The following is a 778,333-nucleotide window of genomic DNA, read 5'->3' on the forward strand; positions in this document are numbered from 1 at the left end:
GTCCACTTCCACTACAGGATTGGGCTCCAGCCGCGGTGCGGGCCGACTGAGCACGTAGCCGGCGCTGACCGCGAAGAACAGGCCCACGCCCAGCAGCAGGCGCCAGGACGGATGTGCGCCCCAGCAGAACAGCGCGAAGCCCACCGCCATGCCGGCGCTGGCAAACGCCTTGCCCTTGCGCGACACCGCGCCCTGCTCGCGCCACAGCCGCAGCGACGGGCCGTAGCGCGGGTGCGCCAGCAGGCGTTGCTCGAACTTCGGTGAACTGCGTGCGAAGCAGCCCACTGCCAGGATCAGGAAGATAGTGGTCGGCATCACCGGCAGCAGCGCGCCGATCACCCCGAGCCCGACCATCACCCAGCCCAGCGCGAACCAGAGCCAGCGCATCAGCGTTGCGCCGATAGGCGGGAGGCGTGCATCAGGCGAATTCCACTTCGACGTGGCCGTGCACGCTGCGGAAGGCGGCGTCCGCCGCATCGATCACCTGCTGCTCCTGCTCGGCGCTCAGCGGCACCGCATCCAGCGCAGCGGTGAATTCACGCCAGTGGCGCGCCGCGCCATCCGGGTGTGCGGCCAGGTGGCGGGCGCCGAAATCACGATCCAGGCCGAGCTTGGCAGCCATCTTGTACAGAATGGTGCCGCCGAGATTGGAGCCTTCGGCCACATACAGCCACCCCAATGCGGCGGGTAGCTCCAGATCGGACGGCAACGCCGCGATGTCGGCCCCCGGCAGGGTCTGCTCCAGATCCTGCAGGTCGCGCGCCACCTGGGTCAGGCGGCGGCGCTCGCCCAGGTCCGGCAGCAGTGCATCCAGCGCAGGGTTGGCATACAGCGCATCGATGCTGCGATGAAAGCGGTACTGCACGCGCAGGAAACGGGCGAAGTTGCTGCGGTCGGCGAAGATGTCGCCGGCCATGATGCGCTTGTCCAGCGCGCCATGGCTGTCGCGGGTGGCGGCCTTGAGCCGCAGGCTGCGGCTGTCTTCAGGGGCGATGTGTGCGTTCATGGGGGATGCCAAGGGGGTCGTCCTGCTGTAGACGTTCGCCACGGGGCTTTCCCCAAGGCCATGTGCACCGATAATGGCGTATCCCTTCTTCCCGCAGGAACCGACGATGATCACCACCGAACCGCGCATGACCAACCTGTTCCTGCAGCTGGGCCTGGATGCCAGCGCCGAGGGCATCGCCCGCTTCATCCGCGAGCACCAGCTGGCCACCGATGTGGAAGTGGTCGAGGCACCGTACTGGAACGATGCCCAGCGCCAGTTCCTGTCCGAGTCGCTGCAGGCCGATGCGGCATGGACCACGGTGGTGGATGAGCTGAACGAGTCGCTGCACGAAGATGCGGTGAAGGCGGCGACCGGGCTGTAAGTGGGCTAAGCAGGCTCGCTGGGGTCAGGGCCCTTTCCGCAGGAAAGGGATCCGACCCCACCGCTCATCCGCGACCGATCAGTACTTCCAGGTCAACGCCAACCGCGCGGTGCGGCCCGGGGCCGGCATCACGCCCAGCGCCAGCGGATCCAGGTAGTAGCGGTCGGTGACGTTGTCCACGCCCGTCTCCACCGACAGCTGGTCGTTGAAGCTCCAGCTGGCGAACAGGTCGACCAGGGTGCTCGGCCGGTACAGCTGCTGGATCGCCGACAGGCCCACGTTCCAGTCCTTGTCCAGCTTGCTGATCGGGCCGGCGTTGTGGACCACGCGGGTACCGAAGGTCAGGCGCTCGTCGAACAGGCGCGAGCCCAGGGTCAGGTTGACCATGTAGCGCGGCGGGTTCTGGGTATTGGTGTACGAGCCCTCGAAGCCGCCGTCCACGCAGTTCGGCGTGTTGGCCAGTTCATCGTTCCTGCGCTGTGCACCATAGGCACGGCGCTCGGCAGCGATGTCCGGTGCGCAGGTCTTGGCCTTGAAGTAATAGTGCGCGGACAGATCAGCAAATACCTTGCCGCTGTCATAGCTGGACTGGAACTCCATGCCCGAGACCTTGAACTGGTCGACGTTGCGGATCAGGCCTGCCGACAGCGTGCGGTAGTCACGGGTGATCAGGTCGTCGATGCGGGTATCGAAGTACGCCAGCTTCAGCGCCAGGCGGTCGCCGGCGGTGAACAGGTCATAGCGGATGGTGCTGGCACCGATCTCCCAGCTGCGCGCACGCTCCGGCTTCAGCTCGCCCACCGGCTTGGCGGCGGTGAACAGGCCCAGCGTGGTCTCGAACAGGCTCGGCAGCTTGGTGCCTTCGGCGTACTTCACGTAGACCATGGTGTCTTCGCTGAAGCGGTAGGCCACGCTGGCGGTCGGCGAGAACGCGGTGTCGCGGCGGCGGATCGGCTGCGACCAGCTCCAGCTGACCGGCACTTCCAGGTCCTGCGCCTTGCCGGCGTCGTAGAAGTTCCAGCCACCGATGTCGCCCACCGTACCCTTCTTGTACGGTGAAGCCAGCAGCGATTCCTGGGTGAAATTGCCGTTGGCGTCCGGATACCAGTTCAGCAGCGCGATGCGCTTGGCCCGCCACGACGGCAGCGCCGGGTTGCCATTGAGCAGCTCGGTGTAGCGGTACTGGCCCTGCACCTCGTAGGCATCGGGCGTGGCCAGGCGGTTGCGGTCATGCACATCCACGCGGTTCCAGCGGCCGCCGGCCAGCAGTTCCCAATGCTCATCGGGCTGCCACTTCAGCGAGGCCACGGCACTGTATTCCTTGCGCTCGGCGTTGCGCAGGAAGCGGTTGTTGACCAGGTCATCGTGCATGACCGGCCCCGAACTGCCCGGTGCAATGTCCTCATCGCTGTAGGACAGGCCGTAGTCGAGGGTGAATGCACCGGCGTGGGTGTCGAACTTCGAGGTGTTGCTGGCATCCAGGCCGAAGCGCTTCTGCCGCAGCGGATTGCGGTAGGCATCCTTGTAACCGGGGTCGCCACTGAAGCTGGGCGCGTCGTACCACTCGGTGCGGCGATCGAAGTACCAGGGGGTGATGCCGGTCAGGCTGTTGTACATCACGCTGTCGGTATCGGTGTACGTGGCGTTGACGCGCAGGTCGACCAGCTCGCTGTCTGGGTTGAAGCGATAGCGCAGGGTGTAGCTGTCCATGTCGACGTGGCCCGGGTCCCATTGCGGAATGCGGTCACGATCCACACGGATGATCTGCGAGGCCATGATCTCGCCGGCGGTGCCCTCGTAGCGGCGGTAGCCCGCTTCCAGGGTCTGTGCATCGTCGATGCGCCAGGTGCCCTTGAGCAGCGCCGACTTCGCGCGGGCCGAGGTATTGAACACCTCGGTACGCGGCGGATTCAGCGGTGCCAGCGTGCGCCGGGTCTGCGGGAAGTCATCGTAGCCATGCTTGCCGGAGAAGTAGTTGCCGTTGTCGCGGTAGGCGTAGGCGGCAACCAGGTCGAAGCGATCCCAGTGTCCCGCAGCGGCCACGTTGAAGAACTGGCTACCGGTGGCGCTGCGGTCGGTGCGCGGCGCGGCGCTGTAGGACGGCAGGTTGTTGGCGCTGTTGTTGGCCAGGCCGCCACGCACGCGCACGCCGAAGTCCCGCCCTTCGCGCAGCACGTCACCGATCTTCAGCGTCTCCATCTCGACCACGCCGCCGATGCCACCGGAGGCGTTGGCCTGCAGGCTCGGGCCCTTGGTGATGGTCAGGCTGGAGATCAGGTCCGGGTCGAGGTAGGTGCGCTGCGACTGGCCGGCATAACCACGGTAGGTATCCATGCTGGACTGGCCACCGTCGATGATCACCGGCACGCGGCCCTGGCCCTGGATGCCACGGATGTTGACGTCAAAGCCGTTGCCCACGCGCGGATCACCGGCGGTGACGCCAGCCACGCCCTTGACGATGTCGCCGTTGGACGTACCGCGGAATCGCTCCAGGTGCGTGCGGTTGAGCGTGGTGGTGGAGCCGACGCTGCGATAGCCGTCGAGCAGGCGCGCCTCGTCGCTGGTTGCGCCGCTGTCGATACGGTCGCCGGCCACGCTCAGCGTATCGGTGACGATCACACCGCTGTCGGCCTGCGCCGACGCTGCCGCTTCCAGGGTCACCGCATCGGCACTGACCCGGCGCACCGCCAGGCCACTGCCCTGCAGCAGGTACTGCAAAGCCTCGCTGGCCGACAGGCTGCCGCTGACCGCACGCGAGGTCACACCCCGGGCCAGAGTGGCCGGGTACACGACCTGCACGCCGGACTGGCGCATGTAGCTGCGCAGCGCCTCGTCCAGTGGCTGCGCGGGGATATCGAAGCGCTGCAGGGCAGCGTGGTCACCGCTGGCATCCTGCGCGAGTACGGAGGGCGCGGCGCTGGCCAGGCCGGCCGCCAGCAGGGCGATGCACAGGCGGGACGGGCGCGGCATGCGGCCCGGACGATGGAAATCGAACATGGGGGAACCTGTCAGGTAATCGGTGCCGCGGGCGCGGCGACATCCGCAACACGGGCGGACACGGCGACGTACTGGCGGCGGCGGGTACGTTCGCGGAGTAAGACGGATGAAAGCGCGGCAACCCCAAGAGCGATTTGCGGCCGCGACAGGTGCCGACCGTGGGTCGGCTGGTTGCCGCGGTGGGTGCCAACCGTGGGTCGGCTGGTTGCAGTGGTGGGTGCCGACCGTTGGTCGGCACAGGGACGGTCATCCACGCATGGCGTGGATCTACTGCACGATGGCGACGCCGAATGGAAGACGAGTAACCCGAAGACCTGCTGTTGCCGCCAACGCATCCAGCGCCTGCTCCGGGCGATCGATGCGCAATGCTGCACTGACGGCCGGCAGCTGCGACAGATCGCCACGCACGAAGGTCGGGCCAGCGCGATAGCGCCCGACCCATTGCATGGCCTCGGCGACGCTGGCCTGCTCCAGCAGCAGTTCACCCTGCCGCCACGCGCCGACACTGTCGGCCGCCACATCTCCCAGACGCGTCACGCCACTGCGCTCGCCATAGACCGCACGCTGTCCCACCTGCAGGTAGGTCCAGCCACCGTCGGCCGGGCTGGCCACGCGCACCCTGCCCTGTCCGACCTGGGTTTCCACCTGATCGTTGTCGCGTGCGACGGAGAACGCGGTCGAGATGTCCTCGACCACGCCATTGCCCGCGCGCACGCTGAAACGCCGCTGGGCATCCGGGCTGACCTCGAACCAGGCGCGCCCGCGCAGCAGCTCGATCCGGCGTGCATCGGCATCAAACCGCACGGCGATCGCGCTGTCCGCATCCAGCACGGCTCGACTGCCATCGGGCAGTTGCACGTTCTGCACGACATGCGTACTGCGATGGTCGGCCTGTAGCCGCAACCAGGCCTCCGGCCATGCCACCAGCATCGCCAGCGCAGCTGCAGCGGCCATTGCCCAGCGCAGCCGCCGCGGGCGCCGGCGTTCGGCGGGCCGGGCCTGCGGGCGTGGTCCGACGCTGCGCCACAGCGCGCGCTCGTGCTCGAAGGCCCGACGGTGCCCCGGCTGTGCCAGCCAGCGTTCGAACTCATGCATGCGCCCCTCGCCGATGTCACCCGAGGCCAGCCACGCGATCCAGCCCCGGGCCTGTTCGGCCAGGGCATCGTCATTGGCGGCGGGCAGCGTGTTCGGCGGGCTCATCGGCTGGCGGACAGGCGCATTCAAGCGCGGGCGGAGGAACTAGACCGCATCCACGGTCCAGTGATCAAGACGTTTCAGCGAGGGCCAGCCCCAAGCCGGGGCGATCATCGGCCGCTGCGCGCCCAGGCCAGGCGTTGCAGCGCGGTGCGCACATGGTTCTCGACGGTAGTCACCGACACACCCAGACGGCGGGCGATCTCGGCCTGGGTCAGGCCCTGCAGGCGGTTGAGCCGGAAGATGGTGCGGGTCGGCTCCGGCAGGTGTCCCGCCGCGTCGAGCACCCGCTGCAGCTCGTCCTGTGCCATCGCCTGCTCCTCAGTCGAGATCACCTCGTCCGGCCCCCAAAGGTAGTGGTCGGCCAGCAGACGGTTGCGCCGGGTCGATTCGCGGCCATGGTCGGTGGCCAGGTTGGCGGCCAGCCGGTACAGATAGGCGCGCGGGTTGTCGATGGCCTGGCTGTCATCGACGCCACGTGCCTTGAACCACACCGCCTGGATCACGTCCTCGGCGCCGTTGTCGCCCCCCAGGATGCGTTGCACCCGGCGCAGCAACGCAGGCCGCTCGCGGATCAGCAGTTCGGTGAGGGAGGCGGCATTGGAGGACATGCGCGGAACCGGGACGACAGACGGAAGGCGCCGCGCATGCTACTCCGTTAATGAGAATCAGTCACGTTCTCATCAATGGATGCACCCGGTCAGCCCGTCATAGACGCTCTGCGAGGTCCCCGGCAGCGGGTCATGCAGTGGATCGCGGGCGGCGAGCGCGGCATGGAAGGCTTCCACCGGGGTACCCGCCACCAGCGGCAGGCGGCACAACCAGGTCGGCTGCCGGGCCACGATCGCGCCATCGTTGCGGGACACCTCCAGATCGCTGGCGGCGAATGCCCACAGGCATTCATGCACGGTTCCCCGCACCGCATCCACCGAACAGCGCAGGCGCAGGGCGCGGATATCGCTGTATTCGCCCTCGCAGAAGGTGTCGCCACAGATGGCATCGAAGCCATGCTGCAAACGGCCTTCCAGGGCAAAGAAGCGGTCCCAGTTGGCCTCCTGGTGCGGGTAGTCGATCAGGTCGACATAAGGGGACGCCTGGGCCAAAGGCGCAACCAGCAGCATGCAGGTCAGGCCAAACGGCAGGGCAGACACGTTCATGGGCAGACTCCTTGGGAAGGTTGGTCCAGCCTGCGCTCCCATGCCGGCCGCTCCCATCAGCCAATCCCGGCCTGCCGGGTAGGCCCCCGCTCCGCAGCGCCGTCGGCCCCTCCCTCTGCACAGCGCCCGGCAAAGGCATAAAATGGGGGGCTATCCGTCTACATCCCCCACCTGGAGCACGACCATGGGTCTGGAACTCGTCTCGCCCGGCAAGAACCCGCCGGAAGAAATCAACGTCATCATCGAGATCCCGAAGGACTCGGAGCCGGTGAAGTACGAAGTGGACAAGGAAACCGGCGCGATCTTCGTCGACCGTATCCTGTCCACCCCGATGCGCTACCCCTGCAACTACGGCTACGTGCCGAGCACCCTGTGCGGCGACGGCGATCCGGCCGACGTGCTGGTGGTGCTGCCGCTGCCGCTGGTGCCGGGCTCGGTCGTGCGCTGCCGTCCGGTCGGCGTGCTTAAGATGAGCGATGAGGCGGGCAGCGACGAGAAGATCCTGGCCGTGCCGGTCTCGAAGATCTTCAGTGGCTATGCCCACGTCGAAGACATCGCCCAGGTGTCCAGCCACTGGCTGGAGCGCATCGGCCACTTCTTCGAGCACTACAAGGACCTGGAGAAGGGCAAGTGGGTCAAGCTCGACGGCTGGGGCGGCGCCGCTGAGGCCAAGCAGATCCTGATCGAGGCGCACCAGCGCCATCTCGACAGCAAGGCCTGAGCCTGAACCGGATCGCTCCGGCGGCACCCCGCCGGAGCGATGCGGGTCACGTTTCATGACGACGGCACATCACACGTGCCGCCGTATTAGGTAAATTGCGTCACTTCACACGTCGTCGACATCCATCGTCGAGACAGCCAGGGGAATGTGTCGTGCGTATTCTGCTTGTTGGGGATGCAGCCAGCCTGCCGGCCGAGCTGACCGAATTCATTGCCGATCTTGGGGAAGACTGGCAGCCGCTGACCGCCACCGATGGCCAGACCGCGATGACTGCGGTGGCCACGCAGGGCGTGGATGCGGTGATCGTCTGCCCGCAGCTGCCGGATCTCAATGCCACCACGCTGCTGGGCCAGATCCGGACCTTGCGCCCGGAAACCATCCGCATCGCGCTGATCGATGCCCAGCACGGCAACCGGCCGCCGCCGGCACGCCTGATCGGTGTCGCTCACCGTTTCCTGCCGTTGCCACTGGCACCGGAAGTGCTGCTGGAAGCGCTGACCAGCCTGGAAGAGCTGCGCGAAGTACTGGACAGCCCACGCCTGCGCGATGCCATCGGCCGTATCGAGAAGCTGCCCTCGCCGCCGCACCTGTACCTGAGCCTGACCCAGGCGCTGGAGCATGACGACGACGCTGACAGCGCCGACGTCGCCAAGCTGGTGGCGGCCGACCCGGCCATTGCCGCGAAGGTGCTGCAGCTGTCGAACTCGGCGTTCTTCAGCCAGGGACGCACCATCGCTGACCTGCGCACGGCCGTGACCCGCCTGGGCCTGTCGACGCTGCGCGACCTGGTGCTGGCCAGCGAGGTGTTTTCCGCACCCACGTTGTCCACCGCCGAACGCAATTCGCTGCAGCAGCGCGCCCTGCTCGCCTCGCGCCTGGCCGCGCGCCTGCTGCCCGAATCCAGTGCCGAACTGGGCGCGACCGCCGCCCTGCTGGCCGACATCGGCCTGCTGCTGCCCGGCGTACGCAACGAGCGCAGCGAACCGTCGCTGGCCGGTGACACCCGCCCCGGCCATGCCGAGGCCGGCGCCTACCTGCTGGGCCTGTGGGGCCTGCCGATGCCGATCATCGAAGCGGTTGCCTTCCATCTGCAGCCGCAGCGCGCCAATACGCGCAGCTTCTGGGTGACCGGTGCGGTGCATGTGGCGCTGGCGCTGGTCAACGGCGATCCGGTGGATGAGGACTACCTGCAGCGCGCAGGTGTACTCAACAGGCTGCCGCAGTGGCGCGAGCATGCCAATGCGTTGATGGGACTGGTACCGAGCGAGGCCTGAGGCGCCGTCCCGGGCGAGTTCTCTGGGTATGAAAGGCAGGCCGGATGGCCTGCCTTTTTCCGTTGTGCCTGAAGACTCATCCACGCATGGCGTGGATCTCCTCAGTCGGTGCAGCGCGCAAACAAGAAGGGCGGACCTTGCGGCCCGCCCTCCTCTTTCTGCTGTCACGCTTTGATGGATCAGAAGCGCTGGGTGTACTTCATGTAGTAGAAGCGACCGATGTCGAAGCCACCGTAGTACGAGAAGCTCGAGTTCGGCTGGCTGTACATGACCGGGCCCTCGTGGTTGAACACGTTGTTGGCACCTGCCGAGATGGTGGCGTTCCAGGGAGTGTTGTAACGCACCTGCAGGTCGTGGAAGGTGTTCGAACCGGTGTTGCGAACCGGAATGGCCAGGGTGTAGGCCGAGGAGAAGTCCGGGTTGTTGCACTCGGCACCGCCGGTGCGGTCGTAGGAACACTCTTCCTTCAGGCCGGAGTAGTAGCGCATGCCCCAGTTGACACCGAAGTTGCCCAGGCTCCAATCGATGTTCAGGTTCGAACGCACGCGGAAGTTGCCACCCCAGTCGCCAGTGCCCCAGCCGGTGTGCTGCTCGACGGCAGTCTGCTCTTCGTTGTCCCGCTTGTACTCCAGGTAATCGACGTAGGTGGTCTTCCAGTCGATGACGATGTTGCCGAAGGAGAACTCCGGCAGGCGGTACTTGATGCCCAGATCGTAACCAGCGGTTTCCTGGTAACCACCGTTGATCAGCGTACGGGTGACGTCGGTCACCTGGGAGCCGTTCTCCGGATCTCGAGTGACACGATCACACGCGTTGGCGTTGCCCAGAATGTAGCACTGGTTGAGGATCGAGGTAACCGATTCGGCCGCGATCACGTTGTCGATGCGGATCTTCCACCAGTCCAGGCTGATGTCCAGGCCCTGTACGAAGTTCGGGCTGTACACCAGGCCGACGGTCCAGGTCTTGGAGGTTTCCGGCAGCAGTTCGGCATTGGAGCCGGACAGGTAGGCGTAGTTGGACTGAGACCCCGGGCCAGTGGCATCAATGCCGCCGGATGCTTCCTGGCGGAAGTTGGCCGGGACGGCACCGGCGCAGCGCGCGGCAACCTGCGGGTTACGTACCGCCGCACCGAACAGGGTGTCACACGGATCGGTGTACTTGTCGAAGGTCTGCGAGGTGCCGCCGTACAGGTCAGCCACCGTCGGCGCACGGAAGCCCGTGGCGTAGGTACCGCGCACCAGCAGGTCATCGATCGGCTTCCACTTCAGGCCGAACTTGCTGTTGAAGGTGTTGCCGAAGGTGTTGTAATCCGAGTAACGGCCGGCCATGTCGACCGACAGTTCCTTGGCGAACGGCAGGTCGGCCAGAATCGGTACGTTCAGCTCGAGGAAGAACTCGTTGAGCTTGTAGCCACCGGCGGTGGACGCACCGGCCAGGTCGGTGCTCAGGCCCGACTGAAGCAGCGCATCCGGGTTGTATTCGGCCTGCTCTTCGCGGTGCTCGTAGCCTGCTGCAAACGACAGGTCACCGGCCGGCAGGGTGAACAGCGCGCCGGACAGGTTGGCGCTGTAGACCTTGGAGGTGGTCAGCGACGTGTCGTGGGTCGGCAGGAAGAGGTACTTCTGCAGATCCGGGTTGGACAGCGAGCCAGCGCCGTCGATGCCATAACCAAGCAGCGGGTTCCACGGGGTGCAACCGGCGATGACCGCCCCCGGGGCACCACAGTACGCGACGCCGTTCTCGACGAACGACGGGCCGACGGCATTCTTCACGTTCGGGATGAACAGGTTGCCGGTGCCGGTCTTGGTGCCCTTGTTACGGTTGTAGACGTAACCGACATCCCAATCGAAGTACTTATCGCCGAACTCGAACGAGCCTTCCAGGCCGGCCGAGAAGCGGAAGGTATTCAGCTCGGACTTGGTCTGGCGCGGCATTTCCCAGGTGCGACGCATGAAGTCGACATCCTGGTCCAGAGGGTTGAACGCACTGTCCTTGGACAGCTTGGTGCCATACGCGCTGGAGCGGTACGGGTAACCGGCGATCTGCTGCAGCGCCTCGCGTTCGGTGTACAAAACGTTGGCGGTACCGCGGATGTTGTCGGTGAAATCGTACTGGCCGTTGGCGAACACAGAGCGACGCTTGATCCCGGTCGACAGATACATCTGCTGCGTCGGGTTGGACAGGTCGGCGTTGGTCAGCTCATGGTAGTTGGCAAAATCGGTCGGATCGGCGCCAGGGTTCACGACGTAGTTGTTGCCGCCGTTGACCAATACGCCCTTCTCGGTGATCGCCGACCAGCCGTTGGCGTCATCTTCGGTAGGGAACGGATGACGTGGGCCATTGGCATAGGCGCTGAAGCGGCGGTCTTTGGCCAGCACCGGCTTCTCGTCGCTGTACTCGGCACCCAAGGTCAACGAACCACGGTCGTTGGTCATGCCGTAGACGAAGTTGTAGGTTTCCTTGTCGCCGTCGCCCTGGCCGTACTGGCCGCGGTAGACGCTCGCTTCCAGGCCATCGAAGTTCTTGCGGGTGATGATGTTGACCACGCCGGCAATGGCATCGGAGCCGTAGATAGCCGATGCGCCGTCGGTCAGCACTTCCACGCGCTCGACGATCGAGGTCGGGATCGACGCCAGATCGGTGTAGCCGCCGGAGCTGACGCCCATGCGCTTGCCGTCCAGCAGTACCAGGGTGCGCTGCGGGCCGAGGTTGCGCAGGTCAACATACTGGCCGCCGACTTCTTCGCCCGAGCTCAGGGCATCGGCGCGGCTGATCGCCGGCGAACCGGTTGCCGACAGGTTCTGCACGATGTCGGCAACGCTGGTGAAGCCCTGCTTTTCAATGTCTGCGCGCTGCAGCGCGATCACCGGCTGCGCGGTTTCCATGCTCGCTTGGCGGATGCGCGAACCGGTAACCGAAATGCGGTCCAGGTCGGTCGTGCCGCTGGCAGCTGCGTCCTGCGCCGAAGCGAAGGACGGTGCCAAGGCAAGCGCAATGCCGGCCGGCAACAAGCCGAGCCGCACTGCAGGAATACGAACGTTCATCTATCTCTCCAAGGTACGTGTTAGTAGCGTGTTAAAACACCCCAGCACGTTACGATTGCGTTGCAGCGCTGTATTTGCGCGAACCAACCGGAGACTTTGCAGATTTTGGCGGCAGCAAGCCGCCGTTCTCCCTGAAGCGCGATGCGGACTGGCCGTAGCGGGCGCGGAACGCACGCGCGAAGCTGCAGCAGTTGTCGAAGCCACTGGCTGCAGCAACTTCGCCGACCATCATGTCGGTGTCACGCAGCAGGTCGGCAGCGCGCTCAAGTCGCAGCCGCGCCGAAAGCGACTGCGGGCTTTCCTCGTACAGGCTCTGGAAGGTCTTGGAGAGATACCAGCTGGAGAAGTTGGTCAGCTCGGCCAGTTCACCGATGCGCACCACGCGGTGGCTGTTGCCTTCCAGGTACAGGCGGGCGCGCTGCATGCGGCCGAACACCTGGCGCTTGCGGCTGCGCGAGCGCCCCGGGCAACGCTGTACATTGTCGGCCAGCCCACGCTGCAGGCCCGCCAGGTGCAGCAGCAGCGGGCGCAGTGCCTGTGCCGGCTGGCCACTGGCCAGCGCATCGCGCCACAGGCGCAGCGCAACGCGGGCATCGCCACGGTTCATGCGGCCACGCCCGGCATACAGACCGCAATCGGCCATCTCGGCCAGCACGCGCAGCGCTTCGACCGTCAGGTTCAGGCCAACGCACAAGCCGTTGCGACCGGCCTGCACCAGCGGCCGCGACTCCTTCTCGAAGGCGATCCACTCGCCCTGGCGCAAGCGGAAGCGTCCTTCCTTGGCTTCCACCCAGGAGCTGCCGCGCACCTGCATCCACACAGTGAAGCTGCTGCCTGCGGTCTGCAGGCTGCCGAGCCGGGCCACGCCCAGGCAGGTCGGCGCAGCATCGTCGAGCGACCGGTCCAGAGAGACGGTTTGGCCGCGATCGGCCAGCGAGAGTTGACGCATGGGGGCACCACGGATTTGCCTAGTACAGGCCTCCGTTTTGCCAAATCAGGCGGCACCACGTCAGGAAAGTCAGACGAGATCGCCACGAATTCGCGGCGAGGTCGCCACGAAGAAATTACGAAGGCCCATTTCCGTTGAACAACAACAACTTGGAGAACGCCGGAAGCAGCGTCGGCGAGCGCTCGGGCAAACGCATCACACCGATGTCGGCACCGTCGCTGACCGCCATTGCCACGAACAGGGTGCGCCCATCGGCGCCGGCACTCAGCCCGTTGCCGGCACTGAGGCGTTCCGCATCCAGGCAGCGTTCCGGTTCCTCGCGCCCGGCCTGGATCAGCACCAGTGTCGTACCGCAGCGGGTGGACGTACCGAGATAGCCGATCGCACTGTTGCCGGCCACGGTCCAGGCCCGGTACCGCCACCGGCTGGGCTGGTCATCGCTGATCTGCTGCACGCTGCCTGGCGCCAGCGCCGCATCCACCGACCACAGGCCGCCTGCCGCCAGGCGGGTGAACAGCACTCGCCCGCTGCTGCGATCGAACCGCGCCTGAGACACGCCCTCGATGCTGGCAAGGCGGCGCCAAGGCTGCACGCTTCGATCAAACAGGCTCAGCCGCGTCTGTTGCTGGTCATCGCGCTCGACTACCAGCAGCTGGTCCGGGTTTGCGCCGTACAGTGCCTGCAGCGGCTGCTCCGACGGTACCGGCAACGGCTGGACGCGTTCGTCACGCGGTGCGATCTCATAGACCACCGTGCGTCCGTGTTCGTCGCGCCCGACCACCAGCAACCGCCGGCTGTCGGCCGACCAGTCCGGTGCCTGACGTGCCTCAGGCCGCAATCCTTCGATAGGCCGCAGCGAATCGGGGCGCTCCATGTCCGCCCACCACAGCGCGAAGCTGCCTGAACGATCGGACGTGAACACCAGTTGGCGTCCATCCGGCGCCGCCATCGGCTGCCCATCCCGGCCGCTGGACGCAAACAGACGCTGCGGGGGTGAACCGCCCTCCATCGGCACCTTGAAGATGCCGAACTGCGCGCGGCGGTGAACGAAGGCCAGCATGCCCGCGCGGCGCGCCGTCGCCGGCCATTGTGCGTCGTCGAGCCCGGCGTCGCGCAGCGTGCGGCTCTCGACGTCCAGGTAATACAGGCGCACCTCACTGTCGACACGGCGTCCAAACACGATCGTCCGGCCATCACGCAACCAGGCCCAGCCACGCAGTTCAGCGGCCTCGTTGGTCAGCTGCTCGGGCGTGCCACCTGCGGCCGGCATGCGCCACAGGTCGCCCAGCTGCGGATTGCGCACGAATACCAGCCACTTGCCATCAGGCGAGTAGCGCGGCGCATAGTCGAAGTCATCCTCGGCGACACCGTAGTCCAGCGCCTCCCATTGGCCACTGGCCAGATCAAGCTTGCGGATGCCGCGATGGGCATAGCGCCCCACCATGCTGCCGAACACCAGACCACGGCCGTCCGGCGTCCAGTCGAAACTGAGCAGCTCGGTGCCATCGCACCGTGTGGCCTGGCGCAGGGCACCACCGGTCGCGCTGGCGATCAGCACCTGGCAACCGCCGTTGTTGCTGAACCGCGCGAAGGCGATCTCGCGTCCATCCGGCGACCAGCTCGGGAAGCGATCGACCGAGCCGGCCGGCGGAGCCAGCAGCTGCCGCGCAGGCGCGTTGCCGGAGGTCTGCACCTTGATCGCGCCACCGCCCTGCCCGTCTTCGTTGGCGCCCTCATAGGCCACCAATGAACCATCGGGTGAAAGCGTGGGATAGGTTTCAAAGCCGCTGGTCGCCGTGATCAACCGATAGGGACGCTGCGGGCTGCCGATCACGCGCGTGCCGTTCTCTACGGCCGCGTCCACAGCTGAACTGCTGGCCGGTGCCCGCCGCAGCAGCAGCGCGGTCAGCACCACCACCGTGGCCAGCATCAGCACGCCCAGCACCAGCAGTACGCGCCGGCGGACGTGGCGCCAGCGGCGGCGCGATGCCTGCACGTGTGGCGGCATCATCTCGGCGATGGCCATCGCCGATTGCATGTCCACGATTTCGTCATCGGCTCCCGCGGGCGGCGCCGGCTCGACATCGTCCAGTACCTGCACCGGCACCAGCAGGCGATAGCCGGTCTTGGCGATGGTCTCGATATAGGCCTGGCCGTTGTCGTCGTCGTTGCTGAACGCCTTGCGCAGCTGGGTGACGGCCTGGGTAAGCACATCATTGGTCGGCAGCGTGTCCGGCCAGACTTCCGCGAACAGTTCATCGCGGGTGACAACACGCCCCGGCTGGCGCAGCAGCACACGCAGCACGCCCAGCGCCTTCGGCGTCAGCCGACGCGGGCGACGCGCACCCACGACCTCGACTTCGCGCGAGGACAGAGTGACAGTGCACTCTCCTATCCGGATCCGATCGAATCCGGGGGGCTGGTTTTCACTGCTGTTCATTTTCCGCTACACAGTAGAGACAGGTCCGGGGCAGCGTTTGCCTTCGATACCCTCCCGTCCTGGGAACAGCAAAAAGCCAGACTCCGCACAAAGCATCGGCGCATACCGCAAAAACAATGAAGCGGGCGAATACTAGCCTATGCGGGTTACCTCGCCTATCGCGTGGTCGACATCCAGGCTCTCTCTCGCCGACGCATTCACATAATTTGCTGCACCATTCGCGCCCTGCGGGGCGCGAAATTTTTATCTGGCGTTCATTTTCACATGCGCCGCAGCATGGTCAATCCAACCAGTCGCGAAACCACCAAAGCTACGTACATCACGCCTGAAAACTGCTCCAGCATGACCAAGGCGCGCGCCTGCGGATGCAGTGGCACAACGTCGCTCAAGCCAACACCCGAGAGCAAACTGAAGCTCAGATAAAGAAGCTCCATCCAGGTGCGCTGCGCGCCACCACCGGTGCCCTGGAAACTGCCCGGATACCATTGCTGGCACACGGCGAAAGCAAACGCGAAGGCCCACGCCAGCAACGTGAATGTCGCACCTGCTGCGAACAGTTCATCGCGGGTGACTTTATGGTCCTGGAGCATGTAGGCGATGAGCGCACCGGCCGTATAGAAGTACAGCAGGCTTTCCAGCAGCTGCGCGGTGGTCAGCAGCGCACTGCGATCCAGCAGTGCGCCGGCCAGCGAGAACACCACCGAAGGAATGGCCAGCAGCAGTGCCAGCCAGGTGCCCAGCGGACTGCGCTGGACCACCCACAGCGCCAGGCCGAGTACCGCCATGCCGAACATGCCCAGTGCCGCACGGCCGCCGGCGGTGTCATCAAGTGCGGGATACAGCAGCACCGCGATCAACTGGGCACCCAGCAGCCAGGCCGAAGGATGGCGGCGGGCAATGGCCAGCCAGCGGGTGGTGATGGCAACGGGCATGGCGTCCTTCCCCAGGGTGATGGGCGGAGGATAGCCGGGAGCGACGTGATGAGCGGTAGTGCCGGCCACTGGCCGGCACTCTCCCGGTCCCACGCACGACGGAATGCCGGCCAGCGGCCGGCACTACCCGTTACACGTCAGCCCTGGTGATAGACCTCGGCGCCGGCCGCGCGAAACTCTTCCGACTTCTCCTTCATGCCGGCCTCGGCGTAGTCGCGCACGTCCTGGGTGATCTTCATCGAGCAGAAGTGCGGGCCGCACATCGAGCAGAAGTGCGCCAGCTTGTGCGCATCCTTCGGCAGCGTCTCATCATGGAATTCCTTGGCCTTCTCCGGGTCCAGCCCGAGATGGAACTGGTCTTCCCAGCGGAACTCGAAGCGTGCCTTGCTCAGCGCGTTGTCGCGCACCTGTGCGCCGGGGTGTCCCTTGGCCAGGTCGGCCGCATGCGCGGCGATGCGGTAGGCCATGATGCCGTCGCGTACGTCCTGGCGGTTGGGCAGGCCGAGGTGCTCCTTCGGCGTCACGTAGCACAGCATCGCCGTACCGAACCAACCGATCATCGCCGCACCGATCGCGCTGGTGATGTGGTCGTAGCCCGGTGCGATGTCGGTGGTCAGCGGCCCCAGCGTATAGAACGGCGCTTCGCCGCATTCGCGCAGCTGCTTGTCCATGTTCTCCTTGATCAGCTGCATCGGCACGTGGCCGGGTCCTTCGATCATGGTCTGCACGTCGTGCTTCCAGGCGATCTTCGTCAGTTCGCCCAGCGTCTCCAGCTCACCGAACTGCGCAGCGTCGTTGGCATCGGCGATGCAGCCCGGGCGCAGGCCATCGCCCAGCGAGAAGGTCACGTCGTAGGCCTTCATGATTTCGCAGATGTCTTCGAAATGCGTGTAGAGGAAGTTCTCCTTGTGGTGTGCCAGGCACCACTTGGCCATGATCGAGCCACCGCGGCTGACGATGCCGGTGACCCGCTTGGCGGTGAGCGGAACATAGCGCAGCAGCACGCCAGCGTGGATGGTGAAGTAGTCCACGCCCTGCTCGGCCTGTTCGATCAGCGTGTCACGGAAAATTTCCCAGGTGAGCGCCTCGGCGCGGCCGTCGACCTTCTCCAGCGCCTGGTAGATCGGCACGGTACCGATCGCCACCGGCGAGTTGCGGATGATCCACTCGCGGGTCTCATGGATGTGCTTGCCAGTGGACAGGTCCATCACCGTGTCACCGCCCCAGCGGATCGCCCACACCAGCTTCTCCACCTCCTCGGCAATGCCCGAGGAAACAGCGCTGTTGCCGATGTTGGCGTTGATCTTGGTCAGGAAATTGCGGCCGATGATCATCGGCTCGCTTTCCGGATGGTTGATGTTGTTGGGCAGCACCGCACGGCCGCGGGCGATTTCGTCGCGCACGAACTCCGGGGTGATGATCTTCTGGATCGAAGCGCCGAACGCCTCGCCCGGGTGCTGCTGCAGCAGCCCGGCATCGCGGATCGCGTCCAGCCGCTGGTTCTCGCGGATGGCGACGAATTCCATTTCCGGCGTGATGATGCCGCGGCGCGCGTAGTGCATCTGGGTGACGTTGGCACCTGCACGCGCACGGCGAGGCAGGCTGCGCGCGGGGAAGCGCACCGCATCAAGCTTCGGGTCATGCTCGCGATCGCGACCGAACGAAGAGCTCAGTCCTTCCAGCCGCTCGGTATCACCGCGTTCTTCCACCCAGCCGCGACGCAGTGCCGGCAAACCAGCGGACAGATCGATGCGCACCTCCGGATCGGTGTACGGGCCCGACGTGTCGTAAACGGTCACCGGTGCATTCTCTTCGCCACCGAACAAGGTCGGCGTGCGGGTCAGCGCGATCTCGCGCATCGGCACCTGCAGATCCGGGCGTGAACCGGGCACGTGGATCTTGCGCGAGCCGGGAATGGGCCGGGTCACGGATTCGGAGAGTTGCTGGGCCTGTTGCTGCAGGGCGGAGAGCTGTGCGTTCATCGGGCATCGTCCAGGAAGGTCAGGGACGAAGCGGCGGCGCACTGCTGCCGCGCCCGGACGGTCCTTGGGCGGAGTCCGGGCATGGCTGCACTACAAAGCTTCCCTACGCCGGTATGAGCCGGATCAGGTTCCAAGGGACTGTCTCAACCGTGGCCACATGGCCGCGGTACCCCCGCTTCTTGGTGTGCATTAGAGCATAGAACGCACTGCAGCTCCTGGCTGTTCCATCCACGCACGGCGTGGATCCGCTGTTTCTGTATTAACAGAACCGTGACATCGCATTCAGTAACGTGCACACGCATCGTGCCGCTGCGGCCGGTGTTTCCCCGCCGCCTCCGCGGCCCCTGCCCGGTCTGTGCTGCATGTCGCCGGCCCCTCGCAGCAAGCTCTGCTCGCTCCCCTCAATCCCTTGATCGGAGAAGCTCCTTCATGGTGTTTCGCGTTTCCATCGCACTGGTTCTGCTTCTGGTGCTGCTCGCCGGTGTTGCACCCGGCCCCTTCAATACCGTGGTGCAGTCGGTACTGGCCGATGTCATCCGCAGTGTCGGCTGGCTCTATCTTCTGGTCGTGTTCCTGGCACTGACGTTCCTGATGTATCTGGCATTCGGTCGCTTCGGCAACCTGCGCATCGGCGGTGAAGATGCCGAGCCGGAGTTCTCGCGCGCCAGCTGGATGTCGATGCTGTTCGCAGCCGGCATGGGCATCGGCCTGGTGTTCTGGGGCGCCGCCGAGCCGATTTCCCACTTCACCAAGCCTCCGGAAGGCCTCGCACCGCAGAGCATGGACGCGGCGCGGGCTTCGATGCGCTATGCATTCTTCCACTGGGGCCTGCACCCGTGGGCGATCTACGCGCTGATCGGCCTGGCCATGGCCTGGTTCCAGTTCAACCGCAATGGCCGTGGACTGGTCAGTGACATGCTGCAACCGATCATCGGCCGGCACCATCGCGGCTGGATCGGACGCGTGGTCAACATCGCCGCGGTTGTTGCCACTGCCATTGGCGTGGCCACCACGCTGGGCTTCGGCACCATCCAGATCGCTGCCGGCATGGAACGCGTGTTCGGCCTGCACGCGGGTGTGCCACTGCAGCTGACCATCATCGCCATCGCGTTCGTGCTGTACATGGCGTCCACCGCCAGCGGAGTCGAGCGCGGGGTGAAGTGGCTGTCCAACTTCAACCTTGCGCTGGCCGCGCTTCTTGCGGCCACCGTACTGGTGCTGGGTCCGACCGGATTCATCTTCGATACGTTCACCACCACACTGGGGTCGTACCTCAACCAGCTGGTGACGATGAGCCTGCGCATGTCGCCGTTCTCGGGCAGCACATGGGTAGCGGACTGGACCATCTTCTACTGGGCGTGGTGGATTTCCTGGGCCCCGTTCGTCGGCTCGTTCATCGCGCGCATCTCGCGTGGGCGCAGCGTCCGCGAGTTCGTCATCGGCGTCGTGCTGGCACCCACGGTGCTGGGCTTCTTCTGGTTCGCGGTGTTTGGTGGTACTGCGCTGTGGGCGCAGATCTTCGGCCACGCCGACCTGGTGCAGGCGCTGGGCAATGGCTATGAAACGGTGCTGTTCACCCTGTTTGACAGCATGCCGCTGCCCTTGCTGCTTTCCTGCATCGCACTGGTGCTGCTGATGATCTTCTTCGTGACATCAGCCGATTCGGCGGTGCTGGTACTGGCCAGCATGTCCACTGACGAGGCAGGCGATCCGCCGTTGAAGCGCAAGCTGGCCTGGGGCATCGCGGTGGCGCTGATCGCAGCGGCGTTGCTGCTGGCCGGTGGCCTGGATGCACTGCAGGGCATGATCACGATTGCGGCGTTGCCATTCGCGCTGCTGATGGTGCTGGTGATGGTGTCGCTGTACCGGGTGCTGGACCAGGAGTACACGCGCGAGCGGCGGCAGGCGCAGCGCCAGCGGCACATGATCGATGCGTGGATCGCGCGCGAGATGGCGGCGCAGGAGGAGACCCAGGCGGAGGCGGCGCGCGCGCACGATCAGGATTGAGTGGGTTTTGCAGCCTGCGGCTGCACCGCTCTTTCAAGCAAGTGCAAATTCAAAAGCCAGGGCAGCTCTGGGTTTCTGCTGGTTGGGCGGGGCGGTGTGGGTAGGCAGGACACGCCGTAAACCCGTCCCTGGGGGCTCGATGGCGCCATCCATGGCGCCAACGGTCCTGCCTACCCACACCGCCCCACCCCCGACAGGTTACGTGTGACGGTTGGTCCATCCACGCCATGCGTGGATGAGGTGTATCGGAAAACAAGAAGGGGTCGGATCCGTTTTCCTGTGGAAAACGGATCCGACCCCAACCCACAGCACGCGGCTGTTGCCGTTGCCTTTGTTCTTGATCTTCTTCTTTTTTCTTTTCCTGCGGTGATGGCCACGGAAACTGTCAGGGGCCGGGCGGGTGGGCTGGGCGGGGGTGTCCGCGGCATGGATGCCGCGGCCAAGCCTCCAGGGACGGATTCACGGCGTCCCCCGACCAGCCCACCCGCCCGGCCCAATCACATGATCCCGCTTCCACGAACCATCACCGCGGAGGGGGCTCCGCCCGGTGGCCGGGAAACCTCAATACCCCGCCGCCTGCCCATCCTTTCGACTCTCAGACGCACCGTAGTAAACGCCGGATTCCGGATCACGCATGATCGCCTGATACCCACCATACGGACCGTCGGCGAACACGATGCGATGCCCCTTGCGCATCAACGCACGCACCGTTTCATACGGGAAGCCGGTTTCCAGATTCACTTCACCACCGTCGGTCATCGCCGTGGCCTGACCTGTCGGTTCAGTCGAGCCCTCGTGCTGGATGCGCGGTGCATCACCGGCTTCCTGCAGGTTCATGCCGAAATCCACCAGGTTCATCACGATCTGCGCGTGGCCCTGCGGCTGCATCGCGCCACCCATCACGCCGAAGCTGGCATACGGCTTGCCGCCCTTGGTGATGAACCCCGGGATGATGGTCTGGAAGGGACGCTTGCCCGGCGCGTAGCCGTTGGGATGGTTCTTCTGCAGCACGAACATCTCGCCACGGTCCTGCAGAATGAAACCCAGACCGGGCGGTGCCATGCCGCTGCCCATGCCACGGTAGTTGGACTGGATCAGCGAAACCATCATGCCGTCGGCGTCGGCCACGGTCATGTAGATCGTGTCGCCCTCATCCAGCTGCTTCGGCGTGCCCGGCTGCACTTCCTTCAGCGCCTTGTCCATCGAGATCAGCGCGCGGCGCTGTGCGGCGTAGTCCTTGGAAATCAGCTTCTGCACCGGCGCCGGCTGGAACGCCATGTCGGCATAGAAGCGCGCGCGATCGGCGAAGGCCAGCTTCTTCGCTTCCACGAACAGGTGCACATGCTCGGGTGAACCGAAGGGAATCTTCGAGAAGTCGTAGCCTTCCAGCACGTTGAGGATCTGCAGCGCGGCAATGCCCTGGCTGTTCGGCGGCAGTTCCCAGACGTCGTAGCCACGGTAGTTGCTGCTGACCGGTTCGACCCACTCACCGTGGTGGTCAGCCATGTCCTGGTAGCTCAGGTAGCCACCGTTGGCCTTGAAATAGTCGCCGATGGTGCGGGCGATATCGCCCTTGTAGAAGGCATCACGGCCGCCGTCGGCGATCTTCTGCAGCGTACTGGCCAGATTCGGGTTCTTCCACATCTCACCCTTGCGCGGGGCGTGGCCGTTGATCGTGAACTGTTCCTTGAACCCCGGATACTGCGACAGCTTGGGCACCGAGCGGTCCCAGTAGTAGGCGATCACCTCAGCCACCGGGTGACCCTCGCGGGCGTAACGGATGGCCGGCGCCAGGTTGTCGGCCATCGGCTTGCGGCCGAAGCGGTCGTGCAGGGCGAACCAGCCGTCGACCGCACCAGGCACCGACACCGGCAGCGGGCCCGTGGCGGGAATCTCCTTCAGGCCACGGCGCTGGAACTCGGCCAGAGTCAGCGACTTCGGCGAGCGGCCCGAGCCGTTGTAGCCGTAGAGCTTCTGCGTCTTCGGGTCCCACACGATGGCGAACAGGTCGCCGCCGATGCCGTTGCCGGTCGGCTCCATCAGGCCGAGTGCGGCGTTGGCGGCGATCGCCGCGTCCACCGCCGAGCCACCGCCCTTCATCACGTCCAGCGCGATCTGGGTGGCCAGCGGCTGCGAAGTGGCGGCCATCGCATGCGGGGCGATCACCTCCGAACGGGTGGCAAAGGTGTGGCCGGTGATGCGATCGGCGGCGAAGGACAGCGCGGGCACGGCAGCCAGCACGGCGGCAGCGAGCAGGGAACGGGCAAGGCGTCGGGACACGGTCGGGTTCCGATGGAAGGGTGGTTCCCGATCTTCGCCGCTGCGGCCTTCACGCGGTATCGGGCAGAGGTCATGGACGTTGATCCTGGGATGGGGTGCGGAAGCTCCGCACCCGCCAAGGCGAAAATCCGCCGGATTCCGCGCAAAAGCCGGCCTGAAAGGAGTGAATTGGGGTTCACTGAAACACTTTCAGCGGCAACCATCCTTGTGCCGCAAGCGATTGCGCTGGATGCACCGGAAACCGATGGAAAATCCGTTGCGAGGGTTGACAGCGCCGAAACGGCTGTGTTTCTCTCGATCACATGTTGCATCACAACACGCCACCGCGAACCCACATCGAAGCCGCCGACATCGGCGCCGCTTCGCTGCGTTCGATTCTTGTGCTCGTACTTATTACCCAACCAACAGGTGCGGGACGAGCCAGCGTGTAAGCAACAAACACACCGGAACTCTTCAAAAACCCGCACCCGCCCCGGTGCGGGTTTTTTCATTTCAGGACCTGGTTTCAGACGCAACCACCATGCACAACGCCGATCGCACAACCCGGACCTGCACCACCGCGACGCCTCGTGGTGGCTGTGCCTGTGCAACGCGCGGCGCCTCCTCCACCGCTTTCCCCTGACCGGCCGGCACGTCACCTCGACGACCGGCCGTTCTTTTTTCTTCCCACCGCAAGGAACCTCCCCCATGAGCACCAACGACCTGCCCCAGACCAAGATCGCCGTCATCGGCTACGGCAGCCAGGGCCGCGCCCACGCGCTGAACCTGCGTGAATCCGGCTTCGATGTGGTGGTAGGCCTGCGTCCGGGCGGCCCGACCGAAGCCAAGGCGCAGGCCGATGGCTTCACCGTGATCGCGCCCGCTGAAGCGGTGAAAGACGCCGACCTGGTCGCCGTGCTGACCCCGGACATGGTGCAGAAGAAGCTCTACAACGACGTGCTGGCGCCGAACATGAAGCAGGGCGCCTGCCTGCTGTTCGCGCATGGCCTGAACGTGCACTACGGCATGATCGAGCCGCGCGCCGACCTGGACGTGGTGCTGGTTGCGCCGAAGGGCCCGGGTGCGCTGGTGCGTCGTGAGTATGAGATCGGGCGCGGCGTACCGTGCATCTGGGCGGTCTACCAGGATGTCAGCGGCAAGGCTGCGCAGCACGCGCAGGCCTATGCGGCCGGCCTCGGCGGCGCTCGCGCCAACCTGATCCAGACCACCTTCAAGGAAGAGACCGAGACCGATCTGTTCGGCGAGCAGGCGGTGCTGTGCGGCGGTGCCTCGGCACTGGTGCAGGCCGGTTTCGAAACCCTGGTCGAAGCCGGTTACCAGCCGGAGATCGCCTATTACGAAGTGCTGCACGAACTGAAGCTGATCGTGGACCTGTTCTACGAAGGCGGCATCTCGCGCATGCTGGAGTTCATCTCCGAGACCGCGCAGTACGGCGACTACGTCAGCGGCCCGCGGGTGATCGACGCCGGCACCAAGGCGCGCATGAAGGAAGTGCTGAAGGACATCCAGGACGGCACCTTCACCAAGAACTGGGTGGCCGAGTACGAAGCGGGCCTGCCGAACTACAACAGGTTCAAGCAGGCCGACCTGGAGCACCCGATCGAGAAGGTAGGCAAGGAACTGCGCGCCAAGATGGTCTGGTTGCAAGGACAGGCCGCGTAACCGCGCGGCCCTCCCCCACCCGCTTTGCAAGGTTCCCCCATGAACTCTTCGACACATCGCAGCGCGCCGCCCAACGGCGCGCGCTGGCTGACCCAGGCGCTGGAGGCCGAAGGCGTCCGCACGCTGTTCGGCTATCCCGGTGGCACCATCATGCCGTTCTACGACGCGCTGGTGGATTCGTCGCTGAAGCACATCCTGGTACGCCATGAGCAGGGCGCGGCGCTGGCCGCCAACGGTTTTGCCCGCGCCAGCAACCAGGTGGGTGTCTGCGTGGCCACCTCCGGCCCGGGCGCCTCCAACCTGGTCACCGGCATTGCCGATGCGATGCTGGATTCGGTACCGATGGTCTGCATCACCGGTCAGGTCGGCACGCCGCTGCTGGGCACCGACGCCTTCCAGGAACTGGATGTGTTCGGCCTGACGATGCCGATCGTCAAGCACAGCTGGCTGGTGCGCAGCGTCGATGACCTGCCGCGCGTGGTCGCCGATGCATTCCGGATCGCCCGCGAAGGCCGGCCCGGCCCGGTGCTGATCGACCTGCCCAAGGACGTGCAGCTGGCCGATGCCAGTCATCTGCCAGCGCACGTGCCGAGCAACATCGAGCCGCCGCCTGCGCCGGCCGAAGCGGCCATCGCCGAGGCCATCGCCGCACTGGCAGCCGCCGAAAAGCCGGTGGTCTACGCCGGTGGTGGCATCGCGCTGGGCGACGCGGTGCAGGACCTGCGCGACTTCGTCGAGGCCAGTGCCATCCCCACGGTGATGACCCTGCGTGGGCTGGGCGCGTTGCCGGCCAACCACCCGCAGTCGCTGGGCATGCTGGGCATGCATGGTACCCGCGCGGCCAACATGGCGGTGCAGGAAAGCGACCTGCTGCTGGTGCTGGGTGCGCGCTTCGATGACCGTGCCACCGGCAAGCTGGCCGAGTTCGCACCGTTCGCCCGCGTCGTTCACATCGACGCCGACGCCTACGAGATCTCCAAGCTGCGCAGCGCCGACGTCGCCGTGCCCGGCAACGTCAGCCATGCCATCCGCGCCCTGCGTGCGGCCTTCCCCTCCCCCAAGGCCCACCAGGACGCATGGCGCAAGCGCTGTGCACAGCATCGTGATCGTTTCGCTGCGCGTTACGACGCCCCCGGCCAGCATATCTACGCCCCGGCGCTGCTGAAGCGCCTGAGCGAGCTGGCACCGGCCGATGCAGTGATCGCCTGCGATGTCGGCCAGCACCAGATGTGGGTCGCCCAGCACTGCCGTTTCAACCACCCGCGCAATCATCTGACCAGTGGCGCGCTGGGCACCATGGGCTTTGGCCTCCCGGCCGCGATGGGTGCGCAGTTCGCCTGCCCCGATCGCACCGTGGTGCTGGTCTCCGGCGACGGCAGCTTCATGATGAACGTGCAGGAGCTGGCCACCATCGCGCGTTGCCGCCTGCCGGTGAAGATCGTGCTGCTGGACAACAGTTCGCTGGGCATGGTGCGGCAGTGGCAGGAGCTGTTCTTCGCCGAGCGTTACAGCGAGATCGACCTGTCCGACAACCCGGACTTCGTGGCACTGGCGCAGGTGTTCGGCATCGCCGCCACCCGCATCGACAACCGCGACGACGTGGAAGGCGGCCTGGCCGCACTGCTGGCCGAACCAGGCCCGGCGCTGCTGCACGTGGCCATCGATGCACGCGCCAACGTGTGGCCGCTGGTGCCGCCGAACACTGCCAACAGCACGATGCTGGAAAGCAATCCCGCCCACGCCCGCCAGGAGACCCCCAATGCAATACCGGCTTGACCTGGTGCTGCACCCGGCCGAAGGCGCGCTGCTGCGCGTGATCGGCATGGCCGAACGCCGTGGCTTCGCGCCGCGTGCGATCAGTGGTGCGCCGGTGGCCGCCGACGATGGCCGCTGGCACCTGCAGCTGGTGGTGGATGGCCAGCGTCCGGCGGAAACGCTGTGCCGGCAGATCGAGAAGATCTACGACTGTGTGTCCGTGCAGGTCACCGCCGTGGAAGGAGCATCCGTATGAACACCCGTACCGTAGCGACCACGGTGCCGGTACGGAGGCGTCTTCTTCGCCGCCCGCGCCCGCATGCGGCGGTCTTCTGCACTGCGCTGGTGGCCCATGCCGGCCGCTGACACCAGCCAGGAAAGCGATGTCGGCGACGTAAGCGTCGCCGACGTACTGGCGGCGCAGGCTCGTCTGCGCCGCTTCCTGCCGCCCACCCCGCTGCACCATGCCGAGCGCTTCGGCACCTGGCTGAAGCTGGAAAACCTGCAGCGCACCGGCTCCTACAAGGTACGCGGTGCATTGAACGCGCTGCTGGCCGGCCGCGAGCGCGGCGACACCCGGCCGGTGATCTGCGCCTCGGCCGGCAACCATGCCCAGGGCGTGGCGTGGGCGGCCTACCGCCTGGACGTGCCGGCCATCACCGTGATGCCGCACGGCGCACCGGCCACCAAGATCGCCGGCGTCGCCCACTGGGGCGCGACCGTGCGCCAGCACGGCACCAGCTATGACGAGGCCTACGCCTTCGCGGTCGAACTGGCACAACGCCACGGCTACCGCTTCCTGTCCGCGTTCGACGATGCCGATGTGATCGCCGGCCAGGGCACGGTCGGCATCGAGCTGGCCGCACACGCGCCGGACGTGGTGATCGTGCCGATCGGCGGCGGCGGGCTGGCCTCCGGCGTTGCGTTGGCACTGAAATCGCAGGGCGTCCGCGTCGTTGGCGCGCAGGTGGAAGGCGTCGATTCGATGGCCCGCGCGATCCGCGGTGACGTGCGCGAGATCGCCCCCGTTGCTTCGCTGGCCGACGGCGTGCGGGTGAAGATTCCCGGCTTCCTGACCCGCCGCCTGTGCACCTCGCTGCTGGACGACGTGGTGATCGTGCGCGAAGCCGAACTGCGCGAAACCCTGGTCCGCCTGGCACTGGAAGAACACATCATCGCCGAGGGTGCCGGTGCGCTGGCGCTGGCCGCCGGCCGCCGCGTCGCCGGCCGCCGCAAGTGCGCGGTGGTCTCCGGCGGCAACATCGATGCCGGCGTCCTCGCCGGCCTGCTCACCGACATCCGCCCGCGCCCACCACGCAAACCACGGCGACGGCGCAGCGAAACACCGCGCTCGCCCGCCAAGGCCAGCGCCATCGCTTCCCCCACCTCTTCCCCTTCCCCCCTGCAAGCCGTCGCACCCGCTGTCGAGGAGATTTCCCTGTGACCACCATCGAACGAATTACCACCCCGCGCATCCGCATCTTCGACACCACCCTGCGTGACGGCGAGCAGTCCCCCGGCTGCAGCATGAGCCCGCCGCAGAAGCTGGTGATGGCGCGTGCGCTGGACGAACTGGGCGTGGACATCATCGAGACCGGCTTCCCGGCCAGCTCGCAGTCCGACCGTGAGGCGATGGCACTGATCGGCCGCGAACTGCGCCGCCCGAGCCTGACCCTGGCGGTGCTGTCGCGCTGCCTGCAGGCCGACATCGAAACCTCCGCACGTGCGCTGGAGGCCGCTGCCAACCCGCGCCTGCACGTGTTCCTGTCGACCAGCCCGCTGCACCGCGAGCACAAGCTGCGGATGACCCGCGAGCAGGTACTGGAGTCGGTACGCAAGCACGTATCGCTGGCCCGGTCCTATATCGACGATGTCGAATTCTCGGCCGAGGATGCCACCCGCACCGAGCTGGACTACCTGATCGAAGTCGCGCGCGTGGCCATCGCTGCCGGCGCCACCACCATCAACCTGCCCGACACCGTCGGCTTCACCACGCCGGAAGAGATCCGCGCGATGTTCCAGCAGGTCATCGCCGGCGTCGCCGACGTGCCGAATGCCGCCAATGTGATCTTCAGCGCGCACTGCCACAACGACCTGGGCCTGGCCGTGGCCAACTCGCTGGCCGCCATCGAAGGCGGTGCACGCCAGGTCGAGTGCACCATCAACGGCATCGGCGAGCGCGCCGGCAACTGCTCGCTGGAAGAGATCGCGATGGTGCTGAAGGTGCGCCAGGCCTTCTACGAACAGGACAGCTCGATCAACACCCCGCGCATCGTCGGCACCTCACAGCTGCTGCAGCGCCTGGTCGGCATGCCGGTACAGCGCAACAAGGCCATCGTCGGTGCCAATGCCTTCGCCCACGAATCGGGCATCCACCAGCACGGCATGCTGCGTCATCGCGGCACCTACGAAATCATGCGTCCGGAAGACGTGGGCTGGGAGGATTCGCAGATGGTGCTGGGCCGCCACAGTGGCCGCGCCGCCGTCGAAGCGCGCCTGCGTGCGCTGGGCTTCTGGCTGGACGAAGACGAACTGAAGCTGGTGTTCGAGCAGTTCAAGGGCCTGTGCGAACAGCAGCGCGTGGTCACCGATGCCGACCTGCAGACGCTGATGCAGGGCGGCTCCAACGCGCAGGGCTATCGCCTGGCGTCGATGACCATCAGCGACGTCGGCAGCCGCGCCAATGCGCTGGTGGAACTGTCCGACCCGGACGGCAACCGCGTGGCCGAGACCGCGCAGGGCGATGGCCCGGTCGATGCGCTGTTCGGCGCGCTGTCGGCCGCTACCGGCGTGCAGCTGATGCTGGACAGCTACCACGTGCACAGCGTCGGCATCGGCGCCGATGCGCGCGGCGAAGCCAATCTGAGCGTGCGCCACGAGGGCGTGGAGTACGACGGCACCGGCACCAGCAAGGACATCATCGAAGCCTCCGCGCTGGCCTGGCTGGATGTGGCCAACCGCCTGCTGCGCCAGCGCCAGGCTGCCGCCCACAGCAACACCGACGTTGCCACCCCCGCCACCGCCTGAGGACCCCGCCATGAGCGCCTTCGACACCCCCACCCCGACCAGCGCCGCTGGCCAGCAGTGGAACGCCCAGGATTATGCGATCGACGCCGGCTTCGTGCCGCTGCTCGGCGGCGCGGTATCGCGCCTGCTCGACCCGCGCGCCGGTGAACGCATCCTCGACCTGGGCTGTGGCGATGGCGTGCTCAGCACTGAGCTGGCGCTCAGCGGCGCACACATCCACGGCGTGGATGCCTCGCCGGAGCTGGTGATCGCCGCGCGTGCGCGCGGCGTCGATGCGCAGGTGATGGATGGCCACGCGCTGTCGTTCGACAGTGAGTTCGATGCGGTATTCAGCAACGCAGCGCTGCATTGGATGGGCAACCCCGACCGGGTGATGGAAGGCGTGCGCCGCGCCCTGCGCCCGGGCGGCCGCTTCGTTGCCGAGTTCGGCGGGCATGGCAACGTGGCCACGATCATTGCCGCGGTGCAGGCCGCACGCGTGGCCCATGGCCACGGCGCCAGCGCATTCCAGTGGTACTTCCCCACTGCCGATGCCTACGCCGACCGCCTGCGCCAGCATGGCTTCCAGGTGCAGCTGATCGAGTGCACGCCGCGACCGACCGCACTGCCGACCGGCGTGGCCGGCTGGCTGCGGGTATTCGCCACACCGCTGCTGGATGACCTGCCAGCCGAGGCACGCGCCACCGTGCGCGAGGCCGCCACCGTTCTGCTGGCCGAGCTGCCGCGCAACGCCGGCGGTCAGCCGCTGGCCGACTACGTGCGGCTGCGGGTGCTTGCCCGTCGCCGCTGACTCGACCTTTTCGCTATCTTTCCTGATGTCCGCACCTTCGTACTTCTGCCAGGCACACGCATGACTTCCGCACCCCGCACCCTGTACGACAAACTGTGGGACGCCCACGTGGTGGTTCCCGAATCCGACAGCGCGCCCGCCGTGCTGTACATCGACCTGCACCTGATCCACGAGGTGACCTCGCCGCAGGCGTTCACCGAACTGCGCGAGCGCGGCCTGTCGCCGCGCCGCCCGGATCGCACCAAGGCGACGATGGACCACTCCACGCCGACCCTGCCTGTGCGTGCCGACGGCACGCTGCCTTACGCCAGCGCCGCCTCCGAGGCACAGGTGGCCACGCTGGCACGCAACTGCGCAGAGCACGGCATCGAGCTGTTCGACATGGCTTCGGACAACCGCGGCATCGTCCACGTGATCGCGCCCGAGCAGGGCTTCACCCAGCCCGGCATGACCATCGTCTGCGGCGACAGCCACACCTCCACCCATGGTGCGTTCGGTTCGCTGGCGTTCGGCATCGGTACCAGCGAGGTCGGCCACGTGCTGGCCACGCAATGCCTGCTGCAGCGCAAGGCGAAGACCTTCGCGATCACCGTTGATGGGCCGCTGGCACCCGGCGTTGGCGCCAAGGACGTGGTCCTGCACATCATCGGCGTGATCGGCGTCAATGGTGGCACCGGCCACGTGATCGAGTTCCGTGGCAGCACCATCGAAGCGATGGACATGGAACAGCGCATGACCCTGTGCAACATGTCGATCGAGGCCGGTGCACGTGCCGGCATGGTGGCGCCGGACCAGGTCACCTTCGACTTCGTCGCCGCGACCCCGCGCGGCCCCAAGGGCGCCGACTTCGACGCCGCCGTGGCACGCTGGCAGCAGCTGCGCAGCGATGACGGCGCGCATTTCGACAGCGAAGTGCACATCGACGCTGCCGACATCCGCCCGACCCTGACCTGGGGCACCCATCCGGGCACCGCGATCGCAGTGGATGCGCCGATTCCGGCGGCCAACGATGCCGCCGCACAGAAAGGCCTGGACTACATGCATTTCCAGGCCGGCAAGGCGCTGGCAGGAACTCCGGTGGACGTGGTGTTCGTCGGCTCATGCACCAACGGCCGCCTGAGTGACATGCGCGAGGTGGCGCAGGTGCTGCGCGGCCGCCGGGTTGCCGAGCGGGTGCGCATGCTGGTGGTGCCGGGCTCGGAAATCGTCAAGCGCGAGGCCGAGGCTGAAGGCATCCATGAGATCGTGCGCGCGGCCGGTGCTGAGTGGCGCGAGCCGGGCTGCTCGATGTGCATCGCCATGAACGGCGATCTGGTCGCGCCCGGCCAGCTGGCCGTGAGCACCAGCAACCGCAATTTCGAAGGCCGCCAGGGCCCCGGTTCGCGCACGCTGTTGGCCTCGCCAATGAGCGCGGCATGGGCCGCAGTGAACGGGCACGTTGCCGATACCCGCGAACTGTTCGCACAGGAGGTGGCGTGATGAGCGGATTCCGTACCCTGACCTCGGCCAGCGTGGTGCTGCGCCAGACCAACATCGATACCGACCAGATCATTCCCGCACGGTTCCTGTCCACCACCGAGCGCGCCGGCCTCGGCCGCAACGCGTTCAATGACTGGCGCTGGCAGGCCGACGGTTCCCCGGTGGCTGACTTCGCCTTCAACCAGCCACACAACGCCGGCCGCAGCATCCTGCTGGCGGGCCGCAACTTCGGCTGCGGTTCCTCGCGCGAGCATGCACCATGGGCGCTGACCGACCTCGGCCTGCGTGCCATCGTCAGCAGCGAGATCGCCGACATCTTCCGCGGCAACTCGCTGAAGAACGGCCTGCTGCCGATCGTGCTGGACGAGGCCGATGTGCAGGCGCTGATGCAGCGCCCGGACGACGAGCTGACCATCGACGTGGCCGCGCGCGAACTGCGCACGCCCGATGGTCGCGTCTATTCCTTCCCGCTGGATGGCTTCTCGCAGACCTGCCTGCTGGAAGGTGTCGACCAGTTGGGGTATCTGTTGGGCCGTGTCCCTGAAATCGAACGCTACGAGAGTGAGCATGCACGCTGAAATTGTTGTCCTGCCCGGTGATGGCATTGGCCCGGAAGTGGCCGCCGCGGCAGTCGCCGTCCTGAAGGCCGTCGCCGAACGCTTCAACCACACCTTCACCTTCAGCGAGCACGACATCGGTGGCGTCGCCATCGATCGCCATGGCGAGCCATTGCCCGCCTCTACGTTGACCGCCTGCCAGGCCGCCAACGCCGTACTGCTGGGTGCGGTCGGCGGCCCGAAGTGGTCCGACCCGAATGCCAAGGTGCGCCCGGAGCAGGGCCTGCTGGCGATCCGCAAGGCGCTGGGCCTGTATGCCAACCTGCGCCCGGTGCGCACCCATGAAGCCGCGCTGCACGCCTCGCCGATCAAGGCCGAGCTGCTGCAGGGCGTGGACTTCGTGGTCGTGCGCGAGCTGACCGGCGGCATCTACTTCGGCGACAAGGCCCGCGACGCCGACAGCGCCAGCGATCTGTGCCGCTACACCGTAGCCGAGATCGAGCGCGTGCTGCGCAGCGCTTTCCGCCTGGCGCAACAGCGTCGCGGCAAGGTCACCTCGGTGGACAAGGCCAACGTGCTGGAAACCTCGCGCCTGTGGCGTGACGTGGCCGCGCGCATCGGCCGCGAGGAGTTCCCGGACGTGGCGCTGGAACACCAGCTGGTTGATTCGATGGCGATGCACCTGCTGGCCAAGCCGCGCGAGTACGACGTGATCGTCACCGAGAACATGTTCGGCGACATCCTCACCGACGAGGCCTCGATGCTGGCCGGCTCGCTCGGCCTGCTGCCGTCGGCCTCGCTGGGCGAGCCGGGTGCGGTCGGCATCTACGAACCGATCCACGGTTCGGCCCCGGACATTGCCGGCAAGGGCATCGCCAATCCCTACGCAACGATCTTCAGCGCGGCGATGCTGCTGCGCCATTCGCTGGGGCTGGAAGCGGAAGCCGCTGCGGTGGAAGCGGCGGTGCACGCCGTGCTGGATGATGGTGTGTTCACTGCCGACCTGGCCGCCAAGGGCCAGGCGGTGAGTACCGCCGCTGCGACAGATGCGGTGCTGGCGAAGCTCAACTGATCCGATAGCGCCACGCCATGCGTGGCGCCCCTCCCTTTGGACATTGTGCGCAGCCACCCATGGGGTGGCTCTACTGTAGATCCACGCCATGCGTGGATGGTTCGAACCCCGTGCAGTAGATCCACGCCATGCGTGGATGCAGCCATCCGTGCCAACCAAGGTCGGCACCCACCACCGCAGTAGATCCACGCCATGCGTGGATGCAGCCATCCGTACCAGCCAAGGTCGGCACCCACCACCGCAGTAGGGCCACGCCATGCGTGGCTGCTTTACTTGGTGGTATACCCACCATTGACCAGGATCGTCTGCCCAGTCATCCACCAGCCATCGGTGACCAGGAAGCGGATCCACGGCACGATGTCGGCGATGTCGGTCAGGCCAGTGCGGGTGAATGCCGACAGTGCCGCCGCGGTCTTGTGATACGCCTGCGCATCGGCACTCTCGGCCGGATAGAAGAACGGCGTGTCCATCGGGCCAGGCCCGATCGCAGTCACCGAGATGCCGCGTTCGCCGAACTCCTTCGAAGCCGCACGGGTGAAGTGCTCGACCGGCGCCTTGGTACCGGCATAGCTGGAATAGAACGGCGTGAATGCGCCCAGCAACGAGGTGACCAGGGTGCAGATGCGGCCACCGTCGTTGACGTGGCGGCCGGCCTCCTTGAGGAAGAAGAATGCGGCCTTGGCGTTGACCGCGCTCATCTCGTCATACTCCGCTTCGCTGATCTCCAGCAGCGGCTTCTTCAGCACCTTGCCGACGGTATTGATGGCGATGTCGGGACGGCCGACCGCGGCCACGGCATCGGCGAACAAGCGCTCCATCGCTACCGCCGACGTCAGGTCGCCCTGCAGGGCCACCGCCTTGCTGCCGGCCGCCTGCACGGCGGCAACGGTTGCTTCTGCATCGGCCTGGGTGGCGGCGCTGTTGTAGTGGATGACGATGGCCTTGGCGCCCTGGCTGGCGAAGTCGCGGGCCAGCAGGCCGCCCAGGTTCTTGGCACCGCCAGCGATCAGCACGGTCTTGCCCTTGAGGGAATGGTCAGTCATGGCTTGGTCTCGGGGAGGGGCTGCCCGGGATGGCAACCTGCCCTGATGACGATATCGTGCAGAAAATCCGGATAAAGCCCGCTACATTGACTTAACTTTCCAGAGTCAGCGAACAATGGACCGGATCGACCGCTTCCGTATCTTCACCCGGGTGGTGGAGAGCGCCAGCTTCACCCGCGCCGCCGACCAGCTCGGCCTGCCCCGCTCCACGGTATCGGCGGCCATCGCCGAACTGGAGCAGCGGCTCGGCACCCGCCTGCTGCAGCGCTCGACCCGTCGGGTGTCCACCACCCATGATGGGGACGTGTTCCATGCCCGCTGCCTGCGCCTGATCGCCGAGGTTGAAGACGCCGAATCGCTGTTCCGCCAGGATGACGCGCAACCGATTGGCCTGCTGAAGATCGACGTGCCCAGCCGCATCGGCCGACGCATCATCGCCCCTGCCCTGCCGGATTTCTTTGCGCGCTACCCGCAGGTGGAACTGGACCTGGGCATGACCGATCGCGCGGTGAACCTGATCGAAGACGGTTGCGATGCGGTCCTGCGGGTCGGTCAGTTGGGTGACTCCAGCCTGGTGGCGCGCACACTGGGCCAGCTCGACTTCGTCAACGTCGCCGCGCCGGCCTACCTGCGCGAACACGGCGTACCGCAGCATCCTGCCGACCTGCAGCAGCACCGCGCGGTGAACTACGCATCGCCGACCACGGCGCGGGTGGAACCGTGGGAATGGCAGGACGGTGGCCAGCTGCGCACGCTGCCGATGCCTGGCTGGGTACGGGTAAACAGCGCCGAGGCCTCGATCGCGTGCTGCGTGGCGGGGCTGGGGTTACTGCAGATTCCGCGCTACGACGTGCAGGCCGAACTGCAATCCGGTGCGCTGGTGGAAGTGATGCCACAGCACGTGGCGCAACCGCTGCCGGTGACCCTGTTGCAGCCGCATCGGCAGCACCGCGCGCAACGCGTGCGGGTGTTCATCGAATGGCTGCTGCCGGTGCTGCGGAACGGCCTGCAGCTGCAGTAGATCCACGCCATGCGTAGATGCACGCCACGCAGATCAGTAGATCCACGCCATGCGTGGATGACTGAGCCTGGTCCTCCGCAGCCACCCATGGGGTGGCTCTACTGCAGAAACTACCAACCTTGGTGGAAGTGATGCCACAGCACGTGGCGCAACCGCTGCCGGTGACCCTGTTGCAGCCGCATCGGCAGCACCGCGCGCAACGCGTGCGGGTGTTCATCGAATGGCTGCTGCCGGTGCTGCGGAACGGCCTGCAGCTGCAGTAGATCCACGCCATGCGTGGATGCACGCATCAGTGCCAACCAAGGTTGGCACCTACCAGGGCCAAGACCCGCTGCGGTAAATCCGCGCCATGCGCGGATGCGTGCATCAGTGCCAACCAAGGTTGGCACCTACCAGGGCAGTGGCCGCCAACCCGGGGCGTTACGCCCCGGATTCGTCCGGCTTGACCCGGAACCACGCGGCGTACAGCGCCGGCAGGAACACCAGGGTCAGCACGGTGCCCACGATCAGGCCGCCCATGATCGAGATCGCCATCGAGCCATAGAACGCACTGCGCGAGAGCGGAATCATCGCCAGCACCGCCGCCAGCGCGGTCAGCACGATCGGGCGGAAGCGGCGCACCGTGGCATCGATGATCGAATGCCAGCGGTCATGCCCGGCATCGATGTCCTGCTGGATCTGGTCGATCAGGATCACCGAGTTGCGCATGATCATGCCGGCCAGCGCGATCGTGCCCAGCAGCGCCACGAAGCCGAACGGGGCGCGGAACAGCAGCAGGAACAGGGTCGCACCGATGATGCCCAGCGGCGCGGTCACCAGCACCATCGCCGCACGCGAGAAGCTGCGCAGCTGCAGCATCAGCAGCGTGGCCACCACCACCAGGAACAGCGGCATGCCGGCCTTGATCGAGTTCTGGCCACGTGCCGAATCCTCCACGGTACCGCCGGTTTCCAGCAGGTAGCCATTCGGCAGCTCGGCACGGATGCCATCCAGCGTCGGCAGGATCTGATGCACCACGTCCAGTGGCTGCATGCCATCACTGATGTCGGCGCGCACGGTCACCGTCGGCAGACGGTTACGGTGCCAGATGATGCCATCCTCGAAGCCGTACTCCATCGTCGCCACCTGCGACAGCGTGATGCTGCCGCCGTTGGCGGTCGGCATCGACAGGCTGGACAGCAGCTCCAGCTGGTTGCGTTCATCGGCCGGCCCGCGCAGCAGCATCTCGATCTGGCGGTTGCCTTCGCGATACACGCTCACCGACTGCCCGGCCAGCGAGCTGGACAGGAACTGGCTGACCTGGGCACTGCTCACACCCAGCGCGCGCGCACGCTCCTGGTCGATCACCAACCGCACCACCTTGCTCGGCTCGCTCCAGTCCAGGTTGACGTTCATCACGTGCGGGTTCTCACGCACCTTGGCCTCGACCTGTCGTGCGATCGCCTGCACCTTCTCGATGTGCTCGCCGGAAATACGCATCTGCACCGGGTAACCGACCGGCGGACCATTCTCCAGGCGGGTGACGCGCATCTGCACGTCCGGGAACTTCGGGATCACCTCATGCAGCAGCCAGTCACGGGTGCTTTCGCGCGACTTGATGTCCTTGGCCAGCACCACGAACTGGGCGAAGTTGGTGGCCGGCAGCTGCTGGTCCAGCGGCAGGTAGAAGCGCGGCGAACCGGTGCCCACGTAGGACACATAGTTGGCGATGCCCTCGCGGTTGGACAGCAGCTTCTCCAGCTTCTCGGCCTGGGCCTGGGTCGAGCGCAGCGACGCGCCCTCGGCCAGCTCGATGTCCACCATCAGTTCCGGCCGGGTCGAATCCGGGAAGAACTGCTGCGGCACGAAGCGGAACATCATCAGCGAGAACACGAACAGGCCGATGGTCGCGGCGATCACCCACCAGCGATGACGCAGGCAGGCATCCAGGAAGCGGCGGAAGCTGCGGTAGAACGGGCGCTGGTACGGATCATGGTCGTGCCCGTGCTGTGGCGGTGCGATCAGGTTGGCCAGCGCCGGATAGCGGTCGGCCCACTGCTGGCGCTTGGCCAGCCAGCGCGCGGACAGGCTGCCCGGCTTCGGCGGCTGCGGATTGAACAGGTCCGGCAGCATCTTGTCGCCCAGGTACGGGATGAACAGCACTGCGGCAATCCACGACACCACCAGTGCGATGGTCACCACCTGGAACAGCGAGCGGGTGTACTCACCCGTGCTCGATGCGGCCGTGGCGATCGGCAGGAAGCCGGCCGCCGTGATCAGGGTGCCGGTCAGCATCGGGAACGCGGTCGATTCCCAGGCGAAACTGGCCGCACGCAGGCGGTCGTAGCCCTGTTCCATCTTGGTGGCCATCATCTCCACCGCGATGATCGCATCGTCCACCAGCAGGCCCAGCGCCAGCACCAGCGCGCCCAGCGAGATCTTGTGCAGGCCGATGTCGAAGTAGTGCATGACGAAGAAGGTCATCGCCAGCACCAGCGGAATGGTCACGCCCACCACCAGGCCGGTGCGCAGGCCCAGCGAGAAGAAGCTGACCAGCAGCACGATCACCACCGCTTCGGTCAGCACCTGCACGAACTCGCCGACCGACTCCTCCACCGATTGCGGCTGGTCGGACACCTTGCGCAGCTGCATGCCGGCCGGCAGGGTCTTCTGCAGGCGTTCGAACTCGGCATCAAGGTTGGCGCCAAGCTTGAGAATGTCACCGCCGTCCTTCATTGCCACGGCCAGGCCGATCGCCTCCTCGCCCATGAAGCGCATCTTCGGCGACGCCGGGTCGGCGAAGCCGCGCTTGACCTCGGCGATGTCGCCCAGGTGCACGGTGCGGTCGCCAGCGCGGATCGGGAACTGGCGGATGGCGTCGATGTCATTGAACTGGCCGGTCACGCGCAGCTGCACGCGATCGGTGGCGGTCTCGAAGAAGCTGGTACCGGTGACCGCGTTCTGGTCGGCCAGTGCCTGCTGCACCTGCTGCATCGACACGCCCAGCGTGGCCAGGCGGGTGTTGGACAGCTCGATCCACACCTTCTCGTCCTGCAGGCCGACCAGGTCGATCTTGCCGACGTCGGGCACGCGCTGCAGCTCCAGCTGGATGCGGTCGGCGTAATCACGCATCACCGCGTAGTCGAAGCCCTTGCCGGTCAGCGCATAGATGTTGCCGTAGGTGTCGCCGAACTCATCGTTGAAGAACGGGCCGACGATCTCGCGCGGCAGCGTCGGCCGGATGTCGCCCACGCGCTTGCGCACCTGGTACCACAGATCCGGAATCTGCTTGGAGCGCAGGCTGTCGCGCGCCATGAAGATGACCTGCGATTCACCCGGGCGCGAATACGAGCGGATGAACTCGTACTCGCCGGTGTTCATCAGCGCCTTCTCGATCGGCTCGGTCACCTGCCGCGAGACCTGCTCGGCGGTAGCACCCGGCCACAGCGTACGCACCACCATCGCCTTGAAGGTGAACGGTGGATCCTCGGACTGGCCCAGATGCTTGTACGACCACGCGCCGATCAAGGCGAAGGCGAGCATCGCGAACAGCACCAGTGGACGATTGGCCAGCGCCCACTCGGAAAGATTGAAGCGGCGCACCGGCTTACTCCTTGGCCTTGGCGGCAGTGGCCGGCGCGGCCGGCTTCAGCACCGGGCGGTTCTGCCGATCCACGGCAATCACCGGCTGGCCGGCACGCAGCAGATGGCCACCCGCGGCGACCACCCAGTCGCCCGCGCCCACACCGGACAGCACCGGCACCGTTTCGCTGCCGTAAGCCCCGGTGGTGATCGCTGCGGACTTCAGCGTGCTGTTGGCCGGATCGACCACCCAGACGCTGGCGGCCCCATTGGCGCCACGCTGCAGCGCGCCCAACGGCAGCTGCAGGGTGCCGTGGCGGCCGGCGCTGCTGTAGACGCGTGCGCTCTGGCCCAGTTCGACATCGGCCAGCGCATCGGCGGCCAGGCTGACCCGGGTCGCGTAGGTACGTGCCTGCGGATCGGCGGCGGCGGCGATCTCGCGGATCGTGCCCGGCAGGCGCTGGCCAGGACGGTTCCACAGCTCCACCTCGACCGGCTGGCCCACCGCATAGTCGCGGATGGTGGCCTCGGGCAGGTCGATCAGCACTTCGCGCCCGCCATCGGCGGCCAGGTTGAAGATGGTCTGGCCGGCCGACACCACCTGCCCGGCCTCGGCCTCGCGGCTGGCGATCACGCCGTCGGCCGGTGCGCGCAGCTGGGCGTAATCGGCCTGGTTGCGCAGCACATCAAGGTTGGCGCGGGCGGCGTTGGCCTGGCCCTGCGCGGCCTTGAAGGCGGCGGACTGCTGGTCCAGCTGCGAGCGGCTGACCAGTTGCTGGTCGGCCAGCACCTGGTAGCGCTTGAGGTCATCGCGGGCACGTACCAGATCGGCTTCGGCCGCAGCCAGCTGCGCCTGCGAGGCGCGGGCCTGCAGCGCGAAGTCGGCCACGTCCAGCTCGGCCAGCACATCGCCCTTCTTGACCCGCTGCCCGGCATCGACATGGCGCTTGACCAGGTTGCCACCGACGCGGAACGACAGCGGGCTTTCCTGCCGGGCACGCACCGTGCCCGGGAACGCCGCCGGGGCCTGCCCGGCCTGTTCGCCGGGGTGAACCACCAGCACCGGTACGGCCGCCTGTGGCGCCTGTTCCTGTCCCGAACAGGCTGCCAGCGCAGCCACCCACACCATACCGCCCATCCAGCGCACGATCTTCATCGGTCAACGTCCTGAAAACGCAGGGTTGCAACTAAGGGGGGAGCCGCGACTGCCGGCCCAATTTAATAAACCGGCCGGTATAGTATAAATATCGAACCGCTTGGTCTAGTATTGTCGCGATGAGTTCTCCCACTTCCCGCAAGCCGTCGGCCAAGCCCGCTGCCAAGGCCGCCGGACCCGGGCGTCCCAAGGACCTCGGCAAGCGCGCGGCGATCCTTGAAGCAGCCAAGGCACTGTTCATCGAACAGGGCTATACCGGCGTGAGCATGGACACCATCGCCGCTCAGGCCGGCGTCTCGAAGCTGACTGTGTACAGCCACTTCGGCGACAAGGAGACCCTGTTCTCCGAGGCCGTGCAGTCAAAATGCATTGAAATGCTGCCTGATGCGCTGTTCGTGGCCGACGCGGACGGCCCCCTGCGCGACCAGCTGATCGGCATCGGCCTGGCCTTCTTCGAGCTGATCACCTCCGACGCAGCGATCTCGATCCAGCGCATGATGATGGCGCCGGAGACCGACGAACGCCTGCGCGAGCTGTTCTGGCAGGCCGGCCCGGAACGTACCTGCGAGGCCCTGGCCGATTTCCTGCGCGCGCGCGGCGAACGCGGCGAACTGGACATCCCCGACTATTACCTGGCTGGCCAGCAGTTCCTTACCCTGGTCAAGGGCGAAGTGCACATGCATATGATGTGCGGCATGCCACTGTCACCGGTGGAGTGCGACCCTCTTGCCCATGTGACCGCCAGCATCGACTTCTTCCTGCGCGCCTACGCGCCAAGAGGGGCCGGGACGGCCGGATAACCAAAACTGAACGAACCGGAGGTCGCGATGACTTCCGGCACTGCGACCCCGGCCACCCGGCAGCTGATGCTCTGGGCGCGCCGCCGGCCTCCGGCACCGGTAAAATGGCCGGCCCACTGCGCTGGATTTGAACCTCATGACGATTGATTACGCCCACGCCCGCGAACTGATGGTGGAACAGCAGATCCGTCCCTGGGACGTGCTGGACATCAAGGTGCTCGACGTCCTGGCCCGCCTGCCGCGCGAGGCCTTTGTCGCCGATGCACACCGGGCACTGGCCTATGCCGATGTTGAACTCCCGATCGGCCATGGCCAGAAGATGATGAAGCCGGTCATCGAGGGCCGTACCCTGCAGGCACTGGATCTGCAGCCGGGTGACGAAGTGCTGGAAATCGGCACCGGCAGCGGCTTCCTGGCAGCCTGCATCGGCGCGCTGGCGCGCGACGTGCTGAGCCTGGAGATCGACCCGGAACTGGCCGCCGCCGCGCGTGCCCGCCTGGACGCTTCCGGCCTGGGCACCAACGTCCGCGTGGAAGTGGCCGACGCCCTGTCCTGGCAGACCGAACGCCGCTTTGACGTGATCTGTGTCACTGGTGCGGTCGACGTGGTGCCGTCACAGTTCGCCTCGTGGCTGCGTCCGGGTGGTCGCCTGTTCGTGATCCATGGCCGTTCGCCGGCGATGGAGGCCCTGCTGGTCAAGGCCGACGGCAGCACCGAGTCCCTGTTCGAGACCGATATTGATTACCTGCGTGGTGCCGCCCCGGCCCCCCAGTTCCACCTCTGAGTCCAAGGAAGCCGCAATGATCCGCCGATCCCTCGCTGTTGCGCTGGCCACTGCCCTGCTGCCGTTGTCCGCCCATGCCGCCGACCTGCTGCAGGTCTACGAAATGGCGCGCAATGGCGATCCGCAGCTGTCCGCCGCCGAATCCACCCGGCTGTACGACAAGGAAGGCGCCGTGCAGGCCCGCGCTGCCCTGCTGCCGCAGATCAACGGCCAGGCCACGCTGAACCGCTCGCGCAGCGAGGCGGACCATGACGCCAACTCCGGCACCGTGACCAGCAAGCGCCGCAACTACACGATCGAAGGGAGCCAGACGCTGTTCAACTGGACCCAGATCAACAACCTGCGTTCGCAGCGCGAGCTGAGCAAGGCGGCGGACTTCACCCTCGATTCGGCCAACGACAGCCTGATCGTGCGCACCTCGGCGGCCTACTTCAACGTGCTGGTGGCGATCGAATCGCTGAACGCCGCACAGACCAATGAAGCGGCCGCGAAGAAGCAGTTCGACTTCGCCGACAAGCGCCTGGAAGTGGGCCTGGCGCCGATCACCGACGTGCACGAAGCACGCGCCCAGTACGACCAGGCGCGTGCCAACACCATCGTTGCGCAGAACACCCTGGCCGATAACTACCAGGCCCTGACCGAACTGACCGGCCAGCCGGTGGTCAACCTGCGCGGCCTGCCGGCGGACTTCCGCCCGGAAGTGCCGGCCAACCGTGGCAACATCGATGAGCTGGTGCACCAGGCCACCAACCAGAATCCGGCGCTGAAGGCCCAGGAACTGAAGGTCAGCGCCGCCGAGGCTGGCGTGCAGGCCGCTCGTGGCGGCCATTACCCGACCCTGTCGCTGGGCGGCAGCTGGGGCAAGAGCGCAACCTGGGGTGACAGCACCGGTGCCGGCTCGTTGTCGCCGGATGCACGCACCAACAGCATCGGGCTGACCCTGAGCGTGCCGATCTTCGCCGGTGGCGCCACCCAGTCCGGCGTGCGCCAGGCACTGGCCCAGCGTGACATCGCCCAGGATGGCTACGAGCAGCAGAAGCGTGCCCTGGACCGCAACACCCGCAATGCCTACCAGACTCTGGTGCAGGGCATCAGCGAAGTGGAAGCCCGCCGCCTGGCGGTGGTCTCGGCGCAGAGCGCGTATGACGCGTCGCAGGTCGGCCTGGAAGTCGGTACCCGTACCGTGCTGGACGTGATCCAGAACCAGCGCATCCTGTTCTCGGCGCAGCTGGATTATGCACAGGCCCGCTACACCTTCCTGCAGAACCGCTTGCTGCTGAGCCAGTCGCTGGGTGCGCTGGACGTGGCCGAGCTGCAGGACGTGAACCGCCTGCTGACCCAGGACGCGGGCAACCCGTCGACGACCACGCACTGAGTCGTCGCCCTGCCGGCAACGAAGAAGCCACCCGGGAGGGTGGCTTTTTTGTGGGCAGCGCGTACGGCCCCACCCAGGCATGGCGCAGATCCGCCGGCCGTCAGCCCGGCCACGCGCCTGCCCGCTCCACTGCGGCCAGCACGCACAGCGCCGCGGCCAGGGGCGCAAGCACCATCGCAGCCCCCGGCATAGGCGCGCGCACACGCAGTGCTGCCAGGCACAAAGCCGCCATCACCAGCAGGGTGGCCGGGCCCGGCAGCACCGGCAATGCATCGACGGGTGTTCCCAACGCCAGCAGCGCCGCCAGCACCACGGTGACCGGTATCAGCCGCGTCCGGAACCCGGGCGCTTCATCCGCGGCCACAGGCCAGAGCTGCGCTGCCAGATGTGTGGCCAACGACAACAGCACCAGCAGCAGTGCTGCCAACCCGGCCATGCCCGCCAGCGGCAGCAACGGCAGCAGCCACTGCAACTGCGGATGGCCCTGCAATGCCACCGACAACGGCCGCGTACTGGCCAATGCCGGGAACTCGACCAGGCCGGCCTGCAACGCCGCCAGCACGATCAGCAGCAGCATTGCCAGCAGCAGCGCGGCCGCCAGCAGCCCTGGTGACTGCGCACGCACCTGCGGGCCACGCCCAGGAAACCCCAATGCCAGACCCACACTGGCAAACACCGCCAGCAAGGGCACGCTTGCCGCCAGCACACCGCCAGGTCCGAACCGATAGGGCGCGGTGGCGTCCGGCAGCCACGGAATCCAGTTCGCGTAGTGCACATGGCGGACCGCCAGCGCCAGCAGCAACAGCCCTACACCGATCTTTGCCGTCAACAGCACGCAGACCATCAGCGCGATGCGACGCGGAGGCAGCAACACGAACGCACCCAGCACCAGCAGGCTGGTGACGGCCATCACCGGATCCGGCAATGCGCTGCCGGTTTCAATACCGCGACTGGCAAACACCGCACGCGCGTGGCCCGCCATGGACTGCGCCACGCCGGCGCTGGTCACCACCAGCTCCAGCAGCAGCACAGCACCCAGCAGGCGCGCGACTGCCGGGCCCCAAGCGGCCCGCAGCGGGCCGTACAGGCCATCGGCTTCCGGCTGCTGCTGGTTCAGCACGTGCAGGCAATACAGCATCGGCGCTGTGCCCAGTGCGGCCAGCAGCAGACTCAGTACGATGGCCGGGCCGGCCTGGGCGGCGGTGTACTGGCCGACCAGGGCGATCACGCTGCCCCCCAGCAACAGGGTCAACGCCACCAACGCGAAGTGATCCATTCCCAGCAGCGCGTGCCGGCCACGGCGGTTGTCGCTGTCCATCGCAAGCCCTCTTGATTCCGCCCATGCGCGGTCGACAGCAGGCTGGCAGCCTGCGCCAAAGGGCGGTATCAGAATCCGTACCGTGCGCATCGCGATGTGACCACAAACACGTTCGCAGCCACGCATCCGGTCCTGCTGCGACAGGAATCCGGTTGCTAAGCAGAATTGATGCAGTCGATCACGTCAGTCGGTCCACGTAATGTCCGCCCTGGCGGTGTTGCTGCCCGGCTCAGCTGCGCGGCGGCGGCAGATGTGGCGCGACCAGCGCCAACGTGCGCTGCAGGGCACCGCGGCCATTGCTGACCAGCGTGCATCCAGCACGGGCCATGTCCTCGCGCGCCGCTGCGTCGCCCAGCAGGTGCTGCAGCAGGTCACCTACCGCCTGCACGTCCTCGCCGATCAGCAAGGCACCGGCCTCACGCATGCGCCGTGAGATCTCGGCGAAGTTGTGCAGGTGCGGACCGGTCACAGCGGCAGTGCCCATCGCCGCCGGTTCCAGCAGATTGTGGCCACCAATCGGCTGCAGGCTGCCGCCGACGAAAGCGACCTGCGCGCAGGCATAGAACGGCATCAGCTCACCCAGGGTGTCGATGACGAATACATCCGTGCCGGCCTCCGGCCATTGCTTCGCGCGACGGGTCGTCACGTTCCAGCCCTGCTCGCGCGCCAGCGCCTCCACCTTCGGGAAGCGCTCGGGGTGCCGCGGCGCCCACAGCAACAACAGGTCGGGGTGCTGCTGGCGCAGGCGCCGATGCAGGTCGATCACCGCCTGCTCCTCACCATCGTGGGTACTGGCCGCGATCCACACCGGGCGCCCGGCGGGCACGCAGGCGTGGAACTGCTCGACGAAGCCCTGCACATCCGGCGTGGCGATATCGAACTTGAGGTTGCCCAGCGCCTGCACCTGTTCACGCGCAGCACCCAGCTGCACGAAGCGCTCGGCGTCGTCCTGCGACTGCGCGGCCACGCAGGTGACCGTGCGCAGCGCACGGCGGATCAGCGCCGCCAGCACCCGGTAACCGCGCAGCGAACGCGCGGACAGGCGGGCGTTGAGGATGTAGACCGGGATGCGACGGTCGCGGCAGCCGAACAGCATGTTCGGCCACAGCTCGGTTTCCAGGATCAGTGCCAGGCTGGGCTGGAAATGGCCGAGGAAGCGGTTGACACTGCCCGGTACGTCGTACGGCAGATAGACATGGTCCAGCGCGTCTCCCCACAGCGCGCGCACGCGCTCCGAACCGGTCGGGGTGATGGTGGTGATGACCCAGCGGATGTCCGGACGCTGCTGGCGCAGGGCATTCACCAGCGGCGCGGCGGCATTGACCTCGCCCACCGAGACCGCGTGCAGCCAGACCCGCGGCTGGCCGGTCGGCTGCGGATACGAGGCATAACGCTCGTCCCAGCGCCGGAAGTATTCACGGACCCGGAAACCGCGCCAGACCAGGTGGTACACGGTGATCGGCAGCAGGATGTAGAGCACGGCCGAGTACAGGCCGCGCAGGATCCATTCGACAGGGTCTTTACGCATGCGGCAAGGATACGGGAGCCCCCCGGGAAAGACACGCAGCCGGGTTGGTAGAATGGCGCCATGTCAGATGCCACCACCGCCGTCCGCCCGTCGCTGCGCGATCCCCGCAACTGGCCGATGTTCGCCGCCATGCTCGGCGCCTTCGCCATCGCCCGCCTGCCGTGGATGCTGCAGCGTGCGCTCGGCCGGGGCGTCGGCTGGATCAGCTGGCGCCTGCTCGGCAGCCGCCGTCGCGCCGCCGAGGTCAACCTGCAGCTGTGCTTCCCGGAGAAGGACGAAGCCTGGCGCCAGCGCCTGGTGCGCGACAGCTTCGACGCGCTGGGCGTGGGCGTGCTCGAGTGCATCCGCGCCTGGTGGGGCAGCATCGACCGCATCCGCCCGCAGGTGAAGATCGAAGGCCTCGAGCATCTGCGGCAGATGCAGGCCGAAGGCCGCGGCGTGCTGCTGGTGTCCGGCCACTTCATGACCCTGGAGATGTGCGGCCGCCTGCTGTGCGACTACGTCGATCTTTCAGGCATGTACCGCAAGCACAAGAACCCGGTGTACGAATGGGCGGTGAAGTTCGGCCGCCTGCGTTATGCCAAGGCGATGTTCGCCAACGAGGACATCCGCGCGACCGTGCGCCACCTGAAGAAGGGCGGCTTCCTCTGGTATGCGCCGGATCAGGACATGCGTGGCAAGGACACCGTGTTCGTGCCGTTCTTCGGCCATACCGCATCCACCATTACCGCCACCCACCAGCTGGCGCGGATGACCGGCTGCGCGGTGATTCCGTACTTCCACCGCCGCGAGGGCGGGAAGTACTTCCTGAAGATCGGCGCACCGCTGGAGAATTTCCCCAGCGAGGATGTGGAAGCCGATACCACGCGGGTCAACCAGGCCATCGAAGAGATGGTGCGCGAAGCCCCGGACCAGTACCTGTGGATCCATCGGCGGTTCAAGCGCCAGCCCGGCGGCCGGAGCGATTTCTACAAGTAGCGGTGGGAGGGATGGCTTCATCCACGCATGGCGTGGATCTACTGCCTTGTGCGGCTTCATCCGCGTATGGCGTGGATTCAATGACGTGGGGCATTCTGAAGTAGATCCACGCCATGCGTGGATGCTCTTCGATTCCGTGCCGGGATTCACAACGGCCAGCGGCACCAGGCGTACGGGTACTCCCCCATCACGCACGCCAAGCCCGCACGGACCGGATTGGCCAGGATGTACATCGCCTTCTCGTGAAGGGATTCATCGCTGCGTACGGCGTGATCGTGGTAACCGTGCTGCCACAGCGACCCTCGCCGCTCCAATCGCCGATTCAGCAGCCGGCTGCTGCGTGATTTGAGCAGGGCCATGCACTCGGCCAGGGTTCCCCCGCGCAATTCCATCAACCAGTGCAGATGGTCGGGCATCACCACCCAGGTGAAGCTGTGGCTCACGCCCTTGCGCTCTACGAAGCGCAGTGCTTCAACCAGAATCGCTACGTTGGAAGCATCGGCAAAGAAGGATTCACGATCGAGGGTTACCGTAGTCAATGAATAGACGTTACCGGTGCAGGAGTAACGACCGTAGCGGAGTCTTGGGCTGGCCATGGCCTCAGCGTGCGATACACACGGAGGCACGGCTAGTGGAGGTTGGCGCGTGTTTGCGTCGGTAAAGCCCCATCCACGCATGGCGTGGATCTACTACGGCGACGTTCGTTCGGTGACCGCCCCATGCACGCCATGGCGTGGATCCACCATGGGGACGTTTGTTCAGTACGTGGAGTAGAGCCACGCCATGCGTGGATGGACGATCACACCACCGTCGGCGTGTCATCCGTTTCGCGGGCCAACAGGCTGCCGGCGAACAACGCGGCCAACAGCACGGTCAGGCCACCCCAGAACGCGGAATAGAAGGCCAGGTGCGTGTTAAGCGGGAACACGGTGACCGCCAGCGCCAGCATCGCCGGGCGCGCACGCTCACGGGCGGCGGCCGGTGCGTATCGCCAGGCCCGCCAGGCCTGGGCCACCGCAGCCAACCACAGCAGAAGGCCGATCACACCGGTTTCCGCCAGGATCTCCAGCACGATCTGATGGGCATGCAACGCCGGGGCATCGCCCCACACCGCCGGTTCGTCGCCAGACACGCAGGCCGGATAGGCATCGCGGAAACCGCGCGCGCCGACCCCGTTGATCGGGTGCTCTTCAATCATGCAGGCCGCGGCGTCCCAGATCCGCGCGCGCCCCGACAACGCCTCGTCGACACCGCGTTCGCTCCCCTCCCAGGCCATCGCCGTACGTGCGAAGCGCTCACGCAGCTGCGGCACGCTGGCGGTCAGCACACCCGCTCCGAGGACAGCGACCAGCCCCAGCAGCACCAACCGCTTCCAGCCGAACTGGCGCACGCCGCTGTAGGCCAGCACCAGCGCGAAGGTGATCCACGACGCGCGCGAGCCGGCCAGCAGCAGCACGCAGCCCAGCGCCGCCGCAGCCAGGACCCACCCTGGATTGCCGAAGCGGCGCGCCAGCGGCAGCAACAGGAACGGTGAAAGGCTGGCCAGCACCTGGCCGAACTTCAGGTTGCACGGCCCCAGCGCGCCACTGAGGCGATCGACCCATGCTGCCTCGCTGGCCGGGCACAACGCGTGACCGCTTACTGCAAACTTCAGTTGCTCAAGTGACCAGAACCACGGACTGGTACCCACAACCGCCTGCACCAGTGCATCCAGCGTCCACGCAGCGGTAATCAATGCGAGGCCACCGAAGGTCAGCCGCCGGCGTTCCGGCGTGGCCACGGCGATCGCCACCAGCCACATGAAGGGCAGGTAGCGCAGGCCGGCGGCCGCCTTGGTCCACGACGCCGCCGGATCGATCGCATCGAAGGCGGAGAACGCCTGCGGCAGCCAGTAACCGAGGAACAGGATCGAGGTCAGCGCCCACGCGGCGGGTGTCAGCAGGTGCGGGCGGCGCTGCAGGCGGCGCATGATCATGCGCACCGCGGCATACAGCGCGCCAAGACCCAGCACGGTTTCGGCGACGCCCGGCAACGGCCACAGCGCCACGTACGCCAGCACCCACCAGGGCGCCCAGCGCCCGGCGCGGTCCTCGCGCACGAGGGTTGCGGGGTCAGCCGGCGAGGTCGGCATAGAGGCGGAGGGTGTCGCGCTGCATGGCCTGCAGGGTAAACGGGATGCGGGTCGGCAAGGACGGCGGCTGCGCCAGCAGGGCCAGCGCACGTTCACCCAGCGCCCGTGCATCGCCCAGCGGCACGGCGCCGGCCGGCTGCAGCTGCTGCAGCAGTTCGCCGACGCCGCCATGGTCCCAGCCCAGTACCGGGCGACCGACCGACAACGCTTCGACCACGGTGCGGCCGAACGCTTCGGGCTTGTCCGAAAGCTGCAGCACCAGATCGCTGGCCGCATAGGCCTGGGCGATACGCGCGGTCGGCGTGCTGATCTGCACGGCGTCGGTCACGCCCAAAGCAGCCGCCTGCCGGCGCAGGTCGGCCACGTAGACTTCACGGCCGGGTTCATCGGTGCCCAGCATCCACAGCTGTGCCGGCACACCGGCCGCGCGTACATCCGCCAGCAACTGCAGCGCATGAGCATGCCCCTTCAGCCGGGTGCCACGCCCCGGCAGCAGCAGCAGCGGGCCCTCAACCTGCGCCAGCCACGGATAATCGGCTGCCAGCGCCAGTCGTGGCCGACGGTCGGCGCGGGCCACGCGGGGAAACTGTGCGACATCGACGCCGCGCGGAATCACCTGCAGCCTCGCTTCGGGAACCGACGGGTAGTGCCGCTGCACGTAGTCGCGCACGGTGTTGGACACGCAGATCACGCGTTCACCGCTGGTCATCACCGCGCTGTAGCGGCTGGGCGAGTTCAACCCGTGCACGGTGGTCACCCAATGCGGGCGCTGTGCGGCAGGCATCGCGCGGATCGCGTACAGGCCCAGCCAGGCCGGCAGCCGCGAACGGGCATGCACGATGTCGGCGCCAACTTCAGCGAACAGGCGGCGCAGGGTCGGCAGGTGGCGCAGGGTCAGCAGCGATTTGCGGCCGATATCAAGGGTGAGGTGCTCGGCACCGCTATCGAGCAGCGGCTGCACCAGGCGGCCACCGGCGGAGACCACCAGCGCACGATGGCCGGCAGCGACCAGGGCCGCAGCAATTTCCAGGGTCGAGCGCTCGACACCGCCGGAGTGCAGCGCCGGCAGCAACTGCACCACGGTCAATCGGCGCATCGAAGGGGCGGCCGCTTAGTCGGCCAGCACGAACACGGAACCGCAGTACGGGCACTGCGCTTCGCCGTTGGGCTCGTCTTCGATCGGCAGGTACACGCGCGGATGCGAGTTCCACAGCGCCATTTCCGGGGTCGGGCAGCTCAGCGGCAGATCGCTGCGGTGCACGGTGTAGCGCTTCTCGGCGTTGGCGGGCGCAGTGGCGGTATGGCTCATGGCGGATGTCGATGAACGGGTTGCGAGGCCTGTGATTCTAGCATCTGGGCCGCCCCGACATTGCGCCGCAACGGGTCTTTGCGCGTACCGGGCCGATTCCCTGCGGCCTTGCATGCCACCTCGGGACGGGGTGCCGGCGGAAATTCCCGATCGATCCTGCAGGTTCACGCCGAAAATCCACCGACAACGATATTTCCCGCATTTGGATCGAACTAAATGGCACTTGTCAGGTTGCCACGGCTGTTGCAGGATCGGGCCAGGTCGTAAACCGGCCCACTCCAATCCGACCCGATCGCATGGCCCGCCCCCACCGGACCGGTATCGCTTCTTCCACTGCCATCCCGGCGGGCGGAGCGATGCTGTCCGTGGTGTCCGCCGATGCGGGTTCTGCCCGCCGCCTGCCCTTCCGGGAGACCCCTGCATGACCCTGTCCGATCCACGCCGCGCCCTGCTTCCGCTCGCCCTGGCCCTGGCCTGTGCGACTACCGCGATGCCGGTGCTGGCACAGGGACTGCAGACCTCGTTCGAACCGGGCCAGCCGGCTCCGGCACCGGCCGCAGGCGCACTGCAGGTCACGATCGGCAACGGCCCTGCTGCGCCTTACGCCGCCAAGCGCAATGCGGGCTACAGCGGCCTGCATGCACTGCGCTACAGCAGCGAAGGCGGCAGCGCGCGACGCGAGCTGTTCAAGGCGGACATGACCATCGAGGCCGATACCACCCTGTCATGGCTGGTGCTGCCGGAGATCGTCGGCAAGGACACCGTGGCCTCGACCTATGTGTCACTGGACCTGCTGCTGGACGATGGCAGCCGCGTTTCGGCCAGCGCTGCACGCGACCAGCATGGCGTGGCCATCGGTGCGCGCGCGCAGGGCGATTCGAAGACGCTGTATCCGCAGCAGTGGGCGCGCAAGGCGGTGCGGCTGGGCGACGTGCCCGCGCTGAAGGGCCGCCGCGTGGTGGCGATCGAACTGGACGTGGCCAGTGCCGACGGTGCACCGGTCTCGGGCTGGATCGATGACGTGCGCCTGGACACAGTGCCACGTCAGCAGCCAGCGCGCGTCTCCGACTGGGTGCTGACCACCCGTGGCACCCAGGCCAACGGCACCTTCTCGCGCGGCAACAATTTCCCGGCCACCGCGGTACCGCACGGATTCAACTTCTGGACCCCGGTGACCGATGCCGGCGCACTGAACTGGCTGTACCGCTGGAACGAACAGAACGACGCACAGAACCGCCCGCAGCTGCAGGCGCTTGCGCTGAGCCATCAGCCCAGCCCGTGGATGGGCGACCGCCAGACCTTCCAGGTGATGCCCTCGGCCAGCCGTGGCGTGCCGGAGGCCGACCGTCGCAAGCGCGCGCTGTCATTCGAGCGCAGCCATGAAAGCGCGCGCCCGTATCGCTACGACGTGCGCTTCGACAACGGCATCGCGGCCGCCATCGCGCCGACCGATCATGCCGCGCTGTTCCGCTTCGAGTTCCCCGAGGGCGGCGACGCCAACCTGCTGTTCGACAATGTCGATGCACGCGGTGGCCTGACCCTGGACGCTGCCACGCAGACACTGTCCGGCTACACCGATACGCGCAGCGGCCTGTCCAACGGCGCCAGTCGCATGTACGTGGTGGCCAGCTTCGACAGGCCGTGGCGCAGCAGTGGGCGCCTCAACACCGGCCGACCGACCGGTTACATCAAGTTCGATGCCGGCAGCGACCGGCGGGTGACCATGCGCATCGCCACCTCGCTGATCTCGGTGGAGCAGGCACGGCACAACCTGGCCCTGGAAATCTCCGCAGCCGATACGCTGGAAAGCGTGGCCGGCCGTGCGCAGGATGCATGGGATGCGCGCCTGGCCCGTTTCGACATCGGCGATGCCAGCGACGACCAGAAGACCACGCTGTATTCCAGCCTGTACCGGCTGTTCCTGTACCCCAATTCCGGCCATGAGAACGTGGGCAGCGCCGCCGAACCGGAGTGGCGCTACGCCAACCAGGCCAGCGCCAGCGATGACAACACCGAGGGCAGCGCGACCCGCAGCTATGCCGCCGTGCGCGACGGCAAGGTGTTCGTCAACAACGGCTTCTGGGACACCTTCCGCACCACCTGGCCGGCCTATGCGCTGCTCACGCCCGACGATGCCGGGCAGCTGGTGCAGGGCTTCATCGAGCAGTACCGCGCCGGCGGCTGGATCGCACGCTGGTCGTCGCCGGGCTACGCCGATCTGATGGTCGGCACCAGCTCCGATGTGGCCTTCGCCGATGCATGGCTGAAGGGCGTCGGCGGTTTCGATCCGGCCGAGGCCTATGCCGCCGCGCTGAAGAACGCGACCGTGGTGCCGCCGGACCGCCATGTCGGCCGCAAGGGCATGAACCGTTCGACCTTCCGCGGCTATGCCAGTGCCGACGTGCACGAAGGCATGTCGTGGACGATGGAAGGCGCACTCAATGACTTTGGCATCGCCAACATGGCCGATGCCCTGGCCAAGCGCGCGACCGCGCCCGCCGCACGCGAGCGCTACAGCACCGAGGCCGACTACTTCCGCCATCGCGCCGCCAGTTACGCGACGATGTTCGATCCGGCGGCAGGCTTCTTCCAGGGCCGCAAGGCCGATGGTCGCTGGCGCGTGGACGCAAAGGCCTACGATCCGCGCGTGTGGGGCCACGACTACACCGAATCCAATGGCTGGACCTTCGCCTTCACCGCCGCCCATGACGGCGAAGGCCTGGCCGCGTTGTATGGCGGCCGCGAAAAGCTGGCGGCGAAGCTGGATACCTTCTTCGCCACGCCGGAAACCGCGGACCCGGCACTGGCCGGTTCCTACGGCGGCACCATCCACGAGATGACCGAAGCGCGCGACGTGCGCATGGGCATGTATGCGCACAGCAACCAGCCGGCGCACCACATCCCGTGGATGTACCTGTACGCCGGGCAGCCGTGGAAGACCCAGCAGCACGTGCGCGAGATCCTGTCGCGGTTGTACGTCGGCAGCGAGATCGGCCAGGGCTACCCGGGCGATGAGGACAACGGTGAAACCTCGGCATGGTACGTACTGGCCTCGCTGGGCCTGTACCCGCTGCGCATGGGCGCCCCGGAGTACGTGATCGGCTCGCCGGCATTCGAGCATGCACGGGTGGAGCTGCAGGGTGGCGCGGTGCTGACCGTGAACGCGGCCAACAACTCGCGTGAGAACGTCTACGTGCAGTCGCTGAAGATCAACGGTACGCCGTGGACGAAGACCTGGGTGCCGCACGACCTGATCGCCAAGGGCGCGACCCTCGACTTCGTGATGGGACCCCGCCCCTCGCGCTGGGGCAGCGGCGTGGACGATGTGCCGCGCTCGTTGACCGCGCGCGGCCAGCACCCGCAGCTGCTGCACGACCTGCTCGGCAGCGGCGCGAAGGCGACGCTGGCCGATGGCCGTGCCCTGCCCGCGCTGGTCGATGACGATGCCGGCACCACGGTGGGTCTGGGCGCCGGTGCAACCATCGCGCTGACCGGCCTGGCCGAGGGCACCCCGACGATGTACACGCTGACCAGCGGTGACGGCCGCATCCAGGGCGGTGAGTGGACGCTGGAGGCGCGCAACGGTGGCGGCAGCTGGGCCGTGCTCGACCAGCGCAGCGGCGAAGACTTCGAATCCGCCCGCCAGACCCGTCCGTTCCGCATCGCCAAACCCGGTCGTTACAGCGAGTACCGCCTGCGCCTGGCGGCACCGGCACGGCTGCCGCTGGCGGAGATCGAACTGCTGGCGGCCGGCACCGTACAATGAGCTGCATGCGCTTCCGTCTACTGCCTCTGGCCCTTGTTGCCCTGTCCTTCTCAAGCTTCGGCCAGACCCAGGCGTTCGATACGCAGCTGACCCGCGACGGCGTGACGCTGAACTACCAGGACGCCCGTGGCGCCCTGGCCGCACCGCAGCGCAAGCGGGTGATCGATACGTTCTTCTTCGCGTACCTGCGCGAACGTGCGGACTTCCATCCCGCTGCGCCGTCAATGGTGCGCATCGTGATCGATCCGGCCTACACCGGCATCGCCTTCGTCGGCGACAAGGACCAGGCAGCGACGATCACCATCAATCCGGGTTGGCTGGCGCAGCATCCGAACGACATCGACCTGGTCACCCACGAGGCGATGCACATCGTGCAGGGGTATCCCGGCTACGGCGATGCACGGGTACCGGGCTGGCTGGTGGAAGGCATCGCCGACTACGCGCGCGACCGCTACGGCATGGACAACGCCGCCGCTGGCTGGGCATTGCCGGTGAAGGTCGAGAAGGGGCAGAACGTCGACAGCGGCTACCGGGTGACCGGTGCGTTCCTGAAGTGGGCGGAGGCGGAACATCCCGGCCTGGTGCTGGCACTGGACAAGGCCCTGCGCGACGGCCGCTATGCACCGGCGCTGTGGCAGAAGCACACCGGCAAGGCACTGCCGGCGCTGTGGGCGCAGTACGCCAAGCCGCGTTCGGATGCACCGGCGCCGGCACGGCGCGGCAAGCGCTGACCGCAGGTAGCACCGTGGCTTGCCCGGCGAAACGCCTGTTTCGCCGCGCTGCGCGCCCGCCTGGCATGGCCCGGCATGACCTGCCCAACGGGATCTCATTACGATCTCACGCGGAGTAATCCGACAAGTCGGATAGGCGCCTGTTCACAACAGCACGCGGCAGCAACCGACATCGTGACTGAGCGAGGGTCGCTAACCTTGCTTGCATGAAAATCAGAACCAAGGTCGGTAGGCGCAAAGCGGTCGTTGTGCTGGTGACAGGAGCAGCCATTGCACTGATCACGACCGCGATCTGGACGAGAAGCAACACGCCGAGCGTTCTCGCTGTTGCCACCCAAGAGCAGCAGACCGTACGGGTTCGTATCAACGGAAAAGATGCTGCGATCGAGACGACGCAGGCCGCAAGCGTTGCCGCCGCCGGGACTCAGTTGATTGCAATTCGCCGAACGTTGTCGCCCCAGCAGGCCCTTCTGCTGGCGCAGGACATAGCGCGTTGCACAAACGCCGCAAGCTTGGCGGAAACAGACATTCCGACGGGACTGACTCCCGACCAGCAGCGTGAGTTCCGGGAAAACGTTCTGGGTGACTCAGACTGCTCCGCTCTTGAATCAGAACACTCCATCTATGACCTCGCCTACTACGCGGCGTCAGACGGCGACTCCACTGCGAAATTGATGTTCTCGGGACTGGCGTCTCATCAGTTCGACGATGAGCACTCCATGTTCGATGAAGAGCTCGTCAAGCGATTCAAGGAAGCGACAGTGAGATTCCTCAACGAAGCCGCGGACTCGGGTGACAGCAATGCCCTGATGCTTCTTGCGGCCACCTTTGAGGATGGCCTGCATGTGCCTCGCGATGCAGCACGCGCACACGCCTATGCGCGCGCATTCAGCCAGGCCAGTGGCGGCAAGGGGCTTCGCTATGCCGAGCGGCTCTGGAGCCAACTCTCACCGGACCAGCAACGGGAATCGAACCGATGGCATATCGAGATATCGAATCGAAGAAAAGGAGAAATGAAATGAAAGGAAAGTCGAAACGCAATCGCTGGCTGATGACCGTGGTCGCGTGCCTGGGAGGCGCAGCAATCGCAGCGTCGGTTGGGACATTCTACTGCGGCAAGGCCTGCAATGTAGCCGGGGATATGGTGGCGGAGGAAGGGTGACCATCGGAGATATTTCGGTAGCTCAATAGCTACCACTGCGGCACACCTTGGTTGCCACGTTCGCTCAGTAGCGCCAGGCCACACCCGGCGAAATGCCTGATTCGCCACGCTGCGCGCTCGCCGGGCATGGCCAGGCGCTACCACATCACTGCCTCAGCGCGACCGCACGAAGCCGGCGTAGAGCGCGAACAGCTGCTGAAAGTACCGCCGCGTCACTCGATTGCGCATGACACCCTCGCCCATGAAAAGTTGGTCGGGCCCAGGGTGGGAAGGCCGGTCCGGTCCCTTCCCACGGCCGGGCCGCGTGGGCGTATTGGGCCGCAACGGCGTTGCAGGGACATGACCGGGCGGCGTAGCGCGTGTGGCACAGGCCGGCGGGCGGTAGAGCCGGCCGCTGGCCGGCTGCGGTGGTGGTGGACATGATTGCGGTTGCTGGCCAGCGGCCGGCACTACCCGTTTCCGCTTTGCGGAAACAGAAACGCGCCCGGGGGGCGCGCTTCTGAGCTGACGCTGGAAAGAAGGCTTACGCCTTCTTTTCCGCTTCCAGCTGCTTGCGGATCTGCGCATCCACCGCCGCAATGGCGGTCATGTTCAGGATCCTGCGCGAGGTCGCGCTGGTGGTCAGGATATGCACCGGCTTGTTCACGCCCATCAGGATCGGGCCGATCGCCACGCCGTCGGTGAACACACGCACCAGGTTGTAGGCGATGTTGGCCGCTTCCAGGTTCGGCAGCACGAACAGGTTGGCACGGCCCTGCAGGGTCGAGCCCGGCAGCAGCTTCTGGCGCAGCGCCTCATCCCATGCGGTGTCGCCCTGCATTTCGCCGTCCACGTTCAGACGCGGGTTGCGCTTGAGCAGCAGCTCGCGCACCTGGCGCATCTTCAGCGCGTCCTTGGAATCGTGGCTGCCGAAGTTGGAGTGCGACAGCAGCGCCACCTTCGGCTCGATGCCGAACAGCTTCATGCGGTAGGCCGCCTGCAGGGTCGCTTCGCACAGCTGCTCGGCGGTCGGGTCTTCCTGCACGTGGGTATCGACGAAGAAGAACACGCCCTGCTGGTTGATCACGCCGGTCATCGCCGAGGTCGAGGTGACCTTCGGCTCCAGCGGCAGCACGCTGCGCACGTAGCCCAGCTTCTTGTGGAAACGGCCGACGATGCCGGTCAGCATCGCATCGGCTTCGCCACGGGCCACCATCACTGCAGCGATCAGGGTCGGGCGCGAACGCATCAGGTTCTTCGCCGCGGCCACGGTCACGCCACGACGGCCGGTCAGGCCGTGGTAGTACTGCCAGTACTCGTTGAAGCGCGGGTCGTCGTTGATGTTGGTGACTTCAACGTTCTCGCCGATCTTCAGGCGCAGGCCGAGGCGCTCGATGCGCGACTCGATCACTTCCGGGCGGCCGATCAGGATCGGGTGCGCCAAGCCGTCATCGACCACGTTCTGCACCGCCTGCAGCACCACTTCCTCTTCGCCCTCGGCATACACAACGCGCTGCTTGTCGCTGCGCGCGCGGTCGTAGACCGGCTTCATCATCAGGCTGGTGCGGTAGACGAACTGGGCCAGCTTGTCGCGGTAAGCGCCCATGTCGTCGATCGGGCGCGAGGCCACGCCCGAGTCCATCGCGGCCTGGGCCACGGCGGCCGACAGCTCCACCAGCAGGCGGCGGTCGAACGGGCGCGGGATCAGGTATTCACGACCGAAGCTCGGGGTCTCGCCGCCATAGGCCGAACCCATGTCGGTGGCCGCACGACGCGCCAGCGCCGCGATGGCGCGCACGCAGGCGATCTTCATTTCCTCGTTGATCGCGGTCGCGCCCACGTCCAGCGCACCACGGAACAGGTACGGGAAGCACAGCACGTTGTTGACCTGGTTCGGGTAGTCCGAACGGCCGGTGCCGATGATCGCGTCCGGACGGGCGGCGCGCGCCAGCTCCGGCATGATTTCCGGAGTCGGGTTGGCCAGCGCGAAGATCACCGGATCCGGCGCCATGGTCTTGACCATGTCGGCAGTCAGGATGCCCGGCGCCGACAGGCCCAGGAAGATGTCCGCGCCGTCGACGATCTCGGCCAGGGTGCGCTTGTCGGTGTCGCGCGCATAGCGCTGCTTTTCCGGGTCCAGGTCGGTACGGCCCGTGTGGATCACGCCCTCGCGGTCGAAAGCCAGGATGTTCTCCGGCTTCAGGCCCAGCTGCACCAGCATGTTCACGCAGGAAATGCCGGCCGCGCCCATGCCCGTGGTCGCCAGCTTCACTTCCTCGATCTTCTTGCCGGTGATCGCCATGGCGTTGAGCACCGCTGCGCCGACGATGATCGCCGTGCCGTGCTGGTCGTCATGGAACACCGGGATCTTCATGCGCTCGCGCAGCTTGCGCTCGACCACGAAGCATTCCGGCGCCTTGATGTCTTCCAGGTTGATGCCGCCGAAGGTCGGCTCCAGCGAGGCGATGATGTCGACCAGCTTGTCCGGGTCGGTTTCATCCACTTCGATGTCGAACACATCGATGCCGGCGAACTTCTGGAACAGCACACCCTTGCCTTCCATCACCGGCTTGCCGGCCAGCGCGCCGATGTTGCCCAGGCCCAGCACCGCGGTGCCATTGGAGATCACCGCCACCAGGTTGCCGCGGGCGGTCAGCTCGCTGGCCTGCTGCGGGTCGGCCTTGATCGCTTCACAGGCGTACGCCACGCCCGGCGAATACGCCAGCGACAGGTCGCGCTGGGTCAGCATGGGCTTGGTAGCGGAAACCTTGATCTTTCCCGGCGGGGACATCCGGTGGTAATCGAGGGCGGCCTGTTTGAAATCTTCGTTGGACATCGATGTGGGTTACATGAATGGGCAGAAGGGACAGGGGATGATACCCCCGTTGGAGCGTCTGGACCTGTCGCTATCCTGTCGCAGGCATGCTGCGACCGCACAATTCCGTGCCGTATGCGACGGTACCGCGAGACCAGCTTCGGCGCTCCGCATGACAGCCATGGGTCGCCTTGAAACGCCGCGGGGCCGTACCACTGTCGTGATCGGCCCCGCGGTACCACACACCTGGATCAGCCCCTGGCCGGCAGCGCCTCGGGCACGGCATCGATCAGCGGCGGCAGTTCGCTTTCGCGGCCATCCAGCGCCAGCTTCAGGCGGTTGCGGTCCAGCGCCCCCTCCCAGCGCGAGACCACCACGGTGGCCACGGCATTGCCGATGAAGTTGGTCAGCGAGCGGCATTCGCTCATGAAGCGGTCCACGCCCAGGATCAGCGCCATGCCGGCCACCGGCACCTCCGGCACCACGGCCAGGGTGGCGGCCAGGGTGATGAAGCCGGCGCCGGTGACGCCGGCCGCGCCCTTGGAGCTGAGCATGGCGACCAGCAGCAGGGCAATCTGATGGCCCAGGGTCAATTCGGTGTTGGTGGCCTGGGCGATGAACAGCGCGGCCAGGGTCATGTAGATGTTGGTGCCGTCCAGGTTGAACGAGTAGCCGGTCGGGACCACCAGGCCCACCACTGACTTGCTGCAGCCGGCGCGTTCCATCTTCTCCATCAGCGACGGCAGCGCCGACTCCGACGAGGACGTGCCCAGCACCAGCAGCAGTTCGGCCTTCAGGTAGCGCGCCAGCTTGAACACCGAGAACCCGCACAGGCGGCAGACCACGCCCAGGATCACCGCTACGAACAGGAATGCGGTGAGGTAGAACGAGCCGACCAGCCAGGCCAGGTTGACCAGCGAACCGACGCCGTACTTGCCGATGGTGAAGGCAATCGCACCGAAGGCGCCGATCGGGGCGGCCTTCATCAGGATGTGCACCAGCTTGAACACCGGGGCGACCAGCGCCTCCAGGAAGTTCAGGATCGGCTTGCCCTTCTCGCCCACCGATGCCAGGGCGATGCCGAACAGCACCGCGATGAACAGCACCTGCAGGATGTTGCCATCGACGAAGGCGCTCACCAGCGTCTTCGGAATGATGTCCATCAGGAAGCCGACCAGGGTCAGGTCGTGCGACTTCTCGACGTAGCTGTGCACCGCGGTCTGGTCCAGCTCGGCCGGGTTGATGTTCATGCCGGCGCCGGGCTGCACCACATGCGCCACGATCATGCCGACGATCAGCGCCAGCGTGGAGAAGAACAGGAAGTACGCCATCGCCTTGGCGAATACGCGGCCCACCGTGCGCAGGTGGGTCATGCTGGCGATGCCGGTGACGATGGTCAGGAAGATCACCGGCGCGATGATCATCTTCACCAGGTTGATGAAGGCGTCGCCGAGCGGCTTCATCTTCTCGCCAACCAGCGGTTCGTAGTGGCCGAGGATGGCGCCCAGGACGATCGCCACGATCACCTGGAAGTACAGCTGGCGATAGATCGGCAACGGCTTTGCAGGCGCCGGGGCTGCGGTCGGGATGTGCATGGCGGACTCCGGAAGGGGCGTTTTCAGGCACGTACGGCCCCAGCACTGCACGGGAACCGTTACCGTGGAAACTGTTCGCAGGCCCTGTGCTGCACGCGCAGGGGGTGCGACCAATGGACGCCTTTGTACGCGCCGGGCACGCCGGCGCAGATAACCTATTGGTACTAGCCCCCCGGTTCAGGTGGCAGCGGTGCCTACACTGGCGCCGCACCGCCCGATCACGGGGAGGCCGGTGGCCCGAGCTGAACGGCCGGGCGCGTCATTGCGAAAGTTCCGGCCCTTGCGGCCGTTGTTGTCCTGTCCACACGCAATCTGAGAGAGCCGCACACAACATGCGCCCGATTCCCACCTTGCTGGCCTTGTCGCTGGCCGCCCTTCCCGCCTTCGCTTCGGCTGCCGATTTCGACAACTGGCCGACCAAGTACGCCTTCGGCGACGGCACCGAGCTGGCCGCTACCGCCAACATCGCCTACGACTACAACGATTTCTCCTCGGGCAGCGGCCTTGAGGACGACGATGCCGTGCGCCGCAAGGAGTTCGGTGCAACGCTGAAGAAGAAGGGCGTCTACGACGCGATGGTCTACTACGACTTCCAGGCCGACACCTGGCTGGACGTATTCGTGCGCTTCGAGAGCAAGGCCTTCTTCGGCCGCGACATCGGCCGCTTCCGCTTCGGCTACATGAAGACCCCGGTCGGCCTGGATGCGAATACCTCTTCGCGCGCCGGCAGCTTCCTGGAAACCGCACTGCCCGTGCAGGCCTTCTACGCAGGTCGTCGTACCGGCGTGGAATGGGTGCTGGAACGCCCGCAGTACCTGCTGCAGGCCGGCGCCTATGGCGGCAAGGACCTGCAGGGTGACAACCCCGGCACCACCCAGGCGGTGCGTGCGGTGTGGACCCCGGTGAAGGCACCCGGTGACGTGATCCACCTGGGCCTGGCCTATTCGCAGGAAAATCCGCGCGGCTACAGCGATGGACGCGACGTCCACCACGAAGCCAGCGCACGCCTGCGTGCCCGCCCGGAAGCCGGCCTGACCGATATCCGCTTCGTCGATTCCGGCGCGCTGGTCACCGCCGACCAGATCCGCCGCACCGGCCTGGAAGGCATCTGGATCCGCGGCCCGTTCTCGCTGCAGGCCGAAGCCCTGCGCGCCACGGTCACCCGCAATGACGGCAAGCCCGACTACACCGGCAGCGGCCAGTACGCGATGGCCAGCTGGGTGTTGACCGGCGAATCGCGCCCGTACAACGCCGGTGCGGTGGCCAACATCAAGCCGGCCCACGACTACGGCGCAGTGGAACTGGTGGCCCGCTACAGCCGCCTCGACCTCGACGACGGCAGCATCCTCGGCGGTCGCCAGCACGACCTGACCCTGGGCGCGAACTGGTACCTGACCAGCCATTTCAAGTTCCAGGCCAACTACGTGAAGGTCGACGCCAGCCGTCGTGGCGTGCACAGCACGCCGGAGATCTTCGAACTGCGCGCGCAGATGCACTTCTGACCCCTTCCACGTCAGACCCCGGCGGGCGTGCACGTCACGCCCGCCGGCCCTGCGTAGACTGCCGCCATGTACTGGCTCAGCCGCCACCGGATGCTGTTGCTCACCCTGCTGGTCATGGTCGGCGGCACCGTGCTGTGCGCCGTCGCCGCCGGCCACTACGCCTGGCGACGCGCCCTCGGCGAGGAAAGCAGCCAGGTGCAACGCCAGCTTCAACTGTACGGCCAGGGCCTGCAGCAGCGTATCGACCGATTCGGTACGTTGCCGCAGGTGCTGGCGCTTGATCCGGATCTTCTGCACGCACTACGCGTGCCGCCCTCGCCCACCGAACGGCAGCGGCTGAACCTCAAGCTGCAACGTGCCAATGAAGTCACCCGCGCTTCGACCCTGACTCTGGTCGGTCACGATGGCGTGGCCGTGGCGGCGAGCAACTGGGACCAGCCGACCACCAACGTCGGCGAGAACTACAGCTACCGCCCCTATTACCGCCAGGCGCTGGCCCAGGGCCGTGGCCGCTTCTACGGGATCGGCATGACCACCGGCGTGCCCGGCTACTACCTGTCGCAGGCCATCGAGGAAGACGGCAAGCGACTGGGCGTGGTGGTGATCAAGGTCGAGCTGTCCGCACTGGAACAGGAATGGCTGAGCAGCCCGGACGTGGTGCTGGCCAGTGACGACCACGACGTGGTCTTCCTGGCCAACCGCGATGCCTGGCGCTACCGCCTGCTGCGCCCGCTGGGTGCCGATGAGCGCCGCGAGATGCTGGACGCCCGCCAGTACGCCGATCGCACCCTGCAGCCACTGCGCGCACGTACCGAGGATGTACTGGCCGATGGCGGCCGCATGGTGCGCCTGCTGGACCCGGCATTGCCGCAGCCGATGCTGTGGCAGAGCCTTGAGCTGCCGGCCGAAGACTGGAACCTGCACCTGCTGCACGACGCCAGTGCCGCCACCGCCGCCGGCCGTGCGGCCGCGCTTACCGGAGGTGCCGCATGGCTGGCGCTGGGCTTCCTGGTGCTGTTCATACAGCAGCGCCGGCGCCTGGCCAAGCATCGCCTGCGCAGCCGCCGCGAGCTGGAAACCCTGCTCAAGCAGCATGCACAGGAACTGCGCACCGCACAGGATGGCCTGCTGCAGGCCGCCACCGATGCCGACAGCGGCCTCAGCCGCAGCCTTGAACACCTGCCGCAGGGCGTGGTGGTGATCGACCGGGACCTGCGTCTGGTCGCATGGAATTCGCGCTACCTGGAACTGTTCCGTTTCCCGCTGGACCTGGTGCGCGTGGGGCGGCCCATCGAGGAACTGTTCCGCTTCAACGCACGCCGTGGCCTGCTCGGTCCCGGCCCGGTCGACGAGGCCATCGAGCGTCGCCTCAACCACCTGCGCAGCGGCCGTCCGCACATGCGCGAAAGTGAGAAGGACGACGGTACGGTGCTGGAGATCCGCGGCAACCCGCTGCCCGACGGCGGTTTCGTCACCAGCTACGCCGACATCACCAGCTACAAGAATGCTGCACGCGAACTGCGCTCGCTGGCCGATGCACTGGAACACCGCATCGCCGAACGTACCCACGACCTGGACGAAGCACGTCGCGAAGCCGAGCAGGCCAATCGCTACAAGACCCGCTTCGTCGCCTCGGCCGTGCACGACCTGCTGCAACCGCTCAACGCAGCACGCATGTTCGTCTCGGTGCTGCGCGGCAAGCTGAGCGACCCGGCGCAACAGCAGACCAGCGATCACATCGACGCTGCATTGGCCGCGCAGGATGCGATCCTCAACAGCCTGCTGGATATCGCGCGGTTGGAATCGGGCAGCCTGCCGACCCGTGTGCAGGCGTTCCGGCTCGGGCCGCTGCTGCAGACGCTGGCGCGCGAATTCGGCATCGCCGCGCAGTCACGTGGCCTGGTGGTGGACTGGGTCGATACCGATGCCGTGGTGGTCAGCGATGAAGCGCTGCTGCGCCGCATCCTGCAGAATTTCCTGTCCAACGCACTGCGCTACAGCGAACGCGGCCGTGTGCTGCTCGGCTGCCGTCGCCGCGAAGGCCTGCTGTGGATCGAAGTGCACGACCAGGGCCCCGGCATCCCCGATGCGTTGCAGGGCGAGATCTTCGAGGAATTCCGCCGCCTGCACGACGGCCAGCAGCGCGGTGCCGGGCTTGGCCTGGCCATCGTCGACCGCATCGGCCGCCTGCTCGGACACCCGATCCGACTGCGCTCGCAGCTGGGCCAGGGCAGCGTGTTCGCTGTGGGCGTGCCGTTCGGCGACGCCAGCGCGATTCCCGCCACCGCGCCCGCGCCGGTGCTGGCGCAGGAACCGGCGGCGGACAACCCGCTGCGAGGGCGCCGTGTGTGGGTAATCGATGACGATCCGCACGTGTGCGCGGCCAGCCGCGCGCTGCTGGAGCGGTGGGGCTGCGAGGTGCTGCTGGCCGATGGCCCGCAGGCAGCGCTGCAGTTGGCCACGACGGCAACCGTGCCGGAGCTGGTGCTGCTGGATGTGCGCATGGGTGACCACCACGGCCCGGTGCTGTACGAGACATTGGCAGAGCTGTGGCAGGCCCGCCCGCCGGTGGTGCTGGTCACTGCCGAGCGCGATGCGGGATTGCGTGAGATGGCTGCCGAGCGTGGCTGGGGAATGATGGCCAAGCCGGTGAAACCGCCGGCGCTGCGGGCGCTGATGAGTCAGTTGTTGATCCGGCATCGCGGGTGATTCCAGCCAACGGCGCAGCCCCTCGTGGGTGGTGCCTGGTTGGTCGTGGAAAGCAGAAGCCGTGGGTGGGCCGGTAGGGTTGGGTGCGCGGGGGACGCCGTGAATCCATCCCTGGAGGCTTGGCAGCCGCATCCATGCGGCTGACACCCCCGCGAACCCAACCCGACCGGCCTCTGACAGATTTCGGTGGCCTGCCACCCACGGAGAAGAAAAAGAAGAACAAAAGCCGGTCGCGCGCTGCGCTTGCTCGTGTAGAGCCGAGCCCATGCTCGGCATCGCGGACTGACCGCAAAGCAGCCGAGCGTGGGCTCGGCTCTACAAAAGGCGGCCTGCCAGGCTGCCTTTGCTTTTGATGTTCTTTTCTCTTCCGTGGATGGATGCGCACGGAACCTGTCCGTGGCCGGGCAGGTGGACTGCGCAGGGGCGTGAGCCGCATGGGCCCGAGGCATGCCTCGGGCGGGTTGGGCAGGACGCCCAACCCGGGTCTTGCCGTGTGCGCAGGACAGCGCACACGAGCAAGCGGCGACCGAGCTTACATGGACGTACTTGCAGCGGCCCCTGCGCAGTCCACCTGCCCGGCCTCACCCATGAACTGCTCTACGTGTCCACCCACGAGGGGCTGCGCCGTTGGCTGGAAACTACAACCCGATGCCGGCGTCGCCCTCGGGCTCCAGCGCCTTCACCAGCACCGCCGCCTGCGTGCGGCTATGGCACTCGAGTTTCTTCAGGATCGCGGTGACATGCACCTTCACCGTGTTCTCGGCCAATCCCAGCGTATAGGCGATCTGCTTGTTGAGCAGGCCATCGGCCAGGCACAGCAACACGCGGAACTGCTGCGGGGTCAGCTGGGCCAGGCGGCTGGCCAGCAGCGCATCGGCCTCCGAGCGCTCGGCGGCCATCGCCGGGAACCACAGGCCACCATCGAGCACAGTCTGCACCGCCTCGCCGATGGTCTCGGCCGGAGCCGACTTCGGGATGAAACCGGCGGCACCGAACTGCTGCGCGCGGCGGATCACACGGGGGTGATCGTTGGACGAGAGGATCACCACCGGGATGTCCGGATGCGAGCCGCGCACGTGCAGCAGCGCGGAAAAGCCGTGCGCGCCGGGCATGGTCAGGTCGAGCAGCACCAGGTCCACGTCCGGGTGCGCGTCGAGGGCTTCGGCCAATGCCTCGGCGCTGGCGACCTCGCGCACCTGCGCCAGCGGCAGGCTCTGCCGCAATGACTGCACCACCGCCGAACGCAGCAGCGGGTGGTCATCGGCGATCAGGATGGTGTATTCGCTCATGCCGCCATTGTACGGGCAGGCCGTCGCCTCAGCGCCCTGCCGGCTCCACGCTGCTGCGCCAGGCATCGAGGAACTGGCGGCGCTTGAGTGCATCCAGGTACACCAGCAGGCCCGGGCCCAGCTGGATCGGGCGACGGCTGCGGCCGGGTGCATCGTCGCCACGTGCGTTGCCGGTCACGATCGGCATCAGCCGTGCCTCGCGTGACAGCACCTGCTGGCCACGCGGCGACAACAGGTAGTCGAGGAAGCGCCGGGCTTCTTCCGGGTGTGGGCCGGTGCGTGGAATCACCGCGGTACGCAGTACCACCAGCGTGTAGTCCTCAGGCTCCACAATCGCCAGCGGAGCACCCGCGTCGATGCGCGCCTGCGCGTAAGAGCCGAGCACGTTGTAGACCAGCGACAGCTGTCCGCTGGCCACCTTGTCCAGTAGCACGCCGGTGCGCTCCTCGCGCACCACGTCGTTGTCGCCCAGCGCGCCCAGCAGCGCACCGGCGATGCTGCCACGCTGCGCATCCTGCGTTGACAGCAGGTAGCCGACGCTGCTGCGTTCGATGTCATAGGTGCCGACCCTGCCGCGCAGCGGTGCACCTTCGGCGCGCAACCGGTCCAGCAGTTGCCGGCGCGTGTGCGGCACCCTCGCAGCCGTCAGCGCGCGGGTGTTGTAGACCATCACCACCGGCTCATAGCTGATGCCGAATGCCTCGTTGCGCCACTGCGCCCAGGCCGGCAGCGCGGTGGTCTGAGCGGAGCGGTGCGGCAGTGCATGACCATCGTTGACCAGCTTGGTCTGCAGGTCCATGCCACTGGAGATCAGCAGGTCCGGCGATGCCGGTCCGCCGCGGTCGTGCAGGTACCGCGCGTACAGGTCCTGGGTGATGATGTCCTCGTACACCACTTCGGTGCCCGGGTGCAGCCGCTGGTAGTCGGCGATGACCACCGCGAACACTTCGATGTCGGTGGTGCCGTGGATGCGCAGCTGCGCCGTGGTCTTTGCCTGTGCGGGAAAACGGCGCACATCGCCGGGCGCGGCCAGCACCGGCAGGGCCAACAGCAGGGCAACGGCGGTGGCGAACAGGCGGATCATGAACTGCTCCGGGGCAGGCGGATGGTAGCGATCAAACCACCCTGCGGACGGTTGCTGAGATCGATGCGGCCGCCATGGCTGTCGACCACGCGCTTGACGATGGCCAGGCCCAGCCCGGCGCCGCCGGACGGCGCGCCCTCGCCACGGGCGAAGCGCTCGAACACGCGTTCGGCATCGGCGGCGGCAATGCCGGCACCGTGGTCGGCGATGGTCAGCACGGCCTGCCCGCCTTCCACGGTCAATGCGATCTGCAACGGACCGTCGCCGCCGTACTTGAGTGCATTGTCGACCAGGTTCTTGATCGCCTCGCGCAGCAGCAGCGCATCGCCATGCACCTGTACCGGCTCGGCAGTCATCGCCAGCTGCACGCGCGGCGCCGGGCCGGCCTGCGGCAGCGCTTCATGCAGGGCCTGGTGCACGGTCTCGGCCAGATCCACTGCAGCAAAGCGCTGCAGATGCGAACGATGGATCACGCTGGCATCGCTGAGCAACTGATTCAACAACCGGCTCATGTGGGTGGCGTTGCGCTCGATCGCCTGCAGGCTGCGCCGCATGTCTTCGGGATCGTCGTCATCCAACGCCAGCTGTGCCTGCGCACGCAATGCCGCTAACGGCGTGCGCATCTGGTGCGCGGCCTCGGCCATGAACGCGCGCAGCGTCTCGTTGCTGCTGGACAGCCGTTCCATGAAGCGGTTCAACGCCGCCACCATCTGGTCCATCTCGCGCGGTACACGGGCATCCAGCGGCTTCAGGTCAGAGGGCTCGCGGCGTGACAGCTCGCGTTCCACCCGCACCAATGGCCGGAATGCGCGATGCACGCCAAAGGCCACCAGCGCCAGCAGCAGGCCGGACAGCACACCGATCGCCAGCAGTGCGCGGTTGACCATGTCCTGCGCGACCGCTTCACGCGCACGCCGGGTCTGGCCGACCTGCACCTGTACTTCGCCCTGCGCCGAGGCGGCGGCGAAACTGCGGCCGACCACCACGAAGCGCACGGTCTCGCCGCTGTAGGCGGCATCGAACAACTGCGGTTGCGTGCCGGGCCGGCGCGGCGGCGCCGGCAGGTCGCCATAGCCGGTGATCAGGTTGCCACGGCTGTCGGCGACCCGATAGAACACGCGGTCTTCCGGGGCCATCGCCAGCAGGTCCAGCGCCGCATAGGGCAGATCGACCTGCCATTGGCCATCGACCAGGGCCACCGAATCGGCAATGGACAACGCCGAGGACACCAACAGGTGATCGTAGGAACGGTTGGCGGCGCGCTGGCCATAGCCGCGCGCGGCAAACAGCAGAGCCACCGCGAACACCGCCAGCAACGCGCCGAGGTAGAGCAGCAGCGTGCGCCGCAGCGAGCCCGGTGCGGCGTTCGCGGTACGCGCGTCAGCCATCGGCGTCGGCGCTGTCATCACTGGCTTCCAGCAGGTAGCCAACGCCGCGCACCGTGGTGATGCGCAGCGGTGCACCTGCCAGCTTCTTTCTCAGGCGCCCCACATACAGCTCGATGGCATTCGGGCCGGCCTCGTCATCGAAGCCGAACAGCCCGTTGCCTATCTCATCCTTGCCGACCACCTGGCCGAGGCGGCCGACCAGGATCTCCAGCAGCCGGTACTCGCGGTTCGGCAGTTCGATCGGTTCGCCGTCGAGGCTGACCCGGTGCGCGGCATTGTCGAACTGGAAGCCACCGATCTGCACCACTTCGCTGGCCTGGCCGCGCGCGCGTCGCAGCAGCACGCGGCAGCGCGCTTCGAACTCGCGGAAATCGAACGGCTTGCCCAGGTAATCGTCGGCGCCGACGTCCAGCGCCTGCACACGGTCTTCGATGCCGTCGCGCGCGGTCAGCATCAGCACCGGTGTGCTGTCGCCGCGCTCGCGCATGCCGGCCAGCACGCGCAGGCCATCGAGCTTGGGCAGGCCGATATCCAGCACCACCAGGTCGAAGCTCTGGTAGCGCAGCACGCTGGCGGCGGCCAGGCCATCGGCCTGCCAGTCCACGGCGTGGCCGCTGCGACGCATGCGACGGATGATCGCATCGGCCAGATCCGGGTTGTCTTCGACCAGCAGCAGGCGCATGGGCACACGGGTGGGAGGGGAAACGAATGCTACCGCATGCCGCCGCCGCGCTTGCCGGGCGTGGCCCAGTGAGCGCAGCGGCCGGTTTTACGCTGCACCGCACAATCTGTTGACAGGACGATGACAGCTTGCCCGACCCAGACTGCGGCCGCGCACCGTCCGGTGCCCACGATTGCCGCGCGCCTGGCGCGCACCTGGGAGGGTTTGTGGAATTCACGTTTGCCTGGCGGCGCCCTGCCGCCATGATGGCGCTGGCTGCCCTGTCGGCGCCGGCCTTTGCCGCCGAAGACGACCGTCCGGTCACGGCCTCGCTCGGAGGCCGCCTGCACCTGGACTTCGCCACCTTCGACAACGACAACCGCGGTACGCCGAACAAGGACGACACCGAGATCCGTCGCGCCTGGCTGGACGTGTCCGGCAAGTTCTTCGTGGTCGACTACAAGCTGGAAGCCGATTTCTCCGGCGACCGCGTCGAGGCCAAGGACGTGTACCTGGCACGCAGCCTCGGCAAGGCCGGCAAGCTGACCGTGGGCCAGTTCAAGCAGTACTTCTCGCTGGATGACCGCACCAGCTCCAACTACGGCAGCTTCCTGGAGCGCGGCAACGCCGGCACCACGCTGGCGCCGCTGTACCGCCTGGGTGCGTCGTGGCAGGCCAACCCCGGTGACTTCACCTGGGCGGCCAGCATCTACAGCCTGGAAAGCATCGACGCCTGGCAGGTGAAGGGCCGTGCCGCCGGTGGCCGCGTCACCTGGGCGCCCTCGCCCAGCGATGGCGACGTGCTGCACCTGGGCCTGTCGCTGGCCCGTGAGGCCTACGACAACCCCGGCGCCAATGGCGTGCCTGGCCTGCGCATCCGCCCGCGCCCGGCCGGCCACCTGTCCGACGAGAGCCGCCTGACCCTGGTCGACTTCTCCGCCGGCCGCGATACCGATGTCAACAAGTGGTCGCTGGAATACGCGCAGGTGCGCGGCCCGCTGTCGTGGCAGGGCGAGTTCAGTGGCGCCACCTTCGATGACGGCGCGCAGCGCGGCGACGTAATGGCCGCCTACGGCATGCTCAGCTGGTTCGTCACCGGCGAAAGCCGCGCCTACGACCGCAAGACCGGCCGCTTCGCGCGGGTGAAGGACATCCGGCACAAGGCCGGTGCCTTCGAAGTGGCGCTGCGCTACGACCAGATGTGGGGCGCACAGCACCTCGATGGTGCACCGGACCTGCGCCGCGGCAGCACCGAAGCGTGGACGCTGGGTGGCAACTGGTACCTGCGCGACAACCTGCGCTTCATGCTCAACGTGATCGAAAGCCGCAACCGCGACCGCCTCGCCGGGATCACGGTGGACCGCACGCGTGCGGTCACCGGCCGCCTGCAGTACGACTTCTAGACCTGATATTCCGGGCATGCCGCCCGGGCCCCTTCCACTCCCCCACGTCCTGTTTTCGCAAGGAGTCCGCAGATGATGCTGAGCATCCTCGGCTTTGGCATGGTCATTACGTTCATGTACTTGATCATGAGCAAACGCCTGTCGCCGCTCGTCGCCCTGATCACCATCCCCATCCTGTTCGCGCTGATCGGCGGCTTCGGCGCCAACATCGACGAGATGATGCTGGAGGGCATCAAGAAGATCGCGCCGACCGGCGTGATGCTGATGTTCGCCATCCTCTACTTCGGGGTGATGATCGACGCCGGCCTGTTCGATCCACTGGTGCGGGTGATCCTGCGCTTCGTGAAGGGCGATCCGATGAAGATCGTGCTCGGCACCGCGGTGCTGGCGATGCTGATCTCGCTGGACGGTGATGGCTCGACCACCTACATGATCACCGTCTCGGCGATGCTGCCGTTGTACCAGCGGCTGGGCATGAACGCGCTGAACATGACCTGCGTGACCATCCTCGCCGGCGGCGTGATGAACCTGACCCCGTGGGGCGGCCCGACCGCCCGCGCGGCCACCGCGCTGCACGTGGACCCGGCCGATGTGTTCGTGCCGCTGATCCCGTCGATGGTGATCGCCTGTGCCGGCGTGCTGCTGCTGGCCTGGTACCTGGGCCTGAAGGAACGCCGTCGCCTGGGCGTGGTGACCCTGCCCAAGGGTGGCAGCTGGATGGACAACAGCGTGTCCGACGACAGCAATGCGCTGCCGACCGTGGAAGACGCCGAGGACATCAAGCGTCCGAAGCTGCTGTGGGTCAACCTGGCCCTGACCGTGGCGCTGATGACGGCGCTGATCATCGGCGTGCTGCCGATGCCGGTGCTGTTCATGGTCGGCTTCGCCATCGCCCTGGTGATCAACTACCCGAACCTGGCCGAACAGCGCCGCCGCGTGGTCAACCACGCCGGCAACGTGCTGTCGGTGGTGTCGCTGATCTTCGCCGCAGGCATCTTCACCGGCATCCTCAACAACACTGGCATGGTCGAAGCGATGTCGCACAGCTTCCTGGCGGTGATCCCGGAATCGTGGGGCCCGTACCTGGCGGTGATCACGGCGGTGGCGTCGATGCCGTTCACCTTCTTCATGTCCAACGACGCGTTCTACTTCGGCGTGCTGCCGATCCTGTCCGAAGCCGCCGGCAACTACGGCATCACCCCGGTGGAAATGGCGCGCGCCTCGCTGGCCGGTCAGCCGGTGCACCTGCTCAGCCCGCTGGTGCCGTCCACCTACCTGCTGGTGGGCCTGGCCAAGGTCGAGTTCGCCGACCACCAGAAGTTCACCCTGAAGTGGGCCATCGCCATCTCGATGCTGCTGATGGTCGGCAGCCTGCTGTTCGGCCTGTACCCGCTCGCGGCCTGACCCCTTATCAAGGAGCCTTCTGCAATGACGCTTCGAATCGCTTACGTCACCAGCGGCATGGGCAGTGTCGGTACTGCCATCTGCCAGAGCCTGGCCCGCAGCGGCCACACCGTGGTCGCCGGTTGCGCGCCGAACTCACCGCGCAAGGCCAACTGGCTGCGCGAGCAGCGCGAACAGGGCTTCGACTTCATCGCCTCCGAAGGCAACGCGACCGACTGGGCCTCGACCAGCGCGGCGTTTGCCAAGGTCCGCGCCGAAGTCGGTGAAGTGGACGTGCTGGTCAACAACTCCGGTGGCAGTCGCGACCTGCTGTTCCGGCAGATGACGGTGGAGGACTGGAACGCGGTGATCGCCTCCAACCTCAATGCGCTGTTCAACCTCACCAAGCAGGTGGTCGACGGTATGGCCACGCGGGGCTGGGGCCGCATCATCAACATCGGTTCGGTCAGCGCCCACAAGGGCCAGATCGGCCAGGTGAACTACGCCACCGCCAAGGCCGCGATGCACGGCTTCAGCCGAGCCCTGGCCGCCGAAGTGGCCTCACGCGGGGTCACCGTCAACACGCTGTCGCCGGGCTACATCGCCAGCCAGGCGATCAGCAGCTTCCCGCCGGACGTGCTGGACCGGCTGGCCGCCTCGGTGCCGGTGCGACGCCTGGGCCGTCCGGAAGAAGTGGCCGGCCTGTGCGCATGGCTGGCCTCGGACGAAGCCTCGTACGTGACCGGCGCCGATTATCCGGTCAACGGTGGCCTGTACATGGGTTGAGCCCGTCTCCACGCAGCGCGTGGACCGCCTCCCCCACGGAGTGCGCGGGGCCGGTGAACCTTCGTTCGCGAGGGGGATCCGGCCCCTTTTTGTTTCTGCATTTCTGAGACGCACTTCCCGATGCATCGGCAGAACCGGTGCTATACCTGCCAGCGCTTGCCGTGCCCAATGGACGAACGGCTGACATCGCGGATCAAGGAGGTTGGCATGCGTGCAATGCTGATTGCGCTTGTTGCGGTCGCCACCACGCCACTGGCGGCAACCCCACCCGCTGCCACTGCAGAAGAGGCGGACGCAACCTGGCGGCTCGTGGAGCGCTGGTCCTTGCAGCTGGCACGCTCTGACCTTGTCGCGCAGCTGTCCCCCCTGGCTCCGGCCGGCCCGCGTTCGGAAGCAGGAAGGGGCCGGGGCGACAGCGCCACCATCGATCTGGCGCCATTCGTGGTCGCCGGAAGGATCAAGGGGCCTTCTGGCCAGATCCACACCGACGCGTCGGGGCGAATCATCAAAGGCATTACGCTGTCGCTGGGCGGCGCCTGCATCTCGCGAAAGCAGATGGGTCGTCGCTACCCCGACTTCAACGTCCTTTCCGTCCCGTCAGGGCATAGTCTGGACGAGTCGACGGTGTTCGGCACGGTACTGAACGGCATCCAGATCGGGTTCTCATTCTCCGAACATGATCGTGACTGCATGGACCAGCTCAAATTCAGGTGGCCCGGTGAGCGCTTCTGATTCTCTCCGGCATACTACCATGACGAACAGGTTGCAGGACGCACACCACTGCCCTGCACCCTTCGTTGGTTTTTCGTAAAGAAGGTTTCATGTTCCGTTCGCATAGTGGCCATGCACCGCGCATCCGTGCCGGTGACCACCCCCAATGCAACGGACCACCATGCAGACCCGACACCTGACGATCGCCGTGGCGATCGCGCTCTCCGCCGCCGCCAGCGCCCATGCCGCCTCCGCCGCCGATACCGGCGCCAGCACCGATGCCGCGCTGAGCGCGCAGACGCTGGATACCGTCTCCGTGATCGGCCAGGGCGAGACCCGCCAGGTGCAGCGCATCACCACCGTGGACAAGCAGGTGCTTCCGCCGGGCACGAGCGGCCAGAAGATCCTCGACCGCCTGCCAGGCGTGTCGGTGCAGTCCAACGATGCCTTCGGTGCCAACGAAGAGTCGCAGACCATCAGCCTGCGCGGCTTCGACAAGAGCCGCCTCGGCTACACGCTGGACGGCATCCCGCTGGGTGACAACAGCTACGGCAACTACAACGGCCTGAGCATCGCCCGCGCACTGATCGCCGAGAACCTGGCCGGCGCCGAGCTGTCGCAGGGCATCGGTTCGCTGGGCGTGGCCTCGACCAGCAACCTGGGCGGCACCATCCAGTACTTCTCGATGGACCCCTCCACCGAGTTCGGCGGTCGCGCCAGCGTCACCGTTGGCGACAACAGCCAGCGCCGTGGCTACCTGCGCGTGGATACCGGCGACATCAACGGCTTCTCGGCCTATGTGTCCGGCGTGCACCAGGACCAGGACATGTGGGCCGCGCCGTACCAGAACCAGACCACCCGCCAGTTCAACGCAAAGGCGGTGTGGAACGTCGGCGACCATCGTTTCGGTGCATTCGTCGCGACATCGCGTGCCAGCCAGGCCAACTACGCCTATCTGTCCAAGGACATGCTGGCGCGCGGCCTGGGCTATGACTGGAACATCTACGCGCCGGACTGGGATCGCGCCGTCGCCGCCGCATACTGCGCACCGGGCACGCTGGACCGCAGCAAGTGCAAGTTCAGCGGTGGCGTCAACAGCATCGACGATGCGTACTACCAGAGCCGTGCACTGCGTGACGACAACCTGTACTCGATCGATGCCGACCTGCGTCTGGGCGAGCAGGGCCGCCTGAAGCTGCTGGCCTACCACCACGACAACCGTGGCCAGGGCCACTGGTGGGCACCGGGCCAGCCGTCCTACCCCGGCACCGACAAGATGCTGCCGATCTCGATCCGCAGCACCAACTACACGATCAACCGCGATGGCCTGACCGCCGCGCTGTCGTGGACGGTGGGCATCCACGAACTGGAAGCCGGCCTGTGGTACGAGCAGAACGACCATAACGTCTCGCGCAACTTCTACTACATCAGCGGTCCGTTCCTGGACGACCTGTACTTGAAGAACCCGGACCGCCTGCTGTTCAACCAGGACTTCGACATCCGCACGCGCCAGTTCTACGTACAGGACCGCATGCGCTTCCTCGACCAGCGCCTGACCTTGGACGTCGGCATCAAGAGCCCGAACACCCGCATGCGCGCCACCGCCAACCCGGGTGTGGAAACCAGCATCGCCTCGGGCACGCTGACTGCCAAGGAATCGGTGCTGCCGCAGCTGGGCCTGGGCTTCAAGCTCAACGCCAACAACGAGCTGTTCGCCTCGTATGCCGAAAACATCGCTGCCTTCGTCGGCGGTGGCAGCGGCGGCCCGCTGCAGGTGTCGCCGGAATCGTTCGCGGCCAGCGTCGGCCTGGAGCCCGAGAAGTCGAAGAGCCTGGAAGCCGGTTTCCGTACTTTCGGTGAGAAGTACCAGGCGTCGATCGCTGCCTACAACGTGAAGTTCGACAACCGCCTGCTGTCGCTGAACCCGTGCTCGAGCATCGAAGTCGGCACGCGTCCGGAGTGCGTGACCCGCTTCATCAACGTCGGTTCGGTGAAGAGCCACGGCGCGGAGCTGACCTTCATCCTCAAGCCGATCGACGGCCTGCAGTGGTACAACGCGCTGTCCTGGAACAAGACCACCTACGAGGACGACTACCTGTCCGGCGGCGCGGTGGTACCGGTAGCCGGCAAGATCACCGTGGATACGCCGCAGCGCATGGCGTCCAGTGAGATCAGCTGGAACCGCGATGGCTTCTTCGCCAGCCTGCGTGCCAAGTACACCGGCAAACGTTACTACACCTACACCAACGACCAGTCGGTGCCAGGCGTGACCACCTTCGACGCCGGTGCGGGCTACGATTTCGGCCCGGGCCTGGGCCTGCGCAATGTGCGGGTGTCGTTGAACGCGACCAATCTGACCAACAAGCGCTATGCGGGCCAGCTGAGTTCGTTCGCACCGACCGATCCGGAGGGCAAGCGCTATGCGATCCATGCGAGCGCGCCGCGGCAGCTGTTCATGACGGTGGCGGCGGAGTTCTAAATCGAAAGCGGGCGCTGCGGCGCATCGAGTGTTCCTGCATGGCGCGGAGGCAATGAAAAGCAAAAGCAAAGAGCCGGGCATTGCCCGGCTCTTTGCTTTTCAAGCGCAATCCCTTCGGCGCGGTGATGTGCTGCCGCCCGCGCGGGAAACCGTCTGGCGGCGGTGGGGCACCCTGGCCAGGACCGTGAGGCGCATGGATGCGCCGATCGAGCCCCCATGGATGGGTTTACGGCGTGTCCTGGCCAGGGTGCCCCACCGCCGCCCAGCGATATCAATCGAGGCGCCAGCGCATCATCCCGCCAACGCATTTCATTCCGGCGCCAGCTGGTCCATCCGTATCCGGTTGGCGAACAGCGAGAACGCCAGCATCCCGGCCAGGCCATTCGCCCGGCTCACCCAGTGCGGCAGCCAACGCGGCGGCTTCAGCACCCCCGCATCGAACAACGGCGCGAACGCGATCGCATCGGTCAGGCTCATCTTGCCGGCAAACAACCAGCGGCAGACCTGCAGGCGGTCCTCGGCCAGCATGTGGCGGAAGAAGGTGTGCACCGACACCAGGCCGCGCAGGTACACCGTGTCCTTGGTGAAGGCCAGGCCGCCACTGGGCGGCACGCCACGGAACACGCGCTGCGCCGAAGCGAAACTCTCTTCCGCGTTCTGCCCGGCGTCGCAGAAATAGCGGAACACTTCGATGAAATCAGCACCTTCGCGGGCCATCGCAATCGCTTCGGTACGCAGGCTGATGCGCTTGAGGCGCTCGATGTCGATGCTGCCGGTGATCTGCTCGGCGAAGGTGGCCAGCCCTTCCTGGGTTGCCGTCACCCGCGGCGAGGACAGTGCCAGGCTCGGCAGCACCGGCTGCTCGCGGCCGTTCAGGGCGGTCAGCGAATGCACCAGCGCTTCATGGTGGAACAGCTGCGCGCGGTCGTAGGCACTGAAGCGCGCACTGGTGCGCAGGCGGATGCGGGTCGGGCCGGCGGCGGCCTTGGACACCAGCTCCGGGTCGAGCTGTACCTGGATGATGCGCGATTCGAAGAACGCGTCCAGATCGTTCTGCAGTTGCAGTTGCAGCGCGATGGCCGAGACCGGCACCTGTTCTTCCGGCGCCAGCAGTTCGTGGTCCAGTTCGGCGGCGATCTGGATGAAGTGGCGTGCAGCCTCACGCGTGCTGGGGCCATTGCCCGGCAGCGGCTGCTCGGGGGCGCCGAACAGCTGCACAGAACAGGTATCGACTGCAGCGGTGCCCAGTCCTTCCAGCAGCTGCGCAGCCAGGTCCCAGCTCTGCGCTGACTGCCGCACGTAGTGACCCAGTGGATGGCTGTCGTCGCAGTCGGCGGCGATCGCGGCCAGCGCGCGACGTTCTTCGCTGAAGTCCAGCTTCGGGTAGTCCACCTTCGGCAGTACCGGCTGGCCACGCGCCACGCTTTCCAGGAACGGTGCCTGCACCGTGGCTGGCCAGCTGGTCAGGCCCAGCAGGCGGATGCCTCCCACGGCCTCGACCAGGCGCGCATCGAGCGCTGCATGGTGGGCCACGTCACGGTCCAGCGTCGCAGTCGGTTCCATGCGCGGACTATAGCGCCCTGCCCGCACGTTGGTAGGTGCAATGGATCGGGTAGCTGCCAACCTTGGTTGGCATCCGCCGAAGGCGGACTTCGGATACATCCGTGCCAACCAAGGTTGGCACCTACCAGGAGCGGGCAGTTGGCACCCACCCGAAGCAGGCAGACGCAGGTTCATTGCAGGGGGCAGAGCCCATTGCGGTGCAATGGGATCCGACCCCGCGATACCGATCAACGCCTGCGCGGCTTGCCTGCCGGGCGGAACTGCTGGCCCTTGCCCTTCTTGCCACCGCGTTCCTGCGCGGTCTCGGCCTGGCGTACTGCCAGCTTGGCGGCAGCGGCGGCCACTTCTTCCTTCAGCTTGAAGTAGTTCAGCAGCCGGCTCTCTTCGATCTCGCCGGCCTCGATCGCTGCACGCACGGCACAGCCCGGCTCCTGCTGGTGCTTGCAGTCGTTGAAACGGCACTGTGCGGCCAGCGCTTCGATGTCCGCGAACCCACCCTCGGACAGGGTCTCTTCGCCGGTCGGCTTCAGCTCGCGCATCCCGGGGGTGTCGATCAGGCAGGCGCCGGTCGGCAGCGGCATCAGCGCGCGGTGCGTGGTGGTGTGGCGTCCACGCGAATCGTTGGCGCGCACTGCGTTGGTCTTCATCCGCTGCTCGCCGAGCAGGGTGTTGGTCAGCGTGGACTTGCCGGCACCGGAGGAACCGACCAGCACCACCGTGCGGCCCGGGCCCAGCCACGGCTGCAGCACCGCCACGCTGTCGGCATCCAGGCCGTTGATCGCATGCAGCGCGATGCCCTGCATCTCCAGCTCTTCCAGCACCGCCAGTGCGTCTTCGCTGTACTCGGTCTGGTCGGCCTTGGTCAGCACCACGACCGGCTCGGCACCGCCACCGCCGACCAGCAGCAGGTAGCGCTCGATGCGGCGCGGGTTGAAGTCGGCATCCAGGCCACAGACGATGAACACCGTATCGATGTTGGCCGCGATCACCTGCTGGTGGTAATGCTCGCCGGCCGCACCGCGCTTGATCGCGGTACGCCGTGGCAGCAGGGCGACGATGCGGATGCCATCGAGCAGCACCCAGTCACCCACCGCTGGCCGTTCATGGCTGGGGAAGCGCGGGCGCTGCCATTCCGGCAGGGACTCGGCCTTGATCGACGCATCCGGGCCATCGGCCACCACGTAGTGGGTGCGGTGCTGTTCGATCACCCGTGCCGGGCGGGCCTGCGGATGTGCGGCCATCGCGGCCTGCCAGTCGGCCTGCTGCGCCGGGCCCGGCCAGGGCCAGCCAATGGTCTGCAGGGCGATGAAATCGGGGGTCTGGGTCATCGCCGCCATTCTACCTGTGCCGGCGCCCTGCCAGCCCAGCAATAACGGGCCCGGAGCCCTTGCCATGCATTGCAGCAATTCCGGTAGGATGGAAGCCCCATGCCTTTTGACGGCCCAGCTCCCATGTCCACCAACTCGCCCAAGCCCCTGGCCATCCGCGAGCGCCTTTCCGAAGTGCGCTACGAAATCCGCGGAGAACTGGCGCGGCGAGCCCGGGAGCTGGAGGCGCAGGGCCGCAAGCTGATCAAGCTCAACATCGGCAATCCCGGCGCCTTCGGTTTCCGCGCGCCGGAGCACCTTCAGCGTGCGATCGCCGACGACATGGGCCGCACCGACCCCTACACGCACCAGCAGGGCCTGCCGGTCGCGCGTGAAGCCATCGCCAGCTACTACGCCCGCCGTGGCGCGCCCGATGCGCACCCGGACCGCGTCTTCCTCGGCAATGGCGTCAGCGAACTGATCGACCTGTCGCTGCGTGCGCTGCTCAATCCCGGCGACGAAGTGCTGGTGCCCTCGCCCGACTACCCGCTGTGGTCGGCCTCGACCATCCTCAACGATGGCCGCCCGGTGTACTACCGCTGCGCACCGGAGAACGGCTTCCAGCCGGACCCGAGCGAGATCGAGACGCTGGTGTCCTCGCGCACCCGCGCCATCGTGCTGATCAACCCGAACAACCCCAGCGGCGCCAGCTACCCACGCGAACTGCTGGAGCGCGTGGTGGAGATCGCGCGCCGCCACAACCTGCTGTTGCTGGTTGATGAGATCTACGACCAGATCCTGTACGACGACGCGGTGTTCCAGCCGGTCGCACTGCTGGCCGGTGATCATCCGTGCCTGACCTTCAGCGGCCTGAGCAAGGTGCACCGCGCCTGCGGCTGGCGCGTGGGCTGGGCCCACCTCAGCGGCGACGATGCCCGCCTGGGTGACTTCCGCGCGGCGCTGGACCTGCTCGGTGCGCTGCGCCTGTGCGCCAACGTGCCGGGCCAGTACGCCATCGAGGCCGCGGTGAACGGCCCGGACACCATTTCCGAGCTGTGCACGCCGGGCGGCCGCCTGTACGAAACCCGCCGTGCGGTGATCGAAGCCTGCGAAGCCAGCGAACACCTGTCGCTGGTCGCGCCGGCCGGTGCGCTGTACGCGTTCCCGGCCGTGGTCGGCGCTGCGGCGAAGGGCTTCGACGACCACAACTTCGCGCTGGACCTGATGAACAACGAGGGCGTGCTGGTGGTGCCGGGCTCGAGCTTCAACGTGCCCTACCGCCACCATTTCCGCGTGACCCTGATGCCGGAAGCCTCGGTGATGCGCGATGTATTCGCGCGCATTGACCGTGCCCTGGCCCGCCGTGCCGAGGACGCGACCAAGGTCGTGCCGCTGAAGCCGCGCCGTTCGGTGGCCTGACCTGTGACCCTGTCCTACCTGGCGCTGGGCGATTCGTACACCATCGGTGAAGCGGTTGCAGTCGAAGGCCGCTGGCCGCACCAGTTGGCTGCCGCGCTGCGTGCACAGGGCACTGAGCTGTCCGATCCGCAGACCATTGCGACTACCGGCTGGACCACCGACGAACTCGATGCGGGCATCGATGCGGCCGCGCCGCAGGGGCCGTTCGATTTCGTCAGCCTGCTGATCGGCGTCAACAACCAGTACCGCGGGCGTCCGCTGGACGAATACCGCAGCCAGTTCCAGGCGCTGCTGCAGCGGGCCATCGGTTTCGCTGGCGGTGATGCCGGCCGCGTGCTGGTGCTGTCCTTCCCCGATTGGGGTGCGACCCCGTTCGGCGCCGGCAGTGGCCGCGACCTGGCCGCGATCGAGATCGAGACCGACGAATTCAATGCGGCTGCCGAGGTGATCAGCACCCAGCAGGGCGTGGCCTTCGTCGACATCACCGATATCAGCCGCGCGCAGGGCGAAGACCCGACGATGATTGCCGAGGACGGCCTGCATCCTTCAGCGCGGATGTATGCGCTGTGGAGCGCGCGCGCTCTGCCGGTGGCCGCGCATCTGCTTGGCGGCACGGACTGAGGCGATGGACGGCACGCCACGGAACGGCCCGCCCCTGCCCTGCACGCCCCTGACCGCCCCGCAGGCCCGCTTGATCGCAGAAGCATTCCGGCCAGCGCAGGCCTGGGGCAGCCGCCGCGACTACTACTACACCCGCGGCAAGCTCGGCAGCGATCCGCTGTACGACGGCGTGCTGCAGCATCTGCCTGACGATGGGCAGCCTGTGCTGGACTTGGGCTGCGGGCTGGGCCTGTTCGCCCATGTGCTGCGCCAGCGCGGCGGTACCCAGCATTACCTGGGCGTGGACGTGGATGCCGGCAAGATCACCCGCGCGCAACGTGCTGCCGCCGACCTGCAGGACGTGCGCTTCGACTGCGTGGATGTGCAGACGCCGCTGCCGGCGCAGGCCGGGCACGTCCTGCTGCTGGACGTGCTTCAGTATCTGGACGCGGGCCCACAGCAGGCCCTGCTGCGCGCGGCCAGCGCACAGGTGGCCCACGGCGGCTGCCTGTTGCTGCGTACACCGCTGGCCACCGGGGATGGCCGCGACCGCACCACGCGGGTCGCCGACCGGCTGGCCTGGCTGATCGGCTGGATGGGCACACGACCGCGCCACTATCCCGATCCGCAGGTGTTGCAGGCGACATTGATCGAGGCCGGATTGCAGGTGACGTCGCCCCGGCCGCTGCACGGGCGTACCCCGTTCAACAGCTGGCTGCTGGTGGCGCACCGCATCCGGTAGCGCGGGGCCATGCCCGGCGGATTCCATCCATGCCGCTGCGCTCGCCGGGCGTGGCCCGGCGCTACCGGTTATCCGGCCGGCAGCTGCGCCTTCAGCCCGCGCTCGTGCAGCGCCTGCAGCACGCGCTCGATGATCACCAGGTTATGCCCATGGGCGGCACCTTCGTGCAGCAGCACGATCGCGCCCGGGCGCAGATCCGGCAGCAACCGTGCCAGCACGCCGTCCGGCGTGCAGCCGACGCCGTCGTAGCCGCGCGCGCTCCAGCCTACCCGGACCAGCCCCAACCGCTGCAGCACCGGCGCCACGAACGGATTGGTCATGCCCACCACCGAGCGGTACCAGCGCACCGGCTGGCCGCTTACCGCCTGCAGGGCATGCTGGCAGCCCTCGATCTCGGCGCGCATCGCCACCGGGCCCAGCCGCCAGAAGCGCGCCTGCGGATGGCTGTGGCTGTGATTGCCCAGGTCATGGCCACGGCGCAGGATCTCCTGCACCAGTTCCGGCTGTGCCAGCGCACGTTCCCCCACCAGGAAGAAGGTGGCGCGTGCCTGGTGGCGGTCCAGCAGGTCGAGCACGGCGCGGGTTTCCGGGCCAGGACCGTCATCGATCGTCAGCCATACCGTGTTGCCGGCCTCCGGCAGTCGGCTCAGCACCGGCGCATAGAAGCGGCTGTTGGGCAGGAACACCGGCACCATGAACAATGCGTGGCTGGCCACCATCAGCGGCAGACCCCACTGCCAGCCGTCCAGGGCCCAGACCAGGATCACGACCAGCTGCGACGCCACCAGCCAGGGCAGCCAGCGCCAGGGGCGGGCCGGGATGCGATGCAATGTTCCTGCGTTGCTCATCCCCCATGATGCCATGGGGGTTAGAATTGATGATTCGAATTCCCGGAAACCCGACGTCCATGTCCCTCGATCCCGCCCTGCGTTCGCGCATCGAATCCATCCTCAACGCCAACCGCGTCGTGCTGTTCATGAAGGGCCAGCCGTCGATGCCGCAGTGCGGTTTCTCGGCCAAGGCCGTGGGCGCCCTGCAGGACCTCGGCGTCGAGTTCGCCCACGTCAACGTGCTGGCCGACCAGGAAATCCGTGAAGGCATCAAGGCCTACGGCGACTGGCCGACCATCCCGCAGCTGTACATCGACGGCGAACTGGTCGGCGGCAGCGACATCGTGCTGCAGATGGCCGCCAGCGGCGAGCTGAGCAGCGTGCTGGGCCTGGCTGCGCCGGACCGTACCCCGCCGAGCATCACCGTCACTCCTGCCGCCGTGGAAATGCTCAAGGGCGCGCTGGCCGATGCTCCGGGCGCTGCCCTGCAGCTGTCCATCGACGCCGGTTTCCAGCCGAACTTCCAGCTGGCCCCGCACGACGAAGGCGCGATTGCCGCCGAGTCCAACGGCCTGCGCGTGCAGTTCGACCTGGCCAGCGCGCGTCGCGCCAACGGCATCACCATCGACTGGGTGGACGACATCCGCGGCAAGGGCCTGGCGATCGACAACCCGAATGCGCCCAAGCCGGTACAGGAAATCAGCGTGCGCGACGCCGACGACCTGGTGCGTGCCGGCAACATCACCCTGGTGGACGTGCGCCCGGCCGACGAGCGCGCCATCGCAGCCGTCGGCGTACCGTTCAAGAGCTTCGACGGCAACGGCCGCGCCGCGCTGGAAGCCCTGCCGAAGGACACCGCACTGGCCTTCATGTGCCACCACGGTGGCCGCAGCGCGCAGGCCGCCGAGCAGTTCCGCGCCCTGGGCTTCACCAAGGTGTTCAACGTCACCGGCGGCATCAACGCCTGGTCGGAAGACGTCGACAACGGCGTGCCGAAGTACTGATCGGCACTGAAAAAGGGGACGGAGGGAATTAAGTCGTTTGTGGCAAAAACGACTTAATTCCCTCCGTCCCCTTTTTCTTAGCCGGCGAACCCGCCTTCGGCCAGGTAATCCAGTTCTTCCGGCGTGGGGATGCGGCCCAGCACGGCGTTGCGATGCGGGAAGCGCCCGAAACGGCGGATGATGTCGCGGTGCAGTTCGGCGTACTGCAGGTATTCCTTGTCACCCAGCACGTCGAACATCGCCACCGAGCGGTCCTGGTCCAGCGGATCCTCGGAGTGCTCGAACGGCAGGTAGATGAAGGCGCGCAGCTTCGGCACCAGCTGCAGGTCCAGGCCCTCCTCGATGGCACGCATGGCGTAATGCCGGGCCAGGCCATCGGTGGCGTAGGAATGGGCAGTGCCCCTGAAGCAGTTGCGCGGGAACTGGTCCAGCAGCAGCATCAGGGCCAGCGCCCCTTCGGCACTGCCCAGCCAATGCTCGCGCCCGCGCGAAGCGGCGGCGAAATGCTCATCCAGAAACAACTGGCGGAACTGCGCGTCGAACGCGTCGTCGCGGGCGAACCACTTCGCAGGGCCCGCCTCCTTCCAGAATTCCACCACTTGCGCGGCAACGTCCATTACCTACTCCCAGGCCCGGACGCCCCGCGCCCGGCCTTCATCATCATTCGTCGAAGCGCAGGTGGCGGACCGACTTGCCGTTGCGCCGGATAAGCTTAAGCGCCTCGATGCCGATCTGGATATGGTTTTCCACGAACTGGGAGCTGACCTTGGCATCGGAGGCCTCGGTCTTGACCCCGTCCGGGATCATCGGCTGGTCCGAAACCAGCAGCAGCGCGCCGCTGGGGATGTGGTTGGCGAAGCCGGCGGCGAACACCGTGGCCGTTTCCATGTCGATGGCCATGCAGCGCATCGCCCGCAGCCGCTCCTTGAAGGCCTCGTCGTGCTCCCAGACCCGGCGGTTGGTGGTGTAGACGGTGCCGGTCCAGTAATCGTGGCCGAGGTCGCGGATCATGGTCGAAACCGCACGCTGCAGCGCGAAGGCCGGCAGCGCCGGTACTTCCGGCGGCAGGTAGTCGCCCGAGGTACCCTCGCCGCGGATCGCCGCGATCGGCAGCACCAGGTCGCCCAGCTGGTTCTTGCGCTTGAGACCACCGCACTTGCCCAGGAACAGCACCGCCTTGGGCATCACCGCCGACAGCAGGTCCATGATGATCGCGGCATTGGGACTGCCCATGCCGAAGTTGATCATGGTGATGCCATCGATGGTGGCACTGGCCATCGGCCGGTCCAGGCCGATGACCGGCGCGCCGGTCAGCTCGGAGAACGTATGCAGGTAGCCGCCGAAGTTGGTCAGCAGAATGTGCTGGCCGAACTGGTCCAGCGGTACGCCGGTATAGCGCGGCAGCCAGTTGTCGACGATTTCCTGCTTGCTCTTCATGGGCAGTCCGGTACGGCGGGGGACCGGGTATTTTCAGCCACCCGGCCGGTGCCGTCGAGCCACCGTCGACAGGCCTGTGAAGAAGGTCACTTGGCAAGCCCGCCGCCTCCGGGCTAGCGTCGACGGTTGGACCAGCTGCAAGGGGAACTGCATGGCATCGACGTTGTTGCGCGCCGGGGTAGCCCTGGCACTGCTTTCATTGAGCACGGCTCCGGCGGTGGGCGCCTCGCGCTTCGTCGCCGATCCCTACCCCAGCACCTACCAGGCGCATCCCGATGCGCCGGTGCTGATCCAGAACGCCACCGTGCTGACCGGCACCGGCCAGCGCCTGGACAATGCCGACGTGCTGCTGCGCGAGGGCCGCATCGTCGCCGTTGGCCGCCAGCTGCAGGCCGATGCCGGTGTCACCCGCATCGATGCGCAGGGCAAGTGGGTCACCCCTGGCCTGATCGACGTGCACTCGCACCTGGGCGTGTACCCCAGCCCCGGCGTCGGCGCGCACAGCGACGGCAACGAGATGACCGCACCGGTCACCGCCAACGTCTGGGCCGAGCACTCGGTGTGGCCGCAGGACCCGGGCTTCGCCACCGCACTGGCCGGCGGTGTGACCAGCATGCAGGTGCTGCCGGGCTCGGCCAACCTGGTGGGTGGCCGCGGCGTGACCCTCAAGAACGTACCCGCGGTGACCTACCAGGCGATGAAGTTCCCCGGTGCACCCTGGGGCCTGAAAATGGCCTGCGGCGAGAACCCCAAGCGGGTCTATGGCGAAGGCAAGGGCGTGACCCCAGCCACGCGCATGGGCAACGTGGCCGGCTACCGCGCCGCCTTCATCGATGCCGCCGACTACATCGCCAAGAACAAGCCGAAGCCGGCCAAGCGCAAGGGTTGGTTCGGCAGCGACAAGGGCGACAGCGCCGGTGATGCCGGCGGCAAGCGCGATCTCAAGCTGGACACGCTGGCCGGTGCGATCGAAGGCGACATCCGCGTGCACATCCACTGCTACCGCGCCGACGAGATGGCCACCATGCTCGATCTGGCCAAGGAATTCGGCTTCAAGGTAGCCGCCTTCCACCACGGCGTGGAGGCCTACAAGCTGGCCGACCGGCTGGCCGCCGACGGCGTCTGCGGTGCGCTGTGGGCCGACTGGTGGGGCTTCAAGATGGAAGCCTTCGACGGCATCCCGGAGAACATCGCGCTGGTCGACCGGCCGAAGAACAGCTGCGCCATCGTCCACTCCGACTCACCCGAAGGCATCCAGCGCCTGAACCAGGAAGCGGCCAAGGTGATGGCGTCCGCGCGCCGCGCGCGCATGCCGGAGATCACGCCCGAACACGCCATCACCTGGATGACCGCCAACGCCGCCAAGGCGCTGGGCATTGAAGGCCAGACCGGCACCCTGGAGGCCGGCAAGATGGCCGATGTGGTGGTCTGGAACGGCAATCCCTTCAGCTCGTACGCGCTGGCCGAGCAGGTCTTCATTGATGGCCGCAGGTTGTACGACCGCAGTGCACCGGCAGCGACGCCGCGTTCCGATTTCCAGCTTGGCCAGGAGGTGCGCTGATGGGCGTGTTGAACAAGCGTCGCCGGGCATGGCCCGGCGCTACCTTGGTTGCGCTGTTGTTGATGACAACCGCAGCCTCGGCGCAGGACCTGCTGGTGCGCAACGCGACCGTGCATACGGCCAGCACGCGTGGCAGCCTGCAGAACGCCGATGTGCTGGTGCAGGGCGGCATCATCCGCGCGGTGGGCAACGGCCTGTCGGCGCCGGCCGGCGCCAGCGTGGTCGAGGCCAATGGCCGTCCCCTGACACCGGCACTGTTCGGTGGCATCACCGAGACCGGTATCGAAGAAGTTTCCGGTGAATCGAGCACGGTGGACAGTTCGCTGAAGCTCGGTGAGCAGCCACTGCGGCCGGAATTCGACGTCACCCTCGCCTACAACCCGGCCTCAGTGCTGATTCCGGTCACGCGCCTGGAAGGCATCGGCTTCACCGCGCTGGGCGCTGCCACCGGCGGTGGTTTCGTGGCCGGCCAGGGCGGCGTGATGCGGCTCGATGGCAGCACCGATCCGATCGGCCCGCGTGCCCTGTTCCTGCGCATCGGCGCGGCAGCCTCCGAACTGACCGGGCATTCGCGCGCCGCGCAATGGATGCTGTTGCAGCAGATGATCGACGAAGCACGCGGACAGGTGGCTGCGGACTCGCCGCACGCGCTGCTGACGCCAGCCGGACGCCGCACGCTCAGTCGCTACCTGGCCGGCCAGGGCCGCATCGTGGTGGAGGTGGATCGCGCCGCCGATATCCGCCAGCTGCTGCGCTGGGCCACCCGCGAAAAGGTGAAGATCGCCATCGCCGGTGCCAGCGAAGCCTGGCAGGTCGCGCCGGAGCTGGCCGCCGCACAGGTGCCGGTGTTCGTTGACGTGCTGGCCAACCTGCCGGCCAGCTTCGACCAGATCGGCGCCACCCTGGAAAACGCCGCGCGCCTGCAGCGTGCCGGCGTGCCGGTGTCGTTCGTGCAGCGCGGCGACGCCACCCACAACGCGCGCAAGATGCGCCAGCTGGCCGGCAACGCGGTGGCCAACGGCCTGCCGTGGATCGATGGCCTGGCTGGGCTGACCCGGGTGCCTGCACAGGCGTTCGGGGTGGCCGACCAGATCGGCAGCATCGAACCCGGCAAGCGCGCCGACCTGGTGCTGTGGGAGGGCGATCCGCTGGACGTGGCGCACTATGCCGAGCAGGTCTGGCTGGGCGGCCGTGCGATGCCGATGCGCTCACGCCAGACCGAACTGCGTGACCGCTACCTGCAGCGCAACGCGCAGCCCTGACCGCACACGAGGACACACCGATGGCGACACTGCGCTGGTACTTCGACCTCATCTCGCCCTACTCCTACCTGCACTGGCAGAAGCTGAAGCAGCTGCCGCAGTTCGCGCAGATCCAGATCGTGCCAATTGCCTTCGGTGCGGTGCTGCATCACCTGGGCAACCTAGGGCCGGCCGAGATTCCGGCCAAGCGCCGCTTCATCTACCGCCAGCTGTTGTGGACCGCGCAGGCCGAGGGCACACCGCTGCGATTCCCGCCCGGCCATCCGTTCAACCCGCTGCCCGCCCTGCGCCTGTGCCTGGCCGCCGGTGCCAGCGTGCAGGCGGTGGACGTCCTGTTCGACTGGATCTGGCGCGACGGCAACGCGGCCGACAGCCCTGACGCCCTGCGCGAACCGGCCGCACAGCTGGGTATTGACGATGTCGCCAGCGCCATCGCCGACCCGGCGGTGAAGGAGCAGCTGCGCCGTAACACCGAGGCCGCAATTGGTGCCGGGGTGTTCGGTGTGCCGACCCTGGCTATCGATGAGGAGCTGTTCTGGGGCAACGACGCGCACCCGCTGATGGCTGCCGTTCTGGCCGATCCTGACCTGCTGCGGCAGCCCGAATGGCTGCGCCTGGCCACCCTGCCGGTGGCGGTGCAGCGCAGTCGCTGAACAGGGCGTGGCGCGTTTCCCTCGCGCGCCTGGCTGGGATTTGAGATAGATTTCACGTTTCCGAACCTACAACCGCCCTGGAGGGGGAGCCGCGGATGCGCATCGGAATCGTCGTCGACTCGGCCTGCGACCTGCCGCCGGACTTCATCGCCACCCACAACATCGTGCTGCTGCCGATCACCGTACGCATCGGCGAAGCGGTGCTGGCCGATCATCGCGATGAACAGGCCACACTGAGCTTCCTGCACGCGCACGTGGCCGAACACGGTGCTGAAGCGGAAACCATCCCCTTCAGCGTCAACCAGATCCGCGACCTGTTCCTGCAGCAGCTGGTGATCGATTACGACCACGTGTTCTGCATGACCATCACCAAGACCCGCAGCCCGATCCATGACAACGCGCTGCAGGCCAGCTTCGCCATCCTCAACGACTACAAGCCGGTGCGGCAGGCAGCGGGTTACAACTCGCCGTTCGCGCTGCGCGTGCTCGACACCCAGAACCTGTTCGCCGCGCAGGCGGTGACCTGCAGTGGAAGCGGTGCGCCTGCGCGACAGCAACGCCAGCGTGCAGCAGATCCGCGAGCGGCTGGAGGAGCTGGCCAGCAACGTGCACGGCTACATGGTCACCCGCGACCTGTACTACATGCGCGCGCGTGCGCGGCACAAGGGCGACCGCAGTGTCGGCCTGCTCAGCGCCGCATTGGGCAGTGCGCTGGACATCAAGCCGGTGCTGCACGGTTACCGCGGCGAGACCGGACCGGTGGCCAAGATCAAGGGCTTCGACAACGCCGTGCAGAAGTTGTTCGCGGTAGTTGGCCAGCGCGTACGCGCCGGGCTGATGACACCGACGGTGTGCGTCAGCTACGGCGGTGAGCTGGAAGAGCTGCGCACCCTGCCCGGCTATGCACAGCTGAAAGAGGTCTGCGCCACCCATGGCGTGACCGTGTACGAATCGGTGATGAGCCTGACCGGCATGGTCAACGTCGGCAAGGGCGCAGTCACCGTGGGCTTCGCCGATGGGCCGCATCGGTTCGAGTGAGGCCCCGACGCGGCGCGGATCTGCACATCGATTCCACCGCGGTTATGCCAGTCTTCCCGCACTTCAAGGAGAACTCCATGCCTGCGCAGTACCACATCAGCCTGCCCGACCCGTCCAAGGCCCGCGGCAATGACCCTGACCTGTCCTTCCATTCGCAGGGCGCCGCCGGTTTCGCCGAAGAACTGCAGGATGCGCTGCGCAATGGCAGCCTGTTCGAGCGCTGGAAGGCCAAGCAGCCTGACCCGGACGCGGTGGAACCGCAGTGGGGCGTGACCGACCCGGATGCCACCGTGACCGGCGAGCAGAAGGACCTGCGCATCAACCTGGTGGCCACCACCCGCATCGACAGTGACGTGTTCAAGCAGCGCCTGCGCCTGCTGGCAGGCCACCATTGGGAACTGCGCGACGTGCGTTGAGGCCATGCCCTGGTAGTGCCGGCCGCTGGCCGGCAACCGCAACATCGATGGAGGTGCCGGCCAGCGGCCGGCACTACCCCGACGATTTCCTACCAGCCCCCGCCCAAGGCCGTGCTCTGGTCGACGCCAACCTTGGTTGGCGCTTCCGGGAAAATCGCCAACCAAGGTTGGCAACTACCGACGAACCGCCGGGCATGGCCCGGCGGTTCCATTTCCCTACCAACCACCGCCCAGCGCGCGGTACAGCTCCACCCGCGCGATCGCAGCCGTGGCCTGGCTGTTGGCCAGCGCAGCCTGGTTGTCCAGCGCGATGCGCTGGGTGGTCAGCACATCCAGCATGTCGACCACGCCAGCCTGGTACTGCCGGCGCGCCGCGCCCAGTGCGCTCTCGCTCTCGTCCACCGCCACATGCAGCTGCACCGTGCGCTGCTGCTCGGCGGCATAGCCATCGATGGCGTCGTCCACTTCATGCCAGGCCTGCAGCACGGTACGGCGGAACTGCAGCGCCGACTGTTGCTGCTGCAGCCTGCTCAGCGCGAGGTTGGCCTTCAGCCGCCCGCCCTGGAAGATCGGTACGCTGATGGACGGCCCGATGCTGAAGCGGTGCGCGTTCCAGCCATCCAGATCATCCAGCTGCTTGGCCTGGAACCCAGCGTCGCCATTCAAGGTGATGCGCGGCAGGAAACTGGCCTTGGCCACGCCGATGCCGGCCGTTGCCGCATGCAGTGCCGCTTCGGCACGACGGATGTCCGGGCGACGCTCGGCCAGTTCACTGGGCAGCCCCACCGCCACCGCCGGCAACGCCCGCCAGTCACGGCGTGCATCCTGCAGCTGCGCGTCCAGCGCCTGCGGCGGCTGCGCCAACAGGAACGCCAGCGCATTGCGCAGCTGCGATTCGCGATGCCGCAGCGGCGCGATGCGTGCCTGCAGCGATGCCACCTGCGCGGACGCGCTGGACACCTGCAGCGTGCTGGCCACGCCCTGTTGCTGGCGTGCCTCGGTCAGGCGCTTCATGTCGAGGGCGATGCTGAGGTTGTCCTCGGTGATCGCCAGCAGCTGCCGCGTCGCGCGCAGCTGCAGGTAATCACGCGCGGTTTCCGCCAGCAGCGCGATGCGCACCGCGTGTGCATCCTCCTCGGCCATCTGCACGCGTGCGTCGGCCGCTTCCACCTGGCGGCGCACACGCCCCCACAGGTCCAGTTCCCAGCTCAGGCCGATGCCGGCCTGGAACAGCCCGTAGTCATCACGGCCGCCGTTGCCGGACGGATCATTCAGGCCCACCTCGCTGTTGCGTGCACGCACGCCACTGGCGCTCGCGCTGACGCTGGGCAGGCGATCGGCGGCGGTGATGCCACGTGCGGCGCGGCTCTGCTGCACGCGGTTGGCGGCCAGCTGCAGGTCCAGGTTGGCCGCGAGCACCTGGCCGGCAAGCTGCCCCAGCAGTGGATCGTCGAAGCCGGCCCACCAGGCCGCGTCCTGGTCGATGGCGTTGCCGGCGACCGCCTCACCCTGCCAGTGGCTGGGCAGTTCCGCCTGCGGGCGTACGAAGTCCGGACCCATCGTGCAAGCAGCCAGGGCCGTGCACAGGCTGGCCGCAACGAAGGTGCGGAACAGGGTGACTGCGCTCATGCACCCTCCCCGCTCTTGTGGCCCGGACTGTGCTGCACGCTCTGCGCGCGGGCGCGGCTGCCCAGGTCAACACTGGCTTCCACCGACATGCCGGCACGCAGCTGGTCCAGCAGTGGCTGGCCGGGTTCCAGCACGATCTTGACGGGAATGCGCTGCACCACCTTGGTGAAGTTGCCGGTGGCGTTTTCCGGTGCGACGGCGGCGAAGGTGACGCCGGTGGCCGGTGCGATGCTGTCGATGTGCCCGCGCAGCGGCTTGCCCGGGAACACGTCCACCTTCAGCTCGACCTGTTGGCCGGCCTGCATGCGGGTCATCTGCGTTTCCTGGAAGTTGGCGACCACGAAGGCGCGCTTCAGCGGTACCACCGCAGCCACCGGCGTACCCGGGGTCAGGTAGGCGCCCACGCGTACCGCACGGCGGCCGACCATGCCGTCGATCGGCGCGCGCAGCACGGTGTGCGACAGGTCCAGTTCGGCACGCGCCTGCGCCGCTTCTGCACGCTGTACCGCCGCCTGTGCGGCCTGCACGCCAGCGCTGAGGATGTCGGTGCGCTGGCGTGCGGTCGACAGCGCGGCCTGGCCCTGCTGCAGGTGCGCACTGGCCACGGCCTGCTTCGACTGCGCCTGCTGCGCGTTCTGCACGGTGCCGGCGCCATCACGGGCCAGTTCGCGGTAACGCTGCTGGTCGGCGCTGGCCAGGGTCAGTTCGGAGCGGCTGACATCGACACTGGCCCTGGCCTGTTCAATCAGCGAGTCCTGCTGGGCCAGTGCGGCCTGCGCGTTGGCCAGCTGTGCACGGGCGTTGGCGAGGTCGGCACGGGCCGCCTGCAGGGCCACCTGGTAGTCGCGGTCGTCGATGCGGGCAAGCACGTCGCCCGCCTTCACCGACTGGTTGTCCTCTACTTCCACGGCACTGACGAAGCCGGGAATCTTCGGCGCGACCAGCGTGTAGTCGGCAACGACATAGGCATTGTTGGTGGTCTGGTGACCGCCGTCGCGCAGCAGCAGCCAGGCACCGATGGCCAGGGCCAGCACGCCCAGGCCCAGGCCGGTATTGAGAGTGGTTCGATTGATCGTCATGAGGGGGTTCCTGCGAAAGGTTCAGGCCACGGCACGTGGCGGATGGATGCGGGTGGGCATCCAGGCAATGAGGGGAATGAAGGCCAGCGCCACCAGCGCGACCACCCAGTACAGGTCGGCCGAGGTCAGCGCCTGCACCTGCGCATGCAGGCGCGCGCCCAGCTGCGGGCCCTCGGCCAGCCACGGCTGCTCGCCAAGGCGGTCGACCAGCACGGTGGAATGGAAATGACGGCGGCCCTGGGCGACGGCATCCAGCACGCCGCTGGCGAGCACGGCAGCAAAGCCCTTGACCGTGTTGAACCACGCCGAGGCGAACGGACCGTCCTGCGGTGCCAGCCCGCCAGTGGCCAGCATCAGCAGCGGCAACACCGCCATCGGCTGGGCGAATACCTGCAGCAGCTGTACCCACAGGAAGTTGTCGCGGATCCAGGCCACATCCAGGTGCGAGCCCAGCCAGCAGGCCAGCGCCAGCATCGCCAGGCCGGTGGCCTGCACCCAGCGGCAATCCACTGCGCGGATGTTCAACAACGCCGCCACCAACGGCAGTGCGATCACCTGTGGCAGCGCCACCCACAGCAGCATCGGTGCGGTCTGCAATGGCCGGTAGCCCTGCACGCTGGCCAGGAAACCGGAGGGAATCGAGATCACTGCCAGCAGCACGAACAGCACGCCGCCCAGCGTCACCAGCGAGTAGCTGAGGTTGCGGTTGGCCAGCAGCTGCAGCTTGAAGAACGGCAGCGGGTGGAACCATTCATTGATCATGAACAGCACCATCAGGCCGGCGCCGCCACCGATCATCAGGGTGATCATCGGCGAGTCGAACCAGTTCAGGCGCGGGCCCTGCACCAGGCCCAGCACCAGCAGCACCAGCGCCGGCAGGCCCAGCGCCAGGCCCACGCCATCGAACTGGGCAAAACGCTCCAGCCGCAGCGGGTCCTGCGGCAGGCCCCAGCTGACCATCGCCATGGCAGCCAGGCAGTACGGCACGATCTGCCAGAACGCCCAGTGCCAGCCCACCTGCTCGACCCAGAACGCGGCCAGCGGCGTGCCCATGCTCGGGCCGAAGGTAGCGGTCAACGCGTAACCCGCCAGGCCATACAGCTTGATGCCCGGCGGCAGGAAGCGCAGTGCCACGCTCATCAGCAGCGGCGGCAGCGCACCACCACACAGCCCCTGCAGCGCGCGCAGCAGCAGGAACACCTGCAGGTTCGGGGCAAGCGGGCAGAGCACGCCCAGCACCATGAAGCCACCGATCATCGCCAGCGCGAAGCGGCGCAGCGAGAAGGTGGCGGCACACCACGGGGCGAAGGCCATCGCGCTGACCGACATCGCGCTGTAGAGGGCGACGATCCAGCTGCCGTCATCGACGCTGAAACCCATCGCACCGCGGATGTCGGCCAGGGCGACCTTGGTGATGTTCTCGTTGAAGCCCGACACCAGCACCGCCAGCAGCACGCCACACAGGCCGACCAGAACGCGGCGGTCGAGCCCGGGGGCGGCGGCAGGACGGGGCGCAGCAGCGGCCGGGACAGCGGCGGCCGGCGTACTCATCGCCGGGCACCGATCCGTGCAGTGCACGGCATGTTGAGGGTCATTGGAATGCGCTCAGTGAAACTCCGGGGAGCGCAGTCTAGGGAGCTGGTACCCTGCGAAAAATGGCGCAGCCCGCATCCCAGGCGTGCGTCAAGCGCACGCATGAAAGTGTCAGCGCGGAGCCTCCCCTGCGCTTTCGCACATGGTCTTGATCGAGCGCCGCAGCCACTGATGCGCAGCATCGTTGTCCAGCCGCGGGTGCCAGGCCTGGACGATGGCGGCGGTGCGCACCGGGATCGGCAGCGGGAACAGGCGCAGCGGCAGGCGCATGCTGACGATCCGCTCCAGCATCACGCTCGGCATCTGCGGCAGGATCAGGTCCGACTCGGCGGCAGCGAAGATCGCGCCGTGGAAGGTCGGGCTGATCAGCGCCACCCGCCGCTGCAGGCCCAGCGTGGCCAGGTCGTCATCGATCGGGCCACGCGGCAGCCCCCGCCGCGACACCGCGATGTGGTCGCAGGCAGCAAAACGCTCGGCGCTGATCTCCTCATCGAACAACGGATGATCTTCGCGCGCGGCGCCCATGAACGAGGTACTGAACAGGTTCTGCACCTTGGTATCGGGCGCGTGCTTGCCGGCGGTGCTGATGTACAGGTCGATCCGGCCCTGCGCCATCGCGTCGTCGTCGGTATCGCCCTCGGGCACGAAGCGCAGTACCGCGCGCGGCGCCTGCTGGCGGAACAGTTCACGCAGGCGTCCGCCGAATCCACCGATGAAGACATCATTGGCGCGGACATTGAAGGTGCGCTCCAGGGTGCGCAGGTCGATCTCGCGACCGGCGTTGAACACACGGTGGGCCTGCTCGATCACATCGCGGACCTGCTCACGCAGCTGCAGCGCGCGGGGCGTGGGGGCCAGACCGCGGCCGGCACGCACCAGCACCGGGTCGCCCAGCGCTGTGCGGATCCGGCCCAGGGTACGGCTCATCGCCGGCGCGCTCAGGTTCATCCGCCGCGCGGCGGCGGCCACGCTGCATTCGTCAATCAGCACGTCCAGTGCCAGCAACAGGTTCAGGTCCGGCAGGGGCATGACAGTCTCCAGTAAATCAGATGACTCTACGACACTTGTAACCACGGAGGATTGCGTTTTACGCATTCATTGACTGCCGCGCACGGCATGGGTGCGCGCAGTGACATCGGCGACCATCCCCGGCCTGCCAAGGAGACATCCATGTTCAATACCCTGCTGGTCGCCCTGGACGGTGGCCCCCAGCACGCACGCGTGCTGGACCTGGCCGCAGCCATCGCCGGCCCCCACAGCCGCCTGCACCTGCTGTGCGTGCTCGACCCCGAATTCGCGCTGGCGGCCGATGCCAGCGACGCCGACCGCATCGAGTACCCGGAAGCCGCCCGCCAGCGCTCGCGGGCCGAAGCGGTGCTGGCCGAAGCCCTGGCCGAGCTGCGCGAGCGCGGCGTCGACGCCATCGCGCAGATTCCCTCGGGTGACCCGGGCGAAGTGATCAGCGAGCAGGCCCGGCGCCTGAAGTGCGACCTGATCGTCATCGGCCACCGCCACCTGTCCCGCCTGGAACGCCTGTTCGAACCCTCGATCGGGCAATGGACCATCGACCACGCGCCCTGTCCCGTGCTGGTGGAAACCCGCGACCCACAACCCTAGCAACCATGGCCTCCCGTTCCCCGTTGTTTCCCACCCGCGTCAACTACCGCGCCTTCGGCCGCCAGTTCGGCCGCGGCGAACAGGCACTGCTGGCGGCGATACGCCAGCTGCACGATCCTGATCAACAGGCCGATGGACTCGCCCAGCTGAGCAGCCTCGGTATTGATCCCGAAGGCTGCGACGCGTTCGTCGGCCTGCTGCCGCTGCTGGCCACGCCCACCGCCCCGATCGACCTGCTGCCCGCTGGCTCACCGTTCATCGCGGCCAGCGAACTGGACCTGCTGGTCTGCCTGCTGCGCATCGCCCAGTGGCGGCATGCACGCCCGCGCGAAGATGACACGCTGGCACCGTTGCGCCAGCAGCTGGCGCGCTGTGCGATGGCCGTGCAGGCGGCAAACCTGCCGTTGCGCCAGCGCTCTTTGTCACCGGTCGGGCTGAGGCTGCTCGATCCCACTGGCTGGTTGCGGCAGCGCTGACCCGGCCGCGCCGCCCGTGCGTAATCACGCACGGGGACCGGGCACCCGGCGCGCTCAGCAATCCATCCTGCCGTGCGCACTGCCTTCGTCGTCGAGCACGTGCGCATGCAGGATCACCTGGTTGCGACCGGCACGCTTGGCGGCGTACAGGCCGGCATCGGCATCCGCCAGCAACTGATCCGCGCTGGCCAGAGCCGGCGGGTGCAGGTAGCCCACGCCGATGCTGATACTGACCGACCCTTCCGGCAGTGGCAGCGCCGCCACCGCCTCACGCAGGCGCTCGGCCAGCGCCAGCACGCCCGACAGCGGGCTTCCGGGCACGATCACCGCAAATTCCTCGCCGCCGTAACGGGCAACACTGTCACCGGCACGGCCGGCACTGATCTTCAGGACCGTGGCCACGGCCTGCAGGCAGCGGTCCCCGGCCGGATGTCCGTGGCGGTCGTTGAAGGCCTTGAAGTGGTCGATATCCACCAGCAGCAGGCCCAGCTCGGTGCCGCTGCGCCGCGCACGGTTCCATTCCGCCAGCAGCAGTGCATCGAACTCACGCCGGTTGGCCACACCGGTCAGGCCATCCTGCCGAGCGAGCTGGTCCAGCGATGCCTGCCGTTCCATCAGGTCCACCTGCAACAGGATGCTGCGCACGCCGAAGCCCAGCGTTGCCACCACGAAGCCAGTGACCGCCAGCGGCCGCGCATGATCAACCACCAGGGTACCGACCACCAGCAGCAGCAATGGCAGGATCATCGGCCCCGCCGCCTGCACCGTTCTGCCCAGCCTCGGGTGCATCACGAACGTCGGCGCAGGCGCCTGGCTCATCGCCAGCAACGCCAGCAGCAGGAACGGCAGGTCGATCAGCAGATCGTTGTAGGCACCGAAGGACTGTTCCGAGGTGTAGTGGTTGATGTAGTACGCCACCATCAGGTAGCCCACCGCGTAGATCGCCAGCGCGCGGAAGAAGTTGCGCCGCTCCGGAACGTCTCCCACCAGCCAGCGCACCACCGCAAACCCGGCAATGCACAGATTCTGGATATCGAACATGCGCTGCATGTTGGACAACGCGTGGTCGTCGATGTCGACGCGCGCGGCGAACGACTGCGCATGCACGAAGAACAGCACGCCCAGCAACGCGGCCATCGCCGCGTCGATCAGGCTGATGCTCAGCCGCTCGCGGCGTGCACGGGCCAGGATGAACACCAGCGGCACGCCGTACAGCACATACAGGAACAGGCTGGCCTGCGGCGTGACATCGGCACGGCCGGCACCGAGCGCATCGATCATGTTGACGGCCATGCCACCCGCCCAGAGCAGCAGCGCCAGGGCGGTGGCGCGCCAGCCGAGCGCGGCACGGTCGCGGCGCGCCCGCCACAGGCAGGCCGCCGCCGCCAGCAACGGGGCACCCGTGAGGAACCCGAAGGAACCCGCACCGGCCGGACCCGACCACAGGGCCACGACCAGGCCGTGGCAGAGCACATACAGCAGCGCCAGCACTACCGGCATGCATCCCCCGATCCGCAAGGCCGTATGGGCGCACGATAGCCCCGCTCGCGCCACGGCCACGTGATCCAATACAGCAAATACGACACGTCGCGTGCCCCGCCATGGGAGTGCCGGCCGCTGGCCGGCAATCCCGGGGAATCACAGGGCTGCAGGTTGCCGGCCAGCGGCCGGCACTACCGGAAAGCCGTCAGCCGTGCAGGGCGCGGGCGTGGTGGGCGATGTGCTCGCCGATGAAACTGGCGATGAAGTAGTAGCTGTGGTCGTAGCCCGGCTGCAGGCGCAGGGTCAGCGGATGGCCGGCGGCATCACAGGCCTGCTGCAGGCGCTGCGGTTGCAGCTGGGTCTGCAGGAATTCGTCCGCCTGGCCCTGGTCGACCAGCAACGGCAGGCGCTCAGTGGCCACGGCGACCAGTTCGCTGGCATCCCACTGCGCCCAGTCCGCCGGGTTGTCGCCCAGGTAGGCGTGGAAGGCCTTCTGCCCCCACGGCACGTGGCTGGGCGCAACGATCGGCGAGAACGCCGACACGCTGCGGTAGCGCCCCGGGTTGCGCAGCGCGATCACCAGCGCACCGTGACCGCCCATCGAGTGGCCGCTGATGCCGCGCGCATCGGTGACCGGGAAATTCGCCTCGATCAGTGCCGGCAGTTCCTGCGCCACGTAGTCGTGCATGCGGTAGTACTTCGCCCACGGTGCACGGGTGGCATTGAGGTAGAACCCCGCCCCCTTGCCCAGGTCATAGCCCTCGGCATCGGCCACGTCATCGCCGCGTGGGCTGGTATCGGGCGCGACGATGATCACGCCATGCTCGGCCGCGTAGCGCTGCGCGCCCGCCTTGGTGATGACGTTCTGCTCGGTGCAGGTCAGCCCGCTCAGCCAGTAAAGCACCGGCAGTTTCTGCGTTTCCGCCTGCGGCGGCAGGTACACGGCGAACTGCATGTCGCAGCCCAGCGTGGTGGAATGATGGCGGTAGACGTCCTGCCAGCCGCCGAAACAGGCGCGGTGTTCAATGCGTTCCATGGTGCTCTCCTGCGCGGCGCGTCAGCGCACGCGTGCTTCTGGTAGATGCCGACCTTGGTCGGCTTATCCACGCGCGGCGTGGATGCCTTTGTTGATCCGTTCATCCAGCTGCGCCAGCAGGCGCAGCAACGATTCGACGCCAGGCTGGCCATCAAGATTGCGCCAGGCCGCCACGGCCACATCGCTGCGCGGCGGCCACTGTCCGGCTGCGCGCGCCTCATGAAGGCGCGGCAGGAATACCTGCGCAAGCCACTGCTCGAACGGCATGCCATCGTCGCTGCCGAAGGCCGAGGTCACCGCACGCGGTGGCCCCACCTCGCCCACTACCCAGCCCAGCGCACGCAACGCCTGCTCGATCGGAACCACCAGGGCCGCGCGCGGGTCTTCCGCACGCGGCCGGCGCAGGGCATCCAGCCAGCCCATGACGCGGCTCAGTAGTGGACCACCGAACGGATCGACTTGCCTTCGTGCATCAGGTCGAAGGCTTCGTTGATCTTGTCCAGGTCCATGGTGTGGGTGACGAACGGTGCCAGTTCGATATCGCCCTTCATCGCGTCCTCCACCATGCCCGGCAACTGGCTGCGGCCCTTCACGCCGCCGAAGGCAGTGCCCATCCATTTGCGCCCGGTCACCAGCTGGAACGGACGGGTGGAGATCTCCTGGCCCGAACCGGCCACGCCGATCACCACGCTCTGGCCCCAGCCACGGTGCGCGCATTCCAGCGCCGCGCGCATCACGTTGACGTTGCCGATGCACTCGAAGCTGTGGTCCACGCCCCAGGTGGTCATCTCGACGATGACCTGCTGGATCGGCTTGTCGTAGTCCTTCGGGTTGATGCAGTCGGTGGCGCCGAATTCGCGCGCCAGTTCGAACTTGGACGGGTTGGTGTCCACCGCGATGATGCGGCCGGCCTTGGCCTGGCGCGCACCCTGGATCACCGCCAGGCCGATGCCACCCAGGCCGAACACCGCCACGCTGTCGCCCTCCTGCACCTTGGCGGTGTTGTGCACCGCGCCGATGCCGGTGGTGACGCCACAACCGAGCAGGCAGACGTGCTCCGGGTTCGCGTCCGGATTGATCTTCGCCAGCGAGACTTCGGCCACCACGGTGTACTCGCTGAAGGTCGAGCAACCCATGTAGTGGTACAGCGGCTCGCCGTTGTAGCTGAAGCGGCTGGTGCCGTCGGGCATCACGCCCTTGCCCTGGGTGGCACGCACCGACACGCACAGGTTGGTCTTGCCGCTCTTGCAGAACAGGCACTCGCCACACTCGGCGGTGTACAGCGGAATCACGTGGTCGCCGGGCTTGACGCTGGTCACGCCCTCACCGACCTCCACCACGATGCCGGCGCCTTCATGGCCCAGCACCACCGGGAACAGGCCTTCCGGATCATCGCCGGACAGGGTGAAGGCATCGGTGTGGCAGACACCGGTGTGGGTGATCTTGACCAGCACCTCGCCCTTCTTCGGCGGGGCGACGTCGATCTCGACGATCTGCAGCGGCTGGCCGGGACCAAAGGCGACGGCGGCACGGGACTTCATGGTGGCTTCTCCAGGATCAGGCGGAAAGGGAATGGCAGGACGATCGGCGCGATATGGCGCCGATACTTATTTCAGGTACGAGCGGATCAACGCGCTCATGTCGCGCACGCGTTCGGCGCGTTGTTCGTCTGAGGCAGCGGGTTGCCCGAACTCCTCGCGCAGATGGGCCTCCATCACTTCGGACATCAGGCCATTGACCGCGCCACGGATGGCGGCGATCTGCTGCAGCACCGGCCCGCAGTCGGCACCGGCGCCCAGCGCGCGATCCAGCGCATCGCACTGGCCGCGGATGCGGCGCACGCGGGCCAGGACCTTCTTCTTCTCTTCGGGGGAGTGCGGCATGGCGGGGCCACCTCGGAACTATACTGGGGGATAGTATACACAGAGGGGCGAATGAAGCCATCTGGTGCTGCCGAGGCATGCCCCAGGGACAGATCAGCCCAGAATATGAATGAACAATAAATAGATTCATTTGTTACTTTTTCATGACGTAGGGTGTCGCATTCGCCCCTGCGTTTACCCCTGAGTCACATTGGCGTGACCAGGGAGAAATCATGTACCGACCGTTGTTCGCCCGCAGTCGCTTGTCTGTCGCGCTGGGTTCGGCATTGGTGCTGGTGGCCGCCGCACCGGCCATGGCGCAGCAGGCCGCCACGCAGGAACAGAAGGCCGAGACCGCCAGCAGCAAGACCCCCGTGCAGCTGGACCGGATGACCGTCACCGGCTCGCGCATCTACCGCGCCGGTTTCGACACGCTCGAGCCCGCCGCGGTGGTCAGCCGTGAATCGATCGAGAACTATGGCGACACCAACCTCATCGATGCCCTGACCCGGATTCCCGGGGTCAGTGCCGGCGTCAGTTCGCGCGGCGACCAGGCCGGCTTCGGTGCAGGCGTCAACTTCGCCAGCAAGTTCGGGCTGGGCAGCAATCGCCTGCTGACCCTGGTCAATGGACGCCGCTTCGTCACCTCTACACCGCCCACCATCTTCGGAGCCGGCGGCGGCTCGGGCATCCAGGTCGACATGAACGCCATTCCCAGCGTCATGGTGCAACGCATTGAAAGCCTGAGCGTTGGCGGTGCACCCACCTATGGCTCGGATGCGATCTCCGGCGTCAACAACATCATCCTGCGAGACCGGTTCGAGGGTGCCGAAGTCGAGCTGGGCTACGGCAGGACCAGCAAGAACGACAACGAGCGCTACTCCTGGTCGGCCATCTTCGGTACCGACTTCGCTGATGGCCGTGGCCACATCGTGGTTGCCGCCGAGCTGGACAACGCCGATGGGGTGAACGCGCTGCAACGCGATTTCTACCGCCAGGGCTACAGCCTGCAGGCCAATCCCACGGCGGCCAATGCCACTGCCCAGCCCCTGCGCCGGCCGACCAATGATGGCCGCATCGACGGCAGCATTCCGTTCAACACCGGGCCCCGCGATGGTATCCCCGACCAGGTCTGGATCCGCAACCGGCGCATTGCCAGCATGACCTTCGGTGGCCTGGTGATGCCGGCAACCGGCAGCTACACGCGCAACGGCCTGGGCGACATCCTTGGCTTCGGCCCGAACAAAGACAAACTGTGGCAGTTCAACAACGAGGGCAAGCTGGTCGAGTTCAATCCCGGCACCAGCTACGCGGGCGGCAACGCCTCCGGCGGTGACGGCCTGAACCTGTTCGAGACGGTGCCGCTGATCGCCGACCTCGAACGACGCTCGGTATTCTCCACCGGCAGCTTCGACTTCACCGACAACGTGCGCGGTTTCTTCGAACTTTCGCGATACGAAGCGACCGCCCGCGAAACCCTCGACCAGAACGTCTACAACGCGGTGTCCTTCGGCAATGCGCGCCTGGACGGCGGCGGTACCGCCAGCGGTGCACTGACCTTCAGCGCCAGCAATCCGTTCCTCAGTGCGGAAACCCGCAAGATCCTCGCCGACAACGGCATCACCTCGTTCCGCCTGTCGCGATCTTCGCGCGACCTGTCGATGAACAACGCCAGCACCGAAACCCGCCTGACCCGTGCGGTGCTCGGCCTGAACGGCTTCTTCGAGGTCGGAAAGCGCAGCTTCAACTGGGAAGCCAGCGTCACCCACGGCCGCGGTGACTTCGACTACCTCGGCACCGGCCTGATCCAGCAGAACTTCATCAATGCGATCAACGTCACCACCGACGCCAGCGGGCGCATCATCTGTGATGCCACCCGCCCGGGCACCACGGCCGATGCGAACTGCCGCCCGCTGAATCTGTTCGGCGAGAACCAGGCGTCGCGCGAAGCCCTGGACTATGTCTCCACCCGGACCGTGGCCAAGGCGCAGACCCGCCAGACCGTCATCAATGCGTCGGTATCCGGCGGCCTGTTCGATCTTCCCGGCGGCGAGCTGTCCGCGGCGGCCGGCTTCGAACACCGCCGCGAAGAAGGCTCCTTCACCCCCAGCGAGTACCAGCGCCTGGGCCAGGGCCGTTCAGTGCCGACCCAGGCGGCGGAAGGCAAGTACCACACCAATGAAGTGTTCGCCGAAGTGCTGGCACCGCTGTTCAATCCCGACTGGGATATCCCGGGCCTGCATCGCCTGGACCTGACCGCCAAGTTCCGCCGCGTCGACAATTCCGTCGCCGGCGCGTTCAATGCGTTCACCTACGGCATCCAGTACGAACCGATCGCCGGCCTGCAGCTGCGCGGCAACAAGACCCAGTCACTGCGCGCGCCCTCCATCGCCGAGCTCTACACCACCCAGCAGCCGGCCTACTACAACATCCCGGAAGTGTGCTCGCTGGACAACATCAGCGGCGGCTCCAATCCGGCCGTGCGTCGCCGCAACTGCGAGGCGTTCTTCGCCGCCTACCCGGGTGCCGATCCGAACACTTTCCGCCAGCAGCCGACCAATACGCTGGGTTCGACCAACGGCAGCACCCGCCTGCAGAACGAAACGGCGAAGTCGTGGACGGCCGGCATCGTGTTCGCCCCAGAATGGATCCCGGGCCTGCGCGTCGCCGCCGACTGGTATGACATCAAGATCAACAACGTGATCACGTCGCTGAGCGCCAACGACATCATCACCGGTTGCTTCGACACTGCCGACTTCAACGCCGCCAACGTGCCCAACGCCAACCGCTTCTGCAGCCTGGTGACGCGTGATCCGAACACCGGCGTGGCTACCAGCATCAAGACCGAGTATGGCAACGGCCCGGTGCTGATGTTCCGTGGCTGGACCGCCGAAGTCGGCTACCGTTGGGACCTGTCGCGCTTCGGCGTACTGGACCTGGACTTCTACGGCTACATGCCGAAGAACCGTGGCCAGGCCGCGAACCGGGACGTGCCGTTCGTCGAACAGGCGGGCAGCTTCAACGAGCCCAAGCGCCAGTTCCGTTGGACCGCCCAGCATCGCATCGGCAACTGGAACTACGGCGTGGCCTCCAACTACACCAGCCGCGCCCAGTACACGATGACCGATACCCCGGAAAGCCGTCAGTACTTCTACCGCGACAGCTGGACCACCTGGGACGCCAACGTCACCTACCGCATCACCGACGCCGCGCGCGTGACGTTGTCGGTGATCAACGTGGGCGATGACATCGGGCCGTTCCCGTATGTACTGGATGCACTGGGCCGTCGCTACATGGCCAGCCTGCGCTACAACTTCAAGTAGGCCTGGCGCAGCGTTTCCACAGGCGGGGCCCGGTGTACGGGCCCCGCTCAATCAAACAGACCTTGTTCCGCCAACCGGGTCAGCTCATCCACCACGTAGCGCACCTTCGGCCGCAGGTGGCGCGTCGGTGGCCACAGCGCATGGATGTCGATGTGCCGCTGCATGTGTTCGTCCAGCACCGATTGCAGCACGCCGGAATCGAGATGGCGGCGCACCAGTGAAATGGGCATCTGGCAGATGCCGAGGCCGGCGATGGCCGCTTCGATCACCGCGTCGCCATCGTTGAGTTGATAGGGCGCACTGGGAATGAACGTTCCCTCGTCCTCCTCGCTGCCGATCCGCCACCAGATCGGTTGCCCGTGGCGGAAGCCGACGATGCTGCGGTGCTGCGCCAGTTCCTGCACCGTGCGCGGCACGCCATGCGCCTGCAGGTACGCCGGCGATGCGCAGGTGACCAGGCGCTGGCGCCCCAATCGGCGCGCGACCAGGTGCTCGGCCTGGTGCAGCCCACCGAAACGGATCAGCAGGTCGATGCCCTCTTCGACCGGATCGACGAAGTGATCGGTGAAGGTCATCGTCAACTGCAGGTCCGGATACTGGCGGCACAACCGCAGCAGCACCGGCAGCACCACCAGCCGCCCGAACGAGGACGGCATGTCGATGCGCAGCCGCCCGCTGGGCAGGCCCGCCGAACCCAGACAGGCCTCGGCCGCGGAGATTTCTTCCAGCGCCGCCGCACAGGAGGCGTAGTACGCCTCGCCATCAGTGGTCAGTGCGATGCGCCGCGTAGTGCGATGGAACAGGCGCACCCCCAGCCGCGCTTCCAGACGGGCGATGGCCTTGCCCACCGCCGAGCGCGAGATGCCCAGCGCGTCTGCCGCCTCGGTGAAGCTGCCCGAGCGTGCGGTCGTGACGAACGTCACCAGGCCATTCAAGGATTCCAGCGGCAGCATCGTTCGCACCCCATTGGGGACAAATAGTCCCCCACCAAGGGAGATCGAAGCGCTTTATGCGCCCGCATGTCAACTCCATCCTGTGTGCATCGCGCCGCTGGCGCTCTTCCCCGCACCGAGATGACCAACATGACCGCCGCCCTGTTCCGTCCGTTCGACCTGACAGGCATCGCCCTGCGCAACCGCATCGCGATGGCCCCGATGACCCGTGCCCGCAACCCCGGCTCGGTCGCCAATGAGCTCACCGCGCAGTACTACCGGCAGCGTGCCAGCGCCGGCCTGATCATCAGCGAAGGCACGCCGGTCTCGCCGCAGGGCCAGGGCTACATCGATGTGCCGGGCATCTGGTCGGCCGAACAGGTGGCCGGGTGGAAGCTCGTCACCGAGGCGGTGCATGCCGCGCAGGGCACGATGTTCGCCCAGCTCTGGCACGTCGGCCGCATGTCGCATGCCTCGCTGCAGCCCGGGGGTGGACAACCGGTCAGCGCCGGTACCCGCCCGGTGGCCAGCGCACCGAAGAACACCTCGTTCGTGTACCTGGACGACGGCAGCCGCGGCCATGCCGATCCCACCCCGGCACGTGCATTGGAGACCGCGGAGATCCCCGGCATCATCGACGACTTCGTACGCGGGGCGGACAACGCCATTGCCGCCGGCTTCGATGGCATCGAACTGCATGCCGCCAACGGCTACCTGTTCGAACAGTTCCTCAACCCGCTCATCAACCAGCGCGACGACCGCTACGGCGGCTCGCTGCCGAACCGCGCGCGATTGATCCTGGAGACGGTGGATGCGATGGCCCAGCGCATCGGCGCCCACCGCATCGGCGTGCGCCTGGCACCGAACAACCTCACCTTCGACATGCCGTACTACCCCGACAACGAGGCCACCTATCTGTACCTGGCCGAGGAACTGGGCAAGCGCGGGCTGGCCTATGTGCATCTCAACGACAACCTGCAGGCGGGGCAGTCGGTGCTGGGCGAGGCGTTCCTGCAGCAGTTCAAGCAGGTCTACGGTGGCACGTTGATCCTGGCCGGTGGCATGACCCGCGAACGCGCCCTGCAGCTGGTCGAGGCCGGCACCATCGACCTGGCCGCATTCGGCCAGCCGTTCATCGCCAACCCGGATCTGGTCGAACGCCTGCAGCACAACATCGCGCTGGCCACGCCCGACCGCAATACCTATTACGGTGGCGGCGAGGCAGGCTACCTCGACTACCCGCGCGCGCAGTAGAGCCACGCGATGCGTGGATGCGGGCGTACACTGCCCACCCGCATCCACCGGATCTGCCCATGGATACGCCCACCGCATCGTTCATCGTCAACCTCGATGTCCCCGATCTTGCCGCTGCCGAGGACTTCTACATCCGAGCCTTCGGCCTGAGCATCGGGCGCCGTCTAGGCCCGGGCGCCGTGGAGCTGCTCGGTGGGCCAACGCCGCTGTACCTGCTGCAGAACGAGGCCGGCAGCGCCGCCACCGAAGACGGCGACGTGCGCGACTACGAGCGCCATTGGACGCCGCTGCACCTGGACTGGGTGGTGGATGACATCGAAGCCGCACTGGTCCGTGCGGTTGCGGCCGGGGCGACGCTTGAGCAGTCCGTGCGCGAGCGTCGCTGGGGGCGCATCGCCGTGCTGGCCGATCCGTTCGGCCACGGCTTCTGCCTGATCCAGTTCAGTGGCGAAGGCTACGACGCGCTGGCCGAGTGACCGGCGCATCGTTCACCACGGCAACGGCGCCACTTCACCGTTGGCGCGCTCGCCGTAGTACAGCGACGGCAGCAGGCGCGAGAGGAAACTGAACTCCGTGTAGCAGTGCTTGAGCAGGCCCAGGCCGACCGCATCGCCGGCATCGCAGTGCGGATCGGTGCTGTCCAGGCCGAGCACGAAGCGGCTGCGCAGCACACAGCCAAACGGCGTATCGCGCGCCACGTGCAGCATCTGCCCGTCGCAGGGATCACCGTTTGCATCCAGGCGTACGTGGTCGCCAAAGCCGATGCGCGCGGCGATCACTGCCGATACATCGCCTGCATCCTGTGCCACCTGCAGGCGCTCGGGCACCAGCAACGTGCGCGGGTCATGGAACTTCAAACGCGCCGCCACCGGCGGAATATCGGCCAGCGATTCCACCGCGTGGATGCTGGCACCGTGGTAGCTGCGTCCGCGCTGCCAGGCCGCGTCCCAGCCGCGATGCTCGACATGATCGACCGGATGCCACCAGCGGATGTGCTGGGTGGTCTCGAAGAAGGTGAACCACCAGTCCAGCATGCGGCCCTTGCAGCCGTGCAGATCGGTACGCACCGCCACCAGCAGGGTGCCATCTTCGCGGCGCTGGATGCCGGTTTCCAAGCGCATCGGCGCCGGGTCGAGCAGATCGTGGTGGTCCAGCCAGGCGCGGGCGTTCACAGCGGTATCCATCGGGGTCTCCTGCATGTCGGGAGACCTGATAATACGGAAACGCTCTTCGTTTCTCAATTATCCGAATGCGGTAAGATGGGCGCAATGAACAGCACCACCCTGCCCGAGCCACCCTCACCAATCCGCCGCCGCGGCCGCCCTGCGCGGCCGGAAGCCGAAGTCCGCCACGCCGTGCTGCAGGCCACGCTGGAGCTGCTGCTGGCACAGGGTTACGAGGCCACCACCATCGAAGCGGTGGCGGCGCACGCCGGGGTAGCGAAGAAGACCGTGTACCGCCACGCCAGCAACCGCGAGGAACTGGTCGGGTTGGCCGTGCGCGAGTGGACCGACGGCTTCGCGCCGCAGTTGCAGCGCGATGCGCACGACGCCGACGAGGTGATGCCGTTGCTGCAGGCCATCCTGCACGCGGTGTGCGCGCAGGCACTGTCGGCGCAGGCAGTGCAGGTATTCCGCCTGCTGGCCACCGACTTTCCCGGCAAGGACGCGCTGCTGCAGGCCTATCTGGACAATGGCATCGAACGCGGCCGTGCGCTGCTGGCCGACTGGCTGGCGCGTCAGCAGCAGCGCGGGCTGCTGCGCGAGGGAGATGCCGCGTGCATGGCACGGCTGATCCTGGCGATGGCCGTGGCCGAGCCGCTGCGCGAACGCGTGATCGGTGTGGTGGCCGAGGATGCGCCGGTAGAGGTGCATCTGCGTGATTGCCTGGAATTGTTGGCACCCGTACTGCAGGTGCCGTAGCCGGCCGCATCCACGCATGGCGAGGTTCTACCGGCAGCGCTTCGGATCAGGTCACGCCTGCACGTAGGGCATTTCGCTGTCGATACCGTCGAACGCGATCAGCTGCAACAGCGGCTGCACGTCCTCGTCACTGATCTCACCCGCAGTGATGTCATCCACGCGTGCATACAACGCCTCCAGCGCCGCTACCTGGTCCCCTCGCAGCCAGCCACGATGGGTACCGAGCCAAGCCTGCAGATTGGTTCCGATATCGCCCTCCGAAAGCAGCGACTCCTCTTCCTCCAGCTCCACCACCGCTTCGGCCATCTTGCGGAACAGGAAGTCCTGGAAGTTCGCGGCCAGCAGATCGGCGCGATCATCGTCATGCCAGACCAGCAGCACCGGCGAATCGCTGGAACCCGGTGCATTGGTCCAGAAACAGTAATGATCACCCGCGCCGGTGCGCGCGAACGGCAGCAGTTTCAGGTCATCGCGCAGCGGGTTGTAATGATCTTCGGTAGTCAGATCTTCCCACGCTGCGCGCAGTTCGCTCGGCTCGATCGGTTCATAGTCGTTGGCATACAGCAGTACCGGCGGCTGCGGCTGCACCTGCGGGAACACCGTGCGGTACCAGTTCGGGCCCTGCTCGCCCCAGCTGAAACGGTTGCCTTCCACCAGCTGGCGGAACAACGGCGGGAAGGTCTGGCCGGAAGCCTGTTCGAGATCGGCGAGCATGCTCAATGACGTCCTTTTGTTGAGAAGACTCACTCTAGCGGGTGAACGCCATCCCCGCATGGCGCGGATCCACTCGGAAAGCTCTCGTTGGAGCCGGTCATTGGACGGCACTGCGCCATCCACCGCGATTCACTCGCGCAGCATATCCACGAACGCACGCAGCGCACCGGGCATCTGCCGCTGCTTCGGGTAGTACAGCGCGAAGCCGGCGAACGGCTCGCTCCAGTCTTCCAGCACCGCCACCATCTGCCCCGATTCGATGTAGGGCCGCGCGGTGTCTTCCAGCACGTAGGCCAGGCCGATGCCATCGAGTACCGCGCCGACCACGGTGCCCTGCTCGCCCAGCGTCAGCCGCCCCGGCACGTCGATCTCCAGCGCCTGCCCACCGCGCTCGAACTGCCATTTGTACAGATGCCCGCTGGCGAAGCGGAAGCGGATGCATTCGTGTGCAGCGAGATCGCGCGGATGCTGTGGCGCCGGGTGCCGCCGCAGGTAGTCCGGCGAGCCGACAATCAGCCCGCGCAGCGGTGGCCCCATCGGCACTGCCACCATGTCCTCGGGCACGAATTCATGCAGGCGCACGCCGGCGTCGTAGCCCTCGGCCACGATGTCGACCAGGCCATCGTTCTCGGTCAGCTCCACCCGCACGTCGGGATGGGCGTGCAGGAAGCGCGCCAGCCGTGGTCCCAGCTGTGTCGCCACCGCCGCACGGGTAGCATTGATGCGCAGCAGGCCAGCCGGTGCGGCGCGGAACTGGTTCATCTCTTCCAGTGCGTCATGCACCTGCCCCAAGGCCGGCTGCAGGCGCTCCAGCAGCCGCTGCCCGGCCTCGGTCAGGGCCACGCTGCGGGTGGTGCGATGGAACAGGCCCACGCCCAACCGTTCTTCCAGCGCGCGGATCGCATAGCTCACCGCCGAGGTCGACAGCGCCAGCTCCGCACCGGCACGGCGGAAGCTGCGATGGCGGGCGACCGCAGCGAACGCGGCCAGGTGGGAGAGATTGTCAGTGGCCACGATTGTGCAGTTTCACTTGATGAATCATGCCGATATCCGGGCTTCTGGCCGCTGGGTACGGGGCGTATTGTAAAGCGCCTTTCGACAAACCCTGCCAAGGATTCCCCATGTCCCTCGCCCGTGGTTACGCCGCCCATTCACATACCGACCCGCTGATCCCGTACGAATTCGAACGCCGCGCGGTCGGCCCGGACGATGTGCGCATCGAGATCCTCTACAGCGGCATCTGCCATTCCGACCTGCACCAGGCCCGCGACGACTGGGGTGGCTCGATCTACCCGATGGTGCCCGGCCACGAGATCATCGGCCGCGTCACCGAGGTCGGCAGCAACGTCACCCGCTTCAAGGTCGGCGACCACGCCGGCGTGGGCTGCATGGTCGACTCGTGCCGCCACTGCGACGCCTGCGAGCACGACCTGGAGCAGTACTGCGCCGAAGGCGCGACCTGGACCTACAACGGCCGTGAGCGCGAAAGCGGCGCGCCGACGTATGGCGGCTATTCCGACCACGTGGTGGTCGAGCAGCGCTTCGTGGTGAAGGTGTCCGACACCCTCGACCTCAAGGCAGCCGCGCCGCTGCTGTGTGCCGGCATCACCACCTGGTCGCCGCTGCGCCACTGGAAGGTCGGCCCGGGCCAGAAGGTCGGCGTGATCGGCCTCGGTGGCCTCGGCCACATGGGCGTGAAGTTCGCCAAGGCCCTCGGCGCACACGTGGTGATGATCACCACCACGCCGGAAAAGGGTGCCGACGCCAAGCGCCTGGGTGCCGATGAAGTGCTGGTCTCGCGCGATGCCGCGCAGATGAAGGCGCATGCCGGCAGCTTCGACTTCCTGCTCAACACCATCCCGGTCGGCCATGACACCAACCCGTACATGGGCCTGCTCAAGCGCGAGGCCACCATGTGCCTGGTCGGCGTGCTGACCGAACTGGATCCGCCGCTGACCGGCGGCAGCGTGATCTTCGGCCGCAAGCACCTGACCGGCTCGGCGATCGGCGGCATGGCCGAAACCCAGGAAATGATGGATTTCTGCGCCGAGCACGGCATCGTCAGCGATGTCGAGATGATCGACATCAAGAACGTCAACGAAGCCTGGGAGCGCATGGCGAAGAACGATGTGCGCTACCGCTTCGTGATCGACATGGCGACGATGAAGAACGCCGCTTGATCGATCGGCGACTGTGAACGAAGAACCCCGGCACTGCCGGGGTTTCTTGTTTGCGTTGCACGGCCCGTCCGCCGGGCCATGCCCGGCGAGCGAAGCGGTTGCCTCCCTCCTTGGGCATGACGAAGATCAAGGACCCGGCCACCAGCCGGGCGCAGACTCGCTGCATGGCCCGCCTGCCCTCCCCTGCGATGCTGATGCGCGCGCCGCACCGGCTGCTGTTCTTCATCGGCGCCAGCAACCTGCTGCTGGCAATGCTGTGGTGGGCGTTGTGGCTGGGCGCATTGCGCGGGTTGTGGACGCCGCAGCCACCGCCGCTGCCTCCGGCCTGGCTGCACGCGCTGCTGATGCAGTACCTGGTACTGCCCAGTTTCATCTTCGGCTTCCTGCTCACCGTGTTCCCGCGCTGGCTGGCACAGCCGGAGCTGCCACGCAGCCGTTATGCGCCGGTCGGCATCGGCCTGTTTGGTGGGCAGGCGTTGCTGATTGCCGCCGCCTGCGGGTGGACACCCGGGCTGTGGCCCGGCCTGCTGCTGGCACTGGCCGGCTGGAGCGCCGGACTGATCGTGCTGGGACGCGTGCTCAAGGCCGCCGGTCCCAACCGCAACTGGCATGCGCGCGCCTGCTATGCCGCACTGCTGCTGGGCTGGCTGGGGCTGCTGCTGTTCATGGCGGTGGGGCGCGGCCACGCCATGCTGATGCCGGTCACGGTGGCACTCGGCACCTTCGGCCTGCTGCTACCGGTCTACCTCACCGTCGCGCACCGGATGATCCCGTTCTTCGCCAACAACGTGGTGGATGGCTATGTGGCGTGGCGCCCGCTGCGCTGGTTGGCTGCGATGTGGGCGCTGCTGATGCTGCGCCTGCTGTTGAGCGCGTTGCAGGTCGACCACCTGCTGTGGCTGGCCGATGCGCCGCTGCTGATGTTGTCGCTGCAGGCGCTATGGCACTGGTGGCCACGCGGGCCGATGCCGGGCCTGCTCGCGGCCCTGTTCCTGGCACTGGCGTGGCTGCCGATCAGCTTCGCGTTGTATCTGCTGCAGGACATCGGCCAGATGCTGGGCCATCCGCAACTGCTCGGCCGCGCGCCGCTGCATGCCCTCGCCGTGGGCCTGTTCGGCAGCCTGCTGGTGGCGATGGTGACCCGGGTCACCCAGGGCCATTCCGGCCGACCGCTGGTGATGCCGGCAGTGGCCTGGTTTGCGTTCGTCGCGCTGCAGGCGGTGGCGATCATGCGCATCGCTGCCGAACTGATGCCCGACGCCCATGCGTGGCATTTCGCCGCAGCCATCGGCTGGTTGCTGGCCTTGGCACCGTGGGTGGCGCGGCTGGGCTGGATCTACCTGTGCCCACGGCGCGACGGCAAGCCGGGCTGACATCACCGCTGGGCATGGCACCATGGTGGGCATGTCCGATATCCCGTTCGATCCCACCGCAATCACCACCTTCGCCGATGGCGACCCTGAGGAGAATCCCTGGGTTCTCGGCGCGCCGCAGCCGGAAGCGCTGCAGGTGGTGCCCTGGTCCACGCTGTGGGCCGACCAGTTCGAGCAGCAGCGCACGCAGCTGCAGGCGACACTCGGCAACACCGCGCTGGGCATTGAACATGTCGGCTCCACCGCGGTGCCGGGCCTGCCGGCCAAACCGGTACTGGACATCGACCTGCTGGTTGCCGATCCCGCCGACGAAGCGGCCTGGCTGCCAGCGCTGCAGGCACTGGGCTACGTGCTTACCATCCGCGAACCCTCGTGGTACCAGCACCGCATGCTGCGACTGGACGTGCCGCGCGTGAACCTGCACGTGTTCGCACCTGGTTGCGCCGAGCACCTCCGCCACTGCTTGTTCCGCGATTGGCTGCGCAGCCATGAAGATGACCGCAGGCGCTATGCACAGGCCAAGCAGGCAGCACTGCAGGGCAATGCCAACGTGCAGGCCTACAACCGCAGCAAGCAGGATGTGGTTCGCGGCATCTACGCGCGCCTGTTCGCAGCGCGCGGGTGGTGACGCAACGGCAGGTGCCGGCCCCGGTTGGCACCCGCCGGAACAGTGTCAGTACGCGAACTCGCGGAACACCGGATCGACGTCGCCGTGCCAGCGGCCATGGAACAGCGCCAGCTTGCGTTCGGCCGGGGTCAGGCCGGACTCGACGATCTCCTGCAGCACGTCCAGGAACTTGCTCTCGTCCTGGCCGTCGGCATTGCGCGCCGCGCGGCGCTTGAGGCCTTCGACGGAAATCTTCACCGCTTCACGGGCCAGGTCGCGCACGCTGCCAGTGCGGAACGGCAGGTTCATCGCATGCTTCGGCACGCCGTCGCGCAGTGCATGGCGCTCGGCCAGGGTGAAATCCCGTACCAGGTCCCAGGCCGCATCCAGTGCGGTGTCGTCGTACAACAGGCCCACCCAGAATGCCGGCAGCGCACACAGGCGGCTCCACGGGCCACCGTCGGCACCGCGCATTTCCAGATACTTCTTCAGGCGCACTTCCGGGAACGCGGTGGTCATGTGGTCCGACCAGTCGCGCAGCGTCGGCAGCGCGCCCGGCAGCACCGGCAGCTTGGCCTGCATGAAATCGCGGAAGCTCTGCCCGCTGGCGTCGTGGTAGATGCCATCGCGGTAGGAGAAATACATCGGCACGTCGAGCAGGTAATCGACATAGCGCTCGTAACCGAAGCCATCCTCGAACACGAAGTCGAGCATGCCGGTGCGGTCGGCGTCGGTGTCGGTCCAGATGTGCGAGCGGTAGCTCAGGTAGCCGTTCGGCTTGCCTTCGGTGAACGGCGAATCGGCGAATAGCGCGGTGGCGATCGGCTGCAGCGCCAGCGACACGCGGAACTTCTTCACCATGTCCGCTTCGGTGGCGTAATCCAGGTTCACCTGCACCGTGCAGGTGCGGGTCATCATGTCCAGGCCCAGCGAGCCGACCTTGGGCATGTAGGCGCGCATGATCTTGTAGCGGCCCTTCGGCATCCACGGCATCTCATCGCGCTTCCACTTCGGCTGGAAGCCCATGCCGAGGAAGCCGAGCTGCAGCTCACCTGCCACCTGTGCCACTTCGTTGAGATGGGTGCCGGTCTCCACGCAGGTCTGGTGGATGGTCTCCAGCGCCGCGCCGGACAGTTCCAACTGGCCCGCCGGTTCCAGCGTGACCGAGGCACCATCGCGCAGCAGGGCGATCGTGTTGCCGTTCTCCTGCACCGGCTCCCAGCCGAAGCGGACCAGGCCGTTGAGCAGTGCCTCAATGCCGCGCTCGCCCTCGAAGGTCGGCGGGCGCAGGTCATCCAGGCGGAACCCGAACTTCTCGTGCTCGGTGCCGATGCGCCACTGCGCGCGGGGTTTCTCGCCGGAGGCGATCACCTCCACCAGCTGCGAGCGGTCGGTAATGGGTGTATCGGCGACGTGGCTGGGGCTCGACAAGGGGAAGGCTCGCTGGACAGTGGCGGGGGATGTGGGGCCCGGGGCCTTCCATCGCAAGGGCGCACTATAGCGTGGCGACCCGTTGCGTCATGCGACGGAGACGGTTTTCAGCATCCTACCGACGCCCTCTTGACCCTCGTACACTCGGGGCCATGAGCCGCCATTCACGACACCCCGAACTGCACCGCTCCGAGCGCGTCGGCTGGCTGCGTGCCGCCGTGCTGGGGGCCAACGATGGCATCGTCTCGGTGGCCGGCCTGGTGGTCGGCGTGGCCGCCAGCGGCGCCTCCGCGGCGACCATTCTGGCCACCGGCGTGGCTGGCACCGTGGCCGGCGCGATGTCGATGGCTGCTGGAGAGTATGTCTCCGTGCAGACCCAGGCCGACACCGAAGACGCCGACCTGGCGATGGAAAAGCGCGAACTGCACGAAGATCCGCACAGCGAGCTGGAAGAGCTGACCGCGATCTACCGCCACCGCGGCCTGGAGCCGGCGCTGGCGCGGCAGGTGGCCGAGCAGCTCACCGCCCACGACGCACTGGGCGCCCACGCCCGCGACGAGCTGGGCATCACCGATACCCTGCGCGCGCGCCCGCTGCAGGCAGCGCTGGCCTCGGCCGGCGCCTTCACCTGTGGTGCGGCACTGCCGGTGCTGACCGCGCTGCTCGCGCCGGTCGACAAGGTCGCGATGATGACCACCGCCAGCACCCTGCTCGGCCTGTGCCTGACCGGCGCGATGGCGGCCCAGGCCGGTGGCGCACCGCCGGTACGCGGCGCGATCCGGGTGATGTTCTGGGGCGCGTTGGCGATGGCCGCGGCCGCCGGCGTCGGTCGCCTGCTCGGCGCACACGTGACATGACCGCCATGCTGCCCCCGGCCACCGCACTGCTGGCCGAGATGGCCAGTCTGGCGGGCTGTGAGCGCGCCGAAGGCTATGCCTGCATCACCGCCCGTCGCGAGCATGGCGCCAGCTCGGTGGAGATTCCGCAACCGCAGTTCGCGATCCTGCTGGAGGGCCGCAAGCAGGTGCGCACCGCGCACCAGTCGCTGGAATTCATCCCCGGCGACATCCTGCTGCTGACCCAGCGCTGCCGGATCGATGTGGTCAACACGCCCGACCCGGGGACCGGCCGCTACCTCAGTGCCATCGTGCCGCTGTGTGCCGAAGTGCTGGCGGCCGCACGCATACTGTGGAGCGAGGACCTTCCCGCGCCGGGCCAGGCGATGGCACATCTGCCTTTGATCGACCATGGCCCGGTGCTGCGCCAGTGGCGGCAATCGCTGCAGGACGGCCGTTACAGCGAGGCACGATTGGCCCTGGCCTCGCTGGTATTGACCCTGTGCCGGCAGGGCCACGGCAACCTGCTGCTGCCGCAGGCGCCGAGCCTGGGCGAACAGATCCGCGACCGCATCGCCGCCGAACCGGCACGCGACTGGCAATCGCGTGATGTGGAAGAACAGTTCGCGCTGAGCGGTGCGACCCTGCGCCGTCGGCTGGCGGCCGAGGACACCAGCCTGCGCCAGCTGCTCACCGAGGCCCGGCTGGCGCATGGCATGCAGCTGCTCTACACCACGGACCTGCCATTGAAGACCGTCGCTGCACGCGCGGGCTACCGGTCTGCGGCGAGCTTCAGCAAGCGCTTCGCCGAGCAGTACGGACTGGCTCCCACAGACATTTGAAGGGGTTCGGCAGGGCTGCGCCCTGCACCCGCAGAGGCAACGGCAACGGCCGAAGCAACAGCAACAGCAACAGCGGCTATCCGAGGGATGGCGGGGCGGTGTCGGAGTGCGGGGACGCTGCAAGTACGTCCCTGTAAGCTTGGCAGCCGCATCCATGCGGCTGACACCCCGCACTCCGACACCGCCCCACCTCTGACAGATCTCCGCGGCTGTTGGTAGGTGTCGACCTTGGTCGACACCTCTGTCAGATATCGAATGAGTCATCCACGCATGGCGTGGATCTACTGTGTCGACCAAGGTCGACACCCACCAGAGCAGTTTGCCGTTCCAACAGATCGCAGAAAACTGTCGAAGGCGGGGTGGGTCCGGTTGCGGGGGCGTGAGCCGCATGGATGCGGCGACCGAGCTTACATGGACGTACTTGCAGCGGCCCCCGCAACCGGACCCACCCCGCCATCCCACGGATAGCCCGCTGTTGCTGTTGCCTCGGCTGTTGCTGTTGCTTCGGCCGTTGCCGTTGCCGTTGCCTCTGCGGGTGCAGGGCGCAGCCCTGCAGACAACACCCCTCCCTGAGCATTCCGCGTAGTGGTTTGAGCGCCGCACACACGTCGACCACGGCACGCTATACGGCAACGGAACCGCCCGTCGTCCACCGAGAACCACCATGACCCTGCGTCCCCTGCCGCTGCACCGCGCCCTGCTGTTGGCCCTGTCATCCCTGCCACTGGCCGCGCTGGCCGAAACCACGTCGCCTGCCCCCACCCAGCAGGTCCCAGGCGTCTACCACCAGCGCGTCGGTGCGCTGCAGGTCACCGCCCTGTTCGATGGCGTGGTCGCGCTGGGCCGGCAGGAAGTCGTGGACGTGCCGCCGACGCTGGTCAGCCGCCTGCTGGAAGGCCGTTATGTTCCCGAAGACAAGAAGGGCCTGCAGACCGCGATCAACGCCTTCCTGGTGCGCCAGGGCAATCACCTGACCCTGGTCGATACCGGTACCGCGCAGTGCTTCGGCCCCGGCCTGGGCCAGGTGCTGGGCAACCTGCGCGCCTCCGGCGTGGACCCGGCCGAGGTGGATGAGGTGCTGCTGACCCACGCCCATCCGGACCATCTGTGCGGCGTGCTCGACGCGCAGGGCAAGCCGGCCTACCCGAACGCCACGGTGTGGCTGTCCAAGGCCGATGCCGACTACTGGCTCAACCCGGCCAGCGAGGCCACCGCGCCGAAGGGCGTGCGCTTTGCCTTCCCGCTGGCGCGCAACGCGGTAGCGCCCTATCAGGCCAGCGGCCACCTGCGCACCTTCAGTCCCGGCGATGCCCTGCCCGGTGGCGCGGTGGCGATGGACACCCATGGCCATACGCCCGGCCATGTCTCCTACCGGTTCGACAGCCAGGGCCAGTCGCTACTGGTGTGGGGTGATGTGCTGCACTTCCACGCAGTGCAGTTCGCGCACCCGGAGGCGGCCTTCGAGGCCGATTCGGACCGCAAGGCGGCCATCGCCAGCCGTCGCGGCCTGCTGCAGCAGGCCACCGCCAACGGTTGGTGGGTGGCCGGTGCGCACCTGCCGTTCCCCGGTCTGGGCCATGTACGTGGCGAGGGCAAGGCCTATGCGTGGGTGCCGGCGGAGTATTCGCCGTTGAAATGAGGTATCGCCGACCAGCGGCCGGTACTACCCGGAAGCAGACCGGTCGCGCCGGGCCATGCCCGGCCCTACCGGCCGGGTGCCGAGCGCTGCGCGTCCCGTAGTTCGTCCAGGTACGGCAACAGTTCCTGCAGCGCCAAGTACAAACCCGCTTGCCGCGCGTCCATCCGGATCGCCTGCCACTGCGCGTGTTCGAAGATCCCGTCATCAGAACAGCTGAGCGAGGTCGCATCAAGCTCAGCGCAGGATGCGCGAAGCCTCAGCAGCGCCTGCTGGCCCAATGGCGGCACCTGATCGGCCAGACCGTCCATGACGGCCACCAGAGGCATCAGGACCGACGACTGGACCTCACAGGCAAGACACTGCGGCAGCTTTGCCGCTTGGCCCAATGCGTCCTGCTGGAGGAAATCGAGGGCAGAGAGCAAGGTGCAGGCCGCTTCGACGCGGGCACCGTCACCCGCCCCGTGCCATTGCCAGAACGTTGCTGCAAATCCTTCCATCCGTACACCCCGATGAAAAGGCAGGCGACCGCTGGCCGCCTTATTCCAGCCCCAGCCAGCCGCCGATGATGCCGCGGGCTTCGTCCACACCGGTGCGGGCGGCGCCGGAGAACACCTGCACGCTGACCGTATCACCGAAGGAGGAGTGCAGTTCCTTGCGCACCTTCTGCAGGGTCTGCATCTGCTGGCTGCGGCTCAGCTTGTCGGCCTTGGTCAGCAACGCATGCGCCGGCAGGCCACGCTGCACGGCATAGGCCAGCATCTGCCGGTCGTAGTCCTTCAGCGGGTGGCGGATATCCATCACCACCACCAGGCCCCTCAGCGCATTGCGGGTGCGGAAGTAGCGGTCGATGAAGGCCTGCCAGTGCGCCTGCAGGTCCAGCGGCACCTTGGCGTAGCCGTAACCGGGCAGATCGACCAGATGGGCTTCCGGGGTCACCTGGAAGAACACCAGCTGCTGGGTGCGGCCGGGGGTCTTGGAGACCCGGGCCAGGCTGTTCTGGCGGGTCAATGCGTTGAGAGCACTGGACTTGCCGGCGTTGGAGCGGCCCGCAAAGGCCACTTCGGCCCCCTCATCGGGCGGCAGCTGCCCAATGTTGTGGGCAGAGAGGTGGTATTGAGCGCGTTCGATGAGCAATGACATGTGCATAGGATCGCATGTTGTGGCACCGCGCGCCCGGCCCCGGGCCCTCCGCCGGGAAAATGCTGCACTGCTGCGTTGACCGTGCGCGGAAACGGCGTTGATAATCCGGGCGATGCCGGCGGCCACCGCCCGGCCCGGTCCATACGGAGCTTCAGCATGCGCCACGCTCGCGTTCTTGCCGTATCCGCCCTTGCCACTGCCATAGTTGTTGCCGCTGCTGCGTTCGCGCAGACCACGTTGACCCCGCTGCCCGACAACGGGCCGATCAACACCGCCTCGCTGGAGGTCGATTTCAGCAAGACCCACTGGGGCGATGCCAAGGCCGGCCAGACCAAGGCCTCGGCCTGCGCGGCCTGCCATGGCGCCGACGGCAATTCCACGGTGGAGATGTACCCGTCCATCGCCGGCCAGAGCGAACGCTACGTCGCCCAGCAGATGGCCCTGATCGCCAACGGGCAGCGCAGCTCCGGCGCGGCGGTGGCGATGGTGCCGTTCGTGCAGAACCTCACCCCGCAGGACATGCGCGACATCGGCGCGTTCTTCGCCACGCAGAAGGCCACTGCCGGCATCGCCGATGACACGGCGGTCACCGACGGCCCCTACAAGGGCATGAAGTTCTACGAGATCGGCCAGCTGCTGTACCGTGGCGGTGACGCCAAACGCGGCCTGCCGGCCTGCATGGCCTGCCACGGCCCCAGCGGCGCCGGTAATCCGGGGCCGGCCTATCCGCACATCGGTGGCCAGCACGCCAGCTATGTCGCGCGCCGCCTGCAGGAATACCAGGCCGGCCAGACCAACGAGACCGACAAGGCGCACTTCCAGATCATGGCTGCGGTTGCGCAGAAGCTGAGCGAGCAGGAGGTGCAGGCGCTGTCGAGCTACCTGCAGGGCCTGCACAACAAGGCCGACGACGTGGCCGTTGCCACCGCGCCGGCACAACCGGCTGCCGCCCCCTGACCACCACTGGTCGGCCCGGGTCGCCACGCCGGCCCGCGGCTGCGGTATGTTTCCTTCACGCCGGCGACCGCGCCGGCGTTGCTTTTTTCAACGGAGATGCGTGTCGATGAGGTTGATTTCCCGCCTGCTGTTGTCTTTGCTGGTGCTGCTGCCGCTGGTAGCCTGCGCCGCCACCCCCGCCAATGCCCCGCTGGTCGAAGGCAAGGACTACGAGCGCATCGCCCAGCCGGGCCCGTTCCAGCCGCTGGCCGGCAAGATCGAGGTGGTCGAGGTCTTCGGCTACACCTGCCCGCACTGCGCCCGTTTCGAACCGCAGCTGGAAGCCTGGGCAGCCAAGCTGCCGGCCGATGTGCGCTTCACTCCGGTACCGGCAGCCTTCGGCGGCGCCTGGGATGCCTGGGCACTGGCCTACTACGCCGCCGACGAAGTCGGCGTGGCCAAGCGCAGCCATGCCGCCGTGTTCAAGGCCCTGCACCAGGACGGCTCGCTGCCGATGCAGAACGTCTCGGCCGATGAGCTCGCCAACTTCTACAAGGCCTATGGCGTGACCCCGGACCGTTACCTGCAGGCCCTGCGCGGCGATGCCGTACAGAAGAAGGTCGATGCCGCCCGCGCGTTCGCCCAGCGCACCAAGATCCCCGGGACCCCGGCGCTGATCATCAACGGCCAGTACCTGGTCCGTGGCGACAGCTTCGACGACCAGCTGCGCATCGCCTCGGCGCTGATCGCCCAGGCCCGCGCAGCCCGCGGCCGCTGAACCAACACCCACCACCGACACGGCGCTGTCGCCGCCGCGTGTCATCATTTCCCCCTGGCCGGCGCATGACGCCGGCCCCACCTTTCCAGATGCTGGAGACGTTTCCATGAAGATCCGTTACGCCCTCGCCCTCGCAGCGCTGCTGCCGATCCTGGCGGCCTGCAAGGCCGACGACGGCAGCACCAACACCACCGCGGCCCCGGCCGAACCGGCTGCAGCTCCGGCGACCACCGAACCGGCCGCTCCGGCCGCTGGCAGCGAAGGCGCCGCCCCGGCCGCTGCCGAAGGCGAGAAGGCCGCGGCTGAAGCCGCCCCGGCCGCTGCACCGGCCCCGACCACCACCGCACTGACCGGCCCGGCCCCGGTGGAAGGCGCCGACTACCAGGTGATCCCGAACGGCCAGCCGTTCCAGCCGGCCGCCGGCAAGATCGAAGTGACCGAGATCTTCGGCTATGTCTGCCCGGCCTGCGCCGCGTTCCAGCCGCTGGTCGGCCCGTGGAAGGCCGGCCTGCCGAGCGACGTGAACTTCGTCTACGTGCCGGCCATGTTCGGCGGTACCTGGGACAACTACGCCCGTGCCTTCTACGCCGCGCAGACCCTGGGCGTGCAGGAGAAGACCCACGAAGCCCTGTACGCTGCCATCCATTCGCAGAAGACCCTGAAGGGCGAGCGCGGCACCGATTCGGTTGACGACATCGCCAAGTTCTACGGTGCCTACGGCGTGGATCCGAAGCAGTTCGCCGCCACCATGGGCAGCTTCGCGGTGAATGCCAAGACCAACTCGGCCAAGCAGTTCGCCCAGCGCAGCCAGATCAGCGGCACCCCGTCGATCATCGTCAATGGCAAGTACCTGGTGAAGGGCAAGAGCTTCCCGGACATGCTGCGCATTGCCGACCACCTGATCGCCCGCGAACGCGGTGCGGCCCAGGCTCACTGATCCAAGAGAAGCGTTTCCCGGCCGTGAATTCCCCCCGTACACGGACCCTGCGCTTGCTGACGGCCAACATCCAGGCCGGCTCAAGTACCCGCCGCTACAGCGACTATGTGACCCGCAGCTGGTCACATGCGCTGCCGGCGGGCCGCAAGCGCAGCAGCCTGGACGCGATCGCCACCCTGGCGCGCGAACATGACATCGTCGGCCTGCAGGAGGCCGACCCGGGCAGCCTGCGCTCGGGCTTCACCAACCAGACCCACTACCTGGCCCAGCGTGCCGGCTTCAACTACTGGAGCCACCAGCCGAACCGGCGCATGGGCGGGGTCGCCTCCAGCGCCAACGGCCTGCTGAGCAAGCTGGAACCGGTGGAAGTGCAGGATCACGCCCTGCCCGGCCGCATCGGCGGGCGCGGCGTGCTGCTGGCCAAGTTCGGCGACGGCGCCGATGGCCTGGCGGTAGCGGTAGCCCATCTGTCGCTGGGCGCGGGTTCGCGGATGTCGCAGCTGGGCTTCATCGCCGAGCTGCTGTCCGACCATCCCAATGCGGTGCTGATGGGCGACTTCAACTGCCTGGCCGAACGCCCGGAAATGCAGGTGCTGTACCAGAAGACCCGCCTGCAACCACCGGGCTGCATCGTGCCGACCTTCCCCAGCTGGCGCCCCGATCGCGCCATCGACCACATCCTGGTCAGCAGCGGCCTGCAGACCCGCACCGTGGAAGCCGTACCGGCCGCGTTCTCCGATCACCTCGCCCTGGCGATGCAGATCGACGTTCCGGCGGACGCCCTGCGCTGACCGCTCCTGGTGGGTGCCAACCTTGGTTGGCACGCTCTCCGCCGGGCATGGCCCGGCGCTACCCCGCCTGCACCACCGGCACCTTCAGCCGCCGCGCGGTCATCGTGCTGCCCACCGAGGCCAGCACCGTGCAGCCGATCGCCAGCCACTGCAATCCATGCAGGTGCTCGTGCAGCAGCAGCATCGCCCACAGCGCGGCTACTGCCGGCTCCATGCTGATCAGGATGCCGAAGGTCTCCTTGGGCAGGCGCTTGAGCGCCATCATCTCCAGCGACATCGGGATCGCGCTGGACACCAACGCCACCAGCAGGCCAGCGGCCAGGATCTTCGGATCGAGCAGTGCGGCGCCGGCATGCACCACGCCCACCGGCACCACCACCAGCGACGCCGCCAGCAGCCCCAGCGACACCGAATGCCCGGCGTGCAGATGGCCGGCACGCTTGCCGAACACGATGTACAGGCCCCAGCACGCCGCCGCACCCATGGCATACAGCACGCCGGCCGGATCCAGCGCCGGGCCGCCACCGATCGGCAACAGCAACAGCAGCCCCACCGCCGCGCAGCCCACCCACAGGAAGTCGATCGGTCGTCGTGATGACAGCATCGCCACCGTCAGCGGCCCGGTGAACTCGATGGCCACCGCGATGCCGAAGGGAATCGTGCGCAGGGCCATGTAGAACAGCAGGTTCATCAGGCCCAGGGTGAGCCCGTAGCGCAGGATGGTGATCGCATCCACGCGGCTGGTCTTCCAGCGCCATGGCCGCCAGAACAGCAGCAGCAACAGCGCCGAAAAGCCCACGCGCAGCGCGCTGGTGCCCTGGGCACCGATCAGCGGGAACAGGTGTTTTGCGTAGGAGGTGCCGATGGCCAGCGAGGTGACCGAGCCGAGCACCGCCAGCGCCGGCAACATCGGCGCGAGTCGTGAAGTCTGCATGCGCAAAGTCTATTGCGCCGGCGCCGAGCACTTGGCTCAATTGACGGCCCGTTCGTGCAACTTCTGCTCGCCATGGCCATCGCCCCCGTGCTCGACAGTTTCGACCGCGCCATCCTCGACCTGCTGCAGCGGGACAACACCCTGCCGCAGCGCGAAATCGCCGAGGCCGTGCACCTGTCCACCCCGGCCGTGCAGCGCCGCATCAAGCGCCTGCAGGACAGCGGCGTGATCGCGGCCAATGTAGCGGTGGTCGCCGCCGCCAAGGTCGGGCGGCCGCTGACCATCATCGTCGAGGTGCGCGTGGTCAGCGAGCAGCGCGAGCGGGTGGCGCCGTTCAAGCGCCGCGTGCAGGACGACCCGGCCGTGCAGCAGTGCTACTCGATCACCGGTGACGGCGATTTCCTGCTGCTGCTTTCGGCGGCGTCGATGGAAGAGTACGAGGCGATCACCGAGCGCTTGTTCGGCGGCGATGACAACATCGAGCGCTTCCGTACCTCGGTGGCACTGGGCACCTTGAAGCGGAGTTTCGAGGTCCCGCTGGCACCGGTTCTGTAGCGTCGAGCCATGCTCGACTGCGTTTTTACCGCAGAGCAACAGCCGTCGAGCATGGCTCGACGCTACAGTCGGAGACCATGAGCACTCCTTCCTCTCCTGCCGGTCGCCTGCGCCGCTGGCTGCTGCGCGGCCTGTGGCTGGCCATTGCCGTCGTTGCCGCGATGGCGCTGTGGAACAGCCCATGGGCGGCCACGCCGAGGATGCTGTGGAGACTCTCGCGCATGCCGCCGGCCACCGAACTCCCGGTGCCGGTGGAGGGTGTGCGCCCCCGCCAGATCGCCGATACCTTCGGCGCGCCGCGCGGCCGCGACCGCTCCCACGCCGGCATCGATATCTTCGCCCAGCGCGGCACGCCGGTGCGCAGCGTCACTGCCGGCGTCATCGCGGATGTCAGCGAACGCGGCCTCGGTGGCCGCCAGGTCTGGGTGATCGGGCCCGGGCGGGAACGCTACTACTACGCGCATCTGGAAGGCTGGGCCGAGGGCCTGGCGCGCGGCCAGGTGGTGCAGGCCGGTGACCTGCTCGGCCACGTGGGCGACAGCGGCAATGCCAAGGGCACGCCGCCGCATCTGCACTGGGGCATCTACGCCACGAACGGCCCCCGCGACCCGTTGCCGCTGCTGCGCTGACCACCATTGCGCCCCCGCGGATCGATCCGTTCATGATTTGTAAATAGGAATTGTTCGTATTACCATTTCTTTCGTTTCCGGTGGTGCCAGGACGGCCTGCCCGCCCTTCCCCTACCCGTAGCGCCTCGCCTCCTGGATGCCGGCCGAACGCGCGTGCTCGTCCAGGACCCCCATGACCCGTCCCGCCTTCCGTACCCTGCAGCCGCAGCGGCTGTCCGTTGCCGTGCTTGCCGTTCTCTGCGCCGTGGCCCCGGCCGCCTTCGCCGACACCGCCGCCGATCCGACCACGCTGGACAAGGTGGTGGTCAAGGGCGAACGTGCCGAAGGCTATTCGGTGCGCCGCACCTCGGCCGGTACCCGCTTCGATCTGGCACCGCGCGAGATCCCGCAGTCGGTCAGCATCATCAGCCACCAGCGCATCGAAGATCAGAAGCTGGACGACATCATCGACGTGCTGGCCAACACCACCGGCGTGACCAGCACCCAGTCCGACAGCGAGCGCACCGAGTTCTACGCGCGTGGCTTCTACATCGATGCCTACCAGTTCGATGGCCTGCCGACGCAGATGGTGCAGAACTGGAGCTACGGCGATTCCGGCCTCGATCTTGCGCTGTACGACCGCGTGGAAGTGGTACGCGGCGCTACCGGCCTGCTCAGCGGTGCCGGCAATCCGTCCGCCTCGGTGAACCTCATCCGCAAACACGCCGACAGCGCAGAACTGACCGGCAGCATCTCGGTGAACGTCGGCAGTTGGGGCCGCACACGCACCACCGTGGACGTGGGCACCGCGCTGAACGCCAGTGGCACGGTGCGCGGCCGGGTGATCGGCAGCTACCTGGACACCGATGGTCAGATGGACCGCTACAACCAGCGCAAGACGCTCGGTTATGCCGTCATCGACGCCGACCTGACCCCGGACACGCAGCTCAGCGTGGGCTACGACTACCAGCAGAAGCGCGCCAACGGCGCGACCTGGGGCGGCTTCCCGATGTGGTACGCCGATGGCAGCCCGACCAACTATCCGACCTCGTTCAATCCGTCGCCGGACTGGACCTACTGGGACACCACCAGCAAGCGTGCGTTCGCCACCCTGCAGCATGCCTTCAGCAACGGCTGGAAGTTCAAGATCGGCGCCACCCACGACCGCACCAAGGCCAACGACAAGCTGTTCTATCCGGCCTACACCGCGTTCAACAAGACCACGGGCGCCGGCATCACGCCGATGGCCGGCTTCTACAACACCGAGCGCAAGGTTGATGGCATCGATGGCTACATCGATGGGCCGTTCCAGCTGTTCGGCCGCGAGCACCAGTTCATGGCCGGCCTGAGCTACAACAAGCGTGAGTTCGCCAACTATGGTGATTTCCAGCCTGACTTCAACGATCCGAATGCACAGTACCTGCCGCTGGCCAGCTACTTCGGCTGGACCGGTGATTTCCCGCAGCCGAACTGGCGACCGCTGAAGCTTGCCAGCCAGGGCACCATCACCCAGAAGGCCGGCTATGCCGCCGCACGCCTGTCGCTGGCTGATCCACTGAAGCTGATCATCGGTGCGCGCTACACCGACTGGAAGAGCGAAGACGAAGGCAACGACCGCTCGCACAAAGTGACCACGCCGTATGCCGGCCTGGTCTACGACATCAACGATACCTACTCCGCCTACGCCAGCTATACCGAGATCTTCCAGCCGCAGACGCTGCGCAACAAACAGGGCAGCTACCTCGATCCGGTCGATGGCAAGAGCTATGAAGTCGGCGTCAAGGGCGCGTGGTTCGACAACCGGCTGAATGCATCCGTGGCAGTGTTCCGCATCGAGCAGGACAACGTTGGCCAGGCAACCATGGACAAGGTCGACGGGCAAATGAACGAGACCGCCTACATCGCTGCACGTGGCACCGTCAGCCGTGGCTTCGAGTTCGAAGTGAATGGCGAACTGGCACCGGGCTGGAACGCGACCTTCGGTGCTTCACGTTACGTGGCCAAGGACATCAACGGCGCCGACATCAACACCAACCTGCCGCAGACCGCGCTGAAGCTGTTCACCAGCTACACCCCGCAATCGCTGCAGGAACTGACCGTCGGCGGCGGTGCCAACTGGCAGAACCGCATCTACTACGCTGCGCCGGTAGTGGGCCGTTTCGAACAGGAAGGCTACGCGCTGGTCAGTGCCTTCGTGCGCTACCGCATCTCGCCGGAGTTCAGCGTGCAGGCCAACCTCAACAACCTGCTGGACAAGAAGTACTACTCGCAGATCACCGGCTACGGTGCCTACGGCGACGGCCGCAATGGCTCGCTGACGTTCACCTGGGCGTTCTGATCCAACCGGCCTTGTAGCGTCGAGCCATGCTCGACTCGATCACACGGGGTCGTCGAGCACGGCTCGACACCACAACGGGGGCGCTCGGCGCCCCCTTTGCCGCGCTGCCCTTGCAGGTGTAGCGTCGCGCAGACGGATACCTCCGCGCCTTTCCCCTCCAGGACGACCGGCCATGCGCACCCGCACGAAACTCGGTCTCTCGCTCGTGGCCCTGTTCTCTTCGCTGCCGCTGATGGTCGCTACAGGCAATGGCTACTTCATCCTGCTTCTGCTGATCGGCCTGCCCGGAGCGATCCTGTTCTGGTTCGATCTGGGCCGTGAACTGCGCGCCATCCCCACTCCCACCCGCTCCGAGCGCGCGCTGGGATTGGCAATGGGCATTCCACAGGTGCTGTTCGGACTGTTGTGCGCGGGGATCGGCCTGATCCTGGTGGCCTGGATCCTGTACAACCTGCTGGTCCAAACACTGCCACAGTTCCGCATTCCCTCACTGCCCGCCTTCGCGGTCGGGCCGATGATGATCGTGGCCGGGCTGGGATGGGCACGCACCGCGTTCCGCCGTGCCAGCCTTGAACAGGATGACCCAGAACAGGACATTCCGGATTGACCACCTTCATGGAGTCGAGCATGGCTCGACGCTGCAACGGCGCCGGGCTGAGCCCGGCGCCGTCCCTTCATCAGAAACGCAGGTCCGCGCGCAGGTACCAGTAGCGGCCACGCGGGATGTCATAGGTCGAAGCGTCGTAACCGTTCAACGAGCACGACAGGCAGATCGGCGGATCCTTGTCGAACACGTTGTTCAGGCCAGCGGTCAGCTGCAGCCCCTTCATCCAGTCGATCTTGTAGCCCACCTGCATGTCATGGAAGGTGGTGGCCGACAGCGTATTGGTGCCTGCGGCCTGGTTGCTGCAGACCGGGAATACAGAGGCGTCACCGCAGTTCTCGGTCAATTCGGAGATATGCCGAACGGTCCAGTTGGCACTCCAGCGGTCCAGCGTCCAACCGATGCTGGCATTGCTGGTCCATTCCGGAATCGAGCTGTCGGCCACTTCCACGCCCGGCTTCTGCGGCTGCTTCTGGCCCGCCGCACCGGTGGCCTCGTAGCGGCCGACGAACGTGTTCTTCCAGCCCAGCTTGAACTGGCCGATCGAGCTCTGCGGCAACGTCCAGAACAGATCCACGTCCCAGCCATCGGTCTTGATCGAGCCGAGATTGGTCAGGCGGTTGTTGAAGCTGCTCACTGCACCGGTATTGGCGCGGGTGATGCCATCGCAGTAGATCGGATCCAGCGTTTCCACGCACAGGTCCAGCTGGGTCTGCGCGTTGATTGCCTGGATCGCGCCATCGATGGCATGGCGATAGAAGGTCACCTCCACGTCGAAGCGCTCGGACCACGAGGTGTTGTTGCCAAACCACGGGCTCCACACGAAACCGGCACTGAAACTGCGCGAGCGCTCCGGATCCAGCTCGCGGTTGCCGCCGGTGGTCACCGAGATCTGCGAGTTGGCCTGCTGGAAGCCGGCCGGCACGCCCAGCGCGGCACAGTTGGCGGCGCTGCCGCGCGGCGGCGTACCGCCCAGGCCCACCGAGCATGGATCGAACAACTGCAGGTCGGCACGCGCGGCCGAACCGTACAACTCACCGATCGACGGTGCACGGAAGCCCTCGGCATAGGTCGTGCGCAGCACGAAATCGTCGGTCACCTGCCAACGCAGGCCGTACTTGGGCGTGAATTCGCCACCGAAGGTGGAGTAGTCCGAATAGCGGCCGGCCAGGCTGAGGTCCAGCTTCTTGCCGAATGAAGAGTCGGCGAAGATCGGCACGCTCAACTCCAGGTAGGCCTCGTTGACGTCATACGAGCCGGATGTCGGCTGCGAAGGCACGCCGTTGTAGTGGCCCGCCACCGTCAGCGGATCGGGCTGGTACGAACCCTCGTACTTGCGATACTCGAAGCCGGTAGCGAACGACACCGGGCCGGCCGGCAGCGTGAACAGGTCGCTGGACAGGTTGGCGGTGAACAGGCTCAGTTCGTTCTGGCTGCGGTCACGCACCACCGGCTGGATCCACTTCAGCATGTCCGGAGTGATCGAACCGGCACCGCCGAAGATGTTCAGCGGCACGCAGCCCGGCGTCGCCGCACAGACGGACGGATCGCCCAGCGCCATGTTGACGTTGTAGATGTTGTAGCTGCCGTAGTTGGTCTGTTCGGCCTTGTTCTTGCTGTACATGCCGTTGACGTCCCAGTACCAGCTGCGGTCAGCCGCCTGGAAGTTGCCGACGAAGCCGGTGGCGAAATACGTGGTGTCCACTTCCTGCTTGAACACGCGCGCGCCGCCCTCTACTGGACGGCGACCGATCAGGCTCAGGTTGTCACCCGAGACCAGGTCGAAGCCGAACGGGTTGTACGGGTTGAGCGCAGACACGGTGATGTTGTCGGCCAGCGGATTGCCGGTGGCGCCATCGGGACCGAAGAACAGCGGCTCCGGGCCGGCCTGGTTGGTCGACTCACGGCGGTTGCCCAGTGCCTTGACGTACCACTGCACGTTGTCGGTGATGTCGAAGCGGAACTGACCGAACAGGCCCTTACGCTCCGACGGTGTCAGCACCATGTTGTATTCGGCGAAGTTGAAGCGATCAGCACTGGTGAAGCAGTGATAGTCATCGGTGCGCGCGCAGCCGGCACTGCCGTCGTAGCGCGGGTTGCTCACGCCGGTATTGGGCACGATGTTCTGCACCGCACCGGTGTTCGGGTCGGTGAACATGAAACGGCCCTGCGGAATGCCACCGCTGCCGAAGGCCAGGCCGGTGCCGGGAATCGGGAAGCGCGACTGCTCGCGGTCCTTGGCGAACACCGGATCCTGCTTGGTCCAGCTGGCGCCGAGGAACAGGCTGAAGCGGTCGCCGCTCTTGCCCCAGGCCAGATCCACGCCCTTCTGCGTGCCATCGCCCTTGCTGTACTCGCCGTAGTTCAGGGTCACCTGGCCGCCATCGAAGTCGCGGCGGGTGATGATGTTGACCACACCGGCAATGGCATCGGAGCCATACAGCGACGACGCGCCATCTTCGAGCACTTCGATGCGCTCGACGATGGCCAGCGGAATGGTGTTGAGGTCGGTGGCCGAGCCCACACCGGAGGCGGACGACTCATTGACCCAGCGGATGCCGTCAACCAGCACCAGCACGCGCTTGGCGCCCAGATGGCGCAGGTCCACCTGCGCCGAGCCAGCACCTACACCACTGCCATCGGGCGGGAAGCCGAAGTTGCCGGACGAATTGAACTTGGCATTGAGCGCGGAACCGGAACCGGTGAGCTGCTGCAGCACTTCGCCGATCGAGGTCAGGCCGGTGCGTTCGATATCACCGCGGGTCAGCGTCTGGATCGGCACCTGGCCTTCGACTTCAGCGCGCTTGATGCGGGTACCGGTGACTTCCACCGCATCGAGGTTGGTGGTGGATTGTGCAGCGGCACCCAACGGTGCCAGGGTCATCACGCACAGCGCGACGGCAACCGCCAAAGGGCGGTGGTGCAGGTGATTCATTCGCTCTCTCTCCAAAGGAATGTCGGGACATGGGCTGCCGCACTCCCTCCCTGCATGGCGGCGCCGTCTCCTTTGTAAACAAGTGGTAAAAATCGCGGCGTGATGATCGACACTCTTTCACGCGGAATTGACGCAATTGCAGGCCGATTGCGTCAGATGGCTGCAGGTTATGACCGGACGATATTGTTCACGACAGGCAGCCTTGATGCCGGCTGCGACAGCGCGCGCCGGGGGCTGCCACATTCATGGAAAGGGTCTCTGCCGGACCGTTTCAGGAATAGTTTGAAATTCCCTCTTTCAGAAGGCGCCGCTAGTCGATCCAGCGCAGACTCGCACCTCCAGCCATTCGCGGGAGGGTCGATCATGAAAGCGGTGAGTGCGGTGCTGGGTGTCACGACGGTGATGACGCTGCTTTTTTCCCTGGCGGGCGAATCGAGAGCAGGCGGCGTGATCGAGTGCAACAACTGCCCTTCTCCCAACGATGCGGCCTTGGCCTCGGGAGAGGGATTGACGGTTGTGGTGGATTTCGAGAGAGCCGAGTTGACTGCTTTCGACGTTGAACGTGCCCCTGGGACCGGAAGGTGGCGAGCACATCCAACCCCGGTTCCAGCGCAGATTGAAATGGCCTTTCTGCGGATCCTGGATGCGACGCTGTCAGCAGGGGAAGCGCCGCTCATGCAGCAATCACCGCATGAGCGGCAGTGAGACATCGCACTACCGCACGAACGCAATGCGCTCCATGCCGGTCGCCTCGGCTGCGGCCAGAATCCTCGCCATGCCTTCGTATTCGGCCGCCGGATCGGTGGCGATGCGCAGCTCCGGCAGGTTGCCGGCATGTTCGCCCGCCTGTGCCTGCAGACGCGCCTGCAGCTCACTGATCGCCATCGGCTGGCCATTCCAGCTGAGCTGGTTGGCAGCGTCCAGGCGCAGCTCGATCGGCGGTGGCGGTTCGGGACGGTCGACCACGCGATCGGTGGCCTGTGGCAACTGCACGGCAATCGGCCGGGCCACGATCGGCGCGGTCACGATGAAGATGATCAACAGCACCAGCATCACATCCACCAGTGGCGTGACATTGATGTCCGCCAGCGGGCCGCTTCTTCCTGCGCTACTGAACGCCATGTGCCGCTCCCTGCAGCCGGGCCGTTCGCCCAAGCTCGACACTACGTCGCCCGCAGGCTCGCGAGGCAGTGCCTGCTGCACGAGCATTCAGCTGCCGTTGCCGACCCATCGCGTGCACGCAATGCGAAACTGAATTCAGCCATTGCCCGCTATGCTGCCCGCCATGACCCGACGCTCTTCGACCGCCCTGTCCCTGCTGCCCTTGGCCACCACGCTGCTGATCGGCTGCGCCAATGCCCAGTCCCTCGACGCCCAGAACGCGCAGCTGAAGGCCGCGATCGCTGCCGCCGAACGCGGCCAGTTCGATCCCGGCCAGGCCGCCGCACTCAGCCGCCATCCGGCATACGGCTGGCTGGAGTACGCCAACCTGCGCCGCAACATCGACACCGTCGATACCGCGCAGGCGCAGGCCTTCCTCAAGCGCTATGACGGCCAGGCCGTGGCCACCACGTTCCGCAGCGTATGGCTGCCCTCGGTCGCACGCCGCCAGGACTGGCCGACCCTGCTCGCCAACTGGGCGCCCACCGACAACGCCGGCCTGCGCTGTGCGCAGCTGACCGCGCGCCAGGTGACCGGCAAGGTTGATCCGCAGTGGATCAGTGAAGCGCAGGATCTGTGGCGCAAGAACGGCAAGTCGCTGCCGGACGGCTGTGATGCCGTTTTTGCCGTGCTGCAGGCACAGGGAGGTCTGAGCGACGCCCTGCGCTGGGAACGCATCGACGCTGCCGCCGACGCCCAGCAACCCGCTGTGATGCGCAGCGCCGCACGGGGCCTGCCTGCCACCGACCTGGCGCTGGCCAACAATTACGCCGCGTTTGTCGACAAGCCCAACGCCAGCGCATTGAACTGGCCGCGCAACGAGCGCAGCCGGCGCATCGCCACCGATGGCCTGGCCAAGCTGGCCAAGGCCGATCCCGGCGCCACCGAACAGCAGCTGCCTCAGTACGCGCAGGCACTGGGCCTGAGTGCCGAGCAGCAGGGCCAGGTGCTGTACCAGATCGCACTGTGGACGGTGGCGTCCTACCTGCCCGATTCGGCGCGGCGCCTCAACGCGGTGCCGGAATCGGCGTACGACGAACGCCTGCACGAGTGGCGCGTGCGCGAAGCGATGTCGCGCGGTGACTGGCCGGCGGCGCTGACCGCGATCCGCAAGATGGGCAGCAAGCAGCGCAGCGACCCGCGCTGGCGCTACTTCGAAGGCCGCATGCTGGAGAAGACCGGCCAGGCCCAACAGGCGCAGCCGCTGTTCCGCGAGGCCGCGCGCGCACCGACCTTCCATGGTTTCCTCGCCGCCGACAAACTGCAGCAGGGCTACACGCTGTGCCCGTGGAAGCCGAACGACAGCGCGCAGGCACAAACGGTGATCGCGCGCGACCCAGCCATCCAGCGCGCGATGGCGCTGTACCAGATCGACCGCGCCGGCTGGGCCGTGGCCGAATGGAACAGTGCGCTGTCGCGCTTCGATGACACCCAGCGCCGCCTCGCCGTTCGCGTGGCGCAGGACAATGGCTGGTTCGACCGCGCCGTGTTCGCACTCGGCAAGCAGCCGCAGGAACAGCGCCTGTACGACCTGCGTTTCCCGCTGCACCACGACGCCACCATCCGCCGCGAATCGGCGCGCAATGCGATCGATCCGGCCTGGGTGGCGGCAGAGATCCGCGCCGAGAGCACCTTCACCCCGCGCGCGCGCTCGCCTGCCAACGCCATGGGCCTGATGCAGGTGCTGCCGGCCACCGGTGCCGGCGTGGCCAAGTCGATCGGCCTGACCGGCTACGGCGGTGCCGACAGCCTGTACGACCCGGACACCAACATCGCCATCGGTACCGCCTATCTGCGCCAGCTGATGAACAAGTACGACGGTCTGCCGTACGTGACCATCGCCGCCTACAACGCCGGCCCGACCCCGACCGCGCGTTGGCAGGGCCAGCGCCCGGGTTATGACCCGGACCTGTGGATCGAGACCATCAGCTACAAGGAAACCCGCGAGTACGTCGCACGCGTGCTGGCCTTCAGCGTGATCTACGACTGGCGCCTCAATGGCGATGCATTGCCGCTGAGCGACCGCCTGATGGGCCGCCTGGTGGACAAGCGCAAGAGCTTCAGCTGCGCCGCCAACGCGGACCAAGGCGGCGATTGATCGCACTGCGGTCGTGCCGGCCGCTGGCCGGCTTCGGCCATTATCCAAGGGTTGCCGGCCAGCGGCCGGCACTACCCGGCATCCGTTTCCCGGGGAGGGGAAAGCGATGAGCCTGCTGGCCTGGATCGGGATATTCGCCGCCTGGAGCCTGTTCGCCACCTGGGTGCTGCGCTGGGGTGGCGCGGCCTGGATGGAAGGCTGGAAGTCGCTGGCCTTCGTCGACAGCTGGGGCAGCCTGTGGGACGAAGCGCAGATCAAGCTCTACTTCCTCTGCCTGTGGATCGTCTACGGCCTGTGGTTCCTGGCCGGCCTGTTCGTGCCGGAGTGGCGCGGCCTGCCGTGATGCATCTGCGTCGGTAGTGCCGGCCGCTGGCCGGCACCCCCTGGGCAAATAGCGGTTGCCGGCCAGCGGCCGGCACTACCAGTGCATCTGCGCCGGGCATGCGATCATCCTCCCATGAAGATCTATCTTGTCGGCGGCGCCGTGCGCGACCGCCTGCTGCAACGCCCTGCCGGCGACCGCGACTGGGTGGTGGTCGGTGCCACGCCCGCGCAGATGGAGGCGCAGGGCTACACCGCCGTCGGCCGCGATTTCCCGGTGTTCCTGCATCCGAAGACGGGTGAGGAATACGCGCTGGCGCGCACCGAGCGCAAATCCGGCCGTGGCTATCGCGGCTTCGTGGTCGATGCCGATCCGGCGGTGACGCTGGAAGAGGACCTGCAGCGCCGCGACTTCACCATCAACGCGATCGCCTGCGATGAGGAAACCGGCACGCTGGTCGATCCTTACGGTGGCGTTCGCGATCTTGAGCAGCGCGTGCTGCGCCACGTCGGCCCGGCGTTCGTGGAAGATCCGCTGCGCGTGCTGCGTGCGGCGCGCTTCATGGCACGCTTCGCGCCAGTGGGCTTCACCGTCGCCGAAGAGACCATGGCGCTGATGCGCGAGGTCGCCGCCAGTGGCGAGCTGGACGCGCTGGTGCCGGAACGCGTCTGGCAGGAACTGCGCAAGGCGCTGGTCAGTGAACGGCCCTCCGCCTTCCTGCGCACGCTGCACGCTGCGCATGCGTTGGGCCCGATCCTGCCCGAGCTGGAAGCGCTGTATGGCGTGCCGCAGCGTGCCGAATTCCATCCGGAAGTCGACACCGGCATCCACCAGGAAATGGTCAGCGACATGGCCGCGAAACTGGCACCGGGTGATGACCTGGTCGGCTTCGCTGCCCTCACCCACGACCTCGGCAAGGGCCTGACCCCGCCGGAGGAATGGCCACGCCACATCATGCACGAGCAGCGCGGCATCAAACCGCTGAAGGCATTGTGCGCGAGGTTGAAGATTCCCACCGAGCACCAGCAACTGGCCGAAGCGGTCTGCCGCGAGCACTTGAACGTGCACCGCATCGACGAACTGCGCGATGCCACCGTGCTGGAACTGCTGGGTCGCTGCGATGCATTGCGCCGGCCGGAACGCGTGGCCCGCATCGCGCTGTGCTGCGAGGCCGACAAGCGCGGCCGGCTCGGTTTCGAGGACAGCGACTACCCGCAGGGCGAGACGCTCAAGCGCCTGCACCAGGCGGCGCTGTCAGTGCAGGCACGGGATCTGGATACCACGCATCTGAAGGGCCCGGCCATTGGCGAGGCGCTGGCCAAGGCGCGGGTGAAAGCCATCGCCGCCGCCCGCTGAAGCCCGGGTAGTGCCGGCCGCTGGCCGGCACCTTCACATCGCCCGTCTATCGACGACGCTTGCGCGAGAAGTGGTCGACTGCATGAGCACCCAACAAGATAGGTTGCATCAAGAGGAAGAGCCAACCACCCAACCGGAGCGTCTCCACCGGATTGAACCGGGTGATGAACGCAGCTGCCAGTGCCAAACCCGCAAGAAGGCCGATCTCATAGACCCACAGCGATCGGTTAGAACGCTTGCCCACGATGCTCCTCTCCATTGAACAGGACGCACTTGCAAACCATCGCCGCCGTCCGGCATCACGGGTAGTGCCGGCCGCTGGCCGGCAACCAGACAATCCCTGGATTCAGTGCGCCATGCCGCGGGTGATCGCCGCTGCACGCTGCTTCAGCTGGGCCACGGCATCGGGAATCATCTCCATGCCCACGTCCAGGCCCGGGTTCAGCACCAGGCCGACGCCGTCGCCGATACCGGCCAACAGCGCGTGCACCGCAATCGGCATGGCATGCGCAAACTGCGGCAGCTGCTCGTGCCACAGGCCGGCGCGCTCGGGGGCGGTGAACACCGCGAACATCGGCTCGCCGCTCTCGCTGGTCAGCACCAGCGGCGAGATGCTCTCGTCCCAGGCGCCATCTTCGCCAATGGCCTTGTCCAGCAGCACGAACGCCGTCGAGGTCAGCAGGCCGTCGAGGAACTGCGACGCAGTCAGCGTGCCGTCCTGTGCCTGCAACAGGCGCACCTCGAGGTCGTTGAGGGGGTCGAACGGGGTGTCGTGGTCCATGGTCGGTTCCGGTACGTGATTGCAGGGCAGACTTTAACAGGCCCGCTCCTCAACCGAGGAATCCATGCCGCCACAGCCAGCCCAACGCCGCCAGACCGGCCACCACCACCAGCATAAGCGGCAGGCCGAAGCGGTGCCGCCACGGGATCGGCACCCCGCCCAGCTGCTGGTCCATGGTCTCGGTATCCAGCACCCAGCCGTGCTCGCACCGGGTGCAGGCCAGCTCGTAGCGGCGATGGTAGGTGAGGCCGAACAGCAGGTCGATGCGCGCCATCCTGTAGCGCAGCTGGGGGGCGAACTCGGTTTCCGTCTGGCAGCGCAGGCAGTGGTGGGCTTCGGTCGGGCCGACCACCATCACCCGTTCCTGCTGGCCGATCAGGATCATGGATCAGCGGCCCTGGCAGGCGGGTTGGGCCAGCAGCCAGGCTTGGGCGGCGGCCAAAGTGGCGGCATCACCCTCGATGCGCTGGTCGGGCTCGATCTTCAACCCATCACCACGATCATTGCGGTCGCGCATCACGGTGGTGGTCAACAACAGGCGGCTGCCATCGGCCAGTGTGCGCACGTTGTTGCCAGTCGAGACCCCTGCCGTCGGCTGGCCGAAGCTGCGCGTCTGCGCACGGCCACGCCACGCCAGCGCCGAGGCCTCGCCCGAACTGCCGGTACGCTGTCCGAACAGCACCGCCACCGGCGTGCCAGGCTGCCGCAGCACATAGCCGGTCTGGCCGAAGTCCAGCACCGGCTTGCCTGCACGCTGCACGGCGGTCGCGGTCAACGTCCAGCGCTCCGGCCCCTGTGCGGTTTCGAACGACCCCACATCTTCGTTGTTCACCACCGAGGTGCGCAGCAGCGGTGCCATGCCCAGCAGCATCGGCCACATGTTGCCACCGCTGTTGTCACGCAGGTCGACGATCCAGCCACAGCGCATGCCGTCGTCCTTGCTGCGGATGACCTGCTGCCACCGCGCGGCGCGCTGGATGTTCTGGCGGAACGCTTCCTGTGGCGTCGCGCCGGGCGTGGAGGCATATCCCTCGATGACCAACCAGCCGATGCGCGCATCCACCGCATCGGCGGCCTTGGCCCTTTCCACGGCGGCGGCGCCGACCTGCTGCGCGCGCGCAAGGGATTCGCTCTGGCGCTGGGTCGTCGTCCATACGCCATGATTGCCCGTGCTGACCGCAATGGCTTCGCGCAGAAACGCCAGCCGCTTCACGGGGTCACCCTGCACCGATTGCAGTCGTGTGCGGGTGCCAGGCCAGTCCACCCGGTCGCGATACAGCGCCTGCCGTTCAAGCAGGTTGAGGATCTCGGCCTCCGCCTCCGGCGAGGGCACCTCGATTGCCTTGGGCGTATCGGCCATGGCGTTGGCAGCCACCAGCGCGATCACCAGCGCACCAATGCGACGCACTCCCTTGCGAACCTGCATGTGACGTTTCCTTGTCGTTGAGGCAGGCGCACAGCATAGCCCGCAGGTGATGGCTTTCGCCATGCGCGGACTGTCGTATCTGGCCCCGCCGCGGATTGCAGCAAGACAGCTTGCACGCGATCAGTAGATTGCAACTTTGCCCATGTCATCGCCACGTAGAACGCCAGAAGGTTGCCTCCGTCGGCGCCTCCTGCGCTGGCCGGGATTGGCGTCCTGAATGAAGCTACTTGAAGTCGGGCTTGCGACCATGTCGCGGGCTCGAATAATGCACCGTCCGTCGTCCTGCGGCGGGCGGTGCGTGGGGATCCTTCCGATCCGCCGGCTTCGTTTCCTTTGGGTAGCTTCACCGGCACGCCAACCCGCACCGCCCGCCACCTTGCAACCCTGCAGGTGGCCCAGCCTTGTGAGGTTGCTGCCATGACCACGCTCTACCCCACCTACCCACGTCTGCATGTACTGCTCGGTGCCGCAATGCCCGGCCTGCAGCTCTCCAATGCCGCAGCCGAAGCGTTGGAAGATGCGCTCACAGAAGCCCATGAACACGCTCCGCCGCCGGCCTTCTTCGCCCGGTTGCACGGCATCGCGCAAAGCCACGCCGCCGATGGTCAGGTCTGGCGCGAACGGCAACTCAGCGATGTGCGTGGCCGGGAACTGGCGGAGGCGACGCGCTGCTTGGCAGCATTGTCTGCGTGCGGCGGGGTACTGCTGGCTGCACAGTCGGCGCGCGAGACGGACGATGCGCAGGCGCAGTGTCCGCCGCAGGTGGAGGAAGGCCTGCTGCACGCGGTGGTGGTGTTGGCCGATCATGCCAGCGCGCTGGTGGCGCCGGGTGCATGCGCGGGGTAATGGCACCGATGGATTCGTGTCGACAAAGGTCGACACCTACCAGAGCGGAGCATGGCGGTGACGGGATGAGTGCCGACCCAGGTCGGCACCTACCCAATCCTGCGGTGGTCACCAGTCCGCGCGCAGGCCGATGTTGCCTTCGATGATGCGGCGCTTCTCGTTGCGGTCGCCGCCCAGCTCGCACGTGTAGTCGGCCACGGCGTACGCACTGATGGTGCGGTTGAAGCGCCCGACCACACCTACGCCGGCTTCCAGTGCGCGCGAGCGCTGCGAATTGATGATCGTGTCGTTGTCGAAGCCGACGCGGTCCTCGCCAGAACGGCCATGCCAGTAATTGAGCTTGAAGTACGGTTGCCAGCCGTTGTCGGCCAACTGGTAATCGCCGGCCAGGCGTAGGCCGATGCGGCCGGTCCAGGCATTGTCGTTGTCGAAACGCACGCTCGATACTTCATCGCGACGGTCGTCCAGCGAGGTGCGCTGCCAGATCACCTGCACCTGCGGTTCCAGCCACCATGCGGACTGACCGAAGTGCAGCAGCGGCTTGCCGGCCTCCACCGACACGCTGGTGCCGTCGCCGCTCAGGCCGAAGCCGAGCCCGCGAGAGGAACGTACGCGGCCGTCGTAACGGCTCTGCATCGCCACGGCGTCGATGTACCCCCCGCTGCTGTCGGTGAACGTCCAGTACAGGCCCACGTGCTTGTCATCCAGGCGGTTCTGGCCCACCTGTACGTTCTCCCAGCCGAGTGCCAGGCCGGTGGTCTTGCCCTGCGCGCGGGTGCGGCCGACGAACACGCCGATCTGATTGCGATGGCTGTCATTGGCCGTGGCCCACACATCGAGGCCGGCCTGCAAGCCCATCACATCGCCATCGAAGCCCGGCTGCGCATCGCCCTTCCAATGGATCTCGCTGCTCTGCCCCACCAACCGGCCCCAGGCCGTGCGGAATGCGCCCTTGTTGTACAGCAGGCGCTGCTCGCCCTGCCGCTCATGGAACGTGCCGAGGCTGGCCAGCGAGGTCTCGCGCAGCAGCGGCGGCACCACGGCGTAGGTGGCGGTTTCCACGCGGTACAGCGGTACCACTGCGCCCTCGGCGGGGCGTGCACCCGGCGTCGGCGGCGCACCGGTTCCGGGCAGCGCTCCGCCAGCCACCGGCACGTCCGGCACCGCTGGATCACTGGGCGGCGCCACCGGCACGGGTTCCGGCGGCGGTGGTGGCGGCGCGGTCTCGCCTGCGGTCAGATCCGGATCGGTGGCGCCTTCGGGCGGCGGTGGCGGTGCCGGGGTGATCGGTGGTGGGGGTGCGACGGGTGGCGTCGGCGGCGGCGGCGCGCCATTGATACCGCTTCCGTTGGGCGCCGGTGCAGGCCCGGCCACTACGGTCGAGCGCAGGTACCAGTTCTCGCTGGTACCGGCACTGACACCGCCCTTGAACAGGAAGTACTCGTAGGCACCGGCCGCCACCGGTGCGAACAGCGAAAACGCGCCCGGCGCGGTGCGACCACCATTCAGGGCCTGCACCACCAGGATGCCATCGGCCAACGTGGCCGCTCCACTGCCTCCAGCGTTGATGACGCCGATGCCGGTCGTGCCGGTGGCGACACCGCCATCGATCACCAGTCGATCGCTGGTGGAATTGTCCGCACCCAGCACGGTACGCAGGTACAGGCCGCCACCGTCACCGCGGTAGTTGCCACGCACGGTGAACACGTCGCCAGCGCCGGCACCGGTCAGGTCGATGCGCCCGGCATTGACCATCTCCACCAGTGTGCCACTGTTGAACGGACGGACGGCATGGCCGCCACTGCCCGCGTAGACAGTGCTGGTGTCATCCACCGTGAGCGTGCCGGTGCCGGTTCCGCTGTCACCCAGCACCAGATCACCATCGAAGCTCAGCTCGGTGCTGTTGGCCAGGCTGATTGTCTCCCAGTTCTGGAAGCGTCCCACGCCCGCAGCCTTGACGTTGTTGAAGTTGAGCTGATCGATGCCACTGCCACCGTCGAACAGCGGCACTGCACCAAGGTTTCCCTGGTTGAGGTTGCTGAGGTTGGCCACGTCGTTGTCCGGCCCCATGTCGATCGCGCCGTAGACGATGCCGCCGCCGTTCCAGTTGAAGGTGTCGTTGCCGGTGCTGAGCAGTACCTGGCCGCGCACGGTGCCATCGGTGATGGTCACGCTGTCGGCACCACCACTGACACTGATGTTGCCGCCGATGTAGGCCGTACCCGAGATGATGATGGTGTCGGTGTCGAAGCCGGTGACCACGTTGCCCTCAACGATGCCGCCGGACTGATCCCACAGATTCTTGTCCAGCTTCATGTTGACGCGGCCGATGCGGCCAGCGGTCATCCAGGCCTGGTCGCCATCCTCGAACGCACCGACGATGCGGCCACCGCTCATGCGGAAGGTATCGATGTTGTCACCCTGCTGGAGGGCCCCGACGGTGCCGCCGGTCATGACGAAATCGTCGCGGCCGCTGCCCTGCACCACCACGCCGGTGACGGTGCCGCCGGTGACAGTCATCTGGTCATCGCCACCGCCCTGGTCGACGCTGTCGATCGTGCCGTCACTGAGCAGCAGCACATCGTTTCCATCGCCCTGCAGTACGCCTCCGGTGATGCTGCCGCTCTGCATCTCGAAGCGATCGTTGCCCGCATCGAACTGCACGCCGGTCTGACCACTGATCGTTCCCCGATTGACCAGCACGCTGTCGCCTGCGCCGATGAACTGCAGGGCAATGTTGTTGCCGGTGCTGATGCTGCCGCGGTTGTCGACGCGGCTGCCACCCCCAAGCTGCACGGCCACACCGCCCACCGAACTGATCGTGCCCTGGTTTGACAGCAGGTGACCACCGGCACCGACCAGCACGAGGGCCGATCCACCACCACTCTGCTGCAACTGGGCACCATTGCCGACGTTGACGGTGATTCCGGCCGCGCCACTGGCGGCAACGGGAACGGTCTGCGGATTCGGTGCGTTGGCATCACAGGTGACCGTCTGGCCGGCGGTCGGTGTCGAGTTGTTACAGCCGGCCCAGGCGACGCTGGCGGTCGTCAGAAGCAGGGACGGAACGGCGAGGGCCTGCAACACGGAAACAGCAAGGCGGCGCGGGCGGAACGCACGCGGAACGGCACGGGACATGGGGCACTCCTGGACGGGAAATCAGGAACTGCGTATGTGCGGCACTGCGCTTGCAGTCTGCCGTGTGGTGAACCGTTTCGACAGGTGAACTTGCGTGCAGAGAATCACAGTTCAGATGTGAAATCGCCCGGTCCTCACGCCAATGTGATGTGGCTGAAATCGTTCATTTTTTGGCACTTGGGAATCACGCGCAAAGCATCCACGCATGGCGTGGATCTACTGACCCTGCATTGCCAATCGATTCACTCATGGCACCTGGTAGATCCACGCCATGCGTGGATGCCGTTGGCGGATGGGGTCAGATCTTCAGATAGATCTTCCGCCGGTCCAGCCACCACGCCACGCCCCACCACAGCGCGACGAACGCCAGCGCCTGCAGCATCGACGCCAGCTCAAGCGCCTGCGGCATCGCGGTGGCAAGCTGCTGCCAGATCCAGCCCCAGGCGCCGGTCGCCATCAACACCACCGACATCACCGATGCGCCCAGATAGGCGGTGATTGCATTGACCCCGAAGCGCCGGCCCAGCGCCGGCCAGCCCTTCTGGTCGATCAGCACGTGGCCCAGCCACAGCGCCAGCGCCGCAAGACCGCCCGTCCACAGCACGTAACTGGGCGTCCACAGCTGTTTGTTCAGCGGCAACAAGATGGCCAGCAACAGGCCGAGCACAGCGGTCGCCACGCCCAGCCCGGCCAATGCCGCCGAACGCCCATTGCGCAGCAGGCCACCGGCAAGCAGGCCGAGCACCGTGCTGGCCAGCGCGCCCAGCGTACTCAGCAATCCTTCCGGGTCATGTCCGAGCCCGGTATCGGCATGCCACTGGTAGATCCACGGTGCGAACAGCGCGGTATCCAGACGACTGGCCGGATTGGTCCACGGCGCCAGATCGCCGACGCCCAGCAGCACGGTATACCCCACCAGCAGACTGACCAGTACGGCCGCCTGTGCGCGCGGACGCGCATACACCGCGAGCACGCCCACCAGCGCCGCGCATACCGCGATCCGCTGCAGCACACCCCAGATGCGGAAGTGATGGGTATCCAGCGCCCACCAGATCAGCAGGTGCAGCAACGCACCGGCCACCAGGATGCGCAGTGCGCGCTCCAGAACGCCGCGCGCCAACGCGGGTCGCGCCGCCGTGTCCAGCGCGCGTGGCGCCACGCTGAAGGCCATCGACACGCCCACCAGGAACAGGAAGAACGGGAACACCAGGTCGGTGGGCGTGCAGCCATGCCATTCCGAATGACGCAGCGGCGCGAACACCGCGCTCCAGTCACCCGGGTTGTTGACCAGCAGCATTGCCGCCACGGTGATGCCGCGCAGGGCATCGATCGAGCCCAGGCGGCGCGGCGGCATACTTCCCTTCAAGGGATCGGCCATCAAGCGGCCTCGTATTGTCCGGCAATCCAGGTGCCACGCACCTGCAGGGCATCGTCCAGCAGCACCAGGTCGGCCTGGTAACCCTCGGCGATGTGGCCCAGACGATCGTCAACGTTGAGGAACTGCGCCGGATAGGTCGAGGCCATGCGCGCGGCTTCGGCCAGTGGCTGGCCGAGCAGCTGCACGGTGTTGCGCACCGCGGTGGCCATGTCCAGCGCCGAGCCCGCCAGCGAACCGGCGGCATTGCGCACCACGCCGTCGATGGCGGTGATGGTTTCGCCGTACAGCACGTACCTGGGATCGTCGGCGCCAACCGGCGGCATCGCATCGGTGACCAGCAGCAGGCGGCCGCGTGGCTTGGCTGCCAGCGCCACGCGCAGGCTGGCCGGATGCACATGCACGCCATCGACGATGATGCCGATCCAGCTGTCGCGGTCTTCCAGCGCAGCGCCCACCGCGCCGGGCTCACGGCCCTGCAGCGGCGACATCGCGTTGTACAGGTGGGTGAAGCCACGCACGCCTGCATCCAGACCGGCGCGGATCTCTTCGTAGGTGCCTGCGGTATGCCCAGCGGCAACGATCACCCCGCGCTCGACCAGCGCGCGAATGGTCTCCAGCGGCACGCGTTCCGGTGCCAGCGTCAGCAGTGTCACACCGTTGTCCAGCGATGCGGCCAGCGCGATCTCTGCTTCGTCTGGCACACGGAACTTGCTGGCATCGTGCGTACCCTTGCGGGCCGGCGCGATGTACGGTCCTTCCAGATGGATGCCGATCACGCCTGGCACACCCTGCGCGATCGCCTCGCGCATCGCATCGATGGCTTCACGCATCACGCCCACGTCGTCGCTGATCAGCGTCGGCAGCATCGCGGTGGTACCGAAGCGGCGGTGCGCCTGCGCGATGGTGCGCAGTGCCGCCACGTCTGGCGTGTTGTTGAACAGCGCGCCGCCGCCACCATTGACCTGCACATCGATGAAACCGGGCAGCAGCCAGCCACCGCTCAGATCAACCTGCTCGGCGGCCTGGCCCAGCTGCGGCGCTGCATCGGGCAGCAGCGCGCTGATGCGGCCATGCTCGATCACGACCGCCAGATCGTCGCGGAACTCGTCGCCTGCCAGGATGCGGGCATTGCGCAGGACCGTGGCCATCACACCGTCTCCGTGACCTTGTTCAGGTGCGGCGGCAGATCCGGATTGAAGCCACGACGCAACGCCAGCGCGTTGATCGCGCGGTAGAAGCTCTGCACGGTCAGCAGCGGTGCGCACAGCGGATGCGGCGCGGCCGCTACCGGCAGGTTGCCACCGGCACCGGCCATCCACACCTGTGCACCGCGCGCGGTGAATTCCTCGACGACGGCACGCGTGCCGGCGCCGGTTTCATCAGGCTGGGCAAAGGCCAGCACCGGGAAACCGCGGTCGACCAGCGCCATCGGGCCATGCTTCACTTCAGCCGAGCTGTAGGCTTCGGCATGCAGGCTGCAGGTTTCCTTGAACTTCAGCGCGGCTTCCTGCGCCGCGCCCAGGCCCAGGCCACGGCCGAGCACGAACAGGTTGGTCGCCTCGACCAGGCCCTCGGTCACCGGCGTCCAGTCGCACTGCCAGGCCTCGCGCATCGCGTCCGGCAGCAGGTCCAGCGCCGCACGCAGGCTTGCGTCCTGCTTCCAGTAGGCAGCCAGCTGCAGCAGCGCGGCCAGGGACGCCAGGTAGCTCTTGGTCGCCGCCACACTCTTCTCGGCACCGGCATGCAGCGGAATGACCGTATCGGCCAGCTGCGCTAGCGGCGAGTCCTCGACGTTGACCAGTGCGATCACGCGCGCGCCGGCGGCCTTGGCAGCTTCCGCGTTGCGCAGCAGGTCCGGGCTCTTGCCCGACTGCGAGATGACGATGAACAGCGCGCCACGCAGCTGCAGCGGTGCGGCATAGACCGAACCCACCGACGGCGAAGCCGATGCGACCACCAGGCCCAGCTGGGTTTCCAGCAGGTACTTGCCATAGGTGGCGGCATGGTCGGAGCTGCCGCGTGCGCAGGTGACCACAAACGGCGGCGGCGCCGCACGCAGGCTGGCGGCCAGGGTTTCCATGGTGGCGTGGTTGCGCGAGAACTGGCGCGCGACCACGTCGGCCGCTTCAGCGGCCTCGGCGAACATCAGGGTGGACGTGGGGTCTGACAGCGACATGGCAGGCTCAGGCAGGATCGGAAGGAAGGGGGCGTGCGCCGGCCGGGCGCATCGGCGCGGTCGAACCGCGCACCACCAGCTGCGGCACGAAGCCCTGGTTGTGCAGCGGTGCCGGCGCATCGTCATAGGCGTCGCTGCGCAGCTGTGCGATCAGCAGGCGCGCGGCGTGGCGGGCGATGTCTTCGGTGGCCTGCTTGGCGGTGGTCAGCGGTGGCCACGACTGGCGCGAGAACGGGCTGTCCTCGAAACCGGCAATGGACAGGTCGTAGGGCACGTTCATGCCGGCCGACTTGGCAGCGGCCAGCACGCCGGCAGCGATTTCGTCGTTGGAACCGAAGATGGCGGTGGGCGGCTCGCGCAGCGCCAGCAGGCGGCGCGCGCCGCGGAAACCATCGTCGAAGGTGTAGTCGCCCTGCACCACCAGATGCTTGTCCACGGTCATGCCGTAGTCCTTCAGCGCGGCTTCGTAACCGGCATAGCGTTCGCCCGAGGAGCGGTGCGAGATGCCGCCCCAGAGGAAGCCGATGCGCTGGTGGCCCAGCTGGATCAGGTGCTCGGTGATCTCGTAGGCGGCCTCGCGGTCGTCGACGAATACGCAGGCACCATCGGCCGGGTCTTCGGTGGCCGCAATGATGCGCACCAGCTTGATGCCGCGCGCGGTCAGCGCCTGGATCAGGTCGCGGCGCTCGGACATCGGTGCGGTCAGCACCAACCCGGCCAGGCGCGAACGCTGCACCCAGTCGGCCAGCTCATCGGCCAGCAGCGGCGAGCTGGAATCGCAGGGATGGATCTGCAGGCCGAAACCGGTCTCGCGGCACGCGGCCAGCACGCCGTTCTGCACGCCGATGATGTGGTACGGGTTCGGGTTGTCGTAGACCAGCCCGATCACGAAGGTGGTGCCGCTGCGCAGGTTGCGCGCGGACGGATCGGGTTCGTAGTCGAGCTCGGCGATGGCACGCAGCACCCGCGCGCGGGTGGCCTGCATCACCGAGGGCTCGTTGTTGATCACGCGCGAGACCGTCTTCAGCGAGACCTTGGCTTTCTCCGCAACGTCCTTGATAGTCGCTCTGCGCATGGGTTTTCCCTGGGGTTGGCTGCCGTCCATCATCGCCGATCAGGCCTTGTCCTGCGGCAGGCCGGCGCGATGCCCGATCACCGAATAGAACAGGATGTACAGGTAGCACGGCACCATCAGCAGAACGAACACCAGCTGGAAGTCGATGTGCTGCTTGAGCACGGCGAACAGCTGCGGAATGATCGCGCCACCGGCGATGCCCATCACCAGCAGGGCCGAGCCGGTTTCGGTGAAGCGGCCCAGGCCACGGATCGCCAGCGGGAAGATGGCCGGCCACATCATGGCGTTGGCAAAGCCCAGCAGGGCCACGAAGGCTACCGACACATAGCCGTGGGTGGCCCAGGCGCCAAGACAGAACACCACGCCAAGCACCGCCGAAATGGTCAGGTAGCGCGACTGCGAGACAACCTTGGGGATCAGCAGCAGGCCGACCACGTAACCGACCAGCATTGCGCCCAGGGTAAGCGAGGTGAACATCTTGGTCTGGTCCAGCGGCAGGTCGAAGCCGTGGCCGTAGGTACCGATGGCATCGCCGGCCATCACCTCCACGCCCACGTAGACGAACAGGCACAGCACGCCCAGCCACAGATGCGGGAACTGGAAGATGCTGCGACGCTCGGCGGCACCGGCAGCCGCCGGCGTGGCGTTGGCTTCGGACGACTTGATTTCCGGCAGCGGCGAGAACAGCACCGCCACCGCCAGCACCACCAGCAGCGCAGCCATCGCCAGGTACGGGGTGTGGATCTTGGCGGCAAACTCGTTCAGCAGCGCGGCCTTTGTGACCGCATCTGCGGCCTGCACCTGTGCATCGAGGTCACCGATGCCGTGCAGCACCAGCGTGCCGATCAGCACCGGCGCCAGCATGCCGGCGATCTTGTTGCAGATGCCCATCAGCGCGATGCGGCGTGCCGCCGTCTCGATCGGGCCGAGGATGGAGATGTAGGGGTTGATCGCAGTCTGCAGCAGGGCCAGGCCGCTGCCGATCACGAACAGGCCGCCAAGCGCGCCCGGGTACCAGCGCTGGGTGGCGAACTCACCGAACAACGCAGCACCACCGGCCATCACCAGCAGGCTCAGGCTGAGGCCCTTTTTCATGCCGGTGCGGCGCAGGATCCACGACGCCGGCAGGGCCAGGAAGAAGTAGGACAGGTAGAACACCATCAGCACCAGGAAGGCACCGACCTCGCTGAGTTCGAAGGCCAACTTGACGAAGGTGATCAGCGGGCCGTTGAGCCAGGTGAAGAAGCCGATCAGGAAGAACAACACGCCTACGATGGCGATGGAGGTGGCCACGTTCGGGCGCGCGCTTGCAGCGGGGACGGCGGACATCAGGAGGGCTCCTGCGGCGACGGCCGCAGAACGCGGCGTCGGAGAGTGGCTGGGAACAACGTTGTCACATTCTTTCGATGGACAGCCGCGGTTTGTCAACTTCCACGCGCAGCCCTGTGAACCTCGTGCTGCACTGCGCAACCCGATCGCAACGCATCGTGCTGAATGCGCCGAAGGCCTTGGCCCATGTGCGGCAACGGTTCCCACGTGAAACCTGCACTCACGCCATGTAAACGTTTACTGCATGTCGCATTCGTTGCGATGCAGCAACGAAAGTGTCACGAACTCGTTGACATCGTTGTCAGCGGGGTTACAGACTCCGCCCCAATCGCCGCCCCCGATCCCGGGTCCGGCCCCACCTGCAGCAGGAGCCCGCGTGACCGCCAGCCACCCCGCCCCGGCCCATGTCCTGTCCCGAGTCGCGCCGACGTTCCTGGCCGCCGACGTCGGTGGCACCCATGTGCGCGTGGCCCGGGTCCAGGCCAGCGGTGATGCCGCCCATCCGGTGCAGGTGCTGGAGTACCGCAAGTACCGCAACGCCGACCATGCCGGCCTCAGCGCGATCCTGTCCGACTTCCTCGGCGAAGGCCCGCGGCCCACGCATTGCGTGGTCGCCAGTGCCGGCTACGCCCGCGAGGACGGCACGGTGATCACCGCCAACCTGCCGTGGCCGCTGTCGGCGCGCCAGGTGGAAGCCGACGTCGGCCTGCAGCGGGTCTACATCGTCAACGACTTCGAAGCCGTGGCCTACGCCGCCGCGCAGGTTGACGCCAGTGGCGTGCTGCACCTGTGCGGACCGGAAACCGCCGCCCGCGGCCCGACCCTGGTGGTCGGCCCCGGCACCGGCCTCGGCGCCGCGCTGTGGATCCCTACCGCGCACGGCCCGGTCGTGCTCCCGACCGAAGCCGGGCAACCGACCCTGGCCGCCAGCACCGAACTGGAAATGGCCATCGTCCGCCACATGCAGCGCGACCGCGCGCACGTGTCGATCGAACACGCGATCTCCGGCCCGGGCCTGATGAACCTGTACCGCGCGGTGTGCGCACTGCAGGGCCAGGCGCCGAGCCTGACCAGCCCCGACGCGGTCACCGCTGCGGCCATGGCCGACAGCGATGCACATGCGCGCCAGGCGCTGGATGTGTTCTGCGGCCTGCTCGGCAGCACCATCGGCGACATGGCGCTGTTCTACGGCGCCCACGGTGGCGTCTACCTGGCCGGCGGCATCCTGCCGCAGATCCGTGAATACCTGCACGCCAGCACTTTCGTCGAACGCTACCTGCAGAAGGGACCGATGGGCGAAGCGCTGGCACGCATCCCGGTGAAGGTCGTCGAGCACGGCCAGCTGGGCGTGGTCGGCGCTGCCAGCTGGTACCTGCAGCAGTCGGCCGCCTGACACCGCAACAGGCTTCAACGCAATCGCAGCACGCAGTACGTGGCACGCCAACGCACGGGACTTCGCCGCCGCCCCGCGCATGTCATCGCAACCGTAATCGAACACCGCCGCCGGCATCCAATCGAGTGATGAGGAGAGACATCATGAACACCCGCAAGACCCTGCTTTCGGCCGCCATCGTCAGCTGCCTCGCCTTCAGCGCGCACGCGCAGCAGGCCACCCAGACCGCCACCGACCTGGATACCGTGCAGGTCACCGGCATCCGTGGTTCGATGGAAAAGTCGCTGGATACCAAGCGCGAAGCCAATGCGCGCGTGGAAGTGGTCACCGCCGAAGACGTGGGCAAGCTGCCCGCGCACAACGTCGCCGACACCCTGCAGCGCCTGCCGGGTGTGAACATCAGCTCGTCCAGCGCCGACGAAGGCGGCTTCGACGAAGCCGACCGTGTCAGCCTGCGCGGCACCAGCCCGAGCCTGACCCAGACCCTGATCAACGGCCATACCGTCGGCTCGGCCGACTGGTTCGTGCTCAGCCAGGGCAACAACGTCGGCCGCAGCGTCAGCTACTCGCTGCTGCCGTCGGAACTGGTGCGCTCGGTGGAAGTGAACAAGTCCTCGCAGGCCAAGCTGCAGGACGGCGGCACCACCGGTACCGTCAACATCCTCACCCGCAAGCCGCTGGAATTCTCCAAGCAGCTCACCGCAGAAGGTTCGGTCGGCATGGTGCGTTCGGACCAGGCCAAGTCGAACGACCCGCAGCTGTCGGCGCTGTTCAACTACAAAAACGATGAAGGCAACTTCGGCGTGATGGTGCAGGCCTTCAGCCAGAAGCGCGAGCTGCGCCGCGAAGCGCAGGAAGTACCGGGCGGCTTCTTCCAGATCGATCCGAATGGCACCGTGGCCAAGTCCAACCCGGACCTGGCCGGCGTGTACGCGCCGGGCCTGCTCGGCTCGACCCTGTTCGAACAGACCCGCGAGCGCAAGGGCGGCCTGGTGTCGCTGCAGTTCAAGCCGATGGACAACCTGACCCTGGGCCTGGAAGGCTTCAGCTCGGAACTGAAGGCGAACAACTACAACCGCAACTTCATGCTGTGGGGCGGCCGCATCCTCAACGACCGCACCGTTGAAGATGCCAATGGCAACAAGATCCTGATTCCGGGCCAGGCCCCCAATCCGGGTTACGTCGTCAAGGATGGCGTACTGGCCAACGCCACCTTCGCCGGCCAGGCCGACCGCGACTACGCGGTGTACGACATGATCTACCGCGAGTCGAAGGCCAAGACCAACTACATCACCTTCGATGCCGACTGGCAAATCAGCGACAACCTGGGCATGAAGTTCCAGGCCGGCAACACCAAGGGCACCGGCGATACGCCGCGCCAGTACATCGCCGAGGTCAACCTGGCCCGCGGTGGCGGTGCCAACTGGTCGACCCACGGCAACGGCTCGCCGATCGACTGGAACGTTGGTGGCAACATCGGTCCGGGCGGCGTGACCGACTTCGGCACCTGGGGCAACCAGCAGGTCACCGCGATCGACAAGGAAAAGTGGGCCACGCTCGATTTCAACCAGTACTTCGCCGATGCCGGCGTACTGAACTCGATCGATTTCGGCGCCCGCTTCGGCGACCACAAGCGCGAGGCCAAGTCGCCGGAAGGCGCAACCCCGGGCGCGATCTGGAATGCGCTGAAGAACGGCGCGACCGCCAACTTCCCCGGTGGCTTCGCCAACGGCATCGGTGGCAGCTTCCCGCGCGACCTGTGGTACTTCACCCCAGGTGCACTGAAGGATGCAGTGACCAACAACTCCACCTGGCTGTCCGGCAATGATGGCCCGACTGGCCGCCACAACTACGGCGCCGAATGGAAGGTGTCGGAGAAGAACTTCGCTGCCTACGTGCAGGGCAATTTCAGCGGCGACCGCTGGAGCGGCAACGTCGGCCTGCGCTACGTCAACATCAAGCAGGACATCGATACCTACGCGGCCGCCACCGGTTCGACTGTGCCGGACGTGAGCAGCCTGTTCGGTGCCTGGACCCGCCAGGCCTTCGAGAACAAGCACAACCGTGTGCTGCCGAGCGCCAACTTCAAGTACGACCTGCGTGACGATCTGGTGCTGCGCGTGGCTGCGTCGCAGACGCAGACTCTGCCGGACTTCTCGGCCCTGGGCGCTTCATCCTACGGTTCGGACCTGAACCGTACCGGCGGCGGCGGCAATCCGAAGCTGAAGCCGGTGGTGTCGACCAACTTCGATGCCAACCTGGAGTGGTACTTCATGCCGCGCGGCATGTTGTCGATCGGTGCGTACTCGATGCGCCTGAAGGACTACGTGGCCTTCAGCACCGAGAAGGAAATGCTGTTCAGCGAGCTGACCAACCGCCTCGAGGAATACAACATCTCCCGCCCGCGCAATGCCGACGGCAAGGTACGCGGTATTGAAGTGGCCTATGAACAGCCGATCGGCGAATACTTCGGCGTCAACGCGAACTACACCTACGCTGATGGCAGCACCGAGCACACCTGGGCCGATGGAACCGACAACCTGCTGGGCACTTCGAAGAACACCTACAACGTGGGTGCCTACTTCGAGAACGACACCTTCGGTGCACGCGTCAGCTACACGCGCCGTTCGTCGTTCCTGATCGGCCTGTCCGGTGCCAACCCGTACTACCAGGATGACTTCGGCACGCTGTCGGCATCGCTGAGCTACAAGGCCACCGACTGGCTGAGCATCAGCTTCGATGCGCTCAACCTCAACAACCCGACCTACAAGTACTACCAGACCGCGGCCATCCCGACCTCGTTCTACAGCAACGGCCGCCAGTACTACCTCAACTTCCGCTTCAAGTACTGATCCAGCGGCGGCAACATCGCCGAGTCGTGCACGCACGCCGGGCCTGGGTCATTCCGGGCCCGGCGTTTTTCATGTATAGCGTTCATCGCACCGTTCCAAGGAGTCGTTCCGATGGTCAAGCCTTCCCGCGCCCGGATGCGCAGCGCAGTGCTGCTGGGCAGCCTGCTCGCCCTGCTGCCGGCACTGCCGGCACTCGCCGCCGATCCCACGCCTGCCGCTGAAGCACCCGGCCCGCAGCTGCGCGCCGGCAGCCTGATGCTGATTCCCGCCCCCAGCAATGTGCAGGCCGGCCAGGGCAGCGGCATCACCGTTCGCGCCGACACCGTGCTGCAGGCCGAAGGCGAAGTCGCGCAGCGCGTCGCCGCCCAGTTCGCCGACCTGCTGGCCCGCAGTGGTGGCCCGCGCCTGGTCCTGGCCAAGGGCAAGGCTGCAGCCAAGACCGGCAGCATCCGCTTCCAGATCGTGCCCACCTTCCGCGACAGCGGCGAAAGCTACACGCTGGAGAGCACCGCGCAGGGCGTGCTGATCCAGGCCGGCAACGAAACCGGCCTGTTCTATGGCGCGACCACCCTCGCCCAGCTCGCCACCGGCGGCAGCAACGGGGTGCTGCCAGCGGTGCAGATCCAGGATGCGCCACGCTTCAGCTGGCGCGGCTTCATGCTCGACTCGGCACGGCATTTCCAGAGCCTGGACGAGATCAAGCGCGTGCTCGACGCAATGGCTGCGCACAAGCTCAACACCTTCCACTGGCACCTTACCGATGACCAGGGCTGGCGCATGGAGATCAAGCGCTACCCGAAGCTGACCGAGGTGGGCAGCTGCCGCCTGCCGGCCGGCGATGGCGGCATCGATCCGGTCAGCGGCCAGGAGCATCCGTACTGCGGCTTCTACACGCAGGACCAGATCCGCGAAGTGATCGCCTATGCCGCGAAGCTGCATATCCAGGTGATCCCGGAAATCGATGTCCCGGGCCACGCGACTGCCGCGATTGCTGCGTATCCGGAGCTGGGCACCATCGATACGCCGTTGAAGCCGATCAGCGAATGGGGCGTGTTCCCCAACCTGTTCAACACTGAAGACAGCACCGTCACCTTCCTGGAAAACGTGCTGGAAGAAGTGATCGACCTGTTCCCGGCCAAGTACGTGCACGTCGGTGGCGACGAGGCGGTGAAGGACCAGTGGGAAGCGTCGAAGCAGGTGCAGCAGCGCATGCGTGCGCTGGGCATCAAGGATGAAATGGCCATGCAGAGCCACATCATCAAGCGCCTGGAGACCTTCCTGGAGGAGCACGACCGGCGCCTGATCGGCTGGGATGAGATCCTCGAAGGCGGGCTGCCGCCGCAGGCCACGGTGATGTCCTGGCAGGGCACCGAAGGCGGCCTGGCCGCGGCCAGCGCCGGCCATGACGTGATCATGTCGCCGGTCGGCTACCTCTATCTGGATTACCTGCAGACGGCCTCGCCGAACGAACCGCCGGGCCGTCCGAGCCAGGTCAATCTCGGCAAGCTCTACAACTTCGAGCCGGTGCCGGCCGAACTGGCCGCAGACAAGCGCGGGCACATTCTCGGCCTGCAGGCCAACATGTTCACCGAGCACACGCGCAGCTATGCGCGCCTGCAGCACAACCTGTTCCCGCGCCTGGCCGCTGTGGCCGAGACCGGTTGGAGCACGCCGGAACATCGCGACTTCCGCGATTTCCTCGCACGCCTGCCGGCACAGCTGCAGCGCTACCGTGCCTGGGGCCTGGCCTATGCGCAGACCCCGTTCGAAGTAGGCGTGGACTACACCGATGATCGTGCGAAGAACACCGTGACCGTGTCGCTGGCCAATCCGCTGGGCTATGAAGTGCGCTACAGCACCGATGGCCAGCCGGTGACCGCGCAGTCCGCGCTGTACCAGCAGCCGCTGACGGCGCAGCTGCCCGCCGCCGTGCAGGCCGCCGCGTTCTACCAGGGCCAGATGCTGGCCGCGAAGCCGACGGTTGCGGACTTCACTGCGCAATCGCTGCTCAGCCGCCGCAGTGATGAACTGCTCAGCTGCGTGGGCAAGAAGGGGCTGGTGCTGCGCCTGGAAGACGATGGCCCCCGCGAAGGCAACCGTGCGGTGTTCAACGTGGACATCTTCCAGCCGTGCTGGCGCTGGCCGCAGGCGCAGCTGGACGGCATCGGCAGCGTGGAAGTGCGTGCAGGTCGCATCCCGTACTACTTCCAGCTGGCCCACGACGAGCCCAAGCGTCGCTTCGAGAAGGCCAAGCGCGCGCATGGCGAGATGCAGGTGCGTCGCGGCGACTGCAGCGGCAAGGTGCTGGCTGAGGTACCGCTGCCGGCCAAGCCCGATGCCGATGGCTTCCTGACCCTGCGTGCGACGCTGCCGAAGGGCACCCAGGGTAACGGCGACCTGTGCATCAACTTCACCGGCGACACGCGCCCGGCGATGTGGGTGCTGGATGAGGTCACGCTGGGGAAATGACGGCAGGTCTGTCCTGGTGGGTGCCGACCCTGGTCGGCACCCCGGGCAGTTCATCCACGCATGGCGTGGATCTACCGGTAGGTGCCAACCTTGGTTGGCACGCCTTTACCCGCGCCAGCGCAGCAGCAGGTCGCGCATCGGGGTCAGTGCAGTGGCCATGCCGGCCAGCACGCCAATGGTGTTGGCCAGCGCATCCATTGGGTCGGCCATGCGGTTGCTGGTCAGCGCGCCCTGCGCGAACTCGATGCCGATGCCCATCAGCACCAGGCCCACGCCCACCCACAGCAGCGGGCGGCCCCGACGGAACAGCTGCACCGCGCTGCCGGCCAGGATGAAATAGGCGAGGAAGTGTTCGCCCTTGTCGCTGTTTTCCGGCAACGGAATCGGCGGTGGTGGGATCAGGCACACCACGATCACCAGCAGTACTGCCGCCGCCCACAGCGCGGCCCACAACCGGGGCCGCAGCAGCGGCTTGATCACCGGCAACGCGTGGCTCACAGGCGCCAGCTCAGGTCACCCAGCTCGAAGGCCGGTTCGAAGTCGACGCCACGCTGCAGGCCGATAGCCTGGAAGCGCTCGCCCATCTCCGTCGGCAGGGTCAGCTTCTTCACCTGGTCGCGCAGCTGGATGCGGCCGACCTCATCGGTGCGTTCCTCGGCCAGCAGCAGCACCTGGTCCAGGCCGTTGCCAAGCAGGAAACTGGCCTGGCTGCAGTAACCGGCCAGCTCGAAACCGCCGTGCATGCCGGCCTCGGCCATCGCGGTGAAATCCACCGACGCCGTGATGTCCTGCAGGCCCGGCCAACGATGCACGTCGTTGTGCACGTGGTGGCGGTAGAACGCACGCACGGTGCCATCATCGCGGTCGTGCTGGTAGAACTCGCCGCGGTTGTAACCGTAGTCGACGAACAGCATCGCGCCACGCTGCAGACCACCGGCGACCGCCTGCAGCCAGTACGGCAGCTGCGGCAGCACTTCGGAGCGGTAGCCCTCGGCGAAGGGCTTTTCCAGGTAGCGCTCGATGTGGCGTACCGCGCCATTGAGCAGGATGTCGGCTGGCTGCGCGCCGCGGATGAAGTTGCCTTCGGCATCCAGCTCGACGGTTTCCTCGTAGACCTCGCCATCCCGGATCAGGAAGCGCGGGGTCGGCAGCGCGTCGATCACCTCGTTGGCAAACACCACGCCCTCCCAGTCCTCCTCGAACGGGCGGTCGACCCAGTCCACGCGCGCCGCCAGCTCGGCCGGCAGGTTCTGCTGCAGGCGCTGCTGCTGGCGCTCGCGCAGGTCCGCACTGGGTTCGAGGATGGCGTAGCGCGACGGCAGCGCGTCGAGCTCGGCCAGGCGCAGCAGCACCGCTTCGGCGAAGGCGCCGGTACCACCGCCCAGTTCCAGCATCCGCGCCTGCGCACCCAGCTGGGCGAACACCGGCGCCAGCGCATTGGCCACGCTGCCGGCGAACAGGCTGCCGAGCTCGGGCGCGGTGGTGAAGTCACCGCTGCCACCGAACTTGCTGGCGCCGGCGCTGTAATAGCCCCAGCCGGGGGCGTACAGGCACAGTTCCATGAAGCGCGAGAACGGCATCGCCCCGCCCTGCGCAAGGATTTCGGCACGCAGGGCGGCGGCCAGCTGGTCGCTGTGGGCCAGGGCATCGGCTTCGGGCAGGGGGAAGGTGGGCTGCATGGCGTCTTCGAATGCGGTGACAATGGTGCACAGGATAGCCGAGCCTTGGAGGACCCTCGATGAGCGACACCCACCCCGTGGTCCTGATCACCGGCAGCGCGCGCCGGATCGGTGCGGCCATCGCCCGCCAGTTCCATGCCTGTGGCTGGTCGGTGGTGCTGCACGCCAACACCTCCAGCGCGGAGCTGCAGCAGGCCGCGTTCGATTTCGACAACGTGCGCCCGGGCAGCGTGCTGGCCCTGCAGGCCGACCTGCGCGACGCCGACGCCCTGGCCGACCTGGTGGAGCAGGCCGTCACCCACTTCGGGCGACTGGATGCACTGGTCAACAACGCCTCCAACTTCTTCCCCACCCCGCTCGGCCAGGTCACCGCCGAGGCGATGGACGAGCTGTATGCGGTCAATGCGCGCGCGCCGCTGCTGCTGTCACAGGCGGCGGCGCCCTACCTGCGCCGCCAGCAGGGCTGCATCGTCAACCTGACCGACCTGCACGGCACCGACCCGATGCGCGACCACATCGCCTACACCATGGCCAAGGCCGCGCTGGAGATGGCCACCCGCTCGCTGGCGCTGGAGCTGGCGCCGAAAGTGCGGGTCAATGCGGTAGCGCCGGGGGCGATCCTGTGGCCGGAACAGGGCAAGGACGATTTCGCCCGCGAGGCGCTGCTGGCACGCACGCCGCTGGCACGGATCGGCACGGTCGAGGAGATCGCCGAGGCGGTCTACTGGCTGGTGGCCGAAGCCAGCTTCGTCACCGGCCACACTTTGCGCGTGGATGGTGGGCGTACGGTCAGTTGAGGTAGTGCCGGCCGCTGGCCGGCAACCTCCGTCATCCGAGGTCCACCACCTCGAACGCCTCGCCAAACTGTCTGTGCGCACGCCACAGCGTTGCCAGGTCCTGCCCGCTGACCGGGTCGATGAAGCCCGGCGCGATGTCGGCCAGCGGCTTCAGCACGAAGGCGTGCTTCAGCTCCGGGCGCGGAATGCGCAGGTGGCCGGGACCTTCCACCACCAGATCCCCGTAGAACACTACGTCGATGTCCAGGGTCCGATCGGAGAAGCGCGGCCCGCTGCGGTCGCGCCCGTGCGCGTCTTCCAGCGCATGCAGCCACTCGTCCAGTTCCTGCAGCGGCAGGTCGGTTTCGATCGCCACCGCATTGTTGAGGAAGGCCGGGCCATCGAAGCCGACCGCGGCGGTACGGTAGGCGGGCGACACCTGCAGCGCGCCGAAGCGCTCGCGCAGGGCCGCCACCGCGGCGTGGAGGTAGCGACGGGGCTGGACGTTGCTGCCCAGGCTCAGGAGCACGGTGGTCATGCGGTTCAGGTGACGGCACTTGGGGGGGGCGTGGACATGCCGTCGTCACGGCGGCCTGCCTACAATCCGGGACGCACATGATAGGGCACCGACATGACCTATTGCGTTGGAATCGAGGTGGACGAGGGCCTGGTCTTCGCCGCCGACACCCGGACCAATGCCTCGCTGGACGATGTGCGCGTGCACCGCAAGCTGCACGTGTTCGAGTACCCCGGCCAGGCAGCCTACGTGCTGATGGCGGCTGGCAACCTGGCCACCACCCAGCTGCTGGTGTCGCGCCTGGGGCGCGATGCCGCCGAACGGCGCACGCCCAACCTGCGCGACATGGCCCATCTGTTCGAAGCCGCCGAGTACGTCGGCCAGCTGCTGGTGGACAGCCAGGTGCACAGCAGCCACAGCGAACACGGCCATGACGGGGTCAACACCCAGGCCACGCTGATCTTCGGCGGCCAGATCGCCGGCGAGCGTCCCGGGCTGTACATGATCTACCCGCTCGGCAACGCCATCGCTGCTTCGCCGGAGACGCCCTACCTGCAGATCGGTGAGTCCAAGTACGGCAAGCCCATCCTGGACCGCATCCTCAGCCCGGCCACACACCTGGAGGATGCCGCGCGTACGGCGATCGTCTCGCTGGACTCCACCATCCGTTCCAACCTGTCGGTGGGCCTGCCGATCGATCTGGCGCTGCTGCGCGACGGCGAGCTGCGCATCGGTCAGCAGCTGCGGCTGGGCGCGGATTCGGCGTTGTATGCCGATATTCACCAGAACTGGTCGCGGCGGCTGGAACAGGCGGTGGACGCACTACCACGGTTCCCCTGGGAAACCCTGGACCGGTAGTGCCGGCCGCTGGCCGGCAACCGCAGTGATCCTACCGCACGGGAATGCCGGCCAGCGGCCGGCACTACCGCGGCATCAGCCCAGCGCTTCGGCCACCGCGCGGAAGACCTGCTGCATCGGCAGCGGCCAATACCAGCCACGCATCTCCAGAGAAACCGGGGACCGGTAGTGCCGGCCGCTGGCCGGCAACCGCAGTGATCCCACTGCACGGGAATGCCGGCCAGCGGCCGGCACTACCGCGGCATCAGCCCAGCGCTTCGGCCACCGCGCGGAAGACCTGCTGCATCGGCAGCGGCCAATACCAGCCACGCATCTCCAGGGAAACCGGGGACCGGTAGTGCCGGCCGCTGGCCGGCAACCGCAGTGATCCCATCGCACGGCGATGCCGGCCAGCGGCCGGCACTACCGCGGCATCAGCCCAGCGCTTCAGCCACCGCGCGGAACACCTGCTGCATCTGCAGCGGCTAAATCCAGCCACGCATCTCCAGGGAAACCGGGGACCGGTAGTGCCGGCCGCTGGCCGGCAACCGCAGTGATCCCACCGCACGGGAATGCCGGCCAGCGGCCGGCACTACCGGGGCATCAGCCCAGCGCTTCAGCCACCGCGCGGAACACCTGCTGCATCGGCAGCGGCCAATACCAGCCACGCATCTCCAGGGAAACCGGGGACCGGTAGTGCCGGGCATCAGCCCAGCGCTTCGGCCACCGCGCGGAACACCTGCTGCATCTGCAGCGGCCAATACCAGCCACGCATCTCCAGGGAAACCGGGGACCGGTAGTGCCGGCCGCTGGCCGGCAACCGCAGTGATCCCATCGCACGGCGATGCCGGCCAGCGGCCGGCACTACCGCGGCATCAGCCCAGCGCTTCGGCCACCGCGCGGAACACCTGCTGCATCTGCAGCGGCTTACGCAGCACGTGCACTTCCACGCCAGCGGGGAATGCATCGGCCGATACATCCACCGTTGCGTCTTCCAGCACCAGCGCCGGACCGCGGTAGCCAAGCGTGGCCATCTCGCCCAGCAGCTGGCTGGCCGGCAGCAGCTTGGAACCGGCATCGGCAATCACCAGCGCCGGCATCGCCTCCTGCTGCATCCAGCGCAACGCCGCCGGGCCATCGGAGGCCAGCTGCAACTGGTAACCCTGGCTGGACAGCGCGTTGCCGAGCAGCGACAGGCGCGTGGCTTCGCCATCGACCACCAGGATCGACTGGCCACTGCCCAGCGCCACCAGCTGCTCGATCGGCTCGCTGCCATCGATGGCCTCATGCATCGGCAGGCGCAGCTCGAAGCAGGTGCCCTGCCCCGGCTGGCTGTTGACGTGGATGCTGCCACCGGCGCCTTCAACGATGCGCTTGCAGGAAATCAGCCCCAGGCCGGTGCCATCCGCCTTGGTGGTGAAGAACGGATTGAACAGGTGCGACAGCGTGTCCGCATCCATGCCGATGCCTTCATCGGCCACGCAGATCTGCATCCAGTCCACGCCATCGCGCTCGCCGGCATGGCTGGCAGTCAGGCTCAGGCGCCCGCCGTTGGGCATCGCCTGGATCGCGTTGAGCGCCAGGTTCAGCATCACCTGCTGCAGTTCGGTGTAGTTGGCGTCGACCACCAGGCCTTCGTCCTGCACCTGCAACTCCAGGCGCACCGCATCGGGCACGTTGCTGCGCAACAGCAGCGCCACCGCATCGAACAGGCCATCGATCTCGATGCGCTCGCTCGGCTTGCGCGAGCCGCGCACGAACGACAGCATCGATTCGGCCATCTCGTGGCCACGGCGGCCGCACTCGGCGATGACATCGGCCAGGTGGTGCAGCTGCGGATCCTCGGTGCGCGCCTTCAGCAGGTCCGGCATGATCAGCAGCGGCTGCAGGATGTTGCGCAGGTCGTGGCTGAGGCCGGCGGCAAGCAGCGACAGGCTTTCCAGGCGCTGCGCGCGCATCAGTTCGGTTTCCACCCGCGCGCGCTCTATGGCGCTGCGTGCATCGCGGATCGCACGCGCCACCGCCGACGGCAGGCGCGCCGGCAGGTGCTTGATGATGTAATCGTTGGCGCCCTTCTGCAGCGCCGCCACCGCATTCTCCTCACCCATGGTGCCGGAGACGAAGATGAAGGGCACTTCCGGTGAGGTCTCGCGCACGATGCGCAGCGCGTCATCACCGGAGAACCCCGGCATGCTCAGGTCGGACAGCACGATGTCCGGCTGGAACGCGACCAGTGCCTGGCGCAGCTCGGCCTCGCTTTCGACGCGCTCGAAACGGGCCTCCAGGCCCGCGTCGAGCATCTGTTCGGACATCAGCTCGGCATCTTCCGGTGAGTCCTCCACCAGCAGGATGCGCAGCGCCCCCAGGGCGGGACCGGTCAGGGGCATGGGCTCACTCGAGTTCCGGTGCCTGGTTGATCAACGCCCAGAACTTGCCCAGGGTCTGCACCGCGCCGAAGAACTGGTCCACGTCCACCGGCTTGACCACATAGGCGTTCACGCCCATGTCCCAGCTGCGGGCCAGGTCGCTTTCCTCGCGCGAGGACGACAGGATCACCACCGGCAGGCGCTTGAGCTCTTCGTGCTCGCGGATCTGCCGCAGCACTTCCAGGCCATCCATGCGCGGCATCTTGATGTCCAGCAGCAGCACCGCCGGCAGGCCTTCCTCGCGGTTGGCGAAGGCACCACGGCGCAACAGGTAGTCCATCACTTCCACGCCATCCTCGACGTGCACGATGGGGTTGGCCAGACGCGCCTCTTCCAGGGCGTCGATCGCCATTTCGGCATCAGCCGGGCTGTCTTCGGCGAGAAGAATGGTGCGCAGAGTGGTCATGCAGAAGGCCCTTGTTTGTCCGCATCGATCGCGGGAGGCAGGTAGAAGTGGAAGGTGGCGCCGACGTCCGGTTCGGCCTCGGCCCAGATACGGCCGCCATGACGGGTGAGCACGCGGCGCACGCTGGCCAGGCCGATGCCGGTACCCGGGTAGTCGCTGGCCTTGTGCAGGCGCTGGAAGACACCAAACAGCTTGCCGGCGTAGGCCATGTCAAAGCCTGCACCATTGTCGCTGACCGTGAACTGATGACCGCCGTCAGGCTGCGGCTGGTAGTCCACGCGGATCTTCGCTGGTTCGCGGTTGCCCGAGTACTTCACCGCGTTGCCGAGCAGGTTCAGCCAGACCTGGCGGATCATGTTCTCATCGCCCACCACGATCGGCAGCGGCGCGATGCTCCACTCCACGTGGTGCGCATGGCCGCTGTTCTCGGCCTCGGCCTGCAGGTTGGAATCGAGCATGGCGCGGGTATCGGCCACCAGCGACTGCATGTCCACCGCCTGCTGGCGCATTGCCGCGCGGCCCAGCCGCGAGTAGACCAGCAGGTCGTCGATCAGTGCCGCCATGCGCCGCGCCGAACTGGAGATCACCTCCAGGTAATGGCGGCTCTTGTCATCGGCGGCGTCGCCCAGATGGCGCGACAGCTTGTCGGAGAAACCGGCCACGTGGCGCAGTGGTGCACGCAGGTCGTGCGACACCGAGTAGCTGAAGGCTTCCAGTTCCCTGTTGACCTCGGACACCTGCGCAACCTTGCCTTCCAGCTGGCGGTTCAGTTCCTCCACCCGCAGCTGCACGGCACGCTGCACGGTGACGTCGCTGACCGTGAGCAACACCACTTCGTCGTCGGTGTCCGGCAGCGGCATGCGCCGCGCGTTGAGCAGCATGTAGCGCACCATGCCATCGGCGGCGCGCTGTTCATGCTCGAAGTCCCACAGTTCGCGGCCGCGCAACAGCACATCGGACAGTCGCTGGCGCATCACGGGGTCTTTCCATGCACCGTCGCCGACAGTGTCCAGCAACAGGCCATCGGCGCGTTCATCCTGCAGCCCGTACAGCTCGGCGAAGGCAGGGTTGTGCAGCTGCACACGCAGGTCGCGGTCGAGCAGCACGATCGGCTCACGCACGGTCTGCAGCACCGAGGCTGCACGCGCGGCCGAACGCAGCGACTGTCGTTCGGCATGCAGGCGGCGACCGATCTGCCGCTGCAGCAGCCACAGCACCAGGCCAAGCAGCGCCAGCTGGATCACCAGCGAACTCCACGACACCAGCTCGGTCTGCTTGCGCTGGCGTGCGGCCTGCTCGGCGCGCTGTGTCAGCAGCTTCTGCTCGCTCGCCTGCAGTTCCTCCACCAGGCCACGGATCGGGTAACGCGTGCTCAGGTCCTGCACCAGCTCGCGCTGATCACTGTTGGGTTCGGACTTTGCCAGTTCGCGGGCAAGCGCCATGCGCCCTTCCAGCATCGACTCGATACGGCCGATGCGGATCAGCTGCTCAGGATTGTCGCGGGTCATCCGGCCCAGTTCAGCCAGGCGACCGGGAAGGTCATTGGCTTTGGCCATGCGCTCGCGCAGGCCAGGCGCATCCACACCCTTGGACAGGGTCAGCGCAGCCGATTCGACATCGCGTACATCAGCCTGCAGCTGCTGCAGGGCCACACCCACGGCCTGGGTATGATTGACCCAGGCCATCGCATCTTCGCTGTCCTGCTGCAGTTGGCGCAGGGTCAACCACGGCACCACGATGATCGCGGCGGCGGCCAGCGCCAAGGCCGGCAACCGCCAACGGTCCCAGATGTCATCACTGAAAACCAGCGCCATAGTTCCTCGTCAGCACAGCCGCGGAGCGTAGGCCGATACCGGCCCGGCTGCGGCGGAACGGGCAATATAGCGCAGGCGGTCACAACTCTGGAGTTTCCAGCCTGGTTGGCTGAACGGGTTGCGGAAACCCACGGTAGAGCCGAGACGTGCTCGGCTGCAACCCAAAGGGCAGTCGAGCAAGCTCGACTCTACCCAGGCAGCGGGCGCCCCATGCGGGGCGCCCTCCGGGGTCAGCGCTTGGCAGCAGCGCTGACCTTCAATGCAGCGGCATCGACGCGGGTCACGCCCTTGATGCCCTTGGCGGTGGTGACCGCCTTGTCCTTCTCGGCCTGGGTGGCCACGGCACCACTCAGGCTGACCACGCCGTTCACGGTTTCCACCTTGATTTCAGTGCCCGGAACGTTGCTGCTGGCCAGCAGATCGGCCTTCACCTTGGTGGTGATCCAGGTATCGGTCACCGGCTCGTTGGAGTCATGGCGATCAGCATGGGTTGCCGGATGGGTGCTGGTCGGCGGGCTCTTCGCGGCCGGGTCCTTGGCGAAGGCAGCCGAGGAGGACAGCGCCAGGCCCAGGGTCAGGGCGGAAGCAATCAGCGTGCGGGTGGTATTGCTCATCGTGTCGTACTCCTTCGGGATGTGCTGCCAGTCTGGACAAGCCTCCGTAGAGCAGGCGTGGCGTTGCGGTCATGCCGCTGTGAATCGAGGCGATTCCAACGGCAACGGTTCAGTTTTGGCCTGTACGCAGGTGTCGTTTACCCTGCCCTTCCCCATTGCCGGAGCCGCCTCATGCGCCCCGACCTGCAACTGGCCCTGATCGGCTACGGCCTCGCCGGCCGCGTCTTCCATGCGCCGCTGATCCAGCACACGCCCGGGCTGGTGCTGCACAGCATCGTCAGTTCGCAGCGCGACACGTTGCTGCGCGCGTTCAGCGACGTGCACGTGCGCGCCACGCCGCAGGAGGTGTTCGACGACCCGGCGGTGGACGCAGTGGTGATCGCCACACCGAACGGACAACACGCACCGCTGGCGATCGCGGCATTGGCCGCGGGCAAGCACGTGCTGGTCGACAAACCGTTCGCGCTGGATGTCGCTGAAGCCGAAGCGGTGCTGGCTGCGGCACGTGATGCCGGACGCATCGCGACCGTGTTCCAGAACCGGCGCTTCGATGCCGACTTCCTCACCCTGCAAGCGCTGCTGGCCGAAGGCACGCTCGGTGACGTGGCCGAGTGCCATGCACACTTTGATCGTTACCGCCCGCAGGTGCGCGACCGCTGGCGCGAGCAGGACGGGCCGGGTAGTGGCCTGTGGTACGACCTCGGCCCGCACCTGCTCGACCAGATGCTGGTGCTGTTCGGCTGGCCCGAGGCGATCGATGCCGATCTGGCCGTGCAGCGCGAAGGCGGCAGCGGCATCGATTACTTCCACGCGGTACTGCACTACCCGCGGCATCGCGCGATCGTGCATGCCGGTTCGCTGGTGGCGGCCCCCACGCCGCACTTCAGTGTGCATGGCAGCCGTGGCAGCTGGATCAAGCATGGGCTGGACGTGCAGGAGGCACAGCTGCGGCGCGGTGTTGCGCCAGGAGCGCCAGGCTGGGGCATCGACCCACGGCACGGCGAGCTGGTGCGCTGCGATGCTGAGGACAATGTGCAGCGCAGTACCGTGGACAACCTGCCGGGCGACTACCGGCGGCTGTATTCGCAGTTCGCGGCGGCGATGCACGGCGATGGCGAGCCGACGGTCAGCCAGGTGCAGGCACTGCAGCTGATGCGGTTGCTGCAGGCCGGCATGGACAGCGCGCGCGAAGGGCGGCGAATCGCGTTGGGGTGATCGGCAGGGCTGCGCCCTGCACCTGCCGAATCAACGGCAACGCCAACGTCAAAAGCGGGCATTCCGTGGATGGCGGGGTGGGTCCGACGGTAGGTGTCGACCTTGGTCGACACATCGACGTGGAAACCATCGGAGACGGCTTTTGTAGAGTCGAGCCATGCTCGACTGGCTTCATGGGGTCGGAGCCCTTCGGCAACGCCGAAGGGCTCCGACCCCACCGCGGTGCTTACGATTTCTTGATGGCGTGGCCGCCGAATTCATTGCGCATCGCCGACAGCAGGCGATCGGTGAACGAATTCGATTCGCGCGAGCGCAGGCGTTCCAGCAGCGACAGGGTGATCACCGGTGCCGGCACATCGAGCGCGATCGCTTCGGCCACGGTCCAGCGGCCTTCGCCGGAATCCTCCACGTACGGGGCGATGCCATCCAGCGAGGGATTGCGCTTGAGGGCTTCAGTGCTCAGGTCCAGCAGCCACGAACGCACCACGCTGCCGTGGCGCCAGACGTCGGCGACCTGGGCCAGGTCCAGTTCCATTTCCTGCTTGCGCTCCATCAGCGCGAAGCCTTCGGCGTAGGCCTGCATCATTCCGTACTCGATGCCGTTGTGGACCATCTTGGTGAAGTGGCCAGCGCCGGACGGGCCGACACGACCCCAGCCACGATCTTCGGCCGGTGCCAGCGTGCGCAGCAGCGGTGCGATCTGCTCCACCACCGACGCTTCGCCACCGACCATCAGGCTGTAGCCCTCCTGCAGGCCCCACACGCCACCACTGGTGCCGCAGTCGACGTAGCCCAGATCGTCTTCGGCCAGTGCCTTGGCGCGACGGATCGAGTCCTGGTAGTTGGAGTTGCCGCCATCGATGACGATGTCACCCTCGGCCAGGTGCGGGGTCAGCTGGCCCAGGGTCTGGTCGACGGTTTCGCCGGCCGGCACCATCAGCCACACCACGCGCGGCACCGGCAGCGCGGCAACCGCGGCGGCCAGCGAATCAACCACTTCCAGGCCGGCCTCGGCAGCGCGCTGGCGGGCACCCTCGCCCGGGTCGTAGCCGACCACGCGGTGGCCGCCGCGATGCAGGCGCTGGGCCATGTTGGCGCCCATGCGGCCAAGGCCGATCATTGCAATGTCCATTGTTTCACCTTCAGTTGGGGTCTAGGGTCAGGCTGCCTGGCCTGCCGGTAGCCGCGCACTGGCGCAGCTGCGCCTCGCGCCAACGCCGGTAGAGCGTGGTATGCAGATTGTGCACCGCCAGGTCGATCGAAAACGGCGTCCGCGGGTTGCGATCGAGCAGGCGGGCGATGTGGTAGCCGATGGGACGTATACCGCGTGGATGCACATAGATCACGAACTGCTGGTAGAACGGATCGTCCAGCAGCTGGTCCATGCGTGCCAGCGTGTCGTGGTAGCGCGGTTCCAGCCGTGCACGAAGGTTGGGATCGCGCTCGAACAGCAGGCGCTCGAAGTAGCGCTGGCCGATGCGCGGGATACCCTGCGCGAGTTTCCAGAGTTCGACATTGCGCTGGTCGTACCAGGCCAGCCCACCGTGCATCGCCAGTGCCTGCGCAGCATCTGCGCCCACGTCGGCTACCACGAAGTTCTCGGCCTGGTTGCTCAGGTCGTCCAGCGTGCCTTTGTCGTACACATGTTCGATGAAACCGGGCACGCCAACGAAGGCCTGCCGCCCCATCGCCGAGGTGCGCACCGCCTTGCCATCGGCGAAGAAATCGCCGGCATGTGCGCCGAGCAGGATGCTGTCGGTATCGTGCAGGGCGAGGAAGGTGCCGATCGACAGTTCATCCGCTGCGAACTCAGTATCGAACGCGGCATCACCATAAAGCTCTCGTTGCGTAGCCAGCTGCGCGACCTGGCGGCCGACCCCGCATTCGGCACGCACGGCACCGCTGTAGAACGCCTCCAGTGCATGACTGTTACCCGCGCTCGGCACGAAGCCACGACCGAAACTGCGTGTGCGCTGCCAGCCTTGCGCGCGTGGGCCCTGCAGGCCGAAGCCGATCCAGCCCAGCTGCGGGCCGGAGAAGCGGAAGGTGGGGTTGTCCTGCAGTGCCGAAGCCGCACGTTGCGTGGCCGCGCCCAGTTCGAAGGCATAGGCGCAGACCGTGGCTGGATCGTCCAGCAACTGTTGCAGCAACGCCTGGCGTGCTGCAGCGGACATTCCGGCCGGCCACCCCACGCGCAGATCGCCTGCCGCCTGTGCTTCAGCCAGCGAGGCACGTGTACACACCGGGCCGCCGTGCACCTGTGGTGCACCGGCCGTGACCTCGTCAAAGCGCCATCCCAGCCGCTGCAGCAGGCCCTGCGTGCAGTCCGGCGTTGCGGACGCAATGCCCAGCGCGGGCATCAGCAGGAGTGCCACGCCCATCAACGTGCCGCGCACGATCACCCTTGATCCGTGCTGCGGGCCGGTGCGGGCTCGGACGATGCAGGCTCGGGCGGCGCGAGCGCAGGCGGTGCGGGTTTGCCAGCATCCGCCGGCAGGTACTGTTGCAGGCGCTGGAAGAAGCGCTGATAGAACCCGGCATCGGTGACGGTGCTGCTGGCCACTTTCACCAGCGAATCGTCATTGCTGCCGAACGGCAGCGACACCGAGCCCAATGCACCCACGCCCACGCTGGCCGACGTCGGGCTCTTCTTCAACGCATAGCGGTCCTGCACCGCGCTGACGAACACCAGCGTCTGGCTGCCACGCGGCGCGCAGGAGATGCGCAGCACCAGCTGCTCGTGGTCGTCCTCGCGTGGCTGGAAGTTCTTGTTGCCTTCCACCTGCGCTTCGTCGGAGCGGGCGATGGCGTAGCCTTGGCTGAGCAGGGTGCGCCGCGCGGCCTCGCAGGCGTCACCGGGGCGGCCATCGACGGTACGCGAGAAGGTGTCGCCGGAATCAAAGGATTCGCGCAGCAACGTACTGTCGGCGGCGCGGCCACCACATGCCGACAGGATCAGGGCGCTGGCGAGCGCCACGGCAGCACTGGAAAGACGGGAGGCCCGCATGGGTACTCCTGCGAGGACGGTACCGCCAAGGGTAGCCCTGCGGCCGTGTGCGGCAGGTTGAAACCGGCGTGACCGAGCCACCCCGTTGCTGCCGGTTCATGCACAGAAAAGGGGACGGAGGGGATTAAGTCGTTTGTGGCACTTCGCTCGCCGGGCATGGCCCGGCGCTACCGTGAGCGAGGTCCCCAGACAGAAAGGGGCCGGCAATGCCGGCCCCTCGGGTATCACATGCCGTCGCCGGCTCAGTCCGCCCAGCGACCAGCGCCGGTCGACTGCGGCAGCACCTGTGCGGACAGCGGGCGATCATTGGCCAGCAGGTTCACCGCATCGGCCAGGATCGAGGCCGACTCGCGCAGCAGCGGGTCCGGACGCTTCTCGGCAGCCTTCTCGCGGGCGGCATCCTTGACGATGTCGCGCTCGTTGCCAGTCAGGCCGTCGTCGTTGCTGTCATCGGCCAGCGGGTCCAGGGCCAGGCCCAGTTCCTTGCGCATCGCCTGGCGCTCCTTGCGCTGGGTGTCCTGGCGCTCACGCTCGGCGCGGCGGGTGGCCTCGTTGAGCGAGATGTACTTCTTCGCGGCCTCGGTGCGGAACTGCTGCACGTCCTCGTTCCACCACTGGAATTCCTTGTCGGCGGCGATGCGCGCGTCATGGCGGGTTTCCAGCTTCGGCAGCAGCGGCGCGAAGTTGCCGTACTGGGTGTGCGGCACGGCAGCGATGCGCGTCCACGGCAGCGCGTTGTCGTAGGTGCTCTCGCCGAACTCGGTGGCATCGACGCTGGCCGGGAACGCCAGGTCCGGCACCACACCCTTGTGCTGGGTGCTGCTGCCGCTGATGCGGAAGAACTGGGCGATGGTCAGCTTCACCTGGCCGAAGCGCTGGGTCTCGCCACTCGGCCAACGGTCCAGGTCGACGATGTTCTGCACGGTGCCCTTGCCGAAGCTGGTCTCACCGATCACCAGGCCACGGCCGTAATCCTGGATGGCACCGGCAAAGATTTCCGAAGCCGAGGCCGAACCGCGGTTGATCAGCACTGCCAGCGGGCCATCCCATGCCACGCCCTGGTTGCGGTCGCTGTTGACGGTGACGCGGCCACCGGACTCGCGCACCTGCACCACCGGGCCCTGCTCGATGAACAGACCGGTCAGTTCAATGGCTTCATCCAGCGAACCACCACCGTTGTTGCGCAGGTCCAGCACCACGCCGTCCAGCTTGTCGTTCTTGAAGCCGGCCAGCAGCTTGGCCACGTCGCGGGTGGCCGAGGCGTAGTCGGCCGCGTTGCGGCGACGGCCTTCGAAGTCCTGGTAGAAGGTCGGCAGCTTGATCACGCCGACCTTGCGCGCCGGCTCGCCATTGGCGGCCGGAATGGTCATGGTCTCGCCCTTGGCGGCCTGTTCGGCCAGGCGCACCTTCTGGCGGGTCAGCACCAGGGTGTGGTGCTTGCCGTCGGCGCCCTCAGCAGCCGGGATGAACTCCAGCTTGACCTGGGTATCCTTGGCGCCGCGGATCTTGGCCACGACGTCGTCGATGCGCCAGCCGATCACGTCCTCGACCAGGCCGGACTTGCCCTGGCCGACGCCGACGATACGGTCACCCGGCTTCAGCGTGCCATCCACTGCGGCCGGGCCACCGGCGATGATCTCGCGGATCACCACTACGTCGTCCTGGCGCTGCAGCTGCGCACCAATGCCTTCCAGCGACAGCGACATCGCCTGGTTGAAGTTCTCGGCGGTGCGCGGGGTGAAGTAATCCGTGTGCGGGTCAACGGCGCTGGTGTACGAGTTCATGAAGAACTGGAAGACGTCTTCGCCCTTCAGTTCATTGACCGATTTCTCCAGCGTCGCGTAGCGCTTGTCCAGCGTCTTGCGGATGTCGTCCGGCTTCTTGCCGGCCAGCTTCAGGCGCAGCCAGTCGTTCTTGACCGACTTGCGCCACAGCTCATCCAGCTCTGCACTGCTGGCCGCCCACGGCACCTTCTTGCGGTCGTATTCGAAGCGCTCGTCGGTGGTGAAGTCCGGCTCCTGCTTGAGCAGCTTGCGCGCGTAGGCCACACGTTCGCCGACGCGCTGCTTGTAGACCGCGAACACCTGGAACGCCGGCTCCAGCTCGCCGCCACGGATGGCCGAGGAAATGTTGGCTTCGAACGGCGCGAAGCGCGCCACGTCGGCCTGGGTGAAGTACTGCTTGCCGCCGTCCAGCGTCTCCAGGTAGCGCTTGAACACGTCCTTGGAGGTGGCCTCGTCCAGCGCACGCGGGCGGTACGCGTAGCGGCTGTCGGACAGCAGGCCGTACACCAGCTTGGAGGTGGTCACCTGATCGGCGGTTGCCGCAGCGGGCAATGCCGGCGAATCGGCCTTGGCCGCCAGCGCCAGCGGCGCGACCAGCGCCAGGGCCATCAGGAATGCGGGGGCTTTGAATTTCATTGACGTGCTCGGAGGCGCCTTGCCAAGGGGGAGACTGCGGGGTGTTAAGACACCACGACAGTGCCGAAAGTTGCCGGGTTTGTCACCCGGCCGCGCTCGGTGGAAAACCAGCCTAGCCGGGCCGGTGTAGCAAATTGTGAATGCAGGCGAAGGCGTGGGACCAACGGTCCGCACCCACCTCAGGAGACGCCGGCGCCCTTGGCCTGCACGTCGGCGTGGTACGACGAGCGCACCATCGGGCCGGAGGCCACGTGGCTGAAGCCCAGCTCGTAGCCGTAGTCTTCCAGCGCCTTGTAGTCCTCGGGGGTCCAGTACTTCAGCACCGGGTGGTGGTGCGCGGTCGGCTGCAGGTACTGGCCGATGGTGATCATGTCCACGTCGTGCGCGCGCAGGTCGCGCATGGTGGCCTTGATCTGTTCGAACTCTTCGCCCAGGCCCAGCATGATGCCGCTCTTGGTCGGCACGTCCGGGTGCTGCGCCTTGAAGTTCTTCAGCAGGTTCAGCGACCACTGGTAGTCCGCGCCCGGGCGCACGTTGCGGTACAGGTCCGGCACGGTTTCGATGTTGTGGTTGAACACGTCCGGCGGGTTCTGCGCCAGGATCTCCAGCGCGCGCTCCATGCGGCCCTTGCCACGGAAATCCGGGGTCAGCACTTCGATGCGGGTGCCCGGCGACTTCGCGCGGATGGCACTGATGCAGTCGACGAAGTGCTGGGCACCGCCGTCGCGCAGGTCATCTCGGTCGACGCTGGTCACCACCACGTACTTCAGCCCCATGTCGGCCACGGTCTGGCCGAGGCTGGCCGGTTCGTTGGCATCCGGCGGCTTCGGGCGGCCGTGGGCGACGTCGCAGAACGAGCAGCGGCGGGTGCAGACCTCGCCGAGGATCATGAACGTTGCCGTGCCGTGGCCGAAGCACTCGTGGATGTTCGGGCAGCTGGCTTCCTCGCACACCGTCACCAGGCGGTTCTCGCGCAGCTTGGCCTTCAGGTTCTGCACCGCATTGCCCGAAGGAATGCGCACGCGGATCCAGGACGGCTTGCGCAGCACCGGCGCGTCGGCGAACTGCACCGGCGAGCGGTTGATCTTGTCACCGCCCAGCTGCTTGACCCCGGCCTGCAACGGCGCGGCGGACGGAGAGTCGCCCTGCACGATCTGCAGGGGAATGGAACGGGCGGTGGTTTCAGTCATGGCAGTTCCGGGGGGCGGTCAGGCGGCCGCAGAAAGATCAGGCAGTTCGGGCGTGGGCTGCAGCAGCAGGCCGAACTGGCGGGCCAGGTGGTCCAGCAGCACCGGCTTGACGGCCTCCATCCCGGAGGGCCCGCCCAAGTCTACTACCGAGGTCACCTGCAACCCCTGATAGCCACAGGGGTTGATGCGGTGGAAAGGTTCCAGGTCCATGGCCACGTTGAAGGCCAGGCCATGGAAGGTACAGCCGCGGCGCACGCGGATGCCGAGCGCGGCGATCTTGGCGCCACCGACGTAGACGCCCGGGGCGCCCTCGCGGCGTTCGGCGCCGATGTTCCACTCGGCCAGGGTATCGATGATGGCCTGCTCGATGCGGCACACGTAGTCGCGCACACCGATGCCCAGCCGTGGCAGGCGCAGCAGCGGATAGACCACCAACTGGCCGGGGCCGTGATAGGTCACCTGGCCGCCGCGGTCCACGTGCAGCACCGGGATCTCGCCCGGCGCCAGCACATGCTCGTCCTTGCCGGCCTGGCCCAGGGTGAATACCGGGTCGTGCTCGACCACCCACAGCTCATCGGCGTCGGCCTCGCTGCGCTGGTCGGTGAAGCGCTGCATGGCGCGCCACACCGGTTCATAGGCCTGGCGGCCGAGGTCGCGGACCAGCGCCGGGCGCGGCGCGCGGTCTTCCGGGGCGGCTTCGGCCGGGCAGCTGTCGGCTACAGCGTCCACTTCACTTCCGGGTGGTCGCGCAGTGCCTGGTGCGCCAGGTCGTACTGTTCGCGGCTCTCGGCCTTGAACACGATGCGCACGGACACGTACTTGCCGTTGGAGGAATGCTTCCAGCTGATGCGTTCATTCACCACATCGATGCCGGCAGCCAGCAGCAGGCGGGGAAGCTCATGTTCCAGGCCGCGGTTGGCCGGGCCCATGGCACTGAGCTCGAACTGGCCGGGGAACTGGAAGCCGTGGTCGGGGTTGTCGGACTTGATTTCCATGCCCCCATTATCGGGCCGCAGGCCAACAAACCCAAGAGTATTCATCAACGTCAAACAGTGCACCGGTGAGTCGCTGCGTTGCAGCTGAACGGCCGTTCAGCATTGGCCGTTGCCCCTTGGGGCGCCGCAGGACAGTGCAGGATTGTCTTCACGAGACAATGTCGTTTTCGGAACAGACAAGTGATTCGAACGCGCTCGTTCCATCACGCCCGCACGAGTACCGTGTCGCGGCATATAACGACAGACAGAAAAAACCTCCACATGAGCCCCCCTTCCCAACGCCGCCTTGCAGCCCTCGGGCTGTCCGGCCTGCTGGCTGCTGCCCTCCCCCTCGCCGCCCAGGCGGCCGAACAATGTGGCCCGGACGCGATGCGCGACCACCCTCCGCAGGTCAATTTCCGCGTTGACAACGACCTGTTCGGCGGCCGCCACCAGGACCAGGGCTATACCAATGGTGCACTGTTGACCCTGGTGTCGCCCAATCTGGTCGATTACACCGACGACCCCTGCCTGCCACGCATGGCCCGCTGGGTGAACCAGTACCTGGAAGGGCTGCATCCGGGCAAGTTCGAACAGCAGAACATGATCTTCAGCATCGGCCAGGGCATCTTCACCCCGACCGATTTCAGCCGCAGGGACCTGATCGAGGACGACCGCCCTTACGCCGGCGTACTGATCGCAAACTTCGGTTTCAATGCGCGCAGCGGCGACCGCCTGCAGACCACCCAACTGACGCTGGGCGTGGTTGGCCCGTGGGCACAGGGCAAGCAGGTGCAGAATGCCGTGCACGAAGTGCTGGGCGACGAGAAATTCAAGGGCTGGGACAACCAGCTGCACAACGAGCCCCTGTTCATGCTGACCCATGAGCGCATGCGCCGCTGGCCGGGCGATGCCAGCGTCAATGCCGACGGCTGGGGTTGGGACGCGATCAGCCACTACGGCGGATCAATCGGCAACCTGGAAACCAAGGCCAATCTCGGCGGTGAAGTGCGCTTCGGCTGGAAGCTGCCGGACGACTTCGGCAGCACGCCGTTGCGCCCGGCCGGTGAGAACACTGCGCCGACCCGCGGCGGCCGTCCCAATGGCTGGTCCTGGCACCTGTTCGCGACCTCGGACGCCGCCTGGGTGATCCGTGACATCACGCTGGATGGCAACACGTTCCGCAACAGCCACAGTGTGGACAAGCGCCATGTGGTGGCCTACGGCGGCTATGGCGTGGCGGTGATGTACGGACGCTGGAAGTTCGCCGCGGCGCGTTACCACAGCACGCGCGAGTTCAACGGCCAGCGCGAAGCGCCGGTGTTCGGCAGCTTCACCATCAGCCGCTCGCTGTAGGTAGGTGCCGACCGTTGGTCGGCACACCGGGGCCGGCATATCCGGATGGGTTCATGAGGAGCCGGCCAGCGGCCGGCACTACCCACATCCGGCAGGATTCATGCGCAAGCGGCATCCCGAAACAGAAAAGGCCGGCATTTGCCGGCCTTTTCCTTCACCACGCCGGGGCGTGGATCATTCCGATTCCCACCACATCCAGAAGCTGTCCCACAGGCGCTTGAAGAAGCCGGCCTGTTCGACGGCAGCCACCGCCACCAGCGGCGCTTCGGCCACCAGCTTGCCATCCAGCATCACCTTCACGGTGCCGATCTGCTGGCCGGCGGTGAACGGTGCTTCCAGGGTTTTGGGCACGTCGATGCTCGGCTTCAGGTCGTTGTAACGGCCACGCGGCACGCTCACCAGCATCGGCTGGGCCACGCCCAGCTGCACCTTGTCGGTGGTGCCCTTCCAGACCTTGTGCTCGGCCACGGCCTTGCCCGGCTCGTACAGGCGGTGGGTCTCGAAGAAGCGGAAACCCCAGTTCAGCAGGGCCAGGCTGTCATCGGCACGCTGCTTTTCCGACTGGCCGCCCAGCACCACGGCGATCAGGCGCTGGTCGCCGCGCTGGGCCGAGCTCATCAGGCAGTAACCGGCTTCCGAGGTGTGGCCGGTCTTGATGCCGTCCACGCTGCCATCGCGCCACAACAGCAGGTTGCGGTTCGGCTGCTTGATGTTGCCGACCTGGAATTCCTTGATCTTGTTGTACGCGTAGGTTTCCGGGTAATCGCGCACCATCGCACGGCCCAGCAGCGCCAGGTCGTAGGCGGTGCTGTGGTGGCCCTGCGCAGTCAGGCCATGGGCGTTGACGAAGTGCGAATTCTTCATGCCGATCTTGGCGGCATAGCTGTTCATCAGCGACGCAAAAGCTTCTTCGCTGCCTGCCACGTGCTCGGCCAGGGCGATCGCGGCGTCGTTGCCGGACTGGATCGCCATGCCCTTTTCCATGTCTTCCAGGCGCGCGGTCTGGTTGACCGGGAAGCCGCTGTAGCTGCCATCGGTACCCGCGCCACCTTCGCGCCAGGCGCGTTCGCTCATCATCACCTGGTCATCCGCACGGACCTTGCCGTTCTTGACCTCGGCGGCGATCACGTAGGACGTCATCACCTTGGTGATGCTGGCCGGAGCCAGCTGTTCGTTGATGTTTTCACCAGCCAGCACCTGGCCGGTGGCGTAATCCATCAGCACCCAGGCCTTGGACACACTCGGCGCCGGCGCCGGCGGAGTGGCGACGGTGGCCGGGGCGGCAGCGGCGGCGGCAGGCGCCGGCGTGGCCGGAGTCGGCAGCGGCGTCTGGGCGGAAGCCAGGCCCACCACCAGGGTGGCGGCCAGGGCGGTGGCGGCGGAACGGAAATTCATTGGACAGCAGGCTCCAGGGGACGGCCGGGAATGGAGGGTGGAACGTAGCGGCCATTGTAAGGCCGGGGCAGCATGGGCCGGCAGCACCGGCCCGGGTGGATCAATCCTTGACGATCTGCGGCGAACCCAGCCCCAGACCGGCGATGCGGCCGACAAGTTCCGCGGCACTGGCATGGTCGCTGGCGGGAACGCGCAGGCGGAACAGCGTACGGCCACCGGCGGCGATGTCACTGATGGTGGCACCGACGATGCCCGCGGCGTTGAGCTGGCCCATCGCGCGGTTGGCGTTGTCACGGTTGGAGAAGCTGGCAACCTGCACCATGACTGCGCCCACCACCTGCTGCGACAGGCTGGGGGTAGCGGCGGCGGTGCGGACCGGTGCCTGCGCAGCGGCGCGCGGCGTGGTACTGGCAACGACCGCCGGAGCCGGCGCGTATGCGGTGCTGCGCACCGGCGGAGCACTCGGCGGCAGGCTGCTGACCGCCACATCCGGCACGGTGCTGGCCACGCCCTGGGTGGTGGCCGGCTGGCCACGCGCCGGCATGCCATCGGCCGGCAGCCCCTTGACCAGGCGATCGATGTCGCTGTCGGCGGCGGCACGCGCGGTCGGTGCCGGGCGCGCACTGGCTACAGCGCTGGCGGCGGCCGCTTCCGCAGCACGACGCTCGCGGCGCGACGGCTTCTGCGCCAGCAGGTTGCCCTCACCCGGCTGCAGCGCGCGCACTTCCACGTTGCCGGTGCCGCGCTGGGTGATGCCCAGGCGCACAGCGGCGGCATAGCTGAGATCGACCACGCGGCCATCATGGAACGGACCGCGATCGTTGACGCGCACGATCACCGACTCACCGTTGTCGAGGTTGGTCACGCGGGCGAAGCTGGGCAGCGGCAGCGTCTTGTGCGCAGCGGTGAACTGGTACATGTCGTAGACCTCGCGGTTGGAGGTCAGGCGGCCATGGAACTTGGCACCGTAGTACGACGCAGTGCCACGCTCGACATAGTTGCGGGTGTCGTCGAGCACTTTGTACGACTTGCCCAGCACCACGTACGGCGTCTTGTTGCCGATCGCCGAGCGTTCTTCCGCGGTCACTTCCGGCTCGGGGATGCAGGCCACGTTGGGAATGTAGTCCGGCGTGCTGTCACGCACGCCCGGCTTGTACAGGCCACCGGCGGTGTAGTTGCCGCGGGTGCTCAGGTCTTCCTTGGCCGCCGCGTAGGGCGATCCTTCCGGGCAGTGTGCCGGGCGCGGGCCGCGCCCCTGCACCAGGGTGCCGCCGGACTTGCCACCATGGCCGGCCGTGGCCGGCTTCTTCGGCGCGCTGCTGCAGGCAGCCAGCGCGAGGACGATCAAGCCTGAGACCAGCCATCTGATGTTCATGCCGGGGGCAGCTCCTGTCCGGCGATGGCCTGGGACAACTGGAACACGGCCATCGCGTACATCTTCGAGAGGTTGTAGCGGGTGATCGCGTAGTAGTTCTGGAAGCCCAGCCAGTACTGCTTGCCGGTGCTGCCTTCAAGCGTGATCGGCGTGGCGGTGGCGCCCGGCTGCACCGCTGCGCTGGGCTGGTAGCCACGCTTGGCCAGGTCGGCCAGCGACCAGGTCGGCATCCATTCGGTCGGATTGAATTCCTCGCGGCCCGGCGCCAACGTGGCCGGCACGGCCACCTGCCCGCCACGCACCCAGCCACCCTTCTTCACGAAGTAGTTGGCGATGGACGAGAACACGTCGTCGTAGCTGGTGAACAGGTCGCGACGGCCGTCGCCGTTACCGTCCACCGCGTAATCGAGGTAGCTGGACGGCATGAACTGGCCCATGCCCATCGCGCCGGCATAGCTGCCCTTGAGCGTGGTGATGTCCAGGTTCTCTTCGCGGCCCAGCTCGAACAGCTTGGCCAGCTCATCGCGGAAGAACAGCTCGCGGCGCACTTCGCGTTCCAGCTTGGCCGGGTCGCCGCTGCGCGGGTAATAGAAGGCCAGCGTGTACAGCGCATCCAGCACGCGGTGGCTGCCGGCATTCTTCCCGTAGCTGGTTTCCACGCCGATGATCGCCACGATCACTTCGGCCGGCACACCGGTGCGCTGCTGGACGCGATCCAGTTCGGCGCGATGCTGGGCCAGGAACGCGCGGCCGCCATCGATGCGCGCCTTGCTGATGAACATCGGCCGGTACTCGTTCCACGGCTTGACCCGTTCGGCCGGGCGCGACATCGCGGCGATGATCGGCTGGCGCACCTGCGCCTGGTCGAGCACGCTGCTGATCTGCTCCGGCTTCAGGCCATAGCGCTTGGCGGTATCGGCAATGAAGCGGGCCCGTGCGACCTCGAACGGCACCGGGGTGAGATCGACCGGCGGCGCGGTGGCGGCAGCGGCTTCGGGCGCGGCCTCGGCCGGGCCATGGGCCTTGGCGGCGGGCTGGCGCGGCGTACTGCTGGCCTGGGGCGAAGACGGTGGGGACTTCGGCTGGGTCGCGCAGGCGACCAGGCCGAGGGTGAGCATGCAGGCCAGAGTGCGTCGAATCATCGTCGCAGGTTAGCAGGTCATGGATGAATTAAAACCCCTAACACCATGAATCACAACGATTTGCCTGCGAGCAGCGGGAAATGTGAAGACGTCGTGATCACACTTCCCCATTCAGATAGAGGTTGCCGGTTGCGTCCCCATCCCCGCAGACGCAACCGGCGACCGGATCCGGTCGGTACCCGCGCGGCTGCCGCTCCCCAGTGGCAGTGCTCCGCGCTCCCTGTACCCGTTGGATCAGTACTGCTTCCCGCCCGACGCCCCCTCGCGCTGCAACGATTGACGGCGCGCCGTGCCGAACGGGCCGCCATTGTGCAGGCCGATTACGACAAGTCCATTGATCAGGATCAACGCGCTGTAAAAGTGTGAACCAGCTAACGCTTTTTCCGGACTTTGGTCAGTGGGCGTGCTGCCGTGCATCGTTGTGAGAACGCTTCCACAACGGGCGTTGCGCAGAGTCAGGAAGTTTCCAGCCAACGGCGCAGCCCCTCGTGGGTGGGGTGTGTTGCGGAAAGCAGAAGCCGCGGGTGGGCCGGTCGGGTTGGGTACGCGGGGGACGCCGTGAATCCGTCCCTGGAGGCTTGGCAGCCGCATCCATGCGGCTGACACCCCCGCATACCCAACCCGACCGCCCTCTGACAGATTTCGGTGGTCTGCCACCCACGGAGAAGAAAGAGAAGATCACAAGCGGGTCGCGCGCTGCGCTTGCTCGAGAGCCGAGCATGGCTATGCCGGTCGTCCTGACCGGCACCCTTCGGGCCGTCGCCGTGGGCGACGTTGGCAGCGGCTCCTGCCGCTGCCTTCGGCTCTACACAAAGCAAGGAAGCGACCCGCCAGGCCGCTTTTGCTTTTGATCTTCTTTTTCTTCTCCGTGGGTGGACGCGCACGGAACCTGTCCGTGGCCGGGTAGATGGGCTGCGCAGGGGCGTGAGCCGCATGGATGCGGCGACCGAGCTTACATGGACGTACTTGCAGCGTCCCCTGCGCAGCCCATCTACCCGGCCCCACCCATGAACTGCTTTGCGCGACCACCCACGAGGGGCTGCGCCGTTGGCTGGAAACCCTATCCCCCGTGCACGGGTCGGTGCCCACGTACCGCCATCACCAGTCCAATGCCGGCCAGCAGCGAGACCGCTGATGTCCCGCCATAACTGATCAACGGCATCGGAATGCCCACCACCGGCAGCAGGCCGGAAATCATTCCACCGTTCACCAATACGTAGACGAAGAACGCCAGCCCCAGGCTGCCGGCCAGCAACCGCGCATGGGTGTCGCGCGCGTGCACTGCGATCCACAGGCAACGCCCGACCACGAACAGGTACAGCGCGAACAGCGTCGCCACACCGATCCAGCCGAACTCCTCGGCGAGCACTGAAAATGCGAAGTCGGTGGTGTACTCGGGCAGGAAATCCAGTGTGGCCTGGGTGCCCTGCCCCCAGCCACGTCCCTGCCAGCCACCGGAACCGATCGCGATGCGCGACTGCAGGATGTTCCAGCCGGTGCCGAGCGGGTCTGCTGCCGGGTCTAGGAAGGTCAGTACGCGATCCTTCTGGTACTGCCGCAACACGCCGAGCCAGGCCAGTGGCGCGGCCACCGCCAGCCCCACCGCGCCGGTGGCCACCCAGCCCCAGTGCAGGCCCGCCAGCAACAACGCGAACACGCCGCTGGCGGTGACCAGCGTGGCGGTGCCGAGGTTGGGCTGCATCAGGATCAGCACGGCGGGAAAGCCGATCAGCACTGCGGCCGTCAGTACCGTGCGTGGTGACGGTGGCAGCGGTTGCCGGTGCAGGTACCAGGCCATCATCAACGGCAGGCTGAGCTTGAGCAGCTCGGAGGGCTGCAGGTAGAAGACGCCGAGGTTGAGCCAGCGCTGCCCGTACTTGCCGGTGCCGATCACATACACCGCCATCAGCGGCAGCATCGACAGCGCGTACAGCGCCGGTGTCCACGCGCGCAGGCGCAGCAGCGAAACACGCGACAGCAGCCACATCGCCAGCAGGCCACCGGCGAAGCGCGCCGCCTGCCCGGTGACCGGACCGGAAACGCTGTGCAGCACCGCCAGCCCCGCGCCCATCAGGATCAACAACGCGACCAGCAACGGCAGGTCGATCGTGCGCACCGCCTCACGGCAGCCGCCAAGCATTCGTTTCCAGTCCACGCTGGCCACGGTAACAACGCGCGCTTGCGTGAAGCTGTCAGGGTGCTTCTGCGTCTGTAGAGTCGAGCCGTGCTCGACTGCCTTTCATGCAGCAGAAGCAGTCGAGCACGGCTCGACTCTACAGAACAGCGAGAAGCAATCGAGCATATGGAAGCGCGATGAAAGGCGCGGCCGTTGTTACCCGTAGCCGCCGTGCACTGGATTGTGGCTACGCACGGCCATCACCAACCCGAAGCCGGCCAGCAGCGAGACCGCCGAGGTACCGCCATAGCTGATCAGCGGCATCGGCACGCCCACCACCGGCAGCAGGCCGGAGATCATCCCGCCGTTCACCAGCACGTAGACGAAGAACGCCAGGCCGGTGGCGCCGGCCAGCAGGCGCGAATAGGAATCGCGCGACTGGCTGGCGATCCACAGGCAGCGCCCGATCACCACCAGGTACAGCGCCAGCACGGTGGCCACGCCGATCCAGCCGAACTCCTCGCTCAGCACCGAGAACGCGAAGTCGGTGGTCTGCTCGGGAATGAAGTTCAGATGTGACTGCGAGCCCTCGCCCCAGCCCTTGCCATCGAAGCCGCCGGAACCGATCGCGATCTTCGACTGGATGATGTTCCAGCCAGCACCCAGCGCATCCATCTCCGGGTCCAGGAACATCATGATGCGGTCCTTCTGGTACGGCCGCAGCAGCCAGAACCAGGCAACCGGCGCGACCGCAGCCACGCCACCCACGCCCAGCCCGACCCACCACCACGGCAGGCCTGCCAACAGCAACACGAACACGCCGCTGGCGGCGATCAGCACACCGGTACCGAAGTCCGGCTGCAGCATCACCAGGCCGGTCGGTACGCCGATGATGACCAGGGACACGAGCACGGTATTGAAGCGCGGTGGCAACGGCATCTTGTGCAGGTACCAGGCCACCATCATCGGCAGGCTGACCTTGAGCAGCTCGGCCGGCTGCAGGTAGAAGAATTTCAGGTCCAGCCACTGCCGGCCGTATTTGCCGGTGCCCAGCACGAACACCGCCAGCAACGGGATCATCGAGATCGCGTAGATCATCGGCGTGGCCGAGCGGATGCGCAGGATCGGTACCCGTGAGATGCCCCACAGCGCAGCCATGCCCACTGCAAAGCGCGCGCCCTGGGCCATCACCAGGCCGTCGCCACCGGCACTCTTCAAGGTGGCCAGGCCGATCACCATCAGCGCGCCCAGGGCCAGGCAAAGTACCCAGTCCAGCGTGCTGAAGAAGCGGCGCAGCATGTCGCCGGCCCAACGCAGGAACACTCTCATCGTGCGGGCTCCGCGGTGGTCGGGCGTGGCGTGGCCGGCAGCGCGGCGGCGGCCGGCGGCCCCGGCTGCGGTGCGGGTGCGGGTGCCGGTTCCGGCGCAGGCACGCCAATCAGCACGGGGTGTTCCCCCAGTTGTGCCGCAGCAAGGTCACCGGCCTGGCGCGCGCCCACATCTTCGTTGTCGAATGCGGTTGCACCGATGGCGGTGGTGCCGCGCTCGCTGTCCAGCGGCTGCATGCCTTCGGGCATCTTGCCCAGCAGGTAGGCGTCGAACACCTTGCGTGCGATCGGCGCTGCCGCCGCGCCGCCGTAACCACCGCCCTCCACTGCGATCGCCAGCGCGATCACCGGCTGTTCGACCGGCGCAAAGCCGACGAACAACGCGCGGTGGCGCAGGTGCATCGGCAGGCTCTTCGGATTCACCGCGGCGGTACCCTTGCGGCTGATGACCTGCGCGGTACCGGTCTTGCCGGCCATCGTGTAAGGCGCGCCGGCCGCCATCCGCGCAGCGCTGCCGCCAGGCAGCATGGTGGCCATCATGCCTTCGCGCACCGCCTGCAGGTTGTTCGGGTTCGGACTGACCGGTTTGCTCTCGCCCGGGTCGGTCGCCATCCAGTCGTGGTCGAACCCCGCACGCTGCTGGATCACCAGATGGGGCGTGCGCAGCTGCCCGTTGGCCAGCCCACTGACGCCCCGCGCCAGCTGCAGCGGAGTGACCTTCCAGTCACCCTGGCCGATGCTGATGTTGACTGTATCGCCCGGATACCAGGCTTCCTTGCGGCTCTTCCGCTTGTAGGCCGGCGACGGCAGGATGCCCCCGATCTCGCCGGTCAGGTCGATGCCGGTCGGCTGGCCGAAGCCGTAGTACTCCATGTAATGGTCGAAGCGCTCGATGCCCAGATCCAGCGCCAGCTTGTAGTAGTACGTGTTGACCGATTGCGCGATCGACTTGCGCAGGTCGGTCCAGCCGTGGCCGCCGCGGTGCGAGTCACCCCAGCCACGCGAGGTGCCGGGCAGGTAGAACATGCCGGTGGACAGCACCTTGTCTTCCGGGCGGCGCACGCCCGAATCGAGGCCCGCCAGGCCGATCAGCGGCTTCAGCGTGGAACCGGGCGCGACGCCACCCAGCACCAGGCGGTTGAACTGCGGCCGCGACGGGTTGTCGTTCAGCGCCTTGAAGTCGGCATGGGAAATACCGTTGACGAACAGGTTGGGGTCGTAGGACGGCAGGCTGACCATCGCCAGCACTTCGCCGGTGCGCGGGTCCATCGCCACCGCCGAGCCTTCCTGGTCGCCGAAGGCGGCCACCATGGCGCGCTGCAGGTCGGCGTCGATCGACAGCCGCAGGTCGGCGCCGGACTGCGCGGCGACGCGGCCGATGGTGCGGATCGCACGCCCCTGCACGTTGGTCTCGACCTGCTCGTAGCCGACCTTGCCGCGCAGCTGCTGCTCGTAATAGCGCTCCAGACCGGATTTGCCGATGTGGGTCAGCGCGGCATTGCCCTCGCCGAGGATTTCCAGGTCCTTGTCATCGACGCGGCCGACGTAACCGATGATGTGCGCGAACAGGTCGCCATAGGGATAGCGACGGGTCAGATAGGGTTCCAGCTCGACGCCGGGGAAGCGCCAGCGGTCGACGGCGAAGCGTGCCATCTCCTCGTCGCTCATGCGCAGCTTCAGCGTGACCGGCAGGAACTTGCGGCGCGCCTTGCGCGACTTGTTGAACGCTTCCAGTTCTTCCGGGCTGATGCTGATGATCTTCGCCAGCCCTTCCAGGGTGGCGTCCATGTCCTTGACCTTGTCCGGGGTCACGTCCAGGCGGAAGGCCGGCACGTTCTCGGCCAGCAGGCGGCCGTTGCGGTCGTAGATCATGCCGCGCCCGGGCACCACCGGCCGCGGCTTGATGCGGTTGGCTTCCGAGCGCGTGGCGTAGACGTCGTGGTCCAGCACCTGCAGCTTGAAGTACCAGCCGCCCAGGCCCAGCAGGCAGACCAGCACACCCAGGAAGCCCAGCGCCGCGCGGCGGCGGAACTGTTCGGCTTCGGCGTGGGGGTTCTTGACCTGGCGGCGCGGGATCATGGCTCAGCGCCCGCGCTTGCCGAAGCGCACCGCGTCCAGCAGCACGAATACCAGCGGCCACAGGCCCATGCCCAGCAGCGGTGCCCACCAGTACGACCACGGCAGGGTCGGCTCATCCACCACGATGTGGACCAGCGCGCTGACGATGCGGTCGTTGAACAGCAGGCCGCCGATGGCCAGCATCTGCTGGGACATCGGGAAGAAGCGGATGCGGGCGCGGAAACGCTGCAGGATGAAGGCCAGCATCACCAGCCGCAGCGACTGTTCGCCGAGTACACCGCCGTACAGCAGATCGGCGATCACGCCACTGGCGAAAGCGACGCCCAGGCCGACACGCTCAGGCGCTTCAATCACCCAATAGGCCAGCACCAGCGCCAGCCAATACGGGCGCAGCGGCTGCAGCAGCGCCGGCAACGGCAGCAGGCCCAGCAGCAGCGCCACCACCAGGCTGGCCGGCAGCACCCACGGGTTGTCGCGCAGGCGGCTCATCGCTGGGCCTCCGGCGCGGTCGGTTGCCGGGCAGCGGCCGGCACTACCGTCGCCGACCCAGCATCGGGTGGAGAGCCCCCCTCTTGTTGAGGGGGGCGCGCTGAAGGCGCGGGGGTAAGGGAGGATGCGCGGGCCGGTTGCGCCGAAGGTGCAGTCGGCTCAAGGGGGCGCGCCGACGGCGCGGGGTCAAGGGAGGATGCGGGGGCAACCGGCTTCGTCGAAGACGGAGTCGGTTGCCGGCCAGCGGCCGGCACTACCGTCGCCGACCCAGCATCGGGTGGAGAGCCCCCCTCTTGTTGAGGGGGGCGCGCCGAAGGCGCGGGGGTAAGGGAGGATGCGGGGGCCGGTTGCACCGAAGGTGCAGTCGGCGGCAGTTCGCTGACCGCAGGCAAGCGAATTGCTGCACCCGGGCGCAGCAGCAGCACGTCGCGGCCGCGATCCAGCTGCGCCGCCGGCTTCAGTTCGCCGACCAGGAAGGCATGGGTATCGTCCGGACGCAGGCCGGTGATGGTGCCGACCGGGAAGCCGGCCGGGAAGCGGCCACCGAGGCCGGAGGTGACGATCTCATCCCCCACTTCCACGCCGGCGCTGAGCGGGATGTCGCGCAGTTCCAGCTTGTCGCCGCGGCCGTAGACGATCAGGCGAACGCCGTTGCGGGCCACCGTCACCGGCACGGCATGGTCGGGGTCGGTCAGCAGCAGCACGGTGGAGGTACCGCCAGTGACGCTGATCACCTGGCCCATCAGACCGCCGGCATCGATCACCGCCTGGCCGACGTGCACGCCTTCGCGGCTGCCGGCGTCGAGCACCAGACGCTGCTTCACCGGATCCAGGTCGATGTCCAGGATCGGCGCCAGCTGCACGTCCAGGCCACTGCGCTCGGCCACGTTCAGCAGTTCGCGCAGCTGGGCGTTGTCCAGCGCGGCGGTCTGCAGGCGGGTCAGGCGGGCGTTGGCCAGCAGCAGCTGATTGCGCAGTTCACGGTTCTCGTTGACCAGCTGGCCGTGGCTGGCCGCCGAGTCCTTGACCTGGTTGCCGAGCTTGCCCGGCAGTCCCGCCAGTGCCCATACCGGCTGCACCAGGCTGTTGGCCTGCCCGCGCAGCTGCGCAAGCCAGCCGGCCTGGTCGTCAAGCACGATCAGGGTGATGGCCAGTGCGAGATAAGCCAGCAGACGCAGCGGGCTGGCGGCATCACCGGATCGGGAAGCAACGGGAGGTCCGGCGTAGGGCGGCACGGCAACGATTCAACTGGCAGAAGGCGGAAGGGAAACACGCGGACGCCCCGCCGGTGCCGGCCTACCCTCATGGTGGGCCGCACCCCGGAGGGGCGCTGCGGGCGCAGGCAGCCGGGACGGCTTATTCCGGCGCAAAGAACTCGTTGCCGTGCATGTCGACCAGCTCCAGCGCACGGCCACCGCCGCGGGCCACGCAGGTCAGCGGATCGTCCGCCACCTGCACGTGCAGGCCGGTTTCCTCGGAAATCAGGCGATCCAGGTCACGCAGCAGGGCGCCACCACCGGTCAGCACGATGCCGCGCTCGGCGACGTCGGCGCACAGTTCCGGCGGGGTCTGTTCCAGCGCCAGCTTGACCGCGCTGACGATGCCCGACAGCGGCTCGTGCAGGGCCTCGAGCACCTCGTTGGAGCTGATCTTGATCATCTTCGGCACGCCCTCGGCGAGGTTGCGGCCGGAGATTTCCATCTCGATCACTTCCGCCTGCGGGTAGGCGCAGCCCAGCTCGACCTTGATGCGCTCGGCGGTGGCTTCACCGATCAGCATGCCGTGGTTGCGGCGCACGTAGTTGGTGATCGACTCGTCGAAGCGGTCGCCGCCGATGCGGACCGAGGCCGAATAGACGATGCCGTTGAGCGAGATCACCGCCACTTCGGTGGTGCCGCCGCCGATATCGATGACCATCGAGCCACGGGCTTCGGTAACCGGCATGCCGGCGCCGATCGCGGCGGCCATCGGTTCTTCGATCAGGAACACGTCACGGGCACCGGCTTCCTCGGCCGATTCCTTGATCGCGCGGCGCTCGACCTGGGTCGAGCCGGCCGGCACGCAGACCAGCACGCGCGGGCTCGGGCGCAGCACGCGCGACTTGTGCACCTTCTTGATGAAGTGCTTGAGCATCGCCTCGGTGTAGGTGAAGTCGGCGATGACGCCGTCCTTCATCGGGCGGATGGTGGTGATGTGGCCCGGGGTACGGCCAAGCATCTGCTTGGCTTCGGCGCCTACGGCTGCCACCGAGCGGGTGCCACCAATGGCACGGTCCTGACGCACGGCCACGACCGATGGCTCGTTCAGCACGATCCCCTGCCCGCGCACGTAGATGAGGGTGTTGGCCGTGCCCAGGTCGATGGACAGGTCATTGGAGAACATGCCACGGAGTTTCTTGAACATCTGAGGAAGGAGTCCTGAGGGGTGTCGTGCCCGCCGCGGGATGGCGAAAAAATGGGCAGAAATCGAGGCCGACAAGCCTAGCAACCCGCCTGCCGCCGAGCAAGGAAAAAACTAGCTGAACCCGCGTCTTCACAGGCTTTCGGCCTGATCGGGTCTCACCCGGTTCTGGCCCTGAGCGGCACCAGCGGGTAACCTTTGCGCCGTCGGGCGCCCAAGGGCGCCGTTTGCTTGCCCGCCGAACCGGGCCGGCCCACCCCAAAATTCACCGCATAGGCTTACATCGATGTCCGCTCTGATCTGTGGTTCTCTTGCCTTCGACACCATCATGGTGTTCCCGGACCAGTTCAAGAATCACATCCTGCCGGACAAGGTGCACATCCTGAACGTGTCCTTCCTGGTGCCGCGCATGCGCCGCGAGTTCGGCGGCTGCGCCGGCAACATCGCCTACAACCTGCACCTGCTGGGCGGCCAGCCGATCCCGATGGGCACCGTGGGTTCGGACTTCGGCCCGTACCGCGAATACTTCGACGGCCTGGGCATCGACCTGTCGCGCGTGCGCGTGATTGATGAGCTGTTCACCCCGCAGGCGTTCATCACCACCGACCACGACAACAACCAGATCACCGCCTTCCACCCGGGCGCGATGATGCGCTCCTACGAGAACCACGTGCGTGGCGTACCGGGCGTGACTCTGGGGCTGGTCGGCCCGGACGGCCGCGAAGGCATGATCCAGAACGCGCAGGAATTCCACGAAGACGGTATTCCGTTCATCTTCGACCCGGGCCAGGCCATGCCGCTGTTCAACGGCCCGGAGCTGCGCGCCTTCATCGACCAGGCCGACTACGTGGTGGTCAACGACTACGAGTCGAACCTCCTGCAGGAACGCACCGGCTGGGACGAGAAGGAGATCGTCAGCCGGGTCAAGGCCTACATCACCACCCGCGGCCCGAAGGGCGCGGTCATCCACACCCCGGAAAAGAGCTACGACATCCCGCCGGCGCACGAGCGCCGCGTGGTCGACCCGACCGGCTGTGGCGACGCCTTCCGTGCGGGCCTGATCTACGGCATCCAGAAGGGCTACGACTGGCTGACCATCGGCCGCATGGGCAACCTGATGGGCGCGCTGAAGGTCGAGCACCCGGGCACGCAGAACCAGCGCTTCACCTTTGACGAGTTCAACGAGCAGTTCAAGCAGCAGTTCGGTTACGCGCTGGGCGCGTAAACGAACTGCCCGCGCACCCGCTCGGTGGGTGTCGACCTTGGTCGACACCCTGTGCCCTGGTAGGTGTCGACCTTGGTCGACACCCTGTGCCCTGGTAGGTGTCGACCTTGGTCGACACTGCCGGCCAGCGGCCGGCACTACCCCTTCTGCTGCCAGGCGGCCAACAGTGCACGGCAATCAGCGAAATGCCAGTCGGCACTGCCCGGCCACGGGTTCTCCGGCAGGTTGACAAGCACGGTATGGGCGCCCGCGGCGCGCCCGCACTCCAGGTCATAGGCGTGGTCTCCCACCATCACCGCCTCTGCCGCCGCGATGCCCCAACGCTGCAGGTGCTGCTGCAGGCCATCCGGCGACGGCTTGGGCACCGCTTCATCGCGGCCGATGATGTCGGCATCGTCGAACAACGCCCCGACCCCGATCGCGTCCAGGGTCAGCTTCGCCAGCGCATGATCGTTGCGGGTCAGGATGCCCAGCCGGCAGCCCGCCGCCGACAGCGCGCGCAGCAGCTTCACCGCACCCGGCGCCGGCAGTGCCTCCTCGGCCAGCGCACGTTCGTGATCCAGCAGCCACTCGCGCTTGGCCTGCGCCGGCGCATCCGGCAGCGCTGCGATATGGTCGAGGATATCTTCCTCCGCGGCGATCTGCAGCGCGCGGCGGATCGCGGCGAAATCATGCACGGCGACAGTCAGCGTACCGTCCATGTCGAACACCCAGTGCCGGATCGCGGACAACGCGTGCACTGCGCTGCCCGCCGCAACCATCACTGCCACCACTGCGGCATGCGGCTGGCGTCGACACCACCGGTTTCGAACACGGCAGTACGCGTGCCGCCGGCCTTGACCGGGAACTCGATGCTGATCGACTTGCCCTTGCGCGCCAGCTTCCACAGTGCCTTCTGGTCGGTGATGAACAGCGCGATGGCTTCATCGGTCTTCGGGCGCCAGGCCGCCATGGAAATCGGCTTGCCGTCGTCCACGGTTACTTTCACCGTGCACTGCGGGCAACGGAAATCGCCGGCCTGCAGCACCAGGTAGGCATGCCGCTTCCACTCCGGATGATCGCGGAACACCAGCTGCACCGGCTTGGCACCGCTGCCATCCACGTCCACCCGTTCCTTGCTGTAGATCTGCGCCGAGACCTGGTTGCCCTTGTTGCCCACCGGGATCTGGTTGTACTGCCACAGCGCCTGCATGCGGCGCAGGTCGCGCGCAGCATCGCCCTTGGCCTTGACCTCGTCGAAGCCGGCGGCGATGCGCTCGGCGGCGGCGGTGTCCTTGTACTGGTCCAGCAGCGAGGCGCCATGCAGGCGCGCACGCTCCCAGTCCTGTGCGGCCACGGCCATGTCGTACTGCTTGGCCACGTCTTCGGCCTTGGCTTCCTTCTGTGCCTGCACGGCGGCTGCGGCGGCTTCCTGCGCCTTGCGCTCTTCCTCGGGGTTGCTGCAGGCAGCCAGGGCCAGGGTGCAGGCGGTGAGCAGGATCAGTCGTTTCATGGCGGAGGTCCTTCGTGTTTTCGCATTTCTGTAGAGTCGAGCCATGCTCGACTGGCGCTTCAACAGCAGTCGAGCATGGCTCGACTCTACAAAAAAGCGCCGGGGGGTGCCCGGCGCTTTTTCTTACTTGGCTTCAGCCTTGGACAGCATGTCCTGCACCGAGCCGGTGGTGATCGGGTGGTATCCCGGCTTGGCCTTTTCGAAGGCCTGCTTGGCCAGCTCCAGCCCCTTCGGCGTCTTCACCAGTTCAGCGTAGATCGGCATGATCAGCTTGCGACGGCCGACGCGCTCGATGAACGCAGCGGCCCCTTCGTTGGCCTGCTCGTAACCGCTGCGGATTGCCAGCGGGTACCAGCGCATGGCGATCTCGCCATTCGGGGTGCCGGTGAAGTGGAACGCCTTGTCCAGCGTGGCCAGCTTGTCCAGCGGCTGGGTCGCGCCCAGGCCGTCGATGAAGCGCACCCATTCCTGCGTGCTCCAGTCGGCGATGACCTGGCTGCTCGGCACGGTGCCGGCGCTGGCAAACGCGATGCGCGCGGTATCGACGCTGCTGAAGTTGCGCGACTGCGCCTTGGCCGCGAACGCCGGGATGCCCGGCTCGTCCAGCCATGCCTTCAGTTCGGCCTCGGTCACTGCCGACGGATTCTTCGGCAGCAGGTTCTTCTTCAGGTACTCGACGAACTGGTCGGTGTTCGCGCTCTGGAAGGCGTGGTCATCGAACCAGCCACGCAGGAACGGATCGAAGGTTTCGCGGCCGAAGCGCTGCTCCAGGAATTCCAGGAACCACGAACCCTTGACGTAGGCGACCTGGCTCAGGGCTTCGTCGGGGTCACGCTCGTTCAGCGGCGGCAGCGCCAGCGCCTGGTCGGCCGGGCTCATGTCCTTCACTTCGGCCAGCAGGTCGGTCTGGTCGATCTGCTTCTCCATCTCGGCCATTTCCTTGCCGTACAGAGCTTCGGTGATGCGGCCCTGGACGTAGGTGGTGAAGCCTTCATTGAGCCAGATGTCCTTCCAGCTGGCGTTGGTCACCAGGTTGCCCGACCAGCTGTGCGCCAGTTCGTGGGCGACCAGCGAGACCAGCGACTTGTCACCGACGATCACGGTCGGGGTGGCGAAGGTCAGGCGCGGGTTCTCCATGCCGCCGAACGGGAATGACGGCGGCAGCACCAGCATGTCGTAGCGGCCCCAGCGGTATTCGCCGTACAGCTTCTCGGCGGCACCGATCATCTTCTCGGTGTCTTCGAATTCCTTGGCGGCCTTGTTGACCATGGTCGGCTCGGCCCAGACGCCGGAGCGGCCGGAGATCGGCTCGAACACCAGGTCGCCGGCCGCGATGGCCAGCAGGTAGGACGGAATCGGCTGCGGCATCTTGAAGGTGTAGTCACCGTCACGCGCGGCATTCGGATCGTTGTCGGCGCTCATCAGCACCATCACGTCCGGGCGCGAGACCACGTGCGCGCTGTAGGTGAAACGCACGCTCGGGGTGTCCTGCAGCGGCACCCACGAACGGGCGTGGATGGCCTGCGACTGGCTGAACATGAAGGGCAGCTTCTTGCCCTCGGTCATCGACGGTGCCAGCCACTGCAGGCCCGAGGCGGTCGGCGCGGTGTGGTAGGTCACTTCCACCTTGGCCGGCTGCGCCGGGGTCTCGATGGTCAGCTTGCTGCCGAACACCTTGTCAGCGGCGGCCAGCTCGAACTTCAACGGGCTGCGCGCGCCATCGGCAGCGACGGCCTCGACCTTGGACACGGTCAGCTCGCGGGTGTCGAGCACCAGCTGCTTGGCATCCTTCTGCTTCCATTCCAGGGTGTAGGTGGCGGTGCCGCCGATCTGCTTCTGGTCGAAGTCCAGCTTCAGATCCAGCGCGATGTCCTTGATGACGACCTTGTCCGGCTCGGCGTACGAGCTTTCGTCGTGGCTGCGGTTCTCGGCGTTCACGGGGGCGGCGGGGGCCTTTTCGGCAGTCGGGGCGGCGGCGGGCGCGGCCGCCTCCTGGGAGCAGCCGGCGGCCAGGGCCACGGCCAGCGGAAGGAGCATCAGCGGATTACGCATGAATCGGGACCGTTACGGGGATCAGACCCCCAATGGTAACTCCCTCCGGCCCCGCAGGCGTTGCGCGGTGCGGGGTAATGGAGGGCGGGGCCGATCCTGCGCCTCCGGCGCATGCCAACCAAGGTTGGCTTCTACAGGTAGGTGCCAACCTTGGTTGGCACGGATCTTTCATCGCTCGCGGCCGGCGTGTGCCAACCAAGGTTGGTACCTACCAGAGCAGGAACTACAGCTTGTAGCCGGAGTGGATCGAGACGATGCCGCCGGTCAGGTTCTTGTAGTGGCAGCGCTCGAAGCCGGCCTGCCCCATCATCACCTTCAGCTCATCCTGCGGCGGGTGCTTGCGGATGCTCTCGGCCAGGTACTGGTAGCTGTCCGAATCATTGGCGAACAGCTTGCCCAGCTTGGGCAGGATCTTGAACGAGTGGAAGTCGTAGATCGGCTTGAACCAGTCGGCGGTGACTTCGGAGAATTCCAGCACGCGGGCCTGGCCACCCACCTTCAGCACGCGGTACATCTCGCGCAGGCCAGCGTCCTTGTCGGTCACGTTGCGCAGGCCGAAGGCGATGGTCACCAGGTCGAAGCTGTTGTCCGGGAACGGCAGGGCTTCGGCGTTGCACTGCACATAGTCCAGGCCGAGCACGAGGCCGCGGTTGGTCAGGCGGTCGCGGCCGACCGACAGCATGCCGGCGTTGATGTCGCCCAGCACCACCGAGCCCTCGGCGCCGACGCGCTCCTTCAGCAGCGCGGCGATATCGCCGGTGCCGCCTGCCAGGTCGAGCACACGGTCGCCCGGCTTCACCTGCGCGGTCGCCACGTAGTAGCGCTTCCACGCCCGGTGCACGCCCAGGCTCATCAGGTCGTTCATCAGGTCGTAGTTGCGCGCGACCGAGGTGAACACCTGGCCGACCAGCTTCTGCTTGTCCTTGGCGGCGACGTCGCGGAACCCGAAATGGGTGGTACCGGCTTTGTAGGGGGATTCGCTCATGGCCCCGATTATCGCACCGCCGGGGGCCAGCGGCACCCCCTGCCCGTATCATGGCGGGCCACGACTTACCGGAGCCCCGCATGATCACCACGCCCGACTACCAGGCCCTGCTGCAGACCGCCATCGCCGAAGCCCGCCAGGGCCTGGCCGAGGGCGGCGTGCCGATCGGCGCGGCGCTGTACCACAACGACGGCCGCCTGCTCGGCTGCGGCCACAACCGCCGGGTGCAGGAAGGCGACCCGTCGGTACACGGCGAGACCGATGCGTTCCGCAAGGCCGGCCGCCAGCGCCGCTACCAGGACACCATCATGGTCACCACCCTGGCGCCGTGCTGGTACTGCTCGGGCCTGGTGCGCCAGTTCAACATCGGCACCGTAGTGGTGGGCGAATCGCGCACCTTCCAGGGCGGCATCGACTGGCTGCGCGAGAACGGCGTCAACGTGATCGACCTGGACAGCCAGGAATGCGTGGACCTGCTGGGCGGCTTCGTTGCGCAGTACCCGGAGATCTGGAACGAAGACATCGGTGAATGATCACCACGCAGTGTGCTGTTGAACCCGCTTAATGAACGCTTCAGTGCCGGCACGCCCTAGTGCCGGCAGCGTTTGCGGCCAATGCCGTGAACCTGTGCACAGTCAGCTGCGCTGCGTGCACACGCTGCGGTAACACCCCACCCCGCTGCCGCGCCTAGGGTGGGGTTACCGGGACTTCCTTCCCCGGCGGAGCCAGCCATGTGCGCGCACGCCGTACGCCCCACGCCCGACTCGATCCTCGACGCCATCCGCAAGCGCCTGCAGCAGCAGTACGCGCTGCACCAGCGTGGAGCACTGTTCTGGACTGCCTACCAGGGCCTGCAGCTGGAACTGGTGCGCGGCCACCCGCTCGACCATGAGCGCCTGTGCAATGCAATGGCCGACATGGCCGAAGACCTCGGCGCGGTCGAGCATGCGCAACTGATAGGCAATCGCAACGCCGGCTGCACATCGCGCTGACGCGGCTTCCACTGCCGCATCGGCCACACTCGGATGAACCCCCACTCCCTTTCCACTCAACCGAACTGGATTGTCATGCACGCTGAAGTCCCCACCATTCCCCCGGTCATCAACGTTGACGCCGAGCTTGACCACTGGCGCCGCCAGCATGCCGACGGCGCACTACCGCACAACTCGTTCGGCTCCTACGTGCCGTGGATCAAGTTCGCCTGTGATTCGCTGATCACCCAGCCGCGCGCCAGCAATGCGCAGCGCGACGAGATGTTCCAGACCCAGTACGCCCTGCAGATCATGCCGCGCCTGAGCGAAGCCCAGGCCCGCGAATTCGTCGACCGTTGCTGGCAGCACGTCTACCAGACCAGCCCGGTGCGCCTGCAGGACGCCCCGCGCCTGCGCGCCTGAGCTGCACGGCCCCTGCACGAGCCACCGCCGATCATCCTCGTCACCTGAGTGGGACGACGACGATGAAAGCACGCAACCTGTTCAATACGATCGCCAAGAAGGCCGCGGCCGCCACCGGCTCGCCGTGGACCTTCCTGGCCGCGGTAGCGATCGTGGTGATCTGGGGCATCAGTGGCCCGGTATTCGGTTTCAACGACACCTGGCAGCTGGTGATCAACACCGGTACTACCATCATCACCTTCCTGATGGTGTTCCTGATCCAGCACACACAGAACGCAGATACCGCCGCGATGCAGATCAAGCTGGACGAGCTGATCCGCGCGACGGCCGAAGCCAACAACGAACTGTTGGATCTGGAAGAACTGGACGAGGAGCGGCTGGAAGAGATCCGGCGCGAGTACGAGCAGATGGCGCGCGAGGCTGGCGACGCGCTGGCGCGTGTGCGCGCCTGCCATGCAGCGCGGCGCGACGATGAAGCGGTGTAGCAGGCCCTGAAATGACAATGCCGGCCCGCGGCCGGCATTACCCTCGATCTCCAGGTAGGTGCCAACCTTGGTTGGCACAGGGCCAGCCGCCTGCGCTGACGCATCCGTGCCAACCAAGGTTGGCACCTACCAGCAGCTGCTTACCCGCGCTCGTGCCAGCCGCCGCCCAGCACCTTGTACAGGGTGATGCGGTTGGCCTGCTGGGCCAGCTGCGCCTGCAGCTGGGTCTGCTGCGCGTTGTAGGCGGTACGGCGCGCATCAAGCAGGGTCACGAAGCTGTCCAGGCCAGCGTCGTAGCGTGCCTGCGACAGGCGGTTGGCCTGTTCGGCCGCTTCCACCAGGCGCTGCTGTGAACTCACCTGCTCATCCAGACTGACGTTCAACGCCAGCGCATCGGCGGTTTCGCGGAAGCCCACCTGGATCGACTTCTCGTACTGCGCCAGCGCAATGTCACGGTCCGCATTGGCGATGGCCAGATTGGCGCGCAGCTTGCCGCCCTGGAAGATCGGCAGCGTGATCTTCGGCAGGAAGCTCCACACGCGGGTCCCGCTGTCGAACAGGTTGGACAGTTCGCTCGAACCACTACCGATGCTGCCGGTCAGCGAGATGCTCGGGAAGAACGCCGCGCGTGCCGCACCGATGTTGGCGTTGGCCGCCAGCAGCTGGTGTTCGGCGGCCATGATGTCCGGGCGCTGCAGCAACACGTCGCTGGGCAGGCCGGCCGGCGGCGGTGCCAGTGCCAGCAGCTGCGGTTCGATGCTGTCCGGCAGCAGTGCTGGATCCAACTGGCCACCGGCCAGCAGCGCCAGCGCATTGCGGTCCTGGGCCAGCTGGCCACGCAGGCGTGCAGCATCCGTACGTGCGGTCTCGACCAGGGTACGGGTCTGGGTCAGCTCCAGCGCCGAACTGCCACCACGCTCGTGGCGGGCCTCGGCCAGGCGCAGCGAATCCTCGTAGGTCTTCAGCGTGGCATCGGCGATCTTCAGCCGCTGCGCATCAGCCCCGTAGGTCAGCCACGCCGTGGCGGTCTCGGCCACCAGGCTCAGCTGCGCGTTGCGGCGGTTGGCGGCCACGGCGAAGTACTGCTGCAGCGCCGCTTCACTGAGATTGCGCACGCGGCCGAACAGATCCAGCTCGAACTCGGCTACGCCGACACCGGCGGTGAACTGCTCGGTGACACCGGCGTCGGTACCACGGCGGTCCATCTGACCGGTGACGGCCACGCCGGGCACACGGTCGGCGCGCTGTACGCGGTACTGGCCGCGCGCGCGTTCAACGTTGAGTACGGCCACGCGCAGGTCGCGGTTGTTCTGCAGCGACTGGTCGATCACCTGCTGCAGGCGCGCATCGGTGAAGAAGTCGCGCCAGCCGACGGCGGCGACATCGGCCACCTCGCCCTGCGCGGCCTCGGCCGGCCACTGCGCCGGAATGGCCGGAGCAACGGCGGTGTTCTTCGGCACCAGGGTGGAACAGCCGGCCAGCGCGAGCGCGGCGGCAATGGAAAGGAACAGGGATGCACTTTTCATGGGAATGACTTCCATCGGTACTGCCGGATGGCAGGAGGTAGTGCCGGCCGCTGGCCGGCAACCTCGTTGGATTCACATCACGCGGGCAGTAGGTGCCGGCCAGCGGCCGGCACTACCGTTTCAGGTCACGTCGTGGACTTGCGCTTGAACACGCGCTGCACCACCACGAAGAACAGCGGCACGAAGAACACGCCGAGCACGGTGCCGACGATCATGCCGCCAAGCACGCCGGTGCCGATCGCCTGCTTGGCACCGGAGCCGGCACCGGTGGAGATTGCCAGCGGCACCACGCCCATGCCGAAGGCCAGCGAGGTCATCACGATCGGGCGCAAGCGGTCGCGCACGGCGTGCATGATCGACTCGATCAGGCTGGCCCCCTTCTCCAGGTTTTCCTTGGCGAACTCGACGATCAGGATCGCGTTCTTGCTGGTCAGGCCCACCGTGGTCAGCATCGCCACCTGGAAGTAGATGTCGCGCTCCAGGCCCTTGAAGGTGTTGGCCAGCACCGCGCCGAGGATACCCAGCGGGGCCGCCAGCAGCACCGCGGTCGGCACGCTCCAGCTTTCATACATCGCGGCCAGGCACAGGAACACGATCATCAGCGACAGCGTGTACAACAGCGGCGTCTGCGAGCCGGCCTGGCGTTCCTGGTAGGACATCGCCGTCCACTCGATGCCGAAGCCCGCCGGCAGCTGCTTGGCCAGCTGTTCGATCTCGGCCATGGCATCACCGGACGCGACACCCGGGGCCGGTTCGCCCTGGATTTCCATCGCCGACACACCGTTGTAGCGCTCAAGACGCGGCGAACCATAGTCCCAGTGCTTGGTGGCGAACGCGCTGAACGGCACCATCTCGCCCTTGTCGTTCTTCACGGACCAGAGATCGAAGTCCTCCGGCACCATGCGGAACGGCTGGTCGGCCTGCACGAACACACGCTTGACGCGGCCACGATCGACAAAGTCGTCGATGTACGAGCTGCCCCATGCGGCGGCCAAGGTACCGTTGATCTGGTCGATCGACAGCCCCAGCGAGGTCGCCTTGGCTGCATCGATGTCGATGCGGAACTGCGGCGTGTCTTCCTGGCCGTTCGGGCGCACGTTGGCCAGCTTCTTGCTGCCGGCGGCGAGGCCCAGCAGCTGGTTGCGCGCGGCCACCAGTGCCTCGTGGCCCTGGCCGCTGTTGTCCTTCAGGAAGAAGGTGTAGCCCGACGCGGTACCCAGTTCCGGAATGGCCGGCGGCGGGAAGGCGAAGATGAAGGCATCCTTGATCTGGCCCAGTGCCGCCATGGCGCGACCGGTGATCGGCATCACGCCATTGTCGGCGTCACGCTCGCTCCAGTCCTTCAGCTTGACGAATGCCATGCCCGCGTTCTGGCCCATACCGGCGAAGCTGAAGCCCTGCACCGAGAACACCGAGTCCACCGCATCCTTCTCGTTCTGCAGGAAGTGGTTTTCCAGTGCCGCGATCGATTCCAGCGTACGTTCCTGGGTGGCACCGACCGGCGCCTGCACCAGCGCCATCAGCACGCCCTGGTCTTCGTTGGGCAGGAACGAGCTGGGCAGGCGCACGAACAGCACGCCCATCAGCACGAACAGTGCCGCCACGATGCCCATGAAGCGCCACGGACGGTGGATGATGCCGCGCACACCGCGCTGGTAGCTCTCGCTGGTGCGGTCGAAGCCGCGGTTGAAACCATTGAAGAAACGACCGGACCAGCCCTTGTGTGCGACGTGGTGCTCACCCTTCTTCAGCGGCTTGAGCATGGTCGCGCACAGCGCCGGGGTCAGCACGATCGCGACCAGCACCGACAGCGCCATCGCCGAAACGATCGTGGCCGAGAACTGGCGGTAGATCACGCCGGTGGAGCCGCTCATGAAGGCCATCGGCACGAACACCGCCGACAGCACCAGGCCGATACCCACCAGCGCGCCGGTGATCTGGCCCATCGACTTGCGGGTGGCCTCAAGCGGCGACAGTCCTTCCTCGGACATGATGCGCTCGACGTTCTCCACCACCACGATGGCATCGTCCACCAGCAGGCCGATCGCCAGCACCATCGCGAACATGGTCAGCATGTTCACCGAGAAGCCCAGCATCGCCAGCACGCCGAAGGTACCCAGCAGCACCACCGGAACGGCGATGGTCGGGATCAGGGTGGCGCGGAAGTTCTGCAGGAACAGGTACATCACCACGAACACCAGCACGATCGCTTCGATCAGGGTCTGCACCACGCCCTTGATCGACACGCGCACGAACGGGGTGGTGTCGTACGGGATCTCGGCCTTCAGGCCGGCCGGGAAGAAGCTCTTCATGTCCTGCAGCGCGGCATCCACGCCGGCCGCGGTATCCAGCGCGTTGGCGCCGGTGGCCAGGGTGACCGCCAGGCCGCTGGCCGGCTGGCCGTTGTAGCGGGTGACGAAGTCGTAGGACTCTGCACCCAGTTCGACGCGGGCGACATCGCCCAGGCGCAGTTCGGCACCGTCCTGCGCGCCGCGCACGATGATGTTGCGGAACTGTTCCGGGGTCTGCAGGCGCGACTGCGCATTGATGGTGGCGTTGAGCTGCTGGCCCTTGATCGACGGCGCGCCGCCGAGCTGGCCGATGGCCACCTGGGCGTTCTGTGCCTTGATCGCTGCGGTCACTTCCGCAACCGACAGGCCATAGGTATGCAGCTTGTTCGGGTCCAGCCAGATGCGCATGGCGTACTTGCCACCGAACACCTGGATGTTGCCCACGCCCGGCACGCGGCTCAGACGGTCGACGACATTGGAACCGACGTAGTCGGCGATGTCGTTGGCGTCCATGCTGCCGTTCTCGGACACGAACGCAATGACGTTCAGGAAGCCCGAGCTGGACTTGGCCACGTTGATGCCCTGCCGCTGCACTTCCTGCGGCAGCAGCGGCATGGCCAGCTGCAGCTTGTTCTGCACCTGCACCTGGGCGATGTCCGGGTTGGTGCCGCTCTCGAAGGTCAGGGTGATGGTGGCCTGGCCGTTGGACGAGCTGTTGGAGGAGAAATAGATCAGGCCATCAAGGCCCTTCATGTTCTGCTCGATGATCTGCGTCACCGAGTCCTCGACCACCTTGGCCGATGCACCCGGGTAGGTGGCGCTGATTTCCACCGCCGGCGGTGCGACGTTGGGGTACATCGAGACCGGCAGCTTGAACAGGGCCAGGCCGCCGGCGAGCATGATGATGATGGCGATCACCCATGCAAAGATGGGTCGATCGATGAAAAAGCGTGCCATGGGGTTCTCCGCTTACTTCGCGTCGCCGGCCGGAGCGGCAGGCTGGGCGGCCGCTGCCGGCTTGGCCGGAGCAGCGCCCTTCTCGGTGGCCTTGACCGGCATGCCGGGGCCGATCTTCTGCAGGCCTTCGACAATGACCTTGTCGCCGGCCTTCAGACCGTCCTCGACCAGCCACTTGTCGCCGACCGTGCGGCTGACCTTGACCGGGCGCACTTCGACCTTGTTGTCCTTGTCGACCACCATCGCGGAGGTGTCACCCTTCGGATCGCGGGCGATGCCGGCCATCGGCACCAGCACTGCATCGCTGCGCACACCGCCGCCGATCACCGCGCGCACGTACGTGCCCGGCATCAGCAGGCCGTCCGGATTGTCCACCTTCACGCGCAGGCCGAAGCTGCCAGTGGCCGGGTCGACGCTGACTTCGGAGAACTCCAGCGTGCCCTTGTGCTCGAAGGTGCTGCCGTCTTCCATCAGGATGCTGACCGGCAGCGTCTGGTTGTCCTGCAGGCGGCCCGCGGCCAGCTCACGGCGCAGCTGCAGCAGCTCGGCCGAGGACTGGGTCAGGTCCACATAGATCGGGTCCAGCTGCTGCACGGTGGCCAGCGCATTGGCCTGGCCGGCGCTGACCAGCGCACCCTGGGTGACGCTGGACTTGCCGATGCGGCCGCTGATCGGCGCGGTGATGCGGGCGTAGCCCAGAGTGACGTTGGCCGCATCCAGCGAGGCCTTGGCGGCGCCGACGTCAGCCTCGGCCTGCTTCTGCGCGGCCACCGCGTTTTCCAGGTCCTGCTGGCTGACCGCATCAACCTTGGCCAGCTCGGTGATGCGCTTGGCACTCAGGCGCGCGGCGTTGGCGGTGGCCTCGGCACGCGCCAGCTGGGCACGGGCACTGTTGGCCTGTGCGCGGTAGCTGGCGTCCTCGATCTGGTACAGCGGCTCGCCGGCCTTGACCATGCCGCCCTCGGTGAACAGGCGCTTGGCGACGATGCCGTTGACCTGCGGACGCACTTCGGCGACCAGGAAGGCGTTGGTACGGCCCGGCAGCTCGCGGGTCAGGCCCACGGTCTCGGACTTCAGCGTGACCACGGTGACGTCACCCGGGCCCTGTTCGGGGGCCTGGGGTTGGCCGCCGCAGGCAGCCACGGTCGCGGCGATTGCCAGCGACAGTGCAAAGGGTCGGATTCGGCTCAGCAACATGACGGAAAGGCTCTTGAAGGAAAGGGTCTCAGCCAGCGCTGATACGGCGGACCCTCCACCAGCGAAGGTGAAGACCGTGCGAACAGCGCCCACCCGGGCGGAGTGGGAGCCGGACGGGCCTGCCACGCACACGACGGGAATGATGGGTGCGAAATATACATACATGCTTGTTTGTTTGTAAACCGGTACAATTCAGCCACGTTTCACCCGCACTCGTACCCACACCCATGGCCCGCAAGACCAAAGAGGACACCCAGGCAACCCGGGAAGGCATCCTTGACGCCGCCGAAGCCTGCTTCCATGAACACGGCGTGGCCCGTACCACGCTGGAGATGATCGGTGCCCGCGCCGGCTATACCCGTGGCGCGGTGTACTGGCACTTCAAGAACAAGAGCGAGGTGCTGGCCGCGATCGTCGAACGGGTGCACCTGCCCTTCATGCAGGAACTGGAGCGCACCTCCACCGACCAGCGCGACACACCGGTGCACGACCTGCGCGCAGTGATGATCCACTCGTTCATCGAGCTGTCCGAGGACGAACGCCTGCGCAAGACCATGGAGATCATGCTGCGCAGCGACGCCTCGGCCGATACCAAGGTGCTGACCGAAATGCAGCAGGCCGGCTTCCGCGATGCGCTGGACCGGATGGAGCGCGCCCTGCGCCGGGCCCAGGACCTGGGCCAGCTGCGCGAAGGCGCGGACCCGAAGATCGCCGCGCGCATGCTGCACGCCACTGTGCTGGGCGTACTGCATGGCGCGATGGTCGAACCGGAACTGATGGACCTCAAGCGCGACGGCATGCTTGCGCTGGACATGACCCTGGCCGCCTACGTGAAAGAAGGCGTGTTCGTGCCCGGAACGGTGCCCGAGCCGCTGCCCGAAGCATGAGTAGAGCTGCTGCCGCCACCGCGACACTCATCTGAGGACGAACCCATGATCCTGGACAACGTGGTGTGGGGCTTCATCGGCTGTGGCAGCGTCACCGAGAAGAAGAGCGGGCCGGCCCTGGCCAACACGCCGGGCTCACGGGTGGCGGCGGTCATGCGCCGCAATGCGGCGTTGGCCGAGGATTATGCGCGGCGCCATGCGATTCCCCGCTGGTACACGGACGCCGATGCACTCATCGCCGACCCGGAAGTGAACGCGATCTACGTTGCGACGCCGCCCTCCACGCACATGCACTACGCGTTGCAGGCGATTGCCGCGGGCAAGCCGGTCTACATAGAAAAGCCGATGGCCATGGATCACGCGGAATGCGAACGCGTGCTGGAGGCCAGCGCGCGCAGCGGCGTGCCGGTGTTCGTGGCCTACTACCGCCGCGCCCTGCCCCGCTTCGCGCAGGTGAAGCAGCTGCTGGACAGCGGCACGATCGGCACGCCGCGCAGCGTGCGCGCCACCCTGCACCGGCCGCATTCGGCGAACGCTGCATCGCCGGACTTCTGGCGGACCAACCCGGCGATCGCCGGCGGCGGCCTGTTCGTCGATCTGGGCTCGCACACCCTGGACCTGCTGGATCATCTGCTGGGGCCGCTGAGCGATGTGCGTGGCCTGGCCAGCTCGTTGACCGGCGCCTACGCCGCCGAGGACAGCGTTTCGATGTGCTTCCGCACCGGGACGGGGGCGCACGGCATCGCGCAATGGAGTTTCTGCGCGTTCCGCCGCCAGGATGAAATCGAAATCACCGGCGATCGCGGACAACTGCGCTTTGCCACCTTCGAGGACGTCCCGGTGGTTCTGGAGACCGAGGCCGGCGTGCAGGCGTTCGACATCCCGAACCCGCCGTCGATCCAGCAGCCGTTGATCGCCACTCTGGTGGATGAGCTGCGCGGCAACGGCCACTCGCCATCGAACGGCATCAGCGCCGCCCGCACCAGCGCGGTGATCGACCAGGTGCTGCAGGCCTACCGCACACGGCACTCGCGCTGACTGCCAAAGCAGAAGGCCGCCTTTCGGCGGCCTCATGCTTTGCAGCGTCGGGCATTACAGGATGTAGCGGCTCAGGTCCGGGTCCTGCACCAGCTCACCCAGGTGCGCATCGACGTAAGCGCTGTCGATGGCCAGGGTTTCGCCGTCGCGGTCCGGTGCCTCGTAGCTGAGCGAATCCAACAGGCGCTCCAGTACGGTGTGCAGGCGACGGGCACCGATGTTCTCCTGGCGCTCGTTCACCTGGAAGGCGATCTCGGCCAGACGATCGATGGCGTCGGCAGTGAAGCTGACCTTGACGCCTTCGGTGCCCAGCAGCGCTTCGTACTGTTTGGTCAGCGCGGCCTTCGGCTCGGTCAGGATGCGCACGAAATCACCCTTGCTCAGCGCACCCAGCTCCACGCGGATTGGGAAGCGGCCCTGCAGCTCCGGAATCAGATCGCTGGGCTTGGCCAGGTGGAACGCGCCCGAAGCAATGAACAGGATGTGGTCGGTCTTGATCGTGCCGTACTTGGTCGACACGTTGGAGCCTTCCACCAGCGGCAGCAGGTCGCGCTGCACGCCTTCGCGCGACACGTCGCCACCACCCACGTTGTCACCACGCTTGGCGACCTTGTCGATCTCGTCGATGAAGACGATGCCGTGCTGCTCGCAGGCCTCGATCGCGGCAGTGCGGATGTCGTCCTCGTTGACCAGCTTGCCGGCTTCTTCCTCGATCAGCAGCGGACGCGCGGCCTTGATGGTCAGCGTGCGCTTGTGCGCCTTGGCGCCGCCGCCGAGGTTGGCGAACATCGACTTCAGCTGCTGGCCCATTTCCTCCATGCCCGGCGGGGTCATGATGTCCATGCTGACGTTGGCAGCCAGGTCGAGCTCGATCTCGCGTTCGTCCAGCTCACCGTTGCGCAGCATCTTGCGGAACTTGATGCGGGTCTCGTTGTCCTGCGCCGACGGCTCGTTGCGGGCGACTTCCGGATCGAAACCGATGCCACCGCTGCGGCGCGGCAGCAGCGCATCGAGGATGCGGTCTTCGGCGCGTTCTTCGGCCTGGGTACGCACGCGCACCTTGGCCTGTTCGCGGTACAGCTTGACCGCGGTATCGGCCAGGTCGCGGATGATCTGCTCGACGTCCTTGCCGACGTAGCCGACTTCGGTGAAGCGGGTGGCTTCAACCTTCACGAACGGCGCGTTGGCCAGCGTGGCCAGGCGGCGTGCGATCTCGGTCTTGCCGACGCCGGTCGGGCCGATCATCAGGATGTTCTTCGGCATCACTTCATTGCGCAGCTCGGGCACCAGCTGCATGCGGCGCCAGCGGTTGCGCAGGGCAATGGCCACGGCGCGCTTGGCGTCGTGCTGGCCCACGATATGCCGGTCCAGTTCCTGCACGATCTCGCGCGGGGTCATGGTGGCGGAGGAAACTTCGATCTTCGACATGGATGTGCTCACGGATTCATTGTCGGTAGTGCCGGCCGCTGGCCGGCAACCAGGCACGCGTGCGGGGATCATGAGGTTGCCGGCCAACGGCCGGCACGACCCTCACAGCTCCTCGACCACCACGTTGCGGTTGGTGTAGATGCAGATGTCGCCGGCAATGCCGATCGCTTCGCTGGCAATGGTGCGCGCATCCAGTTCGGTGTGCGCCATCAGCGCGCGCGCGGCCGACAGTGCATAGGAACCACCGGAACCGATGGCGATGATGCCGTCCTCCGGCTCGATCACATCACCGGTGCCGCTGATGATCAGCGAGGTTTCCTTGTCGGCCACTGCCAGCAGGGCCTCGAGCTTGCCGAGGCGGCGCTCGGTGCGCCAATCCTTGGCCAGTTCGACCGCAGCGCGCTGCAGCTGGCCGTGCTTTTCCAGCTTGGCCTCGAACAGCTCGAACAGGGTGAAGGCATCGGCGGCGGCACCGGCGAAGCCGGCCAGCACCTGGCCGTCTCGGCCGAGGCGGCGCACCTTGCGCGCATTGCCCTTCATCACGGTGTGGCCCAGCGTGACCTGGCCGTCGCCGGCAATGGCCACGTGCTCGCCGCGACGGACGCAGACGATGGTGGTGGCGTGGAAAACGTTGGGATTCTGACTGGGGTCCATGCGGCCTCCGATAGCTGTTCCCGGGACATGGGGACAGCGCCGGGTGCGATCAAGCCTGTGCGGATGGCTGCCGTTCAGCGCTTGGCGGCGCCCCATGGGAAGAGGGCGCCCTTTTAACGAGCGCATCGCAATGCGCGCGGACCCCGCCGCCCGAACGTGGAACGCCTGCCGTTCAGCGCTTGGCCTGCGACGGCCGATCCGGATTCGGCTCGATGCCCCAGGCGATGTACCAGTCCTCACCCTGCGTCTCGATCGGGTGCTGGGTGCGGCCGGAGCCATTGCCGCAGGCCAGCGCGTCAGCCGCGCAGTAGCGATCGCAGCCCCAGCAGATGCGTTCGGGGTGCCTGGGATGCAGCGGAATGGGCTTCGCCATGGTGGCGGTGTCCTCGTGGCCTGCGGCCACAATGCGCCGGTAGCGGCCGCCCTGCCCTGATCCAGATCAAGGGCGGTCTATTCAGCCTTGTCGTCCTTGCTGCGGCGCTTCGCACGTGGATGCGCGGCGTCGTAGACCTTGGCCAGGTGCTGGAAATCGAGGTGGGTGTAGATCTGCGTGGTGGCGATGTCGGCATGGCCAAGCAGTTCCTGCACGCCACGCAGGTCACCGGACGATTCCAGGATGTGGCTGGCGAAACTGTGCCGCAGCATGTGCGGGTGCACGTGCTTGAACAGGCCCTGGCGCTGCGCCAGCTGGCGGATGCGGATCTGCACCGCACGCTGGCTGATCGGCCCGTTGCGACCGGGAAACACCGGCGAGGCCGGGCCGCCGCCACTTTCCGCACGCCACGCCTGCAGCGCTTCGCGCGCCGGCCGGCCGAACGGCACGCGACGCTGGCGATTGCCCTTGCCCAGCACGTTGACCAGGCCGCTGTCGAAATCCAGGTCGCGCCAGGTCAGCGCGCAGACTTCGCTCAGGCGCAGGCCAGAGGAATAGAACAATTCCAGCAGCGCGCGGTCACGGCGGCCGAGTTCACCTTCCGGTTCCAGCTCGACCAGCTGCACGGCTTCGTCGGCATCGAGCACCTGCGGCAACCGGCGCGGTGCGCGTGGCGCCTTCAGCGTCGCCGCCGGGCTGACCTCGATGCGCCCGTGCTTGAGCAGCCAGGCGTAGAAGCTGCGGCACGCCGACAAGCGGCGCTGCAGGCTCTTGGCCGACAAGCCACGCCGGTGCTCATCGGCGACGAACTGACGCAGCGACTCGGCATCGAGTGTTTCCAACGCAACACCGCGCGGCTCGGCCCAGGCCGACAGCGCGTCCAGGTCGCGGCGGTAGGCGTCGAGCGTATGTGCCGACATCCGCCGCTCTACCTGCAGATGCTGCAGGAAGGCCTGTACCGCGCTCATCGTCGTATCCTGCTCAGCCCGGGAAGCGCTTCAGGCCGGTGGCCAACGCATCGCCCATCATGCGCAGGAACAGCGTGCCCATGCCCGGGTAGAAGCGGTTCGGGTCGTGGCTGCCCACAGCAATCAGGCCCACGCCCGGCAACGGCAGCAGCGCGGTGGTCTGCACTTCTTCGCTGCGCACGCCGTACAGCACGGCATTCTTTTCCGGCTGCAGGCGCCCGCAGATCGGCTCGCCGTCGTTCAGGCAGTCGCGGAACGGGCCCAGCTGCGCATCATCGGCGGCGATCACCTGCAGCCAGTCGGCCTGTTCCAGCCCGGCCACCGGTGTGTGCACCACCAATCGCACCAGGTCGCCGGCGAAATCTTCCTGCAGCGAGGCAGCCATCGCACGCAGGGTGTCGGCGGCGTTGTCCTGCTTCATCAGCGCCAGGGTCAGCTGATGCGTGCGCACTGCCAGGCGTTCATTGACCTGGGCGGTGGCACCCAGATCGGCCAACCGTCGTGCCAGCTCGCGGTTCTTCTCGCGCAGCACTTCCAGCTGGTAGCTGGCCAGCGACGCGGTCGGGCCATCGTCGCGTGGCACCACCAGGGTCAGGGCCAGGTCCGGGAACTGCTTGAGGAAGCCGGGATGTCGCCGCAACCACGCAGCGACTTCATGGGCCCCGAGCTTGTCGACGGTTTCGGTCATGCGATCCACTCCCCTTCGAAGACGAATGCGGTCGGGCCGGCCATCACCACCGGCTGGCCATCGCCCGGCCACTGGATGCGCAGGTCACCCCCGGGCAGGCTGATGCGCGCATCGCGCTGCAGGCGGCCACGCTGCATCAGGGTCACCGCAGCGGCGCAGGCGCCGCTGCCGCAGGCCAGGGTTTCGCCGACGCCACGTTCATTCACACGCAGACGTGCATGCGCCGGGCCCATCACCTGGGCAAAACCCACGTTCACCGAGCGCGGGAACGAGGCATGCTGCTGCAGCAGCGAACCGACGCGCTCGACCGGTGCTGCATCGATCAGGCCCACTTCGATCACCGCATGTGGATTGCCCATCGACACCGCGGCGAAGCGTATGCTCTCGCCCTGCAACGGCAGCAGGTACTCCTCGCGTGCATGGGCGAAGCCCACCAGCGGCACGTTGACCGGCTCGAACGCAGGCACGCCCATGGTCACCGCGAACTGGCCATCGCCCAGGGCCTTCACCCCATGACTGGCCAGCGGGCTGTCGATGACGAACTGATCCCCCTGCGCACTGCCCTCACGCACCAGCCAGGCCGCGATGCAGCGCGCGCCGTTGCCGCACTGCTCGGAGTTGGAACCGTCGGCATTCCAGATGCGGTACGACGCCACCGAGCCTTCCGCGCGCGGCGCTTCGATGGTCAGGATCTGGTCGCAGCCGACGCCGGTGTGGCGGTCGGCCAGGCGCGCGGCCAGTTCAGGCGTGGGCGGCGCAGTGCCGTCACGCAGGTCGATCACTACGAAATCATTGCCCGCGCCATGCATCTTGCTGAAGCGCAGCGCCTTGGAACCGGCCTTACTCATTCCCGCCGCCCACCTTCTTCGCAGGCGCAGGCGCCGGTTGCGTGGTCGGTGCAGCCGGCTCCACGGTCGTGGCCGGGGTGCCGCTGCCTTCGGTCTGCGCCGGGGTCGCTTCGGTAGCGGGCTCGGCAACCGGTTCGACGGTTTCTTCCACCGGCACCGGCTTCTGCGGCAGTACCAGCGGGCCCTTGTTGCCGCAGGCGGCGAGGAGCAGCAGCGAGGCCGCTGCCAGCGGAATCAGGATGGCGTTTCGATGGGGGATCTTCATGCCCCGAGTATAGCCATTGGCGGCTGAGCGGTTGGTGCAGGGGATCGGGTTGCCGGCCAGCGGCCGGCACCACCGCAGGCGTTCAATCTGCAGGCGGCGGCAGCGGCCGGGTCCACAGCCAGATCGCCACCACGGTCATGCTGCCGATCGAGAACCACTTCACCCAGGCGATCGGCACGCACCACAGCATGATGCCGGCGCACACTGCCATGGTGATCGTGGCCATCCACTTGCCGTAGCGGCTGACCGCCCCGTGTGCCTGCCAGTTGGCGATGGCCGGGCCGAAGCGCGGGTGCTGCAGCAGCCAGGTGTGCAGGCGCTCGGAACCACGCGAGGCAGCCCAGGCCGAGATCAGGATGAATACGGTGGTGGGAAGACCCGGCACGAAGATGCCGACGATACCGGTGCCCAGGCTGACGTAGGCCAGCAGCCACCACGCCCAGCGGAAACGCACCACGCGCGGTGGCGTGGCAGCATCGCGGGATGCGGAGGGGTCGGGCTGGCTCATGGCCGCAAGGATACCGGTTCGGGATGCCAGGCAACGCCCGGCACCCCTGCACCATTACGGCTGGGCGATGCCCAGCTGCTGCAGCACGAACGCGTACGACTCGGACAGTTCACGGTAGCGCTGGAAGCGCCCCGACTTGCCGCCGTGGCCGGCTTCCATGTTGGTGCGGAACAGGATCGGGTAATGGCCGGTGTTGTCGTCACGCAGCTTGGCCACCCACTTGGCCGGCTCCCAGTACTGCACCTGCGAATCCCACAGGCCGGTGCCCACGAACAGCGCCGGGTACGCCTGCTGCTTCACGTTGTCGTAGGGCGAGTAGGACAGCATGTAGTCGTAATACTGCTTCTGCTCGGGGTTGCCCCACTCGTCGTATTCGTTGGTGGTCAGCGGAATGGTCGGGTCGAGCATGGTGGTGACCACGTCGACGAACGGTACCTGCGCCACCATCACCCGGTAGTCCTGCGGCGCCTGGTTGGCCACGGCGCCCATCAGCAGGCCACCGGCGCTGCCGCCGGACGCGGCGACGCGATCCTTCGCCGCCCAGCCCTGCGCCACCAGGCCGCGGGTGACGTCGATGAAGTCGTTGAAGGTGTTCTGCTTGTGCAGCAGTTTGCCGTTCTCGTACCAGTCGCGGCCCATCTCCTGGCCGCCACGGATATGGGCGATGGCATACACCACGCCACGATCGAGCAGGCTCACCGCGGTCTGGTTGAAGTACGGATCCATCGACATGCCGTAGCTGCCATAGGCGTACTGGAACAGCGCGCCCTTGCCATCCTTCTGGTAGCCCTTGCGGTAGACCAGCGACACCGGCACCTTCACGCCATCGCGCGCGGTGATCCAGACACGATCGGTTTCGTACTTCGACGCGTCATAGCCGATCACCGGTTGCACCTTCAGCTGGCGGCGCTCGCCGGTGGCGGTGTTCAGCTCGAACACGGTGGTCGGGGTGGTCATCGAGGTGTAGACGTAGCGCAGCCACGGCGTATCGGCCTCGGTGTTGTCGCCCAGGCCCATCGAGTACGCCGGCTCATCGGCCTTCACGTAGTCGCTGCGGCCATCCTTGAACAGCAGGCGGATGCGTTCCAGGCCCTCGGAACGTTCGGCGATGGCGGTGTACGCATCGAACAGCTCGAAGCCTTCGATGAACACCGCATCGTCATGCGCGATCCAGTCCTTCCACTGTGCGCGCGAGGTCGCATCGGTCGGTGCGGTGACCAGCTTGAAGTTCTTCGCACCGTCGTTGGTGCGGATCACCCAGCGGCCGTCGTAGTGGTCAGCGTCGTACTCCACATCGCGCTGGCGCGGCGCCAGTACGGTGAACGTGGTCGGGTCGCTGGCCGGCGCGTAGCGCTCTTCCGAGGACACGGTGCTGTGCACACCGATGGTGATGAAGCGATCGTCGCGGGTGCGGCCGATGCCCATGTAGAAGCTGTCGTCCTTCTCTTCGTAGACGACGGTGTCGGCACTGGCCGGGGTGCCCAGCACGTGCTTCTTCACGCGTACGGTCAGCAGCGTTTCCGGATCGTTCTCGACATACAGCACGGTGCGGTTGTCGTCGGCCCAGACCAGGTCGCCGGAGCTGCCGGTGATCACATCGGGCAGCACCTTGCCGGTGGCCAGGTCCTTGAAGCGGATGGTGTACTGGCGGCGACCGACATCGTCATCGGCCCAGGCCAGCAGCTGGTTGTCCTGGCTGACTTCCATCGAGCCGACGCTGAAGTAGCCCTTGCCGGCGGCCATCGTGTTGACGTCCAGCAGGATTTCCTCGGCGGCATCCATGCCGCCCTTGCGGCGTGCGTGGATCGGGTAGTCCTGGCCGGTCTCGAAGCGGCTGTAGTACCAGTAGCCGCGCTCGCGCGCCGGCACACTGGAATCGTCCTGCTTGATGCGGCCGACGATCTCCTTGTACAGGGTGTCTTCCAGCGGCTTCAGCGGCGCCAGCAACTGGTCGGCGTAGGCATTCTCGGCCTGCAGGTAGGCCAGCATGTCCTTGTTCTCGCGCTTGTCGTCGCGCAGCCAGTAATAGTCGTCGTTGCGGGTCGCGCCGAACGGCGCCTTGACCACATGCGGATGCTTGGCGGCATCCGGCGGAACGGGCGGCGTGGCGGCGGTGGCAGTGGTGGTCATCAGGCTGGCAAGCAACAGGCAGAGGGTGGATTTCATGAGATAAGGCTCCTTGAGCCGCAATGCAATGGCGTCCTTGTGCTCGAGTCTGGGTTGCAGGAGGGTTGCGGGCAACCCTGCGGATCGTCATGGGTCGTGCTTGCCGCTGGCCGGCAACCTTGGGATAAACAGAGGCGGGTGGTTGCCGGCCAGCGGCCGGCACTTCCAGGACGCGCGGCGTACCATGGGCACATGAGTACCCTGCCCCACACGCCGGGCTACAGCCGGCGCAGCCATGAAATCGCTCCGTTCCACGTGATGTCCCTGCTGGCCCGCGCGCAGGCGCTGGAACAGGCGGGCCACGATGTGATCCACCTGGAAATCGGCGAACCGGACTTCACCACGGCCGAACCGGTCGTGCGTGCCGGCCAGGCCGCATTGGCCGCCGGCCATACCCGCTACACCGCCGCACGTGGCCTGCCGGCCCTGCGCCAGGCGATCAGTGGTTTCTATCGCAGCCATTACGGGCTGGATATCGATCCCGAACGCATCCTGGTCACTCCCGGCGGCTCCGGTGCGCTGCTGCTGGCCAGCAGCCTGCTGGTCGATCCGGGCCGCCACTGGCTGCTGGCCGACCCCGGATATCCCTGCAACCGTCATTTCCTGCGCCTGGTGGAAGGCGGTGCACAGCTGGTTCCGGTCGGCCCGGACACCGCCTACCAGCTCACGCCGTCGCTGGTGGAACAGCACTGGAATGCCGACAGCGTCGGCGCACTGGTGGCCTCCCCCGCCAATCCGACCGGCACCGTGCTGTCCGCCGACGAACTGGCGGCACTGTCGCAGGCCCTGCACGCGCGTGGCGGCCATCTGGTGGTGGACGAGATCTACCACGGCCTGACCTACGGCCTGGATGCACCCAGCGTGCTGCAGGTGGATGACAGCGCGTTCGTGCTGAACAGCTTCTCCAAATATTTCGGCATGACCGGCTGGCGGCTGGGTTGGCTGGTGGCGCCGCCGGCGGCGGTGCCGGACCTGGAGAAGCTGGCACAGAACCTGTACATCAGCGCGTCGAGCATCGCCCAGCATGCCGCACTGGCCTGCTTCAGCGAGGAATCGATGTCGATCTTCGAACAGCGCCGCGAGGCGTTCCGCCAGCGTCGCGACTATCTGCTGCCGGCGCTGCGCGAGCTTGGTTTCCGCATCGAAGTGGAACCGCAGGGTGCGTTCTACCTGTACGCCGACGTCAGCGCGTTCACCGATGACGCGCAGGCGTTCTGTGCGCACTTCCTGGAAACCGAACACGTGGCGTTCACCCCGGGCCTGGATTTCGGTTTCCATCGCGCCAACCAGCATGTGCGCCTGGCCTATACCCAGGAAGTGCCGCGGCTGCAGGAGGCGGTGGCGCGGATTGCACGCGGGTTGAAGAGCTGGGGCGCCTGATCGATCTGCGCGAACGGCATCCACGCATGGCGTGGATCTACTGACCCAGCGCACGATACGTAGGTAGATCCACGCCATGCGTGGATACGTGAACCCAACGAAAAACGCCGCCCTGGGGCGGCGTTTTCCGTTCTGCTTATTTACCGCCCAACCGCTCCCACAGGAAGCTGTAGGCCAGCGCCGACATGTGTGCGGCCTGCGCGTTGTTGGCTGCGCCGCCGTGGCCACCTTCGATGTTCTCGTAGTAGGTCACGTCCTTGCCGGCGTCGATCATCTTCGCCGCCATCTTGCGGGCATGGCCCGGGTGCACGCGGTCATCGCGGGTGGAGGTGGTGAACAGCACCGGCGGGTAGTTCTTCTTCTCGTTGAACAGATGGTACGGCGAGAAGGTCTTGATGAACTCCCAGTCGCTGGTATCCGGGTTGCCGTACTCGGCCATCCACGAGGCACCGGCCAACAGGTGGCTGTAGCGCTTCATGTCCAGCAGCGGCACCTGCACCACCACTGCACCGAACAGCTCCGGGTACTGGGTCAGCATGTTGCCGGTCAAAAGGCCACCGTTGCTGCCACCCTGCACGCCCAGGTGCTTGGCGCTGGTGATCTTGCGCTTGACCAGATCGCGCGCCACCGCAGCCATGTCTTCATAGGCCTTGTGACGGTTCTGCTTCAGCGCTGCCTGGTGCCAGCGCGGGCCGTACTCGCCACCACCACGGATGTTGGCGACCACGTACACACCGCCCTTCTCCAGCCAGGCGCGGCCCATGCCACCGGAGTAATTCGGGGTCAGCGAGATCTCGAAGCCACCATAGCCGTACAGCAGGGTCGGGTTGGAGCCGTCCAGCTTCATCGCCTTGTCGTGCACCACGAAGTACGGCACGCGGGTGCCGTCCTTGCTGGTGGCGAAGTGCTGCTCGATCACCTTGCCCTTGGCATCGAAGAAGGCCGGCATGGTCTTCAACGTTTCCGGCGCCTGGCCGATCTCGGCCAGAGCCAGCGTGGTCGGGGTCAGGTAGTCGGTGGCGGTCAGCCACACCGCATCGCTGTCGTTGCTGTCCACTGCGCCCACCGCCAGCGTGCCAAAGGCCGGCGCGCCGACGAAGCGGCTGGTCTGCCAGCCATCGGCGCCCGGGGTCAGCACCGACAGGCGGTTCTTGACGTCATCCAGCACGTTCAGCACCAGGTGGCTCTTGGTCCAGGTGGCGCCGGCCAGCGAGGTGGTCGCGGTCGGGGTGAACAGCACCTCGAAGTCGCGCTTGCCGGCCAGGAAGTCGTCCAGCTTCGTCGCCAGCAGCGAACCGGACGCGTAGGTCTTGCCGCCTACGGTCCACGGATCGCGCAGTTCCAGGGTCAGCCACTGTTTGTGCAGGCCCTTCTCGGCCGAGTTCGGCGCGTCGATCTTGGTCAGCGTGCCATCGTCGCCACGCAGGTAGAGCTCGTTGTTGTAGAACGCCAGCGTGCGGCTGACCAGGTTGCGCTCGAAGCCCGGGGTGTCATCGTGCATCGCCGCGATGTACATGTCTTCCGGCTTGCCTTCGTACACCACGGTGGCCGAGGTCATCGGCGTGCCGCGCTTCCACAGCTTGGCCACGCGCGGGTAGCCGGAGGTGGTCATCGAGCCCGCACCGAAGTCGGTGTAGACGAACACGGTGTCGCGGTCGACCCAGTTGAGGCCGCCCTTGGACTCGGGACGGAAGAAGCCGTCCTTGATCCAGGTCTTGTTGGCCAGGTCGAACTCACGGGTGACGTCGGCGTCGGCGCCACCGCGCGACAGCGCGATCAGGCAGCGGCTGTAATCCGGGCGCAGGCAATCGGCGCCGTGCCAGACCCAGTTCTCACCCTCGGCCTTGTTCAGCGCATCCAGGTCGAGCACGGTTTCCCACTGCGGCGAGGCCTTGCGGTACTCGGCCAGGGTGGTGCGCCGCCACAGGCCGCGCTCGTGCTGCTGGTCCTTCCAGAAGTTGTAGTAGTAGTCGCCGATCTTCTGCACGCCGGGGATCTTGGCATCGGAGTCGAGCACCTCGCGGATGCTGGTCTCCATCTGCTTGAAGGCCGGGGTCTGCGCCAGGCGCGCCTCGGACTTGGCGTTCTGTTCCTTGACCCAGGTCAGCGGCTTGTCGCCGGTGACGTCTTCGAGCCAGGCGTAGCGATCGGTGTCTTCAGCGGCCACGGCGGTCCCCACCGAGGCAGCGGTCATCATGCCGGCCAGCAGGCAGGCGGAAGCGAGTCGAGACATTGCAGCTCCAGGCAGTCATAAGCCGTGGAACGCTAGCATGGATCGCCGCGGCCGCCCCCGTGTCGAAGGTCAGGCCGCGGCGGTGGAGCCGCGACGGCCTCGCGCCGCCCCGCCGCTACGGCGACGTGCCTGTCCACCGGTACGACGCGCCAGCCGCAGCCACGACAGGCGCGGCAACGGAAAGCGCAGCAACGCCCACCAGGCCACCAGCGGCATGCCCACCAGCCACATGGGTAGCCAGCCCAGCCAGGCACTGCTGCCGCGCGCGGCCGGCCAGACCAGTACCAGCGCCATACCGGCCAGGGCCAGCTGCTGCACGCTGCGCAGCAGGCGCGGGTCGGCACGCTCGAGAATGACGCGTTCAGTTGCAGAGCGGCGGACGGAACGTGCGTTCATGGGGCTTCTCCGGTGGACAATGCAACACAGCATGGGCAACCCCCTTCTCACAGGTTGCGACACCATTGACGGATCGCGTGCACACAGTCGACCATGCGCGTGCAAGCCCACTGGAGCCCGCTCCCGCATGACTTCGATCCGCCCGCTCTGCGCCGCGCTGCTGGCCCTTTCCCTGGCCGGCCCCGCCGTGGCCGCCAGTGAGCCGCCGTCGCCCCGTACCAGCGCCCCTGGTGCGGCTGCCCTGGACGCACCGATCGACCTGAAGCGCTTCATGGGCACCTGGTACGTGATCGGCCGCGTGCCGAACTTCATCGAGCGCGGCCATGTGGCCAGCGTCAATAACTACGAACTGCGCGACGAGCACAAGGTCGGCATTACCTACCGCTACCGTGATGGCTTCGGCGAACCGCTGCAGGAAGTGCGTGCCCGCGCCAGCGTCGACCCGGACAGCGGCAACCACGGCTGGCGCACCTGGTTCTACCGTGTCGTGCCTACGCATTCGAGGGTGCTGGAAGTAGCGCCGGATTACTCGTGGGCACTGATCGGCTACCCGGGCCGCGAAATGGCCTGGATCTTCTCGCGTACGCCGGACATGGACAAAGCCCTGTACAAGGAGCTGGCCGAGCGCCTGCGTGACGAGTACGGCGTGAACACCGACAAGCTCAAGCGCGTGCCGCAGCACCCGGAGCAGGTCGGCAAGCTGGGCTACGAAGTACCGAACGTGCGTTGATTGCAGGTGGGATTGCCGGCCAGCGGCCGGCACTACCGTTTCCAGGCAATGGGGTAGAGCCGGCCGCTGGCCGGCTGCCGCGATGCACCGGGCGACGCCGGGGGCAGCGCCCCGGCGCCTCGTCATTTGCGGCTGTAATGCGCGACCAGGCGGTCGCCGAGCATCTGCAGCAGCTGCACCAGCACCAGCAGCAGGACCACGGTAACCAGGGCCACGTCGGTGTGCGAGCGCTGGTAGCCGTCGCGGAACGCCAGGTCGCCGAGGCCGCCGGAGCCGATCGCGCCGCCCATCGCGGTGAAGCCGATCAGCGCCACGGTGGTGACCGTCGCACCGGCGATCAGGCCGGGGCGCGCCTCGGGCAGCAGCACGCGGGTGACCAGCTGCCAGGTGGTGGCACCCATCGACTGGGTCGCTTCGATCACGCCACGGTCCACTTCGCGCAATGCGGTTTCGACCAGGCGCGCGTAGAACGGCGCGGCACCGATCACCAGCGGCACGATCGCACCGCGTACCCCCAGCGACGTCCCCATCAGGAACAGGGTGACCGGGATCAGCACGATCATCAGGATGATGAAAGGCACCGAGCGCAACAGGTTCACCACCAGCGCCAGCACGCCGTAGGCGAACGGACGGCGCTTCATCTGCGGCGCGCCGAACAGGTACAGCAGCACGCCCAGCGGCAGGCCGATGGCCAGGGTCAGCGGCAGCGAACCGAGCAGCATCAGCAGGGTGTCGATGGTGGCCTGGCCGATGTCGGCCCACTTGCCCGCATCCAGGTGGCGGAAGAATCCGCCGGCAGTGGCGATGATCATCGACGCAGCTCCTCAACGTGCACGCCGGCAGCCACGAACGCGGCCTGCGCGGCGGACTGGTCACCGCCCACCAGGGCGACCACCAGCTGGCCATACGGGGTGTCCTTGATCCGGTCGATACGGCCGGACAGGATGTTGTAGTCGACCCCGGTCTCCCGCGCGACACTGCCGAGCAGGGGTTCGTAGGTGTCTCCGCCGAGGAAGGTCAGCCGCACGATGCGGCCACCGACGGCATCGAAATCACGATGCAGCGCGCCTTCGTCCACGTGCTCCGATTCGCTGACGAAACGGCGCGTGGTCGGGTGCTGCGGATGCAGGAACACCCGGGTGACCGGCCCGGTCTCGACCATCTGGCCGGCGTCGAGCACGGCGACACGGTCGCAGACACGGCGGATCACATCCATCTCGTGGGTGATCAGCACGATGGTCAGGCCCAGCTCGCGATTGATCTTCGACAGCAGCGACAACACCGAGGCGGTGGTCTGCGGGTCCAGCGCACTGGTGGCCTCGTCGCACAGCAGGATCTGCGGGCGTGTCGCCAGCGCACGGGCGATGCCGACGCGCTGCTTCTGGCCACCGGACAGCTGTGCGGGGTACTTCTGCGCATGCGCCTCCAGGCCCACGGTCTGCAGCAACTCGGCCACGCGCGCGTCGATCTCCGCCTTCGGCGTGCCGGCCAGCTCCAGCGGGAAGGCGACATTGCCGGCCACCGTGCGCGACGACAGCAGGTTGAAGTGCTGGAAGATCATGCCGATGCGCCTGCGCAGCGCGCGCAGGCCATCCGCGTCCAGTGCGGTGACATCCTCGCCACCGATCAGCAGGCGACCACCGCTGGGCTCTTCCAGGCGGTTGATCATGCGGATCAGGGTCGACTTGCCGGCGCCGGAATGGCCGATGATGCCGAATACCTCACCGGCCTCGATGGTCAGGTCCAGCGGCTGCAGCGCGCTGACTGCGCGGCCGGCAACGGCATAGGATTTGTGCAGGCGCTGGAACTCGATCACGGGCGTGGCTCACCGGCTGGGTGACGGAAGGGGGCGTGCAGCCTACCAGCGCAGGCGGTCGCGCGCCCGCGCCATGGGCAAGAATGTTATTCCTTTTGGTTCTAAGTCGCCCGCACCCGGTAGTGTCGGCCGCTGGCCGGCACCTGCAGCGATCCCTCCGGGGCAAGGAGTTGCCGGCCAGCGGCCGGCACTACCCCGGCTCAGGGATGATCCAGCGGCTTCGGCGGTTCCTGCCGGTTCACCCGCTCACGGTGCAGCAGGTACAGCCCCGAGGCGACGATGATCGCCGCGCCCACCCAGGTATAGCTGTCCGGCAGCTGGCCCCAGAAGGCCAGGTCCCAGCCGATCACCCACACCAGGCCGCTGTACTCCAACGGCGCGATCATCGACGCCTCGCCCAGCTGGAAGGCCTTGGTCAGTGCGATCTGACCGAGCGCTCCGGCCAGACCCATGCCGGCGATCAGCGGCGCATGCTCCAGCTGCAGCGGCACCCAGCCGGGAAGGGCCAGCAGGCCGGCACCGATGGCCATGATCACCAGGAACCAGACCACCATCGACTGCGAGGTATCGGTGCGGGTGAGCAGGCTGACCGTGATCGCCGCCACGGCATACGCGGTGGCCGCGGCCAGCACCATCAGCCCCGGCACCGAAATGAAGCCGTCCACGCCCGGCCGCAGCACCACCAGCACGCCGACCAGGCCGATGCCGATGGCCACCCAGCGCCGCGGGCCAACCCGCTCACCCAGCAACGGCACCGACAGCGCGGCGATCAGCAGTGGGGCAACGAAATAGATGGTGTAGGCGGTGGACAGCGGCAGGTCACGCAGGGCGAACACGAAGCAGCCGATCATCGCCATGCCCAGCCCACCACGCAGCAGGTGCAGGCCCCAGCGGCGCGGGATCAGCGAGCGCGGGCCGGCGCTGATCAGCACCCAGACCAGCACGAACGGCAACGAAGCCGCACCACGCAGGAAGGTCACTTCCAGGGTCGGATAGCTGGCCGACAGCTGCTTCATGCCGGCGTCCATCAGCGAGAAACAGGCGACCGCCGCAACCATCCAGGTCACCGCGCGCGAGGGAGAGCGTTGCAGGTTCATGGCCCATTATCGCCCGCCTGTTGCTCTTATGTAGCGCCGAGCCATGCTCGGCGGGCCGCCTTGTAGAGTCGAGCCATGCTCGACTGCTCTTCACAAAGCAGCCGAGCATGGCTCGGCGCTACAAGGGAGGGAGCGAGTCGAGCATGGCTCGACTCCACAAAACGGGTATGCAGCCAGCACGATAGAATGACCGCCACTGAATCCTGCGGAGCATCGCCCATGCCCTCCTTCGACGTCGTGTCCGAAGTCGACACCCACGAGCTGACCAACGCCATCGACCAGGCCAACCGCGAACTGGCCACCCGCTTCGACTTCAAGGGCGTGGACGCCAAGTTCGAACGCGATGGCGATGTCATCAATCAGACGGCGCCGACCGAGTTCCAGCTCAAGCAGATGAACGACATCCTGCGCGCACGCCTGGCCGCGCGCGGCATCGACGTGCTCAGCCTGGAGTTCGGCGACATCGAAACCAACCTGGCCCAGGCCCGGCAGAAGATCACCGTCAAGCAGGGCATCGAGCAGAAGATCGCCAAGAAGATCGCGGCGGCACTGAAGGACGCCAAGCTGAAGGTGGAAAGCCAGATCAACGGCGACAAGCTGCGCGTGCAGGGCAAGAAGCGCGACGATCTGCAGGACGCCATCGCCGTGCTCAAGGCCGGCAAGTTCGAACTGCCGCTGCAGTTCAACAACTTCCGCGACTGATGCCCCCGCCGGGACCTGCCCGGTGGACTACGCGGTCAATCGCGCAGCAGCTTGTACAGCGTGGTGCGCGAGATTCCCAACTGGCGTGCGGCCAGGCTGAGGTTGCCGTCAGCGGCCAGGGCCGCGCGACGCGCGGCCTCACGCTGCTGGTCACGCAGCAGCGGCGCGCCTGGGTCTGCCGGGGTGCTTCGCACAGTAGACCGGTGCGTCGCGCCCCGCGGCCCCTGCAGACGCTGCAGGTAGACCGCACTGCCCTCGCCCAACCGGACCCGATGCGCTGCGCCCGGTTGCAGCAGCCGACGCCGTTGCGCCGCACTGGCACCGGCAAACAGCGCTTCCAGACCCAGCAGCGGCAACGGCCCGCGCCGTGGCAGGCCCAGCAGGCGCCGTGCAACGCGGTTGGCTGCACGCAGCTGGCCATCCTCCTGCACCGCCAGCAGTCCCTGCAGCGGTGACGCCAGCCAGCGCGGATCATGTTGCACGGCGAGCAGATGCACGTCGGTGAGGCTGTGGAACAAGCGATTTTCGCTAGCCAGCGCAGCCTGCCGGAAATAGCCCTGCAGCAGCGCGGGATCGCGCTCGCCAAGACCGGTGATATCGATCACTCCGCAGACCCGACCGTCGAGATCGTGCAGTGGCTCGCTCAGGCAGAACACCGGCGCGAACCGCTGCAGGTAGTGTTCGTTGCCGCGCACCAGTGCCGGCACATCGTCGGCCAGGCTGACCGCTGGCGCAGTGGTGCCGATCTCGGTCTCGCCCAGCTGTCGCCCGACCTGGATCGGCCGCAGCAAGGGAGCATCTTCCAGCCCGTGGGCCTGCTGCGCGATCACCATGCCGTCGCGGTTGGCGCAGAACATCGTCCAGCCACGCCCACCGAAGGCCGCCCAGAGCTGTTCCAGCTCCGGCTGCACGCAACGCGCCAGGCGCCGGTCATCGGGATGGGACAGATGGCGGCCATCGCCCAGCAGCGGCCGATAGTCCGGCTCCTGCCCCGGCTGCAGGCCCGCTGCGCGCGAACGCAGCCATGACTGCTGCAGCGGCAGCGGCAACACGCCCAATGAGCGCGCATCGCCGTCGGCGAAAGCGGTACGTGCCGCCACCAGTTGTTGCTGCCCGACTGTCGTGGCCATCATGGACGCAGCGTACACCCGCCAGCGGCAACGTCATGTTACGTCTCGGCAACGGAGCGTTTCCGTTTCAAGACGCGTTCAAACAAAGGGGCAGAGCCGTTATGGAAAACGGATCTGCCCCATGCCGGCCAGCGGCCGGCACAACCAACAGGGGAAACTACGCCGCGATGCGCAGCACCGGCTTCAGGGTGATGCCACGGGTGCTGTCTTCGGCCGCCTGGTTGATCTGTTCTAGCGGATAGAACTTCACCAGTTTGTCGAACGGGAAGCGTCCCTGCTGGAACAGGGTCACCAGCTGCGGAATGAACACCTGCGGCACACTGTCGCCCTCGACGATGCCGCGGATGCTGCGACCGCCGAGCAGCAGGTTGTTCACATCGAAACTGGCGGTGGTGCCCAGCTTCGGCGCACCGACCACGCCCATCATGCCCAGCCCACCCAGCGCCTCGACGCCAGCGGACAGCACGTCCGGACGACCGGTCGATTCCAGCGCGAAGTCAGCACCCCCACCCGTGATCGCACGCACCGCCTCGACCACATCGGTCTCCCGGCTGTTGACCACGTGGGTGGCCCCCAGCTCCAGAGCAAGCTCCAGGCGCGAAGGCACCACGTCGATGGCAATGATGGTGGTGGCCCCGGCCACCTTGGCCGCCATCACCGCGCTCAGGCCCACCGCACCGGCACCATAGCTTGCAAAGCTGCTGCCCGACCGCACCTGCAGCGAGTTGAGCACCGCACCGGCACCGGTCTGGATGCCGCACCCCAGCGGGCCCAGCAGTTCCAGTGGTGCGTCATCAGGCACCTTGATCGCATTGATCTCGCGGGCCAGCGCGTAGGTGGCAAACGAGGACTGGGCGAAGAAATGATCGTGCAGCGGCTGGCCCTGCGCATCGGTGATGGCGGTATGGCCGTGGCCATCATCGCCACCGAAGTTCAGGGCGAAGAAATCCCTGCAGTAAGCACCGTGTCCACCCCGGCAGGGATTGCAGTGACCACAGGCGCCGTAGGTCAGCACCACGTGATCCCCCGCCTTGAGGTCGCGCACGTTCGGGCCAACCGCTTCGACGATGCCCGCCCCCTCATGGCCCAGCACCGCCGGCAGCGGCACCGGATAGTACTGATCGCGCACGATCAGGTCGGTATGGCACAGGCCGGTGGCCACCACCTTCACCAGCACCTCGTCGTCCTGGGGACCGCGCAGCGTCGCCTGCTCGATGACGAAGGGCTGCTCCTTGCCGCGTACCACGGCGGCGGTGATCTCACGCGTTGCGTTGTTGTCGTTCATCGTGATGGCTCCTTCGATCAGATCGGGTAAGCGGGCGCTTCGCCCTTGACGGTCAACCACTGCCACTGGGTGAACTCCTCGCCGTTGGCCGGGCCACCGATGCTGGTGCCGTTGCCGGACGCGCCGACGCCGCCGAAGGGGTTGATCACCTCGTCATTCACGGTCTGGTCGTTGATGTGCAGCAGACCGGTACGCAGGCGCTCGCCGATCTTCAGCGCGCGGCCGACGTTGCTGGACACGATCGCCATCGACAGCCCGTACTCGCTGTCGTTGGCCAGGCGCACGGCTTCGTCGTCATCGTCGAACGGCACCACCACCGCTACCGGCGCGAAGATTTCCTCGCTGAAGGCCGGATTGTCGGCCGCAACGTTGCCGAGCACGGTGGGTGCGAAGAACAGCTCCCGGTGCGTGCCGCCCGCTTCCAGCGTGGCACCGGCCTGCACCGCCTGCTCGACCACGCGTGCAGCATGGTCGCGCTGGCCAGCATTGATCAGCGGGCCGATCGCCACGTCCTCACGTGCCGGGTCGCCTACCTTCAGCGCGTTGGCCTTGGCCACCAGTTTCTGCAGGAACGTGTCGTGGATCTTCCGGTGCACCAGCACGCGGCCGGTCGCCATGCAGATCTGGCCCTGGTGCAGGTAGACGCCCCACGCGGTGTTGGCCACCGCCAGGTCCAGGTCCGCATCGTCCAGGATGATCAACGAATTCTTGCCACCCAACTCCAGCGAAACCTTTTTCAGGTGCTTGCCCGCCGCTTCGCCGACCTTGCGCCCGGCGGCGGTGGAACCGGTGAACTGGATCATCGCCACGTGCGGGTCACTGGTCAGCGCGGCCCCGGCCGCGCCATCGCCGGGCAGCATGTGCAGCACGCCTGCCGGCAGGCCCGCCTGCTCGAACAGGCGTGCGATCACCGCGCCACCACACACTGCCGTACGCGGGTCCGGCTTGAGAACCACAGCGTTGCCCAGCGCGATCGCCGGGGCCACCGCACGCATCGCCAGATAGAGCGGGAAGTTGAACGGCGAAATGACCCCGACCACACCCAGCGGGCGGCGCCGCGCCAGATTCAGCTTGCCCGGCTCGGACGGCAGGATCTCACCCGTGCTGCGCGACGGCAGTGCGGCGGCCTCGTGCAGCGCCTTGATCGTCACCTTGGTCTCGAAGCCGGCCTTCAGGCGGGTCGAGCCGCTTTCGCGCACCAGCCACTCGACCAGGGTGTCGATGTTCTCTTCGGCCAGACGCGCGGCCTTGCGCAGCACGTCGGCACGCTGTTCGTAGGGCGCCGCCGCCCAAGCCTGCTGCGCCTGTGCCGCGGCAGCCGCCGAACGCGCGATCTGCGCCGGGTCGGCCAGGCCGATCTCGCCCAGCTCCCGGCCAGTGGCCGGTTCAATCACCGGGTGCCGTTGCGGGGCAGCCTGCCAGTGGCCATCAAAGAAGGCGCCGGCCCAGAGGGCGTCCGGCAGCCACGGGGAAGATGCAGTCATGGGTGTCCTCCTGTGTCGTGCATCCATTCCACGCCCGTCGCCCCGGACTGGCAATCGGCCATCCATCGGTAGCGCGCAACGGTTTGAATCTTCAGGAATTTCCAGCTTCGCCACTGTCCAGTTCCTGCACAGTGGACAGCGCAGCACCGGCACACTGCCTACAATGGCGGCCCCGCCAGCCCACGTGCCCGCCATGACCGATACCTCCCTGCCCACCGATGACCCGATCGCAGCCACCCGCCTGTGGCTGGAGCGCATCGTCATCGGCCTGAACCTGTGCCCGTTCGCCAAGGCGGTGTACGTGAAGGACCAGGTCCGCATCGTGCTCAGCGATGCGACCACGCCGGAAGCGCTGGTTGAACAGCTGGCCGAGGAGCTGGTGCTGCTGCGCGATACGCCGGCCGAGCAGATCGACACGACGCTGATCGTGCATCCGCAGGTGCTGACCGATTTCCTCGACTACAACGATTTCCTCGACAACGCCGATGCGGCGATCGAGGCACTGGACCTGCAGGGCATCCTGCAGGTGGCCAGCTTCCACCCGGACTACCAGTTCGATGGCGTGGCCGCGGACGACGCCAGCAACTACACCAACCGCGCGCCCTTCCCCACCCTGCACCTGCTGCGCGAAGACAGCGTGGCACGCGCGGTGGATGTCTATCCGGACCCGGACGTGATCGTCGAGCGCAACATCCAGACCCTGGACCGCATCGGTGTGGACGGCTGGCATCGCCGCCTGCGCGGCGAAGACCTGACGTGAGCACGGTGCCGCCGATTGCCGCATGGCCGGCCGCGCCACTGTCGGGCAAGGTTGTGCTGGTCACCGGCGGTGCCAACGGCATCGGCCGTGGTATTGCCCAGGCCGTACTTGGTGCCGGTGGACGCGTGCTGATCGGCGACCTGGACGTGGAGGCCGGAGAAGCGTGTCTGGCGGAATGGCAGCGCGGCGAGGATGCCGCGTTCCAGCGCCTGGACATCACCGACGAAGCCAGCGTGCGCGACTTCATCGCCGTGGCCCTGCAGCGTTTCGGCCGTATCGACGGACTGGTGAACAACGCGGGCATCGCCGGTCCACACGGCACAGGGTTGCAGGATATGGACTGGGACGAGTGGCAGCGCCGGCTGTCGTCACTGCACGGTGCATTCCTGTGCAGCAAGCACACGTTGCCTGCACTGACCGCCAGCGCCGCCGGTGCGATCATCAACATCGCCTCCACCCGGGCCTGGCAATCCGAAGCACACAGCGAAGCCTATGCGGCAGCCAAGGGTGGGCTGGTGGCCTTCACCCATGCACTTGCGATCAGCGCCGGTCCGGCGGTGCGTGTGAACAGCATCAGCCCCGGCTGGATCGGCACCACTGCGTGGCAGGCCCCCTCACGGCGCCACGCGCCGGAATACTCAGCCATCGACCATGCGCAACACCCGGTCGGCCGGGTCGGCCGCCCCGAAGACATCGGTGCACTGGCGGTGTACCTGCTGTCGTCGCTGTCCGGTTTCACCACCGGCCAGGACTTCACCGTGGACGGTGGCATGACCCGGAAGATGATCTACGCCGAATGACCCCAAGGCGCGACGCCCGGTAGAGGCCAACCTTGGTTGGCCTGGGCTTTTCGCCAACCAAGGTTGGCGCCTACCAAGGCGTTACGCCATGTCCGAACATTCCGGTAGATCCACGCCATGCGTGGATCGCGGTAACGTGCCAACCAAGGTTGGCACCTACCAAACACCTTACGCCATGCCCGAGTGGCGCAGTAGCGCGTCGATCTGCGGTGCGCGGCCGCGGAAGGCCTTGAAGTTCTCCGCCGCCGGGCGGCTGCCACCACGCGACAGGATCTCATCGCGGAAGCGCGCGCCGGTTTCAGCCAGCGCCTGCGGCGCCTCCTCGAACGCCGCATAGGCATCGGCGCTCAGCACCTCGGCCCACTTGTAGCTGTAGTAACCGGCTGCGTAGCCGCCGGCGAAGATGTGGCTGAACTGATGCGGGAAGCGATTCCAGACCGGCGGATGGTTCACGGCCACTTCCGCACGCACGCGGTCGAGCAGTGCCAGCACGCTGTCCTGCGCCGGTTCGAACTGGCTGTGCAGCAGCATGTCGAACAGGCCGAACTCCAGCTGGCGCACCGTGGCCATGCCGCTGTGGAAGTTGCGTGCAGCCAGCATGCGCTCGTACAGCGCGCGCGGCAGCGGCTCGCCACTGTCCACATGTGCGGTCATCGCCTGCAGGTGCTCCCATTCCCAGCAGAAGTTCTCCATGAACTGGCTGGGCAGCTCCACCGCGTCCCATTCCACGCCGTTGATGCCGGCCACACCCAGTTCGCCGATGCGGGTCAGCAGCTGATGCAGGCCGTGGCCCATCTCATGGAACAACGTGGTTACTTCGTTGTGGCTGAAGGTCGCCGGCTTGCCGTTGGCACCACGGCCGAAGTTGCACACCAGGTAGACCAGCGGCGTCTGCACGCTGCCATCCCCACGCACGCGACGGTTGCGGCAATCGTCCATCCACGCGCCACCGCGCTTGCCTTCGCGCGCGTACAGGTCCAGGTAGAACTGGCCAACCAGCGCGCCCTGCGCATCGACCAGGCGGAAGAAGCGCACATCTTCGTGCCACACCGGCGCGCTGTCCTCCTGCACGCGCAGGCCGTACAGCTGCTTGATCACCGAGAACAGGCCGCCCAGCACCTTCGGTTCGGTGAAGTACTGCTTCACTTCCTGTTCGGAATAGCTGTAACGCGCCTGCTTCAGGCGATCGGCAGCGAATGCCAGGTCCCAGGCCTGCAGGCTGTCGATACCGAGTTGCTCGCGTGCGAACTGTTCCAGTTCAGCACGGTCCTTGGCCGCGAACGGCTTGGCGCGCGAGGCCAGGTCACGCAGGAAACCGAGCACCTCGGCCGGGTCCTGCGCCATCTTGGTCGCCACCGAATAATCACCATACGAACCGAAGCCGAGCAGTGCGGCGAGTTCCGCGCGCAGGGCGAGGATGCGGTCGATGTTGCCGCTGTTGTCCAGCGTGTCATCGCCGAATTCGGACGCACGCTGTGCGCTGGCACGGTACAGGATCTCGCGCAGGTCGCGGTCCTCACCCCAGGTCTGCACCGGCAGGTAGCACGGCATCTGCAGGGTCAGTTTCCAGCCGCTCTTGCCCTCCTTTTCCGCCGCAGCGTGCGCGGCGGCCTTCACGTCCTCCGGCAGGCCGTTCAGTCGCGCTTCGTCCTCGATGATCAGCGACCACGCGTCGGTAGCGTCGAGCACGTTCTGCGAGAACTTCGCCGACAGTGCCGACAGCTCCTCCTTGATCGCCGCGAAGCGCTGCTGTGCCTCGGGCGCCAGCTCGGCACCGCCAAGGCGGAAGTCACGCAGCGTGTTGTCCAGCACCTTGCGCTGGGCCTCGTCGAAGCCCGCGGCCTCCGCGCTGGCGGCCAGTGCCTGGTACTGGCGGTACAGCGCCAGGTTCTGGCCCAGCGCACTGGCGAAGCGGGTCACCCGCGGCAGGTTGCTGTTGTAGGCCTCACGCAGTTCCGGGGTGTTGACCACGCCCTGCAGGTGGCCGACCAGGCCCCAGGCGCGCCACAGCCGCTCGGTGGCATCGTCCAGCGGGGCAACGAAGGTCTCCCAGCGCACCGGCTGCACCTGCTCGGCCGCGCTGACGGCGGCTTCGGCCTCGGCCAGCAGCACGTCCAGCGCCGGCGCCACGTGCTCGGGGCGGATGGCCTCGAAGCGCGGCAGGCCGGAAAAATCGAGCAGGGGGTTGGCAACGGTCACGGTAGATCTCCAGGGTACGGGCCCGGCGGGCGGGCAGCATGCAAGATATGGCGCTGGCAGGCGGGGCTGACAAGGGGGCACGGCCCGGCATTCACGTCGGCCTTACGGTCCCGCGCTGAAGCTCTGGCTGCGGGGGAGTCCGCAGCGGTACGCACCGAACGAGGCCCTACATGGAAGGTCTGGCTGCAGTTGCATCCGCCTCACCGGCCCGGTCACTGGCATTGTCTGCCAGCCCGGCCGAACTGACCTGGATCGCCGCATTGTGCGATGCCGGCGACGACGCCCCGCGTCACCTGCAGCAACTGCAGGCAGTGCTGCAGCAGGGCGGCATGTTCAACGATGCCCAGGAGTGGTACCCGTTCGAGGTGATCGAACGTGGCGCCAGCCAGCTACGGCTGGGCCATGAGCGCGAGTTCGTGATCTGCGTGCTGCTGTGGCTGCAGGCGCTGGCCCAGGGCCGTGCCAGCATTCTGGACCCAAGCCTGCATCTGGATGATCGCGCGATGGACATCGAGGCCTTGCCCGATGCGCTGCGAGATGCAGTGCTGGATGCGTTCACCGCGGCGGGGTACTGAAATCTGTAGCGTCGAGCCATGCTCGACGGCTCTTTCCCGGAGTCGAGCATGGCTCGACTCTACAAGGGCTCTACAATGCTTCCAGGCTGCACCACGGCAGTTCCGGCAGCCCCTGCCCGGCCACTGCCGCCGCCAGCTGCGCATCGGCGCCGTCGACATCGATGCCCTGGCGCGCGTACCACGCCGGGTCGTAATAGCTCTGCGCGTAGCGCTCGCCACTGTCGCACAGGATGCTGACAATGCTGCCCTGGTGGCCCGCGTCTCGCATCCACTGCGCGGCCTGCAGCACACCGATGAAGTTGGTGCCGGTGGAGCCACCGACACGGCGGCCGAGCTGGCGGCTGACATGGCGCATCGCGGCCAGGCTCAGCGCGTCGGGCACCTTCACCATCGCATCGACGCTGGTCGGGATGAAGCTCGGCTCCACCCGCGGCCGGCCGATGCCTTCCACGCGCGAACCACCACTGCAGGTCAGGCCACGCCAGTCCTGCTCACCGGCCACGGCGGCCTGGTAACCGTCGAAGAACACCGACACTTCCGGGTCTGCACAGAGGATGCGGGTGTCGTGCCGGCGGTAGCTGACATAGCGGCCCAGCGTGGCCGCAGTACCGCCGGTACCGGGGCTGCACACGATCCATTCCGGAACCGGGCTGGGCTCCTCGGCCATCTGCTTGAAGATGGACTCGGCAATGTTGTTGTTGGCGCGCCAGTCGGTCGCCCGCTCGGCATAGGTGAACTGGTCCATGAAGTGGCCACCGGTTTCGCGGGCCAGCTTCTCCGATTCACCGTTGAGTTCGCAGGCGCGCTCGACCAGGTGGCAGCGGCCCCCGTGGAACTCGATGGCGGCGATCTTCTCCGGCGAGGTCGTGGCCGGAATCACCGCGATGAACGGCACCCCCAGCAGGCGCGCGAAATAGGCTTCGGAGACGGCGGTCGAGCCGCTGGAGGCCTCGATCACCGGCCGTCCTTCGCGCAGCCAGCCGTTGGTCAACGCATACAGGAACAGCGAGCGCGCCAGCCGGTGCTTGAGGCTGCCGGTGGGATGGCTCGATTCATCCTTCAAGTACACATCGATGCCCGCGAACCCGGGCAGCGCCAGCGGGATAAGGTGGGTATCGGCGGAACGGTTGAAATCGGCTTCGATCTTGCGGATGGCGGCAGCCACCCATTCACGCTGCGACATGGCGGGCAATGCTCAGAACGGAACGGTGCGATCCGCCCATTGTACGTCGCGGTGCCGTCAGGTGACGGCCGGTAGAATGGCCCCATCCGGCCAGCAACGGCCCTGTCTGAAGGACCTCCCCCATGACCATTCCCGCCCTGCGCGATGTCCCCGGCGTCGCCGCCCAGGCCCCGGCCGAGACCACCGGCTTCGTGTTCAACCACACCATGCTGCGGGTGAAGGACATCACCGCCTCGCTGGACTTCTACACCCGCGTGCTCGGCTACCAGCTGATCGACAAGCGCGACTTCCCGGAGGCCCAGTTCAGCCTGTACTTCCTGGCCTACGTGCAGGCCGGCGCGGTGGTGCCGGAAGACGATGCCCAGCGCCGCGTGTGGATGGCCGGCCTGCCGGGTGTGCTGGAACTGACCCATAACCACGGCACCGAGACCCAGGACGGCGCGGTCTACCACGACGGCAACAGCGACCCGCGCGGCTTCGGCCACATCTGCGTGTCCGTGCCGGACATCGAAGCCGCCTGCCAGCGCTTCGAGGACCTGGGCGTGACCTTCCAGAAGCGCCTGACCGATGGCCGCATGAAGAACCTGGCCTTCATCAAGGATCCGGACGGCTACTGGGTCGAGATCATCTCCAACGTCTGACCCAAAAAGGGGACGGAGGGGATTAAGTCGTTTCTGGCACTATTGGCTGGAAGCGACTTAATCCCCTCCGTCCCCTTTTTTGCGAGGTTCGTATGGAAACGATGGAACTGCACCGTGGCCGCCTGATCGACCACATCCAGCTGGTGGTGCGCGACCTGGCCGCCAGCCGGCGCTTCTACCAGGCGGTGTTCGATACGATCGGCATCCCGATCGCCGGCGAAGGCGAGGATTACTTCTGGGCCGATGAGCTGTTCATTTCCAGCGCCAGCAGCGAGGCCGCCGCCGGCCAGCTGACCGGGCGCCACCATCTGGCCTTCCAGGCACGCGACAGCGCCACCGTCGATGCCTTCCATACCGCCGCGATCGCCGCCGGCGGCACCGACAACGGCGCGCCCGGCGAGCGCCCCTACCATCCCGGCTACTACGGCGCCTTCGTGCTCGATCCGGATGGCAACAACATCGAAGTGGTCTATCACGGTCCGGCAAACTACAGTGCCGATTCGGTGAAGGTCACTTTCTGATATCACCGAAGCCGTGAACGAAGAAGCCGGGCAATGCCCGGCTTCTCTGCATCCAAGGGTCCAGCCCTCAGTGGGCGGCCATGTAGATGTCCTGCAGCACGGCCTTTTCCAGCTCCAGCTCGCCCAGCAGGTTCTTCACGATGTCGCCCAGGCTGAGGATGCCCACCAGCAGGGTGCCTTCGGTGACCATCAGATGACGGCGCCGCGAGTATGTCATCAGCGACATGGCCTGCTTCAGGGTCGCTTCCGGCGCAATGCCTTCCAGGCCGGTGGACGGCAGGCTGGAGATCACCCGGCGGCCGGCCTGCGGGCCGTCGTCGGCCAGGGTGCGCACGATGTCCTTCTCGGAAATGATGCCGACCGGGGCATCGTCCTTCATCACCACCAGCGCAGCGATCTTGTTCGCGCTCATCTTGTGGGCGGCGGCACCGATGGTGTCTTCGGCGTCGATGGTGATGACAGCTTCTTTCTTGGATTGCAGGAGTTCGCGGACGTTCATTCTTGTTTCCTGGTGCAGGTCACTAAGTCAAAAAGTGTGCTCTTCCGATACGCCCCCTCCCCGGGAACAGACCTTTCAGCGCACGTCTGGCGCACCCGGCTGCCGGTGGAAATGGATCGGCAGACGACGTGCTGCAACGCGAACGAGGTGGGTTCAACCGCTCAACCCGGCCCTCGGTCAAATCGATTCTACGACTGCGACCATCGGTCACTACCGGCATCGATAGGACAGTTCGTCGTGGGAACCAACTGACGATTCAGAGAATGGCACCGCGGCTGAAACCGCCGCTGAATACAGGCGATGTCGCGCATTAAAGATTGATTGCCTGCTGCCGACAGCGGACAGAACACCCGGCGGCTGTCCCACTTGGCACGACCACCGGCGCAAACGAAAGGGGCCCCACGTGGGGCCCCTTTCGCATGCAGCTTCCAGCGGTTCCGGCGGAGTTACTCCACCGTCACGCTCTTGGCCAGGTTGCGTGGCTTGTCCACGTCGGTGCCACGTGCCAGTGCGGTGTGGTACGCCAGCAGCTGCACCGGGATGGTGTGCACGATCGGGCTGAGCACGCCGGCATGGCGCGGCGTACGGATCACATGCACGCCTTCGGACTCGTTGAAGTTGCTGTCCTGGTCGGCGAACACGAACAGCTCGCCGCCGCGCGCGCGTACTTCCTGCATGTTCGACTTCACCTTCTCCAGCAGGCTGTCGTTGGGCGCGATCACCACTACCGGCATGTCCTCGTCCACCAGCGCCAGCGGGCCATGCTTCAGCTCGCCCGCCGGATAGGCCTCGGCGTGGATGTAGGAGATTTCCTTGAGCTTGAGCGCGCCTTCCAGCGCGATCGGGTAATGCAGGCCACGACCCAGGAACAGTGCGCTGCTCTTGCGCGCGAAACGCTCGGCCCAGGCGGCGATCTGCGGCTCCATGTTCAGCGCGTGCTGCACGCTGCCCGGCAGGAAGCGCAGCTGCTCCAGGTAGTCCGCTTCCTGCGCCGCGTCGATGCGGCCATGCAGCTTGCCCAGCACCACGGTCAGCTGGAACAGTGCGGCCAGCTGGGTGGTGAAGGCCTTGGTCGACGCCACGCCGATCTCGGCGCCGGCGCGGGTGTAGCAGACCAGCTCGCTGGCGCGCGGAATCGCGCTTTCCGGCACGTTGCAGATCGACAGCGTGTGCTTGTGGCCCAGCGACTTGGCGTACTTCAGCGCCTCCATCGTATCCAGCGTTTCGCCGGACTGGGAGATGGTGACGATCAGGTGCTTCGGGTTCGCATAGGCGGCGCGGTAGCGGTACTCGCTGGCAATCTCCACGCTGCACGGCAGGCCGGCGATGGCTTCGATCCAGTAGCGCGCGGTCAGGCCGGCGTAATAGCTGGTGCCACAGGCGATGATCTGCACGCCTTCGATGCCTGACAGCACGGCCTCGGCATTCTTGCCGAACAGTTCGGCCGGGAAACCACCGGCGTCGATCGCTGCCTCGATGGTGTCGCCCAGCGCGCGCGGCTGCTCGTGGATTTCCTTCTGCATGAAGTGGCGGTACGGGCCCAGCTCCAGCGATGCCAGCGATACGTCGGACAGGTGCACCTCGCGCTCGATCGGCTGGTCATGCTCATCGAAGATGCGCACGCCGTCGCGGCGGATTTCGGCGGTGTCGCCCTCTTCCAGGAAGATCACCTTGCGGGTGGCCGAGATCACCGCCGAAACGTCGGACGCCACGAAGTTCTCGCCCTCGCCCAGACCGATCAGCAGCGGGCAGCCCATGCGCGCGCAGACGAAGCGTTCCGGCTCGGCGCGGCTGACCACGGCCAGTGCGTAGGCACCGGTCAGCTCCTTCACCGTATGCTGCAGCGCCACCAGCAGGTCGTCGCCGTCCTTCAGGTGGTGATGGATCAGGTGCGCGATGACTTCGGTGTCGGTCTGCGACTCGAAGGTGTAACCCAGGGCACGCAGCTTCTCGCGCTGCTCCTCGTGATTTTCAATGATGCCGTTGTGCACCAGCGCCACGCCGTGGCTGATGTGCGGATGCGCGTTGGCCTCGGTGACACCACCGTGGGTGGCCCAGCGGGTGTGGCCGATGCCCAGCACTGCATTGAAGCCCTCGGCCTCGGCCGCAGTGGCCATTTCCGACACACGGCCGGTACGACGCACGCGGCGCACATCCGGCCGTTCGGCATGGTCGATCACCGCGATGCCCGAGGAATCGTAACCACGGTACTCAAGGCGCTTCAGGCCTTCGATCAGCACCGGCACTACGTCGCGATCAGCGATCGCACCCACGATTCCACACATGTCACGCGTTTCCTTGAAGACGATCGCCGCATTCTAGCCTGCGGGCCCGCGCTCCCCCTCCTGTCCGCTTAATGAAAGTGTCCGGAAAGGTGTCCGCGGACACCCGGACACTTCAGGGCGCCTCCCAACCCATTGACCCACAAGGAAATAAAGTTGGCACGCTACGTGCTTGGTACCCACTACCACCGTCAGGCACGCACCCGATGATCCGCGACACCTCCGCACAGGACCAGATCGTTTCCTCCGCCCCGGCCGGCACCACCCGCGCCAACTGGCAGCGTTACCGCTGGCCGGCACTGGGCGCCATCGCGCTGCTGGCCGGCATCGGCTGGGCCGTGTACGCCTGGTCCAACGCCAGCCGCTCCTACGACAGCAGCCGCGTGCGCATCGCCGAAGTGAAGCGCGGAGACCTGGTCCGCGACATCGCCGCCGACGGTCGGGTGATTGCCGCCAACAGCCCGATCCTGTACGCCATCTCGGCCGGTACCGTGGACCTGAAAGTCGTTGCCGGTGACGTGGTCAAGAAGGACCAGGAGCTGGCGGTCATCGACAGCCCGGAACTGCGCAGCAAGCTGGCCCAGGAGCAGGCCACCCTGGCCGGCCTGGAAGCCGAGGCCAGCCGCGCCGCGCTGGACGCCACCCTGGCCCGCGCCAAGTCGCGCAAGGAAACCGACCAGGCCACCATCGAGCGCCAGGCCGCCGACCGCGACCTGCAGCGCTACCAGCGCGGTTACGACGGCGGTGCAGTACCGCAGATCGATCTGGCCAAGGCCAAGGACTCGCTGAAGAAGGCCGACATCACGCTGGCCAACGCCACCACCGATGCACGCCTGCAGAGCCAGGGCGCTGACCTGGACGCCCGCAACAAGCGCCTGCTGGCCGACCGCCAGAAGGCCGTCGTGGCTGAAGTGCAGCGCCAGGTGGACGCGCTGACCCTGCGCGCGCCGTTCGACGGCCAGGTCGGCCAGGTGCAGGCCGTCCAGTCCACCAACCTGGCCGCCAATGCGCCCGTGCTGGGCGTGGTCGACCTGTCCAAGTTCGAGGTCGAGATCAAGGTGCCGGAGAGCTTCGCCCGCGACCTGGCGATCGGCATGCCGGCGCAGCTGACCGGCGGCAACGGCAAGCCGTTCCCGGGCGAGATCAGTGCGGTGTCGCCGGAAGTGGTCAACGGCGAGGTCAACGCCCGCGTGCGCTTCGCCAGCGCGCAGCCGGAAGGCCTGCGCCAGAGCCAGCGGATGTCGGTGCGCGTGCTGCTCGACACCCGCAAGGACGTGCTGAAGGTCGAGCGCGGCCCGTTCGTCGAACAGGGCAACGGCATCGCCTACGTGATGGATGGCCGCACCGCAGTGCGGCGTCCGGTGGAACTGGGCGTCAGCAGCCTGGGCGAAGTGGAAATCAAGTCGGGTGTGCAGCCGGGCGACCGCATCGTGGTCTCTGGCAGCGACCTGTTCAAGGACGCCGAACGCGTCTCCGTCAACTGATACCTGATACCTGAATCCTGGAGAGAGGACACCCCATGTACATGCTCGAAATGCGTTCGGTCGCCAAGGTCTTCCGCACCGAACAGGTGGAAACCCACGCACTGCGCTCGCTGGAACTGCAGGTCAAGGAAGGTGAGTTCGTCGCCGTCACCGGCCCGTCAGGCTCCGGCAAGACCACCTTCCTCAACATCGCCGGCCTGCTGGAAACCTTCACCAGCGGCACCTACATGCTTGACGGCCAGGACGTGAGCACGCTGGGCGACGACGCCCGCAGCCGCCTGCGCAACCAGAAGATCGGCTTCATCTTCCAGGGCTTCAACCTGATCCCCGACCTGAACCTGTTCGACAACGTCGACGTGCCGCTGCGCTATCGGAAGATGAGCGCCAACGAGCGCCGCGAACGTATCGAGAAGGCGCTGAGCCAGGTCGGCCTCGGCTCGCGCATGAAGCATTATCCGAATGAACTGTCGGGTGGCCAGCAGCAGCGCGCGGCCATTGCGCGTGCGCTTGCCGGCAGCCCGCGCCTGCTGCTGGCCGACGAACCGACCGGCAACCTGGACACACAGATGGCCCGCGGCGTGATGGAACTGCTGGAGGAGATCAACGCTGCCGGCACCACCATCGTGATGGTCACCCACGACCCGGAACTGGCTGCGCGCGCGCAGCGCAACGTGCACATCGTCGATGGCCAGGTGACCGACCTGGTGCGCGAGCCGGTGCTGGCCACCCCGCCGCGCCACATCGTCGCCGTCAACGAGTGAGGGCCCGACCATGTTCGCCTACTACGCCCGATTGGCGGTGCGCAGCTTCCGCCGCAACAAGGTACTGACCGCGTTGATGGTGATCGCTATCGCGCTAGGCATCGGCGCCTCGATGACCACGTTGACCGTGTTCCACGTGCTGTCCGGTGACCCGATTCCCGGCAAGAGTGACCGCCTGTTCTATGTGCAGCTTGATGCCGCGACCGGCGCCTATGTCGCTGGCGAGGAACCGGAAACCCAGCTGACCCGCTTCGACGGTGAAGCCCTGCTGCGCGAAGCCAAGGGCGAGCGCCAGGCACTGATGAGCGGCGGCGGCGGTACCATCGAACCGGACAACAGCACTCTCAAGCCCTTCAGCATCGACACCCGCTGGACCTCGGCCGACTTCTTCCCGATGTTCGAGGTGCCCATGCAGTACGGCCGCCCCTGGACGCGCGAGGACGATGAAGGCCGTGCACGCGTGGTGGTCATCTCCAAGGCGCTCAATGACAAGCTGTACCAGGGCGCCAACAGCGTCGGCCGCGACCTGCGCATGGAAGGGCAGAGCTACCGCATTGTCGGCGTGATGAAGGAATGGAGCCCGGAGCCGCACTTCTACGACCTGACCACGGGCAGCTACGGCAAGAACGAGGACCTGCTGCTGCCGATCTCCACCTCCTTCGACCTGAAGCTGGGCAACAACGGCAACATGAACTGCTTCGGCGAGAATCCCGACGGCAACAGCTACTCGCTCAATGCACCGTGCGCATGGCTGCAGTACTGGGTGGAGATGGACCCGGCCAAGGCCGCCGACTACCGCCGCTACCTGGAGAACTATTCGACCCAGCAGCGCGAGGCCGGCCGCTTCAAGCATCCGCCGAACGTGCGCCTGCGCACCGTGATGGAATGGCTGGACTTCAATGGCGCGGTCCCCAGCGATGTGCGCCTGCAGCTGTGGCTGGCGCTGGGCTTCCTGGGTGTCTGCCTGGTCAACACGGTGGGCCTGCTGCTGGCCAAGTTCCTGCGCCGCAGTGGTGAGATCGGCGTGCGCCGCGCCCTCGGTGCCAGCCGTGGCCAGATCTTCCTGCAGTGCCTGGTGGAAGCCGGTGCGGTCGGTGTGGTCGGTGGCGTGCTGGGTATCGGTCTGGCCCTGCTTGGCCTGTTCGCGGTGCGCCAGCAACCGGTGGAATACGCAAAGCTGGCCCACCTGGACGGCAACATGCTGCTGCTCGCGCTGGGCCTGACCCTGCTCGCCAGTCTTGCCGCCGGGTTCCTGCCCGCCTGGCGCGCCATGCAGGTCACCCCGGCCATCCAGCTCAAGTCGCAGTAAGCACCCGAACGAGGACTCCCATGGACATCCGCCCCATCCTCAGCACGCTGCGCCGGCACAAGACCGCCGCTGCCCTGATCGTGCTGGAAGTCGCACTGACCTGCGCCATCGTCTGCAACGCGCTGTTCCTGGTCAGCCAGCGCGTGGAGAAGATCAGCATGCCCAGCGGCATCGCCGAGAGCGAACTGGTCATGTTGCGCGTCAGCGGCATCGGCAAGCAGACCGACGCCATGGCCCGCACCCGCGAGGACCTGGCATCGCTGCGCGCGATTCCCGGCGTCAGCAACGTCACCATCATCAACCAGGTCCCCTTCCGCAACGGCTCCTCCAGCAGCAGCATTTCGCGTGTGATCGACCAGGAACGGCCGACCACCAACGCCTCGATGTACACCCTGTCCGAGAACGGGCTGGCCACGATGGGCATCAACCTGATCGCAGGCCGCGATTTCCTGCCCGACGAATACCAGAACTTCGAAGACGCCAGCAAGGGCGGCGCAAAGGAGAACGCGATCCCGGTCATCCTCACCCAGGCCACCGCCGCCAAGATGGAACCCAATGGCAGTGCGCTGGGCAAGACCTACTACATGGGCAAGCAGCCGCTGCATGTGGTCGGCATCGTCGACACGCTCAGCACGCCCAACGGCTGGAATGACAACTGGACCAACTCGATGCTGCTGCCCATGCGGCGCACCTTCGACGAAGGTGGCACGTATGTGCTGCGCACTTCGCCGGAACGCCGCAAGGAAGTACTCGATGCCGGTGCCGCCGCGCTGGAACGCAACGACCCCAACCGGCTGATGCGCGACAAGCTGACCTATGAAGACCAGCGCAAGGACTTCTTCAAGAACGACCGCGCGATGGTCGGCCTGCTGATCACCGTCAGCATCTCGCTGCTGGTGGTCACCGCGCTGGGCATTATCGGCCTGGCCAGCTTCTGGGTGCAGCAGCGCAGCAAGCAGATCGGCATCCGCCGTGCGCTGGGCGCGACCCGCGGGCAGATCCTGCGCTACTTCCAGACCGAGAACTTCCTGCTGGCCACGCTGGGCATCGTGCTGGGCATGCTGACGGCCTACGCCATCAACCTGGCGCTGATGAACCTGTACGAGCTGCCGCGCATGCCGCTGTACTACCTGCCGCTGGGTGCACTGCTGCTGTGGGTGCTGGGCCAGATCGCGGTGTTCGGGCCGGCGCGGCGTGCGGCGGCGGTGCCGCCTGCGGTCGCCACGCGGGGCGCGTGAGATGCGTGCCCGCGCGATGTGCCTGATGCTGCTCCTGCCATTGCCGGCGCTGGCCGGCGGTGGCAGTGCGCAGACACTGGAGTGGCGCCAGGATGCCGCGCGGTTGTCCTTGCGCTCAACGGAGGGCCAGGTGCGCGTGGAGGCCGCCAGCCCGGAAATGCGCTTCGGCGTGCGCAGTGGCGATCGCATCCTGCGCGTGGACGACACGGCGGTGCGCCGGGTCGAACACCTTGCCGAGGCCCTGCGTCATGCCAACGCAGCCACCGCCTATCTGTTGCTGCGCCGCGACAAGCGCGAACTGACGGTGGCGGTCGACGCCGCAGCCTGGCGCCAGGCGCTGGAGGTGCCGCCGCCACCCGCGCCGCCACGGCCCCCGGCGCCTCCCCGGCGCTGAGCGAGGGCCGCTCCTGCACAGCCACGGGTTTGGCTATGCTTGATGGGTGGCGCCGGGCTCTCCCGGTGCGTGGACACGAACGGCTCCAACGACGCCGCCCATCCCTTTCTGCAGAACCGCTTGATGCCTGCGATCCTGATCATCGACGACAACGCCAGCGTGGGTACCGCGCTGGACGTGCTGTTCTCCCTGCACGACATCGACACCCTGCAGGCGCAGAGCCCGTCCGAAGGGCTGGCCCTGCTGGAGTCGCAGCCGGTCGACCTGGTGATCCAGGACATGAACTTCAGCGAGGACACCACCTCCGGCGAAGAAGGCGAGGCCCTGTTCGCGCAGATCCGCGCGCGCCATCCCGATCTGCCGGTGATCCTGCTGACCGCCTGGACCCACCTCAGCAGCGCGGTGGATCTGGTCAAGGCCGGTGCGGCCGACTACCTGGCCAAGCCCTGGGACGACCGCAAGCTGATGACCACGGTCAACAACCTGCTGGAACTGTCCGAGGCGCGCCGCGAACTGGACCGGCGCCGCAGCCGTGAACTGCGCCAGCGCAATGCGCTGGAAGAGAAGTATGACCTGTGCGGCGCGGTCTTCGCCGACCCTGCCAGCGAGCGCGTCATCGCACTCGCCTGCCAAGTCGCACGCTCGGAACTGCCGGTACTGATCACCGGCGCGAACGGTGCCGGCAAGGAGAAGATCGCGCAGATCATCCAGGCCAATTCTCTGGTGGCCAAGGGTCCATTCGTGGCGGTCAACTGTGGCGCGCTGCCTTCGGAACTGATCGAGGCCGAACTGTTCGGTGCCGAGGCCGGTGCGTATACCGGCGCCAACAAGGCGCGCGAAGGCAAGTTCGAGGCCGCCGATGGTGGCACCCTGTTCCTGGATGAGATCGGCAACCTGTCGCTGGGCGGGCAGATGAAGCTGTTGCGTGTGCTGGAAACCGGCCGCTTCGAGCGCCTGGGCTCCAACCGCGAACGCCAGGTCAAGGTCCGCGTGGTCAGCGCGACCAATGCCGACCTGCCGGCGATGATCCGCGACGGCACCTTCCGCGAAGACCTCTATTACCGCCTCAACACGGTGGAACTGGTGCTGCCGCCGCTGGCCGAACGTCCGGGCGACATCGTGCCGCTGGCCGAGCGCTTCCTGACCGCTGGCAAGCCCCTGTCCAGCGCCGCCACCGCCGCCCTGCAGCGGCACCCGTGGCCAGGCAACGTGCGCGAACTGCGCAACGTGATCCAGCGCGCCGAACTGCTGGCTACCGGCAACCGTATTGAAGTGGCCGATCTCAACCTGCCGCGCGCAGCCGCCGCACCGCGCCCGGCCCCCAGTGCGGGCAATGACCCCGACCGCGCGCGCATCGAGGAGGTACTGGCGCGCAACCATGGCGTCATCGCCCAGGCCGCCGCCGAACTCGGCCTGAGCCGCCAGGCGCTGTACCGGCGCATGGACCGCCACGGTATCCCGCGCGAATGAAACGGCGCTCGTTCACTTTCCGCCTGTTCCTGCGCCTGCTGCCGGTGCTGGCGCTGGCCGCCGCGTTGCCGTGGCTGCTGGCCTACTGGATGGACCATGGCTGGGTGGTGACCACGGTGTCGGCGTTGATCCTGCTGTCGCTGATGTGGTGGACCCTGCGTCGCGCTACCGCCCCGGTGCGGTCACTGATGCGGGCCCTGGCGGGCACCACCAGCAGCTATCGCGACGGCGAATACAACTTCGGCGTGCACTGGCCCGGCAATGACGAGCTCGGCGACCTGGTGCAGGCACACCGCGAACTGGGCGATGTGCTGCGTGCACAGCGGCAGGGCCTGGTGCAACGCGAACTTCTGCTGGACACGATGGTGCAGAACACGCCGGTGGCGATGCTGCTGATCGCCTCGGGCGGTGATGGCATCGCCCGCGTGGTGTTCTCCAATCTGGCTGCGCGCAAGCTGCTGCATGGCGGCTGGAAGCTGGAAGGCCAGCGCCTGGAGGACGTGCTGGAACAGGTGCCGGTGGAGCTGCGCGATGCCATCGCCCGCGGTGGCGACAGCCTGTTCGCGGTGCATGCCGAGGGCGAGGACGGCGATGAGGACGACGAGCAGGTGTACCACCTCTCGCGCCGCGCCTTCCAGCTCAATGGTCGTCCGCACGACCTGCTGCTGGTGCGCCTGCTGACCGCCGAGCTGCGCCGCCAGGAAGTACAGACCTGGAAGAAGGTGATCCGGGTGATCAGCCACGAGCTCAACAACTCGCTGGCACCGATTGCCTCGCTGGCCCACTCCGGCGGTGTACTGGTGCAGCGTGAGCGCTTTGACCGGCTGCCGGAGATCTTCACCACCATTGAGGATCGCGCACGCCACCTGGAGGGCTTCATCCGCGGCTATGCGCGCTTTGCCAAGCTGCCGCAGCCGCAGTTGCAGACCGTGCACTGGGCCCCCTTCCTGTCCAGCCTGCGCCAGCAGATCCCGTTCGGCATGGAACGTGAGCCGGACGAGGAACTGAGCAGCCGCATCGACATCGCCCAGTTCGGGCAGGCACTGCTGAACCTGTTGAAGAACGCGCACGAAGCCTGCGCCGAAGCAGAGCCGCCCAACGATGACGTACAGGTGCAACTCACGCGGCTGCCGCAGTGGCTGCGCCTGGACGTACTGGATCGCGGCAAGGGCATGAACGAGCAGGTGCTGCAGAATGCGCTGATGCCGTTCTATTCGACCAAGCGCAATGGTACCGGGCTGGGCTTGGCCTTGACCCGCGAGATCGTGGAAGCGCATGGCGGCCGGGTATCACTGCAGAATCGCGGCGATGGCGGGTTGTGCGTGTCGATCCTGTTGCCGGTGGGTTGAGCGGGTAGGTCCACGCCATGCGCGGATGTGCCGACCAAGGTCGGCACCTACCAAACCTGCCGCATCGCCACCCGCAGGTGCATCGGAAACCCGAGCGCAGCCTCTTCGGCCATCACCGCGCGCAGGCCATCGTTCCACTGCACCTCGGGCACTACGTCGAATCCTTCGCTGGCATAGAAGGCCGCATTCCACGGCACATCGGACAGCGTGGTCAGCACCGCGGCCGCGTAGCCCCCCACCCTCGCCTGCGCCAAGGCATGGCGCAGCAAAGCGCGGCCGTGGCCACGCCGCGCGTGTGCGGGATCCACGTCCATCTGCAGCACATGGAATTCACCGCAGAGTTCGCCGGCCAGCAGGTAACCCGCGATACCACCGTCAGCCGCATCCACCACCCACAACTGACCACGTTGAAGGCCATCCTGCAGCGTCGGCAGGTCCAGACCATGCCCGGCAAACACCGGGTAGGCCTGGTGACCCTTCAGCAGTTCACCGGCACGTTGTTCAATTGCCGGCAGCATGCCGAGTTCGTCGGCATGCGGGATGCGTGGCTCAGGACTTCTTGAGCGGGCGCTTCCAGCCATCGATGGTTTCCTGTCGTGCACGTGCCAGTGTCAGCTTGCCATCCGGGGCGTCGCGGGTGATGACCGAACCGGCGGCAATCGTCGCGCTGTCGCCAATGGTCACCGGCGCTACCAGCGAACTGTTGGAACCAATGAAGGCGTTGTCGCCGATGGTGGTGGTCGACTTGTTCACGCCGTCGTAGTTGCAGGTGATGGTGCCGGCACCGATGTTTACCTTGCTGCCGATCACCGCATCGCCCAGGTAGGTCAGATGGTTGGCCTTGCTGCCAACACCGAGGGTGACCTTCTTGGTCTCGACGAAGTTGCCCACGTGCACGCCGTCGGCGAGCACGGTCCCCGGGCGCAGCCGCGCGAACGGTCCCACCAGTGCTGCGCCTTCGGTGACCACGCCTTCAAGATCACAATGCGCGCGCACTTCGGTGCCCGGGCCAAGATTGACGTCCTTCAGCCGGTTGAACGGGCCCACGGTGACGCCGTCGCCGAGCACGATGTGGCCTTCCAGAACGACGTCGACATCGATCAGCACATCGCTGCCCACGGTGACGGTGCCACGGATATCCAGTCGTGCCGGGTCACGCACGCGCGCGCCCTGCGCGCACAGGGCCCGTACCGCGCGGCGCTGCCAGGCACGCTCCAGCTGCGAAAGCTGCCAGGGATCGTTTGCCCCTTCGGCTTCCTGCGCGTCGGCCACCAGTGCCATTTCGGCCGGGGTGTACTCGTGCGCGGCAAAGGCGAACACGTCGGTCAGGTAGTACTCGCCCTGCGCGTTGCTGTTGGACAGCTGCGACAGCCAGCGCCGCAGCGCGGTCGACTCGGCGGCAATGATGCCGGTATTGATCGTGCGCACACGCAGCTGGTCGTCGGTAGCGTCCTTCTGCTCGACAATGGAGCCCACCTTGCCTTCGGCATCGCGCAGCACGCGGCCGTAACCGGTCGGGTCATCGACATCGGCGACCAGCACCGCCAGGCGACCCGGCTGCGCCAGCAGGTCGCGCAGGGTCTGCGCGCGGATCAGCGGCACGTCGCCGTACAGCACCAGCACCTGCGCGGCGTCGGGCACCTGCGGCATCGCCTGGGCCACAGCATGGCCGGTGCCCAGCTGCTGCGCCTGTTCAGCCCATTGCAGGTCGGGCTGGTCGGCGAAGTACTGGCGCACCGCTTCACCACCATGGCCGTAGACCACGTGGATCGCCGAGGGCTGCAGTTCACGGGCCGCATCGATCACATGCGCCAGCATCGGCTGGCCGGCGATCGGCTGCAGCACCTTCGGCAGCACCGACTTCATGCGCTTGCCCGCGCCAGCGGCGAGGATGATGACGTGCAGGGGTTGGGTCATGGAAACGGCAGTCCGTGGTTCGTTGCCGATGATTCTAGAGCGTGGGCCGTTAACATGTGCATCCCACCTCCTTCACCGCACTGATGGGCCTCGTCCGCCAGGGAAGCACCTATCTCATCATCGGGCTCGTGCAGCTGCTGCTCGACTGGCTGGTGTTCGTCACCGCGACCGCGCTGGGCCTGCCGGTGGTGCCTGCCAACATTGCCGGTCGCCTGGCCGGGATGCTGCTGGGCTTCTGGCTCAACGGCCGTTACACCTTTGCCAACGCAGGTGATGCGCGCCTTGGCTGGCGTCGATTTTCACGCTTCTTCGGGCTGTGGCTGCTGCTCACCGCGACAAGCACGTTGCTGGTGAGCCTGGTCGACCACGCGCTGGGCCTGCAGTACACCTGGCTGGCCAAGCCGCTGGTGGAAGGCGGGCTGGCGTGCGTTTCCTTCCTGCTGATGCGCTACGTGGTCTACCGCTGATACGGCGCTGGGATCGGGATCGGGATCGGGATCGGGATCGGTAGAGTCGACTGTTGGTCGACGGCTCTTCCATCAGACTGCGGAAATCCCGCGCTGCGCGCGATAGTCGACTGACAGTCGACTCAGCCCAGCCGACACTCTACCCCGCACAAACAAAAACGCCGGCACAGGGCCGGCGTTCTCGTGGATGCAGCGCGAGAAACCTCAGTGCTTGAGGTTCTTGCGCAGGCGCTCCAGCGCCTGCAGCTGGACGACGGCTTCGGCCAGCTTCTGCTGGGCTTCAGCCACTTCCATCGCTTCGCCGCGGTTGGCCAGGATGCGCTCGGCTTCTTCCTTGGCCTTGCGGACCGAGGCTTCGTCGATGTCCTGCGCGCGGATCGCGGTGTCGGCCAGCACGGTCACCACCTGCGGCTGCACTTCCAGGATGCCGCCGGAAATGGCGAAATCCAGCTGCTCGCCGTTCGGCGTGGTCACCACCACCTTGCCCGGCTTCAGGCGGGTGATCAGCGGGGCGTGCTTGGGCGCGATGCCCAGTTCGCCCAGCTCACCGGTGGCCACGACCAGGGTCGCTTCGCCACGGAAGATTTCCTGCTCGGCGCTGACGATGTCGCAACGGATCGTGCTCATGCAAATCTCTTCGCTGTTCGCGGCGGCGCAATGCCACCGTGGGAGTCCACCGGCGCGGGCGGTTGCCCGGCGCCGGCGTCAGGTCGGGCAGGATCGCTCCCGCCCGTCCCGGATCAGGCCTTCTCGGCCATCTTCTTGGCCTTCTCGACCGCTTCTTCGATGCCGCCGACCATGTAGAACGCCTGCTCCGGCAGGTGGTCGTACTCGCCATCGACGATGGCCTTGAAGCCACGGATGGTGTCCTTCAGCGGCACGTACTTGCCCGGCGAACCGGTGAACACTTCGGCCACGTGGAACGGCTGGCTGAAGAAGCGCTCGATCTTACGGGCGCGCGACACGGCCTGCTTGTCCTCTTCGGACAGCTCGTCCATGCCCAGGATCGCGATGATGTCCTTCAGTTCCTTGTACTTCTGCAGGGTCTGCTGGACGCGCTGGGCGGTGTCGTAGTGCTCGTGGCCGATGACCAGCGGGTCCATCTGGCGGCTGGTGGAATCCAGCGGATCGACGGCCGGGTAGATACCCAGCGAGGCGATCGAACGCGACAGGGTGACGGTCGAGTCCAGGTGGGCGAAGGTGGTCGCCGGCGACGGGTCGGTCAGGTCGTCCGCGGGAACGTAGACGGCCTGGATCGAGGTGATCGAACCGTTCTTGGTCGAGGTGATGCGCTCCTGCAGAACGCCCATTTCCTCGGCCAGGGTCGGCTGGTAACCCACGGCAGACGGCATGCGGCCCAGCAGTGCCGACACTTCGGTACCGGCCAGGGTGTAGCGGTAGATGTTGTCGACGAACAGCAGGACGTCCTTGCCCTTGCCGTTTTCGTCCTTCTCGTCGCGGAAGTACTCGGCCATGGTCAGGCCGGTCAGGGCGACGCGCAGACGGTTGCCCGGCGGCTCGTTCATCTGGCCGTACACCATCGCCACCTTGTCGAGGACGTTGGAGTCCTTCATTTCGTGGTAGAAGTCGTTGCCCTCACGGGTACGCTCACCCACGCCGGCGAACACGGACAGACCGCTGTGCGCCTTGGCGATGTTGTTGATCAGCTCCATCATGTTGACGGTCTTGCCGACGCCGGCGCCGCCGAACAGGCCGACCTTGCCGCCCTTGGCGAACGGGCACATCAGGTCGATGACCTTGATGCCGGTTTCCAGCAGCTCGGTAGCCGGGGACTGGTCTTCGTACGACGGGGCCGCACGGTGGATTTCCCAGCTGTCGCTGGCGGCCACCGGGCCGGCTTCGTCGATCGGACGGCCCAGCACGTCCATGATGCGGCCCAGGGTGCCAGCGCCGACCGGCACCGAGATGCCGCGGTCGGTGTTGGTGGCAACCAGGTTGCGCTTCAGGCCGTCGGTGGAACCGAGGGCGATGGTACGCACCACGCCGTCGCCCAGCTGCTGCTGGACTTCGAGGGTGATTTCGGTGTTGTCGACCTTCAGTGCGTCGTACACCTTCGGCACCGACTCACGCGGGAATTCGACGTCGACGACCGCGCCGATGATCTGAACGATCTTGCCCTGACTCATTGCTGCATCCTCTAAATGTGTGCTTTGAACGAACGCGGTCAGACTGCTGCCGCGCCGCCGACGATTTCGGAGATTTCCTGGGTGATCGCTGCCTGGCGTGCCTTGTTGTAGACCAGCTGCAGCTCACCGATCAGCTTGTTGGCGTTGTCGCTCGCCGCCTTCATCGCGACCATGCGTGCGGCATGTTCGGAGGCAACGTTTTCCAGCAGCGCCTGGTACACCAGCGACTCGATGTAACGCGTCATCACGTGCTCCAGCACGGTCGCGGCATCGGGTTCGTACAGGTAATCCCAGTCGTGGTGAGCGACCTGCTTCTCAGCCGGCGGCAGCGGCAGCAGCTGATCGAAGCTGGCCTTCTGCGTCATGGTGTTCACGAAGCGGTTGTAGACCAGGTACACGCGGTCGACCTTGCCTTCGGTGAAGGCGTCGAGCATGACCTTGATCACACCGATCAGCGATTCCAGCTTCGGCACGTCGCCGATGTGGGTCACGCTGCCGACCATGTTGACCTTCACGCGGCGGAAGAAGGTCGATGCCTTCTGGCCGATGGTCACCAGGTCCACTTCCGCGCCCTTGTCCTGCCATGCCTTGGCTTCGCCCAGCATCCTGCGGAACAGGTTGTTGTTCAGGCCGCCGGCCAGGCCGCGATCGGAGGAGATCACGATGAAGCCGACCCGCTTGACCTGCTCGCGCTCGACCAGGAACGGATGCTGGTAGTCGGTGCTGGCCTGGGCCAGGTGACCGATCACCTGCTTCATCGCCTGCGCGTACGGACGCGAGGTCTTCATCCGATCCTGCGCCTTGCGGATCTTGGAGGCCGAGACCATTTCCAGGGCGCGCGTCACCTTGCGGGTGTTCTGCACGCTCTTGATCTTGGTTTTGATTTCGCGTCCGCTTGCCATCTCTTGTTTCCCGTGGCGCGGGGCTGCTGCCCCGCGTTGTTCAACCGTTTGTCATCTGGTCCAGCGGAGCCAGAGGCTCCGCTCTACAGGACCGCGATTACCAGCTGCCGGTGGTCTTGAACTCGGCGATGCCCTTCTTGAAGGCACCTTCGATGTCGTTGTCCCAACCGCCGGTGGCGTTGACCTTGCTGATCAGCTCGCCCTGGGTGTTGGCGAAGTGGGCGTGCAGGCCTTCTTCGAACGCCAGCAGCTTGTTGACCGGCACGTCGTCGAGGTAACCCTCGTTGACGGCGTAGATCGACAGCGCCTGGTTGGCGATCGACATCGGCGCGTACTGCTTCTGCTTCATCAGCTCGGTGACGCGCTGGCCACGCTCCAGCTGCTTGCGGGTGGCTTCGTCCAGGTCCGAGGCGAACTGCGCGAACGCAGCCAGCTCGCGGTACTGGGCCAGCGAGATACGGATGCCGCCCGACAGCTTCTTGATGATCTTGGTCTGGGCCGAGCCACCGACGCGCGACACCGAGATACCGGCGTTCACGGCCGGGCGGATGCCGGCGTTGAACAGGTCGGTTTCCAGGAAGATCTGGCCGTCGGTGATCGAGATCACGTTGGTCGGAACGAAGGCGGACACGTCGCCGGCCTGGGTTTCGATGATCGGCAGCGCGGTCAGCGAACCGGTCTTGCCGGTGACCTTGCCTTCGGTGAACTTCTCGACGTATTCCTCGGACACGCGGGCAGCGCGCTCGAGCAGACGGGAGTGCAGGTAGAACACGTCACCCGGGTAGGCTTCACGGCCCGGCGGGCGCTTCAGCAGCAGCGAGATCTGGCGGTAGGCGACGGCCTGCTTGGACAGATCGTCGTACACGATCAGCGCGTCTTCGCCGCGGTCCATGAAGTACTCACCCATGGTGCAGCCCGAGTAGGCGCTGATGTACTGCATGGCAGCCGATTCGGAAGCAGTCGCGGCCACCACGATGGTGTGGGCCAGCGCGCCGTTCTCTTCCAGCTTGCGCACGATGTTGGCGATGGTCGAAGCCTTCTGGCCGATCGCAACGTACACGCACTTGATGCCGGTGCCCTTCTGGTTGATCACCGCATCGATCGCCATCGCGGTCTTGCCGGTCTGGCGGTCACCGATGATCAGCTCGCGCTGGCCACGGCCGATCGGGATCATCGAGTCGACCGACTTGTAACCGGTCTGCACCGGCTGGTCGACCGACTTGCGCCAGATCACGCCCGGAGCAACGCGCTCCACCGGAGCGGTCAGGTCGGTGCCCAGCGGGCCCTTGCCGTCGATCGGCTCGCCCAGCGCGTTCACGACGCGGCCCAGCAGTTCCGGACCGACCGGCACTTCCAGGATGCGGCCGGTGGTCTTGGCGACGTCGCCTTCGCGCAGGTTTTCGTAGTCACCCAGGACCACGGCGCCGACCGAGTCGCGCTCCAGGTTCAGGGCCAGGGCGAAGGTGTTGTTCGGCAGTTCGATCATTTCGCCCTGCATCACGTCGGCCAGACCGAAGATGCGCACGATGCCGTCGGACACGCTGGTCACGGTGCCTTCGTTGCGCGATTCCGCGGCCAGCTTGACCTTCTCGATGCGGTTCTTGATCAGTTCGCTGATTTCGGAGGGGTTGAGCGTGGTTGCCATCGTCAAGTCCTAGTGCCGGCAGCGGGGCCGGACGTTAAATGAATTCAGTTAGCGAGCGCGGTCTGCAGACGGGCCAGCTTGCCCTTCAGCGAACCATCGATGACCACGTCGCCGGCGTCGATCACGGCGCCGCCGATCAGCGAAGCATCGACCGCGGTGGTCACGTCGACCTCGCGGTTGAAGCGCTTGCGCAGCGCAACCTTGATCGCGTCCAGCTCTCCGGCCGACAGCTCGGAAGCCGAGGTCACCGTGGCCTTGACCACGTGCTCGGCTTCGGCGCGCAGGGCGTCGAACATGCCGGAGATTTCCGGCAGCAGCGGCAGACGATGCGATTCGGCCAGGATGGCCAGGAAGCGCGAGTAGGTCTCGCCGTGGGACACCGGCGCCAGTAGGGCGACGGCGTCGTCACGACCCAGCTCCGGGTTGGCGAGCAGGGCCGCCACGCGCGGATCGGCGGCGACGTGGGCGGAGAACGCCAGGGCGTCCGACCACGGCGCGAACGCGCCTTCGTCGCGCGCGGTCGCGAACGCGGCGCGGGCGTACGGGCGGGCAAGCGTGAGGGCCTGGCTCATCCTTAGATCTCCGAGGCCAGCTCGTCGAGCAGCGCCTTGTGGGCGTTGGCGTCGATTTCGCGCTTGAGCAGCTTTTCGGCACCGGTCACGGCCAGCGCGGACACCTGCTTGCGCAGATCTTCACGGGCACGGTTGGCGGCGGCGTCGATTTCAGCCTGGGCCAGTTCCTTCTGACGGGTGGCTTCGGTGATCGCTTCGTTACGGGCAGCATCAACGATCTGGTTGGCACGTGCGTGGGCCTGATCGATGATCTCGTTGGCCTTGGTACGTGCTTCCTTCAGCGCTTCGTTGACCTTCTCCTGCGCCTGGGCCAGATCTTTCTGGCTGCGGTCGGCAGCAGCGAGGCCTTCAGCAATCTTCTGCTGGCGCTCTTCGATCGCGTTCATCAGCGGCGGCCAGATCTTGGTCGCGATGATCCAGATCAGACCAGCGAAGGCCAGCGCCTGCGCAAGAAGGGTGAAATTGATATTCATGGTTAGCTCGATCGCTGGTTTCGGGGTGGACGCGCCGCCGTAGCGGCGCATCCGGCCTTCATCCGAAACCGGGTGCATCAGCACCCGGTCGTCTCAAACCGCTGTATCAGCCGGCCAGAGCCTTGGTGACGGCGCCAGCGAAGGCAGCCGACAGCGGGTTGGCGAAGGCCAGCAGCAGGCCGACGGCGACCGAGATGATGAACGCGGCGTCGATCAGGCCGGCGGTGATGAACATGCGGACCTGCAGGACCGGGATCAGTTCCGGCTGGCGGGCGGCCGACTCCAGGAACTTACCAGCCATGATGGCCAGACCCAGACCGGCGCCCAGCGCGGCCAGGCCGATCATGATGCCGACGGCAAGGGCGGTGGAGCTCTGAATCTGCGCGAAGTTGGTCAGGACGGCGAAGTACATGGTTATCTCCAGGAACTTAAGTTGCTAAGGGTGATGAAACGGATGAAGGTTGAAACGCGTTGAAGCTTGAAACTCAGTGAGCGTCTTCCGACAGGCTCAGGTACACGATCGACAGCATCATGAAGATGAAGGCCTGCAGCGGGATCACCAGCAGGTGGAACAGCATCCAGCCGAGGCCGAACACACCACCGGCAATGGCACCGAAGAAACCGGCACCACCCAGCACCCAGATCAGCAGGAACACGATTTCGCCGCCGAACATGTTGCCGAACAGTCGCATCGCCAGCGAGATCGGCTTGCTCAGCCACTCGACGATGTTGAGGATCAGGTTGAACGGCATCATCCACTTGCCGAACGGCGCCGTCAGGAATTCCTTGATGAAGCCGCCCAGGCCTTTGGACTTGAGCGCGAAGAACAGCATCAGGAAGAACACGCTGATGGCCATGCCCAGGGTGGCATTGACGTCAGCGGTCGGGACCGGCTTCCAGTAGTGCACGCCCACCCATTCCAGCGGCTTGGCGATGAAATCGGCCGGGATCATCTTCAGCAGATTCATCAACAGGATCCAGAAGAAGATCGTGATGGCGATCGGCGTGACCAGCTTGCTCTTGCCGTGGTAGGTGTCCTTGGCCTGGCGGTCGACGAACTCCAGGCAGATCTCGACGAAGGCCTGCCACTTGCCCGGCACGCCGGCGGTGGCCTTGCGGGTGCCCAGCCAGAACGCGACAACGATCACCAGGCCCATCAGGACCGCGGTGAGGAAGGTATCGACGTGGATATGCCAGAACATACCCTCACCCTTGCCGACCGGCGCGGTCAGGTTGTGCAGGTGATGCTGGATGTAGCTGGTAGGGGTTAGAGCCTCGCCCGCCATGTGTCCGGAACCTTCAGTTAATTGAATTCTGTCAACGCCTGGCCATCGCCAGGACCTGGAACATCAAGCCGACGGCGATACCAGCCAATAGCGCCAATGCAGGCAGCTTGAAGACCAGGAACCCCACCAGCAGGACGCCGAAAACCACCACCCACTTGGCCACGATCGCAATGATCAGGCGAGCCATCGCCGATCCTGCGGCCAGTGCCCCACCGCCCAGTGCCATCCGTGCCGCCACCCAGCCACCGGCCGAAATGGCCACACCGGACGCCAGCGCGCCGAGGGCATATTTCGGACCTACCAGCAGGAAGGCCAGGGCCAGGACAGCCACTGCGGCCAGCGGGTAGACCGCGGCGCGCAGCATCAGTCGCCGACCCGCATCAACGGAGTTCAGCACAGGACGTCCCGCGTGGTTGCAAGTGGAGGGCTGAGGCGACTACAGCAGGGGGGCCTCATCGAGCCGCCAAATTATAGCAATGGGACAATTTGCGAGACAACCGCTCCCTGTTCATCCCGGGAGGCCGCAAGTTGCGGTAACGGTTACATTTTTGCGTGCCACCCAGGGGACAATGACGTCCGTATGATGTTGCAGCGCAGTATTGAACTTTGGTCGCAGGCCGCGGAACTTTCGCCGAATGCGCCGGTCCGATCTTTCGACCTGCCTGCAGCAACCTCGTCGACGCTCCGCCCCGCAGGTCCCACGATGGCCCCGAAGCCCGGCTCCGGGGCCATCTTTTTGCATCGTCGCGACAGCGCTGAACCGTGCACACTTCGTGGACCATACGTTCACGGATGGTGGACGGGCCTGTCCGGCACAGTGGCCTTCATTCTGATGAACCACTGCAAGGACTCTTCGATGCGCCCCGTACCCACCCTGCTCGCCCTCTCCCTGCTCGCCGCCGGCGCTTCGTTCGCCACTGCCGCCCACGCCGCTGAAGGCGACGACCGCTTCGCCCTGCGCCTGGGTGCGATGAACATCGACTCGGACAACACCCTTCGCGGCAAGACCAACGTCGCCGGCCAGGACATCGGCTTCTCCGAGGACTTCAAGCTGGGTGGCAAGGAGTGGGAACCGCGCATCGACGGCATGTTCCGCATCAGCAACCGCCAGCGCCTGCTGTTCAACTACTTCAAGTACGACAAGGACCGCCGCGAGACCCTTGGCCAGGACATCTCCTTCGGTGACGTCAACGTGCCGTCCGGCAGCTTCGTCAAGGGCGAACTGAAGTACCAGGTGGCCAGCCTGGTCTATGACTACTCGGTGGTGGACACCGATACCTTCGACCTCGGCCTGCAGCTGGGTGCCGAGTACGCCAAGGTCAGCACCAAGGCCTACGCCGATCTGGGCACCGTCTACGAAGGCCAGTTCCTCAATGAGAAAACCGACGGCGTGGCGCCGGTGGTCGGTGCGCGCCTGAGCTTCACCCCGTCGGAAAAGTGGATGATCACGCTGCAGGGCCAGTACCTCAACACGCGCTGGGGCAGCTTCGATGACTACAAGGGCGACCTGAGCCGCGCCAACGCCATCGTGGATTACCGCTTCACGAAGAACTTCGGTGTGTTCGCTGGCTACGACTGGTTCAAGCTCGACGCGGACAAGAAGGGCAGCGACGGCACCATCGGTCTGAAGCAGGAATTCAAGGGCCCGGTGGCCGGCGTCAGCTTCGTGTTCTGATCCCACGCCCCTTCCACGGCACTCTCTCTCCTGGCGCGGCCTCCGGAACATCGGGGCCGCGCTTTTTTGTACTGTTTTTCCCTGCGTGCAGGAGCAAGAGCAGCTGGGTCGAGCGCTTGAGGGAGAGGGGGCTGGGTGCGAATGTCCCCCGGCGCCGGCCTGCGGCCGTCACCTCCTCCTTTACTTCGTACCCAGCCCCCTCTCCCTCCGCGTGTCAGGCGTCCAGGCGGCCTAGGCGGTGGCTCTCGACTGTCCGCAAGCCGAGCCGCTGCGCGGGTGGCAGGCGTTTGGACAAAGTAAAGGAGGAGGCGACCGCCGCAGGCGGACGACGGGGGACATTTGTCCAAACGCCTGCCACCCACGCAGCGGCCCCACCGCTCGCAAAAATCCGGAGAGGAGAAACAAAAAACCCCGGCAGATGCCGGGGCTTTTCGTTCGCGAAGGCGCGGGCGCCTTACTTCTTCTTCGGCATGTACAGATCGGTGATCGTGCCGTCGTAGATTTCCGAGGCCATCGCCACCGATTCGCTCAGCGTCGGGTGGGCATGGATGGTGTGGCCGATGTCTTCCGCCTCCGCACCCATCTCGATTGCCAGGCCGATCTCGGCCAGCAGGTCACCGGCGTGCACGCCGACGATCGCACCACCGATGATGCGGTGGGTCTCTTCGTCGAAGATCAGCTTGGTGAAGCCCTCGGTGCGGCCAATACCGATCGCACGGCCACTGGCGGCCCACGGGAACTTGGCCACGCCGACCTTCAGGCCCTTGGCCTTGGCTTCGGTCTCGGTCACACCGACCCAGGCGATTTCCGGGTTGGTGTAGGCCACCGACGGGATCACGCGGGCCACCCATTCCTTCTTGTGGCCGGCAGCCACTTCGGCGGCCAGCTTGCCCTCGTGCGTGGCCTTGTGGGCCAGCATCGGGTTGCCGACGATGTCGCCGATGGCAAAGATGTGCGGCACGTTGGTGCGCATCTGGCGGTCGACCGGAATGAAGCCGCGGTCGGTGACCTGCACGCCGGCCTTTTCGGCATCGATCTTCTTGCCGTTCGGCGAGCGGCCCACGGCCACCAGCACACGGTCGAAGGTGCCCTGCGCCAGCGCAGGCGCCTGGCCTTCCTCGGCGGCGTCGAAGGTCACGGTGATGCCCTTGGCATCGGCGGTGACGCCCGACGCCTTGGTCTTCAGGTGGACTTCGATGCCCTGCTTCTTCAGGCGGTCGGCCAGCGGCTTGACCAGGTCCTTGTCCGCGCCCGGCATCAGCTGGTCCATGAACTCGACCACGGTGACCTTGCTGCCCAGCGCGCCATACACGGTGGCCATTTCCAGGCCGATGATGCCGCCGCCGACAACCAGCAGCGAACCCGGCACTTCGGCCAGTTCCAGCGCGTCGGTAGAGTCCATCACGCGCTTGTCGTCCCACGGGAAGTTCGGCAGCTTCACCGCCTGCGAACCAGCAGCGATGATGCACTTCTGGAAGCGCAGCAGCTGGGTGCTGCCATCAGCCGCAGTGATTTCCAGCTCGTTGGCCGAGACAAACTTGCCGACGCCCTGCACGCTGCGGACCTTGCGCTGCTTGGCCATGCCGGCCAGGCCCTTGGTCAGCTGGTTGACGACCTTTTCCTTGTACTCGCGCAGCTTGTCCAGGGTAATGGTCGGCTTGCCGAACTCGACGCCGAAATCACCGGCATGGGCCACTTCGTCGATGACCGCTGCGGCGTGCAGCAGCGCCTTGGACGGAATGCAGCCCACGTTGAGGCAGACGCCGCCGAGGCTGGCGTAACGCTCGACCAGCACCGTATCCAGGCCGACGTCGGCGGCGCGGAAGGCGGCGGTATAGCCGCCCGGGCCCGAGCCCAGCACGACCATTTCGCATTCGATGTCGGCCGGCTTGCCGCTGGACAGCGCCGGCTTCGGCGCCGCCGGCTCAGCCGGGGCGCGGTGCGACGGGGTCACCGGCGGCTTGCTGGCCGGGGCTTCGGCGGCGCCTTCGGCGTCCAGCACCACGACCACAGCGCCTTCGGACAGGGTGTCGCCCAGCTTGACCTTGATTTCCTTGACCACACCGGCGGCCGAGGACGGCACTTCCAGGGTGGCCTTGTCCGATTCCAGGGTCACCAGACCCTGATCCTTCTTCACCGTGTCGCCGACGGCGACCAACACTTCGATCACCGGCACATCGCTGTAATCGCCGATGTCGGGAACCTTGACTTCAATCGTGGCCATGGTGGGTTTTCCTCGTGCCCGCGCGGCGATACCGGCGGGCTGTCACTGCATCTGTTCACGCGGCCGCGCCAGGGGCGGCGGCCGCACGGTGGGGGCGAAGCGGTGCCTTACAGCAGCACGCGGCGCATGTCGGCCAGTACCTGCGACAGGTACGTGGTGAAGCGTGCGGCCAGGGCGCCATCGATGACGCGGTGGTCGTAGCTCAGCGACAGCGGCAGCATCAGCTTCGGTGCGAATTCCTTGCCGTTCCAGACCGGCTGGATGGACGACTTGGAGACGCCGAGGATGGCCACTTCCGGTGCATTGACGATCGGGGTGAACGCGGTGCCGCCGATGCCGCCCAGCGAGCTGATCGAGAAGCAGCCGCCACTCATGTCGGCCGGGCCGAGCTTGCCGTCGCGCGCCTTCTTGGCCAGTTCGCCGGTTTCCTGCGCGATCTGCACCACGCCCTTCTTGTCCACGTCGCGGATGACCGGCACGACCAGGCCGTTCGGCGTGTCGGCGGCAAAGCCGATGTGGAAGTACTTCTTCAGGGTCAGGTTTTCACCGCTGGCATCGAGCGAGGCGTTGAACTCCGGGAACTTCTTCAGCGCCGCGGCGCTGGCCTTGATCAGGAAGGCGAGCATGGTCAGCTTGATGCCGGCCTTCTCGTTTTCCTTGTTCAGCGCCACGCGCAGGCCTTCCAGGTCGGTAATGTCGGCCTGTTCGAACTGGGTGACGTGCGGGATCATGGCCCAGTTGCGGGCCAGGTTCGCACCCGAGATCTTCTTGATGCGCGACAGCGGCTGGACTTCGGTCTCGCCGAACTTGCTGAAGTCGACCTTCGGCCACGGCAGCAGGTTCAGGCCACCACCGGCAGCGACAGCAGCACCGCCGGCAGCCGGCACGCCGCCGCTGAGTGCGGCCTTGACGAACTTCTGCACGTCACCCTTGGTGATGCGGCCACCCTTCTCGGTGCCGTTGATCTGCAGCAGGTCCACACCCAGTTCGCGGGCGAACACACGCACCGCCGGGGTGGCATACGGCACCTTGGCCGGCAGCACGCCATCGGCGTTGAACTGCACCGGCGGGCTGGACGGGGTACCGGCCGAGGCGACCTCGCGGGCCGCCAGCTTGTCCGGCTGCGCCGGCACAGCGACCGGCTCGACCTTGGTGGCGGTCTCGGCGGCAGCCGGAGCGGCAGCAGCGGCTGCCTTGGTCGGCGCCGGCGCGGCAGCGCCCTCGGCCTCGATGATGGCGACCACATTGCCCTGCGACAGAGTGTCGCCGACCTTGACCTTCAGTTCCTTGACCACGCCAGCCACCGACGACGGCACTTCCATGGTGGCCTTGTCGCTTTCCAGCGTGACCAGGCCCTGGTCCTTCTTGACCGTGTCGCCGACGGCGACCAGCACTTCGATGACCGGAATGCCGGAATAGTCGCCGATATCCGGCACCAGCGCTTCAACCGCACCACCGCTGGCAGCCGGAGCGGCCGGCGCAGCTGCGGCCGGGGCCGGCGCGCTCTGGGTGGCGGCAGCCGGAGCTGCGGCCTTGGCCGGTGCCGGCGCGGCAGCTGCCGGCTTGGCAGCCTCGCCTTCAGCCACTTCGATCAGCGCCACGACCTTGCCCTCGGACAGGGTGTCACCGACCTTGACCTTGATCTCCTTGACCACGCCGGCCACGGCCGACGGCACTTCCATGGTCGCCTTGTCGCTTTCCAGCGTCACCAGGCCCTGGTCCTTCTTGACCGTGTCGCCGACGGCGACAAGCACCTCGATTACCGGGATATCGCTGTAGTCACCGATATCGGGGACAAGTGCTTCCTTGATTTCGGCCATGGGGATAACTCCGGCAATCTGGTGTAGGGAAACGTCTATTGTGCGGCCAGCGGGGGCCAGCGCCAACCGTTACAGGTGTTTTCAGTACTCACGCAGCCGGGACACGCTGTTGCTCATGGGTTGCGGCCGCGACCAGTCGGTAGCGTATTGTCCGGACGATGTCCGCTTCATGTCGCCAGTGCGTCGGCTACCGGCTGCCAGGCCTGGCGCAGCCGCGGCAGTGACCAGGCCGCGTTGGCCGGGCTGGTGGACGGCAGCGCCAGCAGCCTTGGCGGCGCCTCCAGGCCGGGCAGCACCCAACGCTGGAATGCCTTCAGCGATGCCGCACCGTTGCAGCCGATCAGCTCCAGCTCAGGAAGCGAAGCGATCAATGCCGGCAGCGCATTGGGTACTTCCGTGCCACGCACGATGTCGGCATCCAGGCTGCCACGCCGCTCGCACTGACCGATCACATCCCACAGACCCACACCGGCTGCCTGCAGTGCGCGCAGCCGTTGCGGGTACGCCAGGGCCACATCGAAGCCACAAATATCGGCCAGCACAGGCCAGAAGCGATTGCGCGGATGCGCGTAGTAGCGCTGCTCCTGCAATGACGCAACGCCGGGCATCGAACCCAGCAGCAGCACCCTGCACTCCATGTTCACCTGCGCTTGCAGGCCGATGCACACCGTTGCTTCGCTCACATCTTCTCCAACTGCATGAATGTCGCCGAAGGCCGAAAAGCCCATGAAAACAGGCTTTTCGCTCCAGTCGCTGAACAAGGGAAACTATTTTTTAACGTGCGTCGGATTCGATTCATGTTGGGGCGACTACGGTGTGCTCGCCCCGCAACCGGGGGCCCAAAACAAGAAACATTAGGAGATACCCCCATGCGCTCCATCCGTATCCTGAGTCTCGCCCTGCTGACCTCCGCCGCCTTCGCGCCGGCCGCTTTCGCCCAGGACAGCAGCAGCACCGACACCGCTTCGGGCAAGCATTTTGCCGTTGTTGGCGGCATCTCGCTGCTGGAACCGAAGAACGACCCGATCACCGGCGTCAAGAAGACCGATGGTGGCCCGGCGCCGACCGTCAGCTTCAGCTACTACATCAACGACAACTGGGCCGTTGAACTGTGGGGCGCTGCCGACAAGTTCGACAACAAGTTCAAGGGCCCGAACAACGCCCGCCTGGGCTCGGTCGAGCAGCAGCCGATCGCGCTGAGCGGCCAGTACCACTTCGGCCAGGCTGACAACGTGTTCCGTCCGTTCGTGGGCGTGGGCTACTACCAGTCGAGCTTCAGCAACGAGAAGCTGGGCAACGGCGCTGACACCGACATCCGCTTCAAGGATGCCAAGGGCGTGATCGGCACCGTCGGCGTGGACATGAACATCAACTCCACCTGGTTCGCCCGTGCTGACGCCCGCTACATGCGCGCCCGCCCGGACGTGAAGGTTGGCGGCGAGAAGATCGGCGAAGCCAAGATGGATCCGTGGACCGTCGGCTTCGGCATCGGCGCCCGCTTCTGATCCAGGCTGCACCTGCTTCACTGATGTAACGCGACGGGCCCTTCGGGGCCCGTCGTCGTTTCCGTCACCCGCGTTCTGTAGAGTCGAGCTTGCTCGACTTTTGCAAGAGCAGTCGACTGACAGTCGACTCTACACACAGGATGCGGAGGCGCGATGCACGACGTCGACCTGCTGGTGATCGGTGGCGGTATCAACGGTGCCGGCATCGCCCGTGATGCCAGCGGCCGCGGCCTGCGCGTGCTGCTGTGCGAGCAGCACGACCTCGCTGCGCATACCTCCAGCGCCAGCAGCAAGCTGATCCACGGTGGCCTGCGCTACCTGGAACAGCGCGAGTTCGGTCTGGTACGCAAGGCCTTGGGCGAACGCGAAGTGGTACGCCGGCAGGCACCGTACCTGGTCCGCCCGCTGCGTTTCGTGCTGCCGTGGGAACCGCACCTGCGCCCACGCTGGATGCTGCGCGTGGGACTGTGGCTGTACGACCACCTGGGCCCACGCAGCCCGGCATTTCCCGCCTCGCGCGCCCTGGACCTTCAGCGTGATCCGCTCGGCCCCTGGCTCTCCCCGGATCTGCGGCAGGCCTTCAGCTACGCCGACGCGCAGGTCGATGACGCGCGTCTGGTACTGCTCAATGCCCTGGATGCTGCCTCGCGTGGCGCACAGGTACATGTGCGCAGCCGCTGCACCGAACTGCGCCCTGTGCAGGGCCGTTGGCAGGCCGTGCTGGAATCCGCCGATGGCCAGCAGCATGTGACCGCGCGCGCCGTCGCCAATGCGGCTGGCCCATGGGCCGGTGGCCTGCTGGAGCAGATGGAGGCCCGCAGCGGCGGCCCCGCGCTGCGGCTGGTACAGGGCAGCCACATCGTGCTGCGCCGCCCCTGGCCCGATGACAGTGCCTGCCTGCTGCAGCAGCCCGATGGCCGCGTGGTGTTCCTGCTGCCGTTCACCCACGATCATCTGCTGATTGGCACCACCGACACCGACTACCGCGGTGACCCGGCGCGCTGCAGCGTGCTGCCTTCCGAGGTGAGCTATCTGTGCGCGGCCGCCAGCCGCTATCTGCGTGAGCCGATCACTCCGGAAGACGTGGTCTGGCAGTTCGCCGGTGTACGTCCCCTGCTGGCCGACCCGGACCCGCGTGCGGCAACGCTGAGCCGCGACTACCGCCTTCAGCTGCAGTCCAACCCGGCGCCGGCGCTGCATGTGCTGGGCGGCAAGCTGACCACCTACCGGGTGCTGGCCGAGGAAGCGCTGAACCTGCTGCGCCCTGCCCTGCCACAGATGGGACCGGCCTGGACGGCAGGCGGGGACCCGCTGCCGGGCAGCGACTGGGGTGACGCCACACAGGCGCGCTCCCGCCTGCAGGCGCTGGCACCGTGGTTGCCCGTGGAGATCGCACGGCGTTGGGCCGAAGCCTACGGCAGCCGCAGCGCCGCCCTTCTGCAGGGTGCACGGGGCATGGACGATCTTGGAGAGGACTTCGGCGGCGGCCTGCATGCGCGGGAAGTGGCTTTCCTGCGCGACCACGAATGGGCCTGGGACGCCGAGGACGTGCTGTGGCGGCGGAGCAAGCTGGGGTTGCGGCTGGATGCTGCGCAGGTGGCGCGGCTGCAGGCGTGGATCGATAGACGGTAGAGTCGAGCTTGCTCGACTGGCATGAAAAGCAGTCGAGCAGGCTCGACTCTACCAACACCATCGCTACCGGAGACGCTGCATGACGCCCCGCTACGTGCTGGCCATCGACCAGGGCACCACCAGTTCGCGCGCGATCCTGTTCGACCGCACCGGCGACATCGTCGGCAGCGCGCAGCGCGAATTCGCGCAGATCTTCCCGCAGCCGGGTTGGGTCGAGCATGACCCGCGCGAGATTCTCACCAGCGTCTATGCCACGCTGACCGAACTGCTCAGCCGCGGGCAGATCGACCCGCGCCACATCGCCGCACTGGGCATCACCAACCAGCGCGAAACCACCGTGGTCTGGGACCGTGCCACCGGACAGCCGATCCACAACGCCATCGTCTGGCAGTCGCGGCAGAGCCACGCCATCTGCGAGCGGCTGAAGTCCGAAGGGCATGAGGCGCTGATCCGCGAGCGCACCGGCCTGCTGATCGATGCCTATTTCTCCGCCACCAAGGTGCGCTGGATCCTCGACCACGTGGAGGGCGCGCAGCAGCGTGCCGAGCGCGGCGAGCTGCTGTTCGGCACCATCGACAGCTGGCTGGTCTGGAACCTCAGTGGTGGCCAGACGCATGTGACCGACTACAGCAACGCGGCGCGCACGCTGCTGTTCAACATCCACACGCTGGACTGGGATGACGACCTGCTGGCGCTGCTGGACATCCCGCGCGCGATGCTGCCGCAGGTGCGCGATTCCAGCGCGGTGTACGCGCATACCCGGCCGCAGTTCTTCTTCGATCACCCGATTCCGATCGCCGGCATCGCCGGTGACCAGCAGGCGGCGCTGTTCGGCCAGGCCTGCTTCCAGCCGGGCATGGTCAAGAACACCTATGGCACCGGCTGCTTCATGCTGATGCACACCGGCGCGCAGGCGGTGCGTTCGCGCAATGGACTGCTGACCACCATCGCCTGGGGCCTGGACGGGCGCGTGGAATATGCGCTGGAAGGCTCGATCTTCATCGCCGGCTCGGTGGTGCAGTGGCTGCGCGATGGGTTGCGCATGATCGAACGCGCCAGCGACAGCCAGGCGCTGGCCGCGCAGGTGCCCGACAGCGGCGGTGCTTACCTGGTACCAGCATTTGTCGGCCTCGGTGCGCCCTATTGGCGAAGTGATGTGCGCGGTGCGATGTTCGGCCTGACCCGTGGCACCCGCAAAGCGCACTTCGTGCGTGCCGCGCTGGAGTCGATGGCCTACCAGACCCGCGACGTGCTCGATGCGATGCAGTCCGATGCCGGTATCGCGCTGACCGAGCTGCGCGCCGATGGCGGTGCGATCGGCAACGACTTCCTGGCCGGATTCCAGGCCGACATCCTTGGCGTGCCGCTGCTGCGGCCGCGGCTGACCGAGACCACCGCACTGGGTGCGGCCTACCTGGCCGGCCTGGCGGTGGGGTTCTGGACCAGCCGCGAACAGATCGCCACGCAATGGGGCCTGGACCGGCGCTTCGAGCCACAGATGGAGGTGGCGCGGCGCGAGAAGCTGTATGCGGGATGGCAGCAGGCCGTGGCGGCCACCCTCGCCTTCCACGTCGACTGACGGTAGTGCCGGCCGCTGGCCGGCAACCCTATGATGTTTGGGGGCGCCTGGAGATTGCCGGCCAGCGGCCGGCACTACCACATGGCCAGCGGCCGTCAGAACGCCGGCAGCACCGCGCCCTTGTACTTGGTCTCGATGAAGGCCTTCACCTGCGGGCTGGTCAGGGCCTTGGCCAGCTTCTGCACGCGGGCGTCGTCCTTGTTGTCCGGGCGTGCGACCAGGAAGTTCACGTACGGCGAGTCCTTGCTCTCGATCGCCAGTGCATCCTTGGTCGGGTTGAGGCCAGCGTCCAGTGCGTAGTTGGTGTTGATCAGGGCCAGGTCGACCTGGTCCAGCACGCGCGGCAGCATCGCCGAGTCCAGCTCGCGGAACTTCAGGTTCTTCGGATTGGCGCTGATGTCACGCTGGGTCGACAGCGCGTTGGTCGGATCCTTCAGCTCGATCACACCGGCCTTGTGCAGCAGGATCAGTGCACGGCTGTTGTTGCTCGGGTCGTTCGGGATCACCACGTCGGCACCTTCGCGCAGCTCGGCCAGCGACTTGATCTTGCGCGAATACGCACCGAACGGCTCGATGTGCACGCCGATCACCTTCACCAGATCGGTCTTGCGATCGCGGTTGTAGGCATCCAGATACGGCTCGGTCTGGAAGTAGTTGGCATCCACCTGCTTCTGCACCAGCTGGTCGTTGGGCTGCACGTAGTCGTTGAACACGCGCACGTCCAGGTCCACGCCTTCCTGCTTGAGGATCGGCTTGACCACTTCAAGGATCTCGGCATGCGGCACGGCCGTAGCGGCCACCACCAGCTTCTGCGAGGGCTCGCCGGACTTGCCGCAGGCGGTCAGGGCCAGCGCAGCGGCGAGCAGGGGCAGCAACAGGGTCTTCTTCATGGGCGGAAGGGTTCTCGGGGGGAGTGTCAGGAGTTGTCGTAGTTGCTCAGGGCGAGCTCAAGCAGCGCCTTGGCCTGCTCGCGCAGCATCACCGGTTCGACGATCTCGGCATCCGAGCCGTAGTGCAGCACGTCCATCAGCAGCTCGCGCGAGACGCTGTACGGCACCTTCAGTTCATAGCGGCCATCGGCCAGGAAGCGGCCCTGCTGCTTGGAATGCCAGTGCTCGTCGGCCACCCAGCGGGCGGCCTTGGCGCTGAACAGGATGGTCGCCCAGCCCTTCGGCGCACCGGAGAAGATGCCGTAGCTGGCCCCGAGCTGCTCGTCCAGCTCGCTGTCGGCCACGTCGCGGGCGGTGCTGTCGATCACCCGCGCCTTGTGGATGCGATCCACGGCAAAGCTGCGCAGCGCCTCGCGGTCATGGTCCCAGGCATCCAGGTACCAGTTGTCGCGATAGTGGGTCAGGCGCTGCGGCGAAACGGTGCGCTTGGTCGGCTCGTCGGTGGAACGGGCGCGGTACTCGAACGCCAGCTGGCGGCGCTCCAGCACCGCCGAAGCCACGCTGCGGAAGCTGCCTTCATCGAACTTGCGGCCACGGTGCGGAATCACCCGCACCCGGTCCACCGGCCAGCTGGAAACGCCAGCCTGGGCCGCCAGCAGGCTCTCGATGCGCTGCTGCAGCGGTGCCAGCACCGAGGACAGCACGCCGCCGCCGGTCCGCGCCAGCAGGTGCTGCGAGGCCAGCAGGGCGTGCAGTTCCTCCGAACTCAGCCACAGGCCGGGCAGCTCGAAGCGGTCGCTCTCGTCGGCCTGGTAACGGAAGCCGGCTTCGCCGTCGCCCTCGATCGGTGCCATCAGCGCATCGCGCAGGAAGGCCAGATCGCGGTAGACGGTGGCACGGGAGCAACCGAGCTTGTCCTGCAGGGTCGCCACCGTCACCGGATAGCGTGCGGACTTGAGCAGACGATGCAGGGCGGTGATGCGTTCGTATCGGTCCATACCCCCGATTATGTCCGAGTCGCGGGTCTTGTGTGGGACGTTTGGGCTATCGTGGTCGCCCCCACCCCTCTGGAACACCCGATGCGCCGGTTGCCTGCCCTGTCCCTGCTGGCCTGCCTGCTGCTGGCCGCCTGTGATCGCGCGCCCGCGCCGGCCAGCACCGAAGCGCCCGTGCCTGCGGCGGATCCGGCGCAGGCGGTGCTGGGCGCCAGCCAGCGCTTCTCGGCCCTGCGCAGCTTCCACGCCGAACTGGAGGTGCTGGGCGCGCCCCAGCCGGTGCGCAGCGCCATGGACTTCGTCGCCCCCGACCGCTTCCGGGTGCAGACCCCGGCCGGTCCGCAGACGATCATCGGCGACACCATGTTCCTGCAGGCCGACGACGCGATCCGGCAGGTGCCGACCCCGCCGGGCCTGCTCGAGCAATGGCGCAACCCGCTGCCGGCCGATGCCCTGCCCGCCGATCTGCAGGCCGAAGACCTGGGCAGCCAGTCGCTGGACGGGGTCGAGACGCGTCACTACCGCCTGCGTGGCGCGCAGCCCGGCGAACGCCTGGAGTACTGGGTGGACGCGCAGGGCCTGCCGCGGCAGATCGTACGCAGCGGCAGCAGCAATGGCCGCAGCTTCCAGCTGCGCCTGCGCTATTCGCGCTTCAACGACCCGGCATTGCGCGTCGATCTGCCCTGAATAGGCGATCGCGGCAACGCCTGCTGAAGAAACCGTTTGGATCGATTCGGACCGCCATCACGCTTCCAGTATCATCACCGGCTGTCAACCGCTTCGGAGAAGCCCCGATGTCCCTGCGCGTGTCCCTGCTGATCCCCCTGCTGCTGTGCGCACCGCTCGCGTATGCGCAGGATGCCTCCGAACTGGCGGCGATGTCCTCGCCGTGGAGCGGCAGTGGCGGCGAGCTCGGTTTCGCTTCGGCACGCGGCAACAGCAGCACCGAGAGCTTCAACGGCCGCCTGCGCCTGCGCTACACCGATGGCGACTGGGTGCACAGCATGGACCTGGCTGGCCTGCGCTCCAGCTCCAAGGTGATCGAGACCCGCGACGACGGCTCCACCAGCCGCCGCAACAACACCACCGCCAACCGTTATACCGGCAGTGCCGGCAGCGCGCTGCAGCTGGGCGAGCACCGCCAGCTGACGGCCACGGTGCGTACCGAGCGCGATGACTTCGCCACCTACGACCGCCAGAGCTCGTTCGGTCTGGGTTACGGCACCCGCCTGTGGAACACCGAGCGTTTCTCGTTCGACGCGCAGATCGGCCCCGGTGTGCGCCGCACCCACAGCACCGAGGACGACCGCACCCGCACCGGCATGATCGGCCGCGGCCTGTTCGACATGAAGTACTCGCTGACCGACAACACCGACCTGGTCAACACCCTGCTGGTCGAGTCGGGTTCCTACAACACCTTCGGCCAGAACGACTTCGGTGTTTCGGTGAGCATGAACGAACATCTGGCGCTGAAGGCCGGCTGGCAGGCGCGTTACAACAGTGACGTGGCCGAGGACAAGCGCAAGACCGATACGCTGACCACGATGAACGTGGTCTACAAATTCAAATAAGAAACGGGCGCCAAAGGCGCCCGTTCTTCTTTCGGTAGTGCCGGCCACTGGCCGGCAACTGCATTCAATCGGAGCACGAGGTTGCCGGCCAGCGGCCGGCACTACCTGCGATGGCTCAGACGTTCAGCAGTTCGCCGGCACCGGCATCCAGCAGCATCTTCGCCACGCGCTGGCCCAGTGCTTCCGGGTCACTGGCCGGGCCGATCGCCTCGGCACGCACCGCACGACCATCGCTGGCACTGCCGACCAGGCCCTGCAGGTGCAGGTCGGTGCCCTGCCACTGCGCGATCGCCGCCACCGGCACGTGGCAGCTGCCATGCAGCGCGCGGTTCATTGCCCGCTCGGCTTCCACACAGGCGCGCGTTTCCGTGTCATCCAAGCCCGCAAACAGCGCCATCAGGCGCGCATTGCCACCGTCGCACTCCACCGCCACCGCGCCCTGCGCCGGGGCCGGCAGCCACTGCGGCGGTTGCAGGCGCGCGACGATGCGCGCGCCCAGGCCCAGACGCTCCAGGCCGGCCACGGCCAGCACGATGGCGTCGTAGCCACCGTTGTCGAGCTTGGCCAGGCGGGTGTTGACGTTGCCGCGCAGGTCCAGCAGTTCCAGGTCCGGGCGCAGCGCGCGCAGCTGGGCCTGGCGGCGCAGCGACGAGGTACCGACCCGCGCACCGATCGGCAGCGCATCCAGCGAGGCGTACAGGTTGGAGACGAAACCATCGGCCGGATCGTGGCGGGTCAGCATCGCCGGCAGCGCGAAGGGTTCATCCAGTTCCATCGGCACATCCTTCAGCGAATGCACGGCGCAGTCGGCCTCGCCACGCAGCATGGCCAGCTCCAGTTCCTTCAGGAACAGGCCCTTGCCACCGATGGCGGCCAGCGAGCGGTCCAGCACCTCGTCACCGCGGGTGCTCATCGGCACCAGTTGCACATGCAGGCCGGGGTGGGCCTGGCGCAGGCGATCGGCGACGTGTTCGCTCTGCCAGAGGGCGAGCGGGCTCTTGCGGGTGGCGATGCGGACGGTTTCCATCTGGTCATTATCGCGCCTTCGGCGCGGATACGGCCAACGGCGGAGACCCTCGTGGCTGGTGCGTCGGCTGGATCTATCGCGCTTGGCCGGGCGGGGTGGGTTCGCGGGGGACGCCGTGAATCCGTCCATGGAGGCTTGGCCGCGGCATCCATGCCGCGGACACCACCGCGAACCCACCCCGCCCGGCCTATGACAGTTTCCGTGCGCGCCAGCCACGGAAGATCAAAAGAAGAGCAGAGCAACAGCGGGTCGCTTCGCTCTGAGTCGAGCATGGCTCGACTCTACATTTCTCTCCCCACCCGATAACAACAATGCTTTTGCTGTCCGATGCAGTGGAGAACGAGAGGGTTGGGCCGGGGTGGGGTGGCGGGACCGTTGGCGCCATGGGCCCGAGGCATGCCTCGGGCGGGTTGGGCAGGACGCCCTACCCCGGTCTTGCCGTGTGCGCAGGATTGCGCACACGTGCAAGGCGCCATCGAGCTTACAGGGATGTACTTGCAGCGTGTCCCGCCACCCCACCCCGGCCCGACCCAGCACGTAGAAATACCGAGCCATGACCCGCTGTTGCTGTTGCTGTTGCTGTTGCTGTTGATCTTGATGTTGATCTGTAAGCAGTCGCGGCCGCAGGCCGCGCGGAACACTCACAGATGCCGCAGTTCCTGCTTCAGCGTCGCCACGCAGCGGCGGCTGACTTCCAGCGGTTGCTTGCCATGGCGCAACATCGCCTGCACCTGCCCACCCGTGCCACGACGCAGCTCCACCAGCTCATGGCGCGCCACCAAGCAGTTGCGATGGATGCGGATGAAGCGGCTGGCGAACTCTTCTTCCAGCGACTTCAGCGACTCTTCGATCAGGTCCTCGCCGCGCGCGTGGTGCACCACCACGTACTTCTCTTCGGCCTGCAGGTAATGGATGTCGTCCAGCGGAATCAAGCGCAGGCTGCCGCGCAGGCGCGCGCACAGCATGCTGCGCGCCTGTTGCCCGCGGTGGTCCTGTGGCTGGCCATCGCGGCCGGCCAGGAACGTGCGCGCGCGCGCGATGGCCGCGGCCAGACGCTCGGCACGTACCGGCTTCATCAGGTAATCAATCGCGGCCGCCTCGAACGCCGACAGCGCATGCGCATCGTAAGCGGTGCAGAACACCACCGCCGGCCGTGGCTCGAAGCTGGCCAGGTGGCGGGCGGCTTCCAGGCCATCCAGCCCGGGCATGGCGATATCCAGCAGGACCAGGTCCGGCTGCAGCTCCGCGCACGCGTGCAGGGCCTGCTCGCCGTTGCCGGCTTCGGCCACCACATCCACGCCGTCCTGCGCGGCCAACAGGCTGCGCAGGCGCTCACGCGCCAGCGGTTCGTCATCGGCGATGACTACCCTCACGATCGCTCCCTCACTGGATCGGCACTGTCACCTGGCAGGCATAGTAGCCCTCGCTCCAGCCAGCCGTCATCCGCGCGGCGCTGCCGAAGCGCCAGGCCAGCCGATGGCCGATGCTGTGCTGGGCATGGCCGGCACCGCGCGCCAGGGCCAGCCCGGGGGCCTGCGGGTCGGGCGCCGGATTGCGCACGCAGATCTGCAGTTCATTGCCCTGGCGCATCAGCTGCAGCTCGATGGTGCCACCCTCGGGCAGCCGCGAGATGCCATGCAGCACGGCGTTCTCCACCAGTGGCTGCAGTACCAGGCGAGGCAGGGGAAGATCCCAGGGCAGCGGTTCGTCGCGCTGCCAGCGCACCTGCAGGCGCTCGCCCAGGCGCAGTGATTCGATCGACAGGTAGCGCTCGGCCAGCTCGCATTCGTCACGCAGGGTGGAATCACCCTCGCCCGCCCCCAGCGCGGCACGGAACAGATCGGACAGGTCCAGCACCGCACGCTCGGCCACGACCGGGTCGCGATGCAGCAGGCTGGCGATCAGGTTCATGCTGTTGAACAGGAAATGCGGGCGGATCCGCGCCTGCAGGGCATCGGCCTGTGCGCGTGCGTTGGCCTGTACCTGCGCGGCCCAGCGATCACTCACATAGAAGTAGCGCAGGGCCAAGGCAGTGATCAGCGCCGTCGTCGCCGCGCTGCCCAGCGTGAAGCGCCAGAAGCTGATGCCGCGGGCGAAGTTGTCGCCAAGCACCGCGTACAGGGCATGCACGATGCCCGCGCAGACCACCGCGATCAGCGTCGCCAGTGCGATGGCCGAGACCGCCCCCAGAACCTGTGGCAACCTCGACAACGCGTTCCGCAGCAGGCACAGGCTGGCCGTTACGGCCAGCGCCAGCCACAACGCGAAACCACTGGCCGACAACAGTTCGCCCACGGTCCAGTGGCGGCTGCCATCCGGGGCCAGGGCCAGCACCACCACCACCAGTTCGGCCAGGCCGAGCATCGCCGCCAGCCGCGGCAGGCGGCACAGTTCCGGCATCCAGGGCGGGGCGCTGGCCGGCGGCATGGGTCAGGCAGCGCCCAGGCGTTCCTGCAACCAGTCACCCAGCGCCTGGATCTCTTCGGCGCAGACCTGGTGGGCCATCGGGTAACTGTGCCATTCCACCTCCAGGCCCAGCGCCTGCAGTGCCTGCGCACTGTGTGCGGCCACCGCCTGCGGAATCACCGGATCGCTGCTGCCGTGGGCCATGAACACCGGCACCTGCACGGCGCCTTCAGCGCGCTTTGCGCCGTCGGCTTCGGGCAGGTAGGTGGACAGCGCGATCAGGCCGGCCAGCGGCGCAGTGCGTGACAGCGCGGCGGTCAGGATGATCGCGCCCCCCTGCGAGAAACCGGCCAGGAAGATCTTCTCCGGCGCGATGCCACGCTCGATCTCGCGCGTGATCAGCGCATCCAGCTGCACCACCGATTCCTGCACGCCCACCATGTCGGCGCGCGAACGGAAATCCATGCCGACGATGTCGTACCAGCCGCGCATCGGCACGCCGTTGTTGATCGTGATCGGCCGCACCGGTGCATGCGGGAACACGAAGCGCAGCGCCGGCCAATGCGGACGCACCAGCTCCGGCACGATCGGCGCGAAGTCGTGGCCATCGGCACCGAGGCCGTGCAGCCAGATCACCGACCACTGCGGCGAGGCGCCGGTCTCCTGTTCCACCGTTTGCAGCATGATGCGGCTCCTTCAAGTTCGAGCCGCATTATGCCGCTGCCGCGGGACGATCAGTACAGCGGCGGTTGTTCGGCCGCTTCCCGGCGCAGCTGCGCGGCACGTACCAGCACCGGCGGCGGGATGTTCTCCTCGGGGATATCAAGCAGGCCAAGACGGTGCAGGAAGGCGCCGGGGCCACGCGAAGACGTCAGCGCCACCACCGGTACCGCCAGCACCATGCCGATCACCACCGGCGCCATCCACGCGGCCAGCGATGGCGACACCGCCCAGGCCAGCATGCCCATGAAGGCGCCGAACACCCCCAGCCCACCGTAGCCACGGATCAGCGCCAGCCACGAAATGCCACCATCGTCACGCTGCTGCGCGTCCCAGCCCGAATCGCGGCCGGACAGCACTTCGGCCACGCCGCGCGACTGCACGTACATCACCACCGGCGCCATCAGCGCGGCCAATACGGTTTCCACCAGCATCGAGACGAACGCGCGCAGGGCACCGCCACACCCGCGGCGGTCGACCGGGTCCAGCAGCATCGCCAGGTAACCCAGCACCTTGGGCAGCAGCAGCACCGCCATGGTCGCCGCGAACAGGCGCACCACCTGTTCCTCATCCTGGGCCCGCCAGTACACGCTGGGCGACAGGTGCAGCAGGGCGTTGAAATCGATGCCTTCCTGGAACAGCGGGATGGCGATGCCGATCAGCATCAGCATCGCCCACATCGGCGCGGTGAAGTAATGACCGATGCCGATCAGCATGTGCATGCGGCTGATCCAGTGCAGGCCACGGCTGCCGACCACCTTGCCGTGCTGCAGGTTGCCCTGGCACCAGCGGCGGTCGCGCACCAGCAGGTCGGTCAGGGTCGGCGGACCTTCTTCATAGCTGCCGCCCAGGTACGGCACCATGTGCGCGGCCCAGCCGCCACGACGCATCAGCGCCGCTTCGACGAAGTCATGGCTGAGCACGTGGCCACCGAACGGCTTGCGCCCCGGCAGCGCCGGCAGCCCGGCCTGATCGGCGAAGGCGCGGGTGCGGATGATGGCATTGTGGCCCCAGTAATTGCTCTCGGCACCGTGCCACCAGGCCACGCCACGGGCGATCACCGGACCGTACACACGGCCGCCGAACTGCTGCATGCGCGCGAACAGGGTGCGCCCGCCGATCACCGACGGCAGGGTCTGGATCAGGCCGACGTCGGCGTTGTGCTCCATGCCCGCGACCAGGCGCACGATGCTGTCGCCGGTCATCAGGCTGTCGGCGTCGAGGATCAGCATCTGCGGGTAGGCACCGCCGAAGCGGCGGACCCAGTCGGCGATGTTGCCGGCCTTGCGCCCGCTGTTGTCGCCACGGCGGCGGTAGAACAGCCGCGCCTGGCCATCGGGCACGCGCTCGCGCAGTTCGGCGAACACCTGCTCTTCGGCCCGCGCGATGTCTTCGCGCCGGGTATCACTGAGCACGAAGAAGTCGAACCGGTCGAGCTGGCCGGTGGCGGCCACCGACTCGTAGATCGCCTGCAGGCCGGCCAGCAGCCGGCGCGGATCTTCGTTGTAGGTCGGCATCAGCAGCGCGGTGCGGCTGTGCACTGTCGGCAGTGGCTTGTCCGGGTCGATGCCGAGGCGATACCCCCGGTCGAACACGGCAGTCAGGAAGCCGGCCACGGCGCTGGCGAAAGACAGCGCGATCCAGGCGAACAGGCCGACAAACAGCACCAGCAGGCAGGCCTCGAGCACGCTGATGCCATTGGCCGACAGCACCCGCCACATCATCCGGGTAGCGATGGCGGTCATCGCCAGCGTGCCGCCGAAGATATAGAACCGGCGCAGGCCGATCAGCCGCGGCGAGGTGCGGTGGCGGCGAACCTTCAGTTGGCCTTCGCGCAGGGTCTGCTCGGGCATCTGCAACGGCGATTCGGCCGGCAGCAGCGTCCAGCCGGCATCAAGCCGGGACGTATCTGCTTCCGCATGGATGGTCTGCACCTCCATTGCCGCCTACTCCGCGCAGTCGGCACGGCCGGCCATCCCGGCCGGGCTGCATGCACCAAGGTTCCCGGCGCGCTTTCCCGGCGCCCGCACTTGTCCTGGCTGCGTCGGCGTCACGCCACGCAGTCGCTGTCTGTCACTACCGGAACCCACACGATCTCCAACGGGGCGGAATCGAAAATGCGGCTCAGTCTAGGGCGCCGGATGTAAGCCGAGTGCGAAGGTCTACGCCGGGATTTGTCCCCATTCAGCAAACAGCAGGCGAGTGCCGGGGCAGGGGAACGGATGTCACTTGGTCGCCCCAGGTACTGGATCGTAACAAACGCGAACGGTTATCATTTCATTAACCAGGCAGGTCACCGTCTTCCGCACGGCCGAGACCCACCCAGCTGCGCCGGTTCCAACCCAGCGCCCAACGACCCATGGAAGGGGGCTGCCTGCTGTCTGCGTGCGCCTGCTGCTTCCACCGGGTCCCCCTCCTCCGATGGAAGCCGTCATGTCCCTGTCGTTCCGTACCCCTTCCGCGCGCCTGCCGCGCACCCGCTTGGCCTGCGCTCTGGCCACCGCCTGCCTGCTGGCCCTGCCCGGCCTGGCCGCCGCAGAGGCCAGCGCCGATGCCTCCACCAAGGATCTGGATACCGTGGTGGTCACCGCCTCGGGCAACCAGCAATGGATCAAGGATGCACCGGCCAGCATCAGCGTGATCAGCCGCGAGGACATCGAGCGCCAGCCGGTGCACGACCTGGCCACCCTGCTCAGCCGCGTGCCGGGCGTGACCGGTGGCCTCAGCGCGGTCGGCGAGCAGTCCAAGATCAAGCTGCGTGGCATGCCGTCCAATTACACGCTGGTGCTGGTGGACGGCAAGCGCATGGGCAGCTCGGCCTCGACCAACTACCGTCCCGACCTCGGCCGCCAGGATCTGAACTGGATCTCGCCCGACCAGATCGAACGCATCGAGGTGGTGCGCGGACCAATGTCGTCGCTGTACGGCTCCGACGCCATGGGCGGCGTGATCAACATCATCACCAAGCGCATCGGTGATGACTGGAACGGCAGCGCCACCCACAGCTATACCCGCCCGGGTGATAGCAAGCGCGGTGATACCCAGCAGATCGGTGCGACGTTCTCCGGCCCGCTCGGCGACCGCTTCGGCCTGCGCATCGGTGCCAACAGCATGCGCCGCGACTCGGACCGCTCCAACGGTGGTGTCTATGGCAATGCCTACGCCGGCGAGAAGGACCGCAATGTCAACGCGCTGCTGCAGTGGAAGCTCAGCGATGCGCAGGAACTGTCGCTGGAAGCCGGCCACGGCGTGCAGCAGGCCTTCATCGACGCATCGCTGGAAAAGCAGGACGAAGGCGCCTGGGGTGCCAGCGAACTCAAGCGCAGCTCGCTGGCACTCAACCACGATGGCAAGTGGAGCTTCGGCAACTCGAAGCTCAGCGCGTACTGGACCGAGTACAAGAACGACATCGGTGCCACCGGCCGCTCCGAGACCACCGATACCATCATCGAAGGCAGCCTGACCACGCCGTTCACCCTGGGCGTTGAACACCAGTTCGCCGTCGGTGGCCAGTGGAAGCGCCAGGAACTGACCAATACCGATACCATCGGCCGCGCGCCGATCGACTATGCCGGCAATGCCGTCAGCGGCTCCAACCTGGAAGTGGATACCTGGGCACTGTTTGTCGAGGACGAACTGAAGCTGCACCGCACGCTGGCGCTGACCCTGGGCGCACGCCTGGATCATCATGAGAAGTTCGGCAGCCACGTCAGCCCCCGCGCCTACCTGGTCTGGCACCCGGCCGAACAGTGGACGATACGTGGTGGTGTTTCCAAGGGCTTCCGCGCGCCCAGCCTGACCGAGAACTCGCCCAGCGCGGCCACCCAGTCCGGCGGCCGCGGCTGCACCTCGCTGATCCCGCTGGGCTATACCCGCGGTGGCTGCTACATGGCCGGCAACCCGGACCTGGACCCTGAAACCAGCACCAACCGAGAGATCGGCATCAGCTTCGACAATGACCTGTTCGATGCCGGCCTGACCTACTTCCATACCGACTTCAAGAACAAGATCGAGTACGCGCCCCTGGGCAAGTTCAACGGCATCTGGTGGACGCGCATGAGCAACGTGCAGCGCGCGCGTACCAGCGGCATGGAAGGCAACCTGAACTTCCGCTTCGGCGAGCAGTGGCGCTGGCGCACCTCGGCCACCTGGATGAAGGAAGCCAAGAACCTGACCACCGGCAGGAACCTGATCGATACGCCGGAGTTTTCCGGCTATTCGTCGCTGGACTGGACGCCCAATACGGTGTTTTCCAGCAGCCTGTCGGCGCAGTACACCGGCAAGCAGACCGGTACCGCCACGACCTTCCTCAAGGCCTACACCCTGTATGACCTGACCGCAGCCTGGAACGTCAACGAGGTACTGACCCTGCGCGGCGGCGTCAGCAACCTGGCCGACAAGAAGCTGTATGCGGAAGGCTCCACCGACTACTTCGTGGCCGGGCGCAGCTACTTCATGAGCATGACCGCGCGGTTCTGACCGGCTGCGCGCGCCGCGATCGCGCTGGCAGCACGCCAGCGCGATCGGCGGTGTTGCGGATTACTCGCTTTCCAGCGCGGCCGCGGCCGCGTTCTGCGTAGCGGCCGTGCGTGCACGGTCCATCGCTACCGCCAGTTGCTGGCGTGCGAGCAGTTGTTGTGCCTGCACCACTTCAGGTGTCGGCAGGAGCACCGGTCCCGGTGCGTTTTCCGGTATAGCAGGTGTGGTCATGCAACCTCCATGGACATCCCGCCGCCGCCCGGGTTCAGCTGGGGCGGCAGCGGAACTGCGCACCCTATCCTAAAAACAAGGCGGATGGGTGACGGTGCGGCGCCCCGCCGCAGGCCTGCACATGCCGGGCGCGTCACATTTTTGACGGTTGAGGGTAGTTTCCTGAACCGTCGGCCTCGTATCATGTAACCGTTTTCCTACAAGGACGTAATCGTCAATGAACGCCGTCGACCTCTCCCGCTTCAGCCCGAACTGGCAGTTCCGCTTCAATTTCTTCCAGCAGCACGGCGCTCCGAAGGAGCCGCGCTTCAAGGAAGCCTGGAAGGCGCTGTCCTTCGGCGACCGCCTCAAGATCAACATCAACTTCTTCGCCTTCTTCTTCGGCTTCATCTACCTGTTCATTCTGGGCATGTGGCGCAAGGCGCTGGTGGTGATCGGCATCGGCCTCGTGCTGGGCATCGTGTCCCTGTTCCTGCCGGACATCATCGCGCGCCCGCTGTTCATCGCCATGAACTTCCTGGTTGCCGCCAGCACCAACTACAGCTACTACCTGGAGCAGGTGAAGGGCAAAGCCAGCTGGAATCCCTTCGAAGGCATGTTCTGACGCGATGCTGCCGCCGCACTCCGGCCTGGCATAGCATCAAGCAGACATGAAGACGCCCGGCCTTGGCCGGGCGTCTTCATGTGCGCGCAACAGGATCAGGCCGCGCGGCGGACCGTAGCCACCGGCTCGGCCTGCAGGCGGAAGCGCGAGACCGCCACCGCCAGCTGCTCGGCCTGTTCTTCCATCGCACGCGCGGCGGCACTGGCCTCTTCCACCAGTGCGGCGTTCTGCTGGGTGGTCTCGTCCATCTGCACCACGGTCTGGTTGACCTGCTCGATGCCCGCCGACTGCTCGCGCGAGGCTGCCGAGATCTCGGCCATGATCTCGTTCACTCGGCCGACCTGGCCGACGATTTCCTGCATGGTGCGGCCCGCGCCGTGCACCAGCTGTGCACCGGCGCCGACCTGCGCCACCGAAGCGTCGATCAGCTCCTTGATCTCCTTGGCCGCACCTGCCGAGCGCTGGGCCAGCGCGCGCACTTCGCTGGCGACCACGGCGAATCCGCGGCCCTGTTCGCCGGCACGCGCCGCTTCCACCGCCGCGTTCAATGCCAGGATGTTGGTCTGGAACGCGATGCCATCGATCACCGAAATGATCTCGGCAATGCGCTGCGAGGAGGCCTCGATCTGTTCCATGGTCTGCACTACCTGGCTGACCACCTGCCCGCCTTCGCTGGCCACGCCCGCTGCGGAGCCGGCCAGGGTGTTGGCCTGCAGCGCGTGGTCGGCATTCTGGCGCACCGTGGAGGTCAGCTCTTCCATCGAGGCCGCGGTCTCTTCCAGGTTCGCCGCCTGCTGCTCGGTGCGGCGCGACAGGTCACTGTTGCCGGCGGCAATCTCACCCGCCGCCAGGCGGATGCTGGCCGCCGACTGCTGGATCTGGCCAACGATCTGGGTCAGCTGCTGCACGGTGCTGTTGGCATCGTCGCGCATCACCGCGAACACGCCGTGGAAGTCGCCCTGCATGCGCGCGCTGAGGTCGCCTGCGGCAATCGCGCGCAGCAGCGTCGACAGCTCGGCCAGGTTGTGGTCGCTCACCTGCATCATGGTGTTGAGGGTTTCCACCATGCGGCGGAAGTCGTGGTCGAAGCGCAGCGTGTCGCCGCGCACCGCGAAATCACCGGCTGCTGCGGCAGCGGCCAGCTGCTGGATCTGATCGTTGATCGCCGCCAGGTTGCTCTTGGTGGTGGCCATTGCAGCGGTGAACACCGCCTTCTCGCCCGGCAGCGCTTCCATGTCCACGCTCAGGTCACCCACCGCATAGCGCTGCATCACGTCGACCAGGCGCTGGGTGACGGCGTTGCTGGAGGCCACCAGCTGGTTGCTGTCAGCCACCATCCGGCCGTACTCACCCGGGAACGCCGAGGCGTCCATGCGGTAGCTGATTTCACCGGCGTCATGGCGACGCGCCATTTCCGCCTGCGCCGCCATCACCGACTGCAGCTGCCCCCGCATGCCCTGCATCGCGTCCAGCAGGCGGCCCACTTCGTCGTTGCTGCGTGCCGGCAGGGTGCTGTCCAGCTTGCCCGCGGCGACGTCGCCGGCCACGCGCACGGCTTCGGCCAGTGGGCGGATCGCCAACCGGCGCAGCAGCACATAGACACCGGCACTCAGGGTCAGCGCGGCCACCACGCCAACCAGCAGGGTCAGCCACAGCAGCTGGCGCGCCTCGGCCACGATCACCGCGTGCGGCATCACCACACCCAGTGCAAAGCGCTGCGGCGCATCGCCCACACGAAGCGGCACGTATACGCGCACGTTGCCGGCGGCATCCGGAGTGAAGGCTTCGAACCGGCGGTCGGCGGCGATGTCTGCCAGCATGCTGCGGGTCAATGCGTCGCCACGTGGCTTGCCGATTTCGGCGGCATTGGCCGAGGCCAGCACTACGCCATTCGGCGAGAGCAGTTCGACGCGCCCGGCGCCCATCGGCTTCAGCGTGGCCAGGTGCTTCTGCAGCGCCGCCAGCGAGAAGTCCACAGTGAATACACCGAGGAACCGGCCGTTTTCGATGATCGGCGTGCTCAGCGTGCTCATCAGCACCTGCTGGCCACCGATGTCGTAGGCATAGGGCTCGCTTACCTTCGCCAGCTTGTCGCGGCTGGGCACCATGTACCAGTCACCGGAGCCACTGGCCGTCTCGGTGTAGTCGGTCATCGTCGACTGCTGCGGCCTGCCGTCGTGCCAGGCCCAGTAGCTCATGTAACGACCGGTGGCATCGTGCGCTTCGGTGTTGACGAACTCGGCATCCTTGCCATCGAAGGCGTCGGCCTCCCACATGGTGCTCTTGCCCAGCCACTCGGGGTGGGTGCGCAGCTGCTCGCCCAGCACGGCAGCCAGGCTGGCACGGTCCGGAACATCGCCGCGCGCGCGCTGGGCGAGCACGGCCTCGACCATGGCGTCGTTGCTGGCAAAGGCGGTGCCCAGATCGGCCGCGACCTGGCGGGCTTCGGCGGTGGCTTCGCTGGCCATGGTCTGGCGCGAGGCGTCGATCAGGCTGGCGCTGGCCTGGCGGTAGATCAGGAACGCAGTCAGGCCGAAGCACAGCAGCGCGATCGCAGCGGTGCCCAGCATCAGCTTGTGGGCGATGCTGCCCGGGCGGCGGGCAGCGGCGGAACGGGGAGAAGGCATGGAAGGATCCGCAAGGCAGTTCAGGACGACCGGCACCGCGAGGGCACCGCGCAGGTGCGCGATCCGTCGCGCAGGCCACCGGCCGCCGGGACACGCCCGGCGCTGGAAGCGCACCGGGTTAGCGGCCGCCTGCGAACGAGGTTGAGGCGGTCCATCTGCACATTCCTGAACCTGCTCAGGGTCGGGTCAGGAACCCGCCCCGCTGCCGCCCTATTCGGCCACGCGGTCCTTGATCCATTCCGCCCGCGGCAGCACCTCGATGCTGCCAACCGCGTACTGCTGCAGCACGTCGTCCGGGCCGAAGCGCGGCTGCCAGCCCAATGTGCGGCGCATCAGTGCACTGTCGTAGACGCGGTCAATGCTCAGCGGCAGCGGCCAGCCACGGCGCTCGAACTCGGCCAGCAACTGCGGGGCGCGGCGGGCCAGCACCCTGCGCGGCTGGGTCGCCAGTTCCAGGCAATCCTCGCGCAGGAACGGCGTCGGTGCGCAGGCAATGTAGCGTGCGAAGGCAGCGCCCTCATCGTGCAGCAGCGCGGCATGTGCGCTGGCCACGTCGCGCGCGTCGATACCGCGGTGCAGGCGGAACATCGCCATCCGCTCCGGTGGCTCGGGGAAACAGCGGGCCATGCGCAGCACGCGCACGCTGAAGCCCGGCGCCGCAGCGGCTTCAGCCAACGCCTCGGCCTGCAGCTTGCTGCGATGGTAGATGGTGCGTGGCAGCGGCTCGGTATCTTCATCGATCCAGCGGCAACCGCCCGCCACCACCGCATGGCCATACAACGCCGTGGTGCTGGTCAGCACGAAGCGGCGTGCACCGGCCTCGCGGGCAGCCTGCAACAGGTGTGCGGTCGCCTCCACATTGATCTGCTGGAATACCGCATCCGGCACCAGGCCGACATGGGGTGCGTGCAGGGCGGCGGTATGGATCACCGCGTCGACGCCCTGCACTGCCTGCTTCACGGCCTGACGATCGGTGACATCGGCAATGATGCGGGTGGTGGCGAATGGGCTGCGATCCAGCCCCACCACTTCATGGGCAGCGGCCAACGCGCCGAAGATGGCGCGCCCGATCCGCCCGGAACTGCCGGTCAACAGAATCTTCATTGAGTCCATTCACTCGAAGCGCCCGGGAACTACCGGGATGTTTCGATTCTAGGCACGCCGCATGTCGTCTGCGATAGGGCACGGTTGCAATTGTGCGTTCATTCTGGCGATACCGATCGGGCCAGCAGCTGGCGGGCGACGAACAGCGGATCGTCACCGCCTGCTGCGTCAGGCGTGACGCCGGTGCGTTCCCAGTTGGTTCCGGTACGGAGGTTGATCGGCTGCCGGTCGGGAATGCTGATCTGATAGCCATCCGGCAGCAGCACAGGATCATCGAACATATGTGCCGCGCCGCCACTTCGACTACCAACGACACGTGCCCGCCCCTGCGCCTGCAGCGAGTACGCGACGAATTCGGCGGCCGACCCGGTGCGGCGGTCGATCAGCACCACCAGCGGCTTCAGGTACAGCCCCAGGCTCGCCGGTGGCAACGGTACTGGACTGCGCTGGCCACGGCGTTGCAGTGACTGCACCTGGGTGATCTCCGCCGCCAGCAGGGTCCGCACCAGCAGGTCCGCACTGCCGTCATCGCCACCTCCGTTCTGGCGCAGGTCCAGCACCAGGCCATCGGTGTCGGCCAGCAGGGTGAAGGCCGCGGCCAGCTTCGGCCGGGCCAGATCGAGCGGATAGAAGGTGCTCAGGCGCAGGTAACCGATGTTGCCTTCCAGCACCCGCACCTCGCGCACGCCCGCACCATTGCTGCGCGCATCCGCGCGCCAGGCCATCAGCCAGTCGTCCTGGCCGGCGCGGGCATCCACCCGCTCGACATGGAAGTGGCCATCGAACACGTCCAGATCCTGGTTCAAGCGTGCGCTGAACGCCTTGGGGTCCGCGCAGCTGTCCACATAGCGCTGCTGGGTGGACCAGCCGCGCACGGCCTCGGCAATGTGCGCGCCTTCGGCCACGTCCAGGTACTGCGCCTGTATCGCCGTGGCCGCCGCCTGCAGCACCGCGTCCTGGGCCGGGCAGGACGCCGCCAGCAGCGCACCCAGCATCCACGAAACCGCCATGACCGCACCCCACGTTGATGATATGTAAGTGCTTATATATCATCGCCACCATGGATCTCCAACATGCCACCCTGGGAACACTGCTGCGGGCCCTGCTCGACCAGCTGGACCCGGCGGTCGAGCAGGCCTACCGCGACCTGAAGCTGGACTACCGGCCGCGCTACACCCCGGTGCTGCGCACGCTGATGGCGCAGGGACCCTGCCGCATCAAGGATCTCGCACTGGCCTGCGGGCTCAGCCATTCGGCGCTCAGCCAGACGGTTTCAGCAATGGTGCGCGACGGCTGGCTGCACGCTGCGGTCGGTGAAGACAGCCGCGAGCGCATCCTGCAGCTGAGCCCGCGCGCGTTGCAGGCGTTGCCGGCGCTGCAGGCGCAGTGGCAGGCCACGGCACGCGCGGCGCGCAGCCTCGATGCCGATCTTGGACAGTCATTGGAGCAGGTGCTGCGCGAGGCACTGCAGGCGCTTGAACAGCGGCCGTTCGCGCAGCGACTGCGTGGCACGCCCCAACGCTGAGGCGCTTACTGCTCGGCCGCCATCTCGATTTCACTGAGGAACGTCCAGCTGCCATTGGCCAACCGCAGCTCCAGCGTGCGGCACTGCGCGGCCAGCGGCGCGGCGTTGCCCAGCACGTATTCCTCTTCGGTCGAACCGCTCAGTCCGGCCTGGGGGAATGGCGCCGACAGCACACCGATCTTCACCGCAGCGGCGCCCGGCTCGGCACACATCACCTCCACGGCTGTCGGCGTGACGATGCCCCACGCCGGGCGGGTCATCGTATGCAGGCCGATCCAGTCCACCCGCCGGCGCTGGCCCAGGTCGATGGTGATGCTGGCGTTGCCATGCACGCCTACCCAGCCGGCATCCATCGGGTTGCGCGGATCCCCCACCCGGCGATCAAACAGTTCATGCCCGGTGCTGTCGGGATAGTTTGCATCCGGCGCCACGCTGTAGCTGTAGGTGGTCTGCACCGGATCGACACTGTAGGACGCACCGAGCCCATACAGCCCGCGATAGGTGTTCATCAACCGCGGAGATTCGGCATAGCCCTGGCCGGGGCCGACCACCTCGGACATGTGGTACTGGTTGAGCCAGGCAACGCGCTTGCCGGCCGAACGCGCGCTCCACAACTGCTGGTTGATGCGCTGCACCGACGCGGAGCGATAGGCACCGGACAATCCGTTGCCGGTTTCCAGGAACAAGGGACTGCCATGGTTGAACAGTTCGATGTCGGCCCACAGGCCGCTGGCCCCCAGCGCCGCCGACAGCGCCTCGTAATACGCCTCGGTGGAATGACCTGGGCGATCCCACTGGAACAGGCGTGCATGCGAGGCGGCGCCGAGGCCGTCCTGCCAGATCTGCACATCCACGCCGGTGGCCGTACGGAACTGTGCAGCAGCCCGGCCCACGCTGGCCGGATCCACGCTGGATGACGCCAGGTAGGGGGCCACCATCACCGGCCGCGAGGGTGTACTGCCTTTGAGCGCCGTCACGATCGCACGGTAGAACGGCGCGCGATCAGCCGGCACCTGTGCTGGCTCGTCGGTGATGTACCAGCCAGCGAACGCCGGATGCGATCCGTACTGTTGGCCCAGCTGGGCCAGCGACTGCGCCGCATCCTGTGCCACGGCCGTTGCGTTCTGCCCCTGCCAGAAGGTGGCGCACTGCCCCGAGCTGTAGGTGGTGCCGACCACGACCTTCATGCCGCGCGCGGCCGCCGCATCGAGCACGGTGCCGAGCTTGCCGGGAAAGCCGGCAATCCATTCGAAATCCTGCACGCCGCTGGCGCAGCCGACGCCGGCACGGGTGGCACGCACCTGACCGAGGATGATCGTGTCGTTGCCCAGGTCCTGCAGTTCATCCAGGAACAGCGGCAACTGCGCGGCCGGCAGTTGTTCGTCGCTGCCCGAGTAGCCAACGTGGACGAAGCTGCCGGACAACAGGGGGCTGGCTGCATGGACCGGAGCGGTACAGGCCAGCACTGCGATCAATCCAATCCTGTTCATGTTCTACGTCCCTGTCGTGGCCAGGCGAGTGGCGTTGTTGCGCATCCTATCAACAGCAACGGTGGCCCCATCATGATCACCGACAACGCTGCGCAATCGCCGACTTCAGCTGCCCCCGCAGCAGCGCACGTGCAATGCCGATTCAAGCGGTTGATTCATTCAACTGCGTGATCGAGCCTGCGCGCTCCTTCCCCTGGAATACTCCTCATGCGCACGCCGCCCGCACCGCTCAGCCTGATGGAACGCGACCGACGCTGGGCCCTGGCCCGCGACCTCATGGCCAGTGAACGGCTCGATGCCCTGGTTGTGCATGGCGACCGGGAAGCCGCCGCACCGGCCGGGTTCTCGCCGGACTGCTACTTCACCAATGACCGGCCCGGCTCGATCGTGGTGTTCGTCGGCGACCAGCCGCCACGGGTGTTCACCTTTGCCTCGCTGATGATTGCCGACCACCTGCAGGCCTGCCTGCGCGGCGACCTGCAGTGGATCGCACCCGAACAGCTGTGGGTTGGAAAATCCGGTCTGGAGGTTGGCCGCTGGCTGCAGCAATGTGGCCTGCACACGGCACGTATCGGCGTGCTGGGGCTGGAGCCCTATCCACCGTTCTACTTCGACGGCGCGATGCCCGCGCGCACCCTGCAGGGCATGCAGGCGGCGGTGCCGAACGCGGAATTCGTACCGGTATATCGTGCGTTCTTCCAGCGCGCCTCGGTAAAGAGCCAGGAGGAACTGGCGCTGATTGCGCATGCCGCCTGGATCGGTGAATCCATGAGCGAGGCGCTGCGTGCCACTGCTCGCCCCGGTGTTTCGGAAGCCGAACTGGTTGCCGCAGTGACCGCCGCCTGTTTCTCGCTGGGGGGCTATACCGCCGAGGTGTTGCTCGGCTCGGGTCCCGAGTATGTGGGCTGGGGACCACCCGCCTGGCAGTATCGTGCGCAGCCGCCGCGCATTCTGCGCGATGGTGACCTGGTGCTGTCGGAGATCTTCGCACTGTACGGGCTGATGGAAACCCAGCATCAGGCCGCGGTTGCCATTGGCGAGGTGCACGACGACATCCATCGCGCCGCTGCCGTCGCCCGCAGCAGCTACGAAGCAGGCCTGTCCGCACTGCGCGTGGGCAATACCTTCGGCGATGTCGTCGACGCGATGGAAGCGCCCCTGCTGGAGGCGGGCGGCTGGCACGTGCATCCGTTGGTCCACAGCCTCAACCCCTATGGACCGATTGGCTTCGGCCGTGCACCGGGCATCGAAGCGCTGCCGGAGGCCGCGCGCTATGCGCACATCGCGCCGCTGCCGACTGTCGGGCGCGAACTGCCCCTGCAGGCCGGCATGTGCTTCGCCTTCGAACCGAACTGTGCATTCGGCCGGCACATGGCCAACATCGGCGGTACGGTCATCGTCGGCGCGGACGCGGGTACCGCGCTCAATGAAAACTCGACACGGCTGATGCAGGCCGATGCCTGAGTTCATCGCCCATCTGCAGACACCGGCACGACGGCGCGCGGCCGAGACGCGCAGCGGGCAGACCCGAGGCCGACTGCTGCACGCGGGGCTGCAGCTGTTCAGCGCGTTCGGCGTGGAGGGTGTGCGTACCCGCCAGCTGGTGGACATGGCCGGCTGCAGCCAGTCAGCCATTCCCTATCATTTCGGTGGCAAGCAGGAACTGTATGCCGCCGTGCTGCAGCGCTGCGCTCAAGCCATTGCCGAACGATTGCCGCTGCCGGCAACGCCACCCAACGGCGCGCGGCAGGCCGCGCAGCAGCTGCAGCAGTTGATGCGGGCATTCGTCCAAGCCTTGCTGTCGGCGCCGGATGCGGGTCCACGCACGCTGCTGTTGGCGCGCGAACAGATCCAACCGACGGCCGCGTTCGCCAGCGCCCACCGTACGCTGTTCGAACCCTTGCACACCACGCTGGCCGCGTGCGTAGCGTGCCTGCGCGGCAGCGAACCATCCAGTGTCGAGACGGTGCTGCGTACCCACGCCCTGCTCGGCCAAGCGATCGTCTTCGCCGTCTCCCATGGGGCTCTGCAGGCGCGACTGAACCAGGGAGCTCCCTTGGCAGACGTAGAGACGATCGCGTCGGTGGTCAGTGGCATGGCACTGGCGGCAGCGAAGGCAGCACCTGACTGAATGGCTGCGTGATCAGCCCCGTGCGCAGGGCGCGTGAAAATCGTGGCCATGATGGCGACCTGGACTTAGCGTGCGATGGCCAAGCATGGATGCCGTCGTCTACGAAGGCGACGCCCACACCGCAGGAGATTTCACATGACTGAGCAGAATCCGCGCAGCTCCAACCGGGGCTTTGCATCAATGGACCAGGAAAAGCAGCGCGCGATCGCTGCCAAGGGCGGGCGCGCCGCACATGCCTCCGGCAACGCACATGAATTCAGTCCGGCCGAGGCACGTGTCGCGGGCCGCAAGGGCGGCGAGGCGATCAGCCGCAACCGCCAGCACATGGCCGAGATCGGTCGTGAAGGTGGACACGCTCGCCACGCCAATGCGCGCCAGCAGCAACAACAGCCTCAGGAGATCGAACGCACGGCAGCGGGTCCGCAACGCCAGCAGGGCTGAATGCAGCGCGTCAGGCCGGTGCGCGCTGCCGATACAGCCCGAGCGCCGCAAGCAGGGCCAGCGCACCGGCCACAGCCATCGCCCATCCGAAACCACTGGCCATCGCACTGCGATACCACGTCAGCATCTGCGGCGTGGCGTGCATCGAGCCCGGTTGCAGGATCAGTTCGCGCGCCTGTGCCACCAGCCCCCGCTGCCCGGCCGCCTGCGCGGACGCGGCGAACTGCTGCACGGCGCGCTGGCCCATCAGGCTGCCCAGCAGCGCGATGCCCAGGCTCATGCCTGCCTGACGTAACGCGTTCATCGTGGCTGAGGCGATACCCGCGCGCTCGACCGGCGCGATGGCCATGACCGCCATGCCGGTCGCCGGCACTGCCAGCCCCATTCCAATGCCAAGCAGCACCAGCACAGCACTGGAACAAGCGTGCGAAGTAGCCGGTTCGAACGTGGCCATCGCGCACAGCGCCACCCCAGCCAGGGCGTAGCCCAGCACCAGCGCGGCGTGCAGCCCGAGGTGGGCGACCAGACGCCCGAACAACAGCGAGACGGCACCCATCAACAGGAACTGCGGGGCCAACTGGGAGCCTGCCAGCGCAGCGTTGTGCCCCTGCGCCTGCTGGAAGAACAGCGACAGGAAGAACAGGCTGGCATAGGCAGTGAAGCCCAGGACGAACGAGGCCAGGTTGAACATGCCGAAGCGGCGGTCGGCAAACAGGTCCAGCGGCAGCAATGGGCGTGCCACCCGGCGTTCGACGATGCCGAACAGGATCAACCCGGCAGCTGCCACGCCCAGCGCCAGCAGCGTCACCGGGGCAAGCAGGCCATGCGCGCCGATCGCGATCAGGCCATAGCTCAGCGCACCCAGCGCGACGATGCTGAGCAGCTGCCCGGCAGGGTCCAGCGCAGCGTGCTGCGGATGCCGCCGCTCCGGAATTCCCCAGGCGCCCAGCGCCAGCGCGAGCAGGCCCAGCGGCAGGTTGATCAGGAAGATGCTGGGCCATCCGACGCGCTGTACCAGCACGCCTCCCAGCAGCGGGCCAAGCACCAGGGCCAGCGCACTGAACGCCGACCAGCCACCGATCGCACGTGCACGTTGGCGCGCGTCGGGAAACGCGTGGCTGAGGATCGGCATTGCGGCGGGAATCAACAAAGCGCCCGCGATGCCCTGCACTGCACGCCCGGCTACCAGGGTCGCAAGATTGCCGGCACAGGCGCACAGCAGCGACCCCAGCGTGAAGGTGGCGACGCTGAGCAACCACATCCGCCGATGACCGTAACGGTCCCCAAGCGGCCCCGCCGACAGCATCAACGCCGAAAGCGCGATTGCATACGCATTGATCACCCACTGCAGGCCGGCCATGTCGGTATTCAACGCCTGCTGCAGGGTCGGCAGGGCGACGTTGACGATGCTGATGTCCAGCGAGGCGAGGAATGTGCCGAGGTAGGCCGCCAGCACCAGGGCCGGCCGCTGGAAACGTCGCATGTACGGCTCCCGGGGGAAGGATGTGTGCGCATCCTAGCCACTGACTGACCGTCGGTCAATGACTGACGGTCAGTCGGTGCCACAGGCCAGCTAGAATGGCTCCCGTCGCACCCGGATCCCTCCCACATGCAGACCACAGCTGTCGCCAGGCCACGCACCAAACCTGCGGAAACCCGCCAGGAAGAACTGATGGACGCCGCGCAGGCGCTGTTCCTGTCAAAGGGAGTGGATGCCACCACCATCAGCGACATTGTCGCCGCAGCCGACGTTGCCAAGGGCACCTTCTATACCTATTTCGCCTCGCGCACCGAGATTCTGCAGGCGCTGGCGCAGCGCTATACCCGGCGTTTCATGGAAGACGTCGACCGCGCCGTGCAGCATTACCCGGCCAGCGATGGCGTAGCGCGCCTGCGCGCCTGGATCCGCGCCAACATCGAACTTTATGTGCACACCCATGCACTGCACGACGTGGTGTACGCCAACCATCATCACCACCAGCGTGGCAACGCCGAACGCAATGCGATCCAGCAGCAACTGCTGGGCATCCTCGAAGCAGGCAATGCCGCAGCTCTGTGGCAGCTTCCAGCGCCCAAAGTCACCGCCTCGTTGATCTATGCCGGCGTGCACGGCGCCACCGACGACCTGATCGCCACACCCGCACAGGATGCCGATGCCTTCATCGCCGCCGTGGTGGATGATTGCCTGCGCATGGTCGGCGTGCCACCAACCGGTGCCAAACGTCGCTGACGGGCTTTCTGCTGCTCAGATGTGGGCGAGGATGTTCAACAGCCGCCCGAACGGGTCACGGACGAAGAAGCGGCGCACACCCCAGGGCTCATCGGCGGGGCCATATTCCAGCGGGATGCCGGCCGCGCGCATGCGCTCCAGTACCTGTTGCAGATTGTCCACTTCTATCGACAGATCCGGCACCGCCGTGCCGGATCCCCCTTCAGTGGCAAAGCTGACCTGCGCCAGCGCGCTACCCTCGCCGCCATGGGTGACGATCCAGCCGTGGTCCATCACCACCGGCATGCCCAGTAGCTCGCCATAGAACGCTGCGGCATGCGCAGGGTCAGGCGTGGCGATGTTGGCGACGACACGTTTGACGGCCATGTGCGGCGGCTCCGATGCGATTCCCCATCCTCGCCGCTGCGTGCATGGCCTGCAAGCGGGCGGCGCTGAAACAGAAGAGCCCCGTCAGGGACGGGGCTCGTCATCAATCCTGCATTGCCACTGCTTACACAGCGCCGCAGCGATCCATGATGCAACGATCGTATTCGTACTGGCATTCCATCGCATCACCGCCACCGGACAGACACGCCTGGTAAGCCTTCCAACAGGGAAGATCGCATGGCGGAATCGGCCCAGCCACAGCAACCGAACCGCTGCAGGCCAAGGCGAACACCGCACCCACGATCATTTTCCTGAAAGTACGCATCGACATCACTGCTTGATAAGCCTGGTGAGCCCAGGCCGGGCCACGGTAGCGAGGCCTCCGGGAGATGGAGTGAACGCCCGTGTCACGGAACATTAACCTATTCATTAAATTTCTTTCACACCACTGGGGGTGATCAGCGCGCTGCGGGGTTAACGGCCTTGTTGTCCGTCAATCAAGGAAGTTGTCCGATGAATCACCCGCTGTACGGCCGTTCGTCCCGCTCCCTGTCGCACCGCCCGCTGGCGCTTGCCGTCGCCAGCTCGCTGTTGCTGGTCACCGCACTCCCGACCATGGCCAGCGAATCACTCGATGCCTGGCAGCAGCAGCGCCAGTTGCAGGCTGCGTGGGCGCAGCCCGCTTCCAGCACGGCGCCTGCAGCCACGGCCACTGCACCTGCCGCCAGCAGCACCGCCGTTCTCGGCAACCCAGGCAATCCGGCCAGCTGGCGCAGCGATGAATTCAACGCCGATTGGGGCCTGGGTGCGATGGGCGCAGACTACGCCTATGCACGCGGTCTGACCGGCAAGGGCGTACGCCTTGCGCTGTTCGACTCGGGCTCCGCGCTGGCGCATCCGGAGTTTGCAGGACGCAATACCACCAGCATCACCATCGGTGCCGACTGCGCGACGCCGGGTGTCGTCGCAGGTACCGGTGCCTGCGGGCAGACCCGCGGCGAACAGCCCGGCTACAACTACTACGGACTCGGCGCCGGCGTTCCGGCCGCACTGGCGGCACGCCTGATCGCCGCCGGCCAGCCCTATGGCTTCAGCTATGCCGATCACGGAACACATGTGCTTGGCACCATCGGCGCCAACCGCAATGGCACCGGCATGCATGGCGTGGCCTTTGGTGCGGACCTCACCGCCGCCCGCGTGTTCGGCGACACCTACTACGAGTGGCGCCTGGATCCGGACAACTACTATCGTCCGCGTGCTGTCTACCGAACCGATCCGGACGATGCCGCCACGCTGGACATGTATGCACAGATCCAGGCGCAGGGCGTGCGCGCCATCAACCACAGCTGGGGCATCTCCACGCGCAACATGACCGCCGCCGCGCTGGACCAGCAGTACGCCAACATCGGTGCCGACTACGGCGTGTACGGCAGCATCTACGCCAGCGATGGCGATGCCCCCAGCTCCACCCTCATCCAGGTGTGGTCGGCCGGCAATGGCAGCGGTGCGGTTGCCGGCATCACCGCCTCGATGCCACGCTGGAAGCCCGAACTGGAACCGTACTGGCTGGCCGTGGCCAACGTCCGCCGGCCCAACGCCGCTGCGGGCGAAACCGACTACGTGATCGATGGCAGTTCCAGCATCTGTGGCGTTGCCGCCAACTGGTGCATCTCGGCCCCCGGCACCGACATTCTCAGCACCATCGTGTCTGGTGATATCCAGGGGCGCGTCGAGAACACTTCCGCCTATGTCCGCCTGATCATCGACAGCGAGAACACCCAGTACGTATATGGCACCAAGACCGGCACGTCGATGGCCGCGCCGCACATCACCGGCGCTCTTGGCCTGCTGATGGAGCGCTTCCCGTATCTGGACAACGCCCAGGTCCGCGACGTGCTGCTGACCACCGCCCGCGATCTCGGCGCGCCGGGTATCGACGCAACCTACGGCTGGGGCATGGTCGACCTGCGCAAGGCCATCGAAGGCTATGGCTCGCTGCGCGTGGACACCAACGTGGTGATGAACCAGAAGGCCGGTGGCCTGAAGGTGTGGGAAGGCGATGCCTGGGACGACTGGACCAACGACATCGGTGGCCCCGGCAAGCTGACCAAGTCCGGCATCGGCTGGCTGCGCCTGAGCGGTGACAACACCTTCAACGGCGCAGTGCTGCAGGACGGCACGCTGGAATTGAACGGCACCAACACACTCACGTCAGCGGTCGAAGTCCAGGGTGGCCAGTTCCTGCTCAACGGCTCGCTGGTCTCCACCGCCCTGAACACCACTGGAGGCGTGAGCACGGTCAGCAGCAGCGGCCTGCTGAAGGACAGCAACCTGACGGTCAACGGTGGCGTGGTGTCCTTCAACGGCACGCAGACCGGCGGCACCACCACGATCGGTGCCAACGGCCTGCTGAAGGGCATCGGCACGCTGGGCAACACCCGTGTGGACGGCATCATCGCGCCCGGCAATTCGATCGGCACGCTGACCATCAACGGCAACTACGTGCAGGGTGCAACCGGCGTCTATGCCGCCGAACTTGCCCCGGGCGGCCGCAGTGACCAGTTGCACGTAACCGGCACCGCCTCTCTCGGCGGCACCCTGGTCGCGCTGCCGGAGCCGGGTACCTACTACCTCGGCGAGCAGTTCAATTTCATCCGCGCCGACGGCGGTGTCAGCGGCCAGTTCGCGAAAACCGACTTCAGCGCGTTCTCGCCGTTCCTGCAGTTCAGCCTGGCCTACGGCGCCAATGGCACCCGCATCGACGTGACCCGGGGTGCCTCGCTCGCCAGCGCCGCCACCACGCCGAACCAGCGTGCGGCCGCGGCGGTGGCCGATGGACTGGCGATCAACCAGGGCCTGCCCAAGCCGCTGACCCAACTGTTCCCGCAACAGGTGGGTGGCGTGCTCGATGGCCTCAGCGGCGAGCTGCATCCGGCCACGGCGCTGGCCCTGGTCGAGGGCAGCCGCTATGTGCGCGATGCCGCACTGTCACGTCGTGCCGGTGCCACCGCACCCGGTGCCGATGCGGGTGATGCCACCGGCGCCTGGGTGCAGGCACTGGGCGGCAACAGCAAGCTGGATGGCAACAGCAACACCGCGCGCACCGACGCCAACAGCAACGGCCTGCTGGTCGGCATCGACCGCGAGTTCGGTGGCTGGCAGATCGGCGTGCTGGCCGGTACAGGCCGCACCGACGTGAAGCAGCAGGAGCGTCGTGCCAAGTCGAAGATCGACAACACGCACTTCGGCGCCTATGCCAGCCACACCTGGGGCGGCTTCGGCCTGCGTGGTGGCGTGGCATGGAGCCGCAACGAAGTGAAGAGCACGCGTGATGTTGCCTTCGCCGGCTTCAGCGACAGCCTCAGCGCGCGCTACAACGCACGTACGCGCCAGGCCTTCATCGAAGCGGGCTACCGCTTCGGCAATGCGGAAGGCGGGCTGGAGCCGTACCTGCAGGTCGCCCGCGTGGAAGTGGACCTGAAGCAGATCAACGAGCGTGGCGGCGCGGCCGCACTGCACGGCAAGGTGGGCGACACCGGCACCACCATCGCCACCGCTGGCCTGCGCTTCGACAAGGGCCTGAAGGCATCGTTCCAGCAGGACAGCTGGCTGCACCTGCGCGGTGGCGTGGGCTATCGCCGCGCCTTCGGTGACCGCAGCCAGGTGGCCAACCTGGCCTTCGCCAACAGCAGCACCACCTTTGCAGTCGAGGGCGCACCGATTGCCGACAACGCCGTCGTAGCCGAGCTGGGCCTGGCGGCGTGGCTGACCCCGCGGCAGCAGCTGGAGCTGGGCTACAGCGGCCAGTTCGGCAGTGAAAGCCGCGACCATGGCGCCACCGCACGCTGGTCTGTGCGCTTCTAAACACGTGCTCTCTTGACGGGTTGGGGCGGCCTTGCGGCCGCCCCCTTTTTGCCCGCCACCCAGCGTTATGCGCGATGCCGCAGCGCGGCGGCACCTGCCAGGCTGGCAAGTGGCAACAGCAACCCATAGGCCACCAGCGGCCACACGGTATCGCCGGGCAGCACGAGGGTAACCAGCGTGCCGATGCCTGCCACGATCAGGCTCTGCACGGCGTAGTACAGGGCCACCGCCGTACCTGACGCATCGGCGAAATCACGCAGCGCGCCGCTTGCAGCCACCGAAACCACCATCACCAGCCCCACCGCGATGCCCCACATGGGCAGCACCACTCCGACGAACGAGGGAGGCCACGCTGCGGCCAACGCCATCAGCAGTACCCCGGCCACCATCACCCACAGACCACGCAGGAAGGTACCGCGCAGGTTCCAGCGGGCAATGCACACGTTCGCCATCCGCGCCGTGACGATCATCACCAGCGCCACCGTGGCGAAGGCCAGGCTGAACGACAGCGGCGAGTACTGCATGCGCCCGACCAGCAGCCGGGGCGCGACCGAGAAGAACACGAAGAACGTGCCCATGCCCGCACTGAAGCCCAGCGTGTAGACCCAGAACGCGCCGCTGCCGAGGATGCGTCGTAGCGCGGGTCGCGACGCGTCCCGGCACTGCGGGCGGGTTTCCTGCCAATGCCGTACCGCGCGCATGCCGGCGATCATGCCCAGTACGCCGAGTAGAACGAAGATCGCGCGCCAGCCGAAGACGCCTGCCAGCAGCGCGCCGAGGATCGGTCCCAGCGCCGGCACGAAGGCCAGCATCGAGGCAAACAGCCCGTACAGCGACGCGCCTTCGGCTGTATCAGCATACACATCACGCACCGTGGCAAAGGTCGCCACCAGTGCCGCCGACGCCCCCACCGCCTGTACGGTTCGCCAGGCCAGGAATGCTGCGCCGCTGCTGGACATGGCGAGCGCGAACGACGAAAGCGCGAACAGCAACGCCCCCAGCAACAGGACCGGCCGCCGCCCGATGCGGTCGGACAACGGGCCGAACAGCAACTGGCCGAGGCCAAGTACCAGCAGGTAGATGCTCAATGTGAGCTGCACCAGCGTCGGTGATGTCTGCAATGCCTGCGGCATCACCGGCACCACAGGAAGATAGATGTCCATGGCCAGCGAGGCCAGGAGGTCGAACGGCGCCATCAGCACAATGGCCGATGGCAGCGGGTGGGCCCAACGCGGGGCCTGTCGATTGAACATGGGGAGTCTCCGCCCAGAGTGAATCCGGCGGTGATCCATCCAATTCGCGTGCATCGCAGGGATGATCACCGCAACAACGTCTGCATCGTTGTTGCGGCTCAGCGAACTGTCTGCGGACCGTTCCCGTTGTTCATGGTGTCCATCGAATGCGAATGCAGGTGGCACCAGTGTAGCAATCGTCCACCTGCCGCGCGGCGCTCAGGCCAGGGGCAACATGTCGATGCGCCTGCACGGTGTATCCTTCACCTGCTCGATCAGCCGCCGCACCACTGGCGAAGTCTCTGCCCGCCGGTACTGCACAGCGATGGTCGAGACGATGGTGGGGCCCGCCAGTGGCAGATAGATCATTCCGGGCAGCACCAGCGTGCGTTGCAGTACCGATGGCACGATCGCCACCGAACCAACGCCGACCGACACCTCGGCCAACACCGCCGCCAGATGCCCGGGCTGGGAACGGATACGTGGAATGAACCCGCCGCGGCGCCCGACTTCCATTGCGCCCACCGGCTGCTCCGGCATGACGAAACCCTCCCGGGCCAATGACGCCGGCTGCACCGGCGACCGGGCCTGCGCCAGCGGATGGGTTTCCGGCAGGGCCACGCAGAACTGGTCTTCGACCAGGGTGTGTTCGCCGAAACTGTCGGGCACATCCATCGGAGGCCGGCAGAACACCACATCCACCCGTCCTTCCTGCAGCAGCTGCGGGAGCTCGCCCATCGGCCATTCGCTCACCTGCAGTTCCACGCCCGGGTAGCGGCTGCGGAACCGGCTGAGCTGATCCTGCAATGCTCCGGCATACAGCGCCGAGCCGACGTAGCCGATCTCGATCTTGCCGATTTCACCCCGCCCCGCGCGCCGGCCCAGGGTTTCGGCTTGTTCGAACCGGCGCAGCACATCACGGGCTTCCGCCAGGAACACCTCGCCTGCCGAGGTCAGCAGCACCTCGCGCCGGCCGCGGTCGAACAGGCGCGTGCCGAGCCGACGCTCGATGTCCTGGATCTGCACGCTCAGCGTGGGAGTGGCAATTCCCAAGCGCAGGGCCGCACGACCGAAGTGCAGTTCCTCGGCCAGGGTCACGAAGTACTCCAGGTGACGGCGTTCCATGGGCGGCATTTCGTTAGGTTAAAGCTAACGTAACCAGAAAACACCGAGAATGAAACAAACACCGATCATTGATGGAATGGCCGTCCTCCCCTTCCTGCGAGTGACCGGTGCCGCCCTCTCCTCCCCCTTCGCCTGCACGGCACACGCTGCCTGACGCGGTCCTGCTGGTGGCCTCGCTGGGCTGCACGATGACCGTGCTGGAGACCAATGCCGTCGCGGTCGCATTGCCCAGCATCGCGCGTGACCTGCACGCCGGATTCGCGGATATCGAGTGGGTGATCAGTGCCTACATCCTGTCCTTCACCTCACTGCTGCTGCCCGCCGGCGCTGTCGCCGACCGCTACGGCCGCCGCCGGGTGCTGCTGATCGGCATCAGCCTGTTCGCCCTCACCTCTCTGCTCTGTGCACTGGCGCCCGGTGCTGCCCTGCTCTACCTGGCGCGGGCTCTGCAGGGCATTGGCGCGGCCTTTCTGCTGGCACCCTCGCTGTCGATCATCGGCCACACGTACCACGAGGGGGCCGCCAAGGACACTGCATGGGCGTTCTGGGGCACAGCCATGGGCGTGATGATGGTGCTCTCACCGCTGATCGGCGGCGTGCTGTCCGCACTCTGGGGCTGGCGCGCGGTGTTCGTCGCGATCCTGCCGTTCCTGGGCCTGCTCGGCTACGGCACGCTGCGCTGGATACCCGAGTCGTCAGACAGCGTGGTCCGCCCGCTCGATCCACCCGGCATCATCACGTTCAGCGCTGCCATCTTCGGCATCGTGTTCTTCCTGGTGGAAGGACTGGCAGAAGGATGGACATCGGCCCCGGCGCTGATTGGGCTGGGCCTGGCCGTCATCATGGCTGTTGCCTTCGTCATCGTTGAACGGGCACGGTCACATCCCATGGTCGATCTCGGGCTGCTGTCCAGTCCGCGTTTCGTCGGCGCACTCATTGCCATGGTCGGCTATTCGGTCAGCGCACAGGTGATGGCATCGATGCTGCCGCAGTACCTGCAGAACGGCATCGGCCTGAGCGTACTGGCTGCCGGTGCTGGCATGCTTCCGTTCGCTGCGGCGATGCTGCTGTTTCCCAGCGTGGGCCGGCGGCTCGGTCGCCATCTGACCAGTCCGGCGGTGCTGGCGATCGGGCTGTCGGTCACCGCCGCGGGCAATGCCGTGGCCGGACTGGCCGCGTGGCAGCACCTGCCGTGGCTGGCACTCGTCGCAATGGTGGTGATCGGTGCCGGCGGCGGCATCCTCAATGGCGAGACATCCAAAGCCATCATCGGCGCGGCACCGCGCGAGCGCGCCGGCATGGCCTCCGGCATCAGCGCGACCACGCGCTTTGTCGGCATCCTGCTCGGATTCACCGTACTGTCCAGTGCCTTGAGCCTGGGCATCCGCAGCGCACTGTCCGCGGCGGTTCCCGCGCGCAACGTACTGCCCATGGCCGATGCGATCGCTACCGGCACCTTCGCCGATGCGCGCACCGCCGCCTTCGCACAGGCGATCTACAGCCATGGATTTGCCAGTGCACTGTGGACGTCGGCCATCGCCGCGCTGCTGGCCAGCCTTGCGGTGTTGCTGCTGGGCCGTAGCACCACGCGGCGATGATGTTGGAGCGCTGGTTGCAAAGATGGCCGGGGCAGCCACGCTGCCCCGACCGTGGCGGCCCCGGGGAGAAGGCCGCCGATGATCGTCAGGCCGCCTTCATGGCGTGCTTGCGAGCACGCATCACGTTATGGCACTCCTGCACTTCAGGCAGAAGCTGGGTGACTTCCTGGCGCACGGCCGGCGGCAGTTCGTTATCCTTCAGCACGTCCTTGAACGCGCCAAGCAGCCGGTCTTCGGACTCTTCCAGCTCGGCCACGTAACCATAGTTGGTATCGCCGAATGCAGCGCGGACCTTGCCATAGAACTGCTGCATCGAACCGACCACGGTGCCGTGCTCGGCCGGCTTGCCACCGCTGGCAGCAACGGAGCCACTCAGTGCGGCGACGATGCGGCCCTTGACGCCGGCAATACGAGTGAACAGGGCCGACAGTTCGGCATCCTTCACCTTGGTCGCAGCTTCCTCGTAGAACGACTTTCCGTCGCGGGCGATCTCGATCAGATCGTTGAGGCGGTGTTCGATGGTGGACTGGGTGCTCATGGAATCGCTCCTGTGTGCTCGATGGTCTATGGAGAATGACAGCGCGAGTGCGTTGCCTTCGGGACCACTGTGGAGGTTTGAATGTGCCGATTGGGTGAGTACGAATTGATGCATGCATCACCACCCTCAACGCGCCCTGACTCCTTCATCCCGTCGCATTTCCGCGTTCACAGTACCTGAGCAGAACGCCGACGATTCACCATGGCGCGATGACGATGATCAGCGTCACCAACAGTGCGATGGCAAGCACCAGCAACAGCACATGCCACTGCTTCCACGTGGGTCTTGGTTTGCCGGGGGTATTCATCGGATGTCTCCTGGAGTCTGTCATCAGCCCGCAGCCAGACTGAAGCAGAGCACCCTTGGTGCGCGTCGCGGTTTCGTGCATGGCCTGTGCATGAACGCTGTATCCGGCGCGCGACGATAACGCGTCCATAACGTAATCGAGTTGTAAACGGAGTGTTAGGTTCCTTCCGATTCCGCACAGCGGGATTTCAGATCGGTTTCCACGCAGCGATGCGGAAACCCATTCAACTGGATTTGGAGAGAGCCAAATGCACTACAAGTACACCCTGCTTTCCCTGGCAGTGGGCACGGCCTTGGCCGCGGCCTGGTCACCGGCCGCGCATGCGCAGGATGACAGCGATAGAACACCGAAGAACCTCGATCGCATCCAGGTTACCGGTTCGGCCATCCGCAGCGTGGATATCGAAACGCAGCAGCCGATCATCGCCATCACCCGCGCGATGATCGAGCAGCAGGGCTTCACCACCATCGCCGACCTGCTGCAGAACCTGACCTCCACCGGCGCGCCGACCATCTCGCGTGCGCGCGCGTTGGCGTCCGGCGAGAACGTTGGCGGCTACTACGTCAACATCCGCAATCTGGGTGCCACGCGCACCCTGGTTCTGGTCAACGGCAAGCGGCTCGGCGCGACCACCAGCGGCCTGCAGGATCTCAGCCAGATTCCGATGAGCGCGGTGGAACGCATCGACGTGCTGAAGGACGGCGCCTCCTCGCTGTACGGCTCGGATGCAATCGCTGGCGTGGTCAACATCATCACCCGCAAGAACTACGAAGGCCTGGAAGTGTCCATGCAGCACGGGCAGTTCAGCCAGGGCGATGGCAAGGACAGCACATTCTCGCTGGTCACCGGCGCCCGTGGGGAGCGTGGCGGGTACACGCTCGCACTGGAATACCAGAAGTCAGACCCGGTGTTTGCCCGCGACCGGGAGTTCTCCCGGTACGGCGGCGCCGGCCCCAACTATCCGGGCGCGGACTGGAGCAACATCAGCCAGAACGGTTCGTGGTGCGACCCGGCGCTCTACAAGTGCAATACCGGTGATGCCGTATTCAAGACCCTCAATCGTGGCGGCGATCCGAAGAACCCGAACGACTACCACCCGATCACGCCGGCCGAGTTCGCCAACGGCAACGACCAGATGCACCTGCAGACCGGCATCGAGCGCCGCTCGCTGTTCCTGAGCACGGACTATGCGCTGACCGACCAGATCAAGTTCACTGCCGACATCGGCTACAACGAGCGCACCACCGACCAGCAGATCGCGGGCTACCCGTACCAGTCGACCAAGTTCGGCACGCCCCTGGACGCGGCCAGCGTATTCAACCCGCTCGACCACGGCATCGCGTTCAATCGCCGCCTGTGGGAAGTGCCGCGCACGACCGAAAGCAAGCTGAAGTCGCTGCGGGTTGCACCCAGTCTGTCCGGCTACTTCGAGCTGGGGACCAAGACGTACGACTGGGAAGTCGGCGCGTTGTTCAACCGCAATGAAGTTACAAAAACAGGCCGTGGCGACATGAGCCTGATCGCTTCCCGGCAGGCATTGGGGCCCTCCTACCTCGATGCCAACGGTGTGGCCCGGTGTGGCACGGCGGCATCGCCGGTCTCGGGTTGCCTGGCCTGGAATCCTTTGCTGCCGTTCGGGGTCGCGGGGGCTGGCTCTCTCTCCGATCCCGAACTGCAGCGCTTCTTGTTCCCGACGTTCAACGATACCGGCATCACCAAGACCCGCAGCTACTTCGCCAACATCTCCGGCCCGGTGATCGAACTGCCTGCCGGTGACCTGTCCGTCGCCCTGGGGTATCAGTACCGCAAGGAAGAAGGCCGCTTCGTGCCCGATGCCTTCGCCCAGTCGCGCCAGAGCACTGCACTGGGCGCATCCACCACCGCCGGTGACTACAGCCTCAACGAGTTCTTCGCCGAAGTGAACGTGCCGATCCTGCGCGACCTGCCGTTCGCCAAGGAACTGACCGTGAACCTGGCTACGCGCTACTCCGACTACAGCAACTTCGGCAGCACCACCAACTCCAAGGCGAGCTTCGCCTGGCGTCCGAACGAAGAGCTCATGATCCGTGGCACCTTCGCCGAAGGCTTCCGCGCACCGAGCATCTCCGATCTGTATGGCGGCCTGGGCACCAGCTTCGAAACCTATGTCGACCCGTGCGGCATCGGCGCCACCAACAGCGTCAACGGCAATGCCGCCTGCAACGCCGCCGGCGTCCCGCTGGGCTACCAGCAGCTGAACCAGAGCCTGAAGCCCTGCGCCAGCTATCCGTGCGCCACGCCTGACGAGTTCACCACCGGCTCCGATCCGAAGCTGCGCCCGGAAGAGTCCAAGAGCAAGACCGTGGGCGTGGTCTGGAGCCCGCGCTGGGTGGACGGGCTGGACATCAACCTCGACTGGTACAGCTACAAGATCACCAACATGATCATCCAGGACAGCGTCGACCGCATCCTGCGTGACTGCTACGTGCTCGGCAACGCTTCGCGTTGTGGCAGCGTCAAGCGCGCTGGCGATGGCCACATCACCAGCATGTTCTACGGTCTGGCCAATCTGGGCTCGATGGAAACCGAAGGTTGGGACCTGGGCATCCGCTACCGCCTGCCCGAGTTCTCGTTCGGCCGCTTCACCATCGACCTGCAGAACAGCTATGTCTCCAAGTACGACGAGGAGAACCAGAACTCGGCCGGCGATACGATCATGATGGGCCGCATCGGCCAGCCGGGCATTTCCCGCCTGCGCTCGAACCTGGGTGTGAACTGGCAGCTCGGCAACTTCAGCACGCAGTACACCGTGCGCTACTACTCCGGCATGGTTGAAAACTGCGTACCGAACCGTCCGTGCACCCTGCCCGACCGCTACGCCTACGGTGAGCCGGATGCCCTGCGCAAGGTCGGTTCCAATGCCTTCCACGATATCCAGGTCAGCTACAAGCTGCCGTGGGACGGCACCGTGGCGCTGGGTTCGAACAACGTGTTCAACCACCAGGGCCCGATCATGTTCTCCAAGCCGTCCAGCTCCTTCCCCTATTACGGCGGCTTCGATATCGGCCGCACCGTGTACGTGAAGTACTCGCAGCGATTCTGACGGGCAGGTCCGTGCTCGTGGCCGGCGGAAGGGGAGTCCGCCGGCCACGATGCACACCGCCTCCACCCAATCTCCATCGTTTTTCGACGGAATCTCCAAGGTTCCCGGCAACACTTGATGTCATGACGGCTAAGGAGCAGGACCGCATGGATCGCCACGCGCCCCGACACTGCACACCCGTCTCCAGGTTCACCACTGAATGTGACGGTGTGGCCGGGTTCCGATCTTCCGGACATGCCGCCGCAAGGGAAGTACGAGATGACGACGGCAGTTCGCACCGGCCTGACCGACCTGGTCGCTGACGCGCAGCGGTACCTGCGCAGGATTCTTCCCGGGCTCGCCTCGGCAGTGCATCCACTTGCTTCATTGCATGCCATTCCCCACGCGATGGCATCGCGCTACCACCTCGCCGGGCTGATGCTGTACGGGGAAACCCCCGCCATGCTCGCCGTGGCCCGCGAGCCGGGCGAATCCAGCACCCGTGTGATCCAGGATGTGCGCTGCCTGCGCTCTGCAGCGAATGCACTGGTGCTGTACGTATCGCCCTATCTCACGCCGACCCAGCGCCGCTTCCTGGTCGAGAACCACATCGACTTCGTGGTCCCGCACACCCAGTTGTTCGCGCCGAGCCTGGCCATTGAGTTCCGCGACGACCCCGATCATGAGAAGAAAGCCATCTCGCTGCTGCCTTCGGCGCAGGCCGTACTGATCCACGTGCTGCTGAGCGGCCAGTCGCGCTGGTGGTCGCCGCGCGAGATCAGTGCCGTCGCCGGCTACACCTCGATGACGGCGTCGCGCCTGTCTGCCGAACTGGTCGGTCGCGGCCTGGTTGAACGCTCCACCGGGGGCCGCGAGCGCTTCCTGAAGCTGGCCGGCAACCGCGACGAGGTCTGGGCCAGGGCACAGCCGTTCCTGCGTTCCCCCATCCTGAAGGAAGTGGATGTCTGCTGGGGCCCGACCGCCGAGGCACTCCGCGATGCGGGGCATCCGGCGCCGATGGCAGGCCTCGATGCGCTTGCTGAAACGTCACCGCCCCCGATCGGTGGCACCCGCGCACTGCACATCGATGCGTGGCGGTTGCTGGGCGCACTTCCCATGCCCGGCCCGGACTGCCTTCAGAGCGCACGGCTGCAGATCTGGGCCTATCCGCCGGCATTCACCAGTATTGGCGATGTGGTGGATCCGCTTTCGCTGTATCTCAGCCTGCAGGGCAAACGCGGCCATGATGCAGACGCGCTGCAACAGCGGGTGGAACAGGCGCTGAGCGGAGACACGTATCCCGCATGACCGAAGCTCTATGCGGGCTGCTCGCTCGGCACTGCGGCGGCGCGCCTGGCGCTGTACTCGGCGAACACCACGCCGGACACCGCCAGCAGGCCACCGCCCAGTACCCAGCCACTGAGCGATTCTCCCAGCAGCAGTACAGCCAGCGCGGCGGTCACGATTGGCACCAGGTTGAAGAAGCCAGAGACGCGCGCAGCGCCCAGGCGTGACAGTCCGGTCATCCAGGTCAGCGGCGCCAGGATCGAAGCGCACACGGCGGCGAAGCCGATGCAGCCGACCGCCGTGAGGTTGTTCACCCCGGTGCCGACCAGCAGCTGTACCGGCAACAGGATCAGCGATGCAGCGATGGCCTGCAGGAACAGCGACTCCAGCACCGACAGCGGAATCTTCCAGCGCTGCATCAGCACGTTGTAGGCGGCGAAGGCCAATGCGCCGATCAGCATGATCGCGTCGCCGCGGTTCAGGCCCTGCGCCGCCAGCCGTGCCAGGTCGCCCTGCGAGACCACCGCCACCACACCGGCAGTGGAGATCACCGCGCCAAGAATGGAAGTGCCTCGCACCGGATGGCCCATGAACACGCGCGACAGCGCCAGCGCGATCAACGGAATCAGCGCCTGGATCACCCCCATGTTGGTGGCCGAGGTGAAGTGCGCCGCATAGTAGGCCAGGCACTGGTACATCACCCCACCCAGGCAGCCCAGCACCAGGAAGCGCCCGAGATTGGCGCGCACGGTCGGCAGGTTTTCGCGCAGACGTGGCAGCGCCAACGGCAGCAGGACCACCGCCGCGACCAGCCAGCGGAAGAAGCCGATGTCGATGGGACCGACCGAGCCCGAAGCAAGCTTGGTAACGATGGTGTTCGCGCCCCACAGCAGGCAGGCGAGGATCGGGAAAAGATAGTTCACGGAACGCGGGTGTACGTAGGGGAATGGCCAGCGTACGCTTGGCGCATATCGAGGACATCCCGAAAATGCGCCACACCGACCCCGGCTTGCGGCAACCGATGGAGCCAATCCCCACCTTCCACAAGCTGCCCGGTCCGATCTACTTCCGGCAGGGTGCGATGGAGCCCACGGACTGGGGCACGCACAGCCATCCGTGGGGCCAGTTCAACTTCGTCGCGCAGGGTGTGATGGAGATGAAGATCGACGGCGAATGGATGGTGTCCCCGCCGCACTACGCGATCTGGATTCCACCGGGAATGGCCCACTACTCGCGCAACCGCTCGCAGCTGGCCTACCGCTCGGCCTATCTGTCGCCGGCCTTGTCACGCCGCTTGCCTGATCGCTGCCGTGCACTGGAAGTCAGCCCGCTGCTGCGCGAGCTGCTGCACGAACTGGCACGACAGGGCGTGACCGATCCGCAGACCCCGGCCCAGCGGCGCATGGCCGCCGTGGTGATCGACCAGATCGTCAATGCGGCCGTACTGCCCAGCTTCCTGCCGATCGCCAGCAGCGATGCGCTGAAGCAGGTGATGGCGTACATGGAGAAACACCTGTCGATGGCCGAATCGGTTGCCGAAATCGCGCTGCGCCACCACATGAGCGTGCGCAAGCTCGAACGCCTGGCACGTAGCGAGCTGGGCATGTCGCTCGGCGACTGGCGTGGACGGGTGAAGTTCGTGCGCGCCACCGAGGCGCTGTGCACCCGCAGGCCGATCAGCCGGATCGCCGAGGAGCTGGGCTATTCCGGCGTCAGCGCCTTCGCCGAGATGTTCAAGCGGCACGCGCAGTGCACGCCGGACCAGTACCGGAAACTGCATCGGGCGGGGTGAGGCCGGCCTAGAGAGCGATCAGCAGGTCCACAAGCAGCCTCGGCAGGAACAAGGCGGCCAGAACGCAGGCGAACAGGATGAGAATGACCTTTGCCGTCAATGGGCGACGGCGGGGATTGCTGAAGTAGAGGTGCAGATCGCGCAGTTCATCTTCCAGTCCCCTCCGCACGCCTGCGCTCTGTGTACCGGGCTCGAGCAGCTGGCGCTCAAGCGCCTTCAGGCGCTTCATCAGCTCACGCGGTGGTGTAGCCCGCAGGATCAGCTGATTGAGCTCCTGAAGCCGGCGCGCCTGCGGCGTCAGCGCTGCCACGAGATCATCCGGCGGAAGCTGTGAGACCCATCGCTGGGCGTCAGCATCCATCTCAGCCTGCAGCACATCGCGTTGCTGCTGCAGTTCGGCCAGGGAAGTGCGGCGCTGCCACATGAGGAGGCACAGGAGTGGTGGGTGGCGGGCAGTGTATCGCCCGCCGTCCCGGGAAGGGTGTCGATTTCCCGCCCCGTGGTTCGTCGGAACAGGAAAGGCAGGCCCTTCGACCTGCAGGAGTGCCACGATGTGCCCGATCCTCACAGCCTTCGCCACTTCCCCGGACCGCGGCCAGGGCCTGGCCCGTGACATGCGCGCACGCTGGGCGCTGGAGGAGCTGGCCGTGCCCTATGACGTGCAGCTGCTCGGCTTTGCCGAGCTGAAGCAGCCCGCGCACCTGGCGCGCAACCCCTTCGGGCAGATCCCCACCTGGCAGGACGGCGGCCAGGTCCTGTTCGAATCCGGCGCGATCGTGCTGCACCTGGCCGAGCAGCATGTCGGCCTGCTTCCTGCTGATCCAGATGCACGCATGCGCGCGATCATGTGGGTGTTCGCTGCATTGAATACGGTGGAGCCGCCCATCGTCGAGCGCTCGATGGCCTGGGTGCTGGAGCGCGAACAGCCCTGGTATGCGCAGCGTCTGCCAATGCTCGATGAGCGCGTGCGTATGCGGTTGGCGCAGCTGTCCGCCTGGTTGGGATCGGCGTTGTGGCTGGAGGGCGAGTTCAGCGCCGGCGACCTGATGATGGTTTCGGTGCTGTTGCGCCTGAAGAGCAGCGGCCTCCTCGATGAGTACCCGCAGGTGGTGGCCTATGTGGGCCGTGCAACGCAGCGCCCCGCCTACCAGCGTGCGTTTGCTGCGCAGCTGGCGGTGTTCCAGAACGCCTGACGCTACGCCCGTGGGCAGGCTTCAGTGCAGACTACGCCGACATGCGGCCTGCACCAGCATCAGCTGCGCCACCAGGATCAGCATCGCGCAACCTGACAGCAGCCACGGGTCGATATACCACTGCGCGTTGAAGCTGAAATCTCCGGCGGAAATGCGCTTCCAGCCATTGAAGTGCTGCATCGCCGCGACCACGAATGCGAAGCCGCCCGCGGTGTACGACAACCAGGGCACGATGAGGCCGCCCGGTCGCGCGAACAGCGTCAGCACACCCAGCACGCCGATGACCGTGCGCTGCACGCGGCAGTACGGGCAGACATAGGCCATCCCGCTCCATTCCACTGCCCAGGCCAGCAGGCTGACCAGCACGGCCGCGCCTGCGGCTGTGTACAGGACTTTCGGCGTGATCGTCATGCCACCCTCGTGTGCCATCCCGTGCTCCTTGGTTGAAAGACCCGGGCAGGGTAGCAGTGCCGCAGCCTCATCCCTTCTTGATGACGGTCCGCTTGCCGATGGTGCTGGTCTTGCCAGCGGTCGGCCTGGCCAAGCCAGGAATCAGGAAATCGGTCGCCTTGTGGCCCATCGACACCTTGGACGCCAACCAGCGCGGCATGCGTCCGCGACCGGTCCAGGTCAGGCGCTTGTATTCCGGGTCGCGATACTTGGGCGCGACTTTGCCGGATTTACGGCGGGCGGATTTGCGGGCGGGCGCAGGTGTTTCCGAGGCTTCGCCACCGAAGAGTTCTTCGAGGGTGTAACCGGCTTCGGCCGCGGCGGCCTTCAACATCCGCCGCACCGCGCTGGCCGGGCGGCGGCTGGAAATGAGCTGTTTCCGCTGTTCAGCGGCAACCACCAAGGCGCCCAGCTCCCGAAGGCTGAGCGATTCAATATCAATCGTCATGGGAGAAAGGTCTCCTGCGGACGGCCAGCTGTCAAGGCGCCTTGCCCTTGGCGTAGACACGGGCTTCACTGCCGGTGGGCTCCGATCGCCTTCGCCGGCCATCTCCGAGGACACCGACGTGAGCCACTCATCCCATTCGCTCGCTTACCTGCTTGCACGCATCCTGCTGATGGCGCTGTTCCTCATCTCCGGCCTGGGCAAGCTCGGTGATCTCAGCGGCACCCAGGGCTACATGGAAGCGATGGGCGTGCCCGGCATCCTGCTCTGGCCCACCATCGCCTTCGAGATCGGCAGCGGACTGTGCATCCTGTTCGGCTTCCAGACCCGGCTGGTGTCGATCGTGCTGGTGGGTTTCAGCCTGGTCACCGCTTTCATCTTCCATCACAACTTCGCCGACCAGACCCAACAGATCATGTTCCTGAAGAACCTGGGGCTGGCCGGTGGCTTCCTGCTGCTGGCCTGCACCGGGGCCGGGCGGTACAGCATTGATGGCAGAGGGCGGCGCGGGTAAGCGCCGATCGGCGCCCCCCACGCGCTAGCGCCGAAGCTCAGCCTCCGGCGCCAATGTGTGGATCACCTTGCCCTGCGCATCGAGGAACTCGATCGCACCGTAGCCTTCCGCAGTGACAGTCAGGCGCAGTCGCGTGCGGTCTGCCTTGTCGTTCAAGGCGATGGCCGGCGTGCCGTCAGGCCCGACCACCAGACCGATGCGGGTCGGTGCTTGCACCCCAGGAATCAGCTTGTTGCCCAGCGCAGGCTCGCGGATCAGCTTCGGCGCCTGGTTGATCGAAAAACTCACCGCGCCGTCCGGCGATACCCGCCAGCCGATCGCATCCATCGCCGGATGGTCCAGCGCAAGCACCGCCATGCCGCCGTCGACATCGGCGGTGCCGAAGCCACCGCGTTCGCCGCCCTTGTCGTCGTACAGCACCATGCCGGCCACGTTGAAGGCGCGCTTGTACTGCAGGCCATCGATGATCGGTGCCGGTGTCTTTCCGGACAGCGTCATGCGGATCACCCCCGTGTCATCGACGATATCGATGCGCCGTGCGGTGATGCGCTCGTGGTCCGGTGTTGCTACGCGCGTCTGCGGTGCCTTGTCGACGATCAGGCGTTGCAGGGTGTCAACCGACGGGCGCCTGGGTGAGTCGGACGGCTCTGCAGCGGCAGGCAGTGCCGCAAGGGTAGTCAGGGCGACGAACATACGGGCACTGCGCTTCATGCGGGCTCCTTGTCGTACGGATCGGCGGAAGCCGCATCATGCCACCCTTGCAGCGCCCTCTCATGAGGGAGGCGGAGTTTCCGGCAGCTGGAGCCCCTGCGCCAGGGCGAATGCACGTGACGCGCGCCAGTACGCCTCAGGCGGCCTCTGCAGTTCGGGCCGGCTCCAGTAGTCATTGATGTGCAGTACGCTCATCACGTCGACCCATGCAGCGCGCGCATCGTGGACGCACATGCGCCAGCGATGATGCGGCGGAAAGTACGCGTAGTACTCAAGCGCCTGCCGCTGTGCCTGCTCTTCGTCAATCCCTGCCTGATGGATCAACGTCCACGCATGCATATGGCGCGCGTGCGCAAGCGCACCGAGATACTCATCCTCATCCAGCAAGGGAATCGGCTCGCCGCGCGCCAGGCACAGCGCGTCCGATTCGGTGTCGTACTCCAGCGACGGCTGCAACAGTTCCGGGTTCTGGTGCCAGTACCCTTCGCCCAGCACATGCAGCATCGCCCAATGCCAGGGCTCGTCGTGGAAGAGCAGTTCGTGCTCGTATTCGTGGCCGGCGGCCTGGTCCGGATAGCGTTCGCGTGCCTGTTCGATTGCCAGCGCTTCGGGAATCTGGCCGTAGCGCACCAGGCACCAGGCGAACAGATGCCGGCTGTCTTCGATTTCAGTGGTGAAGTCTTCCACCGGGGGGCGGGTGTCGGGCATGTTCGATCCTTGCGTGTGGATCAGATGTTGCCTTGAAGGCAGACCAGCAGCCGTTCATGCACGCTGGGTTGGTGGGCCCACCAGGATTCGAACCTGGAACCAAGGGATTATGAGTCCCCTGCTCTAACCGTTGAGCTATAGGCCCTGCGCAGCTTTACAGTGTAGTGGAGCCTGCGCTCAACCGGCTACCCGCCGGCGCCAAGACACACTGAAAAACCCTCAGCCATCGCTGCGCAACGCCACGCGCCCAGGCTTGCGCAACAGCTGGCTCACCCAAACCGCGCGCCCATCTCCCGCACCCGCTCGGCGTTCGCCCCCGCCAACGACCGCATTGCCGGCGACTGGATCCGCCCGTCAACAGCCACGCACTGCCAGAATGCTTCAGCCACCGGTGCCGCCCAGCGCAGATGCTGCAGATCACCACTGCCCAGCGGCGCGACCGGCGACAGCGGCTCGTCCGCGCGCAACACGCCCAGCTTTGACGGCGCCAGCGACATCGGCAGCATGTCGTAGACCGGCGCCAGCGGCAGCGGGCCGCGATCAATGAAGTGGAAGGCGATGTTGCCGTGGTGCATGTCGCTGTTGCCGATCAGCCGCCCGAACGCATGGCGTCGGCCCATCGCCTGCACGGTGTCGGCCGTCAGCCAGCCTTGATCACGCAGTTCGGCGCCTGCAACCGGCCACGCTGGGGTGACCTCGCCGGTGAACGCAGACGATAGCGACAGCAGCGAGACCAGGCCTCGCCGCCCCAGCAGATCGGGCGTGCGGTCGAAGCGCTCGATTTCCAGGAAGGTGTGCGTGGGCGACTGCAGCAGTTCGCTGGACGCCGCGGCTTGTCCGGACTCGCGCAGGGCCTCAAGCGCCAGATGTTCGCAGACCAGCAGATCGCTCCAGCGCTGGGCGGCGGCGCCTTCATCGGGCTGCGCGAACTTGACCAGGACCGAGCGGCGCCTGCCGTAGGCCTCTACGGTGGCGGTGAACTTGGGTTGCTCGCCACCCGGCGAGGAGCCCACGTCCTCTCCGTCCAGCGCAGCACGCGCACGCTCGCGATACTGTGCAAGACGATCGTCGGCCGCAACCCGATCGATCGGCACCTGCAACGTCTCCATCGCCGCCTCCACGGCGGCGGTACCGAGCAGCAGATCGCCCGCTTCAGTCCCGCCAGCGGTTACCAGGGCCATCAACACATCGTCCGGTTGCCAGCTCTTGAGGTCCTTCGGCAGGCCGAGCGCCTGCGCACGGCCATGGGCGAAGCTGCGACCAAGAAATCCCTGCGGTCGCAGGTCATCCAGGTACCACGGCAAGTCAGGAAAGAAGGCGGCAACGTCACCTTCGGGCGCGCGTCGCAGGTTCGGACAGTCAGGCCCGGCATCGACGTGGAAGCCGCCTCCTACCAGCGCAATTACCCGCCCCAGCTCCTCCAGCGTCGCATCTTCGCGCAACCGGTACAGCGGCCATTCGCTGCCGGCCCGGGTGGGCCGCCGCAGCGCATAGGCGGTTGCCCGGGTGCTGCCCATGCGCACCACCTGCGGGCCACTGGCGGCCACCAGCCGGCTGAGCGCCATCCGGTCCACCCCCAGACGTTCGGCCAGCGCCGCGGCAGGTAGCGGCTGGCCGGGGGCCAGCTGAGCGATCAGATCCAGTACCTGTGGGCGTTGAGCGCGTGGCATGTGCATTACGTAATACGAAATTTGTTACGTAATTAGCATCAAAAAAGCGGGACTGCAAGCGCGGCCGTGCACCTATGAACTTGAAAATAATGGGTATATTCACGAAGAGCCAGCTTCGACGCGGGCCTTCCGTTACATTACTTGTTACGTAATCATAAGCCTCAGCCGAGCATGGGCCGGCCTTTGCAGGGATATGGTGGGCAAAGAAAAACCCCGCCGAAGCGGGGTTTCTCTCAACGCTTCAACAGCCGCTGGAAATCAATCGATATCCAGGAAGCTGCGCAGCTGCTCCGAGCGGCTCGGGTGACGCAGCTTGCGCAGGGCCTTCGCTTCGATCTGGCGGATGCGCTCGCGGGTCACGTCGAACTGCTTGCCGACTTCCTCAAGGGTGTGGTCGGTGTTCATGTCGATGCCGAAGCGCATGCGCAGCACCTTGGCTTCCCTCGGGGTGAGGCCGGCCAGCACGTCGCGCACGGTTTCAGACAGATTGATGTTGGTGGTGTTCTCGATCGGGGACTCCACGTTGGTGTCCTCGATGAAGTCGCCCAGATGGGAATCCTCGTCGTCGCCGATCGGGGTTTCCATCGAGATCGGCTCCTTGGCGATCTTCATCACCTTGCGGATCTTGTCTTCCGGCATGTCCATTTCCTTGGCCAGCTCCTCCGGCGTAGCCTCGCGGCCGTACTGCTGGAGCATCTGGCGGGAAATGCGGTTCAACTTGTTGATCGTCTCGATCATGTGCACCGGAATACGGATGGTGCGCGCCTGGTCGGCGATCGAGCGGGTGATCGCCTGGCGGATCCACCAGGTGGCGTAGGTCGAGAACTTGTAACCGCGGCGGTACTCGAACTTGTCCACGGCCTTCATCAGGCCGATGTTGCCTTCCTGGATCAGGTCGAGGAACTGCAGGCCGCGGTTGGTGTACTTCTTGGCGATCGAGATCACCAGGCGCAGGTTGGCCTCGACCATTTCCTTCTTGGCCTTGCGCGCCTTGGCTTCACCGTAGGCCATGGCACGGCTGATTTCCTTCAGCTCTTCCAGGTCCAGCTGGGTCAGCTTCTCGATGTCGATCGTCGCCTGCTGTTCGGCGATGATCTGGTCCTTCACTTCGCGCAGGGCCGAAGACCACTTCTGCTTGCGCTTCAGCGCATCTTCCACCCATTCCAGATTGGTCTGGTTGCCTTCCCAGGAACGGATGAAGTCCTTGCGCGGCATGCGGGCGGTGACGGTCGCCAGATTCAGCACGCGGCGCTCATGGGCCTTGATCGACGCCATGGTGTCGCGCAGCTGCTTGGTCAGCACGTCGGTCAGCGGCAGCGGCAGCTTCAGGGTGACGAACACCGCCGACATCTCTTCGCGCAGGCGCGGCAGGTTCTTCTTGTCGCCCTTGGTGGCGGCCTTTTTGAAGGCATTGAAGGCATCGCTCAGCGCCTGCATGCGCGCAGCGACTTCCTCCGGGTCCGGACCGGTCGGTGCGGCTTCTTCCTCGCCACCCTCGACATCATCGTCCTCGTCCTCGTCGCCTTCGGCGTCGGCATCATCGCTGTCATCGGACGCGGCAGCGGCCGGCGCAGGCACTTCATCGGCCAGATCGTTGAAGCCGACGATCACTTCGGCCAGGCGCTTCTTGCCTTCCTTGTGGGCTTCGTAGTCGGTCAGCAGCGACTCGACCGAGACCGGGAACTGGCCCAGGGCGGCCTGGACCTGCGAAAGGCCTTCCTCGATGCGCTTGGCGATGGCGATTTCGCCTTCGCGGGTCAGCAGCTCGACGGTGCCCATTTCGCGCATGTACATGCGCACCGGGTCGGTGGTACGGCCACCTTCGGTGTCGAGCGCGCTCAGCGCGGCGGCAGCTTCTTCGGCCGCGGTGTCATCGACTTCGCGGTTACCGGTGTTGCCATCGTTGAGAAGCAGGGTTTCCACATCCGGCGCAACTTCATGGACATCGATGCCCATGCCGTTGATCATGCCGATGATGTCTTCGATCTGTTCCGGGTCGACCATGTCGTCCGGCAGATGGTCATTGACTTCGGCGTAGGTCAGGTAGCCCTGTTCCAGGCCCTTGCTGATCAGTTGCTTGATTTCGGATTGGGCAGGACGTTCGTTGGCCATGTAGTGCTCGCGCCACCGGCTAGGGAGAAATAGGGAACGTAGCATTATACCAGCCCGGGGCCCCGCCTGCCGGGCGGTGGTCCCGCAGGCTCAGGGCCTGAGAAGGAAGGTCACGGGACCGTCATTGACCAGGCTGACGACCATATGGGCACCAAATCGGCCCGTTTCCACCCCTGGTGCGTGATTTTCACGACAGATCTCGACAAATCGATTGAACCCGCGTTCAGCCTCGTCCGGCGGTGCGGCGCTGGTGAAGCTGGGCCGCATGCCCGAACGGGTATCGGCCGCCAGGGTGAACTGGCTGACCAGCAGCAGGCCGCCGCCGGTGTCGCGCAGCGAGCGGTTCATCTTCCCGGCCTCGTCGGCGAACACCCGGTAGCCCAGCAGGCGCTCGGCCATGCGCCGCAGCTGGGCCTCGGTATCGCCCGGTTCCATGCCCACCAGCGCCAGCAGGCCCGGACCAATCTGGCCGACCGCTTCGTCATCGACGTGGACGGCAGCCTGGCTGACACGCTGGATAAGGACGAGCATCGTGGGCTCCAATGAACGGGGCCGGCCACGATAGCAGCGCCCTTGGCTAAACTGGCGCAGATGAATCCGCAACGCAAAGCCCGGCTGGTCTACCGCGCCACCACCCTGTTCGCCCGCCTGCCCTGGCCGCTGCTGCGGGGAATCGCCCGTGCCCTGTCCTGGACCTGGATCAGTCTCAACGCCCGTGAGAGCCGCGTCACCCGACGCAACCTGGAGCTGGCCTACCCGGACCTGGACCGCGCCACGCGCGACCGCCTGCACCGGGAGCTGCTGCGCTCCACCGCCCTGCAGGCCATCGAGACCCTGCGCCTGTGGAGCCAGGCGCCGGCCGACAACCTGCGCCTGCACCTGAAGCAGCGCCACGGCGAGGCCCTGTACGACGCGGCCCTGGCCAGCGGCAAGGGCGTGATCGTGGCCGCACCTCACTTCGGCAACTGGGAGCTGCTGAACCAGTGGCTGGCCTCGCGCGGGCAGATCGCCATCGTCTACAAGCCACCGGAGGACGAGGCCAGCGATGCCTTCCTGCAGCTGGTGCGGGGCGGCCAGAACGTACAGCAGGTGCGCGCCGAAGGCCCGGCCGTGCGCCAGTTGTTCAAGGTACTCAAGGACGGCGGTGCCACCGGCATCCTGCCCGACCAGCAGCCCAAGGCAGGCGACGGCGTGTTCGTGCCGTTCTTCGGCGTGCAGGCGCTGACCATGACCCTGGTCAACCGGCTGGCCGAGCGCACCGGCGCCACCGTGCTGTACGGCTGGTGCGAGCGCATCGGGCCGGACATGGAATTTGCCCTGCACATCGAGCCGACCGACCCGGCCGTGGCCGACCCGGACCCGCAGGTGGCCGCCACCGCGCTCAATGCCGGCATCGAGCGCATTGCGCGCCGCGATCCTGCCCAGTACCAGTGGACCTACAAGCGCTATACGCTGCGGCCACCGGGCAGCGGCGAGGAAGACCCGTATGCGACCGAAGAGCATCCGCACTGACGGCTGCCGCACTCAGGCCCACCTGGCACCTGCGACCGGCGGCCGCACCACGTTGAATACGACGCCGGCGCCCCCATAGAGACTGCGATGTCCGCCTCCCCCGGTCCTGCCATGCCTGCTGCCTCTTCCCTGTTCGGCGATCCCGCCGCGATCCGCTGCGAACGCGCGGTGGCCGAACTGCGCGCCGGTCGCCCGGTGCTGCTCCACGATGGCCAGGGCCAGCGCCTGGCGGTGATCGCACTGGACAGCGCCACCGCCAGCAGCTTCGCCACGTTCGCCAGCGCCGCGCGCGAGCGCCACTACCTGTTCCTGACCGCTACCCGCGCCCGCGTGCTCGGCGTGGAGGCCCCGGAAGGAGCACGCCTGCCGCTGGCGGGTATTGCCTTCGATGCCCTGCCCTCGCTGGGCTACCTGCGTGAACCGGGCCCGATGCCGGACGGCTGGAGCGCCGGTGACGCCTTCGATGCAGGCGCGGTGGAACTGGCCCGCCTCGGCCTGTTGCTGCCGGCGATGGTGGCGGTGCGCCTGGACGCCGAAGACCGCACCTTCGATGGCGCGGCCGAGGTTGCGCTGTGCGACCTGGCCGAGGGCGCAGCACATGCCGCGCATGACTACGAACTGGTGGCGCGTTCGCCGGTACCGCTGCGCGATGTCGGCATGACCACGTTCGCGGTGTTCCGTGGTGGCGTCGCCCAGCGTGACCAGGTCGCGATCATCGTCGGCGAACCGGATCTGTCGGCGGTGGTACCGGTACGCGTGCACTCCTCGTGCCTGACCGGCGACCTGTTCGGTTCGCTCAAGTGCGACTGCGGCGACCAGCTGCGGCGCGGCCTGCGCAAGCTGAAGGAACTGGGCGGCGGCGTGCTGCTGTACCTGGACCAGGAAGGCCGCGGTACCGGCATCGCGGCCAAGATGCGTGCCTATGGCTACCAGCATGACGGCCTGGACACCATCGATGCCGATGCACAGCTCGGCTTCGGCGCCGACGAACGGCGCTACGGCAGCGCGGTGGCGATGCTGCGCGGCCTGGGCATTTCGCGCGTGGCCCTGCTCAGCAACAACCCGACCAAGGCGCAGCGCCTGCGCAACGCTGGCATCGAGGTGCTGGACTGCATTCCGGTCACCGGCGAGATCACCGCCGAGAACGAGCACTACCTGCGCACCAAGGCCGATCGTGCCGGCCACATGCTGGATGTGGACGCGCTGATCCAGGCTGCCCAGTAACGCAGCCGACCTGCTACCGTCTGCGCGGTGCGGCCACGGCCGCCACCGCCCGCCTTGCCACCTGACGGAGCCCGCGTGACCGACGTTCCCCTTACTGCTCCGACCACCGATGCCTGGCAGTCGCTGCCGCGCCGCGCCGCGCGGCTGGCCGCACTGGAAGGTGCCTTCGGCGGCCTGTTTGTGCCGGGCCTGCCGCTGGCCGCAGCCGCGTGGTTCTTCGACCTGCCCGGCGGCCTGTGGACGGCCGCCCTTGGGCTGCTGATCGGCATCGTCTTCGGCGCCTGGCTCGGCCGCCGGCGCCTGGTCCGCACCCGCTGGCGGCTGGATGCCCAAGGGCTGGGCCTGCGCCGCGACCTGATGTGGCAGCTGGAAACGCGCATCCCCATTTCGCGCGTGCAGCACCTGGACCTGCGCCGTGGACCACTGGAACGCCGTGCTGGCCTGGCCACGCTGATCGTGCACACCGCCGGCACCCGCATGAGCGCGGTGACCGTCAGCGGCCTGGACGAGGCGGATGCCGAGCGCCTGCGCGATACCCTGTCCCACCAGCTCGACCAGGACGCCGACGCCCTGTGAGCCTGCCACCGCCTCTGCCTGCAGCACTGCCCGCCGGTGGCGAGGACCACCGCCTGCATCCGTGGTCGTGGTTGTTCGTACTGTTGATGCAGTTGCGCCATTACTTCCTGCCGCTGGTCGCACTGCTGGTGTTCGGCCAGCGCGGCGACCGCGACCCGATGTGGGCGCAGCTGATTCCGCTGACGGCAATTGCCGCACTGGTACTGGTGTCGGTGCTGCAGTACCTCAGCTACCGCTACCGTATCGGCAGTGATGCGATCACCGTGCGCAGCGGTCTGCTCGCGCGCAACCGGCGCGAGATTCCGTTCGCGCGCATCCACAACGTGGAGGTGCGGCAGAACCCGCTGCACCGTCTGTTTGGTGTGGCCGAGCTGCGCCTGGAATCGGCCGGTGGCGTGCGCCCGGAAGCGGAGATGCGGGTGCTGAAGCTGGACCAGGCGCTGGCGCTGGAACGGCTGGTCCGCCAGCGCGGGCAGGCGCCGCAGGCCGCCGGCATCACCGAGCCCGACCCGGTTGCCAGCACCGCGACTGAGAACGAGCAGGTACTGCTGCGCCTGTCGAGTTGGGACGTGGTACGCATGGGCCTGCTCTCCAACCGCGGCTGGGCGCTGGCGATCGCCGCGTTCGGCGTGCTGTTCCAGACCGTGCCACGGCCGGTGATGGACGATGCCCTCCAGCGCGGTGGACGCGAAGCCTTTGGCTACGCCAGCCATCTGCACCCCGGCGTGACCGGCGCGTTTCTGCTGCTGGCTGCCGCGCTGCTGCTGGGCTGGCTGGCGCTGCGCGTGCTGTCGGTGGTGCTGACGCTGCTGCGCTACCACGGCTTCACCCTCAGCGAGCAGGACCGACGCCTGACCGTATCGGCCGGTCTGCTCAGCCGCACCCGCAGCAGCGTGGCGCGCCGGCGCATCCAGGCCTGGACGCTGCGCGAAGGTACTTTGCAGCGCTGGTTCGGGCTGCGTCAGCTGCGCATCGACAGTGCCGCCGGTGGCCCCGCGCGCGATGAGGACCGCGCCCTGCGCGAACTCGCGCCGCTGGCGTCCAGTACACGTTGTGAGCAGCTGGTGCAGCACCTGCTGCCGCAGCTGCAGTGGCCTCCGCTGCAATGGCAGTCCATTCCGCAGCGCGGCTGGTGGCGGCTGTGCCTGGGCGCACTGGTGCTGGTGCCGCTGCTGGCTGCGGCCGCGTACTGGCGCTGGGGCCCATGGGGCCTGCTGGTGCTGGCGTGGCTACCGGTGGCGCTGCTGGTCGCGCACCGGCAGATGGCACGCATGGGCTGGTACCTGGACGAACACTATGTGGCGGTGCGCGGCGGCTGGTGGAAGCGCTGGTGGCGCTGGGCCGAGCTGGACAAGGTGCAGGGCCTGCGCCTGCAACGCTCGCCGCTGGACAAACTGCTGGGCACCAGCAGCCTGCAGCTGGATACCGCCGGCGCGCATGGTGATGTGGCGCTGACGCTGCATCATCTGCCGCAGGCACAGGCCCAACAGGTGATGGATCAACTGGCCGCGGCGCTGGCGCGGCGCAAGCTGCGCTGGTAAGCACTACAGGTCGTGCCGATCGCCGGCCGGCAACTGCCGCCATTCCCGAGGTTGCCGGCCAGCGGCCGGCACTACCGCGAGCGGGTTCAGCGAGGCATCAGCGCTGCGACGGGCCCCAATACCCCAGGTCCTTGCGGATCTGCAGATCGCGCACCCAGCTGCCGAATGGCTTGCGCCGCAACGCACCCATTTCACCGGACAGGAAATCCTCGGTGGCCGCGATCACCCGTTCACTGGAGCGGCCATCGCGGTAAGGGTGGATGGCATCGGCGTAGCGCACGATTTCCGCCTGCAGCGCGGCGTCCGGGTGCAGCGCGCGCTGCAGCATCGCCTGCAGCTGCGCAGGATCATCGAAGTCGATCATGTGCGGCTTCGGCACGCGGTTGCGGAAGGTCACCACCGGCTTGTGCTGCACGATGAACTCCGAAACGATCGATGAGGTGTCCGACACCAGCACATCGGCGGCACGCTGCGCGGCCATCACCTGCTCCGGCTCGATGAAGCGGGCATTGGCACCGGCCAGCGCGCGGTAGCGTTCGAACAGTTCCGGTGGGCACTTCGGGTGCAGGGTCAGCAGCCAGTAGTGGTCACCGGCGGCGATATCAGCGGCGATCTGCGCATGCAGGTGCGGGGCCGCGCTGAGCCGCTCGGTGAAGGTGGAACCGAACAGGATCACCGGGCGGTCACCGGCCGGTGCGCGCAGCGCGGAACTCTCGCCTCCGTCATCGCGGAACAGCGGGTCCAGCTTCGGCCAGCCAGTCTCGGCCACGGCGAAGTGGCCCTGCAGGCTGGCGATCTCGCGGAACGGTGCGGTCGTGGCCGGCCCCTGCGTGCAGTACAGGTCGAACATGCCGCGCACCCGGAAGTGGCCGCGCGCACTGTCCCGCTTCTCCACGTTGAAGCCATGGAACAGCTGCACCTTGGCCCCCGAAAGGAAGGTCGGCACCCAGTTGGCCGCGCTGAACACCGCCCGCGGACGCATTGCCAGGGCCTGCTTCAGGCCCACGTTGGGCACCCCCGGCAGGCAGCTGCCGGCCGCGCCGTCCTCGAACCAGGCCGCCACCTCCTGCCCGGACGCGTGCAAGGCCTGCGCCAACGGGGCGAGAATAGGCAGCGCATAGCGCTCCGTCGCAAACAACAGGTACCCGGCCATCATGTCCTCCACGACCGCTCCCATCGAACGGCCTCGCATCTCGGCGTGCATTATCGCGTTCAACGAGGCCGGGCGCATCGGCGACTGCCTGGCCTCGCTGGCCTTCTGCGATGAGATCGTGGTGGTGGACTCGCAGTCCACCGATGCCACCGTAGCCATCGCCGAGTCCGCCGGTGCCCGCGTGCTGCAGCGCCGGTTCGAGGGCTTCCGCAGCCAGAAGGCGTTCTGCGTCGAGCAGGCCAGCCACGACTGGGTGCTGTGCCTGGACGCCGACGAGCGCATCAGCCCCGAGCTGCGCACGGCCATCGAGCAGGCCCGCGACGGTGGCTTCGCCGGCCAGGCCGGCTACCGCTTCGCCCGCCTCTCGGAGTACTTCGGGAAGTTCCTGCGCCATGGCAATGCCTACCCGGACCGGGTGATGCGCCTGTTCGACCGCCGCCGCGGCGGCTGGCGCGGCAAGCGCGAGATCCACGAGGCGGCCAGTGTCGACGGCAGTGTGGGCACCCTGCGCGGCGACCTGATCCACTATCCGTACCGGTCATTGCAGCAGCAGCTGGCCAAGACCGAGAAGTACGCGCGGATGATGGCCGAGCACGAGTTCGCACGCGGCAAGCGGGCCACGCTGGGCAAGCTGGTGCTGGCGCCGGCCTGGCGGTTCTGGCGCGGCTTCCTGTTCCGTGGCGGCTTCCGCGACGGCTGGCACGGCCTGGTCTACGCCTACGTCCGCGCCAACTACGTGCGGCAGAAGACCATCATGCTGTGGATGCTGGGCAATGGACAGGCGGTGGCCGACCCGGCGCCTTCCGCGGACCGGCCTTGACCACGCTGTGTCACACTGCGTGGGCGTTGCCTGAAGACCCCCCATGAAAATCCTGTACACCAACTTCCACTACGGCGACGGTGGCGGCCACACCACGTACATCGTCTCGCTGGCGCGTGCGCTGCACGGCCAGCACACGCTCCACGTCGCCGCGCCGGCCGACAGCCGCCTGCTGCGGACCATGGCCGATGAAGGCATTGCCCGCACACTGCCGATTGCGTTCGGCAGCGGCCTGCCAACGCTGCCCCGGCAGCTGGCCGAACAGCGCGCGCTGCGCAGGCTGGTCCACGATGAAGGCATCGACCTGATCCATGTCAACGGTGCACGCGACCACCGCTTCGTGATGCAGGGGCTGCTGGGCATGCGCCGCCCGCCGATCGTGCTGACCAAGCACAACAGCAAACCCACCAATACCTTTGGCAATGCGCTGCGCGCACGCTGGGCCACCGATCGGCTGATCGCGGTCTCGGCCGACACCAAGCGCCTGCTGGAACAGGGCCCGTACCGTCGCTGCCCGATCGACGTGGTCCGCAATGGCGTTGACCTGGAGCGCTACTCACCGCAGCCGGCCGGCACCGGCAGCGCGCTGCGCCAGCAGTGGACGCAGGATCCACAGGCGCTGGTGCTGGTCAGCAATGCCGGCACCGACGATTACAAGGGCTGGATCGACCTGGCCCGGGCCATCGCACGGCTGCCCGATGCGGTGCGTCCGCATGTGCACATGGCCGTGGCCGGCCACCTGCCCAGCGCGCAGCAGCGCGAACAGGTGCAGGCGCTGGGCGAGGTGGCCGCGCAGGTGCACTTCACCGGCCTGCTGGCCGATACCCGTGTCCTGATCGCGGCCGGCGATGCTGGCTTCGTACTGTCCCATGACGTCGAGACGATCTCCTTCGCCTGCCGCGAGATGATGGCCAGCGCCAAGCCGATGCTGGTCAGCGACTACGCGGGCCTGCCGGAGAACATCGAACAAGGCGTCGATGGCTGGGTGGTTGCCACACGCGACATCGACGCCATCGCCGCCCAGGTACAGGCGCTGTACGCACAGCGCGATGCGCTGCCGGAACAGGGCCGCGCAGCACGCCGCCATGCACAGCGGGAGTTCGGCCTGCAGACATTCGCCGACGCCACGCTGGCCAGCTATCACGCCGCCCTGGCCAGCACCTGAGCCACGTTCCCCGAACGCTCAATCGGTGATGCCGGGCCCCTGCAGGCGGCGCTCGTGCTCGAGTTCCGCCACTGACGGCCGGCAGTCGCCGGCGACCGCATCGGCAGGCACCAGCCACCAGCGGCGACGATTGGAAATGCCCGCCATCTCGGCCCGCGCACGATCGATGCAGGCCTGCATCGCATCCTCGTTCACCAGCAGCCAGCGTCGCTGCGGAACCAGCCGCTGCCAGCGCACGGCCGCCTGCAGCTGTTGATGCCAACGTGCTTCGAATCCAAAGGTGGCCGCCGGGCGATCAGCCATCAGCAGGTTCTGCTCTTTCCATGCCACCAGTCCCAGCTCGGCCTGCGGACCGATGCGTGCACTCACTTCACGCATCAGGCCACGGGCCGAGCTGGAGTCGTTCAACACCGGATAGCCGACCAGGCTGTACAGCACCCAGACTCCTGCCAGGGTAGAGGCCAGGGCAACGTGCCGACGCTGGCGCCCGCACACCCACAGGCTCAAGGCCGACCAGACCGCCATCGCCAGCGCCGCCCAGGCCAGCGCATCGGTGGCACCGGGAAGCAACCCGCGGCCATGAGCAAGGCGCACTTCGAAATCCGGATCACCCAGCAGCGCCAGCGCACCCACCAGCCCCAGCGCCAGTGCCAGCAACGCGGTGAATGCGCCCAGCACGCGCTGCACATCGCGCCGCCTCAGCAGCCCGGGCAGCAACGGCGCCAGCGCCAGGCAGAACATCGGCAATGCCGGCAGGATGTAGACGTCGCGCTTGCCGTGCGGAAGGGAGAAGAACAGCACGACCAGCAGCCACCAGGCCAACGGCAGCAGGTAGCGCGCATCGCGCCGGCGCAGCCGCCGGAACCAGGCCGGAAGCGCCCAGGGCAGCAGCAGAAACGCGGGAATCCACATCGACGGCATGATCGCCAGGAAGTACCACCACGGCTGGTGATGGTCCCAGGACTGCGTATAGCGCCGCGCGGTCTGCCGGAACAGGATGTCGTCCATGTAGGCGCGGTACGGCTCCGAACCGGTGGCGAAGCCTGCCAGCAGCATCGGCGCCAGCCACAACGACACCGCCAGCAGGAAGGCCAACGGTGCCAGCCAGAAACGCAGGTCGCGCACGTGCAGGCGTACCCGTGGCCAGTGCAGCACGGATGCGACTGCCGCCGGCACGATCATCATCAGCGCCAGCACGCCTACGCCCTTGGTGATCACACCAATGCCGGCAAAGAACCAGCCCAGCCACCACCAGCGCCAGGCCGGACCCAGCAGCAGATGGCGCAGCAGGCCGTAGTTGGCCAGGGTGATGAACAGCACCACCAGCGGATCGATCTGCGCCTTCTTCGCCTGGAAGGTGAAGTGCAGCGCGAACAGCAGTGCCCAGCCCGCGTACAGCCCCACCTGGCGCGTCCACAGGCGGCGGCCGAGATCGACCACGCACCACAGCGTGCCCAGCGCGGCCAGCAGCGAGGGCAGCAGGAACGCCACCCGCCAGTGGCCGACCAGGCTGTACATCGCCGCCTGCAACCACATCAGCATCGGCGGCTTGTCCGAATAGAGCTCGGGGCCGCGATGCGGGAACAACCAGTAGCCACTGTCGACCATCTGCTTGGCCACCAGCGCGAAACGTGGCTCGTCCGAGGGCCACGGATCACGGAGGCCCAGGCCGGCCCCCAGCACCAGCAGGGCCATCACCACCAACAACCACGTCTGGCGCGACGCGTGGGCTTTCAGCATGGGACTCGAAACGGCAGCGGGGGTCAGGCTGCTTTTAACAGACGCGCGTAGAAGAAACCGTCAGCATCGTTTTCACCCGGCAGCCTCTGGCGCGCCACCCCTTCGCAATCCACGCCGAATGCATCGCCCAGCGGCTGCGCCACGGCATCCGGATGCCACTTCAGGAACGCGCGCACCTGATCGATGTTCTCGGCGCGCAGGATCGAACAGGTGGCATACAACAGAACGCCGCCCGGGCGCAGCATCGACCAGCAGGCTTCCAGCAGGCGCGCCTGCACGCCGACCAGTGCATCGATGTCTTCGGCGCGACGGTGGAACATCACATCCGGCTGGCGGCGGATCACGCCGGTCGCCGAGCACGGCGCATCAAGCAGGATCGCGTCGAACGGCACGCCATCCCACCAGGCGCCCGGATCACTGGCATCTGCCGCCAGGGTCTGCGCATGCTCGCCCACGCCGGTACGGGTGTAGGTATCGCGTGCACGGGCCAGGCGGCGCGCGTCGATATCCAGCGCCAGCAGGCGCAGGCTGGGGTCGCGCTCGAGCAGATGCGCCGACTTGCCTCCGGGTGCCGCACAAGCGTCCAGCACGCGGGCACCGGCCACCGGGGCCAGCGCATCGGCGGCACACTGCGCCGACAGGTCCTGCACCGAGATCGCGCCCTCGGCGAAGCCGGGCAGCTGATTCACGGCAACCGGAGAGGCCAGGCGCAACGCGTCGGCACTGAGCGGACTGGCTTCTGCGGCAATGCCGGCTTCGGCCAGCGCGGCCAGTGCCTTGTCACGACCGCCCTGCTGGCGGTTGGCGCGCAGCCACAGGGGCGCCGGTTGCAGGCTGGCGCTGAAGATCGCGTCGGCCTGTGCCGGCCAATCGCGTTCCACCGCATCGGCCAGCCATTCCGGGAAGGCATCGCGCGCTGGCTGCTCCGGGAAACCTTCGCGCTGCGCGCGGCGCAGGATCGCATTGACCAGGCCCGCCTGGCGCTCACGGCCCAGTGCACGCGCGGCATCGACGGTGGCCGACAGCGCCGCGTGCGCCGGCAGCTCCAGCACGTCCAGCTGGGCGAACCCGACCATCAGCAGCGTGCGCAGATCGGCATCACGCGCCGACAGCGGCTTCTGCATCCACGACTGCAGCGCCGCGTCATAGGTGCTGCGGCGGCGCAGGACGGCGAAACACAGGGCTTCCAGCAGCGCACGGTCGCGGCTGTCGGCCAGCTTCGGCAGCGCCCAGGCCAGTTCGGCCTTCAGCGAACGGCCACGGGTGAACACCTGTGCCAGCACACGTGCGGCCAGCATGCGCGTGGCCGCGCCCGGCGCCGCCTTGGCGACGGAGAAATCGTTCTGCTTCGACACCGCTTATGCCCCCACGCGCAGATCGCGGCGGGCGTTGAGGTAGTCGGCCGCAGTAATCGCCTTGCCACCTTCCCGCTGCAGCACGCGCAGGCGCAGTGCGCCCTGGCCACAGGCGATGTCGATGCCATCGCGGCTGGCCGCCAGCACCGTGCCCGGCGCCTGGCCGTGGGCCTCATCCAGCGCCACCGCGCCATGGATGCGCACCCGCTCGCCAGCCAGCGTCGCCTCGGCGATCGGCCACGGATTGAAGGCGCGCACGGTGCGTGCCAGCGCCCCTGCATCCAGCGCCCAGTCCAGACGGGCCTCGGCCTTGTCCAGCTTGTGCGCGTAGGTCACGCCCTGCTCCGGCTGCGGCCGCGCGATCGGCTTGATGCCGGCCCGCAGCAGGCCCAGGCCGTCGGACAGCACCTGCGCGCCCAGTTCCGCCAGCTTGTCATGCAGCTGGCCACCGGTATCGGTGGCCGCGATCGGCAGCTCCTGGTGCAGCAGCACCGGGCCGGTATCCAGGCCGGCCTCCATCTGCATCAGGCAGACGCCGGTCTTTGCATCGCCGGCCTGGATCGCGCGCTGGATCGGCGCGGCACCGCGCCAGCGCGGCAGCAGCGAGGCATGCACGTTCCAGCAACCGTGGGTCGGAATGGCCAGCACCGCCTTGGGCAGGATCAGGCCATAGGCCACCACCACCATCAGGTCCGGCTGCAGGTCGCGCAGCTGCTGCTGGGCGGCTTCATCCTTCAGCGATTCGGGCTGGTAGACCGGAATGCCACGGGCCACGGCTTCAAGCTTGACCGGCGACGGCGCCAGGCCACGGCCACGGCCGGCCGGACGATCAGGCTGGGTGTAGACGGCCACGACCTCATGGTGGCGCGCAGCCGCGCGCAGCGACGACACCGCGAATTCCGGCGTACCGGCAAAGACAATCCTCATGGCTACCCCACTTGCAGGATGGATTCGTGCAGGAAAGAAAACGGCGCCGTCGGCCGGCGCCGTACAGCCCGCGCGCGTCGCGCAGGCACGGGCCACCCGAAGGGCGGCCCGGATTGGCGATCACGCCACGTGCTTGCGCTGCTTGGCCAGCTTCTTGCGCACCATCTCGCGCTTGAGCGGCGACAGATAGTCGATGAACAGCTTGCCGTCCAGGTGATCCATCTCGTGCTGGATGCAGGTGGCCAGCACTTCGCCGGCTTCCAGCTGCTGTTCCTGGCCGTTGCGGTCCAGGTACTTCACGGTGATGGTATCGGCGCGGGTCACGTCGGCGAAGATGCCCGGAACCGACAGGCAGCCCTCCTGGTACACCCGGCCTCCGTCCTTGGCGACGATTTCCGGGTTGATGAACACATGCGGTTCATTCTTTTCTTCGCTGACGTCGATGACCATGAAGCGCTTGTGCACGTCCACCTGGGTGGCGGCCAGGCCGATGCCCGGGGCGTCGTACATGGTCAGGAACATGTTGTCGATCAGTTCCTGGAAGGCCGGCGTGGTGACTTCGGCGGCTTCGATCAACGCAGCCTTGGTACGCAGGCGCGGATCGGGGAACTCGAGAATGGGGAGAAGGGCCATGGCTGTTTCCGGATAGGGGGCCGGCACGCCGGCATACGTCGCAGATTCTAGCTCCAACGCTTGCCTTGCGCCCCGGTTTCTGGACTATAGTGCGCGGACCTGTTGGGGAATCAGGGCTTCACACCTATGTTGCTTCGTTTTCGTACGGTCGTCGCCGCGGCGATGCTGACCGTGGCTGCCTATGCTACCGCCGTGGAAGTGAATGGCGGGCACCCGGACACCTATGTGGTCCGAAAAGGGGATACGTTGTGGGATATCGCCGCACGTTTCCTGCAGAAGCCGTGGCTGTGGCCGGAGATCTGGCAGGCCAATCCGCAGATCGCCAATCCGCACCTGATCTATCCCGGTGACGTGCTCAGCCTGGCCTATCTGGACCGGGTGACCGTCGCTGCCAAGCCCGGCCCGCGCCAGGAAGCCCCGATCGATGCCATTCCGCTGGCCCAGGTCGAGCCGTTCCTGAAGCAGCTGAGCGTGGTCGACAGCATCGAGCAGCTACCCTACGTGGCCGGCCTGGAAGAAGAACGCCTGCGCGTCACCAGCGGCAGTGCGGTCTACGTGCGCCTGGCCGACGCCCAGCTGGGCCAGCGCTGGGCCGTGGTCCGCCCGACCGTGCGCTACGCCCAGCCCAAGCCGACCGAGGACCTGACCGCCAACGGCGACGTCACCCCCGGCAGCGGCAACCTGTGGCGGGCCTACAACGCCCCCAACCACCGCCGCGGCATACTCGGCTATGAGCTGGCCCAGGTCGCCACCGGCACCATCACCCATGTCGCCGGCGGCAAGGTCGAGGCGTCCACCCTGGTGCTGGACAAGAACGAAGGCGGCCGCGAGGTGCGTGCCGGCGACCGCCTGGTCCCGGTCGAGGCCAAGCCGTACGACCTGCAGTTCGTCCCCCATGTCCCGGCCGCCGGTGTCGAGGGCGTCGATGTGCGCGTGCTGGCCGTCACCGACATGTTCACCGCCGCTGGCCCGCGCGATGTGATCGCGATTTCCGCAGGTCGCGCACAGGGCGTGGACAACGGCACCGTGTTCTCGCTGTGGCGCCCGGGCCGCCACGTGGCGCACCGCATGAAGTACCCCACCTCGTCGCGCATGGACGATTCGCTCAGCACCGGCGCCGGCCGGGTTTCGCTGCCGGACGAATACGCCGCGCACGCCATGGTGTTCCGTACCTTCGACAACGTCAGCTACGCGCTGGTGATGCAGGGCGTGAAGCCGGTACGCGTGGGGTTCAACGCACTGCACCCGGACGCGAAGTAACCAGTCCCGGGTTGCCCGGCCACTGCAGGTAGTGCCGGCCGCTGGCCGGCAGGCACCTCCGGCAAAACCTGACAGCCACATGCGAAGGCGCCCTAGGGCGCCTTTGTTGTATGCGCTCGATAGTGGGGAGATGACCAACCAAGCTGACGAGGCGCTGCTGCGCCTGTTGATGGCAGGCGGCGCGCTGGCGCCACGGCGGGCACTGCTGCAGGCCGCAGGCAGCGCGGAGATTGCGATCGCGCAGGGCGCCGCGAACTGGCGCGCGCACGGCTGCACGCCCGAGCAGTGCGCCGCGCTGGAATGCCCGGACACCCGGGCCTGGGCCGTGGCACGGCGCTGGCTGGAAGACGACAACCAGCACCTGCTGGCCTTCACCGATCCGGCATTCCCCCCGCCCCTGCTGGATGTCCCGAACCCACCCCTGGCGCTGTTCATCGCCGGCGACCCCAGCCTGGCCTGGCGCCCGTCGGTGGCGCTGGTCGGCAGCCGCTCGCCGACGCCGGGCGGACGCGCCCTGGCCGCCCGGTTTGCCGGCTGCTTCGTCGAAGCCGGGCTGGCGGTGACCAGCGGCCTGGCGGCAGGCATCGACGCGGCCGCCCACCAGGCCACGCTGGACGCCGGGGGCTGCACCGTGGCGGTGATCGGCACCGGCCCGGACCGGGCTTACCCGGACAGCCACGCCAGGCTGCAGGCCCGGATCGCCACCGAAGGCGCAGTGCTCAGCGAATACCTCCCGGGCACACCGGCACGCCCCGGTCACTTTCCAGCCCGCAACCGCCTGGTGGCCGGGCTGGCGCTGGCGACGGTGGTGGTCGAGGCCGCCCAGCGCTCCGGCGCATTGATCACCGCACGCCTGGCCGCCGAGGCCGGCCGCGAGGTCTGTGCCCTGCCCGGTTCGGTACTCAACCCACGCGCCGCGGGCTGCCACCGGTTGATCCGCGAGGGTGCCGCACTGGTCGAGCGCCCGGAGGAGGTCCTTGAACTGCTGGCGCCCGCCCTTCGCCAGCAGCTGCCGGGCTTGCAATCACGGCTCGCCACCCCCACTGAACAGGCACCGCCGGCACTCCTGCCGGCGCGCTGGGCCGACGACCCTGACTACCAGTGCTTGTGGCGGGCCCTGGACCACAACCCAAGCGGTATGGATTCACTGATCACGCGCTGTGGATTGACGGCGCCCCAGGTGTCCTCCATGCTGCTGGCCATGGAACTGGCGGGAATCGTGGTGTGCGTACACGGCCGCTACTGTCGAACTCCCTAGTTTCTTCACCTCCACAGCGTCGCGCGACGCAGGCCGAGGGGCAATGAAAGAGAGCATCCTGGACGTACTGCTGTACCTGTTTGAACACTATTTCAGCGAAGATGCGGACCTGATCCGTGACCGCGATTCGCTTCAGAACGGCCTGATCCAGGCCGGTTTCAGCCCAACCGAGATCAACAAGGCATTCGACTGGCTCGATGCCCTGGCCGCGCAGCGGCCGAGCGTGGCCCAGGCACGGGTCGATGGCCCCGTGCGCGTCTACCACGGCCCCGAGCTGGACAAGCTGGACGTGGAATGCCGTGGTTTCCTGCTGTACCTGGAACAGCACGGCATCCTCGACGCCGACCAGCGCGAGCTGGTGCTGGACCGGGCCATGGCCCTGGACCAGGACGAACTGGACCTGGACGACCTGAAGTGGGTCGTGCTGATGGTGTTGTTCAACCAGCCCGGCTCCGAGGCGGCGTACGCCTGGATGGAGACGCAGATGTTCATGGACGAGCCAGAACCCCTGCACTGACCGTACACTTGGGGGCATAGCGCATTCAGGAGCGTCCCCGTGAGCGAGTGGTTCCATGCAGAAGGCAACCGGCAGCAGGGTCCGCTGCCGGCGGAACAGTTGGTCGAGTTGTTCCGCAACAACCAGATCTCCCTGGACACCCTGGTCTGGCGCGACGGCCTGCCGCAATGGCAGCCGTTGCGCACCGTGGTCGACGAACTCGGCCTGATCGTGCCGGCGCTGGACGCTGCCGCACCGCCGGTGGAACCCGAGCCCGATCCGGAACCGGTGGCACCGCCTCCGCCGCAGCCGCCGGTACTGCCGCCGTCCACGCCCTACACCACCAGTGCATCGGCCACCGCCCTGCCGGCGTCGAAGAAGAAGCTGTCCGGCTGCGCCCTGACCGCCATCATCGGCGGCGGCCTGCTGCTGGTGCTGGTCCCGATCGTGGCCATCCTGGCTGCCATCGCGCTGCCCGCCTACAACGACTACACCGTGCGCGCCAAGGTCGCCGGCGCAGTGACCGCGCTGCAGCCGTTGAAGGACCAGGTGCAGCATTTCGCCGATGACGAAGGCCGTTGCCCCGGTGCCAACGACGCCGGCTTCCCGGCCCCGGGTGACTTCGCCCATGCAGGGCTGTCGGCGGTGAACATCGGTCGCTTCAACAATGGCCACTGCGGCATCGAAGCCACCCTGGCACTGCCCGGCAAGAGCCTTGATGGCGACCTGCTGTGGCTGGAATACGATCGCGACAGCGGCCGCTGGGAATGCAGTGGCGAAAGCAACGACAAGTACCTGCCGCCGACGTGCCGCGGCTGAGCCACGCGCACGCCAGCACCTCCAAGGATGATTCAACAGGGAACATGCAATGACTGAGTGGTACTACGCCGAAGGACAGCAACGCCAGGGCCCGCTGCCGGTCCAGGAGATCCGCCAGCGCTTCCAGCGCGGCCAGCTGAACCTGGACACCCTGGTCTGGCGCGAAGGCATGGCGCAGTGGGCTGCGCTGCGCCAGGTGGTCGACGAACTGGGGCTGCAGACACTGGCCGACGCCAGCACGGCCACCGGCAGTGGCGGCTTCGACCTGCGTGGCGACTATGCCGCCATCGACAACGGTACGGCGCCACTGCCTGGCACCGGCGCGCTCAGCAGTTCGCCCTACAGCGCCCCTGCGGCGCTCGGCGGCGGCGGCCATGCCCAGCCGGTGATGGGCGGCGAAGTGGTCTACGCGGGCTTCTGGAAGCGCGTGGCGGCCTACATGATCGACTACTTCGTGCTGGCCATCCCCGGCGGCATCATCGGCGCCATCCTCGGTGTGGTGCTTGGTGCCAGCATGGGTGCGGTGGGCAGCGGCGAATCGGCCATCGAAATCGTGGCCCAGCTGGCCAGTGCCCTGATCAACCTGGCCATCGGCATGGCGTACTACACCTGGTTCCATGCCTCGCAGGGCGGTGCCACGCTGGGCAAGATGGCGGTCGGCATCAAGGTCGTGCGCAGCAATGGCGAGCGCCTGACCAAGGCCCGCGCATTTGGTCGCTACTGGGCCGCGGTGCTCAGCACCTTCACCCTCGGCATCGGTTTCCTGATGGCCGCCTTCACCGAGCGCAAGCAGGGCCTGCACGACATGATCTGCGACACCCTGGTGGTCGACCGCTGGGCCTACACCGACCAGCCGCAGCTGCAGCGCCGGGAGCTGGGCACGGTGACCGTGCTGGTGCTCGTACTGACCGGCCTGCTGTCGCTGGTGGGCCTGGCGCTCATGGTGTTCGCGGTTGGCTTCATCGCCAAGATGGCCTCATGAACGGCCATCCTCACGCCTGGCTGCTTGACATGGGCTGGCCGGGCGTGATTCCTCTAATAAGGTGAAACCTGAACGCCCGGCACATTACCGGGCGTTCAGTTTATGGATTTGCCCGTGGCCGCTTCACTAATGCGGCCGTTTGCTCCACCCTAGCGGCCCCTCTCCCCGGTCCGCCCACAGACCTTTCCTGACATGCCCAAGCACCTGCTCATCGTCGAATCGCCGGCCAAGGCCAAGACGATCAACAAATACCTCGGCAAGGACTACACGGTCCTGGCCTCGTATGGGCACGTGCGCGACCTGATCCCGAAGGAAGGCGCAGTCGACCCGGACAATGGGTTCGCCATGCACTACGACGTGATCGACAAGAACGAAAAGCATGTCGATGCGATCGCCAAGGCCGCCAAGGGCGCCGACGACATCCTGCTGGCGACCGACCCGGATCGCGAGGGTGAAGCGATCAGCTGGCACATCGCCGAGATCCTGAAGGAACGCGGGCTGGTCAAGGACAAGCCGATGCAGCGCGTGGTGTTCACCGAGATCACCCCGCGCGCCATCAAGGAAGCGATCAGCCAGCCGCGCGCGATCGCCAGCGACCTGGTCGACGCCCAGCAGGCGCGCCGCGCGCTGGATTACCTGGTCGGTTTCAACCTATCGCCGGTGCTGTGGCGCAAGGTCCAGCGCGGCCTGTCCGCCGGCCGCGTGCAGAGCCCGGCACTGCGCATGATCGTCGAGCGCGAGGAAGAGATCGAAGCCTTCATCGCCCGCGAATACTGGTCGATCGCCGCCGAGTGCGCGCACCCGTCGCAGCACTTCAACGCCAAGCTGATCAAGCTGGACGGGCAGAAGTTCGAACAGTTCACCATCACCGACGGCGACACCGCCGAGGCCGCCCGCCTGCGCATCCAGCAGGCCGCGCAGGGCTCGCTGCATGTCACCGATGTGGCCAGCAAGGAGCGCAAGCGCCGCCCGGCGCCGCCGTTCACCACCTCCACCCTGCAGCAGGAAGCCTCGCGCAAGCTCGGCTTCACCACCCGCAAGACCATGCAGGTGGCGCAGAAGCTGTATGAAGGCGTGGCGATCGGTGACGAAGGCACCGTCGGCCTGATCTCGTACATGCGTACCGACTCGGTGAACCTGTCGCAGGACGCGCTGGCCGAGATCCGCGACGTGATCGCCCGCGACTACGGCATCGCCTCGCTGCCGGACCAGCCGAACACCTACCAGACCAAGTCGAAGAACGCCCAGGAAGCGCACGAAGCGGTGCGCCCGACCTCGGCGCTGCGCACGCCTGCGCAGGTGGCGCGCTACCTGACCGATGACGAGCGCAAGCTGTACGAGCTGATCTGGAAGCGTGCGGTGGCCTGCCAGATGATTCCGGCCACCCTCAACACCGTCAGCGTCGATCTGTCCGCCGGCAGCGAACACGTGTTCCGTGCCAGCGGCACCACTGTGGTGGTGCCCGGCTTCCTGGCCGTGTACGAAGAAGGCAAGGACAACAAGAGCGCCGAGGACGAGGACGAAGGCCGCAAGCTGCCGGCGATGAAGCCCGGCGACCGCGTGCCGCTGGAACGCATCCAGGCCGAACAGCATTTCACCCAGCCGCCGCCGCGCTACACCGAAGCGGCGCTGGTGAAGGCGCTGGAAGAGTACGGCATCGGCCGTCCCTCGACCTACGCCTCGATCATCCAGACCCTGCTGTTCCGCAAGTACGTGGAAATGGAAGGCCGCAGCTTCCGCCCATCCGATGTGGGCCGCGCGGTGTCCAAGTTCCTGTCCAGCCATTTCACCCGGTACGTGGACTACGACTTCACCGCCAAGCTGGAAGACGAGCTCGACGCCGTCTCGCGTGGCGAAGAAGAGTGGATCCCGCTGATGGCCCGCTTCTGGGAGCCGTTCAAGGAGCTGGTGGAAGACAAGAAGGAATCGGTCGACCGTGCCGAGGCCAGTGGCGCGCGCGAGCTCGGCACCGACCCGAAGACCGGCAAGCCGGTCAGCGTACGCCTCGGCCGCTTCGGGCCTTACGCTGCCATCGGCAGCACCGCCGAGGACGCCGAGGAGAAGCCGAAGTTCGCCTCGCTGCGGCCCGGCCAGTCGATGCACACCATCTCCCTGGAAGACGCGCTGGAACTGTTCCTGATGCCGCGCGCGCTGGGTGAGGACAAGGGCGAGCCGGTCAGCGTCGGCATCGGCCGTTTCGGCCCGTTCGCCAAGCGCGGCAGCACCTATGCCTCGCTGAAGAAGGAAGACGACCCGTACACCATCGACCTGGCCCGCGCCGTGTTCCTGATCGAAGAGAAGGAAGAGATCGCGCGCAACCGGATCATCAAGGAGTTCGAGGGCAGCGACATCCAGGTGCTGAACGGCCGTTTCGGCCCGTATATCAGCGACGGCAAGATGAACGGCAAGATCCCCAAGGATCGCGAACCGGCCTCGCTGACCCTGGCCGAAGTGCAGCAGCTGATGGAAGAAACCGGCAAGCCGGTGCGCAAGGGCTTCGGCGCCAAGAAGGCTGCCGCGAAGAAGGCCCCGGCAAAGAAGGCCGCGGTGAAGAAGGAAGCGGCGCCGAAGAAGGCCGCTGCAAAGAAAGCGCCTGCCAAGAAGGCCCCGGCAAAGAAAGCGGTGAAGAAGGCTGCCGCGAAGAAAGCCCCGGCGAAGAAGGCCGCTGCAAAGAAGTAGATCCACGCCATGCGTGGATGAGGGGGGCGGACCAACGGTTCGCACCCACCATAAGCAGTCTGTACCTACCGCTGATGCCGGCCAGCGGCCGGCACTACCGGGTGCCAGGGTCCACCCCTTCTGCACGCGGCAGGGGGATAATGAAGGCCCACGCCGGGCCGGTCGCCGCCATGAAAGAACTCACCCTGGACTCTGCTGTCGCCACGCTCCGCGCGGGCGGCGTGATCGCCTACCCGACCGAAGCGGTCTGGGGCCTGGGCTGTGATCCCTCGCACGAAGCTGCGGTGCACATGGTGCTGCGGCTGAAGCAGCGCCCGATCGAGAAAGGCATGATCCTGGTCGCGGCCGAACTGGCGCAGCTGGAAGGCTGGGTGCGGCTGCAGGCGCTGCCCGACGCCCGCCAGCGCGCGGTGCTGGCCAGCTGGCCCGGTGCCAACACCTGGATCCTGCCTGCCGGCCCGCGCGCGCAGCCCTGGGTCACCGGCGAACACAGTGGTATCGCGGTGCGCATCAGCGCGCACCCGCTGGTGGCCGAACTCTGCCGCGCCTGGGGCGGCCCGCTGGTCTCCACCAGCGCCAACCTGGCCGGCGAACCACCAGCGCGCAGCCGCGAAGAACTGGACCCGCGCCTGCTGCGCCTGCTCGACGGCATCCTCGATGGGCAGACCGGTGGCCTGGCCCAGCCCACCCCGATCCGCGACGCGCTCAGCGGCAACGTGCTGCGCTCCTGAGCCGGCGATTGCGCTGCTGCGGACAATCACGCACCCTGCCGCCATGACCCTGCTGCGCGCCACCTTGAGCCTGTGCCTGCTGCTGCCGTGGACGGCACCCGCGGCCGAGGACGTGCGTGTCTACCGCTGCGTTGCCAGCAACGGTGCCGTCGCCCTGCAGGACAGGCCGTGCAACAGCGGCCGCCAGCAGGTGCGCGACCTGCAGCGCCCGCGCGATCCCGCTCCACGGGTGGTGCGCAGTGATGCCACGCCTCCGCCGCCCAGCGAAACCCCGGTCATCCGCGAGCGCGAAGTCCGCCACGTCTACATCCAGCCGCCGCAGCCGATGTACGAGTGCGTGAGCGAGGACGGACGGCGCTATACCAGCGACAACAACGAAGGCAATCCGCGCTGGGTGCCGCTGTGGACCAGTGTCTGGCTGCCGCACGGCCATCGTGGTCCAGCCTATCCCGGACCACGCCCGGCCATCGGCACGCCGATCGGCGAAGGCACGGGTTATCGCCGCCCCTCGATCGGCATGGACGTGCAGGTGCCGGCCGGCAGCGTGCTGGTCCGCGACAGCTGCCATGCGTTGCCACCACAGGAAGTCTGCGCACGGCTGAGTGACCGCCGCTGGGAGCTGGATCGCCGTTACAACAGCGCGCTGCAGAGTGAACGCACCGCCATCAGCAACGAACAGCGCGGTATCGATGCGCGCCTGTCGCGCGATTGCGAACGCTGAGCGCAGCACGCCGTCGCAGCCTGTACGCTGTGCGCATGAACCGAGTGATCTGGCTGCTCCTGGTGCTGCTGCCCGGAAGCGCGTTGGCCGAAGAGGGCGTGATCTACCGCTGTACCTCCAGCAGCAGTGACGTCCCTACCCTGCAGCGCACGCCGTGCGCCACCGGCAGCAAGCAGCAGGTGCTGCGCATCCCCGACCCGGCCAACTCGCAGGCGGCCGCCGCTGCGCCTGTAGCCGCCGAACCTGCATCCGCGCCCGTTGAAACACCCGCGCCGGTGCCGGCCGGACCGGCTGTTGCCCCTGCGGCCCCAGCAAAACCACGACGCGCGGACGAAGGACGCACGATCATGGAAGCAGGCATGGTCGAACACGCAGGAGACGACCAGATCCTCGACAGCGCGACGCTGCGCCGCGATGCCGAGGCCCGCGCCGCCGCAGGTGACGGTCCACCGAAGCCGCCGCTTCCTCCGATCTTCCAGTGCACCGACAGCCAGGGCGGCGGCTACCTGTACGAGTACGAAGCCGCGCCCGGCCGCTGCGAGCTGATGACGGTACAGGGCCTTGGCGGAGTGACGCCGGTGAATGCCGCCAGCTGTGAAGTGGTGCGCGACCACTGCGAAGCGCTTCCCGAAGCGCAGCGCTGCGGTGGTTGGCAGCAGCGCTTCCGCGATGCCCGCGGCCGTGAGCGCTTCGCCGCGCCGGAGAACCGCGATACCGCGCGCGGTGAACGCGAGCGGCTGCAGGGTGTGCTGGAGGCCAGCAACTGCCCGGTACCGGGGTGAGACCCACCGGTAGTGCCGGCCGCTGGCCGGCAACCACAGGATCTTCAGATGAGTGCAGTTGCCGGCCAGCGGCCAGCACTACCTGCTGAAAGATCAGAACCCGTAGCGCAGGAAACCGCCGTCCACCGCGATGCACTCGCCGGTCACATAGCTGGCCGCCGGCAGGCACAGGAAGCCCACGGCTGCGGCCACTTCCTCCGGCTCGCCGATACGACGCATCGGCGTGCGGTTGATCACTTCCTCGTAGTAGTCCGGGTCCGCCAACGGACCGGACGTGCGCCGCGTGCGGATGTACCACGGCGCCACCGCGTTGACCCGGATGCCATCCTCGGCCCACTCGACGGCCAGGTTGCGGGTCATCTGATGCATCGCCGCCTTGGTCATGCCGTAGACCACGCCGCTGCGCACATGGGTCAGGCCGGACACGCTGCCGACGTTGACGATGGATGACGACGCGTGGCGTGCCAGCAACGGATGTGCATAGCGCGACAGCTCGAAGGCCGAGAACAGGTTGGTCTCGAAGATCTTCCGCCATTCGTCCTCGGAATACTCCGTGGCCGCCTTGGTGACATTGCCGCCGGCGTTGTTGACCAGGATGTGCAGGCCATCACTATGATCCTCCACCCAGTCCAGGATCTGGCGGCGGTCCTCGTCGTCGGAGACATCGGCGGCCAGCGCATGCACCTGCATCTGCGGATACACGTCCAGCAGTTCGTCGCGCGCGGTCTCCAGCATGTCGATATCACGGCCGACGATCATCAGATCGGCGCCGAAGCCAGCCAGTTCATGCGCGATGGCCAGGCCGATGCCGGCGCTGGCGCCGGTGATCAGGGCGGTCTGGCCGTCCAGGCGCCACCGTTGCTGGGTCATGTGTTCTCCCGGGCCGCGCCCGCTGTGTTTCGATGCGGCAAGGATACGCGCTCACGGCCGCCCCCTGCCGAGGATGCGACACTGCCCGCACGCCCATCACGGAGTGCCGCCATGCGCATCCTGATCCTGTCCACGTCCCTGCTGGCCACCGCGCTGCTGGCGGGCTGCCAGCGCCCACCGGCGCCGAACCCGGAAAAGCCACCGGTGCCCCGGGCGATGTCGCGCGCAATCAACGAACCGCTGGACCGCGCCAAGGGCGTGCAGAAGACCGTGGACGATGCCGCCGCACGTGAGCGCAAGGCCGAGGCCGACGCGACGCAGTAACCCCGCAGACGAAAACGCCCGGCCGAGGCCGGGCGTTTCCAATAGATCCACGCCGTGCGTGGATGGCTTCCGATCAGAACCCGCAGAAGCAGTACGCCAGCGCCTTCACCGGCGTGCCGTTGCCCTTCTCGCGGGCCGCGTTCTCGACAAAGCGCAGCTGCGTATCCACTTCCGGCATCGTGCGCGCCAGCACCATCCGCGCCATGCCCGAGTCGGACAGCATCCAGGCACCTGCACGGCTGCCGGCGAAACCGCTGACGAACTGCGCGAACGGCGTTGCCGCCTTCTCGATGTAACGCACGCGGTAGGCATCAGCCTTGCCCAGCTTGGCGCGGCTGGCGGCATCGGCCACCGCATCCTTCAGGCCACCGAAGGCATCGACCAGGCCACGTTCCTTGGCCTGCGCACCGCTCCACACGCGTCCACGGGCCACTTCGTCGACGGCCTCGACCGGCTTCTTGCGGGCGTCGGCGACGCGGCCGGTGAAGTCGGCGTAACCCTTGTTGATCACCGACTGGATGACCTGGCCCACGGCCGGATCCATCGGGCGGGTGACATCGAACGCACCGGCGAAACGGGTGGTGCCGACACCGTCGGTGTGCACGCCGATCTTGTCCAGCGCGCGGCTGAAGTTCGGCACCATGCCGAAGATGCCGATCGAACCGGTGATGGTCGACGGATCGGCATAGATGCGATCGGCATTCATGCTGATCCAGTAGCCACCGGAGGCGGCCAGGTCGCCCATCGACACCACCACCGGCTTGCCAGCGGCCTGCAGGGCCACCACTTCGCGGCGGATCTGCTCGGAGGCGAACACTTCACCACCCGGCGAATCCACGCGCAGCACCACGGCCTTCACGTTCTCGTCGTCACGCGCGGCACGCAGCAGCGCCGAGGTCGATTCGCCACCGATGCGGCCGGCCGGCAGGTCGCCACCGCTGATTTCGCCGGCGGCCACCACCACCGCCACCTGCGGACGCGAGTCCACCGGGTTGCGGCGCGCATCGAGCTGGCCCAGGTAGCTGCCGAAGTCGACGTTGCGGAAACCACCGTCGGCATCTTCGTCGGCCACGCCGCGCTCGATCATCAGATCCTCGAATTCCTCGCGGGTCTTCAGCGACGTCACCAGCTTCTGCTGCAGGGCGAACTTGGCCAGGTCACCACCGGCGGCGGCGATGCCTTCCGGCAGCGTGTCGATGCCGGCGGCCAGCTGTGCTGGATCCAGGCGGCGGGCCTTGGCGATGTCGCCCAGGTAGCGCTGCCACACGTCGTTCATCCAGAACAGGTCGGCTTCCTTGGAGGCCGGCGAAGCGGCGTCGAGCACGTAGGGTTCGGCGGCGGACTTGTACTCGCCCACCTTGAACAGGTGCACGTCCACGCCCAGCTTGTCCTGCAGGCCAGTGCGGGAAGTACTGGCGGTAGCGGCCCAGGCCCTCGAGCACCACCGACCCCATCGGGTCCAGGTAGACCTCGTCGGCCTGTGCGGCCAGCAGGTACTGCGACTGGCCCATGCTCTCGCTGTAGGCCACCAGCTGCTTGCCGGACGCACGCAGGTCCTGCAGTGCCGCGGCCACTTCACGCAGCGAAGCGAAGCCCGACGGCTGCAGCTTGTCCAGCTCCAGCACCACGCGCTCGATCTTCTTGTCTTCCTTGGCCGACTCGATCACCCGCAGCAGGTCGCGCAGCTGGATCTCTTCGGCACCGTTGTCGCCCACCGCTTTGGCCAGTGCGCGGCTGACCGGGTCAGCGCTGAACTGCTCGACCAGGCGGCCTTCCGGCGCGATCACCAGGGTAGTGCGGTCCTGCAGCGATTTGCTGGCACCGGCGCCCATGCCGGCGGCGATGACGAACATCACCAGCAGCAGGAACAGCAGGCCGAAGAACACCAGGTTGAGGATCAACCGGCGGGTGAAGTTCATGACGTCCCACAGCCCGATGAAGAAACTGGCGACGGGGTTGCGACGCGCCGGGGGCAGCGGGGGCACGGGTTGATTCATGGAACGCTCCGGATGGCTTCTTGCCGTGGTGCCAGCATAGCCGGTGCCGTGTGATGCGGCATCGGACACAAGTCAGGGGATCGCCCGCCACGGGTCATCGCGGCGGGCGGGGCGGATCAGGACAGTGCCGACTGGCCGATGCGCAGGCTGCTGCGACGCAGGCGCCAGCCCATCAGGATGGCGGCGGCGGTCAGGCCGACGATCAGGCCGATCCACATGCCCTGCGGGCCCATGCCCAGGCCCAGGCCGAGCCCGGCGCCGAGCGGCATGCCCAGGCCCCAGTACGCGAACATGGCGATGAACATCGGCACGCGGGTGTCCTTCAGCCCGCGCAGCGCGCCGGCCGACAGCACCTGGATGCCATCCGGGAACTGGAAGGTGGCCGCGTACAGCAGCAGGGTGGAGGCCAGGCCGGCCACTGCCAGGTCGTTGGTGTAGACACCGACGATGGCGTCATGGCCGAACAGCAGCACCGCCGCCGACAGGGTCTGCGTACCCATGATGATCGCGTAGCCGGCCCAGGCCGCACGGCGTACGCCGAAGCCATCGCCACGGCCGACCGCATGGCCGACGCGCACGGTGGTGGCCTCGGCCACGCCCATCGGGATCATGAAGCACAGCTGGGCGACGTTGATCGCGATCTGGTGCGCGGCCGCTTCATTGGCACCAAGGCGGCCGATCAGCAGCGCGGTGACGATGAACAGGCCGCCCTCCATCAGCACGGTGATGCCGATCGGCAGGCCGGTGCGCAGCAGGTCCCAGATCGCCTTCCAGCGCGGTCCTTCGAAGTGCGAGAACAGCTGCAGGTGGGCAAAGCGCTTGGTGAACCACAGGTAGGTGGCGAAGGCGATCGCCTGCAGCCACATCATCACCGCCGAGGCGATGCCCAGGCCCTCGGCGCCCATTTCCGGGAAGCCGAGCTTGCCGTTGGCCAGCACGTAGCCCATCGGTGCCAGCACCAGCAGGCCACCGAAGCCGAGCAGCATGGTCGGCAGCGTCCAGTGCATGCCCTCGCTGAGATAGCGCATGCAGAAGTACAGGGTCAGCGCAGGTCCGCCCCAGCGCACCGCGTGCAGGAACGCGGTGGCCCCCGGCACGATGTCCGGTGCGATGCCGAACGCAGGCAGCAGCGGCGGCACCACGGTGAGGAAGGTGAACATGATCAGGCCCAGGCCCAGCGCCAGCCACAGTGCCTGGCGGAACAGCGGGCCGATCTCGCGCTCGCGGCCAGCGCCATGCAGCTGCGACACCGAGGCGGTGAGTGAGATCAGGGTGCCGATCGGGATCAGCATCGGCAGCCACAGCAGGGCGGTGCCGATGGTCACCGCGGCCAGGGTCGCCGTGGCGTGGTGGCCGGCAATGACATTGTCGACGAAGGAGATCAGACCGGTGGACACATGCCCGAGCACAAGCGGCAGGGCGAGCAGACCGGTAGCGCCGACTTCCTTGCTGAAGCGCGGCGTGGAGGTTGCAGTAGACATAAGGTGCTTGACGCGAACTACGGTTGCGCGCGAAGGGCACAGGCACCGGGTTGCGGGCCGCCATCTTACGCGCGCAGCGCACGCATTCCCATGACATGGCGTGAATGCTGGGTTCCGGCAGGCCCCGGCATCACGCGTTGCGATCGCGTTACGAACAGAAAAAGGGGACGGAGGGGATTAAGTCGTTTCAAGCCCGACTGTGCCGAATACGACTTAATCCCCTCCGTCCCCTTTTCTTTCTACTGCCCGGCCTGGCGCTTGAGCCAGGTATCGCGCTCGGCCGGCGGCACCGCGAGGAACGCGCCGCGGACCTTGTCGCGCTCCTGCGGTGGCGTGCGCTGTGCCACCAGGGTCAGTTGGGCCAGCTGCGCCGGGCTGAGCTGGCGCAGCACGGCCAGCGCGGCCTCGCGCTGTTCCGGCGGCACGAAGCCGAACAGGCCGTGCAGCTTGGGGAACTCCAGGCCCAGCTGCGGGCCCAGCCGCCAGCCTTCGCGGAAGGCCTGGTCCTGCGCCTGGAACTGCTGGCGCAGGCGCTGCTGCTGGTCGGCCGGCAACGCATTGAATCGCGCAGCGGCCTGTCGGATCCGCTCACGCTCGCCCTCCGGCAAAGCCCGCCATGCGGCGTAGTCGGCGCGGCGCTGGCGCTGCTGCTGGGCATCGAGCTGGGCGAACGCAGCGGGCGTCGTACCTGTGGTGGCCGGGGCCGCCGGTGAACTGCCCGGCACTGGCGGCGGCAGCGGCACGTTCAAAGTCTGCGGCGCGGCGGACAGCGACAACGGCAGGGCCAGCAGCAGGCTGGCGAATACGGTCTTATTCATCGGCAGCAGCGGTTTCCAGCGTGGCGCTGGCCGGCTCCGGCCGGCTCGGCTTGGATTGCGACTCGTCCACCGGCAGCGGGCCGCCCGCGGCGGTCCACGCATACAGATCGGCATCGGCCACCAGCGGATAGTCGCGGTCGGCCAGCATCGTGGCGTCGTCCGTCGCCTGCGCAGGGGTCGCGTCCGGCGTGGCATTGACCTTGCTCGGCGGCAGTGCTTCCACCGTGACGGGACCCGCCTCACCAACCACGCCTTCCGGCAGCGGTGCATCGCTGCCGAACGAATGTCCCTGCCAATGGCGCCAGCCCAGCGCGGCGGCCAGCAGTACCACCACGGTTATCAGCAGGATCAACGGACCGCGCCAGCGCGGCTTGGCATTGGCGCGGCGGCGCTTGCCAGTGGCTGCAGCCCGCTCGTCGCGCTGCGGGGTGCGCCAGCTGGAGGTCGGCGCTTCACTGCTGTTCGTCGGTGCGGCCGGCTGTTGCAGCTGCTGCAGGCGTTTGACGGGCAGATCGCGGATGCGCAGCTGCACCTGTTCGGCCAGCTGGCGCCAGGCCGAGGCGTCGGGCTGGCCGTGCGCGTCACGCGGGCAGGCATCGGCCAGCAGCTGCTGGTAGCCGGCTTCGTCCTGGTCGAGCACGCGCGTGGCGATACCTTCATCCAGGCTGCCGCCCACCCGCAGCAACAGCGCCAGGCGCGGCAACGGTCCCATCTGGCCCAAGGCGGCAAGCGGCGGCTCCCACTGGCCGCCCACCGGCTCACGCAGCGCCTGGCGCTGGCCCAGCAGGGTCCAGAAGCGGGTTGGCCACTGCGCCATCGGCAGGTCACTGGCGACCGCCGCAAACGCGCGCATCACCGCCACCAGGGTCTGTTCGGCCCGGGCAGCATCGCCGCACTGCAGTTCAGCCACCACCAGGGCGCGGCGTTCAACACCTCGCAGGAACGCCGACAGCGCACCGGCCGCGGTCGAGGAAACAGGGGCGGGCACAGCCGTCATCGATCACTCCAAAGGTCTGCCCGCATGATAGCGGCAGGCCATCGGCGCCCGTAGGACTTGCGCCCACAGGCACTTCGTGCTGCAGGTTGTGCACAGCACCACGCTGCCTGCGCAGGAAACTGTGGCATCCAGCTGAATTCACTCTGTTTCAGCATTGTTTCACACTTAAGTAATTGATTTTGATGGATTTTAAAGTATGGCGATTTTTTGACCAACCGGAGCGTGAGGCCGTCGCCATCGGCCTCCTGCGCGCCCGCCGACCGGTAACGCACAGCGTTATCCACAGAACATGTGGATAAGACTGAATCTCCAATGGACACCGATATTTAGGTGACATTTATGATTCAACGGGCGCCGTCCCGCCGCCGCCCCCCCGCCATTCGCGCGCGCATGGCCCGGTACACTGGCCCGATGCTTTCACCGATTCCGACCCTGCAGGTCGCCCTGCCCGTCCCCCTGCCCCGCCTGTTCGACTACCTGTCGCCGGAGGGCGTGGCCCCCACGGTTGCGGTCGGCTGCCGCCTGAAGGTGCCGTTCGGCAACCGTGAGCTGGTCGGTGTGGTGGTGGGACACGGCCAGACCGACGACGGCCAGGGACTCCGCCAGGCGTTGGCCTGGTGCGACCCGCAGCCGCTGCTGCAGGGTGAGCTGTGGCAGAGCCTGCAGTGGCTGGCGCGCTACACCCACGCGCCGTTGGGCGAAGTACTCAGCACCGCCCTGCCCGGCCCGCTGCGCCACGGCGAGGCCCTGCCCGACACCCATCACTGGGGCTGGCAACTGACACCCGAAGGCCATGCCCAGCGCGGGAAGCTGCGCGCCGGCAGCCGCCCGCGGCAGTTGGCCGAACTGCTGGCCGAGGCCGTGGTGGATGAAGACGTACTGGGCGAACGCATGGAGGACTGGCGCACCGCCGCACGCAGTCTGGCCAAGCGTGCACTGGCCGAGCGCGTGGCGATGACGGTGGCACCGCAGCATGCGCAGCCGCTGCCCGGGCCCACGCTCAACCCGGACCAGGCCGCGGCCGTGACTGCGATCAACGCCGCCGACGGCTTCCAGCCTTTCCTGCTGGATGGCGTGACCGGCAGCGGCAAGACCGAGGTCTACCTGCAGGCGATCATCCATTGCCTGGCACAGGGCAGGCAGGCGCTGGTGCTGGTGCCGGAAATCGGCCTGACTCCGCAGACCCTGGCACGCTTCCGCGGCCGCCTCGGCATCGCGGTGCATGCGCTGCATTCGGGCTTGAACGACAACGAGCGCGCTCGCGTCTGGGCAGCCGCCTCACGTGGTGAAGCACGGGTCATTGTCGGCACCCGCTCGGCAGTGTTCACGCCGCTGCCGCAGGCCGGTCTGCTGATCATCGACGAGGAACATGACGGCAGCTACAAGCAGCAGGACGGCATCCGCTACCACGCGCGCGATTTCGCCCTGGTGCGGGCCAAGGCCTTGGGCATCCCGGTGCTGCTGGGCAGTGCCACGCCCTCGCTGGAAACCCTGCACAACGCCTACGCTGGGCGCTACACCCACCTGCGCCTGAAGCAGCGTGCCGGCGATGCACGGCCACCGCGCGTGCGCATCCTCGATGTACGCAAACGGCCGCTGCATGACGGTCTGTCGGCCGACGTACTGGCCGGCATCGGCGAGCATCTGCAGCGGGGCCAGCAGGTGCTGGTGTTCAAGAACCGCCGTGGCTACGCACCGGTGCTGCTGTGCCATGACTGCGGCTGGACCGCGCCCTGCAACCGCTGCGATGCACCGATGACCGTGCATGGTGGCGGCCGTCGCCTGCAATGCCACCACTGCGGTGCGCGGCAACCGGCGCCGCTGGCATGCCCGGCCTGCGGCAGCCTGGCGCTGCAGCCACAGGGCATCGGTACCGAACGCCTGGAAGAGCACCTCACCGCCGCCTTCGCCGATTTTCCGGTGGTGCGCATCGACCGCGGCACCACCTCACGACGCGACGCACTGGAACAGCAGCTGGCGAGGCTGGGCGACCAACCCGGCATCCTGGTCGGCACGCAGATCCTGGCCAAGGGCCACGACCTGCCGAAGCTGACACTGGTGGTGGTGGTGGGCATCGACGAAGGTTTGTTCTCCGCGGACTTCCGCGCCAGTGAAAAACTGGCACAGCAGCTGATCCAGGTCGCTGGCCGCGCCGGCCGTGCACGCGATCCCGGCGAGGTCTGGCTGCAGACCCATCACCCCGGGCATCCGCTGCTGGAAACCCTGGTGAGCGGTGGCTACCACCCGTTCGCGCAGGCCGAGTTGAACCAGCGCCAGGCCGCCGGATTCCCGCCGTTCGCGCATCTGGCACTGATGCGCGCCGAGGCACAGCAGGTCGAGCATGCCAATGCGTTCCTGCTGGCGGCGCGGCAACTGCTGGGGGAACAGAATGTGGTCGAGGCCTACGGGCCGATGCCGGCGCCAATGCCGCGGCGTGCCGGTTACCAGCGCACGCAGCTGTTGCTGTCCGCGCTTCAGCGGCCACCGCTGCATGGCGTGCTGGCCCAGCTGGTGCCGCAGCTGTATGCGCTGCCGGAGGCACGCAAGGTGCGCTGGTCGCTGGATGTGGATCCGACGGATCTGTATTGAGGGCGCTGCCCAATGCTGCGTAGAGTCGAGCTTGCTCGACTGCCGTGCGCCAGAAACAGTCGAGCAAGCTCGACTCTACCGTCGGTCCGTATGGACCCGACGGATCTGTATTGAGGCAGACGAACGCTAGCGCCGGGCCATGCCCGGCGGTCCTCCGCATACCACGCTCGCCGGGCATGGCCCGGCGCTACCCCTCAGGTCAGCGGCGACATCACGCCGCGCTGGTAAGCCGGGCGTTCGCGCAGGCGGGCGTACCAGTCGGCCAGGTGCGGCAGTTCCGGGCGCTGGATGGGCAGTTCGAACCAGGCATAGATCAGCGAGCCCAGCGGGATGTCACCCATCGCGAACGTCTCGCCCGACAGCCACGGCTGTCTGGCCAACGTGGCATCGGCCATCGCCAGGTAGTCACCGGCACGCACGATGGCGGCATTGATGCGCGCTTCGTCGCGGTCGGCCGGGGCGGTGCGCATGATGCCCCAGATCAGGTCGGTGTACAGCGGCGCCATGCGCGAGGTGCTCCAGTCCATCCACTTCTCGGCCTGGGCGCGTTCCATCGGGTCTTCGGCGTACAGCGTGCCCAGCGCGTAGCGCGCACTCAGATAGCGCACGATGGCATTCGATTCCCACAGCGGCAGGCCATGGTCTTCGATCACCGGCACCAGGCTGTTGGGATTCATCGCCAGGTACTCCGGCGTCTGCGTGCCGCCATGGCTGCCACCAACCTCGATGGATTCATACGGCAGGCCGATCTCCTCGGCGCACCACAGCACCTTGCGGACGTTGCTGGAATTGCGGCGGCCCCAGATCTTCAACATGCGGGTTTTTCCTTGCTGGCAATGCGAGCGGCAACGATACGCCTGATCGGAGTGGAGATGTGCGTGCCGGATGCGGGATCTGGCATCTGGGGCTTGCCGGCCAGCGGCCGGCACTACCGGTTCTTTTCCGGCCAGCGGCCGGCACTACCGGTTTTTCTTCGGCAGCGCGCGCACGTAGGAGGACTTGCCGTCCTTCTTCAGCTCGAACAGCCCGATCGCTGCCAGCAGGTCACTGAGCTTGCCGTAACCGTAGTTGCGCGGATCGAACGAGGCCTGGTTGCCGATCTGGCTGCCGACCGGGCCAAGGTGCGACCAGCCATCCTCGCCCTCGGCCGAGGACACCGCACGGCGCAGCATCTTCACCAGCCGCGTATCGCTGCGCATTTCCGCACCGCTCTTGCGTGGCCGGGCATCGTCGTTGGCAACAGGCTCGTTCGATGCCTGTTCGCTGGACGCCTGTTCGGTATCCGGCACGCTGGCATGGGTCTGGCCCAGCGCTTCCAGATAGGTGAACTTCGAGCACGCGTTGACGAACGGCTCCGGGGTTTTCTTCTCGCCGAAGCCATAGACCTTCACACCGTCGGTCAGCAGGCGCATCACCATCGGGGTGAAATCGGCATCGCTGGACACGATGGCGAAGCCATCGAGATTGCGCGCGTACAGCAGGTCCATGGCATCGATCACCATCGCCATGTCCGAGGCATTCTTGCCCTTGCTGTAGGCGAACTGCTGGATCGGGCGGATCGCATATTCGTGCAGCACGGCCTCCCAACCCTTCAACCGCGGGCTCTTCCAGTTGCCATAGGCGCGGCGCACATTGGCCACGCCGTAGCGGGCGACTTCAGCCAGGACCTCGTCGATCTTCGAGGCCGGCGCATTGTCGGCGTCGATCAACAGGGCGATGCGCTTTTCCGGTTCGCTCATGGGCTCCTCACGGGCGGTTGCCTGAACCCGAGTATCGCCGATCCATGCCGGCGCTGACGTGACAGGGCGCCATCGTGCGAAGATGCCAGGCGCTTCCCCCAATGCCCCCACTGGAGTGAGTCGATGAGTCGCGAGCGCGTTCCCCACCTGGTTGTTGTCGGCGGCGGTTTTGCCGGTCTCTGGGCCACCCGTGCCCTGGCCCGCGAGCGCATACGCATCACCCTGGTCGACCGCCGCAACCACCATCTGTTCCAGCCGCTGCTGTACCAGGTGGCCACCGCCGGCCTGTCCGCCCCGGATATCGCCGCACCGCTGCGCCACATCCTCGGCCACCAGCGCAATGTGGAAGTCCGCCTCGGCGAAGTGGTGACCATCGACAAGCAGGCCCGGCAGATCCGCATGGCCGATGGCAGCACGCTGGACTACGACAGCCTGCTGCTGGCTACCGGCGCCACCCACGCCTACTTCGGCAACGACCAATGGGCCGATGATGCGCCCGGTCTGAAGACGCTGGACGATGCCATTGCGTTGCGCCGCAAGCTGCTGCTGGCGTTCGAGCGCGCAGAGGCGGAACCGGACCCGGCGAAGAAGGCCGCATGGCTGAGCTTTGCCGTGGTTGGTGGTGGACCTACCGGCGTCGAACTGGCCGGCACTCTGGCCGAGATCGCGCGGCATACGCTGCGCAACGAGTTCCGCCACATCGACCCAGCCAGCGCCAAGGTGCGGCTGGTCGAGGCCGGCCCACGCGTGTTGTCTTCGTTCCCGGAAGTGCTTTCGCTGAAGGCGCGCCGTCAGCTGGAAAAGCTGGGCGTGGAAGTACTGACCGGTACCCCGGTGAGCGACATCGACAGCCTGGGATTCAAGCTCGGTGATCAATTCGTGCCGGCACGCACCGTGGTGTGGGCCGCCGGTGTGGCCGCTTCACCACTGGCGCGCACGCTGGAGGTGCCACTGGACCGCGCCGGACGCGTGCAGGTGCAACCCGACCTCACCCTGCCCGGGCACCCCGAACTGTTCGTGGCCGGCGATCTGGCCGCGCTGAACCAGGCCAATGGCAAGCCGGTGCCCGGCGTCGCGCCCGCCGCCAAGCAGATGGGCAAGTACGTGGCCGAGGTGATCCGCGCGCGTCTGCATGGCAAGGCAGCACCGGGGCCGTTCAAGTACGCCGACTTCGGCAACCTGGCCACCATCGGCCGCATGGCCGCGATCGTGCACCTGGGCCGGCTGCAGCTTTCCGGCGTGCTGGCCTGGTGGTTCTGGCTGGCCGCGCACGTGTTCTTCCTGATCGGCTTCCGCAACCGCATCGTGGTGCTGCTGAACTGGGCCGTGGCGTACTGGAGCTACCAGCGCAGCGCGCGCATCATCTTCGGTGATGATCAGGAAGACCGGCGACCCCGACGGTAGTGCCGGCCGCTGGCCGGCTGCTGCGCGGTCGGATCCCTTTCCGCAGGAAAGGGCTCTGACCCCGTCAACACCATCCACGCATGGCGTGGATCTACCGGTTCATCGGGCCACCCGCCGTTTCGACCAGGTGCGGCAGAAATCCTCCTTCCTCGCGGCATCAGCAATCTGCGCGGTACTCCAATGCCGGGTGATCCAGATTGTCAGTGCGGTACTGCTGAGATGCCAGCGCAGCATGTCGTGCCTTGGCTGCCGCATCAGGTGGCGGCGTGCAACCCAGAACGCTTCGCGCTCGACATCAGTCGCCTTCTTCAACGCTTCAGGATCGAAGAACCGCGTCGTGAAGCTCCAGGGATTCATCGGCTGGTATCCCGCCCGCGGTTCGCTGCTGCACGCGGCCACACCGCTGGGCGTGCGGTCGGCCAAGTTCGGCCGGCCTTCCACCAGCGCCAACCCGAGCAGGTACAGCAGGCCAGGCAGCAGCGCGATGCCGGCGACCAGCATGACGACGCAGATCCATGCTTTGCCGGCGGCACGCATCGCTCTACTGCGCCTTTGGTTTCGCGTACCACAGTGCGTTGACGATGACCCAGCGCTGGTCGAAGCGCCCCATGTGGAAGTAGTCGACGAACCACGGGGTTTCCAGTCGCACCGAGGCGGCGTTGCCGGTCACGTCCAGCACCGTGCAGCGGCGGTCCCATTGATCCTTCGGGGTCTTCAACGCGCCCTGCTTCGTCAGCGCCACCAGTTCTTCCTTCGACATGCGGCGCAGGCCCAGGCGTTCGTCGGGCGTATCGCCGAGGACCGCGCGCTTGGCCAGGTCCGGGTGCAGGGAGCGGGCGACGCGCTGCGGGTCGGCTTCCAGCTGGCCGTCGACGTAATCGTGGCAGGTGGCTTCAATGGCCTCGAGGGTGGCCGGATCGGCAGTGGGGCTCGTTGCTGCGGAAAGAGCGAACAGCAGGGCAATCGTGGACATCCGGGGCTCCAGCTCTGGGCGCGGGGTGATCATGGCATGGGCCAAGTGGCCCATCCACGCATGGCGTGGATCTACAGAAGCGTCTCGGCCGGTTCCTGCAGCCAGGCCAGCTTGCGTTCGCGCGGCTGCTGCTTGAGTTGCCACTCGGCCCGCGAGGCGGCAGCCCGGTCCGGGTACTCGCGTACGGCCAGCACGCGCAGCGGCGGCCGCGCCCGGGTGTAACGCGCGCCCTTGCCGGCCTGGTGGGCAGCGAAACGCGCATCCACGTCGGTGCTGATGCCGGCGTAATAGCTGCCATCGCGGCATTCGAGCAGGTACAGGAACCAGGGTCGGAGGGACGGGGCCATGCCCGGATTATGCCGTGCTGCACTGCAGCGGATATACTGGCGCCCGAATGCAGGAGAGAGGCGCCGCGCTGGCGCCCGCCGAAGGCGCAGGCTCCCATGATCGCTCAGGCCGGTGGGCTGGAATCCCACCAACCATGCATTCGACTCGCCGAGCTGGAGAGAGGTCACCGGGCATGCCCGGCACGATCCGCCGAAGGGGCACGCGGCCCATGCCGCTGAACTCTCAGGCAAAAGGACAGCGGGAGCGGCACCGGCCATCGTCATCCCGTCATTGCGCAGGCAGTGGCGATAGTGGCGCATGGCCGGCCCACCGCGCCCGGAGCCTGCCCCATGCTGTTGTCCATCATCTACCTGATCGCCATTTCCGCCGAAGCCATGACCGGCGCGCTGTCCGCCGGCCGCCGCCGCATGGACCTGTTCGGCGTGGTCATGATCGCCTGCGTCACCGCCCTCGGAGGCGGTTCGCTGCGCGACATCCTGCTCGGCCACTACCCGCTGGGCTGGGTGAAGCATCCCGAGTACCTGGGCTTCACCGTGTGCGCGGCGCTGATCGCCACCTGGGTGGCGCGCTGGATGCACCACTTCCGCCGCACCTTCCTGGTGCTCGATGGCCTGGGCCTGATCGCCTTCACCCTGATCGGCTGCTCGATCGCGCGCGAGGCCGGCCATGCCATGCCGATCGTGCTGATCGCCGGCATGCTGACCGGCGCCTTCGGCGGCGTGCTGCGCGACATTCTCTGCAACGAGGTGCCGCTGATCTTCCAGAAGGAGCTGTACGCGATCATCGCGCTGCTGACCGGCGCGGCCTACCTGTTGCTGCTGCACTGGGGCGTGGCCGACGCCACCGCGATCCTGTGCTGCCTCGGCGGCGGCTTCGCGCTGCGCCTGCTGGCGATCCACTACCGCTGGGAAATGCCGAAGTTCGTCTATCACGACGAAGTGCATTGATTGTTTGTCGGTAGTGTCGGCCGCTGGCCGGCAACACGGCACACGCCCGCAGATTCCGGCAGGTTGCCGGCCAGCGGCCGGCACTACCGAATGCGTTGCATGACCATGGTCATACGGCATTGGCCGGGGTGATTGGCTACCATTGTCACCCCGTCGCTGCCGCGACGGCATCCAGCCACGCCGCGCCCGCGGCCCCGCCAGACAACTCCCTCCCCGCTGCCCGTGGTGCCGTGAACGCGCCGACGGGCCCGCATGTCCCTGCGCGCGCAGGGCGCAGGATGCCCCATGTCTGTCGCCGAAAATTCCCGCTTCCGTCGTGCCCGCCTGTTGTGGGCGGTGCTGGCCATCGCCCTCGTCGCCGTTCTGGCGTGGTGGCTGTGGCCCCGGAACGGCGCCGGCAGCAGCGACGATGCGCCGGGCAAGACGGTGCCGGTACGCGTGGCACGCGCCAGCGCCGAGCCGCTGGTGCTGCGCCTGAAGGCGGTCGGTACGGTCACCCCGCTGCACAGCGTGGTGGTACGCAGCCGCGTGGATGGCGAACTGCTGCGGCTGCATTTCCAGGAAGGCCAGCAGGTGAAGGCCGGCGACCTGCTGGCGCAGATCGACCCGCGCCCGTATGAAGTGAAGCTGGCACAGGCGCAGGGTACCCAGCAGCAGAATCTGGCCGAGCTGGAAAACGCCGAGCGCCAGCTGCAGCGCTACCGCGAACTGCAGAAGCAGAACTACGTGTCCGGGCAGGAACTGAGCGACCAGCAGAGCAAGGTGCGCCAGCTGCAGGGCCGCCGCCTCAGCGATCAGGCGTCTGTTGATGAAGCGCGCCTGCAGCTGCAGTACACCCGCATCACCGCGCCGGTCAGTGGCCGCGTCGGGCTGCGCCGGTTGGACGTGGGCAACCTGGTGCGCGCCAGCGATGCCGAAGGCCTGGTGACGCTGGCGCAGACCGCGCCGATCAGCGTGCTGTTCACCGTGCCCGAACCCGAGCTGCCTGCGCTGCTCGATGCCGTGCAGGCGCAACCGGCACTGGCGGTGGAAACCTGGGACCGCGAAGAACGCCGGCAGCTGGCCCGCGGCTCGCTGTCCAGCGTCGACAACCGCATCGATACCACCACCGGCACGTTGAAACTGCGTGCGCACTTCGACAACCACGATCTGGCGCTGTTCCCCAACCAGTTCGTCAACGTCCGCCTGCAGCTGGGCGAGCAGCCCGCGCTGCTGATTCCCGATGCCGCCGTGCAGTTCGGCAGCCAGGGCAACTACGTGCATATCGTCGACAAGGACAGCAAGGCACAACGCCGCACCGTGGTGCTCGGTCCAGCCGATGATGGACGCGTGGCCGTGCGCTCCGGGCTGGCCGCAGGGGACAAGGTGGTGATTGAAGGCATCGACGGGCTGGAAGACGGCACGGCGGTGGAGATCATCACCGAGGAGGCCGCGACCAAGGCCGGCGCATGAACCTCTCGCGCCCGTTCATCCTGCGCCCGGTCGCAACGACTCTCCTGATGGTGGCGCTGCTGCTGTCCGGCGTGCTGGCCTATCGCCTGCTGCCGGTGGCCGCGCTGCCGCAGGTCGATTACCCGATCATCCAGATCACCACGCTGTATCCGGGGGCCAGCCCCGAACTGACCACACGCACCATCACCGCACCGCTGGAGCGCCAACTCGGGCAGATTCCCGGCCTGAAACAACTGTCGTCGACCAGTTCCGGTGGCGCCTCGGTCATTACCCTGCAGTTCGGGCTGGAGGTGTCGCTGGGTGTGGCCGAGCAGGACGTGCAGGCCGCCATCAACGCGGCGGGCAGCTTCCTGCCCGGGGACCTGCCTGTGCCGCCGGTGTACCGCAAGGTCAACCCGGCCGACACCCCCATCCTGACCTTGGCGGTGACCTCGCAAGGCCTGTCGCTGCCGCAGGTGCACGATCTGGTGGATACGCGCATCGCCCAGCGCCTGGCGCAGTTGCCCGGCGTCGGCCTGGTCAGCCTGGCCGGTGGCCAGCGCCCGGCGGTGCGCATCCAGGTCAATCCAGCGGCGCTGGCCGCCAACAACCTGGGCATGGACCACATCCGCACCGCCATCGCCGCCGCCAACGTCAACCTGCCCAAGGGCAGTTTCGATGGCCCGATCCGCGCGGTGATGCTCGATGCCAACGATCAGATGCGCAGCGTGGATGAGTACCGTGCCCTGGTACTGGCCTGGCGCGACGGCGCGCCGCTGCGGCTGGGCGATGTAGCCACCATTACCGATGGCGCCGAGAACCGCCAGTTGGCTGCGTGGAGCGGTACCACGCCGGCAGTGCTGGTGAACATCCAGCGCCAGCCCGGCGCCAACGTGATCGCCGTGGTCGAGCAGGTGCGTACGCTGCTGCCGCAGCTGCAGGCCACGCTGCCCGCCGGCGTGCAGATGAATGTACTGAGCGACCGTACCGAATCGATCCGCGCGTCGGTGCGCGGCGTGCAGAAAGAACCAGTACTGGCCATCGGCCTGGTAGTGCTGGTCACCTGGGTGTTCCTGCGCAATCTGCCGGCCACGCTCATTCCCAGCGTCGCGGTACCGCTGTCGCTCATCGGCACCTTTGCGGTGATGCTGCTGGCCGGCTACTCGCTCAACAACCTCACGCTGATGGCGCTGACCATCGCCACCGGCTTCGTGGTGGACGATGCCATCGTGATGCTGGAGAACATCGCCCGCCATCTGGAGGAAGGTGAAAGCCCCCGCGATGCAGCGCTGAAAGGCGCAGCCGAGATCGGCTTCACCCTGGTGTCGCTGACTGTTTCGCTGATCGCGGTGCTGATCCCGCTGCTGTTCATGGCCGGCCTGGTGGGTGCACTGTTCCATGAGTTCGCAGTGACACTGGCTGTAGCCATCGGCATTTCGCTGGTGGTCTCGCTGACGCTGACGCCGATGCTGTGCGCGCGGTTCCTGAAGCCGCACGCGAAGACTGCACATGCGCCCGATGTCTTCGACCGCGTCATCGGCCTCTACGACCGCCAGCTGCGCTGGGTGCTGCAGCGCCAGCCGCTGATGCTGCTGGCCACCGTTGCCACCCTCGCACTGACCGTGGCGCTGTACTTCGCCGTGCCCAAGGGCTTCTTCCCGGTGCAGGATGCCGGCCTGGTGCAGGGCATCAGCGAGGCACCACAGGCGATCTCGTTCCAGGCCATGCGCGAGCGCCAGCAGGCGCTGTCCACGGCCATCGAAGCAGACCCGGCGGTGGCCAGTGTGTCCTCCTACATCGGCGTGGACGGCAACAACGCCACGCTCAATACCGGCCGCCTGCTGATCGAGCTGAAACCGCACGGCGACCGCGATAGCGCCGCCGTAGTGATGGCGCGCCTGCAACAGCGCGTGTCGAAGATCCCCGGCATCACCCTGTACCTGCAGCCGGTACAGGAGCTGGGCATCGAAGACCGCATCAGCCGCACCCAGTACCAGTTCACCCTGACCACGCCGGATCTTGAAACACTGGAACGCTGGACCCCGAAGCTGCTGCAGGCGCTACGCCAGCAACCTGCACTGCGCGATGTCGCCAGCGATCTGCAGATGCAGGGCCGGCAGGCGCGCGTGGCGATCGACCGCGATGCGGCGGCGCGCCTGGGCGTAAGCGTGGAAGCAGTAGCCGATGCGCTGTACGACGCCTATGGGCAGCGCCAGATTTCGACCATCTTCACCCAGGCCAGCCAGTACCGGGTGGTGCTGGAGGCCGATCCTTCACGACAGCCCGGGCCGGAGGCGATCACGGGCCTGCGTGTGCGCAGCAGCAGTGGGCAGACCGTGCCGCTGGGTGCGGTGGCACGCGTGGATCTGGGCCCGACCGCCCTGCTGCGCAACCATGTCGGCCAGTTCCCGGCGGCCACGCTGTCGTTCAACCTTGCCCCGGGTGCTTCGCTGGGCGAAGCGGTGGAGGCTGTGCACGCCGCGCGCGCACAGGTGAACCTGCCGCAGAGCATCGAACTTCGCCTGCAGGGTGCCGCAGCGGCCTTCAGCAGCTCGCTGTCGTCCACACTGTGGCTGATCCTGGCCGCGGTGGTGGTGATGTACATCGTGCTGGGCGTGCTCTACGAGAGCTTCATCCACCCCATCACCATCCTCTCCACCCTGCCCTCGGCCACCGTCGGTGCGTTGGCGGCACTGTGGGTAAGCGGACGCAGCCTGGACCTGATCGCGGTGATCGGCATCGTGCTGCTGATCGGCCTGGTGAAGAAGAACGCGATCATGATGATCGACTTCGCGCTGGACGCGCAGCGCACACGCGGCATGTCACCGCGCGAGGCGATCCATCAGGCCGCGCTGCTGCGCTTCCGGCCGATCCTGATGACCACGCTGGCCGCGCTGTTCGGCGCAGTGCCGCTGATGCTGGCCAGCGGTTCCGGCGCCGAGCTGCGGCAGCCACTGGGCTGGGTGATGGTAGGGGGGCTGCTGGTCAGCCAGGTACTGACCCTGTTCACCACGCCGGTGATCTACCTGGCCTTTGATCGCCTGCAGCGTGGCCGTGCGACGTCCCCGGTGGCCGTTGACGAGGCGAGCGCGTGACCCCCATCGCGCGCCTGGCGCAGGCCTGCGTGCAGCGCCCGGTAGCGACGATCCTGCTGGCGGTGGCGCTGGTGCTGGCCGGCCTGCTGGCATTGCGCCTGTTGCCGGTGGCGCCGCTGCCACAGGTCGATTACCCGGCCATTGAAGTCAGTGCCAGCCTGCCCGGCGCCTCGCCCGAGTCGATGGCAGCCACCGTCGCCACGCCGCTGGAGCGCGCACTGGGCAGCCTGCCCGGCATCTCACGCATCGACTCGGCCAGCACCCAGGGCCAGACCCAGATCGAACTGAAGTTCGTACTCGGCCGCGACATCGATGAGGCAGCGCGTGAAGTGCAGGCCGCCATCAATCTTGCACGCGGGCAGTTGCCCAGTGGTATGCCCGGCATGCCGCAGTACCGCAAGGTCAATCCCTCACAGGCACCGATCCTGGCGCTGGCACTGACCTCGGACACGCGTTCGCCAGGCCAGCTGTATGACCTGGCCTCCACCGTGCTGGCGCAGAAGCTGTCGCAGGTACCGGGCGTGGGCGAAGTGCAGGTGGGCGGCAGCGCCTTGCCCGCCGTGCGTGTCTCGCTGGACCCGAATGCACTGAACCATGCAGGCCTGGCGCTGGAGGACGTGGCCCAGGCCATCGGCCGCGCCAACGCCATGCGCCCGCTGGGTGCCGTGGGCGATGACCGCCAGCAGTGGCAGCTGGAAGCGCCGCTGCAGCTGCGCCAGGCCGCGCAGTACCGCGAACTGGCTCTGAAGGTGAGCGACGACCGCACGCTGCGGCTGGGCGATGTCGCCGCCGTTGCCGATGGCGTGGAAGACCGTTACGCCAGCGGCTTCCACAACGAACGCCCCGCCGTGCTGCTGATCGTCAGCCGCCAACCCGGCGCCAACATCATCGCCACCGTTGATGCCATCCAGGCGCAGCTACCGCAACTGCATGCGCTGTTGCCCTCCGGCGTGGACATGCGGCTGGTGATGGACCGCTCGCCGGTGATCCGCGCCACCCTGCACGAAGCAGAGCTCACGCTGGTGCTGGCGATCGTGCTGGTGGTGCTGGTGGTGCTCGGCTTCCTCGGCCACTGGCGTGCAGCGCTGGTGCCCAGCGTGGCGATTCCGGTGGTGCTGTTCGGCACGCTGGCGCTGATCGCGCTGATGGGCTTCTCACTCAATACGCTTTCATTGATGGCGCTGATCGTCGCCGCCGTGCTGGTGGTGGACGATGCCATCGTGGTGCTGGAGAACATCGCCCGCCATCGCGAACTGGGCGCCGACCGCTGGCAGGCGGCAGTACGGGGTGCATCGGAAGTCGGTGCCACGCTGCTGTCGATGAACGTTGCACTGGCCGTGGTGTTCGTCTCCATCCTGTTCCTGGACGACTTCGTCGAACGCCTGTTCCGCGAATTCTCGTTGACCCTGGTGGCGGCCATGACGGTCTCCGTGCTGGTCGCGCTGAGCCTGGTGCCGATGCTGTGTGCACGATTGTTCGTGGATGCCGCGCAGCAACCCTCGCGCTGGCAGCGGGGCAGCAATGCGCTGTTCGAACGTGTGCGCAGCGCCTACCTGCGCACGCTTCAGGCCAGCCTGCGCCGGCTGCGCTGGCCGTTGCTGGCCTTCGTTGCAGTCATCGCGCTTAACACGTGGCTGTTCCAGCAGGTGCCCAAGGGCATCGTGCCCAAGCAGGACACCGCGCAGCTGCGCGGCTTCGCGCGCGGCGATGACGGCCTGTCCTTCCAGGCCATGCAACCGAAGATCGACGCGTACAGGAAGCTGTTGCTGTCCGATCCGGCCATCGAGGACATCATCGGCTACATCGGTGGCATCAACGGGGTCAACAACGCCTTCATCATGATCAAGATGAAGCCGCTGGCCGAGCGCAAGGTGTCCAGCCAACAGGTGATCGACCGCCTGCGCGCGCGGCTGCCCAAGCTGCCCGGCGGCAATCTCTATCTGTGGGTGGACCAGGACATCCGCCTGGAGGGCGCCGGCAGCAGCGGCAAGTACGAGTTCCAGCTGCTGTCGGCCGATACAGCACCACTGCGCGAATGGGCGCCGAAGGTGGCGGCCGCGCTGCGTGGCCTGCCCGAACTGGTGGACGTGGAAGCACAGGGTGAAGCGGGCATGCGCCAGGTGGTGCTGGATATCGACCGCGAAGCAGCCGCGCGCCACGGCGTCGACCTGCGCACGGTGGCCAACATGCTCAGCAACTCCTTCAGCCAGCGCCAGGTCGCCACGCTGTACGACAGCCTCAACCAGTACCGCGTGGTGATGGAGTTGGACCCGAAGCACACCCAGGACCCGGGCACGCTGTCACGCCTGCAGGTGATCGATGGCAACGGCCAGCGCATTCCGCTGTCGAGCATCGCCAGCTGGCGCTATGGCATGGCACCGGACCGGGTGTACCACAGCGAGCAGTTCGCCTCGATCTGGATCGAGTTCGCGCTGGCACCGGGGGTGGGCCTGGAACAGGCCACGCAGGCGATCGATGGTGCGATGGCGAAACTGATGCTGCCACGGTCGGTACAGGGAAAACTGTCCGGCGAAGCCGGCGGCCTGGAGCAGCTCCGTTCGCGCCAGTTGTGGCTGGTGCTGGGCGCCACGCTGGCGGTCTACCTGGTGCTGGGCATCCTCTACGAGAGCTTCCTGCAGCCACTGGTGATCCTGTCCACCCTGCCTTCGGCCGGTGTCGGTGCGCTGCTGGCGCTGTGGCTGTTCGGCAACGAACTGAACCTGATCGCCCTGCTCGGCCTGTTCCTGCTGGTGGGCGTGGTGATGAAGAACACCATCCTGCTGGTGGATTTCGCACTGGCCGGCGAGCGGCGCGGGCTGAGCGCGCAGGATTCAGTGATGGAAGCCGCGCGGTTGCGCCTGCGGCCGATCCTGATGACCTCGCTGGCGGCGCTGCTCGGCACGCTGCCGCTGATGCTGGCCAACGGCGAAGGCTGGGAGCTGCGGCAACCGCTGGGCATTGCGATTGTCGGCGGCTTGCTGGTCAGCCAGTGGCTGACGCTGTACACGACCCCGGCGATGTATCTGGCCTTGGCGAGGATTCGGGCGAAGCGGTGAATGTGGGGCGGGGAATTCATCCACGCGTGGCGTGGATCTACCGTCAATGCCGCACGACGAACCCGCCGGACCGGCCGCTGGATGGCGCCTGCAGCTCCTCGTTGAAGGCTGCCTTGATGGCCTCGACCACCACGTCACGGTCCATGCCCTCACTGGTCACCAGCGCGTCGGCGACGTGCTGGGCAACGTCGGCAAGAATTCGCCCCCAGGCACGTTCTTCGCGGATGTCGGGGCGATCCTCGTACAGCCCCACTTTCAATGATGCATGCAGCCCGCGCTCAGCGATCCACACGCGAATCATCTCGACCGAAGATTCGTCGCGTTGGGCAGCTTCAGGGATGATCAGTTCTTTCATGGCGGCAGCCGCAAGGAGAAGTGATCGCATTGTGGCCCACATCCATGCATGGCGTGGATCTACTGCGGACCTTGAGTAGAGTCCAAGGCGGATCATCGCACTGTGCGGACTGGACCACTTGGCGTGCCGGGTGCGACCCGACGGGCCCGCGACAAATGTGGCCTCCAGCGGGTCGTAGCCGTCATTGCCGGGGACGGCGAATCGTCCACGCATGGCGTGGATCTACTGCCACCCCGGCGATGTACCTGGCGCTGTCGCTCATGCGCAGCGCCAGGCGCATCGCCGGTGCAGATGGGCCGGTCTCCAACTCCGACCGGCCCTGATCGCGGCCGCACCCCCGCAGGCGCTGGCCGCCATCCACACACGTGCCGCACTCAGGCGGCTTCCATCAAGCTGCTTCGGACACCTTCACGTCGCGACGGGCGCGCACGGCCGCAGCCAGTCGCTCCAGCACCGTCACGGTGGTGTCCCAGTCGATGCAGCCATCGGTGATGCTCTGCCCATAGACCAGCGGCTGGCCTTCCACCAGCTCCTGGCGGCCACCGACCAGATGGCTCTCGATCATCACGCCAACGATGCGCTGTTCGCCGTCTTCCAGCTGAACGGCGATGTCCTCGATCACCTTCGGCTGGTTCTCCGGGTTCTTCAGGCTGTTGGCATGGCTGGCGTCGATCATCAGGCGCGTCGGCAGCTTGGCCTTGGCCAGCACCTGGCAGGCCTCGGCAACACTGCCTGCATCGTAGTTCGGCTGCTTGCCGCCGCGCAGGATCACATGGCAATCCGGGTTGCCGGTGGTCGATACGATGGCGGTGCCGCCCTGCTTGGTGACCGACAGGAAGTGATGCGGGTTGGACGCAGCACCCACCGCGTCAGCGGCGATCTTCACGTTGCCATCGGTGCCGTTCTTGAAGCCGACCGGGCACGACAGCCCCGAGGCCAGCTCGCGATGCACCTGGCTTTCGGTGGTGCGTGCGCCGATCGCACCCCATGCCACCAGGTCGGCGATGTACTGCGGCGAGATCACGTCGAGGAATTCGACACCGGCCGGCAGGCCGAGCTTGTTGATGTCGCGCAGCAGGCCGCGGGCGATGCGCAGGCCCTTGTCGATCTTGAAGCTGCCGTCCAGGTCCGGGTCGTTGATCAGGCCCTTCCAGCCCACCGTGGTGCGCGGCTTCTCGAAGTACACGCGCATGACGATTTCAAGTTCTCCGGCCAGCGCGTCACGCAGCGGCTTCAGGCGCTGGGCGTACTCGATGGCGGCCTTCGGGTCGTGGATCGAGCACGGGCCAACCACCACCGCCAGGCGGTCGTCACGGCCATGCAGGATCTGGTGCAGGGCCGCGCGCGAGGCGCTGACGGTGTCGGAGGCTTCATCGTCACAGGGCAGCATCGCCAGCAGCTGGGCAGGCGGTGTCAGCGGTTCGATGGTGCGGATACGCAGGTCGTCGGTGTGCGGGGGCATTGCAGGAGATCTCCGGAACGTTGGGGGTCCCCAGCGTGGCGGCATGAAAAAAGCCGCCAGGTTCGCTGGCGGCTTTCGGGAATGCGTCTGAAGCTTTCTTCAGGGTGAGCGCAGTCCTTCCTCCGCCAGTGGCTTCGGAAAGTAATACCAGTAAAAGCTGGTGGGGGCTGCGTTCATGGGATCTATTGATAGCACAGCTTTTGCGCAGTGCAAAATGTTTCATCCGCAACTGGGGACGCGGTTCAGCGAGGTGCGCACCAGCCATGCCTACGCGGCGGCAGCCACGCGAAGTTGCTCATTTACCATGCACTTCCACGTCCAGCAGCAGGCCCTCATGGATGTCGGCCCAGCGCTCCAGCACGCGATCCAGTTCCTGCCGGGCTTCGTCCAGCTGCTCAGGGTTGAGCAGGGAACGCGCGGTGTAGAGGTCGGAAACCAACCGCCGCAGGGCCGATTCCGGGATGGCCACCGACGGCCCCTCCAGGCCCGGCAACTGCAACGCCGGGCTGTCGCCAAGAGGGCCGAACAGCGTGACCTGGAGCGTGCTCTGCATGATCGACTTCCCTGCGGATGGACATGGGCAATGCACTGTTTACCGTGTCTGGGTGACAGGCGCATGTGCCTCCCATGCCGAGGCCCGGGATCTGCCGGCGTCTGCCGCCCCGCTACAGGGCGGCCAGGTCGGCCAGGTGCTGGGCCATGCTGTCCATCGCGCCTACCGCATGGGTGGTGGTGAAGTACGCATGCCAGCCGGTCGCGGCGATGCCGGCCACCAGCGCATCGACCTCCTCGCGGCTTGCACAGCGCCAGACCGCATAGAACTGCTCATCGCTGCCGTGCGGTACGCCCGTGGCAATGCGGCCCATCGCCAGCGGCGTGATGCGGGCTGGATCGAACTGCTGCATACCGGCGCCAATACGGGCGAAGAAGGCATTCCGCTGCTCGGGCGGGAGTGCGGTCCAGGCTGGTGTGGCGGTGTAGAGCTCGATGAAGTTGTACGACATGGTGGTTCGTCCTTGAGGTTTACGAGGTTGCGGGGTTGCCGGCCAGCGGCCAGCACTACCGGAGCGAGCGCAGTGCGCGTTTGTGGATGTAGGCGTTGGCGTCGCTGTGGCGCTCGTGCTGCCAACGCGTGCACAGCTCGCGCAGCCACTGCGGCTGAGTCTTGCCGGCGTCATTGAGCCAGTTGCCGACCGAATCCTGCACATAGCGTTCCGGGTCGTCAGCCAGTGCTTCCAACATGGGTAACGCAAGTTCCGGATGCTGCTTGAACAGTGCGATATGCGTGGCCCAGACACCGCGTGGGCGCAGCGCTTCACAGGCGAAGCGACGCAGGTACGGCGATGTTTCCTGTGTCCAGGGTTGCAGGTACTCAAGCGCCTGCATCGGCGCGGCAACGATGTCCGTGCGTAGCGCCAGCCACGCCCATTCGCGCACACCGAAGTGTGGGTCATCGGCCAGCGTGCGCATCTGCTGCAGCTTCTCTGCCAACGTTGCGCGGGCATCGCTGCCGACCAGATAGCAGGCCCAGCCACGCACGGTATCGGAGCTGTGATCCTGCCAGAACTCAGGCGCACCCTGCCCCGCCTCACGCAGCAGTTGCGCGGCCAAGGCCATGCGCAGCGTGATGCCCTTGCCTGAGGCATCCCGCATGCGTTGCAGCGCTTCCGGTGCAAGCTCAGGCGCCACCACCTGCAGCAACGCGGCGAAATCCACTGCCAGGCATTCGGCCAGATGGGTGGTGGCAACGCGACCGGTGTTGAGTTCATGCAGGCGTTGCGCCGCAATCGCCGGGCTCATGCTGCAGACTCTCGTCCAGCATCGGTGTGCTGCCAGACCTTGTGCAGCAACCGCGACAGCTGCTGCTGTTCATCGGTATCCAGACCATTGAACAGGCCACCGATCCACTGTGTGTGCTGGTCAAACAGTGTCTCGGCCAAGCGTTTTCCCCGTGCGGTCAATACGATCTGCAGGCGACGGCCATCCCCAGCATCGCTGCGACGCTGCAGCAGTTCTTCGCGCTGCAGGCCATCGAGCAGGCCGCTGATGGTGGCGCGGGTCACGCCTGCGCGTTCGGCCAGCTCGTGGGGCGACAACGTGCCACCGGCCCCATGCAGCAGGAACAGCACGATGAAGCGACCCTCACTGAGCCCGTGTGGCGCCAGCCGGGTGGCGCAATCGTGGTCGATGGACGACGACAACGAGAGCAGCTGGAAGCACAGGCGCAGCTGCGCGACGTTGGCGTGGCCGCGTCGCTGCGCCTCATCCATCAGGGCATGGTGCTTGGCTTCGATCATCTCGTGATGAGCATATGATTAGGCGCCTAATCATATGCCATCCCCTTCGGCGTGGCTACCAGTCCATCACCTTCGCCGCCGGCCCGGGATGCGACGGGAACAACGGCAGTACCTCCTCGGCCAGCTCCTGCAGCACCTCGCCGGCAGGCCGCTCGGCGAACTGGATCCCCAGTGCGGCATGGTTGACGCCGGCCCGCTGCCAGGCCTGCAGCAGATCGATCAGACCCTTGCGGCCGGTGCGCAGGGTGAAGCCACCCCGCAGCGGCATGCGTGGATGATCCGGATCATCCACCAGGTCGATCCATTCGTTGGTCATGTGCGGACGGAAGCCGCCGTCCGGAATCAGCGCGCGCCAGGCGCCGATCTTCGCGGCCAGCCGCTGCGGACCAGCGTTGTCATGGGTGGCCTCTGGGTAGGTCAGCCAGCCATCGGCATGCTGGCCGATCCATTCCAGTGGCTGGCGTGCGCCACCGGTGACGATCAGCGGAACGCGGCCACTGACCGTGGGCGGCAGCAACTGCACGCCCTGCTCGGCACCGGCATGTGTCATCCGCCCATCCGTGCCCGGTTGCAGCCAACGGCGCATCTCGTTCATTGCGGTGGCAAAACGCTCTCCGCGCGCCGCGTGCTCCAGTCCATAGGCCGGAAACTCCAGCGGTCGATCACCGGACGCCACACCCATCACCAGCCGCCCACCGGACAGCTGATCGATCGACGCCGCGGCCTTGGCCAGATCGATCGGATGGCGCAGTGGCAGCACCACGCTGCCGGTGGCCAGGGCCACCCGCTGTGTGCGCGCTGCCAGCCACGCAAGGTAGGTGAATGGATCGAACAGCTGCCCCGCATCGCCGAACAACGGATCGAACAGCGGTACGTCACGCACCCATACCGCAGCGAAGCCATGGCGGTCGATCTCCTCCACCAGCCGCGCCTGGCCCTGCAGCACGGCCATGTCGCCCTGGTAGAAGCGCAGCGGCAGGTAGATGCCCAGGGTCAGCGCGTCGGCGCGGAACATGCGCTGGTAGCCCGGGTGCGTGGCAAAGACCGGCGCCGACGCGCCCGGCACTGCAATGGTATCGTTCATATGCGTCGCCTCCTTACGGTCCGGTGGCCGGCTCGGGCAGCTGCACGCCGCGCTGTACCGCAGGGCGTGCGGCAACCCGTGCGTACCACGCATCCAGATGGCGATGCCGCGACAAATCGATGTCGATGATGCGGGCGATGTGCAGCCAGCCGAAGTGGGCGATGTCGGCAATCGAGTAGTGATCGCCAGCCAACCACTCGCGTCCCTGCAGGCGCTGGTCGAGTACGCCGAACAGCTCGTCGCTCAGGCGGCGGTAGCGTTCGATTGCCGCGGAATCGGGCTGTTGTGCGAAATGCTCGAAGTGCACGCGCTGGCCGAGGATCGGGCCGACGCTGGCGGCATGGAACATCAGCCAGGTCAGCGTCTCCCAGCGCGCAGCCGGTTCGGAAGGCAGCAACGCATTGCCCTGTTCGGCCAGGTACATCAGGATCGCCGCCGACTCGAAGACAACGATGCCGCGCGCGCGATCTTCCAGCACGGGAATGCGGCCATGCGGGTTGAGCCGCAGGAAGTCGGGATGGCGATGTTCACCATCGGCGATGTGGACGTGGTGAAGGTGATAGGGAAGACCCAGTTCTTCCAGTGCGATGGTGGCCTTGAAGCCATTGGGAGAACTGTCGGAGTACAGGTGCAGCGAAGGTTCGTTCATGGGAATCCTGGACGCAGGGAGCGACGGCATGCATCGGCCGTTGAAGGTGGCCGGGCGATGCGGGAACGGGCGCTGCAGCAGCCGTGCAGGCAGTCTAGGAAAGGCCTGCGTCGCGGGGAAACGATGTCTTCTGCACGGGGAGTTGAGCGGGGCTCAACGTGCGCGACGCGCGCGCGACAGCCTGCAGTGCGGTCGATATGCTGTCGCAGCGCGGCGCGTGCCGACGCGGTTACAGGAGAGTTGAGATGGGTGCGGTGCTGCCGCTGCTGGGCCTGCGGGCCTTCGTTGAAACCGGCCGACATGGCAGCCTGACCGCCGCCGCCGATGCGATGGGGGTGACACCTGGTGCAATCAGCCAGCAGCTTCGACAGCTGCAGGAGCGGCTGGGCGTGAGCCTGTTCGACCGCACCCGGCATGGCGTGGTGCTCAGTGCAGCCGGCGCGCGCGTGTATCCGGAGCTGCTGCAGGCCTTCGATCAGATCGCACAGAGCCTGCAGACACTCGAACGCTGGGAAACACGGTGCACGCTACGCATCAGCGCGGCACCGAGCTTCGCCGCACAGTGGTTGGCGCCGCGACTGGGCGGGTTCAGTGCGTTGCATCCGCAGGTGGACGTGCAGCTGGACTCGAGCGCGGCGTTGGTCAACCTTCGCCGCGACGGCGTGGACATCGCGATCCGTCATGGACTGGGCCGCTACCCGGGGCTGCATGCCGAGCATCTTCTGGCGCCGGTGCTGCTGCCGGTGGCCAGTCCAGCATTGTTGGCCGGCGCACCGACGGTCAGCTCGGTACAGGATTGCCTGCAGCTGCCGCTGCTGCAGGACGCCGACCGCAGCGACTGGCGGCTGTGGTTCCAGGCACTGGATCTGCCCGTCGATGAACGACTGGAGCGCGGCCCTGCGTTCGATGACGACCTGTTGCTGATCCGCGCGGCGGTGGCCGGGCAAGGCATCGCCCTGGTGCGCGACATCCACGCGGCCGAAGAACTCGCCAATGGCCGGCTGCAGGTGGTGATCGACCAGCCCTGGCCACAGGCCTTCGCCTACTACGCGGTGACGCGTGCGGACGGCGAGGCCAACGCTGCGATACCTGCTTTCATGACCTGGTTGCATGCAGCACTGATGACGCCGCAGGAAGCAGGCACACACACCCTGCAGGACGCAGGATAAGTCGCTCGAAAAGCGATGCCGTTGCGGCCGGCCACAAAAAAACCCCGCCTTGCGGCGGGGTTTTTCATTGCGGGGCGAACGTGGGGACTTAGAAGTCCATGCCGCCCATGCCACCCATGCCGCCCATGCCACCGGCGCCACTCATGGCCGGCTCGTCCTTCTTCGGAGCTTCGGCAACCATGGCTTCGGTGGTGATCATCAGGCCAGCGATCGAGGCCGCGTTCTGCAGCGCCGAACGGGTCACCTTGGTCGGGTCCAGGATGCCGAACTGCAGCATGTCGCCGAACTCGCCGGTGGCGGCGTTGTAGCCGAAGCTGCCGGTGCCTTCCTTGACCTTGTTGATGATGACCGACGGTTCTTCACCGGCGTTGGCCACGATTTCGCGCAGCGGGGCTTCCATCGCGCGCAGGGCGATCTGGATGCCGTGGTTCTGGTCTTCGTTGGCACCCTTCAGGCCGGCCAGTGCGGTGACCGCACGGACCAGGGCCACGCCGCCGCCCGGGACCACGCCTTCTTCAACGGCTGCACGGGTAGCGTGCAGGGCGTCGTCGACGCGATCCTTCTTTTCCTTCATTTCGATTTCGGTCGAAGCACCGACCTTGATCACGGCAACGCCACCGGCCAGCTTGGCCACGCGTTCCTGCAGCTTCTCGCGGTCGTAATCCGAGGAGGTGTCCTGGATCTGGGTCTTGATCTGGCCGACGCGTGCGTCGACGGCAGCCTTGTCACCCACGCCATCGATGATGGTGGTGTTTTCCTTGGAGACCTGCACCTTCTTGGCGCGGCCCAGGTCCTTGATGGTGGCCTTTTCCAGCGACAGGCCCACTTCTTCGGAGATCACGGTGCCGCCGGTCAGCACGGCCATGTCTTCCAGCATCGCCTTGCGACGGTCGCCGAAACCCGGAGCCTTGACGGCCACGACCTTGACGATGCCACGGATGGTGTTGACCACCAGGGTCGCCAGCGCTTCGCCTTCAACTTCTTCGGCAACGATCAGCAGCGGCTTGCCGGCCTTGGCGACGCCTTCCAGCACCGGCAGCAGGTCACGGACGTTGGAGATCTTCTTGTCGTGCAACAGGATGAACGGGTCATCCAGGTCAGCGGTCTGCGACTGCTGGTTGTTGATGAAGTACGGGGACAGGTAGCCGCGGTCGAACTGCATGCCCTTGACCACGTCCAGCTCGTTGTCCAGGCCCGAGCCTTCTTCAACGGTGATCACGCCTTCCTTGCCGACTTCCTTCATCGCGTCAGCGATGATCTGGCCGATCGACTCGTCCGAGTTGGCCGAGATGGTACCGACCTGGGCAATCGCCTTGTCGTCGGCGGTCGGCTTGGAGATGGTCTTCAGCTCGGCAACGGCGGCCACGACGGCCTTGTCGATACCACGCTTGAGGTCCATCGGGTTCATGCCGGCGGCAACGGCCTTGGCGCCTTCGCGGATCAGGGCCTGGGCCAGCACGGTGGCGGTGGTGGTGCCGTCGCCGGCGTCGTCGTTGGTGCGCGAAGCAACTTCCTTCACCATCTGCGCGCCCATGTTCTCGAACTTGTCAGCCAGTTCGATTTCCTTGGCGACGGACACGCCGTCCTTGGTGATGGTCGGCGCGCCGAAGCTCTTTTCCAGCACGACGTTGCGGCCCTTCGGGCCCAGGGTGGCCTTGACGGCATTGGCGAGAACGTTGACGCCGCGCACCATGCGCGAACGGGCGTCTTCACCGAAACGAATATCCTTGGCAGCCATTGCGATTACCTCGATGTTTGCACCGGGCCGGGCCCGGCGACGAAAGGGGATGTCTTACAGAAAAGCAGGTCGCGCCGAGGCTCAGCCGATGACGGCGAGCACGTCGTCTTCGCGCAGGACCTTGTACTCGACGCCTTCGCTCTTGTACGAGCTGCCGGCGTACTGGCCGTAGATGACCTTGTCGCCGACCTTCAGCGACGGAGCGCGCACGCTGCCGTTGTCCAGCGGCTTGCCCGGGCCGACGGCCACGACTTCACCCTTGGTGGACTTTTCCTTGGCCGAATCCGGAATGACGATGCCACCGGCGGAGATTTCGTCGGCTTCGATCGGCTTGACCACAACGCGGTCGTGCAGCGGCTTGATGCTCATGAGAGACCTCTTAAGTTATTGATTGGTCTAAAAAAGTCCGGCGATGTTAGCAGTCGCACCAGACGAGTGCCAGCAACGCGCGTGAAAAAGCCCGACAAGTCGGGAGCACGACAGAGATGGAGACCTCCACAGACCTTTCAAGGGCTGATCCCGAAATTTTTCTCGGGACCGGGAAACCTGCCTCCCTGCGTGGACGCCTGTATAGGGATGCAGTGCGGCAAGCCAAGGGGGCAAGGGGTGCTATTTAGTGATAGATGTCCCACTGTCAGATATCTGACGTTCATTTACGACAAAGTGTCACTGGATCGGCCTTAGGCTCGGCCGCGCATTCCCAATCACAAGGAGTAGTCGATGCGATTGCTGTCCCCGCTTGCCGCCGCCTGCCTGCTGGCGCTGGCCGCCGCGCCGGCCCAGGCCGAAGTCTTCATCAACGAACTGCACTACGACGACAGCACCGCCGCCGGTGACGTCGGCGAAGCCATCGAAGTGGTCGCTACCGCGGGCGAGGACCTGTCCGGCTACCGCCTCTATCTCTACAACGGCAGCAATCCTTCGGCCGCCACGGTCTACGCCAACAATCCGGTCCCGGCCGGCACCGCCGCGGGTTGCGGCAGCGCCACCCTGGCCGTGGTCAGCTACCCGACCAACGGCCTGCAGAACGGCCCGAACGACGGCATCGCCCTGGTCGATGCCAGCGGCAAGGTGGTCCAGTTCCTCAGCTACGAGGGCGCCATCACCGCCTCCGGTGGCCCTGCCGCCGGCATGACCAGCCAGAACATTCCGGTGGCCGAGACCAACAGCACGGCCCCGGGCACCTCGCTGCAGCTGACCGGCAGCGGCAGCCAGTACGCCCACTTCACCTGGGCCGAATCGGCCAAGCAGACGTTTGGCAGCTGCAACAACGGCCAGACCTTCAGCGGGGGTGGCACCCCGGGCCCGAACACGCCGCCGTCGGTCTCCACCACCACCCCGGCGCAGGGCAGCAGCACCTTCCCGGCCGCCGCCGACCTGGAAGTGGTGTTCAGCGAGACGGTGAACCTGGCCAGCGGCGCCTTCGCCCTGAGCTGCGGCACCTCCGGCAGCGTGCCGCTGACCTACCCGGCCAGCGGCCGCAGCGTGAAGCTGTCCACCAACACCGCGCTGGTGGCCGGTGAAGCCTGCCGCTTCGACATCCGCGCCGCGCGCATCACCGACCTGCAGGGCGCACACCCGGCCGCCGACAGCCGCATCGCCTTCACCGTGGCCAGCACCGGCGGCAATCCGGACCCGGGCAACCCGGGCGTGCCGGCCGGTTACTACTCCAAGGTCAATACCAGCAGCCCCAGCCAGCTACGCTGCTCGCTGCACGCCACCATCAAGGGCCACACCGCCTACCCGTACAGCGGCTCGGGCACCAGCACCTGGACCATCCTGGAAATCGCCGACGAGGATCCGAACAACAGCGGCAGGATCCTGGATGCGTACCGCAACCGCAGCTACGCCAAGGTGACCGACCGCGCCGGCAGCGGCGGCGGCCTGAAGTACAACCGCGAGCACACCTGGCCGAACTCGCTGGGCTTTGCCAGCACCACCGGCGACAAGGGCCTGCCGTACGCGCCGTACACCGACACCCACATGCTGTACCTGACCGACGCGCAGTGGAACGCCGACCGTGGCAACAAGCCATTCGGCAAGTGCGACGCCAACTGCGGCGAACGCGCCACCGAGGCCAACAACGGCCAGGGCGGCGGCAGCGGCGGCTACCCGGGCAACTCCAACTGGGTGCGCACGCCGGACGGCAACACCGGCACCTTCGAGGTGTGGGGCAAGCGCAAGGGCGACATGGCGCGTGCGGTGATGTACATGGCGATCCGCTACGAGGGCGGCAAGGATGCGGCCACCGGCCAGTCCGAGCCGGACCTGGAGCTGACCGACGACCGCAGCAGGATCGTCAAGACCAGCAGTTCGCCGGCCTACATGGGCCTGCTCTCGACGCTGATCGACTGGCACCTGTCCGATCCGCCGGATGATGCCGAGCGTGCCCGCAACGACGTGATCTACAGCTTCCAGGGCAACCGCAACCCGTTCATCGACCACCCCGAGTGGGCGACCCCTGGCCTGTTCACCTCGGCCAAGCCGGCCTCCTGCCAGCTGGCCAACTGACCGCGCAACGCAGCGGTCCACTGCCGCCGCCGGGCCCTGACCCGGCGGCGGCCCTATACTCGACGGTCATGTCGACCATCGATCCCGTCCTGCTGCTGTTGACCACCTGCCCGGACCGGGCCAGTGCCGAGCGCATCGCGCACGCGCTGGTCGGCGAGCGCCTGGCCGCGTGCGTGACCCGCCTCGATGGCGCGCAGTCGACCTACCGCTGGCAGGGCGAGGTGACCACCGACACCGAACTGCAGCTGCTGGTGAAGACCACCGCGAGCCGCGTCGATGACGCAATCGCCCGGATCGTCGAACTGCATCCGTATGAACTCCCGGAGTGCATCGCGGTCGAAACCCGGGCCGGCCTGCCGGCGTATCTGGACTGGATCCGGGCACAGACCCGGGAGGACACTGATTGAAGACTTTGTTTGCGCGTGGCGCCGCCCTGTGCGCCCTGTTGTGGCTCTCGCTGCCGGCCTTCGCGCTGGATGAGAAGGACCTGCTGCCGGTGGACCAGGCGTTCGCGCTGACCGCGACCGCCCCCGAACGCGGCCAGGTGCAGCTGCAGTTCAAGATCGCGCCGGGCTACTACCTGTATCGCCACCGCACCAGCGTCAAGGCGGATCCGGCCTTCAATGCCGGCGCGCTGCAGATGCCCAAGGGCGACAAGCACCACGACGATTTCTTCGGCGAAGTCGAAACCTATCGCGAACGCCTGCAGGCCACCCTGCCCGGCACGCCGACCGACGCCGCCGGCACCATCAGCCTGGAAGTGCGTTACCAGGGCTGCGCCGATGCCGGTGTCTGCTACCCGCCGCAGAAGCGCGTGGTGCAGGTCACCCTGCCGGGCGCCGGTGCGGCGGCCGCGGTGCCTGCCGCGCGTGCCGGTGCCGCAAGCCCGTTCAACAACCCGCTGGCCGGTGCCGGCAACAGCGGTGGCCTGCGCCTGCCGGGCGCGGCCAGCAACAGCCAGGCGCTGCCGCTGCCGTCGGAGCAGGCGTTCGGCTTCGACGCCATCGCCAGCGACGGCAATACCCTGCTGCTGCGCTTCAGCCCGGCGCCGGGCTACTACCTGTATCGCGACCGCACTTCGGTGAAGCTGGACGGCAGCACCGGGGTGCTGGCCGACAAGCTGCGCTGGCCTGCCGCACAGTCGCATCGCGACGAACACTTCGGCGATGTCTCGGTGTACTTCAACCAGGTGGAAGTGCCGCTGCCGCTGCGCCGCTCCATCGCCGATGCGGTCGACAGCACTCTGGTGGTGACCTTCCAGGGTTGCCAGACCGATGGCATCTGCTACCCGCCGATGACCCGCCGGGTGAAGCTGTCCATTCCGGCCGGCAAGGTCAGCAGCAGTGCCGACCAGGCGCCACCGCGCAATGAGGTGATCAGCCCGCTGCCTGCTGCCAGCGGCGCACCACGCGAAGCCGCCAACGGCGCGCCGCTGCGCCTGCTGCCAACCGTGCCCAATACGGATGCAACGGCCCCTGCTGCAGCAGGTGACGGCACCGCCAGCCGTGAGTTCGCCGCCGATGCACAGGGCGACAACGCGCTGCGCACGCGACCGCCGGTGACCACGCCGAATCCGGACCGTTCGTTCGTATGGGTCCTGCTGCTGGCCCTTGCCGGTGGCCTGGTACTGAACCTGATGCCCTGCGTGCTGCCGATCCTGTCGCTGAAGGTCCTGAGCCTGGCGCAGAGCGGCGAAAGCCCGCAGCGCGCGCGCAGCCATGCCCTCTGGTACACGCTGGGCGTACTGGTCGCGTTCGCGGTGATCGGTGCGTTGATGGTTGGCCTGCGCGCGATCGGCAACGCCGTCGGCATCGGCTTCCAGCTGCAGCACCCGGGCGTGGTGGCGGCGCTGGCCTACATCATGTTCGCGGTGGGCCTGAGCCTGTCCGGCGTGTTCACACTGGGCGGCGGCATTGGCAACCTCGGCCAGTCGCTGGCCAGCCGCAGTGGCCCGGCCGGTGATTTCTTCACCGGTGCGCTGGCCTGCGTGGTCGGCAGTGCCTGCGTCGGCCCGTTCATGGGCGGCGCGATTGCCTACGCGTTCATTGCCCCGCCGCTGAAGGCGATGACCGTGTTCCTGTTCCTCGGCCTGGGCCTGGCGCTGCCGTTCCTGCTGATCGGCTTCGTGCCGGCGCTGGCGCGCCGCCTGCCCAAGCCGGGCCCGTGGATGGAAACGCTCAAGCACGTGCTGGCCTTCCCGATGTATGCCACCGTGCTGTGGCTGCTGTGGGTGCTGGGCAAGCAGCGCGGCGTGGACGGCATGGCGCTGGTGCTGGGTGGCCTACTGCTGCTGGCCTTCGGCCTGTGGCTGTTTGAACGCAACCGCTGGACCGGCTCGCGCGCCGTCACCCTGCTCGGCGTGCTGCTGGCGATCGGTGCACTGGTTCCGGCCTGGGGCGTGACCCAGCTGGCAGCGCCGGCGCGTGCCGCACAGGCGGCCACTGACAACGTGGTCGAATACTCGCCGCAGCTGCTGGATCGCCTGCGCGCCGACAACCGCGTGGTGTTCGTGAACATGACCGCCGACTGGTGCGTGAGCTGCAAGGCCAACGAGCGCGCCGTGCTGTCGCGCCCAGAGTTCAAGGAACTGCTCAAGCGCACCAACGCGGTGTACATGCGCGGTGACTACACCAACGTCGATCCGCAGATCACCACGTTCCTGGAAGAGCACAAGGCCGTGGGCGTGCCGCTGTACGTGGTGTACGGCCCCGGCGCACCGCCGACCGTGCTGCCGACCCTGCTGACCCAGGCGGTGGTCGAGGAAGCGCTGCTGCGCACCGCACGATGAAATGGCAACGGCCAGCGCTGCTGTGGACAGCGGTGCTGGCCGCCGGCCTCGGCCTGTGGGCCGGGCATCGATTGGCTCCCGCGCCGGCTGCGCCTGAGGCCATGCCAGCGGCGCCTGCGGTGGCGGCGGTGGCACCCGCCCTGCAGGTCGGCGACAGCCTGCCCGCGCTGTCGCTGCCCGATCTTGAAGGCCGACCGCTGGACCTGCGCCAGCACGCTACCGGCCGCCCGCTGTTGATCAATGTCTGGGCCAGCTGGTGCGCGCCCTGCGTTGAAGAAATGCCTGAACTGGCGCGCTTTGCCCACACCCAGGGCGACAACGGTGTGCAGGTTCTTGGCCTGGCGCTGGATACGCCGGAAGACGTGCGCGGTTTCCTGCAGCGGGTACCGGTGGATTACCCGATCGTGATCGAGACACCCGGGCCACGCGATGCCAGCGTGCAGCTGGGCAATACGCAGGGCCTGCTGCCCTACAGCGTGCTGTTCGATGCACAGGGGCGGCTGGTGAAGGCCAAGCTGGGACCGTTCGCCCACGGCGAGATCGACAGCTGGGTGAAGTGAGGGTGTTTTTTGCAGGGCTTGCAGCCCTGCACCCTGCTCAATGCAACGGCAACAGCCAAAGCCAAAGCGGGCATTCCGTGGGATGGCGGGGCGGTGTCGGAGTGCGGGGACGCTGCAAGTACGTCCCTGTAAGCTTGGCAGCCGCATCCATGCGGCTGACACCCCGCACTCCGACACCGCCCCGCCTCTGACAGATCTTCGCGGCTGTTGGTAGGTGTCGACCTTGGTCGACACATCTGTCAGATATCGATATTCAGAACGGAATCAGACCCCGTGCCGACCAACGGTCGGCACCTACCAAAGCAGAACGCCGTTCCGACAGATCGCAGGAAACTGTCGAAGGCGGGGTGGGTCCGGTTGAGGGGGCGTGAGCCGCATGGATGCGGCGACCGAGCTTACATGGACGTACTTGCAGCGTCCCCCTCAACCGGACCCACCCCGCCAACCCACGGAAAGCCAGCTTTTGACGTTGACGTTGCTCCGGCTTGTAGCGGGTGCAGGGCTGCAAAGCCCTGCAACAGAACCCTCCTTGACCGTAGCCCGTCCGCCACGGAGAATTCCGCGGATAATTCTCATTTGCTGTTGCGCAGGATGCGGGCGGCAGCCTTCCAGGCCCTCCTCCTTCGATGTTCAAGAACGTCCTGTTCCAACTGCACTGGCTGCTGGGCATCACCGCCGGTGCCGTGCTGGCCGTGATGGGCCTCAGCGGCGCCGTGCTGTCCTTCGAGGATGAACTGCTGCGGGCGGCCAATCCCGGCTTCGCCGAGATCGCCGAGCACCATGCCGACGGCCAGCTTCCGCTTGAACTCAGCGAACTGGTGCCGCTGCTGCAGACCGGCAGTGATCGCCCCCTGCAACGCCTGCGCGTGGATGCCACCGGGCAACGGCCCTCGGTGGCGCGCTTCGCCGGTGGCAAGGAACACTGGGTCTACTTCGATCCGTACACCGGCGAGCGCTTCAGCGCCCTGCGCGGGCAGGCGTTCTTCGATTTCGTCGAGGATCTGCATCGCCACCTCGCCGCCGGCGAGCGCGGCAAATGGATCACCGGCAGTTGTGCCATCGCGCTGCTGTTCTTCACCCTGTCCGGGCTCTACCTGCGCTGGCCGCGGCGCTGGTGGCACTGGCGCAGCTGGCTGGCGGTGGAATGGAAACGCAGCGGCCGTGGCTTCCTGTGGAGCCTGCACTCGGTGGTCGGCACCTGGGTGCTGCTGATCTACCTGATGAGTGCGCTGACCGGCCTCTGGTGGTCGTTCGACTGGTATCGCAGTGCCGCCAACACCCTGCTGGGCGTCGCACCGGCCGCCAAGCACAAGGTCGCCACCGGTGCCGCCCTGAACCTGGAACGCATCGAAGCCACGCTGTACGCACTGCCCGGCGTGCGCACCGGCTACATCGACCTGCGCCTGCCGGAGAAGCCGGGGCAGGCACTGAACGTGCGGGTGATGGCCGGTGATCCGTCGCAGCGCGGCGGCCAGCATGACCGCGCGCATGATCTGCTGCAGCTGGACCCAGGCACGGGGGCCACGCTCGATGCCCGCCCCTATGCGCGCCAGGGCGCCGGCGCGCAGCTGGCCACCAGCGTGTTCGCGCTGCACTCGGGCAGTTACTTCGGCGTGCCCGGGCGTGTCGTGGTGATGCTCAGCAGCCTGGGCATGAGCCTGTTCTTCATCACCGGCTGGATGCTCTACCTGGACCGCCGCCGCAGCCAGCGCGCCGCGCGTGACCTGCGCCAGTCGCTGCCAGCAACGCCTGCCGATGGCGGTGGTACGCCGTGGCTGGTGGTGCATGCCAGCCAGAGTGGACTGGGAGAACAACTGGCATGGCGCGCCGCCGCGCAGCTGCAGGCGTCCGGTCATGCGGTGCAGGTGCTGCCACTGGCCCGCGTCGATGCCGCGCAGCTGGCACGCACCGCGCAGGTGCTGTGGGTACTGAGCACCTTCGGCGACGGCGAGCCACCGGATGCGGCGCGAGGCGCTGCACGACGGCTGATGGCACAGACACTCGACCTGTCAGGCCTGCAGTTTGGACTGCTGGCGCTGGGTGACCGACAGTACCCGCACTACTGCGGCTTCGGTCGCCAGGTTGATGGCTGGCTGCTCGGCAACGGCGCGCGCCCGTTGTTCGACCGCATCGAAGTCGATGCCGCCTCGGTAGCGGCCTTGCGCCAATGGCAGCTGCAGCTGGGCGCGCTGACCGGCATCGTCACCGATGACAGCGTACTGCCAGCGGCCACGCAGATGCATGAGTGGCGGCTGCTCGGCCGCGACCGGCTCAATCCGGGCAGCATCGGTGGTGCCATCTGGCGCATCCGTCTTGCGCCACCGGCCGACGTGCAGTGGCAGGCGGGCGACATCCTGCATATCGCGCCCCGGCACAACGCACGGCACGCCAGCGCCGTGTTGAAGGCACAGGGGTTGGATCCGCTGCAGCCGCTGCTGGTGGACGGCCACCCACGCACCCTGCTGGCGCTGGCAAGTGAACGCGAGCTGCCCGAGGCCGACGCCGCGCTGGCGGTGCAGGATGCCTGCCTGTGGCTGTCCGGATTGCCAACGCTGCCCGGACGCGAATACTCCATCGCCTCCTCCACGAGTGATGAAGTGGTGGAACTGGTGGTGCGCCTGGTGCATGACCTGTCGGGTCGAGCCGGGCTGGGCTCGGGCTGGCTGGCGCTGCATGCCCCGGTCGGTGCCAGCATCGTGGCCCGTGTGCATCGCAACCCCGGTTTCCATCGCATTGGCGGTGTGCCGATGGTGCTGATCGGCAATGGCACCGGCATCGCGGGTCTGCGCAGCTTGTTGCGCGAAGCTGCCCATGCAGGCGAGCACGGGCACTGGCTGCTGTTCGGTGAGCGCCAGCGCGCGCACGACTTCCTGTTCGCCGACGAGATCCAAGCGTGGCAGGCCGATGGCCATCTCGCGCGGGTGGACCTGGCGTTCTCGCGCGATGGCGAAGGTGGTTACGTGCAGGATTGTCTGCATGCCGCCACCGATGCGCTGCGCGAATGGATGCAGCGTGGCGCGGTGATTCATGTCTGCGGCTCGCTGCAGGGCATGGCCGAAGGCGTGGACCAGGTGCTGCGCGAAGCGCTGGGTGATGAAGAAGTGGAAACGCTGCTGGAGACCGGGCGCTACCGTCGCGACGTGTATTGAGCCACAAGGGTAGTACCGGCCGCCGGCGCGTGCCGGCCGGCGGCCGGCACTACCGGAGCACGATCAGGCCGCAGCGCGCGCCTGTGGCATCGACTGCAACTGGAACGCGCCCACCGCTTCGGTCAGCGCGTGTACCTGCGCCTGCATCTGCGCGGTGGAGGCACCAGCCTCTTCCACCAGGCTGGCGTTGCGCTGGGTGCTGGCTTCCATCTGCACGATGGTCTGCTTCACCTGCGCGATGCCGGCATGCTGGTCCTGCGATGCACTGCGGATACCGGCCAGCAGCTCGGCCAGCTGCTGCACGCTGCCAACGATCTCGCCCATCGTGATGCCCGCCTGCTCGGCCTGCTGGTTGCCCTGGCCAACACGCGCCACCGAATCCTCGATCAGTCCTTTGATCTGCTTGGCCGCTTCGGCACTGCGCTGGGCCAGCAGGCGCACTTCCGCAGCCACCACGGCGAAGCTGCGGCCCTGCTCACCTGCGCGCGCGGCTTCCACCGCGGCATTCAGCGCGAGGATGTTGGTCTGGAAAGCGATGCCATCGATCAGCTGGGTGATGTCGCCGATCCGCCGCGAGGCCTCGCTGATGCCATGCATGGTCGCGACCACCTGGCCGACGGCCTCGCCACCGCGCTGGGCCACCGCCGCCGCCCCCTGCACCAAGGCATCGGCGCGGCCCGCGGCATCGGCATTGCGGCCAACGGTGTCGGTCAACTCGTGCATCGACGCTGCCGTCTCTTCCAGGTTGGCCGCCTGCTGTTCGGTACGCTGCGACAGATCATGGTGCCCGGCAACGATCTCACCAACGCCGGTGTCGAGGCTGGACGTCGCCTGCTGGATGCGGGTGACGATGCGGCCCAGTTGCGCGACCGTGGCGTTGGCATCGTCGCGCATGCGTGCGAACACGCCCTGCAGCTCACCTTCCATGCGCACGCTGAGGTCACCACGGGCCAGCGCCGCCAGAAGCGCCTGCAGATCGCCGAGGTTGGTCTCGAAGGTCGCCAGCAGGCGGTTGATGCTGGTCGACAACGTGCGCACGAAGCCCTGTTTTCCCTCCAGCGCGATGCGGCCGTGCAGGTCGCCATGTGCGGCGGCGTCGACCAGTGCTGCCACTTCGGTTTCCAGCAGCGTTTCCAGCGCGCGGCTGCGCCACTCCACTGCCACGCCGAGGAAATGCCCCTCGTCGACAATGGGATTGGCGATCAGCTGATAGCGGACACCGCAATGGCCGATCTCGCGTTCTTCGCGTTGTCGCACGCCAGCCAGGCTGGCCAGCGCCGGATGCAGGCGTACCGCATCGCTCCCCACCAGATCTTCAACCTGGAGTTCAAGCTGCTCCAGCAGCGCCGGATTGGCGTACGCCACCAGGCCTTCGGCATCGACCACCATCAGCCCGGTCTGCGCACTGTCCAGCGCCTGGCGCACCCGGGTGTTGCCGCGCGCCACAGCACGTTCGGTCTCGATGCGCGCGCGCAGGCGCTGCTGCATGTCGACCAGGCGCTGGGCAAGCTGGCCGATCTCATCGTTGGCGTTGTAGACGCGCAGGGTGGTGTCGAGGCGGTCGTCGGCGATATCGCTGGCGAAACGCAGGGTGTCCTGGATCGGCTGGCGCACCGCACGCAGCACCAGCACCAGGCTGGTGATCAGCACGCCGGCCACCAGCAGCAGGGTGAGTGCGAACAGCACGCTCATCGTCCGCGCACCGGCCTGCTGGCGCGCCTGAGCCCTGGCCAGCGCTGCCACCTGTGCCTGCTGGAAAGCGGCAAGCGCCGGCGCTACGCCCGCGGCGGTATCCAGCAGCGACTGCGCTTCCACATCCAGGCCGACGCGGGCAGCGGTATACCCCAGCAGTGCGCCCTGATAGCCCTCCATCCCGCTGCGCAGGGCGTCCTGCGCATCCGCAGGCAGGCCCGCCAGCGCGAGGTCGAACGGCAGCTTTTCCTCGCTGGCGCGGTCGGCGTGAGTGGAATCACCGTCGAGCAGCAGCAGTGCCTCCTGCCTACGCATCTTCTGCAGGGACAGCGCCAGCGACGGCCGCTGCAGCGCATCCACCTGCACCTGCAGGGTGTCGGCGGCCTGCTGCAGCTGTGCGGCAAGACCGGCATCACCGCGGCCCATTTCATCGACACGTTCAAACAGGGCGGCGACACCCTGCGAGAACGCGTCGGCCGATTCGGTCAGCACCTGCAGCGCCTTGCGCCGGCCGGCGTCCATCGGCATCGCGCGAAGCGCCTGCAGGTCAGCCTGCAGGGCCTTCTGTGTTGCCAGCAACTGGCTGCGGTCAGCATCATCGAAACTGCGTGCATACTGGGTCTGCAGGCGGCGCGCTTCGGCCACCCGCGTGGACAGGCTGGCAGCCAGATCGCTGCCGCGCTGGTAGCTGGCCTGGCTGCGCGCGGCCAGGGCGTTGGCATGGCCAGTCCAGGCGTAGACAGCGGCGATCGCCACCAGCCCCAGGCCACAGACCCACAGGGTCGCCTTGAGCTTGTTGGCCACGCTGAGCCGGTGTGGTTGCAGCCACAGCAGCAGGCCGGGGGACGCCGAGCGCAACGTGGCAAGACGCGTGCGCAGGGACCGGAGGTGGGGGACAACGGCCGACATGACAGACTCCAGGCGGAAGGACGCACCTGTATCGGCCGGATTCAGGTCAACTTTAGGCCTTTTTTCGTCTGCGTCCCCCGTCACTGGCGGACGCGGTCTTTGTACCGGGTGCAGGCGACGGGGGCATGACACGGCCGCCGTGCTTGACCTCAACCCCGGTTGGGGGAGCACAGTGGACCTCCCTTCCCCGCCCGGTGCCCCCATGACGAGGCTCGATGTCCCCCGCTACCTGCAGCGCCTGCAGCTGGATGCGCCGCCACCACGGACCCTGGCCGGCCTGACCCTGCTACAGCAGCGCCACAACGCACTGCTGCCCTTCGAAACCCTCAGCTGCCTGCTGCGCGATGCGGTGCCGATCGACCTGGACAGCGTGCAGCGCAAGCTGATTGACGAGCGCCGCGGTGGCTACTGCTTCGAACTCAATGGTGGGTTGCTGGCGCTGCTGCAGGCCTTGGGCTTCGATGCCCAGCCATTGAGCGCGCGCGTACTGCTGGCCGCCCAGGACGACGAACTGACCGCGCGTACCCATCTGCTGCTGCGCGTGCAGGTGGACGGCGATGACTGGCTGGTGGATGCCGGTTTTGGCAGCCTGACCCCGACCGTACCGCTGCGCCTGCATGACCCGCAGCCGCAGGCCACCCCGCACGAACGCTATCTGTTGCAGCGGTTGGAAGACGGCGGTGATTTCATGCTGTCGGCCGAATCCAGCGACGGCTGGCGGGTGATGTACCGCTTCGATCTGCAGGCGCCGGCGCCGATCGACAACGTGGTGGGCAACTGGTACGTATGTACCCATCCCGATTCCAGTTTCCCCGGCCAGTTGCGCGCGTCGCTGACCGGGCCGGACTGGCGCCGCACCATCGGCAGCGGCAACTACACCGAGTACCGCCCCGGACAGGCACCGGACAAGCGCCCGCTGCATGATGTGGGTGATGTGCGCGACGTGCTGGAGCAGCGCTTCGGCATCCAGCTTCCGGACGACCCGCGGCTGGACCCGGCCATCAATGACTGGCTGCAGCGCTCGCGCGCCGCGACGCTGTAGAGTCGAGCTTGCTCGACTGATGCATCTACGGCGACGTCAAAATCAGTCGAGCAAGCTCGACTCTACAGATGCGCGCACCGCAGCGTTGACGTTACGGCGCTGTGCGCGCCTGCAATGCGATACGGTTGCCTTCGCTGTCGCGGATCTCGGCCACGCGCCAGTCGCCGGCATCGGCCGGGCCGAAGCGCAGCTCGGCTCCGGCCTGCAGCGCACGGTCGAGGCTGGCATCCAGGTCATCGACGCCGATGTAGATGCGCGCGCCCTGCTCGGAAGGCAGATAGTCCGCGCCGTGCACCAGCGCAATGCTGGCACCGGCGGCCTCATCGGAAAACGGCAGATAGGCCATCCGGCAGTCGTGCAGCACGATGGGTTCGTCCACCGCAACCTGCAGCCATCGCTGGTAGAACGTGATGGCCCGGTCCAGGTCACTGGCCGGGATTTCCACATGCAGGATCGGGTTCACAGACACTCCTTGCCACCTCCACTCAGATGATGCGCAGGGTAATCGCCTTCAGGACCGCGCGGGTACGGTCGCGGGTGCCGAGCTTGTCGAGGATGGCGGACACGTAGTTCTTCACCGTGCCCTCGGCCAGGAACAGGCTGCGCGCGATCTCCTTGTTGCTGTAGCCCCCGGCCAGCAGGCGCAGGATTGCCACTTCACGTTCGCCGAAGGTATCGGTGGGCGGTGCTTCATCGTGGAAGCGGTAGCGGGCGCGTACCGGCTCGGTGCTGACCGGCAGCAGCAGGGTTTCGCCAGCGGCGACGCGTTCGATGGCCTCGCGCAGGTCGGCCGGCGCGGCATCCTTGAGCAGGAAGCCCTGTGCGCCGGCCTCGCTGGCGCGCAGCAGCAGATCACTTTCATCGAAGGTGGTCAGCAGCAGCCACGGCGTGGCATCGCCGCGCGCCCGCAGCTGGCGCAGTGCCTCGATCCCATCCAGCCCGGGCATGCGGATGTCACTGAGCACCACGTCCACGCGCTGCGTATCCAGCGCATCCAGCAGGGCCTGGCCATCCTCGGCCTCCAGCACCACGTCCACCCCCAGGCCCTGCAGCAGCGCACGCAGGCCGGCGCGGACCAGCGCCTGGTCATCGGCCAGCGCCACCCTGATCATGGCGGCACTCATGCCGGCAACCGCGCGGTCAGATGCATGCCGCCCTGCGCCGTTCGGGCCAACTCCAGCCGCCCCTGTACGGCCGCCAGACGCTCGCGCATGCCGGCGATGCCATTGCCCTCGCGGATGCGTTCGGCGCGCTGGCCATCATCGCGGATATCGATACGCAACTGGGAATCCTCTTCACTGATCGTCAGCCACACGGTGTCTGCATTGCCGTGCCGGGCGGCGTTGGTCAGGGCTTCCTGTACCAGCCGCAGCACGGTCTCGGCCATCAACGGGTCAGCCACGCGCACCCCGTCGCCGATCTGCAGCTGCAGCTTCGGTCGTGGGAAGGGTGCGGCCAGCGCATGCAGCGCGGTGGCCAGATCGAGGCCGCGATCATCGCGCATCGACTGCACCACCTGGCGGATGTCGGCCAGCAACTCGCCGGACAACTGTTCGGCCAGCACCAGCCCTTCGCGGCCGGCCAGCGCAGGGTCAGCGGCCAGGGCGCGCAGGTTGAGCCGCATCGCGGTGAGCTTGTGCCCGGCCACATCGTGCAGCTCGCGCGCAAGGCGAAGGCGCTCGGCATCGCGTGCGCTGTCGGCCAGCAGCGCGCGGGTGGCCAGCAGGTCGGCATTGACCCGTGCAAGATCATCGCGGGCCAGCGCCGTGCTGCGCGCATAGTGCGCGGTCAGCGCGGCGAAGGCCTGGAAACCGCCATACAGCAGCACCACCAGCAGCGGCTGGCTGAAGCCGCTGTGGCGCAGCACGGCATACACCGCCAGGTTGGCCAGCAGCGCAACGCCCAGCACGAAGCGCGGCGGCCAGTGTTCGGCCAGCTGTGCAACCAGCACCACCAGCAGCACCGGGGCGGTACCGGTACGCGGCTGCAGCGCAACCAGCACAACCGCCAGCAGCGCCTGCAACACCGCAGCAGCGGCGCGCACGCGGGATGGCATCGACGCCCAGCCGTGCACCACGAACAGCAGCAGGAACACAGCAAGCAACAGCAGGCTCAGCCCGGCGCCACTGCGCTGCACTGCGAACGACAGGCCGACCACCAGCACGGTGATCAGGCCGGCAAGGCTGAGCGGACGCAACAGATGGCGGAACAGGCTGGGCATGGCCAGATGCTGACGGCCGCGCACGCCGGCGGCAATGGGTCCGGCGCAGAAAGTGACTTCTGGCACGTCGAATCGATGACCACTGGCCCTGAACCCGGTGCAGCGCCCCACGCAGACTGGCTCCCCACCGCCACACACACTTCCGGAGCCACTGCCATGATCCGCACCGCCCTGCTCAGCACCGCACTGACTGCCCTGGCCCTGGCCGGCAGTGCCCACGCCGCCGACCTGGCCGTGACCGTGCACGAGGTCCGCGCGCAGACCGGCACCCTGCGCGTTGCGCTGGTCGACAACGCCGCCGCCTGGGACGGCAAGGCCAAGCCCGTGCAGGCCCAGCAGGCGGCGCCCAGCGGCGACAGTGCCCACTTCACGTTCAAGGGCGTGCCGGCCGGCAGCTATGCCGTGCTGCTCACCCACGACGAGAACGACAACGGCAAGCTCGACACCAACCTGGTCGGGATGCCGGTGGAAGGCTACGGCTTCAGCAACAACCCGCAGGTGATGCGCAAGCCGACCTTCGACGAGGCGAGCGTCGACGTGCCGGCCGCCGGCACCGCCATCGACATCACCCTGCGCTGATTCCGCATCCATACCCGAGGCCACCATGGACCGTCGCCGCTTCCTTCGTACCCTGCTCAGCAGCAGTGCCTGCCTGACCCTGGGCGCCACCGCGCTGCGCAGCGCTCCCGCCTTCGCCGGCGACCCGACGCGGTTCGCGCAGGGCATGCAGGAACACCCGTGGCTGCTCGGCTGGCGCAGCGTCGGCAGCGAAAGCCTCGGCCCGGCCACCGTGCAGTTGCAGGGAAAGCTGCCGTCAGGCCTGGCCGGTACGCTGTACCGCAACGGCCCGGCCTGGACCGAGCGCGATGGCTTCCGCTACGACCACTGGTTCGACGGCGACGGCATGGTGCATGGCTGGCGCTTCAATGGTGACGGCAGCCTGACCCATCACGGGCGCATGGTCGCCACGCCGAAATTCACCCGTGAACAGAAGGCCGGCCGCTTCCAGTATCCGGCTGCCGGCACCAGCGTTCCCGGTGCGCTGGCAGTTCGAAACAACGACGATGCCAACGTGGCAAACACCTCGGTAACCATGATCAATGGCCGCCTGTTCGCGCTGTGCGAGTCCGGCTCGGCGTTCGAAGTAGACCCCGATTCCCTGCAGACGCTGGGTCCGGTGACCTGGCGTCCGGACCTCGCCGCACTGCCGTTCTCGGCGCACCCGCTGCGCGACCGCGACGGCAGCGTCTGGAACTTCGGCTCGATCAGCCTGATGGGTGGCCATGGCCTGCTGGTCTGGCACATCGGTGCGAACGGCCAGCTGCGCAGCGCCAATGTGATCGAAACACCCGAGCATGGCTACCTGCATGCCTTCGCGATGACCGACCAGCACCTGGTGTTCGTGATGATGCCGTTCGATTTCACCGGCGCAGGCGGCAGCTTCTTCGAGCGCATGCAGTTCGCGCCTCAGCGTCCTGTACGCATCGCGGTGGTCGCCAAGGATGCGCCGGACAAGGCGCAATGGTTCGAGGCCCCGTTCGCGGCGATCTACCACTTCGGCGACGCGTTCACCCGCGATGGCGGCATCGTGCTGCGTGCAGTGCGCCACGACGACATCAATGAGGCGCGCTCGCCGATGAAGGAAGCGATGGCCGGTGATGGCGCACACGCTGCCAACAGTGGCGCCAGCCTGGTCGAGCTGCATCTGGACCTGCGTCGTGGACAGGCCCGCTGGCAGATGTTGGGCATCAGCGCAGTGGAGTTCCCGTTGTTCGACCCGCGCTCGGCGAACACACGTGGCGCACGGCTGTATGCGCCGACCATCGACGGCACGGCCAATGCGCCGTACTTCAACGCCGTGGCCGCGTTCGACATCGAGCACGGGCGCCGCCAGCTGTGGAACTATGGCCCGGACATCATGGCCGAAGAGCATGTGTTCGTACCGCGCCCGGGCAGCCGCAACGCCGATGATGGCTGGCTGATCGGCACCCTGCTTGACCCGGTGAACAAGCGCAGCGGCCTGGCGGTGCTCGATGCCCGCCACCTGGACGACGGTCCGCTGGCACAGGCCTGGCTGCCGTATGCGGTGCCATTGGGCTTCCACGGCACCTTCGCCGCGCGCGGCTGATTCCACGCCACGCGGACACCGTTATTGGCATGCTGGGTCTCCCCTGCCCCGTGGAGTCCCGCATGTCCCTGGCCGACCACCGAAGTACGCTGGCACCGCACGGTTTCCTGCGCGTGGCGATCAACCTGGGCAACCCGGTGCTGGCACAGGGCGATGCGCGCTCACCGCGCGGCCCCTCGCTGGAACTGGCTACCGCGTTGGCGCAACGGATGGGGGTGCAGGCACGCTTCACCTGCCACGATGCCGCAGCCTCGGTGGTCGAGGCAGCAGGCGAAGACGGCTGGGATCTGGCCTTCCTGGCCATCGATCCGGCACGTGCCGACCGCATTGCCTTCAGTGCTCCGTATGTGGAGATCGAAGGCACCTATCTGGTGCGCGAGGACAGCCCGGCGCAGCAGGTGGCCGACCTGGATCGCGAGGGGCTGTGCATCGCGGTGGGGCGTGGCGCGGCCTATGACCTGTTCCTCAGTCGCGAACTGCGCCATGCCACGATCGAGCGGGCGGAGACCTCGGCGGCGGCCATCACCCTGTTCGATCAGCAGCGCCTGGATGCCGCCGCCGGTGTACGCCAGCCGCTGGAAGCATGGGCGCAGGCGCATCCCGGCCACCGTGTGCTGGCCGACCGCTTCACCGCGATCCAGCAGGCAGTGGCGGCGCCGGCCTCACGCCCGGCCGATGCATTGCGGGCGTTGTTCGAGGAAGTGGAGGCGATCAAGGCCGGCCCGTTGCTTGAGGCAGCGTTCGCGCGTGCCGGGCAGGCGGTCACGCTGGTTCGGTGACTGCAGAGCACCAGCAGTCGAGCATGGCTCGACGCTACAGATCCAGATGCAATGGTCGAGCATGGCTCGGCGCTATAGATGTGCGTCTGCCATGTGCCGCACATGCTCGGTGGCCTGCGCATGCAGCCAGTCGCGGAACGCGAGGAAGCCGCGATGGCTGGCCGAGCGCTGCGGGTACACCAGCCAATGCGGCCAGTCGGTTTTCAGGCGCTGGCTGGACAGTGCAACCAGCTGACCCGAATCCAGCAGCAGCCGCGCCCGCGTCACCCGCCCGAGCGCTACGCCCACGCCATCCAGAGCGGCGCGATGGTGCGCCTCCGAATCATCCAGCACCGCCACGAAACGCGACGGCGGGCTCTGCCCGCTCAACGCGAACCAGGCGCCCCACGCGCCGTCCGGATCACCGAGCAGCGGCCACCGGGTCAACGGCACACGGTCAATGCCGCCTATGCGTTCGATCAGCGCCGGGCTCGCCATCGGCACCAGCCACTCGTCGAACAGCGGTTCCACCACCAGGCCCGGCCATTGCCCGCTGCCCAGACGCAGCACGGCGTCGAACTGGCGCTGCCGCTCGAAATCGATCAGGCGTTCACTCGACTGCAGGTTGATCTCGATCTGTGGATGCTCGGCCACGAAGTGACCCAGGCGCGGCACCAGCCAGGCCGACGCCATCGACGGCACCGCGCTGATCGTCAGCACGTGCTCGGCACGTGCGGCATAGGGCTGGAAGGCTTCGTTGATCGCATCCAGATGCGGTCCGACCTGGTCGAGCAGGCGCTGCCCCTCAAGGGTGAGGGTGACACCACGCGGCTGGCGGATCAGCAGCGGCTGCCCGAGCCGTTCTTCCAGCTGCCGCATCTGATGGCTGAGCGCACTGACGGTCACATTCATCGACGCGGCGGCACGCGACAGGTTGCCGAGCCGGGCAGCAGCCACGAAGCCCTGCAGGGCATGGAGCGGAGGGCGGGACATCAGGCTTGAATTCCTCTCAAGGCATGCTTGCGGAAATGTCGCTTTTTGCCTGTCCATGCTGCCCGTATCGTGCAATCCACTCAAGTGGAGGCACGCTCATGAACATCTTCAGCGGCTTGTTGTTCCTGCACGGCCACGTGGCCAGCGCCGAGCTGGCACGCCAGCTGGCCAGCCCGTCGCCGACGCCGCCGCCCAGCACCGCCCCCGGTAGTGCCGGCCGCTGGCCGGCAACCTCGTCGACCGGGAAACCTGCCGCTGCCAGCCAGCGGCCGGCACACCCCTAACGCTGCAGCGCTTCCTGCACCGCGGCAGCCACGTCGGTGTTGTCGATGTAACTGCCGTCGTTCCAGCGCACGTGCTGACGGTAGCCGGCATCAACGCCCCGCACGCGCTGGCCCAGCAGCTCCGCGCCCGCGCCCTTGGCCCACAACGGCACCAGCGCATTGGAATGGTTGCCGGTGGGACGGAAGCTCATCCCCGGCATGCGCCCACGGCCGTTGTTGCGCACCGGCTCGAAGGCGACGTTCTGTGCATCTGGGCCCATCGGCATGCTGTTGTCGTGGTCGGTGGTGACGATCAGCAGGTTGCGCTCCCAGCCACCGTTGCGTTCGATCCACTCGATCACTGCTGTCACCGCGTCGTTGAACTCCACGGTTTCCTCGATCAGCCGGCCGTACTGCGGCTGGTCGCTGCACTGGCCGTAGTGCCATTCAGTGCCGCAGGCACTGGTATGGGCGGCCCAGTCGGTGGCGCCACCTTCCACCATCAGGAACAGCCCCTTGGACGAACGCTGCTGCAGGAATTGCAGCGCACCACGGGTCATGGTCGCAAGATCCGGCACGCTGTCGATCTTCCTCACACCGGAAGGTGTGGCCGCATCCTTGCCCAGCACCTGCAGCTGGCGCGCCTGCTGCAGCGTGTTGGCCACGCGCGGCACGCCGATCAGCGGCCGGTCTGCCGGCAACCGTCCCTGCGCCAGCGCGGCGAACGCTTCCTTGCTGCGGATCAGGCGCCACGGCCCCGACGGATTGCCGCCGATGGTGCTGCCCGCTTCCAGCTGCTGCCAATCCTGCTGCGACACCCATTCCCACGGGTTCGCGCAGCCCTCGGCCTTGGCCGCGCCGGCACTCTCGTCACAGGCGCGACCATCAACGCTGTAGCCCGGGCCTCCGGTGCCCATCACCAGATCCATATGCCCCTGCGCCAGCATCTGATGGGCGATGGCGTGATAGTTGTTGCGCGATTCGTTCTGCGCCGCGAACGCGGCCGGCGTGGCATGCGCGAACGGTACCGAAGTCACCACGCCGGTGGCCATGCCCAGCCGCTTGGCGCGCAGCGTATTGAACTCGACCGGATTGCCATCGTTGTTGAAGTTGATGGCGTTGTTGTAGGTCTTGATGCCCGAGGACAACGCGGTGCCCGCCGCCGCACTGTCGGTAGCCACCGCAGCCAGGTACTGGTAGCCCGCAAACGGCAGGTCCTGCGCAGGAACCGGCGTGTCATCCCAGGCCTTGCCCGCGTCGTAGCCCAAGGTCTGCGCGTTGTCGCGGGTCGGCTGGCTGCTGGCATTCAACGGGAAGGTGGTTACCGCCAGGCGCTGCGGAAAATCCGCATACGGCGCCCGTTCGCGGCTGCCGTATTGCCAGTAGGCGGCGGCGTCCCAGGTGCCCCAACCGGCACCGTCGTTGATCATCACGATCACGTTGTGCGGGCGCGCTGGGCCGGAAGCAACAGCCTCGGCGCGCAGATTGGGCTGGCAGCCGCCAAGTGCGGCCAGCGCGAGCAGCAACGAAGAATGAAGCCAGCGGCGTGGAATGCGTGCAGTCATCGGGTGTCCCGTCGGGCCATCGGCGGCCCACAATGTCGATACGTTATATCGTTGCAATATTGCAGCTTCATGCAGCCGCCGCGGGCTATCCTGCAGGCCCTCCTCCATCGGCCCTTCCATGCCGTCTCCTGCTCCTGCGCGTGCACCGCTGTCCTCCATCACCCTCGATGCGGCAACGTTCGCGGTGATGCACCAGCACAACGCGGACATCGCCAGGCAACCGGCCTCGCTGACCAAGCTGATGACCGCCTATGCCGCGTACGAATGCGTCGAAGAGAAGGGAGGCGCGTGGGACGAAGCGGTCACCATCGCCGCCGGGGATGTGCACGCGGTGGCCGATGATGAAACGCGCATGGGCCTGGTGCCCGGTGAAACAGTCACCCTCGCGCGCCTGCTGGAAGGACTGATGATCGTCTCCGGCAATGACGCGGCGCTGGCCATCGCGCGCCATCTGGACGGATCACAGCCTGCGTTCCTGGAGCGCATGAACCGGCACGCACGCCAGCTCGGCCTGCGCAGCAGCTGGTTCGCCAGCGTGTCCGGCATCACCACCCCGCACCATGCGTCCAGCGCGCGCGACATGGCGGTGCTGGCCGCCTGCCTGTTGAACGATCATCCGCAGATCCTGGCGATCACCGCGCAGCGCGTGTTCGCGCACGGCAGCTTCAGCCGCAGCAACCAGAACGCCCTGCTTGGCGATGACGGCGTGGATGGCTTGAAGACCGGCTACACCCAGGCCGCAGGCTTCTGCCTGGCCGCCACCGCCTGCCGGGCAGTGCCCGGGCGGGATCAGCCGGTACGCCTGATCACCGTGGTGCTGGGTTCTGAAAGCCGCGACGCACGCGATGCCCTTGTGCGCGAGCGGCTGGCCGCCGGGTTCGCGGCGCTGGCCGACAGCACCGCCGACGCCTGAGCGGCTCAGCGTCGCTTGACCGTTGCCACGATCAGCCGCTGCAGCTCGGCTTCGGCTGCGGCCTTGTCCAGCGCGCCTGCTGCCACGGCTTCGGACAGGGCTTCGGCCGCACCGAGAATCGCCCAGCGTCCCGCCAGCGATACCGTGCCGTCGGCAGCAAACGGGCCCAGCCAGGCGTCGCAGTTGTCGATGAAATCCTGCTGGTAACGCCGCCGTACCTCGTGCAGTTCCGGAGCGCCCACCAGCGCGGCGAGGATGCCCTGCACTTCACTGCCCTGGCTGAGGATGCAGTCGATGTAGCCGGAGGCGATGGCCGCCGCACGATCGGCCAACTGCGCCCGTGCGCGGCCGATGCGCTCGTTGAAGACCACCGTCTGGCGACCGTCGTAGTCATCGTAGAGCGCGGCCAGCAGGCCGTTGCGGGTCACGAAGTGATCGTAGGCCACCGGCTTGGTCACGCCCGCGGCCTCGGCCAGCCGGCCCAGGGTCAACGCGTCGGTGCCTTCTTCGCCAACCAGCGCCCAGGCCACGTCCAGCAACTGGCGGGCGCGTTGCTCGCGGGTCAATCGGCGGCGCGTGGGAGCGGCGTTGGCAGACATCGGCGGAACACGGCGATCAGTGCATCGGAGTTCCGATTTTACGGCCGATCGCCAGCGCAGTCTGCAGATGCGTTTCGGCCGCACCGGTATCGGCATCCAGCAGCAGGTCTGACGTCAGCACGGGCGCGCCGCAGTAGTCGAAGATGCCCATGTCGATCTGCGTCTTCATCGCGGCGCCGTAACCGCGCCGTTCGATCATGTCCGCGCCCGCTCCACCGATGCCGACCAGGTGCACGCGCAACCGCTGCAGCTTCTTCTGCACCTTGCCGTCTGCACCGTCCTGGTAGGCCCAGCCCTGGGTGAACACGCGATCGATCCAGCCCTTCAGCAGCGCGGGAAACGACCACCAGTACAGCGGGTAGACCAGTACCAGCGTATCGGCAGCATCCAGCCGCGCCTGCTCGGCGGCGACGTCGGCTGGAGGTGCGCCGGTGCCACGGAACAGCGCCTGGTCGTGCGTGTTGAAGCGCGGATCGAAGCCTTCGGCCATCAGATCGGCATGGGTCACGGTATTGGCGGCATCCGTTGCGGTGATGGCTTCGCCGATGCGCCTGGCGATGGCATGGGTCAACGCGGCGGATTCAGGATGGGCGGTAACGATGAGGGTGTGCATGGGGGATGTCCGGAATTTACTATCTACCAATAGTAGGTAATGGCGCCCGGGACACCAGCGCCATGCGTGGGACGCTGTTTCCGCATCCGCCGTATAGTGCGGCGGTTCCCGCTGAGATACCCGACGATGCACCGATACCTGCTCGCCCTTCTGCTGGCCCTGCCGATGGCAATGGCCGTTGCGCCAGCGCTGGCCGGTGAGCTCAGTCCGGAAGACTCAGCCGCATTGCGCCAGGACGTGCAGGCGATGATGGGCGCATTCGCCCGCGGCGATGCCGAGTTGATCATCGCCCGAACCCATCCCAGCCTGAAGCGCCTGGCCGGGGGCGATGAGGCCTATGCGCGTATGACTCGCGACACCCTGAAAGAGCTGCGCAAGACCGGGGTCACCATCATCAGCGACGAGGCCGGCGTGCCGGGCCAGACCTATGCAGCCGGTGATGAGGAAGTCTGCTTCGTGCCACGCCAGTCGCTGCTGCGCGTGCGCGAGGCGCCTATGCGCAGCACCTCGTTCATGCTCGCCGTGCGCCGCGTCGGCACAGCCCAATGGAGTTTCATTGACGGTGCTGCGTTGCTGGACAATCCCGCGCTGCTGCGGCAACTGCTGCCAGCGTTGGAGCCTGGGGTGACGCTGCCCAAGGGTGGGATGGAAGCGCTGTAATCGCAGGCGCATCCATCCACGCATGGCGTGGATCTACTATCCCTGCTGGTCTGGGACTGCACCGGGATTTCGCTCAACGGAACAGCGCGTTCAACGCGGCCCCGGAAGCCGCCTGCTGCAGGCCGTCGAAGCGTCCGGCCTGCACGATCGGCTGTGTCGCCTGCATCAGTCCGCCCCATGCAGCACGGGCCAATGCGCCGCCCAGGCTGACGCGGCGGACGCCGAGTGCAGCGATGTCCTGCAGGCTCAGCGGTGTCGGCCCACCGACCAGCAGGTTCACCGGCTTCGACCCTGCGGCGGCAACCACCGCGCTGATCTGCTCGCGCGTGCTGATGCCAGGTGCATACAGCACATCGGCGCCGGCCTCGGCATAGGCGCGCAGGCGCTGCAGGGTGTCCGGCAGATCCGGCACGCCGACGAAGAAGTTCTCGGCACGGCCAACCAGCAGCACGTCGCCGCCAGCGCGGTCGATGGCTGCACGGGCAGCGCGCATGCGCTCCACCGCCTGATCGATCGGACGCAGCGGTGCATCGGCGACGCCGCTGGCATCCTCGATCGACAACGCCGCGATGCCGGTGTCGATCGCCGCGGCCACCGCCTCCTGCACCTTCTGCGGCGTATCACCGAAACCATCGCCGAAATCGGCGTTCAACGGCAGCGGCGTCGCTGCCGCCATCAGGCGCAGATGGTCCAGCGTGGCCTGCAGCGAAACCGCTCCGTCCGGCCGCCCTTCGCTCCAGGCACAGCCGGCACTGGTCGTGGCCAGTGCCTGGAAGCCCTGCCGCTGCAGGTAGCGCGCACTGCCCACGTCCCATGGATTGGGCAGTACGAAGCACCCTGCTGCATGCAGCTGGCGGAAGGCCGCGCGCTTGCGTTGGGTATCGGCATCGGGCGAGGTCATGGCGGGCTCCGGGGCGGCAGACCTGCACCCTAGCCCGCCCTGCAGCCGGGCTCAACGACGACGGCGCAAACCTGCATGAGGTGATGCCACCTGCTTATTGGACGCTGTGGATGCAGGTGCCCGAGCGTGCTTGCCTGCCCACACGATGCCGCCACGGAGCCCTTCATGCACCCGGACCCGCTGACCTTGATCGACGCCGGCGACGATGACGCCCACTGGGCCGACCTGCTTTCGCCCACACGCCGCCGCCTGATCGCATCAGCCGGTCTGGCCGCCGGCGGCCTGGCCAGTGCGTCGACCGCCGCCGCAGCCCCGCGCGGCGAAAGCACGGTGAACACCACCGAACCCGGGCGCCCCGGCTTCCGTGCCATCGTCCCGCCGCCGGTGAAGGGCAGCAGCCCCTGGGGCCAGGTCACCGCCAGCGAACCGACCCCGCGCCCAGCCAGCGTGCGTCCCGGGGAGGCCACCCTGCCCGCGACCCCACGTGCCTACACCGACATCAAGAGCTATCACGCGCATATCTACTTCGACGAGGACAGCTTCGAGAAAGCTGCGCTGCTGCGGCGCTGGGCGGCCGAGCGCTTCCCGGTGGAGCTGGGCAACTGGAACCTGGAACCACGCGGACCGCACGTCACCCCGTCGTTCTATTTCGGCTTCACCAACGACCTGCTGCCGGTGCTGGTGCCCTGGCTGCAGCTCAACAGCCTGGGCCTGACCATCCTGATCCACCCCAATACCGGTGATGGCCGCGCCGACCATCTGTATTACGCGTTGTGGGTGAACCGCGCGCAGCCGGTGAACGCCTACAACTGGCCGGCACCGAAGCCGGGGGAACGGGAGCCCTTGGAGGAGGTGTTCCCGAACGTGGTGCCGACGGTGCCGCTGGAGACGTGAGCGGGTGCGTGGCGGGGGCGGTGGGTGGCGTGCAGCGCACCATGGGCTGCCCCTCGGTGGGTGCGTAGCCTGCTGCGCACCGAACTTCCCTCATCCACGCATGGCGTGGATCTACCGCATCACCGCCCGTTGCGGCATCGGTCATCGCCCGGCCTGCCGCCATCGTCGGCCTACGTGCACGCATCCCCCAGCTGCACGGCGTTCAGCGCGCCTTGATCCAGCGCCCGCCATACGGCCGCAAGCCCTCCGGGGAATTTCAAACAATCGATTGAAACGCTGCAAACTTCGCCGAACTGGACAGCATCCGCCGGTTCCGCCAGACTGCCGCCCTTTCCCGTCTTCCGGATCCCATGGCGAAGCTGCTGGTCCTGCACGGCCCCAACCTCAACCTGCTCGGCACCCGCGAGCCGGAGGTCTACGGCCACACCACGCTGGCCGACATCGACCAGGCGCTGGCCGCCCAGGCCTCGGCTGCCGGGCACGCGGTGGAGAGCCTGCAGTCCAATGCCGAGCACGTGCTGGTGGACCGCGTGCAGGCCGCACGCGACGACGGAACCGCTTTCATCCTGATCAACCCCGCCGCCTTCACCCACACCTCGGTCGCCCTGCGCGATGCGCTGGCGGCGGTGGCGGTGCCGTTCATCGAGATCCACCTGTCCAACCCGCATACCCGCGAACCGTTCCGCCAGCACAGCTACTTCAGTGACAAAGCCGTGGGCGTGGTCTGCGGTTTCGGCGCCGACAGCTACCGCTACGCGATGGACGCGGCGCTGCTGCGCGTGCAGGCGGCCCGCGCGTGAAGATGCTCCCAAGAGTGCTTGCCTGCATCGTGCTGTGGGCCGGCGTGTGCGGCGCCAGCGTCGCCGCCGAGCGCGCGGCCGCCGGCATTGATTGCGCGCAGGCGACCGGCGGCTACGAGCGCGACATGTGCGATTCCGATCGCCTGGATGACGCCGACAGCGCATTGAACGCCGTTTACGTCCAGGCGCGCGGCGAACTGAAGGCGCAGGCCGCCGATGGCAGCTGCAGTCGCTGCGCAGCGGCCGAACAGCAGCTGGTGAAGGCCCAGCGCATCTGGATAACCCTGCGCGATGCAGACTGCGAGGCAGTCTACGCCTTCAATGCAGACGGCACCTCGCGCAACCCTGCGAAGATGCAGTGCCTGATCACCCAGACGCGCGACCGTACGCGGCAGCTGCGCGAGTTCTACGAACTGCTTTGACCCGAGCGCGATGCGCTTCCCACCACACTGACATCAAGAGCAAAGAGGCCACCATGGATCTCCGCAAAATCAAGAAGCTGATCGACCTGCTGGAAGAGTCGAACCTGGCTGAAATCGAAATCAAGGAAGGCGAAGAGTCGGTGCGCCTGTCGCGCGCCCCGGTGGCCGGCTATGCCGCCCCGGTCGCCGCCCCGGTGTACGCCGCTCCGGCCGCTCCGGCGCCGCAGGCGATGCCGATGCAGTCGCCGACCGAAGCCTCCACCGGTGGCACCGCCAAGCCGGGCCCGGCGCTGCCGGAAGGCCACGTGCTGCGCTCGCCGATGGTCGGCACCTTCTACGCCTCGTCCGCCCCGGACAAGCCTGCGTTCGTCAGCGTTGGCCAGCAGGTCAAGGAAGGCGAGACCCTGGCCATCATCGAAGCGATGAAGATGTTCAACCCGATCGAAGCCGACAAGTCCGGCACCATCGTCGCCATCCTCGGCGAGAACGGCCAGCCGGTCGAATTCGACCAGCCGCTGTTCGTGATCGGCTGAGGGGCACGCCATGCTCGACAAAGTCGTCATCGCCAACCGAGGGGAAATCGCGCTGCGCATCCTGCGCGCGTGCCACACCCTCGGCATCCGCACGGTGGCCGTGCATTCCACGGTCGACCGCAACCTCAAGCACGTGGCCATGGCCGACGAGTCGGTCTGCATCGGTCCGGCGCCGTCGCCGCAGAGCTACCTCAACATCCCGGCACTGATCGCCGCGGCGGAAGTCACCGACGCCCAGGCCATCCACCCGGGCTACGGCTTCCTGTCGGAGAACGCCGACTTCGCCGAGCGCGTGGAAGAGTCCGGTTTCATCTTCATCGGCCCCAAGGCCGACACCATCCGCATGATGGGTGACAAGGTCGAAGCCATCCGCGCGATGAAGTCCGCCGGCGTGCCGTGCGTGCCCGGCTCGGGCGGCCCGCTGGGCGAAGACATCGTCGCCAACACCAAGATCGCCCGTGAGATCGGCTACCCGGTCATCATCAAGGCGGCCGGTGGTGGCGGTGGCCGCGGCATGCGCGTGGTGCACGCCGAAGCCTCGCTGAAGACCTCGATCGAAACCACCAAGAGCGAGGCCAAGGCCGCGTTCGGCAATGGCGAGGTCTACATGGAGAAGTTCCTGGAGAACCCGCGCCACGTGGAAATCCAGGTACTGGCCGACGGCCAGGGCAACGCCATCCACCTGGGCGAGCGTGACTGCTCGATGCAGCGCCGCCACCAGAAGGTGGTGGAAGAAGCGCCGGCACCGGGCATCACTGCCGAGCAGCGCGAGCAGATCGGCAAGGTCTGCACCGAAGCCTGCGTACGCATCGGCTACCGTGGTGCCGGCACGTTCGAGTTCCTGTACGAGGACGGCCGCTTCTACTTCATCGAAATGAACACCCGCATCCAGGTGGAACATCCGGTCACCGAAATGGTCACCGGCATCGACCTGGTGGCCGAGCAGCTGAAGATCGCCGCCGGCCAGAAGCTGTCGATCAAGCAGAGCGACGTGGTGCTGACCGGCCATGCCATCGAGTGCCGCATCAACGCCGAAGATGCTGAAACCTTCGTGCCGAGCCCGGGCACCATCACCGGCTTCCATCCGCCGGGCGGCCCCGGCGTGCGCGTGGACACCCACATCTACAGTGGCTACCGCGTGCCGTCGAACTACGACTCGATGATCGGCAAGCTGATCGTGCACGGCCCGGACCGCGAAACCGCCATTGCCCGCATGCGGGTGGCACTGAGCGAAATGGTGGTCGATGGCATCAAGACCAACGTCGCCCTGCAGCAGCGGATCATGCGCGACAAGGGCTTCCAGGCCGGTGGCCAGAACATCCACTACCTGGAAAAGCGCCTGGCCGAACGCAAGAACAAGCCGATCGCGCTGACCTGATCGGCGCCACGTGCTGGACATGAAAAGGGCGGGGATATCCCCGCCCTTTTCTGTTGCTGCAGCGCCGAGCCCATGCTCGGCTTGCCGGAAAGCTCAGCCGAGCGTGGGCTCGGCGCTACAGCAAGCGCATCAGCGCTTGTCGGCAGCTTCGGCCGGAATCTGCGAGTTCGCCAGCGGACGCACGCCATTGGGCGACGTCGGGTCGACGATCACCATGGTCTCGGTCGAACCATCCGGCCACACCACCTGGAAGGTGCTGCCCGCCGGCAGCGACGCGAACGGCATGCCACTCTGCGCGCGATAGACCGCGGCCACCTGGCTGGCACCGGCACGGCGCACGTCTTCCTGCGCCTTCACCGTGGTCAGTTCCACCTTCGACAGATGCCGGTAGCGATCTTCATAGGTATCGATCATCAACAGGCCAACCGCGCCGGCCGAGTAGGCCACGAACAGGGCCACCCAGAACCAGAACTTGGCCCCGTGCAGGAATCGGCGGTAGTTCATTGCTCGTTCCTCTTTCCAACCAATCGCTTGATCCATTCCTTCATCTTCCCAGCGCCCTGCCGCGATACCGCAGCGTCATACACGAAATCCCGGAAATCCTGCGTACCATCCGCGAACAGATCCCTCCGTTCGCACAAAAACTGTTGACCAGCACACTGTCTGCCCCACACGGTAGACCGAGTTCGCAGGCCGCAAGCCGCCATGCGAGTTCACTGAGCTGCTCGCCCGCCACCAGGCCGTTGAGCGCGCGGTCACCCGAGGCGCGCACGCCCATGCCCGGTGCGATCGCCATGAAGGCCTCCGGGTCGCGCGAGGTGCGCACCCGTTCAACCAGGTCACGGCGGTACTCGGGGCTGTCCTGCAGCGGTTCGCCCTCGGCGAACAACGCAGCCTCAGCAGCCAGATTGCCTTGTGCGGCCGCCTTGCGACGTTCGGACAGCACCAAGGCCGTGCCCAACTTGTCGCCCGGCACGAAACCACCACAACGCTGCGCGACGCGTTCGCGCGCCTGCACCATCGCCGGTGCGGCGGTCAGGCCCAGCCCGGCCAGCACGTTGTTGTCCAAGCGGTAGCCACCCGGATCGACCGCGTACTGCGCGCAATAGTCATAGACACGGCTGAGCATCCAGCGCGCCTCGTGGTTGCCTTCGTCCGCCTGGGCACGCAACCGCTGAGCATAGGCATACAGGTCGGTGGCGTCTTCGATATCGGCGCGGAGATCCAGGGGCAGCCCGGACGGCAATGCGTTGCCACGCTCGAAGGGTGCCAGGCGGCGCGCGAGCGCCTCCGGCATCACCGGCAGCGGCGCCGCACTGTCAGCGGCCGCGACCGCACCTGCCAGATCCGCCGACGCTACCGAAGACGTCGCAGCATGGCCGCTGGCCCGATAACCGGCCACGCCCAGCACGGCCACAGCCGGCAGTACGAGCAACCAGGTTTTCAGGGTCGGAGCGAAGGCCATCGGCGGCGGTAGGCGATGCGGCGCATAGGAAAGCACGAAGTTTAGCAAGGCCCGACGGGCCTGTCTGAACGGGCTTCGTTCATCTCGGAGCGGCATCTCAGGCAATACGGAGACGCCCCGATGGTCTAGCATGGCCCCCTTTCCTGCGATTGCCCCCACCACCATGCCGTTCCTGGAACTGACCCTGCGCTGCACCGAAGCCACCCAGCCCCGCTATGAAAATGCGCTGGAGGACGTTGGTGCACTGGCCGTGACCCTGCTCGATGCCGAGGCCGATACCAGCAACGAACAGGCCATTCTCGAACCGGGCGTGGGCGAGACCCCGCTGTGGGACACGCTGGTGCTGAGCGCACTGTTCCCCGCCGACAGCAACGCGCTGTTGCTGCTGGCCGCACTGGAATCCTTCGATCCGGAGCTGGACTGGAGCAGCGGCAGCTTCCGCGCGGTCGAGGATGAAGACTGGGAACGTGCCTGGCTCGACCAGTTCCAGCCGATGGACTTCGGCAGCCGCACCTGGATCGTGCCGTGGAACCATGAACTGCCCGATGCCGCACAGGCCGCCGATGCCGCCGTGGTGCGGTTGGACCCGGGCCTGGCGTTCGGTTCGGGCACCCACCCGACCACCGCACTGTGCCTGCGCTGGCTGGACCAGTTGGCGGTCGATGGCCTGCTGCAGGGCCAGCGCGTGCTCGACTTCGGTTGCGGCTCGGGCATCCTCGCACTGGCCGCGCTGAAGCTGGGCGCCGCCGAAGCCATCGGCGTGGACAACGATCCGCAGGCCCTGGTCGCCACCGCCGACAATGCCGAGCGCAACGGCGAGCAGGCCCGCATGCATGTGTACCTGCCGCAGGACGAACCGGTCGCGACCTATCCGATCGTGGTCGCCAACATCCTCGCCTCGGCGCTGGATGCGCTGGCCGAACTGCTGGCTGCGCGCGTTGCTGCCGGTGGCCGCATCGCCCTGTCCGGCATCCTGCATGGCCAGGAAGGCGAACTGCTGCAGCGCTATGCAGCATGGTTCGACGATCTGCAGGCCACCCAGGATGGCGACTGGATGCGCATCACCGGCGTGCGCCGCGCCTGATCGTGGTTGAATGACCGCTGGATCCGAGCCCGCGCCCTGAGCATGTCCGAGCCGAACCCACCGCGCCGTCCCCTGGCCACCTTCCTGCGCACGACGCCGGAGGGTGAGCCTGCGCCTGCGACCGATGCGCGTGCGACCGATGCGCGTATGCAGGACGAAGCCGGGCACGCAACGCCCGTGGAGCAGATGCAGGCCGAGCCCATCGACCTGGCACGCCCACCGGCGACAGAGATGCGACACGACGATGACGTTGTCATCGTTGATGAAGCAGCGGCCATCGAACCGGCGCCGGTCGCGGTGCAGGCAACGGCGGTCGCCAGTGATGCCCCCAGCTTCCTCGGCAGCGCGCGCACGCGCACGCTGCCAGCACCCCGCTGGCACTGGCTGCTGGTCGCCGGGCTGGCATTGCTGCTGGTACTGCAGAGCGTGCTGGCCGACCGCGCGCGGCTGGCCGCCGACGCCGGCAACCGCGCATGGCTGGGCACGCTGTGCGGCGTGCTGCGCTGCAGCCTGCCTGCCTGGCACGAACCCGCTGCATTCACCATGACCAGCCGCGAGATCCGCCCCCTGCCGGGCCAGGCCGGTGTGCTGCAGGTACAGGCCAGCATCCGCAACGATGCGCGCTGGGCACAGGCGTGGCCGGACCTGCGGTTGTCATTGTCCGATGCCGATGGCCGGGTGATCGGCAGCGGCGTGTTCACGCCCGCGCAGTACCTGGGCGAGAACCCCGGTGCAGCCCTGCTGGAACCGGGCCAGAGCGCGCGCGTCGCCTTCCGGTTGCAGGAGCCCGCTGCGTCCACCGTCGCATTCACCTTCGACTTCCTCTGACCGGGGAGAGGCGACCAGCCGTGGCAGGCCGGGCACGCTCGCGCTAGACTGGCCGCCACCACCTCGTCCGGCCGCGCGCTCCGCGCGCACGGGCCAACCGAATCGGGAACCCCCTTGAACGCTGTCCTTTCTCGTCCTGACAACAGTCGTGGCGCTCCCCGGCCACCGCTGCGTGAACACGTCGCCCAGTCCGTGCGCCGCTACCTGCGTGACCTTGATGGCTGCGATGCGGACGATGTCTACGAGATCGTGCTGCGCGAGATGGAGATTCCGCTGTTCGTGGAAGTGCTCAACCACTGCGAAGGCAACCAGAGCCGCGCCGCCGCGATGCTGGGCATCCACCGTGCCACCCTGCGCAAGAAGCTGAAGGAATACGGCATCAGCGCGTAAGCGCGCACGAGGGTAGTGCCGGCCGCTGGCCGGCAACCCCATGAACGATGGCAGGATGTTGCAGTTGCCGACCAGCGGCCGGCACTACCGGTAGATCAACGCCATGCGTGGATGAAGGCCCGGCAGAGTAAACCGCCCCCGCCCGCCAGTAGATCCACGCCATGCGTGGATGGAAGCCGGCAGAATCAACCGCCGCCGCCCGCCTTCCAGTAATACCGCACCACGTGGAAGAACACCGGCGCGGCAAAGCACACCGAGTCCAGCCGGTCGAGCATGCCGCCATGGCCCTCGATCATGTGGCCCCAGTCCTTGATGCCACGATCACGCTTGATCGCCGACATCACCAGGCCGCCCCAGAACCCCATCAGGTTGATCAGCAGCGACAGACCGAACGCCTGCAGCGGCGTGAACGGGGTGATCCACCACAGCGCCGCGCCCAGCGCGCTGGCACTCAGCACGCCGCCCACGAAGCCCTCCACCGTCTTCGACGGCGACAGCTTCGGCGCAATCAGATGCCTGCCGAGCAGCTTGCCCCAGATGTACTGCAGCACGTCCGAAGACTGCACCACGATCACCAGGAAGGCGAACAGCAGCACGTTGCGCGACGGGTCATGGCCGGGCACGTGCAGGTTCAGCAGCAGCGGCACATGCGAGATGCAGAACACGCAGATCATCAACCCCCACTGCACCTTCGCGGTCCGCTCCAGGTAGTGCGTGGTATCACCGCCAATGGTCGACAGGATCGGCAGGAACAGGAACGCATAGACCGGAATCAACAGCGTGTACATGCCGTACCAGTCGATCCAGACCAGGTAGTACTGCCACGGCAGCACGATGTAGAACGCGGCCAGCAGCGCGTAGTAGTCGCCCGAGCGGGTCGGCGCCAGGGTGATGAACTCGCGCAGTGCGAACAGCGAGATGATCGCGAACAGCACGATCACCCCGGCACGACCGAAGAACAGCGCCAGCCCGACCACGATCGCCATCACCCACCACGCGCGGATGCGCGAGACCAGGTTGGCGATCACCGCGCTGGGCTGCCCACGCTGGCGCCAGCGCAATGTCTCGGCCACCAGCGTGGCCAGCACCAGCACTGCACCCACGCCAGCAAACAGCAGGCCGGTCTGCTGGCCGACACTCTGCGTGGCCAGGTCGCCGGACACATCGATCAGGAAGCTCATGCCCTGCCCCCGTTCGGCGCCAGGTCCAGCAGCGCCTGCCGGCTGCGGGCCAGGAAGGCGGCCTTGTCCTCGTCGGCCTGCAGCCGCAGCGGCGTACCGAAGGTGGCCGTGCACAGCAGCGGCAGCGGCAGGAACCGGCCCTTGGGCATCACCCGCTTCAGGTTGTCGATCCACACCGGTACGAATTCCAGCTCCGGGCGTTGCCGTGCCAGGTGATAGATGCCGCTCTTGAACGGCAGCAGCGGCTCTTCGCCCACGTTGCGGGTACCTTCCGGAAACAGAATCAGCGAGCAGTCTTCGTCCACCGCGTCACGCAGGGCCTGCAGTGGATCCTGCTGGCGATGGCCGGCCTCGCGCTCGACCAGCACGCCGTTGAACACCGCATCGATCAGGTAGCGACGCAGGCCATCGCGCTGCCAGTATTCGGCCGCGGCCACCGGGCGCACCTGGCGCCGCAGTGCCGGTGGCATCGACGACCAGATCAGCACGAAGTCACCATGGCTGGCGTGGTTGCCGTAATACACGCGCCGTTCGCTGGACGGCGCACAGCCGATCCACAGCGCGCGGGCGCCGGTCACTACATGGATCGCGCCACTGCAGGCGCGCGCAATCAATTCAGCGAACATCGGTCCCTCCCGTTCACGTCTGCGGCCACAACACGGCCAGCACCAGCAGTGCGAACTGCACCGCTGTCAGCAGGTACTGGCGCAGCAGCAGGCGGCGCATGCCGGCCCAGCGCGCATCCCAGCCGCGCAGCGGCGCGTCGGGCTGCATGCGGCGCAGGCCACTGGCGTGCAGCAGCTGGTCGGTGCGGCGCGCGGCGGCGTCACCCTCCAGGCCTTCATCGCGCAGCAGCTGCAGCAGGCTGGCATCCAGCGCCACCCGCCACGCGTGGTAGATCTGTGCGATGCCCGCGGCAACACTGAGCAGCAACACGCCGGCGGCAATCATCGCCAGGCCAGGTTCGGTGCCGAGCAGCAGCAGCGCCACCAGCAGCAGGCCCAGCGACAGGCCGGCCGGCCAACGGCCCTGCCGCAGCAGCAGCTGCATGGTCGCCAGATCGGGAACCCTACTCACGTGCGTGCTCCCGCTGCAGCAGTGATGGCATGCAGATGCGCCGCGCCCAGCACGATGCCCGGACGTGCCGTGCGCACGATCGCCACCGCGGCATCGGTATCGGTGGCACGACCACTGCGCAACAGCCAGGCCGCCACACTGGCAGCACTGCGCGAATAGCCCAGTGCGCAGCACACCAGCAACGGTCCATGCGCACGCAGCCGCTCGATCGCCTCGGCCGCCTCGCGCAACTGGTGCGGCGTGGGCACCACCAGGTCCAGCATCGGCACGCTGGCATACGCCGCGCCCGGTGCACGACAGGACAGTTCGGCACAGGCATCGACCACGCCGACCAAGGGTGCCGGCAATGCAGCGCAGGGAACACGCCCCAGCCATACACCGTCCATCACCGGCACCGGCTGCGGCGCACGCCGCGTCCACAGCCGCGAATTGATCCAGGCCGCACCCAGGTACGGCGCCAGCAACCAGCGTGCCGCCATGGTCAGGCGACCATCGGCACGCTTCTGGAACACCGCCGTACCGAGCCCCGCATACGCCAACGCCACCAGCAGCAGCGATACCACCGGCCACAGCAGCCACAACGCCGCGCCACGCAGAAGCACCACCGGCACCAGCAATGCAGCGGCCCCCAGCAGGTACAGCGCTGCCAGGCGCCAACGTCTGGCGTCACGCGCGGTGCGCCAGGCACGCAAGGGTGGCGTGCCCTGCTCCGGCCACAGCCAGACGCACAGCCAACCGGCCAGCAGGCCGGTCGGGATATCGATGAAATGATGCTGGAACGTGGTCAGCACCGAGACGCCGATCAGCAGCGCCCACACATGCAGTACCCAACGCCACACCCCATGCAGGTACTGCGCGAATTTCACCCACAGCACGATCAGCAACACGATGTGCAGTGATGGCGCCTGGTTGAACGGCTTGTCGAAGCCCAGCAGCACATCGAACAACCAACCGAACACACCGCCGATCTCCGGCCGCTCGAAACTGAAGCGCAGTGGCCACAGCAGGAAGCAGGTCACCGCGATCAACTGTGCACTGAACAACCGCAACGCATGCCGGTCCAGCTCCAACCGTTGCCGGCACAGGAAGAAGGAAACCGCATAGAACAGATCGATCGACCAGTACGGCACGATCGTCCACGGTACGAACGGAATCTGCGTTTCCCATCCGAACGCCATCACCGGCAGTTCGGCATGGCGGCCAGCCATCCAGTTGGCGAAGCCATAGCTGGCGAAGAAGAATGGGCCCAGCAGGGCCAGCCACAACAGGGCGCGCCGCCAGGGGCGCCCCTCTGCGGCCAGCGGGGATGCGGCGAGCGTCGCCATCACGCGGTCCGGCGCGCCAGCGACACCGTGAAGATGCCGAAGTCGTCGATACGCTGCGCCACCTTCTCGAACCCGGCCAGGCGCACCAGCTCGTCCATTTCCTGCTGGGTACGGCGGCGCATCACCCACGCGGCGCCGCCACGGTGGCTGGTCAGTGCGCGTGCGATGAACTCCAGCTGCGGGTGCCACGGCTGGCCGGTATAGGCCAGGTAGCCGCCCGCCGGCACCGTCGCAGCAATGCCCTGCAGCGAGCGCAGCACCGCATCGTTGTCGGGGAACAGTTCGTACAGGCCCGATACCACGGCCAGCGTCGGTGCTGGATCGACCTTGGCCAGCTGTGCCGGGTCGAACGCATCACCCTGCTCGAAGCGCGCGATGTCGGCCGCCCCCAGGCGCTCGATCAAGGCCTGACCCTGGGTGACGTTCAGATCACTGAAGTCTCGCAGCACGATGCGCTCGGCGCGCTGTTCGCCCTGGCCCAGCGCTTCCAGCACGTAGCGGCCATGGCCGGCAGCCACGTCCAGCACGCGCACCGGCGTGCCCTGCCCGCGCAGGCGCTGGGCAGTGTCGCGCAGCAGTTCCTGCAGGTGCTGGCCGCGAATGCGGATGCCGCGCCAGCCGATCGCATCCAGATAGTTGCGATCGACCATGCGCCCCAACGGGCCCTTGCCGCGCGCCTCATCGCGATAGATGTAGTCGAGCGTGCTGCCCGAATCGAATCCGGTCTGCAGGCCCAGCGCGATGCCTTCGGACAACGTTCCGCCGAAGCGCAGGCCGCCACGTACCACGCGCCAGCGCAGGTCGGCCAGGCTGTTGCGTTCCGGTGGCCAGGCCAGGATCTCCGATTCTTCGAAAGTCGGCCCATGGCGGTGCGCATCGCGCCGCGACAGTTCGCGCAGCGGCTCGGCGAAACGTGCCTGGATGAAACTGCGGATACGCGCCAGCGCCGGCGCCCGATCGCGCTCGCCCAGCGTGTCGTGGAAGAAGCCCGGCAGATGCACGCGCTCCTTGATCGGGCTGGACAGGCGCTCGTAGAAGCGGTCCTGCGGGCCACGGTGCACCACGAAATCCGAGCCGGACACCAGCAGCTGCACCGGCACGCTGATCGCCTGCGCATCGGCGACGATGCGGTCGGCTGCTTCGTACAGGCCCAGCAGCACGCGCACCGAGATCGGCCGGGTGATCAGCGGATCGGTGCGGTAGCTTTCCACCCGCGCCGGATCGTGGGTCAGCCACTGCGGCTTGACGTAGCTGTTGACGAAGAAGTTGCCGCGCAGCTTCTGCATCAAGGCCAGGCCCGGGCGTGCGAACGGCACGTACAGCTTCACCTTGAACGCCGGCGAAGCCATCACCAGCGCACGCAGGCGTGGCGCGTAATCGTGCACCCAGGTCGCGGCGACCACCGCCCCCACGCTCTGCGCGATCACCACGATGTCCTGCACCGCGATGCCGTGCTCGGCACCGATGTGGGCGATGAAGCTGTCCAGATCGCGCACCAGCGCCGGGAAGCCCGGGGCATCGCCTCGTGCGCCGGGCGAACGCCCATTACCGCGTGCATCCCAGGCGAAGAAGGCGGTGTCGGGCAGGTCCAGCTCATCGACCAGGTGGGTGACCCGGCCAGAATGTTCATGGCCGCGATGCAGCAGCACGACAGCCTTGGTGGCTGGGGTCGCGGTGGTGCTCGCCCAGTACCGGTAGAACAGCGGTACCTGGTCGAAGCTGTGGAATTCCCGTTCCTGCGCCTGACGCATGCAATCTCCTGATTGTCTTTTTGTATCTGCTTGATTAATTCGGCGAAACCGCCGCTTCCCGCAGTCCGCGACGGACGCGATTGATCATCGTCAGCACGCACAGCACCGCCATGGCCGCGGCCACGCCAGTGACAGTCATCGCAGCCCCCCAGCCGAACGCCAGCAGCAGGCCCAGCACGCCGATGACGAACGCGCGGTCGCTCTTGCCCATCGGGCCGTCATAGCGGCGGCTGGCACCGACCATCAGCCCCAGCACCCCGGTGTACTCGCTCAGGGCCGCCGTCCAGGCCAGCAGCCACAGCGCTTCCGGGCGCACGCCCGGCACGCTGAGCAGGCTCAGGTACAGCGCCGCGCCGGCGATCACATCGCACAGCTCGTTCAGATAGGCGCCCAGCCTCGACTGCTGGCCGAACTCGCGGGCCAGCATGCCGTCCACCGCGTTGAGTGCCATGCGCAGCAGCATCCACAGCGGCAGCAGCAGGTACAGCAGGGGCTGGGACGGCGCGCAGCACCACACGGCGGCGGCCACCATCAGCGAGACCACGGCGGCGGCCACGGTCACCGTATTGGCGGTGATCCCCATGCGGTACAGACCGCGTACGGCTGGACGCAACAGGTCCTGGAAACGTCCTTTCAATGCATAGATCGACATGATCCGTACCCGCTGATCCTTGGCAGTGCGGGCACAGCCTACCCCATCGTCGGCAGATTCCGACAACCCGGCTCCGGTCCACAGCCCAGCCCCCGGACCGGTCCGGATCGATGTGCCCGACCCGGCCTTACGTCGATTGCCATGGCAAATTGCCCCTTCCAGCGCCCGCCACCGGCCCCCACCGCCTACAATATCGGCCCCGCTCCGCTGCCGATTCTGTCCCATGACTGCTGATCTGTTGCCCGTCCGCCGGGCCCTCCTCTCCGTTTCCGACAAGACCGGTCTGGTCGAGCTGGCCACTGCGCTGGCGGCACGCGGCGTGGAGCTGCTGTCCACCGGCGGCACCGCCAAGGCGATCCGCGATGCCGGCCTGGCCGTGAAGGACGTGGCCGACGTCACCGGCTTCCCGGAAATGATGGACGGCCGGGTCAAGACCCTGCACCCGATGGTGCACGGCGGCCTGCTGGGCCGTTCGGGCCTGGATGATGCGGTGATGGCCGAGCACGGCATCGGTGCCATCGACCTGCTGGTGCTGAACCTGTACCCGTTCGAGTCGGTCACCGCCAAGGCCGATTGCACCCTGGCCGACGCGGTCGAGAACATCGACATCGGCGGCCCGGCCATGCTGCGCTCGGCGGCCAAGAACTTCGCCCGCGTGGCGGTGTCCACCGATCCGTCGCAGTACGCCGAGCTGCTGGCCTCGCTGGAGGCCAACAACGGCCAGCTGTCGGCTGCCACCCGCTTCGCGTTCTCGGTGGCCGCGTTCAACCGCGTCGCCCAGTACGACGCCGCGATCAGCAACTACCTGTCGGCGGTCACCGCCACCGACGCTGTGGTGCCGGCGCGTACCGAGTACCCGGCACAGATGAACTCCACCTTCGTGAAGGTGATGGACCTGCGCTACGGCGAGAACCCGCACCAGAGCGGCGCGTTCTACCGCGACCTGTATCCGGTGCCGGGCACGCTGGCCACCTTCCAGCAGCTGCAGGGCAAGGAACTGAGCTACAACAACCTGGCCGATGCCGACGCGGCGTGGGAATGCGTGCGCCAGTTCGATGCGCCGGCCTGCGTCATCGTCAAGCACGCCAACCCGTGCGGCGTGGCGGTCGGTGCCGGCAATGGCGATGCCTACGAGCTGGCCTACGCCACCGACCCGACCAGCGCCTTCGGCGGCATCATTGCCTTCAACAAACCGCTGGACGCCGCCACTGCCAAGGTGATCCTGGACCGCCAGTTCGTGGAAGTGCTGATCGCCCCGGACTACGAGCCGGCCGCGCTGGAGTACGCGCAGAAGAAGGCCAACGTGCGCGTGCTGCGCATCCCGCATGGTGATGGCCTGAACAACTTCGACAGCAAGCGCGTCGGCTCGGGCCTGCTGCTGCAGTCCTCGGACAACCGCGGCATGACCCGCGACGAGCTGAAGGTGGTCAGCAAGCTGGCGCCGACCGACAAGCAGTTCACCGACCTGCTGTTCGCCTGGAAGGTGGCCAAGTTCGTGAAGTCCAACGCGATTGTGTACGCCAAGGACAACCGTACGATTGGCGTGGGCGCCGGCCAGATGAGCCGCGTGTACTCGGCCCGCATCGCCGGCATCAAGGCCGCCGATGCGAACCTGGTGGTCGAGGGCTCGGTGATGGCCTCCGACGCGTTCTTCCCGTTCCGCGACGGCATCGATGCCGCTGCCGCCGCCGGCATCAAGGCGGTCATCCAGCCGGGCGGTTCGATGCGCGATGCCGAAGTGATCGCCGCCGCCGACGAACATGGCCTGGCCATGGTGTTCACCGGCGTGCGCCACTTCCGCCACTGATCCGCATCACGAAGCCGGGCCCTGCCCGGCTTTTCTCTTCCGTACCCGAGAACCCTGTCCCATGAAGATCCTCGTCATCGGCTCTGGCGGCCGCGAACACGCCCTGGCATGGAAGCTGGCCCAGTCCTCCCGTGTCACCGAAGTGATCGTGGCACCCGGCAACGCCGGCACCGCCAGCGAAGACAAGTGCCGCAACGTGGCGGTGAAAGTCACCGACATCGACGGTCTGCTGGCGCTTGCCCAGGCCGAAGGCGTGGCACTGACCGTGGTCGGCCCTGAAGTACCGCTGGTGGCTGGCGTGGTAGACCGCTTCCGCGCCGCCGGCCTGCGCATCTTCGGGCCGACCGCCGCCGCTGCGCAGCTGGAAGGCAGCAAGGCCTACGCCAAGGACTTCCTGGCCCGCCACAACATCCCCACCGCGTTCTACGCCGTGCACACCGACGTGGACGCCGCCCTGGCCTACATCCGCGAGAAGGGCGCGCCGATCGTGGTCAAGGCCGATGGCCTGGCCGCCGGCAAGGGCGTGATCGTGGCGATGACCCTGGCCGAAGCCGAGGACGCGGTACGTGACATGCTCTCGGGCAACGCGTTCGGCGATGCCGGTGCGCGCGTGGTGATCGAGGAATTCCTCGACGGCGAGGAAGCCAGCTTCATTTCGATGGTGGACGGCGTGCATGCGCTGCCGATGGCCACCTCGCAGGACCACAAGCGCGTCGGCGACGGCGATACCGGCCCGAACACCGGCGGCATGGGCGCCTATTCGCCGGCCCCGGTGGTGACGCCGGAGGTGCATGCACGGGTGATGCGCGAGGTGGTGAACCCCACCGTGCAGGGCATGATCGCCGACGGCATCCCGTTCACCGGCTTCCTCTACGCCGGCCTGATGATCGATGCCAGCGGCGCGCCGAAGGTGATCGAATTCAACGTGCGCTTCGGCGATCCGGAAACCCAGCCGGTGATGCTGCGCCTGCAGTCGGATCTGGTGGAGCTGGTGGAAGCCGCCATCGATGGCCGGCTGGATCAGGTGGAAGCACACTGGGATCCGCGCCCGTCGCTGGGCGTGGTGCTGGCCGCGAAGCCCTACCCGGAAGCACCGATCACCGGTGACGTGATTTCCGGCCTGGATGATGTGCCGGCCAGTGCCAAGGTGTTCCATGCCGGTACGGCATTGGATGCGCAGGGCCAGGTCGTCAGCGCCGGCGGCCGCGTTCTGTGCGTGGCCGCACTGGGCGACAGCGTGCGCGACGCGCAGGCGAATGCGTATGCAGGCGTGGCCAAGGTGACCTGGGCCAATGAGTTCCACCGCAACGACATCGGCTGGCGGGCGATCGCACGCGAGGGCTGAGGTCCGGCGCCGCAGCCACGCATGGCGTGGCTCTACAGGCGCCACACCGCCGGGGTAGATCCACGCCATGCGTGGATTGAACACCTCGGAAAAGCAAAGGCCCGGCAGAACCGGGCCTTTGCTTTACAGGACTGCTTCGAGTCCCTTCCGATCAATCAGGTTAAGCAACTTCAGTGACGGTCCGCTGGGCTTCTTTTCGCCCTGCTCCCAGCTGCGTACGGTGGAAACGCTGGTATTGAGAACTCCCGCAAAGACCGGCTGACTGAGCTGCAATGACGTACGCAGGGCACGTATCTGGGCACTGCTGTACTCAGGCACCGGCTCAAGGCAAAGCGCTTCGTAGCTGCTCAATCGACGTTTATCGATGAAACCATGCGCGTGCAGACTCACAGCGGCATCATGCACCGCTTCAAGAAGCGCACTTTTCGCGCGCCGTCGCTCAGGGGTCTTCGTCATGGTCGATCTCCTGTAGATCCCCGTACTCCACGGCACGATTCAACTGCGCCGCACTCATTTTCAGGAACTCCGATGCGTACAACTGCAGCGCATCGCGTTCCGCATTCGTGATCGCAGCACGCTCATTCTTCTCGTAGCCGAAAAGTAAGAACCAATGCCCGCCTCGCTGTGTGGCGACGATGATTCGAACGCTCCCACGCTTTCCTCGCCCCGGCAAGGCAACGCGCTTCTTGAAGATTCCGCCGCCAAGATCAGCATCCACCAGACCCGCTTCCATTTCACGTACCGACCGGTACAGCGCAGCGTCGGACAGGGTGGTCCTGCGCATGCTGCGATTGAAACTTCGTGTGAGGAAGACGCGTGGCATGATCATACCGTGCCACTGCGTGGTACAGCGTGAACATCAGCATCCAGCACATGATCAGGTCGGCGCAACCACCGTCCTGGCGTCAGAATAGAGCCAAGTCATGCGTAGCTAAGCCCCACAAACGAAAAAGGCCCGGCACTGCTGCCGAGCCTTTCACAATTGCGACGCCTTTCCGCTTACGCGGTGAACAGCGCCTTCATCTTCTTCAGCGCGTTCGCTTCAACCTGGCGGATACGCTCGGCCGACACGCCGTATTCGTCAGCCAGTTCCTGCAGGGTCACCTTGCTGTCCGCATCCAGCCAGCGGCGGCGGATGATGTCGCGCGAGCGCGCATCCAGCTCGGCCAGGCCTTCGCGCAGCAGCTGCATCTGGTTGTCTTCGCTGTCTGCACGTTCGTAGGCCATCGACGGGTCTTCGTCGTTGGCAACCAGGTACGCAGCCGGCGACGGCGGCGCGTGTTCGTTGTCTTCGTCGGCCGGCGCATCGAAACCGATATCGCGACCGGACAGGCGCGACTCCATTTCCATGACCTCGCGCTCGGACACGTTCAGGTCCTTCGCCACCGCGCTGACCTCAGCCGCGTTCATCCAGCCCAGGCGCGTCTTCGACTTGCGCAGGTTGAAGAACAGCTTGCGCTGCGCCTTGGTGGTGGCGACCTTCACGATGCGCCAGTTCTTCAGGATGAACTCGTGCATCTCGGCACGGATCCAGTGCACGGCAAAGGAGACCAGGCGCACGCCCATGTCCGGGTCGAAGCGCTTGACCGCCTTCATCAGGCCGATGTTGCCTTCCTGGATCAGGTCGCCCAGCGCAAGGCCGTAGCCGTTGTAGCCGCGGGCCACGTGCACCACGAAGCGCAGGTGCGAATGCACCAGCTCGCGGGCGGCGTCCAGATCGTTGCCGTCGCGGAAGCGACGGGCCAGGTCCTGTTCGTCATCGACCGACAGCACCGGAATCTGGTGCACGGCACCGATGTAGGCGTCCAGCGAACCGAGCGCACTGGGAATCGGGAGATTGTTTGCCACAAGGGCAGTAGAGGTGTTCTGGCTCATAGGCACCCATCTTAGCAGTCCGGCATTTGGACTGCTAAAGGAGGAAAAAGTTCCAGCATCCTATTGATGCAACACTGGTCCCAAACAGAGCCCTACCGTAGCGCGATTTGATGACAGTGGCGAGCACGCTTTTCGGGATTCACAATCCCTTGGAATTCAATCAATTACCTGCTGGAAACCGGCCGATTCCGGTCAAGCGGAGCTGAACGGGCCGTCCGCAAAGCCCATTCAGGCCCGGAAACGTTGCCCGGCGTTCAGCCCCGGTCACCCGCCGGCGGTCAGAGCGCCGAACGCGGCGGCAGCGACCAGTCGATCGGGGCCTGGCCGCGGCGCTGCAGGTACTCGTTGGCCATCGAGAAATGCTGGCAGCCCAGGAAGCCGCGGTGGGCCGACAGCGGCGACGGGTGCGGCGACTTCAGCACACGGTGGCGGCGGGTGTCGATGACCTTGCCCTTCTTCTGCGCGTACGCGCCCCAGAGCATGAACACCAGGCCGTCGCGTTCGCGGTTGAGCACATCCACCACGTGGTCGGTGAAACCTTCCCAGCCACGCCCCTGGTGGGCACCGGCCTGGCCCTCTTCCACCGTCAGCACGGCATTGAGCAGCAGCACACCGCGCTGCGCCCACGGGATCAGGCAGCCATGGTCCGGACGCGGGATACCGAGATCGCTCTCGATCTCCTTGTAGATGTTCAGCAGCGACGGCGGCACCGGCACTCCGGGCGCCACCGAGAAGCTCAGCCCATGCGCCTGACCGCGGCCGTGGTACGGGTCCTGGCCGAGGATCACCACCTTCACCTGCTCGAACGGCGTGGCATCGAACGCAGCGAAGATCTGCGGGCCGGGCGGGAACACCGCCGCACCGCTGGCCTTGCGCTGGCGCAGGAAGCTGGACAGCTCGCGCATCTGCGGCTGCATCAGGTAATCGCCGACATGCTGCTTCCAGCTCGGCTCGAGCTGGATCGTCGGGGTGCCGGCTACTTCATCAATCATCACGCCACTTCATCGAATCAGGGGTCCATCGTTCAACCGGGCCAGGCGCAGCTGGAACAGCACCTTGGTGACCAGCAGGCGCTCTTCGATCGGCTTGAGCACCAGGTCGTTGGCACCGGACTGCAGCAGCCCGGTCTGGTTGTGCGGGTTGCCATCGCCGGTCATCACCAGCACCGGCAGGCGACGCTTGCCGTAGCCGAAGTCCACGCGCACGCGCTGCACCACGTCGCGACCGCTCAGTTCGCCCTTCAGGGTGACGTCGGTCAGCACCAGGTCGATGCGGTGGCGACTGCGGCCCAGCGACTCGGCAGTGAGCAGGGTGAACGCCTCTTCGGCGCTGACCACGTGCAGCACGTTCAACTGCTGGCGTTCCAGCATGCGCTTGGTAGCCTCGGCGACCACGCGGCTGTCCTCGATATAGAGGATGGTGGCGCCGGGAATGGTCTGCGGCTGCACGTAGCCGCGGATGAAGGTCGCCAGTGCCTCGTGGCCCAGCGCCTTGTCGAAATAGTCGGTGACGTACTCGGTGAAGCGGCGCTGCTCCAGGTGCTGCTGGGCATCGCCGGAGACCACGATCACCGGCACATAGGCCTGGCCGGCCGCTTCGCGCACCATCCGCGCCAGCGCCAGGCCGTCGCCATCGCGCAGGGTCAGCGAGGTGGTCACCAGATCCACCGGGCCCTGCGCCAGCGCCAGCTGCGCATCCTCGATGCTGTCGCAGCCGATCACTTCCACGCCCGGCAGGTCGCGCTGCAGGACGTCGGCGATCAGCTTGCGGACCAGCTTTGACCCATCGACCACCATCACCCGCGTCGCGGGCCCTTCAAGGTGCTTCAGCGCTTGCGGTTGCATGCCGGTCTCAGGTGTCGGTCGGGCGGGTCTGGCGAAGGAAATGGCCGGTCACCAGCCACGCGCCCAGCCAGCCCAGCAGCAGTGTGCCGAGCAGGACCAGGCTGCCATGCAGCAGGTCCAGGCCGTGCAGCACGAACGGGCTGCCGTAGCTGCGCGAGAGTTCGGCCAGCGGCACGCGCAAGGCGGCGCCGGCCGCAGCAATCAGGGCCAGCGCCACCGCGCCGGCACCCAGGCCATACCACGCGCCCAGGTACAGGAACGGGCGGCGGATGAAGCCATCACTGGCGCCGAGCAGCTGCAGCACGCCGATCTCTTCGCGGCGGGCCTGGATGTCCAGGCGCACGGTGTTGCCGACCACCAGCGCGGCGCCCACGCCGAGCAGCACCGACAGCACCTGCACCAGCCGCGCACCGAACGCCAGCCAGGCATCCAGGCGCTGCCGCCACAGCGCATCGTGCTGCACCAGGTCGGCCTCGGGCAGGCTTTCCAGCGCGCGCGCCAGGCGTGCGTCGTCCTTGCCCTGGCCCGGGGTGATCACCAGCAGCGAGGGCAGCGGGTTGTCGTTGAGTGCATCGATCGCCTCGCCGAGGCCGGCATCGCGCAGTTCCTGCAGGCCCTGCTCCGGCGTGCGCACGTTCACTTCGGCCACGTCATCGCGATCGCGCAGCTGGCCGGCCAGGCGCAGCGCGCCGGGACCATCGACGTTGCCCTTCAGGAACACGTTGATGTCGCGCGACTGCTGCACGCTGCCGGCGAACTGCTTGAGGTTGTCCAGCGCGATCGACAGGCCCAGCGGCAGGGCCAGCGCCAGCGCCATGACCATCACCGTCAGCAGGGTCGCCCACGGCTTGCGGCAGGCGCGGCCGAGGCTGAACACCACGCTGTGCACGTGGTGCTGGAACCAGACGCCCACACGCGACGGGGCGGCGGCTTCGCTGTTTTCGTTCTTCGCCATCGATTACTCCGCCAGGTCCTGCGGCGAGATGTCATCCACCAGCCGGCCGTGGTCAAGGATCAGCACGCGCTTGCGCATGCGGCGCAGCAGCGGCAGGTCGTGACTGACCACCAGCACGCTGGTGCCGCGCGCGGGCAGCTCGGCGAACAGGGCCATGATCTCCGCCGCCAGGGTCGGGTCGAGGTTGCCGGTCGGCTCATCGGCCACCAGCAGCTTGGGCTCACCGACAATGGCGCGGGCGATGCCGACGCGCTGCTGCTCACCGGCCGACAGCTGCGAGGGCAGCGCCTTCTCGCGATGGCCCAGGCCCATCCGCTCGAGCACCGAGCGCACGCGCTTGTTGATGTCGCTACGGCGGGTGCCGCGCAGGATCAGCGGCAGCGCCACGTTCTCGGCAATAGAGCGGTCCATCAGCAGGCGGTGGTCCTGGTAGACCGCGCCGACCGCGCGTCGATGGCGGGGCACGTCGCCACCGCGCACCTTCAGCAGGTTGCGCTCGTCGAACACCACCGCGCCGCGGCTGGGCCGCTCGTCCAGGTGGATCAACTTGAGCAGGGTGCTCTTGCCCGCACCGGAATGGCCGGTGACGAACAGCATCTCGCCCGGCGCGACCTCGAAGCTGACATCGGTCAGCGCCTCGTGGCCACCGGCGTACTGTTTGCTGACATTGTCGAAGCGCAGGACACTCATGCCCCGATTATGCAGGACCGGCGCGACGTCGTGGAGACGGTCGCGCCATCGGTAGTGCCGGCCGCTGGCCGGCAGCGGTGTGGGTTGCCGGCCAGGGTGGGTGCCGACCGTTGGTCGGCACACCGGTCAAGGTCACCCGACCAACGGTCGGGTGCTACCCGCTGATCGGCAGCGCCGATCAGCTACCCGACAGCATCCGGCGGATCTTGCGGCCGATGCGGGTCAGGAACGAATCGCCGGTATCAGCAGCCGTGCGCACCGGCTTGGCCACCACCTGCACCGGGGTGACCGGGCTGGAGCCATTGCCGGCGGCGTTCTGCACACCCTCGGCACCTTCGACCGGACGGCCGTGGCGACGACGACGGCGCTTGCGCGGCTTGTGCTCACCGTCCACCGCACCTTCCGGTGCGCCTTCAGCACGCGGCGGGCGCGGCGGACGCGGGGCCTGCGCGGCAGCGCCTTCGGCACCGGCGGCCGGGGCGGCAGCGCCCTGCTCGCCTTCCACGCGCGGCTTGCGCGGGCCACGCGAACGGCGCTCGCCGCTGCGCTCACCGTCGCGGCCACCGCGGCCACCACCACTGCCGGAACGGCCGCCACTGCGGCCACCGCCACGGCGCTCTTCCTCGGCAGCGCGGGCTTCGCGCGCTTCGCGGAAGATCTGGCCGACGCTTTCGTTGTCCTCGCCTTCCTCGCCCGCAGCCGGGGCCGGGCGTTCCGGGCGCGGCAGCGGGGTCAGCAGTTCCTTGGTGACCGGCTCGGACGGAATCTTCTGCTCGATGTAGGCCTCGATGTCCGGCAGGCCCATCGCATAGCGTTCGCAGGCGAAGCTGATCGCATCGCCCTCTTCGCCCAGGCGCGCGGTACGGCCGATGCGGTGCACGTAGTCTTCGGCGTCGAACGGCAGGTCGTAGTTGTAGACGTACTTGATGCCATCAATGTGCAGGCCACGCGCGGCCACGTCGGTGGCCACCAGGATTTCCAGCTGGCCCTTCTGGAAGCGGTTGAGCAGGCTCTCACGCTTCTTCTGCGGCACGTCGCCGGACAGCACGCCGACGCGGTAGCCGGCCTTTTCCAGCGAACGGGCGACGCGTTCGACGAACACCTTGGTGTTGACGAAGACCATGGTGCGCGCGCCTTCGCTGCGCGACAGCAGGCCCAGCAGCAGCGGGATCTTCTCGTCGTCCGCCGGGAAGTAGATGCGCTGGCGCACGCGCGCGGCGGTGATGGTCTCGGCTTCAACCACCAGCTTCTGCGGTTCGTTCATGTGCTCGTAGGCCAGCTCCAGCACGCGGTGGCTGAGGGTGGCACTGAACAGCAGGGTCTGGCGGGTGGTGCGCTCGGGCATGCGGCGCAGCAGGAAGCGGATGTCCTTGATGAAGCCCAGGTCGAACATGCGGTCGGCTTCGTCCAGCACGCAGATCTCGCAGGCGTGCAGCGAGACCACCTTGTGCTGCTTCACGTAGTCGATCAGGCGGCCCGGGGTGGCGATGATCACGTCCACGCCCTGCTGCAGCAGTTCGCGCTGCTTGTCGTAATCCACGCCGCCGTAGACCAGGGCGAAACGCAGGCCCAGGTCGGAACCGAACTTCACTGCATCCTTGTGGATCTGGATGGCCAGTTCGCGGGTCGGGGCGAGGATCAGCGCGCGCGGATCCTCCGGCTTGCGGTCGGCCAGGGCCGGACGCGTCAGCAGGCGGTTCACGACAGCGACCAGGAAGGCCAGGGTCTTGCCGGTGCCGGTCTGGGCCTGGCCGGCAACATCACCACCGGGCAGCGCGACCGGCAGGGTCAGCGCCTGGATCGGGGTGCAGCGGGTGAATCCGGCTCCTTCAAGGCCGGCCTGCAGGGCCGGATGCAGCTCGAAGGAGGAGAAGGTCAAATCGGTCAGCGGTTTGTCGCTCATGAGTCCGTCTTGGTATGGCCGCCGGCCCGTGGGGCGGCTGGCACTTCATCGTCTAGGGGCACCGTCGCAAACTGCGGCCCCTGCGGCGGGTTGGCAGGCTGGGACCACCCGGTCCGCGCGCCGCACAATGCCCCAGTTTAACGCACTCGGGCCGGCAAACCGGAATGAGCTGTCTCATAAAGTCAAGAGACGGCACCCTTCACCCAGCCACACCGGACTTGAACGGCCCTGCCAGGGCCGCTGGTATCGCCCGCTGCCAGCCCCATGTACAGGAAGACAGTGAAATCCGACACATACCAGGCATCGAAGCGATCACGATACGCTGGGTTCCAGCCGGCGCCTGTCCCCGCCCTGCGATAGGGGTACACTGCCGGCCGTGAGCGTCCAGGCATCCCGCCGAACGCACCGCGGCAGTGCGCCGCGAGGCAACGACGAGGGTCGCGCCACCGGGCATGGCCCAGTTCACCCACCTCCGGCATGGCCGGGTGCAATCCAAGACGAGAAACCAAGATGAGCGACAAGGTTGTACATGTCGGCGACGCCGACTTTGATAGCGCAGTGCTGAATTCCAAGGAACCGGTGCTGGTCGATTTCTGGGCCGAGTGGTGTGGCCCGTGCAAGATGATCGCCCCGGCGCTGGACGAACTGGCCGATGCCTACCAGGGCCGCGCCAAGATCGCCAAGGTCAACGTCGACCACAACCGTGCGCTGGCCGCCAAGTACCACGTGCGTTCGATTCCGTACCTGGTCGTGTTCAAGGACGGCGAGAAGGTCGGCGAGCAGATCGGTGCGGTGGGCAAGGCCCAGCTGGCCGGCCTGCTGGACAAGGCCCTGGCCTGATCCTGCTGTTCTCCGGCAGCCGCCGACCGCGGCTGCCGGCGGGCGCCCCGCGCCCATGATGAATGCTGTTCCCGGCGACCCTTGCGTGGCGCCGCAGGCCGATGATAGTGTCGGCATATCCGGCCGCGTTCGCGTGCCGCACCCTCTGGACGCAGTTTCTTCCAGACCCATTCCCAACGTTCGCCGCCCCAGCCGGGCGCTCGCACCTTCAAGCGAGGAATAACGCTCTTGTCCGATAACACTTCCGAAACCGGCAGCGCCGATGCGCCCGCCGAAAAGCGCGTGCGCAAGCCCCGCGTGAGCAAGGCCGCCGCTCCGGCAGCCGCCGAAACCAGCGCCGCGCCGGCGCAGCCGACCCTGCCGCTGGCCGCCGCGCCCGAGGCACCGGCTGCGGCCCCTGCACCGAGCGCGCCCGCCGCCGAGGCCCCTGCCAGCAGTGGCGGTGGCGAAGGCGGTGAGGGTCGCGAATCCGGCCAGCCGCGCCAGCAGAACCACCAGGGGGGCGGCCAGAACCAGGGCCAGAACCCGTACAACCAGAACGGCCAGCAGGGCCAGGGGCAAGGTCAGGGCAACCGCCGTGACCGCTTCCGCAACCGCCGCGACCGTGACCGCAACAACCGCTTCCGCGACGATGGCCTGCCCAACGACGGCGGCGAGCAGCAGCCGTTCGTGCCGCGCCCGCACGCCAACGTACCCGAAGGCTTCCCGGTCTACTCGCTGAGCGACCTCAAGCGCATGCCGGCACAGAAGCTGCTGGAAATCGCCGAGCAGCTGCAGATCTCCGAAGGCGTGGCCCGTGCCCGCAAGCAGGACGTGATCTTCGCCCTGCTGAAGGTGCTGACCCGCCACGGTGACGGCGTTGCCGCCGATGGCGTGCTGGAAATCCTGCCGGACGGCTTCGGCTTCCTGCGCGCGGCTGAAGCCAGCTACCTGGCCGGCCCGGACGACACCTACATCTCGCCCAGCCAGATCCGCCGCTTCAACCTGCGCACCGGCGACCACATCTCCGGCCGCATCCGCTTCCCGAAGGACGGCGAGCGCTACTTCGCGCTGAACATCGTCGACACCATCAACGGCGAGCCGATCGAAGCGTCGAAGAACAAGGTGCTGTTCGAGAACCTGACCGCACTGTTCCCGCGCCGCCGCTTCACCCTGGAGCGCGGCAACGGTTCGTCGGAAGACATCACCGGCCGCATCCTCGACCTGATGGCCCCGCAGGGCAAGGGCCAGCGCTCGCTCATCGTGTCGCAGCCGAAGGCCGGCAAGACCATGATGATGCAGCAGGTCGCCACCGCCATCACCACCAACCATCCGGACGTGCACCTGATCGTGCTGCTGATCGACGAGCGCCCGGAAGAAGTGACCGAAATGCAGCGCACCGTGCGCGGCGAGGTCATCAGCTCGACCTTCGACGAGCCGGCCGCGCGCCACGTGCAGGTGGCCGAAATGGTCATCGAGCGCGCCAAGCGCCTGGTCGAGCACAAGAAGGACGTGGTGATCCTGCTCGACTCGATCACCCGCCTGGCCCGCGCCTACAACAACGTGGTGCCGAGCTCGGGCAAGGTGCTGACCGGTGGTGTCGACGCCAACGCCCTGCACCGCCCGAAGCGCTTCTTCGGTGCCGCGCGCAACGTGGAAGAAGGCGGCAGCCTGACCATCATCGCCACCGCGCTTGTCGACACCGGCTCGAAGATGGACGAGGTGATCTACGAAGAGTTCAAGGGCACCGGCAACAGCGAAGTGCACCTGAGCCGCCGTATCGCTGAAAAGCGCGTGTTCCCGGCCATCGACATCAACCGTTCCGGCACCCGCCGCGAAGACCTGCTGATCGAACCGGAGCTGCTGCAGAAGATCTGGATCCTGCGCAAGCTGCTGCATCCGATGGATGAAATGGCCGCGATGGAGTTCCTGCTGGACAAGATGAAGAACACCAAGTCCAACGACGAGTTCTTCGGTTCGATGAAGCGCTGATCCCTGGCGCTGCATCAGAAGAAACCTGCCGCTCGCTGCGGCAGGTTTTTTTTTGCCTGCAGGGCGACGCACTTCACTTCGCTCGCGCCCGCTTTTGGCGATAATCCGCGCGATACCCTGCCCGGCCCCCGTGGGCCCTGCCACCGATTCCCGCTGTCGCCCCTTCCGGAGAACCGGTCGGGTCCAGCCTCCTGCCGGATCCGTCGACGCATGCGAACGCTGTCCCCCCGCCTCAACCTGGGCAAGCTGATCCTCGCCCTGGCCCTGCTCAGCGCCATCATCGCGCTGGCCAATACCCTGCTGGCCAGCTACCGCGTGCAGCGCGACCAGCTGGTCGGCAACACCCTGGAAGCCAACCGCGTCTACGCCACCAAGCTGGCCGAGACCACCCAGAACTTCCTGCTGGCCGCGCAGCAGCAGCTGGCCTATGCCGCGACCCGCCTGGGCGAGGACGACCTTGATCCGAAGCAGGCCCAGGATGAAGCCAGCCGCCTGCAGCTGCAGTCCAGCAGCTTCAACTCCTCACTGGTGGTGGACGCCGACGGCCTGGTGATCGCCACCTCGCCGCAGACCCTGCAGCTGCAGGGTGAGGTGCTGCACAGTGTCGGCAACAACGCGGCACTGGCGGCGCGCCAGCCGATGATCAGCGACCCGTACCAGTCGGCCACCGGCAAGCTGCTGGTCTCGCTGTCGCACCCGATCTTCGACCGCCAGGGCCGCTATCGCGGCTATGTCAGCGGCACCCTGTACCTGCGCCAGCGCAGTGCACTGCACACGCTGCTGGGCAAGCACTACTACCGCGACGGTTCCTACCTGTACGTGGTGGACCGCAATGGCCGCCTGCTGTACCACGCCGATGGCAAGCGGGTGGGTGACTACGTGGTCGGCAACCCGGCGGTGAAGGCCGTGGTGCGCGGAGAACGGGGCGCACAGCAGGTACGCAACAACCGCGGCGTGTCGATGCTGGCCGGCTATGCACCGGTGGCGGCCACCGGCTGGGGCATCATCGCGCAGCGCCCGACCGAGGCCACCCTGCAGCCGCTGTCGCGGTTGATGACCGCAGTGATCTGGAATGCGATTCCACTCGGCCTGCTGTCGCTGCTGGTCACCTGGTGGTTCGCGCGCCGCATTTCGATGCCGCTGTGGCAACTGGCGCGCAACGTGCAGGGCGGCGAGGACACCGGCAACGCGATCAACCACGTCAGCGGCATCCGCGCCTGGTACTTCGAGGTCGCCCAGCTCAAACAGGCGGTGCTGCACAGCTTCAATGCGCTGCAGGATCGTATCGGCACGCTCAACCGTGCCAGCCGCACCGACCCGCTGACCGGCCTGCTCAACCGCCGCGGGCTGCAGCAGGCGCTGGATGCGCTGCAGGTGCAGGGCATTCCGTTCGCGATCCTGGCGTTGGACATCGATCGCTTCAAGTCGATCAACGACAGTTACGGGCATGACGTCGGCGACAACGCCATCGTCCACATCGCCGACCAGATGCGCCGCTACTCGCGCGACAGCGACATCCTCTGCCGCGCCGGCGGCGAGGAATTCCTGCTGCTGCTGCCGGGCATCAGTACTGAATCGGCCCGCCAGGCCGGTGAACGCCTGCGCCAGCACATCGCCGACCATCCGTTCGAACCGGTCGGCACCATCACCGTATCGCTGGGCGTGGCCCACTTCCCCAGCTTCCATGTCGACGCAGAACAGGCGCTGCGGCTGGCCGACAAGGCCCTGTACATGGCCAAGGAACAGGGCCGCAACCGGGTGGTGGTCTACCCGTACGCCGACTGACGCGGAGCCGGGCTGCCCGGCTCCGCAGCGGGTCTCAGCCCTGCGCCAGCGGGGTCAGCAGGCGCAGGCCGCGCTTGGCGCCGTCCACCATGTAGACGCCGCCTTCCGGCAGCAGATCGCTGCCGACCTGCTCGACCGGGTCCGCCTCGCGCCACGGGACGGTCTGCCGCGGCCCCGGAATGAAGGCGCGCCAGCGGCCATAGCGTTCCGCCACTGCATTGGGATCATTGTTCAGGGCGAAGTTCACCGGGATGCGAACCGTCCAGCTGTCCCGGGTGCTGTCCTCGCCGGTGGTCGGCGGCTTGAAGGTCCACGTGCGGGCGGTGCTGACACTGGCTCTGGCCAGGATGTCGCGCATCTTCGCCAGGGTCCGCTCAGGTGCGACCACGGCCATGTTCACCTGCTCGGCGGCCACATCGGCCACCGTTCCGTCACGGGCCACCTTGACCAACAGCAGCACCTCACCCTGGCCACCGTTACGGTAGGCCGCTTCCGGGTAGCGCGGCGGCGTCATGTGCAGCTGGGTCACCGAATCGGTGGCCTTCGGATCGTACTCGCTGAAGTCGACACTGGTCATGCTGATTTCATAACCGCCATCGGCCGCAGCCTTGCCGCGCAGGCGAACGCGCAAAGGGGCCCGCGTAGCCACCGCCTGGCCATCGCGCAGCGTGGGCTCGAAGCGCCAGCCACCGATGGTGCCTTCCACGAAGGAGGCGATGCTCGGGGCCACCATGGCTTTCTGGTCCAGCACCAGCGAACGGACCGCTCCCTCCGGCGTGACCTCGATATGACCGGACAGCACCATGCTCATTTCCGCAGTCGCACGTACAGCACGTGCGGTCTGCGCAGTGGCATCGCCTGCAAGCAGGGGGGCGCCGGCACCTACGGCCAGCGCGAGGGCGAGAAACAGTGGGGAACGCATCATTGCCGGATCCTTGGTGATGAACGGCGAGCCTATCCCAGTCCCAGCCGCCATGACAGCCGGTTCACGCCAGCCGGTTCACGCCAGCCGGTGTGCGCCCGCGTAGGGCGGCGTGTCCGGATAATCACCCCGGGCGAAGCGTTCCTGCAGGCCCTGCCACCAGCCCGGGTCGAACAGGTGCCGGTAGTGCTCGCGCACGGCTGCCAGCTCCGCAGCAGGCAGGCCCATGAACGGACCGAAGCGCTCGGGAAACACGTCGCGCGGGCCGACATGGAACCACGGCTCGTCGGCCATCGCTTCCTCCGGCGTGCGTGGCTGCGGCCAGGCGCGGAACACGCAGTCGCTGACCAGGCACAGCTCGTCATAGTCATAGAACACGGCCCGGCCGTGCCGTGACACACCGAAGTTCTTCGGCAGCATGTCGCCGGGGAAGATGTTGTTGCGCGCCATGTCGGTGATCGCCTGCGCGTAGTCGAGCACCGCCGCGCGCACCGCCTCGCCGGACTGCTCGCGCAGGTACAGGTTCAAAGGACGGAAACGACGTTGCACATAGCACAGTGCGACTTCGACCTCGTCGCCATCGACACGTACGCTCTGCGCGCACTGCTGCAGCAGCTCTTCCAGCAGGGCCGGCGCGAAGCGCTCGCGCGGGAAACGCAGGTGGCGATAAGGCTGCGCATCAAGCAGGCGGCCGACACGATCGAGATTGAACACCAGCGCGTACTTCTCTTCCACCTGCTGCCGCGACATTGCCTTGGGCCAGGCGAAACGGTCGCGGATCAGCTTGAACACCAATGGATAACTGGGCAGGGTGAACACCGCCATGACCATGCCCGGCGTGCCTTCGGCATGCACCAGCCGTTCCTGCGGATGCTCGTTGAAGTGGCGGAAGAAGGTTCGGTAGCGCTCGGTCTTGCCCTGCTTGGCACGTCCCAGCACCGTGTAGATCTCGTCGATCGGCTTGCCCGGCAGCAGGCTGCGCAGGAACACCACCGCGTCGCCCACCGTACCCAGGTCAGCCTGGAAGTAGCTGCGCGACACGCCAAACAGATGGGCGACATCGCGGCGCCGGGTCAGTACCGCATCGGCACGCAGGCCGCGCGCATCGTTGACCAGGGCAATCACGCATGGCGAAAAGCGATGCTCGCCGAACACGCGGCCAACCAGGTAAGCGCGGCGCTCGCGGTAGAACACCGTGTCGAGCAGTTCGATGCTGCGTACCGGCGTGTCCCCCCAATGGGCGAGGTCGTCCTGCAGGCGCACGGCGATGGCCGCCGCACAGCGCAGCTGGTGCGCATAGGGGATGTCGAAACGGTAGTCGGCCAGCACGCGTTGCAGGGCCTCCACCGGCCGCGTCGGCGAGACCGCGTAGGTATGCCGCGCGACAGGATGGGTGATTGCATCGGAGGGCTCGACGTCGAAAGCAATGAATTCCAGCGCCGGGTCCACGCCGCGGGTAGCGAACAGGCGCCGCGACAGCGTGTTGTAGAAGGTCTTGTACAGCTCGGCGTCGATCAGGCCCTGCAGCAGCCCGCTGTACTGCGCGTGCACCTGCAGCCACAGCGCACGCTCGCCGATCGCGTCACCGGCGAGGCGGCGCAACGCATCCATCTGCTCGGCGATGCACAGGTCGTACAGGGCGATGCGCTCGACCGCATCCTGTCGCGCACCAGCCCAATCGCGCTGCTCGAAGCGCTGCCGCGCCCGCGCGGTGATCGCCGCGAAGCGGGCATGGTACTGCTCGAAACCATCGCGGATGGCACCGGCGATACGCGGCGCCAGCTCGGCAACGATGTCAGGCGTGGACATGCAGGGCTCATCCGGGAGGACCGGCTTCACCATACGCTGGCGTGGGGTGGCTTGTGTAGAGTCGAGCCATGCTCGACTGCTTTTGGCCGAAGTCGAGCACGGCTCGACTCTACAGAAGGCAGGGGCAGAAGCAGTCGAGCAAGCTCGACTCTACAACGCGCCGGTGGCTCAGATCGCCAGTTCGGCCTCTACGTCCTGCACCTTGCGCCGCGCCAGCGCCAGGTTGGATTTGGTCCGGTCCAGCACGATGTAGAAGAACAGGCCCTTCTTCTTCGCCACCGGGCGCATGATGTGGTACGCCTTGCCCAGCGAGATCAGGATGTCCTCGATGCTGTCGTTGAGGTTCAGCGACGCGGCGGTCTTCATCTTGGCGCGGATCACCTCAGTGTTGCCGGCGGCGGCCACTTCCATGTCCATGCCGGCACCGGCTTCGCCCAGCAGCATGCCGCTTTCGTAGTCGACCAGCGCCACTGCCTGCGCGCCGTCGATGCCCATCAGTGCGTTCAACGATTCATTCAATCCAGCCACGTCGCACCCCTTGTCGATGTTGGTTCGAGCCCCTCGTTCCCCTGCGGCCGGGCTCACGATCCGCCGAGTTCGGCCAGGATCGCCTGGCCACATTCCCTGCTCTGCCACAGCACCTGGCCGATCACGCTGCGCTGGTCGCAGGCCGCCATCAGCAGCAGCGGTGCGCGCCCTTCGGCCTGGATCGCCAGCATCAGCACTTTGCCGCCCGCGGCCTCCAGCATCAGCGTCTGCAGATCGCCCAGCAGCAGTTCGCGGCCAACTGCCGCGGCCAGCGCCAGCATCGCGCTGGTCATCGCCGCCAGCCGTTCGCCGCGCCCTTCGGCCCCGGCACTGACCAGGGCGAAGCCATCGACACTGGCCAGCACCACCGTGCGCACGCCTTCCACGCGCTGCTGCAGGTCCTGCAGCAGCGGCTGCAGGCGCTCACGCTGACCGGCATCGGGCAGTACCGCCATCTGCCCGTCAGCCATGCGCCGCCACCAGTGCGTGCGCTTCCATTTCGCTCATCAACACATCCATCAGCAACAGTCCCTGTTCGCGGTCGCGGGCATCCACGGCCAGCAGCGGCAGTGGATGGTCGTCAAGGCTGGCACGGGCGGCCCAGTCATCCAGTGCGGCCTGCGGTGCCTGGTCCAGGTGGGTGACCGCCACCACCAGTGCCAAGGATGATGCGAACGGCTGCAGCACCTGCAGGTAGTCCTCCAGCTCGGTGGCCATGCCGGCACGACGCGCATCCAGCAGCAGCACCGCGCCACGCGCGCCCTGCAGCAGGATCGGCCACAGGAAATCGAAACGCTGCTGGCCGGGTGTTCCGTACAACCGCAGGCGTTCGCCATTGGGCAGATCGATGTCTGCGTAGTCCAGCGCCACGGTGGTGGACGCCTTGTCGGCGCCAAGGCGATCACTGTTGGCCACATCCGTGTCGACCACCGCGCCAACCGCGATGCTGCGTACCAGGGTCGACTTGCCGCTGCCCATGCCGCCCAGCACCACCACCTTGTGCTCACGCATTGCGTTCGCTCCCGCGCAGGTGCCGCCACAGGCGGGCAAGCAGGCCGTTGTCGGTGCGGGTGCCACCTGTCGCCATCAGCGGCGTCGCCGATGCAGTCTGCAGCTGCGCGTAGCCGCACAGGTAGGCGGCATGGATGAAATCGCGCACCGCCGCAGCCGGCAACTCGAGCAGCATCACGCACTCGTCAACCGTGCACGCGCGCTTGAGCAGCAGCGAACACAGGCGGAAGCCATCATGGTCGTGGCCCAGTACGCGGAAGTCCGGCCAGCGCAGCAGCTTCACTGAAGCGCCACGCAGGCGTTCGTCCAATGCCTGCCAATGGCGGCTGCGCTGTGCCCACTGCCACAGCAGCGGTCGCAGTGGCTGGCGTGGCCGCTCACCGGCCAGCGCCTGCAGGCGTGCGGGTGTCAGCGCATCCAGTTGCAGGTGTTCGAAGGCATCGGCCAGACGCTCCACCAGCGCCGCAGCCGGTTCCTGCAGCAGCACGGCCTGGTCGTGCTCCAGATCCATCAGCAGCAGAGGCCCGCTCGCATCACTCAACAGTGCCTGCCCCTGTCGCAGCGGCAGCCGCTCGCGCAGCAGGCGGGTGATGGCGTGTGCACCATCGGCAAGACGGATCGGTGCGGGTGCGTGCATGGCCATGGGCTCCGGTGCCAACTGCATGCGGCGCAGCGCGCGGCCGATGGCACCATCGTCAAGCACGTCCTGGTGCCCGTCGCCGTCACGCAGCTGGCCGCCGATATCCTCGATCCAGCACTGCAATCGCGGGCGTTGCTGGCGCATGCGCTGGGCCGCGTTGCGCAGTGCAGGGGTATCGCGGATGACCAGCAGGTCGCAATCGTCCAGATCCTGGCTGCGGCGGATCTGGCCATCCGGCAGTGCCGACGCCAGGCGCAGCCGTTGCAGCAGGGCCTGCTCGCCCTGGATGTCGGTTCCCACTACCAGCACGCGTGCCATCCGTGTTCCCCGAGCGACCACCTCCCCGGTGGTCTCGCGTCGCCAAGGCTAGGGCATCGCCAGCGGCAGCCGTCGTGATCGACTGCTCAGATTGAAGGCGGTTGCAGACTGCCTCCTATCGTTTCTGCGACGGCCATCGCGGGCAAGTTTCATGCCCCTTTGACGGCATTCCGACAGCCGACGGATGTCACGGTTTCATCGCCTGGCCAAAAAAGAAACCCGCGCCGAAGCGCGGGTTCCGGTGTCACGGCCGAGCGGCGATGGATCAGCCGCGCAGCTGCTCCAGCGCGGCGTTGAAGGTCGCGCTCGGGCGCATCGCCTTGCTGGCCTTGGCCACGTCCGGGCGATAGTAGCCGCCGATGTCCACGGCCTTGCCCTGCACTGCGATCAGCTCTTCGACGATCTTCTGCTCGTTGTCGGTCAGCGCCTTGGCCAGCGGGGCGAAGCGCGCCTTCAGTGCGGCGTCCTCGTCCTGCGCGGCCAGGGCCTGGGCCCAGTACAGCGCGATGTAGAAGTGGCTGCCACGGTTGTCGATGCCACCCAGCTTGCGCGACGGCGACTTGTCGTTGTCCAGGAACTGGCCGTTGGCTTCGTCCAGCGCCTTGGCCAGCACACGGGCCGCGGCGTTGTCGTAGCGGTTGCCCAGGTGTTCCAGCGACGCGGCCAGGGCCAGGAACTCACCCAGCGAATCCCAGCGCAGGTAGTCCTCTTCAACAAACTGCTGCACGTGCTTCGGGGCCGAACCACCGGCGCCGGTCTCGAACAGGCCGCCACCGGCCATCAGCGGCACGATCGACAGCATCTTGGCGCTGGTGCCCAGCTCCATGATCGGGAACAGGTCGGTCAGGTAGTCGCGCAGCACGTTTCCGGTCACCGAGATGGTGTCCTCGCCCTTGCGGATGCGGTCCAGCGAGAACGCGGTGGCTTCCACCGGCGGAAGGATGCGGATATCCAGGCCGCTGGTGTCGTGGTTCTTCAGGTACTGCTCGACCTTGGCGATGACCTGCGCGTCGTGGGCGCGGGCGGCATCGAGCCAGAACACGGCCGGGGTGCTGCTCAGGCGGGCGCGTTCGACGGCCAGCTTGACCCAGTCCTGGATCGGCGCGTCCTTGGTCTGGCACATGCGCCAGATGTCACCGGCTTCCACGGCGTGCTCGAACACCACGGTGCCGGCATCGTCGGTGACCTTGACCACGCCGTCGGCGGCGATCTGGAAGGTCTTGTCGTGCGAGCCGTACTCTTCGGCCTTCTGTGCCATCAGGCCGACGTTCGGCACCGAACCCATGGTGGCCGGGTCGAAGGCGCCGTGCGCCTTGCAGTCGTCGATGACGGCCTGGTACACGCCGGCGTAGCAGCGGTCCGGAATGACCGCCTTGGTGTCCTGCAGCTTGCCTTCGGCGTTCCACATCTTGCCGGAGTCGCGGATCATCGCCGGCATCGAGGCGTCGACGATCACGTCGCTCGGCACGTGCAGGTTGGTGATGCCCTTGTCCGAGTTGACCATGGCCACGCCCGGGCGCTGCGCGTACTCGGCCGCCAGGTCGGCTTCGATCGCCGCACGGGTGGCTTCAGGCAACGACGGCAGGCGCGCAGCCAGGTCACCGATGCCGTTGTTGGCATCGAAACCCGCCTGCTTGAGCACGTCGGCATGCTTGGCCAGCACGTCCTTGTAGAACTCGTTGACCGCCACGCCGAACATGATCGGATCGGAGACCTTCATCATGGTCGCCTTCAGGTGCAGCGAGAACAGCACGCCCTGGGCCTTGGCGTCGGCGATCTGCTCGCCGATGAAGGCGGCCAGTGCCTTGCGGCTCATGACGGCGGCATCGACGATCTCGCCCGCCTTCACTGCGGTCTTTTCCTTCAGCACGACGGTGCTGCCGTCGTTGCCGTGGAAGGTGATCTTCAGCGCACCGGCGTTGGCCAGGGTGGCCGACTTCTCGCTGCCGTAGAAGTCACCGGCGGCCATGTGCGCGACGTGCGACTTCGAATCCGGCGCCCAGGCACCCATGCGGTGCGGGTGCTTGCGCGCGTAGTTCTTCACCGACAGCGGCGCGCGGCGGTCCGAATTGCCTTCGCGCAGCACCGGGTTCACCGCGCTGCCCTTGACCTTGTCATAGCGCGCCTTGTAGTCGCGCTGCTGGTCGTCGGCCGGGGTTTCCGGGTAATCCGGCAGCGGATAGCCCTGGTCCTGCAGTTCCTTGATGGCCGCCTTCAGCTGCGGCACCGAGGCGGAGATGTTCGGCAGCTTGATGATGTTGGCGTCCGGCGTGGTCGCCAGCTGGCCCAGCTCGGCCAGATCGTCGCTGACCTTCTGCGCGTCGCTGAGCAGTTCCGGGAACAGCGACAGGATGCGGCCGGACAGCGAGATGTCACGGGTTTCCACCACGATGCCGGCAGTGGCGGTGTAGGCACCAACGATCGGCAGCAGCGACTGGGTGGCCAGGAACGGTGCTTCGTCGGTCAGCGTGTAGAGGATCTTGGACATGGGGGACTTGGACTCTGTAGCAATGCTCAGGGGAAGGCCGGCGCCAGCGCCGGGCCACGTGCAACCGTGTCGCTTTCCCCCGGGGCGGGAAGGGGGGGGGGGGGGGGGGAACCCCCCGGGTTGGGGGGTTTTCGGGGGGGGGGGGGGGGGGCGGGGCGGGGGGGGGGGGCGTGCCGGCAACGCTGTGATCCATCCACGCACGGTGTGGATGAAGCACGGCCCGGTTGTCAGTAGATCCACGCCATGCGTGGATAGCGCCAACCGTCGCCCAACAAAAAAGGACGCAGCCTCGCGGCTGCGTCCATCGTGAGCCCTGCCGGGAGAGAGTCGGCAGGACTTACTTGACCTCGAACTCCTGCGGCGTTCCGGCCGCCTTGCCATCGACGGTGACTTCGGCGCGGTACTTGCCGGCCGGCCAGCCCTTTGCATTCTTGAACGTGACGTTGGTGGTTTCCGCACCACTGGTGTTCAGGGTGGCGTTCTGTTCGCCGGCCACCTGGCCGTCCTGGTAGGTCAGCTTCGCGCCAACGGTGACGTTGTTGGCGGCACCGTCGGTCTTGACCGAGACGATGACGTCATCCTTCGGTGCGAACAATGCCGTCGTTGCAACCGACTTGTCGGCGGCTGCGGTCTTGCCGACGGTGACGGCCAAGACGCTGACGGCAGCAGCTTCTGCCATCGGCGGCGGTGCGCCGGTCATCGGCGCCGGTGCTGCCGGTTCGGCCGGAGCGGTCGCTGCCGGGGCGGCGTTGCTGTCGGTCGACTCTTCTTTCTTCTTGCAACCGACCAGGGCAACGCTGCCCAGCAGGGCGGCGATCAGGGCGGTCTGGAGCGGGGTGGTCTTGATCATTCGGGGTTCCTCCCAGGGATTGTCGGACGGCGTTCGATCGCCGTTTACTTCGGCGGCAGTTTCAGGGTCTGGCCCGGGAAGATCTTGTCCGGGTCGTCAAGCACATCGCGATTGGCTTCGAAGATCTTCCTCCAGGCATTGGCGTCGCCCAGATGCTGCTTGGCGATCTTCGACAACGAGTCACCCTTCTGCACGGTGTAGGTGCCGCCGCTGACGACGTCTGCGGTGCTGTCCACCGAAGCGCTGACGCCGGAGAAGTCCGCCTTCGGCACCTGCTCGGCGGTACTGTCGACGCTGCCACTGACGCCGGAGAAATCGGCTTTCTTCTCGGTACTCATCCACAACTCCCGTCTGCATGACTACGTGGTTCGCACGTTGCCATGGCGGTTGTTAAATGGGGATGGTGCAGATGTGAAGCCGCCCCCGGGGGCGGCTGAACAATCGGGAGAGACGGTGCCCGGTAGTGCCGGCCGCTGGCCGGCTTGCCCTGGCCCTGGATGCGGGTTCCCTGCGGTTGCCGGCCAGCGGCCGGCACTACCCGTAACCGTCTGCGGCGGTTATTGCCGCAGTTCGCGGTAGGTCGCGGCCGGGGCAGCGATGCCGGGGCTGGCGCGCCAGGGATTGATGTCCAGGCCACCACGACGGGTATAGCGGGCCTCCACTTCCAGCCACTGCGGCTGGCAGCGGGCGGACACTTCGCTGAAGATCCGCTCAACGCACTGCTCGTGGAACTCGGCGTGCTCGCGGTAGCTGACCAGGTAGCGCAGCAGGCCCGCGCGGTCGATCTTCGGCCCACGGTAACGCAGGCTGACCGTTGCCCAGTCCGGCTGGCCGGTGACCGGGCAGTTGGACTTCAGCAGCGACGAGACCAGGGTCTCCTCCACCACCTCGCCCGCGTCGGCAGTCAGAAAGTCCGCCTGCGGCGGACCGTAGCAGTCGATCTCCACGTCCAGTCCGTCGATGGATTCACCGAGCGGCGTCTCACGCAGGCCCGGCAGGCCGAACTCGACCTGGACCGGCGCACCGGCGCAGGCTGACAGGTCGTCGACGATGCGCGCGCGCAGTGCCTCGGCGCTGTCGATACGGGTGCTGTTGAGGGAATTCAGGTACAGCTTGAACGACTTAGATTCGATCAGCCGCGGCGAGGTGCACGGCACCTGCACGGTGGCGACGGCGACCTGCGGCTTGCCACGCGTGTCGAGCCAGCTCAGCTCGAAGGCATGCCAGCGGTCATGGCCGACGAACGGCAGCGCGGCGTCGTCGAGGCCGATCTCGGCGCGGGCACCGCTGCGGGGGATGGGAAACAGCAGGCCGGGATCGTACTGCGACGGGTAACTGACCTCGCGACCGAGGCTGGAATCCTGTGGGGTGTTCATGGGGGCATTGTATCGCGCGGACGGCGGGCCTTCGGCCGGGCCGGCCAACGGCGGAGCCCCTCCGTGGTGGGGTGTTGGGTCGTCGAAAGCCTGGATTCCCGGGAGTGGGCCGGGCGGATGGGGCTGGCGGGGACGCCGTGAATCCGTCCCTGGAGGCTTAGCCGCGCCTTCCATGGCGCGGATACCCCGCCAGCCCCATCCGCCCGGCCCCCGGACACATTTCTGCCGCCGATCCACCACGGGAAAGATCAGAAAATCAAAATCAAAATCCGATCCTTCGGACATTTTCGATGTCTGCCATCCACGCATGGCGTGGATCTACCGGCAAGCCACGGGATCGGGTCTGGAGGAAAGCCCCCTGAGTCAGGGGGCGGCCGCGAAGCGGCGGGGGTCTGGAAGCTGGTAAGGGGGGCCCACGGTTCGCGCAGCGAACTGTGGGAGCGACAGCGCGCATGCGATGTCGCGTACCCAGGGCTGCAAGCCCTGCCGGAAACCCTCACCCCGCAGGAGTGCCGGCACCGTTCAAGTAATCCAGGCTCACCTGCAGCAGCGCGCGCAGTCCCACATCCAGCGCCTTCTCATCCAGCAGGAACTTCGGTGAATGATTCGCCGGTGCCGTCGCCGGGTCGATGCCCACGCTGGTCGAACCGACGAAGAAGAACATCCCCGGCACTTCCTTCGCGTACAGCGAGAAATCCTCCGCACCCATCTGCAGCGGTGGCTCGTACACGTTGTCCTTGCCCACCACTGCCTGCAGGCTCGGCAGCATCTTCGCGGTCAGCGCCGGGTCGTTCACCGTGGCCGGATTGCCCTCCGACTCGTAGATGTCCGTCACCGCCTTGGCACCGTGCGCGGCGGCGGTGTGCTCGGCCACATTGCGCAGGTCGGCGAAGATCTGCTGCCGCATGCCTTCGTCGAAGGTACGGATGGTGCCGACCATTTCCACTTCATCCGGAATGATGTTGTAGCGGATGCCCCCGTTGATCGCGCCGAAGGTCAGCACCGCCGGCTGCTTGGACAGGTTCGCGCGGCGGCTGACGATGGTCTGCGCCGTGCCGACCAGGTCAGCGGTGGCCACGATCGGATCAACACCATTCCACGGCGCCGAGCCATGCGTCTGGCGACCGATCACCTTGATTCCGAAACGATCCGAGGCGGCCATCAGCGGACCACCACGCACGGCGATCTGCCCGGCCTGCACGCTGGAGAACACATGCAGGCCAAACACGGCTTCCGGCTTGAAGTCAGCAAACAGTCCTTCCTTCAGCATCAGGGCAGCACCACCCTCTTCCGGCGGCGGTGCACCCTCTTCGGCCGGCTGGAAGATCAGCATCACCTGGCCCGGCAGATCCTTCTTCATCGACACCAGTGCCTCGGCCACGCCGAGCAGGGTGGCGGTGTGCGCGTCATGGCCGCAGGCATGCATCACGCCCACGGTCTGCCCGCGGTACTGGTCGGTGGCTTTCGAGGCGAACGGCAGGCCGGTCTGTTCGGTCACCGGCAGCGCGTCCATGTCCGCGCGCAGGGCGATCTTCGGCCCGGGCTTGCCGCCTTCGATGATCGCCACCACGCCGTGGTGGGCGATGCCGATCTTCGGCTTCAGGCCCATCGCACGCAGGCGCTTGGCGACCTCGGCCGAGGTGCGCACCTCACGGTTAGACAGTTCCGGGTGCTGGTGGAAATCGCGCCGCCATTCCACCACCTTGGCCTGCAGCCGCTGGGCGGCAGCGGTCACCTCCGGGCGCTGCCCGTCCTGGGCGTGGGCAAGAGCCGGCAAGGCCAGCAGCAGGGCGGACAGCAGCAACGAACGGCGCATCACGATCTCCACGGCAGGGGGTTCCAGCTGAATGTAGGGCAACACCGCCGCTACGGGAACCTCCGCGGCCGGATCCGGTCTTAGCGCCCGTCCCATCCGTCATGCAGGAAACGTGATGTGGCGCAGGTATGCTTTGCGCATTGCCAACCGGGGCCGTGCCCCGTCCAGCCCTCTTGGAGTCCTTGAATGTCACGTGTTTGGAAGATCGTGCTGCTGGTCGTGGCGGTACTGGTGCTGGCCGTGGTCGGCCTGCGCGTACTCGGCGGGGGCAAGGACAAGGCCGGTGGCCCGGCGGCAGCTGCGCGCCAGGGCGGTGAAGACCCGGATGCCGGCCCGGTGCCGGTGACCGTGGTGGATGCGGCACGCCAGGACGTGCCGGTCTATGCCAGCGCGCTGGGTACGGTGACCGCAATGAACACCGTCACCGTCAGCCCGCAGGTTGGCGGCCAGCTGATGAGCCTGAATTTCCGCGAAGGCCAGGAAGTGAAGAAGGGCGATGTGCTGGCGGTGATCGACCCGCGCACCGCCCAGGCCAGCTATGACCAGGCCGTGGCCTCCAAGCGCCAGAACGAGGCGCTGCTGGCCACCGCGCGTTCCAACTACCAGCGCTCGAACGCGCCGGAGTATCGCCAGTTCGTCGCCAAGACCGATCTGGATACACAGCGAAACCAAGTGGCACAGTACGAAAGCGCAGTCGCGGCGAACGAGGCCAGCATGCGCTCGGCGCAGGTGCAGCTGCAGTACACCAAGGTCACCGCGCCGATCACCGGCATCGCCGGCATCCGCGCGGTCGACGCCGGCAACGTGGTCAACGCCGGCACCGCGCTGGTCACGCTGACCCAGATCCATCCGATCCACGTGCTGTTCAACCTGCCCGAGCGCCAGCTCGGCGATGTGCGCCAGGCGCAGGCCGCCGGTGCGGTACCCGTCGCGGCACTGGACCGCGCCGATTCGCACGTGCTGTCCGGCGACGGCAAGCTTGACGTGGTCGACAACCTGATCAGTGCCGACAGCGGCACGTTCAAGGCGCGCGCGATCTTCGACAACACCGACAACGGCCTGTGGCCGGGCCAGTTCGTCAACGTGCGCATGCAGCTGCGCACGATTGCCGGTGGCGTGGTCGTTCCGACCCAGGCCGTACTGCGTGGCCCGGACGGCGAGTACGTCTATGTGGTGCAGGGCGACAACACGGTGAAGATGCAGACCGTGCGCAGTGGCGTGGAAGTGGGTGACAGCCAGGTGCAGATCGCCGAGGGCCTGAAGGGCGGCGAGCGGGTGGTCAGTGAAGGCCAGTTCCGCTTGAAGCCGGGCAGCAAGGTCACCGCGCTGAAGCCGGGCGAAACCCCGGCGGTGCCGACCGAAGCCGAGCTGAAGGCCGCCGAGCAGAAGAACGGCGGCGGTGGCCGTCGTGGCGGCGGCCCGCGCTGAGCGCAGGCTACCGACCTCCCTCGCGCCGGCAAGCCTGCCGGCGCCGACATTGAAGTGCCAGCAAGGATCAGTCCGTGGGCTTTTCGACGATCTTCATCCGCCGCCCCATCGCCACCTCGCTGCTGATGGCGGGCCTGTTGCTGCTGGGCATCCTCGGTTACCGCAAGCTGCCGGTGTCGGCGCTGCCGGAAATCGATGCGCCCAGCCTGGTGGTCACCACCCAGTACCCCGGCGCCAACGCCACCACCATGGCCTCGCTGGTCACCACGCCGCTGGAGCGCCAGTTCGGGCAGATCTCCGGGCTGGAGCTGATGACCTCCGACTCGTCGGCCGGGTTGTCCACGATCATCCTGCAGTTCTCGATGGACCGGAACATCGACATTGCCGCGCAGGACGTGCAGGCGGCGATCCGCCAGGCCACCCTGCCCTCGTCGCTGCCCTACCAGCCGGTCTACAACCGGGTGAATCCGGCCGACGCGGCCATCGTCACCCTGAAACTGACCTCTGACACGCGCCCGCTGCGCGACGTCAACAACTACGCCGACTCGATCCTGGCCCAGCGACTGTCGCAGGTGCAGGGCGTGGGCCTGGTCTCGATCGCCGGCAACGTGCGCCCGGCCGTGCGCATCCAGGTCAATCCGGCGCAGCTGTCGAACATGGGCCTGACCCTGGAACAGCTGCGCAGCGCGCTGACCCAGGCCAACGTCAACGCGCCGAAGGGTTCGCTGAACGGCAAGACCCAGTCCTACAGCATTGGTACCAACGACCAGCTCACCAGTGCCGCCGAGTACCGCGACACCATCATCAGCTACAAGAACGGACGTCCCGTGCGTTTGTCCGACGTGGCCGAAGTGGTTGATGGCGTGGAGAACGACCAGCTGGCCGCCTGGGCCGATGGCAAGCCGGCGGTGCTGCTGGAAGTGCGCCGCCAGCCCGGCGCCAACATCGTGCAGACCGTCGAGCGCATCCGCGCGATCCTGCCGCAGCTGCAGGGCGTGCTGCCAGCCGACGTGCACCTGGAGATCTTCAACGACCGTACCGAGACCATCCGCGCCTCGGTGCATGAGGTGCAGTTCACCCTGATCCTGACCATCGGCCTGGTGGTGGCGGTGATCTTCGTGTTCCTGCGCCGCCTGTGGGCCACGATCATTCCCTCGGTGGCGGTGCCGTTGTCGCTGGCCGGCACCTTCGCGGTGATGGCCTTTGCCGGCATGTCGCTGGACAACCTCTCGCTGATGGCGCTGGTGGTGGCCACCGGCTTCGTGGTCGACGATGCGATCGTGATGATCGAGAACATCGTGCGTTACATCGAGCAGGGCAAGAGTGGCAAGGAAGCGGCCGAAATCGGTGCGCGCCAGATCGGCTTCACCGTGCTGTCGCTGACCGTTTCGCTGGTGGCGGTGTTCCTGCCGCTGCTGCTGATGCCCGGCGTCACCGGCCGCCTGTTCCACGAGTTCGCGTGGGTGCTGAGCATCGCCGTCGTGCTGTCGATGCTGATCTCGCTGACGCTGACCCCGATGATGTGTGCCTACCTGCTCAAGCCCGACGCCCTGCCCGAAGGCGAGGACGCGCATGAGCGCGCGGCGGCGGCCGGCAAGCAGAACCTGTGGACGCGCACCGTCGGCCTGTACGAGCGCAGCCTGGACTGGGTGCTGGACCACCAGCGCCTGACCCTGGCCGTGGCCGGCGGCGCACTGGTGCTGACCGTGCTGCTGTACGTGCTGATTCCCAAGGGCCTGCTGCCCGAACAGGACACCGGCCTGATCACCGGCGTGGTCCAGGCTGACCAGAACATCGCCTTCCCGCAGATGGAGCAGCGCACCAAGCAGGTGGCCGAAGCGCTGCGCCAGGACCCGGACGTGACCGGCGTGTCAGCCTTCATCGGCGCGGGCAGCATGAACCCCACGCTCAACCAGGGCCAGCTGTCGATCGTGCTGAAGGAACGCGGCGAGCGCGACGGCCTGGACAAGATCCTGCCGCGCCTGCAGAAGGCCGTCGCCGGCATTCCAGGTGTCGCGCTGTACCTGAAGCCGGTGCAGGACGTGACCCTGGATACCCGCGTGGCCGCCACCGAGTACCAGTACTCGCTGTCGGACGTCGATCCGGCGACCGTGGCCACCCAGGCCACACGCCTGACCGAAGCGCTGCGCAAGCGCCCGGAACTGGCCGACGTCGACAACAACCTGTCCAACCAGGGCCGCGCGCTTGAACTGAACATCGACCGCGACAAGGCCAGCGTGCTGGGCGTGCCGATGCAGACCATCGACGACACCCTCTACGATGCGTTCGGCCAGCGCCAGATCTCGACCATCTTCACCGAACTCAACCAGTATCGGGTTGTGCTGGAAGTGGCGCCGGAGTTCCGCACCAGCACCGCGCTGATGGAACAGCTGGCCGTTGCCTCCAATGGTGCCGGTGCACTGACCGGCACCAATGCCACCAGTTTCGGCCAGGTCACCTCGTCGAACTCATCGACGGCTACCGGCATCGGCGCGCAGAACACCGGCATCACCGTCGGCGCCGGCAACATCATCCCGCTGTCGGCGCTGGCCGAAGGCAAGGTCAGCAGCGCGCCGCTGCTGGTCAGCCATCAGCAGCAGCTACCGGCAGTGACGGTCTCGTTCAACGTGGCGCCGGGCTATTCGCTGTCCGACGCCGTGCGTGCAATCCAGGAGACCAAGGACAGCCTGGACATGCCCACCCACCTGCATGCCGAATTCATCGGCAAGGCCGCCGAATTCACCGGCAGCCAGACCGATGTGGTGTGGCTGCTGCTGGCCTCGCTGGTGGTGATCTACATCGTGCTGGGCGTGCTCTACGAGAGCTACATTCACCCGATCACGATCATCTCCACGCTGCCGCCGGCCGGTGTCGGCGCGCTGCTGGCACTGATGCTGTGCGGGCTGAGCCTGTCGGTGGATGGCATCGTCGGCATCGTGCTGCTGATCGGCATCGTCAAGAAGAACGGCATCATGATGGTGGACTTCGCGATCGAGGCGCGCCGCGCCGGCGCCAACGCGCATGAAGCGATCCGCCGCGCCTGCCTGCTGCGCTTCCGCCCGATCATGATGACCACCGCCGCGGCCATGCTCGGTGCACTGCCGCTGGCGCTGGGCACCGGCATCGGCTCGGAACTGCGCCGCCCGCTGGGCATCGCCATCGTCGGTGGCCTGCTGCTGTCGCAGCTGGTGACCCTGTACACCACGCCGGTGATCTACCTGTATATGGAGCGCTTCTCCGAATGGCTGGCCCGCCGCCGCGAGCAGCGCGCACTGCGCGACGGTTCGCTGCAGGAGCCGCAGGCATGATCCACGCCCCGCTGCCGTGGGGGGCCGCACGATGAACCTGTCCGGCCCCTTCATCCGCCGCCCGATCGGCACCGCGCTGCTGGCCATCGGCCTGTTCATGGTCGGCCTGATCTGCTACCTGCGGCTGGGCGTGTCGGCGCTGCCGAACATCGAGATCCCGGTGATCTTCGTGCACGCCAGCCAGTCCGGTGCCGATGCGGCAACCATGGCCTCCACGGTCACCGCGCCGCTGGAACGTCATCTCGGCCAGCTGCCGGGCATCGACCGCATGCGCTCGTCGAGCTCGGAAGGCAGCTCGCTGGTGTTCATGATCTTCCAGAGCGGCCACAACATCGATTCGGCCGCGCTGGACGTACAGACCGCGATCAACTCGGCACAGGCCGACCTGCCTTCGGGCATGGGCTCGCCGATGTACCAGAAGGCGAACCCGAACGACGACCCGGTGATCGCCATCGCGCTCACCTCGCAGACGCAGTCGGCCGACGAGCTGTACAACGTCGCCGATTCGCTGCTGGCGCAGCGCATCCGCCAGATCAGCGGTGTTGCTTCGGTCGACATCGCCGGTGCCTCGACGCCGGCGGTACGCGTGGACGTCAACCTGCGCCTGATGAACGCACTCGGCCTGACCGCCGACGACCTGCGCAACGCCGTGCGCGCGGCCAACGTGACCTCGCCCACCGGCTTCCTCAGCGATGGCAACACCACCACCGCGATCATCGCCAACGATTCGGTGGCACGCGCCGCCGACTTCGCCGACCTGGTGGTCAAGACGCAGGGCGATGGCCGGGTGATCCGGCTGAAGGACATCGCCAACGTCTACGACGGCCAGCAGGATGCCTACCAGGCCGCGTGGTTCGACCACAAGCCGGCGGTGGTGATGTACGTGTTCACCCGCGCCGGCGCCAACATCGTGGAGACCGTGGACCGGGTCAAGGCACAGATTCCCGCGCTGCGCGACTACCTGCAGCCGGGCACCACGATGACGCCGTACTTCGACCGTACGCCGACCATCCGCTCGTCGCTGCATGAAGTGCAGATCACTCTGCTGATCAGCCTGGCGATGGTGGTGCTGACCATGGCGCTGTTCCTGCGCCGGCTGGCACCCACGTTGATCGCCGCAGTGACCGTGCCGCTGTCGCTGGCCGGTGCCGCGCTGGTGATGTACGTGATGGGTTTCACCCTGAACAACCTGAGCCTGCTGGCGCTGGTGATCGCGATCGGCTTCGTGGTCGACGATGCGATCGTGGTGATCGAGAACATCATGCGCCACCTCGACGAAGGCATGCCGCGGATGCAGGCAGCGCTGACCGGCGCGCGCGAGATCGGCTTCACCATCGTCTCGATCACCGCCTCGCTGGTGGCGGTGTTCATCCCGCTGCTGTTCGCCAGCGGCATGATGGGCGCGTTCTTCCGCGAGTTCACCGTCACCCTGGTGGCGGCCATCGTGGTCTCGATGATCGTCTCGCTGACGCTGACCCCGGCGCTGTGCAGCCGCTTCCTCAGCGCCCACGACCACACGGCGCCGCCGTCGCGCTTCGGCCGTTGGCTGGATGCCGGCCACGAGCGCATGCTGCGCATCTACACCGTGTTCCTGGATTTCTCGCTGCGCCATGCGCTGCTGCTGTCGCTGACGCCGCTGCTGCTGATCGGTGCCACCGTCTTCCTGTTCGGCGCGGTGAAGAAGGGCGCGTTCCCGCCGCAGGACACCGGCCTGATCTGGGGCCGCGCCAACTCCAGCGCCACCGTATCCTTCGAGGACATGGTCGCCCGCCAGCGCCGCATCACCGACATGCTGATGGCCGACCCGGCGGTGAAGACCGTGGGTGTGCGCCTGGGCAGCGGTCGCCAGGGCTCCAGCGCACAGTTCAACGTCGAGCTGAAATCACGCAAGGAAGGCCGCCGCGAAACCACCGCACATGCCCTGGCGCGACTGAGCGCCAAGGCCGACCGCTACCCCGACCTGCAGCTGCGCCTGCGCGCGATCCAGGACCTGCCCAGCAACGATGGCGGTGGCTCCAGCCAGGGCGCGCAGTACCGCATCTCGCTGCAGGGCAATGACCTGGCGTCACTGCAGGAATGGCTGCCCAAGCTGCAGGCGGAGCTGAAGAAGAACCCGAAGCTGCGCGACGTCGGCACCGATGTGGACAATGCCGGGCTGCGCCAGAACATCGAGATCGACCGTGCCAAGGCCGCCCGCCTGGGTGTTTCGGTCGGCGCCATCGACGGCGCCCTGTACGGTGCGTTCGGCCAGCGCCAGATCTCGACCATCTATTCGGACATCAACCAGTACAGCGTGGTGGTCAACGCCCTGCCCTCGCAGACCGCTACGCCGGCGGCGCTGGACGAGGTGCATGTGCGTGCGCGCAACGGCGACATGGTGCCGCTCACGGCGGTGGCCAAGCAGGTGCCGGGGCTGGCGCCTTCACAGATCACCCATGAGAACCAGTACACGACGATGGACCTCAGCTACAACCTGGCGCCGAACGTGAGCATGGGCGAGGCCAAGGCGATCATCGACGCGACCGTGGCCGGCATGCGCATGCCCGGCGACATCCGCCTGGCTGATGACGCCGGCTTCGGCTTCAACTCCGACCCCAGCGACATGCTGATCCTGGTGTTTGCCGCGATCCTGACCGTGTACCTGGTGCTGGGCATGCTGTACGAGAGCCTGATCCACCCGGTCACCATCCTGTCCACGCTGCCGGCGGCGGGCGTGGGTGCGCTGCTGGCGTTGTTCGGCACCAATACCGAACTGTCGGTGATCTCGATGATCGCGCTGGTGCTGCTGATCGGCATCGTCAAGAAGAACGCGATCATGATGATCGACTTCGCGCTGGTGGCGCAGCGCGAACATGGGCTGGCACCGCGCGAAGCGGCACGCGAGGCCAGCATCGTGCGCTTCCGCCCGATCATGATGACCACGATGGTGGCGATCCTGGCTGCTGTGCCGCTGGCGATCGGCCTCGGCGAAGGGTCCGAGCTGCGGCGTCCGCTGGGTATCGCGATGATCGGCGGCCTGCTGTTCTCGCAGAGCCTGACCCTGCTCAGCACGCCGGCGCTGTACGTGATCTTCTCCTGCCTGGCCGAGCGCTGGCGCGCACGTCGCGCACGCAGGCGCGAAGCGAAGCTGCTCAAGCGCGCGCAACGGGCGTAGAAGGGCCCATCCACGCAGGGCGTGGATCTACTGGTAGCGCCGGCCGCTGGCCGGCGTTCTCCGTACAGCCAATCTGCCGGCCAGCGGCCGGCACTACCGTGGGAGCGGATGGTGGGTACGAACCGTGGGCACGGATGGTGGGTGCGGACCGTTGGTCCGCATGCCTCCGGGTTTGACGCACGGTAACGAAAAGAGAACAATTCTCATCCAGCCATGGTCCTGCGCCCCTTCGCGGCGCCCCGCTGCCATCTCCGGCCAGCCTGCGTGATCCCAGCCACTGCCCCTTCCCCCACCCGTGGGCGGATGGCCTGTGGCCGTCCGTCGAGGACCACCATCGATGCTGCCTTCCCGTTCTCCCCGCCTGGCCCTGCTGGCCATCGCCCTGTCAGCCGCCTGCGCTGCCCATGCCGAAGCGCCGGCCGTCAGCCGTAACGCCACCGATCTGGATGCGGTGAAGGTCACCGCCGAACGCACCCATACCGACGCCGGCGCACTGGGCGACCGCGCCCTGCGCGACACTCCGTTCGCGATCACCGCTGTTGGCCGCGAGCAGATCGAGCAGCGCCAGGTGGTCTCGCTGGGCGAAGCCTTCCTGCTCGACCCTTCGGTCAGCACCCAGGTCAGCGCCTATGCCAGTGGCTGGAGCTCGCCCATCCGCAACCGCGGTCTGGAGCTGAACTACGACAGCTACCGGGTCAATGGCCTGCAGGTCTCTTCCTGGGGCACCGAATGGCCGCTGGAAGTGATGGAACAGGTCGATCTGCTGAAAGGCCCGGGCGGATTCCTGTATGGCTTCGGCACCCCCGGCGGCATCGTCAACTACATCACCAAGAAGCCGACGGACACGCCCACCTTCTCCGCCCAGCTGGGCTGGCGCGAACAAGGCATCGTCAGCGGCGGCATCGACGTTGGCGGCCGCTTCGGCAACGAGCAGATGTTCGGCTACCGCTTCAACGCCTTCCAGGAAAAAGGCGAGACCTTCAATGGCGGACACGTCGATCGCAAGGTGGGCGCACTGTCGCTGGACGCGCGCCTGAGCGATGCGCTCACCTGGACCTTCGACGGTGTGTTCCAGTCGCGCGACCTGCGCGAGGAATCGCCGCAGTACTACTTCCGTGGCCTGACCTCGTTGCCGCGGCCGATCGCCGGAGATACCGACAACAGCGTGCCCGGCACCTACTACGACACACGCTCCAGCCTGCTGTCGACCGGCTTGAACTGGCAGATCAACAGCGACTGGAAAGCCAGCCTGAGTTACGGCGTCACCACCTCGTGGAATGACGTCAACAAGATCTTCGCCTACATCGACGATCTCAACGGCGACTACGACGTCAACGTCTACGAACTGGGTGGCAAGAGCGAGTGGAAGCTGGCCCAGGCGATGCTGCAGGGCAGCTTCCGCACCGGCCCCCTTCAGCATCAGGTGGTGGCGGGCATCAGCCACCAGACCGGACTGGGGTGGGACCGCCCCTACGAGTGGAACCTGATTGGCCGCGCCAACCTGTACCAGCGCCATGCCATCCGCCACGACGCCGTTGGTTCGCGGGTGATGACCCGCGGCGACGAGACGGTGCAGCAGGCGGTGTTCGCAAGCGATACGGTGAACCTCGGCAGCGGCTGGTCGGTGCTGGCGGGCTGGCGCTACAACGACTTCGAAACCAAGGGGCGGTACCACACCTACCCGGTCACCCCGACCTACGCCGTGATGTTCAAGCCCAGCGAGGCGGTCACCCTCTACGCCAGCTACATCGAGTCGCTCGAAGCGGGCAGCCGCGTAGGCAACAGCTACATCAACGCCGGTGACGTGCTCGATCCCACCATCAGCAAGCAGTACGAGATCGGAGCCAAGGTCGAAGCGGCGCGTTGGAATGCGAACGTGGCCGCGTTCCGGCTGGAACGTGGTGCCAACATCGATGAGCTCACGCCGGCCGGCAAGCGCCTGGTGCAGGACGGCATCACGCTGTACGAAGGCATTGAAGCCAGTGCCGACCTGCACCTCAACGATGCACTGACCGTCGGCGGCGGCGTGACCTGGCTGGATCCGACCTACGACAAGCTGTCCCCGGGCAGTGCCGCACAGGAAGGCAACCGCACCGCCGGTGCTGCGCGCTGGAGCGGCGTACTGCACGCCACCTACCAGCTGCCGTGGGTAGACGGCTTGGAAACCTATGCCGCCGTGCGCTATTACGGCGATGTCTGGTACGACGCCGACAACACCCTGAAGCTGCCTGACTACACGCTGGTGAATGCAGGCATCGGCTATCGCCTGCTGGCGTCCGGCCATCCGGTGACTCTGCGTGCCAGCGTCGAGAACCTGGCCAACCGCAGGTACTGGTCCAACGCCGGCGCCGGCCTGCCGCGCACGTTCGCGGTGAGCGTGCGCTGGGAGATGTAAGGTGCCGGTCCCCGCCGTCCATGCGGACGACGGGCCCGCACATGGACGGTGGGTGCGGACCGTTGGTCCGCACTCCATATTTCACCCCGTACCCGCAATAATGGTGGGAGACCCTTCCACCGAGCCTGCATGCCCGCCCGCGAATCCCGCCTCAGCCGCCTGTGGGCCCACGAAAAGGCCAGTTATGGCCTTCGGGTGTTCATCGCCCTGACCGCAGCGCTTGCCGTGTGCTGGCAGCTGGACGCGCTCACTGCCCTGCCCGGCGTGTTCCTCGGCATCATCGCCAGCGCCATCGCCGAGACCGATGACAACTGGTGGGGCCGTACCAAGGCGGTACTGCTGTCGCTGCTGTGCTTCTGCCTCGCCGCCGCTTCGGTGATCTGGCTGTTCCCCTGGCCATGGATCTTCATCGGCGCGCTGGCGCTGTCCACCTTCGGGTTGACCCTGCTGGGTGCGCTCGGCGAGCGCTATGCGTCCATCGCCCAGGCCACGGTAACGCTGGCGATCTACACCATGATCGGGCTGGAGCAGCATGGCGCCAGCGACCTGCACAGCGCGCTGGACGCGGTCAGCCACCTGCTGGCCGGTGCGGTCTGGTACGGCCTGCTGTCGATCCTGTGGACCGCACTGTTCGCCAACCGTCCGGTACGCGAACGCGTGGCGCGACTGTACGTTGAACTGGGCCGCTACCTGCAGTTGAAGGCAACACTGTTCGAGCCGGTGCGCGAGGCCGACCTGCAGCGTCGCCAGCTCGACCTGGCCGAACAGAACCGGCGCGTGGTAGGTGCATTGAATGAAGCCAAGACCGCGATCCTGGCCCGCTTCGGCCGTTCCGGGCGGCCCGGCGTGAACTCCGGCCTGTACCTGCGCCTCTATTACATGGCACAGGATTTCCACGAGCGCGCCAGCTCCTCGCACTACCCCTACGGTGCGCTGGTCGATGCCTTCTTCCACAGCGATGTGCTGTACCGCTGCCAGCGCCTGCTCGACCTGCAGGGGCAGGCCTGCGCACGGCTGGGCGAGGCGATCCGCCTGCGCCGTCCGTTCGTGTATGGCGAAAGCAACCAGCAGGCCGGGCGCGACCTGGCCGATGCGCTGGCCTATCTGCGCGACCAGCAGCGGCCGCAGTGGCAGCGACTGCTTGGCTCGCTGGATCTACTCGTGCACAACCTGCGCAGCATCGAGCGCCGCCTGCTGGATGCGGAGCGCTCCGAGGCCAGCCTGGACAACGTCGATACCCGCCTGCGCGACAGCAACCCGCACACCCTGCGCGAGATGGGCGTGCGCGTGCGCCAGCAGCTCACGCCCGGCTCGGTCCTGTTCCGCCACGGCCTGCGCATGGCATTGGCCCTGATCGCCGGCTTCGCGGCAATCCGCTTGTTCAATGCACAGAACGGCTCGTGGGTGCTGCTGACCATCGTGTTCGTGTGCCGCCCCAACTTCGGCGCGACCCGCCAGCGCCTTGCACAACGCATCGTCGGCACCGTGGCCGGCCTGGTGCTCACGTGGGCACTGCTGCAGCTGTTCCCGCAACTGCACGTGCAGCTGCTGATCGCGCTGCTGTCGGCGCTGCTGTTCTTCTTCACCCGCACCGACCGCTACCTGGTGGCGTCGGCGGCGATCACGGTGATGGCCCTGACCTGCTTCAACCTGATCGGCGACGGCTTCGTGCTGATCGTGCCGCGCATGGTCGATACGCTGCTGGGTTGTGCGATCGCCGCCGCGGCCGCCTTCCTGATCCTGCCCGACTGGCAGGGCCGGCAGCTGCATCTTGTGCTGGCGCGGGTGCTGGACACCGCCGCGCGCTATCTGGATTCGGTGCTGGGCCAGTACCGCAGCGGCATGCGTGACGATCTGGCCTACCGCATCGCCCGCCGCGATATGCACAACGCCGACGCCGCGCTGTCCACCGCGTTGTCGAACATGCTGCGTGAGCCCGGCCATGTGCGCCGCAATCTGGATGCCGGCTTCCACTTCCTGGCGCTGTCCAACACACTGCTCGGGCACCTGTCGGCCCTGGGTGCGCACCGCGACCAGGTGGACAGCTACGCCGGCGATCCGCTGGCGCTGGCTGCCGGTGAGCGCGTGCGCAAGGCGCTGCAGCAGCTGGCGACGGCCCTGAGCGCTCGGCAACCGGTCGCGGAAGAGGACAATGATGCCGACCGCGCGGTGGCCGCCGAACTGGAACAGATCGACGAGGCGATGCCGCCGAAGCTGCAGCTGATCCGCACGCAGATGGCGCTGGTGCTGCGGATGCTGCCGAAGGTGCGGGCGGCGGCGAATGAGGCGGTGACCAGCCTGACCTGATCCCTCATCGCTGGTCGGACATTCCATCCACGCATGGCGTGGATCTACTGCACCGCGTGCAACCGTGTGTTGCGTATGGCGATGCGCCCCGATCACGTTCCCGCGCGGATACTGGGCGATCCCTGCTCCCCCGGATTCCCCATGAAGATTGAACTCTCCGGCCGTACCGCGCTGGTCACCGCCTCCACCGCCGGCATCGGCCTGGCGATTGCCCAGGGCCTGGCCAACGCGGGCGCGCGGATCATTCTCAACGGCCGCAGCACCGACAGCGTCGAACGCGCCCGCCAGCGCCTGCTCGCCGCCGTTCCGGGTGCCGACGTGCTCGGCGTGGCCGCCGACCTCTCCGATGCGGCCGGCGTCGACACGCTGCTGACAGGCCTGCCCAAGGTCGACATCCTGGTCAACAACGCCGGCATTTTCGGCCCCGAGGACTTCTTCGAGACCGAAGACGCGACCTGGGAACGTTACTGGCAGACCAACGTGATGTCCGGCGTGCGCCTGTCGCGGGCACTGTTGCCGGCCATGGTCGATGCCGGCTGGGGTCGCGTCCTGTTCATCTCGTCCGAATCGGCACGCAACATTCCGGCCGACATGATCCACTACGGCGTCAGCAAGACCGCGCAGCTGTCGCTGTCGCGCGGCCTGGCCAAGCGCGTGGCCGGCAGCGGCGTCACCGTCAACGCGGTGCTGCCCGGCCCGACCCTGTCTGACGGTTTCGCGGCGATGTTCGAAGATGAACGCCAGCGCAGCGGCAAGCCACTGGAGCAGATCGGCCGCGAGTTCGTGATGACACACCGGCCGTCTTCGGTGATCCAGCGCACCGCCACGGTCGAGGAAGTGGCCAACATGGTGGTGTACCTGGCCTCGCCGCAGGCCTCGGCGACCTCGGGTGCGGCGCTGCGCGTGGATGGCGGCGTGGTCGACGATATCGTCTGAGACCTATCAAGGTGTGCGGACCAACGGTCCGCACCCACAGTTGTGGGGCTTCAGTAGATCCACGCCATGCGTGGATGCATCCCGCCATGGTCCCGGCGGATAGGCAGGAATGCTAGGCTGCGCCGGTCAAGGAGGCTCCATGTCCGGTCACAACCAGTTCGCCCTGCTGCGCCAGCGCCGTTTCCTGCCGTTCTTCGTCGTCCAGGCGCTCGGAGCGTTCAACGACAACGTGTACCGGCAGGCGATCATCGGCCTGTTGTTCTATCTGGGCGTTTCGGAGGAGCAGCGTTCGCTCTACACCACGCTGGCGCCAGCCATCTTCATCCTGCCGTACTTCCTGTTCTCGGCGCTGGCCGGGCAGATCGCCGACAAACTGGAAAAATCGCGGCTGATCGTGATCACCACCACCATGGAGATCGTGATCATGTCGATGGCGGCTGTCGGTTTCATCACCGAGAACCTGCCGTTCCTGCTGGTCGCCCTGTTCTGTACCGGCATGCAGTCGACCCTGTTCGGCCCGGTAAAGTACTCGGTACTGCCCTCGGTGCTAAAACCCGAGGAACTGACCGGCGGCAACGGCCTGGTCGAGATGGGTACTTCGATCTCGATCCTGTCCGGCATGATCATCGGCGGCTCTGTATTCCTGCTTGCGGGCAGCTACGGTCCGATCGTGGCAGCCACAGCGGTGATCGCTCTGGCCATCTGCGGCAACATCGCGGCGCGCCTGATTCCCAAGGTCGACGCCGGCGATCCGAACCTGAAGATCAACTGGAACCCCTTGCCGGAGTCGCGGGTCGTGCTGCGCATGGCACGGCAGCAGAAGGCGGTGCGCAACGCCATCCTCGGGGTATCCTGGTTCTGGTTCGTCGGTACCGTGCTGACCTCGCAGCTGCCCAATTACGCGTTGGCCAACCTCGGCGGCGAACCCAAGCTGTATCTGTTCGCCCTCGCCCTGTTCTCGGTCGGCACCGGCGTTGGCTCGTTGCTGTGCGAGAAGCTGTCGGCACGCACGGTGGAAATCGGCCTGGTGCCGCTGGGTGCGTTCGGCATGACCGCGTTCCTGCTCGACCTGTATTTCGCCCGCAGTGGCGAAGCGACCGTGCACGGACTGACCATCGGGACGTTCCTGCAGCAGCCGGGCAGCATCCGCATCGTCATCGACCTGATCGGCATCGGCCTGTTCACCGGCATCTTCGTGGTGCCGCTGTTCGCGCTGATCCAGAGCCGCACGCCGAAGGCGCAGATGTCGCGCGTGTTTGCGGCGCTGAACATCCAGAACTCCGGCTTCATCGTCGGCGCAGCCCTGCTGTCGCTGGCCGCGCACAAGCTGCTGCACTGGTCCATCCCGCAGCAGTTCCTGGCGCTGGCCATCGCCAACGCACTGGTGGCGATCTACATCTTCACCATCGTCCCCGAATTCCTGATGCGCTTCCTCAGCTGGCTGATGGTGCGCACCCTGTACCGCCTGCGCCCGCACGGCATCGAGGCCAACGTGCCCGACGAGGGTGCCGCGCTGCTGGTCTGCAACCATGTCAGCTACATGGACGCACTGATCCTGTCGGCGACGATCCCGCGCCCGGTGCGCTTCGTCATGTACTACAAGATCTTCAACATTCCGGTGATGCGCTGGATCTTCCGGACCGCCAAGGCGATCCCGATCGCCGGTGCGCGCGAAGACCCGGCGCTGATGCAGCGCGCGTTCGATGACATCGATGCAGCGCTGGCCGAAGGCGAGCTGGTCTGCATCTTCCCGGAAGGCGCGCTGACCAAGGATGGCGCGATGGCACCGTTCAAGTCCGGCGTCGAGAAGATCCTCGAACGGCGGCCGGTGCCGGTGGTGCCGATGGCGCTGCGCGGCATGTGGTCGAGCATGTGGAGCCGGCGCGACAGCCGCCTGGGCCGCATGCGCGTGCCGCGCCGTTTCCGCGCCACCGTCGAGGTGGTGGCGGCAGCGGCCGTGGATGGCCACAGCACCAGCGCACCGGTGCTGGAGGCCCAGGTGCGGGCCCTGCGCGGCGATCACGCCTGACGAGATGGGCCCGCCGAGCGGGCCCAGCGGACTCCCCCACATACGTCACCGTCCAGTGGTGTACGCGACATGTCGTGACTGTAAACGCATACATGCAACGCAGGTTGCGGTAGATTACGCACCCACAGGGGGGAGGTCCGGCCGATTCATCATGGCCGGCCACCAAGGAATGGAGTCTCGCTTTGAATCAACCACCACCGCTCAGCCGTCCGGTCTACATCCCCAACCATCTGGTCTGGGCGATCCTGACGACGCTGTTCTGCTGCCTGCCGTTGGGCGTGGTGTCGATCGTGTACGCCTCCCAGGTCGATGGCCGCCGCGCGGCCGGCGACCTGCCGGGGGCCTACAGTGCGTCGCGCAAGGCGGGCTGGTGGGCGGTGGCTTCGGCCGTGGCCCTGCCGGTCCTGTTGCTGTTGTGGTTCGGGCTGTTCGGCGGCTTGGCCGTACTGGGCGCTCTTTCCGACCAATGATTCACCACCACCACCCATCAAGGAGCTTGAACCCATGAATACTGCTACTCCGCAGGTCCCGAACAACCTGGTCTGGGCGATCCTGACCACCCTGTTCTGCTGCCTGCCGGCCGGCATCGTGTCGATCGTCTACGCCGCCCAGGTCAACGGCAAGCTGGCGGCCGGCGACATCGCCGGCGCCCAGGACTCCGCCGCCAAGGCCAAGAAGTGGGCCATGTGGTCGGCCATCGCCTGGGTCGTGCTGGTCGTGCTGTACGTGCTGTTCTTCGTTGTGCTCGGCGGCATGGGCGCGATGAGCAACGGCAACTACTGATACGCCTGGACGGATCCGGCGCCTGCGCCGGATCCGTTGTTGCATGTCCGCGCTTCCCGCTCGTTCCCGACTCGCCCGCTGGGCACCGCTGCTGGTTTCCGCCGGCCTGGCCGTGGGTGCCACGGTGGTGCTGCGCAACGTCAATCCGTATGTCGCCGGCAATCCCCTGCCGAGCTGCCCGCTGTACGCGCTGACCGGCCTGTACTGCCCGGGCTGTGGCAGCACGCGCTGCCTGTATTCCCTGGTCCACTTCGACCTGCCCGGCGCGATGGCGATGAACCCGCTGCTGGTCATCAGCCTGCCGTTCCTGTTGTTGATGCTGCTGAACATCGCCGGCATCCGCCCGCGTGTGCTCGACCCGCTGATGCGGGTGCTGGCCAATCCCGTGTTCTGGCTCTGGGTGCTGCCCGGGTATGCGCTGCTGCGCAACCTGCCGTGGGCGCCGTTCACCGCACTGGCACCGATCTAGGTTTCCAGCCAACGGCGCAGCCCCTCGTGGTGGGCGGCGTTTGTCGATCATGGGGTTGGCCGGGCGGGATGGGTTTGCGGGGGACGCCGTGAATCCGTCCGTGGAGGCTTGGCCGCGGCATCCATGCCGCGGACACCCCCGCAAACCCATCCCGCCCGGCCACGGACAGTTTCCGTGTGCGTCCACCACGGAAAAGAAAGAGAAGATCAAAAGCGAAAGCGGAAGCGGATCGCTTCGCTCTGCATCCACGCATGGCGTGGATCTACCGTGTCGACCAAGGTCGACACCTACCAACAGCCGCGGGAATCTGTCGGGGGTGGGGCGGTGTGGGGCTGCAGGACCGTTGGCGCCATGGGCCCGAGGCATGCCTCGGGCGGGTTGGGCAGGAGGCCCAACCCCGGTCTTGCCGTGTGCGCAGGACAGCGCACACGAGCAAGGCGCCATCGAGCCCCCAAGGACGGGTTTACGGCGTGTCCTGCAGCCCCACACCGCCCCGCCCAACCATCACCAATCCAGAGCTGCTGTTGCTGTTGCTGTTGCCTCTGCAGGTGCAGGGCTGCAAGCCCTGCAAAGCAACTACGTCACCCAGCCTGCAATCACCAGCAGGGCGAGGATCGCCAGCCACAGCAGCAGCATCCGCCACACCAGGCTCATCGCATCCCGCAGGTCCGGCAACCGCTGCCACACCGGCAACAGCCCCGCCTCGGTGTAATCGTGCGCATCCTCGCGCAGCTCGGCATTGACGCTGGCCCTCGCCACCGCGCCCAGGAAGCCGATGTTGCCGGCCAGGCGCTCGCCGTGGGCCTGGCGCCAGGCCTTCCACGCCGTATCGAAGTTGCCCACCAGCGCCATCGAAAATGCCATCAGCTGCGCCACCGGCCACTCGATCCAGCCCAGCAGGCGCTGCGCCAGCGCCAGCGGCTCCACCGGCACGCGGGCACGCATCGGGCTTTCCGCCATCAGCGCCAGCAGCCGGTAACCGAGAGCACCGGCCGGGCCCAGCAGCAGGAACCAGAACAGCACCGCGAACCAGCGCCGCAAGGCGTTGAGCACGGTTGCCTCGACCAGTGACGGAATGTCCTCGCGCAGGCTGCCACCGGCCGCCTGCAGGTTACGTACCGCGGCCTGGCGCGTCGCCGCGTCATCGGCATCGATGATCGCTTCGATATCGCGGTCCAGATCGCGCGGGCCCCAGCACCACGCCAGCACCGCCACGCCCAGCAGCAGCGACGGCAGGCCGAACAGCACCCCACGCAGCAACCACGCCAGCAGCGCCATCAGCAGCAGCGGCGGCAGCAGTGCCAGGGCAACGCCTGCCGGCCCCTGCCAAGCCTTGCCACCGCGCGCGTCCAGCCAGCCCAGCCAACGCCGGAAGCCGTCGAAACGGCGCAGCGAGGCGGCAGCGGCCGGGGCAACATGGCCCAGGGCCAGTGCCACCAGCACGGCGGCCAGAGTGGTGAACATGGCAGGTCTCCCTACGAAACAGAACGCTCGGCGTCGCTACCTTACCTGTCGCAGCGGCGCCCTCAGCGGTGAACCGGACTGTAACCCGGGCCGTGTTCAGGTGGCGGCAATACAGGCGCCACCGTCAGCCCCGCTCAGCCCTTCTGCTGCCGGTACCAGTGTTCGATCAGGCCGCGCGAAATCGAGATCGGCGGCGACAGGCGGATGCCCTGGCCATCGTCCTCCACATCGCGTGCCAGTGCCGCGCCGACCTCGTCGGCACTGAACCAGCGCGCATCTTCCAGCTCGCCATCCACGGTCGGCAGGTCATCCTGCGCCTGTGCACGGAAACCGATCATCAGCGCGCCCGGGAACGGCCACGGCTGCGAACCGAGGTACTGGCAGGCGGTCACCCGTACCTTGCTCTCCTCGTGCACTTCACGCACCACGGTCTGCTCGAAGGTCTCGCCGGGTTCGACGAAGCCGGCCAGCACCGAGTAACGCCGCGGTGCCCAGTTCGACTGCCGGCCCAGCAGCAGCCGGCCCTGGTTTTCCACGGCGACGATCACGGCGGGATCGACACGCGGGTAGTGCTCGGTGGCGCACTGCCCGCAGCGGCCGACGAAGCCACCACGGGCAAACGCCACGGCGCCGCCGCACACGCCGCAGAAGCGGGTGCGCGAGTGCCAGTAGGACATGCCGCGGGCATAACTGAAGGCGGTCGCATCGGCCATCGGCCACAGCAGTGCGGCCTGGCGCAGGTCGAGGCGGCGCGGGGCCGTGACGGTAACGTTGGCGGCTTCGACCGAGAACCAGGCCTGCTCGCCACGCAGGCCAAGGAAGATCGCGGCACCGGGGCCGCCGCCGATGTCGGCGCCGGTCAGCGCCAGCGGCTGGTCGTCATCGCCGGTGAAGACGCTGCCGTCCTGATCGAGCACGAGAATGCGCGCGCCCGGCCACAGGCGCGCCAGTGCATCGGCATCGTCGCGCAGGGCATCGGCGCGCTCCAGCGGTTCGCCAACGAAAGCGAAACCGGAAAGCGGCGAAGGAGTATTGGGCATCCGGCAAGCGTGCCGCCAATCGATGCAGGTGGCAAGTTCGGCGCTGTGCGCAATCTGCCGGTGTGGGCGTGCAGGCACAGCATCCACGCATGGCGTGGATCTACTGAGGTGCCAACCTTGGTTGGCACATTCCGGCCACAGGCCTCTTACATGCTGAAGCTGCTGCCGCAGCCGCAGGTGGTCTTGGCGTTCGGGTTGCGGATCACGAACTGGGCACCGGTCAGGCTCTCGGTGTAGTCCACCTCGGCGCCCATCAGGTACTGCAGGCTCAGCGGGTCGACCAGCAGGGTCACCCCGCTGGTCTGTACCGCCAAGTCATCCTCGGCACGGTTCTCGTCGAACTCGAACCCGTACTGGAAGCCCGAACAGCCACCGCCTTCGATGTACACGCGCAGGGCCAGGTCGGGGTTGCCCTCTTCCTGTATCAGGGATTTGACCTTGGCGGCCGCCGACTCGGTGAAGTTCAGCGGGCGCTCCAGCGACTGGTAATCGGGCGCGGCAACCGGGGTGGCGCCGGGCAGGGAGACTAGCGTGCTCATGGTGTCAGCATGGGGGTGCCGACGATGGCTTTCAAGCCATCGCCTCGGCCAGCTTGCGGCGTGCGGCGGTGTCACCCTTGCCGCCATTGGCCTCATCACCTTCCGGGGCCGGCAGGGCCGCCATCGGGGCGCTGGCATGGATCAGGCGGCCGTTCAGCTGGGCACCCGCATTCATCTCCACCACCTGGTAATGGACATTGCCATTGACCCGCGCGCTCGGGGTCAGTTCGACCTTCTCGGTGGCATGCACGTCGCCGTCCAGGCGTCCACTGATGACCACCACCTGGGCACGGATCTCACCTTCGATCACGCCATGCTCGGCGACCGTCAGGGTCGCGCCACTGGCGCCTTCGGCGGCGATCACCTTGCCGTGGATGCGGCCTTCCACATACAGGCCACCACTGAATTCCACATCACCGCGGATCACCACTTGGTTGCCGATCAGGGCATCCACCACCAGCTGGCCTTCACGGTTGGATTTGCTGCTTCCGAACATCTGCCTACTCCCCTTTGGCGGCCGGCGCACCGGCCTGTTTCCAGTCGAATACCTGGGTGGTACCCCCCGTACCACTCCCCAATGTCACCCGCACGCGTTGCGGGGTGAAGTCAGCCGGCAGCATCACGCTGCCGGTGAGCTGCTGGAAGTACCGGAACGAGTAATCCTGTCCCGGTACCTTGCTGCGCTGGTGCAGATCATCCCAGCTGATCGTGGCCAGCTTGCCGTTCTTGACGCCTTCCACGGTGAAACGCATCTGCCCCTGGCTGATGGCGCCGCGGTTGAGGTTCTGTGTCAGCACGGCGGTGTACTGCCAGGTGCCGGCCGCTTCCGGGCTGAACTCGATCGAATGGGTGTTCAGGCCCTTGCGCTGGCTGGTCGAACCCACCAGGCGCTCATAGAAGGCAACGTCGGCACGCAGGCCGGCGATTTCCTCATCGCGTTCGGCCAGCGAGGACTGCACCTCGGTGTTGGCGGCGCGGCTGATGCGGTCGGAGGCTTCCAGCGTGGCCTGCTTCTGGCGCAGTTCGGTCAGCTGCGCCTGCAACGTCTCGGCGCGCTTCTCGGCGGCCTGCAGGCGCTGGCCCTGTGCATCGCGCGGCGTGGCCATCCAGCAGCCACCCAGCACGGCCAGCACCAGGCTGAGCAGCCAGATGCCGCCGATCACCAGCAGGCGGCGACGGTCGGCCGGCGGTTGCGGCGCGCCGGGCAGGCGAACCTGCACGCGCATGGGAGGACGGTTGGTCATGGGTGGATTCCGGGGCATCGCGAGGGCGACACCGGTACGGCCCCTGTGGCAAACGACGGGCTAGTGTATGACAGGACGGGGGTGTTTCCTGCGCAGTGGCGAGCCACCGTCTGTGGCGTTCAGGCATGCCATCGTCGATAGTGTGGTCCCCTGCACAGTTCCGTCGCCGGAGCATCGCCATGACCGAAGCCCACCTGTTCGTGATCGGCATCCTGCTGGCCTGGCTGGCCGGCATCCGCGTCTACCTCACCGTGTTCGGTGTCGGCCTGGCCGGCCTGCTCGGCTGGGTCGACCTGCCGCCGGCCCTGCAGGCCACCGAATCGTGGTGGGTGCTGGGCACCTCGGCAGCGCTGGCGGTAACCGAATTCTTCGCCGACAAGATTCCCGGCGTCGACTCGGCGTGGGATCTGGTGCAGACCCTGGCACGCGTACCCGCAGGTGCCTTCCTTGCCGCAGCCACGCTGTCGCCGGATGGGCAGCTGGGCACCGGCGCACTTGCTGCCGGTGCCGGTGTCGCGCTGGCCAGCCATGGCCTGAAGGCCGGCACCCGCGCCCTGCTCAATACATCGCCCGAGCCTGCCAGCAACTGGGTGGCCTCCGCCGCCGAGGACACCGTGGTGGTCGGTGGCCTGGCCCTGGCCCTGGCACACCCGTGGATCGCGCTGATCGTGGTGCTGGCCTGCAGCCTGGCCGGCGCGCTGCTGGTGTGGCTGGTCTGGCGCGCCCTGTGGAAGGGCGTGCGCTGGCTGGCACGCAGTGCGTCGCCCGACAGTCCACGCCAGCCCGGTACCGGTTGATCGCCGGGCTTGTCGCATAATGGACGCGAACACCAGGAGCACCGATGGCCGCAAACGAATCCCCCGCGGGCGCCCGCCCGGGACGCGCTGAAACCCCTCCGGCCGATCATTGGCAACGCTGGACCGCTGAACCGGCGAGCGCGGTCGCCGCAGCGCCGGCCGCGGTTCCGCCGCTGGCCGCCTCCGACGCACCCGCATCGATCGGCAGCGCACCGCCGCCGTTGCCGGCCCCGGCCGTGCTGGCCGAGGCTGGCAACAACGACCAGGCGCCGCCGCCCTCCGATTCGCCCTACCGCGTGCTGATCGTCGAGGACGACCGCGCGCAGGCCCTGTTCGCACAGAGCGTGCTGCATGGCGCCGGCATGCAGGCGATCGTGCACAGCGATGCCGACGGCGCGCTGCAGGCGATCAAGGAGCATCGGCCCGACCTGATCCTGATGGACCTGCACCTGCCCGGCCTGGACGGCATGCGCCTGACCGCGCTGATCCGCCAGCAGCCTGGCCTGCAGTTGCTGCCGATCGTGTTCCTGAGCGGCGATCCGGACCCGGAGCGCCAGTTCGAGGTGCTCGACAGTGGCGCCGACGATTACCTGAGCAAGCCGATCCGCCCCCGCCACCTGATCGCGGCGGTGGCCAACCGCATCCGCCGCGCACGTGCGCAGGCAGCAACCCTGCCTGGTGCTACCGGCGCACCGGCCACCAGCAATCCGGAAACCGGCCTGCCGACACGTCACCACGTGCTGCAGCAACTCAACGCCACCCTCACCCACCGCGACCGGGGCGGCGTGTTCTTCATTGAAGTGGCCAGCGCGCTGGGCCTGCGCGAACGCTATGGCTACGCCGCCTTCGAGCGCCTGATGGTGCAGGCCGGGCAGCGCCTGGCCGAGGCCGGCCATCCGCACCTGCTGGCACGCCTGAACGACAACAGCTTCCTGCTGCTGGCCCGCAATACCGATGAAGACAGCCTGGAAAGCATCGCCGCGACCCTGCGTGAGCAGCTCTCGGCGCGCGCCTTCGTGATCCGCGATGATGAATCGGTGCATCTGCGCGGCGTGGTGGGTTACGCGCCGCTGTCGCCGGGCTTCGACGATGCCAACGCCGCACTGGAAGCGGTCGAGCGCACCACCCTGCAGGCACGCCTGCTCAGCGCCGGCGTGGCAGGCCACGTGCATCGCCAGGCCGTCACCGAACAGGAACACCTGGCACTGCTGGAAGGCCAGCTGGAGCTGGCCTATCAGCCGATCGTCGCTGTCGCCGGTGGCAACACCGCGCAGTACCAGCTGCTGCTGCGCCTGCGCCAGGCCGACGGCACGGTGCTGGCGGCCGGCCAGGTGATTCCCGCCGCCGAAGCGGCAGGCCGCATCGCCGACCTCGACCAGCAGGTGATGGACCATGCGCTGGGCCTGCTGGACCTGTACCGGCACGCAACGCAACCGCTGAACCTGTTCGTTTCGCAGTCGCTGCGCACCCTGCAGCGCGATGCCTTTGGCGACTGGCTGCTGGAATCGCTGCAGCAGCGTGACCTGCCCGGCAGTGCGCTGGTGATCGACGTGCGCCTGCCCGACGCGCTGATCCACACCGTGCCGCTGCAGCAGTTCTGCCAGCGCATGGCCGGCGCCGGCGTGCGCTTCTGCCTGAGCCAGTTCGAACCCAGTGGCGAAGCCGATGCACTGCTGACCCAGCTGCCGCTGTCGTTCGTGCGCATGGCCGCGCGTTTCTCCAGCAGCCATTCCAACCCGGCCACGCGCGAGGAACTGCGCAAGGCGATCGAACAGGCGCATGCCGCCGGGCTGCAGATCATCGGCCAGCAGATCGAGGACCCGCAGGCCGCGGCAGCGATGTGGGTCGGCGGCGTCGATTACATCCAGGGCAACATGGTGCAGTCGGCCGGCAGTGACCTGAACTTCGACTTCCACAACGCGGTGCTCTGAGGTGCCGCTGTGGGGCGTGCTGCTGGTTGCCCTTGCTGCGGCCGTCGCACTGCTGCTGTTGGGCATGCGCCTGCGCGCGCGCAGCCGGGCACTGGCCCAGCTGCAGCGCGAGCACAGCGCGCTGGCCGCCGAGCGCGACCAGCTGCGCCATACCACCGAACGCCAGGGCCAGCTGGAACAGCAGCTGCTGCAGGCCAAGCAGGCCGCCGAAGCGGCCGTGCTGGCCAAGGGCGAGTTCCTGGCCACGATGAGCCACGAGATCCGCACGCCGCTCAACGGCATCCTGCCGATGCTGGAGCTGATCGCGCGCGGGCCGCTGGGTGAGGACCAGCGGCAGATGCTGGCCACCGCTTCGGCCAGTTCACAGCAGCTGCTGCGCATCGTCGACGACATCCTCGACTACTCCCGGCTGGAAGCGCAGGCGCTGGAACTGGAGATCACCAGCTTCAACCTGCGCGACCTGCTCGATGGCGTGGTGCAGCTGATGCAGCGCGCCGCCGATGCCAAGGGCCTGTCCCTGGCCATGCAGCTTGACCCATCGGTGCGCCTGCCGGTGCGTGGCGACCCGGTACGCCTGCGCCAGGTGCTGAGCAACCTGCTGGCCAACGCCATCAAGTTCACCGCCCGCGGCCAGGTGCAGCTGTGCGTGCAGCGCCTGGGCGAAGGTGCGGCCCAGCACCAGCTGCGCTTCGAGATCATCGACACCGGCATCGGCATCGATGAGGCACTGCAGGCACGCCTGTTCCAGTCCTTCAGCCAGGCCGATGCCTCGACCACGCGCATCTACGGTGGCACCGGCCTGGGCCTGGCCATCTGCAAGCGCATCATCGACCTGATGCACGGGCAGATCGGCGTGCAGTCCACGCCCGGCCAGGGCGCAACGTTCTGGTTCGAGATCCCGCTGCTGAAAGTACCCGGCGACCTGCCTGCGATGGCGCGCGCCCCCGCAGCGCTACTGTTGTTCAGCGCCGATGCAACGCTGCAGGCACGCATCGAGCGCATCGCCGCCCACCATGGGCTGCAGGTGCAGGTGCTGGCACAGCTGGATGCCGTGGTCGAGCGCCTGCGCGCTCCCGCGCGGCCCGGACAACCAGCACCGGCATGGCTGATTGTCGATTCCCGCACCCGCCGCAACGGCGAGGTCACGCTGCAGCAGGCGCTGGCCGAGCGCGGCGACGATGATGCACTGCAGGTACTGTGGCTGCAGGAAGACACGCCTGCACAACGCCCGCGCCAACGCCAGCTGCTCCCGCATTTCGATGATGCAGCCCTGCATGCACTGCTGGCGGCGCCTGCCACGCCTGCCCGCCCTGCCGCCCTGCTGGCCAATGCCGAAGACGGCTTGCCCGCACCGACGCTGCCGCCATTGCACCTGCGCGTGCTGCTGGTGGAAGACAACACGGTCAACCGGATGGTGGCCGAGCATCTGCTGCGCGTGTTCCAGTGCGAGGTGCGCAACGCCGCCGACGGCAAGCAGGCACTGGCCGCCCTTCGCGAAGGCGGCGTGGACGTGGTGCTGATGGATTGCCAGATGCCGGTGCTGGACGGCTACGCCGCCACGCGCCGCTGGCGTGCGGAAGAAACGGAAACCGGGTGCTCGCGGTTGCCGATCATCGCGATGACGGCCAACGCCATGGCCGGTGACCGCGAACGCTGCCTGCAGGCCGGCATGGACGACTACCTGTCCAAGCCGATCGCACGCGCCACCTTGCATGCGCTGTTGAGGCGCTGGGGGGGCGGTAGAGCTGCATCACCTGCACGGCCTTCTGTAGAGCCGAGCCATGCTCGGCTGACGGCCAATAGCAGTCGCGCTCCATCAGCCGAGCATGGCCCGGCTCTACAAGAGACGAAAAGCCAAGCGGTGACGCAACCGGTGCTGGACCGTGATGTGCTGGACGAACTGCACGCGGTGATCGGCGATACCGCCCTCCAGATCGTCTCGGTGTTCCTGGAGGATGCGCCGGCGATGGTGCAGCAGCTGCAGCAGGCCGCGCAGAGCAGCGACGAGCCGCGACTGCAGGCAATCGCCCACAGCCTTAAATCATCGAGTGCGAACGTGGGGGCGTTGTCGCTGTCGGCAATCGCGCAGCGGATCGAGCACGAAGCCCGTAGTGGCAGCCTGCAGCGCCCCGCGGTGGCGGTGGCGCTGCTGGTTGCCGAATTCGCCCGGGCGCGCGTGGCGCTGACGGGCTACCTGGCACAGCATCGGTAGCGTCGAGCTTGCTCGACCATCGCCATGCTGATCACAGTCGAGCAAGCTCGACGCTAGTCACTCTTCCAGCTTGCTGAGCAGGTACTTCGGCTCGCCGATACGCTCGATCAGGTCGAGCTGGGTTTCCAGCCAGTCGATGTGTTCTTCTTCCGAGTCGAGGATCTTCACGAACAGCTGGCGGCTGACGTAGTCGCCCACCGAATCGGAGTAGGCCACGGCGTCGCGCAGGGTCACTACGCCGTCGCGCTCCAGCGACAGGTCGCACTGCAGGATCTCGGTCGGGTTCTCGCCGATGCGCAGCTTGCCCAGCGCCTGGAAATTCGGCAGGCCTTCGAGGAACAGGATGCGGTCGGCAAGCATGTCGGCATGCTTCATCTCGTCGATCGATTCCTTGTACTCGTGTTCGGCCAGCTCCTTGATGCCCCAGTTCTTCAGCATCTTGGCGTGCAGGAAGTACTGGTTGATCGCGGTCAGCTCGTTGTAGAGGACCTTGTTGAGGAATTCGATGACCTTGGTGTCGCCCTTCATGGGGGTGCTCCTGCACGCTGAAAACGCAGGCACTTTAACGCCTTGCGCGCGGCCGTGAAGGAACGCGAATCGTGCGCATTGGCCTGCGCGGCCGCACGTGAAGGATGCGAAAGCGCGGCGTCAACGCGCCGCGAAAAGGCGATCAGGCGACCTGGGCCAGGCCCAATACCGGCAGCGGCAGATCGTGGGTCGCACGCGCCTTGGCCAGCAGGTCGCCGGCCATGTCCAGGCAGGAACCGCAGGTGGCACCACACCCTGTACGCATGGTCAGTTCGGCCACCGTGCTGACGCCATGGCTGGCGGCTTCGCGGATCTGGTGGTCGGTGACTCCGTTGCAGATGCAGACGTACACAGGCGTGAACCGGGCTGACAGGCCAAGAGTGGCCTGTTGGCTATTCCAATGGAAACGAGAATGGTTGTCAATCAGAGACCTGAACCATTCTCGATACGGTTCAGCCGGTCACGTGGCCGGACCATCGCCGGTGGCCTTCTTCGGCCAGTAGCCGCGGGTCCGTGGGCGCTTGCGTGGGCGGTCATGCCCGGCGGTATGGCCCGGCATCCAGGCCTCCGCAGCGCTCTTGGGCATGGCGGTCACGCCCTGCCCGGCCACCCCGCGCGCCAACGGCGCCAGATGTCGCAAGGCGCGCGCATAGACGCCACGCTTGAACATCACCACGTGCTCCACCGGGTACCAGAAGTCCACCCAGCGCCAGTGGTCAAACTCGGGTGAGTCGGTGTGGTCCAGCTTCACGTGGGACTCGTCGCCGGTCAGGCGCAGCAGGAACCAGACCTGCTTCTGGCCGATGCAGACCTGCCGCTCGTTGCGGCGGATGGCCCGCGCCGGCAGCTTGTAACGCAGCCAGCCGGGCGTTGCCCCGAGCACTTCCACGTGCTCAGGCAGCAGGCCGGTCTCTTCCTGCAGTTCACGATACATGGCCTCGACAGGCGTCTCGTCGGTATTCATGCCACCCTGCGGGAACTGCCAGCCGTCCCGGCGCACACGTCGTGCCCAGAACACCTGGCCGTCCTGCCGCATCAGCACAATGCCGACGTTCGGTCGATAGCCGTCCGGATCGATCACGATGCGGACTCCTAAAAAATCTACTGGTCGGGACTATCCCATGCCGCCTGTCGGCCCACAAGCACGATACAAAAGTGTTGACAGGGGCGATACACATCCGCAGAATAGCGGGCTCACCAAGGCTATGTAGCTCAGCCGGTTAGAGCACAGCACTCATAATGCTGGGGTCGGTGGTTCGAGTCCACCCATAGCCACCACACTGAAAATCAAGTTGTTTTTCAGCGTGAAAAGTGAGAAAATAGTTGCACGTTTTGCCCCGTCGCCAAGCGGTAAGGCACCTGACTCTGACTCAGGCATTCGGTGGTTCGAATCCATCCGGGGCAGCCAAACAAAAAAGAAAAAAGCCTGATCGAAAGATCAGGCTTTTTTCTTTTTTGTTTGGTCACGCATCCCGCCTTATCCCCGCGCCTGTCGGCGCACCCCCTTGAACAACAAGGGGGCTCTTCCCCAGAAAGGCGTCCGGGGCGGGATCCCTTTCTGCAGAACCCCGCCCTGCTGACATGCCCCCCGGGTAGTGCCGGCCGCTGGCCGGCAACCTCGAAATGCGCTCCCCAGAACGACAAAAGCCCGGCCGAAGCCGGGCTTTTGCTTGTCCAACCAGCGGGCCCCCGAAGGAGCCCAACCAGGCGCGGTAGATCAGCGCTTGGAGAACTGGGTGGCGCGGCGAGCCTTGTGCAGACCGACCTTCTTACGCTCGACTTCACGGGCGTCACGGGTCATGAAGCCAGCCTTGCGCAGCTCGGACTTCAGGGTTTCGTCGTACTCGACCAGAGCACGGGCGATGCCCAGACGGATCGCACCGGCCTGGCCGGTGGTGCCGCCGCCAGCGGCGGTGACCAGGATGTCGAAGCTTTCGGTGTTCTTGGTCAGCTCGAGCGGCTGGCGCACGATCATGCGCGCGGTCTCACGACCGAAGAACTCGTCCAGCGGACGGCCATTGACGGTGATGTTGCCCGAACCCTTGCGCAGGAACACGCGAGCGGTGGAGGACTTGCGGCGGCCAGTGCCGTAGTTTTGAGTGATAGCCATGATTAGATATCCAGAACCTGCGGCTGCTGTGCGGCGTGCGGATGCTCAGTGCCGGCGTAGACCTTGAGCTTGCGGTACATCTGGCGACCCAGCGGGCCCTTCGGCAGCATGCCCTTCACGGCGATCTCGATCACGCGCTCCGGGTGGCGCTCCAGCGCCTGTGCCAGGGATTCGGTCTTCAGGTTGCCGATGTAACCGGTGAAACGGTGATACATCTTGTCCTGCAGCTTCTTGCCGGTGACGGCAATCTTTTCTGCATTGATGACGACCAGGTAGTCGCCGGTATCAACGTGCGGGGTGTAGACCGGCTTGTGCTTGCCACGCAGACGGCGGGCCAGCTCGGTGGCGAGACGGCCCAGGGTCTTGCCCTCGGCGTCGACGAGGTACCAGTCGCGCTGGACGGTCTCGTTCTTGGCAGTGAAAGTGCTCATGAAGAACTCTAGGTTAGGTCGGGCTCATTGCGGCGAAAGGCTCGCCGGAACTCTGCCACGCGTTGTGAAAAGGTGAAGCGTAAGAGGCGGGATTGTACGCAGGTCAGCCCCCCGTTGCAAGCCGGCCCTTGACCGGGTTGGCAGGGGGACGGGGTCGGGCGAGAATCGCGGGGTCTTCCGCCCCACCGTGTACCGCCATGACCGTGCTCCGCCAGATCACCCCGCTGGACCACCTGCTGACCGAGGCGCAGCGCGCCCTGGACACGGTGTTCGGCAACCCGCCGGCGGCCCGCCCCTATCCGGCTGCGGACACCGACGAGCCGGGCATGGACAGCACCGAACGCCGCCACGCGGCCGGCCTGATGCGGATCAACCACGTCGGCGAGGTCTGCGCACAGGGCCTTTACTTCGGCCAGGCGGCCGTGGCCCGCGACCCGGCCACGCGTGAACACCTGCTGGAAGCGGCCCAGGAAGAAACCGACCACCTGGCCTGGTGCGCCACCCGCCTGGGCGAACTGGACAGCCGTCCGAGCCTGTTCAACCCGCTCTGGTACGCCGGCAGCTACACCATCGGCACCCTGGCCGGGCTGCGCGGCGACGGCTGGAACCTGGGCTTCGTGGTCGAGACCGAGCGCCAGGTGGAAGCCCACCTGGACGAGCACCTGGTCGACCTGCCGGCCGGCGACCTGCGCAGCCGCGCGGTCATCGCCGTGATGAAAGAAGACGAGGCCCGCCATGCGGACCACGCCGAGCAGGCCGGCGCACGCCGCCTGCCGTTCCCGATCCCGGGCGCGATGGCGCTGGCTTCCAAGGTCATGAAGACCATCGCCTACCGGCTGTGACCGCCAGGTAGTGCCGGCCGCTGGCCGGCAACCACGCAGACGCCGCAGAAGATCCGGAGGTTGCCGGCCAGCGGCCGGCACTACCAGTTAATTGGGCGAGACCAGCTTCAGGCCGATCACGCCGGCCACGATCAGGCCCACGCAGGCCAGGCGTGCCGGCGATGCGCTGTCGTTGAACAGGTAGATGCCCAGCACCGCCACGCCCATGGCGCCGATACCGGTCCAGATCGCGTAGGCGGTACCGACCGGGATGCTCTTCATCGCCTGGCTCATCAGGTACAGGCTGATCAGCGCGGACACGACCGTGGCAGCGGTGGGAAGGGGTTTGCTGAAGCCTTCGGAGTACTTCATTCCGAGGGCGAAACCGATCTCGAACAGGCCGGCCAGCAGCAGGTAGATCCAGGGCATGGGTGGGGGCTCCTTACCTTTTTTGAGAAAAACGAAACGGCCCGGTGTTTTCACACCGGGCCGTGGGTCGGTACATCACCGTGGAACTGTAACGCGTGCGGGGCACTGGTTCCACGGGGCGGGTCGTCCCGCCTGGGCGGCGATGCCTGCGGGCATCGCACATGGGGCTTACTCGGACAGGTTCCGGCCGTGGAACAGCTCTTCGATCTCGCGCTTGAGCAGCGCTTCGATCTTCATGCGTTCCTTGAACGACAGGTTCTTGGCCTTTTCCTCGAACAGGTACTGGTCCAGGTCGAAGTCCTTCAGGTGCATCTTCGTGTGGAAGATGTTTTCCTGGTAGACGTTGACGTCGAACATCTCGTAACGCGACTTGATGTTCTTGGCCAGGAAGTTCTGGATCGAGTTGATCTTGTGATCGATGTAGTGCTTCTTGCCCTTCACATCGCGGGTGAAGCCACGGACGCGGTAGTCCATGATCACGATGTCCGACTCGAGGCTTTCGATCAGGTAGTTCAACGCCTTCAACGGCGAAATGACGCCGCAGGTGGCCACGTCGATGTCGGCGCGGAAGGTGGCGATACCTTCCTGCGGGTGCGTTTCCGGATAGGTGTGCACGGTGATGTGCGACTTGTCCATGTGCGCGACCACGGCATCGGAGATCAGCTCCTTGCCGGCCTGCTTCTTGTCGATCACCGGTTCTTCGGAGATCAGGATGGTCACCGAGGCACCCTGCGGATCGTAGTCCTGGCGGGCCACGTTCAGGATGTTGGCGCCGATGATCTCGGCGACATCGGTCAAGATTTGAGTCAGCCTGTCGGCGTTGTACTCTTCATCGATGTATTCAATGTAACGCTGACGCTCCTCTTCGGTGCGCGCGTAACACACGTCATAGATGTTGAAGCTCAGCGCCTTGGTGAGGTTGTTGAAACCCTGCAGCCTCAGGCGAGGCAACGGCTTGACCACGGCGGTCGATTCCTGTGTAAGAAGGGAAAGGGGGAATTATGGGGCAAACTGTCCCCGGGGGGAACGTGAAGAGCGCTCACATCTGGCACACTGTTTGCCCTTAACAATTGCGCTGGTTAAGCTCCGCTATCGACCCCGTGAATCCGTTCATGCGCAGAGGGAGCGCTCCTATCGTGTCAACCGTGCGCCTAGCTAGCAGTCCACTGGCCCTGGATATCGCCACAATCGATCGTTTCCTGGCGCACAGCCACAGGCGGCGATACCCCACCCGTACCGACGTCTTCCGACCCGGTGACCCGGCGGGAACCCTGTATTACGTCATCAGCGGCTCGGTTTCGATCATGGCCGAGGAAGATGACGATCGCGAGCTGGTGCTGGGCTACTTCGGTGCCGGCGAGTTCGTCGGCGAGATGGGCCTGTTCGTTGAATCGGACCGCCGCGAGGTGATCCTGAGGACCCGTACCGCCTGCGAGCTGGCCGAAATCAGCTACGAGCGCCTGCACCAGCTGTTCCTCGGCCCGCTGTCGGCCGATGCCCCGCGCCTGCTCTACGCGCTGGGCCAGCAGATCTCCAAGCGCCTGCTCGACACCAGCCGCAAGGCCAGCCGCCTGGCATTCCTGGACGTTACCGACCGGATCGTGCGCACCCTGCACGACCTGGCGCAGGAGCCGGAGGCGATGAGCCATCCGCAGGGCAGCCAGCTGCGCGTCTCGCGCCAGGAACTGGCCCGCCTGGTCGGCTGCTCGCGCGAAATGGCCGGCCGCGTGCTGAAGAAGCTGCAGACCGATGGCCTGTTGCACGCCCGCGGCAAGACCGTGGTGCTGTACGGCACCCGTTGACCGTTGAGCACCCGGTGGGTGCGGACCTTGGTCCGCACTCTTTCACGCGCTAGGCTCGGTGCATGGAACTGAGCAGCGCATTCTGGTGGTTCATCCTCATCGGCCTGGGCGCCCAGCTGGTGGACGGCGCGCTGGGCATGGCGTTCGGCCTGGTGTCGTCGTCGGTGATGCTGGCCATGGGCATTCCGCCCGCGCAGGCCAGTGCAGCCATCCACACCGCCGAGGTGTTCACTACTGGCGCCTCCGGCGTGTCGCATCTGGTCGCCGGCAATGTCGATAAGCGCCTGTTCCTGCGCCTGGCGCTGCCCGGCGCCGTAGGCGGCGCCGTGGGTGCCTACGGCCTGACCCAGCTGCCCGGCGAGGTGATCCGCCCGCTCATCTACCTGTACCTGCTGGTGCTGGCCATCATCATCCTGGCACGTGCCGCCGGCCGCCTGATGCCCAAGGGCGAGGTCAAGCGGGTGCCCGTGCTGGGCTTCGTGGCCGGCTTCCTGGATGCCAGCGGCGGGGGCGGCTGGGGGCCGGTGGCCACCTCCACCCTGCTGGCCCGCGGCGGCCAGGCACGCACCACCATCGGCACGGTGAACGCGGCCGAGTTTGTGGTCACCCTGACAGTTTCAGCAACGTTCCTGCTGTCGATGGGGCTGCATCACCTGCAGATCGTGGCCGGCCTGCTGATCGGCGGCATGATGGCCGCGCCGGTGGCCGCACTGCTGGTGAAGCGCCTGAAGGAGCGCTGGGTGCTGGTGGCCGTGGGCGTGCTGGTGCTGGGCATCAGCCTGTTCCAGATCGGGCATGCGCTGACCGGGTATCTGGCGCGCTGAGCGCTCGCCGGGCATGGCCCGGCGCTAGCTGCACGGGATTCGGTAGTGCCGGCCGCTGGCCGGCAACCCCGCAAGCCCTTCCGCAATCATGAAGTTGCCGGCCAGCGGCCGGCACTACCGGGTCGCAGCCCGGCACTCCGTCATCCCATCCCCGGCGGATTCCGCGCGTTACGCCTTGTCACCGCCGCGGTCCACGCAGCCCCAGTTGAGGATGCGGGTGCCGGCCGGCAGCACGCGGCGGAAGAAGTCCACCCTGCCCGGCTTCGGGTTCACCACCACCGGCGCCTTGGCGGCCAGCAGCAGCGGCAGGTCGGCGGTGCTGTCGGAGTAGGCGATATCGATGTCGCCGTAGCCGCGCTCGCGCAGCATGCGCATCTTCTCTTCGTTGTGGCAGTGGCGGGTCGGGCCGACGCCACCCAGCCGTGGGCCGACCTCGGTGCCGATCACCGGTACGTCCTGGTGGGCGACGAAGGTCAGGATCGCGCGTGCCAGCTCTGGTGGCGCGCCCGTGGCAACCACCACGCGGTCACCCTTGGCCCGGTGCGCTGCGAACACCTCCAGCGCCTGTGGCAGCAGCTTGGCGCGCATCTGCGCCTCGTTGCGCAGCACATAGGCGTCGATCACCTTGTTGAAATCGCGCGCACGGTGCAGGCCGAAGCTGCCGATCCACACATAGACCGAAATGCCGGTACGGCGGGTCGGCAGCAGCGCCACCATCGGCCCGGCGATCGGCGTGACCAGCAGCGCCGCCAGCATGCGCAGCGGGTTGCGCTTGATCAGCGAAGCGAACAGGTGAGTACCCGAATCGCCATCGTAGAGGGTGTGGTCGAAATCGAAGACCACCAGCGGCGCATCGTCGCGCGGCGTCGGATAGTGCGTTTTCATGCCGCGAAGAATAGCTGACGCAGGCCCTCGCCCGGCTCTTCCACGCGCATGAAGGCTTCGCCCACCAGGAACGAGTGGATGCCGGCATCGCGCATCAGCGCCACGTCCTGCGGGCCGAGGATGCCGCTCTCGGTGACCAGCAGGCGATCGCGCGGCACCGCCTTCTGCATGTCCAGCGTGGTCTGCAGCGACACCTCGAAGGTGCGCAGGTTGCGGTTGTTGATGCCGATCATCGGTGCCGGTACCTGCAGCGCACGCTCCAGCTCGTCGATGTCGTGCACTTCCACCAGTACGTCCATGCCCAGCGACATCGCCAGTTCGGACAGCGTGGCCAACTGCGTGTCGTCCAGCGCGGCGACGATCAGCAGGATGCAGTCGGCGCCCAGCACACGCGCCTCATACACCTGGTAGGCGTCGATCACGAAGTCCTTGCGCAGCACCGGCAATGTGCAGGCCTCACGGGCCTGCTGCAGGTAGGCATCAGCACCCTGGAAGAAGTCCACATCGGTCAGCACCGACAGGCAGCTGGCGCCGCCGAACTCGTAGCTGACGGCGATGTCGGCCGGGCGGAAATCCGGGCGGATGACGCCCTTGGAGGGGCTGGCCTTCTTCACCTCGGCGATCACCGCCGGGTCGCCGTTGGCCACCGCCGCCTGCAAGGCTCGCACGAAGCCACGTACCGGCGGGGCACTGGCCAGGGCGGCCTGCAGCTCCTCGAGCGGGCGCTGGGCGCGGCGCTGGGCCACTTCTTCGGCCTTGCGGGCCAGGATCGTCTGCAGGATGTCGCTCATCGTCTTCGATTCGGTGCGGGGGTGGTGAGGACGGCCATTATCGGCCATCAAGAGGGTCAGGCTGAACCGCGCGCTCAGGCAACCAGCGCGCGGGTGGTCTCTACATACTGCTGCAGGCGCTGGCGGGCGCTGCCGTTGGCGATGGCGGCACGGGCACGGGCCAGGCCGTCGCCGATGTCGCTGGCCACGCCGGCCACGTACAGCGCGGCGCCGGCGTTCAGGGCCACGATGTCCAGCGCCGGACCGGGCTGGTTGTCCAGCACGGCGCGCAGCATGGCAATGGACTGCTCCGGGCCATCCACGCGCAGGTTGCGGCTGGCCGACATCGCGATGCCGAAGTCTTCCGGGTGGATCTCGTACTCGCGTACCTTGCCGTCGCGCAGCTCGCCCACCAGGGTACCGGCGCCCAGCGAGATCTCGTCCATGTTGTCGCGGCCCCAGACCACCATGGCGCGCTCGGTGCCCAGCTCGCGCAGCACGCGTGCCTGGATACCCACTAAATCCGGGTGAAACACGCCCATCAGCACCGACGGTGCGCTGGCCGGGTTGGTCAGCGGGCCAAGGATGTTGAAGATGGTACGCACGCCCATCTCGCGGCGGACCGGCGCGACCACCTTCATCGACGGGTGATGGATCGGCGCGAACATGAAACCGATGCCGGTCTGTTCGATGGCCGCGGCCACCTGCGCCGGCTGCAGCTCGATGGCCGCACCCAGTGCTTCGACTGCATCGGCGCTGCCGGACTTGGACGACACGCTGCGGTTGCCATGCTTGGCCACGCGCGCACCGGCCGCGGCCGCGACGAACATCGCGCAGGTGGAGATGTTGAAGGTGTGCGAGCCATCGCCGCCGGTGCCGACGATGTCGACCAGGTGGGTGGTATCGGCCACCGGCACCGCCAGCGCGAATTCACGCATGACCGTGGCCGCAGCGGCGATCTCGTCGATGGTTTCCTTCTTCACGCGCAGGCCAGTGAGGATGGCGGCGGTCATCATCGGCGAGACATCGCCGCGCATGATCTGCCGCATCAGGTCGACCATCTCGTCGAAGAAGATTTCGCGGTGCTCGATGGTGCGTTGCAGGGCTTCCTGGGGGGAGAAGCTCATGGGAATGCTCCTGGGATCAGGCGGCCGGACGCTGCAGGAAATTGCGCAGCAGGGCATGGCCGTGTTCGGTGAGGATGGATTCGGGGTGGAACTGAACGCCCTCCACCGGGAACTGGCGGTGGCGCAGGCCCATGATCTCTTCGATCGAGCCGTCGTCGTTCTCGGTCCAGGCGGTCACTTCCAGCACCTCGGGCAGGCTGTTCTTGTCCACCACCAGCGAGTGGTAGCGGGTGGCCTGGTAACGGTCCGGCAGGCCGGCGAACACGCCCTTGCCTTCATGGCGGATCGGCGAGGTCTTGCCATGCATGATGTTGCCGGCGCGGATGACCGTACCGCCGTAGACCTGGCCGATGCCCTGGTGGCCCAGGCACACGCCGAGGATCGGCGTGGTCGGGCCCAGGCGCTGGATGAGTTCCAGCGACACGCCCGCTTCGTTGGGCGTGCACGGGCCGGGCGAAATGACGATGCGCTCAGGCTTCTGCGCGGCGATCTCGTCCACGCTCATCGCATCGTTGCGCACCACCTTCACCTCGGCGCCCAGCGTCTGCAGGTACTGCACGAGGTTGTAGGTGAAGCTGTCGTAGTTGTCGATCATCCACAACATGGTCAGGTTCCGTCGCTTATCAGGAAAATGGCGTATACGTTTTCGGTGTAGGTGATGGGGCCGGCTTCGATGGATTCGCGCAGGCGTGAGCCGGTGGTCTCGATCATGTCCATCTGCGCCGCAGGTGACGGCGGCGATGGCGGTGTCACCATGTCGTCGCTTCTGGGCCAATTGCCCGCCTGCACGCCATAGGCGAAGTTCGGCGCCACATCAGAGATGCTGTACAGCCCGCGCAGCTTCGTGCCGTAGGCGGTGGCAAGGCCCTGCGCGGATTGGCGCGTCGACGCGGCGGCCTCACCCTTGAGTTCGCGCCGCAGCGCCACTTCGCCCGAGTAGGTCGGGGCCACGCTGCTGACCTGCAGGTTCTCGTTGGCCTTCAGTGCACCCAGCACGTCCTGCATCGCCTTCACGCTGGCGAAGCTGGCACGCAGCTGGCGCGACACGCGGGTGCCGACGAAGACCTGCCGGTTCTGCTCATAGCGCGTGGCCGGGCCGATCCGCAGATTGTCCGCACGCACGCTGCCCTCCACCGCCTTGTGCTGCTTGAACAGCGCCAGCACGCGCGCGACGTTGTCCTGCACGCGGCGGCGCGCGGCGTCGGCATCCATGTCGGTCTCTTCGATATTCAACTGCAGGCCGAACCGGTCGGGCATCACCTCGCGGCGCGCCTCGCCCTTCACCAGCAGGTGCGGCTGCGAGGGAATGGTGTTGGCCTGCGCCCACGCAGACGGGGCCATCGTGGCCAGCAGTGACGACCACAGCAATGCGCTCAGCAGCTTCATGCGGTACTCCTTGTCTTGAACGGGAACGGCGGAACGACCACGGCGCAGCGGCCGTGGCGAGGCAGGCTTACAGGCCCTTGGCGGCCTGGGCGACGGCGCGGAACAGCGCGCGGCCCTTGTTCATCGTCTCGTCCCATTCCTTGTCCGGGTCCGAGTCGTAGACGATGCCGGCGCCGGCCTGCACATACAGGCGGCCGTCCTTGATCACCGCGGTGCGGATCGCGATCGCGGTATCGGCATCGCCATGCCAGCCGATGTAGCCGATGCTGCCGGCGTAGACATTGCGCTTGATCGGTTCCAGCTCGCGGATCACTTCCAGCGCGCGGATCTTCGGCGCACCGCTGACCGTGCCGGCCGGGAAGGTGGCACGCAGCACGTCGGCATAGCTCAGGCCCGGCTGCAGCTGCCCGGTCACTTCGCTGACGATGTGCATGACGTGGCTGTAGCGCTCGATCACGAACTGCTCGCCCACTTCCACGGTGCCGGCCTTGGACACGCGACCGGCATCGTTACGGCCGAGGTCGATCAGCATCAGGTGCTCGGCGCGCTCCTTCGGATCGGCCAGCAACTCGGCTTCCAGCGCCAGGTCCTGTTCGACAGTGGCACCGCGCGGCCGGGTGCCAGCGATCGGGCGCACCGTCACTTCGCCATCCTGCAAACGCACCAGGATTTCCGGCGAGGAACCGACCACCTGCAGGTCGCCGACATCAAGGAAATACATGTAGGGCGACGGGTTCAGTGCACGCAGCGCACGGTACACATCCACCGGGCGCGCTTTGAACGGCACGCTCAGGCGCTGGCTCAGCACCACCTGGAAGATGTCGCCGGCACGGATGTATTCCTTGCTGCGCTGGACCGCATCGACGAAGCCTTCGCGGGTGAACCCGGAGACGAAATCGGACTCGTCCAGCACGTCGCTGTTGAGCGGTGCGGGATAGCCGGGCCCCCGGTGCGCGCAGCTTGGCGGTCAATGCATCCAGGCGTGCCTGGGCCTGCTCGAACGCACCCTCGACACGCGGGTCGGCATGCACGATCAGGTACAGCCGGCCCTTGAGGTTGTCGAACACCGCCAGCTCGTTGGAATCCAGCAGCAGGATGTCCGGCGTGCCCAGCTCATCGCGGCCAGCCGGCGGGGCCAGGCGCGGCTCGATGTAGCCGATGCACTCGAAGCCGAACCAGCCAACCAGGCCACCGGTGAAGCCCGGCAGGCCTTCCAGCTTGGGCACCGAGTGGGCGCTGCGCAGCGCCTCGACTTCGGCGAACGGGTCGGCCACCTCGCGGGTGTCCACCACCTGGCCGTCTTCGCGCACGGTCAGCGTGTGGCCATGGAAGGCGTACACGCGGCGCGCCGGCAGGCCGATGATCGAGTAACGACCAAAGCGCTCGCCGCCTTCGACGGATTCAAACAGGTAGGTATTGGGGCCGTCGGCGAGCTTCAGATAGACCGAAAGCGGCGTGTCCAGGTCGGACAGCACTTCACGGACGACGGGAATATGGGTGTGGCCTTCAGCGGCCTGCAGCTGAAACTGAGCGTGCGAGTTCAAGACGACTTTCCTTCCGGGACACAGCGTTATGGGGGCGGACGACGGCAACGGGCCACCATCGCCACCAACGGCGTGCGGAAGAAAGGGTATGCGGGGTCGTCAGGCTGGACACCCCTTGACTGTATCGCAGCCGGGGCGGGAGGGGAACCCCGTCGCGGCGTCGCGGTTCATTCGGCCATTAGCCCATCCGCCGGGCGTTCTCCTGGGCCTCCAGCCCCTGTTGCTGGGCCAGTCCGGCTGCCGTCGCCTGTTCGCGACCGGTGTTCAGGGCGTCAACCTGCGCCGTGCTCACGGCCAGCGGCTGGGCCATGCCGGCCGCCACGTCCACATGCGCATGTCGGCGGTGGGCCGCCTGCAGATCCGGGGTGTCGACCGCGAATGCCCGCGTGCGGTCGTCACTGAGCAGCACATGGGAGATGGCCTGCAACCCTTCGCGCTTGGCCTGCACAGCCAACGCCCCGGCCAGCTGATCGCTCTGCAGGTTCGGGATGCGGCCATGTGCCACATCGAGGCCATGCACGCCGGTCTGCGCGCCCTTGAACAGATGGAAATCGATGTGCCCCGGATCGTTCAGCGTGGGTATCTTCGCGCCCCCCTCCTGCAACTGCGCATGCGGCCGTCCAAGCAGCTTGCGCGCGGCCGCCTCCTGGCTCGCGATTGCCGCGTCGAGACTTGGGTTCATCGTCTCGCTCATGCCATGCCGGTCCACCGACTCCCCCATGGTCGCACTGCCGCGCCCGATCACCCACGACGTCTTGGCCAGGTTGACCAGGTTCTGCGGCAGTGCCGGCGTGGGCAGGTGGGTGGCAATGCCCTTGTTGGCCATCGCGCCCAGCCCGACGGTGCCGGCCAGCACGGCCGGCGCCTGCGAGGTCAGCCCGGTGATCTGATGGCTGCTCCAGTTCATGCCCATGTGGAAAGTCGCGCCGTACACGGCATAGCCGTTGCGCAGCCCATTGGCCACGCCATGCACGCCCTGCTGCAGCTGGCCGCCCAGATGATGGCCGCCGGCACGGATGCGGCCGGCATCCGCCGCCGCTTCACGGGTGGCTTCACGGGCCTTGGTTTCGTGTTGATTGCGCGCCGCATCACCGTGCTCACGCATCTGTCTGGCCATGTCGTCGGCACCGAGCGCACCCAGCACGCTGGCCCCGATGTTCCAGCCGTAACTGCCCTTGGCCTGCACGCGGTGGCTGACCGATTCGACCAGACCCTGCAGCTCGCGCCCCTTGGCAATGACCGTCGCACCGCCTTCGATGCCCACCCGCATGCTCTTGCCACCGTAGTCGACCACGGTGCCGATCGCATTTCCCTGCAGGGTCGACGCACGCTCGACGGCCACGCCGGACAAGCTCATGCCCCGGCCCGCCAGCGCGCCGACCTGCTCGACATGTTCACCGGCAACCCGTCCGGCACGCATGCCGCGCGCACCTGCGATCAGCACCTCGGCCAGCGGGCCACCGTATTCGGCAAGCTGGCTTGGCGCTTCTCGATGGCGGCGGTCCACCACCTTTCCGTTCACTTCGGTCTTGGCGTCCAGCAACAGTTCCATCCTGCCCGCGGCCACCGGAACATTGCGCAATGCCTCTGCCCCGGATTTCGACGCCAGCTGGTCAACCAGCTGGGCCGTGGCCGTCTGCGCACCCGCCGGCATCATCTCCTGCAGCTTGCGGGTAACCATCTGCTGCACGCCGGGCTGACGCAGCAGCTGGCTGGTCTCGCTGGCCAACAGGCCAAAGCCCTGCCGGTGATGCTCGTTGAGCCGCTTCAATCCATTCTGCACATCGTTGAGCACTTCACCCGAGGTCTGGTAGGTGTGCACCGTGTCGCGCGTGTTGAACACCGGCAATCCGTGGGATTTCGCGTAGCGATCGGCGGTGGCCGGATGCAGCCCCGCCGAATTGAAGGTGGTCGCACGTACACCGGTAACCGCCGAAGCGGCAGAGGCCATGCCGCCGCCAAGCGAATGACCGGCAAGTTCAAACTGGGTACCAGAGGTCTTCAAGCGACTCGCCAGTGCCATGGCCCGATCGTAGTAGTCGCTCTGCATGCCTACGCCCTGGCGTCCATTGTTGAGGAAATCCTCGCCTCCGGATTCACGCCGCCCGCCTTTCGCCCGGGGATCGATGATTTCGCCCGTTGATCCCTTGAACACCAGCACCGGCTTGGCGTCATCACCGAACACCCTTTTGTCCGGAATGTAGATCTCTGCGCGGAAGCCCGAATCGTTCGGCCGCATCAGCTTCTTCAGGTCGGCCGCTCCCAGGCTGATGCCCGCCGCTTTGAGCGTGTCCGGGTCGGTCACGGCACTGGCTCGCGTCCACCCGACCGGCGGCTCACCTTTGCCCTTTGCCGAGGCATACACATCATCAGCAAGCGAACCCAGCTCGCGGGCGTGATAGGTCTCGCGCAAGCGCGCCGCCTCGGTGGCATGTCCACCTCCCTGCAGTTGCTCGACCAGGTGCTGCTGCGCCTGGACGCTCTTGGCGCGGGCCTGCAACAGGCGTTCCTGCTGCTCGGGATCGTGACCGCTCATGGCAGACTCCATTGCTCATCAGTGAAGACACGGTCATCCAGGACCTGCTGGAATGACCACGGCCAACGCTATCATCCCCCGAACGCGTCCATGTCAAGGGATCACATGCACCGTCACCCTCACAGTTCCTTTACGCCATTTTCCTGCCTGGCGCTGCTGATGCTGCTGATGCTGCTGAGCGCCTGCGCGCGCACGTCTTCACATGGCGCGGAGCGCTATTTCGAGGGCAAGGCACTTGAACTGGCCATCGCCGCCGAACAGGGTGATGCAGCGACGATCACGCGCCTGATCAAGACCGAAGGCGTGAACCCCGACAAGGAGTTCTCGAAGCAGGATGGCATTCCGCTCATCGCGTGGCCGTTGCGCGCACAGAACCTGGAAGGCCTGCGCGCGATGCTCGACAACGGCGCCGACCCGAATGCACGGCGTATTGAAACGCTGGACGGCGAGACGTTCCGCCACAACAACGCCATGGTCTATGCCGCGAAGATGGACGATCCGCGCTACCTGGCCCTGCTGCTGGACCATGGCGGCGACCCGGACACGCGCACCTCCAATACCGAAACGCTGCTGTTCCAGGCTTTCATTTCCGGCAACCTGTGGAAGAACATCCAGCTGCTGGTGGAGCGAGGCGCGCACGTCAACGAATCCAACATCGGCCAGGCCGATACCGTTCTCAGCTGGTACACCGGCCGTGGCGGCTTCGAGCAGGCCTACTGGCTGCTTGAGCATGGTGCGGACCCCACGATTGCATCGCCGTCATCGGCGCAACCGGGCGCGCCCGATCGGATGGCCATGGTCGAAGCCATCTACTGGGAAATCACCACACCGGACCTGCTGCCCTGGCAGAAGAAGTGCCAGCAGTGGCTGATCGATCACGGCATTGCCCGGCCGCCGCTGCCGCAGTACATCCGCGAGAAGCGCGAAGCATTCGGGTTCCCGGCGAAGGAGCAGGACATCCCCCCGTTATAGGACTTCCGGTCCGGCTCAGCGCGGCTCGGACAACAGGGCACAGCCCACGGGCAGGTGCATCCGCACCCTGCCCGGCACGCACGCGATGCGGAACTGGCGCGCCTGTACCGGTTCGCCGTCCAGGTTGAGCGTCAACGGACGCTCGGATTCCACCTGCAGCCACGGCAGGCGCGCGCGCGTCGCCAGTTGTTCCAGCGCGGCCTGGGTGCCGGACTTCAGCATCTGGCCAAGCGTGGCGGTGACTTCACCTTCCAGCTCCGGAAGCACCGTCACGTCCAGCTGCCCATCATCGATCAGCGCCTGCGGGCACAATTGCTGGCCACCACCGGCCTGGCGGCCATTGCCGATGCCGAGCGCGATGAAGTCGCCTTCCCACGCGAAATCCGGGCCCGACAGGCGCGCATGGATCGGCTCGATCCGCCCCAGCTTGGCAATGCCGGTGATCACGTAGGCCAGCCCGCCCAGCATCTTCTTCAGGCCGGCATCGGTCTCCACCGTCACCTGCGTGCCGAAGCCACCGCTGGCGAGGTTGGCGCACCACCATTGCGTGCCATCGGCGTCCACGCGCAGCAGATCGATGGCATGCGGCGTGGCCTGCCCGATCAAGGCCAAGGCTGCCTTCGGCTCGGTCGGAATGCCGGCCGCAGTCGCGAAGTCATTGGCGGTCCCCATCGGGATCAGCGCCAGCGAGGGCAACGCATCTGCCGGCTCCTCACGATGCGCCAGTGTCTCGGCCACCGCGCTGAGCGTGCCGTCGCCACCGGCGGCCACGATCACGTCCACGCCATGATCGATCGCCTCGGCCACGTAGCGTTCGGCGTCACCGTCTTCCCAGGTCACCCGCACTTCCAGCTGCACGCCCTGCCCACGCCAATGACCGACCGCGTCGCGCAGCTCGTCATTGCCTGCGGATTTTCCGTTGAGGATCAGGCGCCAGCGCGGGGTGGTCATGCGGTGCTTCCAGGACGGGGGTGGCACAGGCTAGCAATGCGCCGTTTGTCCGCAGTGAATGTCACGCAGGTGTCATTCAGCTGCTGGAGAATGGAAGGCCATAGCAGGGACGACGGATGGAGGCAGGATCAGCCTCCCACGCATGCAGCGAGGCCACGCCAGTGATTGGCGTGGCTTTTTTTTTGGTGCGTAGGGAGTGCGAACCAAGGTTCGCACCCACCGGGTTGCGGTTCGCGCACACCGGGCTGCGGTTCGCACACACCGGGTTGCGGTTCGCGCACACCAGGTGGGTAGATCCACGCCATGCGTGGATGCACTTCGCCTCAACCGTTGGCGAAATCGTGCAATGCCTGGCCCTGCAGCCGGTACACGGTCCACTCGTCCTGCGGCGTGGCGCCAGCGGCGGTGTAGAACTCGATGGCCGGGGTATTCCAGTCCAGCACCGACCATTCGAAACGACCGCAACCTTCGGCCACGGCCTGGCGTGCGATGTACTTCAGCAGCGCCTTGCCGGCACCGGCGCCGCGCTTTTCCTGGCTGACATACAGGTCTTCCAGGTAGATGCCCTTGCGGCCCAACCAGGTGGAGTAGTTGTAGAAATACACCGCATAGCCGATCGCTTCGCCGTCGACTTCGCAGATCAGCGCGCGGGCCGTGGCATCGGCACCGAACAAGCTTTCGGCGATGCCGATCTCGTCGGTCTGCACCGAATGCTCGGCCTTCTCGTAGATGGCCAGTTCGCGGATGAAATGCAGGATCAGTCCCGCATCGGCGACGGTGGCCGGGCGGATGTTCAACACGGCCACCGTGCTCATGGCTCAGCCCCGCGCCGCAGCGACGTTCGCGCGCATCTGCGCGATCACGTCCTGGTAGCTGGTCTTGGCATTGAAGATGGCCGAACCGGCGACGAATGTATCGGCGCCGGCAGCAGCGATCTCACCGATGTTGTCGGCCTTCACGCCGCCATCGATCTCCAGGCGGATGTCCTTGCCGCTGGCGTCGATCATCTTGCGCACCACGCGCAGCTTGTCCAGCGCCGAGGGAATGAAGGCCTGGCCGCCGAAGCCCGGGTTGACCGACATCAGCAGCACCAGGTCCAGATCGTCCAGTACCCAGTCGAGGATGTCCACCGGGGTGGCCGGATTGAGCACGATGCCCGGCTTGCAGCCCAGCGAGCGGATCAGCTGGATGGTGCGGTGCACGTGGCGGCTCGCTTCCGGGTGGAAGCTGATGTAGGTGGCACCGGCTTCGGCGAAGTCCGGGATGATGCGGTCCACGGGCTCGACCATCAGGTGCACGTCGATCGGCGCGGTCACGCCGTGCTTGCGCAGCGCCTGGCAGACCATCGGGCCGATGGTCAGGTTCGGCACGTAGTGGTTGTCCATCACGTCGAAGTGGACCCAGTCCGCGCCGGCGGCGAGGACGTTGTCGACTTCCTCGCCGAGGCGGGCGAAGTTGGCGGACAGGATGGAGGGGGCGATGAGGCAGTTGGACATGGCCGGGCCTTGCAACGGTAGGAAAGAGGGTCAGCGCTTGCGCAGGGTCTTGATGCGGTCGTAGGCGGCATTGATCCTCCGCGACTTCTGCTCGGCCTGCTGCTGCAGCTCGGGGGCCGCGCCGCCGAGCTTGTCGGGGTGGTACTGCGAGATCAGCCTGCGGTAGGCGCGCTCGACCTCGGCATCGGTGGCCTCGGAGGTCAGCCCCAGCTCCCGGTACGGGTTCTCCTTGTTCAGGCGGAACCAGTCCGAATCGAAGGCATGGCCGATCAACAGGCCGACCACCGCGCCAAACAACGGATTGGGCCGGAACAGCAGGGCGCCGGCGATGAATCCGAGCAGTTTTCCGTACCAGCGCATGGCGCTCCGGGGTCGACCGACGAAATGGACGCTCATTTTACGTCACAGCGGGCCCGGACGGCTTTACACTAGGCCGCCCGCTGGTCAGCGGGCCCGCCGGGTCCGTTGGGCAGCAGCCGTATCGACAACGCCCCAGGAGTGCCCGTGCCAACCACGCTGTTGCAATCCGATCTCCCCGGCCTGCCCTTGCGCCATCGCGGCAAGGTGCGTGATGTGTTCGATATCCCGCGCGAGCGGCTGCCAGCAGGGACCCCGCCGGGCGACTACCTGCTGATGGTGGCCACCGATCGCCTGTCGGCGTTCGACGTGGTCCTGCCCGACCCGATCCCGGGCAAGGGCGAGATGCTCTGCCAGGTCTCCAACTTCTGGTTCGCCAAGACCGCGCACCTGATGCCCAACCACCTGACCGGCATCGACGTGGCCAGCGTGCTGCCCGAAGGCGTGGACCCGGCCCTGTACGCCAAGCGCGCGGTGGTCACCCGCAAGCTGAAGCCGGTGCCGGTGGAAGCGATCGCCCGCGGCTACCTGATCGGCAGCGGCTGGAAGGACTACCAGCGCACCGGCAAGGTCAGCGGCATCGACCTGCCCGACGGCCTGCGCCAGGCCGAGCAGCTGCCCGAGCCGATCTTCACCCCCTCGACCAAGGCCGCCGTGGGCGACCATGACGAGAACATCGATTTCGATGCGATGGTGAAGCAGGTCGGTGCCGAGATGGCCGAGCGCGTGCGCGATGCCACCCTGCGCATCTACAAGTTCGCCGCCGAATACGCCCGCGAGCGCGGCATCATCCTGGCCGATACCAAGTTCGAGTTCGGTACCGACGCCGATGGCCGCCTGTACATCATGGACGAGATGCTGACGCCGGATTCCTCGCGTTACTGGCCGGCCGACGAGTACGAAGTGGGCACCAGCCCGCCGAGCTACGACAAGCAGTTCGTGCGCGATTACCTGGAGACGCTGGACTGGGGCAAGACCGCCCCGGGCCCGACCATCCCGGCCGAGATCATCGAGCGCACCCGCGCCAAGTATGCCGAGGCGCTGCAGCGCCTGGCCGGGATCAGCGTCGACTGATGCCCTGCGCCCCCCGCCGGTCTGGCTGGGGGCGTTCTGAATGCGGTACTGCCGGCCGCTGGCCGGCAGCCTCGCAAGCCTGCAGCCAGGCATGGCCTGGCTCTACTGCCGGTTGCCTGGGGTAGTGCCGGCCGCTGGCCGGCAACTTCGCGAACCTGCAGCCAGGCATGGCCTGGCTCTACTGACGGTTGCCTGGGGTAGTGCCGGCCGCTGGCCGGCAACCTCGCGAACCTGCAGCCAGGCATGGCCTGGCTCTACTGCCGGTTGCCTGGGGGTAGTGCCGGCCGCTGGCCGGCAGCCTCGCAAGCCTGCAGCCAGGCATGGCCTGGCTCTACTGACGGTTGCCTGGGGGTAGTGCCGGCCGCTGGCCGGCAACCTCGCGAACTCGGCTATGCTCTGGATTGCCGGCCAGCGGCCGGCACTACCGTTGTCCGAGGAAGCAACGCAGCATGCAGACATCCACCGAGCTTGCGCGGCCGATCGACCGCTATTTCGCCAGCTACTCCGACGACCACCGCAATCTGATCAACCAGCGCATCCACGTGGTGGCGGTGCCGGCGATCCTGTGGTCGGTGGTGGCCCTGCTGTGGTGCCTGCCGCCGCTGATCACCTGGTTCCAGTACGGCATCTGGTCGGCGTTCGCGATGTTCAGCGCCTGGTGCTTCTACAACAAGCTGTCGCGCCCGCTGGGCATCGGCATGCTCATCCAGTTCTTCGTATTCGGCTGCCTATGCCGCCTGCTGGAGGCCGAGATCGGCCTGCATAACCTGTTCTGGCTGGCGGTGGGCGTATTCGTGGTGGCCTGGATCGCGCAGTTCATCGGTCACAAGTTCGAGGGCCGCAAGCCCAGCTTCCTGACCGACCTGACCTACCTGCTGATCGGCCCGGCCTGGGTGATGGCCAAGTTCTACCGCAAGCTCGACTGGCGCTACTGACCTGCCCGTGGCCGACGTTGCCCCTCGTTTCCTGAACGGGCAGATTCCGTCACCCGCACTCCACGACGGCCCTGCCAGCCTGCACCGGTGATCCGTTCCCCATCGCCCGCCCGTCGACGGCAGCCCCTGTGCGACAGGGCCTGCGGTCTCCCTGCGTCGGCGTAGGGTGTCCCCCGAGAGCAACCGCGGAGGGACCGCAGCAACGTGATGCTGCGCTGCAGAAAAAATGAATCAGCGGACGTTACATGCAATTGATCGCTGTTCGATGGGTTTCGGCGACATTTCGCAGCCTGTTATCCTCCCTGACCTGCTCGTGAATCATGGATTCCCTGCATGCTCCCCAGCCTGCCCCTGCTGCTGGCCCTGCCGTTCCTGATGGCAGCGGCTGTTGCGGCCTTCCCCCGTAGTTCGCGCTCGACTGCTGCCTGGCTGGCGGCGCTGGCGCCGTTGGGCGGGCTGGCCATCCTCGGCTGGCTGACCCCGTCGGTGCTCGATGGCCAGGTGGTCCGCACCCTGGTGCCCTGGCTGCCGCAGATCGGCCTGGACTTCACCCTGCGCCTGGACGGGCTGGCCTGGATGTTCGCCGGGCTGGTGCTCGGCATCGGCGCGCTGGTGGTGCTGTATGCGCGCTACTACCTGAGCCAGCAGGACAACGCCCACCGCTTCTACTGCTACCTGCTGCTGTTCATGGGCGCCATGCTGGGCATGGTGCTGTCGGGCAACCTGCTGTTGCTGATGATCTTCTGGGAAATGACCAGCATCAGCTCGTTCCTGCTGATCGGCTTCTGGTCGCACCGCCAGGACGCCCGCGAAGGCGCACGCATGGCGCTGGTGATCACCGGCGGCGGTGGCCTGGCCCTGCTCGGTGGCGTGCTGCTGATCGGCCGCATCGTCGGCAGCTTCGACTTGGACGTGGTGCTGGCCGCCGGCGAGCAGATCCGCGCCAGCGCGCTGTACCCGTACGCACTGTTCCTGGTGCTGGCCGGCATCTTCACCAAGAGCGCGCAGTTCCCGTTCCACTTCTGGCTGCCGCACGCGATGGCGGCGCCGACCCCGGTCTCGGCTTACCTGCACTCGGCCACCATGGTGAAGGCCGGTGTGTTCCTGCTGGCGCGGCTGCACCCGGCACTGGCCGGCAGCGACCTGTTCTTCTACACGGTCAGCGGCATCGGCGCGCTGACCCTGCTGATCGGTGCCTGGAATGCGATCTTCCAGCACGACCTGAAAGGCCTGCTGGCGTACTCGACCATTTCCCACCTGGGCCTGATCACCCTGCTGTTCGGCCTGTCCACGCCGATGGCGGTGGTGGCCGGCGTGTTCCACATCCTCAACCACGCCACCTTCAAGGCCTCGCTGTTCATGGCCGCCGGCATCATCGACCACGAAACCGGCACCCGTGACATGCGCAAGCTGGGTGGCCTGCGCAAACTGATGCCATTCACCAGCGCGCTGGCGATCATCGCCTCGCTGGCGATGGCCGGCATCCCGTTGCTCAACGGCTTCCTGTCCAAGGAAATGCTGTTCGCCGAAGCGCTGACCGCCGGTGGCGGCCCGGGCGCGATGCGCACGGCCGTATCGATCGCGGCGCTGCTGGCCGGTGTGTTCGGCGTGGCCTACAGCCTGCGCTTCGTGCACGACACCTTCTTCGGCCCCGGCCCGCACGACCTCGACCGCGTGCCGCATGAGCCGCCGCGCTGGATGAAGGTGCCGGTGGAACTGCTGGTGGTGATCTGCGTGGCGGTGGGCATCGCCCCGGCACTGACCGTGGCGCCGGTGCTGCATGCCGCTGCGGCCTCGATCCTCGGCAACGCCATGCCCGAGTACAGCCTGGCCGTATGGCACGGCTTCAACCTGCCGCTGGCGATGAGCGCGATCGGCGTGGTCGGTGGCGTGGCGCTGTACTTTGGCCTGCGCAAGCTGATCAACCTGCACGGGGTGGAAACCCGCACCACCGGCCGCAACGTGTTCCATGCGCAGCTGGATGCCCTTTCCGCGCTGGCCATGCGCCTGACCAACGGCATCGCCAATGGCAGCCTGCAGCGCATGCTGCTGGGCCTGGTGCTGGTGGCGATCGCGGTCGCCGCCGCGCCGTTCGTGGCCAACCCGGCCTCGCCGAACTGGACCGCGCCGCAGCCGATCCCGCTGCTGGGCTGGGTGCTGTGGCTGGTGATGATGGCCTGCGCCGTTGCCACCCTCCGTGTCTACAAGCAGCGCCTGCTGGCGGTGCTGCTGGTCGGCGGCGTCGGCCTGATGGTGGCGCTGACCTTCGTGTTCCTGTCCGCACCGGACCTGGCGCTGACCCAGCTGCTGGTGGAGATGGTGACCCTGGTGCTGATGCTGCTGGGCATGAACTACCTGCCCGCGCAGTCCGGGCCGGAGCGGCCGCGCTGGCGCAAGCGCCGCGATGCGGTGATCGCGATCATCGCCGGCGCCGGCCTGGGTGCGCTGGCCTATTCGGCGATGACGCTGCCGCCGAACACCATGGCCGGCGAGCTGCTCGCCCGTGCCCTGCCCGAGGCCTACGGCCAGAATGTGGTCAACGTGATCCTGGTCGACTTCCGCGGCTTCGATACCTTCGGCGAGATCACCGTGTTCGGCATCGCCGCACTGGTGGTGCATGCGCTGCTGCGTCGCACGCGGATGGCGCCGGAGCAGATCATGCCCGGCCCGCCGATCAAGCTGCCGGTGCCGGCCGACCTGGCGCAGATCATGTTCCCGCTGACGCTTACCGTATCGATCTTCCTGTTCCTGCGCGGCCACAACGCGCCGGGCGGTGGCTTCATCGCCGGCCTGGTGCTGGCGGTGCCGCTGCTGATCCAGTACGTGATCCAGGGCACCGCGTCGGTGGAGTCGCGCTTCGGCTTCGACTACATCCGCTGCATCGGCATGGGCCTGTTGATCGCCCTGCTCAGCGGCAGCGCGTCGATGCTGTTCGGCGTGCCGTTCCTGACCAGCGGCCACCTCGACCTGCACCTGCCGCTGATCGGCGACGTGCCGCTGGCGAGTGCGATCGGCTTCGACATCGGCGTCTATCTGGTGGTGTTCGGTGGCGCCATGCTGATGCTGTCGATGATGGGCACGATCAAGCCGTCGCGTACCCGCACTGCCCGCAAGGGTGAGATCGACCTGCAACGCCGTTCGGCACGCACCGGGGAGATGCACTGATGGAACTGGCCCTGGCTACCGCGATCGGCGTACTGACCGCCATCGGCATCTACCTGCTGCTGCGTGCGCGCAGCTTCGATGTGATCCTCGGCATGACCTTCCTGTCCTACGCCACCAACCTGCTGATCTTCGCCGGTGGCCGCGTGGTGCTGGGCAAGGCACCGGTGCTGCAGGAAGGCGTGGACAGTCACCTGGGCAACTACACCGATCCGCTGCCACAGGCGCTGGTGCTGACCGCGATCGTGATCGCCTTCGCGATGACCGCGGTCAGCATCGTGCTGGCCATGCGCAGCCGCAGCGACAACCACAGCGACCACGTGGACGCCCACGAGCCGGATGACGACCTGCAGGATGAGCGCATGCCGCCGCGCCAGGGCGAGGACCGCGCATGAACCACCTGGTGATCCTGCCCATCCTGATTCCGCTGCTGGGTGCTGCACTGTCGCTGTTCGTCGAACACCGCCGCTATGGCCCCAAGGTGCAGCGCGCGGTGGCCTGGACTGCGCTGTCGGCGCTGGCGCTGGCGGTGGGCCTGCTGTTTGCCACCACCGCCACTGGTGAGATCAACGTCTACCTGCTCGGCGACTGGCCGTCGCGCCTGGGTATCGCGCTGGTGGCCGACCGGCTGTCGGCGTGGATGCTACTGACCACCCTGCTGCTGGCCATTCCCTGCCTGCTGCATGCCTGCTCGGGCTGGGACCGGCGCGCACCGCACTTCCATGCACTGTTCCAGTTCCAGCTGGTCGGCCTGAATGGCGCGTTCCTGACCGGCGACATCTTCAACCTGTTCGTGTTCTTCGAGGTGATGCTGATCGCCTCCTACGGCCTGCTGCTCAGTGGCGGCCGCGGCCTGCGCATGCGCATCGGCCTGCACTACGTGGTGTTCAACGTCACCGCCTCGACCCTGTTCCTGATCGCACTGGGCCTGCTGTACGCCTCGCTGGGCTCGCTGAACATGGCCGAGCTGTCGCAGCGCATTGCCGAGGTGCCGCCGGCGCAGCTGACCCTGGTAAAGGCCACGATGGGCCTGTTGCTGCTGGTGTTCTGCGCCAAGGCTGCACTGATGCCGCTGTACCTGTGGCTGCCGGAAGCCTATTCGCGCGCACCGGCCGCCGTGGCCGCCCTGTTCGCGATCATGACCAAGGTCGGCCTGTACTCGGTGCTGCGCATCCAGATGCTGTGGTTCGGCGACGATGCCGGTGCGATGGCCGGCTATGGCCGCGACTGGCTGCTGTGGGCCGGCGTGGCAACGCTGGTACTTGGCGGCCTCGGTGCGCTGGCCGCGACCCGCCTGCGCGTGCTGATCTCGTATCTGGTGATCGTCTCGGCAGCCACGCTGTTCATCGCCTTCTCGGTAGGCACGCCGCAGGTGCTGTCCGCCGGCCTGTACTACCTGCCGCACAGCAGCTTCGTCGCCGCCGCACTGTTCCTGATTGCCGACCTGATCCGCCGCCGCCGCGGTGGCGCCAGCGACCGCAAGGAAGTGGTCGCGCCGATGCCGGGCAAGGAAACGCCGGCGGTGCTGTTCCTGATCGGCGCGGTGTCCGTGGCCGGCCTGCCGCCGCTCTCCGGCTTCCTGGCCAAGGCCGCCCTGCTGGCCGGCATGCCGGCGCAGTACACCGGCCCGGTCTGGACCGCGGTGCTGGTCAGCAGCCTGCTGGTGATCATGGGCCTGACCCGTGGCGGCATCCGCCTGTTCTGGCGCGTGCCGCCGGTCGAGGCCGATGCACCGAAGCCGCGCAAGGCACGCCTGCGCCGGGTCGAGCTGTACGCGGCCTGCATCCTGCTGGCCTACGGCATCGGCATGACCCTGGCCGCTGCACCGCTGATGCGCTACACCGACGCCACCGCCGCACAGCTGCTGCACCCCAGCGAGTACGTGCAGCAGTTGCGCGCGACCACGCCGGAGATCCGCCAGCCATGACCGCCCAGCGCTCCCTGTTCCGTCGCGTCATTCCCTCGCCGATGCTCAGCATCATGGTGGTAGCGTTCTGGCTGCTGATGTCCGACAGCTTCACCCTCGGCCAGTTCGTGCTGGGGCTGGTGCTGGGCGTGGTGGTGCCGCTGTTCGCCGCGCGCCTGGACCGCGAGTTCGCCCGCATCGGTACCCTGCGCCCGCTGCCCAAGCTGCTGTGCGTGACCCTGTGGGACATCCTGATGTCCAACATCCGCGTTGCCGTGCAGGTGCTGGGCCCGGAGAAGAACATCCATCCGGGCTTCATCTGGCTGCCGCTGGACATCGCCAACATCCACGGCATCGCCGCGCTGACCAGCATGATCACGCTGACCCCGGGCACGGTCTCGGCCGCGCTCAGTGACGACCGCAAGTTCCTGCTGGTGCACGTGCTGCACCTGGAGGACCCACAGGACCTGATCGATACGATCAAGCGCCGTTACGAGGCGCCGTTGATGGAGATCTTCCCATGACCGGTTTTGAAGTCATCCAGACCACCCTGGTGGTGTGCATGCACGTGGTCGGCCTGGCCATGCTGCTGGCCACCTGGCGCCTGCTGCGCGGGCCGACCGTGCCCGACCGCATCCTCGCGCTGGACACGCTGTCGGTGACCGCGATTGCCGAGCTGATGCTGTTCGGCATGTACCTCAACTCGCCGATCTACTTCGAGGCGGCGCTGATCATCGCCATGCTCGGCTTCGGCAGCACCGTGGTGCTGAGCAAGTTCGTGCTGCGCCGGGACATCGTCGAATGATCACCGCGATCCAGATCGGCCTGTCGATCCTGCTGCTGTTCGGCTGCTTCTTCATCCTGGTCGGTGCATTGGGCCTGGTGAAGCTGTCCACGTTCTTCAAGCGGCTGCACGCACCGACCAAGGCCAGCACGCTGGGCGTGGGCTGCGTACTGGTGTGTTCGGTGTGCTACCACATCTTCCTCGGCCAGGACCCGCAGCCGCGCGAGCTGCTGATCACCGTGTTCCTGTTCATCACCGCACCGATCAGCGCGCACATGATGGCCAAGGCCGCGCTGTCGCTGCTGATGGAAACCCGCCCCAGCCTGCCCGGCAACGAACCGGCCGCCGAAGAGCAGCTGCCGCCGCCGGAACCGGTGCGGGAAGAAGAAACCACGCAGAACCGGTGAATCCGGTAGCGGCCGACCTTGGTCGGCGCTTTGTTTCCCCGAGTGCCAACCAAGGTTGGCAGCTACCGCATCATCGGCGGGTTGACCGGTAGGTGCCGACCTTGGTCGGCACGGAACCAACCGCATCCACGCGTGGCGTGGATCTACCGACCGCAATGCCCGGTAGCGGCCGACCTTGGTCGGCGCTCTGTTTCCCCGAGTGCCAACCGAGGTTGGCAGCTACCGCATCATCGGCGAGGTGACCGGTGGGTGCCGACCGTTGGTCGGCACGGAACCAACCACATCCACGCATGGCGTGGATCTACCGACTGCAATGCCCGGTAGAGGCCGACCTTGGTCGACGCTCTGTTTCCCCGAGTGCCAACCAAGGTTGGCAGCTACCGCATCATCGGTGGGTGGACCGGTATGTGCCGACCTTGGTCGGCACGGAACCAACCGCATCCACGCGTGGCGTGGATCTACCGACCACAATGCCGGGTAGAGGCCGACCTTGGTCGGCGCTCTGTTTCCCCGAGTGCCAACCGAGGTTGGCAGCTACCGCATCATCGGTGGGTGGACCGGTGGGTGCCGACCTTGGTCGGCACGGAGCCAACCGCATCCACGCGTGGCGTGGATCTACCGACCACAATGCCCGGTAGAGGCCGACCTTGGTCGGCGCTCTGTTTCCCCGAGTGCCAACCGAGGTTGGCAGCTACCGCATCATCGGTGGGTGGACCGGTGGGTGCCGACCGTTGGTCGGCACGGAACCAACCGCATCCACGCATGGCCTGGATTTACAACGCCGGGGCACCCACCAGCAGCAGCTCCAGCACGAACCAGCCCGCGAACGCGACCAGCAGGATCGCGCCTTCGCCGCGGCTGATCTTCAGGTCGCCGCGCAGCATGGGGTACAGCACCAGTGCGAAGGCCAGCAGCGCCGGCAGTTCCAGGCGCACGAACGAGGCCGGCAGCGCCAGCGGCTGCAGTACGGCCATCGCACCAATCACCAGCAACAGGTTGACCACGCTGGAACCCAGCACGTGGCCCAGCACCATGTCGCCATGACCACGGCGTGCGGCAGCAATCGCGGTTGCCACCTCCGGCAGCGCGGTACCGATCGCGACCGGCAGCAGACCGACCAGCAGCGGCGTCCAACCCAGTGCAGTACCGAAGTCCGCTGCGGCCCCCACCACCAGGCGTGCGCCCCAGTACAGGGCCAGCGCGGCGATCAGCACCCGCAGTACATTCAACGGCAGGCTCGTGCGGCTCAGTGCGGATTCGGCGATGGCCGCCTGCACCTCCGCGCTCTCGACGCGACCACGGCGCAGCAGCAGCACCTGCACCACGATGAAGCCGGCCAGCAGCACGCCGCCCTCCCAGCGCGCCAGGCCACCATCAAGACCGAACAGGATCAGCAGCACGCCGGCCGCCAGCAGCGACCACCACAGCACCGTCTGCAGGCGCGCGCGCAGCAGCAGGGGCGCGGCAATCGCCGCCACCGCCAGGGTCAAGCCCAGATTGACGATGCTGCTGCCGACGGCATTGCCCAGTGCCAGCTCCGGTTGGCCGACCGCCAGCGCGCGCGCGTTGACCGCCAGTTCCGGCAACGAGGTGGTCACCCCGAGCAGCAGCAGTCCGGCAGTGAACGGGCTGGCCCCGAAGCGCTGGGCCAGGCCGGACACGGCCTTGACGATGGAGTCCCCGCCCAGCGCCAGCAACAGCAGGCCGAGCAGGAACCAGGCAATGGCAATGGCGATCATCGAGCACTCCCCCAGCGGTGGTGGCGCGATTCTACGCTTGGCCCGAGCGCATGGCTGGGCGGTGGATCAAGGATCAGCCACAGCCTTCCACATAGTCGACCTGCGGGGTCTGCCCGACGCGCCAGGCATTGACCCGGCCATCGGCACCGAGCGCGAAGTCGATCACCGCCCCCCCTCCTGCGCCGGACGCACGCGCAGGTGCTGGGCCTTCTCGTCGTACTTGTCAGGGCCGACGTCACCGCGCTCGGGGTACAGCACCTGCAGCTCGCCCAGGGTCATGCCGACCTTGCCGCCGCCCGGTGCGGCGATGGCCGCGCTGCGCACGTCGTAGCGCACCAGCTTGCGGCCTTCGATCATCAGGCGCGGGTCTTCGGCATTCTGCGGTCGCAGGAAATAGCAGCCATCGTTGCTGTCGTCGGCCGGCAGCGGTTTGCCACTGGCATCGGTGCCCAGCCCCTGCAACGGCGCGCCGAAGCCACTGCGGACCTCAGCGATGCCGGCGCCCAGCTTCGCGCCGGCGAAGCCCTCCAGGTGCGCGGGACTGTCCTCGCGGCGGTCATTGGCTGGACGGGCTGCCAGATCAGGATCCGTCGACTGCGCGGGCCCCGTCGCCGAGGCGGTTTCGGCCGGGGTATCGCTGCCGCTGCCGGCCGCCCCCTGTTTGTCCTGGCCGCCGCAGGCGGTGAGCGAAAGGAGCAACAGACCAGCAAGCGGAAGGTGCTTCATCGGTGCGGTTCCCTGGCACGAAGGTGGCTGCACGCTAGCCCATCCTGTGTGCAGGCGCTGCATTGTCATCGCGGTTTCATCGCCTTCGTTCAGGCTCGGCGAGCACCGACCTGGCCGTCCCTTCCATGCAACCGCGCAAGACCGATCTCGCCCGAACCGCGCTGCAGGCCCACCGCGCGCCGCTGGACATGCGCCAGCGCCGGCTGCTGATCCTGTGCGACGGCCAGCGCACCATTGCCGACCTGACCGGCCTGCTCGGCCAGGACGCACCTGCGATGGTCATCCAGCTTGTACAGGCGGGGTACCTGAGCACCGGCACCCCAGCACCGTCGCCCGCAACCGCGGTAGCGCCGGTGCCCACACCACCGGCAGCCGCACCTGCAGCGCTTGCTGCACCCGCGGTCGAACGCCGCCGCTCGCTGGTGGCCGCGCGCATCTATGTGCTGGGCATCCTGGAGATGCAGCGCCACCCGCAGGCGGCAGCACTGTTCCGCGACCTGCAACAGGCCCGTGCGGAAGACGAGGTGCTGCAGCGGCTGCAGTCGGCGATGCAGATGCTGCCCGGGCTGACCTCGGACGGCTATTGCCAGCGCGTACGCCAGCGCCTGTTGGAAGCGCTGCCGCTGGAGCATTGCGACGCGTTCGCGGAGGTGGCGTAAGCGCAGGTTCCGGCGGAGAGCATCCACGCATGGCGTGGATGCGATCAGGATCCGTGCCGACCAAGGTCGGCACCCACCAAGCTAGCGGGACGACCGGAAGTTGTTGCGCAGGCCGTTCCAGCACTGCTGGTAATCGCCTTGGCGATGGCCGGCGGCCAGCGCCTGTGCGGTCGGGCGGATCACCGCGCGGGTCTCGAACATGAAAGCCATCGTGTCCTTGATCACATCGGCCTTGGACAGGTCCGCATTGGAGGCCTTGTCGAAGGTCGGCGCATCCGGACCGTGGCCGCTCATGCAGTTGTGCAGCGACGCGCCGCCGGGCACGAAGCCTTCGGCCTTGGCGTCGTAGGCGCCATGCACCAGGCCCATGAACTCGCTGGCGATGTTGCGGTGGAACCACGGCGGGCGGAACGTATTCTGCGCCACCAGCCAGCGTGGCGGGAAGATCGCGAAGTCCATGTTGCTGGTGCCGGGCGTGTCGCTGGGCGAATGCAGCACCAGGAAGATTGACGGATCCGGGTGGTCGTAGCTGATCGAACCGATGGTGTTGAAGCGGCGCAGGTCGTAGCGGTACGGCGCGTAATTGCCATGCCAGGCCACCACGTCCAGCGGCGAATGGTCGATCGGCGCACGCCACAGGCGGCCCTCGAACTTGGCGATCAGTTCGAAATCACCGTCGACATCCTCGAACGCCGCGTGCGGGGTTTCGAAGTCGCGCGGGTTGGCCAGGCCGTTGGACCCGATCGGACCGAGGTCCGGCAGTTTCAGCAGCGCGCCGTAGTTCTCGCAGATGTAGCCACGGCTCGGGCCATCGGGCAGTTCGACGCGGAAGCGCACGCCACGCGGAATCACCGCGATCTGCTGCGGCTCGATCTCGATCACGCCCAGCTCGGTCAGCAGGCGCAGCGCGCCCAGCTGCGGCACGATCAGCAGTTCACCATCGGCATCGTAGAAGTAGCGGCCGACCATGTCGCGGTTGGCGGCATAGAGGTGGATGCCCACGCCGGCATGCGCGTCGGGCGAGCCGTTGCCACCCATCGTGTACAGGCCTTCGACAAAGTCGGTCGGCAATTCCGGCAGCGGCAGCGGGCTCCAGCGCAGCTGGTTCGGCGAGGCCGGCTGTGCGCCGAAATCACACTGCAACCGCGACTGCGCGAACGGGGTGAACTCGCCATGGGTCACCGCCGGGCGGATCCGGTACAGCCAGCTGCGGCGGTTGCTGCCGCGCGGCGCGGTGAAGGCGGTGCCGGTCAGCTGTTCGGCGTACAGGCCGTGGGCCACCTTCTGTGGCGAGTTCTGCCCGACCGGCAGCGCGCCGGCGACGGCCTCGGTGGCGAATTCGTTGCCGAAACCGGACTGGTAGCCGCGGGCGGAGATGGCGGTGGACATGGGGGCTCCTGAAGAACGGCGAGACCGGAACGGGAAGCAGCCGAGCATGGCTCGGCTCTACAGATGAGCAGGCGCCGGGCATGACCCGGCGCTACCGTTGAACGTTACAGCACGCCGCGGCGGATCTGATCGCGCTCGATGCTTTCGAACAGCGCGGTGAAGTTGCCTTCGCCGAAGCCTTCGTTGCCCTTGCGCTGGATGATCTCGAAGAAGATCGGGCCGATGCAGTTCTGGGTGAAGATCTGCAGCAGCTTGCGCTGGTGGGTTTCCGGATCAGCGTCGATCAGGATCTTGTTCTTGGCCAGGCGCGCCACGTCTTCACCGTGGTTCGGCACGCGCTGGTCGATCACGTCGAAGTAGGTCTCCGGCGTGTCGAGGAAGTCCACGCCCTGCGCACGCATCGCTTCGACGGTCTCGTAGATGTTCTCGGTGAAGCAGGCGATGTGCTGGATGCCTTCGCCCTTGTACGCGTCCAGGTACTCGTTGATCTGGCTCTTCGGGTCGGACGATTCATTCAGCGGAATGCGCACGATGCCGTCCGGCGCGGTCATCGCCTTGGACACCAGGCCGGTCTTCAGGCCCTTGATATCGAAGTAGCGGATCTCGCGGAAGTTGAACAGACGCTCGTAGTAATCCGACCACTGCTGCATGTTGCCGAAGTACAGGTTGTGGGTCAGGTGGTCGATGAAGGTCAGGCCGAAGCCCACCGGGTGCAGGTCGGCACCGGCAATCGGCTCGTAGTCGCCGTCGAAGATGCTGCCGGCGCTGCCGTAGCGGTCGACCAGATACAGCATGCAGTCGCCGATGCCCTTGATGACCGGCGCGCTGACCGCCTTGCTGTCCGGCTTGAAGGCGATGGCTTCGGCGCCGTTGCCCAGCGCGGTCTGGTAGACCTCCTGGCCCGGCTTCTTGAAGCGGATGGCGAAGCCGCAGGCGCACGGGCCGTGCTTTTCGGCGAAGTCCGAAGCGAACGAATCCGGGTCTTCATTGACCAGGAAGTTGACGTCGCCCTGGCGATAGACGGTAATCGGACGCTGCTTGTGCTTGAGCACCGCGCTGAAGCCCATCTTCCGGAAGTACTCGTGCAGCTCCTGGCCACGGCCGGCCGGGGCGGCGAATTCGACGAACTCGAAGCCGTCGATGCCCATCGGGTTCTCGAAGGTGGTGACCTGCATGCCGGGGTTGGGGTGCGAGGCGGTCGGGACTGCGGTATTCATGGCGTGGCTCCGAATCGGTACCGCATCGGTACAAACCAGGTGCGGGCAGGTAGGGACCCGGCGAGAATGCAGGGTCTGGACCTACCCCTTATAGTTACACTTGAAACCACCAGCAAGGTGCACCGCAACATGAGCCCCGCCGATCCCGTTTCGACCCGCCTGCGTTCCTCGCACGTCCTGCTCGACCTGGAACAGTTCCTGCCGTACCGGCTGAGCGTGCTGTCCAACCGGGTCAGCGGCAACATCGCCAAGCTATACGGCGATCGTTACGGTCTGGCGATCCCCGAGTGGCGGGTGATAACCATCCTGGCGCTGTACCCGGGCTCCTCGGCCAGCGAGGTCTCCGACCGCACGGCGATGGACAAGGTGGCGGTCAGTCGCGCGGTGGCCCGCCTGCTGGAGCGTGGCTTCATCAAGCGCGAGACGCACGGCGACGACCGCCGCCGCTCGGTGCTGGCGCTGTCGGCGGCCGGCTTCGAGGTCTACGAGACCATCGCGCCGATGGTGATCGAGATCACCCGCAAACTGATGTCGGTGCTGAGCGAAGAGGAAGAGCAGGTGCTGGAAAAGCTGATCCTGCGCCTGGCCGGCGAAGGCCTGGAGCGGATGGGCGAAGGGGTCTGAAAGAAAAAAGGGGACGGAGGGGATTAAGCCGCGATCGGCACATATGTGCGTGATACGACTTAATCCCCTCCGTCCCCTTTTTTCAGCTCAGATGCTTGCGCCGCGCATGGATCCACGGCACCGCCAGCGCAGCGATGGCACCGCCGGCGAAGCCCAGCGATGCGGCAACCGTGGCCGCTTCGACCGCGCCCGGCAGCGCCAGCGCAGCAGCCACCAGCAGCAGCGACGGCAGGCCGACGAAGGTGCCCAGGAAGAAGTGCCAACGCGGTGACCAGGTGTTGAGCTGCAGCAGGCTGACCGGCTGCCAGGCGTCAGACGCGGTGTCTTCGGCGATTTTCGCCACGACCTTGCCCAGGTCCACCTCCGGCAGCGCACGCCCCTGCCGTGCGGTCGCCAGCAGTTCGGCCACCGCCTCCACCGGCGGGAAACTGGACGGCCACGCGACCGGCGCCGACACGCCATAGGCGGTCAGCAGCGGCACGCTCAGCCACGGCGCCACCAGCGGGCGCATGCGGCGACGGCCATGCACGCACCAGATCTGCGGCTGGCCGTGCGCGGTGACGCTGTACAGCGCCAGTTCGTTGGCCGGTGGATAGCCGAGCATGGTCACCCGCGCGGCCAGGCTGTCCTGGCCCATCGCGCGCAGGAACCCAGGCCGGCTGCGCCCTTCCTGCATCCACGCCAGCCCCAATGCACCCACCAGATAGGCCTCCGCCACGTCCTTGCTGCCGGCGCTGGCGCGCTCGTCGCTGGCCAGGTACCAAGCCAGCGATTTCGGTTCGGAGACATCGTCCAGGCCCCAGCGGCTGTCGTCCCCCAGCACATGGCGCACCGGCAGGCGCGCGGGCGCGGTTTCGCCGCGTTCGCCCGGCTGCAGGAACGGCAGTACGCCCTGGATGAACGTGGACAGTTCGATGGCCCGCACGCCATGGCCCTGCCATTCCGGCGGCAGCAGCCCGGCCAGCTGGCCGTCGGCGGCCAATGCATCGAGCCGTGATTTCTGCTCGACCAGTTTCTGCACCGCCCCCTTCAGCACCACGTTGTCGGGCAGCGCGATCTGCGGCAGGCGGTGACGCGGCGGTGCCAGTTCAACGGTGTCCTCGCCGGTACCGGCGTCATCCAGCAACGCCTCCTGCGGCGGTAGGGTCACGCCCTCGCCTGCCCCAGCCTCGGCCAGGTCGCTGGCAGGTTCGGGCAGTCGTTCGGCGTGGTCGCTGTGCATGGGCGTTCCGGAAGGTTGCATCGACGGGATGTCGACTGAGGTCCTTGCCGGTAACGGCGTACGTGCGATGAAGTTGAGACGCCGTTTCAGAGAGTGTGACGGCGCGCGCAATCGACCCACGTCACGCGTGGATGTGCCTCAGTGCCGACCAACGGTCGGCATCCACCGAAGCGGCCGGCCAGCGGCCGGCACTACCCTATTCCGGTTTGTCAGGTGCCCACTGCTTGAGGAACGCGGTCACCCGCGCGGGCTGGAAGGCTTCGCCCTTGCGCAGCTCGCCGGTGGCCTGCGACACCAGCAGTCCGCCATCGGCATCAAGTACCAGCAGGTACGGGTAGTCGCGTTCCATCATCGGGAACTGGGCGAAGAAAGCGGTGTTGGGCTGTTCGTCGCTGGCGTTGACCTTCACCCACACGTAGTGGGCATCGCGGAAGCGGCGCAGGTCGCCGTTGCCTTCCACCACCTCGTCCAGCGCCCGGCAGCGCTCACAGGCGGCGTTGCCGACCTCGAGCAGGATCCGCTTCTTGCCGCGCTGGGCTTCCACCTTGGCGGTGGCCAGGTCGTCGGCGGGATCGCGGGCCGGGTCGAACTGCGCGCCGAGCCCTGCGATGGCGGCGATGTCCGCCGCCACCGGGGTGTTGCCCGAGGCCACCGGTTCGCTGGGGTCAGCGACCGGTGGCTCGGTGGGCCGGGTATCCAGAGGCTGCGTAGGCTCGGCGGCGGCAGGCGGTTGCGGTTGGGAACAGGCGCCGATCAGCGCCGCACAGACCACCACCATTGCACCACCGAGCTTGCTGCGCATGCCTTCTACCCTCTCATCATCATTTGACGCCGTGCATCAGCTTGTTGATCAGCGGGGCGACCAGGAACAGCACCACGCCGGAGCCGATCAGGGCCCAGAACCCGAAGGTATACCCCTTCAGGGCCGACTCGACCGTCATGCCGCCTTCACCACTGACCACGCCAGCGAAGATGCCCGACAGGTTGTTGCCGATGCCAGTGGACAGGAACCAGCCACCCATGCCGAAACCGACCAGGCGCACCGGGGCCAGCTTGGTCACCATCGACAGGCCGATCGGCGACAGGCACAGCTCACCCACCGACTGGATGACGTAGACCATGAACAGGGTCCAGAACGGGATCTTGCCGTCCACGACCATCTGCGACAGGGCGAACATCAGCAGGGCGAAGGCGGCGCCGTTGAACAGCAGGCCCAGGCCGAACTTGCGCGGGATGGACGGATTGGCGCGGCCCAGGGCCACCCAGATCCAGGCGATGATCGGCGCCAGGGTGATGATGGCCACCGAGTTGACCGACTGGAACCACGCGGTCGGGAAGGTCCAGTCACCCATCTGGCGGTTGACGATGTTCTCGGCCAGGAAGGTGAACGAGCTGCCGGCCTGCTCGAAGAACATCCAGAACATCACGTTGAAGGCGAAGATGATCAGCATCGCGATCACGCGGTCGCGCTGCACCTTGCCCTCGCGGATGCCCTCGACCAGCAGCAGGATGGCCAGCGCGGTGAACATCGCGCCCAGGATCCAGGCCAGCGCGGTGGCGCCAGTGGCCAGCAGGAAGTAGGCGACCGGGATGGCGACCACGGCACCGGCCAGCACCATGATGATGCGGCCGAAGCCTTCAGCGCCGGCCGGCGGTGCACCGATGCCCTTCAGGCCGGCACGACCGATGTAGAACCACACCAGCGAGATCAGCATGCCCACGCCCGAGGCGATGAACACGACCTTGTAGGACGGCATCGCGTCGGTACCGAAGACCTTGCGGGCCAGGTACTCGGTCAGCACCGGGGCGATCATCGCGCCGATGTTGATGCCCATGTAGAAGATGGTGAAGCCCGAGTCGCGGCGCTCATCCTTCAGGCCGTACAGCTTGCCGACCATGGTCGAGATGTTGGGCTTGAACAGGCCGTTGCCGACGATGATCGTGGCCAGGCCGAGCTTGAAGATGTGCTCCTGCGGCAGCGAGATCATGAACAGGCCGGCGGCCATGATGATCGCGCCGGTCAGGATCGATCGCTGGTAACCCAGTACCCGGTCGGCCACGTAGCCACCGAAGATCGCTGCGGCATACACCAGGGCCAGGTAGGCGCCGTAGATGCGGCTGGCGTCGCCTTCACCGGCAGCGCTGCCATTGTAGAACTGGGCGACGATGTACAGCACCAAGGCCCAGCGGATGCCGTAGAACGCAAAGCGCTCCCAGAACTCGGTCATGAACAGCATCCACAACGGGCGCGGGTGGCCCAGCGTGGTCTTGAAGTCCGGCAGCGCCGGCTCTGGGGTGTTCGCAGTGGCGTTTACGCTCATGCGGATTTCCTGGTTCGGTGGATGACGAGCACGTCCGATGTGCAGTTGGAGCAACGCGCGAGGATCACCGACTTCTGGCGTTCACGTCAAATACACGCCGTTTGAGGCAGGTGCCAGCCTGCTCCCTGAACTTGCATCTGAAATGATCCAGCCGCCGGCCGGGATCCAAGCTGAATACGGATCAGCCCTGTTCTGCCGGGGGCCCGGCCTGCAGGCTGGTCCGCACCTGGAACAGTTCGGGGAAGAAGGTCAGTTCCAGCGCCTTGGCCAGGAAGCCCACGCCGGACGAGCCGCCCGTACCGCGCTTGAAGCCGATCACCCGCATTACGGTGCGCATGTGTCGGAATCGCCACAGCTGGAAGGCGGTCTCCAGGTCCACCAGGTCCTCGCACAGCGAGTACTCGCGCCAGTAGCGGTCGGTGTCCTGGTAGATGCGTTCGAAGACCGGCTGCAGTGCGTCATCGGCCACATGCGGCTGGGTCCAGTCGTGGGCCTCGTACACCGCCGGGACGGCATGGCCGAAGCGGGCCAGGTATTTCAGGAATTCCTCGTACAGGCTGGGCGCCTCCAGCACGGTGCGCAGCTGCGCCTGCCCGGCCGCATCGTGCTCGAACACCTGCAGCATCTGTGCGTTCTTGTTACCCAGCAGGAACTCGATGTAGCGGTACTGCAGCGACTGGAACCCCGACGACGGGCCCAGCACGTCGCGGAAGCCCATGTACTCGGACGGGGTCAGCGTTTCCAGTACCGACCACTGCTCGGTCAGCTGGCGCAGCACCTGCTTGCTGCGCGCCAGCACCTTGCGGCACTGCCAGACTTCATCACGCTGCAGGAAGCCGATTGCGGCACGCAGTTCGTGGCCAAGCAGCTTCAGCCACAGCTCCGAGGTCTGGTGCTGGATGATGAAGAGCATCTCGTCATGGTGCGGCGGGTTGGACAACGGCTGCTGCGCGCTGAGCAGCTGGTCCAGCCGCAGGTAGCCGCCATAGGTCAGGCGTCCCTGCAGGTCGGTGTGGATGCCGGCTTCGAGATCGCGTTGGTTGTTGTCGACGGACATGGGCGGGACCAGATCGGGGGCGGCAAGGGTAGCGCGTTGCCGCCGCGCTGGCAGCCGCCGGGTCCATACCCGGGCGTGCGGTTGGCCGTGGAGCATCGGCCGATACCAGGCCTGCGCGTGGAACCGCCCAGGCCGTTGTACTGGCGGTCAGCCAGAGGCGTATTCTGATGCTTTGCAGCAACGACTGAATACGTTGTTGTTATTGGCCCCCCACCCGCCGGCAGGGGTAAAACGGGGAATCGCCGTGTTGCGGCGCAGGAAGGCTATTCCGTACGCGTTCCTTAACATGGCGATTCATATCATTTGTAACTTCTCTGTCGAAGGTGCAGTACGCAATGACGGTTGCCGCTGAATTCAAGATCGAATACCTGCAGTACCTGGATACGGACGGCAAGCTCGTCCGCGATGACCTGCCCGCGTCGCTGCGCGACCCCAAGGTCCTGGTACCGCTGTTCAAGCAGATGCTGTTCGTACGCACGTTCGACAGCAAATCCATCGCGCTGCAGCGCACCGGCAAGCTCGGCACCTATGCCGCCTGCCTGGGCCACGAAGCCGCGCACGTGGGCATCGGTGCCGCCATGCAGAAGGACGACGTGTTCGCACCGTCCTACCGCGAGTATGGCGCGATGTTCATGCGCGGCGTGCGCCCGCACGACGTGCTGATGTACTGGGGTGGCGACGAACGCGGCAACGACTACGGCGGCAACGCAGCCAAGGACTTCCCGTTCTGCGTGCCGATCTCCACCCAGTGCCTGCATGCCGCAGGCGCCGCGCTGAAGTTCAAGCTCAACAAGGAACGGCAGATCGCGGTGGCCGTGTGCGGCGACGGCGGCAGCTCCAAGACCGATTTCTACGCGGCATTGAATTCGGCCGGCGCCTACAAGCTGCCGCTGATCCTGTGCATCGTCAACAACGGCTGGGCCATCTCGGTTCCGCGTTCGGCCCAGACCGGTGCCGAGACGCTGGCGCAGAAGGGCCTGGCCGGCGGCCTGCACTGCCTGCAGGTGGACGGCAACGATCTGATCGCAGTGCTGGCGGCGATGGAGCAGGCGCGCGAACGTGCGCTGGCCGGCAACGGTGGCACCGTGCTGGAACTGATGACCTACCGCCTGTCCGACCACACCACCGCCGATGACGCGCGCCGCTACCGCGACGACGCCGAAGTGAAGGATGCCTGGCAGCGCGAGCCGATGCTGCGCCTGCGCAAGTACCTGATCAACGCCGGTGTGTGGAGCGAAGAAGAGGAAACTGCTTGGGTCGCCGAATGCGGCACCCGCGTGGACGAGGAAGTGAACCTGTACCTCAACACGCCGGTGCAGCCGGTCGAGGCGATGTTCGACTTCCTGTATGCCGATCCGCCGCCGGACCTGCTGGCCCAGCGTGCCCAGGCGATCGCCCTGGAGAAGCGCCATGGATGAGATCAAGAACGGCGCGCCCGGCGCGCACACCAACGCCGCCGACAGCGCCGCCGTCGCGCGCGGAGAAGAGAGCATGACCACCACCCCCATCACCCTGATCGAAGCCATCACCCAGGCACTGGCCTGGGAGCTGGAGCACGACCCGTCGGTGCTGGTGCTGGGCGAGGACGTGGGCGTCAACGGCGGCGTGTTCCGCGCCACCGCCGGCCTGCAGCAGCGCTTCGGCTCCGAACGCATCCTCGACACCCCGCTGGATGAAACCACCATCGCCGGCCTGACCATCGGTCTGGCGGCGCAGGGCATGAAGCCGGTGGCCGAGGCCCAGTTCGACGGTTTCATGTACCCGATGGTCGACCATATCGTCTGCCACGCCGCCCGCCTGCGTTACCGCACCCGTGGCCGCCTGCACTGCCCGATGGTGCTGCGCGTGCCGTGGGGCGGTGGCATCCGCGCGCCGGAACACCACAGCGAAGCCAACGAGGCGATCTTCACCAACGTGCCGGGCCTGCGCGTGGTGCTGCCGTCGTCGCCGCAGCGCGCCTACGGCCTGCTGCTGGCCGCGATCCGCGAGCCGGATCCGGTGATCTACATGGAGCCCAAGCGCATCTACCGCCAGTACAAGGAAGTAGTCGTCAACGACGGCGAAGCCTTGCCGCTGGACGTCTGCTTTGTGCTGCGCGATGGCACCGACGTGACCCTGGTGACCTGGGGCGCGCAGGTGAAGGAAGCGCTGGAAGCGGCCGACAAGCTGGCCGGCGAAGGCATCAGTGCCGAAGTCATCGACGTGGCCACGCTGCGTCCGCTGGACTTCGCCACCATCGCCGAATCGGTGGCCAAGACCGGCCGCTGCGTGATCGTGCAGGAGGCCCCGAAGACCGCGGGCTTCGGCGCCGAAATCGCTGCGCGTCTGGCCGAGGAATCGATCTACGACCTGCTGGCCCCGGTCGAGCGCGTCACTGGCTACGACACCCACATTCCGCTGTTCCGCCTGGAAATGAAGTACCTGCCGAGCGTTGAGCGGATCGTGGCTGCGGCCAAGCGCGCGGTGGCGGCCGGCTGACATGCGGGCCCGCCTTCTGGGGGCTTACCGCAGCCAGTATCCCAACCCGCTCCGGTTCCACACCGGCCAGATCGTCGAAGTAGGTGTCCGTGACGAGGAATGGCCGGCGTTTGCCTGGGTACGCACCAACGATGGGCGCGCTGGATGGGCGCCCATCGCCTGGTTGCAGCTGCTGGACGAGGGTCGCGCCGAAGCGCTGTGCGACTACGACGCCCGCGAGCTGGATGTGGAAAGCGGCGAGATGGTGAAGCTTCATCACGAACACGGCGGGTGGTGGTGGTCCGAGCGCGCCAATGGCGCGACGGGTTGGCTGCCGGCCCGCGAACTGGAACTGCTGGAAGAGAACTGCAAATGAGCCAGACCAAGAACTTCAACCTGCCCGACCTGGGCGAAGGCCTGCCGGACGCGACCATCGTCGAGTGGTTCGTCAATGAAGGCGATGTGATCAAGCTGGACGAGCCGCTGGTCTCGATGGAGACCGCCAAGGCCGTCGTCGAAGTGCCCTCGCCGTTCTCCGGCAAGGTGCTGAAGCTGTCCGGCGCCGCAGGCGACATCATCCCGACCGGCTCGGTGCTGGCCAGCTTCGAACTGGACCCGAACCTGCCGCAGCGCGCCGATGGCCAGGACACCGGCCACAGCCATGGTCATGCCGCACCGGCTGCCGCGCCGACCCCGCCGCCGCTGCCGGCCGCCGCTGCACCGGTGGCCGCCGAAGCCGCCAAGCCGGCCGCTGCCGAGCGTGATGACGCCGGTACCGTGGTCGGCGCGATGCAGAGCTCCAATGCCGTGCACGCCGAACAGGCGCTGGCCGTCGGTGGCGTCAAGGCCGTGCCGGCCGTGCGTGCGATGGCGCGCAAGCTGGGCGTGGACCTGAGCCGCGTGGCCGCTACCGGCACCGATGGCGCGGTCACCATGGCCGACGTCAAGCAGGCCGCCGCCAACGGCACCGCCAAGCTCGGCGCCGCGCCAGCACCGGTTGCCGCTGCTGCGTATGCCGCGCCGGCCCCGGCGCAGGTGTCGGCCCCGGTGCAGAGCGAAGCCCGCACCCCGCTGTCTGCCGCCGGCAAGCCGATGCGTACCCAGCCGCCGGGCGTGGTCGCCAAGGGCCAGCCGGAACCGCTGAAGGGCGTGCGCCGCAACATGGCGCGCGTGATGGCCGATGCGCACAGCAAGGTCGTACCGACCACGCTGAACGACGACGCCGACATCCACGCCTGGCTGCCGGGCAACGACGTCACCGCGCGCCTGGTGCGCTCGATCGTGGTCGCCGCGCAGAAGGTTCCGGCGATGAACGCCTGGTTCGACGGCGAAGCGCTGACCCGCACCCTGCACGCGCAGGTGGACATCGGCATCGCCGTGGACACCGACGACGGCCTGTTCGTGCCGGCGCTGCGCAATGCCGACATGCTCGATGCACGCGGCATCCGCGAAGGCGTCAACCGCCTGCGCGAGCAGGTGGAATCGCGTTCGATCGCCGCCTCGGAACTGAGCGGCTACACCATCTCGCTGTCCAACTTCGGCATGTTCGCCGGCCGCTACGCGACCCCGGTCGTGGTGCCGCCGTGCGTGGCCATCGTCGGTGCCGGCCGTGCCCGCCACCAGATGACCCCGGTGATGGGCGGTGTGGAAGCGCACAAGGTGATCCCGCTGTCGGTCACCTTCGACCACCGCGCGGCCACGGGCGGTGAAGCGGCCCGCTTCCTGCGCGCGATGATGGACGACCTGGCGCTGGCCAGCTGATCAACCAGCTTATCGGTGGGTGCCAACCGTTGGTTGGCACATGAAACTGACTGGTGGGTGCCAACCTTGGTTGGCACATGAATTGGAGAAACGCCGGGCAATGCCCGGCGTTTTTTTGTGCCCGCTCCGTCGTGCCCCATCTACGCATGGACGTGGATCTACTGGGCTCTCCGACGGTCGGGCGAGAGCGCAAGGGAGCATTTTGAGAATAGTTGCATGGATTCCCAAGAGCAGCTCGATAGCATTGAGGCTCTCTGCAGACGTCGAATTTCAATGTTTGAGACACCGCCCACACTCGAAGAATTCCTGAACGCGGGCGATGATTTTTTCCGCACCTCTCCATTCTTCTTACGGTTGACGAGAGATGAGGATCCGTCTGACACGAACTGGGTCCTCAGCATCATCTTCCTGCGCTGGCTCGCCCGAAATCGCGCGTTCCTCGACGCATCGGTCGGCTCTACGGTGGCCGCCGCTCCCTCGCCGGCAGATGCCTTGGCATGCATCGAAGCTGCCTTCCAGGACGAAATCCCCGGCGCTGCATTCGACCCGGAATTGCTGGAGTTCACCGTTCGCTACTTCTGCATGGCCGCACCCTACTTGTCGGACGTCTTCTCATTGTTCCCTCAAGACGCCATGCCCTCGCCGGACGCCATGTGGGACAAGCAGGATCAGGTGTACGCAATTATCGACTCCCGTCTGCAGTCATGGCGCAACGGCGAGTCCATCGTCCGGGCGATCATCCCCAATGCCGATCAACAAGGACACGCCGAGCCGGCTACGCCGCTGGACGCTGACGTCTGGATTACGATGCTCGCAACGCTATCGGATGCTGCGGTCACCCACGAAGGTGACCGTGCATACGCCAACCACTTCTACAGGCCACTGACAAAACCACCGTCAGTAGAAGTCGTCCTTGCGGTCATGAGGGAATTCCTCCGGAACCCGCCACATGACGCGTCGATCATGTGTGCAGCAGAGAACTTCCTGTCGGATATTCCGCTCTCCCGCTACATCAAAGCGTATTCCATCCTCGCACCCGACCTATTGGACGTCTCTTCAGATGCTGCGCTCAATCTCTTCAACTATCCGGGCAGTGAATTAACGCCACGCCAGGTCCGACAGTTCATCAAAGAGCTCAGGCGATGCAATCCAGGCCGCGACGTGGTCGCAGAGCTGGCCCAGCTGGCCGTTGAATGGGATTCGGAAGACGACGAGATATTCTCAATCGTCGTCGACGCAGCGCAGAAGCAAGGGTAGGTCCAGGAGCCAGCAAGTGCCGGCCCCCTCCCTTGATCAGTTCCGCGCGACCATGCCCTCGGCACGGCTGTACACACGCAGACGGTGGCCATCCGGGTCTGCCCCGACAAAAGTGTGGCCGAATTCCAAGGTCACCGGTGCCTGCAGGATCTGCACGCCGAGCGCTTGCCACGCATCGTGCATCTGCTGCACGGCCTCCGGGTCGGCGACCAGCATCGCCAGTTCGGCGGCACCGGCCTGCGCGGACACCGGCGGCTGCACGTCATCGCGTTGCCACAGGCCCAGTGCGGCGCCATCGCCGAGCAGGAACAGGGCGAAACCGGGCGACTGCTCGACCGGTGGCTTGCCGAGAATGCCGCTGTAGAACGTGGCGCTGGTGGCGACGTCGCGCACGTACTGCAGCAGGGTGCTGGGCGTGAACATGGGAAACCTCCGTTGTTGGGAGCGTTCATGGTGGTACGGCCCTGCTGACAGATTCTGTCAGTAGCGTCGAGCGTGATCGACTGCTGTTGCCTCTGCCCTGGTAGATGTCGAGCTTGCTCGACTGCTGTTGCCGTTGCTCTGGTAGATGTCGAGCTTGCTCGACTGCTGTTCGCGAAGATCAAAGGCTGTCGAGCAAGCTCGACCCCTACCAGAAGCAAAGAGCGAAGGCCCCCTCCCCCAGAAGCAGGAAGCGAAGCGCAGAAACAGTCGAGCACGCTCGACGCTACGAACGGTCCAGCCAGTCCGGGGCGATGCCCTGCGCCTTCTGCCAGCGCCGCAGCAGGGTGGCGCGCGGCACGAGGTAGCGATCCTCCAGCACGCGCACCTGGCGGATGCGGTCCAGCCGGAAATGGCGGAAATCCTCGCGGCTCTCACACCACGCCGCCAGCATCGGCACTTCATCGAAGTAGCCCAGCGCGAACGGCCAGACGATGCGCTCGGTACGTTGGCCCTGCGCATCCTGGTAGCCGAACTTCAGGCGCTGCTGCGAACCCACTGCCTCACGCACAGCCTGCAGGCGCGCAGCGGGCACCTTGGCTGCCGCACGCGAGGGACCCACGCGCAGGCCACTGTCACGCAGCGCCTCGCGGCGCGCTGCAGGCAGCACATACGCGATACGCGCCAAGGCATCACGCGCGGCCTCGGCCAGCGCGGGTTCGGTGCGGGCCGCAACCCAGCGCAGGCCCAGCACCAATGCATCGATCTCGGCGGGTGGCAGGGTCATCGGCGGCAGGGTATCGCTAGGTGCCAGCTGGTAGCCGACGCCAGCCTCACCACGCAGGTCAGCGCCTTGCTCGCGCAGGGTCTCGATATCGCGGTACAGCGTTCGCAAGCTGATGCCCAGCGCTTCGGCCAGCACCTGCCCGGCCACCGGCCGTCGATGGCGGCGCAGCAGCTGCAGCAACTGGGTCAGGCGCAGCGCACGCGACATCAGCCGACCAGTGCGCGCGATGCCACCACGTGCTCACCCGGCTGCGGGGCCAGCGCGGCCTCGACCAGTGCCTTGGCGATCTCGCTGGCCGGGTTGATCCGCCACGCCCGTGGCAACATCGGCCCCAAAGCACCCAGCACCATCAGCGCCAGGCGCTCGCCACGTCGCACCTCGGTGCGCTCGCCCCCGATCAGCCCGGGGCGGACCAGGGTCAACGAGTTGAAGCCCAGCGCGCGCAGGTCACGCTCCAGCTCACCCTTCACCCGGCTGTAGAAGATCGACGATTGCGGGTTGGCACCGGCTGCGGAATTCAGCACATAGGTCTGCGCACCCTGCGCCTGCGCCAGCCGGGCGAACGCCAGCGGGTAGTCGTGGTCGATGCGATGGAAGGCCTCACGGCTGCCGGCCTGGGCGATGGTGCTGCCGAGCGCACAGATGACCGCGTCCACGCGTGCCCACTCGGGCGCGCCAGGCAACGCATCGAAGGCCAGCACTGGATTCTCCAGCTTGGCATGGGCCACAGCCAACGGGCGGCGGGTCGGCGCGATCACGGCGCTGCAGCGCGGGTCGTCCAGCAGCCTGGACAGGGTCAGCCCGCCGACCAGCCCGGTCGCCCCCAGCAACATCACGCGCATCACCACCTCCACTGCGGCATCCTGTCGCCCATCCTAGCCGTTCAAGCCGTCGGCGGCCGCGCCGATATGCTGGAACCAGTCCCTGCCAGCCCCAGGATTTGCTCGATGACGGACCAGCCCGACCACCGCCCTGCCCCCGGTACCGCCCTTGGGCCGCCGGCACGCGTGCGCGCGGTGGTGGACGATGGCCTGGGTGACCGGGTGGTGCTGCAGGGCGGTGGTGGTGTGGCACTGCAGCAGCTGTTTGCTGGTGCCGACGCGCCGGAGCCGCTGCTGGCCGCGTTCGCCAATGGCATGGCCACCCTGCCCGGCGAACTGGGCGACATGGGCGACCGCCTGCAGTCGGCGCAGGCCAGCGCCGATTGGCCGCGCTATGGGCGCGCGATGCGGCAGCTGATCGACAAGTACATCCGCACCATCGAACAGCATTCGCCGGATGGGCAGCCGGAAAGCCTACGCCTGTCCGAGCAGCTGCGCCTGCTGCTGGGCGGCGCGGTGGTGGCCCTGCTGCAGCACGATCCGGACCTGCGCGAGCAGGCGCAGACGCTGGCCATGCAGCTGCGCCAGTGGCAACCGGGCACGGCGCTGGAACCGATCGAACAGGGCGTGCGCGAGCTCGGCCACCAGGTCGGCGTGCGTGCCGAGAGCTGGCAGGAGCAGCAGGCGCTGCTGCTTGAGCTGTTCGCGCTGCTGCTGGAGAACGTGAGCGAGCTGCTGGATGACCGCAGCTGGCTGCAGGGCCAGATCGCCGCAGTACGCCAGCTGCTGGACGGGCCGTTGGAAGCTGAGGCGGTCGAGCGCACCCGCGCCGAACTGCGCGAAGTGATCTACAAGCAGGGGCTGCTGCGCCAGGGCATCGACGATTCGAAGGCGGCGATGCGCGGGTTGATGGGCGAGTTCATCGAGCGTATGGACGGCATGGCCACCAGCACCGGCGAATACCACGACCGCATTGGCAGCTATGCGCTGCAGCTGCGCGAAGCGCGCAGCATCGCCGACCTCAATCAGCTGCTGCAGGACGTGATGCGCGATACCGGCAAGGTGCAGCAGCAGGCCGCACAGGCGCGCGATCACCTGGCCAACGCGCGGCAGGAAGTGGAGCGTGCAGAGCAGCGCATTGCCGAGCTGGAGCAGGAACTGCGTGCCGCTGGTGACCTGGCGCGTATCGATCCGCTGACCCAGGCGCTGAATCGACGTGGCCTGGACGAACTGCTGCAACGCGAGCTGGCCCGCGCCGCACGCAACAACTCGCCGCTGGGCGTGGCGGTGATCGACCTGGATGATTTCCACCAGACCAACGATGCACATGGCCATGCCGGTGGCGATGCACTGCTGCAGCACCTGGTAGCCGTGTGCAAGCTGCTGCTGCGCGCCACCGATGGCATCGCGCGGCTGGGTGGCGACGAGTTCGTGCTGGTGCTGCCGGAAACCCAGGGTGCCGACAGCATGGCCACCGTGCAACGCCTGCAGCGTTCACTGGCGCACCGCGTGCTGACCGTACAGGACCAGCGCGTGCCGGTGCACTTCAGTGCCGGGCTGGCGCAATGGCAGCCCGGCGATGACACCGAAGCGCTGCTGCGGCGCGCGGATGACGCGCTGTATGCGGCCAAGCGGCAGGGCAAGAACCGGGTGCAGGCGGGTTGATCGCCCGGCCCACCGCGAACCGCTTCGGTAGGTGCCAACCTTGGTTGGCTCACGCCGGAACAAAGCGCCGACCAAGGTCGGCCTCTACCAACGCAAAGGACAGCGCTTTGGTAGGTGGCAACCTTGGTTGGCACACGCCGGGGCAAAGCGCCGACCAAGGTCGGCCTCTACCAACGCCAAGGACAGCGCTTTGGTAGGTGCCAACCTTGGTTGGCTCACGCCGGAACGAAGCGCCGACCAAGGTCGGCCTCTACCAACGCAAAGGACAGCGCTTCGGTAGGTGCCAACCTTGGTTGGCTCACGCCGGAACGAAGCGCCGACCAAGGTCGGCCTCTACCAACGCAAAGGACAGCGCTTCGGTAGGTGCCAACCTTGGTTGGCTCACGCCGGAACAAAGCGCCGACCAAGGTCGGCCTCTACCAGCGCAAAGGACAGCGCTTTGGTAGGTGCCAACCTTGGTTGGCACACGCCGAAACAAAGCGCCGACCAAGGTCGGCCTCTACCAACGCAAAGGACAGCGCCTCGGTAGGTGCCAACCTTGGTTGGCACGCGCGTAAACAAAGCGCCGACCAAGGTCGGCCTCCACCGGGCAATGGGCCGCCGCTTACTTACCGCGCAGCTTCTGGAACCCGGTCACCGCCGCCAGCACGATGGCACCGGCGATGATGCCCACCACCATGTTGGCCGCAGCGCTGATCAGCCAGCCCCACTGCCCTTCGCCACCCAGCGCCTGCACCGCGTGGTGCAGTGCCGGCACGTTGTGCACCAGGATGCCGCCGCCCACCAGGAACATGGCGATGGTGCCGGCCACCGACAGGAACTTCATCAGCCACGGCGCCGAGGCCACCAGGCCGCGACCGAAGGCGGCCACAGCCCCACCCTTGCGCGACAGGTACAGGCCGACGTCATCAAGCTTCACGATGCCCGCCACCAGCCCATAGACGAAGACCGTCATCGCCAGTGCAACCACGGCCAGGGTGACCACCTGGTTGGTGAACGGTGCGGTGGCGACCACGCCCAGGGTCAGCACGATGATCTCGGCCGAGAGGATGAAGTCGGTGCGGATCGCGCCTTTTACCTTGTCCTTCTCCCACGCCACCATGTCCACCTGGGTATCGGCCAGCGCCTTGCGCCGCTCGGCCTGATGCTCGGCATCGTCGTCAGCCGAATGCAGGAAGCGATGCGCCAGCTTCTCCACGCCCTCGAAGCAGAGGAAGGCACCGCCGATCATCATCAATGGCACGATCAGCGGCACGTTCCAGCCACGGCTGTGCAGCCACGCCTCCAGTGCACTGATCGCCAGCGCCGCCGGTACCAGGATCACCTTGTTCACCAGCGAGCCCTTGGCCACCGCCCACACCACCGGCAGTTCACGGTTGGCGTTGACCCCGGTCACCTGCTGCGCGTTCAGCGCCAGGTCGTCGCCCAGCACGCCGGCGGTCTTCTTTGCCGCGACCTTGGTCAGGACCGAGACATCGTCGAGCAGGGTGGCGATATCGTCGAGCAGGGCGAACAGGCTGGCACCGGCCATGGGGCGTCCAAGAAAGGGAATGAGCGGATTCTGACCGATACCGGGGCAGCTGCGGAAGCGGTCGGATTCACCGCGTGCCTACCGCCCCCCGGCGACACTGCGTAATCCGGACATTGCCGGCCAGCGGCCGGCACTACCTGTATCCGTCGCATGGGAGTGTCGCTTGAGCAATCCGCCCACCGCCAATGGCAATCCCCCGCTGGTCAAAGGCATGAACCGGCGCAGCCAGATCCTGCGCCTGCTGATGCGCTACCGCCATTCGGGCGTGTTCTCGGGCATGAACCTGGACGCGGCCAGCAACCAGGCCGACGTCCCCGCCGATGGCAACCCGGAACAGTTCGTCAGCGACCTGGAAGCGCTGGGACCGACCTTCGTCAAACTAGGCCAGATGCTGTCCACCCGCCCGGACATGGTGCCGGTGGAGTTCGCCACGGCGCTGGAGCGCATGCAGGAAAAGGTGGCCGAGATTCCGGTCGAGCGCATCCATGCCATCGTTGAACAGGAGCTGGGCGCGCCGGTGAACAAGCTGTTCGCCGCGTTCGATCCCGAGCCATTGGGCTGTGCCTCGATCGCGCAGGTGCATCGCGCGGTGCTGCACGATGGCCGCCAGGTGGCGGTGAAGGTGCAGAAACCCGAGGTCGCCGCGCAGCTGCGCTCGGACCTGGAGGCACTGCGCAGCTTCGCGCTGGCCGCCGACCACCTGACCCAGGTGGGCCGTCGCGTGCGCCTGCGCGACTGGCTCAACGAGTTCGCCAAGACCCTGATGCAGGAGCTGGACTACCACGCCGAGGCCGAGAACCTGGCCCGTTTCGGCCGGCACCTGAAGCCGTTCCGCCGCCTGTGGATTCCGCAGCCGCTGTGGGACTACAGCAGCCAGCGCGTGCTGACCATGGAACTGGCCACCGGCGTGCGCGTGGATGCGATTCCCGATGTGCGCCGCACCGAGCAATCGATGGATCCTCTGGCGGCGGCGCTGATCCGCGGCTACCTGGACCAGATCTTCGTGCATGGCGAGATCCATGCCGACCCGCACCCGGGCAACCTGCGGGTGATGCCAGATGGACGGCTGGCGATCTTCGACCTGGGCATGGTCGCGCACATGCCGCCGCGTCTGCGCGAGCGCCTGCTGAAGATCCTGTTCGCCGCGGTCGATGGTCGTGGCGAAGAAGTGGCCGACGACCTGATCAGCATCAGCACGCGGCTGGAGGCCTTCGACGAAGAGCGTTACCTGCGCGAGACCGGACAGCTGATCGCGCGCTACGCCGCCAGCGGTAGCTTCTCCGAAGGCCGCGTGGTGCTGGACATGGTGCGCATCGCCACCGCCTGCGGCCTGCGCACGCCACCGGAACTGAGCCTGCTGGGCAAGGCGCTGCTCAATCTGGAAACCGTGTGCCGGCTGCTGGCACCCGAGCTGGAAACCCGCCGCATCGTCGAGCGCCAGCTGCAGCACGTGATGCGTGCGCGCCTGAAGAAATCGCTGTCGGCAGCCAACATCGCCAGCGAGGCGATGGAGTTGCAGCAGCTGCTGCGCGATGGGCCGCGCAAGCTGTCGGACATCATGGCGCTGCTCGCCGAGAACCGCCTGCAGATGAAGGTGACCGGGCTGGAAGAATCACGGTTGATGGAAAACCTGCAGAAGATCGCCAACCGGGTGGCAGCCGGCATCATCAGCGCGGCATTGATCATGGCTGCGGCAATGATGATGAAGATCGACACCGGCTGGCACCTGTTCGGCTACCCGCTCATCGCCCTGATTCTGTTGTTCATCGGCGTGGTGCTCGGCCTGGGCATCGTGACCAGTGCATTGCTGTTCGACCGTCGTGCGCGTGCACGCGAAGAGCGCGGGCACCGCTAGCGCGTCGACGAAAACACCCGTATTCATGCGGTTTTTAATGTAATCCAACGAAGCCCTTCACGCTCGTTTTACCTTCTTAGCGCGATTGCGCGCGTGTTATTTCAACAAACATTTCAGTCAGGTTCGTGCATGCACTATCGGGTCATCGGCCTGTCATGTGCATGTGCTTGTGGCAGCGTCGGTCGGATGGACACGCGTCGGTACGACGTCCATCACCACCACCCCGTCACTGCCGAAGCTGCCTATGCTCTGGATACTGCTGCTGTCGTTGTTGCTGCTGTGCTGGTTGTTCCTCGCGTCCGACAAGTGGGTGTGGTGGAAGGCTGGTGCGTTCTCGCTGCTGCTGCTCATGCTCAGCGCGTGGTGGCTGATCGACAAGCTGTCCGGTGATGGGCTCAATGCCGCCACCCTGTACCACCTCGGCGCCGACATGGAAGGCGCCGGTGTCTCCGACTTCAAGGGCTATATCGCCGGCTTCATCGTGCTGGCGCTGGTCTCGCTGCTGCCGCTGTTCGCCACGCGGGTGAAGCGCTGGCGCCGGCCCGGCCATGGTGGCGCATTGTTCGCCGGTTTCGCGGCCGTGTGGGTGGCCACGATCATGATCAGTCCGCTGGCCCGCGACGGCCAGCGCCTGTACCAGCAGCTGCGGCCGGTCGACTTCGCCCGCATCGCACCCGAATACCAGGTGCCGACGCAGCCGCTGCAGCGCCCGCGCAACATCGTCTGGATCTACGGCGAGAGCCTGGAACGTACCTACCTGGACGAGGCCGTGTTTCCCGGCCTGATGCCCAACCTCAACCGCCTGGCGTCCGAGTCACTGGACGTGCGCAACCTGGCCTCGGCCGAGGGCAGCGGCTGGACCATCGCCGGCCTGGTGTCGTCGATGTGCGGCGTGCCGCTGACCACCTCGCAGGGTGATGAGAACAGCATGGACCGCATGGGCAGCTTCCTGCCCAAGGCCGTGTGCCTGGGCGATTACCTGAAGCAGCAGGGCTATACCAACCACTATCTGGGCGGTGCCAACGGCCAGTTCGCCGGCAAGGGCCAGTTCCTGGCCAGCCATGGTTTCGATGAAGTGCATGACCTGGCGTGGTTCAAGCAGCAGAGGAAGATCGGCCGCATCCACTACTCGGCCTGGGGCGTGCATGACGATGTACTGCTGGATACCGCCTACCAGCGCTTCGAACAGCTCTCGCGTGCGGGCTCACCGTTCATGCTGACCACGCTGACCATGGACACCCACCACCCGGCCGGTCACCTGCCGGTGTCGTGCAAGGGCGAGCGCTACCAGAGCCAGTACGGCAACATCAACATGCTCAACGCGCTCAAGTGCAGCGACCGCCTGATCTCGCAGCTGGTCGAACGCATCCAGGCCAGCCCGTACGGCAAGGACACACTGATCGTCATCGCTTCCGACCACCTGGCGATGCCCAACGATCTGACCCATATCCTGACCCGGCAGAAGCGCGAGAACCTGCTGCTGTTCCTGGGTGATGGCATTGCCCCGCAGCAGCTCAGCGCCGATGCCGGCACCACCCTGGATTCGGGTGCGACCCTGCTCAGCCTGCTGGACCCGAACCTGAAGACGATGGGCTTCGGCCGTTCGCTGATCGACAGCCAGCGCGCGCCCAGCGCCAGCGTGGCCACCCAGCGCGATGGTGGCCGTGACTATCCGCAGTATCTGGCCTTCGCGCGTTCACTGTGGCTGGGCGAACCGACCCGCGAGCTGAAGATCGATGGCGATGACCAGGTGGTGGTCGGCCTGCAGCACGTGCAGCCACCGGTGTTGCTGGAGTACGACAAGGACTGGAGTCTGAAGTCCGTGTACCTGGAAAACACCTCACGCCAGTTCGACGATGCCAACCCGGACAACACCCTGGCCTACGTCGACCGCTGCACCGCGTTCGAGGACGGCTCGGCCGACGGTGACTGGTGCGCCCTGCTGGTCAACCGCGACAACGGCATCAAGCTGTACCGCGACAACGACCTGCGTGGCGGCATCGCGGTGGATGCACCGCTGGACGCGTTCCAAGGCCCGCGCCCGAGCGTGCGCCAGGCGCACATGATCACCCAGAAGGGTCGTCGTACCCGTGCCGGCCAGTACATGCTGCAGCTGGTGGCGAGCACGCGCCCGGATCGCGGCTTCTGGATCGAGGCGGTGTCCTCGCAGCGCAAGGTGGTACTGGCGCAGCAGTGGGTGCAGCCCGATGCCAACGGCAAGATCAACGTGTCGTTCGGGCTGGACCACGAAGTGGATGATCTGGAGATCCGCGCGTGGTTGAACCATGCGGAGAAGCTGGCGGTGGATACGTTCGCACTGGTGCCCTCGCGCAGCCGACCACGAGGATAGGGTTCTTTGCAGGGCTGCGCCCTGCACCTGCCGAAGCAAAAGCCGAAGCAACAGCAACGGCAACAGCGTGCATTCCGTGGTTTGGCGGGGTGGGTCCGGTTGCGGGGGACGCTGCAAGTACGTCCATGTAAGCTCGGTCGCCGCATCCATGCGGCTCACGCCCCCGCAACCGGACCCACCCCGCCTTCGACAGTTTGCTGCGGTCTGTTGGACATGCCGATGGGGTCAGATCCGTTTTCCGGAGGAAAACGGATCTGACCCCAGATTGATTTCGATATCTGACAGAAGTGTCGACCAAGGTCGACACCTACCGACAGCCGCAGGAATCTGTCAGAGGTGGGGCGGTGTCGGAGTGCGGGGTGTCAGCCGCATGGATGCGGCTGCCAAGCCTCCATGGACGGATTTACGGCGTCCCCGCACTCCGACACCGCCCCGCCAAACCACGGAATGCATGCTGTTGCTGTTGCTCTTGCGGTTGACGTTGATTCAGCGGGTGCAGGGCGCAGCCCTGCAGACCCTCTACTCCTGTGGATCGCGGGTGATGTGGATGTCGGTCGGGGTCGACAGCGGGATGTTCCGCTCCGCCAGGATCTGCAGCAGGCTGAAGTACAGATCGCTGCGGGTCGCATACACCTGCCGCGGGCTGGCCACGTACGCGAAGCTGTTGATGGTGATCTGGCCACCGGCAATGCTGTCGATGTAGACCGTCGGGGCCGGCTGCTTCAGCACGTTGGTGTGCGCGGTATACGCATCCAGCAGCGCCTGACGCAGGCTGCCGACATCGGTGCTGGGCGGCACCGCGAACTGGATCTGGATGCGGCCCTGGTTGTTGCCCATCGTCATGTTGCGCACAGTCTTGGTGACCAGCTCGGAGTTGGGCACGATCAGGGTGGACTTGTCGCCTACCTGGATCTCGGTCGAACGCAGGCTGATGCGGCGGATGTCGCCCTCCTGGTCGCCCAGCTTCACCCAGTCGCCGATCTTCACAGGACGCTCGGCCAGCAGGATCAGGCCGGAGACGAAGTTCTGTGTGATCACCTGCAAGCCGAAACCAATACCCACTGACAACGCACTGACGAGCAGCGCCAGCTTGGTCAGCTCCAGCCCCATCGCCGTCAACGCCCAGATCACGGCGAGGATGATGCCGACGTAGCGGGCGACGGTACTGACCGAATTGCGTGCGCCCAGGTCCAGTTCGGTCTTGGGCAGATAGGTATCGGTCAGCCAGCGCTGCACCAGCTGGGTGATCGCCAGGCCGGCCAGGAGCACCACAACCGCCAGCACGATCTGCATCGGCTTCAGGGTGGTTCCGCCCAACGGAATGCCCGTGGTGAGCAGCGAAGTGAATCGCTCCACCACCGCACCGATGTTGCCGAACGGCGCCACCAGGGCAAGCAGCGTGAGCAGCACGACCACGGTACGCAGCGCCGCCGACAGCAGCACGCCGGCCTGCTCCAGCCGCGATACGCTCAGGCCGGTGCTGAGCAGAATGGTCTGGCCCACTTTGCTGTCGGCGTTGAGCATCCACGTGCTCAAGTCATCGACGAACTTGAACAGCAGCGTCGCCGCCAGCACCACGATGCTGCCGCCGATCAGCTGCTGGTTCACGAATTTGGCGAAGTTCAGGTAGCCCATCAACGTCGCGACGATGGCGGCCACCACCGCGACATTGCCCGCCACGCGCGCCAGCACCAGCCAGCTGCTGCGGCGCACCGGAGTGGCAGCGCCCACGCCATCGGCCTGCGCCTCCAGCTTGGCCTCGGCCTCGGCGGTCTGCCGGCGATGCAGGCGCGCCAGGGTCACCAGCATGGCCATGATCAGGCCCAGGTAAGTCAGCGCAATCAGGCCATCCAGCGCCACCGTGGTGACATCGCTGGTACGCGTGGCCTGATCGAGGGCCACCAGCACCGTGCTCAGCCAGGCAAGCGCCGCCGCGCCCCACGCGTACTTGCGCAGCTTGAGCGCGGCGGTGTCATCCAGATTCAGCAACCGCCACGACGGCCGCTTGGGAACCAGCATGCAGGCGCTGAGTGCCGCAATGAACGCAGCGCGGAACGTTGCGGTCTCCAGCCCGTCGGCCACCACCTGCAGGCGCGGCGCAATCGCATTGATGGCATCCAGCGCCGCCATCAGCACCACCACGGCATAGCCGGGCAGCAGCGTGCCCACCAGCAGCAGCCACATGGCCAGGCCGGAGCGCCGCAGGCGGCCATCGGGCGCACGCTCGGACGCGGCAAAGCGGCGACCCAGCCGGCGCAGCCACAACCGCAGCGGGAACATCATCACCAGTGCAGCCAGCAGGCCCAGCAGCGGCGTGCCCCAGCCATTGGCCCGGACGCCAGCGACGAACGTATCGCGCCCCTGCTCGGCCAACGGCGCGACGCGTGCGATATCGATCGGCAGGCGCTCGGCAACTTTGCTCCACAGCGCGGGCGACAACGGCGAGGCAACCTTCTGCCCCAATTCTTCGGTACGTTGCGCGGCGCGCTGCTGGTCGATGTCGGTCGCCAGCTGCTGGGCGCGCACGGCACTGGTCTTGGCCTGCGCTACCGACGCGGCCAGTCCGTCGCGTTGTTTGTTGATGCTGCGCCGTTGCGCCGCCAGTTCGGGCGGCTCGGTGGTGCCCTCGGCAGGCGTGCCCAGCTGCGCCAGTTGTTCGTCGAGGCGGACGAGCTGTGGCTGCAGCTCCTTTTCCAGCGCCTCGGCGTCACGCCGTACCTGCGAGGCATTCTCGGACAGCATCGCCAGCGTCTCGATGGCAGCCGCATCACCACGCTTGCGGTCGACCTCCTTCAGCTTCGCATCGATATCTGCCAGCTGCTGCTTCGGCGTGGGCTCATCATCCTGCGCCAGCACCGGCGCGGACAGCAGGAAGGCGCTGCACAGCAGCAGGGCCAGCCAAGGGCCCCGTGCAGGGATCGATCGCAGGAAAGAAGACAAGCCAGCCACACCGGTTCGCGCGGACCACCGCGCCTGCGCGCGACTATACGGCAGAGGCGGTCAAGGGCGGATGGGCGGCCCTGGCAACGTCGAGCATCAGTACTTCAGCCGCAGCTCTTCCACGGCCGGCTGCTGCAGCGCGTACCAGTCCTGGAACTCTTCCTCGGTAATCTCATCGGGCGCATATACCGCCACCGGGTGCCAGTCGTGGTCGGTCGGCAGCGGCTGGCGCGGGCCGGCACGCAGGCTGTAGGCCACGCCTTCGTAGTCGACCAGGTCATCGACCTGCGGCCACTGTTCGCGCGCGAACGCGGATTCACTCTTCAACAGGATCACCTGGTACATCGGCACCTCCACCTCGGTTGGATCAGGAAAACACGGCGCTGGCAGCAGGATACCGCCACGCCGGTGACAACGGGCGCTCCGCGGGGGCGACGGAACGTTCTGGACACGGCCATCGCCCCGGCTTCACCCGCCCGTGGCAAGGCCATCGGCATCGTGGAGGCCCACCCCTGCCACGACCGCCGATGACCGAGTACCCGCCGCTGAAGACCGTTGCCGACCTCAAGCTGCCCCGCTACCTGGGCACCTGGTACGAGATCGCACGCCTGCCGATGCGCCATGAACCGGAAGGCTGCACCGACGTGTCGGCGCACTACACCCTGCTCGACAACGGCAACGTCGGCGTCACCAACCGCTGCCGTATGGACGGCGAGGTCGAGGAAGCCACCGGCGAGGCCTGCGCCGTCGACAACGACAGCGCGCGCTTGGAGGTGAGCTTCCTGCCCAAGGGCCTGCGCTGGTTGCCGTTCGCCAAGGGCGATTACTGGGTGATCCAGGTCGCGCCGGACTACAGCGTATCGCTGGTCGGAAGCCCGGACCGCAAGTACCTGTGGCTGCTGGCCCGCGAACCGCAGCTGGACGCTACCGTGCAGGACCATTATCTGGCGGCCGCCCGCCTGCAGGGCTTCGATCTGTCCGAACTGATCCAGCCCCCCCATACCGGCCGTCCCACCGCCTGAGCAGCACACGGCTATGGACCTGAAGAGCGGTTACCCCTGGTGGGCGGTACGCAATGGATTGATCCAGGCGTTTCCGCCATTGGAAAAGGACCTGCGCTGCGACGTGCTGGTGGTCGGTGGCGGCATCACCGGTGCGCTGATTGCCGACGAACTGTCCCGGCATGGCCACGACGTGGCGGTGATCGAGCAGCGCGACATCGGCTGGGGCAGCACCGCTGCCAGCACCGCGTTGCTGCAGTACGAGATCGATACCCATCTGCTGGAACTGGCGCAGCGCCATGGTCAGGACGCCGCCGCGCTTGCCTATCGGGCGTGTGCCGAGGCGATTCCGGCCCTGGGCGACGTGGCTCGCGGCCTGAAAGACGTTGATTTCCAGCGCATGGACAGCCTGTACCTGGCCAGCCGCCATCGCGACGTGCCGCGCCTGATGGCCGAAGGTGAGGCACGGCGCGGAATCGGCCTGGATGCCCGCTGGCTGGGCCCGGAGGCACTGCGGAAGCGCTTCGACGTGGACGCCGGCGGTGCCCTGCTCACGCGCCAGGCGGCGCGGGTCGATCCCTATCGCCTGACCTATGCGCTGCTGCAACGCGTGCGCCGGCGCGGCGGCAATGTGCATGACCGTACGGTACTGCACACGCTCACGCCCAGCGCGCGCGGGGTAACCGCCCTCACCGAGGACGGCGCCACGATCCACGCCCGCCACGTGGTGCTGGCAATGGGCTATGCCAACCAACGCTGGCTGCAGCAGCGCGTCGCACGCAACCGCAGCAGCTATGCCTTCATCACCGACCCGATCGATGCGGACGTGCTGGGCCGGCTGCGCAACACGATGGTGTGGGAGAGCGCACGCCCGTACCTCTACCTGCGCGCCACCGGCGACCGCCGCCTGCTGGTGGGCGGGCTGGACGACGCCATCGACATCCCCGCCCGCCGCGATAGGCGCGTAGAGCGCAAGGCCGACAAGCTGATGAAACAGCTCCAGCACTGGTTCCCGCGGCTGGATCCGGTGCCCGCCTTCTCCTGGGCCGGCACCTTCGCCGAAACCGCCGACGGCCTGCCTTTCTTCGGCCCGCACGATCAGTGGGGGCCACGGGTGCATTTCGCCATGGCCTACGGCGGCAACGGCATCACTTATTCGATGATCGGCGCCCAGCTGCTGCGGGCCCGGATCGAGCGGCGCAGGCATGCGCTGGAAGGGCTGTTCGGGTTCGGGCGGCTGTGACCTGCAGCCAGGCATGGCCTGGCTCTACCCCAATCCGGCGCCGACAGGCATCATTCAAGCAACCCCTGCTAGCGTCGGCCTGTACCGCCGCGTGTTGCGTGGCCACCTGTCCGCTGGAGCGCCGTCATGATCCGCCCCCTGACCCTGCTGCTGTGCCTGGCCCTGCCGGGAACCGTGCTGGCCCAGTCCGCCGCTGGCGCCACCGCGCCGCAGGCCGCCGGCCTGGACCTGACGCTGCCGCAGGCGCCGATGCGCTACCTCAACGACCCGGCCCTGCAGCAGGACCCGCCGGGCACGTACTACGGTGACAAGAGCGGCCCGCGCGTGCACGACGACGCGAAGATCGCCGACGTCACCGACGACAAGGTCAAAGTGTCCGGCAGCTTCACTACCGGCATCGGCTATTCCAAGAACGGTGGCAACAGCCACTACAACGCCGCCACGCTGAACCTGAGCAAGAACTACACCACCGATGAGGGCAAGACCCACGGGGTCAACGTCAACATCCACGTGAGCGAAGGCAAGGGCCCGGGCTTCTACGGCCCGTACGGCGGCTACTACGGCCGCGGCCCGGGCTACTGGGATTACCCGCCGCCGTTTGGCTGGTAAGCGCCGCGTCGGGCCTGGGCCGACCAGGGTCGGCCGCTACCGATGCGTACGTTTGGCAGGTGTCGACCTTGGTCGACACGCTTTCTCCCCGTGTGCCGGCCAGCGGCCGGCACTACCAGCAGGTCAATCCAGCCAGCCATCGCGCTCGCTGTGCAGGATGCGGCCGTCATAGCCGCTCAGGCGCACGTCCACCTTCTGGTTGCGGGCGTTGCGGGCTTCCAGCGACCAGGTCGCACCATCGCGTTCCAGCGAATGGATCTCGCGCAGGCCATGCGCCTGTGCCCGTGCCAGCACCTGCTCGGTGGTCAACAGCGCGCGACCGCTGTGCTCGTCGAAGATCTCGCCGGTCTTGGGGTCAACGTAGACCTCGCTGAAGCGGCCATCGGCGCGGCTCACGTCAGCCTCCCACAGGCCATCATCGCGTTCGATCTCGTGGATCTGGGTGTAGCCGGCCTTGCGCAGGGTCTGTTCGACCTGGGCCATGCCCAGCGGTGCAGCCTGTGCGGCCGGTGCGATGGCCAGCAGAGCAACAGTGGCGAGGGTGAGCGACTTCAACATGGGGGTTCTCCTGTTCGTGTTCGTGGCCGGACCATCCCGGCAACGCCACAATGCACCCCGTGGTTAACAGCTCCTTAGCCGGCACTGTTAGCTGTGATCTCTCTGTAGGTTGTTCATCCGGGACATCTTTGGAAAATGGTGGTTACCACACCGTTCCAGTCCCCAAAGAGCCCGGATGAACAATCATAAAAATGCCCGTTTGACGCCGTTTAGTCGAGCGCTTCTGGTCCGCCGCATCCTCCACGAGGGCCTACGCCCGGAAGAAGCAGCTCAAGCGTGTGGCGTAAGTGTGCGTACGGCCTACAAGTGGCTGGCCCGATTCCGCCAGTTCGGGGCACCGGGCCTGGAAAACCGCAGCTCACGGCCTCACCAGACGCCGCATGCCACACCTGCTCCGGTAGTCGAGCAAATCAAGGAGCACCGCCGTAAACGGCAGACCTACCTGACCATCTCCAAGGCGCTGGGGGTCGGCCACAGTACGATTTCAAGGCTGATGCGCGCCCACGGCCTCAATCGGTTGTGTCGGCTTGATCCGCCCAAGGAGGTGATCCGATACGAATACGATCAGCCCGGAGGGCTGCTGCATCTGGACATCAAGAAGCTGGGCAACTTCCAGCGGCCAGGGCACAGAACCGATGCCAAGCGCAGGGGAAACGCCGCCGGCGGTGGCTGGGGCTACGTCCACGTGGCCATCGACGATCACTCCCGGGTCGCCTTCAGCAGCGTCCACCCCAACGAACAGGGCGAAACCGCCTGTCAGGCGTTGCTGGGCGCTCTGGAGTACTACGCCAGCCTGGGAATCACCTTCAAGCGGATCCTGACCGACAACGGTGCCTGCTATCGCTCTACCGCCTTTGCCAAGCTGCTCAAATCCCTTGGGATCAAGCACATCAGAACCAAGCCCTACACGCCGCGGACCAATGGCAAAGCCGAGCGCTTCATCCAGACCAGCCTGCGCGAGTGGGCTTACGCCTGCGAGTACGCATCCTCGGACCAGCGCAATTCCGTGTTGAACCAATGGCTGCACCACTACAACTGGCACCGTCCCCATATGGCGATCGGCGGCCAGCCACCTATCTCAAGAGTACGGCTGAACAACGTAGTGGGTTTACACAGTTAGCCAGCTGTTAGTCAGCCCCGGCACACTCACGCCTGTTCCTACAGCCCGCCCTGCGCCCCGATGCTCTCCACCCTGCCCCTGCTGCTGGCCCTGGCCAGCGCCCCGACCACCGCCGCGCCGGCACAGGACCCGGCGCAGCAGGTCGCGCGCCGCGCCGTGCAGCAGGGCCGCTACGTACCGTTGGAAAGCGTGGTGCGCGATGCGCTCAAGCGCTTTCCGGGCCAGCTGCTGGAAGTGGAGCTGGACGACGGCGTCTACGAAGTGGAGATCCTGCGCGGCGACGGCGTGGTAGTGGAGCTGGACTATGATGCGCGCAGCGGAAAGCTGCTGAAGACGGAGCTCGACGACTGATGCGCATCCTGTTGGCCGAAGACGATGCCGCGCTGGCACAGCGCCTGGTGCCCCTGCTGGAGCAGGCCGGCTACGTGGTGCACGTGGTCGCCGACGGCCGCCAGGCCGAGGAGATCGGCCAGATCGAAGATCTGCAGGCCGCCATCGTCGACCTGGGCCTGCCCGGGCTGGACGGACTGAGCGTGATCGAGCGCTGGCGCGGCAACGGCCGCAGCTTTCCGGTGCTGGTGCTGACCGCACGCGGGCGCTGGCACGACAAGCTGGCTGGGTTCGATGCCGGTGCCGATGACTATCTCACCAAGCCATTCCAGGCCGACGAACTGGTGCTGCGCCTGCGCGCACTGATCCGTCGCAGCCACGGCCACGCCAGCCCGCGCCTGCACTGCGGCCCGCTGCAGCTGGACGTCAACGCCGGCCGCTTTGAACTGGATGGGCAGGCGCTGGCGCTGAGCCCGCAGGAGTTCCGCCTGCTCAGCTACTTCATCCACCACAGCGGCCAGGTGATCGGCCGCGACCGGCTGGGTGAACAGGTGTTCGACTGCGGCCATGACCCGGACTCCAACGCACTGGACGTGCTGCTCGGGCGGGTGCGCCGCAAGCTCGGCATCGATCTGATCCAGACCGTACGCGGCCAGGGTTGGCGGCTGGCCGCGCCGTGAGCCGGCAACCCTCGCTGCGACGGCGCCTGCTGCTGGCTGGCGGTGTCGGCCTGCTGCTGGTCTCGCTGCTGGCCAGTGCACTGCTGGGCGAGCTGTTCAAGCGCAGCGCGCGCGATCGCTTCGACCATGAACTGCAGCAGGACATGCTGACCCTGCTGGCGCAGGCCGAAGTGGATGCGGACGGACAGCTGCGCCTGCGCCAGGAACCGAATGACGCACGCTTCCAGCGCGTGTTCTCAGGTGCTTACTGGCAGATCGCCGGTGCCGATGGCCGTGTGCTGCTGCAGTCGCGCTCGCTGTGGGATGAAACCCTGCCCGTCACAGCCAGCGGGCCGGCCACGCGTAATCTGAGTGGGCCGCTGCAGCAATCCCTGCGCGCACGCGTGCAGCAGGTGCGCCTGCCACGCGCCAACGAACCGTTCGTGGCCGTGGTTGCCACCGATCGCAGCGCGCTGGATGCAGACGTTGCCGCGTTCCGCCAGCGTACTGCCATCGCGCTGGGTGTGTTGGTCGCGGCGTGGCTGGCGGTGCTGGCCAGCCAGGTGCACTTCGGATTGCGTCCATTGCATCGCCTCGGTGCACAGCTGGAACGGGTGCGGCGCGGCGACGCGCAGCGCATCGATACACAGGGGCTGGGTGCGGAGGTCGCACCGCTGGGCGAGGAGCTCAACGCGCTGCTGGAGCATCAGCAACGCATGGTCGCGCGCGCGCGCACCAGTGCACAGGATCTGGCGCATGCGCTGAAAACCCCGCTGAGCGTGCTGGCCACTGAGGCCGACGGCGACGGCGCGGACTGGCGCGCCACCGTACGCGAGCAGAGTGCGCGTATGCAGGCCAGCGTCGACCGTTACCTGGCCGCAGGGTTGGCCGCCGACCATCGCCAGCGCACCGACGTGGCGGCAGTCGCACAGGCGATGTGCCGGCTGATGGCACGCGTGCATGGCGAACGTGGCATCACGTTCACGGCGGCTGGTATCGATCCGGCACTGCAGTTCGCCGGTGCCAGTGCGGACCTGGAGGAGATGCTGGGCAATCTGCTGGACAACGCCGGCAAGTGGGCGAAGCAACAGGTGGACGTCACTGCAGACACCAGCGAAGGGCAGTTGCGCATCGAAGTGCGCGACGACGGCCCCGGGCTGGCTGCAGACGCGCTGGAACAGGTCACCCAGCGTGGCGTGCGTCTGGATGAGCGCGAGGGCAGCAGTGGGCTGGGGTTGGCGATTGTGGGTGATATCGCTGCCAGTTATGGCGGGCGGTTGGCGTTGGAAAATGCACAGCCGGGATTGCGGGCCACGTTGTGGTTGCCGGTGGCGTGAGGCGGCCAACCTGACGGCGGGTAATGCCGGCCGCTGGCCGGCAACCACGTGGTCACCGGGAACGCCGGTCGCCGTGCACCCGGTAGGTGTCGACCTTGGTCGACACGCATCAAAAGCGCCGACCAAGGTCGGCATCTACCAAAGCAGTGCATCGGTTCCGTCGGCCATCGTGCATCCGGTAGGTGTCGACCTTGGCCAACCTGACGGCGGGTAGTGCCGGCCGCTGGCCGGCAACCACGTGATCACCCGGAACGCCGTTCGCCGTGGACCCGGTAGGTGTCGACCTTGGTCGACACGCATCAAAAGCGCCGACCAAGGTCGGCATCTACCAAAGCAGTGCATCGGTTCCGTCGGCCATCGTGCATCCGGTAGGTGTCGACCTTGGCCAACCCAACGGCGGGTAGTGCCGGCCGCTGGCCGGCAACCACGTGGTCACCGGGAACGCCCTGCGGAAGCCGGCCAGCGGCCGGCTCTACCAAGCGCCAACCCGACCGGTCGCCGTGCTCCCGGTAGGTGTCGACCTTGGTCGACACGCATCAAAAGCGCCGACCAAGGTCGGCATCTACCAAAGCAGTGCATCAGTTCCGTCGGCCATCGCGCTCCCGGTAGGTGTCGACCTTGGTCGACACGCACCCAGCATCAACGGTGGTGCATCCACCAGCAATCAATCGCGTCCAGCACGATGTGGATGATCAAACCGATGCCGAACAACCGCGTTTTCTTCGGCACGCACAGCCCCGCATAGACCGCAATCGCCGGTGCGGTGTGCAGCGGGTGGAACCCGATGCTGCAGCGGTTCGGTGCATAGATCGGATCGGCCAGCAGGTGGTCCAGATCGATGATCCAGCCCAGCAGCATCAGCAGCCACGCCGAGGCGAAGCGCTTGCGCCAGAACAGCCATGCCAGCAGGGCTGGCACGGCGGCATGCAGGAACAGGTGGAAGATCGCGCGCGCGCTCATCGGGGCCGGTAGCGCCGGGCCATGCCCGGCGTTCCCGTTTACCTCAGACCAGCGGTTCGTCGGACAGGTAGGTGTAGCCGGTCAGGCCGGCTTCCAGCGCCTCCGACAGCTCCTGCGCACGTTCCGGCGACAGCTGCGCCTCGGCCACGCGCTGCGCATAGGTCGCACGCAGCTCGTCCAGGCGGTAACCCACGTAATCCAGCATCACGTCGGTGGTGTCACCACGGCGCTGCTGGGTGATGGCGTAGCCATCGGCATCGGCCAGCACTTCCACCGCGTCGGTATCGCCGAACAGGTTGTGGATGTCGCCCAGGATTTCCTGGTAGGCGCCGACCATGAAGAAGCCGATGCGGTAGCTCTCGCCCGGCTTCATCTTGTGCAGCGGCAGCGAGCTGTCCAGGCTCTCGTTCTCGACATAGGTTTCCACCATGCCGTCCGAGTCGCAGGTCATGTCGGCGATGATGCCGCGACGGTCCGGGGTTTCGTCCAGGCGCTCGATCGGCACGATCGGGAACACCTGGTCGATCGCCCACACGTCCGGGATCGATTCGAACACGCTGAAGTTGACGAAGTACTTGTCGACCAGGCGCTCGTTCAGTTCATCCAGCACCGGGCGATGGCTCTTCTCGTCGTAGCTCAGGCGCGCACGCACGCCATGGGCGATGGCGTAGAACAGATCGTCGATGCGCGCACGCTGCGGCAGGTCGATCTGGCCCAGCGCGTAGCTGGCCAGGCCTTCGGCGTGGAAGTGCTGTGCTTCCTGGAACAGTTCCACCGCTGGGCGCACGTCCAGCTCGTCGTGGATCTCGCGCAGGTGGCGGATCGCGGCCGGCTCGTCGTCGTGCTGGTCCGGCACGCGGCCTTCCTGCGCTTCTTCCACTTCCGACACGTTGGCGATCAGCACCGCGTGGTGTGCGGTCATCGCGCGGCCGCACTCGGTGACGATGCGCGGCGGGGTCAGGCCGAACTCTTCGCAGGCATTGGCCAGCGGCTGCACGATGTTGCTGGCGTAGGAATGCAGGCCGTAGTTGATCGAGCAGAAGCTGCGCGAACGGGTGCCTTCGTAATCCACGCCCAGGCCACCGCCCACGTCGACGTGGGTGATCTTCGCGCCCAGGCGCGACAGCTCCACGAAGTAGCGGGTGGCTTCGCGCATGCCGTTGGCGATGTCGCGCACGTTGGAGATCTGCGAGCCCATGTGGAAGTGCAGCAGGTTCAGGCAGTCGGCATACTCGGTGTCACGCAGCGACTTCCACAGGTCCAGCAGCTGGCGCGGCGACAGGCCGAACTTGGCCTTGTCACCACCGCTGTTCTGCCACTTGCCGGCGCCCAGCGAGGCCAGGCGCATGCGCACGCCCAGGCCCGGCTTCACGTCCAGCGCCTTGGACTCTTCCAGCACCAGCTTCAGCTCGGACGGCTTCTCGATGACGATGAAGGTCTGCAGGCCCAGCTTGCGGCCGATCAGGGCCAGGCGGATGTACTCGCGGTCCTTGTAGCCGTTGCAGACGATCAGGCCACCCGGGCGCGACAGCGCCAGCACGGCCATCAGCTCGGGCTTGCTGCCCGCTTCCAGGCCGAAGCCCTCGCCGTGGTGGCTGGCCAGGGTGCCGGCCACGCCGCGGGTCTGGTTGACCTTGATCGGGTACACCGCGGTGTAGCCACCGCTGTACTCCCAGTCCTGCTGGGCCTGGGCGAAGGCCGCCTGCAGCTTGCCCAGGCGCTGGCCGAGGATGTCCGGGAAGCGCACCAGCAGCGGCAGCTTGGCACCGGCCGCGCGCGCCGCATCGACCACCTTGGGCAGCGACACCACCGGGCCGTCCGCCCCGGTCGGTCTCACCACCATGTGCCCGGCCTGATCCACGTCGAAGTAACCGTCCGCCCAATGCGGGATCGAGTAGGTCTTGCGGGCTTGGTCGAGGGACCAATCGGTCATTTCAGTCGGCCTTGTTGGCAATAAAAGGGGGGGGCATGATAACGCCTATATGCCCACAGGTTCGTTATCATGCGCGCCCGCGCCCGTGACAGGTTCCAACCTGAACGGGCCGATCCGTCCGGATGTGGCATCTGTGCCACGCGGCCCCGCCCGCCAGCCCGGCTCCACCCCTCCGAACAGGACTGTTTTCCAATGACTGACAGCAACAACTGGTACATCGAACACTTCGAGCGCACCGGCTCGGCCATCGGCTACCGCATCACCGGCAAGCTGGACGAGGTGCAGTCGCCGTTCCAGAAGATCGAGATCTTCCAGACCACCGACTGGGGCAACCTGATGACCATCGACGGGGCCATCATGCTGACCAGCAAGGACAACTTCTTCTACCACGAGATGATCAGCCACCCGGTGCTGTTCACCCACGCCGCGCCCAAGCGCGTGGTGATCATCGGTGGCGGCGACTGCGGCACCCTGCGCGAAGTGCTCAAGCACACCGGCGTGGAGAGCGTGACCCAGTGCGATATCGACGAGCAGGTGACGGTGATGGCGCGCAAGCACTTCCCGGAACTGTGCGATTCCAACGACGACGCCCGCGCCGAGCTGCTGTTCGACGACGGCGTGGCCTACATGGCCAACTGCCCGGCCGGCAGCGTGGACGTGGTGATCGTCGATTCGACCGACCCGGTCGGCCCCGGCGAAGGCCTGTTCAACAAGGCCTTCTACGAGAGCTGCTTCAAGGCCCTGAAGGACGACGGCATCCTGGTGCAGCAGTCCGAGTCGCCGCTGATGCAGCTGGACCTGATCAACGAAATGCGCACCGAGATGGGCAAGGCCGGCTTCGGCTCGTTCAAGACCCTGCCGTTCCCGCAGCCGTGCTACCCCACCGGCTGGTGGAGCGTGACCATGGCGCGCAAGGGCGACAGCAGCTTCGACTTCCGCCAGGCCGACTCCGCCGCCAAGACCTTCAACACCCTGTACTACACCGCCGCGCTGCACACCGGCGTGCTGGTGACCCCGCCGTTCGTGCAGGCGGCATTGAAGGGTTGATCCAACAAAAAACCCGCGCTGGCAACAGCGCGGGTTTTTGCTTTCTGTAGAGTCGAGCCATGCTCGACTGCTCTTCTGCAGGGCTACCGCGATCTGACCGAAATGCAGTCGAGCATGGCTCGACTCTACAATTCAAAGCGCCCAGATACCCGCGATCACCGCCACCACCAGACCCCACTTGATGACCTGGTAAGCCACCACGCTGCGCTCACGCAGCGCCTTGGCCTTCAGGCGCACCTTGTAGACGCTGCCAAAGGCCTTGTTGACGCCACCGGTCGGGTCACCCGGCAGGTTCGGCGAGGCACCACCGGCCAGCAGCGTGGCCGCCACCGCGCGGTTGAACAGGCCCGGCAGGCCGAAGCGCAGCGGGCGGGCGATGTCGCAGAACAGGATCACGCGATCATCCGGCGTCTCGTTGTGCGCGTGGTGGATGTAGGTCTCGTCGAACATCATCCACTCGCCGTCGCGCCAGCTCTTCTTGATGCCGTCCACTTCGATGTAGCAGCCGTCGTTGTTGGGTGTGGCCAGGCCCAGGTGCAGGCGCAGCGAACCGGCGAACGGGTCGCGGTGCGGGCGCAACTCGCTGCCCGAAGGCAGCTGCGCGAACATCGCCGCGCGCACATCCGGCAGCGACTCCAGCAGCGCGGTGGTCTTGGGACACATCGCCTTCGCCGACGGGTGCGACGGGCCGTACCACTTCAGGTAGAAGCGCTTCCAGCCACGGCGGAAGAACGAGTTGAAGCCGGCATCGTTGAACGTGCTGGAGGCGGCGATCTTCTGTGCATCGCGCAGCGCCAGCGCCTCGTCGCGGATCATCTGCCAGTTCTGGCGTAGCGGCTCCAGCTGCGGGAACTCCTTGGCCGGGTCCAGGAACGGCGTGGTCGGCACCTTCGAGAACATGTACATGACCACGTTGATCGGGGCCATGAAACTGGAATGGTCCAGCAGCTGGCGCGACCAGCGCGCGCGGACCTTGCCACGGAAGTGGATGTACAGCACGCAGGCGACGAACAGCGCTGCAATGACGATTTTGATGATCAAAACACTTTCCTCCAGCCGCAGCCGGAACGGGAATCAGGGCGATGCACGGCCGGACGGCCAGCACCGGTGGGGACCGCGGCAGGGGGCGGGGACGTGCCAGGAAGGGGCGGCCGCCGATGTCGCGAATTAACAGCTTATGGTCGGCAGGCCGTGCGTCGGGGTCAAGCTGGACGTGCGTGACGTTCAGCGGGCCGCGGATGAACGAAGCAGAGCGAAACGCAACCTATTGATTCTGAAAGAACCGAAGACAAAGTGAGACAGAATTGTCCGATTGAGCGCGACGAACTGTTCCAGCCACGACCCCGACATTTCTCCGACAAATCGTGGAATAGCGAACTGGCGAGTACTAAAATTAACGAAAACTTAGTAACTCCCTGTAACGCCGGTTCGCTTGACGCTTTGCGCCACCCACCGGGTCGTCCGAGACCCCGACATGTATCTTCCCGCTCTGCCCCCCTCCTCCTGCGGCGATGACGCCGCCACCCCGCTGCTGCTCAAGCGCGGCGAACGCTTCCTGGCCCCCGACGTCTACCGTACCTGCCTGGACGGGCGCGAGGCGGTCATCAAGGACTATTCCCGCTACCGCGGCACTCCCGTTTCGCTGATCGCGCGGCTGATGGTTCGCCGTGAAGCACGCATGCTGCAACGCCTCGGCGGTTGGAAGCATGCCCCTGCGCTGCTCGGCACCCTCGGCGGCCTCGCACTTGGCATGGAGTTCATTCCCGGCCAGACCCTGAGCACCGCGCAGGCGGTCGGCAACGACGTGTTCGAGCAGCTGCAGCACGCGCTCAGCCGTTTGCATGCCGCCGGCATCACCCACAACGACCTGCATGGCACCAACGTGGTGGTCAGCAGCGGCGTACCGGTGCTGCTGGACTTCACCTCGGCCTGGCGGGCCCCGCGTTGGCTGCGCCGCAACCCGCTGAGCCGGCAGATGCGCCGCAGCGACATGAAGAACCTGCTGAAGATCCGCCAGCGCGTAACCGGCCAAGCGCCGAGTGCCGCGCAGGCTGCACTGGTGGCCGACCCCGGCTGGGTCGCCGCCGTGCGCCAGGGCTGGAAGCGGTTCTACAAGTGGGCGAAGCGCCGGTAAATGCTTTGCTTTGGTAGGGGTCGAGCTTGCTCGACCGCTTTACCGCTCCTTGTAGAGTCGAGCCATGCTCGACTGCTCTTCCTGCATCGCGCGAAATGCAGTCGAGCATGGCTCGACTCTACAGAAACCGGACTACAACGCGTCCGCGTCCAGTTCCCCGGTACGAATACGCACCACGCTGCCCAGGTCGTACACGAACACCTTGCCGTCACCAATCTTCCCGGTGCCCGCCGCCTTCACGATCGCCTCAACCACCGCCTCAACCTGGTCATCGGTCACCGCCACTTCCAGCTTCACCTTCGGCAGGAAATCAACCACATACTCCGCGCCACGGTACAGCTCGGTATGGCCCTTCTGGCGACCAAAGCCCTTCACTTCCGTCACCGTGATCCCGGTGACCCCACGCTCGGCCAGCGCTTCGCGCACGTCGTCGAGCTTGAACGGCTTGATCACCGCCATGACCATCTTCATCGTCTATCTCCTGTCTTCCGGCGTGGAGGATAGCGCCTGAACGCGGCCCGTGCGAAGCCGCCGCCGCCTGTCCGGGCGATGGGTGCCGGCAGTATCCTTGTGCCCGAATGGCCTGCCCGCGCCGGATGCACGGGCCCACCCCCACGGAGCACCCCATGATCGACCTGAACCACATCGATGACCTCGCCCGTCGCCTCAGCGACCTGGTGCCGCCGGGCCTGCGCGAATCGCGTGAGGAACTGCAGGCCACCTTCAAGAGCGCGCTGCAGGCCGGCCTGGCCAAGCTGGACCTGGTCACCCGCGAGGAGTTCGAAGTGCAGCGCGCCGTGCTGCTGAAGACCCGCGAGAAGCTGGACGCGCTGGAAACCGCCGTGCGCGAGCTGGAAGGGCGCGGCGCCGCAGAATGAAAAAAGGAGGCGCACCGCGCCTCCCGTTTACAGATTATTTCCCGGATGGGGCCTTGCAGCAAGGCCCACCGGGCGCCCTAGACTCGCCGGCCTGTCGATCCGGCAGGACACGCAGGGGCAGTGCCGATGGCGCAGGACACCGAATGGACACCCGTTGCGCATGACACCTGCGGCCAGCTCGCCGGGCCGTTCTACCACGGCACCCGCGCTGATCTGGCGGCGGGCGAGTTGCTGAGTGCGGGCTACCGCTCCAACTATCGCGACAGCGTGGTGATGAACCACATCTACTTCACCACGATTGCCAAGGGCGCCGGGCTGGCTGCGGAGATGGCCCGCGGTGCGGGGCGGCCGCGCGTGTATGTGGTGGAGCCGACCGGGCCGTTTGAAGACGACCCGAACGTGACCAACAAGAAGTTTCCCGGGAACCCGACGCGGTCGTATCGGAGTACGCAGCCGTTGCGGATTGTTGGGGAGATTGTGGAGTGGGAAGCCTACGACGCGGAGTTCGTTCGGCAGTTGAAGGCGTTTGTTGCTTCGGGGAGTGGGGAGATCATCAATTGATGGAGGAAGACGCCGACGGGGCACGTCGGCGTCTTCCTATCAACACGCTCGTGTGGCCCTTATCCGCGAATCGTGCCACACGGCATCTCATCCTCCAGTCGTCTCATCGCGGCGACCGCACCGGTATCACCTCAATCCGCAGGCTGTCCCTGGTCAGGGCAACCGATTCCGGATGAATCACCACTCCGCCCGGCTTCCCGTGTCGAACCCGCCGATTCCTTCTGCCGAGGAATCCCAAGATGCCAGCACCACCATCAGCACGTAGCTGGAGCGCATCATCGACCCAATGACGAACGCCGCAGTCAGGCCCGCCCAGGACAGTACCGCCACGACAATCAGCAACACCTTCCGATGCATCGCCTGCGCCTCATGCCGATAGGGCGCCTTGCGGTCGTACGGCCTGATCAGCCCGAACAGCTCGCCAGAGACGGTCAGCGCTCCCAGCAGCAACAGGGCAAGCATGCAGAACCCAAACAGCGTTCCAACGCCGCTCACCCGGGCGGCGTCGGTTGCGGCATCGGAATGACCGGCAAGGGCCTCGAAGAACGTCCCTACCCAGCCGGCCAACAGCCCGGCCAAGATCCCGACGAACCCCAGATGGCTGAAAAGATGCACCCAGAAGCGGGCTGGAAGTTTCATCACGAGAGGTCCTTCATCCAGTCAGAAGTAGTGGGCCGGCCACCAATTGAACACATCAACCCGCATGTGTGCCCATCAGTGCTCGAGGTGCGTCTTCAGCTCGTTGGAATCCCTGCGCAGCAGATACAACGCCACCAGGAATGGCCACAGCGAGTTGATCGATGAGAACAGGCGCTGGGTCAGCCCTCTGAAGCCCTCCGGATCCGCGCCGGCCAGGTTCAACCAGAGGTAGACGATGCTCGCAATGCTCACCAAAGCGGTCACGGCGTACGCCCTTCGGTTGGCAGACCACGCGCTCATCTCGATGTGCGACATCGCAGGTGCAATGATGTTTGCGATACCGATGGTGTAGAAGCCGTGCATCGGGTGGCCCATGGGCCAGAGCCCGTTGGTCAGCATGGAGATGCCAAATACCAACCAGCAGATCGCGCCTACGGCAATCCGGCGGCCGGACTCCCGCCATACCCCGATGGAGAACGCCACGAAGCCCACGCCGGAGCCGATGGCGGCAACCCTGCCGCAGACGCTTGCGATCGTTGGCGCCTGCAGCAGCTCGCTGGCGTGCTGTACAAGCGGGTTGTAGCCCGGCGCGAACACAGCGGCAACGCTGGTCCAGAACAGGAACCACGGAAGCGGGACCAGACCCGCAGACAGAAGAAGTCGATTGCGGCGTAACACGTGCAGTGATCCTTGTTTTGGCCTGCGCCAGTGGGTGGAATCCGTTCAAACGCAGCAGATCCCTCCTGCTGCGGACAGGACAGTTCCGGGTGACTACAGCAGTAGTCAGATTCTGCGTGACGTCCTACGGGGTCAATAGGCAGAAAGTCACTCACGCTTGGAGGCGAAGTACGCGGCACCCATCAGCGGCCGTCGCACCGGTTCCTTCGCAATGGCGATCACACGTTGCCGTCGGCCCGATGTTGTCGCATTTGCCGTTCCCTGCGTCTCTTACGGAAGGTTCTGACGACTCGGTTCCAGAAGTGCCGTTCCGCCTAGCACGCCAAGGCTCTCGCCGCTTCCGGTGCTATGCGACAATGCCAAAAGCGTCTCGGGTTTTGGCGGCATTGACCCCAACCCGTTGGCATTCCGAACAACAGCAGGTAATCGTTACTGCGCCACCGTGCATCGGTGGTCGGGACTCGAAAGCCCGTTTTGTTGGGAAGTAGTTTGCGCTTGCCAGCCGGCACCACCGCGCGTGGTGCCGGCTGGCAATCCGTCTGCCGGCTATGGCGGGCGGGGCGTGGGGGTCTTGTACCCGCCGGTTCCCAACATCCGGTTTTCGAGCCACGCTCTGCCCGCCACCTTTATCGGTGGCGGCTTCCGCTTGCATGCACGGAGCCCGCCATGACCACACCGCACTCCCCTCCGCCGCGCCCGATCCGGGAAGCGCCCTCGGCCACTCCGGCCCTGGACCCCAACAGCCTCATCGCCATCCTGCACGCCATCGGCGCGGGCGCTGCGGCCGATGGCCAGCCCTGGCCCGAGCGGCACCATCTACGCAGCCGGCAGATGGCGTTGTCCGACGCCGACTGCGCGCTCACCGGCCAACGCATCGTGCAGGAGATCCTGCTGGCGGCCGAGCGCACGCGCCAGAACGGCGAGCCGGAACAGTACGTGGGCGACCGGGTGATGGAGGGGCTGGTGATGGCCGATCTGGCGCTGACCGCCTACATCCACGAGCGAATGCGACCCAAGGACTGAGCGCGCTTATTGCGCGGAGTTTTCTGCCTGTGTGCGGGGTGACGAATGAAGATGCACGGCCTTGCCGCTGCAGCGGTGTGCATCGCGGTGATCGGCGCGATGTGGGTGGAGTGGCCCGAGCCAGCGGGCGATCAGGTGTGGGCCTACCAGAAGCTGCGGCCGGCCGATTACCGCCAGCTGCGCAGTGATGCGCTCGGCTTCGTTACCGCGAAGGCATACGAGGGCTTTGAACTGCACGCGCGCCATGCCGGAGCGACGTCCTTCGAGATCCGGTGCAAGGGCGTGCTGGTGATGGACGTGGAGAATGCGCCCTCGCGCGTGCTGATCCGGATGTCCGCAGATGCACTTACGCGGGCGCCGGATATCGAACGCCTGCGTCTCAGTTTCGAGCGATGGTGGGACTACCACCAGAGCCAGGTCGGGTTGCTGGTGGAGAGTGCAGGAACCTCGTGGATCGAAGCGCTGTTTCGACGCTTCAATGAGTACGTGCCTGATGAGCAGCGTTGTTTGTTGAGGACCGCGGGCCGCCCTTGGTCGTAATCCCTCTAGCCGCTTCGCCAGCGACTCACAACGTCAGCCCGCGGAGTGCCCGTCGCGCCATCGAGCGTTCTCTGTCTACCCTCCGCAGATCATCAAATTGGGCTCCGTCGCATTAAACGAATTGCGACGCCGTCATCGATCAGATTCGCTTCCGGCCAGAGGCTGACCTCTCCGGGTACTCGACGAACCCGGCACCACACGTAGCAATCCTACCGTCCTGTGATCCTGGCCTGATGCTCGAGCATCAGGGGCAGCGCCGACATCATGGGCGGTCCGTACTAGCGGAAACGGAGCCGTCCTCCCTCAGCCGGACGCTTACATAAACATCTGGCGGAGGTATCTGATTGATCGAAGCCCCCGCGGGAAGGATCTCCCAACTGGTGACCGAGCCGCAGACTGTTTTATGAGTCAACCTGCGACTATCCAACGCCCGTCTGGAAAGCTCGGCAACAACCACTTCAGGTGGGTGGCGATCAAAGCCCTTGTCGGCAGTGCAGGTCTTTCCACTCTGACCCATGGGATACGTTGAACTCTCCACCTCGTCCCTGCACCCCAGCAGACCCAGGATGAGCGAGAGGAGGGTTAGTACCCGAATGCATCGCATTGCCGGTTACTCCTTTCTTCCACTGCCCTGTTATACGCCTTGTCTATCGCAACTCCTCCGAGTTGCCATCGCGTAGCCGTAAGGAACGGTGCTTTGGCGCGAGCACTGGCCGGATGACAGACCCGTCCGGGTCAGGCGCTGCGCAGGATCGCCACCGGGGCTTCTTTGGCTGCTCGTCGGGCCGGAACAAATGCTGCGGCCTGGCCCAACAGAAGCACGGTCAGTACGCCAATGGCGAGAAATGGCGTCTCGATCCTGGCCACCTCGTAGTACCGGGCCACGGCCATGTTCAGGCCGATGGCCAGTACGGTGCCGACAACAGACCCGGTGGCGGTGAGAATCAGGTTCTCCACCAGGAAGTACCGGAGGATGTCGGATTTCCGGGCACCCAATGCGCGCCGGATACCGATCTGACGATACCGCTTGCGAACCCAGAAGCTGGCCAGTCCGTACACGCCCGTAGCCGTTACCACCAACAGCGCCAACCCGGAGCTCAGGAACATTATCGCCATGGTCTGATCGTGGCGGAAGTAGTCGGCGCGCAGTTCCCGGAACGAGGTGCTGCGGGCGATGGTGCGGTTTGCGTCGCGCTGCGACAAGGCCGCCTCACTGGACGCAATCACATCCGCCACCCGCCCATCCGCGGCACGGATGGCGAACATCACGCGAGGCCCGTCCGGAATCAGCGGCAGGATGAGTGACATGTCATTGTCTGCATCGGTCTTCAGAACAGGCCGGGAAAGCGACTTGACGATGCCGACCACCTGGATGGGATGCTGCGCATCGGCATACAGGAACTTGCCGACTGCGCCGCCTTCCGGAAACAGCTTGTCTGCCAGTGCCTGCGAGACAACGGCCTCGCTTGCCTTGTAGAGCCCGGCATAGTCGGCGCTGGCCTCCATCGGCACGAACGCTCCCGCAGACAGGTCACGGCCGGCAACAAGGGTCAGGCCCAACACCTGGACTGCTGGCGAAGATGCCGTGTAGACAGTCGGCTCTGCCTCGACGATACCGGAGATGTCATTGCCTTCAAGCACCTTGTTGGTGAATCCCACCGACCAGCTGCGCTGGGAAAGGGGAAGCGACTCTGCTGCGACTACCTGTTCGACGCCTGGCTGTTGCCGGATGGCCTCCAGGTCGGTCCTGATCGAGGCTGCAGGGTTGGCTGCTGCAGGCCCCAGGTACTCGGTCTCGATGACGCCCAGGTTCGCCTCTTCCAGGCCCGTCTTGTAGGTGAGGGTTCCCAGCCGCTCGGACAGCAGAAACGCAAGGTTCGTCACGCACGCGGTGGCAACCAGCACCTGCACCAGAAGAATGGACGCGATGACGCGGTTGCGGGTGAGCGCGCGGACGACAAGGGGAACTTCTGCAATGCTCATTCTGACGCCTTGATCTGCATGGCCAGACGGCCCGAGGTAGCGCGCAGCGCAGGGAAGAACGCAGCGATCACGCTGGAGACACACGCCAGGCCCATCGTGAGAGCGGCCATGCTGAGATCCATGTTGGCCAGCGAGGCGTAGTCTTCCGGCTGCGTCCGCACAAGGTAGAGGCCGGCCTCTGCAACGATCAACCCTACCGCCCCGCCCAAGCCGCCGATGATCAGTGCTTCAGTGCAGAGCTGATGGATGACGTCCTGCCGACGCGCACCCAGCGCCCGACGGACCGATATTTCATGGGACCGGCGGATGAAGCGGGCGAAGATCAAGGCACTCATGTTCAGCAGGCAAACGATCAGGAACCCCAGGCACAGCGCCAACTGCAGCTTCACCTCGTTGGGGATGATGCGATGCTCGACCAGGAAGTCCTTCAGGGACACCATCCGCGGTGCAGTTGTCCTGTCAAACCTTCCCGCCTGGTGCTGTGCACGTGCGTAGTTGCCCAGGAAGCGCTCGTACTGCTCGACACTGGCCGCGTCAGGCAACTCGGCCCAGAACTGGATCCACGACGTGCGAGCGTCCTGCAGGCGATTGGGGGATTTGTCACCACTCCATGAAAAGACGCTGTTGGACACCGTCATCTGCATCTCTGCCGCGACACCTAACGGTATGAAGAAGTCTTCGCGCCCCTTGAACACGTCCTGCTGAAGGTCCGTATAGAACCGTGGGCGCGGGCTCCACGGACCGGCAACACCCACCACCGTGAATGCCTGGCCACCCAGCCGAACAGTCGTACCCACCAGGCCTTCACCGCCCAAATGAGCAGCCAGATCCTGACCCAGCACGACAACCCGGGCGTGGGCAGCATCATCTTCACGCGTCCAGGCCCTGCCCTGCACCACTGGGATGCCGAACATGGCAAACGCATCCGCAGTGACATACTGCCCTTGCGTGAAGAATGGAATCTGCACGCTGCGCTGCGCATCCACCAATAGACGAGCAGATGCCAGCGCGGCCTGATGGGAGGCCGGGGCCTGCCGCAGCAGGTTCTGGGCATCTACCCAGGTAAGGGCCACCCGCGGGTCCATGCCAGGCCTGACGTCGTAGGAGGTGGGGAGTGCGTCGATGAAGGGGTGATAGAGATGCTCGCTTCGCCCCGGCAGTGGATCCCACGTCATTGTCCGCACGACGGTCAACATCGTCATGCTCGCGCCGATGCCCAATCCCAGCGCCAGGATCAACGCGGCGCTCATCCCCTTGGTTTCCAGAAGCCTTGTGCGGGCCAGCGCAAAGTAATGGCCTAACATATACGTCTCTCTAATGCAGGAATGTGGCCGCAGTCGGAATCACGTCCACCGGTTCAATCGAGATCCACGCTGTGCTGTTCTGCGCCCTGTCGCGGGCTTCCAGCAGATGCATCAGGCGGAAGCGCGAGCGCTGGACGATCCGAAGGATCGCTTCGATGCCCTTCTCGCTGCGATCCTTGATGAACGCCCTGGGTATCTTGTTCTGATTCAGGGCGTCCACAACGGCTTCCAGGGTCAGGTAACCAAGCCGCTGGGTAGAGGCACTGTCGATGAAGATCGAGGCGCTTTCCGCCATGCGCGGCAGAAACGCCGCTAGCAAGGCCTGGATGCTGTCCTGGGAGTGATTGAAGTCGGAGAAGACCATGTCTATTCCGCCGTCAAAGGCGGGGGGCCCGGGCAATATCGGCAAAGCCGATTTCCTGCCAGTTGGAGACAACGTGATTCTCGACCCCGGCCCACTGGAATACGTGCTTCAGGAAAGCGGGATAGTCCTGCGCCTTTTCCCGCAGCAGATCGGCAAACGGCCCCTGCAGGCCCTCCACAAACCTGATGCCTGGCTCGCTGGAGAAGTGCGAGCCATTGTCGTAGGTGTGAATGACTCCGGCACCGTTCTCTCTCAGCGCACCGGCCATCCAGGCGGCAGTGACGCCAAATCCTGTTCCTAGTTCGACCACGGTGCTCGGGCGCATCCGCTTGACCAAGCAGTACAGCAGTACGCACAGGTCCTCACTCCCGTAGACCCACCCCAGGGACTCACGCAGCGTGCTCAGCCTCTCAAGCAGCATTTGCACCTCCTGCGTTGCCGGCAAGCAACCATGCGTCCAACGCGTCCCGCACAGCAGCATCGGCGGCGACGGAACGAAGGTAAGGGGAGAATGCGTGGAAGGTGACTGCCTCATCCGCCACGTACAGGAGCATCTCTCCCGCTTCGGAACGGAAAGCCCGAGCGGCCGCTCGCGTCAGCCGCTCGCACACACCATCATCGATCTCGAGGCTTCCACGGGGAAAGTGGATTCCGTTGTAGCCCCGCCCAAGGAACCACGCGATCACGGGGACGCCCTTCGGCCTGGAAACGTGGAACTGGTGTCTGCGGCGCTCTTCATCATCAAGCTGCCGTTCCTGCCGCCAGTCAAAAAGTGACCATACCGACTTCTGCATGGGGTCTTCGATGCGGGACAGGTCTGGTTCTTCGTAGCCAAAACTGTAGGCGAAGTCAGGCGTGTTCGCGCCTGGAAGAGCGCGTTCGAGTTCAAACCACTGCACGTTCAATGGAGCCAGGCACCGGGACACACCGCGCGTGCCCGTGTCGTGACAGAGGCTCACCCCCAGCGCCAGAAGCGGCTGCAGGCGGATATGGAACCAGCGGGCGTCCACTCCGCGCTCGGCCAAAAACTGTTCGATCTGCGTTCCTGCCAGTGAGAAGACCCGATTCACCACATTGGCTCCGCGGAAAAGACGCTCGAGATGCGCACCTGGGCTCAAGCGAAGTACTTCGGGCCAGGGCTGGCCCTCCATTACCGGGATCAGTTCATCGATGTGCATGGCAGGGACACCTGTAGCCACGGCCCGCAGGGCGACCGGGTCAAGGTGATCCGCATGGATGACGACCGTTCTGCTCATTGCTGCCACTCCCCATAGCGATACTGCCGCTTCATTTCGGCCTGCATTCGATCGATCATCTGCCCAACCTCACTATTGATGGCGTCCTTGGTCATCAACCGACCACTGAGATCCTGCTCGATCAGGAAGCCGGCAGCGCAGACGGCCAGCCTACGTTGGACGTGGCGCTTGGCGGTTTCACCCAGGTCCGGCGAGACTTCAAGATGACGTTTCAGCAAGCGGTGGCACACGTAGTAGACGAAGACAGCGTGGATGTAGGAGGAGTTGGGAATGGGATTCCCGGACCAGGGAGATACGACACGATGCTGGTAGTCATTGGCAACGAAGAATCCGTTGGCCAGCTCCCATGCGGCCAGATAGTTGTGGGTGCTTTCATGCATGATGCTCTCCATGCATGCCTCAACCAGAAGTTCAGGGTTATGCGTGTTCAGCAGTCGAATGGAACCCGGCTGCCTCGGCACATGCTCCGAGCCGTAGCGGCCGGCTTCATCGGAGGTGACGTCTGCCGACTTGCGTACGGTGATCCGCCGGACGAAGTTGCGGATGAGAAGGCCGTACATGGGTTCTGCACTATCGATCGCCGCCAGTGCGTCTGACAGCTTTCGCGAGACATGCTCGCGCTCCGCATCGGTCAGCGGCAGGCACGGTTGGCTCAGCACTCCAGAGCGTGGCTCATGATGCCGCGCCGGTGGGCTCTCAAGATCCAACGCGATACAGTCACCCAGCTTCGGCAACTGCCGAAGGGTCCACACGCCCGTGGCATCCTTCTCCGCAACGCAGTCTCCAACCGGACTGTAGAGCTGCCACTGCCGCGCCTCCCTCAGGTACCTGCCTGTCCGTCCCTGTGCCAGTTCGGCGATCGACTTCTCCCGAGCGATGATGTCGTGCAGCGCGCCAAGCGCGCGGGCCTGTTCCTCCGCCCTCTCCTGCTCGTCGGCTCCCGCCTCCAGCCTACCCTTCCGTGCGGACTCCAGGCACAGATACTGCTCACAGAACTCGGAACTGAGCAGTACGCGGGCTTGGTGATCGGCACCGATTGACTGGTACATCTGGTGCATGACACGAGCCATGGCCCCGTACTGCTGGTCGGCAAGCACTTCCTGAAGTCGCGCTCTCATCCTGCGGAGTCTTGACCAGAGGATGCCCTCGACGACCGACTCCATGCTTTCTGTTGCATCTGCGATTTCCATCAGGCAGATCGGGTTCTTTACATCTGGCGGTTGGGCCTGGGCCATCGAACTCATTCTCCTACTCCATGTGGTGATCGCCGTCCTCGCCACTTGCTCCTGGCCGCTCTTATCCACCCTTCAAATCCACTTTGAGGCCGAAGACAAGAAGCCACCTCCGGCCTCCATAGGCGCTGCATGACAGTGATTCACGTGCAAGGGGTGGAGAGATCCCCGCCCCTCTCTCTTCAGACGTCGAATCGGGAATCCGCGGCAATGCGCGAAGCAAATGCCATCTGCTTGCTCGCCGTGTCATGATGGTGATGGGATCCGAATGAATCGGAGTGATGGTGCCCATCTGCGAGAAGCGCGGATTTTTCGTCTCTGAACTCACTGATGCTCAGAGACTGCATATCCGCCTGGATGGACGTCGATGCCGCAATGTCATTGGCGAAATCTCCGTTCGATGCAGCAGCAGAAGCCGAACCTGCTGCCGCGACACCCGCAATGATCAGCGTGAGGGACGAGAGAGTCTTTACAGCAGTGCGTTGGGTCATTTTTCTTTACTCCATGTAATGGTGGGCATTTGATCTTCTGAGCTGCGAACGTGATCAGCGTTGTGGCTCAACTTGATTCAACGGCCCGCCGGCATCCAGCTGCAACCTCGCTGCTGTGCCGCGCACAGCTTCCGCCGCGCGCGGGCGGTTGCGCCCCAGCTTTCACTACGTGCAGAGGGCAACCATCACCAATCGAGTGCTTGAATTTGCGCTTGCGTGCTGGCCCCGAAAGGACGTCACTGTCGCTAACGTCTTGGCCAAAGATAGGGAGGACGCGGCGTTCATCCCGTATCGCCACGTGTCAGAAGCAGCGTCCTCAGCGCATTCAAGAAGGTATTCGTGCGAGAACCGACATATGTAGAACTGCTACAGAATTGACGATCTGTATTGGCGCTCACACACTTCCCCGCACGCCCTGTGCAAGGGAGCATAGGAAGGGGAGTATTCATGGAGTTCCGCACTGATTCACTGTCCGCCCGGATCCGCGTTGCGCGTATCAGCAACGGGCTATCTCAAACCGATCTCGCCAAAGCCCTGAACGTAAACCGGGCGACGGTGGGCCACTGGGAACGCGAACTAGGCTTCGTGCCGTCTATCGACCATCTGCATGCGTTGAGCAGGGTCACGTGCGTGAGCGTATCTTGGCTGATTACGGGGAACACCATCGCCGATGGTGGGAAGCCTGAAGGTATGCGCCTGCAGATGGAAGCCCACATGTTGACGGCATCGCGCAACCTTCCGATCTCCCTCCTCGACAACATTGTTGAGTTGATGAGGTCTGCCGAACGACATATCTGACGTTGTCCCGACGACTGAACCACACGTAGTGGCTGGCCGGACAAATCCTATATACACCGCCGGAGTACTCCGATGGTGATCGACGCACCGCCGCCGCACCATCAAGCGCCCGTCTGCAGGAAACCACACATGAGCCTGGCGCTAGTCCACAGCCGTGCCCGCGCCGGGGTCGATGCCCCACTGGTGCGGGTGGAGGTGCATCTCTCTGGCGGCCTGCCTGTCACGCAGATCGTGGGCTTGGCCGAGACCAGCGTGCGCGAATCTCGCGAGCGCGTGCGTGCTGCCCTGCTCTGCGCGCGCTTCGACTTCCCGCAGCGGCGCATCACCTTGAACCTCGCGCCCGCCGACCTGCCCAAGGAAGGTGGGCGTTACGACCTGGCGATTGCGCTGGGCATTCTGGCGGCCAGCGGTCAGGTCGATCCACAGTCACTGCTGCAGTACGAATTCCTGGGCGAGCTTGGCCTGACCGGTGAACTGCGGCCTGTGGCTGGAGCGCTGCCAGCAGCGATTGCGGCAGCCGAAGCCGGGCGAATTCTGGTGGTACCACCCGGGAATGCGGCAGAAGCAGCTCTGGCCGAGCACGCTGATGTGCGAGTGGCGCGCACGCTGCTGGAATGCTGCGCTGGGTTGGGGAACCCACGCCTGCTGCCGCCCGTAGAGCGCGTGGACACGACGCCGTTACCGCTGCCCGATCTGGCCGACGTGCGCGGGCAGGCGCATGCACGGCGCGCGTTGGAAGTGGCCGCCGCGGGTGGACACCATCTGCTGTTGATCGGCAGCCCTGGCTGCGGCAAGACACTGCTGGCCTCGCGCCTGCCCAGTCTGTTGCCGGATACCGAAGAGACTGAGGCGCTGCAGCTGGCCGCGATTGCATCGGTGAGTGGCGATGGGGTGGACCCAAGACGATGGCGGCAGCGGCCCTTTCGAGCGCCGCATCATAGTGCGAGTGCGGCGGCGCTGGTGGGTGGCGGCAACCCACCCTGCCCCGGTGAAATCTCGCTGGCCCATCACGGCGTGCTGTTCCTGGACGAGCTTCCGGAATGGAACCGCAGCGCGTTGGAAACCCTGCGCGAGCCGCTGGAATCCGGCCACATCCGCATCGCCCGCGCGGCGCGTAGCGTGCAGTATCCCGCGCGGTTCCAACTGGTTGCAGCGATGAACCCTTGCCCGTGTGGCTGGGCCGGTGACCGCAGCAACCGCTGCCTGTGCAGCGATGAGCGCATCAACCGCTACCGTGCGCGCGTCTCCGGCCCGCTGCTGGACCGCATCGACCTGCATATCAGCGTGGCGCGCATGGATGCGGTGGAGTTGCGCGAGAGCACGCCGCTGGGTGAGCCCAGTTCATCAGTGCGTGCACGGGTGGAAGCCGCCTATGCCCGGCAGCAGGCGCGTGGCGGGCTGAATGCGCATCTTCCGCCGGCTGCGCTGCGTGCCTGTGCCAAACTGAGCGAGGCCGATCAGGATCTGTTGGAGCAGGCGATTGAGCGCCTGCAGCTTTCTGCGCGGGCGATGCACCGGATTCTGCGGGTGGCGCGCACGATTGCGGATCTGGCGGGTTGCGAGGTGATCCAGACGGCGCATCTGGCTGAGGCGATCGGTTACCGGCAGTTGGATCGGGGGAAGCCTTAGAAATTCCGGTCGGGTTGGCTCTTGGTGGAGTCGACCGTTGGTCGACTCGCGTGCGAAGCGCGGCCTTCTGTGAAGTAGATGCAAAGAGCGGTCGACTAACTGTGTAAACCCACTACGTTGTTCAACCGTACTCTTGAGATAGGTGGCTGGCCGCCGATCGCCATATGGGGACGGTGCCAGTTGTAGTGGTGCAGCCATTGGTTCAACACGGAATTGCGCTGGTCCGAGGATGCGTACTCGCAGGCGTAAGCCCACTCGCGCAGGCTGGTCTGGATGAAGCGCTCGGCTTTGCCATTGGTCCGCGGCGTGTAGGGCTTGGTTCTGATGTGCTTGATCCCAAGGGATTTGAGCAGCTTGGCAAAGGCGGTAGAGCGATAGCAGGCACCGTTGTCGGTCAGGATCCGCTTGAAGGTGATTCCCAGGCTGGCGTAGTACTCCAGAGCGCCCAGCAACGCCTGACAGGCGGTTTCGCCCTGTTCGTTGGGGTGGACGCTGCTGAAGGCGACCCGGGAGTGATCGTCGATGGCCACGTGGACGTAGCCCCAGCCACCGCCGGCGGCGTTTCCCCTGCGCTTGGCATCGGTTCTGTGCCCTGGCCGCTGGAAGTTGCCCAGCTTCTTGATGTCCAGATGCAGCAGCCCTCCGGGCTGATCGTATTCGTATCGGATCACCTCCTTGGGCGGATCAAGCCGACACAACCGATTGAGGCCGTGGGCGCGCATCAGCCTTGAAATCGTACTGTGGCCGACCCCCAGCGCCTTGGAGATGGTCAGGTAGGTCTGCCGTTTACGGCGGTGCTCCTTGATTTGCTCGACTACCGGAGCAGGTGTGGCATGCGGCGTCTGGTGAGGCCGTGAGCTGCGGTTTTCCAGGCCCGGTGCCCCGAACTGGCGGAATCGGGCCAGCCACTTGTAGGCCATACGCACACTTACGCCACACGCTTGAGCTGCTTCTTCCGGGCGTAGGCCCTCGTGGAGGATGCGGCGGACCAGAAGCGCTCGACTAAACGGCGTCAAACGGGCATTTTTATGATTGTTCATCCGGGCTCTTTGGGGACTGGAACGGTGTGGTAACCACCATTTTCCAAAGATGTCCCGGATGAACAACCTACAGAGAGATCACAACTAACAGTCGACCCCACGCCAAGGGCGTCTCCCCGCACATCACGCCGCGGAATCCACGCGCCCACGTCTCGCCAGCAACGCCACCCGACGGCTGACCAGCGCGTGCAGCTCCGCCAGCTCCGACGCCCGGTCAGCCGTCATGTTCCCGCCGAACAACACCCGCGACAACGCCGCCTCGTCGCTGTCGTGCGGGTGCTGCCACCGGTCCCGGTACACCTTCTGGCACACCAGCCAGGCCAGCCGCAGCCCCCCACCGGGCAACGGACGGACCACGCGCTCGTACACGTGCCAGAACTGGTACTCGGCCTGCAGGTCGATCACAGGCGCCACGGACAGCGCCTGCCGGGGCCGTCCATGACTCCGTATGCCGAACAACGGTGATCGGGGGTTGTACTGAGCCATGCCGACAGCATGAACCAGCAACATTGTGGGAACCTTGCGTCGCCGCCAGAAAATCCCTGTTGATTGCGCAAGGCGGGTTTGTGGACGGATCTGGGCACCTGCCTGGGGACCGCCAGGTGCATCCACGCATGGCGTGGATCTACTTAGAAGGTCATCGAGGTGCTGAACATCAGCTGCCGGGGCGCGCTGCGCTGCAGGGTCTGGTAATCCCCCGAGAACGACGAGCCGGCGATGGTGGCGGTGCCGATGTTGTGGCGGTTGAACAGGTTGCTCACGTCCAGCCGCAGCTCCAGGCCCGGCACGGTGCTGTCCGCACCAAAGCGGTAGGCGGCATAGGTGTTGACCTGCCAGAAGGTCGGCACGCGGATGTCGTTCTCGTAGGTGAAGGGCTGGCGCAGGTAGGAGGTGCTGGTGGCACCGAAGCGCCAGTCGCCGAAATGCGCCGACAGGTCGCTGACCAGCGAGATCTGCGGATAGCCCGGCTGGGCGTTGCCCTTGATCGGGTACACCGTGTCGCCCACCACGAAATCGCTGTCGTAGTACGAACGGGCCACGGCCACGCCCTGGTAGAACTGCAGGTGGTCGGTCAGGTCGGCGGTGATGCCGAGGTCGGCGCCGATCACGTGCATCTTCGGCATCAACCGCACGGTGTTGATCTGCGCGAACTGGGTGCCGATGGCGGCCGACAGCAGGCGGTTGCGGATGTCGTTGTAGAACACGTCACCGGTGATCGTCAGCCGGTCGAAGCGATGCGACGCGCCGACGGTCAGATTCCAGTTCTTCTCCGGGCGCAGCGTGCCGGCCACGCGGTCGAACTCTTCCTGGTCGGTGATGGTCCACGCGGAGGCGGTGTAGCCGATGTTGCCGCGCTGCGCCACGCGATAGCCGTTCATGGTATTGGCCAAGTCGATGAAGGCGTCGGTGGATTCGGTCGGGCTCCAGAACAGCGAGACGTGCGGCAGGAAGTTGCTCTTCGCGCGCAGCGTGCCGTTCACCGGGCGATCCTTGGCATCACCCAGGCCGCCACCGCTGGTGCGGAAGTCCACGGCCTTGAAGCCGACACCCAGCTTCAGCGTGTCGTTCAACACGATGTCGTCCTGCAGGTAGAACTGGCGCGAGCGGGTCACCCAGCTCGATGCGTTGTCGGTCTTGAACGCAGGTCCGTACACATCGAACGGACCGGTGGCCTTCAGCGGCGGGCCCTCGCCAAGCAGCGGCTGCTGGTACCACTCGGTCTTGGCTGCGGCCTTGCTCTTCTCCTGCCAGAAACCGGCGGTGAAGGTGTGCGCGCCGGTCTCGAACTGCAGGTTGACCATGCCACCCAGCCGATTCACACGCGGCGTCTGCACCTGTTCGGAGAACGGTGCGCCGTTTGGCGACGGCACGGTCGGGTCGGTCAGCGTAGCCTGGGTGTGGCTGTTGGCGTTGTACAGCTGCACGTTGCCGCTCAGCGCCGGGGTGATCTGGAAGCGATGGTTGATCGAGGACACGCGGTCGCGGGTGATCTGGCCAGTGTCGTACGGGATCAGTTCGGACAGCTCACCGCAGGTGTAGGCGCCGCAGGATTTGTCGGCGTTCTCCGGCGAGGCGACGTACCAGGCCCACGCATAGTCCGGATAGAAGATGTCGGCCTTCCAGCCCAGCTTGCGGATCATGTCGAAGGAGATGTTGTTGTAGCCCCAGACCTTGGCTTTGCTGTCGGACAGGAACACGGTGAAGTCACCCCAGGCGACATCCTGCTGCAGCTTCAGGTCGCCGCGCAGGAAGTTCTGGGTGCCCTCGCCCTGGTACTTGTCGGCGGACACGCGCTGCAGGTCGACCAGCACCTTCGGACCGTGCTCACCGAGTTGGCCGCTCTGCCCGGATACGGTGGTGACCAGCGTGTTGTTGCTGCCCACGCCCTGCTTCACGCGCAGGCTGGGCGTGTCCTGCAGCTCGCGCAGGCGGTATTCCAGGCTGCCGCCGTTGACGCTGCTGGAGAACACGCTGACCGGTGCGCCACCGGGGCTGACCGTGATCGCGCCGATGCCATCGGGCACGCCCACGTTCACCACGCTGGTGCCGGTGAGCGAGAGGAAGCCGTTGTCGTTCAGCGGCACGCCTTCGAAGGTGATGCCCATTTCGTTCATGCGGAAGCCGCGCACGAACAGGCTCGTGGCCGAGATATCCAGGCCCAGCCCATCGGTGGCGGTGTAGCTGGCGCCCGGCACCTGCTTGAGCATGGCCAGGCCATTGTTGCCGGTGACCATCGCGTCGAGGTCTTCAGCCTTGATGATGTAGCGGTTGGGGCCAACCACCTGGGTAGGCGCAACGGCCGCGCCGCGTGGCGTGGCGATGACCTGCAGCGCGTTCAAGGTGGTGGGGGTGTCATGTGTGGCATCGTGCGTTTCTGCGGCGTACGCAGGTGCGGTGATGGCCGTGATGATGGCCAGAGCGAGGCGCGTCGTGGGTGGGGTGTTCATGGGCAGATCCAGCTGCAGGGAGAGAGCGGCGCAGGCGCACGCCCAGCGCGTTGCAGCACCGGTGTCGGCGCCCTGGCTGGCGATGCGATTGCGTTGAAGGAGTGACGGCGCGGTGCGCGCCGGTCAGCAGACGAAGGCGATCATCTGCCGTGGGATTCGATGGGGTGATTTCGACGTGCGAAATTCTTGCATCGCAGTGCCGCATTCGCCATTGCGCGGTGGTACAGCGCGGATGGCGATGGGGATGGGTGGGTTATACGTGGGTATAGCCTGGGTCGGCGCATACGGTGCGCGTGTGCCAACCAAGGTTGGCACCTACCGAGGCGGACGGGACCCGGTAGAGGCCGACCTTGGTCGGCGCTTGCCGTCTGCGTGTGCCAACCAAGGTTGGCACCTACCAGGGCGGATGGGACATGGTAGAGGCCGACCTTGGTCGGCGCATACGGTGTGCGTGCGCCAACCAAGGTTGGCACCTACCAGGGCGTAGGAACGCGCTGTTACTGCAGGACGAAACGCTCAATGGCGCGCGCCACGCCTTCGTCGGCATTGCTGGTGGTCTCGAACCGCGCCACCGCCTTCACCGCGTCGATGGCATTGCCCATCGCCACGCTGGTACCGGCGTACTGCAGCATGGTCAGGTCGTTCTCCTGGTCACCGATGGCCATCACGTTGGCGCGGTCGATGCCCAAGTGCTCGGCCAGCTTCTGCAGGCTTGGGCCCTTGCCGGCGCGGTGGTCGAACACTTCCAGGAAGAACGGTGCGCTCTTCAGCACCGCGAAGCGCTCGGTCAGTTCGCTGGGCAGGCGCGCGATGGCGGCATCCAGCACGTCGGGCGCGTCGATCATCATCAGCTTGATGAACGACATGGACGGGTCCATGTCGGTCACGCGGCGATAGGACAGCGGCATCCGCGAGAGATGCGAGTCGGCCACGGTGTAGTAGCTGATGTCCTGGTTGGGCGTATACATGCGCTGGCTGTCCAGCGCCTGGAAATGCACGCCCAGGTCGCGGGCCACCTGCTCGCAGAACAGGAAGTCGTCGAAGCTGAGCGGATACTCGACCACGGTTTCGCGCGTACCGATGCGCTGCACCAGGCCACCATTGCAGGCGATGCAGTAGTCGTCGTCGCCGGTGATGCCCAGCTCGTGCAGGAATGGTTCCAGGCCCGGAACCGGGCGGCCACTGGTCAGCACGATGTGCACGCCCAGCGCGCGCGCCTGCGCGATCGCCTGTTTGGCCCGCGCGGTGAGCGTGTGGCTGGGGTCCAGCAGGGTGCCATCCATGTCGATGGCGACCAGTTCGATGGTCGATTGCCTGCGGCCCATGTCCATTGCGTTCAACTCGTGCGGGGCACGCCAGTTTAACCCCTCATGCCCGGTTCACCTCTTTGCCCACGTTGGCCGGGATACTGCGGGAGCCTGTGCGTCCCCCACCGCAGGACGGCCCATTGACCGCCCTTCCCTGGAGAACCTTGCGACGCATGACCTACCGTGCCCCCGAAACCAATGACAGCGCGCCCCTGGCCCAGCAGATCGAGCAGATGATCGACGAGCTGCCCGGCGACCAGGTGAGCGTCGGTACCCTGCTCAGCGCGCTGGGCGATGAGGGCCTGCTGCTGATCGTGATCCTGCTCTCGGCCATCTTCATCATTCCGGTGTCGATTCCCGGGCTGAGTACGGTGTTTGGTGCCTCGATCCTGCTGATCGGCCTGAGCCGCGTACGCAACCGCCCGCTGTGGGTGCCGCAGAAACTGGCGCGCCGCGAGATCGCCACCGACAAACTGAAGGCCAACCTGGGCCGTGCGCTGAAATGGGTGCACCGCATGGAGCGCCTGTCGCGGCCGATGCGGCTGGCGGTGATGGTGCGCTCGAAGAAGATGATGCGCCTGAACAACCTGATGCTGGTGTTCGCGACCCTGCTGCTGATGGCGCCGGCCGGGCCGATTCCGTTCAGCAATACGTTGCCGGCACTGGCGCTGATGTCGTTTGCGATCGGCTTCATCCAGCGCGATGGTGCGGCGGTGGCGGCTGGTTATGGTTTCGTGGTGGCTACGGTGGTGTATTTCGGCGTGCTGCTGGGTGGCGTGGGGTTTGCTGCCGAGTCGGTGTTCAGTGGGCTGCGCGCGGCACCTTCGGAAATGTAGAGCCGAGCCCAGGCTCGGCTGCTTATGGTCTTCTGTAGAGTCGAGCCATGCTCGACTGCTGCTGGCAAAAGCAGTCGAGCATGGCTCGACTCTACAAGGGCCAGATCCAACGCAGTCGAGCGTGGCTCGACGCTACAGAACTACTTGGCTGACACCCGCCACACCACGTCGCCCACGTCATCGGCGACCAGCAATGCACCCTCGGCATCCATGGCCATGCCCACTGGCGCGCCCATCAGCGTCTTCTCGTCCTTCGAGGCGAAACCACTGACCACGGTCTGCGGCCGCCCGGTCGGCTTACCGTCCTTGAACGGTACGTAGACCACTTCGTAGCCGCTCAGCGGCGAACGATCCCAGCTGCCGTGTTCGCCGATGAAGGCGCCGCCGTGGTACTGCGCCGGCAGTGCCTGGCCGGTGTAGAACAGCAGGCCCAGCGGTGCCACGTGCGAGCCGATGGCGTAGTCCGGCGTGATGGCTTTCGCCACCAGGTCCGGCCGCTGCGGCTGCACGCGCTCGTCCACGTGCTGGCCGTAGTAGCTGTAGGGCCAGCCGTAGAAGCCATCTTCCTTCACCGAGGTGAGGTAATCAGGCACCAGGTCGGCACCGATCTCGTCGCGTTCGTTTGCCACCGCCCACAGCTTCCCGGTGCTCGGCTCCCAGTCCAGTCCGGTCGGGTTGCGGATGCCCGACGCAAAGATGCGGCTGCCACGGGTGGCGACGTCCACTTCCAGCACCACCGCGCGGCGGTACTCGACGGCCAGGCCGTTCTCGGTGATGTTGCTGTTGGAGCCCACGCCCACGTACAGCTTGCTGCCATCGCGGCTGGCCAGCAGTTCCTTGGTCCAGTGGTGGTTGATGGTGCTGGGCAGGTCGGTGAACTCGCGGCCCTTGTCGGACATGCGGGTCTCGCCCGGCACGTAGTGGTACTGCACGATATTGCCGGTGTTGGCCACGTACAGCGTGTCACCGATCAGCTGGATGCCGAACGGCGAATGCAGGCCTTCGATGTACACGTGCTGGGTCCACGTGGAAGTGCCAGGCGCACGGCGCAGCAGGGTGACCCGGTTGCCGCCCTTGCCGGCCTTGCCCGAGCGTGCCTTCACCTTGCCGGCGATCCACTGCTTGGGCGTGGTGACCGGTTCTTCGCCGGGGCCATTGCCCTCCACCACCAGCACATCGCCGTTGGGCAGAGTCAACAATCGCCGCGGATGCTGCAGGTTGGCGGCGATGCGTTCGATCTTCAGGCCTTCGGCCACCGTGGGTGACTGGCCCTCGGCCCAACCCACGCCGCGCGGCACCTGCATCGGCGGCATCAGGAAGTTCTTCGGTGCCGGCAGAGGCGGCTTCGCACCGGATTGGTCGGTGGGGTGGTATTCGGCCTTGCCGGCACAGGCCGACAGCATCACGGCCAGCGCCAGGGCGCCCACGGTAGGCAGGATGTGCTTAGCCATGACGACCTCCCTGCAGCACCGGCGGCTGCAGTGACAGCAGGATCAGGCCCAGTGCGATCAGGGCCACGGTCAGCGCCGACAGGATCGTGCCCGGCACCGCGACGGCATAGGCATCGCGGCTGTGCACGAAGGCGTTCCAGATGGCCAGCACGACCGCGACCAGGTTGAGGAAGAAGTCGATGCGGTCGATGCGGGTGGCGGTGCCGTTGCGGCGCCAGACCGCGAACAGGTTGATCAGGCGCGGAATGATGGCGATCAGCAGGCCGAAGGTGATCAGCCAGGCGGCGGCCTTGCCCCACATCACCTCGGCGCTGTTGAGGTAGATCGCGTCGAAGATCAGCGCGCCGACGAAGAAGCCGAAGGGTATCGGGTTCAACAGGCTGAACAGCGTGGTGCCGAGGCCGCGATGGGCCTGGGCCAGAGGGTTGACCATCATCGTGCTCCGATGCGGAAGAGTGCACGGGCTGTAGTAGCACAGCCGGATGTGAGGGGGCGCGATGATGCCGGGTAGATCCACGCCATGTGTCGATACGCGTGCCAACCAAGGTGGGCACCTACCAGATGCGGGCCGCTGCAGTCGTCATTACCCCACGGCATAAGCGTTTGTGACGCAATCGGCACATCTGCAGATTGGGAGTGTGAAGAGGTAGGGGGTTGTTCGTTGTGTCGCGTTTGGCTCGTTGCGATGGGGCAGTTCCGCCCCGCCGTCCTGCCATGCCGATTCACAACAGAAGGATTCGTGTATGAAGCGACACACGCAACGCTCCGCGCCACCGCGCTCCGCGCGCCTGGCCCTTGCCACTGCCCTGGTGCTGGGCAGCCTGGCCGTCACCGCCCAGGCCCAACAGGCCGATCCGCTGGCCGGGCGTCAGTGGCATCTGCTCAACACCGGACAGGCCGTACTGGGCGATACCCTGCCGGTGGCTGGCAACGATCTGAACGTGGATGGCCTGTTCCGCAATGGCATCCGTGGCCAGGGCGTCACCATCGCCATCGTCGATGACGGCCTGCAGATCGCACACCCGGACCTGGCCGCCAACGTTGCGGCGGTCGCCGGCAAGAACTTCGCCAACCAGAGCAACAACCCTTCACCGTCCAATCCCGACCGCGACAATCACGGCACCATGGTCGGCGGCATCGCAGGTGCAGTAGGTGCCAACAATCTGGGCGTGCGCGGCGTGGCCTCGGCGGCCACCCTGAAGGGCTTCAATTTCCTGGCCTCCAATGCCCAGGGCAATTCGAATTCCAACATCGAGTACTCGTGGTGGGACGGCGCCGAAGTGGCCGACGTGGGGGTCTTCAACAACAGCTGGGGCTCCAGCCCGGGCAACCCCAACCTGCCGCTGGCCTACAGCCAGAACGACATCGCCGCCTATGAGCAGGCCATGTCCGGCACCCGTGGCGGCCGCGGTGGCATCTACGTGAAGGCCGCCGGCAACAACCACAACAACGGCGCACGCTCGGATGGCACCGACATCTGCTCGGCAGACACCAAGAACCGCAACACGGGTTGCATTCCGGCCGGCCGCGACCCGCGTAACAACCTGTTCAACGTGATCACCGTTGCCGCCGTGCGCGCCGATGGCGTGCGCTCGTCCTACTCGTCCACCGGCTCGGCGCTGTGGGTGTCCGGCTTCGGCGGTGAGAATGGTTGGCAGCGGCAGGTCGTGCCGGGGCAGCTGGCGATCCGCTACGATCCGGCCATCCTCACCACCGATGTCACCGGCTGCGCGCAGGGCAGCAACAAGAACACGAGCCTGCGCAACACCTTGGACGGCGACCAGTCTGCCATCGACAGCACCTGCAACTACACAGGCAAGATGAACGGCACTTCGGCGGCCACGCCGATGGTGTCGGGCGTGGCGGCACTGCTGCTGGAGACCAACCCGAACCTGTCCTACCGCGATGTGAAGTACATCCTGGCCACCACCGCCACCCGCACCGATCCGAACCGGGCAGCGGTGACCCACTCCGACGGCCGCGTGCTGGTGCCGGGCTGGACGGTGAATGCCGCCGGCCGTGCCTACAGCAACTGGTACGGTTTCGGTGTGGTCAATGCAGCACGCGCGGTACAGGTCGCAGAGGACTTCCAGCCGCTGGGTGCACTGGTGGATAGTGGCTGGCGCAACACGACGCGCACTGTGGCCATCGGCAATACCTCGGCGGCCGCGGCGCGCCTGACCTTCCAGCTCGCCAACGGTGCGCGCAACATCGAGAGCGTGCAGCTCGGCTTCCGCGTCAACCACAGCAACACCCGCCAGCTGCAGTTCGTGCTGATCTCGCCCAGTGGCACCCGCAGCGTGGTGCAACCGGCATTCACCGCCATCGGCTCTGGCCTCAATGGTGTCCAGCGCAACTTCACCAACTGGGACCTGCTGTCCAGCAATGCCTTCCTGGATGAGAACGCCACGGGCACCTGGACGCTGGAAGTCACCGACCTGGGGCAGGCCGCGAACGCTGCATCGCGTGGCAACCTCGAATTCTTCAAGATCCGCGTTCTGGGGCACTGATGATGAAGACGACCATTCTGTTGAGCACCCTCGCCCTCGCGGCGATGACCACCACCGCCTGGGCACAGAGCTCGGGCCAGACACCTCCGGCGAAGACCTTGTCGACCGTAGACACGCAGCAGTTGAAGGCGGAGGCCACTGGCCGTTCGTTCAATGTGGGCGGCTCGCGCTTCCAGCTGGCACCGTCGGCAACCGTGCAGCAGGCCAGCGGCGGCCAGTTCCGGATCACCACCGGGGCTGATGCCAGCGCGGCGGCCGTCGGCACCCGCAGCAAGCGGTCCACGGATGCGTCTACCGGTGTGGCCGCACGTGCGGATGCCGGTGCCAGCAAATTTGCGGCCGCTGTCTCCAACGATGGCGCACCGATCGTGGCGACCTCGCGGGTCAAGGTGTTCTTCACCGATGCGGCCGCCGCCCAGCGTGCGGCCACCGCCACCGGCGGCACCGTGGTGAAGGTATCCAAGGCCTCGGGCCGCGCGATTGTGGAGTATCCGTCGGTGAACGCGGCACTGGATGCGACCACTAAGCTGCTGTCGACCGCCGGCATCAAGGCGGCCGAGCCGGACGTGGTGCAGTGGGAAGAAACCAAGTAAGGCGTTGAGTGGTGCCCCTGGCCGGTTGGCTCTCCTGGCCGGCCGGGGGATTGGTGTGTGGGGGTGTGCCGACCAACGGTCGGCATCCACCAGATTCATTCACCGCGTGTCGACCAAGCTCGACACCTACCGGGCGGCGAGCGTGTCGCTTTGCTTGAGGTGGCAGCTGGCCAGCGGGCCGTTGCCGGCGGCCGGATGGCCAGGCTCCAGCAGCAGGCGCTGCACGTCCGAGAACAGCTTGTCCACCGGCATGCCATAGGGCGCGAACAGGCGCAGGCGGCCCTGGCGGTCGAACACGTAGCCACCGGCGATATGGCTCATGGTGTAGGTCTCCGGCACCGGGCCGGGTTCCTTTTCGTAGAACGCCTTGAAGTCGCTGGCCATCGCGGCCAGTTGTGCTTCGTTGCCGACCAGTGCGATCGCCTTGGGGTCGAACGCTTCCACATAGGTGCGGGCGACTTCGGGCGTGTCGCGTGCGGGATCGACACTGACGAACACTACCTGCAACTGGTCGGCATCCTTGCCCATCAGGTGCTTGACCTGGCTGAGCTCGACCATGGTGGTCGGGCACACGTCCGGGCAGCTGGTGAAGCCGAAGAACAGATAGGTCACCTGCCCCTGCAGGTCCTTCGGGCCACGCACGGTGCCGTGGCTGTCGGGCATCGACCACTGCTGGCCGAGCTCTTCGCAGGCGATGTCTTTCGAGTAGAAGTCCATGCGCGACTGCGCACTGCAGCCGGCCAGCAGGCCGACGGCCAGTCCTGCCAGCAGTGGCAGGCGGAAACGGGGGGAGAACAACCAGCGGGCAACAGCAGCAGGACGCTTCACGGGTACCACCAACGCATACGCGGGCGGGGTCTCGGTCAGGCCTGCCCTTGGGGGAAAGAGGACGGAGGTGCCGGGGTGATCGCGCGGTCCATGCCGATCACCCCAGCCACGGTCAGTTGATCATCATGTGGTAGTGCATGCTCCAGATGATCCAGACCGACAGTGCGACGACGATGAACAGGATCACCAGGGTGAACACGAAGCTGGCCAGGTTCCAGCCACCTTCGGACTTGCGGTCCATGTGCAGGAAATAGACCAGCTGAACCAGGATCTGCGCCACCGCGAAGCCGACCAGCAGGAACAGCGTGAGCGGCCGCGACAGCACCGGGTTCATCACCAGCGCGAACGGCACCACGGTCAGCAGCGCGCACAGCACGAAGCCGATCAGGTAGGACTTGGTGGAGCCGTGCGCATTGCCGGCGCGCGAGGTTTCGACGTGGGCCATGTCAGAAGGCTCCGATCAGGTAGACGAAGGTGAAGACGCAGATCCACACCAGGTCCAGGAAGTGCCAGAACAGGCTCAGGCACGACACGCGGGTGATGTTGGTCGGGGTCAGGCCGCGGCGGTAGACCTGGTGCATGACCACCGCCATCCAGATCAGGCCGCTGGCCACGTGCAGGCCGTGAGTGGCGACCAGCGCGAAGAACGCCGACAGGTAGGCACTGGTGCTGGGGCCTGCGCCTTCGTGGATCAGGTGCGAGAACTCGTAGATCTCCATGCCGATGAACGAGGCACCGAGCACGAAGGTCACGCCCAGCCAGCGCAGCACCGCCGAGGTATCGTGGCGATGCATCGCCAGCACGGCCTGGCCGTAGGTGATGCTGGAGACCAGCAGCAGGAAGGTCTCGGCCATCACGAACGGCAGCGAGAACAGCTCCTTGCCGGTGGGGCCGCCGGCGTAGGCGGTGCTGAGCACCGCGTACGAGGCGAACAGCGAACCGAACAGCACCAGGTCGGACATGAGGTAGACCCACATGCCGAACACCTTCATGCCGCCCTGTTCGTGGCCATGGTCGTGTTCGTGGTGGTCCTCGTGCGCCTGCGTGTCGCTGGCCAGCTCGGGGCGGGTCAACAGGTTCATGCGCGTACCTCCTTCAGCTTGGCCAGGTTGGCCGCTTCGGTGCGCGCCACCTCTTCGGAACTGACGTAGTAGTCCACGTCCTCGTCATAGGACCGCACGATCAGGGTCACGATCATCGCGATGAAGCTGGCCGCGGCCATCCACCAGATGTGCCAGACCAGGGCGAAGCACAACACCAGGATCCAGATGTTGAGGATCAGCGGCACGCCGGTGTTCTTCGGCATGTGGATCGGTGCGTACTTCTTCGGCGGCGGCGGCAGGCCACGCTTCTTCGCTTCGTGGAAGGCATCCAGCTCATCGGCCTTGGGCACCACGGCGAAGTTGTAGAACGGCGGCGGCGACGGCGTGGCCCATTCCAGCGTGCGTGCGTTCCACGGGTCGCCGGTCAGGTCCAGGTTGCGCTTGCGGTCGCGCACGCTCACGTAGATCTGTACCAGCATCAGGATGATGCCCGCGAACACGAACAGTGCACCGATGAAGGCGGCGATCAGGTACGGCGTCCACGCCGGGTTGTCGTACTGGTTCATGCGGCGGGTCATGCCCATGAAGCCGAGCATGTACAGCGGCATGAAGGCCAGGTAGAAGCCGATCACCCAGCAGGCGAACGACCACTTGCCCAGGCGCTCGTTGAGGGTGAAGCCGAACACCTTCGGGAACCAGTAGGCGAAGCCGGCCAGGTAGCCGAACAGCGCGCCGCCGATGATGGTGTTGTGGAAGTGCGCGACCAGGAACAGGCTGTTGTGCAGCAGGAAGTCCGCGCCCGGAATGGCCAGCAGCACGCCGGTCATGCCACCGATGGTGAAGGTGACCAGGAAGGCGATGGTCCACAGCATCGGCACGCTGAACTCAACGCGACCGCCGTACATGGTGAACAGCCAGGTGAAGATCTTCACGCCGGTGGGAATGGCGATGATCATCGTCATGATGCCGAAGAAGGCATTGACGCTGGCACCGGAGCCCATGGTGAAGAAGTGGTGCAGCCAGACGATGAACGACAGGATGCCGATCGCCAGGGTGGCGCCCACCATCGACTTGTAGCCGAACAGCTTCTTGCGCGCGAACGTGGCGGTCACTTCAGAGAAGATGCCGAACGCCGGCAGCACCAGGATGTACACCTCCGGATGGCCCCAGGCCCACACCAGGTTCACGTACATCATCGGGTTGCCACCCAACGTGTTGGTGTAGAAGTTGAAGTCCAGGTAGCGGTCCAGGGTGAGCGCCCCCAGCGCCACGGTCAGGATCGGGAAGGCGGCGATGATGATCACGCTGGTGACCAGCACGGTCCAGGTGAACACCGGCATCTTCATCAGGGTCATGCCCGGCGCACGCATGCGCAGGATGGTGATGAACAGGTTGACGCCGGTCAGCAAGGTGCCGATGCCCGAAGCCTGCAATGCCCAGATGTAGTAGTCCACGCCCACGCCTGGACTGAACTCGATGCCCGACAGCGGCGGATAGGCCACCCAGCCGGTCATGGCGAATTCGCCAACGCCCAGCGAGATCATCATCAACGCGGCGCCGACCACGAAGATCCAGAAGCTGAAGGCGTTGAGGAACGGGAACGCCATGTCGCGCGCGCCGATCTGCAGCGGCACGATGATGTTCATCAGGCCGACCACGAACGGGGTGGCCACGAAGAAGATCATGATCACGCCGTGCGCGGTGAAGATCTGGTCGTAGTGCTCAGGTGGCAGGAAGCCGTCACTGCCCGGGCCAGCCGCGGCCAGCTGCGCGCGCATCATCAGCGCATCGGCAAAGCCGCGCACCAGCATGACCAGCGCTACCACCACGTACATGATGCCGATCTTCTTGTGGTCCACGGTGGTGAACCAGTCACGCCACAGCGGGCCCCACAGCTTGAAGTACGTCACCGCGCCGAGCAGCGCGAGGCCACCCAGCACCATGGCCGCCAATGTGACCACGACGATCGGCTCGTGCAGCGGCACGGCCTCCCACGTCAATTTACCCAACATGTTCGTTACTCCTGGGAAACCTGGGCACCGCCGGCAGCGCCCGCCGGGGTCGCAGCAGCGGTGTTCTCACCAACGCCGATGAACTGGTCGATGACCTTCTTGAACAGCAGTGGTTCAACACTGGAGAAGTGCTGCACCGGTGCGTTCTTCGACGGTGCGGCCAGCGCCTTGAACTGCGTGAAGCTGAGCGCGTCCGGCGCGCTGCGCACCTCGGCCACCCAGCGCTCGAAGTCTTCGTTGCTGCTGGCGGTGGCGATGAACTTCATGTTCGAGAAGCCATGCCCGCTGTAGTTGCCGGACATGCCGCGGAACTGGCCGGGCTCGTTGGCGATCAGGTGCAGCTGCGTGCGCATGCCGGCCATCGCGTAGATCTGCCCACCCAGCTGCGGGATGAAGAAGGTGTTCATCGTCGAGTTGGAGGTGATGTTGAACGCCAGCGGGCGGTCGACCGGGAAGTTGAGCTGGTTGACCGTGGCGATGCCGAGGTCCGGATACACGAACACCCACTTCCAGTCGGTGGCGATCACGTCCACGTGCAGCGGCTCACCGGCCACGTCCAGCGGCTTGTAGGGGTCCAGCTCGTGGGTGGACTTCCACACGATCACCGCCAGCACCGCGATGATGATCAGCGGCACGCCCCAGACCACGATCTCCACTTTGGTGGAGTGCGACCAGTCAGGCATGTATTTGGCTTTGGTATTGCCGGCGCGGTAGCGCCAGGCGAACACGAAGGTCAGCACGATGGCCGGTATCACCACGATCAGCATCAGGCCGATGCAGATCAGGATCAGGTCGCGCTGGGCGAGCCCGACCATGCCCTTCGAATCCAGCAGCACCCAGTCACAGCCCGACAGGCCGACGCAGGCCAGGGCGACCAGCGCCAGGCGGATGCGGTTCCAGCAGATATTCATTGGAGGTCAACCCTGTTGAAGAAGCGCGCTTGACCGGCTCGCCTGCGCGCAGCGCCCGGGCGTGGAGCGGCTACACTGTGGGTACGAGGTCGCCTACAAGCAGGCGAACCACTCCAATCAAGCCCATACAAGATACATCATTGTATGGACTTGTGCATCTGTACGTATGGAAAAAACTGACCGATGACGCCACCTGCCGCCGGCCGCCGCCTGAAACACCCCAATCGCACCTGGGTTCGCCCCTTCCGCGAGGGCGCCGGCCCGCTGTACCTGCAGATTGCCCAGCAGGTGCGCGAGGCGGTGGATGACGGCGTGCTGCGCCCGGGCGACCGCCTGCCGCCGCAGCGCGACCTGGCCCAGCAGGTGGGCGTGGACCTGACCACGGTCACCCGTGCCTTCGCCGAGCTGCGCCAGGCCGGCCTGCTCGACGCCCAAGGCGCTGGCGGTACCTTCATCGCGCTGTCGGCCGGCAACCGCAGCACCTCGGTGGACCTGAGCATGAACATCCCGCCGCTGCTGGGCAGCGCGCCGTTCGCACAGGGCATGGAGGCCGGTTTCCAGCACGTGGGCCAGCAGCTGGGCCAGGGCGAACTGATGAGCTACCACGTCGGCGCCGGCACCCGCGAGGATCGCGCCGCCGCGGTGCAGTGGCTGGCGCCGATGCTGGGGACGGTCGGTGCCGACCAGGTGGTGATCTGCCCCGGTGCGCAGACCGCACTGTGCGCGCTGATCCTGGCCCGCACCCAGCCGGGCGAGCTGATTGCCGCCGAGCAGCTGACCTACCCGGGCCTGCTGGCCGCCGCGCGCGTGCTGCAGCGGGGCGTGGTGCCAGTGGCGATGGACGCCGAAGGCATGCTGCCCGACGCACTGGAGGAGGCCTGCCAGCTACGCCGCCCGCGCCTGCTGTACCTGGTACCGACCATCCAGAACCCGACCACAGCGACGATGTCGGCACAACGCAGGCAGGCCCTGCTGGCGGTCGCCAAGCGCCACGACCTGACCGTGATCGAAGACGATCCCTACTGGTTGCTGGCCGGAGACGCCGCGCCGCCGTTGGCCGCGCACCGCGATGCCGGCTGCCCGGTCTATTACATCTCCACCCTGTCCAAGTGCCTGGCCCCGGGCCTGCGCACCGCCTACCTGGTGGTGCCGGCCGGCGAGCCGATGGAACCGGTGCTGGATGCGCTGCGCGCGATCGCACTGATGCCGACCCAGTCGATGGTAGCGGTGGCCTCGCAGTGGATCCGCAGCGGCCAGGCCCAGGACATGGTGCAGCGCTTCCAGCAGGAACTGCGCGAGCGCCAGGCCATTGCCGCCCGTTACCTGCCGGCCCGCGCCCAGGCGCATCCGGCCGGCCTGCATGTGTGGCTGCCGCTGCCGCCGCGGCTCGACCAGTACCGGTTGATCCAGGCCGCACAGGAGCAGGGGCTGGGCATTGCCAGCTCCGATGCCTTCAGCGTGGAAGAACCGCCACCGGGCAACGCGATCCGCCTGTCGTTGGGCGGCGCGGTCGACCAGGGCGCGCTGGCCGGGGCGCTGGCCAAGCTGAACGAGATCCTGTCCGAGGCCCCCGAGGCACGCCACAACGCCATCGTCTGAACGGGGCGCATGGCGCTTTATCCATACAAGATGATATTTTGTATGCAATGTATGGATGAAGGGACGTGCATCGATGCGCGCCGAGAAAATGAAATTCCACCTGGTGATGGCCGGGTGCGGTGGCTTTGTGGTGTTGATGCTGGCCGCGCTGGCCTGGGTCTGCCTGCAGCCGCAGACCGTGGATGTGCAGGCCGCCGAACGCCACGCCATCGAGCAGTGCGTGCAGCGCAGCGAGGATCCGTCGCGTAGCGAGATCCAGCGCCGCGCGCAGGCCGATTCCTGCCGCGAGATGCGCAAGCAGTACGTGCACAAGTTCGGCCGGGAAGATTCCTGATGGGCGCAGCCGCGCCGCGTCGCCGCTGGCTGCTGCCGACGATGATCGCCCTCGCCTGCCTGTTCATGGCCGGCGTGGCAGCTGCGTTGTGGCAGTACTTCGGCTACAGCGCGCAGTCCACCTTCACCGAACAGGCCATCGTCTTCGACGATTCGCAGCTGCGCCTGCCGGCCGATCTGGCCGGTGATACCGGCAGCATCCGCGTGGTGCATTTCTGGGACCCGGCCTGCGGCGTGTGCAACCGCGAGACCGGTGCGCACCTGAGCTACCTGATCAGCATGTACCGCCGCGCCGGCATCGACTTCTATGCCATCCGCCGCCCGGGTACGCAGGGCGAGCTGCCCGAGCCACTGCGCAACAAGGTGATCAACCTGCCGACCATCGACGGCATCGAACACATCCCGGCCAGCCCCGCCGTGGCCATCTGGGACCGGCACGGCCACCTGGCGTACGCCGGCCCGTACAGCATCGGCATGGTCTGCAACTCGGCCAACAGCTTCGTCGAACCGCTGCTGGACAGACTGGTGCGCGGCGAGACCGTGCGCCCGAAAGGACTGCTTGCCGTGGGCTGCTACTGCCCCTGGCAGGCCAAGCGCTAAGGACGCGCAATGACATCACTGACGCTGGCCGGTGTGGCCCCCGCAAACAACAACGGCGGTCACCTGTCCGAACCGACCGATGGTTATGGACAGGCTCCCGCCGTTGGAAGCAACGATACGCCCCGACATGCTCCGTACATGCCGCGACCGGATGTCGCAGCCCGCGAATGGGTGCAGGACGTACTCGCGCACAGCGGGCCGATCTACCTGCGCATCGTCAACTCGCTGGAACGCACGGTGCGCCGCGGTGGTCTCGCACCGGGACAGCGCCTGCCTTCGCAGCGCGCGTTGGCGCAGCAGCTCGGTATCGACCTGACCACGGTGACGCGGGCCTTCGATGAAGCGCGCAAGCGCGGCCTGATCGAGGCGCGCGGTCCGCAGGGCAGTTTCATCGCACCGCCCAAGGCTGGCTTCGACCAAGTGGTGGACCTGAGCATGAACGTACCGCCAGTGCCCGACGCCGATGCGCTGGCCGAGACGCTGCGGCGTGGTGCGGCCGCCGTACTCGCACGCAGCAACGCACCGAACCTGATGACCTATCACCTGGGCGGCGGCAACCCCACCGACCGCCACGCAGCGGCGCGCTGGCTGCAGCCGATGCTGGGAAAGGTGGACGATGCCTGCCTGCTGCTGACCGAAGGTGCACAGGTGGCGCTGGCGTCGATCCTGGTCAGCCAGGGACGCGACGACGACGCGATCCTGTGCGATGCGCTGGTCTATCCGGGCCTGCTGCAGGCGGCCGCCGCACTGGGTCGGCGCTTGCTGCCGGTGGACAGCGACGAGCACGGCATGTGCCCCGAGGCGCTGGCGCGGTTGGCACGCGAAAGCGGTGCGCGGCTGGTCTATCTCAATCCCACCTGCCAGAACCCGACCGCACTCACCCTGCCGCTGCATCGGCGCGAAGCGCTGGCGCGCGTGCTGGAAAGCGAACGACTGCTTGCGATCGAAGACGATCCGTACTGGCACCTCACCGAGGAGGCGCCGCTACCGCTGGCAACACTGGCACCGCGTCATGTGTTCTACGTGGCGACGCTGTCGAAGGTGATCAGCCCCGGCCTGCGCACCGCCTTCGTGCGTTGTCCGAGCGCGGCGCATGCCGAGGCGATGACGGCTGCACTGCGGGCAACGCGGTTGATGGGCCATCCGCTGGTCTCGGCGCTGGCCAGCCAGCTGCTGCTGGATGGTTCGGCGCAGTCACTGCTGACGCAGGTGCGCACCGAGGCGCGCGAGCGCATGCGCATGGCCCGCTACCTGCTGGCGCCATCGCTGCTGCAGCGGGCTGAAGGCCTGCATGCCTGGTGCCGCGTGCCGGCGCCGTGGACCGATGCCACGCTGGTGCGCACCGCGCAACTGCAGGGGCTGGCGATTGCACCGTCATCGGCGTTCTGCCCGCCGGGGGTACAGCATCAGAACGGGGTGCGGTTGTCGCTGGGGCTGGCGGCGGATCGTCGGCAGCTGGAAAGTGCGCTGCGTCGCATCGATCGGTTGTTGTTGTCGGATGCGTTGCCGGCGATCGAGCGGTAGGTGGAGAGCATCCACGCATGGCGTGGATCTACGGGACCCGCTTCGGTAGATGCCAACCTTGGTTGGCAATGCCCGTGCACGCCATGCGTGGATGGAATGTGCCGGCCAACGGTCGGCACCCACCAGGCTGGGGGAGGATCGGTAGCGCCGGGCCATGCCCGGCGGAAGATTCCCCGGCACGGACGGAATGTGCCAACCAAGGTTGGCACCCACCAAAGCAGGGTCAGGCCAGGGCGGAGAGCGCCTGCACCAGCGCATCCATCTGCTCCGGCCGGGTGAACACAGACGGCGTCACCCGCACGCATGCGCCGGAGTCCAAACCGTCACGATGCGTGGTGAACACGCGATGCTCATCCAGCAGGCGCTTCTGCAGCGCGATGTTGTCGGCCACGCTGGTACGCCCGCGCAGGCGGAAGCTGGCCAATGCACTCGCCAACGCCGGATCCGGTGAGGACAGCACTTCGATATGTGCCATCTGCCGCGCCGGTACCGTCCAGCGCTCGCGCAGGTAACGCAGGCGCGCCTGCTTGTTGGCCACGCCGATGCGCTGATGCAGGGCAATGGCATCCGGCAGTGCCAGGTAGGCGGCGAAGTTGACCGTACCGGTATGCACGCGACTGCCCACGCGGCCATCGTCGGTTTCACCCATGTAGGGATCCAGGTCGGCCACACGCCCCTTGCGCACGTACATCGCGCCGACGCCCACCGGCGCACCGATCCACTTGTGCAGGTTGATGCCGACGAAATCGGCCTTCAGCTGCGGCACCGCGTAGTCGATCTGGCCAAACCCATGCGCGGCATCGACGATCACATCGATACCGCGCGCTCGCGCGCGTTCGGCGATCTCCGCCACCGGCAGCACCAGCCCATGGCGATGGCTGACCTGGGTCAGCAGCACCAGCTTCAGGCGTGGCAGCCGCGCGAATGCGGCCTCGTAGGCCTGCAGGATCTGCGCGTGGTCGGGCACGGCCGGCAGCGCGATACGCTCGACCTGCACGCCGCGACGCTGCTGCAGCCAGCGCATCGCGCCGATCATGCTGTCGTAGTCGATGTCGGCGTAGAGCACCTGGTCGCCGGGCTGCAGACGGTTGTAGCCGCCAATCAGGGCCAGCATCGCCTCGGTGGCGCCGCGGGTCAGTGCAATCTCGTCGGCACCCACGCCCAGCAGCTCGGCCACCTGCCGCTGCACCGCCATGTACTGCGCCGGGAACTCACGACGGCCGTACCAGGCGTTGCCACGGTTCACTTCAGCGGTGTGGCGCTGGTAGCTCGCCAGCGTCTCGCGGCCCATCGCGCCCCAGTAGCCGTTCTCCAGGTGGTTCACTTCATCGGTGATATCGAAGTGACTGGCCACGGAGGCCCAATAGCCTTCATCGCGGGCCAGCACGTCCGGCGCCACGGTCGTTGCGGGAATCTGCATGGGCGCAGCGTAACGCGTGGCAGCCATGGCGGGCAGTGAAGACAGTGCGGCTGCGGCGGGCAGCAGGGTGCCGGCACGCAGCAGGGAGCGGCGCGTGCGGTCCATCAGAAGCTCAACCGGTACTGCGCGTACAGGTTGGCACCATCGGTGTCGTACGGCGCGTTCCGCGAGTAGACCAGGCCGCGGCTGGCCTGGAACACCGCCTCATCCGGATAGCGGTCCAGCACGTTGTCGGCCCCCACGCGCAGGCTGTGGTGCTCGTTGATGCGATAGCCCACGGCCAGGTCGAGGAAGCTCATCGCGCCGAAGCGCTGGTAGATATCGCCCACCGCATTGCCGCTGGCGTCGGTCCAGGCACCGTAGTAGCGCATGCGCGCCATCAGCGACCAGGCGCCGACATCCCAGCTGCCGGTCAGGCTGCCCTTGTGCTCGGGCAGGCGGTCTTCAAACAGCACGCGCTGGGTCTCGTTGGTGGCCACCGAGGTGCTGCCGTTGTCCACGCGGGTGCGGTTGTAGTTGTAGGCCAGGGTCAGCGTCATGCGACCCGCGCCGAGGTCGCGCAGGTAGTTGCCGACCACGTCCACGCCGGTGGTGGTGGTATCGAAGTCGTTGGTGAAGTAGTTCACCGAGGTATAGCCCAGCGGATTGGGAGTACCAGCCGGAATGGCGAAACTGGCCGACTGGCTGAAGCGGTCGGTGAGCTTGATCTGGTAGACGTCGACCGAACCGGACAGGCCCAGGTCGGTGCGCCAGGTCAGGCCCAGCGACGCGGTACGCGATTCCTCCGGCTTCAGCGGCCTGGCACCGAGCAGCTGCGCCAGCGGATCGTTCGGCGACAGACGACCACTGGTGAAGATCTGCAGCGTGCGCGTATCCAGGCCTTGGGTGGTGCTGGTGGTGTTGAGCTGCGCCGGGGTCGGTGCACGGAAGCCAGTGGACACCGTACCGCGCAGGGCCACGTCCGGGGTGATCGCGAAACGCGCCGAGAGCTTCCCGTCCAGCGTGCTGCCGAAGCTGGAGAAATCCTCGTAGCGGCTGGCCGCGCCGATGCTCCAGCGCTCGCCCAACGGCACTTCCATATCCACGTAGGCCGCCTTGCTGCGCTGGCTCCACTGCCCGGCCTGGCTGACCGAGAAGCCCGGTGCGCCGTTGGAATTGGCTTCCAGCCCTGCCGCCGCGCCCGGGCCCACCGCGTACGAGGCCGCATCACCGGCGCGCACCTGGTAGGTCTCCTGGCGGAACTCGCCACCGAAGGCGACGTTGATCGGCTTGGACAGCGCAGCCACATCCCACTCGTAGTTGAAGTCGGCGTTGGCGTTCTTCTCCGTCTGGGTCAGGCGGCCGAGATCGAACGCGGTCGGGCTGGCCGGGCCGAGCGAGGCGTTGATGGAGTTCTTCAGGCTGTAGTCGATGGCATTGCGGCCATACGAGGCGCTGACATCCCAGCGCAGCTTCGGCGTGATCTCGCCACGCAGGCCACCGACCAGCTGCAGGTCGTTCTGGACGTTGCCGTACTGCGGACTGAAGCCCACCGGATAGATCGAACGCAGGTTCCAGCCGGGGAAGATCGCCGTGGTGCGGTAGGCACCGGTGGTGGTATCCGGATTGCGCCAGTTGAAATCGCTGACGCCATCGCTGTGGCTGTACAGGCCGAACGCATACAGCTCCAGCGTGTCGCTGGCATTGGCCTTCACGTTGAAGCCGACACGGCGGCTTTCCAGTTCTGGCTGGCCCCAGCGCTGTACCGGGTTGGGCACGTCCAGATCCGGATGCGCGGCCTGGAAGGCAATGGCATCGGGGCGTTGGCGGGTGCGCGAGGTGGCGTCGGAGTTGGACGATTCGGCGAACAGCACCAGGCTGCCGTAGTCACCCAGCGACCAGCCGGTGCGTGCGCTGAAATCGCGCGAGGCGCCATCGCCCTGCGCGTACTGCGAGTAGCCGGCGGTGATCTCGGTACCGGGGCCATCCTCGAGAATGATGTTGATGACGCCGGCGATGGCGTCCGAGCCGTACTGCGCCGACGCACCATCGCGCAGCACTTCGATGCGCTTGATCACACTGGTCGGAATCTGTGCCAGATCGGCCGCCTGCGCGCCACGGTTGCCGAGCAGCGCGCTGCGGTGGAAGCGACGACCGTTGACCAGCACCAACGTCTGATCCGGCGACAGGCCACGCAGCGTGGCCGGGCGCACGAACACCTGACCGTCCGCCATCGGCAGGCGCTGCACCACGAACGACGGCACCAGCTGCGCCAGCACGTCCTTCAGGTCGGTGGATTCAACGGACTTGATATCTTCCTTGGTGAACACGTCCACCGGCGCCAACGTTTCGAACTGGGTGCGGTTGGAGGCGCGGGTGCCGGTGACCAGCATCGCATCGAGCTGGGTGGGCGCCGCACGGCTGCCCGCCGGGGCATCGACCGCATCGGCCTCCGCTGCGATCGCGCCTCCTGCGCTGGCCATGGAAAGGGCGAGGAGGATGGAACGCGAAAGCTTCGAACGATGCACGGCAGGGCTCCGGGAGGACGCGACAGGGCCAGCACCTGCAGGGATATCGCAGGCCTGGACAAGGCGCGCAGTCTCGGCGCGATCTGTGAAGGAGCCATGACGTCAGTGCGACAGCTTGATGCCGCTTGAGCGCAAGAACTGCTAAACGCGCTGCCTGCCGATCCGCTACTGTGCCGGCATTGGATTCGGGGAACGGAAGGATGAGCGCGGCAGGCAAGGCGTTGTGGTACATCGAAACCCATGCGGACCAGCCGTTGGCACTGGCCGATATTGCCGCTGCGGCGGGGCTGTCGCCGTTCCATCTGTCGCGCCTGTTCCAGGCCCGCACCGGCACCTCGGTGGTGCGTTATCTGCGGGGACGGCGCCTGACCGCTGCCGCGCAGCGGCTGGCCAACGGGGCGGGCGACATCCTGCAGGTGGCACTGGGCGCGGGCTACACCACCCATGCCGCGTTCACCCGCGCCTTCAGCGAACAGTTCGGGCAGACCCCGGAGCGGGTACGCGAACAAGGCACCGATGGGCTGGCGCTGGTGCAGGCGATCCGCGTGGACGATGCGCCGACTGCCTGCGGTGAAGCGCCGCGCCTGCTCGATACCCCTGCCTTCCAGGTCGCGGGTATCGGCATGCGGCATACCCGCGACAGCGGCGGTGCGATACCCGGACAGTGGGCGCAGCTCAACCGGGAATGGCCGACGCCGGCACCGATCAGCTTCGGCGTGTGCTGCAACAGTGATGACGATGGCGGCTTCGACTACATCGCCGCACTGCCGGCCAGCGCGGTGCCGAGCGTACCTGCGCACTGGCAACGCGTGGACATTCCGCCGCGCCGCTACCTGGTGGCCTGGCACGGGGGGCACATCTCGACCATCCGCTCGACCTGGTTCTGGCTGCTGGATCACTACCTGCCCGGCTCCGGGCTCAGCCTGGCCGATGCCCCCGATCTGGAACGCTACGACATGCGTTTCGATGAGCACAGCGGCAACGGCGGCGTGGAAATCTGGCTGCCGGTGGACGAACGCCCACGCTGACAAGGAGTTGAGGATGCGCATGACAGCCACTGTGATGGGAATGATGCTGATGGCCTCCGCGGGGGCCGCCAGCGCTGGCGAGCCTTGGAAGGCAGGCGAACGCCACGGCACCACCACAGTGGCCAGCGCCGCGGTTCGCGATGCGCAGCATCGCGACGCCCTGCTCTACACGGTCTGGTATCCCGCGCCCGCTGGCAGCACGGAAACCGCCCTGACCATCGGTCCGCCCGATGCGCCGCTGTTCGACGTCGGCCGCTCAGCCACGGATGCCCCGATCGCGGACAAGCGCCTGCCGACCCTGCTGCTCTCCCACGGCAACGGCGGTAGCGCGCGCATGATGGGCTGGTTGGGCACGGCATTGGCGCGCGCCGGGTATCTGGTAATCGCGGTCGATCATCCCGGCAACAACGGCGTGGACGAGATGACCCTGCCCGGCAGCGTACTGAGCTGGTTGCGTGCGGATGACCTGCGCTCGGCACTCGCTGCAGTACAGGCCGATCCGCTGCTGGGTCCGCATGTCGACCCTGAGCGACTGGGTGTGGCCGGGTTCTCGGCCGGAGGCTACACCGCGCTGCTGGCCGCCGGTGCACGCCCCGACCTGCAGCGGCTGCTGGCCTTCTGCCGCGCGCACCCGGATGACGGCGTCTGCCGGCCACAACAGGAAACCGCCACGCACACGATGGACGCGCGTGTTGCCGCTGCGGGCTCACCCGCGATGTCTCCCTGGATCTCCCACGCCAACGACTCGCGCGCGATCCCCGGCGTGCGTGCGGCATTCCTGCTGGCACCCGCGATCGTGCAGGCGTTCGCGCCCGAGCAGCTGTCCTCGCTGAGGCAGCCAGTGTCGATCGTGCTGGGCGAGGCTGACACGGTTGCGCCACCGCAGAGCAATGGCGAGGCTGCACAGACACTGATTCCGGGCGCTGTGCTGCAGCGTCTGCCGGATGTCGGTCACTACGACTTCCTGGCGGCCTGTACAGCGGTTGGTGTGCAGAGGCTGCCCGAGCTCTGCAGCAGTTCGGTTCCGAAGGCGGACACCCACGCGCAGGCAGTGGATGCCGCGGTGCGATTCTTCGCCGAAGCACTGCGGTAGTGGCCGCCGGGCATGGCCCGGCGCTACAGTGGGCGCATCCACGGAGGATCGGCCATGCGCCTGCTTCACCTCACCCTGCCAGTGTCCGACGTCACCACCGTCGCCGCGTATTTCCACGATGTGCTGCAGCAGCGCGTGGTCGGAAATCATGTGCACATCGGCTGGAGCACGATCGAACTGCAGCCGGCGGCTGATCATCCGGTCGGTGGCGTGCACCTGGCCTTCAACGTCGCGGACAACCGCTTCGGCGAGGCGATGACCTGGTTGCGTGAACGCACGCCACTGCAGCGCAATCCGGCGGGACTGGACTACTTCGCGCTGGAAAGCAGCTGGCAGTCGCAGTCGGTGTACTTCACTGGTCCTGACGGCCTGATCCTGGAACTGATCGGCCGCCGCCGTTTGCCGGCCAGTACGCGTCAGGGCGCCTTCCACGGCAGCGAACTGACCTGCCTGAGCGAAGTCGGCCTGCCCAGCCACGATGTCGACGCTGTGCGCGAACAGTCCAGCCTGCGGTTCGGCCTGCAACCGATCAGCCCGCCGTCGCCGCAGTTCGCGCCGATGGGCGACGATGAGGGCCTGCTGATCGTGGTTGCGGCGGATCGTCGCTGGTTCCCCGAGCAGAAGGACCTGCCGAACGCGCGCGGCTTGCAGCTGCAGGTCGGCGACGTCGCCGGCCCGGGTGTTGTGGAGGACGCCTCGCTCGGCTGGCGGGTGCAGGCGACCTGAACTACCAGCTGCCGGACGCGCCGCCTCCGCCGCTGCGGCCGCCGCCTCCAGACCAGCTGCTGGAACTGCTCGACGACGAACTCGACGAGGACGACGAACGGGACGACGTGCGTTCGCGGGAGGATGAAACCCGGCCACGTGCGCGCTCGCCCGGCAGCATGGTGAACAACCACACGAAGTACAGCAGTACGCCGCACACCCCGGACACGATCATTGCCAGCAGCCGTGGATCGTCACCTTCGGCACGATGGATCGCCAGCAACGCGCCCGCGGCATAGCCGAGGGTCAACAGCACCAGCACCGTCATGCGCACGACGAAGCTGCCGCGATTCTTCTTCCAGCGTGTGCGGCAGGCCTGCACCAGCAGGAACACCATCAGGGTGACAACGCCCGCAGCGACCTGCAGCAGCAGGTGCCGGGCCAGGCTCGGTGGCAGCTGGCCACGCAGCAGCGCCTGCACAAGGAAGAGCACGCTGAGCATCAGCATCCCGCACAGCACGATGCGCACACCTCGACTGCGGCGCCAGCACCAGCCCAGCAGGGTCGCCACCGGCACACCCAGCGCCAGCACGAAGCACAGGCCCGGCAGCACATGGCGTGGCAGCAGCAGCGCCACGGAGAGCATGCCCGCACCCACAACAGCGGTCACCAGCATCGGGCGCCCCCAGGCCGGCAAGGTCGGCCAGGTTGGTTTTGGTGCCGATGCATTGGCGGCCAGTGCCTTGCGCCGCCGCTCCCGACGGCTGCCGCTGAAATCGTCCTCGGTCTTCGCCGGCGGGAGGGGCGGCGGCGAGCGCCACAGCCCGGCCAGGAAACCGGCCAGCAGGGTCAACGCCACCACCGAGTCTGCGCGTCGCCAGTCCGCAGGCAGCACATTGCTGGCCGACGGTTCTTCCCATGCCGGCAGGTCCTCGCCATCGATCAGCGCCATCATGATCTTCGTGCCATCGAGCACGCCCTGGTCGACATCGCCCTCACGGAAGCGCGGCACGATCGCGTTGTCGATGATGCGAGCGGCGTACGCGTCCGGTAGCGCTCCTTCCAGGCCATAGCCGGTCTGGATGCGCACGCGGCGGTCCTGCACCGCCACCAACAGCAGCACACCATCGTCGACACCGGCGCGCCCCAGCTGCCACTGATCGAACACCCGCTGTGCATAGGCCTCGATGCCTTCGCTGCCCACGCTGGGTACCACCAGCACCTGCAGCTGTGCACCTTTCCGCGCCTGCAGCTGCAGCGCCTGCCTGCGCAACGTGGCGCGGGTGTCGGCGGACAGCGCGTTGGCAGTGTCCACCACGGGATCGTCCAGCGCCGGGACCGGGATTGCCGCCAGCGCTGCCATCGGCAGCAGGCACAGCAGCAACAGCAGCCACACGGTGGCGGCCGCCTGCTGCAAGGGGCGCGCCGGGTTCACGTACCCTGCCCTGCCTCGATCTGCGCATGCAGCGCCTGCAGCTGCGCCGCCGTCTGGTTGAACACCTGCAGATCGGCATCCACCAGGGCCGCCCAGTCAGGCGCGTGCCCCAGCAGTTGCGCCACCTGCTCGCTCGGCGCGCGGTCGAAGCCCTCGCCAAGCACGGCAAGATAGCGCTCACGGAACCCTTCGGGGTCGCGCTGGTCCTGCACGTACAGCTGCACGGCCAACAGCCCCGCATACAGGTAGTTCACCAGATAATTCGGGTCTTCATACATCAGACGCTTGCCGATCCAGGTGTTGCGCAGCTGCGGGTAGCGCTCCGGTTGCTGGCCGAAGCGCGCCAGCACCTGCCCGGTCAGCGCGTCCAGGTCATCGGCGGTGCCCAGCGTGCCGGCGGCCACGCCCCGATAGATCGACTGCTCCAGCTGCGCTTCCTCGGAAGAGGTGAACAGCTGCAGCACCATGTCGTCCAGCAGCGATTTCAGGTAATAGGCTTTGGCGCGCGGATCCTCTGCCTGCTGGTAAAGCTGGTCGCGGAAGCGCAGCTCGTTGTAGATCGCGAACGCCTCGGTCAGCCACTGGCTGCCATTGCGCTGCAGCGGCGACGCATGACCGCGCTGCATCCACTCGCCGTGCACGGCATGACCGGCTTCATGGGCGATCTCGACGTCGCTTTCCAGATCACCACGGCGCAGGCCAACGAACAGCATTGCCGGCACACCGGGAGCGCTCACCGGGAACGCGTCCTGGCTGCGGTCACCACGTTCGGTGGCCAGATCCATGCGCTGGTTGGCCGGATCGAGCAGCGCGCGCAGTTCGGCGACGTACGCCGGCCCCAGGTGCTGCATGGCATCGGCGGCATTGTCACGCAGCTGCGTCAATGTCAGCACTGGTGGCGTATAGCCGGCATCGGGCACGGTGGTATCCCAGATCTGCGGCGCGTCGATGCCGGATCGCGCAGCGTGGCGCAGCAGCATGTCCTGGTAGGCACGGCGGTCCCCGGCGTGCCGTTCGATCGCCACCAGCGTTGCATCCACTGCGGCAGTATCCAGGCCCATGCGCTGGTAGCCATATGCCGGCGCCGAGCCGTCACCCTGCAGGCGTGCGGCGGCGTCATTCACCTGCACCAGCCCCAGCAGCACCGAGGCCATCGGCTCACGGCGCGAGTGCAGCCCCTGCCAGTAGCCCTTCCACCCGGCCTCGCGCAGGGCGCGGTCGGGCTGCTGGGCCAGCAGCTGCTTGTCGCGTCCGGTGTCCCAGTGACGACCGCCGTGCTCGATCTGCGGGTACTCGGCGCTGCGCAGGATCTGCCCGCGCAGGCGCGCGAAGCTGTCCAGCGCCGGATCGGCCAGTGCCTCCACGGCCTCATCCAGCGCGGCGTTGGCCGGGGTGGCAGCCTCCTTCAGCGCCCGAGTGCGCAGGAAGCCATACGGTGCTGCCCACGCCGCATCTGCGGGCGCCTCGCGCAGTGCGGCGCGACCACTGCGAGCGATGCGGCTGCACAGCCCCGCTGCCTGCTCCATCGCCTGTGCCGGGCGAAGATCGCGCGCGTTGCGGGCGGACTGCAGATGCAGGTAGCCGAGATGACGCAGGCACTGCGCCTCCAGTGCCTCGGCCTGCTGGAAGCGTTCCGCCGGTGCGAGGGTGGACGCCTGCTGCAGGGCCTCGACGCGCTTGCCCAACGCGTCGCGCGCGGTCTGTTCGGACGCGGCGCTGGCGAAGTAGGTGCGGTCATCGGCATGCACCGACTGTGCCTGCGCGCCGCTGAAGGGGGCTATCGCCAATACGGCGGCAATGGCGGCGGTGGTGGTGCGCTTCCTGAAAGCCTGCATCGGCGTCTCCCTGCCTGGACCAGGGATCGAGCCTAGCAGCCGCTGGCCCGCCGCGCCTGTGCCGGATCAGCCATCAGATCGACTCATCCTCACGCTTGACCAGCGTCCAGCACGGCGCCTGCGCAAAGGTATAGGTCTGCTGGTCGCTGCTGTCCGGCGTACGGATCTGCACCTGCCGCTGTCCATCGGCCAGGAGGCTGACCTGCATTTCGCGGCCCTGCCCGGCCAGTGCGGCGGGATCAGGCATCACCGGCCACTCGACATCGGCCCGCGCCAGCCGGCTTTCCACCTTGCGTGGTTCCGGCTCGGCCTCGGCATCGATGTAGCTGTCCAGCAGCGGATCGGCGGTGGCCTTTTCCTGCAACGCGATCTCGTTGCCGAAATGTTTCAGGAACGCATCGAAGTCCGGGTAGAGGCATTCACCGCGTGCAGCCACAGCTGTGGGCTCGGCGGGGGGGGGGGGTCGCCGGCGCCGCTGCGGCAGGTGAGGCTTCGGTCGCGGTCTGCGGTGCCTGCGGCACTGGCGCGCAGGCTGCCAGCACCGCGCCACAGGCAAGCATCAGCGGTGCGGCAGAACGGTATCGACACATGGGCTCATCCTGAATCCGGTCCGGTCGCTCCATGCTACCGCGCACCCTACAATTCCGGCATTCCGCCTGTCCGAGAGTCCTCATGCATCGCCTCCTGCTCCTGATCGGCCTGCTGCTGCCCGCCCTGTGGCCGGCCGTGGCGAGGGCCGTCGATGTCCACGAAGGCGACCTGCTGTTCGTCACCGCCGGCAGCAGCGGTCTCAGTGCAGCCATCGACGATGCCACCGGCAAGCAGGGCGCGCCCAGCTTCGATCACGTCGCGCTGGTCGCTTCCGCGCCGAAGGGCTGGGAGGTATTGCATGCAGACGAGAAAGGATCGCGCCGGCAATCGCTGGTCGAATTCCGCCAGGAGGCGCGCGCCAAGCAGCGGCAGATCGTGGTCTATCGCCTGCGCGCGCCGCAGCAGGCAGCGATCAGGGATGCGGTCGCCACCGCGCGCACGATGCTGGGCAAGCCGTACAACACGTCGTATGTGTTGAACGAGGACAGCTACTACTGCTCGGACTTCATCGAACGTGCGTTCCGTGCGCACCATGTATTTGCGTTGCAGCCGATGAACTTCCGCAATCCGCAGACCGGGCAGATCGCCCAGCACTGGATTGATCTGTACCGCGGCATGGGCATGGACGTGCCGCAGGATCAGCCCGGCAGCAATCCGAACGACATGTCGGCGGCACCGGTGTTGCAGCGCATCGGCATGCTGGAATAAGCAAAGCCCCGCACGAGGCGGGGCTTCACCGGTCACTCCGCATGCACGGCGCGGTCATTCTTCTTCGTCGTTGCCGCCCTGCTGCTGGTTCTGGTTGCGCTTCTGCTGTTCCTGCTGCTGTTGCTGCTGCTGGTCACGGCCACGACCCTGCTGCTGATCCTGCTGGTTCTGCTGGCCCTGTTGCTTCTGGTTCGGGTTCTGGTTCTGCTGTGCCATGTCCGATCTCCAAAGCCACTCGCGGAATGCGGTGGACGTGGCCATCGTCTGCAGCGAATGGTTAATCACGCGTGGGTGGGCGGCTACATCTGTGTGTACGCCTGTGAATGAACGCGCAGAAGCCCTTGTGGCACAAGCGGCTGAAGGATTCATGCGGGTTCGACATGTGCTCATGCCTTCGTCAACGGTGCACGCATTCATGGCGTTCGCCGCCGGAAACACGCGCTGAACGAGGCTGGCTTCCCGGCTCACGCAGGGAAGCCAACCCTGCATTCAGGGCATCACCGGCGGCACATACGCCAGGGTCATGCCCAGCAGCCACAGCAGGCCCAGCACCAGCGGAATGTGCACCAGCAGCTGGATGAAGGTGAAGCCGACGATGTCGCGTGCCTTCAGGCCCAGCACACCCAGCAGCGGCAGCATCCAGAACGGGTTGATCAGGTTCGGCAGCGCTTCGGCCGCGTTGTAGACCTGCACCGCCCAGCCCAGGTGTGCCTTCAGTTCATTGGCGGCCTGCATCACGTACGGCGCCTCGATGATCCACTTGCCGCCACCGGAGGGCACGAAGAAGCCCAGCACCGCCGAATAGACGCCCATCACCAGCGCGAACGAATCGGTGCTGGCCACGTGCACGAACAGGCTCGACAACCGGTGCGCCAACGTCTGCCCATCGCCGCCGGCAGCATGGGTGAGGATCATCGCGATGCCACCGTACAGCGGGAACTGGATCAACACGCCGGTGGTGCTGGGCACCGCCTTGGCCACCGCGTTGAGGAAGCTGCGCGGCCGCCAGTGCAGCAGCAGGCCCAGCGAAATGAACATGAAGTTATAGGTATTGAGGTTGGCGATGGCGGTGACCACCGGCTTGTTGGCGAACTCGTTGAACAGCCAGCCGAACGCCAGCAGTGAGAGCAGCACGGTCAGCAGCGGGCTGTATTCCAGCCACTCGCCCGGGCGCGTGCGGCGCTGCAGTGGTTCCGGCTCGGCCTGCGCGGCGCCGGGGAAATCCTCAGCGGTACGCGCACTGCCGGCAGCCGGTGCGGTCAGCCAGGCGATCAGCAGCGAAACCAGGATCAGCACCGAGGTCAGCGCGATCGACTGCCACAGGAAGATGGTTTCGGTGAACGGCAGGACGCCGGTGATCTCGACCAGTCCCGGCGGCATGCTGGCCGGGTTGGCCTGCAGCTGCGCGGCCGAGGAACTCAGCCCCATCGCCCACACCGCACCCAGACCGAGATACGCCGAGGCACCGGCCGCGCGGTAGTCCATGCGCAGTTCGGTACGGCGCGCCAACGCGCGCACCAGCAGGCCGCCGAACACCAGCGAGAAGCCCCAGCTGAGCAGCGAGGCGAGCATGCTGACCAGCCCCACGTACACCACCGCGCCACGGCCGGTACGCGGCACCCGGGCGAGGAAATCGATGAAGCGTGCGACCACCGGTGCAGTGGCCACGGCATAGCCACCGATGACCACGAAGGCCATCTGCATGGTGAAGGGAATCAGGCTCCAGAAGCCATCACCGAAGGCGCTGGCGGTGGCCTGCGGGGTCGAGCCGAAGCCCATCGCGGCCAGCGCGACGATGACCACGCCCAGCACCGCGAACACGTACGCATCGGGGAACCACTTTTCCGCCCAAGCGGCCGAGCGCAGCGCAGCGCGCGCCATCCAGCCGTCCTGTACTGCTGCCGTCGAGGCCATCGCCTACCCTCCCAGGTTCGATGGATCGATTCTGGGCGGTGGGGTGCAGGCTGTCAGCCACCTATTGGTCGTAGGTGGCGGAATGGTAGTGCCGGCCGCTGGCCGGCAACCTCGGGATCGCACACGGGTGCAGCCGGCCAGCGGCCGGCTCTACCTCACCTTGGGCTCAACGCAGCGCCAGGTCCACGGCGATGCCGGCGAACAGCGCGGCACCCACCCAGTTGTTGTGCAGGAACGCCTTGAAGCACGGGCCGCGCTCGCGGTTGCGGCAGATCCAGAACTCGTACACCACCAGAACGGTGGCCACCGCCACGCCGGCCAGGTAGTACCCACCCAGCCCGCCGCGTACGCCTACCAGCGCCATGGTGGCCAGGAACAGCGCGTACAGCACGCCCTGGATGACCAGGTCGAGGTCACCGAACAGGATCGCAGTGGAGTGCGAGCCCATCTTCAGGTCGTCCTCGCGGTCGACCATGGCGTACCAGGTGTCGTAGGCGGTGGACCACAGGATGTTGCCGGCATACAACAGCCAGCCCAGCAGCGGCACCTCGCCCTGCACGGCGGCGAACGCCATCGGGATGCCCCAGCCGAACGACATGCCCAGGTAGACCTGCGGCAGATGGGTATAGCGCTTCAGGTACGGGTAGCTGGCGGCCAGGAACACGCCGATGAAGCTGAGGCCGATGGTCAGCCCGTTCAGGGTCAGCACCAGGCCGAACGCCACCAGCATCAGCACGGCAAACAGTGCCAGCGCGGCACGGCCACTGATCGCACCGGTGGCCAGCGGACGCGCCTTGGTACGCTCCACATGCGGGTCGAGCCAGCGGTCGGCGTAGTCGTTGATGACGCAACCGGCCGAGCGGGTCAGCCACACGCCGGCGGTGAACACGAACAGCGTCCACAGGGGCGGCATGCCGCCCGCGGCCAGCCACAACGCCCACCAGGTGGGCCACAGCAGCAGCAGCGTGCCGATCGGGCGATCAGCGCGCATCAGACTCCAGTAATGCCGCCAGCGCGGCGTCGCCGGCGACTGCGGCGAAATGAGGGGGGTATCAGCCATGACGATAGGATACTCCTGCCCCTCTGGCAGCGCTTTGCCCATGGGGGGAGATTTGTTCGGCGAAACTGGATAGAATGCCGGTCCCGCACCGCTTCATGGCGCTGCGATGCCCGCCCCGGCACTGGTCGGTGGCGCGGCGGTTCTACAACGCGCCCGTAGCTCAGCCGGATAGAGTAGTGGCTTCCGAAGCCATTGGTCGGGGGTTCGAATCCCTCCGGGCGCGCCATCTTCCCCTGCTCGTACCCGTCACTCCGGGCCTCTCGCTTGCGCTTCCACGTCAACGCAGCTCAGGAGCGAACGGCACCGAGCGATGTGCGCAACCTTGAAGATCGCGCACGACGATGGAAAGCTCCTGCCCTTTCTGCACCGCCCCGGGCAGGAAGGCGCCTTTGCCGTCGTACAGGAAGGTTTCAATCTCACCACGTGCAACCACCAGGTCCGCAGCCGGCGGCTTGAGCTCTTCCAGAACAACACTGAAGGGACGCCAGGCCAGACCGTGTTCGTCGCGGATATTGGCCGATACCGCGTGTGCATGCGCCTGCCGATCCACGCTGGCCAGTGGCAGTCGTAGTGCCTGCGATCCCTCCGTACTGATCTGGAACCTGCCAAGGACCACGGCATCCACAGTTTCACTGCCGATGTAGGTGATCGTGGCCTCGGGGCACTGCACGGCATCGGCTGGGTGCGATGCACACGCGGCCAGGCTTGCGGTCAGGAGGGCAATGATCGGCCGGATCATGGGCTGGCACCTGGCACGTCGCTACCCTGCCCAGCATTTGCAGCAGCGCGCGTAGTGGAAGCACCCGGCCTGCGCGCGTAGCTGTAATCCGGATCGCGGCAGGCGCGCATGATCGGACTTCGTGCGTGCCTGATCACGCCGGGGAACCAGCACAACGCCAGCACCACGGCCCAGATCACAGCCAACCAGAACCATCGGCCCAAGGCATAGGCCCAGATCATGGGCAATGCAGCCAGCAGCACGATGATCTGCGTATACAGCAGGTAGAGCGTGTGCAGGCCCAAGCGGGGATCCGAGCGCAGCATCACGCCACATCCCCTGCATGCCGTCTTCGCCTGCCGTCTCGATGCGGAAAGCAGCGGGAATCGCTGCCCGGCAGCGCCGCAAAGTGGACAGGTGAAGGTCAGCAGGCGCATCAGGCAAGCTCCTCTCTGTCGATTGACATCAACTGCCGGGCACGAAGCCGAGCCTAGCATGGGCCTGTTAGGGGGCGCCGCAAACAGCAACGCCGGGCATGGCCCGGCGTTGTGTTCAAAACAGTCGAGCATGGCTCGACTCTACAAGAGCGGATCAGTACTTGCCGTCAAACGCAAAAATCGGCTTACGCTGCTTCCACGCACCGGCGGTGAAGTCCGGGAACTCCAGCGTCTGGAAGCTGTTGGCGATCGACTGCTCGCTCAACGGCGTGATCGCACTCCAGGTCACCGCGTCATAGATATCGATCGGCATAGGTGCCTTGGCCTTCAGCGCCTCGACAAACGCGTGGATGACGAACCAGTCCATGCCACCATGACCAGCGCTGGAAGCGGTCTCGGCATTCTGCTTCCACAGCGGGTGCTCATACTCGTCCTGGTACTTCTTGAACTCTTCCCACTGGTGCGGCGGGCTGCGGCCTTCGATGTGGATCGAATGGTTCACATCCATCCACAGGCCCTTGGTGCCCTGCACGCGGAAGCCCATCGAGTACGGGCGCGGCAGCGAGGTGTCGTGCTGCAGCAGGATGGTCTCGCCGTTCTCGCAGGCCAGCGTGGTGGTCACGATGTCGCCCAGCTTGAACTTCACCTTGGTGCTGGGATGGGTGGTGCCGCCACTCTTGGCCACGGTGTATTCGTGCAGGCCGCGCGCCTTGGTCGCAAAGGCGTTGATGTGGGTGAAGCGATTACCGCGGTTGATGCCGGTGTACATCGCGCACGGGCCGATGCCGTGGCTGGGGTAGAGCTCACCATTGCGCTCCACCGAATGCTCGGTGCGCCAGCGGGCTTCGCTCCAGCCCTTGGGACCGAACTCCACGCCGCTGTCGTAGGGCTGGTTCGGGTCACCGGAATTGAACTTAACGCCGCGCAGGTCGTGCTGGTAGCCGGCCTGCAGGTGCACCAGCTCGCCGAACAGGCCCTGGCGCACCATCTGCAGCGCGGCCATCACGTCGCGGCGGTAGCAGACGTTCTCCAGCAGCATGTAAGGGGTACCGGTGCTCAGCTGGGTCTTCAGCACGTCCCAGTGGTCCTGCAGGGTGATGCCGGCCACCACTTCGCAGCCCACGGCTACACCGGCCTGCATCGCGGCAATCGCCATCGGTGCATGGTATTCCCACGGCGTGGCGATGATCACGCCATCGATGCCCTTCTGTTCCAGCAGTCGCTTCCACGCATGGGTGTCGCGGTCCTGGCCGTAGGTCTTCGGGGCCGGCTTGCCGGCCTTGGCCACCATGTCCATGGCGCGACCGAGCATGATCGGTTCGATGTCGCACAGCGCGACCACCTCGACATCGTCGCGGCGCACCAGCTCCTTCAGCAGCACAAGGCCACGCATGCCGGTGCCGATCATGGCCAGGCGCACCTTGCGCCCGCGTGCCCACGCCGGGGTCTGCGGCAGCAGGCTGCTGGCGGCGACAGCGGCACTGGCCGCGATGAATTCCCTACGCTTCATGGCAAACATCTCTCCTCTTGGCAGCGTGCCGACCGAAGCCGGCACGCCAGGTCACGCAAACGGAATTACTTGAACCGGTAGCCGATGGTCACACTGTAACCACGACCGAAGATCGTTGCGTAGTCACTGGAGTCACCCAGGAAGCTGTTCGGGTCGTAGAACGGCAGGCGGTTGAACAGGTTCTTGACCGTGAAGCTCAGATTCCACGCATCATCCGGGCGCCAGGTGACGCTCATGTTGGCGGTCCACCACGACGGTGCACCGTCGCACTTGCTCTTCTGCAGGGCCAGGTAGCCGCCGGTGCAGGTTTCCTTGTTGTTGCTCTTTTCGTCGACCTGGTCGGTGGCCCACTTGGTGCCGCCCACATAGTTGACGAACATGCTGGTGGTGACCTGCTTGTAGGTCCAGTCGGCGTTGAGCGTGGCACGCAGGCGCGGGTTGTTGTAGTAGCCCACCACGTCGCCGTAGTACCAGCCGCTCGCTTCGTCCATGTAGAAGCGGTTTCGGTTGGCGATGGTGGCAGCCAGGCCGATGTTCAGGTTGCCCCAGTCACCCAGCGAGAAGCGGCTGCGCGCGTCGATGTCGAAGCCGTCGATCAGCGTCTTGCCACGGTTCTTGTACTGGCCCACCACGCTGGCCACGTTGCCGGCGGAATAGCCTGGCAGTGCCGACGGGCAGTTCACGCCGCTGGCCGGGTCGGCACACATCGCCGCCAGCTGCGCCAGGTTGGCGCGGTCGCTGTCGGTGATCGGCGAACGCGACGAGGAGATGATGTCTTCCATGCGGCGGTAGTCCGGCGCGACGATTTCATTGTCGCGGTAGATGAACCAGTAGTCGGCCGACACCGACAGCCAGGTTGCCGGCTCGTAGACGAAGCCGAGGGTGGCGATCTTCGCCTTCTCCGGCTTCAGGTCCTTGTTCGGCTGGGTCATGCGTGCCACGGTGCGACTGCAATCGACGTTCAGCATGGTCTTGCCCAGATCGACATCGCCCGGCCGCTGCGACTTCAGCAGCAGGTTGGCGATGGCGTTGGTCTCGTTGCAGCGCAGCTCGTCACGGTAGCCGCCGAGCTGCGCGAACACGCCGCCGTTGCCGGATTCGGCCAGGCTCGGTGCACGGAAACCGGTCGAGTAGGTACCGCGCAGCATCAGCTGATCGAACGCCTGGTACTTGAAGCCGATCTTCGGCGCGACGTTGGCGCTGAAGTTCGGGTACTTGTCCACGCGTACCGCCGCGTCCAGTTCCAGCTTGTCGGTGATCGGCGCCACGGTCTCGGCAAACAACGCGTAGGTGTTGCGCTTGCCGTCGAACCAGGAACCGCCCTGCTGGGTGATCAGACCGTTGGCGGCGTCGGCGTTGCCCGGAGTGTAGAAGGTCTCGCGGCTGGCGTTGAAGCCGAATGCCGCACGCATCTCGCCGGCCGGCAGCTGGAACAGCGGGCCTTCGATCTTGCCGTCGAGGGTGTGCAGGCGGGTCCACGACTGGATGTCGAAGGTCGGGAACGCTTCACGGATCAGCGCGGCGTTGGCTTCGCTGATCTCGCCGAACTTGTACGCCGGATGGTCGGAGATGATCACGCGGCCGGTGCCCGGATCGATCGTGTACGGGCCGAAGGCCTTTTCGAAGCCCTTGGTGTTGACGTTGATCGTCTGGTAGGTGGTGGAGTGGGTGCCAGCGCTGGCGAACGCGGTTTCCCAGTTCCAGTCGCCCCGGTTGCCACGCGCACCGGCCAGCACGCGGTAGCTCTTGTCGGTATTGCGCTGGCCGAAATAGTTCGGGCCGGCATCCTGCAGCAGGTAATTCAGGCCGACCACACCGCCCATCATCGCCTTCATCTGCGGGCTGGCGTGGTTGTACTCGTTGTTCGGGCCCAGGAACGGGTACAGGAACTGGTTGACGGTGTTGCCGGTATTGCGCGAGAACCAGCTGGTCGGGTTGCCGGTGGTGGTGCCGTAGGTACGCGGCGTGCCGCCGTTGGCGCGCAGGTCGATGTCGGTGTAGGTCGCCTCGGCGAAGATCTCGGTGCTGTCACCGACCAGGAAGGTGCCGTTGAGGTAGGCGGTGTTGCGCTCGGACTTGGCACCAGCGTCGATCTCGTTGTTCATCCAGGTTTCCCAGACGCAACGCGGACCGGCCGCTTCACTGGTCAGCACGTTCCGGCAACCCGGCGCAGCTTCCTGCACGCGGCGGCCGGTGACTGGATCGAAGGCGAAGTAAGTGCCCGGATTGAATTCACCCGGCTTGCTGCCCACGCCCAGGCGCAGGTTGTTGAGGTAGTTCGGATTGTTGACGTAGTACTGGTCGGGCCGCTTGTCGTAGAAATCGCTCAGCGGGATCGCGTCGCGGCGGTACATGTTCACCGCGCCGTAGATGTTGAAGCGGTTCTCGGCCAGGTCACCGAAGCCGGCGGTGATGCTGGCCTGGCGTTCGCCGTAGGAGTCGATGCGCGAAGAGGTGTCGTTGGTGAAGCTGACCTCGGCCCCCTGGAAGTTGCGCTTGGTGATCACGTTGATCACGCCGGCCACCGCGTCGGTGCCGTACACCGCCGAGGCGCCGTCGGTCAGTACTTCCATGCGCTCGATGGCTGCGGCCGGAATCGCATCGATGTTGACGAACTGGGTCTGGAAGCCGGCCGGTGCACCGTAGTACGACAGGCGGCGACCGTTCAGCAGCACCAGCGTGCCCTGGGCACCCAGGCCACGCAGGTTGGCCTGCGAGGCACCATCGGAACCGGTGAACAGCGAACGCGCGTCCTGCTGCGCCGGGCGGGCGGCCGGCAGGTTGTCGAGCACCTGCAGCAGCGTGCGCGCACCCATGTTCTGGATGTCCTGCTTGCTGATCACCTGCACCGGCGAGGCGGTTTCCACGTCGGTGCGGCGGATGTTGGAACCGGTGACCTCGATGCGGGCCAGGTCGGTGGCCTTATCCTTGCTCTCCTGGGCGAAGGCAGGAACGGCGACCGACAGCAGCACGCCGGCGATGGCCAGCGACAGCGGAGCGATCGAACGACAGGGGGGGCGGTGGTGGCGGGCGGGCAACATCGGGGTTCTCTCCTGGCAGGGGTGCAGCGCAATAAGTGAGCGCGTGGGCGTTCGGCGGGCAAAACGCTCCCGGGCCACGGCCACGAGGGCCGTAGTCGGAATGGGCGGGGGGAGGAGCGGTGTTACGAGGGGGTCATGGGGCGACGATGCTGGCGGAGTCGCCCTCCTGGCCGATCAGTACGGCATTGGCCCAGTTGGCGCAGACCTGGGCGGGTTGACTGCCCTGCGCACCCAGCGTGCGCAGGCTCAGGGTGGAAAGGCCCCGGATGTCCAGCTCCGGCTTGACCACGCCGGGTGCCTTCACCAGGCCGCTGTCATACAACAGGCGGTTGTCACCCCAGACCTGGAACTGCAGGCCACCGGCGGTGCGGCAGGCGTCGTCGATGCCGAGGTCGGCACGCAGCAGGTGCCAGCCGCCCTGCAGGCGCAGGTCGATGCGGCTGTTGGCGCCGACGCCCAGGCCACGGCGGAACTGCAGGCCGTTCATGCGCATGCCGGCGTCGCCACGGAAGGACTGGTCGGTGCGCACCTGGCTGGCCAGCGCGGCCGGCACCGGCAGCTCGGAGAGATAGCGCTGCCGGGCCGGTCGCTCCGGTTCCTGGTGTTCGAGGATGTGGAAGGTAGACAAGGCGATCGGGCCGACGTCGCGTGGCTGCAGTGCATCGAATGCGCGGGCGCTGCCCTGTGCGGCGGTGACCATCGGGTCGGTGCTGCTGGCGCCGTCGCCTTCGGGGTTCTGCACGCTCAGCACACGGAAGCGCAGCAGGCGCCCGGCATGGGCCGGGAACGCGATGCGCTGCACGCCCTCCTTCAACTGCAGGCGGCCACGTGCGATCGGCTCGCCCCACTCGCCATTGCTGTCGCCCAGGTACACCTCGTAGTCGCGCACCTGGCCGTGCTTCCAGTTCTTGTCGTTGCGCGGCGCGATGTCGATGCCGTCGATCATCCTGCGCTCACCGAAGCCGATCACCCACTCATGCGCACCGGTGCGCACGGCCTGGTTGCGCACACTGCGGAACCAGGTGGCCGGATCGTCGTCGAAGGCATTTTCCAGCGCATGGCCAGGCTCTTCGGCCGGGCGGTTAACCACCAGCAGGCTGTCGGCCGGCAGTTCGCGGCCCAGCACCGGCGCGGCCGGATAGGCATCGTCGGTGGCCGCAGTGGCCACCGCGAAGTCCAGCTGCAGTTGCAGCGGCTGGCGGATGTCCTGGGTAGCGGTACGCACGTGCAGCGTGCCACGGCGCTCCTTGGCATCGAAGTACCAGCCTTCAGCCGCACCGTTGAACGCCGCCGCATCGGCCAGCGCCGGCAACGCGCGGCCACCGGCCTGCACCGCACGCGGCGCCTGGCGGCTGAGCACGCGTAGGCCATAACGACGCTGCGCCAGCTGGCCGTTGTACTGGCCCTGCACCGGATCGATCTGCACCTGCACCGGGCCACTGCCCTGCGCCGGCGCCTGCACGCGGATTACCTGCGTGCTCGACTCACCCTGCTGGTAGCGGCGCGTGTTGCCATCGTCTTCGTACAGCGTGTACTGCGACTCGCCCTGCGGGTACAGGTCGAACGTCACTTCATCCAGCGGCTTCTCGCCGTCGAACAGCATCGACGGGTACATCGGCAGGATCGCACCGGCACGCACGAACACCGGCAACGTGGCCAGGTCCACCTGGCGGTCGAGCTGGCGGCCGTCGGCGCCGGCCTGCACGCGGCGGCCATCCCAGTAGTCGATCCAGCCGCCTGCCGGCAGGTGGATGTCGCGGCGCCAGCCACGGCTGGCGGCCTGGCTGCGGTACACCGGCGCCACCAGCAGGTCGCGGCCAAGCAGGAACTGGTACTTGTAGGTTTCATCCTGCGCATGCGGGTCGCGCGGGTTGTCCCACATCAGGCCGCGCACCGGCGGTGCACCAGTCTGCGCGGCCTCTTGCACCAGCCCGTACATGTACGGGGTCAGGCGCATCTTCAACTTCAGGTAATCGCGGTTGATGCTGCGATAGGGCTCGTCGTACCACCACGGGTGCTTGCGTGCGTTCGACGACCAGCCGCTCATGCCCATCAGCACCGGCGTGAACGCCTTCCACTGCAGGTCGCGGGTGAAGGTTTCGGCGCTGCCGCCGAAGATCGCATCGACATCGCCACTGGCGTAGGCCATGCCGGACAGGCCCGAACCGACCAGGGTCGGCACGTGCCAGCGGATGTAATCCCAGCTGCTGCTCTGGTCGCCGGTCCACGCTACGGCGTAGCGCTGGATGCCGGCCCAGCCCATCACCGTCCACAGGAACGGGCGCGAATCGGAATTGTCGAGGATGCCGTTGAACGCCTGACGGTTGGCGTCCATCGCGAACTGGTAGCCCTTGCCGGTCCAGGCCACGTCCAGCTTCTGCACGCGGCTGCCGGCCTTGCCCACTTCCCAGGCGATCTTGTCGACGCCGTTCTCGGTCCACAGGCCGGTGCGGAAGCCGTACTTGGCCAAGCCCTGCACGGTTTCCGGCAGCTTCTTGTAACCGCAGCCGTAGCCATCGTTGGGCAGGATCCAGCCACCGGGCATGTCGTTGGCGCGGTACTGCTTGGCCACCGAGTCGATCACATCCGGCGTGGTGCCGGTCGGGCCGTCACTCCAGCCTTCGGGCACGGTGCCGGGCTTCTTGGCATTGTCACCGTCGTTGTAGCAATCGGCATCGCCGTAGGACAGCGCCCAGCGCGCGACCATGTTCGGGCGGCCGGTCAGCTGGGTGTAGCGCTCGATCAGTTTCGGCAGGTCGGCACCGACGAAGTAATAGGCATCGAAGCGGTCTTCGCGGTGCAGCAGCGTGGCCTGGTCGGCCTCGCGCAGATCGTAGCTGCCATCGCTCCAGGTGTTGCGCAGCATGCCCCAGCCACGGCTGCTCAGCAGCATCGGTGCAGGGCTGGGGCGGTCGCCCTCTTCCCAGCCGCCGGAGTAGGACACGTCCAGCTCGCGGCCCTTGAACTGGTAACGGCCGTTCTGCTGGCCGCCACCGAAGTAGCCTTCATCGGCCTGCGAGGACAGCACCTGCACGCTCTGCGTGGCATCCAGGTCCAGCGGCTGCAGTTCCTGCCACAGCGCGGTGGGCTGGCCGTTGTCCAGGCGTTCCAGGCGCATGCGCAGCGGCTGCCGCTGTACATGCAGGACCAGTGCATCGGTGCGCACGCGGATTTCCTGTGCGTCTTCTTCCAGCTGCGCCTGTACGTTCGCCTTGGGCTGCGGCAGCACGATCGGTGCGGCCTTGTCGCCGGCACCGGTCAGCGTGCCGTTGCGGCCAGCCTGCACGCGGATGATGTCGGTGGCCGGCAGTTCGATGCGGATGCGCGCGCCCTTGTCGGTCTGCAGGTCCCAGCCCTGCACGCCGTCGCCGCTGGCGCTGGCGGCAACCGAACGCAGGTTGCCGACCGGCTCGGCCTGGGCCGGCATGGACGCCAGCATCAATGCCGGCAGCAGGGCCAGCACCAGCGGCGAGCGACGAACGCAGTTTTCCACGCGGACTCCCAACCCGTTCACCGGGCGTTTCGAAAGCGATTGGGCCGACTCTAGGGCAGCGATTCGAAAGATGTCAACAAATTGAAAGGAAAAAGGAAGATATATTTCATTGAAACGAAAGTTGCTGCGCCGCAATACTTTGTGTAATCGCTTGCAGACGCCTGTTAAGCATTGTGCGATACGGCATCCGGCGGATTCTTGCGTTTTCCGACGTGCTCTGGGCGGAGCGAAGTCGGCGTCACATTTTCTTTCTTTTTACTTTCGCTATTTGACATTTCGAAAGAAAACGCAGATGGTGCGCTGGCCCAACTGGAACCTCCGAATGGACGTCACCCTGCTTTCCGATGTGTCCGCCTGGCAGCGCCTTGGCGGAGCCGATACCGCTACCGAAATCGCCCAGCAGCCTGCGCTGTGGGAAGCCCTCGCACAGGACCTGTCGCGTGCCCGCGACCGCCTGCAGGCCTTCCTCGGCGACAGCCTCAACGATCCCAACCAGCGCGTGCTGTTCACCGGCGCCGGCAGCTCCGGTTTCATTGCCGAAATGGTGGCCGATGCCATCAACGCGCAATGGCCGGCCGATGTGCGCGTGGTGCATACCACCAGCCTGCTGACCCACCCGGCGCTGTACCTGCAGCGCGAGCGCCCGACCCTGCTGGTCTCGTTCGGCCGCAGCGGCTCCAGCCCGGAAAGCGTGGCGGCGGTGGACCGCGTGCGCAGCGACGTGGATGACGCGCGCTTCCTCGACATCACCTGCAATGCCGATGGCGAACTGGCCCGTCGTGGCGCCGGCCGTGCCGATACCTGCACCCTGCTGATGCCGTCGGCCAGCTGCGACCGCGCCTTCGCCATGACCAGCAGCCTGACCTGCATGCTGCTGGCCGCACTGACCGTGTTCGACCGCTCGCCGTGGGATGCGCGTGTGGCGCGCCTGAAGCAGATCGCCGCGCTGGCCCGCGAAGGCCAGGCGCAGTGGGATGCACCGGTGGCGGCGCTGGCACAGCGCCCGTTCAACCGCATCATCTACCTCGGCAGCGGCCCGCTGGAAGCGCTGGCACGCGAGTGCGCGCTGAAGGTGCTGGAACTGACCGCCGGCCGCGTGCTGGCGCTGGCCAACACCCCGCTGGGCTTCCGTCATGGTCCGAAGTCGACGCTGGATGGCAACACCCTGGTGGTGGTGCTGCGCAGCGTGCAGCCACTGGCGCGCCGCTACGAACAGGACCTGCTGGAAGAACTGCGCCGCGATGGCGTGGCCGGCCAGGTGCTGGCAATCGGCCCGCATTCGGACATCGGCGCCGACGACGAGTACACCCTCACCGTACCGGCACTGGATGATCCCTGGCTGGCACCGGTGTGGCTGGGCTTCGCGCAGCTGTTCGCGCTGCAGCGCTCGGCTGCGCTGGGCCTGACCCCGGACAACCCGTTCCCGGACGGCACCGTCAACCGCGTGGTCAAGGGCGTCACCATCCACCATGGCTGAGCTGATCGCCCACGCCTGCTACGGCATCGACATCGGCGGCACCAAGATCGAGCTGGTGGCGTGCGATGCGGCGATGCAGGTCACCTGGCGCCGCCGCGTGGCCACGCCGCAGGGCGACTACGACGGTTTCCTGCAGGCGGTGGTGACCCTGGTCGCCGAGGCCGATGCCGCGCTGGGCCGCAGTGATGCGGCGATCGGCATCGCCCTGCCCGGCGTGCGCGACCGCCGCAGCGGCCGCCAGCTCAGCGCGAACGTGCCGGCGTTGACCGGCCACAGCGTGGCGGCCGACCTGCAGGCGCGCCTGCAGCGGCCGCTGCATTTCGGTAACGACCTGCAGTGTTTTGCCCTGTCGGAAGCACACGGCGGTGCCGCTGACGGCTACCCCAGCATGTTCGGCGCCATCCTCGGCACAGGCGCGGGTGGTGGCTTCTGCCTGCACGGCCGCCTGCTGTCCGGTTTCAACGGGCTGGCCGGCGAATGGGGCCACTGGAGCGTGCCCGGTCATCTGCTGCAGCGCCACGGCCTGTCGCTGATCGACTGCGCCTGCGGCCTGCAGGGCTGCGTGGAGCGCTATGTGTCCGGCAGTGGCGTGGCGATGATCGAGCGTCACCTCGGTGGCAGCGCCGCCGACGCCAGCGCGGTGATCGCGCTGGCCGAAGCCGGCGATGCGCGCGCGCGCAAGGCGCTGGACATCCATCGCGACCTGCTCGGCCACAGCCTGGCCGCGCTGGTGCTGGCGCTGGACCCGCACGTGATCGTGCTCGGCGGCGGTCTTTCGCAGTACGCGCCGCTGTACCAGCAACTGCCCGACGCCATCGCCGCCCATCTGTTCAAGGGTGTGCAGGTGCCACCGATCGTGCCGCCACGCTTCGGCGATGCCGGTGGCGCACGTGGTGCTGCCCTGCTCGCCTGCCAACCCTCGTTTTCCTGATGTCCGGAGCCTGACCATGTCCCCGTTGCAGACCCTGCTTGCCTCCCACCGCGCCGGTGCCAACGTCGGCCTGTACAGCGTCTGCTGCAGCAACGAGCAGGTGCTGCGCGCGGCCATGCACGTGGCGCTGGCACACGGCACCGTGCTGCTGATCGAGGCCACCTCCAACCAGGTCGACCAGTTCGGCGGCTACACCGGCATGACCCCGCCGCAGTACCGCGATTACGTGGGCACGCTGGCCGATGAGGAAGGCTTCCCGCGCGAACGGCTGATCCTGGGCGGTGACCACCTCGGCCCGAATGCCTGGCAGAAGCGCCCGGCCGCCGAAGCGATGACCCACGCGCGCGTGCTGATCGAAGCCTACGTCGCCGCCGGCTTCCACAAGATCCACCTGGACTGCAGCATGTCCTGCGCCGATGACCCGGTGCCGCTGCCCGATGCCATCGTCGCCGCGCGTTCGGCCGAGCTGGCCGAGATCGCCGAACGTACCGCCGCCGAGCACGGCCTGCCGCCGCCGGTCTACGTGATCGGTACCGAAGTGCCGATTCCCGGTGGCGAAGCCTCGCTGGCCGAAGGCCTGCAGGTAACCACGCCGGCCGCCGCCGCACAGACCCTGGCCATCCACCAGCAGGCGTTCGACACGCCGCAGCTGCGCGACGCGTGGCAGCGCGTGATCGCGATGGTGGTGCAGCCGGGCGTGGACTTCGACCACAGCAGCGTGCACGAGTACGACGCGACCGCCGCCAGCACGCTGGCCGGCTTCCTCGAACAGCAGCCGCGCATCGTGTTCGAAGCGCATTCCACCGACTACCAGCGCGAAAGCGGCCTGCATGCACTGGTGCGCGATCACTTCGCCATCCTGAAGGTCGGCCCGGCCGCCACCTTCGCCTATCGCGAGGCGCTGTTCGCGCTGGCCGCGATCGAGGCCGAGCTGCTGCCGGCCGCGCAGTGCTCGCGCCTGCCGCAGGTGCTGGACGAGGTGATGCTGGCGCAGCCGAAATACTGGCAGTCCTACTACCAGGGCGATGACGCCACGCTTCGCCTGCTGCGCAGTTACTCCTTCAGCGACCGCTGCCGCTACTACTGGGGCGAGCCGGCGCTGGTGCAGGCGGTGCAGACCCTGTTCGCCAACCTGGAACAGCACGCGCCGCCGCTGGTACTGCTCAGCCAGCACCTGCCGGAGCAGTACCGCGCCGTGCGCGAGGGCAGCCTGGCCAACACCCCCACCGCCCTGGTGCAGCACCGCATCGGCCTGTGCCTGGGCGAATACGCCCGCGCCTGCAGCGCCAACCAGGCCGGCCCCCGCACGCAGAATGCGGGCTCGGCTGCCGGCGTTCCTGCGAACGGCTAATCTCTACCTTTTCCCGCGAAACCGAGAATGGCCATGCGCAACACCCGCTCCCGCCGGCAACAGATCCTGCAGCTGCTGATCGAGCATGGCTCGGTGCAGGTGGCCGATCTGGTCGAGCGCTTCGGCGTGTCGGCGGTGACCATCCGTGCCGACCTGACCCACTTCGAGTCGCAGGGCCTGGCCAACCGTACCCATGGCGGCGCCACGCTCGTTCGTACGCCGCCGCAGGAACAGGACATCCACGAGAAAGACGCGCTGAACCTGCCGCTGAAGGAATCGATCGGTGCGCGCGCTGCGCGCCTGGTGCAGCCCGGCGACAACATCATCATCGACTCCGGCTCGACCACGATGACCCTGGCCCGCCACCTGCGCGCGCATCGCGACGTGACGGTGATGACCAACGGCCTGAATATCGCCTGGGAACTGGCCAATGCCGCAGGCATCACCGTACTGCTGACCGGTGGGCTGCTGCGCCAGCAGTCGCTGTCGCTGCAGGGCAGCCAGGCCGAGGCCAGCCTCAATTCGTACAGCTTCGACACCCTGTTCCTGGGTGTGGACGGCCTGGACCTGCAGTTCGGCCTGACCACCCACGACGAGGCCGAAGCCCGCCTCAACCACCGCATGGTCGAGCGTGCGCGCCGCATCGTGGTGCTGACCGACGCCTCCAAGTTCGGCCGCGTCAGCCTGCACCGCATCGCCCTGCTGGATCAGATCCACGCCATCATCACCGACGCCGGCATTGACGACGCAACCCGTGAGGGGCTGCAGCGGCTGGGCATCGAAGTGATCATCGCCGAGCCCGCCGCATGACCGACACCCGCACTCTGCATGGCCGCATCCTCACCCCGCTGGGTTGGCGGCGCGGCCACGTCCACTTCGATTCGCAGGTGCGCCAGCTGCAGGTGGATGACCACAGCGGTGCTGACGACCTGCAGCTGCCGGTGATCCTGCCCGGCTTCATCGACCTGCATGTGCATGGCGCGGCCGGCGTGGACCTGATGCAGGGCGGCGACGTGGCACGCACCATCGCCCGCACCCATCTGCGCTTCGGTACCACCACGCTGCTGGCGACCACCATGACCGCCGGGCTGGACGAGATCGAGCACGCGCTGCAGGGCGTGGCCGCCACCATGGCGGCACCCGATGCAGACGCCGCCAGCATCGTCGGTGTGCATCTGGAAGGACCGTTCATCAGCCCGCAGCGTCTGGGTGCGCAGCCCAACCGCACGATCGAGGCGACGCTGGCACTGGTGCAGCAGCTGCATGCGTTGGCTCCGATCCGGGTGATGACGCTGGCCCCGGAAATCGGTGAGCACACCGCGCTGATTCCCGCGCTCTCGGCGATGGGCATCCGCGTGCAGCTAGGTCACAGCGCCGGTACCTACGAGGAAGGCGTGGCCGCGCTGCAGGCCGGTGCCTCCGGCTTCACCCACCTGTTCAACGGCATGACCGGCGTCGATCACTATCGCCCGGGCATTGCAGCGGCGGCGTTGGCACATGCGCAGTACGCCGAGATCATTCCCGACCTGCAGCACATCCACCCCGGCGTGATCCGCCTGGCCGCGCGCGCGATCCCGCGCCTGTACGCGGTGACCGACGCCACCGCCGCCACCGGCATGCCCGATGGCGAGTACGCGCTGGGCGAACAGCGCGTGCACAAGTGCGGCGGCTGCGTGCGCCTGGCGACCGGTTCGCTGGCAGGTAGTGCACTGACCATGGACCAGGCGCTGCGCAACCTGGTGCAAGTGGGCCTGGAGCTGGCCGATGCCTCGCAACGTGTTTCCACCTTCCCGGCGGACTACCTGGGCCTGGACGATCGCGGCCGCATCGCGCCCGACGCCCGCGCCGACCTGGTGGTGCTGGACGCCGAACTGCGCCTGCAGCAGGTGGTGGTTGGTGGGCGGGTAGTCGATTTGAACGCCGCAAACGCCTGATATCTGCGTTTTTGTAGAGCCGAAGGCAATGGCAGGAGCCATTGCCAACGTCGCTTGCGACGGCCCGGAGGGTGCCGATCAGGACGATCGGCATAGCCATGCTCGGCTCACCGCGCGAAGCGCGGCATGGAGAACCTCAATATCGGAACGGAAAGCAGCCGAGCATGGCTCGGCTCTACATGAAGCGCGCAAGCGCAATGCCTCAGCCACGCACCATCCCCGTTATTCCAGGAATACGCCGATGACCGCAGCCGCCGCACCTGCCGTACCCGCTTCCACCGCTCCGCGCTGGCCCGTACGCTACCTGCTCTTCATCGGCGGCCTCGGTGGCCTGCTGTATGGCATCGACATCGGCATCATCGCCGGCGCCCTGCCCTATCTTGAAGCGACTGCCAGCCACGCGTGGCAACTCAGCAGCCAGCAGCTCGGTTTTGTTGTGGCTGCGGTGCTGCTGGGCAGTGTGTTGTCCTCGCTGTTCGCCGGCATGATTGCCGACCTGATCGGCCGCCGCGGTGCGATGCTGCTGGCCGGGCTGCTGTTCACCGCCTCAATCCCGATCATGGCACTGGCCTCGGGCTACACGCCCCTGCTGCTCGGCCGGCTGCTGCAGGGCATCAGTGGCGGCCTGATCGGCGTGGTGATTCCGCTGTACCTGGCCGAAGTGCTCAGCCCCGAGCGACGCGGGCGCGGCGCGGCCATGTTCCAGCTGCTGCTGACCGTTGGCCTGGTGCTGGCTGCCCTGATCGGCCTCTACCACGCGCACGCCGTGGATGCCGCCGCCGAAGCCGTGCGCTCACTGCCGGTCGCGCAGCAGGCGCAGGAGCTGTTTGCGGTGAAGGACCACGCCTGGCGCACCATCTTCTGGACCTGCCTGGCGCCGGGCCTGCTGTTCTGCGCCGGCATCTTCTGGTTGTCCGAATCGCCGCGCTGGCTGGTGCGTCGCGGCCGCATCGATGATGCGCGCCGCAGCCTGCAGCGCGTGCTGCCCGCTTCGGAGGTGGAGCCGACGCTTGCACAGATCCAGGCACCGGAATCGAGCAGCGGCAGCGGCAAGCGCGACCCGCTGCTCAGCCGCCGCTACGTGGTGCCTTTCCTGCTCGCCTGCGTAGTGCTGGCCTGCACCCAGGCCACCGGCATCAACTCGGTGCTGGCCTACGCGGTGAACATTCTCAACCAGGCGGGCCTGTCCGGCTCGGTGGCCAATGGTGCCGATGTGGCGATCAAGCTGCTCAATGCGGTGATGACCGTGGTCGCGCTGCTGCTGGTCGACCGCAAGGGCCGCAAGTTCCTGCTGATGCTCGGCAGTGGCGGCATCTGCGTGGCCCTGCTGGCCGCCGCCACCCTCTTCTTCCAGGCCGAACGCGGTCGCACCGACGTGCAGCCGCAGCTGCAGGCGGCGGTCAGCGGCGATGGCCTGCAGCTGGTACTGGACGATACGCAGTGGCAGCGCTTGGGCGCTGGCATCGACAGCGAAGGCCGGCCGATGCAGCTGACCGTCTCCTACGCCTACGGTGACTTCACCAACGTGCGCGCCCTGCGCAGCGACAACCTGACCGACCGCGAGCTGCGCATCGAGCGCGCCGGCACCGTGCAGCCGGACAGCGTGATCGGCGCGTTCTTCCGCAAACTGCACCTGAACCCGTTCGCCGATCCGGCCGCTGCAGCGCAGGCGCCGCTGCGCATCGAACAGGCCCGCATCGGCCCGGTACCGCCGCCGGCGCATGGCTGGGCGGTGGCCGCCTGCATCCTGGTGTTCGTCGCGTTCTTCGCGGTTGGCCCCGGCGTCTGTGTGTGGCTGGCACTGTCGGAGCTGATGCCGAACCGCATCCGCTCCAACGGCATGAGCATCGCGCTGCTGATCAACCAGTTCGTGTCGACCACCATTGCCGCGATTTTCCTGCCCACGGTCGGCCACTACGGCTATGCCAGCATGTTCGTGTTCTGGGCGGCGTGCACCTTCGTGTTCTTCCTGGTGGCCGCGTTCTGGCTGCCGGAAACCAAGGGCAAGTCGCTGGAAGAAATCGAAGCACGGTTCGCCCGGTAGCGGTCGACCTTGGTCGACCTCCGCGCGCAGCGCGGGTTCATGGTGCGCCCGTCATTCGCCGGTGATGTGCCTGGCCAGTTCCCGCGCTTCGGCAACGCTGGACAAGCCGCTCAGCATCATCGATTCGCCGAACGGCCCCTGCACCGTCGCCACCATCAGCACGCGGCCATCCACGCTGATCGCCGCACGCTGGCCCACCAGTGCCGCGGTGCCATCGTGGATGCGCTGATGCGCCTCCGGCCGATAGCGGATCTGCAGGCCCGGCTGCTTGCCTTCATCCAGCACATAGCGCACATCGGCAATATCCGCGCTGCCGGCAATCGGCGGCTCGCGCAGGGCGAGGGTCTCGCCCTGCCACTGCGCCGGCGTACCCTTGCCCGCCGCATCGACCGCACTCAGGCGCACGTCCACGCCGGGGCGTGGCGCATGATCCTTGCCTGCCAACGCACCGGGCGTAGCGCCCGGCATGCATCCGGTCAGGGTCAACGCCATGCCCAGCAACAGGGGAAGCGCAGCCTTCACTTCAGCTTCCGCAGCTTGAACGCCACCAGCACCTGCAACAGCCCGTACAGCAGGCTGCCGATGCCGATCCACAGCGTGGTCACCGCAACGCCCGCATACGGGTTGGCCGCGAACAGCACGCCCAGCACCACCGCCAGCACGCCACTGAGGATCAGCAGCCACTCGCCCTGGATCTGCTTGCGCACGCGGATCGCGAACACGATGCGATAGATGCCGGCCACCAGCAGCCACGCTGCCAGAAACAGCACCAGCACGCTGGCGGTGGCCAGCGGATTGATCACCGCCAGGATGCCGAAACCCAGCGAGGCGATGGCATACAGCGCCAGCCAGCCACGCGAGGCACCGCTGCCGCCGCTGACCAGTGCGAACAGGCTGATGACACCTTCAACGATGGCCATCACACCCAGCGTCCATGCCAATGCCATGGCTGCAGACAGCGGCCAGCCGATGGCGACGATGCCAAAGCCCAGCGCAACCAGCCCATACAGCAGGAGGATCCACCAGCTGCGCCCAACCGCCGACAACAAGGGAGACAAGGGGGAATTCATGGCCACTCCTTCGATCCGGAACCGGGCTCATCCTAGCCCCTGGTGATGAAGAGGGCGATCACGGCGCCCGCGCGCAGACCCATACCCGCACCTCGTCCGCTCCCACCCACCGCAGCGTCTCCGCAACCTCCATCACCGTGCTGCCGGTGGTCATCACATCGTCCACCACGGTCAGTCGCGGCGGCACCGGACCACGTACATCGAACGCATCGAACAGGTTTTCCCTGCGCTGTTCGGCCGTACGCTCGGACTGCGGCGCGGTATGCCGCCGCCGGTACAGCCCTTGCCAGACCGGCATCGGCAGCAGGCGGCACAGTTCTGCCGCCTGGTTGTAGCCGCGCTGGCGCAATCGACGATTGTGCAGCGGCACCGGCACAAGCGGCGGACGCCACCACGGCGGCGGTGCGCGCTGCATCAACTGCGCCAGCAGGCGCCCGGCCGCCAGATCCTGATGGAACTTGTATCGCACCAGCAGCTGGTCGACCGGCGGCAGGTACAGCAGGCTGGCATGCGTGGCGGCCTGCGGTGGCGCTTCCTCGCGGCAGCTGCCGCAGACGATCAGGGCGTTGTCCGGCAACGGCAATGCGCAGCGCAGGCAGGCGCGGCCGGCCCACGGAAGTTCCGCATAGCACGCGGCGCACAGATCCAGCCCATCGTGGCCGGGGCCGTTGCAGACCAGGCAACGCAATGGCAGCAGAACGCGAAGCAGCGCGTGAGGGACAGTGCTTGCCGCGTGCAGGAAGTTGATGCGCATGCGCCAGCCTTCCATCGCTGCGTCAGCTTCACCATCAGCGGACCGCGTGCTGCAGTGTCAGCGCTATCTGTTACCGCGCGCCCTTCAGGGCGCGCGTTCGCGATCCCCGGCATCCGACGGCGCCACGACGGGCATCATCAACACCTCCGCCAGCCCGCGATAGATGGGCACCCGGCACACCAGCCCGGACACGCCACGTGCGATCAGCACCGTGGCCAGGATCGGCAGCAGCAGATCGCCGCTGTCGGTCAGCTCCAGCGAGATCACCGCGGAGGTCAGCGGTGCCTGGGTGACGCCGGTCAGATAGGCACACATGCCCAGCAGCACGAACGCACGCGGATCCACACCCGGCATCAGCACCGCCAGGTTGTGGCCGAGGCCGGCACCGACCGCCAGCGCCGGCGAGAACAGGCCGCCGGGGATGCCCGCCACGTAGGACGCCAGATTCGCCAGCAGCTTCATCAGACCGAATTCATGGCCCACCATCGCCTGCCCCTGCACCAGGCTGCGCGCCTGCTCGTAGCCGGTGCCGAACGCGCCTTCGCCGAACGTCAACGCCAGCGCCACCACCACCAGGCCGCAGCCTGCAGCCAGCAGCACGGGATGCCGCTGCCGCAGCTGGCCCAGCCAACGCGGGCGGCCCGCCGCACTGGCCAGCACCGCGCGCGCGAACAATCCACCCAGCAACCCAGCCACTACGCCGCACAGCAGGATCGCCAGCCAGCCCTGGCCCAGCGGCAGCCGCGCGCTCACATGACCGAAGTAGGTGTAGTTGCCCAGCAGTCCGAGCGATACCACGCCGCCGACGATCACCGCGGTCAGCAAAGTGCCTGAGAAACGATGTTCGAAGCGGCCGCTGAGCTCTTCGATGGCGAAGACGATACCCGCCAGCGGCGTGTTGAATGCCGCAGCGATGCCGGCCGCGCCACCGGCCAGCAGGAAGTGCGAGAGCTCGCGCGGATCCTTGAAACCGAACCAGCGGCCGAACAGGTACATCAGGCTGGCACCCACATGCACCGTCGGGCCCTCGCGCCCGACCGACGCGCCGCCCAGCAGCGACAACGAGGTCAGCAGCAGCTTGCCCGCCGAGACCGCAGGCGAAAGATTGACCTTCCGGAACGGCTCATCGGGCTTGTCCAACGCAGCGATGACCTGCGGAATACCGCTGCCCCGCGTGGGTTTCAGCACACCGGAAGTGAGCCAGGCCAACAGCGCGAAGATGCCCGGCGTGAGCAGCAGGGCCCACCACGGCGAGTGCGAGGTGATGCGCTGAAACAGATGGAAGGCCGCGTCACTGGCCTTGGCGAACAGGATGGCCACCAGCGCCACGGCCACGGCGCCGCCCCAGAGCGCGGCACGGCGGCGCCAGGCCTCGCTGAGAACCAGCGCGGTGATGCGGCCGCGGAGGCGATGGAGATCAGTCATGGGGCAGAGTCTGCGCGCCAGCGCTTTGGTTGGGCAGCGGCCACTGTGGCTGAAGGCCTTGCAGGATGCGGTGAAATGCACTGGTACTGTCGGAAACGCACCCGAAACCCGGACAGATGCAACGATCTGCCACGCCCGATGTTCAGATCGCCAAACGATGGAGAACGTGGGTCAGCGCAAGCTGGGAACAACCCCGGTCCGGCAGTACACCATCCTCGCCGGGCGCCCCCACCTCGAACCCTTCCTCGACGTCCTCGTAGTACAGCAACCCGTCAGGTAGATGTGCGACCACCCACACCGACTCGATGGTACGCAGCCTGTGCAGTGGCATTGCGCGCAATGGCACACGCAGAGACTCGAAGATGGCTCGATGCCCCGGTGAGCAGTCCTGCAATTGCCGCGCGATCAGGGCTTCCAGTTCTTCGCGGGTGATGGGCAACCAGCTGTCGAGAGGGTCCATTGCAACGCGCCCGATTGAATGTGCACGCCTGAGTGTATCTCCAGGGCCCCGCGCACCGCCTCTTTCCGGATCAGCTTCAACGCGTGTCCCGGCAGCACGTGCCGGCCTGTTGTTGCGTTACCGGGTAGTCGGTGAAGCGGGCCACCACCGCACCGTAAACCATATTCAATACATTTAAGTTGACAGCCCGGACGCGCCCACCCACACTGCCGCCCTCGCTCCACTCGTACCCAAGGTCCCGCCATGGCTGCTGCCATCCGCCACGACTGGCAACACGACGAACTGCAGGCGCTGTTCGATCTGCCGTTCCCCGAGCTGCTGTTCCGCGCCGCAGCGGTCCATCGCGAGCACTTCGACCCGTCGCAGGTGCAGGTTTCCACGCTGCTGTCGGTGAAGACCGGCGGCTGCCCGGAAGACTGCGCGTACTGCCCGCAGGCGCAGCGCTACAACACCGGCGTGAACGCGCAGAAGCTGATGGAAACCGACGCGGTGCTGGCCAAGGCACGCCAGGCCAAGGCCGCTGGTGCGTCGCGCTTCTGCATGGGCGCCGCATGGCGTTCGCCGAAGGACCGCGACATCCCGAAGGTGGCGGCGATGATCGCCGGGGTGAAGGCGCTGGGACTGGAGACCTGCGCCACGCTGGGCATGCTCAGCGGCGAGCAGGCGCGTGCGCTGAAGGACGCCGGCCTGGACTACTACAACCACAACCTCGATACCGCGCCGGACTACTACGATTCGATCATCCACACGCGCCAGTACCAGGACCGCCTGGACACGCTGGAGCACGTGCGCGATGCCGGCCTGAAGACCTGCTGCGGCGGCATCGTCGGCATGGGCGAGACGCGCGCGCAGCGTGTTGGTCTGCTGCTGGCGCTGGCCACGTTGCCGGCGCATCCCGATTCGGTACCGATCAACAAGCTGGTGCAGGTGGCGGGCACGCCGCTGCATGGCAGCGCCGAACTGGACCCGTTCGAGTTCGTGCGCATGATCGCGGTGGCACGCATCGTCATGCCGCGCTCGATGGTGCGGCTGTCGGCCGGTCGCGAGGCGATGAGCGATGAACTGCAGGCGCTGTGCTTCCTGGCCGGTGCCAACTCGATCTTCTATGGCGACAAGCTGCTGACCACCGGCAACCCGGAAAGCGAGCGTGACCTGGCGCTGTTCGCGCGGCTGGGACTGCAGCCGATGGCGGTGCAGGTGGATGCCGAGGGCCACGACCACGGCGGCACCGTGCACGCCGATATCAGTGCCGATACGCCCGGCTGTGGCTGCGCTCACGCGGCCTGAGACGGGCCGCAAGCAGGCGTCGCGGCAACGCGCTACCCTAGCCGCCCCGTCGTCGCATTCAGCCACCATGGCCCGCCCCGACCTGACTGCCCGCCTCCACGCCCAACGCGCCCTGCGCGATGCCCAAGGCCGTCGCCGCCCGCGACGCACGGTCAGCCGTCGTGATGGCGTGCGCCTGGAAGTGGACGGCCAGTGGCTGACCGGCTTCTGCAGCAACGACTACCTGGGCCTGGCCCAGCAGTTCAGCGTGGTCAATGCGCTGCAGGATGCTGCCGCGCGCGAAGGTGCTGGCGCTGGTGCCTCGCACCTGGTCTGCGGCCACCACGCCCTGCACGAGGCACTTGAACGCGAAGTGGCCGAGTGGCTGGGCTATCCGCGTGCGCTGCTGTTCGGCAGTGGCTTCGCCGCCAACCTGGCGGTGCAGCAGGCATTGCTGAGCGAAGAGAACGATGTCTGCGTGCAGGACAAGCTCAACCACGCCAGCCTGCTCGATGCGACGCGGTTGGCCGGTGCACGCCTGCGCCGCTATCCGCATCTGGATGCAGAAGGCGCGATGCGTCAGCTCAAGCACGCGCCCGATGGCGCGGCGATGCTGGCCACCGATGGTGTCTTCAGCATGGATGGCGACATCGCACCGCTGCGTGCATTGTCGCTTGTGGCACGCCTGCAGCAGGCGCTGTTCTACGTCGATGACGCGCACGGCGTGGGCGTGGTCGGTGATGGCCGTGGTGCCGTGGCCGCCGCCGGGCTGGGCGTGGACGACGTACCGCTGCAACTGGTCACGCTGGGCAAGGCACTGGGCGGTTCCGGTGCACTGGTACTGGGCCGTGACGACCTGATCGAGCATCTGGCCGAAACCGCGCGCCCGTACATCTACACCACCGCCGTGCCACCGGCGATGGCCGCTGCGGCGCTTGAAGCAGTGCGCCTGGCGCGCCGCGACCACTGGCGCCGCACCAAACTGACCGACCTGATCGCGCTGTTCCGCAGTGAAGCACGTCGCCACGGCCTGGACCTGATGGCTTCGGAAACGCCGATCCAGCCGCTGCTATGTGGTGATGATCATACCGCCGTGGCGATGTCCACGACGCTGGAACAGGCCGGCTGGCTGGTCGGCGCAATCCGCCCACCGACGGTGCCGGAAGGCAAGGCACGCTTGCGCGTCACCCTGTCCGCACTGCATACGCCGGAACAGGTGCGCGGCCTGGTGGAGGCCATCGCCAGCGCGCGCGACCGCGTGACCCTGGCCGTGCGTGAAGCCGCGCCACCGCCGCTGCCCGCTTTTGCCTGAGTTCCGTGTCGTTGTCCATGCATATTGAAGTGACCGGCCGTGGGCCGGACCTGGTTCTGATCCACGGCTGGGCCCTGCAGGGCGGTGTGTTCGCACCACTGGTGCAGCGCCTGGCGGACCAGTTCACCCTGCACCTGGTAGACCTGCCCGGCCATGGCCACAGCCGCGAGGACACCACGCCGCTGCGCCTGCCGTTCGTGGTCAATGCCATTGCTGCGGCCACGCCGCCGGCGGTGTGGTGCGGCTGGTCGCTGGGCGGCCTGTTCGCGCTGCATGCTGCCGCGACGCTGCCGAAGGTGCGCGGGCTGGCGATGATCGCGGCCACGCCGCGCTTCGTGCGTGGCGAAGACTGGCCGCACGCGGTGGAACCGGCGGTGTTCGAACAGTTCGGGCGCGAGCTGGCCAGCGACTTCGGTGGCACCCTGGAGCGCTTCCTGGCGCTGGATGTGATGGGCTCGGCACACGCCCGCGAGGAGCTGCGCACGCTGCGCCAGCGCCTGGTCGAGCGCGGTGCACCCACCGAACGCGCCCTGCTGGAGGGCCTGCGCCTGCTGGAAAGCACCGATCTGCGCGGCGCACTGCCGACGCTGGGTAAACCCAGCCTGTGGATCGCCGGCCAACGCGACCGGCTGGTGTCTCCGGCGGCGATGCAGGCCGCCGCGGCACTGGCCCCGGGCGGGCAGGCGCTGACCATCGCCCACGGCGGCCATGCGCCCTTCCTCGGCCATGCCGACGAGGTCGCCGCCGCCCTGCAACACTTCGTTGCCGGCCTGTCACCGGCCGATGGCGGACAATGAGCGCCTTCCGAATTCCGCAGGATTGACGCATGGATCTGGGTATCAATGGCCGCTGGGCACTGGTCTGCGGCGCAAGCAAGGGGCTGGGCCTGGGCTGCGCGCGTGCGCTGGTGCGTGAAGGCGTCAACGTGGTGATCGTGGCTCGTGGTGAAGCTGCGCTGCAGGTCGCCGCTGAAGAGCTGCGCGCGCTGGCCGGCGCCGCCGAGGTACGCGCGGTCGTCGCCGACGTCACCACCGAGGCCGGCCGTACCGCAGTGCTGGCCGCGTGCCCGCAGGTGGACATCCTGGTCAACAACGCCGGTGGCCCGCCGCCCGGTGATTTCCGCACCTTCGAGCGCGACGACTGGATTGCCGCGCTGGACGCCAACATGCTGGCGCCGATCGCGCTGATCCGCGCCACCGTCGACGCGATGATCGAGCGCGGCTTCGGCCGTATCGTCAACATCACCTCGTCGGCGGTGAAAGCCCCGATCGACATCCTGGCGCTGTCCAACGGCGCGCGCAGTGGCCTGACCGGTTTCGTCGCCGGCCTGTCGCGCCGCACCGTGGCCCACAACGTCACCATCAACAACCTGCTGCCCGGCCAGTTCGACACCGACCGCCTGCGCGCCAACTTCGCCCACAGTGCGGGCAAGGACGGCGACGCCGACGAAGTGGCCGAACGCCGCCGCCAGCAGATCCCCGCCGGCCGCTTCGGCACACCCGACGAATTCGGCGCCGCCTGCGCCTTCCTGTGCAGTGCACAGGCCGGTTACCTCACCGGGCAGAACCTGCTGATCGACGGCGGCGCCTACCCTGGTACGTTCTAAGAGACTTTCGCAATGCCGTCCCACTTCGATGCCCGCCACGTCCGCCGCGCGTTCGCCCGTGCCGCCAACAGCTACGACGCCGCCGCCGCCCTGCAGCGCGAAGTGCAGTCGCGGCTGATCGAATCGCTGGACTACCTGGAGGCACGCAAGCCCGAGGTGGTGCTGGACATTGGTGCCGGCACCGGCCATGCCAGCGCGTTGATGAAGAAGCGCTGGCCGAAGGCGCAGGTGATCGCGCTGGACGTGGCGCTGCCGATGCTGGACCAGGCCAAGCGCCAGGCCGGCTGGTGGAAGCCGTTCCAGCGCCTGTGCGGTGATGCCGCCGCGCTGCCGCTGGCCGACAACAGCGTGGACGTGATCTTCAGCAACCTGTGCCTGCAGTGGGTGGACGACCTGCCGGCGGTGTTCGCCGGGTTCCGCCGTGTCCTCAAGCCAGGTGGCCTGCTGGTGTGTTCCACCTTCGGCCCGGAAACCCTGATCGAACTCAACGAAGCATTCGCCGCTGCCGATGACCGCCCGCACGTGAGCCGCTTCGCGCAGATCGCGCAATTCGGCGATGCGCTGATGATGGCCGGCTTCCGCGACCCGGTGCTGGACCGCGACCTGTTCACCCTGACCTACGACGACCTGCCGTCACTGATGCGCGAACTGCGCGCGATGGGCGCGACCAATGCCCGCGTCGACCGTCGCCACACGCTGACCGGGCGTGGCCGTTTCGCCGCTGCGGCAGCGGCGTATGAACCGATGCGTCGTGCCGACGGCAAGCTGCCCAGCAGCTGGGAAGTGATCTATGCGCACGCCTGGGCACCGGACCCGGGCGCACCGATCCGCGAAGGCGGGCATGACGTGGCCTCGGTGCCGGTGTCGGCAATTCCGATCCGGCGCAAGCAGAGCTGATCGTCCGGTAGTGCCGGCCGCTGGCGGGCAACTTCACGATTCCATGCTGGGCATCTGCCGGCCAGCGGCCGGCACTACCGCATGCCACGCCTTACGCGAATCGCTCTGGTAGGTGCCAACCTTGGTTGGCACACCCCATCAGATCGCGGTGCCGCCAGCAGTGTGCCGCCCAAGGTCGGCACCTACCAAAGGCGGGTATGGGCCGGCACGTGAACCGGGTAGCGCCGGGCCATGCCCGGCGAGCGCAGCGGCACCCTCAGGTATTGGCCGGCGAACTCAGCGGCGGGCGCACCAGGTCACGGTGGAAGAAATAGATTTCCTGCACCAGGAAGCGCCAGCTGGTGTGGAAGCTGCGGAAGCGCGTGCTGGGCGTGGACGAGGCCAGCGCATCGATGCCCAGCGCCTTGCTCAGGCGCAGCGCGCGCGCCATGTGCAGCGGATCGCTGACGATGATCACCCGGTGCAGGTCGCGCTGGTCCATCAGCCGCTTGGCTTCAACCAGGTTCTGCACGGTATTGCGCGAGGCGGTTTCGATCAGGATCGCATCGTCCGGCACACCATGCTTCAGCGCATAACGCCGCGCCACCTGCGATTCGGAAAAACGCGCACCGGTGCCACCGTAGCCGCCGGTGAAGATCAGCAGCGGCGCGTACTGGGCCTCGTACAGGTCCAGCCCATGCCGGATACGCTCTTCGAACACCGGTGACGGTTTGGCGTCATAGGCGGCCGCACCCAGCACGATGATGGCGTCGGCCTTGGCGGCCTGGTCACGCTCGCCGACCCAGACGATCCAGGCAGTCACGCCCAGCAGCCAGATCACCAGCAGGACAAACAGCCGCCACAGCCAGCCCAGCAGGCCGGTGCGAGGCCGCTGCCGGTCGCGGCTCACGGCGCGCCCCAGCGCAGCGCTGGCAGGTCGACGTTGCCGCCGGACAGCACCAGGCCCACGCGCAGTCCGGCGAAACGTTGCGGCTGCGCCAGCACCGCAGCCAGCACGGTGGCCGAGGACGGCTCGACCACCTGCTTGAGCACCTCCCACAGCAGGCGCATCGCGGCCATCGTCGCCGCGTCATCGACCACGATCACCTCGGCACCGGCCGCGCGCAGCAGTTCGAAATTGGGCGCGCCGATCAGGGTACGCAGGCCATCGCAGATCGTGTCCGGGGTGAACGCGTCCTGGCGCTCGCCAGCGGCCAGCGAGCGCGCGGTATCGTCGGCACCGGCCGGCTCGGCCAGCACCAGACGGGTCTGCGGGCTGGCGTGCTGCAGCGCCAGCGCAGTGCCGCTGGCGAGGCCGCCGCCGCCCACCGGTACCACCAGCACGTCGAACGGGCCGTCGCTGTGCAGCAGTTCCAGGGCGGCGGTGCCCTGCCCGGCCATCACCGCCGGATTCGTATAGGGATGCACCAGGGTCGCACCGGTGTCGGCCTGCACCTTGGCGCAGGTGGCCTCACGGTCGGCAATGGTCGGCGGGCAGTGCCAGAGCGTGGCGCCATGGCGCGCAATATTGGCCAACTTGGCCGCCACCGCACCTTCCGGCACCACCACGTGACAGGGAATGCCCCGGGTACGTGCGGCCAGCGCCAGGGCGGCGCCGTGATTGCCAGAGGAGTGGGTGACCACGCCGGCACTGGCGGAATCAGCCTCCAGCGACCACACCGCGTTGCAGGCACCGCGGAACTTGAACGCACCACCACGCTGCAGGTGCTCGGCCTTGAACGCCAGCTGTGCCCCGGCCAGCGCATCGAGCGTGTGCGAGCGCAGCACCGGGGTCACGCTGGCATGCGGGGCGATCCTCGCGGCAGCAAGCAGGACGTCGTCGGCGCGGGGCAACAGTGAATCGCTCATGACGCAAGATTAACGTATGCCCCCGCGCTGGCGACCGGGACACAGGTCATGCCAGCATGCAGCCCTACGCCTCCATTCATCCTGGCCGGCGGAATTAAGGGCCGATTCAACGCTGGCGCCCGAAGCTGACTGCACACCCGTCCTCTGGGGGGACCCACCATGAAAATGCGCCTGATGCTTGCCGGTGGCCTGTTGCTGGCCCTGACCGGCTGCACCACCTACGACTATGTCGGCGGCGGCCGCAGCGGCAGCTACTACCACGGTGCGCCGTCGGTGGAATACCGCTACCCGGCCGGCTATCCCTACAACTACGGCCCCTACTACGGTGGCTATGGCGGCTACTACGGCGGCTACGGCAACCCGTATTACTCGCGCCCGATCTACCGTCCGCCGCACAACCACCGCCCGCCGCCGCGTCCGGGCAATGGCGGCGAGCACCGTCCGCCGCCGCCGTCGCGTCCGTCGTACAACGGGGGTTCGCCGTGGCGGAACATGGACTCCATGCGCCGCCCGCCGCAATCGAACGCCCAGCCGTCGGCGCCCCCGCCGCAGACCCGTCCGGCACCGGCACCGAGTGCGCCGAGGATGAACGGTTCCCCCTGGCGCAACATGGATCGTGCGACGCAGCGCACAGTTGAGCGCTGAACCGTCTTGCATTTCACACGGTCTAAGCCGCAATCTACGCGGACAGTGACGGCCCGCGTCACAAAGTGACAAAAACGACACGGGCCGCCGCAAAAAGCTCTACGTCGATATCCGACAGGAACATCTGGATCCCCCCTGTTCCGGCCCTGTCGGATGTCGGCACCTCTGAAGACAGACGGCCCCGCAATGCGGGGCCGTTTGTTTTGTTGGGTCGCCAACCGCCGAGGGCTCCAGCGTCAGTAGCTCCACGCCATGCGTGGATGGCGCCTTCCCGACAGCCGCAAAAAAACAGGGCCGGACAGTCCCCCGACTGCCGGCCCTCTGCTCCCCCACCGTGCGCCTGTACCGGCCCCTGTTCCAATTCCGGTCACGGGCGCCTACGGCGCCAGCCACGATGGGTGCTATTGGGTTATCTGCAAAAATCCTGCCAACTTTAGGGCTGATTTCGACGCCGGCCGGCCGGCACCGACGTCCCGGCCCCGAATGGCGCTAAAATCGCCACCCCGGCGCCGCCCCCGGTCCGCGCCCGCCCCCAGCTGAACAGCCCCCCATGAACCCGTCCTTCCATCGTTACGACGTCATCGTCATCGGCGGTGGCCACGCCGGCACCGAAGCCGCGCTGGCCGCGGCCCGCACCGGCGTGCGCACCCTGCTGCTGACCCACAACATCGAAACGGTGGGTGCGATGAGCTGCAACCCGGCCATCGGCGGCATCGGCAAGGGCCACCTGGTCAAGGAGATCGACGCGCTGGGCGGTGCGATGGCGCATGCCGCCGACCGCGCCGGCATCCAGTGGCGCACGCTCAATGCCTCCAAGGGCCCGGCCGTGCGCGCCACCCGCTGCCAGGCCGACCGCAACCTGTACCGCATGGCGATCCGCGCCATCGTCGAAGGCCAGGCCAACCTGACCGTGTTCCAGGCCGCCGTGGACGACCTGGTCATCGAAGGCGACGCCGTGCGCGGGGTCATCACCCAGACCGGGCTGCGCTTCGATGCCGAGGCCGTGGTGCTGACCGCCGGCACCTTCCTGGCCGGCAAGATCCATGTCGGCCCGACCCAGTACGCCGCCGGCCGCATGGGCGACCCGCCGGCCACCACGCTGGCCGCGCGCCTGCGCGAGCGCCCGTTCCAGGTGGATCGCCTGAAAACCGGCACGCCGCCGCGCATCGATGGCCGCTCGCTGGACTACAGCGTGATGGACGAACAGCCCGGTGATTCGCCGCGCCCGGTGATGTCCTTCCTCGGCTCGGTGGACGAGCATCCGCAGCAGGTCAGCTGCTGGATCACCCACACCACCGAACAGACCCACCAGATCATCCGCGACGCGCTGCACCGTTCGCCGCTGTACAGCGGCCAGATCGAAGGCATCGGCCCGCGCTACTGCCCGTCCATCGAGGACAAGGTGGTGCGCTTCGCCGAGAAGGCCAGCCACCAGATCTTCGTCGAACCCGAAGGCCTGGGCATCGTCGAGATCTATCCCAACGGCATCTCCACCTCGCTGCCGTTCGACGTGCAGCTGGAGATGGTGCGCAGCATCCGTGGCTTCGAGAACGCACACATCACCCGCCCCGGCTACGCGATCGAGTACGACTTCTTCGACCCGCGCGGGCTGAAGGCCTCGCTGGAAACCAAGCTGGTCAACGGCCTGTTCTTCGCCGGCCAGATCAACGGCACCACCGGCTACGAAGAGGCCGCCGCGCAGGGCCTGCTGGCCGGCCTCAACGCCGCACGCCAGGTGCGCGGGCTGGACGGCTGGTGCCCGCGTCGCGACGAGGCCTACCTGGGCGTGCTGGTGGATGACCTGATCACCCACGGCACCAACGAGCCGTACCGCATGTTCACCAGCCGCGCCGAGTACCGCCTGCAGCTGCGCGAGGACAATGCCGACCAGCGCCTGACCCCGACCGGCCGCGAAATGGGCCTGGTGGATGATCGCCGCTGGAGCGCGTTCGAGACCAAGCAGGCCGCCGTCGCCGCCGAGCGCGCGCGCCTGGGCGCACTGTGGGCAACCCCAGCCAACGCGCTGGGCCGCGAAGTGCAGGACACGCTGGGCGTGGCGGTCAGCCGCGAAACCAACGTGCTGGACCTGATCAAGCGCCCCGAGCTGGATTACGCCAAGCTGATGCAGGTGCCCTCGCTGGGCCCGGCAGTGGCCGATGGCAAGGTCGCCGAGCAGGTGGAGATCGGCGTGAAGTACGCCGGCTACCTGGACCGCCAGCGCGAGGAGATCGAGCGCCAGCAGCGGCATGAAGCCACGCCGATCGCTGAAGCCTTCGACTACACGACGGTGCGCGGGCTGTCGGCCGAAGCGCTGCAGAAGCTGGAGCGCGTACGCCCGCAGACCATCGGCCAGGCACAGCGCATTCCGGGCATGACCCCGGCAGCGATCTCGCTGCTGCTGGTGCACCTGGAGCGCGCACGCCGGGGACGCGTGGCGTAACACGAGCGCGATAGATGCCATCCACGCATGGCGTGGATCTACTGCAATGCTGCGCGCGATCCGCTGTTCCGCATACAGCATCGGCTACAGCTACGAACCGTAGCGGGTAGTGCCGGCCGCTGGCCGGCAACCGCAGAACTCCAGACATGACCTTGAGGTTGCCGGCCAGCGGCCGGCACTACCCTGCGGTGCGCGCGCGGCGTGCAGACCACGCAGGTATCATCGTCGTGAACGCCCTGATTTCCGGAGACTTCGATGAACCCGCTGCGCCCCTTCCGCGACAAGATGCCCGTCCTCGGCGAACGCGTGTACATCGATCCGGCCTGCACCATCATCGGCGACGTGGAGCTGGCCGATGACGTGTCGGTGTGGCCGGGCACGGTCATCCGCGGCGACGTCAACCATGTGCGTATCGGTGCACGCACGAACGTGCAGGACGGCACCATCATCCACGTCAGCCACCACAGCCCGTACAACAAGGCCGGCTACCCGACCCTGATCGGCGAAGGCGTGACCGTCGGCCACGGCTGCATCATCCATGCCTGCACGATCGGCGATTACAGCCTGATCGGCATGGGCGCCTGCATCCTCGATGGCGCCCGCGTGGAGCGCCATGGCTTCGTCGGCGCCGGTGCGGTGATCGGCCCCGGCAAGGTGGTGGGCGAAGGCGAGCTGTGGGTCGGCAACCCTGCACGACCGGCACGCACGCTCAGTGACAAGGAGATCGAGGCGCTGCATTACTCGGCCGACCACTACGTGCGGCTGAAGGACGAATACCGGGGCTGAGCCCCCGACGCTGCCATGCGGCTCTGCTAAAGTCTTGGCCCGACCAGGACCTGTCGAGACCCCCATGCCTGTGGCTGCCCGCCGGAGAGGACTCCGGCGCCCACAACGAAGGCCATCGCGCTGATGGCCGCACCGATGCTCGATACCTACCGCGAGGTGGTGACGCCGGAGGGTGTGCCGCTGCAGTTGCCTGCCGCCGGCCCGGTACCGCGGGCGATGGCCTGGCTGGTCGATCTTGGCGTGCGCATCGCGGCACTGGTGCTGGTGTCCATTCCGCTGGCGCTGCTGGACAAGTTCGGCTCCGGCCTCTACCTGGTGCTGATGTTCCTGGTCTACTGGGCCTACCCGATCGTCTGCGAAGCGTTGTGGGGGCGCACGCTGGGCAAGCGTGCGCTGGGGCTGCGCGTGCTGTCCCGCGATGGCGCGCCGGTAGGCTGGATGGCGGCGATCACCCGCAACCTGCTGCGCACGGTGGACATGCTGCCGTTCGGCTATGCGCTGGGCCTGATCAGCAGCCTGTTCGATCCGCATGGCCGCCGCCTTGGCGACCTGGTGGCGGGCACCGTGGTGGTGCACGCACCCGCGCTGTACCTGCCACCGCCGCCGACCATCGACAGCGTGCTGGCCCCGCCGCAGCCGCTGCGACCAGAGGAACAGGCTGCGTTGATGGCCTTCGCCGAGCGCGCGCCACGGTTGTCGGCGGCGCGCCAGCAGGAGCTGGCCGGTATTGCCGAGCCACTGACCGGCACCCATGGCCAGGTCGGCGTGCTGCGCCTGTATGCGATGGCCAACTGGCTGCTGGGGCGGCGATGAAGCAGGAACAGTTCGTCGCCCGCTACCAGCAGGAATGGCAGGACCTGGAGCAGTGGCTGCTGCTGCGTGCCGGTGCCTCACGCCGCACGCGCCGCAAGGCCAGCGGCCTGGCACTGGACGACACCACCTTCCCGCAGCGCTACCGGCGGCTGTGCCAGCAACTGGCGCTGGCCCGCGAACGCGGCTACAGCCCGCAGCTGGTGCAGCGCCTGCAGCAGCTCATGCAGCAGGGCCACAGCGTGCTGTACCGCACGCCGCCGACGCGCTGGCGGGGTGCCCTGGAGTTCCTGGTGGCCGATTTCCCGCTGCTGGTGCGCAGCCAGGCGCGCAGCATGTGGGTGGCGCTGGCGATGTTCGCGCTGCCGGCGGTGGCCTGCTTCGTGCTGGTGCAGGTCTATCCGGACCTGATCCACATGCTGATGGACAACCGCCAGATCGCCGAGATGGAGCGCATGTACGATCCCGCCGCCGAGCGCCTGGGGCGTGACAGCGGCACCGACTGGATGATGTTCGGCCACTACATCATGAACAACATCAGCATCGCCCTGCGCACCTTCGCCAGCGGACTGCTGGCAGGGCTGGGCACGCTGCTGGTGCTGTTGTTCAACGGCGTGATCATCGGTTCGGTGGCCGGTCACCTGCAGCACATCGGCCATGGCGACCCGTTCTGGCGCTTCGTGGTCGGCCACGGTGCCTTCGAGCTGACCGCGATCGTGATCGCCGGCGGTGCCGGTCTGCAGCTGGGCATGAAGCTGCTGGCACCCGGCCGGCGCAGCCGCCTGGATGCACTGGTCGAAGGCGGCCGCATCGGCGCACGGCTGTGCCTCGGCGTCGCCTTCATGCTGCTGGTGGCCGCCTTCATCGAAGCCTTCTGGTCCTCGCTTGCCGAAGTACCGGCGTGGGGCAAGTTCAGCGTGGCCGGTGTGTTGTGGGCCGGCGTGCTGCTGTGGCTGTGGCGCGGCGGACGTGGAGGCGGCCATGCGCATTGACCGCCTGGACGTGGCGCTGCGCGCCCGCAGTGGCTGGGAAGCGATGGAGCTGGGCACCGCCCTGTCCCGCCGTCACGCGCGTGCGCTGTGGGGCAGCTGGCTGCTGGCCAGTGCACCGCTGTTCGTGATCTTCAACGCGCTGGGCTGGTGGCTGGATGCCTTCGGCTGGGCCTGGCTGGCGATGTGGTGGTGCAAGCCGCTGTTCGAACGCGCGCCGCTGTACGTGCTGTCACGCGGCATTTTCGGTGAGCCGGTCGGCACGCTGGCCGCGCTGCGCGCGCAGCGCCACTGGGGCAACAGCGGCTTCTGGGGCTACCTGGGCTGGCGCCGCTTCAGCGTGCTGCGCAGCCTGTGCCTGCCGGTGAACCTGCTGGAAGGCAACACACCGGGCCAGCGCGGCCCACGCCGTCGTGCGGTGGCAGCCGGCGCAGCGGGCGCGGCACTGGTACTGACGGTGACCTGCCTGGCGTTCGAAGCCGTGTTGGTATCCGGCGCGATCGGTGCGGTGTTCATGTTCATGCCACTGGAGCTGATGTCCGAATCGTGGCGTGCGGCGTGGGACATGATTGGCAAGGACACGCCGGCATGGGCACGGCTGGGCTTCAACCTGGCGTGCTGGCTGGCCTCGGTGCTGATCGGCCCGTTCTTCGTCGGTGCGGGCTTTGGCCTGTACCTGAACCGTCGAACGCAGATGGAAGCCTGGGACGTCGAAATCGCCCTGCGCCGCCTGCGCGAGCGGCTGCTGCCGGCAGCATCGACGCTGGCGCTGCTGCTGTGGCTGGCACTGCCGCTGGTGTCCGCACCGGTGCATGCGCAGGACGCGCAGACGGTCACGGAGCAGGCCGGCGATGCCGAAGAGGACGAAGACAGTGCGGAAGAACCGGCCACCGCGGCCAACGACCCCGCCAATACGCCGGCAATGATCTTCGGTACAGCGCCGGTGGACACCGCCGGTTTTCGTCAGGCAGTGAACCGCGCCTATGAAGACCCGCTGCAGCGCCCGACCCGCCAGGTCACCCGCTGGAAGCCGATCGAGCAGGCCGAGGGAAAAAAAGAAGGAAGACAAGCAGCTGCAGCGTGACACCAACAGCAAAGGTGAACGCAAAGCGCGCAAGGACGGCATCGCCTGGCTGGCACGGCTGGCCGAATGGGGCCTTTGGGGCCTGCTCGGCATCCTGCTGCTGGTGCTGCTGCTGACCGCGCGGCTGTGGCTGCCGTGGCTGCGTGGCAGTGGCCGGCGCAAGGCCGACGCTGCACCGAAGGTGCTGGAGGAGCAGGTGGAGTTGCCGGTGGTGCTGCCGCCGGACGTGGCCACCCAGGCCGGCCTGCTCTGGGACCAGGGCCGGCCGCGGCAGGCGCTGGCCCTGCTGTACCGCGCCAGCGTGCGCACGGTGGGCGAGCGCAGCGGTATCGCGCTTCCACCCGGTGCCACCGAAGCGCAATGCCTGCGCGCATCGCGACGCATGCCCCAGGCCAGCGACCGTGACCTGTTCGCGCGCATCGTGCGCATGTGGCAGTACGCCGCCTACGGTGGCCGCCTGCCCAGCCGCGCCGATTTCGATGCATTGGCCGATACCCTGCGCCAGCAGTACGGATGGCAGGCATGAGTCCGCGCCTGTTCTGGTCGCTGCTGCTGGGCTTGCTGGTGCTGCTCGGTGTGCCGCTGACCATCCTCTACCTGCGCACGCACGAACGGGTGACCGAGACGATCCGGCTGCCCCCACAGGGCGAGGCCGCCTACAACCCACTGTACGTGCTGGGTCAGGCCCTGCGCGCCGATGGCATCGACGTGCATTCGCGACCGCGGCTGGAGTTGCAGCAGATGACGCTGGGGCGCCACGACACGGTGGTGCTGCTGCAGGACAGCAGCGAACTGCCGCCGCCCGTCGCCAGCGCACTGCTGGACTGGGTGGACGCTGGTGGCCACCTGCTGGTACGTACGCCGCCGCCGGCCGAGGACGATGCCGGCAGCACACAGGGCCCCCTGCTGGACCGGCTGGGCGTAGACAGCCTGTTCCAGCGCAGCGACTGCCAGGCCTTCCATGTCGACGACGATCCGGGCCACGTCGAATTCTGTGGTGGCCGCCGCTTCACCCTGGGCTTTGCCGCCAGTGCGCAGGCCGAACGCCGCTGGGGCACTGATCGCGACCTGGTGTTCGCGCGCCTGCGCCACGGCCAGGGCAGAGTGAGCGTGCTGGCCGACATGGAGTTCATGCGCAGCGAAGTGGACTCACCGGCAGCGCGCCTGGCGTCGGCAGGTGGCGGGGCCAGCGACGGCCTGCACGACGCGTCGCATCGCGACCTGACCCGCTACCTGCTCGATCCGAACTATGGCAAGGGTGCGGTCTGGCTGGTCTATGCCAGCCGCCCGCCGTCGCTGTGGTCGCGCATGTTCTATCAGGGCTGGCCGTTGTGGGTGCCGTTGCTGCTGGCCCTGCTGGGCTGGCTGTGGGGCCGTTCACAGCGCTTCGGCAGCCTGCTGCCGTCGCCGGTGCTGGAACGTCGTTCACTGCTGGAGCACGTGCGTGCCAGTGGCGAACTGCTGCTGCGCTTCGGTCACGGCATACGCCTGTACGAGGCCGTGCTCGCCCTGTTCCTGCACCGCCTGCGCCTGCGCGCACCGATTGCCGCCGCATTGGATGGTGCGCCGCGCGATCAGGCCATCGCCGAGCTGCTGAAGTGGCCGCAGGGCCGCGTCGCCAGCGCGCTCACGCCCCCACCGCCGCACGATTCCTCCGCCCTGCGCGAGCGCATCCGCTTGCTGCTCCAGATGAGATCCCTGCTATGACTGAAGTCCCCGAGCTGCCGGCGGCTGCCAACGCCCGCCTGATCGAACGCGTCGATGCCATCCGCGATGCCGTCGGCCACGCCTTCATCGGCCAGGCCGATGTGCTGGACCAGATCCTGGTGGCGCTGCTTGCCGGTGGTCACGTGCTGATCGAGGGCGTGCCCGGGCTGGGCAAGACCCTGCTGGTGCGCGCACTGGCACAGGCCCTGGAGCTGGATTACGGGCGTGTACAGTTCACCCCCGACCTGATGCCCAGCGACGTCAGCGGCCACGCGGTGTACGACCCGAAGAGCGAGAGCTTCAAGATCCGCCGCGGCCCGGTGTTCACCAACCTGCTGCTGGCCGACGAGATCAACCGTGCACCCGCCAAGACCCAGTCGGCGCTGCTGGAAGTGATGCAGGAAGGCCAGGTGACCATCGAAGGCAAGGCCTTCACCCTGGCGCCGCCGTTCATGGCGCTGGCCACGCAGAACCCGCTGGAGCAGGAAGGCACCTACCCGCTGCCGGAAGCACAGCTGGACCGCTTCCTGCTGAAGGTGCTGATCGACTACCCGCAGCTGGAGGACGAGAAGCGCATGGTGACCGCGATCACCAGCGGCCGTGCCGCCAGCGATTTCGACCTGAGCCAGGTACCACGCGTGCTCGGTGCTGGTGAGCTGCTGGAACTGCAGCGCGCCACTGCTGCGATCACCGTCGACGACGAAGTGATCGACTACGCGGTGCGGATTGTGGCGGCCACAAGGCAGTGGCCGGGTATCGCGGTCGGCGCTGGCCCGCGTGGCAGCATCGCGCTGGTGCGTGCCTCGCGCGCGCAGGCGGTGCTGGCCGGTCGTGATTTCGTCACTCCGGATGATGTGCGCGACATCGCACGCCCGGCGCTGCGCCACCGCATCGCGCTGGCCCCGGAACTGCAGATCGAAGGCCAGGACGCCGACGACGTGCTGGGCGCGCTGCTGGCCAAGGTGGAAGCGCCGCGCCGATGAGGCCGGCCCCGCTGCTGCTGGCACTGCTGCTGGCCTGGGCTGCCCAGGGCGGTCTGGTGCTGGGCGGTCTGCTGCCGCGCTGGAGCTGGGCGCTGGCGGCGCTGGCGATTGCCGTGCCGGCGCTGATGGATCTGTGGCGCCAGTGGCGGCGTCCGTCGCCGCAGGTGCAGCGCGAACTGCCCGAAGCGCTGGCACTGGGCGTGCGCCGCGAGGCTGCACTGCGGCTGCAGGCGGACGCACCGATGACGGTGCAGGTGTTCGACCTGGTCCCCGGCGGCTGGCCGCTGGAATCACTGCCGCAGCGCGTGCGCCTGCAGGCCGGCAGTGCCTCCACCCTGCACTACCACTTGCAGCCGCTGCAGCGTGGGCATTTCCGCTTCGAAGGCGTGCACCTGCGCATGCGTTCGCCGTGGCGGCTGTGGTGGCAGCAACGCACGCTGCCGCCCGCACTGGACGTGCGGGTCTATCCGAACTTCGTGCCGCTCACCCGCTTTGCCCTGTTCAGTGCCGACCAGGCCTCGCGGCTGGTCGGTGCACACGTGAAGCGCCGCCGCGGTGAAGGCACCGACTTCCACCAGATGCGCGAGTACCGCATCGGCGACAGCCTGCGCCAGCTCGACTGGAAGGCCACCGCGCGTGCGCGCAAGCTGATCTCGCGCGAATACCAGGACGAGAAGAACCAGCAGCTGCTGCTGATGCTCGACAGCGGTCGGCGCATGCTGGCCAGCGAAGGCGGGCTCTCGCACTTCGACCATGCCTTGAACGCCTCGCTGGTGGTGGCCTACCTGGCGTTGCGCCAGGGCGACGCCGCCGGCCTGTTCGCCACCGGTGGCGAGCGCCGTTGGGTGGCGCCGCAGCGCGGCATGGGCACCGTCGAGCACCTGCTGCGCGCCAGCTACGACCTGCAGCCGCGCGCGGTGGCCACCGACTACCTGGCCGCCGCCACCGAAGTGTCGCTGCGCCAGCGCCGGCGTGCGCTGGTGATGCTGGTCAGCAACGTGCGCGACGAAGACATCGAAGACCTGCTGGCGGCGGTGCGCCTGCTGCAGCAGCGCCACCTGGTATGCGTGGCCAGCCTGCGCGAGCGTGAGCTGGACGGCGTGCTGGACAGCGAAGTGCAGACACTGGAAGACGCCACCCAGGCCGGTGCAGCGGCGCTGTACCTGCAGCAGCGCGCGAAGGCGCACGAGGCGCTGCGCAGCGAGAAGGTGATGGTGCTGGACGTAACCGCCGATGCCCTGCCCGGTGCTCTGGTGGAACGCTACCTGGCGGTGAAGCGCGAAGGGCTGCTCTGATACCAGCGATAGATCTGGTGGGAGCCAACAACGGTTGCCGGCCAGCGGCCGGCACTACCCCTGCAACAACCGACGCTTCGCTCTGGCAGGTGCCAACCTTGGTTGGCACGAAACCCACGGCGCCGACCAAGGTCGGCATCTACCAACGGCGATTGCCGGCCAGCGGCCGGCACTACCCCTGCAACAACCGACGCATCGCTCTGGTAGGTGCCAACCTTGGTTGGCACGAACCCACAGCGCCGACCAGGGTCGGCATCTACCAACGGCGATTGCCGGCCAGCGGCCGGCACTACCCCTGCAACAACCGACGCACCGCTCTGGTGGGTGCCAACCTTGGTTGGCACGAACCCACAGCGCCGACCAGGGTCGGCATCTACCAACGGCGATTGCCGGCCAGCGGCCGGCACTACCCCTGCAACAACCGACGCACCGCTCTGGTGGGTGCCAACCTTGGTTGGCACGAACCCACAGCGCCGACCAGGGTCGGCATCTACCAACAGCGGTAGCCGGCCAGCGGCCGGCACTACCCCTGCAACAGCCGATGCATCACTCTGGTAGGTGCCAACCTTGGTTGGCACGAACCCACAGCGCCGACCAAGGTCGGCATCTACCAACGGCGATTGCCGGCCAGCGGCCGGCACTACCCCTGCAACAGCCGACGCATCGCTCTGGTGGGTGCCAACCTTGGTTGGCACGGAATCAACGGCGCCGACCAAGGTCGGCCACTACCCACAGCGGTTGTTCTACGACCGGCGTCGGTTGCCCACGCCGGCCCGGGGGCGCCGCACCGTCATCAGACGTAGATCCGCGTCGGCGCCTCATCAACGATCGCGTGCGGCACGAAGCGCGCGCTGTCGCGGGTGATCGCACTGTCGTCCTCGCGGATGCCGATGCCGCAGGCGTGGTCACCCACCACCCAGCTGCCGATCAGCGGGTAGCCGCCTTCGAAGCGGGTCAGCGGATGCGCACGCTGGATGATCGCCGGGCCGTCGTAGGGACCGTCGCTGCGCTGGGTGCTGCCATCGGCCAGGTGCATCTCGATGTTGGCGCCTTCGCGCGAGAACAGCGGCTTGCGCACCCAGCCCGAGGCCAGCGTGCTGCCGTCATCGAAATGCGCTTCCAGCAGGTTCGGATGGCCCACGTTGCGCTGCCACAGCAGCGGCAGGATGCCCTTGTTGCTCAGCACCGCCTTCCACGCCGGCTCCAGCAGCTGCACGCCCGAACCGGGCAGCGCGCGGCCGAACTCTTCCGCCATCAGGTCTTCCAGCGGGTACAGCTTGAACAGCGTGCCGATCACCGAATCGTCCAGCGCGGTGAAGCGGCCGTCCTCGGACAGGCCGATATCCTCGATGGCGATGGCCTGGCCATGCAGGCCGGCCTGCGACGCACAGTCGCGCAGGTAGTCGACGGTGCCGCGGTCTTCTTCCGAACTGCCCACGGCGCTGAAATACAGCGGTGGCGGCAACTGCGTGGCCAGTTCGCCGAAACGTTCGACCAGCGCTTCGTGGATCGCGTTGAACTGGTCGGCATGCTGCGGCAGGCGACCGGCGTTGCGCTGGTCTTCCAGCCACTGCCACTGGAAGAAGCTGGCCTCGAACAGCGAGGTCGGCGTGTCGTAGTTCAGTTCGTACAGCTTGGCCGGGCCGGTACCGTCGTAGGCCAGGTCCAGGCGACCGTACAGATGCGGCTGGCGCTGGCGCCAGCTGTTGGCGATCCAGTCGCGGTAATGCGACGGAATCGCCAGCTGGTCCATCAATCGTTCGCTGCCGATGACATCACCGACCAGGTCCAGCGCCATCCGGTGCAGCTCGGCGCTGGGGTCTTCGATGTCCTGTTCGATCTGGCGCAGGGTGAAGGCGTAGTACGCGCTTTCATCCCAATACGGCTGGCCGTCGATGGTGTGGAAGCGGAAACCCGCTTCATCCGCACGTGCCCGCCACTGGGCACGCTCGGCAATCCGGATGCGCTGCATGGGTCGATCAGCCGCCGTAGCTGCCGCTGGTGCTGCGGCGTGCGCTGGTGTTGCCGAAGCCACCACGGCTGGCGGTGACCGCACGGTTCGGCTCGCTGGTGACCGGGGCCAGGCCGGCCTTGCCCGCGCCGATGCCGCTGGCGGTGTTCAGGCCACCGGTACCGCCCGGTGCCGGACGCGCCCATCCAGCGCTCTTGTCCTGGTAGGCCGGCGCCGCCGCCGGCGCCTGCGGCGCGAGGCCGCCGCGGTTGCTCAGCATCTGCGACATGAAGAAGCCCATCATCATCGGGCCGATGAACGAGGTACCGGCCGAGGTGTGCTGCTGCACGCACTGTTCCGGCTTGTAGTCCTTCTCGCAGGCTTCCTTGCTGGCGTACTTCGGCGCCGCATCGGCGGCCTGCTTCTGCGCTTCGGCGAAGGCATTGCGGCACGACGAGGGATCGCCGGTGGCCTCGGTGCAGGCCTCCACCGAGGTGTACAGGCCTTCCTGCACCTTCACCTCCGGCTCCTTCTGGCAGGCGGTGAACAGCAGCGGCGCAGCGCTCATCAGCAGCAGCGCGGTGGTGCGGGAACGTTTCATGGCCTCATGCCCTGTCGACGGATCAATGCCCCAATGATGCCAAATCCGGACCAGCAACCGGAATCGGCAAAGTCCGAAAGATGAACGGACTTTCATTTTCGTCGGGCATTGGGGTCAGAGCCCATCGCGCCGCGATGGGATCCGACCCCGGGCGGCGCACCGCTCTGGCAGGTGCCAATCTTGGTTGGCACACACGGCACGGCGCCGACCAAGGTCGGCATCTACCGAAAACGGGTGGTTGCAGCAGCAACCGAAAAAATTGGCCATGATCGGGCGACCCCCACGTTGTACGGCCCGCCCGTTCCGCCAGCCATGCCTGAATACCGCTCCCGCACCTCCACCGCCGGCCGCAACATGGCCGGCGCCCGCGCCCTGTGGCGTGCCACCGGCATGAAGGACGGCGACTTCCACAAGCCGATCATCGCCATCGCCAACTCCTTCACCCAGTTCGTGCCCGGCCACGTGCACCTGAAGGACCTCGGCCAGCTGGTCGCGCGCGAGATCGAACAGGTCGGCGGCGTCGCCAAGGAATTCAACACCATCGCCGTGGACGACGGCATCGCGATGGGCCACGACGGCATGCTGTATTCGCTGCCCAGCCGCGAGATCATCGCCGATGCCGTGGAGTACATGGTCAACGCGCACTGCGCCGACGCGCTGGTGTGCATCAGCAACTGCGACAAGATCACCCCCGGCATGCTGATGGCCGCGCTGCGCCTCAACATCCCGGTGGTGTTCGTCTCCGGCGGGCCGATGGAAGCGGGCAAGACCAAGCTGTCCGAGCACAAGCTGGACCTGGTCGATGCGATGGTGGTGGCCGCCGATGACAGCGCCTCCGACGAGAAGGTCGCCGCGTTCGAGCGCAGCGCCTGCCCCACCTGCGGCTCCTGCTCGGGCATGTTCACCGCCAACTCGATGAACTGCCTGACCGAAGCGCTGGGCCTGTCGCTGCCGGGCAATGGCACCACGCTGGCCACCCATGCCGACCGCGAGGCGCTGTTCCGCCGCGCCGGCCGCCTGATCGTCGAACTCTGCCACCGCTGGTATGGCGGCGAAGACCCGAGCGCGCTGCCGCGCGGCATCGCCACCCAGGCCACGTTCGCCAACGCGATGACCCTGGACATCGCCATGGGCGGTTCCACCAACACCATCCTGCATCTGCTGGCTGCCGCGCAGGAAGCGGAGGTCGACTTCGACCTGACCCACATCGACGCGCTGTCGCGGCGCGTACCGCAGCTGTGCAAGGTGGCGCCGAACACGCCGAAGTACCACATCGAGGACGTGCACCGCGCCGGCGGCGTGTTCGGCATCCTCGGTGAACTGGACCGCGCCGGCCTGCTCGAAACCACGGTGCCGACCGTGCACAGCGCCAGCCTGGCCGAAGCACTGGAACGCTGGGACGTGGTGCGCAGTGACAACGACACCCTGCATACCTTCTTCAAGGCTGGCCCGGCCGGCATCCCCACCCAGGAAGCCTTCAGCCAGGCCACGCGCTGGCCGACGCTGGACGTGGACCGCGCCGAGGGCTGCATCCGCTCGCTGCAGCACGCGTATTCGCTGGAAGGCGGGCTGGCCGTGCTGCGCGGCAACCTGGCCATCGATGGCTGCGTGGTGAAGACCGCCGGCGTGGACGAGTCGATCCATGTGTTCGAAGGCCCCGCGCGCGTCTACGAAAGCCAGGACGCCGCCGTCGCCGGCATCCTCGCTGACGAGGTGCAGCCGGGCGAGGTGGTGGTCATCCGCTACGAAGGCCCGAAGGGCGGCCCCGGCATGCAGGAGATGCTGTACCCGACCAGCTATCTGAAATCGAAGGGGCTGGGCAAGCAATGTGCGCTGCTCACCGATGGCCGCTTTTCCGGCGGAACCTCGGGCCTGTCGATCGGCCATGTCTCGCCGGAAGCCGCCAGTGGCGGTGTCATCGGCCTGGTGGAAAACGGCGACCGCATCCGCATCGACATCCCGGCGCGCCGCATCGATCTGCTGCTGGATGAGGCCACGCTGGCCCAGCGCCGCGCCGACGCCGATGCCCGCGGCTGGAAGCCGCGCGCACCGCGCCCGCGCAAGGTCACCAGCGCGCTGAAGGCTTACGCGCTGCTCGCCACCAGCGCCGACAAGGGCGCCGTACGCAACACCGCCCTGCTGGGCGATTGACCCCCGTGCGGTAGTGCCGGCCGCTGGCCGGCATCTGCACTGCGACGCCCCACATCAATGAGGTTGCCGGCCAGCGGCCGGCGCTACCCCTCCTGATCCGTTATGGTGGTCCAGGAAGTCACCAACACGGAGGTTGAGATGATGTTGCTTTCCTTTGCGCTGGCCGCTGCCATGGGCACGTCAGCCGAACCGCCCAAAGCCCCGGACTGCAGCTACGACCGTGCCGCGATGCTGGCGATGGAACCTGGCCGATTCGATCAGGATCTGGCAGGTGGCTGGCGCCCGCTGGCCGACCGTGGCTGTACCCGCGAAGCGGCCGACCTGCTGTCCGCCTACGGCGCTCTGCCCAAGGCAGAAGGCAACGTCATCATCACCTGGCACGAGGGCCAGCTGCGCGCGGAGCTGGGGCAGACCGCGCAGGCGATCACGCTGATGGAACGCAGCCACAAACCCGTGAACGCGGGCGACCCGGGTTACTGGAATGCCTACGTGGACGGCATGGTCGCGTTCCTGCGCCAGGACCGCAGCGCCCTGGAGAAGGCTCGTGCGAGGCTGGTCGCGATACCGACGCCCACCGCGATGGCGGAGAACATCAAGGACGGTCGCTACCAGTTCACCACCGAAGGCGGGCAGCAGGTGCAGATGCCGTGGCCGCCCAACCTGGATGTGCTTGATGGGCTACTGCGCTGCTTCGGCAAACCCTACATGGAGGCCTATGGGCCAGGCTGCCGGACGCCTGAAACAGGCACCCGGTAACCACCAAGCGCCGCTGTCCGATCGTCAGCCCGTGCGGTAGTGCCGGCTGCTGGCCGGCATCTGTACAGTGCTCGCAAAAAAGGGGACGGAGGGAATTAAGTCGTTTTTGCCATAAACGACTTAATTCCCTCCGTCCCCTTTTTGCTACTGGTCAGCCGATCACGCGCTTGAACGGGGGCAGCGCGTCGATGATGCGCTTGCCGTAGCGGCGGGTCAGCAGTCGCGAATCAAGAATGACCACGCGGCCGGTGTCGGTGGAGGTGCGGATCAGGCGGCCGGCGAACTGGGTCAGCGTGCGCAGCGCGTGCGGAATCGCGATCAGGTTGAAGGCATTGAGGCCACGCCCCTCGAACCACTCACTGAGCGTGGCGGTCTGCGGATCGGTCGGCACCGCGAACGGCACCTGGGTGATTACCACCGTGGTGCAGGCCTCACCGGGCAGGTCGAGGCCTTCGCCGAACGAATTCAGGCCGAACAGCACCGAGCCTTCGCCTGCCGCCACGCGCCGCAGATGCTCGTCGATCAGCCGGGTCTTGGACATCTCGCCCTGCACCAGCACCTGCTTTCGGCGCGCGGCCGACATCAGCCCGGCTACCTTCTCCATCTTCCAGCGCGAGGTGAACAGCACCATCGAGCCCTTGGCCCAGTCCAGTTCGGTGTCCAGGTAGCGCGCCACTTCGCGCGGGTGCCCTTCGCGATCGTCCGGGGTGACCGGGAACTTCGGCACGATCAGCTCGGCCTGGTTGGGCAGGTCGAACGGCGACGACAGCGAGACCATCTCGGCCTCTTCGGGAATGCCGTTGTCGATCGCCAGCGACTGGAAGTCGCCACCGCCGGTCAGCGTCGCCGAGGTCATCACCACCGAGTCCACTTCATCCCACAGCAGCTTGCGCAGCACGTGCGCGGCCGACACCGGCGAGCCATGCAGCACCAGGTCGCCGTCGCGGGTGGCGGTGACCCAGCGCGCCATCGGCGGCGCGCCGTCCTTGTCCTCGCGGCGCCAGGCCTGCCACAGGTTGTACTGCTGCTCGATCATTTCCAGCGCCATGCCCAGGTTGCGCTGCAGGCGCTCGCGCGCGGCATCGTCCGGCTTGCCCTTGGCGACCTGCGCGGTGGCGGCATGCGCCCAGTTGTAGAGGCTGCGGGTGTCGTCGGCCAGCGCTTCGATCGGCTCGCGCCAGGCCTCGGGCAGACGACCATTGGCGGCGCGCCACATCGGTTCCTCGTCGGCCGGTGCCGGCATCCACACCCGCTCGACGTGGTCGCGGAACGCGCGCAGCTGCTTGGCCACGTTGCTGGCCACCTCGATCGCCTCGTTCGGCAACAGGTTGCCCAACCGATCCTTGTCGACCGCGCGGTAGGCGCCGGCGATCAGGATCTGCAGGCGGCCGGTGCGCTTGGCCATCTCGTCCAGCGCCAGGCTGGCCGCGCCCTGGTCGATCGCCACGTTGCCGATGTGATGGCCTTCGTCCAACACCAGCAGCATGTCCGACGGCGGGGCGATCAACGGCTGGCCGTTGTCGCTGTCACCGATCGACAGCGCCGACAGCAGCAGCGCGTGGTTGGTGACCACGATCTGTGCGTCGCGCACCGTATTGCGCGAACGCAGCACCGCGCACTGCGCCGAATAGGCACAGCGGCGCCCGGCGCAACCCGAAGCCGGCGTGGTGATGCGGCTGCGCAGGCCGGGGCTGATGGTCTCCGGCGCGTTGTCGATGTCGCCATCCCAGCTGCCACCGGTGAAGGCATCGGTCAGGCGCTTGGCGATGTCCATCTCGATCGGCGCCAGTGGCCGGTCGAACAAGGGTGCGTCGTCCTCGAACATGCCACCCTGCGAGCCCTCGCCCTGCGCTTCGGCAGCATTGCGCGTGCACAGGTAGCGGGTACGGCCCTTGGCCAGCGCGACGGTCGCTTCCAGGCCGGTGGCTTTCAGGAAATTCGGAATGTCGCGCTCGACCAGCTGCGACTGCAGCGCCACGGTGCCGGTGCTGATCACCAGCTTCTTCTTGCTGGCCAGCGCGATCGGTACACCTGCAGTGAGGTAGCCCAGGCTCTTGCCGACGCCGGTGGGCGCTTCGACCACGCCGACGCCACCGCTTTTCGACAACGCACGCGACACCACGCCGATCATCTGGCTCTGCGAGCGGCGGGTGGAGAAGCCGGGGGTATTGGCCTGCAGCGTCGTGTACGCCTTGCGGATCGCGTCCTTCAAGGTGTCATCGAGCGTGCGCGGAGCGGCGACGGTTTCGGTCACGCCGGGAAGTACCGTGGCTGGATCAGGCCGGTCATTGTCGCATGGCCGGCCGCGTTCACCGTCGCTGGCACCCTGAACGGGCCAGCGACGACGCCAGGCGGCGGTCACGGTCCGATGGGCGGACCGCCCAAGGGCCAGATACGCCGGGCATGGCCCGGCGCTACCGGTCAGGATGCCGGGATCGTGCGGGTACGCAGCAGGCGCACCAGGGCCCACACCAGCAGCACCACGCCGATGGCCTCGACCATCGCCAGCGCGAAGTGCAGCACGCCAAGGATGGCACTCATGCCCGAGATGGCGTCGAAGTTGCCGCTGTTGATCAACCACATCGGCAGGATGCCGGCGGCCATGCCGCCGAGGCTGGACAGCAGCAACAGCACCAGGCCGACCAGGGCGCCGGTGCGGGTGGCATCGCGCGGTGCGCCGACCACCCAGACCAGGCCCACGCACAGTGCGATCAGCACCGGCAGGCGCACGCCCACGATGCTCAGCACCGTCACCATCAGGGTCGTGTTGTCCATCGATCAGTCCTCGCCGGCCAGCACGGCCGAGCCCTGCCGCAGCGTCTGGTAGACCTCGTCGGTCTGCGGACGCACACCGTGCCACTGCAGGAAGCTCTCGGCGGCCTGCTCGACCAGCATGCCCAGGCCATCCACGGTATTGCGGCAGTTCGCCGAACGCGCCCAGGCCAGGAAGGCGATGGCGGCCTCGCCGTAGTTCAGGTCGACGGCGGTGGTCATCGAGTTGACCAGCGACAGCGGCAGCTTGAACTCAACGTCGCGGTCGCGGCCGGCCGAGGTGGCATTGACGATCAGTTCGAAGTCGCCCAGCTCGCGCAGGTCTTCCCAGTAGCGGCTGATCGCGCGGCCCGGTTCGCCCATCGCGTCGATCAGTTCATCGGCGCGTTCCGGCGTGCGGTTGACCACCACCAGCTCAGTGATTCCAGCATCGAGGAAGGCCGGAGCGACGCTGCGCGCGGAGCCGCCGGCACCGATCAGCAGCATGCGGCGGCCGCGCAGGTCCAGGCCGTGGCGGTCGGTCAGGTCGCGCACCAGGCCGATGCCGTCGGTGGTGTCACCGTGCCAGCGGTCGCCCTTGCGCAGCAGCGTGTTGACCGAACCGGCGCGGCGCGCACGTGCAGTCAGCGTGGTGCACACCGAGAACGCGGCTTCCTTGTGCGGCGAGGTGACGTTGGCGCCGACGCCGCCCTCTGAGGCGAACGCCTCCAGGCCGGCCAGGAACGCATCCGGGGCCAGGTCGATCGCGCGGTAATCCACCGCGATGCCTTCCTGGCGACCGAACGTCGCGTGGATCTGCGGCGACTTCGAGTGGGCAACGGGGTGTCCGAAGACGGCGTAACGGTCGGTCATGGAATCCTCAAGCTGGCTAGACTGATGCTCTTTCGTGCACGGACCCGGATGATGCGCATCACCCCGCCCCTGCTGGTGCTTGCCGCCAGTCTACTCTCTGCCCCCGTGGCGATGGCGTTGAACGAGTACGGCATCGAAGGCATGGGCGTGGTCTCGACCCGTGCCGACGAGGGCCGCGCCACGATCAGCGCCGATGGCCAGCGCATCGTTTTCGCCCGCCGTGGCGAGGCCGGTTGGGGCCTGTGGGAGGCGCGCGTGGTGGACGGCCGCTGGCAGCAGGCGCAGGCCTTGCCGGTAGGCGTGGCCGGTGAAGCCCATGATCCCTACTTCAGCCGCGACGGCCGCTGGCTGCTGTTCGCGGCCGGCCGCGAGGGCAAGCTGGCGCTGTATCGGGCCGCTCTCGCCACCGATGGCCAACTGGGTACCGCGCAGCTGCTGGCGGGCGACGCGGGCCGCCGGGAAGAGCGCGGGCCGGCCCTGAGCGCGGATGGCAGGCAGCTGTTGTTTGCCCGCCAGCAGGGCCGTGGTGCCGGCTGGGACCTGTTCGTGGCGACGCTGGATGCGCAGGGACTGCGTGGCCCGGCCAGCGCACTGAGCGCGTTGAACAGTGCCGACGACGAGACCGACGGCGACTGGCTGGGGCATGACGGCGCCGTGGTGTTCAGCCGCGGCAACGGCACGACCACGCAGGTGTGGAGCAGCGGCTGTGCGTGGACCGGTGCGGCGCTGCAGCCATTGGGGCTGTCGTTCAACCAGGCCAGCGGCTGGACCGGCGCGCCGGTGATCGACAACGCCAAGCCGGGCGAGATGATGGTCGCCAGCAGTGCGGCGAAGGCACCGCGTGCCGGTGGCGTGGACGTGTACCGGTTGGCGGTGCCGAAGGTGGTGGCGGTTGCGGGGTGCGTGCCGGGCGCACGGTGACGGCAAACGCCAACCAAGGTTGGCGGCTACCAGGGCGATGGAGGCGCCAGGTGCGTGCGGTAGATCCACGCCGTGCGTGGATGGCCGTTTGGTAGATGCCAACCTTGGTTGGCATGCGGGAAAGTGCCAACCAAGGTTGGCACCCACCCGTCAGCGCGACAACACCTTGGCGCGCTGCTGCTCGTACTCGATCTCGCTCAGCTGGCCATTGTCCTTGCGCTGGTTCAGCGCGGCCAGTTCGGCCTGCACGCTGTCCGGCAGGGCCTGCTCACGGGCCACGTGGCGCGCGGCGGAGAGCTGCTCCGGCGGGCGCTTGCCGGCCCGCCAGGCGGCGATGAAGACACCGACGATGATGGCGCCGAACACCAGCGTACCGGTGCCCCAGATCAGCCATTGCATCCACCCCAGTTCGGGTCCCATCGCGCAGTCCTCCGTCTATCGTGGCGCTATTGTCAGCGCTCGCGCAGCCATCGCGCCACCTGCGGCGCGAAATAGGTCAGCACGCCATCGGCACCGGCCCGCTTGAAGCCCAGCAGCGACTCCAGCACGCAGGCGCGCTCGTCCAGCCAGCCGTTGGCGAAGGCGGCCTTCATCATCGCGTACTCGCCACTCACCTGGTAGGCGAAGGTTGGCACGCCGAATTTCTCCTTCACCCGGCGCACCAGGTCCAGGTACGGCATGCCCGGCTTGACCATCACCATGTCGGCGCCCTCTTCCAGGTCCAGCGCGATCTCGCGCAGGGCCTCGTCGCCGTTGGCAGGGTCCATCTGGTAGGTCTTCTTGTCGGCCTTGCCGAGGCTGGCGGCGCTGCCCACCGCATCACGGAACGGACCGTAGAACGCCGAGGCGTACTTGGCCGAGTAGGCCATGATGCGCACGTTGATGTGGTTGTCGGCATCCAGCGCACGACGGATCGCGCCGATGCGGCCGTCCATCATGTCCGACGGCGAGACGATGTCCACACCGGCCTCGGCGTGCGATACCGACTGCTTGACCAGCGCCTCGACGGTGATGTCGTTCAGCACATAGCCCTTGTCGTCGATGATGCCGTCCTGGCCGTGGGTGGTGTACGGGTCCAGCGCCACGTCGGTCATCACCCCCAGTTCCGGGAAGCGCGACTTCAGCGCGCGGATCGCACGCTGCGCCAGGCCGTCCTCGGCCCACGCCGCCGATGCATCCAGCGACTTCAGCGACGGGTCGATCACCGGGAACAGGTCGATCACCGGAATGCCCAGCTCCAGCGCCTCTTCGGCCACCTTCAGCAGTTCTTCGATCGACAGCCGCTCCACGCCCGGCATCGACGGCACCGCGGTGCGGCCAGCCAGTTCGTGCACGAACACCGGGTAGATCAGGTCGTCGGTGGTCAGCGTGTTCTCGCGCATCAGGCGGCGCGAGAACTCGTCATGGCGCATGCGGCGCGGGCGGTAAAGCGGGTGGGACATGGCAGGCTCCGAGGAGTGGCTATTGCAACAGGTAGCCCTGCGGCAGCAGGGGTTCGGGCAATGGGCGTTCGCCGAGCGCGTCGAGCTGGTCGATCTCGATCGTGCGCACCAGCGCGTCCAGCGGCAGGTCATTCGGCTCCAGGCCGAACGGGTCTTCCATTTCTTCGCCCAGCTGGTCCAGGCCGAAGAAGGCATAGGCCAGCACCGCCGACAGCACCGGCGTGCCCCAGCCCAGCGAACTGGCCAGGCCGAACGGCAGCAGCACGCAGAACATCCACGCGCAGCGGTGCAGCAGCAGGGTGTAGGCGAACGGCAGCGGTGTGGTGAGAATGCGCTCGCAGCCGGCCTGGATCGACGACATCGCGTGCAGGCGTTCTTCCAGCTGGGTGTAGAGGATCGGGTCGAGGTCACCGGCACGCAGGGCCTGCGCCAGTTCCGCAGCGATCATCGAGAGCAGCGCGTCGGGCACGTTCTCGCGCTGCCCGAGTTGTTCGCGCTGGCGCTTGTCCAGCCACGGCAGGGCCATCAGCGCCACGATGCGCCCGCGCAGGCGACCGGCCAGTGCATGGGCGAAGGCGGTGGTGAGGTAGGCGATGCGGCGGCGGCGGCCGGTGTCATCGGCCAGCAGCAGGTTCACCTGGCGGGCCAGCGAGCGCGATTCGTAGACCAGCTGGCCCCACAGCTTGCGGCCTTCCCACCAGCGCTCGTAGCAGGCGCTGTTGCGGAAGCTGAGGAAGATCGACAGGACCAGGCCGAGCAGGGTGAACGGCGTGACGGAAACGCGTTCGATGCCGGTGGGCGGCGCCAGTTCCACCACCGCAGCCACGGCAATGGACAGGATCAGGATGGCCAGCACCTTGGGCGCGATCGCTTTGACGATCGAACCGCGCAGGATGTAAAGCAGTTGCCAGCCGTGGGGACGGGGTCGGATGATCATGGGGCAGCCGCGCCGGGCGCGGATTCACAGGCACGCGGGGGGCTCGCGCAGCCATTCATTGTACGCCCCTGCCCGGCCATGGGCCGTGCGCCTGCGACGCCCTGTCGCACCCGGGTGCGGGCTCAGATCACGCCGCCACCCAGGCCAAGGCGCAGGATGCCCACCACCACCACGATGCCGTTCAGGACCAGGCCGGCCCAGGCCCGGCCGCGCTTGCTCGGGTGGGTGAACAGGATGCCGAGCGCGGCGATCACCGCGCCCACCGCAGCGAACGGGATCAGGAACCAGTTGCCCCAGCCCAGCAGTGGAATCAGCGCCAGGATCATCCACAACAGCGCCAGTACGCCCCACAACAGACTGATCACACCCATGCCGCTCTCCCGCAGTTGGTTCCTGCCCCAACCATAGACGTTCCCGTTGCCGCCGCCTACTGCCATTGGCGAGGCTGTCACCCCCGCCGTGCTAGCGTGCTGCCGTGCGTGCCCTGGCCCGGGTGTTGGCGCCGATTCAGAGTGGCCCGCCGATGATCGCAACCAGTCCTACAGGGGTCGTGCCATGAACATCCGTTGGGCCGCGTTGGCGGCCATCCTGCTGGTCGCCGCTGGCTGTGCCAGTACCTCCAAGGTGATGCTGGGCCGCGCCCGCGCACCGATCGATCCGGCGCTGGTGCAGATCTATTCGACGCCACCGGCCGGTTCCCAGGAAATCGCCCAGCTGGAATCGGCGTCCGCCGTCGGCTTCGGCACCCAGGGCCAGACCGATGCCGCCGTGGCACGCCTGAAGCGCGAGGCCGCCGCGCTCGGCGCCAATGGCGTGGTGTTGATGGGCGTGGGCAGCAGTGGCTCGCCGGTGGGCATGTCGGTCGGCGCCGGCACGTTCGGTTCGCACGTCGGTGGCGGCGTCGGCATCGGTATTCCGACCACGCAGAAGCGCGCCGCCGGCGTCGCGATCTGGGTGCCGAATCCGGCACCGCCCGCGCGGTTGCCGACACAAGTGATCACACCGCAGCCGCAGCGGTGACCCGAGAGGGTCACCGCCGGTAGTGCCGGCCGCTGGCCGGCAACCTCAGGAATCCTCTCTGCCCAAGGGAAATGCCGGCCAGCGGCCGGCACTCCCCCTGCAACAACCGACGCATCGCTCTGGTAGGTGCCAACCTTGGTTGGCACGAAACCCACAGCGCCGACCAAGGTCGGCATCTACCAACGGCAATTGCCGGCCAGCGGCCGGCGCTACCCCTGCAACAACCGACGCATCGCTCTGGTAGGTGCCAACCTTGGTTGGCACGAAACCCACAGCGCCGACCAAGGTCGGCATCTACCAACGGCGATTGCCGGCCAGTGGCCGGCACTACCGGTGATGCTCAGCGCTTGTACTTCGGCACGAACACCTTGTTCACCGCATCGGCCAGCTGGTCCGGCGGCAGCAGGCCCTGGTCGAGCAGGAAGTTGTTGAACGCCAGGCGGTCGAACTTCGCGCCCAGTGCCAGCTCGGTCTGCATGCGCAGTTCCAGGATGCGGGTGTAGCCGTAGAAATAGCTGCCGGCCTGGCCCGGCATGCGCACCATGTAGCGATCCAGTTCCTGGGTGGCCATCGCCTTGGACAGGCCGACCTGCTCGATCAGCACGCGCTCGCCGTTGGCGCGGTCGGTCAGGCCGAGGTTGAGCATCGGGTCCAGCATCGCGCGCGCAGCCCGCAGCAGGCGGAACTGCAGGGCGATCATCTGCCCGTCCAGCGGCTCGTACGGCACCATCTCGGCTTCGGCATACAGCGCCCAGCCTTCCACGTTCACCGAATTGAACGCGAACATCGTGCGTGCCAGCGAGACGCCGCGCTCGACCATGGCGGTGAACTGCAGCTCGTGGCCGGGGCGGCCTTCATGCGCGCTCAGCGTCCACGCCGCCGCGCCGAAGTTGAAGTCGTCGTACTGCGCACCCGGACCGGCGGCCGGATTGCCCAGCGGCAGCACGAAGGTGCCCTGCTGCCCGGTGTTGTTGACCAGCGGCGCCGGCAGGAAGTGCGGCGCCGGGCTGGCGGCGCTCTCGGCGGCCGAACCCAGTCGCATCTGCATGGCACGCTTGGGCACGTCGACGATGGCGTGCTCGCGGATCAGCGGATCGATCGCGTCGATCACCTTGCGGTAGTGGCCTTCCAGATGATCGTCGGCGATCTTGTCAGCCTTCAGCGCGCGGATCACCGCCACCGGGTCGCTCGGGTCGGCCACCTTCAGGCCCTTGTCCTTCGCCACCAGCGGCGCCAGCTGCTGCATCGCCGATCGGGTTTCCATGAACTCCAGCTGCGCGCGCTGCATCAACAGCTTCGGGTCGATGTCGATGCCGACCTGCTTGAGCTGGTAGGCGTACAGCGGCGCCGGCAGGCGTGCGTCGGCGCGTGCCTTCGGCAGCACGGTCGTGCGCGTCCAGGTGGCGTAGTCCTTCATCTGCCCGGCCAGCGCCTTCATTGCTTCATCGGCACCGGCGATCTGGTACTTCTTCAGCAGCGACTCGATACCGGTGATGTAGGTCTCGACGTTGTCCAGCGACTGCTGCACTTCGATCTTCGTCGGCTGCAGCAGGCTGCTGTCCTTCAAGCGCTCTTCATAGCGCTGGCGCGCCAGCGTGGTGAACGCGGTGCCGCCCGGCTGCAGGCCGGCGTAGGCCTTGAGGCGGTCGAGCGCCTTGGCCCGGCGCTCGGCCGGCACCTGGTCGGACAGCAGCAGGTTGAGGCCGCTGAACACCGTCTGCGGCGCATCGCTCCACGGCAACAGGTACTTCTCGTTGAGCTCGCTGCCTTCGATGTTCTGGCTGGCGGCGTGGATCATGATCTCCAGGTCCTGGCGGACATTGGAATCCTGCTCGGTGGCCAGCTTCGCCTTCAGTTCGTCGCGGGCCTTGGCCATCGCGGCGCGGTAGCGCTTGCCGTTGTCCGGGCCGAGGTCGGCCACCTTGTCGTCGTAGCCGGGAACGCCGAAGAAGCCGGTTTCCTCCGGCTGGAACGGACCCTGTGCATCAAGCAGGATCTGCGCCAGTGCATTGCTGCGGGCGACCCAGGCAGGGCTGGCGGGAGTCGCGGCCTTGGCAGCCGGCGCGGCCAGGGCCGGCGGTGCGGACAGCAACGGGGCGGCAGTCAGGGCCAGGGCAACAGCGAGCGCAATCGGCTTCATGGGACACTCCAGCAAAGGGTTGCCCGCAACTTACGCGCTCACGGCGATGGCGACAATCGGCTGGAGGTCACGGCGCGGCTGATGGGTAGAGTCGACTGTCAGTCGACTATCGCGCGCAGCGCGGGGTTTTCAGGCGTCTTGTGGAGAGCAGTCGACTAACTGTGTAAACCCACTACGTTGTTCAGCCGTACTCTTGAGATAGGTGGCTGGCCGCCGATCGCCATATGGGGACGGTGCCAGTTGTAGTGGTGCAGCCATTGGTTCAACACGGAATTGCGCTGGTCCGAGGATGCGTACTCGCAGGCGTAAGCCCACTCGCGCAGGCTGGTCTGGATGAAGCGCTCGGCTTTGCCATTGGTCCGCGGCGTGTAGGGCTTGGTTCTGATGTGCTTGATCCCAAGGGATTTGAGCAGCTTGGCAAAGGCGGTAGAGCGATAGCAGGCACCGTTGTCGGTCAGGATCCGCTTGAAGGTGATTCCCAGGCTGGCGTAGTACTCCAGAGCGCCCAGCAACGCCTGACAGGCGGTTTCGCCCTGTTCGTTGGGGTGGACGCTGCTGAAGGCGACCCGGGAGTGATCGTCGATGGCCACGTGGACGTAGCCCCAGCCACCGCCGGCGGCGTTTCCCCTGCGCTTGGCATCGGTTCTGTGCCCTGGCCGCTGGAAGTTGCCCAGCTTCTTGATGTCCAGATGCAGCAGCCCTCCGGGCTGATCGTATTCGTATCGGATCACCTCCTTGGGCGGATCAAGCCGACACAACCGATTGAGGCCGTGGGCGCGCATCAGCCTTGAAATCGTACTGTGGCCGACCCCCAGCGCCTTGGAGATGGTCAGGTAGGTCTGCCGTTTACGGCGGTGCTCCTTGATTTGCTCGACTACCGGAGCAGGTGTGGCATGCGGCGTCTGGTGAGGCCGTGAGCTGCGGTTTTCCAGGCCCGGTGCCCCGAACTGGCGGAATCGGGCCAGCCACTTGTAGGCCGTACGCACACTTACGCCACACGCTTGAGCTGCTTCTTCCGGGCGTAGGCCCTCGTGGAGGATGCGGCGGACCAGAAGCGCTCGACTAAACGGCGTCAAACGGGCATTTTTATGATTGTTCATCCGGGCTCTTTGGGGACTGGAACGGTGTGGTAACCACCATTTTCCAAAGATGTCCCGGATGAACAACCTACAGAGAGATCACAACTAACAGTCGACTCTACATGGCCGCCCTTACCCGGCCGCGCGACCTGCGGTCACAGCGCGGCGGTCAGCGGGCATTCGCCACGCTCACGGCAGGCCTGCAGCTCGCACTCCCCCGCAGCCTCGTCGTCATCCAGTGCAGTCAGGTCGAAGGTCTGCTTGTCTTCGGCCAGTACATACATCACCGGGTAATCCCAGACTTCATCGCGACGGCTGCCCTGCACGAACAGCCGGCCGTGCGCATGCGGTCCTTCCAGCGCAACGGTCAGGCCGACGTCGCGCTGGCCGTTCATCGCGGTCTGCATGCTGCCCAGCGGCATCGATTCGATATGCAGCGGCTCGCCAAAGGCTTCCACCAGTTCGATGCTGCAGCCCGCGCGGCGCAACGCTTCGCGCATCGGCGGGCTCTCGCGTGCCGCCTCGCTCCAGCGCAGCACGCTCCAGGTCACCACGCCACCGGCGCCGCCCAGCACCAGCACCACCGTCAACGGCATCGCCCAGCGCCAATGACGGCACCACCAACCGGTGGAGGCCTGTCCAGGGGTGGGAATCGGTGGTGGCAGGGTCATGGCGGGCTCCTTCCCGGCTGTGGATCAGGGTTTCAGGCAGCGTCCCAGGAAGGCTTCGGCCACGCGGTAGCGATGCAGGGCATCGGCGCCGGACAGGCCATGCTTGGCACCCGGGTAGGTCATCAGCTCGAACGGCTGTGCACGCTTCTGCAACGCGCTCATCAGGCTGGTGGAATTGGTGAACAAGACGTTGTCGTCGGCCATGCCGTGGATCAGCAGCAGCGGCGAGCGCAGGCCGTCGATATGGGTCAGCACGCGCGCTTCGCGGTAACCCGCTTCGTTGCGCGCCGGCAGATCCATGTAGCGTTCGGTGTAGTGGCTGTCGTACAGGCCCCAATCGGTCACCGGCGCACCGGCCACGCCACAGGCGTACTGGTTCGAGGCCTTGGCCAGCAGCATCAGGGTCATGTAGCCACCGTTGGACCAGCCCTGCACGCCGATGCGCGCCGGGTCCACCCACGATTGCTGCTTCAGCCAGGTCACGCCGCGCAGCTGGTCGGTCACTTCCACCGTGCCCTGCTTGCCGTACAACGCGCCACCGAAGTCACGGCCACGTCGCGGGGTGCCGCGGTTGTCCAGCGAGAACACCACGTAGCCCTGCTGGGCCAGGTACTGGTTGAACAGGTGGTCGCCACGGCCGGGCCAGCTGTCGGTGACGGTCTGGCTGGCCGGGCCACCGTAGACGTACACCGCCACCGGGTAGCGCTTGGACGGATCGAAGCCGGCCGGCTTGATCAGGCTGTAGTTGAGCGGGGTCTTGCCGTCGGCCGCGGTCAGCGTGCCGAACTCGATCGGGCGCTGTGCATCGCGGTAACGCGCATACGGATGCTTCGGGTCCGCCAGATCGTTCTCGAGCAGGGTGGCGATCTTCTCGCCATTGGCGCGGAACAGTTCGATCTGCGGCGGCGTCGTGCTGTTGGACCAGCTGTCGACATAGACGCTGGCATTGCGGGCGAAGCTGGCGCTGTGCATGCCCGGTGCCTTGGACAGGCGCTGCGGCTCACCGCCCTGCAGCGACACCGCGTAGATCTGGCTTTCGCGCGAGGTCTCGATGCCGGCGCGGAAGTAGGCCTTGCCAGCCTTCTCATCGACCGCCAGCAGTTCGTCCACCGGCCAGTTGCCGTGGGTCAACGCGGTGGCCTTGCCCTTGCTGTCGATGCGGTACAGATGCTGGAAACCGGTGCGCTCGGACGACCACAGCACGCTGCCGTCATCGAGGAAACGCAGGCTGTTGTGCAACGGCACCCAGGTCGGGCTGGTCTCGTGGGCGAGCACGCGCTGGCGATTGGAATCGAGCGCCACTTCCACCAGGTCCAGCTGCTTCTGGTCGCGCGACTGGCGCTGGAAGCTCAGGTGCTGCGCATCGCGCCAATCGACACGAGCCAGATAAATGTCCTGTTCCTTGCCGAGGTCGACCCAGCGCGGCTGCGCATCGGCGGCCGGTGCGATCACGCCCAGCTGCACGCGCACGTTGGCGTCGCCCGCGGCCGGGTAACGCTGCTCGATCACGTCGGTGCGGTCGGCGTAGACCTCGTAGCGCTTCTGCACCGGCACCGGTGCTTCATCGATGCGCGCGAAGGCGATGGCCGAATCATCCGGCGCCCACCAGTAGCCGGTGTGGCGGTCCATTTCCTCGTCGGCGACGAACTCGGCCACGCCGTTGCCGATGGTGGTGCTGCCGTCGCGGGTGAGCTGCAGCTGCTTGCCGCTGGCCAGGTCGATCACCCACAGGTTGCGGCCGCGGATGAAGCTGACGAAACCGCCCTTGGGCGACAGCTTGGCGTCGGTGGCGAATCCTTCACCGTGGGTCAGCTGGCGCACTGCGGCCTGGCCCTGCTGCTTGAGGTCGTACAGGTACAGCTCGCCGCCCAACGGGAACAGCAGGCGCTGCGCGTCCGGCGACCACTGGTAATCGACGATACCGGTCATCGCGGCGATGCGCTGGCGCTCGCGGCGGGCCTTTTCCTCATCGCTGAGGGTCTCGGTGCCGGGCAGCACCACCTTCGAATCCACCAGCAGGCGGGTCTGGCCGCTGCCGATGTCATAGGTCCACAGGTCCAGCTGGTTGCGGTCGCTGTCCTTGCCGCGCAGGAAGCTGACCTGCGAACCATCGGGGGCGACCTTCGGCTTCATCAGGGTCGGGCCGGAAAGCGGCAGCGGGCCGGTGATGGCTTCCAGGGTCAGCTTTTCAGCGTGGGCGGCGGTACTGGTGGCGAGCATGAGGGCGAGCGAAGCGAACAGGTGGCGCATGGAGGATCCCGGCAAACGGCAGGTCCGCCACCGCGATGGACGCGGGGCGGTCAGCCTCCATCCTAACCAAGCCGGTGCGGGAAGGCAGCATGACCTTCTGCCCATGAGGCATGCCGACCAACGGTCGGCACCCACCGTTCCGGGTCAACGCTGGCCGAACAGGTGCTTGCGCTCTTCGTCGCTGAGCGGCTTGCCGGCGTTGGGGTTCACCTGCTGGCGCAGGGCATAGGCGCGCTGGGTGGCCGGGCGTGCAGCAATCGCTTCGTGCCAGCGCTTGAGGTTCGGGAACGCGGCGAAATCCACCGGCAGCTTGTCGTAGGCGCCGATCCACGGGTAGCTGGCCATGTCGGCGATGGTGTACTCGTCCCCGGCCAGGAAGGCGTGCTGGGCCAGGCGCTTGTCCATCACCCCGTGCAGGCGGCGCACTTCGTTGTCATAGCGCTCGATCGCATACGGGATCTTCTCCGGCGCATACACATTGAAGTGGCCCATCTGGCCGCTCATCGGACCCAGGCCAGCCATCTGCCAGAACAGCCACTCCAGGGTGGTGACGCGGCCGCGCGGGTCGCTGGGCAGGAACTGGCCGGTCTTCTCGGCCAGATACAGCAGGATCGCGCCGGACTCGAACACGCTCTGCGGGGCGCCGCCATCGGCCGGGGCGTGGTCGACAATCGCAGGCATCTTGTTGTTCGGCGAGATCGCAAGGAATTCCGGCTTGAACTGGTCGCCCGAGCCGATGTTGACCGGATGGATGCGGTACTCCAGGCCGGCTTCTTCCAGCAGCAGGGTCACTTTGTGGCCGTTCGGGGTGGGCCAGTAATACAGGTCGATCATGGCGGCGGCTCGGGGTGCGGAAAGGAACCTGAAGTCTAGTGCGAGAGTTGGGTTGGCACCGTCACGACGGGCCGGTAACCTCGCGGCTCCCCCGAAACGCACTGTCCTGCATGAGCCACAGTCCTCGCCCCCTGTCCCCGTTGTCCTCGCTGATCTTCGCCTCGCGCTGGCTGCAGCTGCCGCTGTACCTGGGCCTGATCCTTGCCCAGTGCGTCTACGTGTTCCTGTTCGGCAAGGAACTGTGGCACCTGCTGTCCCACTCGGTCTCGATGGGCGAACAGCAGATCATGCTGATCGTGCTGGGCCTGATCGACGTGGTGATGATCTCCAACCTGCTGGTGATGGTGATCGTCGGTGGCTACGAGACCTTCGTCTCGCGCCTGCGCCTGGAAGGCCACCCGGACCAGCCGGAATGGCTGAGCCACGTCAACGCCAGCGTGCTGAAGGTGAAGCTGGCAATGGCGATCATCGGCATCTCCTCGATCCACCTGCTGAAGACTTTCATCGCCACCAGCGCGCTGAAGGGACTGCCGCTGTGCAAGCCGGAACAATGGGCAGCAGCAGTGTCGTCGGCTTCGACCAGCTTCTACAACGCTGGTGTCGATACCTGCACGACCATGACCCAGGAAGGCGTGCTGTGGCAGACCATCATCCACTGCGTGTTCATCCTGTCGGCGATCGGTATTGCCTGGACCGACAAGCTGATGTCCAACAGCCACAGCAAGTCGCACGACCACTGATGCGGCAACCGGCAGCGGTCCTTCGCCGCTGCCCCATCCCGGCCCCTGCCCCTTGTACGCGGCGGTGGCCGGGATGCTAGATTGCACCCTCGCCGTTGCCGGCGGTGGCGTCGGGAAACGTCATCGTTCCGCGCCCGGACCACAGGTCCCGGCCATGCGTATCAATGATTTACGTCACGTCGTCTTCTAGAGGGGAGCAGGATGTCGCACGTCTCAACGATCACCGCCGCGCGCCGGTGGCTGCCGGTTGCTTTGGCACTGGCGCTGGCCGCCTGCTCGGGAAAGGAAGAATCTGCAGCACCGGCCCCGGCCGCCGCACCCGCCGCTGCTGCACCGGCCGCACCGGTGGTCGCCGCCAAGGTGCAGTCCATGGGCACCGAACAGCTGCGTGAATCGGCCAGCCAGGCACTGCGCGAGAACCGCATGTACGCGCCGGCCGGCGACAACGCCATCGAGTACTACCTCGCCCTGCGCGACAAGACACCGGACGACGCGTCGGTGAAGAGCGCGCTGACCGACCTGCTGCCCTACACCCTGATCGCCGCCGAGCAGCACCTGGGCCGCGAGGACTACACCGAGGCGCAGCGCCTGGTGGCACTGATCGAGAAGGTGGACGCCTCCGCTCCCGCCCTGCCGCGCCTGAAGGAAGGCCTGGCCAAGGGCGTGGAAAATGCGGCCAAGCGCAGCGAGACCGAAGCCGAGAAGGCCAAGAAGGACGCCGAAGACCGGACCAAGCAGCAGGCCGAACAGCAGCGCCTGACCGAGCAGCGCGCCAAGGAAGCCGATGCGGCCAAGCAGATTGCCGCGCAGCAGGATGCCGCACGCCGCGACAACGAGCGCCAGGAGGCGGAGCGCCAGGCCGCGGCCCGTCGCGATGCCGAACAGAAACAGCAGCAGGCCGCCGCCCAACAGGCCAGCGCCGCACGCCAGGCAGCCGCCGCGGCAGCTCCCACCCTCCGCCCGGTCAGCACGCCGGCGCCGCGCTATCCGGCCGAGGCACTGCGTTCGGGAACGTCGGGCGAAGTGCTGGTGGAGATCACCGTCGGTACCGACGGCTCAGTGGTCAGCGCCCGCGTGCTGCGCGCGACGTCGGGACGGACCTTCGACCGCGAAGCCCTGAACGCGGTCAAGCGCTGGCGCTTCGAGCCGGTCAACGCGCCGGTCACCACCCGCCGCACCCTGGTGTTCGCACCGGGCGGCTGACCGCAAAAAAGGGGACGGAGGGGATTAAGTCGTTTCTGCCACCTCCATGACGCCAAGGCCCGGTCCGTCCGGGCCTTGTCCGTTTCAGGCAGCGCCATCAATCAGGCGCTGCAGCGCCGGATCGCGCGCAGCCAGCACCTGGAACAGGCCCAGCGCGTGCAGGCCCGGCAGCAACGCACGCAGGTCAGATTCGGCTGTGGCGCGGGTGGCATCATCGCTGGCGGGATCCTGCCAGTCGCGGACGCTGGCCAGGAAAGCACCCACGCTGCCCTTGCGCACGGTGAGGCCATTTACCTGCACCTCGTTCTGATGGTCCGGAAGAATGTCCTGTGGCTGCATGGGGAAGCGCTCCGTTGAAGTGGGCTCCAGTGTCGGAGCCCGGACGCGACGTTTCTGCCGTATAACTGCCAATTGATATGGCAGATCAGACAACCACCGCATTGATTGACCCGGCGCTGGCCAATGCCGCCGACGGGCCTGCATTGCTGGGGGCGCAGCTGCGCCTGCCGGGTCCGCGCCGCACGGCACGCCACCAGCACGCCCGCGGGCAGCTGCTGGGTGCACATCAGGGCCTGCTGCGGATCGAGGTCGGCGACCTGCACTGGCTGCTGCCGGCGGGTCATGTCGCCTGGATACCACCTTCGCTGCCCCACGCACTGGCCAGTACCAGTGCGTTCGACGGCTGGAGCCTGTACTTCAGCGCGCAGGCCTGCACCGACCTGCCTGCAGCCCCTCGCATCTTCCAGCCGGGGCCGCTGCTGCAGGCCGCGGTGATTCGGGCGCTGCAGTGGCCGCATGTTCCACTGGATGCCACACAGGCACGACTGGCCGGTGTGATCGCCGATGAGATTGCCGCCAGCAAGCCTCTGCCGCTTGCCCTGCCACAACCGCGTGACCGGCGACTGCAGAAACTTGCCGCCGCACTGGCGCGCGCACCGCACGACAACCGCAGCATCGAGGACTGGGCCGCCAGCAGCGGTCTGTCCAGCCGCAGCCTCGCCCGCCATTGGCTGGCCGAGACCGGCCTGTCGCCAAGCCAGTGGCGGCAACGCCTGCGGGTGCTGCTGGCACTGCCACGCCTGCTGTCCGGCGAGCCGGTGATCAGCGTCGCGCTGTCGATGGGCTACGACACACCCAGTGCCTTCATCGCCGTGTTCAAGCGCGAGATGGGGGTGACGCCTGCGCGGTATGGAAAAGGGGACGGAGGGGATTAAGTCGCTTCTGCCCTCCCCCACATCAACTCGCGGCATCGCCTGATGCCCTTCGCGGTCACGGAGGCGGCAGGCTGATGATTCCTTGAACCCCCTGAACTGCCATGCCTCGACAAGCACGCCTGATGTTGGCCGAACAGCCGTATCACGTAACCCAGCGCGGTGTGAACAAGGGGGCGATCTTCGTTGACGATATCGACCGCCAGCTGTTTCTGCACCTTTTGCACAGCGCCTTCCTGAAGCATCAGGTCGCGCTGCATGCCTATGTATTGATGGGCAATCACGTCCATCTATTGGCCACACCCTCCACTCAGGCCGGCTTGGCCAACGCGATGCGGATGCAGGGCAACAACTATGTCCAGGCGTTCAATCAGCGGCATGAGCGCAGCGGACCACTCTGGCAGGGCCGCTTCCATTCTTCGATGGTGGACAGCGACGCCTATCTGCTCAGCGTTTATCGCTACATCGAACTCAATCCGGTTCGTGCAGGCAGGACAGGCGCCCCGGAAGATCACCCATGGTCGAGCGTGCATGGAAACCTGCAGCGCCGCGATGATCCGATGCTGACAGAACACCCCGCCTTTCAGGCACTGGCCTCGATCAAGCGACAGCGGACGACGCTCTATGCGCAGTTCCTGCGGGACGTGAACGCGTCCGCCGACCTGCCGGCAATACGCGCGCACAGTGCCGGGCAGCATCCGTTGGGAAATGCAGCTTACCTGCGGATGGTGGAACAGACACTGGGCCGCCCCGTGGTGCTGCGCAAGCGGGGGCGCCCTCAGAAAAAGGGGGCGGAGGGTTAAAAACGACTTAATCCCCTCCGTCCCCTTTTTGCAGTCAGCCCGAGATCGCCAGACGCTCGTTGTGGTAACGGCGCACGGCGGCGAACCATAGCACTGCGGCCAGGCCAAGGCTGGCGCCGAGATAGATCGCCCACACCGCAGGCGTGATCGTCTCGTGGCGGATCACCTTCAGCAGCATCTGGTTCTGCGACAGGAACGGCACCGCGTACTGCCACAGCTCGCTCTTCAGCGGATAGGCCACCAGTGCGTAGCCAGGCATCATCGGCAGCAGCATCAGCCAGGTCATGTGGCTCTGCGCTTCCTTCATGCTCTTGGCCGCGGCCGACAGGAAGGTCAGCAGCGAGGTGCCGATCATCAGCATCGGCAGCATCACCAGCAGCATCTGCAGCATCGAACCGACGTTCATGTTGAACTGGCGGCCGATGTTGCCGGGCGCGATCTGTGCGCTCACCTTGAACGCCACCAGGGTCAGCAGCAGCGATACGAACCCGACCACGCAGGCAGCAGCGATCTTGCCGCTGACGATCGCGCTGCGCGAGCCGGGCGTGGCCAGCAGCGGTTCCAGTGACTGCCGCTCGCGCTCGCCGGCGGTGGCATCCATCACCAGATAGGCGCCGCCGATGAACGAGGTCAGCGTGAGCAGCACCGGCAGCAGCATCGACAGGATCATGCCGCGCTTGGCCTCGGCACTGGCCAGGTCCTGGCGCGCCACATCCAGCGGCCGCGCCACCTGTGCGTCGATGCCGCGCGCCATCAATCGCAGTGCCCCCACCTGGCCGTTGTAGGTGGCCAGTGCCGCCTCCAGACGTGCGCTGGGCACTTCGGCGGCACGACGGGTACTGTCCTTGATCACCTCCACCAGCGCCGGCTTGCCATCGGCCCAGTCCTTGCCGAAGTCATCGCTGATGCGCAGCGCCACGTCGATCTCCTGGCTGCGGATGGCCTCGGCCAGGTCCTTCGGTGCAGGTGCGGTGTTCAGCCCCTGCGCGGCGAGGAAACGCACCAGGTTGGGGGCGTTCTCCGCACCGATGGTCGGAATCTGCAGCGGCTGCTCGATCTGGGTGCGTACCCGGCTCTCGGCCAGCTTGCCCATGCCCAGCAGCAGCACCGGGTACAGCAGCGGCCCGAACAGCAGGGTCAGCAGCAGCGTGCGGCGATCACGGGAAAGGTCGCGCAGTTCCTTGCGCATCACCGTCATCAGGGTCGACATCATGCTCATGCGTGCAGGCCCTCTTCGCTGCCGATCAGTTTCACGAACGCGTCTTCCAGGTTGGATTCGCCGGCTTGCGCACGCAGTTCATCGGCGCTGCCGGCAGCCATCACCGTGCCCTTGGCGATGATCACGATGTGATCGCACAGCGCGGCCACCTCCTGCATGATGTGGCTGGACAGGATCACGCAGCGGCCCTCTTCGCGCAGGCCCAGCAGGAAGCGGCGCAGTGCGCGCGTGGTCATCACGTCCAGGCCGTTGGTCGGCTCATCCAGAATGACGTTGCGCGGGTCGTGCACCAGCGCGCGGGCGATCGCGGTCTTGGTGCGCTGGCCCTGCGAGAAGCCATCGGTCTGGCGGTCGAGGATGTCACCCATGTCCAGGGCATGCGACAGCACTTCGATGCGTTCGCGGATGCGCTCGGCCGACAGGCCATGCAGCTCGCCGAAGTAGGCGATGTTCTCGCACGCGGTCAGGCGCTTGTAGACGCCACGCGCATCGGGCAGCACGCCAAGGTGGCGGCGTACTTCCACCGGATTGCGTGCGGCATCGACACCATCGACGCTGATGCTGCCCTGGTCCGGGGTCATCAGCGTGTACAGCATGCGCATGGTGGTGGTCTTGCCGGCACCATTGGGGCCCAGCAGGCCGGTGATGCGGCCGTCCTCGGCGCGGAAGCCGACATTGGAGACCGCCTGGATGCGGCCGGTGCGGGTGTCGAAAGCCTTGTGCAGGTTGTCGGCGACGATCATGGTTCCCATCCGTTGAACGAGGTGAACGCCGGCACGTAGCTCAGCGTGTCCAGGCAGCCGGCATCCAGCGCCTTGGCATCGGTCTTGTCGATGAACTGGCCGAGCAGGCGCGGCATGCAGCCAGCACTCAGCGTGCCGTGGCCCTGGCCGCGGGCGACCAGCGCGCGGCCATTGGGCAGGCCCTTGAGGACCTGTTCGGCATAGCGCGGTGGCGTCACCGGGTCGAGTTCACCGGACAGCAGCAGCGCCGGTACGTCGCTGCGCAGCGGCACGGCATTGGCCGCTGGCGCCGGCTGGTGCGGCCATACCGGGCAGGCCGCGAAGAAGGCACTGGCCACGTCGTTGCCGAACAGTCGCTCCGGGTCCTCGGCCGGCGCCTTGTAACGCGGCGCATCCTCGCTGCAGATCACCGACCACTGCATGCCTCGGTTGATCTGGAAATCCATGCTGCGGTTCGCACCGCGTGCCAGCGACGCCAGCGGTGCATAGCGGCCATGCGCGGCTTCATCGAGCACCAGCGGCAGCAGCGAGGAATACTGCGGCACATAGGAGAAGGCGAACGCCAGGCCGATCACGCTGTCCGGACTCAGCACATCCTGCCGGGTCTGGTTGGTGCCTGGGTCGCGATACTCCACCGAGACCGGCGCACGGCGCAGGGTCTCGACCACGCTGCGCAGCTGCGCGCGGGTGTCGGTCGGGAAGCGTTTGCTGCAGGCGGCATCCTTGCGGCACTGCGCCGACTGCAGGGCGATCGCATCCTCGAACGTCGTGGCGAAGTCGCCGCCCACCACCAGTTCATTGGGCACTACGCCATCGATGACGATGCTGCGGGTGTGCTGCGGATAGGCACCGGCATAGCGCTGGGCCACGCGGGTACCGTAGGAGCCGCCGACCAGGTTGATCCGGTCCACGCCCAAGGCCTGGCGTACCGCATCCAGGTCGGCGATGGCTTCGGTGGTGGTGTAGAAGCGGGCATCGGCACGCCCCTGCAGCGAGGCCGCGCAGCGCTGCGCGTAGTCGCGCAGCGACGCCTCGGTGGGAGCGGCGTCCTCGTCCATCTGCAGGTCCTTACCGTCCGCGCCGAGGCAGCTGAGCGGGTTGGAGCCACCGGTACCCCGCTGGTCGACAAGGAAGATGTCGCGCTGCTTGCGCACCTGGCGCAGCGCGGTATCGACGATGACCGCCACTTCGCTGGCCGCCTGGCCGGGGCCACCGGCCAGGAAGAACACCGGATCGGGCTGGCTGGAGCCGCTGCTGCCCGATTCCAGCCAGGCGATGCGCAGGCCAATACGTCGGCCATCGGGCTGGGCCCGGTCTTCCGGCACCTGCAGGGTGGCGCACTGCGCTTCCACGTTGGCGCTGGCGCCTTCGGTGGACAACGTGCAGGGCTGGAAGTCGATCGTGCCGAAACGGCGGCTGGGTGCATCGCTGGCGCTTTCGGCGCCGGGTGACGGTGACTGGCTGCAACCGGCAAGCATCAGGCTGGCCAACGCTGCGGCCAACGCGAGGTGGTGTCTTTGCATCGTGCTCGTTTCCCCTGGAGGACGTTCCTGGCAACCACGACGGGCTGCCGCGGAAGATGTGACTCAACTTACACGGGCACGGCGTCGTCGGCGATGGGCAGACGCGAAATCTCCGCGGGCGTGGCGCAGGCCAGGCGGTCGCGGCCTGCGGCCTTGGCCCGGTACAGCGCCGCATCCGCCGCTGCCAGCAGCGTGGACAGGTCGCCATGGCCGTCGTCCATGGCCAGGCCGATGCTGGCGGTGACCGTCACCGGCCCGGTGCCCAGCCGCGCCGGCTTCTGCTGCAGAGCGGTACGGATCGCGGCGGCCCACGCCATCGCTTCACCCTGTGTGCTGCCGGCCAGCACCAGCACGAACTCCTCGCCACCGTAGCGGCCCAGCAGCGTGTCGTGGCCCTGCAAACCATGCTGCAGCAGCGCAGCGAAGTGACGCAGTACCTGGTCACCGGCCAGGTGGCCCCAGCGGTCGTTGATCTGCTTGAAGTGATCGACGTCGACCAGCAACAGGGCCAGCGGCCGGCCCTGCCGACGCAGCCGCTGCAACTGCGCCTGGCCATCGGCCAGCACCGCGCTGCGGTTGAGCAGCCCGGTCAGGCCATCGGTGCGTGCCGCACGCCGCAGATCGACCAGCATTCGCTCGACCAGCAGCAGCACCATCGCGAAACATCGCGCCAGCTCCAGCATCACCCCGGCAATGTAGGTGACGAACATCGGCGTGCCGGTGCGCATGATGTCCTCACCGGCATCGGGCGCCACCGGCAGGAACAGGCGCACCGCGTACAGTGCCGCCTCGGCCAGGAACACCGCCGCCGCCAGACGGCAGCTGGTGCGCTGCTGCACGGGGGCATGCCGCAGCAGCAGCCATGCGATCCAGCCATCGACCAGCAGCGTGAACACACTGAACACCTGCAGGCGCACGCCCAGGTCCGGCCAGAACACCAGGAAGGCGAAGATGCAGGCCATGAACGCGGCCGCCAACAACAACGGCCGCCACAGCGGCAGCGGCTGTTCCAGATGCAGCGCCACGCCGCGCAGCATCAGCACCGCGCAACCGGCCATCGCCGCATTACCGGCCAGTATGGCCGGCGCCAACGGCAGGTAGGGGCGCAGCGCAAGCAGGGTCACGCCCAGGGTCAGCAGCCACAGGCTGGCGGTCCACAGGCGCAGCACCGGTTGCCCGCGCAGCACCACCAGCAGCAATGAGAACCCCACGGCGATGCCGATGCAGAGCAGGAAGCCAAGCACGGTGATGGTGGGGAAATCCAGGGACATGCGGCGCTCATCGGCCGGGGCGGCGCGCGCATCTTAGCGCCTTGCGGTGCGATCCCCGTGGCACTGCCTGGCCCGATGGCGATGCCGGGTCTGAAAACGGCGAGCATGACGGCCGGTGCGTGCGCAGAATCCGGGAAAACCAAGGAGACGCCCATGCATGCGTGGTACCTCGGTGGCCTCGACCACCGCCCCTTCCAGCACCTGTTCGAGAAGAGTGACACCGCGCTGGCTGCGCTCGGCATCCAGCGTCGCTGGGCCGGCGAAACAGGAGGACACCCCTGCCGGATCGGCCTGAGCGATCCGCCCAGCGGCAGCGAGCTGCTGCTGTTGTCCCATGTGCACCTGCCGCTGCACTCGCCCTATCACGCCTCGGGCCCGATCTTCGTGCAGCGTGGCGTAACGCGCTGCGTGCTGCCGCCGGGCGAGGTACCCGCCTATGTACAGCGCCGTACGATCTCGTTGCGCGCCTATGACCAGGCTGCATTGATGCTGGCCGCAGAGATCAGCGCGGGCACTGATGTTGCCGCCCGGCTGGACGCGCTGTTTGCCGACCCTGCCGTGGCCTTCGTGCAGCTGCACAACGTGGTCCACGGCTGCTTCTCGTGCCAGGCAGACCGGGTGGGTATGCCGGCGACGTAGCAGGATCTCCACGACGTGATCGATGCCACGCCGAAGACGTGATCACCAACGCATCCGTTCAGTCCCGCGTGAAGCCTGCGGGAAGGGCTTCACACCCCCAGTCACGGATCGGCGCTTCGGTGGTTCCTCAGTCTGCATCGCGACTCGATACTCGCTGTGGTGCCGCCGAAAGTCCGCCGTGCAGCGCAGCTCCTGCGGTCACCGTTCTCTTTCGACGACCACAAGGAAGCGCCATGTCATTCCGATCCACACCGCTGTTGCTGGCCACCTCGTTCGCCGCTGCGGGCCTGTGCCTGGCCGGCAACGCATTCGCCCACGGCACCATGACCACGCCGGTCAGCCGCGTCTATGCCTGTTTCCAGGGCAATCCGGAGAACCCGACCAACCCGGCCTGCGCCGCCGCGAAAGCGGTGGGCGGTTCGCAGGCGTTCTACGACTGGAACGGCATCAACCAGGCCAACGCCAACGGCAACCACCAGGCCGTGGTGCCCGATGGCAAGCTGTGCAGCGGCAACAACCCGACCTTCCGCGGGCTGGATGTTAACCGCAGCGACTGGCAGACCACACCGATCCAGCCAGACGCCAGCGGCAAGTTCACCTTCGTGTTCAAGGCGACCGCGCCGCACGCCACGCGTGACTGGCGCTTCTTCGTCACCCGCGACGGCTGGCAACCGGGCAGCCCGCTGCGCTGGGCCGATCTGCAGGAGTTCTGCACGCTGGGCAACACGCCGCTGTCGGCCGATGGCACCTACAAGCTGCAGTGCACGCTGCCACAGCGCAGCGGCCAGCATGTGATCTACAACACCTGGCAGCGCTCGGATTCGACCGAAGCGTTCTACACCTGCATCGACGTGCGCTTTGAAGGAGGCGGTGGCAGCACCCCGCCCGCAGCGCAGTGGCAGGATGCCGGCCCGGTCACCGCGCGCGGCGAGCTGCCGGTCGGCACCACCCTGGCGTTGCGCGTGTTCAACGCCAACGGCAATGATGTCGAACGCGTGGAAGCGACCCTGGCCAGTGGCCAGACTGCGGCCGCGCAGTGGCCGTTGGCGCTGGCCCGCAAGGTCAATACCAGCGCCCAGCACGCACGCGTGGGCGTGCTCAGCAATGGCGTGATCACACCGACGGCCTCGGCCACCGCCAACCGCGTGTACCTGAAGGATGGCAACCGCTTCCAGCTCGATACCCAGGTGCCCGACCCCGGCACGCCATCACCGGGCGGTGATTTTGACCACGTGTATCCCGCCGGTATCGGCAGCTACGTGCCGGGCCAGACCGTGGTGAAGGGCGGCGACGGCAAGCTTTATGCCTGCCGCCCGTTCCCGGAAGGTGCATGGTGCAACGTCAACGCCGAAGCCTACCGGCCGGGCGTGGGTGCAGCATGGCGCGATGCGTGGATCGCGTACTGAGGCAGTGATGCGGGAGGCGGTGCACAGTGCACCGCCTTTCGCCCGGATGGCGGCACAGTGAGCACCGTGTTGCAGATCGAACACAGCCGCCATCGATTTCAAACTTGTCCGATGTTGCCGACGGCCCTGCATGTGAAGACTGCGCGAGGTTTCCCACACTTCGCAAAGGAGTTCCTGCATGCACCTGTCCCACCGGGCAGTCCTCGCTCTGTCCGTCGTTGCCGGCCTGGCCCTGTCCGGCAGCGCCCTCGCCCACGGCACCATGTCCAAGCCGCTCAGCCGCGTGAAGCAGTGCCACGAAGGCAATCCGGAAAACCCGACCAACCCGGCCTGTGCCGCGGCCAAGGCCATCGGCGGCGCGCAGCCGTTCTATGACTGGAGCGCGATCGCCCACGGCAACGCCAATGGCAACCACCGCGACCTGGTGCGCGATGGCGAGCTGTGCAGCGCCAGCATCCCCAAGTACCGCGGCCTCGATCTGAATCGCAGCGACTGGCCGACCACGCCGATGCGCGCCGATTCGCGTGGCCGCTACACCTTCGAATTCCTGGCGCCGGCGCCGCACGCCACCCGCGAGTGGAAGTTCTACGTCACCCGTGACGGTTGGCAGCCGGGCAGCCCGCTGCGCTGGGCCGACCTGCAGGAATTCTGCACCCTGGGCAACGTGCCGCTGTCCGAAGGCGGTGTCTACAAGCTGGACTGCCCGCTGCCCAAGCGCACTGGCCAGCACATCATCTACAACACCTGGCAGCGCTCGGATTCGCAGGAAGCGTTCTACACCTGCATGGACGTGCGCTTCGAAGGTGGCGGTGGCGTGGTTCCGCCGCCGCAGTGGCAGGATGCCGGCGCGGTGACCGCCAATGGCGCACTGGACGTGGACAGCACCGTGACCCTGCGTGTGTTCAATGCCAACGGCAATGATCTGGAGCGCGTGGAAACCAAACTGGCCGCTGGCCAGACCAGCCCGACGCAGTGGCCGCTGGCCCTGGCCCGCAAGGTCAATGCCAGTGCACAGCATGCGCGCGTGGGCGTGATGAAGAACGGCGTGATCACGCCGGTCGCCTCGGCCACCGACAACCGCGTGTACCTGAAGCCGGGCAACCGCTTCCAGCTGGAAACCCAGGTGCCGGGTCCGGGCCCGATCGATCCAGTCGATCCGCCGGGCGGCGACTTCGACTTCGTGTACCCGGCCGGCCTCGGCAGCTACAAGCCGGGCGAGACCGTGGTGAAGGGCACTGACGGCAAGCTGTATGCCTGCCGCCCGTTCCCGGAAGGCGCCTGGTGCAACATCAATGCCGATGCCTATCGTCCGGGCACCGGCTATGCGTGGCGCGACGCCTGGATCGCGTACTGAGGCAGGACACCGGGGGCGGCGTGATGCCGCCTCCGGTTCGTGCGGTTGCCGGCCAGCGGCCGGCACTACCCTGACTTACTTGCTGCTGACGTACTTCTCGCGGCGGATCTGCGGGTTGCCCAGGCCAGCGGCCTTCAGCAGTTCGGCACAGGCATCGACCATGTCCGGGTTGCCGCACAGGTAGGCGATGTCGGTGGCCGGGTCCGGGGTGAAGCCGGCCAGCGCCTGCTGGACGTAGCCGTGCTGCACGTCCGGGTGCGGATCAGCCGGCAGTTCGCGCGACAGGCATGGAACATAGCGGAAGTTCGGGTGTTTTTCGGCGAAGCTGTAGAAATCTTCGCTATACAGCAGCTCGCCCGGGCTGCGCGCGCCCTGCAGCAGCACGATCTGCACGCCGCGCTCGGCCATGGCCGTTTCCAGCAGCGGCAGCATCGAGCGGTACGGGGTAACGCCGGTGCCGGTGGCGATCAGCAGGTAGCGGGCGTTGTGATCACCGGGGTTCAGGCAGAACCGGCCATAGGGGCCGGACGCACTGATCTGGCCGCCCTGCTCCAGCGCCTCGAACAGGGCCGTGGCGGCGCCACCGGGGACGAAACTGACCGCGATATCCACCGCCTCGCCCGGGCCCAGCGCGTGGTCGTGGATGGTCGCCAGCGAGTAGCTGCGCTTGGTTTCGGTGCCGTCGGCGTAGCTGAAATGGACCTGGATGAACTGGCCGGGCTGGAAATCCAGCGGCTGCCCATCGTCACGCACGAACTGGTAGTGGCCGACGGTCGGGGCCAGCATGCGGCAGCCGACCAGCTTGAGGGGGAATTGAACAGGCACGACTTTTCGGGACAGTGTGTAGCCGGGGCAAGCCCTCGGGGTCTTCTATAATAGCCCCTCCCCGCCCCTCTCCAGCGCCAGCCCATGGGCGCGAAGGCTTCGAGCTTGGCATCCCAGAACGATACGGCGCCCGCCCTGCGCGTGCGCGACCTGCGCAAGACCTATGACAACGGCACCCAGGCCCTGAAGGGCGTTTCCCTAGAAGTGGCCCCGGGCGACTTCTTCGCCCTGCTCGGCCCCAACGGTGCCGGCAAGTCCACCCTGATCGGCATCATCAGCTCCCTGGTCAACCTCAGCGAGGGCCAGGTGGAAGTGTTCGGCAGCGACCTGGTGCGCAACCGCAGCGCCACCATGCGCCTGATCGGGCTGGTGCCGCAGGAGATCAACTTCAACCTGTTCGAAAAGCCCTTCGACATCCTGGTGAACTACGCCGGTTTCTACGGCGTGCCGCGCAAGGAAGCCGAGCAGCGTGCCGAAGAGGAACTGAAGCGGGCGCACCTGTGGGAAAAGGCACAGGTGATGAGCCGTACGCTGTCCGGTGGCATGAAACGCCGGCTGATGATCGCCCGCGCGATGATGACCCGCCCGCGCCTGCTGATCCTGGATGAGCCGACCGCCGGCGTGGACATCGAGATCCGCCGCGACATGTGGCGCGTGCTGAAGGAGATCAACGCCGCCGGCACCACGATCATCCTCACCACGCACTACCTGGAAGAAGCCGAGTACCTGTGCCGCCACCTGGCGATCATCAATCATGGCCAGATCGTCGAGCAGGGGCCGATGCGCACCCTGCTGGCCAAGCTGGACGTGGAAGGCTTCCTGCTGGACATCGACGGTGACCTGCCGGCGCAGCTGCCGGTGATCGAGGGCGCGACGCTGACCGCACCGGACCCGCACACGCTGGACATCGACATGCCGCGCGCAATGGACCTCAACCGCGTGTTTGCCACGCTCAACGAGTCCGGTATCCGTGTGCGTTCGATGCGTACCAAGAGCAACCGCCTGGAGGAGCTGTTCGTGCGCCTCACCGGCAACCTGGAGAAGCCTGCATGAGCACCACCGAGCTGACCGACGGCCAGCGCAACCGCGTCGCACTGATGACCATCGTGCGCCGCGAAGTCGCCCGCATCATGCGCATCTGGGGCCAGACCCTGGTGCCGCCGGCGATCACCATGACCCTGTACTTCCTGATCTTCGGCAACCTGATCGGGTCGCGCGTGGGGGACATGGGCGGCTACACCTACATGCAGTTCATCGTGCCGGGCCTGGTGATGATGAGCGTGATCCAGAACAGCTACGGCAACATCAGCTCCTCGTTCTTCGGCGCCAAGTTCGGCCGCCACGTGGAAGAGCTGCTGGTCAGCCCGATGCCGAACTGGGTGATCCTGTGGGGCTACGTGGCCGGTGCGGTGCTGCGCGGCCTGATGGTGGGCGTGATCGTGCTGATCATCGCGATGTTCTTCACCCCGGTGCGCATCCCGCACCCGCTGGTGATGCTGACCACGGTGATCCTGGGTGCGACGATCTTCTCGCTGGCCGGTTTCATCAACGCGGTGTATGCGAAGAAGTTCGATGACGTGGCGATCGTGCCGACCTTCATCCTGACCCCGCTGACCTACCTGGGTGGCGTGTTCTATTCGGTGAAGCTGCTGCCGGGCTGGGCCGAGGCCGCCACGCACGCGAATCCGATCTTCTACATGGTCAATGCATTCCGCTATGGCCTGCTGGGCAGCAGCGATGTGCCGGTGGTGGTGGCGTATGCGCTGATGATCGGTTTCGTGGTGGTGCTGACGGCGCTGGCGCTGTGGCTGCTGCGCCGTGGCGTGGGCATGCGCAGCTGAGGGGTGCCTGCAGGGCCTGCGGGCCTGCGGCCCTGCACCTGCACCTGCACCTGCACCTGCAGTGGTAGTGCCGGCCGCTGGCCGGCAACAGCAACAGCCAAGGCGGAAGCATCACGAGTTGGGCGGGGCGGTGTGAGGGTGCAGGACACGCCGTAAACCCGTCCGTGGGGGCTCGATGGCGCCATCCATGGCGCCAACGGTCCTGCACCCCCACACCGCCCCACCCCTGACAGTTTCCGGTCGCTGTTGGTAGGTGTCGACCTTGGTCGACACGATGGATACATGCCATGCGTGGATGAAACGTTCCTGTAGAGCCAAGCCGATGCTTGGCTCTTTTCGTTTCGGATTACGGCTAGGCTGTGGCGATGAAGATCACTTCCATTCCGTTGGACAAGGCCGTGTCGGATGGTCCGATCGATGCGTTCAGCCACGTCCTGCTGAGCGATTCGCCTACGCTGGATGAGGTGCTCGGTTGCCTGGCCTCGCTGCAGGCGGCTGATCCCCTTCATCGTTATCTATGCACGCTCGACGATGTCGGCCAGTGCCGCTACACCAGCATGCACGCGTCCGATGACGAACGCATCGCGCTGTACGAGGACGAAGACCCGGCGACGCCGGAAGATGCGTTGGCGGCACGCGGGCGGTTGCTGGCGCACGTCGTCGCGCAGCTTGAGCATTCCACGCATCGGCTGCAGTGGACAGCGCTGGCGGGTACGTTGATGTGCAGCGACGAAGACATCGAGGCGCTGGTCGCCGCCAATGCGAAGCCGGATCTCATCATCGATGACGTGGTCTGCGTGCAGCAGGTGCCCGTGACCCGTGATGACCTGCTGATCGCCGCCCTGCCCAACGGCTACTTCAGCGCGGACTGGGACATCTTCCAGAACCACGCCCTGATCCGGCATCTGCAGGAGCGCTACGACTACCGTCTGTTCGGACTCGGCGCATCGTGGCTCGGTTTCCAGCGCGACCGCGCACCGTCGCCTGCAGAGGCGAGCGCGTTGGTCGCGGACCTGCAGCGCGTCTACGCGGCCGGAACGCACGACACGTGGTCACAACTGGCTGCAACGCTGGCCAACCGCACCACACTGCTATTGGGCTACACCGAAGACTTCAGCGAACAACTGCCCTGAGCACCGCTCCACACGAGCGAGCGCAGCGAGCGACCCGCTTTCGCTCCTGATCTGTCTTCCGTGGTGGCCGCACCCGGAAACTGTCAGGGGTCGGGCGGTCCGGGTGCGCGGGGGTGTCCGCCGCATGGATGCGGCGGCCAAGCCTACACGGACGTACTTGCGGCGTCCCCCGCGCACCCGGACCGCCCGACCAGGCACGGCTTGTGCTTCTTCCACCACGAGGGGCTCCGCCGTTGGCCGCAATCTCCGGCACAATCGCACTCCTGATTCCCCAGAAAACGGTGAACGTGCAATGCGCATCCTGATCCTCGGCGCCGGCGGTACCGGCGGTTACTTCGGCGGTCGCCTGGCTCAGGCCGGCGTAGATGTGACCTTCCTCGTGCGCCCCGCACGCGCCGCCCAGCTGGACCGCGACGGCCTGGTCATCCGCAGCCCACTCGGCGATGCCAGCTTCCCGGTGCAGCACGTCACCGCCGATGCGCTACCCGCATTGGCCGCACAGAAGCCGTTCGACCTGGTCATCCTCAGCTGCAAGGCCTACGACCTGGACAGCTCAATCGATGCCATCGCTCCGGCCGTGGGCGCAAACACCACCGTGCTGCCGATCCTCAACGGCCTGCATCACTACAACGCGCTGGACCTGCGCTTCGGCCGCGACGCTGTGCTCGGTGGCCTATGCTTCATCAGCGCCACCAAGGCCCCCGACGGCGCCGTGCTGCACCTGGGCAAGCCGGCCAAGCTCACCTTCGGCGAGCGCGACGGCGGTGCCATCTCAGAACGCATGCGTGCCTTCGCCGCCGCCTGCGCGCAGGCCAACCTCGATCACCTGGCCAGCGAGCACATCGGCCAGGAACAGTGGATCAAGTACACCTTCCTGACCGCGCTGGCCGCCGCGACCTGCCTGCTGCGCGCGGATATCGGCAGCATCGTCGCCACCGATGATGGCGAGGCGATCGTGCGTGGCCTGTACGACGAGTGCCTGGCCGTGGCCGAGGCTGCCGGTGAACCGATTCCTGATGCCGCGCAGGACACCGCACGCGGCACCCTCACCCAGGCGGGCTCTGCGTTGAAGGCATCGATGCTGCGAGACCTGGAAGCCGGCCAGCAGGTGGAAGCCGAGCAGATCGTCGGCGACATGCTGGCGCGCGCGCGCAAGGCCGACCAGGAAGCTTTGCTGCTGCAGGTCGCCTACAGCAGCCTGCAGGCCTACCAGGCGCTGCGCAGCGCGTGAGCGATACGACGCAGGCCAACGCCCTGCCCGCGCGGGTGTTGATCCTCGGCATGGGCTGGAGCGGGTGCGTGCTGGCCACGCATCTGCGGGCGTTGGGCGTACACGTGGTCGGCACGGTGCGCGACCTGGCATCAGCACCGCACGATGGCCTGCTGCGCCATCAGCTACGTGCCGACGACACGCCATCGCCCGCTCTGCTCGGTGAGATCGCGCAGGCCGAGGCCGTGCTGTGCAGCGTGCCGCCCGATGCCGAGGGTGACCCGGCACTGCGTCTGTTGCTGCCGGCACTGCAGGAAAGTCCAGCACTTCACTGGGTGGGCTATCTGTCATCCACGTCGGTCTATGCCGATCGGGCCGGCGGCTGGATCAACGCAACCAGCGTGGCCGATGCCACTGAAACGACCGGCATGCAACGCAGACGCGCCGAGGACCAGTGGCGTGCGCTGGCGGAGCAGCGCGGTATCGCCTCGGCGGTATTCCGCCTGCCCGGCCTGTACGGGCCGGGACGCAATGCGCTGCTGCAGCTGGCACAGGGACGTGCGCGCCACGTAGTGCGTCCAGGGTTGGTGTTCAACCGCCTGCACGTGGATGACCTGGCAACGGTCGTTATCGCATCGATGCAGCGGCCGTGCGTGGATGGGCTGTATCTGCCAGCCGATGACGAGCCGGCACCATCGCAGGAGGTACTGGCCTTCGCCGCGCAGCTGGGCGGCTTTGCGATGCCACCTGCAGTGGCATGGGACGACCCTGCACTCAGCCCGACGCTGCGGCGCTTCTACGAGAGCAACAAGCGCATCGACAGCACCGGTACGCGCGAGGCGCTGGGCTGGGAGCCGCGCTTCCCCAGCTACCGTGAGGGCCTGCGCGACCTGCTCCGGTAGTGCCGGCCGCTGGCCGGCAACCGCGCGATGTTTGCGGCGTTCATGCTGCTGCCGGCCAGCGGCCGGCACTACCTGATCAACCCGCGTCGGGCAGGCGGAAGAACGTACGCGTCGCCGCAGTCGCATTGGCTGCGGTTACCGCCACGTCTTCGCCCCGATCGCGCGCCAGTTCCTCGACGATGTGCGAGAGGAACATCGGTTCGTTGCGGCGGTCCTTCGGCATCGGCTTCAACGTGCGCGGCAGCAGGTACGGTGCGTCGGTCTCGATCATCAACCTGTTGGCCGGGATGTTCTTCACTAGTTCGCGCAGGTGCGCGCCACGGCGTTCGTCGCACAACCAGCCGGTGATACCGATGTACCAATCCTGGTCCAGGTAGTCGAACAGCTCGTCACGCTCACCGGTGAAGCAATGCACCACCGCCGGGCCGATGCGACCTTCGAAGTTCTTCATCTGTGCCATGAAATCGGCATGCGCGTCGCGCTGGTGCAGGAACAGGGGCTTGCCATTGTCCGCGGCCAGCTGCAGCTGGCGCTCGAACGCACGGTGCTGGGCCGGGCGCGGCGAGAAGTCACGGAAGTAGTCCAGCCCGCACTCGCCCACCGCCACCACTTCCGGGTGCGCATGCAGCGCGCGCATCTCGGCATCGCATTCCTCGGTGTATTCCACAGCGTGGTGCGGGTGCACGCCGGCGGTGGCATACAGGAAACCAGGATGCTGCTGCGCCAGCTGCACGGCCAGCGGCGAGTGCTCGCGGCTGGCGCCGGTAATGACCATCTGCACCACGCCGGCCTGGCGCGCGCGGTCCAGCACGGCATCGCGGTCGCGGTCGAAGGAGTCGTGGGTCAGGTTGGCGCCGATATCGATCAGGTGCATGGTCATCGCGGGGGAAAAGTGCCCGCGCATTGTACCTGCGGCTGCCATGGCCCTTTATCCTTTGCACATGAACGCCCCGCTCTTCCCGATTTCCCCGCTGCTGCCGCAGATCCAGCAGCACCTCGCCGCGCAGCCACGACTGGTGCTGGAGGCACCGCCCGGCGCCGGCAAGACCACCCAGGTGCCGCTGGCGCTGCTCGATGCACCGTGGCTGCAGGGGCGGAAGATCATCCTGCTGGAACCGCGCCGGGTCGCCGCACGCAGCGCCGCGCTGTTCATGGCGCGGCAGCTGGGCGAAGAGGTGGGCGGCACCGTCGGCTACCGCATCCGCTTCGAGAACAAGGTCTCGTCGCGCACCCGCATCGAGGTGGTTACCGAAGGCATCCTGACCCGCATGCTGCAGGACGACCCGATGCTGGAAGAGGTCGGCGCGATCCTGTTCGACGAATTCCACGAACGCCACCTCAGCGGTGATCTCGGCCTGGCACTGGCGCTGGACGTGCAGGCACAGCTGCGCGATGACCTGCGCCTGGTGGTGATGTCGGCAACGCTGGATGGCGAACGGCTGGCACGCTTCCTCGATGCGCCGCGGCTGAGCAGCGAAGGCCGCAGCTACCCGGTGACGGTCAGCCATTTCCCGGCGCGCCGCGATGAGGCGCTGGAACTGCAGGTTCGCCGCGCGGTGCAGCAGGCATTGGCCGAGCACCCGGGTGACCTGCTGGTATTCCTGCCCGGCCAGCGCGAGATCGCGCGGGTGCAGGCCGGGCTGCAGGAATCGCTGGATGCCGGCGTCGAAGTGCTGGCCCTGCACGGTGAACTGCCGGTGGAGCAGCAGGCGCGGGTCCTGCAGGCGGCCAGTGATGGTCGTCGGCGCGTGGTGCTGGCCACCAACGTGGCCGAGTCCTCGGTGACGCTGCCGGGCGTGCGCGTGGTGATCGACAGCGGCCAGGCGCGCGAGCCGCGCTACGACCCCAACAGCGGCTTCACCCGGCTGGACGTGGTGGCCATCGCGCAGGCATCGGCCGACCAGCGCGCGGGCCGCGCCGGCCGTGTCGCCGAGGGCGTGGCGTGGCGGCTGTGGCCGCAGTCGCAGCGGCTGGAGCCGCAGCGCCGCGCCGAAATCGATCAGGTCGAGCTGGCCGGACTGGCGCTGGAACTGGCCGCCTGGGGCAGCAGCGACCTGCGCTTCCTCGATCCGCCACCGGCCGGCCCGATGGGTGCCGCCCGCGAACTGCTGCAGCGGCTCGGCGCGCTGTCCAGCAGCGGTGCGATCACCGCACTTGGCCGCCGTGTGCTGGCGCTGGGCACGCATCCGCGGATGGCGGCGATGCTGCTGGCCGCGTCCGATGCCCGCGCACAGGCGCTGGCCGCCGATCTGGCCGCCCTGCTGGAGGCGCGCGATCCGTTGCGCCAGGGCGGTGATGCGCTGGCCGCGCGTTGGCGTGCGCTGGCGGCATTCCGCAATGGCCGCGCACCGGGCGACGCCAACCGCAGCGGCCTGGCCGCGATCGATGCCGCCGCCAAACAATGGCGTCGCCGCCTGCGCTGCGATGCCGCACCGCCGGCCAGCATCGAAGCCCATGAACTCGGTGACCTGCTCGCGCACGCCTTCCCCGACCGCATCGGTGTCCAGCACCCCAGCGACCCACTGCGCTACCTGCTGGCCAACGGTCGCAGCGCACGCCTGCACGAGCTGAGCGACCTGCGTGGCGAGCCGTGGCTGGTAGCCAGTGAACTGCGCTTCGAGGCACGCGACGCGCTGCTGCTGCGTGCCGCACCGGTGGACGAGGGCCAGCTGCGCAAGGCGTGGCCGGAGCGCTTCGTGACCGAGGATGTGGTGCGCTGGGACAGCGAGCGTCGCGCCCTGGTGGCACTGCGCGAGACCCGTTTCGACCGCATCGTGCTGGACAGCCGCTCGGCCGGGCGGGTTGATCCGCAGCACGCCGCACAGGCGCTGACCGACGCGGTGGCCGAACTCGGCCTGCAGGCGCTGCCGTGGACCGAAGGCCTGCGCCAATGGCAGGCACGCGTGGAGTCGCTGCGGCGCTGGATGCCCGAACTCGGCCTGCCCGACTGCAGCGACGACGCCCTGCTGGCCACGCGTGCGCAATGGCTGCAGCCTGCGTTCGCCGGCAAGACGCGCCTGGATGCGCTGGACGAGTCCAGCTTCGGCGAAGCGCTGAAGTCGCCCCTGGAGTGGTCACAGCGTCAGCTGGTCGAGCGTCATGCACCGACCCGCATCACCGTGCCCTCCGGGCTGGAGCGGCCGATCACCTACGCGCTGGACAGCGAGAGCGGCGAACCGCTGCCGCCGGTGCTGGCGGTGAAGCTGCAGGAACTGTTCGGCCTGGCTGACACCCCGCGCATCGCCGACGGCCGCGTGCCGCTTACCCTGCACCTGCTCTCGCCCGGTGGCCGCCCACTGCAGGTCACCCAGGACCTGCGCAATTTCTGGGAAAACACCTACGCGGAAGTGAAAAAGGAAATGAAGGGCCGCTACCCGCGCCATCCGTGGCCGGATGACCCGTGGACGGCGACGGCCACCCATCGGGCCAAGCCGCGCGGGACCTGACCGGTGGGGCCGGCTGCGGACCCTGCCTGATCCTGAATGGCTGCGGTAAAGTCACGCCACGTGTGACCTCGACTGACATACCGTTTACGGGCAACACGCGACACTGGACTTCGACCCGAGGCAAAGGACCCCCGCATGAGCAAGCTGACCGTAATCACCGACCGCGCTCTGGAGCGCGCCCTGGAGCTGGCCCACACCGCCGGCGATGGCCTGAAGAGCGCCGGTGGCAGCCTGCGCAATGCGGACTGGATCAAGACCGGCGCCGCCATCGGCGCAGTGAAGACCGGCGGCAAGGCCGCAACCAAGTTCGTGCGCCGCAATCCGGCAGTGGCCGTGGCCGCCGCTGCGGTCGGTGTAGGCCTGCTCGGCTACGCGCTGTACCGCAAGCAGCAGAAGAAGAAGGCCGCCAATGGCCACGTGGTGAATGGGCAGGCGCAGCGGATCAACGCACGTGACCGCCGCAACGACACCGTGGTGGACGAGCACAGCGATATCGGCAGCGACGCCTGAGCCTGCCGGGGTCGGATCCTTTCCACAGGAAGGACTCTGACCCCAAGGCACTACATGAGGGCCGGACACCGGAAGGTATCCGGCCCTTTCTGCATCAACCGATCTGCCGCCACTGCCCCGGCTGCAGGTCGTCCAGCCGGTAAGGCCCCATCGACACGCGGACCAGCCGCAGCGTCGGCAGGCTCACCGCCGCGGTCATCCGCCGGACCTGCCGGTTGCGGCCTTCCCGGATCGTGATCGCCAGCCAGGCGTCGGGCACGGTCTTGCGGAAGCGCACCGGCGGATCGCGTGTCCACAGCGACGGCGCCGGATCGAGGCGCTCGATCTTCGCCGGCAGGGTCGGCCCGTCATTGAGCACCACGCCGTCGCGCAGCTGTTGCAGCTGTTCGTCGCTGGGCATGCCTTCCACCTGCACCCAGTAGGTCTTGTCAGCCTTGTGCCTCGGGTCGGTCAGCTTGTGCGCCAGCGTACCGTTGTCGGTCAGCAGCAGCAGGCCTTCGCTGTCATGGTCCAGGCGACCGGCGGCATACACGCGCGGCGGCAGGCCGAACCCGGCCAGGGTCGGCCGCGGCGGCACGCTGCGGTCGGTGAACTGGCAGAGCACGTTGAAGGGCTTGTTGAAGGCGATCAGCATTGCGGGCACGGCAGGCGGCGGGTGGGGCATTGTCCCATGCCGCGTGCGGCGGCTCGAAAGGTGCCGGTCAAGTCGGCCGGCATAGCCCATGCCCGGCTGCGCTTTCCTGCGACCACGAACACGAAGGGCTCAGCCGAATACCTTCCACTGCAGCAGGAACGACCCCAGCACCAACACGAAACCGCATGCCGTGACGACATTGGCCCGGCGACGCAGCGCCGCGGGTGGCGGACTGGTCATGCGGGCGCGTTCGTCCAGCACCCCGCCAAAGAACAGCACCGCAAAACCCGTCGCTCCCAGCAGGTCGTAAGCATGCCCACCGTGGTACACAAAGTCATACAGCCGCGGCAGCACCAGCACCGCGATGACGATATACAGCACCTTCTTCAACGGTCCATGTCCTTGAGTTCGATTGGACTCCGGCGCATGGCCGGACCTGGGGCCAGCCATACGTTGCGCTGCGCGCGGTGAGCGTGGTTGCGGCTGCGCTTTCCTGCCGCCCCAATCTCGGCCGGCTCAGCCGAAAACCTTCCATTCCAGCAGGAACGAGCCCAGCACCAGTGCGATGCCGCACGCGGCGATGACATTGGCCCGCCGCCGCAGGCCTGCGGCCGGCGGGTCGGCCCTGCGCGAACGTTCCTCCAGAAGGGCACCCGCGAACAGCACGGCAAACCCTACCGTCGCCATCAGATCGTGGGCATGACCACCGTAGAACACAAAATCGATCAACCGCCCCAGCACCAGCACCGCGACAGCGATGTAAAAGACCTTCTTCAACAATTCATGTCCTTGCATACGATCGAATTCCGGCGCATGGCCGGTCTTGGGACCAGCCATGCGCCGCGCTACGCGCGATGAGCCGAGCAGGAACGATGTCGGCCGTCCTGACCGGCACCCCTCTTACGGCTTGATGAAGCGCAGGGTCATGCGGTCGCTTTCGCCAATGGCCTGGTACTTCGCATCATCTGCCTTGTCGTGCTGGTTGGTCGGCGGCAGCGTCCACACGCCGTTCGGGTGGTCCTTGGTGTCGCGCGGGTTGGCGTTGACCTCGCTGCGCGCGTCCAGCTTGAAGCCGGCGGCTTCGGCCATTGCAATCACCTGCTGCTGGCCGACATAGCCGGTGTCATCGTCATCGGCCACGTCGGCCTTGGCGCGGTGCTCAACCACACCCAGCACGCCGCCCGGCTTGAGCACGTTGAAGAAGCCCTGGAACATGCCCTGCGCCTGGCCGGCCTTGCGCCAGTTGTGCACGTTGCGGAAGGTCAGCACCACGTCGGCTGAACTGGCTGGGCCGAACACCGGCTTGGCCGGATCGTAGGCGACCACGGCGGTCTTGCCGAACTGTGCCGGTGCACCGGCGTACTTCTTTTCCAGGCTGTCGCGGCTGCGCTGCTGGTAGTCACGGCCGCGGCCCTCGGGCACCGCCATCGGGTCGACCACGGCGGCAACATAGTGGCCCTTGTCCTGCAGCAGCGGCGCCAGGATCTCCGAGTACCAGCCGTTGCCGGGGGTGATCTCGATGACGGTCTTTTCCGGCGTCACCTTGAAGAACGACAGCGTCTGCGCCGGATGACGGAAGCCATCGCGCTTGACGTTGTTGGCATCACGGGTCGACGCCTTCACCGCCGCATCGATGGCCGGTGACACCTGGATCTTCGCCGGTGCCACCGTGGCCGGTGCGGCGAACGCGGGAACAGCGGCAAGCAGGGCCGAAGCAAGCAGCAGGCGGCAACCACGCAGGGACGAAGCAGGCATCATCGGAGCGACTCCAGCGGAAGATGCGGCGAGACTAGCAGCCGCGGCGTCCCAGGTGTTCACAAAACGTTAGCTGCGTGCGTATCGCGGAACACTGTTTTGTGGTCACCGCCGCAGCACGGTCACACAACGCGTTTTATTCTGGAGCACTTCCCCCAAGGAGTCCGTGCCCATGACGGCAACCCGCGAACTGGGCCGTTCCGGCCTGCATGTACGTCCGCTCGCCTTCGGTGGCAACGTGTTCGGCTGGAGCGCCGATGAGAAGGCCAGCTTCGCCCTGCTCGATGCCTTCGTCGATGCCGGCTTCAACCTGGTCGACACCGCCGATGTGTATTCGGCGTGGGTGCCGGGCAATGCCGGCGGCGAATCGGAAACGCTGATCGGCAAGTGGTTTGCCCGCAGCGGCAAGCGCGACAAGGTGGTGCTGGCGACCAAGGTGGCCAAGTGGGCCGAGCGCCCCGGCCTGACCCCGGACAACATCAATGCCGCGGTCGAGGATTCGCTGCGCCGCCTGCAGACCGACGTGATCGATCTGTACCAGGCCCATGAGGATGACGAGTCGACGCCGCTGGAAGCAACCCTGGCCGCGTTCGGCCGCCTGATCGAAGCCGGCAAGGTGCGCGCCATCGGTGCCTCCAACTACAGCGCCACGCGCCTGGCCGATGCGCTGAAGGTATCCACCGACTACAAACTGCCACGCTACGAAACCCTGCAGCCGGAGTACAACCTGTACGACCGCGCCGGCTACGAGAAGGAGCTGGAACCGCTGGTGCAGCGCGAACAGATCGGCGTGATCGGCTACTACGCCCTGGCCAGCGGCTTCCTCAGCGGCAAATACCGCACGCCGGCCGATGCGGCCAAGAGCCCGGCACGTGGCGAGAACGTGGTGAAGCGCTATCTGAATCCGCGTGGCCTGCGCATCCTGCAGGCGCTGGATGACGTGGCCAGCAAGCACAGCGCCAGTGCCGCGCAGATCGCACTGACGTGGCAGATCGCACGGCCGTCGATCACCGCGCCGATCGTCAGCGCCACCAGCGTCGAGCAGCTGCACGATCTGTTGGCCGCAGCCAACGTGTCGCTGAGCGTGCAGGATGTCGCACAACTGGATGCCGCCAGCGCGGAAGCTTGAGACCCGGTAGTGCCGGCCGCTGGCCGGCATTGCGCGGTAAAGAAGAAAATAATTGAACAAAATGGTTGCGCGCGAGTAAATCGTGGTTTATCGTGCGCACCTCGTTTCAACAACCACTGGAAACTTCCCTTGAACGCGCATTCCGTCGCCATCGCCAAACTGCTGCCATGCCTGCGCATGGACGTGCTGGCGCGCGCGTTCAGCAAGGAAGACCAGCTGACAACGGCCTGATACCCGCCCTGCGGAGATCGGCCACCCCGATCTCCGAGGCTTGACGACGCCCTCGGAACGCAAGTCCCGGGGGCGTTTTCGTTTGCGTCGGCACAAGGACCCGCGATGCCAGAACTGCACCCCGCGCGGCAACCCGCCGCTCACTGACACAGGTTTTTTCCGCTCCGCCGAAGGATTTACTTCGCGCGAGTGGCGACGCCTGGACATTATCTGCATCGCATCCAAACATTATCGCTCGCGATAATGTCGATGGCCTGCACCCTCGATTCTCCAACGGTCCCGTTTCCACCACGGGCTGGTGCGCGCGGCGTTGCCGTGGCGTATGCCGGAGGTCGCGGACATGCCATCGCCTGGATCGCCTGCTGGAAGCAGGCATCGGTTCGCCGGTACGCGGTTCGATTCCGCGCGGTCCCCAACTGGATAGCTCAGCTTGGTCAGAGCAACGGATCCCTAATCCGTCTGTCGTGGGTTCGATTCCCACTCCAAACCACATGACCTGTCACGTCATGACTTGAAGCAACACCCGGGGCGCAAGCCCCAGCGGCCATCGCCGCCGTCCACGGACAACGCCTTCGGGCAGGAACGTGGAAGGCAACGGACCGCACGCCGGGCCCCGGCCCGCCGCCACTGCCAGCCACGTTCCGCACCGGTGCTGCCTGCCGGGAACGACGATGGCAGCAGTGCCGGTGCACCGAAGGCTCCGCGCGTGGACCGTTCCCCGATGGCCGCCCTCTTCCGCCAGCTGCACAAGGTGTGCAGCCAGCCCTGCCACGATCTGATCGGCCCGGGTCATGGCATTCATTCCATCGGGTCGAACCACCAGAGCCATACAAGGAGAGACTCCCATGTTCTGGACCATCAAGGTCGTGATCGGCGACGGCGAGCGCGGCCTGGTGTATCGCAACCGTCGTTTCCAGCAGATCCTGCTGCCGGGCGTGCACCGCCTGTCGCCGTTCGGCGGCCGCCCGCACGTGGACATCCACACCGCATCGAAGGGCGCGGCCTATACCGGCAGCGACCAGGACAGCCTGATCGAAGCGCTGGGCACCGAGCTGGACACGCACTTCGTGCTGGCCAACGTCGGCGCCAGCGAGGTCGGCCTGTTGCTGCGCAACGGCCGCATCGATGAAGTGCTGCCGCCGGGCAGCCGCCGTCTGTACTGGCGGGGTTCGGTCGACACCCAGGTGCGCGTGATGGCGCTGGGTGACGAGCCGCGCATTCCGGCGGACGTGCAGCAGCGCCTGGGCCAGTTGGGCGTGCTGCCGCGTGTGGCGGTGATCAGCACCGTGCCAAGCGAGTCGGTCGGCCTGCTGTTCATCGATGGCACGCTGCGACAGACGCTGGACGCCGGCCTGCACGCGTTCTGGAACTTCAACGGCAACGTGTCGGTGGAGCGTGTGGAGCTGCGTGCGCGTTCGCTGGACGTGTCCGGCCAGGAACTGCTCAGCCGCGACAAGGTGACCCTGCGGGTGAACCTGGCCGCGACCGTGCAGGTGGTCGACCCGGTGCGTGCACACCGAACGCTCAGCAATGCCGACGAGTTCGTCTACCGGCAGCTGCAGTTCGGCCTGCGCCAGGCGATTGCCGCGCGCAGCCTGGACGAGCTGCTGGGTGACAAGGCGGCACTGGACGGCGAGATCGCCGCCCATGTGCAGGCGGCGATCGAGGGCCACGGCGTGCGGCTGCTCGGCGTGGGCATCAAGGACGTGATCCTGCCGGGTGAGATGAAGGAGATCCTCAACGGTGTGGTGCTGGCCGAGAAGCAGGCCCAGGCCAGCGTGATCCGCCGTCGCGAAGAGGCCAACGCCACGCGTTCGCAGCTCAACACCGCAAAGCTGATCGAGGACAACCCGGTGCTGATGCGCTTGAAGGAGCTGGAGGCACTGGAGAAGGTCACCGAGAAGATCGACAAGCTCACCGTGTTCGGCGGCCTGGATGGCGTGCTGAAGCAGCTGGTGACGATCAGGTAGGGGTCGCGGCGGCGCAGGGACGCGCCGCCGGCCCATCAAGGACAAACACGAAGACATGGACACTCAACACAACTATCAATGGCTGCACGCCGAGGGCACCACGCCGATCAAGGGCTGGGTCAACGGTGTGCCGCTGGAAGCGCAGGCGCATGAGCAGCTGCGCAACATCGCCGCGATCCCGTTCGTCGGGCCGTGGGTGGCCGTGATGCCGGACGTGCACCTGGGCAAGGGCGCGACCGTGGGCTCGGTGATCCCGACCCGCGGTGCGATCATCCCGGCCGCGGTCGGCGTCGACATCGGCTGCGGCATGGCCGCGGTGCGTACCACGCTGCGTGCCAACGACCTGCCCGATGACCTGCGGCAGCTGCGCAACAGCATCGAGCGCAGCATCCCGGTCGGCAACGGCCGTGGCGGCGAGCACCACCGCATGCCCGACAGCATCCATACGCGGCTGGTGCAGTCCGGGCTGGCCGCCGGCCTGGAGAACATCAAGGACAAGCACCGCAGGATCCGCACCGACAAGCTCGACCGCCAGCTGGGTACGCTGGGCGGCGGCAACCACTTCATCGAACTGTGCCTGGACGAGACGGACACGGTGTGGGTGATGCTGCACAGCGGTTCTCGCGGCACCGGCAACCTGATCGGCACCTACTTCATCGAGAAGGCGCGCGAAGAGCTTGCGCGCCGTGTGCTCGGCTTCCACCTGCCAGACAAGGACCTGGCGTTCTTCATGGAAGGCGAGCCGCTGTTCGATGACTACGTCGAAGCAGTGTCGTGGGCGCAGGACTACGCCCGGCACAACCGCGAGGCAATGATGTCGCGGGTGCTGGCCGAGATGCGCCATCGCCTGCCGAAGTTCCAACTGGCAACGATGGCGGTGAACTGCCATCACAACTACGTGCAGAAGGAGACGCACCACGACCAGGAGCTGCTGGTGACGCGCAAGGGTGCGGTCAGTGCGCGCGAGGGCGAGCTGGGCATCATTCCCGGCAGCATGGGCACGCGCAGCTACATCGTGCGTGGCAAGGGCAACGCGGACAGCTTCCACAGCTGTAGCCACGGTGCCGGCCGGGTGATGAGCCGTGGCACTGCGCGGCAGCAGATCACGCTGGCCCAGCACCGCGAGGCCACCGCGCATGTGGAATGCCGCAAGGACAGCGGCGTGCTGGATGAATCGCCGGCCGCGTACAAGTCGATCGACGACGTGATGGCGGCGCAGCTCGACCTGGTCGACGTGGTGCACACGCTGCACCAGGTGCTGTGCGTGAAGGGATGATGGAACGGTGCCGGCCTCGGCCGGCACCCACCGTGCCTCAATGGTGCCCGACCACCCTGCAGTAGATCCACGCCATGCGTGGATGAAACGGCGCCGACCAAGGTCGGCATCTACCAGAGCAGCACGTCGCGTCGGGGGTCAGCGCGGCACGCTGTCCTCGGCCACCAGCGCATGATGCACGCCGATCCCCGCACGCACGCCCTCGGCGGTGGCCAGGGTGATGTTGCCGACCGTGGTCGCATCGCCTGCGGCGTACACGTTCGGCACCGAGGTCTGCTTCATCATGTCGACCTCGATCAGCACCCCCAGCGGGCTCTCGACCAATGTGCACCCCAGCTGCTGCACCAGCGGCGTGGCCATCGCCTGGGTGGCCGGCACGAACAGCGCACGCTGTGCGATGCGGCGACCGTCGGCCAGCTCCACTTCCAGCCAGGTCGGCTGATCGCCCTGCACACCCAGCACGGGTGACGTCTCGATGTGCACGCCGCGCTGCTGCATGGCGGCGCGTTCCTCATCGGTGATCTCCAGACCCATGCTGAAGAACGTGACATTGCCCCAATCGGCGAACAGCGGCGCCTTGCTGGCGGACATCGGATGGCCGCCGAGCAGGCCGATGGCACCACCACCGACTTCATAGCCGTGGCAGTAGGGGCAGTGCAGCACGGTGCTGCCCCAGCGCTCGGCCAGTCCGGGCAGTTCCGGCAGCTGGTCGGCGATGCCGCTGGCCAGCAGCAGCTTGCGCGCGGCCAGCACCTGGCCATCGGCGGTACGCACTTCCACGCCTTCGGCGGTGGTGCGGGCGTGCTCCACTTCGGCATGCACCCAACGCACCGTGGGGTAGTCCAGCAGCTGCTGACGCGCGGTCTTCAGCAGCTCGGCGCCACTGATGCCATCCAGCCCCAGCACCCCGTGCGAATGACTGGCAAAACGATTGCGCGGTGAACCGGCATCGATGACGGTGACCGGGCGACGGGCACGGGCCAGGATCAGGCCGGCGGCAATGCCGGCGTAGCTGCCGCCGACGATGAGCACATCAGGATTCATGGTGACCTTCCAGGGAACGGTGATGGGCAAGATGGCGGGCGAAGTCGGCGCCGAGCTGGTCCAGCGTGGTCGCCTGCAGGCGCTGCTCAAGCAGCCGCTGCGCCTCGCGTGCGCCTTCGAGCAGGGCGCTGTTGACCAGCTGCTGGATCGGGCAGCCACCGCCGGAATCGCGAGCGCCGACCTGGACCAGCGGCGGTGCTCCCACCGCCAGATAGATGTCATGCAGGGTGATCGCCGCGGCATCGCGTGCCAGCTGACTGCCGCCGCCGTGACCACGGGTGCTGCGCACCAGGCCGGCCTTGTGCAGCTGTGCCAGCAGACGACGGATCACCACCGGATGGGTCGGCAGGCAGGACGCCAGCTGTTCGGACGTGCGCGGGGCGGTATGGCCGACCAGGTGCGCCATCACGTGCAGGGCGTCGGAGAGTGGGTTCGCGGATTTCATGTAACAACATTAGTTACATTTAATTCCTCTGTCGAGGGTCTGCTTTCGTTCCATATGGACACATCTGTCCTATGAAACATCTCCTTCACATCACTAAACGAAACGCGAATGTGATGCGCATCTCACTTCAGGGTGTGCGCATCGGGTCGATACCGCAGTGCCCCTTCCCGAGAGTCCTTCCACATGAATGCGTCTGTCCGTGCTCCGCGCCTGCAGTCCAAGCTGCTCGGCGCGGTTTCTGTTGGTCTGGCTGTGGTCCTGCTGTGCGCTCTGGCCGGCCTGGCCTCCGCCTGGTTGAAGTTGTCCACCGAGGTTCCACCCGAAGTCGCGCACAGCCGCGATGCCGAACGCCTGCAGCGCGAGTTCCGCGGCCAGGTGCAGGAATGGAAGAACGTGCTGCTGCGCGGCCACGACGACGCGTTGCGCCAACGCCACCTGGACGCCTTCGACAGCGAGGGTCGTCTGGTCGAGCAGCTGGCCAAGGGCCTGGTCAGCAGCCCGGATGCACGCACGCGCGAACTGGCGCAGGCCTTCATCGGCCTGCACGCGCAGCTGCAGCAGGACTATCACGCGGCGCTGCAGGCGTTCGCCGAGGCCAGCTACGATCCCGCCGCCGGCGACAACCTCGTGCGGGGCAAGGACCGCCCGGTGGCAACCGCGCTGGATGCGTTGAGTACGCACGCCACGCAGGTGGCCGAAGCGGCGGTAGCGGCCCGTTCGCAGCAGGCGCGGCAGACGCTGCTGCTGTGCGCGGCGCTGACCGTGCTGGCCGCCGTGCTGCTGCTGATGGGCCTGGGCTGGTGGCTGCGGCGTGCGGTGGTGCAGCCGGTGCTGGCGGTGGAAGCCGCTGCGCGTGCAGTGGCCGCCGGTGATCTGCAGCATGTTGTGCAGGTGCGCAGCCGCGATGAGATCGGTCGCCTCGCGCAGGCCATGCAGGCGGTGCAGTCCACGCTGCGCGGTGTGCTCGATGCACAGGCCACGATGGCACAGGCGCATGACGCCGGCACCATCAGCCACCGCATGGATGCCAGTGCCTTCCCCGGCGCGTTCGGCACGATGGTGGCCGACAGCAACGCGCTGGTCGATGCGCACATCCAGGTAAAGCTGCGCGCGATTGCGATCATGGGCCGTTACGCCATCGGCGACCTCAGCCAGGACATGGAACGCCTGCCCGGCGAGAAGGCAGTGATCACCGACGCACTGGATACCGCCAAGGTCAATCTCGGCATGATCAATGGCGAGATCCGCCGCCTGGCCGAAGCCGCTGCCATGGGTGACTTCGGCCAGCGTGGCGACAGCGCGCGCTTCGAGCATGACTTCCGCGCGATGGTCGACGGCTTGAACCGATTGATGCAGACGACCGAACTGAACCTCGGCGAGGTCTCCAGCATGCTGCGCGCGATTGCCGATGGCCGCCTCGGCGCGCGCATGCATGGCGATTTCCAGGGCGTTTTCGCGCGCATCGCCGGCGATGCCAACACCACCGCCGCGCAGCTGGCGACCATCGTCACCGACATCAAGCACGCCTCCGGCAACATCCACACTGCGGCTGCAGAGATCGCCGCCGGCAACAATGATCTGTCGCGCCGTACCGAGCAGCAGGCGGCCAATCTGGAAGAAACCGCCGCGTCGATGGAAGAACTGACCTCCACCGTGCGCCAGAACGCCGAGCATGCACGCCAGGCCAACCAGCTGGCGATCGGCGCGCACACGGTCGCCTCGCAGGGCGGCAGCGTGGTCGGCCAGGTGGTGGCGACGATGGGTGCGATCGAGACCTCGTCACGGCAGATCGCCGAGATCATCAGCGTGATCGATGGCATCGCATTCCAGACCAACATCCTGGCGCTGAACGCGGCAGTGGAAGCCGCGCGGGCCGGCGAACAGGGCCGCGGCTTCGCGGTGGTCGCCAGTGAAGTGCGCACGCTGGCGCAGCGCTCGGCGGCGGCCGCGAAGGAGATCAAGGCGTTGATCGAAGCCTCGGTTGAGCAGGTCGGCCACGGCGCGCAGCGCGTGCGCGAGGCCGGTGACACCATGGCCGAGATCGTGGCATCGGTGCAGCGCGTGACCGACATCATGGCCGAGATTTCGGCGGCCTCGCAGGAGCAGAGCGCGGGTATCGAGCAGGTCAGCCAGACCGTGATCCAGATGGATGGCACCACCCAGCAGAACGCCGCGCTGGTGGAGGAAGCCAGTGCCGCCGCACGCAGCCTGGAACAACAGGCGAACCGGTTGATCGATGCGGTGGATGTGTTCGATCTGTCGACCACGGCGGCAGCGAAGGACGCGTTGGCGCGTGCGGCCTGAGTGATCCGGTTGCCGGCCAGCGGGCGGTACCACCCGTGCGATGTGCCGGCCGCTGGCCGGCAGCGTCCGCCGCCACATGGGTAGCGCCCGACCGTTGGTCGGGCGACGGCAGGATCAGTGCGGACCAACGGTCCGCACCCACCAGAGCGGCCGCGCCCACCGGCGCGTGCGGTAGTGCCGGCCGCTGGCCGGCAGCGTCCGCCCCAGTATGGGTAGCGCCCGACCGTTGGTCGGGCGACGGCAGGATCAGTGCGGACCAACGGTCCGCACCCACCAGCGCAGCCGCGCCCACCGGCGCATGCGGTAGTGCCGGCCGCTGGCCGGCAACCTCAGCGCACGTAGTCGCTCTGCGCCATCGCGTCGGCCAGGTAATCCACGAACGAGCTGATCCGCGACGATACGGCGGTGTTGCGGTAGTACACCGCATGGATCGGCTGGTACACATCCAGCGTCTGCCCCGCCAGCACCTGCACCAGGGTGCCGGCGCTGCGGTCGCGATCGGTGACGAAGTCGGACAGGCAGGTGATGCCCACACCTTCCACCGCCAGCCGGCGCAACGTCTCGCCACTGGACACGGCGATATCCGGCCGCACCAGCAGCAGCCCATCCGACTCTCCGGGCAGCGGCCAACGGTTGAGTGATTCCGGCTCGTTGAAGCTGACCAGCGTGTGCTGGCCCAGCGCGGCGACGCTGGCCGGTTCGCCGTGCCTGGCCAGGTAGTCCGGGCTGGCCACCAGCCGCAGCTGGCAGCGGCCCAGCAGCCGCGCATGCAGGGTGGAGTCGGCCAGCGGGCCGATCCGGATCGCCAGATCGGTGCGCCGTTCGAGCAGGTCGATGTAGCGGTCGGAGCTGTTCAGTTCCAGCTGCACTTCCGGGTAACGCGCGCGATAGCCGGCCACCAGCGGCGCGATCACGTGCAGCACGAACGGCATCGCCGCATCCACGCGCAGGCGCCCCGCCGGGCGTTCGCGGCGCGCCGCCATCTGTTCCTCGGCCGATTCCACCGCATCGATGATCGCGCGCGCATGGCGCAGGAACGCCTCGCCCTCGGCAGTCAGGTGCAGGCGGCGGGTGGTGCGGGTCAGCAGGGTGATCCCCAGCTTGTCCTCCAGCCGCCCCAGCGCGCGGCTCACACCCGAGGGCGTCTGCCCCAGCTGCTCGGCGGCAGCACTGATCGAACCGCTGTCGATCACCGAAAGGAACGCCTGCATTTCATCGAGAGTGGTCTTCATGCCCCTATTATTGACTGCACGGCAATAGTGATTGGCGTGAAGACCGGTTTTTCAGCAAAGGTCGGCGGCGCAGACTGCGCAGCCTCTTCCTCCTGCTGGACCCTGTCATGATCCGTGGCATTCCCCTCGCCCTGCTGGCGTTGACCCTCGGTGCCTTTGCCATCGGCACCACCGAATTCGTCATCGTCGGCCTGATCCCGACCATCGCCGGCGACCTGCAGGTCAGCCTGCCCTCGGCCGGCCTGCTGGTCTCGCTGTACGCGCTGGGTGTGGCCATCGGTGCGCCGGTGCTGACTGCGCTGACCGGACGCGTACCGCGCAAGCAACTGCTGGTGGCGCTGATGGTGTTGTTCACGCTCGGCAATGTCGTCGCCTGGATGGCACCCGGCTATACCTCGCTGATCATCGCCCGCATCCTCACCGGCCTGGCGCACGGCGTGTTCTTCTCGATCGGCGCGATCATCGCCACCGCCGTGGTACCGAAGGAGAAGGCAGCCAGCGCGATCGCCATCATGTTCACCGGCCTGACCGTGGCGCTGGTGACCGGCGTGCCGCTGGGCACCTTCATCGGCCAGCATCTGGGCTGGCGCGCGACCTTCCTGGCGGTAGCCGGCCTCGGCGTGGTCGCCCTGATCGGCGCGCTGCTGTTCGTACCGCGCAACCTGCCGCAGAGTGCGCCGGCCAGCCTCCGCCAGCAGCTTGCCGTGCTCGGCCAGCCACGCCTGCTGCTGGTCTATGCGATGACCGCGCTGGGCTACGGTGGCACCTTCCTGGCCTTCACCTATCTGGCGCCGATCCTGCAGGACGTCACCGGCCTTCCGGCCAACGCCGTGAGCCTGGTGCTGCTGGTGTACGGCGTGTCGGTGGCGATCGGCAACCTGTGGGGCGGGCGCATGGCCGACCGCTTGGGTCCGGTGCCCGCGCTGAAGCGCATCTTCGGACTGCTGGCATTGGTGCTGTTCGTGCTCACGTTCACTGCCTACAACACCTGGTTGATGCTGCTGACGGTGCTGGCGCTGGGTGCGGTGGCATTCGGCAACGTGCCCGGCCTGCAGGTCTACGTGGTCAAGCAGGCGCAGCGCTATGCACCGCAGGCCACCGACGTGGCATCGGGCCTGAACATTGCCGCGTTCAACGTCGGCATCGCCCTGGGCGCCTCGCTGGGCGGTCTGGTGGTGGAGCACATCGGCCTGATGCATACGCCCTGGCTGGGCGCGCTGGTGGTCGTACTGGCCTACGCGCTGACCGTGCTCAGTGGCCGCCTCGACCGCCGTGATGGCGTCGACCACCGCGCCGACGGCATTGCCGCCACCGCGCATTGATCCATGCAATGCACCGTTGCCGGCATGCATACGGTGCCTGTCCTACCCTCTTCCTTCTGCTACTCCCTTCCCCCCGTTGGAGCTTCCCATGACTGTCCCCGCTTTTGGTCTCGGCACCTTCCGCCTCAAAGACCAGACCGTGATCGACTCGGTGCGCAACGCACTGGAGGTCGGCTACCGCGCCATCGATACCGCGCAGATCTACGGCAATGAAGCCGAAGTCGGCCAGGCCATCGCCGAGTCAGGCGTGCCGCGTGATGATCTGTACTTGACCACCAAGGTGTGGATCACCGAGTTCAAGCGCGATGCGCTGCTGGCCAGCCTGCGTACCAGCCTCGAGAAGCTGCGCACCGACCGCGTCGACCTGGCGCTGATCCACTGGCCGTCACCGAATGACAAGGTCGACGTGCCGATGGAGGAATACCTGCCGGCACTGGCCGAGGCCAAGGCGCAGGGGCTGACCCGCGAGATCGGCATCTCCAACTTCACCATCGCGCAGACCCGCAAGGCGATCGAGATCCTCGGCGCCGAAGCCATCGCCACCAACCAGATCGAGATCCACCCGTACCTGCAGAACCGCCTGCTGGTGAAGTTCCTGCAGGACAACGGCATCCACATCACCGCCTACATGAGCCTGGCCTATGGCGAAGTGCTGAAGGACCCGGTGATCCAGGCCATTGCCGGCCGCCACCAGGCCACCCCGGCGCAGGTTGCGCTGGCGTGGGCGCTGCAGCAGGGCTTCTCGGTCATTCCGTCGTCGACCAAGCGCGAAAACCTGGCAGCCAACCTGGAAGCAGCGGCCGTACGCCTGACCGACGAAGACATGGCGCAGATCGCCAAGCTGGATCGCGGCCATCGCCTCGCGAATCCGGAAGGGATTGCCCCGGCCTGGGATTGATCCCAACTGGGGTTACGTATCGGAATCGTAGGTGCCGACCTTGGTCGGCACTGGCCTCTGGTCAGTCGATGACACATCGTGCCGACCAAGGTCGGCACCTACCAAAGGCAGAGCTATCCCTCGCCTTGCAGCAACCACCCACGCATGGCCGCACTGACCTCGTCCGGCTTTTCCATCGGTGCCAGGTGCCCGCAATCGGGCACCACCACCAGCTGCGAGTGCGGCACCAGGGCGTGCATCTCCTCGCTCACCGCCAGCGGCGTGATGCGGTCGTTTGCGCCGCAGACGATCAGCAGCGGATCGCGGTACCCGGCCAGCACATCGTGGCCATCGCGGCGCTCCAGCGCGCTCTGGCGCAGGAACACTTCGGCGCCCAACCGCGCGGTCATGTCGCGCACACGCTGCACCAGCACGTAGTCATCCAGCCGAGAAGCATCGATGTAGCTGCGCATCAGCACGTCACCGAAGCCGTGGAATTTTCCCGGCAAGCGCACGCTGGCACGTTGGCTGCGGCGCTGCTCGGCACGTTCCGGCGAATCGGCATGGATCGAGGTATCGATCAACGCCAGCTTCAGCACGCGCTCGGGCGCGATGCGCAGGATCTGCTGGGCGACGAAACCGCCCAGCGAGAAACCGGCCAGCGCAAAGCGCTCCGGCGCCTGCGCCAGCACGTCCTCGGTCACGCCCTGCAGGGTTTCGCCGCGGGTCTGGTCGCCCACCGTGCAATCGGCGATGTCGGCCAGGTCAGCCAGCTGTGAGCGCCACAGCTCGGCATCGTTGAGCAGGCCGGGTAGCAGCAACAGGGGGATACGGTTGGTCATGGGGGTATTGTCGCGCCGGTGCGGTGGCGGCGCCATGCCAGCGACCGCGCATGACATCAAGATGGCTGGCGGCCTCATGCAGAAACAGAATCCGAGGCCGGCGGTAGAGGGCACGGGCCAGAATCACGCGCTGTTTCTGACCGCCTGAAAGCGAGTTGCCCATGTCTCCGATAAGACCGTGATAAGCCATCGGCAGCCCCGCGATATCGTCGTGCACGGCTGCCATCCGAGCAGTTTCCTCGATGCGCTGTTCATCGAAGCCGCTATCGAAGCCGCTGATGTTGTCGGCAATGCTTCCGGCAAACAACTGGTCATCCGGGATCGCATCAAGCTCGCTGACCCGGGCGAAAAGCCGCATCGAATCAATCTCGTGCAGCGCCAACTACATGCGCGAATCGCTCAATGCGCATCACTGCTGCAGCAGGCGGGTCCATCTCGTAAAGGAAAATCTCGCGCCGGGTCTGCTTGCACTTGCCCAGACCCTGCGTATCGCCAAATGTCAGCTACATGGATGCTTCTCAACGTGTGCCTCTATTGTCTCTCAGGCTGCCGGCCAGCGGACGGTACTACCGAAATAGTTGTTCAGAACGTCCGTAGATGCAGGCCATGAGGACGACAAATCTCGCACAGCTATCAGTCATCGATGGACTAGAAACAAACCAATCTATAGATACAGAACGCTAGTCATCCCTCTCGACCTGCACATCTACCTCATCCCGAAAAATAACTGAAATAAAAAACAAGAGCAGAGCTGGAAGTGCCAAAAGCAGCACGAACGACAAAGGCGCACCGAACGACCATAGAGCGGCAGAAAATACGGCAGCCGAAATCCCAAGCAGCAGGAACGAGCACTTAATTTTCCCTATTAACAGGTAACTTGCCGTCGAACACAACAGCGAAAATGCGGTAACAAAAACTCCGACCTCCTGAGGAACCTGCAAAGGCTCAGCACCCCGAAGCGCCGCCACCAGCATCAGCGCTGAGGCAAACGCCATTGCTACCAGGGAAATGAAATAGAACCTGCCATGCCGCCCATCAAATCCATCAGTAATCTTCATATCGACCCTCAAAGGATCGCAGGGCGAAAGCGCCGCGATCCAGCTAATGATTTACCAGAGCTAGGGATGTTCTGAACAGCTCCCTGCGAACTGTGCAGCAGTGCCCGCCACGGATTTCGGCGTTGGGGGACACTATTAAGTCGCATAGTGGAATACATCATACGCCTGACATTTGGGGATGCGCAGGGCCTGGGCAAGCCCAAGCAGACCCGGCGCGAGATTCTCCTTTACGAGATGGACCCGCCTGCTGCAGCAGTGATGTGCATTGAGCGATCCGGGCATGTAGTAAGCGCTGCACGAGATTGATTCGATGCGGCTGTTCGACCGGCTCATCAGTCGTTCTCAGGTCAAGATACCCTGCATGACTCGCGCGGACTCCATGCCAAGCGTCGAGAAGAGTCATGACGATTGCTCTGGTCCATCAGCTGCCGCATTGAAACCAGTACGGACTTGGCGCCCTTGCGGGAATCAGCCGCAGGAGCAGCTCAAGCGGCATCCTTACAAAGTGATCATTTCGACGCGTGCTCTTCCCGAATCCGCTCGCGCCTGACGTCGGCACGCCTGGCTATCACAATGACAACCGCTCCTATGAACAAGAACGGCAAGATCCGACCGCCTGCAGTTGCGGCCACCATAGCTAGGCAGCACACGCAGCTGGCGAAGGTCTTTTCGTTGATACCTTGGATCCTCACAGATTTCCTCATGCCTGCAACATCGGGAAACATCTTCTTTCAGTAAGGTCACGAAGGGTCGCCGCCACGCAGTGGCGCAATGGTAGCGTTGCTTCTTCGCTGAGTTGAAGAGCGAAATGCGTCAGTAGCCGCTTCTTTCCTTCTGGTAATTCAGTCACTCCTACGCAAGAGACACAGCAGGCACCCGGTACGCCGACATGAGGGGACCATTCGGACGTCACTGGCGCAGGGTACAAGCCATCGTTGTAGTCTGTATTCAATCGTCAGAACGACTGACAGCAGCGCAATCATCAGCATGAGCTTGCTTTACGACGCCACCGATGTGATGACCGGGCTGACCGAGGTGCTGTGCTATGGCACGGCGGTGGTGGTGGAGCCCCTCCGCTAACCTGGCCGTAGAGTCGAGCTTGCTCGACTGCTTCCCGATGGCGACAGTCGAGCAAGCTCGACTCTACAAGTCCGGTGCCGGCACCTCGACCTGCTGCACCGGCAGGGTCACCATCATCACCGTCGGATCGTCTGGATCCAGCCTGGTCTTGAAGCCCAGGCTCTGGCACATCGCCAGCATGGTGCTGTTCTCGCGCAGCACCTGGCCTTCGACCACGTCCAGGCCCAGCCACTTGGCGTACTCGATCATGATCGCCATCAACCGCCAGCCGATGCCGTGGCCCTTCAGGTCCGAACGGATCAGGATGCCGTACTCGCCACGGTGGTAATCGGCATCGGCGTGCAGGCGTACCGCGCCCAGCATTTCGCCGCTGCGCGGTTCGATCGCCACCAGCGCGATCGAGCGTGCGTAATCGAGCTGGGTCAGGCGCGCGATGAACTCGTGGCTGAAGTGCTTCACCGACTGGAAGAAACGCAGGCGCAGATCCTCGTCACTGACGCGGGCGAAGAACGCACGGAACAGTGCGTCGTCCTCAGGCCGCACCGGGCGCACGAAGGCACGGCCGCCATCGGACAGCTCGATGGTGCGCTCCCACTCCTTCGGGTACGGGAACACCGAGAAACGCGGATGGCCGCGGCCCTTGTGCAGGATGCGCGACGGCGCCACCGCTACGCGGGCATCGAGGGCGAGGATGCCCTTGCCGTCGACCAGCAGCGGGTTGATGTCCAGCGTGCGCACCTCGGGGATATCGGCAGCCAGTTGTGCAAGCTTCACCAGCGCCAGCGCCAGTGCGCGCTCGTCAGCCGCCGGCACGTCACCGTAAGCCTTGAGGATGCGCGAGGCGCGGGTCTGGCCGATCAGCTCATGGGCCAGGCGCAGGTCCAGCGGCGGCAGCGCCAGCGCCTTGTCATTGATCACTTCGACGGCAGTGCCGCCGCGACCGACCACGATCACCGGACCGAACGTCGCGTCATCGGCGATGCCGACGATCAGTTCGCGCGCCTTCGGGCGGACGATGGTCGGCTGTACCAGCAGGCCATCGATGCGTGCATCCGGCCGCAGCTGGCGTGCGCGCGACAGGATCGCGTTGGCCGCGCTCTGCACCGCCGGCAGCGTGGACAGGTTCAGGCGCACGCCATCCACTTCCGACTTGTGCGGAATGTCCGGCGACAGGATCTTCAGTGCGACCGTGGCACCGCGTTCCAGCAGCGGCTGCGCCAGGTCCATCGCTTCGTGCGCATCGCGCGCATGCATCACCGGCGCGGACGGAATGCCATAGGCCTTGAGCAGTTCATGGGTGGCCAGCGGGTCCAGCCACTGCTGGCCGTTGGCCAGCGCGGCATCGACCAGTGCGCGCGCGGCGGCCGTGTCGACACTGAAATCCTGCGGCAGGCTGGGCGGCGTTTCCATCAACGCGTTCTGCGCTTCGCGGTAGCGCACCAGGTGCTGGAAGCCACGTACGGCTTCGGCCTCGGTCGGGTAGGTCGGGACGCGTGCCGCGTTGAGCGTGGCCGTGGCCTGGTCGTCGTTGCCCAGCCACACCGCGAATACCGGCTTGTCGCGGTGATGGCGCGGGCGCAGGCCGAGTGTGCGGGTGAGCGCCTGCGCCGCGTCCGCCGATGACGTGAATGCGGTCGGTACGTTGACGACCATCACCGCATCATTCTCGTTGTCGGCCAGCAGCGCTTCGATGGCCGCGGCATAGCGGTCACCATCGGCATCGACCACGATGTCCACCGGATTGCTGCGCGACCAGCCCTGCGGCAGCACCGCGTCGAGTTTCTCGATGGTGCTGTCGGACAGGTTGGCCAGCGTGCCACGCAATGCGATCAGCTGGTCCACCGCAAGGCGACCCACGCCACCACCGTTGCTGAGGATGGCCAGGCGGCGACCGGGGAACGTCCCCAACCGACCCAGCGATTCGGCGGCAGTGAACAGCTCGTCCAGCGCCCCCACGCGCAGCAGGCCGGCGCGGTTGAAGGCAGCACCGTACACATCATCGGCGCGGGCCAGGGCCTGCACATGGGTATCGCGGCTGCCCGGCTGCACGCGCTCGGCACGGCCGGACTTCACCACCACCACCGGCTTGGCACGCGCGGCGGCACGCGCGGCCGACATGAACTTGCGCGCATCCTTGATCTGCTCGACGTAGAGCAGGATGGCGCGGGTACGGTAGTCGGTGGCGAAGTAATCGAGCAGGTCGCCGAAGTCGACGTCCATCGTGTCGCCCAGCGAGACCACGGCGGAGAAGCCGACCGAGCGCGCCACACCCCATTCCACCAGCGCCGCCGCAATCGCCGAGGATTCGGAGATCAGCGCGAGGTCACCGGCCTGCGGGAAGTGCGCGGCGATGCTGGCATTGAGCCGTGCATGTGGTGCGATCACACCCAGGCAGTGCGGGCCAAGGATGCGCAGGCCATGCTTGCGCGCCACCGTTTCCACCTGTTCCGACAACGAGCCCGGGCCTTCGCCCAGGTGCGCGGTGAGGATGATCGCGGCCTGCACGCCGCGTTCGGCGGCGGTACGCACCACCTGCGGCACGATCGCCGCCGGTGCGGTGATGACGACCAGGTCCGGTACCCAGTCCAGATCCTTCAACCGCTTGATCGTGCGGATGCCATCGATCTCGGCATGCCGCGGGTTGATCCAGGCCACCTTGCCGGGGAAGCCGGTGCCACGCAGGTTGCGCATCACCGCGCGCCCGGCCGAGCGCTCGCGCGGGCTGCCGCCGATCACCGCGACCGACTGCGGACGGAACACGGACTGCAGGTGGTAGGTACTCATGCGCCTACGGTACCCAAAAAAGGGGACGGAGGGGATTAAGTCGTTTGTGCCTCATGTGCCTTAAACGACTTAATCCCCTCCGTCCCCTTTTTGTTCTGCATGCCGACCAAGGTCGGCACCTACCGGAGCACGATGGTTCCGGCTTACAGCAGCGTGCCGTGCAGGATCATCGCGGCGATGCTGAAGTAGATCACCAGGCCGGTCACGTCCACCAGGGTGGCCACGAACGGCGCCGAAGCGCTGGCCGGGTCGAAGCCGAGCCGTTTCAGGATGAAGGGCAGCATCGAGCCGGACAGCGAGCCGAAGGTGACGATGCCGACCAGCGCGGCGCCGATGGTGATCGCCAGCAGGATCCAGTGCTCGCCGTAGTCGTGCAGGCCGCCCAGCTGCCAGATCACGATGCGCACGATGGCCAGGCAGCCAAGGATCGCGCCCAGCACCATGCCGGTGGGCACTTCGCGCAGGGCCACCTTCCACCAGTCACGCAGGCGCAGTTCGCGCAGTGCCAGGCTGCGGATCAGCAGCGAGGTAGCCTGCGAGCCGGAGTTGCCGCCCGAGCTCATGATCAGCGGGATGAACAGGGTCAGTACCACCGCGCGTGCCAGTTCGTCCTCGTAGTGCTGCATCGCGCTGGCGGTCAGCATCTCACCCAGGAACAGCACGCTCAGCCAGCCGGCGCGTTTGCGCAGCATCTCGAAGAAGCCGATCTGCATGTACGGCTTGTCCAGTGCCTCCATGCCGCCGAACTTGTGCGCGTCCTCGGTGGATTCCTCGATCAGCGCATCGAGCACGTCGTCCACGGTGACGATGCCGAGCATCTGCTGCTGCGCGTCGACCACCGGGATCGCCAGCAGGTCGTGGCGGCGGATCAGCCGTGCTACTTCTTCCTGGTCCATCAGCGCATCCACCGTCACCGGCGGATTGACCTGGGCCACGTCCAGGATCGACTCCTCGGGCAGGCCGGTGATCAGCCGGCGCATGGTCACTACCTGCTGCAGCTGCTGGCTGGCTGGGTCCAGCACGTAGATCGCGTACACCGTCTCGCGGGTGCGCTCGACCTGGCGGATGTGCTGCAGGGTCTGCGCCACCGTCCAGCTGGCAGGCACCGCCACGTACTCGGTGGTCATCAGCGCACCGGCAGTGTTCGGTGGGTAGCTGAGCAGCTTCTGGATGGCCTGGCGGGCGTCGGTGCCCAGCAGCGGTATCAGCCGCGCGCGTTCTTCCTCATCCAGCTCGTGGACGATGTCGGTGGCGCGGTCATCGGCCATCAGTCCCAGCAGCGCCGCAGCCCGCGCCGGCGGCAGCGCGGCCACCAGTTCGCCACTGCGGTGCAGCTCCGGCGCTTCCAGCATCTTCACCGCGCGCGGCAACGGCAGCGCCGCCAGCGTTTCCGCGGCGCGGGTCAGTTCCAGCGTATTGAGGAATTCCACCGCGTCGGCGGTGTTGTAGTTCGCCAGCGGTGCGGCCAGTGCGGCGGCATCGGCCGCCGGGCGCAGCAATTGCTTCTGGTTCATCGGTTTTGCCTTGTGGGGGTGCGACCTCGCGCAACGCCAACGCAGGCAAACCGTCCCGATGTCAGGCGGTGGCCATCGCTGGCGTCGAACGAGGTCGACTTCTACTGTCGCTGGACATGGGTTGGGGACTCCGGGATGCGTGTGCCGGCGGACGCGCCGCCAGCGGCGGGCAGTCTGGACCCGTGGGCCATGCAGGTCAACCCGGCCACCCCGCGCCGACGGCCGGCGAGTTGTTCTCGTGCATACACAGGTCGGCGCGCATAATGACGCGGTGGCACTCGCCTCCCCTTCCCCCACCCGAACGGACGCACCGCGGGCTTCTCCGATGACCAGGTATTCCCATGCATAGCGGTGGTCTGGAACTGGCCCTGGTGCTGCTGCTGGCGGCGGTCATCGCCGTGCCGGTGTTCAAGAAGTTCGGCTTCGGCGCGGTGCTGGGCTATCTGGCGGCCGGTGTGGTGCTGGGCCCGGACGGGCTGGGCTTTGTGCAGGACGCCGACCGCATCCTCGGCGCCGCCGAGATCGGCGTGGTGATGCTGCTGTTCGTGATCGGTCTGGAACTGTCGCCGGCCCGCCTGAAGGTGATGCGGCGCTCGGTGTTTGGTGCCGGTGCGGCACAGGTGGCGCTGTCCGGGCTGGTGCTGGGCGGCCTGCTGCTGCTCGACCATTTCCAATGGAAGAGCGCACTGGTGGTGGGCGTGGCACTGGCGCTGTCGTCCACCGCGGTCGGCCTGCAGCTGCTGTCAGAACACAAGGCGATCAACAGCGACCATGGCCGGCTCGGGTTCGCCATCCTGCTGTTCCAGGACCTGATCGCGATTCCGCTGCTGGCGGCCATCCCGCTGCTGGGCGGGGTAAAGAACGAGACCCTGCGCTGGGAAGACGCCGCCGTGGCCCTCGGCGCGCTGGCGGTGGTGATCCTGTGCGGGCGACCGGTGCTGCGCAAGGTGTTCGGCATCATCGCGCGTACCCGCAGCCCGGAAGTATTCACCGCGACCGCACTGCTGGTGGTGCTGGGCACCGCCTGGTTCATGCAGGAGGCCGGCCTCAGCCCCAGCCTGGGCGCGTTCCTGGCCGGCGTGCTGCTGTCCGATTCGGAGTTCCGGCACGAACTGGAAGCGCAGATCGAGCCGTTCAAGGGGCTGCTGCTGGGCCTGTTCTTCATTGCGGTGGGCATGGGCATCGACCTCGACCGCATCGTTGCCGAGCCGTGGCTGATCGCCGCCGGCGTGGCGATCCTGCTGGTGGTCAAATTCAGCCTGCTGTACGTGATCGGGCGCATCGCAAAGCTCAGTTCACGGCACTCGCTGCTACTGGGCAGCGTGCTGTGGCTGGGCGGCGAGTTCGCCTTCGTGGTGTTCAACGAAGCGCAGCGCGCGCACTTGCTGGGCAACGCCAACCATGACCGCCTGGTGGCGATCGTCGGCCTGTCGATGGCGATCACGCCACTGCTGATGATCGCGCTGCTCAAGCTGCTCGGCCAGGAGAAGGCAACGCCGCGCGAGGCAGCCGAGGCCGACAAGGTGGCGCCGGACAACCGGCCGAAGGTGCTGATTGCCGGCATGGGCCGCTTCGGCCAGGTCATCGCGCGCCTGCTGACCGCGCAGAAGGTGCCGTTCGTGGCACTGGAAGCGAACCCCGATACCGTGGCCGACCTGCGCCGCTTCGGCAACCAGCTGTACTACGGCGACCCGACCCGGCCGGAGATGCTGCGCGCGGCCGGCGGCGAGCACATCGATGTGTTCGTGATCACCGTGGACGACCCGGAGACCAACCTGCGCGCGGTGCGCATGGTGCGCCGGTTGTACCCGGACGCGAAGGTGCTGGCGCGCGCACGCAACCGCCAACATGCGTGGCGCCTGATGGACATGTCGGCTGAGCCGTTCCGCGAAGTGTTCGGCACCAGCCTGGAAATGAGCGGGCGCGTGCTGACTGCATTGGGTGTTGCACCTGAAGTGGCTGAACGCCACGTGCAGCGCTTCCGTGAGCACGACGAGCAGCTGCTGCGCGACCAGTACCTGGTGTACGACGACGAGGCTGCGGTGATCCAGACCTCGCGCGATGCACGCAACGACCTGATGCACCTGTTCGAGGCCGACGCGGAAAGCGACGGCAAGTAGGCGTGCCGACCAACGGTCGGCACCCACCACAGATTGCGGTAGTGCCGGCCGCTGGCCGGCAGCCTCGAAATTCCGGTGGTTTCATGAGGTTGCCGGCCAGCGGCCGGCACTACCCACTGCGGATTCCGGCAGTAGATCCACGCCATGCGTGGATGCTTTGGATTCCGGACACGATCATCCACGCATGGCGTGGATCTACTGGGTCCCGATCAGCCGTTGTCGCGCAGGAACCGCGCCATCGACGAGACGCCAGGCACGCGCGGCTCGAACTCGCCGGCCACGTCGATGAAGCCCCGCATCACCGCGATCTCGCGCGGGCTGCGGTTGAGGCTGTCGCGCACTTCCGGATCGGCACCGGCGCGCAGCAGGCGCTGCACCAGCAGCGGCAGACCATGCAGCGCGGCCAGGTGCAGCGGGCCGAAACCGCGCGGATCACGCACGTCCAGGCTCACGTCCTCATCCAGCAGGCGTTCCACCGCCGCCATCACCACCTGCTCGTCGCAGGCGGTACCCGGCTCGGCACGCGCACCCAGCAGCAGCAGCAGCGGCGTGACCGAACCGGCAGCGGCCTGGTCCGGTTCGGCACCGGCCAGCAGCAGGGTGTCGAGCAGGGCCAGCAGGCGCGAGCGGTCGCGGGCACTGAAACCGTACAGCGCGGCACAGTGCAGCGGGCCCAGCTGCTGCGCGTCACCGGCATGCACGTCGGCACCGGCAGTGAGCAGGCGCGCAACGATGTCCGGCAGGCCCAGCGCCGAGGCCAGCATCAGCACGGTCACCCCACCCGGCAGGCGGTGTTCCAGCTTGGCGCCGGCATCGAGCAGGGCCGACACGATATCCACCTGGCGCATGCTGACCGCCGCCGACAGCGGCGTCGCGCCACTGGCAGCGGCGTGCTGCGGATCGGCGCCGCGTGCCAGCAGCAGGTCGGTTACTGCCAGATGGCCACCACCGGCCGCACGCAGCAGCGCGGTGCAGCCCTGTGCGTCGACTGCGTCGACGGCAAATCCCAGATCGATCAGGCGGCGCACCGCATCGACGTCACCGGCCATCGCAGCGGCCGGCAGATCGGCCTCGCGCAGGGTGCGGCGCGGCAACGGCCACACCCGCCAGTCGAGCCAGTCGGCCAGGTCACGGCGACCGATCGACAGCGCCACGCCCAGCGGCGTCTGGCCGTCGGCGGCACGTGCTTCCGGCGAGGCACCGTGCTGCACCAGCAGCTTCAGCGCGCCTTCGCGGGCCAATGCGGTGGCCAGATGCAATGCGGTCATGCCATGGCTGTCACGCGCTTCACGATCGACACCGGCCTTGAGCAGGGCCTGCTGCAGGCGCAGCCAGCCCAGGCGCACTGCCAGCGACAACGGCGGGTCACCCGCCGGCGAGGCCGCGAACGGATCGGCACCACGTTCCAGCAGTTCCAGCGCCAGCTGTTCCAGGCCACGGGCGGCCTGATCGTGCTGCGCGCAGGCGGCAAGGAAGCGCGCCAGGCCACCGCGGCCGGCCGGCGACAGGCCGCGCTGCAGCATGACCTGCAGCGCCGGCACCGCATCGATGCCGCGCGACAGCAGCGCGAACATCGGCGTGTCGGAGCAGGCGTCACGCACGTAGGGATCGGCGCCGTGGCCCAGCAGCCAATCGACCGCACGCGGCTCCAGTGCCAGTTCCGGATCGAGCAGCAGCCCGCCCAGCTCTTCCGGCTGGCACAGCTTGGCCAGCGCGGCCATGCCATCGGTGTTGCCGAAGCCCAGCGCTTCGCGCAGCAGGGTCAGCGGCGGACGGTCCGGCAGCAGGCCACTGGCGCTGGCGGCTTCGCCGCGCTCGGCCAGGCCATCACTGACGGCGGCCGGCAACGGATAGGACGGGTCCAGCAGGGCCACAATCGCCCAGCGACCGGCTTCGGCGGCGTAGTCCACCGCACGGCGGCCAACCGGATCGGTGGCATCGGCGGCGATGCCCAGCTCGACCAGGCGCTTGATCAGCAATGGCGAGACATCCTCGGCCATCGCCGCCAGCTGCACCGCATTGCGGCCTTCGCCGTCCACCGCAACCAGATCCGGCTTGTGCGGCAGCAGATGCTCGACCACGGCAGCGCGGCCGGCACGGGCCGCTTCCAGCCACGGCGTACGGCCCAGCGCATCGCGCGCTTCCAGATTGGCACCGGCACCCAGCAGCACGCCGATGATCTCGACGTGGCCAGCCAGTGCGGCCTCATGCAGCGCGCTGCGGCGCTGGCGATCACGCGCGTCAGCCCGCGCCTTGTGCTTGAGCAGCAGCTGCACGCCGGCCGGATCGTCGTCTTCGGTGGCGGCCGCGGCCAGCAACACCGGGGTGCCTTCGGCCGGTTCGCTGCGCGCACCGCGTTCGAGCAGGAAGCGGGCCAGGCGCCAGTTGCCGACCTGGCAGGCCACGGCCAGCGGCGACCAGCCCTCGTTGTTCAGCGCGTCGACTTCGGCGGCGGCATCGCGCAGCAGCGCGGCCACGCCCGGGTCGGAACTGCGCGCCGCATGGTGCAGCGGGGTGTTGCCATCGCTGTCGATGGCACGCGAATCGGCACCGTTGGCGAGCAGGGTCATCACCGCTTCGGGGCGGCCGTGCCAGCTGTCGCGGGTGGCGGCCAGCAGCGGGGTCATGCCCCGGTGCGGCGCATTCACATCGACGCCGCGGGCGATCAGTTCGCGCAGCAGGCGCAGGTCCGGCAGCACCGCCGCCAGCACCGCCAGGCTGCGCTGGTCGCGCCAGTTCGGGTCCGGCAGCGCATACGGATCGGCACCGGCCTGCAGCAACTGCAGGCCCCGGTCGATGCGGCCATGGCGGGCGGCTTCATACAGGGCCGGGGTCAGCTCCTGCGGCGCCATCGCCTCCAGCGGCGCGGTTTCGGCCGCAGCTGCGAACATCGGTTCGTGCTCGTTGCCGGCGCTGGCCAACGGGCTCGCGCGCAGCGACACCAAGGGTGCCGGCGCCACCCGCTGCAGCAGCAGGTGCAGCACGGGAGACAGCAGCACCACCGCCAGCGCGGCGGGCCAGCGCGCGCCTTCCGGCAACAGGCCCGGCCAGGCCGGCAGCACCACCAGCGCGGCCAGCGCGATCACCAGCGCGGCGACACCGAGACCGCGCCAGGCGGTCAGATCGCGTCCGGCCAGCGCCTGCCAATGCTGGGCGAGATTGCCGTCCAGGCGTTCGACATCGTTCCACAGCGGCCAGGTGCGCCAGGCCGCCAGCAGGCCGGCACTGACCAGCACGCTCAGGCCCAGCACCGCGGCCAGGCTGCCGCTGTCACGCAGCGCCGCCAGCGGCCAGGCCAGCAGCAGCGCCAGCAACAGCGGCGCCGCCGTCCACAACGCCAGCAGCGCCGGCAGGTCCTGGCGCGCGACGATCTTCAGCGGCAGCAGCGCTCGGCTGCGACGCCACCACGACACACCCAGCGCGAACGCCGGCTGCGCCAGTGCCGCAAGGATGGCGCCTGGAACGCCGCCCACAGCGGCGCCCAGCGCCAGCACGGCACCGACGGCGAAGGCGATCGACAGGGCGCGCGGACGGGACGTGTCAGTCATAGTGGCGCGGCATCAGGCTGGCCACCGATGGCGGCACCTGCAGGTAGAACCCGCGCTCGCTCATTTCGCTGCGGACCTTTTCCGGATCGGCCTGGGCCAGGCGGCGCTGGGCATCCAGGGCCACGTCCAGGACGAAGGTGAGCGCACCCAGCGAGGTGAGCAGCGGCGCAGGCAGCGCGCTGAAATCATCGCGACGGGGAACGTAGACGTAGGTGTCCGGCTTGAGTTGGCTTTTATAGACGTAGGCGTGCATGTCCGCGGGACGATAACCCGGGAAGAGCCATGATTGTGTCGGAAAGCCGACACCGGGGAAAGCCGTCAGCCGACGATGGCGGCGTGATCGGCGGCGTTTCCCCGGCGGGATTCAGCAATGTGGCGACGGCGTTCAGCCAACGCCGCCGCCACACGGGCGCTTACTTGACCTTGGCGTAGGTGCCCTTCAGCGCGACACCGGCGAGGATCGCACCGGCATAGCATTCGTAGTTGGTGCTGCTCTTGAACTCGTTCTTCTTGTAGTAGCTGACGATGTCGACCACGGCGTTGGCGCCGCGCGACTTGGCACCGTCCTGCAGCGCGCGCAGCGCCGACAGCGCGACCCAGCGGCAGGCCTCGGCATCGCTCTTGTTGGCGGCGTTGGTCTTCTTGTTGGTCACGTCTTCGCCCAGGCGCTGCTGCACGCTGACCGGCTGGCCGGCCAGGTAGAAGCGGACGCTGCCGTCGATGCCGGCGTCCTTGGCAGCCTGCGAATTGACCAGTTCCTGCAGGGACTGCTCCACGCGGGTATCGCGGGCAGAAGCGGTGGAGGCCAGGGCCAGCAGTGCGGTGGCCGTGGCGATCATCAGGGTGCGGCGCATCGGAACATCTCCTTGTCGAGGGTGCGGGTAGGTTGCGGGAACAGCGGCGGTGGGGCGGTGGATCACTCGCGCCAGCGGCGGAACACCAGCGAGGTGTTGATGCCACCGAAGGCGAAGTTGTTGCTCATCACGTACTCGGCCTGCAGTTCACGGCCCTGCCCGGTGATGAAGTCGAGCTGGCCGCAGCGTGGATCGACCTCGGCCAGGTTCAGGGTGGGCGCGAACCAACCGGCGCGCATCATCTCGATGCTCATCCAGGCCTCGAACGCACCACAGGCGCCCAGCATGTGGCCGACGTAGCTCTTCAGCGAGCTGATCGGCATGCGGCTGCCGAACACCTGCGCGGTGGCCTGGGTCTCGGCGATGTCACCGTGGTCGGTGGCGGTGCCGTGGGCGTTGACGTAGTCGATCTGCGCCGCGTCCAGCCCGGCATCCTCCAGCGCCAGGCGCATGGCCTGGGCCATGGTGTCGGCGCTGGGCTGGGTGACGTGCTGGCCATCGCTGTTGGTGCCGTAGCCGACCACTTCGGCAAGGATGGTGGCACCACGTGCCTGCGCGTGCTCCAGGTCTTCCAGGATCAGCGTACAAGCACCCTCGCCCAGCACCAGGCCATCGCGGCCGGCATCGAACGGGCGCGGCGTGGTCTGCGGCGCATCATTGCGCACGCTGGTGGCGAACAGGGTGTCGAACACTGCCGCGGCAGTGGCATCGAGCTGCTCGGCACCGCCAGCCACCATCACCGTCTGCTTGCCGCTGCGGATCGCTTCGTAGGCCGCGCCCACGCCCTGGCTGCCCGAGGTGCAGGCACTGGAGGTGGTGTAGACGCGCCCGGACAAACCAAAGAACACACCGATGTTGACCGGCGCGGTGTGGCTCATCATCTTCAGGTAGGTGGTGGCACTGATGCCGTCGGTGGTGAACTCGTTGAGCATGCGGCCGAATTCACCGGTGGCCTCGTGGCTGCCCGAGGACGAACCGTAGGCCACGCCGGTACGGCCACTGCGCAGCACCGGGTGCTCGTGCAGGCCAGCCTCGCGCAGTGCCACCTCGGTGGCGCGCACCGACATGATCGCGACCTTGCCCATCGAGCGGGTGGTCTTGCGGTTGTAGTTCGGCGGGAGCTCGAAGTCCTGCGCCGGCGCGGCCAGCTTGGTGTTCAGGCCGGCATAGACATCCCATTCGGGCATCGTGCGCACGGCATTGCGGCAGCTGCGCAGGTGCGCTTCGATGGTCGGCCAGTCGTGGCCGAGCGGACTGATGGCGGCCGCACCGGTGACCACCACGCGACGATCGGCGGCCATCAGAGCATGCCTCCGTTCACCGAGATCACCTGGCGGGTGATGTAGCCGGCCGGCTCGGACAGCAGGAACGCCACCGTGGCCGCCACTTCGTCGGGACGACCGACGCGGCCGGCGGGAATCAGCTTGAGCGCGTGTTCGATCACTTCATCGTTGAGCATTTCGGTCTCGATCAGGCCCGGGGCCACGCAGTTGACGGTGATCTGGCGGCTGGCCAGTTCCAGCGCCAGCGCCTTGGTGGCACCGATGATGCCGGCCTTGGCGGCACTGTAATTGACCTGGCCGCGGTTGCCGGCCAGCCCGGACACCGACGACAGGGTGACGATGCGGCCCGGCTTGCGCCGCCGCACCATCGGCATGATCAGCGGATGCAGCACGTTGTAGAAGCCATCCAGGTTGGTGTGGATGACCTGGTCCCAATCCTCCGCCGACAGCGCCGGGAAGGCGCCATCACGGGCGATGCCGGCATTGCAGACCACGCCGTAGTACGCGCCGTGCGCTTCGACATCAGCCTCCAGCGCGGCGCGTGCGGCCTCGCGGTCGGCTACGTCGAACGCCAGCACGCGGGCCTGCTGGCCCATGGCCTGGATCTCGGCCACCACGGCCTGTGCCTCTTCCAGGCGGCTGCGGCAATGCACCACCACGTCGAAGCCATCGCGCGCGATGCGCAGCGCGATGGCCCGGCCGATGCCCCGGCTGGCGCCGGTCACCAGCACGCTTCGATTCCCTGTCATGCCTGTCCACTCTCCAGATAGGCCATCGCGTCGGCCGGTTCGAACACCGACACGTTGGCTGTCGCCCATTCGTCCTCGCCCGCCAGGATGCGGCAGGCGAACATCCCCAATCCATTGTCACCCAACAGCTCGCAGCGCGCCTGTACGCGCAGCCGCGAACCGCTGGGGAAGCTGCTGCGCGCGCTGCTGTAGCGGCGGCTGCCGAGCAGGAAGCCCAGCTGCGGCGGCTTGCCGGCCGCACGCGCGCGGCAGCCGGCCCAGGCCGCGATGGCCTGCGCCATGTATTCGATGCCGACCCACGCCGGCACTTCGCCGTTCTCCACGAACAGGCCGGCCTCGGGCACCACCAGTTCAGCCTCGATGGCGTCCTGGTCCCACTGCGTGATGCGCTCCAGCAGGCACATGTCCTGGCGGTGCGGCACCACGTCCTCGATCGCGTACAGCGTGTTCATCGACGCTCCAGTGCCAGCACGGCATTGCTGCCGCCGAAGGCGAACGAATTGCTCAGCACCCGCCGCGGCGCCTGCGCCAGGCAGGAGCCCGGCGCGACCAGCGGCAGCACCGGCAGTGCGGGGTCGGGCACGCCGTCCCACCAGTGCGGCGGCAGCTGCTGCTGTGGGTTCTCGGCCAGCAGGATCCAGCACAGCGCCGCCTCGATCGCGCCCGAGGCACCCAGCGTATGGCCGGTCAGCGGCTTGGTCGAACTGGCCGGCACGCCATTGCCCAGCACCTGCGAGACCGCCAGGCTTTCCATCGCATCGTTGTGCCCGGTGGCGGTGCCATGCAGGTTCACGTAATCCACTTCGTCGGCGCCCCAGCCGGCGCGCAGCAGCGCCTGCTGCAGGGCGTCGATGGCCCCCATCCCCTGCGGATCGGGGGCGGACATGTGATGGGCATCGGCCGATTCGCCCCACCCGGCCAGGCACACCGGACCCGGCTCGCGGGTAAGCAGGAACAGCGCGGCGCCCTCGCCGATGTTGATGCCGGAGCGGTGCTGCGAGAACGGATTGCAGCGCAGTGCCGACACCGATTCCAACGCGCTGAAGCCGGCCACGGTGAAGCGGCACAGCGAATCGGCACCGCCGGCAATCACCGCATCGACGATGCCGGCGCGCAGCATCCGGGCGGCCGACATCAGCGCCTTGGCGCTGGACGAGCAGGCGGTGGACAGGGTCCATGCCGGCCCCTGTGCACCACTGCGCTGGCGCACGAACTGCGCGGCGGTGCCCATTTCCTGCTGGGCGTAATCGAAGCCCTGCGGCCACTGGCCCTGTTCGGCGTGGGTGCGCAGGGCCTGCTCGGATTCACCAATGCCCGAGGTGCTGGTGCCCAGCACCACCGCCACACGCTCGGCACCATGGCGGGCGATCGCGGCGGCCACCGCTGGTGCGATCTGCGCCAGTGCCACGTCCAGCAGGGCGTTGTTGCGCCCGCGCAGGGCCACCGGCAGGTCCTCCAGCGCCGGCAGCGGCGTGCGCACCTCTCCCAGCGCCAGGGTGCGCCCCGGCAGCAGGCTGTCGTTGTCGCTGAGCCCGCCCGGCACATCCGCGAACATCGCCGACGCGACCGCGGCGCGGCCATCGCCGAGCGCGCAGACTACGCCCAGGTCGTTCAGGTAGATCGGTGCACTCATCGGTCCTGCCCGGCCATGTCGATCGATTCGATGCGCAGCGCATAGCCTTCGGCGCGGTTGTCCAGCTGCACGCTGCCATCGTCCAGGCGCTGCAGCTGCAGCCACACCGTGCCGTCGCGCGACAGGCTGCGCTGTCGGCCGTCATCGCTGACCTGCCAGCCGGCCGGCAGCGCGGCGGCAATGGCCGCGGTCGGCCACAGCGCGAACTGCAGGTCATCCAGCACACGCTCGGCACGTACCTGCGGCGGCAGCCACGGTGCGCGCTGCTGGGTCAGGTGCTGGCCGTCCCACTGCAGGCGCACGCCGGTCTGGCCCATCGCCTGCACCGCCAGCTGCACCTGCTGCGCATCGGCTTCCAGCAGAGCATCCAGGTCGCGCTCATGCGTACCGAAACGGAAATGCAGCTGCTGCTGCAATGCCAGCGGCGCCGGCAGGCTGGCCGGCGACAGGCGCAGCGGCGGCAGTTCCACCAATGGCTTGGGCATGCGGCCGGCACAGGCGGCCAGCAGCAGGCACAGCAGCACGGCCGCGGTACGGGCGATCAGGCGCTGCACAGCTGCTCCAGCACGCGCATGCGGCGGCCGCTTTCGTCGGCCACATACGGGTTGTTGGTGTCCCAGGCGTAGCCGGCCAGGATGGAACTGATCATGTCGCGTACTTCGGGCTGCTGCTGCGGGTGGTAGATGATCTTCTGGAAGCCGCCCTCGTACCAGCTTTCAACGAAGCGGCGGAAGGTCTTCACGCCGGCACGCAGCGGGATCGAGAATTCAGCTTCCCAGTCGACGGTTTCGCCGGCATAGCGGCGCGCCAGGCATTCGCTGGCCAGCTGCGCGGACTTGAAGGCGATGGTGACGCCGGAGGAGAACACCGGGTCAAGGAACTCGCCGGCATTGCCCAGCAGGGCGTAGCCCGGGCCCCACAAAGAGCTGACATTGGCCGAGTAACCGGTGATGCGACGCACCGGCAGCACCGCCCATTCGGCGTTGGCCAGCAGCCGGGTCAGGTTGGGGTCCTCGCCGACGATGGCCTGCAGCTTCTGCAGGTCGTCGCCTTCGTAGCGTTCGAAGAACGACGGCTCGGCGACCACGCCCAGCGAGCAGCAGCCGTTGGAGAACGGGATCGTCCAGTACCAGACGTCGATGTGCTCGGGATGGGTGGTGATCAGGATCTTGTTGCGATCGAAGTCCGCTTCGGCCGGAATGTTGTCGCGCACGTGGCAGAAGATCGCGCCGCGCACCGGGAAGTTGGACGGCGATTCCAGCTGCAGCAGGCGCGGCAGCAGGCGTGCGAAACCGGATGCATCGAGGATGAAATCGGCTTCGATGCGGTACTCGCTGCCGTCCGGACGGCGCACGGTCACCGCCGGCTGCTCGCCCTGCTCGACCGCAAGCACTTCATCGCCGAAGCGCAGCGTGGTGCCCATGCGTTCGGCACCGCGCGCCAGCACGTTGTCGAAGTCGGCGCGCTGCACCTGGTAGGTGGTGCCCCAACCTGGCGAGAACTTCTTCCTGAAGTCGAACGCGGTGCGCGCCTCGCCATGCACGAAGGCGGCGCCGTTCTTGTGCTGGAAGCCCGCTTCGACCACGTCCTGCAGCAGGCCTGCCGCTTCGATGTACTCCATGCTCTGCGGCAGCAGGCTTTCACCGATCGAGAAGCGCGGGAACTGCTGGCGCTCCAGCATCAGCACCTGGCGGCCCTGCTGGCGCAGCATCGCCGCGGCCACCGAGCCGGCCGGACCGGCACCGATGATCAGGATTTCAGTACGTTCGACAGCATCCACAGCAGTATTCATCGGTGCGTCCTTGTTGCTCGATCAGGTGGAAAGAAGGAAGTCGGAAGACAGGCTCAGGCCGGGGGCAGATCGTGCGGCGGCGGCCGGAACAGCGGCGAGATCAACCAGACCAGGCCGATGCCGAACAGCAGGGTCAGGCCGAACGCGCGCAGCGCCGGGGTCTGCGACAGGCCCAGCAGGCCGAACGACAGCCAGGTGCTGGCCGCGCCCACGCACACTGCCAGCCAGGCGCTGGCATCGCCACGGTGCTCGATCAGGAAGATGCCGTAGTCGATGCCCATGCCCAGCAGCAGCATCAGTGCCAGCACGTTGAACAGCTGCAGCGGCTGGCCGAACAGGCCCAGCAGGCCCAGGGTCAAGGCACCGGCAATCAGGGTCGGCGCGAACACGCGCCAGGCCTGGCGGCGGTAGCGCAGCCACAGCGCGCCGAACACCAGCGCGATGCCGACCAGCAGCAGCCCACCCATCAGCTTGCGGTAGTGACCCAGCAGCGTGGAGAAGTCGGCGGTGCGGTCCACCCAGCGCACACCCGGCAGGCCTTCGGCCGCGCCCTGCAGGGTGGTCAGCGCATCGGCGCGCGACAGGTCATCGACCATCACCACGCTGATCATCTGTCCACCGACCTCACCCACCCACAGGTGACGGAACGGCTGCGAGGCCGGCGAGGCCAGGAAGGCTTCGGCGCTGAGTGGTGCGGCCGCGAACTGCGGTCGCTGCAGCGGCTCGCCGACGGCCTCGGACACGGCCGACAGCACGCCGGGTTCCACCCTCGCGGTCAGCGCGGCATCGGCCTGCTGCCGCGACGGCGACGGCAGCCAATCGCTGATCGCGCGATAGCCACCAATGCGCTTGTCGTTGGCCAATACACGCAGGCGTTCGGTCAGCGCTTCTTCGCGCTGCAGCAGCTGCGCGGCATCGGCACCCTGCACCAGGTAGAACTGCGCCGGGCTGGGCATGCCCAGCAGCTGGCTCAGGCGGATCTGCTGCGCCATCAATGCCGGCGGCGACGACTGCAGGCTGCGTAGGTCGTCGTTGCTCTGCAGGCGCGCGATGCCGATGGCAGACAGTGCCAGCGTGATCACCACGAACATCGTCACCGCGCGGCGGCCATGCAGGCGCGGGAAACGCTCCAGCGTGTTGCCCAGCCACTGCGAGAAGCGGGTCTGGCGGATCTCGCCACCATCCAGCCACGGGAACCAGAAGATCACCGTGAGGAAGGCGGCAGCCAGGCCGACCACCGAGAACAGCGCCATCTGGCGCAGGCCCGGGAACGGGGCCAGGCCCAGGGCCAGGTAGGCCAGTGCGCTGGTCAGCAACGCCAGCCACAGGCCCGGCAACAGGTGCCGCAGCAGCTTCCAGCGACGATCGGCCGGCTCGGCCTGGCGCGAAGCGAACCAGTGGATGCCGTAATCCTCGGCCACGCCCACCAGCGATGCACCGAACACCAGGGTCAGCACGTGCACCTTGCCGAACACCAGCACGGTCACTGCCAGCGCCACGCCACAGCCGATCAGCAGTGAGGCGGCGACCAGCAGGATCGGCCGCAGCGAGCGGAATGCCAGCCACACCAGCAGCAGCACCGCCGCCAGCGACCCCCAACCGATGGTGTTGATCTCCTGGTTGGCCTGCACCGCGGCCGCTTCGGCGTGCAGTGGCACGCCGGCATGCAGGATCTCCAGATCCGGAGCGGCCGCTTTTGCTGCCTGCCCGGCACGTTCCAGCAGGCCATCGAGATGGCGTTCGCCGTCGAGCTGGAACGCCGAACCCGGCGTGTCGAACTGCAGCGCGGCCCAATGCTTGTCCTCGGCTTCGAGCAGGCCGTCATCGCCCAGCCGCAGTCCCGAACCCTGCGCCTGCTGCTGCCACCATTGCGGCCACAGCGACAACGGGTCCTGCCGCCAGTCGGTCAGGCGCGGCGCGCCCATCGGGCCGTACAGCGCAGCCAACGCTTGTTCTGCCAGCGCGCCCGGCTCGCTGCCCTGCAGCTGCTCGCGCTGGGCCGGGGTCAGCAGGCGGTCACGGTACGGCGCGTAGAACGCGCGCGCCTCATCGAACCAGCCTTCGATCGAGCCGCTGGGTACCAGCAGGGCGTGATCGGCGTCCTTGGCCATGGCCGCGGCAAAAGCCGCCTGCGCACGCTTGGCGGCGGCGCTGTCCTTGCTGCCGAGCAGCACCACGACCTGCCGCGAGCTGCCGTCGGCGATGCGCCGGGTGACGTCGCTCAACAGGCGGTCGTGTGCGTCCTGCGGCAGCAGGGCGAGGATGTCGGTGTCGATCCGCGATTGCTGGCTCCACAGGTGCCACTGCTGCGCGCCCAGTACCACCAGCACCAGCAGCCAGGCGATGCCCAGCCAGTGCCACCAGCGCCGCAACCGGTCCGGTGCGTTCGATGCCGCGGCCTCACTCAAAGCGGCGGGCCTCGTCGGCATTGAGCGTGGCCGGTGCCTCGCTCAATGCGCTGAACTGGATCTGCGTGCGGTCCTTGTTGGCCTCGACGATCTCGACCTGGCGCACGTAACGGTCGCCCTGCAGGGTCAGCGACTCGAAGGCCTTGGCCAGCATCTCCGACTTCGGCGTCAACTTCAGCCGCCAACCCTGCCCCTCGCGGCTGGCCTGCACGTTGAACTGGCTGGACAGTGCCTGCACGTCACCGCTCATCAGCGCGAACATGATCGCGTTGACCGAGCGCATTGCCGGCTGCTGCCGCGCGTCCAGTTCGACGCGGGTGCTGCCATCACGCTGGCGGCTGAGGATGCGGTCGGCGGTGACTACCACTTCGGAGGGGAACGGCTTGAGCGTGGTCCAGATGACGCCGTGCTGGCGTGCGACCACGAACTGGCCCTGCGAACGCAGCGGGTTCTTGAAGCCGCTGACCTGCTTTTCCTGGGTGAACTGGCCACGCAGCACGTCCGGGCGCGCCACCGCCTGGGTGATCGCATCGATGGCGGGGTCGGCCGCCTGCACCAGCGGTGCGGCCACCAGCAGCAGCGCGCACAGCAGCGCACGGGCGAAACGGTTCGCTCGGTTCATGGCGCAGGCACTCCCAGGCGTTCCCACAGTACCGGCGGGCACTGGTACAGCATTTCCTTGCTGGCCGCGTCCACCGCGACCTGGATGGTCATCGCGCGGGTCAGCACCTGGCCGCTCTGCGCATCGAGAATCTCGTACTCGATCTTCAGCCGGTTCTCCCATTCCACGATGCGCGCGATCACGCGCAAGGCCTGGTTGAACAGCAGCGGGCGCACGTACTTCACGCGCGCGTCGACCACCGGCCACAGGTAGCCCGATTCGAGCATCTGCGGGTAGTCGTAGTCGTAGCGGCCGAGCAGTGCGCAGCGCGCGATCTCGAAGTACTTGAAGTAGTTGCCATGCCAGACCACGTTCATCGGATCGCAGTCATGGAAGGCCGGGGTCAGCGAAATCTCGCCGGCCCGTTCGATTGCTTCATTCACCGGCATACAGCTCCCAACGTTGCGCGCGGATCTCCACCAGCAGTTCCCGCAGTTCGCGATCCAGCGCGCGGTCTTCTTCAACCAGGGCAATGCGCTGCCCCAGGTCGGCGTACATGTCGGCCAGACTGCCATGCAGCTGCGCGTTCATGCCAACCCGTTCGCGCAGCGCCAGGCCCTGGCGGGCAGCGATCAGCATCGCGGCCACCACCTGTTCAGTCAGCTCGATCACGCGCAGGCAATCGCGCGCGGCAATGGTGCCCATGCTGACCTTGTCCTGGTTGTGGCATTCGGTGGAGCGCGAGAACACGCTGGCCGGCATGGTCTGCTTCAGCGCTTCGGCAGTCCAGGCCGACACGCTGATCTGCAGCGCCTTCAGGCCATGGTTGATGGCCGCACGCGGGCCAGTGGCCGCCGACAGGTTGGCCGGCAGGCCATGGTTGTAACGGGCATCGACCACCAGCGCCAGCTGCCGGTCGAGCAGATCGGCAACGTTGGCCACGGTGTTCTTCAGGGTGTCCATCGCCAGCGCGATGTGGCCGCCATAGAAATGGCCGCCGTGCAGGATGCGCTCGCCGTCGGCATCGATCAGCGGGTTGTCGTTGGCGCTGTTCAGTTCGGTTTCGATCAGCTGGCGCAGGAACGGCAGGCTGTCCTCCAGCACGCCGATCACATGCGGTGCGCAACGCAGCGAGTAGCGGTCCTGCAGCCGCTGTTCATTGCGCGGCGGACGCTCACTGTGCAGGTCGCTGCGCAGGCGCGCGGCGATGCGGCCCTGGCCCGGGTGCGGCTTGGCCGCGAACAAGGTTTCGTCGAAGTGGTGCGCATTGCCGTCGCTGGACAGCACGTTGAACGCGGTCAGGCGCGTGGCCATGCGCGCCAGGTAGTCGGCGCGCTGCCAGGCCAGGCAGGCCAGGCCGGTCATCACGGCGGTACCGTTCATGATCGCCAGGCCTTCCTTCGGCCGCAGCTTCAGCGGGGTCATGCCGATCTTCGCCAGCACCTCGGCCGCAGGCTGCACGCGGCCGTCGTGCAGCACCTCGCGCTCGCCACACAGCACCGCCGCCACGTACGACAGCGGCGTCAGGTCACCACTGGCACCCACCGAGCCTTCGGCCGGAATCATCGGCAGCACGTCGTGCTGCAGCAGCGTGGCCAGGCCTTCCAGCAGCGGCACGCTGACACCGGACATGCCGCGCACCAGCGAGGCCAGGCGCGCGGCCAGCACCGCGCGGGTCTCGACCGGGTCCAGGTAACGGCCCAGGCCGCAGCCGTGGTAGGTGTACAGGTGGTGCGGCAGTTCCGCCACCAGCGCCGGCGGGATGTTCACCGTGCACGAGTCGCCGTAGCCGGTGGTCACACCGTAGATCACGCCGTCCTCGCGCAGCAGGCGGTCGAGGAAGTCGGCACCGCGCTGGATGTGCGCACGGAACGCCGGCGCGTCACTCAATGCGGCCTCGCACTGGCGCTGGGCCAGGGCAACCACGTCTTCGATGGTCAACGGTGCATCGCCAAAGCGGCACACGGGTACGGCGTCAGTCGTCATGCGGAGCCTGATCCCAGAAGGGGAAGAAATTGAACCAGTCCAACGGGGACTGGATGACCTGGAGTTCCAGCCAGCGCGCGAAGCACTGTGCCTGTTCGGCCAGTGCGGCGTCGCGCGAACCACGCGGCAGCACGATGCGTTCGGCGAACTGTTCAAACGCCACGCGATAGCCCTCGCCCTGGTGCAGGCAGGCCATGGTGTAGACCGGGCAACCCAGCGCGGCGGCGAGCACATAGGCGCCGATCGGGAACGGCGCGCGGTGGCCAAGGAAATCGGCGGTGACGCTGCGTCCGCCCTGCACCGGCGTGCGGTCGCCGACGATGGCGACGAAGCCACCCGCCGCCACGCGCTCGGCCAGCATCACTGCCGTGGCCGGGCCCATTTCAGTTACCTGCACCAGCTCCACCGCCGCCAGCGGGTCCAACCGCTGCAGCAGGCGATTGAAGCGCTGCGCATGCGCGGTGTGCACCAGCACAGTGATGCGGAACCCAGGCACCTGTTCGGCCAGCACCTGGCACAGTTCCAGGCAGCCGATGTGCGCGGTCAGGATCAGCCCGCCTTCGCGGCGCGCGATCTTTTCCAGCACCAGGTCGCGATGCAGGTGGATGCGTTCGGCCGGATAGCGCCCGCCCAGGCCGAGGATCTTGTCCAGCATCGTATCGGCGAAGGCGAAGAAATGGCGCAGGCTGTCGCGCCGGGTCGGCGCACGGCCGAGCACGCCGCTGTATGCCTGCAGCCGCTGCAGGTACTGCATCGAGGCCTGGCGGCCGACGCGGTTGCCCAGCCAATGGCAGGCCACCACCGGCCACACGCACAGGCGGAACGGCCAGCGCCCGAACCAGCGGTGCACCCAGCACAGGAACAGCACGCCGGCCACCGAGGTGGATTCGCCGATGTCGGCCCAGTGCGGGGCCCCCTGCGCGGCCGCCATCTCAGCGCTGCCCCCGCAGGCGGCGCCACAGCAGGCGCGGTGCGCGCCAGAGCATGCCGAAGAACAAGCGGGTGTGCATGCGGCTGATGCGCACGTTGTCGCGCCACACATCGAAGTGCGAGACGCCATCGGATGGATAGGTCACGCGCGTGGCCAGGTGCTCGACCGGCAGGTGCCGCCAGTACAGGCGCACCATCACTTCGGTATCGAAATCCATGCGCCGGCCGATGGTTTCTTCGCCGACCAGGCGCAGCACCGGCGGCAGCGGATACACGCGGAAGCCGCACATGGTGTCGCGCAGATGCAGCGACAGCGTGTTGATCCAGACCCAGATGTGGGTCGCGTAGCGGCCATACAGGCGCGCCTTGGGAACGCTGGCGTCGTAGGCCGGAATGCCACAGATCACCGCCTCGGGATGGGCGCGCGCCGCTTCGATGAAGCGTGGCAGATCGCGGGTATCGTGCTGGCCGTCGGCATCGATCTGCAGCACGTGGCTGTAGCCTCGCGCGCCGGCTTCGGCGAAACCGGCCAGCATCGCCCCGCCCTTGCCCTGGTTGACGTCCAGGCGCAGCAGGTCGACGCCCTGGCGCTGTGCCAGCGAACGCAATGCTGCCGCGCACGCCTCATGCGAGCCATCGTCGATCAGCAGGCATGGCAGGCCGGCGGCCTGCACGCCGTCGACCACCGCCGCGATGGCGTGCTCGTGGTCGTAGACGGGAATCACCACCAGTGGCGCGAACGCGGCACCGGCAACGGCCGGATCAGTCCGCATCGGCGAAGACCACTTTGCCGCTGGCATGCACACCGTGGCTGGAGGTGTAACGGAAGGCCATCACGTTGCGTGCGGCATCCCAGTCCAGCTGCAGGGTCAGCTCATCGCCCGGGCGGGCCACGTGCTGGAACTTCACCGCATCCATGCGCAGGAACACTGCCGGCATGGCGAACACCTGGCGGCCAAACCGCACCGCCCAGTCCAGCTGCGCCACGCCGGGCAGGATCGCCGCCTGCGGGAAGTGGCCCTGGAACGGCCGCAGCGCCGGGTCCAGGGTCATCCGCAGCGTGGCGCTGGCCGCATCGCGGTGATCCCAGACCGGCACCGGCATCAGCGGCTGGAACAACGCTGCCAGTGCCGCCTGGGTGACCTTGCCCTGTGCGTTGATCGGCAGCGCCGGCACCAGCCGCCAGCGGCGCGGCCGGGTGACCGCGTCATGAGCCTGTGCCAGGCGTGTGCCAAGGCGCTGGCCCAGCGCGCGGCGCGCGGCCTCACCGCCCTCCAGCAGCGTCGGGTCGGCCGGTACCACCACCGCGGCCAGCTGCTCGCGCTGCCCGGGCAGCACCAGCACGCGCACGTCATCCACTTCGGCGTCTTCGCGCAACGCACGTTCCAGTGCATCCAGCGAAACGCGGCGCTCTTCAATCTTGACGATGCGGTCGGCGCGGCCCAGCAGGCGGAAGCGGCCATCGGCCAACGCTTCAACGCGGTCCTGGGTACGCCACCAATCCGGGGTTTCCAGATGTGCGGAGGCCACCGCCAGGCAGCCCTCCTCGATGCGCCACTGCACGCCGGGCAGCGGCTGCCACGGCGGCAGGTCGGTGTCCCAGCGGCGCCAGGCGATGCCGCCGGTCTCGCTGCTGCCATAGACCTCGGTCGGGGCCACGCCCAGCCACTGCCGCACCTGGCGTGCGGCGTCTTCCGGCAGCGGGCCACCGGAGGAGAATACCGCGCGCAGGCGGCCATGCAGGCTGGCCCAGTCGAGCTGCTCGGGCAGGCGCTTGAGGTGGGCCGGGGTCGCGACCAGCACCGTATCGGTACCGGCCAGCGCACCAACCAGATCTTCGTGGAAGAACCGGCGTGGATGGATCAGGCGGCCGGCAGCCAGCGGCCACAGCACGCGGAACAGCAGGCCATAGATGTGCTGGTGCGACACCGTGCCATGCACCTGCACGCCTTCCAGCTGCGTGCCGAACGCAGCCTGCAGTGCGTCCACCTCGCGCGTCAGCTGGTCCATGCGCTTGTTGATCGCACTGGGCTGTCCGGTGCTGCCGGAGGTGAACACGCACAGCTCGCAGGCGCGCTCGTCCAGCGCCTGAAGACCCTCGTCCGGTGCGGCGTCCAGCGCCGCCAGCGGACGATAATCGGCGGACACGTCGCCTGCGAAACCACTCACCTGCGGCTGCAGCGCCTGCAGCGTGGCCGGCAGGTTGTCGGCAGCCAGGAACACCCGCTTGCCGGCATGCCAGGCACCGAACAACGCAGCGGCAAAGGCCACCGCATCATCGAAATACAGGGCCCAGTCACGGCCTGCGGCCGCCGCAAACGCGGCGCGCCAGGCCAGTACGCGCTGGCGGAAGCGGGCGTGGTCGATCACCTCGCCATCGCAGACGCCAACACTTCGATGCGGCCGCGCCTCCAGCAGCAACCGGTCCAGGGCAATCCACTCAGCCATGCGCGTGCGCCGCCTTCACCCGCCGCCGCACCAGCCACTCACCTGCGAACAACACGCCCATCATCACGTACGCCAACAATCCGTTGTAGAGCATCCAGACCCGGTCCGACGCGTACAGCGCGGTCAGCAGGGCCAGGCTGCCGTTGAGAACGAAGAAGCCGCACCACACCTGGGTGACACGGCGGGTATAGGCCACCGCGAACGGGGGCAGGTCCGGTTCCTGCAGCCGTGCCAGGCGTTCCACCAGCGGCGGGCCGAAACGCAGGCTGGTGCCGAATACCGCCAGCATCACTGCGTTGACCAGCGCCGGGTACAGCTTCAGCGGCAGGGCCTGGTTGAGCACAGTGGCCAGCACCGCCAGCAGGCCGGTGCCGGCGGCCGCGGCCCACCACAGCGGCTGGCGCGTACTCAGCGCGCGCAGCAGGGCCAGGGTGAACAGCAGCAGCGACAACCAGCGTGGCTCGAAGCGGCCCATCGCCAGGTACACCAGCACCGGGTAGGCCAGCGAGATCGCAGCCACCACGACCGTGCGTGCGCGTGCCATGGTGGAGCCGCCGGCGCTGCGGTCAGGCGGCTGCCTGGTCCGGCAGCAGCCTGTGCACCACATCGACGATGTCCTGCACCGTACGCACAGCCTTGAACGCTTCCGGCTGCAGGTTGCGGCCGAGCAACGGCTTCAGCTGAACGATCAGGTCGACCGCGTCGATGCTGTCGATGTCCAGGTCGTCGTACAGGCGGGCCTCGGGGGTGATCCGGGCGGTTTCGATCTCGAAGCTGTCGGTCAGGATGCTGACGATGCGTTCGAACAGTTCATTCTTGGTCATGGCAGGTCCTGGCACCGTTACGACTGGCGGGCGGCGACGAACTCGCCGAGCGCGCGCACGCTGGAGAAATGGCGACGGGTTTCTTCCGAATCGGCCGAGAGGCTCACACCGTACTTCTTCTGCAGCGCCAGGCCCAGCTCCAGCGCGTCGATCGAATCCAGGCCGAGGCCCTCGACGAACAGTGGGGCGGTCGGATCGATGTCCTCCGGCGTGATGTCCTCCAGCGAAAGGGAGGAAATGATCAATTCCTTGATCTCGTGCTCAAGTGCTTGCACGGTTCGGATCTCCAGACAGGTCGAAATAACGAGAAAGGTGCTCGGTGACGCGACGGGCTGCCAAGGCATCCCCCCTTGGCGAGTCGTCTTCGGCCAGAAATGGCGCGATCGGGATATCTTCGCCGATCTGCAGCCGAACGTGAAAGCGACGTGAGGGGACACGATACCACTTCTGCCCCTTGGTCAGCGTTGGCGGGCTGCAGGTGATCCGCACCGGGGTGACGTCCAGGCGGCCCCGTACGGCGATGTTGGCGGCCCCACGCTGCAGCCGCGGCGGCTGCCCGGGCACGCTGCGGGTGCCCTCCGGGAAGATCACCAGGGTGCCGCCGGCATGCACCGCGGCCACGCAGTCATCGACCAGGCCGGCGCCATCGTCATTGGAGATGTAGCCGGCGGCCCGTACCGGACCGCGCATGAACGGGTTGCAGGCCACGGCCCGCTTGACCACGCAGTCGGCGTTGGGCAGCAGCGAGATCAGGCAGACCACGTCGATCAGGGTCGGGTGATTGGCCAGTACCAGCAGGCCGTCGCGCTGCAGGCGTTCGCCGCCCTCGATCTCGTAGGTCATCACCCCCAGCCCGCGCATCAGCCGCAGATGGCTGGCGAAGGCGGCCTGGACCACGCGGCGGGCCCGGCGGCGGCGGACCACCGGGTCGCGCATCAGCAACAGCACCGGCATCACCAGCACGCCCAGCAGCAGGCCGCCCAGGCCAAATGCGACAAAGCTCAGGCCGGTGCCAAACACCCGCCAGGCATGGTCGAGGCGGCGCAGCAGCTCAGCCACGGCGGCTCCAGCGCCAGCGCTGGCCGTGGGCCACGTGTTCCAGCGCCGGCGCGCCGGACAACAGGAACCGGTGCAGGTCCAGCGCATGCGGCAGCAGGCCGGGCGCAGTGCTGGCCTGGGCGTCGGCCGGCTCCCACTGCAGCGACAGCGTCGGCCGGCCCTCTGTCGGGGCGGCCAGGCGCCAGCACCAGGCAAAGAACGGGTCGGGTTCGTCGGCGAACGTCGCGTAAATTTCCGGAAGTGGCGACTCATAGACCACCACCCGCACCTCGCGGGCACCGTCGGCCAGCAGGCCGACGGCCTCCAGGCAGGCCGTCTCCACCGTGGCCTGGCCCGCCGCCAGCGCCAGGTAGTTGCCGCGGTGGCCGCGGGCGATGGAATACAGCGCGGCAATCGCGTTGTGCACGGACAGGCCGAATCCGGTCGGCGACAACGGCTGGTCGCCGACCAGCGCGCCCAGCAGGTCCATCGAACGGGCCACGTCGCCGTGGCGGCTGGCGAACACCAGCGGCACGTCACTGTCGGCGCCCTGCCCGTCCTCGCACCAGCACGCGGCCTGGATCGCCATCCGGCCCAGCCGCTCGATGCGGCGGCGCTGCATCGCCGGCACTTCGGCCAGCGCCGGCGTGTCCGCGCCATGCGGCGGGTACGGCGCATCGGCCCAGCCCAGCCACTGGCTACGCTCACTCAGGCCGGGCGCCCAGGCGGCCCAGTCGACGATGGAGAATTCGATCATTTAGCGATGGTGCTTCAACGGGAGAACGATAGGCACGAGCCATTACGGCGACGCGCGGCGGCCCCCCGTTCCTGCAGCCGTGCGTCCGTCCAGGACGTCGCCGGCTGCCCCCCTGGCCGCCGGAAAGGAGCGCACGCTAGCACGTCCCGCGCAGGGTGTGCAGGTTTCACATTCCCCAACACGGGGCCCGGCACCGGCAGGCCCCGTCTTCAATCGATCAGTGGTAACCGGTGTCGGCGTGCACCTTGCCACGGAATACCCGGTAGGACCACGCCGTATAGCCGAGGATGACCGGCAGCAATATGACCAGCCCGACCAGCGTGAAGCCCAGTGACGACGCCGGCGCGGCGGCCTGCCACAAGGTCATCGACGGTGGCAGCAGATAGGGCCACATGCCCAGCACCAGGCCGAGGAAGCCGAGCACGAACAGGGCCAGGCTGAGCAGGAATGGCGGCAGGTCGCGGCGCGGGTGGGTGGCACTGCGCCACAGCGCGGCGGCTACCGCCAGGGTCAGCAGCGGCACCGGCGACAGCCACCAGAAGTTGCCGTCGCTGAACCAGCGATCCATCAACCGCGAATCGAGGAACGGCAGCCAGCTGCTCACAAGGCCCATCGCCGCGATCACCGCCACCACCAGTGGCCGGGTCATCTGCCGCGCCAGCGCCTGCACGCGCCCCTCGGTCTTCAGGATCAGCCAGGTGCTGCCCAGCAGCGCATAGCCGGCCACCAGTGCGGCACCGGTCAGCATCGCGAACGGGCTGAACCAGGCAAACGGCCCGCCCTGATAGACACCGTCCACCAGCGGGATGCCCTGCACCAGGGTGCCAAGGATCACGCCCTGGGCAAACGTGGCCAGCAGCGAACCGAGGCCGAACGCCACGCTCCACAACCGGCGCGATCGATGCGCCTTGAAGCGGAACTCGAAGGCCACGCCGCGGAACACCAGCGCCACCACCAGCAGCAGCACAGGCAGGTACAGCGCCGACAGCAGCACCGCATACGCCTTGGGGAAGGCCGCCAGCAGGCCAGCGCCACCGAGCACCAGCCAGGTCTCGTTGCCGTCCCAGATCGGCGCGGCGGTGTTCATCATCAGGTCCAGCTGTTCCTCGTCCTCGGCGAACGGGGCAAGGATGCCGATGCCGAGCACGAAGCCGTCCAGCACCACGTACATCAGCACGCCGAAGCCGATCACCGCGAACCACGCCACCGGCAGCCAGGTCATCAGGTCCATGTCAGCGCTCCTCCAGCGGTTCATCGGCGGCCGACAACGGACGTGCCGGGGTATGGCTGCCATGGTCCAGCGACGGCCCCTCGGCATACGGCTGCGGCCCGTGGCGCAGGATCTTCACCAGGTACCAGATGCCCCAGCCGAACACGAAGGCATAGCCAACCACATAGACACCCAGCGACAACGCCGTCATCCACGCACTCTGCGGGCCGACCGCATCAGCGGTGCGCAGCACGCCATACACCACCCACGGCTGGCGCCCCATCTCGGTGACGAACCAACCCGACAGCAGTGCGATGAAACCGCTGGGCAGCATCCAGTTCCAGCCGCGCAGCAGCCACGGCGAATCCAGCAGCTTCCTGCGCCACAGCTGGAAAGCCGACACCCAGGCCAGCAGCAGCATCAGCGTGCCCAGCCCAACCATGATGCGGAAGGCGAAGAACACCGGCGTCACCGGCGGCCGCTCGCTGGCCGGCACCGAGGTGAGCGGATCGAAGGTGCCGTCCAGGCTGTGGGTGAGGATCACGCTGCCCAGCTTCGGGATGGCGACTTCGAAGTCGTTGCGCTCTTCCTTCTCGTTCGGCAGCGCGAACACCACCAGCGGCACGCCCTCGCCTTCCTGGGTTTCATGCCAGTGCGCTTCCATCGCCGCGATCTTCATCGGCTGATGCTTGAGCGTGTTCAGGCCATGCATGTCGCCGACGAAGATCTGTACCGGCACCGTCAGCGCCGCGAACGCCACCGCCGCGATCAGCATGCGCCGTCCGGCCTCGACATGTGTGCCCTTGCGCAGGTACCACGCGCCGACGCCACCGATCACGAAACAGGTGGTGATGAACGAGCCCAGCGCCATGTGGGCCAGGCGATAGGGGAACGAGGGGTTGAACACCACCTGCCACCAGTCCACCGGATGCACGATGCCGTTGACCATCTCGTAGCCGGCCGGTGTATGCAGCCAGCTGTTGGACGACAGGATCCAGAACGTGGAGAACAGCGTGCCCAGCGCCACCATGCAGGTGGAGAAGAAATGCAGGCGCGGCGAGACCCGGCCCCAGCCGAACATCATCACGCCGAGGAAGCTGGCTTCCAGGAAGAACGCGGTCAGCACCTCGTAGGTCAGCAGCGGTCCGATGACCGTGCCGGCCACCTCGCTCAGCCGTGGCCAGTTGGTGCCGAACTGGAAGGCCATGACGATGCCGCTGACCACGCCCATGCCGAACGACACGGCGAAGATCTTCTGCCAGAAGAAATACAGCTCGCGCCACACGGGCAACTTCGTGCGCAGCCACCGCCATTCGATGAAGGCCAGCCAGCTGGCCGTACCGATGGTGAAGGCGGGGAACAGCACGTGGAAACTGATGACGAATCCGAACTGGATCCGGGACAACAACAACGCGTCCAAGGGACGCCTCCTGCCTGTGACCGGTGGGATACCGGACCACTTTAGGAGGATTTCGTTAAGGTGGGATGCGACCGGGTGACGCGCTGCTTCACTTTGTCGCAGGGAAGCTGGATGACAGGATGAACGGGCTACAGGGGCTTCAGCAGGGTCAAGGGCGGCTCCTTGGCGATTCGCAGGGCCCGGGGTACCAGTGCAGTCAAGCAGGCCGCCATCACCAGCACGACAGCGCTCGATATCGATAACCACAGTGAACCTGTGATGCCATCCTGTGGCGGCCCTATCCACTGCAACGACAACGCGCCGAGCAGGGCGCCCAGCGTGGTGAACAGTGAAACTTCGAACATGATTTCGGCAAAGATCACTGAGCCGCGAGCACCGAGTGTCCGTCGAACCCCAATGGAGTGCCGGCGCCGATCAAGCCAGGCGCCTACGACTCCGGAAACCCCGGCCATCAGCACACCGAGAACGATGGCCGTCATGACCGCGAGCACGGTCGTAGCGAAGCGATCAGCTTTGACGTAGGCGTCGCGATATCCCGCCAGCGTCTCGACACCGGTCGAATTCACGATCCGATAGGGCCGCTGCAGCGCATCGACAGTGCGATCAAGCGATGAACGATCAACCTCCGACTTCCACTTCGCCAGATAATAGCGACTGGCGCCCGTGGGAAGGCCAGGAAGCAGCGCCCACTGCGAGTCCCGCTCATTGCCTCCTGGTGCCGGTCCAGCAACAGACGCAAATACGCCCACGATGACCCGGCTGCTGCCGGGGCCGAAATACAGGTGGCGGCCAACAGCACTCTCCGTTCCGAACAGACGGGCAGCCAGCGCTTCACTGATCAGCACTACCGGAGCACCTTCAGCCATGTCGTCCTCTGTGGCATCCCGTCCCAGGACGATTCCCGCGCCCAGCATCGCCAGCAAGCCAGAGCTGGCAGTTGCCACGGGAATGCGATCACATCCAGCAACGTCTGTCGTACCCGCGTTCATCGAGTACGCCATGGCCGACTCGCTGGTGCACACGCCGTATCGATGGGCTCTTCCCCCGAACGGAACAGCGTCGCTCACAACCGTGTCCTGAACACCGGGCAGCCGGATCGCGGACAGGTCTCCCCGCAGCACTGCAGCATCAGCGCCTTCTTCGACATCCGAGACCCTGACCACACCAATCGATACTGCGTCCCGGATGCTGCGGGTGTTCAATCTGGCGAAGCTGTCCAGCACAGATTGCAGTGCGAACGCACATGCCAGGCTTGCAAGCGCAGCCTGCACTGCAAGCAGTGCGGCGCTTCCCAGATGTCGTCGAGTCTCCCTCATTGATTCGAACATTTCAGGCAGCCCCCTTCGCGAAGGCACTCGACAGTGAGCTGACCCTGCAGATTTCAAACGATGAGACCAATGAACAGAGCAACGTCGTGACGACTCCCAGACCAGCCGCCATCAGCATTGCTCCGGCATGCATCGCTGTTATCGCGCTGGGCAGAACGTCTCCCGCAGCAACCACCCGGATTCCCAGCGTATAGGTGACGACAGCGAGCGCACTGCTTGCGACGCCCGCCGCGATGGATTCCCACATGAGCTGGATGAACACGTCTCGGCGTCGCGCTCCCAGTGCACGTCGTATCGCGAGCTCCCGCCGACGGCGCCCCAGACTGAAGCTCAGCAGCGCCGCCGCGTTGACGATGCACACGCCGAGCAGGATCAGCGACAACCGAAGCTGCATCCTGGCCTGCTCCGGAACCAATCCCAGCCTGTCCAGCCAATCCATCAACGGCCAGAGTGCCACCTGCTGGGCGCCTGGCTCGATCCGAAGCCCCTTTTCATGCGCATAGGCGTTCAGACTCGCGCGGTAAGCGGCGACATCGTCTGCGGTGGGCAGCCACGCCCACAATTGAAGCCAGGAAACATTGGCCCCTGCAGGATCCGTGTCCTGGTCACCACCCCAGATCGCCGTCCCGTCCACAACGGTCAGCTTGTCTGCGATTGCGGTTTCAAGCGGCAGGTAGATCTCGTCAGGCTCCACAAACGGTCTGCGCGTGAGGTCTCCCTGAAACATAGGCACCGGATGCCAATCCTCCGCGACACCCACCACGGTATAGGTGCGTCTGCCCAGGTCCAACTGATGACCAACACAGCCCTGTGCACACTCGCGCTCTGCGAGCGCACGCGACAGAACCACGATTCGACTCGCAGCATGCCCCTCCTCGGCGGTCCATGCGCGCCCTTGAACAACGGCAATGCCGAGGACACTGAAGACTTCGGACGTGGCGAACCTGGCGCGCAATCTTGCGCTGGGCTCTCCCGGCCGGGAGAGCGTCACCGCGCCCCCTGCCATTGCTGCCTGCTTCCACGTCCGGCCTTGGTTCAGAAGCACCTTCGCGTCTGGCCAGGTCAGTGACTGACCAGGATCCGGAGAGCCACTGCGCAGTGCATCTGGACGCGCGTCAAGGTAAGGGCGGAACAGTGCCGAGCTCCGGCCTGGAGCGGGATCCGACGATGCCTGGAGAACAATGGAAAGCATCACGGTGGTGATCCCTACCCCCGCACCCAGCATGAGAGCGATTGACAGATGAGTGCCGACTCTCTGCTTGAATCGAATCAACGACATCTTGATGTAGTAACCGTGCACGTACCCTCCTTGGCCTTTGCAGAGCCCTCAACTTCAACTCGAAGGAACTCCCTGTAGAAGAAGTTGCTCCCTTTCTCCCAGCTCACCTATTCCAGCCATGTATGGGCTGCAGGCGCAGAAGGTCAGGATTTCGTTCTCTTGGTACACCAGAATCTCGCCCATCCTGCTGTCGAAAAGTTCCCGGCATGCGCATATGAGAGCGGGAAAGGCCCCGAGATCCGCCTTGGGTCGCCCCCTAGGGAAACTCAGTGCAAACGCCTCTCCGTGGTAGCTACATATGATTGGGATGCCTTGCGGCTGTTCGACGAAGAATGGATGCCACTGCTGCTCCCCTTCTGCGACATCAGAATCACCGTCCCAACGGAAGTAGGACCAGACTGACTTCTGTACGAATTTGTCCAGATGCGACATATCAGGCATTCGATGACCGAACCCAAAAGCAAAACGTGGCGTTCTAATGCGTGGAATACGCTCGGAAAGAAGCTTCCACTGCACATTCAAGGGGAGAAGCGATCTACTCACTCCGCGAGGACCAATTCCATACGCCAGTGTGTGCGCTCGCGATAGAACCGAACCCAAAGCTGTGTGTGCCCAGTTCTCATGCAATCCGAATGCACGAAGACGCTTGCCAATCTCGGTGCAAGAGAGATCGAAGACTCTGTTGATGATGTAGGCGGACCACATGTTAGGAATCGACGTTTCCACTATGGGTTCAATGATCTCAGCCTCCTGAACGCACCAACTTTGAGTCAGCTCGTCCAGATGGATCACACTCACACCCTCGACATCTCTCAGCACGGTTGCGACAACGTCTTCCGGATCGGAGTGGATGACAATGGTTGGAATCTTCATGCCACGCTCTCCAGCATCTCCCTTTGCACTTTTCGGCCGTACTGGGCCCTGATCTCCTCCTGAATTTCATCCACGACCGCCATCAGCTGCAATGAGGCGGGTGACTCCAGTACGAATAGCGTCGAGATCTTCCGTTCGATGAAGAATCCGCCCGCTACGTGCATCAGTCGTCGCTTCATTCTCCTCCCGGCTTCTTCTCCAATCTCGCCGCCGACACCAACCAATCTCCCGAGAAGCTGATGGATGGCGTAGTAAACAAAAACCGCGTGTGCCAGCGAATGGTTGGGAATGAAATTTCCTGACCATGGTGAAACCGGGCGCACCCTGATTGCACCTGACATGAACTTCCCGTGCACCTCTTCATAGGCGGAGAGATACGAGTGTACGGACTCATGCAGAATTGCCTCTGCGCAAAGATCCACGGTCATTTCTGGCCTGTGAACATTGAGAATTCGGATGCAACCAACATGAATCGGCCGATACTCGGATCCAAGATTGAGTGGTGAAACCTGATCACCCAACTGGATCGACTTCCTCACAAACACACGCCTTGTGAATATTCGAATCAGCAGACCCAGATGTGGAGTGGCTTTATCCACGAGCTCTATGGCGGCTTCCAGCTTCTCCTGGATTACCCCAAGCTCTTCTGGTGAAATACTCATGAATGGATTGCAGAACGTTCCGCTCTCAGGTTCGTTCCGGCGTGCCAGTCCACTATCCACGTCCAGAGCGATCACGCCCCCCACTTTTGCCCGCTCAACCTTTTCAAATCCGAAATCACGCCGCCTTACCACCCACTCCCCTAGTGGGCTTTCGACTTCCTTCCCATGGTCCAACCCTCCCGCTTCTTCATGGTTTGGAGAAATTTGACACTCCGCCCTTGCGGCGAGATGAAGTGCTTCGATGGTCGAGACGGGCCTTCCATCTGGATCTTCATGCGAGACTCCATCTGGATCATCCATGAATCCAGAAACCCACGGGGATCCAAGCAATCTTCTTCTTGCCGCAGGATCCAGTTTCTTGAACGTTCTTTCAAATTTCTCCACACATTTGTGGTTCTCGAGCTTCTTCGCTCTGAATTTCGAAAGAGCTTCGCCCAAACGACGCGGAGCAGCTTCAAACCATGCATCCAGAAGTACCGAGCAAACGTCAACCGTTCTACGCGGATCCTCAATCGCTCTCCTGATTTCCTCTATGGAAGTTCTCATCAACCTCTCCTTGGTGGCGGACGGCCGCCCCAAGGGCGGCCGTCCGCATTCTTAGACGTTGAACTTCTGTACTTCAGGAACGACATGCGCGAACTGGAGCTCTTCTGCGTCACCCGACGAGTAGTGACCGCAGTGGGTTCCACCGCTTGAGTAGTTGGTACATTGCACACCCGCGATCTCGCTATCGCTGACTCCTTCTTGCAGCTCCGCCCCGCTGACGAGGTTGATGTCCAGCACAGAGACGTTCTGGATCTGCGTGAGATCATTGGTCGCACTTTCCTGCGCAGCAGATGCGATTCCGGATAGACCAAGCATTGCGATGAGTGCCGGTGGGAGAAGCACGGATTTGCAGATCTTCGACATTGTTCCGCTCCTTTGAAGTTGATACTGCTGGATATGACCGTGAGCTTGCGCGGCTCCTGGCCAACGTCAGCGGTTGCTGACGATTTAGATTTTTCCAGCAGGGTCATCGACATCAATAGCAGCGGATTTCTTTGCAACTATCCTCAGTGCGAGGACCGTCACATAGCGTCTGGAGCTGACGCAATCCGTCGGGTGTGGGGGATTGTCCGAGTCAGCGACCTCGGGAATGGCATAGGAAGATTCACGCCGTATGCGACTGGTGTCGGTCTATAAATCGCTTAATGCCAGAAATACCAGACAGCTGCCGCCACCAACGCCCCCAACAACGCCACCTGCACCACCACATAGCCCACGCCACTATCGCGCGATTCAGCGGCAATGCGCTTCTGCAGCGCCTCGCTCACATCCGGCGTTTCTTCCTGCTGCGTCTGCTCACGCAACGCCTGCGCCAGCGCGCGTTCTTCCGCATCGCGAGGGTCGGTCGATGGGCTCACAGCAGTTCTCCGGCGGCGGCATGCCGCGTCAGTTCCTGCTTCAGGACCTGGCGCGCGCGGTGCAGGTGGCTCTTGATGGTACCGCGTGCCAGCCCGGTCACCTGCTCGATCTCGACCAGGTCGAAGTCCTCCAGGTAGTGCAGGCCGACGATCAGGCGCTGCGGTGCACTCAACCGCTCCAGCGCCACGCCAAGATGGCGCCCCGCCTGCAGCGCCTCGCTCAGTTCAGCCGGCCCCGGTCCTTCATCGCCGATTCCCAGTTCCTCCGGCACCTCCACCGCCACCATCCATTGCGCCTCCAGCCGTCGCCGGCGCAGGTGCTGCAGCGCGGTGGTGTAGGCCACCCGGGAAACCCAGGTGCGCAGCGAGGATTCAAAACGAAAGCGGTGCAGCTGGCGGAACACGGCCAGGAAGGTCTCCTGCAGCAGGTCGGCCACCTGATCGCGATCGCCCACCATGCGCCCGATCACATGTGCGCAGGTGCGCTGATGTGTCTCGACCAGTTGCGAAAACGCCGCCTGCGAGCCATCGATGATGGCCCGCACCAGGGCCTGGTCCGCATCCAGCGGTGCGGCGGGTGCCGCCGTCTCCGCTGCATCGTGGCGGCGACGGCCCCGCAGTGCCGACAATGCTTCGCCGAGCAGGCTCATCTGCGGGGCGCCCCCTGTGCCCGTGACATGGGCCGGCTCAGCCCTTGCGCGCGGCGGGGCGGGTGAAGTGCCAGGCCAGCAGCTGGCCCAGGCCAGCACTGCCGACCAGCGCGGCGGCGGCACCGAAGGTCAGGTCACGGGCACCGATGGCTTCCAGCAGGGCCATGGCCAACGCCAGGCAGACCAGGCTGATGCCCCAGCGCAGCGCCCCCTGGCGGCGGCGTTCTTCTTCCAGCACGGCCAGCGAGCGGATCACTTCCTCCGGCACGTGCGGGGCCACCAGCTTGCTGCGGGCGCGGGCATCGGCAATGGCGTGGATCGCGTAGGCGATGCAGATGAAGAGAGTGATCGGGATCAGTTCCTGCATGGTCGGGCTCCTGTTCGGTGGATGATGCGGGTTCAGGAGAATGGATGCGCGACGCCGGTTACCGGTTGCACCACTTTGCCAATCCCGCTGCCATGACCTGTGGCCCCTGCCCCGGGCCCTTGCGGCTGCTACGCTTGGCCGGTTTCCTCTTCTGGTGCCGTCCGCCCATGTCCCGAGTGCTGCCCCTGTCCCTCCTGCTGTCGGCCGTGCTGGCCGCACCGGCTGCGCATGCCGCGCCGACGCCGATCACCATCGAACAGGCCATGGCCGACCCGGACTGGATCGGTCCGCCGGTCGAGAAGGCCTGGTGGTCGTGGAACAGCCAGCAGGTGGAATACCAGCTCAAGCGCAACGGCAGCCCGGTGCGCGATACCTTCCGCCAGCCGGTGGCGGGTGGCGTGGCCGCACAGGTGGCCGATGACCAGCGTGGCACCCTGGACGTGGCCGAGCCGGTCTACGACCGCAGCCGCAGCCGCAGCGCCTTCGTCCGCAATGGCGACGTGTTCGTGCGCGACCTGCGCAGCGGCGCGCTGACCCAGCTGACCCGCAGCAACGAGCGCGCGGGCAACGTGAACTTTGCTGCCGACAATGGCGTGATCTGGCGCGTTGGCCAGAACTGGTTCCACTGGACCGCCGCCAGCGGTGTGCAGCAGGTGGCCAGCCTGAAGGCCGAGAAGGATCCGCGCACGCCGCCGAAGGCCGACGTACTGCGCGACCAGCAACTGCGCACGCTGGAAACCCTGCGCCGCGACCGCGACCAGCGCGAGGCCCTGAAGGACCAGGACCAGCGCTGGCGCCAGGCCGACCCGACCCGCGCGCCGGGCCCGGTGTACCTGGGCACCGACGTGGAGATCGCCGACAGCGTGCTGTCGCCGGACCTGACCCACCTGATCGTGGTGACCAAGCCGAAGGACTTCGATGACGGCCGCGGCGGCAAGATGCCGCTGTACGTGACCGAGTCGGGCTACGAGGAAACCGAAGACACCCGCACCCGCGTCGGCCGTAACGGCTTCGAGCCGCACACCCTGTGGTACGTGGACGTGCGCACCGGCAAAGCCGAGAAGGTCTCGCTGTCCAGCCTGCCCGGCATCGCCACCGACCCGCTGGCCGAGCTGCGCCGCAAGGCCGGCAAGGACGCACTGAAGGGCGACCGCAGCGTGCAGGTGATGAGCGACTTCATGGGCGGTGGCATCCGCTGGAGCCCCGACGGCCAGCAGGCCGCGGTGATGCTGCGTGCCAACGACAACAAGGACCGCTGGATCATCAGCGTCAACGCTGCCGATGGCCGCGTGCAGAACCGCCATCGCCTGACCGACAACGGCTGGATCAACTGGGGCTTCAATGATTTCGGCTGGATGGCCGATGGCCGCACGCTGTGGCTGCTGTCGGAGGAATCGGGCTTCTCGCACCTGTACACCCAGGCCGGCACCGCCAAGCCGCAGGCACTGACCAGCGGCAAGTGGGAAACCTCGGCGCCGGTGCCGTCGGCCGATGGCAAGGGCTTCTACTTCCTGTGCAACCAGCAGGCCCCGCATGACTACGAAGTCTGCGCGATCGACACCGGCAGCCGCCAGGTGCGCGAGCTGACCAGCCTCAACGGCGTGGAAGACTTCTCGCTGTCGCCGGACGGCCAGCAGCTGCTGGTGCGCTACTCCGGCGCCTACCTGCCGCCGCAGCTGGCCGTGCTGCCGAGCACCGGTGGCCAGGCCCGCGTGCTGACCGACACCCGCACTGCCGACTACAAGGCGCGCCAGTGGATCCAGCCGAAGCTGGTGGCAGTGCCGTCCAAGCATGGTGCCGGCGTGGTCTGGGCCAAGTACTACGAACCGGAAAACAAGGAACCGGGGAAGAAGTACCCGATCGTGATGTTCGTGCACGGCGCCGGCTACCTGCAGAACGTGCACCAGCGCTACCCGGCCTACTTCCGCGAGCAGATGTTCCACAACCTGCTGGTGCAGAAGGGCTACATCGTGCTGGACATGGATTACCGCGGCAGCGAGGGCTACGGCCGCGACTGGCGTACGGCGATCTACCGCAACATGGGCCACCCGGAACTGGAAGACTACAAGGACGGCCTGGACTGGCTGGTCGACACCCAGCAGGGTGACCGCGACCACGCCGGCATCTACGGCGGTTCCTACGGCGGCTTCATGACCTTCATGGCGCTGTTCCGCTCGCCGGGCACGTTCAAGGCCGGCGCCGCGCTGCGCCCGGTGGTCGACTGGCACCAGTACAACCATGGCTACACCAGCAACATCCTCAACACCCCGGACATCGATCCGGAGGCGTACCGCGTGTCCTCGCCGATCGAGTACGCGCAGAACCTGCAGGACAACCTGCTGATTGCCCACGGCATGATGGATGACAACGTGTTCTTCCAGGACTCGGTGAACCTGACCCAGCGCCTGATCGAACTGCACAAGGACAACTGGTCGATCGCTCCGTACCCGCTGGAGCGCCACGGCTACGTCCGCGCCGATTCCTGGCTGGACCAGTACAAGCGCATCCTCAAGCTGTTCGAGCAGAACCTGAAGTGAGCAACGCCGCGGCCACGATCCACATCGTGGCCGCGGTCATCCTGGATGACCGCGGCCGGGCGCTGGTGGTGCGCAAGCACGGCGCCACCCGCTTCATCCAGCCCGGCGGCAAGCCCGAACCCGGCGAAGCGCCACTGCAGGCGCTGGCCCGCGAGCTGGACGAGGAACTCGGCGTGCAGCTGTGCACCGATGCCTCCATCGCGCTGGGCACGTTCCAGGACTGGGCGGTGAACGAGCCTGGCCACCGCGTGCAGGCCCAGGCCTGGTGGGTGCAGGTGGACGGCATGCCACAGGCACGCGCGGAGATCGCCGAACTGGCCTGGGTGCCGCTGCAGCCACCGCACGGCCTGCCCTTGGCACCGCTGAGCGAACACCATATCCTGCCGGCCGTCGCCACCCGGGTGACGGCCCGCTGAGCGCGCGGGCACCGATTGCAAGGACACCGGATGTCAATGTCGATCCCGCCGATTCCTTCGCTGGTCCAACCGACCTATCACGCCTGGGTGCGCCCGATCGCACACGCCTCGTTCTGGCTGTCACTGCTGCTCACGATCTACTTCGTGATGCAGGGACTGCTGCTGTGGCCGCTGCACAACCTTCCGATCTGGCACCTGGTTGAGAGGGAAGTACAACTCCAGCACCTGCACAGCCTGATCTGGCTTCTGGCGCATCCGGTGGCCGCGTCGATGATCGTCGCACTGCTGTGCCTTGCCTCGACGCTGGCCAGCTGGGGACTGCTACGCGAGCGCAGCTGGGGCCTGTGGAGCTTTGTGGCCATCCTGCTGATGAGTGCATTGACCAACTTTGCGATCGCCGGGTGGCTGGACGTGTTCATGCGCGACGTCATCCCGTTTCTATCCGACGACGCCGTCCTGCAACAGGAACTCCATCTGAAACGCTGGTTGATCACGCTGACCATGGTGGCCATGTCATTCGTACTCCTCGGCCTGCAGGGTTGGCTGGCCTGGCGACTGCTGCGACCAGACATCCGCTCGCGCTTCCACTGAGCCACACCCCTTTTCCGCACGACAAGGACCGTCGCATGCGCTTGCTGACCCTTCTCCCCGCGCTGCTGCTGTTCGCCGCGCTGCCTGCCGCCGCCGATGCGCTGCGCTGTGGCGAATACCGCAGCACCGACGGTGGCATGGCGCTGATATTCACATCACCCAGCAGCGGCTACCGCCGCGACGACGGCAGCGAGCCGGAGCCGCTGTGGGTCGATCGCAGTGCGGCGCAGGCCCGACTGGTCATGCTCGACGATGGCGTGGCACTGCCGGTCCGGATCAGCGCCGATGGGCAGCGCATCGAAGACGACGTGGTGGTCTACACGCTGCGCCAGTCCCGGGACTGCGCCAGCGAACCCGCCGCGATTGCCGGCAGCTGCCGCGCCGCCGGCAGCCACTGCATTGCGCAGCTGCCCGCGGCTTCGCCCGGCCAGATCCAGCGCGCGTGCGACGAAGGCGTTGGCGCGGGCTGCTCGGCGCTGCTGCGACAACTGCGGGATGGCAGCCCAGCAAAGGCCACCGACGACGTCGGTGCCACGGGCTTTGAACGCCCGCCTGCCTGCCGCGAACACACGCCCGGGCATGACCCGCAGGCCTGCGAGGCGCTGACCAATGATGCATTGGCTGCCGCCATGCAGCGGGTGAATCAACGCCTGCAGCAGGAAGACGAAGACACGCTGGGTTCGCCGCTTCCGGCCGCTGCACGCGATCAGCTGCAGCAGCGGTGCCTGCAGCACCGCAGTGGCCGCTTCTGCGTGGAAGTGGCCGCGCAGCAATTGAACGCGCTGGAACCTGCGTTGGCAGTGCAGGCCCTGCAGGTGGTCTGCGATGCGGGCCGCGTCAGTGCCTGCGAACGTACTGCACCGCTGCGTGAACTCGGCACCGACCTGCGCCTGGTGCCGTTGCAGCGGGTGCCGTGCGGCCGCTATCAGGCCGACGGTGGAGTGATCGACATGCTCGACTTCGGTGATGGCGCGCGTGCCCGCCTGCACGAAGGCGCCGTCCAGCTGCAGCAGAACGGCGAAACCCTTGTGCTGCGCCAGCTCGGCAATGGCGACCTGCTCGGCATGGATACCCAGACCGGCTACCAGCGTTACCGGCCACTGCCCGGCACGGCACAATGCACGCCCCCGCGCGAGGGCCAGGGTTCGCCGTAGCGCCAGGAGCTTCCCGTTCGATCGTCAAGGAGACGACATGCATTCACCCGCACCGCGCCGCCGCTGGCTGGCCTGGGCCCTGCTGCTGGCCGCGCCGATGGCTGCCGCACAATCGCCGCAATGCGGCCTGTTCAAGGCCGACGAAGGCAGCGGCACGCTGCGCATCAGCTCACCGAACCGCGGCGAGCAGAAGCACTTCGGCAGTGCGCCGTCTCCGGTCGCGTTCCAGCAGATCGACGGAAAGCTGCAGCTGGTGAACCTGGAGTACGGCCTGCCCAGCGCGCTGCAGGTGCGCGATCGTGGCCGCACGGTCGAGGTGGATGGCACGGTCTACCTCCTGCAGGCCCCCGCACAGTGCGCCGCAGCCGCCACGCCGGCTAATGGCAGCTGCCTGGCCGATGCGGCCGCGTGCCTGGACAACCGTCGCGAAGCGACCCCGGCCGCGCTGGAAGCAGGGTGCCGGGAAGGCGTGCCCGGCATGTGCCTGCAACTGGCCGATCGTTGGCACGAGGAGGCCAAACCCACGGTCGAGGCCGATCCCGCCCTGGCAAAGGCAGCGCTCGACGCCGCCTTGTCCGGCATCAAACTCCCCGCCGCCTGTGACAACGGTGGCTTCGAACAGGGAACCCCGGCGTGTGCCGCCGCACTCGAGGCCGACCCGGCAGTGCAGGAGCAGCTGGTCAAGGCCGCGATGACGGCCGCCATGACCGAAGCCATGGTGACGATGACGGCGCCGACCGTGCCGGTGATCATTCCAGCTGAGCGGCGGCAACAGTTGTTGCGGTTGTGCCGCGAGGTAGCGCACGGCGGCTTCTGCACCCGCGTGGCTGAGCTGTCCTGGGACGCGGGAGATCCCCAGCAGGCGGTGCAGGCCCTGGCTGCAGCCTGCACCCCCGGCAATGACACCGCCACCTGCGAGCGCCTGCCGGCGTTGCAGGCAGTGGGCGCATCGCTGCGACCGCAGCCCGCGACTGCATTGCCCTGCGGCAACTACCGGTCCGACGGCGGCCTGATGGACACGCTGGATTTCGGTGACGCCGGCCTGGTCGGTGTGGGCTGGAGCAGCCATCTTCGCGCACGCGTCGAAGCGGGCGACATCCGCATCCACCACGACCGGGACGGCGACTTCGTGCTGCGCCCGCTGCCCGGCGGCCAGTTGCTGGGCCTGGATAACTGGACCCGCTTCCAGGTGTTCGTCCCCACCGGCGAGGGCCCGACCCGGTGCAGTGCACCGAAGCAGTTCAAGGTGCTGCCACTGCCGCAGGATTGCCCGCTGGCGCTGGCCAACGAGGGCGGTGCCGAAGCCTGCTGCGCGCAGGGCAAGCTGCAGGGCTGCAACATTCTCGGCAACCGCCTTGCGCTGTCCGGCGACTGGCTGCAGGCTGCCGGGCACTACACCACGGTCTGCCGCGCCGGCGTGCGCGAAGGGTGCGAGAACCTGGTGACCGCGCAGGGCAACGGCGCGGAACTGGACGCACGGGCAACCCTGGAGCAGCTCTGCAAGGCCGACCGCAGCGGCCTGCACGTGGCCTGCGACGTGCTCGGCACCCAGAACTGGGAGCTGATCACGCTGGGTGGTGCCCTGCAGAAGGCGGTTGATGAGGCAGCCGAGGACGACGCTCCGGCGCCGCGCAACTCCAACCGCAAGCGCTGAGCAGGCCAGGGCCTGTCCGCAGCTTCGGGCGGGCCCTGCGGTAAAGTACGCGCCATGAACGAATTCGAGCGCGTGCGCGCCTACCTCACCGACCTGCAGGACCGCATCTGTGCGGCGATCGAGGCCGTCGATGGCCAGGCCCGCTTCCAGGAAGACCTGTGGCAGCGTGCGGAGGGCGGTGGCGGGCGTACCCGCGTGCTGCGCGACGGTGCGGTGTTCGAGCAGGCCGGCATCGGCTTCTCCGACGTGGCCGGCAGCCGCCTGCCGCCATCGGCCTCGGCCAACCGTCCGGAACTGGCTGGCGCCTCCTGGCGTGCCACTGGCGTGTCGCTGGTGTTCCACCCGCTCAACCCCTACGTGCCGACCACCCATGCCAACGTGCGCTTCTTCCAGGCGCAGCGCGACGGCGAAGTGGTGGCCAGCTGGTTCGGCGGTGGCTTCGACCTGACCCCGTTCTATCCGTTCGACGAGGACGTGCAGCACTGGCACCGGGTCGCGCGCGACCTGTGCGCCCCGTTCGGCGAAGAACGCTATGCCGCGCACAAGCGCTGGTGCGACGAGTACTTCTTCCTGCGCCACCGCAATGAAACGCGCGGCGTCGGCGGCCTGTTCTTCGACGACCTGCACGGTGACTTCGAGCGCGATTTCGACTATCTGCGTGCGGTCGGCGATGGCTTCCTGGATGCCTACCTGCCGATCGTGCAGCAGCGCAAGGACACGGCCTACGGCGAGCGCGAGCGAGAGTTCCAGCTGTACCGACGCGGCCGCTATGTGGAATTCAACCTGGTCTACGACCGCGGCACGCTGTTTGGCCTGCAGAGTGGTGGCCGCAGCGAAAGCATCCTGATGAGCCTGCCGCCGCGGGTGCGCTGGGAGTACGGCTTCACCCCGGAAGCGGGTAGCGCCGAGGCACGCCTGGCCGATTACCTGGTGCCGCGCGACTGGCTCTGACCTTCCGGCGCCACGCCTGACGCGTGGCGTCTTCTCCTGCCTGCGGTGCGTCCTGCACCGGACAGGTCGTCTTTTTTCTTCTTCAAGGATGACGTCATGCCTGCTGCTGTTTCCCTCCGCCCCCGCGCTGCGGGCTGGCGCTCCCTGCTGTTGCTCGCGCTGGCCTCGGCAAGTCTGCCGGCTGCCGCGCAGTCGATGGCCTGCGGCACCTACAAGGACAGCGGCGGCACTATCACGCTGACCATCGAGAGCGAAGGCCACGCCTTCCTGTCCGGCCCCTACCAGGCCACCGAGGAGCTGCGCATCGCCCGCCAGGAAGACGTGCTCGGCACCGGCAACCTGTCCACGGGACGCCTGGAAAACTGGTTCTTCTCGGACAACGACCGCACGATCAACACGCCCTATCGCGAGTTCACCCGTGAGCACGCCGCCGCCTGCAGGACGATGCCCGAGCCCATCGAAGATGGTTGCGTGATGAACACCTCCGAGTGCCTGGAGGCGCTGCCCGAGGCCGCACCGGTGAAGCTGCACGCCTGGTGTGCCGAGGGCGTGGGCGCGGCCTGCTCCCAGCTGTTGGAGACCTACCAGCAGCAGGCCAAGGACGCTGCCCCGGCGCCTGCACGGGCCGAGCCGCCGAAGCCGGAGATCTGCAAGGAGGATTCCGCGTCCTTCAACGCCGAGGGTTGCAGGGCGATCGCCGAGGTGGTCGGGCTGGAGATGATCGGCAAGTCCCTGCTCGGGCTGCAGCATTCGGTTGATCCCGTGTTGCCGTCCGCGCAGCTCGATGAGCTGGCCACATTGTGCCGGCAGCAGCACGGCGAGACCTTCTGCGCCGACGTTGCCGAGGTGCTGTGGAGTGGCGGGCGCCTGTTGCAGGCCCACGAAGCGCTGCAGCTGTCGTGCGCGCAGCGCGCGGACGGCGTGGCCTGCGGCCGCGCCAAGGCGCTTGCCAGCCTGGCCGCTGCGCCGGTCGCTTCACTGGCTCCGGTGCCGGCCACTGCGCTGCCGTGTGGGAGCTATGAAGCCGAGTACGGTGTGCTCTCGCAGCTGCGCTTCCTCGATGCCGGCCTGGTTGAGGCCGAGGGCCGCGACCAGCGCCTGCGCGCGCGCCTGCAGGACGGCCGCATCCTCATCCGTCCCGATGTCGGCAGCGACTTCGTGCTGCAACCGCTGAAGAACGGAAACCTCGCCAGCGTCGACGGCGGCAACCGCTTCGCCTACTACGAGCGCAAGCCCGCCGCAGGCAATGCCAGCTGCACGCCGCCGGTGGCGTTCGTGGAGATCCCGCTGCCACTGGATTGCCCCACCCTGGCACGCAAGGACGGCGCCAAGGCCTGCTGCACCGAGGGCAAGCTGCTCGGTTGCAAGGTTGCCGGCGAAGCGCTGTTCGAGGCCGAGAAATGGGCCGCGTCGCTGCCCTATTTCGAGACGCTGTGCGGCGCCGGTGTCCGCGAAGGGTGCCTGGCATTGGCAGCGGTGTATTCGCACACCGCCGACCCGAAGATCCCGCAGGCCATGGCAGCGATCTGCGCGAAGGATGGCGAGGGCACGCATGTAGCCTGCGATGTGGACGCCACCCGCAACTGGCCGGCACTGAAGGCCGAAGCCGCGCTCTGAGGGCGCGGGAAGGGGTACCCGTAGCGTCGAGCTTGCTCGACGCTACACGTCAGGTGCTCTTCCTGGGGATGATGGTGATGTGCCCGTTGATCTCCAGCAGGGCCAACTCGACATCCTCCACGCCCAGGCAGCCCTGCTGGCGCATGGCGGCCTCGAAATCGGCGCGGGTGACCTGCTCACGGCGCAGAACGGCGTCGAACAGGCGCCCATCACGCGCGATCACTACCGGTTCTCCTTCCACCAGGCGCTCGATGCGCCGGCTGCGGGTACTGACCCAGCCCACCCCATAGTTGAGCAGGATCAGGGTGGCCGCCAGCAGCAGGCCGCCGCCCAGCGAGGTATCGGTACCCAGCAGCGCGTTCTGCACCGCGTTGCCCAGCAGCACCACCAGCAGTACGTCGAACGGGGTGATCTGCCCCAGCGGGCGCTTGCCGCTCAGCCGGACCATGCCCAGCACCACGACGTAGACCACCACCGCGCGCAGGATGAACTCCCACCACGGCATCGCCAGTGAGAACAGATCGGGCATTGCGGGTTCCCCTGCGGAGCGGTGGCCCAGCGTGGCGCAGGCCACGTCATCTGGCAACGGCACAAATAAAAAGCCCCGCTGACCAGGGGGAGGTCAACGGGGCCGGGGAACGGGCACTTGGGGAGGAGTCCCCGTTCCGAGATCTGCTCCAGGGGATGGGAGAGATCCACAACAGGCGTTGCGCCTGTCGAGAGTTATAGAAGCACTCCGAACACTAACGGTTCGTGAAGGGGCCCAATTTAATGAACCTCCATCAGGGCAACATTCATGATCGAGTCAGAAACCTCTGACGAATGAACGAATTCACGTCGTTTTCGGCCTGAAACACCCTCAGTGTGCTTCGTCCCAGTTGTTGCCGATGCCGGTATCGACCACCAGCGGCACCCGCAGTTTGGCCGCTTGCGACATGCGCTCGACCACCTGCAAACGCAACTCTTCGACGAAACTGCTTTCGGTTTCGAACACCAGTTCATCGTGCACCTGCAGGATCATCCGTGCCGGTGCGCCGCTGTCCCGCAGCCACTGGTCCACGTCCACCATCGCGCGCTTGATGATGTCGGCGGCGGTGCCCTGCATCGGCGCGTTGATCGCGGCGCGCTCGGCACCGGCGCGCAGGCCCTGGTTACGTGCATGAATGTCGTTCAGGTACAGGCGGCGGCCGAACAGGGTTTCCACATAGCCCTGGTCGCGGGCCTGCTGGCGCATCCGCTCCATGAAATCACGCACGCCCGGGTAGCGGCTGAAGTACAGCGCCACGTAGTCCTGCGCCTGGCCACGGTCGATGCCCAGGTTGCGCGCCAGGCCGAAGGCGCTCATGCCGTACATCAGGCCGAAGTTGATCGCCTTGGCCGCGCGGCGCTCGTTCGGGGTCACTTCCTCCAGCGTGCGCCCGAACACCTCGGCGGCAGTGGCGCGGTGCACGTCGGCGCCCTGCTCGAAGGCACGCACCAGGCCCGGGTCCTCGGACAGGTGGGCCATGATCCGCAGCTCGATCTGCGAATAGTCGGCCGCCAGCAGCTGGAAGCCCTCCGGGGCGATGAACGCGCGGCGGATGCGGCGGCCATCCTCGGTGCGGATCGGGATGTTCTGCAGGTTCGGGTCTGACGAGGACAGGCGGCCGGTGGCGGCACCGGACTGGTGGTAGCTGGTATGCACCCGGCCGGTGTCCGGGTTGACCATCTCCGGCAGCTTGTCGGTGTAGGTGCTGCGCAGCTTGGCCAGGCCCCGGTAGTCCAGGATCACCCGCGGCAGCTCGTGCTGGTCGGCGATCGCCTCCAGCGCCTCTTCATTGGTGCTGGGCTGGCCCTTCGGGGTCTTCACCACCGCCGGCAGCTTCAGCTCATCGAACAGCACCGCCTGCAGCTGCTTGGGCGAATCCAGGTTGAAGCTACGGCCGGCCAGCTCGGTGGCCTTCTGCTGCGCGGCCAGCATGCGCGAGGACAGGTCCTGGCTCTGCCGGCGCAGTTCATCGGTGTCGATCCGCACGCCATTGGCTTCGATCGTGGTCAGCACCGGTACCAGTGGCATCTCGATGTCGCGGTACACGCTGTCCAGCGCCGGCTCGGCCAGCAGCTGCGGCTGCAGCGCGCGGTGCAGGCGCAGGGTGATGTCGGCGTCCTCGGCCGCATAGCGGCTGGCTTCGTCGATGCCCACCTGCGAGAACGGAATCTGCTTGGCGCCCTTGCCGGCCACGTCCTCGAACTTGATGGTGTTGTAGCCCAGGTAACGCAGGGCCAGTGAATCCATGTCGTGGCGGGTGGCGGTGGAATTGAGCACGAAGCTCTCGAGCATGGTGTCGTCGTGGTAGCCCTGCACCTCCACGCCGTGGCGGCGCAGCACATGCAGGTCGTACTTCCCATGCTGGCCCAGCTTTTTCTTTGCCGGGTCCTGCAGCACCGGGCTCAGCGCATCCAGCACCTGCTGCATCGGCAGCTGCGCCGGCGCGCCCGGGTAATCGTGGCCGACCGGAATATAGGCGGCCTTGCCCGGCTCGACCGCCAGACTGATGCCCACCAGGCGCGCGCGCATCGCGTCCAGCGCATCGGTTTCGGTATCGAAGCTGATCAGGTCCGCCTGCTGCAGGCGCTCCACCCAAGCCAGCAGCTGCTCTGCGGTCAACACGGTCTCGTATTCACCCGGCGCGGCCAGCGCCGGATCCAGCGTGCCGACGGCCGGTGCCTCGGCGCTGCCACGGGCGAACCCGGCGGCGGTGCCACGCAGGCTCGGCGTTGCTTCGCTGGCGGCCGTCGGCGCCGGCAGCGGTGCACCCAGCTCCTTCAGCGCCTGGGTGAAGCCGTAGCGCGCATACAGCTCGGTCAGCTCCGGCACGTCCTGCTCGCGCAGGGCCAGCGTGGTCGGGCTGGCGTCCAGCTCTACGTCGGTGCGGATGGTCACCAGCTCGCGGTTCAGCGGCAGGCGCTCCAGCGCGGCGCGCAGGTTCTCGCCGATCTTGCCCTTCATGGTCGGCGCGGCGGCCATCACCCCGTCCAGGTGCTGGTACTCGGCCAGCCACTTGGCGGCGGTCTTCGGCCCGCATTTCTCCACGCCCGGCACGTTGTCGACGGTATCGCCCATCAACGCCAGCAGGTCGATGATCTGATCGGCGCGCACGCCGAACTTCTCCATCACCGCGGCATCGGAATCCATGCGGCTGCCGGTCATGGTGTTGACCAGCTCGATGCCCGGGCGCACCAGCTGGGCAAAGTCCTTGTCGCCGGTGGAGATGGTCACCTTCAGGTCCTGTGCCACGCCCTGCAGGGCCAGCGTGCCGATCACATCATCGGCCTCCACGCCGGGAATGCGCAGGATGCTGATGCCCAGTGCTTCAACGATGCGGCACATCGGTTCAACCTGGCTGCGCAGCTCGTCGGGCATCGGCGGGCGGTTGGCCTTGTACTGGTCGTACAGGTCATCACGGAAGGTCTTGCCCGGCGCATCGACCACGAATGCCACGTAGGCCGGGCGCTCCTTCAGTGTCGAGCGCAGCATGTTGACCACGCCGAACAGCGCGCCGGTGGGTTCGCCCTGTGCATTGGACAGGGGCGGCAGCGCGTGGAACGCGCGGTACAGGTAACTGGACCCGTCGATCAGGACTAATCTGCTCATGGGTTGATTCTACGCGCCCGTGCCTGCACTGCGACGACACGGCACAGCCGCGGCGATGGGGCATAATCAAGGCTCTTTCCAGGCAAAGGCCCCCGCCGATGAAGACCCTGATGCTGGCTTCCCTGCTCCTGCTCGCTGGCTGCGCCAGCATGGGTGGCGCGGGCGCTCCCCCGGTGGACGTCAAGGGCGCGGATGTGTCCAAGCGCACCATGGACAACGGCGATGTCATCGAGGAATACCGCGTGTCCGGCCAGCTGCGCATGGTCAAGGTGACCCCGTCGCGCGGTGCCCCGTTCTACATGTACGACAAGAACGGCGATGGCCGTTTCGACAACGACAAGGACGGCGTATCGCCGGTGTACTGGAAGCTGTACAGCTGGTGATGTGACCGGGGTCGGATCCCTGCGATTCAGTAGATCCACGCCATGCGTGGATGGGCCCCTGCCGGCCCCCACAAAAGATGACGCCGGCGCGCATCCTGCGGCCGGCGTCGGGTCCCCTCCCCGGGAACGCTTGTATCAGCGGATGACCAGCACCGGCAGCGTGCTGCGTGCCAGCACTTCAGCGGTCTGGCTGCCCAGCAGCACACGGGTCACGCCACGGCGGCCATGCGAGGTCATCACGATCAGGTCGCTGTTGCGCTCGCCGGCGGTCTCGATGATGCCGTCAGCCGCATAGCGGTCCAGCACGTGCACCGGGTTGGCGGTAATGCCCTGCTCGGCGGCCTTGGCCAGCGCCGGCTGCAGCACCTTCTGCGCACCTTCCTCGCGGTCGGCCTTGTATTCAGGGCTGTTCATGTAGCCCACGCTCCAGCCCATGGCGTCGTACATGCCGACGGCCCACGGCTCGGAAACGGTCACGATATCGACCTCGGCGTTGAGGTCCTTGGCCAGCTCCAGACCCTTGGCCAGGCCCTTGTCGGCCAGCTCGGATCCGTCGGTGGCAATCAGGATGCGCTTGTACATGGTGGGGCTCCGTGGCGGTCTGCCAGATGGGAACAACACCATTGCACACCGGATGTGCAGGCCGTGCCTTGAGCAGGATCAATCCGGCGCGGCGCAGCGGCGTGTGCGCACCGCCCGCTTGCGTACCCGGACACTGCAGCGCAAGCTGGGTGGGCGGCGGCACCGCCGCCTTGGGAGAACCCGCATGCAGGACAGCAAGCCGACACCACGAAGCCCCCTCAGGATCATCCTTTGGAGCCTCATCGCCGCCTTCGTGCTGTTCTACGGCGGCTATCATCTGGGCAAGGACATGGCGCTGCGTGACAACGCCCGGCAGTCAGCCGGCCGATAACGCTCTTCTGTAGAGCCGAGCCATGCTCGGCTGTTTTTCCCGCCAGAAGCAGCCGAGCATGGCTCGGCTCTACATTTTCTGCCCTCAGGCGATCTGCACCACGCGTGCGTTCTGGCACAGCGGATAACTGGCCACGAATTCGGCAATCGCATCACGCATCGCTTCGAACGATTCGCCGTACATGTACAGCGCGGTCTCGGTCGGCCCCTGCCACCAGCTGCAGATCTCGCCCAGGCCGTCGATGTTCTCCGACAGCTGCTCGAACACATGGTTGGAATCGCACTGTTCGTAGACCTCGTCGGGCAGGTTCAGGCCATCCAGGTAGATGCCCAGCCCCTCGGTCACGCCGAAGCTGCGGTCGGCCTCGCCCGCACCCTGCAGCTGCGAACCCTTCGGTGCGCCCAGCTGCTCCAGCAGGTCGATCAGCTTCGGCACGCCGGCCGCATCGACCAGCGCCACTTCGATATCGCCGTATTCGACCTCGCCGAGGTCGGACATCGCGGTGCCGCCGCCGGTCAGCTCGCCCACCTGGGCCGCCTGCAGCAGCGCATCGAGCGGATCCTCGAACAGTTCGTGGCGATGCTCGGGCTGCAGCTTGGCGTTCAACTTCACGGTGACGTGCAGCGTGGGTTCGGTCATCGGGGCGTTCCTGGAAGATGTCAGGCCCCATTGTAGAGTCGAAGGTAGCGGCAGGAGCCGCTGCCAACGTCGCTTGCGACGGCCCGAAGGGTGCCGGTCAGGACGACCGGCATAGCTTGCTCGACTGCCTTTGTAGAGTCGAGCCGTGCTCGACTGCCTTTCCCACCAGAAGCAGCCGAGCATGGGCTCGGCTCTACAACAGCCCGTCAGCGCAGGAACGGCGCCACCTTGCGCTTGAGCAACTCCACCAGCACCGGGTCCATGTAGTCGTAATCGTCCGGGATTTCCAGGCAGATCACCCGCTTGCCGTTCAGCCATGCCTTGTAACGGCTGGACAGACGGTTGCGGTGCGCCTTTTCCATAACGAACACCAGGTCCGCCCACTGCAGCAACTCGGGGCTGAGTACTTCCTCGGCGTCGGCCAGCAACCCGGCCGAGGCGGTCTCGATGCCCGGCCAATCGGCAAATACCTGCTCGGCGGTGGGGCTGCGCAGGCGGTTCTGGCTGCAGAGGAAGAGCACGTTGCGGGTCATGCCCGCAGCGTATCGGGGTCGGACTCCTTTTCCAACGGAAAAGGGCTCTGACGCCAACCGGGTGCTTTCAGACAAGTTGCATGGCCGGAAGACCTTCAGCAAACCATTATGTGCCTTTCCACCATCCAGATGCCCATGATCACCAAGGATGACCTGTTAACGACGTTCGCAGAGGTAGCCGAGGCCCACGGCTGCTACTTCAGCAGGTACGTAGTCGCGACCTACACGCTCTATTGCTGCATAAGGAATGCCAAGGCACATGACCTCGCGATCGCGTCCAAGAATGTCGATGATCCGGAATTCGCCGCCAGCGTTGTGCTGAACGCACCGCACAATCTTTCACATGATGGGCCAACGCTCTTCGAGATTCCACCCAACGCCTACGGGTTTACCCATGCGATGGCGGTTCCCAGCATGTATCACGGGCTTCTGAACCGAATCGAGAAGCGCACGGGTCTGTTCCTGTGCCTGCCGATCTTCCGGTGTGAATTCAACGGCAACGAATCAGAAGATGACTTCAGGTGGTCCACACATCACATCGTTGACGTCAACAACTGGCATAGGACCAGGCAGCCGAAGATAAGCGTGTACTTCGACAATCCCCGCACTGGCGGCGGAACGGACAAGGGCGGCGCCATCGTGAGCCTGGAGACATTAATTGCCGAGATCGACAACCTCAACGGCGTGGGCAACGGCTTCATCGAGATCACCAACTACCGCGGCGAGGTGATCGAGGTGCTGTCGCCGGCGGAAGGCCACTATGTGTTGATCCGCAACCGCCAGGATGAAGAAGCGATGGATCGCGCGAGCGTGATTTCCGCGGTGGAGAAATTCACCTCAGAATGACGCGCCACCGCTTTCGTACAGTCGAGCTTGCTCGACTGAACGCGCAAAGCAGTCGAGCAAGCTCGACTCTACAGGAGAGATTCTCCCCTCCCCGACGGTGATCAGATCACCGTCAGGTTGGCATACGCCATCACCAGCCACTTGCTGCCGGCGTCGGCGAACTCGACCTGCACGCGGGCGTGGGCGCCGCTGCCTTCGTAGTCGGTCACCATGCCTTCGCCGAACTTGGGATGGGTGACCAGCGCGCCGAGCTTGACTGGCGGCGCCTCGATCGAGGCATGACCCATCACCCGGCTGGCGCCCATCGAGGCCGGCCGCGAGACCTGCACCTTCGGGCGCACTTCGTGCAGCAGCTCGCGCGGAATCTCGCGCAGGAAGCGCGACGGCAGGCTGTAGTTGTCCTGGCCATGGATGCGGCGCGATTCGGCGTAGCTCAGCACCAGTTTCTGGCGTGCGCGGGTGATGCCCACGTAGGCCAGGCGGCGCTCTTCTTCCAGCCGCCCGCTTTCCTCCAGCGAACGTGCGCTGGGGAACAAGCCTTCTTCCAGGCCGGCCAGGAACACCAGCGGGAATTCCAGGCCCTTGGCCGAGTGCAGGGTCATCAGCTGCACGCCGTCCTCGCCCGCCTGCGCTTGGCCCTCGCCAGCCTCCAGCGCGGCATAGGCCAGGAATGCGACCAGCTCGTCCATGTCCTCGCCCACTTCCTCGATGTCATCGGCACGGCGCACGAAGCGAGAGGCCACCGAGACCAGTTCGTCGAGGTTGTCGGTGCGCGATTCCGAGTCCAGCGCGTTGCGGCTTTCCTTGCTCCAGTGCTCGCGCAGCTGCGAGCGGGCCAGCACGTGGTCCACGCGCTCGGCCAGGGTCATGTGCAGGGTCTGCCCCTGCAGCTCGTTGACCAGCACCAGGAAGCCGGCCAGCGCATTGCGCGCACGTGCGGCCAGTGCGCTGCCCTGGGTGACCAGCATGGTCGCTTCCCACAGCGAGATGCCCTGCGCGCGCGCCTCGCGGCGCACTTCGTCCAGCGTGCGGTCGCCGATGCCACGCGTCGGCGTGTTGACCGCGCGCTCGAAGGCGGCGTCATCGTTGCGGTTGGACAGCAGGCGCAGGTAGGCCAGCGCATCCTTGATTTCGGCACGCTCGAAGAAGCGCATGCCGCCGTACACGCGGTACGGCACCTGTTCGCTCAGCAGGGCCTCTTCCAGCGCGCGCGACTGCGCGTTGCTGCGGTAGAGCACGGCCACTTCGGTATAGCTGCCACCGTCTCGCACCCACTGGCGCGCGCGCTCGACGATGTAGCGCGCCTCGTCCATCTCGTTGTACGCCGCGTACAAGTCGATCGGCTCGCCGTCGCCGCTGTCGGTCCACAGCTGCTTGCCGATGCGGTCGGGGTTGTGCGCGATCACCGCGTTGGCGGCACCGAGGATGTTGGCCGTGGAGCGGTAGTTCTGTTCCAGGCGGATGGTCTGCGCGCCCGGGAAATCGCGCAGGAAGCCCTGCACGTTCTCGACCTTGGCACCGCGCCAGCCGTAGATGGCCTGGTCATCGTCACCGACCACGAACACGTGGCCGGAATCGCCGGCCAGCACGCGCACGAAGGCGTACTGGATGGCATTGGTGTCCTGGAACTCGTCCACCAGGATCTCGCGGAAGCGCGCGCGGTAGTGCGACAGCAACGCCGGGTTGTCGCGCAGCAGCTCATGCGCGCGCAGCAGCAGCTCGGCGAAGTCGACCAGGCCGGCGCGGTCGCAACGCGCCTGGTACTCGATGTAGGCCTGGCGCATGGTTTCCAGCCACGCGTCGTGCGGTTCGGGCTGGATGTGCTGCGGGCGGCGGCCTTCGTCCTTCTGCGCGTTGATCCACCACGCGATCTGTTTGGCCGGGTACTTGCCGTCATCCAGTTCCAGCGCCTGCACCACGCGCTTGACCAGCCGCAGCTGGTCGTCCGAATCCATCACCTGGAAGCCTTCCGGCAGCTTCGCGTCCTGCCAGTGCAGGCGCAGCAGGCGGTTGGCCAGGCCGTGGAAGGTGCCGATCCACATGCCGCGGCTGCCGTTGGGCAGCTGTGCGTCGATGCGGTGGCGCATTTCGCCGGCCGCCTTGTTGGTGAAGGTCACCGCGAAAATGCCGTGGGTCGGCACGCCATCGACTTCATGCAGCCAGGCGATGCGGTGGGTGAGTACGCGGGTCTTGCCGGAACCGGCACCGGCCAGCACCAGGTGGTGGCCGGGGGGAGCGGAGACGGCTTCGCGCTGGGCCGGGTTCAGGCCATCAAGCAGGTGGGAGACATCCATGCCCCCATTTTACGGCATCGCCGTCGCGGCTCCTGCGACCACCTGGGTTGCCAGTGCCTGCGCCTGCTGACGCAGTTCAGGCACCGCCAGGCTTTCCCACAGGCTGCCGATGCGCAGGCTGCCGAGTACGCCCAGCCGTGCCTGCGGCTGGCCACCGGCGGCACACAGGCGATCGCCCGGCACCGTGCTGTCCAGGCCCAGCCCGTGCGGGCCGGGGCGCGCCAGCCCATCAGCCTGCAGCTGCTGCAGCAACGGATTACGCAGTGCGCTGGCGCGGGTTTCCACGCCGGTGGCGTTGATCACGCCGCCAATCGTCCACTGCTGCTCGTTGCCAGTGGCATCGCGGCCGGACAGCCGCAGTGCATCGCCGTCGCGCCAGACACGTTGCAGGCGGGACCGGTGGATACGCAGCTGGCCGCTATCCTGCAGGGACTGCAGCTGCTCATCGACCTCTTCGGCGATGCGGTGGCGATGCACGTCCCAATAGCGCACCACATGGCGCAGGAAGCGACGCTGGTCCGCCTCATCGAGGCTGCACCACAGCGCCTGCCCGTGCGGACGGATGCGGTCCATCACGCCCTGCCACGGCAGGCCGTCGGCCTGTGACTGGCGTGCGAACCCGCGCAACGCGCGCAGGCGCTGGCGCAGGTTCATCGGCAGCAGCGTGGCCGGATCGAACGTGGGCAGGCCACCATGCGCGTGCGGCAACGGCAGCAGGCCATGGCGCGAGATCACGTGCAGCGGTCCGGTGTGGCCGGCGGCGACCAGCGCCAGCACGGTGTCGGCCATGCTCAGGCCGGAGCCGACAATGGCTACAGCCTGTTCGCCGGCCAGGGTGCGTACGCCGTCGTAGTCCCAGGCCTCGATCACATCGTCGGCAGGCAGCGCATCGGCACCGGCCACCGGCAGCGGGCGCATGCTGTTGCCGGTGGCGAGCACCGCCTGCGCGGCGTGCAGCGTGTGGCCATCGCCGAGCGTCAGCTGGTAGCCGTGGTCATCCGGCTGCAGGCCCAGTACCGGCTGCGCGATCACCTGCAGCTGCGCCGGGCTGGCTGCGGCAGCGTCCTGCAGGCGCTGCTGCAGGTAGGCCGCGAAGTAGTGGCGGCACACGTAACGCTCGCCCAGCACCTCGCGCGCCTCGCCCGGGTAGGCGTTGGCGGCCATCAGGTAGTCGAGGAAATCGCCGGGCTGGTCGGCAAACGCACTCATCTTCGCCGCCGGCACGTTCAGCAGATGCTCCGGCCACGGCGTGGCATAGGCGATGCCCTGCGCCAGCTGCGAGGCGGGTTCGAAAATGGCCAGCGCCAGCGGCGCCTTGGCCTGGCGCAGTACCTGGATCGCCACCAGCACCCCGGCCGCACCACCACCGATGATTGCCAGGTCCAGTTCGCCATTACGCGGTGAATCAGTCATGTGCCGATTGTAGGCCATCGGCGATGACAGGCCGGATTGCCGAAGCGGGCGGCCGGCATTGCCTTACATCAACGCATCGGCCAGCCGTGCGATGCCTTCGCGGCTGCGCCGCCACGTGGGGCGACTGCGCCACTGCTGCAGATCCAGCTGCCGCGATTCGCGCAGGTAGCCATCCTCGATCTCGCACAACTGCCTCACCAGCGCGTGGTCGTAGCAGATCAGGCCGATCTCGGCGTTCAGCGCGAACGATCGGATATCCATGTTGATCGAGCCGAGCACGGCGATGTCCTCGTCCACGCTCATGTGCTTGGCGTGCAGGAACTGCGGTTCGTACAGCGCGATGCGCACGCCACAGCGCAGCAGCTCGTCGTAGTACGCCTCCTGCGCCCACGAGGTCAGCCGCTGGTTGTTGCTGGCGGAGAGGATCAGCTGCACCTGCACACCGGACAACGCGGCAATGCGCAGCGCGCTCAACGTGGCCTCGTCGGGCACGAAGTACGGCGTGACCATCACCAGCCGCCGCCGCGCCAGATGGATCAGCGCGGCCACCGCATCGCGTGCGTTGCTGTACGGATAGGCCGGGCCGCTGGGCAGCAGCTGGGTGGCGATGTCGTCGCTGCACTCGGGCACGTCGGCGATCACGTCCAGGCGCTGGCCGGTTTCCATGTACCAGTCGCTGGCGAACACCGCCTCCAGATGCGCCACCGCCGGGCCACGCACGCGCGCCACCAGCTCGCGGTTCGGGTGGCCGGGCACGAACTGAGGGCCCGCCAGGTTCTGCGAACCGACATACGCCACTTCGTTGTCGATCACCGCGATCTTGCGGTGGTTGCGCAGGTCCATGCGCCCGCTGCGGCGCCAGCGCAGGCCACCGGGCAGCATCGCGCGCACTTCGATGTCGCGCGCCTGCAGGCGCTTGCGATAGGCGCGCAGGCCGCGCTTGGCGCCCACCGCGTCGAGCAGCACGCGGCATTGCACGCCACGCGCCGCTGCTCGCTGCAGTGCCTCGACCACCGCCTCGCCCACCGCGTCATCGAACATCAGGTAGTACAGCAGGTGCACACGGTCTTCAGCCTGGTCGATGTCGGCGATCAGCGTGTGCAGCGATTCGTCGTAGTCGGTCAACAGGTCCACCGCGTTGCCGTGCACCGGCATGAAGTCGCCCTGGCGCTGCACCAGCGGCACGATCTCGGCGCAGGCGGTGTCTGGCTGCGGGGTCCAGCGCAGGCGATGCTGCAGCGCCTGTTCCTCGCGGATGACCTGCGAGGCCTCGGCCTGGCGGCGGATGCGCTCGCGCGACAGCCACGGGTGGCCGAACAGCAGGTACAGCGGCAGGCCCAGCAGCGGCACGAAGCCGACCAGCAGCAGCCAGCTGCGCGCCGCCCCCGGCGTGGTGCGGGTGGGGATCCAGCACAGCGCGACCAGCCGGATCAGCCAGTCGATCAGCAGCAGGTAGGAACCCAGCAACCACTCGAACAGCATCGCGTCGCCCGTCGGGAGGTGATGGGCCATTCTGCCCAGCGGGGTGTGTAGAGTCGAGCCGCGCTCGACTGCTTTGAAGCCGTGTGCCAACCAAGGTTGGCACCTACCGGGGGTGGAGGGAATGTGCCGACCAACGGTCGGCACCCACTCTCTGGATGCCAGGCATGAAAAAACCCGCCACAAGGGCGGGTTTCTTCGCGGGGATCAGCAATCCTTGCGGATTACTTGATCTTGCCTTCCTTGTACGGGACGTGCTTGCGCACGACCGGATCGTACTTGGAGAATTCCATCTTCCCCGGGGTGTTCTTCTTGTTCTTGTCGGTCGTGTAGAAGTGACCGGTACCAGCGGTCGAAATCATACGGACCTTATCGCGCTTGCCTGCCATGATCGTCTACTCCTCAGACCTTTTCGCCGCGCGCACGCAGCTCAGCCAGAACGGAATCGATGCCGTTCTTGTCGATGGTGCGCAGTGCATGCGCGGAAACACGAAGCTTCACCCAGCGGTTTTCGCTGGCAACCCAGAAGCGGCGCTCGTGCAGATTCGGCAGGAAACGACGACGGGTCTTGTTGTTGGCGTGCGAGACGTTGTTACCCGTCTGCACTCGCTTGCCGGAAACCTGGCATACGCGGGACATTGCGCACCTCGATAGTAAGTTGTGTCAGCCCGTAGCCCGGGAGACGGCGGCCTCGATGGTTGCCCACCACACGTCAAGAGAATCAAGGGGTTACGCTGGCGTTGGGCGGCCGGGGACGTGCTCCCGGGGGCGCCGCCCGGTAGAAAACCGGACACAGCGAGCCGCGCATTATGCACGGGTTCAAGCACTTGCGCAAGTTACCCACAGGCCGGGACTGAACCGGGAGGGCCGGGAGCCCACCAACCGGCATACTGGCCCGGTTCACTGCGGAGCTTTCCATGCGGCTGCTGGCCCTGACCTACGGAACCGAAGGCGATACGCGTCCGCTGGCCATGCTCTGCCATGGGCTGATTGGCGCAGGCCACGAGGTGACACTGCTGGCCGATGGCGGCACGCTGGGCAGCGCGCAGGCGCTGAATGTGCCCCATGCGTCCCTGGAAGGTGACATCCATGACGAAGTGGTCGCGCTGGTCTCGCGTGACAACGGTGTTGCCGCCGCCAGTAGCGGACTGGCACGGATGGCGCTGCAGCATGTCACTGGCTGGATGCGGCAGGCGGACGCGGCGGCCGAGGGTTGCGACGCGATTCTGACGGGTGGGCTGGCGGCCTTTGTCGGCATGAGTGTGGGCGAACGCCGGGGTCTGCCGGTGATCGGGACCGGCATGATTCCACTGACCCCGACGCGTGCCTTCCGCTCCCCGTTCCTGCCGCCGGGACGCTCGCCGGGCTGGTTGAACCGGGCCAGCTATGGGCTGGTCAACGGCCTGATCTGGCGCCAGTTCCGCCAGCCGATCAACGAGGCCCGCAAGCAGCTGGGGCAATCGCCGCGCCGCTCGCTGTGGTCCGGCCTGCCGATGCTCTATGGCATCTCGCCGCAGCTGCTGCCGCCACCGACGGACTGGCCGGCCGACCACATCGTCTGTGGCCAATGGCGGTTTCCTGATGCGCCCTGGACGCCGCCGGCCGATCTGCAGGCCTTCCTCGACGCCGGACCGCCGCCGGTCTATCTGGGCTTCGGCAGCATGACCGGCTTTGATCGCGAACGCGTGTTGCCGGCCCTGCTGCAGGCGTTGGCACCGCGCCGTGTCCTGCTGTTTCCCGGCTGGGTGGGACTGCCTGCGATGCGCTTGCCCGATTCTGTCTTCGTCCTGGGCCCGACCCCACACGAAGCGCTGTTCCCGCGTTGCGCATTCGCCATCCACCACGGTGGCAGCGGCACCACGCATTCGGCCTGCCGCGCCGGCATTCCTTCACTGGTGATGCCGTTCGCCGCAGATCAGTTCTTCTGGGCCGATCGCCTGTATCGGTTGGGCGTAGCACCGGCACCGTTGTCACCGAAGCGACTGGATGCAGCAGCGCTGGCAGCAGCCATCACCTTCGCTGCAACCGAAGCAACACGCGCACGCGCGGCGGCCTTGGGCGTGGCGATGAGCAGTGAGGACGGGGTGGCATGTGGCGTGGCAATGATCGAGCGCTGGTTGCGGCCGATGTAACGGCGACCAGGCCTCAGCGCAGATGCGGAATCACCTGGGCCAGTAGATGGGCATCCTTCAACGCGCCGTGCAGGCCGCGCTGGCTGGGAATGCGCAGGCGCTGCAGCACATCATCCAGCTTGTTGCCCTGACCCGGCCAGCGCCCGCGCGCCAGCTTCAAGCTGCAGGTAATGCGGCAATGCTGGGCCAGCGTGCCGGGGATGCCAGCCAGGCGCAGCTCGTTGTCCAGGAAACCCACGTCGAAGGTGGCGTTGTGCGCGACCATCTCGCTGCCACGCAGGAACTCCAGCAGCTCGGCGGCCTTGCTGGAGAACAGTGGCTTGCCCACCAGCATCGCGTCGCTGATGCCGTGCACGCGCTGCGCGCCCCAGTCCACCTTGCGCTGCGGCTGCAGGTAGGTGTGGAACTGGCGGCCGGTGAGCTGGCCATCGATCAGTTCGACGGCACCGATTTCGATCACCCGGTGCCCCAGGCGGTGGGAGATGCCGGTGGTTTCGGTATCCAGTGCGACGATGCGGCTCATCAGGGTGTGCGTTCTCCAGTACGTGCAGCCGGATTTTCGCACGCGACCGATGCACTCACCCCAACGCTTCCACCACCCAATCAATGAACACCCGCAGCCGCTGGCTCATGTGCCGGTTCGGCGGGAACATCACATGCATCGGCATGGGCGGCAGCTGCCAGTCCTGCAGCACCGGCAGCAGCTCGCCGCGCGCCAGATGCGGCTCGGCCATGTAGCTGGGCAGCGCGACCACGCCCAGCCCCGCCAACGCAGCGGCCAGATAGGCGTTGCCGTCGTCGAAGCCGACCGTGTAGCGGCCCTGCACCTCGACGCGCTCATCGCCGCGATGGGCGCGGAACACGCGGGCGCGGCCACTGCGCGGGCTGAGGAAACCGACCATGTGGTGATCGGGCCCTTCCAGCGCGCGCGGGTCGGTCGGCACGCCGAAGCGCTGCACATAGCCGGGGCTGGCATGGAAGCCGATCGGCAGCGCAGCAAGCGGCCGCGCCACCAGCGCCGGGTCGGCTGGAGTGCCACCACGGATCACGCAATCGACGTTGTCGGCGATGACGTCCACCTCGCGGTCACTCACGCCGATGTCCAGCTGGATCTCCGGGTAGCGCGCCTGGAAATCCGGCAGCGCCGGCACCAGCCGCAGCCGCGCGTAGGGTCCGGGCACGTCCACCCGCAGGCGCCCGCGCGGCTGGGTGGCCGCATCGCCCAGCCCGCCCTCCACCTCTTCCAGCTCGGCCAGCAGGCGGGCGATGCGCGGGTAATAGGCCGCGCCATCGGCGGTGACGCTGACCCGGCGCGTGGTGCGGTTGAGCAACCGCAGCCGCAGGTGCGCCTCCAGCTGCTGCACCAGCTGGGTGACCGTGGTGCGGCTGACCTGCAGGGTGTGCGCAGCGCGGGTAAAGCTGCCGGTCTCCACCACTCGGGCAAAGGCCCGCATCGCCTCGAAACGGTCCATGGCAGGTCATGATTGTTTGGAATTAGCAATCAATCTAGGCCGATCATCGCGGTTTATCCAGACAGCGCTGGCGCGGAGGATGGCGTTCTCTCCCACGGGATCTTCCCATGTCACAGCGTGATGTCGTTTTCCCCGCCTGCCGCCAGACCCTGTACGAGCGCAACCGCTACTCGCCAGCGATCCGATCCAACGGCTTCCTGTTCGTTTCCGGCCAGGTCGGCAGCCGCGAGGACGGCTCACCCGAGCCGGATTTCGAAGCCCAGGTGCGCCGCGCCTTCGAGAATCTCAACGCGGTGCTGGCTGCCGCCGGCTGCAGCTTCGATGACGTGGTCGACGTGACCGTGTTCCTGGTCGACCCCGAGAAGAACTTCGAGAAGGCCTGGGCGATCGTGCCCGAGTACTGGGGCGAGGCGCCGCACCCGACCCTGACCGGCATCGGCGTGACCTGGCTGTACGGATTCCAGTTCGAGATCAAGGTGATCGCGAAGCTGCCGTGATACGGGTAGTGCCGGCCGCTGGCCGGCAATGTGTCGGAGGTCGAAAAGCGTGTCGACCAAGGTCGACACCTACCAGGGCAGTCGGCGTGACCTGGCTGTATGGTTCCAGTTCGAGATCAAGTTGATCGCGAAGCTGCCTGCAGACCGGTAGTGCCGGCCGCTGGCCGGCAACGTGTCGGGGGCCGAAAAGCGTGTCGACCAAGGTCGACACCTACCAGGGCAGTCGGCGTGACCTGGCTGTACGGGTTCCAGTTCGAGATCAAGGTGATCGCGAAGCTGCCTGCAGACCGGTAGTGCCGGCCGCTGGCCGGCAACAACGTGTCGGGTTCGAAAAGCGTGTCGACCAAGGTCGACACCTACCAGGGCAGTCAGCGTGACCTGGCTGTATGGGTTCCAGTTCGAGATCAAGGTGATCGCGAAGCTGCCTGCAGACCGGTAATGCCGGCCGCTGGCCGGCAATGTGTCGGGGGTCGAAAAGCGTGTCGACCAAGGTCGACACCTACCAGGGCAGTCGGCGTGACCTGGCTGTATGGTTCCAGTTCGAGATCAAGTTGATCGCGAAGCTGCCTGCAGACCGGTAGTGCCGGCCGCTGGCCGGCAATGTGTCGGAGGTCGAAAAGCGTGTCGACCAAGGTCGACACCCACCAGGGCAGGAGGTCGGCACCTGCCAGAGCTGGCGTGCCCGGCCCACCTGAACGGGAGGTTCCGACGAATTCCCGAGGTGGCCATTGATATTGTATCCGGCGAAAACCGCTTGCTAGCCTCCCCTCCATGCGCCGGATCACCCGCCAACTGCGTACGTACCTGATGATGCTGCTGATGGCGGCATTCGTGGTCGTGCCGGTGGCCGACGCACTGGTGTGTGCGGTGGAACCGCATGCCAGCAGCGCCCATGTCGAATCCCTCGCGGACGACGCAGGCGGTGACAGCGACAGCAAGCACACGGGTGCCTGCACGCATAACCACTGCCACCACTCCACGCTGAGCCTGCCGGCGAACGATTTCGCCGCTTTCGGTACGCCGCTGCCGGCGCGCTGGATGAATGCCGGCGACGTGGCGACCTATGCGGTCGCCCAGGATGAATTGACGCGTCCCCCCCGGGCGTGAGTTGAGCGCGTCCCGCAATCGCGGGCTCCCGTTTCACTCACAACCGGAATCCCCCTATGTCGATCCTGACACCTCGGTCGCCGCGCGCGGCCGGGCTGGTCGTCGCCGTGTTGCTGGGCCTGGCCCCGGCGGCATCGGTGATGGCGCAAGCCGCCCCCTCCTACGACACCCTGCTTGAACGCCTGGACCAGCTGCCCGGTACCCGTGTGGGTACGGCACTGGCCGAGGCCGCCGATGCGCGTGCCGACCAGGCCCGTGCGTTGCCCAATCCTTCCCTCTCCTACTCCGCCGAAAACGCCTGGGGCACCGGCTCCTATGGCGGCATGGGCAAGGCCGATACCGTGCTCACCTTGTCCCAGCCGCTGGAGGTCTGGGGCCAGCGTGGCGCGCGTGTCCGTGCCGCCCGCGCCGAGGCACAGGCGGCCAACCTGCGTGGCGCCCAAAGCCGCAGCGATGTGGCCAGCCAGTTGGCGGTGGTCTATGCACAGGCGGAAAGTGCACTGCGCCGCTACAGCCTGGCCGAAGAGGCACTGACCCTCACCCGCGACGACGCCAACGCCGTCAACGCGATGGTCAAGCAGGGCCGCGAGCCGCAGCTGCGTGCGGTGCAGGCGCAGAGCGAAGTGGCCAACGCCAGCGCTGCGCTGGATGAGGCACAGGCCTTCCGCGACGCCGCGCTGGCCCGCCTGGCCGGTGCCGCGCTGCTGGATGCGCCGGTGCATTCGATTGACGACAGCCTGCTCGACCGGGCCCCGCCGCTGCCGCGTGGCGCCACCGACGTGGCACTGGCGGTGCGCATCGCCGAAGCCGAAGCCGATGCGGCCGGCAAGCTGGTCGACGTGGAGCGCAAGCGCGCCCTGCCCGACCTCAGTGTCACCGCCGCACAGACCCGCTTCCGCGAAGGCGGCGAGCGTGCCTACAACCTCGGGGTCAGCCTCAGCATCCCGCTGTTCGACCGCAACCGCGGGGGCATCCGCGCCGCCAATGCCGACCAGCGCGCGGCCGAGGCCCGCCTGGACCAGCAGCGCCGCGACAGCGAGGCGGCACGTCTCTCCGCCGTAGCCGGACTGAAAGCCGCCGGAAGCCGGACCCGCGCCGCCGATGAAAGCGTGGTCGCCGCCGAAGAGGCGTATCGCCTGGCCCGCGTCGGCTTCGACGCCGGACGTATCTCGCAGCTGGAACTGCGCAGCACGCGCAGCGCCCTCATCGCCGCCCGCGGCACCGCCGTGGATGCGCGCCTGTCGCGCGTCGGCGCGGAAATCGATCTTGCCCGCCTTGAGGGGCGCGCACCTTTTGTGGAGGCCAAATGACTCTCTCCCGTACTTTCCCGCTGATCGGCGGCGTGCTGCTGACCATGCTGCTGGCCGGCTGCGCTGGCAACGCACAGACGCCTGCCAATGAAGACCCCGCTGCGGCCAAGGCCGGCACCGACGATGGCCACGGCCATGCCGCCGACAGCAAGGAGGCCAAGGCGGAAACCGCCAAAGCCCCCGCCGACGCCGATGAAGGCGTGGTGCAGCTGACCCAGGAACAGATCAAGGCCTCCGGTATCGAAGTGGTCGCGATCAGTCGCGGTGGCGGTGGCTCGACCCGGCTGTCCGGCAGGGTCGAGCCCACCGTGGGCGCCCGCGCTTCGGTTGCCTCCACGGTGACCGGCCGCGTCGAGCGCGTGCTGGTCGCGCCGGGCACGGCGGTGAAGCAGAACCAGGCACTGGCCATCGTGGTCAGTGGCGAGGCCGCGGTGTTCCGCGCCAATGCGCTGGCCGCCTCGGCCGAAGCAGAAGCCGCGCGCCTGGCCTATGGCCGCGACAAGGCGCTGGTCGACCAGGGCGTAGTCGCCCGCCAGGAGCTGGAAACCTCGCGCGCGCGTTCGCTGGCGGCACAGGCCCAGGCGGCCGCCGCGCAGGCCCAGGCCGCCGCCAACGGTTCGCCGGACAGCAGCGGTCGCGTGCGCATCACCAGCCCGGTAGCCGGCATCGTCGGCAACGTGCAGGTCACCCCGGGTGGCGTGGTCGCCGCCGGCAGCGCGGTGGCCGACGTCGCCGACCCGACGATGAACGAGCTGGTGTTCACCGCACCGCCGGCGCTGGCCGCGCAGGTCACGCCGGGCATGAAGCTGGAAGTGAGCGTGCCGGGTGGCAGCTTCACCGCCACCGTCACCGGGTCGGCCGCCGATGTCCGCCAGCAGGGCGGCGTCGCGGTGATCCGTGCCACGCCGGTGGATGCCGCGCTGCCGCCCGCCGGTTCGCCGGTATCGGCGGTGGTCGTCACCGAAGGCCAGGATGGCTCGCTCAGCGTGCCCGCCGATGCGGTGCAGAACGTCGATGGCAGCAGTGCGGTGTTCGTCGCCGTCGAAGGCGGCTTCAAGGCGCAGCCGGTGCTGGCTGGCCGTCGTGCTGGTGACCGTATCGAGATCCTCGGTGGGCTGACCGGCAACGAGCGCATCGTCGGTGCCAACGCCTTCCTGCTCAAGGCCGAACTGGCCAAGGGCGAAGCCGAGCACGGCCACTGAGGAGGCGACCATGTTCAAGCTGATCATTGAAACAGCGGTGCGCCACCGCTGGCTGGTGGTGTTCATGGCGGCGCTGATCGCTGCCGTGGGCCTGTTCCAGCTGGGCAAGCTGCCGATCGACGCGGTGCCGGACATCACCAACCGCCAGGTGCAGATCAACACGGTGGCACCGGCACTGACCCCGGAGCAGATCGAGCGGCAGGTGACCTATCCGCTGGAAACCGCGCTGGCCGGCATTCCCGGCCTGACCACCACGCGTTCGCTGTCGCGCAATGGCTTCTCGCAGGTCACCGCGATCTTCACCGATGCGACCGACATCTACTTCGCCCGCCAGCAGGTGGCCGAACGCATGCGCGAGGCATCGGAAGACCTGCCCGATGGCGCGTCGCCGATGCTGTCGCCGGTCACCACCGGCCTCGGCGAGGTGCTGATGTGGACGGTGGACTTCACGGCGTTCGATCCGGCCAAGCTGGCCAAGCCCGGTGAAGCGGGTTGGCAGGCCGGCGAGGTCTACCGCACGCCAGAAGGCAACCTGCTTCGCACGCCGGAAGAACGTGCCACCTACCTGCGCACCGTGCAGGACTGGATCATCGCGCCGCAGATGCGTTCCAGCCCGGGGCTGGCCGGCGTCGATACGGTCGGCGGCTACGTCAAGGAATACGGCGTGCATCCGGACAGTGCCAAGCTGGCCGCGCACGGCCTCGGCCTGGCCGACCTGGTCACTGCCCTGCAGCGTTCCAACGTACAGGCCGGTGCCGGTTTCGTGCAGCGTGCCGGCGAGGGCCTGGTGGTACGTGCTGACGGCCTGGCGCTGACCACCGACGATCTCGCACAGGCCCCGGTAGCCACCCGCAATGGCGTGGTGGTACGCGTGGCCGATGTGGCCGACGTCGACCTGAGCCGCGCACCGCGCCTGGGTGCGGCCAGCCGCAACGGCCATGAAGCCGTGCTGGGTACCGCGCTGATGATCGCCGGCGGCAACAGCCGCACCGTGGCGCAGGCAGCTGCGGCGCGCCTGGAACAGGTGAACAAATCGCTGCCGGCCGACATCGTGGCGGCACCGGTGCTGGACCGCAGCGTGCTGGTCAATTCCACCATCAAGACCGTGGCCAAGAACCTCACCGAGGGCGCGTTGCTGGTGGTGGTGGTGCTGTTCCTGCTGCTGGGCAACCTGCGTGCGGCAACGATCACCGCGCTGGTCATTCCGCTGTCGTTCCTCTTCGCAGTGATCGGCATGAACCGCTTCGGCATCAGCGGCAACCTGATGAGCCTGGGTGCGCTGGACTTCGGCATCCTGGTGGACGGTGCGGTGATCGTGGTCGAGTCGACCCTGCTGATGCTGGGCCAGCGCCGCGCCGAACTGGGCCGTGCGTTGACCGCGATGGAACGCCTGCGCGTGGCCGCCGATTCGGCGCGCAAAATGGCACGCCCGGCGGCCTTCGGGCAGCTGATCATCCTGCTGGTGTTCGCGCCGATCCTTACCCTGGAAGGCGTGGAGGGCAAGACGTTCCACCCGATGGCGGCCACGTTCATGCTGGCCCTGATCGGTGCCTTCATCTTCTCCTTCACCTTCGTGCCGGCGATGGCCGCACTGCTGGTACGCGAGCCGAAGGTGAAGGACGGCGATGCACATGCTGACGATGGCGAGCACGAAACCAAGCTGATCCGCGTGCTGCGTGCGCGCATCGAACCAGTGGTGCGCAAAGCCGTGGCGCATCCGCGCACGGTGCTGGCCGGTGCGGTGATGATGGTGGTGGTGGGTATCGGTTCGTTCTCGCTGCTGGGCCGCGAGTTCATGCCGACGCTGGACGAAGGCAACGTGGCGATGCAGGCCCTGCGCGTGCCGTCGACCTCACTGGAGCAGTCGCTGGCGATGCAGCTGGCACTGGAAAAGGCGATTGCCAAACAGCCGGAAGTGGAAACCGTGTTCTCGCGCACCGGTACCGCAGAGGCGGCGATCGACCCGATGCCGACCAACATCTCCGACAGCGTGATCGTGCTCAAGCCACGCAAGGACTGGCCGGATCCGAAACTGGGCAAGGATGCACTGGTAGCACGCTTCGAAAAGCTGGCCGGGCAGCAGCTGGGCAACAGCTTCGAATTCAGCCAGCCGATCGAGCTGCGCTTCAACGAGCTGATTTCCGGCGTGCGTACCGACCTGGCGGTGATGATCTTCGGCGATGACTTCAGCCAGCTGCAGAAGGTGGCCGACCAGGTGGCGTTGAAGCTGCGTGCGGTGAACGGTGCGGCCGACGTGCGGGTGGAACAGATCTCCGGCCTGCCCACGCTCAATGTGGCCATCGACCACGTGGCGGCGGCGCAGTACGGCCTGACTGCCGCGGACGTGAGTGACGCGCTGTCCACCGGCATCGGTGGTACCGCCGCCGGCAAGATCTTCGAAGGTGATCGCCGCTTCAACGTGGTGGTGCGCCTGGACGATGCCTCGCGCAATGATCCGGACCAGCTGGCCTCGTTGCCGATCGCCACGCCTGCAGGCCTGGTGATTCCGCTGTCGTCGGTCGCGCGCATCACGGTCAGCGAAGGGCCCAACCAAATCAGCCGCAACAACGGCAGCCGCCGCGTGGTGGTGCAGGCCAACGTGCGTGGCCGCGACCTGGGCGGCTTCGTCGGCGAAGCGCAGGCAGCGGTGGCCGACGTGGCACTGCCGCCGGGTGCGTATCTGACCTGGGGCGGCCAGTTCGAGAACCTGCAGCGTGCCGAGAAGCGGCTGGCGACGGTGGTGCCGGTGGTGTTCCTGCTGATCGGCAGCCTGCTGTTCATGGCGCTGCGCAGCGGCAAGGAAGCCATTCTGGTGTTCAGCTGCGTGCCGTTGGCGCTGGTCGGCGGCATTCTCGCGCTGCTGCTGCGTGGCATGCCGTTTTCGGTGTCGGCGGCGGTTGGTTTCATCGCCGTGTCCGGCGTGGCCACCTTGAACGGCCTGGTGCTGATGCAGGCGATCCGCGAGCGCCTGGATGCCGGTGACCTGCCGCTGCAGGCGGCGATCAACGGCGCCTCCAGCCGCATCCGCGCGGTGCTGACCACGGCGCTGGTGGCGATCGTCGGCTTCATTCCGATGGCGATCGCCAGCGGTTCCGGTGCGGAAGTGCAGAAGCCGCTGGCGACAGTGGTGATCGGTGGCCTGATCACCGCCACCGTGCTGACCCTGCTGGTGCTGCCGACCTTTGCAGCGCGGGTGGCCAAGCCAAGGGCGGTGGGCTGAAAGACCACGGGGTCGGATCCTGCGATCCGACCCCGTTTTCCAATCAGGGGTAGTGCCGGCCGCTGGCCGGCAATGTCGAACAATTGCGGTGCATGCGGGTTGCCGGCCAGCGGCCGGCACTACCTTGGAACGGTCAGGCCTTCTTTCGTTCGGCGATGTACGCCTGGATCTGCTGTTCCAGCACCGGCAGAGGCACCGAGCCCTGCTTGAGCAGGGTGTCGTGGAAGCCCTTGATGTCGAACTTGTCGCCCAGCTCCTTCTCGGCCTGCGCACGCAGGCGCACGATGGCGATCTCCCCCAGCTTGTAGCTCAGGGCCTGGCCCGGCCAGGAAATGTAGCGGTCCACTTCGGTGGTCACTTCATGCTCGCTCAGCGCGGTGTGGTCACGCAGGTAGGCCAAGGCCTGCTCGCGGCTCCAGCCCTTGCTGTGCACACCGGTGTCGATCACCAGGCGCGTGGCGCGCCACATTTCGTAGGTCAGGCGGCCGAAGTCCTCATACGGGGTTTCGTAGATGCCCATTTCCACGCCCAGCTTCTCGCAGTACAGCGCCCAGCCTTCGCCGTAGGCGGAGATGTAGGCGTTGCGGCGGAACTCGGGCAGGTTCTTCTGCTCGGCGGCAATGGCACCCTGCAGCGCGTGGCCCGGATCGGATTCATGCAGGGTCAGCGCCGGCAGGTTGTACAGCGGGCGCGACGGCAGGTTGTAGGTGTTGAGCCAGTAGGTGCCCATGCCACCGCGGCCGGCGGTCCAGAACGGCGCGATGTCCGGCGGCACCGGCACGATGGTGAAGCGCGCGCGCGGCAGCGTCATGTACTTGCCGAGCTGACCGTCGGCCCGCTTGGAGATCCATGCGGCGCGCGACAGCAGCTCTTCCGGCGTCTTCGCATAGAACTGCGGATCGGTGCGCAGGAAGGTCAGGAACTCGGCGAAGCTGCCCTTGAACTTCACCTGCTTGATGATGTCGTTCATTTCCTTCTGGATGCGTGCGACTTCATCCAGACCGATGCGGTGGATCTCGTCCGGCGACAGGTCCAGCGTGGTGTATTCGTGGATCTGCTGCTTGTAGTACGCCTTGCCGCCCGGCATCGCTTCGGCGGCCAGCGTGGTACGCGCCTGCGGCACGTACTCGCTGACGAAGAAGGTGCGCAGCTGCTGGAACGCCGGCACTACCTTGCCACTGATCGCTTCCCGCGCCTGCGCCTGCAGCCTGGCCTGTTCGGCGGCCGGGATGCTGTTGGGCAGCTTCTTGAACGGCGCGTACAGCGGCGACTCAGTGGGATCCATCAGCTCGGCGACGGTGGCGATGGACACTTCGCGGCCATCGAGCACCGCGCGCGGCACGCTGAAACCTCGCTTCAGGCCGGCGCGCATGTTTTCGGTCTGCTGGCCGAAGTAACGCGGTACATCGTTCAGGCGTGCGATGTAGCTCTGGTAGTCCTGCACGGTCTTCATCTCGCGCCGGGCCATGAAGGACAGGTTGGACCAGAACGAGGAGTCGGCGTTGAACGGCATCTCGTAGCCACGCAGGCGCACTTCTTCGGCCAGGTTGAACACCTGATCGCGGTAGATCGCGTAGTTGATCTGGTTGTCGGGCGACAGGGTCTTCGGGTCGATCTTCTTCAGCGCAGCGAGGGTTTCATCCCATACCTTCAGGCGCGCCTGCTGCGCGGCCGGGCCGACGTCGGGCATGCGGGTGGCGTTGGCTGGCGCGTCCTCGTCCTCGCTGGCCTCGCCGCCGCCCTCCTGGCGCCACTTCCATTCCTTCTCGTACAGCGCGCGGAAGGCGGCATCGGCGGGCGATTCGGTAGCCACGCTGGCCGGCGCGGCGGCGGCGGGCGGTGCGGCCAGGGCTACGGCGGGGGTGGACAGGGCGATCAGCAGGGCAACGGCAAGACGGGTTTTCACGAGCACAGGTTCCCGGGAAGGCAGACCCCGATGATGGCACCGCCCACGGCCCGTGGCATGGGACGAAGGTCCTGCCTGCGCAGCAGGCCGGGGCCCCCGTAGCGGCCAACCTTGGTTGGCGCCCCAAACCCAGCGCCGACCAAGGTCGGCATCTACCGTAGCGTGGCAGACCGGGGCTCCGGTAGCGGCCAACCTTGGTTGGCCCCCAAACCCAGCGCCGACCAAGGTCGGCAGCTACCGGATGAGGCCCCGAAGACCTTAGTGGCTGGCCTTGTCCCGCTTCCAGCCCCGGTGCTTGATGTCCAGCTGCAGGCTGTACAGCGCGGTGAATGCCGGGAACAGGTTCTGCAGCACGCCTACCGAGTCCTGCTTGGCCGAGAACAGGAAGTAGCTCAGCGTCATCAGGCTGCCGACCACGCTCATGTACCAGAACAGGCGTGGGATCACCGGCTTGCCCGCACGCTTGGAGGCGATGAACTGGACCAGCCAGCGGCCCCCGAACATCAGCGCGCCGGTATAGCCGATCAGCTTCCAGCCGGTCACATGCAGGCCGGTCCAGTACAACCAGGTCAGCGGCTGGTCGAGCCAGTGCAGCTCCAGATCCATCAACGCTCCTCCACCGCGGTGCGCTTGCTGCGGGTGATCAGCCAGGCCACGCCACGCAGGTCACGGATGCCAACCAGGGCGCGGCCGAGGTTGTTGTACTTGGAGACACCGGCGGTACGGTGGCGGTGGTTGACCGGCACGCTGGTGGTCTTCCAGCCGGCGCGCTGCATCAGCGCCGGCAGGTAGCGGTGCATGTGGTCGAAATACGGCAGGTCGAGGAACGCGCTGCGCTCGAACAGCTTGATGCCGCAGCCGGTATCGGGCGTATCGTCGCGCAGCATGCGTGCACGGATGGCATTGGCCCACTTGCTGGCCCAGCGCTTGCTGCCGCTGTCCTGGCGGTTGACGCGCCAGCCGGCGAACAGCTTCACCTGCGCCTCGGCGGCATCGCGCGCCGCCAGCAGCTTGGGAATGTCGGCCGGATCATTCTGCCCGTCGCCATCCAGGGTCGCGATCCACGGCGCACGTGCGTGCTTGACGCCGGTGCGCACGGCGGTGCTCTGCCCGCTCTGGTTCACATGGTGCAGCACCCGCAGTTCCGGGGTGGTCGCCTTCAGGCCCTGCAGCACCGCCAGGGTGTCATCGCGCGAGTGGTCGTCGATGTAGACGATCTCGAACGGAAGCCGCCCACGCAGTGCGGCGGTGATTTCGGCAACCAGCGGGGCGACATTGTCGCGTTCGTTGAACACCGGGACGACAACGGAAAGCTCGGGTTGGCTCATAAGGCACTCGGCCAAAGGGGGACAAAGACCGCGCATTCTCCGAAGCCGAGGTTATCCGAAGATGAATCCGGCTGTGTGAGGATCCCTCCTCAGGCGCGGTCGCCAAAATACTCGCGGCACCACTGCACGACGGGGGGCAACCCTGCTTCGATCGGGGTCACCGCGTCGAAGCCGAATGCGTCATGGGCGCGCCGGGTATCGGCCATCGTGCGCACCATGTCGCCCGGCTGCATCGGCTTGTAGACCTTCTGCGCGGGGCGACCGGCGGCCTGCTCGATCACGCTGATGAAGCGCTCCAGCTCGACCGGCGTATGGTTGCCGAGGTTGAACACCCGGTGCGGTACCGGACCATCGGCCGGATGCGCGAGCGCGCCGAGAATACCGGACACGATGTCGGAGACATGTGTGAAGTCGCGCTGCATGCGGCCTTCGTTGAACACGTCGATCGGCCGCCCGGCCAGCACCGCGCGCGAGAACAGCAACGGTGCCATGTCCGGCCGGCCCCACGGGCCATACACGGTGAAGAAGCGCAGGCCGGTGGCATGCAGGCCGTACAGCTGCGCGTAGGTGTAGGCCATCAGCTCGTTGGCCGCCTTGGTGGCCGCATACAGCGAGCGCGGCTGGTCCACGCGCTGGTCCTCGGAGAACGGCGGCGTGGCCGAATCACCGTAGACCGAGCTGCTCGACGCATACACCAAGTGCTGCACGCCACGGTGGCGGCACAGCTCGAGCATGTTGACGAAGCCGATCAGATTGCTGTCGACGTAGGCCTGCGGATTTTCCAGCGAATAGCGCACTCCGGCCTGTGCGGCCAGGTGGATCACCGCAGTCGGCTTCACCTCGTCGAACAGCGCCGCCAGGCCTTCGCGATCGGTCAGGTCGAGCGTGCGCAGGTCCAGCGCCGGGCACAGCGCGGCCACGCGGTCGCGCTTGATCTGCGGGTCGTAGTAGTCGTTGAAGTTGTCCAGGCCGACCACCGGCTGGCCCGCCTCCAGCAGCGCGCGGGCGGTGTAGGCACCGATGAAGCCGGCAGCGCCGGTAAGCAGGATGGTCATGGCAGGGGCCCGGAAGCAGAAATTCAGGCCCCTGATGTTACCGGTCTCAGAACAAACCGAAACGCTTCTTCGCCACGTTGACGCGGCCCGGCTCGATCACATCGTTGATCTGCTTCGCATCGAAGCGGTCGAGCAGGGCGTCGGCGCCCTTCTTCAGCTTCAGGTCCATCTCTTCCGGATACAGCGGAACCAGGCTCATGAAGCTGATGGTCCTGCCATCCTCCAGCTCCAGCGTGGCGAAGTCCTCCGGAGCAGTCACCGGCATCAGCACGATGGCACCGTCGAAGCCTGCTCCGGGCGCATAAGGCTCGCTGGGATGGCCGTTGGGAATGGTGTGGCCGAAGCCCAGCCAGGTGTCGTACTCATGCGGCAACCGCGCCATGCCCTTCAGCAGGCGCACCGGCCAGTAATTGCGCTCGTCCTCGAAGGCGTCCTGGGACATCGGCCAGTCGGCCGGCAGGGTCACCATCAGCTCCATGTAGCGCGGCACGTCCGCGTCCACGTCGGCGGGCACGGTCATCGGCAGGTCGCTCATGCCGGAGGTGACCAGGCGCAGGTACGGGCAGTGGTCATTGGCCGGCACCACGTGCACATCAATGTGCACCAGGTCGGAAATGAGTTCGTGCAGGACCGTGGCGATCGGTCCGAGATGGCGCTCGATATGGCCGCTGATCGCTTCGATGTGCTGCTCTTCGCCGATGGCGAGCACAAAGTCCTTTTCGCGCCGGTGCCTCAGTATCTGGGTACCGTCCGGGCTGACGTCCTCGTACTCGTATTCGTTGCTCATGTCCTGCTCCCTGGATGAGGCCACGGGCCGGAAGGCAGTACATCCCACGGCGCGCGCGGCGGTACGTTCCCTGTCATTCGCGGGACACGGCAGGAACAGGCCGCATCCCCTGGCGCTGCGCCGGGCTCAGCCCTGGCGCGTACGCAGTTTTTCCAGCACGCCGTCCAAGGTATCCAGGTCGGTGTAATGGATGATCAGCTTGCCCTTGCCGCCCCGGCCGTGGCTGATCGCCACCTTGGCACCCAGCGCTTCGGACAGTTCGGTTTCCAGCGAGGCGATGTCGGCCTGCTGCACTTTCGGTGTGGCGACCGGGCGGTTGCTCGGCACCTTGCCGGCGGCGAAGGCCTGCGCACGGCGCTCGACCTCGCGCACCGACCAGCCTTCATCGGCCGCTTCCTGCGCCAGCTTGCCGGCCAGCTCGGGGGCAAGGGTCAGCAGCGCACGGGCATGGCCCATTTCCAGGCGGCGGGTTTCCAGCAGCAGGCGGATTGCCACCGGCAGCTCCAGCAGGCGCAGCAGGTTGGACACCGCCGCACGCGAGCGGCCGACGGCCTCGGCAGCCTCGGCATGGGTCAGGGTGAATTCGCTGATCAGGCGCTGCAGCGCTTCGGCTTCTTCCAGCGGGTTGAGGTCTTCGCGCTGGATGTTCTCGATCAGCGCCATCGCGATGACGGTGCGGTCTTCCAGCTCGCGCACCACCACCGGCACTTCGTCCAGGCCGGCCAGCTGCGAGGCGCGCCAGCGGCGTTCACCGGCGACGATCTCGTAGTTGCCCGCCGGCAGCTGGCGCACCAGGATCGGCTGGATCACGCCCTGCGACTTGATCGAATCAGCCAGCTCGGAGAGCTTGCCCTCGTCCATCTCGCGGCGCGGCTGGTACTTGCCCGGCTGCAGCTGGCCGACGGCCAGCTTGCGCAGCACCTCACCCGGCAGCGGTTCGATCACCGCAGTGGTGGCCTGCACCTGGCTGACCGCACCCTTGGGACCCAGCAGGGCATCCAGGCCACGGCCGAGGCCTCGCTTCTTGGCTGCCGGCTTGCTGCTGGTCATCAGACGGTCTCCACGGCCTTGCCGGCCTTGTTGCGTTCGTTGTTGCGGCGGATGATCTCGCCGGCCAGGCCCAGGTAGGCCACGCCACCGCGCGAGGCGCGGTCGTAGCCGACGATGCTCTGGCCATGGCTGGGTGCCTCGGCCAGGCGCACGTTGCGCGGCACGATGGTGCGGAACACGCGGTCGCCGAAGTGCTCGGTGAGCTCGGCCGAGACCGCGTTGGCCAGGTTGTTGCGCACGTCGAACATGGTGCGCAGCACGCCTTCGATCTCCAGCGCCGGGTTGAGGTTGGCACGCAGCGCTTCGATGGTTTCCACCAGCGCGCTCAGGCCTTCCAGCGCGTAGTACTCGCACTGCATCGGCACGATCACCGAGTCGGCGGCGGCCAGCGCGTTGAGCGTCAGCAGCGACAGCGCTGGCGGGCAGTCGATCAGGATGTAGTCGTACTCGTCGCGGATCGGTGCCAGCGCGCGCTTCAGGCGCTGCTCGCGCTCGCTCTGCGCCATCAGCTGGATCTCGGCCGCAGTCAGGTCGATGTTGCCCGGCAGCAGGTCGTAGCCTTCGGCCGTCTGCACGCGCACATCGGCGGCGCTGGACTCGCCCAGCAGCAGATCGTAGGTGGAGGAGACCAGCTCGCGCTTGTCCACGCCGCTGCCCATGGTCGCGTTGCCCTGCGAATCCAGGTCGACCAACAGCACGCGCTTGGGTGCGTTGGCCAGGGAAGCGGCCAGGTTGACGGCGGTCGTGGTCTTGCCGACGCCACCCTTCTGGTTGGCGATGGCGATGATGCGGGCCATGCGGGTGTGCCTCGTCGACGTGTGCTGGGACCGGTCATTATGCGTACAACCGGGCCCTTGCGGAAATCGTGGATCGCCAACCTCTTGTTCCACAAGGGGCTGGCGACGGGAATCAGGGACCTGTAACAGTGACCAGGTGGCGTTCGCCGGCCAGGCCGGGCACGCTCAACGGGGTCACCTCGCGCACCTGCCAGCCAGCCGGCAGCTCCGCGATCTCTTCATGCGGGTAGACGCCCTTCATGGCCAACAGCACGCCGCCGGGGCGCAACAGATGGCCACCGACGCGGACGATGCCGGCCAGGGTGTCCATCGCACGCGCGGTCAGCTGGTCGTAGTGGCCAGCTTCGTCCAGCGCCTCGGCGCGCGATTCGGCCACGCGGGCATTGCCCAGACCGAGCTGGCGCACGGCCTCGCGCATGAAGCGCGCCTTCTTGCCGTTGCTCTCCACCAGGGTGACCTGCAGGCCCGGGCAGGCGATCGCCAGCGGGATGCCGGGCAAGCCGGGACCGGTGCCGAGGTCGGCCAGGCTGCCATCGGCCACGAACGGCTGCATCGCCAGTGAATCGAGCAGGTGGCGGGTAACCATCTCCTGCGGGTCGCGGATGGCGGTGAGGTTGTAGGTGCCGTTCCAGCGGTGCAGCAGGGCCAGGTAGCGCAGCAGCGGCGGCGCCAGCGCGGCGTCCAGGCCCATGCTGGCCAGGCCCTGTTCCAGCGTGGCAGCCACGCTGGCGGGAAGTGGGTGTTCGCTCATGCCGCCATTATCGCCGGTTTTGCGCGCTGATTCCCCGCTTCAGTGTGGATACCAGGCCAATGCCGCACGGAACTGGCCGGTGGCCTGCCATTCGTGCAGGTGCCAGCGCGCGGCCTCGCCCAGTTCCGGGTCGCACCAGCGCAGGTGCAGGGCGCCATCGGCCCCCGGTGCCAACTGCAGGCGGTGCAGGCCGAACGAGATGCCCTGCCCGTGCGCCTTCAGGATGGCCTCCTTGACGCACCACACGCGGAAGAACCAGTGCTCGCGCCCGGCCTCGTCCAGGCTTTCCAGCCAGGCCACTTCCTCGGGGTGGAAGAAGCGCTGCACGATTTCCAGAAGACGCGGCCGCGGGCGCAGCAGTTCCAGGTCGACGCCCAACCGCACGCCCTCGCCCAGCGCCACCAGCAGCACCTCGCCGCTGTGGCTCCAGCCGGTGCCGTAGTGGGCCAACGCGCCGCTCAGCTCCGGCCGGCCCTTGTCATCGCGGACCAGCGGCAGCGTGTCCGGGTCGGCGCCCAGCGCCTGCGCCAGCACCTGCCGCGCCTGCGGTTCGCCGCGGTGGCCCGGCACGTGCGGGCGCCGCCAGACCGTCACCGGACCGAAGCGCCACGGGCCGTCGAGGGTGGCTGGCAGGCTCATCCGCACGCGCCCATCACGCAATTCCACGACGGGTTCACGGCCGTGCGCGTCAACTGGTCACAGTTCCCCACCGGAGGTTCGATCATGGGCATCATCGTTTGGCTGATCGTCGGCGGCATCGTAGGCTGGCTGGCCAGCATCATCATGAAGCGCGATGCCCAGCAGGGCATCATCCTCAACATCGTGGTCGGCATCGTCGGCGCGCTGATTTCCGGCTGGCTGTTCGGCGGCGGCATCAACGAAGCGATCACCATCCGCACCTTCCTGTTCTCGCTGATCGGTGCGGTGATCCTGCTGGCAATCGTCAACCTGTTCACCCGCAAGAGCATACGGTGATCTGAGGGTAGTGCCGGCCGCTGGCCGGCAGACGTTTCAGAACGGGCCCGGCAATCGTCGGGCCCCGTTCGTTCAACCCAACTGCACCCACGCCGGCGCATGGTCGCTCGGGCGCTCCCAGGTACGCGGCTCACGGTCGATGCCCGAGGCCACCGCGCTGCCCTTCAGCGCGTCGGAAACCAGGGTCAGGTCGATGCGCAGGCCCAGGTTGCGGCGGAAGCCCGCGGCACGGTAATCCCACCAGCTGAACACACCGGCCTCGTCGTTGTGCAGGCGGAAGCCATCGTGCAGGCCCAGCTGCAGCAGCTTGTTGAGTGCGCCGCGCTCGGAGGTGGAGGTCAGGATGTGGTTTTCGTTCCACACCTCCGGGTCGTGCACATCGCGCGCGTCCGGGGCGATGTTGAAGTCGCCCATCACGATCAGCTTCGGGTGCCGCTGCAGTTCTTCGGCGATCCACGCATGCACCGCCTCCAACCAGCGCAGTTTGTAGTCGTACTTGTCGGTGCCGATGTCCTGGCCGTTGACCACGTACAGGTTGATCACCCGCAGGTCGCCGAAGGTACCGGCGATGACGCGCTTCTGCTCGTCCTCGAAGCCGGGAATACCGATCTGCACGTCCTGCGCCGGCTCACGCGACAGCAGCGCCACGCCGTTGTAGGTCTTCTGGCCGGCGAACACGCTGCGGTAGCCCGCGGCGATCAGCGCCGAATCGGGGAACTTGTGGTCCTCCAGCTTGGTTTCCTGGATACCGACGATGTCCGGGCCGAACTCCTTGAGCCACTGCTCCAGGTGCGGCAGGCGGACATTGAGCGAATTGACGTTCCACGAGGCGATCTTCATGGGGGCCATTCTACCCGGGTGGGCCTTGATGGGCGCCCCTATACCCCGGTAGACGCCAACCTTGGTTGGCGCCAGCAATCACCGTGTGCCAACCAAGGTTGGCAACTACCGGAACCCGATCACCGCAAGAGGAACTTCAACAACCTGGCAATCTTCGAATACGGCGGCCGCAGCCGGTCGCTGGCTGCCCAGCGCGACTGCCACAGCACCGGCAGCCGCTTGCTCATCGCATCAAACCCGGCCCGGCCGTGGTACGCGCCCATGCCGCTGGCCCCCACCCCGCCAAACGGCAGGCCATCGGCAGCGAAGTGCAGCAGCGTGTCATTCACCGTCACCCCACCGGCCACCACCTGGCCGAGGATGCGCTCCACCGTCGCCGCGTCATGGCTGAAGGGATACAGCGCCAGCGGCCGGTCGCGCGACAGCACGTCGGCCAGCGCCGCATCCAGATCCGGGTACGCCCGCACCGGCAGGATCGGCCCGAAGATCTCCTCGCGCATCAGGTCCAGGTCGTCCGGCGGGTCCAGCACCACAGTGGGCACCAGCAGCCGCTCACGATCAGCGCGCGCATCGTCCACCTGAGCCAGCGGAATCACCGGCACACCGCGTTCGCGCGCCTGCGCCAGATAACCCTGCAGGCGCCGGTACTGGCCTTCGTTGATGATGCGCGTGTAGTCGTCGGCGCTGCTGAAATCGCCGTAGCGCTCGCGCACCTGCTGCTGCAGCGCCTGCACGAACTCGCGCTGGCGCGCGGTGTCGATCAGCACGTAATCCGGCGCGATGCAGGTCTGCCCGGCGTTGAACCATTTTCCGGTGGCGAGCCGCGCTGCGGCTTTATCCAGCGGGAAATCGCGACAGACAATCGCCGGCGACTTGCCGCCCAGTTCCAGCGTGACCGGCACCAGATGCTCGGCGGCGGCCGCCATCACCTTGCGGCCAACCGCCGTCGAGCCGGTGAACAGCAGATGGTCCAGCGGCAGCGAGGACACCGCCGCCGCCACGTCCGCCCCGCCCTGCACCACCGCCACCCGATCGGGCGGGAACACGCTGGCCAGCAGATCAGCCAGGAACGCGCTGGTGCGCGGCGTGTGCTCGGAGGGTTTCAGCAGCACATGGTTGCCCGCGGCAATGGCCGTTGCCAGCGGTACCAGTGCCAGCGTGACCGGGTAGTTCCAGGGCGAGATCACCCCGACCACGCCCAGAGGCGTCGGCCGCAGCTGCGCGCGCGCCGGCCACAATCGCCAACCGGCGCCCACCCGCTGCGGCTTCGACCAGCGGCGCAGGTGGCGGCGCAGGTGGTCGATGGCCGACAGCACGCTCATGCCATCGGCCAGCTTCGATTCGACGTGGGCGCGATGGCCGAAGTCCTCGGCGATGGCCTGGGCCATTTCGTCCAGGCGCGGCTTCAACGCCTCGCGCAGGCGGCGCAGGTCGGCTTCGCGCTGGTCGAGCGAAGGGCGCTGCGACTGCCAGGCGCTGCGCAGGGTGTGCAGGATGGCGGGGAGCTCGGTCGGCGTGGTGATGGTCATGGGCCGACTATACGGCGTGCTGTGCAACGCAATGGTAGTGCCGGCCGCTGGCCGGCAGCCCCATGGATCTCCGGCAGACATCGTGCATTTGCCGGCCAGCGGCCGGCACTACCAAAAAGAGGGCCGCGGTCTGCACCGCGGCCCCTGAAACCCGGTGGGTGCCGACCGTTGGTCGGCACGCCGGTTACTTGGTGATATCCACGTCCTTGGTCTCGCGCAGGAACAAGCCGCCGATCACCACCGACATCAGCGCGATGATGATCGGGTACCACAGGCCGTAGTACAGGTTGCCGGTACCGGCCACCAGCGCGAACGAGATCGCCGGCAGGAAGCCACCGAACCAGCCGTTGCCGATGTGGTACGGCAGCGACATCGAGGTGTAGCGGATGCGGGTCGGGAACAGTTCGACCAGGTAGGCGGCGATCGGGCCGTAGACCATGGTCACGTACAGCACCAGCAGCCACAGCATGAAGATCGTGCCGGCGATGTTGATGCGTGCGCCATCGGCCTTGGCCGGGTAGCCGGCGGTGGTCAGGGCGGTCTTCAGTTCCGCACCGAACGCATCGGCCTTGGCCTTGCCGTCTTCCTTGGTCAGGCCGGCGGCCTCATACGAGGTGACGCTGGCGCTGCCCACGTTCACCATCGCCAGCGAACCGGCGGCGGCGGGCTGCACGTCGTACGGCACACCGGCCTTGGTCAGCGCGGCGGTAGCCACGTCGCAGGAGCTGGTGAACTTGCGCAGGCCGACCGGATCGAACTGGAACGAGCAGGTGGCCGGATCGGCCACGACCAAGGCCGGCGAGCTGCTGCGGGCTTCTTCGATGGCCGGGTTGGCGAAGTGGGTCAGGCCCTTGAAGATCGGGATGTAGGTGACGGCGGCCAGCAGGCAGCCCGCGAGGATGATCTTCTTGCGGCCGATACGGTCGGACAGCCAGCCGAAGAAGATGAAGAACGGCACGCCCAGTGCCAGCGCGGCCGCGATCAGCAGGTAGGAGGTGGTGGCATCGACCTTCAGCATGCTGCTGAGGAAGAACAGCGCGTAGAACTGACCGCCGTACCAGACCACCGCCTGGCCAGCCGCAGCGCCGAGCAGGACCAGCAGCATCAGCTTCAGGTTGCCGCCCTTCAGGCTGTCACGGAACGGGGTCTTGGAACCCTTGCCCTCGGACTTCATCTGCTGGAACAGCGGCGATTCGCTCAGCTGCAGGCGGATCCACACGGACACGCCCAGCAGCAGGATCGAGACCAGGAACGGAATACGCCAGCCCCAGGCTTCGAAGGCTTCGTTGCCGAGGAAGTAGCGGCAGGCCAGGATGATCAGCAGCGACATGAACAGGCCGAGCGTGGCGGTGCACTGGATGAAGCTGGTGTACAGGCCGCGCTTGTCGTCCGGCGCATGCTCGGCCACGTAGGTGGCGGCACCGCCGTACTCGCCGCCCATCGCCAGGCCCTGGGCCAGGCGCAGGATGATCAGGATCACCGGTGCGGCGAAACCGATCGAGGCGTAGTTGGGCAACACACCGACCAGGAAGGTCGAGATGCCCATGATCAGGATGGTGACCAGGAAGGTGTACTTGCGGCCGATGCGGTCGCCGAGGCTGCCGAAGAAGGCCGCACCGAACGGACGCACGAAGAAGCCGGCGGCAAACGCCAGCAAGGCGAAGATCATGCCCGTGGTCTCATTGACGCCACTGAAGAACTGCTTGGCAATGATGGCGGCGAGCGAGCCGTACAGGAAGAAGTCATACCACTCGAAGACCGTGCCGAGGCTCGAGGCGAAGATGACTTTCTTGTGGCCCTTGGTCAGGGTGCCCGCCGCATTGTGCGGGCTTGATGCAGTGCTGGACATGGGACGTTTTCCCTCTGTAGATGCCGACCTGGATCGGTGGGTGCCGACCGTTGGTCGGCACACAATTCGGTAGGTGCCGGCCGCTGGCCGGCACGCTCTTAGAAGCTGTACTTCGTGGTGAACTGCAATCGGGTGATGTCACCCTTGTTGCCGTTCTCCACTTCGCGACGGCCATACATCAGCTCTGCACCGATATCGACCTTGGGCAGCGGCGAATAGAAGATGTTGCCGCGGATGCTCTGCACGCTCTTGGTCACCAGCGGGCCGAGGATGCTGTCGTTGTCGTAGTCGCTGCGCGCGTAGATCAGGTTGGTGCGCAGCTTCGGCGAGAACGCATGCCGCCAGCCCACGTAGCCGGCAAGCACGCCGGTCGGGTTGAGCTCGTCGCGGGCAACGTCGTAGGCACTATCGGCGGTGATGCCCAGGCCGATGTAGCGGGCGATGCCTTCGCCGCCGGTCAGCTGGTAGTGCAGCGAATCGCTGTCGCCCATCACCCACTTGCCGCCCAGGGTCAGGCCGCCGGCCACCTTGTCGGCCTTGGCGCCGGTGGCCTGGTTGTCGACCTTCAGCTGGCGGATGATGCCGCCGACACCGAAGGTGCCCCAGTCGCCCTTCCAGCCATAGCGCATGGTCAGATCAGGCAGGCTGCCACGATCGGAGTTGGCGCTGGCGTTGGTCCAGGCGCCGGTGACCGGGTTGCGGGTACCGGTGAGGGTGGTGGTTTCCGGGTTTTCCAGCGCGACGCTGAAGCCACCCTGGGTGTAGCGCACCTGCGCCTGGCGCACGAAGATCACGCCGTCGGTGGGACCGACGAAGTCGACCGCTTCCGGCAGTGCGGCCGCGTCCATGAAGTTGGACCAGGTCTGGCCGGCCATCCAGTTGTTCCAGTACATGTAGGCGTGGCGCAGGGTCACACCGTAGGTATTGGTCGCGGTCTGGTTGCCCAGCGAGTTGCCGAAGAAGTCCATCTCGAAGAACGCACCGGCCTTGTTGCCCGATTCGCTCACGTTGTCGATGCCCAGGTTGAAGCGCGAGAACTTGGCGTGGGCGTTGAAATCGGTACCCGAACGCTTGCCGCTGCCGCCGGCGCCTTCCACCGGGGTCTGGCCCGGCAGGTACAGCGAGCGGCCGGTGGCGTCGTCGGCCAGCTGGCCATCGCTGGTCTGGGTGGCGAGGAAATCGGCCTTGATGAAGCCGCCGATCTTGACCGTGGTACCCGGTGCGGCGCCCGGGGTGATGGTGGTGACCTGGATCGGCTGCTTGCCGGCCGGCACCGAGGCGACCGGCTTCTGCTCGGCCTGCACCGTGCGGACTTCGGTCACCGCCTGCTGGGTCTGGCTGATCTGGGTCTGTTGTTGTTGCTGCGAAGACAGCAGCAGCTGGACCTGGCGTTCCAGTTCGGCAACGCGTGCTTCCAGCGCTTTCTCTTTGGCGGTCTCAGCGAACGCCATGCCCGGTGCGACCAGGGCGACCAACAGGCAGGCCGCCAAAGGTTTGCGCACGGCTTTCAACGTACGGTGGCTCATGTTGCCCTCTCTCCCAAGTGGCAAGGTGATGCCGCGCGTGGGGCACGGTCGAGCCGAGACTGCGGGGCGATTATGTATAGCGGCTATTCGCCATTGGTCGAACCCGGCCCTGCTGGGCGCTCACTTTCGACCATGGTCTAACCAGAGTGGTGACGCGGCCGGGGGTGGATGGGGCAAACTGAAGGGGATCGGTCGCTGCGATGCTGCGACCGCACATACAAAGTCAACGTGCAAGTGAGGGTGCCATGGCTGATATCTACCCCGTCGATCCGCAGTTCGCCGCCAAGGCACGCATCGACAAGACGTCGTATGAACAGCAGTACCAGGCTTCGGTGACCGACCCGGATGGTTTCTGGGGCAAGGCCGCCGAGCGCCTGGAGTGGATGCGCAAGCCGACGAAGATCAAGAACGTCAGCTACGACCTGTCCGATTTCCACATCAAGTGGTTCGAAGATGGCGAGCTCAATGCCAGCGTGAACTGCCTGGACCGCCAGCTGGAGAAGCGTGGCGACAAGACCGCCCTGCTGTTCGAGCCGGACGGCCCGGACGGACCTGCGCAGCACGTGACCTATCGCGAGCTGTACGAGCGCACCTGCCGCCTCGGCAATGCGCTGCGCAACCTCGGGGTCAAGAAGGGCGATCGGGTCACCATCTACCTGCCGATGATCGTCGACGCCGCCGTGGCCATGCTGGCCTGTGCGCGCATCGGTGCGATCCACTCGGTAGTGTTCGGTGGCTTCGCACCGAACTCGATCGCCGACCGCGTCAGCGACTGCCAGAGCAAGCTGATCATCACCGCCGACGAGGGCCTGCGCGGTGGCCGCAGGATTCCGCTGAAGGCCAACGTCGATGCTGCGCTGAAGCTGCCCGGCACCAATACCGTGGAAACCGTGCTGGTGGTGCGTCACACCGGCGGCGCGGTCGACATGCAGGCGCCGCGCGACCGCTGGTTCCACGATGTGGTGGACAGCCAGCCGGCCACCTGCGAGCCGGAACGCATGAACGCGGAAGACCCGCTGTTCATCCTCTACACCTCCGGTTCCACCGGCAAGCCGAAGGGCGTGCTGCACACCACCGGCGGCTACCTGCTGTACGCGGCGTACACCCATGAAGCGGTGTTCGACCTGCGCGAGGACGACATCTACTGGTGCACCGCCGACGTCGGCTGGGTCACCGGCCACAGCTACATCGTGTACGGCCCGCTGGCCAACGGCGCGACCTCGCTGATGTTCGAAGGCGTGCCGAACTACCCCGACACCTCGCGCTTCTGGAACGTCATCGACAAGCACAAGGTGAGCATCTTCTACACCGCCCCGACCGCCATCCGCGCACTGATGCGCGAAGGCGAAGAGCCGGTGAAGAAGACCTCGCGCGCGTCGCTGCGCCTGCTCGGCAGCGTCGGCGAGCCGATCAATCCGGAAGCCTGGCGCTGGTACTACGAAGTGGTCGGCGACAGCCGCTGCCCGATCGTCGATACCTGGTGGCAGACCGAAACCGGCGGCATCCTGATCTCGCCGCTGGCCGGCGCGATGGACCTCAAGCCGGGCTCGGCCACCCTGCCCTTCTTCGGCGTGCAGCCGGCGCTGGTCAATGCCGATGGCGAGATCCAGGACGGCCCGACCGAGGGCAACCTGATCATCCGTGATTCCTGGCCGGGCCAGATGCGCACGGTGTACGGCGACCACCAGCGTTTCATCGATACCTATTTCCGCACCTACCCGGGCAGCTACTTCACCGGCGACGGTTGCCGCCGCGACGAAGATGGCTACTACTGGATCACCGGCCGCGTGGACGATGTGATCAACGTGTCCGGCCACCGCATCGGCACCGCCGAAGTGGAAAGCGCGCTGGTCTCGCACCCGAAGGTGGCGGAAGCGGCCGTGGTCGGCTTCCCGCACGACGTGAAGGGCCAGGGCATCTACGCCTACGTCACCCTGGTGGCCGAAGAGGCTCCGAGCGACGAGCTGCAGAAGGAACTGGTCGCCTGGGTACGCAAGGAGATCGGCCCGATCGCCACGCCGGACCACCTGCAGTGGGCGCCGGGCCTGCCGAAGACCCGCTCGGGCAAGATCATGCGCCGCATCCTGCGCAAGATCGCCGAGAACGCACCGGACCAGCTTGGCGACACCTCGACCCTGGCCGATCCATCGGTGGTGGCGTCGCTGGTGGACGAGCGCAAGGTACGCTGATGCATCACCCGGGGTCGGATCCCTTTCCGCCAGGAAAGGGCTCTGACCCCATAGAGTTTCCCCCACGGTTCCCCCCGACCATGACCACCCTCCTGATTGCCGATGACCACCCGCTGTTCCGCGAAGCCCTGCGTGGGGCGGTGCAGCGGGTCATCCCCGGCGTGCAGCTGTTCGAGGCCGACAGCGTGGAAGCGCTGTACGCGCTGGCCGACCAGCACAACGACGCCGACCTGGTCCTGATGGATCTCAACATGCCCGGTGCGCAGGGTTTCAACGCACTGGTGCACATGCGCTCACTGCATCCGCAGCTGCCGGTGGTGGTGGTGTCCGCGCGCGAAGAGGCGACGGTGATGCGCCGCGCGCTCGACCATGGCGCGCTGGGCTTCATTCCGAAGTCTGCGGATTCGGACACCATCGGCCACGCACTGGGCACCATCCTCGATGGCGAGACCTGGGCGCCGCCGGAAGCGCACAACGTGCCGCCCACCGGCAGCGAGGAACGCGAAGTCGGCCAGCGCCTGCGCGAGCTGACCCCGCAGCAGTTCCGCGTGCTGCAGATGCTCGGCGCCGGCCGCTTGAACAAGCAGATCGCCTACGACCTCAACGTGTCCGAAGCGACGATCAAGGCCCACGTCACCGCCATCCTGCGCAAGCTGGGCGTGACCAACCGCACCCAGGCCGTGCTGATGGCCGGCAAGCTGGCGATCGACGACGACGCCATCGTGCTGCCGCCGGAAGAAGACTGAAGGTAGTGCCGGCCGCTGGCCGGCATTGGCCTGAAGCCGCCTGAAATCGCTTCGGTAGGTGCCAGGCTTGCTTGGCACTTTTGCCCAGCCCCGCCGATGACGCAATCAGCTCTGGCGGGATGATGGATTCGGTCTCAAGCTGGAAGTTCCAACTTCCCGCCCGGAACGATGGACACCTGGACACTGATCGATACCGACGGCTTGAAGATTGGTGTAGTCCAGTGCTTCCGATATGAATCCTGGCGCGTGAGTGGCAGGTTCATGCCTGATCTCGGCTATTCAAGGTACCAGCGGCTCTTCGCCGATCTTGAATATGCAGCCAATGAGCAGTTGTTCACCCATGTCGACGATCTCGAGAGAAGCATCGCTGCATTGCGCATTCGTGCAGTGGGGCCCAGCGGGGAGGACGATCCGCAGCGGGTTGCGAATCTGCAGATCATGGGTGACTGGTGTCAGTTCCAGATCAGTTCAATGACCCGCCCAGCCGATGAGCAACCTCTCACCCTGCCCTCAACAGAATCGAAAGTATCCGCACGTTGATCGCTTTCGTTCGCGAAGGCTGTCCGGATGGTCCCAGGCCTCCAGGCATGGCACAGCACCATCAGGCACTGCTCCGGTAGGTGCCAAGCTTGCTTGGCACGCTTTTGATGGTGCACCTGCCGGCCAGCGGCCGGCACTACCAGGCACCGCTGCGCTCTCGATATAGCCATCGCTATACAAACCAGCCCTGCCTGCGCGTTTCGCTGGAAATGCGCCGCGCGTGAATCGCGATGCTAAGCTGCGCGTCCCCTTGGGGAGTAGCCGGATTCCTACGCAGGAATCGTCCACGTCAACATACTCGGCCAGTGCGCCGTGGCGTGGACAACCATGATGGTTGGCGAGACCAGCGGCCCGCGCGCGCAACGTCAGGTTGGGCGCGAGCGCAGGCCGTGCGTCCGTCCTAGCCCGACCTCAGCCGCCGCCCATGTCCCCCATTTCGATCCTCCTGATCGGCTTTGCCATGTCCACCGATGCCTTCGCCGCGGCGATCGGCAAGGGTGCGGCCATGCGCAAGCCGGTGTTCCGCGACGCACTGCGTGCCGGCATCATCTTCGGCGTCATCGAGGCGATCACGCCCATCATCGGCTGGCTGCTCGGCCGCGCCGCCCTGCAGTACGTCGAAGCCTTCGACCACTGGATCGCCTTCGGCCTGCTCGGCGCGCTGGGCATCCACATGATCTACAACGGCCTGCGCCCGGACAGTGCCGACGAAGACGAAGACCCCTCGCAGCACCACGGGTTCTGGAAGCTGGCGCTGACCGGATTCGCCACCAGCATCGACGCGATGGCGGTGGGCATCGGCCTGGCTTTCATGGACGTGCATATCGGCGTGATGGCAGCGGTCATCGGCCTGTGCACGCTGACCATGGTCACTGTCGGCATCATGCTCGGCCGCGTGCTGGGCAGCATGGTCGGCAAGCGTGCCGAGATCATCGGCGGCGTGATCCTGGTGATCATCGGCGCGACGATCCTGTACGAACACCTGCACGGCCTGGGGTAACTTGCCGGAGGCGAGCGATTGCGTGGTTGCCGGCCAGCGGCCGGCACTACCAGTGCATCACATCCACGCATGGCGTGGATCTACCGCCGGGCGGCAGGCACTACTGCGCATCGCGCAGCGCGCCCAGGAAGGCGCGCAGCGAGGCCGGCTTGATCGGCTTGGTCAGCACGCGGTAGCCGCGTTCGCGCGCCATCCGCTTCAGCTCGTCGCGACCATCGGCGGTCAGCAGTGCGCCCGGCAGCGGGTAACCGGCCGCCTCGCGCAGCGCTACCAGCGCATCCAGGCCGTCCATGCGGTCGTGCAGGTGGTAATCCACCAGCATCACCTGCGGGCGCTCGGCAATCTTCTCCAGCGCCTGGTCGACGGTGGCAGCGGTGATCACCTGCACCTGCCAGCGGCCCAGCAACGCGCGCATGCCATCGAGGATCTCTTCGTCGTTGTCCACGCACAGCACGCGCAGGCCGGCCAGCGAATCGCTGCGCACTGGTGCGGCTACGTTCTGTGCAGGTGTGACCAGCTCTGTGTAGCCCGGCAGCGGCGCCACCCGCGGCAGGATGATCGAGAACATCGACCCCTTGCCAACCCGGCTGCGCGCGTTGAGGCGATGGTCGAGCAGGCGGGAGATGCGCTGGCAGATCGACAAGCCCAGGCCCAGCCCCTGTTCACCCCAGTCGAACGGCTGCTGGTAGCGATGGAACTCGTCGAAGATCTGCCGCATGTGGTGCTCGGGAATGCCGGGACCGGTATCCCATACCTGCAGCTCCACTTCGTCGCCGCGTTGGCGCACGGCCAGCACGATGCGACCCTGGCGGGTGTAGCGCAGCGCATTGGCCAGGAAGTTCTGCAGCACGCGGCGCAGCAGGCGGCGGTCACTGCGCACCCATGCCGGGCGCGCGAACAGGTCCAGGCGCAGGCCACGGCCGGCGGCGACCGGGGTGTACTGCGCGGCCAGTTCGCGCATCAATGCGCTCACGTCGAACTCGCCGATCACCGGATGCAGGCCGCCGGCATCCAGCCGCGACACATCCAGCAGGCCATCGAGCAGCTCTTCGGCCGCACGCAACGAAGCGTCCACACGCTCGGCCAGATGCTTCTGCTCGTCACTCACGTGATCACTGTCGCGCAGTGCCGAGGCGAACAGGCGCGCCGCGTTCAACGGCTGCAGCACGTCGTGGCTGATCGCCGCCAGGAAACGGGTCTTCGACTGCTGCGCGACCTCGGCCTCATGCGAGCGCTCGGCCACGCGCTGTTCCAGCGTCTCGTTGGCTTCCAGCAGTGCTTTTTCCGCGTGCTTGTAGTCGGTGATGTCGTTGTAGCTGGTCACGTAACCGCCGCCGGGCAGCGCCTGGCCACGCATCTCGATCACCTTGCCATCGCTGCGGGTGCGCTCGAACACATGCGGTGAACCGGCACGCATGTAACCGATGCGGCGGTTGATCTGCACTTCGATATCACCCTCGCCCAGCTCGCCGCGCTCCGCGTTGTAGCGGATCAGGTCGGCCACCGGGCGGCCCACGTAGAGCATGCCGTCGGGGTAGCCGAACATGTCCTGGTAGCGGCGATTCCATGCGGTCAGCCGCATGTCCGGATCGACCACGCTGACCCCGGCGCTGATGTTCTCCAGCGTGGTCGACAGGATTTCGCGGTTGAAGCGCAGCTCCTGCCCGGCTTCGTCCAGCACGGCCACCACTTCGCCCAGATCCATGCCCGAGCCACGCAGCAGGCTGGTCAGCAGCAGGCGTGCCGACGCCGCACCGATCGAGGCGGCCAGCAGGCGCTCGGTGAACTGCACCCACGGCCGGTCCGCGGGCGCCGAGGATTGCAGCTCGCGGCCCAGCGACTGCGCCTGCTCGAAGAACGAACGCCGCGCATGGCGCTCGCCAACCACGCGCGAGGCCAGTGCCAGCAGGTCACCCACGTGCACGTGACCGGGCCAGCCACCGGCCACCGACGGACGCTCGGCATACGGATCGAGGAACGGCGCGGCGCGAAGCCGCTCGTCGACACCGGGCCGCCAGCGCGCGGACACCAGCATCATCGTCGCCGCGTTGACCAGCAGCGACCAGAAGGTGCCGTGGGTCAGCGGGTCCCAGCCGGTCATGCCGAACAGCTGCTGCGGGCGCAGCCACTCGATGCCGAACGGGCCGTGCTGCACCCAGCCAGCATCGACCCAGCCGGCCATCGTCATCGCAGGCAGCAGCAGGGTGTAAAGCCAGGTGGCGAAGCCGAGCAGCATGCCCACCTCGACGCCGCGCCGGCTGGCACCGCGCCAGTATAGGCCGCCGATCAGGCCGGGCGCGAACTGCGCCACCGCCGCGAACGCCATCAGGCCGTACGAGGCCAGCGTGCTGTCGTTGCTGCTGGTACGGTAGTAGCTGTAGGCCATCAGCGCCAGCAGCAGGATCGCCAGGCGGCGGATCCACAGCACGCGCGAGGCGACGTCGGCGGCCTCCTGGTGGTCGCCACTGCGACGCAGCAGCACCGGCATCACCAGATCGTTGCTGACCATGGTGGCCAGCGCGATCGACGACACGATCACCATGCCGGTGGCCGCCGAGAAGCCGCCCACATAGGCGATCAACGCCAGCGCATTGCGGCCTTCGGCCAGCGGCAGGGCCAGCACCATCGAGTCGTCGGCGACGCTGCCGCCGGTACCGAACAGGGTCACGCCGGCGGTGGCGATCGGCAGCACCATGCCCGAGATCAGCACCAGGTAGCCGCCGAACATCCAGCGCGCGCGGCGCACATCGCGCACATCGCCGCACTCGACCACGGCCACGTGGAACTGGCGCGGCAGGCAGATGATGGCGAGGAAGCTGAGCAGGGTCTGCGAGATGAAGCCCACCGGCGGCAGGCCGGTGAACAGCGTATGCACCGATTCAACCACCGCGTCGGTGCGGTTGCTCAGCCACAGGTAGGCGAACACGCCCACGGCCAGCATCGCCAACAGCTTGATCACCGATTCGAAGGCGATCGCCAGCATCATGCCGTGATGGTGTTCGGTGGCATCGACCTGGCGGGTACCGAACAGGGTGGCGAACAACGCCATCAGCAGCGCCACGTACAGCGCGGGATCGGTGAAGAAGCCAGTGGGGCCGGTGTTGCCGGTCAGTACCTGCAGGCTCATCGCCACTGCTTTGTACTGCAGGGCCAGGTACGGAATGATGCCGATCAGCGCGATGATCGCAACCAGCGCCGCCAGCCGCCGCGAGCGACCGAAGCGCGAAGAGATGAAGTCGGCGATGGACACCACGTTCTGGCTGCGTGCGATCAGCGCCAGGCGCTCGATGATGCGCCAGCCGAACAACAGCAGCAGCAACGGACCGATATAGATCGGCAGGTAGCCCACGCCGTTGCGCACGGCGGTACCGACCGCACCGTAGAACGTCCACGACGAACAGTACACGGCCAGTGCCAGGCTGTAGACCACCGGCCGCAGCCACGGCCGGTCGGGGTACATCGGCCGACGGTCACCCCACCACGCCACGCCGAACAGCAGCGCGGCATAGGCAACCGAGACCAGCAGCAGGATCCAGCTGGAGACCACGCGCGCGTTTCCGTCGGAAGAACCCGCAGTGTAGGCCAGGCGTGGCCGGGGGTGCGGGCTCGTTGGGGACAACCACCCCCACCAAGGTGGGGGCCTACGCGGTGCGGGCCACGACCATTGGTCGTGGCCGGCTTCTTACTGGGCCGGCACGCCCATTTCCTTCAGCAGTTCCGGCGCCGGGTAGACCTTGGCCAGCAGCCAGCGCAGGTAGCGCATGTCCACGTGCACGGCGCGCTTGTAGCGCGGGTCGAACCACCAGCTGGCGCTGACCGATTCCCAGTTGCTGTCGAAGTTCAGGCCGATCAGTTCGCCCTTGGCGTTGAGCACCGGCGAGCCGGAGTTGCCGCCGGTGGTATCCAGGTTGGTCAGGAAGTTGACCGTCTGGGTCTTCAGCGCCGGGTCGGCGGTGCTGCCGAAGTCACCCTTGGCGATCGCGGCCAGCAGCGGCTTGGGCGCATCGAACGGATAGGCGTTGGTGTTCTTCTCGACGATGCCGGCCACGGTGGTCACCGGCGAGTAGGTCACGCCGTCGCGCGGATGCAGCGCCTCGACCTTGCCGTAGCTGATGCGCAGGGTGCGGTTGGCATCCGGGTACACCGCGCGGCCCTGCTTGGCACGCCAGGCGAACAGCGCCTGCATGTAGGCCGGGCGCAGGCGCAGCTGCTCGCCTTCGCGGGTCTTGCTTTCGTTCTCGATGCGCAGCTGCGCGGCCACCAGCGGGCCAGCCACGGTGATCAGCGGATCGGCAGCCAGCGCCTTGCCTTCGCGCGCAGCAGCGAAACGGGACAGGCGCTGTGCCTCCTCACCCAGTTGGGTGCCGGCGTACAGGGTATCCAGCGCCGCTGCCAGCTGCTCCGGGGTACGGCCGAAGGCCGTATCGAACTCGGCCACGCGCTGCGCTTCCGGCAGCTTCTGGTAGCGGGTCAGCAGGGTGGTCAGCAGCGCCTTCTCGACTTCCGGTGCGTAACGGCGCTGGACCTGCTTGAGCACGCCTTCGATCATCGCCTGGTCGCGCTGCTGGAAACCACTCTCGCGCTGCGCGTCCGGCTTGGCCGATTCGATGCGCAGGCGTTCCAGCAGCAGCGCCGAGCGCAGCAGCTGGCTCTGTGCGGCCATCTGGTCCAGCAGCAGGTCGCGTTCGCCCACCGCCGCGCCCTGCGACAGGTTGGTCAGCAGCGCCTTGATATCGCCCTGGTACTTGCGGTCGGTGGCAGCCAGCATCGCCGTCTCGTCGGCGGCACGCTGGGCCTTGGCGTCGCTGCGCAACAGGCCTTCCAGCTCACCAGCGGCGCGCTTGCGGTTGTTCTTCAGCGACTGCAGCTGTGAGGCGTAGCGGGTGCGCGCCTGCGCGTCCTTGGCGCTGGCGGCCTCGATGGTGTCGATCATCTGCTGGAACACCGATACGCGGCGCGGCAGCACGGTATCGATCTGGCCAGCGAATTCGGCCGCGGTACGGTGGCGATAGGTGATGCCCGGGTAACCGGCCAGCATCGCGTAGTCACCTTCCTTCGGACCTTCCACCGACATCTGCAGGTGCGCCGGCGCCTGGTAGGGCACGTTGTCCTTGCTGTACGCGGCCGGCTTGCCGTCCTTGCCGACATAGGCGCGCAGCAGGGTGAAGTCGCCGGTGTGGCGCGGCCACATGAAGTTATCGATCTCATCGCCGTAGTTGCCGATCGCACGCGGCGGCGCGTAGACCAATCGCACGTCGCTCAGCTCCAGCTGGGCAATGCGGTAGAAATCGGTGCCGTAGTACATGTTGGCCACCGAGCAGCGCACGCTGCCGTCCTTCTCGCACTCGGCCACGATCTGCTTGCTGGCCGCATCCACCGCATCGAAGTAGGCACGGCCGGTCTTGCCACGCGCCTGCGCCAGCACCTGGTCGGTCACCTTGTCGAAGCCGACGGTGACCAGCACGCGGAAGTCCGGGTTGGCCGGGCGCTCGTCGGCGCGGTCCCTGGCGATGAAGCCACCATTGATCAGGTCGTGCTCGGGCGAGCTGTTGTACTGGATCACGCCCATCGCCACGTGGTGGTTGGTCAGCAGCAGGCCGTCCGACGATACGAACGAGCCGGTGCCGCCACCGGCACGCACCACCGCGCTCAGCGGCGGTGCGGTGACATTGGCCAGGTCGGCCGGATTGCCCTTGAAGCCTGCGGCCTGCAGCGGCTTGGCCAGCTCCGGCAGCTGGGTCGGCATCCACATGCCTTCATCGGCGTGGGCGCCGGCGGCGAGGGTCAGGCCCAGGGCCAGGGCGGTGGGAAGGGCTTTGCGTGGTGACATGGGGCAATCCGGTACGACAGAACAGCCCGGGACCATAGCCGCTGGGGGCGGAAGGGGCAACGGCCGATGGTTGGGGGCGTCGTGCACGGTAGTGCCGGCCGCTGGCCGGCAACCCACGCAACTCGGGAGATACGGTGCAGTTGCCGGCCAGCGGCCGGCACTACCGCATCGTTACTTCTCCCGCCGCCAGTTGATCGACCCACGGTTTTCCACCGTGCTCGATTCCACTTCCACGTCGAAGCCGCGGCGCAGCAGGTACTTCAGCGTGATCACCGAACCGGCACCGACCAGCGACACGCCGTAACCGACGTACAGCTTGGGCGAGATGTACTTGCCGACGCCGATCACCGAGCCACCCAGCGCGCGCGACTGGCTCACGCCGGCATCGTCCAGGCCCAGCTTGGCACCCAGCTGCGAGGCCAGCAGGCCGCTGCCGGCCGACAATGCCGCCGAGGCCGCATTGACCTGCTGCGTCTGGTCGCTGCTGGCGCCGGTCAGGCTGCGTCCCAGCACCAGATAAGCCAGGGCTTCGGACTGCGACATCGCCGGGTCAGACCACACGTCCGCACGCGGCTGCTGCGCACGCCCGGTCACGTCGATACCAGCAGTGACATCACCGATCCGGCGCTCGGCACGGATGTTGATGCGCGGGTCGGACACCGCGTTGTAGTTCCAGGTGAGGTTGCCGCGGGTGATGGTCAGGTCCTGCCCGTACGCCTTGTAGCGGCCACTCACTTCCAGCCCACCATTGGCGGTCATCTCGCGGCCAGGCTTGGCCCAGACCTGCATCTTGCCGGTCAGCGCGCCCTTCAGGCCGAAGCCGGTCATCTTCACCTTGTCACCGAGGCTGACGGTCAGCTCCATGTCCAGCGGCGAGGTACGCGACTCTTCCGGATCGGCCGGGTCGAGCACCACCACGTCTTCGGACACCGAGGTGCCGCGGTCCAGGCGCTCCAGATCGATGTCGGCCTCGGGCACGTGCACGGTGCCACGCAGCTCCATCGCGGCCTTGGCCAGGGTGAAGTCGAGGTTGGGATTGGCGACGATGCGCAGCTCGCTGGTGTTGGACAGCAGCACGTTGTCGCCGTGGATCTTCAACTGCAGCGGCTGTGCATCGCCGAACCACGACAGGCCACCATCCACGTACAGCGTGCCCTGGCCGGAGTTGGCCTGCGCGGTGATCTTGGCCGAACCATCGGGCTGGGCCACGAAGCTGCCCTTGCCCTGGTCGAAGGTCAGGCCGAGTGCCGGGAATTCACCCTTGAAGTTGCTCAGCTGCGCGTCACCGCCCAGCGACGGCTGGCCACGCGTACCGCGCAGGCTGACGTGGCCTTCGATCAGGCCGGTCGGTCGCACGATGTCCGGCGAGAACAGCTCCAGCCAGTACAGCCGCGACATGTTGAGATAGAGCTCGCCGTTCAACGGCGCGCTGGCTTCCCAACCGGTCTGCATCCTGGCATCGACGAAGCCGTTGCCCTGGAAGCCCATGCCCAAGTAGCCCTTGATGCTGGCCGGGGTCATGTCGAGCTTGAGCGAGAACTGATCGTAGCGCACCAGCTCGCCACGGGTGGTGTCCCCCACGGCATTGCGGTTCTCACCCAGGCGCACGCCGCCTTCCTTCGAGCGCACTTCCACATGGCCTTCCCAGGCGTTGCCGCGCGGGCGGATCTGCGCATCCAGGCTGACATCGCCACGCAGGTAGATGCGACGGCCGGACTGCGGCGGCAACCACGGCTGCACCAGCGCCAGTGGCAGCGCATCACTGCGCACCACCAGGCCTTCGCGCGGCCAGTTGGCCTGTGCGCACAGTGTGCCGCTGCTGGCAGCGGCCAGGCAGGCTTCGCCCAGCGTGTAGTTGCTGCCGTTGATCGCGAACGCCGCCGGTGCACGCAGCGACCAGGCATCGCCCTTCACCGGTGCGATGCGCAGCGCGGCCAGCTCGCCGCGCCACTGCGCGCCCTGCTGGCGCACGCTGCCCTGCAGCTCGATCGCGCCCATCTCGTTGCGGGTCTGCGCGGCCAGGCGCAGGTTGGAGACACTGCCCTGCGCATCCACGTTCAAGCGTTCCAGCAGCATGCCGGCATTGACCTCCTGGCCCTGGATCGCCAGCGTGCCGCTGTCGCCGCGCCACGGCAGGTGGCCCTTGATGCTCACGCTCTCGGCGCCGTAGCCGTCCCAGTTGAGGTTGTTGCCGACCAGGTCGGCGGTGATGTCCGGCGCATCGCGCGGGCCCTTCACCTGTACCTGGCCACGCAGGCCGCCATCGGCGCCCGGCAGCAGGTCACTCAGCTGCAGCGGTTCGAAACGCGCATCGATGTCGAGGCGGTCACCGACCTTGCCCGAAGCGGTCACCCGGCTGCTGCCCAGCGACAGCTTCAGGTCACCCTGGCCCTGCGCGCCCTGCAGCGCGAACTTGCCCTGCGCGTCCAGGTTGCGCTGACGCAGCACGCCCTTCAACGACGGCAGATCGACCGTGGCTTCCAACGTGCCGGCGGTACCCGGCGGTGCGTTTGCCGGCGGCGGCAGCTGGCGGCCCTTGGAGGCCAGGTTGCCGGACAGGCGGCCATTCCATCCCGGCACGAAATAGCCGGGGTCGAAGTCCTTCAGCGTGGCCTTGGCATCCCAGTCCAGCTGCGGTGCCCACGCCACCTGGCCTTCCACCTGCAGCTGGCCACCCGGGGTCTGCGCCTGCAGCTGGTGGATCGACGCGGCCTGATCGTTGCCGCGCACATCGAAGTGCAGCTGTGCCTTCTGCGCGTCGCGCTCGACCTCGGCGCGGCCGATCGCCGCCCAGGCCTTCAGGGTACCGGCCAGGCCGAAGCGTGCTTCCTTCAAGGTGACCGGCACCGGGGCGCTGCCGGCGGTGTTCGGGTCCGCCGCTGGCACGTAGGTCAGGTCATGTGCGACCACCGAGAAGTTGAGCTTCTGCTGGTCTTCCTGGCTGAAATCGGCGGTGCCTTCCAGCCGCGCCTCACCGCCAAGACCCTTCACCAGCAGCGGTGAGACTTTCAGCACCTGGTCCTGCAGCGACACCACCGACGGTGCCAGTTCCAGTTCCTGATCGCCCTGTTTCACCTTGCCACGCAGGTTGGCGTTGCCGCCCTTGCCGGCGGCGGTGAAGTCCAGTGCCAGCGGCGCGATCGCCGAGCTGGCCAGTGCCGGCGACAGCAGCGCCAGATCCAGCTCGTCACTGCGGATGCTGGCGCTCCAGCTCGGATCGGTGCGGCCATCGAACACCAGCATCGCGTGCAGCGGCTTCGGCGCGCGCCCGGCTACGGCCACTTCCATGTGCGACAGGTCACCGCGCGCGACCAGGCCGACGGTGGCGGCCGTGCGGCCACGCGGCGCCGGCAGCACCGCGGTGACGGTCACATCGGTGTCGTAGTCCTTGGCCGGGATGTAACGACCCTGGGCGGTGAAATTGCCCATGTCGCTGTCCACCACCAGTTTGTGTGCCTGGAACTCGCCATTGGCGATCTCGATGCCGCCGCGCACGCGACTGATGTCGATCACCGGCTCGTTGGCCTGGCTGATGCGGAAGCCGTCGATGGCGATGGCATCGGCCTGGATCGCCAACGGCATTTCGATCTGCGGCAGCGAATCCGGCCACGACGGCAGCTTGAACGGCTCGTCACTCTTGGCCAGGTTCAGCGTCGCGTTGGTCAGCTCCAGCTTGTCCAGCAGCAGCTTGCGGCCCAGCAGCGGGCGCAGGTCCGGCTCCAGGTGCGCGCGCTCGGCGTGGAAATGGATGTCGTCGTAGCGGAAGTCGACGTTGTACAGGGTCAGCGGACCGGCCACCGGGCCGTCCACCTTGTCCCAGGTGAAGCTGGCGCCCACCGGCAGCCGTGCCACCACCTGCGCCAGCAGCACGTCACGGCCGGCCACGGTCTGCAGCAGCCAGTACACCGCCAGCAGGGCCAGCAGCACCAGGCCCAGCACGCCCACACCGGACCAGGCCCAGAAGCGGCGGCGGCGGTAGAAGCGCACGCGCGGCGGCGTGGTCGGGTTCGGAGTCGGTGCGGGCGTACTCACAGGTCCGCTCCGATGTTGAGGTACAGCTGGAACTGCGAATCCGGGTTGTTCAAGCCATGCGCGATATCCACGCGCACCGGGCCCACCGGCGATTTCCAGCGCACGCCGAAGCCGACGCCGGTATGCAGATCGATGGTGTTGTCGAAGGCGCTGCCGGTATCGACGAACACCGCCGCACCCCACGGGCCACCATTGAAGTAGTGCTCGTACTCGGCCGAGCCGATCACCAGGTTCTTGGCGCCCAGCGCGTACTTGTCCGGTGCCGGGGTCCGCGGGCCCACCTCGCGATAGGCATAGCCGCGGATGCTGCGGTCACCACCGGCGAAGTAGCGCAGGCTGGGCGGCATGGCCACCAGATCACTGGTCCAGGTGGTGCCACCCTCGCCGCGCAGGATCAGGCGGTTGCTTTCGCCCACCGGGATGTACCAGCGCAGCACGGCATTGGCCTGCACGAAGCTGGTGTCCGAACCGGCACCTTCAACGCCGGCACGCATCGTCGCAGTACCGCTGATGCCCTTGCGCGGGAACAGTTCGTCATCGACGTTGACGTAGTCGGCGACCATCTGCGGGTACACCAGCGTCGACGTGTTGTAGACCGCGTCGGTGAATTCGGTGCCGGAGGCATAGCGCCAGCGCTCGCGCAGTGCGTTGATCGAGGCGATCGCGGTCCAGTGTTCGTTGATCTCGCCGCTGCGGCTGGCGATCAGCTTGAAGTTGCGCAGGTCGATGTAGTCGGTCTGCTCGTCGTAGGCGCTGGCAGCGAAGGTGTACCAGCCATCAAGCCAGTTGAAGGCCGGAATGCGGTAGCTGGTGACCAGGCTCTTGCGCTTCTGCGCATAGTCCAGCTGCGTGTTCATCTTGTGGCCGCGGTTGTTCAGCCACCGCCGTTCGATGCCACCGCGCACACCCGGGCCACTTTCGCTGCCGTAGCTCAGACCCGCGGTGTAGATGGTGCGCTTGGCACGGGTCAGCTTCACATCCACCGGCACTTCGCCGTTCGCATCGGCCTGGTCGGGCCGCGGCTGGATGTCGATCACGCTGAAGTAGTCCAGCTTGGTCAGCGACTCGCGCAGCCGGTCCAGCTTGCCCTCGTGGAAGTAGCTGCCCTGTTCCCAGTAGACCAGCGGATCGAACAGCTTGTCGACGAAGTAGTCCTGCTCGAAACGCACCGGTCCCATGTTGTAGCGGCGGCCGCTGTCCCAGGTCAGGTCGATGTCGGCGGCGTTGTCGGCACGGGTGATCTGCACCTGACGCTGGGTGTAGTCGGCATCGAAATAGCCACGTTCGGCCAGGCGACGGGTGACGGTGATCTTGCTGGCTTCGTACTGCGTGTGTTCGAAACGCTGGCCCTTGCGCGGCTTGAACGCGGCCAGATCGTCCTGCAGGTACTGGTCGTACATCGCCGGCCCGGTGATGTCGATGTGCTCGCGGCGGACGGTCACCGGGGTGCCCTTGTCGACATGGATCAGCACGCGCACGTGCTCGTCCTCGCGCGGTGCCTCGACCTTGATCACCGGGTTGTAGTACCCGAACGGTTCCAGTGCCTGGCGGGTCTGCCGCTCGGCCTGTGACAGCAGGTACTCCAGGCGCGATTCGCCCTGTTCCTTGCCGATCGTGTCGTACAGCGACAGCGATTCCTGGATGTTCTCGATGATTGCGGCGTCGTCGCCCTTGTCCAATCCCTTGATGTCCACCTTGTCGATGGTGCCGCGCGCGTGGGCCACGGAGGTGGCGGCCAGCGACAGGACCATCAGCGGCAGGGCGTATTTCTTTGGCTGCATGCGGCACAGCATACCGACCGAAGGTGACGATGCGAAATGCATCACGTCATTCGGGATCGGTTGTTAAGTGGCGGTCAAAATACGCGCCTTTGTGGCGATCGTCGTGATCGCAGCCGAGGATGCCGGCATCGTGCGCGATGCCGGCAATGACCCCGATGGACATCCGCCAGCGGTGATCCGGTAGTGCCGGCCGCTGGCCGGCAACCCACAGACCGATCCGATGCGCGGTGGCAATGCCAGTAGATCCACGCCATGCGTGGATGGGCCGCCAATCAGCTCGACAGATGCTCGATCGCTGCCACCTTGCCCAGCCGCTCGCCCAGCATCGTCAGCAGCGCCAGGCGGTTGCCACGCAGCGCCGGATCCTCGGCATTGACCATCACGCCATCGAAGAACGCGTCGACCTGCGGGCGCAGGCGTGCCAGGCGCGCCAGCACAGCCACATAGTCCTTGTGCTGCAGGCTGGCGCCGGTGTCGTCGATGGCCGCGGTGACCGCTTCAGCCAGCGCGCGCTCGGCGTCTTCCTGCAGCAGCGCCGGGTCGATCTGGGCCGGGATGTCGCCTTCGGCCTTGCGGAGGATGTTGCGGATGCGCTTGTTGGCCGCAGCCAGCGCCTCGGCTTCCGGCAGCGCGGCGAAGGTGCCGATCGCATCCAGGCGGCGGCCGAAGTCGTACAGCGAGGCCGGCTTCAGCTCGGCGACCGCGTTGAAGTGCGTGGCCGGCACGCCCTTGTCGGCGTAGTAGCCCTTCAGGCGGTCGAGGATGAAGTCGTACAGCTCGCCGACGTCGGCCTGCACGTTGCGCGCGGCCAGGCCGGCGTTGGCGCTGGCCAGCAGCGCGCGCAGGTCCAGCTCGAAGCCGCTTTCGATGATCGTGCGGGCCAGGCCCAGCGCGTTGCGGCGCAGGGCGAACGGGTCCTTGTTGCCGGTCGGCTTCAGGCCAGCGGCGAAGCCACCGGCCAGCGTGTCGACACGTTCAGCAATCGCCAGCACCTTGCCCAGCGGCGATAGCGCGATGTCGTCACCGCCGAAGCGCGGCTGGTAGGCCTCGTCGATGGCCAGCGCCACCTCCTGCGATTCACCACCGGCCACGGCGTAGTGGCGGCCGGCGATGCCCTGCAGTTCCGGGAATTCGTTGACCATGCGCGACTGCAGGTCGTTCTTGGCCAACTGCGCGGCCCGCTTGGCCTGCGCGGCGTCGGCGCCGACCTGGGGGGCGATCACTTCGGCCAGAGCGGCCACGCGCGCCACCTTGTCGGCCACGCTGCCCAGCTTGGCCTGGTAGGTCACCGTCTTCAGGCCGTCGCCCATCGACACCAGGCCCTGCTTCAGGTCCTCGTCGAAGAAGAACTTGGCATCGGCGAAGCGCGGGCGGATCACGCGCTCGTAGCCCTTGGCCACTTCGGCCACGTCCTTCGATTCGATGTTGGCGATGCCGATGAACTTCTCGGTCAGGGTGCCAGCGGCATCCAGCACCGGGAAGAACTTCTGGTTGATCTCCATCGTCTCGATCAGCGCTTCCTGCGGCACCGCCAGGAACGCGCGTTCGAAGCTGCACAGCACTGCCGACGGCCATTCGACCAGGTTCACCACCTGTTCCAGGTTGTCGTCGGTGATGCGGGCGCTGCCACCGGCCTTGGCCGCAGCGGCCTCGACCTCGGCGACGATGCGCGCGCGGCGCTCGCTCGGGTCGACCAGCACGAAGGCGGCGCGCAGGGCTTCAACGTAGTCCTGCGGCTGGGCCAGCGACACGGCCTGGTCGTGGTGGAAACGATGGCCGCGGCTGACACGGCCGGCCTGCAGGCCGAACAGCTCGGCCTCGACCACGTTGGCACCGTGCAGCAGCACCAGCCAATGCGCCGGGCGCGCGAAGCCCCAGGCGTGGTCGCCCCAGCGCATCGGCTTGGGAATCGGCATCGCCGCAATCGCCTCGCGCAGGATCTCCGGCAGCAGGCTGGCAGTGCTCGCGCCCGGGGTCACCGCGCGGTGCACGAAGCGCTCACCCTTGTTGTCGGTGGTCTTTTCCAGCGCGGTCCAGTCGATCCCGGCCTTGGCGGCGAAGCCCTGCAGGGCCTTGGTCGGCTGGCCTTCGGCATCCAGCGCGATGTTCAGGTACGGGCCCAGCACTTCGCTGTGCTGTTCCGGCTGTTCCAGGCCGACGCCCGGCAGCAGCACGGCCAGGCGGCGCGGGGTCGACAACGGGCGCGCATCGCCCAGTTCCAGCGCGACGCCGCGCTTGCGCAGGCCTTCGACGACACCGTCGAAGAACGCCTGGGCCAGGCCCGGCAGCGCCTTGACCGGCAGCTCCTCGGTGCCCAGTTCGATCAGCAGGGGGGACAGTTGGCTCATCGGTTCGATCCTGTGGTGGGGGCGCAGCGCGCAACGCGTCCGGCGCCCCGGGTAGTGGGTGAAAAGCGGGTCGGTGCAGGAAGGCCGTCAGGCCTTCTTCGCACCCGGGAAGCCCAGCTTCTCGCGCTGCTCGTAGTACGCCTTGGCCACCGCCTGGGCCAGCGCGCGCACGCGCAGGATGTAGCGCTGGCGCTCGGTCACGCTGATCGCGCGGCGCGCATCCAGCAGGTTGAAGGTGTGGCTGGCCTTCATCACCTGTTCGTAGGCCGGCAGCGGCAGGTTCACTTCCACCAGCTTCTGCGCTTCACGCTCGCAGGCATCGAAGCGGTGGAACATTTCTTCCACGTCGGCGTATTCGAAGTTGTAGGTGCTCTGCTCCACTTCGTTCTGGTGGTACACGTCGCCGTAGGTCACCGGCTGGCCGTCCGGGCCGTAGGTCCAGACCAGGTCGTAGACGTTGTCGCAGTTCTGCAGGTACATGCACAGGCGTTCGAGACCATAGGTGATCTCGCCCAGCACCGGGCGGCACTCCAGGCCACCGGCCTGCTGGAAGTAGGTGAACTGGGTCACCTCCATGCCGTTGAGCCAGACTTCCCAGCCCAGGCCCCAGGCGCCCAGCGTCGGCGATTCCCAGTTGTCCTCGACGAAACGCAGGTCGTGCACCAGCGGATCGATGCCCAGTGCCTTCAGCGAATCCAGGTACAGCTGCTGGATGTTGTCCGGCGCCGGCTTCATCGCCACCTGGTACTGGTAGTAGCGCTGCAAACGGTTCGGGTTCTCGCCGTAGCGGCCGTCGGTCGGGCGGCGCGAGGGCTGCACGTAGGCCGCGTTCCAGCTCTCCGGACCGATCGCACGCAGGAATGTGGCCGGGTGGAAGGTACCGGCGCCCACCTCCAGGTCGAGCGGCTGGATGAGCACGCAGCCCTGCTGGGCCCAGAACTGGTTCAGGGTCTGGATCAGGCCCTGGAAGGTGATCGGAACGGTCGGGGTCGCGGACATGCGTACGAGTCTTGGCCGGCAAGGGGGTGCGTTAGTATAACGGCCGACCTGCGGGGCATTCCGTACCCGGGAGGAGCAGGCAGATGGAACATCGGCTGCCGGTGGGCACGCCCGGCGAGGCTGGCGGCGTACCGCTGCCGTGGGGACGGCTGCAGTTCGAGCAGATTGCCGCGGCCCTGATCGCCGATGGCCTGGTGGCCGAGCAGGACCGCGAGCGCATGCGTTTTTCCGCGCAGGGCGCACGCAACGCCAGTGAAGTGCACCCGCTGGTGCTGCTGTCCAACCTCAAGCTGGCCGCCAACGGCGGTGGCGAACTGACCCTGGAGCGCCTCACCGAGTGGCTGGCGCAGCGCACCGGCAGCCGCTACCTGCGCATCGACCCGACCCGGGTCGACGTCGCCGCGGTCACCGCGCTGGTCTCCCATGCCTACGCGCGCCGCCACCGTTTCCTGCCGTTGGCGGTGGATGCCGAGCGCGTGCTGGTGGCCACCAGCGAGCCACTGGTGCAGGAATGGCGCCGCGACCTGCAGCACCTGACCCGCCGCCGCATCGAGCTGGCGGTGGTCAACCCGCTGGACCTGCACCGCTACACCATGGAGTTCTACGGGGTGACCCGCTCGGTGCGCGGCGCCCGTGGCGACGTGCGTGGCGAAGCCAATACCACCCTGCCCAGCTTCGAACAGCTGGTGGAGCTGGGCCGCACCGGCGACGTCAATGCCGACGACCAGCACATCGTGCATATCGTGGACTGGCTGCTGCAGTACGCCTACGAGCAGCGCGCGTCGGACATCCACCTGGAGCCGCGCCGCGAAATGGGGCGCATGCGCTTCCGCATCGACGGCGTGCTGCACAAGGTGTTCGAGGTACCGCCGGCGGTGATGACCGCGGTGGTCAGCCGCATCAAGGTGCTCGGCCGCATGGACCTGGCCGAACGCCGGCGCCCGCAGGATGGCCGCATCAAGACCCGTTCGCCGGGCGGCCGCGAGGTCGAGATGCGCCTGTCGACCATGCCCACCGCCTTCGGCGAGAAGTGCGTGATGCGCATCTTCGACCCTGATGCCGCCTTCAAGAGCATCGACCAGCTCGGTTTCAGCCCGCAGGAGGCGGCGGGCTGGAATGCGCTGGTGGAGCGTCCGCACGGCATCGTGCTGGTGACCGGCCCGACCGGCTCGGGCAAGACCACCACCCTGTATTCCACGCTGAAGCGGCTGGCCACGCCGGACGTGAACGTGTGCACGGTGGAGGACCCGATCGAGATGATCGCGCCCGAGTTCAACCAGATGCAGGTGCAGACCAACATCGACCTGGATTTCGCCAGCGGCGTGCGCACGCTGCTGCGGCAGGACCCGGACATCATCATGATCGGCGAGATCCGCGACCTGGAAACCGCGCAGATGGCGGTGCAGGCCTCGCTGACCGGCCACCTGGTGCTGTCCACCCTGCATACCAACGACGCGCCCTCGGCGGTAACCCGCCTGCTCGACCTGGGCGTGCCGCACTACCTGCTGGCCAGCACCCTCAACGGCATCCTCGCCCAGCGACTGGTGCGCACGCTGTGCCCGCACTGCAAGCAGCCGCACAGCCTCGGCGCCGCCGACTGGGCGGTGCTGGCTGATAGCCATGCCGCATATCCAGATGCCGCCACGCCCTGTCGGCCGGTCGGTTGCCTGGAGTGCCGGCGCACCGGATTCCTCGGCCGCATCGGCCTGTATGAGTTGCTGCCATTGGGTTCGCGGCTGCGCGGGCAGATCCGCGCCGACATGGATCTGGCCGGTTTCAGCCGGGCTGCGCGGGCTGAAGGGCTGCGAACCCTGCGCCAGGCCGGGCTTGAAAAGGTGGCGCAGGGGCTGACTACAATCGAGGAAGTCCTGTCAGTGCTGCCGCCCCCGGATGAACCCAGCCCCGTTCCTGATCCTTGAAACCGGCCGCCCGGTACCCTCGCTGCGCCGCTACGGGCGCTTTCCGCACTGGATCCGCGTCGCCGCCGGGCTGGAAGAGCACGAGACGGTGGTGGTCGATGTCGAACACGGTGGCGCCCTGCCCGACCCACATGCCTTCGCTGGCGTGCTGGTGACCGGCTCGGCCGCCTTCGTCACCGACCACGCCGAGTGGAGCGAGCGCAGCGCCGCATGGCTGCGCCAGACCGCCCACGACGACCTGCCGGTATTCGGCATCTGCTATGGCCATCAGCTGCTGGCGCACGCGCTGGGTGGCGAGGTGGCCTACAACCCGGCCGGGCGCGAGTCCGGCACGATCGAGCTGGAACTGCAGCCGCAGGCCGCGCAGGACCCGCTGTTCCAGGGCCTGCCGCAGCATTTCGCCGCCCATGCCACCCACCTGCAGACCGTGCTGCGCGCCCCGGAAGGTGCCGAAGTGCTGGCACGCTCGCCGCTGGACGGCTGCCACGCCTTCCGCTGGGGCCGCCAGGCGTGGGGCGTGCAGTTCCATCCGGAATTCGCCACCCACCACATGCGCGGCTACGTGCGCGCCCGCGCCGACTGCATCGGCCGCCACGGCGGCTGCGCCCGCAGCATCGAGCGCGCGGTCAGCGCCGCACCGCTGGCCCGCCAGCTGTTGCGCCGCTTCGTCCGCCAGGCGCGGCTGTCTTCAGCCCAGCCGGTGGCAAAACAGGGATAATCGGCGGCACGGGCAGCCGCCCGGCCCCCTCCTGTCCTTCCCGGATGTCCATGAAAGAGATTCGCAAGCTGCCGGCCTCGGCGGGCGCCCAGTGGTTGCTGGATACGTTCTCCCTGTACCGGCGTGCGCCGCTGCAGCTGGCCCGGATCGGCCTGACCTGGCTGCTGGTGAGCTGGGTGGTGACCCTGCTGTCGACCTTGATTCCCGGCGCCGCCGGCATGGCAGTACAGCTCATGACCCTGGCCATTTCGCCGATCATGTTCGGCGGCATGCTGTATGCCGTGGGCGAGATCGACGAAGGCCGCCCGGGCCTGGCCTCGCACCTGCTGCAGCCGATCCGCGACCACCGCGTCAGCCACCTGCTGGTGCCGCTGGCGATCCAGGTGCTGGCGGTCCTGCTGCTGGGCGCGCTGTTGTTCATGATGATCGGCCGCGAGGGCTTCACCGCCTTCAGCGAGGTCATGACCAAGATGGAAGAGATCAGCCGCAGTGGCCAGCAGATCAAGCCGGATGATGCGGCCGCGCTGGTCGCCAACCTGCCGGCCAAGCGCATCGCGCTGTGGATGCTGCTGGTGTTCCTGAGCGCGGTGGCGCTGTCGCTGGCGATGTTCACCCAGCCGGCGCTGGTGGTGTTCGACAAGCAGAGCGGCATGCATGCGCTGCGCCTGAGCCTGCAGGGCTGCATCGAGAACATCGGCGCGATGTTCGTGTTCGCCGCGCTCGGCCTGATCGCCGCGTTCTGCATGTACATCCTGTTCGTGATCGTGATCCAGATCGCGATGCTGATCGGTGGCCCGCTGGCTGCGGCCTTCATCGCCCAGCTGGTGCTGACCACGGTGCTGATGCCGCTGTATGTCGGCGCGGTCTACGCCGCGTGGAAGCAGATGTTCGTGCATCGCGGCAGCCGCGCGGCCCCACCGATCCCGACCACGCCGACCTCAAGCGACGTGTTCCACGCCTGACGGAAAAAGGGGACGGAGGGGATTAAGTCGTTTATGCCCAGTGTGTGCAGCTAACGACTTAATCCCCTCCGTCCCCTTTTTTTCTTTCAGGCGGCGGGTTTCTTCACTACCGACGACGGCACCAGCCAGCGTGCGGCGTGGATGCCCAGCTCGTAGAGCAGGCACATCGGAATCGCCAACATCAGCTGCGAGACCACGTCCGGCGGGGTCAGCACTGCGGCCACCACGAAGATGCCGACGATCGCGTAGCCACGGCCTTCCTTGAACTGCTGCGGCGTCACCCAGCCCAGCAGCACCAGGATCACCATCGCCACCGGCAGTTCGAAGCTGCCGCCGAAGGCAAAGAAGATCGCCAGCACGAAATCCAGGTAGGCGTTCGCATCCGGAGTGATCGCGATCACGTCCGGGCTGAAGGTGGTCAGGAAGTGGAACACCGCCGGCAGCACCAGGAAGTAGGCAAAGGCACAGCCGGCGTAGAACAGCAGCACCGACGACACCAGCAACGGCACCGCCAGGCGCTTCTCGCGCGCATACAGGCCCGGGGCAACGAACGCCCACAGCTGGTACAGCAGCCACGGCACCGCCACGAACAGGGCCACGAAGAAAGTCAGCTTCAGCGGGGCGAAGAACGCACCGGCCGGGTTGGTGGCGATCATCGTCTGCCCGTTCGGCAGCTGCGAGACCAGCGGTTCGGCCAGCGCGTTGTAGAGCTTCTGGGTAAACGGCAGCAGCGCCAGCAGCACCACGCCCAGGCCCAGCAATGCGCGCACCAGGCGGCCGCGCAGTTCCACCAGATGTTCGACCAGCGAGCTTTCGCCGAAATCCTGTTCACTCATGGCTGGCGCTCCGGGCTGCTCTGCGGCGGCGGCGCACCGGCATCAGGGGGTGTCGCCGGCGTCGGCTCGGGAGCAACGCTCTCCTGTGCCGGCGCATCGGCGTCGGGCACGGCGTTCATGTACGGCGGAAGATCTGCGGGCGCCGGCGCGCGTACTTCCTGCGCCAGCGTATCGCCCTGCTGCTGGGCCTCCTGCGCTTCGCGGCGGATTGCTTCACCGCTGGCACGCAACTGGTTCTCGGTGTCCTGCATGCCCTGGCGCACGTCCTGCATCTGCCGCTTGATGTCCTCGGCCTGCAGTTCGCGCTCCAGTTCCTGTTTCACCGAATCCCACTGATTACGGGCACGTCGCACCCACAGGCCGGCGAAGCGGGCCGCCTTGGGCAGGCGCTCGGGACCGAGCACCACCAGGGCGACCACCGCAATCACCAGCAGCTCGCTGAAGCCGATATCAAACACCGCGACCGCTCCGGATCAGCGAGCGTTACGGTCGTGCTCGTCCTGCGCGGCGCGCGAGGCGTCCTGACTGCGCGATTCATCGCCCAGCTGCGCGTTCGGCTTGTCCTCGTCGCGCATGCCCTTCTTGAATTCCTTGACCGCCGAACCGAGATCCTTGGCGCCACTGGTCAGGCGCTTGGTGCCGAACACCAGCAGGACGATGGCCAGCACGACCAACCAATGCCAGATGCTGAAACTGCCCATAAAGACGCTCGTTACGTTAGTGATCAGGCTGTCGAGCATAGCGCACCGGGTGTCAGCCGGCGCGCGTGACGAAAGTCAGTTTCCGCCCAGCGTTTCCGTGCGGATTTCGCCGTCGTTGACCGGCTGGAAGCCCTGCTGCTGCGGCGGCGGGTTCTGCGGCACGTTCTGCAGCGGTGCGGTAGTGGCTTCGGCCGGGGCGGCCGGCGCTGCCTGAACAGGCGCCGGAGCAACCGCCGGGGCCGCTGCCGGACGCGGCGCGTTACCGCCGTTGCCGCTGCGGTTGTTACGCGCGGCGTAGGTGGCCTCTTCCAGGCGGTCGCGGAACGTGACCACATCCATCGACGGCGAACCGGCCGCGCGGCCTTCGAAGATCATGCGCGGCGTGGTGTTGCTGCCGTAGGCGTCCAGATTGGCGGCATCGTCGATCTGCAGCACCGCACCATCCAGGGCGACACCGGCGAACAGGCCGCGGGCGCGCGACCAGGACCAGATCTCGGCCTTCAGCTGACCGTCGGTGGCGGCGGCGGCATTGCGGCCGACCGGGCCGGCGGCGACACCCGCATCGGCGCCCAGCGTGAACTTGCCGTTGACCAGGTTGTCCAGGCTCCGGTCGTTGCGGAACACCAGCACCACATCGGAGGACTGCACGCCGGCCTGGAAGCCGATACTGCCGCCGGTGAGCTTCACGAACACCGGGTTGGACCAGGCACCGTTGGGCATGCGCACGGACATCAGGCCGTGGCCACGACGACCGCCAATGACCAGACCGGCCTTGATCGTGTCGGGAATGACGATGACCGCGCGGCCTTCGTCGAGCAATTTGTCCGGAATGCCCTGTTCAGGGATTTCCTGGATTTCAGCCAGCACGCGCACGGCATTGCGGGCACGCTGGTCTTCCTGCGGTCCGGCCATGGCCTGGCTGGACAGCAGGCTGGCGGCGATCAGCAGGGCTTGGATCGGGCGACGCATGGCAGGCTCCAGAAGTCAGTCCATAGGAAGATATAGCAAGTGACTGAAATTAGTAGTGTTGTCATGAATCCCCAATGAGCGTTCCCTGCTCACATTGATGCGCGCTATGCCTGCAATCCGAACCCTGCATCCCGGCGCGGCACCGGATCGGCGACAATACCGCTCATGCTCGACGCACCCGATACCGCCGTGCTGGCGGTCAACCTAGGCACGCCCGAGACGCCGACGGCCCCCGCCGTACGCCGTTACCTGGCTGAATTCCTGTCCGACCCCCGCGTGGTCTCGATCCCGGCACTGCTGTGGCAGCCGTTGCTGCGCGGACTGATCCTGCCGCTGCGCAGCAGCCGTTCAGCGGCCAAGTACGCCCAGGTCTGGCTGCCGGAGGGCTCTCCGCTGATGGTGCATACGCGCCAGCTGGCGCAGGCCATGCAAGCGCTGTTGCCGACCCTGACGGTGCGCCATGCAATGCGCTATGGCGAACCGGCGCTGGCCAGCGAACTCGACCGGCTGGCGGCCGACGGTGCGCGCCGCATCGTGGTGCTGCCGCTGTACCCGCAGTACTCCACCACCACCACCGCCTCGGTCGAAGACCGCGTCGATGCCTGGCAGCGCCGCAATCCGGGCGTGACCGTGAGCCTGGTACGCGACTATTCGGTCGATCCGGGCTGGGTCGACGCCGTTGCCGGCTCGATCCGCCGCTACTGGGAACAGCACGGTCGTGGCCAGAAACTGATGTTCTCCTTCCACGGCATTCCGCAGCGCCTGGCCGATGCCGGCGATCCGTATCCGCAGCGCTGCGAGGCCAGTGCGCAGGCCATCGCCAAGGCGCTGGAGCTGGGCAGGGACGACTGGCAGATGGGCTATCAGTCGCGCTTCGGCCGCGAGCGGTGGCTGCAGCCGTATGCCGAGCCCAGCCTGTGGGCGCTGGCCGAATCCGGCGTGAAGCAGATCGACGTGGTGTGTCCGGGCTTCGCCACCGACTGTCTGGAGACGCTGGAAGAAGTGGCACTGGGCTTCACCGAAACACTGGCCGAGCGCGGCGCGACGATGCGCTACATCCCCTGCCTCAACGCCGAACCGGAGCACGCGCGTGCGCTGGCACGGCTGGCCGTGGCGTCACTGGCATGAGCCTGCAGCCGTTTGAACTCGAGGTCGGTGGCGCGCGCGTCGCCGGCCTGCGCAACTACGGTGATGGCCCGCGCGTGCTGGCCCTGCATGGCTGGCTCGACAACGCGGCCAGCTTCGTGCCGCTGGCGCCGCACCTGTCGTCGTTGCAGCTGGTGGCCATCGACCTGCCCGGCCACGGCCACAGCGCGCATCTGCCGGCCGGTGCCAGCTACACCACGGCCGCCGCCATCTGTCACGTACTCGACGTCGCCGACGCGCTGGGCTGGGACCGTTTCAGCCTGCTTGGCCATTCGATGGGCGCCGGCATCGCCAGCCTCACCGCCTCGGTCAGCGACCGTGTCGAACGGCTGGTGGCGATCGAAGCACTCGGCGGCCTGCGTGGTCCTGAGGAAGAAACCGCCAACCGCCTGCGCGAACATGTAAATGCCACACGCGCACTGGCACGCAAGCAGCTGCGCGTGTTCCCCGACCTCGCCGCGCCGATCCGCGCGCGGATGATGACCAACCAGCTCAGCGAGCGCTGTGCACGGCTGCTGGTCGAGCGCGGCGTGGAGCCGGTCGAAGGTGGTTACCGCTGGTGCAGCGACCCGCGCCTGATGCTGCCCACTGCGATCCGCCTCAGCGAAGGCCAGATCGACAACCTGCTGCAGGCCATCGCCTGCCCGACGCAGGTGATCTACGCCACACCGGCGCAGTCGTACTATCCCGAGCCGATGCGCAGCGATCGCCTGCAGCACCTGCGCGATGGCCGTCTGGCGGTGTTTGCCGGCAACCATCACCTGCACATGGAAGACCCGGAACAGATCGCGGGCGTGATCCTGCACTTCTTCAGCAACGGCAACGCCGGCTGAGCAAACGTATCCGCGCGCTTCACTCCGCGCGTTTGCGGCCGATACATCAGTTGCGGGCCCCTGCGTCCGCAGCACGCAGGTCCGGTCGGGCCTGCGGCGTGTGTCTGGTTCTGCAAGGAAGTCCGCATGCCCGCTCTGCTGCACCGTCACCCACAGGACGTGGCCACGGTGTCCCGTCTCCGCGTCGCTGATCGCGCCGCATTCCCCGAGTTCCCGGCTCGCGCCCTGCTCACGCACTCCTGCGTGCGCCGCGGCGTGGCTGTTGTCGTTTGCTGATCCAGGAGTCGCCGATGTCCGTTGCATCCTCCCGTCCCCCCGATACCGCCCGCATGCCGCATCTGCAGCAGCTCGCGCGCCGCGCTGACCGTCGACTGCTGATCGGCAGCGCGGCGTTGGCTGTGGCTGGCCTCGTGCTCGCCCTGCGTGGGCCCCACGTACCGGGCGCTGCGTTGGCCGCGGCCGCCGTACTGCCCGCCCTCTGGCTGGCCGGTCCACAGGCGGGCCGGGCCGTCGCCCGCAATGGCCAGGCATTGCTGTTGTCGCTGCAGCTGGCCTTGTTGTGCGCGATCGTCAGCCTGTCACCGGCATTGCCGATTGCGCTGTTGCTGGGCGTGCTGCTCAGCCACCGCGATCGCCTGCCGGTATGGCTGGCCGGTGGTGTTGGCACCCTCGCCCTGCTGGTACCGCTGCTGCACGGCGCAGCCGTGGGACCGACGTTGCTGCAGGCGGGCCTGTTCGCCAGCCTGACCGTGTTCCTCGGCCAGGTCGCGCTGCGCCTGCGCCAGCAGACCGAGGCACTTGGCCACGGCCCACGCCGCCTGGCGGCACTGGCGCGCGATATCGCGACGGGCACCGATCTGAGCGCACATGCGGATACCGCGGCCTATGCACCCGGTTCGCTGGCCCATGCACTGGCCGATACCGCCCGCCACGTACAGGCGCAGCGTGGGCGCGAGGCTGACGCGCATGCCGAGAATGCGCAGATCCGCCAGGCGCTCGACGCCTCGCGCACCGCGATGATGATTGCCGACAACGACCACGTGATCCGTTACGTGAACCGCTCGGTGGTGGCCCTGCTGCGCAACCAGCAGGCAACACTGCGCCAGGCCTTCCCCGACTTCGACGCCGAGCGCCTGGTCGGCAGCAGCATCCACCGCTTCCACGCCAACCCGGACCGCATCCGCGCGATCCTCAATGGCCTGCAGGTCACGCACAACGGCAAGGTGCAGATCGGCCCGGTGCACTTCGCGCAGGTGGTCACCCCGGTGTTCGATGCGCAGGGCGTGCGCCTGGGCTTCGCCGTGGAATGGCATGACCGCACCCATGAACTCGCGCTGGAAAACGCCGTGGCCGGCATCGTCGCTGCGGCAGCGGCCGGTGATCTCGACCAGCGCCTGCAGGCCACTGAAGGTGCCAGTTTCCTCGATGGGCTGACCGGTGGCATCAACCAGCTGCTCGATACGCTCGGCAGCACCGTCAACGAAGTGCGGCAGATGCTCTCGGCACTGGCCAATGGCGATCTGGACCGGCGCATGCACGGCGAGTATCACGGTGCTTTCGCTGCCATCCAGCGCGATGCGAATGCCACGGCCGGTCAGTTGGCACGCATGGTCGGTCGCATCCAGGAATGTGCGGCGTCGATCAGTACCGCCGCCAGCGAGATTGCCGCCGGCAACGGCGCGTTGTCCGAGCGCAGCGAGCGCCAGGCCGCGCACCTGCAGGAGACCGCAGCATCGATGGAGGAACTCACCGCCACCGTGCGCCAGAACGCCGCCCATGCTCGTGAGGCCAGTGCGTTGGCAGCTTCCACGCAGAGCGCTGCCAGTGACGGCAACACAGCCATGCAGCGCGTGGTGAATACCATGCAGGCCATCGAAGGTGCCTCGAAGCGGATCGGCGACATCACCGGCGTCATCGACGGCATTGCCTTCCAGACCAATATCCTGGCCTTGAACGCAGCCGTGGAGGCGGCACGCGCCGGCGAACAGGGCCGAGGCTTCGCGGTCGTGGCCAGCGAGGTGCGGGTACTGGCGCAGCGCTCTGCGGCGGCGGCCCAGGAGATCAAGAAGCTGATCGACGAAGCCGGCCGCCAGGTGGGTGAGGGTGCCCAGCTGGTAGCTGACGCCGGCCAACGCATGCAGGGCATTGTTGGCGGCGTGGAGGATGTCAGCCACCTGATGCGCGAGATTTCCGCGGCGTCGCAGGAGCAGTCGATCGGCATTGAGCAGATCAACCAGACCGTGGTGCAGATGGATCAGGCCACACAGCAGAATGCCGCGCTGGTGGAGGAAGCTACCGCCGCCGCACGCGAGCTGCAGAGCCAGGCCGGCACACTGACCGAAGCGGTTTCGGTGTTCCGCCAGCAGGAACCGCACGAGGTCTCGCAGGCCGCCTGATCCGGGCCTTCAGTTCGATCCTGATCAAGACGGCGCCCGCAAGGCGCCGTCTTTTTGTTGCGTAGGCCTTGCTGCCAGTAGCTGCCAACCTTGGTTGGCGCCGTGGTTCCTCACGGAGGGCATCCACGCATGGCGTGGATCTACTGGTAGTGCCGGCCGCTGGTCGGCAATCACAGCCACGCGCACTGTCTGGGCCTGCTGCCGGGGTTGGCACCGATCTTTGCAGGGACAGCCCATCCACGCACGGCGTGGATCTACTGTGGGTCCGCATGCCCTCGGTAGACGCCAACCTTGGTTGGCGCTGTGGCTACCCGCGGAGAATATCCGCGTATGGCCTGGATCTAACGGGCGATGTAACGCCATCGGGTTGCCGGCCAGCGGCCGGCACTACCCGCATTTCGCGCGCACAAAGAAAAACCCCGCTGCGTGAGCAGCGGGGTTTTTTGGGTATAAACCCTGGCGATGACCTACTCTCGCATGGCTTGAGCCACACTACCATCGGCGCAGCTGCGTTTCACTTCCGAGTTCGGGATGGGATCGGGTGGTTCCACAGCGCTAATTTCACCAGGGAGGCGGTTGGAGCGTCGCCATCCGATACAGCTGGATAAGGCGCCTGCCTCTCGTAGTTCTTGTGACGTAGCGTGCACTTGGATGCTCTTACGACGCTGTCGTAAAGCCAAGGCAACTTGAGGTTATATGGTCAAGCCTCTCGGATCATTAGTATCAGTTAGCTCAATACATTGCTGTACTTACACACCTGACCTATCAACCACGTAGTCTACATGGTTCCTTCAGGGGGCTTGTGCCCCGGGAGATCTCATCTTGAGGCGCGCTTCCCGCTTAGATGCTTTCAGCGGTTATCGCTTCCGAACATAGCTACCCGGCAATGCCACTGGCGTGACAACCGGAACACCAGAGGTTCGTCCACTCCGGTCCTCTCGTACTAGGAGCAGCCCCTCTCAAATCTCCAACGCCCATGGCAGATAGGGACCGAACTGTCTCACGACGTTCTGAACCCAGCTCGCGTACCACTTTAAATGGCGAACAGCCATACCCTTGGGACCGACTACAGCCCCAGGATGTGATGAGCCGACATCGAGGTGCCAAACACCGCCGTCGATATGAACTCTTGGGCGGTATCAGCCTGTTATCCCCGGAGTACCTTTTATCCGTTGAGCGATGGCCCTTCCATACAGAACCACCGGATCACTAAGTCCTAGTTTCCTACCTGCTTGATCCGTCGATCTTGCAGTCAAGCACGCTTATGCCTTTGCACACAGTGCGCGATGTCCGACCGCGCTGAGCGTACCTTCGAGCTCCTCCGTTACTCTTTAGGAGGAGACCGCCCCAGTCAAACTACCCACCATACACGGTCCCCGACCCAGATAATGGGCCCAGGTTAGAACGTCAAGCACGACAGGGTGGTATTTCAAGGATGGCTCCACTGCAGCTAGCGCCACAGTTTCATAGCCTCCCACCTATCCTACACAGACGAACTCAACGTTCAGTGTAAAGCTATAGTAAAGGTTCACGGGGTCTTTCCGTCTTGCCACGGGAACGCTGCATCTTCACAGCGATTTCAATTTCACTGAGTCTCGGGTGGAGACAGCGCCGCTGTCGTTACGCCATTCGTGCAGGTCGGAACTTACCCGACAAGGAATTTCGCTACCTTAGGACCGTTATAGTTACGGCCGCCGTTTACTGGGGCTTCGATCAAGAGCTTCGCCTTGCGGCTGACCCCATCAATTAACCTTCCAGCACCGGGCAGGCGTCACACCCTATACGTCCACTTTCGTGTTTGCAGAGTGCTGTGTTTTTGATAAACAGTCGCAGCGGCCTGGTTACTGCGACCCTCTTCAGCTATAGCTCGCACGAGCCACAAAAAAAGGGTGCACCTTCTCCCGAAGTTACGGTGCCATGTTGCCTAGTTCCTTCACCCGAGTTCTCTCAAGCGCCTGAGAATTCTCATCCTACCCACCTGTGTCGGTTTACGGTACGGTCTGCGTAAGCTGAAGCTTAGGAGCTTTTCCTGGAAGCGTGGTATCAGTGACTTCGTCTTAAAGACTCGTCTCGGTGCTCGGTCTTAAAGGATCCCGGATTTGCCAAAGATCCAAACCTACCGCCTTTCCCCAGGACAACCAACGCCTGGTACACCTAACCTTCTCCGTCCCTCCATCGCACTTACGCGAGGTGCAGGAATATTAACCTGCTTCCCATCGACTACGACTTTCGTCCTCGCCTTAGGGGCCGACTCACCCTGCGCCGATTAACGTTGCGCAAGGAAACCTTGGGCTTTCGGCGTGCGGGTT

At 66.8% G+C, this 778,333-nt stretch carries 680 protein-coding genes, 5 tRNA genes, 2 rRNA genes, 11 pseudogenes and 4 riboswitches (2 of these 702 only partly in view); of the genes and pseudogenes, 299 read left to right on the top strand and 399 right to left on the bottom strand.

The annotated features are described in order from the left end of the window. Together ACZK13_RS17285 and ACZK13_RS17290 are read right to left on the bottom strand one after the other, a co-directional pair. A protein-coding gene (locus ACZK13_RS17285) for a YbaN family protein (RefSeq protein WP_253145186.1) crosses the window boundary here: on the bottom strand, positions 1-387 show its 5' portion. The gene continues 81 nt to the left of window position 1, outside the view; only the first 387 of its 468 coding nucleotides appear in the window; its start codon is at positions 385-387; the stop codon falls past the left edge of the window. Positions 388-418: 31 nt separating this feature from the next. Next, positions 419-1,006: a biliverdin-producing heme oxygenase gene (locus ACZK13_RS17290; protein ID WP_049400694.1), complete on the bottom strand. Its 588-nt coding sequence runs from the start codon at positions 1,004-1,006 to the stop codon at positions 419-421. Between the two features lie 106 nt (positions 1,007-1,112). Here ACZK13_RS17290 and ACZK13_RS17295 point away from each other — a divergent pair, with 106 nt between their 5' ends. Next, positions 1,113-1,370 (top strand): DUF2789 domain-containing protein, encoded by a 258-nt coding sequence (locus ACZK13_RS17295; RefSeq protein ID WP_006390068.1) that lies wholly within the window; start codon positions 1,113-1,115, stop codon positions 1,368-1,370. A 78-nt stretch (positions 1,371-1,448) separates the two neighbouring features. Here the strand turns inward: ACZK13_RS17295 and ACZK13_RS17300 are convergent, their stop codons facing one another. The 4 genes from ACZK13_RS17300 to ACZK13_RS17315 form a co-directional block, all read right to left on the bottom strand. Next, entirely contained in the window at positions 1,449-4,367 is a 2,919-nt protein-coding gene (locus ACZK13_RS17300; protein WP_478481988.1) for a TonB-dependent receptor, read from the bottom strand. 267 nt (positions 4,368-4,634) lie between these two features. Further along, a complete protein-coding gene (locus ACZK13_RS17305) occupies positions 4,635-5,567 on the bottom strand; it encodes a FecR family protein (RefSeq protein ID WP_125894996.1) in 933 nt (310 codons plus the stop codon). 104 nt (positions 5,568-5,671) lie between these two features. Next, the gene (locus ACZK13_RS17310) at positions 5,672-6,172 is read right to left on the bottom strand and encodes an RNA polymerase sigma factor (protein ID WP_014038389.1); all 501 of its coding nucleotides are present in this window, start codon (positions 6,170-6,172) and stop codon (positions 5,672-5,674) included. Between the two features lie 72 nt (positions 6,173-6,244). Then, on the bottom strand, positions 6,245-6,718 hold the full coding sequence (locus ACZK13_RS17315; RefSeq protein WP_189719997.1) for a hypothetical protein: 474 nt from the start codon (positions 6,716-6,718) through the stop codon (positions 6,245-6,247). A 184-nt stretch (positions 6,719-6,902) separates the two neighbouring features. Here ACZK13_RS17315 and ppa point away from each other — a divergent pair, with 184 nt between their 5' ends. Then, positions 6,903-7,439, top strand: coding sequence for an inorganic diphosphatase (gene ppa / locus ACZK13_RS17320; protein ID WP_005410935.1), 537 nt, complete (start codon positions 6,903-6,905; stop codon positions 7,437-7,439). Between the two features lie 152 nt (positions 7,440-7,591). Further along, a complete protein-coding gene (locus ACZK13_RS17325; RefSeq protein WP_032128397.1) occupies positions 7,592-8,713 on the top strand; it encodes an HDOD domain-containing protein in 1,122 nt (373 codons plus the stop codon). Between the two features lie 179 nt (positions 8,714-8,892). On the opposite strand, the gene ACZK13_RS17330 is transcribed toward ACZK13_RS17325, so the two are convergent. The 5 genes from ACZK13_RS17330 to thiC all read right to left on the bottom strand — a co-directional run bounded on the left by ACZK13_RS17330 (position 8,893) and on the right by thiC (position 18,060). Next, a complete protein-coding gene (locus tag ACZK13_RS17330) occupies positions 8,893-11,757 on the bottom strand; it encodes a TonB-dependent receptor domain-containing protein (RefSeq protein WP_478481990.1) in 2,865 nt (954 codons plus the stop codon). Between the two features lie 49 nt (positions 11,758-11,806). After that, a complete protein-coding gene (locus tag ACZK13_RS17335; RefSeq protein WP_478481991.1) occupies positions 11,807-12,706 on the bottom strand; it encodes a helix-turn-helix transcriptional regulator in 900 nt (299 codons plus the stop codon). A 115-nt stretch (positions 12,707-12,821) separates the two neighbouring features. After that, positions 12,822-15,146 (bottom strand): winged helix-turn-helix domain-containing protein, encoded by a 2,325-nt coding sequence (locus ACZK13_RS17340; protein WP_478481993.1) that lies wholly within the window; start codon positions 15,144-15,146, stop codon positions 12,822-12,824. Between the two features lie 260 nt (positions 15,147-15,406). Next, complete coding sequence (locus ACZK13_RS17345; RefSeq protein ID WP_032128402.1) at positions 15,407-16,078, bottom strand: ion channel; 672 nt, start codon at positions 16,076-16,078, stop codon at positions 15,407-15,409. 137 nt (positions 16,079-16,215) lie between these two features. Then, the gene (gene thiC, locus ACZK13_RS17350; protein ID WP_071228157.1) at positions 16,216-18,060 is read right to left on the bottom strand and encodes a phosphomethylpyrimidine synthase ThiC; all 1,845 of its coding nucleotides are present in this window, start codon (positions 18,058-18,060) and stop codon (positions 16,216-16,218) included. Positions 18,061-18,142: 82 nt separating this feature from the next. Continuing rightward, positions 18,143-18,244: riboswitch (TPP riboswitch) on the bottom strand. Positions 18,245-18,489: 245 nt separating this feature from the next. On the opposite strand from thiC, the gene ACZK13_RS17355 reads away from it, so the two are divergent. Then, entirely contained in the window at positions 18,490-20,067 is a 1,578-nt protein-coding gene (locus ACZK13_RS17355) for a BCCT family transporter (protein WP_049400562.1), read from the top strand. Positions 20,068-20,628: 561 nt separating this feature from the next. Here ACZK13_RS17355 and ggt read toward each other — a convergent pair. Continuing rightward, a complete protein-coding gene (gene ggt / locus ACZK13_RS17360; RefSeq protein WP_253143948.1) occupies positions 20,629-22,347 on the bottom strand; it encodes a gamma-glutamyltransferase in 1,719 nt (572 codons plus the stop codon). Positions 22,348-23,034: 687 nt separating this feature from the next. Here ggt and ilvC point away from each other — a divergent pair. From ilvC to leuB, 9 genes are all read left to right on the top strand, one after another. Next, positions 23,035-24,009, top strand: coding sequence for a ketol-acid reductoisomerase (gene ilvC, locus ACZK13_RS17365; RefSeq protein WP_032130453.1), 975 nt, complete (start codon positions 23,035-23,037; stop codon positions 24,007-24,009). 39 nt (positions 24,010-24,048) lie between these two features. Next, positions 24,049-25,785, top strand: coding sequence for an acetolactate synthase 2 catalytic subunit (gene ilvG / locus ACZK13_RS17370; protein WP_180838218.1), 1,737 nt, complete (start codon positions 24,049-24,051; stop codon positions 25,783-25,785). Further along, positions 25,769-26,020: an ACT domain-containing protein gene (locus tag ACZK13_RS17375; protein WP_014038403.1), complete on the top strand. Its 252-nt coding sequence runs from the start codon at positions 25,769-25,771 to the stop codon at positions 26,018-26,020. Before ilvG ends, ACZK13_RS17375 begins: the two co-directional genes overlap by 17 nt. Positions 26,021-26,116: 96 nt before the next feature. Next, entirely contained in the window at positions 26,117-27,208 is a 1,092-nt protein-coding gene (locus ACZK13_RS17380) for a threonine dehydratase (RefSeq protein WP_032130451.1), read from the top strand. Continuing rightward, positions 27,205-28,791, top strand: coding sequence for a 2-isopropylmalate synthase (locus tag ACZK13_RS17385; RefSeq protein ID WP_032130450.1), 1,587 nt, complete (start codon positions 27,205-27,207; stop codon positions 28,789-28,791). Before ACZK13_RS17380 ends, ACZK13_RS17385 begins: the two co-directional genes overlap by 4 nt. A gap of 10 nt (positions 28,792-28,801) precedes the next feature. Beyond that, on the top strand, positions 28,802-29,581 hold the full coding sequence (locus ACZK13_RS17390) for a class I SAM-dependent methyltransferase (RefSeq protein WP_125895100.1): 780 nt from the start codon (positions 28,802-28,804) through the stop codon (positions 29,579-29,581). Positions 29,582-29,641: 60 nt separating this feature from the next. Then, the gene (leuC, locus tag ACZK13_RS17395) at positions 29,642-31,060 is read left to right on the top strand and encodes a 3-isopropylmalate dehydratase large subunit (protein WP_125895098.1); all 1,419 of its coding nucleotides are present in this window, start codon (positions 29,642-29,644) and stop codon (positions 31,058-31,060) included. Beyond that, a complete protein-coding gene (gene leuD, locus ACZK13_RS17400; protein ID WP_125895096.1) occupies positions 31,060-31,638 on the top strand; it encodes a 3-isopropylmalate dehydratase small subunit in 579 nt (192 codons plus the stop codon). Before leuC ends, leuD begins: the two co-directional genes overlap by 1 nt. Beyond that, the gene (gene leuB, locus ACZK13_RS17405; RefSeq protein ID WP_293795981.1) at positions 31,628-32,689 is read left to right on the top strand and encodes a 3-isopropylmalate dehydrogenase; all 1,062 of its coding nucleotides are present in this window, start codon (positions 31,628-31,630) and stop codon (positions 32,687-32,689) included. The genes leuD and leuB overlap by 11 nt, the downstream gene beginning before the upstream one ends. A 269-nt stretch (positions 32,690-32,958) precedes the next feature. Here the strand turns inward: leuB and ACZK13_RS17410 are convergent, their stop codons facing one another. Further along, the gene (locus ACZK13_RS17410; RefSeq protein ID WP_346486457.1) at positions 32,959-33,732 is read right to left on the bottom strand and encodes an SDR family oxidoreductase; all 774 of its coding nucleotides are present in this window, start codon (positions 33,730-33,732) and stop codon (positions 32,959-32,961) included. 115 nt (positions 33,733-33,847) lie between these two features. On the opposite strand from ACZK13_RS17410, the gene ACZK13_RS17415 reads away from it, so the two are divergent. Then, a complete protein-coding gene (locus tag ACZK13_RS17415) occupies positions 33,848-34,753 on the top strand; it encodes a LysR family transcriptional regulator (protein ID WP_478481996.1) in 906 nt (301 codons plus the stop codon). A 119-nt stretch (positions 34,754-34,872) separates the two neighbouring features. Continuing rightward, a pseudogene (locus ACZK13_RS17420) lies at positions 34,873-35,016 on the top strand (LysR family transcriptional regulator); the annotation flags it as partial. Positions 35,017-35,173: 157 nt separating this feature from the next. Here the strand turns inward: ACZK13_RS17420 and ACZK13_RS17425 are convergent. Together ACZK13_RS17425 and ACZK13_RS17430 are read right to left on the bottom strand one after the other, a co-directional pair. Next, entirely contained in the window at positions 35,174-38,335 is a 3,162-nt protein-coding gene (locus ACZK13_RS17425; protein WP_285301548.1) for an efflux RND transporter permease subunit, read from the bottom strand. Between the two features lie 4 nt (positions 38,336-38,339). Beyond that, entirely contained in the window at positions 38,340-39,470 is a 1,131-nt protein-coding gene (locus ACZK13_RS17430) for an efflux RND transporter periplasmic adaptor subunit (protein ID WP_125895090.1), read from the bottom strand. 119 nt (positions 39,471-39,589) lie between these two features. On the opposite strand from ACZK13_RS17430, the gene ACZK13_RS17435 reads away from it, so the two are divergent. From ACZK13_RS17435 to ACZK13_RS17445, 3 genes are all read left to right on the top strand, one after another. Next, positions 39,590-40,270: a TetR/AcrR family transcriptional regulator gene (locus tag ACZK13_RS17435; RefSeq protein ID WP_049398377.1), complete on the top strand. Its 681-nt coding sequence runs from the start codon at positions 39,590-39,592 to the stop codon at positions 40,268-40,270. A gap of 136 nt (positions 40,271-40,406) precedes the next feature. Then, positions 40,407-41,054 carry a protein-L-isoaspartate O-methyltransferase family protein gene (locus ACZK13_RS17440; RefSeq protein ID WP_049398378.1) on the top strand — a complete coding sequence of 216 codons (648 nt, stop codon included), beginning with the start codon at positions 40,407-40,409 and terminating at the stop codon, positions 41,052-41,054. 16 nt (positions 41,055-41,070) lie between these two features. Next, the gene (locus tag ACZK13_RS17445; protein ID WP_049460783.1) at positions 41,071-42,429 is read left to right on the top strand and encodes a TolC family outer membrane protein; all 1,359 of its coding nucleotides are present in this window, start codon (positions 41,071-41,073) and stop codon (positions 42,427-42,429) included. A gap of 100 nt (positions 42,430-42,529) precedes the next feature. Here ACZK13_RS17445 and ACZK13_RS17450 read toward each other — a convergent pair whose 3' ends face one another. Then, positions 42,530-43,747: an APC family permease gene (locus tag ACZK13_RS17450; protein WP_253143937.1), complete on the bottom strand. Its 1,218-nt coding sequence runs from the start codon at positions 43,745-43,747 to the stop codon at positions 42,530-42,532. Between the two features lie 229 nt (positions 43,748-43,976). After that, the gene (gene waaA, locus ACZK13_RS17455) at positions 43,977-45,275 is read right to left on the bottom strand and encodes a lipid IV(A) 3-deoxy-D-manno-octulosonic acid transferase (protein WP_049398381.1); all 1,299 of its coding nucleotides are present in this window, start codon (positions 45,273-45,275) and stop codon (positions 43,977-43,979) included. A 60-nt stretch (positions 45,276-45,335) separates the two neighbouring features. Here waaA and ACZK13_RS17460 point away from each other — a divergent pair, with 60 nt between their 5' ends. Then, positions 45,336-46,253, top strand: coding sequence for an LpxL/LpxP family Kdo(2)-lipid IV(A) lauroyl/palmitoleoyl acyltransferase (locus tag ACZK13_RS17460; RefSeq protein WP_049398382.1), 918 nt, complete (start codon positions 45,336-45,338; stop codon positions 46,251-46,253). A gap of 146 nt (positions 46,254-46,399) precedes the next feature. Here ACZK13_RS17460 and ACZK13_RS17465 read toward each other — a convergent pair whose 3' ends face one another. The 4 genes from ACZK13_RS17465 to ACZK13_RS17480 form a co-directional block, all read right to left on the bottom strand. Then, positions 46,400-46,849, bottom strand: a complete 450-nt coding sequence (locus ACZK13_RS17465; protein WP_478481998.1) for an REP-associated tyrosine transposase — start codon at positions 46,847-46,849, stop codon at positions 46,400-46,402. A 203-nt stretch (positions 46,850-47,052) separates the two neighbouring features. Next, positions 47,053-48,384 (bottom strand): O-antigen ligase family protein, encoded by a 1,332-nt coding sequence (locus ACZK13_RS17470; protein WP_253143935.1) that lies wholly within the window; start codon positions 48,382-48,384, stop codon positions 47,053-47,055. Further along, complete coding sequence (locus tag ACZK13_RS17475) at positions 48,365-49,480, bottom strand: glycosyltransferase (protein ID WP_279912275.1); 1,116 nt, start codon at positions 49,478-49,480, stop codon at positions 48,365-48,367. Before ACZK13_RS17475 ends, ACZK13_RS17470 begins: the two co-directional genes overlap by 20 nt. Positions 49,481-49,495: 15 nt before the next feature. Further along, positions 49,496-49,693, bottom strand: a complete 198-nt coding sequence (locus tag ACZK13_RS17480) for a zinc-finger domain-containing protein (RefSeq protein WP_005410967.1) — start codon at positions 49,691-49,693, stop codon at positions 49,496-49,498. Between the two features lie 421 nt (positions 49,694-50,114). Between ACZK13_RS17480 and ACZK13_RS17485 the strand changes: the two genes are divergently transcribed. From ACZK13_RS17485 to ACZK13_RS17495, 3 genes are all read left to right on the top strand, one after another. Next, complete coding sequence (locus ACZK13_RS17485; RefSeq protein ID WP_478482000.1) at positions 50,115-53,459, top strand: GH92 family glycosyl hydrolase; 3,345 nt, start codon at positions 50,115-50,117, stop codon at positions 53,457-53,459. After that, the gene (locus ACZK13_RS17490) at positions 53,456-54,190 is read left to right on the top strand and encodes a basic secretory protein-like protein (RefSeq protein ID WP_049421780.1); all 735 of its coding nucleotides are present in this window, start codon (positions 53,456-53,458) and stop codon (positions 54,188-54,190) included. The genes ACZK13_RS17485 and ACZK13_RS17490 overlap by 4 nt, the downstream gene beginning before the upstream one ends. A 206-nt stretch (positions 54,191-54,396) precedes the next feature. After that, positions 54,397-55,212, top strand: coding sequence for a hypothetical protein (locus tag ACZK13_RS17495; RefSeq protein WP_253143929.1), 816 nt, complete (start codon positions 54,397-54,399; stop codon positions 55,210-55,212). A 663-nt stretch (positions 55,213-55,875) separates the two neighbouring features. On the opposite strand, the gene ACZK13_RS17500 is transcribed toward ACZK13_RS17495, so the two are convergent. Then, positions 55,876-58,167 (bottom strand): NADP-dependent malic enzyme, encoded by a 2,292-nt coding sequence (locus tag ACZK13_RS17500; RefSeq protein ID WP_032129106.1) that lies wholly within the window; start codon positions 58,165-58,167, stop codon positions 55,876-55,878. 230 nt (positions 58,168-58,397) lie between these two features. Next, positions 58,398-59,741 carry a dicarboxylate/amino acid:cation symporter gene (locus ACZK13_RS17505; RefSeq protein ID WP_478482001.1) on the bottom strand — a complete coding sequence of 448 codons (1,344 nt, stop codon included), beginning with the start codon at positions 59,739-59,741 and terminating at the stop codon, positions 58,398-58,400. Between the two features lie 332 nt (positions 59,742-60,073). Here ACZK13_RS17505 and ACZK13_RS17510 point away from each other — a divergent pair, with 332 nt between their 5' ends. Both ACZK13_RS17510 and ACZK13_RS17515 read left to right on the top strand, forming a co-directional pair. Continuing rightward, positions 60,074-61,243, top strand: a complete 1,170-nt coding sequence (locus ACZK13_RS17510) for an OprO/OprP family phosphate-selective porin (protein ID WP_065724721.1) — start codon at positions 60,074-60,076, stop codon at positions 61,241-61,243. A gap of 66 nt (positions 61,244-61,309) precedes the next feature. Then, the gene (locus ACZK13_RS17515) at positions 61,310-63,952 is read left to right on the top strand and encodes a hybrid sensor histidine kinase/response regulator (protein WP_478482004.1); all 2,643 of its coding nucleotides are present in this window, start codon (positions 61,310-61,312) and stop codon (positions 63,950-63,952) included. Between the two features lie 638 nt (positions 63,953-64,590). On the opposite strand, the gene ACZK13_RS17520 is transcribed toward ACZK13_RS17515, so the two are convergent. Genes ACZK13_RS17520 through ACZK13_RS17535 form a run of 4 tightly spaced genes read right to left on the bottom strand, consistent with a single transcriptional unit; the run spans position 64,591 to position 68,395 of the window. Next, the gene (locus tag ACZK13_RS17520; RefSeq protein ID WP_061479578.1) at positions 64,591-65,241 is read right to left on the bottom strand and encodes a response regulator; all 651 of its coding nucleotides are present in this window, start codon (positions 65,239-65,241) and stop codon (positions 64,591-64,593) included. Between the two features lie 28 nt (positions 65,242-65,269). Then, positions 65,270-66,325, bottom strand: a complete 1,056-nt coding sequence (locus tag ACZK13_RS17525; RefSeq protein ID WP_125895074.1) for an ABC transporter substrate-binding protein — start codon at positions 66,323-66,325, stop codon at positions 65,270-65,272. Further along, on the bottom strand, positions 66,322-67,713 hold the full coding sequence (locus ACZK13_RS17530) for a sensor histidine kinase (RefSeq protein WP_049421788.1): 1,392 nt from the start codon (positions 67,711-67,713) through the stop codon (positions 66,322-66,324). Before ACZK13_RS17530 ends, ACZK13_RS17525 begins: the two co-directional genes overlap by 4 nt. Next, positions 67,706-68,395, bottom strand: a complete 690-nt coding sequence (locus tag ACZK13_RS17535; RefSeq protein WP_049463657.1) for a response regulator transcription factor — start codon at positions 68,393-68,395, stop codon at positions 67,706-67,708. The genes ACZK13_RS17530 and ACZK13_RS17535 overlap by 8 nt, the downstream gene beginning before the upstream one ends. 242 nt (positions 68,396-68,637) lie before the next feature. Between ACZK13_RS17535 and ACZK13_RS17540 the strand changes: the two genes are divergently transcribed. The 5 genes from ACZK13_RS17540 to ACZK13_RS17560 all read left to right on the top strand — a co-directional run bounded on the left by ACZK13_RS17540 (position 68,638) and on the right by ACZK13_RS17560 (position 75,136). Further along, positions 68,638-69,777, top strand: a complete 1,140-nt coding sequence (locus ACZK13_RS17540) for an OprO/OprP family phosphate-selective porin (protein WP_253143950.1) — start codon at positions 68,638-68,640, stop codon at positions 69,775-69,777. A gap of 75 nt (positions 69,778-69,852) precedes the next feature. Then, the gene (locus ACZK13_RS17545) at positions 69,853-71,181 is read left to right on the top strand and encodes a CitMHS family transporter (protein ID WP_125895106.1); all 1,329 of its coding nucleotides are present in this window, start codon (positions 69,853-69,855) and stop codon (positions 71,179-71,181) included. Positions 71,182-71,205: 24 nt separating this feature from the next. Beyond that, on the top strand, positions 71,206-71,946 hold the full coding sequence (phbB, locus tag ACZK13_RS17550; protein ID WP_005419193.1) for an acetoacetyl-CoA reductase: 741 nt from the start codon (positions 71,206-71,208) through the stop codon (positions 71,944-71,946). Between the two features lie 207 nt (positions 71,947-72,153). After that, a complete protein-coding gene (locus tag ACZK13_RS17555) occupies positions 72,154-72,678 on the top strand; it encodes a hypothetical protein (RefSeq protein WP_125895072.1) in 525 nt (174 codons plus the stop codon). 160 nt (positions 72,679-72,838) lie between these two features. After that, positions 72,839-75,136, top strand: a complete 2,298-nt coding sequence (locus ACZK13_RS17560) for a TonB-dependent receptor (RefSeq protein ID WP_253143924.1) — start codon at positions 72,839-72,841, stop codon at positions 75,134-75,136. 309 nt (positions 75,137-75,445) lie between these two features. On the opposite strand, the gene ACZK13_RS17565 is transcribed toward ACZK13_RS17560, so the two are convergent. Next, on the bottom strand, positions 75,446-76,699 hold the full coding sequence (locus ACZK13_RS17565; RefSeq protein ID WP_182266677.1) for a flavohemoglobin expression-modulating QEGLA motif protein: 1,254 nt from the start codon (positions 76,697-76,699) through the stop codon (positions 75,446-75,448). A gap of 227 nt (positions 76,700-76,926) precedes the next feature. Beyond that, positions 76,927-78,036 (bottom strand): ribosome small subunit-dependent GTPase A, encoded by a 1,110-nt coding sequence (gene rsgA / locus ACZK13_RS17570; RefSeq protein WP_032129866.1) that lies wholly within the window; start codon positions 78,034-78,036, stop codon positions 76,927-76,929. Positions 78,037-78,150: 114 nt separating this feature from the next. Here rsgA and ACZK13_RS17575 point away from each other — a divergent pair, with 114 nt between their 5' ends. The 3 genes from ACZK13_RS17575 to ACZK13_RS17585 are packed head-to-tail and all read left to right on the top strand — an operon-like array spanning position 78,151 to position 80,767. After that, complete coding sequence (locus ACZK13_RS17575) at positions 78,151-79,425, top strand: pyridoxal phosphate-dependent aminotransferase (RefSeq protein WP_253143922.1); 1,275 nt, start codon at positions 78,151-78,153, stop codon at positions 79,423-79,425. A gap of 3 nt (positions 79,426-79,428) precedes the next feature. After that, positions 79,429-80,046, top strand: coding sequence for an SGNH/GDSL hydrolase family protein (locus tag ACZK13_RS17580; protein WP_071229632.1), 618 nt, complete (start codon positions 79,429-79,431; stop codon positions 80,044-80,046). Positions 80,047-80,050: 4 nt separating this feature from the next. Next, positions 80,051-80,767: a class I SAM-dependent methyltransferase gene (locus ACZK13_RS17585; protein WP_253143921.1), complete on the top strand. Its 717-nt coding sequence runs from the start codon at positions 80,051-80,053 to the stop codon at positions 80,765-80,767. 68 nt (positions 80,768-80,835) lie between these two features. Here the strand turns inward: ACZK13_RS17585 and ACZK13_RS17590 are convergent, their stop codons facing one another. Continuing rightward, complete coding sequence (locus ACZK13_RS17590) at positions 80,836-81,615, bottom strand: polysaccharide deacetylase family protein (protein ID WP_253143919.1); 780 nt, start codon at positions 81,613-81,615, stop codon at positions 80,836-80,838. Between the two features lie 59 nt (positions 81,616-81,674). Here ACZK13_RS17590 and grxD point away from each other — a divergent pair, with 59 nt between their 5' ends. Then, the gene (gene grxD / locus ACZK13_RS17595; protein ID WP_049421809.1) at positions 81,675-82,601 is read left to right on the top strand and encodes a Grx4 family monothiol glutaredoxin; all 927 of its coding nucleotides are present in this window, start codon (positions 81,675-81,677) and stop codon (positions 82,599-82,601) included. A gap of 77 nt (positions 82,602-82,678) precedes the next feature. Here grxD and ACZK13_RS17600 read toward each other — a convergent pair whose 3' ends face one another. Both ACZK13_RS17600 and ACZK13_RS17605 read right to left on the bottom strand, forming a co-directional pair. Then, positions 82,679-83,218: a DUF924 family protein gene (locus ACZK13_RS17600; RefSeq protein ID WP_006384394.1), complete on the bottom strand. Its 540-nt coding sequence runs from the start codon at positions 83,216-83,218 to the stop codon at positions 82,679-82,681. A 43-nt stretch (positions 83,219-83,261) separates the two neighbouring features. After that, positions 83,262-84,038, bottom strand: coding sequence for an AMP nucleosidase (locus ACZK13_RS17605; RefSeq protein WP_005414446.1), 777 nt, complete (start codon positions 84,036-84,038; stop codon positions 83,262-83,264). A gap of 151 nt (positions 84,039-84,189) precedes the next feature. On the opposite strand from ACZK13_RS17605, the gene ACZK13_RS17610 reads away from it, so the two are divergent. The 5 genes and pseudogenes from ACZK13_RS17610 to ACZK13_RS17630 all read left to right on the top strand — a co-directional run bounded on the left by ACZK13_RS17610 (position 84,190) and on the right by ACZK13_RS17630 (position 88,968). Next, positions 84,190-85,599 (top strand): amidohydrolase, encoded by a 1,410-nt coding sequence (locus ACZK13_RS17610; RefSeq protein ID WP_049462465.1) that lies wholly within the window; start codon positions 84,190-84,192, stop codon positions 85,597-85,599. After that, on the top strand, positions 85,599-86,861 hold the full coding sequence (locus tag ACZK13_RS17615) for an amidohydrolase family protein (RefSeq protein ID WP_253143916.1): 1,263 nt from the start codon (positions 85,599-85,601) through the stop codon (positions 86,859-86,861). Before ACZK13_RS17610 ends, ACZK13_RS17615 begins: the two co-directional genes overlap by 1 nt. Positions 86,862-86,881: 20 nt before the next feature. Further along, positions 86,882-87,514, top strand: coding sequence for a 2-hydroxychromene-2-carboxylate isomerase (locus tag ACZK13_RS17620; RefSeq protein ID WP_253143914.1), 633 nt, complete (start codon positions 86,882-86,884; stop codon positions 87,512-87,514). 95 nt (positions 87,515-87,609) lie between these two features. Beyond that, positions 87,610-88,552, top strand: a pseudogene (locus ACZK13_RS17625) (DegV family protein). Positions 88,553-88,629: 77 nt separating this feature from the next. Next, the gene (locus ACZK13_RS17630) at positions 88,630-88,968 is read left to right on the top strand and encodes a hypothetical protein (RefSeq protein WP_032129876.1); all 339 of its coding nucleotides are present in this window, start codon (positions 88,630-88,632) and stop codon (positions 88,966-88,968) included. A gap of 216 nt (positions 88,969-89,184) precedes the next feature. Here ACZK13_RS17630 and ACZK13_RS17635 read toward each other — a convergent pair whose 3' ends face one another. The 4 genes from ACZK13_RS17635 to ACZK13_RS17650 form a co-directional block, all read right to left on the bottom strand. Next, entirely contained in the window at positions 89,185-90,597 is a 1,413-nt protein-coding gene (locus ACZK13_RS17635; protein WP_478482008.1) for an efflux transporter outer membrane subunit, read from the bottom strand. After that, a complete protein-coding gene (locus tag ACZK13_RS17640; RefSeq protein WP_006384446.1) occupies positions 90,594-91,676 on the bottom strand; it encodes an HlyD family secretion protein in 1,083 nt (360 codons plus the stop codon). Before ACZK13_RS17640 ends, ACZK13_RS17635 begins: the two co-directional genes overlap by 4 nt. Before the next feature lie 21 nt (positions 91,677-91,697). Further along, the gene (locus ACZK13_RS17645) at positions 91,698-93,227 is read right to left on the bottom strand and encodes an MFS transporter (RefSeq protein ID WP_032129878.1); all 1,530 of its coding nucleotides are present in this window, start codon (positions 93,225-93,227) and stop codon (positions 91,698-91,700) included. A 153-nt stretch (positions 93,228-93,380) separates the two neighbouring features. After that, the gene (locus tag ACZK13_RS17650) at positions 93,381-94,298 is read right to left on the bottom strand and encodes a LysR family transcriptional regulator (RefSeq protein ID WP_032129879.1); all 918 of its coding nucleotides are present in this window, start codon (positions 94,296-94,298) and stop codon (positions 93,381-93,383) included. A gap of 141 nt (positions 94,299-94,439) precedes the next feature. Here ACZK13_RS17650 and ACZK13_RS17655 point away from each other — a divergent pair, with 141 nt between their 5' ends. Together ACZK13_RS17655 and ACZK13_RS17660 are read left to right on the top strand one after the other, a co-directional pair. Next, positions 94,440-94,886: a universal stress protein gene (locus tag ACZK13_RS17655; RefSeq protein ID WP_253143913.1), complete on the top strand. Its 447-nt coding sequence runs from the start codon at positions 94,440-94,442 to the stop codon at positions 94,884-94,886. 5 nt (positions 94,887-94,891) lie between these two features. After that, a complete protein-coding gene (locus ACZK13_RS17660) occupies positions 94,892-95,362 on the top strand; it encodes a hypothetical protein (protein ID WP_049400257.1) in 471 nt (156 codons plus the stop codon). 54 nt (positions 95,363-95,416) lie between these two features. Here ACZK13_RS17660 and ACZK13_RS17665 read toward each other — a convergent pair whose 3' ends face one another. The 5 genes from ACZK13_RS17665 to ACZK13_RS17685 form a co-directional block, all read right to left on the bottom strand. Beyond that, positions 95,417-96,862, bottom strand: a complete 1,446-nt coding sequence (locus ACZK13_RS17665; RefSeq protein ID WP_125895596.1) for a GGDEF domain-containing protein — start codon at positions 96,860-96,862, stop codon at positions 95,417-95,419. A 187-nt stretch (positions 96,863-97,049) separates the two neighbouring features. Continuing rightward, the gene (gene fghA / locus ACZK13_RS17670) at positions 97,050-97,880 is read right to left on the bottom strand and encodes an S-formylglutathione hydrolase (RefSeq protein WP_253143910.1); all 831 of its coding nucleotides are present in this window, start codon (positions 97,878-97,880) and stop codon (positions 97,050-97,052) included. Between the two features lie 63 nt (positions 97,881-97,943). Beyond that, positions 97,944-98,303, bottom strand: a complete 360-nt coding sequence (locus ACZK13_RS17675) for a YqcC family protein (RefSeq protein WP_012512081.1) — start codon at positions 98,301-98,303, stop codon at positions 97,944-97,946. Between the two features lie 8 nt (positions 98,304-98,311). Beyond that, on the bottom strand, positions 98,312-99,421 hold the full coding sequence (locus ACZK13_RS17680) for an S-(hydroxymethyl)glutathione dehydrogenase/class III alcohol dehydrogenase (protein WP_012512082.1): 1,110 nt from the start codon (positions 99,419-99,421) through the stop codon (positions 98,312-98,314). A gap of 66 nt (positions 99,422-99,487) precedes the next feature. Continuing rightward, complete coding sequence (locus tag ACZK13_RS17685; RefSeq protein WP_253143908.1) at positions 99,488-99,763, bottom strand: metal/formaldehyde-sensitive transcriptional repressor; 276 nt, start codon at positions 99,761-99,763, stop codon at positions 99,488-99,490. 212 nt (positions 99,764-99,975) lie between these two features. Between ACZK13_RS17685 and ACZK13_RS17690 the strand changes: the two genes are divergently transcribed. Next, positions 99,976-103,065, top strand: a complete 3,090-nt coding sequence (locus ACZK13_RS17690; protein WP_253143906.1) for a TonB-dependent receptor domain-containing protein — start codon at positions 99,976-99,978, stop codon at positions 103,063-103,065. Between the two features lie 47 nt (positions 103,066-103,112). Here the strand turns inward: ACZK13_RS17690 and ACZK13_RS17695 are convergent, their stop codons facing one another. Then, entirely contained in the window at positions 103,113-104,018 is a 906-nt protein-coding gene (locus tag ACZK13_RS17695) for a LysR family transcriptional regulator (protein WP_049461842.1), read from the bottom strand. A gap of 129 nt (positions 104,019-104,147) precedes the next feature. Here ACZK13_RS17695 and ACZK13_RS17700 point away from each other — a divergent pair, with 129 nt between their 5' ends. Next, complete coding sequence (locus ACZK13_RS17700) at positions 104,148-105,251, top strand: alkene reductase (protein ID WP_253143904.1); 1,104 nt, start codon at positions 104,148-104,150, stop codon at positions 105,249-105,251. A 59-nt stretch (positions 105,252-105,310) separates the two neighbouring features. Beyond that, entirely contained in the window at positions 105,311-105,727 is a 417-nt protein-coding gene (locus ACZK13_RS17705; protein ID WP_253143902.1) for a VOC family protein, read from the top strand. A gap of 12 nt (positions 105,728-105,739) precedes the next feature. Here ACZK13_RS17705 and ACZK13_RS17710 read toward each other — a convergent pair whose 3' ends face one another. Further along, complete coding sequence (locus tag ACZK13_RS17710; protein ID WP_253143900.1) at positions 105,740-106,435, bottom strand: DAPG hydrolase family protein; 696 nt, start codon at positions 106,433-106,435, stop codon at positions 105,740-105,742. Between the two features lie 75 nt (positions 106,436-106,510). On the opposite strand from ACZK13_RS17710, the gene ACZK13_RS17715 reads away from it, so the two are divergent. Beyond that, complete coding sequence (locus ACZK13_RS17715; RefSeq protein WP_049421841.1) at positions 106,511-107,173, top strand: TetR/AcrR family transcriptional regulator; 663 nt, start codon at positions 106,511-106,513, stop codon at positions 107,171-107,173. 51 nt (positions 107,174-107,224) lie between these two features. Here the strand turns inward: ACZK13_RS17715 and ACZK13_RS17720 are convergent, their stop codons facing one another. Both ACZK13_RS17720 and ACZK13_RS17725 read right to left on the bottom strand, forming a co-directional pair. Beyond that, on the bottom strand, positions 107,225-107,887 hold the full coding sequence (locus tag ACZK13_RS17720) for an SMI1/KNR4 family protein (RefSeq protein ID WP_253143898.1): 663 nt from the start codon (positions 107,885-107,887) through the stop codon (positions 107,225-107,227). Positions 107,888-108,016: 129 nt separating this feature from the next. Beyond that, positions 108,017-108,901, bottom strand: a complete 885-nt coding sequence (locus ACZK13_RS17725) for a LysR family transcriptional regulator (protein WP_049400266.1) — start codon at positions 108,899-108,901, stop codon at positions 108,017-108,019. Positions 108,902-109,008: 107 nt separating this feature from the next. On the opposite strand from ACZK13_RS17725, the gene ACZK13_RS17730 reads away from it, so the two are divergent. The 3 genes from ACZK13_RS17730 (at position 109,009) to ACZK13_RS17740 (ending at position 112,068) form a co-directional block, all read left to right on the top strand. Further along, positions 109,009-110,067: an NAD(P)-dependent alcohol dehydrogenase gene (locus ACZK13_RS17730; protein WP_005419275.1), complete on the top strand. Its 1,059-nt coding sequence runs from the start codon at positions 109,009-109,011 to the stop codon at positions 110,065-110,067. A gap of 116 nt (positions 110,068-110,183) precedes the next feature. After that, entirely contained in the window at positions 110,184-111,440 is a 1,257-nt protein-coding gene (locus tag ACZK13_RS17735) for an NnrS family protein (protein WP_125895895.1), read from the top strand. Between the two features lie 31 nt (positions 111,441-111,471). After that, positions 111,472-112,068: a GrpB family protein gene (locus tag ACZK13_RS17740; protein ID WP_239669743.1), complete on the top strand. Its 597-nt coding sequence runs from the start codon at positions 111,472-111,474 to the stop codon at positions 112,066-112,068. A 45-nt stretch (positions 112,069-112,113) separates the two neighbouring features. On the opposite strand, the gene ACZK13_RS17745 is transcribed toward ACZK13_RS17740, so the two are convergent. After that, positions 112,114-113,478: a glutamate--cysteine ligase gene (locus ACZK13_RS17745; protein WP_032129893.1), complete on the bottom strand. Its 1,365-nt coding sequence runs from the start codon at positions 113,476-113,478 to the stop codon at positions 112,114-112,116. 152 nt (positions 113,479-113,630) lie between these two features. On the opposite strand from ACZK13_RS17745, the gene ACZK13_RS17750 reads away from it, so the two are divergent. The 3 genes from ACZK13_RS17750 to ACZK13_RS17760 all read left to right on the top strand — a co-directional run bounded on the left by ACZK13_RS17750 (position 113,631) and on the right by ACZK13_RS17760 (position 116,795). Then, positions 113,631-114,335: a VIT1/CCC1 transporter family protein gene (locus ACZK13_RS17750; protein ID WP_049421856.1), complete on the top strand. Its 705-nt coding sequence runs from the start codon at positions 113,631-113,633 to the stop codon at positions 114,333-114,335. Beyond that, positions 114,332-115,156 carry a helix-turn-helix transcriptional regulator gene (locus ACZK13_RS17755; protein ID WP_253143896.1) on the top strand — a complete coding sequence of 275 codons (825 nt, stop codon included), beginning with the start codon at positions 114,332-114,334 and terminating at the stop codon, positions 115,154-115,156. Before ACZK13_RS17750 ends, ACZK13_RS17755 begins: the two co-directional genes overlap by 4 nt. A gap of 664 nt (positions 115,157-115,820) precedes the next feature. Beyond that, positions 115,821-116,795 carry an MBL fold metallo-hydrolase gene (locus tag ACZK13_RS17760; RefSeq protein WP_253145327.1) on the top strand — a complete coding sequence of 325 codons (975 nt, stop codon included), beginning with the start codon at positions 115,821-115,823 and terminating at the stop codon, positions 116,793-116,795. A gap of 65 nt (positions 116,796-116,860) precedes the next feature. Here ACZK13_RS17760 and ACZK13_RS17765 read toward each other — a convergent pair whose 3' ends face one another. Both ACZK13_RS17765 and yihA read right to left on the bottom strand, forming a co-directional pair. Beyond that, on the bottom strand, positions 116,861-117,292 hold the full coding sequence (locus tag ACZK13_RS17765) for a hypothetical protein (protein WP_065724691.1): 432 nt from the start codon (positions 117,290-117,292) through the stop codon (positions 116,861-116,863). Positions 117,293-117,332: 40 nt separating this feature from the next. Beyond that, on the bottom strand, positions 117,333-117,935 hold the full coding sequence (gene yihA / locus ACZK13_RS17770) for a ribosome biogenesis GTP-binding protein YihA/YsxC (RefSeq protein ID WP_478482010.1): 603 nt from the start codon (positions 117,933-117,935) through the stop codon (positions 117,333-117,335). A gap of 156 nt (positions 117,936-118,091) precedes the next feature. Here yihA and ACZK13_RS17775 point away from each other — a divergent pair, with 156 nt between their 5' ends. The 4 genes from ACZK13_RS17775 (at position 118,092) to ACZK13_RS17790 (ending at position 121,377) form a co-directional block, all read left to right on the top strand. Next, on the top strand, positions 118,092-118,892 hold the full coding sequence (locus ACZK13_RS17775; RefSeq protein ID WP_478482011.1) for a c-type cytochrome: 801 nt from the start codon (positions 118,092-118,094) through the stop codon (positions 118,890-118,892). Between the two features lie 106 nt (positions 118,893-118,998). After that, positions 118,999-119,649 carry a thiol:disulfide interchange protein DsbA/DsbL gene (locus ACZK13_RS17780; protein ID WP_180838419.1) on the top strand — a complete coding sequence of 217 codons (651 nt, stop codon included), beginning with the start codon at positions 118,999-119,001 and terminating at the stop codon, positions 119,647-119,649. Positions 119,650-119,755: 106 nt separating this feature from the next. Beyond that, on the top strand, positions 119,756-120,586 hold the full coding sequence (locus ACZK13_RS17785) for a thiol:disulfide interchange protein DsbA/DsbL (RefSeq protein WP_346487069.1): 831 nt from the start codon (positions 119,756-119,758) through the stop codon (positions 120,584-120,586). Positions 120,587-120,639: 53 nt separating this feature from the next. Next, positions 120,640-121,377, top strand: a complete 738-nt coding sequence (locus ACZK13_RS17790) for an endonuclease/exonuclease/phosphatase family protein (protein WP_005419292.1) — start codon at positions 120,640-120,642, stop codon at positions 121,375-121,377. A 58-nt stretch (positions 121,378-121,435) separates the two neighbouring features. Here ACZK13_RS17790 and ACZK13_RS17795 read toward each other — a convergent pair whose 3' ends face one another. Further along, entirely contained in the window at positions 121,436-122,311 is an 876-nt protein-coding gene (locus ACZK13_RS17795) for an EamA family transporter (protein WP_032128972.1), read from the bottom strand. Between the two features lie 72 nt (positions 122,312-122,383). On the opposite strand from ACZK13_RS17795, the gene ACZK13_RS17800 reads away from it, so the two are divergent. The 4 genes from ACZK13_RS17800 to ACZK13_RS17815 all read left to right on the top strand — a co-directional run bounded on the left by ACZK13_RS17800 (position 122,384) and on the right by ACZK13_RS17815 (position 126,419). After that, positions 122,384-122,866, top strand: coding sequence for an Lrp/AsnC family transcriptional regulator (locus ACZK13_RS17800; RefSeq protein WP_032128965.1), 483 nt, complete (start codon positions 122,384-122,386; stop codon positions 122,864-122,866). A gap of 77 nt (positions 122,867-122,943) precedes the next feature. Next, on the top strand, positions 122,944-123,495 hold the full coding sequence (locus tag ACZK13_RS17805; protein WP_125895801.1) for a M23 family metallopeptidase: 552 nt from the start codon (positions 122,944-122,946) through the stop codon (positions 123,493-123,495). 172 nt (positions 123,496-123,667) lie between these two features. Beyond that, positions 123,668-125,812 (top strand): ferric-rhodotorulic acid/ferric-coprogen receptor FhuE, encoded by a 2,145-nt coding sequence (gene fhuE / locus ACZK13_RS17810; RefSeq protein WP_253145331.1) that lies wholly within the window; start codon positions 123,668-123,670, stop codon positions 125,810-125,812. A gap of 172 nt (positions 125,813-125,984) precedes the next feature. Beyond that, complete coding sequence (locus ACZK13_RS17815; RefSeq protein ID WP_125895800.1) at positions 125,985-126,419, top strand: hypothetical protein; 435 nt, start codon at positions 125,985-125,987, stop codon at positions 126,417-126,419. A 70-nt stretch (positions 126,420-126,489) separates the two neighbouring features. Here the strand turns inward: ACZK13_RS17815 and ACZK13_RS17820 are convergent, their stop codons facing one another. Then, on the bottom strand, positions 126,490-129,351 hold the full coding sequence (locus ACZK13_RS17820; RefSeq protein WP_032128961.1) for a TonB-dependent receptor: 2,862 nt from the start codon (positions 129,349-129,351) through the stop codon (positions 126,490-126,492). 102 nt (positions 129,352-129,453) lie between these two features. Here ACZK13_RS17820 and ACZK13_RS17825 point away from each other — a divergent pair, with 102 nt between their 5' ends. Then, positions 129,454-130,056, top strand: a complete 603-nt coding sequence (locus ACZK13_RS17825) for a hypothetical protein (protein ID WP_180838422.1) — start codon at positions 129,454-129,456, stop codon at positions 130,054-130,056. 9 nt (positions 130,057-130,065) lie between these two features. Here the strand turns inward: ACZK13_RS17825 and ACZK13_RS17830 are convergent, their stop codons facing one another. After that, a complete protein-coding gene (locus tag ACZK13_RS17830; protein ID WP_032128960.1) occupies positions 130,066-130,473 on the bottom strand; it encodes an ExbD/TolR family protein in 408 nt (135 codons plus the stop codon). Between the two features lie 151 nt (positions 130,474-130,624). Here ACZK13_RS17830 and ACZK13_RS17835 point away from each other — a divergent pair, with 151 nt between their 5' ends. From ACZK13_RS17835 to ACZK13_RS17845, 3 genes are all read left to right on the top strand, one after another. Beyond that, positions 130,625-132,610 carry a transglycosylase SLT domain-containing protein gene (locus tag ACZK13_RS17835; RefSeq protein WP_293794528.1) on the top strand — a complete coding sequence of 662 codons (1,986 nt, stop codon included), beginning with the start codon at positions 130,625-130,627 and terminating at the stop codon, positions 132,608-132,610. A gap of 106 nt (positions 132,611-132,716) precedes the next feature. Further along, positions 132,717-132,953, top strand: a complete 237-nt coding sequence (locus ACZK13_RS17840; RefSeq protein ID WP_049429401.1) for a hypothetical protein — start codon at positions 132,717-132,719, stop codon at positions 132,951-132,953. A 114-nt stretch (positions 132,954-133,067) separates the two neighbouring features. Beyond that, positions 133,068-134,288: a multifunctional CCA addition/repair protein gene (locus tag ACZK13_RS17845; protein ID WP_125895626.1), complete on the top strand. Its 1,221-nt coding sequence runs from the start codon at positions 133,068-133,070 to the stop codon at positions 134,286-134,288. A gap of 46 nt (positions 134,289-134,334) precedes the next feature. On the opposite strand, the gene ACZK13_RS17850 is transcribed toward ACZK13_RS17845, so the two are convergent. From ACZK13_RS17850 to ACZK13_RS17865, 4 genes are all read right to left on the bottom strand, one after another. Further along, positions 134,335-134,532, bottom strand: coding sequence for a hypothetical protein (locus ACZK13_RS17850; protein WP_125895627.1), 198 nt, complete (start codon positions 134,530-134,532; stop codon positions 134,335-134,337). 102 nt (positions 134,533-134,634) lie between these two features. Beyond that, a complete protein-coding gene (locus ACZK13_RS17855; protein WP_049429399.1) occupies positions 134,635-135,069 on the bottom strand; it encodes an SseB family protein in 435 nt (144 codons plus the stop codon). 49 nt (positions 135,070-135,118) lie between these two features. Beyond that, positions 135,119-135,454, bottom strand: coding sequence for a hypothetical protein (locus tag ACZK13_RS17860; protein WP_478482013.1), 336 nt, complete (start codon positions 135,452-135,454; stop codon positions 135,119-135,121). A 3-nt stretch (positions 135,455-135,457) separates the two neighbouring features. Further along, complete coding sequence (locus tag ACZK13_RS17865) at positions 135,458-136,495, bottom strand: S41 family peptidase (RefSeq protein WP_253145337.1); 1,038 nt, start codon at positions 136,493-136,495, stop codon at positions 135,458-135,460. Positions 136,496-136,912: 417 nt separating this feature from the next. On the opposite strand from ACZK13_RS17865, the gene ACZK13_RS17870 reads away from it, so the two are divergent. Next, positions 136,913-137,341, top strand: a complete 429-nt coding sequence (locus ACZK13_RS17870; RefSeq protein ID WP_019338418.1) for a hypothetical protein — start codon at positions 136,913-136,915, stop codon at positions 137,339-137,341. Positions 137,342-137,449: 108 nt separating this feature from the next. On the opposite strand, the gene ACZK13_RS17875 is transcribed toward ACZK13_RS17870, so the two are convergent. The 6 genes from ACZK13_RS17875 to ACZK13_RS17900 form a co-directional block, all read right to left on the bottom strand. Continuing rightward, a complete protein-coding gene (locus tag ACZK13_RS17875; protein WP_253145339.1) occupies positions 137,450-140,479 on the bottom strand; it encodes an autotransporter family protein in 3,030 nt (1,009 codons plus the stop codon). 298 nt (positions 140,480-140,777) lie between these two features. Further along, entirely contained in the window at positions 140,778-141,857 is a 1,080-nt protein-coding gene (locus ACZK13_RS17880; RefSeq protein WP_253145341.1) for an acyltransferase family protein, read from the bottom strand. Then, positions 141,857-143,005 carry an N-acetylglucosamine-6-phosphate deacetylase gene (nagA, locus tag ACZK13_RS17885; protein WP_253145343.1) on the bottom strand — a complete coding sequence of 383 codons (1,149 nt, stop codon included), beginning with the start codon at positions 143,003-143,005 and terminating at the stop codon, positions 141,857-141,859. The genes ACZK13_RS17880 and nagA (ACZK13_RS17885) overlap by 1 nt, the downstream gene beginning before the upstream one ends. Beyond that, positions 143,005-144,033, bottom strand: a complete 1,029-nt coding sequence (locus tag ACZK13_RS17890; protein WP_049400482.1) for an SIS domain-containing protein — start codon at positions 144,031-144,033, stop codon at positions 143,005-143,007. Before ACZK13_RS17890 ends, nagA (ACZK13_RS17885) begins: the two co-directional genes overlap by 1 nt. Before the next feature lie 7 nt (positions 144,034-144,040). Next, the gene (locus tag ACZK13_RS17895) at positions 144,041-145,108 is read right to left on the bottom strand and encodes a LacI family DNA-binding transcriptional regulator (RefSeq protein ID WP_006391719.1); all 1,068 of its coding nucleotides are present in this window, start codon (positions 145,106-145,108) and stop codon (positions 144,041-144,043) included. A 39-nt stretch (positions 145,109-145,147) separates the two neighbouring features. Next, positions 145,148-146,437, bottom strand: a complete 1,290-nt coding sequence (locus ACZK13_RS17900; protein WP_106469126.1) for a sugar MFS transporter — start codon at positions 146,435-146,437, stop codon at positions 145,148-145,150. Between the two features lie 376 nt (positions 146,438-146,813). Between ACZK13_RS17900 and ACZK13_RS17905 the strand changes: the two genes are divergently transcribed. The 3 genes from ACZK13_RS17905 (at position 146,814) to ACZK13_RS17915 (ending at position 153,151) form a co-directional block, all read left to right on the top strand. Beyond that, positions 146,814-147,830, top strand: coding sequence for a glucokinase family protein (locus ACZK13_RS17905; protein ID WP_049461491.1), 1,017 nt, complete (start codon positions 146,814-146,816; stop codon positions 147,828-147,830). A gap of 143 nt (positions 147,831-147,973) precedes the next feature. Continuing rightward, positions 147,974-150,682 carry a TonB-dependent receptor gene (locus ACZK13_RS17910; RefSeq protein WP_478482014.1) on the top strand — a complete coding sequence of 903 codons (2,709 nt, stop codon included), beginning with the start codon at positions 147,974-147,976 and terminating at the stop codon, positions 150,680-150,682. Between the two features lie 111 nt (positions 150,683-150,793). Further along, on the top strand, positions 150,794-153,151 hold the full coding sequence (locus tag ACZK13_RS17915; RefSeq protein ID WP_478482016.1) for a beta-N-acetylhexosaminidase: 2,358 nt from the start codon (positions 150,794-150,796) through the stop codon (positions 153,149-153,151). Positions 153,152-153,256: 105 nt separating this feature from the next. On the opposite strand, the gene ACZK13_RS17920 is transcribed toward ACZK13_RS17915, so the two are convergent. Next, entirely contained in the window at positions 153,257-153,649 is a 393-nt protein-coding gene (locus tag ACZK13_RS17920; protein ID WP_182266709.1) for a VanZ family protein, read from the bottom strand. Further along, a complete protein-coding gene (locus tag ACZK13_RS17925; RefSeq protein ID WP_097048873.1) occupies positions 153,646-154,830 on the bottom strand; it encodes a class I SAM-dependent methyltransferase in 1,185 nt (394 codons plus the stop codon). Before ACZK13_RS17925 ends, ACZK13_RS17920 begins: the two co-directional genes overlap by 4 nt. Before the next feature lie 59 nt (positions 154,831-154,889). Here ACZK13_RS17925 and ACZK13_RS17930 point away from each other — a divergent pair, with 59 nt between their 5' ends. Then, a complete protein-coding gene (locus tag ACZK13_RS17930) occupies positions 154,890-155,627 on the top strand; it encodes a pteridine reductase (protein ID WP_024957037.1) in 738 nt (245 codons plus the stop codon). A gap of 31 nt (positions 155,628-155,658) precedes the next feature. On the opposite strand, the gene folK is transcribed toward ACZK13_RS17930, so the two are convergent. Continuing rightward, positions 155,659-156,144 (bottom strand): 2-amino-4-hydroxy-6-hydroxymethyldihydropteridine diphosphokinase, encoded by a 486-nt coding sequence (gene folK, locus ACZK13_RS17935; RefSeq protein WP_423162541.1) that lies wholly within the window; start codon positions 156,142-156,144, stop codon positions 155,659-155,661. Positions 156,145-156,237: 93 nt separating this feature from the next. On the opposite strand from folK, the gene ACZK13_RS17940 reads away from it, so the two are divergent. Beyond that, on the top strand, positions 156,238-156,981 hold the full coding sequence (locus ACZK13_RS17940) for a proteasome-type protease (RefSeq protein ID WP_032130415.1): 744 nt from the start codon (positions 156,238-156,240) through the stop codon (positions 156,979-156,981). A 685-nt stretch (positions 156,982-157,666) separates the two neighbouring features. Here ACZK13_RS17940 and ACZK13_RS17945 read toward each other — a convergent pair. From ACZK13_RS17945 to ACZK13_RS17965, 5 genes are all read right to left on the bottom strand, one after another. Continuing rightward, on the bottom strand, positions 157,667-157,795 hold the full coding sequence (locus tag ACZK13_RS17945; RefSeq protein ID WP_478482019.1) for a hypothetical protein: 129 nt from the start codon (positions 157,793-157,795) through the stop codon (positions 157,667-157,669). 40 nt (positions 157,796-157,835) lie between these two features. Continuing rightward, the gene (locus tag ACZK13_RS17950; RefSeq protein ID WP_478482021.1) at positions 157,836-159,347 is read right to left on the bottom strand and encodes a two-component system sensor histidine kinase NtrB; all 1,512 of its coding nucleotides are present in this window, start codon (positions 159,345-159,347) and stop codon (positions 157,836-157,838) included. A gap of 4 nt (positions 159,348-159,351) precedes the next feature. Then, on the bottom strand, positions 159,352-159,792 hold the full coding sequence (locus ACZK13_RS17955) for a response regulator (protein WP_005411057.1): 441 nt from the start codon (positions 159,790-159,792) through the stop codon (positions 159,352-159,354). Next, the gene (locus tag ACZK13_RS17960; RefSeq protein ID WP_032130516.1) at positions 159,789-161,606 is read right to left on the bottom strand and encodes a sensor histidine kinase; all 1,818 of its coding nucleotides are present in this window, start codon (positions 161,604-161,606) and stop codon (positions 159,789-159,791) included. The genes ACZK13_RS17955 and ACZK13_RS17960 overlap by 4 nt, the downstream gene beginning before the upstream one ends. Positions 161,607-161,836: 230 nt before the next feature. After that, positions 161,837-162,220, bottom strand: coding sequence for a BON domain-containing protein (locus ACZK13_RS17965; protein WP_006470382.1), 384 nt, complete (start codon positions 162,218-162,220; stop codon positions 161,837-161,839). A gap of 171 nt (positions 162,221-162,391) precedes the next feature. Between ACZK13_RS17965 and ACZK13_RS17970 the strand changes: the two genes are divergently transcribed. Then, complete coding sequence (locus tag ACZK13_RS17970; RefSeq protein WP_125893455.1) at positions 162,392-163,435, top strand: oxidoreductase; 1,044 nt, start codon at positions 162,392-162,394, stop codon at positions 163,433-163,435. A gap of 226 nt (positions 163,436-163,661) precedes the next feature. Here the strand turns inward: ACZK13_RS17970 and gnd are convergent, their stop codons facing one another. The 7 genes from gnd to ACZK13_RS18005 all read right to left on the bottom strand — a co-directional run bounded on the left by gnd (position 163,662) and on the right by ACZK13_RS18005 (position 171,047). Further along, positions 163,662-164,567: a phosphogluconate dehydrogenase (NAD(+)-dependent, decarboxylating) gene (gene gnd / locus ACZK13_RS17975; protein ID WP_110713721.1), complete on the bottom strand. Its 906-nt coding sequence runs from the start codon at positions 164,565-164,567 to the stop codon at positions 163,662-163,664. A gap of 10 nt (positions 164,568-164,577) precedes the next feature. Continuing rightward, positions 164,578-165,816 (bottom strand): hypothetical protein, encoded by a 1,239-nt coding sequence (locus ACZK13_RS17980; RefSeq protein WP_125893463.1) that lies wholly within the window; start codon positions 165,814-165,816, stop codon positions 164,578-164,580. A 17-nt stretch (positions 165,817-165,833) separates the two neighbouring features. After that, positions 165,834-166,442 carry a DUF2242 domain-containing protein gene (locus ACZK13_RS17985; RefSeq protein ID WP_032130308.1) on the bottom strand — a complete coding sequence of 203 codons (609 nt, stop codon included), beginning with the start codon at positions 166,440-166,442 and terminating at the stop codon, positions 165,834-165,836. Between the two features lie 242 nt (positions 166,443-166,684). Continuing rightward, the gene (locus tag ACZK13_RS17990; protein ID WP_032130309.1) at positions 166,685-168,862 is read right to left on the bottom strand and encodes a carboxy terminal-processing peptidase; all 2,178 of its coding nucleotides are present in this window, start codon (positions 168,860-168,862) and stop codon (positions 166,685-166,687) included. Between the two features lie 179 nt (positions 168,863-169,041). Beyond that, positions 169,042-170,052 (bottom strand): lipoyl synthase, encoded by a 1,011-nt coding sequence (gene lipA, locus ACZK13_RS17995; protein WP_049421379.1) that lies wholly within the window; start codon positions 170,050-170,052, stop codon positions 169,042-169,044. An 18-nt stretch (positions 170,053-170,070) separates the two neighbouring features. Beyond that, on the bottom strand, positions 170,071-170,781 hold the full coding sequence (gene lipB, locus ACZK13_RS18000; protein WP_032130311.1) for a lipoyl(octanoyl) transferase LipB: 711 nt from the start codon (positions 170,779-170,781) through the stop codon (positions 170,071-170,073). Next, the gene (locus ACZK13_RS18005; protein ID WP_005411067.1) at positions 170,769-171,047 is read right to left on the bottom strand and encodes a YbeD family protein; all 279 of its coding nucleotides are present in this window, start codon (positions 171,045-171,047) and stop codon (positions 170,769-170,771) included. The genes lipB and ACZK13_RS18005 overlap by 13 nt, the downstream gene beginning before the upstream one ends. A 261-nt stretch (positions 171,048-171,308) precedes the next feature. On the opposite strand from ACZK13_RS18005, the gene ACZK13_RS18010 reads away from it, so the two are divergent. Then, complete coding sequence (locus ACZK13_RS18010; protein ID WP_032130312.1) at positions 171,309-172,382, top strand: lipid A deacylase LpxR family protein; 1,074 nt, start codon at positions 171,309-171,311, stop codon at positions 172,380-172,382. Positions 172,383-172,556: 174 nt separating this feature from the next. On the opposite strand, the gene ACZK13_RS18015 is transcribed toward ACZK13_RS18010, so the two are convergent. From ACZK13_RS18015 to ACZK13_RS18055, 9 genes are all read right to left on the bottom strand, one after another. Next, positions 172,557-173,777: a D-alanyl-D-alanine carboxypeptidase family protein gene (locus tag ACZK13_RS18015; RefSeq protein ID WP_032130313.1), complete on the bottom strand. Its 1,221-nt coding sequence runs from the start codon at positions 173,775-173,777 to the stop codon at positions 172,557-172,559. A gap of 100 nt (positions 173,778-173,877) precedes the next feature. Next, positions 173,878-175,152 carry a septal ring lytic transglycosylase RlpA family protein gene (locus tag ACZK13_RS18020; protein ID WP_478482023.1) on the bottom strand — a complete coding sequence of 425 codons (1,275 nt, stop codon included), beginning with the start codon at positions 175,150-175,152 and terminating at the stop codon, positions 173,878-173,880. Continuing rightward, positions 175,149-176,294: a lytic murein transglycosylase B gene (gene mltB / locus ACZK13_RS18025; protein WP_049400491.1), complete on the bottom strand. Its 1,146-nt coding sequence runs from the start codon at positions 176,292-176,294 to the stop codon at positions 175,149-175,151. Before mltB ends, ACZK13_RS18020 begins: the two co-directional genes overlap by 4 nt. Positions 176,295-177,354: 1,060 nt before the next feature. Continuing rightward, positions 177,355-178,434, bottom strand: a complete 1,080-nt coding sequence (rodA, locus tag ACZK13_RS18030; protein WP_478482529.1) for a rod shape-determining protein RodA — start codon at positions 178,432-178,434, stop codon at positions 177,355-177,357. A gap of 192 nt (positions 178,435-178,626) precedes the next feature. Further along, on the bottom strand, positions 178,627-179,739 hold the full coding sequence (gene rodA, locus ACZK13_RS18035; RefSeq protein ID WP_032130317.1) for a rod shape-determining protein RodA: 1,113 nt from the start codon (positions 179,737-179,739) through the stop codon (positions 178,627-178,629). Next, positions 179,736-181,817 (bottom strand): penicillin-binding protein 2, encoded by a 2,082-nt coding sequence (gene mrdA, locus ACZK13_RS18040; protein ID WP_478482025.1) that lies wholly within the window; start codon positions 181,815-181,817, stop codon positions 179,736-179,738. The genes rodA (ACZK13_RS18035) and mrdA overlap by 4 nt, the downstream gene beginning before the upstream one ends. Positions 181,818-181,820: 3 nt before the next feature. Beyond that, positions 181,821-182,306 (bottom strand): rod shape-determining protein MreD, encoded by a 486-nt coding sequence (gene mreD, locus ACZK13_RS18045; protein ID WP_032130319.1) that lies wholly within the window; start codon positions 182,304-182,306, stop codon positions 181,821-181,823. Then, complete coding sequence (mreC, locus tag ACZK13_RS18050; protein WP_346495203.1) at positions 182,303-183,541, bottom strand: rod shape-determining protein MreC; 1,239 nt, start codon at positions 183,539-183,541, stop codon at positions 182,303-182,305. The genes mreD and mreC overlap by 4 nt, the downstream gene beginning before the upstream one ends. Before the next feature lie 121 nt (positions 183,542-183,662). Further along, on the bottom strand, positions 183,663-184,709 hold the full coding sequence (locus ACZK13_RS18055) for a rod shape-determining protein (RefSeq protein WP_005419402.1): 1,047 nt from the start codon (positions 184,707-184,709) through the stop codon (positions 183,663-183,665). Positions 184,710-184,992: 283 nt separating this feature from the next. Here ACZK13_RS18055 and ACZK13_RS18060 point away from each other — a divergent pair, with 283 nt between their 5' ends. Further along, entirely contained in the window at positions 184,993-185,931 is a 939-nt protein-coding gene (locus ACZK13_RS18060; RefSeq protein ID WP_049463230.1) for a carbohydrate kinase family protein, read from the top strand. A 137-nt stretch (positions 185,932-186,068) separates the two neighbouring features. Here the strand turns inward: ACZK13_RS18060 and ACZK13_RS18065 are convergent, their stop codons facing one another. From ACZK13_RS18065 to ubiE, 4 genes are all read right to left on the bottom strand, one after another. Then, a complete protein-coding gene (locus tag ACZK13_RS18065) occupies positions 186,069-186,692 on the bottom strand; it encodes an HAD family hydrolase (protein WP_478482530.1) in 624 nt (207 codons plus the stop codon). Next, a complete protein-coding gene (locus ACZK13_RS18070) occupies positions 186,692-187,423 on the bottom strand; it encodes a hypothetical protein (protein WP_019337678.1) in 732 nt (243 codons plus the stop codon). The genes ACZK13_RS18065 and ACZK13_RS18070 overlap by 1 nt, the downstream gene beginning before the upstream one ends. 123 nt (positions 187,424-187,546) lie before the next feature. Then, a complete protein-coding gene (locus ACZK13_RS18075) occupies positions 187,547-189,475 on the bottom strand; it encodes a M1 family metallopeptidase (protein ID WP_478482027.1) in 1,929 nt (642 codons plus the stop codon). Between the two features lie 223 nt (positions 189,476-189,698). Beyond that, on the bottom strand, positions 189,699-190,460 hold the full coding sequence (gene ubiE / locus ACZK13_RS18080; protein WP_478482029.1) for a bifunctional demethylmenaquinone methyltransferase/2-methoxy-6-polyprenyl-1,4-benzoquinol methylase UbiE: 762 nt from the start codon (positions 190,458-190,460) through the stop codon (positions 189,699-189,701). 80 nt (positions 190,461-190,540) lie between these two features. Here ubiE and ACZK13_RS18085 point away from each other — a divergent pair, with 80 nt between their 5' ends. From ACZK13_RS18085 to ACZK13_RS18100, 4 genes are all read left to right on the top strand, one after another. After that, on the top strand, positions 190,541-190,993 hold the full coding sequence (locus tag ACZK13_RS18085; protein ID WP_125893443.1) for a nucleoside deaminase: 453 nt from the start codon (positions 190,541-190,543) through the stop codon (positions 190,991-190,993). 198 nt (positions 190,994-191,191) lie between these two features. Then, positions 191,192-191,452 carry a hypothetical protein gene (locus ACZK13_RS18090; RefSeq protein ID WP_125893441.1) on the top strand — a complete coding sequence of 87 codons (261 nt, stop codon included), beginning with the start codon at positions 191,192-191,194 and terminating at the stop codon, positions 191,450-191,452. Positions 191,453-191,527: 75 nt separating this feature from the next. After that, positions 191,528-191,854, top strand: coding sequence for a hypothetical protein (locus tag ACZK13_RS18095; RefSeq protein ID WP_014038526.1), 327 nt, complete (start codon positions 191,528-191,530; stop codon positions 191,852-191,854). 62 nt (positions 191,855-191,916) lie between these two features. Then, positions 191,917-192,339, top strand: coding sequence for a low affinity iron permease family protein (locus ACZK13_RS18100; protein WP_032129005.1), 423 nt, complete (start codon positions 191,917-191,919; stop codon positions 192,337-192,339). 140 nt (positions 192,340-192,479) lie between these two features. On the opposite strand, the gene smeF is transcribed toward ACZK13_RS18100, so the two are convergent. The 3 genes from smeF to smeD form a co-directional block, all read right to left on the bottom strand. Then, positions 192,480-193,880 (bottom strand): multidrug efflux RND transporter outer membrane subunit SmeF, encoded by a 1,401-nt coding sequence (gene smeF / locus ACZK13_RS18105; RefSeq protein ID WP_125893439.1) that lies wholly within the window; start codon positions 193,878-193,880, stop codon positions 192,480-192,482. Positions 193,881-193,990: 110 nt separating this feature from the next. Beyond that, a complete protein-coding gene (gene smeE, locus ACZK13_RS18110) occupies positions 193,991-197,113 on the bottom strand; it encodes a multidrug efflux RND transporter permease subunit SmeE (RefSeq protein WP_125893437.1) in 3,123 nt (1,040 codons plus the stop codon). A gap of 12 nt (positions 197,114-197,125) precedes the next feature. Beyond that, entirely contained in the window at positions 197,126-198,310 is a 1,185-nt protein-coding gene (gene smeD / locus ACZK13_RS18115; RefSeq protein ID WP_032129008.1) for a multidrug efflux RND transporter periplasmic adaptor subunit SmeD, read from the bottom strand. A 227-nt stretch (positions 198,311-198,537) separates the two neighbouring features. On the opposite strand from smeD, the gene smeT reads away from it, so the two are divergent. After that, on the top strand, positions 198,538-199,197 hold the full coding sequence (gene smeT / locus ACZK13_RS18120) for an efflux transporter SmeDEF transcriptional repressor SmeT (RefSeq protein ID WP_032129009.1): 660 nt from the start codon (positions 198,538-198,540) through the stop codon (positions 199,195-199,197). Positions 199,198-199,242: 45 nt separating this feature from the next. After that, a complete protein-coding gene (locus tag ACZK13_RS18125) occupies positions 199,243-200,235 on the top strand; it encodes a Gfo/Idh/MocA family protein (RefSeq protein WP_478482031.1) in 993 nt (330 codons plus the stop codon). 54 nt (positions 200,236-200,289) lie between these two features. On the opposite strand, the gene hslU is transcribed toward ACZK13_RS18125, so the two are convergent. The 9 genes from hslU to ACZK13_RS18170 all read right to left on the bottom strand — a co-directional run bounded on the left by hslU (position 200,290) and on the right by ACZK13_RS18170 (position 208,133). Then, complete coding sequence (gene hslU / locus ACZK13_RS18130; RefSeq protein WP_478482033.1) at positions 200,290-201,663, bottom strand: ATP-dependent protease ATPase subunit HslU; 1,374 nt, start codon at positions 201,661-201,663, stop codon at positions 200,290-200,292. Between the two features lie 102 nt (positions 201,664-201,765). After that, on the bottom strand, positions 201,766-202,317 hold the full coding sequence (gene hslV, locus ACZK13_RS18135; RefSeq protein WP_005411093.1) for an ATP-dependent protease subunit HslV: 552 nt from the start codon (positions 202,315-202,317) through the stop codon (positions 201,766-201,768). A gap of 172 nt (positions 202,318-202,489) precedes the next feature. Continuing rightward, positions 202,490-202,690: a DUF3079 domain-containing protein gene (locus ACZK13_RS18140; RefSeq protein WP_010481389.1), complete on the bottom strand. Its 201-nt coding sequence runs from the start codon at positions 202,688-202,690 to the stop codon at positions 202,490-202,492. Positions 202,691-202,767: 77 nt separating this feature from the next. Continuing rightward, positions 202,768-203,658: a tyrosine recombinase XerC gene (xerC, locus tag ACZK13_RS18145; protein WP_125893429.1), complete on the bottom strand. Its 891-nt coding sequence runs from the start codon at positions 203,656-203,658 to the stop codon at positions 202,768-202,770. Positions 203,659-203,671: 13 nt separating this feature from the next. Then, the gene (locus tag ACZK13_RS18150; protein ID WP_125893427.1) at positions 203,672-204,346 is read right to left on the bottom strand and encodes a DUF484 family protein; all 675 of its coding nucleotides are present in this window, start codon (positions 204,344-204,346) and stop codon (positions 203,672-203,674) included. After that, complete coding sequence (gene dapF, locus ACZK13_RS18155) at positions 204,343-205,194, bottom strand: diaminopimelate epimerase (RefSeq protein WP_125893425.1); 852 nt, start codon at positions 205,192-205,194, stop codon at positions 204,343-204,345. Before dapF ends, ACZK13_RS18150 begins: the two co-directional genes overlap by 4 nt. Then, entirely contained in the window at positions 205,187-205,459 is a 273-nt protein-coding gene (gene lptM / locus ACZK13_RS18160; protein ID WP_049399234.1) for an LPS translocon maturation chaperone LptM, read from the bottom strand. Before lptM ends, dapF begins: the two co-directional genes overlap by 8 nt. Before the next feature lie 82 nt (positions 205,460-205,541). Beyond that, a complete protein-coding gene (locus ACZK13_RS18165) occupies positions 205,542-205,967 on the bottom strand; it encodes a YbaN family protein (RefSeq protein ID WP_125893423.1) in 426 nt (141 codons plus the stop codon). A gap of 54 nt (positions 205,968-206,021) precedes the next feature. Then, positions 206,022-208,133, bottom strand: a complete 2,112-nt coding sequence (locus tag ACZK13_RS18170; RefSeq protein WP_049399231.1) for a S9 family peptidase — start codon at positions 208,131-208,133, stop codon at positions 206,022-206,024. 192 nt (positions 208,134-208,325) lie between these two features. Here ACZK13_RS18170 and ACZK13_RS18175 point away from each other — a divergent pair, with 192 nt between their 5' ends. Next, positions 208,326-209,513, top strand: coding sequence for a pyridoxal phosphate-dependent aminotransferase (locus tag ACZK13_RS18175; protein WP_125893421.1), 1,188 nt, complete (start codon positions 208,326-208,328; stop codon positions 209,511-209,513). A gap of 136 nt (positions 209,514-209,649) precedes the next feature. On the opposite strand, the gene ACZK13_RS18180 is transcribed toward ACZK13_RS18175, so the two are convergent. Continuing rightward, positions 209,650-211,746: a prolyl oligopeptidase family serine peptidase gene (locus tag ACZK13_RS18180; RefSeq protein ID WP_049463220.1), complete on the bottom strand. Its 2,097-nt coding sequence runs from the start codon at positions 211,744-211,746 to the stop codon at positions 209,650-209,652. 69 nt (positions 211,747-211,815) lie between these two features. After that, positions 211,816-212,142, bottom strand: a complete 327-nt coding sequence (locus ACZK13_RS18185; RefSeq protein ID WP_049399225.1) for a hypothetical protein — start codon at positions 212,140-212,142, stop codon at positions 211,816-211,818. 127 nt (positions 212,143-212,269) lie between these two features. On the opposite strand from ACZK13_RS18185, the gene ACZK13_RS18190 reads away from it, so the two are divergent. After that, positions 212,270-212,872: a lipocalin family protein gene (locus ACZK13_RS18190; RefSeq protein WP_180838455.1), complete on the top strand. Its 603-nt coding sequence runs from the start codon at positions 212,270-212,272 to the stop codon at positions 212,870-212,872. A gap of 122 nt (positions 212,873-212,994) precedes the next feature. Here the strand turns inward: ACZK13_RS18190 and ACZK13_RS18195 are convergent, their stop codons facing one another. The 3 genes from ACZK13_RS18195 to ACZK13_RS18205 all read right to left on the bottom strand — a co-directional run bounded on the left by ACZK13_RS18195 (position 212,995) and on the right by ACZK13_RS18205 (position 215,785). Then, a complete protein-coding gene (locus ACZK13_RS18195; protein WP_032129021.1) occupies positions 212,995-213,684 on the bottom strand; it encodes a methionine ABC transporter permease in 690 nt (229 codons plus the stop codon). Continuing rightward, positions 213,681-214,688, bottom strand: a complete 1,008-nt coding sequence (locus ACZK13_RS18200; RefSeq protein ID WP_032129022.1) for a methionine ABC transporter ATP-binding protein — start codon at positions 214,686-214,688, stop codon at positions 213,681-213,683. The genes ACZK13_RS18195 and ACZK13_RS18200 overlap by 4 nt, the downstream gene beginning before the upstream one ends. 200 nt (positions 214,689-214,888) lie before the next feature. Beyond that, entirely contained in the window at positions 214,889-215,785 is an 897-nt protein-coding gene (locus tag ACZK13_RS18205) for a DMT family transporter (protein ID WP_478482034.1), read from the bottom strand. A gap of 219 nt (positions 215,786-216,004) precedes the next feature. Between ACZK13_RS18205 and ACZK13_RS18210 the strand changes: the two genes are divergently transcribed. After that, positions 216,005-216,487 (top strand): YajQ family cyclic di-GMP-binding protein, encoded by a 483-nt coding sequence (locus ACZK13_RS18210; protein WP_006471121.1) that lies wholly within the window; start codon positions 216,005-216,007, stop codon positions 216,485-216,487. A gap of 35 nt (positions 216,488-216,522) precedes the next feature. On the opposite strand, the gene ACZK13_RS18215 is transcribed toward ACZK13_RS18210, so the two are convergent. From ACZK13_RS18215 to ACZK13_RS18225, 3 genes are all read right to left on the bottom strand, one after another. Beyond that, a complete protein-coding gene (locus ACZK13_RS18215; RefSeq protein ID WP_253143443.1) occupies positions 216,523-217,617 on the bottom strand; it encodes a helix-turn-helix domain-containing protein in 1,095 nt (364 codons plus the stop codon). Positions 217,618-217,774: 157 nt separating this feature from the next. Then, positions 217,775-218,902, bottom strand: a complete 1,128-nt coding sequence (locus tag ACZK13_RS18220) for an NAD(P)-dependent alcohol dehydrogenase (protein ID WP_049399218.1) — start codon at positions 218,900-218,902, stop codon at positions 217,775-217,777. A 17-nt stretch (positions 218,903-218,919) separates the two neighbouring features. After that, positions 218,920-220,386: a benzaldehyde dehydrogenase gene (locus ACZK13_RS18225; RefSeq protein WP_478482036.1), complete on the bottom strand. Its 1,467-nt coding sequence runs from the start codon at positions 220,384-220,386 to the stop codon at positions 218,920-218,922. Positions 220,387-220,579: 193 nt separating this feature from the next. On the opposite strand from ACZK13_RS18225, the gene ACZK13_RS18230 reads away from it, so the two are divergent. Then, positions 220,580-221,146, top strand: a complete 567-nt coding sequence (locus ACZK13_RS18230) for a DUF1415 domain-containing protein (protein WP_125893409.1) — start codon at positions 220,580-220,582, stop codon at positions 221,144-221,146. Next, positions 221,143-221,946 (top strand): SDR family oxidoreductase, encoded by an 804-nt coding sequence (locus tag ACZK13_RS18235; protein ID WP_478482037.1) that lies wholly within the window; start codon positions 221,143-221,145, stop codon positions 221,944-221,946. Before ACZK13_RS18230 ends, ACZK13_RS18235 begins: the two co-directional genes overlap by 4 nt. Positions 221,947-222,114: 168 nt before the next feature. Here the strand turns inward: ACZK13_RS18235 and ACZK13_RS18240 are convergent, their stop codons facing one another. Continuing rightward, positions 222,115-224,145 carry a M3 family metallopeptidase gene (locus ACZK13_RS18240; protein WP_478482039.1) on the bottom strand — a complete coding sequence of 677 codons (2,031 nt, stop codon included), beginning with the start codon at positions 224,143-224,145 and terminating at the stop codon, positions 222,115-222,117. Between the two features lie 170 nt (positions 224,146-224,315). On the opposite strand from ACZK13_RS18240, the gene ACZK13_RS18245 reads away from it, so the two are divergent. Beyond that, complete coding sequence (locus ACZK13_RS18245; protein WP_032129032.1) at positions 224,316-224,720, top strand: hypothetical protein; 405 nt, start codon at positions 224,316-224,318, stop codon at positions 224,718-224,720. Between the two features lie 70 nt (positions 224,721-224,790). On the opposite strand, the gene ACZK13_RS18250 is transcribed toward ACZK13_RS18245, so the two are convergent. Further along, the gene (locus tag ACZK13_RS18250) at positions 224,791-225,903 is read right to left on the bottom strand and encodes a PLP-dependent cysteine synthase family protein (protein ID WP_285301735.1); all 1,113 of its coding nucleotides are present in this window, start codon (positions 225,901-225,903) and stop codon (positions 224,791-224,793) included. Positions 225,904-226,025: 122 nt separating this feature from the next. On the opposite strand from ACZK13_RS18250, the gene gloA reads away from it, so the two are divergent. Together gloA and ACZK13_RS18260 are read left to right on the top strand one after the other, a co-directional pair. Then, positions 226,026-226,544 carry a lactoylglutathione lyase gene (gene gloA / locus ACZK13_RS18255; RefSeq protein WP_125893403.1) on the top strand — a complete coding sequence of 173 codons (519 nt, stop codon included), beginning with the start codon at positions 226,026-226,028 and terminating at the stop codon, positions 226,542-226,544. Between the two features lie 92 nt (positions 226,545-226,636). After that, positions 226,637-227,065 carry a VOC family protein gene (locus tag ACZK13_RS18260; protein WP_049421411.1) on the top strand — a complete coding sequence of 143 codons (429 nt, stop codon included), beginning with the start codon at positions 226,637-226,639 and terminating at the stop codon, positions 227,063-227,065. Positions 227,066-227,132: 67 nt separating this feature from the next. Here the strand turns inward: ACZK13_RS18260 and ACZK13_RS18265 are convergent, their stop codons facing one another. Then, positions 227,133-227,564 (bottom strand): CBS domain-containing protein, encoded by a 432-nt coding sequence (locus ACZK13_RS18265; protein WP_006394252.1) that lies wholly within the window; start codon positions 227,562-227,564, stop codon positions 227,133-227,135. A 446-nt stretch (positions 227,565-228,010) separates the two neighbouring features. Continuing rightward, positions 228,011-229,849 carry a glutamine--fructose-6-phosphate transaminase (isomerizing) gene (glmS, locus tag ACZK13_RS18270; RefSeq protein ID WP_049399202.1) on the bottom strand — a complete coding sequence of 613 codons (1,839 nt, stop codon included), beginning with the start codon at positions 229,847-229,849 and terminating at the stop codon, positions 228,011-228,013. 203 nt (positions 229,850-230,052) lie between these two features. Between glmS and ACZK13_RS18275 the strand changes: the two genes are divergently transcribed. The 7 genes from ACZK13_RS18275 to ACZK13_RS18305 all read left to right on the top strand — a co-directional run bounded on the left by ACZK13_RS18275 (position 230,053) and on the right by ACZK13_RS18305 (position 237,851). Continuing rightward, positions 230,053-231,330: an efflux RND transporter periplasmic adaptor subunit gene (locus ACZK13_RS18275; RefSeq protein WP_049399200.1), complete on the top strand. Its 1,278-nt coding sequence runs from the start codon at positions 230,053-230,055 to the stop codon at positions 231,328-231,330. Positions 231,331-231,365: 35 nt separating this feature from the next. Beyond that, positions 231,366-232,091, top strand: a complete 726-nt coding sequence (locus ACZK13_RS18280; protein ID WP_032129038.1) for an ABC transporter ATP-binding protein — start codon at positions 231,366-231,368, stop codon at positions 232,089-232,091. Positions 232,092-232,101: 10 nt separating this feature from the next. Beyond that, the gene (locus ACZK13_RS18285) at positions 232,102-233,400 is read left to right on the top strand and encodes an ABC transporter permease (protein WP_121504340.1); all 1,299 of its coding nucleotides are present in this window, start codon (positions 232,102-232,104) and stop codon (positions 233,398-233,400) included. Between the two features lie 20 nt (positions 233,401-233,420). Further along, positions 233,421-234,638 carry an ABC transporter permease gene (locus ACZK13_RS18290; RefSeq protein WP_125893399.1) on the top strand — a complete coding sequence of 406 codons (1,218 nt, stop codon included), beginning with the start codon at positions 233,421-233,423 and terminating at the stop codon, positions 234,636-234,638. 16 nt (positions 234,639-234,654) lie between these two features. After that, a complete protein-coding gene (locus ACZK13_RS18295) occupies positions 234,655-235,032 on the top strand; it encodes a PDZ domain-containing protein (protein WP_183080218.1) in 378 nt (125 codons plus the stop codon). Positions 235,033-235,155: 123 nt separating this feature from the next. Continuing rightward, entirely contained in the window at positions 235,156-236,502 is a 1,347-nt protein-coding gene (locus ACZK13_RS18300; RefSeq protein WP_346485708.1) for a sigma-54-dependent transcriptional regulator, read from the top strand. Then, entirely contained in the window at positions 236,499-237,851 is a 1,353-nt protein-coding gene (locus ACZK13_RS18305) for a sensor histidine kinase (protein WP_049399192.1), read from the top strand. Before ACZK13_RS18300 ends, ACZK13_RS18305 begins: the two co-directional genes overlap by 4 nt. A gap of 47 nt (positions 237,852-237,898) precedes the next feature. Here the strand turns inward: ACZK13_RS18305 and ACZK13_RS18310 are convergent, their stop codons facing one another. Both ACZK13_RS18310 and glmU read right to left on the bottom strand, forming a co-directional pair. After that, positions 237,899-238,432, bottom strand: a complete 534-nt coding sequence (locus ACZK13_RS18310) for a GNAT family N-acetyltransferase (protein ID WP_125893392.1) — start codon at positions 238,430-238,432, stop codon at positions 237,899-237,901. Then, entirely contained in the window at positions 238,401-239,768 is a 1,368-nt protein-coding gene (gene glmU / locus ACZK13_RS18315; RefSeq protein ID WP_125893390.1) for a bifunctional UDP-N-acetylglucosamine diphosphorylase/glucosamine-1-phosphate N-acetyltransferase GlmU, read from the bottom strand. Before glmU ends, ACZK13_RS18310 begins: the two co-directional genes overlap by 32 nt. Before the next feature lie 83 nt (positions 239,769-239,851). Here glmU and ACZK13_RS18320 point away from each other — a divergent pair, with 83 nt between their 5' ends. Continuing rightward, positions 239,852-240,235 carry a GtrA family protein gene (locus tag ACZK13_RS18320; protein WP_121504337.1) on the top strand — a complete coding sequence of 128 codons (384 nt, stop codon included), beginning with the start codon at positions 239,852-239,854 and terminating at the stop codon, positions 240,233-240,235. Between the two features lie 204 nt (positions 240,236-240,439). On the opposite strand, the gene ACZK13_RS18325 is transcribed toward ACZK13_RS18320, so the two are convergent. The 9 genes from ACZK13_RS18325 to ACZK13_RS18365 all read right to left on the bottom strand — a co-directional run bounded on the left by ACZK13_RS18325 (position 240,440) and on the right by ACZK13_RS18365 (position 247,657). Then, positions 240,440-240,862, bottom strand: coding sequence for a F0F1 ATP synthase subunit epsilon (locus ACZK13_RS18325; RefSeq protein ID WP_005419509.1), 423 nt, complete (start codon positions 240,860-240,862; stop codon positions 240,440-240,442). 113 nt (positions 240,863-240,975) lie between these two features. After that, positions 240,976-242,382 (bottom strand): F0F1 ATP synthase subunit beta, encoded by a 1,407-nt coding sequence (gene atpD / locus ACZK13_RS18330; RefSeq protein ID WP_032129045.1) that lies wholly within the window; start codon positions 242,380-242,382, stop codon positions 240,976-240,978. A 38-nt stretch (positions 242,383-242,420) separates the two neighbouring features. Then, positions 242,421-243,284 carry a F0F1 ATP synthase subunit gamma gene (atpG, locus tag ACZK13_RS18335; protein ID WP_032129046.1) on the bottom strand — a complete coding sequence of 288 codons (864 nt, stop codon included), beginning with the start codon at positions 243,282-243,284 and terminating at the stop codon, positions 242,421-242,423. Positions 243,285-243,381: 97 nt separating this feature from the next. Beyond that, positions 243,382-244,929 carry a F0F1 ATP synthase subunit alpha gene (gene atpA / locus ACZK13_RS18340; protein ID WP_014038567.1) on the bottom strand — a complete coding sequence of 516 codons (1,548 nt, stop codon included), beginning with the start codon at positions 244,927-244,929 and terminating at the stop codon, positions 243,382-243,384. Positions 244,930-244,973: 44 nt separating this feature from the next. Next, a complete protein-coding gene (locus tag ACZK13_RS18345; RefSeq protein WP_032129048.1) occupies positions 244,974-245,501 on the bottom strand; it encodes a F0F1 ATP synthase subunit delta in 528 nt (175 codons plus the stop codon). A 2-nt stretch (positions 245,502-245,503) separates the two neighbouring features. Further along, positions 245,504-245,974, bottom strand: coding sequence for a F0F1 ATP synthase subunit B (locus tag ACZK13_RS18350; protein ID WP_005419512.1), 471 nt, complete (start codon positions 245,972-245,974; stop codon positions 245,504-245,506). A 106-nt stretch (positions 245,975-246,080) separates the two neighbouring features. Further along, the gene (atpE, locus tag ACZK13_RS18355) at positions 246,081-246,386 is read right to left on the bottom strand and encodes a F0F1 ATP synthase subunit C (RefSeq protein ID WP_005411133.1); all 306 of its coding nucleotides are present in this window, start codon (positions 246,384-246,386) and stop codon (positions 246,081-246,083) included. A 73-nt stretch (positions 246,387-246,459) separates the two neighbouring features. After that, a complete protein-coding gene (gene atpB / locus ACZK13_RS18360; protein WP_010481316.1) occupies positions 246,460-247,260 on the bottom strand; it encodes a F0F1 ATP synthase subunit A in 801 nt (266 codons plus the stop codon). A gap of 31 nt (positions 247,261-247,291) precedes the next feature. Further along, the gene (locus tag ACZK13_RS18365) at positions 247,292-247,657 is read right to left on the bottom strand and encodes a hypothetical protein (RefSeq protein WP_006394654.1); all 366 of its coding nucleotides are present in this window, start codon (positions 247,655-247,657) and stop codon (positions 247,292-247,294) included. A gap of 459 nt (positions 247,658-248,116) precedes the next feature. On the opposite strand from ACZK13_RS18365, the gene ACZK13_RS18370 reads away from it, so the two are divergent. Beyond that, positions 248,117-248,935, top strand: coding sequence for a hypothetical protein (locus ACZK13_RS18370; protein WP_010481314.1), 819 nt, complete (start codon positions 248,117-248,119; stop codon positions 248,933-248,935). Positions 248,936-249,389: 454 nt separating this feature from the next. On the opposite strand, the gene lpdA is transcribed toward ACZK13_RS18370, so the two are convergent. The 3 genes from lpdA to ACZK13_RS18385 form a co-directional block, all read right to left on the bottom strand. Further along, a complete protein-coding gene (lpdA, locus tag ACZK13_RS18375; RefSeq protein WP_253143448.1) occupies positions 249,390-251,159 on the bottom strand; it encodes a dihydrolipoyl dehydrogenase in 1,770 nt (589 codons plus the stop codon). A gap of 107 nt (positions 251,160-251,266) precedes the next feature. Beyond that, a complete protein-coding gene (aceF, locus tag ACZK13_RS18380; protein WP_071229582.1) occupies positions 251,267-252,979 on the bottom strand; it encodes a dihydrolipoyllysine-residue acetyltransferase in 1,713 nt (570 codons plus the stop codon). A gap of 167 nt (positions 252,980-253,146) precedes the next feature. After that, the gene (locus ACZK13_RS18385; protein ID WP_049421431.1) at positions 253,147-253,662 is read right to left on the bottom strand and encodes a DNA-deoxyinosine glycosylase; all 516 of its coding nucleotides are present in this window, start codon (positions 253,660-253,662) and stop codon (positions 253,147-253,149) included. 186 nt (positions 253,663-253,848) lie between these two features. Here ACZK13_RS18385 and ACZK13_RS18390 point away from each other — a divergent pair, with 186 nt between their 5' ends. The 3 genes from ACZK13_RS18390 to glpK all read left to right on the top strand — a co-directional run bounded on the left by ACZK13_RS18390 (position 253,849) and on the right by glpK (position 257,695). Beyond that, positions 253,849-254,484 (top strand): OmpW/AlkL family protein, encoded by a 636-nt coding sequence (locus ACZK13_RS18390; protein WP_032129052.1) that lies wholly within the window; start codon positions 253,849-253,851, stop codon positions 254,482-254,484. Positions 254,485-254,637: 153 nt separating this feature from the next. Next, entirely contained in the window at positions 254,638-256,116 is a 1,479-nt protein-coding gene (glpD, locus tag ACZK13_RS18395) for a glycerol-3-phosphate dehydrogenase (protein WP_253143449.1), read from the top strand. A 79-nt stretch (positions 256,117-256,195) separates the two neighbouring features. Next, complete coding sequence (glpK, locus tag ACZK13_RS18400; protein WP_253143450.1) at positions 256,196-257,695, top strand: glycerol kinase GlpK; 1,500 nt, start codon at positions 256,196-256,198, stop codon at positions 257,693-257,695. Positions 257,696-257,790: 95 nt separating this feature from the next. Here glpK and ACZK13_RS18405 read toward each other — a convergent pair whose 3' ends face one another. Both ACZK13_RS18405 and ACZK13_RS18410 read right to left on the bottom strand, forming a co-directional pair. After that, entirely contained in the window at positions 257,791-258,585 is a 795-nt protein-coding gene (locus ACZK13_RS18405) for a MetQ/NlpA family ABC transporter substrate-binding protein (RefSeq protein ID WP_049399178.1), read from the bottom strand. Positions 258,586-258,611: 26 nt separating this feature from the next. After that, entirely contained in the window at positions 258,612-259,583 is a 972-nt protein-coding gene (locus ACZK13_RS18410; RefSeq protein WP_010481302.1) for a helix-turn-helix transcriptional regulator, read from the bottom strand. A gap of 81 nt (positions 259,584-259,664) precedes the next feature. Between ACZK13_RS18410 and ACZK13_RS18415 the strand changes: the two genes are divergently transcribed. Together ACZK13_RS18415 and ACZK13_RS18420 are read left to right on the top strand one after the other, a co-directional pair. Further along, entirely contained in the window at positions 259,665-260,267 is a 603-nt protein-coding gene (locus ACZK13_RS18415) for a LolA family protein (protein WP_049399177.1), read from the top strand. A 107-nt stretch (positions 260,268-260,374) separates the two neighbouring features. Beyond that, on the top strand, positions 260,375-261,151 hold the full coding sequence (locus tag ACZK13_RS18420; protein ID WP_010481298.1) for a DUF481 domain-containing protein: 777 nt from the start codon (positions 260,375-260,377) through the stop codon (positions 261,149-261,151). 115 nt (positions 261,152-261,266) lie between these two features. Here the strand turns inward: ACZK13_RS18420 and hemC are convergent, their stop codons facing one another. From hemC to mdoH, 5 genes are all read right to left on the bottom strand, one after another. Continuing rightward, positions 261,267-262,178 (bottom strand): hydroxymethylbilane synthase, encoded by a 912-nt coding sequence (hemC, locus tag ACZK13_RS18425; RefSeq protein ID WP_125893382.1) that lies wholly within the window; start codon positions 262,176-262,178, stop codon positions 261,267-261,269. A 641-nt stretch (positions 262,179-262,819) separates the two neighbouring features. After that, positions 262,820-263,551 carry a LytR/AlgR family response regulator transcription factor gene (locus tag ACZK13_RS18430; protein WP_010481294.1) on the bottom strand — a complete coding sequence of 244 codons (732 nt, stop codon included), beginning with the start codon at positions 263,549-263,551 and terminating at the stop codon, positions 262,820-262,822. A 10-nt stretch (positions 263,552-263,561) separates the two neighbouring features. Next, entirely contained in the window at positions 263,562-264,605 is a 1,044-nt protein-coding gene (locus ACZK13_RS18435) for a sensor histidine kinase (protein WP_478482041.1), read from the bottom strand. 3 nt (positions 264,606-264,608) lie between these two features. Then, positions 264,609-265,268, bottom strand: coding sequence for an alpha/beta hydrolase (locus ACZK13_RS18440; RefSeq protein ID WP_478482042.1), 660 nt, complete (start codon positions 265,266-265,268; stop codon positions 264,609-264,611). A 50-nt stretch (positions 265,269-265,318) separates the two neighbouring features. Further along, the gene (gene mdoH / locus ACZK13_RS18445; protein WP_032128590.1) at positions 265,319-267,244 is read right to left on the bottom strand and encodes a glucans biosynthesis glucosyltransferase MdoH; all 1,926 of its coding nucleotides are present in this window, start codon (positions 267,242-267,244) and stop codon (positions 265,319-265,321) included. 493 nt (positions 267,245-267,737) lie between these two features. Between mdoH and ACZK13_RS18450 the strand changes: the two genes are divergently transcribed. Further along, positions 267,738-269,783 carry a TonB-dependent receptor domain-containing protein gene (locus ACZK13_RS18450; protein ID WP_478482044.1) on the top strand — a complete coding sequence of 682 codons (2,046 nt, stop codon included), beginning with the start codon at positions 267,738-267,740 and terminating at the stop codon, positions 269,781-269,783. Between the two features lie 60 nt (positions 269,784-269,843). Here ACZK13_RS18450 and ACZK13_RS18455 read toward each other — a convergent pair whose 3' ends face one another. Then, positions 269,844-270,014 (bottom strand): hypothetical protein, encoded by a 171-nt coding sequence (locus ACZK13_RS18455; protein WP_165929944.1) that lies wholly within the window; start codon positions 270,012-270,014, stop codon positions 269,844-269,846. 217 nt (positions 270,015-270,231) lie between these two features. On the opposite strand from ACZK13_RS18455, the gene ACZK13_RS18460 reads away from it, so the two are divergent. Beyond that, entirely contained in the window at positions 270,232-270,618 is a 387-nt protein-coding gene (locus tag ACZK13_RS18460; protein ID WP_478482046.1) for a DUF2628 domain-containing protein, read from the top strand. A gap of 95 nt (positions 270,619-270,713) precedes the next feature. On the opposite strand, the gene ACZK13_RS18465 is transcribed toward ACZK13_RS18460, so the two are convergent. The 3 genes from ACZK13_RS18465 to ACZK13_RS18475 form a co-directional block, all read right to left on the bottom strand. Further along, complete coding sequence (locus ACZK13_RS18465; RefSeq protein WP_049401073.1) at positions 270,714-273,245, bottom strand: methyl-accepting chemotaxis protein; 2,532 nt, start codon at positions 273,243-273,245, stop codon at positions 270,714-270,716. 210 nt (positions 273,246-273,455) lie between these two features. Beyond that, positions 273,456-274,349: an NAD-dependent epimerase/dehydratase family protein gene (locus ACZK13_RS18470; RefSeq protein ID WP_253143452.1), complete on the bottom strand. Its 894-nt coding sequence runs from the start codon at positions 274,347-274,349 to the stop codon at positions 273,456-273,458. A 98-nt stretch (positions 274,350-274,447) separates the two neighbouring features. After that, positions 274,448-275,359 (bottom strand): S41 family peptidase, encoded by a 912-nt coding sequence (locus tag ACZK13_RS18475; protein ID WP_253143453.1) that lies wholly within the window; start codon positions 275,357-275,359, stop codon positions 274,448-274,450. Between the two features lie 50 nt (positions 275,360-275,409). Here ACZK13_RS18475 and ACZK13_RS18480 point away from each other — a divergent pair, with 50 nt between their 5' ends. After that, positions 275,410-275,874, top strand: a complete 465-nt coding sequence (locus ACZK13_RS18480; protein WP_049423760.1) for a MarR family winged helix-turn-helix transcriptional regulator — start codon at positions 275,410-275,412, stop codon at positions 275,872-275,874. Positions 275,875-275,879: 5 nt separating this feature from the next. Here the strand turns inward: ACZK13_RS18480 and ACZK13_RS18485 are convergent, their stop codons facing one another. Further along, the gene (locus ACZK13_RS18485; RefSeq protein WP_253143454.1) at positions 275,880-277,364 is read right to left on the bottom strand and encodes a DUF4434 domain-containing protein; all 1,485 of its coding nucleotides are present in this window, start codon (positions 277,362-277,364) and stop codon (positions 275,880-275,882) included. 207 nt (positions 277,365-277,571) lie between these two features. Between ACZK13_RS18485 and ACZK13_RS18490 the strand changes: the two genes are divergently transcribed. The 3 genes from ACZK13_RS18490 to ACZK13_RS18500 all read left to right on the top strand — a co-directional run bounded on the left by ACZK13_RS18490 (position 277,572) and on the right by ACZK13_RS18500 (position 279,936). Then, positions 277,572-278,828, top strand: coding sequence for a M24 family metallopeptidase (locus ACZK13_RS18490; RefSeq protein WP_049423757.1), 1,257 nt, complete (start codon positions 277,572-277,574; stop codon positions 278,826-278,828). Beyond that, positions 278,821-279,495, top strand: a complete 675-nt coding sequence (locus ACZK13_RS18495) for a CerR family C-terminal domain-containing protein (protein ID WP_253143455.1) — start codon at positions 278,821-278,823, stop codon at positions 279,493-279,495. Before ACZK13_RS18490 ends, ACZK13_RS18495 begins: the two co-directional genes overlap by 8 nt. A 135-nt stretch (positions 279,496-279,630) precedes the next feature. Continuing rightward, complete coding sequence (locus ACZK13_RS18500) at positions 279,631-279,936, top strand: KGG domain-containing protein (RefSeq protein ID WP_032128582.1); 306 nt, start codon at positions 279,631-279,633, stop codon at positions 279,934-279,936. A gap of 10 nt (positions 279,937-279,946) precedes the next feature. On the opposite strand, the gene ACZK13_RS18505 is transcribed toward ACZK13_RS18500, so the two are convergent. Next, a complete protein-coding gene (locus tag ACZK13_RS18505; RefSeq protein WP_253143456.1) occupies positions 279,947-281,419 on the bottom strand; it encodes an MFS transporter in 1,473 nt (490 codons plus the stop codon). 126 nt (positions 281,420-281,545) lie between these two features. Between ACZK13_RS18505 and ACZK13_RS18510 the strand changes: the two genes are divergently transcribed. After that, positions 281,546-282,166, top strand: coding sequence for a TetR/AcrR family transcriptional regulator (locus tag ACZK13_RS18510; protein ID WP_478482049.1), 621 nt, complete (start codon positions 281,546-281,548; stop codon positions 282,164-282,166). A gap of 15 nt (positions 282,167-282,181) precedes the next feature. Here the strand turns inward: ACZK13_RS18510 and ACZK13_RS18515 are convergent, their stop codons facing one another. Next, on the bottom strand, positions 282,182-282,532 hold the full coding sequence (locus ACZK13_RS18515) for a VOC family protein (RefSeq protein ID WP_253143458.1): 351 nt from the start codon (positions 282,530-282,532) through the stop codon (positions 282,182-282,184). A 124-nt stretch (positions 282,533-282,656) separates the two neighbouring features. Further along, positions 282,657-282,857: a hypothetical protein gene (locus ACZK13_RS18520; RefSeq protein WP_317618051.1), complete on the bottom strand. Its 201-nt coding sequence runs from the start codon at positions 282,855-282,857 to the stop codon at positions 282,657-282,659. A 188-nt stretch (positions 282,858-283,045) separates the two neighbouring features. On the opposite strand from ACZK13_RS18520, the gene ACZK13_RS18525 reads away from it, so the two are divergent. Then, a complete protein-coding gene (locus ACZK13_RS18525; protein WP_253143459.1) occupies positions 283,046-286,396 on the top strand; it encodes an autotransporter domain-containing protein in 3,351 nt (1,116 codons plus the stop codon). Between the two features lie 65 nt (positions 286,397-286,461). Here ACZK13_RS18525 and cml read toward each other — a convergent pair whose 3' ends face one another. Both cml and ACZK13_RS18535 read right to left on the bottom strand, forming a co-directional pair. Further along, positions 286,462-287,649 carry a CmlA/FloR family chloramphenicol efflux MFS transporter gene (cml, locus tag ACZK13_RS18530; RefSeq protein WP_253143460.1) on the bottom strand — a complete coding sequence of 396 codons (1,188 nt, stop codon included), beginning with the start codon at positions 287,647-287,649 and terminating at the stop codon, positions 286,462-286,464. A 198-nt stretch (positions 287,650-287,847) separates the two neighbouring features. Next, positions 287,848-288,753 carry a LysR family transcriptional regulator gene (locus ACZK13_RS18535; RefSeq protein ID WP_180837313.1) on the bottom strand — a complete coding sequence of 302 codons (906 nt, stop codon included), beginning with the start codon at positions 288,751-288,753 and terminating at the stop codon, positions 287,848-287,850. A gap of 107 nt (positions 288,754-288,860) precedes the next feature. Between ACZK13_RS18535 and ACZK13_RS18540 the strand changes: the two genes are divergently transcribed. Next, a complete protein-coding gene (locus ACZK13_RS18540) occupies positions 288,861-290,351 on the top strand; it encodes an MFS transporter (RefSeq protein WP_253143461.1) in 1,491 nt (496 codons plus the stop codon). Between the two features lie 85 nt (positions 290,352-290,436). Here ACZK13_RS18540 and ACZK13_RS18545 read toward each other — a convergent pair whose 3' ends face one another. Further along, a complete protein-coding gene (locus ACZK13_RS18545; RefSeq protein ID WP_005419568.1) occupies positions 290,437-290,889 on the bottom strand; it encodes a PA2169 family four-helix-bundle protein in 453 nt (150 codons plus the stop codon). Positions 290,890-291,443: 554 nt separating this feature from the next. Between ACZK13_RS18545 and ACZK13_RS18550 the strand changes: the two genes are divergently transcribed. Together ACZK13_RS18550 and ACZK13_RS18555 are read left to right on the top strand one after the other, a co-directional pair. Then, positions 291,444-294,278 (top strand): TonB-dependent receptor, encoded by a 2,835-nt coding sequence (locus tag ACZK13_RS18550; RefSeq protein ID WP_253143462.1) that lies wholly within the window; start codon positions 291,444-291,446, stop codon positions 294,276-294,278. A gap of 258 nt (positions 294,279-294,536) precedes the next feature. Next, entirely contained in the window at positions 294,537-295,565 is a 1,029-nt protein-coding gene (locus ACZK13_RS18555; protein WP_049423782.1) for an IclR family transcriptional regulator, read from the top strand. A gap of 8 nt (positions 295,566-295,573) precedes the next feature. Here ACZK13_RS18555 and ACZK13_RS18560 read toward each other — a convergent pair whose 3' ends face one another. Next, complete coding sequence (locus ACZK13_RS18560) at positions 295,574-296,467, bottom strand: DMT family transporter (protein WP_253143463.1); 894 nt, start codon at positions 296,465-296,467, stop codon at positions 295,574-295,576. Between the two features lie 65 nt (positions 296,468-296,532). Here ACZK13_RS18560 and ACZK13_RS18565 point away from each other — a divergent pair, with 65 nt between their 5' ends. Further along, on the top strand, positions 296,533-297,336 hold the full coding sequence (locus ACZK13_RS18565) for an AraC family transcriptional regulator (protein ID WP_125892380.1): 804 nt from the start codon (positions 296,533-296,535) through the stop codon (positions 297,334-297,336). 7 nt (positions 297,337-297,343) lie between these two features. Here the strand turns inward: ACZK13_RS18565 and ACZK13_RS18570 are convergent, their stop codons facing one another. Beyond that, positions 297,344-297,760 (bottom strand): hypothetical protein, encoded by a 417-nt coding sequence (locus tag ACZK13_RS18570; protein ID WP_125892323.1) that lies wholly within the window; start codon positions 297,758-297,760, stop codon positions 297,344-297,346. Between the two features lie 127 nt (positions 297,761-297,887). On the opposite strand from ACZK13_RS18570, the gene ACZK13_RS18575 reads away from it, so the two are divergent. After that, positions 297,888-298,529, top strand: a complete 642-nt coding sequence (locus tag ACZK13_RS18575) for a glutathione S-transferase family protein (protein ID WP_253143464.1) — start codon at positions 297,888-297,890, stop codon at positions 298,527-298,529. A 21-nt stretch (positions 298,530-298,550) separates the two neighbouring features. Here the strand turns inward: ACZK13_RS18575 and ACZK13_RS18580 are convergent, their stop codons facing one another. Both ACZK13_RS18580 and ACZK13_RS18585 read right to left on the bottom strand, forming a co-directional pair. After that, positions 298,551-298,958 carry a hypothetical protein gene (locus ACZK13_RS18580; protein ID WP_253143465.1) on the bottom strand — a complete coding sequence of 136 codons (408 nt, stop codon included), beginning with the start codon at positions 298,956-298,958 and terminating at the stop codon, positions 298,551-298,553. A gap of 49 nt (positions 298,959-299,007) precedes the next feature. Then, positions 299,008-299,427 carry an H-NS histone family protein gene (locus ACZK13_RS18585; protein ID WP_006395620.1) on the bottom strand — a complete coding sequence of 140 codons (420 nt, stop codon included), beginning with the start codon at positions 299,425-299,427 and terminating at the stop codon, positions 299,008-299,010. 118 nt (positions 299,428-299,545) lie between these two features. Here ACZK13_RS18585 and ACZK13_RS18590 point away from each other — a divergent pair, with 118 nt between their 5' ends. Then, complete coding sequence (locus ACZK13_RS18590; protein ID WP_032128569.1) at positions 299,546-299,938, top strand: DoxX family protein; 393 nt, start codon at positions 299,546-299,548, stop codon at positions 299,936-299,938. A 24-nt stretch (positions 299,939-299,962) separates the two neighbouring features. Here the strand turns inward: ACZK13_RS18590 and ACZK13_RS18595 are convergent, their stop codons facing one another. The 6 genes from ACZK13_RS18595 to dtd all read right to left on the bottom strand — a co-directional run bounded on the left by ACZK13_RS18595 (position 299,963) and on the right by dtd (position 305,670). After that, the gene (locus ACZK13_RS18595) at positions 299,963-300,649 is read right to left on the bottom strand and encodes a hypothetical protein (RefSeq protein ID WP_253143466.1); all 687 of its coding nucleotides are present in this window, start codon (positions 300,647-300,649) and stop codon (positions 299,963-299,965) included. Between the two features lie 60 nt (positions 300,650-300,709). Beyond that, on the bottom strand, positions 300,710-301,357 hold the full coding sequence (locus ACZK13_RS18600; protein ID WP_125892317.1) for a hypothetical protein: 648 nt from the start codon (positions 301,355-301,357) through the stop codon (positions 300,710-300,712). A gap of 69 nt (positions 301,358-301,426) precedes the next feature. Further along, positions 301,427-301,502: transfer RNA gene (locus tag ACZK13_RS18605), tRNA-Ile, on the bottom strand. A gap of 124 nt (positions 301,503-301,626) precedes the next feature. Next, positions 301,627-303,027, bottom strand: coding sequence for a type II toxin-antitoxin system HipA family toxin YjjJ (gene yjjJ, locus ACZK13_RS18610; RefSeq protein ID WP_065428852.1), 1,401 nt, complete (start codon positions 303,025-303,027; stop codon positions 301,627-301,629). Between the two features lie 258 nt (positions 303,028-303,285). Next, positions 303,286-305,139, bottom strand: coding sequence for an RNA polymerase sigma factor RpoD (rpoD, locus tag ACZK13_RS18615; protein ID WP_032128565.1), 1,854 nt, complete (start codon positions 305,137-305,139; stop codon positions 303,286-303,288). 90 nt (positions 305,140-305,229) lie between these two features. After that, positions 305,230-305,670 (bottom strand): D-aminoacyl-tRNA deacylase, encoded by a 441-nt coding sequence (gene dtd, locus ACZK13_RS18620; RefSeq protein ID WP_049401012.1) that lies wholly within the window; start codon positions 305,668-305,670, stop codon positions 305,230-305,232. A gap of 60 nt (positions 305,671-305,730) precedes the next feature. Between dtd and ACZK13_RS18625 the strand changes: the two genes are divergently transcribed. The 4 genes from ACZK13_RS18625 to ACZK13_RS18640 all read left to right on the top strand — a co-directional run bounded on the left by ACZK13_RS18625 (position 305,731) and on the right by ACZK13_RS18640 (position 309,992). Next, entirely contained in the window at positions 305,731-306,651 is a 921-nt protein-coding gene (locus tag ACZK13_RS18625) for a lauroyl acyltransferase (RefSeq protein WP_032128563.1), read from the top strand. 87 nt (positions 306,652-306,738) lie between these two features. Then, positions 306,739-307,875, top strand: coding sequence for a GTP cyclohydrolase II RibA (gene ribA, locus ACZK13_RS18630; protein ID WP_125892204.1), 1,137 nt, complete (start codon positions 306,739-306,741; stop codon positions 307,873-307,875). Positions 307,876-307,950: 75 nt separating this feature from the next. Continuing rightward, entirely contained in the window at positions 307,951-308,451 is a 501-nt protein-coding gene (locus ACZK13_RS18635) for a PH domain-containing protein (protein WP_049401009.1), read from the top strand. Continuing rightward, positions 308,448-309,992 (top strand): PH domain-containing protein, encoded by a 1,545-nt coding sequence (locus tag ACZK13_RS18640; RefSeq protein WP_032128560.1) that lies wholly within the window; start codon positions 308,448-308,450, stop codon positions 309,990-309,992. Before ACZK13_RS18635 ends, ACZK13_RS18640 begins: the two co-directional genes overlap by 4 nt. Before the next feature lie 97 nt (positions 309,993-310,089). Here ACZK13_RS18640 and ACZK13_RS18645 read toward each other — a convergent pair whose 3' ends face one another. Beyond that, positions 310,090-311,148: a CDP-glycerol glycerophosphotransferase family protein gene (locus ACZK13_RS18645; protein ID WP_253143467.1), complete on the bottom strand. Its 1,059-nt coding sequence runs from the start codon at positions 311,146-311,148 to the stop codon at positions 310,090-310,092. Here ACZK13_RS18645 and ACZK13_RS18650 point away from each other — a divergent pair. Together ACZK13_RS18650 and ACZK13_RS18655 are read left to right on the top strand one after the other, a co-directional pair. Then, on the top strand, positions 311,147-311,965 hold the full coding sequence (locus ACZK13_RS18650; protein ID WP_049461969.1) for a glycosyltransferase family 2 protein: 819 nt from the start codon (positions 311,147-311,149) through the stop codon (positions 311,963-311,965). The two genes, ACZK13_RS18645 and ACZK13_RS18650, sit on opposite strands and share 2 nt — an antisense overlap. A 43-nt stretch (positions 311,966-312,008) precedes the next feature. Beyond that, positions 312,009-313,130 carry a glycosyltransferase family 4 protein gene (locus ACZK13_RS18655; RefSeq protein WP_125892196.1) on the top strand — a complete coding sequence of 374 codons (1,122 nt, stop codon included), beginning with the start codon at positions 312,009-312,011 and terminating at the stop codon, positions 313,128-313,130. An 18-nt stretch (positions 313,131-313,148) separates the two neighbouring features. On the opposite strand, the gene ACZK13_RS18660 is transcribed toward ACZK13_RS18655, so the two are convergent. The 4 genes from ACZK13_RS18660 to def all read right to left on the bottom strand — a co-directional run bounded on the left by ACZK13_RS18660 (position 313,149) and on the right by def (position 317,785). Beyond that, on the bottom strand, positions 313,149-314,870 hold the full coding sequence (locus ACZK13_RS18660; protein ID WP_253143468.1) for an ArnT family glycosyltransferase: 1,722 nt from the start codon (positions 314,868-314,870) through the stop codon (positions 313,149-313,151). A 23-nt stretch (positions 314,871-314,893) separates the two neighbouring features. Beyond that, on the bottom strand, positions 314,894-316,225 hold the full coding sequence (gene rsmB, locus ACZK13_RS18665; RefSeq protein ID WP_010481181.1) for a 16S rRNA (cytosine(967)-C(5))-methyltransferase RsmB: 1,332 nt from the start codon (positions 316,223-316,225) through the stop codon (positions 314,894-314,896). A gap of 3 nt (positions 316,226-316,228) precedes the next feature. After that, positions 316,229-317,152, bottom strand: coding sequence for a methionyl-tRNA formyltransferase (fmt, locus tag ACZK13_RS18670; protein WP_032128555.1), 924 nt, complete (start codon positions 317,150-317,152; stop codon positions 316,229-316,231). 120 nt (positions 317,153-317,272) lie between these two features. Continuing rightward, positions 317,273-317,785 carry a peptide deformylase gene (gene def / locus ACZK13_RS18675; RefSeq protein ID WP_008267110.1) on the bottom strand — a complete coding sequence of 171 codons (513 nt, stop codon included), beginning with the start codon at positions 317,783-317,785 and terminating at the stop codon, positions 317,273-317,275. A 126-nt stretch (positions 317,786-317,911) separates the two neighbouring features. On the opposite strand from def, the gene ACZK13_RS18680 reads away from it, so the two are divergent. From ACZK13_RS18680 to ACZK13_RS18720, 9 genes are all read left to right on the top strand, one after another. After that, positions 317,912-319,045 carry a LysM peptidoglycan-binding domain-containing protein gene (locus ACZK13_RS18680; protein WP_032128553.1) on the top strand — a complete coding sequence of 378 codons (1,134 nt, stop codon included), beginning with the start codon at positions 317,912-317,914 and terminating at the stop codon, positions 319,043-319,045. A 130-nt stretch (positions 319,046-319,175) separates the two neighbouring features. After that, entirely contained in the window at positions 319,176-320,303 is a 1,128-nt protein-coding gene (gene dprA / locus ACZK13_RS18685; RefSeq protein WP_253143469.1) for a DNA-processing protein DprA, read from the top strand. 43 nt (positions 320,304-320,346) lie between these two features. Further along, a complete protein-coding gene (locus tag ACZK13_RS18690) occupies positions 320,347-320,820 on the top strand; it encodes a DUF494 family protein (RefSeq protein WP_005411195.1) in 474 nt (157 codons plus the stop codon). A 39-nt stretch (positions 320,821-320,859) separates the two neighbouring features. After that, positions 320,860-321,618 carry a pilin gene (locus tag ACZK13_RS18695; RefSeq protein ID WP_253143470.1) on the top strand — a complete coding sequence of 253 codons (759 nt, stop codon included), beginning with the start codon at positions 320,860-320,862 and terminating at the stop codon, positions 321,616-321,618. A gap of 49 nt (positions 321,619-321,667) precedes the next feature. Beyond that, on the top strand, positions 321,668-322,600 hold the full coding sequence (locus ACZK13_RS18700; protein ID WP_132810846.1) for an RDD family protein: 933 nt from the start codon (positions 321,668-321,670) through the stop codon (positions 322,598-322,600). A 192-nt stretch (positions 322,601-322,792) separates the two neighbouring features. Continuing rightward, on the top strand, positions 322,793-325,279 hold the full coding sequence (locus ACZK13_RS18705) for a DNA topoisomerase I (RefSeq protein WP_032129673.1): 2,487 nt from the start codon (positions 322,793-322,795) through the stop codon (positions 325,277-325,279). Positions 325,280-325,419: 140 nt separating this feature from the next. Beyond that, positions 325,420-326,010, top strand: coding sequence for an L-threonylcarbamoyladenylate synthase type 1 TsaC (gene tsaC / locus ACZK13_RS18710; RefSeq protein ID WP_019338925.1), 591 nt, complete (start codon positions 325,420-325,422; stop codon positions 326,008-326,010). 43 nt (positions 326,011-326,053) lie between these two features. Then, on the top strand, positions 326,054-326,731 hold the full coding sequence (locus tag ACZK13_RS18715; RefSeq protein ID WP_049401000.1) for a DUF4124 domain-containing protein: 678 nt from the start codon (positions 326,054-326,056) through the stop codon (positions 326,729-326,731). A gap of 35 nt (positions 326,732-326,766) precedes the next feature. Then, positions 326,767-327,513, top strand: a complete 747-nt coding sequence (locus tag ACZK13_RS18720; RefSeq protein WP_253143471.1) for a hypothetical protein — start codon at positions 326,767-326,769, stop codon at positions 327,511-327,513. A gap of 93 nt (positions 327,514-327,606) precedes the next feature. Here ACZK13_RS18720 and ACZK13_RS18725 read toward each other — a convergent pair whose 3' ends face one another. Continuing rightward, positions 327,607-328,383: an SDR family oxidoreductase gene (locus tag ACZK13_RS18725; RefSeq protein ID WP_010481164.1), complete on the bottom strand. Its 777-nt coding sequence runs from the start codon at positions 328,381-328,383 to the stop codon at positions 327,607-327,609. 111 nt (positions 328,384-328,494) lie between these two features. Between ACZK13_RS18725 and ACZK13_RS18730 the strand changes: the two genes are divergently transcribed. Continuing rightward, entirely contained in the window at positions 328,495-328,707 is a 213-nt protein-coding gene (locus tag ACZK13_RS18730) for a hypothetical protein (RefSeq protein ID WP_049400999.1), read from the top strand. 73 nt (positions 328,708-328,780) lie between these two features. Here the strand turns inward: ACZK13_RS18730 and sppA are convergent. The 4 genes and pseudogenes from sppA to ACZK13_RS18750 all read right to left on the bottom strand — a co-directional run bounded on the left by sppA (position 328,781) and on the right by ACZK13_RS18750 (position 334,000). Continuing rightward, positions 328,781-330,704 (bottom strand): annotated as a pseudogene (gene sppA / locus ACZK13_RS18735) (signal peptide peptidase SppA). Positions 330,705-330,820: 116 nt separating this feature from the next. Next, positions 330,821-332,185, bottom strand: coding sequence for an MATE family efflux transporter (locus ACZK13_RS18740; protein ID WP_110713888.1), 1,365 nt, complete (start codon positions 332,183-332,185; stop codon positions 330,821-330,823). Positions 332,186-332,424: 239 nt separating this feature from the next. Continuing rightward, positions 332,425-333,003 carry a DUF3106 domain-containing protein gene (locus ACZK13_RS18745; protein WP_049423404.1) on the bottom strand — a complete coding sequence of 193 codons (579 nt, stop codon included), beginning with the start codon at positions 333,001-333,003 and terminating at the stop codon, positions 332,425-332,427. Then, on the bottom strand, positions 332,996-334,000 hold the full coding sequence (locus ACZK13_RS18750; protein ID WP_032129681.1) for a hypothetical protein: 1,005 nt from the start codon (positions 333,998-334,000) through the stop codon (positions 332,996-332,998). The genes ACZK13_RS18745 and ACZK13_RS18750 overlap by 8 nt, the downstream gene beginning before the upstream one ends. A gap of 411 nt (positions 334,001-334,411) precedes the next feature. On the opposite strand from ACZK13_RS18750, the gene ACZK13_RS18755 reads away from it, so the two are divergent. Next, positions 334,412-336,589 carry a primosomal protein N' gene (locus ACZK13_RS18755; protein WP_032129682.1) on the top strand — a complete coding sequence of 726 codons (2,178 nt, stop codon included), beginning with the start codon at positions 334,412-334,414 and terminating at the stop codon, positions 336,587-336,589. A 194-nt stretch (positions 336,590-336,783) separates the two neighbouring features. Here the strand turns inward: ACZK13_RS18755 and ACZK13_RS18760 are convergent, their stop codons facing one another. Further along, entirely contained in the window at positions 336,784-337,404 is a 621-nt protein-coding gene (locus ACZK13_RS18760; RefSeq protein WP_032129683.1) for a glutathione S-transferase family protein, read from the bottom strand. Positions 337,405-337,548: 144 nt separating this feature from the next. Continuing rightward, a complete protein-coding gene (locus ACZK13_RS18765) occupies positions 337,549-338,328 on the bottom strand; it encodes an NYN domain-containing protein (protein ID WP_010481148.1) in 780 nt (259 codons plus the stop codon). Positions 338,329-338,451: 123 nt separating this feature from the next. On the opposite strand from ACZK13_RS18765, the gene ACZK13_RS18770 reads away from it, so the two are divergent. Continuing rightward, positions 338,452-339,732: an NAD(P)/FAD-dependent oxidoreductase gene (locus ACZK13_RS18770; RefSeq protein ID WP_478482054.1), complete on the top strand. Its 1,281-nt coding sequence runs from the start codon at positions 338,452-338,454 to the stop codon at positions 339,730-339,732. A gap of 99 nt (positions 339,733-339,831) precedes the next feature. Here ACZK13_RS18770 and ACZK13_RS18775 read toward each other — a convergent pair whose 3' ends face one another. The 3 genes from ACZK13_RS18775 to ACZK13_RS18785 all read right to left on the bottom strand — a co-directional run bounded on the left by ACZK13_RS18775 (position 339,832) and on the right by ACZK13_RS18785 (position 341,052). Further along, positions 339,832-340,269: a hypothetical protein gene (locus tag ACZK13_RS18775; RefSeq protein WP_121504292.1), complete on the bottom strand. Its 438-nt coding sequence runs from the start codon at positions 340,267-340,269 to the stop codon at positions 339,832-339,834. 4 nt (positions 340,270-340,273) lie between these two features. Further along, complete coding sequence (locus tag ACZK13_RS18780) at positions 340,274-340,705, bottom strand: nuclear transport factor 2 family protein (protein ID WP_293794626.1); 432 nt, start codon at positions 340,703-340,705, stop codon at positions 340,274-340,276. 71 nt (positions 340,706-340,776) lie between these two features. Continuing rightward, positions 340,777-341,052, bottom strand: a complete 276-nt coding sequence (locus ACZK13_RS18785; protein WP_032129686.1) for a GIY-YIG nuclease family protein — start codon at positions 341,050-341,052, stop codon at positions 340,777-340,779. Between the two features lie 40 nt (positions 341,053-341,092). Next, positions 341,093-341,182: riboswitch (glycine riboswitch) on the top strand. Positions 341,183-341,195: 13 nt separating this feature from the next. After that, positions 341,196-341,301: riboswitch (glycine riboswitch) on the top strand. Between the two features lie 81 nt (positions 341,302-341,382). Here ACZK13_RS18785 and ACZK13_RS18790 point away from each other — a divergent pair. The 4 genes from ACZK13_RS18790 (at position 341,383) to ACZK13_RS18805 (ending at position 349,582) form a co-directional block, all read left to right on the top strand. Further along, positions 341,383-342,000, top strand: coding sequence for a trimeric intracellular cation channel family protein (locus ACZK13_RS18790; RefSeq protein WP_005411215.1), 618 nt, complete (start codon positions 341,383-341,385; stop codon positions 341,998-342,000). A gap of 285 nt (positions 342,001-342,285) precedes the next feature. Next, entirely contained in the window at positions 342,286-343,452 is a 1,167-nt protein-coding gene (locus ACZK13_RS18795) for an MdtA/MuxA family multidrug efflux RND transporter periplasmic adaptor subunit (RefSeq protein ID WP_012512239.1), read from the top strand. After that, a complete protein-coding gene (locus ACZK13_RS18800) occupies positions 343,449-346,526 on the top strand; it encodes a multidrug efflux RND transporter permease subunit (protein ID WP_478482055.1) in 3,078 nt (1,025 codons plus the stop codon). The genes ACZK13_RS18795 and ACZK13_RS18800 overlap by 4 nt, the downstream gene beginning before the upstream one ends. Then, positions 346,523-349,582: an efflux RND transporter permease subunit gene (locus tag ACZK13_RS18805; RefSeq protein WP_253143479.1), complete on the top strand. Its 3,060-nt coding sequence runs from the start codon at positions 346,523-346,525 to the stop codon at positions 349,580-349,582. The genes ACZK13_RS18800 and ACZK13_RS18805 overlap by 4 nt, the downstream gene beginning before the upstream one ends. A gap of 43 nt (positions 349,583-349,625) precedes the next feature. Here the strand turns inward: ACZK13_RS18805 and ACZK13_RS18810 are convergent, their stop codons facing one another. The 8 genes from ACZK13_RS18810 to ACZK13_RS18845 form a co-directional block, all read right to left on the bottom strand. Further along, complete coding sequence (locus tag ACZK13_RS18810) at positions 349,626-349,937, bottom strand: DUF5076 domain-containing protein (RefSeq protein ID WP_080356512.1); 312 nt, start codon at positions 349,935-349,937, stop codon at positions 349,626-349,628. Between the two features lie 388 nt (positions 349,938-350,325). Further along, positions 350,326-351,399 carry a 3-deoxy-7-phosphoheptulonate synthase gene (locus tag ACZK13_RS18815; RefSeq protein ID WP_032130042.1) on the bottom strand — a complete coding sequence of 358 codons (1,074 nt, stop codon included), beginning with the start codon at positions 351,397-351,399 and terminating at the stop codon, positions 350,326-350,328. Between the two features lie 295 nt (positions 351,400-351,694). Further along, positions 351,695-351,952, bottom strand: a complete 258-nt coding sequence (locus tag ACZK13_RS18820) for a hypothetical protein (RefSeq protein ID WP_005414620.1) — start codon at positions 351,950-351,952, stop codon at positions 351,695-351,697. A 112-nt stretch (positions 351,953-352,064) separates the two neighbouring features. Next, complete coding sequence (locus ACZK13_RS18825; RefSeq protein ID WP_253143480.1) at positions 352,065-352,403, bottom strand: DUF6616 family protein; 339 nt, start codon at positions 352,401-352,403, stop codon at positions 352,065-352,067. Between the two features lie 55 nt (positions 352,404-352,458). Then, positions 352,459-353,199, bottom strand: coding sequence for a DNA alkylation repair protein (locus ACZK13_RS18830; protein WP_253143481.1), 741 nt, complete (start codon positions 353,197-353,199; stop codon positions 352,459-352,461). Further along, complete coding sequence (locus ACZK13_RS18835) at positions 353,196-353,696, bottom strand: MarR family winged helix-turn-helix transcriptional regulator (RefSeq protein WP_253143482.1); 501 nt, start codon at positions 353,694-353,696, stop codon at positions 353,196-353,198. The genes ACZK13_RS18830 and ACZK13_RS18835 overlap by 4 nt, the downstream gene beginning before the upstream one ends. Before the next feature lie 55 nt (positions 353,697-353,751). Further along, positions 353,752-354,780: an LLM class oxidoreductase gene (locus ACZK13_RS18840; protein WP_125892159.1), complete on the bottom strand. Its 1,029-nt coding sequence runs from the start codon at positions 354,778-354,780 to the stop codon at positions 353,752-353,754. A gap of 13 nt (positions 354,781-354,793) precedes the next feature. Then, complete coding sequence (locus ACZK13_RS18845) at positions 354,794-355,429, bottom strand: glutathione S-transferase family protein (protein WP_032130046.1); 636 nt, start codon at positions 355,427-355,429, stop codon at positions 354,794-354,796. Positions 355,430-355,674: 245 nt separating this feature from the next. Between ACZK13_RS18845 and ACZK13_RS18850 the strand changes: the two genes are divergently transcribed. Continuing rightward, on the top strand, positions 355,675-356,598 hold the full coding sequence (locus tag ACZK13_RS18850) for a LysR substrate-binding domain-containing protein (RefSeq protein ID WP_253143483.1): 924 nt from the start codon (positions 355,675-355,677) through the stop codon (positions 356,596-356,598). Positions 356,599-356,686: 88 nt separating this feature from the next. Here ACZK13_RS18850 and groL read toward each other — a convergent pair whose 3' ends face one another. After that, a complete protein-coding gene (groL, locus tag ACZK13_RS18855; protein WP_253143484.1) occupies positions 356,687-358,336 on the bottom strand; it encodes a chaperonin GroEL in 1,650 nt (549 codons plus the stop codon). Positions 358,337-358,417: 81 nt separating this feature from the next. Next, positions 358,418-358,705 carry a co-chaperone GroES gene (locus ACZK13_RS18860; RefSeq protein ID WP_006396661.1) on the bottom strand — a complete coding sequence of 96 codons (288 nt, stop codon included), beginning with the start codon at positions 358,703-358,705 and terminating at the stop codon, positions 358,418-358,420. A gap of 351 nt (positions 358,706-359,056) precedes the next feature. On the opposite strand from ACZK13_RS18860, the gene ACZK13_RS18865 reads away from it, so the two are divergent. The 5 genes from ACZK13_RS18865 to ACZK13_RS18885 all read left to right on the top strand — a co-directional run bounded on the left by ACZK13_RS18865 (position 359,057) and on the right by ACZK13_RS18885 (position 367,344). After that, complete coding sequence (locus tag ACZK13_RS18865) at positions 359,057-360,847, top strand: endonuclease (protein ID WP_032130048.1); 1,791 nt, start codon at positions 359,057-359,059, stop codon at positions 360,845-360,847. A gap of 68 nt (positions 360,848-360,915) precedes the next feature. Further along, positions 360,916-361,254, top strand: coding sequence for a divalent-cation tolerance protein CutA (gene cutA, locus ACZK13_RS18870; RefSeq protein ID WP_253143485.1), 339 nt, complete (start codon positions 360,916-360,918; stop codon positions 361,252-361,254). After that, positions 361,251-363,635: a protein-disulfide reductase DsbD domain-containing protein gene (locus ACZK13_RS18875; RefSeq protein ID WP_180837437.1), complete on the top strand. Its 2,385-nt coding sequence runs from the start codon at positions 361,251-361,253 to the stop codon at positions 363,633-363,635. The genes cutA and ACZK13_RS18875 overlap by 4 nt, the downstream gene beginning before the upstream one ends. Further along, positions 363,632-364,195, top strand: a complete 564-nt coding sequence (locus ACZK13_RS18880) for a TlpA family protein disulfide reductase (protein WP_107433205.1) — start codon at positions 363,632-363,634, stop codon at positions 364,193-364,195. Before ACZK13_RS18875 ends, ACZK13_RS18880 begins: the two co-directional genes overlap by 4 nt. Before the next feature lie 626 nt (positions 364,196-364,821). Then, a complete protein-coding gene (locus ACZK13_RS18885) occupies positions 364,822-367,344 on the top strand; it encodes a PepSY domain-containing protein (RefSeq protein WP_125895611.1) in 2,523 nt (840 codons plus the stop codon). Between the two features lie 63 nt (positions 367,345-367,407). On the opposite strand, the gene ACZK13_RS18890 is transcribed toward ACZK13_RS18885, so the two are convergent. Further along, the gene (locus ACZK13_RS18890) at positions 367,408-369,945 is read right to left on the bottom strand and encodes a methyl-accepting chemotaxis protein (protein WP_253145230.1); all 2,538 of its coding nucleotides are present in this window, start codon (positions 369,943-369,945) and stop codon (positions 367,408-367,410) included. 202 nt (positions 369,946-370,147) lie between these two features. Here ACZK13_RS18890 and ACZK13_RS18895 point away from each other — a divergent pair, with 202 nt between their 5' ends. Next, positions 370,148-370,987, top strand: coding sequence for an arylamine N-acetyltransferase family protein (locus ACZK13_RS18895; protein ID WP_253145232.1), 840 nt, complete (start codon positions 370,148-370,150; stop codon positions 370,985-370,987). Between the two features lie 91 nt (positions 370,988-371,078). On the opposite strand, the gene ACZK13_RS18900 is transcribed toward ACZK13_RS18895, so the two are convergent. From ACZK13_RS18900 to ACZK13_RS18910, 3 genes are read right to left on the bottom strand one after another with little or no spacing between them, the layout of a single operon-like run. Then, positions 371,079-371,450: a VOC family protein gene (locus ACZK13_RS18900; RefSeq protein ID WP_125895608.1), complete on the bottom strand. Its 372-nt coding sequence runs from the start codon at positions 371,448-371,450 to the stop codon at positions 371,079-371,081. Positions 371,451-371,472: 22 nt separating this feature from the next. Next, complete coding sequence (locus ACZK13_RS18905; RefSeq protein WP_253145234.1) at positions 371,473-372,111, bottom strand: response regulator transcription factor; 639 nt, start codon at positions 372,109-372,111, stop codon at positions 371,473-371,475. Continuing rightward, positions 372,108-373,208 carry a sensor histidine kinase gene (locus ACZK13_RS18910; RefSeq protein WP_107433198.1) on the bottom strand — a complete coding sequence of 367 codons (1,101 nt, stop codon included), beginning with the start codon at positions 373,206-373,208 and terminating at the stop codon, positions 372,108-372,110. Before ACZK13_RS18910 ends, ACZK13_RS18905 begins: the two co-directional genes overlap by 4 nt. A 156-nt stretch (positions 373,209-373,364) precedes the next feature. Between ACZK13_RS18910 and ACZK13_RS18915 the strand changes: the two genes are divergently transcribed. From ACZK13_RS18915 to ACZK13_RS18925, 3 genes are all read left to right on the top strand, one after another. Beyond that, positions 373,365-373,787 (top strand): DUF2141 domain-containing protein, encoded by a 423-nt coding sequence (locus ACZK13_RS18915; protein WP_125895606.1) that lies wholly within the window; start codon positions 373,365-373,367, stop codon positions 373,785-373,787. Between the two features lie 25 nt (positions 373,788-373,812). Then, positions 373,813-375,336 carry a carotenoid oxygenase family protein gene (locus ACZK13_RS18920; protein ID WP_253145236.1) on the top strand — a complete coding sequence of 508 codons (1,524 nt, stop codon included), beginning with the start codon at positions 373,813-373,815 and terminating at the stop codon, positions 375,334-375,336. A 62-nt stretch (positions 375,337-375,398) separates the two neighbouring features. Continuing rightward, positions 375,399-376,115, top strand: a complete 717-nt coding sequence (locus tag ACZK13_RS18925; protein ID WP_253145239.1) for an ABC transporter substrate-binding protein — start codon at positions 375,399-375,401, stop codon at positions 376,113-376,115. 72 nt (positions 376,116-376,187) lie between these two features. Here ACZK13_RS18925 and ACZK13_RS18930 read toward each other — a convergent pair whose 3' ends face one another. Continuing rightward, positions 376,188-377,087, bottom strand: coding sequence for a LysR substrate-binding domain-containing protein (locus ACZK13_RS18930; RefSeq protein WP_253145241.1), 900 nt, complete (start codon positions 377,085-377,087; stop codon positions 376,188-376,190). A 98-nt stretch (positions 377,088-377,185) separates the two neighbouring features. Between ACZK13_RS18930 and ACZK13_RS18935 the strand changes: the two genes are divergently transcribed. Continuing rightward, positions 377,186-377,371, top strand: coding sequence for a hypothetical protein (locus ACZK13_RS18935; protein WP_125895603.1), 186 nt, complete (start codon positions 377,186-377,188; stop codon positions 377,369-377,371). On the opposite strand, the gene ACZK13_RS18940 is transcribed toward ACZK13_RS18935, so the two are convergent. Beyond that, on the bottom strand, positions 377,368-378,915 hold the full coding sequence (locus tag ACZK13_RS18940; RefSeq protein WP_253145243.1) for an alkaline phosphatase: 1,548 nt from the start codon (positions 378,913-378,915) through the stop codon (positions 377,368-377,370). The two genes, ACZK13_RS18935 and ACZK13_RS18940, sit on opposite strands and share 4 nt — an antisense overlap. 118 nt (positions 378,916-379,033) lie before the next feature. Between ACZK13_RS18940 and ACZK13_RS18945 the strand changes: the two genes are divergently transcribed. After that, on the top strand, positions 379,034-379,828 hold the full coding sequence (locus ACZK13_RS18945) for a D-alanyl-D-alanine carboxypeptidase family protein (protein WP_253145245.1): 795 nt from the start codon (positions 379,034-379,036) through the stop codon (positions 379,826-379,828). A 5-nt stretch (positions 379,829-379,833) separates the two neighbouring features. On the opposite strand, the gene ACZK13_RS18950 is transcribed toward ACZK13_RS18945, so the two are convergent. Beyond that, on the bottom strand, positions 379,834-380,427 hold the full coding sequence (locus ACZK13_RS18950) for a TetR/AcrR family transcriptional regulator (RefSeq protein WP_253145247.1): 594 nt from the start codon (positions 380,425-380,427) through the stop codon (positions 379,834-379,836). A gap of 16 nt (positions 380,428-380,443) precedes the next feature. Then, a complete protein-coding gene (locus ACZK13_RS18955) occupies positions 380,444-381,040 on the bottom strand; it encodes an NAD(P)H-dependent oxidoreductase (protein ID WP_478482060.1) in 597 nt (198 codons plus the stop codon). Positions 381,041-381,166: 126 nt separating this feature from the next. On the opposite strand from ACZK13_RS18955, the gene ACZK13_RS18960 reads away from it, so the two are divergent. Continuing rightward, positions 381,167-381,700, top strand: coding sequence for a hypothetical protein (locus ACZK13_RS18960; RefSeq protein ID WP_253145251.1), 534 nt, complete (start codon positions 381,167-381,169; stop codon positions 381,698-381,700). A gap of 73 nt (positions 381,701-381,773) precedes the next feature. On the opposite strand, the gene ACZK13_RS18965 is transcribed toward ACZK13_RS18960, so the two are convergent. Continuing rightward, the gene (locus tag ACZK13_RS18965; protein ID WP_253145254.1) at positions 381,774-382,601 is read right to left on the bottom strand and encodes an isocitrate lyase/PEP mutase family protein; all 828 of its coding nucleotides are present in this window, start codon (positions 382,599-382,601) and stop codon (positions 381,774-381,776) included. Between the two features lie 165 nt (positions 382,602-382,766). On the opposite strand from ACZK13_RS18965, the gene ACZK13_RS18970 reads away from it, so the two are divergent. The 5 genes from ACZK13_RS18970 (at position 382,767) to accC (ending at position 386,628) form a co-directional block, all read left to right on the top strand. Next, the gene (locus tag ACZK13_RS18970; RefSeq protein WP_049401742.1) at positions 382,767-383,495 is read left to right on the top strand and encodes a DOPA 4,5-dioxygenase family protein; all 729 of its coding nucleotides are present in this window, start codon (positions 382,767-382,769) and stop codon (positions 383,493-383,495) included. A 350-nt stretch (positions 383,496-383,845) separates the two neighbouring features. Then, the gene (gene aroQ / locus ACZK13_RS18975) at positions 383,846-384,295 is read left to right on the top strand and encodes a type II 3-dehydroquinate dehydratase (RefSeq protein ID WP_049423471.1); all 450 of its coding nucleotides are present in this window, start codon (positions 383,846-383,848) and stop codon (positions 384,293-384,295) included. Then, entirely contained in the window at positions 384,292-384,717 is a 426-nt protein-coding gene (locus tag ACZK13_RS18980; protein ID WP_097048608.1) for a lysozyme inhibitor LprI family protein, read from the top strand. The genes aroQ and ACZK13_RS18980 overlap by 4 nt, the downstream gene beginning before the upstream one ends. A 53-nt stretch (positions 384,718-384,770) precedes the next feature. Then, positions 384,771-385,250 (top strand): acetyl-CoA carboxylase biotin carboxyl carrier protein, encoded by a 480-nt coding sequence (gene accB, locus ACZK13_RS18985; RefSeq protein ID WP_032129560.1) that lies wholly within the window; start codon positions 384,771-384,773, stop codon positions 385,248-385,250. A gap of 10 nt (positions 385,251-385,260) precedes the next feature. Then, positions 385,261-386,628, top strand: a complete 1,368-nt coding sequence (accC, locus tag ACZK13_RS18990) for an acetyl-CoA carboxylase biotin carboxylase subunit (RefSeq protein WP_032129559.1) — start codon at positions 385,261-385,263, stop codon at positions 386,626-386,628. Between the two features lie 129 nt (positions 386,629-386,757). Here the strand turns inward: accC and ACZK13_RS18995 are convergent, their stop codons facing one another. Together ACZK13_RS18995 and ACZK13_RS19000 are read right to left on the bottom strand one after the other, a co-directional pair. Beyond that, positions 386,758-387,132: a hypothetical protein gene (locus tag ACZK13_RS18995; RefSeq protein ID WP_010481078.1), complete on the bottom strand. Its 375-nt coding sequence runs from the start codon at positions 387,130-387,132 to the stop codon at positions 386,758-386,760. Further along, a pseudogene (locus tag ACZK13_RS19000) lies at positions 387,129-388,093 on the bottom strand (hypothetical protein). Before ACZK13_RS19000 ends, ACZK13_RS18995 begins: the two are co-directional and overlap by 4 nt. Before the next feature lie 163 nt (positions 388,094-388,256). Between ACZK13_RS19000 and prmA the strand changes: the two are divergent. The 3 genes from prmA to fis all read left to right on the top strand — a co-directional run bounded on the left by prmA (position 388,257) and on the right by fis (position 390,395). Then, positions 388,257-389,177: a 50S ribosomal protein L11 methyltransferase gene (prmA, locus tag ACZK13_RS19005; protein ID WP_049463300.1), complete on the top strand. Its 921-nt coding sequence runs from the start codon at positions 388,257-388,259 to the stop codon at positions 389,175-389,177. A gap of 42 nt (positions 389,178-389,219) precedes the next feature. Further along, positions 389,220-390,005, top strand: coding sequence for a DUF3426 domain-containing protein (locus ACZK13_RS19010; protein WP_121504257.1), 786 nt, complete (start codon positions 389,220-389,222; stop codon positions 390,003-390,005). A 114-nt stretch (positions 390,006-390,119) separates the two neighbouring features. Continuing rightward, positions 390,120-390,395, top strand: a complete 276-nt coding sequence (fis, locus tag ACZK13_RS19015) for a DNA-binding transcriptional regulator Fis (protein ID WP_005419706.1) — start codon at positions 390,120-390,122, stop codon at positions 390,393-390,395. 185 nt (positions 390,396-390,580) lie between these two features. On the opposite strand, the gene ACZK13_RS19020 is transcribed toward fis, so the two are convergent. Genes ACZK13_RS19020 through ACZK13_RS19045 form a run of 6 tightly spaced genes read right to left on the bottom strand, consistent with a single transcriptional unit; the run spans position 390,581 to position 396,381 of the window. After that, positions 390,581-391,576: a phosphatidate cytidylyltransferase gene (locus ACZK13_RS19020; protein ID WP_032129555.1), complete on the bottom strand. Its 996-nt coding sequence runs from the start codon at positions 391,574-391,576 to the stop codon at positions 390,581-390,583. Beyond that, positions 391,573-392,202, bottom strand: a complete 630-nt coding sequence (locus tag ACZK13_RS19025; protein ID WP_032129554.1) for a lysophospholipid acyltransferase family protein — start codon at positions 392,200-392,202, stop codon at positions 391,573-391,575. The genes ACZK13_RS19020 and ACZK13_RS19025 overlap by 4 nt, the downstream gene beginning before the upstream one ends. Positions 392,203-392,215: 13 nt before the next feature. Then, a complete protein-coding gene (locus ACZK13_RS19030) occupies positions 392,216-392,653 on the bottom strand; it encodes a hypothetical protein (protein ID WP_180838262.1) in 438 nt (145 codons plus the stop codon). Beyond that, complete coding sequence (locus ACZK13_RS19035; RefSeq protein WP_430541986.1) at positions 392,650-393,978, bottom strand: phosphatase PAP2/dual specificity phosphatase family protein; 1,329 nt, start codon at positions 393,976-393,978, stop codon at positions 392,650-392,652. Before ACZK13_RS19035 ends, ACZK13_RS19030 begins: the two co-directional genes overlap by 4 nt. Then, positions 393,978-395,729, bottom strand: a complete 1,752-nt coding sequence (locus tag ACZK13_RS19040; RefSeq protein ID WP_253145256.1) for a bifunctional alpha/beta hydrolase/class I SAM-dependent methyltransferase — start codon at positions 395,727-395,729, stop codon at positions 393,978-393,980. The genes ACZK13_RS19035 and ACZK13_RS19040 overlap by 1 nt, the downstream gene beginning before the upstream one ends. Before the next feature lie 34 nt (positions 395,730-395,763). Beyond that, a complete protein-coding gene (locus ACZK13_RS19045; protein WP_478482064.1) occupies positions 395,764-396,381 on the bottom strand; it encodes a CDP-alcohol phosphatidyltransferase family protein in 618 nt (205 codons plus the stop codon). Between the two features lie 223 nt (positions 396,382-396,604). On the opposite strand from ACZK13_RS19045, the gene purH reads away from it, so the two are divergent. Then, complete coding sequence (purH, locus tag ACZK13_RS19050) at positions 396,605-398,188, top strand: bifunctional phosphoribosylaminoimidazolecarboxamide formyltransferase/IMP cyclohydrolase (protein WP_478482066.1); 1,584 nt, start codon at positions 396,605-396,607, stop codon at positions 398,186-398,188. Between the two features lie 61 nt (positions 398,189-398,249). Further along, complete coding sequence (gene purD / locus ACZK13_RS19055) at positions 398,250-399,533, top strand: phosphoribosylamine--glycine ligase (protein ID WP_253145258.1); 1,284 nt, start codon at positions 398,250-398,252, stop codon at positions 399,531-399,533. 123 nt (positions 399,534-399,656) lie between these two features. On the opposite strand, the gene ACZK13_RS19060 is transcribed toward purD, so the two are convergent. The 8 genes from ACZK13_RS19060 to rhlB form a co-directional block, all read right to left on the bottom strand. Next, a complete protein-coding gene (locus ACZK13_RS19060; protein ID WP_019338970.1) occupies positions 399,657-399,989 on the bottom strand; it encodes a helix-turn-helix domain-containing protein in 333 nt (110 codons plus the stop codon). After that, positions 399,973-400,356 carry a type II toxin-antitoxin system RelE/ParE family toxin gene (locus tag ACZK13_RS19065; RefSeq protein WP_183080207.1) on the bottom strand — a complete coding sequence of 128 codons (384 nt, stop codon included), beginning with the start codon at positions 400,354-400,356 and terminating at the stop codon, positions 399,973-399,975. Before ACZK13_RS19065 ends, ACZK13_RS19060 begins: the two co-directional genes overlap by 17 nt. A 176-nt stretch (positions 400,357-400,532) precedes the next feature. Beyond that, positions 400,533-401,408: an RNA polymerase sigma factor RpoH gene (gene rpoH / locus ACZK13_RS19070; RefSeq protein ID WP_180838257.1), complete on the bottom strand. Its 876-nt coding sequence runs from the start codon at positions 401,406-401,408 to the stop codon at positions 400,533-400,535. A gap of 278 nt (positions 401,409-401,686) precedes the next feature. Beyond that, positions 401,687-402,400, bottom strand: coding sequence for a uracil-DNA glycosylase (ung, locus tag ACZK13_RS19075; protein WP_049400766.1), 714 nt, complete (start codon positions 402,398-402,400; stop codon positions 401,687-401,689). Between the two features lie 9 nt (positions 402,401-402,409). After that, a complete protein-coding gene (locus tag ACZK13_RS19080) occupies positions 402,410-403,252 on the bottom strand; it encodes a response regulator (protein ID WP_032129540.1) in 843 nt (280 codons plus the stop codon). Positions 403,253-403,259: 7 nt separating this feature from the next. Further along, positions 403,260-404,207, bottom strand: a complete 948-nt coding sequence (gene ftsX, locus ACZK13_RS19085) for a permease-like cell division protein FtsX (protein ID WP_010481047.1) — start codon at positions 404,205-404,207, stop codon at positions 403,260-403,262. Positions 404,208-404,210: 3 nt separating this feature from the next. Then, positions 404,211-404,897 (bottom strand): cell division ATP-binding protein FtsE, encoded by a 687-nt coding sequence (ftsE, locus tag ACZK13_RS19090; RefSeq protein ID WP_032129538.1) that lies wholly within the window; start codon positions 404,895-404,897, stop codon positions 404,211-404,213. Between the two features lie 178 nt (positions 404,898-405,075). Beyond that, the gene (rhlB, locus tag ACZK13_RS19095; RefSeq protein WP_253145270.1) at positions 405,076-406,800 is read right to left on the bottom strand and encodes an ATP-dependent RNA helicase RhlB; all 1,725 of its coding nucleotides are present in this window, start codon (positions 406,798-406,800) and stop codon (positions 405,076-405,078) included. Between the two features lie 510 nt (positions 406,801-407,310). Here rhlB and trxA point away from each other — a divergent pair. The 3 genes from trxA (at position 407,311) to ACZK13_RS19110 (ending at position 411,396) form a co-directional block, all read left to right on the top strand. Next, complete coding sequence (trxA, locus tag ACZK13_RS19100; RefSeq protein ID WP_005411275.1) at positions 407,311-407,640, top strand: thioredoxin; 330 nt, start codon at positions 407,311-407,313, stop codon at positions 407,638-407,640. A 228-nt stretch (positions 407,641-407,868) separates the two neighbouring features. Continuing rightward, positions 407,869-409,611 carry a transcription termination factor Rho gene (gene rho, locus ACZK13_RS19105; protein ID WP_029379723.1) on the top strand — a complete coding sequence of 581 codons (1,743 nt, stop codon included), beginning with the start codon at positions 407,869-407,871 and terminating at the stop codon, positions 409,609-409,611. A 210-nt stretch (positions 409,612-409,821) separates the two neighbouring features. Then, positions 409,822-411,396 (top strand): sensor domain-containing diguanylate cyclase, encoded by a 1,575-nt coding sequence (locus ACZK13_RS19110; protein ID WP_032130287.1) that lies wholly within the window; start codon positions 409,822-409,824, stop codon positions 411,394-411,396. 34 nt (positions 411,397-411,430) lie between these two features. Here ACZK13_RS19110 and ACZK13_RS19115 read toward each other — a convergent pair whose 3' ends face one another. From ACZK13_RS19115 to ACZK13_RS19165, 11 genes are all read right to left on the bottom strand, one after another. Further along, a complete protein-coding gene (locus ACZK13_RS19115; RefSeq protein ID WP_032130286.1) occupies positions 411,431-412,321 on the bottom strand; it encodes an energy transducer TonB in 891 nt (296 codons plus the stop codon). A 75-nt stretch (positions 412,322-412,396) separates the two neighbouring features. Next, the gene (gene aceK / locus ACZK13_RS19120) at positions 412,397-414,127 is read right to left on the bottom strand and encodes a bifunctional isocitrate dehydrogenase kinase/phosphatase (RefSeq protein ID WP_071229347.1); all 1,731 of its coding nucleotides are present in this window, start codon (positions 414,125-414,127) and stop codon (positions 412,397-412,399) included. A gap of 168 nt (positions 414,128-414,295) precedes the next feature. Beyond that, complete coding sequence (locus tag ACZK13_RS19125; RefSeq protein ID WP_005419760.1) at positions 414,296-414,655, bottom strand: hypothetical protein; 360 nt, start codon at positions 414,653-414,655, stop codon at positions 414,296-414,298. 53 nt (positions 414,656-414,708) lie between these two features. After that, complete coding sequence (locus ACZK13_RS19130; RefSeq protein WP_049401646.1) at positions 414,709-415,125, bottom strand: roadblock/LC7 domain-containing protein; 417 nt, start codon at positions 415,123-415,125, stop codon at positions 414,709-414,711. Further along, positions 415,118-415,666, bottom strand: coding sequence for a GTP-binding protein (locus tag ACZK13_RS19135; RefSeq protein ID WP_253144377.1), 549 nt, complete (start codon positions 415,664-415,666; stop codon positions 415,118-415,120). Before ACZK13_RS19135 ends, ACZK13_RS19130 begins: the two co-directional genes overlap by 8 nt. Beyond that, positions 415,659-416,624, bottom strand: coding sequence for a hypothetical protein (locus tag ACZK13_RS19140; RefSeq protein WP_125895949.1), 966 nt, complete (start codon positions 416,622-416,624; stop codon positions 415,659-415,661). The genes ACZK13_RS19135 and ACZK13_RS19140 overlap by 8 nt, the downstream gene beginning before the upstream one ends. A gap of 265 nt (positions 416,625-416,889) precedes the next feature. After that, positions 416,890-419,112, bottom strand: a complete 2,223-nt coding sequence (locus tag ACZK13_RS19145; protein ID WP_253144375.1) for an NADP-dependent isocitrate dehydrogenase — start codon at positions 419,110-419,112, stop codon at positions 416,890-416,892. Between the two features lie 337 nt (positions 419,113-419,449). Then, positions 419,450-419,962 carry a hypothetical protein gene (locus ACZK13_RS19150; protein WP_253144374.1) on the bottom strand — a complete coding sequence of 171 codons (513 nt, stop codon included), beginning with the start codon at positions 419,960-419,962 and terminating at the stop codon, positions 419,450-419,452. Between the two features lie 44 nt (positions 419,963-420,006). Next, positions 420,007-420,300, bottom strand: coding sequence for a LysM peptidoglycan-binding domain-containing protein (locus tag ACZK13_RS19155; RefSeq protein ID WP_253144371.1), 294 nt, complete (start codon positions 420,298-420,300; stop codon positions 420,007-420,009). A 219-nt stretch (positions 420,301-420,519) separates the two neighbouring features. Then, a complete protein-coding gene (gene queF / locus ACZK13_RS19160) occupies positions 420,520-421,338 on the bottom strand; it encodes an NADPH-dependent 7-cyano-7-deazaguanine reductase QueF (RefSeq protein WP_253144369.1) in 819 nt (272 codons plus the stop codon). A gap of 496 nt (positions 421,339-421,834) precedes the next feature. Next, on the bottom strand, positions 421,835-423,154 hold the full coding sequence (locus tag ACZK13_RS19165) for a M20 family metallopeptidase (RefSeq protein ID WP_478482070.1): 1,320 nt from the start codon (positions 423,152-423,154) through the stop codon (positions 421,835-421,837). Between the two features lie 186 nt (positions 423,155-423,340). On the opposite strand from ACZK13_RS19165, the gene ACZK13_RS19170 reads away from it, so the two are divergent. From ACZK13_RS19170 to ACZK13_RS19215, 10 genes are all read left to right on the top strand, one after another. Further along, complete coding sequence (locus ACZK13_RS19170; protein WP_180838250.1) at positions 423,341-424,582, top strand: efflux RND transporter periplasmic adaptor subunit; 1,242 nt, start codon at positions 423,341-423,343, stop codon at positions 424,580-424,582. Between the two features lie 74 nt (positions 424,583-424,656). Then, entirely contained in the window at positions 424,657-427,890 is a 3,234-nt protein-coding gene (locus tag ACZK13_RS19175) for an efflux RND transporter permease subunit (protein ID WP_180838249.1), read from the top strand. Positions 427,891-427,921: 31 nt separating this feature from the next. Further along, entirely contained in the window at positions 427,922-431,044 is a 3,123-nt protein-coding gene (locus tag ACZK13_RS19180) for an efflux RND transporter permease subunit (RefSeq protein WP_049424064.1), read from the top strand. A 337-nt stretch (positions 431,045-431,381) separates the two neighbouring features. Then, positions 431,382-433,439 carry a TonB-dependent siderophore receptor gene (locus tag ACZK13_RS19185; RefSeq protein ID WP_125895793.1) on the top strand — a complete coding sequence of 686 codons (2,058 nt, stop codon included), beginning with the start codon at positions 431,382-431,384 and terminating at the stop codon, positions 433,437-433,439. Between the two features lie 129 nt (positions 433,440-433,568). Next, positions 433,569-435,746, top strand: a complete 2,178-nt coding sequence (gene yccS / locus ACZK13_RS19190; RefSeq protein WP_125895794.1) for a YccS family putative transporter — start codon at positions 433,569-433,571, stop codon at positions 435,744-435,746. Between the two features lie 141 nt (positions 435,747-435,887). Continuing rightward, entirely contained in the window at positions 435,888-436,682 is a 795-nt protein-coding gene (locus ACZK13_RS19195; RefSeq protein ID WP_478482072.1) for an SDR family NAD(P)-dependent oxidoreductase, read from the top strand. A 139-nt stretch (positions 436,683-436,821) separates the two neighbouring features. Continuing rightward, positions 436,822-438,711, top strand: a complete 1,890-nt coding sequence (locus tag ACZK13_RS19200) for an MFS transporter (RefSeq protein ID WP_336685275.1) — start codon at positions 436,822-436,824, stop codon at positions 438,709-438,711. Positions 438,712-438,893: 182 nt separating this feature from the next. Then, positions 438,894-439,181: a CD225/dispanin family protein gene (locus tag ACZK13_RS19205; RefSeq protein WP_005419784.1), complete on the top strand. Its 288-nt coding sequence runs from the start codon at positions 438,894-438,896 to the stop codon at positions 439,179-439,181. Between the two features lie 34 nt (positions 439,182-439,215). Further along, entirely contained in the window at positions 439,216-439,494 is a 279-nt protein-coding gene (locus tag ACZK13_RS19210; RefSeq protein ID WP_032127177.1) for a CD225/dispanin family protein, read from the top strand. A 43-nt stretch (positions 439,495-439,537) separates the two neighbouring features. Next, on the top strand, positions 439,538-439,963 hold the full coding sequence (locus ACZK13_RS19215; RefSeq protein WP_006473646.1) for a DUF2752 domain-containing protein: 426 nt from the start codon (positions 439,538-439,540) through the stop codon (positions 439,961-439,963). A gap of 576 nt (positions 439,964-440,539) precedes the next feature. Here ACZK13_RS19215 and ampE read toward each other — a convergent pair. From ampE to ACZK13_RS19240, 5 genes are all read right to left on the bottom strand, one after another. Further along, positions 440,540-441,427, bottom strand: coding sequence for a regulatory signaling modulator protein AmpE (gene ampE, locus ACZK13_RS19220; RefSeq protein ID WP_032127176.1), 888 nt, complete (start codon positions 441,425-441,427; stop codon positions 440,540-440,542). Positions 441,428-441,561: 134 nt separating this feature from the next. Then, the gene (nudC, locus tag ACZK13_RS19225; RefSeq protein WP_180838246.1) at positions 441,562-442,467 is read right to left on the bottom strand and encodes an NAD(+) diphosphatase; all 906 of its coding nucleotides are present in this window, start codon (positions 442,465-442,467) and stop codon (positions 441,562-441,564) included. A 146-nt stretch (positions 442,468-442,613) separates the two neighbouring features. Next, positions 442,614-443,006: an iron-sulfur cluster insertion protein ErpA gene (gene erpA / locus ACZK13_RS19230; RefSeq protein WP_005419789.1), complete on the bottom strand. Its 393-nt coding sequence runs from the start codon at positions 443,004-443,006 to the stop codon at positions 442,614-442,616. A 31-nt stretch (positions 443,007-443,037) separates the two neighbouring features. After that, positions 443,038-443,502, bottom strand: coding sequence for a bactofilin family protein (locus tag ACZK13_RS19235; RefSeq protein WP_006398829.1), 465 nt, complete (start codon positions 443,500-443,502; stop codon positions 443,038-443,040). A gap of 4 nt (positions 443,503-443,506) precedes the next feature. Further along, entirely contained in the window at positions 443,507-444,250 is a 744-nt protein-coding gene (locus ACZK13_RS19240) for a DUF6776 family protein (protein ID WP_019336613.1), read from the bottom strand. 179 nt (positions 444,251-444,429) lie between these two features. On the opposite strand from ACZK13_RS19240, the gene ACZK13_RS19245 reads away from it, so the two are divergent. From ACZK13_RS19245 to ACZK13_RS19255, 3 genes are read left to right on the top strand one after another with little or no spacing between them, the layout of a single operon-like run. Next, complete coding sequence (locus ACZK13_RS19245) at positions 444,430-445,047, top strand: DUF4126 domain-containing protein (RefSeq protein ID WP_049461254.1); 618 nt, start codon at positions 444,430-444,432, stop codon at positions 445,045-445,047. Between the two features lie 44 nt (positions 445,048-445,091). Then, positions 445,092-446,978, top strand: coding sequence for an EAL domain-containing protein (locus ACZK13_RS19250; protein ID WP_049424052.1), 1,887 nt, complete (start codon positions 445,092-445,094; stop codon positions 446,976-446,978). Position 446,979: 1 nt separating this feature from the next. Beyond that, the gene (locus ACZK13_RS19255; protein WP_478482074.1) at positions 446,980-449,190 is read left to right on the top strand and encodes an ATP-binding protein; all 2,211 of its coding nucleotides are present in this window, start codon (positions 446,980-446,982) and stop codon (positions 449,188-449,190) included. Between the two features lie 57 nt (positions 449,191-449,247). Here ACZK13_RS19255 and bfr read toward each other — a convergent pair whose 3' ends face one another. The 3 genes from bfr to ACZK13_RS19270 all read right to left on the bottom strand — a co-directional run bounded on the left by bfr (position 449,248) and on the right by ACZK13_RS19270 (position 450,799). Continuing rightward, the gene (gene bfr, locus ACZK13_RS19260; RefSeq protein ID WP_478482076.1) at positions 449,248-449,718 is read right to left on the bottom strand and encodes a bacterioferritin; all 471 of its coding nucleotides are present in this window, start codon (positions 449,716-449,718) and stop codon (positions 449,248-449,250) included. Between the two features lie 142 nt (positions 449,719-449,860). After that, positions 449,861-450,070 (bottom strand): (2Fe-2S)-binding protein, encoded by a 210-nt coding sequence (locus ACZK13_RS19265; RefSeq protein ID WP_005411309.1) that lies wholly within the window; start codon positions 450,068-450,070, stop codon positions 449,861-449,863. A 108-nt stretch (positions 450,071-450,178) separates the two neighbouring features. Next, entirely contained in the window at positions 450,179-450,799 is a 621-nt protein-coding gene (locus ACZK13_RS19270; RefSeq protein WP_032127170.1) for an RNA pyrophosphohydrolase, read from the bottom strand. Between the two features lie 120 nt (positions 450,800-450,919). Here ACZK13_RS19270 and ACZK13_RS19275 point away from each other — a divergent pair. Next, positions 450,920-450,996, top strand: a tRNA-Met gene (locus tag ACZK13_RS19275). Positions 450,997-451,051: 55 nt separating this feature from the next. Continuing rightward, positions 451,052-451,126 (top strand) — tRNA-Gln (locus ACZK13_RS19280). 309 nt (positions 451,127-451,435) lie between these two features. Here ACZK13_RS19280 and rpsI read toward each other — a convergent pair. Further along, complete coding sequence (gene rpsI, locus ACZK13_RS19285) at positions 451,436-451,828, bottom strand: 30S ribosomal protein S9 (RefSeq protein ID WP_005411311.1); 393 nt, start codon at positions 451,826-451,828, stop codon at positions 451,436-451,438. 2 nt (positions 451,829-451,830) lie between these two features. Further along, positions 451,831-452,259, bottom strand: coding sequence for a 50S ribosomal protein L13 (gene rplM / locus ACZK13_RS19290; protein WP_005414692.1), 429 nt, complete (start codon positions 452,257-452,259; stop codon positions 451,831-451,833). Between the two features lie 197 nt (positions 452,260-452,456). Between rplM and coq7 the strand changes: the two genes are divergently transcribed. Beyond that, a complete protein-coding gene (coq7, locus tag ACZK13_RS19295) occupies positions 452,457-453,101 on the top strand; it encodes a 2-polyprenyl-3-methyl-6-methoxy-1,4-benzoquinone monooxygenase (protein ID WP_049401665.1) in 645 nt (214 codons plus the stop codon). 87 nt (positions 453,102-453,188) lie between these two features. Here the strand turns inward: coq7 and ACZK13_RS19300 are convergent, their stop codons facing one another. Then, the gene (locus ACZK13_RS19300; protein WP_005411314.1) at positions 453,189-453,509 is read right to left on the bottom strand and encodes a DMT family transporter; all 321 of its coding nucleotides are present in this window, start codon (positions 453,507-453,509) and stop codon (positions 453,189-453,191) included. Between the two features lie 168 nt (positions 453,510-453,677). Then, positions 453,678-454,472, bottom strand: a complete 795-nt coding sequence (gene speD / locus ACZK13_RS19305; RefSeq protein ID WP_006473908.1) for an adenosylmethionine decarboxylase — start codon at positions 454,470-454,472, stop codon at positions 453,678-453,680. A 149-nt stretch (positions 454,473-454,621) separates the two neighbouring features. Between speD and crp the strand changes: the two genes are divergently transcribed. Together crp and ACZK13_RS19315 are read left to right on the top strand one after the other, a co-directional pair. Then, complete coding sequence (gene crp / locus ACZK13_RS19310) at positions 454,622-455,311, top strand: cAMP-activated global transcriptional regulator CRP (RefSeq protein ID WP_010482649.1); 690 nt, start codon at positions 454,622-454,624, stop codon at positions 455,309-455,311. Between the two features lie 62 nt (positions 455,312-455,373). Further along, positions 455,374-456,135 carry a sulfite exporter TauE/SafE family protein gene (locus ACZK13_RS19315; protein ID WP_014038735.1) on the top strand — a complete coding sequence of 254 codons (762 nt, stop codon included), beginning with the start codon at positions 455,374-455,376 and terminating at the stop codon, positions 456,133-456,135. Positions 456,136-456,303: 168 nt separating this feature from the next. Here ACZK13_RS19315 and ACZK13_RS19320 read toward each other — a convergent pair whose 3' ends face one another. From ACZK13_RS19320 to ACZK13_RS19350, 7 genes and pseudogenes are all read right to left on the bottom strand, one after another. Further along, positions 456,304-457,020 (bottom strand): haloacid dehalogenase-like hydrolase, encoded by a 717-nt coding sequence (locus ACZK13_RS19320; protein ID WP_125895884.1) that lies wholly within the window; start codon positions 457,018-457,020, stop codon positions 456,304-456,306. Further along, positions 457,017-457,811, bottom strand: a complete 795-nt coding sequence (gene trpC / locus ACZK13_RS19325; protein WP_088027608.1) for an indole-3-glycerol phosphate synthase TrpC — start codon at positions 457,809-457,811, stop codon at positions 457,017-457,019. The genes ACZK13_RS19320 and trpC overlap by 4 nt, the downstream gene beginning before the upstream one ends. A gap of 74 nt (positions 457,812-457,885) precedes the next feature. Further along, the gene (trpD, locus tag ACZK13_RS19330) at positions 457,886-458,917 is read right to left on the bottom strand and encodes an anthranilate phosphoribosyltransferase (protein WP_049401667.1); all 1,032 of its coding nucleotides are present in this window, start codon (positions 458,915-458,917) and stop codon (positions 457,886-457,888) included. A gap of 16 nt (positions 458,918-458,933) precedes the next feature. Next, a complete protein-coding gene (locus tag ACZK13_RS19335; RefSeq protein WP_125895885.1) occupies positions 458,934-459,521 on the bottom strand; it encodes an anthranilate synthase component II in 588 nt (195 codons plus the stop codon). Positions 459,522-459,523: 2 nt separating this feature from the next. Beyond that, the gene (locus tag ACZK13_RS19340) at positions 459,524-460,303 is read right to left on the bottom strand and encodes an SIMPL domain-containing protein (protein WP_071227667.1); all 780 of its coding nucleotides are present in this window, start codon (positions 460,301-460,303) and stop codon (positions 459,524-459,526) included. Between the two features lie 67 nt (positions 460,304-460,370). Next, positions 460,371-461,847: pseudogene (trpE, locus tag ACZK13_RS19345) on the bottom strand (anthranilate synthase component I). A gap of 178 nt (positions 461,848-462,025) precedes the next feature. After that, a complete protein-coding gene (locus ACZK13_RS19350; protein ID WP_180845040.1) occupies positions 462,026-464,383 on the bottom strand; it encodes a Tle-like phospholipase domain-containing protein in 2,358 nt (785 codons plus the stop codon). Positions 464,384-464,488: 105 nt separating this feature from the next. Between ACZK13_RS19350 and ACZK13_RS19355 the strand changes: the two genes are divergently transcribed. Then, positions 464,489-465,355, top strand: a complete 867-nt coding sequence (locus ACZK13_RS19355) for an ankyrin repeat domain-containing protein (RefSeq protein ID WP_478482078.1) — start codon at positions 464,489-464,491, stop codon at positions 465,353-465,355. Between the two features lie 15 nt (positions 465,356-465,370). Here ACZK13_RS19355 and yegS read toward each other — a convergent pair whose 3' ends face one another. From yegS to ACZK13_RS19375, 4 genes are all read right to left on the bottom strand, one after another. After that, the gene (yegS, locus tag ACZK13_RS19360) at positions 465,371-466,306 is read right to left on the bottom strand and encodes a lipid kinase YegS (RefSeq protein ID WP_032127162.1); all 936 of its coding nucleotides are present in this window, start codon (positions 466,304-466,306) and stop codon (positions 465,371-465,373) included. A 323-nt stretch (positions 466,307-466,629) separates the two neighbouring features. Beyond that, on the bottom strand, positions 466,630-467,112 hold the full coding sequence (locus ACZK13_RS19365) for a GNAT family N-acetyltransferase (RefSeq protein WP_253144381.1): 483 nt from the start codon (positions 467,110-467,112) through the stop codon (positions 466,630-466,632). A gap of 12 nt (positions 467,113-467,124) precedes the next feature. Next, positions 467,125-467,802 (bottom strand): ribulose-phosphate 3-epimerase, encoded by a 678-nt coding sequence (rpe, locus tag ACZK13_RS19370; protein ID WP_010482664.1) that lies wholly within the window; start codon positions 467,800-467,802, stop codon positions 467,125-467,127. A 30-nt stretch (positions 467,803-467,832) separates the two neighbouring features. After that, positions 467,833-468,162, bottom strand: a complete 330-nt coding sequence (locus ACZK13_RS19375; protein WP_014038745.1) for a J domain-containing protein — start codon at positions 468,160-468,162, stop codon at positions 467,833-467,835. Positions 468,163-468,306: 144 nt separating this feature from the next. Here ACZK13_RS19375 and ACZK13_RS19380 point away from each other — a divergent pair, with 144 nt between their 5' ends. The 8 genes from ACZK13_RS19380 to ACZK13_RS19415 all read left to right on the top strand — a co-directional run bounded on the left by ACZK13_RS19380 (position 468,307) and on the right by ACZK13_RS19415 (position 476,427). Next, positions 468,307-469,233, top strand: a complete 927-nt coding sequence (locus tag ACZK13_RS19380) for a phosphoribosylaminoimidazolesuccinocarboxamide synthase (RefSeq protein ID WP_032127159.1) — start codon at positions 468,307-468,309, stop codon at positions 469,231-469,233. A 449-nt stretch (positions 469,234-469,682) separates the two neighbouring features. Continuing rightward, positions 469,683-470,168 (top strand): Mpo1 family 2-hydroxy fatty acid dioxygenase, encoded by a 486-nt coding sequence (locus ACZK13_RS19385; RefSeq protein WP_032127158.1) that lies wholly within the window; start codon positions 469,683-469,685, stop codon positions 470,166-470,168. A gap of 333 nt (positions 470,169-470,501) precedes the next feature. Beyond that, a complete protein-coding gene (locus ACZK13_RS19390) occupies positions 470,502-473,333 on the top strand; it encodes a monovalent cation/H+ antiporter subunit A (protein ID WP_032127157.1) in 2,832 nt (943 codons plus the stop codon). Beyond that, positions 473,333-473,725 carry a Na+/H+ antiporter subunit C gene (locus ACZK13_RS19395; protein ID WP_049401674.1) on the top strand — a complete coding sequence of 131 codons (393 nt, stop codon included), beginning with the start codon at positions 473,333-473,335 and terminating at the stop codon, positions 473,723-473,725. The genes ACZK13_RS19390 and ACZK13_RS19395 overlap by 1 nt, the downstream gene beginning before the upstream one ends. Beyond that, entirely contained in the window at positions 473,722-475,257 is a 1,536-nt protein-coding gene (locus tag ACZK13_RS19400; protein ID WP_478482079.1) for a monovalent cation/H+ antiporter subunit D, read from the top strand. Before ACZK13_RS19395 ends, ACZK13_RS19400 begins: the two co-directional genes overlap by 4 nt. After that, the gene (locus tag ACZK13_RS19405) at positions 475,254-475,760 is read left to right on the top strand and encodes a Na+/H+ antiporter subunit E (RefSeq protein ID WP_049401676.1); all 507 of its coding nucleotides are present in this window, start codon (positions 475,254-475,256) and stop codon (positions 475,758-475,760) included. The genes ACZK13_RS19400 and ACZK13_RS19405 overlap by 4 nt, the downstream gene beginning before the upstream one ends. Continuing rightward, entirely contained in the window at positions 475,757-476,041 is a 285-nt protein-coding gene (locus tag ACZK13_RS19410; protein ID WP_005411334.1) for a K+/H+ antiporter subunit F, read from the top strand. Before ACZK13_RS19405 ends, ACZK13_RS19410 begins: the two co-directional genes overlap by 4 nt. Beyond that, positions 476,038-476,427, top strand: a complete 390-nt coding sequence (locus tag ACZK13_RS19415; RefSeq protein ID WP_049401677.1) for a Na+/H+ antiporter subunit G — start codon at positions 476,038-476,040, stop codon at positions 476,425-476,427. Before ACZK13_RS19410 ends, ACZK13_RS19415 begins: the two co-directional genes overlap by 4 nt. A 773-nt stretch (positions 476,428-477,200) precedes the next feature. Here the strand turns inward: ACZK13_RS19415 and ACZK13_RS19420 are convergent. Further along, positions 477,201-478,166 (bottom strand): sodium:calcium antiporter, encoded by a 966-nt coding sequence (locus tag ACZK13_RS19420; protein ID WP_478482081.1) that lies wholly within the window; start codon positions 478,164-478,166, stop codon positions 477,201-477,203. Between the two features lie 73 nt (positions 478,167-478,239). Next, positions 478,240-478,892 (bottom strand): annotated as a pseudogene (locus ACZK13_RS19425) (hypothetical protein). A 125-nt stretch (positions 478,893-479,017) separates the two neighbouring features. On the opposite strand from ACZK13_RS19425, the gene ACZK13_RS19430 reads away from it, so the two are divergent. Continuing rightward, a complete protein-coding gene (locus ACZK13_RS19430) occupies positions 479,018-479,551 on the top strand; it encodes a hypothetical protein (RefSeq protein ID WP_478482082.1) in 534 nt (177 codons plus the stop codon). Between the two features lie 81 nt (positions 479,552-479,632). Here ACZK13_RS19430 and hmgA read toward each other — a convergent pair whose 3' ends face one another. Continuing rightward, positions 479,633-480,940, bottom strand: a complete 1,308-nt coding sequence (gene hmgA, locus ACZK13_RS19435) for a homogentisate 1,2-dioxygenase (RefSeq protein WP_180838407.1) — start codon at positions 480,938-480,940, stop codon at positions 479,633-479,635. A 104-nt stretch (positions 480,941-481,044) separates the two neighbouring features. After that, on the bottom strand, positions 481,045-482,157 hold the full coding sequence (gene hppD / locus ACZK13_RS19440; protein ID WP_176433087.1) for a 4-hydroxyphenylpyruvate dioxygenase: 1,113 nt from the start codon (positions 482,155-482,157) through the stop codon (positions 481,045-481,047). Between the two features lie 66 nt (positions 482,158-482,223). Here hppD and ACZK13_RS19445 point away from each other — a divergent pair, with 66 nt between their 5' ends. After that, on the top strand, positions 482,224-482,781 hold the full coding sequence (locus ACZK13_RS19445; protein ID WP_005411341.1) for a MarR family winged helix-turn-helix transcriptional regulator: 558 nt from the start codon (positions 482,224-482,226) through the stop codon (positions 482,779-482,781). Positions 482,782-482,863: 82 nt separating this feature from the next. Here ACZK13_RS19445 and ACZK13_RS19450 read toward each other — a convergent pair whose 3' ends face one another. The 4 genes from ACZK13_RS19450 to ACZK13_RS19465 form a co-directional block, all read right to left on the bottom strand. Beyond that, positions 482,864-484,003 (bottom strand): hypothetical protein, encoded by a 1,140-nt coding sequence (locus ACZK13_RS19450; RefSeq protein WP_253144341.1) that lies wholly within the window; start codon positions 484,001-484,003, stop codon positions 482,864-482,866. Between the two features lie 196 nt (positions 484,004-484,199). Then, positions 484,200-484,805, bottom strand: coding sequence for a thioredoxin family protein (locus ACZK13_RS19455; protein WP_253144339.1), 606 nt, complete (start codon positions 484,803-484,805; stop codon positions 484,200-484,202). Positions 484,806-484,824: 19 nt separating this feature from the next. Continuing rightward, entirely contained in the window at positions 484,825-486,324 is a 1,500-nt protein-coding gene (locus ACZK13_RS19460; protein ID WP_253144337.1) for a peptide MFS transporter, read from the bottom strand. 181 nt (positions 486,325-486,505) lie between these two features. Continuing rightward, the gene (locus tag ACZK13_RS19465) at positions 486,506-487,381 is read right to left on the bottom strand and encodes a tryptophan 2,3-dioxygenase (RefSeq protein WP_121504224.1); all 876 of its coding nucleotides are present in this window, start codon (positions 487,379-487,381) and stop codon (positions 486,506-486,508) included. A gap of 335 nt (positions 487,382-487,716) precedes the next feature. On the opposite strand from ACZK13_RS19465, the gene pdhA reads away from it, so the two are divergent. The 5 genes from pdhA (at position 487,717) to ACZK13_RS19490 (ending at position 492,856) form a co-directional block, all read left to right on the top strand. Further along, positions 487,717-488,799 carry a pyruvate dehydrogenase (acetyl-transferring) E1 component subunit alpha gene (gene pdhA / locus ACZK13_RS19470; protein WP_478482085.1) on the top strand — a complete coding sequence of 361 codons (1,083 nt, stop codon included), beginning with the start codon at positions 487,717-487,719 and terminating at the stop codon, positions 488,797-488,799. After that, entirely contained in the window at positions 488,792-489,859 is a 1,068-nt protein-coding gene (locus ACZK13_RS19475; RefSeq protein ID WP_019338598.1) for an alpha-ketoacid dehydrogenase subunit beta, read from the top strand. Before pdhA ends, ACZK13_RS19475 begins: the two co-directional genes overlap by 8 nt. Position 489,860: 1 nt before the next feature. Beyond that, positions 489,861-490,214, top strand: coding sequence for an SH3 domain-containing protein (locus ACZK13_RS19480; protein WP_005411349.1), 354 nt, complete (start codon positions 489,861-489,863; stop codon positions 490,212-490,214). After that, positions 490,211-491,599 carry a dihydrolipoamide acetyltransferase family protein gene (locus ACZK13_RS19485; RefSeq protein ID WP_253144335.1) on the top strand — a complete coding sequence of 463 codons (1,389 nt, stop codon included), beginning with the start codon at positions 490,211-490,213 and terminating at the stop codon, positions 491,597-491,599. The genes ACZK13_RS19480 and ACZK13_RS19485 overlap by 4 nt, the downstream gene beginning before the upstream one ends. Positions 491,600-491,905: 306 nt before the next feature. Then, positions 491,906-492,856 carry a hypothetical protein gene (locus tag ACZK13_RS19490; protein ID WP_478482531.1) on the top strand — a complete coding sequence of 317 codons (951 nt, stop codon included), beginning with the start codon at positions 491,906-491,908 and terminating at the stop codon, positions 492,854-492,856. A gap of 36 nt (positions 492,857-492,892) precedes the next feature. On the opposite strand, the gene ACZK13_RS19495 is transcribed toward ACZK13_RS19490, so the two are convergent. The 3 genes from ACZK13_RS19495 to ACZK13_RS19505 all read right to left on the bottom strand — a co-directional run bounded on the left by ACZK13_RS19495 (position 492,893) and on the right by ACZK13_RS19505 (position 494,905). Further along, positions 492,893-493,279 carry a VOC family protein gene (locus ACZK13_RS19495; protein WP_049401688.1) on the bottom strand — a complete coding sequence of 129 codons (387 nt, stop codon included), beginning with the start codon at positions 493,277-493,279 and terminating at the stop codon, positions 492,893-492,895. Positions 493,280-493,562: 283 nt separating this feature from the next. Continuing rightward, the gene (locus ACZK13_RS19500) at positions 493,563-494,270 is read right to left on the bottom strand and encodes a helix-turn-helix transcriptional regulator (protein ID WP_478482087.1); all 708 of its coding nucleotides are present in this window, start codon (positions 494,268-494,270) and stop codon (positions 493,563-493,565) included. Continuing rightward, positions 494,270-494,905, bottom strand: a complete 636-nt coding sequence (locus ACZK13_RS19505) for a Rossmann-fold NAD(P)-binding domain-containing protein (protein WP_185749960.1) — start codon at positions 494,903-494,905, stop codon at positions 494,270-494,272. Before ACZK13_RS19505 ends, ACZK13_RS19500 begins: the two co-directional genes overlap by 1 nt. A 105-nt stretch (positions 494,906-495,010) precedes the next feature. Between ACZK13_RS19505 and ACZK13_RS19510 the strand changes: the two genes are divergently transcribed. After that, complete coding sequence (locus ACZK13_RS19510) at positions 495,011-496,549, top strand: GGDEF domain-containing protein (protein WP_253144325.1); 1,539 nt, start codon at positions 495,011-495,013, stop codon at positions 496,547-496,549. Positions 496,550-497,153: 604 nt separating this feature from the next. Here ACZK13_RS19510 and ACZK13_RS19515 read toward each other — a convergent pair. Then, on the bottom strand, positions 497,154-498,080 hold the full coding sequence (locus ACZK13_RS19515; RefSeq protein WP_253146074.1) for a DUF808 domain-containing protein: 927 nt from the start codon (positions 498,078-498,080) through the stop codon (positions 497,154-497,156). A 208-nt stretch (positions 498,081-498,288) separates the two neighbouring features. On the opposite strand from ACZK13_RS19515, the pseudogene ACZK13_RS19520 reads away from it, so the two are divergent. Continuing rightward, positions 498,289-499,935, top strand: a pseudogene (locus ACZK13_RS19520) (ABC1 kinase family protein); the annotation flags it as partial. Between the two features lie 244 nt (positions 499,936-500,179). Next, a complete protein-coding gene (locus ACZK13_RS19525) occupies positions 500,180-502,285 on the top strand; it encodes a phosphoglycerol transferase I (RefSeq protein WP_253146073.1) in 2,106 nt (701 codons plus the stop codon). A gap of 519 nt (positions 502,286-502,804) precedes the next feature. Here ACZK13_RS19525 and ACZK13_RS19530 read toward each other — a convergent pair. Both ACZK13_RS19530 and ACZK13_RS19535 read right to left on the bottom strand, forming a co-directional pair. Beyond that, positions 502,805-505,234 carry a DUF3772 domain-containing protein gene (locus ACZK13_RS19530; protein ID WP_478482089.1) on the bottom strand — a complete coding sequence of 810 codons (2,430 nt, stop codon included), beginning with the start codon at positions 505,232-505,234 and terminating at the stop codon, positions 502,805-502,807. Positions 505,235-505,321: 87 nt separating this feature from the next. Beyond that, positions 505,322-505,570 (bottom strand): hypothetical protein, encoded by a 249-nt coding sequence (locus ACZK13_RS19535; RefSeq protein WP_049422925.1) that lies wholly within the window; start codon positions 505,568-505,570, stop codon positions 505,322-505,324. A 182-nt stretch (positions 505,571-505,752) separates the two neighbouring features. Here ACZK13_RS19535 and ACZK13_RS19540 point away from each other — a divergent pair, with 182 nt between their 5' ends. The 3 genes from ACZK13_RS19540 (at position 505,753) to ACZK13_RS19550 (ending at position 508,078) form a co-directional block, all read left to right on the top strand. Continuing rightward, on the top strand, positions 505,753-506,247 hold the full coding sequence (locus ACZK13_RS19540; protein WP_478482090.1) for a lipocalin family protein: 495 nt from the start codon (positions 505,753-505,755) through the stop codon (positions 506,245-506,247). A 13-nt stretch (positions 506,248-506,260) separates the two neighbouring features. Further along, positions 506,261-507,469, top strand: coding sequence for an NAD(P)/FAD-dependent oxidoreductase (locus tag ACZK13_RS19545; protein ID WP_478482092.1), 1,209 nt, complete (start codon positions 506,261-506,263; stop codon positions 507,467-507,469). Positions 507,470-507,595: 126 nt separating this feature from the next. Continuing rightward, complete coding sequence (locus ACZK13_RS19550) at positions 507,596-508,078, top strand: hypothetical protein (protein WP_049400799.1); 483 nt, start codon at positions 507,596-507,598, stop codon at positions 508,076-508,078. Between the two features lie 123 nt (positions 508,079-508,201). Here the strand turns inward: ACZK13_RS19550 and ACZK13_RS19555 are convergent, their stop codons facing one another. Continuing rightward, positions 508,202-508,636, bottom strand: coding sequence for a PepSY domain-containing protein (locus ACZK13_RS19555; protein WP_032127132.1), 435 nt, complete (start codon positions 508,634-508,636; stop codon positions 508,202-508,204). A gap of 175 nt (positions 508,637-508,811) precedes the next feature. Here ACZK13_RS19555 and ACZK13_RS19560 point away from each other — a divergent pair, with 175 nt between their 5' ends. Genes ACZK13_RS19560 through ACZK13_RS19575 form a run of 4 tightly spaced genes read left to right on the top strand, consistent with a single transcriptional unit; the run spans position 508,812 to position 512,082 of the window. Further along, entirely contained in the window at positions 508,812-509,756 is a 945-nt protein-coding gene (locus ACZK13_RS19560; RefSeq protein ID WP_012510977.1) for an IS481-like element ISStma3 family transposase, read from the top strand. A gap of 60 nt (positions 509,757-509,816) precedes the next feature. After that, entirely contained in the window at positions 509,817-510,107 is a 291-nt protein-coding gene (locus tag ACZK13_RS19565; RefSeq protein WP_071227684.1) for a PepSY domain-containing protein, read from the top strand. After that, entirely contained in the window at positions 510,107-510,766 is a 660-nt protein-coding gene (locus ACZK13_RS19570) for a response regulator transcription factor (RefSeq protein ID WP_197615554.1), read from the top strand. The genes ACZK13_RS19565 and ACZK13_RS19570 overlap by 1 nt, the downstream gene beginning before the upstream one ends. Then, on the top strand, positions 510,763-512,082 hold the full coding sequence (locus ACZK13_RS19575) for a sensor histidine kinase (RefSeq protein ID WP_253146062.1): 1,320 nt from the start codon (positions 510,763-510,765) through the stop codon (positions 512,080-512,082). The genes ACZK13_RS19570 and ACZK13_RS19575 overlap by 4 nt, the downstream gene beginning before the upstream one ends. A gap of 639 nt (positions 512,083-512,721) precedes the next feature. Here ACZK13_RS19575 and ACZK13_RS19580 read toward each other — a convergent pair. Together ACZK13_RS19580 and speA are read right to left on the bottom strand one after the other, a co-directional pair. Further along, positions 512,722-513,042, bottom strand: coding sequence for a DUF6122 family protein (locus ACZK13_RS19580; protein ID WP_005411369.1), 321 nt, complete (start codon positions 513,040-513,042; stop codon positions 512,722-512,724). 43 nt (positions 513,043-513,085) lie between these two features. Continuing rightward, on the bottom strand, positions 513,086-514,975 hold the full coding sequence (gene speA / locus ACZK13_RS19585) for an arginine decarboxylase (protein WP_005411370.1): 1,890 nt from the start codon (positions 514,973-514,975) through the stop codon (positions 513,086-513,088). Positions 514,976-515,167: 192 nt separating this feature from the next. Here speA and speE point away from each other — a divergent pair, with 192 nt between their 5' ends. After that, complete coding sequence (speE, locus tag ACZK13_RS19590; protein WP_049400802.1) at positions 515,168-516,022, top strand: polyamine aminopropyltransferase; 855 nt, start codon at positions 515,168-515,170, stop codon at positions 516,020-516,022. Positions 516,023-516,154: 132 nt separating this feature from the next. On the opposite strand, the gene ACZK13_RS19595 is transcribed toward speE, so the two are convergent. Next, a complete protein-coding gene (locus ACZK13_RS19595; protein WP_029550749.1) occupies positions 516,155-517,060 on the bottom strand; it encodes an aspartyl/asparaginyl beta-hydroxylase domain-containing protein in 906 nt (301 codons plus the stop codon). 436 nt (positions 517,061-517,496) lie between these two features. On the opposite strand from ACZK13_RS19595, the gene ACZK13_RS19600 reads away from it, so the two are divergent. Beyond that, entirely contained in the window at positions 517,497-518,156 is a 660-nt protein-coding gene (locus ACZK13_RS19600; protein WP_049400803.1) for an RIO1 family regulatory kinase/ATPase domain-containing protein, read from the top strand. Positions 518,157-518,288: 132 nt separating this feature from the next. Here ACZK13_RS19600 and ACZK13_RS19605 read toward each other — a convergent pair whose 3' ends face one another. Next, positions 518,289-518,627, bottom strand: coding sequence for a P-II family nitrogen regulator (locus tag ACZK13_RS19605; RefSeq protein WP_005411374.1), 339 nt, complete (start codon positions 518,625-518,627; stop codon positions 518,289-518,291). A 155-nt stretch (positions 518,628-518,782) separates the two neighbouring features. On the opposite strand from ACZK13_RS19605, the gene ubiK reads away from it, so the two are divergent. Both ubiK and arr read left to right on the top strand, forming a co-directional pair. Beyond that, entirely contained in the window at positions 518,783-519,034 is a 252-nt protein-coding gene (gene ubiK / locus ACZK13_RS19610; RefSeq protein WP_049456468.1) for a ubiquinone biosynthesis accessory factor UbiK, read from the top strand. Positions 519,035-519,160: 126 nt separating this feature from the next. Beyond that, the gene (gene arr, locus ACZK13_RS19615) at positions 519,161-519,595 is read left to right on the top strand and encodes an NAD(+)--rifampin ADP-ribosyltransferase (protein ID WP_478482094.1); all 435 of its coding nucleotides are present in this window, start codon (positions 519,161-519,163) and stop codon (positions 519,593-519,595) included. A gap of 177 nt (positions 519,596-519,772) precedes the next feature. Here the strand turns inward: arr and ACZK13_RS19620 are convergent, their stop codons facing one another. Beyond that, positions 519,773-520,234: a hypothetical protein gene (locus ACZK13_RS19620; RefSeq protein WP_478482096.1), complete on the bottom strand. Its 462-nt coding sequence runs from the start codon at positions 520,232-520,234 to the stop codon at positions 519,773-519,775. 75 nt (positions 520,235-520,309) lie between these two features. Continuing rightward, the gene (locus ACZK13_RS19625) at positions 520,310-520,912 is read right to left on the bottom strand and encodes a DUF998 domain-containing protein (RefSeq protein ID WP_478482097.1); all 603 of its coding nucleotides are present in this window, start codon (positions 520,910-520,912) and stop codon (positions 520,310-520,312) included. Positions 520,913-521,578: 666 nt separating this feature from the next. Between ACZK13_RS19625 and ACZK13_RS19630 the strand changes: the two genes are divergently transcribed. Then, a complete protein-coding gene (locus tag ACZK13_RS19630) occupies positions 521,579-521,935 on the top strand; it encodes a hypothetical protein (RefSeq protein WP_253146043.1) in 357 nt (118 codons plus the stop codon). Between the two features lie 45 nt (positions 521,936-521,980). Further along, complete coding sequence (locus tag ACZK13_RS19635) at positions 521,981-522,475, top strand: hypothetical protein (protein WP_049400809.1); 495 nt, start codon at positions 521,981-521,983, stop codon at positions 522,473-522,475. Between the two features lie 735 nt (positions 522,476-523,210). Here ACZK13_RS19635 and ACZK13_RS19640 read toward each other — a convergent pair. The 7 genes from ACZK13_RS19640 to ACZK13_RS19670 all read right to left on the bottom strand — a co-directional run bounded on the left by ACZK13_RS19640 (position 523,211) and on the right by ACZK13_RS19670 (position 529,105). Then, positions 523,211-524,458: an ABC transporter permease gene (locus ACZK13_RS19640; RefSeq protein WP_253146044.1), complete on the bottom strand. Its 1,248-nt coding sequence runs from the start codon at positions 524,456-524,458 to the stop codon at positions 523,211-523,213. Beyond that, the gene (locus ACZK13_RS19645) at positions 524,455-525,762 is read right to left on the bottom strand and encodes an ABC transporter permease (protein ID WP_253146045.1); all 1,308 of its coding nucleotides are present in this window, start codon (positions 525,760-525,762) and stop codon (positions 524,455-524,457) included. The genes ACZK13_RS19640 and ACZK13_RS19645 overlap by 4 nt, the downstream gene beginning before the upstream one ends. 10 nt (positions 525,763-525,772) lie before the next feature. Further along, complete coding sequence (locus ACZK13_RS19650) at positions 525,773-526,126, bottom strand: hypothetical protein (RefSeq protein WP_279911969.1); 354 nt, start codon at positions 526,124-526,126, stop codon at positions 525,773-525,775. 13 nt (positions 526,127-526,139) lie between these two features. After that, complete coding sequence (locus ACZK13_RS19655; protein ID WP_478482099.1) at positions 526,140-526,547, bottom strand: class I SAM-dependent methyltransferase; 408 nt, start codon at positions 526,545-526,547, stop codon at positions 526,140-526,142. Then, entirely contained in the window at positions 526,537-527,304 is a 768-nt protein-coding gene (locus tag ACZK13_RS19660; protein WP_253146047.1) for a hypothetical protein, read from the bottom strand. Before ACZK13_RS19660 ends, ACZK13_RS19655 begins: the two co-directional genes overlap by 11 nt. A 74-nt stretch (positions 527,305-527,378) precedes the next feature. Beyond that, on the bottom strand, positions 527,379-528,626 hold the full coding sequence (locus tag ACZK13_RS19665) for a hypothetical protein (protein ID WP_152905172.1): 1,248 nt from the start codon (positions 528,624-528,626) through the stop codon (positions 527,379-527,381). A gap of 170 nt (positions 528,627-528,796) precedes the next feature. Beyond that, entirely contained in the window at positions 528,797-529,105 is a 309-nt protein-coding gene (locus tag ACZK13_RS19670; RefSeq protein ID WP_032127113.1) for a hypothetical protein, read from the bottom strand. A 447-nt stretch (positions 529,106-529,552) separates the two neighbouring features. Between ACZK13_RS19670 and ACZK13_RS19675 the strand changes: the two genes are divergently transcribed. After that, complete coding sequence (locus ACZK13_RS19675) at positions 529,553-529,903, top strand: helix-turn-helix domain-containing protein (RefSeq protein WP_049400816.1); 351 nt, start codon at positions 529,553-529,555, stop codon at positions 529,901-529,903. A 129-nt stretch (positions 529,904-530,032) separates the two neighbouring features. Further along, positions 530,033-531,532, top strand: coding sequence for a YifB family Mg chelatase-like AAA ATPase (locus ACZK13_RS19680; protein WP_253146048.1), 1,500 nt, complete (start codon positions 530,033-530,035; stop codon positions 531,530-531,532). Between the two features lie 95 nt (positions 531,533-531,627). Here ACZK13_RS19680 and ACZK13_RS19685 read toward each other — a convergent pair whose 3' ends face one another. The 4 genes from ACZK13_RS19685 to yidA all read right to left on the bottom strand — a co-directional run bounded on the left by ACZK13_RS19685 (position 531,628) and on the right by yidA (position 536,851). Beyond that, entirely contained in the window at positions 531,628-532,572 is a 945-nt protein-coding gene (locus ACZK13_RS19685) for an IS481-like element ISStma3 family transposase (RefSeq protein WP_478482101.1), read from the bottom strand. A gap of 123 nt (positions 532,573-532,695) precedes the next feature. Continuing rightward, positions 532,696-533,082 carry a hypothetical protein gene (locus ACZK13_RS19690; RefSeq protein WP_317618057.1) on the bottom strand — a complete coding sequence of 129 codons (387 nt, stop codon included), beginning with the start codon at positions 533,080-533,082 and terminating at the stop codon, positions 532,696-532,698. A 119-nt stretch (positions 533,083-533,201) separates the two neighbouring features. Continuing rightward, positions 533,202-535,520 (bottom strand): TonB-dependent receptor, encoded by a 2,319-nt coding sequence (locus tag ACZK13_RS19695; protein ID WP_253144102.1) that lies wholly within the window; start codon positions 535,518-535,520, stop codon positions 533,202-533,204. Positions 535,521-536,017: 497 nt separating this feature from the next. After that, on the bottom strand, positions 536,018-536,851 hold the full coding sequence (gene yidA, locus ACZK13_RS19700; protein WP_253144104.1) for a sugar-phosphatase: 834 nt from the start codon (positions 536,849-536,851) through the stop codon (positions 536,018-536,020). Between the two features lie 149 nt (positions 536,852-537,000). Between yidA and ACZK13_RS19705 the strand changes: the two genes are divergently transcribed. Continuing rightward, the gene (locus ACZK13_RS19705) at positions 537,001-537,663 is read left to right on the top strand and encodes an exopolysaccharide biosynthesis protein (protein WP_253144106.1); all 663 of its coding nucleotides are present in this window, start codon (positions 537,001-537,003) and stop codon (positions 537,661-537,663) included. Between the two features lie 140 nt (positions 537,664-537,803). Here the strand turns inward: ACZK13_RS19705 and ACZK13_RS19710 are convergent, their stop codons facing one another. Together ACZK13_RS19710 and ACZK13_RS19715 are read right to left on the bottom strand one after the other, a co-directional pair. Beyond that, positions 537,804-539,114 carry a PQQ-dependent sugar dehydrogenase gene (locus ACZK13_RS19710; protein WP_253144108.1) on the bottom strand — a complete coding sequence of 437 codons (1,311 nt, stop codon included), beginning with the start codon at positions 539,112-539,114 and terminating at the stop codon, positions 537,804-537,806. After that, the gene (locus ACZK13_RS19715; RefSeq protein WP_049400823.1) at positions 539,107-539,547 is read right to left on the bottom strand and encodes a DUF2231 domain-containing protein; all 441 of its coding nucleotides are present in this window, start codon (positions 539,545-539,547) and stop codon (positions 539,107-539,109) included. Before ACZK13_RS19715 ends, ACZK13_RS19710 begins: the two co-directional genes overlap by 8 nt. Before the next feature lie 310 nt (positions 539,548-539,857). On the opposite strand from ACZK13_RS19715, the gene ACZK13_RS19720 reads away from it, so the two are divergent. Together ACZK13_RS19720 and ACZK13_RS19725 are read left to right on the top strand one after the other, a co-directional pair. Then, positions 539,858-541,624 carry a S8 family serine peptidase gene (locus ACZK13_RS19720; protein ID WP_049400824.1) on the top strand — a complete coding sequence of 589 codons (1,767 nt, stop codon included), beginning with the start codon at positions 539,858-539,860 and terminating at the stop codon, positions 541,622-541,624. Next, positions 541,624-542,217 carry a S8 family serine peptidase gene (locus ACZK13_RS19725; protein ID WP_317618058.1) on the top strand — a complete coding sequence of 198 codons (594 nt, stop codon included), beginning with the start codon at positions 541,624-541,626 and terminating at the stop codon, positions 542,215-542,217. Before ACZK13_RS19720 ends, ACZK13_RS19725 begins: the two co-directional genes overlap by 1 nt. Before the next feature lie 126 nt (positions 542,218-542,343). Here the strand turns inward: ACZK13_RS19725 and ACZK13_RS19730 are convergent, their stop codons facing one another. From ACZK13_RS19730 to cyoA, 5 genes are all read right to left on the bottom strand, one after another. Next, entirely contained in the window at positions 542,344-543,015 is a 672-nt protein-coding gene (locus tag ACZK13_RS19730; RefSeq protein ID WP_263010110.1) for an SCO family protein, read from the bottom strand. A 142-nt stretch (positions 543,016-543,157) separates the two neighbouring features. After that, positions 543,158-543,490 (bottom strand): cytochrome o ubiquinol oxidase subunit IV, encoded by a 333-nt coding sequence (gene cyoD, locus ACZK13_RS19735; RefSeq protein ID WP_006399830.1) that lies wholly within the window; start codon positions 543,488-543,490, stop codon positions 543,158-543,160. A gap of 1 nt (position 543,491) precedes the next feature. Continuing rightward, positions 543,492-544,127: a cytochrome o ubiquinol oxidase subunit III gene (gene cyoC, locus ACZK13_RS19740; RefSeq protein WP_005414759.1), complete on the bottom strand. Its 636-nt coding sequence runs from the start codon at positions 544,125-544,127 to the stop codon at positions 543,492-543,494. Further along, positions 544,124-546,100 carry a cytochrome o ubiquinol oxidase subunit I gene (gene cyoB / locus ACZK13_RS19745; RefSeq protein ID WP_006474876.1) on the bottom strand — a complete coding sequence of 659 codons (1,977 nt, stop codon included), beginning with the start codon at positions 546,098-546,100 and terminating at the stop codon, positions 544,124-544,126. Before cyoB ends, cyoC begins: the two co-directional genes overlap by 4 nt. A 5-nt stretch (positions 546,101-546,105) precedes the next feature. Further along, complete coding sequence (gene cyoA / locus ACZK13_RS19750) at positions 546,106-547,011, bottom strand: ubiquinol oxidase subunit II (RefSeq protein WP_071227643.1); 906 nt, start codon at positions 547,009-547,011, stop codon at positions 546,106-546,108. Between the two features lie 183 nt (positions 547,012-547,194). Here cyoA and ACZK13_RS19755 point away from each other — a divergent pair, with 183 nt between their 5' ends. The 4 genes from ACZK13_RS19755 to ACZK13_RS19770 are packed head-to-tail and all read left to right on the top strand — an operon-like array spanning position 547,195 to position 551,067. Further along, positions 547,195-548,610: an aminotransferase-like domain-containing protein gene (locus ACZK13_RS19755; RefSeq protein ID WP_253144114.1), complete on the top strand. Its 1,416-nt coding sequence runs from the start codon at positions 547,195-547,197 to the stop codon at positions 548,608-548,610. Between the two features lie 55 nt (positions 548,611-548,665). After that, a complete protein-coding gene (locus tag ACZK13_RS19760; protein ID WP_253144116.1) occupies positions 548,666-548,944 on the top strand; it encodes a hypothetical protein in 279 nt (92 codons plus the stop codon). Then, positions 548,944-549,543, top strand: a complete 600-nt coding sequence (locus ACZK13_RS19765) for a DUF6436 domain-containing protein (protein ID WP_125895549.1) — start codon at positions 548,944-548,946, stop codon at positions 549,541-549,543. The genes ACZK13_RS19760 and ACZK13_RS19765 overlap by 1 nt, the downstream gene beginning before the upstream one ends. Positions 549,544-549,552: 9 nt before the next feature. Beyond that, complete coding sequence (locus tag ACZK13_RS19770) at positions 549,553-551,067, top strand: aminotransferase-like domain-containing protein (RefSeq protein ID WP_253144118.1); 1,515 nt, start codon at positions 549,553-549,555, stop codon at positions 551,065-551,067. Between the two features lie 223 nt (positions 551,068-551,290). On the opposite strand, the gene ACZK13_RS19775 is transcribed toward ACZK13_RS19770, so the two are convergent. After that, positions 551,291-552,592 (bottom strand): aminotransferase class V-fold PLP-dependent enzyme, encoded by a 1,302-nt coding sequence (locus ACZK13_RS19775; RefSeq protein ID WP_253144120.1) that lies wholly within the window; start codon positions 552,590-552,592, stop codon positions 551,291-551,293. Next, positions 552,592-554,994, bottom strand: a complete 2,403-nt coding sequence (locus ACZK13_RS19780; RefSeq protein ID WP_478482106.1) for a TonB-dependent receptor plug domain-containing protein — start codon at positions 554,992-554,994, stop codon at positions 552,592-552,594. The genes ACZK13_RS19775 and ACZK13_RS19780 overlap by 1 nt, the downstream gene beginning before the upstream one ends. Positions 554,995-555,194: 200 nt before the next feature. On the opposite strand from ACZK13_RS19780, the gene ACZK13_RS19785 reads away from it, so the two are divergent. Genes ACZK13_RS19785 through ACZK13_RS19795 form a run of 3 tightly spaced genes read left to right on the top strand, consistent with a single transcriptional unit; the run spans position 555,195 to position 557,841 of the window. Further along, on the top strand, positions 555,195-556,022 hold the full coding sequence (locus tag ACZK13_RS19785) for an AraC family transcriptional regulator (protein WP_125895553.1): 828 nt from the start codon (positions 555,195-555,197) through the stop codon (positions 556,020-556,022). A gap of 13 nt (positions 556,023-556,035) precedes the next feature. Then, on the top strand, positions 556,036-557,115 hold the full coding sequence (locus tag ACZK13_RS19790; protein ID WP_253144121.1) for an alpha/beta hydrolase family protein: 1,080 nt from the start codon (positions 556,036-556,038) through the stop codon (positions 557,113-557,115). A gap of 54 nt (positions 557,116-557,169) precedes the next feature. Beyond that, complete coding sequence (locus tag ACZK13_RS19795) at positions 557,170-557,841, top strand: VOC family protein (RefSeq protein ID WP_125895555.1); 672 nt, start codon at positions 557,170-557,172, stop codon at positions 557,839-557,841. 1 nt (position 557,842) lies between these two features. Here the strand turns inward: ACZK13_RS19795 and ACZK13_RS19800 are convergent, their stop codons facing one another. The 3 genes and pseudogenes from ACZK13_RS19800 to ACZK13_RS19810 form a co-directional block, all read right to left on the bottom strand. Continuing rightward, positions 557,843-559,183 (bottom strand): TPM domain-containing protein, encoded by a 1,341-nt coding sequence (locus tag ACZK13_RS19800; protein ID WP_253144164.1) that lies wholly within the window; start codon positions 559,181-559,183, stop codon positions 557,843-557,845. Between the two features lie 68 nt (positions 559,184-559,251). Next, complete coding sequence (locus ACZK13_RS19805; RefSeq protein WP_253144123.1) at positions 559,252-561,090, bottom strand: M3 family metallopeptidase; 1,839 nt, start codon at positions 561,088-561,090, stop codon at positions 559,252-559,254. Between the two features lie 73 nt (positions 561,091-561,163). Next, a pseudogene (locus ACZK13_RS19810) lies at positions 561,164-561,680 on the bottom strand (hypothetical protein). 82 nt (positions 561,681-561,762) lie between these two features. On the opposite strand from ACZK13_RS19810, the gene ACZK13_RS19815 reads away from it, so the two are divergent. Further along, a complete protein-coding gene (locus ACZK13_RS19815; protein ID WP_125895558.1) occupies positions 561,763-562,389 on the top strand; it encodes a YiiX/YebB-like N1pC/P60 family cysteine hydrolase in 627 nt (208 codons plus the stop codon). A gap of 54 nt (positions 562,390-562,443) precedes the next feature. On the opposite strand, the gene ACZK13_RS19820 is transcribed toward ACZK13_RS19815, so the two are convergent. From ACZK13_RS19820 to ubiA, 3 genes are all read right to left on the bottom strand, one after another. Then, positions 562,444-562,605: a hypothetical protein gene (locus ACZK13_RS19820; protein WP_167796845.1), complete on the bottom strand. Its 162-nt coding sequence runs from the start codon at positions 562,603-562,605 to the stop codon at positions 562,444-562,446. A gap of 273 nt (positions 562,606-562,878) precedes the next feature. Further along, the gene (locus ACZK13_RS19825; RefSeq protein WP_185749977.1) at positions 562,879-564,303 is read right to left on the bottom strand and encodes a short-chain fatty acid transporter; all 1,425 of its coding nucleotides are present in this window, start codon (positions 564,301-564,303) and stop codon (positions 562,879-562,881) included. A gap of 166 nt (positions 564,304-564,469) precedes the next feature. Further along, positions 564,470-565,363, bottom strand: coding sequence for a 4-hydroxybenzoate octaprenyltransferase (ubiA, locus tag ACZK13_RS19830; RefSeq protein ID WP_253144127.1), 894 nt, complete (start codon positions 565,361-565,363; stop codon positions 564,470-564,472). A 149-nt stretch (positions 565,364-565,512) separates the two neighbouring features. Here ubiA and ACZK13_RS19835 point away from each other — a divergent pair. Beyond that, positions 565,513-565,589, top strand: a tRNA-Arg gene (locus ACZK13_RS19835). Between the two features lie 51 nt (positions 565,590-565,640). Here the strand turns inward: ACZK13_RS19835 and ACZK13_RS19840 are convergent. From ACZK13_RS19840 to ACZK13_RS19860, 5 genes are all read right to left on the bottom strand, one after another. Then, positions 565,641-566,102, bottom strand: a complete 462-nt coding sequence (locus ACZK13_RS19840; protein ID WP_253144129.1) for an adhesin — start codon at positions 566,100-566,102, stop codon at positions 565,641-565,643. After that, the gene (locus ACZK13_RS19845) at positions 566,099-566,518 is read right to left on the bottom strand and encodes a hypothetical protein (RefSeq protein WP_006399919.1); all 420 of its coding nucleotides are present in this window, start codon (positions 566,516-566,518) and stop codon (positions 566,099-566,101) included. Before ACZK13_RS19845 ends, ACZK13_RS19840 begins: the two co-directional genes overlap by 4 nt. Before the next feature lie 154 nt (positions 566,519-566,672). Continuing rightward, a complete protein-coding gene (locus ACZK13_RS19850; protein WP_253144131.1) occupies positions 566,673-568,028 on the bottom strand; it encodes a Gfo/Idh/MocA family protein in 1,356 nt (451 codons plus the stop codon). Positions 568,029-568,093: 65 nt separating this feature from the next. After that, on the bottom strand, positions 568,094-571,069 hold the full coding sequence (locus tag ACZK13_RS19855; protein ID WP_253144133.1) for a TonB-dependent receptor domain-containing protein: 2,976 nt from the start codon (positions 571,067-571,069) through the stop codon (positions 568,094-568,096). Between the two features lie 133 nt (positions 571,070-571,202). After that, on the bottom strand, positions 571,203-574,562 hold the full coding sequence (locus ACZK13_RS19860) for a TIM-barrel domain-containing protein (protein WP_253144135.1): 3,360 nt from the start codon (positions 574,560-574,562) through the stop codon (positions 571,203-571,205). Between the two features lie 322 nt (positions 574,563-574,884). Here ACZK13_RS19860 and ACZK13_RS19865 point away from each other — a divergent pair, with 322 nt between their 5' ends. From ACZK13_RS19865 to ACZK13_RS19890, 6 genes are all read left to right on the top strand, one after another. Beyond that, positions 574,885-576,039, top strand: a complete 1,155-nt coding sequence (locus ACZK13_RS19865; protein ID WP_065723642.1) for an SIS domain-containing protein — start codon at positions 574,885-574,887, stop codon at positions 576,037-576,039. Then, positions 576,032-576,970, top strand: coding sequence for an ROK family protein (locus tag ACZK13_RS19870; RefSeq protein WP_125895462.1), 939 nt, complete (start codon positions 576,032-576,034; stop codon positions 576,968-576,970). Before ACZK13_RS19865 ends, ACZK13_RS19870 begins: the two co-directional genes overlap by 8 nt. A gap of 16 nt (positions 576,971-576,986) precedes the next feature. Continuing rightward, positions 576,987-578,321, top strand: a complete 1,335-nt coding sequence (locus tag ACZK13_RS19875) for a D-tagatose-bisphosphate aldolase, class II, non-catalytic subunit (protein WP_125895463.1) — start codon at positions 576,987-576,989, stop codon at positions 578,319-578,321. Between the two features lie 33 nt (positions 578,322-578,354). Next, positions 578,355-579,131, top strand: coding sequence for a DeoR family transcriptional regulator (locus ACZK13_RS19880; RefSeq protein WP_012512390.1), 777 nt, complete (start codon positions 578,355-578,357; stop codon positions 579,129-579,131). Further along, positions 579,128-580,255 carry an N-acetylglucosamine-6-phosphate deacetylase gene (nagA, locus tag ACZK13_RS19885; protein WP_125895464.1) on the top strand — a complete coding sequence of 376 codons (1,128 nt, stop codon included), beginning with the start codon at positions 579,128-579,130 and terminating at the stop codon, positions 580,253-580,255. Before ACZK13_RS19880 ends, nagA (ACZK13_RS19885) begins: the two co-directional genes overlap by 4 nt. Before the next feature lie 241 nt (positions 580,256-580,496). Further along, entirely contained in the window at positions 580,497-582,299 is a 1,803-nt protein-coding gene (locus tag ACZK13_RS19890) for an MFS transporter (protein WP_125895465.1), read from the top strand. A gap of 51 nt (positions 582,300-582,350) precedes the next feature. On the opposite strand, the gene ACZK13_RS19895 is transcribed toward ACZK13_RS19890, so the two are convergent. The 5 genes from ACZK13_RS19895 to ACZK13_RS19915 all read right to left on the bottom strand — a co-directional run bounded on the left by ACZK13_RS19895 (position 582,351) and on the right by ACZK13_RS19915 (position 586,008). Next, positions 582,351-582,767, bottom strand: a complete 417-nt coding sequence (locus ACZK13_RS19895) for a SecDF P1 head subdomain-containing protein (RefSeq protein WP_219630880.1) — start codon at positions 582,765-582,767, stop codon at positions 582,351-582,353. Positions 582,768-582,817: 50 nt separating this feature from the next. Further along, positions 582,818-583,369, bottom strand: a complete 552-nt coding sequence (locus ACZK13_RS19900; RefSeq protein ID WP_049461697.1) for an HdeD family acid-resistance protein — start codon at positions 583,367-583,369, stop codon at positions 582,818-582,820. Between the two features lie 58 nt (positions 583,370-583,427). After that, a complete protein-coding gene (locus ACZK13_RS19905; protein ID WP_253144137.1) occupies positions 583,428-584,123 on the bottom strand; it encodes a ComF family protein in 696 nt (231 codons plus the stop codon). An 84-nt stretch (positions 584,124-584,207) separates the two neighbouring features. After that, on the bottom strand, positions 584,208-585,548 hold the full coding sequence (locus ACZK13_RS19910; protein ID WP_253144139.1) for a chloride channel protein: 1,341 nt from the start codon (positions 585,546-585,548) through the stop codon (positions 584,208-584,210). 142 nt (positions 585,549-585,690) lie between these two features. Continuing rightward, complete coding sequence (locus ACZK13_RS19915; RefSeq protein ID WP_049400858.1) at positions 585,691-586,008, bottom strand: hypothetical protein; 318 nt, start codon at positions 586,006-586,008, stop codon at positions 585,691-585,693. A 243-nt stretch (positions 586,009-586,251) separates the two neighbouring features. Here ACZK13_RS19915 and bioB point away from each other — a divergent pair, with 243 nt between their 5' ends. From bioB to bioC, 5 genes are all read left to right on the top strand, one after another. After that, positions 586,252-587,295, top strand: coding sequence for a biotin synthase BioB (gene bioB / locus ACZK13_RS19920; protein WP_253144141.1), 1,044 nt, complete (start codon positions 586,252-586,254; stop codon positions 587,293-587,295). Between the two features lie 67 nt (positions 587,296-587,362). After that, positions 587,363-588,586 (top strand): 8-amino-7-oxononanoate synthase, encoded by a 1,224-nt coding sequence (gene bioF / locus ACZK13_RS19925; RefSeq protein WP_125895472.1) that lies wholly within the window; start codon positions 587,363-587,365, stop codon positions 588,584-588,586. Between the two features lie 17 nt (positions 588,587-588,603). Further along, positions 588,604-589,383 carry a pimeloyl-ACP methyl ester esterase BioH gene (bioH, locus tag ACZK13_RS19930; RefSeq protein ID WP_253144166.1) on the top strand — a complete coding sequence of 260 codons (780 nt, stop codon included), beginning with the start codon at positions 588,604-588,606 and terminating at the stop codon, positions 589,381-589,383. Positions 589,384-589,412: 29 nt separating this feature from the next. Then, positions 589,413-590,192: an SDR family oxidoreductase gene (locus ACZK13_RS19935; protein ID WP_253144143.1), complete on the top strand. Its 780-nt coding sequence runs from the start codon at positions 589,413-589,415 to the stop codon at positions 590,190-590,192. A 12-nt stretch (positions 590,193-590,204) separates the two neighbouring features. Continuing rightward, positions 590,205-591,089, top strand: a complete 885-nt coding sequence (bioC, locus tag ACZK13_RS19940) for a malonyl-ACP O-methyltransferase BioC (protein ID WP_164080493.1) — start codon at positions 590,205-590,207, stop codon at positions 591,087-591,089. 256 nt (positions 591,090-591,345) lie between these two features. On the opposite strand, the gene ACZK13_RS19945 is transcribed toward bioC, so the two are convergent. Both ACZK13_RS19945 and ACZK13_RS19950 read right to left on the bottom strand, forming a co-directional pair. Next, positions 591,346-591,990 carry a YdcF family protein gene (locus ACZK13_RS19945; protein ID WP_032127185.1) on the bottom strand — a complete coding sequence of 215 codons (645 nt, stop codon included), beginning with the start codon at positions 591,988-591,990 and terminating at the stop codon, positions 591,346-591,348. After that, positions 591,975-592,937: a pyridoxal-phosphate dependent enzyme gene (locus ACZK13_RS19950; RefSeq protein ID WP_049400864.1), complete on the bottom strand. Its 963-nt coding sequence runs from the start codon at positions 592,935-592,937 to the stop codon at positions 591,975-591,977. The genes ACZK13_RS19945 and ACZK13_RS19950 overlap by 16 nt, the downstream gene beginning before the upstream one ends. A 159-nt stretch (positions 592,938-593,096) precedes the next feature. Between ACZK13_RS19950 and ACZK13_RS19955 the strand changes: the two genes are divergently transcribed. The 9 genes and pseudogenes from ACZK13_RS19955 (at position 593,097) to ACZK13_RS19995 (ending at position 603,676) form a co-directional block, all read left to right on the top strand. Beyond that, a complete protein-coding gene (locus ACZK13_RS19955) occupies positions 593,097-593,582 on the top strand; it encodes a hypothetical protein (RefSeq protein WP_197615681.1) in 486 nt (161 codons plus the stop codon). A 550-nt stretch (positions 593,583-594,132) separates the two neighbouring features. Then, positions 594,133-596,022, top strand: coding sequence for a tRNA uridine-5-carboxymethylaminomethyl(34) synthesis enzyme MnmG (gene mnmG, locus ACZK13_RS19960; protein ID WP_253144145.1), 1,890 nt, complete (start codon positions 594,133-594,135; stop codon positions 596,020-596,022). 255 nt (positions 596,023-596,277) lie between these two features. Continuing rightward, positions 596,278-596,808 carry a gamma carbonic anhydrase family protein gene (locus ACZK13_RS19965; RefSeq protein WP_032129113.1) on the top strand — a complete coding sequence of 177 codons (531 nt, stop codon included), beginning with the start codon at positions 596,278-596,280 and terminating at the stop codon, positions 596,806-596,808. Positions 596,809-596,931: 123 nt separating this feature from the next. After that, positions 596,932-597,621, top strand: a complete 690-nt coding sequence (locus tag ACZK13_RS19970; protein WP_049400866.1) for an RDD family protein — start codon at positions 596,932-596,934, stop codon at positions 597,619-597,621. After that, the gene (locus tag ACZK13_RS19975) at positions 597,618-598,610 is read left to right on the top strand and encodes a stage II sporulation protein M (protein ID WP_032129115.1); all 993 of its coding nucleotides are present in this window, start codon (positions 597,618-597,620) and stop codon (positions 598,608-598,610) included. Before ACZK13_RS19970 ends, ACZK13_RS19975 begins: the two co-directional genes overlap by 4 nt. Beyond that, positions 598,600-600,217: pseudogene (locus ACZK13_RS19980) on the top strand (DUF4129 domain-containing protein). Before ACZK13_RS19975 ends, ACZK13_RS19980 begins: the two are co-directional and overlap by 11 nt. Further along, positions 600,214-601,398: a DUF4350 domain-containing protein gene (locus ACZK13_RS19985; protein ID WP_253144148.1), complete on the top strand. Its 1,185-nt coding sequence runs from the start codon at positions 600,214-600,216 to the stop codon at positions 601,396-601,398. The pseudogene ACZK13_RS19980 and the gene ACZK13_RS19985 overlap by 4 nt, the downstream one beginning before the upstream one ends. Beyond that, positions 601,395-602,381, top strand: coding sequence for an AAA family ATPase (locus ACZK13_RS19990; RefSeq protein ID WP_005411535.1), 987 nt, complete (start codon positions 601,395-601,397; stop codon positions 602,379-602,381). Before ACZK13_RS19985 ends, ACZK13_RS19990 begins: the two co-directional genes overlap by 4 nt. After that, a complete protein-coding gene (locus tag ACZK13_RS19995; protein WP_253144150.1) occupies positions 602,378-603,676 on the top strand; it encodes a DUF58 domain-containing protein in 1,299 nt (432 codons plus the stop codon). Before ACZK13_RS19990 ends, ACZK13_RS19995 begins: the two co-directional genes overlap by 4 nt. A 793-nt stretch (positions 603,677-604,469) precedes the next feature. Here ACZK13_RS19995 and ACZK13_RS20000 read toward each other — a convergent pair. After that, positions 604,470-605,648, bottom strand: a complete 1,179-nt coding sequence (locus tag ACZK13_RS20000; RefSeq protein ID WP_253144152.1) for a glutathionylspermidine synthase family protein — start codon at positions 605,646-605,648, stop codon at positions 604,470-604,472. A 7-nt stretch (positions 605,649-605,655) separates the two neighbouring features. After that, positions 605,656-606,228, bottom strand: a complete 573-nt coding sequence (locus ACZK13_RS20005; protein WP_125895412.1) for a DUF1190 domain-containing protein — start codon at positions 606,226-606,228, stop codon at positions 605,656-605,658. A gap of 312 nt (positions 606,229-606,540) precedes the next feature. Here ACZK13_RS20005 and ilvD point away from each other — a divergent pair, with 312 nt between their 5' ends. Beyond that, positions 606,541-608,379 carry a dihydroxy-acid dehydratase gene (ilvD, locus tag ACZK13_RS20010; protein WP_253144154.1) on the top strand — a complete coding sequence of 613 codons (1,839 nt, stop codon included), beginning with the start codon at positions 606,541-606,543 and terminating at the stop codon, positions 608,377-608,379. A gap of 138 nt (positions 608,380-608,517) precedes the next feature. Further along, positions 608,518-609,135: a hypothetical protein gene (locus ACZK13_RS20015; protein WP_253144157.1), complete on the top strand. Its 618-nt coding sequence runs from the start codon at positions 608,518-608,520 to the stop codon at positions 609,133-609,135. Between the two features lie 151 nt (positions 609,136-609,286). Here the strand turns inward: ACZK13_RS20015 and dinG are convergent, their stop codons facing one another. The 3 genes from dinG to aroE form a co-directional block, all read right to left on the bottom strand. After that, positions 609,287-611,389, bottom strand: a complete 2,103-nt coding sequence (gene dinG / locus ACZK13_RS20020) for an ATP-dependent DNA helicase DinG (RefSeq protein ID WP_071228543.1) — start codon at positions 611,387-611,389, stop codon at positions 609,287-609,289. Positions 611,390-611,556: 167 nt separating this feature from the next. Beyond that, positions 611,557-611,910, bottom strand: a complete 354-nt coding sequence (locus tag ACZK13_RS20025; protein ID WP_006400655.1) for a hypothetical protein — start codon at positions 611,908-611,910, stop codon at positions 611,557-611,559. A 3-nt stretch (positions 611,911-611,913) separates the two neighbouring features. Beyond that, the gene (gene aroE / locus ACZK13_RS20030; RefSeq protein WP_253144159.1) at positions 611,914-612,759 is read right to left on the bottom strand and encodes a shikimate dehydrogenase; all 846 of its coding nucleotides are present in this window, start codon (positions 612,757-612,759) and stop codon (positions 611,914-611,916) included. A 48-nt stretch (positions 612,760-612,807) separates the two neighbouring features. On the opposite strand from aroE, the gene ACZK13_RS20035 reads away from it, so the two are divergent. Then, positions 612,808-613,680 carry a TolB family protein gene (locus tag ACZK13_RS20035; protein ID WP_180838705.1) on the top strand — a complete coding sequence of 291 codons (873 nt, stop codon included), beginning with the start codon at positions 612,808-612,810 and terminating at the stop codon, positions 613,678-613,680. A gap of 150 nt (positions 613,681-613,830) precedes the next feature. Here ACZK13_RS20035 and ACZK13_RS20040 read toward each other — a convergent pair whose 3' ends face one another. The 4 genes from ACZK13_RS20040 to ACZK13_RS20055 form a co-directional block, all read right to left on the bottom strand. Next, positions 613,831-614,100: an SHOCT domain-containing protein gene (locus tag ACZK13_RS20040; protein WP_180838704.1), complete on the bottom strand. Its 270-nt coding sequence runs from the start codon at positions 614,098-614,100 to the stop codon at positions 613,831-613,833. Positions 614,101-614,132: 32 nt separating this feature from the next. Beyond that, the gene (hemB, locus tag ACZK13_RS20045; RefSeq protein ID WP_032129123.1) at positions 614,133-615,122 is read right to left on the bottom strand and encodes a porphobilinogen synthase; all 990 of its coding nucleotides are present in this window, start codon (positions 615,120-615,122) and stop codon (positions 614,133-614,135) included. A gap of 19 nt (positions 615,123-615,141) precedes the next feature. Further along, positions 615,142-616,059 (bottom strand): bestrophin family protein, encoded by a 918-nt coding sequence (locus tag ACZK13_RS20050; RefSeq protein WP_010482217.1) that lies wholly within the window; start codon positions 616,057-616,059, stop codon positions 615,142-615,144. Positions 616,060-616,181: 122 nt separating this feature from the next. Then, a complete protein-coding gene (locus ACZK13_RS20055; protein ID WP_006475755.1) occupies positions 616,182-616,430 on the bottom strand; it encodes a hypothetical protein in 249 nt (82 codons plus the stop codon). A gap of 184 nt (positions 616,431-616,614) precedes the next feature. Here ACZK13_RS20055 and ACZK13_RS20060 point away from each other — a divergent pair, with 184 nt between their 5' ends. Then, complete coding sequence (locus tag ACZK13_RS20060) at positions 616,615-617,079, top strand: hypothetical protein (protein WP_014038879.1); 465 nt, start codon at positions 616,615-616,617, stop codon at positions 617,077-617,079. A gap of 340 nt (positions 617,080-617,419) precedes the next feature. Here ACZK13_RS20060 and ACZK13_RS20065 read toward each other — a convergent pair whose 3' ends face one another. From ACZK13_RS20065 to ACZK13_RS20085, 5 genes are all read right to left on the bottom strand, one after another. After that, positions 617,420-619,219 carry a DUF885 domain-containing protein gene (locus ACZK13_RS20065; protein WP_253144163.1) on the bottom strand — a complete coding sequence of 600 codons (1,800 nt, stop codon included), beginning with the start codon at positions 619,217-619,219 and terminating at the stop codon, positions 617,420-617,422. A gap of 155 nt (positions 619,220-619,374) precedes the next feature. Continuing rightward, the gene (locus ACZK13_RS20070) at positions 619,375-620,319 is read right to left on the bottom strand and encodes an IS481-like element ISStma3 family transposase (protein WP_012510977.1); all 945 of its coding nucleotides are present in this window, start codon (positions 620,317-620,319) and stop codon (positions 619,375-619,377) included. A gap of 134 nt (positions 620,320-620,453) precedes the next feature. Further along, entirely contained in the window at positions 620,454-620,969 is a 516-nt protein-coding gene (locus ACZK13_RS20075; RefSeq protein WP_180838683.1) for a cytochrome c oxidase assembly factor Coa1 family protein, read from the bottom strand. Between the two features lie 24 nt (positions 620,970-620,993). Further along, complete coding sequence (locus ACZK13_RS20080; protein ID WP_032129127.1) at positions 620,994-623,219, bottom strand: S9 family peptidase; 2,226 nt, start codon at positions 623,217-623,219, stop codon at positions 620,994-620,996. Positions 623,220-623,363: 144 nt separating this feature from the next. Beyond that, positions 623,364-624,053, bottom strand: a complete 690-nt coding sequence (locus tag ACZK13_RS20085; protein ID WP_180844648.1) for a glutathione binding-like protein — start codon at positions 624,051-624,053, stop codon at positions 623,364-623,366. A 110-nt stretch (positions 624,054-624,163) separates the two neighbouring features. On the opposite strand from ACZK13_RS20085, the gene ACZK13_RS20090 reads away from it, so the two are divergent. Both ACZK13_RS20090 and ACZK13_RS20095 read left to right on the top strand, forming a co-directional pair. After that, positions 624,164-624,793: a TIGR00645 family protein gene (locus tag ACZK13_RS20090; protein ID WP_032129129.1), complete on the top strand. Its 630-nt coding sequence runs from the start codon at positions 624,164-624,166 to the stop codon at positions 624,791-624,793. Positions 624,794-624,994: 201 nt separating this feature from the next. Continuing rightward, complete coding sequence (locus tag ACZK13_RS20095; protein WP_125895406.1) at positions 624,995-625,996, top strand: energy transducer TonB; 1,002 nt, start codon at positions 624,995-624,997, stop codon at positions 625,994-625,996. Between the two features lie 84 nt (positions 625,997-626,080). On the opposite strand, the gene ACZK13_RS20100 is transcribed toward ACZK13_RS20095, so the two are convergent. Continuing rightward, positions 626,081-626,335 (bottom strand): hypothetical protein, encoded by a 255-nt coding sequence (locus ACZK13_RS20100; protein ID WP_125895405.1) that lies wholly within the window; start codon positions 626,333-626,335, stop codon positions 626,081-626,083. Positions 626,336-626,412: 77 nt separating this feature from the next. On the opposite strand from ACZK13_RS20100, the gene ACZK13_RS20105 reads away from it, so the two are divergent. Both ACZK13_RS20105 and ACZK13_RS20110 read left to right on the top strand, forming a co-directional pair. Further along, positions 626,413-627,210: an AraC family transcriptional regulator gene (locus ACZK13_RS20105; protein WP_071228552.1), complete on the top strand. Its 798-nt coding sequence runs from the start codon at positions 626,413-626,415 to the stop codon at positions 627,208-627,210. Positions 627,211-627,311: 101 nt separating this feature from the next. Then, complete coding sequence (locus ACZK13_RS20110; RefSeq protein ID WP_253143693.1) at positions 627,312-628,010, top strand: transposase; 699 nt, start codon at positions 627,312-627,314, stop codon at positions 628,008-628,010. A 34-nt stretch (positions 628,011-628,044) separates the two neighbouring features. On the opposite strand, the gene ACZK13_RS20115 is transcribed toward ACZK13_RS20110, so the two are convergent. The 4 genes from ACZK13_RS20115 to ACZK13_RS20130 form a co-directional block, all read right to left on the bottom strand. Continuing rightward, on the bottom strand, positions 628,045-629,229 hold the full coding sequence (locus ACZK13_RS20115; protein ID WP_125895402.1) for an ABC transporter permease: 1,185 nt from the start codon (positions 629,227-629,229) through the stop codon (positions 628,045-628,047). Continuing rightward, positions 629,226-629,972: an ABC transporter ATP-binding protein gene (locus ACZK13_RS20120; protein ID WP_253143692.1), complete on the bottom strand. Its 747-nt coding sequence runs from the start codon at positions 629,970-629,972 to the stop codon at positions 629,226-629,228. Before ACZK13_RS20120 ends, ACZK13_RS20115 begins: the two co-directional genes overlap by 4 nt. Further along, positions 629,969-631,495 carry an alpha/beta hydrolase gene (locus ACZK13_RS20125; RefSeq protein ID WP_197615696.1) on the bottom strand — a complete coding sequence of 509 codons (1,527 nt, stop codon included), beginning with the start codon at positions 631,493-631,495 and terminating at the stop codon, positions 629,969-629,971. Before ACZK13_RS20125 ends, ACZK13_RS20120 begins: the two co-directional genes overlap by 4 nt. 68 nt (positions 631,496-631,563) lie before the next feature. Next, positions 631,564-632,766, bottom strand: a complete 1,203-nt coding sequence (locus ACZK13_RS20130; RefSeq protein WP_125895401.1) for a GGDEF domain-containing protein — start codon at positions 632,764-632,766, stop codon at positions 631,564-631,566. A gap of 153 nt (positions 632,767-632,919) precedes the next feature. Between ACZK13_RS20130 and ACZK13_RS20135 the strand changes: the two genes are divergently transcribed. The 3 genes from ACZK13_RS20135 to ACZK13_RS20145 all read left to right on the top strand — a co-directional run bounded on the left by ACZK13_RS20135 (position 632,920) and on the right by ACZK13_RS20145 (position 636,165). Then, a complete protein-coding gene (locus ACZK13_RS20135; RefSeq protein ID WP_253143691.1) occupies positions 632,920-633,405 on the top strand; it encodes a DUF1203 domain-containing protein in 486 nt (161 codons plus the stop codon). A gap of 233 nt (positions 633,406-633,638) precedes the next feature. Continuing rightward, positions 633,639-634,811 carry a lytic polysaccharide monooxygenase gene (locus ACZK13_RS20140; protein ID WP_253143690.1) on the top strand — a complete coding sequence of 391 codons (1,173 nt, stop codon included), beginning with the start codon at positions 633,639-633,641 and terminating at the stop codon, positions 634,809-634,811. A gap of 178 nt (positions 634,812-634,989) precedes the next feature. Next, the gene (locus ACZK13_RS20145) at positions 634,990-636,165 is read left to right on the top strand and encodes a lytic polysaccharide monooxygenase (RefSeq protein ID WP_253143689.1); all 1,176 of its coding nucleotides are present in this window, start codon (positions 634,990-634,992) and stop codon (positions 636,163-636,165) included. Positions 636,166-636,240: 75 nt separating this feature from the next. On the opposite strand, the gene ACZK13_RS20150 is transcribed toward ACZK13_RS20145, so the two are convergent. Next, positions 636,241-636,990: a ferredoxin--NADP reductase gene (locus ACZK13_RS20150; protein ID WP_080291795.1), complete on the bottom strand. Its 750-nt coding sequence runs from the start codon at positions 636,988-636,990 to the stop codon at positions 636,241-636,243. An 84-nt stretch (positions 636,991-637,074) separates the two neighbouring features. On the opposite strand from ACZK13_RS20150, the gene ACZK13_RS20155 reads away from it, so the two are divergent. The 5 genes from ACZK13_RS20155 (at position 637,075) to ACZK13_RS20175 (ending at position 642,076) form a co-directional block, all read left to right on the top strand. Further along, positions 637,075-638,043 (top strand): ABC transporter ATP-binding protein, encoded by a 969-nt coding sequence (locus tag ACZK13_RS20155; protein WP_253143688.1) that lies wholly within the window; start codon positions 637,075-637,077, stop codon positions 638,041-638,043. Continuing rightward, the gene (locus ACZK13_RS20160; RefSeq protein WP_253143687.1) at positions 638,040-638,831 is read left to right on the top strand and encodes an ABC transporter permease; all 792 of its coding nucleotides are present in this window, start codon (positions 638,040-638,042) and stop codon (positions 638,829-638,831) included. The genes ACZK13_RS20155 and ACZK13_RS20160 overlap by 4 nt, the downstream gene beginning before the upstream one ends. Positions 638,832-639,196: 365 nt before the next feature. Next, positions 639,197-639,964 (top strand): hypothetical protein, encoded by a 768-nt coding sequence (locus ACZK13_RS20165; RefSeq protein ID WP_253143686.1) that lies wholly within the window; start codon positions 639,197-639,199, stop codon positions 639,962-639,964. A gap of 292 nt (positions 639,965-640,256) precedes the next feature. Then, positions 640,257-641,195, top strand: coding sequence for a 2-dehydropantoate 2-reductase (gene panE, locus ACZK13_RS20170; RefSeq protein ID WP_125895743.1), 939 nt, complete (start codon positions 640,257-640,259; stop codon positions 641,193-641,195). 50 nt (positions 641,196-641,245) lie between these two features. After that, a complete protein-coding gene (locus ACZK13_RS20175; protein WP_263010078.1) occupies positions 641,246-642,076 on the top strand; it encodes a Rossmann-fold NAD(P)-binding domain-containing protein in 831 nt (276 codons plus the stop codon). Between the two features lie 76 nt (positions 642,077-642,152). Here ACZK13_RS20175 and ACZK13_RS20180 read toward each other — a convergent pair whose 3' ends face one another. Continuing rightward, complete coding sequence (locus ACZK13_RS20180; protein ID WP_032129204.1) at positions 642,153-642,950, bottom strand: TatD family hydrolase; 798 nt, start codon at positions 642,948-642,950, stop codon at positions 642,153-642,155. Between the two features lie 67 nt (positions 642,951-643,017). Here ACZK13_RS20180 and hrpB point away from each other — a divergent pair, with 67 nt between their 5' ends. Both hrpB and ACZK13_RS20190 read left to right on the top strand, forming a co-directional pair. After that, positions 643,018-645,522 (top strand): ATP-dependent helicase HrpB, encoded by a 2,505-nt coding sequence (hrpB, locus tag ACZK13_RS20185; protein ID WP_253143684.1) that lies wholly within the window; start codon positions 643,018-643,020, stop codon positions 645,520-645,522. Positions 645,523-645,657: 135 nt separating this feature from the next. Next, positions 645,658-646,032: a hypothetical protein gene (locus tag ACZK13_RS20190; RefSeq protein ID WP_019336760.1), complete on the top strand. Its 375-nt coding sequence runs from the start codon at positions 645,658-645,660 to the stop codon at positions 646,030-646,032. A 94-nt stretch (positions 646,033-646,126) separates the two neighbouring features. Here the strand turns inward: ACZK13_RS20190 and ACZK13_RS20195 are convergent, their stop codons facing one another. The 4 genes from ACZK13_RS20195 to ACZK13_RS20210 form a co-directional block, all read right to left on the bottom strand. Further along, a complete protein-coding gene (locus tag ACZK13_RS20195) occupies positions 646,127-646,666 on the bottom strand; it encodes a pseudouridine synthase (RefSeq protein WP_253143696.1) in 540 nt (179 codons plus the stop codon). A 129-nt stretch (positions 646,667-646,795) separates the two neighbouring features. Next, entirely contained in the window at positions 646,796-647,047 is a 252-nt protein-coding gene (locus tag ACZK13_RS20200) for a hypothetical protein (protein ID WP_253143695.1), read from the bottom strand. 135 nt (positions 647,048-647,182) lie between these two features. Beyond that, on the bottom strand, positions 647,183-647,503 hold the full coding sequence (locus ACZK13_RS20205; protein WP_232528148.1) for a hypothetical protein: 321 nt from the start codon (positions 647,501-647,503) through the stop codon (positions 647,183-647,185). A 63-nt stretch (positions 647,504-647,566) separates the two neighbouring features. Then, on the bottom strand, positions 647,567-648,424 hold the full coding sequence (locus tag ACZK13_RS20210; RefSeq protein ID WP_049398658.1) for a class I SAM-dependent methyltransferase: 858 nt from the start codon (positions 648,422-648,424) through the stop codon (positions 647,567-647,569). A 169-nt stretch (positions 648,425-648,593) separates the two neighbouring features. Here ACZK13_RS20210 and ACZK13_RS20215 point away from each other — a divergent pair, with 169 nt between their 5' ends. The 4 genes from ACZK13_RS20215 to ACZK13_RS20230 all read left to right on the top strand — a co-directional run bounded on the left by ACZK13_RS20215 (position 648,594) and on the right by ACZK13_RS20230 (position 653,027). Beyond that, entirely contained in the window at positions 648,594-649,550 is a 957-nt protein-coding gene (locus ACZK13_RS20215; protein ID WP_253143683.1) for an aldo/keto reductase, read from the top strand. A gap of 647 nt (positions 649,551-650,197) precedes the next feature. Further along, positions 650,198-650,271 (top strand) — tRNA-Arg (locus ACZK13_RS20220). Between the two features lie 355 nt (positions 650,272-650,626). Then, the gene (locus tag ACZK13_RS20225; protein ID WP_049398660.1) at positions 650,627-651,751 is read left to right on the top strand and encodes a slipin family protein; all 1,125 of its coding nucleotides are present in this window, start codon (positions 650,627-650,629) and stop codon (positions 651,749-651,751) included. Between the two features lie 55 nt (positions 651,752-651,806). After that, complete coding sequence (locus ACZK13_RS20230; protein ID WP_253143682.1) at positions 651,807-653,027, top strand: RtcB family protein; 1,221 nt, start codon at positions 651,807-651,809, stop codon at positions 653,025-653,027. A gap of 138 nt (positions 653,028-653,165) precedes the next feature. On the opposite strand, the gene ACZK13_RS20235 is transcribed toward ACZK13_RS20230, so the two are convergent. Both ACZK13_RS20235 and ACZK13_RS20240 read right to left on the bottom strand, forming a co-directional pair. Further along, a complete protein-coding gene (locus tag ACZK13_RS20235; protein ID WP_049398662.1) occupies positions 653,166-654,071 on the bottom strand; it encodes an NAD(P)/FAD-dependent oxidoreductase in 906 nt (301 codons plus the stop codon). Next, on the bottom strand, positions 654,061-654,516 hold the full coding sequence (locus ACZK13_RS20240) for an Rrf2 family transcriptional regulator (RefSeq protein ID WP_253143681.1): 456 nt from the start codon (positions 654,514-654,516) through the stop codon (positions 654,061-654,063). The genes ACZK13_RS20235 and ACZK13_RS20240 overlap by 11 nt, the downstream gene beginning before the upstream one ends. A 183-nt stretch (positions 654,517-654,699) precedes the next feature. Here ACZK13_RS20240 and ACZK13_RS20245 point away from each other — a divergent pair, with 183 nt between their 5' ends. Further along, positions 654,700-656,820: a methyl-accepting chemotaxis protein gene (locus tag ACZK13_RS20245; protein WP_253143680.1), complete on the top strand. Its 2,121-nt coding sequence runs from the start codon at positions 654,700-654,702 to the stop codon at positions 656,818-656,820. 329 nt (positions 656,821-657,149) lie between these two features. Here ACZK13_RS20245 and ACZK13_RS20250 read toward each other — a convergent pair whose 3' ends face one another. Further along, complete coding sequence (locus tag ACZK13_RS20250; RefSeq protein WP_049398665.1) at positions 657,150-658,052, bottom strand: LysR family transcriptional regulator; 903 nt, start codon at positions 658,050-658,052, stop codon at positions 657,150-657,152. A 107-nt stretch (positions 658,053-658,159) separates the two neighbouring features. Here ACZK13_RS20250 and ACZK13_RS20255 point away from each other — a divergent pair, with 107 nt between their 5' ends. Both ACZK13_RS20255 and dkgB read left to right on the top strand, forming a co-directional pair. Beyond that, positions 658,160-659,374 carry an MFS transporter gene (locus tag ACZK13_RS20255; RefSeq protein ID WP_134951296.1) on the top strand — a complete coding sequence of 405 codons (1,215 nt, stop codon included), beginning with the start codon at positions 658,160-658,162 and terminating at the stop codon, positions 659,372-659,374. Between the two features lie 88 nt (positions 659,375-659,462). Then, complete coding sequence (gene dkgB / locus ACZK13_RS20260; RefSeq protein WP_032129158.1) at positions 659,463-660,272, top strand: 2,5-didehydrogluconate reductase DkgB; 810 nt, start codon at positions 659,463-659,465, stop codon at positions 660,270-660,272. A 113-nt stretch (positions 660,273-660,385) separates the two neighbouring features. Here the strand turns inward: dkgB and ACZK13_RS20265 are convergent, their stop codons facing one another. The 3 genes and pseudogenes from ACZK13_RS20265 to ACZK13_RS20275 all read right to left on the bottom strand — a co-directional run bounded on the left by ACZK13_RS20265 (position 660,386) and on the right by ACZK13_RS20275 (position 662,151). Next, positions 660,386-661,093 (bottom strand): alpha/beta fold hydrolase, encoded by a 708-nt coding sequence (locus tag ACZK13_RS20265; RefSeq protein WP_134951294.1) that lies wholly within the window; start codon positions 661,091-661,093, stop codon positions 660,386-660,388. Between the two features lie 40 nt (positions 661,094-661,133). Then, positions 661,134-661,412, bottom strand: a pseudogene (locus tag ACZK13_RS20270) (ATP-binding cassette domain-containing protein); the annotation flags it as partial. Between the two features lie 361 nt (positions 661,413-661,773). After that, positions 661,774-662,151, bottom strand: a complete 378-nt coding sequence (locus ACZK13_RS20275) for a hypothetical protein (protein ID WP_253143679.1) — start codon at positions 662,149-662,151, stop codon at positions 661,774-661,776. Between the two features lie 972 nt (positions 662,152-663,123). Here ACZK13_RS20275 and ACZK13_RS20280 point away from each other — a divergent pair. Then, positions 663,124-663,231 (top strand): annotated as a pseudogene (locus ACZK13_RS20280) (YbjQ family protein); the annotation flags it as partial. A gap of 63 nt (positions 663,232-663,294) precedes the next feature. Here ACZK13_RS20280 and ACZK13_RS20285 read toward each other — a convergent pair. Further along, positions 663,295-666,015, bottom strand: a complete 2,721-nt coding sequence (locus tag ACZK13_RS20285; protein ID WP_154264788.1) for a bifunctional acetate--CoA ligase family protein/GNAT family N-acetyltransferase — start codon at positions 666,013-666,015, stop codon at positions 663,295-663,297. Positions 666,016-666,158: 143 nt separating this feature from the next. Further along, positions 666,159-667,529: a magnesium transporter gene (gene mgtE / locus ACZK13_RS20290; RefSeq protein ID WP_253143678.1), complete on the bottom strand. Its 1,371-nt coding sequence runs from the start codon at positions 667,527-667,529 to the stop codon at positions 666,159-666,161. Between the two features lie 341 nt (positions 667,530-667,870). On the opposite strand from mgtE, the gene ACZK13_RS20295 reads away from it, so the two are divergent. Further along, positions 667,871-669,649: a monovalent cation:proton antiporter-2 (CPA2) family protein gene (locus tag ACZK13_RS20295; protein ID WP_049398672.1), complete on the top strand. Its 1,779-nt coding sequence runs from the start codon at positions 667,871-667,873 to the stop codon at positions 669,647-669,649. Between the two features lie 209 nt (positions 669,650-669,858). Here ACZK13_RS20295 and ACZK13_RS20300 read toward each other — a convergent pair whose 3' ends face one another. The 31 genes from ACZK13_RS20300 to ACZK13_RS20450 form a co-directional block, all read right to left on the bottom strand. Continuing rightward, a complete protein-coding gene (locus ACZK13_RS20300; RefSeq protein WP_125893369.1) occupies positions 669,859-673,197 on the bottom strand; it encodes an ankyrin repeat domain-containing protein in 3,339 nt (1,112 codons plus the stop codon). Next, positions 673,190-673,450 (bottom strand): YcgL domain-containing protein, encoded by a 261-nt coding sequence (locus ACZK13_RS20305; protein WP_180837874.1) that lies wholly within the window; start codon positions 673,448-673,450, stop codon positions 673,190-673,192. Before ACZK13_RS20305 ends, ACZK13_RS20300 begins: the two co-directional genes overlap by 8 nt. A 160-nt stretch (positions 673,451-673,610) precedes the next feature. After that, positions 673,611-674,051: an excinuclease ATPase subunit gene (locus ACZK13_RS20310; protein ID WP_253143677.1), complete on the bottom strand. Its 441-nt coding sequence runs from the start codon at positions 674,049-674,051 to the stop codon at positions 673,611-673,613. A gap of 62 nt (positions 674,052-674,113) precedes the next feature. Further along, the gene (locus ACZK13_RS20315) at positions 674,114-675,352 is read right to left on the bottom strand and encodes a beta-ketoacyl-ACP synthase (RefSeq protein WP_032129167.1); all 1,239 of its coding nucleotides are present in this window, start codon (positions 675,350-675,352) and stop codon (positions 674,114-674,116) included. After that, entirely contained in the window at positions 675,352-676,083 is a 732-nt protein-coding gene (locus ACZK13_RS20320) for a 3-ketoacyl-ACP reductase FabG2 (RefSeq protein WP_012512461.1), read from the bottom strand. Before ACZK13_RS20320 ends, ACZK13_RS20315 begins: the two co-directional genes overlap by 1 nt. Next, a complete protein-coding gene (locus ACZK13_RS20325; RefSeq protein WP_253143676.1) occupies positions 676,080-676,535 on the bottom strand; it encodes a hotdog family protein in 456 nt (151 codons plus the stop codon). The genes ACZK13_RS20320 and ACZK13_RS20325 overlap by 4 nt, the downstream gene beginning before the upstream one ends. Continuing rightward, the gene (locus ACZK13_RS20330; protein WP_049424190.1) at positions 676,532-677,716 is read right to left on the bottom strand and encodes a beta-ketoacyl-[acyl-carrier-protein] synthase family protein; all 1,185 of its coding nucleotides are present in this window, start codon (positions 677,714-677,716) and stop codon (positions 676,532-676,534) included. Before ACZK13_RS20330 ends, ACZK13_RS20325 begins: the two co-directional genes overlap by 4 nt. Continuing rightward, positions 677,713-678,270, bottom strand: coding sequence for a DUF3261 domain-containing protein (locus tag ACZK13_RS20335; RefSeq protein ID WP_253143675.1), 558 nt, complete (start codon positions 678,268-678,270; stop codon positions 677,713-677,715). Before ACZK13_RS20335 ends, ACZK13_RS20330 begins: the two co-directional genes overlap by 4 nt. Continuing rightward, positions 678,258-679,508: an NAD(P)/FAD-dependent oxidoreductase gene (locus tag ACZK13_RS20340; RefSeq protein ID WP_049398624.1), complete on the bottom strand. Its 1,251-nt coding sequence runs from the start codon at positions 679,506-679,508 to the stop codon at positions 678,258-678,260. The genes ACZK13_RS20335 and ACZK13_RS20340 overlap by 13 nt, the downstream gene beginning before the upstream one ends. A 53-nt stretch (positions 679,509-679,561) precedes the next feature. Then, positions 679,562-681,937, bottom strand: a complete 2,376-nt coding sequence (locus ACZK13_RS20345; RefSeq protein WP_253143674.1) for an MMPL family transporter — start codon at positions 681,935-681,937, stop codon at positions 679,562-679,564. After that, complete coding sequence (locus tag ACZK13_RS20350) at positions 681,909-682,538, bottom strand: outer membrane lipoprotein carrier protein LolA (RefSeq protein WP_253143673.1); 630 nt, start codon at positions 682,536-682,538, stop codon at positions 681,909-681,911. The genes ACZK13_RS20345 and ACZK13_RS20350 overlap by 29 nt, the downstream gene beginning before the upstream one ends. Further along, positions 682,535-682,966: an acyl-CoA thioesterase gene (locus tag ACZK13_RS20355; RefSeq protein ID WP_071228589.1), complete on the bottom strand. Its 432-nt coding sequence runs from the start codon at positions 682,964-682,966 to the stop codon at positions 682,535-682,537. Before ACZK13_RS20355 ends, ACZK13_RS20350 begins: the two co-directional genes overlap by 4 nt. Next, positions 682,953-684,503: an HAL/PAL/TAL family ammonia-lyase gene (locus ACZK13_RS20360; protein WP_253143672.1), complete on the bottom strand. Its 1,551-nt coding sequence runs from the start codon at positions 684,501-684,503 to the stop codon at positions 682,953-682,955. Before ACZK13_RS20360 ends, ACZK13_RS20355 begins: the two co-directional genes overlap by 14 nt. Then, positions 684,493-685,434 (bottom strand): LpxL/LpxP family acyltransferase, encoded by a 942-nt coding sequence (locus tag ACZK13_RS20365; protein ID WP_253143671.1) that lies wholly within the window; start codon positions 685,432-685,434, stop codon positions 684,493-684,495. Before ACZK13_RS20365 ends, ACZK13_RS20360 begins: the two co-directional genes overlap by 11 nt. A gap of 1 nt (position 685,435) precedes the next feature. Beyond that, a complete protein-coding gene (locus ACZK13_RS20370; protein WP_107433480.1) occupies positions 685,436-686,206 on the bottom strand; it encodes a glycosyltransferase family 2 protein in 771 nt (256 codons plus the stop codon). Next, a complete protein-coding gene (locus tag ACZK13_RS20375; RefSeq protein WP_049398630.1) occupies positions 686,196-687,881 on the bottom strand; it encodes an ApeI family dehydratase in 1,686 nt (561 codons plus the stop codon). The genes ACZK13_RS20370 and ACZK13_RS20375 overlap by 11 nt, the downstream gene beginning before the upstream one ends. After that, positions 687,874-688,425 carry a COG4648 family protein gene (locus ACZK13_RS20380; RefSeq protein WP_012512473.1) on the bottom strand — a complete coding sequence of 184 codons (552 nt, stop codon included), beginning with the start codon at positions 688,423-688,425 and terminating at the stop codon, positions 687,874-687,876. The genes ACZK13_RS20375 and ACZK13_RS20380 overlap by 8 nt, the downstream gene beginning before the upstream one ends. Before the next feature lie 22 nt (positions 688,426-688,447). Beyond that, entirely contained in the window at positions 688,448-688,705 is a 258-nt protein-coding gene (locus ACZK13_RS20385) for an acyl carrier protein (protein WP_006402206.1), read from the bottom strand. Between the two features lie 17 nt (positions 688,706-688,722). Further along, a complete protein-coding gene (locus ACZK13_RS20390; protein ID WP_005411610.1) occupies positions 688,723-688,980 on the bottom strand; it encodes a phosphopantetheine-binding protein in 258 nt (85 codons plus the stop codon). Next, complete coding sequence (locus ACZK13_RS20395; RefSeq protein ID WP_006402207.1) at positions 688,967-689,764, bottom strand: lysophospholipid acyltransferase family protein; 798 nt, start codon at positions 689,762-689,764, stop codon at positions 688,967-688,969. Before ACZK13_RS20395 ends, ACZK13_RS20390 begins: the two co-directional genes overlap by 14 nt. After that, positions 689,757-690,500, bottom strand: a complete 744-nt coding sequence (locus ACZK13_RS20400; protein ID WP_253143670.1) for a beta-ketoacyl synthase chain length factor — start codon at positions 690,498-690,500, stop codon at positions 689,757-689,759. The genes ACZK13_RS20395 and ACZK13_RS20400 overlap by 8 nt, the downstream gene beginning before the upstream one ends. A gap of 217 nt (positions 690,501-690,717) precedes the next feature. Then, positions 690,718-691,731 carry a cytochrome d ubiquinol oxidase subunit II gene (gene cydB / locus ACZK13_RS20405; RefSeq protein WP_010482330.1) on the bottom strand — a complete coding sequence of 338 codons (1,014 nt, stop codon included), beginning with the start codon at positions 691,729-691,731 and terminating at the stop codon, positions 690,718-690,720. A gap of 1 nt (position 691,732) precedes the next feature. After that, positions 691,733-693,130 carry a cytochrome ubiquinol oxidase subunit I gene (locus tag ACZK13_RS20410; RefSeq protein WP_049462287.1) on the bottom strand — a complete coding sequence of 466 codons (1,398 nt, stop codon included), beginning with the start codon at positions 693,128-693,130 and terminating at the stop codon, positions 691,733-691,735. Positions 693,131-693,258: 128 nt separating this feature from the next. After that, complete coding sequence (locus ACZK13_RS20415; RefSeq protein ID WP_478482118.1) at positions 693,259-694,446, bottom strand: ABC transporter permease; 1,188 nt, start codon at positions 694,444-694,446, stop codon at positions 693,259-693,261. Positions 694,447-694,459: 13 nt separating this feature from the next. Continuing rightward, a complete protein-coding gene (locus tag ACZK13_RS20420; RefSeq protein WP_253143668.1) occupies positions 694,460-695,758 on the bottom strand; it encodes an ABC transporter permease in 1,299 nt (432 codons plus the stop codon). A gap of 33 nt (positions 695,759-695,791) precedes the next feature. After that, a complete protein-coding gene (locus tag ACZK13_RS20425; protein ID WP_253143667.1) occupies positions 695,792-696,610 on the bottom strand; it encodes a hypothetical protein in 819 nt (272 codons plus the stop codon). Further along, on the bottom strand, positions 696,607-697,818 hold the full coding sequence (locus tag ACZK13_RS20430; RefSeq protein WP_253143666.1) for a hypothetical protein: 1,212 nt from the start codon (positions 697,816-697,818) through the stop codon (positions 696,607-696,609). Before ACZK13_RS20430 ends, ACZK13_RS20425 begins: the two co-directional genes overlap by 4 nt. 51 nt (positions 697,819-697,869) lie before the next feature. Next, entirely contained in the window at positions 697,870-698,181 is a 312-nt protein-coding gene (locus ACZK13_RS20435) for a hypothetical protein (protein WP_253143665.1), read from the bottom strand. A gap of 278 nt (positions 698,182-698,459) precedes the next feature. Continuing rightward, the gene (locus ACZK13_RS20440; RefSeq protein WP_253143664.1) at positions 698,460-698,675 is read right to left on the bottom strand and encodes a hypothetical protein; all 216 of its coding nucleotides are present in this window, start codon (positions 698,673-698,675) and stop codon (positions 698,460-698,462) included. After that, positions 698,672-699,325: an RNA polymerase sigma factor gene (locus ACZK13_RS20445; protein ID WP_100435462.1), complete on the bottom strand. Its 654-nt coding sequence runs from the start codon at positions 699,323-699,325 to the stop codon at positions 698,672-698,674. Before ACZK13_RS20445 ends, ACZK13_RS20440 begins: the two co-directional genes overlap by 4 nt. A gap of 37 nt (positions 699,326-699,362) precedes the next feature. After that, on the bottom strand, positions 699,363-699,692 hold the full coding sequence (locus ACZK13_RS20450; RefSeq protein ID WP_005414880.1) for a hypothetical protein: 330 nt from the start codon (positions 699,690-699,692) through the stop codon (positions 699,363-699,365). A 167-nt stretch (positions 699,693-699,859) separates the two neighbouring features. On the opposite strand from ACZK13_RS20450, the gene ACZK13_RS20455 reads away from it, so the two are divergent. From ACZK13_RS20455 to ACZK13_RS20485, 7 genes are all read left to right on the top strand, one after another. Beyond that, the gene (locus ACZK13_RS20455; RefSeq protein WP_478482121.1) at positions 699,860-702,229 is read left to right on the top strand and encodes a S9 family peptidase; all 2,370 of its coding nucleotides are present in this window, start codon (positions 699,860-699,862) and stop codon (positions 702,227-702,229) included. Then, positions 702,226-702,645 carry an NUDIX hydrolase gene (locus ACZK13_RS20460; protein WP_071228602.1) on the top strand — a complete coding sequence of 140 codons (420 nt, stop codon included), beginning with the start codon at positions 702,226-702,228 and terminating at the stop codon, positions 702,643-702,645. Before ACZK13_RS20455 ends, ACZK13_RS20460 begins: the two co-directional genes overlap by 4 nt. Positions 702,646-702,675: 30 nt before the next feature. After that, positions 702,676-703,236, top strand: coding sequence for a hypothetical protein (locus ACZK13_RS20465; protein WP_336685733.1), 561 nt, complete (start codon positions 702,676-702,678; stop codon positions 703,234-703,236). Positions 703,237-703,271: 35 nt separating this feature from the next. After that, positions 703,272-704,390 carry a hypothetical protein gene (locus ACZK13_RS20470; protein WP_478482122.1) on the top strand — a complete coding sequence of 373 codons (1,119 nt, stop codon included), beginning with the start codon at positions 703,272-703,274 and terminating at the stop codon, positions 704,388-704,390. A 37-nt stretch (positions 704,391-704,427) separates the two neighbouring features. Beyond that, positions 704,428-706,044, top strand: a complete 1,617-nt coding sequence (locus ACZK13_RS20475; RefSeq protein WP_478482124.1) for a hypothetical protein — start codon at positions 704,428-704,430, stop codon at positions 706,042-706,044. A 54-nt stretch (positions 706,045-706,098) separates the two neighbouring features. After that, on the top strand, positions 706,099-706,995 hold the full coding sequence (gene hemF, locus ACZK13_RS20480; RefSeq protein WP_049424225.1) for an oxygen-dependent coproporphyrinogen oxidase: 897 nt from the start codon (positions 706,099-706,101) through the stop codon (positions 706,993-706,995). Between the two features lie 96 nt (positions 706,996-707,091). Beyond that, entirely contained in the window at positions 707,092-708,612 is a 1,521-nt protein-coding gene (locus tag ACZK13_RS20485; RefSeq protein WP_478482126.1) for a hypothetical protein, read from the top strand. 49 nt (positions 708,613-708,661) lie between these two features. Here the strand turns inward: ACZK13_RS20485 and ACZK13_RS20490 are convergent, their stop codons facing one another. After that, positions 708,662-709,141, bottom strand: a complete 480-nt coding sequence (locus tag ACZK13_RS20490; RefSeq protein ID WP_125893335.1) for a DUF421 domain-containing protein — start codon at positions 709,139-709,141, stop codon at positions 708,662-708,664. A 330-nt stretch (positions 709,142-709,471) separates the two neighbouring features. Continuing rightward, on the bottom strand, positions 709,472-712,246 hold the full coding sequence (polA, locus tag ACZK13_RS20495) for a DNA polymerase I (RefSeq protein WP_253143655.1): 2,775 nt from the start codon (positions 712,244-712,246) through the stop codon (positions 709,472-709,474). A 98-nt stretch (positions 712,247-712,344) separates the two neighbouring features. Between polA and ACZK13_RS20500 the strand changes: the two genes are divergently transcribed. Continuing rightward, the gene (locus tag ACZK13_RS20500) at positions 712,345-712,629 is read left to right on the top strand and encodes a DUF2782 domain-containing protein (RefSeq protein WP_005411628.1); all 285 of its coding nucleotides are present in this window, start codon (positions 712,345-712,347) and stop codon (positions 712,627-712,629) included. Between the two features lie 135 nt (positions 712,630-712,764). Here ACZK13_RS20500 and ACZK13_RS20505 read toward each other — a convergent pair whose 3' ends face one another. Continuing rightward, complete coding sequence (locus ACZK13_RS20505; protein ID WP_005411629.1) at positions 712,765-713,211, bottom strand: universal stress protein; 447 nt, start codon at positions 713,209-713,211, stop codon at positions 712,765-712,767. Positions 713,212-713,395: 184 nt separating this feature from the next. On the opposite strand from ACZK13_RS20505, the gene ACZK13_RS20510 reads away from it, so the two are divergent. Beyond that, complete coding sequence (locus ACZK13_RS20510; protein ID WP_006402488.1) at positions 713,396-713,542, top strand: hypothetical protein; 147 nt, start codon at positions 713,396-713,398, stop codon at positions 713,540-713,542. An 84-nt stretch (positions 713,543-713,626) separates the two neighbouring features. On the opposite strand, the gene ACZK13_RS20515 is transcribed toward ACZK13_RS20510, so the two are convergent. Beyond that, entirely contained in the window at positions 713,627-714,181 is a 555-nt protein-coding gene (locus ACZK13_RS20515; RefSeq protein ID WP_049462275.1) for a hypothetical protein, read from the bottom strand. 206 nt (positions 714,182-714,387) lie between these two features. Beyond that, positions 714,388-714,714, bottom strand: coding sequence for a low molecular weight protein tyrosine phosphatase family protein (locus tag ACZK13_RS20520; RefSeq protein ID WP_180837859.1), 327 nt, complete (start codon positions 714,712-714,714; stop codon positions 714,388-714,390). Between the two features lie 135 nt (positions 714,715-714,849). On the opposite strand from ACZK13_RS20520, the gene ACZK13_RS20525 reads away from it, so the two are divergent. Next, positions 714,850-715,560: a hypothetical protein gene (locus ACZK13_RS20525; protein ID WP_478482128.1), complete on the top strand. Its 711-nt coding sequence runs from the start codon at positions 714,850-714,852 to the stop codon at positions 715,558-715,560. 101 nt (positions 715,561-715,661) lie between these two features. On the opposite strand, the gene uvrD is transcribed toward ACZK13_RS20525, so the two are convergent. The 5 genes from uvrD to rpmB all read right to left on the bottom strand — a co-directional run bounded on the left by uvrD (position 715,662) and on the right by rpmB (position 721,385). Further along, positions 715,662-717,854, bottom strand: a complete 2,193-nt coding sequence (uvrD, locus tag ACZK13_RS20530) for a DNA helicase II (RefSeq protein ID WP_253143653.1) — start codon at positions 717,852-717,854, stop codon at positions 715,662-715,664. Between the two features lie 9 nt (positions 717,855-717,863). After that, entirely contained in the window at positions 717,864-719,285 is a 1,422-nt protein-coding gene (locus ACZK13_RS20535) for an FAD/NAD(P)-binding protein (RefSeq protein ID WP_253143652.1), read from the bottom strand. Between the two features lie 45 nt (positions 719,286-719,330). Then, on the bottom strand, positions 719,331-720,749 hold the full coding sequence (cls, locus tag ACZK13_RS20540; RefSeq protein ID WP_253143694.1) for a cardiolipin synthase: 1,419 nt from the start codon (positions 720,747-720,749) through the stop codon (positions 719,331-719,333). Positions 720,750-720,970: 221 nt separating this feature from the next. Then, entirely contained in the window at positions 720,971-721,138 is a 168-nt protein-coding gene (gene rpmG, locus ACZK13_RS20545; RefSeq protein ID WP_170272460.1) for a 50S ribosomal protein L33, read from the bottom strand. Positions 721,139-721,148: 10 nt separating this feature from the next. Then, positions 721,149-721,385, bottom strand: a complete 237-nt coding sequence (gene rpmB, locus ACZK13_RS20550; RefSeq protein ID WP_005411638.1) for a 50S ribosomal protein L28 — start codon at positions 721,383-721,385, stop codon at positions 721,149-721,151. A gap of 278 nt (positions 721,386-721,663) precedes the next feature. On the opposite strand from rpmB, the gene ACZK13_RS20555 reads away from it, so the two are divergent. Beyond that, positions 721,664-722,878, top strand: a complete 1,215-nt coding sequence (locus ACZK13_RS20555) for a glycosyltransferase (RefSeq protein ID WP_253143651.1) — start codon at positions 721,664-721,666, stop codon at positions 722,876-722,878. 13 nt (positions 722,879-722,891) lie between these two features. On the opposite strand, the gene dnaQ is transcribed toward ACZK13_RS20555, so the two are convergent. Further along, complete coding sequence (gene dnaQ / locus ACZK13_RS20560) at positions 722,892-723,401, bottom strand: DNA polymerase III subunit epsilon (RefSeq protein ID WP_049462269.1); 510 nt, start codon at positions 723,399-723,401, stop codon at positions 722,892-722,894. Between the two features lie 55 nt (positions 723,402-723,456). Further along, positions 723,457-724,350, bottom strand: coding sequence for a LysR family transcriptional regulator (locus tag ACZK13_RS20565; protein WP_125893323.1), 894 nt, complete (start codon positions 724,348-724,350; stop codon positions 723,457-723,459). A 107-nt stretch (positions 724,351-724,457) separates the two neighbouring features. Between ACZK13_RS20565 and ACZK13_RS20570 the strand changes: the two genes are divergently transcribed. From ACZK13_RS20570 to ACZK13_RS20590, 5 genes are all read left to right on the top strand, one after another. Continuing rightward, on the top strand, positions 724,458-724,847 hold the full coding sequence (locus tag ACZK13_RS20570) for a RidA family protein (protein WP_125893321.1): 390 nt from the start codon (positions 724,458-724,460) through the stop codon (positions 724,845-724,847). Positions 724,848-725,618: 771 nt separating this feature from the next. Beyond that, positions 725,619-725,954 carry a hypothetical protein gene (locus ACZK13_RS20575; RefSeq protein WP_006402574.1) on the top strand — a complete coding sequence of 112 codons (336 nt, stop codon included), beginning with the start codon at positions 725,619-725,621 and terminating at the stop codon, positions 725,952-725,954. A 56-nt stretch (positions 725,955-726,010) separates the two neighbouring features. After that, the gene (locus tag ACZK13_RS20580) at positions 726,011-727,264 is read left to right on the top strand and encodes a TolC family protein (protein ID WP_125893319.1); all 1,254 of its coding nucleotides are present in this window, start codon (positions 726,011-726,013) and stop codon (positions 727,262-727,264) included. After that, complete coding sequence (locus tag ACZK13_RS20585; protein ID WP_125893317.1) at positions 727,261-728,466, top strand: efflux RND transporter periplasmic adaptor subunit; 1,206 nt, start codon at positions 727,261-727,263, stop codon at positions 728,464-728,466. The genes ACZK13_RS20580 and ACZK13_RS20585 overlap by 4 nt, the downstream gene beginning before the upstream one ends. 10 nt (positions 728,467-728,476) lie before the next feature. Next, positions 728,477-731,686 carry an efflux RND transporter permease subunit gene (locus ACZK13_RS20590; RefSeq protein WP_125893315.1) on the top strand — a complete coding sequence of 1,070 codons (3,210 nt, stop codon included), beginning with the start codon at positions 728,477-728,479 and terminating at the stop codon, positions 731,684-731,686. A 133-nt stretch (positions 731,687-731,819) separates the two neighbouring features. Here the strand turns inward: ACZK13_RS20590 and ACZK13_RS20595 are convergent, their stop codons facing one another. The 9 genes from ACZK13_RS20595 to ACZK13_RS20635 all read right to left on the bottom strand — a co-directional run bounded on the left by ACZK13_RS20595 (position 731,820) and on the right by ACZK13_RS20635 (position 739,999). After that, positions 731,820-733,592 carry a DUF885 domain-containing protein gene (locus ACZK13_RS20595; protein WP_125893313.1) on the bottom strand — a complete coding sequence of 591 codons (1,773 nt, stop codon included), beginning with the start codon at positions 733,590-733,592 and terminating at the stop codon, positions 731,820-731,822. Between the two features lie 258 nt (positions 733,593-733,850). Next, a complete protein-coding gene (locus ACZK13_RS20600) occupies positions 733,851-734,198 on the bottom strand; it encodes a lipid-A-disaccharide synthase N-terminal domain-containing protein (protein ID WP_005414908.1) in 348 nt (115 codons plus the stop codon). After that, a complete protein-coding gene (locus tag ACZK13_RS20605; protein ID WP_005420380.1) occupies positions 734,198-734,920 on the bottom strand; it encodes a glycosyltransferase family 2 protein in 723 nt (240 codons plus the stop codon). Before ACZK13_RS20605 ends, ACZK13_RS20600 begins: the two co-directional genes overlap by 1 nt. 89 nt (positions 734,921-735,009) lie before the next feature. Then, complete coding sequence (locus ACZK13_RS20610) at positions 735,010-735,975, bottom strand: NAD-dependent epimerase/dehydratase family protein (RefSeq protein WP_121504109.1); 966 nt, start codon at positions 735,973-735,975, stop codon at positions 735,010-735,012. Between the two features lie 46 nt (positions 735,976-736,021). After that, on the bottom strand, positions 736,022-736,762 hold the full coding sequence (locus ACZK13_RS20615) for a suppressor of fused domain protein (protein ID WP_071229452.1): 741 nt from the start codon (positions 736,760-736,762) through the stop codon (positions 736,022-736,024). Positions 736,763-736,888: 126 nt separating this feature from the next. Further along, a complete protein-coding gene (locus ACZK13_RS20620) occupies positions 736,889-737,812 on the bottom strand; it encodes a ParB/RepB/Spo0J family partition protein (RefSeq protein WP_019338308.1) in 924 nt (307 codons plus the stop codon). Continuing rightward, positions 737,812-738,609, bottom strand: a complete 798-nt coding sequence (locus ACZK13_RS20625) for a ParA family protein (protein ID WP_012512504.1) — start codon at positions 738,607-738,609, stop codon at positions 737,812-737,814. The genes ACZK13_RS20620 and ACZK13_RS20625 overlap by 1 nt, the downstream gene beginning before the upstream one ends. Positions 738,610-738,721: 112 nt before the next feature. After that, entirely contained in the window at positions 738,722-739,360 is a 639-nt protein-coding gene (rsmG, locus tag ACZK13_RS20630) for a 16S rRNA (guanine(527)-N(7))-methyltransferase RsmG (RefSeq protein WP_012512505.1), read from the bottom strand. A 39-nt stretch (positions 739,361-739,399) separates the two neighbouring features. Then, a complete protein-coding gene (locus tag ACZK13_RS20635) occupies positions 739,400-739,999 on the bottom strand; it encodes a 4'-phosphopantetheinyl transferase family protein (RefSeq protein WP_049399162.1) in 600 nt (199 codons plus the stop codon). An 84-nt stretch (positions 740,000-740,083) separates the two neighbouring features. On the opposite strand from ACZK13_RS20635, the gene ACZK13_RS20640 reads away from it, so the two are divergent. Continuing rightward, on the top strand, positions 740,084-740,335 hold the full coding sequence (locus ACZK13_RS20640; RefSeq protein ID WP_012512507.1) for a GlsB/YeaQ/YmgE family stress response membrane protein: 252 nt from the start codon (positions 740,084-740,086) through the stop codon (positions 740,333-740,335). 72 nt (positions 740,336-740,407) lie between these two features. Here ACZK13_RS20640 and xth read toward each other — a convergent pair whose 3' ends face one another. From xth to ACZK13_RS20660, 4 genes are all read right to left on the bottom strand, one after another. Continuing rightward, a complete protein-coding gene (xth, locus tag ACZK13_RS20645; RefSeq protein ID WP_180837853.1) occupies positions 740,408-741,175 on the bottom strand; it encodes an exodeoxyribonuclease III in 768 nt (255 codons plus the stop codon). A gap of 119 nt (positions 741,176-741,294) precedes the next feature. Further along, positions 741,295-742,704, bottom strand: coding sequence for a coniferyl aldehyde dehydrogenase (locus ACZK13_RS20650; RefSeq protein WP_180837852.1), 1,410 nt, complete (start codon positions 742,702-742,704; stop codon positions 741,295-741,297). 184 nt (positions 742,705-742,888) lie between these two features. Further along, positions 742,889-744,553: an MFS transporter gene (locus tag ACZK13_RS20655; protein WP_049399160.1), complete on the bottom strand. Its 1,665-nt coding sequence runs from the start codon at positions 744,551-744,553 to the stop codon at positions 742,889-742,891. Positions 744,554-744,651: 98 nt separating this feature from the next. Then, positions 744,652-746,079 carry a DcaP family trimeric outer membrane transporter gene (locus tag ACZK13_RS20660; RefSeq protein WP_125893305.1) on the bottom strand — a complete coding sequence of 476 codons (1,428 nt, stop codon included), beginning with the start codon at positions 746,077-746,079 and terminating at the stop codon, positions 744,652-744,654. Between the two features lie 245 nt (positions 746,080-746,324). Here ACZK13_RS20660 and acs point away from each other — a divergent pair, with 245 nt between their 5' ends. From acs to ACZK13_RS20680, 4 genes are all read left to right on the top strand, one after another. Beyond that, positions 746,325-748,268 (top strand): acetate--CoA ligase, encoded by a 1,944-nt coding sequence (gene acs, locus ACZK13_RS20665; RefSeq protein ID WP_125893303.1) that lies wholly within the window; start codon positions 746,325-746,327, stop codon positions 748,266-748,268. Positions 748,269-748,348: 80 nt separating this feature from the next. Further along, positions 748,349-749,014: a response regulator transcription factor gene (locus tag ACZK13_RS20670; RefSeq protein WP_005420420.1), complete on the top strand. Its 666-nt coding sequence runs from the start codon at positions 748,349-748,351 to the stop codon at positions 749,012-749,014. Positions 749,015-749,182: 168 nt separating this feature from the next. Beyond that, the gene (locus ACZK13_RS20675) at positions 749,183-749,554 is read left to right on the top strand and encodes a hypothetical protein (RefSeq protein ID WP_125893301.1); all 372 of its coding nucleotides are present in this window, start codon (positions 749,183-749,185) and stop codon (positions 749,552-749,554) included. A 246-nt stretch (positions 749,555-749,800) separates the two neighbouring features. Beyond that, positions 749,801-749,890, top strand: a riboswitch (yybP-ykoY riboswitch). Positions 749,891-749,978: 88 nt separating this feature from the next. Beyond that, entirely contained in the window at positions 749,979-750,554 is a 576-nt protein-coding gene (locus ACZK13_RS20680) for a manganese efflux pump MntP (protein WP_032128462.1), read from the top strand. Positions 750,555-750,654: 100 nt separating this feature from the next. Here ACZK13_RS20680 and ACZK13_RS20685 read toward each other — a convergent pair whose 3' ends face one another. From ACZK13_RS20685 to glyQ, 6 genes are all read right to left on the bottom strand, one after another. Continuing rightward, a complete protein-coding gene (locus ACZK13_RS20685; protein WP_253145833.1) occupies positions 750,655-754,101 on the bottom strand; it encodes a hybrid sensor histidine kinase/response regulator in 3,447 nt (1,148 codons plus the stop codon). 135 nt (positions 754,102-754,236) lie between these two features. Beyond that, positions 754,237-756,384 (bottom strand): S46 family peptidase, encoded by a 2,148-nt coding sequence (locus ACZK13_RS20690; RefSeq protein ID WP_253145843.1) that lies wholly within the window; start codon positions 756,382-756,384, stop codon positions 754,237-754,239. A 171-nt stretch (positions 756,385-756,555) separates the two neighbouring features. Further along, positions 756,556-760,416 carry a translocation/assembly module TamB domain-containing protein gene (locus tag ACZK13_RS20695; RefSeq protein ID WP_125893295.1) on the bottom strand — a complete coding sequence of 1,287 codons (3,861 nt, stop codon included), beginning with the start codon at positions 760,414-760,416 and terminating at the stop codon, positions 756,556-756,558. Beyond that, positions 760,413-762,209, bottom strand: coding sequence for an autotransporter assembly complex protein TamA (locus ACZK13_RS20700; protein ID WP_080291770.1), 1,797 nt, complete (start codon positions 762,207-762,209; stop codon positions 760,413-760,415). The genes ACZK13_RS20695 and ACZK13_RS20700 overlap by 4 nt, the downstream gene beginning before the upstream one ends. A 260-nt stretch (positions 762,210-762,469) precedes the next feature. Beyond that, positions 762,470-764,545, bottom strand: a complete 2,076-nt coding sequence (gene glyS, locus ACZK13_RS20705) for a glycine--tRNA ligase subunit beta (protein WP_125893293.1) — start codon at positions 764,543-764,545, stop codon at positions 762,470-762,472. 87 nt (positions 764,546-764,632) lie between these two features. Further along, complete coding sequence (glyQ, locus tag ACZK13_RS20710; RefSeq protein WP_006403404.1) at positions 764,633-765,544, bottom strand: glycine--tRNA ligase subunit alpha; 912 nt, start codon at positions 765,542-765,544, stop codon at positions 764,633-764,635. Positions 765,545-765,627: 83 nt separating this feature from the next. Here glyQ and ACZK13_RS20715 point away from each other — a divergent pair, with 83 nt between their 5' ends. From ACZK13_RS20715 to ACZK13_RS20725, 3 genes are read left to right on the top strand one after another with little or no spacing between them, the layout of a single operon-like run. After that, positions 765,628-767,463 carry a GspE/PulE family protein gene (locus ACZK13_RS20715; RefSeq protein ID WP_049424290.1) on the top strand — a complete coding sequence of 612 codons (1,836 nt, stop codon included), beginning with the start codon at positions 765,628-765,630 and terminating at the stop codon, positions 767,461-767,463. After that, entirely contained in the window at positions 767,435-768,181 is a 747-nt protein-coding gene (locus tag ACZK13_RS20720) for a glutamine amidotransferase (RefSeq protein ID WP_032128456.1), read from the top strand. The genes ACZK13_RS20715 and ACZK13_RS20720 overlap by 29 nt, the downstream gene beginning before the upstream one ends. A 50-nt stretch (positions 768,182-768,231) precedes the next feature. Beyond that, positions 768,232-769,143 (top strand): BPSS1780 family membrane protein, encoded by a 912-nt coding sequence (locus ACZK13_RS20725; RefSeq protein WP_043399673.1) that lies wholly within the window; start codon positions 768,232-768,234, stop codon positions 769,141-769,143. A gap of 86 nt (positions 769,144-769,229) precedes the next feature. On the opposite strand, the gene tatC is transcribed toward ACZK13_RS20725, so the two are convergent. From tatC to ACZK13_RS20745, 4 genes are all read right to left on the bottom strand, one after another. Then, on the bottom strand, positions 769,230-769,979 hold the full coding sequence (gene tatC / locus ACZK13_RS20730; protein WP_032128455.1) for a twin-arginine translocase subunit TatC: 750 nt from the start codon (positions 769,977-769,979) through the stop codon (positions 769,230-769,232). Continuing rightward, entirely contained in the window at positions 769,976-770,437 is a 462-nt protein-coding gene (gene tatB, locus ACZK13_RS20735; protein WP_253145845.1) for a Sec-independent protein translocase protein TatB, read from the bottom strand. Before tatB ends, tatC begins: the two co-directional genes overlap by 4 nt. Before the next feature lie 15 nt (positions 770,438-770,452). Further along, positions 770,453-770,680 (bottom strand): Sec-independent protein translocase subunit TatA, encoded by a 228-nt coding sequence (gene tatA / locus ACZK13_RS20740; protein ID WP_032128453.1) that lies wholly within the window; start codon positions 770,678-770,680, stop codon positions 770,453-770,455. Between the two features lie 75 nt (positions 770,681-770,755). Beyond that, entirely contained in the window at positions 770,756-771,649 is an 894-nt protein-coding gene (locus ACZK13_RS20745; protein ID WP_253145855.1) for a lipid-binding SYLF domain-containing protein, read from the bottom strand. A gap of 165 nt (positions 771,650-771,814) precedes the next feature. On the opposite strand from ACZK13_RS20745, the gene hemH reads away from it, so the two are divergent. The 3 genes from hemH (at position 771,815) to ACZK13_RS20760 (ending at position 776,024) form a co-directional block, all read left to right on the top strand. Further along, complete coding sequence (gene hemH / locus ACZK13_RS20750) at positions 771,815-772,777, top strand: ferrochelatase (protein WP_032128451.1); 963 nt, start codon at positions 771,815-771,817, stop codon at positions 772,775-772,777. Next, positions 772,774-773,628, top strand: a complete 855-nt coding sequence (locus ACZK13_RS20755; RefSeq protein WP_032128450.1) for an alpha/beta fold hydrolase — start codon at positions 772,774-772,776, stop codon at positions 773,626-773,628. Before hemH ends, ACZK13_RS20755 begins: the two co-directional genes overlap by 4 nt. Before the next feature lie 290 nt (positions 773,629-773,918). Further along, on the top strand, positions 773,919-776,024 hold the full coding sequence (locus tag ACZK13_RS20760; protein ID WP_253145858.1) for a methyl-accepting chemotaxis protein: 2,106 nt from the start codon (positions 773,919-773,921) through the stop codon (positions 776,022-776,024). Positions 776,025-776,478: 454 nt separating this feature from the next. On the opposite strand, the gene rrf is transcribed toward ACZK13_RS20760, so the two are convergent. Beyond that, a 5S ribosomal RNA gene (rrf, locus tag ACZK13_RS20765) occupies positions 776,479-776,593 on the bottom strand. A 127-nt stretch (positions 776,594-776,720) separates the two neighbouring features. Next, positions 776,721-778,333: ribosomal RNA gene (locus ACZK13_RS20770) — 23S ribosomal RNA — on the bottom strand (it continues 1,268 nt past the right edge of the window).

The sequence above is a fragment of the Stenotrophomonas sp. 99219_Sma genome, from assembly GCF_056480785.1.

Bases quoted from the DNA above. Each gene is read 5' to 3' on its own strand.
- ACZK13_RS17290 (WP_049400694.1), bottom strand. From the start codon at position 1,006: ATGAACGCACACATCGCCCCTGAAGACAGCCGCAGCCTGCGGCTCAAG.
- ACZK13_RS17295 (WP_006390068.1), top strand. From the start codon at position 1,113: ATGATCACCACCGAACCGCGCATGACCAACCTGTTCCTGCAGCTGGGC.
- ACZK13_RS17300 (WP_478481988.1), bottom strand. From the start codon at position 4,367: ATGTTCGATTTCCATCGTCCGGGCCGCATGCCGCGCCCGTCCCGCCTG.
- ACZK13_RS17305 (WP_125894996.1), bottom strand. From the start codon at position 5,567: ATGAGCCCGCCGAACACGCTGCCCGCCGCCAATGACGATGCCCTGGCC.
- ACZK13_RS17310 (WP_014038389.1), bottom strand. From the start codon at position 6,172: ATGTCCTCCAATGCCGCCTCCCTCACCGAACTGCTGATCCGCGAGCGG.
- ACZK13_RS17315 (WP_189719997.1), bottom strand. From the start codon at position 6,718: ATGAACGTGTCTGCCCTGCCGTTTGGCCTGACCTGCATGCTGCTGGTT.
- ppa (WP_005410935.1), top strand. From the start codon at position 6,903: ATGGGTCTGGAACTCGTCTCGCCCGGCAAGAACCCGCCGGAAGAAATC.
- ACZK13_RS17330 (WP_478481990.1), bottom strand. From the start codon at position 11,757: ATGAACGTTCGTATTCCTGCAGTGCGGCTCGGCTTGTTGCCGGCCGGC.
- ACZK13_RS17335 (WP_478481991.1), bottom strand. From the start codon at position 12,706: ATGCGTCAACTCTCGCTGGCCGATCGCGGCCAAACCGTCTCTCTGGAC.
- ACZK13_RS17340 (WP_478481993.1), bottom strand. From the start codon at position 15,146: ATGAACAGCAGTGAAAACCAGCCCCCCGGATTCGATCGGATCCGGATA.
- ACZK13_RS17345 (WP_032128402.1), bottom strand. From the start codon at position 16,078: ATGCCCGTTGCCATCACCACCCGCTGGCTGGCCATTGCCCGCCGCCAT.
- thiC (WP_071228157.1), bottom strand. From the start codon at position 18,060: ATGAACGCACAGCTCTCCGCCCTGCAGCAACAGGCCCAGCAACTCTCC.
- ACZK13_RS17355 (WP_049400562.1), top strand. From the start codon at position 18,490: ATGGTGTTTCGCGTTTCCATCGCACTGGTTCTGCTTCTGGTGCTGCTC.
- ilvC (WP_032130453.1), top strand. From the start codon at position 23,035: ATGAGCACCAACGACCTGCCCCAGACCAAGATCGCCGTCATCGGCTAC.
- ilvG (WP_180838218.1), top strand. From the start codon at position 24,049: ATGAACTCTTCGACACATCGCAGCGCGCCGCCCAACGGCGCGCGCTGG.
- ACZK13_RS17375 (WP_014038403.1), top strand. From the start codon at position 25,769: ATGCAATACCGGCTTGACCTGGTGCTGCACCCGGCCGAAGGCGCGCTG.
- ACZK13_RS17380 (WP_032130451.1), top strand. From the start codon at position 26,117: ATGCCGGCCGCTGACACCAGCCAGGAAAGCGATGTCGGCGACGTAAGC.
- ACZK13_RS17390 (WP_125895100.1), top strand. From the start codon at position 28,802: ATGAGCGCCTTCGACACCCCCACCCCGACCAGCGCCGCTGGCCAGCAG.
- leuC (WP_125895098.1), top strand. From the start codon at position 29,642: ATGACTTCCGCACCCCGCACCCTGTACGACAAACTGTGGGACGCCCAC.
- leuD (WP_125895096.1), top strand. From the start codon at position 31,060: ATGAGCGGATTCCGTACCCTGACCTCGGCCAGCGTGGTGCTGCGCCAG.
- leuB (WP_293795981.1), top strand. From the start codon at position 31,628: ATGCACGCTGAAATTGTTGTCCTGCCCGGTGATGGCATTGGCCCGGAA.
- ACZK13_RS17410 (WP_346486457.1), bottom strand. From the start codon at position 33,732: ATGACTGACCATTCCCTCAAGGGCAAGACCGTGCTGATCGCTGGCGGT.
- ACZK13_RS17415 (WP_478481996.1), top strand. From the start codon at position 33,848: ATGGACCGGATCGACCGCTTCCGTATCTTCACCCGGGTGGTGGAGAGC.
- ACZK13_RS17430 (WP_125895090.1), bottom strand. From the start codon at position 39,470: ATGAAGATCGTGCGCTGGATGGGCGGTATGGTGTGGGTGGCTGCGCTG.
- ACZK13_RS17435 (WP_049398377.1), top strand. From the start codon at position 39,590: ATGAGTTCTCCCACTTCCCGCAAGCCGTCGGCCAAGCCCGCTGCCAAG.
- ACZK13_RS17440 (WP_049398378.1), top strand. From the start codon at position 40,407: ATGACGATTGATTACGCCCACGCCCGCGAACTGATGGTGGAACAGCAG.
- ACZK13_RS17445 (WP_049460783.1), top strand. From the start codon at position 41,071: ATGATCCGCCGATCCCTCGCTGTTGCGCTGGCCACTGCCCTGCTGCCG.
- ACZK13_RS17450 (WP_253143937.1), bottom strand. From the start codon at position 43,747: ATGGACAGCGACAACCGCCGTGGCCGGCACGCGCTGCTGGGAATGGAT.
- waaA (WP_049398381.1), bottom strand. From the start codon at position 45,275: ATGCGTAAAGACCCTGTCGAATGGATCCTGCGCGGCCTGTACTCGGCC.
- ACZK13_RS17460 (WP_049398382.1), top strand. From the start codon at position 45,336: ATGTCAGATGCCACCACCGCCGTCCGCCCGTCGCTGCGCGATCCCCGC.
- ACZK13_RS17465 (WP_478481998.1), bottom strand. From the start codon at position 46,849: ATGGCCAGCCCAAGACTCCGCTACGGTCGTTACTCCTGCACCGGTAAC.
- ACZK13_RS17470 (WP_253143935.1), bottom strand. From the start codon at position 48,384: ATGCCGACCTCGCCGGCTGACCCCGCAACCCTCGTGCGCGAGGACCGC.
- ACZK13_RS17475 (WP_279912275.1), bottom strand. From the start codon at position 49,480: ATGCGCCGATTGACCGTGGTGCAGTTGCTGCCGGCGCTGCACTCCGGC.
- ACZK13_RS17480 (WP_005410967.1), bottom strand. From the start codon at position 49,693: ATGAGCCATACCGCCACTGCGCCCGCCAACGCCGAGAAGCGCTACACC.
- ACZK13_RS17485 (WP_478482000.1), top strand. From the start codon at position 50,115: ATGACCCTGTCCGATCCACGCCGCGCCCTGCTTCCGCTCGCCCTGGCC.
- ACZK13_RS17490 (WP_049421780.1), top strand. From the start codon at position 53,456: ATGAGCTGCATGCGCTTCCGTCTACTGCCTCTGGCCCTTGTTGCCCTG.
- ACZK13_RS17495 (WP_253143929.1), top strand. From the start codon at position 54,397: ATGAAAATCAGAACCAAGGTCGGTAGGCGCAAAGCGGTCGTTGTGCTG.
- ACZK13_RS17500 (WP_032129106.1), bottom strand. From the start codon at position 58,167: ATGTCCAACGAAGATTTCAAACAGGCCGCCCTCGATTACCACCGGATG.
- ACZK13_RS17505 (WP_478482001.1), bottom strand. From the start codon at position 59,741: ATGCACATCCCGACCGCAGCCCCGGCGCCTGCAAAGCCGTTGCCGATC.
- ACZK13_RS17510 (WP_065724721.1), top strand. From the start codon at position 60,074: ATGCGCCCGATTCCCACCTTGCTGGCCTTGTCGCTGGCCGCCCTTCCC.
- ACZK13_RS17515 (WP_478482004.1), top strand. From the start codon at position 61,310: ATGTACTGGCTCAGCCGCCACCGGATGCTGTTGCTCACCCTGCTGGTC.
- ACZK13_RS17520 (WP_061479578.1), bottom strand. From the start codon at position 65,241: ATGAGCGAATACACCATCCTGATCGCCGATGACCACCCGCTGCTGCGT.
- ACZK13_RS17525 (WP_125895074.1), bottom strand. From the start codon at position 66,325: ATGATCCGCCTGTTCGCCACCGCCGTTGCCCTGCTGTTGGCCCTGCCG.
- ACZK13_RS17530 (WP_049421788.1), bottom strand. From the start codon at position 67,713: ATGGCTGACGCGCGTACCGCGAACGCCGCACCGGGCTCGCTGCGGCGC.
- ACZK13_RS17535 (WP_049463657.1), bottom strand. From the start codon at position 68,395: ATGCGCCTGCTGCTGGTCGAAGACAACCCGGATCTGGCCGATGCGATC.
- ACZK13_RS17540 (WP_253143950.1), top strand. From the start codon at position 68,638: ATGATGGCGCTGGCTGCCCTGTCGGCGCCGGCCTTTGCCGCCGAAGAC.
- ACZK13_RS17545 (WP_125895106.1), top strand. From the start codon at position 69,853: ATGCTGAGCATCCTCGGCTTTGGCATGGTCATTACGTTCATGTACTTG.
- phbB (WP_005419193.1), top strand. From the start codon at position 71,206: ATGACGCTTCGAATCGCTTACGTCACCAGCGGCATGGGCAGTGTCGGT.
- ACZK13_RS17555 (WP_125895072.1), top strand. From the start codon at position 72,154: ATGCGTGCAATGCTGATTGCGCTTGTTGCGGTCGCCACCACGCCACTG.
- ACZK13_RS17560 (WP_253143924.1), top strand. From the start codon at position 72,839: ATGCAGACCCGACACCTGACGATCGCCGTGGCGATCGCGCTCTCCGCC.
- ACZK13_RS17565 (WP_182266677.1), bottom strand. From the start codon at position 76,699: ATGGAACCGACTGCGACGCTGGACCGTGACGTGGCCCACCATGCAGCG.
- rsgA (WP_032129866.1), bottom strand. From the start codon at position 78,036: ATGGCGGCGATGACCCAGACCCCCGATTTCATCGCCCTGCAGACCATT.
- ACZK13_RS17575 (WP_253143922.1), top strand. From the start codon at position 78,151: ATGTCCACCAACTCGCCCAAGCCCCTGGCCATCCGCGAGCGCCTTTCC.
- ACZK13_RS17585 (WP_253143921.1), top strand. From the start codon at position 80,051: ATGGACGGCACGCCACGGAACGGCCCGCCCCTGCCCTGCACGCCCCTG.
- ACZK13_RS17590 (WP_253143919.1), bottom strand. From the start codon at position 81,615: ATGAGCAACGCAGGAACATTGCATCGCATCCCGGCCCGCCCCTGGCGC.
- grxD (WP_049421809.1), top strand. From the start codon at position 81,675: ATGTCCCTCGATCCCGCCCTGCGTTCGCGCATCGAATCCATCCTCAAC.
- ACZK13_RS17600 (WP_006384394.1), bottom strand. From the start codon at position 83,218: ATGGACGTTGCCGCGCAAGTGGTGGAATTCTGGAAGGAGGCGGGCCCT.
- ACZK13_RS17605 (WP_005414446.1), bottom strand. From the start codon at position 84,038: ATGAAGAGCAAGCAGGAAATCGTCGACAACTGGCTGCCGCGCTATACC.
- ACZK13_RS17610 (WP_049462465.1), top strand. From the start codon at position 84,190: ATGGCATCGACGTTGTTGCGCGCCGGGGTAGCCCTGGCACTGCTTTCA.
- ACZK13_RS17615 (WP_253143916.1), top strand. From the start codon at position 85,599: ATGGGCGTGTTGAACAAGCGTCGCCGGGCATGGCCCGGCGCTACCTTG.
- ACZK13_RS17620 (WP_253143914.1), top strand. From the start codon at position 86,882: ATGGCGACACTGCGCTGGTACTTCGACCTCATCTCGCCCTACTCCTAC.
- ACZK13_RS17630 (WP_032129876.1), top strand. From the start codon at position 88,630: ATGCCTGCGCAGTACCACATCAGCCTGCCCGACCCGTCCAAGGCCCGC.
- ACZK13_RS17635 (WP_478482008.1), bottom strand. From the start codon at position 90,597: ATGAGCGCAGTCACCCTGTTCCGCACCTTCGTTGCGGCCAGCCTGTGC.
- ACZK13_RS17640 (WP_006384446.1), bottom strand. From the start codon at position 91,676: ATGACGATCAATCGAACCACTCTCAATACCGGCCTGGGCCTGGGCGTG.
- ACZK13_RS17645 (WP_032129878.1), bottom strand. From the start codon at position 93,227: ATGAGTACGCCGGCCGCCGCTGTCCCGGCCGCTGCTGCGCCCCGTCCT.
- ACZK13_RS17650 (WP_032129879.1), bottom strand. From the start codon at position 94,298: ATGCCCCTGCCGGACCTGAACCTGTTGCTGGCACTGGACGTGCTGATT.
- ACZK13_RS17655 (WP_253143913.1), top strand. From the start codon at position 94,440: ATGTTCAATACCCTGCTGGTCGCCCTGGACGGTGGCCCCCAGCACGCA.
- ACZK13_RS17660 (WP_049400257.1), top strand. From the start codon at position 94,892: ATGGCCTCCCGTTCCCCGTTGTTTCCCACCCGCGTCAACTACCGCGCC.
- ACZK13_RS17665 (WP_125895596.1), bottom strand. From the start codon at position 96,862: ATGCCGGTAGTGCTGGCGCTGCTGTATGTGCTCTGCCACGGCCTGGTC.
- fghA (WP_253143910.1), bottom strand. From the start codon at position 97,880: ATGGAACGCATTGAACACCGCGCCTGTTTCGGCGGCTGGCAGGACGTC.
- ACZK13_RS17675 (WP_012512081.1), bottom strand. From the start codon at position 98,303: ATGGGCTGGCTGGATGCCCTGCGCCGGCCGCGTGCGGAAGACCCGCGC.
- ACZK13_RS17680 (WP_012512082.1), bottom strand. From the start codon at position 99,421: ATGAAGTCCCGTGCCGCCGTCGCCTTTGGTCCCGGCCAGCCGCTGCAG.
- ACZK13_RS17685 (WP_253143908.1), bottom strand. From the start codon at position 99,763: ATGCCGCACTCCCCCGAAGAGAAGAAGAAGGTCCTGGCCCGCGTGCGC.
- ACZK13_RS17690 (WP_253143906.1), top strand. From the start codon at position 99,976: ATGTACCGACCGTTGTTCGCCCGCAGTCGCTTGTCTGTCGCGCTGGGT.
- ACZK13_RS17695 (WP_049461842.1), bottom strand. From the start codon at position 104,018: ATGCTGCCGCTGGAATCCTTGAATGGCCTGGTGACGTTCGTCACGACC.
- ACZK13_RS17700 (WP_253143904.1), top strand. From the start codon at position 104,148: ATGACCGCCGCCCTGTTCCGTCCGTTCGACCTGACAGGCATCGCCCTG.
- ACZK13_RS17705 (WP_253143902.1), top strand. From the start codon at position 105,311: ATGGATACGCCCACCGCATCGTTCATCGTCAACCTCGATGTCCCCGAT.
- ACZK13_RS17710 (WP_253143900.1), bottom strand. From the start codon at position 106,435: ATGGATACCGCTGTGAACGCCCGCGCCTGGCTGGACCACCACGATCTG.
- ACZK13_RS17715 (WP_049421841.1), top strand. From the start codon at position 106,511: ATGGGCGCAATGAACAGCACCACCCTGCCCGAGCCACCCTCACCAATC.
- ACZK13_RS17720 (WP_253143898.1), bottom strand. From the start codon at position 107,887: ATGCTCGCCGATCTCGAACAGGCTTCCGGCCAGACCTTCCCGCCGTTG.
- ACZK13_RS17730 (WP_005419275.1), top strand. From the start codon at position 109,009: ATGTCCCTCGCCCGTGGTTACGCCGCCCATTCACATACCGACCCGCTG.
- ACZK13_RS17735 (WP_125895895.1), top strand. From the start codon at position 110,184: ATGACGAAGATCAAGGACCCGGCCACCAGCCGGGCGCAGACTCGCTGC.
- ACZK13_RS17740 (WP_239669743.1), top strand. From the start codon at position 111,472: ATGTCCGATATCCCGTTCGATCCCACCGCAATCACCACCTTCGCCGAT.
- ACZK13_RS17750 (WP_049421856.1), top strand. From the start codon at position 113,631: ATGAGCCGCCATTCACGACACCCCGAACTGCACCGCTCCGAGCGCGTC.
- ACZK13_RS17755 (WP_253143896.1), top strand. From the start codon at position 114,332: ATGACCGCCATGCTGCCCCCGGCCACCGCACTGCTGGCCGAGATGGCC.
- ACZK13_RS17760 (WP_253145327.1), top strand. From the start codon at position 115,821: ATGACCCTGCGTCCCCTGCCGCTGCACCGCGCCCTGCTGTTGGCCCTG.
- ACZK13_RS17765 (WP_065724691.1), bottom strand. From the start codon at position 117,292: ATGGAAGGATTTGCAGCAACGTTCTGGCAATGGCACGGGGCGGGTGAC.
- yihA (WP_478482010.1), bottom strand. From the start codon at position 117,935: ATGTCATTGCTCATCGAACGCGCTCAATACCACCTCTCTGCCCACAAC.
- ACZK13_RS17775 (WP_478482011.1), top strand. From the start codon at position 118,092: ATGCGCCACGCTCGCGTTCTTGCCGTATCCGCCCTTGCCACTGCCATA.
- ACZK13_RS17780 (WP_180838419.1), top strand. From the start codon at position 118,999: ATGAGGTTGATTTCCCGCCTGCTGTTGTCTTTGCTGGTGCTGCTGCCG.
- ACZK13_RS17785 (WP_346487069.1), top strand. From the start codon at position 119,756: ATGAAGATCCGTTACGCCCTCGCCCTCGCAGCGCTGCTGCCGATCCTG.
- ACZK13_RS17795 (WP_032128972.1), bottom strand. From the start codon at position 122,311: ATGCAGACTTCACGACTCGCGCCGATGTTGCCGGCGCTGGCGGTGCTC.
- ACZK13_RS17800 (WP_032128965.1), top strand. From the start codon at position 122,384: ATGGCCATCGCCCCCGTGCTCGACAGTTTCGACCGCGCCATCCTCGAC.
- ACZK13_RS17805 (WP_125895801.1), top strand. From the start codon at position 122,944: ATGAGCACTCCTTCCTCTCCTGCCGGTCGCCTGCGCCGCTGGCTGCTG.
- fhuE (WP_253145331.1), top strand. From the start codon at position 123,668: ATGACCCGTCCCGCCTTCCGTACCCTGCAGCCGCAGCGGCTGTCCGTT.
- ACZK13_RS17815 (WP_125895800.1), top strand. From the start codon at position 125,985: ATGCGCACCCGCACGAAACTCGGTCTCTCGCTCGTGGCCCTGTTCTCT.
- ACZK13_RS17820 (WP_032128961.1), bottom strand. From the start codon at position 129,351: ATGAATCACCTGCACCACCGCCCTTTGGCGGTTGCCGTCGCGCTGTGC.
- ACZK13_RS17825 (WP_180838422.1), top strand. From the start codon at position 129,454: ATGATCGACACTCTTTCACGCGGAATTGACGCAATTGCAGGCCGATTG.
- ACZK13_RS17830 (WP_032128960.1), bottom strand. From the start codon at position 130,473: ATGGCGTTCAGTAGCGCAGGAAGAAGCGGCCCGCTGGCGGACATCAAT.
- ACZK13_RS17835 (WP_293794528.1), top strand. From the start codon at position 130,625: ATGCTGCCCGCCATGACCCGACGCTCTTCGACCGCCCTGTCCCTGCTG.
- ACZK13_RS17840 (WP_049429401.1), top strand. From the start codon at position 132,717: ATGAGCCTGCTGGCCTGGATCGGGATATTCGCCGCCTGGAGCCTGTTC.
- ACZK13_RS17845 (WP_125895626.1), top strand. From the start codon at position 133,068: ATGAAGATCTATCTTGTCGGCGGCGCCGTGCGCGACCGCCTGCTGCAA.
- ACZK13_RS17855 (WP_049429399.1), bottom strand. From the start codon at position 135,069: ATGGACCACGACACCCCGTTCGACCCCCTCAACGACCTCGAGGTGCGC.
- ACZK13_RS17860 (WP_478482013.1), bottom strand. From the start codon at position 135,454: ATGATCCTGATCGGCCAGCAGGAACGGGTGATGGTGGTCGGCCCGACC.
- ACZK13_RS17865 (WP_253145337.1), bottom strand. From the start codon at position 136,495: ATGCAGGTTCGCAAGGGAGTGCGTCGCATTGGTGCGCTGGTGATCGCG.
- ACZK13_RS17870 (WP_019338418.1), top strand. From the start codon at position 136,913: ATGACCACGCTCTACCCCACCTACCCACGTCTGCATGTACTGCTCGGT.
- ACZK13_RS17875 (WP_253145339.1), bottom strand. From the start codon at position 140,479: ATGTCCCGTGCCGTTCCGCGTGCGTTCCGCCCGCGCCGCCTTGCTGTT.
- ACZK13_RS17880 (WP_253145341.1), bottom strand. From the start codon at position 141,857: ATGGCCGATCCCTTGAAGGGAAGTATGCCGCCGCGCCGCCTGGGCTCG.
- nagA (WP_253145343.1), bottom strand. From the start codon at position 143,005: ATGGCCACGGTCCTGCGCAATGCCCGCATCCTGGCAGGCGACGAGTTC.
- ACZK13_RS17890 (WP_049400482.1), bottom strand. From the start codon at position 144,033: ATGTCGCTGTCAGACCCCACGTCCACCCTGATGTTCGCCGAGGCCGCT.
- ACZK13_RS17895 (WP_006391719.1), bottom strand. From the start codon at position 145,108: ATGCGCAGAGCGACTATCAAGGACGTTGCGGAGAAAGCCAAGGTCTCG.
- ACZK13_RS17900 (WP_106469126.1), bottom strand. From the start codon at position 146,437: ATGTCCGCCGTCCCCGCTGCAAGCGCGCGCCCGAACGTGGCCACCTCC.
- ACZK13_RS17910 (WP_478482014.1), top strand. From the start codon at position 147,974: ATGAACACCCGCAAGACCCTGCTTTCGGCCGCCATCGTCAGCTGCCTC.
- ACZK13_RS17915 (WP_478482016.1), top strand. From the start codon at position 150,794: ATGGTCAAGCCTTCCCGCGCCCGGATGCGCAGCGCAGTGCTGCTGGGC.
- ACZK13_RS17925 (WP_097048873.1), bottom strand. From the start codon at position 154,830: ATGCAGCCCACCTTCCCCCTGCCCGAAGCCGATGCCCTGGCCCACAGC.
- ACZK13_RS17930 (WP_024957037.1), top strand. From the start codon at position 154,890: ATGAGCGACACCCACCCCGTGGTCCTGATCACCGGCAGCGCGCGCCGG.
- folK (WP_423162541.1), bottom strand. From the start codon at position 156,144: ATGACCACCGTGCTCCTGAGCCTGGGCAGCAACGTCCAGCCCCGTCGC.
- ACZK13_RS17940 (WP_032130415.1), top strand. From the start codon at position 156,238: ATGACCTATTGCGTTGGAATCGAGGTGGACGAGGGCCTGGTCTTCGCC.
- ACZK13_RS17945 (WP_478482019.1), bottom strand. From the start codon at position 157,795: ATGGGATCACTGCGGTTGCCGGCCAGCGGCCGGCACTACCGGTCCCCG.
- ACZK13_RS17950 (WP_478482021.1), bottom strand. From the start codon at position 159,347: ATGCCCCTGACCGGTCCCGCCCTGGGGGCGCTGCGCATCCTGCTGGTG.
- ACZK13_RS17955 (WP_005411057.1), bottom strand. From the start codon at position 159,792: ATGACCACTCTGCGCACCATTCTTCTCGCCGAAGACAGCCCGGCTGAT.
- ACZK13_RS17960 (WP_032130516.1), bottom strand. From the start codon at position 161,606: ATGGCGCTGGTTTTCAGTGATGACATCTGGGACCGTTGGCGGTTGCCG.
- ACZK13_RS17965 (WP_006470382.1), bottom strand. From the start codon at position 162,220: ATGAGCAATACCACCCGCACGCTGATTGCTTCCGCCCTGACCCTGGGC.
- ACZK13_RS17970 (WP_125893455.1), top strand. From the start codon at position 162,392: ATGCGCCCCGACCTGCAACTGGCCCTGATCGGCTACGGCCTCGCCGGC.
- gnd (WP_110713721.1), bottom strand. From the start codon at position 164,567: ATGGACATTGCAATGATCGGCCTTGGCCGCATGGGCGCCAACATGGCC.
- ACZK13_RS17980 (WP_125893463.1), bottom strand. From the start codon at position 165,816: ATGGGCGTGGCACTCCTGCTGATGCCCGCGCTGGGCATTGCGTCCGCA.
- ACZK13_RS17985 (WP_032130308.1), bottom strand. From the start codon at position 166,442: ATGCGGGCCTCCCGTCTTTCCAGTGCTGCCGTGGCGCTCGCCAGCGCC.
- ACZK13_RS17990 (WP_032130309.1), bottom strand. From the start codon at position 168,862: ATGAAATTCAAAGCCCCCGCATTCCTGATGGCCCTGGCGCTGGTCGCG.
- lipA (WP_049421379.1), bottom strand. From the start codon at position 170,052: ATGACTGAAACCACCGCCCGTTCCATTCCCCTGCAGATCGTGCAGGGC.
- ACZK13_RS18005 (WP_005411067.1), bottom strand. From the start codon at position 171,047: ATGGAAATCAAGTCCGACAACCCCGACCACGGCTTCCAGTTCCCCGGC.
- ACZK13_RS18010 (WP_032130312.1), top strand. From the start codon at position 171,309: ATGAGCCCCCCTTCCCAACGCCGCCTTGCAGCCCTCGGGCTGTCCGGC.
- ACZK13_RS18015 (WP_032130313.1), bottom strand. From the start codon at position 173,777: ATGAATTTCCGTTCCGCCGCCACCGCCCTGGCCGCCACCCTGGTGGTG.
- ACZK13_RS18020 (WP_478482023.1), bottom strand. From the start codon at position 175,152: ATGAACATCAGATGGCTGGTCTCAGGCTTGATCGTCCTCGCGCTGGCT.
- mltB (WP_049400491.1), bottom strand. From the start codon at position 176,294: ATGATTCGACGCACTCTGGCCTGCATGCTCACCCTCGGCCTGGTCGCC.
- rodA (WP_478482529.1), bottom strand. From the start codon at position 178,434: ATGCTTGGCGGCTGCCGTGAGGCGGTGCGCACGATCGACCTGCCGTTG.
- rodA (WP_032130317.1), bottom strand. From the start codon at position 179,739: ATGAGAGTGTTCCTGCGTTGGGCCGGCGACATGCTGCGCCGCTTCTTC.
- mrdA (WP_478482025.1), bottom strand. From the start codon at position 181,817: ATGATCCCGCGCCGCCAGGTCAAGAACCCCCACGCCGAAGCCGAACAG.
- mreD (WP_032130319.1), bottom strand. From the start codon at position 182,306: ATGAGCCGCCTGCGCGACAACCCGTGGGTGCTGCCGGCCAGCCTGGTG.
- ACZK13_RS18055 (WP_005419402.1), bottom strand. From the start codon at position 184,709: ATGTTCAAGAAACTCCGTGGCATGTTCTCCAATGACCTGTCCATCGAC.
- ACZK13_RS18060 (WP_049463230.1), top strand. From the start codon at position 184,993: ATGTCCGCTCTGATCTGTGGTTCTCTTGCCTTCGACACCATCATGGTG.
- ACZK13_RS18065 (WP_478482530.1), bottom strand. From the start codon at position 186,692: ATGGTTGCGGCGGGCAGCGCAGTGCACGCGTTGTCCGCGATCCGGCAC.
- ACZK13_RS18070 (WP_019337678.1), bottom strand. From the start codon at position 187,423: ATGAAACGACTGATCCTGCTCACCGCCTGCACCCTGGCCCTGGCTGCC.
- ACZK13_RS18075 (WP_478482027.1), bottom strand. From the start codon at position 189,475: ATGCGTAATCCGCTGATGCTCCTTCCGCTGGCCGTGGCCCTGGCCGCC.
- ubiE (WP_478482029.1), bottom strand. From the start codon at position 190,460: ATGAGCGAATCCCCCTACAAAGCCGGTACCACCCATTTCGGGTTCCGC.
- ACZK13_RS18085 (WP_125893443.1), top strand. From the start codon at position 190,541: ATGATCACCACGCCCGACTACCAGGCCCTGCTGCAGACCGCCATCGCC.
- ACZK13_RS18090 (WP_125893441.1), top strand. From the start codon at position 191,192: ATGTGCGCGCACGCCGTACGCCCCACGCCCGACTCGATCCTCGACGCC.
- ACZK13_RS18095 (WP_014038526.1), top strand. From the start codon at position 191,528: ATGCACGCTGAAGTCCCCACCATTCCCCCGGTCATCAACGTTGACGCC.
- ACZK13_RS18100 (WP_032129005.1), top strand. From the start codon at position 191,917: ATGAAAGCACGCAACCTGTTCAATACGATCGCCAAGAAGGCCGCGGCC.
- smeF (WP_125893439.1), bottom strand. From the start codon at position 193,880: ATGGAAGTCATTCCCATGAAAAGTGCATCCCTGTTCCTTTCCATTGCC.
- smeE (WP_125893437.1), bottom strand. From the start codon at position 197,113: ATGGCACGCTTTTTCATCGATCGACCCATCTTTGCATGGGTGATCGCC.
- smeD (WP_032129008.1), bottom strand. From the start codon at position 198,310: ATGTTGCTGAGCCGAATCCGACCCTTTGCACTGTCGCTGGCAATCGCC.
- smeT (WP_032129009.1), top strand. From the start codon at position 198,538: ATGGCCCGCAAGACCAAAGAGGACACCCAGGCAACCCGGGAAGGCATC.
- ACZK13_RS18125 (WP_478482031.1), top strand. From the start codon at position 199,243: ATGATCCTGGACAACGTGGTGTGGGGCTTCATCGGCTGTGGCAGCGTC.
- hslU (WP_478482033.1), bottom strand. From the start codon at position 201,663: ATGTCGAAGATCGAAGTTTCCTCCGCCACCATGACCCCGCGCGAGATC.
- hslV (WP_005411093.1), bottom strand. From the start codon at position 202,317: ATGGACCCCAGTCAGAATCCCAACGTTTTCCACGCCACCACCATCGTC.
- ACZK13_RS18140 (WP_010481389.1), bottom strand. From the start codon at position 202,690: ATGGCGAAGCCCATTCCGCTGCATCCCAGGCACCCCGAACGCATCTGC.
- xerC (WP_125893429.1), bottom strand. From the start codon at position 203,658: ATGAGCGCGGTACAGGCCTTCCTGCAGCATCTGCAGGTAGAGCGGCGG.
- ACZK13_RS18150 (WP_125893427.1), bottom strand. From the start codon at position 204,346: ATGACCGAAACCGTCGACAAGCTCGGGGCCCATGAAGTCGCTGCGTGG.
- dapF (WP_125893425.1), bottom strand. From the start codon at position 205,194: ATGAGTAAGGCCGGTTCCAAGGCGCTGCGCTTCAGCAAGATGCATGGC.
- lptM (WP_049399234.1), bottom strand. From the start codon at position 205,459: ATGAAGATCCCCCATCGAAACGCCATCCTGATTCCGCTGGCAGCGGCC.
- ACZK13_RS18165 (WP_125893423.1), bottom strand. From the start codon at position 205,967: ATGAGCCAGCCCGACCCCTCCGCATCCCGCGATGCTGCCACGCCACCG.
- ACZK13_RS18170 (WP_049399231.1), bottom strand. From the start codon at position 208,133: ATGAAATCCACCCTCTGCCTGTTGCTTGCCAGCCTGATGACCACCACT.
- ACZK13_RS18175 (WP_125893421.1), top strand. From the start codon at position 208,326: ATGAGTACCCTGCCCCACACGCCGGGCTACAGCCGGCGCAGCCATGAA.
- ACZK13_RS18180 (WP_049463220.1), bottom strand. From the start codon at position 211,746: ATGTCTCGACTCGCTTCCGCCTGCCTGCTGGCCGGCATGATGACCGCT.
- ACZK13_RS18185 (WP_049399225.1), bottom strand. From the start codon at position 212,142: ATGAACGCACGTTCCGTCCGCCGCTCTGCAACTGAACGCGTCATTCTC.
- ACZK13_RS18190 (WP_180838455.1), top strand. From the start codon at position 212,270: ATGACTTCGATCCGCCCGCTCTGCGCCGCGCTGCTGGCCCTTTCCCTG.
- ACZK13_RS18195 (WP_032129021.1), bottom strand. From the start codon at position 213,684: ATGATCATCGCCACTGCCGGCGGATTCTTCCGCCACCTGGATGCGGGC.
- ACZK13_RS18205 (WP_478482034.1), bottom strand. From the start codon at position 215,785: ATGAACCTGCAACGCTCTCCCTCGCGCGCGGTGACCTGGATGGTTGCG.
- ACZK13_RS18210 (WP_006471121.1), top strand. From the start codon at position 216,005: ATGCCCTCCTTCGACGTCGTGTCCGAAGTCGACACCCACGAGCTGACC.
- ACZK13_RS18215 (WP_253143443.1), bottom strand. From the start codon at position 217,617: ATGGCCACGACAGTCGGGCAGCAACAACTGGTGGCGGCACGTACCGCT.
- ACZK13_RS18220 (WP_049399218.1), bottom strand. From the start codon at position 218,902: ATGAACGACAACAACGCAACGCGTGAGATCACCGCCGCCGTGGTACGC.
- ACZK13_RS18225 (WP_478482036.1), bottom strand. From the start codon at position 220,386: ATGACTGCATCTTCCCCGTGGCTGCCGGACGCCCTCTGGGCCGGCGCC.
- ACZK13_RS18230 (WP_125893409.1), top strand. From the start codon at position 220,580: ATGACCGATACCTCCCTGCCCACCGATGACCCGATCGCAGCCACCCGC.
- ACZK13_RS18245 (WP_032129032.1), top strand. From the start codon at position 224,316: ATGGAAGGTCTGGCTGCAGTTGCATCCGCCTCACCGGCCCGGTCACTG.
- ACZK13_RS18250 (WP_285301735.1), bottom strand. From the start codon at position 225,903: ATGTCGCAGCGTGAATGGGTGGCTGCCGCCATCCGCAAGATCGAAGCC.
- gloA (WP_125893403.1), top strand. From the start codon at position 226,026: ATGACCATTCCCGCCCTGCGCGATGTCCCCGGCGTCGCCGCCCAGGCC.
- ACZK13_RS18260 (WP_049421411.1), top strand. From the start codon at position 226,637: ATGGAAACGATGGAACTGCACCGTGGCCGCCTGATCGACCACATCCAG.
- ACZK13_RS18265 (WP_006394252.1), bottom strand. From the start codon at position 227,564: ATGAACGTCCGCGAACTCCTGCAATCCAAGAAAGAAGCTGTCATCACC.
- glmS (WP_049399202.1), bottom strand. From the start codon at position 229,849: ATGTGTGGAATCGTGGGTGCGATCGCTGATCGCGACGTAGTGCCGGTG.
- ACZK13_RS18275 (WP_049399200.1), top strand. From the start codon at position 230,053: ATGATCCGCGACACCTCCGCACAGGACCAGATCGTTTCCTCCGCCCCG.
- ACZK13_RS18280 (WP_032129038.1), top strand. From the start codon at position 231,366: ATGTACATGCTCGAAATGCGTTCGGTCGCCAAGGTCTTCCGCACCGAA.
- ACZK13_RS18285 (WP_121504340.1), top strand. From the start codon at position 232,102: ATGTTCGCCTACTACGCCCGATTGGCGGTGCGCAGCTTCCGCCGCAAC.
- ACZK13_RS18290 (WP_125893399.1), top strand. From the start codon at position 233,421: ATGGACATCCGCCCCATCCTCAGCACGCTGCGCCGGCACAAGACCGCC.
- ACZK13_RS18295 (WP_183080218.1), top strand. From the start codon at position 234,655: ATGTGCCTGATGCTGCTCCTGCCATTGCCGGCGCTGGCCGGCGGTGGC.
- ACZK13_RS18300 (WP_346485708.1), top strand. From the start codon at position 235,156: ATGCCTGCGATCCTGATCATCGACGACAACGCCAGCGTGGGTACCGCG.
- ACZK13_RS18305 (WP_049399192.1), top strand. From the start codon at position 236,499: ATGAAACGGCGCTCGTTCACTTTCCGCCTGTTCCTGCGCCTGCTGCCG.
- ACZK13_RS18310 (WP_125893392.1), bottom strand. From the start codon at position 238,432: ATGGCTGGAAGCGCCCGCTCAAGAAGTCCTGAGCCACGCATCCCGCAT.
- glmU (WP_125893390.1), bottom strand. From the start codon at position 239,768: ATGACCCAACCCCTGCACGTCATCATCCTCGCCGCTGGCGCGGGCAAG.
- ACZK13_RS18320 (WP_121504337.1), top strand. From the start codon at position 239,852: ATGGGCCTCGTCCGCCAGGGAAGCACCTATCTCATCATCGGGCTCGTG.
- ACZK13_RS18325 (WP_005419509.1), bottom strand. From the start codon at position 240,862: ATGAGCACGATCCGTTGCGACATCGTCAGCGCCGAGCAGGAAATCTTC.
- atpD (WP_032129045.1), bottom strand. From the start codon at position 242,382: ATGAGTCAGGGCAAGATCGTTCAGATCATCGGCGCGGTCGTCGACGTC.
- atpG (WP_032129046.1), bottom strand. From the start codon at position 243,284: ATGGCAAGCGGACGCGAAATCAAAACCAAGATCAAGAGCGTGCAGAAC.
- atpA (WP_014038567.1), bottom strand. From the start codon at position 244,929: ATGGCAACCACGCTCAACCCCTCCGAAATCAGCGAACTGATCAAGAAC.
- ACZK13_RS18345 (WP_032129048.1), bottom strand. From the start codon at position 245,501: ATGAGCCAGGCCCTCACGCTTGCCCGCCCGTACGCCCGCGCCGCGTTC.
- ACZK13_RS18350 (WP_005419512.1), bottom strand. From the start codon at position 245,974: ATGAATATCAATTTCACCCTTCTTGCGCAGGCGCTGGCCTTCGCTGGT.
- atpE (WP_005411133.1), bottom strand. From the start codon at position 246,386: ATGTACTTCGCCGTCCTGACCAACTTCGCGCAGATTCAGAGCTCCACC.
- atpB (WP_010481316.1), bottom strand. From the start codon at position 247,260: ATGGCGGGCGAGGCTCTAACCCCTACCAGCTACATCCAGCATCACCTG.
- ACZK13_RS18370 (WP_010481314.1), top strand. From the start codon at position 248,117: ATGCGCCCCGTACCCACCCTGCTCGCCCTCTCCCTGCTCGCCGCCGGC.
- lpdA (WP_253143448.1), bottom strand. From the start codon at position 251,159: ATGGCCACGATTGAAGTCAAGGTTCCCGACATCGGCGATTACAGCGAT.
- aceF (WP_071229582.1), bottom strand. From the start codon at position 252,979: ATGGCCGAAATCAAGGAAGCACTTGTCCCCGATATCGGTGACTACAGC.
- ACZK13_RS18390 (WP_032129052.1), top strand. From the start codon at position 253,849: ATGCGCTCCATCCGTATCCTGAGTCTCGCCCTGCTGACCTCCGCCGCC.
- glpD (WP_253143449.1), top strand. From the start codon at position 254,638: ATGCACGACGTCGACCTGCTGGTGATCGGTGGCGGTATCAACGGTGCC.
- glpK (WP_253143450.1), top strand. From the start codon at position 256,196: ATGACGCCCCGCTACGTGCTGGCCATCGACCAGGGCACCACCAGTTCG.
- ACZK13_RS18405 (WP_049399178.1), bottom strand. From the start codon at position 258,585: ATGAAGAAGACCCTGTTGCTGCCCCTGCTCGCCGCTGCGCTGGCCCTG.
- ACZK13_RS18410 (WP_010481302.1), bottom strand. From the start codon at position 259,583: ATGGACCGATACGAACGCATCACCGCCCTGCATCGTCTGCTCAAGTCC.
- ACZK13_RS18415 (WP_049399177.1), top strand. From the start codon at position 259,665: ATGCGCCGGTTGCCTGCCCTGTCCCTGCTGGCCTGCCTGCTGCTGGCC.
- ACZK13_RS18420 (WP_010481298.1), top strand. From the start codon at position 260,375: ATGTCCCTGCGCGTGTCCCTGCTGATCCCCCTGCTGCTGTGCGCACCG.
- hemC (WP_125893382.1), bottom strand. From the start codon at position 262,178: ATGGAAACCGTCCGCATCGCCACCCGCAAGAGCCCGCTCGCCCTCTGG.
- ACZK13_RS18435 (WP_478482041.1), bottom strand. From the start codon at position 264,605: ATGCCGCCGGCCAGCGCCCCGCCCTGGATGCCGGAACTGTGCCGCCTG.
- ACZK13_RS18440 (WP_478482042.1), bottom strand. From the start codon at position 265,268: ATGCTGCAAACGGTGGAACAGGAGACCGGCGCCTCGCCGCAGTGGTCG.
- mdoH (WP_032128590.1), bottom strand. From the start codon at position 267,244: ATGGAGGTGCAGACCATCCATGCGGAAGCAGATACGTCCCGGCTTGAT.
- ACZK13_RS18450 (WP_478482044.1), top strand. From the start codon at position 267,738: ATGTCCCTGTCGTTCCGTACCCCTTCCGCGCGCCTGCCGCGCACCCGC.
- ACZK13_RS18455 (WP_165929944.1), bottom strand. From the start codon at position 270,014: ATGACCACACCTGCTATACCGGAAAACGCACCGGGACCGGTGCTCCTG.
- ACZK13_RS18460 (WP_478482046.1), top strand. From the start codon at position 270,232: ATGAACGCCGTCGACCTCTCCCGCTTCAGCCCGAACTGGCAGTTCCGC.
- ACZK13_RS18465 (WP_049401073.1), bottom strand. From the start codon at position 273,245: ATGCCTTCTCCCCGTTCCGCCGCTGCCCGCCGCCCGGGCAGCATCGCC.
- ACZK13_RS18470 (WP_253143452.1), bottom strand. From the start codon at position 274,349: ATGAAGATTCTGTTGACCGGCAGTTCCGGGCGGATCGGGCGCGCCATC.
- ACZK13_RS18475 (WP_253143453.1), bottom strand. From the start codon at position 275,359: ATGGCGGTTTCGTGGATGCTGGGTGCGCTGCTGGCGGCGTCCTGCCCG.
- ACZK13_RS18480 (WP_049423760.1), top strand. From the start codon at position 275,410: ATGGATCTCCAACATGCCACCCTGGGAACACTGCTGCGGGCCCTGCTC.
- ACZK13_RS18485 (WP_253143454.1), bottom strand. From the start codon at position 277,364: ATGAACAGGATTGGATTGATCGCAGTGCTGGCCTGTACCGCTCCGGTC.
- ACZK13_RS18490 (WP_049423757.1), top strand. From the start codon at position 277,572: ATGCGCACGCCGCCCGCACCGCTCAGCCTGATGGAACGCGACCGACGC.
- ACZK13_RS18495 (WP_253143455.1), top strand. From the start codon at position 278,821: ATGCCTGAGTTCATCGCCCATCTGCAGACACCGGCACGACGGCGCGCG.
- ACZK13_RS18500 (WP_032128582.1), top strand. From the start codon at position 279,631: ATGACTGAGCAGAATCCGCGCAGCTCCAACCGGGGCTTTGCATCAATG.
- ACZK13_RS18505 (WP_253143456.1), bottom strand. From the start codon at position 281,419: ATGCGACGTTTCCAGCGGCCGGCCCTGGTGCTGGCGGCCTACCTCGGC.
- ACZK13_RS18510 (WP_478482049.1), top strand. From the start codon at position 281,546: ATGCAGACCACAGCTGTCGCCAGGCCACGCACCAAACCTGCGGAAACC.
- ACZK13_RS18515 (WP_253143458.1), bottom strand. From the start codon at position 282,532: ATGGCCGTCAAACGTGTCGTCGCCAACATCGCCACGCCTGACCCTGCG.
- ACZK13_RS18520 (WP_317618051.1), bottom strand. From the start codon at position 282,857: ATGCGTACTTTCAGGAAAATGATCGTGGGTGCGGTGTTCGCCTTGGCC.
- ACZK13_RS18525 (WP_253143459.1), top strand. From the start codon at position 283,046: ATGAATCACCCGCTGTACGGCCGTTCGTCCCGCTCCCTGTCGCACCGC.
- cml (WP_253143460.1), bottom strand. From the start codon at position 287,649: ATGTTCAATCGACAGGCCCCGCGTTGGGCCCACCCGCTGCCATCGGCC.
- ACZK13_RS18535 (WP_180837313.1), bottom strand. From the start codon at position 288,753: ATGGAACGCCGTCACCTGGAGTACTTCGTGACCCTGGCCGAGGAACTG.
- ACZK13_RS18545 (WP_005419568.1), bottom strand. From the start codon at position 290,889: ATGAGCACCCAGTCCACCATCGAACACCGCCTCAACGATCTGATCGAG.
- ACZK13_RS18550 (WP_253143462.1), top strand. From the start codon at position 291,444: ATGCACTACAAGTACACCCTGCTTTCCCTGGCAGTGGGCACGGCCTTG.
- ACZK13_RS18555 (WP_049423782.1), top strand. From the start codon at position 294,537: ATGACGACGGCAGTTCGCACCGGCCTGACCGACCTGGTCGCTGACGCG.
- ACZK13_RS18565 (WP_125892380.1), top strand. From the start codon at position 296,533: ATGCGCCACACCGACCCCGGCTTGCGGCAACCGATGGAGCCAATCCCC.
- ACZK13_RS18570 (WP_125892323.1), bottom strand. From the start codon at position 297,760: ATGTGGCAGCGCCGCACTTCCCTGGCCGAACTGCAGCAGCAACGCGAT.
- ACZK13_RS18575 (WP_253143464.1), top strand. From the start codon at position 297,888: ATGTGCCCGATCCTCACAGCCTTCGCCACTTCCCCGGACCGCGGCCAG.
- ACZK13_RS18580 (WP_253143465.1), bottom strand. From the start codon at position 298,958: ATGGCACACGAGGGTGGCATGACGATCACGCCGAAAGTCCTGTACACA.
- ACZK13_RS18585 (WP_006395620.1), bottom strand. From the start codon at position 299,427: ATGACGATTGATATTGAATCGCTCAGCCTTCGGGAGCTGGGCGCCTTG.
- ACZK13_RS18595 (WP_253143466.1), bottom strand. From the start codon at position 300,649: ATGAAGCGCAGTGCCCGTATGTTCGTCGCCCTGACTACCCTTGCGGCA.
- ACZK13_RS18600 (WP_125892317.1), bottom strand. From the start codon at position 301,357: ATGCCCGACACCCGCCCCCCGGTGGAAGACTTCACCACTGAAATCGAA.
- yjjJ (WP_065428852.1), bottom strand. From the start codon at position 303,027: ATGCCACGCGCTCAACGCCCACAGGTACTGGATCTGATCGCTCAGCTG.
- rpoD (WP_032128565.1), bottom strand. From the start codon at position 305,139: ATGGCCAACGAACGTCCTGCCCAATCCGAAATCAAGCAACTGATCAGC.
- dtd (WP_049401012.1), bottom strand. From the start codon at position 305,670: ATGCTCGTCCTTATCCAGCGTGTCAGCCAGGCTGCCGTCCACGTCGAT.
- ACZK13_RS18625 (WP_032128563.1), top strand. From the start codon at position 305,731: ATGAATCCGCAACGCAAAGCCCGGCTGGTCTACCGCGCCACCACCCTG.
- ribA (WP_125892204.1), top strand. From the start codon at position 306,739: ATGTCCGCCTCCCCCGGTCCTGCCATGCCTGCTGCCTCTTCCCTGTTC.
- ACZK13_RS18650 (WP_049461969.1), top strand. From the start codon at position 311,147: ATGTCCTCCACGACCGCTCCCATCGAACGGCCTCGCATCTCGGCGTGC.
- ACZK13_RS18645 (WP_253143467.1), bottom strand. From the start codon at position 311,148: ATGATGGCCGGGTACCTGTTGTTTGCGACGGAGCGCTATGCGCTGCCT.
- ACZK13_RS18655 (WP_125892196.1), top strand. From the start codon at position 312,009: ATGAAAATCCTGTACACCAACTTCCACTACGGCGACGGTGGCGGCCAC.
- ACZK13_RS18660 (WP_253143468.1), bottom strand. From the start codon at position 314,870: ATGCTGAAAGCCCACGCGTCGCGCCAGACGTGGTTGTTGGTGGTGATG.
- fmt (WP_032128555.1), bottom strand. From the start codon at position 317,152: ATGAGGATTGTCTTTGCCGGTACGCCGGAATTCGCGGTGTCGTCGCTG.
- def (WP_008267110.1), bottom strand. From the start codon at position 317,785: ATGGCCCTTCTCCCCATTCTCGAGTTCCCCGATCCGCGCCTGCGTACC.
- ACZK13_RS18680 (WP_032128553.1), top strand. From the start codon at position 317,912: ATGTTGCTTCGTTTTCGTACGGTCGTCGCCGCGGCGATGCTGACCGTG.
- dprA (WP_253143469.1), top strand. From the start codon at position 319,176: ATGACCAACCAAGCTGACGAGGCGCTGCTGCGCCTGTTGATGGCAGGC.
- ACZK13_RS18690 (WP_005411195.1), top strand. From the start codon at position 320,347: ATGAAAGAGAGCATCCTGGACGTACTGCTGTACCTGTTTGAACACTAT.
- ACZK13_RS18700 (WP_132810846.1), top strand. From the start codon at position 321,668: ATGACTGAGTGGTACTACGCCGAAGGACAGCAACGCCAGGGCCCGCTG.
- ACZK13_RS18705 (WP_032129673.1), top strand. From the start codon at position 322,793: ATGCCCAAGCACCTGCTCATCGTCGAATCGCCGGCCAAGGCCAAGACG.
- tsaC (WP_019338925.1), top strand. From the start codon at position 325,420: ATGAAGGCCCACGCCGGGCCGGTCGCCGCCATGAAAGAACTCACCCTG.
- ACZK13_RS18715 (WP_049401000.1), top strand. From the start codon at position 326,054: ATGACCCTGCTGCGCGCCACCTTGAGCCTGTGCCTGCTGCTGCCGTGG.
- ACZK13_RS18720 (WP_253143471.1), top strand. From the start codon at position 326,767: ATGAACCGAGTGATCTGGCTGCTCCTGGTGCTGCTGCCCGGAAGCGCG.
- ACZK13_RS18725 (WP_010481164.1), bottom strand. From the start codon at position 328,383: ATGACCCAGCAACGGTGGCGCCTGGACGGCCAGACCGCCCTGATCACC.
- ACZK13_RS18730 (WP_049400999.1), top strand. From the start codon at position 328,495: ATGCGCATCCTGATCCTGTCCACGTCCCTGCTGGCCACCGCGCTGCTG.
- ACZK13_RS18740 (WP_110713888.1), bottom strand. From the start codon at position 332,185: ATGTCTACTGCAACCTCCACGCCGCGCTTCAGCAAGGAAGTCGGCGCT.
- ACZK13_RS18745 (WP_049423404.1), bottom strand. From the start codon at position 333,003: ATGAATAAGACCGTATTCGCCAGCCTGCTGCTGGCCCTGCCGTTGTCG.
- ACZK13_RS18750 (WP_032129681.1), bottom strand. From the start codon at position 334,000: ATGACGGCTGTGCCCGCCCCTGTTTCCTCGACCGCGGCCGGTGCGCTG.
- ACZK13_RS18755 (WP_032129682.1), top strand. From the start codon at position 334,412: ATGCTTTCACCGATTCCGACCCTGCAGGTCGCCCTGCCCGTCCCCCTG.
- ACZK13_RS18760 (WP_032129683.1), bottom strand. From the start codon at position 337,404: ATGTTGAAGATCTGGGGCCGCCGCAATTCCAGCAACGTCCGCAAGGTG.
- ACZK13_RS18765 (WP_010481148.1), bottom strand. From the start codon at position 338,328: ATGAGCGAACCGGAAAAGCGCATCGCCCTGTTGATCGACGCCGACAAT.
- ACZK13_RS18770 (WP_478482054.1), top strand. From the start codon at position 338,452: ATGAGTCGCGAGCGCGTTCCCCACCTGGTTGTTGTCGGCGGCGGTTTT.
- ACZK13_RS18775 (WP_121504292.1), bottom strand. From the start codon at position 340,269: ATGCGTGCCGCCGGCAAAGCATGGATCTGCGTCGTCATGCTGGTCGCC.
- ACZK13_RS18780 (WP_293794626.1), bottom strand. From the start codon at position 340,705: ATGTCCACGATTGCCCTGCTGTTCGCTCTTTCCGCAGCAACGAGCCCC.
- ACZK13_RS18785 (WP_032129686.1), bottom strand. From the start codon at position 341,052: ATGGCCCCGTCCCTCCGACCCTGGTTCCTGTACCTGCTCGAATGCCGC.
- ACZK13_RS18790 (WP_005411215.1), top strand. From the start codon at position 341,383: ATGCTGTTGTCCATCATCTACCTGATCGCCATTTCCGCCGAAGCCATG.
- ACZK13_RS18795 (WP_012512239.1), top strand. From the start codon at position 342,286: ATGTCTGTCGCCGAAAATTCCCGCTTCCGTCGTGCCCGCCTGTTGTGG.
- ACZK13_RS18800 (WP_478482055.1), top strand. From the start codon at position 343,449: ATGAACCTCTCGCGCCCGTTCATCCTGCGCCCGGTCGCAACGACTCTC.
- ACZK13_RS18810 (WP_080356512.1), bottom strand. From the start codon at position 349,937: ATGAAAGAACTGATCATCCCTGAAGCTGCCCAACGCGACGAATCTTCG.
- ACZK13_RS18815 (WP_032130042.1), bottom strand. From the start codon at position 351,399: ATGCCCCCGCACACCGACGACCTGCGTATCCGCACCATCGAACCGCTG.
- ACZK13_RS18820 (WP_005414620.1), bottom strand. From the start codon at position 351,952: ATGCAGAGCACGCTCCAGGTCACGCTGTTCGGCCCTCTTGGCGACAGC.
- ACZK13_RS18825 (WP_253143480.1), bottom strand. From the start codon at position 352,403: ATGTCGTACAACTTCATCGAGCTCTACACCGCCACACCAGCCTGGACC.
- ACZK13_RS18830 (WP_253143481.1), bottom strand. From the start codon at position 353,199: ATGAGCCCGGCGATTGCGGCGCAACGCCTGCATGAACTCAACACCGGT.
- ACZK13_RS18835 (WP_253143482.1), bottom strand. From the start codon at position 353,696: ATGATCGAAGCCAAGCACCATGCCCTGATGGATGAGGCGCAGCGACGC.
- ACZK13_RS18840 (WP_125892159.1), bottom strand. From the start codon at position 354,780: ATGAACGATACCATTGCAGTGCCGGGCGCGTCGGCGCCGGTCTTTGCC.
- ACZK13_RS18845 (WP_032130046.1), bottom strand. From the start codon at position 355,429: ATGAACGAACCTTCGCTGCACCTGTACTCCGACAGTTCTCCCAATGGC.
- ACZK13_RS18850 (WP_253143483.1), top strand. From the start codon at position 355,675: ATGGGTGCGGTGCTGCCGCTGCTGGGCCTGCGGGCCTTCGTTGAAACC.
- groL (WP_253143484.1), bottom strand. From the start codon at position 358,336: ATGGCTGCCAAGGATATTCGTTTCGGTGAAGACGCCCGTTCGCGCATG.
- ACZK13_RS18860 (WP_006396661.1), bottom strand. From the start codon at position 358,705: ATGAGCATCAAGCCGCTGCACGACCGCGTTGTGGTCAAGCCGATCGAA.
- ACZK13_RS18865 (WP_032130048.1), top strand. From the start codon at position 359,057: ATGCGATTGCTGTCCCCGCTTGCCGCCGCCTGCCTGCTGGCGCTGGCC.
- cutA (WP_253143485.1), top strand. From the start codon at position 360,916: ATGTCGACCATCGATCCCGTCCTGCTGCTGTTGACCACCTGCCCGGAC.
- ACZK13_RS18880 (WP_107433205.1), top strand. From the start codon at position 363,632: ATGAAATGGCAACGGCCAGCGCTGCTGTGGACAGCGGTGCTGGCCGCC.
- ACZK13_RS18885 (WP_125895611.1), top strand. From the start codon at position 364,822: ATGTTCAAGAACGTCCTGTTCCAACTGCACTGGCTGCTGGGCATCACC.
- ACZK13_RS18890 (WP_253145230.1), bottom strand. From the start codon at position 369,945: ATGTCGGCCGTTGTCCCCCACCTCCGGTCCCTGCGCACGCGTCTTGCC.
- ACZK13_RS18895 (WP_253145232.1), top strand. From the start codon at position 370,148: ATGACGAGGCTCGATGTCCCCCGCTACCTGCAGCGCCTGCAGCTGGAT.
- ACZK13_RS18905 (WP_253145234.1), bottom strand. From the start codon at position 372,111: ATGAGTGCCGCCATGATCAGGGTGGCGCTGGCCGATGACCAGGCGCTG.
- ACZK13_RS18910 (WP_107433198.1), bottom strand. From the start codon at position 373,208: ATGCCCAGCCTGTTCCGCCATCTGTTGCGTCCGCTCAGCCTTGCCGGC.
- ACZK13_RS18915 (WP_125895606.1), top strand. From the start codon at position 373,365: ATGATCCGCACCGCCCTGCTCAGCACCGCACTGACTGCCCTGGCCCTG.
- ACZK13_RS18920 (WP_253145236.1), top strand. From the start codon at position 373,813: ATGGACCGTCGCCGCTTCCTTCGTACCCTGCTCAGCAGCAGTGCCTGC.
- ACZK13_RS18925 (WP_253145239.1), top strand. From the start codon at position 375,399: ATGTCCCTGGCCGACCACCGAAGTACGCTGGCACCGCACGGTTTCCTG.
- ACZK13_RS18930 (WP_253145241.1), bottom strand. From the start codon at position 377,087: ATGTCCCGCCCTCCGCTCCATGCCCTGCAGGGCTTCGTGGCTGCTGCC.
- ACZK13_RS18935 (WP_125895603.1), top strand. From the start codon at position 377,186: ATGAACATCTTCAGCGGCTTGTTGTTCCTGCACGGCCACGTGGCCAGC.
- ACZK13_RS18940 (WP_253145243.1), bottom strand. From the start codon at position 378,915: ATGACTGCACGCATTCCACGCCGCTGGCTTCATTCTTCGTTGCTGCTC.
- ACZK13_RS18945 (WP_253145245.1), top strand. From the start codon at position 379,034: ATGCCGTCTCCTGCTCCTGCGCGTGCACCGCTGTCCTCCATCACCCTC.
- ACZK13_RS18950 (WP_253145247.1), bottom strand. From the start codon at position 380,427: ATGTCTGCCAACGCCGCTCCCACGCGCCGCCGATTGACCCGCGAGCAA.
- ACZK13_RS18955 (WP_478482060.1), bottom strand. From the start codon at position 381,040: ATGCACACCCTCATCGTTACCGCCCATCCTGAATCCGCCGCGTTGACC.
- ACZK13_RS18960 (WP_253145251.1), top strand. From the start codon at position 381,167: ATGCACCGATACCTGCTCGCCCTTCTGCTGGCCCTGCCGATGGCAATG.
- ACZK13_RS18965 (WP_253145254.1), bottom strand. From the start codon at position 382,601: ATGACCTCGCCCGATGCCGATACCCAACGCAAGCGCGCGGCCTTCCGC.
- ACZK13_RS18970 (WP_049401742.1), top strand. From the start codon at position 382,767: ATGCACCCGGACCCGCTGACCTTGATCGACGCCGGCGACGATGACGCC.
- aroQ (WP_049423471.1), top strand. From the start codon at position 383,846: ATGGCGAAGCTGCTGGTCCTGCACGGCCCCAACCTCAACCTGCTCGGC.
- accB (WP_032129560.1), top strand. From the start codon at position 384,771: ATGGATCTCCGCAAAATCAAGAAGCTGATCGACCTGCTGGAAGAGTCG.
- accC (WP_032129559.1), top strand. From the start codon at position 385,261: ATGCTCGACAAAGTCGTCATCGCCAACCGAGGGGAAATCGCGCTGCGC.
- ACZK13_RS18995 (WP_010481078.1), bottom strand. From the start codon at position 387,132: ATGAACTACCGCCGATTCCTGCACGGGGCCAAGTTCTGGTTCTGGGTG.
- prmA (WP_049463300.1), top strand. From the start codon at position 388,257: ATGCCGTTCCTGGAACTGACCCTGCGCTGCACCGAAGCCACCCAGCCC.
- ACZK13_RS19010 (WP_121504257.1), top strand. From the start codon at position 389,220: ATGTCCGAGCCGAACCCACCGCGCCGTCCCCTGGCCACCTTCCTGCGC.
- ACZK13_RS19020 (WP_032129555.1), bottom strand. From the start codon at position 391,576: ATGAGCTTCCTGATCGATGTGTCCGGCGACCTGGCCACGCAGAGTGTC.
- ACZK13_RS19025 (WP_032129554.1), bottom strand. From the start codon at position 392,202: ATGTTCGCTGAATTGATTGCGCGCGCCTGCAGTGGCGCGATCCATGTA.
- ACZK13_RS19035 (WP_430541986.1), bottom strand. From the start codon at position 393,978: ATGGCGACGCTCGCCGCATCCCCGCTGGCCGCAGAGGGGCGCCCCTGG.
- ACZK13_RS19040 (WP_253145256.1), bottom strand. From the start codon at position 395,729: ATGCGTCAGGCGCAGGAACGGGAATTCCACAGCTTCGACCAGGTACCG.
- ACZK13_RS19045 (WP_478482064.1), bottom strand. From the start codon at position 396,381: ATGTCGATCTATGCATTGAAAGGACGTTTCCAGGACCTGTTGCGTCCA.
- purH (WP_478482066.1), top strand. From the start codon at position 396,605: ATGACTGCTGATCTGTTGCCCGTCCGCCGGGCCCTCCTCTCCGTTTCC.
- purD (WP_253145258.1), top strand. From the start codon at position 398,250: ATGAAGATCCTCGTCATCGGCTCTGGCGGCCGCGAACACGCCCTGGCA.
- ACZK13_RS19060 (WP_019338970.1), bottom strand. From the start codon at position 399,989: ATGACGAAGACCCCTGAGCGACGGCGCGCGAAAAGTGCGCTTCTTGAA.
- ACZK13_RS19065 (WP_183080207.1), bottom strand. From the start codon at position 400,356: ATGCCACGCGTCTTCCTCACACGAAGTTTCAATCGCAGCATGCGCAGG.
- rpoH (WP_180838257.1), bottom strand. From the start codon at position 401,408: ATGAGCCAGAACACCTCTACTGCCCTTGTGGCAAACAATCTCCCGATT.
- ung (WP_049400766.1), bottom strand. From the start codon at position 402,400: ATGATTGATGAAGTAGCCGGCACCCCGACGATCCAGCTCGAGCCGAGC.
- ACZK13_RS19080 (WP_032129540.1), bottom strand. From the start codon at position 403,252: ATGCAACCGCAAGCGCTGAAGCACCTTGAAGGGCCCGCGACGCGGGTG.
- ftsX (WP_010481047.1), bottom strand. From the start codon at position 404,207: ATGGCGAAGAACGAAAACAGCGAAGCCGCCGCCCCGTCGCGTGTGGGC.
- ftsE (WP_032129538.1), bottom strand. From the start codon at position 404,897: ATGAGTGTCCTGCGCTTCGACAATGTCAGCAAACAGTACGCCGGTGGC.
- rhlB (WP_253145270.1), bottom strand. From the start codon at position 406,800: ATGAGCGACAAACCGCTGACCGATTTGACCTTCTCCTCCTTCGAGCTG.
- trxA (WP_005411275.1), top strand. From the start codon at position 407,311: ATGAGCGACAAGGTTGTACATGTCGGCGACGCCGACTTTGATAGCGCA.
- ACZK13_RS19110 (WP_032130287.1), top strand. From the start codon at position 409,822: ATGCGAACGCTGTCCCCCCGCCTCAACCTGGGCAAGCTGATCCTCGCC.
- ACZK13_RS19115 (WP_032130286.1), bottom strand. From the start codon at position 412,321: ATGATGCGTTCCCCACTGTTTCTCGCCCTCGCGCTGGCCGTAGGTGCC.
- aceK (WP_071229347.1), bottom strand. From the start codon at position 414,127: ATGTCCACGCCTGACATCGTTGCCGAGCTGGCGCCGCGTATCGCCGGT.
- ACZK13_RS19130 (WP_049401646.1), bottom strand. From the start codon at position 415,125: ATGGCTGACGGGCAGATGGCGGTACTGCCCGATGCCGGTCAGCGTGAG.
- ACZK13_RS19135 (WP_253144377.1), bottom strand. From the start codon at position 415,666: ATGCGTGAGCACAAGGTGGTGGTGCTGGGCGGCATGGGCAGCGGCAAG.
- ACZK13_RS19140 (WP_125895949.1), bottom strand. From the start codon at position 416,624: ATGGCACGCGTGCTGGTAGTGGGAACCGACATCCAGGGCGAGCAGGCC.
- ACZK13_RS19145 (WP_253144375.1), bottom strand. From the start codon at position 419,112: ATGTCCAAGATCCTCTACACGCTGACCGACGAAGCACCGTTCCTGGCC.
- ACZK13_RS19150 (WP_253144374.1), bottom strand. From the start codon at position 419,962: ATGATCAAGACCACCCCGCTCCAGACCGCCCTGATCGCCGCCCTGCTG.
- ACZK13_RS19155 (WP_253144371.1), bottom strand. From the start codon at position 420,300: ATGAGTACCGAGAAGAAAGCCGATTTCTCCGGCGTCAGTGGCAGCGTC.
- queF (WP_253144369.1), bottom strand. From the start codon at position 421,338: ATGAACACCCCACAGGATTCCAGCCTCGGTCGCGAGGTCAGTTACCCG.
- ACZK13_RS19165 (WP_478482070.1), bottom strand. From the start codon at position 423,154: ATGCGCCGTTCGTTGCTGCTGTCCGCCCTGCTGCTGGCCTTGCCGGCT.
- ACZK13_RS19170 (WP_180838250.1), top strand. From the start codon at position 423,341: ATGTCACGTGTTTGGAAGATCGTGCTGCTGGTCGTGGCGGTACTGGTG.
- ACZK13_RS19180 (WP_049424064.1), top strand. From the start codon at position 427,922: ATGAACCTGTCCGGCCCCTTCATCCGCCGCCCGATCGGCACCGCGCTG.
- ACZK13_RS19185 (WP_125895793.1), top strand. From the start codon at position 431,382: ATGCTGCCTTCCCGTTCTCCCCGCCTGGCCCTGCTGGCCATCGCCCTG.
- yccS (WP_125895794.1), top strand. From the start codon at position 433,569: ATGCCCGCCCGCGAATCCCGCCTCAGCCGCCTGTGGGCCCACGAAAAG.
- ACZK13_RS19195 (WP_478482072.1), top strand. From the start codon at position 435,888: ATGAAGATTGAACTCTCCGGCCGTACCGCGCTGGTCACCGCCTCCACC.
- ACZK13_RS19200 (WP_336685275.1), top strand. From the start codon at position 436,822: ATGTCCGGTCACAACCAGTTCGCCCTGCTGCGCCAGCGCCGTTTCCTG.
- ACZK13_RS19210 (WP_032127177.1), top strand. From the start codon at position 439,216: ATGAATACTGCTACTCCGCAGGTCCCGAACAACCTGGTCTGGGCGATC.
- ACZK13_RS19215 (WP_006473646.1), top strand. From the start codon at position 439,538: ATGTCCGCGCTTCCCGCTCGTTCCCGACTCGCCCGCTGGGCACCGCTG.
- ampE (WP_032127176.1), bottom strand. From the start codon at position 441,427: ATGTTCACCACTCTGGCCGCCGTGCTGGTGGCACTGGCCCTGGGCCAT.
- nudC (WP_180838246.1), bottom strand. From the start codon at position 442,467: ATGCCCAATACTCCTTCGCCGCTTTCCGGTTTCGCTTTCGTTGGCGAA.
- erpA (WP_005419789.1), bottom strand. From the start codon at position 443,006: ATGAGCACGCTAGTCTCCCTGCCCGGCGCCACCCCGGTTGCCGCGCCC.
- ACZK13_RS19235 (WP_006398829.1), bottom strand. From the start codon at position 443,502: ATGTTCGGAAGCAGCAAATCCAACCGTGAAGGCCAGCTGGTGGTGGAT.
- ACZK13_RS19240 (WP_019336613.1), bottom strand. From the start codon at position 444,250: ATGACCAACCGTCCTCCCATGCGCGTGCAGGTTCGCCTGCCCGGCGCG.
- ACZK13_RS19245 (WP_049461254.1), top strand. From the start codon at position 444,430: ATGACCGAAGCCCACCTGTTCGTGATCGGCATCCTGCTGGCCTGGCTG.
- ACZK13_RS19250 (WP_049424052.1), top strand. From the start codon at position 445,092: ATGGCCGCAAACGAATCCCCCGCGGGCGCCCGCCCGGGACGCGCTGAA.
- bfr (WP_478482076.1), bottom strand. From the start codon at position 449,718: ATGAAGGGCGACACCAAGGTCATCGAATTCCTCAACAAGGTCCTCTAC.
- rpsI (WP_005411311.1), bottom strand. From the start codon at position 451,828: ATGGCTATCACTCAAAACTACGGCACTGGCCGCCGCAAGTCCTCCACC.
- rplM (WP_005414692.1), bottom strand. From the start codon at position 452,259: ATGAGCACTTTCACTGCCAAGAACGAGACCGTCCAGCGCGACTGGTAC.
- coq7 (WP_049401665.1), top strand. From the start codon at position 452,457: ATGACCGTGCTCCGCCAGATCACCCCGCTGGACCACCTGCTGACCGAG.
- ACZK13_RS19300 (WP_005411314.1), bottom strand. From the start codon at position 453,509: ATGCCCTGGATCTACCTGCTGCTGGCCGGCCTGTTCGAGATCGGTTTC.
- crp (WP_010482649.1), top strand. From the start codon at position 454,622: ATGCGCAGAGGGAGCGCTCCTATCGTGTCAACCGTGCGCCTAGCTAGC.
- ACZK13_RS19315 (WP_014038735.1), top strand. From the start codon at position 455,374: ATGGAACTGAGCAGCGCATTCTGGTGGTTCATCCTCATCGGCCTGGGC.
- ACZK13_RS19320 (WP_125895884.1), bottom strand. From the start codon at position 457,020: ATGAAAACGCACTATCCGACGCCGCGCGACGATGCGCCGCTGGTGGTC.
- trpC (WP_088027608.1), bottom strand. From the start codon at position 457,811: ATGAGCGACATCCTGCAGACGATCCTGGCCCGCAAGGCCGAAGAAGTG.
- trpD (WP_049401667.1), bottom strand. From the start codon at position 458,917: ATGAGCTTCTCCCCCCAGGAAGCCCTGCAACGCACCATCGAGCACCGC.
- ACZK13_RS19335 (WP_125895885.1), bottom strand. From the start codon at position 459,521: ATGTTGTGGATGATCGACAACTACGACAGCTTCACCTACAACCTCGTG.
- ACZK13_RS19340 (WP_071227667.1), bottom strand. From the start codon at position 460,303: ATGAAGCTGCTGAGCGCATTGCTGTGGTCGTCACTGCTGGCCACGATG.
- ACZK13_RS19350 (WP_180845040.1), bottom strand. From the start codon at position 464,383: ATGAGCGGTCACGATCCCGAGCAGCAGGAACGCCTGTTGCAGGCCCGC.
- ACZK13_RS19355 (WP_478482078.1), top strand. From the start codon at position 464,489: ATGCACCGTCACCCTCACAGTTCCTTTACGCCATTTTCCTGCCTGGCG.
- yegS (WP_032127162.1), bottom strand. From the start codon at position 466,306: ATGACCACCCCGCGCTGGCGCCTGATCCTCAACGGAAAATCCGCAGGC.
- rpe (WP_010482664.1), bottom strand. From the start codon at position 467,802: ATGTCCAACTGCCTCATCGCCCCCTCCATCCTGTCCGCCAACTTCGCC.
- ACZK13_RS19375 (WP_014038745.1), bottom strand. From the start codon at position 468,162: ATGCGCTGGTACGGAAAACTGCTCGGATTCATCGCCGGCGCCCTGCTG.
- ACZK13_RS19385 (WP_032127158.1), top strand. From the start codon at position 469,683: ATGCAGACATCCACCGAGCTTGCGCGGCCGATCGACCGCTATTTCGCC.
- ACZK13_RS19390 (WP_032127157.1), top strand. From the start codon at position 470,502: ATGCTCCCCAGCCTGCCCCTGCTGCTGGCCCTGCCGTTCCTGATGGCA.
- ACZK13_RS19395 (WP_049401674.1), top strand. From the start codon at position 473,333: ATGGAACTGGCCCTGGCTACCGCGATCGGCGTACTGACCGCCATCGGC.
- ACZK13_RS19400 (WP_478482079.1), top strand. From the start codon at position 473,722: ATGAACCACCTGGTGATCCTGCCCATCCTGATTCCGCTGCTGGGTGCT.
- ACZK13_RS19405 (WP_049401676.1), top strand. From the start codon at position 475,254: ATGACCGCCCAGCGCTCCCTGTTCCGTCGCGTCATTCCCTCGCCGATG.
- ACZK13_RS19410 (WP_005411334.1), top strand. From the start codon at position 475,757: ATGACCGGTTTTGAAGTCATCCAGACCACCCTGGTGGTGTGCATGCAC.
- ACZK13_RS19415 (WP_049401677.1), top strand. From the start codon at position 476,038: ATGATCACCGCGATCCAGATCGGCCTGTCGATCCTGCTGCTGTTCGGC.
- ACZK13_RS19420 (WP_478482081.1), bottom strand. From the start codon at position 478,166: ATGATCGCCATTGCCATTGCCTGGTTCCTGCTCGGCCTGCTGTTGCTG.
- ACZK13_RS19430 (WP_478482082.1), top strand. From the start codon at position 479,018: ATGCAACCGCGCAAGACCGATCTCGCCCGAACCGCGCTGCAGGCCCAC.
- hmgA (WP_180838407.1), bottom strand. From the start codon at position 480,940: ATGTCCACCGCCATCTCCGCCCGCGGCTACCAGTCCGGTTTCGGCAAC.
- hppD (WP_176433087.1), bottom strand. From the start codon at position 482,157: ATGAATACCGCAGTCCCGACCGCCTCGCACCCCAACCCCGGCATGCAG.
- ACZK13_RS19445 (WP_005411341.1), top strand. From the start codon at position 482,224: ATGCAGGGTCTGGACCTACCCCTTATAGTTACACTTGAAACCACCAGC.
- ACZK13_RS19450 (WP_253144341.1), bottom strand. From the start codon at position 484,003: ATGCACAGCGACCACGCCGAACGACTGCCCGAACCTGCCAGCGACCTG.
- ACZK13_RS19455 (WP_253144339.1), bottom strand. From the start codon at position 484,805: ATGCGCAGCAAGCTCGGTGGTGCAATGGTGGTGGTCTGTGCGGCGCTG.
- ACZK13_RS19460 (WP_253144337.1), bottom strand. From the start codon at position 486,324: ATGAGCGTAAACGCCACTGCGAACACCCCAGAGCCGGCGCTGCCGGAC.
- ACZK13_RS19465 (WP_121504224.1), bottom strand. From the start codon at position 487,381: ATGTCCGTCGACAACAACCAACGCGATCTCGAAGCCGGCATCCACACC.
- pdhA (WP_478482085.1), top strand. From the start codon at position 487,717: ATGACGGTTGCCGCTGAATTCAAGATCGAATACCTGCAGTACCTGGAT.
- ACZK13_RS19475 (WP_019338598.1), top strand. From the start codon at position 488,792: ATGGATGAGATCAAGAACGGCGCGCCCGGCGCGCACACCAACGCCGCC.
- ACZK13_RS19480 (WP_005411349.1), top strand. From the start codon at position 489,861: ATGCGGGCCCGCCTTCTGGGGGCTTACCGCAGCCAGTATCCCAACCCG.
- ACZK13_RS19485 (WP_253144335.1), top strand. From the start codon at position 490,211: ATGAGCCAGACCAAGAACTTCAACCTGCCCGACCTGGGCGAAGGCCTG.
- ACZK13_RS19495 (WP_049401688.1), bottom strand. From the start codon at position 493,279: ATGTTCACGCCCAGCACCCTGCTGCAGTACGTGCGCGACGTCGCCACC.
- ACZK13_RS19500 (WP_478482087.1), bottom strand. From the start codon at position 494,270: ATGTCGCGTGCGCTGCGCCTGACCCAGTTGCTGCAGCTGCTGCGCCGC.
- ACZK13_RS19505 (WP_185749960.1), bottom strand. From the start codon at position 494,905: ATGCGCGTGATGTTGCTGGGGGCGACCGGGCTGGTCGGCGGGCTGACC.
- ACZK13_RS19510 (WP_253144325.1), top strand. From the start codon at position 495,011: ATGACGGACCAGCCCGACCACCGCCCTGCCCCCGGTACCGCCCTTGGG.
- ACZK13_RS19515 (WP_253146074.1), bottom strand. From the start codon at position 498,080: ATGGCCGGTGCCAGCCTGTTCGCCCTGCTCGACGATATCGCCACCCTG.
- ACZK13_RS19525 (WP_253146073.1), top strand. From the start codon at position 500,180: ATGCTCTGGATACTGCTGCTGTCGTTGTTGCTGCTGTGCTGGTTGTTC.
- ACZK13_RS19535 (WP_049422925.1), bottom strand. From the start codon at position 505,570: ATGTACCAGGTGATCCTGTTGAAGAGTGAATCCGCGTTCGCGCGCGAA.
- ACZK13_RS19540 (WP_478482090.1), top strand. From the start codon at position 505,753: ATGACCGAGTACCCGCCGCTGAAGACCGTTGCCGACCTCAAGCTGCCC.
- ACZK13_RS19545 (WP_478482092.1), top strand. From the start codon at position 506,261: ATGGACCTGAAGAGCGGTTACCCCTGGTGGGCGGTACGCAATGGATTG.
- ACZK13_RS19550 (WP_049400799.1), top strand. From the start codon at position 507,596: ATGATCCGCCCCCTGACCCTGCTGCTGTGCCTGGCCCTGCCGGGAACC.
- ACZK13_RS19555 (WP_032127132.1), bottom strand. From the start codon at position 508,636: ATGTTGAAGTCGCTCACCCTCGCCACTGTTGCTCTGCTGGCCATCGCA.
- ACZK13_RS19560 (WP_012510977.1), top strand. From the start codon at position 508,812: ATGAACAATCATAAAAATGCCCGTTTGACGCCGTTTAGTCGAGCGCTT.
- ACZK13_RS19565 (WP_071227684.1), top strand. From the start codon at position 509,817: ATGCTCTCCACCCTGCCCCTGCTGCTGGCCCTGGCCAGCGCCCCGACC.
- ACZK13_RS19570 (WP_197615554.1), top strand. From the start codon at position 510,107: ATGCGCATCCTGTTGGCCGAAGACGATGCCGCGCTGGCACAGCGCCTG.
- ACZK13_RS19580 (WP_005411369.1), bottom strand. From the start codon at position 513,042: ATGAGCGCGCGCGCGATCTTCCACCTGTTCCTGCATGCCGCCGTGCCA.
- speA (WP_005411370.1), bottom strand. From the start codon at position 514,975: ATGACCGATTGGTCCCTCGACCAAGCCCGCAAGACCTACTCGATCCCG.
- speE (WP_049400802.1), top strand. From the start codon at position 515,168: ATGACTGACAGCAACAACTGGTACATCGAACACTTCGAGCGCACCGGC.
- ACZK13_RS19600 (WP_049400803.1), top strand. From the start codon at position 517,497: ATGTATCTTCCCGCTCTGCCCCCCTCCTCCTGCGGCGATGACGCCGCC.
- ACZK13_RS19605 (WP_005411374.1), bottom strand. From the start codon at position 518,627: ATGAAGATGGTCATGGCGGTGATCAAGCCGTTCAAGCTCGACGACGTG.
- ubiK (WP_049456468.1), top strand. From the start codon at position 518,783: ATGATCGACCTGAACCACATCGATGACCTCGCCCGTCGCCTCAGCGAC.
- arr (WP_478482094.1), top strand. From the start codon at position 519,161: ATGGCGCAGGACACCGAATGGACACCCGTTGCGCATGACACCTGCGGC.
- ACZK13_RS19620 (WP_478482096.1), bottom strand. From the start codon at position 520,234: ATGAAACTTCCAGCCCGCTTCTGGGTGCATCTTTTCAGCCATCTGGGG.
- ACZK13_RS19630 (WP_253146043.1), top strand. From the start codon at position 521,579: ATGACCACACCGCACTCCCCTCCGCCGCGCCCGATCCGGGAAGCGCCC.
- ACZK13_RS19635 (WP_049400809.1), top strand. From the start codon at position 521,981: ATGAAGATGCACGGCCTTGCCGCTGCAGCGGTGTGCATCGCGGTGATC.
- ACZK13_RS19640 (WP_253146044.1), bottom strand. From the start codon at position 524,458: ATGAGCATTGCAGAAGTTCCCCTTGTCGTCCGCGCGCTCACCCGCAAC.
- ACZK13_RS19645 (WP_253146045.1), bottom strand. From the start codon at position 525,762: ATGTTAGGCCATTACTTTGCGCTGGCCCGCACAAGGCTTCTGGAAACC.
- ACZK13_RS19650 (WP_279911969.1), bottom strand. From the start codon at position 526,126: ATGGTCTTCTCCGACTTCAATCACTCCCAGGACAGCATCCAGGCCTTG.
- ACZK13_RS19655 (WP_478482099.1), bottom strand. From the start codon at position 526,547: ATGCTGCTTGAGAGGCTGAGCACGCTGCGTGAGTCCCTGGGGTGGGTC.
- ACZK13_RS19660 (WP_253146047.1), bottom strand. From the start codon at position 527,304: ATGCACATCGATGAACTGATCCCGGTAATGGAGGGCCAGCCCTGGCCC.
- ACZK13_RS19665 (WP_152905172.1), bottom strand. From the start codon at position 528,626: ATGAGTTCGATGGCCCAGGCCCAACCGCCAGATGTAAAGAACCCGATC.
- ACZK13_RS19670 (WP_032127113.1), bottom strand. From the start codon at position 529,105: ATGACCCAACGCACTGCTGTAAAGACTCTCTCGTCCCTCACGCTGATC.
- ACZK13_RS19675 (WP_049400816.1), top strand. From the start codon at position 529,553: ATGGAGTTCCGCACTGATTCACTGTCCGCCCGGATCCGCGTTGCGCGT.
- ACZK13_RS19680 (WP_253146048.1), top strand. From the start codon at position 530,033: ATGAGCCTGGCGCTAGTCCACAGCCGTGCCCGCGCCGGGGTCGATGCC.
- ACZK13_RS19685 (WP_478482101.1), bottom strand. From the start codon at position 532,572: ATGAACAATCATAAAAATGCCCGTTTGACGCCGTTTAGTCGAGCGCTT.
- ACZK13_RS19690 (WP_317618057.1), bottom strand. From the start codon at position 533,082: ATGTTGCTGGTTCATGCTGTCGGCATGGCTCAGTACAACCCCCGATCA.
- ACZK13_RS19695 (WP_253144102.1), bottom strand. From the start codon at position 535,520: ATGAACACCCCACCCACGACGCGCCTCGCTCTGGCCATCATCACGGCC.
- yidA (WP_253144104.1), bottom strand. From the start codon at position 536,851: ATGGACATGGGCCGCAGGCAATCGACCATCGAACTGGTCGCCATCGAC.
- ACZK13_RS19705 (WP_253144106.1), top strand. From the start codon at position 537,001: ATGACCTACCGTGCCCCCGAAACCAATGACAGCGCGCCCCTGGCCCAG.
- ACZK13_RS19710 (WP_253144108.1), bottom strand. From the start codon at position 539,114: ATGGCTAAGCACATCCTGCCTACCGTGGGCGCCCTGGCGCTGGCCGTG.
- ACZK13_RS19715 (WP_049400823.1), bottom strand. From the start codon at position 539,547: ATGGTCAACCCTCTGGCCCAGGCCCATCGCGGCCTCGGCACCACGCTG.
- ACZK13_RS19720 (WP_049400824.1), top strand. From the start codon at position 539,858: ATGAAGCGACACACGCAACGCTCCGCGCCACCGCGCTCCGCGCGCCTG.
- ACZK13_RS19725 (WP_317618058.1), top strand. From the start codon at position 541,624: ATGATGAAGACGACCATTCTGTTGAGCACCCTCGCCCTCGCGGCGATG.
- cyoD (WP_006399830.1), bottom strand. From the start codon at position 543,490: ATGGCCCACGTCGAAACCTCGCGCGCCGGCAATGCGCACGGCTCCACC.
- cyoC (WP_005414759.1), bottom strand. From the start codon at position 544,127: ATGAACCTGTTGACCCGCCCCGAGCTGGCCAGCGACACGCAGGCGCAC.
- cyoB (WP_006474876.1), bottom strand. From the start codon at position 546,100: ATGTTGGGTAAATTGACGTGGGAGGCCGTGCCGCTGCACGAGCCGATC.
- cyoA (WP_071227643.1), bottom strand. From the start codon at position 547,011: ATGAATATCTGCTGGAACCGCATCCGCCTGGCGCTGGTCGCCCTGGCC.
- ACZK13_RS19755 (WP_253144114.1), top strand. From the start codon at position 547,195: ATGACGCCACCTGCCGCCGGCCGCCGCCTGAAACACCCCAATCGCACC.
- ACZK13_RS19760 (WP_253144116.1), top strand. From the start codon at position 548,666: ATGAAGGGACGTGCATCGATGCGCGCCGAGAAAATGAAATTCCACCTG.
- ACZK13_RS19765 (WP_125895549.1), top strand. From the start codon at position 548,944: ATGGGCGCAGCCGCGCCGCGTCGCCGCTGGCTGCTGCCGACGATGATC.
- ACZK13_RS19770 (WP_253144118.1), top strand. From the start codon at position 549,553: ATGACATCACTGACGCTGGCCGGTGTGGCCCCCGCAAACAACAACGGC.
- ACZK13_RS19775 (WP_253144120.1), bottom strand. From the start codon at position 552,592: ATGGACCGCACGCGCCGCTCCCTGCTGCGTGCCGGCACCCTGCTGCCC.
- ACZK13_RS19785 (WP_125895553.1), top strand. From the start codon at position 555,195: ATGAGCGCGGCAGGCAAGGCGTTGTGGTACATCGAAACCCATGCGGAC.
- ACZK13_RS19790 (WP_253144121.1), top strand. From the start codon at position 556,036: ATGCGCATGACAGCCACTGTGATGGGAATGATGCTGATGGCCTCCGCG.
- ACZK13_RS19795 (WP_125895555.1), top strand. From the start codon at position 557,170: ATGCGCCTGCTTCACCTCACCCTGCCAGTGTCCGACGTCACCACCGTC.
- ACZK13_RS19800 (WP_253144164.1), bottom strand. From the start codon at position 559,183: ATGGCAGCGCTGGCGGCAATCCCGGTCCCGGCGCTGGACGATCCCGTG.
- ACZK13_RS19805 (WP_253144123.1), bottom strand. From the start codon at position 561,090: ATGCAGGCTTTCAGGAAGCGCACCACCACCGCCGCCATTGCCGCCGTA.
- ACZK13_RS19815 (WP_125895558.1), top strand. From the start codon at position 561,763: ATGCATCGCCTCCTGCTCCTGATCGGCCTGCTGCTGCCCGCCCTGTGG.
- ACZK13_RS19820 (WP_167796845.1), bottom strand. From the start codon at position 562,605: ATGGCACAGCAGAACCAGAACCCGAACCAGAAGCAACAGGGCCAGCAG.
- ACZK13_RS19825 (WP_185749977.1), bottom strand. From the start codon at position 564,303: ATGGCCTCGACGGCAGCAGTACAGGACGGCTGGATGGCGCGCGCTGCG.
- ubiA (WP_253144127.1), bottom strand. From the start codon at position 565,363: ATGGCTGATACCCCCCTCATTTCGCCGCAGTCGCCGGCGACGCCGCGC.
- ACZK13_RS19840 (WP_253144129.1), bottom strand. From the start codon at position 566,102: ATGATCCGGCCGATCATTGCCCTCCTGACCGCAAGCCTGGCCGCGTGT.
- ACZK13_RS19845 (WP_006399919.1), bottom strand. From the start codon at position 566,518: ATGCGCCTGCTGACCTTCACCTGTCCACTTTGCGGCGCTGCCGGGCAG.
- ACZK13_RS19850 (WP_253144131.1), bottom strand. From the start codon at position 568,028: ATGAAGCGTAGGGAATTCATCGCGGCCAGTGCCGCTGTCGCCGCCAGC.
- ACZK13_RS19855 (WP_253144133.1), bottom strand. From the start codon at position 571,069: ATGTTGCCCGCCCGCCACCACCGCCCCCCCTGTCGTTCGATCGCTCCG.
- ACZK13_RS19865 (WP_065723642.1), top strand. From the start codon at position 574,885: ATGGACGTCACCCTGCTTTCCGATGTGTCCGCCTGGCAGCGCCTTGGC.
- ACZK13_RS19870 (WP_125895462.1), top strand. From the start codon at position 576,032: ATGGCTGAGCTGATCGCCCACGCCTGCTACGGCATCGACATCGGCGGC.
- ACZK13_RS19875 (WP_125895463.1), top strand. From the start codon at position 576,987: ATGTCCCCGTTGCAGACCCTGCTTGCCTCCCACCGCGCCGGTGCCAAC.
- ACZK13_RS19880 (WP_012512390.1), top strand. From the start codon at position 578,355: ATGCGCAACACCCGCTCCCGCCGGCAACAGATCCTGCAGCTGCTGATC.
- nagA (WP_125895464.1), top strand. From the start codon at position 579,128: ATGACCGACACCCGCACTCTGCATGGCCGCATCCTCACCCCGCTGGGT.
- ACZK13_RS19890 (WP_125895465.1), top strand. From the start codon at position 580,497: ATGACCGCAGCCGCCGCACCTGCCGTACCCGCTTCCACCGCTCCGCGC.
- ACZK13_RS19895 (WP_219630880.1), bottom strand. From the start codon at position 582,767: ATGCCGGGCGCTACGCCCGGTGCGTTGGCAGGCAAGGATCATGCGCCA.
- ACZK13_RS19900 (WP_049461697.1), bottom strand. From the start codon at position 583,369: ATGAATTCCCCCTTGTCTCCCTTGTTGTCGGCGGTTGGGCGCAGCTGG.
- ACZK13_RS19905 (WP_253144137.1), bottom strand. From the start codon at position 584,123: ATGCGCATCAACTTCCTGCACGCGGCAAGCACTGTCCCTCACGCGCTG.
- ACZK13_RS19910 (WP_253144139.1), bottom strand. From the start codon at position 585,548: ATGACTGATCTCCATCGCCTCCGCGGCCGCATCACCGCGCTGGTTCTC.
- ACZK13_RS19915 (WP_049400858.1), bottom strand. From the start codon at position 586,008: ATGGACCCTCTCGACAGCTGGTTGCCCATCACCCGCGAAGAACTGGAA.
- bioB (WP_253144141.1), top strand. From the start codon at position 586,252: ATGGCTGCTGCCATCCGCCACGACTGGCAACACGACGAACTGCAGGCG.
- bioF (WP_125895472.1), top strand. From the start codon at position 587,363: ATGGCCCGCCCCGACCTGACTGCCCGCCTCCACGCCCAACGCGCCCTG.
- bioH (WP_253144166.1), top strand. From the start codon at position 588,604: ATGCATATTGAAGTGACCGGCCGTGGGCCGGACCTGGTTCTGATCCAC.
- ACZK13_RS19935 (WP_253144143.1), top strand. From the start codon at position 589,413: ATGGATCTGGGTATCAATGGCCGCTGGGCACTGGTCTGCGGCGCAAGC.
- bioC (WP_164080493.1), top strand. From the start codon at position 590,205: ATGCCGTCCCACTTCGATGCCCGCCACGTCCGCCGCGCGTTCGCCCGT.
- ACZK13_RS19950 (WP_049400864.1), bottom strand. From the start codon at position 592,937: ATGAGCGATTCACTGTTGCCCCGCGCCGACGACGTCCTGCTTGCTGCC.
- ACZK13_RS19955 (WP_197615681.1), top strand. From the start codon at position 593,097: ATGAAAATGCGCCTGATGCTTGCCGGTGGCCTGTTGCTGGCCCTGACC.
- mnmG (WP_253144145.1), top strand. From the start codon at position 594,133: ATGAACCCGTCCTTCCATCGTTACGACGTCATCGTCATCGGCGGTGGC.
- ACZK13_RS19965 (WP_032129113.1), top strand. From the start codon at position 596,278: ATGAACCCGCTGCGCCCCTTCCGCGACAAGATGCCCGTCCTCGGCGAA.
- ACZK13_RS19970 (WP_049400866.1), top strand. From the start codon at position 596,932: ATGGCCGCACCGATGCTCGATACCTACCGCGAGGTGGTGACGCCGGAG.
- ACZK13_RS19975 (WP_032129115.1), top strand. From the start codon at position 597,618: ATGAAGCAGGAACAGTTCGTCGCCCGCTACCAGCAGGAATGGCAGGAC.
- ACZK13_RS19985 (WP_253144148.1), top strand. From the start codon at position 600,214: ATGAGTCCGCGCCTGTTCTGGTCGCTGCTGCTGGGCTTGCTGGTGCTG.
- ACZK13_RS19990 (WP_005411535.1), top strand. From the start codon at position 601,395: ATGACTGAAGTCCCCGAGCTGCCGGCGGCTGCCAACGCCCGCCTGATC.
- ACZK13_RS19995 (WP_253144150.1), top strand. From the start codon at position 602,378: ATGAGGCCGGCCCCGCTGCTGCTGGCACTGCTGCTGGCCTGGGCTGCC.
- ACZK13_RS20000 (WP_253144152.1), bottom strand. From the start codon at position 605,648: ATGCAGCGCATCCGGATTGCCGAGCGTGCCCAGTGGCGGGCACGTGCG.
- ACZK13_RS20005 (WP_125895412.1), bottom strand. From the start codon at position 606,228: ATGAAACGTTCCCGCACCACCGCGCTGCTGCTGATGAGCGCTGCGCCG.
- ilvD (WP_253144154.1), top strand. From the start codon at position 606,541: ATGCCTGAATACCGCTCCCGCACCTCCACCGCCGGCCGCAACATGGCC.
- ACZK13_RS20015 (WP_253144157.1), top strand. From the start codon at position 608,518: ATGATGTTGCTTTCCTTTGCGCTGGCCGCTGCCATGGGCACGTCAGCC.
- ACZK13_RS20025 (WP_006400655.1), bottom strand. From the start codon at position 611,910: ATGGACAACACGACCCTGATGGTGACGGTGCTGAGCATCGTGGGCGTG.
- aroE (WP_253144159.1), bottom strand. From the start codon at position 612,759: ATGACCGACCGTTACGCCGTCTTCGGACACCCCGTTGCCCACTCGAAG.
- ACZK13_RS20035 (WP_180838705.1), top strand. From the start codon at position 612,808: ATGATGCGCATCACCCCGCCCCTGCTGGTGCTTGCCGCCAGTCTACTC.
- ACZK13_RS20040 (WP_180838704.1), bottom strand. From the start codon at position 614,100: ATGGGACCCGAACTGGGGTGGATGCAATGGCTGATCTGGGGCACCGGT.
- hemB (WP_032129123.1), bottom strand. From the start codon at position 615,122: ATGTCCCACCCGCTTTACCGCCCGCGCCGCATGCGCCATGACGAGTTC.
- ACZK13_RS20050 (WP_010482217.1), bottom strand. From the start codon at position 616,059: ATGATCATCCGACCCCGTCCCCACGGCTGGCAACTGCTTTACATCCTG.
- ACZK13_RS20055 (WP_006475755.1), bottom strand. From the start codon at position 616,430: ATGGGTGTGATCAGTCTGTTGTGGGGCGTACTGGCGCTGTTGTGGATG.
- ACZK13_RS20060 (WP_014038879.1), top strand. From the start codon at position 616,615: ATGAACATCCGTTGGGCCGCGTTGGCGGCCATCCTGCTGGTCGCCGCT.
- ACZK13_RS20065 (WP_253144163.1), bottom strand. From the start codon at position 619,219: ATGAAGCCGATTGCGCTCGCTGTTGCCCTGGCCCTGACTGCCGCCCCG.
- ACZK13_RS20070 (WP_012510977.1), bottom strand. From the start codon at position 620,319: ATGAACAATCATAAAAATGCCCGTTTGACGCCGTTTAGTCGAGCGCTT.
- ACZK13_RS20075 (WP_180838683.1), bottom strand. From the start codon at position 620,969: ATGACCCTGCCACCACCGATTCCCACCCCTGGACAGGCCTCCACCGGT.
- ACZK13_RS20080 (WP_032129127.1), bottom strand. From the start codon at position 623,219: ATGCGCCACCTGTTCGCTTCGCTCGCCCTCATGCTCGCCACCAGTACC.
- ACZK13_RS20085 (WP_180844648.1), bottom strand. From the start codon at position 624,053: ATGATCGACCTGTATTACTGGCCCACCCCGAACGGCCACAAAGTGACC.
- ACZK13_RS20090 (WP_032129129.1), top strand. From the start codon at position 624,164: ATGAGCCACAGTCCTCGCCCCCTGTCCCCGTTGTCCTCGCTGATCTTC.
- ACZK13_RS20095 (WP_125895406.1), top strand. From the start codon at position 624,995: ATGTCGCACGTCTCAACGATCACCGCCGCGCGCCGGTGGCTGCCGGTT.
- ACZK13_RS20100 (WP_125895405.1), bottom strand. From the start codon at position 626,335: ATGCAGCCACAGGACATTCTTCCGGACCATCAGAACGAGGTGCAGGTA.
- ACZK13_RS20105 (WP_071228552.1), top strand. From the start codon at position 626,413: ATGGCAGATCAGACAACCACCGCATTGATTGACCCGGCGCTGGCCAAT.
- ACZK13_RS20110 (WP_253143693.1), top strand. From the start codon at position 627,312: ATGCCTCGACAAGCACGCCTGATGTTGGCCGAACAGCCGTATCACGTA.
- ACZK13_RS20115 (WP_125895402.1), bottom strand. From the start codon at position 629,229: ATGAGCATGATGTCGACCCTGATGACGGTGATGCGCAAGGAACTGCGC.
- ACZK13_RS20120 (WP_253143692.1), bottom strand. From the start codon at position 629,972: ATGATCGTCGCCGACAACCTGCACAAGGCTTTCGACACCCGCACCGGC.
- ACZK13_RS20125 (WP_197615696.1), bottom strand. From the start codon at position 631,495: ATGCAAAGACACCACCTCGCGTTGGCCGCAGCGTTGGCCAGCCTGATG.
- ACZK13_RS20130 (WP_125895401.1), bottom strand. From the start codon at position 632,766: ATGTCCCTGGATTTCCCCACCATCACCGTGCTTGGCTTCCTGCTCTGC.
- ACZK13_RS20135 (WP_253143691.1), top strand. From the start codon at position 632,920: ATGCATGCGTGGTACCTCGGTGGCCTCGACCACCGCCCCTTCCAGCAC.
- ACZK13_RS20140 (WP_253143690.1), top strand. From the start codon at position 633,639: ATGTCATTCCGATCCACACCGCTGTTGCTGGCCACCTCGTTCGCCGCT.
- ACZK13_RS20145 (WP_253143689.1), top strand. From the start codon at position 634,990: ATGCACCTGTCCCACCGGGCAGTCCTCGCTCTGTCCGTCGTTGCCGGC.
- ACZK13_RS20155 (WP_253143688.1), top strand. From the start codon at position 637,075: ATGGGCGCGAAGGCTTCGAGCTTGGCATCCCAGAACGATACGGCGCCC.
- ACZK13_RS20160 (WP_253143687.1), top strand. From the start codon at position 638,040: ATGAGCACCACCGAGCTGACCGACGGCCAGCGCAACCGCGTCGCACTG.
- ACZK13_RS20165 (WP_253143686.1), top strand. From the start codon at position 639,197: ATGAAGATCACTTCCATTCCGTTGGACAAGGCCGTGTCGGATGGTCCG.
- panE (WP_125895743.1), top strand. From the start codon at position 640,257: ATGCGCATCCTGATCCTCGGCGCCGGCGGTACCGGCGGTTACTTCGGC.
- ACZK13_RS20175 (WP_263010078.1), top strand. From the start codon at position 641,246: ATGGGCTGGAGCGGGTGCGTGCTGGCCACGCATCTGCGGGCGTTGGGC.
- ACZK13_RS20180 (WP_032129204.1), bottom strand. From the start codon at position 642,950: ATGCACCTGATCGATATCGGCGCCAACCTGACCCACGACTCCTTCGAC.
- hrpB (WP_253143684.1), top strand. From the start codon at position 643,018: ATGAACGCCCCGCTCTTCCCGATTTCCCCGCTGCTGCCGCAGATCCAG.
- ACZK13_RS20190 (WP_019336760.1), top strand. From the start codon at position 645,658: ATGAGCAAGCTGACCGTAATCACCGACCGCGCTCTGGAGCGCGCCCTG.
- ACZK13_RS20195 (WP_253143696.1), bottom strand. From the start codon at position 646,666: ATGCTGATCGCCTTCAACAAGCCCTTCAACGTGCTCTGCCAGTTCACC.
- ACZK13_RS20205 (WP_232528148.1), bottom strand. From the start codon at position 647,503: ATGGCTGGTCCCAAGACCGGCCATGCGCCGGAATTCGATCGTATGCAA.
- ACZK13_RS20210 (WP_049398658.1), bottom strand. From the start codon at position 648,424: ATGATGCCTGCTTCGTCCCTGCGTGGTTGCCGCCTGCTGCTTGCTTCG.
- ACZK13_RS20215 (WP_253143683.1), top strand. From the start codon at position 648,594: ATGACGGCAACCCGCGAACTGGGCCGTTCCGGCCTGCATGTACGTCCG.
- ACZK13_RS20225 (WP_049398660.1), top strand. From the start codon at position 650,627: ATGTTCTGGACCATCAAGGTCGTGATCGGCGACGGCGAGCGCGGCCTG.
- ACZK13_RS20230 (WP_253143682.1), top strand. From the start codon at position 651,807: ATGGACACTCAACACAACTATCAATGGCTGCACGCCGAGGGCACCACG.
- ACZK13_RS20235 (WP_049398662.1), bottom strand. From the start codon at position 654,071: ATGAATCCTGATGTGCTCATCGTCGGCGGCAGCTACGCCGGCATTGCC.
- ACZK13_RS20240 (WP_253143681.1), bottom strand. From the start codon at position 654,516: ATGAAATCCGCGAACCCACTCTCCGACGCCCTGCACGTGATGGCGCAC.
- ACZK13_RS20245 (WP_253143680.1), top strand. From the start codon at position 654,700: ATGAATGCGTCTGTCCGTGCTCCGCGCCTGCAGTCCAAGCTGCTCGGC.
- ACZK13_RS20250 (WP_049398665.1), bottom strand. From the start codon at position 658,052: ATGAAGACCACTCTCGATGAAATGCAGGCGTTCCTTTCGGTGATCGAC.
- ACZK13_RS20255 (WP_134951296.1), top strand. From the start codon at position 658,160: ATGATCCGTGGCATTCCCCTCGCCCTGCTGGCGTTGACCCTCGGTGCC.
- dkgB (WP_032129158.1), top strand. From the start codon at position 659,463: ATGACTGTCCCCGCTTTTGGTCTCGGCACCTTCCGCCTCAAAGACCAG.
- ACZK13_RS20265 (WP_134951294.1), bottom strand. From the start codon at position 661,093: ATGACCAACCGTATCCCCCTGTTGCTGCTACCCGGCCTGCTCAACGAT.
- ACZK13_RS20275 (WP_253143679.1), bottom strand. From the start codon at position 662,151: ATGAAGATTACTGATGGATTTGATGGGCGGCATGGCAGGTTCTATTTC.
- ACZK13_RS20285 (WP_154264788.1), bottom strand. From the start codon at position 666,015: ATGAGTACCTACCACCTGCAGTCCGTGTTCCGTCCGCAGTCGGTCGCG.
- mgtE (WP_253143678.1), bottom strand. From the start codon at position 667,529: ATGAACCAGAAGCAATTGCTGCGCCCGGCGGCCGATGCCGCCGCACTG.
- ACZK13_RS20295 (WP_049398672.1), top strand. From the start codon at position 667,871: ATGCATAGCGGTGGTCTGGAACTGGCCCTGGTGCTGCTGCTGGCGGCG.
- ACZK13_RS20300 (WP_125893369.1), bottom strand. From the start codon at position 673,197: ATGACTGACACGTCCCGTCCGCGCGCCCTGTCGATCGCCTTCGCCGTC.
- ACZK13_RS20305 (WP_180837874.1), bottom strand. From the start codon at position 673,450: ATGCACGCCTACGTCTATAAAAGCCAACTCAAGCCGGACACCTACGTC.
- ACZK13_RS20310 (WP_253143677.1), bottom strand. From the start codon at position 674,051: ATGCGCCGCACCCTGATGATCGCCACGGCCACCGCACTGCTGGCCCTG.
- ACZK13_RS20315 (WP_032129167.1), bottom strand. From the start codon at position 675,352: ATGGCCGCCGATCGTCGCGTGGTGGTCACCGGTGCGGCCGCCATCAGT.
- ACZK13_RS20320 (WP_012512461.1), bottom strand. From the start codon at position 676,083: ATGACAGGGAATCGAAGCGTGCTGGTGACCGGCGCCAGCCGGGGCATC.
- ACZK13_RS20325 (WP_253143676.1), bottom strand. From the start codon at position 676,535: ATGAACACGCTGTACGCGATCGAGGACGTGGTGCCGCACCGCCAGGAC.
- ACZK13_RS20330 (WP_049424190.1), bottom strand. From the start codon at position 677,716: ATGAGTGCACCGATCTACCTGAACGACCTGGGCGTAGTCTGCGCGCTC.
- ACZK13_RS20340 (WP_049398624.1), bottom strand. From the start codon at position 679,508: ATGAATACTGCTGTGGATGCTGTCGAACGTACTGAAATCCTGATCATC.
- ACZK13_RS20345 (WP_253143674.1), bottom strand. From the start codon at position 681,937: ATGCCGACGAGGCCCGCCGCTTTGAGTGAGGCCGCGGCATCGAACGCA.
- ACZK13_RS20350 (WP_253143673.1), bottom strand. From the start codon at position 682,538: ATGAACCGAGCGAACCGTTTCGCCCGTGCGCTGCTGTGCGCGCTGCTG.
- ACZK13_RS20355 (WP_071228589.1), bottom strand. From the start codon at position 682,966: ATGCCGGTGAATGAAGCAATCGAACGGGCCGGCGAGATTTCGCTGACC.
- ACZK13_RS20360 (WP_253143672.1), bottom strand. From the start codon at position 684,503: ATGACGACTGACGCCGTACCCGTGTGCCGCTTTGGCGATGCACCGTTG.
- ACZK13_RS20365 (WP_253143671.1), bottom strand. From the start codon at position 685,434: ATGGCGGCCGCGCAGGGGGCCCCGCACTGGGCCGACATCGGCGAATCC.
- ACZK13_RS20370 (WP_107433480.1), bottom strand. From the start codon at position 686,206: ATGCGGACTGATCCGGCCGTTGCCGGTGCCGCGTTCGCGCCACTGGTG.
- ACZK13_RS20375 (WP_049398630.1), bottom strand. From the start codon at position 687,881: ATGGCTGAGTGGATTGCCCTGGACCGGTTGCTGCTGGAGGCGCGGCCG.
- ACZK13_RS20380 (WP_012512473.1), bottom strand. From the start codon at position 688,425: ATGGCACGCGCACGCACGGTCGTGGTGGCTGCGATCTCGCTGGCCTAC.
- ACZK13_RS20385 (WP_006402206.1), bottom strand. From the start codon at position 688,705: ATGACCAAGAATGAACTGTTCGAACGCATCGTCAGCATCCTGACCGAC.
- ACZK13_RS20400 (WP_253143670.1), bottom strand. From the start codon at position 690,500: ATGATCGAATTCTCCATCGTCGACTGGGCCGCCTGGGCGCCCGGCCTG.
- cydB (WP_010482330.1), bottom strand. From the start codon at position 691,731: ATGGACCTGATGACCTGGCTGCCGGTGGCGTGGTTCGCGGTGATCGGC.
- ACZK13_RS20415 (WP_478482118.1), bottom strand. From the start codon at position 694,446: ATGAGGGAGACTCGACGACATCTGGGAAGCGCCGCACTGCTTGCAGTG.
- ACZK13_RS20425 (WP_253143667.1), bottom strand. From the start codon at position 696,610: ATGAAGATTCCAACCATTGTCATCCACTCCGATCCGGAAGACGTTGTC.
- ACZK13_RS20430 (WP_253143666.1), bottom strand. From the start codon at position 697,818: ATGAGAACTTCCATAGAGGAAATCAGGAGAGCGATTGAGGATCCGCGT.
- ACZK13_RS20435 (WP_253143665.1), bottom strand. From the start codon at position 698,181: ATGTCGAAGATCTGCAAATCCGTGCTTCTCCCACCGGCACTCATCGCA.
- ACZK13_RS20445 (WP_100435462.1), bottom strand. From the start codon at position 699,325: ATGAGCCTGCTCGGCGAAGCATTGTCGGCACTGCGGGGCCGTCGCCGC.
- ACZK13_RS20450 (WP_005414880.1), bottom strand. From the start codon at position 699,692: ATGCAGGAACTGATCCCGATCACTCTCTTCATCTGCATCGCCTACGCG.
- ACZK13_RS20455 (WP_478482121.1), top strand. From the start codon at position 699,860: ATGTCCCGAGTGCTGCCCCTGTCCCTCCTGCTGTCGGCCGTGCTGGCC.
- ACZK13_RS20465 (WP_336685733.1), top strand. From the start codon at position 702,676: ATGTCAATGTCGATCCCGCCGATTCCTTCGCTGGTCCAACCGACCTAT.
- ACZK13_RS20470 (WP_478482122.1), top strand. From the start codon at position 703,272: ATGCGCTTGCTGACCCTTCTCCCCGCGCTGCTGCTGTTCGCCGCGCTG.
- ACZK13_RS20475 (WP_478482124.1), top strand. From the start codon at position 704,428: ATGCATTCACCCGCACCGCGCCGCCGCTGGCTGGCCTGGGCCCTGCTG.
- hemF (WP_049424225.1), top strand. From the start codon at position 706,099: ATGAACGAATTCGAGCGCGTGCGCGCCTACCTCACCGACCTGCAGGAC.
- ACZK13_RS20485 (WP_478482126.1), top strand. From the start codon at position 707,092: ATGCCTGCTGCTGTTTCCCTCCGCCCCCGCGCTGCGGGCTGGCGCTCC.
- ACZK13_RS20490 (WP_125893335.1), bottom strand. From the start codon at position 709,141: ATGCCCGATCTGTTCTCACTGGCGATGCCGTGGTGGGAGTTCATCCTG.
- polA (WP_253143655.1), bottom strand. From the start codon at position 712,246: ATGAGCAGATTAGTCCTGATCGACGGGTCCAGTTACCTGTACCGCGCG.
- ACZK13_RS20500 (WP_005411628.1), top strand. From the start codon at position 712,345: ATGAAGACCCTGATGCTGGCTTCCCTGCTCCTGCTCGCTGGCTGCGCC.
- ACZK13_RS20505 (WP_005411629.1), bottom strand. From the start codon at position 713,211: ATGTACAAGCGCATCCTGATTGCCACCGACGGATCCGAGCTGGCCGAC.
- ACZK13_RS20510 (WP_006402488.1), top strand. From the start codon at position 713,396: ATGCAGGACAGCAAGCCGACACCACGAAGCCCCCTCAGGATCATCCTT.
- ACZK13_RS20515 (WP_049462275.1), bottom strand. From the start codon at position 714,181: ATGACCGAACCCACGCTGCACGTCACCGTGAAGTTGAACGCCAAGCTG.
- ACZK13_RS20520 (WP_180837859.1), bottom strand. From the start codon at position 714,714: ATGACCCGCAACGTGCTCTTCCTCTGCAGCCAGAACCGCCTGCGCAGC.
- ACZK13_RS20525 (WP_478482128.1), top strand. From the start codon at position 714,850: ATGATCACCAAGGATGACCTGTTAACGACGTTCGCAGAGGTAGCCGAG.
- uvrD (WP_253143653.1), bottom strand. From the start codon at position 717,854: ATGGATGTCTCCCACCTGCTTGATGGCCTGAACCCGGCCCAGCGCGAA.
- ACZK13_RS20535 (WP_253143652.1), bottom strand. From the start codon at position 719,285: ATGGCCTACAATCGGCACATGACTGATTCACCGCGTAATGGCGAACTG.
- cls (WP_253143694.1), bottom strand. From the start codon at position 720,749: ATGCTGTTCGAGTGGTTGCTGGGTTCCTACCTGCTGCTGATCGACTGG.
- rpmB (WP_005411638.1), bottom strand. From the start codon at position 721,385: ATGTCCCGCGTATGCCAGGTTTCCGGCAAGCGAGTGCAGACGGGTAAC.
- ACZK13_RS20555 (WP_253143651.1), top strand. From the start codon at position 721,664: ATGCGGCTGCTGGCCCTGACCTACGGAACCGAAGGCGATACGCGTCCG.
- dnaQ (WP_049462269.1), bottom strand. From the start codon at position 723,401: ATGAGCCGCATCGTCGCACTGGATACCGAAACCACCGGCATCTCCCAC.
- ACZK13_RS20565 (WP_125893323.1), bottom strand. From the start codon at position 724,350: ATGGACCGTTTCGAGGCGATGCGGGCCTTTGCCCGAGTGGTGGAGACC.
- ACZK13_RS20570 (WP_125893321.1), top strand. From the start codon at position 724,458: ATGTCACAGCGTGATGTCGTTTTCCCCGCCTGCCGCCAGACCCTGTAC.
- ACZK13_RS20575 (WP_006402574.1), top strand. From the start codon at position 725,619: ATGCGCCGGATCACCCGCCAACTGCGTACGTACCTGATGATGCTGCTG.
- ACZK13_RS20580 (WP_125893319.1), top strand. From the start codon at position 726,011: ATGTCGATCCTGACACCTCGGTCGCCGCGCGCGGCCGGGCTGGTCGTC.
- ACZK13_RS20585 (WP_125893317.1), top strand. From the start codon at position 727,261: ATGACTCTCTCCCGTACTTTCCCGCTGATCGGCGGCGTGCTGCTGACC.
- ACZK13_RS20590 (WP_125893315.1), top strand. From the start codon at position 728,477: ATGTTCAAGCTGATCATTGAAACAGCGGTGCGCCACCGCTGGCTGGTG.
- ACZK13_RS20600 (WP_005414908.1), bottom strand. From the start codon at position 734,198: ATGGATCTGGAGCTGCACTGGCTCGACCAGCCGCTGACCTGGTTGTAC.
- ACZK13_RS20605 (WP_005420380.1), bottom strand. From the start codon at position 734,920: ATGAGCCAACCCGAGCTTTCCGTTGTCGTCCCGGTGTTCAACGAACGC.
- ACZK13_RS20610 (WP_121504109.1), bottom strand. From the start codon at position 735,975: ATGACCATCCTGCTTACCGGCGCTGCCGGCTTCATCGGTGCCTACACC.
- ACZK13_RS20615 (WP_071229452.1), bottom strand. From the start codon at position 736,762: ATGAGCAACGAATACGAGTACGAGGACGTCAGCCCGGACGGTACCCAG.
- ACZK13_RS20620 (WP_019338308.1), bottom strand. From the start codon at position 737,812: ATGACCAGCAGCAAGCCGGCAGCCAAGAAGCGAGGCCTCGGCCGTGGC.
- ACZK13_RS20625 (WP_012512504.1), bottom strand. From the start codon at position 738,609: ATGGCCCGCATCATCGCCATCGCCAACCAGAAGGGTGGCGTCGGCAAG.
- rsmG (WP_012512505.1), bottom strand. From the start codon at position 739,360: ATGAGCGAACACCCACTTCCCGCCAGCGTGGCTGCCACGCTGGAACAG.
- ACZK13_RS20635 (WP_049399162.1), bottom strand. From the start codon at position 739,999: ATGAGCCTGCCAGCCACCCTCGACGGCCCGTGGCGCTTCGGTCCGGTG.
- ACZK13_RS20640 (WP_012512507.1), top strand. From the start codon at position 740,084: ATGGGCATCATCGTTTGGCTGATCGTCGGCGGCATCGTAGGCTGGCTG.
- xth (WP_180837853.1), bottom strand. From the start codon at position 741,175: ATGAAGATCGCCTCGTGGAACGTCAATTCGCTCAATGTCCGCCTGCCG.
- ACZK13_RS20650 (WP_180837852.1), bottom strand. From the start codon at position 742,704: ATGACCATCACCACGCCGACCGAGCTCCCCGCCATCCTGCACACCCTG.
- ACZK13_RS20655 (WP_049399160.1), bottom strand. From the start codon at position 744,553: ATGTCCAGCACTGCATCAAGCCCGCACAATGCGGCGGGCACCCTGACC.
- ACZK13_RS20660 (WP_125893305.1), bottom strand. From the start codon at position 746,079: ATGAGCCACCGTACGTTGAAAGCCGTGCGCAAACCTTTGGCGGCCTGC.
- acs (WP_125893303.1), top strand. From the start codon at position 746,325: ATGGCTGATATCTACCCCGTCGATCCGCAGTTCGCCGCCAAGGCACGC.
- ACZK13_RS20670 (WP_005420420.1), top strand. From the start codon at position 748,349: ATGACCACCCTCCTGATTGCCGATGACCACCCGCTGTTCCGCGAAGCC.
- ACZK13_RS20675 (WP_125893301.1), top strand. From the start codon at position 749,183: ATGGACACCTGGACACTGATCGATACCGACGGCTTGAAGATTGGTGTA.
- ACZK13_RS20680 (WP_032128462.1), top strand. From the start codon at position 749,979: ATGTCCCCCATTTCGATCCTCCTGATCGGCTTTGCCATGTCCACCGAT.
- ACZK13_RS20690 (WP_253145843.1), bottom strand. From the start codon at position 756,384: ATGTCACCACGCAAAGCCCTTCCCACCGCCCTGGCCCTGGGCCTGACC.
- ACZK13_RS20700 (WP_080291770.1), bottom strand. From the start codon at position 762,209: ATGCTGTGCCGCATGCAGCCAAAGAAATACGCCCTGCCGCTGATGGTC.
- glyS (WP_125893293.1), bottom strand. From the start codon at position 764,545: ATGAGCCAACTGTCCCCCCTGCTGATCGAACTGGGCACCGAGGAGCTG.
- glyQ (WP_006403404.1), bottom strand. From the start codon at position 765,544: ATGTCCGCGACCCCGACCGTTCCGATCACCTTCCAGGGCCTGATCCAG.
- ACZK13_RS20715 (WP_049424290.1), top strand. From the start codon at position 765,628: ATGGAACATCGGCTGCCGGTGGGCACGCCCGGCGAGGCTGGCGGCGTA.
- ACZK13_RS20720 (WP_032128456.1), top strand. From the start codon at position 767,435: ATGAACCCAGCCCCGTTCCTGATCCTTGAAACCGGCCGCCCGGTACCC.
- ACZK13_RS20725 (WP_043399673.1), top strand. From the start codon at position 768,232: ATGAAAGAGATTCGCAAGCTGCCGGCCTCGGCGGGCGCCCAGTGGTTG.
- tatC (WP_032128455.1), bottom strand. From the start codon at position 769,979: ATGAGTGAACAGGATTTCGGCGAAAGCTCGCTGGTCGAACATCTGGTG.
- tatA (WP_032128453.1), bottom strand. From the start codon at position 770,680: ATGGGCAGTTTCAGCATCTGGCATTGGTTGGTCGTGCTGGCCATCGTC.
- ACZK13_RS20745 (WP_253145855.1), bottom strand. From the start codon at position 771,649: ATGCGTCGCCCGATCCAAGCCCTGCTGATCGCCGCCAGCCTGCTGTCC.
- hemH (WP_032128451.1), top strand. From the start codon at position 771,815: ATGCTCGACGCACCCGATACCGCCGTGCTGGCGGTCAACCTAGGCACG.
- ACZK13_RS20755 (WP_032128450.1), top strand. From the start codon at position 772,774: ATGAGCCTGCAGCCGTTTGAACTCGAGGTCGGTGGCGCGCGCGTCGCC.
- ACZK13_RS20760 (WP_253145858.1), top strand. From the start codon at position 773,919: ATGTCCGTTGCATCCTCCCGTCCCCCCGATACCGCCCGCATGCCGCAT.